This window comes from Paenibacillus sp. J22P218, assembly GCF_056269195.1.
In genome coordinates this window covers 115,343-1,038,088 of the sequence record NZ_JBWDNL010000001.1, presented here as the reverse complement: position 1 = coordinate 1,038,088, position 922,746 = coordinate 115,343, and the positions used below count along the sequence as shown (strand labels likewise).

The window sequence follows — 922,746 nt, the reverse complement described above, 5'->3', positions numbered from 1 at the left end:
TGCCGGCGCCGATCTCGAAATCAGCGGCTTGCCGATCGGATCAATCCAGGGACCGGTCGGGCTATCGCTCGTCAGTACTCCAATCCCGCTCGCGTTGTTCGCGAAGTACAGGAAGAACTTGTCCTGGCCGTCAATCACCTTATGTGCCGCAGCCGGGGCCCAAGATTGCGTTGCCCACTTCGCCTCGCCTTCGGGACCAGCAGCGACTACGAAGCCATGATCCGTCCAGTTCATCAAATCCGAGGATGAGACGATAGACAACCGGTTAATTGACCCGTAAGTGTTATCCTTCACTTCACCTGCCTCGTCGTACTCCAGCACGTCGTAAGTGCTATAGATGTAGACGCGGTCATTGTATACGATCGCGTAAGGATCGGCGCCGAATTTATGCGACACAATCGGATTGCCGTTCTGAAGAAGCTTGCCGATCGCGCTTGCGGGCGGCTGATAGCTCATCTCGGCGGACGCTCCGCTAACGTTATATGCCGTGCTTTTATTACCTGAATCCACAATATCCAGACTGTTTACTTTAAATTCCTTACTCATTTGCACAATCAACTCCCTTTTTTGTATAAATGTAATCGTGGCCAGCTCTTTGCTGCCATCCAGGTTGGCGAATGTAATAACCGAGCCGTCATCATTGCCGATTCGAAGCTCCACCCCTTCCTCCGTAGGCTGGAACGCGACGGCTGCCGTCGAAACGTTGCTCGGGTTCAGGACGATTGCATCGACTTCGAACGCGGCTGGAATGTTCAGCAGTGAGCGAATTTGCACAACTTCTTGCTCAACCGGAAAATCGTCCATCAATAATTTCACTTCATAGGTTGTGTCCTTCTCCCTGCTTAATTCTACCGTCTCTTCCTTCAGGTAAGCCGACAACACAACCTCAGACGGCTGTCGCTCCGATTCGTCCCGGTCAATATGTGATTGGTAGAAAAGAAATATTGCCGTGCCCGCAGCAAGAATCGCAACTGCGAGTCCAAGACGCTTCTTAACGGTCAGCAAGATGTCACCTCTTTCCCTATTAAAGAACATAGTAATGTCAACCAGGGATAGGAACAACCTGCCTATTACTTAGTCATTACCCGTCAATTTCTAGGTTTCGTCGCGCAATAACAGCGCGGGACACCCCATTTGGGTGCCCCGCGCTCATGATGAATATATATTCAGCCTTTTACGCCACCCACCATCATGCCTTTGACAAAGTATTTTTGCAAGAACGGATACACCATGATAATCGGTACGGAAGCGACGATCGTCATCGTTGCCCGTACGGCTAGCGGCGTGACTCTATTTTGCTGAGCTCCGCTCGCGCCGCTTATCATGCCGTCAATACCCGTTGTACCGGCAGTCGTGTTGGAGTTCTGCAAAATCTTCTGCAGCTCATATTGAAGCGTGCTTAAGTCGATATGTGAAGAGTTGTATAAGAAGACGTCGAACCAGGAATTCCATTGATAGACGCCCGAGAACAAGGCGACAGTAGCAAGTACGGGAGTCGTCAGCGGCAGCACGATGCTGAAGAATGTCCGGAATTCACCGGCACCGTCGATCTTTCCCGATTCGAGAATGCTGTCCGGCAAGTTTTCGATGAAGGAACGGATAATAATCAGATTGAAGACTCCAATTAAGCCTGGCCAAATATAAACCCAGAAGCTGCCTACCAGATGCAAATCTCTCATCAACAAGAAAGTAGGAATCAGGCCGCCGCTAAAATACATGGTCAATATAAAGGCAAGCGTAATAAACTTCCGCAGCACAAAATCCTGTCGGCTGATCGCATAGGCGACCATCGCGGAGCATATCACCGTCAAGCCCGTTCCGATGACCGTACGCAAAATCGAGATCAACGTGGCATGGAAAATCGTCGCTTCCTTGAAAATGTATTGATAGTTGTCCAGCGTCCACACCCTTGGAAGCATGTAAATACCGCCTTTAAGCGAGTCCTGTGAGCTATTAAGCGATACGGCCAATACGTTAAGGAATGGATAAAGCGTAACGACCATCAGCAAAATCATAAAAGTATAGTTGCAGATGTCGAATATACGGTCGCCCATCGGGGCTTTGATTTTGTATTTCTTGTTCCGTTTCACATCGCTTGAAGCCATCTGATTTTCCTCCTGTTCTAGAATAGTCTTGCCTCGCCCATGCGCCTCGCAATATGGTTCACTGCGAACAACAGGATGAAGCTGACCACTGTCTTAAACATGCCTGCCGCGGTGGAAAGGGCGAAGTTGCTTTGCGCGATGCCGTATTTCAAGACAAATATATCAATGTTCTCGGAATAGTCCACATTCATGCCGTTGCCCAGCAAATATTGCGGCTCAAATCCCGAATCCAGCAAATATCCGATATTCATAATTAACAATACGACGACGACTGATTTAATGCCAGGCAGCGTAATGTACGTCATCTTCTGCAGCCGGTTCGCGCCATCAATCTCTGCCGCTTCGTACTGTGCGGGGTCTATGGTTGTCATAGCGGCCAAGTAAACGATTGTGTTCCAGCCGATATCCTTCCATATCGAGCTTGCTCCGAAGATCGTCCAGAAGTATTCTGGAATGCCCAAAAATAAGATTTCATTTCCTTCGTTCACAAATCCGAGCCAAACCAACAGTTCATTGATGATACCGTCCGGCGACAACGTCGTTTGGATGATGCTGGCCGCCACGACCCAAGAAATAAAATGCGGTAAATAACTAACCGTCTGTACGACCCTCTTAAAAGCAGCCTTCCTTAACTCGTTCAGCAGCAGCGCAAGCGTAATCGCCGTCAAGAAACCAAAAACAAGGTTAATGGTGCTCATCGCAAGCGTATTGCGAAGTACCCGAAGGAACCTTTCGTCCCCGAATAAAAATTCGAAATGGTGAAAGCCGATCCACTTCTGCTCCCAAAACCCGAGTGCAGGCTTGAAATCTTGGAAAGCGATCGTCCAGCCCCAAATCGGAACGTACTTGAATAGAATTAGCCATAACAAAAATGGCACAGTCATAATGACGAGCGCACGCTGGTGAAGCAGCTTCGTAAAGAACAGCTTGATTCCCTTCGGCTTCTTGTTTATTGGCGGCCGGCTCGTTGTCTGTATCGTATTGGACTCCATTATTTTCTCTCCTTCCGGTACCGAAGCATCTTGCCCTAACAATAGGAATAGGCCGGACACGGATCGAATAAAAATCGATATGTTAAGCCCGGCCTATCTCCGTCATCCTTTATTTAAGAGCTTCAACCTTTGCCTTGGCTTTCTCCGTCGTCCACTTCTCATAGCCGGCCGTATCAAGCTTGCCGAATTCTTTCATATACTCTTCCCATATCGAGTCGAATTTGCCGGGATCAGCCAGGACAAGCTTAGGGAAGTACTTTTTCGTCAACTCGTCCTTTTTCGTTTCCCACATGATTTCCGGCGAGTTTTGCTCCTTCGCGAAGCCCCATGCCGGATACCATGGGCGGAATACAGGCTTTGCAAACATTTGCGAATACGTTTGAGCGCCGTATTTGTCCAAAATTGCTTTATCCGCATCCGTCAAGCTCGCTTGGAAATATTCAGGCTGAACGTTTACGCCCTTGGCGTTACCGTCGGAAAGCGTAGAGTTGGCGCTGTACATTGGCCAGTTCCAGCTATAATATTTAAAGCCGAATGTCTCGTTGAACGCTTCGTTGATTTTGTCGATCTGCTCCTTCGTACGGTAGAAGCGACCTTCTTCGTTAACCTCGTACGTTTCTCCTTTAATCCCCCACGACGTCAGGATTTGGTTCTCTTCTTTCAACAAGTTGTCGAAATATTCGATAATGCGGACCGGATCTTTGGCGCTGACCGTAATGCCGATACCGCGGTTAGTAACAACGCCTGCTTCCGCATCGATGTAAGCGTCAGTAATGCTCTCGTCGAACGTAATCGGCAGAGGGAAGTATCTGTACTTATCCAGGGAAGGATCCTTGCGCGCATCATCCTTCAGCACGTTAAGCGCGTTGTCCACTTGCCATTTGTAATCAAAGAAGCCAAGCACGTTATGCGACGTCAACTTCGCGATGTATTGGTCGTAGTTATCTACGAACGAAGCTTTATCGAATAAGCCCTTCGCGTTCAAATCATTGAGCGTCTGCAGCCATTTCTTCGTGCCTTCGTCTCCTGCGTACGTCTTCGCTTCCAGCGTATCCGCGTTGATCATGACGTTGCCGTCGTTCGGGTAACCCATCAAGTGCATCGGCACATTGGACGTTGCGAAGAATCTCCAGTCATGCGTAAGCGAAATGAGGCCTGTCAGCTTCTCGTCCTTATGCTTCGCTTCATAGTCCTCAATCAGCTTGATGTATTGGTCAAGCGTCTTAACGACCGGATAGCCCGCTTCCTCGAGCACGCGGCGCTGAATCCAGAATCCTGAGCCCGCTTCCGGATCGGGAATGAACTCGCCGACCTGGGCGGAGATCGGAAGAATGTAAAGCTCACCGTCAGCCGATCTCATTTGATCAAGCTTATCCCCGTATACCCGCTTGATGTTCGGACCGTGCTTCTCGATCAAATCGTCAAGCGGAATGAATGCGCCGGCATTAATTACTTCTTCCATCGCCGCGTCCGGAATAAGCACGTCCGGATATTCGTTCGCCGCGATCATCGTGCCGATCTTCGTGTTCAAATCGCCTACGAGAAACTCCAGCTTGAAGTTGACTCCGGTTTGGTCCTCGAGCTTTTTGCCGATCGTCGTCTCGTTTGTGTTGCCGTCCTTGGATCCGGCCACGCCGTTATAGATCGTGTACGTTACCTTTTCCTTCGTCGGCTCCGATCCGCTATTGTCGCCGGTTGCGGCGTTCGTTGCAGATGGCTTGTCTGTGCTTTTGTTGTTGTTGTTGCCGGAGCAGGCCGTCACGGCGGACAGTGTCAAGGCTGCTGCCAGGCTGAGAAGCAATACTTTGTTTTTCTTCACTATTCTTCTTACCCCTCTCTCATCTAAATGTACGTACAACCTAAGTATAAAAGCGATTACAGCGTTCGTTTACCCGCCTAACTGCATCGAATTCCTCACTAATTATTGATTTCACCCCGAATAATCTATTGCAGTTCTAATTTATTTCGATATTCGGACGGCGTCATTCGCTCCAGCTTATCGAATTGGGTAACGAAATAATCGGGATTGTTGAAGCCTACCCGTTCAGCCACCTCATAGATTCGCATGTCCTTTATACGAAGCAGTTTTTTGGCTTCCGCGATCCGCAGCTTTTGCAAATAATCGTTAAAGTACAAGCCGTAATTTCTTTTGAAGAGCTGACCCAAATAAGCGGGGTTCATGTAGAATTGGCTGGCTATCATTTTCAAGCTAATATTTTTGTTGTAATTCTGATCCACGTACGTTTTGATTTTGTGCATGGTGCCCTTGCCATAGGAGCGATACAGCTCGCTTACCATAACGCCGGCCTCAATGACAAATGCGGTAAGCAAGCGTTTGATTTCCTCCAACGTAACATTATGATCATGCCAATTAATGACCGGCTCGAAGGAAGCAAGCTCGGTTTCGTCCCCCTCCATGCCCCTAATCGATTTGCAAATCGCAAGCACGCATTGGACAATGCCGGTCTTGATTGCTTCAGGAGAATAGCGTTTACTGCGAAACTCCGAAAATAACGAGTCGATAACCTGTTTCATCTCGTACGAATCGTTCTCTTCAACCGCCTCTACCAGCCTTCGGCAAATGTCGTCGTCCAATTGACTGTAAATAAGTTGCGTTCCGCTCACGTCCGAAGAGGCAATGACGCGATCGGCGCTTCTGTAATATTTGCAGTTCATTGCTTCCTTGGCACTTGTATACGAATCCTTGATACCACTCAAATGTTGGACGGTTGCTCCCGCATAGGCGCGGTGTTCGAGTCCTAATTGCTCGTTCAACCGCAATAACAGAAGCTCCATAAACGCATGTACGCTGCCTCCGGCTTCGGAGAGATGCATACTCGTAACGATCAACCCATATGTTCGGCGATGCTCATAGAGAATCGGCTCGGAAGCGCTTGGAGCCAGCTGCCGCACCGCAGCCCGAATACTTGCCCGCAGCTCATCCGTCGACGGTTGCTTCTTGTCGCTCCATGGGTGAACATTGTTCAGCTCGATCAGCGTGTATGTAAACGTTCGAGAACCAATTGCCGTCTCATACTTCATCCAAGCATCCGCTGCGTCATCTGCGGATTCTCCGCGTATGAGCGCTTCGATCTGCTTCTCGCTCAGCAGCTTGCTCCGTCGCTCTTGAAGCTGTCGTTTCTTCGCCAGCTTGTCCCGCAGCTTGTCCAGCGCTTGAGTAATGTCCTCCTCGTCTACCGGCTTAAGCACGTAATCGAGCACGCCGAAACGAACGGCCTGCTGCGCATAGGTGAAATCGTTATGTCCGCTAATAATGACAAATTCCGTATCAAGCTTCTCTTCCTCTGCCGCCTGGATTAAGGCTAGACCGTCCAGAACGGGCATCCGAATGTCGGTGATGACCAGATCGGGCATTTTATCCCGGATCATCTCAAGCGCATCCTCTCCATTGTCGGCCTCGCCAATGACCTGATATCCGTTTCCTTCCCAATCAATCATCCTTATAAAGCCTTTACGGAAATATATTTCATCGTCGACAATAATTACGCTATGCATGCAGGCAACCCTCTCTCTTCGAAAAATAGGAATCGCTTTGGAAAAACAAAAGCGGCGTTCTCTCCCTTATTGAACTCGAGGGACGACCGCCGCTTTCTTCATCGGAAAACACTTTTATTTCTTAATTGCATTGCGAATAATCGTTCGGCCTCTCTCTTACATCAATTTATCGACTTCAAGACAAGTGCACAACCCGACAAACTCTGTATAATTACCTCTCTAATTCTAGTTTCTACGACTATCAGAACTTCTTGCTAGGTTAGCGCCTAAACTTATGCCTAACTACCTCGCTATGATATAATGTAGAAATGCTAACATGGAGGGGTACGGATGGCTCATATTTACTATGTTGAAAGCAATACTACACACGCAAGCAATTTTGTTATTGATGTTCCCGTAGGTTATCACTGGCTCCTTGTGATCACGAAGACCCCTGCGGAGTTTTGGGTCAATGGCGATCTTAAGGAATACCCCGCTCACAGCGCCGTCCTCTACCGCCCAAAGCAAAAAGTTTATTACCAAGCCAGTTCCGATTATTTCGTCAATGACTGGATCCGCTTCGAATCCAATGAATCTTATATTGCGAAATCCTCACTTCCGCTCGGCGTTCCTTTTTCCATCAACGATCCTGACTATTGCCATAAGCTGTTTGAACTGCTAGTCATCGAGCATAACTATAATCGCGATTACAAGGAATCTTCCATCGACTATTTGCTCCGGACGCTGTTTAACAAGCTATTGGAATCCTATTCTCATGATGTCATTACGCCTCATTACTACAATCTATTAAAGATTCGCACAGCGATTCAAAACGATCCGGGAGACTGCTGGACGGTTTCGAAAATGGCGGATTATCTCCAAATAAGTCCGGGCTATCTTCAGAGCCTCTACAAGAAAACGTTTGGAATTTCCTGCATGGATGACGTCATCCAATATCGAATCCGATTAGCGAAAGAATATTTGATTCATAGCACCCAAAGCATTGTGGAGATCGCTTCCCGATGCGGATATCAAAATGTGGAACACTTTTGCCGGCAATTCAAAAAGCTGACAGGATATACGCCAAGAAATTTTCAAAAGGCGGCCAAAACGTGATGTCCCCTGCAATTAAGGCAGCAACGGTTAATCCGTAGCAAAAGGCGATGCAGGCAAGCCTTCCCGGCTATACAGGTTGGCACCGTCCGGATTGTCAGCCCATGCATATCTCACCCTGGCGGGATCGGGAACTTGATCATGCCACACGACAACACGATCTTCTTCAATTCTGGCGTCTGCCCAGACGAACCGTTGATTGGCTCCGGCAATGGCGAAATGCCTAAGCTTGCCGCCGTCTCTAGCGACTAATCCACCGCCTGCATCGCTGAAGTGCAGAACGATTCGATCACCCTTTTTCTCCGCGAATTGAAACATGGGGCCGGAAGTCGCTGTCTCCTCATCTCCGTAAGCTACTTTCCGAGCTGCGAGGGCTAACCGATATCCGACATCCATCTTGTTGACCGGGTGAATATCGTTCCATTCGCCAATATCGATAGTCACGGCCATTCCTGTCATCGGTAAGGCAAGCGTCTTCCGCTGCGCCTCTCTAAGCACTGCCCATTGGCTTTCGGCAGGTCTATCCGAAGGCACACCAAAGTTAGGTAACTGCACATAGAGGAAGGGGAAGTCGCCCAAGCCCCATTTGCCTCTCCAATCACCAATAAGCGCCTGGAACAGGCTTTCGTATGCTTCGGGCCTATTCAAGTTGGACTCCCCTTGATACCAGATAACGCCTTTGATCGCATAAGGGACAATCGGCGCAATCATACCATTGTACAAGCCCGCTGGACGCCACTGGACAAAGGAAGGCTCGGGCATCGGACCGCTCTTGACCCCGATCATATACTGCCATTCTCCGCTTATATCTAGGCTCCGATCTCCGATATGAAGACAATAGGGCTTATCCTTGTAAAATCCGCCTTTACCGGAGAAATTAACGACTCTAACGACAAGCGTATTTTTGCCTTCCCGCAGCAGACCTTCCGGAATATTGTACTTTCTCGAAATATACTGGTTCGGCAGCGTTCCTATTTGAGTACCGTTAAGGTAAACGGTGTCCTCGTCCACCACATTGCCGAGCTCAAGCGTCGCCGGATAGCCAAGCCAGGAAGAAGGAACCTCGATTTCCTTCCGAAACCAGACGACGCCGTTGAAGGATCCCAAGCCGCTATCTTCCCAATAGGAAGGAACCGAAATGGCCGGCCAAGCGGAAGCGTCGAAACCCGGTTCATAACACTTTGTTCCGTTAGCTGGCATACCCGCGTCGTTTTGATTGATATAGGTGTACCATTGCTCTCGGTTGATTTGATCCTTTTGCGCCAATGCATCCAGATACTCCTTATCCTTTAACCTCTGCAATTCTTCCGTGTATTCCGCAAAAGGCGCAAGGGAGTGCTCGCTCATAAAGGCTTGAACGGGAGCCCCGCCCAAACTGGCATGGATCAGACCGATCGGTACGCGATCCTTTTCATACAGCTTAGCCGCAAAGAAATAGCCTGCGGCAGTGAAGTTCAGGACGCTTGCGGGATCGGCAGCCTCCCAGCCGCCGAATTCGAAGTCGGTATGCGGCTGTTCAAAATCATAGCTGACCGGAACCAGAAACTGCCGAATGGCATCGTTCTCCGCTTGAGCGATTTCCTCAGGAAACGTTTGCCGAAGGGATAACATTTTCATTTCCATATTGGATTGGCCAGAGCATAACCAAACGTCACCCAGCAAAATGTTGCGAAGCGTGACGCGTTCGCCACCGTCTCCAGTCTCGATTATCATCTCAAAAGGCCCGCCCGCTTCATCTGTCCGAAGACTGACCATCCATTGTCCATTCTTGTCCGCGGTGCCGTTGCAAACCTGATTTTTGAATCGGACGGTGACGGCTTCTTCCGCAGGCGCGTATCCCCATATTTTCACATTCGTATTTCGTTGCAACACCATTCCGTCACTGAACATGCGGGGCAAACGGAACTTCATCTGATTTTGCATAAACGATGTCTCCTCAAACCTTAAGTGTTGTGTTTACACTGTCTTGGAACAAAATAGTATAATACGAGCCCTTATCAGACAATGACGTATGCGACTATTTCATTGATGTATCCTACTATGAAATGATTTCGGTTTAGCTCCTCTAGAAATGCTATAGTTTTTTAAGAAAACGCTTTAATTCCTTAACCAGCGGCCATGTTATGATGGGATTTAATACGATAATAATGGAGGTTACGATCGTGTCAGATACAACTAAAGGGGCTTTCCATACAGCCGATTACAGGAATTTGTTCAAAGAGCTCGGATATTCCGAACAGGAAATACACGCCAGACTAGAGCAGGCTTGGAACGAATTATTTAATGGCCGTGCCGACTTGCGAATCTATTATCCTATGGGTGACGATAAAGGTTATCTCCTCGATACAGGCAATTCGGACGTTCGATCCGAAGGGATGTCGTACGGCATGATGATGGCCGTGCAAATGAACAAGAAGGAAGAATTCGACCGTCTCTGGAACTATGCAAAGACGTTCATGCAGCATACGGAAGGCCGCTACAAGCACTATTTCGCTTGGCACTGCAAGCCTGACGGTACCCGCATCTCCCAGGGACCGGCACCGGACGGGGAAGAGTTTTTCGCCATGGCTTTGATCTTCGCTTCGAATCGCTGGGGTGACGGACCGGAGCCGTTCGACTATTCCGAGCAAGCGAAGACGATACTTCGAGCGTGCATACATCAGGGAGAGAACGGCGAAGGCGATCCGATGTGGGATCCCGCTACCAAGCTGATCAAGTTCATACCGGAATCGCCGTTCAGCGACCCTTCCTATCATTTGCCCCATTTCTACGACTTGTTCGCGCTACATGCGGACGAGCAGGATAGACGCTTCTGGAGGGAAGCCGCCGAGGCAAGCCGCGCTTATCTGCGAACCGCCTGCCATCCGGTAACCGGACTGTCGCCCGAGTACGCGAACTACGACGGGACGCCTGCCGTACCGCAGCCTCACGGCGACTACCGGCATTTTTTCAGCGATGCCTACCGCGTAGCGGCGAACATCGGACTTGATTATGAATGGTTCCGCAAGGACCCGTGGCAAGTCGAACAATCGAATCGTATTCAAGCGTTCTTCCGCGAAATCGACGTATCCGACTATCGCCGTTACACGATTGACGGGAAAGCATTCGAAGAATCTTCTCTGCATCCGATCGGGCTACTGGCGACGAATGCAATGGCATCGCTTGCCGCGGACGGACCGGATGCCGCTCATTTTGTCCATTTGTTCTGGAACACGCCATTGCGTACCGGCGATCGGCGTTATTACGACAATTGCCTGTACTTCTTCAGCCTTCTGGCATTAAGCGGAAACTACCGTATCTATTAACCGACTGCTAGATATAAATACAGAAAGCGGCGATCGACTCCCTTGCTAACATAAGGGGGCGATCGCCGCTTTCTTTTTCTTTGGTCTCTATTAATTGATAGTAAGAGAATCACGATACTCCTGGGGCGTCATGCCCGTTACCTTCTTGAAGAACCGCGTGAACGAATGGGCCGCTTCATACCCGACTGACACGGCGACCTCCCTGACCTTTAGATCGTTGTCGCGCAAAAGCTCCTTCGCCTTTCTGGCCCGGCAAGTATCGATATATTCGGATAGATTAATGCCTCGTTCCTGCTTGAAGAAACGCGATAGATAGGAAGGATTGAAGTAATGAATTTCCGCCAGTCGCACCAAGGATAAATCATCGCTTAAGTGCTCGTCGATATACTGGCTGATCCGGTCGATCACTTGCGATGTTCGATCCCGATCGTCGCTCTGCTTGTAGCGGAAGATCGCATCCGCCGTTTGCTTCAAATAAACAAAACCATCCTTCATGGAGGCATGGCAATCGAGCCGCATCAGCTTCGAGTGGTCGTCGAGGCGATTTTGCAGTCCCAGACGGTTCAAGCAAGAATACAGCATCAAGGCAACGGAATAATACGCTTCAATCGATCGCTGCGCATGCTCGTTATATTGCAGCGCTGCCATCGCCAACTGATCCCAATCCGCATAAAATTCGTCCGCCCGGCCCGCTTCCAAATGCGCTGCCATAATTTCCGCCTTGCGGCCCGGCACGAATGTTTCCTTGCCTCCGAAGCCGTTCATATTCTCGTCGCGATCCCGCAATATCATGGAAATGCCGTCGCCGATCTTCAACTGCTGCAGCTGGCGCAGCCTTTCATATTGGTGGGTAACCGTTATCCAATCGCAGCTTGCGCCGCTTATAGTCAATGTAATCTCTAATCCGAGCGACGTCAGGCAAGCTTCCTGGATAAGCTCGAGCACACCTTCCATATAGCGGATAAAGTCACCGCCATGGAATCCGCTTGACTCTTTGGACGGCTGAATAAACCACATCAGGTCTCCATGCCTATCGACGATTCCGATGCTATCGGCGTGGTCCTTCAGATAGGAATCCCATACCGTTCTTGCCGATACAAGGAGCTTGCTTCTCTCCGTGTACGTCATCCCGGGAGGGTAAGACAGACGAGCAAGCACCAGCATAACCGGATTCATCGGATCCAAGCCAATATTCAGATGGCCGAATTCCTCGATGACTCGCGCTTGCTCTGCGCAAAGAGCGTCGCTTTCTTGCAGCAGTTGCCTCATGTAATCCCCTTGCGCCATGAATTCGTAAGCGTACTTCTGCTCGCGCGACTGCTCCAGCAGCGTGCTCTCGAGATTGCTGCGCTGAATGTCGAGCAATGCGCCCCGTACGGCCTCCGTCACTTTCGCATAGCCTTCCGTCTTCAGCAAATAACGGACATCAGGCATCTGGAAAGCTCTATACGCATAGTCAAATTCGCTATGACCGGTAAGAAAAACAACTTTGCACCTCGGCCAATACGTCAATATTTCTTCCGACAATTCCAGACCGTTCTTGCCCGGCATCGCGATATCGGTCATGACGATATCAATCCGCGTGCGCGCCATCCAAGCGAGCGCTTCCTTAGCCGAATAAGCTTTGCATACATCCAATTGATCCGGCATGAGATTGCTTAACACTTCGTAGAGGCCGTCTGTAATAATTTCCTCGTCATCGACGATCAGCAGTCGGTGCATCTCCATCCGCCTCCTTTGGATTGATCCGTATTTCGACTCGCAGGCCGTTCAACTTGCTTTTGGACAAAAATAAACCGCTGCCTTCTCCGTAAGTCAACGTAATGCGGCGATGAATATTAATGATGCCCGTCATTTCATGCGCTTCGCCGTTGTTCGTCATTTGGTCGTTCAACGCTTGGATCGTTGCATCGTCAATCTGACTTCCGTTGTCCTCGACGACGATCAGCCAATCCGACTCATGCCTCTCGAACGAAACGCGAAGAAATCCTTCCTCCGACATTTTCTCGAGGCTATGCTCGTATGCATTCTCGATGATCGGTTGAACAATAAGCCTTGGTACGCGAATTCGCTCCATTTCCTTCGGAAGTTCGTCGAATTGCACGCTGATACGCCTGGAGAACCGAAGCTTCTGGATCTCCGTATACATCCTGGCATGCTTGATTTCTTCGGATAAGTAGACATTGTCTTCGCCGTTGCGCGTAATGAACCTGAAATATTCGCCGAGCATATTGGTGAACAGCTCGATACGATCCGTATCGCCCGTCTTGGCTAATGAATTAAGTATGAAAAAGCTGTTATATAGGAAATGCGGGTTAATCTGAGACTGAAGCTGCTTCAGCTCGGCCTTCTGCATCATGAGCTTCTGCTTGAAATCCTGGTCAATCAGCAGTTGCAATTTGTTCAGCATCTGATTGAATCGATCGTACAAATAACCGAATTCGTCTTTGTTCTCGTGTTCGATCTGGATATCAAGCGTCCCGCCTTCCATTCTGCGGAAGCTCTGAACAAGCAGCAGCAGCGGCCGATGAACGAGACGGTAAGTCGAGAGAGAATAGACAACGATCGCAAGAATCGAGGTTGCCGTGAACAGCCAAGCCCATTTATTGAACTTGTTCAGTGGCCTCTTCACCGTCTCCTCCGGCAAATAGGTCACTACCGCAAGGCCCAATTCGGATGATTCCGCTTTGTCGATATGGTAGGATCGTCCATCTGCTTTCAATAGCAAGGAACTTTCCTCCGAAAGTCGCTGCGCTTTCAAATATTCGTTCAAAATAGGAGGGGATTTATCGCTGCCGAGCAGGGTGAAATTCGCCTCCTCAGCGATAAGAAAAGAGCCGCTTTCGGGATAAACGCTCAATTGGTTCAGCGATTCCTTCAGCTTTGCCGTATCAAGCTCGATCTGAACGATGAAGAGCGGCTCATCTCCCTTCTTCCCTCCGTACTTGGAGGCGCTAAGATGAAGCGAATCGCCCTGCCTGATCAAACGTTTGGCTCCGCTTCGTTCCGACAAAGCCCGAATTTGGTCATACCTTCCTTGTTCCAGATCGTGAACGGCATTGCCGAACGATAACGTTTTGCCAATCGAGGGGATATGAATGTATATATCCTTCATATACACGCTGCTATTCTTAATGGAAGTGAGCCGATGAACCAAATAGTCCATGCTCTCCTTCTTTTCGACGCTGTCCATCATCTCCCACGTTACCGCGACCTTCGTAAGCTCTCCCTCCTGCAGCATATCGAACTGCTGGACCTCCAGCCATTCAACCTCACGGTTCATGTCATCTAGATAAGAGGACAACTGCGCCAAGGTGTTCCTTGAAATGTCCTGGCTCGCGTTGGTATAGCTCCAATTATACAAATAAACCCCTAATATAATAATGGGCAGAATGACAACGAGATGCATGATGACAAGCCTAAGAAACAAGGCGTGGCGCATGGAATTGACAGGTATCTTGAGCAATCTTATACAACTCCTCGCAAGCAGCTTTGTCCGCGGAGCGAATAGGTGAGTAAGGCAATCGAAGCCTCGCGCTTACTGCCTCTTTCGGCCCTTCTCCGCGTACCATTCGTTAACCTCGGCCGTCATCTCCGTCCCGCCTAACCGATGCCACTCCTCGACGAAAAGGTCGAATTCTTCGATTGGCCGTCCGAGAATAATGTTCATGAACGTTTTGTTTTTCAACTCGTCCAAGATCGATTGCTTCTCAATGATCGCTTCCGTCGGAACGCCTACGAAGCTCTCGAACAACAGTTGATTGTTTTTTTCATATTGTCTGAATATCGAGAACGCTCCCTGCGGACCATAGGTACGTTCCCAGCCCCATCCGGTTACATCGTTTTTCGTCAGATAAGAATCAATATTTTTGTAAATCGCTTTGGCTTCATCGTGGAGAACGGCTTCGTCTTGTGTCGCGCGGAACTCCTCCAATTGCAGGAACGCCTCGTAATTTTTGAGCAAAGGGGCCGGAGTAACGGGCGAGAGCTGCCACGCCGGATATGGCGTGCTATAATACGTTTCGTATTCCGCGGTAACGCCCCAATTTTTCTCCAGATGCAAGTTGATCATCTTTACGATCGCTTCAGGATGCTGAACGCCCTTCTTGACGGCCAAAAATTGATTAGTCGCAAAACGAAGCGGTACCATGGCAGGCTTGCCCGTAGCCGACACAATCGGGTACGGCTGCCAATCCGCCTTTGAGTTTTTCTCATAGTTCGATTGAACGACGAAGCTGCCCCATTGCTCGCCGTACATGATGCCTATCTTCCCTTCCGCGATCAGCGCCTTTTCTTTGCGGCCGTCCTTCAAGCCGAATTCCGGATCGATCTGACCGTCTTGGTACATGCCTTGAAGTACGGTTAGCGCTTGCTTCACTTCAGGCTGTACGGCTCCGTTCACGAGCTTGCCGGTATCGTCCTCGAGCCAAATATTCGGATATGCGCCGTAACCGGCCATAAAGTCCAACGCCCCCATAACGGGATCCCATAAATATTGCGTCAGTGCCAACCCGTACGTATCATCCTTGCCGTTGCCGTCAGGATCGTTCTCTGTAAACGCTTTCGAAATCGCGAGCAAATCGTTCATCGTCTTCGGAGGCTTAAGCTTTAGCCGATCCAGCCAATCGGTTCGTATCCATAAAAATTGGACAGCCTCAATCGATGCCGCTGTTTCCGGAATAGCCATCAGCTTTCCTTCTATCGTTGCCGCTTCGAACGGTCCGGTTCCTTCCTGACTTAGCACGTCCTTGGTGAACGGCGCCGCATACTGTTCATACACGTCGGTCAAATCCTGAATTAAACCTTCGTTCGCGAGCTGCCGCAGCTGCTGCGCATTCACTCTTACGATATCGGGAATATTGCCCGATGCCAATGCCGAGCCTAACTTCTGATGATAGAGATCGTCTTTGGCCGTCCATTCGTATTTTACCCGAATGCCCAGCACATCCTCGTAAAGCCGGCTCCATCGATTATCCTCGAGAGTCTCTCCCGGAAAATTGCTGATCAAGTCGCTGAAATCTTCATTTACATTCCGAACGAGCGAAATCTCGATCGGTGGATTGTATTTGGTTAAGCCCGGATCCGAATAGATCGCTTCTTCCGAGCCTCTCTTATCCGGCTCCTCAGTCGGGCGCTGATGCTCGCATGCCGCAATCGTCTGCACAAACATTAATACGGCAAGCATGATTGCAGCCTTGTTCCCTATTCGCTTAGGCACGATTACAACCCCATTTCCCGGCAACGCAATATTTATGCATAATTATTATTCTCCCTGATTAGCAGCAAAAAAATCAAGGTACAATTATTGATAATGTTATCTAATATTGACTTCGAGTTAAGATAGGAGCTTGTCTAATATGGAATCTGATTGCCGACTGCATACAAAAAAACACGCCGTATATTGGCGTGTTTTAATATCGATCAGCCCGTGGCCCCATATCCGCCCATAGAAAAACCTCCTATGAAGCAGATACAGCGCCTTAAGAGGCATACAGGCCGCTTCTTCTTGCCCAGAAGAAATGGGTTGATCGAGCGGCAGCAATGCAATGCATTAAAAGTTACCTCCCTCTTCATGCATTCCGAAAAAAAGGCTGATTTGCATCATAGCCATCGAATCATCTCTCCATTTCTTTCGTTATTTCACCGTGAACAGCCAATGATCACGAACCATAGATTGTCTCTTGCGTTTATCTAAAAATAAGCTGGGAAAAATGGTATAAATCGTTTTTCCATACCGGCCAATCATGGTCTCCGCTCTCCTCGTACCAAATGTGCGGCACATTATTGTGCTCCAAATAAGCATGAGTCCTATCGCTGACATGCTTAAGATTGTCCAGAACCCCGCATGACAGCCAGAGTAGACTGAGCTTAGCCGACGCTTCTTCCGGATTCGGGACTAGCAGCTCGGGCTCCTTCGTGTTAGGCGCGGAAGAAAAACCGCCAATCCAAGCGAATCGATCCAGATTGCCTAAACCGATATTGAGCGATTGCCCTCCTCCCATCGATAAACCGGCCAGAGCACGACTCTCTCGCCCTACTTGAACCGAATAGTTGGACTCTATATAAGGGATGAGATCCTGCAGCAAATCAAGTTCAAAATCTTCGAACGCCTTTAATTTGTTCGGGTCGAATAGATTTCCTTCCGCCCGGTCGTTCGCCATGGCACGACCGTTGGGCAATACCACAATCATGGGCGCAAGCTTGCGTTCCGCATACAAATTATCAAGGATCACCTGCGGCCCCGCATGTTTGTACCATTCCTGCTCATCGCCGCCAATACCGTGCAATAAGTAAAGAACGTTATAGCTTAAATCTTCGGAATAACCGGGAGGTAAGTAAATCATCGCTTTGCGCTTGCAGCCTACCGTCTTCGAGAAATATTTAATCGATTCTATTTTACCTCGGGCAATGTCCTCTCTGATCTGGTCAAACCTTGGCGGAGCGGCATTTCTAATCGAATCATGGTCAATCGAACTCATCGTGTTTCATTCCCCTTCCTAATGACACTGGATTTACTGTCGAAAAGTATAAACCTTTCCACACTGAGCAAACAACCTGTCAATGGATACATCTCACTCGTACGCCAAAGATAGAGTTAGGAGGGGCATAATACCATTATTAGAAAGGTTGTGGACCTTAACTCCCGAATAGTACACTCGTTTTTGCAAGCGCATACAATTCCAAAAAAAAGGAGATGAGTATGAATGATCAAGAAGAAAGTTAGCTTAGCAGTAAAGCTTCTGTTGCTTATGGCGCTAGTGATATCGCCGATGCTGCTGAGCGGCAAGAAAGCAGAAGCGTGGGTCGGCATGCCGATGTCCAAGCTCCATGTAAGCGGCAACCAGTTGGTGAACAGCAGCGGACAGCCCGTGCTGCTGAGCGGGTGGCATCAACCCTCGGGCGCATACTGGACGTACCAGAACAGCAATTACTACCTGAATCAGAATGGCGGGAACCGGCATGCGGCCATCTTGGCGTATTTGAAGGATATTACCGACACCTTTACGAGCACCTCGGCCAAATACGGCAACAATCACGGGTGGTACATGAATCAAGTACGTCTATTCATTGACCGGGAAGACATGGGCGACGTTGCGGCGGGCACATACAATTTTGCCGGACTGCAGGCCGTTACACAGAACGTAATCATTCCATATATCAACTACGCTAAGACCAAGGGGCTTTACGTCACGCTCGGCCTCGATTTCACATTAAGCAACAACCAAGCAACAACGCCGGACAATCTCGCCAAATTCAATCAGATTTGGGGTTACCTCGCTGATCAGCCGGGCATCAAGAGCGCGGATAACGTGATGTTCGAGCTCGTTAACGAGCCGGTACTATCCGATGTCAACGGCGTTTGGGGCGGTCATCCATCCCAATCCAACTTCGTTGCGTACTGGAATTCGCTCAAAAATTTCCAAAATTCCATGATCTCCACGATTCGCGGCAAAGGTGCGGATAACGTCATATGGGCGTCCGGACTTGGTTGGGATCAATACTATCAGCTGTGCGCTGCATATCCGCTGACGGATCCGCTAGGCAATGTCGGTTATTCGGTCCATTGGTACCCGGGCTACGGAGCCAATGACAATTACACGACTTTGCAGCAGCAATGGGACACCAATATCAAGCCATGCGCCGATAATTATCCAATCAATATTACGGAGACAACCTGGTTCAAGACCCAGCCGGGAGACTCCTCCTATTGGGATCTGTTCAACGGCTCGAATGCGGGCTTCGGCAAAAATACCAAAGCGATCTTTACGGCTGCGGGCAATGTGAGCATTGCCGTCCATATGAACGGATTTTTGCTGGATCCAGGCACGCGAAGCTCATTCGCAGACCCGACAGGCGGTTTGATGTATGACGGCAATACGGCCAGGGATGGCATGGCCCGATTTATTTTCGAATGGTACTATGAACGCGCGCAGTTTAATCCTTGGAATGGCATATGGAATGGAGTCACGAACGGTGCCACTTATAAGCTCGTCAACCGTGCTTCGGGCAAAATACTCGAGGTTCCGGGCGGGCAGAACACGAGCGCGCTGCAGCTTCAACAATGGACGGACAATAATGCGAACGCGCAGCGCTGGGTCGTTACGGATCAAGGCACCTACAATAACTATTACGAATTGCGAAGCGTTAGTTCCTCCGATAACAAGGTCATGGATGTTCGTAACGGAACGAAAAACAACGGGGAAGCGATTCAACTTATGCAGGATCTCTCCAATACCGCGCAGCAGTTCCGATTGATCAAAATGAGCAACGGCTATTGGAGCATTCTGAACGTGAACAGCAACAAAGCGGTCGAGGTTGTCGGATCCTCCACGGCCGATGGAGCGAAGATTCAGCAAAATCTGTACCGCGGCGATCTCAATCAGCAATGGCAGCTGGTTCAAATTAATTAGAGATAGCGAGTGCACTGAACTGTCTCTGTATGGCCATTAAACGCGGTAAAACCGCAATTCATGATGAATTGCGGTTTTTTTTGTTGCAATTAATCGGAATCCTTTACTCGCACAACACCCTCTTGCTCGAGAAGCTCCAGGAAGATCGGCCGCTCGTCCGGCGTCCGGTTCGGGGCGTGTATCGTTAGCATTTGACGGCCATCGAAAGCGTGGAACACCATGCCGTGTCCGCCGTCGTTGCGGAACAGCGGTTCCGTCTGCTGCACCCAAGGACCAGTCACTTGGCCCGATTCCGATCGCGCCACGCCCAAGGCGTACTGGTTGTCAATAAAGCTTGCCCACAGCATATAGAGATGACCTTCCTCGCCTCTGAAGAGATAAGGGCCGTCCGTCACATAATTGGCTGTATCCGGATAGCGGGGCGATACGTAAGGCGTTGCCCACTTGGCTTCCGAAGCGCGGAATAGCAAGACTGGCTCCGAAGCCGCGCGTCTAAGATCGCTGCTCAACCGTATCGCGCAAACCTCGCCGTCGCCGACCTGCTGCCATTCATGGCAGAAGACCATCCACGGCACGCTGTCTTCATCCACGAACAAGCTGCCGTCGAGCGAGCTCCAGCCAGCGGGGGTCAGAGGCCCGTCGCTATGGGGAATGAACGGCCCGAGCGGCTGATCGGCCGCAAGCACCGCGGTGCCAAGCAGAGCGTTGTCCCTTCTGCGGAACGTGGCGAACATATAATACCGCCCTCCGTAAGCGTACACTTCCGGCGCCCAGAAGTTCGTATCCGAGAAGAAATCCTCCTCGGGACGGAATACCGTATGCGGTCCTTCCCAAGAAACCAAATCCTTGCTCACATAGGCATCGAAGCCCGTTCCTGTACCCCATATATTTTTATCCGTGCTTCCGAACATATAGTATTTGCCTTCCACCGGCATCGGCAGCACGAAAGGATCGCGTATTTGAATATCCTTGCTTTCCAGCGACAACTGAAGCACCCCTTTGCATCTTATCTGTAAGTAGGCGGAACGATGCCGATTCCAGGCTCTTCCGCCCTGAACCGGCTTCCCGCGAGAACGACTTGCTCATTGCCGGAAACGCTGAACGGGATATTCGAGCCGCTCCATTCGATCATCCCTTCGACCTTCCTCGGAGTCATGCCGACTAGACCAAGCAGCTTGCCGCTTCGATCGGTAATGACGCGTATTCCGCTCGGGAATGCGATCCAGCGCTCTCCGTTTCGGTAAATAACCGATTCTCCCTCCCCGTTAAGCAGCTCGAATACGTTCTCCGCCACCGTTCGGCTGTATGCGGTATCGCCTGTCGGCTCTTCGCCATGATCCATCGCATAAGGACGAAGACCCGTGAACCACAGTTCGCCGGATGGGCGCGGCATGATGCCGCATAGCCGCTCCACATAATCAAGCACGCATAGAATCGATGGCGAATACGCTTCGGTGAAGCCCTCTTCCCCCGTCCACGGACTAACGGCTTGCGCGAAACGGGTAAAACCGGTTGCGGCTGAGAGGATCGACTGCAGCACCCAGGTCAGCTCGACGTGGCGGCCATGATGTTCGAATGCATGCGGCGCGCGAATCAGGCTTAAGAAATTGGATGGCCCCGCCCAGCTGTTATAGCTGGAGAAAGGATCGAACCGTGGATCGTCCATCGCCAGCGACGTAAACGGATATTTAGCGAAAAACTTGCGCGTATTGAGCAAATAACGACGCAGCATCGAATCAAAAAACGGCCGGTCGCCGACCTCGCAGGCCATAACTCGCAGAAGCACGTCCGACTGCACGCGCACGAACTGTCCATTCTGGTCTCTATCGTAGAAGAAATGATCCGTTTCATCGAAGCAATACCGGTACAAGCTATCTAGCGATTGCTCCGCCTTCGCTCTCCATTCATCGCCCGATTCTCCCAGCTCCTCGGCCATCCGCGCCAAATACAGCCTTTGGCAGTAAACGTTGGCGGTAAGATCGGGAGCTAGAAACGGCAAGATCGGCGAGTCCGGATTGACCCGCGTCGCATCGCCGAGATGCGGCGTGTCCGGCACATGCCAGAACCTGGGCGATAGATCATGTCCGGTATCGAAAGCGCTGAAAGCCTCCACGCAGCCAGTACCGAACGTATCGCGATATTTCGCAAGCCATTCGTCATATCGGGTCATTGCCCCGTACATCGTCTTCAGAAATGATTGATCCCGGCCGTGCAGGGAATAGTGGTTCCAGACGGACCTGGCGAGCGGCGTGACGAGCTGGATTTGCCTATAGGACGGGCCATGCTCCGTTATTTTATAAGGAAGCATCCCGTCCTCCCTTTGATGCTTGGCGAACGACAAATACGTCTCTTCGGATACCGAAGGCACGAAGCGCGAGAGCAGCTCGGCGTTAATCGTGCCGGTGCTCTCCAGCCAACAGCCGAGGTAAATGCCACCTTCGTGCAAGATCGGCTTCTCTCCGCCCGTCGGCACGATGCAAGCAAGCAGCGAGCGCAAAGCGGCATAATAAACCTGCTCAAGCCGGCCTTGCGAGGACGCGAATTTCACCCCTGCCCGCTTCCATTCCGCCATAACGCTGCCGTCGGATTCCTTGTTCGGCTCGCCGATCCGTTCATCGACGGACAAGCTCCTTAATTTGTCCAGCAACATCGATTCACTCATCTTAGATCGTCTCCTTCACGTATGCATAGCGAAACGAGCTGCCGCATGGGCAGCCCGTCTTACCGGTTACTCCTGATTGTTGTTGAAAATTTTCACCGTACCGTTATAGAACGACTTGACCGCTTCCTCCACGCTCTTGCGGCCGAAACCGATTTCGTACATGGTCGATTCCGCGAGCTTCGAATACTCCGTATTCCCCGGAGGATTGTAGCTGACCGCGAACGGCTCGCTTTCCGTTGCTTTGGATACGCGGCTTGTATAATCGTAGACGATTTTGTCGGCATCGCTAGCTTCGCCTTCGAGCAAAGCGCGGTTGGCTGCGGTTACGGGCACGCCGCGGTCGCTGCGGAGGATCTTCGCTACTTCCGGATCGTTAATGAAGAAGCTCATCAGCTGCGCAACCTCTTTCGGATGCTTAGTCTTCGCGTACCCCGACAAGCCTTGGCTGGACTCGAAGACGACGCCGGTACCTTTGTCGCCGCGAGGCAGCTGCACCATAATGAGCTCATCCTGGGTCAAGCTTTGATGCGCGGCGAATTGGTTGGAAGGAATGAGACTCATCGCGACTTTGCCTGTAATGATCAATGATTTGCTCGTATCTCCTGGCGGATTGGACACTTGCAGCTCAGCCGGTACAACGCCGCCGGCTTTCGAAGTAACATCCCAATACTGGAACCATTTAAGCGCATCCGCCTCTTCGAAGCCCAATGTGCTATTGGCCATGTCGTATAACTGCTTACCAGATTGCTTCAATCCGATGTCCATGCCATCGACGGTCAAGTTGTATGTTCCATAGAAGCCGCTGCCGAGTTTATCGGAAATTTGTTTGCTGATCGCCGCATATTCTTCCCAGTTCCAGCCGTCCTGCGGAACGGGAATGCCGGCACGCTCGAACATCGATTTGTTCACGATAACGCCGCGCGCGTTCGCCCCTGCAGAGATATGGACGAGCTTATCGCTCAGCGTGCCGTATTGGACCATCGTCTGATCCATATCCGACAAATCCAGCTCTTGCCCAACGTACGGCGTCAAATCCAGCAGCACGTCCTTAATCGCATAGTCCACGACGTTGCCGCCGAGGAAGAAAACGTCCGGCGCCGTACCCGAGGCCAGCTGCGTGTTCAGCTTGTCGAAGTAGCCGGTAGAAGGAGAAAACTCGCCGATGATCTTAATACTCGGATGCTTGTCTTCGAACAGCTTAAGCGCTTGGTTCGTAATGTCCGCCCGCTTCTGGTCCCCCCACCACATGACGCGAAGCTCGACTTGCTCGTCGCTTCCAGATGAATTTCCTGTCCCGTTATCCTTCGTATTGCCGGAGTTCGAAGCGCCCGGGCTACCGGTTCCGCCCGAGCAAGCGGTTAGCGCCACCATCATTAAAGCCAATATGCCGATCCATACGCTCTTTCTCTTCATTCTGACCAACCTCCCGATTTTTGTTGAATCCGTTTACATGACTAAGGTTAATCGCAAAGCGACCATCTTGGAATTTGATTTCTTTAGGTCATCGCTTGTCTTTTTTTCGGGTTGCGTACGATCGATAGCCGATTTATTTCAAACCGGTCGTCGCGATCCCCTCCATGAAGTACCGCTGGAAGATCAAGAAGATCAGCGTAATCGGCACCAGGGACAAAGTTGACATCGCAAGCAGCGCGCCCCAGTCGGATTGGCCGGAAGGATCGAACAATGAACGAATGCCCAGCTGTACCGTAAACAATTTAATGTCGCTCAGATAGATCATTTGGCTGAAGAAATCGTCCCACGACCAAATAAAAGTGAAGATGGCCGCGGAGATTAGCGCCGGCGTAAGCAGCGGCATGATGATCTTGAAGTAGATTTGGCGCTGGCTGCAGCCGTCGATCGTCGCGCTCTCGTCAAGCTCTCTCGGAATGCCGCGTATGAATTGCACCATCATGAGAATGAAGAACGAATCATGCGCCAGCCACTTCGGCAGAACGAGCGGAAAGTACGTATTGATCCAATGCAGCTCGTTATAAATAATGTATTGCGGGATGAGCGTGACATGGTAAGGCAGCATGATCGTAACGAGCATCAGCGCAAACCATACCTTCTGAAATTTAAAGCTCAACCGCCCGAATGCAAACGCCGCGAAAGAACATGTGACGACATTGCCAAGGACGCTAAGCACCGAAATCATCCAAGAGTTCGCGAAAAAGGTTCCGAATGAAACGTCCTGCAGACCTTGCCAGCCATTACGGTAATTGTCGAGCGTAAACTCCTTCGGCCACAGACCGGTTTGCGTGAATATCATGTCGTTCGGCTTAAAGGAGCTGCTGATCAGCCAAAGCACGGGGTAGAGCATGGCAATACCAAAGAGGATGATCAGCATGTGTTTCGAGAGTCCTATTGCTTTCATCTGCATCTGCTTCATCTCCCATCCTTGCTATCGCCATAGAATACCCAAAATTTGGACGTCATAAATACGATCGCCGTAAAGCCCCCTACGATAAGCACCATGATCCATGCAAGCGCGGAAGCATAGCCCATCTCGAAGAACGAGAAGCCTTTCATGTACAGGTACAGCGTATAGAACATCGTTGCGTCGAGCGGTCCGCCTCGTCCGTCGCCGATTACGAAGGCTGGCGTGAACGCCTGGAATGAATTGATGATGCTCATGACCAGGTTGAAGAAAATGACCGGCGTCAGCATCGGCAGCGTAATGCGGAAGAAGCTTCGCGCTTTGCCGGCGCCGTCTACCTGGGCAGCCTCGTACAGATCGGCAGGAATTTGCTTCAAGCCGGCTAGAAAGATGACCATCGCCGATCCGAACTGCCATATCGATAATGTAATGATCGTATAGACGATGTAGTCCGGATGCGAAATCCATGATGGTCCTTCGATGCCGAACCAGCCTAGGAAACGGTTAACCAATCCGCTGCCATCGAAGATCTGCCGCCAGACGATCGCAATCGCGACGCTTCCGCCAAGCAATGAAGGCACATAATACACGGTGCGGTAAATGCCCAGCGCCTTAATGCCTTTGTTCAGCGCCATCGCCACGAGCAGCGCGAACGCGAGCCGGAGCGGCACGGATAGAAACACGTATTTGAAGGTAAGCCACAAGGAGTTCGTGAACGTTTGGTCATCGGTAAAAATCGTCACATAGTTGGACAACCCGACCCACTTCGGTGCGGTCAGCAAGTTGTATTTCGTTAGGGACAAATAAAGCGAGCCTAACATGGGACCGAGCGTAAGGCAGAAAAAACCGATCAGCCACGGCAGTAAAAATCCGTAAGCGGTCAGGTTATGCTGCTGTGGTTTTATTTTTCGCGTAGCTCGCATGGAAGCGGCCTCCTTTCCTGTTGTACGCCCATTATAGGCGACGGAAGAAGGCCGATGAATGCTATTTATTCGGGATGTCGCTATCGATTTTTACAGATGCCGGTTTTCGCTGCCGGTACTCGGAAGGACTTGTCCCGAACATCCGCTTGAACCTGGAACTGAAGTAGCTGGCATTGGAGAAACCCGTCAGCTCAGCAATGTCCCACAACCCAAGAGCGGTATCCTCCAGCAGGCGAACGGCGTGCGCCATGCGCGTTTCGTTCAAATACTGGATGAACGTCTTCCCTACTTTGTTTTTGAACATTTCCGAGAAATAAGACGGGTTGTAGTTGAATTTCTCCGCAATCATCGTCAAATTCAGGTCGTACATATAGTTTTCTTCGATAAAATGGCACGCAGCCTCGATGAATCTGGTTTCCTCGCCTCCCGATTCATCGGCCGATAGCCGAATGACTTTGTCGGCAATCCGGCTAAGGAAACGAAGCGCCTTGTCCGGCGTGTCCAAGCTTAGCACCATGTCGGGTCTTAGCCATAGCTGCTCGTCCGCTTCGAGAGAGAGCCCCGCTTCGCCGGCGATCGGCTCGAGCATGAGATACAGCTGGAATACCGTCTTCACAAAGGCCGGCTGCGAGGATCGGAAAGCTTCCTCAAGCTCCCGTTCGACCTCACGCTTGAACGTCTCCATTTCTCCTCGAACCACATACCTCTCTATGAGCTTTACGGTATTTTCCGATAGCAGGCTTTGGCCGGATGCTGACTTGGCATCCAGCTGCTTGATCGTATCGGGCATATTCCAAGCTGCGAGAGCAGACAAGAATCCGCTCTTCCAGTTCTCGAAGCCCGTCACGGGCTGGCCTTCGCCAAGCTTGATTTCAAAATCCATAAACGCCGCAACGTTATCCCGAAGCGCCTGCGAGATGGAAGCAAGCACCCCATCCTCGGCCGCAACGGCAAAAAACATGAAGCCGGGGTATATGGCATCCCGAAAGGCGTGAACACGGCCTTCGAACTGGTCGGCGATCTCGCGGCACAGAATATCAAAGGGCAAACGAAACTTGTCGGGCGTACGCGCCTGTTCTCCATCCGATGCCAGCTTAGGCCGCAAGCCTGCCGCCATGAACCGCACCTCGCGCGTATGCCACGAATCGAGCTCGAATAATCGCGAGCGATGCCGCATGAAGCTGTCCAGCTCCGGCTGTTCTTTGACGAGCTGTACGATGTAATGCTCCTTCATTTCTTTGTAATATTGCGACAGGCGCCAACGAGTCACCGATTCCTGATCCTGGCTGCGCCGCTCGTTATCCAGCTCCTGCTTTACTTTCGTCACGGCATTCGCCAGCTCATCCCTTGCCACCGGCTTCAACAAATAATCGCGTGCATGGTTGCGTACTGCCGACTTTGCATAGTGGAAGTCTTCATAGCCGGTAATAACAATCGTACGTAGCGTTGGATATTGCTCACGGCACGCATCGAGAAAGGCCATGCCGTCCATGGCGGGCATATTCATATCGGTCAGAACGACATCAATCGCTTCATGAGCCAAACAATCCAGCGCCTCTTTCCCGTTCGACGCCTCTCCGGCTATTTGGAAACCAAGGCTTTGCCAATCAATCTTAAGACGCAGACCTTGGCGAATTTCCTGTTCATCGTCTACGATCAATACTTTATACATGGCGTTGCTCCTCCTGTTCGGGCAAGATCAGTTCAATCGTCGTACCGCGTCCGTCTTGGCCGGCTTCGATCTGTACATCGAATAGCGAGCCGTAATAGAGACGGCACCGCGCGAGCACATTGCCAAGTCCAACCTGTCCCCCGCTGGAATTCAAAATATAATCAAGCTGGGCGCTGGCCGATTGTTCGACCAGCTTGCGCCGCAGTGCTTCCGGGATACCCGGGCCCCTGTCGGATACGGTTAGATGAACGCGGCCTAATCTGCGTCTCACCCCGATATGCACATAAGCTTCGGTGTCGCCTGAATAGCTGTACTTCACGGCATTTTCGATCAGCGGCTGCAGGATGAACTTAATGATAACGAGTTGGCCGACATCCTCCTCGTCGATCTCGATGTGCAGTTTATCTCCGAACCGAATTCGCAAAATGGATACATAATAGCGAACATACTTGAGCTCTTCGTCAAGCCGTATCAAATCCTCGTTGATCCGAAGCGAGAAACGCATCATTTTGCCAAGCGATTCGATGACCTCCACCGTATCGTCCGTTCGTTTCTGAATGGCAAGGCTGCTCATGAGCTCCAGCGTATTGAACAGAAAATGCGGATTGATCTGCATGAGCAATGTTTTGTATTCCGCTTGCTGGCGCAGCAGCTTGAGCTCGAATTCGTCTTTGATATGGCGCCTCAGCCTGACGACCATCTGCCTGAACGTCGAGCTGGCATAATCGATCTCGTTGCGAATGAACTTCGCCGGAGGCACGCGGCTTTCGGCGACTTCGAAGTCGCCGCGCTCCACGTAGCGCATGGCGGTAATGAGCCTGGAAAGCGGTTTCGTAATCCCGTGCGACAGCCACGTGGCAAGCAAGATCGAGAGAACGATCAACACTAGCGCAAGAATGAAGATCGTATTGCGAAGCTTCATTAGCGGCGCATAGAGATCCTTCTCGGATACGAACCCGATGAGCATCCAGTTCGTCTTGGCGAGCTTTTTGTACACGAGAATCTCCTTGGCTCCTTGTTCGCTCTTCACGTACACGACGCCTTGCTTGCCGGTTCCCGTCCGGATGGCATCCACGGCTTTCTTCATATTCGCATGCGCCACATACTCCGACTGGCTCAGCATCGGCTGACCGTCTTGATCGAGCAAATAAATGCTGCCGCCCGTACCCAGATGGATTCTCTCCAGCGGATCGAGAAAGTAATCGGCCGTTACGTTCACTTTCATGATGCTCTTCGCGTTGCCGGGCTCGAACGCGCCGATCGGCATCAGCATGCCGATAACCGGATTCGGGTTATTGTTGCGCAGCTCGGCGGCATCCTGCCCGGCAGGCACCCAATATTCGTAGTCATGAATGAAATCTTGATACCAAGGCTTGTCCACGAGCGTTTGATCGAAGACGACCTGATTGCCGCTGCTCACCCACATCCCTTCGCGGCGGTATACCGTAACCGAAGAAACGCTGCTATAACTGTTGGTTGTTTGCGTCAGAAATTGGCTCATGCGGTAATGGGCGGAATTTTTCTCCCCGGAGCTGGCGTCCGGATCGGAAATCAAGGCATCCCAGTTCTTGGTCGTGTCGCTATTAAAGACGATGGATGCAAGGTCGTATACCTGCGTCTGTACCATGCTGATATAAGAGCCGTATTCATCCATCTTCTCAAGTGCGGACGATTCGATATGGTCGCGGATCATCGACCGCGATTGGTTGAAGATAAGGATGGACATCGTGCAGAAAGCGAGCACAAACAGCAGCACGAAGATTGCGATCAAGCGGTTGCGAAGCGAATAAAACACCGTTTTCCCCCTCTCCATCCCGCATGCATCGGCAGCAGGACCGGACATATCGCTTTGTGAACCCCATTATATAGACAACCGGCCATTGTTCCAAGTGGCAGTATTCATTTAGAAGGGGATTCATGTGCAGCCGACAATGAAAAAAACGCAAGCCTCGAGGCCTGCGTTACGATACATGATTTGCAAAACTATGAGTTGAAATGGTGACATCGTGCCCTATCCTTTCACCGCGCCAGCCGTCATACCTTCAATGAGGAAGCGCTGCAAAAATACGAATATAATGACGACCGGAAGCACGCTTAATACCGATGCCGCCATCATGCTGCCCCAATCCGTCTGATACAATCCTTTGAATAAACTGACGCCGGGCGTCAGCGTACGATGTGCCTCGTCATTAATGAACACAAAGCCGAACATAAACTCGTTCCATGAATTCAAGAAGGCGAATAACGAAGTCGCGACCAAGCTTGGCAACGATACGGGAAGCAGTATTCTGAAAATAATGCCGATCCGCGAGCATCCGTCGATCTCCGCGGATTCCTCCATTTCATAAGGAATCGTATCGAAGAATCCTTTCATCATGAAGGTGCACAGCGGAACCGTAAACGTCGTATACGCTAATATAAGCGACCAATAGGAATCAATAAGATGCAAATTTTTCATCACGAGATAAAGCGGAATGAGCAGCAGCACGCCGGGTATCATCTGCGACAGCAGCATGGCGACGCTGAATACTTTAACCCCTTTAAATCGGATAAAGCGGCTTAACGCGTAACCGGCGAATATGGAGATCATTAAGGATGCGGCTGTCGTTACGACTGCGATAAACACGCTATTTTTAAAGAAGGTTATGAAGGCCGATCCGTTCAATACATTATCAAAATGCTTGAGCGTAGGCTTGGAAATAAAGAAGCTCGGATTCAACGTTCTTATTTCAGTATCCGGCTTCAAGGATGTTACAAACATCCATAGGAAAGGAAACAAACAATAAAATGCAAAACCTAATAGAACGACATAGGTTATCACGGTCATTAATCGTTGTTTTCGACGGCTCATTAACATCGTTGCTATCACTCCCATCCGGACCTGACTATGTCCGATTTCTCCTTTGGCTGAACATATAATATAGAATGAACCCGCTGATCATGAATCCGAGCATCATAGACGCCAACGCGGAAGCATTTCCGAAATTGTAGGATTCCATCGCATAACGGTAAATCATGATAGGCAGCGTTTCTGAAGCATACAGCGGACCGCCCTCCGTCATCACCCAAATGAAATCGAAATTGACTGCCGTCCAAATGACATGAATGAAAATAATGGTAATCGATACAGTCTTCAGCTGTGGCATGACGATTCGGAAAAACCGGGTACGCACGCCTGCACCGTCGATCGCAGCAGCCTCAAGCATATCGCGCGACACCGATTGAAGACCTGCCAGCAGGCTGATGGTGAAGAACGGGAAGCTTCTCCATACGTTAACGAAAACAACGGTCAGTAACGCGGTATCGAGTTCGCCGAGCCAATAATACGGCTGGTCAATAATGCCGAGCTTCGTCAACCACAAATTAATAATGCCGTAATCCGGCGTCAGCATCCAAGTCCAAGTCATCCCCGCGATAACAATGGGAACCACCCAAGGAATAATAATAATCGCTCTGAATAGCGCTCGCCCCTTCACCTGCTGGTTCAGCGCCACAGCCGATAGAAGCCCCATCGCATATTCGCCCGCGACCGAGAGTACGGTCCACACAACGGTATTCCACAGCGCCTTCAAGAAATATTCGTTATGAACGACTTCCTTGAAATTGCTTAAGCCCGAAAATCCGCTTAACGTTTTATTCAGCAAGTTTTTAAAATGAATGCTATCCCACAACACCGTTAATAACGGATAGGCATTCAGCAGAACAAAAAACAAAGCGGCAGGCAGGATAAACCAATAAGCTGCCTTCCTCAACTTTCTCTCTCGAAGTGTCATTCTCGTCTGGCGTGCCGCTCCTTGCCGAGCTTGGGCAGCCTTGGGCATTTCAGTCTGGTTACTCATGTCTCTCACCGCATTCTGTTGGAATGGAAAGGGCAGGCGAAGCCTGCCCGGTCATACGCTTATGAGGTTCTGTCCGTATCCTATTTGCCGCTTAGCTCATTCGTCGATTCAAGACTTTTGTTGATCGCTTCGGCCAGCCACTGGGCTACCGTCTCTGGCGAATCGTTTTTCAGCATCGCTCTGGCAAGCGCATCCTCCATCGCTTTCGTAATGCCTCCAAGCGATACGGTCGGGAATACGATCCCTTGATCGGCAAGCGCCATAAAGTCTTTGCCCCAGCCGGTTTCACTGACAACGTCGCTGCGCGGAGCCTTCGACGGGTTAACCGTTGCTTGGTAATCTGCGCTCATCAGGAATTGAGCAAATTCCCACGTTGCATCGAGGTGGTCGGAATTGTATACGTAGAGCGGCGCGATTTCCATGAATGTCGCCGGCGTGTTTTTGTATGGCGGCGCAGCTACCTTCACGTCTTTCATGCCTTCAGGATTTTCAGTGCTGCGGCCTTCGATCCAAGGACCGTTTACGACCATCGCGTATTGACCGAGAACGAAGTTTTGATCCTCTTCTTCCCAACCCCATGTTTTGGCATCGGCCGTAATCGTCTTACTTGCTTGCAGATCTTGATAGAACTTGAACACTTCGGCGGCTTTAGCCAGCTCATCCGCATTGTCCAACCACGTATTCTTGAATTTGCCGTCATCCATTTTCTTCGCTAGCTGAACGTCGTTTTGCGCAAGATACATAATCAGCTCTTGCGGCGAGCGCACGCCTGCACCGGCAATGCCGTAAGCTTCTTTGCCAGTCTTTTCTTTCACGACCGGGCCCATAGCCAGCAGTTCATCCCATGTCTTCGGCGGCGCGTCGTAGCCTGCGTCTTTGAGCAGCTGCTCATGATACAGAAGCGCGCGAATGCCCAAGTAGTTAGGTAACGCCATCACTTTGCCGTTTACTTTAAGCGCATCCCACACATTATCGTACACTTTGCCTTTGTCCGCCCATTGATCAACGTAAGGCGTCAGGTCCGCCAATGCGCCGAAGTTGTTGAATTCGCCGAACCATTCGGCAAGTCCCCAGCTAATATCCGGCGCATCGCCGGCATTGATGGAGGCAACCAGCTTATCATGCAGGATGTCATACGTAATGACTTGAAGGTCGACGGTGATGTTTTCATGCGAATCGTCGAATTCCTTCACTTTCGACTGAATCGCTTTTCCCTCATCCGTGCTTGGGTCCAGCGCCGCCCAAAACTTCAGATTCACTTTCTCCGCCGCAGGCTTCTCGGTCGCCGCGCTTTCATTGCCGCCTGTATTGGCTGCATCCGCACCGTTGTTGCCGTTGCTGCCGTTATTGCCCTCATTGCCTCCGCAAGCCGAAACCAATAAAGCGAATACCATCGTAACCATCATAATAGCGATACTCTTGTTAGCTTTCATGCATGGATCCCCTCTCGTTTGTTATTCCTTACATGTATCATTCTAGCCTGTGGGCATCACGGATCCTATGCGACAATCTTCGCAGCAATGTTGAATATATTAGGATGGCTGGGACTGCCTATATTGGGAAGGCTGCTGCCCAACGATCTTTTTGAACACTTGGCTGAAATAGCGTTGATCCAAGTAACCGACCTGCTCGGCGATCTCGTAGGTTTTCAGACCCGTCTCCCTCAGAAGACGCTTAGCATGCGTAATGCGTATGTCGGTTACGAACTCCATGAAGCTTTTATTCGTCGATTGTTTAAAGAGCGTGCAGAAATAGTTTTTGTTCAGGAAAAACCGCTGCGAAATATCGTCTAACGTGACGGTTTTATAATTTTCCTCGATATAACGGCATATGACCTCAATCAGCGGCTTGCCGTTTTTCATGCGCGCATCTTTGGCGGATAACGCCAACAGACGCTCGAATATTTTCGCCAGTAGCTCCTTCACCTGCATCACGTTCATTTCCTGCAGCTTGCTTCTGCCTTCGCTTACCCACACCAAAACTTGCTCATCCCTGCTCTTCGTCTCGATTTTCTCCAGCAGGTCGGATGCCGATTTTTTCAACTCGATCCCTCTAATGCCGGCCAGCGCTTTGTCCTCGAATGCTTCGTTCAATCTTGCCATCAAGCTCTTCTCGTCACGCAAAATGCCGGTTTCCAGCTGTGTTTCGACGAGCAGAGACATACGTCTCCATAGATCCAAAAAGGCTTTGGCATACGCCGCACCTAGTTCTCCCGCTTGAGCAGCACCGTAACAAACGATCGGCTCATGATCATCCAAAGCCATCGAGTCAAGCGCATGGGAAGCTTCCCGATACGCGGATGACAGCTTGGACAGCCGCGTTTTGTGCATGCTGACTCCAATCTTGGCTTCCACTTGAACATACGTCCGCAGCGACTGGATCAGCTTTTGGAGCTGAACGGCCAGCCTGTTATCCTGCTTCTCATGGGACGAATAGATCAGAACGATTTCGTTCGATTTGGTCAACTGTCTATAAATAATGAGCTTCGCGGATAACCCGAACGATTCGCTCAATATATTGCGGATCGCAAAATGAAAAACGTCTCGATCGCCCTTGTATCTGGCCTGTACTTTCTCATCTTGATTCAGCAGCCTCAATACGGTTAAGTAATAACCGTCCTCGGGCAGCTCAATTTGCAGCTTCTCGGATCGAACGAACAGTTCATTCTCGTCGATCTCGCCCGAGCTGACCGCATGCGTGAACAACTCGTCCGTCAGCACGGTCAACCCTGAGCGAAGGACCGCCTTTTGCCGGATTTGCTCGGTTTTGGCAGCCGAATTGATATGAATTTTCTCAACCACCTTGTCGAGCACTTGCAGCAGTTCCGCCTCTTGCACCGGCTTTAATACGTAATCGAAGGCGCCATGAAGGAACGCCGATCGCGAATATTCGAAATCACCGTAACCGCTTAACACAATTACTTCCGCCGTATTGCCGGTTCTCCTCAGCCATTCCATGAATTGGAGACCGTCCATAATCGGCATTCGAATGTCCGTCATTATCATTTGGGGGTTATGCGCATTGACAAGCTGTATCGCCTCTTTGCCGTTCAAGGCATGACCGACAATCGTCCATCCCAGCTGCTCCCAAGGAATGATCGCCTTGAGGTGATCATATACGGCAGATTCATCGTCCACTATCAATACTCTCATGTTCGTTAATGCCTCCTTTGTGCAGCGGAAGTTCACATACGATAAGCGTTCCTTTGGCAGCCCGGCTAACGACAGAAACGCCATATGCTTCACCGCATATTAACCGGATACGCTGATTTACATTGTAGAGCCCGATCGAGGTTCTTCTCGTCAGGTCCTGCGCCGTATGGCCGGCGAGTCGGTCGCGAACGCCATCAAGCTCTTCCTCTGTCATTCCAACCCCGTTATCCGCCACGTACAAATACAAGCTGCCGCGCTCCTTGTCCACGCGTCCGCCAATCCGAATGAAGCCTTTATGTCTTACGCTCGGGTTAATCCCATGCTCCACCGCGTTCTCCACCAGCGGCTGCAAGATTAGCTTGGGAACGGCGTATTGGCGAATTTCCGGAGTTATCGCCAAGTTGAAAGAGATACGGCCCGCAAACCGTTTGCCGATGATAACCAAATAATTGCGAACATGCATCGTTTCTTCCTTGACGGTAACCCATTCGCTAGCCAGCCCCATATTGTACCTGTACATGTTGCTCAGGCTTTGGCAGATCAGCTTCAAATCCGGAACACGGTTCATATCCGCAATGCCCGACATCATCTGCAGCGTATTAAATAAGAAATGGGGCGATATTTGCGCTTGAAGAGCCATAATTTGCGATTCTTGATTCATAAGCCTCAGCTTCAAATCATGTTCGATCATTTGCTGAATCGTTTCGGCCATTCGATTGAATTGATTGCCTAGAAATCCGATTTCATCTTGGGAATGAACCTCGACTCTCGCATCGTAATCGCCGATCTGGATCCGGGTCATTTTCCGATGCATATTGACGATAGGTTTCGTGATCCCGAAGCTAAGAAAGAATGAAATCACTAGCGCCAGCACTACAGAGATGCCAACCGCGATAATAGCGAGCGTTCTGTACCATAGCAGCTTCGGATTAATTTCGTACGTGTAATTCAAGGCGAGACCGCTGCTCTCCAGCGGCACAGACATATGAATGACATTGCGATTGCCCGCATTGTCGCGGAATTCCGTTCCTGTCAGCGATTGCAGCGTATGATAGGAAACCCGATTGTTATTTTCGATAATCGAGATTTGTCCCTTGTAAAAGCTGTTGTACCGTTCAACCAACTTGCGGAAGTTCTGCTCCTTCATATCAATGACGAGCAAGCCCACCGGCTTCCCGAGCGAACGAACGGGAAACAAATATTGAATAATCGGTTCATTATAAACGCTTTCATATCTTAGAATCGTCGTAGGCCGATCGTCCTTGGAGCGAGAAATCGCAAGCAGCGACTGAATATAAGGCTGCTCGAGATGCGGATACAGCGTAGGATAGAAGCTTCCCAACTCCACGCCGTCATTCCGTTGCAGACTCATGCCGATGATGTCCGTTAACCGGGACTGATTATAAACGCTTAGAAAAAACTCTCTGATGTCTTTGACCGTATCATAGGTTCTACTGTCGGTCAGAAACTCCTCGTCTCGCGCAATACTGCGAATCAGATCTGGATTGGAGTAGATTTGGTAAGCGGTTTCATTTAAATTGCGGGCGTACTCATCGATTGCTTCTTTCAAATCCTCTTCTACCCGCACGCGAGCGAAATCACGGTCGTCTTTTATCGTCTGCGACACCTGATACAAGATAATGCCCGACGTAATGGATAAAGGCAAGGCGGTTGAAATCAGCATCGCCAAAAATATTTTCAATTGAATCCGTTTGGATTTCATAGCTTCACTGTCCTTCGCTAGAGCATCTAGTTATCCTACTACATTATCTTACTGCGAAAAAGAATACCGTTCATTTTTTTCATCCTTTTGTTTAATATATTCAGGTTATACGATCATTCAAATTTGCCGCAACAGCTGATTAAGCGCGATAGTATTTTTCGAAAAGCTACTTGATAAGGAAGAATAAGCCTTACATAATAGAGTTGTGATTATCGGCAGGACAATCTAACAACCTTTTAGGAGGACTATAATGAACTTTTCGAAGCTGGAAGCTTATCTGGATCGTTTTTATACGGAAAAAAACATTCCAGGCTTAGGATTTGCCATGTACTACAAGCACGAGCCTGTGTTTGAGCATTACGCAGGATTTTCGGATGTCGAAAATCAAGTCCGTTTCGGACCCAATACGCTTTTCCGGCTTTACTCCGCAACGAAGGTTATCACCTGTACGGCCCTTCTCCAGCTATTCGAGGCTGGACAGTTTAAATTGAGCGATCCGCTCCACGCTTATATTCCTGAATACAAGAACATGAACGTTCGGCATATTCGGAAGGATGGATCGGAGGAAGTTCGCCCTGCGAATAACGATATCACGATTGAGCATTTGTTCAGCATGACGGCGGGCCTCGACCAGCGAGATACCGAAGAAACGAAGAAAGTGATCGAGGCGTCAGGCGGCGAAGGCAAAACGCTGGATGTCATCCGGGCGCTCGCGAAGGAGCCGTTGATCTTCGAGCCGGGCACGCATTTTAAATACGGTGCAAGTCATGAGGTGCTGGGCGCGCTTATCGAGGTGCTGTCGGGCAAAACGCTGGGGCGCTATTTCAAGGAGAATATTTTTGATAGGATCGGTATGAGCGAAACGTCATTCGACCTGAAGGATGAGAAGCGTTTCTGCAAGCTATACAACAACTTCAACGGGAAGACGCATTCGGCCGAGAGCATTGGCGAGACCTTCGTGATCCATCCCGGCAGCGCTTATGAAAGCGGCGGCGGCGGACTCTACTCAACCGTATCCGATTACATATTGTTCGCTGAGGCATTGTGCAATTATGGCGTAGCGTTGAACGGCGAGCGCATCCTTAGTAAAGAAACGGTTAATACGATGAGGACCAGGCGTTTGTTCCAAGAGGCGCAGCAGGATTTCGCCAATTTCGGAGGAGTGAGCAAGAGCGGCTACAGCTATGGTCTTGGTGTACGAACGCTGGTGGACCGCGAGGAAAACAACGCGTTGAGCCAAAACGGCGAGTTCGGCTGGGACGGTGCCCGCGGTTGTTATGTGGTCATTGATCCCGAGGCGGAAATCACGCTGTTCTATGCGCAGCAAGAAGGCGGATCGCCATGGTACCGCTGGCACGGCACCATCCGCAACTATGCGTATGCCAGCGTCTGGGGGGACTAATAACGAAAGAGCCTATCAAAAGCCGCGACCGGCATTTGATAGGCTCTTTACTTACGATTACAAACAGCTATACACGACATTTCTTAACCGAGGATGCACGTACGGCTCCTGATTGTTCAGCAGATGCTGGGCGTACATGACGGTCAGCTGCGATTCCGGATCGATGATGGCCATGCAGCCGGCGGCGCCGCTCCAGCCGAATTCGCCGATCGGACTCAGCGAACCGCTGTCCGCTTTGGCGATATGCGTACGAACGCCTAGACCGTAGCCGTATCCCTTCAGCTGATCCCAAGCGTAATCGCCTCGCATGCCCTCGGTCAAATGATCCGTTCGCATCAGATCCACCATCGCCGGCGATAGGATGCGTACGCCGTCCGGGCTGGTTCCTTGATTGGTCAATGCATTCAGGAACAGCGCGTAGTCGCTCACGGTGGACAACAGCCCCGCCCCTCCGCTCTCGAACTCCGTTCCGATGCGGAACCCGTTGCCGTCCTTGCGCACGGGCTTGCCCAGCTCGTCGTTATACTCATATTGCGGAGCGAGACGACTCCGTTGCTCATCCGACAGATCGAAGCCCGTATCTCGCATGCCGAGCGGACCTGTAATCTCGTCTCGGATATACGCGCCGAAGCTTCGCCCGTCTACAACCTCGATGAGTGCTCCGAGCACATCATGGCATACGCTGTAACTCCAGCGGGTGCCCGGCTCGAACAGCAGCGGCTCCTTCGCGATCGCCTCCGCGAGGGCTCGCGTCGGCAATTTGCCTTCTGTTCGTTCAACAGCCTGCTGGATAGAAGGAGCGCCGAGATCATAAGAGAAGCCAGCCGTCATCGTGAACAGATCACGAACCCGAATCGGCTTCTCCGCTCTCTCGAGCACGACTTCGCCTCCAGGAAGCCTCTTCTTTACGTTCATCTCGGCGTATTCCGGCAGGTAGACCGACAGGGGGTCATTCAGGTGGATGGCACCCTTCTCAACGAGACGAAGCGCCGCCACGCAGGTCATGATTTTCGTCATCGAATAAATATTGAAGATCCTTCCGTCCAGGATTGGCGTTTCCTCTTCCAGGTTGGCGAAGCCGCTCCGGTAACGGAATACCGTTTCGTTGCGGTGCATAACCAGCACCTCCGCCCAAGGGATACGCCAAGCGGTCATGCGGTCAATAAATGAAGCTAACGGTTTGAAGTCCATATCGTTCATCCTTTTTGTATAATGTAGTCGTCTAGAAAATGTCGCTCATTCGTTCAAATATAATCGATCACGACCATTTGATGGCACTCCAGCACGGGAACCGTGTACGTAACGGTCCCGTCCTCGTAGCTGAACGGCAACGGCGTCATCTGAGGCGCCAAGTACACCCGGCTGACGGGACTGGCCGTCCGAACGGAAGCCCTTACATCGTAAAGCGGAACGATATCCTCAATGACTTCGATACCTTCGCCGCGGCGAACCGGAGACGCATACAGCAGGTGATTGACCAGCCGCTTCTCTTCCTTCTGCTCTTGGAGCGTGACAATGCCTTGCGCAGGAAGACTTGTTTGCAGCGTCTTGCCGGGCAGCAGACGATTCAATGCATGCAGCACCGCTTCCTTCAAGATCAGACTGCCTTTGGTCGCATAATCCTCGAATACGTTCCACGCGATATAGATTCCGCTGCCGCTCTCTACCATGCCCGGCCCGCCGTACTCGTAACTGCTAGGCGTATGCTGATGCGAACAGAACGTGAACGCGTCGCGGTTGAAATACGGATCCTCGCGCCGTCCAAGCTCTACCCCGCCGTCCAGCTCGATCTTCTGTCCCTGCGCGTAGAAGATGTAGGACGCCTCCCCCAAGCTCCCCGGCTGGAAGAGAGGGCGGAAATAATTGGGACGATACGGGTTCGTGCCTAGATACCGCACACCAAGGTCGATCGCGAATGCATGGCCCTCCGGATTCAGTCCGGACCAGCCCGTTGCGAGAACTTTGCCGCCCTGCTGCAAGTAAGACTGCAATTTCCCCCGCAGCTCATCGCCAACTTCTACGTAATCCGGTAATATCAACACTTTATAAGCCGAAAATTCATGTTCCGTATCGATAACGTCGAACAGCATTTTCCCTTCAAGCAGCATGCGTACAGCGCCAGCATCCGAATTCGACTTGCGCTCCTCCGACTTCGAATGCATGCCGGTCGCTTCAAGCGATAGCAGGGCTACATCGGCGACGTTCGTCGCCTTCACGCACCAAGCTTCCTTGCTCTCGACCTCGCGATAAGCCGCTCCGATCAAGGCATAGGTCGCTTCGTCCATATGGCCGTCCGGATGCAGCTGATCTCCGATCGAGCATCTTGCGCCATTGGCTATGCTAAGCGCCGCTTCGTAACGGAGCGCGTTCGGGTGCTTATAGCCGCCGAATTCCCCCCAAGACGTATGGAATTTCCCCGTCATGCCGAGAAAATCGACGCCAAGCGTCTGCGCATACCGGGCCGACAGCGGGAAGTGATCGTAGCCCCAGCCGCCCGTCGGCAGCGATTCCAGCTCCAAGTGGCTGTTCATGGCTGCCAAGTCGCGGCGGCCGCGCGCGATATGCCCGCCGTTATGGAAGATCGGCAGACCCGGCTTGACCGATTCGACCGTTTCCTTCACCTTTGCCGTATAGCCCGCATACGTGTTCTCCCATAGTTGCCGCATCGCCTTCGCATCGCGCGGATCGATCCCTTGCTGCTGCGCGCTCTGAACGCAATTATGGCAGTAGCATTTGCGCACCCCGACGATATCGAGGAACAAGCCGTCGGCCTCATAGCGCGACAACGTCTCGCGGATCTGATCCAGCAGGATGTCCAGGTAAGGCGAATTCATGCAAAACTGGTGATAACCCGGCTCCATAAAGCCTTTGACCCAATTTGTATGGTCATTCTCGTCGCGAATGAGCCATTCCGGATGGCGTCTCGCTAGCTTCTCGTCAAGGCCGGCCGATAAGTATACGGGCGTCTTGACGTCAATCTCATGTGCCGCCTCAATCGTTGCCGCAAGCAGATCGAAGCCAAGTCCCGGATGAATCTCGTTCGCTTCCGTTGGATGATAAGCCCAGCCATGATGGCATTTGGAGAACAAGGTAATCGAATCGACGCGGCCCAGCCGCAGCATGTCCTGAAACTGCTTTTTGTCAAAACGTGCTCCGATCGGCGCAATCGCCTCGGAGGTGTGAAAATCGAGATGGACTTGACGGAATCGCATAAGCTATATCTCCCTTTCCGGTTCGTATAGCTTAACTATATAAGCTCAGCGGCTCAGCGCACAGGTTCATAAGCGACTTTTTATAGCACGATTTCTACCTTCCGGATCGTAAGGCATGCTAGAATAAGATAAAGATTCCTGATGTAAAGGAGATGGCTGGCCATGCAATGCCTGGAACTGACGATTCCTCCGCTGCCGCAGCTATTACTGATTGGCCATGCCTTCTGGCCGCCGGGTCAACAGCACTTTGTCCGGTCATTCGATGTATACGACATGCTGTTCGTATTGAAAGGTACTTTGTATATAACGGAAGATGACGTACCCTATGAAATCAAAGAAGGCTCCATGCTTGTGCTCGAACCGAACCGGACGCATGTCGGGCATCGCCCGTGCGAAGAGACAACCGAAATCATTTGGATTCATTTTGTTCATCCAGAGCCAGTTCGAACGATCGACAGCAGTCACATCCCGTGGTCGCTTCCTTCTGCCAAAGGTACGAATCACGATGTTGAACCGCACCGGCAGGTCATGTATATTCCGAAGTTCACAAGCGTGCACGTTCCTGACATCCTCCCGTTCCTCCAGCGGATGCTGGAGCTGCATCATACGTTATCGCCCGCAAGCTCCTTGCCGCTGCAGACGCAGCTGGCCGGCTTGTTCGTAGCGCTGCAAACGGCCGTGCATAACAGGTATGTTCCACGCTCCAGACTGCTCTGCGATCAAACGATTGCCTACCTGCAGCAGCATCTGACCAGACCCTTCGACGCGAAGCATATGGAGCAGAGTCTGCATTTTCATTTCGATTATCTCGCCAGATGTCTCAAGAAATATACGGGCATGAGCCCGCTTCAATACTTGCATGACCTGCAAATCAAGCAAGCCAAATCGCTGCTGGAGGGCACGGAGCTTTCCGTATCCGAGATCGGCCAACGCATCGGCATCGAGAACGCCAACTATTTCATTCGCTTGTTTCGCAAACAAACGGGAATGACGCCCGGACAATACCGTTCTGCACGAATAGGCAGAGCATAGGCAAGTAACTATTTGGCGGGATGATGCAGCGCCGAACGGTAGTCCAGCGGCGTCATGTTTTTATGTTTTTTGAACAGCTTGCAAAAGTATGGGGCGCTTAGTCTCCCTACCTCGCGGGCGATCTGTCCCACCGATTTGTCCGAGTTCCCCAATAAAACGCACGCTTCGCGAATTCTTCTAGCCGTGACGTAATCCGTAATGGATACGCCGGTGTATTGCTTGAACAGATGGGATACATAGTAGGAGGACAGGTGCAGCTCTCCGGCTAGTTGTTCCAAACTGAAGGGCTCCCTGAAATGTTCCTCGATCCAGTCCATAATGGCTTCGATATGACCGGTTTTCTTCACGGACCAGCCTTCCGGCGGCAGCTCCGCATGGGTGATGACCGACAACTGGAGATGGCGCAACAAAGCAATCATGAACAAGATGCGCGCCTCTTCCTGATCCTCCCCCGCTTCCCGAATAGCCCCTGCATGTCCCTCCATCAGTCCACACATACGGCTTTCCGCAAAAGCGAACTTCGGCGTGGGCAAAGCACCTTTGGCCAGCAAATGAAGAAAGGATTGCAGCTTCGGATAAGGAGCGAGGTAAGGCTCCAAGTACCGCGGATCAAAGGTAAGATTGCTTCGTACATACTTGGCAGCTTTACGGCTCGGAATTTCAACCCGGTGCAGCTGGTAAGGCTGGAAGCAGAATAACACGCCGCCCTCCAATTCATAGCTGGCGCCCTCTACCTCCACGAGACCTTGGCCCTCGTGAATAAATAACAATTCCAAACCTTGATGCGCATGGAATTTGAGAAAATGATCATCATTCCACTCATCCCGGAACGCAAAGTGAAAGCTGCTGTGACCTAGGTCCACGTGCTCGATGCGAGAAGCCAATTCTATCGCCCCCTACGTTACGAGAATCGCAATTCAGCTATATTTTAGCACAACCTAGAATCATTCGTCCGGTTATATAATGAAGGCAGCTTTTCACAATAGAAATGGAGGTTGCCGCCATGTGGGCACAAGCGATCGAAGACGCGCTTACTGTCGTTTCCCAAAATATCGAACGGTTCGAAGACCAGTTTCCCCTTACGAGCTCCCAAGGAGACCGAATTTACCGATTGACTCCGAACAATGATTGGACCGAAGGCTTCTGGAGCGGACTTCTCTGGCTGTCTTATGAATACACTAACGATTCCCGTTATAGAAATGCCGCTATGAACACGGTAGCCAGCTTCCGCGAACGTCTCGAGAATCGGGTCAATCTGGATCATCATGACATCGGATTTCTATATTCCCTCTCTACCAAAGCCCATTGGATTGTGGAAAAGGACGAACAATCCCGCGCGATTACCTTGCGAGCTGCCGATGTACTGCTGGAGAGATGGCGCGTGGTGCCGGGCATTCTGCAAGCATGGGGACCTAAGGACGATCCGCAAAACGGCGGCCGAATCATCGTGGACTGCCTGATGAATTTGCCCCTGCTGCATTGGGCCTACGAGCAAACCGGCGACGAGCGCTACCGGCAAGCCGCCGCCAAGCAAACGGCTATAAGCCGTCGCTTCCTCGTTCGCGGCGATGACTCCACCTACCATACGTTCTACTTCAATCTGTCGACCGGAGATTCGATCCGCGGCGGCACTCATCAGGGCAGCCAGGACGGATCGACTTGGACAAGGGGGCAAGCCTGGGGCATCTACGGTTTTGCGCTTGCCTATCGCTATATGCGGCAACCGGATTTGCTGGATACGGCCAAGCGATTGGCTCGTTATTTTATCGATCGGCTTCCCGAGGACGGCGTCGTGTATTGGGATTTTGACGTACCTCAGGTGCCTGACACCAAGCGGGACAGCTCCGCTGCCGCCATCGCCGCAGCCGGCATGCTCGAAATAGCCGAGTTGCTACCGGAGGGAGACGCCGATCGGGATTGGCTGACAAGCGCGGCCGAACGAATGGTCGCGGCGCTTGCCGAGAGCTATTCCACGAAGGGAGAACAAGATGCCCAAGGACTTCTGAATCGAGGCTCTTACGCCGTCCGGCTTGATATTTCTCCGGATGATTATGTCATCTGGGGCGACTATTTTTACCTGGAAGCTTTAATGAGGCTGGAGCGCGGAGTACCCGGCTATTGGTATGAGCGGCAACGAGGACAGAGTGGCGAATAATAATCGGAGGCGACTTATGCAGCGTTATCACTACCGGGCGCAATGCCGTAATGCCATCGATCCTGAATCGTATTTCCGCAATACACTGCCCGAGCTTAAGAGCCGAATGGAAGACCTAAGCGTTCGACAGCTTAGTTTGTTCCGCTGGGGTTCCCACCTGTTTCTATATTTCGAAAGCACGGCGGAACATGTCGATCCCCTTCGTCTCTTCCTCGATTGCGAAGCGGAGCTGGTGGACTGGCCGGGAACGGACATCGCCAGAAAATGGGTGCCGATGATGGACATCTTTCACTATCAGCAGCCTGTGAGCGAGGAGCTATGGCGTCGGAACGAGACTGCGTCCAAGCCTTTTGCCCGCATCGCCCGGCTGAAGCCGGAGCAGGTAGCCAGTTATATTTTCTACCATTACCAATACCAAGAGGAACGCCCCGGCGACGGGGACAAATATGGAATGATCGCCCTTCATGAGAATCTGATTTTTTTTTATTCCGAATTTCCGGCCACCATCGAACCTCCTCCTTACGAAGGCAAGCTCTCCACCTCGGGCACGCCCTCGGACTGGGCAGCGGCGATGGAGCCGCATTTCATCATGTGGGACGAAGAGACGGATGGCTCTCACATTTGGCTGGAAATTCCCTTGGTGATTCAAGCTTAACGACGACGGAGTGACGGACTGCGAAGGAAGAGGAGCGTACAGTGATGAGAACATCGATATGCTTGAACGGCGAATGGGATTTCATGCCCTTGTATGAGAACAGCTCGGGCTTTGGCCTCCCAACGGAGCTTGATTATGACGATCGAAAAATACAGGTGCCCTCCAGCTGGAGGGCTTCCTACGTTCGGGCTTCGGGAAAAAGCTTCGGGGAAATACCCGAGCACCGGTATGCCCCTTATGATTTGCACGGTTATCCGAAGGAATGGACGCGGGCCGATGCAGGCGTTCTTCATCGGGAGTTCCAGCTGCCGGATACGATGACGGGCGGCACAAAACGTATCTTCTTGCGGTTTGACGGCATTATGCAAAAAGCAGCCGTTTACTTGGACCGCAAATTGATCGCGATAGGGGAAGACGGCTATCTGCCGCTTCTGGCGGATGTGACGGAAAACGTGCAGGCGGGAACCACGCACCAGCTGCATGTCGTCTGCGGGAATTTCGACAAAGTGACGCTGCCTTCCGGACAAACCAAGCTTACCGGCCTCGTCGGTTCTTGGTTCGGCGCCATGGCTAGAGGAATTTGGCAAGATGTATACGTGGAGAGCAGACCTGCCGTTACGTTGTCGGATATCGCCATTCGCACGTCAGTCCGGGAGAAGCGGTTGGAAGTGGATGCTAGAGTTTCGGTTTGTGGTCAGCTTGCGTTATCACACGAACCGCCGCTCAAAGTACGGCTCAATGTCAGGGAAGCCGCTAAGCCAACTTCTGCTCCCGTTCTCTGCGCCGAAACTAGCATCCCGAATGGCATCGATCTCGCCCAGCACGGCCTGGTCACCTTCCGGCTCGACTGGACGAACCCCAAGCTATGGAATCCGGATCAACCGTTCCTCTGTCGGCTGGAGCTCGAGCTTCTGGACGGCGATAGGGTCGTAGATGCAGTGTCGGAGCGGTTCGGCTTCCGCGAAATGTGGACGGAAGGCCCCCGTTTCATTCTTAATGGTACGCCCATCAATCTGCGCGGCGATTCATGGCATTTTCAAGGTGCCCTGCAGCAAACGGAGGCTTATGTGCGTAATTGGTATCGCATGTGCAGAGAAGCCGGAGTCAATAGCGTTAGGCTCCACGCCGAGCCCCACCCTTCCTACTATCTGGATATTGCCGACGAAGAAGGGATGCTGATCGTCGACGAAACCGCTATATACGGCTCCAGCAAGTCGATGCAGGCCGATCATCCCGATTTTATCGCCAACTGCAAGGACCATATCCGAAGATTGGTGGAACGGGATCGGAATCATCCCTCCGTTATCCTGTGGAGCCTGCAGAACGAGATGCGCTGGGTAGACGGACGCGACGGCTTCAAGCAGCAAATCCCATCCATGATGGACATCATTCGCGAGCTCGATGGTACACGGCCTATCATTCTTGAAGGCGACAACCGACTCCTTCCCAAGGAGCTTACCGAGGTCGAGAGCTTGCACTACAACATTGACGGCACGATCGCGCAATGGGAGCGGAAGTCGCCTCTCGTATTCGGAGAGCATGGCGGCTGGTGGTATGTATGTCCTCAGAACAGCAGTATGTACGTAGGACATGCAGCGTATAGGAACACCGATGAATGCGTAAAAGGACTGGCCGAGAAAGAACGGCTGTTCATCGAATATGCGAGACGGCAAGGCATATCCGGGATATCCACCTTCAACTTTGCCCATTACTTCATGCGCGCCATGCCCGAGATGGATATTCCGCTTCCTGTAGGCAGCCTGGATACTCCGGGACCGAAGCCGACTGTCATCCCGCGGTATTCCTTATCGCTGAACAATGGCATGCTTCCGAAATCCTATCCGTTATATGTGAAAAACCCGTCGTTTGACATGCTGGCTGCTTCCTTCAAGCCCGCCACTATGATTGCTATTGAGTATAACCGCTCCTTCTTCGACGACAAGCCGATTGTCAGAAGCTTCGACGTATACAATGATACGCTTCAACCGCGCCGGACGCGCATTGCTTTCGAAGTACGGCAAGGCGGCAAGCTCATTCATGAGGAACTGCTCGAATTCGCGCAAGCGCCAACTGATCGCTCGATCGCAACCGTCTTATGGAAGCCGGAGCCTGTTGGCGCGGTATCGGTAATGCAGCTACACGCCGTGATGAAGCACGATGACGTACCCGTTCATGAGCTTGATATAAGCTACAAGCTCTATCCTTCACGTCTTAAGTCCGATCCGGTACAGGTAGGGAGACCGGTCATATACTTGGGAGGCGAACAGGATTACGGCATAATCAGCAAGCTTCTTCCGGAGAGCAAGCGTCTTGAACCTTCGAGCATCGTGGAGCTTTCGCCGGATCATCTGCTGATTGCGGGAAGCAAGCTTGAGGATGCAGACGGCCAGCTTGAGCAGGCGCTCAATCGTTTTGTCTACGGAGGCGGTCGGGTTATATTGCTGGAGCAGCTCCATCTGTCCCTCGGCAATCTGGCGATGTCCAGGCAAGACTTTATAAGAGCCCACTCCGGCAGCTATGTTCATCCCGTCCTTCAGGGGCTGGACAACGATGACCTGATGTTCTGGCACGAAGCGCTCCGCGAGGATGGCCCTCTTCCGATTGTTCATGCTGCGTTCGAGAAGCCCGTCCAAGGCAACTTCACGATGATTCTGGAATGCAGCGCGGGCGATTTCGGCGACGGCGGCGATCTGTGGTCGCCTCTTATCGAATACCGGAGCGGCATGGGGCTTTTCATCGCCAATCAGCTGGAGCTTACGGCGGGCTTCCATGAAGTGCCTCAAGCCTGCCTCCTGCTGCGCAATCTGCTTGAGTATGCGGGGAACGCTGCCACGAACGAGGTACGTACGGGAGCTATCGTAGAACCGGGCGGACAAGCGGATGATTTCCTTCGCAAGCTTAACCTGACATTCGACGTGCTGCCGGATCCGACGCTTGCTTATCTTGAGGTATACAGCCTCCTTCTGGCCGAGCCTCATTTGCTCGAGAAGCCGGAATCGGCTAGCGCATTACGGGAATATGCCGCAAAGGGCGGCAACGTTATGATCCTTCCTGCGGAGGCCGGTCAGGAAACCGCTTTGACTGCTCTGCTGGAGCGTCCTGTCACGCTTCGCAAGCAGGAAACGTATCACTTGGAGGCCGATTACAACTTGCCGGAATCGCTAGGATTAAGCCCGGTCGACTTGTTCGGCTTCGACAAAGTATTTCTGTCCCCCCGGGAAGTCGTGAACCGTCCGCTCGCTTCGCACAGCTTGGCGGCAGCCGGTACGACCGCGCTTTGCGTGAGCGTGGAAGGAACGGCGTGGAAGGATTATTTTGCGGGACAGCATACGGATGAATATAGCAGATTGGCTCTCGTGGAGCTGAATCGCGACAAGGCGCAGCCTTCGGGACATTATGTGCTGCTGACGGAATCGGGCGCAGGTCGCATTCTGTTATCCCAGCTCCTTCTGGAGCCGGAGAGCGATAAGTCCATCCGCCTGTATACGAGGCTGCTCGCCAATCTTGGCGCGGCGTTCGAAGACGAGCTTCTAACGCGTTCGAAAGGGGATGCGGCGTGGGCCGTTGAGAAGGTGATGGCGCTCCCCTGCCGGCCGTATATGGATTTCGAAGCAATGAAAGCTTATTATACCGATCCCGAATTTTCGCTTAACAATTTGGGAGAAGGATTATACGGCTGGATGCAGAAGAAGGAGCGCGGCCGCGATGACGGAGTCTTCCGCATCTATAATCCGGGAGGCGAGAAATGGTTTCTGAGCTGCTTCGTGCATGTGCTGGAATCGGAAAACCATCCTGCTGACGAAACGCGTATCGGCAAACTGCAAGTGAATGCGAACTGCCATTACGAGATTTATATAAACGGCAGCCTCGTCTCCGATCCCGAGAATCGATTGGAGCTGCAAGCCGGCATTAACCGCCTTATCGCCATCGTGTCGGGTTCAGAAGAAGATATTCGCTTCGGCCTCGTATTTCGAAATACGGACGGTACCTATATGAGAAATCTACAGTACCGCCTGACGATTGATGAAGTGGAACCCAAATAAGGGTGTCGGAACTCCATAATCATGTTTAGGGAAAGGAACACACGCGCTTATGAATAACTCGACTGCTTCGGACGCGCTGCTCCGGCTTGCCGACGAAAGTCTGTCGGCTCGCTGCCATGCCGTTCCCGTATGGACCATTCCCGGCTTTTATTTCGATGCGGCTGGACATCAGGCTGCCAAGCGGCTTATGGAAGCGGACGCTCAGGGAGCCTTTATGACAGCGATGGCGTACAGGCTGACGGGCGTCAATGCCTACGCCGACAAAGCGATAGAGCTAATCTGCGGCTGGGCGGCTGTCAATCAGCAACTGGCGGGCGATGACGGCCCGCTTGTGTCCGCCTATTTGGGAACAGGACTTATACAAGCGGCGCTGCTTATCAGCGAATATGAGGGCTGGCGCAAGGAGCAACGCGACCTCTTCGTCCGTTGGATGACCGAGGTTTGCTTGCCGGAGTGGGATCGCATCCCGCTCCGGAACAATTGGTGGAGCTGGAGCTTATATGCCCAGCTCTCTCTGTTCCGCTTCCTCGGCGACAAAGATCGCTTCGCCGAGCAAGTCGACCATTTCAAGGAGCACATCGATGCTTCGATTGCGCTTTCGGGATTTATCCCGGAAGAAACAACAAGAGGAACGAAGGCCATCTGGTACCATTATTTCGCCCTCGCTCCCCTCACGGCTGCGTGTAAGCAGATTCTGGACTATACCGGCGAAGATTTGTTTCGCTGGACGTCGCCAAGCGGCAAAACCATCAAGAAAGCGCTCGACACCCTGCTCTATTACGCGGACGGCCGCGCCGAGGAATGGCCGTACGACAAGGAGCAGAGCGTTCCCGCACCGCTCGCCTCCGATACATGGCCGCTCGATTTGTTCGAGGCGATGTCCGCGGTGTACGAGGATTCCGAATACGATCGATTCGTCTCTCCCTATCGTCCGATCATCGGCAATCGGAATAGGAACAGCGGCTATTTTCAATCCTACGCGTGGGTGTTCCCGGAGCTGCATTTGGTTTTGAGCGGAAAGCATCCAACCTAACAGCCTTCAGTAGAGTAAACAAGACCCTTGATTTAGAGAACAGAGGCTGTCGGTTAACGATGTCTAACCAATAGTTGTACGATAAATCGTACAAACCGACCTTACAGATAGGTTCAATCATGGTACTTGATCGAAAAATCGTACAAAATCATCGGCTGCGTCGATGAATTAATCACTTTTGTACGATAAATCGTATAAGTTTTGACAATTCACATCTCGATTAACTGGTCTTCTGTGAAAAATCATATAAATTATCACCTCACTTGAACGAGATAAAGGAGGCGCCCCAAGCCATCGGCTATCAGGGCGCCTCCTTTACTTTATTCTTCCGGCTCCATACCGGCCAAGATATGATTAGCATCCCGCAACAGATAAGCAGCCGCTTCTGCCTCGATATGCTTGCCGCTCTGGGCTTCGACATGATGGATGAACGCTTCCAATTGGCCATGATCCAACTTCTGGATCAGACTGTTCGCGATACCGTGATTGTCTATCCACGACATCTCCTTGAACTGGCCGACAAGCGCCTTCAATGTGTTTACGTCGGTATAGGTGGAGAAGGTTACCGTGCTTTCCCCCGTATTTCCCGCCTCGTCGCTAACGGATACCGTAAACGTGTGCGAGCCTAAAGCCAGCGTATACAGCGAAATCGCCGCTCCATACACGACAGGCTGACCATCCAGCAAAGCGGCAGCACTGCCGGAATCCACTCCGGACAACGCATCGACGGCATCCCAGGACAGAGTCATCGTTTCCGTTCCCGCATAAGCTCTCTCCTCTGATCCCAAGACGGTCAGCTCGGGACCGCTGGCATCCAGCTTAAAGCTCAACGTTTTGGCGACTTCCCTATTCCCTTCGTTGTCGACCGAGCGATAGCTCAAAGTATGATTGCCGTCCTGGCTGAAAATCAGCGGTTCCCCGTAAGGCTGCCACGTCACTCCGCCATCGGCGGTGTATTCCGTGACCGACACGCCGGAGCTTTCATCCGCCGCATGCAGCTCGATCGTCACGGGTCCCGCATGCCAGCCATCCGTCTCTTCGGGCAGTTCCGGGGTAACAACGGCTGTCGTTACGGGTGCAATCCGATCGATCAACGTAAACGTGATATCGTCGAACCGCATCTCGTTGAACCCGCCTACATAGAATCCTACCGTTCCCGACGCATGGTGCTTGGGATCGGAACCGTTCAGCTTCAGCTCCCCGTTCACATACACGCGGATGCTCGCGCCATCGGCAACGACTCGAACGTTGTATTCCGTATTCGGCAGCAAGTCCTCCGCGGCAACGTTGTTCGTTTGAAGCACGGCCCACGTCGGATCGTACAGGATCCACTGCGAGGTGCCGTCGGCCAGCTTGCGGTAACCGATCTTGCCAGAGGTGCCGGAGGCGTTGCGGTCATACACGTAGAACGTCCCCTGAGCCGGCGTTTCAGCAGGCATAGTCAGCTTGAAGGCCAAATCGTAATTCGTGAACAACTTCGGATGAAGCGCCGAAGCGCCCTTCACGATCTTATACAGCTTGTTGCCGCCGACTGTCGCGATGCTTCGGTTCGGATCGACCGGCCAGCCGTTCGCGCCCGAATCGAAATCCGTGAAATGAAGGATGTCCGATACCGTAATCCGGGCCGAGGCCGAAGCTGCCGGGTTGGCGACGGACGTAACGGTAACCGTCGTCTCCCCTTTCGCTAAAGCCGTAACCGTACCGTTCTCATCGACAGAGGCGATGTCCGGATCTGCGGATTGCCATACGACGGAACGGTCGGCGGCATCCGACGGATCGAATTGAACCTGCAGCTGCTGCTGTTCGTCCACCACCATATTGACGCTGCTCTTATCCAGCAGCAAGCCGGCTACATCCGTCGTCGGTACGCTGAATCTGATATCGTCGAACAGAAGATAGTCGAAGCCGCCCGCATAGAACCCGACCTTGCCCGAAGAGTTAAATGTCGGATCGACGGCTTTCAGTTTAAGCGCACCATCGGCATAGACGCTGATCTCGGCTCCCTTGACGATGATTTTCATATCGTATTCGGTATCCGGCAGCAGATCCTGAGAAGCAAGCGTATTCTGCTTGACGGTTGCCCAAGCCGAGTTGTAGAGCAGCCAAGAGGAAGTGCCGTCCGCATACTTCCGGTAACCGATTCGGCCCCCGCTGCCGGCCGGGTTCAGCCTGTCGAACACGTAGAACGTAGCCAGTTCCGGGATGACCGGCGGCGTCTTCAGCTTGAAGGTCAGCTCGTAATGGCTGAAGTCGTTCTCGTTCAGCGCGGTCGCGCCTTTAAGCAGCTTATACGCGTGGTTGCCGCCTACCCCTTCGACGATGCTTCGGTTCGGGTCGCTCGGCCAGCTATTACGGCCGTTCTCGAAATTCGTAAAGTCCATAATGCCGTCTCCGACTTCGACGGTGACCTGAACCTCGTCCCGGAGGAGCGGATTGTCGGCGGAAACCGCCGTTACGGTAGCTTCCCCTAGACTAACCCCCTTCAGCTTGCCGTCCGCATCGACCTTCACGACCATTGGGTCGCTGGAGGTATACAGCAGCGTATCGTTGGTAGCGTTCCAAGGAAGCACCTCCGAATACAGGGAATAGCTTTTCCCGATGCCGATCGTAATCGTATCGTCATACAGCTCGATATCCGTGACGGGAATGACGTCCGGAGCCAGATAAGGCCCGGCCTTGCCTACAATCCCCATGTCGCTGAACGGGACATCTTGAAAGCCCGGTATTTGCTGGAACACCGCCGCATCAGCCTTCAGATTCAAGTCGCCGCCCGCCAAGTCGACGAAGCCCGGATCCTGATTCGTGATCCAGTTGTTCGCGTATTGCACGAGGTTGAAATTATCGTAGGCTCCGTTCGCGTTCGTCGTGCTGCTTCTCGGCTTCGTCGGATTGTAGATGACGTTGCTCTGGAACGTATTCGTGTCCGGATAATAGCGGTTTTCCGTGAAGAAATTCGCCAGCTCTGGATATTTCGTCAAGTGAGGCGTTCCGATGAAATCGTTGAATCGATCGAACAGCGCGTGCCACGGACCCATATAGTTTTTGGAAATTTGCTGTTCCGGTCCGTCCCCCAAGTACAGATCCGCATAATCATATGGAACTTTGGCGTCGATAAAGAGGTTGTTGCGCGTGCGGATATGAGCGCCGCCGTTGTTCAGAATGGCGGAATTGCCCATCCGGTAAAATATATTTTCTTCTATGGAAATGCCCATCGTGAAGTTATCCGGATACACACCCTGTACGCCGGCTTTGCCCTCCCCGATGTGATGGAAATAATTGCGTCGGATGACCGTTCCCCGTTCCTGCGGTGCTGCGCCCAAATTCATATAGATGGCGCCAAGGTCCGAGAACGTTTTGCACACGTCATAAATATTGTTGTATTCCACGAGATGGTCGTTGCCAAAGATGAGGATACCCGGGTGAGGCGCGTCGTGGATTTCATTGTGGGAGATGCGGTTTCCCGCCCCGGTCAGGATGACGGCAGGGTTATACGCTTTATGATAGTATGCAAAATCATGAATATGGCTGTTCTCCACCACGTTATTGCCCGGCTCCAGCGTCAGCCTGTCGCCGCCGTTCAGAATGACCCCCGTACCGCCGACATGGTGGATATGGGTGCTGATGATCGCATGGTTCACGCCTGATGCTTTGGCAAAATCGTCATACAGCCATCGGCTCTGCGTATTGATCCGTACGCCGCCTTCGGTGAAGTTGCGGATCTCGCAATGCACCAGCCGGACATGGCTGCCGCCCATGATGACCGCCGCCGAATCGCGGCCGTTCTCCAGGATCAGATCCTCGAAGGTCACGTAAGACGTATTCACGGCATTGATCATGGGAGTCTTCAGCATGCTTACGGTAATTTCGGGGGCTTCCGATTGAAAGGCGGCCGTCGGCAAGAAATACAGAATGCCTTGGCTTCGGTCGATATAATACTCCCCCGGCATGTCGATCTCTTCCAATAAGTTCTGGGCAAAATGGAAGTCGGGATACCAGTTTTTGAACAGGCCGCTCATCTCGCCGTAAGCCAACGTAATGGATTTATTCGCCGTGTCGATGGACGCGATCCGGTTGTACGACCATTCCCAGCTGTAGCCGAAAATCCCGTCCAGCCATATATCGTCCGCTTCGGTCCACAGCTCCGGCCGATCATACGTGTACGTGAAGGTCCCTCCCCGTGTCTGAAGATCAGGATCCTTGCGGGTAGGACCCGGATCGAGGATGTTGCCCATCTGGACCGTTCCGTTGTTGGGCCATCTTGCGAGTGTCATGCCTTGACCCTCGACGTACAGCTCCATCGGCGGGGTTTGGCTGACGTCGTTGGCTTTGTAATAGCCGTGACGGCTCATAACGCCGAAGTCGATAATGCCGTGCGCCGTCAGGTCAACCTGCACGACCTTCGACCTGGCATCGGTGCTGATGATTCGCTTAAGAACCGAGGCGTCCGTTACCGGGACGAACCAGCTTTTGTCCAACAATTGACCGCCGTTCAGCGAAACGGACTCGCCGGGATAAGCGCGGTAGGTAATCGGTTTGTCCGCCGTCCCCGAGTCCTGCTCTTCCAGCAGAAAGCTCTCGATCCGGTTATATACACCGCCCCTTAGAAAAACCGTTACGCCGCCGTCGGGCAGCCCCGCCGGGCTTTGCTTCAGTCCGCGGATCGCATCTCTGGCTTTCTCCAGCGTAAGGAAAGGAGAGGCCTCCGACCCGGAATTGGAATCGCTTCCATTTTGGGATACGTAAAATACGGCTCCGGAACTTGGGGACTCTTCGGCTTGCACGCCCGCAGCGGGGAAACTGCCCAGCATCAAGACCATAATCCATATAACGCTCATCCATTTCCATTTTCTTTTCATCCTTCATTCATGCCTCCTTAGAGATGGAATATCCGAAGAGGGAACCTTTCGGTTCCCGCATCTTAACCTTTCACCGATCCGATCATCGTCCCTTTCTCGAAGTATTTCAGCAAGAACGGGTATATCACGAGCACGGGCAGGGAGCACACGATGACGGATGCCATCTTCAGACTCTCCGGCGCAGGCGGCACCAGGTTCGTTGCCGTCGTGAACGGGTCCAGCTTGTTCTCGATAAGAATTTGCCGTATGACTTGCTGCAGCACGTACTTCGATTGGTCGGTCACGTACAGCAGATTGTCCATGAAGGCGTTGATATGATGAACGAGCGACCAAAGTCCGATCGTCACCAGCGACGGGATCGATAGCGGCAGCACGATGCGGAACAAAATCTTCATATCCCTTGCCCCGTCGATGCGGGCCGCTTCGATCAAGGCGTCCGGAATCGAACGGAAGAACGAAAGCATCACCAGCACTTGGAAGGCGTTAGCCGCCGTTGGCAATACATAGACCCACAGCGAATTCAACAGATGAAGCTCTTTGATTAACAAGTAATTCGGTACGATGCCCCCGTCGAAGATCATGGTGAACAGCAGGAGCAGCACCAAAGCTCGCTTCATCGGAAAATCGGGCCGCGACAGCGGATACGCCGCGCAGACGGTGACGAGCAGTGTCAGTAAGGTGCCCACGCCCATGCGGAACAGCGTATTCGCGTAGCCCGACCAGATGAACGGATAGTCCAGCAGCTCCCGGTAAGCCGTCCACTCGAAGTCTCGGGGGAAGAAATGGAATCCGCTCCGAAGCGCCTCTCCGCGGCCGCTGAAAGAAACCGCGATCACATGGATGAACGGATATACGACGACAAGCGCAAGCATCGTTAATACGACGTAGATCATAGCAGGCGCTATGCGATCCTGCCATTTTTTTGCCTTCATGACTGACTTTCCTCCTGCTTCTACCATAACCCGTTCTCCCCTCGGCTCAGTTTCCTTACGGTCAGATTGGCGCCTAGTATGAGCAGAAGACCGACCAGCGACTTGAACAAGCCAATCGCCGCCGTGTAGCTGTACTGGAACTGCTGCAGACCGACCCGATATACGTAAGTGTCGATAACATCGCCGGTTTCATAAGTAACCGGGTTAAGCATATTGATGATTTGTTCGAAGTTCGCGCTTAAGAAGCCGCCCAAGCTCAAGATGAACATGATCGCCACGGTTGGCATGATCGACGGTATATTAATCTTAATGATCCGCTGCCAGCGGTTCGCGCCGTCAATGATGGCCGATTCCTGCAGCTCCGGGTTGATTCCCGACAATGCCGCGAAATAGATGATCGAGCCCCAGCCGAGATCCTTCAGGATGGCGGAGACGACGACGATAGACCGGAAGTACTCCTTCTTTCCCATGTAAAAGACCGGCTCTCCGCCGAACCATCCTACGATATCGCCTACGACGCCGGTCGTCGGCGATAGAAAATAGATGATCAGACCCGACATAATGACCCAAGAAACGAAGTGGGGCAAATACATCGTCGTCTGAATGAATCGTTGGAAATACCGGGATCGAACCTCGTTAAGCAGCAGCGCCAATACGATCGGAGCCGGGAAAGCGAAGAGCAGCAGGTACAAATTGAGGAGCAGCGTGTTTTTGAGCAGCCGGTAGAAGTCGCTGTTTTGAAACAGCTCTTGAAAATGCTGAAGCCCCACCCACGCGCTTCCCAATACCCCGTCTACGACCCGAAAATCCTTGAATGCTATGATGACGCCGTACAACGGACCGTATTTGAAAATGAAGAAAAACAGAAAGGAAAACAGAAACAGCGTAAAAAGCTCTCCATGCTTGCGTATGGTTTTCATGCTACACTTCCTTGAACCTTCGCCGCCTTATCCGCAAGAGCCGTAAGCCTTAACCAGCCCTTGCGGGTCGGCGGAATCGGTTATTTTTTGAATTGCGCCTGGTACATCTCGTTCGCTTCCTTCGTCAGCTCGTCGCCGCCTCTTGCCTTCCATTCCGTGACGAACTTATCGAATTCTTCGAGCGCAATTTCGCCGCTAATAATTTGGGCAAAATATTTCTGCATCAGCGAGGTCAGATCGCTCTTGTATTTCCCGTCGGACGGCAATGCCGAGAACAACAGCGCATCGGTATGCCCCGGCGCGGACGAATACGTCCCGATCGCTTCATTCAGCTTCGGATTGGAATACTTCTGGCGGTACGCTTGCGTCGTAATGTTGCCGAGGGAGAACAGACGGATGCCTTCTTGGTCGCGCTGCTCCTGCTTCTCGAAGCTGGACAAGAACTTGGTAGCGCCGGAAGTCGCTCCGCTCTCCGCGAAATCCCAATGCGTCCCCTTCAATCCAAGGGTCGTCATATTGATCGTTTCTTCGTCGCTGCTTTGCGCGCGCAAGATTTCGAACAGCTTCGCGAGCTTCTCCGGCTGGTCCTTCACCTTATTGCCGATGACGACAAAGTTGCTCTTCACTCCCCAATCCCATGAGCCGTCGCCGCCGGGGCCTACCGGATTTTTCGCGAATACGAGCTCCGATTCCGGATTCAAGGACTTCATCTCCGTCACGGTACCGGATTCCGGAAGCGCGCCTTTGGCAATCTGCTCCTCGATGACGCCGATCCGGTTATTGTACAGCTTCTTGCGGTACGAATCCTGCGTATCCGTAATGAATTCAGGGTCGATGACGCCGTCCGCATACCATTGACGCAGCTTAGCCAATGCTTCCTTCGTCTCCGGCATGACGGAGCCGTTGACGATCTCTCCGTTCTTCTCATGCCACATCGTGGGCTCCACGCCGAACGCCCCGAAGATCGAATAGAAGCCGGAAGACCAGGTGGACGTTGCCGTACCGGTCAAACCGTACGTATCTTTTTGGCCATTGTTGTCAGGGTCTTTCTGCGCGAATGCGTACACCGCCTGCTCGAACTCGTCGAGCGTCTCCGGTACTTTCGTGATGCCGACTTGATCCAGCCAATCCTTGCGCCAGAGCATCGCCAGGTCATAAGGCTTCAGATCGATGAACATCGGAATCGCCCATAGCTCGTTATTGAACGTAACGGTTTGGAACAGCTTGCTGTTTTTCTCGATATCGGTGTAATACTCGGGCATTTTCTCCTTTAACATGTTCGGATCGATGCTCATGAGCACGCCTTGATTCTGGTACGCCGCCACGTTGGCCGGGTCGCCCAGCATGAAGATGTCGGGTATGTCGCCGGAAGCGATGCTCGCATCCGTCACCTTCACGGGCTTGATCTTCACGTTGAACTTCTCTTCCAGCCACTTCTGAACCTGGGAGTTCTCTACGACTCCGACAGCTTGAAAGTGGATGCCCCATGTAATTTCCACCGGCTCCGCCGCTGCTTCGTCTGTGCTGCTTGGGTTCGGGCTCACATTTGGATTGTTCGTATTATTAGTAGTGTCGTTTGCGTTGGAGCTGCAGCCTGCCAATAAGCCGACCGCCACGATAGCTGCCATTAAGGCACTGCTTAATTTGTTCCGTCTAAATTGCAAAAGAATCTCCCCCTATGCATTCGGTATGATGACCGCATCCTCGCTCTTGCTCCCGGCCGGGTAATGGGAGCGGTTACAATATTTACGATAGCCTTCTCCGGCGGCGTTCACAATCCTTTCTTTCGCTCCTTTTTTATGTTTTTGGCGTTATCGGCTGATTTAACCGAATTATGTTTTTCCGTTTTTCGTATGTTTTTCGGGCATCCGCTTCCCGCTCCGCGCATCTGTGCTATAATTCCCCTATTGGCGCCACTAAATGACTTTCGAAAATGTAAGCGCAACCAACCGAGATCACAGGAGAGTGAATGCGATGCCGGGAAACCGTTCGATCAAGCATAACACGATGTTCGTCAAGCTGCTTCTTACCTTGACCGCCATTGCCGTCATCACCGTCGCGCTCATTGCCACGGTCACCTATTCGATCTCGGCGGACAACAGCATCCAGAACGCCATCGCGTACAATGAATCCATCCTGACGCAGCAGCAGGAGCTCATTCACAAGGAGCTGACCGCTATTAAATATAATGCGACCGGCATGATCGCGACCCAGTCGTACCTGTACCAGACGAAAGGGAGCAAATTAAGCGTCAGCTCCCTAATTGATTTGACTGGGTTCGTGGAAGAGCAGAAAAAAATAAGTCCTTACATCGACTCCATCTATTTATATTACGCTCCGCTGGAGCTTGTCCTGACGTCCCGTCCCGAAATCAAGACGTCTCCCATATCCACCTTCGCGGACCGCTCTTGGCTGGATATATGGAGCAAGCAATCGGAAAGCCGAACGACGTGGATCACGGGTCGGCCGAACGGCTTCGCGCCGGATCATCCCGCCGCCACCTTGCTTCAGAAAATGCCTCTGATCGGTCAAGTGAACGGCGCCATCGTCATCAATTTGAAGCTGGATTTGCTGTTCGACGACTACTTAAGCCACTACCATAACAAAAAAGGTACGACCCTCGTCTTGGGGCCGGACTCCGAGCTGCTCTATTCCGATGCGGAGCCCGCTGCCGGCGAGTCTCTGCATCAACGGATTGACCTCGGCAAGCTAAGCGCCGAAAGCGGCTCCTACATCGACGATTCCGACCGAATCGTCTCCTATACGACCTCGGAGCTGACCGGCTGGCGGTTCGTCGACATTACGGAGCGTTCCGTTCTGCTGCAAGGGATGGACCGGATCAAAACCATCGTCGCCACCGTTGCGGCGGTTTACTTGATTGCCGCTATCGCGATTTCCTTCTATTTATCCAGAAGATTGTACCGGCCGCTTCAAAGCGTCATCTCTTATATCGGCGCTTCCGAAGACAGCCGGCGCGACGAGACCGGCTCGTCTGTTCCGGCGGGCGACGAAGCAGGCTTCATCCGTCATCGCTTCGACCAGATGATCCGCAATTGGGAGACGCTGATGAAGGAGAAGCGGCAGGTCGATTCCCTGCTTACCGATAACCGCACGGCCATTAAAGAGAAATACCTGAACGATCTCATTCAAAGCGGAAACGACGGTGAACGCAGTCCCGAAGGCGCAGCAAATCAGGCGGCGGAATTGCTGGGACTGCGACTTGATTGGGACCGGTATGCCATGCTGACGCTCGAGCTTGAGGAGCCTTATCCGGTGAAGGGCAGCGAAGGCATCTTCCATTTTCATCTTTTGCGATACGGGCTTATGGATGAGCTTGGCGCGGATATCGATGGAGAGGTGTTCGCCAAGGACGACAAGCGGACGGTCATACTTCTCACCGTTCCCATGGAGGCAGACGAATATCCGCTGGAGCAGGCCAAGAAGCTGAAGCAGCATGTGCTTTCCCGGTATGGCATATCCGTTACGATCGCCGTCAGCCGGATCTACACGGGGGAACAGTCGGTCCGCTCGGCTTATGGGGATACGATTGAAGCGCTGAATTTGAAAATGTACATCGGCAAAGGCGAAATACTTCCGTACGCTATCATTGAAGATTGGAAGGCGGAGGAAGAGGCTTATTATTATCCGTATGAGCTGGAGACGAAGCTGCAGCAAGCGCTGCTGCAGACGGATAAGGAGGAATGCTTCAAGACGATCCGCCAAATCACGCAGACCGCGATCGACAAGAAGCTGGGCAAGGCGAACATCCAGCAGTTGTTCTTCCAGCTGAGCGGAGAAATCGTGAAAACGCTCGTTCAGACAAGGGGCGATATGTCCGCCGTATTCGGCGACCGGGCGGCTTATACGGAAGTGCTGGCACGCGCCGAGACGCTGTACGATATGGAGCATTGCCTCGTGGAAATGTGCGACCGGATTATCGACTATCATCGGGAGAAACGCTCCAAGATGACCGACGTGACCTTGCAGTTGGCGACCGATTATATGGATGCGAACTTCAACAAAAACATTTCCGTGGATACGGTAGCCGAACATGTGCAGCGCAGTTCCTCCTATCTGAGCCGCATTTTCAAGGAATCCACGGGAATGACCGTCGGCGATTATTTGATCCAGCTCCGCATCAAACGGGCCATGGAGCTGCTCCAGCAGTTAGGACTTTCCATCGAGGAGATATGCAAGGAAATCGGCTATGCGAACGTAAGCTACTTCAATAAAATATTCAAAACCCGCACAGGTCTCACCCCGGGGCAGTACCGGCAGCAGCAAGCCGCCGACAAGCTCCACAGCCAAGTAGGCGAGCACTCTTGAACAACGAGGAAAGCCCCAAGCTCCTGTTTCTAGCAGGATCTCGGGGCTTTCCTCATCTGTATCGCTAATGTCATCGTTTCCCAGAATTACAGTTACTCCTGTACAATAGGATTTGACAGCATTTCACCAATCAGTCTTCCAAGCTCAGCAGGCTCGTTCGCATGATTATACATGCCGAGGAAAACGCTTGTTGCCTTGGGATGAGCGGCGATGATACGATTGACTGCATTTTGCTCATGCGTATATGGAACATTGCGAGTCATTTCGCAAGCTAATCCGAACATTGGTTGAAACTTGCTCGTCAGCTCGCTTTCATAATGCGACGCCATCTTTTCCCATTCGAAGTTCTCCAGCCCGTGCCGGACAAGAACCTCCTTCAGCATTCGGGCGCTATACATGGCATCATGCATGCCCTGCCCGACCGCAGGATCCTTGAACGTAAGGGCATCGCCTATCAAAGCCCACCCTTTGCCCATTGCTTCATGCCAATCGTTGTCATAACCGAGCAACCCCCGAATCGGCCCCGCAGCCTCGGCTTCCCCCAGTCTCTGGGCAAAGGATGTTTCTCCGAAACCGGTCTGAATGGCTTCTTGGAAGCCCGTCTCCGCATTTTCCTTCATACGGCTGAGCAAGTCCGTGTTCGTAAACGGAAACATCAATCCGACAACATGAAGCTGATCACTCGTCGGGAACATGATCGCGATATATTCCCCTAGCTTATAAAATTCCGAACAAGGACCATCATCTTGACGAAATCCTTTGAAGTAACCGACATAAGAAGCAAAGTCGGTAGGCGTTGACGTCAAGCATTTGCTCCCAGCCAATGCGCGTATCGTTGACCGTCTGCCGTCCGCGCCTACGACAAGCTTGGCCCTGTATTGCACGGCATCTCCACTGGGATGCACGCCCTCGATACCATTCACAATCTCACCATCGCGCAGCAGCCCGGTCACCCGAAACTGTTGCAGAGCATGGACGCGATCCAGCGAACAAGCATGCTCGAATAATATATGGTCCAAATGGGTCCGACGAATGCATAGGCATTCTAATTCTCCATTCACCTCGGGAAAAGTCCCTTCAATGACGGCATCCTCTAGCTGTACATAGGCCCGCTTATAAGTCGGAGTCCCCGTGGCGAGCAGCTTATCCAATACCCCCATCTCTCTTAATATCGCGAGTGAATTATTGAATACATTATGGGTGGACAACACGTCACTTGGAAAATGTCCTTTATCGACGAGCAGCACATCATAACCGGCACGCCCCAGCTCATACGCTAGCGTCGCTCCCGCAATTCGAGCGCCGACAATAATGATATCGTAATCCGTTCTCAACGTCATTTCTCCTCCTCGCTTTCGCTATGCCCCCATCATACCTCCGTATATGTATGGTCAGCGTCTATCGAAAGATATAGAAGAAGGTTATAACTTGCCGAGCAGCCCGCTATTCTCCGCAATACGGATAGCTTGTACCCGGCCCTGCGCCTGAAGCTTGCTATACACCCGGTGAAGATGAAGCTTCACGGTACCTTCCGTCAGAACAAGTTCCGCTGCAATGGCTTTATTCGATAACCCCTGCGCCATGAGGAGCAATACCTCCCTCTCTCTCGCAGTTAGGGCATCTATGGACACTTTGGTGACGGCCTGCATATCCCCCTGTCCGGCAGTTCCCGAATGACGACCGAGCATTTGGATAAAAGCCCGTTCTTTGTCGGACCACACGGAGGTAAGTGAAGAAACCGTCTCATATTTGCCCAGACGCTGCATAATAGCAGGTCCCGCGTCCAGAAACGGCCGGATGCAATCATGCCGGCAACCAACCCGAACCGCTGAAAACAGCAGACGTCCGCTCTCAACCGAATGGTTCCGGTTCGCGTGCAGCTCGCTAAGCTGGAGAAGCGCCTGGAGCTCGCTTAATGGATTGTCTCGTTTGGCTGCGAAAGTCCTTGCATCAAGCGCTCGTTCATAGGCTTCTTCCCAATCTCCTAATCCTATTAAGATCTGAATATAAATGAAATCTTCATCGTTAGGGAACAAGTCACTGCTAGAAACAGTCCCTCTTGCCGATTTCCGTTTGCGCTCATCGGCCCAATTACGCGCAAATTGCGTGTTCCCTAATTGAAGCTCAAGCAGAGCCGTCTTTGCTGCAAGCATGTTATACCAGGTCGAAGTTTGCTGATGTTGAGTGCGCAAATGCTCCATCGCATCGATTATGAGATCAAGCGATGCTTGAATACGCCGTTCCGCGATCAGAATATTCGATAATAGGAGTACAGATGGAACGTAAGAACCGACTACACCGAATTTTTTGCCCAACCGTAGTCCTTCTTCTGCATAACTTCGCGCGAGCGGCAGCTCGTTGTTCAAATAACAAATCTCGGCCATTGCCGTCTGCTGGTAGGATGTAAAGGTACTTTCATGCATACCGTTCTTCTCGATAAATTCACCGTAGGCGCGATGATAGCTCTCCGCATAATCAATCCGGCCGTTAAATCCGAATTTACCTCGAATAAAGGGTACCGTTCCTTCGTTAAGTTCAAGTCCTAGACTAAGCAGCAGCGGGGTCTCGGGATCAGGCAAGTCTTCTCTCTCCCCGTACTCTTGAATAAGGGCAAGCGCCCGATCGAAGTTGCCGCTCATGACCGAATGAAAGTTCTCGATAATACGGACCTCTTCCCGCATGCGGACGAATCCCGAGGTGAGCGGATCTGCTTTCATACTCTCTAATGCCGTATTAAGCTGGCGGAGCAGGACCTCGGCCAATGCCGTCCTTCCATCCATCAGATCAATCCAGAGCGAAAGCAGCAGATTGCCCGGCTCATTCACGGTATCCGCAGACAACCGCTCCAGCCAGCGGCGAAGCATGGCCGTCTCTCTTCCCTTCAACCAGACATGGGCATGCTGCTGGATCCATGTGGACGCCCTGCTCTCCTCATTAGCAGATAGCGCATGCTCAATGGCTTCCTCCAGGAAGCCGTGTCGTTCATACCATGCAGCCGCTCGGCCGTGCAACAACGCGATCGCTGCTTGGTCTTCGTCCTGAAGTTTGACGCGCAGGAAATCCGCGAACAGATGATGATACCGATACCACTCTCGTTCATCATCAAGGGGAATCAGAAACAAACCCCGGCGCACGAGCTGCTGCATTTTGTCTCTCGTATCGGGTTCATTCATAACAGCACTGCACAAAGAAGGGCATAATCGATCAAGTATCGAAGTCTGGAACAAGAATCGCTTCGTCTCTTCAGTCATATGACTGAATACTTCTTCCATTAAATAATCGGCCACATGCCGATTGCGTCCGGTCAGCGGCTTGATCACGCCGCCTAATGATCCACTAGAATAGGACAGTGCCGAAAGCTGCAGCATCGCTGCCCACCCTTCCGTATTACGAACGAGATGGCCATGGGTCATGCGATCCGGAGGGGCACCAGTCTGTTTGTTCCAATAAGAATCTATCTCTGCATCAGTGAAACGCAGATCCGATAGACTAAGCTCATTCAGTCTTCCATTGACCCGCAAAGCGCCTAGCGGAATTGGGATTTCATGCCGGCTGATTAACATCAGGTGCACCGATGAGGGCAAGTTGATCAGCCAATCGTACATCGACTCGTGTATGTATTCGGTTGTAATCACATGATAATCATCGAGGACTAACATCAAAGGCTCGTCTTGTTGCGATAATTCTATTAACGTATTCAGCAGTTGTGCCGATAGCCTCTCAGGAGATTCGATCCCTCCGAGGTCCCCAGATAGATTAATATGGAGCGTCTGCTCCACTGCGGCACGCAAATAACGCCAAAATCGCAGCGGATCATTGTCCCTGGCATCCAGGGACACCCAACCGTTCCTCAGCCCGGTTTGCCGAATCCAGCTGCTTACAAGCGTCGACTTGCCGAACCCGGGCGGTGCGACAACCGTTGTAAGACGAGCACCCCGTGAACGTTCAAGCTGTTGATTCAATCTGTCGCGCGCTATATGTGAAGGGGAACTATCGGGCAAATAGAGCTTCGTTCTCAGCAGTCCTTCCGCCTGATGCGTCTCGGACGCCGCTTTATCAAATTCCATCATATCCATTCACCTTTTCGCATTTTCCATATTACGAAGTATTCACGAATAAGCGGTCATATTCCTCCCTATTCACCTGGTGCTTTGAACATAAATGATTTCTTGCGGTTTAAATGTCAGCCTTTCGGTTTATCCTGATCGCATATTCAATAACGCTCTGTACCGACTATGTATAGGAGATGCGCTCATGGATGCAAACAAGGACCGGTTGATCAAAAAAGCTCTCGCGAGCCCTAGTCTGCGGCAACATATCGTGAATAAAGGAACGATGTTCCTTTACTGCGATTATGCAGGTTTCGCTGCGCGAAACGATTACGGAGCAGCTTGCTGCGCGGTATATAGCCGAACCGTAATGATATCGTCTAAAAAGCTGCCATTCGTGCGGGATCAAGGTTCGAACTACGGCGAAATGCAGGCCATCGTGCTAAGCCTTGAAACCCTATCCGAGGCCTTATTGGAGCTTCGGCCGAAAACGGCTGTCGTTTTTACCGATTGCAGCCGTATTTTGCGTATCCTTGCACAGGACCGCTTCGCGCATCCGCATGACGAGCAAGGCAGAAACGAATTGCTTGCCTATCTAGCCCATCTCAATCGCCTGTTCCCCGAGGTCGACATTCGAATCAAGTATATGGGCAAACACAAGAAAAACAACTACTTGCATAGACTTGCCCACAATGCCGCAAGGGAAGCCGCCTTGTCTGCCAATATGAAAGGCGAAATAAGATAGGAATTGAACGCAGAAGAGCACCTTACAATGAGGCAGTAAGGTGCGCTTCTTTCGGTAATCCCGCTCCGCCAACAGGCAGCAAGCTCCTTAAGCCTCTTCGCGATACTGCCCCGGTGTCATGCCTACCATCTTCCGGAAGGAGCGAATAAAGTTTGCGGAGTTGTTATACTGCAGCCGCTCGGCGATCTCTACAATCTTTAGGTCGGACTCCTTTAGCCATTTCTTAGCCATGTCGATCCTGTGCTTCGATAAATAGTCACCGAAATTTATACCGGTCTCCTGCCGAAACACTCTGCTCACATAATGCGGGTGGTAACTGATGCGCGCAGCGCATTCCTCCAGCGTCAGTCCGGAATCGAATTCCCGCGTAATCATATCGATGACCGCCTCGGAAATAAGCTTAAACTGGGAATCGCGGCGGGTATCCAATTCTTGAATGTAAGGAAGTACGAATATCGACAAGAACCACTGCTCCATCTCCCGCAAGTTCCGTAGCCTGAACAACGATTGAATCAACGAGGCTTCATCTTCCGGAATACGGTCCATCGGGATGGACAATTCCTGCCCGAACTTAAGAAGATCGATCAGGAGCCGCAGGAGGGACAGCTGGTAATCCCGATGCTGCGCATGCGGCTGGAACAGCTCTCCGATCAACTGCCTCAAAGCAGTCTCCGCTTGCTCCGCGTTCCCGGCGCGGATCGCATCGAGCAGTGCTTGCTCTCCCGCTATCGGGAATCGGCTCGGACTGCTCTTCTGCGGCTGCACGTCCTCGATGAACAAAATCGATTCCTGACCGAGTCCTACTCTGACTTTAAGCGATGTCATCGCTTCATGGAGCGCCTGCTGGGTTTCCGCGAACGATTCGAACCGACGGCTGATTCCGATGCTTACTTTAATATCCAAGTACTGATGAATCGCCTTCTGAATTTCATCCGATAGGTTGAAAATCTGCTCTTTGAAGGGCTCTCCCGTCTTCGAGGAGCCGATAAGCGTCACTTGGCAATCCGATTTGACGATCGGCACCAGCCTCTGCTCGGATACGACGAGCTCGCCGACGATATTGCTGATGGCAAACATGAGCAAATCCCGATTGCCTTCCTCGTATCTCGTATCCTTCAGCGTATCGATTTGTATGGCTACGACGCACATGGAAGGCCATGGCTTCTCCAGGCCGTACAGACTCAGCTTCTCCACGAAATCCGCCGGCTGAATCGTGCCGCCGAACAATTTTTGCATAAAAAATTCCTTAAGCTGGATTTGCTGCCCCTTGAGCTTGTTCATGATAAGAGACTGACTGCGGATCAAGTAGTCGACGCGTTCGCCGATCACCTGAAGCTCGCCGCTCGGCTTCTCCCTATCATTCAGGAAAGGAATACCGGTAAGCCTGGAATTCAGCGATTGAATCGGACTGTACATTTTCTTGGTGCCGAACCAGGCAACGGCCAGCGTCACCAGCAGAATGACCAGACATACAAGCAAAGTAATCCATCCGATTATTTGATTCTGTTCGTTCACTTGATCGTTGGATATGACCGAAACGTAGCTCCAGCCGTTATACGCCGACTTCCGGTAGGTGACCGTCACGTCCTCTCCGTCGCGCTTCGCTGCATATTGCCCTAACGTCTCCTTCGAATCAGCGAAGGACTTCAGGTAAGCCTCATCCCGCGTGCTGCTTCCAAGCTGGTTGCGGTCGCGGTGAACGATAATATTGGCGTTCTGGTCCACGATGAACGCGCTGCCGAATTTGCTGTTCAGAAACGCGTCAAGCTCCTTCATTACATCGGAAGACAATACGACGCAGATGATCCCGGAAGGATGAAGCGAGTTGAACGGATACTTCTTGACGAAATAGACGGACTGGAACGAATTCGGGGCCTGTGACGAACCGCTGCTCCAGAAGGAGCCTGCCGCGTTCAGGGAAAAGGCTTCGAGCGCCGGTCTGAACGCCGGATCGCTGTACTCGTTAACGCCGTTGCTCGATACGATCCAATCGTTGTTCAGGCTGAATAGAAACACGTCCTTGATCCCAAGCTCATAGGTTTGAATCTGCGAGATGCCCTTGTAGAGCTCATGAACCATTTGGAAATCATGATTGGACAAATCCCGGTTGAAAGCGCTTGTAACAATCGGCGACTGCAGCAGCTGCGTAGCCGAATTATCGATCGTTCTGAGCGTTTGCTCGGCACGCATTTGCATTTGCTGCAGCAGCAGCTTATTGCTCTCGTCTACTTTCTCCTGTACCGTTCGGGATGCGTTGTAATAGGCGAACGTGCCCAGTACGATGACCGGAAGCGTGCCGATCAAGATAGACATCAACATCAGCTTCAATAAATAAGACGAGGACCGGAATCTCATAATGCCTCCAATGGGTAGTTTCCTTACAAGTAAATCAAGTGTACTTGAAAACTCCGTATTTAGCCATGACGCGGATTCTGGCGCCTCATCTCAAGGCGGCGTTGTTTATTTCCCTGCCAGCTTGGCGTATTCGGCGTTCATTTCCTCGATTACTTTGCTGCCGCCGCTTTGCAGCCATTGATCGACGATGCTGCTCCAATCGTCCTCATTGACCGAGCCCATGATGAATTTCACGGTAGCGTCGGCTATGATCTTGGAGAGCTCCTTGCCCTTCTCGATATCCGTATTGGAAATAAACGGCGCGGCCGGGTTAGGCACGGCGAACGTCGCATTGTCTTGGAACAGCTTCGTGCTTAGCTGCTCCAGCTCGGTCCCGTAGTTGACGACCCCGTCCTGCAAAATCATGAACTGGTTGCCGTCCGTGATTTCGGCTCTGACCTTCGGATCGGCATTCGGCGTATACGCGCCGTTCTCCAGCGTATATTGCGTCCCTTCAATGCCGTATTTCATCAGATTCTGATTGTCCTTCTCGGACACTTTATCGAAGTAAGCCAATATTTGCTGAAGTTCGGCTTCCGTCTTCACGCTTGTTTTCGGGATCATGTACATGCCCAGATAACCGGAACCTGCGCGCGTTCTGTCGCCGGAAGGGCCCGCGATGCGATTAAGCAAGTTGATCTTGGCGTTCGGATCTACTTTCTTGATGTTATCCTCGATGTTTTTGCCGTCGAGCATATTATCGATCCAGAGTCCGGCTTGGCCTTTGTTCATGACCGAGCGGCCGTCCTGAACGATCGCGAAGTCCTGGTTAATGATCTTCTCGTCATACAGCTTCTTATAGAACTTCATCGTATCGAGGTAAGCTTGCGTCATATGGGACGGAACGAGCTTCCCGTCCCGAAGCTCCCATTCGTTCGGACCGCCGTAATAAACGAGAATGTCTTTGAAGCCGGCAATGTTGTTTCCTTGCATGCCGACAGCGAGGCCGATCGTGTCGTGTTTGCCGTTTTTGTCCGGATCTCCCGTTGCAAAGGCTTTCAGCGTATCGTATAGCTCGTCTACGGTTTTTGGCGCCTCGATCCCCAGATTGCCCAGCCAGTCTTGGCGGATCATCAGCCCGAAGCGCGCGAGATCACGCTCGCGGTACAAGCCGTACACTTTCCCGTCGATTGAAACGTTGTTCAAGACGAGCTCCGACATTTTACTGAGATTCGGGTAGTTTTCCAGATACGGCCCTACCTCCCAAAACATGCCGGAACGGGCGGCGTTGACGATATAGGAGGCTTTCGGTTCCAGCGCCACGAACGTTTTCGGCAGCTCGCCGGAGGCCACGGTAGCGCTTAGCTTATCCGTGTAGGTCGAGGAAGGCACCCAGGAGACGCTAAGCTTCGCGCCCGTCTTTTCCTCCAGCATTTTCAGCACGGAGCTGTCTGCCGGCATTTGCTCCGGACTGTAGGTCGGAAGCATCATCGTCAATTGAAGCGGCCCTTGCGTGCCCCCTGAGTTTCCGCCGGTTTGCGAATTGCCCTCTTCGTTCCCTCCGCAAGCGGTTACGGTCAAGGCAATTGCGGCAAGCAAAGCCCCGGCTTTCGCCAATCTTCTTTTCTGATGTTTTCTGTTCATACGTACATCCTCCCTTTGTCCATTTCTCTATTATATCTTCATCCCTTAACCGAGCCCAGCAATACCCCTTTGGCGAAGTGTTTCTGCAAGAACGGGTATACAAGCAAGATCGGAAGAGTAGATACCACGATTACCGCCATTTTCACCGCTTGGTCCGGCGGAGCGACATAATCCGATTCCATCGCGGCGGAATCTCCGATGCCTCCCGAAGCCAAGATGACAATCTGCCGCAGCAGCACTTGAATCGGCCATTTGGTATTGTCGTTGATGTAGAGCACCGCATTAAAGAACGTATTCCAATGGCCGACCGCGTAAAAGAGCGAGAACGTCGCGATGGCGGGCATGGAGAGCGGAAGCACGATTCTAATAAAAATGCCGAGATCGTTGCAACCGTCGATTTTGGCCGATTCCTCCAAACTTTCGGGCAACTGTTGGAAGAAGTTTCGGATAATAATCAGGTTAAAAGCGCTGATCGCGCCCGGGATGAGCAACGACCAATAGGAATCGATCATGCCCAGCTCCTTCACGACGAGGAACGTCGGGATCATGCCGCCGCTGAACAGCATCGTGAACACGATCAGCATCAAGATAGGCTTGCGGAAGTCCATGTCCTTGCGCGCTAACGGATAGGCCATTAAGCAAGTGAAAAACAGGTTGATCAGCGTACCCGCTACTGTAATGTAGACGGTTACCAGCAAGCTTCTGACAAGCGTTCTGGTGGAGAAAATATACTTGTACGCATCAAAGGAAAACTCGGTAGGGAATAAAATAAACCCGCGCATCAACAATTCTTTCTGCGTGGCGAAAGAACCGGCAATGACATAAATGAACGGGATGACGGTAATCAAAGCGAATGCAAGCAGCAATGTAATGTTCACGCTATCGAATATCCGGCTTCCCCAGCTTTGCTTGATCGGCATGGCTGTTCAACGCTCCTTCTTCTAATAGATGCCTTCTTCGCCGAATCGCTTGGCGAGTCGGTTCGCAACGACGACGAGGATCAAACCGACTAGCGACTTGAACACGCCGACCGCCGTACTGAAGCTGTATTGCCCCTGGCTGATCCCGACGGAGTAGACATAGGTGTCGAACACTTCTCCGACCTCTCGGTTCATCGCGTTAAGCATGAGGAAAATTTGTTCGAAGCCCGTATCGAGAAAGTGGCCCAGACGCAGGATGAGCAAAATAACGATGGTGCTGCGAATCGCAGGCAGCGTAATATGCCACAATTGACGGATCCGATTCGCGCCGTCCATACGCGCCGCTTCGTACAGCTGGGGATCTACGCCTGACAAAGCCGCAAGGAATATGATCGTTCCCCAGCCCGTCTCTTTCCACATGACCTCGGCCGTTATGATCGTCCTGAACCATTCGTTGCTTACGAGAAAGTTGATCTTCTCCCCGCCGAAGCGGACCAACAGCTCGTTCATGATGCCGCCCTCCGTCGTCAGGAACATGTAGGCAATGCCCACGACGACGACCCAAGACATAAAGTGCGGGATGTACACCAGCGTTTGTACGATCCGCTTCGTGAATTCCTGCCTCAGCTCATTGAGCATAAGCGCGATGATAATCGGCAGCGGGAAAAAAAACAGGATGTTGTACGTTGCCAATAGAAGCGTATTCCGGAACAGGAGCATGAAGTTGGAATCGCTGAAAAGCCGTTCGAAATGTTTAACGCCTACAAACGGGCTGTCCCAGAAGCCGAGAAACGGCTGAAAGTCTTGAAAAGCGATAAAGATGCCGTACATCGGCCAATATTTGAAAATAAGAAAGTACAATAAACCCGGAAGAACCATCAAATAGAGCCAACGGTTCTTCAATAGCCTGCGGGCCAATGTCGACGACATGGAGGCTCGCGGCGCATTGACGCGCATTGTCGTTATATTTCTTTTTAGCATGCTGTTTCCATCCTTTCGTTTCCTCGTCCGCAGCTTCATCATACGAGTGCGCCTTGATTGCCGTCGATAGTCCCTGCTTGATCAGAATCGCGTCGGAATGCCATTCCAGCGAGGATTTGCAAGACATTGTCATTAGTTGCGCTCGTTGTCATTGGTTGCTTTTGCAGCTTCATCCATAAAGAAAAGGCCTGCCGAATGGCAGACCCTTCAAAATTATGACTACGTTTTTTTACGCCTCGGTACCTCGCTTCTCTTCGATCTCCTTCGAATTTGATCGCTTGAGCACCTTCATCATACCCATGCCGGCCAATAACGCCCAGACCGGTGTTGAGATACCTAGCAAATGAATATGGAGCACAGCTATCGTGAAGGTCACAATTACGGGAATACGCAGCATTTTATCCGAAAAAGCGTTTTTTAACCCCGCAAGAAACAAGCCTAATAAGGAGAAGCCTGTCATTATCGTTACGAATGCAGACGGCAAGACATTGATCATATCAATCACTTTCCATGACAATGCTCCAAAGCCTATCACAATCAGGCTCGACACGAGTGCCGCTTTGTATCTATGCTCCTTAACTCCCGCTTCCGCGCTGCTGCAGAGAGCGCTCATCAAACCTCCGACGTTAGCAGCGTTCCCCCCGAACAAACCCGCTACAATGCTTGCCGATCCGGATGCCGTTAACACTTTATTCACGGGGGGATCATACTGATTGCTTCTGAGCGATGCAAGCGCTACGGCAAGATCGTTGCTCAAGATTAACACGGACATCGGAACCGCTATCGACAGTAACCCTTCCATGGTGAAGTGCGGAATCACGAATAATGGAGGGATATACTCGGCATACGGTAAGGCGGGATAATGATATTCGAAGCTGAGTCCGACGAGACCGAGCAGAAGTGACCATAATACCGGTGGCAGTCTTTTGGACAATCTAGGCATTAAGAAATAGCCGACTCCGGCCAACAGTCCGGCATAAGGAAAGCTGGCGGCAGCCGGAACGATTCCAATAACATAAGTGAGCAGAATGCCTGCCAGCAAAGCGTCGATTAATGGTTTAGGAATAAGGTTCAGCACTTTCGAAAATAATCCGGATACTCCCGCCGCTAAAATAAGCATTCCCGACATTACAAATGCGGCTGCCAGCTCAGAATAGGAGAAGCCCGCAGCAGCCGTACCTAAGAACGCCGTGGCCGTAATCGAATGCGCTCCGGCAAACGGGATTCTATATTTCAAGGTCAACAGCAGATTCAATAGTCCTCCGATGACATACGCGGAGGTGAACCACGAGACGAGCTCGGGCTTAGATAACCCAGCCGTATGTGCAGCTTGAACGATCATGATAGCTCCGCCCGTGCAGGCGAGCAAAGCAGACATAAAGCCGGTCATTATCGTTTTCGCTCCCATGCCGCCCACCTCCAAGTATTCATACATAAGTGTTATGATAGAAATCATACAAACGGGTTATATGATCTGATTATTCAAGGGGATTATAAGATGTGGAAGCTTGATCGGAGCAGTACAAAAGCACTTTACGAGCAAATTGCCGACCATTTGGAGCAACGGATAGCTTATGGCGAATTCCCTCCCGGCAGCTTGCTTCCCTCGGAACGGAAGCTGGCCGAGCAGCTTCAAGTGAACCGCAGCACGATCATATCGGCTTTCGCCGAGCTTCGGGCTTTGGGCATTATCGAAAGCCAGATCGGCAGCGGAACACGGGTTAGTACGTCCAAATGGGGAGCGACCCCCAAACATACGCCTAACTGGAGCCGATTCGCCGAAGGAGGAAGCTTCCTTCCTAATTTGCCGTTTATGCGAAGAATCCGCGAAGCTCTGGCTCAACAGCCTTCGCTAATCGATTTTGCGAGCGGTGAACTGTCGGCTGATTTAGCGCCTACAGCTGAAATCGCCGCGTTAATGAGCAAACATGATTATACCGCTTATTTGGGTTACGACAATCCTCAAGGCTCGATGTTATTAAGACAGTCTTTAGTTGATTATCTTCACCGATATCGCGGGATCAAGGCAACGGAATCGTCCATCCTGATCACATCTGGTTCTCAACAATCGTTATATTTAATTACGCAATGCCTGCTGTCTCCCGGCGATGCCGTTGCGATAGAAGATCCATCCTACTGCTATTCGCTGCCTTTGTTCCAGTCGGCTGGACTTCGTTTATTCCGCCTCCCCGTCGACAATGAAGGCGTACAGCCGGAAGATATTCGCGATTTGCACAAAAAACACCGCATCAAGATGGTGTTTCTGAATCCGAATTACCAGAATCCGACAGGAACGGTACTAAGTACGGAGAGGCGCAAGCAAGTTCTGGATCTGGCAAGCGAGCTTGGCCTGCCTATTGTAGAAGACGATCCATTCAGCCTAACCTCGTATGGAGGCGAGCCACCTCAGCCTTTGAAAGCAATCGACACGATGGGCTCCGTAATTTATATCGGCTCGTTCTCCAAAATCGCCGCTTCCGGCTTGCGGATCGGGTGGATGGTAGCGCCTAGCTCCATCGTGGATCGTCTTGCGGATGCTAGGCAGCAGATGGATTTTGGATTAAGCATCATCCCTCAGCTGGTGGCGGGACAATTTCTTCAATCGTCCTATTTCGCTCCGCAACTGGATCGTCTTCGTGCTCAACTGCAGTTTAAACGGGATTTGCTTATCGAATCGTTGCAGAAGGAATTGCCTGACCTTATCGACTTTCATATGCCGGACGGCGGGTTGCATCTATGGTGCAAATTAAAACCGGATATCCCAGAAGGCAAGCTGCTGGAGGAATCGATTAAAGCAGGAACCGTTTTTGTGCCGGGCAGCGTCTACGGCTCCAGTAAAGGCTACGTGCGTTTCACATTCGCAAGACCGAGGCCAGAGGACATCGGTCCGGGGATAGCCCGATTTGCTTCAGCGCTTCGGGCGTTAATGAAATGATGTTAGGTTTCGTCTTTGTTTTCATGGCCGTGGTCTTCCCATCTTCTGGAGTAGGCTTTGTTCGTAACCCAGAAAGTCATCCAGGAAAGCACGATAATAATGAGGGCAGCGGCAATCCATACGCCTACCGGAACATTCATAGTTGTACCTCCTATTCTTATTACGATTCTATGATGGAACGATGGTTTCGCTCATCTTCGCGGATGGCATGAGCTCCCCCTATGACGATAAGCAAAGGACCTGCGACAAACGTTAAACAAAGCACGATAAAACATATCCAAGATGACATTGGTCCATCCTCCTTCCTTGTTAGATAAGGCGAAATACTTACGACTATCTTAAAAGTGATTGGGAAGGATGTAACCAACCAATCCATCAGATTTTTAGGCCATCCATTATAAAAGGAGATACCCCCAAAGCTTTCGCTTTTTTAGGGGTATCTCCTTTTGTATGGGCACATTGTTTCGCTTGCGAGTTACTCTATGCCTCCCGCCTGATTAAGCATGCCAAATGCGAGGCATCGGCATCGCTTCCTTGCCGAGCTCCGCCCATGCGTATTTGAGCAGAAGCTCCGTCTTCAGTCCGGCGGAACCCGGATCGTCCCATAAATTGTTAAGCTCGCCGGGATCCTCCCGCAAATCGAATAATTCGCCATAGGTTTGACGGTAGTATACCGTCAGCTTATAGCGGGCGTCGACATACGTTTTCTGATGAATCGTCGTCGGTTCGTGACGGAATTCGCACAGCGCATGGTCGCGAGCCTCGGGGCGCAGCCCGAGCCACACCTCGCTTTGATCAACGCCGGTCATTGCCGGCGGAATCGGAATGCCGCATAAAGACAAAAACGTAGGCGCAAGATCAACCAGCGATTGAATGGCCGGATTCTGCGCCCCTGCAGCCACTTTGCCCGGATACCGTACGAGGAAGGGAAGCTTGATCAAATCTTCGTAATGAAAACCGCCTTTATATTGAAGCCCGTGCTGTCCGAAGAAATGGCCGTGATCGGTCGTAAAGACGACGATCGTATTGTCGGACAGCCCAAGCTCATCTAGCCTATTCAGAATTTGGCCGATATACTTGTCCATGAGACTGATCATGCCGTAATAAGTAGCGACGAGCCGTTTGCGCTCTCCTTCGGGAACGAGATGCGAACGGTAGCCATGAATTTCATGGCCGGTTTCCCATAGATGCGAGAAATCGGGGTCGCTCTCCTGCGTCTTCCGAAAATGCGGCGGATTGCGGTCATGCTCACCGGAAGCCGCGCCGGGAATCGTCAGCGACTCCGGGTCATAGGCCGTATCCCAAGGCTCGGGGGCCAAATAATCGGGATGCGGGTCGAAGAAGCTCGACCATAAGAAGAAGGGCTGCTCCTGCTCCCGGTAATGCTCAAGCCTTGCGTTCGTGCGTTCCGCGATCCAATTGTTGTAATGATATTGTTCCGGAATCGCCCATTTATGCGTAACGGAGGGATCCATCGTGCCGGTCGGCGGCAGGAAATACTCCCGCCAGTTCGCGCAGCCCTTCGCCTCCAACCAATTCACGTAATGCTGTCCGACATGCGCTTCGTTCGTATGGTTGCGCGCCAGCTCCACATGATCGAAGCCGTAGAAAGGACCGTTGAACGATGCCCAGAAGTCCAGATCCTGCAAGATTGGATACGCTTCGAGTGAAGGATATTCGTCGGTTCCCTTCAATGGCTGAAAATGCGCTTTTCCTATAAGCGCCGTCCCGTACCCGTTTGCCTGGAAATCCTCCCCTACCGTATGGCGGTCCTCCAGCAGTTTTGTTCCAAGCGTCCAAGCGCCATGCTGGCTAGGATATTTTCCCGTAATAACCGACGATCTGCTCGGCGTGCAGACCGGACTCGGACAATAAGCTCTGCCGAAAGTCGTCCCCTCCCGGACCAAGCGGTCGAGATTAGGCGTCCGAATCTCGGGATTGAATGCCCCGATCGTATTCCAATGCTGCTGATCGCTCGTAATTAACAAAATATTCGGTTTGTCCATGCTGCGCCTCCCTCGTGCATCGATGCCTAAGTTCAGGCCAAATTAATGTCTTTGATTTTGGCAAGCGGAATTTTCGGAATGCGGTTTTCGGTGAGCAGGCCGTTTACTTCCTGCTGCACGTCGGTTACTTGCGTGTAGCAGTACCCGCATATATAATCAAGGCTTTTGATCGCCCCGGTCAAGCCGCCGAACCGTTCCAGAAACTGCTCTTCGGTCGTTACCGAATCCCCGTAGCCCCAGCCTTTGTCCGTCCGGAACGCGATTCCGCCGTATTCGCTTATGATGATCGGCTGTCCCCGGTAGTCGTAACCTTCCGCCAATGCATACTTCCATTGGTTGCACGTCGTCTCCTTGTTCACGATCGCCTCTTTGTTCGCGTATCGCTTCAAGAATCCATCGCCTGTCTCCACGTAATTATGCAAGGTCAATATATCGGAGACCGTATGCTCCCAGCCGTCGTTCGCGACGACCGGACGGTAAGGATCGATCGATTTGGTCAAATGATAGATGCCTTCCGTAAACTTCTGCTGCCTCTGATCTCGAAGAATGGATGGCACTCCCCACGACTCATTGAACGGGACCCAGGTTATAATGCTGGGATGATTATACTGCTGACGGACGATTTCCAGCCATTCCTTCGTAAACGCTTCTACCGCACGGTCATGATATTCGAACGTAGCTGCCATCTCGGACCAAACCAGCAGTCCTTTCACGTCGCACCAATAGAGAAAACGGGCATCTTCGATTTTCATATGCTTGCGCACGCCGTTGTAGCCCATTTCCAATATGCTGTCGATATCGGCTATGATCGCTTCTTCGCTCGGCGGCGTCAAATGGCTTTCCGGCCAATACCCTTGGTCCAATATAAGCCGTTGATACAACGGCGAATTGTTCAGCAGTACCTTTCCTTTCTCGATGGAAACCTTCCTCATGCCATAATAAGAAAACACCCTGTCCGCGATTTCGCCGCCCGAATAAAGAATAAATTCGACATCATACAAATTCGGATGCATAGGCGACCAGTGACATCTCTTCCACGGTCCGTTCGCTTCATGTACGAGATCGACCTCAACGGTCAAGTAGGGACGGTCCGCCGCGAGGCTTACCCGTTTGACGGTCCGGCCCTTCAACGTAATGACAGCCTCCAATCGCAGCTCGGAAGCCGATTCCGTTCCTAACACCTCATATTCGAAACGAACGACGGAACGGTCGATATCCGGCGATATTTTGACCGCTTCAAGCCGTTTTTCCTCCACATATTCCAACCATACCGTCTGCCATATTCCCGTCGTCTGCACATAGAAGCATTCGAAGCTATCTTTGGTCCAGCGCTGCTTGCCCCGCGGCTGCGTCGTATCGTTGCCGTCCTCCGCCTTCACGGTAATCCGGTTGTCGGCGCCAAAGACTAGATATGGGGTAATATCGAAGGAAAAAGCCGCATACCCTCCCCGGTGACTGCCCGCCAGCATGCCGTTCACCCACACCTTGGCATCATAGTCTACAGCCTGAAAATGCAGGATGACCGCTTTGCCTTCGGCATCCTTCGGAATCTGGACCGTTCTGTCATACCAAACCTTGGCATGAAACGATTCGATGCCGATCCCGCTCGCTTTCGTTTCATAAGTAAAGGGGACGGTAATGCGGTCGGTTGCCTCGAACTTCTCCTGCCATCTCTCCCGCTCTCCGGCATTCGAATCATCAAAGCGGAAGCTCCACTCGCCGTTCAAGTTAACCCACTGATCCCGTACGAATTGAGGTCTCGGATAATCCTTGACGTATGCTCTCGTTGTCATTTCAGGTCTCCTCTTCGATGCTTCGCCTTCATTTCGAGACAGTACACGGATGCCGGGCGTAGCGGATAACCTCGTTCCCATTCGGCGGCCGGCACGATTCGGCTCTCGCTAATAATGCGGTCCGGCTCGAAGACGGAATTGATATCTTCAGGGGATTCGCCCGTAATTTCATGCACAACCGTTTCTTCGCCGGGTTCGAAACCGTCTAAGCGCAGCTCGGCTTTAACCTCCTGCAGGCTGCGGTTCACGATAAACACGGTGACCGAGCTTCCGTCTTCGTTGACGCAAGCCGTGACATCCAAATCCGGAAGCGCGTCGAGACTGACGGGAGCCGGCTTAGCCGAGCGGACCCCGAAGGTGCCGCACGCGACATCGGCTTGAACGATATGCCGGATGTCCCGGCTTGCATACAGCTTCAACACTTCATAGGTCGGCGTTCCGTATACCGTGAGAGGATGGCCGCTCCACCCCGGCGATTTGCCACAGTATTGATCGGCATAATAGTCGCCGACCCGGATGCAACCCCCCAGCCAACCGTTCACGAGGTCCGAGAAGCTGCCGATGTGCACCATGTCGCTGCAGCGCAGCATCTCATTTAGGTTGGCAGCGTTGGCTACGGCAGCTCCCAGCGTATGCTCGTTCGGGAGCCCTTTTCTAATCGTGTTCGGATAATACATCGTATTGTATTCGGTGATTGCCAGCTTCACATGGCGATGCTTGGCGTTCGCTCCGATCAACTCCGCTGTCCGGCGGATGCTGTCGCGCGTCCATTCAGGGAAGGAGGCTATTGCCTTATAACGTTCCTCCGCCGGCGTGTCGCGGTTCATCCCGAACCGCCCATAGCCATGATACAGATGCAGGGTCAAATAATCGAGATGTTCGCCGGCGATATCGAGCACCGTTTGGTTCCATTCCTGATCCGTATGCCCGCATGCCAATAAGACGAGGGAAGGATCGATCGCCTTCATGGCCTCGGCATAGGCGATATAGCGCTGCGCGAACTGTTCCGCGGAACAGTAACCGACCTGCCACTCTCCCCATACTTCGTTGCCGACCTCCCAATACCGGACATCGTACGGGTCGGGATATCCGTTCGCCGCGCGCATCGCTCCCATTGGCGTATCGATATCCCCGTTGCAATATTCCACCCATCTCGCGGCTTCCTCCGGCGTGCCGGAGCCGTCGTTCACGCAGATGAGCGGCTCGACGCCAAGCTCTCGGCAGAACCTTATATATTCATCCGTGCCGAAATATTTGCTTGCCCAGCCTCCCCATGCTTCGTTGTACATGACGGGCCGCTTCAGCACGGGACCAACGCCATGCTCCCAGTGGTAAGCGCTGATATAGTTGCCCGCCAGCCTCATCATCCCCGCGTTAAGCGATCTGGTCATTTCCACGACCTCGCGCTTCACCTCTCCGACGCTGTCAACCGGTAGCAATGAGACATGATCGAGCCACAGCATGCCGGTGGACACATGATCGAGCCATCTCGGATGGCTGTCCGGCACGTACAGTCGAATCTCCGCGTCTTGGCAAGCGCGGGTTATGTTCAGCTCGGCTTCATATTGCCGCCAGTTATGGCTTTCCAGCTCAATGCGCACGACGCCTATCCTTTCCCCGGATCGACGGTCTACCGCTTCGACGAACAAATAACGAAGCTCGACGGACGCCCGCGCCACCAGCTTGACCGAATAGGTCATCGGCCCTTTCAATGCGGCCTTCTGCGCAATGCCGGCATAAGACTCGTCGTCGCTCCCTATGCGAATGCGCTGGGCACGGCCCGAATGCCCCGGCGCCGGCGACTCCAGCGCGTACTTCGTATTGCGTCCGTTCGTATAGGCGAACCAGCTTCCCGACACCGCCGTCCTCGTCTCGGCCTCGCTTTCGAAATCCATATCCTTGAGCGGATAGGCAAGCATCGCATCCATATGATCCCGGATATCCTCTACGAAATGACCGAATAAATAAGGGGAGATCGTATGCTCGCTCCTGCCGATGCAGTTGACTGTTATCGTTGCGTTCGGTTTCAACATTAAACCTCCGTTCGGATTTACCTGTAATCCTTAACCTTTGATCGACCCGACCATTACGCCCTTGACGAAATGCCGCTGCACGAGAGGATACATGATCCACACGGGCAAACTGGAGACGATAATAACCGCATACTTGATGCTCTCGGCCAGCAAAATCTTATCCTCCAGACCGACGTTGCCGTCGATGGCATCGGATTGGCTAATCATCAAAATTTCGCGCAAAATCAGTTGAAGCGGATAAAGCTCCTCGTTGCGAATATAGATAAGAGCGTTAAAAAACGAATTCCAATGGCCAACCGCATAGAACAGCACCATCACCGCCAATATCGGCTTCGACAACGGCAGGATGATGCTTTGCAGCAACCGCCAGTTCGAACACCCGTCTATATGGGCCGCTTCCTGCAGCTCCCATGGAATGCTGGATTGGAAGTACGTTCTCATCACGATTAAGTTGTACGTAGAGATCGCCCCTGGAACGATCAACGACCACATGGTGTTGACCATCCCTAATTCTTTGACGAGCAAATACGTCGGTATAAGTCCTCCCCCAAAGAACAGCGTGAGCGTGATGATCAGCATCAGCATTTTGCGCCCCGGAAGATCCGGCCTTGATAGCGGATATGCCGCCAACACTGTCATGACAATGTTGATTGCCGTGCCGGCCGCGGCGTACATAATCGAATTGCGGTATCCGATCCAAATTCGTTCGTTATGCAAAATATTCGCGTAAGCTTCCAGCGTCAAGCCTTTCGGCAGCAGCCACATTTCCCCGTTCAGCACCCGCGCCGGATCGCTGACCGAAGCGCTCACCACGAATAAGAGAGGATACATCACGAGGGCGATAATCACTGCCGCAATCGCGTATATGGTCACGTTAAACAACCGTTCCTCGGCAACGCCCTTTATGAACATATGCATTTCCCCCTCACCATAAGCTCGTCTCCGCTGTTTTGCGCGCAAATCGATTTACGAGCAGCAGCAGCGCCAGATTAATGACCGAATTAAACAGTCCGATCGCGGCCGTGTAGCCATACTCTCCCTTGAGGATGCCCGTCGTGTACACGAACGTGGAGATGACGTCGCTAGACTCGAGATTCAAATTGTTCTGCATCAGCAGCACTTTCTCGAAGCCGATGTTCATGAAATGGCCGATATCCAAGATAAGCAGGATAACGATAACGGGAACGATGCCGGGCAAGGAAACATGCCAAATGCGTCTCATACGGGATGCGCCGTCCATCTTGGCCGCTTCGTACAAGTGCGGATTAACTCCGCTTAGCGCCGCAATGTAGATAATCGACTGCCACCCCATGTTTTGCCAAATGTTCGATCCGATAAAAATCGTCTTGAACCATCCCGCTTCCTCCATGAAACGGATCGGCTCGCCGCCGAACGCCTCGATCAGATGATTGATCGGACCGCTTCTCGGATCAAGGAGCAACGTGATCAAGCCGACCATGACGACGACAGATATAAAGTGCGGAATGTAGGTAATGTTTTGCAGCCATTTGCCGAAAGCTTTACTCGGGATTTCATTAACAATGAGCGCCAGCAAAATAGGGATCGGGAACGCAATCAGCAGCGAGAACAGATTGATGGACACCGTGTTCCAGAGAAGTCTTTGGAAGTAATAGGAATCGAAAAACCGTTCGAAATGCTCAAAGCCCACCCATTCGCTGCCGAGTATTCCTTTTGCCGGATTGAAGTTTTTGAACGCGATTTGCAGTCCGTACAGCGGGCCGTAATGAAAGATCGCATACCAAATAATCGGCAGAAGAAGCATTAAGTATAGATCGTACCGTCTGGCTATCTGCTTGAGCAACCGAGAGCCGCGGCCTGCGCGGCTCTCGGGAGAATCATATTGCGAATTGGCCTGCGCCGTTTTCATGCGCTCCCTCCTTTCTTCAACCAATTGGAATTTTCATGTTACGGTCGCCTTATTTATTTATCGCATCGTAAGCGTCTTGGTAGAGCTTCTCCAATTCGTCGATGTTCATTTTCTGGAGCGTAGCCTGGAATTCGTCCCATTTGTCGAAGCTGAGCGAGCCTGCGATAAATTTCGTGCTCTGCTCCTCGTAGTATTTGTCGATGTCATTGCGCAGCACGTCGACTTTGCGCGCGGTTTCCTCGTCGAACATCGGAGCCGCGTAACGAATCTCGGGCATGAACGGATCCAGCTTGCTCTGCGCTTCCTGAACCTGAGGCGGATTGATATAGGAGGCCACCTTATCGCTGATCAGATGCGGCGCTCCGCCGCCGGCGTAAGGGGTAATCTTCGCCTGATTGCCTGATTTCAAGAACTCCTCCTTGTAATACGGGATGCCGTCCTTCAGCTCATAATGCTCCCCTTCTCTTCCGAATCGGAGCAGCGTCGAGCCCTCATCGCCATAGAAATAATCGACCCAACGCAGCGTCGCTTCGGGATTTTTATTGACCGAAGTAATGGCAAAAGCACCAAAATCCCGCGGAACCGGCGCGCCTTGACTTTGCAGACGATCCCCGTGCGGACCTTCCAGCGGCGCTATTCCCGTATACTGGTCCGCGATTTCCAGAAACGGATTGTTCGTCTGATCGAAGAAGAAACCTGCCGTGCCCGACGCTTGCTTGGCGAGATATTGCGCTTCCTTGTGCGAGAATACCTCGGGATCCAGCAGCTTCTCGTTGTACAGCTTGTTCAGGTAGATCAACAGCTCTTTATTGCGCTCGCTGCCCATCCAAATATCCACTTTGTTATTTTCCAAGTTGATATTGTAACCAAGCTGCAGATCGAGCCCGAATGACCCGCTCATCATCGATACGACCGGCAAGCCCAGACCCGGTCCGCTGCTTGCGCGGGCGGTCATCGGAATTTCATCCTGTTTGCCGTTGCCGTTCGGATCTTTGTCCCGGAAAGCAACAAGGACGTTGTATAGATCCTCGGTCGTCTCCGGTTCATTTAGATTCAGCTTTTTCAGCCATGCTTGATTGATCCATTTTTTGTCCGTCCGCGCCGCGCCGAGCGTAACGACGGCGGGAAGCGCGTAAATATGGCCTTCCGGTGTCGTTATCGCCGACCGAATCTCCGGATATTGGTCCATCAGCCCTTTGAAATTCGGAGCGTAGTCATCAATCAGGTTTTCCAGCGGAATCAGCTGGCCGGCCGTTCCGTAACGAATCGTCTCGAGCGGCGTAAGACCTGAGCGGAACAAAGCGTCCGGGAGCTCATTCGACGCGAACAGTAAATTTTTCTTCTCTTGGAAGCCGTCCGTGGGCACCTCGGTGAATTCCACCTGCACATTGCTCGTTTTCTCGTAATCCTGAAACACCGGCATATCCTTGAAAGGTCCGTTCACCGGAGCGATCCGGGAGAACATCTTGAGCTTGATCGGCTGTTGCACGATCGGGTACCCGTCCTTGCTCACGACCGTTTCTGGACTCCCCTCAGGTGCGGACTCCTTATTCGTGCCGGACCCGGATTGGCATCCCGCCGCTACCAGACTGAAAGCGATCATCGTGCTTATCGTTGCTTTTCCCAAATGTTTGCGTTTCATTACATCTTCCTCCTCCAAATCACACTATTCTAATTAATTTAGTAGGTTTTATACCTTGCATTTAGCATAAAGTAACAAACATCAAATAGAAATGACATTTCGTTGTCATTCATTTGGCATTTTGTTGTGTGTAAGCAATTGATTTCGGTAAGCCGTAGGCGACTTTCCGTAGTACGTGCAGAAAGCTCTGGAGAATGTATATAAATCCGTATAGCCAAGAGACATAGAGATGTCCGTAACGGATAACGTCCGATTGCGCAGCATTTCCCCCGCCCGCTCCATCTTCAACTTGATTAAATATTCGCGTGGGCTCATCCCGAAATGATTCTTGAATCTACTGGACAAATGGGAACGGTGCATGCCGGTGAATCGCGCAAGATCCGCGACGGTGATGCCCTCGGCATAGTGCGTCTCCATATATTGCAGGCAGGCATTCAACCAGTCTTTGTCTTCCGGCACATCGGGGAGCGGACGCGCAAGCAATTCGAACAGACGGTATAACATAATTTGCAACTGCAAATCTCCATCCTTCTGCCAATCTCCCATCTGCTTCATGCTAGCCTTCAGTAGCCCGGATAGGTCTGCCGTGAGCTTGTTGCGCAAATACGGCCTTTGCTCCGATAGCCCGAGTCTTCTGACAAGCGATTCTGCCTGCGATCCGTTAAACGCCAGCCAGTGCAATCGGAGCGGACAATCCGGATCGTACTGCTCTACCCAGTAGCTGTGCTTCACGTCGGGAAAGAGGCAAAACAGGCTATCTTTCGTTAACGTCACCGTCTCTCCCATGCCGGACAACGTCACTGCGCCTTCAAGCACGAAATGGAAGGAAAAACATTCAATGACCCTCGGCCCTACGCTGTAATTTGCATTCGCCACGTTATGCCCGGTTCGCAGCGGCCAAAGCCCGCCAAGCTTCTCGAATTCGTTTGGTGTGTAATAGTAAATGTCCGCATATTCATGGCCGTAATCTTTCATTTCTTTTTCACCTCACGCGTGATACTTACCATTTATCGCTATAAAGGAATAAAAAAAGAGACATAGCAGAAAAAATCTGCTATGTCTCTAGCTGTCTAGTCAACATCAGAACGCGAGTAGGTATATTTCATTGTTTACTATTCTATATTGGCGAGACTTTCTACGTCAATATAAGATGTCGGCCACGACGCCGCAATAACTTGTCTACAGCTCGATTGCCTCACCCGGCGCGAGCACTTTGCCATTAATGCCGCGGGCCTCTAACTGGCTTACGAACTGGTCAGCATCCTGCTTAATGACGGGGAACGAGTTGTAATGGACGGGAATGACCAGCTTCGCCCGGTACCACTCCGCAGCCTTAAGCGCATCCTCGGGACCCATCGTAAAATGATCGCCGATCGGCAACAACACGACATCGATATTTTCGCGGTCGCCTAATAGCTTCATATCGCTGAATAAAGCCGTGTCGCCAGTATGTAGAATCGTCTTTCCTTCGACACGCACAATATAGCCCGCAGCCACGCCGCCATAGATGACCGTCTTGGTCTCTTCATCGACGATACCGGACGTGTGGATGGCCTGTACCATCTTCGCTTTTGCGAATCCGAGGTCTAAAGTACCCCCAATATTCATGCCGATCGTCTCGACGCCTTTCCATGACATGTAAGCGGCCAATTCAACATTGGCGACAACCGGTGCTTGATTAGCCTTCGCGATCGGAGCGGCATCCAGAATGTGATCCCCATGCGCATGCGTCAATAGGACGGCATCCGCTTTAATATCCTCCGGCTTCGTGACGGCTAGCGGATTACCGCTAAGGAATGGGTCGATAATCAACGACTTGTCCCCTGTAATAATCTGCACGGCAGAATGTCCATGATAAATGATCTTCATATTTGGTCAACTCCTTCATTGAATAGCTAACGCATATGCTATCATCCCCCAAATAAGAAATCAATGAACCCTGCGATGTTTATACTAACAAAGATAAGTGTAATCATGTATACAGAAAGCAGGAGGTGATTACTTTGAAGATCATGATTTCCGCCTCGGAAGCAATGGAGAAAGGGGTTTGGAAGGAGCTGCTTCGCCTGTTCGGCAGAGACGAGGAAGAAGAATTTTGGCCCCAGGAGGAATTTATATTAACGGAGCAGCAAGCGCTTCTCTTGAATCTGATTAGGAAATAAGCGTGAACAGCCTTTTAACTATTTAAACTACGAAGACGCCGGCCCTAAGCCGACGTCTCTTTAAACAAAGCTCGCTTATCCGCTACTCGCCGCGACTCACCCGGAAACCTTGATCAGGACCTATGCCATTCGCTTCGAAATTGCTCAGATAGGATAGTTCACCGACATCGCCCATCCATCCGCCGCCCTTCACAACCCGAGTAGAGTTGCTAGTGCTGTCCGAATCTCCATACCCGTTCCAGCACCATTCCCTCACATTGCCGGACATATCGTAAATTCCTAACTCGTTGGATTTCTTGGCTCCGATCGGTTGTGTCTTATTATGGTTGTTTTCTACGATTGGCCAGTTCCATTCCCCTGTTAACATTTTGTCTCCGGCATTTTTCCAATACCATGCTACTTCGTCTGCTTGATCGCTCCCGCTATAGATGTAGCTCTTGCTCATCTGACCTCCGCCCGCGGCATATTGCCACTCCGCTTCTGTCGGCAATCGGTATCCATTTGCACCATCATTGATCGTTACTGTCCATCTTAAATGATCGGTTTCGCTTTTATTTTTTGGATCTTTATTATTTTTATCTATATGGTAATACGGTGTTAACCCTTCCCTTATACTCCTCTTATTGCAGTACTCCACCACGTCGTACCAGCTTACCGTTTCAACCGGCAAATCATTGCCTTTGAAGGCCGAAGGATTGCTTCCCATAACATCCGACCACTCTTTTTGAGTGACCTCGTATTTTCCGATGTAAAAGCTAGATAAGGTTACGTTTTGCCCATAATAGTTGGACTTCTTGTTCACGAAAGCTCCGCCTTTGACGAATACAAAATTATCAGGCATAGGTTCTGGCTTACGGTCGGGCTCTTGTTGCGAACAAGCGCCGACTACAAATGTTGTGACTATGAAAAGGAAAAGAATCATCTTTCTCATGGATATATCTCCTTTAAACGGACTGACGGATCAAATGAAAGGGGAACGACCTTCGGCCATTCTGCCGTGAAGGCTGCCTCGGCCGCGCCCCTTCATTCTTCTATAAGAATGGGCTCGTCAGTTGCCCATCTTCAGATGACCATTACCACACCGTTACGTTAGAGCTGCCGCTGCTTTGATATCCCTCTGTCGCCAACACCTGATAAGACCAGCTGCTGCCCAGATTCATTCCTTTACTCTTCCAAGCGTTAACGTGGTTGCTGAATGTGATCGCAACGTTGCTGCCGGTCGGTCGCTTGGACTGACGGACGCTCCAGAACTGGGTGAATGTTTTGGTGCCGTCAATGGAAGGGGCGTTCACTCGCTGAGTCGTGTAAATATCATAGGTGCCGCCATCGCTGTTCACTGTGCCTTTATGTGTTCCGGTAGGTCTATAAGTACCCCAGCTGTCTACAACGTAGTATTCAATGAGCGAGTTTCTCGTCCATCCATAAAGAGTCAAATACCCATTGCCGGACGGCGCCCATACACCGGCATTGTAATTAACGGTCCGAGTTGGCGATCCGGTATTCCAGCCTTTGCCGACAACAAAATTGCCGGTATTCGACCAGCTGACGCTGTAGTTGCCGCCAGCTCCATTGGTCGCATTTACGGTCCCGCCGCCGTCGGTCCAATTCTGCCAGTAGTCTGTCGCTGCATTTGTAGTTGCTGCAAACAAGCTGAAACTCATTGTTGCTGCCATCAATACCGTAAATACTTTCTTCTTGAATTTGAACATATTCCGCCTCCTAGAATTTTTATTTACGACCGTTTTACGCGAACCTCTAACTGCCACCTCCTGGCTAAGAACAAATTTATTAACTTTAGCAACAAGACCATTTTTTGTCATGTGCAACTAAATTGTAGAAGGTAAGCGTATACATAACAACTTATCAAATTATAGAAGTACCCCTACATTTTTAACTAATGTTTCGTAACCGTCAAAAAAGCCGTCCCATTACGGGGCGGCTTTAAAGGCAAGAAACAAAGTCGAATTAATGACCAGATTTTGATCAGGACGAGTTCGCCCTAGAATGTTCCACCCCTCCTGACTCAACTGCGATTCATCAATCGCCTCGTACATCATTTGCCTCATTCCCTCCGCTGTGCGAACAGCTACTAGAGAATCCGGGGACGAATGACGGATTTGTTCAAGCACCTCCCGCTTATTCCTCACTAGACTAGCAACAAAGATCCGGCTGTAAGAACGATAATCGAAATCTGATCCATTACCCAACACGACAGTCACCTTATCCCCCAAGCCCATGTGCTCTAGCAAAGCGCTGGATGCCTCATAGGCCACCGCATCCATTTCCACGCAGATAACCTCCACATCACCGAATAAGTGCAAAATAATAGGACTTAGCGGCAACGGCCCGCTGCCAACAAAAACAATCGGAGACTTCTCTGTCAGACTATCCTGCGGGGTGAACTGACGAAGCGTGGACAGCTCCTGACTAACCAAGGCCATGTAAACATTCCAATTAGGCAGCCTAGTCACGATATCCAAGACCGTGCCCTCCAAATTGGAAATGTCGCGAGAATCGCTCAGCTCTACTAAAAACTCGGCTTCGGACAACTTATCCTGCAGTTTTCGTTGGTTCATTCGAACGTATTCGTTGCTTAGAACGGCTTGTACCTCTTCCGGAAAATAAGGGTATCGCAACTGAAGCGAGAGCTGGCTAATCAGATTCGTAACCAATTGATTAGCAGGCGACAGATCGGTTTCCTCCTGTAGAAGTTCATTCGCTTCACGTATAAAGGCAATAAAGCTGTTAATCATTTGCACCCTTGGCTCCGTGCTTGTATGTAGAATAGAACCGTTAGAATAAACGTCCATTTTGCCCGCTTCCTCCTTCAATCTGCATCCGAATTCCTACAACAAAATATATTCATTGGGTTCAGGATATAGAAGGATCGTAAAAAGCGCCGCCCCAGACTGGGACAGCGCTCTTTGTAAAGTTAGTTACTTGTATAAATCAAGCTACCATTTTTCCCCGACCGTTTAACCTTATACATGGCTTCATCCGCGTATTTTATTAACTTCGTAACGTCCGTCGTATCTCTAGGATATACGCTGACCCCTATTGAAAACGATATCGGAATTGCCGTCGACTCATGAGTGAACGCGTTTTTGGATAATAGCCCTAGCCGGCTGTTGATCAGCTCGTCAACATCGCTTTCTTGGGAACATGGAACGATCAGAACGAACTCATCTCCTCCGATCCGGCCAATTAGATCGCTAGGCTTTGCACCCAATTTAATTGTATCGGCGATATGCCTGAGATACAGATCGCCAACATAATGGCCGTACGTATCGTTAACCTGCTTGAAGTTATCCAAATCAATTAATGCAAGAGCAAACCATTCGTTACCTGCTATCTTTAGCTCCAATTGCTCCCGAATAGCAGTCCGATTATATAGATCGGTCAACGAATCGTGATGCGCGAGATGCTTATAACCTCTTTCGGATTCCAATAATCTCCGTTCCGTATCCTTTAAGGAGGTTACGTCAGTAAGATGCATCACGAATAGTTGCTCGTTGCCGCCGTCGATTAACTCAAGGCCCATCATTAAATCCATATGTCCCTGATTAGGATTAGGATTGTTCATCCGAATCTCCATGTTGGCTGCCTTTTCTTTTCCTTGAGCATTTAGAGATAACAATTCGTTAAAATCCAGCCCGCCATTACATTCAAAATGGCTCGTAATTTGCTGAACGGGAACTCCTTCGAACCATTGATTGGCCCGTGGGTTCATTTCTATAATGGATCCCTTCCGGTCCAATAAAAAAATGGCCGTCGGGGCGGACTTGAAGAGGATATGAAACAGCTTGCGGTAATCCGGCATGATGTTATGCTTTCCGATCAAATGACGAAGAACGACAGACCAGAGCAAATAACCGATGAAATAAAAAATCATTGCGTTGCGCGACGTGAAGATCTCCGATTGCAGGAGAAGCGTGACGATGACAAACCAAGCAAACAGCGAAAATAAACTAAGCAGCAGAGACTGCGAAATTATTTTTAGTTTCGCTTCCCGCGCACGATATCGGCATACGGCCAAAATAATGACTGAAATCAGAATATACCCCGCGACAAAAATAAGGGTAAGCAGCATAAACAACGGATCAAGCGGACTCCGTCCATCTGTAACGGCCGCATTATACAACTCCCGATGATCCTTCATTATTAAGAAAACAGCCCATAATAGAAATGGTGCCGAATAGATCAACGGCAGCCATCGTTTCAAAGAAGCTGTTATAGAGCTTCCAATGAGTATGCTAAGATGGACTAAGAAACAAATGACAAACAAAAGCATCGGGGCGTTCCCATAAAGAACGATCTGCATTTGATATTCGGTCAGCAAAGACGTTTTCACATATTCGCCAAGGAAATAAAATAAAAAAGCAAGCATAAGAAAAGCTGCAATTCGGTTCAACATACTCCTTCTGTTACGATGAATCAGTGTAATGGCCATATAAAAGAAAAAATAGGTAGGCAGCAAAATGGTTAAGAAGTCCATGAATTGTGCGCTCATCGTTAAGTGTCCTATCGTTGTCTATAGTCTCACCACAATTATAACTGGTTTTCACCTGACAAAAAACTATTAAAATGTTGGCATAGGTTGCTTTCAGTCACATCTTGACCATCTATGGGATACCTTATAGGATGAAAATCAATACATTCACACCTACCCGGGAGGGATCGATGATGAAGCTGGATTTGGGCTGCGGCACGAACAAGCACCCTGATTTTTACGGAATTGACCGCTATCCGCTGGATGGCGTGGATTTAGTAGGGGATATGAACAACGGCATTCCTCTGCCCGATGATTCGGTAGAATGGGTTATGGCTTGCCGCAGTCTGCCTTATGTACAAGATTTATTTGCAGTGTTGTCCGAAATCTATCGCATTTCCATTCATAAATCGATCGTATGCATACTGGCTCCCTACGCCCACAGCTTCAAGAACGTGACCAACCCCATGCTCCGGCATCGTTTCGACGAGCACACCCCGCGTTATTTCACAAAACATTTTTATCAGCCGCCGCACGGACCCGAATCTCCGGCCGTCCCGCATTATCTCGACCTAGGCGATCTCCCATTCGATTTCCGCTTGATTCGGATGGAATGCTTTTACAACGATATCTTCCACTCGCCTATTTATGAATCCGAAGAACTGGACGAACTTGGGCGGCTTCAGAACAATATCGTGGACGAAATCATGTATCATTTTGTCGTTGTAAAGGAGGACATCTCCCCATTCGAGCTTGACCAATTGTCACGCCAATCCCATATGGAACCCTCCTGCGTACAATCGCTGCGCAAAATCGAAGATCCACCGGAATTAATGGAAGAAGCCGAGCCGCATCTTCCAAAAGAGAGCGAAATCTTACCGCAAATACCCCCGAAACGTTCCTTGGCACAAAGACGCTATCACAAAAAGGCTCCGCGAATTTCAAGCAGCCCCAAGAAACGATTCCGCTATTCTCGATAATTTAATTGCCTTCCCCCCATTTGGACAGACAAAATCAAAAGTTTAGGCTCATAGTTATGAGTTGGTAGAAACTTTTATGGAGTTGTCTTTCGGAAATGGAGGTGAATCAACATTCCACTCATCGTGCGGGCAACTGTTAATGCAACAGGCGCCATTACCTTTACGGGAAACACTTTGGGTCTCAGTCGTTCCGAGGTGTCCGGCGTTCCCGGAACTTCCGATAGCATCGGCGCATTCGTTACAACCAATACCGCCTTGCGATACGGCACCTATCCTTTTGGCACCACGGATAACTACTTGCTTAACAGCTCATCGGCCGTCCTGAATCTTCCCGTGGGCAGCTCTGTGCTTTACGCAGAGCTGATCTGGGGCGGTACTTACGTTAATGGCACCACCAATCTGACGGCAGCCATTAATAATCCGGTATCCTTCACGACACCCGCCGGGACGTCCGATGTATCGCCAGACTCGGCTACGAGCAATATTTTCGACCTGGGCGGAGGGGCCCTTGGTTATGTGCGAACGGCAAATGTGACCTCGCTGGTGCAGCAGGGCGGTGGCGGAACCTATACGACGGGACGGGTTGTAGGCACACTGATCATCAGCAATGATCCAACCGCCAACAATGCCGGATGGACGCTCGGCGTCATCTATCAGAATGCCTCGCTTCCTTTCCGCAATATGTCTCTGCGGGCAGGAGCGGTTCTTGTTCAGAGCACCTCGTCGGCTGTTACGACTACGCTTACCGGATTTTCTACACCGGTATCGGGGGTACTAGGAGGGCGCGCCTTATTCAGCGCCCAAGAGGGGGATGCCAACCGTACCGGCGATCAGGCGCTGTTCGGTCCTACCACATCAACCTTGGTCGCTTTGTCGGGTACGAACAATTTTGCCAACAACTTCTTTGCCTCCCAGATTAACAACGATACCGGAGCGTTGGATACTTCAGGCACCTTCGGGAGCCGCAACCAGACCAACGGCGCTCCTGGCAGCAATATTGTGGGAGGAAGACAAGGCTGGGATATTACCAATGTGGATGTCTCGGCGCGTTTGGTCAATAATCAGACCTCCGCCGTACTTAGGTTAACAACATCGGGCGATGCCTACGTGCTGAACGCCAATGCCCTGCAAATCGATATTAACGCGCCTAGGGTCGGCGTGACCAAATCCGCTAATGTCTCCGGCTCCTTGACCGGCGATACGATCCGATATACGGTTACCGTCACCAATACCGGAACGGCCAATGCGACCGACATGATCGTAACCGACAGCCTCCCAGCCGGGTTAACCTTTGTTGCGGGAAGCGTCACGGTTGCTGGTGTTGCCAGACCGACGGGCGATATTACGGCTGGCGTTCCGGTCGGTACGCTGGTACCGGGTGCTTCCATCGCGGTAGCTTACAGCACGCGGGTAACGTCCATGCCCGGATCGCAGTTGCTCGTCAATACAGCTAATGCCTCCTTCAACTTCCAAAGCGTTGCCGGCGGCCCGATCACCCCTGCCGTGATTCCATCCAACGGGGTAACCGTCCCGGTCTATTCGCCGATTCTGGCCATGAACAAAACGGCAAGTACGGCTAATGCAACTGTAGGCAGCACGGTAACTTACACCATTGTTGTCGCCAACTCCGGCAATATTGCAGGCACGACGACCGTAACGGACCCGATTCCCGCCGGCACTTCATTCGTGCCGAACAGCGTGACCGTGAACGGCGTGACGGTGCCGGGAGCCAATATTGCTACCGGCGTTTCGGCAGGGTCCATTCCGGCGGGCGGCTCTGCCACCGTTACCTTTCAAGTATTGGTTCAAAGTCTGCCTTCTCCGCCGCAGTTGGTGAACCAAGCTAAGGCCGCGTATACGTTCACCGTTCCCGACGGCCGAACCTCATCCGGCTCGGCAGCATCGAACACCGTGACCTTGCCTGTTGCCCTTCCGAATGTAACTGTCGTCAAAAGCGCCAGCGTACCGGACGCTTCTGTCGGGGAGGCTTACACCTACACCGCGGTGATAGCCAACAACGGCACCGTTGCCGTCACGAATGTGACTCTGACCGATGCCATGCCAAGCGGTTCTGTTCTTGTTGCGGGCAGCGTGACCCTGAACGGAACGCCCCAGCCGTCAGCCAATCCTGCAAGCGGCATAACTATCGGCACATTAACTGCGGGCAGTTCTGCAACCGTCGCTTTCCAAGTAACGTCTTCATCGCTCCCCACGCCCGCGCAATTTGTCAACCGAGCTTCCGTGGCGTATAGCTCCGGAACGTTCAGCGGCGTATCGTTGTCCAATACCGTCACCGTCCCGGTCTATCAGCCGATTATCGCTACAGCGAAATCGGTGAACCAGAGCGTCGCCACCGTCGGAGATACGCTGACCTATACGGTATTCGTCTCGAATACCGGTAATTTGGCCGCGCAAGCAACCTTAACCGATACGCTTCCGGCAGGCACCTCCTTTGTACCTGGAAGCGTGACGGTCAACACGGTCTCCATCCCAGGCGCTTCGCCGATTGCCGGCATATCTCTCGGCTCCATTGCGCCAGGAAGCTCTGTTCCTGTCACGTTTCAATTCGTCCTGAACACGCTGCCCTCACCGCCGCGGCTCGTGAATCAAGCAACGGCTGCGTATTCGTATCAATTGCCGAGCGGGCGCCCATTTACAGGTTTTACGTCGCCATCCAATGTGGTCAACATTCCGGCTACCTCGCCAAATCTGACCGTCACCAAAGCGGTTAACAGCACGATTGCCACGATAAACGACATTTTGACATATTCGATCGCCGTCACCAACAACGGCGTTGCAGCCGTTACCAATGCCGTATTCTCGGATACCCTTCCAGCCGATACGGTTTTTGTAACCGGCAGTACCGTCGTGAACGGCATACCCTTGCCAAACGCCGACCCTAGCGGGGGCATCTCGCTTGGAACCATTACCGCAGGGGCAACCGTGCCGATTACCTTCAACGTCCGTGTAGCGGCCGTTGCGCCGACCATTCCGGCACAATTAAGTAATCGGGCCAATGTGGGCTTTACTTCGGGAAGTTTTACCGGCTCCTCCTCTTCAGCGGTGATCACAACGGCCGCCTACTTACCTGTCATTGACATAATCAAGAGCAGCAGCGTCAGCACATTGACCGTAGGCGATACCTTTACGTATTCACTGACTGTCAGTAATGCCGGCAATTACCCGGCTGAAGTTCGCTTGGAGGATATCTTGCCGCCTGAGGTTGCTTTCGTGCCGAATAGCGTAATTATTAACGGCTTCCCGAATCCAGGCGTCGATCCGACTACAGGCATCCCGCTGGACACGGTATCCGCAGGCGAAATTAATGTCGTAAGCTTCTCGGTTACGGTCCTGTCCCTGCCCAATCCGCAGCAGCTCTCTAACCAATCCAATGCGATATACAGCTATACCTTGCCAGACGGAAGAATGTTTGAGAGCAGTTCCGCTTCCAACACGGTCGTCGTCTCCGTATCCGCACCCAATGTCTCCACAATCAAAAGCAGCAACAGCAGCTTATCCGTGGCCAGCGGAGATACGGTCAAGTATACCGTATTGGTCACAAACAACGGGGCGGCTCCGATCAACAACGCGGTCGTAAGCGACATGATGCCGCAGGGCACCAGCTTTATTACCGGAAGCGTGTTTGTAAACGGTGATTCCGTGCCGCTTGCAAATCCAGCTATCGGCATTCCAATCGGTACATTAGCCCCCAGCGCTTCTGCTACCGTAACTTTCGAGGTGATGGTCAACATGCCCACTCCATCCGTAATTTCGAACCAATCTACGGTCAGCTTTACTTCGGGCGCTTTCTCGTCGGCGTCCCAGTCCAACAACGTCAATACCCCCGTTACGCAGCCTGTCATTACGCTGGTGAAGTCTTCGGATACGACCAACGCTTCGGTTGGAAGCTCGGTTACATATTCCGTAGCTGTATCCAACACAGGCAATCTGGCAGCACAGGTTATATTGACCGATGCCATTCCCGCCGGCACAACGTTTATTCCGAACAGCGTGGTCGTTGGAGGCTTGCCTGTAGCTGGTGCCGATCCGGCTACGGGTATTCCGGTCGGGTCCGTGGCTGCAGGGGCAACCGTGCTCGTAACCTTCAGCGTGCTGGTCGCTTCTCTGCCGAGTCCTCAGCAGCTTGCCAACCAAGCTACGGCAGACTATACCTTTGTACCGCCGGATGGACGTACGCTGTCAGGCATTGCTCAGTCCAATATACTGACTATTTCCGTGTCCGCCCCCAATATTTCAATCGTTAAGAGCTCCACGAGGAGCAATACGACAATCGGAGATATCGTTCCCTATTCCGTTAGCGTCACCAATACAGGCATTGCGGCAATAACTAACACGATATTTACCGACCCTATTGCTCCCGGCTCGTCCTTCGTGGCCGGATCGGTTACGATCAACGGCGTGCCTAACACGGCCGCAATACCGGCCGCGGGCATTTCGCTAGGTCCGATCGCGCCGGGAGCAGTGATCACAGTCGCCTTCAACGTCCTGGTGGAATCCCTTCCTCCTTCCGGCTCTCTCATCAACCAATCGTCTGCAACCTTTACTTCCGGTGCCTTCTCGGGGACAGCCTTCTCCAACACGAACGTCACACCGGTTAACCAACCGATTGTGACAGCTTTGAAATCAGCGGGGGTCACGGCCGCAACGGTTGGGGATACGCTGAATTACACCATTGCCGTTACGAATTCCGGTAACTACGCCGCTACGGCAACCGTAACAGACACCATTCCGACGGGAACCTCTTTTATTCCGAACAGCGTTATCGTGAATGGCGTGCCTCATGCCGCAGAATCGCCCGTAACGGGAATCGCTGTCGGCTCCGTTGCACCGGGAGCAACCATTCAGGTTACCTTCTCCGTCTTGATCGATTTCCTGCCTACGCCGCAGCAGCTTCTCAATCAAGCCTCGGTCAGCTTCGCGTACACGCTGCCTGACGGACGTCCGTTCAACGGCTCGATTACGTCCAATACAGTTACGGTCGGCGTAACCGCACCGAACGTTTCTGTAGTCAAGACAACGCTCACTACCGCCTCCACCGTTGGCGACACTATCGCGTACAACATTAATGTAACGAATAACGGAATTGCGGCAATTAGCAATACACTGTTAACCGATCCGCTTCCTGCAGGCACTGCTCTAGTTCCGGGCAGCGTGACCGTCAACGGCGTAACTCAGCCATCTGCAAATCCGGCAGCAGGCATACAGCTCGGCGATATAGCGGCGGGAGCCTCCGTCCCGGTCACCTTCAGCGTCACGGTTACTTCGATTCCGAATCCGGCTGTCGTCAATAACCAGTCGTTCGTCAGCTTTACTTCCGGCGCCCTCTCGGCAACGGCATTCTCGGAAATTATAGCTACGCCGGTGTTCCAGCCATCTCTGACCGTCAACAAAACAGTCAGCAGCACGAACGCCACTGTCGGAGATACTATTGTGTACTCGTCAACGATTACGAACGGCGGAAATATCGGAGCACCGACTACGCTGACCGATCCGATTCCGGCCGGAACCACTTTGGTACCGAACAGCGTACTGTTGAACGGCGCCAGCTTGCCCGGTGCAGACCCTGCCGCAGGCATACCGCTTGGCGTGGTTGCGCCTGGAAGCCCCGTTACGTTAATGTTCTCTGTCATCATCACATCTTTGCCGCCAACCCAGCAGCTGGTGAATCAGTCTACGGCGGGCTTCAGCTACACGTTGCCGGATGGACGCGTCTTTACGGGATCGGCCCAGTCGAACACAGTCACCTCGACCGTTTCTTCGCCAAATGTGACTACGGTCAAGAGCACAACCTTTACAGCAACAACGATAGGCGACATTGTTCCTTTCTCCGTTACCGTAACCAACGCCGGAATTCAAAACGTTACAGACGCTACTCTGTTTGACCCAATCCCTGCCAATACGGCGTTTGTTCCAGGCAGTGTCAGCGTAGACGGCGTCCCTCGTTCCGGCAGCAATCCGGCATCCGGTATCCAGCTTGGAACGATTGCGCCTGGCGGCAGCGTTGTGGTCACCTTCAACATCACCGTCACGTCCTTGCCGACTTCCGGCTCCTTCAGCAACCAAGCTACCGTCAGCTTCACGTCCGGCGCGTTCTCGGGAACATCTCTGTCCAACACGGTTACGCTGCCTGTAGCGCAGGCGATTATCGGCGTTGTCAAGAGCTCCAGTGTACCTGTCGCGACAGTAGGCGATACCGTCGTCTACTACTTGAACGTCACCAATACCGGAAATACGACAGCTACGGTTACGCTCACGGATCCGGTTCCAGCCGGAGCGGAGTTTGTTCCCAACAGCGTCATTATCAACGGCGTGCCTCAGCCAGGCGTGGATCCCGACATGGGCATCGTAGTCGGTACCGTTGCGCCTGGAGGAACGATTACGGTTACGGTTTCCCTTCAAGTAACCATCGAGACGCTGCCGTCTCCGCAGCAGCTGGTCAACTCGGCCGTGGCTAACTTCTCCTTCTTGCTTCCCGACGGAAGAACGGGCATCGGCTCGGCGCCGTCCAATACCGTTGTCATTCCGGTATCTTCTCCGGATGTCAGCGTGGTCAAGAGTACGCTCGCTGTTGACGCTGTTTCCGGAGATGAGATTACTTACTCGATTCTTGTTACGAATAACGGCATTTCCACCGTCAACAATGTCGTGGTCATTGACCCGATTCCGGTCGGCAGCACCTTTGTCGCGGGCAGCGTCACCGTGGATACCGTATCGGTTCCGACGGCGAATCCTTCGGTCGGCATCGCCATAGGCTCCATATTAGCAGGAGCCACATCAACCGTAACCTTCAAGGTGCTTGTGTCATGACACCCGATATGGCCAAGGAAGAAATTCTGCTGAACCAATCGCGGATTCTTTATAACGCAGGCGGTACTGCATTCGTTACGTATTCCAACACGGTGAGCACGCCTATCGTTGGCCCTGTCATCACCTTGGTCAAAAGCTCGGAATCGACTCAAGCCTTTCCCGGCTTGCCGGTCATATTCGCCGTCAACATCACGAATACGGGCAACCGGGAAGCGGATATCACCATCTATGACCTGCTGCAGGAAGGAACGGAATTCGTCCCCAACAGCGTACACCTGGATGGCGCGCCTCTTCCGGGCGCCAATCCCGTGACCGGACTGTATCTAGGCAGACTCGGACTGAATCAAGCCGTGAGAATTACTTTCCAACTTATGACCTCCATGCAGATAACGAGCGAGCAGCTTGGTAATCAAGTCCGGGCAGATTATACGTTCCTCGCGGCTGGAGGGCGGTTAGTGGAGGACAGTGTTTTTTCCAATACCGTCACGCTTCCGGTCATCCGAATGAATAAACCGGATGTAACGATTACCCTTACGGTGAACAAAACCCTCGCAAGTCCGGGGGAAACCCTTCGGTATACCGCACGTGTATCGAACAATGGGGATGTCGCCGCTGATGTGATTCTGTTCGCCGTCATACCGGGCGGCACGCTATTCGTTCGTAACAGCATTACCTTGAACGGCGTTATGCAAAGCGGGGAATTGGTGACGACAGGTATCGCGCTAGGAACGGTTGCCCCTAGAAAGCAGTCTGTCGTCACCTTCGAGGTGATGATTACAGGCAGCAATATTGTGTCGCCGGCTCAAGTTTTAGTTAACCAAGCCAGCACGGAAGGCACTTACAGAAGTACGGGCGGAACCGTTGCACGACTGGATCCTTCGTTTTCCGGAACTGTTTCAACAGAGGTCTGTTATCCGCACTTTCAGCTTGAAGTAACGACGAATCCTCTCGTCGTAGAACCAGAGGCGGTTGTCGATTATAACGTCGTGCTGACGAATACCGGGAATTGGGCAGCGGATGTTACTCTGAATCGCCTTACGATCAGGCAAACCTCCCTGATACGCGGATCGATCCGCATAAATGGGGTGCCTGCCGCAGATCCGGATGCCTCCGGCTCCATTTCTTTGGGGTATGTGTCGCCGGGAAGCGCCGTTCAAATCAGCTATCAGATTTTTGTGAGCCCGCTTGTAACGAGTCATGTCCTACGAGGGATTGTCACAGCTCACTATTCGTATGAGCTGAACGAAATCTATCATCATGGAGAAGTCAACTCCAACGGTTACGTCATTTACATTGAAAATTCGGATGAATAAGAAAGGTGCCCCTCGGGGCACCTTTCTTTGTTGTTTCCGGCCATGTCTTATACGATTACTCGTACAATCTTCTGACTCGAGCGCTTTTTGTCTATGAAAATAGAAAGCCGAAAATCGCACGGCCGCATCAATGGTTGTTTGTATCTCTGCTTGGTCACTACTTAATCCCTACTTGGCATCCCGGAATTCGCTTGGCGACAATCCTACCTTCTTTTTGAAAATTTGACTGAAGTAACGGGAGTCGTGATAGCCGACCCTTTCCGCTACCTCATAGTTTTTTAGATGCGTTTGCTTGAGCAGTTTTTTGGCGTTGGATATGCGAATGCGGGTCAGATACTCTATAAAAGTGACACCCATTTTTGATTTGAATAAGGCGCTTAAATAGGCGGGAGTAATGAACACTTTATCGGCTACGTAATGCAGCGATGCCCGGCTATATTCCTCCTCCATTAGGGTAACTGCTTTTTTAATGATCGTGCGATCGATGCTGTCGGCGGCGCAGGATATCCCCCTCATTCCTTTGATCGCCTCGAGAACCGCATCTTTCATCTCCTCCAACGTCTGCAGCTGCATGAGCGCCGTAATATTCGGCGTGCTGCATAGATTCGGTTGACCGAGTGCGGATTTGACCCGAAGCTGCAAGCTAATTAGAAGTTGAAGCGTCGCGTCTACGACTTTATTGACCTGAAGCGGACCGTTTCGAGTCAACGTATAGTAGAAGTCATCCACGGCTCGTCTCGTTGCTGACTCTGATAGGGAGTCTCTAGTCAGTAGCTGTAGAAGCTCATCCTCCTTCACTAAGGGATATTCCGCGTCGCTTGCATATTTAACAATGCTGTTATAGTAGATAGGCTGTGAATGGGTTTGATAGAATCGGTGTTTCATTGCGAAGAGTGCTTGCTCGTAACAATCATGTAAATCCGATAGATTCGGATTAGGATTACTAATGCCAAGCGAAATCGATGGAAGATTGATATTATGCTCTTGGTTGCAAATGCGGTCGTACAGCTCTGCTATGGATTCGCGATCGTCCCAAGAGAATACGACTCCGATATGCCCCTTGTCATCAGGAACGACAGCAGTGTTCCCGGGTCCTAGCCGCTTGATGACGGCATACAGTTCATCCGAGTCGCATCTACGAGACCATAAATCCGTTTCCGCGGTGCTCACGCTGAACAAAGCCAGAGCAGGGTATGCGTAATAAGCGTGGAGCCCGCTCTCTTCCAGTCTCCTCTTCACATCTCCGGCAGCAAAGCCTTTACCGGGAAGCAGGTCATTCAGAGTTCGGGCGAATACGGAAACGATTGCCCCTTGCTTCATAATCGGCACTCCTCTCTCTGAGAAAGGATAATGAATCGATTGCGCATGCTTGCTAGTCTCCGGTGTAATTTTTGTAGAAACCTAATCCCCTGATCAGCTTCTTTTCCGTAAGCTCGACGTCGCCCGACTTGATGAGGTGCAAAATTTCGCTATGCGAGTCAGGAATCGAGTAGCCTTGGTGATCCTTGTTCGTTACCGTAATAAAACGCATAATCTTTGATTTGATGCTGTTCCAAATGTCGTATAGCAACGCGTTTCCGCTCCGCAAATAAAAATAGCCGTGAAAGCCCATATCCAATTCGACCAGCCGATACGGATCCCCTTTATCGATCGCTTCCCGCATACCCGCTATAACGTCCTCCAGATAAGCGATATCCTTCGGCTCCAACACCTTCATCGTGGCGCGAAGCGCGTGTCCCTCGACCAGCATCCGAAGCTCGTAAATGTCGCGGATTTCCTGGGCTGTAATCTCGGATACGGACGACCCTTTGTTCGCTTTGCCGACAATGAGCCCTTCCTGCTTCAGCCGCTCCAGCGCTTCTCTGACGGGCGCTTGGCTGACGCTGAATTGCTTGGCGATATCCATTACGATCATTCGGTGTCCGGGCAGCAGCTCACCCTTCATAATCTGCCTCTTTAACGTGCTATAGACATGCTCGCTAAGAGAGATTGGACTTTGCAACGAACTGGCTGTTTCGATGGACACAGGCTTCCACCACCTTAAAAGTTGGTATTTTTCGTAAATTATCGATAATCGATAATATGATGCTAAGCGCTTACAACAAGAAAGTCAAGATCATAATTATAAGCCTGTATTCCCCCTCATTAACCGTAAAAAAACAAACAAAATGATAATTTTACAGCATCGCTTTTCGCTTATGCACATCGGTAAGATGGTCATGTAACGAGAATCAAAGCGCAAACGGAGTCCATGATTTTTAAGGAGGTATACACGGGTGCCAAGGAAAGTGGTCTTCATAGCGGATGCCGACAGCCTGTCCGGCAAGGCGCTAATCGAGCGGTTCGGCCAAGGCGGAGCGGATCTGATTCTGAACAGTCTTCAAGACGATAAGGAATGGGACAATGTACTCGTTTCCTGCGAAGCCGCCGGCTCCAGAGTACTCGTTACCCACGCCGACCTATGCAGCAGCCGCGGGCTAACGGACATGTTGGACGAAGCTGATAAGCTGCTTGGTCCGGTAGACGTCATGATTCACAATTGCAGCGTCATAAAACCGGTTCATGTCGAAAGCGGCGAAGAATCGATATTTGTCGAAATGATGGAGGCAAATGCAAAATCGGCCTTCTTCTGTACGCAGGCGATCGGCAAGCGGATGGCAGCCAGAGGGAGCGGCAGCATCATCTTCGTCAGCTCTATTCATAGCGAGAAGCCGACCGGTGCCTCCTTCGCTTACAGCGCCTCGCAAGGCGCGGTGAAAATGCTTGCCCATGAGGCGGCGTTGTTTCTTGGGAGGCACGGCATTCGCGTCAACGTCATCGAGATGGGTCCAATCGAAGGGGCTGACGTTACGTTTCAAAGCGATCTATCCGGGCTTTACGACGATTACCGGTACAAGGTTCCCGGGACCAAGCTCGTCACGGAGGCCGACTTGGCCGAGCTGGTTTTCTTCCTTGCGGGGGATGGATCGGCTTATTTGAACGGAGCCGATATTAGGCTGGACGGAGGTTTCCTCTTGCATTACATGGACATTCGAATGAATAAGCCTGCCGAAGGGGGGACGAAATCGCAATGAGCCAAAGCTTGATTGGAAAATCGGCACTCGTCACCGGCGCGGGAACGGGCATCGGCAAAGGCATAGCTTGCGAGCTTGCGCGGCGCGGCGCGAAGGTTGCCATCCACTACAACTCCAGCGATACCGGAGCCAAGGATACGCAGCAACGCATCGAGGAGCTCGGCGGCCAGTGCATGCTCGTGCAAGCCGACATCGCCGATCGGGAGCAGATCGTTCGAATGGTCGATACGGCTGCGACAGCGCTTGGCGGCATCGACATATTGGTCAACAATGCCGCGCTGCAGCTTAATATCAACTGGTTCGAATATACGGAAGAGCTGTACGACCGAGTGATGAACGTTAATCTGAAAGGATACTGGCAATGCATGCAGGCGGTTATTCCTTATATGAAACAAAGAAATTTTGGCCGTATCATTAACATCTCCTCTGTTCATGGCAAACGACCGACCGATTTCGACGCCGTTTACTGTATGTCGAAAGGCGGCATCAAGATGCTCGGCAGGGAAAGCGCCATAGAGCTAGCGCGTTATGGCATTACAGTCAATACGATTGCTCCCGGCGCGATCGACGTCGGCAAGTTCAAATCGCACAAGGAGCCGAGCCGCAGAAAATTCCCGCTCGGACGTGTCGGACTGCCGAAGGATGTCGCTTCGCTCGCCTGTTATATCGCTTCGGACGAAACCTCGTTTATGACAGGCGCCACCGTTCGCGTGGACGGTGCCGGCATGTTGATGTAATCGCATGATTATGCCAAATACCTATAATCCGCAAAGGAGCTATTTCCATGACTCAACCGGAAACCTATGAAAGCACATTGTCCTACGTCAACACCTACTCGGGGCCGTCGGAGCTTCGCATTACCGACATTCGTTTTGCCGATATTGCCGGCGCACCTATGCACTGCAGCCTGATCAAAGTGTTCACGAACCAAGGCATCGTCGGTTTCGGCGAAGTGCGGGACGGAGCCGACAAACAGTTTGCCCTGCAGCTCAAGAGCAGACTTCTCGGCGAAAATCCGTGCAATATCGACAAGCTATTCCGCAGAATCAAGCAATTCGGCGGGCATTCAAGGCAAGGCGGCGGCGTAAGCGGCATCGAGATCGCCCTTTGGGACATCGCCGGCAAAGCCTATGGCATGCCAATCTATCAAATGCTTGGCGGCAAATTCCGGGATCGGATCCGCATGTACTGCGATACCGACGTAGACGGCAAAGCTACCGGCACGGCAATGGGCTTGGCCTTGCAAAAAAGGATGGAAAAAGGCTACACGTTCCTCAAAATGGATCTCGGCATCAATCAAATTATTCATGAGCCAGGAACGCTGAGCGCGCCGCTTGGATTTCTGGATGAAATGAAGGCGTTGTCCAAGGCTTGGTATTCCCGCAAAGGTTCGAATCTACCGGAGCATGAGCTGCGGGAAGCGCGCAACCGCCACTACGATATATACAACATCGCGCATCCCTTCACAGGCATTCATGTTACCGAGAAAGGCCTCGACATGCTGGAGCAATACGTTGCCGAAGTACGCGCGGTCATCGGCTATGAGGTTCCGCTTGCCATCGACCATTTCGGACATATCGGCTTGCAGGACTGCATCAAGCTGGGTCGCCGCATCGACAAATACAATCTGGCTTGGATGGAGGACATGATTCCTTGGCAGTACACGAATCAATACGCGCAGCTCGCAAGCGCGGTGACGACTCCCATCTGTACCGGCGAGGACATTTACTTGAAGGAAAACTTTAGGCCTCTACTGGAAGCCGGCGGCGTATCCGTCATTCACCCTGACGTGCTGACGACCGGCGGCATATTGGAAACGAAAAAGATCGGCGACATGGCTCAGGAATACGGCGTCGCAATGGCCATCCATATGGCGGAAAGCCCGATCGCCTGCCTAGCGGCTGTTCACGTCGCAGCCGCCACCGAAAATTTCCTGGCGCTGGAATACCATTCCGTCGATGTCGAATGGTGGGATGATCTCATTGTCAGCAAGCTGCCGAAGCCGCTTGTCCAGAACGGATTCATCCACGTGCCAGATGCGCCTGGTCTAGGCATCGAGGAGCTTAACGACGAGGTCATCGCTGCGCATCTGCATCCGGAAATTCCCGGACAATGGCAACCTACCGACGAATGGAACGGCTATTGGTCCAATGACCGGCTTTGGAGTTAAATTGGTGCTAATCAAAGCACAATACAATAGATCGAGGTGTCCACTATGAAATTCAATAATGCAGAAGATACAATACAGCTGTCACCGCTATGGCAAGGCGAACGCTTCCCGGACGGCCGTCCCAAAGTGCCGTCCAACGTGCTGGAACGTTTAAGCCGCATTACGCTCGAGGAAGCTTGGGGACCGCTCTGGTCTCGAGGGTATCACTATCAATTCGAGGGTGATTTCAAGATCATTCATCCGAACAAAGTAATGGTCGGCCGCGCGGTGACAGCCGTCATGGTGCCTAAGCGGCCGGACTTGCATGATACGCTGATGAATTACGGCCACGAGCAAGAGGGACGCAGAGGCTTTTTCAACCAATGGGTCATCGATTCGCTGGAAGAAGAGGACGTCGTCGTCATCGATATGTTCGACAAAATCTATCAAGGTACTTATGTAGGAGGCAACCTGTCCACTGCTATATCTACCCGTACAAAAACGGGCGGCGCGGTTATTTGGGGCGGCATTCGAGATAATCAGCAAATTACGCAAATCGAAAACATCAATGTCTACTATCGAGGCAGCGACCCGACCGCGATCGCCGACGTAACGATGGTCGGCATGAATGTTCCGGCCCGCATCGGGCGCGCAATCTGTCTCCCGGGCGACGTCGTGCTCGGCACGCCGGCGGGCGTTATCTTCATCCCTGCCCACTTGGCGGAGCTCACCGCAGCTAATGCGGAGAAATCGCAGGTGCGCGACGTATTCGGCTTTGCGCGTCTTAACGCCAATATCTACACGACGGCGCAAATCGATGCAGCCTGGACGACTGCCATGTGGCAAGATTTCATGCAATGGTTTGATACGGACACTGCCGCTGCTCCTTATCAGCATTTGACGTGGGCGCATGAGCTGGACGAAGCGCGGCGAAACGAAAGCAATGGTCCTTCCAGCGATGTCCGACTTTGAATTAACGACAACAAGAGGGTGCCCTTTGGGGACACCCTCTTGTTGTTAGATTGTACTAAATCTTGCTGACTACTTCCCTATTCTGAAGCAAGGCTACCAGGTAAGCCAATGTCAATCCTTGCCCCCAGCCTTGCACTCTCTTCTTGGAGATGACTTTATAATCCTCTGAACTATACATGACCGCCGTACCTGCAGATACATTGCGAACCGAACCGTCTTCATCAATGTTGGCCAATATCCCTTTATAAGCTTTGGCCATATAGTCTTGATGAAGGGGATGCGCATAGGATACCAGCGCGGCAGCAATACCTGCGGAGGCAGACGTTTCCTCATAGGAAGTGTCATCATTCAATACCGTGCGCCACAGACCGTCCGGTGATTGCAGCCTCGCTAGAGAGCTTAATTGATCGCCAAGCGCACCGCCGATTTGCATCCACATCGGCATGAAGGGATTCAGCATTTTGTAAGATTGTGCCATCGTATAAGCGGCCCACGCATTAGCTCTGCCCCAGTAAATGCCGGACAGATGATCTTGCCTCACATTATCCCAGGCGTGATAGAATAAGTTCGTCTTGGTATCCTGCAAATATTCTTCATGCCAGTAAAATTGATTAAGCGCATCGTCGATGTATTCCTTTTTGTCTAGTTTGAATCCAAGGCGAAGCAGGAAATAAGCTGCCATGAACAACGTGTCCGCCCACGCCTGCTCCGGAAAATCATTTTTGGACGATACCGTATGCTGAAACACGCCATTCCCGAATCGGATCGCTTCCTTGCTTAAATATTCAGCTTTCATCAAAGCCAAATCCAGATACTTCTTGTCTCCCGTGGCTTCATGCAGGGTCAGCATCGTATGGCCCATGGCACAAGCATTAACCATCATTGGCGGCAGACCGAGCTCCAAATATTCATCCACCCATTTGACTAGAAAATCGATGTATTCTTGATTACCCGTTACTTCCCATGCTTTGCAAATCCCGTAATAAGCTACCCCGCATGACCAATTCCAAGTGAAATCCATGTTCATGGTTCGGCGAACTACTCGGTCAATAAGTTCTTTTACTTCCGCTTCGTTGCATTCGAATTTGCGCATATCATCTATTCCTCCATATCCTTTCTCTTGTCCAAAGAAACGATTCTCATGCTTCAAGATTAACATGAAGATAGGAGTGATTTCTCCGCATTTATACACATCTATTCTCCAAACCCCGCAAATATTGATATAATAAAAACAGTCTAACGTCAGTGAAAGGAGCTTTCCATATGACTGTTCAATCACTTCCCGACACACTGCTTCTCGGCTCAATAAACGAACCCTTGTGGATTGAATTCGACCGGAGATTCGGCCATCATTCCATGACGAACACCCACTACCATAAGTCGTACGAAATTTATTATTTATACAGCGGAGAGAGGAACTTCTTTATCGGAGACTCCGTCCACCATGTTCACCCTGGCGATATGGTGCTCATCGACTCCGACGTCGTCCACAAAACGTCAGGGCTCAGCGAGCCCAATCACGTACGGGTCGTTCTTCATTTCGGTGAAGCCTTCTTTAAGGGCATTTCGCAGGAGGATATAGATCTGCTTTTGGCCCCCTTCCATGTTGGTCATCCGCTAATCAGACTGAACCTGCAAGAACGGATGCACGTGGAAGAGCTGCTTGGTTCTCTGTTGACCGAACTAAACGAGGAGCCTCCAGGTTATCAACTGCATATCCGGAACATGGCTATTGAATTAATGCTGTTCACCGCTCGCCACATTCGGAAGCGCAAGACATTGCCTAATATGGAGCTTACACCCGTCCAGCAGAAAGTAACGGATATTATACGCCACATTAATCTGCACTACCGTGAACCGCTCCATTTGGACGATATCGCCAACCATTTTTATATTAGCAAAGGCCACTTGTGCCGTGTCTTCAAGGAAGTTACAGGCTTTGGCTTTACCCAATACATCAACATTACCAGGGTCAAAGAAGCCGAAAACTTGCTGCGCGAAACAAACTGGAGCATTACTCAAGTGTCGGAACACTGCGGATTCGAGAACTTCTCCCACTTCGGCAGAGTGTTCAAAAAGCTGTCTGGCCTATCTCCCCGTACGTATCGAAAAGAACGATCCCGACCGGTCTAAATATAATATGAGCATTTCAAAAGTAATTATTTGACATCGGCGCCGCTTCAATGTTATATTGTGCATACACAACATACACAATTATGGAGCGGAGGTACGATATGCTGGCCTTAGAGATTAGAGCTTTAAACAAAAAGTATGAGCATTTTCAATTGAAAGACGTGTCTTTTCAACTGGAAAAAGGTTATATTATGGGCTTTATTGGAGCCAATGGCGCAGGAAAAACTACCACTATCAAATCCATCCTTAACTTGACTCGAATGGATAGCGGCGAGATTCGTATTTTTGGAAAAGATTTGATCAAACACGAAGTCGAACTAAAACAAAATATCGGCTCGGCGTTTGGGGATATCGATTTCTACACGCGCAGCAAAATCAAGACCTTAACGAACGTAATCAAAAAGTTCTATCGCAATTGGGATGATCAAGCCTATCATAATTATCTAAAAAAATTTAACTTGAATGAGAATAAAAAAATTGCCGAGCTATCCACCGGAATGAAAGTAAAATACAACTTGGCCTTAGCTTTATCGCATGGCGCAAAAATCCTTATCCTGGATGAGCCTACGAGCGGACTTGATCCGGTTGCGAGAGATAATCTGCTGGATATTTTTCAAGAGCTGGTCGAAGATGGCGAAATCACTATCCTGTTCTCCACCCATATTACTTCCGACTTGGAAAAGTGCGCGGACTATATTACTTACATCCATAACGGACAAATTATAAACAGCTCCGAAAAAGAACAATTCATCGACACCTATCGTCTGGTGAACGGGAGCAAAGAGCAATTGGATTCGATCAAGGACAAGTTGATTTCCTATAAGAAAAATTCATTCGGCTTTACTGGCTTGATCCATACGAGCGATTTCGATTTCTCTTCGGATATCAAATCAACCGCGCCTAATCTCGAAGAGATCATGATCTACTTCTCGAAAAAGGAGGATAATGATGTATAACTTACTGATGAAAGAAATGAAGTTAGGCATAAGTCCCTTCTTTTATGTGATGCCTTTCTTGACGGGCGCCTTAATGTTTATTCCCTCATGGTTGTATTTCCTAGTCATCCTTTACTTTTGCTTCATTACGATACCGAATATGTTCGCAGGCTATAAAACGCAAAACGATCTCATATTTACGAGCATACTGCCTGTAACCAAAAATGACATGGTCAAAGCAAGGGTATCCGTTATTGTCATTATGGAATTGCTGCACCTTGTAGTCGCCATGATCTTTGGCTTCATCAGTATCCGCTTATATCCGAATTTGATCTACTATTTCTTCCAGCCCTCGTTAGGATTCTGGGGACTATGCTTCGTCATGGTTGCGATCTTCAACATCATCTTTATATCCATGTATTATAAAACAGCCTACAAATACGGCGCTGCGTCGATTGTTTCCATAACGGCTGCCATTTTGTTCGCCATTGGGGCGGAATGGCTCGGCATACAGAATTCGTTCGTGCATGATCTTTTCAAAGGAACCGGTGCCGATAATCTCGCTCTTCAGTTTGGAATCCTGATCACGGGCATCGTCATATTCGCGATTTGTACGTATATCGCTTATCGTATTGCCATTAAACGGTTTGAGAAAGTGGAAATCTAATGAACATAGCTATATCGAACACCTCTGAGAAGCCTATATATCAGCAGCTTTTTGAACAAATCAGCGCACAAATCCTGAAGGGCGAACTAGAAAACGGATATAGCTTGCCTCCCATACGCCAAGCGGCCACGGAGCTTCGCGTCAGTATCATTACCGTCAAAAAAGCATGGGAGGAGCTCGAGCGGCTTGGTTTGATCTACACCGTAACCGGCAAAGGTTGTTTTGTTACCGAGCTCTCCCCCGATGAAATGCTTCAAAGACGCAATGATATAATCCTGAAGCAAATGGTCATCGACACCTCTTATTACAAATCCTTCGGGCTTTCTGTAGAGGAAGTGTTTGAGCTTTTGAAGGAAATTTATTGATTATAATTTAATTAGAAAAAATCAGCAAACAAAAAAACGCATCCCTCAGGGTGCGTTTTTTCAACTAATATTACACCGTAAACTTCTCGTTATTTTGAGTAGTTGAGGAGCTCTCCTCTGCGACACTCAAGATCGCATCCATAGATTGAATCGTCATCCTCCTCTGCCAGATATTTTTCCACAGCCTCATTATTTCTAAAATATAGTCGTTTTACAGATCGAGACCTAGATCAAGTACGATGTTCAGCATCCGCATGATGATCACCACCGACTGATTACGGGAAGCGGTATCCTCCGGTGTGAACTTGCCGTCGCCGACACCGTTCACGATGCCCGCTCGGCTAAGCTGATCGATATGGTCTGCAGCCCAATGGCCGCTAATATCGGAGAACTTTGATACTCCGTTAGCCTCGCTCATGTTCAGCACACGAGCTAGCATTGCAGCCATCTCGGCGCGAGTGATCCCTTGGTTAGGATTGAACGCGCCATTGCCTGCACCATATACGATACCTGCGCGATGCAATGCTCTAATGGAGGCATCCGCCCAGTGACCATCCGTGTCGGAGAAGGAACCGTCCTCTCCTGTCGTATCCATACCTAACGCGCGAACGATCATCGCAGCGAATTCAGCTCGAGTTACATGATCCGAACCTTTGAACTCACCGTTAGGATCGCCTTCGACAATGCCAAGCTGCGAAGCATATTCGATTGCTTTTGCAGCCCAATGCGTCCCCGGTACGTCAGAGAAGTTGATCGGCGGATTCGCTTGCAGCGCTTGCTGTATTTTAGCCTTTATCTGCTCTGCGTTCGCGATGGCTTTGTTCAGTACCGGCTTCTCCGGAGTGGGCTTCTGTTCCGCGGTACCGGAATCCGTTGACGAGTCAGGATCCGTCGGAGTTTCCGGATTCGGTGTCGGATTTGGCGTCTGCTTCGTCGTCACCTTAATCTTCAGTTCCGCTGGCTCGCCTGCGCTGAATACGAAGGTCAGGACATCATCATTCGATAGCGTTGCCAAGTAGCTCTTCTTGATCGTAACCGCTTGCTTGCCGTCCGAAGTTGCAGCGGCGAGGCTGTAGTCGGTGTCAGCAAGTACAGTATCACCCTTCTTGATTCCCGTGAGCGTGTTTCCTTTTAATATAACCGTCACCGTGATGTCAGCTCTAGCATTCTTATAGAACGTTGCCGTCGTCGCCGAAAGCGTAGAATTCACTGCTGGCGCATCCGTATAATAGAGGTTGGGCGCCGGAAGCTGCATCGCCTGAACTTCGTCTCGTATGTCTTCACCCAGGTAGAAGCTCAAATGCTCCGGCTGGTTGTACATAGCGTTCTGCGAGTTCGCCGCCAAACGATACTGCGGATCATGCATCAGCGTGAAAATCACATTGTCCGTCGGAATATCCGTCGTGTAGATTCTTAAAGAATTGTTGTCGCTAGTGCGAACAAGAACCTCATCGCGCCAGTCTCCGAGGATATCGGCGATCAGGCTTGGATTCGCCTTTGTTCCGTTGTTGGAATAGGTTCCGGTCAAAGTCTGAAGCGTTGTAAGCTCGCTGTTCCCGGTTTCAATCTCATAATTAAACTTCGTGATGGATGGCGCGCCTGTTGTGGTCGAATTATCCGGCCCGTCAAAGAACTCGCTAAGCAGGTCTCCGTCCCAATACAGGATGAAGTTAACGGGAGCCTTGTTAGCTACGCCAATGCCTCCGACATCGGTTGTAATAACCTCGCCGCTCACAACATTGTACATAGGCGTCGATATTCCCCAAACCTCGAATCCCGGCAAAGGAGTTACATTCGCCGCAACGCCGCGCCCAACATCGCCTAGGTTTGCCGCATACGTCCACACAGGCTCCCCTGTGGAACCGCGAACCAAGGTTACATTGTTCGGAGGTCCGGCTTCATGCGGCTGGAACACATAGATCTCGTTGCTGCCCGGAACCATTGCGGCTACGTGCAGGGCGTCACCGTGACCCGCAGCTGCTGTACCCCTAGTTCCATTGGTGCTCCACAGGAGCGTTCCGTCTTGGTCGATCGTGACGCCGCCCAGCACCACCTCGGTATAACCGTCAAAATCCACATCGGCAATCTGTAAGTTATGATTGCCTTGATTACTGCCGGCGTTCCAATTCGCTAGCGTAAACGTCCAGAGTTCCACAATGTTGCCGTCTATGAACTGATAAGCAGCCGCAAAATGCGGACCGTAGTGACCTCGCACCTCGATAACCGTAGGATAAGGCTCCGCGCCATGCTCGCCATTCTTAGGCATATAGGCCACCGCTCCGTTGAAGCGATCGCTGCGGTTATTGTTGGTGTCGCCCCAGTTGGAGGTTATGTTGTACGGCGCAAAATAATCGACCGTATCAGCCGGCGTGCCTGTTTCGCCGTTGAATACCGTTAAGGTTTCCGGGCCGGACGCCACTCTGCCAAGCGCCGTATTGTTAACCTGGTTATCATTTGCCGGGTTTTGAAGTCCGCCTACCCATACCGCTTCGGGGTCGCCCAGTACCCAAGCCGGAGTGTCTGACAGGTCATCGATCGTACCATCCGCTTTAGGAAGATAACCCCTAGTTCCGTCTGCTGTTTTAACCGAGAACTCGGCTTTTCCGTCCTGATTCAGATCATAGAAGTTAAACGCGCTGTGATGCGCGCTGGACACGATATTGATACCCAGATTGATTCTCCAAAGCAGTTTACCCTCAAGGGTATACAAGTCGAATATCGTCTCGCCGGTGTGCCTGTTTGCGAGGCCCGGGTCTTGAGCCTGAGACGGATACCATTTTACAAGAATCTCATACTGCCCATCGCCATTAACATCCGCTACGGAAGTGTCGTTGGCTGTGTAGGTAATAGGATCCGCACTGGATGTCGCGCCGTAAGCAAGCGCCGGGTTGGGACGATCCGCCGGCCTCTGCATGGGAATGTCGATATAATTGTTCGCCCATGCGGTTGCAGGATTGCTTGTTGCCCCGGTAGTTACCGTCTCTATCACGTAGACGTCACCGGCTGTACCGCCTGCGTCAACATAATCCAGCACAGCAACCGGTGACGTGTTGACCTTATCGCCGTTTCTGTACACGTTAAATGTTAAGCCCTTGTTATACTCCGAAGCGAGCAATCGCCATGTGACAAGTATGCCTTCTCCGCTGTTTACCGGAATGGCTACTACTCCTCTGTCCAACCACTCCATAGAGTATGGCTCGGATGAAATTTTGTCTTCATGGCGGTTCTCAATGTAAAGCTTCGCTGAAACTCCCATTCTGTTGACCGCTACGCCAGGAACATCCGCAAGCGTTCCTACATAGGAGAATACGCCCTGCTTATTCGGGTCATAAACCAACTCCGCGGCTGTTGCAGACCATGGGGCTTCCGTTAATTCCCAGGTTACGCCTACCGATTCGGTAGTGCCGCCCGCCACCTTAACATTAACGGTTGCCGGCAGGTTAAGCCCTGCCTCATCAGCCAAATCCCCGATGTAAACCGTCTTAAACCAGCTCTGCCATGTATTATTGTCCGCCGCCCCGGGACGCTCCGGCAAGAAGTCATAGGGCAGCACTTCTGTAATCGTGTCCGATGAAAGAGGTTTTGTAAAGAAGTACAAGTTATCGACGCCATTATCTACAACGCCGAGGTTGTTTCCTCCAGCGCGCTCGCCAGTAAGAACGAACGAGCTTATCTGGCTTCCCTCAAAAGGAACCGTCAGCACCGACGGCTCCGCCGCGGCATTATCCCTCGGAACAAGGGAAACCGTAGCGATCATCGTATCAAAATCAAACTCTATGCCTACCGTATACCATATATTAACCTCGTTATAAGTAAACGCTTGGTAACGGTTGCTGCTCCAAAAATTAGCCGGGTTAGAGCCGGTCGGTCCCGGTAAAGCCCCTGCAAACGCGCCTATTGTCCTTGCGCCGTTATAGGTGCCTGTTCTTAAACTGAGCAGAACATTGGCTCCATCCTGGAAACTTAAATTAAACGTATTCTGCGCGGTGGTAACCGCTGGAACCTTCCAGTCCAAATTAGCATATACCTTGCTGCCGGAAACGGCGTACGGCAAATCTCCCTTACCGCCGCGATTTCCGGAACCAGACGCGGCAAATCCGAAATAATTATTGACTTGCGGAGCGTCTTCTCTGGCAAGGGTATGGTATGTACCACCAGCGAATATCCATAGCGGGGTTGCAGCGTCACCGGCAAAATTGCTCCCGAATTGCTGCGTGTACCCTTCCGCTAATAAGGCGGAAAAGTCCGGAGTAGACTCCGTAATCGACGGGACATAAGTTACATTGATTTGCACGCTGTTCGTAATGGAACCGTCCATATTGGACACAGCCGTTAGAGTGGCCGCGCCTTCGCCGATCGCAGTAACGGTTACGCTGTCATCATCGTTTACAACGATAGCGGCAATGGTATCGTCGCTGATCGACCATGTAAACGTTCTGTCGGTTGCATTGATAGGCATGACAACCGCGCTGAATGTGGCTGAATGTTTGTCGGCAAGCGAACCTTCTCCATATTCCAAATTAGCGGTGGAGGTTGGGGATATGGTTATTTCGCTCGGGTTGATGATCGGTTTTACTCCACCGGACGAAGCGGCCTTGAATTGGATATTATCAACGCGCATTCCATAGGTGCTTTCATCCCAGTCAACGCCCGTAACCGCGTTAAACCTTGCCCAGGTTTGTCCGCTTGCCCGGCTCGCTCCTATGCTCATGCTGGTCAGCTCGTCGGAGCCTATCGCGATTGGCTGAGGCGTGGTGTATGCCAGTGAACCGCCGTCGGTAACGCTGATTGATGCCACTTGTGCCAGAAGATCAACGTATATAGTTGCCGAAAGTTTGGTCAAGCGCGGCACGCCTGTTAGCGCGTTAGTGGCACTTCCTATTGCCGGAGCGTTATTGGCTGCCATATTTCCTGTGTAGTAGGATACGGTTGCAGGTGAGTTCGCATTAGTTCCGCCTCCGGCAGTTCGAAGCGTTACGACTTGATCCGCACCGTCGTTAAGGCGGACATCGAGCGAGTTCGCGCTAGGACGGGTAATGTCAACCCACCAGTCAAAAGCGACTTCAACCTGATCTTTGCCGGTAAGGTCATATTCGCCGCTATCAAGAGGAAGCGTCCACCAATAGCTTGCTTGTTTGGCCGTGCTCGAATCGGTATCGGATGGAGGTTGAACGCGAAGTACTTTGGAATCAAAATCCGCTACCGTAATTGACCCGGAGCCACTGGCTGCCGGAGCGCCGGTTACGGTCCCTGCCAGCTCGCCATCCTCAAAATCCAATACATTGCCCACTTCTATCAAAGCGGTAGATGTGGAGCCCCCGTCTTCTTCCGCGCCCAAAACCACCGCGGGCATAAGCATAAATGCCATGGAAACGACGAGCAGAACAGACATGTACTTCTTAAGCCTTCTCTTCATTCACTTCACTCCTCCTAGCCATGCATAGAGTTGCCAGTCCTGCCGCATAAAGTCATTCTCCGGTCCCCTTTTAAATAAAGCGCTTTCAAACTTCGTGTTCTCACCTCGCTTCTGTAGGGATATACTCAACCGAATATAGATGTTTTTACAGTGGCAAGAATGTGTCTGCAGTATAATCCATCGCCGACTTCTTCGTATATGATGACTATTGATTGTCCTTGTCATTTTTGATTTTGTATCAACATTCATAGTTAGAATCAAAAATGTTCTATAATGCCAAGACAATTCAAGTACCATCGAATCCATCATTCTCCTCACATCAAAAATCCACAACCTCATACGGTTGTGGATTTACATCGTCTCGTTACGTCTCCCGCTCCAGCAAATATCGGGCCGTAAATTGGTCCGTAATTAGTACGTTCGTGTACCCGCCGATCAGCGCGCCGAATATACCGTCTACCTTCTTTGCCCCGCCGGCAACTAGAATGGACTGTTCCTTCCGCTTTAGTTCGGCCAGGCTGATGCCGATCGTTCGTTGATCAAGCTCCTCCGAGCAAATATCGCCTGCCGTGTCGATATAACGGGAGCAGATGTCGCCCGCCCCTTTCGCCCGAATTATAGCCAGTTCTTCCTCGGTAAAATAGTTCGCCCGAATCAGCACCGAATCCTCGGACGGCGCTCCTACTGTCACCACGGCGATATTAGACTGCTTGCCCAGCTCCAAAATATTGTGGATATGCCGGTCTTTCTCGATCGTCTGCTTCACGATCTTATGATCGACCAGCGCCGGCAACGGGATGAAATACGGCATGGTGTGGAATGCTTTGCCGAACAAATGTACAACTTCATACGCATATGTATTCGTCTCCGAGTGGCTGACGCCGCCGTTCAACTGTACAACCTTGACGTCGCGGACAGGCTTGTCCTTCAGATGAAGCGCCACTTGATACAGCGTCGTCCCCCAAGTGGCGGCGATTATGTCGCCGTTCTTGACCGTATCATATAGATAGTGGGCCGCTGCCTCGCCGATATACTTTTTGACAACGCCGTCCTCGTAATGCGGCACCGATGCGACTACCGCTTTCTTCAGCCCGAACTTCGTCTCCAATCTTACCGCAAGAGCACCGTTGTTCTCTCCTGGATGGATTATCTTGATTTGCACGTACCCTTCGTCCTTCGCCTGCTGCAAGAATCTCGAGATCGTGGGACGCGAGACGCCAAGCTTCTGGGCGATTTCCTCTTGATTGTGATTGAGTTCATAATACAGTCTTGCCGCATCTATCATTTTGCTAAGCTTATCTTCCGCTCGCTCATCCGCCATTAGCACCCAACTCTTCTCAACATGAATCATTATTTTCTTCAAGACTATACCAAATGGCCGTCCTGTTGACAATGACTGCCGCGTATGCAAAAGAGCCCCGGCCCACTCGCGAATGCAGTGAACCGGGACTCTTGCACAATCTGGTTGGCTTATGGTCTCCTTATTGCTTGTTCTTCAAATACTCCAGAACGGAAAGCAGCAAGGTAACGACCTCAGCCCTCGTAGCGTTTAATTCCGGCTCGAACCGGTTGCCTCCCATGCCTTCAATTAAGCCCTCTGCATAAGCAGCCGCAATATACGGACGAGCCCACAGCTTGATGTCATCGGCATCGGTGAACGTTGGCACTGCATCGGGATCGACCTCAATGCCCAGCGCCCGCACTAGAATGACGGTCATCTCCGTCCGTGTCAACGGATTGGACGGACGCAGCGTATTGTCCTCATAACCAGCGATGACTTGATCCTTGACCAACTGGGCGAAAAAGGACTGCGCCCATGCCGGCACTTGATCGGCATCCGCAAAGTTCAGTTCGCCGCTCGATGATACCTCAAGCTTAAGCGCTCTGCCTATCATCGTAACAAACTCCGCTCTTGTCGTTTGGCCATCAGGACGGAACGTACCGTCCCCGTAACCGCTAATAAAGCCCGCTTCGATAGCAGATTCAATCGACTCCGCGGCCCAGTGGTTGCCCACATCCGTAAACGAAACTTCCGGCGCCTCCGGAGTAGGCGTTGGTGTCGGTGCTGGCGTTGTTGGTTCCGTCGTTGGTGTTGGTGTCGGTGTTGGTTCCGGTGTTGTTACCGGCGGCTTTGATGTCGGCTTTGGTGTCGGTGTCGGTGTCGGCGTCGGTGTCGGTGTCGGCAGCGGACTGCCGTTCAGATCGACGATCCTTCCTTCGACAGCGGACGTAGACGCCGTAATCGTTCCAACCTTCTGAATATAATTCGTGAATACTTCGTAATCCGGCAAATACAGCAGATTGACGCGTCCTTCTTTATAGGCCTTCTCCAGCGAAGCGTAGAAGTCTCCGCCTTTGGCCGTGAACGCATTCGTTGCCACTTCATAGGTTGCGTTCAGATCAAGAGGAACATAGCTGCTACCGTTCTTCACCTCTATGCGCACGACTCGCTCGTTCACCGGCTTGGTCGAATCATAGTCGAATCGCATGCCCGCAATATGCGGGAAGCGGCCGTCCTTCGTCGTCGTAATGGTGGAGACGCCGTTTTCCATGGCATCCTTGATTTCTTGACCCGTTAACGAAATGGTAACCAGATCATTATTGAACGGAAGAACCGTAAGCACTTCGCCTTGAGTAATCGTTCCTGCATTGATCGAGTCGCGGATGCCGCCGCCGTTCTGCAGCGCGATGACCGCATTCGTGCCGGCCGCTTTGGCTGCGGCCAGCATGCCGTCGGCAATCAGATTGCCGAGATTCGTCTCCTTCGAACGCACGTCCGCTCTTACGCCGTTCAGTATGACTTCCGTATTGCCGACCTCCGTGCCCGAAAGCTCGACAATACCCGGTTTATACTTCGAATCGAGAATTTCTTTCGCTTCCGCGTCCTCGGCCACGACATACGCCGTGCCGTTCTTCGCGTCAATGGAGATCAGCTCTTCGTCCCATTCCGTCAGAACGCCTTCATCGTTAAACATAACTTCGAGTCTGCCAAGGAATTGGCCCTTCTCGCCGGTTTGCACGATAAGCTTCGGCGCGTTCGGGTCGGTATTGTCGACAACCGCTTCGTCCAGCTTGGTGTGGCTGTGACCGCCGACGATAATGTCGATACCGTCAACCGCTTTGGCAAGCTCAACGTCGGCATCGTAGCCCAGGTGGGAAAGCACGATGATTTTATTAATGCCTTGCCCCTCCAACAAGGAAACGGCAGCCGCTGCCTTAGCCTCCGCGTCCTCGAACTTGACGTCGCCTGGCGAAGCAATATTCGCCGTATCCTCCGTCGTCAAGCCGATGATTCCGACCTTCTCGCCGTCAACGTCCATAATAATCGCCGGATAAATCGTTTTGTCGCTGCCTGGATTTCCGATTTCACTCTTGAACATCTCTTTCAGAATCGCATCATCCGAGAAGTTCACGTTAGAGGAAACGAATGGAAACTCGGCATTGCCGATAAAGTCGGCAAGCACTCGCGAGTTTTTGTCAAACTCATGGTTGCCGAACGTCATCGCATCGTAACCGACCAGGTTCATGAATTCTAGATCCGCTTGGCCCAGGTACTTATTGAAATACAGCGTACCGGAGAATACATCGCCCGCATCGACGAGAATCGGATTCGTCGCGCCCGCTTTTGCATCCTTAATCGCCGTCACGCGGCGAAGGACGCTGTTCGGCGAGCTGGTTGTATCCAAATTCGCATGCGTGTCGTTCGTATGCAGTACCGTAAGCGGGAAGCCAGACGACTTCTTCAGGTCGAGCTGCGCCATAACGGCGTCGTGATCGGATACCCGGCCGTCCGACGGCGAGAAGTCCGCGTTCAAGTGGACAACGTCCACCTCGGCGCTTGCAGTCAGGTTCTTGCTGACCAAAATATGGTCAAGCACCTGCGAATTGCCGTCGAACGTATACGTGTACCGTTCGTTCAACGGAAGCTCGTCGATCAGATTGTCGAGCTCGCTTCCTTTCAATAGCTGCGCCGTTGGAGTGAATTGGAAGTCGTTCAAGTCGCCTAGAGCGACAATATTGGCTTCCGGATTTTTCGTAAGCACATCCTTCACGAAGCCGTTCACGATTGCCGCGATTTGATGACGCTGCGCTTCGCTCGACAGCACCGGAGGTTGAACGACGCCGAAGGGCCCGTTGTCGCCCCCTTTTGAATTAAAGTGGTTGGCGATCATGATTACTTTCTCGCCGTTAAATTCAAACTGAGCCGCCAGCGGCTTGCGTGAGCTATTGAATGCAGCGTTGGTAGGGTCGATTCGACCCGGATTGTAGGTCAATTCATCGCTATCGGCTGTATATCCGACAGCTTCTGTAGCAGAACCTTTCCGGTTGTTCGCGCTGCTAGAGAGGCTTACGCGATCCGGATTGTAGAGGAAGCCTACGCGAATATTTCCTCCTGGCGCGCCGCCATCCTGGTTGTTCTGAGGAACGATATCCGTGTATGCATAGTCGGGACCGCCGGCAGCAACAATGGCTTGAATCAAAGCAGAAGCATCCGCTTCGACCGTGCCGTTGTTCGTTTCACCGTTGCCGTCCTGCATCTCGACGACGCCGATAATATCCGGCTTCTTCATGTTGGATACGATGGATTCCGCCAGCTTCTCCGTTTTGGTCGCCCCTACTCCCGGATAATAATTTTCAATGTTATAGGAAGCAATCAATAATTTATCTTCGTTAACTTCAAGCGTAGTCGTTTCCCTCTGGAACGTGACTTGGGTAATAGCCGGCAAGCCGTTCAAAGCCGGAATCACTTTGAAGTTACCGTTGTTGTAGCCGATAACGCCTGTTACATCGCTCTTGAATTTGTCGCCTGTGCTGACTTCCTGACCCGGATTGCCATACGCGATCAAGAGACGCTGCGGATTCAGGTTGTTCAACTCTTTCAGAACAAGGCCTCCTGCTGCTGTAACGACGTCGTTTGCATCATTTTCAATTCTAGTCGGAATATTGTATAGCTCGGAATTGCCGCTTCCGCTTGTCCAATACGGACTAAGGATCGTAGGCGTCGGAAGCTTAACAAGCATGCCTTCCAACGATTCGTAGAAGTCGATGGCATCCTCCGCTGGCTGGAACTGCGTCATCGGAACGGCGTCATTGTCGATGATGGATGACGGAATCACTCTGCCGTTCTTGCCAAGCGTGACGGGTACAGGCATCGCGCCGGTCGGAGATAGGATTGCTCTTGCCGTCATCGTAATTTGCGTGGACGTTAAATTGCTTGTGCTTCCTTCATTGTACTCGGATACCGCGCCCGTCACCGCAACCAGGCTCCCGATTGCAGGCTTCAGCGATTCGTTCGTACTGTATACAAAGATACCTTCGGAAGTGTTGATGTTGGCATCCGGATTCGGATCCTGCATGAAGAACCCTTTGTAACCGCCAGTAGCAAAAGTGTAACCATACTGCGTTACGACGCCTTCAACGTCCGTGACCGTCTGGTTCACATATTCCGACGAATGGGATTCGCCCTGAATATCGTGGATGCGCGGGGCCACCGAAGCCTCGTATTCGAACGTATAGACATCGCTAGTCTGTCCGCCGGCAACGGCAATCGCTTTAATGACAACGTCTTCGCTTACCGTAATCGGTTCGTCATAAAGCTCGCTTGCCGCCGTAGGGCTAGTGCCATCCAGCGTATAATAAATCGCAGCTCCGCTAGTCGGGCTCGAGAGAGTTACCAAGCTTCCGATAATAATTCGGCCTGCTCCCGGATTTGCATTGACCGAAAGCATATTCTCTACCAGCGCGGCATCATTCAGCGGAATAAACTGATAATCCGCGTTAAACTGTTTAATAACACCGGTAATTTTCTCAAAAGTAACGTTTGCTTTTAATTTCGAAAGGTTGGAGTAGATCGTAAAGTTGCTTCCGCCTTGGCTTGCCGTCACTTTGCTTCCTTCTACGCTGAGGATAGTCACATCCTCAAGCGTAACGAGCTCCGCCTCGTGAGCCTCGCCGTTAGCCGCCGACAAATCCGCGCCCGTTAACAGCTTTGGTTCCGGTACGCCGGCATCCTGCTGGGCGACCTCATAAGTTAGCCCGGATTGAGGCTTAATTTCCTCTAAATTACTGTAAATATCCATAACGCCGCCGACCTCGACAAGGTCTCCGACCTGCGCAAACGACGAGAATCCGTACAACACGATACCGCCCGTTTCGTCCTGAATGTACATTTCGGCTCCGTCAATGTGCGTCACGACGCCTTCGGTCCACACATTTTGCGCCTTGGCGGTCGTGCGCGCCGCTGCAACGTCCGACTTCTCCAATATCGTATAGTCGAAAGTCGATTCCGGGCTGTCCGCCATGCCTTGCGCCTGCGCGTAAGCTTTGATCGTTGTCGCTTCGCTTATTGCGATCGGTCCTGTATACGGCTCGAAATCTTCCGTTCCGCCCGAACCGTACACGGAAGCATATACAGAGGCACCTACCGTTGTAGAGACCAAAGTGATCTCCGTACCTGCAGGCCAAGCATTGGGCTTAGGCGAGGCTGTAACGGGACTTACGGCAAGCTCATTATAGCTGCTGTTGCGAGGATCCGGCGTTTTAACTTCAAAATCGGCCGAGTTATTATCCGTATCCTCTCCGCGACTGCTTTCCGCTGCGCCTGCAGCAGCCTTCCGAATAGCAGCGGTCGTGTTCGATAAAACAGGGGTCGGACTCGTCTCCGATAAGTTTGCCGACCCGAAGCCTACCAAATCGATTGTAGTATTAGAACCGTCAACCAAATCTACTTTCCCGTTCGTGCCGCTCAAGGTTAACGTTCCAGATGCATCGGGAGCAGGCAAATCCTTCGTCCCGCCCGTGCCTGCCGATTGCTTAATTAGAAAGTAGCCTTTCGCATTAATTGTGCCATTTATAGCCGTAACATTAGCAGCATCAAACGGATTAGAAGCACTTGCATAACGCACCTTCCAATTCGTCATCGTGATCGGAGAATCGGTCGGATTGTAAAGCTCGATAAAGTCATTTTTGTACTCTGCTCCGCTGTTGCCTCCGCCCCCGTACACCTGCGAAATGACAACATGATTAGCCGACGCTGCCATTACTGGCGCGCCAATGCTTCCTAGCATACTGCCGACTACCATAACCGCCGCTAGCATCATACCTGTCTGTCTCTTGATACGAGAAATCCAATGCAACATGTTTCTTTCTCTCCTCTCTCCTACCAAAAATTTCACAATAACTAGCATTACATCCTTAATAGAGTAGTTCTCATTTGTAATCAAAGCATCAAAATGAAATTAAGTTCTAGTAAATATGAACATTTGTTCAGATGCGACAACAAAAATCCCCTTCTGCAGACATGCACACGATCTGGTTACAGAGTGTTTGCACGATGAAGTAAGGGGATCTAATCGTTTGGGCCCAACCGGAACGAGCCGCATCATTCTATGTCATATATACTAACATCACTTATGCTGGCTAGTATACAGTGGAGCCATACATCTGTCAATCGGCTGAAATAACTTGATATTTTTCGCGAAAATTCAACAAAACCTACTTTTAAACGTTCATCTGGACGAACAGGCCGGCAATTGATATACTTGCCGGAGTAGACAGGCCTATATCGTCCAGAAACAGGGGGCAAGGGATGAGAAGATACAATTTTATAAGACCGCTAATATTGATAGTAACCGCGCTGCTGACGAAAAGTCTGATTACTAACCTTTGCATGTTGTTTGGTTTAGAGCAGGAAATAGCGTCCAACTTAGGATTCATCGCAATGATTGCTGTCGCACTTATCATCTATACCCGTATGATGAAAAAACGCCGCAAATAGAAAATCAGTTTCCAGATAAAACAAAAAGACCGCCCGTTATGGCGGTCTTTTTGTTTTACTCCTTCACGGCGCCTAGCATAATACCCGATACGAAATACTTTTGCAGGAACGGATATACGATCAGCATTGGCACCATGGCGATGAATACTTTAGCCGAATTCAGCGTCCGGTTAGACAGCTCCGACAGCTTCTTGTATTGTTCGGGGGTTAGATTGGTGCCAACCGGAATGTTGACGACAAGCTGCTGAATATAGGTTTGGAGCGGATATTTAGCGGAAGTGTTCATGAGTACCAATCCGTTAAAAAACTCGTTCCAGTGATATACGCTAAGGAACAACGCCACTGCGGCAAGTACCGGAATAGAGCATGGAATATACACCCGGAACAGGACTGACCAAGGACCGGCGCCGTCGACTACGGCCGCCTCATGCAGCTCCTTCGGCAAATTGCGGAAGAAGTTCATGATCAGAATGACGTCGAATACCGGTACCCCTCCGCCAAGCACCAACGCCCAGATCGTATCGATCAAATGATAGTTTTGAATGGTAAGATACCAAGGGATCAATCCCCCGTTAAAGAGCATGCAGAAGACGAGCACCCACATGAACGTATTGCGCATTTTGAAATCCTTCTTGGGCCTTGCCAGCGGATAAGCCATTAATACCGTCATCAGCAAGGCGAATCCCGTACCGAGCACGGTGCGTTGGATGGAAATCCAGAACGCGTTAAAGAACAGGCTGTCGCTAATAATCTCCTTATACGACGACAAGGAGAAACCGATAGGAAATATCGTAACCAAGCCCGCATTGGCGGCCGCTTTCTCGGAGATCGATACACAGAAGGTGTACCAAAGCGGGTATACGCAGCTGACGAGCAGAAGACCGAGGACGACGATATTGGCAATTTCAAACGTCCGCGAGCCTACCGTTATATTTCTGACCAATGCAGCTCCCTCCTTCAGAATACCGTGTAATCGGCATAGCGATACGCCAGACGATAGGATATGAATATGAGCACAAAGCTAATGACCGACTTGAACAACCCGGCAGCCGTCGCGAGCGAGTATTGCAGATTTTGCAAGCCCAGCCTGTACACCCACGTGTCCAAAATATCTCCGGTTGAATACACTAGCGGGTTATACAGGTTATACACTTGGTCGAATCCGGCATTCAGCACGTTGCCCAGACTTAAGACGCCCAGCAACACAACCGTGGTCGACAACGCAGGCAGCGTAACGTGCCGGATCATCTTCCAACGATTGGCCCCGTCAATGGCGGCCGCTTCATACAGATTGAGATTAATGCCCGTTAACGCCGCAAGATAAATAATGGCGTTAAATCCGAATTCCTTCCACACGTCGGTGCCGATGACGAGCTGCCGGAATATACCCGCATCCGCCATGAATAGCTTAGGATCGAAACCGAACATCCCGATAACCGTATTGACGACGCCGTAATAGCCGAAGATCCCGATGACAATCGTTGACATAATAACCCACGACAGAAAGTGCGGCAGGTAAACGACGGTCTGCACCAGCTTTTTGTAGCGCAAGCTGCGAAGTTCGTTCAGCAAAATGGCAAAGACGAGCGGAACAAGCAAGTTAAGCGCGATTTTGCCGACAGCGATAATAAACGTATTGATGATGACCGTCTTGCTGTCGTTCAGCTGAAACATATACCTGAAGTTTTCGAGTCCCACCCACTCGGATTTGAACATCCCCGCTCCCGGGTTAAAATTCTGAAAAGCCATCACGATTCCGGTCATAGGCACGATACTGAACATCACTAGCCAGACCATGCCCGGCAGCAGCATCAAATAATAATGTTTCTGATGGCCTAATTTCCTCAATGCGTCTAACCTCCCTTCTTCCTATCCGTATAACAAAGCTTGCGGAGTGCACTTAGGAACCGCAGTGCCTTCCGCAAGCTTCCGCACGTTTATTTCTTCAAGAGCTCCGCCACTTCCGCCGTGATCTCGTCTCCGCCTTGAGACTTCCAGTCCTTCACGAACTTGTCGAAGGAGTCGATGGACGCTTGGCCAAGGATGATCTTCATCACGGTTTCGTCCTCCATCTTCTTCAGGTTGGCCCATTTCGTTTCCATCGTCGGCGTCTGGTTGTAGGTGACGCTAAATACCTTCTTGTCGATAGGAATCGTCGTGAACGGACGATCGCCGATCATGATGGAGTACAAACGCTGGAAATCGCCGAAGTTAGCCGTGCTGAAGTTGCTCACATTCAGATCGTCGTACGGAGGCTTAATGACGTCCCTCACCTTTTTCGCATCCGCATACATCAATTTGTACAAGCTGTTCGGCTTATTGTAATCCTCTGGATCGGTCTCGCCTTTCAGCACTTTCAGAAGCTCGACATACTCGTATTCCGTCTCGTTGGCTGCAGCCATAACGTTGCGAAGCGGATACCAGCCCACGGCAACCGATAAATCAAAGGTCGCTTCATCGCGCACAAGAGCATTATTCATGATCATGATCGCTTTGACGACATCCGGCTTGGCGTTTTTGCTTATAATGGTGTAGGTGCTGCCCGTCGTCTTCATATGCGCATTCCACTTGTTATCGTCGGAATAGACCGGATAGGCCTGCCAGTTCGCCGTCGGATCGTTCTTGAAGGAGTCTCCGTTGCCGTAGCCGCCATTCCACCATGGACCGAAGAATATTCCCGTCTGATTGGCATTGATCGGATCCCCTACGTTGTCGCGTGTGCCTACCTCGGGATCGATAAGCCCTTTTTTGTACCAATCAGCCAGCAAAGCCAATGATTTTCTTGTATTGTCCGATATCGTTCCGTACGATACCGATCCGTCGCCATTGTCAAGCCAGTAGCCCGGATACGCATCCATCGCGCCAAAAATCGGATCGAATCCGCCCATATTGTTAGAGGAAACAAGGAACGTGGAATACGGGAACGTATTTTTGGAAGGACCGGCAATACCGATCGTTTTGTCCCCGCCAAGCTTATTATCGATAAAAGCTTTCGCCGCCTTTTCAACATCCGACACCGTCTTCGGCACGGGCAGCTGCAGCTTATCGAGCCAATCCTTGCGAATCCATAAGACGTGAACGCCGTCGGTATCCACCGTAATGTTCGGAAGCGCAACCATCTTGCCCTTGTAGCTGGCATTTTCCAATGCGCGGCCTTCGGTGCTCGCCATAATGTCCTTCACCTGCGAGGACTGATATTGCTGGAATATATCGGTGATGTCATAGAGCAATCCCGAGCTGGCCGCTTTGGTCATAAACGAGCGGTCGTCGACGACCATGCCGTCCGGCAGCTTGCCCGATGCGATCGTCAAGCTGACCTTCTGCTTGAAATCGTTGCCGGTAGCCGCGGTCCAATCCACGATGACGTTGATGTTGTACTTCTCCTTGAGGTAGCGCGTGTATTGGTTATTGCTTACGCTGTCCCCTTCCGGCAGCGTTTTGTCCGTCGGATCGACCACCATGCCGATGTGAACGTCAACAGGCTTGTCAAATTTGGAGAAGGCCAAATCGTCTCCCGAAAGCTGGGAGCTCGAGTCCGGTTGTGAAGACGCTTTCAAATTATTCGATGAATCGTTGGAAGACGTACATGCTGTCAAGGTTAGGCCAAGCAATACGACGGAAAGCAGCATTGCCATATTCTTTTTCATCTAATCCCTCCCTAAGAGAATGGCGAAGCAATTCTTGTTTTGTAAGCGGTTGCTTCGTTTCTTGCCTTCTCATTGTACATGGGAAGCGGAGAAAAAAAGTCGGACGGTTGTGCCGTGTTTTGCGACGAATAAGGGGCCGAGGTAGATGTTTGTTCGATAAGATGAAATCATTCTTCCCCCCTGTGGAATTGAGCCCGAAATTCGGAGGGCAAGAGGCGAGTCTGTTCATAGAAGAGATGGGAAAAATACTTGGAGTCGTTGTAGCCTACGGCATGAGCAACCCACGCGATCGACTGATTCGTTTCGCACAGCAGACGCTCGGCCGCTCTTATCCGCTCTTGTCTTAAGTAATCATTGAACGTCGTGCCCGTCAGCTTCTTAAAGCATTGGCTAAAATAGCTTCGGCTCATGTGCACATGATCGGCGACGTCCTCGGCATGCAGCGTATTCGAAGCCTGCTCGCGAATGAACAACACAGCCTTTAAAATGCTAGTCGTCGTATTGGTGAAATCGGAAGATGCCGCAACGTGCGCATACACGCGTTTCCTGTAATCGCGCAGCCATTCAACCGCCGACCGGACGTCATTGGCATCTGACCGGAGCTCGGCATCCATTATGATAACGGTCTCCATTTGTGACAACACGCGCATGAACAGACCTTCCAGACGGCGAAAAGAAACCTTGGCTTCTACGGTCCTTTTGCATAAGCGCTGGAAGACCGATTCATTATAAAGCCAATAGTGCGACCGCCACTCCTGCTCCAGTCCGCTCCATTCTTCTTCCTCCTGTAGGCAGACGTCTTGCTCGGAAGCAGCCGCAGGCGCGGATACCGCGGGAGGTTTGGCTGAGTGATGAGGCCTTTCTCCTGTCATTTGCTGCTGGATTCGTTTCAATATTTGCTCGTCGTCCTCCGATTCCAGACGCACCTTCGATATATAATCGAGCACCCCCATGCGATAAGCCGTTTGCACGTTCTCGAACTCTTCGTGAAAAGATAAAATAACGGAGCGCAGCCCGGGAAATCTTTGCCGCGCGACTTGAAGCAGCTCCATTCCCGACATGACGGGCATCGAAAGATCGACGAACATGAGATCCACCTCATGCCTTTCCATAAATTCGAGCGCCTTCGCGCCGTTCGCCGCTTCGCCGACTACAATCATATCGTGATTGGTCCAAGGCATAATCGAAATGAAGCCTTTGCGGGCAAGCTTGTCATCGTCAACGATTAATACACGAATCAAATCGCTCTCTCCTTTCTATACTGCTGAATAGGAAGGGTTAACGTAACGGTTGTGCCATGATTCGGAGTGCTTTCTATACCCATACGAGCTTTATAGCCATAAAAGGATTCAAGCATCGATCGGACATAACGAAGTCCAATCCCCCAGCCTGTCTGCTGCTGATCGGGCGTATCGCGCTGCAATAAGGCAAGCGTCTCATGACTTAGCCCTTTGCCGTCATCGCGAATCATAATGCGCACCATCTGCGAGGTTTCGTCAGGCGAAATGCAGATTTCCAGCTTGCCGTGATCGTCAAGGCCATGACAAACGGCATTTTCCACGATGGGCTGCAGGATGAACCTTGCGACAGGACTATCGAGATAGGTTCCTTCGGCAATATCCAGCTTCACCTCGAAATCATGCCGCATCTGCTGCAGCTCCAGATACGTTCGCATGACGTCTATTTCCGATCTGAAAGTAGCCGTTCCCTCTGATTTGCCCAAGTTATAGCTCAACAAAAAAATCAATGAGGAAACAAACTTCTCAATCTCCGCCTGCTTATGCATAACCGCCAGCCAACGCACCGAATTGAGCGTATTCATTAGAAAATGCGGGTTGATTTGGTAGGCTAGCTTCTCGATCTCCAGCTGATGGCGGCGCTTTTCCTTCTGCTCCACATCCATAATCAGCTGCTGAATTTGCCGCTTCATAATATTAAACTGATGGAATATCCGGTCAAATTCATCGATCCCCGTATGGTATATGCTAGTGCCCATATACCCCTTGCCAAACGTCCTCATTTCCTTCTCTATCAATCGAAATGGCCTGTTAATAAGCCTCCGCAATAATAGAGTGAGCATGAACATCATTAGAAGGGCAACGGCGAGAATCCAATACATATGGTTTTTCCACGTATAGAGCTCGTGATTGTAGTAGGAGACGGGAAGCAGCAGCGTGATGCCGTAACCGTAATCGCCTGTCATCCGATTCCATACATAATCGCCCGTCACACCCGATTGCCCGCTTAGCTCGAGAGACCCGCCGGCCGCAAAAGCAGCCCGATTGCTGCTATAGGTGACCATACCAGCCGTATCGGTGAAAACAAGCGTATAGGGCATGTACAAGTTTTCCGCAAGCGAATTCATATCTGTGGTAATATCCGACTTGGCTTCCACATAAACGACTAGCTGCGTTCCGTCTGAAAAGGTAACCTCCCGTGTCACCGACACAACCAGATCATCGCTGAATCGGCATAAAGACTTATGCGGAGACTGGTATTTCAGCTCCCCGATACCGGCGACACTAGGCAAGGATTCCAGCGTAAAGTCACCGCGCAGCGGCAAATTGGATTGATAAGCTTTCCCGCTTGCGGGGTTAAAATACATCACCAGCTGCATAGCCGGATTCGAAAACGTAATTAATCCAATATTATAGGAAATATCGCGTGAGAGAAGACGTTGACTATAGGGGTCCGCGGTAGAGATATACGTCTCCATCAAGTGACCCACCGTGCCTTCCGGCGTCATCTGCTGCGTAACCTGAAGCAGGTTATTGTACATCTGATTCAACTTTGATGTTTGCTGGTACAGATCAAAAGCCATAGAGGTCTTGATTTTATCGCGCTGCATCGTGTAGATCGCATTGTAGGAAACAGACGCCATTAAGACGGCGCATCCCACAAAGCCAACAGTCAGAAACACCATAATTCGTTTGCGAAGAGAGGAGAATTGAAACCGGTTGCGAAGCATATTCAAGAAGCTTGTCTTCCTACGTTCCGTTCGATTAGACTTTACCTGGCGATTGCTGAGCACCTCCACCACCTCACAACGAGTATGGAGCAATATTCGCCGCTTGGCGTGGTTATCCTTCTTGGTGAGAAGAATGGTTAATCATTTAATCCCTTACCGTCCAAAATATGAGGCAAATACTTTTCAACCCTTGAATCACGCGTTTTGGATTGTTTGGGCTCCGAGAAATAGAAAATGTACGCTCTTTGCCGTCCCGGCGTCAATGCTTCGAAAGCCGTTTTCAAATCAGGGATTTCAACGAATTTATTTTCCAACTCTTCGGGAATGATGTATTCCGTATTCTTTTTATATTCCACTTGCAAGCCGGCTTTTTCAACTTCAATGGCTTCATCAATATAAGCTTTCAGGATGAGCTGCATCTCGTCTATTTGTTTGGCGCTGGTGAACCGAATTTGGCGCGCCGCCTGTACATTCTCCGTTTGTTGGACCAGAATTCCGTGAGGATCCTTTAACAAGGCGCCTTTGTGAAACAGAAGCGCGCAATACTCTTTAAACCCATGGATCAAAACGATGTTTTTACCCTCGAACAGGTAACAAGGATGCATCCACTTCATATCTTCAGTAAGCTCGCAGTCAAGAACGATACTTCTCAAGGCCTCGAATTCTTCCTTCCAATTTTTCGCCTTTCTCATAAATCCGTCAACCTTAGGATTCATTTTACTGGTTGTCATACAGGAACGCTCCTCATCAATGTTATATTCATTCGTCTTTCTCTTCTAAGGATACCGCTGTACGGCCAATTGGAAATTGTAACAGTTAAAAAAGACACCATTTGGTGTCGTTTTGATTATAGAACCCCTTTCAGTGTCGTGTCAACAAGGATTTAATTGTCCTCCCCTCAAGGAACTGCCCCTTGAGCCGGACATGCTCATAGGGCAGCATCGGATTCGCGATTCTCCTAAGCATAAGCTCCGCCGCTCTCTCGCCTGCTTCTCGAACGATAAGCTCCGGTCGCGACAAATCCGGAAGATACGGATGCTCCTCGTGCTCCATTCCAACCAAGGACAGATCGACGGGGATATTCAATCCTAGTGAAGCCGCAGCGGCGTATACCCATTCGGCCTCTCCCGGAATCGCGCTGAGTACGGCGGTGAACCGGCCGGAGCTTAACTTTGAACGCAGCTTCTCCATCCAATGAACGCGGTCAGCCGCTTGACCGGTCATGTGCTCTTCTGGATCCGCTGCCGACATGCCTTCCCGTATGCCCGCCGCGACGAAAGCACTCCACCTCAGCCTAAACCCCCGGAGCGGCTCGATGTCGCCGACGTATAGCACATGGCGATGACCATACGCATGCAGCGCCTCCATGGACTGGTGAATTCCGTATTCCACATCCCACACCACGCTGTCAACTTCAGCCAAATCGGACGGATAATTGATTAACACTTTAGGCATGGCTAGCTTGAGAAAAGCCGCTTCAACCGGTTCGGGGATTCCCGCGGTCAGGAAAAGACCATCCGTATGGCGCATTCCTATTTGGTCAAGCCACGCTTCCAGCTCCCCCGGACGAGAAAGCGCGCTTGGGATCAGCATCGGGGACAGCGTATGGCCCAGCTCGTTCAGTCGGCGCTGCACCCCTTCGAGCTGTTGTCTATGAAAGGGGAAGTCGCCGCCGAGCAGCATGGTGAACCGCCTAGGCTTGCCGCTCGTCCAGGGGATCCGTTCCGCGAAAATGCCCGCTTCCTGCTCCTTCGTCAAGTAACCGAGCTTGCGCGCCCGCTCCGTTACCGTCCTTCTCGTCGTCTCCGACATACCCGGCAGCCCCCGCAGCGCTTTCGATACGGTATGCACCGTTAAACCCAGTTCGCTTGCGATCGTTCGCAAAGTCACCGTCTTTTTTCGCGGCATGGCGATCTCTCCCCTCTTGTATGAATGAAGTAAAAATGAAACTATTTTACAGCCATTTAAATTCTTATAATGAGGTTGAAGAGGCGACTGCGAAGGGAGAATTTCATTTATGTCAACGCGGGAAATTACGTTACAACGAACCGTGGCGGTCTACGAAACGGCGGAAGTCGTCGTCATTGGCGGCGGACCGGCCGGGACGGCGGCGGCCATAAGTGCTGCCCGATGCGGAAGAAAAACGATTCTATTGGAGCATTCCGGGCAATTGGGAGGCATGGGGACGTTAGGTAACGTTAGCGTGTTCATGGGAGTAGGCAACGTGACGGGGATCTATAGAGAGTTCATCTCGGAGTTTCTTCCTAAGTCGCTGCCGAGCTCGCACCATCAATCCACCACTAGGGCACAATATTCGCCTTTCGAACTTCGTCATTACTTGAACCAGAAGCTCGAGCAGGAAGGAGTCGTCGTCTATTATCATACGAGCGTCGTCGCCGCGATCAAGCAGGATGAGCGTGTGACGACACTCGTGGCGAATACGCGGGAAGGATTAACGGCATTCGAAGGGACCGTATTTATCGATTGCACGGGAGACGCGCGCGTCGCATCCGAAGCAGGCGTTCCGCTGCGTTCCGGACGGGACGAGGATGGATTGACCCAGCCGATGACGCTGATGTTCATGATGCAGGATACGGGAAAGCCCGTAACGCCTTATTTGCCTGACGATGGTTACCGGTATGAATCCATGTCCGACTTGCCGCAAGGGCGCCACTTATTTTGGGAGACCGATGACGGCATGCTCCTCGTCAACATGACGCGCGTCAGGGGGAACGGAGCCAAGATCAAGGACATCAATGACGCGGAGAAAGAAGCGATGCGTCAAGTCATGTCCGTCGTCCATTACTTGCAGCGCAACGGCTTCGAGAATTACATCCTGTCGCATGTTCCGGGTCAGGTCGGCGTCCGGGAGACCAACCAAATCGTCGGGTTGTATACGTTGACGGAAGATGATCTGACGCAAGGGCGCCGCTTCGACGACGTCGTCGCGCAAACGAATTACGAGATCGATATCCACAATCCTACCGGCGGTGCGACGACGGACGAACGCAAGTTAAGCGGCTATGATATCCCTTACCGCTGCATGCTGCCGGTAGTCGTCGAAGGATTAATCGTCGCCGGGCGCTGTATATCCGCCACACACGTGGCCATGTCGTCAATGCGCGTGCAAGCGACTTGTTACGCGCTCGGCCAAGCAGCGGGCATCGCCGCTTCCCTAGCGATTGAAACCGAGTCTACATTATCGTCAATCCCGCTTCAGGCCTTACACGAGAGACTCGCGTCACAAGGCGTGCAATTCATGAAGTAAAGACACGAAATTGACCTATGCCGCGCGCATAGGTCAATTCGAAATTGCTGCCGGAACGGCTCTATCAACGTGCCAAATGAGTGTCCCGCATACTTCGCTGTGGTCGAGGATGATCGGCACGCTGCTCGAACAATCGAATTACTCCGATCGCTCCCCTTTCTTGCGCAGCCGGAGTCCGACGTTGCTCCGTTCCCCGGTTAAGCTCAGCCGCAGCATGACGACCTGATCCCGGATCGGCTCCGGCATCGCCGTCGCGCCTTCCGAGCACCATTCGACCTCAAAGCCTGCGAGGTCGTCCCAATAAGCCAGGCCGAAGGGCTTCGGCGGCCAATGCCCGATCGCAAACTCGACCTCGATGGTATCCGCGGTGCGCACATGACGGGTAACGAACACGCGCGGAACCGGCTCCTCAAAGTCGTCGCTCATCTCGCCTTTGCCGATGTAGCTGCGCAGCATTCGGGGCGTACACTCGCCTTCGACGAACGCCATCTGGCACTCATGGTCGTAATAGAGCAGCGTCGTTGGCCAAGGCCCTGCTCCGACGCCGCCGAGCGTCATCGTATAATCGTTGACGGCAGGCCGGACCTGTGTGTCACGGGTTAGCATGTACACGGGCGCTGTCACCTCATTAGCAAGGTGATAAAGCTCGACCGCCTTGGGCAGCGTCGTCAGCGTGATCGGATATTTCGTGATATAGTCGAAGAACTGGTCCAGCATGCCTTCGCATGCTTTGACATGAGAGGCGGGGAACACTTGGAACCGGTCGGTGAATTCCATCTCATGCGCTTCCTGTTGCTGCAAAAAATACACTTGATCATTGTGAGCCGTATTGTCGAGATAATCGTGAAACACATTTTTCCAATATTCAATGTTGTCCTCTTCGCATAGCCCTGCCCGCAACACGTCGTTCGGATCGGTTGAGTAGATGCACGGACTGCCCGAGTGGTAAGTAAGGTTCAAATCCCGAGCCGTCCACTCGCAAGCGACGATTTTTCCTTTGCCCGGACTTGGCGCCTTGCAGCGGCTGCTGTCCACATACCACGAACCCCACGGTATGCCCCGATGCGTAATTCCGTCCCACCAGACCTGCTCCCAACAATAACCCCACATGCCTTGGAAGCCAAGCTCCTCCAGCACTTCGATCGTTTCATTATAGATTTTGCCTCGACCCGCTACCTTTGTCGTCACCCAGGGGAATGCCTGCTCCACAATCCGCCAATCCTGCTCCAGCTTCTCCTTGAGCCGCTCCTTATTCGCTCCGGCTTCCTCGAAGAACAGCGGACATTGCACAATGACATCGTCTCCGTATCGGTCATGCCACTCCCTTATTCGGTCCGCCAGTACGGGGACCGAACCCCCGTTCACGATCCATGTAACCGGGATGCCGTGCTTGTGGGCGATGCGTGCCGTCAGGTCAACGCCGTCCGTCGCCGTCCCATGTCCCCAGTCCGTATCGTAATGCGATGCATAACTGACGAAAGTATAAATCAAATTTTCCGGTCTCATGTGACGCCTCCCCCCTCCTCATACAAGACAAAAAGCCTCCTTGCGGAGACTCTTTGCCCCAATAACCGCTTCAGGTTACTTCTTGTTTGCCGCTAACCAGGCGTCGATCTGCGCTTGCAGCTCTGCCTGCACCTTCTCGATACCCGCTTCCTTCAGCTTCGCGTTCCGCTCGTCGAGCTGCTTCGACGGATCCTTGACCGCCCCGGTGAAAATCACTTTGTACTCGTTGACGACTGCCGTCATTAGCGTGATCTCGTTCTTTACGTTCGTGTCGTCGAACACAAAACCCATGAGCGGGAACCGTGTCGCTTCCTCGTTGAACTTCTTCCAGTTCGTATACAGGTCGTCCGGCTGACCCGGCTTCAGATAGTTGAGCAGTTGATTGCCGACAACCCAGAAGATGCCCGGCGAGTAGCCGGAATCGGCGATCGGCTCGATGCGGTTGTCGCCGACTTTCTTGTAGTGCTTATCTTCGATACCGTTGACGAATAGGTTGATCACGTATGGGTCGGTGTGCAAGTAGTTGAGTACCATCATGGCGCGATCTGGATCTTTGGACGTGCGAGAGATCGAGAACATCGAGCCTGCAGCAAGATCTGTCGTTACGATCGGCTCTTCCACGACATGCGACACGTACTCGAATTGGTTGTTGTCGGCGTTCTGCAGTTCGATGTCCGAGCCTGGCTTCCACGTCGACGTTTGCGTCCAAATTTTCCCTTGCTTGCGGTAATCGTCGATCGCCGTCGTGCTCGTGCCGGAATCGGAATTGATATAGCCTTTTTCATAATATTTGCGATACAGCTCGAGCTCTTTTTTGTTCAGGTCCGCAATCTCCGGATCGAGCACAGACTTAACCTTCATGTCAGTCGCCTTGTAGTCCAGCAGGAACATCGGCGTCTTCGCGGGAACCGGACCGATCGGACGCCAGTTCGACTTGCCCTCGTACATAAGGAACCCGCTCGTGAAATTGCCGCTGCCGCCGGCCAGATAGAAGTTGGTCACCTCGGGATTGTCCGCCTTGATCTTCTCGAACCATGGTTCCAGGTCTGCCATCGAGTTGATCGCATCAATCGGAATATTGTATTTCTCTACGAAATCTTTGCGGTACGTGATCGCCTTGCCTTGGGTAATCTCCTTGTTCGTCGGAATGGCGTACAGCTTGCCGTTCATGCGAGGAGCTTCCAAATAGAGCGGATTGAGCTCCTCCTTGATTCCTTGCCCGTGCTTCTCTAGCAGATCGTCAAGCTCGAGGAACGCCCCCTTCGTCACATTGCCGAAGAAGTTCAGCCACGATGCCGTGAACACGAGGTCCATTTTCTCCCCGGCGTTCATCATCAGCTCCGTGCGATTTTTGTAATCGCTTGAAGCAATCGGCTGGAGCGACACCGTCGCATTGATTTTGTCCTTGAAATATTCGTTCAGCTTCTCTTCGACTAAGGCATCGTCCTGCTGCGGTTTACCAAAGTAGACGATGGACACCTCGTACGGCTCAAGCTCCGGCTCCGTCGATGCGCTTGGCGCATCGGTAGCAGACTCCGTCGCAGACGGCGCCGTTGTTACGGAAGCCTCCGGATTCCCTTTATTTCCGCCGGATGAGCATGCTTGAGCGAACAACGCCAGTATCAGCACCATGACAACTCCAAGCAGCTTGTTACGTTTCCCCACATGACCTCGAATCATTGCGAAAAACCCTCCCTTGAATAATATATATATATAGTACAGCTTAGGGGTATAGCCCTCAGGCTGGTCCTATCTATGCCTTCGGATCAGCCCTTGATGGCGCCCACCGTCAATCCTTTGACGAAATATTTCTGGAAGAACGGATACACGAGCAGGATCGGTCCTATGCCGACAACCGCCATAGCCATCTGCAGCGATTCGTTGGGCAGCTCGCTCATCAGCTGCGGATCTTGCGCCGCCAGCTGAACGTTGTTGCGAAGATACTGGATGTCGTTCAGCACGCGCATCATGAGAAATTGCAGCGGATACTTCTCCTCGCTCCGGATGAACAGCAGCGAATTGAACCAGTCATTCCAGTAGTGTATCGTACTGAACAACCCCATCGTCGCCATGACAGGAAGCGACAGCGGAAGCACGATACGGAAGAAGATGAGCCACTCCCCCGCGCCGTCGATCCGGCTCGACTCGATTAGCGCGGGATGGATCGTAGTCTGGAAGAACGTGCGCATGATGATCACGTTGAACGGTACGATCAGCAGCGGAAGAATAAGTGCCATATACGAATCGAGCAGCCCGATCGCCTGCGTGAACACGATGTACTTGCTGACAACCCCTCCGCTGAACAGCATCGTGAAGAAGATGAAGAAGGTGAAGAACGTCCGGAACGGATAATCGCTGCGAGAAATCGGATACGCGTACAACGCCATCAGCATGACGCTAAGCAACGTGCCTATCACCGTAATGCCGATGCTGACTCCGTATGCATCCACTATCGTTCCGTAATCCTTGAACAAGCTCTCGTATGCGACCCCGCTCAGCTTCTCCGGGAAGAAGCTGTAGCCCCGGTTCAGCAGCGAATCGTTATGCGTCACGGACACGATGGCGACCAGCACGACCGGCAGCACGCAAGCGAGCGACAACAATATAAAACCTATATTCAACAAGGCATTCGCCGTCTTGGATATCGTATTATCCCGTCTGTTTCTTTTCATAATCATCGTCATTCTCCCCAGACCTCGCGCTAGAACAGCGCTTGCTCGCGATTGATTTTGCGGACCGCCGAATTCGTCGCCAGCACCAGGACGAACCCAAGCACGGACTGCACGAGCGCCGCGGCGGACGACATGCCAATGTCGTTGAGCTCCATCAGCACCCTGTACACATAAGTGTCTACCGTATCGGTGACGGGATACAGCGCCCCCGCGTCCATAGGCACCTGATAGAAAAGGCCGAAATCGGAGTTGAACACGTGGCCCATCGACAGGATGGTCATGATGATAATGATCGGCTGGATCGAAGGCAGCGTAATGTGGAAGATTTGCCGCCACTTCGATGCGCCGTCGATGACCGCTGCTTCGTAATATTCCGGATCGATTCCGGCAATGGCAGCGATGTAGATGACCGCGCCGATGCCGACGCCTTTCCATGCGTTAACCAGCGACAGGATGTACGGCCAGTATGCCGTCTCTGAGTACCAGAAGATTTTGTCCACACCGAAGCCTTCCAGCAGACTGTTCACGAATCCGCGGTCGGGACTTAGGAAGGCGTACACCAGATAACTGACGACGACCATCGACAGGAAGTACGGCATGATCAGCAGCGTCTGGTAACCCTTTGCCAACAGCCTTCCGCGCAGCTCGCTGATCGCCACGGCAATCGCAACCGACAGGATCAGGTTGACGCCCATGAAAGCCAGACTGTACAGCACCGTGTTGCGCGTAATACGCCAGATAGATTGCGAGGTGAACAAAAATTCAAAATTGTCGAAGCCGATCCAAGGACTGCCCCATATACCGTCGGTGTAGTTGATATTCTTGAAGGCGATGAACACGCCGAACATCGGCAAGTAGTTGTTTAGAACGACAACAAGCAACGTGGGGATCATCATGAACGTAAGCACCCGATATTTCCACAAAGCACGGAGGAACGCCGTCAAGTAAGTCCACATCCTTTCTATGTACTCAGTATATCGGGGGCAACCCCTGGAAGACGAGGATATATTCCGGCATGAGTGTGATGTAAAATGAACTGTAATTAGCGAGGTAGACGCAAAAATACCGTCAGGCATACTAGGCCTGACGGTATTTGAAAAGCATGGCTCTGATGCTGATGAAACAAGCCCCGGATGAAGCCTCTTATGGCGCGGACGACCTCAGCGGCATGTTGATAACCGCCCTCAGCCCGCCTCCTTCGCGGCATTCGTACCTTAGACCGTACGCCTCGCCGAAGTGCAGCCGGATGCGCTGATGAACGTTGCGGATGCCGTAACCTTTGTCGCTCGTCTCGCCTGCAAGGATGCTGTCCAGCCGCTTCATGTCGATCGGCAGGAAGCCGTTATCCTCGACGGTTACAAGGATTTCCCCTTCGTCCCGGACGACCCGCACCCAGATCTCCCCCTCGCCGTCCATACCGCTGACTCCGTGGAAAACCGCATTTTCGACAAGCGGCTGGATGATCACCTTCGGCGACATGAACGCCAGCAGCGTCTCATCGACGTCCCAATGCATCTGGAACGTATTCGGGTATCGCTTCATCTGCAGCCGGCTGTACGCTTGCACATGTTCGAGCTCCTCGCCGATCGTAATAACGGTCTTGCCCTTGCTAAGTCCGATGCGCAGCAGCTTGGACAAATCCTTGACCATATCGCCAACATTGGTATTGCCGCTGGAGAGCGCATACCAATAGATTGAATCGAGCGTATTGTACAGCAGATGCGGCGTAATTTGGGAATGAAGCGTAGCGAGCTCGATTTCCTTCTGCTTGATCTTCATGCCGTAATTTTCCTCGATGGAATGGTCCAACCGGGTCGTCATCTTTTTGAACGCGCCGTACAAAATGCCGAATTCGTCCTTGCGCAATTGGTCTTGGTCCCAATCGAGCTTTTTGCCGGGCTCGTAGATTTTCGTCAGGGAGACGAGCTTCACGAGCGGCTTCACGATCATCCGCAGCAAATACAGGACGAATAAGAGTACGAATACCAAATAGATGGCGGATGCTATCATGAGAATCCATTGGAACTCCGACTGACTTGCCGTTATCGACTTGAAAGGAATCTTGTAGATCAGCCTCGTGTCGAAGGAGGATCGGCTGGAATAGGCGTATAGCCACTTCTGGCCGCCTTCGCTTGCGTAATAAAAGCCGTCCGTCTTGCGATTCACCACATCGGACAACTTCGCTTGGTCAAGCTCTTCCGTGCCGGTCCTCATCAGCAGCTCGTTGCGTCCGTTATACAGGAAGATGCTGGCATGTTCCGGCAATTGTACCGTTACGAGGTCGCGGTTCAATACCACCTCCAGCTTCGATACAATCAAGAACCCGATTAATTCGTCATAAGATTTCGGATTCAGAATGCTCCGCATGAGACTGACCGTCGTTCTCTCGCCGCCCGCTGCCGTCAACCCCAACGTCGCGGCGCCGCCCTCGCGCATCGTCTGCTCAACCCATTCGAGCGTGCCGTCGCGATTCTCGTCGAAGTACTTGAACCCTTTGGTCTTATTGGACAAGTCGAAAGGCGTGCGATTGCCCGCCTCGTTCGCCATGAACAACGTAAACTCGGTGCCGTCCGATGCCCAGCGCTCCAAGATGGCGTCCGCCTCCGTCATTTCGCCGAGCGTCTCGATGCGGGTCCAAAATTCAAATTGCTCCGTGTCGCTGAAAAAATAATTGTCCAACAGCGTGATCATCCGGGCGTTAACCGACGACAGCGTTTTTTCGAGCGTAACGTGATGTTGCTTCACGAGCTGCAATGTCGTGCGGCCCACTTCGTTGCTCATCGATTCCGAACCTTTGTAGGCCGAAATCCAACCGACAACAAGGAAAGGCCCCACGATGAACAATGCGAACGCAAGGGAGACCTTGACTCTGAGTTTCAGCCCGCTCCCCCCCCGTTATCCTTGCGATATTCCGCCGGGCTGACGCCCGCATACCTCTTGAACATGCGGCCGAAATGCTCCGGAGACTCATAACCGATCTCGTAGGAAATTTCGTATCGCTTCTTGTCTGTCGTGGTGAGCAACTGTTTGGCGGCATCAATCCGCAGCTCCGTGACGTAGTCCCAGATGTTTTTCTTCATTTCCCGTTTGAATAGATAGCTTAAGTACGCCGTGCTGAAATGCACTTCGCCGGCGATATCCTGGATCTTCAGCGCCGGATTGCGGTAATGCTCCCGAATGTAGCCGACGATGCGCGCGATAATCGTCTGATCACGATCCCGCGCCATCGCCCGCATCGCCTCGACGACCTCCTGGATGTAACCGTGAAGGCGGTTCGGCTTCTCCAAGGTCGGCACGCCGCGGAAGAACTGGTCTGGATCGAAGCGGTGCAGCGGAACGCCGCCCGAATGTCCGAACTCCAGCATCAGCGCGAAGACGCGATACACCAGCATGCCGAAATGGCTGTTGAACAACTCTTCAGTCGCCGTCAGCTCCGACAACGGAACCACGATAGCACGCGTATCGACGGTGCTGCCGTCTTCGAGCTTTGATTTCAACAGCTGCACGTATCGGTCCACGACACCGATCCATTCGACGACGCCTATACCTTCATGCCGGATCACATCTTCGTAATACAACACTTTGTGATTCGGATGCAGATTCTTCCACTCCGCTGCCGTATTCGCTTCTTCCATCAACTTCGGCAGCATGAACACGTCCGGATGCAGCGTGCTCATGCCGACCGTCGCGTCAACGTTCAAATATTGCTTCAGGTTCATATGAACGATTTGCCCGATCAATTGCAACTGCGATTTCAGCGGATACGGCTGACCGTCGACCTCCCGATCCTGCAGTTGAATAATGACGATCAATTCGTTGCCGTACCCATTGAACGTCAGCCCGCTCCATTCGGATAAGCTTTCTTCCATAATGTTGACCGATGCGTACTTCAGCAGCTTCCGGTCCGTCAGCGTAATCTCCTTGTTGCTAAATCCGCCATGCCGCAAATCAAGGCCTAAAGCTAAAACTCCGAAGCAGCGGCCTTGAAAACGGTCGCCCAGCTCGGATGCCAACAGCTCGTAATCTTGCCGGGTCAAATTCCGGTCCGTCACCAGCTCCAGCAGCATTTCGTTCACGCCCATCTTATCCGTCCGCTCGATCTGGGCGAGCGATTGCTTGCCGTGTTCTTCCTTCTCCCGCAACACCCGGCGGACGACACGAAGCAGTTCGTCCCGCTCAACCGGCTTCACCAAATAATCCTGGGCGCCAAGCCGCAGCGATTTCGCGGCGAAATCGAACTTCTCGTGCGCGGAGATCACGACGAACGGCAGCTCCGGCTGCTCCATAGAAATCGTCTCCATCAGCTCGATGCCGCTCATCCGGCTCATCTGGATATCGGTCAGCACGAGGTCGAAATGGTCCATGCGCAAATAATCGATCGCCTCGAATCCATTCAGCGCCGTTTCAACAAAAGTAACGTTAAGATCGGAATCGAGCAAAAACTGTTTGATCCCTGCGCTTACGCGCGGCTCATCGTCCACAACCAATATTTTCACCGATCGCTCCCCCGCTTCCCACTGAAAGCTAGACACCTGACCTATTACTATCATACTAGAGTAGTTGCTTGGCGAACGGAAGGATGTAATGCCTCGAAATTGTGATGTATACTCGCCAAAGTAAACGCTTAATTGCTCTTATTATACGAGTATCGAACAGGTCGTAACAATACAAAAACCAGCACCGCTATATTCGGAACTCTATCATTCTTATAACGGCGAAAAAGTCTCCTGATTCAATCAGGAGACTTGTAGACGTCCTACTATATTTCATTTACTTGAAACGAAACTTTCCAATCCCGCTTTGCAATTCGAGCGTCATATTCTGCAGCTCGTTGGAGGCTGCGGCCACCTCTTGGACCATCGCGTTTTGCTCTTGTACGGAAGACGCTATCGTACTGAGCTTGTCCGCGTTTTCCTCCGCCACATCGGCAACCTGCTGCGCGCCCTCCAGCATCGCCGCCATTTTCACAGACTGAATTTGCATTAAAGCGGCAATTTTATGGATGGCTTCAACCGTACGGTTCACCGATTGCGCAATCAAATGCAAATGGCTGATCGTTTCGGTTGTTTTGGACGATTCATTATGGATGAGCTGCGCTTGCGTCTCCATTCGGCCGACGGCTACCGTCAGGTCGGTCTGTATCGCTTCAATTAATCCGCCGATATGCTTGACCTCCATCGAGCTATGGTTGGCCAGCTTCCTAATTTCCACCGCTACCACCTGAAACCCTTGACCATGTTCGCCGGCATGGGCCGCTTCTATTGAAGCGTTCAGCGCCAGCAGATGAGTCCGGTCCGAAATGTCCTCCACGACGCGGATAATACCTTGAATTTGCTCCGCATGCTTTTCGAGCTTATTGACGATGCCGAACGTTTCATTGCCTTCTTCGGCAAGTCGCTGCATCGCAGCCGATAACGAATCGATCGCATCGTTGCTGCTGGCCATCGAGTTCTCCATCCGCGCAGCATCCTGCTGAGCCTCCACCGTATATGCCGCCGCATCGGCGGAAATGCCGGCTATCTCTTCAATGGAAGCGTACATCGTTCGAGAAAGATGCGCCTGCGTATCGGTATTGCCCGATATTTCGTCCACCTGTTCCGATATGGCTGTCAGCAGCGTAGCCGCTTGCTCGGCCGCCATTCGCAGCTGCTCCACTTCCGTGCCTGTCGCTTTCGAATGCGCGTCGATATCGACAACGATACCGCGCAGGCTGGCAATCATCTGGTTGAACGAAGTCGCAAGCTGCTTCAGTTCATCCTTGGATTTCGGAATGGCAACGCCCGCCTTCAAGTCCCCTCCTGCCGCTAGTCCCGCTGCCCGGTGCAGGTCGTTAAGCGGCTTCACCAGCCACCTTGCCGTCAGCCATCCGAGCAGCCCTGTCCAAAACACGCCTAATGCGAAGGTTAGCAGCATAAAAATCCACGACTCCATGTTCGGAGCCAAATAATCCTTTAACACGAAAATAAAAAAGGCGCTCGTTCCATACGTCGTTGTAGCTACTATTGAAATGCCTACCACAATTTTCGTAATCAGGCTTGATTTCATTGGTTCGCCTCCCCGTTGCTGCATAAGCTTCCGTTGATTGCATTATAGCAATCTAACGGTACGGGCAACTGTGATAAACATCACAGGAAGCTTTAAATAAAACGTAAAAGCCGGCATCGCCGGCTTTACTTCGATTCTATCGGCCGTTATTGGGCCGAGGCGTTCATGATCGTTACGATTTCGTCCAGAAGCCGGTCAAGCGTAATCGGATCATCATAGTTGAATTTGCTATTCAACCAATAGACGCGGTTCTCCTTAACGGCAGGTATGTTTTTCCACAAACCGCTTTCCGTCAGCGACGTCTGGCGCTCTACCGTTTCCCCCGTAGTATCGGTTAATACAAAAATATGAGTCCCCATGTATTCTGGCAGCACTTCTTCCGATATGTCGATAAACCGTTCATTCGCATCGATCAATTGTTGAGCTTTAGCTGAAGGATGGAAGCCGAGTTGGCCATACAAGGTCGTGTTAAGACCTTTATTGCCCATAATATACATGTCCTTGCCCAAAAGCAGCAGCGAAGCGGTCGTCTCGTCGCCTTTCAAATTCAGTTTGGTTTTGGTGCTCTCGACTTTGGCCTGATATTGATCGAACCATTCCGTCGCTTGATCGGTACGGCCGAGCAGTTCGGCAATTCGAGTTACACGCTCCTTCGTCGGAAAAGTACCGTCAAGTCCGATTACGACAGTCGGCGCGATGAGGCTGAGTTGCTCGATGCCCGCTTCATCCCAGTCGTCGAACAGAATAAGATCGGGTTGAAGGGCAAGCACCTTCTCGGGCGAGAACGGATAGCCGACGTCTTCGATGCCGTCCAGCAAATCCGGATAAGCGACTTGACTTGCGATTACGCTGAGAGAAGCACCTGCCGGCTTGACACCGATCGCTAGCAAGTCGCCAGGATTGCTTCCGATGTAGACGATTTTTTGCGGATCGACGGGCACTTCAACTTGGCGGTCTTTATAATCGGTATACATTCGCGTCGTGCCGTTCTCCTCATTCGAAGCCGTCACGTTTGCCGACTGAGTCGGCTCCATTGTCGCGGAAGGCTCAGCGGAATTCGAAGCTCCGCACGCCGAAATAAGCATGGTAAAAAGCAGCGTTCCCATTACAAGCAGTATTGATTTTTTCATTTTTCTACTCCTGTCTGCTGATGTATTACATCAATAATGATAATCATTATCATAATAGCGGTTATAACCGTTTCTTGCAAGATGTTAATGCAAAAAAAGCTGACTACGGTCATTTTCCGTTGTCAGCTCTGCCTGTTTTTTGTGCAACTATGAGATTCGTAGACTATTTTCAAAATGCCGTGTTTTTACTCCATCCTGTCTCCTACGCTTTTATGCGAGAAGTAGACGGAATACATCTCGTCCTTTACTTCATATAACGGGATGAATCGGAATCCGCGATCAATCCCCTTCGTCCGGAAATATCCCGGGTTCCACCAAGAGTGATTTCGTTCACGATCCGGCTGGAGCAGCTCTTCTGGCCGCGATGGATCTCCAACCAAGATTCGCTCCTCATGCGTTAACCCCGCAAGCACGATCGGGCCATCCATGAAGGCGAACATCCCCGAATCGCCTGGCAGCGGCTCGGTTCTCAACGTCTTCGGAAGCTCAACCTTTACAACGTCACCATCCTTCCATTCTCTTCTCACTTGAACGAAGGAGGAGGGTTCCACAGAGACATCCATTGGGCCTTCACCGTTAACACGGATAACCGGCGTACCGCTTATCCACCACGGAAGACGAAGGTTCAGATCAAAGGTTGATGGGCTGTCGAGACTGATCGTTATGTTATAGACGAAATGGTCCGGACGATGGACCGGAATCGGAGGCATATCGACTTTCGTAATGGCTGTCATCCCGCTTACGGACCAGTTGTTTAAAGGGTAAACTCCGTATTGGCCATCCTGCTCGATCCGAATGGTCAGATTGGAATCTGCTCGTCGATGATGAAGCTCGGAAGGAATCCACTGGCAGATGGAAATGCCATCCTTGTTCTCCATGAATATTTGCGGTTCGTATGACGCGTTCGCCTGCAGCAAGGTACCGTGACAGCACCAGAAATGCTGTGTCTCGGATCCCCATGTTTTTTGGCTGCCAGGACCTACGCCAAGAAAATAGGAGATCATCCCGGTACTCCCGTGCTGATGAGACAGGACGCCATTGTAAAATCGGCGTTCCCAGTAATCCCCGTAAGAAGCGTCGCCTGTCCAGCGCAGCAGTACATGGGCAAGTCTCATCATATTATAATTGCAGCAATGTTCCTGACCGACTCCAAGGCGTGCGGCCATATCCATTTTGGGCATCCACAACTCCCCGTTATCGCCCGCCCCCGTAGCAACGTAACCCCTTTCGGTTACGGCGCAGCGCCAGAACGCCTCCACAATATTACGGTAACGCTCCTCACCTGTTACTTCCCATACTCTTGCGGCACCCAATATCTCAGGGATTTGCGTATTGGCATGTTTGTTCGTCAGACAATCCTCTCCTGCAAGAAGAGCATCAAAAAAACGTCTCCGATCGTATCGCCGAATAAGCGCCAGATGTTTCTCATCGCGTGTCTCACCGTACAGATCCGCCCATATCTCGAGCATGCCGCCTGTTTCCAGATCAAGCAGCTCATCCATCTGTTCTACAGAGAATTGGCCTGACCATCGGTAGAACCAGTCCGCTATTCCGGACATGATCCTTAAAGACTGCGCATTGCCGGCTGCCGTGTACATATCGTAAAGGCCCATGAGCAATTTATGGATCGTATAGTGCGGCGCCCAGACGAATTTGCCCGCGGCAATCCGATGCATATACGTTTGCGGAAAAGCAGCCAGCCATTCGCCTCCGTTCCCCTCCTGGCATCTCGCAAGCTCATTTACGATATAGTCGGCTTTCCCCTTAATAAGCGGGTCTTGCGTTTGTGCGTAGATTTTAGCCGCGGCCGATAGCCAGTGCCCCATAATATGACCGCGCAGCTCGCAGGTCGGCGACTCCCAGCCCCAGTGCCAATGATCAGGACCATCCATATTGTTTGTCGTCGCGCTTGTAGTACCGCCGTTTCCGCTGTAGCTCCAAAGCCCAGCCTCCAAATAGAAATTACGGAGTAAATTATCGTTAGTCAGACTCATTAGATAGCTTTTATTTAATTCAAATCTAGATTTGATAGGACCATCGCTTAGCTTGATCTTACCTAATGGGAGCTCCTTCAATCGGCTTTCCATACTCAATACCACCTTCATTTTATTTGTGTTATTATTTATTCTAATCATGTATGAATTCTAATAACATGCAGAATAATTTGTTATCCCTATACTTTTTTTGTGTTTTCACATTAACCATTCAGGAGGCATCATTCATGAAGTCTTCGCTCCATATCACCGCGGACCGGTTTCCGCTCGTACGGGACATGGGTTGGAACGTCACCAGCCACACCTATACCCACCCGGACAGGATATTGGATTACCATGTCTTTCTCTATGTGTCGAAAGGCAGCATGCAATTGATTGAGGATGGCGAGCCCTATATCGTAGGCGAACGCGAATTTATGTTTTTGGAAAAGGGGTTGCATCATTGGGGGCGACCGGAGACGACTGCCGGGACGACCTGGTATTGGATTCACTTCTATCCTGCTGATGATCTGCATCTCGATTACAAAGATCAGGCGCCGCTACCCGAACCGGATTATTACGCTCCCGAACATTACGAACACCGGATTTATCTGCCCAAGCACGGGCTGGCACCGCCTGGAACTGAGGAGCGCTTATCCGCGATTGTTATAGAATCCGAGCAGCGCGACAGCTATCGGCTAACCCGAATCAGCCTTAGCGCCTACCGGTTTCTTCTAGATCTTGCTTCAATGAAAGCTATATCCTCCAGTAAACGCGGGACCGCAGCCGAACTGGCAGATCGCGTATTGAACTATTTGTCAGCTCACTTGGAAGAGCCCTTCAACGCCAACGATATTGGGAAGCACTTGAACATGAACTACAGCCACATCTCGGCAACGTTCCGCAAGACGACAGGCCAAAGCATTGTAGAGACGCATACGCGGCTCAAAATGAACAAAGCCGTCGAGCTGCTGCGCACAAGTTCGCGAACGATTACGGAAATTAGTGAACAGCTTGGGTATCAGAACCCGTTCTACTTCACAAGAGTGTTCAAGAAAACATTTGGCGAGCCGCCTTCCTCCTTCATCCAACAGTTTTATCAGCCATGACTTATGCAAAAAAAAGCTGAACAGAATCATCTGTTCAGCTCCAAAACCCTATATCTCATCCATACTCCGTTTCAATCCTATCCAGTTAAATTTAATAGCTGCTGCATGTTACGGCAAGCACCTTACTTAGGTTTGGGTCATAATCTTATTAATGATCGTTTAATCGGACCCAAAACTCTGAATACAGGAAGTGAACATGTTGCCAAACGGTACTAAGCAACAGAACCCTTTAGCGGGCTATCGGAATGCTCCGCTGGCTTTCGCGAAAAATGTCGGGCAGACTCGCGAAGATATTCGTTATTACTCCAGTAAGCCTGGATGCACAATTGGTTTCTCTCCAAATGCGGTTCAGTTTATATTTACCGGGAATAGGTCGGACCGGCAGGAGGGCATGGCGCTCTCTCTGCGCTTCTGCGGAGCGAACGCCGCTGTTCGAATGGATGGGAATCGCCAAGACTCGGAAAGAGTCCATTATTTCGTCGGTAACGATCCGGCGAAATGGCATACCGACATTTCGACCTACCGCGAGATTGTTTATCGAGACCTATGGCAAGGAGTCGACTTGGTCTTCTATGGCAACAACGGGAAATTCAAATACGATGTCGTTGTTAAGCCCGGCGCAAGACTCGAAGATATCCGGTTCGTCTATGACGGCGCAGATGGATTGTCGCTGAGCCAGGAAGGAAATCTTCACATCCACACTACGCTTGGCGTCTTGATGGAGGAAAGACCCGTCAGCTATCAAATAATTGATGGTCTCAGGGTCCCGGTGGACAGCCGATTTATACTGCCTGACAACCAAGAGTCCGGCGTTTATGGCTTTGAAGTTGGCGACAGCTATGACCCGCACCATGAGTTAGTTATCGACCCGACGCTTACCTATTCCACTTATCTCGGCGGGACCGATACTGATTCCGGACTTAGCATCGCAGTAGACAATTTCGACAATGCCTATGTAACGGGGCAAACCTTATCCTTGAATTTTCCGATCACCCCCGGAGTATTCCAACCCGGAATCGATGGTTCTTCCAGTGTGTTCGTCACGAAAGTGAATCCCGGAGGCACAGGCCTAGAATATTCTACTTTTCTTGGCGGCAGCAGCGTTGATATGGGACGCGGGATTGCCGTTGATGAATTTGGCAATGCCTACGTGACGGGTCAGACCCTCTCCCCCGATTTTCCAACCACGCCGGGAGCTTTCCAGAACTTTACGGGTGGAAATCAAGATGCGTTCGTAACCAAATTAAGCCCGGACGGCAGCTTTCTGGTCTACTCTACTTTTCTTGGCGGAGACGGTGTGGACACTGGATATGCAATCGCTGTTGATGGTGTAGGCAGTGCTTATGTTACGGGAGGTACATCTTCCCTTAATTTCCCCCTCTTCAACACCATTCAAGAGTTCATCGCGAATGAACATGTTTTCGTTACGAAATTGAACTCCGACGGCAGTGCTCTTGAGTATTCCACTTTACTTGGAGGCCATGGTCTTGATGAAGCGCATGGCATCACGGTTGATCGTTCCGGCAATGCTTACGTAACTGGTTTTACCACCTCCGAGGACTTTCCAACTACGCCAGGAGCATTCCAAATTTTCCTGTTTGGAGTCATAACCGCTTTTGTATCAAAACTAGATGGCTCTGGGACTTCGCTCATGTACTCCACCTACCTTGGCGGAAGTGGCGACGATGAGGCTCAAGGCATTGCCATCGATGAGTTCGGTCAAGCTTATGTGACGGGGAAAACGACTTCCGGGGATTTTCCGGTAACGGGAGGATCATTCCAGCCCTTCTATGGAGGCGGGGCATCTGACGCCTTTGTAACGAAACTTAGTTCGGGCGGCGACTATTTGGTGTATTCCACCTATCTTGGCGGGAGCGAGACGGATGCTGGCAGCGGCATTGCGGTGCGCACAGGCTTCGCCTATGTGACAGGAAGCACCGGATCGTTTAATTTCCCCACCTCTCCCGATGCGTTTCAGCCATTTCCTGAGGGAGGCGGGGACGGCTTCATTTCGCAATTAAACATAATGGGCAACGAGCTTGTCTTTTCCACGTTCATCGGCGGCAGCTCGAGCGACAACGGCAATGCTATCGCGGTTGACCGTTCAGGCTGTATTTTCGTGACCGGTCAGACATTCTCCCCCAACTTCCCGGTTACGCCCGGCGCGTTTCAGCCGTTTTTGCAAGGAGTCAGCGATGCCTACGTCTTGAGGATCTGTTTGAGCTTGGGGACAATAGTCAATAAGTTTCCGGACCGATTCGAGGTCAATCGCGGCGAACAAGTGACCTACTATATCGAGATCCAAAACCCAAGCGGAGCTACGCTTACGAATGTAATCATTGATGATCCGTTGCTCGGTCTTTTCGAGTTCATTCCCGAGATCCCTCCCTTTTCAAGCCATATTTCCCAATTCATATTCACCGTTCCATTCGAAGCGCCGCTTGGAATACTCAGAAATACAGTGTTTGTAAGGGCCGATCAATTCACCGAGCCGCTTGTCGCGGAGTCGGAAATTCTGGTGACGGGAACGCCTCTATTGGTGGCATCTAAGACCGTAAATCCGCCTGCAGCTGCTCCTGATGATACGGTCATCTTTACAATTGTACTTGAGAATCACGGCGATGCCGACTTGATCAATGTCCGCATCTTCGATCCGCTAATTGGTCTGGATGAGTTTATCGGCGACATTCCCGTCGGAGCGATCTTCATCATCGATTGGCCGTTCGTCATTCCTCCAGATGCGCAGGCAGGGCTGACGATTGCCAATATCGTGACGATTACCGCCGACAATCTGCCTCAACCGGAGGAATTGGGTACGGTAGTCGAGGTGCTGCCGGTTCCTAGATTGGAAATCATTAAGACGACCGATCGTAATTTCGTTATTCCGGGCGAATTGGTGAATTTTACGATCGAGGTTATCAATACCGGAAATTCGGACCTTTTCAACGTCAACGTAACGGATGATCTCACCGGATTCCAAACCTTTATCCCTGTTCTCTTTGTTGGACAAAGTGAAAGTTTCGTCGTGTCGTTCTTCGTCCAGCTGGAAACTCCGCCGCTAACTTTTATCAATACGGCCGTTGCCTTTAGCGATCAGACGGAACCCGTGTTCGCCAGCACGGAGGTGACGGTGGCCGCCGAGCCGCGTCTTGGGATCAGCAAGATTCCGGAGACGACCAGCGTCGTGCCTGGACAGACGATCCGTTACACGGTCCTGCTGGAGAATATCGGCAATGTGCCGCTGACCAACATTCGAGTTCTCGATCCGGTGCTCGGAATCGATCAGTTCGAAGCCGATTTGCAGGTAGGTGAGGTTCGCGAGTTTGTATTCACGTTCACCGTCCCGCCAGAACCGATCGGATCGAATATCGTCAATATTCTTGGCGTTCAAAAGAATGAGATCGGGCTGCAGGAGGTCGAATCGGTCGTTACGGTAACGGGCCTCGGGCTGTTGCTGCTGAAGGAGTCGAACCTAGCGGTAGCTGTCCCAGGCGAGACGATTGTCTACACGCTGACCGTGACCAATTTACTGGACGTTCCTCAGACGAATGTTGTGCTGACCGATGCGATGCTGGGGCTGAGCGAAACAATCGCCGTTCTCCCCTCCAATACTACGATTACCCGAACAGTGCCGTTCACAATTCCAGCGGACGCTGAGCCTAACAGCGTCATTCTAAATACGTTTGTAGTCAGCTCGGATCAAACGCCTTCTCAGGAGACGAATGCCGAAGTTGTAGTGTTGGAGCCCCCAGGTCCTGGACTAGTGATCACCAAGCTTCCTGATCGCAATTCGGCCGCACCGGGGGAGACGATCACTTACACGCTCACCGTAACGAATCTGCTGGATGTTCTTCAGACGAATGTCATGCTGACCGACGCGTTGTTGGGGCTAAGCGAGACGGTGGCCACCCTGCTCCCGAATGAAACGATTACCCGAACGGAGACGTTTACCGTTCCTGCGGACGCAGAGATTGGCAGCATTATCCGAAATACCTTTACAGCCGTCTCGGATCAATCGCCGCCGTTGGAGACGATTGCCGAGGTTGTCGTGCAATTGCCCCCGGGCCCGTCGTTGCTGATCCAGAAGACTCCAGACCGCAATACGGCTGGGCCTGGCGAGACTGTCTTCTACTTACTGACGGTGACGAATTTACTTGGTGTTGATCAGACGAATGTCGTACTGATCGATGAATTGCTGGGGATGAGCGAGACGATACCCATCCTGGCGGCGAATGAAACAATTACCCGAACGGTGACGTTCACCGTTCCCGCGGACGCAGTGCCCGGAAGCATCATCCGAAATACGTTCACAGCCGTATCCGATCAATCGCCGCTGGTCGAGACGATTGCCGAGGTTATCGTGAATGCTGCGCCTGCCATCGAAACGACGCTCACGGTTCAGAAGCGCCCAGATCGAAGTGCTGCAGCGCCGGGCGACATTATCCGATATACCGTCGAAGTCACGAACACGGGTGCAAATGCAGCAACAGACGTCGTCGTACTCGACTCGTTGACCGGTGAGCAATTCACGATTCCGGTAATTGCGCCGGGCGAATTGGCAAGGGTGACTATCATGTTCACGGTGCCGGCAGGAACAGCGCAAGGAGAAGTTATCGCTAACCGCGTCACGGTCACTTGGCCGGCGCAACCCCTTGGTTCTCTGCCCGTACAAGATGAGGCGAGAATAATCGTTGCCGTGCCCGCCGAACTGCCGGAAGTAGAGGTCGAAGCGCAGCCGGAATCGCCGAAACCGGGTGAGATAGTGCGCAAGACCATCACGGTGACGAACGTAACGGGCAACACGCTTACCAATGTGCGAGTATTCGATCAACTGCTCAACTTCCGCACAACTATTCCCTCGCTCGCGCCCGGAGAGAGCCGCATATTCACGCCGCAGTTGGCGATTCCACCCGGAACGGAAGGCGGCACGGAGTTCCGGAACGTCGTTACGGTCTTCTCCGACGAGACGCCGTTGCAGCAGCAGGATGTCATCGTCCAGACGCAGATATTCCCGGATGCGTCGCTCGTCGAAACGGTAGACCGCGCGGTCGGGAGATCGGGAGAAACGGTGATATTCACCATTCAAGCCCGTAACACGGGAAATGTTCCGCTGTTGAACGCGCGACTGAGCGCCCCGCTGCTCCACATACAGCTGCTTATTGTACGGTTCGACGTTGGAGCGATCGAAACGTTGCGTATACCATTCATTCTTCCGGACGTTGAGGAAGATACTCTAATCGTAAGCCCAGTGATACTCGTATCGGACAACGGACCGACTCGAGAAGCAAGTGCGTCGGTAACTGTCATCGCCGAGGATGAAGAATAATACTTTTACTTTTCCTCGCCAAGAAGAGAGGCCATCCTGCGAAGGGATGGCCTCTTATATTCTTTTACTTACATTTCCTGTAATACTCTAAACTCGTTCATGAACAATATAACGAATACTATATAAACCTTCTAATCTGATCGATGGCTTATAAGATTCTAAGTGAGTAACTGTACGTCCTTCGGGAAGAATCACATTTTGATATATTTTAGTCTCAATAACATCATCTGTTGTCGACAATACTTCAACAGTCACATCTACAGTCTTGTTATCCCCTAAGTTAAATACGATGACAGGTATCTCATCATCGGGTCCATACACAATATCTACATTTCCGCTGCCGGCTAAAATATTTTGAAACACCATGCGATGCGCATAGTATACCAACTTAGGCTGCCCGTAGTAATCAATCAAAGGTTTTTGATAGGTTCCCGTGTTTGGGCCGCCGCGCAGGCAACACCAGGAAAAGCCGTCATAATCCAGCCAACGACTTTTACGGATTACTTCATAGGCTTCGAATGCTTGCCATGCTTGACTTGTCTTCCATTCACTAAAATCCAGAGTGCGTCCTATGGAACCTTCTTCATATCGCCACTCATAACTTTTAACCTCATAGGTAGGCTTGCCCTTGTGGAGATCCCAATTGGGTTGGCCCGCTGTTTCGTCGTGTTCAAAATTAAAATAGGCTCTATATTTACTGTCAATAAAACTTTGAATATACGATGTTGTATCCATATAGGCAGGCAAGTTTTGTTTCTCGACATTTGGCCATTGACGAAGCGCTGGCCATTCATTTCCATACCCCAGAATATAATCCATATTGCCTCTGCAGATTAATGGAGCCGTCCAGATTGGATCGCAATGATCGACTGGATTTCCTTCATAGTCGATGGTGCCGCTATCATTATATGGATTTAATCGGCGGCTATCTGCTGAAGGAGATATCAACCTGCTCGTATCCAAAGGAATGATGGTATCGTAAATCTTGCGATACATCTTCATTACCGTATTCCAATTTTTCCATGATGGATGATTGGAGGGTTGCCATATGACAATTGAACAATGATTGCGTACTTGCTTGATGCAGGTTGCCATGCCATCAAGGTCCAAGTTTGTTGCTGAAGTAAGTCTCAGCCAGGCAGATGTTTGCCAAACTAACATGATTCCTAATTGATCTGCATAATCACAAACTCGCGGATCATTGATACCTCCCATTCTCTCGTCATGTACGCTCATTCTAAAACCATTTCCGTTCATTTTACGTACCATAAGCATTTCTTCAATATAATACTCCGCTGGCGGACACTTTTCCCATGCCGCAATGGTAGCCAAAGGGGGTCTTGCTCCGAACAATAGAGGAGCGCGCAAAAGCTCGGGCTTTCCGTTAATCCTGAAAATCCCGCCTTCCTGGCTTACAGTCCGTATTCCTGTCGTAACGACATAATCGTCGCACTTCCTATTTTCGCTATCATATAATTCAACGACTACCTTATATAAATTCGGATGATCGCTTGTCCATAAGTTCGGAGTGACAATTTCCAATTCCCCTTCCGTTATTTCTGTCAAATTAGCATGGGTAATGGTGGTCCAATTGGCTTGTGCGCATACAGGTCCATCCTCAGGAAACCATGGCATCATTTTCACACATACGTTATGATCAGTGACTTTTGAAGAGCTTAGCCCTTTTTGCGTTTTTACAGAAACCTTCACTTTTTGGATTGCAGAATTAGGATTGATAGAATCTGTCCATGTGAATACATCTTCAATATAAATACTAGGAAGAAGATCCAAATGCATACGGCCTGCAAACCAACCCGTATGCAAATCAGTATGAGAATGCGTCATCTTTTCTGAATCTATAATTTTATCGCTGTATACTTTTACGGCAATGAGATTTTCGCCTTCCTTTAGGAATGACGTGATATCCAGCCTACGCATATATTCATCTTTGATTAATGCTGCAAGTTCACCGTTTATATAAAGTTCGCCGCCAGGCGTCAGACTTTCAATATATAACTCTGCATAAGGAGGTACTTTATCCATGTATACGTTCTTGCGCATGAGAATATCTTGACCCGCATATCGCTCACCGCCATGAACGATCGGTAATGTTCCGTTTGACCATCCGGAATTGTCATAATCCGCTTGATTCCACCCGTCTATTGGGATAGGTGTTGTAAAGTCCTCATCAATAAAGGTCTCAATACTAAACGGTTCAAATTCATTCTCTGTAAGCCGTTTATAGCTTACACCCCATACACGTTCTATTTTCAATCCTTTTTTGCCGGATACTGTCCATTCTGTAAAGTTATCTTTGGTTACGTCGGAAAAGGCAACAAAATCAGCTGCTAAGTTATCATTTAAATAGAGATTATATTTTCGATTTACAAAATCGAGTTCAATTTTACATGTAATCTCATCATGGATCGAAGGTAATACTATTTTCTGGTCATCCGTTATATAGTACGGCTTTTTGTCAGAATCAAAACCGATGGTCACAGCTTCACCAAGCGAGAAAACAGAATCATCAATAGAACAATCGGCTTTAAGCGTCCACTCGAAAAAGCATCTCCAATCCTGTATGGGTAAATTAATGTTAATATTTTTATTTTCTTTCCATTCTTGAATTAGCTCAGTATGTCTTTTCTCTTTCCCAAATCCATATCCAACCCAGGTCCATTCATCCAAAACGATTCTTTTTCTATGTTCAGGCAAGGGCTGGGATTTTATTTTTCCTAAGACGGCATTCACTTCATTTGCAGTAACTATCGGGTTATATAAATCTACATCCTTAAGATTCTTCTCCAATTGATTGGCATATTCATTTAGAAATGATATTCGCTGCTTTGTATCAAGTACCGATGTTTCTCCTTTAAAATCAGTTTCTCCGTTTGCTTTAGCGTCCTGACTGAAATATCGCAGTTCAAAACTGTTAGATATCGTCTTCATACTTTGAAACTCCCTTCGTCACCTTGATCTGCCTTTTATCCATTGTAAGGTTTCTCGTCTCTTCAGAGGATGGATAAAAACATTTATTTCATCGATAAATCGCTCCACTTTCAAAGCATAAGTATTCGATGATTGTGTTTTTTAAAAGGGATTGCTATGATTGCATCATCATCAATTACCACGAGAAAACGCTCAAGGGGAAGATCGATCTATGACTATTAACTTGAACAATATTGCATTGAAAATACTATGGGTATATGACAAACCCACCTATCAGGGTTGGAACGGACCTCGTATCAATACATCCATCCACAGCTTCTATTGGATTCACAAGGGAAAAGGTCAATTTATTACGGAGGCAGGCTCATTCGAGGTCGAATCGGGCATGCTTGCTTATCTCCCTCCTGGCCAAAAAGTGCGCATGATTGCAAATAATGAATTTCCATTTCATATAATTATGGTACTGTTTGATTGCATTGCAGTACCTTATAAAGACAATCATTGGGAGGAACCCTATCATCTCCCTACATTAGGGCTTTCATTCCTAGAAAGGTTTGAAAAACCAGCAGCAAGTCAAATCGACAATCTCTTCGTTCAATTAAATAATCGATTCATTCCAGATATACCTAGCATTGAAATCGAGTGCAAGTACTATCTCCTCTCCCTGCTCTCCAAACTTATTCAATCGGATGAAGCGATAATCGAGGATAACAATGGAATGTACATTTATGGAAAAGTTAAAAATCAGCTCGAAATGTTCTTCCATATGGACATTAAAATCGGCGAGTTATCTAAAAGTCATGCTGTTTCTCCTTCCTATCTTAGAAAACTATTTGTTAGGTATGCAGGCGTTTCCCCAAAAGCTTATTTAAACCAACTTCGGAATGAACATGCACTCCGTTTATTGCTGCATTCTAAAGAAACGATTAAAGAAGTTGCTGCCGAGTGCGGATACGCCGACGAACTGTATTTTAGTACGATGTTTAAACAAATGAACGGCGTTTCTCCAAGTGAATTCCGCAAAAAAAACGTTGTTCTAAAATCAGAAATCGCAAAATAGAGATGCTGCTCTTGGCAACATCTCTACATCCATTGTGATTATTATAGGATATCCGTCTGATTGTCTCTTCTATTGAGCTAACTCCCAAGCTTCCTTTAGCAGATCTCTTAATTGCAGGGATTCCTTCCATCTGTCAGAAATTTCCCGATGGCTGTTATTGTCAAAGTAAGTTATAGCATAATCGGGTGGGCCTAATTCACATACAACAGGCAAAGATGAGTGATCCGTTGATGCGTTCGCAATCCAATTCCGCATGCCTGTTGCCCACCATCGAACGTATACGTCTACGGCGAGATGGAATGGACTTCCATTGTCACCGCCAATTTTTGTTTGGATTTGTTCTCCTCCCGAGATCCGCGCATGAATGCTGCCGGTTCTTCTGAGTAATTGCTCAAAGTAAGGCTCAGCTTGATCCCAATCTGCCTGCGAAACCATTTCACCAGCTGTCACGTAATGCGATAAATCAATCGTTAGCTTTAAGTTTGGCATCACATTTAAATAATCAAGGGTACGAAGCAAGTCTTGGGTGACGGTACCTCTATGCGTTTCAATGAAACAAGGAAAATGAGCAGCAGCGGCTACTTCAGTCAATTGATTCAAGAGTGTAATAGCTTGGTTATCCGACATATAGTAGTCTCTAACTTGGGCATTCACATAGGTTGCCCCTAGTGCTTTTGCATTCTGAATAATACTAACCATTTCATCTGGGCTAGTCGGGAATGATTGTACCCCATAGCTCAAGGAATACTGCTCAAGAAGTTTTATCCACTCATTGGCGTATCCTTGTTGCGGTAAGCGAGCGAACACTCCGTTATAACCCGCTTGAGCGATGCGTTCGAATTTTCCCTCCGCACTCTCGTTAGGTGACAAGCCCGACATCGCCCACCACGACATTTGGACATCAAGACTTCGTGCATTACCTTTTTTGCTGCTGCCTTTCCCGGACTTCAATGCTTCTAACATTCTGCCCCCGACATCTCATTTGTGAACATGCGTTTGTACTCTTTAGGTCCCATCTTCTCTGCTGATTGTGGAACGTAATGGAATTGCAAAGCTCTCCGGCGCAGATGAGAAAAGTTCGAAGGCGTCCCGTGATAGAGCATGCCATGAAAGAACAACACGCCTCCGGGCTGTATTGGCACCGCAACATCTCGCTCTACAGGCACTTGGGAATCGCATAACTGCCAATCCCTTATGGCATAATGAGGGGTGGCCCCTTCTTGCTGCGAGCCTGGAATGACATGCATGCAGCCATTGTCTACCGATGCTTCATCTAGGGCAATCCATACGCCTACAGCAGCTTTAGTGTACGAAATGTTGCCATAAGCCATATCCTGGTGCCAAGGTTTCTCACCTCCACCATGCGGGGGCTTGAGCAGAGCCATATCTTGAATCAGCCTAGGCTCTTCTCCAAAAATTTTTGTAACGGTATCAATAATAGCCGGATGGTAGGCAATCTCGCTTAATCGTTCCTCTACGTTCACAAACTCGTAAATCTTGCGCAAGGCAAGCTCTCTTTCCTCACTTGTTATCAGTTCGCTTTCCGTCTTCACAAACTGTAGTTTTGCTCCCTTGGAATCGACCATTCCCAGTTCCATGATGGCATCAATGCTTTGCGCCACTTCTTTATCATTTAAAATGTTGTTTGCGGAGATGAAACCCAGTTGCTTGTACTCGCGAATAACATCATCCGTAATTTCATCTAAACCATTTAGACTCACATGCACACTTTCATAGCGATACAAAGCCTTATTAATTTCTTCTGCACTTAATTCCAGTCTCGGCATAATCATTACCCCCTATGATTTTATGTCATTATCATACCGAAATAAGCAGGAGACTTGGATAGACACAACGAATTAATATTTGGACATAAATACTTGTGACCTGATCTAACGGAGGCATTTACATGGCAAAGGAATCACCCTTGTACAACTGTTTTTTTGCATTAAGCGGCATCAGCGGCAAGGTGAGATGCGAACCTAACTGGTCATGGCAGCCCGCGCCTTTTAATGACTACGATCTTTGGTATTGCATCTCGGGCAGAGGAGATATGTGGATCAACGAAACGCATTATTCTGTGCAACAAGGTGTTTTCTTCATTTTGCGGCCAGGTGATAACCTGCGGGCAGTGCATGATCCCCAAAATCCGATTACAGTAATCTATTGCCATTTTCAGTCTTATCACATAGAGGATGAATTAATTACTGAGCTCCCTTTGGGAGAGGATCGTTGCGTTTCCGTTAAGGATACGTATCGTTTGGAGCCGTTGCTGCATCTTTTGGTTGACCTTGCTGCCTGGAAGAGTCAGCGGGAAGAAGAAGAATTCGATCTATTGCTCAAATTGATTCTCACTTGGTGGGAGAGAGAACGGAATCGGCAGCATGAGACTACGCTGAGTTATCATTATGAGCATATCGTTCAGCAAGTTCTTAATGAGATTCGGATTAGGATGTCGGAGCCAATCGATTATCATGTACTGGCTGCAACCGTAGAATTGACCCCGCGTTATCTAAGTTCGATTTTGAAGCGGTTTTCGGGGCTATCTTTGAAGGAAACAATCACTAAGCTGAGGATGGAAAGGGCTATGCATCTATTGGCTGAGACAACCATGACGGTTACAGAGGTGTCTGAAGCACTCGCGTATTCCGACATCTACACGTTCAGTAAATTATTTAAACGCTTCTATCGTTTTTCACCAACAAGTGTACGTTCTAAGAGAAAGGTATGACGGAATCGAGCTCAGAGGGGTTTAAGTTAGCGTATTGGGAGAAAGAAAGAGTGCGGGTGATATCGCGGAAAGATAGCGGATTTCGAAATAGATCGCAATTCGCTATCTTTTAATTGTTATCGCGAATATCTTCACTTATGTTTGATATTTACTTATCACATTCCGTAAAGGTGAAGCAATCGATCATGTTCAGCTTTCGTTATCGGAATGACGGAACCGTGTCGCGGCACTTCCGGCAGCTTGAACGTCTCCGGCATCGTCCATTTGCCCGTATCAAGATCATTTGTCTCTAACGGCAAGTATCCTCTTAAACCAAATTCGTCGATAAATAAGTACCACTTATCCTCCAAGTTTGACTTGAAAATAATCGGCCCTTCACCTTTAACCATAAATTTTTCTTCCACATTAGGATTGATCATTGTAAAATCGCGGTCATGGAAATGACCTCCCGACTCCTGAAAGACATGATCTCCTTTGCTGAATCGGTAGATCCGCCCATTATGCCGGATCATGGTTGTATCGATTACGGACTGGCCGTAATCCATGAATAGAGTCGGTTCGCTAAAAGTAGAGAAGTCCTTCGTTGTCGCAACCAGCACTTTATGGTACGGCTCTTTGTCACGCGAGCCTGCCTGCTCCTTCAAGAAGGATGACCAATATACTTGAAATTCACCCTTCTCTCCGCAAAGCACTTCAGGCGCCCATGCGTTACCGGCATCCGGCGGTGCAATTTCAATCATTGTTTGCTCTGACCAATGAACTAAATCTGCTGACTTCCAGACCATAATAGAGCGGCTTCCTGCATGCTTAGCACGCATCCAATCCCCGTTGCCGTATATTTTCAGGTCGGTTGCAACCAAATAAAATCCATCTCCCGATGGCGTTCGGACGATGAACGGATCCCGAACACCTCGCTCTCCCAGCGTGGAGTAAAGAATCGGTCGTCCGCCATTCAGCTCCTGCCAGTGAAGAGGGTCATTACCCACGCTAAGCGCGAAATGGATCTGTTCGCCATCGGGATGAAATTCGCCTTTGAAATAAGCGAATAAATAACCCTCGTATTGTACTGTCATATCAAGTGTCCAATCCTTGGCGATAAATACGGCGCACTTCCCGATATGCAAGCTTAGGCTTGCGATATTCGTTCACCAGTCCTTTATTATTAAAACTGCGGGCACGGTCGCGGAACATGCGCGCATCGCTTCGTATGTCGGCAAATTGCCAGATATACGTTCCGACGATATGACGATCTTCCCTGAAAATCGTCAGCGACTTCTTCAAAATATCTGCCTGATAATCTTCACTGAACAATCTGCGTTCTTCCCATCCCGTGTCTCCGAACACGCCGGCACCGCCGAATTCAGCAAGAATGACAGGGATGTGGCCCGCGCCTACGCTTTCTGCATACGCATGGTAGTCACTCATGAATTGGGCAAATTCCTCGACTTCGCCATCGTACCAGCCATAATACTTGTTGATTCCGATGACATCGAACAAAGCCAGCGTACGATCATCCAAAGCCTGATGCGTAGCATAGGTGACGAGCCTGCTGTCATCCATCTCGCGGACGCGATCGGTGAGCAGCTTGGTGAACGCAAGACCTTCTGCCGTATTCGTATCGCATTCATTATGAACGGACCAGAATAACACACTTGGATGATGGAAGTTCTGCGAGATCATTTCTTCCAGCATGTGCATAGCTCGCTCACAGACTAGCGGATCTGTCATATGCGGGACATGATACTGCCAGAGCGGAATCTCGCTCCAGAAAACTATTCCTCTCTCGTCAAGCAGATCAAGCCAATAGGCGCTCTGAGGATAATGGGAACCTCTTATGCTGTTGCAGCCCAATTGTTCGATAATATCCAAATCTTTATCCATCAATTTTGGCGGGAAAGCAAAGCCCCATTCGGGGTGCTCTTCATGTCGGTTAACCCCTTGAATATACAAGGGCTTCCCGTTCAGCAAAATTTGCTTATCCTTTACCGCTACAGTCCGAAACCCGATGCGGTCGGCATAATCGTCGTTCCCCGCAATCACGCGAACGGTATACAGCTCAGGTTTCTCAAGCTCCCACAGACGCATATTTCTCCACTGTTGCCCAACATGAACCTCTAAATAGTCCTGTCCTTCTGGCCAAGCTTCTTCAGCCGTATGTACATTTTCACTATTCAGAGAAATCGTAACCGGTATATTTTCACTTGTGCCTGCGAGTCTATGAAGTCGCACGGAAATATCAACATTCGCATCATTTCCGTTGAGTACATATTTGATGCTCACCTTATCGATGTACAAGTCCGGCAACATTTGCAATTCTACCGGGCGCAGGATACCTCCGTAATGATACCAATCCACGCGCGTAAGCGGAATCGTCTGCTCGTTATGCGTATTGTCCGTGCGGACAACGAGCGAATGCTCACCTGCCGCCAGCTCGGGCAAAATCACATCAAAGGCTGTAAAACCGCCATAATGCTCACCAACATGCAAGCCATCAACGTAAATATCCGCCTGACCGCTAACCGCATGAAATATAAGCTTCGCATGTCCGGAAGACCTGATCGTAAATGAAGTCCGGTACCAGGCTGCCCCTTCATAATCGTACAATCCCATTTCATTATTCCAGCATCCCGGAACATACATTTTGCGAGATTGCTCGGGAAACTGGATAAACCATTGTTCTTGAATTCCGGTGTTGTGCGCGTCCACAGCAAAATCCCAGTGCCCGTCGAGCAGCATACACTCTCGTTTAACATGTTGCGAAAAATTGCGAATCATGAATGTTCCTCCATAAACGTATTATCGGACAGAGCTACGGCTACTCTTTCAATTATAGGGACTGCATTTGGCTTCAACTAGGATACTAAAATCAAGGTTTCCGAATCTTTTGAAACCTATTCTTCGTTCTTGCTCCATGTCTTGTTGCCAACTCAACTCTCTCTAAACTCATTAGGGCTCATATTAAAATACTTTTTGAACATCTTCCTAAACGATTGCGAGTTTTGATAACCAAGCTCTTCCGTAATTTCATATATTTTTTTCGTCGTATTTTTGAGCATGTACAGCGCTCTTTCCATTTTCATGCGAATGATATAGTCGCTTAAGCCTTCACCTGTTTCCAGCTTATAAATTTTCGACAAGTATACGGGATGCAAATTCACGGAATCTGCGATGGATTTAACGGAAACGTCAGCTCCTAAACTTTTTGATAATAAAGCTTGTACCTTCGAGACGATAAAACCTTTCGTGTATTGATCGTTTTCCGCCATTGTATCTTCTAACGCGTTCAACGTTGAGAACGTCCATTCCTTTAATTTAGCAACGGAGTTCAGCATCCCGCGATCCATTAACAAATCATCGTTTAATTGATCGATTTGGGATATTCCTTGTCCTTGCTTATGCGCAACATATAGAAAGGTATTCGTCACGGAGAAGTAAACCTCGTACAAGGTTTCAATACTGCATGCCGTTCGCAACTCCTGGAAAATATCCTCTAATTTGCTGCGTGCCGTCAGCCACTGCTTGGACTCCAACAAATTGATTAATGTAGGCGGCTTATACAGACTTTCCAAGGAATAAATGGTCTTCTCGCTCATGGATTGAGAAGAATCCTTATAGGTTACAGCCGGCTGATGTTGGCTATTCAACAAATAATAGTTGCTTAATATAGAACGATACTCTTGAGATAAATCATCAGGAAAAACAAACCATCCTGACACGACAATCGAAATATTCATATTCAAATAGCTGCTCACGCTTTTCTGAAAGCTATTAATCCGCTCTTTAAACAACTCTGATCTTTGCTGAGGGGACATATAGCTGCGATTGACTCCGTCTTGCTTAACTTGTATTAATAGCATAGAGCAATGATGCGGCGTTTTACTGTGCAGCACATGAAAGGCGTCCTGAAACGTTTCCAGAGCAATATTGCCAACCGCATATTCGATTAATTTCAATGATTGCGCATCATACGAGACATTGTTTAATTGGAACAGCAACAGAATCGTTTCCTCATCCGTATTTAGCGCCACCTCATATTGCTTGAATTTCTCTTCCACGCTTGCAATGGTCATCGTTCTGCCCAGCAATAAATCATGGAACAGATTCGTAATGAGCACATTATAATTGGATTTGAAATTATAGCTGATTTTATGATTTTTTTCTTCTTCGTTCCATTCATCCTTCAATACGTCAATGGCATTAGATATGCTTCTAATCATATCTTCATCTTTGACAGGCTTTAGTAAATAATCAAAGGCTTGCAGCTTTAACGCTTTTTGTGCATATTCAAAATCCGCATAGCCCGTTACAAAGATATAACGAATTTGGGGCCAACGGCTGCGCAGTAATTCCACCAACTGAAGGCCATTCATTCCAGGCATTTGAATATCGGTAATAACAATATCTATTGATTGATTTTCCAGCAGCTCAATCGCTTGTTCAGCACTATGCGCTTCATATACGTGTTGCACTTCAATTTCATGCCACGGAATCGTTTTTTTAATGCTTGCCGTAATGTGTGACTCATCGTCAATGAGCAGAATTTCAAACATAGCTTTTCCCCGCTTTCTACGTTGTTGTATGCTTCCAAATCAGCTCTACTCGCAAGCCACCCAGCGCTGAGGCTTTCAATTGCACCCCCGTCTGTTCGCCATATCGCAGAACAAGCCGCTGATGAACGTTCCACAAACCGCAGCCCATCGTTTCCTCCATCGGGTAATTCAGCTTGGCTTGAAGCTTAGCCCGCTCGTCCAGACTCATTCCGATGCCATTATCTTCAACGATAAGCCGAATCTCATCATCATTGATTTCGCCCGTAATTTTGATGATGCCTTCATCCGTCCTCGGCTCCAAGCCATGCAGCACTGCATTTTCTACAATTGGCTGTATAAGCAATAGCGGAATTTCCATTTTTTGAATATAGAGAGGAATATCGATGTGATAGGACAAGCGCTTTAATCTTAAATTTTGAATTTCCATATACACCTTAACAAATTCAAGCTCTTCCCTGAGGAGGACATATTCTTTTTCTTGTCTCGTTGTATAGCGATAATAGCTTGCCAGGTTTTCGGTCATGGCCACTACAGCCCGCACATCATTAAACTTGGCCATACTTGTTATGAACGTAAAGCAGTTATAAAAAAAGTGCGGATTAATCTGTGACTGAAGCTGCTTTAGCCTCGCTTCTTTTACATGCAATTGCTCCAAGTAAACCCTGCCGAATAAATCTTGAATTTGCTCTGCCATTCCGTTAAATCTATGAAATAAATAAGTAAATTCATTATTCCCTTTCGGTTTAATACGCACTTCGTAGTGGGCATTTTTTATTTTTTGGAAGCTTTTAACGAGCTCTCTTATTGGCACCTGCACCTGCGAATATAAAACATAGGCGACTACAAAGCTCATAAATAATAACCCGCCGACCGTGAATAAAAACAGACGATTATTATGATCAATCGGCCGCATAATTTCTGACAGAGGCACGTAGTCAATTAAATACCATCCATTCAATGAAGACGGAACGGAGCCAATCCAGTACGTCTCGCCATTTAGCTCGATCTGATTGTTAGTCATCTTATTCTCTTGCCCATCCAGTGCTTGAATGAGCTGATCAATTAATTCAGCATTGGCTGTACTGTTCCGAATGACATGATCTCCGGGTTTATAAAAAAACGGATCGCTTCTGCCGTCACTTTTGAATTTATCCAATATATTGATAATATTGGAGCTATCGAAGGCAACTTCCAGTATGATATTAGGTATCGTCGTATCATAATCAATTGGATAAGGGGATGAAACTTTTATAGAGAATTGCAATCTCTCGTCGACCGTTTCTTGAACTTGCCAAACATAGTTTTCTTGCTCGATATCCTTATTAAATTGATAGTTATCAACTCGTGCCGTCGAAATTACTCTTCCCAGAACCGGACTATATACATATATATTGCTGCTCCAATTGGAGGAGTTTTCATGGATTCCTAATTTCACTTGTATATCCTTAATTAAATTAATGACGTCCAATTCTAATTTAGGATTTGCGCTAATCATATTTTTAAGCTCTGATATTGCAGGATCGAACATTAGCAATTGCGGCCATAAAGAGAGTGAATTAATTTGCGTATTCATTTGATTTTGAAAAAATACGAGCTGGTTATTATTTACTGAATTCAATTCGGATTCCAATATTTTCATGCTCGTTTTATTGTTGTAATAGTACAAGCTCAATATTGGAATTAAAATAATGGTAAGCAATAATACAATTTTTCTAAACAAATTAAATTTGGGCATATAGATTCACCTGTTCTTATAGAATTGGATAAATCGCTGCGATACTATAAGAGTAACCCTTGGCGAAATGTTGAGCAATGCATGATATTCTCATGACATGTATTATATTCTGACAAGGTGAAACGACTAACGCCGTCCTTTGCGGGGAAGTGCGTTTCATTCCGGAGAAATATAGGCATAAGGATAAGAGTGAAACTTATACTTTCCTATATTTTAAAAAGAAGCGCCATATGGCGCTCCTGACAGTAGAAATTCGATTGTTATACTTCAACCGAGTATATATCGCTTCTTGCACCAGTAAATATAATCCCCGGCGCGCTATTGTACACGATCCACCTGCCGGTAGGATCACAAATAGCATGAGGATGCGAATACTGACCAGTCATTGTTGTAAAGTCTGTGCCATGTTGTGCGATGATCTCGATTTTAGGGTTTTCCTGATCGAAATAAACCCACATCAACAGGCCATCCAGAATATTCCCGTCAATAATAGCCGCATTTCTACCTTGCATCGCGGAAACATGACCGTAATACTTCGCGTCTTTAAAACTGTATTCTCTAATCGGATTACCATCCAACCCAGCCAGGCCGATGTACCATCCGCCCTCAGTCGTATTATTTTTCCATCCCACGTCGTTTATGATTCCGTGATACACGATTCCTTTCCCATCCCAGGTCCATGCGTTATGAGTCTGGAAATTCTGTTTCTCGATTGTTTTTACTTCTGTCAAGCTTCCTTCCGATATCTTATAAATCCAGACTCTTCCATTCTCTCCTACCCTATGGCTAGGACTCGGACCCGTATCGCGGCAAAACATCAATAGATCAGGGTCAATGGGATTGTACATGAGATGTCCTGCCTTCAATCCATCTTCAGCAAACAATACTTCAGATTGGCCACCTATCGGTTTTATAAATAATCGATAACTTTGACCTCCATGTTTTTCCGGATGCAGCACATTGACTAAGTACACCATATTTTCCTCGTCCGGCGACACGGCTATAGATTCTATATAATATTTTTCATCTAAACCGTCAACAATGATCTCTTCTTCCAATGTATCAATATGAACAGCTCTTATTTGTCTTTCCACAAGATAATAAGCCCACCTGCTCTTGGGTGCTATAACCGGCCCAATGGGTATACCCTTTCCATTGCCGAACTTCCCCATCTCCTCAAGACTTCCCATACCGTTTATTGGCTCTATAAGGCATGTGATATCTCCTGTCGGCAAATGAGCCTTGTATAATGCACTCTTTCCTTCTCTGACCGAAATGAATATGACATATTCACCATCATCAGTAAAGGATTGCCCGGTATGATAGGAAGGAATTGTATTGATCATTCCTTTTGTAGTAATTTGCCTTACTTTTCTTAAGGTAACAGGGTCATTGTATAATTGCGATTCGTTCCATACTGTTCCTTTCATGCTCGCCTATCCTCCCTTATCATGTTTTCTTTTTAAAAAATACGATTTTTCCAGCCAAGCAGCTTGGCGATCGCCTCGACATAATAGTAATCGCCATAGATAAGAGATCCGTCCACATACATATCCGCCGGCTTATGTCCCGTGGCTCCATTCAAGATCGAGTCACGCGACAAATCGTATACGGATGAATACTTTTCCGTCAACGACGTTAAGATGCCAATTGCGCCATCCCGGTACAAACCGCGTTCGACTTCAGGCACTGCCTCTGCCAATTCCAACAACCCGGATGCTGCGATCGCCGCCGCAGAGCTATCTCGCGGCTGTCCCTCCCTGGAAGGCAATCTGAAATCCCAATACGGGACCCGATCTTCCGGCAGATTCGACAAGAAAAAGTGAGCAACCCTCTTGGAAGCCTGTAAATAACGGGCATCTCCCGTATTCTTATAGGCGTTGACAAATCCGTATAATGCCCAGCCTGTCCCTCGGCTCCATGCAGACTCCGGTCCTGCTCCTTGACCGCCAAGACCTTCTATAAATTCGCCCGTTTCCGGATCGAAGCTGACGATATGGCGGGACGATCCGTCTTCTCTAATAAAATGTTTCAACGCCGTATCCGCATGACGGACCGCAATATGCTTATAACGAGGGTCACCCGTCTCCCGGCTCGCCCAGAACAACAAAGAAATATTCATCATGCAATCAATAATGGTCCATCCGTTCAAATTTCCGTTCCATGCTCGAATAAACTGTCCCGCTGCATTATATCGGCCGGCCAAAAAATTCGCCGCCTCAATTCCTCGACGGTAAGCGTCCTTGTCATTCGTGATCGTATGCTTAATAACCGCTGTCGGTAAAAACTGAAAGCCTACATCGTGATGGATATCATCCGTAAGATTGATAAACCATGGCTCCAGAACTTCATCCCAATGCCAAGCCGCCTTCTTGTAATGCTCTTTCCCTGTAAGATCATAAAGAATCCAAAGAATGCCCGGCCAAAACCCGGATGTCCACCAATCCGTCGGCATTTCATCGTATTTCCCGTCTCCACCTGCGAAATGCGGCGATTTGTCGCCTATGCTTTCGATCATTGCATCCACTTTTTGCTCAAGTTGCCTTCTAAACGCCATATCGAATTTCAAGTCGGCTCTCTCCTTATCTTTTATCCTCGTAAGGCTTTCACTCACTCTTTAACCGAACCTACCACTAGCCCTTTCACAAAATACTTCTGCAGGAAGGGGTATACCACAATAACAGGCAGCGCACCGATGAAAATTTGAGCTGCTTTGATCGTCCTCTGAGAGATCAAATCGAGTTCTTTGGGATCGATGCTCATCGTGCTCATATCGCGTTGAATAATGACGGTTTGCAGGAAGGTTGCTAACGGATAATCCGTAGCATTCGACAAATACAACAGACCGTCAAACCAGGAATTCCAATGATAGACGATGCTGAACAAAGCTAATGTTGCGATCGCCGGCAATGAAACGGGCAAGTATATACTGTACATGGTTCGGAACTGACTTGCTCCGTCAATCAGCGCCGCTTCCTCTAATTCCTTGGGTACTCCCCTGAAAAAGTTTAAAAGCAGGATCGTTAGCCACACATTCACTGCATGAGGCAGCACCATAACCCAGAACGAATCCATTAATCCCATTTTTTGAATAACAATATAGAACGGGACAAGACCGCCGCTGAAAACCATCGTAAATACAAAAATCCACGAATAGACGTTCCTTCCTTTAAATGCGGTTTCTTCCTTGGAGAGAGGATAAGCGGCCAGGAATGCCAAGAAAAGCGTCAATCCCGTTCCAATTACGGTTCTTTGAATAGAAACCAGAATAGAGTTAAGAAACACAGGATTGTTTATCGTTTTCTTATAAGCTTCAAGCCCAAAATCAACTGGCCATAAAACAACCATGTTACCGTCTGCCGCGGCCTTCGAGCTTAAAGAAACAGCAAGTACATGGAGTAATGGGATAATACACATGATTGCAATTGCAAGCAACGCTGAATTATTAATAATCGTAAAGATTCTGTAAGATGCACTTTTGTAGTACATTTCCCGCTTCCTCCATTCTAGAATATTCTATAATTTGCCAATTTATCTGCCAAACGGTATGAGATAACGATTAGAATCATGCCAACAACCGACTTAAACAATCCGATGGCCGTTCCAAACCCCATCTGGCCGCTTAATATTCCCATTCTATACACGAAGGTATCGATAATATCGCCTTTTTGATATACGAGAGGATTATACAAGTTGAATATTTGATCAAAACCTGCGTTTAAAACGCTGCCAAGCGACAGTACCCCTACAACAACCGTAATAGGAATCATAGCTGGAATCGTAATATAAATCGTTTGTTTGAAGCGATTGGCTCCATCACAAACAGCGGCTTCGTACAAAGAAGGATTCACATTAGAAAGCGCTGCGAGAAAGACTACTGTCGCAAATCCGAACTCCTTCCAAACATCTGTAGCAATGACCGTGAATCGGAACCAATCGCCATCGCCAAGGAAGAAAACGGGTTTGATGCCGAATAAATTGGTGAGCAGTTGATTCACAATGCCGCCATCGGTAGATAATATATCTGTGAGAATGCCCCCAAGAATGACCCATGACAAAAAATGGGGAAGGTAGACGAGTGTCTGGATCGATCTTTTAAGCCCTTGCTTGCGAACCTCATTCAAAAATATAGCGAAAGTAAACGGTGCCAGCAGATTAAAGAACATCTTCATGACCGCAATAATAAGCGTATTCCAAATGACCTGAACACTGTCTTCACGTTCAAATAAGTAAGCAAAGTTCTTAAAACCAATCCATTCCGATCCCAAAATGCCATTCCATGGTTTAAAGTCCTGAAAGGCTATAACCAAGCCAGCCATAGGTAAGTAAGCAAAAATGATCAAAAAGATAAGGGACGGTAATATCATGAGATGAAAATACCAGTATTTCTTGATGTTATGCATCACTTCGCTTCATCCTCCAGTCTTTTTCATTTATTTGGTAAGGGAGAGGGGGAGTCCCACCCTTGTTGGACTCCCCCTCCGACCTAACCTCTATTTCGTGCTTTGATACCATTCGTTAACTTCTCGTGTAATATCATCCCCGCCCGAGGATTTCCAAGTTGCTACAAATTCATCAAAAGCTTCGGGACCCTTCTTGCCATATATGATTTCGTTGAAGACGGTTTCCTCAAGTTTATTTAAATAATCAAGCCTTGACTTCATTGTCTCCGTTGTAGGCCCTACAAACATGTCCTTCTTCGAAATGTCTGCCTGCTCCATTAACTTCTCAACAATATTAACAACTTCTTTGGTATAAAATTGAACGGCCTCTCTGCCGGCTTTATTGGTAGGCTCTTTGCCGCCAGACATACCCAACACCGAATTTACAAATAGATCGGGAATTCTCGCTCCGTCACGTACCAGGAAATACCTCACTGCATTTACCCCACCACCGGGAACATCATCTCCAGTAAGCACCTTTCCATCAGCGTCTAATACATAGTCATAACCTTCAAAAGCACCAAATTCAAACTCTCCACCCGCCTGCGGATCAGCAAAATGTTCAAACAAATAGTTTTGATACGTAAAGAATGCTTCAGGATTTTTCATGTTCTTATTGATAAGCGTAACATCAGTAACAAAATGCGTACCATGACGCATGGCCGTTCCGTCTGGACCTGTAGGAATAGATAGAGGCTTCCATACAGCATGCGGTACATTCTCAACTGTTGGTCTAAGAGTCGAGCCAATCATCCAAAAAGGTCCCGGGATGATCCCCGCTGTTCCTGCCACTGCCGGTTCGGGGACCTTATTCTCGTCCCACAATGCCGCTTCATTAGGAATGTAGCCTTTCTCATGCCATTCTTTTAACTTCACTAAACCATCCTTCATTCCCGAATGAATGGATCCGTATTCTAAAGAACCATCTTCAGCTTCGTTCCATTGTTTCGGAATCGTACCGTACGCCCCGAAAATCCAGGACGGATCACCCCGCCACGTCTTCATGGAAGTCTTCCAACCAACGCTTAATGGTGTCACTTCTTCAGGAGCCAATCCATCAGGATTGTTGTTCTTAAAAGCTTCCATCACGACTTCAAGTTCATCAATCGTTTTGGGCAATTGCAAACCAAGCTTATCCAGCCAATCCTGCCTGATCCACAACAGATAATCCGAGTTATAAGCAGCGTCTAGAAGAGGAATACCCATTCTTTCGCCATTACGCGAATATGCAGTCCATACACCCGGATCTAAATTCATAGCTGCTTTCCATTTGTCGTTGGCATATTCATCGAATAGGCTTCCCACTTCTCTGAACATCCCGGATTCTATCAGTTCGGATGCTAGCAGCTTATCTCTTACGGTTACAATATCAGGCATTTCTTGGCCAGAGGTCATCGCCAGCCTTAATTTCGTATTAAATGCGCCATTCGTATCGGTGACAGACCAAAGGGTTTTCACTTCAATACCTAATCTTTCCTTTGCCCATTTTGTAGCCACATTATTCTCGATCGTCTCTCCATTTTTAAATGCTAGAGTCGGATCTACCCCCCATACAGTCGATATCGTAACAGGCGGATCATATTTATCCTTGTACTTCGACTCACTTACTCCTTCTTCGCCAGCAGGATCCGTATTTTTCACTGTGTTATTCGGTGAATTATTTTCTTTTGAAGCACAACCGATCATGCTCGCCATAACAAACAGCGCAAGCATTGTAAGAAATAACTTCTTTTTAATACCGCCTTTCATTCTAACTACCCCCAAATTTAGTATTGGTTACTCTTTAAAGTATAGGGACTGCAGTTGGCTTTAACTAGGATATTAAAGCAAAGCTTTCCGAACCTTATTCAATCTATTTTTTACTTTCTCCGAACTCACTAATCAATTGAACAAAAAAAGTAACCATTTAGGTTAGGATCATATGCCTAACACAAGCTCGTTCGCATGCTTTTCCAAATGTTGAATACATATGTAAGTATTCGATGAACAGGAGGAAACAAGCTATGACGCAACACGGGCAATCGTTCATGAGAGGTACGTTAGTGTTATCTGTCGCTGCTTTCATTAACCGTATTCTCGGATTTATCAGCGGCATGTATGTTGCTCGCGTACTGGGCGCGGAGGGAATCGGCCTCTTGATGATGGCGGCTCCTCTTCTCCCGCTCGTCATTACGATTACGGAGCTTGGATTGCCAGTGGCCATTTCAAAGTTGGTCGCAGAGGCCCACGCTCGTGGAGAACGAGGGAAAGTGAGACGTATCCTGCACGTCTCGCTAGCTGTCACCAGCGTTTTAAGCATAGCGCTTACGACCGTTTCACTATTAGGATCCGAATGGATCGCATCCATCTTGCTGAGCGATCAACGAGCCTATTATGCGATGCTCGCGATTACGCCAATCGCGCCAATTATCGCCATCTCCGCGGTGTTGAAAGGATACTTCCGCGGCATGCAGCAGATGAAGACTATCGCCGCCTCTGACGTACTTGAACATACGGTGCAGATCGCTTGCGTCCTTGCATTGGTACACCTATTGCTGCCTTTCGGCATCGCGTATGCGGCTGCGGGCGCAATGGCTGCATCCGTCGTCAGCGAAGCGATCAGCCTCTTATTTCTAGTGGCAAGCTACAAGCTGTACGGAGAATCGAAGGTGCAGGGCGAGACATGGGCGAGTAACGTGAAGCAAGGAAGAAGCACGCTTGGCGAGCTGCTGCAGATTGGACTGCCAACGACCGGTCACGGCGTTATTCACTCGTTATACAGCACCTTCCAACCGCTTCTCATTACATCCAGCCTGGCACTGGCCGGCATTGGCACGGCGTTAGCCACGAAGCAATTCGGCTTGTTGGCCGGCTATGTCTTTCCGCTGCTGTTCATGCCAAGCTTTATCACGCAATCCTTGTCCACCGCTCTCATTCCTGCGATCGGCGAAGCAGCGGCGAACAAGAACAGTCTGCTTATGCATGAGAGGATGAATCAGGCGCTGAGCTTGGGACTTCTGATCGGCGCCCCGGCGACCGTCATTCTGTTCGAGTGGGCAACTCCGCTTACGACGCTTGTCTATAACGCACCGGAAGCTGGATTGCTGCTGAAAATATTGGCGCCGATGTTTTTCTTGCATTATTTCGACGCACCGCTGCATGCCATTCTTCTCGGACTTGGCCGCGCAAAAGCTACACTGTGGAACTACGTGGCCGCGACGATCGTCAAGGCTGTCGCGATCTTCGTGTTCGGCAGCCAATTCGGCATTAATGGCATCGCGTACGGCATCGGCATCGGAATTGTCATGCAAACCCTGTTAAACTTCTTTTCGATTTCAGGCTCGATCGGATTGTATTTGAGCATTCGTCCTTATATCAAAGTTGGGATCTGTATGATGCTAATGGCGATATGCGGTCACTGGACCTTTGACTATCTTATCGATCAAGGCTTATCGCTGATATGGAGCGTCATAGCTTCCATCGTTTGTTCCTTGCTTCTCTATTTCGTTACACTCGTATTGACGGGTACGTTGAATTGGAAAAACAAGCTCCAGAGGTTTTCGATTCCGTGGTAAACTTACGAGCCTTAATTGAAGGGGAGTACCATTTAATATTGCAATTCTTCATATGAAAAGACGCCGCCTCTGCAGGGTGGCGTCTCACTATAACCTCTTCGCTAATAAAACTCCTGAAATAGTTTCATAAACGCCCTCTTCTCGATCAAGCTATCGCACATTCATTTGCAGAAGTTATAAAAATAATTAATTATTGACAGCATCTATTGATCAATGATAGTCTTATTTTGCCAAAATAATGATATTGATTCTCATTATTGGTCAGATCAAAAAACAAGTATCGGGGGAAATACAATGAAACGACTATTACAACTTAGCAGCCTACTATTATCTATCCTATTTATCGCTTCGGCCTGTGGCTCGAACAATTCGGATGACGCTAACAACGTTGCCTCGAATAATTCCAACGCGGATGGTCCTATCATTATTAAACATGCCAAAGGCGAAACTACGCTAGACAAGCCTGCAGTTCGCGTCGTCGCCTTGGAGTGGATCTATACAGAGGAATTAATCGCACTTGGTATTCAGCCAGTAGGTAACGCGGACAATGCCGAATATTCGCTTTGGGTAACGGATGAAGCGGCACTCGCAGATAGCGTTACGGATGTCGGATTGCGTTGGGAGCCCAACCTGGAAACGATTGCTTCCTTAAAGCCTGATCTGATCATCTCAAATACAGACAATAACGATGCGATTTACAAGCAGCTAAATGCTATAGCTCCCACGATTGAATACGACCCCTATCCGAACGAAGGTGACGCCTACACAGGAATGGTTAACGATTTTAAAACCATTGCTACGGCGGTAGGAAAATCAGAAGAAGCAGATAAAGTTCTCGCAGATCTTGATGAGCATTATGCAGCAGCCAAAGAAAAACTTGCAGCTGCCGGCAAGGACAAATTCAATTATGTCATTACCCAAGCATTCACTAGCCAGAATGCTGCAACGTTGAGGATGTTTACGGATACCTCGACAGTCGTTCAAACGCTCAACCGAATCGGTTTAACCAGCGATTGGAAATCAGAGAAGTTTGAGAAGTATGGATTTACGGACGCCACCTTCGAATCCCTGCCGGCAGTGAGCGACTCCAATTTCATATACATTGTCCAAGAAGAGGATAACGTTTTCGGTGACTCTGTGAAGGATAATACGGTTTGGAACGGATTGAATTTCGTAAAAGAAAATCGGACTTATGGTATAGGCGGAGACACATGGACTTTCGGCGGCCCCCTCTCCTCCAAAGTATTAGTTGATCGTGTAGTAGAAGCTATAACAAAATGAGAACGGTTAGTTTATACGTGGGCGGCTTAGCCGCCCTCTTCTTACTGTTGATAGCTAGTTTGTGCTTTGGAGAAGCACAGATCTCTTTCAAAGTCGTCTTTGAAGCCCTATTTCATCGCGAGGATCTACTCTCGCATAATGTAATATGGGATATGCGTATGCCGCGTGCGATATTAGGAGTTTTCTCCGGTGCAGGACTTGCAGTAGCCGGTGTCCTGCTGCAGACGGTTACGAAAAATCCGCTGGCTTCCACTGATACACTCGGTATTAATGCCGGTGCATATTTTATGGTTGTTGTTGGAACGATTTATTTTCCCACCCTGCTTCACCAGTCACCGTTTCTGTTTGCAGCCGCTGGCGGAGGCATTGCTGCGATGTGCGCTTACGTCCTCGGTGGCGGTCGATCAACAAGCCCCATCCGATTAGCGCTTTCCGGCATGATAATAGCTATGGTGATAGGTTCATTTACAAGCGCGCTACATATATTCCACGCTACGGAAACACAATCGTTATTTTTATGGGGCTCAGGCTCGCTCTCCCAGCTCGACTGGAAAGGTGTTACGTATGCATGGCCTGGAGTCAGCATTGTGATTATCGTCGCTTTTTTTATGGGCAAGCAATTCGATGTATTGAACTTGGATGAGTCCACTGCTCAATCATTAGGTCAGAAGGTTAATCTCACTCGGTTCGCTGGACTCGCGCTTGCAGTGCTTGTTGCTTCTGTTGTCGTCAGCGTAGTCGGACCTATTGGATTCGTTGGTCTTGTCGCGCCGCATTTAGTACGTCTAAGCGGATTGCGCAAGCATAATTGGCTTATTCCCGCCACTGCCCTTTGGGGAGCCGTATTGCTAACTGCGGCTGATGTTCTTACGCGAATGGTTCGTAGCAGCATAGGTGAAATGCCCGTAGGTGCGATGATGGCGATAATCGGAGCGCCGTGGCTAATCTGGCTCATACTTAGGAAAATGAAAGGTATTTCAGGTACTTATTCAACCTCATCCATGTCTATTGGGAGAAATCGGGTTCGGATTCGATTCCCGATTGTCGCGTTCATCATGCTTTTCTTAGTTGTTTCATTCATTCTTATAAGCATGACAATGGGCGGCACGCGTATTCCGCTAAGTCAGTTATTCGCGAGCTTAATTGGGGCCGACGAAGCAGAGTCCTATTCCATTCTCTTGAATTTACGTTTACCGCGAACTCTTGTAGCCGCATGCGCAGGAATAGCACTGAGCGTAAGCGGTGTTCTTATTCAAGCTTCCGTTCGCAATCCATTGGCCGATGCTTCAATTCTGGGGGTAACCTCGGGAGCTGGATTCGGAGCATTGCTTGTGCTCATTGCCATGCCGCAAGTATCGATTATATTTCTTCCGATTGCTGCTGTTGTCGGAGCTATAACTGCTGCAGCCATCATTTTTCTATTCGCATGGCGAAAGTCGCTGAATCCCTCGGTACTTATTCTTCTGGGGATCGCGGTATCTGCAGTCGGCTCCGCAGGTATTCAAGCCTTAATCGTACTGGGGCCATTATGGGGAAGCGAAAGCTATATATGGTTGACTGGCTCGACTTACGGTCGTACGTGGGATCAATTCCTTATCATCTGTATATTCCTTGTTGCTCTTCTTCCCCTGGCATGGTGGCTAGGTCGCAGGTTTGATTTGCTCGCATTCACTGATGATAGCGCTATAGGATTCGGTTTATCGGTGCGTAGAACACGATTCATTGCAATGACTGTAGGTGTTCTTCTCTCTGCCGGTGCTGTCGCAACCGTAGGAACGGTAGGCTTTCTCGGTTTAATCGTCCCTCATATGATAAGAAGCTTAATTGGGCATAACACGCGTCAATCCATCGTATTATCGAGCTTGCTCGGTGCTTTGCTGCTTGTTTTGGCTGACGCCATCGGTCGAACGATACTTGCTCCGATCGAAATTCCATCAGGACTATTAATCACATTGATAGGAGCACCTTATTTTCTATTCTTAATGTTTCGGTCACATGCTAGGAAGCTATAGGGCAACAGCTAGCGAAGGTCATTCCTTTGCTAGCTGTTTTTATGAATATTACCGTGCCATCGCACCTACAGCAGCTCGAACCGCAGTTGAGGCTCGGGAGCCTCGGATCTCTCTTCCAGGTGAGCCTCGCAGTATCCTAATTCCAGTACCCCAGCGATACGCTCGTTGCCCAGTACCCCAAAAGTTTCGGCGCGGCTCCGGTCATACATCCAGTCATGCAGGGTGAAGCGCACACCTAAGCCCTGCTCATAGGCCAGCAGGCGGAAATTTTGAATCAGGCAGGAGACGGCTGCAAAGTCCTCCTCCTGCTTAAAGCGGTCTGCTTCTTCTCTCATCACGACTAGCAGATATGCTGGAGCCCGTTCCTGTAAGCCCTGCAGGAGCCCCCCATTCGGGTTATCGGCAAAAATAAATCTCCATGGCTCGCGAAGCCCATCGTTCGGCGCCCAAACCGCATAATTAAGCAGCTCCAGCATGAGCTGCCTAGGCACTGGACGATCTAAAAAATTTACGGGACTGTTCATTTCTCCGCATAAATCGGCTAGTTTCATTTTCACGACTCCCCCCATCAATTCGCATATCCTTGATATACGGTCCACTTCTGCTCGGCTGGCGTTCTTTTGCGGCTCCTAGGTGCTTTATCAAAGTAACCCAGATGGAGAATGCCAACGAATCTTTCATCCTCATGCAGGCCGATTCCTTTGAAGAAACCTTCATGCTGAATCATAGACTCCGTATCCCACAGCATGCCTAATCCCCGTTCCCAGCCCAGCAGTTGAAAGCTCTGCATAATCCCGCATACGGCCGAATAGTTACGGTCGTTAGTCAGACGGTCCGGCCCTACAGAGGACATGACAATGACATGGGCGGGGATATCGGTAAATCTCTTTTTGAATACATCCAATAGTTTGCCCGGAATCAGCTTACCCAGCTTGCTCTGGGTCATCTGCGCAAGCATATAATCGGCCAGCCTTTTGTTTGCTTCGGGAGTTCCGGCATAGACCACGCGCCAGGATCCAGTGTCTATGGCCGGTTGCAGCCGGGCTGCGCTGCTCAGCAATTCAACTACCAGCTCTTGCCCCACCGGCCTGGAATTACATTTACGGATACTTCTGCGTTCCATGATCAATTCAGCCAAATTCATACCTATCATCCTCCTTCGGATCATCTGGATTCGATGTCTATACTCGTATCCTGAAGAAATTTATGGATCACCTTCAGTTCCATTTCTGAATATCTGTCCAAGAATCGGTAAAAACGTTCTGCTTCAAGCTCATGAAGACGTTCGTGCAGTTCGAAGATTTTTTTGCCTTGCTGCGACAAACGGAAATAACTTTCCTTCTTGTTGTCATTCATTTGCGTGCGTTTGACGAATCCTTCTTCCAGCAGTTTGCTGCCGATCTTCGTAATACTCGCCTTAGACAAATTCATCGCCTCGGCAATCCCCGTATTGTTAATCGGTTCATGCCTCCCGATGCAATCAATCACATGAACCGCGGTCAAATTTTGGGGGAATTTCTCGATGGCTTCCCTTTGGGCGATACTTTGAAAATGTTCGATTTCCGTAACCTTATAACTCTCATAGACATGTATAAACCGGATATACTGCTCATATAGCAGCTGTTTGGTTCGCTCTTCTGCATCCATCCCTCAATCGCCCCTTGTTAATAAGTAAACATTCAAAATTGCTTAAAGGATAACATAGAAACAAGATATAATTCCAATATTGTTTACCAGTTAACAATATACCATGGATGATACTGGTTATCAACTGTCACTATGTCGCTAGGCATATTTCTTTATCATGACATTTAGAAACTCTCGAAAATCGTCAACATATGCTTTAGGTTCTATGATTTCTAAATCCGATCCAAAACTAGCTAAAAAACGGAATCCAATATCGTTTTGCGGCACATCAATCTTGGCGGTACAGAATTCGGAATTATAGGCTTCAATCCTTTTTTGACCGTATCTTTCAATAAAGTGATCTTTAATTTGATGGGAGATCAATGCTTTAATTGTTATTAATTTCGGCTGATAAGGTTGTTCGGCCTTTTGTTCAGTCATAAAATCTCTAGCAACGAATGTTTGGATATCGATATCAAGATTATCCATTCTGGACAATTTGAAAGTTCGATATTCCATTCGATTTAAACAAAAACCCTTCAAATACCAACTCGTTTCGCTAAAATGAAGCTGGTACGGCTCGATCCGTCTATCCGTCTTGACTCCGCTTCGATCTACATAATCGAAGGTTAGTATCCTTCCTTGCACGATTGATTCTTGACAAGTCTTTAAGATTTGGACCATTTCAGACCGACCGTCCCAATCATAAAATGATAGGTGAATTGAACCTTTCGAAGATGCTGAGCCGATCATCGATTCCATTTTTTTAATCGTTACTTCTACTTCGTCACTGAATAGAATTTGTCCTAGTCCGCCCAGTGCGGTTAATATGTTTTCCAAGTCTTTACTGCTTAATAGTCGTTTGTCTAACTTATATTCATCTATAATCCCGTATCCGCCGTTAACGCCATTGATAGAATAAATAGGTATATTAGACAAACTGAGTGTTTCCATATCACGTAGAATCGTTCTTTTGGACATGTTGAATAATTGGGCGAACTCGGTTGCTGAAACGACATTCTTTTGCAGCAAGATCATTACTATAGATATTAATCTTTCAATTTTATTCATATTGAGCCTCCCGTCTGAACTTAAAAAAAAATAAAAAAAGCTATAAAAAGGTGACAACAAAGCTGTCACCTATTATAGCTTATACTTCATGTATGACAAGAAGGAGGTTTTAACATGTCCGTTATTACGTATTTGAACTTTGATGGGAACACAGAGCAGGTCATAGCGTTCTATTCAGAAGCTCTACATGCAAGCAAAGTAAAAAAAGTGAAATTCAAAGATTTCCCGCAAGATCCGAGCTACCCTTTGCCTGATAACGAGTTGAATATGATTATGGAGTCATCGTTAGAGTTCGCGGGCGGCAAAATAATGATGTCGGATATTCTGCCTTCGATGAAGAACGTAACGGGTGAGTTGGTTAAAGGCAACAATATACTGATTAGTATCGTAATGGATGATAAACAGCTACTAGAAAATTACTTTTCTAACTTGTCCGTAGGTGGCTATGTTATCATGCCGTTATCAGAAATGCCTTGGTCTTCCTGCTTCGGAATGTTGGTTGATCAATTTGGAGTTGTTTGGAAGTTTAATTGTGACGCTGAAAAGTTCCTTGATCGTTTAGTTTCAAACTCTTAAGGGAAAGTGGCAACGGACATTATTCGTTGCCACTTTTTCTCGTTTGCTGCCTACTCGCTAATTCGCACCTCGATACCAAGCGCTTCCATCGTATCTATCCACTCTTTGGGGCAGCCCGCGTCCGTGATCAGCATAGAAATCTCCTCCAGCCTCGATACTCTGGCGAATGTGGACATTCCAAACTTGGAGTGATCCGCGACTAAAATAGACTCCTCCGCCCGCTGCATCATTTTCCGGGAAATGTTCGCTTCAGCTAAATGGTAGTCGGTAATGCCGTCCACAAGTGAAATGCCGCCCACGGAAATAAACGCCTTGTTCACTTTAAATTGATCGAGCATCTGATCGGTGAGGGAGCCCGTTGTCGCTTGATACTCTGGATTTACTTCCCCGCCCGCAAAAATAATGGTTCCGCGAAACGTTTCCATCGCTAAATTAAGTACCGGAATCGAGTGGGTGATCAAGGTAATGTCCGTTCGATCCCTTAAGTAAGGCAAAATTTCAATGGTCGTCGTTCCGTTATCCACCATGATCGTTTCACCGTCTTCGATTAATGAAGCCGCCAGCTTGCCAATGGACGCTTTCTCTGCCTTCATCATTTGGGTCCGCTTCAGAAAAGGCGGCTCTACAAGCTCAATGCGCATTTTGACCGCGCCTCCGTACACCTTGCGAAGCTTACCTTCCTTCTCCAGGCGATCCAAATCACGCCGCACCGTTTCCGTTGAAACGTTAAGCTGCTCAGACAAGTGATGCACCTGAACTTTTCCTTCCATTTCCAAATGATTCAGAATTGTCATCCTGCGATCTTCATAGGTTAATGACATCAGAGACCTCCTACTTGACTGATTTCATATAATTGATGTTGTTTTATGTTGTTTTTTATCATTGTAGGGTTAAGGGTACATGATGTCAATTATTCAGCGTGAGTCATAAGAATTGCTGGTTGACACCCTGATCTAGCGGCGCTACAATTGTCAATAAACAACATGATAACAACATGAAACCACATGATTACAACATTCAATGCAAAAATGGAGGGCTTATCATGCCACATTCGCTCGTCTTTCGTGAGGATCACACCTTTACGATTGCGCAATTCACTGATTTACATTGGAAAGATAACGGTGTTCTGGATCAGATGACACGCCGTCTCATGGAAGATATCCTCGACGCTGAACAGCCGGATCTTGTTGTTTTTACAGGTGATGTCATCTATACCGGCGAGGTAGCTCCAGGTGATCCCCCTTGTGAAGATCCAATAGGAGCATTGCGAGAAGCTGTCCAATCCGTGGAAGTTCGCGGGATTCCATGGGCGATCGTGTTCGGCAATCATGACACGGAATCGATCATTTCAAGAGAAGACCTCATCCATTCGGTGCTGGAGTTTCCATATACGGTTGCCCAGCGGGGACCGAAAGAGATTAACGGAGAAGGGAATTACCGTTTGTCTATTCAAGATGCTGCCGGGCAAAGCAGATTCAACCTTTACTTCTTTGATTCAGGCGCTTATTCACCCGTTCCCCATATTGATGGGTATGATTGGATTCGCAGCGATCAAATCGAATGGTACAAGAAAGAATCCTTGCAGATTCGAGAACCTTTTGCTGAACGGCCTTTGCCTGCTCTCGCTTTCTTCCATATCCCTTTACCCGAATATCAAGAGGTGTGGGACAGCAAGACCTGTTACGGAAATTTTTATGAGGCTAGCGTCTGCAGCAGCCGCGTGAACTCCGGCCTATTTGCGGCCATGCTAGAGATGGGCGATATCGTAGGAACCTTCGTAGGTCATGATCATATCAACGATTATTGGGGGGAGCTGTACGGAATTCGTCTATGTTACGGCAGAGCCAGCGGCTATAACACGTATGGCAAAGAGGGCTTCGGGCGCGGCGCAAGAATGATTAGACTCCGAGAAGGCGAGCGCAGCTTCGAGACATGGCTGCGACTTGCTGACGGCACCGTCATTACCCGGCAACCTGAACACCAACCCGGTACTTAATCCAGGAAGCTTGGAGGTCATTGTTTGATTATCGTCGCAACGCTGCTAGTCATCGCCTCTGGCATGGCGCATGCCGTTTGGAGTTTATTCACGAAACGCAGTCATAACAAGAGTGTCTTCTTATGGACCATCCTTATGGTAACCACCATCGTCCTTCTTCCTTACTTAATAAGAGAATTATGGCTTCATCCCTTATCCTTATCGTCCTACGGCCTCCTATTGTTATCCGCCTGTTTGCAGGCCATTTATGCGCTTTTATTAGCACGTACCTACAATATGGGGGATCTATCGCAAATCTATCCGATTATGAGAGGCACCAGTACCTTATTCATTCCTATTATTGGTGTCCTGTTCCTTCGTGAATCCTTATCGATATACGGATGGATGGGATTGCTTTGCATGGTCATTGGTTTCGTATCGCTCAGCGGCTTTTTCACCAGAGCAAGATCAAGATCAGCTTCCAACGGGTCTGTTAAACCTTTCCTAATGGCGCTTAGTGTTGGCTTATGCACGACATGTTACGTCTTCGTCGATAAGCTTAATCTTGAACATATCTCAGCGATTTCTTTGCTTGAAGTGACCAATATCGGGTTCGTCGCGGCCTTGACGCCTACCGTTATCGCCTCTAAACAACTGCGCATGGAATGGAAATTGAACAGCAGAATCATTTTACTCGGAGCGATTCTCAATCCCGGCTCTTATTTATTGTTCCTATTCGCCATGACGTATGCACCTGTTGCCCATATCTCCCCCGTGCGTGAAATTGGCACCGTATTTGCCACGATTTTAGGCATTGTCGTCCTCAAGGAGAAGCAAGGCACTTTACGCATATTGTGTTCGGTTCTTATTTTAATAGGCATTCTCACAATTAGTTTTTGGGGCTAAAACAACTTTAAAAGGCAGGTACATCAATGACTACTTGTAACCGTGTCATTATCATTGGGTGGGATGGCGCCGGCGATTTTGTTCGCGGGGCACATACGCCGAATTTAGACCGTTTGTTTGCCACAGGAGCTTCCACGCTCGAAGCGCAAACCGCATCGCCTACCATCAGCGCCGAATGCTGGGGATCACTGCTTCATGGGGTTTCACCTGCGAAACATGGTCTCACCAATACGAAGGCCGATAAGGAACCATTTCCTGTCAACTCGCCCTATCCATCCATTTTTCGTGTTGCTAGACAAGCCTTCCCCCATGCCAAACTAGCTGCTTATAGTGCTTGGCAGCCCATTAATTCCGGCATCATTGAACCATCGATCGGAGTACATAAAGTAACGATGCCTGATGGCGAGCTTGTTCCAGCTATTGCTGCTTACATCAAAGAAAACCCTGATTTCAAGCTATTATATGTACAATTGGATTTGCCCGACGCTGCAGGTCATAAGCATGGGTACAACACGCCTGCGCAGCATCGTGTTATCGAAGAGACGGACCATCACACGGGCGTCATTCTAGAAGCACTTGAGGAGGCTGATCTGCTAAAGGATAGCCTCATTATCGCTGTCACCGATCACGGCGGCGGAGGCGAGAATGCTTTTGATCACGGAAGTGATCATCCTATGGATAAAACCATCTTCTGGGGCTGCACGGGACCTGGCATCGCACCTGGCAACAAGCTTGGGCATGTCGAGATCTCCGACACGGCCGCAGTTGTTGCTCATGCGCTCGGACTGGAAGCCCCTGCTACTTGGGAGGGCAAGCTGCCGGTTGGATTGTTCCAAAGCTTGTAACCATGCCAAACAAAAATAAACCCTGGCTTCGTCTACAAGACAAAGTCGGGGTTCCCCCTGTTAAATCGCATACGCTTTCTTCAATGATTGCACCCCTTTCTCCGCAACCTCTTTTGCGTGCATGCCGCCATAGTCCTCCATAAATAACGCAAGCGACAAGTAGCCCCTATAGCCGGCATTGTATAGAATGGCTGCGAGCTCTCTGCTCGGTGCGATTCCTTCTCCCGGGAATAGCCGCTGCCCATTGCGGTAATATCGCTGCCGCCCGTGGTTGAGCTGTTCCATAATGTATGTATTTTTCAAAAAGCGGGGTAATGGCTTCATTCTTTGAACTTAGTGATTTCCATCGAACTGCGATAACTTCTTGGGGTTTGTCCATAATACTCCTTGAATTTCCGATAAAAAAAGCCAGGTGATTCATACCCAATATCATAAGCAATCTCGTCAATGCTTTTCCGGGAATGCTTTAACAAATGGACGGCCTGCAGCATGCGCTGGGTTTGAACCAAAGAAAGAAAGGTATTCCCCGTCCGTTCTTTCAACATATTCCCTAAGTAATTCGCATTAAATCCAAAGGCATCGGCTAAGCCTGTTAGTGTGCAATCACGATAGTTCTGTTCGATATAGCGCAGGATATCTATAATGCTGGCCTTGCCGTTCGTCAGGTGAAGTTCAAAATTTTTATCCGTTCGGTATACTCTCATTAGTTCGGTAAAAATCAAAGGGATGTAGTATCCTACCATGTCCATCGACAGTTCATCGGTCTCGAAATATTCGCACATCATATTCTGAACAAGATTATGCAATTGGCGTTGGTTTTCGGAGTGGAACAAAACAAAACGATCATGGCTCTGATCCTCTGACAGGGCATTGGCTAAAAAATTGGAAACAATTCCGGTACGATTCAACCGGCTTAGCATGCCGGACAAAAGCGAATCCCTTTTCATAATAATATTGATAAGGATATCGTTTTCGCCAAGGGGATAGATGCGATGAAGGACATCCTTGTCAAGCATACAAACTTGACCCTGTTTGATATGCACCAATTTCCCGTTAATCTCCTGCGTGCATTCTCCGGAGTACATGTAATTGAGTTCGATAAACGTATGATTATGCAACGGCATTGGGGCAAATCGGTGATGCTTGCTAATAAAAATCGAACCTTGGTCAAAAAAATAATCCTCTTGCATGCGGAAGACGGAACCTCCGTTTTCCGGCTTTAACTCATTTCCATCGAACTCATTGACGTTGGCACGGGTATTCGACTGAATTTTCTCAATGGGATCGAGCTCCCTCAAATATTGATCTAGCTGCAAATGATCCATGCTCTCTCCCCCTCTATCCCCATATATTCCCTCAGCTTCTACTTTATCATAGCCCTCTACCTTGCGAAAATCCAATTCCTCGGTAAAGATCAATCATAGTTAGGAAAAGCGAGTAATCTGTAAAACGAATAGTAATTCCTGTACTGCCATCATTGTTGCAGGCAACGGAAAATATTTAAATAAGTATAGTGATACTCATTTCTGAAAGGGGAAATATACGTGGCTAACATCCAAGTCGTTAAGGATCATACGATTATTAGAAATGAACAATTTATCGCAAAAGCCGAGCAGCTAAAGCCGGAGCTAAACTGTACGGAGGTCTCTCCGGTTCATCTTATTGAGGTCGTATCCGACGAATCCGTTGTTCACGGCTGGAGAGTGAACGTTCTGGAATCGGCCGAAGCGCTCGCAGACAAAAGCTTTGGCAAAGGCGATCACTTCATTCTCGATTTCGGAACGCATCTTGTCGGCTATCTGGGCCATATTCATATTAAACCAGTGGGAAGCCCTCCCGATGCGCCCCTTCATCTTAAGATTACGTTCGGCGAGATGCCAATCGAGATGGCAGAGCCGTTCAGCTCTTATGAGGGCTGGATCAGCAGCTCCTGGCTTCAAGAAGAAGTCATTCACATGGATGTCCTGCCAGGGGTTCTATCTCTTCCGCGTCGGTATAGCTTCCGTTATGTGAAGTTCGAAGTGCTCGCCGCTTCCCAAAAATACCGTGTCTCTTTCGACGAGATCGTTTGCCGAACCGTTACTTCAGCGGATGTCAGCAAGGTCACGCCTTTGGAGCACACGGACGAGCTCATCAAGAAAATCGATGAGGTTAGTATTAAGACCCTGCAGGACTGCATGCAGCTCGTCTTCGAGGACGGTCCTAAGCGTGACCGCCGTCTATGGCTGGGAGATCTGCGGCTTCAAGCATTGGCGAACTATGAAACCTTCAAAAATTACGATCTGGTCAAACGAAATCTGTATTTGTTTGCCGGCGTCCCTAATGACAAAGGTCAGATTACAGCCAATGTGTTCACGTTTGCGGATCTGATCGCCGATGATACGTATCTTCTCGACTATTCGATTTTCTTCGTCACGACCCTATACGACTATTATCTGGAGTCGCAAGATTTGGATACGTTGACGGAGCTATGGCCGTTAGCTCTCAAGCAGATTGAGATTGCCTTGGGGTACTTGGACGAAAGACATCTCATCCGCGATTCGAATTCATGGTATTCCTTCATCGATTGGAATCAGGATTTGAATAAGCAAGCGCCGACACAAGGCGTGCTGATCTACGCGATCAGAAGAGCCATAAAAATAGCTGAGATTGTAGACGGCGCTACCGTTAATATGCTGAAGCAACAGCTTGATCTCACTGTGGAGTCGGCCAAAGAGCATCTATGGGATGAAGCAGCAGGCTTCTTCGTAAGCGGCGCGGAGCGCCAAGTGTCATGGGCAAGCCAAATCTGGATGGTTCTCGCGGAAGTGTGGGAGCCTCAGCAAAATAAAGAGCTGCTAAATCGCTTATTGGAAGCGAAACCCGTAGTCGGAGTAACGACGCCTTACCTGTACCACCATTTGGTTGAAGCACTGATCCTTGTAGGCGAACCCTCAGTTGCCATTGCCCAAATGAAAGCTTATTGGGGAGAAATGATCAAGGACGGAGCCGATACGTTCTGGGAACTGTACGATCCGAGCAATAAATCGTTCTCGCCATATGGCAATCCATTGATCAACAGCTATTGCCACGCCTGGAGCTGTACACCGACTTATCTAATTCGAAAATATAATTTGTAATTTTAAAATGGGGTCGATTTCTCTAGTCCGCGTTACGGACAGAGGAACCGGCCCCTTCTTTTACAGCTAAAAAAAACCGCACCCCCGAAGTCGGGAGATGCGGCAAGCGTAGGGCAAGTTACCCTTTAACCGAACCCATTGTTAAGCCGCCGACAAAATATTTTTGCAAGGCCAGGAAGGCGAGCAGCAACGGCAATGCGCATAGAATGCATGCGGCGAATAGAACGTTCCATTGGGCCGGATTCTGCTGGTCGCCTAGGAAACCGAGCATGGCAACGGGGAGCGGCGCATCAAGCGATTTTGTAATAAAGACCATGTTGAAGAAGTAATCGTTCCAAATCCAGACGCCCTGCGTAATGATGACGGATACCGTAACCGGCATAATAAGCGGAAATACAATCTGCCAAAAACGTCGGAACAATCCCGCTCCATCGATGTGGGCAGCCTCCTCGATTTCCTCCGGCACACCGCTGCGGATGAAGCCGGTATACAGGAAGGTAGAGAATGGAAGACTGCATGTAATGAACAACAATATAGGCGTATATTGATTCATTGGAATTCCAAGGCCTTTGATCATCTGGAGGATCGGAATCAATACCATCTGTCCGGGGATGACGAGACCGGATAAGAAGAAGACATATAGAAACTTGCTGAATCGGCTTCTAATTCTAGCAATCGGGTAGGCCGCCATCGCTGCAAGCACGACGACAAAAAATACGGATACCGAAGTAAGGACGACGCTGTTCCAGAGCGCTGTCGGGAAATGCATGCGGGTGAACGCCGATTGAAAGCTGTCCAAAGTAAACTCGTTGAACCAATTCAACGGATTCGTCATGTTGCGCGGCGAGCGCAACGAGCTCGAGAGAACGATCAGGAGCGGAATCAGGTTAATAAATACGAGCACCAGAATCGCTAGATGCGTTAGCAGCTTTCCAATAGGAGAACCGTTTCTCATGCCGATACCTCCCGTCTGTTCAGCGTAAACACGCATACCATTGTAATGAGAATAATGATGGCGAAAGAAATAATACCAAGCGCGGAGGCTTTGCCGAACAATTGATCCGTAAACGCCATCTTATACATGGCGTAAATGAGTGTATTGGTCGATGTGCCAGGCCCCCCGTTCGTCATAACAAACGGATAATCGAACGCCTTCAAGCCGTTAATGACGCTTAGCGTAATATTAATCGTAACGGAAGTTGCCAGCAAAGGAAGAGTAATGAAACGGAACAACTTCCATCTGCCTGCCCCGTCGATTCTTCCCGCCTCCAGCAGATCATGCGGCAAAGACTGAAGACCAGCCAAAAATATGATCGTGCTTACGCCAAGATTTTTCCAAATGTCGACAGTAATGATGGCGTACAAGGCTTTCGTATAGCTGCCGAGAAAATTGGTATCTAAGCCCGAAATGCCAATTCGATCAAGAAAGGCGGCGATCAGCCCCTCTTCCGGCATATAGACGTAGCTCCATATAAATCCTACTACGATCGCGCTGAACAATGTAGGAATGTAAAAAGCCGAACGGTAAAACCCTTTGGCTCTTATGTTCGCATTTAGTAAAAGAGCGATTAATAAAGCAATTAAATTGCCCAAAACGACAGTGAGGACTGTGTATAGAAGCGTGTTCTTAATCGATTCGGCAAGGATCTCTTCCTTGAAGAGCGTCTTGAAATTGGAGAAGCCGACGTAATCGAACTGCTGAACGTAACCGTTGTAATCCGTCAGGCTGTACTGGAACAGCCGAGTAATCGGAAATATCCAAAAAACACAGTAAAAGAGGAGAGCCGGCAAAACAAAGAAATACATCGTTTTTTTCATTACGGCACTATTCATGTTGATTCTTTCCTTTCCCGGTCAAAATCGCGGCGAGGGGCGGGAAGCCCCTCGCCGCTGACTGTCTGCATTAGCCTTTGAAAAGCTCTTTGTACTTGTCCTGCATCGCTTTCGTAACATCTTCCGCGGTCGTTTTCTTACCGCCGATAATTTCGGAGAACTTGGACTGCATTACATCGCTCACGCCTGCGGGCCACATTTGGTTAGAGAAATAGAAAGCGTTTCCAGTCGTCTGAATATCCGTCAGTGCGTCCTTGAAAATATCGTTCGTCAGCTCGACTCCGTTGAATACGCTGATCGAAGGATTAGAAGCAACCCACGCTTCGAACAATGGCGACTGTCCGTCGAACAGGTATTCGAAGATTTGCTTGCCAACCTCCAGATTCGGGGAAGCCGCGTTCAAAGCATAACCAGCCGCTGTCGAAGCCGATGCGTAGACAGGTTGACCAGCTTCGTTGCCAGGGAGCGAGAAGAAACCGCGTTCGAACTGAGCTGCTCCGCTTGCCGTAACGCCCGGCAAATCCCATGTGCCCGTGAAGATCATCGCCGCTTTGCCGTCGACGAACTGTTGAACGGCTTGCGAGCTAGCCATGCCAAGCGAACCTGTCGCCACATATCCTTTGTCGTACAGCTCCTTGTATTGGTTCACCGTGTTGACCCATTTCTCGTCGGTCAGTGCCGTTTCACCCGTTTGGAGTTTCGTATCGAACTCCGCATCTGAAGGGTAGACCGTGTTAGCCGCGAGCTGATACATGCCGAACTGAATGACCCATGGATCCTTGTCTCCCATTACGATCGGAGTGATGCCAGCCGCTTTCAGCTTATCCGCCGCTGCGAGGAAGCTTGGCCAATCCTTCGGCAATTCTGTAATCCCAGCCTGTTCGAACAAATCCTTGTTGTAATACGTTCCAAGAATGTCCATTCCTTTGGCTACGGCATATGGTTTTTCTTCATAGCTCATATCGTTCTTAGCTGCCTGACTGACATTATCCCAGAAGGATAGGCCGGACAGATCGGCGGCATAACCTGCTTTCGCCACCTCTATGGCGCCCATGTTGGCTAGCTTCGGAAACACGAGGAAAATGTCGGGACCTTCGCCTGCTGACAGCTTCGTTTTCACTGTCGTGTAATACTGTTCATCCGGAAGCTTCTGCACTTCAAGCGTTACGTTTGGAAATTTCTCTTTGACAAGCTTCGGAAGCGTCTCCAGCTCAAAATCCGCGCCTTCCGCCGCTTTGGCGCCCGATACGAGCATCGTCAGCGTAACCTGTTTCTCGCTTGTACTTTCCCCCGGCGTGTTGGTCGATTGCGCATTGCCTCCGTTATTGGCCGAATTGCTGTTTCCGCAGGCGCTCAGAGCCACAACCATCATCGACGCCAGTGCAATGCCCAGCGTTTTTTTCTTCCAAAACTTCATCCGATATTCCCCCCGTACAGTAATGTTTTCTTGTTACATTTGTCATTTTAATATGTTTTTCTGTTGTTTATAAGCGCGCCATTTTTTGTTATCACTCCGTATTTTTCGGAATGGATGGATAAAAAAAAGGACCCTTTAGGGCCCTTTCATCCATTTATGAAACTAATTGGATATTTCTTCTTGTAATGCCGTCATGTAATCGAGCGGAGAGTAATCATCGTTAGTGACTAGCAGCTGTGCGTTATTCCATGCCATTAATTGCGCGTTCGTGTCGAATCTAGCTTCGAACCAAAGCGCTCCTTTCGTGACCTCGCCTATTTTTTGCTGTATTTGTTTCGTTAACGGGGGCAGATCCTCCGGCATGTCGCTTACATTAAAGCCAGTTACCATACCAAGCTCGTTCATTGCTCGGTCCCCGTAACGCTCGAACACGTATTTGATCCATTCCCCGACTTCCGGCGTATAGGCCGACTTGGAGAACGACGTCGTAAGCCCGGCATTAACCGGATATTCGTCCAACGTTCCGCTGCCGCCCTCTACGAGAGGTATGCTGAAGAAACCGATATTATCCGCCCCGATCTGATTCCGCAGCTCGTCGTTAAAGGCGCGCAGCTGCCAGCTTCCCATATAGAACATGGCCGCCTTTCCATGCAGGAACATATCGACGGAGGTGCTCATATCAATGGTGTTGACTCGCGGCCCAAAGTAACCGCCGAGTCCCATGCTTTGAACGACTTGCGCCGCCTCCACGAAGCCCGGACTCGTCAACGCTATTTCGCCTCTATCGACCCGCTCCATGACGTCTGCTCCGTACATACGAATGGCGTAGGCATTAATAAGCCTTGTTATCGGCCATTTATCCTTGCCAGCGACAGAGAAGGGCTGTATGTCATGCTCCTTCAAATCCGCGGCAATGTCCAGCATTTCCTTCCAGGTTTGCGGCTCGCTCAGCCCGTATTCGGAGAAGATTTTTTTGTTATACCAGAAGCCTTCGATATTAAGCTCCAGCGGGATTGCGAACAGTCCGCCATCCGCATACGATTTCAGTAATTCTGCTGCGGCGGGATTCATAGTAGACATAAGGCCAAGCTCGGTGAACGCTTCCTCTACGTTAAGAGCAGCATCGCTGTTGATGAGATCCTGCAAGGGCTTGCCCGATTGATAGCTGAACATCGTTGGAAGATCGTTGCTCGCAGCAAGCAGCTGCACGCGCTGGTTCAGATCGCTCTCTGCCACGTTCTCGAATTTATAGCGTACCTCGGGATGCTCCGCTGCATATTCCTGCGCTAATTCGCCGATAATGCGCGCGCTTCCTTCGTTTTCTTTGTTGGAGCTTAAATAAAAGATCGTCGTCGGACTCGCGCCGGGTTCGGCTTCGGGGTCCTTATCGCCACTGCAGGCATGAAGCACGCTGAGCGATAAGATCGCAAGAGCTAGCCGCGAAGCGATGAACAGCCTACTGCTTCTCATATTCCTTTCCCCTTCGTACGGAATTGACCGGGAGTCATGCCCGTATGTTTCTTGAACACCTCGGAGAAATGCCGAGCATGATAATAGCCTACCCGCTCGCTAATATCCTGAATCGACAAATCCTCGTTGAGTAACCTTTTCGCTTTCTCCATGCGGACTTTCGTCAGATGCTTAATGTAGGACACACCCATCTCCTCTTTGAACAGAAGACTGAAGTAAGTTACGTTCATCCCGACATGATCGGCAACTTCCTGCTGGGTTAGATCCCGTCCAAGATGATCGTTCATATATCGCACGGCTTTCTCGACGGAAACATGTTTTGACCTCGTACGAATGTCGATGATCCAATCCATAATTCGTTCCATTTCCTCGCGCAGCCAAGAGGTCATTTGCTCCAAAGTCTGCATGCCTAGCAACTTGCGCTCGGGCATATGACCCGGAGGTTTCAGGTCGGTCAAGCTTTCGCCTGTCTCCTTCGCTACCTCGAGACCGTGGAACAACATACGCATCAGCTCGATCTCGGCAACCTCGGGGTCCGGCTTCATTTTGCGAAATTCGCCGAGATAGTTGTCTAGCTTTGCCATCAAAGCGTCTTTGTCCCCGATCCGCATATCGAATAGCACTTCTTCCTCGATCTCGGACAGATGCGGATCGACAGACTCGGAAACGCCAAGCTCGCTGAAGCGAATCCAGCCCTTCCCCTCTAAGTACTTGCCGTATCGCAGCGCCCTTAGCGCTTCCTTATAGCTGTTCGGGGCTTGGCCAAGCGTCTCGTACGTATTGCCTGATCCTACCGTTGCATCTGCGATGCTCTCCATGATGTCCGTCCATCCGGCAAACGCTTGATCAAAGTGAAAGACAGCAGCGAGATATTCGCCTCCGTTGCGAATGCGTACGATCCTATAGCCGGATCCGCTTGCCAATTGTACATGCTCTTCCGAAAGCGCCAGCACCGTTATCCCTTTCACCTCGGAAGCTTCCGGACCGAAATGCTCTGCCCAGTCCTTGATCGCCTCATCGCCTCTTTGTATCAACCCGAGTGTGCTCTGCATTAGCAACTGTTGTTTGCTTTCATGCTTAAGCGCCGACATCTCCGAATGCTCATGGATTCGCGCGACCGCCTTGCGAATGCCATCCTTGATTTTCTCCAAGGTGATCGGCTTCTCCAGGTAGTCGATGACACCCAGATGAATCGCCTTCTTCACATATTCGAATTCATTGTATCCGCTGAATACGATACACATCGTCTCGGGGGCTTCGGATCGGATCGTTTCGATCAGCTCCAGCCCATCCATGCCCGGCATCCGTATGTCCGTAATAACGATATCCGGACGATGCCGTCTGAATGTCTCCAGAGCCGACAGGCCGTCCTTAGCGGTTCCGATCAGCTCAACTCCGCATTCCGCCCAATCGATCAGTTTAATCAAGCCCTTCAGAACGATAAATTCGTCATCGAACAAAACAGCCTTCAGCATCGTTTATGCCTCCCCCGTCATTTGCCTATATGGAAAGCGCAGCTGCACTTTGGTACCCTCTCCGACTTTGCTGTCTATCGTAAAGGCGCTTGTAGGGCCATAAAATAGACTCAGTCTCTCCCTTACATTCAGCATGCCGTATCCTTGCTCTGTCTTCGTCAGGTCTTCCATCCCGACGCCGTCATCCTCGACCGTGAAGACAAGAAATTCGCCGTCCTTCCGACCGGTCAGCCGAATTCTGCCCTCGCCTACTTTGGGCTCCAAGCCATGATAAATCGCGTTTTCGACGAGCGGCTGAAGCAGGAGCTTCATAATTTCGAAGCTCTTGATCTCCTCCTCGATCGTTTCTTCATAGTGAAACCGATTGTCGTAGCGCATGTTTTGAATAATCATATAATGACGGATATGCAAAATTTCCTTGAACACCGGTATGAGCTCCCGCCCCTTATTCAGGCTAAGCTTAAAGCTCTCGGACAGCGAAAGCGCCATTTGCGCAATGTCAGCCTTCTCCTCTAGCAGTGCCATGAAATAAATGGAATCCAGCGTATTGTATAGAAAATGCGGTTTGATCTGCGCTTGAAGCGAGCGAAGCTCTGCTTCTCTCTCTTTAAGCTGGGATTGCAATAAGCTTTCGCTCAATTGCTGGTTAACAATGGCTAACCGCCTAAAGGTTTGGTTGATGACGCCGACTTCGTCGGCCGCGAACGTCTCGTTTCCATCGATCGGCTGACTGCCCTTCGCCCAATCCACGATCATTTTTTTGAGCTGCAGCAAAGGTTTCGTAATGGTTCCCGAAACAAAATAAGACACTAGCAGCGCAATGCCGGCCATGAAAGCGGCAAGTAGCATCGTAATGTCGCCGATCCGATCGGACTGCCTAAGCAGCGACTTCGTCTCGACGAAATGGACGAACATCCAGCCGCTCGTCGCGTTTTTGTAGACGCTGAAAATATATCCGGCTTGCCTAAGCTTGTCCATCATGGCATCGTAATTGCCTGACAGCCCGATGCTTTCCGTCTCCTCCGGCCGGTAATCGTAGACGATCGTTGGCTGACTAGTCGCCGTATCAAGCACAAGGAAGCCGCTTTTGCCGCTCTCGTTCAGCGTTTGCTCGAAGATCGTCTTCTTAATATTGATGACTAATAGTCCGATCTGACCGCCCGTCAATTCATTCGGGTCGCGCAGTACTTTTACGCTCGAGAAGGAGCTTCCTGCTGCGTCCTCCAACACGTTATACCCGAAGAAAATTTCTTTTCCTCTGGCCTCCTGCGCCGTCACATACCAATCCGTCAAAGGAATCTGCCTGCGCGTATCGTCCGTGCCGTAACGCCCGGCCTGCTCCGACCTGCCATAGCAGACCGAACGATAATTGCGGTCGAAGATGCAGATCGACTCGATATACTGCGTATCGAACAGATTGGAAACGACGATATTTTGCAGCTTATTTGCCGTGCGAACGTCGATGACGGCTTGATCGTTGCCGTTGCTGGCCCCGCTTAACAGCAGTTCCTTCCTAAGCTCGTCGTTAGAGAGAATGATCCGATTCATATTAATGATGTTTCGAAGCAGCAAATCCGCCACTTCGCTCGACGTCTTCAAATAACCCCGGTTTGTTTCCATATGGTTCTCGATCAAGGTTTCCTTCGCAATATTGAAGGAGACGTAACCTAGCACAAACAACGGAGGGAGCGAAACCAGAATCATAGCCGCAAAAAAACGTCTTCTAATCCTCGGCTGGCGGAACAGCTGCAATGCAAAGCGAATCCGTGATTTCACGACGATCTTCCTTTAAACAAATTTGGTTATGCCTGCGTAAACAAAACATTCCCCGCCTGCGAGAGAGAAGTTCTTCCGGCAGTACAGGGAATGAACCGGCCTATTGTCTAGAGCCGTATTTAACATCAGTATAGCAGAGGAGCCCGCGCCGCGGTTCGGCGCATTTATCAGGTCAACTCCGCATTTATCGGATTGTCCCCGAATTATTCGCTTTGCTCATCGATAGTCGTTTGCAAATCGCTCATATATTGCACGGCGGAATATTCGGGCCCCGCAATGAGCAATTGCGCGTTATCCCACGCGGTCCGTTGTTCGTTCGTCGTGAACAACGCTTCGAACCAAAGCGCCCCTTTCGTAACCGAATCCAGCTTTTGCTGAATCATCCGGTTAAGCGGCGTAGCATCGCCTGCCTCCGTTACGCGGAAACCCGTAATCATGCCCTTGCCGCTTGCATAGTCGCCATAGTTCTCGAATACGAATTTGATCCATTGTCCGACTTGCTCGTTATACGCTTCCTTAGAGAAAGAAGCCGTCAGTCCCGCATTGACCGGATATTCGCTCTTCTTTCCTTGGCCGCCCTGAACCAAAGGGATGCTGAAAAATCCGATTTGGTCCGCTCCGATATTATTCCGTTCCTCATTATCGAAGTCCCGAAGCGACCAGCTGCCGGAATAAAACATAGCGGCTTTTCCATTCAGAAACAAGTCCGTTGCTTGCTTGAAATCAACCTTGCTCGCTTCTTGCCCAAAGTAGCCTTTGAACGACATGCGCTTAATCTCCTCGGCCGCCTCGACAAATTCGGGAGAAGTAAGCTTAACTTGTCCCTGATCGACCCTCTGCATGGCATCCGGCCCTATCTTCCGAATAAGATAAGCATTAATCATCCGCGTGATCGGCCATTTCTCTTTCCCGGCAAGCGCGAACGGCTGGATGCCCGCTTCCAGAAAGCGGTCAGCCGCTTTCGTCATATCGGACCACGTTGTCGGCTCGGGAATATTCAGCTCGGCAAATAGCTTTTTATTATACCAAAATCCTTCTATATTCATTTCCAAAGGCAACGCATATAAGCCTTTCCCATCCACCAGCGCGGTCAACAAATCGACAGCCGATGGCAGCAGCATATTCCGAATGCCCAGCTCGTCAAACAGCTCGGACAGATCAAGCACCGCTCCGCTTTCAATGAATTGAAGCAGCGGCTTGCCCGAGGGATAGCTGAACATGACCGGAAGATCGTTGCTAGCGGCCAGCAATTGCAATTTAGAAGGGAGCTCGGTGCTGCCAAGCTCTTCGTATTCAAATGCAACATTACGTTGATCAGTCGCATACTTGGCCGTCAATTCCTCTATAATAGAGGTGGTTTGGGCATTCCCGCCTGAGGTTATGTAGGAAATAGGTATTTCATCCGGCTCAGGCTCTTGTGTACGGGTACTCTGAACCCCGCCGCATGAGGCAAGCAATGCGGGAAGTAACAGCATCACGACCCATTTGCCATAGCCAGAACACCCTTTTGTAGCTTTCATAGCTGCACGTCCGTTTCATTCAAAAAGTGAGAAAAACTCCTATCGGAGTAAATCGAGGATGAGCGACCGCGTTTAAGAGGAAGTTTTTATCGCCAATCTGAATGATCTTCTTTACGCTTTATCGCTGTAAAGCACTTAAACATTCTAATGTGGTAAAGAGACCCGCTGGCGGCTCCTTGTGCAAAGGTACCACCAAGCGGGTAGAAATTCAACTATTCTATTGAAAGGATGCTGTCGATGGCCGTGCGCGCACGAAGCGCCACTGCAGCCAGCTCTGCTCTAGTAAGTCCGTCGGACGGTAGCAGCTTGCCTGAAGCCGTTCCTTTCAGGATGCCGTATTTGACCATGACAGCCAAGGACATACGGTATTCTGACGTGATGGTCGAAGCATCTGCAAATGGTTTAAGCAGCTCGTTTGCTTCTTCAGCGGTCATCGTGACATCAAGGCCGGCGGTGCTTAATGCTTTAGTCAGAATGGCTGCCGTTTGTTCACGATTAATCGAAGAATCAGCCGAAGGCACTGCTGTCTCCGACAGTTGGAGAAGAGCCGCTTCTCTCAAGACGGCATCGTACCACTTCGTATCCTGCGCTTCTTTGGATGGAGTTACTCCGAGTACGTTAAGAGCAACCATCAACGTTTGATAGTAAGTTGTCAATGTTGTAGGCTGCATCCGATCAGCAGACACGCCGTTCAGCAGAAGTAAGCTGCTTGCTTGCTGGATCTCTTCGGCATACCACGCATCGGCCGGTACGTCGATGAACTGGCGTTCGACGTTAATCGGGACGTAAATGCCGTCCGAAAGCACGAGTGCCTGAATGGTTCTTGTACCGTCCGCGTTCGTTACGACGCGAGTTGGCACAGGTGTTAAGGTGCCGTCATCATTCAATCGAGCCAATACCGTGAATGCGGCAGGGCTGCCAGCAAGTTTCCCATGAGCGTACAGTCCTTTCTTGGAAATGACGCTTAATCTCACAGGTGTTCCAGCCACCGAGATTCCCGGTATTTTCAACTCATTCACAAGAGCAAGATCAGCCTCCGTCAATGCACTTACCTTAACGGATTCAGCTTCTGGCTCTTCCGGTTGTTCCGTTCCCGGCTCCGGCTCAGGATCAGGAGATGGCGTAACGGTGCCGGAACCGCTATTGCTTCCGACGGTCACCGTAACGATGTTGCTGCCCGTGGTGCTTCCTGCGAAAGCTTCTGAAAGAGCCGAAATTTGCAAGGTTGATTTGGCCTTTGCCGTGCCCGCAAGTTGAAGCTTCGCTACCGTTTGATCTTCGTTCAACGTGACAGTGGATAGAGTCAAGCCGCTGTCTCCGCCGTCGAAGCTCCAATTATCCGTATTGACCGCATCGAGACCGAATGGAGTCTGGTCCGCTTGTACGTTCAGGGATGGGTTTCGCTCAGAACCTTTAATTTTACCGGATACGCTAATGACGGCATCGGTCTGGAAGGATAAGCTGTCGATACGCAGATCCGGTGAACGGAATACAACGTATAGATCATGCGTCCCCGTAATCGCCGTATTGCTCAAATCAACCGTTACATCGGTATAACCCAGCTCGCTCACGGCTACACCCGCAGTTTCGATCGTGTAAGAAGTCGGACCCGTGTAACCTACCTCCAGGAAAGCGATCGGCGCGCTATACGGAGAATCCGCATGAAGCGTAATGAATCCGCCTTCCGAATCGCTTGCCACGCTAGCTGTTACCCGCTTCGCTCCCGTTAGATCCACTTTCGGGATTGCTGTCCAAGAGCCGTTTTGCTTGGATCTGACCGAATAATATTCGCCAACGACTTTCTTTTCCTTCAAACTGCTAGCCGTACGAGCCTTCGATACCTCATGATAAATGACTTCGTCCGAAGCGAAGGAATGGTCGAAGACGTTGAACTGCTCGTAAATATCGAGCTGCGCAAGCGGGGTTCCGACTATTTCAACCGAAGCTTCCAGACGGATATCGTCCGATGCAGATCCTGCCATGAATGAATAGGAGCCGCTCTCGACCTGGAAGTCGCCTTTATTGACGTCCCACACGGCAAAGTCTTTCGGATTCACGGTCAACTCGACCGTCTTCGATTCGCCGGCTTCCAGCTCGATTTTCTCATAAGATACGAGCTGCTTAACAGGCGCATACTCGCCATACGCAGCATCATTGTTGTTCGCGTAGAGCTGGACGACCTCGGAGGTGTCCACAGCACCCGCATTTTCTACGGTGACGGATACGGTGAACGGTTCGCTGCCGCTGACTGAAGAAGGAACGGCCAAGTTGCTATAGGTGAAATCACTGTAAGATAAACCGTAACCGAAGCTGTATGTGACCGGAGCGTCGGTATACATATACGTCAATTTGGATTCGATAGGATCGGCATTCGTCATATCAACCGTAAATCTAGGATCGGTATTGGCTTCGATCGTCTGGGTCGTATTGCCCTCCGGTATCGCGTAATGGTTAATCGACGGGAAAGCCGACATATCCGAGTACCATGTGGATGTCAGGCGGCCTGTTGGCGAATAATCGCCATAAAGCACTTGTGCAAGCGCCTGGGAATCGTATTGTCCTCCATACGGCTGGTACACGATTGCGGATACGTTCGGATTGTTCTGAATGTCTTCCATAACAACCGGGAAGCTGGATTTCACTACAACAACCGTTTTCTTGCCTTCTGCCGCGAACGCTGCCGAAACCTTCTCGACAAGCTCGTAATCGTCATTCCCCATATAGAGGGAGGAACGGTCGTTGCCCTCGCCGGCGCTGTGGCGAGGAATCGCGCCTACGAATACGATTGCATAATCGTCCGTTGCCGCTCTGGCAGCTGCTTCTTCGCCAACATCCTTGACGACCGTCTGCTCGAACTTCACATCATCGCCTCGGCTTGCTGCAACCGTCGCGTTCGTAAGCGTCGTCGCTGCCGTCTTCAGCGTGTTGTCCTCCGCGGTGCGGATGAATCGGCCGTTCGTATAATACCAGTTCGAGAAATCGCCGCTGAATCCGGTACGATAGCCGTTGGACACGATCGAGACGGTGTCATCTCCGTTCGTTTCCATTCGAAGCCTTGCAGGTATGGTGCTCGTGCTTCCAAGCATCTCGGCCAAATTCCAGTCATTGTTCGTAAGGTTCAGCTGCGTTGCGTCGGTATTTCCGACGACCGCATTGGCGGCGGACGGCGAGGTAACCCATTTGCCGTTAAGCAGAGACTGCAAGCTTACGCCTTCCTGACCCCAATCGTACACTCTGAACAAATGTGCGTTGTTCTCAACATCCAACGGATCTTCTGTCGTGATTAGCCCTGCGCCAGCTTCTCCGCCGTAGGTGCTCGCCGTAACGGTCTGACCGTTAAGGATCGATTGAAGCGCTATTAATTTGCCGCCTTCATCATAGCTAACGTTGTCGCTTCCATTCTGCTTAATAATGGCAAGCAGCGGCGAATCGCCGGAGTTTGGAATGCTAGGTGTCGTCCCTACGGAATAAACAGTCTTGAACCTTGCATCCGCATAAGGTCCGGATACTGCAGCTTTCTGTTCCTTTGCCAGAGGCAGAACTCCATCGTTCTTAAGCAATACGATGCTTTCCTGTGCTGCACGAAGCGCAACGTCTTGATGCTCTTGCAGCGCATAAGTAGCCGGCGCTTCCGTACGCACGTCCTTGGCATCTTGTGCGAACGGGTAATATTTCGGGATACCGTTCTCGTCCGTTTCGTTGAAAATGCCGATGCGGACCATCTGATTAACGTGCGGGCGAGCCGCTTCGATCAAATCCTCGGCAGTGACGTCATATTTCCCTTGCTCGACAGCGCTTACGACTGCGAGCACGTCGGCTAGCGCGTCATTTGCGTTCGGGGATGGGCGTCCCGCATTCGCTTCGGCCAAAATCATAAGCAAATTCGCAAGCGTGCGATCTTGCGCATACTTCGTGTCATAGCCGTTACCCATCGTGTTAGCCCCGAACACGAGCGAGTCTCCGTTGAAATCGGGAGAGCTGTACACACCGTACTTGGAGAAATTGTTCGCGTGAAGCTGGATAGGCGAGAATATGTTCGGTATGCCGTTCGTGCGGCCGAACGATGTCATAACTCCCGCTACCGATCCGCTTTCAAAGGCTTGCAGCGGAGCGCGAGTCTGATACTCGTAAATGGCTCTTGCTCCCGCGCTGTTACTTGCCGACTGTCGGAACCATTGCGCGTTATATACGGAGTAATGCTTCGTGCCTACGGCAGCCCGCATCCAAAATCCGTCTTCGCTTACATCCTGATCCGTACCGCTGAGGCCCGCCGCCATTTCGTCAATCATCGTGCCTGCGAGATATGCGTCCTCCGCGAACCCTTCGTCAAACCGGCCGCTGAGCGGGTTAATTCTTAGATCGCTTACGACCGTGAAAGCGACGGAAGCCGAAGACTCGCTTCCGCCATGGATATTCGAAACGCCTTGCTTAACCTTCAGCTGGCTGATTTTCTCGGCGCCGATGACTTGTCCGATATCGGCAAGCAGCTCTTTATTCCAGGTTTGCCCCATCCCTACCAATGCCGGAAAATCAGTCGATATGCCTTGTACGTTATCAGCGGCTGATAGTGCCCCCGGAATCTTATGACCCGCGTTCTCTCCCTGCTGCAATGTATAATGATTACGGGATCCAGTCGCATAGACGGCTGGACCTTCTAACCCCGTGTACTGAAAGTAAGCGTCTACAAATGCATCCAAATGCTCGGGCACTCCGTCAAAGAGCGGCATACCATCAAAAACGCCGCCCACTTGCGTCTTGAAGGCAACTAGGTCCTCCTCAGCCGCGTTGACGACTCCTGTTGGCATGGTTCCTGTTAGCAGTCCAATCGAGAGCGAACATGCAAGAACAACCGGCATTGCTTTCTTGCTCCAAGTCCGATAACCGAATACCTTCATAACCGATCAACCTTCCCCTCTTGTACTTAAGTGACTACTTGACCACACGCCTCGGTTTACTGCTCAAAACGCACCTCCTCTTTTTCCGATAGCGCTTTCATACCATATTTTACTTGTCACTTTGAAATAGAAATAGCGAGCTATTTCTCGGGTTGTTACCGCATTTTTTTGATAGCCTATTAGAGACGTCGATTAAAGATTGGTCACTTCAAACACTTGCTACAGTTACTTTTGCCTGTATTTCATGCAGGCTAATTGGTCCAAAGCGCCTAAGAAGGGACGAAATTTTCTCATTCTTGGCTTTTGATTGTATGAAATCCATTCAAAAAAGCCCACACCCCTGAACAAGAGGCATGGACTTCACAACATAAACGCTGTTAGAAAATCAGTTTAAGAACAATAGGGCTAAGCGTTTCCGCTATATGGAAATAACCTAAATCAGAAGGATGGATGCCATCCGTGGTGCATTCCTGATAGTCCGCGCCTAACAAATCTGCACCATCGAAGAAGTGGAGATTCGCATCCCCTTCCTGCTGCAATCGTTCAACGATTTCCAATTTGAAGCTGCTTGCGTTCTTCGCGAACGCGAAGCCTGTTATCGTCAAACCCCCTTCTTGTTGGAGTGCCTGTAACGATTGCGTTTGCGATAACCTAACTGTAGATAAATAAGCCCTAGATGTATATTATGAAAATTGCAATTTACTTGGAAAAATGACTATCTTGCATAGCAATGGACTCCGATTCATGCCGTTCTATTCGATAATCGTTCTTAACAAATATATCCCCGTTAAAACAAACAACCCGACTGCGTTTGCAGCCGGGTTGCTTCTATATAAGGAGAGGCTCTAAATAAATTCAACTGATACGTCTTTTCCTTTACTTAACGTTAGCCTAACATATTTGCTCGTTTCCCCTTCATGCACCCGAGTTTCCTCTCCCTCAACGATGACTCTCGTCCAAGGAACGCCTGCGCTTAAGTGGATGGTATTATCGTCAACTCTTGAATGCAATGTAGCTTTGGCAGTTCCGGTCGATAGATCCCAAGATAGCTGTTTCACCTCTACTTGAGTTCTTGCCATAAGTCCATCCATAGATCCCGATTGCCAATCAGAAGGCAAAGCCGGAAGCAGCTCGATTTCACCCGTGTTCGAAAATAGCAACGTCTCGTTTATTGAAGCAACGACGCCAAATGACGTATCGGTGCAATAGCAATGATTTCTGCGATTCGTATCATGGTCTGTCATTAAAGACGGGTAATAACCGGCATCCGTCATCATGGGCAGCAGCGAAGAAAGTACGCCTTCGCCTTGTTTGAGCCGTGCGCTAACTAGCGCCTTGTGCATCCATCCGTGCCCCGCCGTCGCGTCCTTCGTATTGTACTTGTCTCTGTTCTCAAGTGCGATCTTCGCTGCTGTAGAGAGAGCTTTATTGTTTTGCGTTTCATAAGCAGGCCAAGCAACGTACAGATGGCTCAGATGGCGGTGGTTATTATTTTCCGTGTATTCACTCATAGCCCATTCACGCAAAGCGCCGTCCACATCATATTTATATTCAGGCAACAGATTTAAGAGCGCTTCCCATTTGGCAACAGCGGCTTCATAGCCTTCGCGCTTGACGGCTTTTTCCATCGTTATAACCATTAACAGACCATCTCGCGCAGCCGAAATGTCCATGGTAGCATTAGCCGTAATCGTGCTGTTATAGCCAATCGGATTATTTTCCGGCGAATAGGTCGGGATAATCATATACTTCTCTCCTGGATTTAACGTTTCTTTGCCGCTTTGATGGCAAGCATTGCCGTTCATATCCGTGTAATATTCCGGCGTACAAATCTGTTCCCAGAAGTTAGCCTGCTTCGTCAGGAGAGGAAGCAAAATATCTTTCTCCAATTCCAGATATCCCTCTCGCAATAGCTCAGCGAACTCCTCATCGGAAAGTCCCCCGTCATGGACGCTGAGCAGCGGCTGCAACTCATGGATTCTCATCGCGTCAACAATCGCGATTTGCTTATTGCCGTAGCATTGCCAGTATTCGTAGATCGGCAGCAGACACCAGCTTGCCCCGGCATTCCAATACTCAAACGGATAATCGTTGTCGTATTCCACATGCATGCCTCGGTCGCCGTCAGAGTTGACGGATACCTGTAGCGTATCATGCATCCCGTAAGCCATGCGGGCATTGTATGCAAAGTCCGGCACGTTTCGCAGGAAAAATGCGATATATCCTAACTGCGCCTGCGTCAGATGCCCCGTATTCATGGCCGCAACTTGTAAATTCACATTTGCGTCCAGGGTGTAGATGCCGCGCCAACCCGGATTCCATTCGCCGGTCCACATGCCGTACAAGCGAGGCGCGCTTGAGCCGCCGCAGCATATCATCGCATACCTCCCCTGGTTGTAAACCTGCTCCATAAAGGCATGGTTGATTCTCGATACCGTTGCTTGTTGGTTATGAATCAACGTTAGATTATCCGCCTGCTTGTCCATCCCATCGCCAGCTAACGAGAAACGGACGGCATTGAATTCAGCAGCATGCTGCTCAGTATGGGGAGCAAGGGCACCGTAATAATCAAAACAGCCTTGAACATCACTATACTTCTGCGCGACGGTATTCGTATGCCGGAACAACTGCTCTACGAGAGCGTATTCCGTCTGTCCGGCAAAATCTTCGATACTGCCCATCTCATAAGTTCGATTTGATTGCGTAATGAGATACACGGTATCGGCATCTATAATTTGAATCGCCGGATTCTGATCGCTGCCAACGTTCATTGCTTCATTCGTTTCTTCGAGCAGTATTCTTTTCTTCGTACCGTTTACCACAAGTACTTGCGTTAATCCCGCATATCCTGCATGCCGAAGCTCGCTGCCCTCATAGGACGGGTAATGCGCGACCTGTGCAATATATTCAGCCTTCGGATCTACCAGCTTCTTATACTGAAGTGCCGTTACCTCAGAGGTGCCGTTTCGGGCACGGCTCATATTCGAAATATCATCAATGGAGATCGTCATATTGATTTTGGTACCGTTGGCAGATTGTTCGATCTTGGTAATGGAAACATTGTCTGCTCTGGAAGTGAAAGAGGTTCTCGTCCACCTGCCGAACTCATCGGTGTAACGCACGCCCGTCTCCGCCGTCTCATAATTCGTCCACCGCTCATAGCCGGATACGCTTCCTCTATTGGTTGCATTCAACCTAAGCTGATGCCCGGGATGATAGCTGTAGAAGAACGTTCTGATTCGCGTCGAACCGTTCTCGTCCTTAATCTTCCATTGATCGTTTAGGTTAAACACATTCCGTCTCGCATCACCAAGCTGCTCCGTTAATTCATCAGGAATGAATCTCGGATCTCTCGACGGATAGTTGAACCACATATACTGAAAGATGAAGCTGTCCGAATATGGCGAACCTGACGTAATATAACCGTTCTCGCCGTTGCCGCTGACCATGCCGTCCCGCCAAGCGTATCCGGGGTTGGACACCGGCACCTCGGTATATGTGCAAGTATAATTTCCTTTTTTGAACAAACGCGCAGTCGAAGTTGTCATCGTCTTATTTCCCCGCTTCCCTAAGCTCCTAGCATTTCGTTATAATTATATCGATACAAGCATGAAAACGTTATTGATAGAGATGACCAAAGGCATCCTCGTGGTGTCGCATTTTGGCAGAGGAGAACAAGGATATGAACCTCCCCCCCATTAACATCGGCAATATGGATATTAAGCTTGCTCTCGGCGGATTTGCACTCAATGTCTTGTATGTGAAGTTCGGCTATTTCCATAGCTCGATGCGCGAACACAGTCATAGCCACGGCAGCTATGAGCTTCATTACATCCCTAGCGGTCAAGGTATACTGGTGGCAGATGGGGAGCGTTATCCCCTAATGCCTGGAACGTTGTTTATGACCGGACCTGATGTCGCGCATGAGCAGATTCCGGATCAGAGCGATCCTATGGCTGAATACTGTGTCTTCTTCGAGGTTCTCTCTGGTGATTCCCAGCTAACTGCAAATAAAAACAGCACCCATAAGGATAATCTCCTGTCGGAATTGCTGGTCAACACGCCGTTCTGGATCGGTCCGGACAACGAAAATATGATGCCACTGTTCCAGATGCTTGCAGACGAGCTGTCTTCGAAGCGCCTCGGCTTTCATCACATGGCAACGAATATATTAGAAATGATCGTTACCCGAATGGTTAGGCAGTATACGGAGCGCCGCTCCTCTCTCATGGACGTTCCGGTGAAAACGTTGGATGACAGCAGACTGCTTACCATCGAGAACTGCTTCTTATATGAGTACTCTTCCATTACGCTAAAGCAGCTTGCGGACAAGCTGGGTCTGAGCACCCGCCAGACAGAGAGGACCGTACAAAAGCAATACGGCGTTTCCTTTATGGATAAAAAACAGCAATCCCGAATGAGCGCTGCAGTCCAGCTTCTTGCAGAAACCGACTTGTCTATTAGTACCATTGCTGCAAGGATCGGATTTGCAACCTTGGAACAATTCAGTCATTCTTTCAAACAATATTATGGAATGACGGCTACCCAATACAGGTCACTAAAAAAATAACATGGTTTCATGCAAGTCGCATTCGATGTTATAACTGTCCAAGGATGTCCAGTCTGACCGGACCCAGCAGCCCCGAGGTCAGATCGCCCCGATAACGAGTCGGAATCGTCACATAATGATTGGCGAGCGTGTTGTACACCAGCACTTCCAGCGTGTTGACGCCTGGATGAAGCCACGGGGCAATATTCGCGGTCCATGGCGCCTGTACAATTGTTCGGACATGCTGACCGTTCACGCGGATTTCGGCGGTTGATGACACGGCCCCTAGATCGAGCATGGCCATGTTGTCCTGAAGTTCATCGCCAGTCGGCCATTCGATATCACGGCGATATGCCGCTCCGCCGGAGTAACAGGTTAGGCCGTCGATTGCCGACCAATCGCCAAGCTCCATGAATCCCGCTCCGCACTGTAATCGTATGGGCTCAGGCAGCGCCGCCCCTCCATAAAGTGGTTTATCGTACGTGATGCGAACGGCCACGAGACTAACCCTGTTTTCTTTCACTGTGGATGACGCTCGGAACGAGTAGCAGCCGCCCACTTGGGCGGGATCACGGTCAACCGCCCATTCCTTCCCGTTCACCCACACGCGAATATACCCATGCGCGGAGACAATCTGCATCGCTTCAAGCCCGGGAGGAGCCGTGAAGCGATGCCAGCCTGCAGCCGGCTTGCTTGCGCCGGGATAAGCGTCATAAGCCAAGACAGCCGGGTTGTTATGCCAGGACATAGCAAGCGGCAGCGACTGGCTCCAATCTCCGGGAGTATCCGTACGCTCGAATACGACATGCCCGCGACCGGCGCGACCATAACGAAGCAGCACCGTATTTACGCCTTCCTTAACCTTGAGCTGCTCCCGCTCTCCTTCAATCAACTCGCCGTTCAGCCATATCTTCTCCGGAGTAACGCCACCGGTTCGCATTCTCACGCCCGTTCTGCCGTCACCATCAAACGATGTCCACAAGTAAGTAAGGCTCCCTTCTTCTATTTCATACCTTGTGCCCGTTAAGTCAAATTCTGAATGGCCAATTGCGATAAAATGATCCGTTATCTCGCCTTTCAGTCCATGGTAGCCCTGATGACCCGGGTCTCCTTCTATGCCGTACCTCGTCGAATACGCATATGAATCCCATTCGTAAACCTTGCCGCTCGCCTCAACCAAATGTCCTCGGGGTGGTGTCGTCATTTGAACGAATCTGCATTCTAATTCATCACAACAAGCAGCAACAGGAAGCGGTCCCAATTGCCGCATAAAAGGTCCGTACCCGCAGGTCGCCTTCTCCCAGGAGGAATCGTCGAATTCAGGATGATGTCTCTCATTCTCATGTGGCGATCCACTATCCAGCTCATACGCGAACCGGAACTGGCGTGCTTCCGCTCCGATAACCCCTTCCTCGGGCGGCTGTCGGAAATCTCCGAACCGATTGTCCATCGTCGGCCTTAGTTCGAACGCCCATTTTCCGTCCAAGCTCAGCGATTGCAGCACTGCGCGGGACCGTATTCCCCCCTGCTCCGAATGCATTCTCTCAGAAGCTTGAACCCGCTTCTCGTCAGCGAACACAATCAATTGGATTTCCGTCCTGCCCAGCGGCAGCTTGATATACGTGCCCTCAGCCGTAACCCGTTCCGCTTGAAGGCTAGAAGCCGATCCATCCCACGGATTCCACAGCTCGATTGCGCCATGACAACGGAAGAAGCATTCGGTCCCACTCGATCCTCCATATACGGCATATATATCCCGAAAGCCGATTCTGCGATGCATCACATAAGGCATAGGCGACTCATCCTCTTCAATGAGACAAGCAAAATCACGCGGGAAAGCCTGGCTAATGGCCTCCTCTGCTTCCTCGTATGAATGCAACGTATAGGCGGCCCCTCCTGACCGGCTCATCTGAGTTCGGCTTCCCCCTTGGTCAGCAGCCTCTGCTGCCGACCAGCCGAACAAGGCTCGTACAATACCGTCTAACGTCGGGTCAATTGCACCGATTCGATCACTTGCCTCCGGCAGCCGGTCGAGCGCGATAACAACGCCGCCTGCTTCGTGAAACAACTGAGCCTTCTTAAGCGTCGAATAACGCAAAGCGCGCATGGAAGGCAAAATTAAGACGCGATAGGCTTCACCTGCCACATGGAACTTGCGCTCCTCCATTGTTGCCCTCTCTAGCGACTGAAAATCGATAAAATCAAAATCAATGCCTCTTTTATACAAATACTCGCCCATTTCGAAGGCTGACTTCACCGACGCTTCCCCGTCAAGTCCCGCTTCCATAGCCGCAACGGGATAAACAATGGCAACGTCGCAGGCATGAACCCCTTGGCTGAGCAAATAGCTGAGCCGCTCCGTGCATGCCATGAACGTCTTCATATGCTCCCAATATGGCATGCGGAAATGATTGCAAGGAGGCGCCCATTCCCACCATCCGCCGAATGTCGTGTAATACAAACCGTGCAGAGTCAGCAAATTGTGTCCGGTAACGAAATTGCGAAACACCGCATCCGCTACATCCGCCGTCGTCGTGCCCCAGCCGGTGCCGTAAAATCCTTCCAGCCAAGTCCGAGGACGCTCATACAGATGGGCAATCGAGCTAGCTACTTTATTTTTAATCAGGTCGCTTTGGAAGTCGGGCTGGTCGCAGCCCGGTCCTTGATTCCAGCGCTGCGTGCGGAAATAATCGCCGAATTCGGTGATGTCCTTCCCTCTGCCGCCGTGATCGCAGCCGTAAATCATGCCGCGTTCCTGATGCCACTCGAATACCGGAATGAAATAATGCTCCTCGGATAATGCAACCATGACATCCCCGTAATCCAGTCGGATCTTAGACGTTCGCGGGCCAATATCGATGAACAAGGCCGATAGCTCCTGCACGATGTCGTAGCCTTTGCGATTAATAAAGGCTTCCCTGAAGCACTTGTTCCAAAGCAGCCCCCGGATGCCGAAATCCAGCTCGTCCGAGAAAAAGAATCCCAGCTTGGCGCCGCTTATCCCGGACAGCCGCTCCTCGAACCGTCCAAAAAAATGCTGAATGACCATAACCCCGCTGTCCGGGTGCATCGGATCGATGGATCGCGGCTTGGGCTCTTCATAAACGATGGATAGATGCCATTTACCCTCCGGCTTCTCCCACAGCAGCTTTCCACCCTTGATAAAGGACATGAGATTCATCAATCTCTTCGGCGACCCGCCGTTATCATCCTCCAACAATGCAGAGGCTGAGATCAAGCCAGCGGGAAGCTCCCTCTCGATCCATTCGCTCTGCCCCTCTGCTATCCAATCCAGGTGCGCAAGGTTCGATCCGGCAATATCCGGTCTTTGCGCCCGAATCTCATCCGTATACCACCCCTGTCCAGGAGCGCATAACGTATAGTCGCTCAGGCTGACCGCGATGCCGTATGTACCGGCCTTCGCCGCAAACCAGGCAAACAGTTCCCACCATGCTTCAGAAAATAACGGAGGGTCGCTCGCATACGTCAATCCCCAGGCGTCTCCGCCTTCGTCGCTATGCGCATAGTTGATCTGCAATCCCGTTATATGATGTTCCTTTAACCGCTCCAGCTGCCAGGTCAACCTTTCCTTGGTAAGCGGTTCGCCGACCCACCAATAGAACGCAACCTCACCGTAACCTGCCGGCGGGGCAACGAAACCCGGATACACATCAAGCTCTTGATTTCGGCTAGGAAACCCTGCTAACGCAACGTCCTCTTCGTTATGCATGCGATACACCCCTTCATAAATCGAACTAAGTGATGATAAGCTCCATCGATTCGATCATATCGGAAAGTAGCGCTTTCGAAGAGAGGAAGACGTAACCTTTATGTGTATAAAACTAACCTGCTTTTGTACTCATAATATGATAATATCTATAGAAAGAGGAGGCGTACGGCGTGAATCAATTGCGGCTTAAGAAGTATTTCGAGGATCTTCAGGTGAACGTGACAATGGCCGGACATGTCCGTGTGCCTTCCCATTGGAAGCATCACAATCACATCACGGCGAATAACTGCCTTTATTATTTTTTGGAAGGGGAGGGGACGCTTCAAATTCGCAATTCGTCCTTCAGTCCCCGGGCTGGCGACTTGTTCGTGCTGCCTGCAGGCGCTCTTATTTCTTATTCCACGTCTCCAGACAATCCGTATCGCCAAATGTTTTGTCACTTCGACGCGACCGTTGGGCAAATCCCGCTCTTTCAACTCATAGATACGCCACTACATATCTCTCTAAGCGATCAATTACAAGCAGAAACACTGTTCGGAAGGCTTATCGAGCGTTTTCATAGCGGTAACCCCTTCGCTGGACTTGCAGTGAAAGCGGCCATATTCGAGCTGCTGCAATTTATTTGGGAGCAGGAGCCGCAAAAACCGTCAGCAGCCGTCTCACCGGCCGCTGAGCGTTGGAATGAAATCTTGAGCTATATTGACAAACACGCCGACGGCCCACTGACGATCGACCAAATTGCGGACAACTTCAATTACAGTCCAAACTATTTTTTTCGTTATTTCAAATCAGCGTTTGGCATCAGCCCGCACCAGTATATTATCCAAAAACGCATGGAGAAGGCTAAGCAGCTCCTGCTGACTACCGATTGGACAACAGCCCGCATTGCGGGCGAGCTTGGCATGGAACGTTCCCATTTCTCTCGCTTGTTCCTAGCCTCTACGGATATGACGCCGCGTCAGTTCAGGAGCCTCCATCAATAACAAACGGATTTCCTATACTCTCCAGGAGTAACGCCTACTGTATTCCGAAAAACCTTATAGAACGTGCGGCTGTTGTCGTAACCGACGCATTTGGCGATTTTGTCCAGCGGCATATCTTTGGTGCCCTCGAGCAGTTGCTTCGCTTTCTTAATTCGTACTTGATTCAAATATTTGACAAAGGTGTCGCCCGTTTCTCTTTTGAACATTTGTCCGACATAGCTTGGATGAAGGTTTAGGTTTGCGGCTATATCAGGCAAGGAAATATCCTTCATATAATTGGTTTCAATAAAGGCCTTCATGAGCGAAATATTCTCGTTTTGCGTAGAAGCCACTAATGTATTCAACGATAATGGCTCCGTTATGTGCTGTTTTTCCTCCAGCAGCGCCAAGGCGATTCGCTTCAGCAGCTCTGCGAGCTCCTGCTGATTGACGGGCTTGAGCATATAATCCAAGACCTGCAGTTGAACCGCTTTGCGGGCATATTCGAAGACATCGTGTCCGGTTAGAATGATGAACCGTTTCACCTTCTTCTGCTGAGCCTGTTTAATGAACTCGAGACCATTAATCCCCGGCATATGGATATCCGTAATGATAAGGTCGGGGTGAAAATAGTCGATTTTCTCCAATGCTTCTATCCCATCGTTAGCCAATATGATTTTGCCGAACGGCGTGTTTTCTTCCTCGATCATATCGCGAATGCCCTCTAGTATTATGGGTTCGTCATCCACGATCATCAGCCTCAACATGCTTGATCTCCCCCGTTTGCAAAATAAGAGTAAACGTAGTCCCCTGTCCATCCCCGCTTGTAACAAGCATCTTCGATTCCTTACCGAAATACGCCTTCACGCGTTCTGTTACATTGCCGAGGCCAATGCCCGTTCCTGACGATAAAGCGAGATCTGCTATACCGCCATGAAGTCTTACTCGCAGATTCGAAAGCTTCGGTTCTGGAATACCCGCTCCGTTATCCGTAACATGGATTTCAATAGCATCTTGTGCTCTCTTGAAATGGATAGCAATCCTCTTCGTCCCCCGTATGTTCGACAGTCCGTGAATCATGCTATTCTCTACCAGCGGCTGCAATATAAATCTCGGACAACGAACCTTGAGCAGCTCATCATCCGTTTCAAGCTCGAACAGAAGATCCCTCATCCGAATCTGATGAATGGCGATATAGGCCTTGACATGCTCCAGCTCCTCCTGAAGCGTCGTATCATCCGATTGCGATAAACTATAGCGAAGGAGATTGCCTAAGGAATATGCCATCTCAGCTACCGTATAATCCTTGTTCGACCTTGCAAGCATTCGCATTGTCTCCAGCGTGTTGTACAAAAAATGAGGTTGGATTTGAGCTTGCAGCATTTTGAAATCCGCATCCTTCTTCAGCAGCTCAACCTTTTGCACGTGATTGACGAGTTCATCGATGCGCCCGATCATGGCGTTGTAATTGGATAGGAGGAAGCCGATCTCATCCTTGCCCAGCTTTCCCGCATACGGGGTTCCAATATCATCCAAGCCGACTTTACGCATATGGCGGGACAGAAGCAAAATACGCTTTGTAAGCGATGACAATAAAACGTAATAAAATACCGAAAGCAAACCAAGCAGGACAATTCCAGCTCCTGCGAGCCAAAGCTTCGTCCATAAAAATTGGAACAAGGCGTCTTGTTTGTTTACTTCAACAACGGTTAAACCGAGGCGCGGCACTTGTACGGAATTAACCATCAGTCTCTCTCCGTCAACAAGGAACGTATTGTCCTCTCTGCTCAGCACGGATGATTTGATCCTCGCAAGCAGCCCGGTACGGATGACCGTTTCCCTACTCGAGCTGAAGACAGTGCCCTCCGAATCCATCAGCAGAATCGTATTTTGCGGATGAATGGTGCTAAGCGCTTTCATAAACTCCTCTAGTAAAGCCGATTTCACCTTGATTTCAACAATGCCAAGCTCGCTGGTATATGTTTCACTATAAAGCTTGTGATAGTACACCAAGGAAGGTTCCGACCCGGCGTCGATTGATTTCTTCCACAACCCTTTCGCCGGAAGCAACTTCCTCTTCTCCTCGCTGCTCAGCTTGCTCCCTATCTCCGAATAGTCCGCGAATTCCGGGAATGACAACAGCCTTTTCTGCGTTTTCGGGTACACGACAAGCTGCTCGACCATCGGCTCGCCAAGAGACGCGAATGCAAATGCGGGACTGATCTCCTTTAAATACGAGTAAATCAGATCTCTGTCATACACGTAATCCCCCCGCAAGAAGTCAAGCAAGGCGGTATTGTTTTGGTAGATGGAATACAAAGATTCGATCTTAGACAGACTGGCCTCCAAATTAGCGCCCTGCTGTTCGATATTTTGCTGATTGGTCAGTTGATACTGCGTAATCAATCGCCCATAGAGCTGGTTATAGACAAACGCCGAAAAAATAAGGAACGGGAGAACAATAAGAAAAATATAGCCAACGACCATTTTTGTGCTAATACGCATAGTATCAGATCTCCTCGATTAACGGAAAGCAAGCGAGCTCATACGGAAAGCCGCCCTTACGGGCTAACCTTCCATATGAGCTTATAAGCAGCCTCTTATTTCGTCAAGCTATCATACTTTTCCTTTAAAGGTCCGTATTGCTCGCTTGCCCAAGCCTCCAGCTTCGACATTCCGATCTTCTCGGCTTTCTCTATCATATCTTCGTACGCTTGCAAAGCTTCGGCTTCCGTTGGCGCCAAATACACCTTCGTAACCTCCGTTTTCACCATATTATCAATATTGGTTCGAATAATCTGTTCAGGAGAATCCGTATCCGGATTAATCATGCCGATTGCTGGATTAAAGGTTGTTATTTTGGAATAGGCTTCCCCTTGACGAGTTGTTTCCGAACCTTTCTTATAAGAGCTTAATGCCATGCCAACTCCCGTCTCAGTTGGTACTCCCCACCAGTATACGCCTTTTTGTTTTAGTGTCTCTAGATCTTGGACATTGTAGTTAAACTCAGGATATCCTTCTTCATTCCATGTCCAATCTTTCCCTTCAATTCCCCATTCCGCCGTACGCCAGCCCTCTTCCGAATACAAATATTCAAGGAACTTCACTGTCGCTTCTACATTTTTGTTATCCTTCGACACATACATGCCAAGTCCTCCGGTTCCGGTATTAACAACCGAGGCATCAGCTCCGAGAGGCTCGGCGAGCTGGATGAATTCTAAGCCTGAGTCTTTACTGGAAGCATTGAGGCGATCCGCGCCAGAGTAGGTCCACGTGTAAGCAAAGCCTTTGCCGGAAACCATCATTTGCTCAGTCTCCGATTCATTCTTATAGGCAAAATTTTCCGATGTAACATAACCGTTGCGGTATAAGCTGTTCATATACAGAATCGATTTACGAGTGGCATCTTGTCTGAGATAATATTCAATCTTTCCGTCTTTATCTGCAAATCCGCCTACTGCTCCATATTGCGTATCAAAGTAAGGACGTTGCCAGTTCGGATTAAGAATAAGCGGCGTCATGTCCGGATATTTCTCCTTTACGGCTGCAAATGCCTTATCCAAATCTTCAATCGTGTTAATTGTCGGATTGCCGATTCCCTCCAAAATATCTTTGCGAAGCGTTAGCCCCGGTACCATCATATGGGCATATGGACTCGCTTTCCACTCTGATTCAGAAGAGAAATCATTTCTAATGGCATAATAATTTCCATCGCTCACCGTATTGACGAGCTCCTTGACCGGGTCAAACTTCACGCTTGGGGCATATTTCGGAAAAATTTCATTGTAAGGAAGGCTGATGTTGCCATCCGACATGAGCTTGAAGTTGAAGGAAACAACGATATCGGGCAAATCTCCCGATGCGACCATCAGGGCAAGCTGTTTGTCATCCGTAGCTACCGTAATTTTCGGCTTAACGCCTGTCGCTTTCGTAATCGCCTCTGGTATTTCACCCTTCCAATCCTGGAACGGATACCATGTTGCATCGACGAACATCGTCAGCTCGACCGGTTCCTCTGTCCCGTTATTGGCGGAAGCTTCTCCTTCCGTTTTACCATTGTTCGTGTTCGCCGATCCGTTATTGCCGCTGTTGTTGCTGCAAGCCGATAGTGCTCCTCCTACCAATAATAATGCTGCGAACATGACAATAATCAGTTTATAGCTCTTATTCATTCCCATACCCCCGTCTATAATAGTCTTATTTTAAGGCCGCAAGTCCGATTATGAAAGAGGCGGCCGAAAAACCGCATTAACCTTTGACTGAACCTAACATCATGCCGGATACAAAATACTTCTGTAAAAACGGATAGACACCGAGAATAGGAACGATTGATACGACCATTGCTGTCGCTTGGACAGAGAAAGGCGTAACGCTGGAACGCGACATCGCTGCCGCTTGCGCATCTCCCGACGGGACCATGGATTGGTTAATAACTTGCATCATCCGGTAGGTCAGCGTACGAAGGCCCTCGTCCTGTACGAAGTAAGCCGAATCCAGCCATGCATTCCATTGACCGGAGCCGATGAACAAACTCATCGTGGCAAGTAGCGGCATCGAGACCGGAAGAATAATTTTGGCAAAAATACGCACCTCGGAGGCTCCGTCGATTCTTGCCGACTCCCCCAGCTCCTCGGGAATGTCAGTAAAGAAAGAGATCGCGATCAATAGGAAAAATAAATTCAGCATACCCGGGATAACATAAACGCCGAATGTATTGATGAGCCCAAGGCTCTTCAGCACGATGTAGAAAGCAATAATGCCGCCGGAGAAATTCATTGCTACTACAACAATCGTAAAGTAGCTCTTGCGGAAAATGAGATCCCTCTTCGCAAGGCCATATGCAACAAGCCCGGTGAACAAGACGCCTAGAACGGTGCCCACGATGGTCCTTAGCAGCGATATGCCGAAGGCGCTTATCCACTTCGGATCCTCGAGAAAATAGAGATAGTTGCCAAATGTGAACTGCCTAGGCCACAAGTACATACCTCCGGCCGCGGTGTCGGTGCCGGCATTAAAGGTAATCAACAAAATATAGTAAAACGGATATAGCGTTCCGAAGACAACAACGACGAGGATAATCGTAATGATCGTGTCTAGTATCCGATCCTCTAGCGTTTTTCTTCTGCGCATGATGAATTCACCACTCTCTTGTTACTTATTGAATCAGAACAATCCGTTGCCCGACACGCGTTTGGCTATAGCGTTGCTGCTGAATATCAGGATCACGGAAATAACCGATTGCATAAGATCGATTGCCGTAGCGAACGAGAATCTTCCTTGGGCCAGACCGATCGTGAAGGCATAGGTTTGAATGATTTGCGACTTCTCGCTGTTAATCGTATTCCCAAGCAGCATCGATTGCTCGAAGTTTGATCCGACTAATCCTCCGCCAAGCATGCTGCCGATCGTTAGGATTAAGACAACGATGCTTGCCCCCTTCAAACCAGGCAGCGTAATGTGAATAATTCGCTTAAGACGACCCGCGCCATCCATCTCGGCTGCCTCGTATAGCGATGGATCAATGCCGGCAAGCGCTGCAAGGAATATAATCGTCCACCAGCCCGCTTCCTTCCATATGGCTGTCGAAACTGCTAGTCCCCAGAAAGCATCTGGATCGGTTAGGATGGCGAGCGGCTCCTTGATCAGATGAAGCGACAGCAGAAAATCGTTGACGATGCCGAAGCTTGACGAGAAGAAAGCAAACGATATGCCGGTAACGACAACCCATGAGATGAAATGAGGCAAATAGCTGACCGTTTGTACGAACCGTTTCACGAATACATGCCTGACTTCGCTTAAGATGATGGCGAACAGGATTGGAATCGGATACGAAAAAATAATCTTCAACAGGCTGAGCACCAAGGTATTGCGAACCAGCATCGGAAAGTTATAGTCGTTGATGAGCTCCTTAAAGTGTGACAAGCCTGCCCAGGAACTGCTGAATATCCCGTCGATGCCGGTTGATATTTTATAATTTTTGAAGGCGATGATAATTCCGAACATCGGAATATAACTGAACACGAGCAGGAACAACAATCCAATCCATACGAATATTTGGAAGGGCAACTGTCTTTTGAACTGCTTTAGAAATAAAGTTTTCTGAATGGGATTCGCCTCTCCTTTCGGTCTGTTTCGTGCTAGCTAGCTGCGCTGCGACCTCTTGTTTCTCATTATAAAAGCGCATACATTTCATGAAAACGGTTCATTTCGCATAAAATGATGTCCTTTTTCAAGGTGGAGCATACGGCAAAAGAAAAAAGAACCAATCATTGAGGTAATCAATGATTGGTTCTTTTTCGAGCAAATAACGAAGGTGCCATTCCTTCAAAAGGACGGCACCCTCGTTATATATGACGAGTATTCGTATGGAATCAATATAAGGTTTGGAGCGATTGAGGCGTGAAGGGAATGAGTTCCTCCAGCTTGCCTTCTCTAATCTTACTTACCCAAGCCGGATCCGAAAGCAGCGCCCGGCCGATGGCGACTAGATCGAACTCCTGATTCTCCAGCTTCGGTATTAAACTATCCAAGCTTGCGATCCCCGAGCCGCTTCCTTTAGTGAAGAAGGTCGACACGTCCCCTTCCAAGCCGACGGAGCCCACCGTGATGGTCGGTTTGCCTGTCAACTGCTTCACCCAGCCCGCGAAGTTCAGCTCGGAACCTTCGAATTCCGGTTCCCAGAAGCGTCGCGTCGAACAATGGAATATATCCACGCCTGCGTCCACCAATGGTTCGAGAAATTGCTTTAACTCCTCCACTGTATTTACGAGCTTAGCCGAGTAATCAGAACCCTTCCATTGAGAGATACGCAGGATGATTGGGAAATCGGGGCCAACGGCTTCGCGGCAAGCTTTTACGACTTCCGCGGCAAAGGTCGTACGCGCGATGAAACTGTTTCCGTAGCGGTCCGTCCTCTGGTTCGTTTTCTCCCAGAAAAATTGATCGATTAAATAACCGTGCGCGCCGTGCAGCTCGATGCCGTCAAACCCTAGACGTTTGGCTTCAGCAGCTGCTTTTGCGAATTCCTGCACGATACGGCCGATTTCTTCTTCAGTGTACTCATTCACGTTGCCGCGAGCGCCCATATGCCAAATTTGAGGAACGATCTTGCCTCCCGCATCGTGTACTTCGGACACGACATTCGACCAGCCTTTCAAAGCTTCTTCCCCGTAGAAGAACGGGACATCCTTCTGGTTGCTCGAATCGGCATGGTTAATGACCGTGCCCTCCGTTATGATTAGCCCGACACCGTTCTCTGCCCTGCGACGATAATAAGCCGCGACATCCTGCCCGGGAACGCCGTTAGGCGATTTTTGGCGCGTCATTGGCGCCATTACCGTTCGGTTGGACAAGGATAGCTGCCCTATAGAAAAAGGACGGAATAGGGATTGCACCGTTTGCGTGTTAGTCATGGTTACCCTCCATTAAATCTTATTTTTAAAAGCATGCGCATGCATATAAATTACCGAAATAAAAGAATTCTGTCAAGTTGCTCTTATTTCAACAGTTTTTGAATAAGAATTTCCAGCTCGGTCAAGATGCCATCGCGTTTAAGCTCTGCATTCAAAACCTGATTAACCGTTTCAAGCGCTTGTTGGTACTTATGTTCGCCCGACTCCGTAATACGGGTATAGATGCCGCGTCGATCATCGGCGCATGAGTGCCGTTCCAGTGCCCCGACATTGGACGCTCCCATGCGATCTACAAGGCGAGACGTTGCGCTTTGGCTTAACCCCACCAGTTCTTGGAGCTGTTGCAATCGCAGTTCTTTGCACGGCGAGCTGGATACGAATTTAAGTACGCAAAATTCCTTTAAGGAAATATCATATTGCTTGAGCAGCGCTTGTTCCAACTTATCGTTGACGCTGGAATGGATCTGGGATACAGCCAGCCATAGATCCAGACGTTCGTTGTTGTTTTGCAAGATTCAACCACCCCGAGAATAAATGTTGTTAACGTCGTCTTATTGTATCAAGCTTATCGGGAATGGTCAAAATCTCGAGTCATGCATGATCTTCAGAATTTTCTTTTGAGCAGAAATTAAAGGGCTTCTAAGATTATATCTACTTTCATCAGGCAATATAGCCCCTCCAGACCGCTACCTCTAAACCAGCATTCACAGCGCAACCTTCAAACAGGGTCTGTGGTTCACTCTTTATTATCTTCTATTATATACCTCGCCAAGAACCCATCGAGGGTCTCTGCTATTGTACTGTTTTTATCGGACCATTTAGCTCGTTCCTAACCAATAGCAATGCAGCTGCAGGAGAATGTTAGACCACTCATGGTTGCTCTTGTTCACATTATAAAGTAGGACGAGGGCACAAAGACGGTGCAATTGTTTAACAGAAAACATCTGAAAAATAGCAAAACCCTTAATCATACTTATATATTTGGTAAAATTAAAGACTGTTTTCCTGTTAATAGTTTAGATATACTGTTTTTATGTTTGTAATAGTATGTAATTAAATTTGAGGATGACAGAAGAGGAGATGTTTTTTTGAAAAGAAAGAGTTATTTATTATCCTTACTATTGGTACTTGCAATTATCGTTTCGTTTTTCACTTTTAATACCAATACCGAAGCGGCTGCAGTTGGCTCAATACTGTTAGAACCAGAAGCCGGTTGGCAAAGGATCGACGATACTGATTCAAATATTAGTTACATTGGTGGAGGTTGGACTCAATTAAAGAGAACGGCATATTGGGGAGACTCTCGTCATAATTCCTCCAAAAACTCAAAAACGGATACGATAAGAATTAATTTCGTTGGCACGAAAATTCGTATTATCAGTTCCGCGTTTCCAAATTATTCAAATAATATTGAAATAACAATTGATGGTGTAACAGAGACGCTTTCGCAGACGGCTACTAAAGATCAGAATATTACATTGGTCTATGAAAAAACGGGTCTTGCTCAAGGGACTCATTATGTTGAGATGAAAAAGAAAACTAGTGGAACGTATACTTACGACATGATTCTTGACGCAATCGACATTGATGCTACTGGTACACTTGTTGATCCAACATTAGAACCAACACCGACACCATCACCAGTGCCAACACCAGAACCAACAGAAACAACTGGGCCAGAAACACCAGTCCCAACTTCAACTCCAGAACCATCTGAAACACCAGTTCCAAATGATTCCGGTAGGGCAATATTAGTTATTACAATGATTAATGAGGTTGTAAAAGAATATGATTTATCAATAACAGAGGTTAATGAGTTCATTGATTGGTATGATTTGAAGGATGCAGGAACAGGTTCAGCAAAGTATGCTTTTAATAAAACATGGAATCAAGGTCCATTTGAAAAGCGTACTGAGTATGTGATCTTTGATAAGATCCTGACATTTGAAGTTAATGAATATGAAGTCGTAGATCAATAGTAATATGATAAACGCTCGTCGACCTTAAGGTCGGTGGGCGTTTTTTGTTTTGGTTAAAACCCGAAAATTAGTTTGTCATGAAATTATAAAGCCCGCCGACCGTAAGGTTAGCGAGCACAATTCAATCGTTTGCGTTATTCAGCTTTTTCAGTTAGTTCAAGACCTACTGCATTTTTTGCCTGGAAAAGTTTATTTACACCACTAAGGATAAATGTTTCCGACAACTCAATAGTATCCTTGTACTTTTGCATAGTGCTCGGTTTCTGTTCATCAAGATATTCCAATACATATTTCAGTGCTTTTTCTTTTTCGTAGTATGCCGTCGATAATTGAGTTCTAGATTCTTGTAACAGTTCTTTCACATCTTTCGGCAGTTCTTTATCGATTGGCAACTTGTTTAGGGCAAGACTAGCGTAATTGGCTGCTTCCTTTGCGGAGTTTGCAGCGGAATATACATCATTTATGCTTGCTTGACCATTTCCTAATGCCTCCATCCACTGAGTGTAAGAATCGAAATGTGGTTTAATTTCCTCTTCATAAGCATACATTTGTTTCTCGAATTCTAATACAGCATCTTTGTGTTTCTCCATCTCTTCAACATTCGGCTTTTCTGCATTTGCTGCAGTGACTTTCACATCATCGTCCTTTTTTTCATCTGCTGCGACTTCCGTCTCAGATACTGGAGCAGTTGTCGGTTGTTCCGCACCGCCATTTATTATATTGGAGATAAGACCTAATCCGATGATAGCTGCCCATATTACTCCAAAAGCTTTCCCGGCACCTTTTAATTTCTTCCATGATACAAATATCATGATGAAGGGTACAAAAATCCAACCTAACACTTTTAAAAATCCCACTTTTCAACTCTCCCATTCATTATATATTAGTCCAATATTACTATATACTTCCTCTGTTGCCTATAGGTTTCAAAAAAGAATAGTCTTAAATACTTAGTATCACCAAGGCTGTTGGAACTAATGTCGTTTATTCTAACAGATCGGAACTCTGGCAGTTACAGTGTGGAGACCGAGGTAATAGCGGAACAAAATTGTCTATACATCCGTAAAGGCGAGCCAAATAATAACACCTTTAATCGAGAAAAATAAAGAAAATATAAGCAGCAAGACACCGTCCAAGTAACTTTGCTAGCTGAAGCTGCAAAAAGGAAGCTCAACACATTCGCAATGTGCTGGCTTCCTTAGAACCTTCCCATTTATCGAATTTCTTGACATTGTGAACACAACCCGATGTAAATTGAGACTTTGTCTAAAACCATAAAGTAAAGCAGCAGAAATATAAAACAGGCCTTGAGGATCGTAATCCTCAAGGCCTGTTCATTGTTCTACATTTTCGCAAGCCTGGACTCTAAGTCAGTGACAACCATTAGCCATTTCTCATAATCGTCCGACTCCTCCCAAAGTTGCTGGAGTTCTGAGTTCGTTTTAATTTTCGTTACGGCTTTCCTTGCAATAGGAATCAGCTTTTTCCCTTTACCATAGTACTTAGTGTTCACTTCTGCAGTTCTTCCTCTTCTCCAGTTACCTTCTGGATCTCTTTTCCAATGCGACCTTGAATCGCGACAAGTAGCTCTGCTGCGCCGAGAGCATTCGATGCACTTTCCGCTTCCAGCTCATCATCCTCCAGCGTCGCCTCCAGTGTCTCCTTTAGAAAGCTGATACCTCCTTCTTCAAGCAGCTCCGACTTCCAATCAAGCACATCATCATTTTCAAATATTCCTACTCCCCAAGCTCCCATTTGATCATCCCTGATCTAATTATTTCCCTATGTCAGACCAAGTAGGTCTTTGATACGTAGTGGAAAATCATAATTATTTGTCAGTCCGTATGGAAAATAAATTATAACTTTCTTCCGCTGTGATTCTCTTTATCTCGCCACCAGTGTATAGCCCGTTGTTCAACAATCGGTATAAGGATAACATCATACAATTTAAATTCAATTCTTTTACCCATATCGTTAGACAGCCCCTAATAAAATATTCTAGAGAATTTGTTTAATTATTTTAGATAATCTAGCCTAATTGTTTACTCAATATATTCCTAATTCATTAATCATCAAATATGTGATCAACATCGATAAAACAATTACAACGAAATTCATAAGCACAGATTCTTTAACCATTCTTTTAATAAATAAAAGATAAGAAATAGATAGTAACAGCAGAGAACCTAAATATAAACCCGCTTCTAAATAGTTGGGCTTTGGTCTAAATCCGCCAGTTATCGCCAAACCAAAACCAACTAGCAACAAAAAACAAACTACACCGATTATAAATGACAATATAATAATTATCGCTTTCTTCATAACTTCGCTCCATTTATCGCTCACCTGTGGTATTCAGAGAAGCAATCACTGATTAATTTATTGTTTAATTATCAACTTCAAGAGATATTAAAACCCATTCTAGTGAAAGTCTAGTAGATTAATTGTGGCTGCCCTATCATTTCATCCCTCAATATGTATTTTCATTCAGTTTTTTTTCATAATTATATCTTATTCGCAAAATTGTTTATAGCATCTACCTTCCCCGTAACGTAAAAAAAGCCGGCATCGCCGGCTCTTCTACACTACTGAATACTACTTCTTCGCCTTATAAAACTCATGATACAGCTTCATGAGTGACCGCTTCTCAATCCGCGACACATAGCTGCGGCTGATGCCCAGCTCCTTCGCGATCCCCGCTGCGTCCGCTCGTCGCCGCCGTGGATGAGGCCAAAGCGGTCAATCACGACTTCCTTCTCCCGGTCATCTAAATTCTGAGTTGCACTTTATCCGCCACATCGTCGGCTTCTCTACCAAGGATATCTATCAAAATAATTTCATTGCCTTCCTTGTCAGTACCGATCGAATCATGCAACGACACATCCATGCGCGTTTTCTTCGGACTACGAAAGTCCATAAGTATTTCATTCTCGATACAGCGTGCCGCGAACGTCGCCAGCTTCGTGACTTTGCCGGTCTGGAAGCTCTCGATCGCTGTTAAATGCATCAGGGTTCATCATTTTGTCATCGCATCAGCTATGAGTCACGTCTTTTGGAAAGTGTCGACTTGAGCCGGCTTGTAAATCCGCATAAAGCTCGATTTTCAGCCATTTGCACCATACAATCATGCTGCAAGCCGTAATGAACGCGCCAAACAACACATCGGTAGCAAAATGATCGCCCATCACGATTCTGCTATACGAAGTACAGAGCCCCCATGCAATCGCAATGATAAGCATGGTGTTGCGCCATATTTTCACGAAAGGCATGAATAACATCCAGACTAGCATTGTCCATCCGTTAGCTGAATGACCCGATGGAAACGATTTGAACACCTCTGCGGTAACGCCGTTCTTCTGAATGCCATTAGGGAGAAACCAATTGGTAAATTGCGAATAATCACCATTCATATTACGGAACCGCATTCGCCCCCAGAAAATCTTGAGAACGTTGACCACGATCATCTCCGTGAAAACAATGCCGATACCAGCCCAAGCAGCCATATTATAAACCTTAATCTTCTCATCTGAAACCCGATTAATCAGCAGCTGTACGATGACCGATACAATAATGTCTGCAACAACACTTGTCAGCAAAACGCTTCCGCCATCCCAACCGAATTGACGCGAGACTCCGATAAAGATCATCCCGATGCCGCCAAGTCCCATAAAAAAAACACTTGCAATTCGAATGGCGAGCTTCCTGCCGAATGGTTTATCCCTTGCGTTTCTGAATAAGATATTTCCGGCTATGAAGAAGATCATAAAAGCGGGATGCTCTCCAAAGTTTTCGAAAAAAGCTCCAAATTGGGAATGCGTCTCGTTGTACACGGCTTTAGACAAGCTCATATCAGCAAAACTAAAGACAAGCATTAACGCTGCCCATCCGAGAAATAAACCAAGCATAAATCGTTTTGAACCTTTTGTTTGCATAACGACCCCTCCATAGTAAGCGTTTACACGCCATTCGAAAGTACAAGTCCACGATGCGAATGGCGGACTTGTACATTGATTTGACGAGAATAGAAATCCTTATCATTACCTCAGTTGCGAGTTGCGGGAGCGTTCAATTGGGAGAGCAGATGCTCCAACATTTCATCTGAAAACGCACCTTGGCTGAAGGAAACGAGACTCCGGAGCGGCATTGCACCCAAAGCCGCTTGCATGATCTTTGACATTTTTTCATCCCCCTCGGCAATCCCCATAGACGTTTGGAAATTTTGTGTCAAAGCCTGGATCATAGGTGCTGCAGCAGGGTTGCTCATTAGCTCGCCCAGCAAAGAGTTCCGCGAGTACGTTTGGCGGAGTGGCACCGTCGATTCTACTTCAAGCAAAGCTTGTTGGAAGATATCTCTCGATGAACAGCCAACCATGACTGCAAATTCACCGCTCTCTACATGCCAATCCTTCAGTTCTACATTGTAATAGGCAAAGGCTCTTTTATCTAGATTAAAGGTAACTGTCGTTTGTTCGCCCGGCTCCAGATCAACCTTGGCAAACTCTCTTAACTCTTTATCCGGCCGTATCACCGTGCTCTCCATATCTTTCACATATACCTGCACAGTCTCTTTCCCGGAACGAGTCCCTGTATTCGTAACGGTCACCTGAACTTCAACCGTTTCCGTATCGTTCATATGCGAACGGCTGAGCGTAAGATTCGAGTATTCGAAGGTTGTATAGCTGAGCCCATGCCCGAATGGGAAGAGGGGAGTCATTTTCTTCGTATCATAATAACGATAACCAACGAAGATGCCTTCCTTGTATTCCACTCGATCGCCTTCCCCTGGGAAGCTTAGGAAAGAAGGATTGTCTTCCAGCTTCTCCGGGAATGTTTCCGCAAGCTTGCCGCTCGGGTTTACCTCGCCGTAAAGGATATCCGCCAGGGCTCCTCCTATTGCTTGCCCGCCTAAATAGGCTTCAACGATCGCGCTTACCGACGATACCCATGGCATTTCCAATGCGGAGCCGTTCATAAGCACGACGACAACCTTGTTATGAACGGACGCTACGGCTTCAATAAGCTGTTCTTGATTGTAAGGAAGACGCAGATGCCTGCGGTCAGATAGCTCGGATTCAAACCCATCAGGTATCCCCGCAAAAATAACCGCAATATCCGCTTCCTCCGCTGCTCGCTTAGCCTCTTCCATTAGCCTATTGTCTACCTCTTCAGTATCAAGAATATAGCCTGGTGCATAGGAGAGGTTAGCCGTGTTTGAAGCAAGCTGCTTCATCTCATGAAGCGGAATGTCAACTTGGGTCGGAACAACAATCGCACTTCCGCTGCCTTGGAATTTAGGATTTTGAGCCATAGCGCCGATGATTGCGACTTTGCTTCTTTTCTCCAGAGGGAGTACGCCGTTCGAATTTTTCAAAAGCACGATGCTTTCACCCGCTGCTTTACGTGCAAACCGATGGGAATCGTCTTGATTGAATGAAACATGCTCCTTCTTGTTGTCTACATGCCTGAAGATGAGCTGAACGACCCGTTCAACAGCAAGGTCCAGTACCTCAACCGGCAAGGTTTCATTCTGAACGGCCTGAATGATTTTTTTCTCGCTAAGGCCGTTGTTTCCAGGCATTTCAAGCTCAAGGCCGGCAGCTATTGCATCTGCAATCTGATCCACGGCGCCCCAGTCGGATACGACTACTCCATCGAACCCCCATTCCTTTCGTAAAACGTCGCCTATCAGATATTCATTTTGCGAGGCATATTGGCCATTAATCTTGTTGTAAGCCGTCATTACGGTCCAAGGCTGCCCCTTCTTCACGGCACCCTCGAAGCTGGTCAAATAGATTTCATGCAAAGTACGCTGATCAATGCTGGCGTCATAGCTCATCCGGCGATGCTCTTGATTGTTCACGGCAAAGTGTTTCAATGAGGTGCCAACTCCTTGACTTTGCACGCCTTGGATTTGACTTGCTGCTAATTCAGACGATAAATAGGGGTCTTCGGAGAAATATTCAAAATTTCTGCCGCCAAGGGGAGACCGTTTAATATTGGTACCAGGCCCAAGAAGTACGGCAACGTCTTCCGCTTGACAAACCTCGCCGAGTGCGACTCCTACCTCATGGAGCAATTCACGATTCCACGAGCTGGCTAGTGCTGATGCAGACGGAAAGCAAGTGGAGGGAATGCCGTTGCCCATATTTAATCCTTCTGACGAACCGGCTTGTTTATGAAGGCCATTCGGACCGTTCGCAACCATTATCGAGGGGATATCAAGCCGTTCGACACCTTTCAGATGCCACACATCCAAGCCGGAGCACATCCCTGCTTTTTCCTCCAACGTCATTTGAGCTACTAGTTTTCTTGCGTCTCGGTTCAAATTAATTCCCCCTGCTGTTAGATTTGATCAAATTGATACATACAAATTCCAATTATTAATGTTGATAATAGCTCAGCTGTCCTTTTTATTCATTCCAAACCACTCGTTCGCCTGTTCCGTTTTCTATTTCGTTAGCGCTTACTTTTTCATCCGAGATCAAAACGGACATAAAGAAAAGGAACACCCGCTTCCCGCGAACGTCCCTTGAACTGCCTTGCACTCTATTAATATTTGCGATTTATAGTCAAAAGCCGTATCTCATGAGGCTCCAGAGTCGCTTTCAGCTCGAGAATATTTTGAGCCAATTCTATTCGTGTCCGGTAGCCCGGTTCCGCCCTCCGATGTAAGTGCTGGTACCCAGCTGCGGACAACATGTCCGGTCCCCCCATCTCGACCCAGGCGTCGTAAGACGAGCCTTGATTACGATTGACCCATTGCTCTTCTATGACAAATTTGCCATTCATACCATGCAAACGTAAACCCGCTTCTTTCACGTCGGTATTCAGAAAAACGCCATAACGCGAGGTCTCCGAAAGCTGAGAATAATCGAATTGGTCATACAGCTCGTTATAATGACAATAATGATAGAAGAGAACCTGATACTCATCCCCTCTCCGCGTTACAATAACGCCTTCCTTCTGCAGGACGATTTCATCGCCGAGCTTAGCAAGGAAAGTAAAGGCATGAAACCCTGCTTTCTTAATTCCGTTGTACGTCATAAGACCAAAGCCGCCGTGAAACAACGGCTGAGGCAGACGAAACTCTTCGTGAAGATCCGTCGCCGTCCAGAAGCCCAGCCCTTCGACATTCTGACCAATCCGCAGCGCCGTACGGACAATGAATGCTGCCATATAACAGGTATCGTGAACAAGGTCACGACAATCGGTATTCGCATTCCATTCGGTAATCCACCTCTCTGACGTCGTCATCGGCAGGATGCTTGACCCTGCAAGCTCTTGTTCGACAGCTAATGGGATCGTATTGGCGTCACCGAGACGAACATCGGTAAGCCTATTCAGTAATTCAGAGTGAAAATGATCGTCAAAATTCGAATCTGCCAGCAACTCCGTAGCGGTTAGCGACGTTTCTCCCACATTCGTAAAGCGAGATAGATGATAGACGTGAAACGAGTAAAAATCCAGCTTCAAATCATGCTTACGCGCGTATTTGGCAAAATCACGAAGCCACTCTCCGTCACCAACCATGCTTAGGTTGCCGAAGCCGCCGATCCTCAATCTGGAATCAATTGCTTTCAAGCGCTCGAAGCTTGCACGGAAAAACTCAAAAAACTGCTCGCGTGTCCCTTTCCAAAAGACGCCTTCAATATCGGGTTCATTCCAAAACTCAAAGTACCAAGAAGTTACCTCTGCACTACCAAAACGGTTAAGGAGATGCCGAATAAACGCTTCAATCAAATCAAGCCAACGAGCCATATCTTTCGGTGGCGTTACGTTTGCCTTCCACCAGAAGATTTCACCTTCCGAAGATGCAAGCTGCGTCGGCATAAAGCCCAGCTCTAGGAAGGGCCTCACACCTTCGCTGATCAAGTTATCGAGCAGTGTGTCGATATGGTTAAAGTTATAATACACGCTTCCGTCTGACCGCTCATTATAAATGAGCAGCTCATCTGCGAAAATACCATGAAATCTCACGTATTCAAAACCAATATCCCTTTGCAGAATACGAAGCTGATCTCGGAAATCCGAGCGCAGGCCGTGCAATGCATATCCGAAAGTCATAAGGCGCGTCCACGAATGGCGCAGCTTGTCCGCTCCCGGGATGTCTGTGCGAGCTTCATAAACGACTGAACGGGCCGGCATAACCTCATGGAACTGTCGTTGATCGACTTCGTTAAGATCTGCATACTTGAACAGCTCGGCCAATGTCTCCTTGCTGTTAATGCTGAAATAGTCTTTTGGTCTTTCAGAGCTCACATCTACGCTTTGCAACTCGCGAAATACAGTCGGTGTCGTACCGAGCACTTCTCGGAAGACACGATAGTAAGATTTTGCATCGGGAAACCCGTACTCAAGCGCGATTTCCACGATCGTCCGATCCGTCAGCTTGAGCGGTCTTAGAGACTTGTTCAGCCTAATATTCTCAATAAACTTCTTCACCGAAATTCCCATATTGGTCTTAAAATAAGTCGACAAATACGGAGGCGTCAAAAAGAACCGTTCAGCAATCTGATTCAAGCTTAAAGACGAATCGGCAGAATGGGCATTAATGTATTTCAATATCTCAAGCAGCCTCTGATCATCTTCACGCACATGCATGTCATCGTTCTGCTCCGGCATGGAGAACCGAGAGGTTAGAATAATAAGAAGATCAAGCAAATGACGCTCGACAAGCAGCCTCTGAGGCTCTTCACGGTTAATGACAACTTTCATAAGAGAAGCTAGCAGCGTACGGATTCTGTCGTATTCCTTCTCTCGAGCCAGGTCGTGATCTCCCGAATTAAGCCGGAATCTCATGACGCCCGTCTCGACGCCAAATCTTCGAAACTGCTGAAGATTGAACTGAAGAATCAATAGATGAGTCCCTTCCTGCTGATCAAGCGAGCGGATAAAATGGATCTCGTTGCGGTTCACAAGGAAGATGTCTCCGACGTTCAGAATCGTTCCTTGCTTATCTATCATGATTTCAATAGAGCCCTTCAGAATGAACAGAATTTCCGTTTCTTCGTGCCAGTGGTATGGAAAAAACTCAACTAATTGGGTAAAGATTTTAATCGGAATATGGCCTTCCTGCTTGATCGTTTCGTAATGAAACTGCATATCCACTGCCCCTTCGACGAATTCACAATGTTACCTTTATCATAGGACATTGTCTAATAATGCGCAAAAAGAACCTCGCTAATGGAGGCCCTATTTGGATAACTATGCGTTTAAGACTTTTTCTGGGCTCTTTCCTGCAAGTCCCGGATGATTCCCGGATATTCCTTATCCAGCTTGTAATACAGAAGCAATACAAACTGAAGCGCAAACAACAAGAGCGGGATATAGATGTACAGCGCTTTAATCGATGATAATGCTGCTGCAGACTGGGCGGTCTGACCACCGACGTATCCACCGAGCGCAAGTGCCCATCCGAGGACACCAGCTCCAAGTCCTGATCCCACCTTAGTGCCAAAGCTGCCAGCACTATAGACAAGCCCCTCGGTGCGTACACCGGACTTCCATTCCCCATATTCGATCGTATCTGCAAGCATGGCGAACCCGGATGCTGCGATCGGTGCCATACCGAAGCCTTTAATAACGGAGCCTGCAATGACGATTGTTAGACTCTCCGGATTGATCATCATAATGAACGATCCAACTATACCAATAACAATTCCGATAAGCATGGCGTTGCGTTTCCCTAGCTTCTTAACCACCGGCGCTAGTACAATCATACCAAGCAGCAAGGGTAAAAACGAAGTCATAGTCAATGTGCCAACCAGATCCTTATTTCCGAGCACATATTCGGCGTAGTAGATGTTCGCCCCGCTCGTGCCTTGAATGATGAACATCAGTGTCATGACAACAACCATGATCGCCCAATACTTATTGCGGAACAGCGCCTTTACTCCGACCTTCACCGGAACGTCAATCGGCGTCGAATGTTGAGCGACTGGCTTTACCCTCTCTTTAGTAGAGCGGAATGTGACATAGAACAGAATCGCGGCAATCGCGCCGTAGATACCGAATGTCATCTGCCAGCCACGCGGTCCATCTCCCAATGCCTCTACAATCGGCGTCGTAATGACCGATACGAGCACGGCACCTACCATCGCCATCATCATGCGGAAAATATTCAGCAACGATCGTTGGTACTGGTCTTGCGTAATTAATGAATTCAACGCTCCGTAAGGAACGTTAATTGCCGTATAGAGAATGTTTACAAGATTGTAAGTGACGATAATCCAAATGATTTTGCCGGTCATTCCAAAGTCCGGCATCGTAAACAGCAGTACACCCGATATGGAGAACGGGACGGACATCCATAAAATCCATGGTCTCGTCTTGCCATGCTTGGATTTCGTCTTATCAATAATAATGCCCATACCGATGTCAGCGAAGCCATCAAGCACCCGTGAGATCAAAATAATGGTACCGACCGTAGCTGCCGCTATGCCTGCGACGTCCGTATAGAAGTAGGTTAAAAACGTTGTCATCGCCGCAAAAACGAGATTACTCGCCAGATCTCCAACGCCATACCCCAGCTTTTCTCCAAATCCGATACGCCCTTCGATCGTCTTGCCAGAGGCTGTACGAGCCGAATCAGTCGTTTCGATTACTGTATTCATATCCCTTCCCCCTACTGAATTGTTGCCGTTCCTTTTGTTCATTCCAGTTATTAATATTGATCTTAGCTCGAAAGCGCTTTTCATTCATTCCAAAGAACTAGTTCGCCTGTTCCGTTTTCTATTTTGTTATCGCTTTCAATTTGTTCAGGACAAAAGATAAATATTAATAAATGGAACACCTAGCTGGACCGAGACTTTTCAGCCAAGATGCAAAAAAGAACCATCTCCCTTTATAATTGAGAGATGGTTCTTTTGATTTTCTCGACAGCCAGACGCCGCCTTTACAGGCGCCATATACTCGGCCAGCCTTATGAGTATAAAAAAACGGGCAGGTTCGCGGTCGCGCGCCTGCCCGGCAAAGGATTCAATTCATTAATTAACCTCAATAAAGTTGATATAAACTATAAATCAGTACTGCGGCTTCCGCTCTTGTTGACATCCCTTTCGGATTCAACGATTGACCATCGCCCTTGATAATTCCTTGATTAATCAATGCTGCCGCTGAATCTACGGCATAAGGAGAGAGCTTCTCCCAATCCATAAACCGATCTGCCATTCCGGCAGACGAACTAACCTCAAGCTTGCCTACCGATTTCAACGCGCGGGCAGTCATAACCATCATCTCTTGACGAGTGATGGATTTCTTCGGATTGAACAGATTATCGCCTTCTCCGAAAACAATCCCTAACGCTCTGGCGGTCATTACTTCGTTGTAGTAGTAATCGCTTTTTTTCACATCGGCAAAATCTTGGATATCCACTGAACTTAGCTCTAAAGTGTTAATTAAGAGCTTCAAGAAGTCTGCTCGAGTCACTTGAGCAGCAGGTTGGTAAGTAGTATCAGAAGTTCCGTTCACTATGCCTTTGGAAGCAAGCACCTCCACGGAATGGCGTGCCCAAATATGTTTGCCCATATCCTTAAATGTTTTTGGCACGAATACGACGGCATAGGCGCTGAAGTGATCGGTTCTGAAGGTTACCGCCCCCGCTTTCTCATCGTATTTGCCATTCGGAACGGGGATCGAAGCTCCGTTGCCGTTCAAATTCCAAACCGTCAGCTTCTCGCTGTCGCCCCGTTCTTGCTCGGTTGGTGCGTAAGGAACGGATACGGTGACCGGGGAGCTAGGATTGCTCCAATCTACCCGCTGATTGTTCACGAGCACATACAGCTCAACGATCGGTCTATTGCCGATTTGTTCTCTGATGTTTGTATCTACCGCGCTTGCATCCACACGGCCGACTACGAGCTCGACCGTAGAATCGTCGGTCAAGGACATCGTATTCAGCATCGTATCGGTGAAGCTGATGGTGCCAGCCGGCGTGTTGAGCAAGAACGTTATCCCTTGCTTTGACTTATTGAATAACGATTTTGGTATCTGTAAGCCGATAGATGTAGTTGAAATTGCTGATTGAACTGCTAGTTTGATCGTTTTCATCCCGCTTGTTCCATCTGCAGCCATATCCAACGCTTCAATTAACAGCTTTTCTGTCAGAACGAATTTCGCTCTCTCCCCTTGCTGCGCGTCGATCTGTGACAATTTGACTGTCACCGAACCGTCTTCATTCCGAACGATGCGTCCCATATCAGGCTCAACCGGAACAGACGGATTCGCAGGATTAGTCGGGTCTACTGTACCATCGCCTGGTAATGCGATCGTTAAAAAAGACTCCGACTCACCGCTAGCAGCGACCACGCTGAAGGTAGCGCCCTTCGCTGACGAAGCAATCGTCAGGATGCCCCTTTGGTCAATGGATACGCCCGCTGGAGCGTTCCTAACCGACCACGCTATCGTTTCGTCTATCATTAAGTCGTTATACTGATCGATAACGTCAGCCGTAAACCTGTATTCTCGACTGCCCGAATCAGGAATCGTATAGGTGCTGCCTTCGCCCTTCAGCTCAATTATCGCCGGCTTGCCATCCTCCAGCGATGCTTGCTTGAATAGGTTCAAGCTGTTCGCTTTGACGATGACGTTGACTGTTCCGCCTGCCGATTCATAGCTAACGCCTTCCTGGATGTCGATTAGAGCTTCATCGGAAGCTAACGTAACGGTCTGATCTTGATCCCCGTTATTCGCAAGCACGATCAACGATTGTTGATCCGCCGTCGTCAGACTGTAACCGTCTACGCCCGGGCTCGTTACGGTCAGTTGCTCTGTGCTAAGTCCTTCTTGGCCTGATTGCTTCGGATACAACACCGTTAAATAGTTTTGGCCTGCCGATGCCGTTACTCGCAAGTAGTTCAGTCCGGCCGAATCAGGCAAAATATCCGGATGCGCCCGAGCAACTTCCTGCTCGATTGCCGCTGCTGCCGGTTGAAGCACCGTTGTCTCTAGATCGGTGCCATAATAACCGGTGGATATTGCCTTATTGCCTTCTATCGTCGTTTCGGTTGCGGCAATCGGAAAATTCAAGCGCGAGCCCGCCGCAGTGCCTTTCATTTGATCCCAAACGATAAAGGCGTTAATGCCATTCTTCACGTAAGCAATCGTTCTCGTCTGCGTGCCTGAAGGTGCGCCTGACGGATGATTCACTTTCACCTTTGCAACGTCCAGTGCGTGTGATGCGTGGAATGCCAGCTGCTCGGCCGTTAGCGGCGTGTTCACATAGCTCGATCCGGATGCAAATTGGACCGTACTGTGCGCTGACGAGCCGACATACCAGTTTTTGCTCGTATCGAAGTAGCTTTCGATACCCGGATCCATGATCAATGGAGACCCGTTCGCATACAAGATGAATGAGCCTTCATCGTAATGCCCGTGTCCGATGGCCGTTTTGTTGGCGATCAGCGACATGAACGTCTCGTTGCTTCGTCCGAAATTGTTACGGAATAAGTATAGTCCTGCCGGATTCAATTCGTCCGTGGATCGCAATTGCAATCTTGTGTTCGTCGCATTCGTGAATTCGACAGGGTTGAAGAAGTTTTCGAGCGCAATCGCTTCGCCCCAATAATTCGCGACAGGCTCGCCTGCTCGCAGCCATGTTTGGTACAGCTTGATGCCGAGCTCCGGATTCGTTGCGGCAATCTCATTGAAATAGTTGCCAAGCACCGCAAAGTCCGTCCCCGGTGTTAGCATATGATCGCCGTAGTTCGGCGTGCTGATTCGGTTGTTCATCTCCTCGTACGGAGTCGTCTGCACCTGCATCAGAAACCCGAACATCTTTTTCAGATCGCTGTCTCTGAACCAATCCTCACCGGTTACGTTGCGCAATGCTTTCGCGTAAGTGGAGAATCGTTGAATCGCGGCAACGTGATAACGAATCGATTCCGGCCAGGAGCCATCCGATTTGAGCGTGTTGGCAAGCTGTCCTTCGAGTACGATTCTGCCGTTATGCAGCCATTGCCTAGCGTTAGGCAGATCAGGAAAGGCCATCGCGAGGAAAGAAGCGCCGGCCGACATATCCGTCTCCCAGTTGCCTGTATTCACTTGCGCTTCATACGCCGTTAACTCCGAGCGGTCGCGAAGATCGCTCATATTGCGGAGCAAGTAGTCGACGAGGTCAAGGAGTTGTTCCTTCTCCTCCTCGCTGAATACGCCTGCGTCCTTGATTAAGGAGTATGCCGTTGCAAGCGAAGCCGCGTTGCGTCCCGTCTGTACGGCGCCATAAGCATCATAACCATCCGGTCTAACGTTATTGACCAACCAAGACTCGATTCCCTGCGCATGATCCTGCAGGAAATACAGCATGTTGATTTTCGATTTCTGTGCGTATGTGACGTCTCCGGTAACCGCATAGACGATGGCATCGGCTTGGAAAGTCAAGTTCGTGCCGTTTCCGCCCACTGCAGCTTTCATATTGTTCGTGCTCGTATATGAGCCTACCTGAACATCATTCGCGTCGAAGAAGGTTAATTTAATTTGAACCCCATTCTTGAGCTTTCCATCGATCTTGGAAGAATAATTGAGCGTATGGGGTACGCTCCCCTCCATCGGAATGCTTTGCGTATACGCCCATGCGCCTTCGTCTCCCGAAGTCGGGTTTTCCAAGTAGAGAGAACGCAAGCCCGAACGAACGTAGTTGGCGCGGTCTTCCCATTGGAATACCGGCGATCCTTTGATCACTTTGTGCTCCCAATACTTAGGCGTATTTCCGTCCGCTTGTTCGAATCCGCTATTCAGAATCGTTAAGTCCTCCGTTGCATTGGAAGGATAAATACGGAGCGCGTCCAGCCATACATGACCAAGTCCATCCGCATTGTTCTCAAGCGAAGGCAACGTTAGTTCCAACTTCGCCTTGACCGTCGCAGCCGGCGGCGTAAAATTCTGGCTCGTTACGTCGCTCCACATTTTGAACCTTGCATTCTGCTCGTCAACCGTGACGGATGGATCAAGGATCAAACCATAATCCTGGACATCCTCAAGACTATATTGGTCGGAAATTTGTTTGATTTTCTCGAACTCTCCCGCAAGCAGCGGATACTTCTCGATGCGATTCCGGAGCTCGGCGATACCGCCTGCAGGGAAGAAGACGTCCGAGCTCCCTTCAACGTCGCTGCGCAGCACTTGGGAATCTCTCATATGCTTCATGGCATTGTGCAATTCGACGATCGCAGCCCCAATTTCATATTGAAGATTGCTTGCAATGGACTGCCGTGCCGAAGTGATTGCGTCATTCAATCTGGTGATCGCCGATTGCGGATATTGACCTACCCCGATGCCCGCATTTGCGCCCGATGCCATCTCTTCCGCTAAACCGTTAACCTTGGCATAGGTTTCAATCAGCTTTTGTTGATCGACCGTGTTTACTTTCGTCACTAACCGCGGCCTTCTATCAGTCACTGACGCTTCTTTGGAGTAAAATTCGCCCGGGAAGCTCGAACCTTCCATTTGGGTAATGGCTATGCTTAACTGCTTATCGCCCAGTTGTTCGCCAATGGCAGCTTCCGTCAAATCGATCAAGCTGAACGCGTTTTGCGTACCGAGCATGCCTTTCCCGATCAACGTATCAAGAACGAGATTATTGTTTGCATCGCGGTCCAACGTGTTGTACGTAATTTGGTTTTCTGCCCAACTGTCATTATCCAGCAAATAGACATTAATCGGATTATTGTCCGCTTTCTTGTTCGTGAAACGGAAAGTCGCATTCGTAATCGAATCCGCCAAAGCGGACAAATTGAACCTCAAAACGGGCGATCGTTCCGTTACGCCGGGCGGATTGTTCACGACCAGTCCGTCGCTTGAGCCGTAGTTCGTGCCTGCACTCCCTTTATTGACGAAAGCATCCGCCTCAGGCAAAATTTCGACCGTCAGATAAGTGCTAGAGAACACATGCTGCGATTTATACCATTTGAGCGCGGGCGCTAGACCATAGGTCGATGTTCCATAGCTTGGCGCTCTCGAAAAGTACTCGGTTGCGAATTGAATATCTTCGTCCGGCCTCGGCTTCAAAAACTCGCGATTGCGATCGAATGGCGCCGTATATTCGCCGCTCAGCGCAGCCTCCGCACGGTCGATCTGATCCTGCAAGGCAACCTTCGCCCCGTCTGTATACATTTCCGGTTCCGTTAGCAGAGCGGCCTTCGCCTCCCATACGAGCGACACGAGAGCTGCCCGATAAGCGGAGTAGACGCGCGAATTCGTTGTTTCATCAATGACGGCATCCGAGAGGACCGCCGTGCTCAAGAACGCTTTGGCGGCGTTCGTCAGTCCGAAGATCGCGCTCTTGTTAGCAGCCGGCGTGTTAAGCGCATAGGCTGCTTGCGCAAGCTCGATCTCGCTCGTGAACGCATCCTTTGCGGCTTGCGGACGCTCGCCGGGACTACTGCCGATAACGGCGCTTGCCACCGTATCCTCGGCAAGCTCGATTAGCCGGCCCAGCGACGCGTGAAAATAGGGCGAAGCCGAAGGCATCTTCGGCACTCTGACCGTAATGACGCGTTGATCGGTAACCGTTCCGAAAGTGACGGAAGCCGTCAGTTTAACGACCGCGTCCAGCTCGTTTTCCAGCGGCCTCGTTACGGTTCCGTCATTGGCAATGACTTCAGGCGTATCGCTGACCCACGCAATATCGGAAAAGCTGCTTCCGACGAGAGGCAATTGCATGTTGTCCGTAACCGCAATGTTATCAAGTTCGTCAAGAGCCTGTATGTCCTGCGCTACTCTCTCCGCGTCGGTCAAATTCACAATGCTGAGAACGAGAGTAGGAGCAAAATGGCCCGTTGCCGTATCTTCCTTCGAGGAGATGTTTATGCCCGGTGCAGCTCCGTTTGGCGTCGTTAGCTTCAATGATAGCGTACCGTCGCCATTCACTTCCGTACGGACCGCATCGGCGATGTCGATGGCGCCTTGAATGGCCGTATCCGAGATACTTACCGCGCCATACGTTTTGATTAGATCCGGATCGCTGACAGGCTTATTGTTATACGTAATGGCGTTTTCCTGCCAAGCGTCGTCTTCGACGCGATAAATCTCCATCGTATTTCCCGAGCCGGCATTTCGTTGAAAATAATCGAAAGTGGCCGCTTGAATATTGCGATAATCCGAGATGCCGGATAAGTCGTACCGCAGGAACGTTTCCCTGCCCGCACCAACGATTAACGTTGCAGCCGACCCGTAATTCGTGCCGGTGCTTCCGCTATGGACATGCGCGTCTGCCACCGGCGCAAGCTTCACTGTCGTTAGATGCTCCTTCTTCAATACCGTAACCGTATACGTGCGAGTCGCCGATATCTCTCCTGAAGCGATCGTAGCCGTTAAATTAACGGCTGCATCCTCCTGGGTCGCCAACGGTCTCGTTACTTGGCCGCTATCGGAAATAAACTCGGGTTTGTCGCTGCTCCATTCTATATCGGAACCTTGGCTGCCGACTGCAGGCAGATGGAGGTCGCTCGTAATCATTTTGCCGCTAAGACCCAAAGCGTCCACCTCTTGCGCATCACGCGTCACTTTGTCCGTATCCGCTAGCCCCTCGACGGTCACAACCAATGTCGGAGGAAAGGCGTTCGGATGATTAACGGTGTCCGACATTTCCTTCGATGCGATATTGATGCCTGAACGGGCAGCATCGCCCGTTAAGATAATGGACAGCAAATCGTCATTCTCTGAACGGACGGCGTCCGCCACTTCAATCTGTCCTTCAACTTTTTCCTTGCTGATGTTGACGGCTTCATAGGAAGCGATAGACGCTGCATCGGCTGCAGGCTTGTTGCTCCACATGACCGTGCTCTCCGACCAGGTATCGTCGTCTGATGTGTACACATTCAGCGTGTTGCCCGATCCGCCGCTGATTTGGTAGAAATCGAGCGTTGAAGTTATGATTTTGCTAGGTTCGGGCAAGCCCGATAGATCATATCGAAGCAGTGTCTCTCCATTCGCTCCAGCGATCAATGTATGAGCCGACCCAAAATTCGTTTCCACACCGCTCTGCACATGAGCGTCTGCGATCGGACGCAATCTGACCTGCGAAATTTGACCCTTGGCGGGCACGTTCAACGCAAAGGTCCTTGTTTCCATCGCATCGGCTTGCGTAACCGAAGCGGTTAAAGTTACGACCGCGTCCCCGTCCTCGTACGTCGGCCGGGTCACTACGCCGGTGTCGGAAATCACGGCTGGGTTGCTGCTGCTCCATACGATATCGGAGTCCCAAGCAGAGCCAGTGGAAGGCAATACGATATCGTTCGTTACCGTCGATTGGTCCTTGACGAACGCGGAGAGCGCTGCCGCATCCGCTGCGGCTCTTTCCGCGTTATCCAACTGTTCAATCGTTACGGAAAGCGTTGGAGGGATTCGGCTGGAAACGTTTTCTTTCGAAAACATATCGAGACCCGGACTTGTTCTTCCCGTCGTCGTAAGCATAAGCGAAAGCTTGCCGTCGCCAGCCTCCGCTTCTTCGCGAACCGCTGCCGTTATATCGATTACGCCTTCATAGGCCACATTGCTGACCGCACCGAACACATAGGATTGAAAAGGCGCTGCGGCGGCTTGGCTATTCGCGGCTGTTGGTCTCGTATTCCACGTAATAGCGGACTCCGACCATGAATCGTCATATACTTTATATACCTCCATCGTATTGGTAGAGCCGCCGCCGCTGCGGAAGAAATCCAACGTCACGGATTTGATTTCCCGGGCGTCTGCAATCCCAGATACATCGAAGCGCAAATAAGTCTCCCTCCCGGCGCCTACAATCATGGTGGCGTTTGCCCCGAAGTTATCGCCTGCCCTCGATTCCTGCACATGAGCGTCCGCTTCCGCCGTGATTTTCAGTACGCTCGACGTTGCCGCGCTCGCTTTGTTCGGAGCGATTCCCGCGGATAGGCCAGACAACAACATTGTAAAGGCAAGAAATCCCGTCCAAACTCTCTTCCCTGTTTTCTTCATTCATGACTCTCCTTTTGCCCTGAATTTATGTATGCGCTTTCTTGACAATCAACACTTTAGCAAAAAAAAGGATTCCAAGGTATGCGGTTATTTAAGAACAAACTGCATATTTTTGCATATTTTCAATTTGTTCAAGCAAAATCGGGCAACCTTCAGTGCTAGCCGCTGAAAGTTGTCCGACATTCGCTCTACTCTACTAACCCGAATTTAAAAATCCTTCACATCCAAATAACCGTTCGACAAGGAGCGGATATTCACGATGCTAGAGCGCAGCACAGGCGTAATCGCTATGTTGTAAGCACCCGTACCGTTACGTCTCTCATTGTTTAAAACTTTTACCTTGCCGTTGAGGTAATAATATTTATCCTGCCATTCCATGCTCCGTTTGTTTCCTGACGAATCCTTGTAGTGCAGACCATCCACATAGTTATATTGGACAACCGGATTCGTTTCCAAGTAATTGAACCACGAGTTGTCGATGCCGATTCGTCCGCCTTGCGCAGCGTACACATGAGTTCCCGATAGAACCGTGAATGTCGGAAGCATTAGCTCTTGGTTCGGCGCCACCCAGAATTCCGGCTCCCATCTGATCTTGTAGTAGCCCTTCCCTTCGAGCACAAGATAAGAATCCCTCGTAAACGATAACCACTTGCCAGACAAATATCCGGGCTGATAAGCCGTTAAGCCGCTTGACTCGGCTAACGCAATATTCGTGTCTGCATTGGATGATGAGGTTTCCGCCCGCACCTTAAGCCCGTAGCCATTGTAAGTCACGTAGGTAGGAACGCCACCGACATTGACGTATGCACTGTCCGCATAAGCGATAGGGACTAAGAGCATGACGGTCATTAGCACTGATAAGACGATCTTAACGGTTGGTTTCTTGAACATCCATATTGCCTCCTTCAAATATATTTTTTATCTCACCCACTTTCTGACAGCGCTTTCAGAAGTGGTTACTCGTGATTCTACTTAGCGCTTACCGCGGAGTAAATGATGTTTTTGAAGGAATAAATGCGTTTTTTTAGGGATACAAGCGTATTTTGCAAAAAAAGAAGTGTCCATACATTCCCTTATGGACACCACCTCAACACTTATTGATCAACTATTCAACTGTCCAGCCAGCCAATCATACGCGATTCGGCCGCTAACCTCATGGACGCCAGGGAAAACATCCGACGCGAAGCCGCTCTCGGCTTCGGCATCGCGGTACGTCTTCTTCAGGCGGCGAATCGCCTCCTCGGCCGATGCGACCGGAAAGATCGGATCGCCGCTTCCCGACTCCACGAACAGCGGACGCGGCGCGATCAGCCCGATCCATTCCGGCAGCTCCGCCTCGGCCAGCAGACCCGGCGTATAATTGTCCACGCAATGAAAAACTTCCATGATCGTGCCTTTGAACGTACCGGGAAATCCCGTCAGAAAGACCGAGCGCAACCGCTCGTCCAGCGTTGCGCATGCCCATGCCAGCAACGCGCCTCCGGAGAACCCCATCGTCCCGATACGATCCGCATCGACATAGCTGCGCGAAGCCAAATAATCCAGCGTCCCCAGAAGCTCCGCCGTTCGGAATCCGGTCAATGTCTTGCCATACATCAGTAAGCTCGTCGCTAGCTTGTAGCAGGAGCTGCTGGCACGCGGATCCTTATCCATGTCCTCGCTCAGCCGTCGCTCCCCGAATCCGGACACGTCCGGGGCGATCACGATCAGCCCGCGTTCTACAAGCGGAAGGGCAAAGTGATTGTGGCAAGTAGGCTCGCCTTCATCCGGCGTACCGTCCGGAAGCAAGCCGACGATTTCGCGGCTGCCGTAGCCATGACCATGAATCGCAAGCACGGCGGGCATAGGTGCTGTCTTTCCCTTCGGGATGAGGACATATGCAGCAAAGCTTATCCCTTCTACGACGGACAGCATCACCCGCTCGCGCATGTAGCTGCCGCAGTCAACACTTTCAATCCGTTCTGCCACCACCGCACCTTCCTTCCGGTCGAACGAGCCGATTGATTTCTGCAGCACGCCCCGCAGCCTCTCTCTGCGCTCTTCCAAACTCTCGCCGGCTGCTTGCGTACGGTGGCGTTCCACCGTCTCTTCGTACAATCGTTCAAGCAACGCATCGGGCTGCCACATTTATAACGCCTCCGTATTCAATGATTTAAACGGACCAAGCCGCCGGAACGAACGTTCCTGCGGCCTGGCACGTATGACTTAAATGATTAGTTGCTGCTGTCGAGGTACGCTTGAACTTGCTTAATAAGCTCCTCGCGAACCTTCTCAAGTCCGTACGACTGCAACTGCTTGTTCATTTTCACTACTGATTGTTTCCAGTTTTTGTCCAGACCGCTTTTCAATACCGGATCCAGCTGTTGAACGACAGGCGTCATTTTCGCGATTTCCGATTTGACCGGCTCCGCATTAAACGTGAAGCCCGAAAGCGGCTGCAAATAATAGGTTTCGTTCTTAGACTGGTAATCCATCAGCTTCAGCGTTTCCTCGTCATTGCTGCCATTGATGCGCGACATCGTTGGATTCCAAGTGAATTCATAAGTCGGGAACAGGTAGTTGGTCGTTTTGTCCGTCATTTTATAATAACGGTCTCCCTCTTTCGTCCAGTGCTCGCCCTCGATGCCCAGCTCGATCAGGTCATGGTTCTCTTGGCTGCTGAACAGCCAGTCGAAGAACTTCATCGTGCGGTCGGCGTTTTTGGACGTAACCGGAAGGACGATATCGTTCCATGCTTTGTAGTCCGTACCGATTGCGCCTTCCTCGAAGTTGCGGACACGCGAGTTGTACACGAACATTTCGATATCCGCGCCTGGAATAGCTGATTGCAGACGCTCGCGAATTTGGGCGGCGCCGTTGATCGTTCCTTCGTTCGCCGCGGATTTGCCGCCTACGAACAGTACCTGCGGATCTTTCTCGGACAATACGTCCTTCTGAATATATTTGTTCCATTCAAGCGCTTTGTCGTATTGCTGGAAGAAGTAGTACGGATCGTTATATGGTGCAGGCAAGGTTTCGAATTTGGAAGCATCGTCGCCGAGCGTCGTCGCGCCAATGACCTTCTTGCCGTCTTCGGATAAGTACACATAGAAGCCAGGGGAAGGGCCGGCAATTAGCTTCGCGTCCATTACTTTGTCTTCGTTATTGAACATTTTGTAGAAACCGCGATCGCCTTTAAGCGCGAACGGAATCATGCTTCTATCGTTCTCTTGCACCGTTTGGAGATACTTCTCCAAGTCCTCGTAACTTTGAACCGGCTCCAAGCCGTATTTCTCGCGAAGGTCCTTGCGGATGTATACCACGTCGATATCATAGAACGCGTTCGTAAGCGGAATGGAATAAATATGACCGTTAATTTTGTTCGCGTTCAAGAAGTTTTCCGAGAATGCCTTCTTCAAGCCTGGATATTCATCGTTGTTGAAATATTTGTCGAGCTCTTGATAATAGCCCAGCGATACGTTTGTGTTAAGCGACATCCAAGGCGCATCGAAAGCGATGTCTACCGCTTCGCCTGCCGTCATCTTAAGCGTCAGCTTCTGCTTGTGATCGGCATTCGGGTTGAATTCGATATCCAGCTTCGTATTGAGCGTATCCTTCGTCTTACTCTCGTACTCCGCCAAGACTTTGTCCAGTTCGATCGGCTTATCGCCGAACAACATGACCTTTAACGTTACCGGATCAAGCGCTTTCCCCGACTCGTCCGTTGATTTCGGAGCGTTCGTACCCTCCGAGCTGCCGTTATTGCCTTTATTGGTTTCCGTGTTTTCTTTGTTGCCGCTGCATGCCGCAACCGTTGAGACAAGCAATGCCGCCATTAGCAGCAGAGCCATACCTTTGAACGTTTTTTTCATTTCTGTTGCTCCTCCCTTTTCGTTCACTATGCTTTTTTTATACTAAACCGCCGCAAGCGGCGTGCTCAGCCCGGTGTGGGGTCATCCTTTGACAGCGCCTACCATTAAGCCCTTGACGAAATACTTTTGCAGGAACGGGTACAAGAAAATGATCGGCCCGATCGTAACGACCGTCGTAGCAAGCCGCGTCGTAAGCGTCGGCACTACGTAGTTCGGCAGCGAAACTTGCGAGGAAAGCTGATTCGCGAACTCGGCGTTGTTCATGATCCGCATGACCAAATATTGCAGCGGGAACAAATTTTCGTTCGAAATGTACAGCATCGCTTCGAACCATTTGTTCCAGAAGCCCATCGAGTAAAATAGTCCAACGGTAGCGAGTGCGGGCAGCGAGATCGGCAGCACGATTTTGAAGAAGATATAAATATCGTTCGCGCCGTCCATCTTTGCCGATTCGGCCAACGATTCGTCGACCGACTTGAAGAAGTTGCGCAGCAGGAACATATTCCAAGGACTGACGAGCGCTGGAATAATAAGCACCCATATCGAATCCTTCATACCCAAGTATTTGGAGATGAGCAGGTAGCTTGCGACAAGACCGCCATGGAACAGCATCGTGAAGTAGACATAGAAGTTGATATGGTTTTTGTATTTGAGCGTGCGGATCGAGAGCGGATAAGCAAGCGCACAAGTGACGAGCATTGCGAGAAACGTACCTATCACCGTAACGAATATCGTCACGCCGTACGACCGGTAAATCGTATCATCCTTGAAAATAAGCTTATAAGCATCGAACGACAACGTCTTCGGCAGCAGCGAATACCCGTCCTTCAGTATCGCCGACTCCGTCATGAGCGAGCTGCTTATGACGGCAATGAATGGGATGAGGCAGTAGATCGAGAAAATAATCAGGATGACGTACATGGCAGCTTTTAACAGCCGATCCCCGTAGCTTTCCTTTATCATGGCTGCACCTGCTTTCGTTATTTTTTAGAAGAGCGCCGAGTCCGGGCTGAATTTGCGTGCGAGCTGGTTAACAGAGACGACGAGTATGAATCCGACAACCGATTGGAATACGCCGACTGCAGCCGCCATGCCCATATCGCCAAGATCCATCAGTGCGCGGTATACGTAGGTGTCGATGACATCCGTTGTCGAATACAACATGACATTTCGTCCTACTAGGGCATAGATCATGCCGAAATCACCGTAGAATATGCCGCCCATCGCCAAGAGCATCATGAGAATAACGGTCGGTTTAAGCAGCGGAAGCGTAATAAAGCGGATTTTCTCCCATCTGCTAGCACCGTCGATCGACGCCGATTCGTAGATGTCGGGATTGATGCCGGTAATCGTGGCGAGATAGACGATGGAGCCGAATCCCGCTCCTTGCCAAATCTTGATAAGCAACAGCACGATCGGCCATATTTGAGGCTCGTTGAAGAAGGCGATCGGCCCGATGCCGAGTGCGTCCAGCCATTTGTTCATCATCCCGGTATCGCTGGACAACAGCGCCGTAACGAACATGGCGATAACGGTCCATGACAGGAAGTTAGGCAGCGTGACGAGCGTCTGAACGATCCGCTTGAACCATTTGCCGCCGAGCTCCGAGAACATGACGGCGATTCCGACCGAAGCGGCCGTGCCGAACAAAATGAATAAGGCGTTCAAGAACAAGGTGTTAAAAATAACATGCAGCACTTCGTTCGACTGGACGAAAAACTCGAAGTTTTTGAATCCGACGAATTCGCTTCCGGTAATCCCTTTGATCGCATTGAAGTTCTGGAATGCAATAACAATTCCCCCCATCGGGAGATAAGCGAATACAAAGATGAGCAGAATGCCCGGCAGCGTCAAAAGATACAGCAGACCGTTCCTGCGAATCTCCGCGAGGAATGAGGCCGATTTGTTGGTTGAGCTCGTATTCGGGGCCTTGGCCTTTAGGGCGACCGATGATTTCATTTTGATATTCCTCCTTCTTTCCTTCTGAAATGTCTCTTGTTTGTCCGTGAATTAACTGTATCACGGCAATGAAACCCCTTAAATGTTGCTTTTTAAGACAAAAATGCGGTTTTTTAAGATGAATTTATATGATTGAACAACAAAAAAACGCATGCTTCAGCATGCGTCATTATAAATATATATAATTTTATACCATTATCTGTTTTTCGAATCCAAATAATGCTGGACTTGTCTAATTAGTTCCTCACGGATTTTGTCCAAGCCGAGAGCCTTCAGCTTGCCGTTCGTTTTACTTGCCGTTTGCCTCCAATTCGGATCGAGTCCGCTATTGAATACTTGGGTCATTTGGCTGGCGAGCGGCTGGATTTTGGCAATTTCGTTTTTGACGGGAGTCGGATCGAAGGCGAAGCCCGCTATCGGCAATCGATAGTAGGACTCCGGATTGGCCGAATATTGCAGCAGCTTCATCGCCTCGGGGTCATTGTCCACATTGATTCGCGACATCGACGGATTCCATGTCAGCTCGAAAGGCGGAAAGGAGTAATTGGGTGAATCGGACGTATTCGTATACGTCATGCCTTCCCCCTTCGTCCAATGCTCCCCTTCGATGCCCAGCTCGAACAGATCGTGATTGTCTTGGCTCTGGAAGATCCAATCCAGAAACTTCATCGTTTCGTCCGCATGCCCCGACGTAACCGGAATCGCCAGGTTGTTCCATGCCCGATAATCCGTGCCTATGCACCCCTTCTCCATGGCGCGCTGGCAAGCTTTGTACACAAAACCTTCCATTTCTGCTCCCTTAACAGAAGTTTGGAGCTTCTGCGATATCTCGGCCCAATTCGTAATCGTCCCTTCCACCGCTGCCGTTTTGCCTGCTTGGAACAGCAGCAACGCGTTGCGCTCGTTCAGGACGTCCTTCTGAATGTACCGATTCCATTCGACAAAGCGGTCAAAAGAGCCGTTGAAGTAAGCGGGATCGTTGTACGGCCGTGGAAAACCAGCGTACAAATCCTCCGGGTCTCCGAGCGTAACCGCTCCAAGCACCTTCTTCCCGTCCTCGGATAGGATCACATCAAAGTTGACGCCCGTGCCCGCAATAGCGCTCGGAGCAGTCCGAATATGACTTTGCACATCCTCGTTCGCGAACAAACGGAAGAAACCGCGGTCGCCTTTCAAAGCGAACGGAATCATGTTAACCTCAGACTCCTCGACATGCTGCAAATACCGTTCCAGATCGTCATAGCTTTGCAAGGGCCGCATGCCGAATTTCTCCCGCAAATCTTTACGGATAAAGACGACCTCGATATCGTGGAAAAATTGCGTGAACGGCACCGCATAGATATGGCCGCCGATCTTATTCGCCTCCAGGTATTCGGCCGGGAACGCCTTCTTAAGACCAGGATAATCGTCATTATTAAAATAATGGTCTAATACTTGATAATAACCCTGGGCCACATTATTTTCGATATTCATCCAAGAAGCATCGAATACGGCATCGATTTCATTGCCAGCCGCAAGACGCAGCCGTACCTTCTGCTTATACTCCTCGGGCGAATCCCATTCCGTATGAATGGAAAGGTTCAGCGTATGACGCGTCCTGTCCTCGAACTCCTTCAAGATCTTATCCATATCCGTCGGCTTATCTCCAAAAAACATAAAGGTCAGAGAAGAAGAAGCAGGCTGGTCTCCGCTTTCGGACCCGCTGTCCGCGAGACCCGGCAACAAAATGCCGCATGCAATCGCGGTTAAAAGGATGACAACAAGCAGCAGACTTTTTTTGAGCGCGGTCATTATGCCACCCCTTCCTCTCGGCAACCCACTTGTTAACCGCTTACAACATAACCATATCACGTAAGACAGAGACTAGCCATCGCGTTTTTTTAACAACAAATTGCGCTTTTTTAAGAACATTCCCTAGTCCGTCTAGCGTTCGAATAGGTTATCGCACAGCCATCGCTTGAAGCTCCCTGTCCCATTCCTTGTCTGCTTCGGCCAGCGCTTCCTCCACCGTAAGCTTTCCGCTGATCAAGTCTTGCACCAAACGATAAAACCAGTCCCGGAATTGCGGCGGAATCGTATTCCTGCCCGTAAAATGGTTCAAATAATACGATTGGCCCGTAGCCGGATCATTCATGATCCGGATGACCTCCTTCATCTGCTCCGACACCGGGTATTGCACGTCGCTGCGGCTAACCGATATGCCGTTTACCGCCTGCAGATAATGGGAATATTCAGTATCGCTATAGAAGAAATGCAGAAACTGCTTGATAGCTTTCCTTTTGTCCGGATCGCTCTCCGCCCTCGCCGAGATGGACCAGCCGTTCGCATTCGGCGCGCCTCCGACGTTAACCCGACCTTCGGAATCGGGCAACGCGAAGAAGCCGAACGAAAACGAAGGATCGGCCGAGCGGATTTGATTGAACATCCACGGTCCCGAATAAAGCATGGCCGCTTGGCCGGATATGAGCGCCGATGCGGTCTGTCCGTCAGCCGTCGCAAGAAAGCCTTGCGCAACATAGCCATCATCCCATAGCGCCTTTAATTTCGTTATCGCCTGCAACGGCGCGGGATCCGTCCAGCTGACTTTTCCCGCATTGCGATCCGCATTCCAGTTCAGCTGCTGCATATAGATCTCGTCGATCAAAAACTTATTCACCCAAAAGCCCATATGCCATAAATCTTTGCCGCCGACGACGATCGGTTCTACGCCAAGCTCGCGAATTTTATCGCAATAAGCCAGAAATTCACCGTACGTCTTGGGCGGCACCGTCAATCCCGCCTGCCGAAACATCTCCTTGTTGTATATAATACCGACCGGCGCCGGAAGCTCAAGCGGCGCCGTATAGACACGCCCGTTTACTTCCGGCGTCTGCCGAAGCAAGCCTGTAATGTCTTCAGGAAGCTCCGCAAGCAAGCCGGCGTCTGCAAACAGCTGCGTATCGCGCATTTCCACCAGATCGGGGAATTCTCCGACTGCATCTTTCATTTTCAGAAACTCCGCATAGGTTCCCGACCATGATTCGCTGACTTCATGAATGACGATATTCGGATGCGATTTCTCGAAGTCGGCGATGACGGCCGCTATGCCCTGCTTATGCGCCAAGTCGCCGCCGGGATATACGACCGTAAACGATAGCAGATCCTGCTCGGACGCCGCCTTCTCCAGTGCCTGCCCTTCATTATTTGGACCTATGCCGCAACCGGACGCGACAAGCGTGAGCGCGATAACGAGCATGCAACAGATTCCGCGCATCTTTCACACCTCCTTGTCTTGCTTCGTTTCGGGTTAATTGCCTTTCAAGCTTTGCTTATACTCGAGTGGCAGCTTGCCATATTTCTTTTTGAACATATCGCTGAATTGACGCGCATTGTTGTAACCGACGAGCTCCGCTATTTCATAAACCATGAGGTCGCTTTGAACCAGCATTTTATGCGCATGCTTCATCCTCACTGAAGTCAAATATGGCTTGAAATTTTCCCCCGTATGCTTCTTGAAGAAGCTGCTGAAATAATACGGATTCATGTAAACGAGAGAAGCCATGGACTCCAGCGTAATGTTATCCGCGTATTTCTCGTCGATATAGGCCTTTACCTGAACAAGCTGCATCAGTTCTTTGTTGCCAAGCTTGTCTGCCGCCCGGCTATGCAGCTCTAGCGCATAAGACATGAAGTATTCGGATAATTCGTCAAACGTATGAAAACCGTTGAGCCGCTCCAGCAGCGTATGGTCATCGGCATCGGCTCGTTCAGACGTCGCGCCTAACTCCTTGAGCTGCCGCTCCAGCAATCTAAGGCTAGCGAATACGGCTGTAATTGCGGCGCTCCGATTGTTCTGCGCGAAGAGTCGCACCGTTTGAACCAATTCCCCCGCCGTATCCTTCGCTTCCTCTCCCGAAGGGTTGGCTAACGTAGCGGCCAGCTTCTGCTGCAGCTTCTCAATGTTCGTCTTTGCTTCAGCGTCTGCTTCGTGCCTACGGGCGCAGACGACCCGATTCATCCCTTCGAAGTACCTGGCCCGCAAAGCCGCCTCCGCCGATTCTGCGGAAAACACGGCTTCGGATAGCGATTCGGCAGTCATGCCGAGTCCGAAAGTAAAGCTGATTTTCAAATAGCCGTTGATTTGGCCGCGAAGCCCCTCGACTGCTTCAAGCGCTTCCTCCGGCAAATCATGCTGGAGGAAAATGCCATGCAGTTCGCCTTTGCGGAAATAGATGCTTGTTCCTGATTGCGTCACAGCCTCCGACAATACGTTGGCAATCGCAAAATCGATCAGCTTCCGCTCCTGCTCCTGCCAGCGGATCGAATTGTCTTGCACGTTTTTGTCCATATCGCCAAAACAGAAAGTCATATAACGGCTTCCCCGGATAATATTCAGACGATTCAGCTCCAATATTGCTCCCTTGTCGCCATCGGCCAGCCTCTCCAACAGCTCCTCGATCATGCGCTTCTGCTTCTGCGTCTCGAAACGGTTGGCCATTTCCTTCTCTCGCGTCCTTACGGACTGCTCGCTGATCAAGCGGACCACCTTCCGCATCACGTCTTCCAGCCGCTCCTTGTCGACGGGCTTGAGCAGATAGTCGACCGCTCCGTATTTGACCGCATCCTGAGCATAGGAAAACTCTTGATATGCGCTTATAAATACCATTTTGATATTGCGCCCGGAATCGTTGATCTCGCGGATAATATCGATGCCCGTCAGGCCCGGCATATTAATGTCGCTAATCACGACATCCGGATTGCTTGTCTCAAGCAATTCTCTCAGCTCTTCGCCATCATAGGCTTCGCCTACGATCTCGAAACCAAGGTCGCTCCAAGGCAACAATCTTCGCAAGCCTCTTAAGATAACCGGCTCATCGTCGGCAAATAGGACGCGAATTGGTTTCATAGTTTTGCTCCTTCCCTATGCAGAGGTATAAGCAAACGGACAGAGGTTCCGATATCCGGCTTGCTCTCGACGGATATCCCGTACGGCTCGCCGCACGCGTTCCTAAGCCTATCGTGCACGTTTTTCACGCCGATGCTCTTGCTGGGAGCCGTCTCGCTCTGTTCCAAGCGAAGCATTAACTGCGCAACCGCGCTCTCGCCCATACCGACTCCGTTGTCGAGTATCGTGACTGCCATGGCAACGTCATTCTCCCGTTCGACCGTAACCTGAATAGAACCTTTGTTGCCGCGCGGCCTTAGACCGTGCAGTACCGCATTTTCGACGATCGGTTGTATGGACAGCTTCAGAATGGAAGCTCTAAGCAGCTTCTCGTCCTTAACGTCCACCTGCAGCTCGATCCTTCCGTCGAAGCGAACCTCGATCAGATGGAAGTAATGCTTCAAATGCTTGAGTTCCCGCTCCAAGGAAACCCATTCTTCGCCATAGTCGATCACGTATTGCAGCTGATTGGACAGCGAATGGATCATATCGGCAACCTCGTCGTCGTCATTGGATACGGCGCTCATGCGGATCACTTCAAGCGTATTGTACAAATAATGCGGCCGGATCTGGCTTTTCAAGGCGTTAAGCTCCGTTTGCTTCCGCTTGATCTCGCTGACATAGGCGTCGTTAATAAACCATTGAAGCCGCTCGACCATCCGATTAAAGCCGTGCGTCAGCCTTCCGAGCTCATCTTTGCGTTTCACCTCTGGCCCCGGCTCCAAATGCCCCGATTCGACCTTCGCCATCAGCCGCATAATATCCAAAATCGGCCCCGTGAAGCGACGCGAGAACATGAATCCAAGGGTAAGCAGCGCGGCAAGGCAAACGGCAGAAACAGTAATCACTGTTGTGCGAATGGGAATAAGCGAAGCATATAGATCGGATTTGGAAACGAGACCGATCACCTGCCCCCCAATGAACGGTATAGGCTCGGCGAAAACCATCGTATTGCCGTCCCTTCGCGCGGCCGACTCGTCGAAGCGCTTGCCCAGCTTATCGCGCTGATTCGAGTACAGCGTATAGCCGTTCCCGTCAATGACGACCATCTGGTCGCGTTCGGCAAGATGAACTTGGCGAAACAAGCGGCTGAAGATATCCATATCGACGTCGAAGAAAAGCGTGCCGAGCAGCTTCACCTCCGGTCCGATATTGCCGGATGTATCGATCAGATTGCGGGCGAACGTCATGACCTGCTCCGTCCTGCCATAATAACTTTCCAAATGCGGCGGAAAGACAACAAGCTGCTTCGGATTCGCCGTTAACGTGTAGGTCCAGTTGACCGAAGGAAATGGAACATTCGTGTCCAGAACCTTGCTCTCGCGCGATTGATGAAATACGAAACCGTCGGAAGCCCTTACAAAAAAGGCGTTTTGAATATGCGTGTCGCTGTAAACGACCGATTTCAGGAAATCCTCGATCGGCGTCATGTTTATTTTTCCTTGCAGCTCAATCTCGTCACGCAGTGTCGTGCTTAACCGATCTCCCGCCCCTTCCGCGTTATAGTACATCGACTTGGATATTTCGTTATAGTTCGTTAAAATATCGTCCACATTATTGCTTAAATTAATGACCAATTGGCTGAAATTGTTTTCGGTATTGCGCTGCACCTGGCCCGTAAATTGATTGAGCGAAAGACCGCCCAGCACGAGCAGCGGAATCATTCCGACAACGAGAAAGGAAAGCGATACTTTGAAGAAAAGGCTGTGCCATATCTTTTTCCACTTTGACATGGGATTCCCTCCCGGTTGCGGCATACATAGTCTGTCCATTCTATCATAGCTCATTTGCACGAACGGGAATATGAGGTTTTTATAGAGCGGCATGAACATTTTTAAGCGATAGAGAGAAGGACGGATAGAAGAGCCTATCCGTCTCGGACAGGCTCTTCTACTATCTCTTCTATTATTATCGGTTACAGAAATCACTCATTCTACTTCCCGGCTGCCTCTTCTTCTCGCAAAATGCGTCCGTCTTTGTATTCCGTCAAATAAACGGTGGACTCGCCTTCGTTCATGCTTCGAACCGAGATGAGCTGCGTACGCCCGTCTTTCAGCTCAATGACGACCGTATGTTCATTGATTCCTCTCACGGAGGCAATCATACTTTCCGCTTCGTACGGCTCGATGACCGTGACATAGTTCGCTTGCTTGCCTTGCGTTCGTACGGCATATGTCATCCGTCTCTGCGCTTCGTCGCCCGGGAACGCGTCAACGCCGATTAGCCCGACGAAGCGCACGGCCCCTAAGCCGTCTAGATCGAGACTGATGACACCCTCCGCATCGTGATCGACAGGACTTGCCGGAATGGCATCCGGATACTCGTTGCCGACAATTGTTACCCGACCGCCTTCATAGTCCTTGCCGATTCCGAAGCCCGTGTCCACATTGTTATAGTTCAACGGAAGCTCGCTCAGGTTAATCTTCGAGCCATCAACCGTTTCAATATAAGCCTCACCCCAGAATATCCCCTGCTTGCTTCGGTAGGCATACTTTTGTTCCGTATACAACGTACCGTTCCTGACGCGGAGAACCAGCTTCCGCGCCCCTTCGATTGAAATATCGCATTTCCCTTCGCCCAGCAGCCAAGCTCCCATATCGCCCGAGGCTTTCGATTCTCCGTCAACCTCAACCCGGTACTTTAGCGGAATACAATAACCATGGTCTTCGGCGGCCCGTCCGACGATTTGGACGGACTTAGGCGGCCATGCCGTATGGACATCCATCTTGAGCATGCCAGGGGTATTGTGGAATGAGCGCGTTCCCCGCATATCCTCGCCTTCTCCGAATATCGTTTCAAAACGGGCCGTGCTTGGACCGGACACGTCGTACCAATGGCAGTCCGTCACAAATTGTCCGTCGGAAAGCGGATCCTCCGTCAACTGGCTCGTATGCTTTGCGTATTGCTCGTTCTCCGCCGTAAGTCCTTTAAAGCCCTTAATTTGCAGCAGGCTGTCAAACTGATGCTCCCGCTCGCCTTCCAGGTAGTCGAACAGCACGATGTAATCGTCGGTAACTCCCATGACTCTTCGCTGCGTAATCGGCTCCGTGAATCCGGACAACTCGCCATGCGGAGGGGCGTCCGGCACGTGAGGCAGCGAGGACGCATTCAGCTCGCAACGCTGCGCCAGCGACTCCTCCGGATCGTACATCATGCCCCCATAAGGCGGATAAGACCACCGGGATGCCGTTTCGATGCCCACCGCTTGAATCGCTTCGCCGCTGTATAACAAGAAGCGGTTGGAATCGCTCGGCACTTGCATCTTCCCGTCCACGATGACCATGTTTTTCGTAATCGAGTTTTGCACATAGAATTTATACATGAAATGCGCATAGCCCCACCACACATGCTCCGGATTGTAGAAGCTTCGTCCATATCTCATAACGGATAATAAGCCCGTCCGATCGAAGTGACCGTGCGCATAGCCATGCGAACCGTAGCGGACGACCGCTTGGATCTGCTCGCTCTGCTCCCTGCCTTCGGCTTGGCTTCTGAGCATCGCAATGCCGATGTTATCGGCGTATGCGTTGCTCTTCGTGTATGTTGCCTCGTGCTCGGGCAGCACCCCGTGACCGAATATCGGATCGGGACGATCGTTCTGATTGATAACCGGAATGTAATCCGGGTCCTTGTAGTATGTATACGCCAGATCGAAGGTCGAACCGAAATGAACGCCCTCCAGCTTTTTCTCATCCGAATCGCTGATGCCGAACAGCACGCCTCGATAATCGAGGAACGGAATCGTCGCATCGAACAAGTCTTTGATGCGGACGTAGTTTTTAAGGCTGCCGCCCCATTTTTTATTGTACATGCCGAACTTGACTTTGATTTCCTCGCCGTTATAGGTACTGTTCACTTCGTCGTTGAATGGGATCGGGAAGTGCTCATGAACGATATTAATGCCGAAAGGCAGCAGTGCGTGAGCCGTATGGATATACATGGACGATACCCAGGTATTATAGCCGACGGAGCATTCATGCCACCAGCCGTCATTGAACAAGCCATAGCGCAGATGCTCGATCATGCCGGCCGAGCCGTATACGAACCGGAGCGCACGTTCAATATCTTCAATGGCCAAAGCGCAGTAGAACGCCCCGGCTATCTCGGACAGCAGCCAATTCGAAATATGGCCCTGCTGCAGATGATAATCGAGAATATCCATATAAATGCGGAACGTCTTCTCCACGGCAAGATGATCTTCGGGTGTAAGTACGCCGGAGCTGTGGATGATATCGTACGGGATGGCAAGGTGCTGGAAAAAATGTCCCTCCTGGACATAGCTTTGGCTGCAACCTTTCTTTTTCCTTGGATAGCCGGTCTCGTCGTCCGTGAAGAAACGCAGAAACGATGCGACCTTCTCCGCGTATTTGATTTCCCTCGTAAGCGCATAAGCATAGGCTGCCGACATGATGTTATGTTCTTCCTTTGTGTCATAGCAATAGTCTCTTTCGTCTATCGGTAAGGGGGGCTTTACCTCCCACGCGTCCGCGCACGCAATGATCTCGTCGAATCCGGGCTTGAATTTCGGATAGCTGTCAATTTTAGCCTTGGTCTCTTTCCATTGCTGCTCGTTGTGGTAGATGTACGGATGAGCCAATCGTTTTAATGTCTTTAATTTCACCTGCACGGCGCTTCCGCCGTCGCCGTTTGCAATAAACCGCAAAACTGTCTCTTCATGCCCTCCTGCTACCATAGCCGAATGAACCTTAACAGCTGCGGTTACCGCTTGGCAAGCATCTCTCTCGAGGACGAAACTGGACGGGGTAACCTCTGCGATTAACGATTCCCAGCCTTTGAACAGCTGCTTCACCGATATATGCTGCTTCCTTTCCGTGCAGTTATAGATGCTCATAGCATACGTAACGGTCTCACCGGCTTCGCCCGACTTGCCTGCTATGTCAATAGCAGCGTAAATACTCTCGCCGCGTACCAGTGTTGCGGATATCAATTCCGCCTTCCCCTGCAATTCGAAAGCTTGCAGGAAACGCCAAATATTACTTTTCGCTTCCTCGATTTCAAACTCCGACAGCTTAACGGTAATTTCATGTTTTCCTAAGCCAGCAACATAAACGGAAGCCGAGACGCTACGTCCATCGGCGAAGCTAGCGTTAACCATCAGCTTCGTTTCCTCATCATAAGCACGAATGGCAAGCTTCAGCCCAAACCATCCCATGGCATCGAGTGCCTTATCATTCCCTCGTTCAAACCCAATTGGATACCAACCGACAGCGTTGGCAGGAGCTGGATACGAAAGCTTTAGCGGCAGTTGTAGATCATAACCGTACTCGACGCACTCCCCCGTTATTCCCCATTCTTCCAAAAGATTTACCCGTACTAACATTGTCTCACCTCGAATATTGTGTTTTGCACAATAAGTGTTGCTTTCACATTCACCATAACACTGCTGGTTTTCGACTAGAATGGGGTTTTTATAGAAAGAAATGAAGTTATTTAAGAGAGTAAAGCTATTATACTCATCAAAAAAAGAGACGCCGCACCTGTGCGACGTCATCTCATCATTTAAATCGATTATTTGGATATTCGAATATCACCGTTTATGTGCCACTTTACGAAATGCCACTCCTTGCCAAGCGTTATTTCAGGCGCATCCTTGCGGTCAGCAAAATTTTTGATCCCGTTGTATTGATTCGGGCTAGTCAGATGGCGATCACCCTCATAATGGCGATGCGGACCATAGCTGTTGTAGGTGCTTGGTACGACCTTCGCTGTCACGCGATGAACGCCGGCCTTAAGCCCTTCTGAAAGCTCTGCGCTGTAATCCGGCCCCCAAACCCAGCCTATTTCCGTATCGTCGACGAACAATTGGACAGCGTCGCCTGCAACGCCAGTCAGCTTCACCGTCGCGTAAGGCAGATCATGTTCCAACTCGATTATTTTGGTCGCGCTCACGGGTAAGAAGCAGAACGGCAAGCCTTCCTCGATAAGATCGACTCCTTGCAGCGGTTTCGCGGCAGCTATTATGAATGGCCCTTGCGTAGCCGTCTGTCTGTTATCCTTGGAAGTGTAGTCCGACTTGCTGAGTACATGGAACCGACCTTGCAGAAAGATGACGTAATTCTGCTCCAAATCAGCTAATGGCTCGATCTCGATCAGTTGGTTGCCGTTATACCCAGCGCTCCATGCCGCTTCTGGAATGCGGTATTCGTATCGCCCGCCGATCTCGGCACTAGCGAGCATGCTGCCGTTCAAGCGAACCGATCGAACCTCATCCAGCATGACGAGTTGTAGCCCGTGCCGCACCTGCCCGTTCTCCAGAACGAAAGTCCCGGTCAGCGTGCCCGTATCCGTTGCCTTGAACACCTCAATTAATAGTTGATTCATCTCAGGCTGTTCCACTTCCCACGCTGACTGGACAAGAGCTAGCTCCGTGACTGAGTCGTCTATCAAGCTCTCCAATGTGCTGCCGTCCAGGTCCAGTAGCTGAGCAAGATCCTGCTCGCCGAATACCTCGACCCCTGCCTCGCGCATACGCACATCGAAGCTTGGTGCATCTTCTCCGCCCGTATGCCATAAACAGCCGTTAGGCAACAGCACCTTTGCGTATTCACGTTGGCCGATCCGCACTTTACCTTGCTCCATAACGGCTGTTTCCTCCAGAACGCGTTCTTCCGTCAGCTCGTAATGGATGCCTGCGGCATAGAACCGCTCGATTAATTCAATGAATCGATTGCTGATCGATCCGCTAACCGAATCAGGCACGCCTGAGCCGTCATGCTCGTTAATGACCATCGCATCGAACGGTATGAATGAGCCCATAACGCCGCGTGTCGGTGTCACAATGAGCAGTTCAGGCTTGCCTTCTCTTAGATCCGGCAGCATCGCGGCCGAATCCTTTATTTTGCCGATAATCGAAGGAAACGCGTCCTTCCATGTCAGATGGCAAGGAATCGAAGGCGGCCAATCATGCATCGCCTGCATCTTCAGCTTGTATTGGTTAAGATGCATGACGAACTGATCAACGCCATGGCTTGCCAGCCACAGTACATAATTCGTAAACGATTCAGGCGATGCCCCCCATCCTGCCCCACCCATCGCTTCAACAAGAGTGCTCTCTCTTCCTTGTTGGACGGAGACGGAATGGACCATTCGCGGGTAATAGTTGTTGCCTGGATAACGTTCCAGCGCATCCAGCGCAGGTACCGATACGTCCTGCAGCACTTGGAAGCCCGATCCGCTATAACTCAGCTGGAAGAAAGGATTCTCTTCCGCCTTGAGATGTGCGGTAAATAGCTTGCCATTCGCGGCGCACCAGTCGGCGATCGGCTTATAAAAGCCCTCTCTGATCGCATCGGTCAGCATCTCCCAATATCTCGTCCGAATCAACGAGGCCTCTGCTCCCTCTTCGAACAGGAGCGGAAGCTGGGGATACAGAGGTTCCCCATAACGCTCTTCGTATTGCTTCGGGAATCGATCGCTCCACGGTAATCCACCGTTTTGAAACGTAATCCCATGTCCATCCAAAAAAGCGACCTCGTCGCTGAAAAAGCCCGTTACATAATCAAACGCCTTAGGCTCAAGTCCCTTCCGATATGCGTCATGCGTGAGCTCGATGAAGATCGCGGTCGCCTCAGGGTCCAACGATGAGACGGCTGGCTTTGATTGTAAGCTTACGCTGCCTTGCGTTCCCGCGCCTTCGGAAGCTTCATCCTTCCGCCACTCCAACCACTGGCAGACAAGATGGGGGTTACGGGTAATGACTTGCCCGCTGGCTGTCCCTGACGGCCAGCCGTTCTCATCGTATATCCAGAACGACATCCCGATCTGCTTCGCGTAGAGAATAACCTCGGATACGATGTCTAAATATTCCTTGCTCATATATACCGGAATTCCCGGATAAAACCGAGGGTGGAAGATGACGCCCTCCAACCCTGCTGCCTGCAGTTCATCCAGCTGCGCCTTAAGCGACACCGTCTCAAGCTTATCGTTGATTGCCCATAGGCTTAAAAAATTCAATTGTTTTTTGCCCATTTTCCGTATCCACCATCCGTTTCAAACCTATCGTTCACCTGCGGTAAATTTGTTGTTATCTGGTTAAATCAAGCTCTAATACTTTGCTTTGAATGACTACCTGTAAGCGTCCATTTTGTTGCATCGATACTTCAAGGCGACTCTCATCTGTCCGCTTCGGGTATAGTAGAACCGTAAATCCATCCTTCGCATCAGCCGTTGCTCTTACATAATCCATCATGCAAGTATCCCCTCTGTCGAAGAACGGTGTTGAGCGGCCTTTGTCAACCTGCATGGATTTCACCGGGCTAAGAAATATCGTCTCCAGATCAACATCGTAAATACCGCTCGTGTACACACGGTTTCGCTCTATTACGGATTGCTTGGCTGCGACTGGAAGATTAAACAACAATTCCCCTTCAAATCCCTCTACCTTATCCTCGATCAGATAAAGATCATAACGCTTGTAATACCGGACATGGCGGATATGCATGCCTTCTCCTTCCGGATTAGCGATCTCAATCGTGATGTGCTCGACATCCTGACCAATGCTTGAATCGAGAACACGGCTCGTCCGGGGAACATCGACCCAGCCCCGTTCCAAACTGTACGTCCCCGCTGAAAGATTAATCGCACCATCGCCGCTCTTTTCCACATGCGTACGCTTCGTTGCGAATTGCATGCAAGCATGGGAATAGGAGCTTATATGCCAGCTAGTACTGCTGTCGAAGTACCCTTCGATCCCCGAATCCATTACAAGCGGTAGTGAATCCTTGTACAGAATGAAGGAGCCTTGATCCATATGGCCATGACCAATGGGCTCCGGACTCGACATCATGGCAAAATAGCTCTGCCGCTCTGGGTCCACATGGTTTCGGAATATATAAATACCAGCATGAACAAGGTCATTAATAGACCCCAGCTGAAGCGGATACTCCGGTACATAGGAATCGCCTTTACCAAGCAAATTGTCAAGGGCAATACCTTCACCCCATAATTTCTTGAACGGTTTGCCTGCCAACCGCCATGTATGGTACATCCGATCGGCCAGTTCTTTATCCACCTGTTCAATATCACCTATATAGGTACCGAAGCTTCCGAACTCCGAGCCGCCGTTCAGCGCATGATCACCAAATGGCGGCGTGCCGATTCGGTCATCGAAATACCGGTAGGCCGGTGTTTGCGTCCGCAGGCTGAAGCCGAACATGCTGGCAAGCGGCGTCTCTTCAAACCAATTTTCCCCCAACATATGCGCCGTCACCTTCGCATAACCGGCGAAACGTTCAAGCGCGGCATGATGATAACGGATGGACTCCGGCCATGACGAATCCGGATTTACGGTTTGTACCAACTGAGCATGAAGTACGGCATGCGCGTTATAGAGCCATGTTTTCCGATTCGGAAAATCATCCAGCACCAGCATCATATACGCCGTACCCGCGCACATATCAGTCTGCCAGTTGCCGCTTCCATATTGCGCCGTATAAGGAGACAGCTCCGTGCGATCCCGCAAATCAATCATGTACCGCAGCAGATATTCCACCATCGCGTACATACGATTTTTTTCATCACTATTGAACACGCCCGCTTCCTTAATCATGGAGTAAGCAACGGCGGCGCTGCAGAGCAACCGTCCCCCCTGAACCGCACCATATGAATCGCTCCCCTGCGGTCTTTCATTGGTAACCAGCCAATGCTCGGCGCCTTGGCAGAAATCGTTCAACGTATAGAGAAGAGCATGCTTTGCCTTCAATGCGTATTCCCTATCTTCGGTAAACGCGTATTGAATCGCATCGCATTGCATGGTCAGCTGAAAGCATCCATTCGCGAGAGTTGATTTACGATTGAACAAGTATTCAAATCGCTCCAGCTCTATGCCCTGCTCATCCTTGAAGATAATAACCGTCTTCAGACCCTGCTTCAGCTTGCCGTCAATCTTTGCGGCGAATGTGAGGGTATATCCAGTTCCCCCTTGAATGGAGAACTCGCCATCATATACCCATGCCGCTTCATCCTCCCTCGTTGGATTGCAAAGATAGAGGGAATGGAAGGCTGTATTTTCTTTATAAGTAAAATCCGCTTGCGAAGATGGATTAGCCGTATCCTGGCCCGCCCGACTTCCTCCTCCGCAGTAGGGATAACGAACCTCCCATTGCATGATAGGGCTGCCTTTCCGGGCTTGCGGCTTCCAATATTCCGGCACATCTTCTCCCTCGTCAAACCCATTGTTGCGAAGGTCCAGGCTTCCGCCGCTAGCGGACAAAATATTTACATTATCGATCCACACATGGCCAAGTCCGTCCTGCTCGTTTTCTACCGATGAGAGAATAAAGGCAAGTTCCGCTGTAACGGCTTTCTCAGGCGCAATGAAATTGACAATCTTATCGGTCGAGCTCCAAACGTAAAAATGCTTATTGATCTCTTTATAGTCGTTTTCTTCTTGCATAATAAGCTCGGATGCCTTCTCGATATATGCCAGGCTGTAACTGTCTGCGATACGTTTAATCTGTTCGGCCTGTGCCTTAATGAGAGGATCAAGTTCGGCATTTTCCTTCACCTTGAGCAGCTGCTCCTTTGTGAGATAAAGAGAGGATTCCATATCGACATCCGATCGCAGTACCTTAGAGTAGCGCAGCTCTCTTATTCGGTTAAAGCAATGTACGATTGCTTTTGCCAACAGATCTTTATCGTACTGCTGGCCAGCGGATGCCTGTTTCACCTGCTGAATAGCCCGAATCAAAGCTTCACCGGCGGCAGCATCGTATTGTCCGATCCCGGTTCCAATATTCGCATCAGCAAGCAACGATTTTGCTTTTTCGACTGCAAAACCGACTTTTTCAGCGAGCGTATACTCCTCCTCTCTGCGCATATCCTGCTGTTCAAACCACGCCAAGGCCGGCTCGAGACCGTACGATTGGTAGATATGTGCTCCCGGATTATAAGAAGGGACCATAGTGAATCTTTTTTTGGCAAAACGAATAGCCCCCTCAGCTGATGGAGCCATAAATTCTCGGTTTCGGACAAACGGAACCTGTTCGTGTCCTTGCAATGTCAGTTCCGCCGCGTTCACCAGATCCGCGAGGGCAAGCTTTGCCCCATCCGTATAATAATCGCCTTCCGATTGAAGCAGATGAAGGGCTTTATCGACCAATTTTTCCAGCTGCTTTCTCGGATTTTCTTGCGTCATCTTGTTCGCCTCCACTTTTGTATCTCTACACCACAAGGGTATCACGGTGCTGCAGACAAGCAAATGCAGTTAATTGATGAATATGTACGGTTTTTTAAGATGTTTTTAGGCGTGTTTTTCTTTATAGCCAAATAAATATGGCATGCTTAAAAAAGCCCCCTCTACTGAACTTCCAGTGAGGGAGCTTTTAATCATTTACTTAAGGTGCGACTAAAGTGGTCACCTGAGCGTATTCGAGGCGATCCGGCGCCATTCTAAGTTCAATTATTATAATCCTTTGTTTCTGCATAAATTGCCATGACAAGCTCCGTTGCCGTTGAAGCTGACTCTCCCGTAATGAACGGCTGTCGATCTTCTTCGATGGCATGCAGGAAGTCCGTTAGCAGAAGCTCCATTAATATCGATTGTCCGCCTGACTCAGGGTTCGTTACGTTCGCTATAGCCGCTTCAAGTTCGGGGACGCTGCAAGAAATGATGCCATTGTAGTCAACGACCACCGTTCCTTTCGTCCCGGTCACTTCAATGCTCTCTTTGCTTAAGCCTACGCAAGCGGTCGAAGCGGTTATCATGCCGACCGCACCATTACGATATTTCAGGACAGCATAACCATGGTCCTCGGTCTCGATATTATCATGCAATATGCGGAAACAAGCAGCATTCAGCACCTTATCGTATCCGCCGCATAACCATAACGCTAGATCGATAATGTGACTCCCTTGCTGGATGAACGGACCGCCGCCGTCCATTGCCTTCGTTCCATGCCAGGAATCGTAATAGGCAGCGGAACGGAAGTGCTTAATCGTCACGTCTACAACGGTGATTCGACCGAGCTGCCCTTCATCCATCGCCCCTCTCAGCCACTGCATATGCGGAGTGAAGCGGCGCATATACGACACGGACAACTTAACGCCATGGTCGTGGCAAGCTTTAATCATTTCCGCTTGATGCTTAGGATCGATAGCCAGCGGTTTCTCGCATAGAATGTGCAAACCTGCTGCCGCAGCTGCCATAACGCCTTCGTAATGGGCACCGTTCGGACTACAGACGAGCGCCGCCGTCGCTTGTGCCCGTGACGCTACCTCACCGATGTCCGTTCCACATACAGCAATCCCATGTTCGTCCGCGAACGCCTGCACTTTCGCATGATTGCGCCCGACGACACCACACACCTCTGCACTCTGCATGCCAGCAATGATTCTGGCATAGGATCTGGCTATGCCGCCATGTCCAATCAGTACGAAACGATGCTGCGCCAAACTGCTCGCCTCCGTTATCTGTTTGACTTGTAGTATTTCTTCACGACCTCATAGGCTAGCTTCGGACGACGATATACGTCCACTACTCCTTTGATATTTTGCGTCGTAACACGCCATAACGGACCTTTCTGCTCCTCGGTAACGCGGCAATCGCAGAACTGCCATACATACATCCCGGATACAAAGTCGCGTTCCGTGTATGCTTTTAGATTTTCTTCGATGATATCGGCTTGTCTCTCTTCTGTCCCCTTCACGCGGGTTGGCATACGATAACCATAGACGGCATCGCCGCCGAATTCGCTCATAATCATCGGCTTGCCAAGTCCGCCAGCGGCGTCCGCCCAGCCTCTGGCCGTATCGCACAACTCGCCTGCATCCTCCGGTCCGTACCAGCCCGGATAGAGATTGAAAGAGACGATGTCCGCCAGATCGAAGCAAATCTCCTTCTCGCGATGATGAGAGGCAAAGGTTAGCGTACGGCTTCCGTCGAGTCCACGAATCTGTTCGAGCTGCCGCTTATAGTGGATGCGCCCTTCCTCAGACCAGCTTGCGCATTCATTCAAGATCGCCCAAATAATGATTGAAGGATGATTGATATGCTGCTCGACCATCTCGCGATTAACATCCTCGCACTGCTGAATGAAGTTCGGATTGCGCATCTGTTCCAGACTTAGTCCGCGTGCATGATTCTCCTCCCATACATAGAAGCCCCATTCGTCGCACAGATCAAGAAACAGCTCGTCATTGGGATAATGGCTCGTACGTACGCTGTTGCAGCCCATATCCTTCATAAGGTCAAGATCGATTGCCATCAGCGATAACGGGAACGAAGCACCAACAACCCCATGATCCTCGTGGCGGTTAAAGCCTTTCAGAACGATATCTTGGCCGTTAACTTGGATCTTGCCCCCAAACGTCGTTACCTCACGGAATCCTACACGCTCGATCAGGTCATCAATGACTTGGCCATTGATTACGTCGATTGCCTGTATCTCTACCTCATATAATTGAGGGTTCTCATTGCTCCATGGCTTTGCTTCAGGAAAATCAAAGTTTCCCTCGACGATTCGTCGCTCCCCCGCCGTCAGACGAACCGAGCCAAGGTCGAAGCTGCAACCTACCGCGCTGCCGCGAAGCGAAACTTCTTGCTCTTCCTGGGATACATTTCGGACGATGACCCGTACAGCCGCACCCCAGACTCCATCCGATAGCTTCGGAATAAATTCCAGACGTTCAATAAATAACGCATTCAGCTCCTCATATCCTGCAGGCCGGATCAAGCCGCCATAGGTATAATAATCATTATGCAAATGCAGAGAAGATCCCTCGTGGAACCCGTTGTCGACCTGAACCTCCAGTACATGCTCGCCCTGCTCGACATCCTGGACAATCGCGTCGAACGCGGTGTAGGCATTATAGTGATGCGCGATGTGCTTTCCGTTGAAATACACATCCGCTGTATGGCTTACGCCTTTGAAGACGAAACGGAGCGATTTTTTCTCGTGCGTACGGATCGTTTTGCGATAGACGCCCCTCCCTCGGTACGTTGCCAGCTCGGGATTCGTCTCCCAACAGCCGGGTACAGGAAGACGAAACTTAACATCGACTTCTTCGATCCCCGCTTCATTTATACGCGCAAACTCCCAAGTTCCTGCTAAAGACTTGGTCTTCCGTATTCTGTTTGTCTCGAACAATCTCATCATTTATGATGACCTCCAACCGTGGAATGGTAGTTCAATAGGGTTCAACTAAAAGCAAGCTACTCTTTGATGGCTCCAATCATAACGCCTTGCACGAAGTACTTCTGCAGGAACGGGTACAAGAATAGAATCGGCACCGTCGCAATAACAATGGTAGCGTACTTAATCGTCTCGCCAATCGCCATCTGGTCACCCGTACCTACGCCAACAGACATCGCATTCGTATCATTGCTAATTAGAATTTCCCTTAAAATAACTTGGAGAGGAAACAACTCTCTAGACTGCAGGAAGATCGTTGCATAGAACCACGAGTTCCAGTGCGATACGCCATAGAATAGCAACATAACAGCTACGACTGGCATCGATAGCGGCAGCACCACTTTGAACAATATCGTCCAGTCGCCGGCGCCGTCGATCCTCGCCGATTCCTCCAAACTTTCGGGCACGGCCTGAAAAGCCGTACGCATAATGATGAGATTAAAGGCGCTAATGGCAGACGGCAAAATAATAGCCATCCTCGTATCTAGTAAATGCAGATTTTGCATCAAAAGATAGAGTGGAACCAAACCGCCTTCGAAGAACATCGTAAAAACAATCATGAACATGACTGGATTTTTCAACATCAAGTTCTTACGAGATAAAGCATATGCTCCCAGCGACGTCAGCAAAATGTTCATCAGCGTACCTGCCGAAACGTACAATAACGTGTTGCCGAACGACCTCACGATATTCGGATTTTTGAACACCATCTGATAGGCGTCCCAATTAAAGCCATGCGGATAAAGAACGAGACCTCGATTCTGTACCACGTATTGGGGGTCGCTGAGCGACGAGAATAGGACATAAATGAGCGGATATAATGTCACGAGGGACATGACGATCATGAAGATCGTGTTCACACCGTCAAACCCTCTCTCGCCTAATGAACGTTTAATGAGCATATCTGTCCCTCCTTACCATAGTTTTGTCTCTCCAAGCTTCTTCGCTACCATATTGGCCACGATCAGCAAAACGAAGCTGATAGCCGCATTGAATAGGCCGACGGCAGCGCTATAGCTGAAGTTCGCCTCAAGAATGCCCTTGCGATACACGTAAGTCTGAATGACGTCCGCGGTTTCGTAGATGACTGGATTGTACATCAGAATGATTTTCTCGAAACCTACCGTCATGAATTTCCCGATGAACAGAATCAGCATAATCGTGACGGTTGGCATAATGCCTGGAAGCGTAACATGCCACATCTGACGAAAGCGGTTCGCACCGTCCATTCGGGCCGCCTCGTACAAGGTCGGATTGACGCCGCTTATCGCGGCTAGGTAAACAATGGAGCTCCAGCCGATATTTTGCCAGATCTCCGAACCGATATAGACCGTCCGAAACCAAGCTGCCGTGCGCATGAACGGAATCGATTCCATGCCGAACCAAGCCAGTATATTATTAATTAGTCCATCACGGGCCAGAAAATCGAACAGCATGCCTACGATAACCACTAGCGAAATGAAATGCGGCATATAGGAAATCGTCTGCACGGCTCTGCGAAGCTTGCTGCTTCTTAGCTCGTTAAGCAGCAGGGCGAATATAATGCCCATCGGGAAAAAAAAGATAAGACTATATAGACTGAGCAGCAAGGTGTTGCCCAGAATTCTTCCGAAGTATACGCTGCCGAAGAAGTCCTCAAAATGCTTAAAGCCTGCCCATGGGCTTCCGAGAAATCCCTTTACGGGGTTAAAATCTTTGAATGCGATCTGCAATCCGTACATCGGCCCATAATGGAAAATGATATAATAGGCGACGACGGGCAACAGCATCACATAAACCATTCGGTTTCTTCGCAAATCCGTAATTAGCCTACCAAAATATGATGCCATGCCATACAATCCTCCTCTCCGTAACTCAACCAAGGCATGAAGGCCGGAATCGATCGGCTCGAGTTCCGGCCTCCAACCTGCGGATTATCGGCTCTTATAACGGTCAAGCGCCGCTTGCTGAATGGTGATGGCTTCTTCGACGCCGAAGCTCTTCAAGTTGCTGGCGTATTGATCGAAGTTATCGAGCGGTTCTACGCCCATGATAAACTTGATGATCATTTCATCGGAATACGTATTAATGTCGTTCATGATAGACGCAAGCTTGCTGCTCTCATCCGTCGACAGCGTCATGAGCGGCAGTTGCAGTTCGTTCTTCGCCTTCGACCACGTATCAAGCGAATCCAATTGCTCCTGGTACTTCATCTGTTGCAGGAAGGATTCCACATCCTGCACGAACGGACCGCCGTACTGCGTCCGCATGAATTGGGCTTGCGCCTGCTTGAACGTCAGCTTATCCGGATTATTCTTGATCACGTCCGTGTAAACCGGTTTGCCGTCCACCAGTTCATAGCTTTCGCCTTCAATACCGAAGTTGAATAGATTATGTCCTTGCTCTCCGTAAGCAAGATCGAGCCATTTGATGATTTGCTCCGGATTTTTGGCAGCCGTTGTAATCGCAGCGGAATGCTCCCCCGGATAGGTCGGACTGATCATGCCGGCAGCCGGTACATCTCCCTTAATCAGCGTCGGATGCGGCAGCGCCATCATTTTAAAGCCAGGTACGCTATCCTTCATCAGATCGGTGAACTTGCCGATCGTACCGCTAGAATATCCGTAGAGCACACCAAGCTCGTTATTCGATGTCTTCGCATCTTTCAGCTTGCCGTCAACAGCGGCAAAATCTTTATCGATCAGTCCTTCTTTATACCACCGGTTCATGACCGTCAGAAACTCCTTGTACTCCGGCTGCAACTCGCCGTACTGTACTTTACCGTCCTTTTGATAGAACTTCGATAGAATGCCCCATGCTCCGATCATCGAATTCAGCAGCTCGTTTCGCACCGCTCCGACTTCGAGCAGGAAAGGAATTTCATCTTTCTTGCCGTTGCCATTCGGATCCTTATCACGGAAAGCAGTTAACACGTTCTCCCACTCTTCGATGGTTGTCGGCGGCTCCATTCCAACCTTGTCCAACCAGTCCTTGCGAACGACTGGTCCATAGTACACTTTAATTCGCTCATCGCTACGAATGAATGGAAACGCGTAGATATCGCCTTTATCGGTCTTGATCATATTCGCGATATCGGGATTCTCGTCCAAAAACTTCTTAAAGTTCGGCGCATGCGTCTCGATGAGATCATTGAGACGAATAATCGTACCATCATCGATTGCGTTCTGAGGTCCTCTAGGAACCGCCAACCAGCTCGTCTGAATGACGTCCGGCAAATTACGGGAAGCGATCATCAAGTTGAATTGCTCTTGCATCTGCGTTCCGCCGCCGCTTGGATGCTTGAAGTCCACCTTCGTACCGGTGATTTTCTCCAATTCTTTGTAAGCTGCATTCTCGTTGAAGTTGGTCATCGTCACAGCCGCATCTCCGTCTAATTCAACCCAATACGAGAAAGATGCCGGGAATTCACTGCTGTTTGCCGCATTCTCTTTGCCCGAGTCCGTGCTCTTAGGTGCATTGTTCGTATTGCCTGCATTGTTGTTCCCTGAACAGCCCGCGATCAAGGTTGCCGTCATGATGACGACAAGCAGCCAAACCGTCCCCTTCTTACGATTCATCGTGTTCAATAGATAAACCTCCCTATGATTTGATGGTCGAAATCGATTGTTTTTGGCTGATGTCGATTCCTTGTTGCCAATGTATCGCGTTCTGTTCCGAGGTGAAATCATAAGGATTCAAGATTCGTTACCTCTGTTTAAGCATGGCCATTGCCTATGTTAAAGATGGATTAATCCTGCTTAAGATTCCGTTGCTGATCCCTGTATTTCCCCGGCGTAATGCCTTCAATTTTTTTAAATACCCTCGTCAGAACAATGTTGCTTGCATACCCGACTTGCAGTGCAATCTCTTGGACAGTGAGGTCCTCGGCGAGTAGCCTCTTCGTATGATGGATTCGCGTACGTGTGATGTAATCGGTCATATTCTCACCGCTATGCTTTTTGAAGAAAGCCGATATATAGATCGGGCTTAAATTCATTTGCTCCGCAAGCATGGTCAGCCCCAGACTGTTGTCATGATAGTGCTCGTCAATGAATGTCACAAGCTTCTGATACAGCAGCTCGCTATGATCCGTTCGATCCTCTTGCATGGCAAAACAAATCTTCTTATACATCTCTTTAATTCGTGCAAACATCTGCTCGGCTGTTGCGGACTCCGACATCCACTTCGCCGGATCGTTCTCTCCCGGGAACATCGTCTCGCCATCTTGCCGTCCTGCCTCAATCAGCTTCAGCAAAGTGCTATGCAGGTCCAAGAAGAACCAACGCCCCATAGCAGGCGATATACGCCCTTGGCCAAAATTTTTATAATAAAGGCTATCCAGCAACCTCTCCGTATTGCCCCAATCCCCGTTTTTTGCATAGTTGGTAAGCTGCACCTCCAGATCGGTCGGAAAACGGTACGTCCCGCTGTCTACGATTCTTTCCTTCTCATATCGAATAATCGCTTCTGATCCTTCCAGTAGTTTGTAACTAAGCGCGATCATAGCCTCGTCGTAGCATTCAACGATCCTCTCAAGCCCTTGATGGCAGGTGCTAACGCCCGCCGTAATCCGGGTCTTAAAGCGTTCCCTCATCATAGTCATCAGACTCGTCAGGAAGCCGTTCATTTGAGCTGCCGCTTCTTCGGAGTCATTCTCCGTATTCATGAGCACCACGATTCGATTCTTCGCAACCTCGAACGCATAACCGCTTCCATCTAAAATCTCATGGCTGACATTAAGAAGAATGAACGTAAGCAGCATCCATTCACGCTCCGTATCCTCCTTCATGAAGGCTGAACCTTTCTCGATATCGAGCACAATGACCGCGAACCACGAATAAGCCAATCGAACATCGAGCATCTCCATATCTTCACTCGTCATCGACTGGAAATCGACTTGTCCGTGAATCAAACGAGTCAGGAAGCTTGTTCGCATAATCGGCATTTGTGAAGTCAACTTCTTCTGGAGCTCATGTTCCTTGCCGAATAAAGACTTCATCGTATCGCTTATGAGAATCAGTTCATTTCGATGTCTGCCATCCGTATCCGCTCTTCCCCGGACGATCATACTTACCAAATCCTTGATCGGCGAATAATGCTTGCGGGTAAGATAGATGCAGAGTAATACGCCAAATACTAAACAGGCCAGCACAGTTAATAAACTCCACCTTTTCACGGTATTAACCTGCTCAAGCACCACTTTCTTAGGAAAAACAGACAGGAACGTCCAGCCGTTCTCGGAGGACGTCACGTACGAAACATAATGCTCTTCGCCACCCGCCGCGTAAAGGAACTGACCCCGATCTCCGTTCAGCGAACCTCGATAAGCATCTAGCTGCCCGCCTTCCTCCGGTCCGATCAAAATCTCCTTGTCGCGATTTAGAATATATAATGTCCCATTATGAAGTCCTTCGACTTCCTTTAATAAGTCCCGTATTTCATTCTCGTTAATTAACACGACTAGACTACCGCTAGCCTTGTTCATCTCTCCGAAGGGGAGCGACTGCACGTAAGTAATAAACGACTGCCCCTTCGAACTCCCGCCATCCAGCACGGATCGCTTGTACGATTTGTAATGATTCCCGAGCAGCCATTCATTCTTATATTCGTCCAAGCTCATATCGCGATCATTGTATATATAGTTGAAGAAAGTGGTCGAATCCGTTTTCATCGTAGGCGTAAGAATCGTATCGGTGTTGCCAAAGTACACATATAAATCTTCAACAAAAGTGTTGTAGGCGGAAAATCTCGTCAGTTCGTCCATGAATTCAATAAACTCGTATTGGTCGCGAGGAGAGTCCGACGTATCCCCCTTCTCGAGCAATAGCCGCAGCTTAGGATGAAAGGCAATCTGCCGCATAATATAATCGACTTCCTGCGTTCGCCCGTTCGCCACATGCTTCACTTGTTCTAGCATCGCGGAATTCGAACGGTATGCATTGTCTACCATGATCTGCTCGATCCTCACATAGACGATGCTGCCGATCAAAACCGGAATCATGAACACGAATAGAAAAGACAACAGCAGCTTAAAGAAGACGCTTCGCCCTCGATGACTGCTTTCGCCCGTTGACCCTTTCGGTAACTTACTCATGAGTAATTCATCTCCTGTGCAATAATGAATACAGCTAATTATAACCTACTCGATCAGGTCGGATTTATCGATTATCCTTTGTTAATATGGATTTGCTGTATTCAAGATTCGACCAAGACAATGCAAAGAACCCAACTGCATAAATACAGCTAGGCCCCATTGTTTACTGATAATAGTTCAATATAAAGCTCCTATCATTACTGCTAACGAATCTTTAAGGCAATATCTTTAACGGTCTCATCATTTCATTATCCTCATGTTCAAGCATATGGCAATGCCATACGTAACCAGGTCCAAGACTAGGATCGAATGGAAAGGGACGGCCATTCTGGGACGTAAACCGAACTCTTATCGTCGTTACTTCTCCAGGATGCATTTGTATCGTATCCTTCCAGCCTTTCTCACTCGGTGGAGGCGCAATAGGCTGACCTTGCAAATATGGATCTATCGGCGGTGTCTTGGGCTGAACAAAATAAGGCGGGGTGCCCGGCGCTGTCGTTTGATTTAATGTCTGCCAGTCACTTAGATAATCGTCAGATCGGAATTTCTGTCGGCTAACGAGCAGAAACTGAATGAGATGAAGATGAATCGGATGCGCGTCAGGGGTAAGGTTCGCTACTTGCCAATCTTCTGTTGTTCCTGCACGCGGCATCTCCGAAACAGGGTTTCTCCACAGTTGGCCATCTAACGTAACTTTCAGAGGACCATTTGGCCCTTCCTGTTCGAATAAGGTCAATGTTCTTGTTATTGTTGGCTTTAATTGCGGAATGTTGTTCAGAACAGGAGGCAATTGGGGGGACGGCAAGACGGTATCATTTATGACGGTAAATTGCATAATTTGACCAACGGTGTCCGGGTCTGCCGTCGTACCATCTGGGAAAGGGGCATTTGCGTCATTCCTTAGTATAACGGTCGTACCAGGGACTAGAGATGAGAAATCGATAAGGATATCCGCTCTTTCTGCCGGTGCAATCATCAGTGATGAAAGCTCTGCTGGCTGAGGCAAATAACCTCCGTCGCTGCCGATTTGAATAAATGTCTGTTGATTGGAAAGCTGTAAATGATAAAACCGAGCGTTCGATCCATTCAGAACTCGAAAACGATATCGTTGAGGCTTGACATCAAGGTTCGGCCACACCTTTCCATTTACCATTATCGTATTTCCGAAAAACTCTGGCGGCACATAAGGATGAATGCTGGGATTAGCACCAGTAGAATCATAGTAAAGAGAACCATCCGCATGAAAGGACCGGTCCTGAATGATGAGTGACATCTCATTTTCTCTGTTGGGGAGAAATGGAGCAATGGGGTCATCGAGTTCGCGGATCACATATAACCCTGAAAGTCCCGCGTAATTATTCAAACGTGTTATTCCCATCGTATGATCATGATACCAAAGGGTTGTAGTCTGTTGTATATTGGGGAAGATGTAGTTATTCGTTGTGAATGCTGGACCTGTCTTTCCATCTGCCGTCCACCAAGCATCAGGATAGCCGTCGTAATAAGATAGATTCTCTCCGCCGTGCAAATGAGGGACAATCGGTACCGTTTTTTGTGCTTGGGGAAATCCTGGTGGAAAAGATGGAAAAGGTGGTAGTGGAACTGGCACAGCATTTGGATTTGCCCAATCGAGTGTAGGATCTACCGGTAGAAAATGGGGGCCTACTATGTTATTTATCCAATGAACATGCGTAGGAGTTCCACGAATGGCTTCAAATGTCGGGCCAGGAGCACTTCTATAGTAAACAGCTCTTCCTGTATGTGGCTCCTGTACCATACCACCATAACCAAATACTTTCGTTGTACCGAAACCAGACGGTAAGATTTGCTGTTTGAACTCACTAGCAACAATATTATAGGAATGTCCGATCACTTGACCAGTCGCAGGTTGTCTAAGAACAGAAGGCATATATACCGGGGTATGTCCGAGTTGATTTATGTATTTAGGAATCTTTTTTGGATCTAAAGATTGAACCATATTCATCCTCTCCTCATACGTCATGTATATGAAGGAAAACAGCCTTTCACGCCTTAGAAATACCACCTACATTAGTTGGTCTCTATTGGGCAAACCCATCAACCAAGGTGCTCCCTTTTGACAAAGCCCATCGATTTGTCATATTCCCTTCAATGATATTAACAATCCATGGCAGGGGCCAGATCTTCTGCAGCCCAGATTAAGTTCTTCGGCAAGTGCCTTGATATATTTGCCGACAGGTATACTAGAAGATCTCCACTCTAGGGACGCTTCTTGGGGAGAGCTAGGAGCATAAGTCCCGTTCGCTACGAGCCAGTTCACATGAGAAAGTAGAAGGATGTAGACCTAGCTCATGTTGGTCTCTCCTGAACAAAATGGTAAGTTGCATTTTACACGTAGCCTGCATGGGAATTTTTGTTTTCTTGGTGTCGCACTTCATAAATTGCCATAAGAAAAGACGCCACCTCCGCTGGGTGGCGTCTCACTATCACTTCTTCGCCTTATAAAACTCATGATAAAGCTTCATCAAAGCCCTCATCTCGATACGCGACACATAACTCCGCGAGATGCCAAGCTCCTTCGCAATCTCCCGCTGTGTCCGCTCGTCGCCGCCGTGGATAAGGCCGAAGCGGCCGATGACAACTTCTTTTTCCCGATCATCCAATATATCGAGGTTTTTGTATATTTTCGATTTCTCGATCTTGAGCTGCACTTTATCGGCCACATCGTCGGCTTCCGTGCCGAGGATGTCGATGAGCGTAATTTCGTTGCCTTCCTTGTCCGTACCGATTGGATCGTGGAGCGACACGTCCTTGCGCGTCTTCTTTAGACTGCGAAGGTGCATAAGTATTTCGTTCTCGATACAACGTGCCGCGAACGTCGACAGCTTCGTGCCTTTGCCGGTCTGGAAGCTCTCGATCGCCTTGATGAGACCAATCGTGCCGATCGAGATCAGGTCCTCGAGATCCTCGCCCGTGTTATCGAATTTTTTGACATTGTGAACACAACCCGATGTAGTTTTTAATAAAAAATAACCGATTACCATCAGAGACAGCAATCGGTTAATCTTGAGCAATTCTTTTTTTCAAATGGCGATCGATGTTTTGCACCCACTCGTTAAGCAACTTCTCATAATAATTTATAGTTGTCCGATCAGATTCAAGCAAAATTTCGCCTTCGGTACTGCTATTATCTATAACAATCAAATGATCAATAAGCTCCAAGTGTTCAATTAAATTTTCCAATGAAGTCTGATGACGTCTTAAAATATCTGCTGTTTCAATATGATGACCACCATTTCGAACCCGGGCTGCAACACGTTCAATGTTAAGACGAACATCACAAAGTCTTACATAAAACATAATAATCTCAAATCCATTTTTGTTTTTGCTTCATGCATTTGACGAATAACATTGCCACCAGCGAGTGTAGTTTCAACTGTAAAGTCCCTCTGATGTGCTTTGCACTCCCTAACTAACTTGATTGCTTCTTTCCCAGCTGATATTTGATGTCGCTCGGGATTTTCACTATCAATTCTGCGCGCCAAGGCATCAGGGTCAATATTTACACTTACAACAAGTCGATCGACAATAAGATTCCGAATTGTACTTTTCCCGCTTCCACTATTACTATATTCCTTAACAAACTCACCTTCACGTGTCTCATAAACAATGTAGGTACCGTTTGCTTTGGCGTCCAATTTGGCTCTGTCTCTAGTTAATCTTATGAACTTACTTAAATCATGGATTAATGCTCCGTTATATTTCAACAACCGGGAAATTTAAAGGCATCATTGTGGATTTGACTGCTTCACCCAGACCAACTTTGTAACAACCCATGAATTTTGCACTCGTTCCTGGCTCACTTATAAACGTAAGGATGTAATCGCATCCTTGAAAGAAATTCTCGTTCTGAATTTTTTGATATTCATTCATAAAGCCATTATAAAAACATTTCAAAAAGGTTTTGTCTCGTAATGAATGTCTTATTAACTTTACTCTTTTGGGATCTAAATCATTTCTTCTCAATATGTCGGACAAATATAGTGAAGCCATGGATTCTCGAAGTGAACACAAAGCCGCAGTTTTATCCGCTGAAGAAGCTGGGAGATAAGACGATGTACAATCGCATCATCTCCTACGCCAAGCAATACGGACGGACCAAATAATAGCCAGCATCAAAAAGACGTTAACCCGGAGCTGCTTCGCGCTGCTCCTGTATAACGTCTTTCTGCCATTCTTGCATAATTAAACTGACAGGCCCGGCAACTGCTTGGATAGCTTCTGCAGCCTACTCTCGATAATGGCTTGCTGTTCAAGCACATCGGACAACATCTCGTACAGCATTTCATTCGTTACCGTGAAGCCGGACTCCGCCTTCAAGCTGCTAAGCTCCTGCCGCTGAGACTGACGCTCGAGCTGGCGTTCTTGAATTTGCTTTGCTTTAAGCCGCTGCGGATCGGCGGGGATGTGGAAGTGGGCTTGCTGCGGTTGCGGGTCACGCTTTTTCGCCATCGGTTATCACCACCTTCATTTGACTGTTACGTTCAAATCCCACCGTTCGCAGCACAAACTCTCCTGGCTCTTCGCTGCTGACCGTGATTGTTCCAACGCCCTCCGTCAGCTTAACCGCTTGCGTCATTCCGTTCATTTCAAGCTGCACTTCCTCGTTAAAAGCAGATTGTATCTGACCTTGCTCATCGGATAAGGTTACGGTTATTGTCATCGTATCCGCTCCGTCATTCGTAATGGTTTGCTTATCAGATGACAGCATAGCGGCAAAGCCAGCCCCATATCTATTCTCCAGCATTTGCCAGCCGCTGCCTTGTTTGAATTCCAAATATTGATTGTAGTACGAACGGAATTCGATCCCATTGACAGAGTCTGCGTATATTCTCGTTCCAGCAACTCTTGCTGGCAATGCACAATTAAAATAGGCATAACCGTTCTCGCCCCTCTGGGCAATAATAAGCCGATTAGGGTTATCATATTGTTTCACAGATAGAGGATACTCTCCCACGGCTAGATTTACAGTTACGTTATTCCAAGCGGATGGGATAGCAGTTGGAATATCTACATACAAATACCCCCATGACGGGAGGTGATAGCCTCCGCCATATATGGTAAACTTCATACCTGCAGCTGCGTTTACAACTGCGATCGTATTATTAATATAGATATAACCGTTTCCGTCATCCGTAATATCTCCTTGCGGTATAACCATCATCCCTTGAAGCCGGGCATTAAGCCCCCAAGGCCGGGTATCGTTTAATGCTTCTTGTTCGATCGCACCGTAATAGCTGCTATATACGGCTATAGCGGATACGGAGGTTATATCGCCCTCGCTCCGTTCGGTGATCACTAGACGAATATAAGCAGCGCTTGCGGCTCCAATAAAAGGTAAGTAGGTAAACGGCGTATACCCGCCGCCCGGGTGGGTGTACACCCGTGTCCATGTCCCGTTATTCAAACTGGCTTCAATATAAAAACCGCGAGGAGCTTGAGCTGCATCCGCTCCGTTAGCCGTTCCAAATGACATTCCTTCGATTCCATGATAGGTTTTACCAAGATTAATAGTTAAAAATTGCGGAAGCTGAACCACGCGGTTTATGCTCCACTGGTTCTCTCCGTCGGCAGCATAATGCACCGTAGGACTGCCGGTAAGATTGCCTCCGGTTACGCTAACCGGTTTGAATTTCGCAATATTGGAGCCTAGTCCGCCTCCCCGCAGATGTCTGCGTTCAACACTGTTGCTCGCCAGCTTGTTAGCTGTAACGGCATTGTCCGCAACTTTCACGCTCGTAATCGCATTTTCGGCTACTTTATCCGCCGTAATCGCGCCATTGGTCAGCTTGCTGCTTGTGATTGAAGCCGGAGCAAGCTTATTCTCCGTTACTGCGCCATCGACAATATGCCCGGCATGAACTGAAGCCGGGGCGATTCTGCTGCCTGTAACTGAAGCTTCAGCAAGCTTATCCGCGGATACAGCACCGAGTCCCAAATTGCTATTCATAACCGCGAATGCAGCAAGCTTGTCGCTCGTTACAGATGCCGCAGCAAGCTTTTCCGATGTAACTGCTCCGCTTGCTATTTTGGCAGCTATTACAGCTCCAGTTGCTAAGCCCCCACTCCCTATTGGCGGCGCATCACCCGGTTCTCCGCTATGCCGATGTCCGCTTGACGGGTGAAACAGCGCATCAATCACTTTGATATTTTCATTCTGCGCAGCGCGACTGACTGTATCGTTAGCCTCAAAGGTGTGCAGATTTGTCGGCAATTTGTTAGGCATCATACTCTTCCCTTTCAATTGGTTTCCAAACCTCAAGCTGCTCCCATGTCATATTCAAACCCTCCAGCTCTGCCCAGGATAGACCTGCCAAGTCCAGCTCCTCCCAGACCAAATAAGTGAACCGGAAGCTGATCTGCAAATGCGCCGGTACAACTTCGCGCAACGCATGCTCGACATCATCCAAATTCGGCGGCAGACCTCGCGTGCCGATAAACGTAATAATAACCTCATATCTAGAGAAGTTTTCCTCCAGTTGAATAACGCCGTTCTCGAAGGAGTCAACCACCTCTTTAATCGTGGCCAGCGTAATCGTACCCGCACCGCGAAGCTTCGTCAGTATAACCGAACGCCGCTGTTCGAATGGCTTGTCATTGTCCGTCGGAATGCCGCAAAGCTCTTCCCATTTCGATAATCCCCATGTTGCAGTTCCGACAAAGAACTGCCTCAACACGTCTTCCATGCGGGTATGAAGAATTTGCAATTCCTCTGCTTCACGGCTGGTCAAATTATCAACAAGCGCTGACTCGGAATAGTAAATAGGCAAATAATCCAACATGTCAGCCAAAATATTACGAGACAACGAAATTCACCGCCCCAGCTATAGCAACCTCATCTGCCTCCAGCGATAAATTGCCGTTAACCCCATTAATACGCAAATCGCTAAAGTCCGCAATCTCATTGATATCAAGCAACAAGCCGAATATCCGGTTATAAGGAACAATATCATGACGGAAAGCAAGCTCCGCTAAATACTCCGTGAGTTGAAGCTGAAACAAGTCGGAAATTTTATCCATTTCAGCTCCCGGGGCTAGCTTAAGCGCAGCCGAAACCCGAAGAGGAACTTCCTTAGCCGGCCAGACCGTTACAGAAGCACCAACCGGACGCCGCGCACCAACAGCATCGGAGACACGTTTAATAATGTCGCCATCAGGAGCTTTCTTATCTTTCGAAAGTATCGTTAGCTTCACTGTTCCATTGCCGGCCCAAACGGGAAATACTTTCACATCGCCAACGCCAGCTACCTCTAGCGCCCACTGGCGGTAATGCCACTCGTTGCCGCTTGTGGCTGGACGCCGTACCCGGTCGTAATACCGGTTAAGCAGCGATTCGTCGCTTTCGGTATCCGTCCCGTTATCGAACGGTTCCGGGTTCGTAACCGCCACAACTCCCGACAACGAGCCAAGCATCAGCTTAATCCGCCCGGCTGCAATATTCCCGGCTGCTCCCCCATTGGCCGCATAAGCTTTCACAGCCGCTTTGCCTTGCTGAATAATTCCCGGCTCAGCCGTTATGAACGTAATCGGGGTTTCCTCATCGGTTGAAACCGCTGTGCCTACGGGGATCGACACATTCTCATTGCCGTTGAATACGACAATCCCTGCCGCCTTTACGCTTTCCAGCCGGAATACGCCAACCTCAGCAGCTCTCATATCCAAAAAAACGGAAGGCTGCTGAGAACCGGCAAAACCAAACCGCAGCACATTATCCAGCTGAATATAGGCTTGCGCCAGTTCAATAGCTACTGGCGACAACAGGTCAAAGGTAACCGACCCCTGTCGTCTGTCCAGACTGTCCGGCGAGGCTGCCAGCATCCGATCCAGAATGGATCTCTTCGTTTCTTGCTCGAACATGTTACATGCTCACCTCCTGCTCCATAACGCCCTCGGATGTTGTTACTGCAAACGATGCGAACAGCTTATCGCCGACTCGTTCAATCTGGAATTGCCCGACGGATTGAATTCGGTCATCAGCCAGCAACGCCTCCGATATAACACGTTTGATTTCGCTCTTCAGCAGCTGCTGGGATATGTCCTGCCCAAGCAGGTCATTCAGCTCACAGCCGTATTGGCCGTTGTAAATCATATAGCGATAACGAGCCGTTTCGATTGCCTTGCGGATCGACTGACGCAGTGCATCCACCCCGTCGATCAACCGTTCCTCCACTTCGCCTGTATCGAAATTAAGAAGATAAGTGCGGGACGGACTAGCTTTCGGAGCAACGGCATCATACCGTTCCTCCCGACTCTGCAGCGGAGATAATGCCATTAATACATCACCGCCCGATCCAAAATAATGTAGGTTTGCCCCTGATTGATACCTGTAACGATAACTCGTTCACCCTTCTTCAGTTCGTCGAGAAATTCCAGTTCCGCTGTCTCGACCTTGAACTCGGCGGTATCAAGACCGAAGGAATTAAAATCAAACGTTGTTACAGATGCATTAGCAAGAACCATATTGTAGTTCATACTTACACTAGTCGATGAAATCTTACCCTTATCCTTGCTCGTCAGCGTCACACTGCGTATATGCTTCGTCAGCGATTTCGCAACAATCAAATCATCCTTCTCCAGCTCGATATTCATATGATCCACTTTAATCTTCAGCTCCGGAGCGTCGGCAGTCACCGTCGCCAGCTCGAACGTAATATCGGTATTATGACCGATAGCGCGGATCAACTGAACGAGCTGGCTTGCTCCCGAGCCTTCAATGCGCTCCATGCTATTGCGCCCCCTTCTGTTCCTTGTATTCCATCTTCGGCAGATCGTCGGTTGCCGATAGCGTCAGCGACATCGTGTGGCTGCTCTTCTCATAGCGGTGCTCGTCGGCAGATACATAATAGCCGCCGACAATTCCCGTCAGCTCTTCCTTCACATAAATGCAGGAGCCGGCGATTACATCCGGGATGCCTAAGCACTCGATTCTCGCTTCGTCCTTGATCATCGCCAAATCCTTCAACAGCTGCTTGGCACGCTGCTCCATTTGCGATTTCGTCATATTCTGTCCCGGCTTCTCCAAATGCTGCATCACACCATACAGCTTAATAACCTCGCCGTCCTTGGCAACAGCCGAAAGCTCCTTTTTCTTCTCGTCGCCGCCTGCTATCTTCACTTGCGTGCGCGTCTCTTCAATCGACTGACTGTAGCTCGCCGTCAACAAATTGACGCCATTCTCCAGCACCCACTTCTTTTTCTGCTGCTTGCGGGCCAATAATTGCAGCTTTCCTTCCTTTGAAGAAAGAAAAAACCGCTCGCCATTCTGTTTCTCTGATTCCGTCAGCGCTGTCACCATCATTTCAAATAGCGTTTTGTCGCGAAAAACCAGCTTCGGAATAACGAACTTCGTGTCGTGCACCTCACCAAGCGGTATAGAAAATTCATTACACAGCTTCTTGATAATCGCAGCGGCCGTTTGCCCGCGAAAAATTTTTGTATCCTTGTTTTTGGTCAAATAAATGTTCTCGTCGTACGCCGTCAACGTCATTTGACCGCCGGAGTCCATGGAATCGGCGAATAGCACACCGCGAAATAGCTCCTTCTTCCCATCCTCAACCAGCCGCAGCTCGGCGCCTTTCTGGAATGCAATCAACGGCTTGCGCAGATCGCTAGTATTGGAGACCTGCACCGTCAGCTTACGGGCTGCCTGCATAACATCGCCGCTCCAGCTCACGGACTTCACGATATGATCCAGATGCGCCTCTTGCTTGGCGTCCTTATAGATCACGCTCCAGCTCATGCCGGGATCACCAGCTTTTGACCGGGAATGAGCCGGTTCGGATCTTTGCCGATTGCGGCTTGATTCGCTGTGTAAACCTCGCGCCATCTGTCGCCGTTGCCTAAAGTGCGCTGAGCGATTTTCCATAATGTATCGCCCGGAACGACAATATACGAGGCTGGCGGCGTTCGCAGCTCAGGACGCTTCTCCTCCGCGATCACCATCGCTTTGCCGGAGCCTGATGTCTCCACCTCGCGAAATTCCACGGACTTATACGCCTTCAGCTCCAGCTCATAATACACATCGCCGGGATTGCCGGCGCGCTCGCTGTACTGGAAGGAGCGGATGGTTGTCAGCCCTTTAATCGCGGTTCCGGTAATATCGAGACGAATTGGCTTGCGAGTCGCCATCCATAGCTCGATTCGCTCCACGGCTTCCCACGGGGGAGGCAGATTCTCATATTCACAATAGCCGGGGTGATAGTCTCGCGGGAAAAAAGAGCCAAAAGCATATTCCTTTAAGGAAGGCTCGCCAATAATCGTATACTCGCCAAGCTGCGTGACCTGAACATCCTCGTAGCCATAGGAGCTTTTTACCGATACCTGCTCCGGATTAACCGGCAGCTGCAGCCACGCCTTCTCATCCGCCGTTTTCAGCCAAAATTGCAGCTCCGCCATTACGCCATCAGCCCTCCCGCCGACTTAATTTCGCGGGCTAACGCTCTTGCAATCGCGTCGATATCCGATTCATGGCGGACATTAAATGTATTGCCCGTAATCGATATCGATCCGCCTCCGCTGCCCCCTTGTGAAAACTGTCTATTCTCGCTGGCGGTCATTATCCGCTCGCCTTTGTGCAGCCGGGCCATCATCCCGTCATACGGCACGTAATCCATGCCATGATATTTGCTTGTGGGAGGGCCGCCAGCGCTTGAAATCGTTGGCCCGCTATATGTCCCTTGCGTTGTCACCGTTTGACTTACATTGGCATCAAGCTGCGCCTTCTTGTCGTCGTCAAACAGACTGAACAATCCTGACAGCTTCTCCGTTACCGTGTTGATAACGCCCATAATCGTATCAATGTGCTTCTTGACTAGATACGTCACGCCAGCGATTGCTGCGCCGATGATAGCGGCTATCAGAATAATGGGCCAGAAGGCAGCTAAGGTTGCGATCGCTGTAGCGACCATAGCCGGCCCGTATGCAATCATGAGAAAAGCTACAACTGCACCTAGAGCACCTATTGCAATTTCCGAATTTGCTGTCAGCATCTCGGCTAACCAGGCAATCGCATTGCCAATCGGAAGCAACAACTCACCAATAGGCGCTAGAGCCGTTGTTATTCGATTCTGCAGCATCGTCCACTTATCGCCAAACGTCTGCACGCTGGCAGCTTGCTGGCTAATTGCGCCGTTCGACTGAGCCATCGCTCCCATCACACCGCTGAAATCAATGGAGTTACCCCCAAGCGCCTTTACCATATCGGCGCTTACTCGTTCGCCAAAGTACATCGAAGCAATGGATAGGGCATCCGTTTCGGTTTTAGCCGATCTAATCTTGGCGGCAATCGCAGCAAAGCCCTCGCCGTAAAAGTCCTTCTTCATCGCTTCCTGCAGCGGGTTCAAGCCTTCATTCTGCCATTTCGACATCAGCTCCATCGACTGTTCGAAGCTGAGTCCCATTTGCTTCATTGGCGTTCCTAGCAGCCCCATGCTTTTCATCAAATCGCCCATGTTCGAGCCGCTCGCCCGGCTCGCGGCAAAAAACTTATCCATCCATTCCGTACTGGCCTCCGGCTTAATATCCCAAGCGGCCATCACCTTCGCAACGGAATCCGCCGCTTGAGCGCTGTTCGAGCCGCTTAACCGGGAAGCATCAAGTACCGTTTTGGTCATCACGCGCAATTTATCGCCAGTAAGTTGCGCATTGCCTCGCAAATTCCCCATCACGGCTGCGATCTCATTCAAGGATTGCGGTGTTGTTCCCCCGAGCTCGCGCAGCTGCTTGATCATCGCTCCCATTTCCGCTGGCGGAGCCATCGAAGCGGCGCGCAGTGTTTCCACCGCTGTGCTGAACGTTTTGGCCGCTTCCAGTGATTGATCTTTCAGCGAGCCAAACACGTTTCCGGCTGCGCCAATCATCGATATCGTCCGATCCTTCTCTTCATCGGACAACTGATGATACGGCATAATGCCCGCCTTATCCCGAGATGTTTGCAGCTTTGTAAGCCTGTTGGAAGCGTAAGAGGCAACGGCTGCCGTTTTCAGCTTTGCTCCCATCCATTTCTGGCTTAGTCTGGCGCTAATATCGCCTGATGCCATCTGCTGGGCAGCGCTTGCGATTCCTCCAACCGGATCGCGCTTCACGCGAACATGCTTGCGTTCATCAATCAAATGCTTTTGTGCTGCTTTCTCTAGCGGATTGTAATTTTTGCTTAGCAGCTCACTTCCCGTCGATTTACTGGCGGAAAGCGCCCCCAACTGCTTCGTTATGCTAGTGAAACCACCGGATATTTGGCTTTTCTTCATGACCTTATGCAAATCTTTAAGCCCGCTAGTTAAACTAGCCAAATACTTAAGCTCTGATTTGCTCATATTTTTCTGATTCCCGCCTATCGAGAGAGAACTCATACCTGCTCACCTCCGTTCCAAGCCGCAGCTTCACGGCTTCATCCTGCGGGCAGCCCGCTGCTCCTCTTTGCGCGCCTTCTCTTCCTCCTCCAGCTGCAGCATCATCGAAGCGTACATGAAACGCTTCACATTCTCATCCTTGTTGAACATCGCGTCTGGAGGAATATGATGGCGCTGAAAAATAAGATGCAGCAGAAAGGCCTCGCCGCCCGCTTTGATCAGTTTTTTATTTCATCCTCATCGTTGTTGAAGCCGCTGATCTCAAGTATTTCCGCAGACAGCTTGGCGATTTCGCCGGCCAGCAGAACGCCAAGAATCGCTTCTGTTGGTGTGCCGTATTTATCAGTCAGCTCTCTTGCCGACCAATCTGGAATCAAGCATGCTTTCTGAATGACTAACGCACCGAACTGCTCCTCGTCGAGCACCTTCTCCCGCTTCTGGCCTTTCCCGATATAATGCGTGCATTGCTCCTGAATGCGGTTAATCGTTTTCCCGTCAAGCGCCTGAATTTGAAATTCCACATCAAGACGCTTCATCGGCACATCCTTCTTCGGCTTGCTGTCCGCTCCAAGCAACGCCTGCAATACTACACCTTGTCTATTGTCTGTAGTAATCATTAATAGTCAGCTCCTTCTACTTAATTGATTTATATACTGCGCCGGAATGGCAGCTCCACTCCGGCGCCAGCAATAGGCATAACGTCTATTCCGCCGTCAATTTATCCATCAGCTCGTAGCCAGTGAAATTAAATGGCAGCTCCTCTTCCACAATCGATCCGACCTCAAAATGCATCAGCGGCACCTTGTCGAAGGTTACTCCCTTCAGTCGAACGCGGTATGCGCCATACGATTCCGGATCTTCCAGCTTCAGAATCAACTCTGTCGTAAACGTGCCTTTGCTGTCATCGGCAATTTGCCCGATGAGCTCGACGAATTCGGACGTCACCTTATAGCCGGTAATCGTTCCCGAGCCGCTGAGTCCGGTCACCTTATGCGCCGTCCAGCGCGTTCCGGCACGCTTGATTTCTTCCTTCGTAATTTCCACATTCGCTTCCGCCGATTTCACATTTGTCAGCCATCTGCCGTCGTAATAGACGTAGCCGTAAGTACCGTTAATGACGCGAGTTGAATCCAGCACAACAAATCCCTCCTAAATTTAGTTAAAATCGAATCTCCGTTAAACTTTAATCGTTAACAGAATCCGCTCCATGCTGTCGATCTCGGTGAAGCCAATCAGCAAGTACACGGTATCGCCTTCGGACTTCCGTTCCGGATCAAGCGTAACCGCAATGTCAGTCAGCACATTGTTCAGCTCAAGCCGCTCAAGATAAGCCTTCACTGCAGCGATCAGCGCCGCTTGACCGTCTGCATTATTGTCCAGCTTGCCGATATAGGACTCGGCAGCCGCTTTCGGAATATCGGTCGCAATCGCTTGACGGGCGCGGATTGCGCGGATTTTGCGGCCGCTGGTAACCAGCCCTTGCTCTACCTTTACCTTCTCGCCGTCATGCACAAGCACAAGCGAGCCTTGCTGAAGCGAGCGGTTGATCTCGCTGTTCTTCAATCGTTTATTCACGTCATTCGCCCGAACCGGGCTGTAGGTAATCGACTTATTGATCGCTGTCCCCGCGATCAAGCCGGCAATATACGGCGCATAACTTGCGGAGCTGTACGTTCCTCCATTAATGACAGCACCCGTAACCAAATTCACGACATAATCGTCGGCCAGATCAACGCTGCGCTGATTGCCGGTGTCAATCGACGAATCATCCGTTAGGCTTCCGCCAAATACAGTGATGAAATGCTTGCCCTCGTCCTCACGGCTGTCCTTGCACCAAAGCTGCGCAGCCGAACGTTCATCCGCCGACAGCAGCTCCGGATAAACAAATACGTTAAATTGTCTCGTGCTGAAAGCGTCGCGAATGCCAGCATATTCCGCAGCAGATACGGTATCGCCGGCAATCGCCGGTACGGTATACACCAGTACCTCCTTCGCTCCGCCTTGCAGCACCAGCGAGATTGGCTCGACTGCATCTGCGCCAAACAGCTGTATGGCCTCAATCTCCTTTTCAACCGTATAAAACTGTCCTGCAATCGCCGTACCCTCATACTCGAATAACGGCAATGCCACTACCCCTCTTGCGCCGCCTTTTATTTGTGCCGCCGCAGCTTCTACGAAATTGATGTACAGCCCCGGACGCACCGGCAGGCTGATTGGATCCCATGTACCGCCCATTAATTCATGCCACCCTTCAATCGAATTGTTGTACGCATTTCAACCTTCTCCATCTTCTCCTGCTGCTCGAACACAATCGGCTCGCGCGAGCGCACCGTTAGTACGGCGCTGCATGCCCGCAACCCGCTTTCGAGTTTAATCGGAGCATTCAAGCTGATCGACTCTACACGTTCATTCCATACAGGCTCGCCGCTAACGGCTCTTGGGCGCTCGTTCATCACATACCTGCTGACTGCTTCCATCCATAACACTACGGTTTCCGCAGTCTCCGCATACGTGATAATCTCGAACTGCCGTTCTATTGCCGTGTAGCTTCTCGTTTCATTGCGCCGCGTTTCTTGCTTGAAGCTTACAGTAAACTGTCCGCTCGCCGGCGCTTCCGGCTCCTGATAGCGATGAACCGTTGCGGCTGGAAAAATTTCAAGTAACAGCTCCGCTAGCCTTACGATTTCCCCAGATACAAACATCCTTGCACTCACCTGCCATCCGTGTGAACCATTGTTCATTTGCTTGTTGGGCACCCATTGAACATTTGATCCCTCGCTTCTAACATTTGATCAGTTGACATTTCGGATTATAGGCTTAGCGGCAAACAGCGAAAAGGATGAACTTTCTTCACCCGGGGGGTGAAAACAGTTCATCCTTCTCACGCGGCATATCTATTTGTTATAATAAAACCAGTCTTATTGATGATAGATTCGGAGGAATTGTATGGAGTCAATCCGTGTCATGCTGGTGGATGATGATCCGTTCTGGCGGAGCCATATAGGGATGGACCTCGCCGTCGAGCCAGACATTCAAATGGTCGGAGTTGCAGCAACTAAAGAAGAGGCTGTAGCGCTTGCCATTCAAGAATTGCCGGATGTCATCCTGATGGATATCAATCTCACCGGCAACAATCTTGACGGTCTGGATGCGGCAGAGCAAATTTTGCGTGATGAACGCACAAGGTCTGCCATCGTCATAATGCTAACCTCAATCACCGAGTCTGAAGTCATCTTGCGTTCCTTCAGGCTTGGCGCAATGAATTATATTAACAAATCCAGCTATCAGGATATATTGCTGGCCATTCGCGAGGCTACCTGCGGCCGGGCTTCCATTCATCCTGACGCTGCCCGCGCCATGCGCAATGAGGTTCAGCTTATGGAGCTGTCGTCAACGGAGCGTGAAGTTTTCGATCTCCGTCAGAATGGGCTCAGCAAGCGTGAAATTTCGGAACGGCTGCACAAGTCAACCAACACGATTAAATCGCAATTGCGCAGCATTAAGAATAAGCTAACCAATTTCAAAATGGATTAGTTCGGCAACTTGTATCAAGCTGTCTGCTCATGATTCGATTCTTTGAGTTCATTAAGCTCAGCAACTTGAATACGTTCTGACGGTTTAAATTTATGGCGTGGAAAATGCAGCCGGAATGTCGTTCCCTTCCCCAGCTCGCTGGCAGCGACCGTAAGCTTGCCTCCATGCTTAGCCATCACGCCGCGGCAATAGGTTAACCCTAAACCGTAATTCAAGGCGTTTTTTTTCGTCGTGTAGAAGGGCTCGAAAATACGGGACAAATCCTCAAGCGTAATTCCTGCGCCATTGTCGATCACGTCAATCCGCAGCTCCCGCCTCGCATACGAGGTGTGCAGTCTGATTTCTCCGCCCTCGCCCGATATGGAGTCCAGCGCATTGCGAATCAGATTCGACAGCGTTTCCTTTAGATGCACCTCATCGCCAATAAGCTTTCCATACGTTTCATACGAAGTCGTTAGTCGAACCGCTCTGCTCTCTGTTAGCGGACGAGAAGAAGCTGTTACTGCTTCAATCAGCTCTCTTATTTCCAGCGTGCTTACATCCAGTTCAATATCTTCCGCTTTTTCTTTAATACGATTCACCATATGGAGCAAATGCGAGGTTAAGCCATGAATCTGGCTAATCGTTTGCACAGCATGCTCCTGTTTGCCTGAAGCCAGAAGCTGTACGCTTTTCTCCGCCAAATAATCGACTTTCTGGATCTCATTCTTAATCGAATGGTTCAGTATCGTAACTCCCATCGTCAGCGTTCGGATAGAGTAATCAAGCCGTTCCCGTTCAATTCGCAGCTTGAGGCCGAATATGCCGTAACGGATGGAGAAAAACAGCATTGCGGCAAACAAAGCAAATATGATGACTACATTCGCCTGCCACACCCCATTGCTGCGCAGCTCGAATGTCCACCAGCCCAATTGCAAATAATCCATTCCCAAGTAATCGGATACATAAGCCCAGAGCATCACGACAGGAAGAACTAATGTCCTTCTCTGGCTATTGCCGCGCGCACTCTTGCGCTCACGCACATAAGCAAGCATATAGAACACACAGCCGAAAGCGACAAACAAACCGTCCCATAACCGGAATAAATGAAGCTCGAATGTGTTCCACGGCTCGTTAATCAAATGATTGCCAAACAACACAGCCATCCCAACGAACAATAGAATGGTCCATCCCCGTTTCCATGCAAGCGATATTTTCTCATTCAGCAATAGTCCGCTCATGCAGAATACATAAGGCAATACATAGAAGTACAAGTTCATAGCGACCACAGTAGATAAATAGAGCAATCGGCTTAACAGCTCAGGCAGCCAAGCAGCATCTACGAAATAAGGCATTATGGTCAAATGCATGCTGAACGTGTAGCTGGCCATCCCTCCTACAAGAAAGGTTTGCGCGATCCAAAAGTTCGAGGTCGTGCGACGGAATAAGAAAAATATCCCCAGCGACCACATGGAGAGAAACATCAAGATATACAGAAACTTCACTATTCTGACCCCTTTAAGCTTGGATTACCTGCTCCCTCTTATCTATTCCCTGAGCCCAACCGTTATTCCTTTACTTTAGAACGTCTTATTCCTCAGAAAGAAGGTGACAATGGCATGCGTTCGCCCAACGGCAATCCGCTCATAACATGCACCGATGCCCCGTACTCTCTCAATTATTTGATCTATACATGGAAACTCATCGATGTTGCAAACTTCAAGACCGTATGGCTGGAGCTATGGAACGATTGGGTACGTCGGCTAGCAGATGGTCGAATGGACCATGGGTAGGGTGTATTGATCACGTTAATACAAGGAACAAACAGAGCAGCTCTGTTTGTTCCTTAACGCATGCCTAATTTTACATCTCCTATTCACCGGCTTCTTCTTAATGGATCTACTTAGCAGTACTCATAGAAAAGACGCCACCTCTACAGGTAGCGTCCGCAATCACTTCTTTGCCTTATAAAACTCATGATACAGCTTCATCAACGCCCGTTTCTCAATCCGGCTGACATAGCTCCGCGAGATGCCCAGCTCCTTCGCGATCTCCCGCTGCGTCCGCTCGTCTCCGCCGTGGATGAGACCGAAACGGCCGATGACGACCTCTTTCTCCCGGTCACCCAATATATCGAGATTCTTGTATATTTTCGATTTCTCGATCTTGAGCTGCACTTTATCCGCCACATCGTCGGCTTCCGTGCCGAGGATGTCGATGAGCGTAACTTCGTTGCCTTCCTTGTCCGTACCGATAGGATCGTGGAGCGACACGTCCTTGCGCGTCTTCTTTAGACTGCGAAGGTGCATAAGTATTACGTTCTCGATACAGCGTGCCGCGAACGTCGCGAGCTTTGTACCTTTGCCGGTCTGGAAGCTTTCGATCGCCTTGATGAGGCCGATCGTTCCGATGGAGATCAGATCCTCGAGATCCTAAGTCATTTATTAAAGCCTCGCTTCGACTTGTTGTGCAGTCTCATCCAACGTACGCAAGCCTTATATGAAGTTCGTGTTCCTCAGACCCAGGGAAGTGTCCCTGTCCCTGACGCTCGTTCGATTTATATGGCATGAATCTGCGTTGATTGTGAAGCGCAGTCTTCCGCCGTTACCGTAACTTTGATGAGGCCTGCGCCCGTTGGACGTATGACCGCTAGCACTCTGCCGTCGAACGTTGTGCGCTCGGTATCGAAGAAGTTTTCCTCGGACTTCGGATTAGCGCTGCCGAAGCCTTGCAGGACAGCTGGTCCTTCCACCTTGATCGCCACTTTGCGGTCAGCGGTGTTGTATACATGTCCATGCTCGTCCACCAAACTGATCGTCACGAACGACAAGTCGCTATCAGAAGCAGAAATTTCAGTGCGATCCGCCTCAACTTTCAAAGTGACGGCGCCACTCGCCGAACGAAGCGTCATCCGTCCGATTTCTTCTCCCTTCGCGTAGGCTACCGCTACGATTTTGCCAGACTCGTATACCGTATCGAACTCCGCTTTAAAGCGTTGCTCTTCGCCAACGGCCGCTCTTCCTTCCGATTGGCCGTTCACCAGAAGCTCGACTTCCTCAGCGTCGGCATAAACTTCTACCTTGACTGGCTTCCCTTCGTAACCGTTCCACGACCAGCTCGATACGGAATCGCTCCAGCTCCACATCGACAAAATCGCCTCTTTGTCATAATACTCCGGCCGTTGTACCGCAATGTATGGATCCTTGCGAAGTCCGAACACGATTTCGCGATAATACGAAACCGGCCGACGGTGCCCGGTAATATCAATATCTCCTACCCAAGCTGCTAGCCAAGGATATGCGCCAAAGACGCCCCCAGCCATTTCACTCGGATCATAGGTGACTTTTCCTATCCCAGCTTCCCCAAGATAGTCCCAGCCTGTCCAAGTAAAGTCACCGATAACGTGACTGTTCTCCTTCACCAGCTTCCAATTCTTATCGATACTCGATGCATAAGTTTCTCCGCCAACGATCACACGGTTCGGGAAAAGCTCTATATCATTCAAATAACGTCCGTCCGCATAGTTATATGCAGCGATGTCCACATACGCGAACGATTCTGTCGTTTTTGCCGTAGCTAAGTCACTTGAGGCGATCGCGTCCAAGATGTCTTTCATATTGTTCATCATAGTATTAATACCTTCATTACTGTCCTGAGCGCCGACACCATTTTGCTTCATCTTCTTGAACTCTTCCATAATGGCAACCATGAAATTAATGGAATTCGTTACAAAGCGGGTATTGTCTAGCGACCGAACCTTCTCCGCCAGCTTCCGTCCCCACACGGAATCGATCGCACGTCCTGTCTCCGGAATTTCATTGCCGATTGAATACATAATGACAGATGGGTGATTGTAATTTTTGTTGACCATCGCTTCGATATCTTTCTCCCACCATACCGGAAAATGAAGCGCATAATCGTAATCGGTCTTCGTTGAAGTCCACATATCATAACTCTCGTCCATAACCAGCATTCCGTGGCGGTCGCAGGCATCCAGCATCGCTTTGCTTATCGGATTATGCGAGCTTCTCAGGGCATTGAAACCCGCTTCCTTGAGAATTTCGACACGGCGCTCTTCAGCCCGATCAATCGTTGCTGCCCCGATTACGCCATTGTCATGATGAATGCAAGCGCCGCGCAGCTTCACGACCTCACCGTTAATGCTAAGTCCTCTGTCGGGATCAATAGATAACGAGCGAATGCCGAAAGTATTCGTCTCCTCGTCGATCTGTTCCTTATCGGCCACAAGACGAGTCCTGCAGCTATATAAATTCGGCTGCTCCACGCTCCATAGCTTGGGCGATCTGACATAGACACGTTGGCGAAGCGTAGCGCTTTCCCCTGCGAATAGCGTAATAGGCGCAACGTCACTGGCCACAACTTTCCCGCCTGCATCCACAATTTCCGTCTGAACATTCACTGTACGGGTGTGAATCCCTTCGTTCTCGATGACAGTTGCCACGGCAACTGCTGCACGGTCACCCGTAATATCCGGGGTGGATACCTTCACACCATCAAGGGCGATATGAATCAAATCTCCGACGATAAGCTTCGTATTTCGATAAATACCGGCACCTGTATACCAGCGGGAGTCTTTATAATTCATCGTAACAACTTTGATTTCGTTGTCTACTCCGTATTTGAGAAAACGGTCTGCTTTAATGTAAAAATTCGTATAGCCATTCGGACACTGCCCGGCAAAATCGCCGTTGATATATACCATCGCATTAGCATATACACCTTCAAATTCGATCGTTACTCTTTTTTCCATATATTCGGCAGGTACAAAAAACGTCTTTTTGTAGTCGTATTCACCTTCAGGAAAATAGCCAACGGCATTCAGATGTTTGCCGGGATCGCTTCCAGCCTCAGGCTTCTGACGTTTTCTTTCGATCATCTCGTCATGCGGCAAAGTAACAGGCTTTGGCTGCACCGGCGCACTCGTCATTTCTGAAAAAAAGCCGCTTTTTTTGCCTACTGTCCAGTTATCGTTAAAAGAAACTCGAATCATCTTTAGCATCCTCTTTCTCATCATAGTATTAGACACCCCATTTGGGGTCTCGTTCTCAAATCTGAACTGCTATTGCTTCTTCACGATTTTGCGTCCCGTACGTTTCTCTACGACCCGCAGCATCGAGCTTACGTTATGTCGCAGTCGCCTCTGGTCGATTTTCCCTTCGCGAACTCCGTTTATGATCGGTGTAACGAATGTGTTATCCGTAGTACCAGGAGTCATCCAGCCGTTTCCTGCTTGAATGGCCGCAACTACATCTGCCGTATCATATGAATTCCAATCGGTCATAACGAATCCTTCGAAGCCGAACTCCCGGCGGAAAATTCCCTGAATCATTTCCTCATCCTCGGCCGTGAATACTCCGTTCACTGCATTATATCCAGTCATGATAGAATCCGGTTTATGAACGCGGATCGCTACTTCGAACGCCTTCAGGTAAATCTCGCGAAGCGCGCGTTCGGTTACGATGCTGTTATTCCGTTTTCTTGCAGACTCACAATTATTGGCTACGGTGTGCTTCAGGCAACTGGAAACGCCATTTTCCTCAAGACCCTTGCTTTGATTTCCCGCCATAATGCCTGTCAAGTAAGGATCTTCACTGAAATATTCAGGATGTCTGCCGTTGAGCGGATTCCGGTGGATGTTCATGCCGGGAGCCAGAATCATATGAATATTGTTCTCTTTGGCCTCTTCCGCGATGACCCGGCCAATGTCGTAAGCCAATTGCGGATTGAAGGTTGCGCACACCGTATTGCTGCAAGGCATTCCGATATTCGGCTTCACAATATTGACGCCGTTATTTCCGTCGGCAACGGTATATTCAGGCATATCGTATTGATCGATCGAGTAAATCCTTCCTGCTTCGCCTTTCTCATGCATCCCCCAGCCGTGGGAGGCGCACACACTTAAACGCGCGAGTTCTTCCACGCTCATTCCGTGGACGATCTCTTCGACTTCATCCGGTACCGGGTAGCTCTTTCTTTGTGCTTTCGTCGATAGTTTTGTGACGCCTTCCTTAACTCCTGAATATTTCCCGCTCGGGAATGCCGGATTTTGCTTGGATAACACTTGAATAGCTACAGGAGGCTGCATCGCATTTTCTACTTGTGCCAACATTTCATCCTCAAATGCCAACTCGTCAACCAAAGTCGCTAGTTGAATCGATTGACCTGCATAAAATTTGTAGCTGCCCTTCTCAATAATCCATTGAGCATTCTCCGCATCATAAGACGAGAGGGATTCTTTGCTGATCTCGATAATTAGGTTATCGGCTTCGCCAGGCTGCAGCAAAGCCGTTTTCGCAAAGCCAATTAACCGTTTGTCGGGTTGCTCCAATTTACCTTCGGGAATACATGCATAAAGTTGGACAACCTCTTTTCCAGCAAATCGACCTGTATTTTGCACGTTAACATGAAGCTTCATTCCATCTAATTGATAGGACAATGCAAAGCTCGTGTAAGAGAGTCCGTATCCAAAACAATAGGCAACCGGCTTGTTAAACGTTTCGAAATAGCGATACCCCACGTAAATGTCTTCTTCATAAACGGTATCAATAAAATAAGGGAAGTCCGTAGATAAAACGGGTCTTCCGTCCGTAGCTGTATAAAAATTCGCGCTAGCCGGAATGTCGAAATAGTCGAGGCTCCATGTGTCGGGCAACTTGCCAGAAGGATTGACTCGTCCATCCAATAGTTCAACCAATGCTCTTCCGCCCAACATGCCTGGGAACCCGCACCACAATACCGATTGAACCCCGTACTTGTCCGCCCAGCGCATATCGATGGGATAACCCGAATTGATAATGGCAATAACGTGACGATAACGGCTGGTCATGCTTTGGATACTAGACTCTTCTTTCTCCGTCAGGTAATACCCTCCGGGGATCGGATTATTGTCCAGGTTTTCGCTTGAACCTCGGCTGATGACGATTACCGCGATCTCTGCAAATTCGGTTAACTCAAACTGGCTGTACTCATCAATGGCGCGAAGCAGCCGAATGCTATACCGGGGATTAATTCTTCCCGCTCCTGCCGCCCCGACGCGAAACTCAGATGCACCTACAACTTGTATTTGGCTGGACGGAGAAATCGGAAGCAACTGATTTTCGTTTTTCAACAAGACGATGCCTTCTCTCGCCGCTTGCAAAGCCACCTCCTCATGTTCGGCATACGCGGGATCTGGATCGGTTTTCGGCATTGTCTTTACCGTAAAGTCTTGCGATTCCATCATTTTCCCGTCTATATCCACAAAGCCTTCCGCGTGCAAGATATACTCCTGACCATACTCTACGAAATAGTCCCGCACAGGAATACCTAGCATCTGCAGGCCACCAGCGATTTCTATAGACTTCAATACGCCTTGGGGCAACTCTTGCCCATTGCACGTAATCGTTCCGTACACGGTCTCATCCATCCGTTTCGAAAAAGTGACAACGAAACAGCCCGAGAATTGCGGCTCCAGCATATAGAATTGGCCGTCGACATCGTCAATATGATATTCGAGTTCGCCCCGTACGAGGATACGTGCCGGTTCAAGCTTCCCGGCATTCGGATCATAATGAACTTCTTCCCCATTGGCTGCCGCAATTAGTGCGTTAAAAAGCGACACTTTATCAGCGGTGCTCTGACTAATGAGGATTTGTAAGCTTACGCTTTTAATTAAATTCAAAGTCGAATCCGTTAACAGTTCTGGCACCGTGTCTGTTATAAATTTAAGTGCCTCAGCGTTCTCCAATAATTCGCCTAACGTAGAATCCAATGAATATCGTTTTTCGGTCATATGAATCTCCCTCCGTCAAATCGCTTTATATACTTCCCCTTCGGTTACTCCAATTTCCTCCTAGATCTATCCTATCGTTTTATTATTCTTTAACAGCTCCTGCTGTCGCCCCTTTGACAAACCACTTCTGGAAAACAGGGAACATTAGAAGCATCGGCAGGATGCCGACAAAAGCAACGGCCATTCGCACGGTAGCTGACGGCAGATCCGCGGTTGTTAAGGCAGTACCCACATTGTTTTGCTGGAGGAACCTAATATTCTCATTAATGTTATTCAGTATCGTCTGAATACTTTGTATATTGCTGTTGGTAGATAGATAATACATCCCATTCGTCCAATCATTCCAATAGGTGAGAGCAGCCGTCATTCCGACTGTGACGAGCATCGGTACAGACAGAGGAATCGATATTTTGTAGAAAAGCTGGAATTCCGTTGCTCCGTCGATTCGAGCGGATTCAAGAAGCGCACCTGGCACCGTGTACTCAAAGTAATTTTTTAACATGACGACGAAATAGGCGTTCATCAGCAAATTCGGGAGAAGCAAACCAAAAATAGTATCTTTGATATCGAAGATTTGCGTATAGACAATGTAGGTCGAAGTCAATCCTCCGTTAAAGAGCAACGTAAAGGTCAACACGAACATGAGAATACGCCGCCCCGGCAGATCATACTTGCTGAGGGTGTACGCAAGCATCGCCGAAATCATCACGCCGACTAACGTACCGACGGCGGTGACGGAGATGGATACCAGATACCCATTGCCGATTAATTCCCACTGCTCGGCAATATATCGGTAAGCTTCGAGAGAGAACTTTTCCGGGAAGAAACTGTACCCGTTCTTAAGCGCCGATGCTTCGTCCGTAAATGACGATACGAGAAGAAGTACAAATGGTGCTAAAGACAGAATGGCTAAAATGATCATGCAGATGTGTCCGGCAATGGACCATTTTTTATCTTTATTTTCAATCATTATTAATCGCTCCGTCCTCAGAATAATGAATCTTCTTTGCTGTATTTGCGCATGATTGTATTTGTAATGACGATCAATACAAATCCGACCACCGATTGATAAACCCCTGTTGCTGTAGACATCGTGACATCGCCAAGCTTCATTAATGCCCGGAATGAATACGTATCGATCGTTGTCGTTACGTCATATAGCGCACCTGAATTCATCGGAACTTGATAAAATAATCCGAAATCGGAGTAGAAGATTCTGCCGATAGCCAGTATCGTCGTTAGAATAACGACCGGCTTGAGGAGCGGCAGCGTAATATGAATAATTTGCTGCAGCTTCGATGCACCATCGATTTTGGCAGCCTCGTAATAATCAGTGTTTATCGTGATGATTCTCGCCATGTAAAACAGCAAGTTGTACCCCATACCCTTCCAGATATGAATAAACAATAGAATGAATGGCCAATATTCTGTTTCCGAGTACCAGGAGACAGGTTCGATACCCAGCGGTTTCAAGATGGAATTATTGATAAATCCGTTCTCGCTGCTTAGAAACGCGAATCCTAGATACCCCACAACCACCATCGAGATAAAGTAAGGAATCAATACCGCAGACTGATAAACCTTGGCAAGCTTTTGGCTGATAATCTCATTGAAAAGAATCGCGACAATGATTGAGAAAACGGTCCCCACCACGATAAACAAGAGATTATACATAATCGTATTTCGTGTCATCATCCATGCATTGTCGGTCGTGAACAAAAATTTAAAGTTGTCGAACCATACGAACTTGCCATCGAAGATACTCCCCGAGAAATCAAGCTCTCTGAAAGCGATCTGCATGCCATACAGGGGCATATAGTTGTTAATAAACAGATAAATCAACGCCGGCAAAGCCATGAGATACAAAGGAATATAGGAATTCCAATTTATCTTTTTTTTGCGCGTTTTTTTGCTTTCGCTTTGCAACTTCAAATCTACAGTTGCTTTCACTCATTTCCGCCTCCTATTTCGGTCTTTCTTGATGTAATTGACTCTTAACGTAATCTTACACGGGGAATGGTATTTGCCGTTATACTTAGGACGACGCAAAAGATCTCCTTTTCCGACTTGCTGGTCTCTTCTTTAACGCAACAAAAAAGAAGCTGTCCCCGTCTAGGACAGCTTCTTCTTCATCACGATGAACAATCACACTTCAAACAAACGGATTTTATTATTTCTGTTCGGCTAGCCAAGCATCAAGTTGACGCTGTTTCTCATCAATTACCTTTTGCAATCCGGCAGCATAGAGTGCATCGTTAAATTTCTTTAAAATTTCATCCGGGTCTACGCCGCCATTGCCGACGACCTTCGCATATTGTTCGTTCACCGCATCCAGCGCTGCGATTTCTGTTTTTACAGGTGTCGGGTCAAACAAAAATCCATACGCTGGCGACACCGCTGCATTTTCATTCCATTTTTTCACTCCCGCTTTAAACTCTTCCGGACTAAGTCCGGTTGTCCCAACTAAAACTTGGCTAAGCGGATTCTTGTTATAATCGCCAAACATTTGCCAATTGTTATTGAAGTAATTCGCACTTTTGGTCGTATCGATAGTACCATCAGAATTAACCTCATAATGCTCCCCTTCAATGCCATAAGTGAGCAATGTGCTTAACTCCACGCTGGAATTGACGAGATTAAGGAACTGTATCGCTTTATCAGGACGTTCACTGGATGATGCAACCGTCCACAAGAACAACTGGGAATCGGTAGTCTTGCGAACCGCCGAGTGCATAGCTACCGTTCTCGTCTCGATCGGTTGGGATTGACCTCCCTCGAATCCCACGGAAGTAACAGTAGTTGCAAATACCTTCCCATTGTCTAATAACGTTTTGCCATCGTCTTGCGAGGTGCTTACGTCTTTGGAAATATAACCTTTTTGGTACCATTCCCGGACTTTTTTGACCGCATTGATCATTTGATCAGATTCGTACTGGTTGACAAGTTTTGTTCCTGTGCCATCCATTAGTACGCCGTAATTGCCACCGAGCATATCGGAATAAACCAAGTTAGACGCAATATTGCCCGCACTCGTTTCCGGCGCCAGCATGGTCATATTGGGTTCACCCTCATGTACTTTGGCGAAGATGGCATCCATATCAGAGATCGATTTAATCGATGCGATGTCGATATTGTACTTATCCAATATACTTTTGTTCATATTAAAACCTATCGTAAGTAGTTGATCCATTCTTTGTGGAATAGCGTATTGTTTTCCCGTGAATTGGCCTGCAGGTAGCAGGTCGCCGACCGTTTCTTGTATGGCCGGTCCCCACTTGGCTAATTCTTCGTCAATCGGGTGAATCATTTTATTGTTAGCAAAAGTAGGGAGATAGGAGCTTCCCGGCATAAGAAGCATAATATCCGTTTTCTCTCGGCTGGAAGCTTTGAGCGCGTACACATTCGCCATATTGAATAAGCTGACTCCCTCAAGATCCACCTTTGCATTAATCTCCTTTAGGGTAATCTCATTCAGCTTCTCCTCGATCTTAGGCAGATCGGCTTGCTCTTGTCCTAGTACGGCGTAATTGACTTTGATCGTATAAGGCTCCTCGTTGAAGTCGATTTTCCCGCTTTCCGCGGAAACGTTTGCATTGTTTGGTGCAGCTGAGTTTTCCGTGCTGTTGCCGTTGTTGTTGCTGCATCCGATGATTCCGACCGCCACTAACGATGAAGCTAATAACACAGGTAAAAATTTCTTTTTCATTTAGATCCCCCTCAAGTTAATTTGCGTTTCTTCTTTCTAATGAAAATTATAGGAGGAAGGGGGCCTTCCACGTTATACATGATCCGACTAAAAGGATTCCGAATTCCGACTACTTCACCAATCTTATTGCTTCTGTTGCTTTTTGAACTCCTGCGGCGACATCCCTGTTTCTTTGGTGAAAATCCGATTAAAGCTCGAGTAATTGTAGTAACCTACCAGCAGGGCAACTTCCCCTATACTTTTGTCTGTTAGTATCATAAGGTCTTTCGCCTCTTCCATTTTTTTGTTGATCATATATTTGCTAATCGATACGCCGACCTGCTTTTTGAATATTCGAGTCAGGTAATCCGGATTTAGATGCACGTTGTTTGCAATTTGTTCCATCGAAAGCTCCTCGGACAGATGCATGCGAATGTATTGCTTCGTCCTCTCCACCGGATTATCGCGGTTCGCATTCGCCTGATCGAAATTTTGCATCATATCCATCGCATGACTAACCCATTGCAACAACCCATCCAATGAATCCGCAGCTTGCTCCAACAAACCATTAGAGTGCTCATCGGCAAATAGTTCATTGACGAAAATGTTGCGATCGGCAGCAAATCCAAAAATAAGATAATAAAAATCACTCGTAAATCTTCGCAAAAAATCGCGGTTGATGTTGAACTTCTGTCCCTGCGGGCTCAACCGATCTTCTATTTCTTTCAGTACTTGAGCATATCTGCCTTGCTTCAGCCATTCTCTCCATTGACCGATGGGATTGTCGGAATACGCATAACCTTCCTTATTGTTTTGGTCTCGAAGAAGATACAATTTGGGCTCGTAAATGACATTATTAAAGTCCCTCTCTTGCAACGATTCAATAACCGAAGGCATTTCGTAGATGGTGTTTTTGACGCCAATATAGCAGCAGACAATTTCTTTGATATACACGTTTGCCGCATCGATTACCTGTCGGCAACATTTTTCAATCTGACGATGAAGATCATGTTCTTCCGTACGCCCATCGATCTGCAGCATAACCAAAATCGATGTATCCGAGAAAGAGATGATCTCCCTTTCGGCTTGCGGAATCACGAGCAGCTCTTCCGTTATATTTCGGAGTCCGTATTGCAGCAGTTTCTGGTCTTCCTTGCTGATAACCTCTGTCCATTTCTTTGTTACGATTAAGATGGGCAGATATGAACTCTCGAGATTCACATTTAATCTTTTCTGGCGAAAATAGTTCGTCAGACTATCCTTATTCGGCGATATTTCGCCAAGGAAAAAATCTTTCCAAAACTGCTTCACAACGGTGTTTTTGTTTTGGAGCCATGAGTTGCTGTTTTCTTTTAAGATTCTCTCCGTTCGAATTTTCTCCATCGTTTCTTGCAGCACATGCTCCACTTTCGAAAAATCCAGTGGCTTCAGAATGTAATCAACACTGCCTAATCGCATGGCCTCCTGCAACAAGTGAAACTCTGCATGACAAGTCATGAACACACATTTCACATTCGGATGGTGGTTGTTCGTCCATTGTAACAATTCGAGGCCAGAACCCATCGGCATTTCGATATCGCTAAGCAAAATATCAATTTGACTCCCGTCGAATCTACGAATTGCTTCCTCTACATTCGTAGCCGTATATATGTGTTCAATCCCTAACCGATTCCATCCAATCCCGTTCGACACCGCTTGAATCGCGCTTAATTCGTCGTCGACGATAAGTACATTCATGTTGTTTTCCCTCCTGTTACGTCTTTGACAACATACAATTTCCAAGTATAATGGGGCTAACCCTGGCCCGGTAGAATACAAAGGATACGGAGCTAACCCTTATGATACGATTTCCTGATAAAGGCTTTACCAATTCCATTCTATTTAAAATTCTTGCGCTATTCATGATTCTAATTCCTGTCATCGGGATGTTTATCTACAGCAACTACCAAACCCGAATCACGCTGGAGAATCAAGTCCAGAGCACCCACAAGAACATGTTGGAGTCCTATTGGATTCAAATCGATAACCAGCTCAACAATGCGGTCACATTCGCAGTCAATACCGCCTGGTTCGAATCCGACCCCGTACTGGCCTCTAGCAGTAACGAATCCGTGTCTGCATTGGCCAAACAAAGAATTGCGCTCGATCTTGCGGAACAAATCACGAACGGCGTCAACGTCATCGATTCCTTGTTTGTGTATACCGATCATGACTATATCTCAGCCGGGCAGATCAGCCAGAAGCCCGATGAGAGAAACGCCATTAAGACCTACGTCTTGGAAGCTGCTTCGACTATGGATGATACAAGCGGCATGCAATCGAACTGGAATCTCGTCAATTTGAATAACCAATTAGGTATGATTCACTTTAGCAAAGGAGACAATGGCGTATTAACCGGCGTGTATGTCAATCTGGACAGGCTTGTAAGCCATTATACACCTACCGATGGAACTATTTCCTTGTCTATATTATCTAATGAGGATGCGGCAGCCGTTCGATTCCATCCTACGAAAGATAGCATTGTGATTGCGGTCCCCTCTGCGGTCGTGCCAATCTCTTTCATGGAAACCATCCCGTCAAGCATCATCCTCAAATCTTTACCTTTCATGCAAAAATATATGGTCGTCATCTCCATCCTTGTAGCCTTACTGCTGCCTCTTGCGTTTTTTGTTCTAAGACAAGTCGTGGTGACGCCCTTGCAGAGATTGAATAAAGGGATGAAGCTTATTCAACGCGGAGACCTGCAATACCGCATTCCTTCCTACCCCGTATCGAATGAATTTTCGATTGTTAATCAGACTTTTAACCAGATGATGGATGATGTCCGTCAATTGAAAATTAACGTCTACGAGGAGGAGATTAAAGCTCAGAAATCTCAGCTTCGCAATCTTCAATTGCAAATCCAGCCTCATTTTATAATCAATTCCTTGAATATGGTCTATAATCTTCTTGAGAATGGGGATGCCTTGACAGCCAAAAAGCTGATCGTTCATTCCGTTGACTTCTATCGTTATATGGTCAAAGTAGAAAACGATTTGGTCCCGCTTTATGAGGAGATTGAACACGTCAATACGTATTTGCAAATCCAATCCATCCGTTACAACAACAAGTTTACGTATTCAATCGAGTCCAATCAATTGATTGCGGACATGCTTGTCCCTCCTATGCTCATTCAAAATTTTGTGGAGAATTCAATTAAATATGCGATCCGTATGGATCGCAGCATCCATATTTCGATAGCGGTCGAATCCTTCGAAATCGACTTCTACCCCTTCGCCAAGATCGTTATTGCCGACACCGGCGGCGGTTATCCGGAGTACCAACTGGAACGGTTGAATCAAGGCAAGATCATAGTCGGTAACAATGGCGAGCACATTGGCATCCGAAATAGTGTGCAGCGTCTTGCTTTATTGTTCGATGGACAAGCGAAATGGCGTTTTTATAATCGGAACGGCGCTGTAAGCGAGCTCACGATTCCTGCTTTATTTGCAGAGCATACGGAACCTGTACATGAAGACAAAGAATAAGCCATTCCTAGGAATGGCTTTTTTAGTTTTGAATACCTATTCGATTGTTCGGTTCCTTGCGATGCTTCCGTAATGATAGGCGCTTTTCTTGGGATAACGCTGTTGAGTAGTGCGATCGACGGCGATTAACCCAAATGTCTTTGAGAATCCAAGCTGCCATTCAAAGTTATCCAACAGGGACCAATGCATATATCCTAACACGGGAATGCCATCGGAAACACAAGCATGTACCCCCTCAAGGGCACGGTCGATGAAAGCGACCCGCCGCTCGTCATCGTCCGTTCCGACACCGTTCTCCGTTATAATAATTGGCTTCTTCAAATGCTCGTGGGCGTTACGAATGACAGCCTCCAACCCTTGAGGGTAAAATTCATAGCCCATTTGGGTCGTTTCCGCCCCTTCAGGAACAGAAAGAAGACCGTCGGGACCATATACCGAACGTGAATAATTTTGCAACCCGAAGAAGTCGTCGTCTTCAAGATAAGGGAGGAACTGAAGGAATTCCTCATGCAATTCTTCCGCCGCGAGCTCCTCTCCACCTGGAACGGATTGGACGTCGAACAGCGACATCGTAATTCCGATCTGCGTGTTCGGGCTAACCTTGCGAATGGCCGTCCGTGCCTCCGTATGCGCGCGGTAAATGATATCCATTCCCTGATCGGTAGCCGGAGCCAAGAAGGTGTGTACCTCGAGAGGCGGTACTTCGAAGGCTTTTCCCAGTTCGGCATAATAGGCTTGTATATTAGTCATGTCCGTATTGATCCCGATCTGCGCCTTCCCTGTTTCTTTATACTTTTCCATGATTTTTTTGATTCCGATGGGCATGTTCGCTTCATTAATCGTACAGACATACGGGATCTCATCTCCAAGTTTGGACATGACATACTCGCAATAACGGGCGAATCGAGCCGGTGTCTCTTTCGATTGCCATCCGCCCTCTCTAATAAGCCACTGCGGAGACGTAAAATGATAAAGCGTTACGATTGGGGTCACCCCGTATTCTTTGCAAGCTTTCAGTACGTCTTGGTAATGTTGAATGGCCAATTCATCGAATTGCCCTTCCTCCGGTTCAATCCGAGCCCATTCGATAGAGAATCGGTAAGCATTTAACCCGAGCCCTGCCAGAAGACCAATATCGCCCCTGTATAGATTGTAATGGTCAACCGCGCTGCCAGATGGCTCGGCAAACATGTTTCCTGTCAAATTCTCCATTAACCAGTAATCGGAGTTTAGGTTATTCCCTTCTACTTGATGAGCGGCAGTTGATGCCCCCCATAGGAATTGTTTTGGAAATTCACGAGTCATAATAATCGTTAACCCCTCTCTTGTCGTCTGTTAAAACTCTTAATAACTATTATTTTAACGTGGAGGATTGCTTTCCAGTTATACGCAAGGCGACGGATCCGATCACCTTTTCCGACAAAATGCAATGAATCGCCCCTTACGATCGGATGGAACAAGCTCAATCCATATCAATCCTAGACGTTAAGCGAATTGTACATTCAACAAATTGAATCCAACTTTAGTTTTCATTAATTGGCTGGCTAGTTAATCGAAGTTAGTGTTGATTATGTAAGGTGTGTGACGGAATTGGGTGAAAGCGATTATTCGAGGCCCGTTATGTGTTTTTTCTGATGTCATTCAGGGAGATCATTAAGTCCATAATAATTTCATGTACTTACTTATTCTGTGACACACAAAAAACAGCATCCGCTTTTTCGCTGATAGCTGTTTTTTTCTCTGTATGCTGATAGAAAGCCCCTATATCCATTTTAATTAGCTATTACTATGCTATAAAAATGCTTGTCTCCGCCGTTTGGCAAATCGAGACCATTTCTTGATTCGGGCTTTCGTCCGTAATAATTCCCGTAACGACTTTCAAATCCGCGAAAGAAACAAGCATGCTCGTACCGAACTTAGAGTGATCCATTACAATATACGATTCTTTCGCTTTTTGAATGGCAACACGCTTGATTTCTGCTTCATGCATATTGGAGTTGCTGAATCCGTGCTGGGGATGAAGACCGGTTGCTCCTAAGAATACCTTATCAAATGCCATGCGAGAAATCGTCTCCAGCGTGACAGGCCCTACCATTGACTTGGTCGTATCCATTAATATTCCGCCAAGAACGATCGTCGGAATCCTTTTTTCTGACAGCTCGGCTGCTACGTTAATAGCATTCGTAACAATCGTAATATTGGCTTCTTCCGGGAGATGCCTCGCAATCTGAAGCGTGGTAGAACCTCCATCAATAAAGATCGACTCGCCAGGTTGTACGAAGCTGGCTGCAAGTCGCCCGATTCGCTCTTTCTCTGCTCCTCGTACAATAGAACGCTCTCTCAGCGCAACGTCTTTCGATGCAAGAATGGCGCCACCGAACGTTCTTTTAAGCAGGCCGCTGCGTTCCATTTTCTCCAGATCTCTTCGCACGGTCATATCGGTTACGTCGAACAATTCCTTCAAGTCCGCTATTTTGACCTCGCCTTTGGTCTGTAACTGTTGAATAATTTGTTTTTGTCTGTCATTCAAATCGTCCTTCATGGCACTCCCTCATATCTCCAGCAGATGGTTTTTAAACAAAAGCAATAAACGATTCCATTTCCGATAGGTTGTACTCTGATTGTATGGTATGAATTTTCGGAAATCAACGTTTCAGTCGATCATATAGAAAATCCACGATATGGACAGCTTTCATTCGTTCAGGAGCGCCATGTTTTTCGATCCCATGCTTCATTTGCAGCAAGCAGCCGGGATTGCTGGTCACTACATATTCCGCTTGCGTATTGTTCGCGTGCACCATCTTATGCTCGAGTATTTGTCCTGCCATTTCCGGTTGCGTTACATTATAAATACCTGCAGATCCGCAGCAGCGATCTGATTCTTTCATTTCAATGTAGGTTACGCCATCAATCTCTCTCATAAGCTTTCTTGGTGCATCCGATGCACGCATGACATTACGGAGATGGCAAGAATCCTGATAGGTTATACGGAGTGAGTCCTCCACTTTACTTTCGCCTCGTTCCGAGAATTGCAGCTTGCGGCCTCTCCGAACCAGAAGATCGGATATGTCAATGACCCGCTCGGCAAACCACTTGGCATCCGCTTTCCAATTGGCATCATCTTGAAGCAAATGATCATACTCGACCAATATTGCTCCACAGCCTCCCGCGTTTGTTACGATATAATCGACGTTCGCATCCTTAAACGCTCTAATATTCCCCCGCGCCAGGGATTTGGCTTCTTCGGACTCCCCGCTATGGGCGTGCAAAGCGCCGCAGCAATTTTGAGTCACTGGTATGATCACGTCAAATCCCGACTCCGTTAACAATGTAACGGTATGGATGTTGGTTTGCGTAAACATCATATCCATGAGGCAGCCTCGGAATAGTGCGACGGTAGCGATTCTTTCTCCTTTTGCCATGTGTCTGGCCCCGATTTTCTCGGCCACTCCTTTGTATGATGTGTCTGGCAGTATGCTCTCCATCTCCCGCAAATGCGTTGGGAACAGCTTCATCATCCCGCTGGCGTGAGCGGCTTTGCGAAGTCCTGTTTTCTGGTAGGCCTTGAGAGCCCCGCCCAGCAGCCGCATCCGTTTTTGATGAGGGAACATTTCCTTTAGTACAGCTTGCCGAATCCCTTTTACCCACCAACGATGCCGATCGGTATGCTCTTCAATCGCATCCCGCGTTTGTTCGATAAGCTGCCCGTATTTCACATCGGCGGGACAAGCAGGTTCGCACGCTCGGCAGCCAAGACAATGATCCATTTGCTCTTCGAATTGATGGTCGGGCTCCATTATGCCGTCAACAACCGCTTTCATTAATGCGATTCGCCCTCTTGGCGACTCAGCTTCAATACCGGTTTCTCTGAATGTCGGGCAAGCAGGGAGGCAGAATCCGCAGCGCATGCAATTCGTTAGCTGCTCATAGTCCAGTTTGGCTGCCAGTTTCGTAGCCATCGGACTTCTCGTTTTGTCGATACTTTGCTCACCCATGTCCGATTACCACCCTTTTTCTCGTTTCCTTCGCGAACATTTTTCCGGGATTCAGGATGTTCAGCGGATCGAAAGCCAGTTTGATCGCTTTCATCACTTCAATACCCGACCTGCCTACTTTCCATTCCAGGAAAGGAGCCTTCACGATGCCAACTCCATGCTCCCCCGTTATCGTACCTCCCAAACGGATGGCTGCTTCGAATATTTCCTCGAACGCGGCCTCCACGCGTTGCACCTCTTCATGATCACGAGCGTCCGTAGTCGCCGTGGGATGCAGATTACCATCGCCCGCATGCCCGAAGGTGCAAATCTGAACATTATGCTTCTTGGCAATACGGTTAATTTCCAGAACCATATCGGCAATCTTTGAACGCGGAACAGTCGCATCCTCAAGTATCGTCGTAGGCCTCAGCCTCGCTAGCGCAGTGAATGCACTGCGGCGCGCTGTCATTAATTTCAGTGCATCCTCTGCGGTTTCTGCAACATCAATGCGATCAGCCTGCTCACTTCGGCATATTTTTTCAATCATGGCTATGTCTCGTTCTACCGTCTCCGCTTCGCCATCCTGCTCGATAAGCAAAATTGCTTCCATGTCCCTCGGCAATCCGAGCTTCGCATAATCATCAACTACCCGAATAGTCGGATTGTCCATAAACTCCAGCGTTGCGGGAATAATCCGGTTTTCAATGATTTTGGATACCGTTCTAGCAGCTCCATTCATATCCTTGTACATCGCCAGCATCGTTTTTTTTGTTTTTGGAGGTGGAATAAGCTTAAGCGTTGCCTCCGTAATCACGGCAAGCGTCCCCTCTGAGCCGACAAGCAGCTTCGTAAGATCGTAACCAGCCACATCCTTCATCAACTTTCCGCCCGAACGCAAAATATCGCCATTGGCTAAAACGGCTTCGAGTCCGATAACATAATCTTTGGTCGTTCCGTATTTGAGGCCGCGGAGACCACCGGAGCATTCCGCAATATTGCCGCCGATTGTGGAAATGGACATACTGCTCGGATCAGGCGGGTAAAAAAGTCCAAGATTTTCGACCTCAGTAATAAACTGCTTCGTGTTCACGCCAGGCTGCACAACAGCCGTCAAATTTTCAAGATCAATCTCCAGTATCCGATTCATTCTGTGCATTACCATAACAACGCCGCCAGTAACAGGAACAGTTCCTCCGCATAAGTTCGTTCCCGAGCCTCGGGTGATCAAGGGAATACGATGACGATGGAGAACCTTCATGATTGCAGAGATTTGCTCGGTTGTTTCCGGATAAATGACACCGTCAGGCAGAGCTTGCTGCATCGGCGTGCCGTCATAGGAGTGGGTAATCAGCGACTGGGGATCGTCTTTAAAATAGGAGTTGCCTACTATCGTTTTTAATTCGTCCTTAACTTCGATGCTCAACATTGCAAGTCCCCCCGGAATGAAAATGGACGAGAAACACAAACGGCTCTTTATAGCGTACAGAAGAAAGGAGCGTCGGTTTCTCGTCATAAAACATCTATTATTTATGATTCAAACGGTAATATAGATCATTCCAGCGAATCTCGTTCTCCAGGCTCGTCATCGTAGACGTCTGATTAATAATGATGCATTCGATACCGGCCATCTTAGCCCAGTCCGCCAGCTGCTCGCTTGTTACATGGAAAGAGAATCCGAAGTGGTGCGCGCCGCCAGCCAAAATCCACGATTCCGCGGCATCCGACAACGACGGCTCAGGCTTCCACAGAACCCGCGCTACCGGCAGGTTCGGCATTTCCTTCTCGTTCTTCACAGCCGTTACTTCGTTCACGATCAGACGAAATCTGTCACCAAGATCAACTACGGTAGCATTGACAGCTCTACCACTATCACCATTAAAAGTGAGACGGGCAGGATCGGCTTTACCGCCGACGAACAACGGATGAACCTCAATCTTTGGCTTGCTGACGGCAACTGTCGGACATATCTCTAACATATGGGCGCCGAGCACAAGCTGATTGCCCTCCTGCATGTGATACGTATAATCTTCCATAAAGGACGTGCCTTTGTTTTCGGCCATTATTTTCATAATGCGAACAAGAGCGGCCGTTTTCCAATCCCCCTCGGCTCCGAAGCCGTATCCGGCAGCCATAAGACGCTGCGCTGCTAGTCCAGGCAGCTGTTTCAAGCCGTGTAAATCCTGAAAGCTTGTTACAAATGCACTGTAACCGCCATCTTGAAGAAACGCTTTCAATGCAATCTCCATACGTGCTTGTTCTCGAATCGCATCACGTTCGGTACCTTCGCGTTGTCCGTTCTCTGTAAAGTCATAAAGCTCTGCGTATTCATCCATTAATTCCTTGACTTGTCCATCCGTGACATCCTGCACGCGTTCCGCCAGATCACCTGCAGGATAACCGTTTACCGACCACCCGAATCGGATTTGTCCTTCTACTTTATCGCCTTCCGTGACGGCGACATAACGCATGTTATCTCCGAAACGAGCGATCTTCATCGTTTGGCTTTCCGTAAAGCCGGCAGCCGTTCTCATCCAAGAACCGATTCGGCCGCGTACTTGCACGTCTTTCCAGTGACCTGCAATGATTTTACGGGCTATGCCAAGACGGGCTCCAATAAATCCGAATTCCCGGTCGCCATGTGCCGCTTGATTCAAATTCATGAAATCCATGTCAATGCTGTCCCATGGAATATCTACATTAAATTGCGTATGAAAGTGAAGCAGCGGCTTACGCAGTTGGGTGAGGCCTGAGATCCACATTTTTGCTGGCGAGAAAGTATGCATCCAAGTGATGATTCCCGCGCAACGATCGTCTGAATTCGCTTCCAAACAGACACGACGTATAGCCTCCGGCGTCGTTACGACTGCTTTAAAGACGATTTGATAAGGAAGAGCATCGTCATGATCCAGCCCGGCGACCATTTCCTTCGCATTTTCCTCCACTTTTGACAAAACATCTTCTCCATATAGTCCCTGACTTCCGGTTACGAACCAAAATACATAAGGCTTAGTCTGCAGCATTCCTGTATCCTCCTTAAAATATGTTCAAATAAATCGCAATTCCAATCGATAATCTACTGTTTCACTCGGCTCTAATATGCGGAGCGATCCTAGCTCCCTCTCGCCCGCCCTTCCTCTCGTCCAGCAATTAGAAGGCTCTAGTCCAAGTACATGCTCGCCTGAACCTGGCATGCGCCACTGAACGAATTTCGGAAGCGTGACAGCATCCCATTCCAGTTCTACCGATAGGCCATGCGAATTGGTGTTTGCAGGACGAGCCGGAAATGAAGGACTATGAATACGTGCAAGGACCGTATCCTTGCCTTCATCCGGCCTATGATAATACACTTGTTCCTTAAAGGAAGGATCAGGCGCTTGCCATTCCCCTATCCTTCTCATATCCATATCGTTGTCGCGCGTTGAAATTTCTCCTTTGGGAAGCTCCACTGTCGTGTCCTCGGCAAGCAGCGGAAACCCGAAGTTGAAATGATATAGCATCATATGAGGCGCAGGACGGAATCCAACATTCTGAACGGAATCCTGGATCGCTATGCGATTTTCACCTAAATTGCTAGTTATTGTTCTAGTAAGGCGTAGATGCTCACCAAAAATCGAGGTCTCCTCTATGACTCCGCGGACTCGCAGCATATACTCATCGCCTTCCCATTCTGACCAAGAAGAAATTTGACGTGCCGGCGTATGATGAATTCGACCATGAAGACCGTATGCACCGCCGCTGTCTTTCCCCGGCGATCCAACCTGTGATAATCCGCATGTCATAAGCAAGCCGCCGGATGCCGTTCGCAGCCATTCCGCATCTCGCTGATCGTAATAAGAAGGGTGAGGCTCTCCGTTGCACGCAGACCAACTAACGGGTACGCCATGCATTTCGGCAAGTGAGATGTCCATCCCCTTGCTTGGCGTGACCCAGTAAGATAACCCGCCTCCGGTTCGCACTCGGAACGTGTCTATTCCCGCTTCAGGCCCTTCGCTTCTGGTAAAACGCTCAACACCGCCAATTTGCTCGATGCGGCCGACTCTCGCTTCCAACTCGCGACGTTTCCAGTCTCTTCCGTAAAGCTTCACGTTTTCCTCCCCCCTTCAGCAGTGCTATTCCCAGTTCAGCGAAACCGTTTGATCTGTTTTCTCTGACTCCAAAGCCGCTGTGAATAGTTGATGGCTCATTGCCGCTTCTTCCGGTTTCGCGCATTGAAAGGAAGATTGATTGTCTTTGCCGTTTGCGATTTCATCACAGAATGCCGCCCACATCTGTAAAATCGAGTCCGAGAAGCCGAATTCGAAGATACCTCCAGTAATCGTTCCATAGGCTGATTTATAAGGAACATCTGAAATATGCCATGCCTGCTCGCCGTCTGGCTCGTATGGAAGGAATGCCACCTGCTTCGGGTTCTTGGTCGTGAACTCTGCAGACCCTTTTGTGCCGTTAATGCGGATAAACCAAGTATTGGCATGACCTGGAGCAATCCGTTTCATGGAAAGCACCATCGGGAAATCATGCTTATCTGTTTTGACCTCGCATGCCAGAATCGCATTATCCCATGTTTCACAAGCGGCCATGCCGCCTTTTCCATCCGGACGCTCCTCTACGATTTTACTAAGCAGCGACCTTACGTTCGCCGGCTTCCAACCGAAACGGAACGGCAGATGAGCGACGTGCATCCCCAAATCACCCATGCAGCCATATTCGCCATTGGTTCCGATACGACGCTTCCAATTGATGGTTTTGTTCGGATCGAGGTCACTGCTATGCCAGAACCCGGCCTCAACCTCGATAATTTTTCCGAGCTTTTCTTGATTAACCCATTCGACAATCCGCTGGGCTCCCGGGAAGAATGGAAATTCAGAGGAGCAGCGAACGATCACGTCCGGATTCTCAGCGATTGCCTTCATGATTGACTGATTGGCTTCTGCATCGATGCCAAATGGCTTCTCGCCAAGCAAATGTTTCCCGGCTTTAATGATATCTATATATAATTGCTCATGCAGGTTATGCGGCACTGCGCAGTAGACGGCATCCACTTCCGGATCGGCGATGAGCTCTCGGTAATCGGCAGTGGATTTCTTCACGCTAGGCAGGTTGTTTTTGAACCATTCTGTCGCAGGCAGGTGCGCATCGCATACATGTGTAATTTCAGGAATAAAATCCACATTGGTCAAGTGGCACCAACGCGCCGCGGCGCTTGCAAATTCTTTTCCCATTAATCCGCAGCCGATGACACCGAAGCGAATGACTTTTTTCGGCATGCCGATTACGCCCCTTTCAAAATAGCAATCGCTTGCTCAGGCGTCGCGCCTTGGTGAACGACAGCCATAAATGCGCGAGTCATTGCCTCTGGATTATCATGCTGGACGACATTGCGTCCGTATACAATACCTGAAGCTCCCTGCTCCATAAGAGCATAAGTTCTTGACAAAATTTCTTCGTCCGAAGCCCGTCCGCCGCCGCGTGGCAATACCGGCTTGCCTGATGCCGCTTCTACGACCTTATGGTAATCCTCTACGTTATCGCATGGATCGGCTTTGATTATATCCGCGCCAAGCTCCGTACCTTGACGAACAAGCGGAACGATCTTCGTAATGTCGCCATCGACCATATAGCCGCCTTTTTGCTCATTCGGAAGCATAACAAGCGGTTCTACCATAAGCGGCATGCCATAACGTTCGCACTCCGTTTTCAGCTTCGATATATTTTGTACGCATTGACGATGAAGCTCTGGTTGTCCCGGCAGCAGCAGCAGATTTACAACGACGCAAACTGCGTCCAAGCGAACTGCTTGTTCAACCGGATTATGAATGAGTTCACTGAATAAGTGTGAGGGAAGCTTCGTCCCGTATACGTTAGCAACATCCGTGCGCAGCACGAGTGAGGGCTTTCCTTTACCAGGAATAGCTTGAAGATGCTCTGCTTGACCAACGCTAAGCTGTATCGCATCGGGATTGGCGCGTACAATCGTCTCGATTGCTGCTTTCATATTCTCAATGCCTGCCAAGAATGAATATTCATTGAAAAAGCCATGATCGATCGCGACATCAAAGCACTTGCCTTGTTCACTAAATAAACGATTTAAACGAGCGGTAACGGACATATTTGACACACCTCATATATTGTTTTATTGGTAATTACGCTTTGTTGCTGCTGCGGAACGTACGCATGATTTGTTGCGCGTCTTCTTTAAAGTCCTGAATGACATTCATCATAAATTCGTGATAAAACGTCTTTTCCTCCGACTGGATAAAACGTTCTTTGGCCCGGTCGACAACCTTAAGCGCCATCCCCGTGTAATAATTGATCTTAGACGCACCGTGATCGATGGACATATGGAAGTCTTCCTCCGACAACCCAGACCCACCGTGCATCACAATCGGAACGCCAGCCGTATTCCGAATTTGCTCCAAGCGCTTTAAATCCAGAACCGGTTTTTTCAAATAAACGCCGTGAACCGTACCGAATGCAGCGGCAAGCGCATCAATACCGGTTCGCTCAACAAACTCCCTTGCTTGCTCGGGATCGGTATAGAGCGAAGTATCGTCGATGATGGAATCATCGTCCTCGCCTTCCGCCCCTCCGCTCTTGGGCCGAGTAACATAACCAAGCTCACCTTCAACCGAAACGCCAAGCGTTTTAGCAATCTTCACGACCTCTGCGGTTCTGCGAACATTTTCTTCGTACTCATACTCGGAGCCATCGAACATGATCGCGTTAAAGCCTAAATGCATCGCATTCGTAACCGCGGAGAAGCTCTTTCCGTGATCCAGAAGGATGCTGACCGGCACCTTGGCACGGTTCATCGCTTCTACCATGATGGGTGCAATCTGCTCGAGCGGCGTATACTTAAAATGAATTTCAGCATGGCACAGAATGACTGGCGACTGTTCTACCTCAGCGGCCTCAATGATTCCGCGAACCATATCTAAATTTATTGCGTTAAAGCAAGGAACGGCATAGCCTCTGCGAGAGGCATCCCGCAGCATTTCACCCATCGAGACTTTAGACAAATTACCTTCCGCCTTTCTGTTCAGTCTTTAATTTAAAATGTTTGTTTCAAACATATTATAGTTAATGGATGTGTAATAAGCAACTACGAAATTAAAATATTAGTCGCTGTTTCTCTTTTTCGAAATAACAACCGATTGGAAACTTCCAATCAAAACCCCATTAAAACTAAAGATTTCAGCCGTTTTATTTTAAATATTATTCTTAAATTTATATTATGCAAATGAACAAAAATTGTTTATAATGAACATATACTTATATTGGAGGGATAATAAATTGTCACTAATGGGACTCGACATCGGAACGACTGGATGTAAGGCTTCGCTTTTTGATGAGGGAGGAACTCTTCTTTCAGCCGCCTATATGGAATATCCTTTGGAACAGCCGAAACCAGGAGCTTTCGAGTTAAATCCAGAACGAGTCTGGGAATCCGTCAGACGGGTTATAGCAGATGTGCTCTTAGCCGTTCCCGGCATCAATGTTCGCGCACTTAGCATTTCTTCCTTGGGCGAGACGGTTGTTCCCGTTGACCATGATGGACATGTATTAAGCAATGCCATCTTGTATACGGATCCAAGAGGTATTGAGCAAGCTGCAATCATTGAACAAAAAATCGGCAAGGAACGGACGATGGAGCTTACGGGAGTCCCCTTGCATCCGATGTTCTCCCTTCCAAAGGTCATGTGGATCAAACAATACCAGCCTGAGATTTACCAAAAAGTATGGAAATTCATGCCGTTTGGCGATTTCATCGCTTTTGTACTCACGGGTATTTCCGTTACGGACTACACCTTAGCCTCCCGCACTATGGCCTTTAATGTGTCCAAAAAAGAATGGGACTCCGATATGTTTGATGCCGCCGGTATTGAAGTAGACAAATTTCCTGATCTCATTCAGTCCGGCCAAATCATTGGCCCCGTTCGCAATGAAATAAGACATTCGCTAGGTTTTCGTTCAGAAACGTTAGTCGTAGCAGGCGGCCATGATCAAGCCTGTGCAGCTCTCGGTGCAGGTATTCTACATAACAATCATGCGGTGGACGGCATTGGAACCGTGGAATGCATTACGCCTGCCTATACTTCACCGATTCTGGATACCAAGATGCTCCAGTATCAATTCAATTGCGCACCGCATGTCATTGAAGGACTATATTTGACGTATGCCTTCAATTTTACTGGCGGTTCCCTTATTCGGTGGTACCGAGACAAGTTCGGTCAAACAGCCGAAGCAGAAGCCCGCAAATTAGGCATTAACGTTTACGACTATTTGAATTCAACATCTGCAGCCTCGCCTACCGATTTGCTCGTAATTCCTCATTTTGCCGGATCGGGTACGCCTTACATGAATCCCGAAGCCAAGGGTACGATTTATGGATTAACGTTTGATACAGATTCCACCCATCTGTACCGGGCATTAATGGAAGGGGTTACGTACGAAATGCGCTACAACCTCGAATGCCTTGCGGAAGCAGGCATTCCTATCGAGACGCTGCGTGCGGTAGGCGGCGGAGCTAAATCCGACGTGTGGCTGCAGATCAAGGCAGACATCATGAATTGTCCAGTAGAGAGATTAAACGTTAGCGAAGCTGGAACGATGGGCAACATCATTCTTGCAGGAAAAGCTTCCGGCGTTTACCAGTCTTATGAGGAAGCCGTAAACGTACTGGTCAAACCGCTTCGCGTGTTTTACCCAAGTGAGCCTAATACGTCCCTTTATCAGGAGCGCTATGAGAAATACAAAGCTCTTTCACGAGCAATTTCCACCTTATAGGTTTGAAAAAGAAACATTCCAGGATGCTGCAGCCAAGCTGCAATGTAGGGAATGTTTCTTTTTTTGAGTGCTACCCCGTAACGAAATAAGCAGTGATGTCAGAGCAAGTCTGATATCACTGCTTGTAACGCCTTGCCTTTGTAGAGAATGCAAACTGCGATTAATTCAGACTAAGCGTTGGTTCTCCCCAGAAAGCCCAATCATATCCGTAATCCCCAAGGGAGTCCGTAATCAGGGTAATGACAACGGACTTTCCGGCATAATCGTCCAATGCAAGGCTAAACGGCGTCCATGCCCCTCCAGGCATAAGGTCCTCCGACCATTGCACATGCCCGTTTACCGCAATACGGAAGCCGACTCCCTGCGAATCATCCGCGCCGTCCTTGATTCCGATATATCCGCTAATCTTTGTATCAACGCCTGCCGGAAGCGTTAAAGCGTAGTCGATATGCGTCTGCCCCCGCTGAGGCGGATGGGCGTCCAGTCCCTGCTTTTCGATACCAAGCACCGAGCCTTCACCGGCACTTCCTCCGAAAGGACCTTGCGGCGCTCCTTCCGTACCATTCTCGAACAGGAGACTCGAATCGAAAGGTTCATCGGACAATGCAAGCGGAAGCTGTACCGGTGTTGCAGTTCCGTAAATGAGATACAGCATATCGGTAGCAGGAGCCGTAACCTGATAACGATGATTGCCAAGATCCGTATACTGAGCCAAGCCGGATAACGATTCCACGGATGTAATCGTCTGCGGGCTCACCAGCTTCAGAATTACTGTACGTGCAGTACCTGCCACAGGACCAATTACGACGCGCGGCGCCACCCATACGGCCGAGTCGTTGTCAACGGTGGTGCCTGGATGCGTCTCCAGCCGGATCGTCACTTCCTTGCCTGCGAGTGAAGCCAAATCCAGCTCCACGGATATGGGAGACGCGCTTCTGCTGAATTGTTCCTCGCTTAGAACGGGACGCGTCGCAGCCGGAGCTGCTTTCTCCCAAGCGAACGCTTTGAAGGTTACGCCGTCGCTGCTTAGCACATTCTGCTCGGAGCCTAGCTGAACGCCCGTCTTAAATACGGACGTACGATCTTCTGGAAGCAGCACGTCGAATTCCAACCACGTATGTCCTCCTTGCCATTGCCCCGAATAAGGAGGATGTGCGAGCATTCGATCTCCCCAGTGCTGCACGGTTCCGCCTTGTGCAAACGTATGGGAAAACCCGTTTTCAGACGAGAAAGGCGCACTTGTTTCATGAACAGTACCGTCGCCAAGCTTTTCGCCTGCCCGGATCGAGCCCGGATAATTCAGAAAATCGATGGTGGCTGGCTGCTGTTTGTCCTCCAGCGATAATACGGCATGGCTCGTTTTGAGAGATAGCCGCTTCATCGCTACGTCGGACGGCCATTCATAGACATGGAACGCATCGGGGTCTCGAGCTTCTTTGCTATAAAGATATGTTTTTTCCGGATTCAGGCCGAACAGCTTCGTCGTGTCATATAGATACCAATCCGGAATCCGGCCAGGAAGCTCAACTGTTTCGTTCCCGTATAAATAGCGAAGCACGTCCTCTCCTGCAGTGGGAGCTCCCAAGCTGTAATCGGTAAGCTTCTCACCGTACGCATCTCTCACATATTTGGCGGCTTCCCCATCGGCTGTTCGGAACGCAAATAATGTGGTATCCGACCAACTCGTAAAATCCGCTGCCGGTTTCTCGGCTTGGTACCAGCGAACCTCATCCAGGAACTGCTCCATGAGTGGCGATGCATGGGCTACTTGGTCGTAGTTAGGCCTTGTAAGCATGGGAATGGCACCCAGACGGTTCTGGACAACCTTGTGCCAAGCGATAAAATAGTCCTCGGTCAACGGGTTTGCATGATCGGGATGACCATAGATCGTTGTGTAAGGAGCGAAAATTGCCGAGCTCGCCGGGACGACTTGGTCGATCTTATTCGTATCCCACGTACCCGTTGGAGCAAAAATGCCATAAGCATGGCGCTGCGCGAAGGCCTCGTACCGCGTAGTAATTTCGTTCAGGCTCTCCCCACCCAGCGCAATACTCGTCGGCAGCTCTTCTCTTAATTCCTTATGAAGGGCGATATTCCCTTCCATCATGTTCATGCCGTCCATCAAGCCGTTGGCGTCATTATACATTAGAAGCGATTGATCCAGATGGATCGCATCGGGACCTACCTCTTGGACGAGATCGACCATTTTTCCGACAAACAGATCGCGCCAGGCTTGCGAAGCCGGATTGATCTGGGCGAATTTGATCTGATCCGAGCCCGCCGTATACTCCGAATAAACCGGATCAAGCGTAAACGGGTCCTTAACCTGATAAGACTGCATGGCTGCATACGCAGGATTGCTAGGGGAAACGCCAAAAATATTGACATAGAGCATAACCTTGAAGCCAAGCGCTTGTGCGGCATCGATTTTACCCGCAATATCCGGTTTTGGCGAATAATCCGGAAAATTGACATCGTATGGATTGGAACGCCAGCCTGGTACGACAAGCAGCGTTTGCTCGGCATTTACCTGCTGCGCCAAAGACTCTAGCAGCGGTCCGTCCTCTAAGTCCGTCAGAACGGTGAACGCGATGTCTTTCGCCCATTCCGGCTGAAGCCTTGCCAGCTTGGACAGATCAAACTTCTTGTCCGCCCACTCCCGGTACTTCGTTGCGCCATTCACCCAATCTCCTTCATAAGCCCGAAGCCGCCAATCGGTAGACACCGCTCGGGTCGTTTCCTGGAATGGCGCGGGACTGTGCGTTTCCATGCCCACGTAGAAATTCCCGTTTTCATGCTTGACGTGCAGTGTCTTGAAAAATCGGGCATCGTCGTTGGCATGCACGAGCAGGCCGCCGCCCTCGCCCTGAATGATAAACATCTGCGCTTCCCAAATGTTGGGATAGTCAAACTGTTGGAAGCCATAGGCCGCATCGGGTGAATCAGCCGTAAGGCGAATGCCCCCTAATACCGGGATAATCAAGTCATACGAATCGGGCACAATTAGTCCCCATTGAATACCCGAGATCCCCTGCGCGGCCGAATCCGCATGTTGGCTGACGGTAAGCGTGCCGTCATACTTCGTAGCAACTGTCGTTTCTAATTCTGCTCTGTTGGAGCCGGCTCCCCAGGTTTGCCCGAATGTCGTATGCCCTTTCTTGATAGCCGAGCTGGAAGCAGAGGAGTTATTCCACAGATTCGTTAAAGACAGGTGACGAATGCCCGTTAACGGGCTGCTATTGCCTAGTGCCAGGCTGACGCTGCCATAGGTAAAGTTTATGACCCCTGTGCTTGAATTCAAAGTGACCAGCGCACTGCTGGCGGAAGCCAATCCATTAAGCATGCCGAATACAAGGATCAATGCCATGCATGCCACCAATTGCCTTTTGACATGAAATTTCATTATGAATCCCCTCTCCTGATACCTGCTTCTCCGTGGTTAAGCCTCAAGCAACCTCGTCTGGAAACTTGCGCTTCCCTCGCTGACGAATACTCCCCACCCCCCTTTCTGACAATCATATAGCCGCGTACTCAAAGCAATCGCATCGTTCACGTAAACCACGCACACCGTTCCATCAAGAAACACGCGGAGTTCGTATTCGGTTCCCGGCAAGAGCTCCACAGGCCTTTCCATGCCTATGACGTAAGGGACATCTCCCTTTCTTGGCCACTGGTCCAGTACAATCCGGTTCCTTCCCGGCTCCAGCCGAATCATATATCCCTGCTCCAGCTGTTCGTCCGCTCGCAAAACAATTCCGCAGCCGCGTGTGTTCGCGCCAAATGCAACATTTACCGTGAGTTTGCATTGCGTCGGCAGAATCCCTGCATAGGCACAGGCAAAGGACTCCTCAGCCTCAGCAGCGGCTCTTGCCCCATTCAACTCCCAGCGGCCAAGCGCTTCCGTGAAAGAGAATGGCCTCTCACTGGTCCATGCCGCATTTACGGTTTCAGGCACCTTTACCAGCAAGCTTCCATCGCCTTGCTGAACGAGTTCATGAACGACAAGACTGCCTCCCCACTGCCAAGTCCCGTTATCATGCTCCCCCTCTCTCGTCGGATTCCATCCGAATGCGTATCGCCGCTCTCTGTCGGACCACGTCTTAGCCGCATAGAAGGCCCGAGTGTCAAAGACATCGTTCTCTGGCGCAATCCATGGGCCCTGCAGCGACTCGCTCATACGGTAATGGGTCACCGTCCGGTCGGAGAATGTAGAATAGACCAGATACCACCATTTCCCAATCTTGAACAGATCCGGGCATTCGTGGGTCGTGTACAGGTAAGGAGCCCAGAACGGCTCCCTGACCTCCCAGCTCTTCAAATCCTTCGAGGCGCATAAAGCAACGCATCCGCGGCGTTTGGAAGGCCCCTCCTTTAACCGGGCGGCCAGCAGCATCCAATATTCGCCTGCTTCTTCATTCCAGAACACGAACGGATCTCGCCAATCATGCTCCTCATACCGGTCGGCAGGCGCATAAAAGGCATCTTCGGGTATTTTCTCCCAATGAATCAAATCGCTGCTGACCGCATGCATAACCGCTTGCTGCTGCTTGCCTTGAGCCGGATAATGAAAATTGTTGCCTGTATAGAAAATATGGTACACCTCGCCGACTTTTAGCAGACATCCCGTATAGATATAAAGGTCCTGCTCCGTTTCCCCTCCTCTTGGAAGCACCTCGCCATACTCCGTATAGGTTACAAAATCCTTCGTGCCAATCAGAAACCACGGCGTGCCTTCGCCAAAGGTTTCCTTTTCCCGCCAATCCTTCAAATAAAGCAGCTTGAACTCCCCGTCTTCATGAAACGGTATGACATCAGCCAGCCAGCCATCCTCCGGTTTATAAAAGAAATTGCCCATGCTATTCCTTCACGCTCCCTAACACGATTCCTTTGACAAAATACTTTTGCAAAAAAGGGTAAACCAGCAAAATCGGCAGCGCTCCCACAATAATTTGCGCTGCCTTGGATGTGCGCGTGGATATTTGCGACAGCATATGGATATCCTCCTGCTTTACCTGCGAGAAATCGAAATTGATAATGATCGTCTGCAAATAGGACGATAAGGGGTAATGCTCCGGTTTATTCATGAGAATCAGACCGTCGAACCAACCATTCCAATGCCCGACGATCGTAAACAACCCAACAGTAGCAAGCCCGGGCAGGGACAGGGGCACATAGATGCTCCATAAGGTTCTTACATGACCCGCTCCGTCTATAAAGCAGGACTCCTCAAGCTCTTTGGGAAGCCCACGGAAGAAGTTGAGCAGCAGAATGACGTTGAACACGGGAACGGCACTAGGAATGACGAGCGCCCAGATCGAATCCAGCAGCCCTGTATTTTTGATCGTCATATACCAAGGGACCAAGCCGCCACTGAATAGAATTGTAAATACGAAAATCCAGACGTAGCCCGTGCGGAAGCGAAACGACCTCGCTTCCTTGGACAAGGGATAGGCGATCATGATCGTCAGCATCATATTAATAAAGGTGCCAAGCACCACTCTCTCGACTGTGATTCCAAGCGAACGGATAAATTCCGGCCGGCTTATTATGAAATCATAAGACTTAAGCGAGAAGTCGACCGGCCAGAAGGTTACCTGTCCGGCAGCTACTCCAGCGCTGTCGCTAAAGGAAACCGCCATCACGTGAATCAACGGAAGAAAACATAGGAAAGCCAAAAAAATCAGAAATGATGAATTTACGGCCAAGAACAGGCGTCTGCTCCAGGAAATATGCTGCACGTTAGTCTCTCCTCTCTAGAAAATTCGGTAATTCGCGAACCGGTAAGCCAGCCAGTAGGACACCGAAATCAGCAGAAAGGAAACGACGGACTTAAACAAGCCTACAGCCGTTGCTACTCCGTACTGTGCATCGTTAAACGCGATCCGGTAGATCATCGTATCCAAAATATCACCGCTCTCGTATACAAGCGGATTGGAAAGATTGAATACTTGGTCAAACCCCGCATTCAGCACATTTCCAAGGCTCAAGGTCACCATTAGTACGATAATCGGCATCATGCCGGGAAGCGTAATATGCAGGGTCTGCTTCCACCTGTTCGCTCCATCCATGACGGCTGCTTCGTAGAGCGTTGGATTGACGCTCGTAATCGCCGCTAAATAAACAATGGTGCTGAAGCCAAACTCCTTCCAAACGTCCGAGAAAATGAGCACCGCCGGAAACCAACGGTTATCTGCCAGAAAGAATATAGGTTCTACTCCGAGCTTGCCCAGAAGCGCGTTCACGATCCCTTCTGACGGAGACAGCAGATCGATCAGAATGCCTCCGAGAATGACCCATGATAAGAAATGGGGCAGATAGATTAGCGTTTGTACCCCCCGTTTAATGGATGAGCGGGTAACTTCATTTAACAATATCGCAATGAGGATCGGTACGAATAATCCTGCAATGATCTTCATACAGGCGATGAAAATCGTATTCCAAACCACTTGCCCTGTATTCGGCATATCCAGCACAAATTTAAAATTGTCAAATCCGATCCAAGGAGAACCAAACCAACCGCTGAATATCGTAAACTTTTGGAAAGCGATAACTACCCCCAGCATGGGGACATAACAATAAATAAGAACCAGGACAAGCCCCGGCAACAGCAGCAGATGCAACGGCAGCTCCCGCATCCATTTCGCAGCTTTCATTTCTCTCTGTGCACCACCCTTCCAAACGTTTGAAGGGGAGGATGACAATCCTTCATCTTCCCCTTCGCCAAACTTCAATCTATTTCTCATGCTTATTGCTTCTGAGAGGATAACCAGTCATTAATTTCTTGCAGAATCTGCTCTCCGCCAAGCTTGTTCCAGTCCTCGACGAAGGTATCAAACTCATCAACCGATGCAGCTCCCATAATGATTTTGGTAAACGTCTCTTTCTCTAGCTTGTCGAGCGTAGCCCACTTATCCGTCATGGTCTGCGTCTGCCCTCCGAAAGCCGTCATCAGCAGTCTATCGCCGGTATAGTTATCCATAGTGGCCTCAAAGCCGAAGTATTGGTGCGCAACGGCCCAATTTTCCATATTGCCGGTCTTCAGATAATCAACGGTAGGACCGTATTTATCCGTTTCCGTCAGCGCATCTTTCAGCAGGCTCTCATCCTCGTTTTTGATGGCTTCCCGCAGCAGCGCCAATGAATCCAGCACGCCTTGATTGGACACACCCGATTGAACGATCGAGAGCCTTGAGGTGTTGATTCGTTCCCCGCCCTCTTCAACCGTAATAAATTGGCCTTCATTCCTTCTCGAGCCATGAACGACTTCTTCGTGCAGGTTCAGCATTTTGACGACCGCTTCCGGGTGCTTGAACCCTTTGCGTACGACGACATATCCGCTTGCCGAGAATCCTGCGCTTGCCTTAGTCGGCGTATCATCTATCGATGGCACGGGAAACGGTTTCCATTCCATGCCCGGGTTTTTCTTAACGGCATCGTAGAACACATACGGATTCCAATTGGCTCCAAATGCCATGCCGAACTTGTTGGCGGCAATGTCTTCTGCCACTTTGTTGCCGTCCTTAACGCCGAATTCCCTATCCAGCTGCCCGCCTTTATACATTTCCTGCAGCTTGGCAAGCGCTTGCTTCATCTCCGGCTGAACGGAGCCATAGATTACCTTGCCGCTGTCGTCCTTCACCCAGGTTTGGGGGTAAGCATGATAGGCGTTCGAGAACCCGGTAATGGACGTAATCGGGCCGTACAAATAATTGTTAATCGCTACGCCAAACGTGTCGTCCTTGCTATCGCCATCGGGGTCCTGATTTGTAAACGCTTCCGATATTGCGAATACGTCTTCAATCGTTTTGGGCTCGGGCAAGTTCAGTTTTTCCAACCAATCCGTTCGCACCCACAGCAGGTTCGGCTCATAGATCGGGGCATTTACGACCGGAATGGCAAGCAGCTTGCCTCCGAACGTAGCAGAAGCGAGCGCAGCGCCCCCATCTCCCATCTGAAGCTCTTTCGTATGGTCAGAGGCATACTTCTCATAAGCTCCCGTCAAATCTTCCAATTGCCCAGCGTCCGCCAGCTGCTTCAGTTGGCTCGCTGATACGGAGAATACTTCCGGCAAGTTTCCCGAAGCGATCGACACGTTCAGCTTTCGGTTATATTCACTGGCAAGAGCCGTCCAATCATGCACAATCTTAATGCCAAGCAGATTCTCATACTCCCGGTACCAAACGTTATTGTCGATACTGTCTCCTTGCGGATAAGTCCACGTCTGATCCACTGAACGTACGATATGAAGCTCTACGGGCGGATCGTATTTCTCGAAAGGATCTCCCTTCTCCAATGATTCTCCCTGGGATTCACCCGGCTGAGACGTTTCGCCCGCATTCGCCGGGTTTTCATTCGCTCCGTTGCTGCAGGCCGTAAGAACAAGCGTAAAAACCAGCGCGCTGGTCAACAGCATACTTAAGCTCTTTTGTTTCATATACTTACCCCCTATGATCATTTACAGATGCTTCTTCCCGCTCTGCTAGCTTTATTATAGGCTCATCAAATCCGCGCTCTCTACTCGCCGATTTTCACTTTCGATTATCCTTTTTGGATATCTCATGACGATCCCTATACTCCTGAGGAGTCAAATTCGTTTCTTTCTTAAAAAAACGGTAGAAGGATTGCTCCGTCATGAAGCCGATAGCTTTGGAAATATCCTGAACGATCATATGCCCTTGCGAAAGCAACTTCTGGGCCTTGGCCAACCGGGCGTCCGTAATGAAATCGGTCAGCGATTCGTTCGTGATTCGTTTATATAACCTCGTTAAATAATAAGGATTGTAGCCCACTACCTCGCCAATGCGGGTTAAAGACAAATCGCCTGCCAGATTATGCTCCACGTATAATTGGACATGCTTGATTAAATCGTCTTCCTGGTAAATCTGGTCGTTATGCTTCTGCTCGAACAACCTCTCCGACAGCAGCGACAGATAGTCATCCGCATCGTCCCAGGAGCGATGCGCATCGTACCTTGCCAGCTTGCTCATATCCATCGTCGTGCTTATTTCGGCATGCAAGCCCCAGCGGTTCATATAGGACAGGAAGAGAGAAACGAGAGAGTAATAAATCTCCAGCTTTAGAGAGTCATCCGTTTTCATGGTGCCTCGAACCACTCCCATGAGTTTGCTGTACTCTGTGTGGAAATGTTGTCTTTGCCCGTTTTCCAAATAGACCGCTAATGTACCGAGCTTCTCCAGCTGGCTGCGGACTTCATGAGTTTGGACCTCCATTTCCGGTGCTCCCCCTTTGGAGCCTTGCCCATCCAACAAAATCAGCTCTTTGCCCATGCCTAGTCCCCGGCCGAGCAATCGTTTCAATGCACTAAACTGCTCCGGGGCTTGTTCCCACGCCCTCATCTCTCCAGCCGCTGCAAATGAAACGCACAGCTTAAGAAGCTGCTTGCAAGCCATTTGAATCGTCTCGATTGTGCCTTGGACGAATCGGACCGTCCAGTTCTCTGCTTCGCCGCGATCCAGCGGTTGAAGAATCAATAGCAGCTTATTTCTCTCGTAATTCACTGTTAAGCAATTTGTCGATTTCCCGAAATATTCTTCGGCTATGTTCTGGATCGCATACAGCATAAGATCCCTATCCCCGTTGCTGAACTCATCACGCCAGTCGTCTACGCGCCCGATAACTAGCAGCACCTTGCCCTTCGAGCTAAGCGGGACTTGAAGTTCTACGAATCTTTGCTCCAGCTTCCTAAGCGAATCCGGATCTCCTTGAATGACGTCCAGCATGTAGCCATTCAGAAGCAAAGGCCTCGCAAGTTTAATTTGGCGCTCCGCATTGCGAATCAACTGCTTGGATTCCACTGCCTCAAATAATTGAGCAGCAGCCTGCTCTACCGACCGCAAAATGGCATCATGGCCTTCCGTTTTCAGAAGGTAGTCCACGCCGCCGTTGCGCAACACCTGTTGAATATAATCAAAGTCGTCATAACCGCTCAAAAATATGATTTTGCACCAAGGCCATTGCCTGACAATCTCCTTTTGCAGCTCGAGGCCATCCATTCCCGGCATCCGAATATCAGAAAGAACGATATCCACTTTCATTCGGCCGAGCACAGCCAAAGCCTCCGCGCCGGAATAGGCACCGAATACCTCCATTTCCAGCTTGCCTGATTGGCTGAACAAATCCAGCAGGCTCTCCACGATCAATCGCTCGTTATCGACAATTAACAGCCTAATCATATCTAATCCTCCTTCATCCTACGAATGGTGATCTGCGTCTTTAGTCCGCCCAACTCGCTTCGCGAAACGCTTAAACCGCAATTCTGCCCAAATTTCAATTGCAGCCTGCGATGCACGTTAAGTATTCCGGTCGTCTCCATGGCACGGTCAGATGAAGCCAGCGATTTCTGCAAACGAAACAATTGTTCCTCATCCAGTGAATCGCCGTTATCCTCCACTTCGATATGCAGCTCGATCTCTGTGGCTTCGCGAAACCGAATTCGCAGCTTTCCGCCGCTGATCTTGTTCTCGAGCCCATACATATAGGCATTTTCAATTAATGGCTGCACGATTAGGCGCGGAACCATGACTCTCTCCCAAGCTTCCGGCACCTCGCCAAGCTCAACCTCAACCGTACCGGAGAAGCGGATCTTCTGAATTTCAACATAGGAAACGGCATGCTTCATCTCCATTAGGAGCGGAACGCTTTCCGCCCCACTGCGGGTAATGAACTGGAAGTAGCTGCCTAGATGATGGAACATCCGATCCGCTAGTTCATGTTCTCTCATCCTCACGAGCCCCTGCAGAATAAAGAAACTATTATAAAAAAAATGAGGGTTAATCTGCGATTGCAGCTGCTTGAGCTCGGATTGTTGGGACCGAATTTGCTGCTCATATACCTCATGAACCAGCACTTGTATGCGCTCAAGCATATTATTGTATTGATTGTATAAATAATGAAACTCGTCTTGGTTCCGATGATAGACCCTCACGCTTAGGTCACCTTTCTCCACCTTGCGAAAGGATCCGATCAACCGCTTGATGGGCTTATGAATAAGCCGGTGTATCCAATACGAGAAAATAACGGTTAACAGCAAGGAAACGAAAGAGACAATCCATATCCAGTCACGATGCTTGTTAAGCGGCTGAAGCACCGTCTTCGCCGGAACGAATACAGCAAGCGTCGTATCCAGCACGGATGAATACTCATGCGCGACGAAATATGAAATGCCATTCAAATTCAACATGAATTGCCCTGGCTCTAGCAGAGCTTCTTCATGTTGTGAACGAAGCGTATCGGTAAACTCCTCCAGCAGCTTCCCCTCAATGCCAGAGGAAACCTGCCACCGTAGATCAGCGTTCACCCACGCTGCGCCTCCACCTTGCTCGCCACTAGCCATACTAGAGAGCGTGCGTTCAATCTCCGGCAAGGAAAGCTCGATCTCCATGGCCAAAACAGGCTGACGGTTCACGTATACCGCATCCGGATATACTCCGCTTAGAAGCAGTTTGTTCTGTAGGCTAAAGATCGGAGAGTTCATATTGACCGGATCGAGGAAGGCACGCAGTTCCTCCTCAGGAATCGTGTCATCGAAATTGTTCGCATTTATGCTTCTCCCCAGCGCCGGTATATAGAGCTGCACGTTCTTCACGAACGGACTGGAACTTTTGAGCAAATAAAGTTTGTTTTTCACCGCTAGTATCGTGCGGGAACGCTCAAAATCATTCAGTCTTTCCGATACCGTCCCCAGCGTCAACAGATCATCATCGTTCACATATTCCAGCTTCAGCCTCGTCAACCGAGCTAGTTCGGTTTCAAGGGACGTCATGTAAAAGTGGACGCGAGAGGCCATTGACTCGGATATTTGTTTCTGAACGACGTCTTGGCCGGATTGATTCATCATGAGGCTGGAAACGTAGATGGGAATGATCATAAGCAAAAAGGACAAGACGAGCTTCGGATAAATTGTAAGCGATTTCATTATTTTCATCATCAGGATTCCCCCCCTCGTAGTTCGCTATCTAAATCATACCTCGTCCGTCTTCCGGGAGACAACAAAAAGAGAGGCAATAAGCCCCTCTTACATCTCAAGCATAAAACGGATAACTTGATCCTCGAAGCCGGGTAACCGCTCATGCACGAAATCCGGATAAATCACCAATTGCTTGTTTGAAATAATCTTATTGTAAGCAGCGAACTGTGTAGAAGGAGGGCATACCGTATCCAGCAGACCGACGCCCATCATAACCTCGCCACGGATTCGCTCCGCCAAATGCTGGACATCGATGTAGCCAAGTCTCGTAAATATTTCTTCTTCCCTGAGATGCTGAGGGTCGTGATGACGGAAAAAGGTTCTTAACTCCTCATAAGCATCCCTTGCCAGATCCATTTCCCACACCCTCTTGTAATCGCACAAAAACGGCACACTAGCTGCAATCCTATTCAGTCTGGGCTCCAATGCCCCGCATGCCAATGCAAGTCCGCCGCCTTGCGATCCTCCAGTTGCGCCAACACGGCTCGCATCTACTTCCGGCAGCGCCATGACGATACCGGCCAATTGGGCCGTATCAAGGTAGATATCACGGAACAACAACCGGTCGGGATGATCATCCAATCCGCGAATGAGATGTCCCTTATAGGTCGTTCCCTTCACGCCCCCTTTATCCTCAGACAGCCCGCCTTGTCCCCTGCAATCCAAAGCTACGATGGAAAAGCCTAAGGACGCGTAAATTAGTTTATCCGCCCAATCGCCGGAATGGTGCGCATAGCCGTGAAATTGCAAAATCGCAGGATGAGGCTTAACCGCATGCTTTGGCCTTACATATTTGGCATGAATCCGAGCCCCTCCCGCACCCGTGAAATAAAGGTGAAAGCAATCGGCGTACGGTACCTGAAAATCGCTCTCGACGATTTCGAGCTGCGGATCCAGCGCTCTCATCTCCTTAAGCGCCTTATCCCAATATTCGTTAAAATCCGAAGGGCGTGGATTACTCCCTCCATAAGTCTTCAATTGATCGAGCGGCATATCAATAAGCGGCATGTCTATCATCACCTCTGGAATTTTTTAAACGCATTCATATGTTTCGTGTAGTACAATATTAACAATCAACTTTCATCTTCATTCCGAATTTACGGCATATCATAACTGAATTCAATAGAAAAATATTGAGTAGGAGGTAGTATTATTTTGCTTAGAACAAATTACGGATTTCGATATTCGGATCAATCCAATCCCTTAATGGCTATTCGAACGATCGGCTGGGAAAGCACCGTGAACGAAAGCTATAGTTGGAACGGATTGGCGCGTGACGATAAGTTTGTGGTTTTTCAATATACACTCTCGGGTGAAGGACACTTGGTACACGACGGCAAACATTACACCGTACCTAAGAACCACGGTTTTTTTGTTCGAATCCCAGGTAATCATCAGTATTACTACAGTTCGGAATCCAAAACGCCTTGGGAATTCATTTTTTTAACCGCGACAGGCTCGCATGTTTTTGCCCATTGGAACGAAATCATCGAGACCAACGGGCCTATCATTTCCTTAAAACCGAATGCACAGCCGATCACCATGCTTTGGGAGATGATGCAGAGCGCCAACGAGAAGACATTGCAGGATAAATACGACATCTCCGTTCGCCTCTATGAATGGATTGTCGCCTGCCACCGAATCATCGATGGCAAACCTGAAGCTGGTCAACCCGTTCCTGCTTCGGTATCCGCAGCAATAAAATTTATGGAAGGCCAATATCATAGATTCCTTACGCTGGAAGAAATCGCAGAGGCGGCAGGCGCCTCCAAATATCATTTTTGCAGGCTTTTTGTCAAAAGCACCGGCGTGACTCCTATTCACCAACTGACCAAAATTCGCATTGAGGAAGCCTCAAAGCTGCTTCGTCAAACCAATCAGTCCGTAGCTGCGATTGCCGCCGCCACCGGGTTCGATAACAGCAGCTACTTCGGAAAAGTATTTCGCAGGATGATGGGGGATTCTCCGCAGCAATTTCGGGAAAACACGGACGACGACATTCCGGCTAACCATCTCTTCATTGATTAATTGAAATGGCGAACAACCGATGACTGACGAGCAATATTGTCATACTATAGCGAAAAGATATTGCTATTTACTCCCTCCCTATATGGATCTATGATTATTCCCGAGAGGAATTATAGAGCAATTATTTTATACGGAGGTGTTTGCAGATGTTAAAAATTGCAATGATTGGCGCAGGCAGTATCGGCTTTACCCGCAGACTCATTATGGATCTCATGGCCGTTCCGGAGTTTCGTGATACGGAATTCCGGTTAATGGACATCGATAAGGAAAATCTAGACATGGTGACCACGCTCAGTCGGCATATGCTTGATATTAATGGACTGAAGTCGGTTACCCTTGTGCCTACGATAGACCAAAGAGAAGCGATTAAAGACGCTGATTATGTCATTTGCCTAGCACGCGTTGGGGGGCTTGAAGCTTACCGGCACGATATTGAAATTCCTTTAAAATACGGCGTCGAACAATGCGTTGGGGATACCTTAGGGCCGGGAGGCATCTTCTTTGCTCTCCGTACGATTCCGGTGCTGCTTGACATTGCCCGCGACATGCGAGAGCTAGCTCCCGATGCACTGCTGCTCAATTATTCGAATCCTATGGCCATGAACACCTGGGCCGTTCGCCGCGCGGGCGGTGTACGAGTCGTAGGATTATGTCATGGCGTACAGCACGGCCATGAGCAAATCGCCGAAGCCCTGGGGCTGCCGCAGGAGGAATTGGATCAGGTTTGCGCAGGTATCAACCATCAGACATGGTTCGTCAAACTTACCCATAAGGGGCAAGATATGCTGCCAAGACTACTCGAAGCGTTCGAGAACCATCCGACACTTCCGCAAACTGAACCCTGCCGTATAGACGTCCTGCGACGGTTCGGCTATTATTCCACCGAATCAAACGGGCATTTAAGCGAATACTTGCCGTGGTACCGCAAGAAATCGGCGGACATGGATAAGTGGATAAACGATAAAGAGTGGATCGGCGGAGTGACCGCAGGTTATTTGGAGCATTGCCGAACCCGTCTGGAGGATTATAAAGCGATGTATCCGAAGTGGTTAAGCGGGGAATTAGAGTCTATTCCGCTCGGCCAGCGCTCGGAGGAACACGGTTCATACATTATTGAGGCACTGGAGACCGGCCGGGTATACCGTGGCAACTTTAACATTGAGAATAAGGGACTGATCACTAACCTACCGGATCATAGTACGATTGAAATTCCGTGTTACGTAGACCGGAACGGTATTGCGCCTACCTGGATTGGAGATCTTCCGCTTGCTTGCGCGGCTACTTGCCGTGCCAGCATCAGCGTTCAGGAGATGGCCGTAGAAGCTGCTCTAACCGGCAATCGCGAACTGGTAAAGCAGGCGGTTCTGCACGATCCGTTAACGGCAGCCATTTGCAGCACCGAGCAGGTATGGAGCATGGTTGACGAAATGCTGGATGCACTAGCACCTTGGCTGCCCCAGTTCAATGGCGAAAACCGCACCTGGGTTGACCTTCCTCAGCCGCAAACCCTTAATAAATCATTCATTTAGTTGCTAACTATTTACTTTACTTCATATTTAATTTCAGCCTAAAAGGAGACCGATGCTTCATTTATGATGAATGAGGCACCGGTCTCAGCATATATCCACGCCCGCGTCCACCAAAGGATCGAGAAATTGCTTTAACTCCTCCGCTGTTCTTACGAGCTTGACCTCCGGATCAGCTTTCACAATGCAATCTAGAGCCATCGCTATATTTAGCCTCGAGTTTACTAAGATCAGTATTCGGATATGTTCTAATTGGATGGTCACAATTTCCTCCCCTTAATAAATCTCTTACTATTGAAAATAACAAGATGAAATTAATTAATAAAAAGAAATGGAAGCTCGGCACATACGCAATGTGCTAGCTCCCTTAGAACCTTCCCCATATTAAATGCTACTTCTTCGCCTTATAAAACTCATGATACAGCTTCATCAACGCCCGTTTCTCAATGCGCGAAACATAGCTGCGGCTAATGCCCAACTCCTTCGCGATCTCCCGCTGAGTTCGCTCGTCGCCGCCGTGGATAAGACCAAAGCGGCCAATGACGACTTCCTTCTCCCGGTCATCGAGAATATCAAGGTTTTTGTATATTTTCGATTTCTCGATCTTGAGCTGCACTTTATCCGCTACATCATCGGCCTCCGTGCCGAGGATGTCGATGAGCGTAATTTCGTTGCCTTCCTTGTCCGTACCGATCGGGTCGTGAAGCGACACATCCTTGCGCGTCTTCTTCAGACTACGAAGATGCATAAGTATTTCGTTCTCGATACAACGTGCCGCGAACGTCGCCAACTTTGTTCCTTTGCCGGTCTGGAAGCTCTCGATCGCTTTAATGAGGCCAATTGTCCCAATACTAATTAAGTCCTCTAGATCCTCGCCCGTATTATCGAATTTTTTGACATTGTGAACACGATCAGATGTAATATGACTCACTAACGTAAATCTGAAACTCCCCGCCTGATACCCGTTTTTTGTCTTGTTGTAAGTGAACATTGTACATGTCTTTCGCGTTGCTGTCATTTCGAAAATTGAATTCACGTCCAGTTAGGCCAATTTCCTCACCAAATCCATATAGCAGTAATATTGAATGCTACTCTCGGTTCCAGCAGATATAACGAATGGCTTCACATAACATTCCCAATTACACGAACCCTTATTGTCCACGAACGTTCTCCAACGAATACCGTGATCTCTGTTCTCCCTTCCTTAATAGCGTATACCCTCCCACTATTCACGGATATGATCTCAGAATGACACTCATACCGCGCTATAGAAGAGATGTCCTCTTTGTGACCGAAGCCATCTGAGCGATATACCCCGAAGAAATCATATTCGCCTTTTCGCACTGTCAAATCATTTGTTTCCACGCAGATTTCCCCTGCACTTGCTGGGCCTGAATGCGAATAATGGAACCAATCAACATCAATAAAGCCTTCATCCTTTTTGTCATTAAAGGTATATATCCCAATGTTATCTCCTCGATAACCGCCCCACCTTAGCGAATATTCATCTCCTAATGAAGTGAATCGACAACCATCAAAGCTGTAATAGAATTGACTCACGCAAGATGCGTTTACACTCGTCCGAAGCCATATGGTATTCTGCTCGTTCGGCAGCCAAGGTCCTTCGACGATGTTACCGTTTGATTCATACTTTAACTTTCTTCTTAGTTCGCAATGAACAACCCCAATATTGCAATAGTCAGTCCCTCCGTTGAAGTGTGAGAGGCCGGCTTCTTGTCCTTCAAACATCCCCTTCAGATCAAACTTGATATCCGCCTGTACAACAGAAGCAAGAAAATATCGCTGTGCAATCGTATTGCCTGCATGGAAGAAGCTCCCTCGTTTAAGGCGCCCGAATGCTCTTAATCGCAAATACCCTTGTCTCTCGTTTAACGACCAATACTCATCACGGGGCGAGTGATTCCAAAACCATATGGGAGATAAGGTCGAGGCGTTAAAGTCGTCACTGTGCTGTGGCATTACCACAGGATATCCTTGATTCGGCTTTTGATGCCGCCATACCATCGAACCATTAGGAATCCCTTTCTCGGAGCTACCCATAAATGGCCAATCTTCCATCCAAACGACCGGCACAAGATGAACCCTTCTACCTGCCGCACCGCCATCGTCATATTGTCCAATGAAGTACCAGTCCCCCTGGGGAGTATCAATAAAACCACCTTGGGAAGGAAACTGATGTCCGAGAAAACGCACCTCGTAAACACCAGGGTCACCCGGACCGCCAGCAGAGCCATCCTGCTTGATACCATAGAGATGTCTGGCCCTTTTAACATACCCCCCACGTCCTGCAGGACTTCTGCCTTGAAAGTCGACATTAAACAAATAGTAGTAGCCGTTACGCTTAAAAATTTTGTTCCCTTCCGTTCCTTCGATTTGGTAGAAAATTGTACCGCTTTGGGGTAAATTATCTACATCTGCATCTAGAAGCCTGGTGCCATCTGGGCTCATTCGAAACAAATAAAGAGAATGTGTTCCTAAATAAGCCGCTGCCATATAAGCTTCTCCATTATCATCCCAGAAAACGTCCGGATCTGTCCACGGCTCCGCACGCATCGGCTTGCCATTTTTGTCTTCCAGCTGCCTTACTTCCCAGGGCCCAACAGCTTCTTCAGCAGTAGCTGAAAAGAACCCCTCTCCTTTGTAGCAATTGACATAAACCCGGAACTTCCCATTAACATAGTGAATCGACGGGGCAAATACACCTGCTCCATAATTATTGATATGATCCCAGCGAAATCGAGGCCCTAATATTCCTACATCAGGAATGGCATGGCTAACTGTTCGCCAATTCACCAAATCCTTGGAGTGTAGTATATCAACCCCTCCGGATTGTTGAAAAGTTGAGACTGCCATGAAATAATCCTCTCCAACCCGAACGACATCAGGATCACTATAATCGGCCGGCAGAATCGGATTGCAATACGTGCCATCTCCCTGGTCTCCCCACTTCGATGGGAATCCTGCGTTTATGAAACGGTGCTTGTCTCTCATAGTCCTCCAACTCCTAATAGAATACTCAGGTTAATAATCGTGTTTAGAACAATTCATCTTCTTTAAATACGGGCAAGATCGTCAAGGAGAATTGAATGTTCTTTTCCTCAAGCCGATACGCTTCAAGCAGCTCAGGCCCACAAGATGCCGAACCGACACCGCTCATTTTATAGTCGACATGAACAAATGTCTGCTCCCGCTCCTGAAGCTCATAATCATGAGCCGCTTGCTCCAAGTCGCTTACACTGTATTTGGAAGCATTAAACGAGAACGAATCCTGTGAGCTGAATAAAAGCCCCATGCCTAGCCAGTTGGATACGATAGCCCACTCCGTCCCATAACGGGACCCATTTTCCTGCGGCATAATATAGGTTTCATGGAGCTCTTGCACCGTTTTAACATAACGTCCCATTCGGACGCTGTGCTTCTTATCGATATAGCTCTCATGCGGTCCAAAGCCAAAATATTCTACTTCGTTATTCCCTTGAGGCATGACGATCTCCAAACCAAAACGGGGTAAATAGACAAAGCTTTCTTTGTTCCTGACCTTCGTATCCGTTGACAGCGTAATCACTCCCCCCGCTTCTACACGCCATACGGTTGATCCTCGCATAATCGTATACCGATTTGAAGCTGCCAAGGCGAAGTGTACCTGTATCTCAACAACGGATGGACTGACGTGCTTCCAATGGCATTCATAAACTTTGGTCTGCGCACGGTCATATCCTTCTGCTCGCCATTTCCGAACAGCATGCATATCGTTATCCAGCGGAGCTCGCCAAATGGAATAAGAAATGGGACGATCCAGCATTTCAAGCTCATTTCGCTGAATGCTTATGGGCATTCCTTGAACTAAACAGAAGACATAGCGGAAATCATGTCCGGTAACCGTTAATTCACCATTCTCTTCAACAACGGTTAGAGATGGATTGGCCACCCTATTGCCGATAAGATTTGAAATGACGCTATCTTTTGCCTTTTGTTGAAGCACGAATTGCGCAAAGGAGATCTCATGTCCGATTGCCCCCCAAGCCGTATCCTGATTAAGCCGGAATGACAAAGAGAGATAGCTGCTCCCATGGGAATTAGGTAAGCTGTAAGGCAGCACGATTGCCTGTTGTTGACCTGCTTGTACTTCAAGCTGCCACACTTGTCCTTGTTCCTGCAAGTTGCCGTCAATCTCTACTTTCCAAAAGAGAGAAACATGGGACAAATCAACAAAATCATAAAGATTTTCGATTAACAGGCTTCCCTTCGATAAATCCTTAGTCCTCACCCGAATCGGTGCAATAACCTGCTTGAGCTCAAGCAAGCCTGTATGCGGTCTGCGGTCGGGAAAAACAAGTCCATCGATGCAGAAATTGCCGTCATGAGGGCGGTCATGATCTCCAAGGTCTCCGCCGTAAGCATAATAAGATCTTCCATCCGTCGTCTTAGCCAACATCCCGTGGTCGCTCCATTCCCACACACAGCCGCCCATCAGCTTGGGATATTTATAAATGACATCCCAATAGTCCTTCAGATCCCCTGAGCTATTCCCCATCGCATGACTGTATTCGCATAGAAACATCGGCAACTCGTTGTTCACATTTTGGGCATAGGTTTCTAGATCCTTTACGGACGCATACATCTTGCTTTCCATGTCCAGACAAGAGATATCCGAATGACCCTTCATTTCAGGTGCCGTGCATTCATAATGAACCAGGCGCGACGTGTCTCTTTCCCTTGTCCATTTGGCCATTGCGATATGGTTCAAGCTATAACCCGATTCATTTCCCATCGACCAAATGACGACGGAAGGCTGGTTCTTATCCCTTTCAACCATACGAACCGCCCGTTCCTTAAACGCTTCGAGCCAATCAGGATCAGCTGATAAAAAATGAAAGGAGCCGTTCTTGAATTCTCCGGATTGCCCGGTACCATGACACTCAAGATCTGCTTCATCCATAATATAAAACCCATACTCGTTGCACAGCTCCAGAAAGCGAGGGTCATTCGGGTAATGGGAGGTACGAATCGTATTGATATTGTGCTGCTTCATAACAAGCAGGTCCTCGATCATAGCTTTCATAGGAACCGTGTGCCCCAATTCCGGATGCGAATCATGGCGATTGACTCCTTTAAGCTTTACCGCTTTTCCATTTAGATGGAATACACTGTCTTTAACCTCTACCTGGCGAAATCCGACTTGGAATACTAATGTTTCATTGCCTGCCGATACGAACAACTTATACAGGTTGGGCATTTCAGCGCTCCAAAGGTCAGGCCGCTCCACCTCAAGCTCTATCGTTCCAGAGCCTTCAATAATAGACTTGCCCTTAGCGATGGAGATGCCTTTCGAATCCTTCAATTCCGCGCTTACCTCAAGTACCCCGGTCGTTTCAATCTCCGACTGTAAGATAGCTTTGGAGAAATCTGCATGATGGACCTGCTTGTTAAACACATCGCGAATATACTGCTTGTCCCGCGCAATTATATACACATCACGGAAAATGCCGTTAAAACGCCACATATCCTGATCCTCAAGGTAAGTTCCATCACACCACTTAAGAACCATTACCGCCATCCGGTTAACCCCTGGACGCAAGAAGGACTGAATATTAAATTCAGCGGGCATCCGGCTGCCTTGACTATAGCCGGCAAAATGACCATTCACCCATAAGTAGAAACAAGAACTAACGCCTTCAAATACGACGAAGCTTTCCTTGCCATCGCCGCTTGCAGTCACTGCAAAGTCACGGACATATAATCCGGCTGGATTAGCATCCGGTACATAGGGAGGGTCATTGGGGATCGGATAATGATAGTTCAAATAATGCATTTGGTCATACCCGTTCGTCTGCCAACAGGATGGAACAAGCAAATCATCCCAACTGCTCGTATCCCAATTAGCCAGATAGAAGGGCTCCCTAACTTCCTTAACACTAGAGTGATACTGAAATTTCCAGTTACCGTTAAGAGTGTGATAGAAAGGTGATCGTCCGCGGCGACCGCTTGCTGCCTCATCCATGCTTGAATAGGGAATATAATAAGCTCTTGCCGGCTCACGATTAATATGAAGGGTAGTTGGATCTTCCCAATATTTCTTGATTGACAGCATATGTAGTCTCCTCTGCTCATGGTTTAATCTGATTATATCGGTACAGAACCCTCGCAGATAGAATCCAATAAAGACAATGAATAGTACAAAACAGACATTTCTATCTCCACTTGAATATGACTATTATATGAATTATTATTTTTAATAAGACTTATTACACTCTCAAGAGATTAATTCATATATAATACAAAAAAGACATAACGAGGTGTGCTCAATGAAGGGTTTGCCATTGAGGAGTAATGTTTCCCTAACCTTTGCGGGCGGCTTGCCCATTCGGGTCTACACGGTTGGAATGGATCGGCAAATCTCCATTACACGTCTTGAGGGCTTCTCAGCTCCACAAATTCTAATCACATTCAGCGGAACAGGCAAGTTCCGCCAGCTCGGCCAACCTTGGAAGATTCTCGAGCCCGGCTCATTGCTCTTTATTCCGGCCCACCTGCCTAATGAATATATGCCGCTTGGTGATGAGGTCTGGCATGTCGGCTATGCCACTTACTTGGAGAATGAGGGAGGGGTCCTGTCAAGCTGGGGATTTAAGGATCAATCATTTGTCGGCAAGCTGACCGACCTCACTCCTTTTTATTCATTAATAGAGAGAATCTGGTTCCACTCCGGTCCAGCGTACGATCCCTGGGCAGCAACAGAGGGGTTAATCTCGTTATGTATCGAAATTTTTAAGCAAATGCACAGTAATCATTCAAACCCTTTGCCTGTTCCGATCTCATCCGGCACTCTGCAGGACAGCATCGTGGACAACGCCATTCGTTTTATCCATGACCATTTGAATCGTAACATTACCGTCACCGAACTGGCTTCCCGGGCAGGTTATTCCCCTAAACAGTTGACCCGTTTGTTCAAACAGCAAACCAGTCAAACTCCGTTGCAATATTTGCAGGCGCTTCGCCTGCAAACCGCGCATCTCATGCTTATTGACAATCCGGGCATGACAGTCCGTCATGCATCTGCTGCGGTAGGCATGGAGCCTGTCTATTTCAACCGGTTATATAGGCGTACGTTTGGATGTACGCCTACGGAGTCCAGACGTTTGTAATTAATTTTGGAATCTCTTTCTAAATTCCGTAGGGGTAAGACCTGTCTTTTTCTTAAACACATCGCTAAAGTACGATCGTTCCTCATAACCGACAGCAGAAGCCACTTCTTGCAGCGGCGTCCCTTGCAAAATAAGCAGCTTGGCTTTTTCCATACGTTCATTCACGACATATTGCAGGACCGATTGGCCGGTTACTTTCTTAAACAGGTTGGAATAATAGCTGGTGCTCAAATGGACCTGACGCGCATATTCATCAACCGTCTCATTTTTATGCAAATTGTTATGGATATAAGCAATCGACTGATTAACAACGATATTCGCTGAAGCCTTTTGCTTGCTTCTGGTATGCTCGCAATACAACTGACAAATGTCCGTGACAATTGATTTCAACGCAGTGATAGTGGATGTATGAAAGGTAATTTCTTGCATTTTTCTATCCAATAACAAACTATCTTCATTTTCCAAATCTTCAAGCATCGCATTACGAACGGTTACCATAAGTTCAATGCAAAATACCCTAATCTTCTCTGGAGTAGGCAGAGGCTGAATCTGATTCCATTCCCCGAAAATCTCATTAAGTACGAATTCGATCTTGTCAGAACTTCCGGAACGCAGGATGTAGATAAGTTCGTTTTCCTTTTCTGATGAAAGCGCAATAGGCGTGGACGGCTCACCTGCATATTGCGGATAGGCAAATACACTGTTTCCTCCCGAATAGAAGTTATAGGAAAGCGCATATACAGCCTGCTGATAAGTAATTGGCAATTCATAAATATTTTCAACAATAGTACCTACACCAATAGAGACCGTTACGCGGGTATATCTTGCGATATTTCCCCGGCATTCCTCGGCTATATGCAGCAAATCGATCTCATCTCGAGCGTTGACGATACAAATAAAACGATTCATGCCGTCTCGAAATACGACTGCCCTGGTATAAAGTGTAAGGGTCTCTTCAAGAATGTTCTGAAGTGCAAATCGGAGCAATTCAATCTCATTAATCGCAGTTTTACCTTCAGAAGCGAAATAATCATCGATTTCTACCGCAAAAACGGTAAACATACGCTCTTCCATATCCACATTCAAAAAAGCCCATCTTTCATTCACTTTTTGAGGATGGGATTTATACTGCACAAGCAAATTCAAATATTCTTGTCTAAGCAGAGGCATACTCTCTCGAAGCTTCCGTTCCATATCCTGCAAGTTGCGCTTTGTTTGGTTAGCCTCTTCCAGCACTTGTTTGGCTTTAAGGACAACATCGATTAATTGTTCAGGTGTAAATGGTTTTAGGATGTAGTCAAATCCACCGAGCTGCACCACCTGCTGGGCATAGTTAAAATCGGAGTAACCGCTTATAAAAATCAACTTTGCACCTGTTTGATTTGCCTGCTCAATCATTTCGATGCCATTCAGCTTAGGCATTCTGATATCGGTAATGATAATATCGGGATTGACCTCATCAATCAGCTTTAATCCATCCATCCCGTTAAAGGCCGTACCGGCTACCGCAATGCCATAATCGCTCCACGGAATATTACGAGTTATCCCATTAACAACGGACGGGATGTCATCTACGACAACCATTGAAAAAACATTATTCATTCCAAATCTTCTCCTTCCGGCCGAATCGGTAGCGAAATTCGAATGACCGTTTTCTCGTGAGGTATGCTGCTCATTTCAAATGAAGCTTTATGCCCAATATATAACTGGATTCTTTGATAGATATTGTGCAAGGCGAAGCCTTTATTGGAGGAATGATTCGCAGCCAAGAACTGATTCATTTTCTCGTCCACATCCAAGCCATGACCGTTATCCTCTACCTGCATAATGAGACTATCTGCCTCTTTATACACCTTAATTCGAATAATTCCTCCTTCATGAACATCCTTAAATCCATGCAGAATCGCATTCTCCACTAAAGGCTGCAGCAGCAGTTTTAACGTTCGTATGTTCCTAACCTCATCGCTGCACGTTATTTCATAGTCAAAAAGCTGGTCATAGCAAAGTTTTTGAATAAGCAAATATTGCGTGACATGTTCAACCTCTTGTCCGACAGTAGTAAGCTCTTCTCCTTTATTTAAGCCCATACGAAATAGCATCGATAAGGACATGATCATTTGCCTAACTTCATGGTGTTCATTCGAGTGGGACTTCCAAAGAATCGTGTTTAACGTATTATATAGAAAGTGAGGATTGATCTGAGCTTGAAGCGCTTTCAGTTCGGCTAAACGTTCAGCTTTCTCCGCTCCCGTGCGCTCTTGAATCAACAGCTCAATTCTGTCAAGCATATGATTAAACCGCATGCCCACATGCGCAAATTCATCCTCATATTCACTGACAAAGCGAACCGAAAGATCATCCTGTTCTACCTTTTTCATTACGACTTGCAATTGATTTAATGGCCGGAGGAGCCTGCTCGTTAATTTGCCAGAGATTAATAACGTCAATAAGACGAACAGTATAATTGTGCTTATTGTCATCCATTGAATTAACCTAACATCCTTTAATAGGGTATCCCGAGACATCAGGTGAACAATTAACCAATTATCCGGATAAGCAACCGTCGAATAATTAACCAGATATTGGGTTCCCTTAAACGTATATTCAAAATGACCTGTCTTACCGCCCAATTTGCTTCTGAAATGCTCATCCCTTGACAGCTGACTAGAGAGCGTATTTGTCTCGAAAGCAAGCTTTCCCGTTTCCGTAAACACCATTAGCTGTGCATCATCACCATTCATCATGACGTAATCGCGTATGGACGTCTCGCTTACATTAACGATCATTTTCATATCGACATGAGAATTCGGTGAATAAGGTTCAAACAATAAACTTAGTACCTGCTTATCCCCTTTGAACAAATCATCCTTATGCGACTCTACCCAAGCGGGCAGTCTGCGGTCTAACAAGGGAGCTAACAAGCTTCTGTCAAAAGGAACGTCATCCTTGCGTTCGTTCCGGTTTGAATAGAATTCTCCGACAGGCGTATTAATCAGAATAGACGTTATCCCAGGCTCAACAAGCTGCATTTGAAAAATGGGAGTTTGCAGCGACTTGTTTATCGCAAAATGCTCATAATAACTAGGTTTTTCCCCGGAATTAGATCTGGAAATTAATTCATTAAACTGATCACTGGATACAAAGGTAAGCACGGCCAATCTGATTTTTCGCAACTTCTCCTCTAGCCCTTGAGCGGATTTATCAATCATTTCCTGATTTGAGGTGTATGACTTCTTCTCTAATATATTTGAGGCAATCGCATAGGATATAAACCCTGAAACAATGAGTGCGGCAGCGGTAAATAAACTAATGGACAACCAAATTCGTTTTCTGAATGTACTGGTATATAACCATTTCCTCATGTCAAGACACTCCCATACGGATGATGAAATGGACAATAGAGAAGCTGCAAGCAGCTTCTCTATCCTATCCACTATTTCATATTCAGATAACGCGTGTAAGCATCATTGTAGATTTGAATATATTGTTCTACGCCGAGTTTTTTCATTTGATTCTTATACGCCGCGAAGTTAGAGGCTACATCTTCTCCGCCCATTACCCACTTCTGTGCTTTCTCTGCAAAGTACGTATCGATTTGTCCTTTAATGCTGTCGATTTGTTTTTGCTCATCCTCCGTAAAGCTCAGAGGAGGTAATGTATAATCTGTCGAAATAATATTATTGTCCTGATACTCTTTGATGCCTTTCAAAGCAATTTCATTCGTCCATTGCTCCTCATAAGAGAAGTCCTGCCAAGCGCCAAACTTAGGAAGCTGGGAGCCATACTCATCCGCCAGATAACCGTTAACGGCCGGTTGGCTTAAGACCTCTTCTGTGAAAATAGGTTTCCCGTCTACCATCGTGTAGGACTTGCCTTCAATGCCAAAGTTAAACATGCGGCGGCCTTCTTCTGTCCACCAGAAATCGAAATATTTCACTGCTTCTTCAATATGCTTGCTGCTCGACGAGATTCCCCAGCCGAAACCCGACAATTTCGCTCGTTTACCTACTTCAAATACTTTACCGGAAGCGCTTGCGGGCGGGGCAAAAGGAATTAACTCCAATCCAGCGACTTGATCCTTCAGAGAGGTATTGAAGTTAGAAGTGCTGGCGAACCAGTCATGCGTAGAACCTGCTGTATTATTGCCCAGCAATGTTTCGCGCGCCTTTTCTCGCGTGTAAATTTCCTTATCGACTAGACCTTCTGCATACCATTTGGCAATATTCGAAATGCCAGTCTCGAATTGATCCTCATAAGGGCCGAACACGAGCTTACCGTCTTTCAAATAGAAGGTATGATAAGCATCCCATAATGGCAGCAACGAATATACACCGATAACATTATCGCGTTGCATGAATGGAACCTCATCCTTCTTCTGGTTGCCGTTTGGATCTTGTTCACGGAACGCTTTCAATACTTCATAATATTGATCAACTGTCGTTGGTACTTGAAGATTCAACTTGTCCAGCCAGTCTTGACGAATGAACCAGCCTGTTGTAGCTGATCCGTCCGCTACAGCAGGGAATGTGTAAATCTTCCCGTCAGCTGCCGTAATCGCTTTTTTCACATCTTCATTAGCGTCCAGGAATTTCTTGAAATTAGGCGCAAATTGATCGATATAATCGTTTAGAGGCGTTAATGCGCCCTCAGATCCAATCGTGTTCAGATCACTGACATAATAAGAAATAATGTCTGGCAGCGTTCCGGAAGCCAGCATCAGGTTATACGCCTGCTTCTCTTCTCCGCCTGCCGGTGCGACATTGTTCAAGCTAATGTTCGTCAGCTCTGCCGCTTGTTTAAGAACAGGCGAATCCATCTCAATCGTTCCTCCACCATCGAAATAGAAAATATTTAAATCCAATGGTTGACTGCTCGCCTTCGCAGGCGATTCCGCCGAAGAACTTTCAGGTGCTGCCGTTGCTGTACCTTTGTTATTCTTATTATTCTCTGTGTTGTTGCTATTGTTGCCGCAAGCCCCCAATAATGTTGAACCAATCAATGCCGTGGCCATGATCGCAGCCATTCTCTTGTTCATGTTGATCCTCCCAAATAAATTTATTATATCAAAACGAGACGCCTAGTTGACACCTCATTCTAGATATCATCCCTTTAACGAACCAATCATAACCCCTTTGACAAAGTGTCTTTGAATGAAAGGGTACACCAGGATGATTGGAACAATAGCTACGATGATCGTTGCATAAATAATGGTCTCACCTGTCGTATAGGAGAAGTCGCTCAGCATGCTCTCCGATGGTTTCATTTGAACTACCAGCTGATTCAACAATACTTGAAGGGGATATTTGTCCTTATCCCGAAGAAGAACCATCGCCCAGAAATACCCATTCCATCTTGATACAGCGTAAAACAAGGAGATTGTAGCCAATGAAGCCTTCGAGAGTGGCAGGACAATTCGAAATAACACCCTCACATCTCCCGCCCCGTCTATACGTGCCGCCTCTTCAATTTCTTCCGGAATCGCCTGGAAGAACGTCCGCAATATAATAAAGTTAAACGTGCTGACAGCAAACCCAATAATAATGCCCATTCGATTATCCAATAGATGCAAGTCTCTAAAGTTCAAATACATGGGGATCATGCCTGGGCCAAAAATAAGGGTAAAAGAAACTAATAAGTTGAAAAACGTACGGCCCTTTAACCTCTTTTTCGAAAGCGCATAGGCTCCGCAGATCGTTAAAATCATACTAACCAGCGTTCCCGCAACCGTATAATAGAGCGTGTTGGCATAACCCATCCATAGCCCGCTTTCAGCAAATACAGCATGATACGCTGCTAAGGTGACTTCTTTGGGATAGATGAACACCTCCCCCGACACAACGGCTTTCGGCGAACTCATTGATGCGGATAAAACATAAAGAAAAGGATATAAGGTCAAAAATGCGAACAATCCAAGAAAAATATAGTTGAATGCATAAAAGATTTTCTCTCCGCGGCTCTCTATCATCTTCTGTCACCTACCACAATCCAGATTCGGTATACTTTTTGCTTATCTTATTGGCGAATACGATTAATATTAAGCTTACAATCGAATTAAACAGCCCTACAGCGGTCGCCATGTCGTATCGTCCATTGATAAGGCCTTCTCGATAAACATAGGTCGAGATTACGTCGGCCGTAGAATAAGTCACCGGCTGGTATAAGAGAATGATAGCTTCGTAGCCTACATCCAGCAGACTTCCAATCTGCAAGATCAGCATAATCATTATCGTCGGCAAAATACCGGGTATCGTAACATGAACAACTTGTTTCCATTTCGAAGCTCCGTCTATGACAGCTGCCTCGTAAAGCTCCGTATTCACTCCTGCCAATGCCGCAATATAGATGATGGCAGCAAAACCCGTACCTTGCCAAATCGTCATTGAGTTTAGAATGGTCCTGAAGTATTCCGGTATGGCTAAGAAGTAAATTTTCTCCATCCCCAACTTTTCAATGAGCAAATTGACCAGACCTGAGCTTGGAGATAAAAAGTTGGTCACTATTCCGGCAATTATAACGACCGAAATAAAGTGAGGCATGTAGGTCAGCGTTTGAACGGTTTTTTTGAAGAATGCATGTTTCACTTCATTCAGAAGCAGCGCGAAGACGATCGGCGCAGGAAACACAAAGATTAACGAATAGAAACTAATAATTAGCGTGTTTTTTAATACCCGCCAAAAATACTCGCTCTGCAAGAACTGTTGAAAATGATCCAATCCCACCCAAGGACTTTGTTCGATTCCTTTAAAAACGCTGTAATCCTTAAATGCAATCTGGATGCCGTACATAGGTTTAAAGATGAAGATGGCATACCAAAGGATGAAAGGAGTCAGCAGGAGATAAAGAAACCAGTCCCTCTTCAATAAGGACCAAGCACCCGTTAATATTCCGCTGCGTGCTTGTTTTGTAATCTCTACACTCGTATTTGCTGTCACGTCTGCATAAGTCCTCCTCTTGTTTGTGTTTTTCTTTCGCTATGTCCTTATTCTAGCAACGACTCAGCAACTTGAAGAGGCAAATTCCTACTCCAATAGACCAAGAAACAACTGTATTCCTCGGACCCATAAAGCATGAAATAAAAGAAGACCGGCAGCCCATATCCGATCTTCTCTATGTATTCATCTGCTTAGTCTTGCGCTTCGAGCAACCATAGGGTGGCCGTCACGCCACGCGGGTAATACTTGCTGCCGTGGATAACCCCGGAAATAATCTGATCGCTCCAGCTCCAATACGAATGCTCAGGATGAGTCAGCCATTCCGCATGCGCACGGTCAGAAGCCCGCTCCCTTTCATCCCATTCCAAGCCCAATATTTGACGTGCAACGAATTGGCACAAATACACTTTACTTAACCATGAATTGTTACTGGTAGAGGATAGCTTCCAGCCGCCGTCAGGGAACAAACAAACCTCCGGTTGAAGTACAGCCTCCAGATGCTGCTTAAGTGCGCGAATATAGGAACCAAAACGGCCTTCTGGATCCAGCGCTTCTTGGCAGCCCGAAACATAAGGGAAAACAAGTCCTTCGATTGCCGGAATGATTTTGGAATGATTGTTTTCTTGCATGACTGCCGGAATATACCCTTCGGCGGTTTGATTCGAAACGATGGTGGAAGCTGCTCTTTCCGCTTGAATTCCCGCTTCCATGGCCTGTTCGGGTTGTTCCAGTTTCTTGAAGATGTTCTCCAGAACCACATAAGCCGCCCAGCATTTTCCCGCCAGATAGAGATTATTTCTCGCTTGTCCAAGTGATTCATCCAAGCTGTCATAGGTCGTGATTTCAGCGCCCCCTTCCGTCCTTGAGCTGTCTAACCCCATTATACCGTTACGCTTAAGCGGCTCCGGATGATCCCTATTCAACATACTGGCCATGCATTGCACGAATATTTCTTTATTTTCCAGCATCCATGCCAAGTCCTTTGTGCTCTCGACATAAGCAGCCGCGCAGAGAACCCAGTTCACAAGCTGCTCGTGGGTCATATGAGAGAAACAGCCATGTAGTCCCGCTTGCTCATAGGATGAATACTTTGGTCGAGAGAATACATTGGCCACTCCCATATCATGCGTAAAACTGATGCCCCCCGGATAGAGGGTTTCACTGTCTGGATCAAATACATGATCCGTATAGCTATAGCGCTTAGTAAACCAATCAAGTTCATTGCGAACCGTCCATGCGTTCATCCTCAGCTCGTAAAACAACTGGTCCACCGTCAGATCGAACGTATTCATCATCCGGTATTCACCCTCATTCACAACCCAGAGAGGCTCTCCGTCATGCTCCAAAAACTCCGTGCTTCCATAATAACTGCGGATCGCATGCGTTAACATGAATTTCTGATCTTTTGACAGCCGAGATTGATCAACGATGCTGTTGGATTGGACACACAATGAGGCCATGTCATCAAAGTGATGCAAGGAGTATGCCGCTACATCCTCAATCGATCGAAAGTAACGGGTATAATAATAAGCTGCGTCAAGCCCGGCTGTAACCACTCCGCCGCGATAGAAACAAACGGAGAATTGAAAGGTCTGCTTTTGCCCTGCGGGAACTTGCATCAACAGCGCTCCTACGCGTCCTAATCCAAAATGACGATTAAAATCATTGCCATTTAACAGAATCTTCTCCATCGTGAATCCCAAAGCAGATACAACATTCGGATCTCGGGAGACAATAGCCGTACTTCTGCCTTGTCCAATACCTGTAATCCCTGGTTCACAAGTATCCTCCATCATTCTCATAGAATAATAAGGATCATTGCCCTCCATACCAAAGAAAGCTCTTCTTGTCCGTTGTCCATTCGTATTATCAACCGTTAGCTCAACCCATACGGAAGGGGTAATCACCCGCTTTAGTTCTTCTTCAAGGCATTTTCTAGGATCAGGCACCTCCGCTACAAGCGAATACATACGAAATGTCAAATCTCCGGCTGCAAATTCATCCGTGCCCAATCGGAAATCCCGCGAGATCTCATCCTTGCCAAAAGGAAGGATAAGCTTGTTTTCTTCCTCCGTATTTTGCTTCTCTACATCGTATCGGCTGCTTTCATCCTCGCCTTTGTCAAAGAACGGCAAAGCTTGATAATAGCTCCCGTCTTCAGACTGCAATCCAATATACATATTCTGATCAGCAGGCTTGCCAAGCTCCAGACCTAATCCCCCTTTGGCTCCTGGAAACCCTAAGGTAAAGCTTGCAAATGCGCCTATAGGGGAATGATGGGCATTAAATAACAGATTGTTCATTACGTTCCTGATTCTCCTTTGAATTTCCTTTATTGTGTTAAGCAGATTTCAATTTGTTCATTTTCGAGGCTAACGATAGCCGTATCCTTATTTTTCATGGAGACCCGCAGTTGCTGCTGGTTTCTTGTTTTTGGATACAGCAGGGTTAAGAATCCGTCTTGCCCGTCTGAGGTTGCCCGAATATAATCCATCATACATACATTCGATTGTCCGCTTTCAAAGAACGGCGTTGACCGCCCCTTATCCAGCCAAATATGGTTCACTTTATTTAGAAAAACAACTTCCAAGTCCACATCATATACCCCTGTTGAATAAACCCTTTGCCCTTCAATAACAGTGTGATCTGCCGCCACCGGAAGGCTAAATAAGACTTCCCCTTCAAATTCCTTAATGGAATCTCGAATCAAATAGAAGTCAGCAGTCTTGAAGTAGGTTACTTGTCGAATGTGCTTTCCCTTTCCTTCCGGATTCATGATCTCGATGGCGATCGATTCTTTATCTTCTTCATGCCTGAATGACAATACACTGCTGGTTTTCGGAACATCCACCCAGCCCCGTTCGAGGCTGTACGTACCAGCAGATAGATTAATCATTTCATAAGTATTGTTCACACTAGTAGTCTGTGTCGTCTGAAACTGCAGACAAGCATGGGAATAGGAACTTATATGCCAATTCGTACTGCTGTCAAAATAACCTTCAATCCCAGAATCCATAACAAGCGGAACCGAGTTTTTGTACAAAATAAATGATCCTTGGTCAAGATGTCCGTGCCCAATAGGATCTGGGCTCGACATAATCGCAAAATAATTTTGCCCCTCTTGCCTTTCGTTTCTAAAAATATAAATGCCCGCATGTTTGAATGCTGCGCTGGATTCTAATTGAAGCAGCCCATCTGGCTTGTACTCGATTCCGACAGCAAGCAGATTTTCAAAAACGACAGCCTCGCCCCACAGGCCCTTCATGGGTTGGCCAGCCAGCCTCCACGTATGATACATCCGATCAGCCAGCCCTTTATCGATTACTTCGATTTCATTCATATGATTCGCAAAGCAAGCAAACTCCGAGCCGTCTCGCAGGGCATGATCCCCAAATGGAGGTGTCCCAATTCGATGATTGAAATACCGGTACGGCGGGGTTTGCGTCTGCAGCATAAACTCAAACATTCCCTTTAATGGCGTAGTCTCAAATAGATTTTCACCCATAACATGTTTAACCACCTTGGCGTAGCCGGAGAAACGCTCAAGAGCAGCTGTATGATAACGAATGGATTCGGGCCAAGAATGATCCGGATTAATATTGAGCCTCAACTGTGAAATCAACACCATATGAGCGTTGTAGAGCCATGCTTTGCGATTCGGAAAATCCTCTAATACGAGCATCATATAAGCGGTTCCTGCACACATATCCGTCTGCCAATTGGTGCAGCCATTCTGAGCGTCATAAGGGGATAATTCGGTCCGGTCTCTAAGATCGAGCATGTACCTTAACAAATACGAAATGAGGGCATAAAACTGCTGCTTTTCTTTGTTAGAAAATACGCCAGCATCCTTAATGAGGGAGTAGGTAACCGCTATACTGCACAACATTCGTCCGCCCTGCACAGCCCCGTAAGAATCGCTGCCTTCCGGACGCAAATTGGTCACCATCCAGTGCTCCGCGCCTTGACAAAAATCATTCAGCGTATATAAGATTTCATACTTCGCTTTCTTGGCATAGGTCAAATCATCTGTAAAAGCATACTGAATCGCATCGCATTGCATCGTCAATAGAAAGCAAAAATTCGGAAGAGAAGATTTCCTGTTGAACGTATACTCGAAGCGATCAATGAACATCCCGTCAGTATCTTTATAAGTAACGACAGCTTGTAACCCTTTTTTGAGTTTTCCGTCCAGCTTCGCCGCAAACGTAAGGGTATACGATGAACCGCCTTCAATGGCAAAATCCCGGTTATAGTTCCAAGCGCCTTCATCGTTGCCCGTCGGATTACAGAGATACACCGATTTGTTAACGGTATTGTCCTGTTGTTTGAACAATTGCCTGTCTCCGCCGCCGCAGTATGGGTACGTTTCTTCCCACTTAAATTGCGGATTGCCTTTTCTCGCTTGAGGCTCCCAATAAGAGGGGCCAGCTTTGCCTTCCTCGAACCCGCTGTTTACGATTTCGAGACCTTTCCCGCTTGCCGATAAAATATGAACATTATCTATCCAAACATGCCCGAGTCCCTCCGATTCATTATCTTCTGATGGGAGCACGAAAGAGATCGTCGCTTTTACCGCATTATTCGGTGCTTTGAAATTTGCTATTTTATCTGTAAAGCTCCATGCATAAAATTTCGAATTAATAGCGTCGTAATTCACGGGTTCGATTACAAAGGACTGATAGGCTTGGGTTATGTAATCCAAACTGTACCTATCGGCGATTTCTTGAATTCGCATCGCTTCCTGTTTGATTAGAACGTCCTGCCCGGCTCTCTCCTTAATGCGCTGCAGATCGCTTTTTTTGACATATATGCTGGAAGAGGAATCGACATCTGTCCGCAAAATGCGTGAATGCCGATAGTCTCTCAATGTGTTATAGACGTCTACGATGGCCAAGGCTAAGCTTGTATTCGAGCTGGTTATATCCGCGATCAGCTTGCCATCCTGCAGCTTCTTTAACGATTGCGTAAGTCTTTCCTTACAATCTGCGTCATGCTGGCCTACTTCATGACCGGTATTAGAACAAACTAGTAATTCCACAGCTTTAGCCGTCACGAATTCGGCTTTTTCTTGAAGCGTGTATGTCGCTTCGTTCCGTACATCCTGCTGCTCAAACCAGGCTAATGCTTCTTCCAGACCATAATCGCGATGGACATGATTAGATTGGTTATAGGGCGGTGCCATCGTATATCGTTTTGTTGCAAATAATATAGATTCATCTTCTCTTGCGAGAAGAAACTCGCGATTTCTTATAAACGGCAACCGGTCCACTCCATTCAGAGCTTGAGTAGCTGCATCCACCATATCTGTTAAAGCCAGTTTCGCTCCGTCCGTATAATAACGGCCTTGTGTCTCAAGCAGGAATAGGGAACGATCGACTAACGATCTCAACTTGATTGCGTTAACTGCCGGCATGCTGCTCCTCCTTGTCTAATAAAAAGCAGGTCAAGAACCTGTTTGGTTCCTGACCCGATTTGATCTAGCCACATTATGACATGAACGCCTTACGCTGTGGAGGCAAAAAACAACTGTATACCATGGAAATTCTATGAATCATTCTTTTTGCTCTAACAGTTTCATAATGGCTGTTATCGCCTCGGCGCGAGTCACGATCGTATTCGGTGAAAATCGATTATGACCAACCCCTCGCATAATGCCGGCACTCACAACCTCGTTAACGGAAGACTTCGCCCAAGCTGGGATGGCAGATGCATCATCAAATGGAGAGGATGGAAGAGTTGTGCTTTTTTTTCCGAACGCCCGATTAACACTGACCGCCATTTCCGCCCTCGTCATAACCAGATTCGGACGGAAGGTTTGGTCTGAATAGCCGGTAATTAAATTGGCATCTGCCGCTGCTTGGACACTGGGCATCGCCCACGGAGCTATTTTCTCCTTATCGGCAAAATAGAGGTCCCCGCTTTTAGGAGCAAGCTGCAGAGCACGTACGATCATCGCTGTAAACTCTGCTCTTGTAACCTCTTTTTTCGGACGGAAGGTGCCATCGCTGTATCCTTCAACCAATCCCCGTTCTAACGCCGTTAGAATGGCAGCTTCTGCCCAGTGTCCGTTAACATCAGTAAATCCCCCCGTTGTTTGGACATTAAGAACCAACTCCGGCGTTACGACGGACATAGTAAGCTTGGAATCCACAAGGTTAATCTCATGCAATGTAATCGTGCTTGCCCCGCTGCCAATCTGGGAAAAGGTCATCGTTGTTAATACCCGCTCACCGTTCTCTCCGGCTATTTGCCCTACTTTAGTATGAGCAATTCGAAGATCATTTCCGACTTTTATCGGACTTACCGAATACCCCGCTATCTCGCTTTTTTCTTCTACTAGCCTTAACCATTTCGCATTGTATTCTAAGTTTAATTCAAATGCATATAAGTCCTGAAGATCATGACCAATGACAGCCACAGTTATCTGGTTATCGATGGTTGGAAGAAGGACAAGCTCAAAAACGGGTTCCGACTGCTTAGCTGAAACCGCCATAGGAACGAGTAACAATAAAATGAGCAAAAAAAAGAAAACCTTTGTTTTCAATCCACGTCATCCCTTCTGGTCTTATTGGGAAGGAAGACGCCGTAACGTCTTCCTTCACCAGTTGCTTATTCCGCTAACCAATCTCCAACAATCATTTGAGCAACGGCTGCCAGCTCTCGAATGGAAATTTCACCTTGCCCGAACAAGTCCGCTTTTTCAATGACGCTCCAGTTCGCATCTGTTGATTTCAAACCGTAATACTTGGCGATAAGCGATAGATCGTTAATTGTTACTTTGGTTTGACCTTGTACAAGTGTAATAAGCTGTGCGGCAAAAATCCCATCTGCCGTTAGAAGCGAAGCTGCTGATGCATCCACTTCAGCTTGAGATGCTCCTACTTTGACGTTCACAATCATCGCCAATTCCAGAGATGATTGAAGGGCCTCAATCGCCTGCGCTGGATACTGGCCAATCTTTGTCCCGGCGACAGCTTTATTTAATTTGGCCTGCACAAGTTGAATCCGTCCGTTTAAGACCGATTTATCAGCCGGATTTGGCTGTACAGCATGCACACTGCTTTGGAATGCTGTAACTGCCCTATTCAGATCTATCAATGCGGCTTCTACATCGTCTTGCGTCGCCAAGCTGTTGCCACTAACATTTACAGCGTTTTGAATCGCTAATTGGAATGCGCTCTTGGCCGCAGCCGGATATTGGCCTGGCGATGAGCCTACCACAGCATCCTCCAATAATTGCTGTGCATGCTGTATTGCGGCCTGCAGTACTTCTTTATCCGCCGTAATTAGAATAATCAACGATGCTTCGGAAGTATCCAATAAAGTGGAGGCGCCATCTTTCGATACTTCAGCACTTAATACGTTTACACTCACTGATTCAGGCGGAGCCGCTTTTACAAGTCCGTGTAAGATAATGAGATTATCCGAACCGGCGATCATAATCTCAGAGTTCGTATTCGCTACAAGAAGCAATATTTCTCCCTCTTCCGGCTTCACTCCGGTACCTATGACTTGTATGCCTTCTTCTGAGGTTGTCACTGCACCATCCTCAAGAACCAGCTGCCCTTGCTCGTTCTCCATCGTTGCGATTTCCAGAGTAGCTGGGTCGTAATGGAGAACGATCTGAGCGGTTGTAAAGCCCTCCTCGACCCCATGAACCCCGATGTTCAGTTGAACGGAAGAGCTTGCGCGAGCCTCCGCCGGGCCGCTTAATGTTGCCTTAGGGTTACCTTCAGGCTGAGTATACTCGGTTACGGTAATCAACCATGAAGCAATGGTCTCTGCGCCATGAGCATCGGTTGCTTTGAACTCAAGCGTATAGGTTCCTTGCGTTTCCGGAGTCCAACTGAATACGCCGGTCGCTGCGTCCCATTCTGCCCCCTCCGGAAGATTAACCCCCTCCAAGGAAACGAAATCTCCATCCTCATCTATAGCTGTTATGGTTTGTGTTACTGTTTCCCCGAGATGAATCGATACAGGAGAAAGCTCTGCTATAAGGGGAGCGTTATTCGGCAATTCATTCGCCTTATTATAAAATTGCAGCTCAGCTACATTGGCATTTCCTTTCGGCGTATAGTATCGCAGATAACGATAGGCTTCATTGTTGTTAATGGGAACGAAATGCCACTTGGCTGCGGTAATGCCGTTAATCGTATACAAATCGACAAATGTCACTCCATCATCCGAGCCTTGAACAACCGCTCCATTCATTCGGTTAACGTTAGCGCTTCTAGGATAAAACATGACTCCGCCGACGATTTGCTCATTGCCTGCACCCAAATCAATGAGAATCCAAGCGGGGTTGGTAATCGCATCAGGGGAGGTAGCTGTCTTGCCGTCAAATGCCAGCCAGCCATTCTCCTCCGGCGTCCCCGTTCCCGGCCAAAGATTGGTATTGGCTTTGACCATGGTGGCATCGATGGTTAGAAGCGCAAGTGTTTCTACGGCAGCGGCTTCGCTCTGAAATGACTCGCCGGCATAACCTCCAGCTGACACCCTGTAGAAATAAGTTTCGGGTTGCAAATTCGAATCCGTCCACTTGGTTGCCGTTGTTTCGCTTACTTTAGTGAAGGCGCCAGTTGTACCCGCTTTGCGATAAATCGCATAATAGCTTGCACCCTGGACTGCCGTCCACTGAAGGTCGACACTGTTTGGTGCTGACAATGACGCAGTAAGATTGTCGGGAGCAGGAAGCGTTCCCTCGATCACAGTAATCAACCAGGATTTTGTAGATTCTGCACCTCTAGCATCGGTTGCTTTGAAGTGCAGTGTATATGTCCCTGCCGTTTCTGGCGTCCAGCTGAATTCACCTGTAGAAGCATGCCATTGCGCACCGTCTGGAAGATCGGCTGCCTCCAATGAAATCGCGTCGCCATCCTCATCATGAGCTGAAATGGTTTGTGCAACGGTCTCTCCGGAATGAATAGTTAGAGGAGAAAGGTCTGCTATAATGGGTGCACTATTTTCCATTGCATCTTTGTAAAATTGCAACTCCGCTACATTGGCGTTTCCATTCGGTGTGTAGTATCGCATATACCGATAGGCATGATTGTTTTCAAAGCTGACAAACTGCCACTTGGTTTCAGTGATACCGTTAATCGTATATAAATCGACGAATGTCGCGCCGTCATCCGAGCCTTGTATAACCGCTCCGTTCATGCGGCTGACATTCGTGCTTCTAGGATAAAATTTCAATCCGCGGATCGTCTTTGCATGTCCCGCACCGAAATCAATGAGTATCCAGGCCGGATTGGTAATCGCATCCGGTGATGTTGCCGTATTTCCGTCAAATGCCAACCATCCATTTCCCTCAGGCGTCCCCGTTCCCGGCCAAAGATTGGTATTGGCTTTGACCATGGAAGCTTTTACCGAAACAGAAGCTAGCGTCGTTACGGAAGCCTCTCCACTCAGAGGTGATTCGCCAGCATTACTTCCAGCTGACACCTTATAATAATAGGTTCCTATAGGCAGGTTCGAATCCGTCAACCTCGTTGACGTTGTTTCATTTACTTTTGTATATGTGCCGTTAACACCCTCTTTGCGATAAATGGCATAGTAACTTGCCCCATTGACGATTGTCCACTGAATATCAATACTGTCCGGGCCCGACAATGAAGCCGCAAGATTATCCGGAGCATGGAACTCTTCTTCCGGATAGATCCGAAGCTTGTATGGTTTGTCTACATAGTTGTCCGTATCATCTAAAGCGAAGATATGAAAATCATATTCGCCGGCAGCCAATCCTTCAGTCTTCATCGTAAGCGTCCCGCTGTTCTCCGCAGTAAAGTCAGACTCCATAAAACTTGGATTGTCGCTTGTTAAAGTTACGCTGATGGAATCCGGATCTTCAACGGAAGCTAGGAGCGTAAAATCCTCTCCATTCTCATAGGCGTCTACGGTTTGAAGCTCCAGTCCTTGTTCGGATATCAGCTTGATCACAGGCGGGGCTTCGGCAGGATCAAGAGCATAGTTGTCTAATCGCAGCTTCGTTTCTTGATCATCTGCGCTTATGGAAAGAAATACGCTTTTTAAATTTGTTGGATAATGATCCGGATTCACGTATTTATTTGAGATGTTCGTGCTTACTTTTATCCACTCACCCTTCGTATCTGGAATCGAAATTGAAGCGAACGGGGTCGTTGATCGATCTCTTTGCAGATGAAGGTCGGCTTTGCCGTTAGACTTCACCGTAAACGACACGATGCTGTCCTTCGTCCGATCAACCTGCAATGCGCCTTTACTCAAATATATGATGCTGCCGTCAGCGGCTTCTACATACGCTCTTTGCGCTTCAGTACCAACATTAAATTCACCCTCGATAGAGATAGTCTGATCTTCGATTTGCATCGCTTTGCTTGTCGTCGCCGTTTCTTCCGTAACCAAGCGGTTTCGTTCCAGGTTGCGGTACGTTTTCAATATCATTGGCGAAGAACCTTCATATTTCAACTTGATATCATGAATGCCTGCGATCTTAGCGATGTCCGCAATGGGTATTTCCGATGTGAATTTTACAAGAGAACCGTTGGTATTGATTAAATTATAGGTGGTAACCAGCTGTTCATCGCTATAAAGCAATATTTTTCCATTTGAATCCGAGGTAATTGCCGTAAATTCTGCATGATTGTTACCGCTGTCAAAATTCATCTTGTTAAAGGATACGGAACCTCCGTCCTCTAATTCAACACCGATCTCATTTGCCGTTGCCGGTTCGGTGAGTACGCCGTTCAAAGCCATATTTTCATCACCGGCGTAATAATCCGAAAATGCAAACCAGTCGAACGCGATCTGATAGGAAAGCCAGTTCGTACTCCCATAGTATTTGAAGGCAATCATATGATTGCCCGATAGCGGCCTGTTCAGCTTCCCGGAAACAGTCGCATACGTCGTCCACCATCCCGTGTTCGGCACTTGCAGGGTGGTTAAAACTTCTCCCTTCGCCAGATCGTCAGCCGTCACGTTGGTACGGTCAATGCCAGCTACATTGTCCAGAAGAATAACATCGACTTTCGTGCCAGCGCTGGAGTTGCTTGCAGCGCGAATCGTTATGTTGTTGTAACTGTCGGTCAAATTAAGATCATACCAAGTGTATTGATTCTCGTAACGAACGTCATATAAGACCGATCGCATACCATCCTGATCTTGAAAAATGTTGGTACTTGTCGTTGGGCTTCTTCCGATGAAATCAAACGCTTGCATTCGATTATAGGATGCTTTGACCTCGGAATAAGTAGGCTGGCTAAGCGGCATTGGAGGTCCAATCACGGTACCGGTAGACAAATCCTCTGTGCCTTGCAGCAGGATATAGGAAGGAAAAGCTCCCAGCCCGCCTAATTTCTCCATGGCTTGATGAAGATATTTGATTCGTTCATCGCTTGGATCTAAGGGATGATCGACGTGGTGAGTATAGTAGCCATAAGTCAGCTCTGACGCGTAACCCAAGCCTCTTCCATTATCACTTACTGTAACCGCGTAGTTGCCAGCAGGGTCACCGATTACGGCATTGCTGATATTAACCGGCGTGTAGAGAATGTCGTAGCCCAGATTATATTGGGCCAATACGTTTGCCCCTGCAAGAATACGGTCATCCAGAAATTCAAATATACCTACTCCGTTAGAGGCGTCGGTTATTTCACCGAATGTCGGCGATGCCGGATCAGGATTAACCTTTGTGCCCTGTAATTCTGCCATATAAGCAATCATGGACAGCGTAGAAGTGTTGCCTGACGCATGTCCCATATCGCGGAACATTTCTACCAACTGAACGTGAGGCTCAACTGGCTCACCTGTTCTTTCATTTTGCGTTACATATCTGATTTGATGATAAATATCTCCCGATTGTCCTTTATATGTTGCAGTTTTATTCGTCGTAGCCCATTCAACCGATTCTTGATACCAGGCATTATTATCCGAAAATATCGCTGCCATCGTATATGCAAGAGTGATGATGCCATGCTGATTCATCCATCTGCCGTTGTTATGATAGAAATTACCGTCATAAAAAGCCATTAAGAAGTTATGATTGAAGTTGGCGGTGTCCTGCTCCGTCCATCCCCATTCACCCTCACAGACAGTATACCGCAGCAGTTCTGCTGCTCTTATCATATTTGACAAGGCATCTCCGATACTAATATGCGAATCAGTAAAGCCCTTAGGATTAGTCGGATCAATTTGGGACCATAATCGAATGATTTGCATCGCTTTTTCGCGGTAGCGTATATCCCCTGTCGCTGTCCAAATGACTGCATCGGTGAAGGCAGCCTCAGCATCGACTTTCGCCTCTTTGGCTTTCGCATCGTTATCAATCTTCGTATAAGCCGGTTTAGATGGATCGATTTTACTTTGATTCCGGATATCGTAGTCAAGCGAGCCGCTCGAGCTGTTGCGGAACGACTCAAAAGCACTGGCCCAAGGCTCAGCGCCTATCGCTATCTTTTGCTGCATTAATTGCAAAGTATCTGTGCTGAAACCTATTGAAGGATGTACAAAGCCCGCTTCACTAACTGTTTCCTGAATGACTGGCTGCGAGACAATTGCCGAACTGCTGGTTTGCTCTATGGATGCGGAGTCGGCTGACGCCCTAACAGGCATTTGAAATAAGGAAGCCATCAAGCTTGTAACTAGTGTCACAGCAATCAGGCTAGACCACTTGATCTTGCGTTTTAACATCTCATAACCTCCTAATAAATCGTAATTTTCTAGAAACCGCCCTACGATGTAAGCGCTTTAATAAAACAATGTTATTGCTTCTTCTCCTCGTTGTCTGCCTCCCTTCTCACTTGAATCGTCTTTCTTATGCATTGTATAGCAGCGTCTTTGTCATAAAAACCGAAATTCCTATTGAATGAATAGGCAATTACGACTTTATTATTGCATAAGGTTGTTCTGTGCTCACATATGCTGTTAATCGGAAAATCCGCACCAAAAAAGGCATCAGGAATTTTGATGCCTTTCCATGTCAATGGCCTCCACTGAATCAATCCGCTTATCTAGACTACCTCTGTTCTGCCTACGACTTGTAACACTTAAAACACATGTAAGACTCCTGACTGAGCGGGTTGGTAGATAGCTTGAATGCAGCGAAGATTGAACAGCGCCTGTTCATTGACGATAGCAGGCCCATTACCTTGATTCAGATGAGTTACAGACCAGCGAACTGGATTGTCTAATGGACTGAAATTGTCTTGTTCATCTATGAAATAAATGGATCCAAACATACATATCGCATTCTAATGTTGAGGGAAACTGACAGTATCGTAGCACCGCAAGCTATCAAGGCAGTCACTTGAGGAAACCACCAGCATAGTGCTGCCCTGTAGAATTTTCAGGCCGCAGCCGAAAGGGAAATGCGGTGTTTGGACAACGTTATCAATATAGCGATAGCCGACATATACGTTCTTGTGGTAGCTATTATCGTCAATGTTACCGAAATCTCCGATCAGGGAATAATCTTCCCAGGCGAACCAGTGGAGATCAAATTAACGACCGACCTATTATCCTTCCAAATTCCGATTATGCTGGTGGAGAGCGTCTCACGAAGAAGCCTCATTGAAGAGGAGTAACAGTTAATATTACAATTGCCATAAGAAAATACGCCACCTCAGCAGGGTGGCGTCACACGATCACTTCTTCGCCTTATAAAACTCATGATACAGCTTCATCAGAGCCCTCTTCTCAATACGCGACACATAGCTGCGCGAGATGCCAAGCTCCTTCGCGATCTCCCGCTGTGTCCGCTCGTCGCCGCCGTGGATAAGGCCGAAGCGGCCGATGACGACTTCTTTCTCTCGATCATCCAATATATCGAGATTTTTGTATATTTTCGACTTCTCGATCTTCAGTTGCACTTTATCCGCCACATCGTCGGCTTCCGTGCCGAGGATGTCGATGAGCGTAATTTCATTGCCTTCCTTGTCCGTACCGATCGGATCGTGGAGAGATACGTCCTTGCGTGTCTTCTTAAGTGACCTTAAGTGCATAAGTATTTCGTTCTCGATACAACGAGCCGCGAACGTCGCCAGCTTCGTGCCTTTGCCGGTCTGGAAGCTCTCAATCGCTTTAATGAGGCCAATTGTCCCAATACTAATTAAGTCCTCTAGATCCTCCCCGGTGTTATCGAATTTTTTTACTATGTGGGCTACGAGTCGCAGGTTGTGCTCGATAAGCAAGTTACGCGACCTTGCATTTCCTTCAGCCATCAGTTGCAAATGCTTTGTTTCTTCTTCCTCCTGAAGCGGTTGAGGAAAAGCGTTATTTTTCACATAAGACACAAGCAGCGACAACTGCTTAATGAACAACGCAATAGCAGCGAACAAACCCATAATACGTACACCCCCATGCTGTATTGGCAAGGTCGAGGCTGCTGCCTCCCCTAGCAAGAACGTCAGTTGTACATTGTATGTGGGCTGGGGCCTATGCGTGCATGTACTTCATTCGATTTTTTATTTCATGATTCGAGCTGTCGCAAGCAGCAATGCAGAGTTTGACTTTCAAGTCTTGCCCGAACAAGCGGAGAATATGGAATTAGTCATGTTATCCCTTTTGAGTGGAAATCGTCCAATCAAAAGGCCACCTGCAGACCGTACAAGTACTTTTAATTGGAAAACATACAGCCTAATTTGCCCAATATGCTCATTTCCAACAATATCCTATCATTTGCCTGTATGAAATCCATTCAAACTTCTTTTTCGATCTCATCTGGCTCATTAGCCTGTATGAAATCCACTCACCAGTCTGATTTCCGCAGCAGCAGTAGCTCTAAACTAATCTTCGGCAGTGAAAGACAAGAATGATAAAAACAAATCTCCAACCGGTGCACCTCGGGGATGTACAACCACGTGTAAAAAAGACCGCATGGCGCTCAAGCCCCATGCGGTCTTCTCGTATACCTATCTATTCTACAATTGGCTTCATCGTACGCAACATGCCGTAAATACCGTTAACCTGCTCATCCGGCACGAACTTGAACTCCGCTTGGCTCTTGCCGCCGATCAGCTCGGCCGGAATCGGATAATGCTTCGTTTCGAATACGCGACGCCACCATTCCGGTCCGGATCTCTCGCTGACGAACAATTGATCGTCCACGTAGATGTTCATGACGCGATCGCGGTTCATCGCGAAGTACATCACTTGCAGTACATTGTCGCCGGCCGGATCAACGTTCAGCTTATAGCTGAACCAACCGCCGCCATGCGCCAGCCTGCCGTTCTGACCATCCCATGCGCCGCTGAACGTCTCTTCGCCTTTGATCCCATGCTGCAGTTCATATTGATCGTTGCCGACTTGAACGCTATCAATTGTAGCATCCTTCACGAGCTGCTCCCATCTGCCCTTCTCCAAATGCTCATTCAGCTCATCCGAGCCTTCCTCGACGATGTTCCAGTAGATGCCGTAACGTTCATGATGCTGCTTGTAATGAGGGGTGAACAACAACCGCTCGTCCTCATCGGTATTCCGAAGCCTGAAGCTCAAGGAATCGCCCTCTTGGACGACATGCTGCTCGGCTCCTTCAATCCACTCCTCGGCTGTCATGCCGGTCGGGATAATAAAGTCTTTGACAAGCATTCGGCGAGTAGGAACGCGAACCATAATGCCTGTCGAAGCTTGCGTCATATCCTCCGTTCCAAGCGCTGCGCTTAGGACGACCGGACCATACCCAAAACCGACGACATTCCGGTTATCCGGCAAGCGCGAGACGATTATCTTCATCGGAAGCGTCAGCGCAAGCTCATCGCCGTCACTCCACGCCCGGTCTACAGCGATAAAGCCATCCACGGCTTCAGCCGCAATCGCAACTCCATTCAGCTTAACGGCGACTTCGCCTCTCACCCAATAAGGAACGCGGAAGCTCAGCTTGAGCGGCTTCACTTGTCCGTCTTCGATTGCCACCGCAAACGTCGTTTGATCGCTCTCCGGAATGCTCGAATTTTGCGTAATTTGTACGCCTTGCTCGCTCCACTGCAGCGTCGAACTTACATATTGATTGACGAACAGCTCGTTGCCTTTATGGAAGTAGAGGCTGTCGTTCAGCTTCGTGAAGCTCTCCATCCCCGTGCCGGTACAGCACCAGAAATGGTTGAACGGCGAGCTGTATATTTTAAAATAACCCGTCGCCATCGGCTGGAAATACATCGTCATGCCGGTTTCCGGATTTTGCGAGGAGAGGATCGCATTCACATAGTTCGTTTCGTAGAAGTCCGCATACTTCCGGTCTTTGGTCAGCTTGAACAGCTCGCGGGTCAGCTTCAGCATATTGTAGCTGTTGCATGTCTCGCAAGTAATATCGGAACGTCTGCTGTTCAGCGTGTTCGGTTCTCCGAAGTGCTCGGACTCGCTGTTTCCGCCGGTCATATAGCTATGGTTGTATACGACGATATCCCAGAACTTTTTCGCCGCCTCGAGATAGAAGCTCTCGCTCTCGCCAACCGCCAAGTAACGGTTCAGCGCGCCTAGAAACTTCGGAATCGTCGTGTTGGCGTGCTTGCCTCTAAGAATATCGTTACCCTGCGCGGTCGCTTCGAACAACGGCAGTTCGTCGAACTTATGCGCCGCGTCCAGATGCTTCGCGTCGCCCGTAATTTTGTACAGCTCATATAGACAATCGTTCATTCCGCCGTATTCTACCGCAAGTACGATCGCTTGCAATTCATCCGACCAACGCGACGTACGCGAAGCCACCCAATCGCCTAAGCGTACGACGGTATCCAAAGCAACCTTCGATCCGGCAGCATGATAGACGGAGATCAAGCCTGCGATGATCTTATGCATCGTATACCAAGGCACCCACGCCGGCTGCTTATTCTCTACATTGTCGATCAGCGTCTCGGGAAACGCCGACAAGTACCCGCTCTCGAATTGGCACTGCGCCAACTCGGACGCCAAGTAATCAAGCTTCTCCAGCAACACCGGATCTTTCGTATTTGTGTAAGCCTGCGATAACGCCGTTAAGTAATGGCCAAGCGTATGCCCTCGAATCTCTGTATTTTCCCAGCCCGGATAAATCTCGGCTTTTGGCTCAAGTCCCCGATTGGTCCGAAAACCGGCAAGCAGACGGTCGATGTTGTAGCTCTGCAAATATTCAAGCTCTTTCGCAAAAGCATTGACGTGATAGGGTCCCGTCAGCACCACCTTATCCATTCCGAAATCGAGCAAATCGCCTCGTTTCAGCGTCGCTTCTTGTATCGTCATCTTGCTTCCACCTTTCTTCTACCGTTAATAGAGCGCTATCAAATCTATTTACAGATTAGCGTTATACGGAGGTTAGCATAAGTGGCGAAACGTTCGAATTCGTGTAAAAAAGTCAGATTTTTATTCTCGTTGCAGCTCTACTAAAAAACGATACTTTATCGGGTTGTTATTGCGTTAACCGCCTGCTATCCTATTAACAATATGCCTTTCGACGTGTGAAAAGGTTAGATGAGGAAGGTGTAGTCAGAATGCTCGGATATAGGCTTAACGTCGAAAAACCGCTTGCCCTGAAGATGACGGGCAAGTTCGTCTCGCCTTCTCCCGACTGGACGCATATGAGCAGGCTGCTGTTGGATTACGAATTGTTCGTTCAGACGAAGGGGCAATTATTTATAGCCGATGAAGAGGAGCAGCATGCGCTGCAGGAAGGCGACTTTCTTCTTATGCCGCCCCGCGCCAAGCAATTTGGCTATCAGAAGTCGGATTGCAGTTTTTATTGGCTGCATTTTACCGTAGACGACCACTTAACGGACAGCTGCGAGATCGAGTCCTATGTTCCACAAGAGGGGAGCATTGTCATCCCTCGCAAAGGTACGTTGAGTAATGACAAAATCGTCGTACTGATGAAGCAGCTGCAAGATTCCGTGCGAAGCTATCAGGATCCGACGCTGAATAACTATTTGACGACGAGCATCTTATGCGAACTGTATAACCAAGCCTACTTGTCCAAAAACGCGCCGAACAAAAAGCTGAAGCAGCTTCAGCTCTATAATGACATCGTTGATTATATGGCGTGGAATCGTTTCGAGCAGTTGAAGGTGTCGCAGATCGCCGATCATTTTGGCTATAACGCCAAATATTTGTCGCATCTGTTCTCGACGATTGCCGGCGTATCGCTCAAGCAGTTCATCATGCAGCAGAAGATCGAAGCCGCTTCGTTCCTTCTCACGGACACGAACCAAACGGTCAACGAAATCGCGCTGCAGCTCGGCTACCATGACAGCCAGCATTTCATGAAGTCGTTCAAGCAAATGACGAATCTGACGCCGACGGAGTTCCGCAACGCCTCGGCGAATCGGTTGCTTTACTATAGATAGTTGTAATCCCGCTCGTATGAATGGAATGATCTAACATGGCTAATTCACTCGCAAACGAGTATGATCGTAATTGCGTTTCCAAAAACAGCAAGAGTCAGTTACAGCAGCGATAAGGTGGTATCCGCAGTGGGATTTTTAGCATTATCATATTGGCGTAAATTAATAGGAGGTTATCCTAAGGACGCGATCTCGTTCATAGCGGCAAGCTTGGCGAACGCGATCGGCAGCTCTATTCTATGGCCGTTGACGACGCTGTACGTGCATCAAGTATTGGGCAGATCTTATGCCGATGCGGGATTGGTGCTGTTATTCCAAGCGCTCGCAGGCGTCATCGGGCAGCTCGTTGGCGGAGCCCTGTATCATAAATTCGGACCGAAAAATTTAATCGTAACGTCGATGGTCATTTCCGGTTTATTAATCGAACTGGTCGTTTTTACGAGAGATTACTGGATATACGTGGCGATGACCAGCATCTACGGATTAATGAACGGGGTAGCTGCGCCTGCGATCAACGCCTATATCGGCTTTCGCTGGCCGGACCATCGGCGGAAGCTGTATAACGCCATCTACGTAGGCAACAATATCGGACTGGCCGTCGGCGCTTCGGTCGGCGGACTCATCGCGGCGATCTCCTTTTCGATGACCTATGTCGTTACGGCATTGTCGACGGTCGCCTTCGGCGTCTTCCTTCTCTTATTCATGCAAACCGAACGCCGCTCCACGGCTAACGACTTGACGATGAAGACGTCAAGATCGGCTGCAAGCTCCTCTATCGCGGGAATGGAGGAAGATCTGCCGCTGCTCAAGAAGCTGATGAATGTCCGTATCTATTTATTTCTGGGCATCGGTCAAATGCTGTTTTTCGTCTCGATTATGATATGGAATAGCGGCATCGCGCCTTATCTGAGCGACGGCGGTTACCCGCTATCGATGTACAGCCTGCTATGGACGACTAACGGAATCATCATATTCGCCGGGCAGCCGATTACCAATTGGATCAAGAGGAGACTTGCCGGTTCGCTTCGCATGGAGATCGTGGCAAGCTCCGTTATTTGCACGGCAGGTTACTTATTCATCGCCCTATTCCATGACTACTATATATGTTTGGTGATCGGCATGATCGTATGTACGCTGGGAGAGATGCTGCTCCTTCCGGTCATCCCGACCTTCTTCTCCGAAAATGCCGGCAAAAGCGCGCCTTTCTACATGGGCATTGTCGGCGGCTTCGGCAGCGCCGGCCGTATGATCGCGCCAACGATCTACGGTACGATATACGATCAGACCGGCATTTCGCTCGTCTTGTATTTGGGCATGGCAGCTTCCCTCCTATCTTTCGTTGTGTTCGTCGTCCATGCGTACTTGCATAAATCCTCATAATTTTGCCCCAAATAAAGCCGCATGAAGCTTTCACTTCCATGCGGCTTCTCAATTAAGCAAATTAATATAACGGGAACTTCTGGCGAAGGTCTTCCCGGTGAAGGACGTTCGAGTCCTCGCGGATATAGTGGCAGACGTACGAGCGGCGCCAGCGGTCCTTGCTCCGGTTCTTGTTCGAGGAGTGGATCAGCAATTCGCTGAAGAACAAGATATCGCCTTTCTCCATCTCGACCGGAATTTGTCTCGACGTGTCCACGCCTTCCGTTTCCTCCGTCCAATGCTCATGCTCCTCGATATTTTTCACCGCGCCGTGCGGCAGCAGCCCAAGCTTGTGCGTTCCAGGCATCACCCATAGGCAGCCGTTCTCGATATTAACGACTTCCTCCATCGCTGTCCATGCCGCAATCATGGTCATTGGATCATTCTTGATGTAATAATAGTCCTGATGCGCGGCTTGCCCCGGCGAGCCCGGCTCTTTGTAGAAGTACATACTTTGGACGCATACGGCCTCCTTGCCCATTAGCTGTGCGAGCGCTCCGCGCACGATGGCGTTCTTCATCAGTTGTCTGGAGAAGCTGTCATGCTTATGCGGATTAAACAATCGCAGCGAATATTTCTTCGCTTCGTCGCAGGCCGCCCACTCCGGCATCGGACTCTGATTTCGAATATCGTAGATGTGTCCGTTAAAGGCATCGATTAAATCATCCGACATTCCCTTCTTATACAGAAAGTACCCCTGCTCTCTGAAAAACTCAACCTGCTCCTCCGTGAGTGGCTTAAGCGGTGGTGTGAAAGTAATATTCATCCTTGCTTATCCCCTTTGCTATTTATTGGATTGCCATTTACTATACTCAAAGCATACGCTTACAGACCTGTTCCAACAATGGCTGTAATTTGCTAAAATGTATCTGTAGTTGATAATCCAGCAATTTCATCAAGGCGGTGACGTATTGGCTAACGCTGTATCCTTTGACGATATAACCTCCGTTACTTCCGGTTCGATCGTCTATCCGCGGGGAGGCCGATTCGGTCCGCGTATTCAACAGGACATTCAGCTCGTCATGTTATATACAGGCGAGATGACGGTCACGATCGACGGCCGCGAGCTTCATGTACAGCCCGGACACACGGTGCTGTTGAAGCCCGGTCACGTAGAGTCGTTCACTTTCTCGCGCACGGAGGAAACCTGGCACCGCTGGGTTGCCGTACATGTGCCCGAATTGGCGGCAGCCGCGCGGGAGGAGCTGTGCGCACTGCCCGAATATTTGCCTCTGACGGAGGAGATGAACCGGCTCACTGACCTGATCTTGAACGTTCAACGCCAATCGGCGCATACAGCCCCGCTCCTGCGAAGCTTAGGTCACGCCGCTCTTCATCTGTACCCGAATGAATCCACGAGAGCGCTGCTTCAGAAGGAAAAGCATCCTGCCGTATACGCCGCGCTGGAATGGATACACGAGCATCATAACGACGACGTATCGCTCAAAGCCATCGCGGATCATGCCGGCGTATCGGCGGAGCATCTCGTTCGCTTGTTCAAGCAGTTCGAACAGACGACGCCTATTCATTATTTATGGCAATACCGCATTGAACGCGCGGTAGAACTGTTGACGAATACCGGTCTTAACGTAACCGAAATCGCCCATCGCTGCGGCTTCAAAACCTCGCATCATCTCGCGCGGCTCATGAAGCAATCGACGGGGAAAACAGCCTCCGAGATTCGCCGGCTCTCGTGGGGCAGCCTTCGCAAAGCATAGCAACACAAAGAGGGCAACCGCTATTCACAGCGGCTGCCCTCTTTGATCGTTGAACTTATACTGCCGCCATACCATGGCAATAGCGCTTAAAGTCGCAGCGCCCGCACGCAGCCAAATGAGATTTCGCCACGTCGAATTGCTTCGACTCGATACGTTGAATCGTCTCCGCCATCTCGGCCATTGCCGATTGCAGCTCGCTCTCCTCGCGCGCGAACGATACGACTTGCTCGCCATCCGCCTCCCCCGTATAGAACAACCGCATCGCCTCTGCCCGCAAGCCGGTCCGGTTCTCCCACAGGGCAGCGTACAGCAGCAATTGCTTCTTGTACCGCGACTGCTCTTCATCGTTTCTCGGTTTGCGTCCCGTCTTGAAGTCGATGATTTCGTAGCGGCCGTCACGCTCTAGAACCGCGTCCAGCTTACCGTTCATCAAATAATCACCGACAAAGGACGATACGGCAAGCTCCGAGGACACGACGCCAAGCTCATTCAGCCTCACATATTGCAAGTAGCTGGACGTATGCTCATAGGCTATACGTTTCATTTCCACAGGAGCTTCCAGTCCAGTCTGCGTCAGCGCGGCGTAATGCTTTTCGATCCATGCCTCAAGCTGCTGCTCCGTTACGCGCGTGCCTGTTTGCATCGTCTGGTGCATGTCCTCAATGGCAAAGTGAACGAGCGTGCCTAGCAATGCCGGAGCGCCCGCCGCCGATTCGAAGCCGAATACGCGTCGCAGCAAGTAGTAGCGCGGACAATTATTATACAGCGCAACATCCGTTGTATACGCATAACTTTGCTGCAATACAATGGGCTTAACCGGCGTCGCCTTAAGCTCATCCAAATAAACGTTCGGATCGCGCCAGCTTCGCAGCCGCCTGTACAAAGGTTCGATATACTCCGATGGCAACTGGCCTCTGCCGCGATAATCGGGTCCTTGCTCGTTGCCGGTAAGCACAAGCAGCTCCTGGGCGCGGGAGAAAGCCGTATAGAACAGACGATAGAAGTCATATTCGCTCGTCTGGGCGAGTGGCTCGAACGGCTGTCTCGCGTAGTAAGGACGCAGCGTTTCCTCGATCCAATCCGACTGCGAATAATGCGTACTGTCTAACGAGCCTGTCACAATAATCGGAAACTCCAGCCCCTTCGATTGGTGGAAGGTGAAGAATGATACCGATCCGCTAGGCGCATAGTCCGACTCATCCTCGTATTCATCCTGCCCAATCTCCTGTACGTAAGCGATGAAGTCGAAGAAGCTTAACAGCTTGTCCGCCAGCCCAAGTTCCTTCGTATTCGTTTCGTGAAGCTGCTCGAAGCGCAGCAACCATTTGGTCAACGCCGCCATATTGCGCACTTCCCGGCTTTCACTTGCGCTGCCAAGATCCTTGGTCGCAACAAGCTTGTGGAACATCGGAAACTGCAGCAGCTCATAGAACAGATCGAGCAAGCTTTCGGAAGCCGCTGCCCCTTGTTCCACGTCCGCGAATGACTTTTTCATTGCCTTGACCCATACAACGAATTCGATATGCTCTGGCGACAGAGACTCATTCCGAAGCAGCCTCGTGCATGTTCGGATATAAGAAGGCAACTGCCTCTCATCGATGATGGAAGAGAACAATACGGCGAAGGTGCCGATCGCTAGTTGAACTTCCGGACGGTCGAAGTATGCGTTCCGCCTAGGGGCGAAAACGGGAATGCCGCGCTGCTCCAAGTAATCCGTCAGCCGTTTCACTTCCGGGCTGCGCACCGACCGGAACAGGAAGGCGACTTGATTCCAGTCCGTAATAACGCCCCGCTCCATGACATGGTTCAGGAATTGAAGCACTTCCTCATGCCAATGCCGCTCATTGCGAGAGCCCGCCAGCTTAATAACCCGCGACGTCTTGCCGTTATCCGGCTTATCGGGCTTAATCGTCTTCTCCAGCCGATACGAAGTACCGTAACCATCCTTCCAATTGCACAGCTTCATCCATGACGCGAAAAAATTAATAATGCGCGGATGCGAACGGTAATTGACGTCCAGTTCAATGACCTTGCACGCTCCCGGCTCGAAATGTTCCTCGAACCGCACCAAGTTTTGCACCGTTGCGCCCCGGAAACGATAGATCGACTGGTCGTCATCCCCTACGACGCACAGATTGCCATGCTCGCCAGCAAGAAGCAAGATAAGCTTCTCCTGAATTGTATTCGTATCCTGATACTCATCGATCATCATGTATTGAATAGAACCGCTTATTTCCTGAAGCACGGCCGGATGCTCCTGAAGCAGCTTCAGCATCGTCATCTGAATCATGCCGAAGTCAAGCGCGTTCAGCTCGCGCAGAAGCTGCTCATAGAGATGATAGGCTTCTCCGAGCGCTCTAATCGGAACATCGTTCGATGCGATCAACTGCTGCGGATCGAGCATCTCTTCATTCACCTTGTTCAGCCAATAGACGAGACGCTGCGATCGGCTAATCGGCGTCGGGTCCTTGTATGATCCGTCCTTGAGCGTCAAGTAAACCGCATTCTCGATCGCAAGAAAACGGTCCAGATTGCGGTATACCAAATAGTGCAGCTCGAAGTCATCCAACAACCGGAACCCTTTGCGCAAATGCGTAAGCGGCCGATACTTGTCCAGCAGCGTCAGGAAGATCGAGTGAAGCGTGCCGATCAGCAAGTTCTGAACGTTCACAGTCGCCCCCAGCTCCTGTAGACGATGGAGCAGCCGCGACTGAAGCTCGAACGCCGCCTTGCGTGTGAATGTCGAGATCATAATCCGCTCAGGCGGTACTTGCTTATCGATTAACAGATGAGCTACCCGATTGACCAGCGTTCGCGTCTTGCCCGAACCTGGCCCTGCAATCAGCAATAGCGGCCCTTCTGTTGTTAGAACGGCTTCTTGCTGGGATGGATTCATCATAAGCTGCTCCCTTCTAGCGCACGCTTTGCCCGATCTTGACGGCTTGCAGCTTCTGCCTAACGAGCAACAATACTTGCTCCGAGAGGGTTTGAATTCCTTTTTCGACGATCAGCTTCGTAAAGGCGTTGTTTTTGTTAAAATATGCATTAAGCACGAGCTCTTCGCCTAGTGCCAATCCTCTTATTTTCACAACATGCGGATGCTCGGTTACAGCGATCAGCTCATAATCCGCAACGGCATCAACAAGGAGCGGCACGACGGCGTCCTTAACCGCTTGAACCAATGAAGAAGGAGAGTTATCACCGCCGGAGCTGGAATCGGAGCTTTCGCTTGAAACGAAAGTATCCATGATGAGCATCATGATCCGATCGTCAAGATTGCGGACACCGTCCAGCAATTGATAGGAACTGATCGCCAGCTTCGCATTATAATGGACGGAAATACGCTGCTCCGCGTTCTCGGTCCGCACATGCCAGATGAACTGATACGGTTTATATTCGATATTCGAAGGTAGCAGATTATAGTGCCGAAGCTTATCCGCCACCCCCTCGGCAAGCTGCCCTACGGCATCCGAATCGAAACGAATATCCTCCAAGGGCTCGATTGCCGGCGGATAGATGGTGTACAGACTGCTCTTGGCCCGCGTTGTAGCTGTATATGCCCAGCGGAAATATTGCTCGCTTCGCGTCGAGCTGCTGAATCTGTAGTCGACGATGACCGACTTCCATTCGCCGCCTTGGCTCTTGTGGCCTGTAATCGCGTATCCGTATTTCACCTGCAAGGCATTAAAGTACGGATCGGAGCGAAGCATCTCCGAGAACAGCTCTTGCTTCTGCTTCAAATGAGGATTGCGCATACGAAAATCCGCCATTAATGCCCGCTGCTCCAGCTGCGGAATTTCCCGCTCTCCCGAATAAAGCAAATTCTCGTACACCTTTGTCTTCACTTGCAAAGGCTCGCCGTTTAACCCGATCATCGAGACGATTACGGTCCGGAACGACAGCTTAACCTCTTCCTCTTCGCCCTTTAAGCGAATCCTTCGGATCTCAGGGTTCGGGCTGACACGCACGACCTTGATGAAATCGCCATTGAATAGCGGTACGCCATCGACCATCGTATTTTTGACGACCAGCAACTGATCGCCTTGCACAATATCGCTAGGGTTCATGCCCAGTCTGCGGCGAATCGCCCGATTGTACTTGTAGACCGCATCATTCGTCTGAGCGATCAATATAACGCTCTCTTCATCGGCAGGCGACCACCGCGAGCTGAAGACATCAACCGATCGTTCAATCGGAATTTCATGGATATCCTTTTCGTTGCTCTGTATCGTTAACGCGCTGTAGCTTGCGTTCTCAAGCTCGCCCCGAATGCGCATCGAAGCCTGAAGGATGCCGCTGTCCTGTGCTTGCCGATAGACATCGGACAGCTCGAAATGCTCGCAAGCCAGCGCATGCTTATCTGCCAAATAATCGATGGACAATGCCGGCGACATTCGGCTGTTGACGGGAGGGAGCTGCGCATAATCGCCAATAAATATGACCTTCCGCCGCGATCGATCGAGAGCTGCATAAGCCAAGAAGTCCGACAACAGCTTGCCGGAGCCGAACTTCAAATGTTCATTATCGCTGTAGGTATCCGAGACCATCGAAGACTCGTCCACGATATAAACGGTATTCATCGAATCCTCATTGTTTCGGAGGCGGAACAGGAGCTTATATTGTTCCTCTTCCAGCTCGAGAACAGAATGTTTCGGGTCCAATTGATAGACAAGACTATGTATCGTAGATGCCGGTTGATTCGTTTTTTTGCGCAGCACCTTGGCCGCTCTGCCTGTAGGCGCAATATAGCGAAACGGTTGATCTACCGCCTTAAAATATTCGCATAGACGGCTAAGCATGAACGTTTTTCCCGTTCCCGCGTAACCCTTTAATACGAAAGCCTGATTACCGCCGTTAATGAAGCTCTCCAGCTTAACAATCCCTTCCGCCTGACTGCCGGTAAGGGCAGCCCGATCAAAAAAATCGGCTATCCGCATGCTCATAAGCACTCCTCCTCTCTCTATTCTATGAGTCTAATTTCGATAGCCTGCTTCGTTATTCGCTGCTTCTTCCGATCATACGAATCCGTTACATAAAAGCTAACGCGCTGACCGACCAGCAAGGAACGCGTTTTGCCAATCACATCGCTAGCTCTGAAGAAGACCGCTCCGGACTCGCCCCCGGCAATGAAGCCCGACTTCCCTTCACCGATAAGCTTCTGAACGATGCCGCTGCTCTTCTCCAGCTTGCTCAGCCTCAGGCTGTTCCAATAACGCTCCAATTCTCTTGAATTGCCGGCTATCGTTAAGCCCGTCTCGTTCTCAAGCGACGTTATTCGTGAAACAAGACGTTCTATTAACGGCCAGCCGTTGTGCGCGCGAAGATCCCGTACGAGACTGTAGTGCTGCAGCGCTTCCCGCTTAAGGTTAAGCTCCTCGAGCATCGCTCCGAGCTCGAGCAGCAGCCTCATCTTATGCTTCGATTCCCCGCTTCTTGACAACAAAGCGACTGCCGCAGACCGCAGCGCCTTTTCCTTGTCGCCAAGCTGCGAATACAACTTGAACAATTCATGATACGCGAGCCAATGATTCGATTCAATGCCAATTTGCTCCAGCTGCCGCGTCGCTTCTTCAGGATCGCCCAGCATAGAGACGGATACCGCCTTTTTGATTCGAATCCATATATGATGATTATAATGAAAGCCAGCAATTGCTTGAAGCGCTTCGTCCACTGCTGCAATGCAGGTTTCCCATTGTTCCAGCCCGAACAACCCGATTACCCGATTATAATGCCATTCCTCGAAAGGCGACGCCAGCTCTCTGACCACACCGCTTGTATCGGTAATACTAATCGAATCTTTGTTCAACAGGCTGGGATCCAGCTTGCCAAGCCACTGCATGAACAAATGCCAAGGCGGACTTCCTTTGCTCTTCAAATGCTTAAGCATCGCGAATACGGTTCGTTCGTAGGGCGAATATTTATCCTGTTTCGTTATTTCAATAACGAATGCGGCGATTTTGAACATTTTAGACTCATCGACTCTACGATCGTCTGCTTGCTTGACGTACAGATCATACAGGTTCCATGCGTACGCATTCCGATTAGGCTCATTCTCGGGCATGCTTATATAGACAAGACGGTTAAGCTTTACCGCTCTCGAGAAATGCTGTGCTTTTCTTAAACATTTGCTGTAATAAAATAGTTCCCATACGCCGAATTGCTGCTCGTCGGCCGCATACAAGGAGTCAAATATACGAAGCGCATCTCCGTATTGTTGGAGCTTGGCCAAACGTACAGCTTCTTGCAAAGTCATTTGTAGCAGCTCCTTCTGCTAGAATGGCAGATCGTCATCGGACACGTCGTTCGACCAGCTGTCGTTGTCGTCTTCCGTGATGCCAAGCTTACCGCGCAGTAGCTCCACCTCAAGCTCCAGCATCGCAATGCGCCGTTCGTAATCCTCTTGCCGCTTAAGCTTAGCGTTAATGGCCGCAATCTGTCTCTTTAACTGAGCCAGCTCGTCTGAAGACGAGGAAGCCGCGGCTGCCGGCGTTCGATCCAACTTTTGATTCATGTGACGCAGAAGCTCCATTATTTCTTTGTCTCGCTTAGATTCGCCCGCTCCTTGGTCTTTCCGCTTCATGAACTCTTCTTCTATATGATCTTGCAGCTTTTCAACGGCAATCGTTACTTCCTCGTGCACAATCGTTTGCAAGTTACCAAGTACCTGTTGTTCATTCATGCTCTTTAATTGTTCAAGCTTAGCGATTGCATCCTTGGAATGTTTGGCCAGCTCCTGAAAAGCATGCGACTGGTCCAGCCCCTCCATGGCCGCTTGGAAGCTTGCCGCGACCTCCGAGAAACTCGCAATCGTGTCGTCAAGCTGCTTCGTGTTCGACGTAAGCTCTTGAAATCGTTTGATAAGCTGTTCAATCGATTGATTTTCCGTTTTTGCCGCCATATGCCTACCGTCTCCTTTAATGAACCGGATTCATAATCTGTATCAAATCTCTTGAAATTTTCGCAATATGCTCCATATGATCCGTATAAGGCTTCGTCATTCTATCCAGATAACGGCTCATCAGCCCTTCGTTATTCAGCTTCAGCAGCTCCTTAACCGGCAATGCCCCTTTGCGACGCATTTCCCCCTCAATATCGTAGGTGTCCGTCTTCTGCGACGATAGCATCGCTTGAAGCAGCAGCCCCGCGTTTTTGCCGCCGCGCAACAAGACTACCGCTTCGTCATATTCACGCAGCTGGATCAACGCCTCGCCCGCACTGTCCGGATCTTGATCCTGCTCATACGCCAGCATAATCTTGCATCGTTGGATGCCGCGCTCAGCAAGCGCATACGAAGCGCCTTGTCCCTTTCCCTTGCGGAGGATGGACTCGTAGACCGATATCGCATGCGCATACATCGCTTCTTGTTCAGAATCCTGCGCCTCGCTTAAGTTCTGGTCAAGCGTGGAAACCTCCTCCATGCCTAAACGGTCGGCATCGAATCGCTCGACGGTTTCGGCCTTGTCGCTTAACCATCGCTTCGCCTCCGGTCCCAGCTTATCCTCGATGATGCATAACGTATCGCGCGCACGAGTAACCGCCACATACAACAGATTGAAATAATAACGGTAAACCTCATGGCTAAGCTTCGTCTGCGGATTAAAGATCGTGTCCCACTCTTCACGGAACGTCGACATCATCCTATAGCTGATGATCGTCTTGCGCTCAATCCCTTTAATCTCCGACACCGTTAACACGCGTGACTCCAGCTCCGGGTACACTCCAATCAATTCCAGCTTCACCGCATCGCTGGGAACGACAATCATGACGTAGCTTTTGTCGGCTGCATGCCTGAACAGCTCTTCCGGATCACCAAGGTATAGAATAGGACGATTCGTATATCCGCGCGCAGCTGTTTCCATCCATTCCAATCGCTGTTTGGTCCGTATTCTGGCGTTGCGGAGTCTCGCAACTTCATTAGCGAATTCCACAATGCTGCGACTGGATCGATAGTTCTGGGTAAGCGTTGCTTGTTGTCCGATACGATCGTCCCCGCTTATGAACTGACAAATGCTCGCTACCCTTCCCGCGTCAAAAAACGTAGGGTTAATCGTTTGGTGAAAATCGCCGCATACATACAGATTCGTTGGACGCTTCAGCAATTGACTCATAAAATAAATTTGAAGTTCCGTTAGATCCTGCACCTCATCAATGACCATATAATCATAGACGGGACGGCTATGAGACAATGCTTTGCGCAGCAAGTCTCCTTCCTCGTAAAACCCTCTATTGTTTTCTCGATGAACATACTGCTGATAAGCCTTGAAAATATGGAGAACCTTCTCCTGTCGTTCTCTATCGAACATGGAGTATTGACTGCCTAACGAGAGGTATTGCTCGTCGGTAATTCCCTTGGATTTCACTATCGCTTCATTTAACGTACGAATGACGCTTATGCGGAAATACTCGGAGCTTTCCGATCCCCTCTGCCGGTTAATGAATCGGCAAATATCCGCCATCGGCTCCCGAAGCTTAAAGCTATGTCCAGACTCGTCATAGGCAATCATCTCGTTATCATGCAGCAGCATTAATAACTCGCTGTCAAACTTTAAGGAAGAGACAGCTGCCGTATACTGCCAATCGCTTCCGATAATGCCTTGCAGGATGCCTCTGCGCTCCTTCCATAATGCCAACGGGTCAGGCCATTGCCGCTCATGGCCCTTCTGATCCCGGTACCAAGCTTTGAATTTTTCGTATGTAATGACGTTGCCATGCGCGATGTCGCTTTCGAATTCCGCAAGCAGCTCGCGAAACATCAGAAATTCCACTTTTCCGTCAAACTCGCTTCGATCCAGTCCATATAGGCGAATCGCTATGTCTTCGAACAAAGCCTGCACCTTATCTTTCAGCCGCTTGGAAAACGTAATGTAGACGAGCTTAAACTCTTCGCCTCGGTGATGTCTGGCGTAATTCGCCAGCTTGTAAGCGCCGATCGTCGTTTTGCCGCTGCCTGCCGAGCCCAGCACCAGCTGTCCCTCATGCGCCGCCGATGCGCATTCATATTGGATCGGGTCCAAATAATAAAGCGGCGCGTCCTCTCCGAACAATCGCTCGAGCTCATCCGTATCCGTGTTTATCATATAAGGCGCCGAATAATAGAGGGAAAAGTCGACGGTTTCCGCCTCTTGTCCTTTACTTTCGTATACCGGTGCCGCGGAGCCGCTCTCCTCGAAGGGCAGCAGCTCCTGTATGCCGAAATTCCGCTTCTTGGCCGCTACGATTTGTTTATCGTGACTGCAATATTCCATCAGCACCAGGCTGTTGCGATCCTCTTCCCTTACATCGTCATAATAAAGGCCCGCAAACGTGCACAAGATGCGATCGCCTTCGTTGTACTTGAATTTAAAGATCGATTCGCCCGCCGATTCTATCTTCCTCATGCTGTTGCCTTTGGAAAGCGAATGAAAGTTATATTTGTTTTCTTTCAGCTCGGTTACTAGAGACAAGACGCGTTGCTTCACCTTGACCTGCTTGTCCTTCGGAACGGACTTGTAAAATTTATCTAGAACTAAAATCTTCAATCCAAGCACCTCACTCCGCCACAAATCTGATTCTTTAGTCCCATATTATTCAAGTCTAAGGTAGAAAAAACAATCTGTCGATGAAATATTTGGAAGATGATTGCATTCGTATTCCTGCGCATCATCGTTGCGGTTTCCTTCCGTATGACTCATTTATGAAACGATCCGGAAGCCAGTAGCCTTCTACAATGTGAGCGCGGTTTTTCAGCCAAAAAAGAACCTTGAAATTCATTTCAAGGTTCTTTTTTATTGGAATTCATGATAAGTCGTTTATCTAAGAATTCTCTTGTTCTTCGCTTCCTTTAGCCATAACGGAAATTCATTCAACAGCTTGTCGTAAAGTTCCTCATCCGATACCCTCTCGATCGCGTCGAGATGGAAGAAGTTAGCGTTGTCCACTACCCGCCCTTCCATCGTATCCAGCTTCTTCAGCACTTCGAAATCCGACTGCCCGATGCCGACGAACTGCCAGAAGATCGGCAATGCGGATGATGATGTGATGACCTTCTTGATCGGTTTCACAACACCGCCGTCGTTAATGAAAACAATGAAGACCGGGGTGTCCGAATCGGATTCTTCCTCCGTATACTTGCGGATCACGTCCTCCATGACTGGGGGCTCGTTATTGCGGCCGAACTTATGAATGTGGCTGTTGTTCATAATATGCGTTTCCACATATCGGCCAAGCTCCCGCTCCGTCACCGAAGGAAGACGGCTGAACTCCGTATCATACACCCACACATCGAGAGTTTTATTGTCGTCGAATTGGGTCGCAACCGCCAATATCCGTTCCACGACCTCTTGGACAGTACCGTTTCGGTATAACGGCTGCATCGATCCGGTAATATCAAGCACGATTCCTACTCTGGCAACGACGTTCGTCAGCTGTTTCTTCTGCAGCGTGAATTGCACCGTTTTTTTGCGCAAATCGATCGTCGATGGAATCGCGGTTTCCACCGCAGCTGCTACTTCTAGCGTATCAGCAGACGCAGGTGCTTCCACTTCGAGTCCGAAGCTTGTGCACAGAGCTGCGAGCCCGCCATAGAAGCCGCTTCCGATCGCGCTGAACTTCCACTCACCGTTATGTCTATACAGCTCGCCGATCACGACGGCCGTCTCCTTCGTCAGATCCTCGCCGTATTCGTAGCGGTATAACTCTTCGCCGGTAGCCGTATCTATCAGTCGGACATATAACCCCGACACGTCCTGCATGTAATGACCGGACTGTTCGCCTTCGTGAATCGTTAGGGTAAAAGCGACTTTCGATACTTGGCCGGATACTCGGTTTAATGAAATCTTAATGGCTTCCCTGTCGCCCTTGTCTGATTCGGCATGCATCAAGGCTCCATCTCGGGCAAGCGGGTTGCCGTAAAAAATAAAGTCTTCGTCGCGCTCGCAGCGCCCCCGCTCCGATAGCAGAAATGCGGCTGCATCAGTGCTCATAGCGGCATTCGCCGTTGTCCAGCCAAAGTGCAGAGCCAGTTCGACGACGTTTCTTCCCTTTGTAACGTCAACCTTTTGTCCTTTTGATAATCGCATCGCTATTCCTCCCTGTCGTGTTACAAATTATATTATTGAAACCAATCAGCAATCTGTTTGGTCAGCTTGTCCTTGTTCGCTTCGAACTGTGCCCATCGATGCCCGTTCGCCCCTGACGGATGCGGAAAATCAATCAAACATCGCTCGCGAGCCACCATGCCCTGCGCCGCAAAAGTCTCAATGACCTCAGCGACCGCTTTGCCCAGCGGGATAAGAAGCGCATCCTTTACCGCTAGAAGCTCCGCAAGACAGATTCGCTCGGCGTATGGATACAGCGTCTCCGATTTCAAGATAGACGGACTATGTCCGGTGTAGTTATTGCCGTTCACGAAGACCGGGTAACGAATGACCGAGGTCGTATGCAGCAGGTCGCGGCGCTCCTCGAACAGCTCGCCGCTGCTTCGTATGGAGAGAGCTTTGTGCAGCTCAAGCTTGTCCAGCATGTCGATTAGATTGCGGCGCATCGTGCCAGCGAAGCTCGCTTGCTTCTTCGCTTCACGATCGATTTCGCCTAGCGGAACACCGGCGTTCAGACAGTCCCGAGCGGTTTGAAAGGCGATTTGCATTTGCGTAAACCCTGGGGTAATGCCGATAATGAACACTTTGGCGCTCTCATTCACATATTCGAAAGGAATATAATAGAGCTTCATAGCTTGAGACGGAGTAGCGTCCAGCAACAGCTCTTCCACAAGCAGCTGCTCCTTCCCAAGCGGCCCGCTCGGCAGCGCACGAATGAAATCCGAATAATGATCCAGCAGCATATTCTCCTCCTTCGTTTGCAACTATTTTACCATAAGCTAGGCAGCCCGGCTCTGCGAGAAAACATTTCCTCCATTGCCGCGATAGCTGCGTACACGCTGTAACGGCATTTCGTCAAACTCATTTCGTCCTCTACCCTAACAGGCTTCATTTAGTGGCATTTCGTCGAACTAAATGACCATTTCTGCCCATTGCGTCAAATAAGCCCCGTTAGTTGCCCAGAATCAAACTAATGAGCACTTATTCTCCTAAAGCCCAATTTAGCTGCCCAAAAAAGCAAACAGCGGCAGCCATGGACGTTAAATAAAGTCCAAGACTGCCGCTGTTTATTGGTTTATCGTTCGATTTCAACTCTAACAATCGTTTTCCAAGTTTCAGGCGGATGACAGTCCGCCATCGCAGGAGTAAGATAGATTTCTCTGTGCTTGCCCTTGATCATGTACACCTGTGGATATATTTTCCGATTGTCATGAGTAATCTCTTTAATCAATGTATGATTCAATCCAAATCCTCCCTCGAAAAGATGGCTCTGCTAAGTCTAACATTCGTCTTTAAACATAAAAACCCTTCTTCTCCCATACCGAGCGACTCGCCCAAACGATCGCCGCGCTATAGACATAAAGTAGGGTAATGAACAAGACGAAGCAGAAGGAAGGAATTATTGTGAAACTGTTTCTCGATGATAGAAGGCGCTGCCCAGCAGGCTACTGCTTAGCGCGTACGGCGAATAAGTGCATCGCGATTATCAAAGCCAATCGGATCTCCGTGCTGTCACTCGACTACAATCTAGGCCGTGGGCAACTGAAAGGATACGCCGTAGCCAAATATATCGCCGCGAATGCCGCCTATCCGGCCAGAATCATCATCCATAGCAATGATCGGATAGGCAGAATACGCATGTATCAGCTTCTCGTCAAGCATAAGCCTCGGTATGCCGAATCTACGATTTGCATTCGGCCAATCAGATACAATCCGATCAGGACTGCCTCATTTAACAAAAAACGATAGCAAACGTATCTAATACTAGCCCCGTGCCAGCTCCGCCACCATCTGCAAATAACCCGGTACCGGCTTGTAGCCAAGCTTGCGATTAATAGCCAGCATCGGACCATTCAACGAATCGTTGTTCGTTCGAATATAGCGGAAGCCGCGTTTGCGTGCGATATGGATGGAAAGCTTCTTGAGCGCCATCGCAATTCCGCGACCGCGGTAGGCCGGATCGACGCAAGTGAACTCGTTATAGACGCTCTGAGTCGATTCGAACGTCCGGAGTTCGACTGCTCCCACGATATGCTCCCCCTCACAAGCCAAGAGAACCAGGGAGCGATCGAAGTCTTCCCGGTCTACGGTCCTTTTACGCCATTCGCTGTACCACATGTATTCGCCCTCGAAGCCTGGAATATCCGGATGAGTCGCGAAATAAAGGTTATACACCTCGCGCTCGGTCTGCTCGCCGCCGGGCAGATCGGCTAACGTCAACAAGCGAAAGTCGCCCAACCGTGCGTCAGCCAAGCCACCATGCTCCGAAGCTTCATTCAACTCGATTACCGACTCGAACAAATGACGATTCTCCGCGAACCCTCTGGCGCAGGCGAAACGCACCGATTCCGGATCGTCATCCCGTACATCGGCTACGATTTTGCTCGCACCTACCTCCACCGAGTAGTTCATCAACGCCTCGTAGATCGCACGTCCCGCCCCGCCTTGACGCTCTTTTCGACCCACGATAATTTGTTCATACAACACACCCGGCGTCGACCAAGGCGCTCGCCAAGCGTGTCCGTAACCGACTATAAGTCCCGCTTCGTCTAACGCCACCAGTCGCAGACGATCGTGGCCGGTAAGCTGTCCTTGCTCGTCACGATCAAGCTGCCCTGTTAACGGTATAATCGCATCCTCGTCCCTCATCTTCTCCACGGTTACTTCCTCAGAGTAATGCTCCGTCATGATGGCGGCCACCGCTGCGTAATCATCCGGTACAATCATTTTCCTCACAACAATCGTCATGCAACAATCCCCTTCCTTCCTATTACTTACAACTGTAATATCGAAGGCATGAACGGCTCAAGGGATTAGTTGGTTTAAATCATTTGCGATGTGCTTTATCGTCACTCGCGGAGATGCGGATAGCCCAAATCGAACGAACGCATAACGATCCTGGTATACCTGCGTATCCGGCGGCAAGTCACGATCCGTCCATCCGACCTTATTCGTGAAGCTGTCGGGCCCGATCTTAAGCGGCTCACCTTTCACATGATGATGGGGACCGAGCAGATTGCGGCAGCTGCCTGCCAATTCCAGCTCGATCACATTGTCTCCCGTCGCCAAGAACGGTCCGATATCCGCCTCATACGGCTCCCACTGAAAGGTCTTTACCTCGCGGCCATTGATGCGAAGTTTCGCGACGATCGCATCCGGAGGCGAAATGAACGACCACAAAATCTCCGAATCGGCAAACACGTTCTCGACGCTAACCTTCTGTTCAACCGTCAATCGCCCTGCATAGAAAGGAAAACCTTGCCGTACGAAGTCGCCTCCAGCCAGTAGAACGGGTATTTCCGTCAATACAAACGGACCTTCGGCTAGAACGGTTCCGTTCCCCCCGTCAACGAATGGCGTTAGCGACTCCACGCCGAAGTCGCCCAACAAATAGACACTTTCAAGCTCCGTGTCGAACGTAAGCTTATTGCCCTCGGATTCGAAGGTCTTCGCTCGTTCCATCGCTTCATACGTCTCTGGCGCATTATAGAACTCGGATTCGATAATGAGCCTATTCTCTCCTGTGTGCACCATTCCTCTAAGATCAAGCTTCCTGAAGGCAGTGTCCAGCCACCAGCCGCAATCCTCATTCGAGATCGGAACACCGTTAAGTGTTAAGACTGCCGTGTCAGGCCGCTCCATGATCAAATACATCTCCCGTGCACGTCCCGTATCGAACGCTGCATGGAATACGAATTCGCAAGCGATTCGCGCCGAGCGTCCCAATTCCAACAGCTTTTCCTGCAAAAAGATAACCGGCTGCGGTTCGCTCCAGTCACCGCCTTCAATACTCACCCGACATTTGTCGAGTGTCAGGCTATTAAGCTCGGCCTTCTTCACCCGCCAAGCACCATCCAGCATAAGCGTCTGACCATTAGCCGTCCATTCCTTGATCGATGCGCTCTGCTGGTTGTTCCCTGCCACAGCCTCTATTCTTTGCCGCAGCATATACGACTGGGCTGCTGCCAACGGAAGCTTCACGCGTACGAATCCGCCCTTTTGCACCTGCGGCAGCATTTCTTCCGCTCCTGTTTCGAGATTAAGAATCGTCACATTACCTTCGCTGCGCAGCTCGATTTCTACATCGCCGCAGCCCGACTCGCCCGAATTGACGAAATAATAGAGCCATGAGTCGCCGAGCTTCAATGTCTGAATGTTGATGATATCGGATTCGATCCTATCCCCCGATGTATTTCTCAAGCTCGCAAACGGAGCAACCACTTGTGAAATGATATCAGTAATCGACGCATCATCATTTGTAGAAGTTGCTAAAGCCATCAAACGCTCAAGCAGCACATCTTGCTTACCTTCCAACAAAGTTGGGAACGGCGCAACGATCGTCACACTGCCGCCTTGCTCTAACAAAGCAATCAACAACTCCACCGTCGATCTGCTCCACGTCACGCTTGGCGGCATAATAACAGCCGAATAAACAGCCTGCCCAACAATCAGCCGACCGCCCTCCACTCTGCCGTGGCGCTCCAAAATCGATTCGCTGCCGTAGTCATGCTCCAGGAAAGAGCGGCAGAGCTGCCGGGATAAGTCGGCGAATGCTTCGTGATAGGGACGAATAGCTGAGCTGTCCAATCCTCTCTGCTCCACCCACGCCGAACGAATCGGATGAAGAAGCAGAACTTCAGCCTGCCTTTCCCCTTCCGCAAGGAGCATAGACAGCCTCGCGAAATAGTCGTTATAATGCCGGTACTCCATCCACCACGGCTGCTGATAGAACAAGGACGGCGGATAATCCCTTTTGCGCAATCCTCTTAAACTATAACTCTGCAAATGCTGGCACATCATATTAATTCCGTGCACGAACTGCCATTCGCCAATTCGCTTCAAGTCCTGCATACTGGCGTTCCATCCGGAACAGCCATAACTTTCGGTTATCGTCCGCTTCTTGCCAATCTGACGCGCAACCGAGCCGACCTGCTTCGGTACGAGCGGCTCCTCGCCCACGAACCGACCCAGCCAGTCGCAGCCGGGAATTTGCATATATTCATAGAAGGACATCAAGTCGCCCACCGATGTCGCTTGCCCCATAAGCGTCTGCTCATCGACGACATGCCCAGCTAATGACCATCCTTTGTCCTCACACCAGTCACCGATCTGCTTGGCATAGCTGCTTACGAATAATTCCGTTATACTGGACCAGAACCGGTAACGATGCTCCTTCGCATTTGCGGTATCTATGAACAAGCCGGGAAGAATATCAAGCACACTGCTGCCGTATCGCTCCACATACCTTTTGTCTAATTCAAAGGACCATGGAATCTCACCTCTGCCGAACTGGGGCTCATCCGTGAATACCCCCTTCAGCACATGCCGGAACTCATCGCCGAACTTCTCCCAATAGGCTTCGTACGTACTGTCGATGAAGGCGCGAACCGCCTTTTGGCTTAACGTGTCGATATAGTAGGGATTCACTTCCCAATAGATTCGAACCTCTGCCTCCGCGCTGCTCTCCTCCGGCAGCCTCAGCCATCCCGTCTCACTCGAGACGTAATACCCTAGATTACGCGATCGGTCTCCTTCCGTGAAGGGAGCTCGTTCCATAACTAACTTTTTCTGCTGGTAAACGAGGCCAAGGGCGGGCACGCGCCCGCCCCCGAAGCCGCTCGGCCAGCCGTTCTCGTCATAGAACCAAGGCTCCATCCCCAGCGATTCCGCCTTCACAATGCAAGCACGGATGGCCTCCATCCACTCCTCGCCCATATACGGCGTTTGAAGTCCGCCCCTTGCATGCATGAAGAATCCTCCGATGCCGGCGCGATTCATTTCCTCGATCTGGCGTTCCAGCTCCGCAATCTCCAGCTTGTCGTTCCATGACCATAACGGAACGGATCTGTAGCTGCTATCCGGCTCGCGCAGCTTGTCCCAATTCCACTCTTCATCAGCCGATTTCATAGCCGATATCCTCCCCATGCTCTGAATTACCCTTTCAAAGACCCTGCAGTCATCTGCATAAACGATCGATTAGCGAACACATATACAATGAGGATCGGCACGATGGACAGACAGGCGCCGGCCATCATGTAATGCGTCTGCGCTGCCGCCGATATGCCGTATTTCAAGTTCGCAAGCCCAACCGTAAGCGTCTGCAGCTCGGGCTTGCTGAGCGTGAAGACAAAAGGCAGCAAATATTCATTCCATGCGCCGCGGAAAGCGAACAGTCCGGCAACGCCAAGACCTGGAGCCAGCAGGGGGAGCACGATTCGCGCATACACGGAAGCCGGCGAGCAGCCGTCGATTCGCGCAGCCTCGTCAAGCTCCCGCGGGATGCCGCTCATGAAGCTCAATAAAATAAAGAACGCCGATGCGTGAGCGCTGATCAGAATGAGAATAACACCCCATAATGAATTGTGGAGCTTAAGGTCGATCATCAGCTCGAATTGCGGCCGCAGTACGACCGCGCCAATCGCTACGAACATCGTGAACGCTTGAATGCCGACATATATCTTTTTACCGACAAAGCTCATCCGGTTCACAACATAAGCAGCCATCGATGCAACGATCAAAGTTCCCGCTGTTACCATGACTGCGACGAACAAACTATTGAACGAATACGTCTCAAAACCCGCCGTACTCCAAGCTTCCGCGTAATTGCCAAATTGCCAGCTCGAGGGCAGCAGCGTCGCGCCGGCTGTCAGCTCGGCATTCGTCTTGAACGACCCGAGCAGCGTAATGACGATCGGGAACAGCGTAAGGAAAAGCACCGCCAGCAGAAAAATCCACGTCATGAATTTCCATCCGTATCTCATGATGCCTTCCTCCTTAGTCGTTCCGGCTCATACGCCGCGAACCGTAGAAATAAATAATCGTAATCGCGCCAACGATAAGCGCCGTCACGAATGCTACCGCGCTGCCATAGCCCATCTCCTGCACCTCGGTTGCCGCCGCGCCGCCAGCCGTAGGGAAGAACAACTTATATACATATAAGAACATCACATTCGTTCGGCCTATCGGACCGCCGTCGGTCATAACCATGATGCTTTCATAGCCTTTGAGCGCGTTAATGATCGCCAGCATGACAATCATCTGCATAACAGGGCCGAGCATCGGTATCGTAATATACCGGAACTGCTGCCATCTGCCCGCTCCGTCCAGCGAAGAACTCTCATATACGTCCTGCGGAATGTTCTGAAGCCCTGCCAGAAACAGCAGCATATAGTTGCCGAGCGCTCCCCATACGGAGACTAATATGACGCTTAGCATCGCGTAATCGACGCCCAGCCAATCGATAGGCGCACCGATGACGTTATACTTCATAAGAAACTGATTCAGAATGCCGTTATACGAATTGAAAATGGTGAAAAATACGACTGCCATCACGGCCGTGCTTATAATCGTCGGCATGAACAGCAGCGCTCTCAACACGCCGCGCCCTTTGAGACCCCGATTCAAAATAATAGCCAGCAGCAGTGCCAGAGGCAGCGACAGAGCCAGCTTGCCTCCGGCATAAATGAACGTGTTCAGGACAGAGTCCCAATACTCGTGATCCTTCCATATTCGAGCGAAGTTATCCAATCCGATGAATCGCTCCGCACCGTAGCCCTTGTAGTCGTAGAACATATATCTCATCGCCCAGACAATCGGGTAGATGCCAAGAACGACGGTTAGAATAAAGCTCGGCAACAGGAAGCTGTATGAGAAAGCGAGATGTTTGGCTTTATTCATATCCGGTTTCACTCCTTATCAGGTACACAACAACGTTCTTTATTTGGCGAACTTGCCAGCCAGCGCTTTAGGGTCAAAGCTTGGATCCGGCTCGGCTTTCACTTCGCCATTCTTAACCGCCTGAGCCAGCGCCTCGTTATAGCGCCCATTCAAATCTTTGATGATTGCGTCAAGATCGCCGCCGCTAACCATGTATTTGAAGAACGCGTCGTCTGACTTCGTCCCTTGAACCGCTACGACCGGATAGACTGGCCATACGCCGTCATATTGGTTTGGCAGGAATCCTTCGATGCCGTTCACCTTAGGTGTCGCGGCAACCTCGCTGACCGAAGGCACCATGGATATGCCGAAGCCCTTCTCCTGATACTGCTGCAGCAGCGATTCCGAGTACATATAGGACATGAACTTCCATGCGGCTTCCTTCTTCTTCGTCTTGGAGCTTAGAGCGAGCCATTGTCCGCCCAAGAAACCCGATGCGCCGTTAAAGCTGCCGTCAATCGAAGGAACTGGCGCCGCGGCCCAGTCAATCTTCGCCGGGAATTGCGACGTGTAGACGCCCGCTTCGGCGGAAAAGCTCAAATACATGCCGATCTTGCCTTCTGCGAACTGCGCGCGGAGCGGATCGATATCGAGCGACTCAACGCCCGGCAGCATGCTGCCGTCATCCTTGATTTGCTTGAACGCTTCGATAATCGGCTTAAAGTGGCTGAAGTCGTATTGAGCCGTCTTGAAATCGTAGCCGAAACCACCGTAGCCGCTTACTTCGGCGATGACGCGTGACGAGCGGCCGAGCGCGCTGCCCGGATTTTTGAAGTTTTGCGCGAAGCCGTATGCGCCGCTCTCCTTGCCAGCCGCCGTCAGTTTCTTAGCGACATCGACCAGTTCGGCTAATGTAGTCGGCGGTGCAGCAACTCCCGCTTTCGCGAACAGCTCCTTGTTGTAGATAAGGCGCATCGTCGTTCCGTAGTTAGGAAGGCTGTAGCGCTTGCCCTCGAAGCTGTTCAGATTCGGCATCTCAGGGAATTTCCCCTTAAGCTCATCCGATAAGAACTCATCAATCGGCGCCAAGTAACCTTTTTTATAAAACGTTTGAATCGTATTTTCCTTCACACGGATGACATCCGGCGGCTCTGACGTTTGGAACGACATATCGAGCGCCTGGTCGAAATCATCGCCCTTGATGACTAGATCGACCTCGATATTATCGGTGTTCGTGGCATTGAATTCGTCGACCATTTCTTTAATAAATTCCGAATCATGGCGGTCGCCTGTCCAGTAGCTGATGACCGTTTTTTCGCCCGACCCGCTTCCTCCGCTTTCGGTTCCGCTGTTCTCTTCCGCCTTGTTGCTGCCGCAAGCTGCCAGGCTGCTCGCCATGACGAGAGCGGCTAGTGTCATTAGCAATCTCTTTTTCATATTTGTATTGCCTCCCTTTTTTTCGTGCTAGAAGCTCCTGATAGGTGTTGACACTTTTTATTATAGAGGCGCACGTCCTGCGGCAAAATGAGGTAAACCGCACATGAAGGGCAGATTTCTTCATCTCTTTGCATGATCGCACACGAAAACTCGCGCGAGTTCAAACTTTGCAAAAACAGCTCCTTACCGGCCATAACCGGAAGAAGCTGCATAACGAACGATCGTCCTGAGCGCCTAGCTACCCTTTGCCCTGCTCAAGGTCAAGCGGCTCGTCGACGATACCTGTGCTGTATATTTTGAATTCGGATGGCGTCATGTTCGTATGCTTCTTGAACGCGTCGCTGAAGTAGCGTCTATGCTCGTAGCCGATAAGCTGGGCAATTTCCTGTACTTGATAGCCGCCAATCAATAGATCTTTTGCCCGTTCCATACGCTGATGGATAACGAATTGCTGGAAGGAGATGCCGAGCACCTTTTTGAACACATTCGAGAAATAACCCGAGCTGATGTTGAACCGTTTAGCGCAATGCTCCAACGATAAGTCCACATGCAGGTTGTCGCAAATGTAATCCTTTGCCTTATAGATCAGCTTGCTCGTTTCGTCGGATCGCTCCTGCCGTGTCCAGCCGCAAGCCTCCTCGCACAGCCCTTGGACCATTTCCCGCATCTCCACAAAGGTCGAGCTTGTCCCTGCTCTCCCGGACAGCCATCGCTTCTCAAGCTCATGCACCTTGGCGCCAGGGAAAAGCTCCTGCATCGTCCGGCAAATTTTTGCCGACAACTCGAAGCAGAGACTTTCGACATGCTGGGGAGCCGGCAGCGGCTCGCTCCCCAGCATATCGTTGAAGATTCGCTCTAATAACAGCCGGCATTTGCCGCTGTTGCCGGACTTCAGCGCGAACAGCAGCTCCTGCTCCGCTGCAAGCGAATAGTTCGGAAGCAGGCTGAGTCCTTCGCCCCCGCCCGACACGACCTTATAGCTTGTCACCCCGTTGCCATCGGTATAGAAATGATAGGATAGCGCGCTGACTGCCTGTTGATAAGCGCTCGGCAGCTCTTGAATGGTCTCGACGCATAGCCCAACCCCGATCGAAATCGTGGAATGCGTGTACTGCTGCGTATTCTGCCGGCAAGCTTCCGAGATGCTTTCCGCTTCTTTATTGTCTCTGCAGTTCATGATGCAGACGAACCGGTTCGACGCTTCCCGGAAGACAACGCCCTTCGTCCGCTGAGAGACGGTCTCCTCCAGCACGTTCTTCAGACTGAAGCGCATCAGCTCAATCTCGCGCACCGGCCTTTCCATATATTTCTCCATAAAATGATCGAATTCCACAACGAAGACGTTGAAGTGAGCTTGCTCAAGCTCGATGCCGAGCTGCTTCCATTGCTGCACCGCCTTCTCAGTACTGAAAGGATGGTGAATCAGCAGCGACAGATGCTCCTGCTGCAGAACCGGTAGACCCAGCCTGCGCTCCATCTCCATCTCACGTCGGCGTTCTCTTTCCTCCCGCTCTTCAAGCAAAACCTGCTTCGCATTCAATACCGTCTTCACGATCTCATCAACCGAGAACGGCTTCTTCAGAAAATCGAACGCGCCCAGCCGAATCGCCTGCTGCGCATAGGTGAAGTCGGTGTATGCGCTCAAGATAATGACTTTGGTGGCAGGGGCGGCAGCCAGTATCGCTTGCGTCATAGCAAGCCCGTCCATCCTTGGCATGCGGATATCGGTCAACACAATGTCGGGTTTCGTCTCCTCGACCAATCGAATGCCTTCTTCTCCGTCGAGCGCCGTTCCCGCGACCTCAATGTCGTGTTCCGCCCAAGGAGGCTTCCGCGACACCATCTCGACTACGCTGCGAATATCGTCGATGACGACGAGTTTAATCTCGGTTCCGGTTTCATTAGCCATGCCACTGAATCTCCCCTCTCCGCATTGGAATCCACAAGTCCGTTCTCGTCCCGCCCTCGACTGGACTGCTAAGCGCCATCCTTGCTTCGTCCCCGTAATAAAGGCTCAGCCGATTCGCTATGTTGTACAGCGCGAAACCTTTGCCGGATGGCGATTCACCTAGCGTCTTCAATCTTTCGTTTACAAGCATAGGATCGATGCCCGATCCGTTATCCTGAATAACGATATGCAGCTTGCCGCCGTCTTGCCCTACATCTACTGTAATCTCGCCTCCAGTACGTCTGTCGCGGAAGCCATGCTGGATGCTGTTCTCCACGATCGGCTGCAGCACGATCTTCGGGACGTAATAGGTGAGCAGCTGAGGGTCCGCGATATGAACCACATATCGGAAAAGCTCTTCATAGCACATGCTTTGGATCGCGCAATATTGCTCGACGTGAGTCAACTCGTCCTCCAGCGTATTCCAATCCTTCCCGCCGCTGAGACCAAGCTGGAACATCGTCGACAAAGCCAGAATCATCTTGTTCACTTCCTCGTTCTCGCCCATCTCGGATTTGCAATAAATCGTATTCAGTGTGTTATATAGAAAATGAGGCTCCATCTGCGCGGTCAACGCCCGCATCTCCGCTTCCCGCTTGCCCGCCTCGCTCGTTCTCACGTCTTGAATCAGACGATTAATCTCATCCAGCATGCGGTTGAATTGAAAGCCTACCTGCGCGACTTCATCCCTTGACTTGCTCTCGAAGCGGACGGTCAGCCTGTTGTCCTCGACCTCGCGCATGAGACGCTGCAGCTTGTGGAGCGGCCGGACGAGCAGCCCCGTCAGCTTGCTTGATACAAGCCATGCCGCCGCCAGGAACAGCAGCATGAGATAAATCGTCGTTTGCTGCACGTCCTTCATCTGCTCGAGCAGATTGTCCTTCGACCTGATGCCGAATAGCAGCCAATAATTCACCGTTGAGGAGCGGGAATAATTGACGAGATACTCCGTCTTGTCGAAGTTGTGGAAGAAGGCACCCTGAGTATCGTCCGTCACGTTGCGAAGGAATGTCTCGTCCTTGCGCATATTATGCTGAGCGGACCACGAAGTTCGCATCACCTCGTTGCCCGTGGAATCCACAATGAAATAGCTCCCTTCCTTCTGGGAGGAGCCTTGATTCATCATACTGATCAGTCCGCTTTCGCTGACGTTGACGATGAAATAAACGTTCGTATTAGAGAGATTATCCTGCGTGCCTTTCGTTACGAAGCTGAGGACGCGGCTCTCTCCCGTGAAGAAGACGTCGGTATGCCCTCGCAGCCACAGACCGCCGGTATTGTCCTTGGCCAAATAATACAAATTGGATTCGTAGAAAGATCGATTTGGAGAGCGTCTCTGAGATAAATGGTAGAAATCGCCGATCGGCGTCGCAATCAGAATGCTCTCGATAAGAGGCTCGTTGAACACCGCCTGCGAGAACTGATATTGCATTTCGGAGAGGTGAACATAATAGTTGGCAATATTATTGCTTTGTACGTCCTGCATTAATAGATTGTAAGAGTCGCTGAGCATAATGGAGCGAACGGACTTCGATACGCTATACAGCTTGTCATCCAGCAGCTGGGTCGTCTTGCTAACCGATTCGCGGCTGGAGGCGAAGGCGTTGCGCTGAAGCTCCTTGGACGCAATGAGGTAGGAAGTCGTTCCAACGATTCCGATGGCAAGCGCGACGAGCAGCAGAAACGCGATGCTGATTCGTTGCCTGAACGAAAAGCCGTCATACATATCAGCTACCGATGACTTAACATGCTTAACCCACGATATCGTCAAGTTCTTCACACCTCCCGCTTGCGAACCATTGTACATGATGAAATGCTGTTTCGTAAATTTATTCCTGAATAGATAACGGATAACGGACAAAATAGCTGCTTAAACTTCCTATCGACTGCTTTCGGTGCGCTAATGGACAAAAGCGACGCTAAGATGGCCAATGAATACTGGTTTAATTAAGTAAGTGCCTGTAACGATCCGTGATGTCCATTAGAAAATGAATGCAGTGCTAATTGATCGCTAAGCGTTCGTAGTGTCCATTAGAAAAAGACGCCCAGCCCGAAGCCCTTGGCGGCATCAGCTAACGTCAAAGACGGGAAGGCGTCCGCCTCCCCGTCTTTCCGCTTAATCGATTTTCGTAAGCATGAATGCATCGTGAGCAAGCGTATAAGAATTGCTTCCCGGATCTTTGCCGGTGATTTGGAAGCGGAACGTCTTGTTGCCTGCCGAACTGAAGATCGCCGTTCCGAACCCGACGGTCTCGTAACCTTGCGGGTTGCCGTAATGGTCTACAGGGAAGCCTATGGCTGCTCCGTCAATATACAACTGCGCCGTCCCGCGATCGGGATGCTTCTTGATTCTCGCGCTTATCGCGTACGTTCCCGCTCCCGGCACGGGCACCGTGTACTCGATCCACTGGCCGACGCCGCCAAAGCCGCTATAGCTTAACGAGCCGCCGCTTGCCGCCGAATCGGAACCGGTCGTCACCGTTGCCCCTGTCGATAGGTTCGCAGCCAAGCTTTCGCTCTCGAAGGTTAGCGGCTTCTTCGTTAAGGCGATGTAATCCGTCGCTAACGTGTAGGAGCTGCTGCTTGCGTTCTTGCCCGTAGACTGGAAGCGGAACGCCTTCGTGCCCGCGGAGCTGAACGTTACGTCTCCGAGGTCAACCGATACATAACCTTGTGCGCTTTGATACTGGTCAACCGCCGCTCCTTGAGCTACCCCGTCAATGTAAAGCTGCGCGATTCCGCGATCCGGATGCTTCTTCACTTGCACCTTCACGTTGTACGTACCGGCCGCCGGAACATTAAGCGCGTATTGCACCCAGCCGCCGACGCTGACCGGATTGGCATAGTTTAAAGCCCCGCCGCTCGCGGACGTATCGGAACCGTCCGTATTCGTTCCTCCCGAAGACACCGTCGTCGTTGCGCTCTCCGCCTCGTACTTCACCGGTTCGTAAATTTGCGGCGGCAGTTGCATATCCGGCGAACGGTAGGTCAGCCTGATCGTATCCGTGGCAAGCGTATATTGCGCGCTGGCCGGATTTTTGCCCGTAAGCTGGAAGCGGAACGTTTTGTTCCCCGCCGATGTAAAAGCATAATTGCCTAGATTCACTTCCACGTAGCCCGGAGTGCTTGCATATTGATCGATCGGAGAGCCGACTGCCACTCCGTCGATATACAGCTGCGCGATCCCCCGGTCCGGATGCTTCTTCACTCTTACCTTCACGTTATACGTACCGGAGCTAGGCACATTAACCGTATAGTCGGCATATCCGCCAACCGCGTTGCCGTTCGCATAGCTGAGCGATCCTCCGCTTGCCGCCGCGTCGCTGCCGTTCGAGGAAGTGCCGCCGCTGGACATCGTCAGCGTCAGACTCTCCGCCTCGTGCTTGAAGCCGGATTCCACCGTTGCGCTGCCGCTCCCGCCGGCGCCGATGACGACATCGGCGATGATCGTTTTGTTCGCCGTACGGTCATAGACAACCGCTTTGCCGGTCTTGTCTGCCGGACCTGCGGCATTAATCGTAAAACTGGAAGTGCCTGCAGACGCGGTAAACGAAGTAATATTCTCATCGGCGTACAGCACCTGCATGTCGGCGCCGTTGTCCTCTTGAATCCAGAACGCCTTGCCTCTGGACGTATTTTCTTTGAAGTTGACGGTCAATCCGGGCGACTTCAGCTCGGCTCCCGTATATCTGCCCTTGTACTTATAGCCGATAGCGCCGCTATCGTTCATCGTGACATCTTCGACCAAATACGTTTTGTTATCATCCAACCACCGCAGATCAAGCGTGAACTCGTCCGGCGCGGCAGCCTCGTTGCCCGCCGTCGCGATAATCAGCGCTTTGCTCTTGTCGTCCGGCGCATACATCCAGGCGTAAGGACCTGCCGTATCATAGTTCGGGCCGGCGTACAGAGGTCGGATGATACCGTCGGTTAGCTCCTTGATACGCGGATTTTTCCGCCAATCGTTGAACTTCTTCAGCGTGCTGATTCCAGCCGCGCTCCACGAGCTCGGATCCTTCGCGAACTTAATGACGCGGGCGGGCATGTACGAATAATAATCCTCCACTTTGCCCGTCGTAAGGCCGCCGTAGTAAACCGAGTTAAGCGGCAAATAGCCGAAGCTGTTCGTTTGAATCAACATACTCTTATCGACGTTGCCCTTCGAAGAGACGAAGCCGTTGTCGCCGATATGAAGCAGACCGATGTTGCGGTCTCCCTGCGTCGGATAAATATCGACCTCGCTCGTCAGCTTCGTCAGGAAGTCGGGATGGCGCGAGACGATATCGTTGTTGTAATCGCGGACGAGTACGTTTTTGCGGTAAACGCTGTCGCTCGGATGCGACGTCGAGGTAGCCGCCGTATTCGGCCAGAACTCGGTCAGGTCGATCATTTGATGAGACAGATGGTAGTTCGGAATCATGTCATCTTCCACTTGGCTGCGCTTGAATTCGATATTGGCCGGGTCGGCCAAATCACGACCGGCATTATGATTGTCTCCGGTCATGCTGAACCAGATGCCGAAGCGCATGCCTGCCGCAACGATCGTGTCCGTGAGCGCCGCGAGATTCGTCGTGAAGGAGCTCGCCGCCGTCGTGGTGTCTCTCGTCGTATTCCAGAAATCGTCGACCATGACCATGTCCATGCCGGCTTGGGTCGCCTTCGGAATAACGGTGTTGCGATAATAAGCTTCGTTGCGGTTGCCTAGCCATTCCCAGTCGTTCGTCGTGAAGACGGACGTCGTATGATGGTATTTGAATCTTTTGCGGAAATGCTCCTCAACCGCCATCTTGCCGTCCATAATATCGCCCTTGAACGCGGTCATATTGACGGAAATGTATTCGAACTTCTCGTTCGGGAACAACACAAGCTGCAAAGAACCGGGGTTCGTCGACACCTTGACGCCGGATATGCCGCTCCAGGCATTAATGCCGGCGAAGGGGAGGTTGTCCGTCGCGCCTTGCGTCTTCCAGTTCATCTCCGGCTGGAGCGTCCAGCCATCGCCGGTATTGTATCGCGTAATCGCGTTTTTGGCTGCGTTCATCGGCAGCGCGCCCGTCGTGCTGCTCCACGTCATGTTCGGAACGTAATGCAGCGTATGGGCATCGTTCGGGAAGTTAAGCGCGATAACATCCGAAGCGGTGATCGTCTTATTGGACGTGCTGTTGTTCTTGATGAAATTGGAATATTTAAGTCCCGCCCTATCGTTATACATTTCAAATCGGAGCGTTATCGTTACATTTTGAGGTGAAGTTCTCGTAATCGGAATTTCCAGCCTCTTGCCCCATGTCGTGCTGAACAAGGAGATGTTGCTGATCGAATCCGCACCTAAATTCCAGCCGCCGTCATTGGCGTATAAGTCGCTTCCGCCGTAATTGTAGTAAAACAAATAGTTGCTGCCGCTTCCCGTTAAATATTCCTTGCCGACTTCTTTGTTGTAGAAGCTGGTCATCTGAATGCTGCCGCCGGCAAAGGAAAGCACGACTCGCAGAACGTCGCTCTCCAGCGTCCAAGTATTGCCGCTTTTCGTGATCGTCGAGCCGGCTGCTTCTGCCGTCTGTACCGATCCATTCGGGACAAACGGAATGCTCGACATGCTTAACACGACTGCGAGAATCAAACAGAATAAACTGCGGATACCGATCTTTAGCACAATTGCAACCCCTTTCGTTAGTTGAAAAAATAAACCCGCAAAACGCAGCGCAATAACGTTCCCTTTAATAAGAGTCCTATGCTTTGCTGCGACTTGCGGGTTTGAAGCCATTACTTGCCTAATGAATTCATGAAGGCTACATATTCAGCTTCTGCGTCCGCTGTAGCCGGATACCATTCCTTCTCCAGGAACTCCTTGAACTTCTCTTCATTGATTGCGCCGGTAATATATTTGATTTCGTTATCGTCCTTCTTCTTCACGAGATCCGGAATCGTGCTGTTCAAGCTGGCGATCTTCGGCGCTCTCACGGCAGGTACGTTAACGACGGTCATTTGGCCGAGTGCCGCATCGAGCTGCGTTTTGTACAGATTAATGCGTTCTGGCGTCGTTGCGTTGACGATCGATGCGCCTTCGCCGTTAATCGCATTCGCCGGCGTCATGTAGCTGCTCGTAAGCGTCGACAACAATGTCGTCTGCTCGTCGGTACGCGAGATCGCTTTCGTAGCTGGATCGTAGCTGTCGTAAGTTACGCCCTTAACGCCAAGCTGGAACAATGCGTTCGCTTCGGCCGTATTGCCCCAGTCCAGGAAGGCAAGAACGTCATCTACGTTTTTGGAGCCTTTCGGAATCATCCAGCCGCCCCACATTGCAGGCGTTACCCAGTCTGCGGCAACACCGTTAGCATCCTTCAATACGCCATGGTACGTATACTTTTTGTCGGACTCGGGATCTTTGCTAATGTTGCCGAGAACTGTGCTTTGATGAGCATAAATGATACCTACGCGGTTCTGGTTGAGCTTCTCTTGGTCGACGTAAATTTTGTTGATCAGGAATTCAGGATCGATCAGCTTCTCGTCGTTAAGCTTCTTCAAGTACGTCAGGTATGGGATGTACCCGGACATCTTTTCTCTGATTTTGTACGTGCCGTCTACGTCCTTCACCCCATCCACAACCGGAAGGGAGAACGCTGCAGCCAGGAAGTTCGAAGCATTCCAGATCGTATTGCGGCCAAGGTCTGGTCCGGAGAAGCTTAGGCAATAGCTGTCCTTCTGGCCGTTGCCGTCCGGATCTTGCTCTGTGAATGCTTTACATACATTCGTCAGCTCGTCGAGCGTCGTCGGAGCCTGCAAGCTTACTTTATCCAGCCATTGCTGATTGATCATATAGCCCCAGTGATTGACGGCATTCGTTCTCGGAATAATGTACGTCTTGCCGTCCGTAACCGACTTGACCGCGTTCCACATGTCTGGCGTAATGTTTTTCATCAGATTCGGATAGTTCGCAATCTTGTCGTCGAGCGGCTCCAGCAAGCCGTTCTGCGCCCACTTCTCCATGTTCGCGTCGGCGCCGTTGCCTGCCGTTCCCCAGTTGTAGATGACGTCGGGAAGATCGCCGGACGCCATGAGCACTTGCAGCTTGTCGACGTAGTTGTTAATCGGAGGCGCCTCAATCTCAAGCTTCACATTCGCGATCTTCTCTACCTCGGCAATGACCGGATTGTCCTTGAGGACGATCTCCGCGTTGACCCTGTTGAACATTTTGATCGTTACCGGCTCCTCGCTTGCCTTATTCGTCGATTTCGGCGCGTTCGTGCTGCCGCTGCCTTCATTGGAATTGCCGCCGTTGTTGCTCGAGCTGCAGGCTGCTAGCGCCATTGCCAGAATCAACAAGGAAATGAATGTTTTGGCGATACGGTGTTTTTTGATAACCATGTCCTTCTCCCCTTTGATCATCGAATTATATTAAACCGCGGCTAACCGCAGATTTAACCGATAGAAACGGCAAATCTTTTTCCTTAACCTTTGATAGAGCCTACTAGAATACCCTTCATGAAGTACTTCTGCATGAACGGATAGACCATGATAATCGGCAGCGTGGAGAAAATAATGATCGCCATCTTGATCGTAAACTCGGTTACGCCGGACGTTCCCGTATCCATCAAATCCTTGGCTACCCCGCCGCTGTCGACGACCATATCCCTGACGATGAGCATGAGCGGCCACAGGTCTCTTTTGGACGTGTAGATGATCGCATTGAAGAACGTATTCCATTGCGTTACCGCGTGGAAAATAACGAATGTAGCAATCGCCGGCTTCGACAACGGCACGATAATCCGGAATAGGATCTTCAGCTCGTTCGCCCCGTCGATGGATGCCGACTCTTCGAGGCTCGGCGGAATGCTGCCGATAAAGTTTTTCATCAACAGCAGGTTGTAAGCCCCCAGTGCATTCGGCAATACTAGGCTCCATAACGTGTTGTACAGATCAAGCGACTTAATCAAATAGAAGTTAGGAATAAGCCCGCCGTTGAAAAACATCGTGAATGTAATAAGAACGAGCGCGAAACTTCTCCCCTTCAAATCCCGCTTCGAAAGCGGGTACGCCGTGATGATCATGAGGAAAATGTTAATGCATACCCCGAGCACCGTAATAATGATGGTGTTCCGGTACCCGGTCCATAGCTGATCCATCTTGAAAATTTGCGTATACGCGCTGAACTCCAGCTTATTGGGAATCAACTTAAGCGGATTCGCCAAATATTCGTTGTAAGGCGTAACCGAGAAAGCAGCTACGTAAAAGAAAGGAAAGAGGCAAGCAAGCGCGAACAACGTTAGGCACGCATAGTTAATGATGTCGAACAGCTTATCCCCTCTGGATCTGATACTCATAAGAAACGACCTCCTGTCGATATGCCGCTGGCAAGACGTGTCCGCATCACCATATCCCGTCTTCCTTCATCAGCTTCGCGATCCGATTGCTTGCCAGCAGGAAGATGAGGCCGATCACGGAGGTGAACAACCCTACCGTAGCGCCGAAGGAGAATCGTCCGCCGAGTATGCCTACCCGGTAGGCGTACGTTTCGAACACTTCGGAGACACCGAGATTCATCGGATTCTGAAGCACGAATATTTGCTCGAAGCCGTTGTTCATGATGTGGCCAAGTCGCAAGATTAGCAAAATAACAATCGTCGACTTGATGCTCGGAATGGTCACGTACCATAGTCTTTGCAGGCGGCTTGCGCCGTCGATGCTTGCAGCCTCGTACAATTCCGAATTGATGGAGGCGATTGCCGCCAAGTAAATGATGCTCTCCCAGCCGGAATCCTTCCATATGCTGCTTAGCACGACGAGTGGCCGGAAATAATCGTTGTCGGCGAGGAAGAAGATCGGCTCAATGCCAAGCTGCTTCAGGAATAGATTCAGCACACCCCAGGAAGGGGACAGGAAGTTGATCAGGATACCGCCGATAATGACCCATGAGATGAAATGCGGAAGATAAATAATCGTCTGCGTTATTTTCTGATAGGTGCGGTTACGCATTTCATTCAAGAAGAGCGCGAGGATAATCGGAAACGGGAAGCCGATGACGAGTTTCAAGAAGCTTAAATACAGCGAGTTCCAGAATACGGTGTAAAAGTCGCTCAGACCGAACATGTAGCGGAAGTTCTCGAAGCCGATCCACGGACTGTTCCAGATGCCCTTGGCGAAGTTGAAATCTTTGAAGGCGATGATGACTCCGTACATCGGCACGTAATTGAATACGAGAAAATAGACAATTCCGGGGAGCAACAGAAGGTACAAATATTTTTTCTTGTTCAAATAACGAAATGATTTTTTCATGCTTGTCGCAAACATGGTGCACACCTCCATCCTTTAAGCGAAATGACTATTTCAGGACCAGGCTGAGCAGATCGTCCACATGCGCGCTAGCCAAGCATTCGTAGGTGTCGCCTGCTCCGTAGTAGATCTTCACCTCGCCTGAATCTTCGAGGATCATGCCCCCCGGGAATACAACATGGTTGCGGAATCCGCCGTCCTTCTCATAGGAAGCGTCGGGGGCCAGCAGCGGTTCCTCATATAAGCCGATGATCCGCTTCGGATTCTCAAGATCGAGCAGCATAAGCCCCGCCGAATACCGTTTCTTCCATGTATCTTCCCAGCCGTTCTTGCCGCGGGACGGATCGATATCGACCGCATGGAACGTCGTTAGCCAGCCCTTCTTCGTCTTAATCGGCGGAGCAGCCGGCCCCAGCTTCGCATTGGCGAACGGTACGCGTTCGACGGGCAGCAGCAGCTCCGAATTGCCCCAGTCTTTCAAATCCGCCGAATCGGATATCCAAATGTCGAACCGTTCCTTGCCCTCACGGCTATAGATCGTGAACGGTCTCTCCAACCGCACATATCGACCGCCTATTTGCTCAGGGAACAGCACCATATTCCGATTATCAGGAGCGCTCATGCTCAGTACCTCGAAATGCTCGAAATCATCGGTTACCGCGATTCCGCCGCGAATGCCATGCAGCGTATCGACGGCAAAGCACATGTAACAGCGTCCGTCGATGACCGTTAACCTCGGATCGTAAGTACGAATGATCTCTTCGTCCCTCAGATCGAAGATCGGATCAGGTCTTACTTCCCATTCGATTCCGTCGCGGCTGAACGCGAGGCCGAGGTTCGTCGTTCCAAAGTGGGAAAGCGTCTGCCTGTCCGGTTGACCGTAATCATTGCGGAACACCATCACGTATTGGCCCTGGAACTTAGTTACGCCAGCGTTGAATACGAGCGCGGGATTGTAAGGAACATCCTCTCTCGTAAGAATAGGATTGTTCGGGTGACGCAGCATGACCGGGCTTGATGCCAGGTTGCCGATCAAGCCGATTGGCGGTAGTGACATGAATAAATCCTCCTTGCAATTCTGTAAAATGTGTAGCGCTTACAAACACAGTTTATGGTATAATCCGACCATGAATGGTGCAAAAATTATTGTCAACACACTAGTTTTTTATGTATTTTTTGGGAGGGTTCGCGATGACGATTTTTCCGATGAACAAAGACTTATCCGATTACGAAATGATTGCGGCGGACTTTCCCTTCTATGTATCTATCAATGAGGTGCGCCACTCCTTCCCTGCCCATCGGCATGACTTCCTGGAGTGCTCGCTCGTCATCGAGGGCGAAGGACATGAGACAATCAACGGAATTAGACATCCGATGAGGCGGGGAACATTCACCTTCTTGCTTCCTTATCAAGTTCATGACATCGTGACCTATTCCCAGACGCCGATCCGGCTGTTCAACTGCATGTTCGCGATGGAGCTGCTCGTATCCAGTGCCAAATCGGGCTCATCTTACCTGCAATCGCTGCTAACCGAAAATCAACAGCCTTTCATCCATTTAGAAAATGAAGAGTTAATCCAGTTCGAAAAGCTGCTTCTGAATTTGTATAACGAATACAACCAAAGCCATTCTTTCCGTAACGAACTGCTCTCCTTGAGGCTCCACGAAATATTAATGCTGTTCCAGCGGATTCGGGTATCGAAGCAAACTACGGAATCGCAAGAGCGGGCTTATCTCACCGGCAACGGTTCGATCTGGCCGGTTATCGAATATATTCACTATCACTACCGCGATGATTTGTCGCTCTCCGGCTTAGCAGAGCATTTCCGCATCCCTCCTACTAGGCTCAGCGTGGAAATCAAGAAGCATGCCGGAATCAACTTCCTTCATCTGCTTCACAAAATAAGAATCCGCCACGCCTGCGGCCTGCTCAGCGCAACCGACATGAGCATTCTCGACATTGCGCTTGAGGTCGGCTTCAGCTCGTACAACGTATTCGGCCGACTCTTCCGCGAATATAAAGGGATTACGCCGACCGAGTATCGCCAATCCCGGCTTAATGCGTAACAAAAGGAAAAGCTCGTCTGCTAATAAGCCAGACGAGCTTTTGTTGATTATGGAATATGCTGCTAGTTGGATAGCTGATGAACCGACCATACGACGCCGGCGGAGTCATTGCCGCCGATGTTAATCGGTAGCGCAAGACCATCAGCGTTGTAGGACAATGCTATCTGATCGCCCGCGATCAAGCTGACGTCCCCCTCCAACGTGACGGTGCTTTGACCTAGAACGGTTCTTAACGTAAGTACCAAAGCCACGTTTACATTGAGAATGGGCAAGTATCCTGTAATGAGCGTCGAACCCGAAGATAAATTATTGACAGAGAAGGATGGGTTTACGCCTGCTCCTAAACTTATAGACGCAGCAGCAGGCAACGCATAATTGATCGTCGCTTTGATCGAATACTTGCCTGTAGAAGGAACGGTATATACGCCTGTTGTCGCGTCAAAGTTATTACCTTCGTAATAAGGGTCGCCAGTAGACCAACCTGATCCTACTATTTGTGTTGTGGAACTAGTAGACTGAATATCTAGGAAAGCCGAAAATCCTTCTTCTGCAAAATTGACTCCGTCCGCGCCTGCTGGACCTTCTGGACCTATTGGACCTGCTGAACCTGCTGAACCTGCTGAACCCGCTGGACCTGCTGGACCCGCTGGACCCGCTGGACCCGCTGGACCTGCTGGACCTGCTGGACCTGCTGGGCCTGCTGAACCCGCTGGGCCTGCTGGGCCACTAGAGCCAGCTGGACCTTCCGAGCCTTGCGGACCTTGCGGCCCTGCCGCTCCAGTCTCCCCTGCTTCACCGGACGCCACGCCTAACGAAAGTTGAATTTCTTGCGACGTATTATCCCATTTTACCGTTGCTCCGAATATTTCCGCTACGAAGCGAAGCGGAACCATCAGCTGCTTGTTGATCGTTTGCAGCGGCTGGCTAAGCGTGGCTTCTGTCGTAATCGAACCGAATACGACAGTTGCTTTAACCGCATTCTCTACGAACTTGACGGTTGTATTGCCTTTTTTGACAACCAAGGATTTTGCTGCTGCATCCCACACATAGGTGGCACCCAATGCAGACGCGATGTCTTGGATCGGCACGATCATCGTTCCTTGTTTATTAATCGATTGCACATTGCTCTTCACGACTTGTCCATCCAAATTCAACTTAATGCCTTCTGCTTGAGCAACCGGTGTAACGAATAGCAGTGCCGCCAGAAAAGCAAGACACAACACTTTCAATCCTTTGAAACGAAATTTCCTCACTACTTTCCCTCCCAAATAATAAAATAAATTAATATGTATAATTATAGTAACTTTTGTCGATTTGTACAAAGTCAATTCAATGAATTCGAAAAAAATGGCTGCCCCCGGTCCGTATTTGACCTTAAGGACAGCCCTTGCATTACTTTCTTCGAATTTTCTTCATCGTCAGCTCCTGCTGAGTGAACCTATGCGCCGCAACGAGTCGGCCGGCTCTGTTCTTGCCCCAGACGGTTACCAGCACGTCAGCGCTGCTCACTGAAACTTCAATTTCGTATTGAACATACGTGTTTGTGATAAACCTCTCAAAGTCCGATTGCCATGGCGTTAACGTGAACGATTTGGAGTCCACCAGCTTTTTATGACCGGTATTCAAGCTGTACACTTTGATGCGTACTTTTGCGTTATTCGTTTTGCAGTTGTTAAGCGCCTTGACGTAAACCTGATTGGAGATGCCTATCGGACCTCCTTCTATCACGTTTTCAACAGGACCGGTAGAAAATTTGTAAAAGACGGTCATTGCCAACCACAACCTTTCGCTAGAATATAGTATTCTATGAAAAGCGTGGCTGGCGGCTTGGACAATTGATTCAGAATGATTTGCTCCCCATGCCTTTTCGGAAAAAAGGGCATAGGTTTGGACAGCTCCAACATTACAATCTACTGCGACGAGCAAGCTATGTTGGATGTCTGCAGTAACTTTTCGCGATAGGAGCATGATTGGGTTGGTCCCAAACCTCGAATAGTTGCTGCGAAAATCCAACATAGCTTCTTAAGCCAACCAATCTAGAATCGGACGGTATATGCCGTGCAGGAAAATGAATAGTCCCGCGCCAACTAAAGAGCCGATGAGCGCGCCGTTCAGCCGAATACGTTGGAGGTCGGTATCGACCTTGCTCTCGATGAAAACAACGAGCTTCTCCTCGGTGTAATCCTCCAGCGTTCTTCTTACAATAATGCCGACTAAGGCATGTTGAGTCTCGATCAGCTTACCTATGAACTGTTGAACATATCCTTCCAACCAGTCCTTCGACGATTGGCTGCTCTTGAACCAGTCCCAATAGCTTTGGATGAACTCGCCTACCCATTGCTTAATATCTTCCTGATTAACAGATCGTTTCTCCGTCACAATGTATTTCAATTCTCCTTCATCGGTCAGCATTTGCTTGAACGAACCAAGCAATGACTGAATGGATGGGAGCAGCGATATTTTATCCAGCACATCGTTCTTCCAATTGTTCACCGTCCCGGACAGCTCATGGCTGTGCTGAAGGTCATCAGCAAGCTTGTGCACCATATCCGATACGAGAACGCGCAGCTCATGCTCGGGATTACGAAGCTGCTCGATGAAAGCGAGCATGTCACGGTACATCGCTTCGGCAGCATCGTCAATATTCAGCGAGTCGGTCGATTCGGCGACGATCACGGCCATTCGCTTGAACCATTTGGACACGGTGCCGCCCGTATTTTCGAATTTATCCTTCTCCTTCATCATCATATCTCGGATGACTTGCTTCGTCTCCTCTACGGCGATCCGCTGAGCCGCGAAATCAATGATTCCGCCAATCCAGCTTTGGAAGTCGCCTCTCGCAAGCACCCACTTCAGCGCCGTACCGGCATAAGGAGATACGTTCGCCTGACGCAGTCCTTTGCGCGCCTGCTCATCGAGCATAACCGATACGCCTTCCAGATCAATCTTGGACAATAGCGTAGCAATAATAGCCCAGCCTTGTTTCGATACGAAACCGTCAGGCCTTCTGTCCACCCAGCCGACCAATGCCTCGACGATATGGAACTGCTTCACCTTTGCCTTAAGCGATTCTTTGCTCAGCAACTGCTCTTCCACCATGGTGACGACGCTGTCAACCAGCTTATCACGGTTCCTTGGTATGATCGCCGTATGCGGAAATTTCTTAATGCCGAATGGATGCCGGAACAGAACGGTTACCGCGAACAGATCAGCCAGCGCCCCAACGAGACCTGCTTCGAACGTATATAACAGCATGCGAGCCCACCAAGCATCAGGATAAGCAACGACGCAGCATAACGCTCCAATGAACAGCACGGACAGCACAACGAGACTGCCATTTGCCCACTTCCTCATAGTCATTGTATCCTACCCCCCAAGCGATGATGTGAGCCATTCAACGATATAAGTCAATAAATAGAGAACCGCTCCTATAAAAGCGCCAACTAACGTACCGTTAATTCGGATATATTGCAAATCCCGTCCTGCATGCTGCTTGACCTGCTTAATGAGCTCTTCTTCCGAATAGGTGCTGAGCTTATCCTGAACGAGCTTGCCGATATAATCATGTTTCTGTTTGATGAAGGCGTAGAGCCACGTTTTAATCGTGCCATCGATCCGATCAAGCAGCTCCGGCTTATTCTCCATTTGATCGACAGCTAGCCGCACTTTGCTCGTAATCCATGGGAAAGCTCCGCTCTCTCCAGAAGCGCCTGAAGCTGCTGCCTGCCTGAACGACTCGAGATTTTCCGAGATATAGGCATCCACATGGATATAGCCCTTCAAGTTATTCACCAGCTTCATCTTGCTCGCTTCTATACGTGCTCGTAACTGATCATCTGTACGCAGACGAACAACATATTGCTCAATCATCTCTTTCAGTTGGATCCGATGGGGATTATGAGCATCCGACATTTCCTGCATATAGCCCGTCAACCAGCTTTGCAGCTTAGCACTTATGGCTGGCGCACTCAGACCTGCAGCCGAATTCACCCACTTGCGGCGGGACAAGCCGTTTTCATACGATTGTAAGGCGGAATCAATCAATCGCTCGGCAATCATACGGAACGAATGTGATTTAACCAGCTTGATCAGCTCCGCCGATAGAAATTCCACGATTCGGTCGTCATAACGATTACGAAGCGTCCACTCTCCCACATCTGCTATAATCTCCGATACTTGAATGGCATCGGCATGATCGAGTAGATAGTTCTGAACGACGCTCGCTAAATCCTTCAGATCAGCTTTGGACATGACGTCGCCTGCCAGCCTTTGGAGGATGTCGTTAACAGCCTTCTCGCCGTTATGCTCCGTCAAGTAATTCAGCAATACGGCGCCGATATTATGCTCATCGAGTCTCGCTCGAATGTTCGGAATGGACAGCAGCTCGGTCTGCACCATACCGACGAGCTCGTTAATGAGCCGCTCTCGATTCCTTGAAATAATGTTCGTTCCCATCCACGTCGGCCACTTCACGCGAAGAGGCTGCCCGAATAGCGCGGTAACCGCGAACCAGTCCGCCAAGCCGCCAATGGCCGCTGCGCTGCATATTGCGAAGATCACACCGCCAACGAACGTATGTTGAAAAGGAAAAGCGGCCAGCATGCCGACAAAAGCGCCAATAAGCAACGTTCCCGCCCATTTGCTAACGCTCAACTTTCTCGCCTGAGCTTCCGATTTCATGCAAGCTTCACTCCAGAAGTTAGTTTGAAATAATTTCATTGTAATACTTTACGGAAGTCATTGCCATTGGTCGCGGATGTGAGCCAACATTCGGACATAAATAAAGGCTGTCCCGCGCGAACTTTCATTCGGCGGAACAGCCACTGTTCGAATAACGATTATCTCGCGCCTGGAGCAGGAGCGTTCTCTTGCACTCGGTTCGGCGCAATGTTGTTGCCATTGCCGCCTTGGCCGCTTTGACCAGCACCGGATCCAGCGCCATTGCCAGTTCCGCCATGTGGACGGTTGTTCTCAGGACGCCCGTTTGGCATTGGTCTGTTCTCGCCGCCAGGGGCAGGACGGTTGTTCTCGATGCCTTGACCGCCACCGCCGCCTGCACCGCCTTTGCCGCCTCCAGCTCCGCCGCCTGCGCCGCCACCAGCTCCGCCGCCTGCGCCACCACCAGCTCCGCCGCCTGCACCGCCTCCAGCTCCGCCGCCTGCGCCACCACCAGCTCCGCCGCCTGCGCCGCCTCCAGCTCCGCCGCCTGCGCCACCACCAGCTCCGCCGCCTGCGCCGCCTCCAGCTCCGCCGCCTGCGCCGCCTCCAGCTCCGCCGCCTGCGCCGCCTCCAGCTCCGCCGCCTGCGCCGCCTCCAGCTCCGCCGCCTGCGCCGCCACCAGCTCCGCCGCCTGCGCCGCCGCCTGCGCCGCCACCAGCACCGTTACCTGCGCCGCTGCCGTTGCCGATCGACTTCGCTTTGCTTTGCGATTTGCTCTTCGCTTTGCTAGGCGACTTCAATGTCGTATAAGAGTAAGTAATGGAGTTGAGCGTCTTCGCGTCAACCGCACCAGTTACAGGCAGTCCGTGCTTCTTCTGAAAATACTTAACGCCGCGAACCGTGTCTGCGTTATAGTAACCATTAATTTTGCCGCTGTAGCTCCCCAATGACTTCAGCATCCCTTGGATGACGTATACTTCCGGCCCTTTGGCGTTTTTGCCAACCGCGAGACCCGTATGCGGCATACTGAACGTCAAGGTAACCCCAAGAAGCGCTGCCCCCAAAAACTTGCCTATGTTCCGGCCAAATGTACCTTTTTTGCGCGGACGGGCCGCTTCCTCATGATGTTGCATCCAACTAGACACCTTCCTTTTTGTGAAATTATTTCTCGTGATCCCTCAATTACTATCCCCAATAATTCAAAATGCTTGCATGGATCGATAACTATTTTCAAAATAAAAAATGACGATTCGCCGATAGGCAATCGTCAACGGTTTGACCGCTAATCCAGTATCTCAATACGATTCAAGTAACGAACCTCAGACAACTTAATGTCCATTTTCCACTCCCAATCACGTCGATAAGGAACCCAGACATTCTTATTTCCTTCAAATTCATGAATTCCACCGACATCGCGATGACATAACAATACTACGATTCGTTACATGACAAATTACCTCTGAAATTCACGAATAAGCGTGTCTAGATTCGTTAAGCAAGAGATAATGCCTATGAGCTGCCAAATAAAAAAACGAGAAGGCATCTGCCCTCCCGTTTCCCCAGAACCTTATATAATTAGTCCGCTTGTACGATCTTGATCAAGTTAGTAGCACCGGTCTTGCCGATCGGTACGCCTGCTGCAATGACCGCAAAATCTCCCGATTCAAGCAATCCGCCTTGGCGTCCCTTCTCAAGCGAAGATTGGAACAACTCATCCGTAGATGCTGGGCGATTGCCCTTCACAGGAATAACGCCCCATACGAGCGAAAGCTTATGCAGCGTCTTCTCATCCGTCGCAATCGCCATAATCGGCGCTTCAGGACGGTACTTCGATACCATGCGCGCCGTGAAGCCGCTCTCTGTAGGAGCGATGATTGCTTTCGCGCCCAGCTCGCGTGAGGAGCTGACGGCCGCTTGCGAGATCACTTCGGTAATCGAAGTCGCTTGGCGTTCCGCTTGTTTTTGGAAATGGCTGGAGTAATCGAAAATGCTCTCGGCGCGTTCGGCAATGGATGCCATCTTCAACACCGATTCAATCGGATATTTGCCGGCAGCCGTCTCGCCCGATAACATAATCGCATCCGTGCCTTGCAATACAGCGCTTGCTACGTCACTTACTTCCGCGCGCGTAGGGCGCGGGTTCACTTGCATCGAATCAAGCATTTGCGTCGCTACGATAACCGGCTTGCCTGCACGATTGCTCTTCTCGATCATTTCGCGCTGGATAAGCGGAACGTCTTCGACCGGTATTTCTACGCCGAGGTCGCCGCGGGCAACCATGATGCCGTCCGAAGCTTCAATAATTGCGTCAAGGTTGATGACGCCTTCTTCATTCTCGATTTTCGAAAGCACTTGAATGTGGCTCGCTCCCGATTCTTCAAGAATTTGCTTGATTTCATATATATCTTCGGCTTTGCGTACGAACGAAGCGGCAATCATATCGACGCCTTGCTCGATCCCGAAGTTAATGTGTATGATGTCGCGTTCAGTAACGCCTGGAAGCGTAGTGCGCACGCCTGGAAGGTTAACGCCTTTTCTCGGCTTAATGATGCCGCCGTTGATGATCGTGCAGACGATTTCCGTTCCTTCAACCGATTCGATCTCGAGCTCGATCAAACCGTCATCGAGAAGGATTTTGCCGCCAATGCTTACAACCAAAGGCAGTTCCGAGTAATTAACCGAGATGCGTTCGGCTGTGCCCAGAATCTCTTCTGTTGTTAGCGTCAGCTTATTGCCTTTGACAAGCTCGTACGAGTCGCCTTGCAGCTTGCCGATGCGAACCTCAGGTCCTTTAATATCCATCATGATGGATACGACGCTGCCCGTAGCTTCCGCTGCTGCGCGAATCGTTCTAATTCGTTCGCTGTGATCCTCAAGCTCGCCGTGTGCCATATTGAGCCTTGCAACGTTCATACCCGCTTTGATCATTTGTTGCATGACTTCGCCGGATTGGCAGGCTGGTCCCATTGTGCATACAATTTTTGTTTTTCTCATCTGTCTATCCTTTCAAGTTCACGTAGTTTTTTATTTAATTATAAAAGGATAGGTATCCCAATGAAATAAACTATAGTACACTACATGTAATATAGTATTGTAATCGAAAGAAGGTTAGCGTGCCCATGCTTGAGCTACAGACCGTACGTCGCGACCAAGGCATGGACTGGTATGAGGATTATAACGGCGTGGAGTCCTCGTTCTCCATCGTGCTCGTTACTTATGGCAAAGTTGTGTACTGGATCGAAGATGAGAAGGTCATTGTCGAGAAAGGCGAAATGCTGCTGCTGCCCGCGGGCACCCGTTATTACGGCAAAACGATCCCAACCGTCTTCCATGAAAAATATGTCGTTCGATTCAACACGCTTGCTGATGAAGAAGCAAAGCTTCCGATACTAGCTGGCAGACAGCGGCTGAAATCCAAAGTAGGGTATTACGAGCTCATTCTGGATCTGCTTAAAGTAACTTATACCGAGTGGATAGAGGAGCTGCCCTATGCCGCGATTAGAGGTCAAGCGAAAGTAACAGAACTGCTTGCCCTGTGGAGCAGAGAGCTGGAACAAAGCGCCTCCTCCTTGGGCGCCAAGGCTAATGTCGAGCGAATGAAGACTTACATCGCCGAACACTATCGCGAGAAAATAACGAAGGAGCAGCTGGGCGCCTGCATCCGTGTAACGCCTAACTATGCCGCCACCCTGTTCAGCAAAATGACGGGCCAAACCATCAGTGAATACGTTCATTCGGTCCGCATTCGCACGGCGATCTACATGCTGAACGAGTCATTGCTTACCGTGAGCGAGGTCGCGGCTTATTTGGGCTATAACGACGTATCCTATTTTCATAAATTGTTCAAAAAAACGACCGGAAGCACACCTGCGCAATTCGCGCATAACCGTCCAAACTGACCGCGCTTATAGCCAGCCGTACGCACACACCTTAAAGTTTGCTGAAAGAACAATGAAAAAGATGCAACAATCGTCCACATATTCGATAATGATCTTAGGTCCTTGGAAAGGGGTAATGATCGATGCCTGCTGCGAATAAGAAAGGAATCAGGATGTTGCTTGTCGATGACGAACCGCCTATTTTGGAGTTTCTAGAGCTTGGACTCATGAACGAGGGGTTCGAGATCTATACGGCGCCGGATGGTGAAAGCGCGTTGGAGCGCTATCGGGAGCATCAGCCCCATATCGTTGTCTTGGACGTCATGATGCCGGGCATGAACGGCTTCGAAGTATGCGACGCGATCAAACGTTCAGGCAGTCAAGTAGCCGTTATTATGCTTACGGCCAAGGATGAAGTAGAGGATCGCGTGAAGGGGCTAACGCTCGGCGCCGACGATTATTTGGTGAAGCCGTTCAGCTTCAGCGAGCTGCTGGCCCGAATCGGGGCAAGACTGCGTAATCAATTCCCGAATTTGCTAAGCGAAGTATCATATGGCCCGTTCCGCATCGATGACCGCCGCAAGGAACTTATTTATAATGATCATGTGCTCGAGCTATCTCCTACGGAATACGAGCTGCTTAAGTTTATTGTCATGAACAATGGAGTCGTTCTAAGCAAATCGCTTATTTTGGACAAAGTATGGGGCTATGACTTCGGCGGAGAAGAGAACATTGTCGAGGTGTATATCCGTTCGCTTAGAGACAAGCTTGGCGACAAGGAGCACCGGCTAATCCGCACGCTGCGCGGTTCCGGATACCGGCTCGACTTGCCATGAAGCAGCCGTTGATGAGCCGAATCATGCGTTTCGCTGCCCCCAGCTCCCTTCGTTACCAGCTATTAAGCAGAACGCTTCTCCTGCTGGCAGCGCTGCTCCTATTAATCGGCGTCTTGCAATATGTGTTGATGAAGGATTTCGTCTATGAAAATAAAGCCAACACGCTGAGTGCCCAGCTCCTATCGATGCCAATGGACTGGTTTGGCGTGAGCGTAAGCAAGCCTGACGATAGGGAGGGCAAAGGTGCTGCGCCTCGCATGGAACCGCCTAAGCAGCGACCTCAAGCGCCCGTCTTCTATCAGCCGGGCATGTCGTTCGCTTTCGTCGGCAACGACGGGGTCGTGGACGACTTAACCGATAATCCAGAGCTTGCTTCGCCTCAGTTGACCGCGCAGCAATATGCGGATATAAAGGCAGAGCTCTTGAGTCGCAAGTCGATCAGCTATCGCATCGCGACTGACATCAACGGTCATGAGCAGCTTGTCGTACTCAGGCTCGCCGATCCTCGCAACCGGGCGGCCGGCATGGTTCAAGCCGGAGCAGAGACGGCCTCGCTGCAGAAGCTGCTATTTACGCAGCTTGCGATCTTCATCTCGCTCGCCGTCCTAGCACTGGCGGCTGGACTATCGCTTTATTTGCCGCTTCTTCGCAAGACGTTGACGCCGCTGTCGCGAGTGGTGCAGGCAGCGTCGGACACCGATGCCGGCAATCTGGACATCCGATTGCCTGCGCAACAAGGACAGCTGGAGATCGATCGGCTGTCCGAAGCGTTCAACGGCATGCTCGCGCGGCTGGAGCTTTCGTTCGAAGCCGAACGGCGAACGACGGACCGGATGCGGCGCTTTATTGCCGATGCGTCCCACGAGCTGCGCACCCCGCTCACCTCGATTCACGGCTTCATCGAGGTGCTTCAGCGAGGCGCGGCAGTGAATCCCGAGCAGTTGAACCGCGCGCTTGCGAGCATGGGGCTCGAATCGCGGCGAATCAACAAGCTCGTAGAGGATTTGCTCACGCTCGTGAAGCTAGATCAGGCGCCGGAGCTTGTTCTTGCTCCGGTGCGGCTCGATCTGCTCCTTACGGAGATGGAGCCGCAGCTTCGATTGCTCGCCGGCAGCCGTTCGGTACAGATCGAGACTGGCGGCAATCCGGTTACAGGACGTTATCATGCCGACAAGCTGAAGCAAATCGTGCTGAATCTGTTCCTGAACGCCGTCCAGCATACAGACTCCGATACGGGCAGCATCTCGCTTTCCATCGGCGTAAGCGGCAGCCATGCGCAGCTTACCGTTTCAGATAACGGCACAGGCATTGCCGCCGAGCATATTCCGCATCTGTTCGAGCGGTTCTACCGCAGCGAATCGTCGCGCACACGCAAGAGCGGCGGCGCCGGTCTCGGGCTATCGATTACGAAATCGCTCGTCGATGCGCATAACGGCTCGATCGACGTCGCAAGCGAGCCCGGCGTCGGCACGCAATTCCGCGTGCTGCTTCCGCTCGGAGGTTAGCTTCGTTTTTGCTGACAACGTATGACGTCATGCACGATTAGCATTATCTCTCACGAACTCCTAACCAGTAACAGCTATGTTGGATTCCTGCATTATATTAAGCCACTTTGAGGCTCTATTCGCCGTTATGTTGGATATTTGCATCAATTTCTCTGATTATCCGTCTATCTAGGCCTTTGCCGGAGAAAGTTAGTGCAGATATCCAACATAGACTAAAATTCACCGACTACAAGGAGAAAGTTACTGCCAATATCCAACATAGCCACAAACTGTGAGATCGCTCAGGGCAAGGAGTGAGCTGGTTGAGGCTTAAGTTGCTGGAGGCTGAGTTGAGGGAATACTTGAGGGCTGAGGTACTCGGTTACTTGGATACTGTATGGCTATAAGGCTGAGTTGCTAGGGTGCTGGGGTGCTCCATTGCTGAGTTACTGTGTTGCTGTGTTTCTGAGGTGCTCGGTTCCTCGTTTGTAGAGTTGCTAAGGTGCTGGGGTGCTCCATTGCTGAGTTACTGTGGTGTGTGGTTTGAGGTTTATATATTCACTTCTCGTTGCATAAACTGCAACTGATGGCGGGAAATCCCCCCTATTAGAATCCCTCGTTGCAGAAACTGCAACTGATGCGCCATAAATGACGTCTATGCCAAACTCAGAGACAGATTGTGTTGCAATAAGTGCAACGACAATGCTCGTTCACCGACGAAATGGATGGTTCTGTTGCACATTCTGCAACGGAACCATCATCCGCCACTCGCCTATTCCGATCCTCAACGAACAATCACGAACGAGTCCAACTTCGCACCGTCCACGTCATACGCCTCATACGTCAGCTTATTCCCGTCGACCGTAATACCGGCGAACATCTGCTTCTCATTCTGAAAGTGAACCTTGTGGTAGAACTGGTCCTCCTTTTTCTCGTTAAACTTCTGTCCTGACGTATTCGTAACGACGTAGACTGTGCCTTCGCGATTCCCGTCCTCGCCGTCACCTGTTCCGACAATCTCCCCGCCCTTTAGCGGATACGACCTGGAGTATTCGTGATTATGGCCTTGCAGAACGAGATCAACGCCGTACTCGTCGAACAATTCCGCCCAATCGAGGGTCTTCTTATAAGAATTGCCTCCATACGGCCCTTGATGAATCGAGGCGACAATCCATTTTTTGTCCGTTGCCGCAAGATCTTCACGCAGCCAATCGGTCTGCGCCTTGCGATTCGACTCCGAGTTCAGCATCACGAAGTGGACAGGTCCATAATCGAAGGAGTAGGTTGTTCCTTCAATGGAACCTTCCGCGCCGTTGCCCGGCAAGTTAAAGTGCGAGATGAACATATCCGCATTGCCGTCGACCTCGTCATGATTGCCGGTTACGGGCATGAACGGCACGCTTCTCACCCACTTGGCCGCCTTCTCGATCAAATGCGTCCACCCGCTCTCCTCGTCGGGATTTTCGGTCAAGTCGCCATTATGAACGATCAGCTTCGCTTCCTCGAACGTAGCGAAAGCCCGATCAAGCGTGTTGCCCCAAAGATCAAAATCCTGCTCCGTCACGCCTTGCGAATCCGTTACGTTAATGAACGTGAACGGCTCTTGGTCCTCTTCCTCTGCACCTGCAGACTCCGTCACGAAGCTTGCCGCCTCGCTCCAGTCGCCCTTTTCTCCGCTCCCAACCCGGTACGTGTAAGTAACGCCCGGTTCGAGTCCGGTTGCCTCCGCTTTGTGCACGCCCCTCTTCTCACTGCTCCCAAGCTCCATAACCGTCGTAACGCCCGCTACTGTCATAACATCTTTGCCATCGAAATCAGCATCGGTTCCCTTAACAAGCTGCAGAACAGCTTTATCCCCGGCTTGTTTCGTATGCCAAGTGAACGCGCGGCTCGTCTGCGGGTCACTCTTGAATGTAGTCACAATTGCATAAGGCTTATCTCCATCCACAGCTCTCCACTTCTCGAAGCCGTACACGGCGGCAACCAAAAGCAAGCAGAACAGCAGCAACAGCCAAGTATCTCTACTTCTCATCGATCGTACCGCCTCCTTTCTCTCCCCTCATCTTAACAAAAAATTGACATAAAGCGCATTCAGCAATCTTTCAGCCGGCATTAAGTTAAGAATCAGTAAAGGCGGGTACAATTGCTCCAGTAAGCAACTCAGGCCACGCAAACCGGAAATGAAACGAGGTGTGAACATGACAACCACATTAAAATACCGCAATGAATTGAAGTTTTTCATCAACCAGCATCAATACTTTGTTATTCGACAGCGCTTGAAAAACCTGATGAAACAAGACGATCATGTCGGCCCGACTGGCGAGTACCATATCCGAAGCCTATATTTCGATGACGTTAACAATAAAGCGCTGCATGAGAAGCTCGGCGGCATTCGCGATCGTTCCAAATACCGCATTCGCATATACAACGTAAGCGACAACGTCATTCATTTTGAGAAAAAAATCAAATTCAAGGACTATATCGCCAAGGTCAAGGTGCCCCTTACGAGAGCGATGTACGATGAAATCATGGCCGGCAATTACGAGGTGCTCAACAATCCTTTGAAGCCGCTCATGCTGGAGCTGTACAACGAGATGAGACAGAAGCTGCTGAGGCCCAAAGTCATCGTCGATTACGTCCGCGAGCCCTACGTATGCGAGAACGGGAACGTTCGGATCACTTTCGATAAGGAGCTGCGAACCGGGCTTCATTCACTTGATATTTTCGATAAGAATCTGGAACCGGTAAGAGCGATCGACGAGAATCTCATTATTCTTGAGGTCAAATACGACGAGTATATTCCGGCTTATATCCGAACCGCGCTGCAGCTTGAAGGCTTGAACAGGCAGTCGGCGTCCAAATACGTCATTTGCCGCAAGTTTCTGAAATACAACACTTGGGAGGATTATTAAAAATGGAAACAAACACAACAACATCCGATACTACAACTAATTTTACCGATATTCTCAAAAAATCAGTACTCGAAAACGTCAGCTCGGACATTAGCATTGCGAAAATATTAATTACGCTCGCAGTCGCTTTTCTAATCGGCTTCTTCATCTTTGTCCTGTATAAACGGATTTTCAGCGGCGTGCTCTACTCGAAGAGCTTCAACGTCTCCCTCATCGGCATGACGATGATTACAGCCGTGGTCATTATCGCGATCAACTCGAATCTCGTCCTGTCGCTCGGCATGGTCGGCGCGTTGTCGATCGTCCGCTTCAGAACGCCGATCAAAGACCCGACCGACCTGATCTTCCTGTTCTGGGCGGCAGTCGCGGGTATCGTAACGGGTGCAGGCTTCTTCACGTTAGCCGTCATCGGTTCCGTAGTTGTCGGTCTTATTCTGTTCTTCTTCATTAAAGGAGGCACTGTAGAAACGCCATACTTGCTTGTTGTTAACTGCGATGGAGACGATACCGAGAAAGAAATTCATAGCCGCATGGGCAAGCTGGTCAAACGTTACAACGTGAAGCAAAAAACAGTTACGGCAGGCAATATCGAAATGACGCTCGAAGTGCGTCTGCGTGACCAAGAAGGCAAATTCGTGGGCGAACTATCGGGTCTTGGAGGCGTCAAAAATGCCGTGCTTATTAGCTACAGCGGCGATTATGTTTCCTAAGGAGAGGAATAGGAGGTAACACGTATGAATGCGAAGTTCCACAGCTTCCTTCTCGTGCTGTTCTCTCTGCTCCTCATAATCGGATTGACGGGATGCGCGGCCGGGTCTAACACCGACTTCGCCTCCCTCATCGGTTTAACGGGCTCAGATTCCGAGGCAACAGCAACGAAGGAAGAGCAACAGCTCGATGAAGAAGTGTTTCCGAAGGACGAAATAATCGACGTGAAAATTACGATTGACGAGGATGAGTTCCAGAACATGCTGGACAATGCCAGCGCCGAGGAGATGCATGAAGCGTCGATTGATTATAACGGACAGCACTTCGACAATGTCGGTATACGGACGAAAGGCAATCTGAGCTTGAACAGTGTCGTCAATATGGCCGATTCGGATCGATACAGCTTCAAGCTGTCGTTCGACGAATATGTGAACCAGACATTGGCCGGCGTTAGCAAAATCAACTTGAATAACAATTACAGCGATGCTTCTTATATGAGGGAGTTTCTGTCGTATGAGCTTGCCGAGAGTATGGGCTTGCCCACGCCAAAATACAGCTACGTTAACGTCTATGTGAACGGCGAGTTATGGGGCTTCTATCTGGCAGTCGAGCAAATCGGCGACGCGTACCTGGAGCGCAACTTCGGCAACTCTTACGGCGCGTTGTACAAAGCAAACGGCGGCAACGGCAGCGAATTGAACTGGCTGGAGACGATCGATGCTTACACGGGCCTTGATCTGAAGTCGGACAAGTCAAACGACGATATTTTGCTGACTATGCTGGATGAACTGAATAACGGTACCGATTACGAGAGTGTTCTGGACATCGAGAAGACGCTGAAATTTATTGCCCTTAACGCCGTGGCGGGCAATATGGACAGCTACTTATCGGAGAAGAAACATAACTACTACTTGTATGAGGATGAAGGCATTTTCAATATTCTGCCATGGGATTATAATATGTCATTCGGCGGCTTCGGGGGATCGGGAATTTTGATCGACGAGCCGACCTCCGGCTCACTCGCGGATCGGCCGCTAGTCGCTAAGCTGCTGGAGGATGAAGCATATTTGGAACAATATCACTCGATAATCGCAGAGATGCTGGACGGCTATTTATCCGAAGCCGCGTTTGCTAAGCGAACAACAGAGCTCTCTGCGTTAATCTCTGAATCAGTGAAGGCCGATCCGTCAGCCTTCTATACCTATGAGCAGTATGAGCAAGGCGTAGCACAGGTCGTTTCGTTCAACTTAACGCAAACGGCATCCATCGCTCAGCAGCTTGACGGAACGATTCCCTCTTCGGGCGACGGCTCGGGCAGCGGAAGCAGCGGCATGGGTGGTGGTGGACGCGGCGGCGGTTTCGGCGGCCAAGGCGGCATGGGCGGTATGATGCAAGAGGGTCAAGGCGGCGCAAATGGTGAGATGCCGCAAATGCCGAACACGCAAGAAGGTGCAGGCAGCAATGGAGCTTCGCAGAACGAATCGACTGCTGTAGGCACCGTTGAAGATGACGCCTCTGTCGACGGGAACATTGGGCAACCTGCTCAAGGAGATGCTCGTGCTGCCGGCAACGGGCAACAGCCCGCTCAAGGCAATGCTAACGCGAACGGCCAACAAGGCGGAATGGGTGGTCAAGGCGGTTTCGGCGGCGGAGGTTTTGGCGGCGGAGGCATGCAGCCGCCTGACGGTCAGGGCGGTGGCATGGGTGGCCCTGGCGGCATGGGAGGCATGGGAGGTTTCGGCGGCCAGCCCGGCCAACAAGCCGCTGCGCAGCAAGGAACTGCCGAAGAAGCTTACACAGCAGGCATAGCCATCGTTATCTTATTGCTCTCATGTGTATTCGTCGTATTCTACAAACGCAGACGCCTCTAATAAACGAATCAAGGAGAGGATGCCATACGGCATCCTCTCCTCTATTGCTTTTCACATACCTATACCCTGCCAACTTTCCACTCCGCCCTTACTACCGCATCCCGTTCAGCGCACCATCGGCGCGGTACTCGCTCGGCAGTCTGCCGACGAGCTCGCGGAACAGCTTGCTGAAGTACTTGTCGTCCTCGAAGCCGATGGCGAACGCGATCTCGTACACCGGCGTATCGGTCTCCAGCAGCAGCGTCTTCGCACGCTCGATGCGCATCCGCCGCAGCATAACGCCGAACGGCTCGCCCGCAAGCTTCGCGAAGCATTGACTGAAGTAGCTGCGGCTCATCTTCACATAATCGGCGACATCGGCCTGGCTCAGCTTGCCGCTGGAATGCTGACGCATATATACAATGGCACGGATTAAGCAGAGCATAACCTCCTTCGAGAAGCCCAGCTCCATCATACGCCGCTGGACGTGGTCGGAGAATCGACGCAGCCACAAGCGCCATTCCGCCCACGTATGATTGCGCCGGATATCGCTTCGTATCGCCAAGCTTTCGCTCTCCTTCATCAGCAAACCGCGCCAATCCGCGCATAATCCTTCTCCGAAAGCCACGATACATTCGAAGGATGGGCGCTGCTGCTCAATCTTCCCTATGAAATGCTCCCAGTCGAGCGCGCTAAGCATCCATTTCATGCTCATCCCATCACTCGAGGAAAGCTCATTCCCTCCAAGTCCTTTGCGCCGCTCAGCTGCCGTATCCTTCAGCTCATCGTAGCGAATCTCCAGTGGTTCATCATTCGGACGCTGCTTATAAAACAATTCATCCGCCATCGACTCGGCCAGCTCTCGCTTCACTTCATCAAGAGGTTGTCCATACAAGCCTGTAATCCATACCGGCTGCCAGCGGCTGCTCAAGCTATGAGCCAGCTCCCTATTCATCTCTGCTCTAGACAAGGTATGCATGATCGGTACGAGCCACATCTCCTTAACCGCAAGCAGCGGATTACGCTTCACAACGGCAAGGCGCAGTAATTCATTGCTGTTCTCTTCACGATTTGAAGGATAGAACAACAACGCTTCCGACGCTTGCGGCTTCTCCTCCTCCGATCCCAGCAGACGCTCGCCTAGATTCCCGATCTCCCATTCCAGCCGAGCAACGATCCGGCTCATCACCTCGTCCGCGCTTTCCGGCTCAAGCAGTGTCTTTACTATATAATCAATAGCGCCCAATCGAAGCGCTTCTTGGACATAATCGAATTCATGATGGCAGGTAAGCACGACCGAGCGCACTCGCGGATAACGCTGTCTTACCTGGCTAATAAGCTCGAAGCCCGACAGCCTCGGCATCGTTATATCGGTGAATAGCAAATCTACCTCCGTCTGCTCCAGCAGCTCAAGCGCTGCTTTCCCGTCGGCCGCTTCGCCTACGATGGTAATCCCGAAAGAGGTCCAGTCGAATAACGCAATAAAACCTTTGCGAACCAGTCTTTCATCGTCGACGACGATCGCTCTAATCATCCAAGCCCTCCTTCGTAATGCGCTTACATCTCCATTTTGGTCCAATAACAAGTTATGGTCAATATGCGATTCCCACTATGTCAGCTGTAGTAAAACAAGAGGAAGGAAAGCCTGCTCGCAAGCAGGCTCTCCTCTCCCTTTCCTTTGCCAACTCCAGCCGTGCGAAACGAACTATTGCTTGCGGTATTCAAACACTTTTTTATTCTGCTCTACGCCCCAAGCGAGTACTTCTTCATAGCCAAGGCCTTTTGCTTTGTCGATCATTTCCGTGCGAAGCTTCGTGAATTCACCGTCGTTTTTCGCGAATACCATTTTCCACGAATATTGTTTGATCACGTCTGCCACTTGGCCGCGTTTTTGCTCCAGCTCATCGCTTCTGACAGCCGGCGCGGTGCCTGTAAAGATTGGCTTCAGGACAGCGAGCTTGTTGTTCTTGATCAAATAATCCTTAGCCGTCAAAGCGCCGCCGTTCGCTGCACGCCAGTTCTGATCCAGCTTCGTCGGCGACTTCTCGAGCACCGATGTCCACAAGTTGTAGTCGTACGGCTCGTTCGTGTTCGGGTTAATATTCGTGAACTTGAACGATGTGTTATTGATTTGGCTTTTGCCGTCCTTGAACGAGCCGCCGCCGAATTCTTCAGGTACGGCCGTATCGTTAGACGGAAGCGCTTCAACGCCGAAGTCCGTCAATACCGCTTTGCCGTCCTTCATCTCCCAAGTAAGTCCTTCCGGACCGTTGTTGCTGACCATCATGCCCTCTGGGCTGTACAGCCAGTCGAGGAATTCAAGGACGCGCTCCGGATGCTTCGCTTTCGAACCGATCGCCCATACGCGGCTTCCGCCGTAAGGGTCAAATCCGTATGAGAATGTACGCTCTTCATCGAACGGTACAAGCGCGAAGCCTTTGCCTTCGTTCAAGTGCTCTTGCGTGTTGTACGTATCGTCAAGCCATGGGAACCAAGTGAAGAGCAGCTGTCCGTCTTTCATTTTGTTCACGACGTCTTCGAACTTTTGCGTTACCGAATCGGGGTCGAGCAGACCCATTTGGTTCGCGTCATAATACAGCTTCAGCGCACGGAGGTAGTAGCCGTCCTCGTCCAGTACGCCTTGGTACTCGTCGGAATCTGCGGATACGAGCGAGAAGCCGCCCGGGTTGAAGCCGTCGCCTTCGTCGAAGCCGTGCAGACCTGCCCAAGCCTTCGCGTTCATCATCATGTTGCCGTCCCAATCCGCCCATAAGGAGAAAGCGTACGTCGGACGACCGGAATCGCTTTTCGGCTGCAGCTCCTGCATCTGCTTAAGCACCGGCAAGTAATCTTCCATTGTCTTAATCTGCGGACGACCGATCTGATCGTACAGATCAAAGCGTAGGTTCGGGTGATACGTCAAGTCTTGGCCTTCGGATGGGCCGTCCTTGTTGTCGCCGACGTCGAAGCCGATGCCGTATACGCTTGAGCCGCCGCCGAAGTTGGCTTTGTTTTTCTCGATCGCTTTAGGCGCATATTGCAAAATATTTTTGCCGTACGTATCGAGCAATCCATCCTTCGTCCAGTCTACTAGCATGCCAGCCTTAATGGCATCGAGATACTTCTGGCCGTCATCGCCGAATACGACCAGATCGCCGAGATCGCCCGAAGCCATCATCGTCGCGAACTTCGTATCGCCGCCGCCCTCTAGGTTCGATGCGATAATGTTCAGCTTAATGTTGAACTTATCTTTGATCAGCTTCGCATACCAGCCGGATTGCTCGCCCGCGAAGTTCGAGAGCATCGAGAAGACGTCGATCGTAATTTCCTCGCGCTCTTCCTTCGGAGGAGCCGTTTCCTCTGCCGCTTTGTCCGTGCTGGCCGGCTTATTGGTCGCAGTATTATTGCCGCTTTTGTTGTTGTTCGAGGAGCAAGCTGCCGCCGTGCTTACGATTAAAATAATCGCTAGTATGAATGTCAATGATTTACGAATGGGTTTCAATGAGATGAGCCTCCCTTTTTTTGTCCTCATGAATGGGTTTACCTCGCGTTTGCCTCCCCAAGCTGCATCGCCAGTTGCCGCGCTCACCTCCCTTCAGCTTTTCCTCCTCTAACCTGCTACCCTTTAACGGCGCCAATCATAATGCCCTTCACGAAGAATCGCTGGAAGAACGGGTACACGAACAGAATAGGCAGGACGACGATCATCGATACGGTCGTTCGTACGGAAGTAGCCGTCTGCATATTCGTCAAATCGATGTTGCCGCCCGAACCCTGCGAGTTGCGGATGATGGCCGCAAGCGATGTCGATTCGTTCAAATATTTGTACAAGACGAATTGCAGCGTGTAATACTTGCTGTCGGTCATAAGGAACAGCGTATCGACGAATGAATTCCACTGGCTGACGGCCGAGAAAATCGCGATCGTAGCGGCTATCGGCGTGATAAGCGGCATAATGATCCGGCTGAAAATCGTCAGATAGCCTGCTCCGTCCATTTCCGCCGACTCCTGCAGCACCTCGGGAATCGATTCAACGAACGTTTTCACGAGAATGACGTAGAACGGCGAGACGATGGCCGGAAGAATATAGGCCAAGTAATTGTTCGTCAAGTTCAAGTTCATCATGATGATGTACCATGGAATGATGCCTGCGTTGAAATACATCGTGATAATGACGAATCGGTACCAGAACCGCCTGCCCCACATCTTCTGCTTCGTGAACAGAAAGCCGAGGAACGCCGACGCCACCACCGTCAGAAGCGTACCGACGACCGTTCTGCCAACGGATACGAGAGCCGCCTGCGACAGCCCTTTCACCTGCAGCACCTCGACGTAGTTGGTCAGATGAATCATTTTCGGATAGAAGGTAACGAGTCCCCGCGAGCTTAAATCATTGCTGCTGATCGTATTGATGAACAAGTAGTAGAACGGAAATATACAAATGATCGTGAACACTGCAAAAAACGTATAGTTCAAGACGTTGAACAACACATCGCCGTACTTGCGCCGTGTTAGCATAGACTGCCTCCTCTCCGGTTAGATGATCGACTCTCCGCGTACCATTTTGGACAGGCGATTGGCTACGAATAATAAAATGATGCTAATAATCGACTTCAGCATGCTAACCGCAGTCGCGAACGAGAAGTTAAAGCCGAGCAGCCCCGTATTGTACACGTACAAGTCGAGCACCTCGATGGTGTCCCGATTAAGCGCGTTCTGGAACACGAAGTATTGCTCCATCCCGTTATTAATAAGATTCGCGATCGAGAGCAGCAGCAAGACGAAGTAGGTCGGCATAATGCCAGGCACCGTAATATGCCAGATCATGCGGAAGCGTCCCGCACCATCGACCTTCGCCGCGTCGTACAGCTCCTGATCGATCGAAGCGATCGCCGCTATGTACATGATTGCGCCCCAGCCTAGCCCTTTCCAAAGCGCCCAAAACGTCATTTTCAGCCAAATCCATTCCGAGGAGGCCAAATAATTAACCGGCGCTTCCTGCAAGCCGATGGCCATCATGAACTTGTTGATGATGCCGTTATCGACGGAGAACATCATGAACGCGATCGCATACACGAGCACCCAGCTAATGAAGTTCGGCAAGGTTGTAAAGATTTGCACCGTCTTCTTGTACCAGGTCGTCTTGATCTCCGTTAGGAAAATCGCGAACAGCACCGGACATACCGACGTAATGATGCCGAGTCCGCTCATCGCCAGCGTATTACGCATGACACGAAGAACTTCCTGCGTTTGCGTCGGATTGGAGATGATCGATCTGAACCATTGCAGACCGACGAACTGGGTATCGAATATCGAAAAGCCCGGTCGGTAGTTATAGAAAGCGTAGAGCCAGCCGTACAATGGAAAATAGCTGAATACGAGTATGAGCAACAGAAACGGCAGCGCGAACAGAAATAACCGGAACCGGTCGGAGATGAAGCTGCCGCTGCTTCGCGCGAGCGAGCTCTGCCTTCGGATAGCCGTCTTCATGCAATCCCTCCTACTTAAGTGTGACAATCCGCTGCCCTGTCCATTTGGAGTAAGCGCTTACTACCCGCTGAACTTGAGAGCTTCTTCTTGTGTTTCCCTGCTAATAGTGTATAGGCTAGGCGCTTTAGTACGGGAGTGGTAGCGGTTTCAAGATTGACGTTTCCTGTTGCCTTCTAGCGAACAGGATTCGTACCTGTGTGAACGTGTTTCGTACTATGGCTGCATGGCGGACATTGCGAATGCCAAAAAAAAGCGGTTGAGCGCCCGATGGACGTTCAACCGCTTCCTTCCTACTTATTCCCATATTGATGCAAGCTTCCAAGCGTCTAGCGTCTCGATAACGGCTGTTCCTCCACGGGCGAAGAAACGGATGCCTGCGTCTGCCGGATTCGGATACAAGCGATTCGTCATCGCCATGCGGCCGTCATTCGCGAACAATTCGACCGAGGAGCGGTCGATGAACAAGCGAAGCCGCACGCGACCGTCTTCCATTAGGGCAAGCGGTGCGGCGCTTACGCCGCCGTCTCCGGCCCCACCTAACTCGCGGTCCATGAACAGCTTTTGCTCCCGAGGCACATAACGGATTTCCGTATAAGACAAGCTGTCTTCCGAGCATCGGATACGCAGCCCGAATTCGGCTGCATCTGATTGCGCAGTATCCCATACGACAGCAAGCTCAATCGAATCGCCGCTCACACCATTAACCTCGACAAATGCGCCATCCTCCAGAACAACGGCTGACTCGGCTGCATGATTGCTACGGAGCGACTCCAGCTCCGGAACGGGCTGGCTACGTACTTTACCGTCCTCCGCTAGCGTCAGTTCGCGAGGCAGCGTCATCGAGCCGTACCAGCCATGTTCCTGTTCAGGCATTGTCGCTCCCCATATGTTCATCCATGCGATCATGATTCTGCGTCCTTGCCCGTCAATCAGCGTTTGCGGTGCATAGAAATCGAAACCATAATCGATCTGCTCAGCGTAATCTTTCTCGAACCGGCAATTCTCGTAATCGAACCGTCCCGACAAATACAAGTTTTTGACCAGAGCGATATTCATCGGCGAAATAAGCAGCACGTGGTTGTCTTCCCCGCCTAACGGGAACAGATCCGGACATTCCCACATATCGCCCATCTTTCCGTCGCTCTCTACCGCAGCGCCTTCGTATTGCCAGCTCAGTAAATCAGCAGATGTGTACATAAGAGCTTTGCCGAGGCCGTCCTTTCCATAGCCGACGACCATATACCATTTATCGCCACGCTTCCATACCTTAGGATCGCGGAACCCGAAGCGCTGAACATCCGGCGAATCGCCGATAATCGGATTAGAAGGATGCTTATGGAACGATATGCCATCTTCGCTCCCGGCTAGACATTGCACCTCTTCCGGCGTTTTGCCATCCACATGCCCGGTGTAGATAAGCTTCAGTATGCCGTTATCGTCAATGGAGCTGCCCGACCAACAGCCTTGGCCATTGTCTCCGCCCTTGTCATATTGTTCAGACGGAGCAAGCGCTACCGGAAGATGCTCCCAGTGAACAAGATCCTTGCTGCGCGCATGTCCCCAATGCATCGGTCCTTGCTTAGCCTGATAAGGGTCATGCTGATAGAACAAATGGTACTCGCCTTTAAAATAAATCAAACCGTTCGGGTCGTTCATCCAACCTGCGGGAGGCATCATATGGTAATGAAGACGATACGCCGTGTCCATCGCTTTGACGTTCTCCTTCAGTACCTCTCCAGCCTTATTAATAAAAAACTGATGCTCGTTATGCCTGCTAACGGGATGCTCCAAAAATGGTCACCTATCCTTCTCCATCGATTGTTCGGACACCAGCATTTTATAAATAAACAGCGGCAGTCTAGGACAAAATAATGATGTCCGAACTGCCGCTGCAATGTTATGAAATGATCTTTTAATTATAAGCTAGTTCTTTCTCGCTTAGTCCAAGCGCTTTTGCGGTAGAAGTATGAACCTCTTTCAGAAGCTCCGGATTTTTCAACAGCGACTGGCCGTAAGAAGGAATCATTTCCTTGATCTTAGGTTCCCATTCTTTTTTATGCTGCGGGAAACATTTGTTAATGACCTCGAGCATGACATGTACGGCAGTCGAAGCACCCGGCGAAGCGCCAAGCAACGCAGCAACCGAACCATCACCGGCAGTAATAACCTCGGTACCGAATTGAAGCGTGCCTTTGCCGCCAGCTTCCGTATCCTTAATCACTTGTACACGCTGACCGGCTACGACCAAATCCCAATCCTCGATTCTCGCGTTAGGGATAAACTCGCGCAGCTCTTCCATGCGCTTTTCTTTCGACAACATCACTTGTTCGATCAAGTATTTGGTCAAAGACATGTTTTTGGCGCCTGCTGCGAGCATGGTGACCAGATTATCCGGTTTGACGGAAGTCACTAGGTCGAACATGGAACCCGTCTTCAGGAACTTAGGCGAGAAGCCGGCAAACGGTCCGAACAGCAACGATTTTTTGTTGTCGATAAACCGGGTGTCCAGATGCGGGACGGACATTGGAGGAGCTCCCACCTTCGCTTTGCCATAAACCTTCGCATGATGTTGTGCAACAACCTCTGGATTTTTGCACACCATAAATATACCGCTGACTGGGAAACCGCCAATATGTTTTCCTTCAGGGATGCCGGATTTTTGCAGCAAATGCAGGCTTCCTCCACCGCCACCGATAAAGACGAACTTAGCAGCATGGTTCTCAACGTTGCCATTGCTGTTGCGAACTTTCAGTTTCCACGAGCCGTCAGCGGCACGCTTCATATTAGAAACGCTATGATTGTATTTAATCTCAACGTTTTTGCTTTTCAAGTGATTGAACAACATGCGCGTCAAAGCGCCAAAATTGACATCCGTACCCGTGTCGATTTTGGTCGCCGCTATAGGTTCATTCGATGAACGATCTTTTATAATAAGCGGGATCCATTCCATCAATTTCTTAGGGTCATCGGAAAACTCCATACCCTTAAACAGAGGATTTTTGGTCATCGCTTCATAACGTTTTTTTAGAAAAGCAACATTCTTCTCACCCAGCACCATACTCATATGAGGCAAAGGCATAATGAAGTCCTGCGGATTGCTGATCAGCTTCCTATTGACGAGATAAGACCAGAACTGCATGGAAAGCTGAAACTGCTCATTAATGTTGATAGCCTTGCTAATATCTACAGAACCGTCCGGCTTCTCGGACGTGTAGTTAAGCTCGCACAGCGCCGCGTGCCCCGTACCTGCATTATTCCATTCGTTGGAACTTTCCTCACCCGCGCTCTCGAGCTTCTCGAACACTTTAATATTCCATTCCGGCACTAGTTCTTTCAGAAGTGTCCCTAAAGTCGCACTCATGATTCCGGCGCCAATTAAGATGACGTCTGTTTTCGTTTCTCCGTTGCTCATTTTTACCATCCTTATATCCTAAAATTTACAGAAAGGATGTAGCGAACCTGCTTAAGCGCAGCACAATAAGCGAGCAAGCCAGGACGCGACCTAGTCACACATCTTTTCTGAATCTACAATTATTAATCTATTATAGTGTATCACTAATAGTTATAGATTTAAATAATCGTACATTTCCATGAACCTTTTTTTCGGCTATTTTGGCTAGCCAATTTAAGGATGCCATCCTTTATTATCCTATGCGGCTCGTGAGCTCAGTGTTTCCTTGCGAACGAATCCATAAGCCAACCCGCGATATGGTCTATCTTGTTCTTATTTCCATCCGTATTGTTCAACACAAGGTCGCAATGGGACAATGCGCTGATTTCCTTCTCGAATGAACCGAGACGCTCGTTAACCTCCGTGGCGCTATGGCCGCGAGCTTCAAGTCGGCGGGCACATTCATGACGTTCCGCTTTCACGCCTATTAGAAGCACCTTGTCGCTGTACAGCTGTTTGATTCTTTTCGCGCCCGCTTCATCCAAAATAACCGATCTGCGTTCCGAATTCCGGATGATTTCTTCAATTAACTGCGTCGGTGTACCGTATAGGTTTTCATGGTACTTGGTCATTTCGATCATTTGACCTTGCTCGTAAAGCTTTTGCATTTCTGCTTCTGTTTTGAAAAAGTAATCGACTCCGTCCACCTCGCCGGCGCGTGGCGATCGAGATGTCCAGGTTACAATGCGCGGAAGTCCCAGCATGGACTGAATGGTGCTTTTGCCAGAAGCGCTTGGCCCCTGAAGAACTACTAATGATAGATTCATAATGTTTGAACAACCTTTTCATATGAGATTCCAAAATATCGATACTTAATAATAACCTGTTGTATCTCTTCGTCATGATTAATTGTAATGCCATAAATCGTATCCCGATCTGAAGCTGTTCCATTATTACTTTGTTTAATTGCGATTGTGGATCCGAATTTTCACAACTATAGGCTTATTATTGCTGTTAACAAGTACTTCTTCAATATTAATCTTTGCAAGACGACTCTTATTCCCGACTCCAACTATTAAAATGTGCTTTTCCATGGATGATCCAATAGTTCCAGCTACTAACTAGATATGATATCAATTTATATGCTGTTTCACACAAGACCAGTTAAACAAGATGTACATTGTCACAACTTATACGATTTATCATACAAAAGTAATTAATCCATCCGCGCAGCCGATGATTTTGTACGATGTTTCGATCAAAAACCTTAATTTGATCTATCCGTAAGGTTGGTTTATACGATATATCGTACAACCTTTGTTTAGTCACAGTTATTCGACAGCCCGAGTATCCCGATTTAACACGAAGGACCTCAACAACTGAGGTCCTTTTTCTCTATTGTAAATGTTCTACTGATGCAAAATTATCTAATTTATATATTTCACTATTATAAATCAGCTTTGTTATCGAGCACTCAGGAATCAGATTGCTTTGTACTTCCACAAAATTAGGATGCCAAACATTTAGTTCGTTCTCGGAAAATGTATGAACCAAAAAATCAGTAATTAATCCTCCGTGAGTAACCATTACGATGTTGCTTCCCGACGGGTATTTTTTGGCCAATTCTAATAATAAGGAAGAGAGACGTTCACCTGACTGCTTCGCAGAATCACCTACGGGTGGTACATAGTCGGGATCACGTGTGCATCGCTCCCACATCTCGACAAATTCATCAAATGTTTGTTTTGGTAAATCTCCCCAGTTAGCACGCTCCCGCAGTCGGATGTCCTCTGAAATAGATGAATTCGTTTGTGCTGCAATATAAGCTGCTGTTTCTTTTGCCCTGCGGAGTGGACTCGTAATTATAGTTGTTATCGGTAAGTTGCAAAAAAGACGAGCAGTCGATTGCGCTTGCAATATGCCTTTGGGAGTAATTGAGACATCTCCAATCGCTTTTTCTTTTATTGCATACCTTACAAGAAAGAAAGTCACGCTCATTTACAAGCCATCCCACTTCGCCCACATTTCTTGCGGGTTTAGCTCATAAACTTGGTTCTCCCTATACATGAATTGATGCATAATAAATTCTCTTCTTATCGTTGCAAAATCACTATGGAATGTTTCTATAAATTCGTTGATTTCTTTCTCGCTATACGGTCGTCCCATTTCCAATTTAGAAACCATTAGTTCCAATACAATAAGCTTCTTCTTAAGTTGAACGGGAATATTTTTCAATTTCCCTTCGTTTGTAAAAAAGTTTTTTATAACGGATTCTTTTATTCGTTTATGTTCGTCTTCCATACTTGTCAAACCTCCTTTGTCACTTCGGTAAATCAGGTTTTCCGTAGCACTGGCGCTATTCTTGATGAAATAATGATTTAATGAAAAATAAATTGTATTTTTATCCCGTCGTTCATTAATTAAGCTAGCTTCGCGCAATTTCGCAGCATGATGTGTAATCGTTGCTGGCGTTACGCTTAACTTTTCCGCCAAAATTTGTCCATTAAGCTCTCCATCAGCCAGCAGTATTAAAATTTTTATTCTTGTAGGATCTGCAAGAGCTTTATGATAATTAACTACCTTGTCTAACTGCATTAAATTGACCACCTGTCCTAAATACAAATTTAACGATCATCTAATTAGTTAAATGTTAAATTAGATGATAATGAAATAAGAAGGATTTGTCAACCACATCAGTTAACAAATCTATCAAAATTAGAGGTCAACGCGTCATTAGTACAAGCACACTCTCTCACTGGTTCATAAGATGTCCTATATTATTTTAAGGAGTGATCCTATGGCCAGATCAGTTAAATGTGCATTAATTCAAATTGCCAAATTATCCGCGAAATTGGCAAGCGACGAGCAATTCAGAAAGAAGTTTGTAACGATCATCGGCGACACACAAACGGGCACAAACAAAAGAGTTCTGCAAATGAGAGCGTTGTTAAGATCAGCTGGTTTCAAATCCCCCACTCGGGTGCGAATACTTAATGATCTAGGAGAAACGCCAAAAACAATCATCTCTTATGATGCAGTAGACCCCGTATCCCAATCAGGCGTAACCACTTCCTTCACTTACCAATTGAATCCAGGGCCGTAATGTAATGAATGGGAATGTTATGCTGAACACAAACATGAAAGGACACCGATAAGGTGTCCTTTCGTTTGAAAGCATTATGAACTGGCATCCAATAACCTATTTAACTTCTTCTGAAATATGCCAGCAAACGCCAGCGGGATCTATAAGGTTGATCTCTCGTTTCCCCCAAGGATACATTGTGGGTTCCTTTGCTTTTACCGGATACTTCTTCGTTAAAATAACCGTTTGGATGTGTGACCACCAACCATCTAAATCCTCAACGACCAGTTCTAACATGTAATTCTCTTGGAACTCTTGATTATGGAAGTTTTGCAGAAAAAATTCCTGTTCCCCTATTCGAAAGATACATAATCCGTCGTCGGAGTAGATTTTCTCAAAACCAAGATCTTCAAAAAAATGCTGTGCAAGGATATAATCTTTGCCTGATGGAATAAACGGTCGAAGCTTATTTGCTCTCATGATTTCCCTCCGTTCTAGGAATTAACAATTTATGATAAGACCCTTTTAACTATTTTTTTCGCAGCATCCGCGGCAGACTTTAATGAACCTTGTTCTTTAGCTTCCCTAAAAAATGCCGATAGGGGAAATCCCTCTTCGTTCCTTGCCTCTGCCTGCATATCGGTGTCTACCATACCTGGATCCACGGTGTAGGTCGTTAATGAACGATGGCCTTCCAGTTGTATACAAGATGTGAACATATTTAATGCAGCTTTCGAGGCACAGTACGCGCTCATGCCAGCTGCCTCTTGCTTTGCTGAACCCGATCCTTTATGCCGGATTACAGAAACTCAATACATCATTGCTTGCAGGCTCAGGGGCAGGCCTGCGATAGAATGCTTGCGTGAAGCGGAAGCAATCTACAACAACTGCAAGGGCAACTGCTGATTCTATCCGTTACAAACGTTTAACCATTTTGATCAACTTAACCGCTTTTTTCGCGTACGCAGCATAGGGTTCGATCAGGTCCGGACTTCGATCAATGGCCCATCTGAGCTTATCGAAAGCTCTTAATAGCAGTATTTGTCTAGAGTCATCAAGGTCCCTTTCACTTATACCGTAACCGTCTATAAATGCTTTGAATTCCTCATTATTTGGGCCTTCACTTTGTATATAGCGCTGCATCAGATAGGTAATTTCTCCATGCGGTACCGTGCTTACTTCTGCGGAGCCCCAATCTATTAATATCACTTGTCCTGCCTGAGTGACGATCGTATTCTTCAATGAGATATCTCCATGGATTAAACCGAAGCGATACGTCCTTTCCTTCATATTCTCGAAAAGTTTACGCACTCTCTGCGATTCCATAGGGGAGATTACACCCAATTCGATTAATGGATCATCTTCCGTCAAACTATTGATATTATACTGCACATACCCTAGCCAACTGCCGTCCGACCCCGCATGAGGAGGTGATTGAAACACACCACGGACGGGATCAATCATATTTTCTCCGTATCCCTTGACCTGAATGGAATGAATACGTTTGGCATATTCGCCAAGCTGTCTCCAAATACTAGATTTGGGAACCGAACTGTCGAGCCCGTTGTCTCCATCTACGAAGGTTTGAATCATATACGCAGTGTCGTCTGTTATACCAATAGACAGCACCTCAGGTCCTGGAATGCCAACCGCAGCAGACTGTTCGATACACCATAGCTCTTTCACATAGCTTGAATATGTTCCTATATCGTTCATGCGGACAACGACTTTACAGCTCACTGTCTCAACTACGCAAACCTGATTTACAATGCCTTTATCCATGATCTGATATGATGTTTTCGCTCGTTCTTTAAGAAAATCGCATGCAATTCGTTCCGCTCGTTGAACGATAGAATCAATAATCATATCTTTCTTCCTCCTTCAAACGAGGTGCAGATTATGAAAAAGCAGACCATCGTTGTGATCTGCTCTATCTCAATAGCAAACGAATAACATCTCATTATTTCTCCCAAAGCTCGACCAGTCGACCGTCAAGATCTTCAATCCAAATAAACTTTCCAAATTCACTAATCTCTTGTTTCTTTGCGAGAGGTACGCCAATTTGTTCAAGATGCTTAATAACCTCGTCCAGATTATGTACTTGGAAATTTAACATCACTTGTTGTTCTGTCGGAAAATAACTGTCTTTCTCTGTAAAGAAAGAAAAGATAGTCTCATTTCCTATTTCGGGTTTTATCACAGTCCCATTCCAATTATCTATTTCAATTTTCAACACTTCGCTGTACCATTTTTTTGTGCCTTCAAGATTGCTAGTTCTCCAAAATATTCCTCCGAAACCTTTTATCATTATCTCCAACTCCTGTCTGTCATCAAATTAGTTATTCGAATACACTAGATATTCGAGATTTAAATTTAAGTTCCTTTTTCAACTATACCGCTGACGGTCAGCTCATCGGCAGTTGGATTCCATTACAGCCGCTTATATCGCATTGGCCAAATTTATTATCACCTACAGCCATCACCGTTCCGTCCGATTTAAGACCAACGGAATGACGACGACCCGCCGCTATTGTATCTTTAGGCCTGCGTTTCACCTTAAACGCCTCTTCAATCGGTGAAATGATTTTACTAAATTATCCAATAGGAGTTCCATTAGGCAAGGCACTATCTGGTTTCAATAAAACCACATCCCCCTTTTCCGGTATTCCGCCAATTACTAATACTTCTGATTTGAAACCCGCTATGCGTCGAACTGGAAAGTTAACTACACCTATTATTTGATTCCCTATAAGATCCTCCGACTTATATCGTTTTGTTATTTGTGCACTTGACGATTTAATTCCGATATCGGGCCCAAAATCAATTTGAAGTTTAATTGCGGGTATTCTTGCTTCCTCAAAAAACTCCGCATGAGTAATAGTTCCAACACGAATGTCGAGTTTCATAAAATCATCAATTGTTGCCATCCTTCATTCCCCTTCTCATCGTATCCTGTTAGCGTAACGTTTTATGTCTGTTGTGCATGTATCGATAGCCATTGTGGTCTATCTATTAATCGTACAAAGAGCTATTACAAAGTAAAAGGGAATGGACGGTTTAAACCGAACGATACGATATCAACCTTTTTTCAATGCTTAAAAATCCCGCTTCAGCCAAACGGCCAAAGCGGGATTTAATCTTATCTATATGACTGGAGCCGGCGCTCCAAACTCGGCCCACTGCTCTTTCGTCGGGCCATAGAGATCCGGCACTCGAAGACCTGCCTGACGCATCAAGACCGTCATTTGACCGCGATGATGAATCTCATGCTTGATGAGGATATCCAGCACCAAGCCGTTCGGCCATTGATCGCCGTACATCTCGCTCATAACAAGCAGATTCTCATCCTTCCAGCTGGTCTGTACAGCATCAAGAAGCGCTTGTGAGGTCCACTTATAGGCCGCCGCAATATAGGCTGCCGACGCTGGCACCGACTCTTCTTCACCTGGGCCTTCGAAAGACAATCCAGCCCGCGTTGGCATTTCGTGCAATGTTTGTACGATGTGCCAAGCAAGACGTCCAAGCGTTCGATGGTCGCTAGTGATCTGTTGACCAAGAGACTCATCCGTTAACGTCTCCAGCGTCCGCAATGTTGCTGCCGTTTCATTCTGCCAAGTTGCGGCAAAATCCTCTATGTGTTTGTACATATTAACATCTCCCTTTTGTAATTTTCCTAATTGGCATGAACGGGCGACATACTTGGAATTAATTCATCCTGGTACATAAAAAGTCCGTATTCCGTCATAACAGAGGACGAGCCCAGTTGACGAAGCATAGCCGACAGATTGCCTCGGTGGTACGTACCATGATTCACTACTTGGATTATGAATTCTGAATATCTGGTATTCAAAATCCCAGCGTATGGATTATCCAAGACAACCTCCTTCTCAAGATCCGGATGCTCGTCAATACACTTTCTGAATCTTACGGACAAATCGTCATACATGGCTTCCAGTTCCTCAAGGCTTCTAGCTTCTGCATCCGCTTCGATTGGATAAGAATCTTTCATCGCGTCATTCATACTTTTACCCATCAAGATGTCAAGCCAACCGCAATCCACCTTGTAGATATGTGCCATGACCTTCGACACCGATGAAAACACGCTTTGAATTTCCTGATTGTACAGGTGCTGCGGAAGCTCCTTTAATCGATTAAAGATTATTTTATTGGCCCAAACGTGATAGTCGTAAAATCTCAAACAATGATCCTTCATTTCAATCACCTCCGGTATTCGCTGTTTACTTATGTATTCATCATACAACGGTAAACCTGACAACTGTATGTCAGTGTTCTTTCATAAAAACAGCCTAGCTTAACTTCTTAGTAAGCAGTATTTCCATAGGTTGCGTATCTAGTACTAAGCATCCTGCATCTTTGTAGCCTAATTTTCTATAAAAGTGTTGGGCTCCTTCATCCGATTGAGTCGATGTCATTAGCAATTTGAAGCCCTTTTGATTCATTTGCTCTTCCCAGAAACGGACAACTTGCTTACCTGCACCCTTGCCTCGATAGGCTTCGTCGACCCAGATCATGTTCATAAAAGGGGTGTTGTCCCAAAAATAACCATACCTCATCCATCCGATATTGTTATCGTCTTCATTCCGCAGGATGTATATTTCATTTCCCTTTATTTTCGATTGTATTAAGCTTTCTGAAATGTGAAGGTCACGTTCTCGTATATATGCATAGTCTGAGCCAGTTGCTGTGTCTATCTTCATCTTTACTCCTCCTATATGTCGCATTTGATGCCATTTCCATTCCAAGCATGATTCTATTATAGTATAAAGGATATCCTGTACCTGTCGAATTTGTAAGAGAAAGGTGTGTAAGCTCTGTTTAACCTTAATCATGTAAGTAGTCCTATTCGTAATACATTATTCGTTACCATTATTCTCGTTTTCTTGATTAGCACCGCATCTGTTCTGTTTTATGGCGATCATTTTCTAATAGGGTCTTATGAGAAAATGAATAATGACGACGTCAAATATATAAATAGCGCTAAGATTTTATTGGATACGCATACGATTACTTATAACAGCGGCGAGAAGCCGTCAACATACATCATGCCGGGAATGCCGGTCGTGCTGGCCGTTCTCATGCTTATCTTCGGACAAGGAGAGGAAGCGATAATCGCATTCCGAGTCCTACAAGCAGCCTTGCAGGCTTTATCAATCTATTTCGTTTTTATAGCAGCAAATCAGCTGTTTAATAGTAGAGCAGCTATTATTTCCAGTATCGCAACCGCACTTTATTTACCCGATTATTTTTCTTCCGGCGTCATTTTATCGGAGTCCATATTCCGTACCCTTATCCTATTGCTTATTTGCTTCAGCCTTCTCGCCTTAAGAAGCCAGCAAACGAAGCATTACGTTATCGCGGCCTTTATAGTTGGACTAGCTTGTTATTTCAAACCGCATACGGTGCTTTTCCCAGCTGTTTGGTTCGTTTTATGGCTTGTGCAGAGGGGATCCTGGAAAAAGATAGTGAAGCATACGGCAGCAGTTTCACTAACGATGATCCTACTTCTATCTCCATGGTGGGTTAGGAACTACATCACGTTTGATAAATTCATTCCATTCACTCAGTCGGCAGGCAATCCGATTCTATTAGGTGCACTTATTGACTACGGGGCGCCTTCAAAAGCCTTCATCGACGCTCATCCGGAGTATGAGGGCAACAGTGATCATATCTTTGTTGGCTCAGATGCCGTTTTGGCCGAAACGGCCCAAAAAATGGTCATTTTCGGCTTCAAGAATCAGCCTTTGAAATATTTGAAATGGTATACGATTGATAAAGTTATTGGATTGTATGCTTCCCCCTATTATTGGAAAACGATATTTGGTATAAATATATGGATCGCTGCTGTTTATCATGTCGTATTCATGCTGCTTGGAGCAACCGGTATGCTGATTATGTTTTTGCGAGCCTTCCAACAAAAGAGTATTCCCTATTTATTTATACTGTTTTCATTTGCTTATTTTACCGTGATCTATGTCCCTTTCGTCGCCTTCAACCGATATGGTTATCCGAATGTGTTTCTTGTCTTTCTAACCGCAGGCTTCTTTATTGATTGGGCTGTTGCAAAATATCAGAATAGGGGAGCGTCAAACAGCCCCCAACTTGTTACCAAGGAGAGGGCAGTTTGACGCTCTGATCAAGTATTTATTACCAAGGAGGCTTGGACATGCTGCATATCGTTAACGGAGATGTTGTTGGTGATAAGCTGAAGCAAGGAGTTGTTCAGGGAGATGTGCTTGTATGGAGAGAGGTATATCCTGCAGGCCCGATATTTACGAATCCAGCAGGGGCAAATGAACGGGCAATACGTGCCCGTGTCCTTCAAGAAACGATGGACATTCCGGCCAGCGATTATATAAAGAGCAGTGAGGAACAAGAGCTGAAACTTCGTGAATATACCAAGTATGATGAAGTCGTATTATGGTTTGAACACGATCTGTTTGACCAGAGTATGCTCGCCTATCTACTTCACTGGTTCAAAGGACAGAACCTCGACCGCACAAAGCTGAGTCTGCTCTGTATTGGAGAATATCCGGGAATCGAAAGGTTTTATGGTCTGGGACAGCTAACCCCGGCACAGCTTCAGACATTATCCGGGAAATGGCGAGCTATTGGCAGACATGAATTGGAGCTCGGCAGCGAGCTTTGGCAAGCATATGCATCACCTGACCCTCTTCAACTGTCCACATTGTTGACGAATAAGAAAGCAGAGCTGGAAGCATCGGGCCTGCCATATGCTTATGATGCCTTCACAGCGCATCTCAAGCGATTGCCTTCTAAGCGGAATGGGCTTGGTATTGTGGAACAGACCACGATTCAAGCCGTTCATAACGGAGTTAGTACTCCGCTAGAATTGTTCCGGCTTGTAACGGATTCCCTTCATGTGCTCGGCATGGGCGATCTCGAATACTGGAAAGTCATTCGCGCTTTGATGCAAGGCGAACATCCTTTGCTCGTTCTTGAAGGGGCCGAGAGCGGCATTGATGTAAAGAGAATACCCGACTTTCTGAACCGCCAAGTCACTCTGACTGCGATGGGCAATGACGTACTGAGCGGATCAAAGGACCGTATTGCCGTTCAGGGGATCGACGAATGGTTTGGGGGAATGCATCTCCACGGACATGAGATTTCTTGGCGCTTTGATGATTTGGCTGGAGGATTGGTCCAACATTGAGGTAACATGTGGAAGCAGCGTGACCCATACTTGATAAAGCGGCAGTCATGGAACAGAAAATAAAGTGACAGACTGCCGCTTAACGTAGTCATACTTATAAACTAAACTCTTCTTTAATCCTATTGGCTACCTCTACTGGGGCTAACTTGGTATTGTTGATCTTCATATAGTTCTTTCTAGCAATTTCTCCATCAAATGAATTTAACCTATGGTTTGCTGTTGCCATTCTCATTCTTTGTTCGGATTGCTCGACATTCCTTTTGGAAGGTTTATGTTCCAGTCTATGTGGGGTTTTGTTTCGTTCAATTCTTTCATCCAAATCTGCCTCGAGCTCTACCAAATATACTTCTCCGCCATTCCCTTCAAAAATCTCACAAACCTTATCTACATATTCCCAATCTTCTTTCGAATCAAATGACCATACATAAGTAAATATCATTCCGTATGAATCTGTTTTCGAGAATGCTTCAAAAATCTTCTGGCGAAACAAATTCGTTAATTCCCACATTTCAGAACTAAATCCTAAAAACGGACAAAGCAATTCAATGGTCATGTGATTATGAAAAAGCTTCAACTCGGTTATTTCTTCCAGCTCGTGCCCAACGGTCATTTTCCCGACTGCCTGAGGACCAAATAATAATACCAACTTCATAAGCTACACTCCCGTTATAAATCAAATCGTGTAAAAAACCGTTTTGCCGTTTAGGAAAGGATTGCAAAAATGTTCAATCAAACCCGGCATTTTATCGCGTATCCACGAATGCTGATCCTTATTACTTACCAGAAAAGCGTAATATGCAGCTATCGCCAAAAACATAAAGCCCTCTAGTTGCTCGATATCTATTTTTCCGGGAATGAGGTTTGTGTAGCTGGCAAGTAGAGTATCTCGCATCACTTTCTTGGTCAATAGTGCGCCCATAGCGACGTCCATTGCGTAATAGCCAAGCCCCGATAAACCAAAGTCAATGAATGAAATGCCCTTTGCAGAAAGGATTAAGTTACTATAGTTAATGTCGGCGTGGATGATTCCCCAAGTCTCATTCTTGTTGCTCATCACTTTCAATCTTTCGTTAATCAACGCAAACGTATTTTCAACAATATGAAAATGTCTAGTAGAGATAATACCGATTTCCTCGCCTGATCGCAATTTGCTTAGCATCGTTTCTGTCCACTTTAACCCATATTCGGGTCTTGTAAAACTTGAAGCGAGTTGATAACTTTGCGAAAATCGATGCAATAATGCAATTTCTTTCCCAAGGGTATTAACTCTCTCTTCACTTTCCAAATCGTTCTTGGACATGGTTTCCCCATCAATCCATTCTAAGATTGAACAGTGCACTTCCTCATTTTCAATCCAAACGGTTGTAACCAGCTTGCCATGCACATTTGGAACAGGAATTTGAACGGGTAATCGGGAATGAGACGACCACGCCAATAGAATCTCTAATTCCGATTGAATAGCCTCGTTTGTGTTCTGCACCCCCTGCATGTTTGTGGTAATCGGTTTATGAATACGCAACAAATACGTATTCGCTGAACCGCTATCGCTTACCTTGTAAGTGATGTTTTCATTATGCCGAATCCATTCTACAATCGGGTCAACAAAATAATAATGCTTTAAAACTTCCTTGTACCATTTCGTATAATCCATGGTCGATCCCCTAATCAGATTTAATAGTCAATCAAAGTGACAATACGGTTATTAACTCGTCATTTATGATTTCCCCGCTATCTCGAAAGCCGAAACTTTCATAAAGCTTGTTGGCTGGTAGGTTATCCGCCTTATACGATATCCAGCAATACCGTGCCGGCCCTGCCGGAAAGGTACGGATAAATTCCAATATTTTGTGCATCGCTTCCCGACCGTAGCCCCTGTTCTGGTGCTGTTTGTCAATCATCAGTCGCAGGATGCAATAGCTGTCGTCTGCGATTCTCGGAAGCTCATATCCGGTAATTCTATACGTTATCATAACAAAACCGACCGGCTGATCATCCTTATAAATGGCAAACGGAAATGGATGACCCCCATTGGTTGCTAGGACGTAACACGAAGCCACGCTCGACAGATTGGACGCAACGAAGCGCCGTTGATCATCCGTTACTTCTAGGTTAAAAATGGCACGTCGGTTATCCAACGTGATTTTTCTGAGCGATATCATGCAGGGCTCTCCCTTCAATTTCTTAGTAAAATGCTAGTTAATCGCGGCCGCTTTAACACCATACAATTTAAGCTAAAAAAGGTATAGACTTATGTTGAAATTTTTTATAGACTATTATGTATCCATGGCTTTTTTAGGGAGTCAATTGAATAAGATGCGTATAGCCCGTCAACTCCATTCCTGTGAGCTGACGGGCTTTTTTTCCAACCCCAAAATCCACGACTTTTGTCGGGTTCCGCCACCGGCTGCAGGCCGTTCCGATTCGCGGCGTTCTCCGGTACAATATAGCCAAATTAGTTTGAAGGAGCGATCGGCATTGAATTACGAACAGAAAGTGTACGACGAAATCGCAGCATGGGAGCAGAAGTTATTCAAAGCGCCGGGATGGTTGGAGAGAACATCGAAGACGATCGGTAAACGAATTAACGACTTGATTCCGCCTAAGGTGCACGATGTCATTACGGCAACCATCAAGTCGATCGTCCGTACAGCGCTGTTCGGAGCGGAATATACGCCTCAAAGGCCGGTGCAGCAGACTCTCCATCTTGAACTCGCCGATCAAGAGGCGAAGCGTTTGCTTTCCCTATACCAAAAAATCGCGACTGCCGAAGGCGCCGGTACGGGGGCAGGCGGCATTATGCTTAATATCGTGGACTTCCCTGCGTTAATCGCAATCAAGATGAAATTTCTGTTTGAGCTGGCTCATGTTTACGGGTACGACACGAAACATTTTCCCGAGCGTGTGTTCATTCTTAAAGTGTTCCAGCTGGCATTCTCCGGACCCGATCAACGCGCCATGCTATTAGATTCGATTAAGCATTGGGATAAGGAGAAGGAGCTGTGGTTCTCGGATAACGAATACTCCAAGCATATGGACTGGGAGACGTTCCAAAAGGAATACCGCGACGCAATCGATTTTCGAAAAATGCTGCAGATGGTTCCGGGGATCGGAGCGGTGGCAGGCGCATGGGCGAATTACACCATTCTCGAGGAGCTTGGCGAATCGGCAATGAACGCTTACCGCTTGCGAAGATTAAAAGAAGACTAATGAAACGCACTACATGATGCAGACGACGGTTATTCCGGAAGCTTCACTATACTTTCTCTATAAAATTCATTCGTTCACTTATAGCAAAATGACTTTGTTTCTTCAATCAAGTCATACAGCTCGTTGAACGACTTCTCCAATTGTGCGTGATCCTCTGCAACCAAACTGACTATATCATTTACTCTTTTAGCGTACTGCCTTGGAGCGACTCGGAAGGAATCCGCAATGGCAACCGCTCCTTTTTCGTTCATCAAGTAACATTCGTTCACTGCGAACAAAACTTGATTCAAACAGGATACTGACCGAAATACACATCCAGCGATGTAGGCTAAATCTGTTTTATTGATGCCTTTTCTTCCTGTATCATGCGCAAATGATGCTTCCCACAAAAACTTCTGAATCGTCGCGTTTTTCAATTCAGCTGGATAGGGAATCGTCTTGGTCTTCATTTCTCCAATAATGCCAGATGGATCCCATAACACTTTGCATAACGCGACCTCTGCGAAATAAATCGAATTCATAAATCCGTGCGGATGCCCCGGCTGATAGTCGGCGGTAATGTCGCCTGAGAGACATTGCTCCATGACGGCACGAACTTTATTCAGATCGCGATATATAATATCGACTGGATATTGATTAACAACCAGCCAACCGCCACCATTAATCCATGGCCCCCATCCGCCGATTTCGGTAACTAAATGCGGCCTGCCGGCGTCATCCAGATGAGCGGCAACCTGTTGCAGCTTTTGAATATCCAGTTCACTGCTGGAATCGTAATATAAGCCAATATCGATATCCGATTGGGCATGATGGCTGCCCCTCGCTCTTGAACCGCCGAGTACGATAGCTTTCACGCCGTTTACCTGTTTTAAATCGTTAACAAGCATAGAAATCGTATTTTCGTGTTCCAATGGCTACACCACCTTAGCTCCATGCGATATAGAAAACAACACAGCTTGCTCCTTATCCATCCTCATCCCGGTGATGGAAAAGGTTTTAAAATCTACACCTTCCATATTCGCTCCTCTTAAGTCAGCCCCTTGTACGTTTGCTTTCGCCAGCAAAGCCATTGTCAGATCGCTGTCTCTCAGATCCGCTTTTTCCAGGTTAGCTCCAGATAAGTCCGCTTCAAAAAATTTAATTCCTCGCAGATCCTGCTTGACTAGTCTTGAGTATCTTAAGTTTGTATAAGACCAATCGCCTTGAAATATAGTTATCCCATCCATGGATGAGCCAGAAAAATCCGAACCCGTCATCTTGCATTTATCAAATTTCGAGACAAATAGATTCGCTCCATTAAAGCTGCAGTTCTCGAACGCCGATTCTTTATGTATCGAGCCATTAAGCATAGCCCCGCGAAAATCGCATTCAATAAACCGACAGTTGCTCGAAGTAATCTCCTCAAGCGAACCGTTTGCAAACGAGCACCGATTAAAGGTACAACTGATCAGCTCCCCATACCTTAAATCCTGTGAGCTAAAGTCTACCCCTTCGTATCTTTGACTGCTGTGTTGAAACATGATAAACCTCCTGTGCCTGTCTATTGAGCTAAAGCATGAAATAACTTTTTTCAATATAACACAGGGGTGTCAAGAGCCGTCTAATTCCTATCAAAAGTCAAGCGTTTTATTTTTTAGATAAAGGCAGGACGCTGCCATCTAACCTTTTGCGCGCAGCAGCTTGAACAACTGTCGGACTGCCTGTTCCAGCAGCTTCTCCGCCTGCTCCATGCAAGCTTCCAAGGAGGCTGGCGCGTTCACGATAGAGAAACAGCCATCGAATCTTTCTTCCAGCTCTTCAATCTGATCGCCGAGACTCCCGGACAGAAGCATGCACTTCGTTCCTGTCTCTGACGCCGCAGTCGCCACTTGAATCGGCAGCTTGCCGTATACTGTCTGATTGTCGCTGCGTCCTTCGCCTGTTATAACCCAATCGGCGTCTCTCATTCGTTCTCTGAGCGATACGGCATCGATCAACCAGCTTGCGCCGGAGACAACTTCCCCGCCGAGCGCGAGTAACGCAAATCCGAGACCGCCTGCCGCTCCTGCCCCGGGAATTAGTCGCCATGAGGATCCTGCTACCCCCTCAATGTAATCGGCATACGTCTCCATCGCCCGTTCAAGACTAACCTGCTGCTCAGGCGTTGCGCCTTTTTGCTTGCTGTACACCATCGTTGCGCCAGTAGAACCGCATAACGGATTGCTCACATCGGTCGCTATTTTGATCTCGCTCTGCTTAATACGAGAATCTATTCCTGTCCATTCAATCGATGCGATAGACATCAGTTCGCCCCCGCTCCCGCGAAGCCGATTGCCTAAGCTGTCTTTAAACTCTGCTCCGAGCGCAGCCAACATGCCCATTCCGCCGTCATTCGTCGCGCTCCCTCCAAGTCCTACAACAAAACTTCGAATCCCTCGATCTAGCAATTGAATAATGGCATCGCCTACTCCTTGAGAGCTTGTACGATAAGGATCTCTATCTCCTTCCGGCACCATCGTTAGGCCGCATATCGAAGCTACCTCCAGCACGGCCGTCGGTCCTTCGACAATATCATCATGAATGAGTCCGATTACAGCTGTCGCCGCTTCTCCTAAAGGACCGGTTACTTGCAGCGATGCATAGGAACCGCCGGCAGCCTCGACCACTGCGGCGACTGTCCCTTCTCCTCCATCGGCTAGGGAAATAACGTCGCACTCGGCATCCGGAAATACCGAACGGATCGCTTGAGCGGCCGTCCTTCCTGCCGCCTCCGAGCTTAAGCTGCCCTTGAACGAATCAAATGCCAGCACAACTTTCATTTCTCAGTTCTCCTTTGCATGTACCTTTGGGTCCATTATATAGACTTTTCGCAGAAATCGTAAATGCGCAATGAGCAGAATGTTCCATTCAATCGATATCCGATGTTATAATCGATCTATTACAAGAAAAAGGATGATGTGCCATGCATATGCATTTCAACGAAGTACCCCATAAGGAAGAAGACTTTAATACCAACTCAAGATTTACCATTTAATATCACGGAGCACGATACTGAACGCTTGTTCACTCGTTTCATCCGTGATTACGACAAAGGATGGAACATGATTTGATCATAAAAAATAGCAATAACATAGCAGTGAAGTTTTTCATTAGCGACAGCATGAAAATTGAGAAAAACGCAATTGAAGAGCTAGATCAATTACTTAAGGTTAATGATACGGTCGAATCTCTTAAATCGTTTTCTCCTGACTACTTTAGAGACGATAATGCCGCCATGCACGAAGTATCGATTACACCCGACTTCCATAAAGGCAGTGGTATTCCGATCGGTACGACGATGTTTACGAAAGGGTTTGTCATTCCGCAGGCAGTCGGCAACGATATCAACTGCGGCATGAGGCTCTACACCACTTCATTGAACGAAGAGGACATAAGACGGCGGAGGAAGCAGATTGAAGCGGAAATCCGCAATGTTTTTTTTGAAGGCGGACGTCACATCCCAATGAATCGGATCCATCGGGAATCTATCTTGAAAGAAGGACTCATCGGCATTCTCGATACCCATAAATCACTGGGAGGCATCGGTCTATGGGCCTACTTCGATGCGAAGCAGCAGGAAGAGGACCTGAATAAGGTAAACCGGTTAGGCTCATTCATTACTGAGGATGTCATCGGTTTGGACAGCTATCTAGGCAATGATCATGTTTCATATGACAGTCAAATCGGTTCTATCGGCGGAGGAAATCATTTCGTAGAAGTTCAAAAGGTTGTCAATATCCGCAATCACCCGATCGCAAGCGCTTGGGGGATCAAGAAAGATCAGATTGTCGTCATGATTCATACCGGCTCCGTCTCCATTGGACACCATGCCGGCATGAACATACGAGAAATGCTCAAGGGCATCTTTCCCAGCTCGCTGAAACATCCCGATAACGGCATTTACGTGCTCCCTCATTCCGATCGTTACAAAACGGAATGGACTCGCTACTGGTCGCTATTGCACAATGCAGCCAACTTCGCTTTTGCCAATCGTCTTTTTTTAGGTCTTATGCTGAACAAATCGCTTCGCGGTGTCGTTGGCGACTTTGACTTTAAGCTGGTATACGACGCGCCGCATAACTTTATATGGCAGGAAACGATTGACGGCATCGAAGGCTTCATTCATCGCAAAGGCTCTTGTACGGCAAAGTCCGCCGAACAGATGGCTAACACGCCTTTTCAGTACACCGGTGAGCCCGTATTTATACCTGGCTCCATGGGTGCAAAGAGCTACATTCTTTCAGGATTAGGTAACCGAGACAGCCTCTTTAGCGCCAGCCACGGCGCTGGCCGTAAACTGTCGCGCGGCGATTCGCTTAAGGTAGACGATAGGGCATTCCGGGACTTTATGGACAAATTTCATGTTATAACGCCGATCGATCCTAACCGTAATGATATCAAATCGCGTCAGGACATACTCAAGAAATGGGAAGAAGAGCTCAAGAAAGAAGCACCTTATGCTTACAAGGACATCAATCCCATTATTGAGACACACGAAGACCATGGCATGGCGAACGTCGTTGCCGAGGTTGAGCCGATCCTAACAATCAAAGGTTAATTAGTAAAGGGCTGTTTCTAAGGTGATCAACCTAAGAAACAGCCCCCCTTTTTGTTAAGCTTCCTGCTTCTCTTTGATCAGCAGCACAAGCACATATTGCAGCACTGCCATGGTGAACAGCACAATAGGCATCCATGCCGACTCTAGATCAGCGGCTAGCCAGATGAGCAGCGTGATGGACACAACACGGCCAACATTTAAGAACAACTCGCGCATGACGACCGACTCGACGCGAAGCTGACCTTTGAGCGGCAGCGTACCGATCAATCGATAATAATACGAGGTAAGCGTGTTGACAGCCAGCGGATTACAGATCGAGAAAAGGATCATGAATACAGCTACCGACCAAAACTCCATTCGCACCAGTAGCAGCGCCGAACCGATCACGACTCCCGTTGTAGACAGCATCACATATTTGCGAACATGTTCCTTCTGCGCCATCCTCGAAATGACATATCCGGTCGCAACCGTCAGCGACGAGAAGAATACACCCAGATAACCGACCCAATCCTCACGGCCTACGGTTTGGAACAACATAATATTGGGAAGAAACAGCATGATGCCTTGGAACAAACCGAGCACGAGGAAGCTGTATAACGCCTTCAGCCACTGTCTGTTTTTGCTCATCACAAGCCCCATGAACTTCAAATAATACGCCTTGTGATGATTTCTGACCATCGGGATGCGGAAGCTGACAATAGCGGCAATGACGAACATGATAAACGCGAGCATGAAGATGAAGATGTAGCCTTGCAAACCTTCGCTCCTCTGAATAATGAATCCCGCAAGCGCTGGTCCGGCAAGCCCTGCAGAATTGAACACGACCATGTTGATAGCAAGAAACCGGATACGATTCGCATCTGTCGACACATCATATTGAATGACGAGGTAGCCGGTCCAATACAGACCAGCAGCTATACCGTTAAAGATAGCGAACATTATGTAGTACTGAGCAACTTGCTCTTGAGCTATAACGACCATCAAGTAGAATAATGCGATGAGGACAATACCGAGACGATAAGTAACCATCCGGTCGCGACGTTTCGACAGCCACCCGCCAAGCGCGAATGTAGGGGGTGTCAGCAAGAAGACGACGATGTTATAGATGCCGTTGACCGTCAAATCCTGCGTTAGCCGCCATAAATACAGATTAAGAAACAGCCCCGACATCGAAGCGCCAAATTGAAAGCAGCTATGAATGATTAACGCGGTGACTGCATCCTTGCTCAGTCTTCGTTCCGGCGGCAGCTGCTCTTTCTTCGCAAACCCCCATATTGACCTTAACCTGGTACTCAAACTCGTGCTCGTCCCTGCCATTTGCTGCATCCCCCGATTAACCGTCATCATTTTTTTGTATTTTTATGTCTTTGCGTCCATTCTAACATAGGATTGTGGGTCGGCATCGCCCTACGAAAGCGCTCTCTTCGTGAAAAAGCAGGTTATCGTCGGATAATCGCAACGCAGCAACCTGTTTCCTCCTTCTTATTCGGTAGTTCTTCTAATTAAACGCCCATTCCCTGCTTGAAAACCGCAAACTTCGATGAAACGGCCCAGCTTTGAAGTATAACCTGCTATAATCGCATCGCATACTAACCTGATCCCATCGATAGGAGGTGAACAGACATGTCCAAACAGCAAGGCCATGGGGCCAAAAACACGACAACGAAATCGTCCGACAAAAAAGGAAACGCATCCGGAAACAACCACTAAGCATCCATACGAGAAATAAAGAACGCCTCATTCTTCAGCTCTTTCTGAGCGGAATGAGGCGTTTTTTTGTTTGTTTTGAAAGGGATCTACCGAACGTTGTCGAATATTTTATCGTAGCAATTGAATCTTCCGAACTTATTATATGATGAAAATGTGGTGATTCCAGTAATGAATAATGCTCTTAACTATACGGTTATCGACTTTGAAACTAGCGGACTTGATCCGGCTAAGGATCGCGTCATCGAGATCGCTGCCATCCGTTGCGTGGGCGGCGAGATCGCCAGCGAATTCAGCACGCTTGTTACGTTCGACGGCAAGTTGTCGCCGAAGATTACTGAGCTGACGGGCATCACGGACAAGATGACCGCCGGGGGCATGGACGAGGATACGGCGTTCCGCATCCTGAACCGAATGATCGGCGACAATGTGCTTATTGCCCATAATGCGCTGTTCGACCTCGGCTTCCTTCACCATTCGCTAATGCGTATTGCCGGCCGCTCGTTCCGCAATTCGTTTATCGATACGCTGACAATGAGCCGTATGCGCGATCACTATCCGCATACGCTCAAGGATATGTGCGACAAATACGGCATTCCGCTCATCGGCGGTCATCGCGCCCTGAACGACGTACTCGCCTGCTGGGAGCTGTTCCGTGAGATGGACAGAGAGCAATCCGCAGCAAGCGATCTGAATAAGCTTGGTTATATTAAGAAATACGGTCCGCCCAAATGGAGTCCGGACAATGCCGTACTGTTCCCCATTGAACTGCAATACGCGCCTCGTTTGGGCTAGTAAGGGACTGAAGCGTGCTAGACGCTGGCGCGCTCTTTGCCTTTATCGGACTCGCCGGCGTTTTTGTTCGCCGCATCACGATCCTGCTGCATTTCCTCGACCGTCTTCACCTTCAAGCGAGCCGCACCTGCATAATCCTTCGTCGGCAGCAACGGACCTTCCGCAAGACGCTTCTTTGCGGCAGCGATAGAATCCGTATATTGCGGCAGCCATTGCTCCTGCGCCACCAGCATTTCATCGACCATTTGCCAAATTTCCTTCGGATTGCACACAGCTCCGACAAGCGGATCCATCATGAACGCTTGGCGCAGCAGCTTATCGTCGCCATGAACAGCTGCTTCAACAGCCAAACGCTGTACCGATATGCTCACATTGCATACGGCTGCCGGACCTAGCGGCAGGTCGCCGACTGTCGGCATCGAGATGCCGTTGCGGTCAACGTAACCAGGAGCTTCAATAATCGCATCATTAGGCAAGTTCGCAATGACACCCTTATTCTCGACATTGAAGTGTCCGCGATAGACTCGACCTGTCTCGAGCCCCTCAATAATGTATGAGCCATGCTCATGACTGCGAAGCTCGCTCTTGAATTCATTTGCCGGATCCTTCATCCAGTTCGGGAAGTCGGTCTCGAACCAATTGCGCCCTTCCGTGCATACGCGCAGGTAACCGCCCGTCTCGCCGTTAATCCATGAACCGAGATCAATCCAATCCATAATTTCCTCTGGACGCTTCCGATACCAAGGCACATATTCGCTCAAATGTCCGTTCGATTCGGTACTGTAATAACCGAAGCGGCGCAGCATATCAATGCGAACCTTCTCCGTGCGGCTGAAATCCGGATGCGCTTCGAACGCCTCAAGCAGCTTGCCAGTCAGATCCTCGCCATTATGTTTGATTTGGATATACCACGTTTGGTGATTGATGCCCGCGCAAATAATGTCGACTTCTTCTTGCTTCAGTCCGAATGCTTCAGCTATCTGCCAGTGGCCGCCCTGTACGCCGTGGCACAGGCCAATCGTACGTACGCCCCCATACTTATTGCAAGCCCACGTCATCATTGCCATCGGGTTCGCATAGTTCAGCAGCAGCGCATCAGAAGCGGCAACCTCGCGGATATCCCGGCATATATTGAGCATTTCGGCGATGCCGCGTTGACCGTACATAATGCCGCCAGCGCTCAGCGTATCCCCCACGCATTGATCGACGCCATACTTCAGCGGGATGTCCACATCCGTCGCGAAAGCTTCAAGTCCCCCGACGCGAATCGTACAAATAATATATTTTGCATCCTTAAGCGCTTCCCGGCGATCCGTCGTCGATTGAATTTGAATCGATAAACCGTTCTCGTTAATGTCGCGCTGGCACAGCTCCGTTACCATGCCCAGATTATGTGCGTTAATATCGGTAAAAGCGACGTCAATGCTTTGAAACTCCGGCACAGCAAGCAGGTCGCGCAGCAAACCTCTCGTGAAGCCGATGCTGCCGGCTCCGATAAAAGCGATTTTGAATGATGACATAAGTTCACCCTCCGATTCATAATTAACTATCGTTGTTCAAGCTCAACTTCATTGTAGCAACGATAAATCGGAAGCGTTATCAATATTGTGACTACCTAAGCGGCAACCTGTCAGAAATCGTCACTTTCCTAATCCTTCAGGTTTTCTCCAACCGTCCATGTTATGTGTATTGAACGAGTTGCGGTAAGCAATCGGCGTCTGATTCGTATACTTCTTGAACATCGCATGAAAGTATTGTCGGCTCTGCGCTCCCACGTAATCGCATATATCGGCTATAGCAATGTCGGTCTGACGCAGCAGCATCTTCGCCTTCTCCATCCGCAGCTCCGTCAAGTACACCGTAATCGTCTTGCCCGTATTCGCCGTGAATAGACGATGCAGGTAGCCGGGGTGCAGATTGACGGCGGCTGCAATGTCCTTTACCTGTATATCCTGATCATAATGATGATGCATGTACTCCGTAGCCTGCTTCACATAGAGATCCGCCGCATTCGCACCCTGCTTCAGATCGTCGCTATAGATACGTGCAATCGTCATAATCAATTGGGCAAAAAGCAGCTGCGTCCGCACGCGGCTGGACTTCTCCCGATTATCGAGCTCGAGAACGAGATTTTTCAGCACGGGATATAGATCATTCGTATCGCGCAGCACCAAATAAGACGATGGCTGTGCAACCAAGAGGTTCACATCCTCATCCTCGGAGGCAAGCTGTCGGATCGAAGGAAACGCCGTTTCCTTCTCGCGCATATCGAATTCCACGTTCAGCATTCGGCATGGGCCGCGTTCGTCCACGATGAGCCGATGCGGCTCGTTCGCGTCTAGAATGATGAACTCGTTTTTCTTCAGCGAGAAGGAGCGCTCCGGACGGCGTGTTGTAGCCGCGAGCTCAATTCGGCACTGACCCGATATCACATACATGATCTCGATCGAATCATGCCGATGATCGCTCATCGTATAGTTCGACCACTCCTTAAAGTAGTAGGCATATACATGCGGATGAACATTTTGATCCAGCCAGTCCGTCTTGAATAGCGCGCCGCTCACAACCGTTTCCCCCTGTCTTTCCTAGTCCCCCTAGCATATCAAACCTGTCTCAAGAATGACATAGCCGCAAAAATCCGTGTGCATGGTAACCGTAACCTGAACAATGTCCGCTCAAGAAGAGCCTCCAAAGCAAAAATAACTGGAGAAATTCCAGCTATTCCTCAGAATACGAATGATTCTTCTGAAATAGAGGGAGTTACTCCAGTTATTCTACCAAGTGTAATAAGTGCATATTATGCTCTCGCGTCGATCGCCTTCTGCTAAGCAGAAGCCAGCTTCACGATCGCCTTAAGCGCCGTATCAATCTCGCGCTCGACCGCTTTCGCGACAACATCGGTATGCGGATCGTATTCGCCCGCCAGATCGGAGTCGGCGTAGCCATCCAAGGCAAGAATCGCGCCCGCTCTTGCGCCGCGCAAAGATGCAACCACATACAATGCCGCAATCTCCATCTCTACGGCAAGCACGCCTGCGGCTTTGTATTGCTTGTGCGGAACATCGACGACGCCTGAGAAGAACACATCCAATGTTACCGTAATGCCTTTCTTCACGATGCCTTCGCTCTCCAAAGCGGATTCGTATAGCGCCGCAACGATGTCGCTGTCGGCAACGGCTGGGAAGCCAGCCGGAACGAGCTGATGCGTAAGACCTTCCGCACGCACGGCAGCCGTGCTGACAATCAAGCTTCCCGCCGGATGGTCAGCCGAATACGAGCCCGCCGTACCCACGCGGATCAACGTCTTCACGCCGCCGCGGATCAACTCCTCGAAGCATACGGCTGCCCCGGGAGAACCGACGCCATGGCTGACTACGGCCAAAGCAACACCTTCGTATTCACCAACGAACGTACGATATTCGCGCGCGAACGCCAGCTCCTTCGCATTCGTCAGCTTGCGCGATATAAGCTCCGCACGGCGAGGATCGCCGCATACGATCGCGTATTCGGGCAAGTCTTCCGGATTTACTTGCAATATAGGCAACATAGTAGACATGTATTAATCAAACTCCTTCTTCATCCACTCATCCTCGGGCATTTCGTTCTCTTCACTAGTGAAGCGCTGCTCGAGGAATGGATCAGCATAATTGTGGAAGCCGTTGCGTTCCCAGAAGCCAGGACGATCTTCCTTCATGAACTCGATACCGCGAATCCACTTGGCGCTTTTCCAGAAATACAAGTGAGGCACGAGAAGCCTCATCGGCCAGCCATGCTTGTCCGTTAACGGCTCTCCGTCAAAGCGATGAGCAAGCAACACGTCCTCACGCATCATGTCTTCAAGCGGCAAGTTCGTATCGTAGTCTTCGTCTGCATGAATCATCACGTACTTCGCCTCCGGCTTCACGCCGAGCAGCGGCAGCAAATCGATGAATCGCACGCCTTCCCACTCCGTATCGAGCTTGGACCAACGCGTCACGCAATGAATATCGTTCACCTGCGACGTTTGCGGCAACGCGAGCAGATCGTCAAAGCTGAAGCTGCGCTCCTCTTCGACCTCGCCGAATACACGAAGCGACCATGTGCTTAGATCGTATTCAGGCACGTCGCCTTCATGCAGAATCGGGAATCGTTCCGTAACGGTCTGGCCCGGCGGCACGCGATGCGCAATCTCTGGCGCGACGGCAGCCTGCTTGACCGTTTTCACCTTCTTCAGTCGTTCTGCTTTATTATGCATATACCGTACCTCCTCTGTCTTGCAGGTAAACCCGCCTTATCGCGAGCTTTCGTTCGCCTTGCGCGCTTCCTGCATATAGCTTTTGTCTTTGAATATGAGCATAGCCACAATCGTTACCACATAAGGCAGCATCATTGTAAAATGGGTCGGCAGCGAGAAGCCCTGCAATCTCAGGCTGAGCGCATCCATAAGACCGAACAGCAAGCTGGACGCCGCTACGCCTAGCGGATTGGACTGACCAAGCATCGTCGCGACGAGCGCGATGAATCCCCTGCCCGCCGTCATTCCTTCCGTGAACATCGTCACGTTGCCGAGCGACAGCTGGGCTCCGGCAAGACCGCAGAGCACGCCGCACAGCAGCACCGCTCCATACTGAATGCGCGTAACCTTAATGCCGAGACTTCTCGCTGCAGTCGGATTTTCGCCGGATGCCAGCAAGCGGAAGCCTGTAACCGTCTTGAAGAAGAACAGCTGAAGCGCAATAACGAGTATAATCGATAAGTATACGAGCGGCGTATGGCCAGACAACACATCGCCGAGCCATGGAATATCGCGCAATAACGGAATATCCCATTTTGGCAAGCCCACCATATCCTTGTTATAATAAGCGCCCTTCACATCAAATATAACACGCAACAGGAATGTCGTTAATCCGGCTGCCAAGAAGTTAAGAGAGATACCGACAACGATTGCATTCGCCTTCAGATGAATGCTCATATACGCGAACAACATCGAGAAGATCACCGTGCACAATACCGCGAAGAGGACGGCTAGCCACACATTGCCTGTATAGTAGTTGCCGACGATAGCCGAGAATGCTCCTGTAAGCATCAAACCTTCGAGACCGACGTTGAACAGGCCGACACGGGCACAGATGGCGCCGCCAAGCGCCGCGAGCAGAATCGGCGTTACCAGCCGAAGCATGGAAGCAAAGAGCGAGACATCAAACAGTTCCATTGTCACCCCTCGCTTTCTTACGTTTAATGAAGGAATACGTAAATTTCGCCGATACGAACAAGATGAGCACCGCTTGAATAATACTCGATACTTCCAGCGGCACTTCGGTATTCCGCTCCATGCCCATGCCGCCTGTCTGAAGCGCGGCCAATAGGATAGCAGCGACTGCCGTGCCTATCGGATTAGAGCCTGCGAGCAGCGTCGCCATAATGCCCGACCATGCGTAGCTTGGCGTCGTTAAAGCGCCGTCGATATACCGGTATTGCGTACCCAGCACTTCGACAGAACCGGCCAGTCCCGCGAAGCCGCCGCTCACGAACATGCTGAACATCATTAGTTTGCCGCGATTAACGCCGCCGTAGCCTGCAAACAACGGATTGCCGCCAAGCATTCGAATCTCGTAGCCCTTCACCGTATACTTCATGAAGAAGTACAGGAGTAGCGCTCCGGCGAAAGCAAATAGGAATCCGGCATGCAAGCTCATGCCGCTGAACAGCTTCGGCAGCCACGCGCTGTTCTCGATCATGACCGTCTGTGCCATAGCTGCCGAACCCGTCTTGTCTTTCAGAGGATAAGATACAATATAACCGGCGAACAAGGTCGCTATATAATTAAGAAGCAATGTCGTAATAAGCAAATTCATTCTGAATCTAGCATCCAGCCAGCCCGCGAACGCAGACCATATTCCCCCGGAAATAATTCCAGCGATGAGCGCGGCTATCAGCTTCAACCAGCCCGGACCAGGCAAATAAATGGCGGTTAGCGCAGCACTTAACGCGCCGAGCACCATCTGTCCTTCAGAGCCCATATTGAAAAATCCGGCTCGGAATGCGAGCGCTACGCCAAGACCGATGAGTATGATCGGTGTTGCTCTCGCCAGCGTATTCGTAACGAAGAAGAAGCTTCCGAAAGCCCCTTTCCACATCTCGCCGTAAGTCTCAAGCACGTTGCCGCCTACAACGGCAATCGCAATTGCACCGGCTGCCAATCCGACGATGATCGCCAGAAGCGGCTGGAGCATCCCGTTGCTAAGTTGTTTCAGCTTTTCCATGCCGCTTCCCTCCCGCCATTAATAAACTAATCTGCTCTTCCGTAGCCGAATGCGTTTCAAGCTCCCCGACAATACGTCCCTCGAACATAACAAGGATCCGATCCGAGAGCTTCAATATTTCGGTAAGCTCCGAGGAAACGAGTAATATGGCGCCGCCCTCGTCGCGTTTCTTCAATAGTTCGCCATGAATGATTTCCATTGCACCGACATCGACGCCCCTTGTCGGTTCGGCAGCGATCAAGAACGGCGTATTCTGCGCCAGCTCTCTCGCAACGATCAGCTTCTGTAGATTGCCGCCCGATAGATATTGCGCTTTCGTCGACAACGATCCCGTCTTTATCCCGAATCGCTTGACCCACTCCGCGACCATATCGCGGATCGATGCTCCGCGCAGCAAGCCGTACTTCTGCTGCTTATTCGCATGTCCCATCAACCCGTTCTCGGTTACGGTTGCATCCTTCGCAACGCCCCATTGGTAACGGTCCTCCGGAATATGGGCAAGACCCCGCTCGCGAATGGTGCGAACCGGTGCCCCTGCCGATTCTTGCCCGAGCAGCTTAATCGAGCCGCTATCAATCTTCACGAGACCGGCGATCGCTCCAATAAGCTCTGACTGTCCGTTACCGGATATTCCGGCAATGCCGACAATCTCGCCTTCCTTCACTTGAAAGCTGATCCCATCAAGCGTCGGCTTCGTCCTTGAACCGCGGATCGAGATGTTCTGAGCCTCCAATACCGGCTTGCCGGGAGTTGCCTCGTTGCGCGTTAACTGTACTAATTCACGTCCAACCATGAGCCGCGATAGCTCGTCCTCATTCGTATCCGCCGCTCTCATCGAACCGGTTACTTTACCGTCGCGGAGAACCGTAATGCGGTCGGCAACTTCAATAATTTCTTGCAGCTTGTGGCTAATAATTATGAAGCTCTTACCTGTACGGGCAAGCTCCTTAATCGCAATTAATAGCTCCTTAACCTCAAGCGGAGTCAGCACGCCGGTCGGCTCGTCCAAAATAATGATTTCCGCGCCTTGATGCAGCACCTTCAATATTTCGACGCGCTGCTGAACGCCCAGCGAGCACTCCTCCACCTTTTGCGTAGGATCGACGGGCATCCCGTAACGCTTGCTCAGCGCATCGACATCGGCAATCGCCGTTTTGCGATCGAAGCCTACGACCTTGGACGGCTCTCGTCCGATTACAATGTTCTCAGCAATGGTGAACGAGGGGAAAAGCATGAAATGCTGATGAACCATGCCGATCTTATTCGCGATTGCAGCCGCAGGGCTGTCAAATGAAACGGCTTGCCCGTTCAACCTAATTTCACCGCTTGTCGGGCTCTCCATACCGTACAAAATACGCATCAGCGTCGTTTTGCCGGCGCCGTTCTCGCCAATTAAGGCATGGATCTCGCCTTTCTGCAGGTTGAAGCTTACGCCGCTATTGGCCGTGACGCTTCCGTACGATTTTGTAATATTGTCCATTTGCAGCAGCATTAAGGCGTTCAGCTCCTTTCTTCTCTAATCACAACAAAAGAACCGCCTCTATTTGCAGCAGAGGTAGGTTCTATTGAAGGAGATAACTAGCCGGCTGCTGTTCAGCAGCCGACAATGGCTATTATTTCGTAAGCGGGTTCTCAACTACGATTTTACCAGAAATAATGTCTTCGGCAATTGCTTTTACTTTGTCGACATTTTCTTGGCTGATGAAGCTGTTAAGCGGAGTTGCTGTTTCTTTCGTTACGTAAGTGAGACCTACGCCGCCTTCTTTCAAACCGTAGTCGGCTGCGCCGTAAGCGAAGGTTCCTTCTACGAAAGCTTTTACTGTTTCGTAAGCAACCGCGTCCGTACCTTTCAACTGGGAAAGAACGACATGCGCAGGATCTTCGTCCGTACGGTCTGTATCTTGACCGGAAGTGAAGAAGCCTTTTTCCTTAGCTGCTTCGAATACGCCGTTGTCGCCAACTGCCGCCATACCTGCGATGTAATCAGCGCCTTTGTCGAATTGCAGCAAAGCAAGTTCTTTCGCTTTCGCTGGATCAGCGAAGCTGCCTACGTAGTTCACGAGGAACTGCGCATCCGGGTTCACGCTTTTAAGACCTTGGTCGAAGCCGGAAGTGTATTTGCCAAGCAACGGTGCATCCATTGCTACAATAGCGCCTACTGTGTTTGATTTTGTGGACAGGCCAGCCAGGGCGCCCATCAAGTAAGCAGCCTCGTGCTCACGGAAGTTAACGCTGCGCACGTTAGGAAGGTCTACGACTGTATCGATAATCGCGAACGGCTTGTCCGGATTTTCAGTTGCAACCTTTTTCAGAGCGTCTTCTGCTTGGAACGTAGCCGTGATGATCAGATCATAATCTTCGGCAACCGTTGCGCGAAGGTTTTGCTCGAATCCGGCAGGGTCAGTGGACTCGATCGTTTTCACTTCCGCGCCGAATTCCTCGCCCGCTTTTTTGAAGCCTTCATCCATCAATACGAAAAACTTGTTAACGCCGATTTTCTCTGGCAATACGAGCGCAATTTTCTTTGCGTCTTTCTTATCGCCACCGTTGTTGCCCTCAGCAGCGCCGTTATTTGTTGTGTTGCCTGCATTATTGTTTTTGTTACCGCCGCAAGCAGCGACTAAGCCTACCATCAGAATCAATGCTAGAGCCAGTACGATTGTTTTCTTCATCCTAATCTCCCCTAAATAATTGATGTCTAATTCCTCTTAATCCTAGTTGTATTATCGGAATTTGTCAATCCTAATAATTCGACAAATTTCTTCTCTATTCTACATCATTTCGGGGCCGAACGGTGATAAATGTCGAATAATACATCGATTTGTAACAAAATCATACGCTTTCATGCGATAAGAGCCTCTTCTATAGGTCAACCGTATCGCATCCTAGGCCTTAGACTTCGTTTTCTCCATATTCTTCTCCATAATTTGAAAGATACGCAAGCTCTGTTGCATATCCTCTAACGTCATGCCGTCGAACAGCCTAACCATCATTTTATCGCGAACTTGGTCGATTAATTCAACCATCTTTTTGCCTTCATCCGTAATCTTAAGCATGACGACGCGCCGATCCTGCTCGCCCCGCTCGCGCTCGATGTAGCCAAGCTCAATCAGCCGATCCGCAATACCGGTTACGCCGCCGCTCGTAATCCCGAGCTGTTCAGCCAGCGATGAAGCTTTAAGAGCACCGCATTGCCCAAGAATAACGAGCATTCTGCCGTGCGTGATGCCTAACCCATGTACGTTGTAGCTATTCCATTCCATATTAATTTGTCTTCGAACGAGACGAAACGACTCGTCGAGTTGCCGCATTAAACTTAATTTGTCATGATTATTTTCGTTCAAACCTGCCATCTCCCCTAATCGTCGTAAATGGCTTACTTTTAGAGAAGTATAAGTTTTTAAAGCTTGCGGCGTCAATCCTGACTAAAAAAAGAAAGCCGTCCCTAAAGGCGAAGAACCACCTAAAGGGACAGCATCTAAGCTGCTTCAGTCACCATCGCTACCCTTGCATGAAACGAAGCGGTGGCTTGCCGAGCAACCCTTCTCTGCATGTCTGCCATAATTCGCGCATGAGCCCCTGCAACGGCCACGCTGCCGTAGATGCCGCTGTAACGGCAATTCCATGCCGATGCGTTCGCGACACTCCTGCTATTATGCTGTGACGGGTGGAAGACTCATTGCCGCTATATTCATCCAACTTATTTTGCAGCAGCTCCAGATGGGCGGATGTAATTCGATCGGAGAACAAATAAAACGTCGCCAAATGCGTCATCTCGGCCATGCAGCCTGCATCTTCAAGCCGCTGCTGCTTCGGTTCGATCCGTTGACGCTGCGCGAATATAAGTTCATCTTCATAGTACACCGTTAACGAATTACTGTAGCTGACGTAGTCAAAGCTTTCGCCCCGCAGCGTCCGCCCTGGACAAAGGACGTCGGCTTGCATCCATACGGCGCCGGGACGAAGGTGCACGATCGACTCATTCGCGAACGAGGCATTTTTGAAGAGCATAACCGGCTCAGGCATATTCTCGACAATTGCGTTGTCGGCAAGCTCAAAGGTTTGAAGCATCGACGAACCGTAGCCGGGCATGCTCGGATGGACCTTCATATAGGATTGATTAGTTATCATCACATGCGCGCCAGCCTCGCAAATCCATTCCATCACATAACGGTCGCCATTCAGCAGCCCGGGCGATACATCCATTACGATGACTGCGAGCTGTCCGTCGACCGGAAATGCTTTGGCGATTTTAATCGGTGCCGTATGATATTTGCTTGCCACATACGTCTGACCAACGCCTGCAGCGAAGACCGCGCGAAGCTCCGATATTCTAAGGGCCATGCCGATGCCAGATGCAATGCGGAGCTGCTCTTGCTCTATGCTGACATCGTCTGCCGCATCATGTTCTTGCTTCATTAGGAAGCAGAATGGCGATGGCTTGGCGGAGTGCTGTCCAGTTGGATCGTATGAGAGTGGGCATGACCACGCGCATGGGCAATCTCATGCTCGAGCCAGCTTACAATCTCATCAACGCCGTCGCCGCCGTGCATATTGGAAAATACGAATGGGCGCGTGCCTCTCATCCGCAGCGAATCAGCCTCCATCACCTCAAGGCTAGCGCCGACATAAGGCGCCAGGTCGATCTTATTAATAACTAGCAGGTCGGAGCGCATAATGCCTGGGCCGCCTTTACGCGGAATTTTCTCCCCTTGCGCAACGTCGATAATATAAATGAACCGATCAACCAGCTCCGGACTGAAGGCAGCCGCCAGATTGTCGCCGCCGCTCTCAATGAAGATCAGCTCAAGCGGCTGGAAGCGGCGCTCCAGCTCCTCAATTGCCTCGAAGTTCATCGAAGCATCCTCTCGAATCGCCGTATGCGGGCAGCCGCCCGTCTCCACGCCAATGATCCGTTCTTCCGGCAGGACTCCGGTATTGAACAGAATACGCGCGTCTTCTTTCGTATAAATATCGTTCGTAATGACAGCCAAGCTGTACTTTTCATGCAGCTCTCTAGTCAATCGTTCAACAAGCGCCGTCTTGCCTGAGCCTACCGGACCGCCAATACCGATTCGTATCGGTCTTGATGCGTCTATGATCGGGCTTTCCCATTCTTGATGTGTATGTCCTTGTCCTTGGCACATATTCATTCCTCCGTTTTTGTTTATGGTTTATAGTTTTTTATGACATGAATAACCGCGAGTACAAACGCTCATGCCGGATCATGGCAAGCTCCGCCATCGGCATATTCGAGTAAGCTTCCTCGGGCTGCAACCGAGCCGCAACTGCAAGTGCGTCATCCGTTAACAGAGTCAACCTCGCGATAAGCGATTGGCCTTCTGTCTGACCAATCGACATTAGCCGAAGCGCGCTGTTGATGCATGTGACAATGCAAGTATAGAAATAGCCTTGAATCGCGCGCTCCTCGGACAATCCTAGCTGCCAGCATGCATAGCCGTGAACTAACGGATGGGTCGCGAAGCATCGGCCTTCTTTCAACGCTGATTGAAGCGGACGCCAATCGAGCTGCGGATGAATCGCAGAAGCGAGCTGCAACAACCGCCGACCCATCTTCTCTACACCGCCGCGTGTCTCTGACGACACTCGCTGCACATGCGCAAGCCGTTCGACCGCCCATAGCGACTCCCAGCTTTCAGCCCGCGCATCTCGGTATACCGCTTTGATAACCATCGCATCTGATGTGGCCCAGCTTTGGAGCAGCATCGTACTTGCATAGTTGTACAATGCGGTTGATGTCGTCAATCTTCCGTCCTGCACGAGCGTCTCCAGACCGAAGGAATGGGAGAATCCGCCGATCGGCAGCGCGGAATCAAGCAATTGCTGCATGGCGAGCCATCGTACATTGTCGTTCAACCGGCTACCCCCTTCCTCTCAAAATAAGAAGTAACGCTGAGCCATCGGCAGCACTTCGGCGGGCTCGCAGGTGACATGCTCCCCATCGACCGTCACATGGTACGTCTCCGGATCAACCTTCAGCGTCGGTGTCGCATCATTATGAATCATGTCCTTCTTCGTCACCGAACGGCAGCCCTTCACCGGCTCGATCCGCTTCTGAAGCCCAAGCTTCTCTGCTATCCCGCGATCATAAGCCGCTTGCGACACGAACGTAATCGAGCTGCTCTGAACCGCCTTGCCGAAGCTGCCGAACATCGGCCGGCCGAATACCGGCTGAGGCGTCGGTATCGAAGCATTGGGATCGCCCATTTGCGCGTAGGCAATCATACCGCCCTTCAGTACTAGGTCAGGCTTAACCCCGAAGAACATCGGCTGCCAGATGGCGAGATCGGCGAACTTGCCCGGCTCGATCGAGCCGACAATATGCGAGATCCCATGCGTAATCGCCGGATTGATCGTATATTTGGCAATGTACCGCTTAATGCGGAAGTTATCGCCGTCCTCCGTGTCTGGAGCGAGCGGACCGCGCTGCTGCTTCATTTTGTCAGCAGTCTGCCAGGTTCGGATGACGACTTCGCCGACTCTGCCCATCGCCTGGGAATCGGAGCTGATCATGCTGAACACGCCCATGTCATGCAAAATATCTTCCGCCGCTATCGTCTCCGGCCGAATCCGCGAGTCGGCAAAAGCGACATCCTCAGGTATGCTGCTGTCCAGATGATGGCAGACCATGAGCATATCGAGATGCTCCTCGATCGTATTGATCGTGAACGGGCGGGTCGGATTCGTCGATGACGGCAATACGTTAAGCTCGCCTGCAGCGACGATAATATCCGGCGCATGGCCGCCGCCCGCTCCTTCCGTATGGTACGTATGTATGGTTCTGCCGCCGATGGCCGCCAGCGTATCTTCAACGAACCCCGCTTCGTTAAGCGTGTCGGTATGAATCGCGACCTGCACATCGTATTGATCGGCCGCCTGCAGGCAAGCATCGATCGCGGCCGGCGTCGTCCCCCAATCCTCATGCAGCTTAAGCCCGATCGCCCCCGCTTCAATCTGCTCGATGAGCGGTGCGGTGAAAGAAGCGTTGCCTTTGCCCGTGAAGCCGATATTCATCGCGAAATGCTCTGCCGCCTCCAGCATTCGGCTCATATGCCATTTGCCCGGTGTGACAGTTGTCGCGTTCGTTCCCGTGGCAGGACCCGTTCCGCCGCCGATCATTGTCGTCACGCCGGACGATAATGCCGTCTCGATCTGCTGTGGACATATGAAGTGAATATGAGAGTCGATGCCGCCTGCCGTAACGATTTTGCCTTCACCGGCAATAACTTCGGTGCTTGCACCAACAATCATGTTCGGACTTACGCCGTCCATAATATCCGGATTGCCTGCTTTTCCGACGCCGACGATTAAGCCGTCCTTAATGCCGATATCCGCCTTCACAATGCCCCAATGGTCGATGATGACAGCATTCGTTATAAGCGTATCGAGCACACCTTCATCCCTCAACGCGCCGCTGGACTGACCCATCCCGTCACGAATGACTTTGCCGCCGCCGAACTTGCATTCATCCCCGTAAACGGTGTAATCCTTCTCAATCTGCGCCCACAGCTCCGTGTCGGCCAGTCTGACCGCATCGCCTGTCGTTGGGCCGAACATGGCTGCATAGCTCTGACGATCCATTCTGCTCATGCTCGTCCCCCTTCCCAAGCGGCGAGCCGCTCCCGAACGTCATCCGGCATTTGGCCCATCTCCGCCTTGCCGCGGCTTAAGCCGTTTAGTCCGTATGCGAGCTTCGAACCGCCAAGCTCCACGAGCGTAATCGGCTTCTCCTCGCCAGGCTCGAAACGTACCGCTGTGCCTGCGGCAATGTCCAAGCGCATGCCGAAAGCTTGTTCCCGATCAAAGGACAATGCGCGATTCACTTCAAAAAAATGATAATGAGAGCCAACCTGCACAGGGCGATCGCCCGTATTCACAACGATAAGCTGCGCTCTTCTGCGGCCTGCGTTAAGCTCGATCTCTCCAGCAGCCGTCCGATATTGTCCTGGTATCAAAGCCATGCCCCCTTCACAATAATGTTCTGTCAGCCGCTTATCGGATGATGAATGGTTACCAGCTTCGTACCGTCCGGAAACGTCGCCTCGACCTGCACTTCATGGATCATCTCCGGGATACCAGTCATGACCTGATCGCGCTTCAGTATAGTCGTCCCGTATTCCATAAGCTGCGCTACCGTCAAACCATCTCTAGCGCCCTCCATGATTTCAGAGGTAATAAGAGCGACGCTTTCCGGATAATTCAGCTTCACGCCGCGATTCATTCTGCGTCTAGCTAGATCGGCCGCGACGGTGATGAGCAGCTTTTCTTTCTCGCGTTCGGTTAACTGCATCGTTCCACCTCATCTTTTTCTCCTAATGTTTCCATTATAGACACCCCCTTGAGGGAAGTAAATAATGGATGTTAGATTTCATAACATAGACATACATGTATTTCCATAGAGAACGGTTTTTCACTAGAAATGCGAGAAGCGACGTTATTTAATAGAAAGCTTATGCTTGTCAATCTCCAGCATGCAAAAAAAATCCAGCCGCCGCATAAATGCCAGCAACTGGACTACACATCCTACTATATATAGATAACCAAACATTCATCTAACGGCCAAAGCCAATGATCGTCTCTCCCATTAGTCCGAGACTATTCTGAACGGCAGTTAGCAGTCCAACGTTCTGCCCGTGGAACCCAAGCTTGAACAACTGCTGTGTCTCTTCGAACCGCGATTCCGATGTTGCCGCCCCCATGACGACGGTGATTAGCCTACGTCCGTCCTGCTTTGCCGTACCCGTGAAGCAATAACCGGCCTCAGGCGTATAACCCGTCTTTAGACCGTCGTTGCCCGGATAGGCGAACGGCATATCTGCCAGCATCTGATTCGTAGAGGCAAGTCGTTGTCCAGAGGTCGCAAGCTTAATGCTGCTTCGGCTCGTCACTTCAAGCACCTCCGGATATTTGTTCAACAGATGTCCGGCAAGCAGCGCAATATCGGAAGCAGTAAGCATGGTATCACCATCCGAAGCAGCTTCAACGAAAGGCGTCAGGTCGTTGCGATTTAGTCCTGTCGCATTCGCGAACACAGCCTGCTCGGACATTCCGATTCGCTCTGCTCGGCTATTCATTAAGGCAACGAACTTCGGCTCGCTCCCCGCCACATACTCGGCAATGGCGACTGCGGCATCGTTCGCCGAATGAACGGTCAGCGCCTCGAACAATTCCCGTACCGTGAAGCTCTCACCGGCGTTAAAGCCAACCTGGGAGCCCGGTACGCCTGCCGCATACCGGCTCGTCGTTACGACTTCGTTCCAGTTCAGCGCGCCTTCATTAACGAGATCGAGCACGATCAGCTCCGTCATCATTTTCGACATGCTGGCCGGCGGTAGCGCTACGTCCGCGTTTTTCTCGAACAACACCTCACCAGTGCCCGCATCCATCATGATCGCAGACTTCGCCTCAACATGTAGCGCAGCCGCGCCAGTCTTTCCTTGCCAAACGTTAATCAAATAAAAACACGCTATAGCAACAACCGCGACTCCAATGACCCTTACCTTAAATCCGCCGCCGTTAGGATTCCGATTCGTTTGTCTTGCTTGTTGTCTCATTATGATTCATACCCCTCTCCTTCACGCTTGGCTTCATTATAGAAGCTGCAGTTTAAGGAGAACGTAAATAAATCATAAGAAAACCTTAAAATGACCTCACTATTCCTTAACAACCGGCAAGGTTACCCGGAATGCCGTCCGGCTCGCATCGCTTACCGCATCAATATTCCCTCCATGCTTCTCGACGATACTCTTCGAAATCGCAAGCCCAAGCCCCGAGCCTCCGGCCCACTCGGTACGCGACTTATCCGCACGGTAGAATCGTTCGAATATATGCGGCAGGTCAAGTGCGGAGATCGGCTCGCCGTAGTTGATGACTTCTACAGTGGCCTTCGACCCCGAAACATCGCGCTGAACGCGCAGCTCCACCAGCTTGCCTTCCTTGCCGTATGCCATCGCATTAGCGATTAAATTTTCGAATACGCGCACGAGCATGATCGGGTCTCCGCTAACGATCATCGATTTTTCAACCGTTTGCAGGCGCCCTTCCATTCCCGCTTCCTGCAGCGGCATATGATATTGGACAAGCAACTGGCCAAGCACTTCGATCAGATTGAAGCTTATACGCTGGATCGCCACGGAATCATGCCTCATACGCGTATAATCGAATAAATCGTTGATGAGCACATTAAGCCGCTGCGACTTGTCATAGGCAATCTGCACATAATGCCGAAGCTCCACCTCATCCCGGTATCGATCCTGCTCGATCAATCCCAAATACCCGAGAATGGAAGTGAGCGGCGTCCGAAGATCATGCGATACATTCGTGATCAATTCGTTCTTGGCCTGCTCAGCCCTTCGTTCCTCCAAAAGCGCTTGATCGAGTCTGCCAGCCATACGGTTCAGATTGCCAGCCATTGGTCCAAAGGGCGAGCGCGCATTCACTTCCATTTGGTAATCAAAGTCGAGTTGGCCGTTTGCGATCCGGCCCACCGTATCATTAATTGTTATCAGGTAACGATACTGCAGCCATTGCAAGATGAAAAAATAAACAAAAAATAAAATAAAGCCAGCTGAAAACGTCAGTATGCTCTTTCCGAAAATATCGACAATATCACGCAGGTAGTAACGAAATACCGTGCCGGAAACTAACGTTTCAACGACCATTAATGCAGCGGCAACCGTAATAACGGCCAGAATTATACTGAGCGCCAAATGCCAAATCAAGCGCCACATAAGACGCCAAGCGATGTTACCCTTCAATTTTGTAGCCAACCCCCCACACCGTAATAATGAGCTTTTCTCCAAGCTCCTTATCAAGCTTATCCCTCAGCTTGCTTATATGCACCATAACGGTATTGTTTGAATCAAAGTACTTCTCTTTCCATACATGATGGAAAATGTCCTCCGCGCTGTATACGCGCCCCGGGTTGCCCGCAAGCAAATATAGGATGCCGAATTCCGTAGACGTGAGATGCAGCGCCTTGCCGTTCACCTCCGCCGTATGGCTAAGCCTGTCGATGCGGAGAGGGCCGAGACGCAGCTCGCGATCTTCGCGCGCAGAGACGGGCGCTTCTGCCGGAGGCGTATTGTACTGGTATGAACGGCGCAGCAAGGAACGTACCCGCGCAAGCAGCTCAAGCGGATTAAACGGTTTGATCATATAATCGTCCGCACCCGTCATCAGCCCCATTATTTTGTCCATATCCTGCGTCTTCGCGCTCAGCATGAGAATCGGCACGGCTTGATCCTGCCGCAGTCGTCTGCATACTTCAAGTCCGTCCATCTTGGGCATCATAATATCGAGAATGACGAGATCGAACGAGTGCTTCGCGAATGTATCCAGTGCCTGTTCGCCGTCATAAGCTTTCACCGTCTCGAACCCTTCGTTTTTCAAATAAATTTCGATCAGATCGGCAATTTCCCGCTCATCGTCTACAATTAATATGCGTCGATCCACTTTTAACCACCCTTTCGTCATTGAGTCCGCAAGCTTTGATGAGCTCACTATACAGGATTCGATTCGACATGTCCTGTCGTACGGCGCAATTTCACAATGTTTAAGCGTTTCTTAATGATTTCTTTAGCTTTCTTCCCCTTTGCCATACGTTGCCTAACGCTTCATTAATGAGCAGGCAACTCTGTAGCCAACGGTTGTCCGATATGATAAACTGGTGAGTATCGATGTTTTTTATAACGTCATGCATGCATGACGAATTTTATTATTCCACAATGATCCAATTATGTTAAGGGGGCTTTATAATGGCGGCTAAGAGAATGCGTTCAGACATGATCAAAAAAGGATTCGACCGCGCACCGCATCGCAGCTTATTGCGTGCCGCAGGCGTTAAAGAGGAAGATTTCGACAAGCCTTTTATCGCAGTTTGCAACTCCTATATCGATATTATTCCCGGTCATGTGCATCTTCAAGAATTCGGCAAGCTCGTTAAGGAAGCGATTCGCGAAGCTGGCGGCGTACCTTTCGAATTCAACACAATCGGCGTCGACGACGGTATCGCAATGGGCCACATCGGCATGCGCTACTCGCTTGCAAGCCGCGAAATCATTGCAGACTCGATCGAGACGGTCGTTAACGCGCACTGGTTCGACGGCATGGTCTGTATCCCGAACTGCGACAAAATTACGCCAGGGATGATCATGGGCGCGCTTCGCGTCAATATCCCTACGATGCTTGTCAGCGGCGGACCGATGAAAGCCGGCAAAACATCCGACGGCCGTTCGATCTCGCTATCCAGCGTATTCGAAGGCGTTGGCGCTCACCAAGCAGGCAAAATCAACGACGAGCAATTGTTCGAGCTTGAGGCATTCGGTTGTCCGACTTGCGGATCCTGCTCCGGTATGTTCACGGCGAACTCGATGAACTGTTTGGCTGAAGGCCTTGGCCTTGCATTGCCAGGCAACGGCACGATTCTTGCCGTATCCCCGGAACGTAAAGAATTCGTTAAAGAAGCTGCTCGCCAGCTTATGAAAATTATCGATCTCGGCATTAAGCCGCGCGATATCGTTACGAAAGACGCAATCGACAATGCTTTTGCGCTTGATATGGCAATGGGCGGTTCGACGAATACTGTACTTCACACGCTTGCTATCGCTCACGAAGCAGGCATTGAATACCCAATCGAGCGCATTAACGAAGTAGCAGAGCGCGTTCCGCATCTTGCTAAAATCGCTCCTGCATCCGATTGGCACATCGAGGACGTGCACGAAGCAGGCGGCGTTAGCGCCGTTCTGAACGAGCTGTTCAAGAAGGAAGGCGCATTGGTCGGCACTACATTGACGGTTACGGGCAAGACGCTTCGCGAGAACGTCGAAGGCTGCGAGATCCAGAATACGGAAGTCATCCACACGATCGACAATCCGCATACCGCTCGCGGCGGCCTGGCTGTATTGTTCGGCAACCTTGCACCTAACGGCGCAATCATTAAAACAGGCGCTGTCGACAAGTCGGTTGGCGGCTACCACAAAGGTCCTGCTATCTGCTTCGATTCCCAAGACGATGCGCTTCACGGTATCGCCAACGGCAAGATCAAAGAAGGCCACGTCGTTGTCATCCGTTACGAAGGACCGCGCGGCGGCCCTGGCATGCCTGAGATGCTCGCTCCTACGTCGCAAATCGTCGGCATGGGACTAGGCGCGAAGGTTGCCCTTATCACTGACGGACGTTTCTCCGGCGCGTCCCGCGGCATCAGTATCGGCCACGTATCGCCGGAAGCCGCTGAAGGCGGACCAATCGCTTTCGTACAAGACGGCGACATCATCGAGATCGACATGAACAACCGTACGATGGATTTGCTCATCAGCGACGAAGAATTCGAGAAACGCCGCGCCGCATGGCCTGGCTTCGAGCTTAAGATCAAACGCGGCTACCTTGCGCGTTACGCTCACCTCGTTACATCCGCCAGCACGGGCGGCGTAATGAAAATGTAGTTTGCTTGACCGATAATACGAAGGCGGAACATGGGATCCCATGTTCCGCCTTTTTTGTGTATTTGCAGTCAGCAAAGAAAAAAAAGCCGGCATATGAAGGCGTTAACCTCGATATACCGGCAATATTAGCAATAATACCATTCCGATCCGTTCCTATATGGCTGTTGTCTTCGTACCTAATTGAGCAGCCTCGTCGGCAGCTGCGCCAATCGATCTTTCCACGGCGTCCGTGAGACGCTCGGTTTCCTCTTGCAGCTTATTAAGCTTATTCGTCGCATAACGTCTAATCGTCGAAGCCGGCATAAGCAGCATTCGAGGGGAGAACGCCTCTTTGTTCTGGCTTTGTTTCTTCTTCAGTGTTCGCGGCTTGTTCGTCAACACGCTCATCAGTACTTTCAAATAAACTCTTGTAGCGCGAGCGAACCAGCCCTCAGGCAGATGGAATATTTCGAAGCCAAGGCGATCTGCGCCCCGGTGTATCATCGTAACGCCGTACACGGCCTTAATGTCCTGCGCTTCCGCATCCACTGCCAACTGATCTGCGAGCTGCGGCAAAGCTTCATCGATCTCGCGCAGCATCTTAATGCCCGCCGCAAGCGGCGACTTGGCCTGCATCGCAATGCTGGACAGCATTTTATTGTCAAAATGCAGCTCGGCTATATGATCGCCCTTCACAATGCGGCTGCCTTCTTCCAACTGCACAGGCTCTCCGTTATACTTCGTAACGCGATAATAAAAGGTTGGATCGCCTTTTCCAACCTGCTTCAACCGGAACAGCACATGATAGGCCTTTTCGTATACGAGCCAAACCGAGATGAGGCTTCTTTTCCAAATCGACGCATGTCCTACGCGAGCCGCTTCTGTCAGCTTGATCATCTCGTCGATGCCGATGAAGCGAAAGCCTTGTTTCGTGCCTTCCTTTAAATACGATTCAAGCGCAATCAACATGTTCTTCGGCGCCTCGGGATCCGCTCCGAACGTTCTTCCGCAATCATGCAGCAGCAGCACTTCGCCCGGATTCAATCGCTTCATCATCCGTTTCTTCAGCTTCTCAGCCCCTATGCTCAGCTTCCAATCACTGAACATCGCAGACCACAAAATAATGTGCAAGTACCCTGCTTTCGCAAAGTCGAATACGTTTACGATCCCCCAAGGCGGACGATAATAAATCGAACGCTTGCCGGTCGCTTTCTCGATAATGTCGTTCGTCATCTCAATCTGACGTTGAACCGTGCGCGGCCTCATCAGCCAGTTGGACTTGTGAACATAATTATGAATGCCGATAACATGCCCTTCCGCTTTCATTCGAGACAACAGCTCTTCCTGTCCCTCCGCATGCGAGCCAACGACAAAAAAAGTCGCCTTCGCATTGTAGCGAGCGAGCAGATCAAGCAGCTCCGGCGTGAACACGGAATCCGGACCGTCATCGAACGTCAATGCGATCTCTTTATCCACGCGTCCGCGCTTGAATACGCGATAGCCGAACGTCCGGCTAATAAGTCCAGGCAGGAACGCATATAAAGTCGCAAAATATAAAATCCACAACAACAAATTTACCATTTGTTTTCCCCACCGTTATATGATTTAGTCGACGAATGGATAGCGGTACAAAACAACAACGATAACTTTAATTGTAGCATATTGCATTAAAAAATAGGCATCTTTTTAAAAACTATAGTACAATCTTATTGGAAATATGAATTTGGAAGAAGGAGCTACGACATGCTGCCATTTTATAAAAAATATTGGAGAACGGCGTTCGACATTGCGTTGATCGCACTCACGGTCTATCTCATTATGTACTCATTCAGCTATTTGTATCGGATTGCGACGCCGATTTTTTTCTCCTTCCTTATCTTCATGTGCATCGAGCCGCTTGCTCGGCGATTGAACAAGCTCGGCATTAAGAAGTCGATTGCAACCGGCATCTCGATATTATTGTTCATCATTCTAATCCTTGGCGCTTTCTCAGGCGCTGCTTACCTAATAACCAAACAAGGCTCGGAGCTGATCGACAACTTTCCGAAGTATCAGGAGATGCTGGAGAAGCAAGTCGCCAAGAGCACCGCTCAAATTCAGGAGCAGCTTGAGACGCTTCCGCCGAACTTAAATCTTGTCGAGCGTTCGACCGAGCTTATTAGCGGCATTACGGACTATTTGGGCAGATTCGGCAAAACCGTCTTGCTTAACTTGGTCAATTACGTTTCTTCCTTCTCTGCGTTTGTCGTGAACGTCGTTATTGGTACAATCCTCGCCTACTTCTTAAGTATCGAGATTAAATCTTGGAAGAAAACGGCCGAAGACAAAACGCCAAAAACGTTCAAAAAGGTGTTTTTCTTCCTGCGCGACAACGTGTTTAAAGGAATCGCCCTTTACATTAAAGCGCAAGCCAAAATGATCAGCATCACGTTCATTGTCATCTTAGTCGCGCTCGTGCTGCTTGGTGTCGAGAACGCGTTCGTCATTTCGGTCGTAGCAGCGATCTTCGATATATTGCCGTTGCTGGGCGTCGGAACGGTGTTCATACCATGGATCATTTATTTGATTATCGTCGGCAAAATATCGCTTGCAATCTGGTTGTCGGCTTTATTCCTTGTGGTCGTCATTACACGCCAAATATTAGAACCAAAAATAACGGGTGATTCCCTTGGCGTATCCGCCTTCACGATGCTTGCGTTCATGATCGTTTCCTTGAAACTATTCGGCATCTCAGGCGTTATCCTGTCGCCAATTCTGATGATCCTCATTAAGTCGCTATACGATCAGGGGTACTTCCACCGTTGGATTCGAGCGCCTCTTGGCGAATTCGACACGGCTACCCCCGAAGGCGATGCGGGCGGCGAGGCTGCCGGTCAGAGCAGTACAACGTTAACCGCCGAGTCGGCAACGGGGCTTGCGGGCACGGACAAGAAGGACTAATAATAAGCGGTGGCGCAGGTTGATCCTGTGCCACCGCTTTTTTTGTCCTAACCGCACGATGTTTAACGCAAGTTAGCGCTTCATCTCTTTTTCGTTGCGGGCGGCGATATCCATGACGCCGCGGAACAGCTTGGTCGCCTGATGCGGACTGCCAGGCGTACGGTTCGCCGCGAGCACGGCAACGGCGTAGCGCGGCTGCTTGACCGGGCCGTAGCCCGTGAACCACTGGTGGTTCAGGGCTATGCCCGCACGCTCGGTCTGGGCGGTGCCGGATTTGCCGGCTACCGTCCAGACCCCTTGGCGGATCGATCGACCGGTTCCATGGTCGACGACCGCCCGCATGCCGCGCAGCAGCGCATGGGCCGTGCCCGCATGGATGCGGCCACGCCCGCCCTGCGCCCGCTGCGCGGGCAGCTTCACCATCCGCTGGCCGTTGGCATAGCGGATTTCACTAACGAGGCGCGGCTCCATAACGCGCCCCTCGTGCAGCAGCGTCACGATCAAGTTCGCCGCCTGAAGCGGCGACATTCTCACGTCCCGCTGCCCGATGCCGCTCTGCGCCATAACGCCGCCATCTACGGCGGCAAGAGCCTGGTGCGACATTCCCCCCGTCGCACCTCTATCAACACCCGCGAAGAGCTGTCCCTGCTCTTCCTCCTCAAGCAGCCTAAGCGGCCTGCGGAACGGCCCGAACGGCTTGTCCCGATGCCAGCCTGCCTTGCGCCCGATACCAAGCGCGTAGGCTACACGCTGCAGCTCATTAGCTCTCATTCGCTCAGCGATCGTAGCAAACACGATATTGCAGGACTGGGCAAGGCCTTCCTGGAGCGTAATCGTTCCATGGCCGCCCTCCTTCCAGCAGCTAAGTCCATATTTGCCGTACTCGCCATTGCAATGGAACTTCTCCTTCTTGCTGACGACGCCTGCTTCCATGGCTGCTGCCGCCGTCACAAGCTTAAAGATCGAGCCCGGCGCAACGGCCGTCAGCGCATGATTGCTCCACTCGCTGCCGTCCGATAATTCGAATTGCCCGGGCTTCAGCTTCGGACGGGACACCATAGCGATAACATCGGCATTGTCAGCGTCGAGCACGACAATCGCGCCTTCCTTAAGCCCCTGTTCGTCCGCATAGGCCTCCAGCTTATTTTGCAGCTTCAAGTCAATGGTCGTCTGCACCTTCAGCGGGTAATAGCTATTTCCAGGCTGCGTAATCCGATAGTCTAGACCATGGACAGGCGCATTCCGGCCGTCGATGAAATACGACACCGAAGTTACGCCGATACCGTGCAACAGCTTGTCTAACGACTTCTCGAGGCCAGCCCCGCCCACCTGCTCATTCAGCTTCCGCTTCCCGCTAGCAAGCTCCTTCGAGTGGTTGGCCGCCAGCCACTCCGGATGCTGGCTTGTGAAGCCGATCATATGCTTCGCCTCGAAGCCGCTCACATACCGATTCCGATAAGGCAGCACGCTTACGCCGTTTAGACCGAGACGCTCAATCGCTTCAGCTTGCTCCGCTTTAAGCCGCAATGGCAATTTTCCGGCACCAGCCGTCCAGAACACCGGCTCGCGGACCGCATCCCAATAGCTTTGCAGTTGCTCAGCAGATACGCCGAGCAATGCCGCAAGTTGGCGAACCGTCCCCGCTTCGCCCCTTGCGTCCGGCCGTACAGGAAAAAAAGCCGCAGCCGAATACGTTTCACCGGTAATGGCCTGTCCGTAGCGGTCGACAAAATCGCCTCTCCCGCTGTCGAGCACCAGATTCCGCTGCCGCTGAATAACCGAGAGCCGCTGCCATCCGCCGCGATTCATGGCGGCATGAACCGCCGCATGCGTGCTCCACGGCAATAGCTGCAGCCATGCAAGACGTACAATGAATAAAATCATAATACAAAATAGAACGAGCGCCGCCGCCCATACTCGTCTCGATATCCCTTTTGCCATAAAGCTTAATCTCCCTTGCTTGCCCGTTACTTACAGTATCTCCCTTGTCCCCTAATCAGCAAACCTCCTAGATAGCGATTTTCATGAATATGGCTAATCGTATACAAAGAAAAAAAACGCCGATCAACCGATCGACGTTTCCCATTATGTCGGTTTCTGTCCGCTTGCTTTACGAAGCTCGTTCGCTAGTCGATTGAACTCTTTGCGAGCTTCCTTGTTGGTCGTTGCCATATAAGAAGCAGACAAGAAAGCAATGATTTTGTTAGCGTCCTCTACCGAGAGCAATGCAATCCCCTCCTCCGGTTCACTTGGCTCCGTTACGGGCGGCTTGGGTTCAGGCTTCGGCTCCGCAGCCACAACTGGGATATAAGCGACACCGAACAGCAGGCAAATACCTTTCGCCAGCTCGACCGCACACTCCGCGCGATAAGCCTCCGACAGCAGCAGCAAGGCATCCTCCATATTTGTCATAAAGCCATGCTCGACAAGGACCGCAGGCATAGTCGTCTCGCGCAGCACATGGAAGTTCGCTTCCTTGACGCCTCGATTCGGCAGCGCTGTCCCTTGAATCAACTGATTATGAATCATTTTGGCCGCTTGCTGGCCTGAGATTTTGCCGGGATAATGATACGTTTCAATACCTCTTACGTTATTCCAACCGTCGCCATACGCATTCGCATGAATGGAAATGTAGAAGTCGGCTTTCGCTTTATTCGCCGTATTCGTACGATTGCTAAGCGGGATGTCCGTGTCTCCCGGTGCAACGAGCAGCGTCTGGAAGCCGCAGCGCTTTAAATGCACGTCCAGCTGCGCAGCCACCGCTCTATTGAATTCGTTTTCCCTCATGACCGTACCATCGGGAAGAGACGGCGTTCGCTTGCCAGGGGTCTCCAGTCCATGACCGTCATCTATTGCTATTAATTTAACCATCTTCATCCTCCTCTCGTCCTCTATTCTATGGGTTTGCATGAACTCCTGTGATAGCTAGTTATCAAAGATAGACGTTTTTCGAGGATCAAGCATTCTGCAACAAACAAAAAACCCGTCTAACCGTGAAGTTTCACGGTAGTAGACGGGCTCCAAATCCATACTTTATGATTCAATTTTGAAAGCGGACAACGATTCCTTCAGCTCACGCGATACGGCGTCAAGCTTCTCGGACAGATGCACCAAGCTTTGGCTAACGCTAAGCTGCTCGCTGCTGAGGGATGCAACCTCTTCCGAGGTTGCCGAGGACTCCTCGGCTACGGCGCTTACGTTCGTCATCGCTTCCGCCATAACCGCCTGTGCTTCATCCAGCTTGCTGATCGATTCGGTAGCCAGATCCAGCTTCTCAACGAATTGACCCATCTGACCTTGTACCGTCAAGAAGATTTGGTTCGCTTCCTTAACTGAGCCAATCTGCTCTTGGAACAACGGATAGGCATCCGACAGCACGCTTACCGTCTCATCAATTTCCTTCCGAATCTTCTCTGTAATCTTAGCGACTACGTCGATCGATTGACGGGACTGATCAGCCAGCTTGCGGATTTCGTCGGCTACGACCATGAACCCTTTACCCGCAGCCCCTGCTCTTGCAGCTTCAATCGTTGCGTTTAGCGACAAAATGTTAGTTTGCTTTGTTAAGTTGTTAAGCACGTCGAGAATCTTAACGATAGAGCCTGTGCTTTCTTTAAGCGCATCGACCTTCTCGACCATGGAGCGCGTCATTTCCTCGGTCATGCCCGTCTTCTGAATGAGAACGCCCATGTAGGTTGTACCTTGCTTACTTGCATGGTCGACCTCGCCCGCCGATCTTGCCATTTGCTCATTGGCTTCGATAACCTGCTTCATCTGCTCGTTAATATTGTTCGTAAGATCCGTGCCTCTCTCAGCTTCCATTGCAAGGCTAGTTGCTCCGCCTGCAATCTCCTCTGTCGCGACCGCGATCTCCTTCGCCGATACGGATGTCTTGCGGGAAGCTTCGCTTAGCTCGGTTGCCGTGCTAAGCACATCCTCCGCCGAACGTGTCGTCTGCTGAGCCAGTGCCGTAATCTGCGTCATCATCAGGTTAAAGCTGCTGCCAAGCTCACCGATCTCGTCTTGGCGCTTCTTCATCCGTGATCGAACCGTCAGGTTGCCGCGCGCTCCTTCGTTCATCAGATTGCGCATATTCACGAGCGGTTGAGCAATTGTCGTAAGGACAAGGGCACCGATTGCGATTGCAATCAATACAGCTACCGCTGCAGTAATCCATGTCATATTGCGAATAACTTTCGCGTCTTTCACAAGCTCGTTAACCGGTATCGTTCCGACCAGCTTCCAATCCATCGTCTCAAAAGTTTTGAAAGCTGCCAGCACGTCCTCGCCGTTCTGATCCGAGGTCTTAATCGAGCCTTCCCACGCTTCTTCACCTTCCGTTGGCAACCCAATGCTTGCAGGTTGGCCAATCAGCGAATCATCCAGGTTCGCAACATAATTGCCGGCCTCATCGATAATCGACATTTGGCTGCCTTTGCCAAGCTGCACATCTTTATAACGCTCACTTAGGCTGTTCAATCCAATGTCAATAAGAAGCACGTAAGACGCTTCGTTCGACGTACTGTCCTTAATCAAGCGGCTTACGCCAAAGGAAGCTTGCCCTGCTGTCGTAGACAATCCATCTGCCTGCGGAGCGATCCATACCGTCTTGCCGGAGCCGTCAATCGCCTTTTGGAAAAATTCGCTCTTCATAAGCTCTTCGGCCTTTGTCGTCGTCGAGCTGCCCACCGTTACGATGTCCAGTTCAGGAACGATCGGCAGCAGCACCATGCCAAGGATTGAATTATTGCCCATGACATAACTTTGCATCTTATCGCCTAACTTGCGGCTCGCTTCGAACTTCGAGTAATCGTCTTCTCCTTCGAGAATCGATCGCACGATCGTATGGAAATCCTTGTCGATCAAAATTTGAAGCGATAAATCTTCATATGTTTTATAAATAACGTCTAGATTGCTTGCTACCTGATTAACGGTTTGGAAGCTTGCATCCGATACTTTGCGTTCTACGATTGATTTGGCTTGCGAGTATGCCATTAGCCCTACCGTCAATACACAGGCGATGATGGAGCAAAAAATGATTAAAAACAGCTTTGTCCCGACTGACTTAATCGGGTTGGATATCTTCGTTTCTTTGAGCGCGCCTCCTACCGATTGCAACAAACCTGTTGCTTTCTTCAATCCTGATTGCGCTTTCAAAACGGCTGCTGAAGGGTTGTCGTTAACGCCCTTGGGCAGTTTTTGCTTCTTTTCTTTTTTTGGCTTCTGCTCTTTATTCTCTTTGCTCTTCATTAGGAAAGACACCGCCTTTTTAATTGTTAGCCTATAAGGATTCGTCTGATGCTAGCGAATCTTGCCGATATTTGGAATACCTATTTACAGTCTATTATTTTATATCGGAAGATACTTGTCAATTAGAAATAATAGAATTAAAAAAAGCCTTATCTTCTGTCGAAGATAAGGCTTTAGTCCTATGAATTACTTGTGTTTGCTCCAATTCGGATCGCTGTTCTCCAGTAAATAAGCAAAATCGTTTTCTTTGCGCTTCTGCTCCTGTGCCTTGCGCTCCTCTTCCTCTTGGCGAGCTTGCAGCTTCTTCGCAGCTTCCTGCTGTTTCAGCTCTTCCGCTTGCCCTTTAAGCTTCTTAATCGTATCTGCATTCAGCAAGTCGCCTAACAGCAGCCCCTTATCTTTCTCTTCCTTCGGCTGCGTACTCTTGAATGGCGCCCCTTGCTTCTTCTTGTGCTTGGCCATTAGCGATCCCTCATTGCGAATGATTATTTTTTGCCTATCTTCTTGCGCATCATATCCATCGCCTTAACCGGTTCGCTGGTGCGAATTCGGATATGCTGCAGCGGATGACGAGCAGCGTCAAGCGGCTGCCCTTCCGTATCGAACAATTCGGTAATGGTCTGCTTGAAGAATCTGCCGCCCGGTCCGACGAATTCTACCTCTTGACCCGGCTTAAAGTGGTTTCGTTGCTGTACGGTTGCCAATCCCGTCTCTGCATCGTAATCGACAACAATGCCTGCGAAGTCATAAGGCGCAGCCTTCTCTTCAGGCTCGTATATATGATCCTCCGCACCCGGCGTATCGAGGAAGAAGCCTGTATTCAGCGGACGGTTCGCCGCTTTGTTGATCTCTTCCACCCATTCTTGCTTCAGCTCAAAATGTTCGGGATCGGCAAAGTACGCATCAATCGCTTGACGATATACGTTAACAACCGTTGCCACGTAATGAATGCTCTTCATGCGGCCTTCAATCTTGAAGCTGTCAACCCCAACCTCGATCAGCTCCGGCAAATATTCGATCATGCACAAGTCCTTGGAGCCCATCGTGAATTGATCCTCGCCTTCGCCGTACAACGGCGCGTCATCCACGAACAAATCATACTTCCAGCGGCAGGATTGGCAGCAGCCCCCGCGATTCGAATCGCGGTCTGTGAAATGGTTCGACAGCACGCAGCGGCCCGAATACGAGGAGCACATCGCGCCGTGAATGAAAGCTTCGATTTCGATATCGACATGCTTCTTAATTTCTTCGATTTCCGTGAAGCTTGTCTCGCGGCCAAGCACGACGCGCGGCAGTCCTTCTTCTTTCCAGAATTGCACGGCTTGCCAATTCAGCGTCGATTGCTGCGTGCTTAAATGTACCTCAAGCAATGGCGCTACTCGCTGCGCCGTCTCGATTATAATCGGATCAGCTGCGATGATGGCGGAGATTCCAGCCTCCTGAAGCCCTCGCAAATAATCCTCTAGCCCTGCAATATCTTCATTATGGGCATATATATTCGTCGCTACGAACACTTTTGCGCCATATCGGTTCGCGAATTCAACGCCTTCCTTCATTTCAGCGAAGCTGAAGTTGTCCGCATTCGAACGTAAACCGTATTTCTGCCCTCCGATATATACCGCATCCGCGCCATAATGGATAGCAAATTTTAGCTTCTCCAAATTTCCCGCAGGAGCAAGCAGCTCCGGTCTATCCAGCCTATGGCGTTTCCCCTGATAACGCGGGGTTGTTTTTGTCGTTGCTGTCAATTGTTGTCCCACCTTTCTATCAATACACTTGCTCTTTGAAAAAGAAACCATAGGTTAACTCGCGCTTCGGATCTTGCGCCGCACGAATGTCGTCAAGCCATTGCTCTTGGAATTCATAGCTTTCCGGATCGGCAGTATAAGCATCTATCGCTTTGCGGTAAGCCCGAACGACCGTTTCATTATATTCAATCGGCTTCATTAAGCCCTCGATTTTCAAGCTGTCCACGCCGATCTCAAGCAGCTCATGCAGCGCATCCAGCATACAGATGTCGCCCGAGCTCATAATATGCGTACCGTTAGCGTCCTCATAGATCGGGAACCTCTCGTCAGGGCGCTCAGCCTCCATCACATACAGGCCGCGCTCTAAGCTCGAGTCTTCAAGCTTCTCCGGCTCTTGCTGATGCTCCATGTAGCTGTTCACAAGCGAACGCTTGGAATGATAAATGTTCGTCATGCCGTGCACTTGAACCTCAATCGGCAGTTTCGTGTTCGCTTTGATATCGACGATCTGCTCCATATTAAGCTCGCGGGCAAGCACGAAACGGGTTGCTCCTCTGCGACCCCAATAATCAGCAGTCGCATAGTTAGTCGATGTCATCTCCGCATTCCAATGAAGGGGCATGCCCGGCGCATTCACCCGAGCTGCCATTAGAACGGCCGGATCGCCGAACACGATGGCATCTATACCTGCTGCCGCAAGGCCGGATATATAAGCCGGCAATGACTCAATTGTTGCATTATCGATCAGATTGTTAATGACAACATATATTTTGACGCCTCGCGGCTTCGCAATCTTCACCGCTTCAGCTATCATTTCCAAAGTGAATTGTCCCGCGAGTCTTGCGCCGTAACGCGACTCCCCTATAACGAACGCATCAGCGCCCGCTTCCATCAACCGCTCCAGCTCTTCCATCGAGGCGGCCGTCGTTAGTAATTCCGGCTTGTAAGCCATCTTCCATTCCTCCCAGGATCTCATAAAACAGCTTCGCGCAGCAAGTCGCAGGGGCCCGTTGTATCCCCTAGACTTGCCGCGCTAACTAATCTTGCATGACACAACGTTAACCCGCTGTCTCGTTGCTCTTATCGATATTTCTCAAATGCTCTTGGTACGTCTTCGCGAACAAATGCGTCTGCGTACCGTCCTTCTTCGTTACATAATAAAAGTATTCTGAAGGCTCCGGATTCAATGCCGCTTCAATCGAAGCGATGCTTGGACTTGCAATCGGTCCCGGCGGCAATCCGTTAATCTTGTACGTATTATAAGGACTTTCGATTTGCAGGTCTTTCTCCATCAGCCGTTCTTTAGGCTTGTCCAGCAAATATTGAACGGTAGCGTCAATCTGAAGCGGCATTCCATCGGCTATGCGGTTATAGATAACGCCTGCAACAAGCGCGCGCTCCTCATCGGCGACAACCTCTCGTTCAATGAGCGAAGCAATCGTAAGCAGCTCATGCAAGGTCAGCTTCTTCGCTTCCAGCTCATCCGTCCAATCTTCAGACAGCTCGCCTAACTTCCGATCAAGCTCGCTTGTCATGCGCTTAATAATGTCTTCCTCCGTGCTGCCTACCTTCATCTCGTAGGTTTCAGGGAACAAGTAGCCTTCAAGCCGCTGATGCAGCTCGGCATTATCCGGAATTTGGCGAACAGCCTCCGCATCTCCCCATGCTGTCTGACTAGCTGCAAGGTCTAGAAACTTCGCTTTGTCGATCAAGTCCTGTTCGGCAAGCTTATCGGCAATTTGAAGCACGGTGAAGCCTTCCGGAATCGTGAAGTGAATCGTCTCTGCCTGCACCGTATCGCCAGCATTCAGCTTCGCGATAATGGCGTCATGCTCCATCCCGGGATTCAGATCGTATTGCCCGGCTTGGAACCTAGCCCCTTGATCGTTCAGCTTCAAATAATATTTGAAAATAAATGAATTGCGAATAATGCCTTGCTCTTCCAGCAAATCGGATACTTTAATTGCTGACATCCCTTTAGCAATTTCGATTCGCTTCGTTTCCCCTGCAGCTGTCGGCTGCAAGCCGTTCCAGATGTAGTAGGCAACACTGCCGGCACCGACAATGATTATGCCTAGCAAGCTCAATATAACCCACATCGTGATGCGGCTGCGCTTTGGACCGGAACGAGCCTTACCTTCGCTCTGCTCCTGCCGATGAATGGACTTGTCCAACCTGTTAACCCTCCTCGACTCTTATGACAAACGAATTGAGAAAAACTTTTATCGGAGTACATCAATGATGATCGATCGCGTATAGCGGAAGTTTTTATCGCCAATCGGAATGATTAAATTTTTTAAGCTTTATCGCTTTAAAGAACTTAATCATTCCGACGTGGTCATGAAAAAGAGCGGTTGTAGACCGCCCTTTTCCTTGCTGTATATCGCTTGCGGTCGCTTAAGGCATTTGATCGTCTGCAAAAAGCAGATCGTCATAGGCCTCGGCAGCCGCTTCCCATTCTTCATCGTCCTCGATCGTTTCAAGCTCCGGCTCTTCGCCGTCTTGAATGACTCGGAACAGCTCCACTTCATCTTCGCCGCTCATAGCTTCAGACTGCAGTGCTGCGTATACGATGTCGCCTAGTTGGAATTCAGCCTTGATTACGTACAGCTCCATGCCGCCGTCCTCTGCGACAAGCTCAATCTCCTTGCCGAATGCTTCCTTAAGCACGGACAGACGTTTTGGCGCTCCGCCTTCAGTCGTTGACATTAATCCTGCTCCTCTATTTCGCCGAGCAGCGTATTGAATGTCTCCTCGACCATATTCCACTCTTCCTCGTCCTCAATCGTGTAGAGCTTGAGATCGTCGCCTTCTTCTTCATAACGGAAAGCGTACACCTCGTCCTCTTCCTCGTTGTCGCTGGCAAGCGGAACGACCATCATATATTTTTGATCCGAGCCGTCAACTTCGAACTTCATGATGACTTCGAATTCTTCCTCGTTGCCGTCCTCATCCGGAATATAAATAATTTCCGGCTCTTCAAACTGCATGTCGTCCTTTGTCATCGTTACCCTCACCTTTTCGTTTTAGAATCGAGATAATTTTGCAAAATCAGCGTCGCCGCCATTTTGTCCACGACTAGCTTGCGCTTCTTCCGGCTGACGTCCGCTTCGATAAGCGTCCTCTCGGCCGCTACCGTCGTCAGCCGTTCATCCCAAAGGTGAACTGGTATGTTTAGTTTCTGCTGGATCTGATCTGCAAATGCGATGCAAATTTCGCCACGCGGCCCGATCGTTCCGTTCATGTTCTTCGGCAAGCCGACAACGATCTCGCTAACCTCATGTTCCTTCACCAGCTCGGCAATGCGGTCGAATTCTCCCCCATCGCGCCTGCGCTCGATGACGCCCGTTCCTTGCGCCGTCCATCTGAACGCATCGCTTATCGCGACGCCGATGTTCCGATCTCCGTAATCCAATCCCATCAATCTCATCTCTTGCGTTGGCTCCTAAGCTTAATCGTATTGTTCTTATGGTACAAGCGCGAGACCTATGATTTCTTAGAATTCAAGTAGAAGCGGACAAGCTCTTCAATTAATTCGTCCCGTTCCTTCTTGCGGATTAAACTTCTGGCGTTGTTGTGCCGCGGAATATACGCAGGATCTCCGGACAACAAATACCCAACGATTTGGTTGATCGGGTTGTATTCCTTCTCTAGAAGCGCTTCGTGTACGGCAAGCAGGATGTCTCCAGAAGAAGATTCGACTCCCTCCGCCTTCACATTAAACTTCATCGTTTGGTCCATTGAACTCATCGCCAGCACCTCGCTTTCCAAAACTGCATTTACAAGCGCCTAAGGAGGCGTAAAGCGCGTTTCCTTGCTTTTGCCCCCTTATTCGGCTAGATATACATCCTTATCATATCACATTTGCGCTGCTTACAACTAGTTCTTCCGCAAGTTTCAACGCTTCATCGAGCTTGGATGCGTCTTTGCCGCCTGCTTGGGCCATATCCGGACGGCCGCCACCGCTTCCGCCGCAATGTACAGCCGCTTCCTTCACGATCTTGCCGGCATGGAAGCCTTTCTTCACGAGATCGGCAGACACCGCTGCCGCCAAGTTCACCTTATCGTCCTGCACGGCGCCAAGCACAATCACGCTTGAAGGAAGCTTCACTTTGAGCTCGTCAACGATGCTGCGCAGCGCGTCCATCGATGGCGCGCTGACTTTAGCGCTAAGCACCGAGATGCCGTTAACCGTCTTCGCTTGCGATTCAAGTGATCCCGCTTCGATGCGGCTCAGCTTAGCTTGCAGCGATTCGTTCTCGCGTGACAACTCCTTCACTTGACCGAACAAAGCTTCAATCCGCTTAGGCACATCGGACGTGTTCGACTTGAGCAGAGCCCCCGACTGCTTCAACAGATCAAGCTGGCCTTCCAAGTAGTTATAAGCGTGCTTGCCGGTTACCGCTTCGATCCGCCTTACGCCGGAGCCGATACCGCTCTCGCCCAGCAGCTTGAACAATCCGATCTGCGACGTGTTCGTTACATGGCAGCCTCCGCACAGCTCGAGGCTGTAGCTGCCGACTTGCACGACGCGTACAACGTCGCCGTACTTCTCGCCGAATAGCGCCATAGCGCCCATCGCTTTCGCTTCGTCTAGCGATTTGTTCTCGATTGTAACGCCTGTGCTAAGCCATATTTGCTCATTCACGCGGCGCTCGATGTCGACAAGCTCTTCTGCCGTAATGCTGCCGAAGTGCGAGAAGTCGAAGCGCAGACGCTCGGCTTCTACGAGCGAGCCCGCTTGGTTAACGTGATCGCCGAGCACTTCCTTAAGCGCTTTGTGCAGCAAGTGCGTTGCGGTATGATTTTTGATAATATCCTCGCGGATTGGCTTCGCTACGACAGCTTGCACCGTCTCTCCCGAACGAACCGATCCAGACGTTACGACCGCATGATGAACGGTTTGGCCGTGCGGCGCTTTCGTCACGTTCTCGACTTGCAGCGTGAAGCCATTGCCCGAAATCGTACCGCGGTCTCCGATCTGTCCGCCGCTCTCCGCATAGAATGGCGTGCGGTCAAGAATAACGAGAACCTGGCTACCTTCGCCAGCCGCTTCAACCATTTCATCATCGGCAACAATAGCCGTAATTTGGGACTCAGTTACCAGTTCATTATAGCCAACAAATTCGCTTTTAACCGTGAAGTCGGACAACGGTCCGCCTTGCACCTTCATGCTGCCCGTCTCGCGACGGCCGCCGCGGCCGCGCTCGCGCTGCTGCTCCATAGCCTCATCGAAGCCTGCGCGATCAACGGTCATCCCGTTCTCTGCAGCGAAGTCTTCCGTCAAGTCGAACGGGAAGCCGTACGTATCGTATAAGCGGAACGCGTCGTCGCCGCTAATTTCTTTGCTTCCCGCCTTCGTTGCCGCAGCTACCAGCTCAGCGAGCATAGCAAGGCCGTCGGACAACGTTTCATGGAATCGTTCTTCCTCGGTACGGATAACGCGCTCGATAAACTCGCGTTTGTCTACCACCTCTGGGTAATACACGCCCATCACTTCGCCTACGATACCTGTCAATCCATAAAGGAATGGACGGTCGATGCCGATCGTCTTGCCGTAGCGCACTGCGCGGCGAAGCAAACGGCGGATAATGTAGCCGCGACCTTCGTTCGACGGCATAACGCCGTCTCCTACCGCGAATACAACCGTACGAATATGGTCGGCAATGACTTTAAGAGCAACGTCATGCTCAGCGTTCACGTGATACTTCACGTTAGCAATGGAGCAGGTACGGTCAATGATCGGCAAGAACAGGTCGGTATCGAAGTTCGAATCCGCATCTTGCAGTACGCAAGTGAAACGTTCCAGACCTGCGCCAGTATCAATGTTTTTATTCGGAAGCGGCGTATAGCTGCCGTCCTTGTTATGATTGAATTCAGAGAATACGATATTCCATACTTCGAGGAAGCGCTCATTCTCGCCGCCGGGCCAGCATTCAGGATCGGATAGATCGCCGTATTTGTCTCCGCGGTCGTAGAAGATTTCAGTACACGGACCGCAAGGGCCTTCGCCGATATCCCAGAAGTTCTCATCCAGCTTGTAGATGCGTTCCGCTGGAAGGCCGATCTTATTGTTCCATAGCGCGAAAGCTTCTTCATCTTCCGGGTAGACCGTTACCGACAGACGCTCCGGATCGAAGCCGATCCATTGCGGACTCGTCAAGAATTCCCAACCCCACGTAATTGCATCTTCCTTGAAATAGTCGCCAATAGAGAAGTTGCCCAGCATTTCGAAGAACGTATGGTGACGGCGAGTTTTGCCTACATTCTCGATGTCATTCGTGCGAATACATTTTTGCGAATTCGTAATGCGCGGGTTCTCCGGCACGACGCGCCCGTCGAAGTAAGGCTTAAGCGGCGCCATGCCTGCGTTGATCCATAGCAAGGACGGATCGTTATGCGGGACGAGCGATGCGCTTGGTTCGATTTTGTGGCCTTTGCTTTCGAAGAAAGCAAGCCATTTGGCACGTATTTCACTAGCTTTCATAATAAACGCCTCCTCTAATGTGGAAAAAACAACAAAAAACGCCCCTGTCAGAGACAGGGACGAAATGTATTCGCGGTACCACCCTGGTTATTGCTGCGCCGTTCATCCACGCACATGCAATCGCCTTAGAAGACGATAACGGGTCCAACCGGCGAAGTTCATTCACGCTCCGAAATCAGCTTTCGGCCGTTCTTCGTCATCAAGCCTTCTCAACCGACGCTGCCGCCCTATATCGGGACAGGCAACGAAGAGGCTTTTCTCTGGCTGACGGGCAGCGGCTTACTTCATTTCGTCAAAGCTTTCCTAGTGTATAGCACTATTCTACTAGTATCAAATTATAGCTACGCCGTCAGCCGCTGTCAAATGATCTTTCTTCGCACGTAGTAAGCGAACATGTGCTGCACAATGACCTTGCAAGCAGCGAAGATCGGCACGGCTAGAATCATGCCGACGACACCTGCAAGCTCGCCGCCGACAAGCAATGCGAAGATGATGAGCAGCGGGTGCAGATGAAGCGTTCTGCCGACCACTTGCGGCGAGATGACGTTGCCCTCAAGAATTTGACAAGCCGTATTGACGATGGCGACGAGCAGCACCATTTTCAGAGATACGGTTGAAGCAATTAAGAGCGCGGGCGCAGCCCCGAAGAACGGACCCATGTATGGAATGACGTTCGTTATCGCCACAATGCCCGCGAGCAGAAGCGCATAAGGCATTCCAATAATAAGATAGCCGAGGTAGGCAAGCACGCCAACGATCAAGCAGACGAGGAACTGACCGCGAATGTAGCTGCCAAGCGCGGAGTCGATGTCCTTAAGCAGTCTGACCGTGTTCTTGCGATGCGACTTCGGCACGTAAGTAATGACCGTTCTCTCGAATACATCGAAATCTTTCAGGATATAGAAAGCAAGGAACGGAATGATGAAGGCGATGAATACGGCGTTCAACATCGAGCCGATATTGTTTATGAAGCCGAGCAAGCTCTCCGATACCTTCTTCTCCATCGTCAGCAGCGACTTGTTGATGCCCCCGCGGAAGCTCTCCGGCAAGAAAGACGTATTGTTAATGTCCGACACAATATTTTGGGCGCGCATCGACAGTTCCGGCACATGACGGTTGAACTCCTGCACTTGTTCGATGAACATCGGAATCAGATTGACGAGCAGCACCGTAATGGCAGCGCAGAACACGGCATAGATCAAGAGCACGGCGATCGTTCGCGGCACTTTGCGTTCATGCAGCATCGAGACGATCGGGTTAAGCACATAGGATATGATCATAGCGATAATAAAGGGAGCGAGCACCGCTCTCAAAAAAACATATACATTAAGCAGCAGCGGCTTAATAAGCAGCAGCAAATAAATCGCGATTAAGCCCAGTATCAGATAAACCAGCCAAACAAACAGACGGCTGTTCGTGAAACGCTCCACCGTCCACACCTCCGTACAATCTTCATCCTGCTTTCGCTGTCTTCCGAGCGCACATGCCGGATCTGATAAAGTATATGTACAAGCGGTGCAAATCATCCTTGAGGCGGCAAAAAAAAGGCGACCCCCTCATAGGGCCGCGCTTTAACGTTCATATCGAATGGCGCAGGCCGGCTAGTTAATCTGAACCTGCGATCCCGCAATCTCTTCTTCGAAGAACAAATCGTCAAGCGAGCTTAACGTTCCGTCCTCTTCCACTTGGTAAACCGACATTTTGTCGCCGTTAACAGTCAGTTCAATAAAGCAGCCCCAGCAGTAGAACTGGTGGGAACCGATCTTGCCGATATCTTTCGAATTGCAATTCGGACATCTCATCATCTAACATTTCTCCCTATCCTTTGAAATTGGAAGCTGCGACAGGCTCCAATTCCGCTTCACTGACAGCAGGAACGATAATCGCGTCTTCCCCGAGTAATACGGTATCTGGATCACTCGGCGCCTTCAGCCATTTACGCCCTTCCATCAGATCCGAAACAAAACCGTCCGTAAGCTCGTAGCCTACTATTTGTGTACCCTGAAACGGATAAAAATAAACATCCGATATTCGGCCCAGTTGATTTCCTTGCACCGTTACGACGGGCAAATCCTTCAGCTTGACGATCCCGGTATAGAACGATCGCAGCAGTTCCTTCGGCTTCAGCCTCACAACCGCGCCCTCACTGCCAATAATGACCGCATCCTCGCCGCATGTCAGCACGTCCGGCCAGCGAACGATCTTGAGTGATAATGCGAGCCATCTCGGACTCTCTAGTACAAGCCCTTGCAATTGCCAATGCTCATCGAAGTACGCATCCTTAACCGTTCCAACCAGCTTACCCGAATGAATGACGATCACGGGCAGTCCAATAAGCCGTTGAAGTTTAATCACGCCTTGATTCGAGGCCTCCTAAAGGTTACTTTCGAATACGCCGCACAATTGTCGCTATTTTCTGCGAGGCTTCTTCTAATTCCTCCATAGTATTCCCCAAACCAAAGCTAAATCTTACCGCTGAAAGAAGCCGCTCTTGCGGAATATCCATCGCTCTAAGCACATGGGATCTCTCCAGCGCCCCTGAGGTGCAGGCCGATCCGCTTGAAGCCGCAATGCCTTCCAAATCGAGGTTCATCAGCATCGTCTCGGTATCAATACCAACGAAACTAATATTAACGATATGAGGCAGGCGATGCTCCTCGCTCCCGTTTACAACGATCTCCACATCAGGCAAAGTGTTTCTAAGCAGCTCTACCCATCTATTACGAAGCTTGTCCATAAAAGGTTGCTTCTGATTGCGTTCGTTCACACAAATGTCAACAGCCGCGGCAAAACCAACAATGCCGGGCACGTTTTCTGTGCCTGCCCGGCGCTTGCGTTCCTGCGAGCCGCCATGCTGAATTGCTTCATATGGCGTACCATTCGCTATATATAATGCGCCCACGCCTTGCGGGCCATTAATCTTGTGCGCCGAGAAGCTCATGAGATCGATCGGCAGCTCGTTCAAGCGATAAGGCACGCTTCCCAAAGTTTGGACGGCGTCCACATGGAACAGCGCGCCTGCAGCTCTTACAATGTTGCCTATCTCTTCGATCGGCAGTATCGTCCCGACTTCATTATTGCCATGCATGATGCTTACGAGCCCCGTCTCCAGGGTCATTGCAGACGCAACCGACTCCGGAGCGATACGTCCATCCTGCTGAACGGGAAGGTACGTTACCGTGAAACCTTCCTCCTTGCTCAGCCACTCGCAGGTGTGCAGGACGGCGTGATGCTCAGTTGCCGCTGTTACAATATGGCGCTTGCCGCGCCGCCGCATCGCGCGCGCCGCCCCGACAAGCGCCGCATTGTCGCTCTCCGTTCCGCCGGAGGTGAACAGCAGCTCGGCAGGTCGGCAGCCGATCGCCGCCGCGATGAGGTCGCGGGCGCGGTTCACCTGCTGCTTCGCTTCTCTGCCGAACGCATGCATGCTGGAAGGATTACCTCCCGGACCTTGCATGACCTCGAGCATCGCTCTAGCAACCTCGGGATGCATCGGCGTCGTTGCCGCATGGTCAAAGTAATATCTATTCATCATTGCAGTCGCATCCTTACTTAGATATAGAACATGTAGCTGTCTGCTTCGCCGGCGTCTTGGAAGTTGATCATATCGGCAAGCGTTGTGGAATCCAGCACCTCTGCAATGCTGTCGCGAATGCGAAGCCACAGGTCGCGCTTGGCAGGATCGTCCTCTTCCGTGAAGTCAACCGGCGAGATCGGCCCCTCAAGAATACGTATAATATCTCCCGACGTAATCTGCTCGGGATCCTTCGATAGAATATAGCCGCCGTACGCGCCGCGAATACTTTTCACGAGCCCTGCGTTGCGCAGCGGAGCGACGAGCTGCTCCAAGTAGTGCTCGGATAAATGATTGCGTTCCGCAATGCTCTTCAGCGAGATAGGCCCTTCGCCGAACTTAGCTGCCAGCTCCATCATAATAGTTAAGCCATAACGGCCCTTCGTTGAAATTTTCAATGTAGGCACCCCTTTAAATTCATCATATTTTGTTGTTGCATTCATCGTTGATCATGTTGCTCTCTAATTCACTGTATTCCCATATCACTTCTATGTTAACATATCCCCCGCTTGCCATGTGCAAAAAGGTTGTCATCTTCATGAAAAACTTTTGCGTCTATGTTACAATAGACGTGATTTTCACGAAATGACAAGCAAGGCGGTGTTTCACCTATGACAAAACCAATCAGCTCCACAAGAGTTGTCGTCGGCATGTCCGGAGGCGTCGATTCCTCCGTTACGGCGCTGCTGCTCAAGCAAGCAGGCTATGACGTAGTCGGCATATTCATGAAGAACTGGGACGATACCGACGAGTTCGGCCATTGTACGGCCGAAGAGGACTCGGAGGACGTTCGCCGTGTCTGCGATCAGATCGGCATCCCTTATTATACCGTTAATTTCGAGAAGCAATATTTCGATAAAGTGTTCACTTATTTCTTGGATGAATACAAACGGGGCCGCACGCCTAATCCGGACGTCATGTGCAATCGCGAAATTAAGTTCGGTGACTTCCTGCAACGCGCGCTTGAGCTCGGAGCGGATTACTTGGCGACTGGCCACTATGCGCGTGTTGAGCGCGATGCGGGCGGCGTAACGAAGCTGCTTCGCGGCGTCGATTCGAATAAGGATCAGACCTACTTCCTTAGCTCGCTTAATCAGCGCCAGCTGGAGAAGGCCATGTTCCCGATCGGCCATCTGCCGAAACCCGAAGTTCGCCGAATTGCCGAAGAGGCCGGGTTGTATACGGCGAAGAAGAAGGACAGCACCGGCGTTTGCTTCATCGGCGAGCGCAATTTCAAGGAATTTCTAAGCGGCTACTTGCCTGCCCGCTCCGGTGATATGATCGATATTCGCAGCGGCGAGAAGAAAGGCCGTCACGACGGCCTTATGTATTACACGCTTGGCCAGCGACAAGGTCTTGGCATCGGCGGATCCGGCACGGGCGAGCCATGGTTCGTTGCGGACAAAGATTTGGAGAGCAACGTTTTGTACGTCGTTCAAGGCGAGCAGCATGCCAGCCTATACTCGCACAGCTTGTCCGCGAGCGGTTTTAACTGGATCGCGCCAACGTTGCCTGATGCTCCGTTCCACTGCACGGCCAAGTTCCGCTACCGCCAGCAAGACCAAGGCGTAACGGTTACGATGCGTGCGGACGGCACTGCCGACATCGTGTTCGACAAGCCGCAAAAGGCAGTCACGCCTGGCCAAGCCGTCGTTCTCTATGACGGCGACGTATGCCTCGGCGGGGGCACGATCGACGTCGTCCACAAGGTCGACGCAGCAGCCTTCGAAGCTCAGCTTCAAGCCAAATAAAGCACAATAAGAAGGGATGCCCTAAAATTATTCAGGGCATCCCTTCTTAATTGTAAAGCTGCGGCTAATCCCATGCGTCTCATCCCTGTACACTCTGCCCAAACACAAATACAAATACAAATACATTACGGACTCAGAAGGAGCTAATTACTCGCATCACGTAACATTGGTCATATTGCGGACTCTAGAAACCCTTACAGCATAAAACTCGAGTTTTATTATCATTTCTGTCAAGTTAGCGACTCCCGTGTCCTTAACGAGCTCCTTTATCACTGAAAAGCTCAATTAGCGTCCCTATGGTCCGTAACAAACCACTCTCACCCTACCTTGCCGTTAGCCAAACCGGCTGGAGCTTCCGCTATCGTCGCCCTTATCCCAGTCATCCTTGCGCACGTTAATGCGGGATACGCGCAAATGATCGGTTTCCTCGATGATGAAGGTGAACCCGCCGGGATAATGCACCCGTTGATCGCGCTTAGGGGGAATATCGATCTGCGAATAGATCCATCCTCCGATCGTATCGAAATCATCCGTATCAATATCCAGTCCGAAGTAGCTGTTAACCGCTTCAATTAACATGAGTCCGTTAATGGAGTAGGAAGCATCATCCCGCTTCTCAATATCGGCCCGCTCCTCGTCGAACTCATCCTGGATTTCCCCGACAATCTCCTCCATAATATCTTCGAGCGTAACAAGCCCCGATGTGCCTCCGTACTCATCGATCAGGATCGCGATTTGCGTCTTTTTTTTCTGCATTAGCTTCAGCAGCATGCTAATTTGCATGGACTCCGGCACGGACGTAATCGGCCTCGTAATTTGAGCAATATCGGTGATGCTATGCGCCGTGTCCTTCAGCAAATCCTTAATATGAATAAAGCCGATAATATTGTCTTTATCGTTCTCGCACACCGGATACCGCGTCAGCATCTGCTCCAGCGCGATTCGTTTGTTCTCGTCTATCGTTAGCGCCGTGTTCAAACAGATCATCTCGGTGCGGGGAATCATAATCTCGCGCGCGTTCGTTTCCGTGAAATCAAATATATTATCAACAAGCGTCAGCTCTGTATTATCGATGAGTCCTCTCTTGTGGCTTTCCTTCATCAGAATACGTATTTCTTCCTCTGTATGCGCAGCATCCTTCTCCGTTGCCGGCTCGATGCCGATCGCTTTAAGCAACTGATTAGCCGTGCCGTTCAACAGCCATATTAAGGGATACATCAGCTTGTGAAAAAAAACGAGCGGTGTCGCCGTCAGCAGCGTTACCGTCTCGGATTTCCGAATGGCGACCGTCTTAGGAGCAAGTTCCCCAAGCACGATATGCAAAACCGTAATAAAACTAAATGCAATAATGAACGAGACGATGTGGATGAACGCATCGTTCTGAAAGCCGACCTGAGCGAACCAGGGGGCAAGCAGGCTGGCGACGGCAGGCTCACCAACCCATCCGAGACCAAGCGATGCAAGCGTAATACCTAGCTGGCAAGCGGACAGGTAGGCGTCTAAGTTGTTCGTCATGCGCGAGGCCAGCTTCGCGCGCGCGTGTCCCTCGGAGATCAGCGCGTCGATACGGCTTCCCCGTACCTTCACCATCGCAAATTCGGCAGCGACAAAAAAACCGTTCATAAACACCAAAACGACAATGAGCGTTAAAGACAATCCGAGCGGTAGAGGTTCACCCAATCGGTTCCTGCCACTCGCTTAGGCACAGCCTGCGGCGATGACAGGCGCACCTCCTTTGTTAGACAAAGATTCGGCAATCTTTGTGTATTGTGTAATGAAGTATATTCGCCGTAAGCCCGCCAACATGCATACCTTAAGCCCGTTCGGACATAAATTTGTCATAATGCTGAGACGAATAAGCCATTTATTTTCAAGCTAACGCAAACGTTAATCTGATATAATTCAATCAGCTTCTGTATACGACCCATCTATACCATACTATCTTTCAGGAGGATTACCGTGAAAAAAATACTGTTACTGTTGCTCGCAGCACTCTGGCTCGTACCGGGGGTTGCATCCGCCCATTCCAAACTTGAAACGGCAGTACCCGAGAAAGATTCTACTGTTGCCGTGTCGCCGCAGAGCATCGAGCTCTCCTATAATACGAAGATCGAGGACCTGAGCAATCTGAAGTTGTTCAATGCTGCCGGTGAACAGGTTGCGACCGATAAGACCGTTGTTGACGGCAAGACGATGAGCGCTGCGGTTCCAAGCGCCTTGCAGAATGGTATCTACACCGTCAAATGGACAATCATCGGAACGGACGGACACTCCGTAGAAGGCGAATATGCATTCACCGTGCAAGCCGCTGAACCTACCGTCGCACCGGTTGCAACGGAAGAGCCGGCAGCAACGAACGCACCGACAACGGCGCCTACTGACACGCCTGCCGCTACTGACAATCCTGCAGAAACCGCAGCTCCCGACGCGAGCTCAAGCGATGAGGACAGCTCTGGCATCAGCGGAACGACTACCGCAGTAATCGTCATTGGCGCAATCATCGTAATTGCAGCTGTAGTATTACTTGCTCGGAGGCGCAAATAGATGACTTACATTAGCGAAAGCTTACTGTACATTTGCTTTGCGCTATTGACAGGCGGCTTCCTGCTCCGGATTATTCCGGAGCAGAGAAGGCCTGATGTCCGAGTACCGAACTGGCTGCTCGTTGTATGCACCATCGCTATCCCTCTGCTCTCCTATGTTCCTATACATAATAACGCCATCATTTATGTTCGGGACTTCGATATGTCTTACGGCTCTATTTTGAAAAGTATTTTGCTCGACTTTAACATCGGCAAGGCGTGGATTTGGACCGTTGTCGGCTCAGCCGGTCTCCTCTGTCTGCTCGGCATCAAAGCGTTCAACACAGACAAGCATATGCCGAAGGTCGCTTTGTTCATCACCCTTCTGCTTATCGTTTGGCTCGGATATGCAGGGCATGCCTCATCGTTGTACGGGTTTAAAGGGCTCGTCGTCCATTCGGCGCACTTCCTGGCAGTCAGCATATGGATCGGCATATTGTTCGTCGTAAGCTGGTTCTCGGTCAACAATGACAACTGGAAAGCGTTCCTCGGCTGGTTCTCGCCTGTTGCGATCGGCGCCGTCCTCGTTGCGATCGGCGCAGGCATTATGTTAATGACATTTACAACGCCTGAATATGTGAACGCTTGGATGCTGCCCTACGGCCAGATTCTTCTTATTAAGCACTTGCTCATACTGCCGCTTCTCCTCTTCGCCTTCACGAACGGGTTCGTATACAAGAAGGATGCCGCACGCGACGCATCATTTAATCCGCGAAGATGGCTGAAGGCAGAAAGTATCGTAGCGCTTCTCGTGCTGATTGCAACTGCTGTTCTAGGTCAACAAGCGCCGCCGCATACGGTGAAGGAAACGCTGCAGTCCGTGTCGCCGTCGCCATTGTTCACCGGCTTGTATCAAGGCAGCTTTAGTCCGGATATTTCGATTGCGTTCAAGCCCGGCCTCGAGAGCATTCTGATGTTTGCAGCCGCTCTCTTAATGGCAGGCGGACTCATTTGGATGTATCGCGCGAACCGCCTGATGCCCGCATTTCTGATGGGGCTTCTTGTAGCGGCGTTCGGGTATTTTGGCCTCATGTTCTCGATTGTTTAAACTCCAAGGTGAAACGGCTAACGCCGTCCTCTGGCGGCGAGGTGCGTTTCATTCCGGAGAAATATAAGCATAGTATAATCACCCCATTTTATACTTTCTTATATTTTAAAAAAGGCAGTTCCCGCTGGCAGCATAATTGCCAACACGGGATCTGCCTTTTCATTTTAATAATTCATCAATGCCGAACCCTTTCTTTCTCCCGCCTAGCGAAGCGACCGTGTCTATGACAAGCTGTTCATCCTTGGCGATACTCTCCAGCAAGGGTGCTGTACCGTAAGCTTTGCGGCTGAACGCACCTAGCCAACTGATATGTTCGATGCTCATATGAGCCGTAAGCAGCTCGGCTGCATCGTGAACGTTGCTTGTCACCCATTCCTCGTAAACTCCGATTTCCGCTAATACGAGGTCGAATAACGCCTCTCTTCCCTCCATGCTCTCTTGTGTGGACACTAAAATATCGCGCTTCGCCGCCGAAGCAGAGCCATCTGCAATGACTCGCAAGCCAAGAGCTTCGATCTCGCTCCGTTCAGGCTCGCCGATCACCCAAGCGTCCGCCTTCCCTTCCACGAAGGAGGGTTCTATTTCCGTTGGACTGAGCTCTACGGACTTCACATCCTTCTGCTCCAGCTGTACGCCCGCAAGGACTTGAAGCAGCAGCAAGTGCTCATTCGAATAAGCGGTGTAGCCTATCTTCTTGCCCTTCAGATCATCCGCCGAATAGATGTCGGAGTCCAGCGGCACGGCAACGGCATAGGCGGTCGGATTCGCTGGCTCGGCAGCCAAATAAACAACCGACGAACCTTCCTTATACAAGAAAGCGGGAGTCGCATCGCCTACCGAGCCGATATCGACACGCCCCGCCTCAATCGCTTCATACAAAGCCGCATCGTTATCATACGACGTCCATTCCAGAACAATCGATTGCAAAGCAAGCTTAGCCTCAAGCTTGCCTTGCTCCTTAAGTCCGATAAAGATGCTGTTGCCGCTGTAACCGAATTTCAGCTTGCCGGCTTCGACCGGCAGCCGGATCGATTGCTCAGCAGATGGCCCGGCTGTAAGTTGCTGCCGAGCACAGCCAATCAGCAGCGACATAGCCGCCAGCAGGAGTAGCCAAGCTATGCCGCCCTGCAACCTAATCATACCGACTGCCTCCTATAGCTAGGCATTGTTCGCCAGACCTTTCCGCCAGCGTGTGAACCGCGCCTCGATCAATGCGAGCACATAATTGAGCAGCAAACCTACTACCGCAAGCAAAATAATGCCTGCGTACATATCCGGAATTTGGAATATTTCCTGCGAGTTGAGAATATAGAAGCCAAGCCCCGCCGAGGAGCCGATCATTTCAGCGGCTACCAATGCCGTGATGCAATAAGCCCCCCCTAAGCGAATGCCCGTAAAAATACTGGGAGCGGCCGCCGGCAAAATTACCCGGAAGAAAATGAACAGCTGCGAGCCGCCCATAGACTTTGCCGAATCGATAAGCAGCTTCTCGACATGCTTGACGCCGCTCACGGTATTGAGCAGAATCGGCCAGAACGATGCCCAAAAAATGATAGCCGTTTTGGATGATTCGCCGATACCGAGAAATAGAATGAATACCGGGAACAAGGCGAATGCCGATACCTGCCTTGCCAACTGCAGCAACGGATCCAGAATCGTTTCGAACCGCTTGAACCAGCCCAGCAGCAACCCGAGCAGCGTACCGGATGCAATCGCGAGGAGCAAGCCGGATAAGGATCTGCGCAAGCTTGCCGAGACATGCGTCCAAAGCTCTCCGTTCGAGATGAGCTTCCCAATAGAGATAACAACATCGGACGGCGGGCTTAAGTAGGCCGGGTTAACAATGCCGAGACGAGGCAGCAGCTCCCACACGACGAAGAACAATAGAATCGCCAAACTGCGATCGATCGTTTTTGAAAGCCATTTCGTGTTCAATTTCATATCATACTCCTTTCATTGGTTTAGTCGGATTTATATCAATATAGATACCTTTACGTAGTAGCATCGCTGCCATTCTCTTTGTCGGTGTCCGTTATAGCAGCCGTCTTCCCGGCAAATTCATTGAATTCATTCGTATATACGTCCTTGACCGTAATCTTACCCTTCGGAATTTTGTCGTACTCTTCCAAAATATCGATATAGTATTGAATCGGATCCTCCGTTACGACCAGGTCATCCACATAAGCAAAACGATCGATATATTTCACATCTACGCCGAGCCGCTTCGCAATAATTCCTTTTGCTTCATCTGGATTTTCATTGACCCAATTCGCCGTTTTGGCAATTGCCGATACAAAATCCTTAACCGCCTGCGGATGTTCCTTCGCGAATTTGCCGTTTACGCTGTACGGGGCCATTCCGCCTAACCCGCCGTCAAGATCGTAGTCGCTCCATAGTTTGACCAGCTTCTCATTGTATTCCGCTTTGCCCGAGAACGGCGCATGGATAATGGCAAGATCGATTCCGCCTTGCTCCAGCGTCTGCTCCTGCTTATCGTCAGGTACGACGAGGAACTCAATTTTACTAATGTCGACTCCCTGCTCCTTGAACCATTTCTTCGATACGAATTCCGCGCAAGCTCCGAAGCTATTGAATCCAATCGTCTTGCCTTCCAAATCTTTAGGCGTCTTAATGCTGCCGTCGTCCCTTACGAAATACTTCATATGAGGTGCTTCTTGAAGCGTTTTGCCCCCTGCGGAGACGACTTTAATGTCAGCGCCGCTAGCAATTGCCGATATGACAAGCGGCACCATACGTGAGCCAAAATCGATGTCACCCGTGCCGACCAGTGGAATAATTTGCGGCGCAGCTATTTTGCCGACATACTTTGGTTTTGTTGTCGTTCCGTCGAAATAACCAAGCTCATCTGCCAAGTAAACGAGATCAAAGCCCGGATTGTCAGGATATTTGAATTCTACGATCTCCTTATTGTCCGTCGCTGCCCCGCTATTGCCGGTTGCAGCTGAATTTTCTTCTTTATTGCCGGCATTGCCGCATGCGCTGATCGATAATGCCAGCACGATGATGGCGGCCAGCTTTGTTAAATGTCCCTTTTTTGCTAATTTGTCGATTCTCATTTTTTTCGCTCCTCTTAAAATAGTCGTTAAGCGGTTATGCAATTCCTTTTCTTCTACGCAGCGTCAAAGACAAGGCGATCACTCCAGCGGCGAGCGCCGCAAGCGCGACATAGAAGGCGGAAGAGCTTAGCCATCCTTCATAATCCGAATTGGGCGGCGAGCTGGCTAGAACATGCCCCGAGCCCGAAGCATGGTGGCCGTCGCTGCCTGTTCCGGGAAGCACCTTCGTTATCGAAGCGGGAGTATCCGCCTCTGCGCCTCCGATCCATTCCACTACCGAACCGTCCGCATACGTCTGTAACGCTTTCCAGACAAGCTCCTTCGCATCATCCGCCACCTTGCCCTGGAGCTTGAATTCGCCGAACTCACCGTCCTTCAGACCTTCTCCTTCCGTCGTCCATACAATCGCCGTATGGTTACCGTCCGCATTCGTATCGAATCGGTAGCTCCATCCTGCTTGCGGCTGTACGCGGCTTATCGATACGCTGTCCGGGAACAACACTTCCACTTTCGTCGTCGCCGACTCCTGCTCCGTCGGAACTCTTACCGTAAACACCTCATAGGACCCCTGCGTCGTTTCCGCAGGAGATACCGTTACATGCGCCGAAGCCGTTCCGGCGAATAGCGTCAACCACAGTGCGGCGATAAATGCTATCGGTAATACTCTTCTCATAACCTCTCCCTCTCCTCCTGTTTATTGTTGACCGGGTTTCCTATCTTGCTTCGCTATAGAACACTTTCTCGGTCACGAATTCATCCGCGTCCGCGTTCAGAACGCGCACCTCAAGCTTCCATTTGCCGGGAAACGCGAGATAGTTCCCTTCTACGCTGTAATTAAAGTCGTAAAGACTTAACGGGCTTCCATTCGTTCGGACCTCTTTCAATGCGACATCGACCGGCGCAATATCCGGATTATCCTCGTAATGCAGCCGCAGCGTTACCTTTCTAAGCTCTTTCTCGCTGCCTCCTGCGGCTTGGCCGCCAACGGAAACATTGAATTGGTTGACAGATCCCGGCTCGTTAGGCGTAATAATAACGGCAATATGTACGCCCTTCACGTTCTCATGCCAGAATAGCGGACCTGTCGCGGCGAGCGGATTCAGGTACGTGAATATACCGGTTATGGCGATGATGGCCACGAACAATACGAGATCCACGCCCAACCACGCAAACAATCGGCCTCGCCTTCGCTTTCTGATTTGCGAGCGGATGAGTCCGCCTGTTGCAATCACGAGCAGCACAAGCCCGGCTTTGCCAAGCATCAACCTTCCCCACCAAGTATCGAGCAGATGCTTGAAGCCGTCCGTATACAAGATCGCAGTGGTGAGACCGCTGACGACAAGCAGAGCGATTGCTATAAGAGCGGTTTGCGAGAGCACGGGATAATACGATTCGGCATTACCGCTTCTCTTTCTTGTTCCGAACGCTACGAATGCAAGCAGTACGCCTGCCCATAGACTCGCCGCAACCAAATGCGCTACATCCAGCACGAATGTCACGATCGGAATTGCAAATCCCATGGCATGGCCATTCAAGCCTTTAGCAGCGAAAAGCAACAGCACCCAACCCGCATCGACGCCTTTCCGCCTGCCTAATATGAAATATCCAGCGACAGCGATAACCAAGGAAAGCATGTAAGAAATACCGATCGATGTACGGGTCAATATAGCAGTAAGGTCAGACGCTTCGAATCCCTCCGCCAAATTGCGGTAATCGCTCCAAGCAAGGAGCCCGTACGCCAGCAACAATACCGTTAGCAGAAGCTTTTGCCACAGCTTATACTTCCGACGGTTCTCATCGACGAGCCCTTTGGCGTATAGCTGCAAGCCAGCCCAGCCAGTTGCGGCAAGAAGAGCGAGATAATAGAAAGCTCTTATGGACCAATAACCTGCATTTTTCCCGATATCATGCTCTTCATGAAGACGCGCAGCCGAGGAATAACCGATATTGGCGTCCGTCATTGCTCCTACCGTGAATACATACGATGCTTTGATCGGATGACCGTCTGCCGACAGGAGACGGTAGGTGACGGTATAACCTCCGTCTTCCAGCCGCGGGAGCGCTAAAGTCAACGTTCTTCGATTCTTATCGATGACCGCCTCGGATTCCGTAACCGGGAGTCCTTGACGGTTATATACCTTTACCTCAAAGCCTGTATTCTCAATTCTTTCGTTAAACGATAGCGTAACTTCCGGCGGCGAAGCTTCCAGTCGGCTATCCGGTGCCGGTATTGCTCTCGTCAATGAGGAATGTGCGGATACAGACCCATAAGGGAATGCGAGAAGCGCCAATAACAGCAGCGTATACCCGGCCGCAATACGGTACCAACGTTGCCGGATGACTGGGATCATACGGATATACGCAAAGCCTTATCGAGCAGCGCTTGTTTGTCGTACTCGGTATACTGCCCTGCGTATGTACGTACGGGATCGCCCGCATAGAAGCGTTCATACAGCTCATGCCTGGCGCCCAGCTGGCTGCCTACCAGCTCCCAAGCCAGCTTAAGCAGTCTGACCCGCTCTTCCGCTCCACGGTCCGCTCCCCGGTAATAGGTTTGTAACTGGGTGCCAAGCGGACCTCTCAGCTCGGCAATGGTAGACGGCACTTGCAGCATCCCGGCGCCCGATAGCTGCTGCAGGATTTCCAGCGCTCTCGGATAATAACGATTGCCTAAGTTTTTGGCCGTCAAGATCGGTTGAAACGCAGGCTCCCACACGCCATGCGGGCTATAGATCGCATGATGCTCGGCGGATAAGAGAAGTGATCTGATCGACTCCAACTGGAAAAAAAGCTCGGCCAGCTTATCCTGAACATGCGCGAATCTCGTAATGCCTATCGATTCGGCAAGCTCGTTGCCGACTGTTGCCGTAAATTCCAGCTTGCTTACCAAACGAACGATGTTCTCGTGCAGACTGAGCGAAGATACCGTTCGATCGGAGCGGATTTTCCAGATCGCTTCAGGATCTTCCTTAATGAATACCCGTTCCCAAGGGATCAACGCATCTTCGAATACGAGCACGGCATCCATCTCATCGTAATGCGCGCTGAGCGGATGATCCTCCCATTCATCTCGTTCCGAGGCAAACGATTCCCGACAAATAAGATGAACGCCCTCTTGATTGACAGGAATGGCGAACATGACGGCATATTGCTGCTCGTCGCCTGTTTTTTTGCTATGAGGGGAGACCATGATTTCATCCATATAAGGTCCGCCTGTAGCAATCATCTTCGCGCCCCTTACGATGATTCCGTCTTCCGTCTCACGCACGATGCGAACCGCAGTGTACAGATCGCCTAATTCCGACGCAAGCTTCGTCCTATCGATCTGCGGATCATGGCCAGCCGCTGTAAGAAGCAAGTCATTATCTCTTACGTAAGCGAAATAATCGGATATTTTTTGGGCAAATTGCGGTTGCTCGTCGCGGATCAGTCCTTTGGCAATATGCCAGCCGGTTAGCTGGGAGCGATAAAATCCGCCGACGCGGCTCATAACGCCGAATGTAGCATCCGACCATAGCTTGAAGGAATGGCTGCGACGAAATAAATCCTCCTTCTGCTCCGGTATGAGGAAGGCTAGATTCGCTCTAGCCCCGGTCTCGGCAATGAACGTTAATTGTTGCTCTACAGACGGGTCGTCTTGTAGATCCATAATGGCTGCCACCGATTCAATCGTCCCCCGAAAGGCGGGGGACGACCTTATATCCGGTACGATATTTCCGTTCAGCCATACCCTTCTTCCGTCATTCAATCTTTGTATATAGCGGTTTCCTGCCGTCATAGTCACTCACATCCTTCATCCGTCTTAGCCATGGTTCGCTGCCTTCTCGGGCAATAATTCAGCGGCAACCTGGTACGGCTGTCCTCCCCCATGTGCTCCTGCTATTGCTACAACGGTGTGTGCAGGCGCCGGCGCCTGCTTAACTCCAAGTTGGCCCAATGAATCGGATTTATCTACTTCATCCCTCAAGATCTCCCACGCTCTTTGGCGCAGCTTGACGAACGCCTCGGAATTGCGAATATCGGCCGGTCGCGGTCGCTCCAGCGGAATGTCGATCAACTCTTTAATTTTGCCGGGTCTTGCCGTCATGACCGCGACCCGATCGGCCAAGAAGATCGCCTCATCCAGACTGTGCGTGATGAACACGATCGTTTTTTTCTTCGAATCCCAAATACGCAGCAGCTCCGACTGAAGGATTTCCCTCGTTTGCGCGTCAAGCGCAGCGAAAGGCTCATCCATGAGCAGTACATCCGGCTCATAAGCGAGCGAACGGGCAATCGCTACACGCTGCTTCATCCCGCCGGACAGCTCATGCGGATAACGGTTCTCGAACGCTTGCAAGCCGACAAGCTGGATATATTCACGCGCGATTTCCTTCCGCTCTTTCGCTCGAACCCCTCGAATTTGCAGGCCTACCTCGACGTTCTGAAGCACCGTGCGCCATGGAAACAGCGCATACCCTTGGAACACGACGCCGTGCTTCTTGTCGACTCCGTTGATCGGCTTGCCGTCAACCTCGATATCTCCTTCCGTTTGGCGGGATAGCCCCGCCAATATATTCAAGAAAGTCGACTTGCCGCAGCCGCTCGGCCCGAGTATAGCAAGAAATTCTCCTTCTTTGACGTCTAGATCGAAGTCGTCGAGCACCGATATACTGTCTTTCTTTCCAGCCTCATTCAATGCTTTAAACTGCATGCCAACCTTTCTCGCCGCTATCTTTACCGTCATAGCCGAGCCTCCTTTGGATTTGCTTTCGACCTTGCATCAATGCCGTGCCAGAATTGCTTATATCTTTCACGCAGCACCTGTACGGGATATTGTCTGAACAACTCTGACGACTGCACAATCGGATCTCCAAACGCATGCAGCTCATGCAGCTTGCGCTTAGCAGCCTCCGCGCTTCCCGAGAGCCGCCAAGCCAGCTGGAGGATCGTTGGCTTCTCCCCCTCGTTCCTTTGCCGCAAGAGATGCTGGTCACGCAAAAATATGCCGGCTCCTATCCGTTGCAACACTTGCACGGCATGAGCATAATAGAGGCCGCCTGCTTTGCGAGCTGCTTCCAGCGGAACACTCGAAGGCAGAACGATTCCGGTTAAGCCGGCATCCACCCCGATCTCCGCAGCATGGATCAGCGCCTTTAACGTCTCCACATTTTGAATAACCTCGCCTAGGTCGCCTTGAATATGCAGTTCCTTGACCTCGCCTGTCAGCTCCGCCAGAGCGAATGCCGTGCCCGTAACAAGCTCCAGCGCATCAAGCTGTCTCGATACCCATTGGTAGTCGGCGATCGCTTTGACTTGGTGATGACCAAGCAGACTGCGAAGCTCCGGAGCATCGTTATCGTGCAATATTCTCTCCTTCGGTATCACTACATGTTCGTACGACACCTGAACACCTGCGTTCAGGCTCTCTGCCTGGACTCCATACGGTCTGAGTTCTAATCCGGCAGATTGAACGGGAATAAGAACCGCCGAAGCAGGCGCTGCTTTCCCTTGTTCACGAATGAACACCAGTAATTCGTCCGCGAACAGCGTATCGGAGTCAAAGGTCTGCTCGCCATGCAAAATTATACCTTCCTTCGTATACTGAACAATCGGCAGATCCGCGTTTTTTCTAACTATTGGCTGGAATGAAGTCGTGATGATCGCCCGCTGCTTTAAGCTTTGCTGGAACAGTGCCGCCAATCGTCCTTTAGCTGCTGGCGGATTCACCGAAGATAGCAAGGATACATGTCCGTACCACCCCGCAAGCAAGGAATGCGCGTAATCAGCCCAACCGTTTCCGAATACGGAACCGCCATCGGATAAGCTGTAATATCCGGTTCTCTTGCGCCTCAGATCATCTAGTGAACTCGGCAGCAGGTAGGCCTGCTCCCTAAGCGGATGCTCCGCATTGTCCGTTACATGCGCGACTTTCGTCCATTCACGGCCATAGGCTGCATGCTCCTCCGCAGCGCCGATGAGCTTCTCGTCCAGTCGAATGGAACGCCGGCTTGTCGTTGCGATTGTCTCCTGACTTTTGTTCATCGTCATCTTTCTCCTCCTACCTCCTCACGGAATGAAAAGAGGCCTCATCTGCCCTATTAGGGGAGACAAGACCTCCGGTTGACCGGTCGGTTTCGATTGTGCTCTCGAATGATGCTTGAACAACAGCGGGATGCGGAGGTCTTCTGAGTCCTAAATTTCCCCTTAACGTCGTTCCTTCGTATTCGGTACGGAATAGCCCTCTGCGCTGCAGCTCAGGTACAACGAGCCGGGTGAAATCCTCTAAGCCGCCTGGCAAATAAGGAGGCATAACATTAAAGCCGTCCGCTGCGCCGTTAACGAACCATTCCTCCAATTGATCGGCAATCTGGACAGGCGTGCCAAGAATTTCGCGATGTCCTCTAGCTCCTGCGATTCGTTGATACAATTGTCGAATCGTTAAGCCCTCTCGTTCCGCCAAATCCTTCAGCAGCGTGAAGCGGCTTTTCCCTCCGTTAATTTGCTCGAGCTCGGGAAGATCCGGCAACGGGCCGTCAACAGGGTACGGACTTAGATCCACGCTAATCAGATTGGAGAGCAAGCTTACCCCGGCCTCCAAAGGAATCAGCTGCTCCAATCGGGCTTTCTTCTCTTTCGCTTCTTCTTCCGTACGTCCGATGATCGGGAATACCCCCGGCATGATGAGCAGCTCATCCGGCGAACGACCGTATTTGCTTAGCCGTCCCTTCACATCCGAATAGAATGCTTGCGCCTCTTCTAGCGTCTGCCAGGCGGTAAAGATAACCTCTGCCGTTCTCGCCGCAATCTCCTTGCCGGGCTCGGAAGCACCTGCTTGCACAATGACCGGATACCCTTGTACGGGTCTGGCCACGTTGAGCGGACCGCGAACGGAGAACCACTCCCCTTTATGGTGAAGCGTATGCAGCTTGCTTCTATCGGCGAATACCGCGTTATCCTTGTCATAGACGAATGCATCGTCTTCCCAGCTGTCCCATAAGCCCTTCACCACATCAAGAAACTCTTGCGCGCGCTCGTAACGAAGCGAATGGAGCAAATGGTCATCCTTGTTGAAGTTTTTCGCTTCGGCTGGATTTCCCGATGTAACCACATTCCAGGCTGCCCGGCCATCGCTAAGATGATCGAGCGATGCGAATTTGCGGGCGACGTGAAACGGCTCATTGTATGTGGTCGATACCGTCCCGACCAGACCGACATGCTCGGTTACCGAGGATAACGCGGACAATAGCGTAATCGGTTCCGGCCGCACCGTAACGGTCTGAGTAACCGCTTCTGGATACGTTTCAGATACCGCATAACCGTCAGCGAGAAATAACAAGTCGAATTTGCCTTGCTCCGCGATTTGGGCCAGCTTTTTGTAAAACTTGAAATTCAACACTTCCGAAGCTTCCGTATCCGGGTATCTCCAAGCCGCTACATGATGGCCGGGCGTCATTAAGAAAGCGCCTAGCTTGATTTGCCTGTTTGCCTTGCTCATTGGTCTGCCTCCTCGTTCAATTGCGATAATAAAATAAAAAAACCGAAGACGCGCTATCTGATTAGATAGGGTCTCCGGTTAACCGGTATACCGTTTATTCCTAGTGGATTAGTATGCTTTGAATGGTATCATATAAAATTTCCAGCGTCAATCGGAATTTCCAAAATTTTATTGCGACGATTTTCGATGATTCTGGTTTTGCTGTATTTTGTTTTCCGTGCCTTGGTCGGTAGCTTTATAGAAAGCAGCTCCGTGCAAAGCGTCGGGCAAGTACTGCTGCTTCACGTAATGGTTCGGGTAATCATGCGGATACTTGTACCCTTCATGCCCGAGCTGCTGTGCGCCCTTATAATGCGTATCGCGCAGATGCAGCGGCACTTCGGCATTGCCCGCCCGCTCGATCGCTGCGGTTGCATTGCCGATGGCGATCGCCGTGGCGTTCGACTTCGGACTCTCGACCGCGAATAGAATCGCCTGCGAGATATTGTACTTCGCCTCCGGCCAGCCGATCTTGTGATAGGCGTCCATCGCCGTCACTGCCTGAATCATCGCCTGCGGGTTGGCAAGACCAATGTCCTCGCTGCACGCGACGATAAGCCGCCGAATGAACGTCATCGGATCCATGCCCAGCTTCTCGACCGCGTACAAGAACCAGAACAGCGCGGCATCGCTAGAACCCCGTACGCTCTTGTGAAACGCCGACAGCACGTCATACTGCGTAGACATGTCGGCGCGTATGGACGGCTTGCGCACCGACTCCTGCGCAACCTCCAGCGTAATGCGCACCGAGCCGTCGGGCTCGGAAGGCGTCGTCACCGCCGCCAGCTCAAGCGCATTGAGCGCCCGGCGAATATCGCCGCCGGCCATCGAAGCGATATGCTGCAGCGCTTCCTCGTCGGCATGCAGCGTCATGAAGCCGAGACCGCGCTCGCGATCCACGAGCGCCCGGCGCATCGCCTCGTACGCATGCTCCTCGCCCAGCGGCTCCAATTGAAACAGCGTCGAGCGCGACAGCAAAGCGCCGTTCACATGATGGAACGGATTTTCCGTCGTCGCCCCTATGAAAATAATAATGCCCTGCTCCACCGCAGGCAGCAGCGCATCCTGACGCGATGTATTGAACCGATGCACCTCGTCCAGAAACAGGATCGTCTTCTTGCCGTACATCGATTTGCTCACGCGTGCACGGTCGATAACCTCCCGCACATCCTTCACCGACGCATCGACCGCGTTCAGCTTAACGAAATCCCCTGCCGTCTTCAGCGATATAATATGAGCCAGCGTCGTCTTGCCGCATCCCGGCGGACCGTATAAGAGGATCGATGACACTTGGTCGCCCTCAATCGCCCTGCGCAGCAGCTTGCCCGCTCCCACAATATGCTCTTGTCCAATATATTCATCCAGCGTCTGCGGACGCATTCGATCAGCCAGCAGCCTTGCCCTCGGCGCTTCTTCCTCTTGGTATGAAAATAAGTCCATGCTGTCCCTCTACCTTCTCCACCTATTAATCTGTTAACTCGATCATAGCATACAAGCACATTTGTTCGCCAGCGTTGCGGCAATCAGCCTATTCCGTATTTTGAAGTTATATTTGCTGCTTCATCAATAAGCACATGTGTCCTTACAGTGCAGCAGTTTCCCTTGTGACAACCGCAAAAAAAGGACCATTACTAAAGCGGTGCTAACCGCTCAAAGTAATGGTCCTTTCCTATATTACAGCTTGTCCGACGGACGCTTCAGGCGGCTGAATAACGAGCAGTGCCATCTCGGCGCTTAAGCGCAGCTTCTAGACGAGCTCCGCATTCATACCTTGATGCCTCCGGCCTCCAACATATCCTTAACCACAACGCTGACCATAATAAGCCCGGCAACTGGCGGAACGAAAGCGTTGCTTGCCGGCGGCTGCTGCGCTTTGCGAATTTCCGGCGCGTTCTCCGGCACGATTCGCTGCGTAACGTCTTCACGAGGCTTATTCGGCAGCTCGGACGAGAATACGACCTTAACGCCCTTCTTGATGCCGTCCTTGCGCAGCTTCGTGCGAACGACGCGCGCTATCGGATCGGTATGCGTCTTGGAGATGTCGACGACTTGGAACTTCGTCGGATCCATTTTGTTCGCAGCGCCCATGCTGGAGATGATCGGAATCTTCCGTTCCAGGCATTGCTTGATCAAGTGGATTTTGTACGAAATCGTATCCGAAGCGTCAACCACGTAATCAAGAGGATAAGCAAACAGTTGCTCATATGTCTCTTCCGTATAAAACATCCGCAGCGAGATCGCCTCGCATTCCGGATTAATAAGCTTAATGCGGTCGCGCATCAGATCGGCCTTAGGCTCCCCGACCGTCGTCGTCAGTGCATGAATCTGCCGATTGATATTCGTAATATCGACAACGTCCTTGTCGATCAGAATAATGCGGCCGACGCCGGTACGAGCCAGCGCCTCCGCCGCGATCGAGCCGACGCCGCCGATGCCGAGCACGGCAACCGTGCTCCCCTTCATCAGCTCGAGTCCTTCAGGCCCTATAGCCAGCTCCGTACGTGAAAATTGATGAAGCATTCAGCTGCCGCCTCCTTTGCTAATCTTCGTCTATTATTCGCCTTGTTCCTTGGCCGCGCCGGCAGTTGCCGCAACCGGCTTAGGCTTAAGCACGGTACGGATATGAAGCTGCTCAAGCTGCGACAATTCCACCTCGGAAGGCGCATCGCAGAGCAGGTCCGTTGCGCTTGCCGTCTTAGGGAAGGCAATCGTTTCACGCAGGTTCGTGCGTCCGGCAAGCAGCATGATGAGACGGTCGAAGCCGAAGGCAATGCCGCCGTGCGGAGGCGTTCCGTACTCGAATGCGTCAAGCAAGAAGCCGAATTTCTCTTGCGCTTCTTCCATTGTGAAACCAAGCGCTTTGAACATTTGCTCTTGCACTTCGCGTTTGTAGATACGCATCGAGCCGCCGCCTACTTCGTAGCCGTTCAGAACAAGATCATACGCTTGCGCGCGGATTTGTCCCGGATCGGTATCGAAGAAATGGAGGTCATCTTCGTTCGGACGCGTGAACGGGTGATGTTCTGCAACATAACGTTTCGCTTCCTCATCATAGCCAAGCAGCGGGAAGTCAACGACCCATGCGAATTTGAACTGCGACTCGTCGATCAGACCGAGGTCACGGCCGAGCTTCAGGCGCAGGTTGCCAAGCACGTCGGCAACGACTTTTTTCTTGTCGGCGGAGAAGGTAAGCAAGTCTCCTTCTTCGACTTGAAGACGCTCTGTCAATGCCGCGATTTCTTCAGGCTTCAAGAACTTCACGATCGGACCGCGCCACTCGCCGTCCTTCACCGTGATCCAAGCAAGACCTTTGCCGCCGTAGCGTGCCGCGAACGGTTGCAGGTCGTCAAGCTCCTTGCGGCTCCAGCTCGCGCAGCCCTTCGCGTTCAAAGCTTTGACAACGCCGCCGCCAGCAGCAACGCTTGCGAACACTTTCACTTCGCTCGTCGATACGATGTCCGTAATGTCTTGAATTTCCAGGCCGAAACGAAGATCAGGCTTGTCGGAGCCGTATTTGTTCATCGCGTCCGCATAAGTGATGCGTTGGAACGGAAGCGCCAGCTCGACGCCAATCGTCTCGCGAAGCAGCTTAGCAGCAAGCTGTTCCATAAGAGCTAGCAATTGATCCTGCGACAGGAACGACGTCTCGATGTCGACTTGCGTGAATTCCGGTTGACGGTCAGCGCGAAGATCCTCATCGCGGAAGCAACGTGCGATTTGGTAGTAGCGCTCAATGCCGCCGACCATCAGCAATTGCTTGAAAATTTGCGGCGATTGCGGAAGCGCGAAAAACTCGCCTTCATGCACACGGCTTGGTACCAAGTAATCGCGAGCGCCTTCCGGCGTGCTCTTCGTCAAGATTGGCGTTTCAATGTCGATGAAGCCTTCTCCGTCAAGGAAATCGCGGAAAATCTTAGCCGATTTCGAGCGAAGCAGCAATGTTTTTTGCATTTCCGGACGACGCAGGTCCAGGTAACGGTATTTCAGACGAAGCGATTCGTCTACTTCAACGCCATCCTCGATTGGGAATGGAGGTGTTTTCGCTGCGTTCAATACTTCGATTTTCGTTACGCGGATCTCAATCTCGCCTGTTGCCAGGTTTGCGTTGTACGTTTCTGGATCGCGTTCTACGACTTGGCCTTCTACGGCAAGTACGAATTCGTTGCGGGCACGGTCGGCAATAGCGAGCGCGTCACCGGAGAAATCAGGGTTGAATACCGTTTGAACGATACCCGTACGGTCGCGAAGATCGATAAATAATACGCCGCCAAGGTCGCGACGACGTTGTACCCAGCCGTTCAAGATTACCGATTGGCCTACGTCGGCTTTCGTCAAGCTGCCGCAGTTATGCGTTTTTAACATCATAGTCATAATGTTCATGCTCCTCTTCTAATGGGTGATAAATTCATTCCATCGTTCGTCTATTTAACTGTTGCTTGAACCCAATATTTCGTCGGCAAGCTTATCCAGCGCGACTTGGCGCTGCTCGCCATTGGCCATATCCTTCAGCGCAATCTCGCCGCGTGCAAGCTCGTCGTCGCCAAGGATAGCTGTAAACTTCGCTTGCAGACGGTCAGCGGACTTCATCTGCGCCTTCATCTTGCGGCCGAGGTAATCGCGCTCCGCGCGTACGCCGCGCTGCCGCAATTGATAGACAAGCTTCGTTACCTCGCGCTCGGACGCTTCGCCCAACGCTACGAGATATACATCCACCTCATTCAGCGTAGGCAGCTCCGTTGCCTGATGCTCGAGCAGCATGATCGTCCGCTCAAGTCCAAGACCGAGGCCGACGCCCGGTTGATCGGGACCGCCGATCTCTGCGACAAGACCGTTATAACGGCCGCCGCCGCCGATCGTATCGATTGCGCCGATGCCTTCCGACTTGTATTCGAAAGCGGTATGCGTGTAATAATCGAGACCGCGGACGAGCCTGTGATTAATCTCGAACGGGATGCCCATGTCGCTAAGATACATTTTCACTTTGTCAAAATGGTTGCTGCATTCCTCGTCCAAGCTGTCCAGAATCGACGGCGCGTCCGTGAAGTGCTGCTGATCCACTTTGCAGTCAAGCACGCGCAGCGGATTGCGATCCATGCGCGACTGGCAGTCCTTGCAAAGCAGCTCCCGCTTCGGCTCCAGGAAAGCAAGAAGACGCTCACGGAATACCGCTCTAACGGCTGGCGTACCGACCGAGTTGATCTCGACGCGGACGCCTTTCAGACCGACCTCGGTGTAGAACGTGTAGCCAAGCGCAATTACCTCTGCATCAATAGCCGGATCTACCGACCCAAGCGCCTCGATGCCGAATTGATGAAACTGGCGGTAACGCCCCGCTTGCTGGCGCTCGTAGCGGAACATCGGCCCCACATAATAGAGCTTCGTTACGTCCGGCTCGCCATACAGCTTATTCTCCACATAGGAGCGGACAACGCCCGCCGTCCCTTCCGGGCGCAGCGTGACGCTTCTGTTGCCGCGATCGGTGAACGTGTACATCTCTTTCTCCACGATATCCGTCGTCTCGCCGACGCCACGCTGGAACAGCTCCGTCGATTCGAAGATCGGCGTTCTTATTTCGCGAAAATTATACCGGCGGCAAATATCGCGGGCCTTCTGCTCCGCGTACTGCCATTTCTCCACCACGCCCGGCAAAATATCCTGCGTTCCCGGAGATTTTTGAAATGCCATCGTAAAGCCCCCTGCCATTGTTAGTCATTTGACTTCTCATTTGAACACAAAAAAACTCCCGCCCTAACGGCTTGCGCCGAAAGGGACGAGAGTGTATCTCCCGTGGTACCACCCACATTCCGAGCCGCTTCCTAATGGAAGGTGACTCGCTTCAAAACGGTTAACGTCCGTTAGCCGCAGCCAGCTACTTCTACGTAAGGACAAGCTTGATAGCTTGCGCACTACGAGGTTCGCCGTCTGTTCTCCGGGAGGTCTGTTCATTCAATCGTTATAAGGACGCTTGCAGCCAAGTGGCGCCCCTCTCTGGGTATACGAGAAGAATTACTTTTTCCCATCAACAAATCCAATTTAGTTATACTGAGGACTTATTTTACCTGCCGCGACGTGTAAAGTCAAGCGGCTCTTATCTATGCTGCCCATACAAAGAAAAAAACCTACAAACGAGTTGTAGGTCCAAAAGTAAAATATATTTTAAAAAAGGGGGTCGAGGTTTATTATAGGACAGCAGTGTTAAGAAAAAGTTAGAGATTGATTACAGTAATATTACAAATTCGTAAGCGTTTTTACGACGAACCTTTGCCACTGTAATCTATGCCTTGTCTAAACCATCTAGAAGTGAGGCAAATCTCATTATTACTGCTGCCATCCTCATTCAAATCGACCGCCTGCTGCGTTTCTCGCACAAACAGTGAGGCAAACCTTACTTCCCGTGAACCTAGCTTCATGGGTAATGAGATTTACCTCTCATCGAAGTTAAGGGTTGTCGCGCCGCGGATGCTGGGGAAATCCTGCCCACTCCTCGGCCGCCTCCACATCCTCTTCCAGCTCGGCCATCGCTCTCGCTTCCCGTCGATCCGGATGAAGCAGCCTTCTCATCGCGCGCTCTATCCCTTGTTCCTTGCGTGATTGATGCATAAGCGGTATCTTCCTCCAATTCGCATTTTAAAGCCGCCCGCCTTCGGCAAGCCGCCGTATCATGCTTATTGTTGCCCGCTCCTGCGCCATTTAAGCGCCGCTCTCCAAAATAAGCGTCACCGGTCCGGAATTAACTAGCTCCACATCCATCATCGCGCCGAAACGTCCAGTCTCCACCTTAAGCCCGCGTTCACGCAACGCAGCGTTGAACGCATCATACAGCGGCTCCGCTTGCTCCGGCCTAGCTGCTGCCATGAAGTTCGGACGCCGGCCCTTCCGGCAATCCCCATACAGTGTGAACTGCGATACGGACAGCAGCTTTCCGCCGATATCGGTTACGGCAAGATTCATTTTACCCGACTCGTCCTCGAAAATACGCAGTCCTGCCACTTTATCAGCCATCCATTTCACTTCGTCAATCGTATCCTCGTGCGTAATGCCTACCAGCAGCACGAGACCAAAGTCGATTGCTCCTACGGTCTCGCCATCAATAACGACCTTCGCTTCCTTGCTTCGTTGTACGACGACTCTCACTTCACTAATCCCCCAATATGTAAAACGCCAGCACACAAGCTTGTATGCTGACGCTCCTTCGTTTATTGCATCGTCCGTTGAACGGAATAGATGTCCTGCACTCGCTTAATGCGCTCGACCACGGATGACAGATGATCGATGTTGCGGATGAGCACCGTTATATGGATGAGCGACATTTTATTTTTGACCGAACGGCCTGTCACGGCGGATATATTCGTCTTGCTCTCGGATACCGCCTGCAGCACCTCGTTCAGCAGACCTCGGCGGTCATGACCGGTGATCTCGATGTCAACGCTGTAATTCGCGTCTGTCGATTCTTCCCACTCGACCTCGATCACGCGCTCCGCTTCTTCGCCGTCCATGCCGAACGGGATGTTCTGGCAGTCCATGCGGTGAACGGATACGCCTCGCCCGCGCGTTATATAGCCGACAATCGCGTCTCCCGGCACAGGATTGCAGCAGCGCGCGTAACGAACGAGCAGGTTATCGATACCTTTGACGGTAACGCCGTGATTCGGGCGAGGTTTCTTCGCACCCGGAGACTTAAGCTCCTTCGGCTCGCTTGTCAGCTCGATCAGATTCGCTTCTTCGGCTTCCTTGCGCATCTTCTCCGTCAGCTTCGTGCAGATCTGCGCTGCCGTTATGCCGCCAAAGCCGATGGCCGACATCATATCCTCAATATCGTTGAATGCGAACTTGCCGGCAGCATCCTGCAGCTTATCTTCGCTCAGCCACGCCGACGGCTCAAGACCAAGACGCTTAAGCTCGCGCTCCAGCAGATCGCGCCCCTTCGCCACGTTCTCCTCGCGCTTCTCCTTCTTGAACCATTGCCTGATCTTGCTTCTTGCATGGGAAGACTGAGCGATCTTTACCCAATCCTGGCTCGGTCCGTACGAATGCTTCGAGGTCAGAATTTCGACAATATCGCCAGTCTTAAGCTTATGATCGAGCGGTACGATTCTTCCGTTTACTTTCGCGCCAATCGTACGGTTTCCGACTTCCGTATGAATGCGGTAGGCGAAGTCGAGCGGAACGGAGCCCGCAGGCAGCTCGATGACTTCCCCGCTCGGCGTAAAGACGAATAATAAATCGGCGAAAAAGTCCATTTTGAGCGATTCCATAAATTCGGATGCGTCACGCGCTTCGTGTTGAAGCTCCAAAATTTCGCGGAACCACGTCATCTTATCCTCGAAGCTTCCGCCTGGTACAATCGAGCCTTCCTTGTAAGCCCAATGCGCCGCGATACCGTATTCGCTCGTCCGATGCATTTCCCATGTACGAATCTGTACTTCGGTCGGCTCTCCGTTAGGACCGATGACCGTCGTATGAAGCGATTGGTACATATTGGCCTTCGGCATAGCGATATAGTCCTTGAAGCGGCCCGGCATCGGCTTCCAAAGCGTATGAATGATGCCCAGCGTCGCATAACAGTCCTTGATATTGTCGACGATGATCCGAATAGCCATCAAATCGTAAATTTCGTTGAACTGTTTATTGCGGCTGGTCATTTTTTTGTAAATGCTGTACAGATGCTTCGGTCTGCCCGAAATATCGCCTTCAATACCCATTTCATCGAGCTTCTCGGTAATTCTTGAGATGACGTCCTCAATAAATTGCTCGCGTTCAGCCCGTTTCTTCTTCATCAAATTGGCGATGCGATAATATTGCTGCGGATTCAAATAACGAAGAGCGATGTCTTCCATTTCCCATTTGATCGCCGAAATACCAAGCCGGTGCGCGATTGGGCAGAAGATCTCGAGCGTCTCGTAAGCGATCCGCCGCTGCGCCTCCTCGGACTGGAATTTAAGCGTCCGCATATTATGAAGACGATCCGCCAATTTAATCAAGATGACGCGAATGTCCTGCGCCATGGCGACGAACATTTTACGATAATTTTCGTTCTGCTGCTCTTCTTTCGACTGGAAACGGATTTTCTCCAGCTTCGTAAGGCCGTCGACAAGCATCGCACAGGTTTCGCCAAATTTCGCGCGCACGGTCTGCAAATCAACGGTTGTATCTTCTACAACGTCATGAAGCAGCGCTGCGATAATCGACAGCACGTCCATCTGCATATCCACAAGGATATCTGCAACCGTAACCGGATGAAGGATATAGGGCTCTCCCGATTTTCGAACTTGTCCGTGATGGGCTTGTTCCGCGAAATCATAGGCTTCCTGAATGCGTATGAGGTCTTGCTCTTTCATATAGGCGGATGCCTTCTCAAGTAATTGCTCAATGCCCATGAAACTTCCCTTTCCAAGCGTAAACGGCTGAAGCTGAATATCAGCGGAAGCTCGTTTCGCGATGAAATTTATGCTGTGATGGCGATGCCTAAGGTCCAATCACCAATAAATTTAAAGCGTAAACGGCTGAAGCTGAATATCAGCGGAAGCTCGTTTCGCGATGAAATTTATGCTGTGAATATAATGTCGGTAATTCTATCGAAAGCGCAGATGACGACTGCCCATGCATTTTCCGAGTTTTCTAATATTATGCCTGTAACTACAGCATTGCGTCAACTGTTCAACCGTAAACAGCTGCCACTGCTAATTTTCTCTAATATTGGCAAAAACCGCCCTTCCCGCGTCCATAAGGCAGCGAGAGTGGCGGTTGATCCGCTGCGGGCAGCGGGTTGGTCGTTAGTTATAGGTCATCAGCGAGAATACATCAATGCTTTCAAGCTTCTCGCGTCCCGTTAAGTATGCAAGCTCGATCAAGAATGCAGCTCCCACAACTTCTCCGCCAAGCTGACGAATAAGGTTGATTGAAGTCGCAATTGTTCCGCCCGTCGCAAGCAGATCGTCAGCAATCAGAACACGCTGTCCCGGCTGAATCGAATCTTTATGCATAGCAAGTTGATCATTGCCGTACTCGAGGTCGTAGCTTGCCGTAATCGTCTCGCCCGGCAGCTTGCCGCTCTTGCGAATAGGGGCGAAGCCTACGCCTAGCGCAAGCGCAAGCGGAGCTCCTACCACGAAGCCGCGCGCTTCAGGACCTGCAACGATGTCGATCTTCATATCGGCAACGGCTTTGCGCATTTCTTCAATCGCTGCGCGATAAGCGCCGCCATCCTTAAGCAAAGTCGTAATATCCTTGAAGCGAATGCCTGGCTGCGGGAAATCATGGATGACCCTTATATAATCTTTAAAGTTGTATTCTATATTCGACACGAACCGTCAACCCTTTCTATTCCTTGTATCACTGTTCTATCCTAACATAATCTACGCTTTCTGCAACATGGCAATTTCTCGCGCATCCGTATAACGTTTTGAAGTGGATAAGTCCCGCTTGCTTGGAGACAATGCCGCGTTCATCAAGCCGTCTCGCCGTTCAATGAAAGCTAGCTCCTCGAAGACGTCGAGCATGAGCTCTATCGTCTCCAGGGGCATTTTATGCTGGCTTGCAAGCTTAGCGATCAAGCCGTCAAGCGGAACGCTGCCGAGCTTCTTAAGCTGTTGGTATATGATAATAAACTGCTCCCGTTCAGGGAACTGCTGCCTTTTCTCTCCGGCTTGGTAATGAAGATCCTGGAGTTGAAGCTGAGGCTTGCGTCTGCCGTTCCATTCATTGATCGATAGTTCCCCAATGATATCGATCGAACAGCCCGGATCCAACCCTTCCGATATCGGCCCCATGCTGAAGCCAATGGCATCAAGCAGCTTTCTGCCGCTTCCAAGGAGCAGCTTTAGATGCTTCGACTCTTTGCCTATCGTTCGTTTCTCTGCAAGCTCAACCGACTGGAACAACAGCCGCGGAGAAAGGTTGCCCATCCCGAACGGTTCAAGCTGAGCAAGCTGCGTGACTGTTTCTAACGATGCGTCATCCAGCTTGCATACAATATCGACTGCCGTCTTCGGTATCCAGTCCTCTTCGGTTAGCCATGCCTGTGCAAGCTCGCACAACTTCTGTTCGAAGGCTTCCAAATGATCACGATGCAGGCTCATGCCGGCGGCGGCCTGATGTCCGCCGTAATGATCGAGCCATTGCTCGCATTCCGTCAAAGCGGCGTGCAGATCATAACCTTCTATCGATCTGGCCGACCCTTTGCACATACCTGTCTGTTCATCGATACCGAGTATGATTACCGGTTTATAATTCCGTTCAAGCAGCTTCGAAGCTACGATGCCGATTACGCCGACATTCCAGCCTTCCCCTGCAAGCACAATGACCGATGGCGAAGGCTTGCCTGAATCTTCTGCCGCTGCACACTTCGCAAGCCACTGAAGCTCGGCGTCCTTTACCATTGATTCTACAATACGCTGGCGTTCCTTGTTTAAGCTGTCGAGACCCGATGCAGCTAATATAGCCGTATCGTAATCGGTCGTCGTTAATAGCTCAACGGCCCGCTTCGCATGATCGAGGCGTCCTGCCGCATTGATACGCGGCGCGATACCGAAGGCAACAGACGTTGATGTCATGACATCAAGCTCGATGCCGCAAGCCTCAGACAACGCTCGGAAGCCGACACCCGCATCGGAGCGTATCCGCTCCAAGCCATATTTGACGAAGATGCGATTCTCGTCGACTAGCGGCATTAAGTCCGCAATCGTGCCTAGGCTGACAATATCGGTCCATTCCAGCGGCGGGCGCTCCAATAGCGCCGTAGCAAGCTTGAACGCCACGCCGACGCCTGCAAGCCCTTTGAACGGATAACCGCAGCCCTGCTGCTTCGGATTAACGACCGCATACGCGTTCGGAATACGCTCGGGCGCCTCGTGATGATCGGTTACTACTACTTCTATACCGAGCTCCTTCGCGTATTCGACCTCTTCATAAGCGCTTATGCCGGTGTCGACCGTAACGATCAGCTTAACGCCTTCCTCGGCCGCCAGTGCGATTGCGGCGCGGTTCATACCGTACCCTTCCAATGCGCGATGCGGAATATAATAATCAAAATGATAGCCTAAATGACGAAATAAATAGATAAGCAACGATGTGCTTGAGACGCCGTCGGCATCGTAATCGCCGTATATGCGAATTTTGTCCCCGGCAGCTCCGGCAGCTCGTATGCGCTCCACCGCCTTGTCCATGCCTAGAAGCAAATACGGATCGTGAAGATGTTCTTCCCCTCCGTTGATAAAGCGCGTTGCCGCCTCAGGGCTGTTATGACCTCGCTGGACAAGCAGTCTCGCAACAAGAGACGGTACGCGAAGCGCCTCAGCTATAAGGCCCGCTTGGCGTTCGTCCTGCTCGCTCCATGGCGCGAGCTCCCATCTTGTCTTCCTATGGATCATTTAAAAGCTTCCCCCTTCCGCTGTCTGCTCACAGCCATTATTGCAGCAGCGTTGGCACCTGCTCCTGATTCGGATCATGATTCGATTTGTACGGATAACCTGGATCGTATGGCTCTACATATATAGATACATCAGTCAGATGCAAAAATCGTTTCATCAGCAGTTGCTTTACACGCTTAGCTATTTCCTGTCCTTCAAGTACGGTAATACGCGGATTGACGCTAATGACTACGTCAGCAACAACGTAATGTCCATGTTCCCTAGCGCGCAACGATTCAACCGTTACAACACCTTCCACCCGTTGAATGAGCTGCATAAGCTCATCCGGATCTTCTTCATGAGCCTCTTGCTTGGCGTCCTTCCGAGCGATTGCCTGTACCAATTGGAAGCCGTTGTACACGACAATAACGGCTATGACGAGCGCCGCTGCCGGGTCAAAATAATAAAGAGCAGAAATGTCCAGCGCCTTACCGGCCATTGCCGCACCAGCGCCGATAAAGGCCGCTAGCGAGCAATATAGACCGGAATGCCTCTCCTTCTGTGCTGAGAACAACTCTTTGAAAAGCCAGCCTGCAGCAATCGCCACAAGGGCGCTCCAGTGAGGCGCATCAACAACGCCCTCTACTAATTCGCGGATGGCGGATATACCAATCTCCAAACCGATAATGAGCAGCAGAACTGACATTAAAATCCGTGCTCCCGTACTCGAGCCGGACACTTGCTTATTCGTCGTTATCGTCTTCTTATTTTCCTTACGCAGACGATTGTCGCGCAGGCCTGACAGCGCGGCAAAAGCTCCCGCAGCCTCGGCGGCCGAACGGAATGCGTCAGCAAGCAACGCTTTGCTGCCCGACAGCCAGCCGACTACGCCTTTTATAATTGTAAGCAGCATGTGTCCCCATAAGCCGGACCATCCTTCGGCCTCTGCTTGTGCATATCGCTGTGCGGTTGACATGGCTCGTGCACCCTCCTAAAAGTTTTGCGAAGCAAAACTTACTTCGTAAGCATAAACTTATTCCTTCTACAGCCTCGTAAGCGAGGCGAGCGGCTAGGCTCGCTTGCGCAAACCTAACCGCTGCTTTGGATCATTATTATGGCGTTGTTGAAACTTTGACCGCTTTTTTCGTCTTCGGATCGCCTTTGAACATCAGCCACAACGGGCTAGCGATACAGATCGAAGAATACGCGCCGCTTGTCAGACCGATAATTTTCGCCAGGGCGAACAGTTTGATCGATTCGCTGCCGAAGATGAACAAGCTGAGAGCGACGACCAATACGGCAAGTACCGTATAAATGTTCCGAGCCATCGTCTGCCAAATGCTCGCGTTAACCATGTCCGCAAGCTGCTCGCGGGTCTTGAACTGACCGAAGCGAAGGTTTTCCCTAATCCGGTCAAAAATAACGATTTTGTCGTTGATCGAGTAACCGATTGTCGTTAACACCGCCGCGATAAACGGCAGATCGACTTCCAGACGGAAGATCGAGAATAGCGCGATAACGACGAATGCGTCATACAGGATCGCGATATTCGCCGCAAGCGCGAAGCGCCACTCGAAACGAATCATCACATAAATCATAATCGCGACGCTGGCGATCAGTATCGCCCAGATCGTCTTGATGCCTAGCTCTTGTGCCATATCGGGCGATACGACGTTGACCTCCGCCGATACATGCTCGCCGTATTTCTCCGTGAACAGCTTCTTGATTTCCGTAATCTTGTCTTGCGAAAGAACCTCGTCGAACCTTGCGGATACACGCTCGTTGCCCGCTCCGCCGACTGTCGGCGTAATGCCTTTAATACCCGCCTGCTCGATTACCGCTTTCGCTTCCGCTTGCGTCGTGCTCTTGCCAACGGATATATCCATATTCGTACCCGCTTTGAAATCAACCCCGAAGTTCAGATTGAAGATAAGCAGCGATAAAATACCCAATACAGTCAGCGCGATCGAGAATATAAAAAACTTATTCCGATTCTTAATAAAATCGAACCGAATCTTCGTATTATAGTTCACGAATCTCAGCCTCCTTCACGCCATAGTAGCTTGGTTTCGTAAACATATTGCTCTTAATTAACAGCATAATTAGGAAACGCGACAAGAAAATATTCGTAAGCATACTTACAAGAATACTGAAGATCATCGTAAGCGCGAAGCCGCGAATCGCTCCGTTGCCGATGTAATACAAGACGGCGCTCGCGATAATATTCGTAATGTTCGCGTCCATAATCGTACGGAACGAGTTTTTCGAACCGGCTTTAAGCGACGACAGCAAGCTCTTGCCGCTTCGAATCTCTTCTTTGATCCGCTCGTACATGATGATATTCGCATCGACGGCCATCCCTATCCCGAGAACGAAGGCCGCTATACCAGGCAAGGTTAACGTCGCATTCATCAAGTTAAACACGGCAACTAACAGCCATGTATACGTTATTACCGTAATACCAGCAACGACGCCCGGAATCCGGAACAAAATAACGAGGAACACGAGGATAATGGCCGTACCGATAATGCCTGCTGTAACTGTATCCTGAAGCGACTCTTGTCCAAGCTTCGCCCCAACGGATTGCGTATATTTTTCATTAAGCTGGAGCGGCAATGCGCCCAGATTGATTTTGTCGCGCAGGTCTTTCGCTTCATCTGTTGTGTAATTGCCTGTAATCGTTGCAGATCCGCCAGGAATCGCACTGTTAACGCTTGGTCTCGACAGCTCTTCCTCGTCAAGCCAAATCGCCAAGTATTGTCCGATCAATTCTCTTGTAATCGTTTCGAACTTGTCCGCATCCTTCAGCTTGATCGTAACGTACGGCTGATTCATCTCATCATAGCCGATGCCTGCTCCGTCAGGAACGAAGTCGCGGCCATCCAGCTTAATGGAACCGTCTGGACCACGGAAGGTAAGGTTAATCGGTTTTGCAAGTACTTCTTTAACTTCTTCCTCCGTTGTAACTCCCGCGATCTTAACGCGGATACGGTTCGTGCCTTCAGTCGTAATCTCCGGCTCGGCGATACCGAGCGCGTCAGCACGTTCTTCCAGGCTTCTGGCCGTCTCTTTCAGCGATTCAGGTGTAACCGCTTCCCCGCCTTCAAGCGGAACCGCCTCGTACAGAACCTCGAAGCCGCCTTTCAAATCAAGGCCTAATCGAACATTTTTCACGAGCGACGGGCTTGTCCAAGCGATTACGCCAAACATAATCACCACGATCGCAAGGAAGGCAAATATTCTCTTCCCAAACATACGTCTGAATCCTCCTTATGATCTCAATATTCCTATTATACAGACGCTGCAAAAACGAGTCAAAAAGAAAAGAACTCCTTTCGTTAGAATGGAGTTCCTTTGAACGCGCTGAGCGTCATATAATTCATGAACTGCGTCACCTTAAGCGATAAGATGTCATTGACGAGTTGATGCAATTCAGGCTGCCCTTTCTTGACATACTTTGCATTTACGCACTCCCATACTTCCTTGCCCGTAACATGCTCGTAGCCGATCAGTCTGAATTCTTCTGCCTTGCTGTTGCACAACTCCTCGATCATTACGCTGAGCTCTTCGCTTTCGATAGCCATGACGCACCTCCCCTAATCTGTTCCTCTGTAAGCGGACTGACATGTATTATTCGATACCCATTGTACATATTCCTGCCCTGCATTTGCGATTTCACAAAAATGACTGACATTGAACCGGACATGCTTCGCATAAAGATGATACTACCAGCCTGTCTAATCATTGATCCGAAAATAAGCGGGCCATCCCTATACGGAAGAGAAGAGGCAATGATCTATGACGAAGCAAACGTTTATCAAAGGAGCGATGATTCTGCTGGCGGCAGGCATCATCAATCGCTTGCTCGGATTTGTGCCGCGAATCGCATTGCCTCGCATTATCGGGGCCGAAGGCGTTGGCTTATACCAGCTAAGCTACCCGTTCTTAACGGTCATGCTCACCATCATAACAGGCGGCATTCCGCTGGCCGTTGCGAAGTGGATCGCCGAAGCTGAGAGCCAAGGTGACTCCGCCCGCGTGAAGCAAATATTCAAGGCTGCAATGGGACTAGTTACAACTTTAGGTATCGTCATGACAGCCCTTCTATTGCTGTTCGCCCCTTGGATTACGACCCATGTGCTTCCTGACGAGCGTGTGTACCGCACATTCGTCGCGATGACGCCGATGCTGCTCATCATTGCCGTTTCATCGGTCTATCGCGGCTATTTTCAAGGCAAACAAAATATGCTTCCAAGCGCGATCTCGCAAATTACGGAAACCGTTATCCGTATAATCGCCTCCCTCACTTTCGCGTATCTGCTGCTGCCGCGAGGATTGGAGTGGGCTTCGGCTGGAGCTATGCTTGGCGCCGTAGTAGGGGAAATCGGCGGTTTCACCGTGCTGCTATGGAGATACATGCGTGACAAAAGGGAAAACGGTCTTGCTGAAAAATCGACTGCGAATACGAAGGCAACACCAGCGCTTCGGCGGCTGCTTAACCTTTCGATTCCCGTAACAGGCAGCCGCCTCGTCGGCTCATTGTCATACTTGCTGGAATCGATCTTCACCGCAAGGAGCTTGGCGGCAGCAGGCATTGCAACGGGTATTGCAACCGCTCAGTATGGCGCTCTGCAAGGGATGATTATCCCGCTGCTGCTTCTGCCAACCGCGCTCACCTATTCGCTCTCCGTCTCGCTTGTCCCGTCTCTGTCGGAGGCTGCAGCCAAGGGGGATCGCGCTTTAATTCATAAGCGGCTTCACCAATCGATGCGGCTGTCGCTCGTTTTCGGAGCGCCTTTCGTCGTCGTCATGTTATTATTTGCCGAACCGATCTGCCGCATTCTATATAACAATGCAGACATTGCCCCTATGCTGCAGCTTATCGCACCGATTGGGCTGTTCATTTATTTGCAAGGACCGCTTCAGGCTGCCCTGCAAGCGCTCGATAAGCCAGGTACCGCGCTAGTCAACACCTTCTTTGGGGCAGCCGTCAAGCTCGTATTGATCGTGCAGCTAGCGTCCGATCCGAAGTTCGGCATTTACGGCGCGCTTATCGCGATCAACGTCAATATCGTGCTCGTTACGCTGCTGCATGCGATTAGCGTGCTTCGATTTATCGGCTTTCGAATGAAGCTTCTTGACTTCGTCAAAGTGATTGGAGCGATGTTCATCATGGGAGCCGCCGCGCGTTTTACGATGAATCAAGAGCCGCTTTCGGCGGAATGGATCAATCTGATTATTGCTTGCGCAGCCAGCGCGATCGTCTACCTGCTGCTCATGGTCTGGATGAAATTCATCGACCGTTACGACATGATTCGAATCCCCTTATTGCGAAGATGGTTTAAGTAATGACAAAAAGACAGCGTTTAGAGTCGCCTCTACGCTGTCTTTTGCTCTTAGTTCGGACGTCGCTTATGCGTGTCGACGAATAGTTTGCCGCGATGATCGATCGTGCAGAAGAATACGTCCTTAAAGTCGGTTACGCCTTCTTCCTGCAGCACATTTTTGAGCCAAAATCTCGTTTTTTCCATTTTGCTTAAATTTTCATCCTGCACTTTGCCGTCCATAATAAGCGGTATCGGCAATATTTCGAACCGATAATGAGGAGGAATGATGTTTTTCCTCCATTCCGGCTTAACCTTCTGTTGATCCGGTTCCGCGTTACCGATAGAAGACGTACTACTCTCGGTTGATTCCTCATCTTTGTCGTCGTTCAATTCATCTCCCGCAGCCGTGTTCTCCCTAGGAATGACAGACAGCTTGCCGCTCGTCTCCAAGATCGCAAATTCAACGTCGGCTACGGAGCTGATTTTATTTTCACGCAATTGAAGCATAAGGTCATCCAAGTTATAGCGCTGCTTGCGCATAATATCCTTGTTAATCTTACCCTTGTCGATAATGACATTCGGTTTGCCGTCGAGCAGCAGCCTAAGCTTGCGATTTTTCATCGAAACGATAGCGCTCCCCACTTGAATAAGCATGAGCACGACCATCGGCAGTATACCGTCCCACATCGGCCGTCCCACATCCTCGATGACAATGACCGCAATCTCGGCAATCATAACCGAAATAACGAGATCAAGCACCGATAACTTGCCTATCTCGCGTTTTCCCATGAACCTCATGATGAGAAATACGACGAAATAAATAATAACCGTCCGGACTAACAGGCTCCAAAACTCCACTGGAATCCGCCTCCTCGACATGTTATGCCAACTGTGTTCAGTTGTTGTTGTCCGTAAAGCTATTCTAGCCTCAGCCTCCAGACATCATACGAGCGGCGACAGACGAATAATTGGCAACAGCATATGCCCCCTCCAACTTGAATAAAACATGACAAGCCGTAATATTCCATCAAGCTTGACCATAAGGATTAATAATACGTACGAAAAGGCGGGATGAAACGAATGATGAACTCGATCAAGCAAGGTCCTAAAGCGATGGTCATCTCTTCACCGATAGCGGCGGGAATCGTTTTTTCGATATTGTGGCTGGCGGCTGGCGCATTGCTCTTGTCGATTCTGCTGCACTTCACCAGCATGAAGGAAGCGAATCTGCCATCGGGAGCGCTCATTGTCCATACTGTATCAGCTTTGACGGGCGGCTTCGCAACAGGGAAACGAACGGAGAAGCGCGGTTGGTACTACGGAGCTTTATTAGGACTAATATACGGTCTAATCGTATTAATAATCAGTTTCTTGGCATCTGATGCATCGATTACGCTCCGCAGTGCGCTTATTGTTGGCGCGGCAGCGCTTGCAGGCGCTTTTGGCGGGATGATTGGCGTTAATATGAGAAAATAAGCGCATACTACTCATAGTGAACCAGCCCTTCGTGTATCCAATTAAAAAAAGGAGCTGTCCGACAGGTGCTAACGCAACCTAGCAGGACAACTCCTTTACATGTATAAGCTTATTTCTCCAAGTCAACCGCTGCTGTAGGAGCCGCGCTCACGATTGTATTAACCGCGCTGCGCTCGAACGTCATCTTCGTCGTATCGTTTACGCGAATAATAACCGTATCGTCAGTCAACTCTACTACCGTTCCGTGCAAACCGCCAATCGTAGTGATTTTGTCACCCTTCTTGATTTGGTTAAGCATGGACGTGCGTTGTTTCTGCTTCTTCTGCTGCGGACGAATTAGAAGAAAATAAAATACCGCAAACATTAGAAGAAACGGCCAAATCATTCCTAAGATATTAGTACCGCCACCTGCATCTGCTGCTAGCCACATCGTAATCCCCCCTTTCAAAACCCTTTCTCATTATCGAACAGGCCGTACCGCGTAAAGAATTCATCCCGGAAATCAAGCAGCCGGTCATCCATTATCGCTTGGCGAACGTCCCTCATGAGTTGCAATAAGAAGTGCAAATTGTGATACGTTGTCAGCCTCATGCCAAACGTCTCGTCTGCTTTAAGCAAGTGTCGTATGTAAGCCCGCGAATAGTTCGTACATGTATAGCAAGAGCAATTCGGGTCAAGCGGACCGAAGTCCTCTGCGTACTTCGCATTGCGTACGACGAGTCTTCCCGTGCTTGTCATCGTTGTCCCATTGCGGGCAATCCGGGTCGGCAGAACGCAGTCGAACATATCGATACCGCGGATGGACCCTTCAATCAAAGCATCAGGCGAACCGACGCCCATCAAGTAACGAGGTTTGTCGGCAGGCAGAATGGGAACGGTATGGTCCAGAACATCATACATAAGATGCTTAGGCTCGCCTACACTTAGTCCACCAATAGCATACCCCGGGAAATCCATGGAAGTCAAATCCTTAGCGCTCTGAATGCGCAAATCATTGAACATCCCGCCTTGAACGATTGCGAACAACGCTTGATCATGCGGCCTTGCATGAGACTTCAAGCAGCGCTCTGCCCAACGTGTCGTCCGCTCAAGAGACTGCTTTACATAGTCGTACTCAGCCGGAAACGGCGCGCACTCATCGAATGCCATCATAATATCCGGACCGAGCGCATTCTGAATTTCCATTGCCACCTCCGGCGACAAGAACAGCTTGTCTCCATTCAAGTGGGAACGGAAATGAACGCCCTCTTCTGTGATCTTTCTCATTTCGCTTAGACTGAATACTTGGAAGCCCCCGCTATCCGTCAGGATCGGACGATCCCAGTTCATGAACTTATGCAGCCCGCCCGCACGCTTAACGAGATCATGGCCGGGCCGCAGAAATAAATGATAGGTGTTGCTAAGAATGATTTGGGCATCCATTGCCTTAAGCTCTTCAGGACTCATCGTCTTCACGGTCGCTTGCGTGCCTACAGGCATGAAAGTCGGTGTCTCGATCACGCCATGCGGTGTATGAACGCGTCCTAGACGCGCTCCCGATTGCTTGCATTGTTTAATAAATTCGTATTTGACTGCCACTGCTCTCGCACCCTATTTCTATAGTTAATAAATAAACATCGCATCGCCGAAGCTGAAGAACCGATATCGTTCCTCAATCGCAGCATGGTAAGCAGCCATAATATGATCGCGTCCCGCCAAAGCGCTGACGAGCATGACGAGCGTTGATTTCGGCAAATGGAAGTTCGTTAACAACGCATTCACCAGCTTAAATTCATAGCCCGGAAAAATAAATATCGAAGTCCAGCCGCTGCATGCCTCTATCGGCTTATCCCCAAAACGCTGTGCTACCGTTTCTAGCGTTCTTGAGGAGGTTGTCCCAACTGCGATAATACGAGCACCTTCTGCCTTAGCTTCGCGGATCAGCTTCGCGTTCGTTTCATCCAGCTCATAATATTCGGCGTGCATCTCATGGTCCTCTACCTTCTCCGCCGACATCGGACGGAAGGTGCCAAGACCAACATGCAGCGTTACGTAAGCAAGCTTAACGCCTTTGCTCTGAAGCCGCTCCAGAAACGCTTTCGTAAAGTGAAGTCCTGCGGTAGGCGCAGCCGCCGAACCTTCATGCTTCGAATATACCGTTTGGTAACGTTCCTTCTCCTCCAGCCGCTCCTTAATATAAGGAGGCAGAGGCATCTCTCCTAGTCGATCCAGCAACTCGGGGAATATACCTTCATATTCGAACCGCACGACTCTCGCACCCATATCGCCTTCTTCTTCAATATACGCCCGCAGCAACGGATTGCCGTTGCCGTCGTCGCCGAAAGAAAGAGGAGTGCCGATCTTCAACCGTTTCGCGGGCTTCGCAAGCGTCTCCCAACGATCTCCTTCGAGCTGCTTCAAGAGAAGCAGCTCAACCTTGGCGCCCGTGTCGCTCTTCATGCCCATAAGTCTTGCCGGCATCACTCTCGTATCATTCAATACGAGAACATCTCCCTCCTGGACGTATTGCTCCAGGTCGGTGAAGATGCGGTGCTCGATATCACCTGTCCGTTTGTTGAGCGCAAGCAGCCTTGAAGCGGTACGCTCCAGCAGAGGCGTCTGCGCGATAAGTTCCTCTGGCAATTCAAAGTCAAACCAATCTACGTTCATAACGTTGCAATCATTCCTTAGCGATAGTTACATCTTTATAGTAGTATTTCAAAATATATTGGTAGTCATACCCTTGCTGTGCAAGACTAAGCGCTCCGAACTGGGACATTCCAACACCATGTCCGTAGCCGGTTCCGACAAATCGGAACGAAGGCTCCTTCGTCGCTGCTCTGAGATTGCCTTTGCCGTCTAGAATGAACAGATTCGCATCCGTAAGCTCTGTCGTCTTGCCGCCGGCGCCAATGCTATATACGGGACTGCTGTCATTAGGTTTCATTCTTTGCTGAGAGCTCCCGCCGATCATAGCAACCTTGGCAGTCTCATCGATTTGAAACTTCGTGCTAGGCAATGAGCCCTGTACGCCTAGCGTGGATCTGAACGCATCGGGATTCGCTACGTCCAGCTTCGTTCCATTAGCCATTATTTCCGTCGCTCGGCCGGATGGCCCGCGCCCACTAACCTCAAGCGTCCGAATCGGACCTGCTATCTTCGTCTTCACTTTCGCATTAATAACCGTGAGCAGCTCTTCCGGCTTATAAGGCCCTCTAACCCAATTCATTGAATTGGATTCGATCGTCTTCTCCAGCACCGTCACTTTCGTTCCGGAATTAACGGTCGCGATCAACGCGATCGTGTCTTGAATAACGGGATGCTGCCGCACTTTCGTACTGTCTGTGTTTACTTGCATGATCTTACTTCCGGCAGCCGTCGTCGAGCCCGTATCGTTAAGCAGATCCTCTCGGATATAACCGATCAAGCCGCTTGAAAGCACAACCCTGTACCAGCTCTTCAAGCCTGTCTCAGAAGAATTATCCGGACTCTTGATCGCTTGCAAGTATGAAATTGAATTATTCCATGCTTCTGTCGCATCCGCCGTCATGCCGCCGGCATTCGATGAATACAACGCTTCGATCAGCTTGCCGTTATACATTAACACTTCGCCCCGCGTCGCCTCGACAGCATCGATCGTTGATTGCCGCTCTGAACCAACGCCATTATAGGCTTGGCTTAGAACCGTATCGACGACATTGGCGATTTGGAAACCAAACCCTTTGGAGAGGATATAGTTACGCGACGCAACGGCCTGTGACTTAAGTGCTTCCGCCGGCCAAGTGGCATACATTTCGCTGCCAACTACCGAATACAAGTATTGCTCGAAAGGAAGCTCGTTAACGACAGCCATTGCCCCGTTAAGCGAGCTGAGCTCGAATTGTCCTCGGTAGGTACGACCGCTTCTCTCCGTCAATTTAATCGGGTCGGCTGCAAGCGATTCGATCCATACCTTCATGGCTGCTTGCGGGAAGCTGTAAAGCTCAAGGCTGCTCTCCGCCTTGCCGGTAACGGCATGATCGTTCTTCAGCAGCAAATATGGCGCTGCCGCGTCGGCTTGCTTGAGCGATGCTGCACCAGCTACACCCGCTGCAGCTGCCTTCACGATCTGCAGTTCCGCTGCGTCGGCAGCCGAGCCAACCATTACCGAATAGACAGCAGCTCCTGCAGCCGATGCGCGTACAGCAACATACGCATCCAAGCCGGCAGCCGCGTAGCTGTTCATAGTTGTTACGGCTGCTGCCTTATTCGCGAGTGCCGGTGTCTCCAACCGAAGCGTACCTTGTACCGAAGACTTATATCCAGCTATCAGCTTAGCAAGCTCTGCATCTGTCGCCCAACGCGTCATAGCTGTCTTCGCATCGGCTAGCGTCGCATAGGTACCTTCGGTGACCTGATAGACGATCGTTCCTTTCTTCGCCGCCGAAGTTAGATAGCCCGCTCCCTTCGCTGCAACAATACGCTTGTAAGCGGCTTGCGCGGATGCGAAGTTGGATGATTCGAACACCTTCACCTTGAAGCTGTCCAATGCAAGCCTTGTTTGCGAGCCTGCTGCTGTCTGGAACCATTTCTGAACGCCGCTTGGCGTTCTTAAGCCGATCGAGAGCCCGCCAGCTGCCGAGAATGTGGCGGCAGCAGTAGTGTCAGTATATTTCCCAGGCAATTGTAAGAACATAGCGACTCGGATCGTATCGAGCTTGGGTACTGCTGCCTGCGCGGGAATCGCAGCGCATAACGATATAAGCAGCAAGGCGGACAGCGCTGAAAGCGCGAGCCGCTTCATATTAACGGACATGATCTTACTCCTCTCCTTATGTGCAATGTGCTGTTGCCGGCATTGATTACCGGTTTCCGTCCGGATAAGGAATTCCTAAGTGGCGGTAGGCTTGCTCGGTAGCAATCCTTCCGCGGGGCGTTCGCTGCAGAAATCCGATTTGCATCAAATACGGCTCGTACACATCCTCTATCGTCTGACTCTCTTCGCCGATCGTTGCGGCTATTGTATCTAGTCCGACAGGACGGCCTGAGAAAGTCGTCATCATCGCATGAAGCATCTTGTGGTCGATGCTATCCAGTCCCATCGGGTCGACTTGGAGCAATTCAAGCGCTAGACCAGCAATCTCCTGCGTGATGATGCCGTCGCCGCGAACCTGCGCGAAGTCACGAACCCGCTTTAACAGGCGATTGGCTATCCTCGGCGTCCCCCTTGAACGCAGGGCGATCTCCATCGCCGCTTCGCCGACAATGCCCGCATTCAATATTTCGGAGGTGCGGGAGATAATGAAGGCGAGCTCGTCCACCGTATAGAACTCCAATCGGCTAACGACGCCGAATCGATCACGAAGCGGAGCAGACAATAAGCCCGCGCGCGTTGTGGCGCCGATTAACGTGAATGGCGGCAAGTCAAGGCGAACGGATCGTGCGCTCGGACCTTTGCCGATCATAATATCGAGCGCGAAATCTTCCATCGCCGGATACAATACTTCTTCGACCGTTCTATGAAGACGATGAATCTCATCTATGAACAGTACGTCGCCCTCCTGCAGATTCGTCAGCAGAGCAGCAAGATCGCCCGGCCTCTCGATCGCAGGGCCGGACGTCGTCCGCAGATTAACGCCAAGCTCATTGGCGATAATGTTGGACAGCGTCGTCTTGCCGAGCCCCGGCGGCCCATAGAGCAGCACATGGTCAAGCGCTTCCTTGCGCATCTTTGCTGCTTCGATATATATCGTTAAGTTCTCTTTCACTTTCGTCTGCCCGATGTATTCGCCCAAATAACGCGGACGAAGACTAAACTCGGCAGCCTGGTCTTCCATCATCAGGTTAGCGGATATGATTCGATCATCCATGTAAGCTTACTCTCCTTCCGTCAACCTTTGAACAGTTGCTGCAATGCCCGTTTCATCAATACTTCTACGCTGTCCTCAGCCGTAACGGATTGCTCGAGCCCGCTCCAAGCGCGGTCCAGCTCTGCAGCCGTATAACCAAGCGCGATCAATGCTTCGCGCGCTTCCTGCCATGCCGTGCCCGCACCTTGCTTCGAACCGGCAGCGCCCTCCATATCCGGGGACAGTCCGCCAATCGCGAACAAGCCGGTATTCATTCCGAAGTTTGCAAGCTTATCCTTCAGATCCAATATAATGCGCTGCGCCGTCTTCTTGCCTATGCCCGGCAGCTTCGTCAAGAATGCAATGTTCTCGTTATGTACGGCCGATATGATGGCTTCCGGCTTGCCGGCTGAGAGAATGCCAAGCGCAACGCGCGGACCGATGCCCGACACTTCCAGCAGCTTGCGGAATAACGTCTGCTCCTCGCGTGTCTCGAAGCCGAATAGCAGAATCGCGTCCTCGCGAACATGATGATGAATATAGACGGTAACCGCCTCTTCCTTCTTCGCGAAAGCATACGGATTAGGCGTGAACACGCGATAGCCTGTATCTCTTACGTCCATGACGATGTACTCAGTATCCATATGTACGACAAGTCCTCTTAAAAAATCGATCACGAACGGTTCACCTCATTTATTTTTTGAGTCAATACAGCCGAATGAGCATGACAAATCGCTATGGCGAGCGCATCCGCCACATCGTCCGGCTTCGGAATAGCAGACAGCTTCAAAAACATTTTGACCATTTCCTGCACCTGCCGCTTCTCCGCCTTGCCGTATCCGACGACAGCCTGCTTTACTTGCAACGGCGTATATTCCGCTACCGGCAGCTTCCGCTGCGCAGCGGCAAGGATAATAACGCCTCTAGCCTGACCGACGGCAAACGCGGTCGTTACGTTACGATTGAAGAACAGCTTCTCGACGGCAACGGAATCCGGCTTGTATTTATCCATGAGCGCGCCTGCGGCTTCATAGATTTGGAGCAGCCGCTCCTCGGGAGGCGTATGCGCCTCCGTCTGAATGCAGCCATATTGTACGGGGGTCAGCTTATGTCCCATCTTATCAATAAATCCAAAGCCCGCTATCGCAATACCGGGGTCAATTCCTAGTACTCGCAACCCGCCAACTCCTCAATGAACACTAATCATCCTTCCATTATAGCAAAAGTTGCCGAGAATGAGAACGCGCGTTTGATATTTCGAGCCTATCATCCGTCTAGCACTGACATAACAAGAAGAGCGACCTGATTGAACAGGCCGCTCTTCTTAATTGCAATCTAGTACGACGGTTTCATTACTTTCTCGTTATCTGATCGTGCAAAATCGCTGAACGTCGATAATACGCTGTTATATTCGTCGATATCGCTAATCCGTATGCCTCGAGTCAGTTGATCCAGCTTGTCCTGCGGAAGGCTGCTCTCCATGTAACGGACGTCCAGTTGGAAAAAAGTACGCACGACCTTCTCTTTTTTCGGCTCGCCGTCGAACAAGGTTAGGTTGCCGTCCTTATCCATTCCGATATAGGCATGGCTCTTGCAGTAGGCCGACAAATCGTCGACATGATGCTCAATCAATAAACTGCTGTTGCTTTGATCAAAAGCTGCCGCTTCCCATTCGGGATGAGCGGTAAGCAGCTGGACAAGCTGCTTGGAATCGATGCGTCCAAGCGGCCTCATCTCTTCTCCGCATACGTAGAGCCGGTGAACGTTAACCGTAACCGGCCCATGCTGGCTGCGGAGCGCCTGGAGGACTGTCGCGTGATTGTCTTCCACAGAAAGGGCTGCATATGCCTGCTGTGGAATGGCAACAGTCAGAATAAGGAGAGGCAACAAACCTCCCAACATCCATAACGGTCTTCGTTTGCGGCGCAAACGTCGTTTTAGCTGCTTCCAAAGGCTGAATTCCATCATAAGGAAGACCCCTTTATTGTATTTTTGCTGTTAGTGTGCACCACTGCTTCCTAATTATTCAATAAGCGCCAAATGTTTTGAACATACAAAGAACAGGCTAGGAGATCGTCTCCTCGCCTGCTCTTTGCTTTGCATTTACTTATCGATTAATCCATGGACGGCTGAACCCGCTCTTTGGTTTGCTGGAGCGAGTAGAGATCGTGCGGATAACGGCCTTCTTGGCAGACTTTTTCGTCACAGCCGGCTTGGTTCCGATTGGTGATTCGTTTATTTCAGACACGTTCGCGCCCACCTGCGGTTCGCGCTCTCCGCCGCAGCCGCAATCATTGCTTGGGCCCGTTCCGGCTCCTGCCGTTTGCGGCCATGTTGGATATGGCGTATAGTACCCATGGCCGCCGGCAATCGGAGAGACGGCCCCGCCGTACCCGTAATCCGGCTGCATGGATGCTGGCGATACAGCACCTTGGCCGTAGTAGCCATATTCAGGCTGTACGGATGCCGGGGACACCATGCCTCCATAGCCGTAGTGACCAAATTCAGGCTGTACGGATGCTGGAGACACCATGCCATGACCGTAGTGGCCATACTCTGGCTGCAAGGACGCTGGGGACACCATGCCGTGACCGTAATGGTCTTGCTCTGGCAATGTGCTGGCTCCTGCTACAAGCGGACTGTTGTTTTCACCAAGCCCTTGAGTAAATGGACTTACCATTGGCTCTCCATATCCCCAAGGCCCTTCACTTTGCGGGGAAACGAACGGATTGCCGTAGCCATAGCCTCCCGTCGTCATGACCATTCCCGGCGGACATTCTTCGGCATTTGCTGCTTGAACCACATTAGCGGCGTTGGCGGCATGAGCCGTGTTCGCTAAAGGCGACACATTAGCAGCATTCGCCAGTGGAGCTACATTGGCTGCATTGGCTGCATGAGCAGCATTCATCGCGTTCAAAGCATTTGCAGCATTTTCAGCTGCAGGGCTGACCATAGGGCTGAACGGCGTAGGCTGCTGCCAATTGCCGTAGCCTGTTCCCATCTGTGCAGGGTGCACCATCGGCTGGCCATAGCCGTTACCGTAACCGCCGTAAAAAGGTTGTTGCATAGCCGGCGATACGGCTTCAGGCGCTTTTGGCAAATCGTACAACGACATCGCTTCCGTTGCAGGAATGCCATATTGCTTGAACAGATCAACGTTCGGTTGATACTCCGAATGAATAGGCGATAATTTTTTCTCAACCGGCTTCTCGATCGGAAGTGTTTTCTCCGCCGCTGCTTTCGTCTTCTCGGCTGGCTTGATTTTCTCAGCCGGCTTTGTCTTCTCTGGCGCTGGCTTCACAGCTGCCGGAGGAGGAGCTGGCAACGGCGCTGGAGGCGTTGGAGTGACGATTGGCGCTGTTGGTGTCTTCCCGGCAGCTGGCGCAGTAGACGTCTTGCCAGGCGTCGTCGTGGCCGGACCGGTTGGTGTCTTGCCTATGATAGGCGCCGTGCTAAGTTTGCCGACCCAGCCTTGGACGTTCTGCATAAGCGACTTCTGATTGCCAGCGCTTTGCGCCACGGTCGTGCCCGGAAGACCTGTCACATCAGACGGCGTCGTGCCTACCTTCGGGATGTTAACGATCTCGCCGGTCAATAACACATTCGGATTTTTGAGCTGCGGATTGGCTTTAATCATGTCCGCAAGCGGAACTCCCCATGACTTGGACAGTTTCCAAAGCGTATCGCCCTGCTTCACGACATGCTGGTGCATAATGTCCATGCCGCCGCCGCTCCCTGGGTGACTGGATGGAATCTTCACCTTCATCCCGATCTCGATTGCGTCCGGATTCGTGATCCCCGGATTAAGCTTCAAAATTTCTTCCAGCGTTACATTATACTTTTGGCCGATTAAGTATAACGACTCGCCTTTTTTTACGATATGAATTTTCACGCGCCAATTACCTCCTGTCACGTTCTGAATAACAAGGCACGGCTAATGCCTGCTATCGATCCTTACATCCTATGCAGAATATGGGCAGGTGTCTCCACTTTCATGCAAAAAAAAAGTGAAGCTTGGCCCATATTTTGTCATAAGGGCCTAACTTCACATTATATGCGGGGCAACATCCCCGGCATCCTATCTCTATTCGGTTACAGCGAGCTGCTCATACGTAAAGCTAGGATAACATCCAAGAATACGAACCTGACAGCCAAGCGCCTCGATCTCTTCCAAAGCGGAGGGCAGAAGCACGGATTCCAGCGACATATCGATATCGATGAAAAAGTAGTAATTACCGAGCTTCTTCTTCGTCGGACGCGATTCGATGCGCGATAAGTTGATCTTCCGCCATGCGAACGCCGCCAACACCTGATGCAGCGCGCCTGGAAAGTCTTCCGGCAGCGTAATTAGAATGCTTGTCTTCACCGCATCCGATTGACGCTCCGAATACACCTCAGGTCCGACTAGCAAGAACCGCGTATAGTTGTTGTCATGATCGGTCACACCGCTTGCCAGTATGTCTAGCCCGTTATTCGCAGCGGCCGTTGTCGTACCGATCGCCACGATGCCTTGACCCGGGTTATCGCGCACGATTCGAACGGATTCGGCGGTGCTGCTTACATGCTCGGTAATGGCCTGCGGCATCTTGCTGCGAAGAAACTGCAGGCATTGAGCCATGGCCACCGGATGGCTGATAACCTTCTTGATCCGGCTGAAGTCGATCTCGCCGTCTTCGCCCAGCAGCTCGCTCTTCCTGCCGATCAGGTTCTGAATCGATGGATATACCCACTCAGCCCGTATCGGCAAGTCTACCTCATGCACGAGCCAGTCCATATGCAGACTGACCGAGCCCTCAATCGTATTCTCGATTGGAATGACGCTATAATTGCTGACGCCATTCACGGTAGATAAGAACACGTCGGAGATGAGGCGATGGTGATCCCAGGATACATTTTGCGTTCCGATAAAATGTTTCGCCGCTTCATCCGATACCGAACCAGCGGGTAAAAGTGCGATTGTCTTCATGCCTTAACTTCTCCTTTAATTCGATCCGGGAGCGGCATAGGGGCAACCGCCGATATGTCCTCTACCGTTATTTGTGGGCCGTTCGGGCACGGCGCTAGCCATAGCGTCTCCGCTTCGATGCCCTCTTGCTTCAATGTATCCAGCAGAAACTGCTCGATCGCCCCTTTGTCCGGGCAATCGGTTGATACGAACGCGATCAGCGTCGGACCCGCTCCGCTGAGCGCTGCGCCCAGCGCGCCATAGTCGGCTGCGCGCTCCAAGATGGTCGTCATGCCGGGAATGAGAGCTGCACGGTAAGGCTGGTGCAGCCGATCCTTCATCGCATGACGGATCAGACCAAGCTCGCCGCTGGCCAGCGCCGCGACGAGCAGCGAGCTGCGGCCGACGTTGAACACCGCGTCGGCCATGCTGATCTGCGAAGGCAGCGCATGCCGCGCCTTCTCCGTAGAGAGCTGGAACGCCGGAATCGCAACAAGCGTCTCCAGCCTCTCATTCGGCGCCAGCCGCACGTAATCCGCGCGCTGGCCGTCCCATGCCGACACGACGATGCCTCCGAACAGCGAGGCCCCGACGTTGTCGGGATGACCTTCTAGCGCTGTTGCCATCTGGAACAGCTTGTCGTCCGTAAGCGGACTGCCGATCAACGCGTTAGCCGCCGCCAGCGCCCCGATAATCGCCGAGGCGCTGCTGCCGAGGCCGCGAGTCAGCGGAATGTCGCTGACCATCGAGATCGACAGCTCAGGTATGGATACGCCCGCTTCAGTAAATACAAGCTGAGCTACTTTATAGAGTAAGTTACTTTTGTCGCGAGGCAAGCCCTGCATCTGATCTCCATAGAATTGGAACTCTGTCCGATCAGATACGCTCATCTCGATCCATGCATACAACGAAAGGGCCATGCCCAGCGTGTCGAAGCCTGGACCCAAGTTAGCCGTGCTAGCCGGCACCTTAACAATTACTCGACGATTAGTCATGCTGCTATTCCCCTTATCCTTCGACGCGATATACGCTCTTCACTTTGTGTACGACGTCGAGCGACTCGAAGCTTGCAAGCACCTTCTGGATAGCCGCTTTGTTCGCATCATGTGTTATGACGATAATTTCCGCTTGCGCAATGTTCGGGTTCGGCTGTTGCAGCACCGACTCCAGACTGACTTCGAAGTCAGCGAACACTTGCGTAATGCGTGCGAGCACGCCAGCACGGTCTGCTACTTGCAGCAGCAGGAAGTACTTCGACGAGATCTGCTCATCCGTCTTGAGCTTCTTCTCCTTGTATGCGCCGCCGCTTTGCTTGCCGTTAACGCCAAGCTTGATGTTCTTCACAACCGCAACAAGATCGGCAACGATCGAAGTAGCCGTCGGCAGCTCGCCTGCGCCTGCGCCATAGAACATCGTCTCGCCTACCGCTTCGCCGTGCACGTACACAGCGTTGAATACGCCGTTAACCGAAGCGATCGGATGCGATTGCTTCACCATCGTCGGTTGGACGCTAACGCTGATCAGATCGTCTTGACGCTCTGCGATGCCGAGCAGCTTTACTTCGTAGCCGAGACGTTTCGCGTAAGCGATATCGTCCTTCGTAACCGAAGAAATGCCTTGCGCCGATACGTCCTCAAGCGCTACGTTAGTATGGAAACCAAGCGTCGCGAGAATCGTCATTTTGCGAGCGGCGTCGAGCCCTTCAACGTCGGAGGTCGGATCCGCTTCCGCATACCCAAGCTCTTGCGCTTCCTTCAGCACGTCGGCATACGATGCGCCTTCCTGACTCATCTTCGTGAGGATGAAGTTCGTCGTTCCGTTCACGATGCCCATAATCTTCGTAATGCGATCCGAAGAGAAGCCTTCCACTAGCGTCCGCAGAATCGGGATGCCGCCAGCTACCGAAGCTTCATACAAGATGTCGCATTGATGGCGCTTCGCCTTCTCCAAAATTTCCGTTCCGTGCATCGCCATTAAATCTTTATTGGCCGTTACGACATGTTTGCCGCGTTCCAGCGCTTCCAAGATATATTCCTTCGTTTGCGCTACGCCGCCCATTACCTCAACGATGACGTCGATATCCGGATGGCGGATAATTTCCCATGGGTCCTCCGTCATCTTGTCCGCGTCGATTGAAATGCTGCGCGATTTGTTTTTATTTTGAACGAGCACCTTCTCGATTACAATCGGAGAGCCGACTTGGCTTTGCAGATCGTCCTGGTGTCCTTCTACGATACGGACAACGCCTGTTCCAACTGTTCCTAAACCTAATAAACCTACCTTAATCGGCTTCATCATAATACCCTCCAATATGTGTCAAGCTGCTGCCTGCTGTTAGCCTTGCCCTATAACGGATGCTTTGCGAACGCCCGCCTGATTGCGGAGCGTCTCGACAAGCGATGACAGTTCCCCGGATAGCTGCGATATATCGACCGAAATGACGACGTTCGCGAATCCTTGCAGCGGAATGCTCTGATTCATCGTGAGCACATTGCCTTCCAGGCCGGCAACAAGGCCCAGCACCGTGGACAGCACGCCGGAGCGATGCTCCAGATCCATCGAGATCGTTGCGATGCGCTCGCGTTCCAACTGATTGAGCGCGTATACGCCGTCTTTATACTTATAAAAGGCGCTGCGGCTAAGTCCGACGCGCTCCACCGCTTCATGTACGGTAAGCGACTCGCCGCGTCCGAGCATCTCTTTCACTTGTATCGTCTTAATAATCGCTTCCGGTAAAATGTCCTCTCGAACGACATAATAGCGCTCAGTCACTATACGTCCTCCTCAAAAAGACAAATGTATTCCTATAGTGGACATTATATCGGAATTTCCAGCTTGGGGCAATAGTTAAATCGCGGGTAGGTTAATTGTCTCCTAAACGAAAAAAAGACGGCATTCGCCGTCTCTCCTTTCAATTCATGCAGCCTGTGCTGCAACTATCGGCTCGGATCGTAATCATTGCCCTCGAAGAACTCGAAAGCGAAGTCGTTGATTCTGACCATATCGCCGTCTCTCGCACCTTGCTTGCGCAGCGCCGCATCGACACCCATCTTGCGCATCATACGGGCGAATCGCATAACAGCGTCGTACGAGTTCAAGTTCATACGCTTCATATAGCGTTCGATGCCTTCGCTGACGACGACGAATACTTCGTCCTCCTTGTGGATGGTGAACGTCGTCTCCTCGCGCTTCTCGTACGTATATACTTTACGCTCTTCGATATCTTTCACTTCTTCGACCGGAGCTTGCTCGACGACCGTATCCAGCACGTCTGCCGCCTTGTACAGAAGCTCCTGAATACCTTGCTTCGTTAGCGAGGATATCGGCAGGATCTCATAGGTCCGCTCACCGCGCACCTCGTCTAGCTGCTGCTTGAACAGCTCAAGATTATCTGCCGACTCCGGCATGTCCATCTTATTGGCAGCAATGATCTGCGGACGATCCGCCAGCTTCTCGTTGTATAGCGAAAGCTCGGCATTGATCTTCACCCAGTCATCGAACGGATCGCGTCCTTCGGACGCCGACATGTCGATAACGTGAATAATGACCCTCGTACGCTCGACATGGCGCAGAAACTCATGGCCGAGGCCAACGCCCTCATGTGCGCCTTCGATCAAGCCCGGCAAATCTGCCATGACGAAGCTGCGTCCATCTCCGACATCGACAACGCCTAGATTCGGCGTAATCGTCGTGAAGTGATAAGCGCCGATCTTCGGCTTCGCACCGGATACGACCGAGAGCAGCGTTGACTTGCCTACGCTTGGGAATCCGACCAGTCCGATGTCCGCCATCACTTTCAGCTCCAGCACGACCCAGCGCTCTTGGCCTTCCTCTCCGTTCTCCGAAATGTACGGAGCCGGATTGTTCGCTGTCGCGAACCGGGTATTGCCGCGTCCGCCGCGCCCGCCCTTCGCAATGACAATCTTCTGACCATGACGCGTCATATCCGCGATGACTTCCTGCGTATCATCATCGATGATGACCGTTCCGGGCGGGATACGGACGATTGTATCCTCAGCGCCTGCGCCGTGCATGGTCTTCACTTTGCCGCGCTCGCCGCGCTGCGCCTTGAAGTGCTTCTGATAGCGGAAGTCCATGAGCGTACGCAATCCTTCGTCGACTTGGAAGATCAAGTCGCCGCCGCGACCGCCGTCGCCGCCTGCCGGACCGCCGTTCTCGACATACTTCTCTCGACGGAATGAGATGATGCCGTCGCCGCCGTCGCCGCCTTTTACAAATATTTTCGCTTTATCGACAAACATGGTGTACCCCCGTTCAAGCGCGCAATTCCGCCTTCAGCAGCACCTTGGAATAAGGCTGCTCGAAGTTGATCGGTTGCATAGGCGCGCCTTCCAACTGCTGTTGTATTTTTTGCTTCCATTGCTGTTCGTTCATAAGCTCGCCCTCATAATAAAATGCCGCATAAAGCGCCCCGCTATCCTTCGACAGCTCCACGCGCAGCGTCGCTACAGCTCCATGCCCAGGCTTCGTAGCGAAGCGATAAGCATTGATTGTATGTATAAGAGTATCGGCAATCTTGTCGCAATCACCAGCGAATTCACTAAGTTGTATCTCGCCTTTAACATCGACTTCAAGCTCCAGCGCATTCGTCATCGTCCGAAACGATTGGATGAAGCTGACAAGTAGCGGGCTGCCAAGCCTGCCGATGCTGCTCTCGTTGCCCATCTTCTCTCTTATTTTCTCCATATAATCAACCGTTTTATCCAGCTTCTGAAGCCGAATATAGCCATACAAGACCTGCAAATCATTCATCCAGTCATGACGATGATGGTTCAACGTCCGAATAGCCGATGACTGCAACGAATGAATCGTTCTTTCACTGCGCTCCTCGTATTCCTTCCGTTCTAGCCGGATCCAGAAACCGGCCGCAGCGATGATCCAAATGAGAAACACAGCAGTTAACCACACTTTAGAAGGCCATATAAGCACAGCAGCGCAAGGAAGTAACACCGATGCCGCTGCATAATACTTAGGCGTTGTTAAGCGTTCCATTTGATTAAACCCACTTTCACCCGTGTTTCCTAGCTTATCCAGTATAGCATGCGCGAGGACTACTGGTCACTTACCAGCACAAAAAAAAGCCCGGCCTAGCGCGATGCAGGCCGGGGCTTGATGCAAATGTCAAAAATTAAGCTTCTACTGCTGCGGCTACCGGAGCCAGATCAACTGGGTATACGCTCACTTTTTTGCGATCGCGTCCCCAACGTTCGAACTTCACTACGCCTTCAACCTTAGCGTAAAGAGTGTCGTCTTTGCCGATGCCTACGTTAGTTCCTGGGTGGATCTTCGTTCCGCGTTGGCGGAACAAGATGCTTCCTGCCGATACGACTTGACCGTCAGCACGTTTAGCGCCAAGGCGCTTCGACTGCGAGTCACGTCCGTTCTTCGTGGAGCCTACACCTTTCTTCGAAGCGAATAGCTGAAGATTCAGTTTCAACATAGTAATTTCCCTCCTTGTTTAAGGAATTTAATGATAAAATTCGTCCTCAAGGGCGCTTATACAAGCGTCTCATGCAAGACGACGTGTTTGCCGTATGATGTAGCTATCGACTCAAGCATGACAACCATCGATTCAAGCAAAAGCTGCATTCTTCCGTCGGCTTCGGCGTCCTGGAGCACCGGAATATCCGATGACAGCCAGCCGTCCTTCATCCGAGCGGGAAGCTCTACGCCTGCTAATGTCTCAATCGAATTGACGGTACCAACCGTAACGGTCGATACGCCGGCGCACACGATATCTTTACCGTGCTTCGCATACTTAGCATGTCCTACGACAGCGAAGGATACGATACGCCTGTCAGCGGCTTGCCTGACAAAAGTAATGTCAATCATCGTGAAATTCCTCTTACGCTTGGATTTTCTCGATTGTTACTTTTGTGAACGGTTGACGATGACCTTGCTTGCGGCGGTAGTTCTTTTTGGCTTTGTATTTGTAAACGATGATTTTTTGGCCTCTGCCTTGTTTCTCGACTTTAGCGGAAACCGTCGCACCGGAAACAACCGGAGTTCCAGTCACAAGACCTTCACCTTTGGATACGGCCAAAACACGGTCAAAAGTTACATTTTCACCTGCGTTAACGTCCAGTTTCTCGATGTAGATCACATCGCCCTCTTGGACTTTGTATTGCTTGCCACCAGTTTCAATAATTGCGAACATAGTTAGTGCACCTCCTTATTTTCGAAGACTCGCCTAATCCAGGTGGCTTGCGACGTATGCCGCATGCGCTTGCTTACCCGATCGGAGCGGTATCCATATGCCTGATTCACGTATGTGTCAGACATACACCAAAACAGTTTATCATACATTATTGCCTAGATCAACCTATTCTCACGTATTCGCAAAAGAATTCTCGCGCGACTTCTTGCGCGTCAACTCTACGAGGCCAAGCTTTGTCCAGCCAACGACCGTGCATTTCGTCTGATCGGGACGAGTGCCTTCCATAAGCTGATGCAGTACCTTCTCGCGATTATGCTCCTGCTCCATATCTATAAAGTCTATAATGACGATACCGCCTACATCCCGCACTCGCAGCAGTCTGGCAATCTCGGCGGCCGCCTCCATATTCGTCTGGAAGACGGTATCCTCCAGATCGGATGTGCCGATGAATTTGCCCGTATTGACATCAACAACCGTGAGCGCCTCGGTCTTGTCCCATACGAGATAGCCGCCGCTCGGCAGCGATATTTTACGCTCGAAAGCCGAATGGATCTGGTCGTTGACTCGATAAGCGTCGAAGAGCGCCTTCGATGCAGGCAGCTTGTACAGTCGAAGCCGCTCGCTTAATGACGGAGCCATCTCCTTCAGCAGAGCAGCTGCCTCGGCATGCTTGATGGGGTCATCGATCCATATCTCATCAATATCGGGCTTCATATTATCCCGTATAACCCGGCGCAGCAGACCCGCTTCGAGATGAAGCACCGCTGGAGCCTTCAGCTCAGCGCTCCTCGTTTCAATCGAACGCCACAGCTCGCGCTGCTCGTCAACATCGGCTCCGATGGACCGCTCAATCTCGCCTTCCGCCGCAGTTCGGATAATGAAGCCTTCCTCGCCTAAGCGCAGCCGTTCTCCGATCTCGCGAAGACGCAATCGCTCCTGCTCGCTTGCAATTTTCTTCGACACGCCGATATAATCGGCAATCGGCATATAGACAAGCCAACGGCCCGGCAAGGAGAAGTGAGTGGTCACTCTTGCCCCTTTGCCGCCCAATGGCTCTTTCATCACTTGTACGATCAGCTCTTGGCCAGCACTAACTACGTCCTGTATCGACGGCTTCGTCTCGGGTTGCTTCTCCAGGTGGGGATGGAGCAAATCATCGATATACAGAAACGCATTTTTGCCGATTCCTATATCGACGAAAGCCGCCTGCATGCCCGGCAATACGTTGACGACGCGGCCTTTGTATATATTGCCTACCAAACCGCTTCCTTTGGCTCGCTCGACGAAATAATCGAAAAGTCGGCCGTCTTGCAGCACGGCAGTCTGCAGCATTTCGCTGCTTGCGTGCATGAACATTTGCTTCATTCCGGGCATCACCATCCAGTCGCTTTTCATTTATTTTACCTGAAAAGCTCCAATACTGCACGATTAGGATTATGATCCGACAAACACCCCTCAACTATCGTTTGCTCGGGCAGTACCTTCACCTGCTTGTCATAAGGCTCGACTAGATAGATGAGATGATATCGCTCCCTGCGAAATAATCGCGCGACCGACAGAATGGACTGTCTTCCGCTAACGATGAGCGGACTCGCCTGCTCGCCGCGTGTTAGAACACGGGCCGCCACTCGTCCCCGATGCATGAGAAACCGGTAGAACAAAAAAGGACGATTGCGCGAATACGTCCAGTTCGTCATTATCAAAAAGAAGCCGACAACGAGCAAGTTCAATTGAATGCCGTCCGCATAGATCAGCCAAGGCAGCAAAGAGCCGATGATCATACAGGCGCTGAGCAACAAGCTAATTCGAGCCGACCAGATAAGCATGGAATAATAATTCATCACGTAACTAAGCGCTGCCTGGAGCAGCTTGCCTCCGTCGAGCGGATAGATCGGGAGCAGATTGAACATGCCAATCATCAGATTCGCCTTCCACACATACGTTGCCCAGTCCGCATCCCAAAGTCCGAGCTGCCCGCAGCCCCAAGCAGCCAGTCCCATCCATAGATTTTGCAATGGCCCGGCAATCGCGACCATCGCATCCTCGGCCGCCGATACTCCCCCGGCCTCTTCGACCTCCGCAACGCCGCCGAACGGCAGCAGCTTTACCTCCCGTACCGTCCAGCCAAAGCTCCGAGCCATGATGACATGTCCAAGCTCATGAACGATAACTAAGAGAAACAACGTCAACAGCTCGGCAAAATAACCAGTGAATACCGAAGCCAACATAATCATGACGAACAACGGATGGACCGACCAAACGATCCCTCTCCATTTAATCAAACGGAATCACGTCCAGCGGATCGACATACTTGTCATTCTCCATTACCGCAAAATAGAGCAAGCTCGGCTCCGTATCGTTCGACTTCAACAGCTTTCCGATCGGGTCGCCCGCCTCCACCCAATCATCAACCTTAACTTCCGTCTCGCCCAGCTTGCCGTATACGCTTACGCGTTTATTCGCGTGCTGTATGACGATCGATGCGCCTTTATCGTCTCCGTCCGTAATCACAATAACTTGTCCCGTCTCAACGGCTACAACAGACTCCTCCGATGCGCCGGCCAGTTCCACGCCGTTCAGCATCTCGGCGAACGTACGAACGAGCGCACCGCTTGCAAGCGGCGCGACGACCGGCAGTTTGACCGTTCCGTCGGCGCCGATCGCCTCGCCCTTATTGTCCTCGAAGATCGGAATGAAGGATGGCGCTCCTGCAAACGTTTCTTTATACCAGGCAGCTGCCGCTGCAAAATCAATCTCTTCCGTCAACGCGTTCTTTACGATCGCCTGTCCCTTAAGCGACCATTCCGAATCATTGTCGAACATTGCCCACACGCCGCCGAATAGCACAATGGCAATTGCGAGCTTCCACATGAGCTCACGCCGGAACGGGTGTTTTTTGGGCGGTTTCGCATGCCTTGTCGGGTCATAGGCGCTCTTAATGAACGTTTTATGCTCGCCGAACCCTACATCCTCCCGCCAGCTTGCCCAAGGATTCGGATTGCTCTTCCAAGCAGTCTCCGGATCGAGCTCGATCGCTTCTTCGCGATAAGCGGGCTCGTAATAGATCGGCGCGTCAGTCGCGCCACCGTCATAGAAAGGCATCTCCGTTTCCTTGCCGGCCGGCTGCTGCTCCATCAACTGCTTTATTTTTTGCTGCCGACGCAGCTTCACGCTATCCTTCGTATTCATCTCGTTCTTCCTCCCCTGCCCTAGAGAGAGCTTGTATCACTATCACTTCCTTCATCCTATGAGCGGGAGTAGACAAGTATGCGGCTCAATAAACAAAAAAAAACCGTTCATGCTTTCCGCATGAACGGTTCGTTAAGCTGAGCTGGATATCTAATCCGCCAGTTCATATACCTCTTGATGAGACTTGATGCTTAACACAAGTCCGATCGACAACATATTAAGCAGCAGCGACGTGCCGCCATAGCTGATGAACGGAAGCGTGATGCCCGTAATGGGCATAAGGCCGATCATCATGCCGATGTTTTGGAACACCTGGAACACATACATCGATACAATGCCAATGACAATAAACGATGCCTTCATATCATAACATTTGAACGCGACAATGATCATTCGATAAATAAGCAGGAAATACAGAAGCAGCAGAATCGCCGCGCCTTGGAAGCCGAATTCCTCACCGATGACGACGAAAATGGAATCCGAATACGGATAAGGTACGAAGCCGCCGTTCTTCATATCTCCCTTTAAGTATCCGTCGCCGTTCAGTCCGCCTGAGCCGATCGCTATCTTCGCATTAAGCGACTGATGCTTCGCGTCAGAGCTTGCCTCTTCCGGGTTAATGTACGTATTGATACGCTCATACCAGTGCGATAGATCCTTATCAATCATAAATTCCTTGATCTCGTTATTGAACATCGTGAACAGGCTGACGAATAACACGATGCTCGCAATAACCGTTCCAAGGCCGATCAGTACATGCGTGTACTTGACGTTGCCGATCCACAGCATGCCGAGCACGATGACCAAATAGATAATGGCATTCCCTAGATCGGGCTGGATCATAACGAGCATGAACGGCAAAGCGGCGAATGCGCCGATCGGCACCAAATCCCGCATGAAGGTCAGCTTGTCGCCTTGTCTTCGTCCCATCAAATAAGCAATGCCTATTATAATAATAATCTTCACGATCTCCGCGGGCTGAATTGTTAACGTCTCGGTAATTTTGAACCAGCCTCGCGCACCGTTGATCTTCGCTCCGACGAAATAAACGAGTATAAGCGACGTAACCCCTATGCCATATAACACATGCCAGCTCTTCAGCACGATTCGGTAATCGAACATGGAAGCGACGATCGCTACAAAAAAACCGAGTCCATAAAAAATAATTTGTTTCGTATCCGAGCTGGCATACCTTGGATCATTGATCGTCGCGCTGTGGAGAACCACGGAACTAATGACCATGAAGAGGAGCAATATGCCTAATATCCCCCAGTCAAGCTTCTTTAATTTGTTAAGCACGGGGCAATCATCCTATTCCAAGAAACTTGCGGAAACGCTTGAACGCGCCTGCCTTCTCATCGAGCAGCATAAGCGGCACCATATCTCCCAGAATACGGCGCGCAATATTGCGATATGCGATAGCTGCGCGGGATGCCGGATTCATAACGGTCGGCTCGCCGCTGTTCGCTGCAGAGATGACTTTCTCATCGTCAGGGACGATACCTACCAGGTCGATTGCAAGCACCTGACAAATTTCATCGATATCAAGCATTTCCCCGGTTTTCATCATATTTTGGCGAATACGGTTAATGATGAGCTTAGCTGGTATTTTTTCTTGTTCCAGCAAGCCGATTACGCGATCGGCGTCGCGGACAGCCGCATTTTCCGGTGTCGTAATAACGATGGCTCGATCCGCCCCCGCTATCGCGTTGCGAAAGCCTTGCTCAATTCCCGCCGGGCAATCGATAATGACATAATCATGGTCCTTCTTTAATTCCAGCACGATGTCGCGCACTTGCTCAGGCGTTACAGAATCTTTATCCTTCGTCTGTGCGGCAGGCAGCATGTACAGCTCGTCGAAACGCTTATCTTTCACAAGCGCTTGACTAAGCCTGCAGCGGCCTTCCGCTACGTCGACCAAATCATATATAATCCGATTTTCGAGCCCCATTACAACGTCCAGGTTACGCAGGCCGATATCCGTGTCGACCATGCATACCTTTTTGCCAAGCAACGCTAGAGCTGTACCCAAATTGGCCGATGTCGTCGTCTTGCCGACGCCGCCCTTGCCCGATGTTACAACAATCGCTTCTCCCATGTTCTACACTCCTTTAAACATAATAGGATTATGCCTGATGCGGAATAAATGCGTAATTTTATCAATTTGCATACGGCCTTCGTTCAGAAAAGCAAACTCCATTGCCGCATCCCCGGTCATCCATTCCTCCGGCGGCCTGCTTATGACCTCAGCGATCCGAAGCTGCGTCGGCCTCATTAGCGAAGCTGCGATAATAACATCGGTTCGACCGCTTGTCCCGGCATGCGCTACGCCGCGCAACGCGCCGAGCACATAGATGTCGCCGGTGCATAGAAGCGTTCCACCCGGATTCACATCGCCAATCAGCAGCAAATCGCCATCATGCTCGACCGTCTGACCCGATCTTACGATCGTCGTCAGAGCGTGAAGCTGCTGCGCGTTCACCTGCTGCTCGCTTACTGCCTTCGCCTCGGATTCGATCGACTGAACCATAAGATTGCCCTGCGACCGGATGACCGTCTTAATCCGCTCTTTGTCATCATCGGACAATTGCCGTGTCCCTAGCTTCACATGCACGTGCACGAGCGGCCCTGTCAGCAATTGTTGGTGCGTCTTCTCCAGCTTATATTGCAACTCATCCAATAGTGTAGCGAATTCACACTGATCGTTGAGAAGGAACACGAGACCTTCCTTAACGCCTTTTATCATTATATGTTGCTTCTCGGTCACGTTAGCCCCTCCCCAACCTATTGGATTCTTGACGCAAGGCGCAAATTCCTGCTAACGCCCCAATATTTACCGTGAAAACTGCCTTCGGCTGCTACTCATTGTTCCTCTTCTTCGGTCTTCAGCTTATTCTGCGACTCGAACATGCGTCTTGCCGGCACATAAACCGCCAACGCGAACGCAAGCTGGATGAATAAGCTTGGCAAAATATGATCGAGCACCGCCCAAGCATACGTCTCGTTCGTAATTCGGAATGCTTTGTAAATAAAGAAGATCATCGTATCGTACAGCAAGCAGGCTATGCCGATCACGGATAACGCCATCATGATTGTGGCTCGCTTGCGTTCAAACAATACGCCGGTGAAATACCCGATAAGTCCCATTGCGAAAGCATGAGCCCCGATCAAATGTCCAAAATATACGATATCCTGCAGCATGCCAAAGCCAATCCCGAACAATAAGGCATAATGTCTTCCGCTGTACATCGCAGAGTAGATAACCATAACGAACGTAAAATGGGTAATAATGCGCTCACCGTACCCCGCAGGAATAATCCACGGCATAATAGTGCCTTCTACAATAAATAAAAGAATCATCAACCCGATAATACGGTTAATCGTCATTCCTTGACGTCCTCCAATGCGGGAACCTCTACGACGAACACCTCGGTCAAATGATCGAAGCTTGCAGCAAGATCGATGGTTGCCGTATAAGTCAGACCGAAATCGCCAACCTGCTTCGTCTCCACCCTGCCGATCACCAGACCTCGGGGATACACATTTCCGAGTCCCGAAGTGATGACGGTGTCGCCGACGGTCATCGGATCGATTTCTGCGATCTTCGTCATAAGAAGTCTTTGCGTCTCCGTATTATAGCTGCTAAGAATACCGAAGGAACGATCCTCGCGGCCCATTACGGTAACCGCGATGGAGTTGAAGGTAGGCGACGATTCATCCAGCTCCGTTATCGGCGTTACCGTTGCCGTATACGGCGTTACGGAATCAACAAGTCCGATAAGTCCGTCAATCGTCGTTACCGCCATATTCGGCTTAATGCCGTTTTTGGAACCAAGGTTAATATTCATCGAACGGTTATTGGCGTCATTGCTTACCGATACAACCTGTGCAATGAGATAATTATAGTTATACATTTGCTTCTGGCGTTCGGTGAAGGAGAGCGCTTGTTTCAACCGCTCGTTTTCCTTCTGCACGAAGTTGTAATTCACTTTTTCTCTAGCGTATGCCGCCGCCGTTATACGTAATTGCTCGTTCTCTTCATAGAGAAGACGAAGCTCGCTTACATCCTCAAAGAAGCCCGCTATAGAACCAGCGGGCTTGTAAAACCATTGCTGAACGTATGCGGACGTATCCTTGATGAATTTTTCCGGCCAAGTCAATTCCTTGCGGTCACTAAGCGAGAAGCCGATTACCGCAATGAACAGAATAAACCCGATCATAAGCATAAACATCCGCTTATTTCGCATTAGCTTAAACAGCTCAATCACCTGCCCGTTTCATATCCATTCCCCTATGGACGCTTCTTATCGCTTGGAGCGCGACGACGAACTGCCTCTGCTCTTGAACAGATGAATATTGTCCAGCGAACGGCCCGTTCCGATTGCTACGCAGTCGAGCGGATTGTCCGCTACAATAACAGGCATGCCCGTTTCGCGTTGCAGCAGCTTGTCCAAATTACGAAGCAACGCTCCGCCGCCTGTAAGAACGATGCCGCGATCCATAATATCGGCAGAAAGCTCAGGTGGGCATTTCTCAAGCGTAATCTTAACGGCATCCACGATCGAGTTCACCGTATCCGTAAGCGCCTCGGTAATCTCATCCGATGTAATCGCAAGCGTCTTCGGCAAGCCGGATACGAGGTCGCGGCCGCGGATTTCGATTTTCTCAGGCATGTCCAGCGGCAAAGCCGAGCCGATCTCCATCTTCAGTTGCTCCGATGTTCTCTCGCCGATCATGAGGTTGTACGCACGTTTAATATATTGAATAATCGCTTCATCCATTTCGTCGCCGGCCACACGAATCGAGCGGCTTGTTACGATGCCGCCTAGCGAGATAACCGCAACCTCGGTAGTACCGCCGCCGATATCAACAACCATGCTGCCTGTCGGTTCCCATACCGGAAGGTCAGCGCCGATCGCAGCCGCGAACGGTTCTTCGATCGTGTAAGCTTCACGCGCGCCGGCTTGCTTCGCCGCATCCTCAACCGCACGCTTCTCAACCGCAGTAATGCCGGACGGCACGCATACCATCACGTTCGGATGGCGCGGGAACAACGAGCGCTGCTTCTGCGCCTGACGAATGAAATATTTAATCATCGTAGCCGTCGTCTCGAAGTCGGCAATAACGCCGTCCTTCATCGGACGAACCGCGCGAATGTTCCCAGGCGTTCTGCCGATCATTTTTTTAGCGTCCTCGCCTACAGCTTCAATTGTTTTCGTATCGGTACGCAGGGCTACCACGGAAGGCTCCCTTACGACAATTCCTTTGCCTTTCACGAATACGAGCGTATTCGCAGTACCCAAGTCTATCCCCAAATCTTTCGAAAAACCACCAAACATGATGTTGCTCCCTTCTCATTGCACAATCCCTTATATTATATTACATATATCCTTGTTCCTTCAAACTTACAAATCGCGCGTCCCCAATGACCAGATGATCCAATACTTCGATCCCGACGAGCTCTCCCGCTTCCACCAGTCGTTTCGTAAGCGCAATGTCTTCCGGACTTGGCGTTGGGTCGCCGCTTGGATGATTATGGACGCATATAATCGACGCGCTGCTGCGCTGAATGGCTGCTCGGAATACTTCGCGAGGATGAACCAGCGAGGCGTTGAGCGTACCTACAGACAACGTTTCTCGGGCAATAATATGATTTTTGGTATTGAGAAACAGACAAAGGAAGTGCTCCTTCTTCAAATAACGGAGCTCCTCCATGACATAGTCAGCTGCATCCTGCGGCTTGCGAACCGTAACCGTTTCCCCTAGCTTGCTCCGCGTAATGCGTCTGCCTAGCTCGATGCCGGCGCGCAATTGCAGCGCCTTTGCCGGTCCGATGCCGCGGATAGCGGTCAATTGCTCCATGCTCATATCCATCAAATTGCGCAGGCTGCCGCACTGCTGCAAGACCGAACCCGCTAGATGAATCGCGGATTGCCGCTGCGTGCCGGTTCGTAATAAGATAGCCAGCAGCTCTGCATGGCTAAGTGCTTCTGCCCCATATCGCATCATGCGCTCTCTTGGACGTTCTTCATGGGGGACATCACGCAAAACGGAGTATTGCGGCTCCATGTCCCGATCCCGCCTTCGCTACATTAGATTTCTCTCATATCCTGCCTAATTTTTGAAAAAAAATGCTTTCAAGGCCATTCTATATTGTATGACCGCATGTTGCGGTAGCAAATCGACGACTTTGAGCTAACCGGCTTCCTTCAATCTCTGACAGGCATGCGTTATCCGCCTATCGGGTTGTTGCATGTGTTCCATTCACATTTGTTTTCATTCGCATAACGTCAAATACTCATTCATTCCTTCAAAACACAGCAATGTCATAACGCGCCAGCATATCCGAGAGCAGCGACAGCGGCAATCCGACGACGTTGAAGTAACAGCCGTCAATGCGTTCGACTATCGTTGCGCCGAGCCCCTGAATGCCATAGGAGCCCGCCTTGTCCATCGGCTCGCCCGATGCGACATAATTCGCGATCTGCTTGTCGTTAAGCGGCTTCATCCACACCCTCGTCATACGGTGCATGACAATCGTCTCGCCATTCTTGGAAGGAACACAGGCCACCCCTGTGTAGACCTCATGGGATCGCCCTTGCAGACGCTGCAGCATATGCTTCGCATCCGCTTCGTCCTTCGGCTTGCCGAGCACTTCGCCGTCTAGCACGACGATCGTGTCTGCTCCAATAACGAGCGACGGCTGGTTATCGGATTCATTTTGCAGCATGTGGACAGCAGCGGAGGCTTTCCGCAAGCTGAGCTGCTCGACGACATAATCCGGTTTCCAGCCGAGTTCAATCGATTCATCGGTATCGGTAGACAAAATATAAACCGGCAAGGAAAGGCCCAGCGATGCAACCAGTTCCTTCCGGCGCGGTGACGAAGAAGCCAATACAATCCGGCTTATCGGTTCATTGCCTAGTTGTGTGTGTCCCATTAATGGATGACTATGCTCCTTCATTGCTGCCACCGCGGCTCGGCTGTGTCCGGAAATAGGATAGTACGCTTGGGCAGCTTATATTTTGCGGTAAAGCCAGATAGCAATTATAGCACCTACGATGCTTAGCATGCTAACTTGCAGATGAATCGACAGATTGAAGCTGAGTACATATAAATCGATTGCAGGCGACCAAGCAGCCTCAAGCGGATCCGTAAGAAATGATATTCCCGGAACCGGAGTAAGCCATCTGGCAACCAACGCGCCGGCTAATAAGCCTAATACGATGAAAATAAGTAGGATCCAGCCGTTTTTCTTCATCTTTCAACGCCTCTCGCCACGAAATGACACCTGAATCTATTATACGCAGATCCCTATTCGTTTACAATGCGCTGATGGACTCAAACCACCCTTTTTGTGCAATGACCGCTGCCATTAACGAGGATTGCGCAGACCAGAGATGTGACGCGGAAGGTTTCTTGTCATATTCAAGCATCGCTTTGGCCGCATTGTCTAGAGCAGTGACGATAGAGTTCAGAAATGCTAGATTTTCCGCGGACTTCGTGCCTTTCTGCATAATCGGCACCGTCTGCTTCCACAGCTGGTAGTTGTTCTCCCATGCAACGGATGCGGCATCGCTAAGCGGCGATAAAGCCGGTTGCTCGAGCTGCGCCAGAGCCAAATCATCCAACATTTGGACGACGTCTCTCGTCCGCTCGAAGAACTTCTGGGCACCTGCGGCATCGCCATCGAAAGGAATTTCGGCAGGCGCGGTGACCGTTAGTTCCTTAACGAACAGCTCGGTATCCGTCATCGAGGCACGCAGCGCTGTCGCTTGATCTTTATTTCCGGCGATTCCGGCGAATACGCGGTAATCCTCCTTCGTCGCCAGCGCCGCGGCGGCAAGCCCCTTGTCCTTCAGTTGGGCGAGCGCCGTATCTCTGCCTTCCGTGTTGCTGAACACGCCGAATTGCAACAAATAGTAGGTTTGGTCAAGCCCAGTCAATGCGGCCATTGGTCCGTCTGTTAACGGGCCTCTCTCCCCAGGCAGCGTTTCATTCGGATCGGAATCAGGATCGCTGACTCCCACTTCGCCTGTTGCCGGCTGATCGACATTCGTATCAACGGCAGCAGGCTGTTTGCCGCCTGCCGTTTTCTCGCCGCCGGGCAGTACGGGCGACCCTGTGAACAGCGACAGCAGCAAATAACCGAACAACGCTCCCGTTGCAAGCGCGCCTGCGACAGATAAAAAAACATTGAACCAAGATGGCGGAGACGATGGTCTTTTGTAACGAACGGCTTTATATTTACCTTTGTTTCTGCTTAAATCCTCTGTTTCATCATAAAAGAGTTCGTTTGAAGCCTCGTAATTTAGTCCGTTGTCGGCTTTAGCCGCGGCTGCCAAAGGTTTCCTCTCTGCTTCATTATCATCGATAGGCAGCAGGACAGATTCGAACGGTTCACCTTCGGGCGGTGCTAGAGGAGCATCCAATTTATTTAGTAGAATCGGACCTTGGACTCCATCCTTCGCCGAAAAATTAGGCGGCAGCTTGCCTGAAGCGTTCTCTTTCGAATTCGGCTCCGTGTCGCGAATTAATTGCTCCAACGCCACAATGTCCTCCTGGAACGGGCTGTTCCAGGGCGTCAGCTCACTCATAACGGGCGATTCATGCGGCGGATATAGAGGCACGACATTCGACTTCGCCGGACTCCCCGCATTCTCCGCATGAGTATCCGTACGCTTAGCTTCCTTGATAGGTTTATCAGTCACGTTGCGACCTGCCTGGTCAAAACGATAGGTAATCCGGTTTTTTGAACTCATGCAAATCTCTCCTTGTCCCATAGCTTCTGCTAGTATTCTATGAACGATATAAGAGATTTAGACCCGTTAATTGTGCATTTCAACTGCATTTCGACTTATGAACCACCTCATCGATTCTATCGATTTATATATCGTGGATGAGCGGCAGCTGCTTACAATCGCCCCCCTCCAAAGACTGGTAATTAATAATTGGATGTGGTAAATTAGCTAATAAGTAGAAACAAAATGAAACTCGGTTTTATATAATGAAACTTATGGAAGGATCACGAGATTGGGGTTCAGAAAAATTTTATTCCTGCCGAGAAGGCTCATCCTGCCTTTCAGGTCAAACATATCGCTGCATTGCGAGAGAATCTTATTCAGCATCAAATTAACGTGATCGAAGACGATAATCGAGAGGACGAAGGGCTGACGCGTTTTTTTCTGAACGATCCATTTGGCAATCGGATTGAATTTATCGAGAGCGGAGAGTGTTGAACGATGAACAACAAGGAAAGATTTACGAATCGGGTAGAAACATATGTCAAGCACCGCCCAAGCTATCCGAAGGAAGCCATTGATTATTTGTTTGGAACCGTCGGTGTGACAGCAAGCAGCCCTATTGCTGACGTCGGCGCGGGGACAGGCATTTTCTCAGAGCTGCTGTTGGAACGCGGATGCCACGTCATTGCCGTCGAGCCAAATGCCGCTATGCGCGAAGCATCTGTTCAAAAGCTCGGCGTTTATCCAGGATTTATAGCTTGGAATGGTTCGGCGGAAGCGACTGGCTTGGAGAGCGAATCAGTTGATTATATCACTTGCGCCCAAGCCTTCCATTGGTTTGACCGTACGGCGGCCCAAGCGGAGTTTCGCCGTATTCTGAAGCCCGGCGGTAAAGTTATTTTGATATGGAATATCAGAAAGACGACAGGCTCAGCTTTCTTAGAGCTATATGAACAGCTTGTCCAAACGTTCGGCAATGATTACAAGCAAGTCAATCATCGAAATATAACCAAACAAACGTTGCAATCCTTCTTCAAGGACAGCCTATTCCATGCAGCGAAGTTTACAATTCATCAGCGCTTCGACTTCGAAAGCCTGAAAGGCCGTTTGCTATCCTCCTCCTATACCCCGACTCCAGATCAACCTAATTACTACCCAATGCTGTCCGAGCTTCGAGCGATATTTGATAACAATCAGCAAAGCGGAACTGTAAGCATCGATTATGAGACAGAAATATATGTAGGCGAGGTTTAAGACCTAAACAATAGCCAGCTTCAGCCAGCATGTTCACGTATGGAGGTAATGAGCGATAGTGAGGCAGACCCATTAAAATGTGAGGGCAATCTCACTCTTTCTGTCTGATATTACGGTTGCGTAAAGATTAGTGAGGAAAAGCTCATTGTCCATGAAGCTAACCTCACGGGCAGTGAGGTTTCCCTCATTAAAGCTAGGCATTTTGATCAAGCGAGTGGCAAAGAAAGAGTTTCACCTCACAGTCAGTGAGTTTTACCTCAGAGCAAACAAACTGTTCCTAGCCGCATATCGATATGCTCTATTCGCTACTTTCCACAGCCTGCATGCCGAAATAAAAAAACCTAACCCCGCCTTATCGGCAAGGTTAGGTTTTATTTTTAGTTGGCGGCCTTCAGCGACTTGGCGAGCTGATCAGCTACTTTCCAAATGTCGCCTGCGCCCATCGTTATGACAAGATCGCCCGGCGCTACGTGCTCCGTCAAATAAGAGAGGACGTCTTCCTTAGTCGGCAGATAGAGAGTGTTCGCATTGCTGTTGCTCTTAATAAGCTCAACGAGCTTATGCGAATGCACTCCTTCGATCTGCTGCTCGCCCGCCGGAGAGTAGATGTCGGTAATAATGACTTCATCTGCTTCAGGGAAAGCGCGGCTGAATTGATCGAACAAGAAGAATGTCCGCGTATAGCGCTGCGGCTGGAATACGGCAATGATCCGCTTGCCCGTTGCTTTGGCCGCACTGATCGTCGCTTGAATCTCTGTCGGATGATGCGCGTAATCGTCAATGACCAGAATGTCATTGACTTCCCCGAGCACCTGGAAGCGGCGCTTCGCGCCGCTGAACTCGCGAATCGCTTCGGCGATTTCCCGGAACGACAATCCCGATTCCAAGCAAGTGATCACGGTCGCCATTGCATTGTATACGTTATGGCGGCCTGGAACGGACAGCACGATCGTACCGAGAGATGCTCCGTTATGGGTCATATCGAACGATACTTTGCGGTCGCCCAAGACGATATTGCTCGCTTTATATTCCGCTTCGCCATCGATAGCGTACGTCACAAGCTGCGATTCGCCTTCCGCTCCCGTATACACAAGCGGGATCAGTTCCTTCACATTATCGTCATCCGCGCATACGATAGCTTTGCCGCCGGATTTGACTTGCTGCAGGAACTGAACATAAGCTGCCTTCAGCTTGCCGAAGTCTCCGTCATAATTTTCCAAATGGTCTGGCTCGATGTTCGTCACGATTGCAAGCGTAGGGTGATAATGCAAGAACGACCCGTCGCTTTCGTCGGCCTCCGCAACAACGTATTCGCCTTTGCCTGCCTTCGCGTTTGTACCTAAGTTAACAATCTCGCCGCCGATAATGTAAGTCGGATCAGCATTGCAGGACTCCATAACAAGGGCAATCATCGAGGAAGTCGTCGTCTTCCCGTGCGCGCCCGCAACGGCGATGCCTTTACCAATATTCATCAATCTCGCCAGCATTTGCGAGCGGTGAAGAACAGGGATGTTCAGCTGCTCCGCCGCCCTTCGCTCGACGTCGTCCTTCGAGATCGCAGTCGAATAAACGACCAAATCTGCTCCATTCACATGCTCGGGCTGATGGCCGATATAAATATCGGCCCCCTTCGCCGCGAGCTTCTCCGTAAGCTCCTGACGCGCGACATCGGAACCGGTAACCTTATAGCCCATTTCCAGCATGACGCGGGCTATGGCACTCATTCCGTAACCGCCGATTCCGATGAAATGAACGTGTTCTGCCGTATTCAAAGACGGTTCACCAACCTTTTTCAGAATCCGAGTTGTACAATATGCGGGAGCGAACGTCAGCAATCAAATATAGCGTGCCTGTCACGACCCCAAGGTCTGTTTCCCCGGTTAACTGTTGTAATTTTTGAAGCGCAGCGCGGTAATCCGGCTCTACGATGAGCTCGAACGAGCTTTCCGCAGGCTGTTGATTATTCATATCGCTAACGATAGCAGCTAACGCGGGTGCATCCATCTTCATTCGAAAATCAGGCTCGGTCAAAATAAGCGTATCCACTATTGGTAGTATATGCTTGAGTACATCCTGATGATTCTTATTCTCCAGCATCCCCATCATGAGATGAAGACGGTCGTACTTATACGTTGACCGAAGCGCGCTTACGAGCGTCTCCGCGCCTTCCGGATTATGGGCTCCGTCCAGCAAAATACGCGGCGAGCGCGACACCATCTCAAGTCTGCCCGCCCAAGCTGCTGCCCGAAGTCCTTCCTCCAGCGCTTCATCCTCTACGACAAGCGCATTGTACTGACGCAGCACCTCTAGCGTCATGACGGCAACTGCCGCATTCGTTCGTTGATGCGCTCCGTTAAGCGTAATCGTCAGCGGCTCGATCGAGCGGAATAATCCGTCGAAGCGGAAAGTCTGCTCGTCTTCCTGAACGGAAACGGCCGTCTCGCTGAATTGCTCGCCGAGCAAGTAAAGCGTGCTATGCTTATCGGCAGCAGTTTGCTTAATAACAGCTACTGCCTCCGGCTGCGACACGGCGCTGACGACCGGAATGCCAGCCTTAATAATGCCCGCTTTCTCGCTCGCGACTGCAGCAAGTGTATCGCCGAGACGATCCATATGATCATGTCCGATGTTCGTAATGACAGACACAACCGGATGAACGATATTCGTTACGTCCAGCCTGCCGCCGAGTCCGGTCTCCCACACGACATAGTCAGGATACGTCACTTTGGCATAGAACAAAATAGCAAGAGCCGTCGATACCTCGAACATGGTCGGCGAACCGAGCTCCGTCTCGGCAATTGCCTCGACATGCGGCTTCAGCTCATTCGCAAGCTTCAGCAGCGTCTCTTCCTCAATATCCACGCCATTGTATTGAAAGCGATTCGTGAACTTCGTAATATAAGGCGACGTGAACGTACCGACGTCATAACCGCTCTTAAGCAGCACGCTCGTCAAGTATGAGCATGTCGAGCCTTTGCCGTTCGTACCGGCAACATGAATGAACTTCAGTCTGCGATGAGGATTGTCCAGCAGCTCCATCAGCTTCTCGATCCGGTCAAGGCCCGGACGGATGCCGAATGGGATGAGTCCTGTAATCCATTCCACCGCTTCAGTATAGGAATGCAGCGGCCCTGCCGGCCGCTGCTCGTTGAACTGTTCCGTCATACGTATCGATCCTTCTTCCCTTAATCTCAGCCGCGCAATTCCGCAATACGTGCCGCTACCTTCTCGCGTTTCTCCGCATAATCGGCCATCTTCGCTTTTTCCTCTTCGATGACTTTAGCCGGCGCTTTCGCTACGAAGCCTTCATTGCCCAGCTTCTTCTCCACACGCTCAACTTCGGCCGTCAAATTCTGACGTTCCTTCTCAAGACGGGCGATTTCCTGCTCGATGTCAATCAAGCCTGCCAACGGCAAGTATAGCTCCGCTCCCGTAATGACTGCTGACATCGCTTTGTCCGGAGCGCTGATGTGAGTTCCGGTCTCCAGCATCGATGTGCCGCAGAACCGTTTGATGAACTCTTCATTGCGTGCGAGAATCGCCGCTTCCGCTTCGCTCGAAGGCTTGATGAGAAGCTCGACCTTCTTGCTCATTGGCACATTCACTTCTGCGCGAATATTACGCACGGAGCGGATGAGGCCCATCAGCAGCTCCATCTCTTTCACTGCTTCAGGCGCTTCAAGCGCCGCATCGTATACCGGCCATTCCGCAAGCGTGATCGTCTCGCCGACATGCGGCAAGTGCTGCCAAATTTCCTCGCTGATGAACGGCATGAACGGATGAATCAAGCGCTGCGTGCGGTCAAGCACATAAGCAAGGACGGACTGCGTCGCTTTTTTAGCCGCTTCGTCTGTTGAATATAGGCTGAGCTTGGCAAACTCGATATACCAGTCGCAAAGATCATCCCAGATGAAGTTATTGAGCAAACGTCCCGTCTCGCCGAACTCGTAGCTGTCGATCAGGCGGGTAACATCGCGCACCGTTTCGTTCAGGCGATGCAGGATCCAACGGTCCGACGTGCCGAGATTAACCGTTATATCGATATCCGCTGCGGTGAACCCTTCCAGGTTCATAAGCGCGAAGCGAGATGCGTTCCATATTTTGTTGGCAAAGTTGCGCGCCTGCTCGACACGCTCATTGCGGTAACGCAAGTCTTGACCTGGCGTACTGCTCGTTGAGAGCATGTAACGCATAGCGTCCGCGCCGTACTTCTCGATAACATCGAGCGGATCAACGCCGTTGCCGAGCGACTTGGACATCTTCTGCCCGTTCTCGTCACGGACAAGACCGTGGATCAACACGTCCTTGAACGGAATTTCGTCTGTGAATTCAAGCGCCGTGAAGATCATTCGCGCTACCCAGAAGTAAATGATGTCGTAGCCCGTAACGAGCACGTCTGTTGGGTAGTAGCGCTTGAATTCTTCCGTCTCCTCCGGCCAGCCAAGCGTCGAGAACGGCCACAAAGCAGAGCTGAACCAAGTGTCCAATACGTCGTTATCCTGGGTGAACGTTGCGCCTTCCGTATTTTGAACGTCGTCGCGCGATACGGTAATCTCGCCGGTAGCATCGTTGTACCATGCCGGAATGCGGTGTCCCCACCACAATTGGCGGGAAATACACCAGTCACGAACATTTTCGATCCAGTTCATATAGATCTTTTCGAACCGCTCAGGAATAAAGTTCGTGCCCTTACCCGATTTTTGGGCCGCAATTGCCGCTTCGGCAAGAGGTTTCATTGCAACGAACCATTGCGTCGACAAATACGGCTCAACAACGGCGCCGCTGCGCTCGCTGTGGCCAACTTGATGCACATGCTCCTCGATGCGGATACAGATGCCCTGCTCCTGCAAATCCTTCACGAGTTTCTTGCGGCAATCCGTACGATCCAGACCTTCATAAGGACCAGCTTGATCGTTCATTGTGCCCGTTTCGTCCATGACAATAATTTGCGGCAGGTTATGACGCTGGCCGACCTCGAAGTCGTTCGGGTCATGAGCAGGCGTAATCTTAACCGCGCCGGAGCCGAAGTCCTTCTCCACATATTCGTCCGCAATAATTGGAATCTCTCGACCCACGATCGGCAGAATGAGCATTTGGCCGATAAGATGCTTGTAGCGATCGTCCTCTGGATGAACCGCTACAGCCGTATCGCCAAGCATCGTCTCCGGACGAGTCGTTGCGACCGTTATGAAGCCGGAGCCGTCCTTAAGCGGATATTGGAGATGGTACAGGTTGCCGTTCACTTCTTTGTATTCTACTTCGATATCGGAGAGAGCCGTTCGTGCCGCAGGGTCCCAGTTGATAATTTTTTTGCCTCGGTAGATGAGACCTTTCTCGTACAGACGGACGAATACTTCGCGAACCGCCTTGGAGAGACCTTCATCAAGCGTGAAACGCTCTCTGGAGTAGTCAAGCGAGAGACCCATCTTGCCCCATTGATCACGAATCGTGTTCGCGTATTGATCCTTCCACTCCCATACCTTCTCCAGGAATGCTTCGCGTCCGAGATCGTAGCGGCTAATGCCCTGTTCGCGCAACTTGCTCTCAACGCGAGTCTGCGTCGCAATGCCGGCATGGTCTGTTCCCGGCAGCCAAAGCGCATCATAGCCTTGCATTCTCTTCGTGCGAATCAAGATGTCCTGCAAAGTAAAGTCGAGCGCGTGCCCGATATGCAGCATGCCGGTTACGTTCGGCGGCGGAATAACAATCGTATAAGGCTTCGCGTCAGGACGCTTGCCCGCTTCGAAAAACTTGCCCTGCTGCCAATAGTCATACCATTTCTGCTCGGCTGCCTTCGGATCGTAAGTCGTCGGCATTTCCGTAGACGTAGTCGTTGTTTGATTTTCTGACATTGATTCCATCCTCCATACATCGATATAAATACAAAAAAACCTCTCGCCCTCATAATAAAGGACGAAAGGTTTAGCTTCCGTGGTACCACCTTTGTTTCACGCAAAAAAAGATGATTCGCGCGACACTCGAACAGATAACGGCTGCAGCCGGCCTGACTTAGGCGGGCGAGAGATGCATTGTTTCGCAAAAACTCTCCGCTTGATCCAGGCAACTCCGGGGCGACCCGTAGCAGTCACTTCCTGCAGAACCTCTCAGCGTAACGGTTCCGCTCTCTGAAGGCTTCACTGCGTACTATTCCCCTTCAACGTCATTATGACACTTATATGTATACATAATACCGTTGTTATGCGCTAGAGTCAACTTTAAGGGGTGAAAAACCCATCTTATTGACATAAATCTCACCTCGTGTAAGAGCATATTTGATCTTACAGAGAGAAGCTCGGTTTGGGATCGCCCCTGTAAGTGAACATAGGCTCTTACAGCACGATTAGGAAGTTCGATTACGCTCGTGCGCCTCGTGTAAGAGCATATTTGATCTTACAGTGAGAAGCTCGGTGTGGGACCGCCTCTGAAAGTGCATATAGGCTCTTACAGCGAAGATACGAAGATCGATTACGCTCGTATAGCGCGTTTCACGAAAAAGGTCCCTCACTGTTCACGAATGAACGAGTGAAAGGACCCATTTTTATTGATTAAGGAATAGCTGTTTCACGGAATATAAAGCAGTTGCCCTTCCGACACGGCCGATTCATTAAGATTATTGCGAATTAATATTTCTCGAGGATTAATGCTGTAGCGAAGCGCAATCGCATCAAGCGTTTCATCGCGCTGAACGATGCATAACCGGATCTTGCGGAATTCATTCTCCTCTGCATTGCGGCCGAGGAATAAGTTCTTCCACTCAATCTCGTCGCCGGACGACAGCGCACGCGCATCCTCAGCTGCTTGTTGAGTGGCGATCTCTTGCTCGGCTGCCTGACGCGCAGCTTGCTCGCGGCGGCTCGTCTGGAGCAGCGTCATAATGCCGACATTAGGCGGCTGTTCAGCCTGCTCCTCCGGAGGTTTGCTTGAGAGCGCGACGCGCGGCTCTTGCTTCTCAGGCTGCTGCACGACTTGCTGTACAGCTTGCTGAGCTTCCAGCTCCGCCTCGAGCTCGCGCTGAGCTTGCTCTTCAAGCGCCAGCAGCGCATACGCTTCGGCGAAAGCAGCCTCTTCCTCGGCTTGCTCCTCTGCCTGCTCCAGCTCTTCATTCCGATCCTGCTCGGTGATCTCGCTTGGTTCGTCCACATATTGAGATGAAGAGGCGAGCCACCCGTCATCGCTACTCTGCTGAGAGGCAAGCGTAATCTCCCGCTGTTCCTCCTGAGGCTGTCTGCCGTTCACCGCGAATAGATGTGAAGACGACCAGCCTGAATCATTAGGAGATGAGGAAATCGACACGGTTGCCTCACGCTCACGCTCAATCTCAATCTCATTCTCCCGTTCCTGCGCTTGTGCTTGTGCTTCGGCGATTCGCTGCTCGAAGCCCCCCCCTGACGCATAGAAGGACTCGTCCTCTGCTATGTACGCCGGCGCCTCTTGTTGGAACGAATTGTCCGGTATAGGCTCCTGTTCCTGTTCCTGTTCCTCACCGAGCTGCTGCGAACCATAGAAACTCCGTTCATGAACGACCGTAATCGGCTCTTCTCTCCAAGCCTCCTCAGGCTCTTCCACAGGATCGACGGAGATGCCGCGCAACGACAAGACGCCAGTAACGTTCAACGTTCTGGCTGACAGCAAATCCACATCAAAGTTGTCGATATCGATGGAGATATCGTCCAGCCGTGAAATGCGGTTCATCGGCAGCGTAATTTCAACCGGAATCCAGTGCTCCAGCACAAGCGGCGCTTCTTCCGCATTTTGCCCCCGATATACGCCGCTTAGAAGCAGCTGACCCTTCAATACCGCATGATCCCCCTGATCGATCACTTGGATGCGTGGAACCAGCTCGATTTCCTCCAACTCATCGATAGCCGCAACGTCGTCCGGCAGATGAACGCGCTCATACACATCAAAGCGTAACCCACTCGTTTGTTCCGACACGCCTAAGTCCTCCCTTCTCGTACTGAATGCTCGGAAGCGTTAACGGCTGCCGCCTTCCGCAGGACGGCAAGAAGACCGTTACGCAAGCCATATAAGATGAGGATGGGAACAAAGCTTATCCTCACTTATATTTAAAGTTACATTCACTACTTATCTATATGGTTGGATAGGCTAGAGCATGACTTTTATTTACATGCCGCTGACGGATGATACGAGCTTTTCCAGCCAAGACGGCCATGGTGCAACGACCTCGATCGTCTCCCCAGTCCATGGATGAGGGAATAGCAGCCGCTCACCGTGCAGCGCTTGGTGGGTTAACAATCGCGTGTTTCCGCCATACAGCTCATCGCCAACGACCGGGTGACCTATATAGCTCATATGAACACGAATTTGATGCGTCCTTCCCGTCTCGAGCCGAACGCGGACAATCGAAGCTTTCGCATACGCCTCCACTCTCTCATAGTGAGAAACGGCATGCTCGCCCGATGGCGTTACCATGCGCCTAGCTCTATGATGACGATCCTTGCCGATAGGCTCGTCAATCGTTCCAGCCCGCTTCGCAAGCTTGCCTTGAACGACCGCAATATATTGCCTGTCAATCGCCTTGTCCCGCATCGCTTCATCGAGATTCCACTGAGCCAGGTCGCACTTCGCATAGAGGACCGGTCCGGACGTGTAATCATCAAGCCTATGAATATGGCGCAGCGGCAATGGATCCTTCGCTTTCAGCGCATGCCTTGCGGCAGCTTCATCCAGCGTTCCCCGCTCCCCCGCATACGTCTCATGAACCTTCATCCCTGCCGGCTTATGGAACACGACGCAGAAGTCGTCCTCGTATAGCACGGGTGGAATATCGATCGTCGGTCCCGATATCGCCTGGCGATAGAAAGGATGCGTCTTCGGATCAACAGCCGGGAACGTAAGCAAACGCAGCTTTTCGCCTTCCCACTTAATGCCGCCGACCGAGAACAGCCGATTCACCCATTTTTCCGAAAAGAGTCCTCGAGCCAGCAGCCATTTCCTCACTTCATGCGGATGGCTTCCGGCTGCTGGCTGCGCAAGCTCCCCTGCTCCCTTGCCGGCATCAGCAAGCGCCGACCAGTCTAGCTCGAGCCATTCTCCATTACGAACTGCTTGTTCCATTTCATTGCCGCCCCCTATGTTCATCTCGTCCCACAACAAACCCTCCTAATGCCTGCTGCTATGCAATGCAATTAAGAGGGTGTGTGGCGAGCTAGTTATATCTCATATGCTACAATCTGCTGAATGCGATATCATGCGCAGCAATCGTCGCAGCAATGTCTTCATCCGAATGGGCAGCCGATACGAACATACCTTCGAATTGCGATGGTGCAATATTGACGCCAAGGTCAAGCATAGCTGCGAAGTAAGCCTTGAAGCGAGTAATATCAGACGTCTTTGCCGTCTCGAAGTTAATGACGAAGTTGTCCGTGAAGAATGGACAAACCATCGAGCCAACACGGTTAATCGTATTCGCAATACCGTGCTTACTGGCGTTGGCTTCGAAGCCGAGCTGCAGCTTCACGGCTTGGCGTTCCAATTGCTCATACACTTCTGGCGTTAGCAGCTTAAGCGTCGTATAGCCAGCAGCCATAGCCAGGGGATTGCCCGATAGCGTACCTGCTTGGTAGATCGGGCCGCTTGGCGCGATCTGCTCCATGAGCTCGCGCTTGCCGCCATATGCGCCGACCGGCAAGCCGCCGCCGATCACTTTGCCGAAGCAAGTCAGATCCGGCGTTACGCCGTACAGTCCTTGCGCACAGTTGTAGCCGACACGGAAGCCGGTCATTACTTCGTCGAAAATAAGAATAGTGCCGTATTTCTCCGTCACATCGCGCAGTCCTTGCAGGAAGCCCGGCAGCGGCGGTACAACGCCCATATTGCCGGCGATCGGCTCCACGATAACGCAAGCGATCTCCTCGCCGAACTTCTCGAACGCCAGCTTCACAGATTCCAGATCGTTGTACGGGACGGTAATGGTATGCGAAGCGACATGCTCCGGGACACCCGGACTGTCCGGCAGACCAAGCGTTGCTACCCCAGAACCCGCTTTGATCAGCAAGCTGTCGGCGTGGCCGTGGTAAGAGCCTTCGAACTTCAGTATTTTGCTGCGTTTCGTATAACCGCGCGCGAGACGCAGGGCGCTCATCGTCGCTTCCGTTCCCGAGTTGACCATACGGACGATATCCACCGATGGCACACGCTCTACGACAAGCTCGGCCATGAGCGTCTCCAGCTCGGTCGGAGCTCCGAAGCTCGTGCCTTTCTCAGCCGTACGCTTGATCGCTTCAATCACTTCCGGATGCGCGTGACCCATAATAAGCGGACCCCATGAACCGACGTAATCAATATAGCTGTTGCCGTCAATATCGTAGACGCGGCTGCCTTCGCCGCGATCCATGTAGACGGGATTAAGATCTACCGACTTGAAGGCGCGCACCGGACTGTTCACGCCGCCGGGGATTACCTTCTTCGCCCTTGCGAATGCTTCTACGGAACGCGAGTTGTTAGCGATACGAGATTGGTTGCTCATCTTGTTAAGCCTCCCCTTTCAGCCAGCGCGCAGCGTCTTTTGCATGGTACGTAATGATAATATCGGCGCCTGCGCGCTTCATACCCGTGAGCGTCTCCAGCACAATCGCCTTTTCGTTAATCCAGCCGTTCGCTGCCGCTGCCTTCACCATCGAGTATTCAGCACTTACGTTATAAGCGACAACCGGCAAATCATAGTTTTCTTTCAGCAAGCGCACGACATCCAAGTAAGCCAGTGCCGGCTTCACCATGAGCATATCCGCGCCTTCCGCTACATCCGATTCCGCTTCGCGCAGCGCTTCGCGTACGTTAGCCGGGTCCATCTGATACGTCTTGCGATCTCCGAATTGCGGCGCGGAATGTGCCGCGTCACGGAATGGACCATAGAACGCAGATGCATACTTCACGGAGTAAGACAGAATCGGGATATCGCTGTAGCCCGCTTCATCAAGCCCGCCGCGAATCGCATGGACGAAGCCGTCCATCATATTCGAAGGCGCGATAATATCGGCTCCCGCTTCGGCTTGGGATATTGCCGTACGCACAAGCAGCTCGAGTGACGCATCGTTATCTACGGTAGCCTCGCAGGAATGCTCGTCGACATGAACGACGCCGCAATGGCCGTGATCGGTAAAGCCGCATAAGCATGTATCGGCAATAACGACAAGCTCAGGCGCCCATCCCTTAATCGCACGGATCGCTTGCTGCATAATGCCGTTAGCGTCGTAAGCCGATGTGCCGACAGCATCCTTATGCTCAGGAACACCGAACATAAGCACCGACTGAACGCCGCTTGCGACAACGTCGCGAATTTCTTCCTCAAGGCGATCCATCGAGAAATGGTATACGCCCGGCATCGAAGGAATCTCTTCCTTTACGTTCACGCCATACGTTACAAAAAGCGGATATATAAAGTCATTAGCGCTTAGCACCGTCTCGCGCACCAGGCTGCGAAGGCCGGCTGTGCGGCGCAATCTGCGATTTCTCACTATAGGAAAGCTCATCTGAATAATTCCTCCTCTACACGTTCGCTTTGGCCGCGCGGTAGGCGGCTATAGCGTCTATTAAACTGTCTATGGTCGAATGTTCAGGCTCAACCGTTACGGAAAGTCCAGCATCTATTACCGTCTTCGATGTGATCGGACCGATACTCGCGATCGGTATGCCTGCGAGATGTTCAGCCGGATCCTCAATGCCTCTGCGTCTAAGCAATTCAAGCAGATTCGTCACCGTAGACGAGCTGGTGAACGTAATCATATGAATCCGTTTCTCGCGAAGCCACGTAAGTGCCAGCTCGTCCTGCGTATCCGCCAGCACGGTCTCGTAGACATCCAGCTCCACTGCTTCTAGCCCCTTAGCCTGAAGCTCTCTTGGCAGCACTTCGCGCGCCAGATCGCCGCGCGGCAGCAATACTCTTTCTCCGGCTTTCAAGTGCGGATCGAGCTGCTCCAACAGTCCCTCAGCATGGAATTGAACAGGGAGTTCTTCGAACGTCAAACCGCGCATACGCAGCGCCTCGGCCGTCTTTGGACCGACAGCTGCAAGACGAGCGCCGTGGAACCGCCGAATATCGATGCCGAACCGCTGCAGCCAGCGGAAGAAATAATCGACGCCGTTCACGCTCGTGAACATGACCCAGCTATAGCTCTCCGCTTGCTCTAGATGCGTTTTTAGCAAATCTATCGCTTCTGCATTCGAAGGCTCTTGCGTCTCGATAACCGGAAACTCGCAAGGCTCGCCGCCTAAGCTCTCGATCTGGTCGGCGAGCTCGCTTGCTTGCGCCCGTGCTCGGGTAACCAGTATTCGCATGCCGAATAACGGCTTGTTCTCATACCATCTCAGCTTCTCCCGCTGCAGCACAACCTCGCCCACAACGATGACCGCCGGCGGCTGGAAGTTCGCCTCGCGGACGATGGCTTCGATCGTCTCGAGCGTACCGACGATCGTCTGCTGCTCCACTCTCGTACCCCAGCGGACAAGCGCAACCGGCGTTTGCGGCGGCTTGCCATGCTTGATCAGCTGATCGGCGATATATCCGATCTTCGCAACGCCCATCAGGAAGATAAGCGTTCCTGTCGCATTCGTCACTTTGTCCCAATGAATCGACCGGTCGAGCTTATCCGGACTCTCATGGCCCGTTATGATCGACAGCGACGAAGCAAGATCGCGATGCGTTACCGGTATGCCCGCATACGCTGGTACGGCAATCGCCGACGTAATGCCTGGCACGATCTCGAACTCGACGCCGTTATCGTACAGCAATTCGGCCTCTTCTCCCACGCGGCCGAATATCGTCGGGTCGCCGCCCTTAAGGCGCGTAACGGTCTTGCCTTGAAGCGCCAAATCGACGAGCAATTGATTGATTTCCTCTTGCTTCATCGTGTGACGGTCAGGCAGCTTGCCTACATAAATTTTCTCCGTGCCCGGCTTCACATGACGCAGCAGCCGAGGGCTGGCAAGCCGATCATACACGACGACATCGCACAGCTCAAGACATTCGCGCCCGCGAACGGTAATGAGCTTCGGATCGCCGGGACCGGCTCCGACCAAATAAACTTTCCCCTTATTCACCGGTCATCCCCCAATTTCCGCTAAAATACGATCAGCGCCGCGCGCGATAAGCGCTGCCGCCACATCCCGTCCAAGCTGTTCGGGATTCGTCCCCCTTAACTGCTCCTTAAGCAAGGTCTCTCCGTCTGGCGAACCAACCATGCCGGTCAGCTCCAATAGCGGCTCGCTTCCAGCGTCATCCACCAATACGGCATAAGCGCCGATCGGCACTTGGCAGCCGCCGTTCAGCGCGCCAAGGAAACTGCGCTCTGCGCGGACGGCGAGCTCGCTTTCTCTATCGTTCAACAGTGCAAGCAACTCTCTGATCTGTGCATCATCGCTCCGGCATTCGATGCCGAGCGCTCCTTGGCCTACCGCAGGGATGCAGACATCAACCGGTACGGCTGCCGAAATGCGGTCCTGCCAGCCCATTCTTGTCAACCCAGCCGTCGCCAACACAACCGCATCGAAACCTTCCGTCGCAAGCTTACGGATACGGGAATCGATATTGCCTCTGATCGACTCGAGCTTGAGGTCCGGTCTAGCGTTCTTGAGCTGGCAAGAGCGGCGCAAGCTGCTCGTTCCGACACGCGCTCCAATCGGCAAGTCAGACAGGCTTTTCAGTCCATCCTTCATGACCAAGCAGTCCCGCGGATCAACGCGCAGCGGAATCGCTCCGTTCATTAAACCTTCCGGCAATTCATAGGGCATGTCCTTCATGCTATGTACCGCCAAGTCGATATCGCCATCGATGAGCGCTTGCTCGATTTCTTTAACGAACAACCCTTTGCCGCCTACCTTGGACAACGTAACATCGAGAATCCGGTCGCCCTTCGTCACGATCTTCTTTACCTCGAACGTATAAGAGAAGCCTTGCTCGTCGCTGAGCTGCTGCAATTGATCGATCACTTGTCCTGTCTGCGTAAGCGCAAGCGCGCTCTGTCTCGTTCCTACAACGATCACTCGATGTGCATTAGCTGTTTCCATCATTATGTATGCCTCCCGTTATTCCGATGCGACGCAGCAGGCTGTTCAGCCATTCATTGCCGCTGCCTTCAACTTCTTCCCCGCTATCCGCGACTGAAGCACCGCTCTTCGCCGCCTCAGCCGCCTCTTCCGCCGCTAGCTTAAGTATAGCCTGTTTAGCTACTCGATCTATCTCACTGTTCATGACAATTGTTCGCAAACGCCGCAGACGATCCACTGCTTCTACGTAACTTTCCCCGTATTGCGTTTCCAGCTCCTTCTTTATCGCTGCCGCTAGCGACGGGCTTGCGCCCGCTGTCGTCACAGACAGCAACAGCTCGCCCCGGCGTATGACAGAAGGAGCGAGAAAGTCGCCTTCGTCGTAAGAATCCGCTGCATTCACTAGCGCGCCATAACGCTTGCCGTCAGCTGCAACAGCAGCATTAACTTCCTTATTTCCTGACGCCGCGAATAATAGCCACGCTCCGCTTGCATCGCTCTCTTTGTACCCTCTAAGCTCAATTCGCAGCTTGCCTTCCTCGGCAAGACCGGCCAGCCGCTCCGTAACCGTCGGACTGACGATCCTTACATCGTCTGCCCCGGCCTCCAATAAGCCGATAACCTTTCGCTCCGCAACGCCGCCGCCGCCGATAACGACGATTTTTTTGCCGCGCAATTGGAGCACGACCGGGTAATAGCCATTCATGCTTGATCCCCCATAGGATTGACCGAAATGATCATTAATGAAACCTTGAAACGTAATTGGAGAGCAAATTAATTAACAACATCAGGAAAGAAGCAATATAAAGCCATGCCATCTGCGGTCCCGGCCGCTTCTGCGCAGCACGTTGATAGACGAAAATGATAAACAAAACTAGCGTCGCAACAGATGTCAGCACCTTAAAGTCCAGCAGCAGCGCGGATCTTCCTTCTACGATTAACGACACTGCCGCTATCGCAAGCGACATTGCAAGCAGCGGTACGCCAACGATAACAGCGCGATCCATATATCGCTCCATCATTTCCAGGCTGGGCAGCCTGCGAACTGCTTTGGTCCACTGCTTGCTCTTCAGACGTTTATGAAGAAACAAATACATGCCGGCAAACAGACCCCCGAAAGTAAATACCGCATAAGCGCATAATACGAGACTAATATGAACATAGAGCAGCTCTCTTGTTGTCTGCCACAGCTCGGACGACTGACCGCTGTTCGTACTGCTGTACAGATTAAGAGCAAGTACGGCGAATCCGATCACATTTACGAAAAATACGATAAAGTCGATTTTGAAAAAGCGGCTTATAACGAGCGACACCGTAACGAGCAGCCACGAGAACCAAAGCCAATATTCGAAAGTAGATACGGGCGTCAGCTGAAAATGCGATACGGTTCTTACCGTAACGTAAGCAGTCTGCAAAACCCAAACAAAAATAAGCAGCCCTGTACCTATCCGCTTCGCTTTCCGGCTCGCATTCATGAAGTCGGAGAAGTAAAACAGAAGGCTCAGGGCGTAAACATAAAGTATCGCGTCGTACAGTACATTTTGTGTAACCATAGCGCCTCCACATTGCGGCCCTCAACTAAATTTCGCGGGCATCCTTTACTGAATAGCAGGTGCCAGCGCCGCGGCAGGTGCATGGTCTTGTACGTTTTTGGTTTGTGTTGCAGTCACAGGCCCCGATGCCGCTTGAAGCTCTGTTTGCCGCGTTTTTGTCATTTGTTCCTCAAGCGCGAACAGCTTGACGAACATATCCATCGCTTCGTCTGCTTTCTTCTCGCCTGCCATTTCCTTAATGCGCAGGATCGGGTCCTGCATCATCTGATTGACGATGCTTTTCGTCAGCTTGCGGATCACCTTCAACTGATGCTCATCGAGATCCGGCAGCTTGTTCGTCAAGCTGTTCATCGTTTCTTCGTGAATATCGGCGGCCTTCGTCTGAAGAGCACGAATGAGCGGCACGACGCCCAGCGTCTTGTACCATTGCTCGAACAGTCCGATTTCTTCGACGATCATCGTTTCGATCTTGGCTGCTTCAAGGCGGCGCTGCTCCAGATTACTCTCCACAATGCCCTCCAAATCGTCAATATCATATAGAAAGACGTTGTCTACCGCCGCAATCGACGGTTCAAGATCCCTCGGAACAGCAATATCGATCATGAAAAGCGGCTTCGACTTTCTGCGCTTCATCGCTTCAGCAACCTGCCCGCGGGTGAGGACGTAGTTCTCAGCACCGGTGGAGCTAATGACGATATCCGCTTCATGCAGCCGCTGCGCCGCTTCCTCCATCGAGTAGGCCACGCCGTTGAACTTGTCCGCCAACTGCACAGCACGTTCGTAAGTCCGATTCACTACAATAACTCTCTCAGCGCCGTTCGCGTACAGATGCTTCGCTGTCAACTCGCCTGTCTCGCCCGCACCTAGCACCATAACCGTCTTTTTGTTGAATTGTCCAAATATCCGCTTGCCAAGCTCTACTGCTGCGTAGCTGACGGATACAGCCGATTCGCCGATCGTCGTCTCGGTATGCGCCCGCTTCGCCATCGTTAGCGCTTGTTTGAACAGATGATTGAACAGCGTTCCCGTCGTCTTGAGCTGCTGCGCTTGCAGAAACGCGTCTCTCACCTGACCCAAGATTTGCGTTTCGCCAATAATCATCGAATCAAGCCCGCTCGTTACTCGTAATAAATGCTCAATCGCTTTGTCATCTTCATACATATATAAATGGTTCGTGAACTGCTGTCTCGGCAGATTGAACCACTTCTCCATAAAGCTGCGAATATAATGACCGCATAGATGATGCCTGTCAACGACTGCATACATTTCCGTACGATTGCAGGTTGCTACAATGACACACTCCATGATGCTCTTCGTTTGAATGAGCTGCTTAAGCGCACCCGGCAATTCCCGTTCCGCGAATGCGAATCTTTCTCTCACTTCAACTGGAGCCGTCCGATAATTGAGTCCTACTGCGATAATGTGCATGCGCGATCACCTGCCTCCTTCTCTTGTCCGTCATAACCTTGATGTTATCGCTAATTATATCATAGTTCGACTTTCAGAAAATGTTCATTTATGAATAATGTTTGAAAAACTCCTATCCATTATTCCCTTTTCATACAAAGAAATAACCATGGATTAGATCCATGGTTATTTCGATATGACAATCGGCCCAAAGCTCTTAGACAAGCTCGATTTGTTTCATTTTTTGTTCAACGACTTGCAATTCGCCCATTCCGCGTACAAGCTTCTTCGCATAAGTCGACTTCGGCTTAAGCACAGCGAGCATGTAATCAATCGCAAGTTGTGGATCTACAGTATCACCGCAGGTATAGCAGTCGAGCGCGGCAAATCCTCTCTCAGGATACGTATGAATCGAGAGATGACTCTCCGACAGCATGACAAGAACGGTTGCGCCTTGAGGATCGAATTGTTTCGCTTGCACCGATAATACAGTAGCACCACAAGCTTCGGCAGCCTCCACCATGTGGTTTTGCAAAAATTCAGCGCTGTTCAGCAGTTCAAAATCTACACCCCAAGTATCAACAGCAACGTGTCTTCCGAAAGTTGAATATTCCATCCTTCGGTTCCCCCTTCCTAGGAATAAAATGTTTGAAAAATTTCATCCGCTAGGACCTACGTCATTCACTTCTCGAGGGATTAATCTCTCGCAACATAACCATGTCCTGAGTGAATCCTGGTTCCTATTATTCAATTGCAACAATGTTTTCAACGAATCTAAAAATAACATCTATCCGGGAGAAATGCAACAGGTTTTTTTCGACCAAAATATCGTCGCCGGCCCCGTTTTCAATGTATGACTGTCAGGCTTGTCGCGAAACAGAAATGCTTGTCAGCCAGCCATATTATTTTTGGTGTCCTGCGGGCTGAATACCGAGATATGATCAACCTTTCCGGTCTTTTCAGATACAACGAATTTCAGCTGGTACTGCTCGTTTACTTCATAGGTGTAAATATCGTCCGAACCGTTTTTTGTTTGTTCATCCGCTTTGCCAAGCGCCTTCTCGATATCTTTCAAAGCGATAGTGCGCAGCTCGCTTGCATAGGAACGGACATCGAACACCACCATGCCTTTGTTGTAACCGAAGGTAATGCCTTTATCCTTATACTCCGCATAAAGACCCTTTCCCGCTGCATTGTTGCTGTCCGGTTTGCCCCACTTTTTCTCGATATCGTCGAAGAGGTCCGTATGTGCCGCGTATTGGCAATTCGGCACTTTGCCCTTCTTGGCCAGTTGGACGAGAGATCCGATTGATACCGCTGCTTCCTCATCGTCGGTTGGAGTATGGCTGCCGCCGTTCTGTTCGTCCGTACCATTCGGCGTTTCTGAAGGCTCTGCGCTCGGAGCGATGTCTGGGCTAGGGCTTGTCTGCTCAGTGGGAGACGGAGCTTCGCTTACGATTGGGTCCGGCTGCTCGCCGTTTTCCCCATTATTAGCATTGCTGCAAGCGGATAGCGCCAATGCGACGGAAAAGGTTATGCCAACCGCAAACTTTTTGAAATTTTTCGTAGGATTCATCTCTGTTCCAGCTCCTTTTGTGTAATCTCTGTGATGCTGATCAAAATCGTTTGAAAAACTTGCGACAAATCTTAGACGATCAAACCGGTCATGAGGTTACAGTTGCATGGAATGTTAAAAAAAAAGAAGCCGCGCAAGCGGCCTCCTGCTTATCCCTTATTAAACATTACGCTTCTAAAATAAACAACTTCTTGGTCATATCCGCCAAGCGCTCGTCAATTCTGCCGATCTCCTCGGCTGCCGTCGCTTGATTGCGAAGGTCAAGAAGTTCGTTGACTGCGCCGTTAATCAATCCAATCTCTCGCTCGATTAAGCGGCTGCGGTATACGTTCTCAAGCTGCAAAGCCGTATCCTTACATTCAAATACGACCCGCTCGCCTGCAGCGGTTTGTTCCACAATGCTCATGACGGAACCATTCCTATAATGATAGATCATCGTATAATGACTATAAATCCGGTTGACGATCGCGCTGCCTCGAAAAGCGGAGACCGCTTTGCGCATTGCATTTGTCAGCCTAGGTCCTACAAGTCGGCAAGAAAGAACACATACGTAATAGTCTTGTCGACGCTCAAACGTCAACCTGACCTCTTCCCTCCCTGCTACGTCTTCGAGAACGAGCTCCTGATTGCCGCCACCCAGCACAAGCACCTGAAGGTGTATTTGCTGCTCTTCGAACAATCGAATGAATCCCGCCATCTCCGTGGCCGTTAACTGCAGTTTGGCATTTACATACTCTGTGGCTAGCCGCTTAGCCATAAAAATCTCCTCAATTCTTTGACTTGCCCGAATCGATCGACGCGTCTCTCCGCGCGATTCATCGTTCACGTCGGTTCGTTAGATTAAGTATATTATACGTGATCCCGTCAATATATTCCTGCCGTCCGCACGCGATATTCTTGCATATAACTGAAAATAACGCAGGAATTCACGAGGAATGCCGCATTTCTCCCTAAATCCTCTGCTTTAGAGTAGAAGTTGCTGCACTTGCTACCTTAAGTAGCAATCGTCTCCATAATAACGTCCCAGAGCTGCTCGCGGCCAAGCCCTGTTTCCGACGAGAATAAGATGATAGAATCTCGCGGGTCGACGCCAAGCGTTGTTTTGACCATCTTCACATGCTTGTCCCACTTCGACCTTGGGATCTTGTCCGCTTTCGTGCAGACGATGCATGTAGGAATTTCATAATGCTTAAGCCAATCGTACATGAGTTGATCGTCCTTGGACGGCTCATGGCGAATATCGATGACGAGCAGCTGCAGCTTTAGCTGCTTGCGGTCTCTAATATAGGTCTCGATCATCGTGCCGAACTTCTCGCGCTGTGTTTTGGACACCTTCGCATAGCCGTAGCCTGGATAGTCGACGAAGTAGACCATATCATTCACGCGATAATAATTGAGCTGCTGCGTCTTGCCCGGCTGCGAGCTCGTTCTAGCTAAGTTTTTGCGCATAATCAGCTTATTGATGAGTGACGATTTCCCGACATTGGAACGCCCTGCCAGAGCAATCTCTGGCAAGGCGTCCTCTGGGTACTGGTGAGGCTGAACCGCGCTAATAATAAATTGTGCATCCATAATCTTCATGAAATAGTTGTACCTGCTTTCTGTTCCGTTAGAACTGGAAGCAGCGCATGCTGCAGCACCTCATCCATATGAGCGACAGGAATAAATTGCAGATCATTGCGCACGCTATCGGGAATATCCCGCAAGTCCCGTTCATTGTCTTTTGGCAGCAGCACGGTCTTAATGCCCGCGCGATGCGCCGCCAACGATTTTTCTTTCAATCCGCCAATCGGAAGCACGCGGCCGCGGAGCGTAATCTCGCCCGTCATCGCCACTTCCTTGTTCACATACCGATTCGTTAACGCCGAGATCAGCGCTGTCGCGATCGTGATGCCTGCGGAAGGTCCATCCTTAGGAATAGCGCCCTCCGGAATATGAATATGAATGTCGTTTTTCTCGTGGAAGCTTGGATCGATGCCAAGCTCGATCGCCTTCGACCTCGTGAAGCTGAATGCCGCCTGGGCGGATTCCTTCATTACGTCCCCGAGCTTGCCCGTCAGCGTCAGCTTGCCGCTGCCCGGCATAACGGTCACCTCGATGACGAGCGTATCCCCGCCAACCTCCGTCCAAGCGAGGCCTGTAACGGCGCCGATCTGATTCTCGCTTTCCGCTAAGCCGTAACGGAACTTGGAAGGTCCAAGCCATTCCTTAAGCTGATCGTTTGTCACCTCCAGCATCTCCGCTTCCTCGTTCGAGACGAAGAACTTCGCTGCTTTGCGGCATATCGACGCAATCTGCTGCTCCAGGTTCCGCACGCCGGATTCGCGGGTATATCCACGAATAAGTTGCAGCAGCGTATCTTCAGATACGAGAAGCTGCTCTTCCGTAAGACCGTGTTCCTTCTTCTGCTTCGGCAGCAAATACCGCGTACCGATCTGCAGCTTCTCTAGCTCCGTATAGCCCGGAATGTAGAGTACCTCCATCCGATCAAGCAATGGACGCGGAATGTTGTGCATCGCATTCGCGGTCGTAACGAACATGACGTTAGACAGATCGAACGGAACTTCGATGAAATGGTCGCTGAAGTTGCTGTTCTGCTCAGGATCAAGCACCTCTAGCAAGGCAGAAGCAGGATCGCCGCGGAAGTCCATCGCCATCTTGTCGATTTCATCAAGCAGGAATACCGGATTAAGCGAACCGGCCGTCTTCATCCCTTGGATAATACGACCCGGCATCGCGCCGACGTATGTCCGTCTGTGACCGCGAATCTCAGCCTCGTCGCGTACGCCGCCGAGTGAGATACGTACGAACTTGCGTCCGAGCGACTTCGCAATCGACCTGGCAAGCGATGTCTTGCCGACACCCGGAGGTCCTACCAGACAGAGGATTGGCCCTTTGAGCTTCTTCACGAGCTGCTGTACGGCTAAGTACTCCAGCACACGCTCCTTCGGCTTCTCGAGACCGTAATGATCGTCGTTCAGCACTTCCTCTGCTTTGCTAATGCTGAGATCGTCATCCGTCTGCTTATCCCAAGGCAACGACAACAGCCAATCGATATAATTGCGGATAACGCCGCCTTCGGCGGACGAAGCAGGCATCTTCTCGAGCCGATCGATCTCCTTCTCGATCTTCTCCTTCACAGACTCGGGCACGCCGGATTCGGCAAGCTGACTGCGCAAATCCTCGATCTCGCCGGCGCGGCCTTCCTTCTCGCCAAGCTCCTTCTGGATCGCCTTCATCTGCTCGCGCAAATAATATTCCTTCTGCGTCTTCTCCATCTGCTTCTTGACGCGCTGGTTAATCTTGCGCTCCAGCTCCAGCACCTCGCGCTCGTTGTTCAAGATGTCGAGCAGCTTCTCCAGCCGCTCCCGGGCGCCGATCGTCTCTAGGATGTCTTGCTTATCCTTAATCTTCAGCGAGAGGTGGCTCGTGATGACGTCAGCGAGCCTGCCTGGTTCGTCAATGTCGGACACGGCCGCATGCGTCTCCGGCGTTACCTTCTTCGACAACGAGATATAATGCTCGAACTGGCTAAGCACCGTGCGCATCAGCGCGTCGACCTCAGGATCGTCCGTTTCCTGCTCCGGCAGCTCTTTCACCGCCACTTCGTAAAATTCATCGTTCGGCAGATACTCCTGTATCTCCGCGCGAACAACGCCTTCAACCAGCACACGGATCGTCCCGTTCGGCAGCTTCATCATTTGCCTTACTTTCGCGATCGTACCGACCTTATATATATCTTCCTCCGTCGGCTCCTCAATGTTTACTTCGGATTGTGAGCAAAGCAAGATCATATTTTCCTCGACCATTGCCCTCTCTAGTGCCCGAACCGATTTGTCCCTGCCCACATCAAGGTGGAGAACCATGCTGGGATAAACGAGTAGCCCCCGTAACGGAAGCAGGGGCAGCCGACGACGACCTTTCGATTTATTAGGTCCCATTCCAGCACCTCCAATTGTATACGTCTACCCTATATTACCACATCGCAAAGTACAAAATCTAAATGCCGGCGAATTCCTTATTATTCGGCTGATTCAGCTTGCAAATAAGGAACCCCCGTCGCGATGAACAGCTCTGTGCCGATCGGCGCATCCACGGTTTTCTCCACAATAGTCGACTCGGGGAAAACAATGCCAAATACTTCTTCGACGCGCTCAACAGGTATCACCTTGAGCCCGTTCAAATCAGCGAAGATCGCCTGCCAGTTCTCGCGCGGTATAATAACCTTCTCAGCGCCTGCTTGAAAAGCAGCCTCGACCTTCGCCAGCACGCCGCCTACCGGCTTCACATTGCCGTGTATGCCGACCTCTCCGGTCATCGCCAGCTTATTGTCGATTGGCAAGCCTTTGATAGCAGACGTGATCGCCGTTGCCATTGCAATACCTGCTGACGGGCCGTCAATCGGCGTTCCGCCAGGGAAGTTGATATGCAGGTCGAAGTCTTGCGGATTAAGCCCGATACGGCGCAATACAGTCAACACATTCTCGACAGAGCCCTTCGCCATGCTCTTACGGCGAAGCGTTCTGGAGCCGCCTCCTAGCTCTTCTTCCTCCACGACACCTGTAATCGTGAATTGGCCGCGTCCTGCTGCAGCCGGAATGGCGCTAACTTCGATCTCAAGCAGCGTGCCCATATTCGGTCCGTATACGGCAAGCCCGTTCACGAAGCCGATCTGCGGCGCCGCAGGGACCTTGCGATCCGGTCGCGGCGGAATTTGGCTGCTGTTCACAACCCATTCGATATCACCTGCCGAAATACTATCCCGTTTCTCAGATAAGGCTACTCCTGCTGCTAGCTGTATAACATTGACCGCTTCGCGGCCGTTTGTCGCATAACGCTTCACGACCTCGATCGCTTCCGGGCATGGTGCGAAGCCGATCTTCTTCACTGCATTCTCGGCGACTTGCGCAATTTCATCGGCCAGCAGCGGTCGGAAAAACACCTCCATGCAGCGCGAGCGAATAGCCGGCGGAATTTCTTGAGGCGAACGCGTTGTTGCGCCTACGAGACGGAAGTCTGCCGGCAGCCCATTCTGGAATATATCATGAATATAGACAGGAATGTTCGCATCCTCGGAATTGTAATAGGCGCTCTCGAGAAATACTTTGCGGTCTTCCAGCACCTTTAACAGTTTATTCATTTGAATCGGATGCAATTCTCCGATTTCGTCAATGAACAGAATGCCGCCATGGGCTTTCGTAACCGCGCCGGGTTTCGGCTGCGGAATACCCGCTACCCCCATCGCTCCCGCGCCTTGGTAGATCGGATCATGAACAGATCCGATCAGCGGATCGGCAATACCCCGCTCGTCGAAGCGCGCTGTCGTCGCATCGATCTCGGTGAACTTCGCCTCCGGAAGGAATGGCGAGCTTGGATTTTTCTTCGCTTCTTCCAATACGACACGCGCGGCAGCCGTCTTACCGACTCCAGGCGGTCCATAGATAATAACATGCTGCGGGTTCGCGCTGCATAGCGCAGCCTTAAGCGCCCTTAGCCCATCGCGCTGACCGACAATGTCCTGCATGGCCTGCGGGCGCGTCTTCTCCGCGAGCGGCTTCGTAAGGGAAACTGACCGCAGCTTGCGCAGCTTATCCATTTCCTTGCGCGATTCCCGATCGACCGCAGAGCGGTTCGTCTTCTGATTACGCAGCAAATTCCAAAAATACAAGCCGATAACGACGGCAAAAAACACTTGAATCAACATTAACACGACACTTAAACTCATTTATTTCCGCTCCTCTCATACCGCCTGTTTCACGAAGGCATCCGTATTATGTCAGTATTGCCTCTTGGCAATAGGAATAATCGCATTTGGTAAAACTTCGGCTCAAGTATTTCTCCCCTGCCGCATCAAGTAAGTATGCCGGTATATTTGAGCCATAAACCGACTGGCTTAATAGCTGTGCTAATGATCGTAACCGGCGATACAACGATCCAATTATAGCTTTGCGAGGCAAGGAGATAGCCCGTCCATAGCACGGCCGAAGCATACACGATATATTCGCGCACCAATCCTTTCTTTAACAGCTTCGCGACGCCTAACCCTAACACAACGATTAGCAGCGCCGCCCCGATTGCCTCTTTTAATTCCATAGTCGATCTGCTCCTCTTCCTCGTTATCGCCTTATTTCTTGCCCTCGTTCAGCTTCTCTACATTCATAGGCTGATTGCTTAGACCTACATTGGATAAGGTTACTCGTACAACAGGCTTAATCTGGATACGCGCGAATACCGCGTCCCAATCCTTCTGCCAGCTCCGCCATTCCTTGCGGTAGGTTCGATGCGCGAGGTCGGCGAAGCCTACCGCATCTGCATTCAGCTTTTGCAGAGATTGCCAGCCCGACATGATGTATCCCGTAATTTCTTTCTCGGCAGCCTTCTCCATCTGCTTGATGACATCCGGCTTATAGAGGTCCTGTGAATGACAATCGGTCTGGACCAGCTCTCCTCTTGCTTTGACATTTACCTTCACGCTCAGATTGCCTTCGATGATCGACGGCTTTTGCTCCGATGAAGAGCTTTGGATACTGATTGTCGAATGGTTTCCGCTTCCGTCGGGACAAGCAATCGTGACAATTGAGCTCTTAACGGTATCTTTCATATAAGCGACGCCTAATGCCTCTTTGCGGGAAAGCCACCCCAGCATCTTGTCCTTCTTGATGACCGCTGCCCTACCGAGTCTCAGCTTCGACGGAAGCGTCGTGTTCTCGAAATCCGAGAGCTTGGAGGTATCTTTACTTCCCGACAACGTTATTTCCGGAAGCAGGGCGCTGGCCGAATCGCTTGCAAGATCCATCGCGAGCTCGTATACCCTCACTTCTGGCAGCGCCGAAGAATACCGGGCTTCGAGGGCATTGATCTCTCGCACGCCATCGCCTGGAATTTTCTGAATCTGCATCATCTGTTCAAGGATTTTCCGAGATTTACCAGACGTAATGAGCACATCGACAGTCTCCCTGGCATCAGGGTTGCGTAAATACACTTCAAGGACCGGGTTCAACCCTCGGCGCGCCGTTTCTTCGCTAATGATAATGACTTGATTATGGGCAAAATAAAGCTTGCGCGGGCTTTCGTATACGCTATGCAGCACCGCCTCACGAATCGTTTTTCCCTTGGTCGAATAAACGATGACCGGAGAAGTATTCGCTCCGCCCATAATTCCGATACCTGTGGAGATCGAGGAAGGGATAAGCACTTGATACGTGAGCACCCAGTCTTCACCGTCGCGATCGATTGACGTTGCGGAAGTAATGGCAAGCTCGTTCAACTCTACTCGGCTCCAGCAGCTTGTCAATAACAACGCACATGGTAGAATCAGCATAGCTACTGCCGTTATCCGCCAAGATCTCATAATGCCCCCCCTCCCTCTACGGCTTCCGTCTTCCTTCGAGTCAAGCTGAGCCCTCCCCATATAAGAAGAAATAAACCGTAGTTGCTTATTAGCAGATAAGCAGACAGCGAAGTAAAGATATATTCAATGAAATTACTGTTTCGTGACCAGGAATAAATCGACGAGGCGCTAATGAACACGGATATCGCCAAGGCGTTTAACGGGCTTGAGCGACTCTGAATTCGGAAGATATAGTCCAGCACTTGGAATAAGCAGAATAAATAAATAGAAACCTTCGTGAACATTGATGCGATCCAAGCCGTCAACAGAAAAACATCGATTCGCTCCAAAAACTTGCCGACCTCCACCATGCCGAGCGCGGCGAAGCTCGGGTAGGAAAGCACATTTACGATTCTTACACCGAATACCGCAATAATCATGACGACCATCGTCAGAATCATCACGCCTGAGACAACCGTTCCCCACATCGCGGACTTCGCCGCTTGCGACGACTTCTCAAAGTATGGCAGCAAGAACAATACGATCGATATTTCAGATAGCCATCCCGCGGGCAGGAGCACAGCCGACATGTGCTTAGGTGCGGATATCTCAAAGAACGGCAAAAAGTTGGCCCAATTATAGTGACTCCATAACAAGGTGAAATTAAAGAGCATAATTATGAAACCAAGCGCAAAAACAATAAAATGAATTCTTCCAATCGCCTCTATCCCTTGCCATACGGCATAGACGGATACGAGGGCAATGACGAGGGCGATAGCAAGTATAGGCGTCGTCCTAAGCAACTGCTCTTGAACGAAATTCGTGAACTGCCTAATTACGCTTGTAGCCCCCATAAAAAAATAACCGCATAATATAACCCCGATCAACAGGGCGACTGCCTTGCCAAATCGGGATTCGAGCCATTCCAATAACGGCTTGCCATTACTGTGCAAACAGATTCTGCCGATAATCAAGGCGTATACCAAACCTAGCAGCATAGAGAGGAGAATCGTCAACCATCCGTCCTGTCTCGTAATCGAGACGACATGAGCCGGCAGCTGCAGCAATGCGCTTGGCGCAATAGCATTGATAACAATGGCAATCCCTTGGCCAGTCGATATTCGCTGCGTCGATGACGTCATTGTCACTCTTCCTCCTTCTCCGATGTTCCTGAAGTTTCTGGTGGCTCTGATTCATGCTGTTTCTGAGGTTGGCCTTGTCTTCTGCTCGGTTCTTTGCCGAACATTGCAGGCCGCGTATTCATCGCCCACCACGGCGCCCTTATGAACACATCCTTTAAGTTGCTCTTCACGAGCGGCGAGAGCGGCGTCAGATATGGAACGCCGAATGACCGTAATCCCGACAAATGCGTTAACAGGACCATCAGTCCGGCCATAATTCCAAATACGCCGAAGGAGCCCGCCAAGATCATCATTGCGAACCGTATAAGCCTGGCCGAGGTACCCATATTGACCGCGGGAATAACGAAACTGGCAATGGCTGTAAAAGATACAACGATAACCATGGCCGCTGAGATCAAGCCCGCCTGTACGGCTGCTTGTCCGATAACGAGCGCGCCGACAATCGATATCGCGGGTCCAATAATGCGCGGCATTCGAACCCCCGCTTCGCGCAATATTTCGAACGTCAGCTCCATGAGCAGCGCTTCGATGATCGCCGGGAACGGAACGCCCTCCCGCTGCGCGGCGACGCTGATCAGCAGAGGTGTCGGAAGCATTTCTTGATGAAACGTCGTAATGGCGATATACAGCGACGGCAGCAGCATGGAAACAATGAACGAGACGAACCGAATGATCCTAAGGAAGGTCGCTATATCATAGCTTTGGTAATAATCCTCGCTTGATTGAAAGAACTTAACAAACGTTACGGGAGCAAGCAAGGCGAAGGGCGTTCCGTCGACAATGATGGCTACCTGTCCTTCCAACAAACCGGCAGCGATCGCATCGGGCCGCTCGGAGTTTTGGACAATGGGAAACGGCGAATACTTTTTCTCTTGAATGAACTCTTCGATATAGCCGCTCTCCAGAATGCTGTCGGTATCGATTGCGTCCAATCGGCGATAAATCTCTTCTACCACCTTTTCCTCAGAAATTCCTTTCATATGAGCAATTGCAATCGTTGTCCGTGTCTCACGACCGATAATTTTGTACTCGATTCGCAAGTTAGTCGATTTGATTCTCGTACGCAGAAGAGAGATGTTCGTCGAGATGCTCTCGGAGAAGCCCTCCTTCGGCCCTCTGACAACGGTTTGTGTACTAGGCTCCTCTACGCCACGCCGCTCGCCGCCGCTCGTATCTACCGCAATGGCTCGATCATAACCGTCAAGCAAAACGACTGTATACCCTTCCAGCATGGCGACGTCAATATCGTCCAGGAGCTCGAGTTTGCGAATGCTTCCTACGGCCAACGTGCGGTATATGAGCGCTTGAAAGGGATCACCCTCTCTCGCCAATGCGCCTTGCTCTCTAGGCTCTGACAACATACTGTCTATTACCAGGTTGACGCTTGTCTTATCCGATATGCCTGCAATTGACATAACAGCAGCGTCGCTCGCCTCGAATAGATGAACACGTCTTATTAAAATATCCGGCCCGGTACCGAGCGTCTCTTGCGCGTAACGAATAGTAGCCTCGATATCGCTAGATAGCCGCTTCACTTGCTCTGTATCTTGAGAGCTTGTCTCGTTACTCCGTTTCTTCATGATCATGCACCTTTTCATTCCATCTTTTTTTGACGAGCACAACAATCAATAGCAACATTGGAAAAGCAATTTGGAAGATGGGAAAATGGTATTTCACGTTAAGGTTGAAGCCAAACGACACCTGTTCCATGTAGCTCTTGAATATGAAGCACGACCCCAAATAAATCGCTGCGCCTACGATCAGCACCGCATACGCCTTTGAAAGCTTAGTCATATAACGCACGGCAAGCACCGCGCCCATATAATAAGCAGTCAGCTTGAAATAAACACCCGTAAACAATAGCAACGCTACGAAAGGATCGATGCGCTCCAATATTTTGGCGATTTGTATGAACGTCGTCATTTGCATGAACGGTATCGTGATAACCGGAGCCAGCTTGCCAAGCCCAGCCCATATGAGCAGATTCGTTGTCATAATGAATAAACCTGAGAACAGATAACATTTGATCGTAATGCTTACCATGTGACGGCCTTCCTGTTCGGCATATTTCCAGAACATCAGAAACAAAACCAACTCTCCGAAGGGAAATGAAATAAGCCCAGGGAACGCAGCTTTGAGAATCGGCTTCAAACCTTTGTCCAGAACCGGAAGCAAGTTGTTGAACTGAAACAGATCGGCATAGGCGATAACGAGAAACAAGATGACGTAGATCGCAATAACGAGCGGCAATATAAATTCAGCCATGCGAAAAAAAACGCCAACCCCGCTCATGACGGTATAAGCGGCCATCGCACAAATAATAAGCATGAGGACACTTATCGGGGTGTTCGGCAAAAGCAGCATCGACGTCAAATCTCCGAACTCTCTTACGTTTCTTATGGATTTGTAGCAGAAATAGAAGACATACCCCAATGACAGCAGGAAACCGATATATTTGCCAAAATGATCGTTAATGATTTCGATAAGGTTGCTATTCGGCGCATGACGGAAAATCGTAAGGTTAACGCCCCAGAGCAGGGCAAGTCCGCCCAGCATGCCGACGAAGACGGCCAGCCATGCATCATTGCCCGCATCGCTTGCAAGCAGGAACAACGATGAGCTGCCGATTAGAAACAAAACGATCATCGATCCTAACTGATTCAGACTAATTCGCTCCAACCCGCTCCCACCTTTTGCGTTTGTCGTAGCTGCAATCCTTAATTTGCCACCGATCATGGAAATTATTCGCTTCTAAGAGCATATGTGTGCTTACAGTGTGCAATCGAAGTAGGCGCCAAATAAAAAGAGGCCAACCAGAGCATTCCGGCTGACCTCATAAATAAAGGGCCTACCCGACGAATAGAGTCGGCATAGGCCCAATAACATTTAAGCGTGCGTATGATGTTTGCGTCCCGGAATCTCGCCGGTCGCTTCGAATACACGTACGATTTCGTCGATTTCCTTCTTGAGCTCGTTCAGCAGTTCTGCCTCCGGTACTTTACGAATCATTTCCCCGTAACGGAACAGCATCCCTTCGCCGCGAGCGCCGGCAATGCCTATGTCCGCTTCGCGAGCTTCGCCCGGGCCGTTAACTGCGCAGCCGAGCACCGAAACTTTGATCGGCACCTTGATCTTCGAGATATAGTCCTCGACCTCATTCGCGATCGAGAATAAGTCGATATCAAGACGGCCGCAGGTTGGACAAGAGACCAGCGTCGCTGCGTTCGTAATCAAGCCGAAAGTCTTGAGCAGCTCGCGAGCGACCTTAACCTCTTCAACCGGATCCGCGCTAAGGCTGATCCGCACTGTATTGCCGATGCCAAGCGCCAGCAATGCGCCGATGCCTGCCGAGCTCTTGATCGTGCCCGTGTGCAAGGTGCCCGCCTCGGTAATGCCGAGGTGCAGCGGATATTTGATCTTCTCTGCTGCCATCGAGTAAGCCGCTATCGCCATCGGTACGTCGGACGCCTTAAGCGACACGATAATATCATGGAAATCGAGCTCTTCGAGAATGCCGATATGGAACAAAGCGCTCTCGACCATCGCTTCCGGCGTTGGATAACCATACTTCTCTAGCAGATGGTTCTCCAGCGAGCCTGCGTTGACGCCGATTCGGATCGGAATGCCTTTCTCCTTGCACGCTTTAACAACCGCCTCAACCTTCTCGCGGCGGCCGATATTGCCTGGGTTAATACGCACCTTGTCGACGCCGTTCTCGATCGCCGCAAGCGCCAAGCGGTAATCGAAGTGAATGTCGGCAACTAGCGGAATGTGGATGCGTTTCTTAATTTCCTTAATCGCATCCGCCGCTTCCTTGTTATTGACGGTTACCCGGACAACCTGGCAGCCAGCCTCCTCGAGACGCAGTATTTCAGCTACAGTCGCTTCCACATCGGCGGTCTTCGTCGTACACATGCTTTGAATGATGACTTCATTGCTGCCGCCGATCGTCAGATCGCCGACCTTCACCGCTACCGTATCTTGACGTTTGTACATATTACCAATCTCTCCCATGAACGTCAAAGTCCACCCCGCAAGCTTATGGCGAAAAAAGCCGCAGCTAGCAAGGTGGAAACAATGACGGTAATCTCGCTCTATATCATACGTTTGTTATTTGAAAAGGTAGCTTACGCACTCTCTTCCTTTTTCTTGCCCTTCTTCGCCGTCAACTCAGGCATCATCTTTTCCTGCACGGATTGCTCCGTAATCAGGCAGTTCTGCACATCGTCACGGGAAGGAACCTCATACATCACTTCCAGCATGATGCCTTCGATGATCGCACGCAAGCCGCGCGCGCCGGTATTACGCTTAATCGCTTCCTTCGCGATCGCATCAAGCGCAGCCGGTTCGAAGTCGAGCTTCACATTGTCCATCTCAAGCAGCTTCTGGTACTGCTTCACGAGCGCGTTCTTCGGTTCGGACAAAATCCGAACGAGTGCCGGCTCATCAAGCGGCTCCAAAGTAGAGATAACCGGCAGACGTCCTACAAACTCAGGGATGAGCCCGAATTTGAGCAAGTCTTCAGGCAATACCATCGATAGGTATTCGCCCGGTTTCAAGTCCTTTGTCAATTCGCCAGTGGAGTTGAAGCCGATAACCTTCTTGCCGATACGGCGTTTGATCAATTGCTCCAGGCCGTCGAACGCGCCGCCGCAAATGAACAAAATGTTCGTCGTATCGATTTGAATGAACTCTTGATGCGGATGCTTGCGTCCGCCTTGCGGCGGAACGGATGCAACCGTACCTTCTAGAATCTTCAGCAATGCTTGCTGTACGCCTTCACCGGATACGTCGCGCGTAATGGACGGATTCTCCGATTTGCGGGCTACTTTATCAATTTCGTCGATATAAATAATACCGCGTTCCGCTTTCTCAACATCGTAGTCGGCGGCTTGAATAAGCTTGAGCAAAATGTTCTCTACGTCCTCGCCTACATAACCAGCTTCCGTAAGCGAAGTCGCGTCCGCAATCGCGAACGGAACATTCAGAATTTTCGCCATTGTTTGAGCCAATAGCGTCTTACCCGAGCCTGTAGGGCCTAGAAGCAAAATATTACTCTTCTGAAGCTCGACATCCTCGATCTTGCTGCCGGAGTTGATCCGTTTGTAGTGGTTGTAAACCGCAACGGACAACGATTTCTTAGCGAACTCTTGACCGATAACATACGAATCAAGAATAGCGCGAATGTCCTTCGGCTTCGGAATATCCTTCAGATCAAGCTCTTCTTCGTTACCGAGCTCTTCTTCTACGATTTCCGTGCATAGCTCGATGCACTCATCACATATATATACGCCGGGACCGGCTACCAGCTTGCGCACTTGATCCTGCGACTTGCCGCAGAAAGAACATTTCAACTGGCCTTTTTCGTCGTTGAATTTGAACATGGAATCACCCCTTCAATTAAATCGTTACACTACAGGCGAAGTAATGACTTTGTCGATCAGACCGTAAGCGAGTGCGTCTTCCGCGCTCATAAAGTTGTCGCGGTCGGTATCGCGGTCGATCTTGTCATAAGGTTGACCCGTACGTTCAACGTAAATATTGTTAAGCTTCTGCTTTGTCTTCAAGATCCAGTCCGCGTGAATCTTAATATCGGACGCTTGACCACGAACGCCGCCAAGCGGCTGGTGAATCATGACTTCCGCATTGGGAAGCGCGAAGCGCTTGCCCTTCGCTCCCGCAGTCAGGAGCAGCGAGCCCATACTTGCTGCCATGCCCATGCAGATCGTAGACACTTCAGGCTTAATATATTGCATCGTATCGAAAATACCCATACCGGCGGTTACAGATCCGCCAGGAGAGTTAATGTACAGATGGATGTCTTTCTCCGGATCGTCGGCCGCCAGGAACAGCAGTTGTGCAATAACGGAGTTTGCAACGTCATCATCAATTGCGCTCCCAAGGAAAATGATGCGGTCCTTCAGCAAGCGGGAGTAAATATCGTAAGAACGCTCCCCGCGGTTTGTTTGTTCGACTACGACAGGTACCAGATTCATGCGACCAACCTCTTTTCGTTTATGGCTTTAAGTACTTCCTTATTGTAACACGTCATCGTAGTGATGTCATTTTCCAATAATACAGTATACGATGGCGGCCGTTCGATATGTACGGAGATTAGCCTCCGGGTCAAGCACATTTTCATATGTAGGGTCAAAATAAGGCACGTATATTACGCGCCTTATTCTGAGGTGTTGCTTATGTTGTTGTAGATTGATTATGCGTATTAAACCGTTTTGCTGTTATCAAGCAAGAATTTGATCGTTTTGCGAAGCAATACGTCCTCTTGCAGGTTCGCAATGTTGCCGTTGCGAGTGAAGATGTCGCGCAGCTCTTCTGCAGGGCGGTTGTACGATTTGGACAACGTCTCAAGCTCAGCTGTCAGATCTTCTTCGCTTACGGAGAAGCCTTCAGCTTTCGCGATTGCGTCAAGCACCAGGTTGTTGCGAACGCGTTTCTCAGCGTCGGAACGCATTTGCTCGCGAAGCACGGATTCGTTCTGGCCAGAGAACTGGAAGTACAGCTCCATGTTCATGCCTTGCATTTGAAGACGGTTCTCGAAGTCTTTGATCATGTAGTCCGTCTCGGTTACGATCATCGCTTCAGGGATTTCCACTTCGGCAGCCGCAGTAGCTTTGTCTACGACAGCAACTTCGCGGGCTTGCTCAGCTTCTTTCTCTTTGCGCTCTTTCAGCTTGCTGGACAAGTCTGCTTTGTACTCGTCAAGCGTGTCGAACTCGCTAACGTCCTTCGCAAACTCATCATCCAAAGCCGGAAGCGACTTGCGTTTGATTTCGTGCAGTTTAACAGCGAATACCGCTGCTTTGCCTGCAAGGTTCTCAGCATGGTAGTCTTCAGGGAACGTTACGGTAACGTCCTTGAAATCGCCAAGCTGCATGCCGACTACTTGATCCTCGAAGCCTGGGATGAACGAATTCGATCCAAGCTCAAGGGAATAGCGCTCTGCTTTGCCGCCTTCGAATGGAACGCCGTCAACGGAACCGTCAAAGTCGATAACCGTGATGTCGCCGTTCTGAGTAGCGCCTTCTTCTACAACCGACAATTCAGCGTGACGTTGTTGCAGACGCTCAAGCTCAGCCGCAACCTCTTCTTCTGTTACTTCAGCCGCTGCCGCTTCAACTTCAAGGCCTTTGTATTCGCCAAGCGTTACTTCTGGCTTAACGATTACTTTCGCTTTGAATTTGAACGATTGGCCTTTGGCGAATTGCTCAACATCGATCTCCGGACGGTCAACCGGCTGAAGATTGTTCTCGTTCACTGCAGCTGTGTAAGCGTCAGGAAGAAGGATGTCGATTGCATCCTGGTACAGGCTCTCCACGCCAAAGCGGGATTCGAAGATACCGCGAGGTACTTTGCCTTTACGGAATCCAGGTACATTCACTTTACTTACGACTTTCTTAAACGCTTGATCCAGCGCTGTTGCGACTTGCTCCGCTTCAACCTCAACATCGATAGACACGATGTTCTTGTCTATTTTTTCCCAAGTTGCTTTCATTTTATGCCTTCCCCTCCAAAATTGCACGTACTTCGCTTATTTTCACGTTCCATAAACCATTCCATTATAAACAAGATGGACGAGCTTTTCAAGGCTGAGGTTCATCTGGCTCTGACGGCTGCAATACCGCAACCTGCCTAAGCGCTCTGCAAGCTTGCTCATATTGAAATCTTAACGATTCGGTAATGCCGTATGTATCGCGTATATCATCGTCGTTCGCCGATCCGTATACGGTCAGCAATAGCGTAAGATGAAGCGCAGCAGCAAAGCAATCGACGGTTCCTTCATCTTCTCTAAGCATCCATTTGTAAGCCGCCGTCCCATACAAGAACTGCAGACTTTCCTTCCAAAGCTCTTTGGCAAAATGAGGCAGCGTCGGATCATCGACTTCGGCCACCTGTTCAGCCCGCTCCAAAATTTGGTTGATTTGACTCGGAAAGTCGTCCAAAGAGAGCGGCGTTTCGTCGAGCTCCAGCTGAACTTGCTCATCGAGCCTTTCAATTGTTAAAGAGCCTTGAGCACCGCGCTTTCGCAAGCATTGCAGCGCTTTGAATTGCACGACTGGATGAACCGGCTTCGTTACGAGCCAATTCACAATCGTCGCGTCCACCTGTTCGCTTTGTATGTATGCCGCTCTTTCAAGCGCAAGCATCTGCTGATCAATCATAGGATGATTCTGCATAATGTACATCACTTGATTAATGTATGTCTCATCCTGCTCAGGCGGGTTCAGCAGCTCCGCGCGAATCGTATCCTCGCTCGGCTCCTTCTCGGGCATCGCGAGCACATAGCCTGTACCGTCGTCTCCGCCTCCTCCTTCAGGAAAAGCCATATCGAGCCATGTGAGAAGACTGTTCCACTCCTCATAGTGGCGTTCGTCCTCCCCTTGGCATTGCAGCAGGAAACGCAATAGCTCCTTAGCCTCCCCGTACTGCTCCGATTCCAGCATTCGGGTAAGATGAATTTGATAATGATCCAGCATGCTAGGGAACAAATATACGTTATCCTTGTTGTCGCCTTGTGGGTCAATGGGAGTTGTAATGCTAACACCGCCTTCGTATACGCCATCTCATGCTTCTCGCAAGCTTGCGTAAGATTATACCACGGTCTGAGGAAAGAAAAAAACAAAAGCTGCTAGAAGACCGCTCGGCAGGTGCAACCAACTATTTTTTTGACAAAATCCAAAAAATGACTTGCAATACTAAAAACGTTCATGTTATATTATTACTCGTGTCCCAGTAGCTCAGCTGGATAGAGCAACGCCCTTCTAAGGCGTCGGTCGGGAGTTCGAATCTCTTCTGGGACGCCATTATATGCACGCATTCGAAGCCTGACCGCTGTAAGCGGTGGGGCTTTTTTTATATGCTGCTAAATCTGCCATGTCCCTGCGCTGTTGCTGTAGTAGTTAAGCGCCTCATCCAGCTCTTGGCTTGCCTTAACCACTTGCGACGATGTCAACGATCCTGACTGCATATAGAGTTCGACCATCCGTTTGCGAAGGCTTTCGATTCGGGCTTTGGCATCCGTTCTTTGCATGTACATATGAACACTACCTCCTACCTCATTATGAATTGGTTATGAATAGGTTATACGTTTGCCGTCTCAAGCTTCGATACCAATTGCTGCATGCGAAGACTTATTGGGCACTCTCTGCACGGCGCCGGCACCTGGTCTCCCTTTAAAGAATTGAATCGATGCTCGCATCGGTCACAGGATTCAAGCTCTTTGCCGATTAGTATTCGAATATGTCGTTTCTCTTGTCGGTCCGCAGCTGTCGTTTGCCTGGATGTGATTACCTCTACAATCATCGATCTTTTCTTAGGAATGACCCTGACCTCCCTTATCGGCTAAGCCGACTGAAATGGCGAACTTCTATATTCACCATACTAAATGAGAGTTGTTAGAAAAATTCCATGGAAGTTATTTGAAAAGTGATAATTTAGACGGCATATCGGATAAAGTTTTTGAAAAGTGTTAGATCGGGACATTTGCATCATATTCTTAGTCACAAAGAAAGACCATTATCCTAGTTAAGGATATGGTCTCTCTGAATTTGCTGCTATGCTATACCGAAAGCGAAGCCTGACTTTCTGTCACGAACTGGAAGAGCAGCTCCGACTTCTCCTCGGTCAGCTCGCCGCTATTGTCGAAGACGAGGATGGATGAGGCCGGAATATTCCAATTAATCTGCGGCACGAAGTCGACCCTTTTCTCGAAGTCGCCCCAATTGTCGAGCTTCCACTGGTCGCGTACGGTCTGTCTGCCGATAATCCGATTTTTTTGCATCGCGATGTCGGACAAAGTAACGACAACGACTTTCACGTCAACGGATAGTTTGGTGCGGCCGGCCGCTTGAAGGACTTCCTCGATCCATTGTTCATTTCTGAGCTCAGCCGTAAAAGGTGAAATCATGAACACATTTTGGCCTGCGGCAAGGTTCTCGATGCATACATCCTTAGCCGTGTCGTACTCAAGGTCACGCAAATTGCGTTTATAGTAATCGGAATCACGATCATTCTTATCCAAACCGTTCATTTCGAGGATTGCCTCCACGAATCTTCCGCCAATCGTGTCGCGATCCAGGAATGCTGCCGGAATTCGAGATGATAGCTTCCTTGCTACCGTTGTTTTGCCTGTGCCTGCTACGCCTACAAAGAAGATTAATTTTTGCAAAAAAATGTGCCTCCACTACTTTTTTGATGCATTATATCATCTTTTCATAGGTTTTCATAGAATAGTCCTTGCCTGTTGCGTGCATGAGGATGGTATGATTAACCTATTACTAACAACCGAGGTGATTCAACACCATGAACCAAAAAAATAAACTGATATTGCAAATGAGCCTTACCGCCGCCTCTCTCGCCGCTTTCATCCATCTGCTTACTCGCTCCTTCCAAGTCGCGATTGCCGGTCACCATATGAACGGCCATGAACCTTCTCTGCCGGAAACGAACGATTGGGTTATGAATCTTCTAGCGTTTCTCCCCTTTGCGGCGTGGATCATCGCTATCACGCTTTACCGCCGCGATCGGAATCACGTTCATATCCCGCTCCTTAACGCATTATCGTTAACGTTGTCCAGCTTCTCCGTCATTGCAGGGGCAGGCGGAGCGGTAGAGTTCCATTTTTCTATATTCATGGTCATTGCCATAGTCGCTTATTATGAGCGAATAAGCCTTATTGTTGTGATGACTGTATTATTCGCCGTACAGCACGTCGCCGGGCTTTATTTATTTCCAACCTACGTATTCGGAACGAATGATTATTCAATCGGCATGGTTGCGATTCACGCTGTTTTCCTGTTGCTTACCTCCTTGGCCACGATTCTTCAAATTGCGAATAAGTTGATGGTTATGAAGGGCGTTGACGAACAGAACCAAGAAAGCAAGCAGCTCTTCGAGACGATTGTCGGGCAGTTGACGGAGACCTCCGAACAGCTGAGGGAAGTGACAGCAGGACTTGTCGACAAAAGCGGCCATACGGCGGAATCGATCAGCGGCATCGCCGCGGCTGTCAATCAGTTGACAAGCGGGCTGGCCTCACAGACAGCAGACTCCCGTCGCAGCATGAACGATATGAATCAAATGTCAGACGAGATGAACGGCATGAACGGCGCGTTCCAAAGCGTTGCGAATAACGCTAAGCTGTCCCGCCATACCGCGGATGAGGGCAGCCGGCATATCGAGCATACGATTGAGCAAATGGACGATGTAACCCGCGCTCTTGATTCCATGAACAGCAGCGTGATTGCGCTTAGCGGGAAATCGGATCAAATTGGAGCGTTCGTCGACATCATATCCGCGATGGCCGAGCAGACGAAGCTGCTCGCGCTGAACGCTTCTATTGAAGCAGCAAGAGCGGGGGAGCAAGGTAAAGGATTCGCCGTCGTTGCAGGGGAAATTCGAAAACTGTCTAATTTGTCTGGGGAGTCTGCTTATGCGATCAAAGAAGTTCTTGAGGGCGTTCAGCATTCCGTTCGTGAATGTGCAGAATGGACAGAAGCCTGCGTCGCACGAACGCGGACTATGATAGACAGCATCGGTCAGACCAACTCCTCATTCAAGCATATTGTGAATCAGATACATATCGTCGAAGAGCAAGTCCTTCAAGCCGCAGCTTCCTCGGCTCAAGTTGCCGCCGGCACGCGTCTTGTCTCCCTTACGATGGACGAGATGGCGCAATTCTCCGTCGACTCCCTGGAGGAGACCAAGGTCATCGGCCGCTTGACGGAGAAGCAGGTCGAGTTGACGGATCATCTTGCGGACACTTGCGCTAGATTGCTGCTCTTATCCGAACGAATTGATCAGCTTATAAACAAGATTGGGCAATAGCATCAGACTTCATTAGGCGAAACAAAGGGCCTACCTCATCCTTTCTGTCACTGACCGTGACAGAAAGCGAGGTAAGCCCTTCTTCTCATTACCATAAATGCATCGATTCAATATGATTCTTCGTTGTATCCGTTCCGCAATCATACAATTGCTTATAAACCTGTTTCAGCCAATAATCATAATCCGAATTGCGCTGCTCGTCGCTTGCCGCTTGATAAGGATTGGCAGCCATAGTCCTTACTCCTCCGTTGTCCGCTGCGGCGAGCTCCTTGAACAGCTCATGCAGCTTTCCAATCTCCTCATCGTTCGCTTGTATGACAAGCTCGTAGGCCGCCGCTTCCGGATCGGCTAATATTTGGCCCGCTTGAACGGACACATAATACGTCGTTCGCTCTTCTTCATTGCTTTCCTCATTCCACATCCTACCCAGCCTCGCTTCCTTCATACTTACTTTGCACAAGCTGTTACAGCCTCCTCTAGCTTCCCCCTATGGACAGACATTTTATGCCTATTTTCAGCATATAACTGTTATTATCGCTACTGGAGTCCAGCAATAGAGAGGAATGAGACGGATGTGTGGAATTACCGGCTGGATCGATTGGACCCGTGACCTGACCAAGGAAAGCATTAGCCTGGAGAAGATGACCGACACGCTAGCGCCCCGCGGACCTGACGCATCGGGCACATGGATCTCGGCGCATTGCGCTTTGGGACATCGGCGTCTGTCCGTCATCGATCCCGAGAACGGCGCTCAGCCCATGATTCGCCATACCGGCGATGACAAATACGTCGTCGTCTATAACGGCGAGTTATATAACGCGCTGGAGCTGCGCAAGGAATTGGAGAGCAGAGGCCGGACATTTACGACGAATTGCGATACTGAGGTGCTGCTCGTCGCTTATATGGAATGGGGCAAGGCATGCTTGGAAAGGTTTAACGGCATTTTCGCTTTTGCCATTTGGGATACAGCCGAGCAAGAACTGTTTCTGGCAAGAGATAGACTTGGCGTAAAGCCGCTGTTTTATAGTACGCAGGACGGCTTGTTTATTTTCGGATCGGAGCAGAAGGCTATCCTAGCCCATCCGGCAGTGAAGCCGGAGGTCGGCGCGGAGGGATTGGCCGAAATCTTCATTTTAGGCCCGGCGCGGACACCAGGTCATGGCGTATATAAACAAATTAGCGAGCTGAAGCCAGGACATTGTATGTCTGTTACCCACGCCGGCGTTAAGACCATTACGTACTGGAAGCTGGAAAGCAGCCCTCATTTGCAAAATATCGCCGAAACAGCAGAGCATGTAAGCGAGCTGCTGAAGGATACAGTTGAACGACAGCTCGTTTCGGACGTGCCCGTCTGTACGTTATTGTCGGGCGGACTCGATTCCAGCGCCTTGACAACACTCGCTGTCCGCTATTACGATGCGAACGGGCAAGGGAATGTGCATACGTATTCGGTCGACTATACCGATAACGACAAGCACTTCCAGGCGCATGCGTTCCAGCCGAATAGCGATGCGCCGTGGATTGAACGGATGACATCCCATCTCGGCACCATTCACCACCCGATTCAATTCGATACGCCGGAGCTTGTAGACGCGCTGCAAGCCGCCACCTTCGCTCGCGACCTACCCGGTATGGCCGACGTTGACGCTTCGTTGCTCCTCTTCTGCCATGAGATCAAGAAAGGCGCTACCGTCGCGATCTCAGGCGAAGCCGCAGACGAAATATTCGGCGGCTATCCGTGGTTCCACCGCGAGGATGCGCTTAGCGCGAACACGTTCCCTTGGTCGCTCGCTTCGAATATGCGAGCGGATCTGCTCGCGCCCGATGTAGCGGCGTGGATTAAGCCGCTGGATTACATCGGCGATCGTTATGCGCAAGCCATTGCGGAGGTTCCGCATTTGGACGGCGAAGATGAGCAGAAGCAGAAGATGCGGAGAATGTCCTACTTGAACATTACCCGCTTCATGCCGACGCTGCTCGACCGCAAGGACCGGATGAGCATGGCGGCAGGACTCGAAGTTCGCGTGCCTTTCTGCGATCACCGGCTTGTTGAATATGTGTGGAACATTCCGTGGGAAATCAAGACTTCGGGCGACCGGGAGAAAGGAATTCTGCGCAAAGCGCTGAAGGGCGTACTGCCGGATGACGTCATTACGCGCAAGAAGAGCCCATATCCAAAGACGCATAACCCGAACTATCTGGCCGCGGTCAAAGGCCTCCTGCTTGATGTGTTGAATGATCCTTCCTCTCCGTTGCTCCCGCTTATCAACGTGAAGAAGGTAAGAGAACTAGCGGAATCCGATGCTGCGAAATCCAATATCCCTTGGTTCGGCCAGCTCATGTCCGGCCCTCAATTGTTCGCCTATCTGTATCAAGTTAATCTGTGGCTGAAGCATTATAAAGTCGTTATCGGCTAAGCCACGCCCTCTAGGTTCCTCTCGAATATGGACACAAGCGACGCTAAAAGGCTGTATTACAATCATTACGCGCGGTTGCGGACCGAGGTGACTCTATTGGATCCTTCCCCATACTTATTAGCGCTGTTTGACATAGCTAGCGTCCGCTGAGTCCGTATTGGTGAGAGGAAAGAGAATAAACCAGCATTAAAGGTCAGTACAGTCCGCACTACAATTTAAAAACCCCGCTCGCGCGACACTTCATTTACGAAGCATTGCGCAAGCGGGGTTTTGTTCATTCATATGTTGCGTTCGCTATTGTTCTAGCAAGGTAATGAGCTTCCTCAGTGCATCGCCGCGATGGCTGATTTGCTGCTTCTCCTCCGTCGACAGCTCGGCTATTCCGCGGCCAAGGCTTGTCAGCCAGAACAGCGGATCGTAGCCGAAGCCGCCGTTGCCATGCGCCTTGTCCGTAATCCAGCCGTCAACCGTCCCTTCCGTCTCCAGAAACTGCCCCGTTGCCGGATCATACAGCGCGAGGGCGCAGACGAACTGAGCACCGCTCAGCAGCTTGGAGCCATCGGCAAGCGTTTCGTTGACCTGGATGACGCCTTCGTTCTCGAGCCGTGACAGCTCGCGAAGCAGCTTCGCATTATTGTCCGCATCCTTGGCTCCTTCGCCGGCATATCGCGCCGAATAAACACCCGGTTCGCCGCCAAGCGCATGGACGCGCAGCCCCGAATCGTCGGCTAGCACTGGCACGCCGAGCGCATCTCCTGCCGTCTTCGCCTTAATTCGCGCATTGGCCGCGAACGTGTCGCCGTCCTCGACGATATCAGGAAAATCCGCATAATCGAGCAAGCTTATCGTTTCCTTATCCAGCTTGCTCAGCGCGTGAGCAAATTCCTTCACTTTGCCCGCGTTCTTCGTTGCAACCACGACAATGTTGCTTGCCGCCAAAAAAGAATTAGCCATATGTAATCAGCCTCCGATACGCGCTGCGATCGGTCCCAGCACTTCCTTCTGCTTCACGATCAGCTCGCTAATGCCTTCTTCGCCCAGCGCCAGCAGCTGGTTAAGCTCTTCGCGCGTGAACGGCGCTTCTTCGCCAGTGCCCTGCACCTCTACGAACTTGCCGCTGCCGGTCATAACGACGTTCATGTCGACCTTCGCTTTGGAATCCTCTTCGTAGTTCAGATCAAGCAGCGCTCGCTCCTGGATAACGCCAACGCTGACGGATGCAAGAAAATCAGTAATCGGATATTTATCGAACTTGGCGTTATTCTCAGCCAGCTTATTAACTGCAATCGCAAGCGCAACGAACGCGCCGGTAATCGAGGTTGTTCTTGTCCCGCCATCCGCTTGAATGACGTCGCAGTCGAGTGTTATCGTGCGCTCGCCGAGCGCCTTCAAATCAACGACCGAACGCAGCGCACGCCCGATCAGACGCTGTATCTCCATCGTTCTGCCGGTCAACTTGCCCTTTGCCGCTTCGCGAATGTTGCGGGAATGGGTTGCGCGCGGAAGCATCGCGTATTCGGCCGTAATCCAGCCTTTTCCTTGCCCTTTCATGAATGGAGGAACGCGTTCCTCTACGCTCGCCGTACAAATCACTTTCGTATCGCCGACCTCGATGAGCACCGAGCCTTCTGCATGTTTGTTAATACCTGTCGTTATCGTTACCGGCCGAAGCTGGTTAGTCTGACGTCCGTCCAATCTCATTCGTGTCTTCCTCCTGAACCGCTCTCGTATTTCAACTCATGGAATGCCTCTTCGTGCAATCCTTCCTATTTTACCAAAGTGAATGGCGAAAAGCACCTCTTACATTTTATCACGCTAGGCCTTGCTGCATAGCAAGTCACACAACAGCACGCTGCTGACCTTTGAATGGATTTCATACAATTAAAAGCTTAGTAACGAGAAGTTGTAAGATTTTGATTGGATTTTGTGCAGTCAAATGGACCAAAAAAGGTTGCTGAGGGCTAAAATGCCCGTTTTGCCTGTATGTTTTCCACTCAAAAGTCACTTAACAGCGATTGGGACCGATTAGACTGTATGAAATACAGGCAAAACGTAATCTCAGTAAGAGGTCGGAACTTCGGATTCGGGCCTGAAAAGATCAATTATGAATTAACAGTCTCGTAAATCCATTAAAAAACCCCAGCTATCCGCTTATATAGCGAATAGCTGGGGTTCAATTAAGAGTAAACATCCCAGGGGGCCATCGTCGATTGTCGAACCGATAATTCAGGACGGAGCACGATTCGCTCGGGACGCTCACCACGCTGCCCGATATTTCGGACCAGAAGCTGTACGGCAATCTGCCCCATCTGTTCGATCGGCTGGGCAATCGTCGTAAGCGGCGGATCCGTAACGGAAGCGAGCACCGTATCGTCGAACCCGATAATCGAGCAATCCTGCGGAATGCGAAGACCTATTTCTTTGGCAGCCCGGAGAGTGCCGATCGCAAGCAGGTCGTTGCAGCAGAAGATGGCGGTAGGACGATCATGTCGTTGCAACAGCTCCAGCGCCTTTGTCTTGCCTTCATTGACGCTGCTGCTCAGCACAAGCGCCGGATCGAGAGACAGGCCTATAGCTTCGGCAGCTTGTCTGAATCCTCGCACTCTTTCCCTGCTGCTGCTGATCGAATCCTGCTCGGCTAATACGGCGAGACGGCGGTGGCCAAGCGCAATAAAATGCTCCGCCGCTGCAAATCCGCCCTCATAATCGTTTACAACGACGGACGGCACCTCAACGGAAGGAAATTCACGGGCAAGAAACGTAATCGGTACGCCGCCGTTCAACAGCGGTTCCAGCACCGACAGCTCCTTGATGCCTGTGCCGATAATTACCCCGTCCACGTTTTTTTGCTGCAGCAGATCGGCATAGTGCCCTACCTTCTCGTCCTTGTTATCCGTGCTGCATATAAAGACGCTGTAGCCATGGCGCTGTCCCTCGTCCTCGACCGCCCTCGCGATTTCGGCAAAGAAGGGATTGGAGATATCAGGCACGAGCAAGCCAAGCGCATATGTCTTCTTGCCCGTAAGCGCAGAAGCGATCATGCTAGGTTTATAACCCATGCGCATCATAATGCTCCTAATTTCCTCACGGCGTTGTTTGCTGATCTTGCCTTTGCCGTTGATGACAAGAGATACGGTAGCAATGGATACACCTGCTTCTTTGGCAACATCATATATGGTCGCTTTCATGACAACGTTCTCCATTCGCTTGTTATCGCTTTCATTTCCATTATGCGCGCTAAGGAGACCGTATTCAACGATTATCTCGCAGGCGAGAGCCGAATATCGAACGTTTTGTCATACGGTGTCAGCACGTTAACGACTAGCGTCTGACAGTCTGACGGGAAAGAAGCCCCGCGAATCGAACGGGCTCTATGCTCATGCGCTCCGCCATCCACCTCAATCCACTCGTTGCCTGCCGAATACCGTACTGTGCCTTCCTTCCAAAATTGCGTACCCGTCTCGGCAGGAGCCAATTCGCCGCCTGCAAACGCCCCTTCCTTCCCGAACACGAACGAAATCTGGGTCAAGAGCACGTCCGGCATGTCGCATCTAACGCGCAGTTGCCAGCCGGCTTGCGATTCCGTCAGCTCGATTTGCACATGATGCTCCTGCAAATGGGTTACTTCGCGCAGCTGATGCGGCAGCAAATACCAAGGGCTGACCGGACCGCTGGCCGTAACGGGCAAGCGATCGCCTGCAATCGGACCGTAATAACCTTTCGTTTCGGTCCCTGTCAACAAGTAGCCGGATTCAAGCTGCGCAAGCTCGTTCATCTTAACGAAACCTGGCTCGAACGAGCTGCTGACCTGCACGCCAAGCAGACGCGCGTCACCATGCCGAAGCGCAAAGAACGAATTGGTTTCCGTCATGACTGTAACGCTCGTCTTGCTTTCCCGCTGCCGGGCAACGGGAGCGCCGAACTCGGGATGAAGGCGGCTATGATAAATTTTGCCGCCGTGACCCGCGGCATCCATCCCGCTTAAATAGCGAGCCCGAGGAAATTGTCCGTTAATAATGACCCGATAATGGTCTGGCAGACTGCCCCGTTCGACAGAGGACTTTTGCAGCTCCGGATATAGCAAATATCCGATAAAACCGTTGTTCGAACTCGCGTCCGGGCGGTCCAATGCTTCTCCTCCGAGCGCTGCGATGGCGGCAAACAACGGATCCTGATCGCGATGCGCCATAATGCTGGATACTTGAAAGTAACTCGACATATCGAATTTATGCCCGAAGTCCTGCCGACCGGAGTAATCGGTGACGACTTCCCCGTCGGGATGAATCAGATAAGCCATCATCCTCAAGTTGCGACGAACCGGCTCAAGCAGCTCAGGTCTTCCAAGCAGCTCCGCCGTATGGAACAGCATGATATCGCTTACGCCGTTATAGATGCCGTTGCTGCGCTCCGTCCATTCTCCGTCCTCCGTGCAGTCGATTCCTTCCGTTAGCCATTGATCGGCACGAACGATTAGCTTCTCATTGCCGGTCAGCCTGTGCACGAAGCCAAGCGCCGCCGTCAGCACCCACCGATGATTCGGCGTATGGCAGCCGCCTGTCAGCAGCGCCTGTGCCGAGCGTTCCAGGAATGTTCGAAGGTTGACGCGAATGCCCTCCAGCGCCGACCAATCATGCCTCTCCAACAATTCAAGCTGCTGCGCAAGACCGACGACCGCAAATGCGGTATCCGGCGGAGAATGCATATTCGTCCAGCCGGGCGATATGCTTCCGTCCTCGTGCTGCGCGCGAACGATAAACGCCGCAGCAAGCTCCAGACGCTCCCGCAGCAGCTCGTCATGATAATAACGCGAATCTTCGCATACAAGCGCACACGCCCATATCGACATAACCGCCGTCGTTCCCGTATGGGTCGCCCAAGCAATGCCGTTGTCATGATCGGCTACCCCGCCATAAAAACGGCTGCCGCTGTCCATTATTTGATTGTCCATTCCTTGCGTGACCCAGCCATCGTTGACGGCAACCAGCTTCTTATACATAGTCAGATTCCTCCCTGTTTCCATGAAAACGAATAATGGCTCACGCCTCGCAAGCTCGCAGGAAACGAGCCGGAACGATGGCGTGAACCGGTGAATATGCATGCTGATCTGTACGTTAACCTTTCACCGCTCCAAGCATCACCCCGCTGACGAAATACCGCTGCAGCCACGGATAGACGAGCAAGATCGGTACGGTTGCGAAGATGACGCTCGCTGCTTTCAAGCTTTCCGGCTGAAGCATGGACTGTCCGCTTGCCCCTTCCATTTGCATGAGCTCGCTAACCATGTTGTTCTGCACAAGCTGATAGAGCTTCAACTGGAGCGGGTACATTTCAGGACTTGTAATGTACATAAGCGTATCGGTAAATCCGTTCCAACGGCCGACGCCGTAGAACAGGCTTAACGTTGCGATAACAGGCAGCGACAGCGGTACGATAATGCTGACCAGGGTGCGGAAGTACGAGCTGCCATCGATCTCTGCGGATTCTTCCAGCGAATCGGGAATATTTTGCATGAACGTAATAAGAATGATCAAGTAGAACGGGCTGATCAGCCCGGGCAGCACAAGCGCCCAGATCGAGTCAAGCAAGTTCAAGTTTCTCACAAGCATATATTCAGGAATGATCCCGCCGCTGAAAAACATCGTAATGACGATAATGAACATGACGATCTTGCGTCCCTTGAGCTTCGTCTTGGCAAGCGGATAAGCCGCCGCGATCGTCATCAGCATGCATAACACGGTGAACAGCAGCGTCATCATGATCGTAAAGCCGAGCGAACGAATCATCGACACGTCGGAGAACACCTGCTTGTAGGAACTCCAATTAAGTTCGACTGGAATAAGGCTGACCTCGCCCGACATAATGGCACGCGACGAGCTTAAGGAGATAGCCAGTATATGAAGAAATGGAGCCAGACACAGCAGCACGAAAAATATTATAGCGATCACATTGATAACATCGAATGATCGGCTTGCTTGTCGATCCCTCATGTCTATCGCTCCTTTCCAATTTTCGAGAACAGAAGGTTGTTTTGTTGTTATAGAATGCTTTGGTCCGCCAATTTTTTTGAGAAATAGTTAGCGCCTAGTACGAAGACAAGTCCGACAACCGCTTGGAACAAGCCGACAACCGTAGCAAGCGTATATTGGCCGGATTCGATGCCGATGCGGTATACAAAGGTGCTGAGCACATCCGAATAATCCCGAACGGCCGTATTGCCGATGATATAAGGTCGTTCAAACCCGATCGCAATCATGTGGCCCACATTGATAATGAGCAGCGTAACGATCGTTGGCTTCAGGGATGGCAGCGTAATGCTCCAAATCTTTCTCAGTCGGCCCGCGCCGTCAACGTCGGCCGCTTCGAACAATTCCCGGTTGATGCCGGTTAAAGCCGCCAAATAAATGATCGTTCCCCAGCCTGCGCTCTGCCACACGCCAACGACCAAATACGTAATGAGCCAATCGCTCTTATTCGTCAGAAACGGAATGGCATCGAAGCCTAATGAGGTGATAATGTTGTTGATCATGCCGGACTGCGTACCGAACACTTGGTAGACGATTCCGCCGATGATGACCCACGAAATGAAATGCGGGATGTACAATATCGTTTGCGATAGCTTCTTGAACCAGATGATATTCAGCTCATAGAGCATAATAGCCAAGAGTAGAGGGGCCGGGAACGATACGAGCAAATCCAAGCCATTAAGCATCAATGTATTGCGCAGCGTCTTGTAAAAGTCCGACATCGCGAATACTTCCTTGAAAGCGTCGAACCCGATCCATTCGCTGCCGTTAATGCCCTGGAAAAAGTTAAAATCTTTAAACGCGATAATAATGCCGTACATCGGTCCATATTTGAAAATAATGAAGTAACTGACCGGTAAAATGAGCAACGCATACAATTGCCAATATCTACGTAAATACGCGATCGTGTTCAATGCAATCCACTCCTATCTCTTTACGGTGTTGCCCGGAGACGGGAGCCACGCGTGGCTTTTCGTCTCCGAGCTGCTTGATGTCGTCGCTTACGCTTATTTCATAGCCTCATAAGCTTTTGTGCGTTCATCCAAGATCGCTTGACCGCCGTTAGCCATGTAGTCTTTCAACATCGCTTCGAACGTGCTCTCGAATTGGTCCGGCTTCACCATCGTTGTTTTGACGATCATTTCGTGGAACTTATCGCGCAGCGCCGTACCGTATTTACTCTGCGACTCAATCGGACGATCGAACTGGACAGGCTTGATCGTATCGCTTCTAGAGATCGTTAACGCCTTACGCGTCTCATCGCGGAATTGTTCCGGCATGCCGAATACGTAAGCCTCAACGTTTTTCTCTGTCTCGCCAAGCTGCTTGCCGTTCGAGATGATGGCCATGTCGCCAAAGTTGTAGATGCGGTTTTTCGCTTCTTCAGTAGCATCGGCTTTTGAAACCGGAACGCCGTCTTGAAGCGTGTAGTTCTCGCCTTCTACGCCGTTTTGCATGTTCAGCAGGTTGTCGCCGGAAGCCATCCAATCCAAGTATTTGATGGCTTCTACGGCGTTCTTGCTGCTTTTTGGAATCATCAGATAGAGACCAACCGGCGCATATTCCGGTTTCGGATGCTTGCCCTCTGAGTTCGTGTACACATCAACCGAGGAGAGCTTCGCATCCGGAATGTTCTTCTGAAGCGTAGCGTATAGGCCGTCCGCATAGAACGGGTTCATATCGTCTTCGCTGAAGAATCCGACCAAGCCTTTAGCCGCATCTTCACCCAGCTTTTTCTTATCCTCATCGAGGCTGAAGTCGGTGCTCATCAGACCTTCGTTATAAAGCTTGTTCATGAATTGCAATGCATCCTTGAACCCCGGAAGCAGCGTAGGATAATCATTCGAGCCAAGCTGCTGCGTCAACGTGTAGCGCTGCTCTTCTGTCGTTGGCTGAATGAACGACCATATGAGCGGTTCGTATTGCGCCGAAGCAAGCGCCATGCCGAGCGGTATGACTTTGCCGCCCGTTTGACCCGGGTCTTTTTCCTTGAACGCTTTTAACGTGCTGTATAGTTCATCTGTCGTTTGCGGCACCGGAAGGTTCAGCTTGTCGAGCCAGTCCTGACGAATGAACGACGAGTATTTGCCTAGATGCGCACGCTTTGCCGGGAGCGCATACTGTTTGCCGTCGTATTGGCCGTAAGCAATCGTGTCTTCACCCAGAAATTTCTTCAGGTTAGGACCGTACTGATCGAGAAGCTCGCCGAGCTCAGTCAGACCGCCTTGCTGCGCGTAACGATAAAAGGTTGGCGAATCATACGTAAATACAATATCCGGTACGTCGCTTCCGCTCGCCATCAGTACGTTAAGCTTCTGAATCTCTTCCGACCGCGGAACTGGTACGTATTCTAGGTTGATGTTGTTCGGCTTGCCGAAGTTGTCTTGTGCATAGGTTGTTAGATAGTTCTTCGTAATGGTCGATCCGGAAGGCGAATTGCCCCGGTCGAACACTTCTACCTTAAGCGTTACCGGTTTGCTGGAGGCGCCTTCGCCCCCTGTTGATTCGCTGCCTTTGTTGTCATTGTTGTTGCCGCATGCGCTTAGAATCATTGTAGATGCGAGTGTGAGTGCTAGGAGCGTACTGGCTTTCTTTTTTACGTTTGCAACCTTTACCATTTGATACCAACCCCTCTTTCTTCCCCATCAATTTGCTTCCTGTCCCCCGGAATTGTTCGCGCTTTCAATCGTGGCTTGCGGCCCGTGTTTGGGAAGTGGCCTCAGTATGGCACGACTTGCAAAGCAATGACAATAAACCAGTTTCGGCGTGGCAAACCGTTGCTCCAAACCCTTGTTGTATAAGGCTTTATCCAACTAGAATAGATTATTTTCCCTACATAAACCGTTTTCCATACGCGTTCGAAAAGGCCGTAATAAAGCGGATTCCGACGATAAGCTATAATCATTGGAAACAAATACAGCGGCATTCCGAATGTAGCTCCTTATTCGGACTGCCGCTGCCGTAACCAACTCATCGTAATTACAAACTAACCACTTCACTCCCGAGACAACTATGTCAGGGCAGAAGGCCGCATCTTAAGCTTCCTGAATTCACCCGGCGTAACGCCGATGATACGTTTGAATACCCGCCCGAACGTGATCGAGTTCGCGTAACCAACCTGAAGCGCAATGCTTTGTACCGTCTCATCCGTCTCGGCCAGCAAGCGCTCCGCCTGCTGCATCCGCAGCTGCACAAGAAAATCAACAAACTTCATATCATACTCCAGCTTGAACAGATAGCTCGCATACTTGCCCGAGATTTGGAAGCGGTCGCTCAAATGCTTGAGAGACAAGTCCGGATCCGCAAAGTTTTCCTGAATGTATGCTCTCATCTCGGTTATCATCGTTTTGTAGCTTTTCGTTTCGCTCATCGCCACGTACGTCTCATAGACATACAACAAATAATCGAGCAGCTGCTCTTTCATCTCTGTCAAGGACGACGAAGCCTTTAGCTTTTCAAGCAGCGCGGACGTCTTATCGTCTTCCAAACATTCGTTCAACGCAGCCGATAAATCCTTCAGCTCGCGGGTCAGCAGTTGCACGAATAATTGCATCAGCGAATGAATATCTTCATCCCTCAGCGTATCCGTCTCCAGCTGCTTGAATAATTGCTCGAGCGTAGGCTGCCAGTTCTCGTTCGTCTGTCTGATTTCCTGAACGCAGTCCGTGCACATCTGCATATAATTAAACATCCCTGGCTGATTGTTCTTCGGAATATCGCCGCTGAACGTGATCGCGCTTTTGCCGATTGACAATTGATATTCCATACCGGACAAGGCGTCGCGGTACGATTGTCCAATTCGGCTCCAGTCGTCTGCAATCGAACCGATTCCGAACGACAATATGAAGCGCAAGTGCTCTCTTACCCATTGCCTTGCAACGGAAGCTGTCGTGTGAAGCTGCTCCAGCATCGGAGCATCGGTATCGGGAACGGCGAACACAAAGGCGATCCGATCCGGTGCCGTCCATTCCCCCCATCCCATCAACCCTTCGCCCGAGGCAAGTTCCTGCATGACATTGCTAAGCGCGAATTTCAGTACATTTTGCTCGTTAAGACTGTTCTCGGTTTGGAAATCATCGTACCTGTTCAGCCTGACGATCATAACCGCATACCGCCCGGCATTCGGAAGAAGGTTCAGCTTACGCATCCGCTCGATCGTTTGCTGGCTTCGTTCTCCGCTAATGAGCTCGTTAAACAGCTGCCTGCGCTGAAGCATAACGCTCTCTCGCTGCCCCTTCTCATAGTCTTGCGACTGATCGATTAAATTCTCGAGCGCGCGGTCAATAACCGTCAAGTCATCCATCCTTACCGCTTTCCCGTCGCTGCTTCGCAGCTGGAGCGCCTGGATCCGATTCATCATAAGACGGATCGGCTTATAGTTGCGGCGTGTTACCCAAATAATATAAATGATCGCGACCGCAAATGTTAAAACCGCAATGATCACCCATGCATAAGAAACGACGGATACCCAGCCAAGCAATTGCCCAGCCTGGATGCCGCTCTTGAAGGTCCAGCCAAGTGAACTCGAGGTGATCGTCGTCAGTACATTGCCGCCTGCCTCTTCTTCATCGCCATTGTATGCGGGATAAATCCGCTGGTCGGCACCGTCGGTTATCCGCATGAACGAAAATTGGTGATTCGTCATGCTTCCAATCAATTGATCGACTACATACAAATCGATATTAATGACAAGGATACCGTCCTTCCCGAATGGAAGCGGCGTCTGTTTATACATGGTGATGACCCTGACCGGCTTAAGCTGATCATATTCCCGGTACTCCCGGGATGCCGACCATCCCGTATAATTGCGGTTTTCCTTCGCGCGGGAAATGAACTCCCGGTCTCCGAAATCCGCCAGCTCGGTCTGCCCGCTTGACGTCAATACTTTGTCATCGGACTGCCTGTACAAATAGATGGAATCGAGCAAATCGCTATCCTCGACAAGCGATCGCAAACTATGGACAACATTGTATCGGTCGTTCGTCTCGGACGAGCCATTCAAATACGCGGCGTAGCTTTTATTTTTCACGGCTTCATTCAGCGCATTAAACTCAACTTCACGGATGGCGCGTTCGATGCTGTCCACTACATAACCAGTCGTTATGCTGTCTGCCTTCGCCGTCTCGGAGCGCGATATTTCGTTGACCGCAATGAACGACAAAAAGATGATCATCGATACGGTAAGCACCAAAATCGGAAAATAAGATACAAGCAACCGGAAATACCAGTTGTTAAGCTTAAGCATATACAACCTCCTGCCAGTAACCGTCTATTCTGTAAGCGCTATCAAATAGATGTGGAATTTTTAGGTTAAGCGGTTTACTTCATGCATCCATTGTAGCATGGCTCACCATTAATCGAAATAGAAAAAAGACGGTACAGGAGCAACCTCCCGTACCGTCTTGCGATTATTTTACACGACTCTTACGCGTGTTAAGATTTGAGGGCATTCACGAAGTTTGGACGGCCTACCGGCGTAACATAGGATTTCTCCTGATCGTCGACGACATTCGCTTCGCCGTTGATTAGAATTTGAACCTGGGCTGCCCCCGTGTTCTCCGTGATGGACAGCACGACGGCCTGCAGCATTTCGGAAGGCATCTGTTGGCCCGCCTCGTACGTTGCATCTTCCAGATCGACCGTAACGACGTCGTCCTTCGTCTCGACGCTCGTCACCTTAACCTCTGGCAAGATGATGCTCGTAAGTTCCTTCTTATTAAGAGGGCCTGCGATTAATTGCTCCATGGCTGCTTCCGCAGTCGGCATATCGTTGTCGTTATTGATCAGCCTTGTAACCGGTACATAGTATTGATCGTCGCTGAGCGTCTTAGCCGAGAAGTACAGCGTAACCGGCGTTGACTGCATATAGTTCACGCCATCAGCCGTTTCGATGTTGATGCCGATATCGCGATTAAGCGCCAGATCAAGCGGGAATGCATCCATAGGCATCTCGGACAGCTTCTCGCCTTCAAGCGAGAGCTCGACGTTCTCAATTCCCGGAATTGCCGTCAGCGTCCAAGTTATCGCTTCGACGATCGCCCGCTCATCCTGCGGATTGTAGTTAGCGAACGGTTCGGTGAAATCGACCCGCGCAAGCTTGTTTTCCTTGTCCACCGAGAAAGACTTAATTTGAGTGCCTTGCGGGATCATGGCGCGGAATTCTTCAGGCAGCAGAGTAGCATAGGTACCGTCCTCTACCATCATCTCCAGCGCTTTCTGTCCGGCCGCCTCGTTCGCGGCAAGCGAGGTATCGATCGATACCGGTGCCAAGTAACCGTTGCGGTCCTGCAAATAAACAGTCATATGCGTGCCTTGTCCCTGCGGATCAGCCTGTCCCGTCTGACCGTTGTCCGTGCCGTTCGCATTCTCTTCCACTTGCGGGGGATCAATCGATTTCCCTGTCTCCTGCGAGAACAGCCCGCATCCCGCCGTCAGTATGGGCAGCACCAACACACCCGTGAGCGCAGTGCGACGAATCCAACTTTTTTGAACCATATTAACCTTTCCTCCCCAATCATTTTTTGCCTGTCGGCTTTGTACAACTCCTTATTTGTAGTACTATGTATACGAGCCCTTCCCTGTTTTAGACCAGTTTTGTCCACAAATTCTGAGGGGGTATATACGAATGAGCAATACGGAGAAATACAGCCTGAACAGCCGCAAAGTGGCAGAGGCGACGAATGAATGGCTATTGAAGCGCGGGGTGAAGAAGGAAGCGATCGCCGAACTCGTTCATTTTCTGCAAAAGGATTACTTCCCGGACTTAACGCCCGAGGATTGCATGGTTCACGTTGACGCCGTCCTATCGAAGCGCGAGGTGCAAAATGCCGTACTAACGGGAATCCAGTTGGACATTCTTGCCGAAGAAGGCAAGCTGATGGCTCCGCTGCAGGATATGATCAAGCATGACGAAGGACTGTACGGCTGCGACGAAATATTGGCGCTGTCGATCGTCAACGTATACGGCAGCATCGGCTTCACGAACTTTGGATATATCGACAAGCTGAAGCCGGGCATTCTCGTTAAGCTGAACGACAAGTCGGACGGGGATTGCCATACGTTCCTCGACGATATCGTCGGAGCGATTGCCGCATCGGCTGCCAGCCGCATCGCTCACCGCAAACAAGCGGAACGCGAAGGCGTAACGACGCCCCCGCTCGATTAACAACGATAGAAGGGACTGTTTATAAAGGTCATATTCGACCTTGTAAACAGTCCCTTTTTTTTCGCAACCAAGCAACTGAAAACCACATTAATCAAGGAAATATATAGTTAAACGGATTTTGTCCATCCTACTAATTAGGAAAATAAAGGTTGACAAGAGAATTATGGGAAGTTTAAAATTAACTACATTTACTATTTATGAGGTGTAATTAATGGAACAAATCCCAGTGAACAAATTTCCGACCGCATCTGCGAATGATGCCTACGCAAATCCATATGCCTTTGATAATAAGGGCAATATGGAGCAACTCAGCTCGACCTACAGCTCGTCTATGTTTTTTAGAAGATGGGCAGCTACGATCATCGATTTCCTGCTCATCACGTTAACAACCGGCGCTGCTGCCTATTTATTCAAGGAAATTCCGCAGCTGCTTGTATTTGCTCCGCTATTGATTGCCATCTGTTATTATTTGCTGCTAGAAGGCTTAACCGGATACACGGCAGGAAAATTCGCATTGCGAATTCAAGCGGTAAACGCAAATGGACAACCTCCTGGCTTCGTCAAAGGACTGATCAGAACGCTTTTACGCCTCGTCGATACTAATCCGGTACTGTTTGGCGGACTGCCTGCCGGCATTAGCGTTCTTGCAACAAGAAAGAAACAACGGATTGGCGATATGGTAGCCAATACCTATGTAGTCAAAGTGAAAGATTTGCCGCCTACTAGCAGAAAAAAAATGATAGTAATGACGATTGCTTTCCCTGTCTACGCGGTTTTGGTGCTTGTGTTGACTATTATGGCCTTAGCCAACATCGATACTACGCCTAAAGAACCAGAACGATTTCTTAGCGTGGACGGGCAGTTTCAAATAACCGCTCCCGCGGATTGGCGCAAAGACACAAGCTTGAATGACGAGGCCGACATTTCAATCTCTAACCTGTTTTCAGAGAAATACCTATTTGTATTGTCGGAGAGCAAAAGCGATTTTGAGGAAGGCTATACCTTGTCCGACTACCATCAAGATATGGAGGCTGCGCTAGAGCTTACAGCATCCGACAAGATCTATTATCCGACCGCCGAGACATTTATCGGCAACTATCCTGCCTATCAGCTCAGCTTCGAGTCGGAGTACGACGGTATGAATATTGCGTACATTGTTACTACGATCGAAACCGATACACATTACCACCAAGTATTTGCATGGACGCTTGCTTCTAAGTACGATAGCGTTCAAGCCGAGCTCCATGATGTCGTGTCGAGTCTAGAGGAAACCATCCCTGAGGCTTAATCGCAGTGCTTTCAGCGACAAATGGACAATCTGAGAAGACACCACGCCGGTGTCTTCTTTCCTTAGGTTCAGCTACTCCCCAACGCTTATCGGCATGGACTGCTCATTGCCCGCATTCACCAAAGCGGCATCGAGCAGCGGCTTGTTCGGCAAGTAATGGAGCGATTTGACGAAACGAATCGTTTTCGTCTTGGCGCGCATGACGATGGAGTGGGTCTCGGCACGCTGGTCCGACAAGTAGCGAACGCCGCCTAAGAACTCGCCCGGCGTAACGCCTGTTGCAGCGAATATGACATCCCCTGTACCGATCATATCGTCCATTGTCAGGACGCGGTAAGGGTCGGAGATGCCCATCTGGATACAACGGTTATACTCTTGATCATCAGCTGGCATAAGTCTAGCTTGGAGCTCACCGTCCAAGCATTTGAGCGCAGCTGCGGCAAGCACGCCTTCTGGTGCTCCGCCAGAGCCTACATACAGATCGATGCCCGCCTCGGGAAATGCTGGTGCCATAGCACCTGCTACGTCCCCGTCCGATAGGAACTTAATGCGCACCCCAACCTTGCGAAGCACCTTAACGAGCTCCTCGTGCCGTTCGCGGTCTAGAATCATAACCGTAAGATCGGAAACTTTCTTATTCAGGGCGCCCGCCGCCTTCTCCAGCGTTACTTCCATCGGATCCGTAATGCTAAGCTTGCCAACTAATGCAGGACCGAATGCAAGCTTCTCCATGTACATATCCGGAGCATGGAGCAACTGCCCCTTGGGGGCTACAGCGATGACGGACATTGCATTATTAAGCCCTTTAGCCACGATTTCCGTACCTTCGAGCGGATCTACCGCCACATCGACCTCCGGTCCGTTCAAGCTGCCGACCTCTTCCCCGATATAGAGCATCGGCGCTTCGTCCATTTCCCCTTCGCCGATAACGACCGTTCCGCGAATAGATACCGAGTCGAACATCGCTCGCATCGCGGAAGTCGCTGCGCCATCCGCACTATTCTTATCTCCTCTGCCCATCCAAGGCGCAGACGCCAGAGCCGCCAATTCCGTTACACGTACGATTTCAAGCGCTAACTCTCTCTCCATAATCGACTCTTCTCCCCTGCTCTAATGTGACGGAATCATGCGTATGGCTCTCCATTTTCGTTTCCGTTATTTAATATGTATCATAAATTTATATATGACGCAATATATAATTTATTATGTTGATTAAATAATCATTAACCGTCATAAATAGATTATCATTCCACAATATCAACAAATAGAACGTTTACTTACTCCATCACGCTTCTATTGAGACGACAAAAAGAGCCGGAGCTCCAGCCGCTCCGGCTCTTTTGTCACCCGTTCATTCTAATAAATCTCCAGCTCGATTAACGATGGGCCATAGATTTGGAAACCTCTCTCCGTCATATACAACCGTACATAACGACCTTGCACGCTTTCATCCAGTTCAATCGTTTCCGTCAGCTCATCTGCGGCAAGCGTTCGATTATCGGCATGAACGACTACCCAGTCCTCGCTGTCAGCAGATAAATCGTCACCTTCTTGCGCCACCGCTATCTCAAAGGCTTTGCCGTATGCAGTCTCCCAAGCAAGCACAAACTTTTCAATAGTCCGCAACTGACCGAGATCGACATACACCCATTCCGGACGCATCGTCCCATCTTGATTGGCGGCCCAGTCGGCCGACCAACGCGTTCCCAGGTCGCCGTCGGTCAACAGGTCGGCTGTGAAGCCTTCGCCGATACTCGAGGCGGTAACCGATTTATCCAGGGCGAAGTTCGCGCCCGCTGGATCGGTACCCGGACCCGGGTCCGTGCCCGGCCAACTTCCGTCTTCAACATCCCGTATCCAATCGCCGTACACTTCAAATTCATACAGCGAGTATCCCCATGGGGTCGCTCTGTCTACGCCAAGCATACGAATATGGCGAGCTTCCTCCACGGCCAGCGGAATGCTCTCCGTGCCGCCTGTACCGTTCGGATTGACATGGACGTCGGTCCAGTCTGCTTCCCCTGGAACCGATGCACTCGATACTTGAAGTTTGTAGGATGAGGCATATGCCCCTTCCCAGGCTAAGACAACGTTATCCAATGAATAGATCGCACCAAGATCGACCGCTACCCAGCTATTATCGTCGAAGGCCGATTCCCATCTGGTTCCGAGCGTCCCGTCGAACGCGTTTCTAGCCGGCATCGTCGCGTTAGATAGTGACGATGACGCTAACTTGTTAAGCGCAATATTGTTCGCAGCTGTCAATACGCGCTGCTCAGCCATGACTGCGCCGTAACCATGCGCTTCTATAGCAATCGTGTACGTCTTGATCGACGGGAACAAGCCCGCGTTCAGCGTAAGCTGACCCGCAGTCAGCGAATAATGTTCCGCCGCGACAGCGATACCGTCAACGTTAACGCCCGTTACTGCTGCTCGCCACGCCGTATTATCGGCGAAGGTGACGACAATCGGCTGCCCGACTTTGTTGTCCGTCGTATCCGGCGTTAATGCAGGACCCGGCGTCACTTCCGTGATCGATACATTATCGATGTAGATCGTATGAGACGGCACCGGTGTCGTTCCACCTGCGTTCGTTACATTACCGAGCAAATATTTCAGTGTTAGGTTTACATTTGCGCCGGGCAATAAGCTTCTCTTGTATACAGCATTAGAATCGCTTGTAATATTGTAGCTAATCTTCTGATTGTTGTTGTAGCCGGTAAGCTCGAGCTCAATGGGACGGCCCGCCGTCGACCAAGCGTTGAAGCTCAGCTCATAGGCTTTGCCTGCTTGCAGCATGATGCCGCTTTGCATAAGCTGGATCGCCCAACTGGCATTGCCCGGATAGTGGACGTCGATCTTGGCGGTTTCGTTGTGGGCCGTCAGGTCGGCCACGCCTCCCTCGCCGACCCAATTTTCCCAAGAAGCAAAGCCGCTCGACAAATCGCCGTTCAATACCAGATTGCCGTCGCCTGGCATTAGCTGCTGACTGACCGCGGCATCGCCATAACCAGCCGCTTTGATGACGATCGCATAAAGCTTATCGTCAGCGAACACATCCGAATCTATCATGATGCTGCTTGATTGTACCTCATATTGTTCCGGATCAAGCGTCTCACTGTCTACTTCGATGGATGTTATCGCGTCCTTCCATGTCTCGTTAGCCGCGAATCGAATGTCCACCGGCTGGCCTACGCGATTATTCGTTGCGTCCGCAGCCAGCGTGGGCGGTCTCATGACCGGCGCGCCTTGTACTTCAAGCATGACGTTGTCGATGAAGATGTCATGCGCTCCGTCTGGGCTTTGTACCGTTTTGCCGAGCAGGAATTTCAGCGCTAGCGAATCGTCCGTCGTCATTCGGAACGTGAACGAGAAGCGCTGCACACTCGGACCTATCATTAACGGACCGGAGTAGAAGCGTCTCGTATAACCCGCATTCTCCAATGCGACTTCGATATCACGGACGGCGGTCGAGCTAGCGTCAAAAGACAGCGTGTACGTCACTCCTTTGGATAATTGCAGTCCCGATTGGTTAAGCATGACATTCCAAGCCTCGTTGCCGCGGCTTGCCACCGCAACTTTCGCCGCGCCGTCCGTTCCGCTGAATTGCGCGTTGCCGCCTTGCACGAACGGCTCCCAGCCGTCAATTCCGAAAGCAAAATCTCCGTTTTTCAGCGGGAATAGATCAATGCCTGTAAAATCGACATTCAAGTTCGTAAGCCTTAGCAGTTTCACGTTATCAAGCCTTACATCCGCATCCTCGCCGCCGAGCAGGAAGACGAGCTGAGCCTCTTCGTCGGTGATTCCGGCAGGCATGGTGAAGCTTACCGAATGCGAGTCACTTACCGTATCCAGCGCAATCGTATGCGGACCGGAATACGTCACGCTGCCGTTCTTGCTGACGAAAGCAATCCCGATCGTACGCGGCGCTTCTGCCGAACCGTCGAAGGTCAGCTTATATTCATCCTGTTGCAGCAAATTGATTCCTTGCTGGATCAACTTGATCTGCGCAGCATCTGAACCACCGTCTTCGATGACGGCCGACAATTGACGCTCGGCAGGATCAACGGATAATAACGCATCCGCCGTCTCGCCAATTACTGAATTCCAATAGACCATCCGATCCATCGTGCCAAGGTCAAAGCCCCCGTTGTACACATGGTTGCCGCTTCCCAGCGGAGATTTAGGACCGTTCGGATCGTTCAGCACCTCGATCTCTTCCAGCTTCACGCCGCCAATCCATACATCGTTTGGATTCGAGCCCATATTAATCTCAAGCCGGGCTGTCTTATCCGTATCCGCCGTCATCAGGAAGCGGTATTCATAGTGTCCAGCCTCTGTCGTAAGCGCTGCCTCAAAGCTGTCCGAGTATGCGGACCAACCGTTGTCCTCGTCTCCCCCCAGCTTGACCGCAATACTGCGAGCCGCGGCAGACTTCGCGTCGAAGCTAAGCTTATACGCATGGCCTTTGACGAGCGTCACATACTGAATGAACTGCAAGGCGTGCGGCGCGTTGCCGCCATTGGTCACGTCGAGCTTCGCGTACGGAACACCGCCGATCGACTCCACCGATGCTGTTCCGGCTCCGCCGAAGTCGGCACCGTGCACGAAGTTCCAATATTGCGGATCCATCGCCGGAGATGCCGCGTTAACATCCTTGATGCCGTGCGCATAATCGGCGTCATATACGAGATTGCCGCCAACCGCCGGCTTGCCGCCTTGCGGGAACGGCTCCTTCACCAGCAGCGGCTCGGCCGGCTGCTGATATGGGCGACCCGTCAGCTCGTAAGCTCTGACGTAATCGACCTCCATCTTCGCAGGAAGCTTCGAATCGTCGGGAGCTCGTTGGCCGTCGTAATTGCCTCCGAGAGCTAGGTTCAGAATGATATAGAACTCTTTGTCGAATGGAGCCGGGAACGCGTATTTCTCCGGCTGATCTACTCCCCAGCTATGCCAATCATTAATTTCTTGGAACAGATTGCCGTCTACGTACCAGCGGATTACGCCAGGCTCCCACTCCACGGAGTACGTATGGAATTCGGCAATGCTCTCTCCTTCGGGAAATTCGTATTTCGCGCCTGTCGCTTTATTGTTCGGAGCGCCTTTGCCGTAGTGGATCGTACCGTCCACCTCGCCCGGCAGCCTGCCTCTCGCTTCCATAATGTCAATCTCGCCGGAGGATGCCCAGCCTCCGTATTCCTGATCCTTCGGCATTAACCAGAAGGCCGGCCATATCCCTTGACCTACTGGCATTTTGATGCGCGCCTCGAACTTGCCGTACGCCTGGCTGAACGTCGGCGATGTCCATAATCTGCCTGACGTATAGTTTTTGCCGCCGAAGCTCTCTTTCTTGGCCTCGATCGACAGCAGCCCGTCGGCTACACTAATATTTTGCTTGCGGTAGTACTGCTCCTCGTTATTGCCCCAAGATGGAACGCCGTATTCCGTGCCATTGCCTTCCTGGTACGCCCATTTGCTCAGGTCGACGCCGTTCGTATCGAGATTTCCGCCGTCCGATCCGTTGAATTCATCCGACCAGGTTAAGCTCCACATGAGCTCAGCCTGCATTTCCTGCCGTAATTCGGCCGGCTCGAAGCCGGTTGCCCGAATCGCTATCACATACGTCTTCGCAGCAGTGAACTTGCCGGCATCGATTGTCAGCTTGCCCGGCTCCAGCGAATAATCGCCGGCTGCCAAAGCCACGCCGTCGATTGACACCGAGCGAACGGCCGCTTCCCAAGCCGCATTGCTGGCGAACGTCAGCTCAACCTCTTCGCCTATCGCGTTGTCAGCGGCATCTGGCGTCAAGATCGGAGCAGCCGGCAATCTGATATCGTTGCCCGATCTGACCTTCTCGCCGGTCGCTTCCTTCGCACCTTTAAGCTCAAGCCGCACATTATCGATCAGAATATGATGGTCGGCATCCGGAGACGGTGCCCCGTCTTGATTCCCAAGCAGGAACTTCAGGCCGGCAATGTCCTCCCCGGCCATCGTGAATTCGTAGCTGAACGACTTCGTTATTTCGTCAAGCTCCACATCCGTCTCGAAATGACGGAAATAAGTACCGTTCTCGACGATCGCTTCTATTGTACGCGGCACGGTCGAGCGTGCATCGAATGACAAGATATAAGTCTTGTCTTTGGCAAATGCCATGGAAAGCTGCTGAACGAGAACATCCCACGCATTGATGCCCGAATGCGCAATGCTTACTTTCAGCGCATCTTCGTCCGCCGTAACCTCTGCGCTTGACGGTCCGTCATATACGCCTTGGATATGAGCGCTCCATCCAGTCAACTCCTCATCGAAGTAACCGTTCTGCAAGAGGAACGCCTTGCTCCGCGCTTCCTTCAGCTCGACCCGCACATTGTCGAAATAAATGTCGTGCGCGCCGATCGCGGCTGCACCCTGCAGCTTGCCGAGAAGCAGCTTGAGGGATGCCGTCGTGTTCTGCCCGATTGCCATTTCGAACGTTAATGTCTGCATTTCGCCCGTCAATTGCACCTTCTCCGACAACAGACGGTTGCTGTTGCTCTCGTCAACCACGATCTCGATCTCACGGTTCACCGACGCTCTCGCATCAACCGATACGGTATACGTCTGATCCTTGAACAACTCGAAGTCGGTCTGCATCAGCATGACATGCCAAGGCTCCGTACCTTCATTCGTGACTGCCATCTTCAATTCGCCAGCCGCGGCCGAGAAAGCTGCATTCGAGCCGTATCCGTCGTAACGCCCCTGCACATGCTCCGCCCAGCTAGCCGTGCCGTTCGAGAAATCGCCGTTCTTCACCGGGAACTGGTCGTTAAGGGACAGGTCGCCCGCATTGTTGTTCGTCAGTCTTATCATGGATACGTCATCGATGTACACATCGGCTTGCTCGCCTCCAAGCTGGAACACGAGCACCCCTGCCACATCCGTATCATTCGCCATCGTGAACAACACTTCATGCGTATCCATCGATGCCGTAAGCGAAACGGATTGCGGAGCTGCATAATTCGTCCCGTCCGCACTCCGAACAGCTACGCTTATATGCCTTGCGGCAGTCCCGCGTGCTTTGAAACTGATTTTATAATCATTATCCTTAATCAAGTTCATGCCTGGCTGCGATAGCTCGACTGCTCCAGCCGCATTCCCTTTGGTCTTCACATCAACGAGAAGTTCTCTTGCGCTCGGATTAACCGATGCGGAAGCATTCGCGCCTGATGCCGATTTCAAGTTCCAATACGTCATCCGATCCAACCGGCCGAGATCAAAGCTGCCGTTATATACATGGTTGCCGCCCAATGGTTCTTTCGGCGAAGTTTCGTTGTAAGGATCCGGCGCTGTCGTTTCTTCGACCTTCACGTTGCCAAGCCAGATTGGATTCGTGCTTAGACCCATGTTGAACTCGAGTCGCGCGAGCGGGTCGGTATCCGCTCCCATTTGGAACGTCATCTCATAGGCCTGCAGGCTGCCGGACAATCTCGCTTCCAGCGTATCGGAATACGTCGTCCACCCTCTGCTTTCCCCGCCGCCGAACTTGACGGTCATCGTCCGGTTCGCGTCCGACTTCGCGTCGAACGACAGCTTATACCATCTGCCTTTGCCCAAGGTAACATTCTGGATCAGCTGTACGGCATGAGCCGCGTTGCCTCCAGAAGTTATGGCTGCCTTCGCGTACCTGACACCGTCAATCGGATCGACAGAGATCGAGCCGTTACCGAGGAATGTGCTGATATGGGCAAAATTCCAATACTGCTCGTTCAGCGCCACATTCGGCTCGGCAATTGTCGTGAACGGCTGGTTAAATGCCGCATCGTATACGAAGTTGCCGTTCACCGGCTCCTTGTATGTATCCGGATACGGCTCTGCTTCGAACGTCGGCTCGACCGGCTGCTTGTAAGGCCTGCCCGTCAATTCGTATACGCGTACGTAATCGACTTCCATCTTGGCCGGAAGCAGAGACGGGTCAGGCGTGCGTCCTCCGTCGTAATTCCCGCCTACCGCCAAGTTCAAGATCATATAAAACGGCTTGTCGAACGGCGCAGGGTACGCATACTTGGCCGGCTGATCCGCGCCGATGCTGTCCCAGTTGTTCAGCTTCTGATACAGATTGCCGTCAACGTACCAACGAATCTCACCCGGTTCCCACTCGACGCCATACGTATGGTAACCCGTAATGTCTTCGCCTTCCGGGAAATGATATTCATCGCCGGTGGACTTGTTGTTCGGCCAATTGCGGCCGTAGTGAATCGTACCTCCCACTTCCTCCGGCAGTCTGCCCCTTGCTTCCATAATGTCAAGCTCGCCCGATGACGCCCATACGCCGTACTCGCTGTCCTGCGGCATCATCCAGAACGCAGGCCATATGCCTTCGCCTACTGGCATCTTGATGCTCGCTTCGAATTTGCCGTATGTCTTCGTGAACGTCGGAGACGTGAACAGCCTGCCCGACGTATATGGCTTGCCGCCGTAACCATCGTCGTCCGCAGTAATCGTCAGCTTGCCGTCCTCCACTTCAATGTTCTCCGGACGGTAGTACTGCTGCTCGTTATTGCCCCAACCGTCTAGACCATAATCCGAACCCGTACCGTTCTGATAAGCCCATTTGTCGAGATTGACCCCATTCGTATCGACATTGTCACCTGTGCCGTCGAATTCGTCATTCCAAACGAGCTTCCACTCATCCGGCTGCTCGCCGCCTGTTCCTCCCCCGCCGCCAGTGCCGCTTCCTTGATCGCTGCCTTTCGTTACAACACCATCCTTAACGGAAGCCTCTTCACCTTTATTTAACGGGGCGCCATTAAGCTCCGTATTGTCGCCGCTATTGTCTATATGTTCAACAGACCCATCAATCGTTAGCTCCGTATCAGATGCTTCTTCTCCAATCGCCAGCTCCGAGATCGTCGAGCCTTCTCCAACCTCCACATTTGCTCCTGTTTGTACTGTAACGCGATTAACCGAGGATTGCCCGTCGATTACGACACGAACCGGACCATCCGGCTTATGAATAATGATCGAACCTATCAACGAATTCGTAAAATGAATACTGTTGATTCCGCCGCCATTTACATATACCGTGCCTTTCACCGTCATATTCTTCACATAGGCGCTTCCTTCGCCAATACCCGCGGACAAGAAGAGATCTCCCGCAATCGTCCCGCCGGACAACGTAACGTCTTCCGTATTTACAACCGCATTGCCAGTAGAATCAAAACGGTCCACTGTGCCTGCCTCATTAATAATAACCGTGGCAAGCCGATCCAGTACGGCTACAACCTCTGCTCTCGTAATCGGACGCAGCGGCCGCAAATAGCCGTCCGGATATCCTTTCATATACCCTCCGGCTATCATCTTCTCAAGCGAAGCCTTTGCGTAAGCGCTTACTTTATCAGTGTCTTTAAATCCGGCTAAACCTCCTGCTGCAACTTCAGGCAGCTTGAACAACGGTGCAGCTACCATCGCCGCATCCTGTCGCGTCAACGGAGCATCCGGCTTAAATAATCCGCTCGGGTAACCATTGATCGCCCCTGCCTTCCACACGGATGCAATGCTGTTATAGTACCACGCTTTTTCTGGCACATCGACAAACGGCAGTTTCCCGCTTCCCTTCAACCCGAATACAACTTGAATCAGCTTGGCGAACTCCGCCCGCGTTACGCTCCGATCCGGCTGCAGGCTGCCGTCGGGATACCCGGTTAGCAGCCCTTTGTCTACCCACTTGGTTAGAAGAGCCTCACCCCAATGCGCCGATTCCCCGTTGCTTGCGGACTGTGCGGATACTGCCGGAATATATGACGCAAGCATAAGGAAAACGAGTGCCAGCGAAATCAGTTTTTTCGTCATTACTTTCCGTCCTTTCTCGTTCAAATCCATCGATTAAGCCGTTATTAGGCATAAAAAATCAGCCTGCTCTTACAGTTCGATAATGACACTGCAGGTAACAGGCTGATGTGCGACGTTCATGCTCTAGGTGTAAGTTCTAGGAGGCAATATTACTTAACGCTGTTGTACCAGTCGTTAACTTCCTTCGTAATTTGCTCCCCGCCGGATTTCTTCCAGTTTTCAACCATTTCGTCGAACGAGTCGATTGGTTGTTGACCGTAAATGATTTTGCTGTACGTTTCGTTAAGCAGCTTGTTCAGAAGCTCATTTTTGCTTTGCATCGTTTCTGTCAATGGACCCATGTAGTAGTTTTTCTTGCGAATCGATACTTGGTCCATAACTACTTTCATTGCGTCTGTATTTTCTTTCAGACGAGTATTGAATTCTTGTTTCTCGTAAGGCGTTACTGGCTCTGCGCCGCCCGCAAGCTTGACATGCGTGTCAGCATACAACGTTGGGATACGTGCGCCTTCATAAGTCAGCGTGTAGTAAAGCGGCGGTGCCGTTTGGTCTTTCAAACCAGGGAACAGGTCAGGGTATTTGGCAATATCCGCTGTGATCGATCCGTCTGGAAGAGTCGCATAGTCATAACCTTCCGCGAAACCTTTCTCGAATTCGCTGCCCGGTTGCGGGTTAGCAAGGTTATCGAAGAACCAGTTGTAATAGTGAAGAATCGCTTCCGGATTTTTCGAATCTTTGTTGATGAAGATGTAACCGTTAGCCGGCGGGTTGCCGCCTTGCGAACCGATCGTGCCGTCTGGACCAGCAGGTACGCCGTATGCTTTGTACGAAGCGCCTGGAACATTGTTTTTCAGATCCGGGAAAGGCCATGCCGGCAGCCAGTTAGGTCCAAAGATAATGCCCGCTTCGCCCTTCGTGAACAGCTCGGAGCCTTTCGTTTCGTCGAACAATGCCGAGTCTTTCGAGATGTAGCCTTTGTTCATCCATTCATTCAGCTTGGAAAGCGCGTTTTTCGTTGCAGGGTTAACCGAACCGTGCTCCAGAGTGCCATCAGCGGTCAGATTCCATTGTCCTGGCACGGAACCGTAAGCGCCGAACACGAAGCCGATGTCCGTCATCCAGTTCGCGAAGCCGTTCTTGAAGCCTGTTGCCAGACCGATCGTATTTTTCTGTCCGTCGCCGTCTGGATCTTGGTTCGTGAATGCATCCATAACCGTTTCCAATTCAGCAATCGTCGTAGGCGCTTTCAGACCTAGCTTATCGAGCCAGTCTTGGCGAACCCACATCACATGGTCACCGTTGTATGCATAGTCGAGAATCGGCAATGCCATTTTCTCGCCGTCACGGCTGATTGGCAGCCAGATCGTCGGATCGAGCTCAAGACCAGCTTTGTAGGTTTCGTTCGCGTATTTGTCAACAAGATCGCCAACCGGCATGAATTGGTTGGAGTCGATCAGCATGTTGACCGTCTCAAGGTCGCCGCGGTATACAACGACATCCGGCATTTTCTCACCGGAGGAGAGCATCAGGCGAAGCTTTGTTTTGTAAGCGTCATTCGTGTTCGTTACAACCCAATCATACTTAATGTCAATGCCAAGACGTTCTTTGATAAGGCGTGTATGAACGTTATCTTCGATCGATTCGCCTTCTTTGAAGACCGAACCGTTTTGGTTAAGTCCCCAAACCGTCGACAGCGTAATAGGAGTCGTGTATTTACCGTCCTTAAAGTTCTCCTCCGCTGCCGCTTCGGTTTCTTTCGGCGTGTTGCTTGCTTTACCGCCGTTCGTTCCCGTATTCGTGTTGTTGCCGTTGTTGTTACCCGAGCATGCCGCAATCGCCAGCATAAAAGTAAGAATTAATAGTACAGACAACCACTTTTTCATTGCTCTACCCCCATAAGTAATATTATGTTATTTATAACGATATTCCATATCGCTATAATTTAACTATAATGCCATATTAATCACTACGAAAGACCATTATTTTGTTATCGATGCCATTTTGTCGCCTATTCTTTAACCGCTCCCAAAATGATCCCTTTCACGAAATAACGCTGTAAAAACGGGTACACAAGTAGGATCGGGAGCGTCCCTATGAAAATTTGGGCCGACTTAACCGTACGCTGAGAAATGTTTTTGAGCTCATTGATATCCGGATTAATTTTATTGAAATCTTGTTGTACAATTATCGTTTGCAAAAATGTTGATAACGGATATTTTCTATAATCTGTAATATACAACAAACCATCAAACCAAGAGTTCCAGTGCGTCACCATCGTGAACAACGAGATCGTCGCCAAGGCTGGCATGGAAATCGGAAGGAAGACGCTCCATAGCGTCCGGAACTGGCCTGCGCCGTCGATCGTTGCCGCCTCTTCCAGCTCCTTCGGAACTGCGCGGAAGAAGTTCATTAACAATACCATATTGAATACATTGATCGCGCCTGGCAAGACGAGCGCCCAGATTGAATTCATCAGATCCAAGTTGCGGATTAGCATGTAGCCCGGTACGATACCGCCGCTGAACAGCATCGTGAACAAGAAGAACCACGTATAGATCGACCGGCTGCGGAAAACACGATTGTCTTTGGACAAGGAGTAGCCGGCAAGAATCATAAGGCTCATACCGACCACCGTACCCAGCACAGTACGCCATAAGCCGACCTTGAGCGCATTGAAGAAGTTCGCATTATTCAACGTCTTCGAGTAAGCGTCGAGATTGAATCCGATCGGCCAAAGCTTGACTAGATTCGCGTTCGCCGGCGAGCTTGCGCTGAAGCTGACAGCGAGAATATGAATGAGCGGTATGACGCAAGTAATGCAGATAATCGCGAGCAGTACGTAATTGAATACAGAAAACGTTTTGTAGCCTGTTGTTTTATGATACATGAAATCTCATCCTTTATTAGAAAATTCGATAACCAGCGAATTTGTACGCCATCCGGTAAGAGAATACGATCATGATTAAGCCGATAATCGATTTGAACAAGCCGACCGCTGTACCAAAGCTGTATTGACCGTTGAGGATAGCTGTACGGTATACGAACGTATCGATGATGTCGCCTTTGTCGTAGACAAGCGCATTATAAAGGTTGAAGATCTGATCGAATCCGCCGTTCAGGATGTTGCCCAGCGACAGCGTGCCGACAACGACCGCAATCGGAATCATCGACGGGATCGTGATATGAATCGTTTGCTTCCAGCGCGTTGCGCCGTCGACTTCCGCTGCTTCGTACAATGACGGGTTAACGCCGGACAGCGCAGCCAGGAAGACGATCGTGTTGAAGCCGAAGTTTTGCCAAATATCGCTGACAACGACCGTGAATCGGAACCAGTCCCCGTCGCCAAGCCAGAATACGTTAGACAAGCCGATCGCATTCAGCGTCTGGTTGACGATACCTTTGTTGCCGAGCATATCGGTCAGTATCGCACCGAGAATAACCCATGAAATAAAGTGAGGCAGATAGACAAGCGTTTGTACAACGCGCTTGAACAGCATTTTGCGAACCTCGTTAAGCAATATTGCGAATGTGAACGGTACAATGAGACCGAATACGATTTTTAATCCTGAAATAATAAGCGTGTTCCATATAACCTGCTTACTGTCCGGATATTCGAACATAAACCTGAAGTGCTCCAGGCCAACGAACTTCGATCCGGAAATGCCGTCATACGGCTTAAAATCCTGAAATGCCATGATGAGACCGCTCATCGGTACGTAAGCGAAGATGAACGTTACGATAACTGCCGGCAGCAGCATCAGATGCAAGGGCCAAGTGAGTCTTATTTTCTCTCTACCTTTGTTCTCCCGCTTCTGCGGTTGTTTCTCTGCTTGCGGCAGCGGTTTGTTTAATGCGCTATCCACTCCTGTTGCCCCTTTCCAAACAAAAATTGATTTGTGTTTTATCAGCTCTCCTGTATGATTAATTTTATCAGCAGTATCTCCTGTGCTATAGACCACGTTCTTTGGAAGCATGCCACTTTGTTGACTTATCTATCGCTATTTAAACAAAAAAGTGAGGTTGACCATGCGTTTACGAGAAAATACGTTCACCAAAATCATGACGTTAATCGTTTTGCTCCTCATTCCGATCATCGTCTTGTATACGCTTTCGATTCGGACAAGCATCGAAGTTATTAAGGAAGAGATGAAGTCCTTGAAGCAGAAGGACGTCGCCTTCTTAGCCAGCGAGATTGATCGGAGTGTAACGACGCTTTCGTCGCTCGGTTTTTTGCTTAGCGAGGATATTCATATTCAACAGCTGCAAACTTTGCATTTGATCGAAAGCGCCTACGTGCGGAATGACGAGAAGCTTCGCATCATCGAGCGCCTTCGGCTGCTGAACGTATCCCAGCGCTGGGATACGCAATATTCGGTGCTAGCGCCCGCAAGCAAAGAGTTCGTATCAACCAACATATACCTTGGTTACGATCTGGATTACGTCAAGCAAATTTATGCGCCAAAATGGAAATATGAAGAAATGATTATTCAGAACATTAAGCAGAAGCGGTTCGTGCGCCATATTGTTAAACCGAACAACAAAGTAAACGACCTTGAGAACGCCGGCATCATCGTCGAAATCTCTTTTCCCGAGGAGCATCTCATTAAAGACCTCGATACGTTCAAGCTTGCAGGCAAAGGAGACCCCTTCCTCGTCCATAAGGACGGCGCGGTCATTCAGAATCGCAACGCGGACAAAGAGATGACCGATTCGATTCAAAGCTTTCTCCCTAGCATCACATCGGATGCTGCCGCCAACAGCATCATTAAAGTACACGGGAACGACTTCCTAGTGACGACCGCGCACATAGAAACGCTAGACTGGTATCTTGTCGATTATGTGCCGCTAGCCGACATACTCAAGCCGATCGTCAAAAGCCAGAACCTGTTCTATGGATCTGTGGGTCTGCTCCTTGTCATGAGCCTGTTGGCCGGATACTTGCTCTATCGGAACGTTCAGCGGCCGATCGGCCTGCTCATCCGCAGCGTGAAGCGGCTGCAGGACGGCAACTATTCAACGAGGATTACAGCAAATCCGAAAAATGAATTTACGTACCTATTCCATCGGTTCAACGACATGGCAGCTAATACGGAGCAATTGATTCAGAAGCTGTACGCGGAAGAAATTCGAACCCGCGAAGCCAATGTGAAGCAGTTGCAGTCGCAAATCAACCCGCATTTCCTGTATAATTGCTTCGCGCTTATACGCAGCTTGGCAAGACTGGACAAGAAAGAGTCGGTTATGAAGCTAGCGATGCATCTGTCCAAATATTATCGTTATACGACGAGGGTAGAGAAGCAAACCGCTACGATTAAGGAAGAGCTCGATCTGATCGAGAGCTACTTGGAAATTCAGCAATTCCATATTCAGCATTTGTCCTATGAGATTCACGTACCGGAAACGATGCATCACCTAGAAATTCCTAGACTGCTGCTTCAACCGCTTGCCGAGAACGCGGTCCTTCACGGCATTGAACGTTTCGAAGGCGATGGCATAATTACGATTACCGGAGAGAGCAATGATCGTTACTATACGATCACCATTGCGGATAACGGCATAGGCGTTACGGAGGATGGGATGAGGAAGCTGGAGATGAGCGTAATGAATCCGCCGAACGACGGTACAGGATGCGCGCTATGGAATATCCGTCAGCGAATGATATACCAATTCGGCGCCGAGGCGTCGCTGACTTTCCGCGTCAAGCCTGAAGGCGGACTTGCCGTATCGATCACTTGGCCGCATAACAGTTAGACGATCAGACACATACTTCACCATTGGAGGTGCATCACAGCCTTGTATCAATTGTTAATTGTTGACGACCAGCCCGATCTGGTTGAAGATCTGGCCCATAACTTGCCGTGGAGCTCGGTAGGCATCGATAACGTGCATCAAGCCTATTCGGGGCAAGACGCCATTGCCATCATGAACGAAACGCCGATTGACATCGTCATTACCGACATTCATATGCCCGGTCTATCGGGGCTTGAACTCATCGAGCAGATTCGCGGCACTTGGACCAATGTAAGATGTATTCTGCTTACGGGCTACAACGACTTCGAATACGCCAAGCGGGCGCTGCAGCAGCAAGCGACCGATTATTTGCTTAAGCCAGCTGAGGATGAGGAGCTGCTTGAAGCGGTGAAGAAAGCGGTCACCGAGCTGGAGCAGCATTGGAGCGCGGTAACCTCGCAGCATAAGTCGCTGACCTCAATGAAAGAAAATTTGCCCGTATTGCGGAAGCATCTGCTCGCCTCGCTGCTGCATGGCAAAACCTTTGCTGCATCCGAAGAGCTGCAGCAGAAGCTCGATATGTTCCAACTGCCTCATACGGCAGGCTCGCCGTTTTGCATTATGCTGCTGCGCATGGAGGACTACTTCGATGAGCAGTCAGAGCGGGATAATTCCTTGCTCGAGTTCGCCGTATGCAACATCGCCGAAGAAATATTCGCCGACGAGTATACGTTGTGGCACTTGAAGGATGATCACGGTTATCTCGTCTTCCTGATTGTGCGCAAAACGAGCAGCAAGACGATCGACACCGCGGGCGAGCAGCTTAACCTGCAGCAGGTCGAATCTAAAGTCGCTCAGCTTCAGCATTATGTGAGCCTTTATTTGAAAGGGACAATCTCGCTCGTGCTGAGCAAGCAAGCCTTGTTCCCCAATGAAGTCAGAGATACGTACGAGCGTTGTCTCTACAGCTTCAGACAGCGGATCGGTAGCGACCGCGGCTTTATGTTCTCGCTTGCGGATGAAAGCGACCAAGGCGAAGCCAATTCTCTGACGCAAATTTACAATCCGCCGCTTCTCCATCATTTGCTCGAGGCGGGACAATGGGACGCGATTACCGACAAGCTGAACGGCGCCTTTGAGGAATTGGAGCATAAATGGGGCGATTCGCATGAGCACATCTTGGAGACGTATTTCAATATCGCAAGTTCGCTCAGCTTTTCGATTCATAAAAACAAGCTGTGGATGGCCGACATTATGAAGGACAACTTCAACCAACTGCTCGGCGGCCCGCATTTCCATACGATTAAGCAGCTTCGGGCATGGACCGAGGATGTGTTAGGCGCTTACCGGAGCCAGATGAGTTCGAAAAATCGGGATTCGCGTTCCGGCATCGTCCAGAAGGTGCAGGAATACGTCTCGAATCACCTCGAGGACGCTTCTCTCCAGACGATTGCGTCGAATGTCTATCTGAATCCCTCTTATCTGTCAAAGGTGTACAAGCTTGAGACCGGGGAAGGGATTAGCGATTACTTGTCGAGGCTGAAGATGGAAAAGGCGGCTCATCTGCTTCGCTCCTCCAACGAGAAGATCTACGAGATCGCCGCCAAAATCGGTTATTTGAAAACAAGCTATTTCATCAAAGTATTCAAGGATCGTTACGGCATTACGCCGCAAGAATTCCGCGACAGATAATCATTTATTATTGCGAGGGAGTTACGGCATAGTATACGCCGCTGGTACAGCTGTTGGCGGGACTATAAGTAGCCAGCCCCCGCCGAACAAGTTCATACAAATGGGCAAGCGTCTCAGCCATCGCAAATCGCAGATTATGCGGATTGTCTCGCAGTCTGCTGCCAAATAGAGCCTCGCACATGTCAAAAGCTGTGCGGGGCTCTTCAGCGAGCATCTCGGCCATCCGCTCGAGTCGGCGTCCATGATGGGAGATGAGCTCCTCTATTCGTCCGGTGAAATCGCCAAATGGATCGCGATGTCCGGGATATGCCATCTCCACCTCATAGCCGGCAAGCTCCTTCAGGCTTGTGAGGAATAAATCAAGAGGTCTCTCATCCTCGCCAGGCACGACGCTCACATTAGGGGTAATATGCGGCAATACTTGATCGCCGCATATCATCCATTTGCGCTCCGGTTGATAGAAGCATATCTGACCGGATGCATGTCCAGGAGCGTCGATGAGCAGCCAGTCTAAGCCGCCTAATGCAATCGTGCTGCCCGCTTCTATATAAGCGACTTGCGGCTGCGGCGATACCATCTTCACGAAGCTGGACAGATTATGCCCAATCGCTTCCAGCAACTCCGCCGGCATGCCGTGCTCGGCGAACAGCGACTGGAGCTCCTCTGCGAACCGGCCATCCTCTCCCCATAACCGCTGCGCATAGGCATGCGACTTCCTCGACATATAGACCGGCGCGCCGCTTTTCTCCTGCACGTAACCGGCGAGGCCGTAGTGATCAGGATGCTGATGCGTTAATAAAATGCGCGTAACATCCGTCCATTTGAGCTCATGCTCCGTCAGCGCTGCTTCCCAAGCTGCAATCGCTTCATCTGTCCGCAATCCTGGATCGATCAACGTATAACCGTCTTCCTCCGGTATGATATAGCTATTGACCCACCTCAATGAAAATGGCAGCGGTACCTTCACCTGCAGCCACCCATTCTCAAGTTGCAATGTATGTAATTCCCCCATTATATCGCCCTTCCTATCATGACTAATCGATTAGAATCGGCCTCCCGATAGGGAGTACCGTCATAATTGCCATATACACCTATCAGATCTAAACCCGAGCTTGCGAAGTGTTCCCTGAACCAATCCAGCTCATAAAGCCGAACACGCTCCACATACTGCCGCTTCGCGTCCTTGCCGTCCTTGAAATCTAACTCCGTTATCGTGATTTCCTTCTTCACCCATTCGCCGTCAATCCTCCGCACCTCCTCGATCCGAACGCCCTCTTCCTCATCCTCCCTTACGGAATGGGGAACGAGATGCTCCGCGACGTAGGTTGGATTCAAGAAATCGATGAGGCAAAGCCCTCCTGAACGGAGTACGCGCCTAATATTGCGCAGCACGCCAATATTATCCGACTCTCGCGCAAAATAACCAAAAGAAGTAAACAAATTGACGGTCGCATCGAAGCTTCCATCCTCGAAAGGCAGCTCGCGCATATCCCCGTGTATCCACTCGACTTCTCCATTCGCATCATGCTGCCTTGCTTCCTCCAACAGATCGTCCGATAAGTCAACGCCCGTAACCGCGAAGCCAAGATCGGACAACGCAACGGAATGCCTCCCCATCCCGCAGCCGATATCGAGCACTTTGGCCCCTTGGGGCAAACCAAGCAAGCGAATCATTCGCTCGATTTCCTTCCTAGCGGCCTCCATGTCTCGATGCTTATAGACGAGCATATAATCGTTGCCGAAGCTTGTCTCATACCAAGGTTTCATTCACTCTTACTCCTTCATTATCGCCTGGTGCTTTACGCGGATCGTCATGATTACTCATTGTACTTGAATTCTTTACTCCTCGCAAAACGATGCATCGGGCTGCCATATGGCATAATATACGTCCCCTTGCACAAACTATGGTAGCTTATCCAAATTGCGCAAAGGGAGGTAATCTGAAATGAATGAACGCATAAGGCTGATGTTCGCGGAAGCGGTCGACATGAAGCTCGAGGAGCTGAGCAATGGCGATATGACCATTCAGGTCGCCTACCTCGCTCCGATGTGCGAAGAGAAAATGATCAGCGATTACATATTCATACCGTTCGCTAAGCAGGAAAAGCCTTTTCGCGAACTGCTTCATACGATTGCCGAATATAAGGTTGTTGACGACGTAGCCAAATGGCGCAGTCTGCTGCTGCGCGGCAATGTGCTTATCGAGGCGGACGGTACCGTCTATTCGTTATACACCGCTCGCATCATCTGCAACGAAAGCCCGCAGACGCAGGTAGAGAGCGCCATACAAGGCCCGCAGCTTGCCTTAAGCGAAGACTTAAGCAAGTCGTTGAACCTCATTCGGAGCATGTATCAATCGGCTGATTTATCCGTAGAGGAGCATACGATCGGCTATGTATCCCAAACGCCCATCATGGTCGTATTCGACCAACGGCGCGTTGACCCTTCCGTTCTGGACAGCGTTCGCGACAAAATAACGACCCTCCACGTGGAGATGGTTAATGCGGCGGGCGAACTGGAAAAGCTGCTTATCGGCAAGCGCAAGCATTTGTTTCCGACGGTGCTCATAACGGAACGTCCCGATCGGATTACGAAAGCAATCGCCAAGGGCAAAGTCATCCTACTAATGAAAAGCAGCATGTTCGCGCTTATATTGCCTGCTACTTTTTTCGACTTCATGCATGCGGTCGAGGATAATTACGAGGCATTCTGGATGACGAGATTTCTTATTTTCCTGCGGTACACGTCTATTTTGCTTACAATCATGCTGCCAGCCCTTTATATTTCCGTCGTCTCCTACAATCCGGAGCTGTTCCGCGTCCAGCTTGCATTCTCGATCGCCGGCAGCCGCTCGGCCGTTCCGTATCCTTCCTTCATCGAAGTATTCATCATGTTGTTCATGATTGAGACGCTTATTGAAGCGAGCATACGGTTGCCAAGGTATATCGGCTCGACGGCGACGACCGTCGGCGGCCTCATCCTAGGACAAGCCGCGCAGCAAGCCGGCCTTGTCAGCAGCATTATGATTATCGTTACTTCGGTCGTAGCGATAGCGAACTTCGTCGTTCCGGTCAGCTCCTTATCGTTCGCGATTCGATTCTTGAAATATCCGTTAATCGTGATCGCGATTTTCTTCGGCATATCAGGCGTTGCGGTCGGTATGTTCGTCTACATGACGTACTTATGCAATCTGCGCAGCTTCGGCAAGCCGTACTTCCGCGTATTCGGCAAACTTCAGCCGACAGAAGGCGATATCGGGCAGGTGAAGCATAAGTGAACCGTTACTTTTTCTACAACTTTATACTCGTAAGCTTCATTAATCTCATGCTGTATGTCCCGCATATTCTTGTTGCTGATCGTTATAAAGGCGCCGTCATGTCGCTTATTATTGGCGCGGTGATCGGGACGATCCTTCTGTATATGTATACGAGCGCCCTGGCAAGGTATCCTGGCAAAGGATTGCCCGAAATATTGAAGCTGCATTTGCCGAAATGGATCGTTAACACGCTGATGATCTTTTTTGCGTTGCTTTGGCTTTATGCAACGTCGATCGCGATCATCGCCTTCGCTATTATGATCAACCGTTTTTTCAATCCCGACGTGCATGTCGCTCTTATATTGGGCATGCTCGTTCTCGCTTGCGGGTACGCGGCCACCCGTTCTACGATGACCGTTATGCTTGTTATCGAGATTGGCTTGATTGTGAATGCGCCGATCATTTTTTTTGTTTTGTTCAAAGCCGGCAGCAATCCTCATTTGAACTGGGATGCGATACGTATTATAGCCAACTACGTAACGAAAACGCCGACTCTGCAGTCCGTCGCGGCTGCGTCTTTTATTTTCGCCGGATACATTAACATGTCGCTGTTCAACCGCTTAATGCCGTCCAACTTCCGATTTCGGCACCGCTGGATTGTTCCGCTAGTCGGTTTTTTGATCATGCTTACTACTTTTTTCGTCCCGATCGGCATTCACGGCACGGAGACGGTTGGTCATTACATTTACATTTGGAGTATTACAGCCGACGCGCTCCTCATGCAATACGGCTTCATCGAGCGTGTATTGTTTCTGTTCCTCATCGTATATTTGAACCTTACGCTCATCTTTACGATGTCCGGCTGGCATCAGGCAATGGAATTTGTAAAGAGTACGATGTCGAGACATAAGCCCGAGGTGGATAGCATGCAAGCTCCGACCGCCAATTATGTTATCGTCGGCATATTCATCGTCCTCACATTCGTCTATATGCTCATGACGAACGAGAAGTCTAATATGGTCATATCCACGTATTGGCTTATTGTCCGATTTTTCGTTGAAATCCCTCTTGTCATTGGGCTGTTTATGTTAAGTCGAAGGAGGCCTAGATCCGCATGAAAAACAAAATTCATTGCGTCATTCTGATCATGCTTCTCTGTTTCGCGGGAGGTTGCGGCTTCAAAGACATCGACAAACGATTCTTCGTAGTCGCGACAGGCATTGATAGGTCCGATAATGAGCAGAAGCCCTATCGCATTACGGTTCAGCTCGCCGTTCCGTCTCCCAAGATCGAGCCGGGCGCATCCAAAGTGCAGTTGGAAACGATAGAGGCCAGCAGCATAGCTGAAGGGGTTCGAATGCTGAAGTCCTATGTAGACAAGGAGCTCGATTTTGGCCATTGCAAAATTTTTCTGATTGGAGAGGATCAAGCACGCAGCGACTATACCGGTCTCATGCAGTGGATGCGGCGAAGAAGGGACATTCAGAGTGTCGCCGACATTGCCGTGGCAAAACCCGATGCGAAATCGCTGCTTGGCATTACGCCCGTATCGGAACGTTATCCGGGCAATACGCTCTTCCTAAGCTTCGGTGCTGACGGGACCGATTCGCCATTCTCGTACGTCCAGCCGCTGTCCGAATTTTCGAAGCGAGCTTTCGAGAAGGGATTAGACCCGCTGCTTCCGATTATCGTTTCCGATTCCAAAAAAAGTTACATTATCAACCGAACAGCTCTACTCGATAAAAACAAAATAAGCGCGTTGCTATCGCCCGAAGAAACGCAGCTGTTCAATCAGCTTGACCAAAGCTTTGCCAAATCATCGATTCACGGAACTTACGAGGGCGTTCAGATCGTTGGAGCAGTAAACGACATTCGTTCGAAGTACCATATGAAAAGCGAAGATGATAAGGTCGTCATTACGTTCAACGTCAAATTAAGTATTGTGCTCGAGGACGCTCCGGAAAACTTGTATCAGCATGAATGGCAAACAATTGAGAATAAGCTGAGCAAAGACTTCTCGCAGCAATCGGAAGCGCTCCTTCTGAAAATTCAGCGCGCCGGCGTCGATCCGTTCGGCTTCGGCCTTCGGTATCGCGCGAACCATCATACCAACAATCCAAATGAGTCATACGAGAAATGGCTGTCCCTTTATCCCGGCGTCGAATTCAAAGTCGATACGAAAATAAATATCGAAGGAACGGGGTTAATTCAATAAAGCACGGCTAGATAGTAGCGACTGAGGTCGTTACTGTCTAGCCGTGCTTTATTCTTGATTACGCTTATTTGTACATTAAATAGCAATAAGTCGATTCGTATTACGAAGCTCCTCAATCGTACCTGCTCCAATGCCGAACATGGCGGTGCGGAGCTCGAATTCAATCCGTTCGAACTGCTCCAGCAGCTCCCGTACCGATACTTCGCTGTTTCCGCCGGCTGCCTTCGGAAGCAGCACCCTGCCGAAGCCTGCCATATCCGCTCCGAGCGCAAGCGACTTAGCCGCATCAACGCCATGCTGCAAGCCGCCGCTTGCAACAAGCTTCATCGAAGGCAAAGCGCTGCGGATCTCAGCAATACTGAGCGCGGTAGGAATTCCCCAATCCGCGAAAGCTTCAGCCGCCTCGCGCCTCATCATGTCCTTCGAGCGGAACTTCTCCACCTGACTCCATGACGTGCCCCCTGCGCCTGCGGCATCAATGAATGCAACGCCGACGCCTGCAAGCGCGGACGCTGTCTCTCCGTCGATGCCCCAACCAACCTCTTTAATTCCAACAGGTACGGAGACCGACCGGCACACTTGCTCGATCCGGGCGTAAAGGTGGCTAAAGTCCGTATCACCCTCCGGTTGGAACACCTCCTGCATGCTGTTCAGATGCAGGACGAGCGCATCAGCCTCCGATAGATCAACCGCCCGTTGGCAAGCTTCCGGTCCGAATCCGTAATTAAGCTGCACCGCGCCAATATTGGCGATAACCGGTACAGTAGGCGCCTCCTTACGGATCTTGAATGAAGCGGCAAGCTCCTCTTGCTCGATCGCCGCTCTCATCGACCCGAGACCAATGGCCCAGCCTCGCTCTTCCGCCGCAATCGCAAGACGGCGATTAATCGCTCCCGCTTCATCCGTCCCGCCGGTCATGGAGCTGACGAGCAAAGGTGCTCCGAGCTTCTTGCCGAACCACTCTGTCTCGAGGTTAATGCTTCGAAATGACAGCTCCGGCATCGCGTTATGCTTGAAGCGCAGACGCTCGAAGCCTGTCTCGATGCCGACGCCGTTCACCTTCTCCTGCAAGCATATTCGTATATGCTCACCTTTCCGCCTTGCTGTTGCCTCCTGCTGCTCCACCGCCATACGACTTTCCTCCCACGCCATAACTTCATCTATGCAAGCTATTGCCCCCCGCTGTGAGCGAGCAGCCCTCTTCGCCGATTAGACATATAGAACTAGCATAGCATACATTTTCGTTTCGCGCTTCCGCATCGGGATATTTGGCGGACATGCGTTGGTTTATTATCAATATGATCTTAACAATCATTATTTTGACTTTTTCAATCATAATTTTGTTGTTTATCCGTCGAAAATGTTTTACACTTAAAATAGCAAATACGCTCAACCCCTATTTTAAAGGAGGCTACGTGATGGAAATCATTCAATTCGATACGCAGCAGGAGCTGGACGCTTATGCAGCGCGATATATTACGAACCTGGTTAAAGAAAAGCCGCAAGCTGTGCTGGGCCTGGCCACAGGATCGACACCGATCGGAATTTATGACAAAATAGTACAAATACACAATGATGAGCGCGTTAGCTTTAAGCAGGTGACGACGTATAACCTCGACGAATATGTCGGTCTGCAGCCGCAAAACGATCAAAGCTACGCCTACTATATGAACAGTCATCTGTTCTCCCGCATCGATATTGTTGCTGAGCAGACGCATCTGCCGAACGGCATGGCCGACGACGTTGAAGCCGAGTGCATCCAATATGACGAGATGCTGGCTGAACAACCCGTCGATGTACAACTGCTCGGCCTTGGACATAATGGACATATCGGCTTCAACGAGCCCGATCAAAACCTCTCCGGCGGCACGCATGTCGTGAAGCTGAAGCAGGAGACTCGCGAGGCGAATGCCCGGTTCTTCGATTCCATGAACGATGTGCCTGAATATGCGGTGACGATGGGCGTAGGCTCGATTCTGAAAGCCAATACGATTATTTTGGCTGTTCGCGGTGCCGACAAAGCGCAGATCGTCAAGGATGCGTTGACCGGACCTATTACGACTAGCGTACCCGCCTCCCTGCTCCAGACACATCCGCGCGTCATTGTTCTCCTCGACCGAGAGGCAGGAAGGATGTTGAACTAAATGAAAGAATACGATGATACAAAACGCTTCACTATACGCAATGTCCGTATCGTCTTAAAGGATAGCGTTGAGGCAGGCAGCATCGTTATCGCTGACGGCCTTATTGAAAGTATTGCAATTGGAAGCAATGCTGAAGCGGGCAATGGCAGTGCTGTCATTGACGGCGAAGGCGGTTACGTGCTGCCGGGCTTCATCGACATGCATGTTCACGGCGGCTTCGGCGCCGACTTCATGGACGCCAGCCGTGACAGCTATGACAAAATAACCGGTTTCCACGCCGCGAACGGCACAACGACAATGCTGGCCACGACGATGACGGCTCCTAAGTCATCCATCGACGCCGTTCTTGAAGCTGTAGCCGCATACCGATCGGCTGAAATGCCATATGCAGCCTTGCACGGCGTTCATCTGGAAGGGCCGTTCATTAGCGAGAAATGGCCCGGCGCGCAGAATCCTGCCCATATTCGCACGCCTCAGCTTAGTTGGCTGCAAGAGTGGGCGGAGCGTTGGCCTGCCCTCATTAGCCAACTAACGCTAGCGCCGGAGAAAGAAGGCTCCGTAGAGACGATTGCATGGACGTCGCAGAACGGCATCGTAACCGCTTGCGGCCATACGGATGCGCTGTATACGGAGATCGAAGCTGCGGCCAATGCCGGCTTGTCCCAAGCGGTGCATACGTATAACGCGATGCGGGGACTTCACCACCGCGAGCCGGGCACGCTGGGCGCCGTATTAACCGACGACCGCATCCATGCCGAGCTTATTGCCGACGGTCATCACGTGCATCCCATTGCCATTCGCTTGCTTGTCGCAGCTAAACCCAACGATAAAGTCATTCTAATCACCGATGCCATGTCGGCAGCCGGTATGCCTGACGGCCAGTACGAGCTCGGCGAGCTGCCTGTCGTCGTAAAGGACGGCGTCGCCCGCCTTGCAGAAGGCGGCGCGCTCGCAGGCAGCAGCCTGACGATGATCGGCGCGGTCCGCTTCATGCTCGCGAATACGAGTCTGACGCTTCCGCAGATCAGCGTCATGGCGAGCGGCAACGCCGCGAGACAGCTTCGCATCGACGATCATACAGGCTCGATTACTACCGGCAAGCAAGCCGATCTCGTGCTGACTGACGCCGATCTGAACGTGCGCCAGACGTGGGTGCAGGGAAGAACGGTCTTCGCAAGTAACGAGTAACATAATAAACAGCCCGATAAGATCCTTAGATCTTATCGGGCTGTTTTTACTAGATTAACCGGTCACATATACCGCTATACGCTGTTCTTCCAGCAGCTTTGCCAATTCGCCCTCGAGCGGGACATCGGTGATGACGCCGCCAAGATCAGCAATGGGCGCAATGGAGAACAAGGATGTTCGATCCGTCTTCGTATGGTCGAATACCGCATAAGTAGAATGGGATCGTTTGATGAGTGCTTTGGCAATTTGGGCTTCCTGTTCGGAATACGTCGTAATGCCGCCAGCTGCTGAGATGCCATCGATGCCGATGAACATTTTGCCAATATGCAAATGTCCGACCATGCCTTCGCCAAGCGGTCCGCACAGCTCGAAGCTATTATGACGCATAATCCCTCCGGTCACAACGACTTGAATCGGGCTGCCAGCCAGTTCCATCGCGATATTGACCGCATTCGTAACGACCGTTATGCCCTTCCGTGACTTGAGCAGCTTAGCCATAAGGAAGTTCGTCGTACCGCCGGAGAGGCCGATCACGTCTCCTTCGACGATAAGCGAGGTAGCCAGCTCGGCGATCCGTTCCTTCTCTAGAATCGATAAGCCCTCTTTCTCGGCAAAAGGAAGCTCCCGAACGGTGTGCATGCCGTCATACATAGCACCGCCAATCGTGCGAATCACCGGATAGTCGCCTTCCATCTGCTCCAGATCGCGCCTAGCAGTCGCTTCCGAGACACCAAACCGCTCTACGAGCTCTTGAATCGTGATTCTTCCCTGCTGCTTAAGAAGCTGCAGGATCGCATCGCGCCGGCGCTGTCCTTTGGAGCCGCTCGTATCCGCCATTATTAACGTTCCACCCAGGCTTTCGCCGATAATCGCTGTTCCACAATGTCCCACTCTGGCAGCGCTTCCCAGTCACCGCGCATTTGCACGACGAGCGAACCGTTAATGCTGGCAAGCCGTACCGCTTCAACCGGCGTCATGCCTTTCATAATGCCTGCAAGGAAACCGGCACAGAACCCATCGCCCGCACCAACCGTATCGACGACTTGCTCGGCCGGATAGAATGGAAGGCTGTCTTCTTGATCGCCGTTCAATACAACAGTCGTATCGCCCATGCCTTTAATAAGGCTGATCGCTTTCAATTGCTTAAGCTTGCCTTTAACAAATTCATAATCGTTCGTATCGTACAGTAGCTTCAGCTCATCCCAGCCTGGCAGGAAATAATCCGCGTCTTCGGCAATCGGCAGCAGCGTCTCGCGCGCTTCATCGATCGACCATAGCTTTAGCCGCAAATTCGGATCGAAGCTGATTTTTACGCCTGCTTCCTTCGCAACGGCTACCGCGCGCTTAAGCGTATTTCTGCTCTCTTCGCTTATAGCGGCAGTAATGCCTGTCACATGGAGCAACTTCGCTCCGCGTATGTATTGCTCGTCAAGCTTGTCCGGCGTCATTTTGCTCGCTGCAGAATGCTTGCGGAAGTAATGTACCGCAAGCTTGCCCGCCACATGCTCGCGGAACATCATGCCGGTCGGAGCACTGCCATCGAGCTTCGCACGCGATATATCTACACCCTCTCCGCGGAGCGTCTTCAAGATGAGCTTACCGAACGGATCATCGCCTAGCGCGCCGAACCAGCCTACGGAAGAGCCGAGTCTAGCAAGTCCAATTGCAACATTGCTCTCAGCCCCTCCGAAGCTTTGCTCCAGCGAAGAAGCTCTTTCGATTGATTTATGTTCTCCTGGCATGAACAAGGCCATGGATTCGCCAAACGTAACAATTTGCGGTGATGATTCATGCATATTGCAATCCCCCTACAGCTTATTCACGTTTATGTTCGCGGTATACTTATGGAGTAATCGGAAATCTCATGAAGTAAATAATTACAATGTACAGAACGAGTACGATCAAGCTAAGCACGCGCGCTTTTTGGATATGAGCCGTTGCGCTCTTGCCCTCTTGGATCGAGGAAACAATTAGCTTAAGCGGCTTCGTTACGATACCGCCGATAGCAGCGATTCCTAGGAACAACAGCGTGATGATGATCATCCAGACAACCGCATAATCGCCTTGGGACATCATGTAACCGCCTGTCAGCAGTTGAATCACGAGAAAATATTGCGCGATTCGGTTCGCAGACAGCAGCCCGTCAGCAAGACCCTCTTGCCCTGCTCCTGCCAGTTTTGTTGCTCTGCCCAGCATGATCGGAAGCACGATATAGAAGCCCATTCCGATTGCGCCAAGCAAATGGATAAACCACATTACATTAGACATTATTTTTCCTCCTCTTATGGTTCGCGAAGCGAGTAATATTTCAGTCTTTGTCCGCTTCTTTCAAACTTATACCTAACATGTAGTTTATCAGATACGAGATTGTTTTCAAAGAAATACGCTGTATAAACGTCAGAATTACAGCTTTTCTGACTTCATTTGTGAAACATTAACGAACTTTCGATGCATAGCGGCATTTCGTCGAACTATAGGGACGCTTCGACCCGCTTATGATTTGAAGCCATACTTACTCATGACGCCATGAATCGCGAAGTAGGTCACTTCCTCGGGCAATGCGTCTTTAATAGGACGTAGCTTCTCCGTTCCAATCTCACCGATCACATCCACGATCTGCTGCTCGTAGGTTTCAGGAATAATACGGCTCCAGTCTACTTCCAGCCCTTCATCGGCGCAGCGGATAATATGACCCTCCACCGTTACCTTACTGAGCCCACGTTCCTTCGCAATCGCGTCCGGCTCCAAGCCCTCTTGGAAGAGCGCAAGTGTCGCGATATGGCTTGGCTGCTCGTCATCTCCTTGCGGCGAACGCTTAGCAGCAGGTGCAGCTGATATCGTCGCACTTCGGGCTGCCGTCCGGCCCTCTGAGTCCTCTTCGAAGCTTTGAAGAATGGCTAGCAGCTCCGCACCGTACTTGTCCGCTTTAGCGGCGCCGATTCCTTTGACGTTCAGCAATTCATCCACGCTAAGCGGGTGCGCGACCGCAATCTCCTTCAGCGTAGCGTCGAAGAACAGCATGAACGGCGGCACGCCTTCGGCTGACGCCCGCTCCTTGCGCCATTGCTTGAGCGCATCGAATAGGGGCGATGCCGCGAAGCCGTCCGCAGAAGCGGTCTGACGAACCGTCGTCCGCATCCGCTGCATGATCATCTCGCGCCCTTCAAGGACAGGGAGCGCGTTTGCTGTAAGCGAGACGGTCGGATATTGTCCGTCGCTAAGCCGCAAATAGCCTTCGGCTACGAGCCAATACAGCCAATCGGCAATTTCTTTCTCGGCCATATTCCGCATAAGGCCGTAGGTAGAAAGTCGATCCAATCCGAATTCGAGCAGTCTTTTGTCACGCGAGCCCTTAAGCACTTTGGCAGCCATCATTACGCCGAAGCGCCCTTTCATCCGGCCAACGCAGGAGAGAGCCATCTTCGCTTCCTCCGTACGATTGACCGGTTCACTCTTATCGAGACAGCTGCTGCACTTACCGCACGCTTCAACGCCCGTCTCGCCGAAGTAATCGACGATGAACTGCTGCAAGCAGCGCTGCGTCCGGCTGTAATTCATCATCGTGTTCAGCTTCGACAGCTGAATCGACTTGCGATCCGTATCGCCTGTTCCCTGTTCAATCAGGAAGCGCTGAACTTGCATATCGGCAGGCTCGAACAGCAGAATGCATTCGCTCTCCTCGCCATCGCGGCCCGCTCTGCCTGCTTCCTGGTAATACGACTCCAGATCGCCGGGCATTTGCCAATGCAGCACATATCTAACGTTAGGCTTGTCAATACCCATGCCGAAAGCGTTCGTTGCAACCATGACGCGCAGCTCGTCGAACCGGAACTTCTCCTGCGTATCTGCCCTCTCCGCATCGGATAGTCCTCCGTGATATTTGCCGGCCGCGATACCGCTGCGAATCAAGGAAGCACATACGTCCTCCGCTTCCTTGCGGGTAGCCGTATAGATGATACCCGATTGATCCTTGCGACCCGAAAGGAACTTCTCTAGGAACTTCTTCTTATCGACGCCCGTCACGACGGACAACGATAGATTCGGTCTCGCGAAGCCGGTCACGAAGACGCTCGGATCGCGCAGCTTCAGCATCGCCGAAATATCCTCCGCCACTTCCGTCGTAGCGGTAGCGGTGAAGGCCGCTACGAGCGGCCTGTTCGCCATCCTGGCGATCCAGCCCGCTAGCTGCCGATAGCTCGGGCGGAAGTCATGGCCCCATTGCGATACGCAATGCGCCTCGTCAATCGCGATGAGCGGAATGGCCAGCTGCTCCGATAACGATTGGAACATCGGCGCATCGAGCCGCTCAGGCGCTACATAGAGCAGCTTGTATTCGCCTTGCATGGCGCTGCGCATAACATCCCTATATTCTGACGCGCTAAGCGAGCTGTTCAAGAAAGCCGCAGAAACCCCTACGCGGCGAAGCGCGTCAACCTGGTCCTTCATTAGCGAGATGAGCGGCGATATGACAAGCGACGTTCCCGGCAGCAGCATAGACGGAATTTGGTAGCAGATCGACTTGCCTCCGCCGGTCGGCAATATAGCAAGCGTATCTCTCCCATTCAATATGCCTGCAATAATATCTTCCTGCCCCTTGCGGAACGTATCATATCCATATACCCGCTTAAGCGCCTGCTTAGCTTCTTCGATCATTTCCAATCCGAATCCCTCCCCCACATGTGCAAAGAAAGACCCTGGCAGTTGTCTGTCAGGGTCCTCCCGAACGAAATGTTATAGGCTAGCCTAAGCCTTATTAACCTGCTGTAACGATTTGAATCACGTTGCGCACGGATTCAGCAGACTTATCAAGCGCCGCTTTCTCTTCAGACGTCAGTTCGAGCTCAAGCACTTTCTCGATGCCGTCTCCTCCGATAATGGTCGGTACGCCCATGAACAGATTGTTATAGCCGTATTCGCCTTCCAGCAAAGCGATGACAGGAAGGATACGTTTCTTGTCCTTCAGAATCGCCTCTGTCATTTGGACAAGCGAAGCTGCAGGCGCATAATAGGCGCTGCCGTTGCCAAGCAGGTTAACGATCTCGCCGCCGCCAACACGGGCGCGCTGCACGATCGCTTCAATGCGTTCAGCGGAGATCAGCTTCTCGATTGGAATACCGCCGACGTTCGAATATCGAACGAGCGGCACCATATCGTCGCCATGGCCGCCAAGCACGAAGCCGCGTACGTCTTCAACGGAAACGTTAAGCTCCTGGGCGATGAACGTGCAGTAGCGAGCTGTATCGAGCACGCCGGATTGGCCGATTACGCGGTTTTTAGGAAAACCAAGCGTTTGGAATGCAGCGTAAGTCATAGCGTCAACCGGATTGCTTAGGATGATCACGTATGCGTTAGGGCTGGTCGCCTTTACGTTCTCGCATACGGACTTCACGATGCCGGCGTTCGTATTAACGAGATCGTCGCGGCTCATGCCTGGCTTGCGGGCGATACCAGCCGTAATAATAACGACGTCGGAATCCTTCGTATCCTCATAGTTGGAAGTACCGATGATTTTAGCGTCAACGCCGAGTACAGGAGTCGCCTCGAGCATATCGAGCGCTTTGCCTTTCGTCGGATTCTCAAGCGGCGCGATGTCAACGAGAACAATGTCGCCAAGCTCTTTCTGAGCAAGCATAAGCGCTGTAGTAGCACCTGTGAAGCCCGCGCCTACAACCGTAATCTTATTCCGTTTGATAGCCATTAGATCAATCCTCCCGATTGGTATGCAAACCGAAAGGGGACCCCAAAGTCCCCTTTCAATCAAGCTATGCATTTATTTTGTGTATTCCAAAACACTTTAGGACCCCGCAGGCTCAAGCCAGCGGATCGGACTACATGTTTTTGATGATTTCGTCAGCGAATGCCGAGCATTTTACTTCTGTAGCGCCTTCCATCAGACGAGCGAAGTCATACGTTACAGTTTTGTTATTAATCGACGTTTCCATACCTTTATAGATAAGGTCAGCCGCTTCTTGCCAGCCAAGGTGCTCAAGCATCATTACGCCGGACAAGATAACCGAACCAGGGTTTACAACGTCTTTGTCCGCGTATTTCGGAGCTGTACCGTGCGTAGCTTCGAAGATCGCGTGACCAGTCAAGTAGTTGATGTTCGCGCCCGGAGCGATACCGATACCGCCAACTTGTGCAGCCAGAGCGTCGGACAAGTAATCGCCGTTCAGGTTAAGCGTAGCGATAACGTCAAAGTCAGTCGGACGAGTCAATACTTGTTGAAGAGCGATGTCGGCGATTGCGTCTTTTACGACGATTTTGCCAGCAGCTTCTGCTTCTGCTTGTGCTTTGTTAGCAGCGTCTGTGCCTTCAGCTTCTTTGATGCGGTCGTATTGACCCCAAGTGAAGGTTTGCTCAGCGAATTCTTGCTCAGCCACTTCGTAGCCCCAGTTTTTGAACGCGCCTTCTGTATATTTCATGATATTGCCTTTGTGTACAAGAGTAACTGTTTTCTTGCCATGTTTGATTGCATATTCAATCGCAGCGCGGGCAAGACGTTGGGAACCTTCTTTGGATACTGGCTTGATGCCGATACCGGAAGTTTCAGGGAAACGGATTTTGTTAACGCCCATTTCTTTTTGCAAGAACTCGATTACTTTCTTCACTTCAGCGGAACCTTCTTGGTACTCGATACCCGCGTAGATGTCCTCTGTGTTTTCACGGAAGATAACCATGTCAACCAGCTCAGGACGTTTAACCGGGGAAGGTACGCCAGCGAAGTAACGAACTGGACGAAGGCATGTGTATAGGTCAAGCTCTTGGCGAAGCGCAACGTTCAGGGAACGGATACCGCCGCCGATTGGCGTAGTCAAAGGTCCTTTGATCGCCACGATGTATTCGCGAATTGCAGTCAGCGTGTCGGCAGGAAGCCACTCGCCGTATGTGTTGAATGCTTTTTCGCCGGCAAATACTTCGTACCAAGCGATTTGTTTGCTGCCGCTGTATGCTTTCTCTACAGCTGCATCAAGTACGCGTTTCGAAGCGCGCCAAATGTCGCGGCCCGTGCCGTCGCCTTCGATGAAAGGAATAATAGGGTTGTTAGGCACTTGAAGCACGCCGTTGTCAATCGTAATTTGGTCGCCTTCTGTTGGAAGCGCGTATTTTTCAAACTGAGCCATGAATAAAATCCTCCTTCAAAATGTTGCCTGCTTAGCAAGCCTAGTGTGAAGCCTATAAATGATTATACTCTGAACGTGGAGAACGGACATATTGACGCATTAGCCCGTCCTCGCACACTCCATTATACCCTGCCGACGATTCTAGCGCTCGTCAATTGGAATATATTTTGCATTAACCGGTCCAACATAGTCCGCACGCGGACGAATCAGGCGGTTGTCTTGGTATTGCTCAAGGATGTGCGCACACCAGCCGGATACACGGCTGATCGCGAAGATTGGCGTGAACAGATCGCGCGGAATTTGAAGCGTCGTGTACACCGAAGCGGAGTAGAAGTCGACGTTAGGCTTAAGACCTTTTTGACCCGTAACCAATTCTTCGATCTTAACGGACATTTCGTACAATTCCATGTTGCCAGTCAGCTTGCCAAGCTCGCGGGACATTTTTTGCAAATGTTTCGCGCGCGGGTCGCCGTTTTTGTATACACGGTGTCCGAAGCCCATAATTTTTTGCTTGTTCGCAAGCGCGTTGTTGATGTAGCTCTCTACATTGCCGAAAGAACCAATCTCCTCAAGCATAACCATAACCGCTTCGTTTGCACCGCCGTGCAATGGGCCTTTCAAAGCGCCGATCGCCGAAGTAACGCCGGAGTAAATGTCGGAAAGCGTTGCAACCGTAACGCGCGCAGCGAATGTGGAAGCGTTAAGCTCATGATCGGCGTGAAGCACGAGCGCTTGATCCAAAGCTTTAATTGCTACTTCAGCAGGCTCGTTGCCTGTCAGCATGTACAAGAAGTTATAGGCGATAGAAACGCCTTTCTTTGGAGCAACCGGCTCTTTGCCTTCGCGGATGCGGGCAAAAGCAGCAATAAGTGTAGGAAGCTGAGCTTGAAGCTTAATCGCTTTCAACTGATTAGCTTCCGGTGTCATTTCGTTAGCAGCGCTGTCATACAGAGCAAGGCTGGATACAGCTGTGCGGAGAGCGGCCATCGAATTCGTATCCTTCGGATACAGCTTAATTTGATCAAGAACGGCTGCAGGCACGGCTGCATACTCGTCCAATTGCTTCTGCAGTCCTGCAAGCTCGGAACGATTAGGAAGCTTACCATACCAAAGCAGATATGCGACCTCTTCAAAAGTTGCGTTTGCTGCAAGATCATCGATATCGATACCGCGGTACGTCAATACTCCATCAATAATCGAGCTAATGGACGACGCCGCGGCGACAATTCCTTCTAGACCTTTAGTTGCTGTCATCGTTCTCTCTCCTTTAACCAAATATTTGCTATTGGTTCATAAAAAAACGTTCGTTTCTTTACCGTCGCTTTTAATCATAAATGATTTTGCGGGTGAAGTGAACAAAATTGGACATAAAAATGCTTTATCGGCATTATCAAATATTTTATCGCAGTCCTTATTCTCATTAGCTCCTGCTGCATTTTTCCCCATTTGCTCCCATTTTAGCCGTCGCAGAAAACTATTTTTATTCGGTCGGATATAATGGTAAAATGTCCAAAAGAGAATCGGCAGGCGAAAATTGCCGGAACGGAGGCGCATCATGACAGGACAACGCATCGGAATTATCGACATCGGCTCGAACTCCGTCCGGCTCGTCGTCTATGAAAGAACCGCGAACGGCGCGCATCGCGTCTCGGACGGAAGCAAGCGGGCTGCTAGGCTTAGCGAACGAATCGACGAGAACGGCAGATTGAACGACGCAGCGCTTGACGAGCTTATCGTCACGCTGCGTCATTTTACGATGATCTGCGCGCATCATCATACCGGCCAAATCCGCGCCGTCGCTACGGCTGCCGTACGCAACGCTAGCAACTGCGCCGAAATATTGGCACGGATCAAGAACGAGACGGGACTCGACATCGAGCTGCTTTCCGGTGAAGAAGAAGCGTCTTACGGCTTCCTAGGAATGATTAACTCTCTGAGCATTCGAGACGGCTTCCTCATCGACATTGGCGGCGGGAGCACCGAGCTAAGTTTATTCCGCAACCGCACGCTAGTGAAATCAGTTTCGTTCCCGTTCGGCTGCGTCAGCTTGAACAAGCAGTTCGGACCGAAGGGCATGCTCACAGACGATGCCTTGAAGTCGCTTGAAGCTTTCGTAAGCGATGCGGTTAAGCAGGAACCATGGATAGGCAAGTCGCCTGGCATGCCGCTCGTCGGAGTCGGCGGTACCGTGCGTGCGCTCGGCAAAATGCATCAAGCGGCCTACAAATATCCGTTTCCGCAAACCCATAATTACACGATCAACAGCGAGGAGACCGATCTGCTCTTCGATCAGATGCGCAAGCTGCCGCTTGACAAGCGCCGCAAGCTGCCGGGCTTGTCCAAGGACCGAGCGGACGTTGTCGTGCCTGGAATAGCCATCTTACGCGTTCTGTACCGTGTTGTTAAAGCAACTCATTATCAGATATGCGGAGCAGGCCTCAGGGACGGCTTATTCCATGCGACACGGTTTCCTAACCATTCCAGGCAAGACGACGTGCTTGCATTCAGCTTAAACAACCTTAGCGCGCTCCATCCCGAAGCGCCAAGGCAGCATGTGATGCAGGTGGGGCGGCTTGCTGTAGAGCTGTATGACTCGCTGCAATATTTGCATCAATTGCCTGACGATGCCCGTGTTCTGCTCGACTCGGCCGCAAAGCTGTTCCGAATAGGCGCTTCGATCGACTATTACGAATATGCCCGGCACTCCTTCTATTTAATCGTGAACTCGCATCTGAACGGCTTGTCCCATCGGGAGATTATCATGACTGCCGCCATTGCCTCCTACAAGAGCAAGAGCCGCGCAAGGCAGCAAATGTCCGAATATCGCGAGCTACTGCAGGATACCGACCTTGAGCTTATCTATAAACTCGGAACGCTGCTGCAGCTTTCCATTGCGCTTGACCGCAGCGAGACACAAGCGATCGGACAGCTGTTCATTCATGCGTCGGGTTCATCGCTTCAGCTTCGGCCGATTCAGCCTCGAGGCGTACTGGCAGTGGAACAGCGCGAGATCGAAGAGCTCTCTTCTGAATTCAAGAAGCTTTGGGGCTTATCGCCTGGGCTTTCCTTAACAGGCGTTAATGACTGACAACGCCGTCAAAACGGAGGCCGCGCTATGCGCGGCCTTTCCACGAATTTATATACCTCGCTTCGAACTGGCTTCGGAACGGCTCTCTTCCCTCTTCCTCGATCGACTCGTATAAACCAGTCGGCTTGAGCTCTCTAGCTTTCACATTGTCATCCAAATTCAGCTTGAGCATATTGATTAATATTTGCCGCAACGATTCATCGAATACCGGACACATCAGCTCGATTCTCCGCGTCAGGTTGCGCGTCATCCAATCGGCACTGGACAAATAGATTTCTTCTTCGCCGCCGTTGTTGAAATACATAATCCGCGCGTGCTCAAGGAAGCGGTCAACGATGCTGATTACGCGAATATTCTCGCTTCGCCCCGCAACGCCAGGCCGCAAGCAGCATACGCCGCGCACGATCAACTCGATCTTCACCCCGGCCTGGGACGCCTCATACAGCTTGTCGATCATTTCTTGATTCGACAGTGAATTCATCTTCGCGATAATACGGGCCGGCTTGCCTGCCAGCGCATTGTCGCGCTCTCGGTCGATAAGGCGATACAACTTCTCCTTCAGGTCAGACGGAGCAACGCCGAACGCTTTCCAATCGTAAGGGGACGAATACCCTGTCACCTCGTTGAACAATGCAGAAGCGTCACCGCCAATAACCGGATGCGAAGTGAATAGACCAATATCGGTGTACAACATTGCCGTGCTGTCATTATAGTTGCCCGTTCCGACATGGACATAGCGGCGCAGTGTCTTCTGCTCGCGTCTGACGACGAGCAATATTTTCGCATGCGTCTTTAATCCGACGAGGCCGTAGACGACATGGCAGCCGGCCTTCTCTAGCTGACGCGCCCAAGCAATATTCCGCTCCTCGTCGAATCGCGCCTTAAGCTCGACAACGACTGTGACTTGCTTGCCTGACTCTGCTGCCTTCGCTAACGCTTGCACGAGCGCAGACTGGCCGCTGACGCGGTACAACGTCATCTTGATCGCCATTACATCTGGATCATAAGCTGCCTGCATGACGAAGTCGTTAACTGCTTCGAATGACTCATACGGGTGGTACATCAGAACATCCCGCTGCCGGATGACCTCGAACATATCGTCGGTATCATCGAATTCGCGCGGATAGACCGGCTCCATCTTCTCATATCTAAGATTGTCGTATCCCGGCAGCGAGTTCGCGAATTTCATAAGGAAGCTGAGATCGAGCGGTCCATCGATTTCGAACAAGTTATCTTCGATTTCAAGTTCCTCTCGCAGCGTCTCAAGCGCATAAGGATGCATCCCTTTGCCGATCTCTAGACGGACCGGAATCCCCCAGCGGCGACGTCGAAGTTCCTTCTCGATCTCTTCGAGCAAGTCCTCTGCGCCTTCTTCATCCAGCGTTAAGTCGGCGTTTCGGGTAAGACGGAACGGATGGACCGAGAATGGCTCGTAGCCGTTGAATAACGTATTGATGAATTGCTCAATCAGATCCTCCAGCAAGACGAACTCCGACTTCTTGCTGTTCGTTCTGCCTGGAACAGGCACAAGGCGCGATAAGATAGACGGAACCTGCACGATGGCAAATAACGGCTCCTCATCGGCCGATCCGCCCTCTCTTTGCAGCAGCACAGCCAAATACAGCTCCTTCGTATGAACGAGCGGGAACGGCCGGCTCTGGTCAACCGCCATCGGCGTCAACACCGGAAATACGATTTCATGAAAATATTCCGTGATTACTTTCGCTTGGGTCGCGTTCAATTCGTCGAACGAGCGAATAAAAATACCTTCCTTGCTTAGTCCGCGAAACACTTCGCGATATGTACGATATTGCTCATGGACCATTTGCGTCGCCCGTTTAATAAGACGCTTCCACAAGCCGCCTGGCGTGTAGCCGGTGAAGTCGGTCTTCGTCAGTCCTGCCCGCATCTGATCCTGAATACCGGCTACGCGAACGCTCATGAATTCATCCAAATTACTCGTTACGATGGCTAGAAACTTCGCTCGCTCCAGCAGCGGGTTTCTTGCATCCTGCGCTTCCTGCAGCACGCGCCGATTGAACTCAATCCAGCTTAAATCCCGGTTGACATATTGCGATAAATGTTTGGTCAAGGTGATCCTCCTAAAGAGTTTGCGTAGCAAACTCACATCGTAAGCGTAAGCTTGCTATTCGTAGAATAGCGTGACTTCGTAAGCGTAAACTTATCATGGTGCTCTAGCGTCTCTACAGCTCGTCTATATTGGATAATTGCAGTAACTTTTGCCCTATTAGAGGCCTTCCAGCACCTATGTTGGATATTTGCACTAACTTACCTCCGAAACGCCCCATTAAGACCATTCAAGACCGAAGTTGATGCAAAAATCCAATATAGCAGCTAGCCCAGCCGAATAACGGCACTCTATCCTGCAAAAATCCAACATAGCCGTAATTCATTAGCGTGCTCCTAGCACTTCTTCTATTGTAATCGACGACTATTATTTCCATGTTAATCAATTGTAAAGCTAACGTAAATCATACGAAAGTCAGAAACGGCCAATCTTGAAGTTGCCGTTCCGCATTCTTTTCTCAATCCAACCGAGCATATACGCTCTGTAGAAGGGACGAGTTAGCGGGAAGAGCAGCGTGATCCCCACGATGTCGGAGAAAAAACCAGGCATGAGCAGCAGCAAGCCGCCGATTAAAACGCATAGTCCGTCCAGCATCGTCTGTCCCGGGATTTGTCCTTCTTGCATCTGCCGCTGCGCTTCCGCCCATACTTTGCGCCCTTCTGCCCGGGCCATATACGAACCGACGAGCCCCATCAGAATGAGCACAAAAAACGTCGTCCAACCGCCAATAAGATCGCCTACCTGCAAAATTCCCCATAACTCGATGATCGGTATGACAATGAATGCCGCCAGCAGCCATTTATTCATCATTCATTCCTCCCTATTCGTTCGCATTTTGCGCCTATACGCCGGAGCTAGTGCCCGCACGGATAAGCTCGTATAGCTCAGGCATCACTTTATTAAGCCGCGCAGGCTGCCATTCCGGATTGACCCATACATGCTTCGTACCGCCATGGACGAGCAGCTCGCCAGGCATATCATCGCCTTCAGGCAGCAAGCCTGAAGCGAAATGCTCCTTGTCTACTCTTCGAACCTGCGATTCGAAGGAAACACGCAGCGGCGTACATTCCGCAATTCTCGTACACACAACTACCATGTCGTCATAACGGGCCGGCAGCACATAATGGCATTGCAGATCGATTACGGGCAGCAGCAAGCCTCGCGACTCGATCGACTTATAATCGTAACCGGCATTCCTTATCCATTCCGTACGTCCAATTTCGAACCAGGTTACATAATTGCCGTGAAAAACAACTCCCATCTGATCCGTTTCTTGGTAACGAACCCTCAGCGGATGCGTATACCATCCAGTTGCTGCACTCATAGCTACTGCTCCATTCCGTCTAAATTGAGAAAAAGCGACGGTAGATTCACCGTCGCTTCCGTATCGTTATATGCTGCTTCGCGAGAAGCAGCTTTTATCATTAAAGAACTTTCGATTGACCGGAGTAGATAACGCCAGTCTCAGCGTATACCGTTACTTCCATGCCGTCTTTGAGCAACTCCGTCGCTTCAGCAACGCCTAGAATAACCGGGATCCCTACATTAAGACCAACAACTGCCGTATGGCTCGTAATGCCGCCTTGTTCCGTAATAACAGCGGCTGCAAGCTCGATTGCAGGCATATATTCTTTGTCTGTCGCTACAGCAACAAGAATGGAGCCTTTTGTCGTCTTCTCAATCGCTTCTTGAGCAGTGCGCGCGATTACGATTTTGCCGGTAGCCGTTTGGCTTCCGATGCCTTGTCCTTGAGCAAGCAGCTCACCAATGTGGTGAATCTTGATCAGGTTCGTCGTGCCTGCGCGGCCAACTGGAACGCCTGCTGTAATAATAACGGTGTCGCCTAGGCTAAGAAGGCCTGTGCTCATGCCGCCTTTTACGGCATTTTCGAACATTGCGTCCGTCGTATCCGCGTCTTCGCCTTTAACCGGCAATACACCCCAGATAAGCGCAAGACGACGCATAACGCGCTCGTCCGTCGTTACCGCAACGATTGGCGATTTTGGACGGTATTTCGATACCATGCGAGCCGTAAAGCCGCTTTGTGTCGAAGTGATGATCGCTTTCGCGCTAAGGTCAAGAGCGGAGTTCGCTACAGCTTGGCTAACAGCTTCCGTAACGGTAGTTTGTTGAGCGTTCGCTTGTTTCGTGAAGATCTCACGGTATTCAAGAGCCGCTTCAGCGCGCTCTGCAATACGAGCCATCGTTTGAACCGATTCAACCGGGTATTTGCCGGCAGCCGTCTCGCCGGACAACATGATCGCGTCCGTGCCGTCGAAGATCGCGTTCGCTACGTCGCTCGCTTCGGCGCGAGTTGGACGCGGATTGCGTTGCATCGAATCAAGCATTTGCGTAGCCGTGATAACAGGCTTGCCTACGCGATTACATTTTTTGATCATATTTTTTTGAACGAGCGGTACTTCTTCGGCTGGAATCTCAACGCCGAGGTCGCCGCGAGCAACCATAAGACCGTCGGATACTTCAAGAATTTCGTCGAGGTTGTCTACGCCCTCTTGGTTCTCGATTTTCGAGATGATTTGGATGTGGCCCGCGTTATGACGCTCAAGCAGCTCGCGAATTTCAAGAACGTCGCTTGCTTTGCGCACGAAGGAAGCCGCTACGAAGTCGATGCCTTGTTCGATACCGAAAATAATATCGTTCGCATCCTTCTCCGTAATACCTGGCAACGAAATTTTCACGCCTGGAACGTTAACGCCCTTCTTGCTCTTGATTGGGCCATTGTTCACGATACGGCAATGAATTTCAGTGCCTTCAACCGATTCAACCGTTAGACCAATCAGACCGTCGTCGATCAGAACCGTGGAACCAACCGTTACATCGTTCGGCAGATTGCTGTACGTAATCGGAATACGAGTACGGTCGCCGAGGATTTCTTCTGTCGTCAGCGTAATTGCGTCGCCTTGAATGAGCTCGATCGGCTCTTCCTTCAGCTTGCCCAGACGAATTTCCGGACCTTTCGTGTCGAGCAGAACGGCTACGGATGTTCCAAGCTCAGCGTTGGCAAGACGAATGTTTTTAATACGGTTGCCATGCTCTTCGAAGTCGCCGTGCGAGAAGTTAAGACGAGCGACATTCATGCCGGCTTTAATCAATTTCTTTGTGTTTTCCAACGATTCGCTGGACGGTCCGATAGTACAAACGATTTTAGTTTTACGCATGTTCATTTTCCTCCGATTAACGCCTAGTATTCGATATCATGCAAACGCGGCCGCTCCAGCAACTTATTTGGCGAAGCAAGCCGTTTGTTTCTTAATGGTTTCTAAGTATCTTAAGAGCAATCCTCATAAATGCTTAGAAATGGGCAAAAATGAACAACGTATAAGCTTGGCTTATACATTGTTATTTCCTCATTTATAATGACATGATTCACTACTGCTTGTACAGTGAAAAATCATGTCTTTACAGCCTCTTATTGTACGGTTGGCGCTTCCTGCATCGCGAGCTGCTCGGAATCATCCGATTCACTCGCCGCCGCTTCCGCAGAAGGCTCTTGTCCACCGCCAAAACTCGGTTCGTCGCCGGCTGGTTGCTCGCTTACGCGGAACTGGCCGACTTTTCTAAATTTATTGTAACGGTCAAGGACAAGCTCGTCTGGAGTAAGCGCAAGAAGCTGTTCAAGATGCTTCCATAGCTTATCCTTAATTTGCTCTGCCTGGAAGGCCAAGTCGCGATGAGCGCCGCCCTGCGGTTCGGCAATAATATCTTCGATGATGCCGAGCTCCAGCAAATCATTGGCTGTAATTCTCATAGCGGCAGCCGCTTCATCCGCTCTTGAGGCATCCTTCCAAAGGATCGATGCCGCTCCGTTCGGAGAAATGGCCGAATATATCGCATTTTCCAGCATGAGCACCCGGTTGCCGACGCCAAGCGCGAGCGCGCCGCCGCTTCCGCCTTCGCCAATAACGATACAAATGATCGGAACGCCGAAGCTTGCCATCTCGCGGAGATTGCGCGCAATCGCTTCGGATTGTCCGCGCTCCTCTGCCGTATTGCCCGGATATGCGCCCTTTGTATCGATGAACGTAATGATCGGACGCTTGAACTTGTTAGCCTGCTCCATGAAGCGCAATGCTTTGCGGAAGCCCTCAGGATGCGGACTGCCGAAGAATCGAGCGATGTTATCGCGCGTATCCTTGCCCCGTTGATGACCAATAACCGTAACCGGAATACCGTTCAGCTTCGCAAGTCCGCCGACAATCGCAAGATCGTCCGCGAACAGACGGTCACCGTGCAGCTCCATGAAATCGGTGAACACTGCGTTAATGAAATCCAGCGAGGTCGGACGCTGATGATGACGCGCCATATGCATACGTTGAGCTGGAGTCAGTTCACTGTACAGCTCTTGCTCCATCCGTTTGCACTTTTCCTCCAAAATAAGGATTTCATCGGTGAAGTCAATTCCCTTTTCCTCGCTAAGCGCCTTCAGTTCAGTTACTTTTTGGCGTAAATCATAGATCGGTTTCTCAAAAGGCAACTCACCCGCCATGGGATGCTCCCTCCCTTACACAATGCATATCGAGCAGCTTCGTTAACGTTGATTTCATATCCTTGCGATGCACAACCTTGTCGAGCTGTCCGTGCTGCAGATTGAATTCTGCCGTTTGGAAGTTGTCAGGAAGCTTCTGGCGAATCGTTTGTTCGATGACGACACGTCCGGCAAAGCCAACGCGCGCGCCGGGCTCGGCCAATATATAATCGCCCAAGCTTGCGAAGCTCGCGGATACGCCGCCCATTGTCGGATCCGTGAATACCGAAATGTACAAGCCGCCTGCACCTTGGAACCGGGACAAAGCCGCGCTTGTTTTCGCCATTTGCATGAGGCTAAGAATACTCTCTTGCATCCGCGCGCCGCTTGAGGTCGAGAATATAAGAAGCGGCAACTGCTTCGCATGAGCCGCTTCGATCGCGCGCGTAATTTTTTCCCCGACGACTGAGCCCATGCTGCCTGTGAAGAAATCAAAGCTCATGACGCAGATTACGACTGGAAAACCACCGATTGTACCTTCACCGGTAATGACGCCGTCGCGCAGATTCGTCTTGCTCTTCTGCTGCTCCAGCTTGCTTGCATATCCCGGGAAGCCAAGCGGGTCAACCGATTCCATATTGGCGTCATACTCGGTCAATTGCCCGTCATCAAGCGTCATAGCGACTCGTTCCCACGCGCTGAGCATATTGTGATGCCCGCAGGAGGAACAAACCTTTAAGTTCTTCTCAAGTTCCTTGCTATACTGAATATTGCCGCATTTCGAACACTTATTCATTAATCCTTCAGGTATATCGCGTTTTGAAGGCCGCTCCGATGGAACGGTTGCATACTTCTTCTTCGTAAATAGATCTTTAATTTGCACGTGTGACACCTCTCAAGGCGCAATAGTATAGAGCAATCCGTTACAGACGCATAATGGAATTTAGTACTTCCTGCACTTCTTCCAATTCGCCGGACGGAACCAATATCTCGTATTGCTGTTTGGACAGATTTACAGAGCGAATTTTCACAAGGAAACCTTCCTCCGTCAGCCGCTTCTTGATGTTATCTGCGATTTTTGCTGTTTGTGCGATATAGATGACCGTCCACATCATGGTACCTCCTGAAAACTTTGCAGCCCGCAAAGTTCACTTCGTAAGCTTAGCTAATTCCCGGTAACAGGCCATATGATGTCACAATGATACCATAGTCATGGCGAATCCGGCAAATCATATCGAAGCGCCTTCGGGTCCTGATGGGCGATTCTGGCAGATGCGGCGGCGGCTAATCCCGCAACCAGATCGTCCAAAAACACATGAATTTTCTCGCCTTTTACGTTCAACTGACGAATAATGCCGGGTTTTACTTTATCTAAATATCCGAAGCTCGTCAACCCAATCATGCCGTATACATTCGTAATGCCCAGCGCCAGCGTCTCATCTACGCCAAATAATGACTCATCCGTTTCCATAATGGCCTGGAGCGGCTCTGGCAGAAGTTTCTTCTCCGCCAGTTCGTCAAGCGCAATGCCCGTGAACAGCACATATTGCACTTCTCGTTTTGCAAGAACCGCTCTGACGCTCTCTTCACAATCTTCCATCGTCAAATCGGAATTGTACGGAAGCTGCAGCATATAGACAATTTCTGTTATATCGGCAACCGCCACGCCACGCTTCAGAAGCCATTTCTCTATTCCGGTCATACGGCTATCCCTCCCGCTGATGCTTGTATGCTTGTACGTAACCACGCTGATCCGAGCAGCCCGGCCGCTCCTAATCGGTTCTAGATAGCAGGCCATATCCGCTTGTATCTCTAAACATATGCGGGTACAAGCCGTTACGTGCATATAGTGACGGGAAAGTTTAGCAATAAAATGACAAGTGCTGCTTCGTTGCCATGAAAATAAAAAAATAGCGCAATAAGCTTGCGCTATTTCCGACATACGACCGCTATCCAACGGAATAACGAAAATTTCTGTCGCAATTTTTTTCGGCCAAAACTTACATTCTGCCCCTGTTACCTTACTACGATCGCCCCTTCGCCGAGCAGCGCTTCGATTTCGCTGAAAAGCTTCGGCGATGGCTTAACGCTGTACGCCTCGCTGAGCGCGCGCGACTTCTGGTCGCGTTCATAGAACAGCACCGTATCGAGCGTGCCATGGTGCGCAGTCAGCACCGCCTTTAGTTTATCCAGCGTGCCGGTCTGATCATTAGCCTCAGTTACTTTAATATAGACCCGCTGCTTCTTGCGCTCTTGAGCAGGCTTAACAGGAATGCTAGCGCTCACTGCGGCAGTTCCAGCAGGCTGAGCCTTATGCTGTTCGACAGCAGTACCCTGAGCGGAGTTCTCGTTGGTCGCATTATTGTTCACGCTAGGCGCGGCGCTCGATCTCGTTGTCGTCTGAGCGGTCCCATACGGCCGAGCCGCGCGCCTTGCCGCCTGTCCCTGCAGCTTCCGAACCTCGTAAGCAAGATTAAGCTCGGGGCGGCCCAGAGGAACGACATCTTCCACGATCAGCTTGAAGTCATCATCCTGCTGCTGCACGGTCGCTTGCATAATGACGAGTCCGCCCTTCTCAAGCTTGCTCTCGCACCGCTTCCATACGGCAGGGAAGACGACGGCTTCAACCCGCATGATGCGATCCTCCACCTCAAGGAAGCCCATCGCATTGCCTTTCTTATTCGTGAACGGCTTCAACGAAACGATCATTGCGCTAATTATGGCGGCCGCTCCGTCCTTCGCCTCGCTCAGATCGACAAGCCGATCCAATCCGAGCGGCTCCAGCTGCGAATCCATCGCGTCAAGCGGATGGCCCGACAAGTACAGGCCGAGCAGATCACGTTCGAGATCGAGCTGCTGACTCGTCGTATATGGCGGGACGTCCGGCATCTCCACGTCCCAGTTCTGCACCTCGTCGAAGCCGAAGCTGAACATGTCGATTTGGAGCTCTTCCCGCTCCTTGCGCCATTTCTGCGCGGCTTCCACCGTCTCCTCGAGCGCGCTAAGCTGCTGCGACCGATGACCGGGCAGCGAGTCGCATGCGCCTGATTGAATAAGCGACTCCAGTACGCGTTTATTCACAACGCGCAGGTCGACGCGACGACATAAATCGAGCAAGCTGTCGAATGGCCTTTCCTCGCGCACCTTCGATAACGCTTCAATCGCTTGCGTGCCTACGTTCTTAATCGAAGCCAAGCCGAAACGAACGGACTTCAAGGCCGGCGTGAAGGAAACGCCGCTCTCGTTCACGTCCGGCGGCAGCACCTCAATGCCCATACGCCGGCATTCGTCGACATATTCCGCTGTTTTCCACTGATTGCCGGTAACCGAAGCAAGCATGGACGCCATGAACGGAACCGGATAATGCGCCTTCAGCCATGCCGTTTGGAAGGCCAATACGCCATAAGCGGCAGCATGCGCGCGCGGGAAGCCGTAATCTGCGAAACGAACGATCATATCGTATACGAGGTTCGCCTCCGCTTCCGAATAGCCCTGCGACAAGCTGCCCTTCACGAAATGCGCCCGCTCCTCGTCCAGCACCTCGCGTTTCTTCTTCGATACCGCTCGGCGAAGCAGATCGGCTTCGCCGAGCGAGAAACCCGCCATTAGCGAGGCAATCTGCATAATCTGCTCTTGATACACAATGATGCCGTACGTATCAGCTAAGATCGGCTCCAAAGACGGATGCGGATATTGAACCTGGACAAGTCCGTGCTTGCCTTGAATATATTTCGGAATAAACTCCATCGGACCGGGACGGTAAAGTGCCAGCACCGATACGATGTCCTCGAATTCCGAAGGCTTCATCTCGCGCAGCACGCGTCTCACGCCCGTCGACTCGAGTTGGAATATCCCCGTTGTATCACCTCTACCGAGCATTGCATACGTCAGTTCATCATTGTCGTTCACATTGCGAAAGTCAATTTCCTTCCCGTGCTGCTGCTTGATCCAGGACAACGTACGCTCCAGAATCGACAGCGTCCGAAGTCCTAGGAAGTCCATCTTCAGCAACCCGATCGCTTCCAGATGCTCCATGGAATATTGCGTCAGCGGAATCTGCTCGCTGCCTTCCTGAAGCGGCGCATAATGCGTCAACGGCTCGCGTGAGATGACTACGCCAGCAGCATGGGTCGAGGCGTGACGCGGCATGCCCTCCACCTTCATCGCCATCTTAAGCATGGCATCCGTCTTCGGCTGCCGCGCGCAAGCTTCTTGCAGCTCCGTGCTCGTCCGAAGCGCTTCCTCCAGCGTGATGCCCAGCTGATGCGGAATGAGCTTGGCAGCCCGGTCTACCTCATGAAGCGGAACGCTCATCGCTCTGCCGACGTCGCGCACCGCAGCCTTCGCCGCCATCGTACCGAATGTTATGATCTGTGCAACATGCTCTTCCCCATATTTGGCGGCTACGTACGCAATAACCTCGTCACGCCGCTCATCATTGAAGTCGATATCAATATCCGGCATGGTGATCCGTTCGGGATTAAGAAAACGTTCGAACAACAGCTTGTATTTGATAGGATCGACATCCGTAATACGAAGCGTATAGGCGACAAGGCTGCCTGCCGAAGATCCGCGGCCAGGTCCTGTCCGGATGCCTCGTTCATGCGAGAATCGGATGAAATCCCACACGATTAGAAAGTAATCGCTGAAGCCCATATTCTCGATGACGGACAGCTCATAAGCAAGGCGATTCTCTACCTTGGAGCGGTATTCCGCATCACTGGCCCATTCGGGCAATCCCGCATAGCGGGCTTGCAGCCCGTCGCTGCATAACGCAGCCAAGTAAGCAGACGAGCTCATCCCTGCCGGCACCGGCCGAAATACAGGCAGCGGCGCCCGGCCCAGCGTCAGCTCAAGCGAGCATTTGTCTGCGATCTCGAGCGTGTGGGCAACCGCTTCCGGAACATGGCGGTACATCGTCGCCATCTCCGCGGGGCTCTTCATGTAGAGCTGATTCGTCAGCATCCGCATCCGGTCCGTATCTTGGGTCGTCTTGCCTGTGCCAATACAGAGTAAGACATCCTGCACTTCAGCGTCCTCCGGACGCAAATAATGTACATCATTCGTCGCTACAAGCTTGATGCCCGTCTCCTTCGACAAAGCGATTATAGCGGCCGCTACTTTCTTCTGTTCAAGCATGCCGTGGTCCTGGAGCTCCAGATAGAAGTCATCGCCGAATATATCGCGATAGCGCAGCGCTGCTGCCTTCGCTTCCTCGGGACGGTCATACAGCAGATGCTGCGAGACTTCGCCATGCAAGCATGAGCTTAGGCATACAAGCCCCTCCGCATGTGCGCGCAGCGACTCCATATCGACTCTCGGCTTATAGTGAAAACCTTCCAGGTGGGCAATCGAGCTTAATTTCATTAGATTGCGATAGCCGGTCTCGTTCTTCGCCAGCACAATCAAATGGTAGTTCGGATTTTCCTTACGCGTTCCCTTATCCTGCCGATGCCCTGCCGTATAATAAAGCTCGCAGCCGATAATCGGCTTAATGCCTTGCGCACGGCATGCGCGATAGAACGGTATCGCTCCGTACATGACGCCGTGATCCGTTAACGCAAGTGCCTTCATTCCGAGCTCTGACGCCCGTGAGACTAGATCGCGAATGCGCGCTGCTCCGTCTAGCAAACTGTATTCGCTGTGCACATGCAAGTGCACGAAAGATGCGGAACTCACCTCGTTCATCGCGCACACCCCCTCTCGTCCAAATCGAAATCATTAGCTCTATTTTATCATAATAGACACCTAGACGCCCATAGAATGGTAGCAAGAGCCGGACAGGCCGCATGTAAGGGTTGAATAGACTGCTTAGATCGCAGATTTGCAACAGAACATTTCAGGAGGGTGTGCGTGCTTATGAGTTACTTTTTGTCCAAAGCCGGACTAGACTTCTTCATAGCATTCGGTGTTGTAATCGGAGGCTCGATGCTGGCGGGAATCGGTTCCGTGTTCATGTTGCTGCCTCCCGCGGTAACGATGCTGGATACGGCAGCAAGGCTGAAAATATGGGCAATCGTCGCCGCAATCGGCGGCTCTATCGATCCGGTTCGCGTCATCGAGAGCAACATCGCACAAGGTCAGCTGTCGCCTGCCGCCCAACAAATTTGCTTCATCATCATTGCATTTCTCGGGGCTCATCTAGCTACGGAGCTCGTTCGTTTAATATGCAGGGGGACAGCTTAGCCGATGCGATTGCCTCCATTCGACCGTTTCGTAAGGGGACTTCAATTGGCTGGGGTGCTTATGCTGGGCATGCTTATCGGGGCGATCGTCTATAATTCGTTCTATATCGCGCAATTCGAGAGGATTGTCAGTCTGAAGAGTGAGCTTGAGGTGCAGTTGGAGCAATACGAGCAGGATATTAAGCATTTGAAAGAGTTCAAAAATCAGCATACCGTCATCAAGGGCATTATTCCGAGAATCGAAACCGAGGCAGGGCAAAATTCAGCAAAGCCGAACTTGGACAAAGTGGCCGAGGCCGAGCTCATTAAGCGCATTAAGGAGGATCTGACCCCTTATATCGGCAAAAGCATTTATGACATCGACTCTGACGCCCAATTCGCGCGCAGATTGCTCGGACGAATTGACTATAACGATGTGTATGGGAAGGAGTATACGGTTGAGGTCAAGACGATGCTCGTCGTCGACAACGTCCTGCATTTATGGGTTAACGTGCGCTACTCGGCGAAATCACCGTCATAGGCATAGATTGGCCATTCGTGGTACAATCGAAGGTAGCTTAAGAACTTGTTTGAAGGAGTGGCTTGCAAAATGGATCAACTGCTGCAATGGCTGTTATTGCCTTGCATTCTCATTACTCTCGTGTTATCCGTCGTATTCAGCCTCAAGTCGCGGCGCGGAACGGACGCCAAGCTGCGCGGCATGAACGCAGCCAAGATGAATATCAGCATGGGCGTCATGCTAATGTTTATTGCGCTGGTCCAATTGTTCCTGTCGAATGAATCGACCGTGCGCATCGTAATCGGCTCGTTATTTCTTGTGCTTGGCGTATTCAATCTATTCGCAGGCTTGCGTAATCTAAGCGTATATCGCACGATGAAGGGCTGATGCCCTTCTCTCGCACCGTACCGCGATCATCTATACTCATGGATGGACCGTCAATACGGATCAATCATCTGGGCCGTCATCATCGCCTTGGCGGCCAGTCCTTGATTGTCGTTCACTTCAATCTCCAGCTTCGTAAACTTGCGGCTCATCTCGAGCGCTCTTGGAATGATCGTAATTTCACGATCGATCTGAACAGGCCTTACGTAATAGGTCGTCATACTCTCCATGGAATAGTCCCGCTTGATCGTCTCCCTAATCATCTTCCTGGCCGCTTGCGTCATTAGCGTCGCCAGCACCCCTTCCGATACCATGCCAAGCGCTCCCGACATCTGAGGCGTAATCGCCCCCTTATACATGATGCCAAGCTCATGCTGCCCTTGAACGGCCGAGGCCATGAAGCCTGTCCACATTAAATCTTCGAACGTCTCGCCCGACTGCGGCTGCTTGCCAGCGAAACGCATAGCGTCAAGCACCTCTTGTCTCGTTACAACGCCCAACAGCTTGCGATGCCGGTCAACGATCGGCAGCAGATCAATGCCTTCGGCAGCCATCGTATGCGCGGCAGACGGTACCGTAATGTTCGGCGCTGCCGTGATCGGATGTTTCGTCATGAGACGTTCCACTTCACCCTCATCAGGAGCTCCGACGGCATCCTTGGCCGTCATCATACCGACTACCTTGCCCCGCTCGTCTACAACCGGAAATCTTGAATAGCCGCACTCGCGTGACAGCTTATGATAATCGAACACGGTAGCGCCTACCCGAAGTACATCCGCCGGACGGCTGAACGTAACGATATCTTCGATCAGCATAATCTTGCGCTTGATTAATCGATCGTACATCGCGCGGTTAATCATCGAAGCGACAGTGAAAGTATCATGCCGCGATGAAATGATCGGCAAAGCGCGATCATCCGCTAGCGCAATGACTTCCTCGCTGGGCTCGAAACCGCCCGTAATGAGTACGCCTGCCCCTTCTTCCAGCGCGCACCTGTGAGCACCGACGCGGTTGCCGACAATAAGCAGGCTACCTTCATCGATATAACGTAGCATCGCGTCAAGCTCCATAGCGCCGATTACGAATTTATGGAGCGTCTTCTCCAGGCCCGCTGCCCCACCGTATAGACGTCCCTCAACAATCTCCGCCACTTCACCGAAAGTCAACTGATCGAGCGCTTCGCGCCGTTTGCGGTCAATGCGCACCGTTCCTATTCTTTCCTTCGTACTGACGAGACCGGCAGCCTCTGCTTCCTTAAACGCTTTGTATGCCGTGCCCTCGCTTACGCCAAGCGCCTTCGCAATCGGTCGCACCGACAATTTCGTTCCGATCTTCAAATTCTGAATATATTGCAGCACTTGCTCGTGTTTCGTGCTGTTGTCATGGCTAGATCCGCTTGAAGTCATTGTTATTCCTCCGTCCAACCTTTCATCGTCTTCCTCCATTATAAGAGATAGGACCGTGAAAAGTCATGTAAAGCGGAGTCGGCTTAATGATACCACTCGATCTCGACCCGCTCGACCTTAATATCCGCGTTCACCTGCTGTCCGTGTACACCGAGCAGCTTCCATTTCTTGAACAGCTGATTCATCGATTGGACGCTGATTGCCTCCTCGGCACCGTTCATAACGAATTTCTGCCAATCATATTCAATAGGAATCGGGTACCTAGCCGAATGTATAAGGTGATTATCGACTCGAACAGCCTGCGGCGGAATTTCCTCGCACACGCTCGAGAACAGGAATGAGCTTTGCTCGCTATGCGGCCTTGCAATCATATCTGAATTCAATTGCATGATGTATTCGACAATTTGTGTATGTGGATTGACACGGCAACTGAACGACCCTGACGCTGTTGCGGCCTTCTCGACCTTGTGCGACATTTTATACTTAAAGCTGACAACGAAGGGAACCATGCAATAATAGGCCCGTACTTTTCTGAAAAACTCGAATTCATCAACCATTGTTAGCCTCCCTCCGCCAAACGGCCCTATTTCATTATCTTACCACTATTAACTCAATTGGTAAATTACTCCTTAACAGACAATGATAATAATAGAGTGATACTTTTTTACACAATTATAGTAAAGAGTACCTCCCTCCGTCAATGACTATAGTCACTTTTTTAAGTACATCCTATAGACAGTTGTTGTACTTGCATGAAAGAACTATCGTTAGGCTGGGGTGACTTAAATGAGTGGAATTTCGAAGCTTATCGGAGAAAATATACGGTCGCATCGCAGAAGAAAAGGGCTGAGCCAAGAGCAGCTTGCGCTTCGCGCCGAAATAAACGCCTCTTACATGGGACAAGTCGAACGCGGCGAGAAAAATCCGACCATTGATGTGCTTGCCAAGATTGCAGCCGCGCTCCAGACGCCGCTTGAGCATATCGTTAATATCGACGACTCCTTGCCGCGCGCAGCAGATGGCGGCGGCGATTATGCGGACAAGATCGCCCTTCAATTGAACGGTCTGACTGCGCGAGAGCAGGAAGCGGTATACAAATTCGTAAAGCAGCTCGTTCAATTCAAAGATACCAAATAGTAACTGTAGCCAAAATGCAACAAAAAGAAGACCTAGAGCGCTTATTAGCGAGCTGCTAGGTCTTCTTCTTGTCCACATGCGAGACATTGCTCTGCGCAAGATGTCTTATCCGTTAACGCGACTGTTTCGCGACTGATTTCCGTTGCATCATCTTCCGCTCCATAAGCACGTACTTCGCTCTCTTGATTCTCGCCAGCTCCTTGCGCTTCTCCTCGTCCATCAGCAGCAATTCGTTCACGTTCGCCGTTACGACCAGCAGCGCGAGCGCTACCCAGATGTATCCGAAGACGCTTGATACGCTAAGCGGGTCGCCGAGCTCAAGACGCGGCAGCGCGTAGACGAGCATCGCTAGCGCAAGCAGCAAATAGAGCACATGACGGGCTCTCCCCGAAAACATAGCCTTCAACTCCTTCATCCTCATATGCGTCCGACCTGTCACCCTCGTCCGCATTATTAGGGTATGAACAAGCTTGGCCGGATATGACTCTATCCCGCGATTGCCTTCAGAACGTCGTTCAGCAATCGATTAATATCCTCGAATACGACCGCAAGCTGCCGCTCTGCCTCTAGGACGCTGGCAATTAACGGATTTCCCGCGATCTCTTCATACAGCTTCGTAATCGACGCCATCTCCGCTTCGGTCGGTTCTTCGCCGCTCATCATTTTCTGCTGAAGCTCCATCTGGCGCTCCCGGAAGCCTTCCATGATCCGTGAAGCCTCAGGATCGGCCTCCATTGCCCGTTTAGCTGTCTTCAACTGCTCCGCCTCGCTGCTATCCTTAAGTGCTTTCGCTAGATCATAAGCTTTGTCATATACATTCATTGGATCGACTCCTCGTTCGTTTTTTTCGATTCACAAAGGCTAGATGTCCTCATATGATAAATTAATTCGTGTTAAATACCTATTTTCGTTCCCAACCACCCGTTATCTCCTGCTTGGAAGGAGCTCTAAGATGCTCAAATCGAAAGTATCCGTACAGGTCATAAGCTCCGGCATGCTGCCGGAGGATACGCTCATGCTCGGCGAAGCGCAGATGAAGCGTCTCCGAATTCCGCAGGGCCAGCATATTACGCTAAGGTTCGGTTCGTTCCGTCATAATGTCAAAGTAATCGCGATTCCTAAGTTCGAAGGGATGCGCGTGAGCCAGAGCCTCGCCAAGAAGATGGGCCTCTCCCACAACGCTTCCGTGGGACTGCGTTACACGGAAGCTACGTCATCCCTTGTTCTTGGTCCGCTGATCGGCGTATTGGTCAGCCGTGATTATCCGAATATGCCGGATAAGCCGTTCGGCTCGATTACGATGTTCTGCCGGGAACTCGTGGATGCTTGTACGGAGCATGGGGCTTTCGTCTACTTCTTCACGCCGAACCAGCTTGGCAGCATGAATGCCGTCAGCGGCTGGGTATTCAATAACGTCTGGATGAAAACATCCATGCCGATGCCCGATGTCGTCAATAACCGCATCACATCGAGGAAAATGGAGAGCAGACCCAGCGTACAACATTTCCTGAATGAAGTAAAACTTCATCATGCTACTGTCGTATTCAACGAGAAGTTTCTCGATAAAGCAGAAGTATTCGATGCGTTAAAAAAAGACGAGACCGTCGCCCGCTACTTGCCCGAATCGCATCTGCTGCGCAATTACACGATGCTGAACGCCATGTGCTCCCGCTACAGCAGCGTTTTTCTTAAGCCGATTCGAGGCAGCCTCGGCAAAGGCATTATCCGCATTACGCGCGGGGAATCGAATAACGGCTATTTAGCTATGTTCGCCACTGCGAGCGGCAGCCGCAAGCAATTGTTTACTAATCTTGAGAAGCTCTTCTCGACGATCTCTACCAAGATGAAGACGATTCGTTACCAGGTTCAACAAGGTCTGCAACTGATTGAAATCCAGAAGCGGCCCGTCGACTTCCGCGCGCTGGTACAGAAAAATGCCAAGGGCACGTGGGCGATTACCTCGATCGTCGCTCGTACGGCCGGCGACCAGCACTTCGTATCCAATCTGGCCCGAGGCGGAACGCTCAGCACGGCGGCCGAAGCGATCGGCAAATCGAATTTGCAGAACGGAATCAACAGGCAGGAAGCCTCCTCAAGGCTGCGGCAGGCGGCGCTTCATATTGCCAAAGGCGTCGATACGCAAATTCCCGCGCATTTCGGCGAGCTTGGCATCGATCTGGCCATGGATACGAATGGCCGCGTTTGGCTGCTGGAGGTCAACTCCAAGCCGTCCAAAAACGACAACACTCCGCTTAACGACAACAAAATACGCCCTTCCGTGCTTGCTCTAATCCAATATTCCCGTTTCTTATCGGGCTTCTGACGGGGGCTGCCATGAAACTACCTAATGTTATTATCGGTATCTATGTCGCTTCCATCATCCCAACTGCCAATGCTGACCTCGAGCCTGAGCTGCCTGAACCATCCTTCTATCGTCAGCTTGCCATTGCTGCGGAGCGTCTCTGCATGCTGTTATATGTATTCACAGCAGAGGGGTGGCAGCCTGGTGCTCGCGAGCTGATCGGCTATCGCTGGCAAGAAGGACGTTGGCAGCAGCAGACTTGCCCGCTGCCCGACGTTGTCTACGACCGCCGCTTTTGCACCGATGCGGTAAGCCGGCGAAGCAGCCGTCATATCTTATCCCAAATAAAGCTAGCTAAGCCGCATATACTTCTTAACAGCAGCCTTCCATCCAAGCTCGATGTCTATGACGCGCTTAAGCAAAACAATAGGCTGGCGCCTTTTCTCCCATCCACGCTGCCCTACAGTTCCCCTTCTCAGATCGAACCGCTGCTTGCGTCCTATCCGGATGGGCTCGTCCTTAAACCGGGCGCAGGCATGCATGGGATCGGCGTCATTCATATAAAGCTGAATACAGAAGAACAATCGGTACACATGAATGGCCGTACGCGAAGCAATCGCATTTTCACCAAGACGTTCACCCTAGCAACAACCAACTGGAGGCACTGGTTGGATCGGGTTACTGCCCGTACTCCCTATATTCTTCAGCCCTACTTGGCGCTTAACGATAAAGAAGGATATCCCTTCGACATCAGGGTCTTGCTTCAGAAGAACGAGCAAGGCTTTTGGCGCTTGAGCGGCATAGCTGCCCGCCGAGGGGCTCGAGGCGCGTTAACCTCTAACCTGCACGGCGGAGGCGGCGCCACGCTGCCGCAAAGCTTGCTTGAAATCAACTATGGCAAGCCGCAATCCGAACGTTTGCTAGACCAAATCCATATGATAAGTGAGCAGGCAGCTGAGCATCTCGAGGGCCGCTACGGAAGATTCGCTGAGCTTGGCTTCGATTACGGCATTGAGCCGGGCGGCCGCCTATGGCTGCTTGAAGCCAATTCGAAGCCCGGCCGCGCTTCGTTCCGCCTCATCGGTGACGATAGCGCCGAGCGACATTCCATTGAACGCCCACTCTTATACGCTAGATTTATCGCGAGACGATTATATGCTACGGCTGCAGTCCATGAATCCGCTAACGGCCGACAAGCGCAGGATCCGAAACGACTACGGCCTTTCAACGTTCAGGAGGTTCATTGATGAGTTTGACAACGTGTAATGTGCACTTCTCTCCACAGTCCGATAAAGTCATTTATTTGTCGAGCCCGTTGCTCAAGCAGCTTAAACTGGCCGGTAAAAAATCGATTCATCTCAAATTAGGCAATGAGGTCATCACGACCGAGCTCAAGGCGTTGAAGCGCCCGGGCAACCATCTCTACCTGTCCGCGGGCGTGCGGCAATTGATTAAAGTGCCGAAGTCAGGCAACGTGTACGTGCTCGCCAGCGGCGAGAACGAAGTCCAGATCGGGCCGCTCGTAGGCATTCTTAGCGACTCGAACGTGCACTCCGAGAGCTATCCGTTCGGCGGGCGCACGAACTTTATTAAACAAATTATTCGCATGGGCGAGGATAAAGCCTATTTATTCGGCTTCACGCCAAGCGACATTAATTGGCAGCTTGAGACCGTCAACGGCTACTTCCTTAGCCCCCAAGGCGGCTGGTATCGCAAAGTCGTTCCGCTGCCCGATGTCGTCTACAACCGCCTGCCGAACCGCAAGGCCGAATTCTCGACGTCCATCAGCTCGCTGCGCGAGAAGTTCGTACGGCGGAAAATCCCTTTTTTCAACTGGAGCTTCTTCAATAAATCCGACGTGTATAAGCTGCTCGACAACGATCCGGAGGCGCTGAACCACTTGCCTGAATCGGTATCGAATCCGACACCGGAGAAGATGAAGGAGATGCTTGAGAAGCATCAATTTCTATATTTCAAGCCGACAGCTGGAAGTCTTGGGGTTGGCATCTATCGGCTGACCTATCACTCGAAGCGCGGTTATTTCGTACGTTACCGCAAGGGCAGCCAGAACGTTCTGCTTCGCTTCCCGAACTTCAACAGTCTCATGCGCATGCTGCAAGCGCGTCACGGCAATACCTTTAATCAATACGTCGTTCAGCAGGGCATTCGACTCGTTGAGATCGACAGCTGCCCGCTCGACTTCCGCTTCCATATGCATAAGAACGGCAAAAATGAATGGGTTCCCGCAGGCATCGGAGCGAAGAAGGCCGGCCGCGGCAGCGTGACGACCCATGTGAAGAACGGCGGACAGCTGATGACGCCGGAACAGGCGCTTAGCCGGACGTTCGGCGCGCAGGCGGATACTGTGCTGGACAAAGCGAAGAGTGTCGCGATTAAGTTGTCTGAAGCGATTGAACGCAATTACCCTCATCGTCTTGGCGAACTCGGACTCGACCTTGGCATCGACAAGGACGGTGAAGTATGGATGTTCGAGGCGAACGCGAAGCCGGGCCGTTCCATTTACAAGCATCCTGCACTTCGTTCGGAGGGTCGTGCTTCCGTTTCGTACATTTTGGAGCACTGTATGTATCTTAGCCACTTCCAAGGAGGTAATGGCTAATGGAGAGCTTGCTTCCGGATGAGACGGACATCAGAGAGCTTCGCGCCGGCAGAACAGTACTCGCTATACTGACCATCGATGACGATACTCAACTTTTCCGGGGCAACCGCAATAACTTCATCGATATTATTCGAGTAGGTCAAGGTATGGGGTTTATCGTCTACGTCGTGACAGTGAAAAACTTGCTGTTAACCCGGAGCAACCTGAATGGCTACGTATACAACGAGGAATCCGAAAGCTGGTTGCCGCGGCTGCTGCCGTTTCCTGATATTATCTACAATCGGATTCCTCAGCGCGAGGATGAGATGCTTCCAGCCGTTAAGCAGAAGATCGCCGCCTGCCAGAAGCACCCTCGCGTCAGGCTGTTCAATCCTTCCTTCTTCAACAAATGGGAGATGTTCGAGTGGCTGCGCGACTCCAAGTCCACCAAACCTTTCATTCCTACGACCCGCAAGCTGATGTCGCTGTCGAGCCTGGGCCAAATGATGGATAAATATTCCTTTATCTACTTGAAACCGGAGAGCGGCAAAGCGGGCAAAGGCATTATGACGATCAAGTTCCAAGCGGCCAGAGAGCTTCCTTATCGGTTGAAAATACAAGAGCGCAAGAAGAGCTCCACCTACAGCTGCAGCTCGATTACGAAGCTATGGACTCGTATCCAGAAGGAAAGCGCCGGAGAAGCTTACATCGCGCAGCAAGGCATTAAGCTCGCTTCCTTCAACGATCGCCATTACGACCTGCGCGTGCTCGTGCAGAAGAATAGCCGCGGGCAATGGGATATTACCGGCATCGGCGCCCGTATCGCAGGCAGCTCGAGCATCACGACACATGTGCCTAGAGGCGGCATGATTGAAGATCCCGAGAAACTGCTTGTGTATACATTTAACGAGGATAACGCGCGTAAGCTGTTATTAAAAGCGAAAGCGACGGCGATCCTCATCGCCAAGCAGATCGAACGGGCATCGAAGCAGCTGCTCGGCGAGATGTCGATGGATCTGGGTATCGACAGCGAAGGCAGCATCTGGTTTTTCGAAGCGAACTCAAAGCCAATGAAATTCGACGAGCCGCATATTAGACAGAAATCGCTGGAGCGGATTTTTCATTACAGCTCCTATCTAGCCAGGAAAAAAACGAGCACGGCGGGAGGCATGTAACGATGGAAGTGGAGCTGCTTGCGCCGGATAGATGGCGTACCGAGAAGAAGAGACTGATCGGCTTCGCCCTTCGCTTCGGCGATAAGCGGCTAGCTATCGCGACGATGCATGCGCTGCGCAAGCTGGATGATTCAATGCTTGAATCAGATGCTAGCGGTGTGTATACAGCAGTCATTGCCGTCGCTGTCCACGGCAGCCGCATCGTCGGCTTCGGCTTCGCTGCCGATGGCGGCGAAGGGGGCAGTCTCGTCGTCGTGCATCCGGATGCCCGAGGACTGGGCATTGGCGGCAAAATCGTAGAAGCGATGATTGGACGTCTCGGTTCTATGACTTGCAATGTGGCTGTCGACAATACCGCAAGCATGGCGATCTGCTTCAAGCTCGGCATGAAGGCTGTCTCCATGCATCGCGGCCCCACGGGCAAGCCTACGGTGCGCTTCGAGAAAACAGCAGAGTTGGGAGCTCCGATCAAGGTGTGAATATTGAACAAAACGGCCGTCCAGTCTGCGTCGATGCGCAGCCTAGGCGGCCGTTAACGATATCTTTAATACCGTTCAATCCATTCTCGCAATTCACGAAAATCCGAAATAAGAATATCCGCGCCTTCGAGCTCGTTGCGCTTGCCATAGCTCGCATAGGCGCAGCCGATTGTTGACAAGCCGTTGCCCTTCCCCGCTTCCACATCGGAGGAACGATCTCCCACCATCCATGCCGACTGAACGCCATGATCGCTCAGCAGTCTGGCAACTAGGTCCACTTTGCTGGCTGTCCCGTATTCGCCTGCGCTGTACAAGCCTTCGAATAAAGGGGCAATTCCCTTATGCTCCGCTACACCCTTCACATAAGCCTCCAGCCCGTTGCTTGCGACGAACAGCTTGACATCCCGCTCCTTCAACCAAGCAAGCGTCTGCTCCACATTGGGATATAGCTCGCCCTCGCCCGCTTCGAGCCCTTCCAGCTCGTACTGGAGCATCAGTTCATCTGCGCGCCTTCTGGCCGCTTCAGAGCTATCGGGCATGATTTGACGCCATATATCTTCCAGCAGCATGCCGAGACAGCTAAGCAGCTTGTCTACGGGCGGCGTCTCCTTCATATACAGCTTCTCTTCGCGAAGCGTCTCGAACAGCCGTTTATGCACTTGCACGAGCAGCGTTTCCGTTTCGAATAACGTTCCATCCATATCAAATATAACCGCTTCCGGCTTTGTAAGCTGTTTCTCGTTCATTATATAGGTTCGCCTCCAGTAGTCCAGTTCCATTGCTGCCCTTATCATACTGGAGCGGCCAATACCATCGCAACCCGCTTACGGAGTTTTCGGCGTTTTCAACGCTAAGACGCTTGCAAGCTTCCATAGCGTATACGGTCCAATATAAGCTCCGCTTGCTAGAAAAACAGGGTTAATAAGCACCCGATGAACCTCCGTCATAAAGACGGTGTCCCTCGTTATCGTAGCCGCCACTGCCGTTGAGGCTATGACGAAAAAAAGGAAGAATGCAATAACCGCCAGTCCATCGCACAGCCGCCGCAAGCCGGCGTTTCTTCCGCTGATCCAGCCTAGCAGAAGCGCCCCGGCCGCGAGTCCGATTCCGCTCAATACCATCATCTATGATCACCTCTTCCTGACCAGCATCGTCGATATTTTTCAGAAATAAACGCTTACGCAAATAATGAACCTGCGTATTGTAAATTGGATTCGGATATGTCACACTGTTTGGGGGCAAGCGCTTAAGAAACGGACCTAAAGCCCTGCATGTAAGGAAAGGAAAGGACGTGACGGTAAGAGCATGATGATATGGCTGCTTCGTTCCATGACTGAGTTAAGCTCGCGCAAATGGATTTCCCGGATGACCGGAGGATTCGCCCAGTCAGCCGCCAGCCGCCATCTAATTGCAAGGTTTGCAGCTATGTATGGCATAAAGGTGGAGGAGGCCGAAAAGCCCCTCTCTGAATATAGAACGTTGAATGAATTTTTCACCCGCCGGCTTAAGCACGGCATGAGACAGATCGATGGCGGCGAAGACCAGGTGGCCAGTCCCGTAGATGCGCTGATCACCGGAGCCGGCCGCATTCAGGACGGGACGATCATGAATGTCAAGGGACAGGACTACACCGTAGAAGAATTGCTTAATCGTTCTCCGCGCGCCTCTTCCTATCTGGGCGGCTATTACATGGTCTTATATTTAAGCCCTACCGATTATCATCGCATCCATGTACCGGTAAGCGGAACGGTCGTAGAGCGGGAGCACATAGCCGGCAAGGTGTATCCGGTCAACGACTTCGGATTGCGCCATATGCGAAGAGTGTTAAGCCGCAACGAAAGGCTTATTACCTACATACGGAACGAGTTCTGGGAAACGGCGGTCGTCAAGGTCGGCGCTATGAACGTCAGCAGCATTAAGTACGTTGAGCCGCTGCAAGACGAGGTTAATAAAGGTGACGAGCTCGCCTACTTTTCCTTCGGCTCTACCGTCGTCCTGCTGATGGAGGATGACAGCTTCGCTCCGCGCGAGGATATCGAGGTCGGATTGAAAGTGAAGATGGGCGAACGTCTTGGACGTCTATTGCCGAAGCAACCGCTATAACTGAGAGTAGAAACAATAAAAAGACTTCTTATGATGACAGCCTAGGCGGCATCGTAAGAAGTCTTCGTTATTGTATGATTCAATATGGAATATAGGCTCAACGTATTTCCGATGGACTTCTGCCCGTATATTGCTTGAATTGGCGGCTGAAGAAAAATATATCTCGATAGCCAAGCGCATCGGCTACTTCGGTGACGTTCATGCCCGCGTGCATAAGCAGATGCTGCGCGCGTTCGATCCGGGTCCGAATCATATACGTCTGAACAGACATCCCGATCATTTCCTTGAATTTCATCGAAAAATATCGCGGCGAAAGCTGCGCCCGCATCGCCAGATCTTCTACGCGATGCGCGATGCTCGGATTTTGGCGAACGTAATTGGCGATCTCGTGGATAGCTTCCGTCAGTTGATTGCTCGCTTTCTTCTCCACCGGCGCCGCATTGTCCTCGCGCAGCAGATGAATGATCAGCTGCTTAAGCACAAGCTTCGCTTCTTCTTCCGCCGCATACGTTTGCACTAAAAATAATCGAACGTAACGCGATAACATATATTCGAAGTCCACTGTATCCGTAAGCACACGATGACGCTCTGGCACTGAATCGACAGCTTCATCCACTTTAAAATGAATATAAGTCAATACAAGAGGTTTCTGGGGATTATGTGTCGCGCTCGTGTGATCACCGGGCCGGAACAAGAAGCAGCTTCCCTTGCTTACTTCATAGATCGAACCGTTAATTTCTACTTCCCCTTCGCCGCTCCATACATAGAATAGATCGTAATTAGGTATCGGCTTCTCGCGTCTTGCCCAGCGCCATCCAGGCTCGCAGACGATCTTGGCAAAGGCAGGCTGCAAAACTAAAGAATCAGGCGATACGTGCAGCATATAAAAATCCTCCCCCGCCAGCGAAACAAACCGCTTTCCATCCCATCTCGAAGCAGCATTTGTCGCGCGGGCCCATAATAGGCAGCTAACGCTTACAGAGCAGCAACCGTTGTTGCTCGTCCAAACATATGTCGTCATCATACAACAGCGATAAAGTTTTGTGCAAGCCGTACAACAATGTGACTAGATTTCGCAAAAAATTTGCTATGAGAATGGTTTGCACCTTAGAAAAAATGTTATAATAGCACCCGACAAGAAGATTAGAGCTGTAACGCGTCACAGACCGGCAGTTCTAGCCAATAATAACTTATACGAATCATCTCGGAAGGATGGAATGAAGTCTAATGAACCCACTTGCACAGCAGTTAAATGAGACGTTGCAAACGGAAAATCCGAACGTCTACGCCATGTTATCGGCTTTAGGCAAAGCGATTTATTTTCCGAAGGAGGGCATCCTCAGCCAATCCGCTGAAGCAAAGACGAAGGCGAAGAAGTTCAACGCTACGATCGGAATTGCAACAGAGGGCGGTGTGCCTATGCATCTCAAAGTGATTCAAGAGACGCTGACCGCTTATAATCCGAAGGATCTTTACGAATATGCACCTCCTGGCGGCAAGCCGGAGCTTCGCTCTGCTTGGCGCACGAAGATGATTAAAGATAATCCGTCTCTTGAAGCCAAGGGCTTCGGGACGCCTGTAGTAACGAATGCATTGACGCACGGCCTTAGCATTGTTGCCGACCTGTTCGCCGATGCTGGAGATGCCGTAGTCATTCCAAATAAAAACTGGGAAAACTATGAGCTCACCTTCGGCGTACGCCGTGGCGCTGAGATCGTCGAATATCCTTTGTACAACAATGAAATGAAATTCAACAGCCAAGGTCTTCGCGAAGCGTTGCTCGCACAGAAGGACAAAGGCAAAGCGATCGTCGTGCTTAACTTCCCGAACAACCCAACAGGCTACACGCCAGGTCCTCAGGAAGGCGACGAAATCGTAGCTGCGATTCGCGATGCGGCGGAAGCGGGCATCAATGTTGTGGCTGTTACCGATGACGCTTATTTCGGACTGTTCTTCGAGGATTCCTTGCACGAGTCGCTTTTCTCCAAGCTTGCGGAACTGCACCCGCGCGTGCTTGCGATCAAGGTTGACGGGGCTACGAAAGAAGAGTATGTGTGGGGCTTCCGCGTAGGGTTCATCACCTACGCATCTTCATCGGCTGCTGCGCTCGCAGCGCTTGAGCAGAAGACGGTCGGCATTATTCGCGCTACGATTTCGAGCGGACCGCATCCGTCGCAGACGTTCGTGCTTCGCGCTCTGCAATCGCCGGAGTTCGAGCAGCAGCGGGCCGAGAAATACGATATTATGAAAGGCCGCGCCAATACCGTGAAGACCCTGCTCGACAGCGGCCGTTACGGCGATGTGCTGAGCTACTATCCGTTCAACTCCGGTTACTTCATGTGCCTCAAGCTGAGCGGTGTTACAGCTGAAGCTGTTCGCAACCGCCTGCTGAACGAATACGGCATCGGAACAATCGCGCTTGGCGAGACCGATCTGCGAGTCGCGTTCTCCTGTATCGAGGAAGAAAACTTGGAAGAGCTGTATGACACGATCTTCAAAGCGGTTCAAGAGTTGCTAGCGTAAGAAACAGCGAAGACACAAAAATGATTTCAATAAAAAGGACCTCCGCGTTCACTTTACAGTGAAATGCTGAGGTCCTTTTTGTATAATCGGCCCCAATCGCCTGTTAAGCGACTTTTGAGTGGAAAACATACAGTCAAAAATTAATCGTCATCTTCCTCTTTGCGCAGCTTCTTCTTAATACGGCTTGGCCTAATGGCAATATAAGCTAACATAGCTGCTGCTGTAGCAGCTACAGGCGCGTAATAGCCTTGAATGAGCAATGGCAATGCAAGAGGGAATGCCAGCAATACAGCGATGACGCTTAGAGCCATGCGATCTATCTTCGTATATTGGCCAATGCGCTGACTATCCGGCAGCGGGTACACATGCTTCCATACGGAATGACGATGAACCTGTCTAAGCCCTCCCAGTTGAACGGACAACACAAGCATGAACAAGGCATAAACAAGCGGCGCTCCCCATCCGGACAACGAAGCATCGTCGGCAATCCAATACGTTACGAGACCTCCGAGCAGCAGCAGTCGGATCAGAATGCCTCCCATCTCGGTTCGAAGCAGCGCGGCCAAATACAAATAAACAAATGTATGTCGTTTGGAATACGGAACTAGCCGAAGCGCCCAGGCGATGTATGAACGCCTAGCGATTGGTGACGGGAGCGTCGGAACGTCGATGAACATGCCAAAAAACGTATAATAACGCTTATGAGTTGTCCTCTCTTCCTCGATCATACGCTCCCAAGGAAAGCGGTGACTGCCCGGCAGCCGGTATGCGAAAGTGAAAAGCGCAACTACGAGCAGCGTGAAGACGACTGACTGCCAAGGAACGTATGTCAGCCACACATACAGAACGATTGCCGTGGCAAGCCAGCGTGCTATGCGAAGCAAACGCCGCATGCCCGGCCATGCAAGCTTACGCTCCTTCCAGCCTCCCCACAGATTAGCCGCGCGCAGTAACGCCGCCCCGCCTACAATGACTAGCCAGTGAGCCGGCGCAGCCCCTTGCCTATAGATCGGCACATACAATAGAAGCAAGGCGGCGCTGAATAATACCGTCATGATCGTCGAACGACGGTATGACGCCTTCAGGTAACTTCCCATTTCCCCTTCGCGAGGCATAAGAAAAACCGTATCTGCAGGCGCAAGCCATGTACGAAGCGGTGTCCAGCTAACCGCCAGCGTAAGCACGATCACTCCAACAGCCGTAATCGGAAAGTCCTGCGGCAAGTCCCTAATAAGCTTAAAATAACCTAATATGCCGGATATAACGAAGAGCGACAGGAAGGCGGGAAATCCACTCATCGACATATAGCGCAAATATGGCATTGTTTCCTTGCGGAAAGCTTGTGAGCGCTTCTTCCATAACGACTCTAGCGAGCTGCCTCTGCCTTCTGCACTCATGAATGGCCTCCGGTAACGAGCTTGTAGAACGCTTCTTCAAGCGTTCCGTTCCGCATATCAATGCCCGCTGTACGCCTTACATCCTCCATTGTCCCTTGTGCAGCGATATGTCCCTGATGCATTACGATGAACCGGTCGCAATACGTCTCCACCGTGGACAAAATATGCGAGCTCATCAGAATAGCCGCTCCGTTCCGCTTCACTTCCACCAATCGTTCCAACAGTGAGCGAATCGCGAGCGGATCAAGACCCAGGAAAGGCTCGTCTATAATGTATAGCGGCGGCTGAGCCAATAGAGCGTTCATAATCATGACCTTCTGGCGCATCCCTTTGGATAGATGGCTTGCGAACGCTTTTCGCTTAGGAAGCATTTGGAACTGATCGAGCAGCGCTTCTTGCCTCGCAGCAAAGTCCTTCTCCTTTACATCGTAGGCCATGCCCGTCATATGAAGATGCTCCTCAACCGTCAGCTCGGGAAACAATTCAGGCGCTTCCGGCACATAGGCGAAGGCCGATCGATATACTTCCGGCTGCTCCGCCAGCGTCGTGCCCGCAACCTTCACTTCTCCCTGGTGCGGCTTCATAAGCCCAAGAATATGCTTGATCGTCGTGCTCTTGCCTGCTCCGTTAAGCCCGATCAGCCCGACCATTTCACCTGCTTTTACTTCAAAATCAAGACCGTGCAGCACCGGCCTGCGCGGACTATATCCGCCAATCAGCTGCTTCACCTGCAATATCGTGTCCACTCTCTTCACCTTCACTATTACATATTGGCATCATGACTATCTTCTATATCAGCATACCGAATTATGGGCGCAATATCAAAAAAAGCCGTCCCTTGCTCGCGTAAGCGGGCAAGGGACGGCTTTAATCCCTAATTGGTTCTATTTAATTTCGATCGTTTCTACGATAGCGTTCTTGCCCGTAACTTTTACCGATTGTCCTTGTTTAAGAAGCGAAGCATTGCCTACAATTTTAACGTTAGGGGAAACCGCGTAGATCAGAACGTTAGTCTCTGAATCTTCCTCTTGCGTTACCGTAATCGCGGACAGCTTGGCCGACGAATCGAACGTTAGCGATTGTACTTTGCCAGTCTCCGAGAAGCTAACCACTTCCGGCTCTTCTTCCGTTACTTCGATGAACACTACTTTGCTTTGGTACGTGCGAACGAGTACTTCGTCGCCTGCGCGAAGCGCGCTTACGGCAGCTTTCTTGTCATCGCGGAAAATAAAGACGTTAGGATCAAGCGTAAGTACAACTTCGGTTTTATCAGCCTTCACGACTGTAATTTTGCCGCCGCTTGCAGCAGCCTTCAATGTGCCTGTAATCGACGTAGCGTCTTGATCCGGCATTTCCTCGTCCGTGCGGTCAAGGAGCACTGCAATCTCGGCGCGGGTAATCGGTTGGTTCGGACGGAATGTCTTGTTGCCATTACGGTCTTCATAACCTGTAATAATTTTTTTCTCAAGAGCCAACGCTACGTAACCGACAGAACCGGCTGGAATTTGATTTGCGTCCTTGAAATCAAGCTTCGTATTGTTAAGAGCTTTCGCTTCATCTTCCAGTTTAAGAGCTTTAATAAGCAAGATCGTCGACCATAATCTTGTCGCTTGCTGCTCCGGTTTCACCTCTGTCTCGTTTTCAAAGAACAGATCGTTTTCTAGAGCAACCGAAACGTATCCTACCGCCCATGGATATTTTTTCTTGATTTTATCCGCGTCTTTGAATTGAAGCTCCGTGCTCATCTCTTCCGCCGACTCGGCTTGATCTCTTAATCCCATCAAGCGAACCGCAGCGCTGATCGCTTCGATGCGAGTAATTTTGTTCGAGGGCTTGAATGTACCATCATCGTAACCTGTGAAAATACCTTTGGACGCCAGACGCATAATATATTCGGTTGCCCATTTCAAGTCGTCTTCGTCTTTGAATTTCCAAACTACTTTATATTTATCGTCGTCCTTATCGTCATTCTTATCGTTATGCCGGCTGTCTTCGTTCTGATTATTTCGGTCATCATCACGACCTCCGCCGTTTCCTCTGCCATTGTCGGCAAAAGCTGCTGTCGCACCGCCTGTAAGCATCATTAGTGCCAGTGAGGTAATTGCTGTCTTCTTCCACATACTTTGTTTAGTCAAGAAAGCCACTCTCCCTATGATCGATTACGGATTTTTCCGCTTTTTACCTTCGCCCATAACGTTCGGGGGAGGGTGTCCGATTTAGGAGGGTGGCTTGCAAATAAAAAAATTATTTGTCGTTTTTGTCGGCTTCACGCTTCGCTTTTAACCATTTCGGAGCGCCTTTGTTTTTCCCATCACGCTTGCGTTCTTCCTTCGCTTTCGCCTTCACAATCGGCTTAGGGGCCGCTTTGGCTGCGGGCTTCAATGTGCTGGATTCCTGCCCGCTGCCGATAGCCGGCGGCTTCGGAAATTGCGGCTTTCGCGGCTTCTCGACTGCCTCTGCTGTGCGAACCGGCTTATCTTCAGACACCGCTTTCCGGTTAGCGGAGGCGAACGGCTTCGTCGCTTCGCGAAGCTGCTCATTCGTGAGCAGCTTGCCTCTGAACATGACACGCTCTTCTAGTGTAATGCCTAGCTGCTTACGGAATTTCTCCATAATGAACAGCTCCTGCGGCGTCACTATCGTTACGACGGTACCGGGGCGGCCCATACGTCCCGTCCTTCCAGCACGGTGAACGTAATGATCGGCGTCAATCGCCGGATCGAGCTGAATAACGAGCGGCAGTCCCTCGATATCCAGACCGCGCGCCGCGACATCAGTAGCAAGCAGAATCTGGCAGCGTCCCTCACGGAAACGCGCCAGCGTTGCCGCGCGGCGCTGCTTATCGGCGTCGCCGTAGATGGCCTCAACAGTGAAGCCCTCGTAAGCAAGCTTCGCTTCCCAATTCGAAATATTGTCCGTATCGTTCAAGAACAACAGCGCGGAGGACGGATTCAACAAACGAACGAGGCGGCGTGCCGTATCCGTCTTGTCCCTTTTGTCGCTAAGCATGTAGTAGTTCTCGATCGTCTCCGACACCCTATGCTCCGGCGTAATCTGAATGCGGGCGGGATCCTTCATCCAACGGCCTTCGAATCTAGCCATCACATCGGGATACGTCGCAGAGAAGAACGTAATCTGACGCTCCTTGCCTGTCGCATGCAGAATCGCCTCTACCTCCGAGGTCGATCCGAGATGGAACACTTGGTCTGCTTCGTCAACAACGACGTACCTGACGTCATGCAGCTTCAGCTTGCGCAGCTTCAGCAGCTCATGAATACGTCCCGGCGTACCGATAACAAGCTGCGGATGCAGCTTCAACTTCTCGACCTGCCGCTTCAACGCCGCGCCTCCGATCAATTGCTGCACACGAAGGCCTAGCGGCTCCGCGTACGACTCGGCTACTCTTACGATTTGCATGGCGAGCTCCTGCGTCGGCGATAGAATGATCGCTTGAATCGCATTAGAGCCTGCGTTCAACCCTTGCAGCAGCGGAAGCAAATAAGCAAGCGTCTTGCCCGTTCCCGTCTGCGATCTTGCCGAGACGTCGCGTCCTGCAAGCAGGAGCGGAATCGTCTCCGCTTGAATGCCCGTCGGCTCCGTAATGCTATTCTCCTCCAGCTTAAGACTCAGCGTCTCGTTAATGCCTAGTTCAATCCAATTTTGCTTGCTCATACGCTTCGTTATTCCTCTCTCGTGCTAACCTTATTTTCGATTGAAAAGTCCGCCTACAAGCCTGTCCGCAAGCCGCGGAAACAGACCGTAGAACCATATGCCGACCGATGCTGCCCTAGGAAGATCCAGCTCCTCCTTGCCGCGCTCCATGACGCGAACGATCATTTTCGCTACATAAGCCGGCTTCATCATGAACCAACCGACATTTTTCACATAGCTGCCCGTCGGATCGGCCACTGCGAAGAACTCCGTATCGATCGGCCCTGGATTGACCGAGGATACTTTAATGCCCTGCGGCTTAAGCTCCATCCGAAGCGAATTGGTGAATCCGAGCACTGCATGCTTCGTAGCCGAATAACCGGTCGACTTCGACGAACCGATCTTGCCCGCCATCGAGGCGACATTCACGATATGACCGCTGCCCTGCTTAAGCATGTGCGGAAGCACCGCTTTCGTACATCTCACGATGCCCATATAGTTTGTATCCATCATTTCCGCGAAGCTTTCCACCGATGCATCGGCAAATAATTCGAACTTCCCGAAGCCCGCATTGTTAAGCAAAATGTCGATCTTGCCATATTTGCGTATGGCTTCATCTACTGCTTGCTGCACAGACGCCTCGTCGGTCACATCCATGCGAAGGATCGAATGCGTCCCATGGATCGTCTTCGATAATTGTTCCAACTTGGCATAATTACGTCCCGTCAGCACCGGTATCGCGCCGCGCTCTGCAAGCAGAGCCGCGGTCAATGCGCCGATGCCGCTCGACGCTCCCGTTATGAATACGATCTTTCCGCGTATCATCCAATATCACCCATTCTTACACGCTAACGGCCTGACTGCTTTAGCGGCATTAACTAACTGATCTATTCTTCTAGTCCAAGTTTACTTGATCGGTATCCAAGACGCAAAAAAAGCTCCCGAAGGAGCCATTTCTGTGCTAAGATGCGATTAAAACTTGAATGTCCAGTTCTCCGATCCCTTCCATAATGAGAGGAATCGTCAGCGCTTGTTTTGCGGAAAATCCGGCCGAATTGGCCGATTGAATAACTTTCGGCGGTGTAATGTCCACTCTCACACCTTGGTTAAACAGCATCGTACTGGCATTTCCGCTAATCATGTTGCCCAGCTCAGAAATAGCACTCCGAACGATCTCATCAATCTCGGAGATTACGAATCCGCCCATCATGGCGGAGACGATCTTAAGCGCGACCTGTTCACTAAGTCCGAATACAATGTCACCGTTCATTTGTCCGTTGAGACCAATCTGAATCCAAATGTGATTCTCAACAAACTTAATATCCTTGAGGCCAAGCTGACCGGTAGCAGGACGAATCTGGATAACCTGCTCGATCACGATTTTTGCAGATTCAAGAAACGGGTTTATATATTCTGCCTTCATAGAAAGGTTACGCTCCTTCTCGACAAAATTCGCGGTTTGTCTTATTTAATTACCATTATACTTAAAAAACTAGGACAAGTATACTATAAACAAAGCAGTTGCGTCTTTAGTCCTATAAATTACATAATAATGTCGGATTACATAAATTTTCTTAGGAGGCTCCTTATGCCGAACGTATGGGCACATCTTATTTTTGGACAGCTCGTGCTTGAAAAAATGAAGGAATCCAAGCTAATTGCTGCGGATGACGATAAGGCTATTTTTAATATGGGCTGCCAAGGCCCAGACTTCCTATTCTATCATCGGTTCCTGCCCTGGCAGAAAAGCATCGCGATGAATCGTATGGCAACCGCCATGCACAATGAGCATTGCGGACCTGTATTAATAGAGCTGCTAGATTCGGTTAACGGACGCAAAGCCTGTCCAGGCAAAGCAGATCGAGCAGTTTTGTACGCGCTTGGCTTCGTTCTGCACCATGTGCTGGACCGCAATATGCATCCTTTCGTATTCAGCAAATCGGGATTTCGCAAGTGGGATCATCAGCGCTACGAGATTATGATGGATACTGTCATTGCGCGAAAGCTATGGGGAATTGAGACGTGGAACACGCCGGTTTGGCGCTATATCGATACGAATGGCCGCTTCCCCGAGCCGATTGTCGATGCGTTCGAAACGATTGCGGGAAGGTTCTATCCGGAATTTGCTCACTCCATTAGCCGAAAAGATTGGCATGATGCGAATCTCGATTTCACGAACGCACAGCGATTATTCCATGACCCGAGCGGCGTTCGCAGAGCGCTTACCTTCGGAGCAATCGAACCGTTCGTATTCCGCAAAGGACCTACGCCCTATGACGTTATGAATGAACAGGATCTGCCATGGATCGATCCGACCGATAAAGAGGTCTACCATCGCGATAATGGTTGGACATTATGGGAGCGCGCAATTGACGACGCTATGGACGTTATGAGCGCCGTCCTCATATGGCTCAGAGCCCATGAAGCGCCTCAGCCAACGAAGGAAGACCGGATAGAAGTTCGTCAGCTTCGTGAGATAGCTATTGAGAAAATCGGAAATTTCTCTTATGAGACGGGGCTTCCATGTGATATTGGCGTACGAATTCGCTATGCGGAGACGGTGTGGCCGGATCAGCCTGGTATTACCGAAGCCGCTATCTAGCAACAGAGCCGAGATCACGCAACGTCGCTTTGCGCCCTCTCGGCTCCTTATTTATTACCACATCAGGGTGTTTAATCACTTTATAGCGGATAAGCGAAAAGAGATTATTCTGATTGGCGATAAAAACCATCCGCTTAAACGCGGTCGCACATCTCGAAGTACTCCGATAGGAGTTTTTCTCACTACACAGCCTTGTCCGCACTATTCCTGCGGAAGCGAACCCGGATGAGCCGCAGCTTCTCGTACAACGTATCCACAGGCTTGCCTAATTCCGAAGCATCGCTTGACCCGTATACCTGCTGAAGCACCGGCTTTAAATAACGATCGCCTACGCTTGAGAGCGCATGCCAGACAAGCTGCTGCTCCTCCTCCGGCATCTCTGACAGCTCGCGTGTAATGAGCGGCTCAAGGTCATAGCCCTCCTGCTCCAATTGTTCGATCCGGTCCATCAACTCACGCCTTGTCAGCTCCAGCTTCTCCTCGAGCTGCTCCAGTGTTCCACCTTGCTGATTAGCTAGCAATATTTGCTTCTTCGCGATATGTCGATCCATCTGCGTCTTGTACTTCGTCTCCTTCTGCTTGAATAGCCAGCCCGTATAAGCTGAAGTATCCAGCTTCTCGGCTACCCATTGCAGCGGGAATGCCGTCTCGCGCGCGAAGCGGCTTGTCACTTCCACTATCTCTTCTCCGTAAGCGGCAAGCTTAGCATTCCCCCAGCCTGGAATTTGCGCCAGTTCTTCAGCGGTATGAGGGACGAAGGCGCTAATCATCCATAACATTCGATTCGTCGATACGAGATAGGCCGATTTTTTCTCCGAAGCAGCCTTTGTTCTGCGCCATTCGCGCAACGACTGGAACAACTCTTGATTGGCATGCAGCTCGCCGTAGCATTGCAGCATCGTAACGAAACTTCCGGCCGTTGTGCGGCGCTCTTCCAGCATGCCGTCAATAATCGGCGTGTAGCCCTCGCCCAGCTTCCTCGCGATGCCAAGGCGGAAAGCGATCATCATCTCTTCCCATGACGTTCCTTCGAACCAGGTGTCCGGATTTCCCTCGGCCTGCTCGCCTTCCATCCACAATACAGCCCAGACGCCTTGCCGCTCACAGATTGAAAGTTGCGAGCTGATGACGCCTTGATCGGCGTCCGTTTTCTCGAGCGTGTTCAAAAATACGATTTGCATACCTGCTACACTCCCTATTCGAATATAATGATAGATAACGAATCGCAGATCGGCGGAGAAACCCCCGGACAAAACAAAAAGCACCTCCCCTGCCTAAGCAGAAGAGGTGCTCCCTCACGATCAAATGATTCGATTGCTTACAGACTACCATATGGAATGGTTTATGACAAGCGTTTTGTTAGTGTATACTTATCCGTAATGCCGCTGCAATTTCTAAGAAGGTTTTGCAGCTTACTAATGCGAGTGGAGGCTATACCCCATGTTACTGCCTGATTATGATTTTATGTCCGATACGACCGAGGATACCTCGACTAGGTTCGTCACATTCATTACGCCGAGCTTGAAGCGCTTCGATCTTGCGATAACGGCAACTCACCGCTTCTACGGCAAGAAGCTGATTACCGAGCTGCAATCCGGCAAGACCGCGATCATTGGCCCGGATGATCTTGAAGAGGATGGCTATTTGGAATTTACGTTCAAGCTGACCGAGGAAGAAGCTTCCGAGCTTGCGCAATTTTTGTATTTTGTAGTCGGAACGGTGAATTTTACCGATTGATCAGGGAACACTGAAATGGTAGCAAATAACCATTTCGGAGGCGACTCTATATGACTCGTTACAAGGACGAAGATCGTCAAGCGTACACGGACGTATCAACTGTGGAATCGCAGCGCAACGACCTGATTCCGGAGGAATTTCCGGAAGGGCCGTACGGAACGGAGCTGCTGGTGGAATCTCCTGGCAAAAGCAAGCCGTGGCGAATCGACCAAAGCGCCTCCAAGCGCTTCGACTACGAGAATCGGTCGCTGCATGAAGATCTTGACCGAGACTATCCCGGCGACGAAGGATATACCTCATCCGTGCCTGAAGTGCTCGACGAACCCTAAACAACAAAGCCCTTGCTTTCTCCTTACCGCCCAATCGGGCGGCAGTGGAAGCAAGGGCTTTTTTTACCACATAGGAAAGGTTAAATTCGCTAAAGCGTTAAAGCGAGTCGAACTTTCCTATTGGCGAATAAACCAACCTTTAAACGCGTTCGCTCATCTTCAAAAGACCTCGATTGAGGCTTATCTCATCAGCAAGCTGGCGCGAATTAGTATACTTTCTTCAGGAAGGCAAGCGTCGCTTGCAATGCATCTGATAGATAACTTGTCGCGCCGCTATAAGGATGCAGAACGCCGAATGTATGGTCAGCGCCTTCTATGGAAACGAAGGTCTGATCCGGCGCCGCTTCGCGCAGCTTTTGATTAACCGCCAGCAGCCGCTCGCCGTCGCTGCTGCCCTGAACGACTAATACCGGTTGCTCAAGCAATCTGAATTTTTCAATGACATCGAACCGTTCTTGATTCGCTAGCGCGTCCTCGGCTACAAGGCGCTGCACGAGCGTAATATTAGGATCGTCCAAGGAGGCAACCGGCGAAGCGCCGCCATTCCACACGACTACTGCTTGTATGCTGTCCGGCTGCTCACCCGCAAGCAGAAGACTGCTGCCTCCTGCCCGGCTATGCCCGATAACGGCGATTCGACGCGAATCGTATTGCTCTCTTAACGGAAGCAGCCCTTGACGGACGTACTGCACGATCGTATCCAGATCGCCAAGCTCCTGCGTAATGGTGCTCGCTTGCGCGACGCTTTGGTCATCCAGCCCTGATTCCTTAGCTGCGATTCTTGCAAAATCAAAGCTAACCGCATAGAATCCTCTCTCTGCCAAGCTATCCGTCACCTCAGGCCAGAACGCCCAATCTTGGAAACCTCGAAAGCCGTGCGCGATAATGACGACCGGCTTCGCCGTTCCCTCTTCTGTCGCTTTCACTCTGCCTTTTAGTACAAGCTTCTCCGATACCGGAATTTCAAATGCATGCGAAATAATCGTTCTCTCCGACATGTTCAACACTCCTTTTCATTATTGGATTGAAAAAAAAAAGGAGGCAATCCTTCTCAAGAAGGACACCTCCGTTTTAACGGTCGTTGGCTAAAAGTTATTATTCATATATAACGCATTGAAATACTTGGATATAAACCTATAATAGCAATCGTCTCCATTTAAGTCAACCATCAATTTATATAAAATGCCCCATCTGCAGAACGCTATTTTCAAGCATTCTTCTGATGGGGCATCTTTCACTTTGTTTCGATCAATTAGCTTATCAAAGCGATCAAGCTTTTAAATTCCAGCTCATCGAATTTGCGAAGCACGATTTCGCGCTCGTAAGCCCAGCTGCAAGCTTCAAGCTCAGCCGAGACTGGCGCGTCGCAGCGAATCGTTGCAAGATCGCGGGACAGATGCAGCATGTCCAGATCCGCTTCGATCTTGGCCCGAATCGTCTTCGTTACCGCCTCGAGGTTGGCAAGCAGTCCGTCGATAGAGCCATGCTCCTGGATAAGCTTATGCGCCGTCTTCTCTCCGATGCCTTTGACGCCCGGATAGTTGTCGCTCGTATCGCCCATTAACCCTTTAATGTCAATGATTTGGGCTGGCGTAAGCTGCCGCTCCTCCATGAGGCTCGCAGGCGTATACACCATGTAGTTCCCAATGCCCTTCTTCATAATTGCAATCGATACCGTTTCGTCGACAAGCTGCAGCATATCATGGTCGCCTGTTACGACTACAACCTCTGCTTGATCCTTAAACGCACGTGCTAACGTACCGATGCAATCGTCGGCTTCGAAACCTTCGATACCGATGTTCGGCACGTTGAAGCTGGCGACGACCTCTTTCACCAAATCGAACTGCGGAACCAAATCCTCTGGCGCGCTTGGCCGATTAGACTTATAGCCGTCGTATTGCTCCGTACGAAACGTCGTACTTCCCATATCCCAACAGCAAATCACATGCGTGGGCTCGAACGTTTTCACCGCGTCCATGAAATAACGGACAAAACCATGAACAGCATTAACCGGCACACCTGAACTCGTCCGGCGAATACTGCTGCTGCTTCCGAACGATGTTGCGAAATAAGCTCTGAACAAAATAGCCATTCCATCCACGAGCAACAATTTTTGATTAGCCATTGCTATAATCACTCTCCTTCTAAATAAACGATGCCTTATAAACTATTTATTCCCCGCGAATGAACCTTCCAATCCGCTTAGCGGCTTCTATTAATCTATCATTTTCTTCGACAAGCGCGATACGCACATACCCTTCCCCTTCTGATCCAAAAGCTTCGCCCGGTACAACTACGACACCGGTCCGCTTCAGCATTTCCTGGGAAATCGTCCGCGACGTCCACGGCTCGTTCAGCGACCACTTCATTGGCGGCAATTGCGCCCATACGAACATCGTCGCCTTCGGTGCTGGCACCTGCCAGCCCTCTTCATTCAATGCGTCGATAAACAGATTTCTTCTCTGCTCGTATCGTTTGCCCGCCTTAGGAGCTTCATCAGCAGCGTCCATCGCTTCCCGCAGCGCCGCAATGCCCGCTTCTTGAATCGGATCAAACACGCCGTAATCGATATTCGCTTTCAACTCACGAAGCGCACCAACTGCTTCGCGATTGCCGGCCAAATAACCGATCCGGCAGCCCGCCATATTAAAGCTCTTCGACAAGGAATGGAATTCGACCGCTTGTTCAAGCGCTCCTGGCACTTGCAGGATGCTTGGCGGCTCACAGCCGTCAAAGCCCATCTCCGAGTAGGCCAAATCATGTACGACCAATACGTCATGTTTGCGCGCCTTCTCGATTAACCGCTCGAAGAAACCAAGGTCCGCGACAGCCGAGATCGGATTATTCGGATAGTTAAGCAAAATAAATGTTGCATTGTCCCACTGCTCATCGGCAATCCCATCAAGGTCTGGCATATACCCGTTCTCTTCTCGCAGCGGCATGAGCACCGCTTCAACACCGGCAAGCGCAAGTGAAGCCGTATAGATCGGATACCCGGGATTTGGCAGCAGCGCTGTATCACCAGGATCGCATAAGGCCATCGCCAAATGCGCCAAACCATCCTGCGAACCAAGCAGCGTTACAATTTCATGTGCCGGATCAAGCTCGACACCGAATCGGTGCTTCATCCACTCCGCCGCATGCGTCTTGAAGGGCAACCCGCTTCGCGTTGCCGGATATGCGTACATATCGGAGCGCAGCGCAGCTTCGCTCAGCACTTGCCTGACAGCTGGCGTTGGCGGTTTGTCGGGGCTGCCGATGCCTAGATCGATGATGTCCTGCCCACTTGCGGCGGCTGCCATCTTCCACGCCGCCACCTCTGCGAAGATCGACGATCCAAGCAGCGACAGCCGCTCCGACCTCCACTTCCGTTTGTCGTTGCTCATGGCCTAGATCACCCGTTCCTCTTCCATACTTGCTCGTACTGCTCTTCCTTATAACCAACCGTAACGGTTGTTCCATCCGTTACGATCGGCCGTTTAATAAGCATACCGTGCTGAGCAAGAAGCTCATATTTCTCGTCTTCGGACATGGCAGCCAGCTTGTCCTTCAAACCGAGTTCCTTGTATACTTCTCCGGATGTATTAAAAAATTTCTTCAATTCCAGTCCGCTAAGACGGACAAGCTCTTTCAATTGTTGAGCGCTCGGCGTTTCCTCGACGATATGCTGCGACTTCACTTCATTGCCCTTCGCTTGCAGCGACTTAAATGCCGCCTTGCACGTGCTGCACTTCGGATATTGAATAATAGTTAGTTCGTTCTGCTTCGTCATCGCTGACTCCTCCTATTCGCTGACGCCATTCTCATGCGGCGCAGCTTCTCTATATCAATCAAGCAGCAACTAGCCGCCAAGCCCCTTCAACGTCTGTTCTAGTCGTACAAGCTCCGGCGGCAGCTCTGCATGCCACTCCATCCGTTGTCCCGTCAGCGGATGGGTTAAGCCCAGCGTTTCCGCATGAAGCGCCTGACGGCCTGCCGCTTCTTCCCAAGCGGCAACGGCGTTATCCTTAGGACCATACATCTTGTCTCCTATAAGCGGACAGCCGATATGCTTCATATGGACGCGAATCTGATGCGTTCTGCCCGTCTCCAGCTTCAGCTTCACCGCAGCGGCGTCATCCCGAAAGCTCTCCGCCGTCTCATAGTGCGTTACGGATGCATAACCGTTCGGCGTCACGATACGCAGATGCGGTTCAAGCGGATCGCGGTCGATCGGCGCGTCAACCGTACCCGTAAGCGGCTGTGGACAACCGTAGACATAAGCGCGATACAGCTTCATCACTGTGCCTGCTTGCAACTGCTCCGATAACTGCTGATGGACATACGAAGTCTTCGCAATGGCTACAAGACCAGAGGTGTCCTCATCCAACCGGTGAACAGGTCTGAACCTGACGCGTTCGCCCTTCTCGAGCCAATGGTAGACCACGCCGTTCGCCAGTGTTCCCGTATAGTGGCCATGCGTCGGATGAACGACCACGCCAGCAGGTTTGTTGACGATCAACAAGTCCTCGTCCTCGAACACAATCTGGAGCTGCATCGGCTCTGGTAAAATATCATCCGATTGCTCGCGCAGCATACGGACGCGAATAACGTCGCCTTCAGACACGGTCGCCGTCGTATAGACCCGCTGCTCATTCACGGTAAGCCCATGCTCGGTCAGCTTCACCTGTGACAGCAGCTTGCGGGATACGCCAAGCTTGCGCTCCAGCACGGTGCGTACCTGCTTCCCGTCATCGCTCCGCTCGACTTTTACGATGAGCGGCTTATAATAGAGCTCCTCGGATTGCATTTGCATCATTGCTTATCCGAATCCTTGCTCTTGCTCGTACGGAACACTTCCGCACTCCGTTCATATTCCATATCGGGAAGACCAAGTCTCGCATTCGCAACCCGCGCAGCAGCGAAGAAGAAGTCCGACAACCGGTTCAAATAAGTCTGTACATCCTCGCTGACTGGATGCGAAGCTGCCAGCGCAAGCGTCACCACGCGCCGTTCTGCTCTGCGGCATACCGTTCTGCACACATGCAGGCTAGCTGAAAGCGCGCTTCCCCCAGGCAAAATAAACTTAAGCAGCTCAGGCGCTTCCTCCGTATATTCATCGATCCATTCCTCCAGCCGCAAAGCTGGACCCGCATCCAGCTTTAGCGGCGCGCCTTCCCTCGCATAGGCAAGATCGGCCCCGCAATCGAACAGCTCATGCTGAATAACCGTCAATCGCTGGGCCAGTTCTGCCAGCGCCTCATGCTTTGCCGCTTCCGCAGCGGCAACGCCTACGAAGCTGTTCAGCTCGTCAATCGTACCGTATGCTTCAACCCGCGCGTCGTCCTTGCGGACTCGTCCCCCGATTAAGGATGTCTGGCCTTTATCGCCAGTTCTCGTGTACAGCTTCATATTATCGCACCCTCTCAAGCCTCTCAATCTTCTGTTCCCACTATACCATAAATGAGCACCCTCGAGGCGCCTAGGCAGTATGTTCCTGTTGCCCCAAACGAACTCTATAATCGCTAGTTCCTTCCGCACTCAAATGAACATTTAGAACAAACGAAAGCAGCAGGCCGGATGTTACCCCTTCCTACTGCTTCTGCTTCTCGTACAATCAACATCCTAATCTTAACGTTGTTGGTTCAATTTAAAGACGAACTGCCCGATCCGATCAAGCGCCTCGGTCAAGTTTGTTACCGAGGTTGCATAGGAGCAGCGAAGATGACCTTCGCCGCCAAGACCGAATACATCGCCAGGCACGGCCGCAACGCCCGCTTCCTCCAGCAGGCGCTGAGCGAATTCTTCGCTCGTTAAGCCTGTCGATACAATCGACGGAAACGCGTAGAACGCGCCTTGTGGCTCATGGCAGTCGAGGCCGATATCGCGGAAGCCTTTGACGACAAGTCTGCGGCGCTGGTTATACGCCTCGACCATCCGGTCCTTCTCCTCCAGCCCGTGCTGCAGCGCTTCAAGCGCAGCGTACTGCGCCATAATCGGAGCGCACATAACCGTGTATTGATGAATTTTCAGCATCGCGGACAAAATATCGGAGTGTCCGCAAGCGTAACCCATCCGCCAACCGGTCATCGCGAACGCTTTGGAGAAGCCGCTGACAAGAATCGTCCGATCCTTCATGCCCGGCATCGCGGCGAAGCTTACGTGCTTCTCTCCGTAAGTCAGCTCGGCATAGATTTCATCGGAAATAACGATCAGATCTTTTTCCTCGACGAGCTTCGCAATCGGCAGCCAATCCTCATAGGTCATAATGCCGCCGGTCGGGTTGCTTGGATAACAGAGTATAAGTACTTTGGAGCGCGGCGTCAGTGCCGCACGAAGTGTCTCCGCCTTCAGCTTGAATTGATCCTCCGCGAACGTCTCAACGCCTACGGCCACACCGCCGCTAAGCGTCGTAATCGGAGAGTATGATATATAACAAGGCTCTGGAATCAATATTTCGTCGCCTGGCGAGATCAAAGCGCGCAACGCAAGATCTATCGCCTCGCTGCCGCCAACGGTAACGAGTATTTCATTCGCTGGATTGTATTCCACTGCGAATTGATCATTCAAGTATTGACCGATCGCTTCGCGAAGCTCCGGCATACCGGCATTGGACGTATATTGCGTCTTGCCGATCTCCAGGGCATATACAGCTGCCTCGCGGACATGCCAAGGCGTTACAAAATCGGGCTCGCCAACCCCGAGCGTGATGACATCCTTGCGCGTGCTGACTAAATCAAAAAACCGACGGATACCCGACGGTTTAATGTCTCTCACGTGAGGAGACAAATAATCAGCCATCGTATGACGCTGCACGGGGGTGGATGTTAACTTTTCTTCTCCTTTTATCATTACCATCACCCTTTGTTATGTTACGGCGAAACCATCAACCGATGGTCACCTTCGTGCTCCTCGAAGATAATGCCGTCCTGTTTATATTTTTTCAAAATAAAAAATGTTTTGGTCGATAGCACCGCATCAATCGGCGATAATTTATTGGATACAAAAGAGGCGACCTCTTTCAAATTTTTGCCCTCTACCTCAACGCACAGATCATAAGCACCGCTCATGAGGTATACGGATTTCACTTCCGGGTACAGGTATATCCGCTCCGCTATGCCTTCGAATCCACGACCGCGTTCTGGCGTAATCTGAACCTCGATGAGCGCCGTCACTTTCTCGTCATCCACTTTGCTCCAGTTCACGACTGTCGCATACTTCACGATCACATGCTCTTTCTCGAGAAACGCGATCGCTTCCTTCACGTCCTCTACCGGCGCGGCCAGCATGGTGGCGATCAATTCCGCATCTCTGCGCGCATCTTCCTTAAGCAACTCAAGCACTTTCAACTGTAGTTCGTTCATTCGTTAACTCCTTCCAGCACGCGTGCGATTATAAAGAACATTTTACAACGAATTTATTGTTCCTGCAAAAGAAAAAACGAAAGACCCCGAAGGGTCTTTGCAAAATGCGACATATAACCGCCGTATTATTGATAATGCGATGGCTGAAATTGGGTTTGCTGATGGCTTTGATGAATCGACGGCGTGTACATCGATTGCGACGTTTGACCGCTCAATTTCTGTTGCAGGAACTGCTGCGTCTTCTGCTTCGTCTGTTGATATTCCTTCATTTGCTTATCCAGCTCTTGGCGCAGCGCCGGCGATGCCGTATTGTACATATTCGCCTGCTGCATCGCTTGGAACACCTGACCCTGCATCGTAAGCGTGCTGTTCAGCAGCTTCGTGAACAGCTCCCGAATGTCTGGGCAAGACGCTTCTGTTGCAGCCGTCGCATATTCGCGCACGACCCGCTTCAAATCGGACAATACCGTATATGCCATGTCTTCGTCTGACAGAAACGGTTGATTTTGCTGCTGATACATAGATGAGCCCTCCTAAGAAATTTCTTTATCGTCTCGATTAAACAATTATTGTTGAGGCTGGGTCGGCGCCAATTGCTGATGATGCGAGATCGCATGCAGAAGCGATTCGTAATGATTTTGATGGGTCTGAACCAGCTGTGAGCATAGGCTGCGCAGCGCTGGAGTCGTTGCCATCGTAGCGACTTGGGCATTTTGCTTAATAAGCAAATCCTCGTTGGACATCGAATCGGCAATGTATTCAAGTTCTTTGGCCGTCATTGGTTGTAGCATGTTCCCACTCCTTCATGTTGGCATAACCTTAGTTCCTATCGTATTATGAGCAACAGCTGCTTTCTTTATGTACCCTCTCCAAGGTCAAATTTGCCGGAATGATTCAATTCAAATTTCACATCGATCTTTAGCTGACTTTGCCGCGGAATCCAGTCACCGGCAGCCATCGTCTGCTTCCATTCGGCATTATGATAACGGTACATATGGTGCTCGAGCTGATAAATATCCATCCCTTTTTCCAATCCGAAAACATACGTATGCTCTAAATCTTCCTTGATGGACGTCTCGATTGAGCTTACGATTTCCTCTTTGCTGATCGGCTGATCCTGCTCGACGACGCTGCCATGCAAGCGAACCGACAGCTTAAAATCAGGCCCGCTGCCACCTTTCGCAGCCGTCAGTTTATAATCCGTGCCTCGAATAGCAATAGTTGCCTTGCCCACTGCACCCTTGGCTTCCACCATAAACACATTGAATTTCGGATCAAGCCAGCGAAGACCGGCTGCTTCTTTCTCGGGAAGAAAACCGATATACTTGCTTCTTTTCAAAACGAAAACGCCTTTAATTTCTTGCACCTGCAGCGCTTGCTTCCCCTTCAGCCAATCCGAGCCGTTAATGCCGATTACCGGGAATGCCGTCGTCATGCCAGGCTCCTTCAACATCTGTACGGCGAGCTGCATCGCGAATGGTCTGATGAAGCTGCGCTGATCCTCTTGAACGCTGGGCAAATATAGAATGGTATTCAAGGGAGATTGTTCGAACAACGCTTCCGTCGTAAACAATTCAACGATGTCCGATTTCGTGCCGAATACGAGCGATGTATATCTAGATGCCCGCTGCCTGTTTAATCCGTCCATAATGTTTTCAAGCTCGCTCATCGCGTTCTCGTGGACGACGATCGACTTTAAGTGCTCCAGATTGATTTCGGACTGAGCCCCTTTTTTCAAATTGTTAAGCGCCAGCAGCACCGAACTGCCCTTCCCCATGCCAAGCCATACTTGATTCTTCACATCAGAGCTGCCCTCTACCTTGGCAACACCGGCAAACTTAATCATTTGAGCGTACAGATGAAACTCGTTGTCAATAAACTCAACCCCCAGCGCTGACACATAACTCTCGTCCTGGAGATTCACCTCATCCCAGCAGCCTTGCAGCAGCATAGCAGATAACAGCAAGCAAACGGTCATAGCGTGCCTCGCGGCTCTGCTTACGGAAGCGTTCTTCATCGCCTGCCCCTCCGCTCGCTGCTCCTTACTTTCCACGGCAGCTGGAAGAGCGCCGTAAACCACTGCTTGAAGTTCGGCGGAGCAATTGGTGTCATGTACGGCATGCCAAAAGACTCAAGGGAGCAAATGTAGATGATAACCGCCAGGGTGCCTACCATGAATCCAAACATGCCTAGTGCCGATGCAAGGATCAACACCAAATAACGAATAATGCTCACTGTGCCCGCCAATGATTGATTGACTAGCGTGAACGTCGATACCGCAGTAACTGCAGCTACGACAAGCATCGTTGGCGACGTCAGACCGGCTCTTATCGCGGCATCGCCGACGATTAATCCACCCACGACGGATACCGTCTGGCCGACCGGCCTCGGCAACCGGACGCCTGCCTCGCGAAACAGCTCGAACATCGTCAGCATAAGGAACATTTCCATCGTTGAAGAAAGCGGAAGCCCCATACGCGAGATCGTAATCGTCGCTAGAAGCTGAAACGGGATTTGATCCGTGTTGAATGAGCAGAGGGCAATCCAGAATGCCGGCAAGCAAATGGACAACACAAGACCGATCAGACGCAGCAGCCGCTCCAGCGTTACGAAATAAAAGGGAAGATGCATGTCCTCTGGCGACTTGATGAGCAGCAGGAAATTACCCGGCGCGATAAGCGCCGCAGGCGATCCGTCTACGAGGATGGCTACTCGCCCATTCATCATCGATTGGACCACATAATCAGGCCGCCCGACATAATCGACTAGCGGGAAAAACGAGAATGGACGATCGGAGACCAGCTCCTCCAGATGGCCTGCTCCGTTCAGCGATGGAATATGGATATTATCAATCCGTTCAATCGTCTCTTTGATGAGCTTAGGCTTTGCTTTGTCAGCTAGATGGAGGATGGCTACCTCTGTTTGCGAATCCGTACCAATCCGTAAATATTGTACATGCATTTGCGGGGTTCGGAGGCGCTTGCGCACTAATGCCACATTCGTCGATAGCTGCTCGACGAAGCCGTCGCGCGGTCCTTTGAGAGACAGCTCCATCGTGGACTCCTCGGGCGACCTGCCGGGCTGGCTTCCGATGTTGTATTCGTAAAATTCTCGCAAACCTTCGAACAGTAATATCACGCAGCCCGAGAACAGGTAAGCGAACAGATCATCCGCTCCTTCGTCCGTATCCACTTTGCTGAACAAGGCGCTTTTCTTATCGATTGAATGTTCATGCACTTCCGCCTGCGAGAATATATATTTCGCCCAGTCGTCAAGCTGCGGAAGAAGTCCGAGCTGCATCTGCTGATGATCGATCATGCCGTCGCAATAGAACAACGTAACATGGCGTGAATCGCTTCCGTTGATCATAACGGTATGCTCTATGATATCGTTGCATTTCTTAATGCTTTCTCGAAACTGCTCGTGGGTAATGGACGGCTCGCCTTCCTGTTCGTGGTCTCCCGTTTCTCTTGCTTCCTTCTTGTTCGGATTCAACCTAACCGCTCCTCCTTCGCAGCCGACTCCCCTTTATCGCGTTCCCGCATCAAGAACGACATGAACCATAGCAGCAGTACGACAACGGCAATAACGACACCAGCAAACAAGAAATAATTTTGCACCAAGACATTGAAATTTATCATATCTTTTAACGCAAAATGCGACGCCGCTAATAAAACAATGCCGATGACGACAGGAGCAACCCACTTCCTCTTTAAACGTTTGAATGGGCCAAATTCCGTTAGAATATATAGCGTTAACGACAATCGGATTAGCGCGCCAGACAACCATTGGAAGATGGCGAAGAAATCGACATGCTCGAAGTATCTGCCGATGGATACGAGTCTCCATTGAGAGAAAGCGGGAAAACGCATTTTAGCTGCTTCCTCTGGACCAAATTCGGCAATAGCCGCCGTCAACGGCCCAAACGTAAGCAGCGCAAGGAGAAGCGCCAGAATGACGAGATGCCAGCGCTTCAACTCACCTTTTATATGGTGCTGAATGAACAATAGAGCGAATAACTCGCATGTAGCTGTCAACGAATAGAACGCTCCCTTCAGCACAGGTGACAGCCCGTTCTCCAGTAACGGAAGCATGTAATGGTAGTCCTTGTGCGGTATATTGGCGGACATGACAAAATCGCCAAATAGAACAACGAGTGGCAGTAGTATACAGCTTACATAAGCGATCGTGCGCAGATTCGATAATGCGGCATAAATGCCTAAGCCTAAGAACACGGCGCACACAACCATCGGCGGCGTCTTCGGCAAATACGTTGTTGCCGTCCACGAAGACGTAATGACAAGCGTGTCGTAACTGGTTATCAAGAGAAGAACTAAGAACACGCTCACGATGACATGCGAAATAAAAGCAGGTACCCGCTGCTTCAACCATTCGTCAATCGGCTCTTTATTCATTTTTTTGAGCAAGCCATATAGTGGGAACATCATCCATGGCAACGATACGATAAGGGCGATCAGGACGCACATCCACGCATCGCGCATTGCTGCGTTTAACAGGAACGGAACGATAAGCACATGGTTTGCGAGTCCAACCGATAAACAAAATATGAATATAGCCGGCACTATGCCGAATGTTTTGGCTGTCATTTGCCATTCACTTCCTTACAAGCAAATGATTCCCCAAAACCGTATTTCCATGCATCTCAGAGCACAATCGTCCCGTTGAAAACAAAAAAACAGACTGCCGTCAGGCTGCTTCCGCAGCTGTTCACGCAGTCTATTTCATTAGGGTACATGAATCGATTTGACATGGTCAAAATGGAGAAATATCGCGTCGCCGCTTGCCGTAACCAGCTCGATCATATTCTGGTCTATATTGCGAAGCACACCCGTCTTATTCGGATTATCCCCTAAGTCGAGGACGACAAACTCACCGATCAGCTTGCGAAGCTGTTGATCGAATGTACGCGCGAGCGTGATCGGTGATGGCTTGAGCGGGAATTGCGCAGCTGTTAACGAGTATGGTGTTGCATGCGGCTCATAGGGAATCAAATACTTAAGATGCTGCAGCGAGACGATAACGGTATGATAGACCGGCGTATAGAACACGAAAAAATCGTTCATGACCGTCGTTACGTATCCGTGAATGGACTTGCTTCCCGTTATATAGATTTCCGAGAACATTCCCTTCGAATTCATCAATATTTTACGATAGGATATCGGATCAGAATAAGAGTCGAACGGCAAATCAGGAACGACGATACTATCATTGCCTTGCTCCGAGACTCGCATTTGCTTCATATGAATGAGAGGAATATACATAAACTGCTTGCCGGTATACAGCACTAAAATATCTTGTCCAAAGTCCACTGCTCTTCCGCGAATGAGCTCTTGGTTTCCTGAAACGATCAGCTCAACGTTATGACCTAGCAGCGGTTTACAGTTTTTCAAGGCGAACAACCTCCTCTTTTGCCCGAATATACAGGTTACTATATTTATATGAAAATGGATTGCGAGTGGTGCTAGATTGCTATCTATATATTTCATATTTTAATAGATTCCAAATCTAGCTTAAATGCGCAGTGACCGGACAGCACGCCTATGAATAAGGTAATACGTACAGATGTCTAGTCGCCATGGCGGGGCATCATCCTGTGTGCCTTGGGGGCTGATTGCGTGATCACAGAAACAATGACTGTCCGCTCTATTACGATGAACGAATCCGATCTTCATGAGCTGCGACGGGACGGATGGAACAGGTCATTCAAGCAAGCAAAGCTGCAGATTGGCGATAAGGTCCATACGGCGCAAATTGGACTTAGAGGCGGCCATACGCGCAATTATCCGAAGAAATCATTCGAAATTCGGGTCGATGACGGGATGACCTACCATTGGAACGCGGAGTATGACGATCCATCGATGATTCGAAATGCGTTGTCATTCGCTTTTTTCAATCAAATTCATGTACCGGCTCCGAAAACAAAGCCAATTTGGGTAACGATTAACGGAGTGCAAGAGGGCGTCTATCTGGAGATTGAAGCGGTGAACAGCCATTTTTTCGAGAAACGGGATATTGGTTTTCGCTCGCTCATATATGCCGTACATGATCATGCGGATTTCGGCCTTATTGAGCCGGACAGCAAGGAAAGGAAACCTTCGTTGTTCAACGGCTATGAGCTTGTTATTGACGCGGGAGATACGAGGAAGCGGCTCGTCTCGTTCATAAGAAATACGAATCAGCTGTCTGGTCATGAGTTATTTGAGTATCTTGCTCGCCGTCTCGACATCAAGCAATATTTACGCTGGCTTGCTGGAGCTGTATTAACGGGAAATTATGATGGCTTCGATCAGAACTACGCGCTTTATGAAACGCGTACCAGCAAGAGGTATCGGATTATTCCATGGGATTATGAAGGTACTTGGGGAAGAAACTGTTACGGCAAGGTGTGCGGCAACAATCTTGTCCGGCTGCAGGGCTATAATAACCTGACCGATACCTTGTTCACCTTCGAGGGGTGCCGCAGAAGCTACGGAGCCATCATGAAGAGACTGCTCGATGAACAATTTACGCATGAGAAATTGGATCCGCTTATTGAGAGGATGCATCAGCGCCTGACACACGCTATTCGCAGCGATTATACGCGCAAAGCAAGCTACGACAGCTTCCTGTCGGAGCCTGAATTCATACGCGATTATATCGATGATCGGCGAGAAATGCTTCGCGAAGCGCTGAAGCAGTGGAACTGACGGATTAATATAGCTAAATCAGAAAATACCCATGCTCAAATATCTTTCGCCCGTATCCGGGGCAATGCATAATACGCGCTTCCCGGCTCCGAGCTTCTTAGCGACTTGCATAGCTGCCCATACGGAAGCGCCTGCGGACGGACCGACAAGCAGACCTTCGCTTGATGCGAGCTTACGCATCGTTGATAAGGCGTCGTCATCGGATACTTGGATAATTTCATCATAAACAGATGTATTGAGAATACTCGGCACGAAGCCTGGACTTGTGCCTACCAGCTTATGAGGTCCCGGCACGCCACCCGATAATACGGGAGAGCCCTGCGGCTCCACAACCGCGATATGCAGATGAGGCAGAAGCCCCTTCAACGTCTCGCCTGTACCCGTTATCGTACCGCCTGTACCTGCGGTTGCTACGAAGGCATCGAGACGTCCTTCGGTCTGCTCCATAATTTCAAGCGCCGTTGTGCGTCTGTGCGCATCGGGATTTGCTTCGTTCTCGAATTGATTCGGTATGTAGCTGCCGGGCAATCCGGCATGCAGCTCTTCCGCCTTGCGTATCGCGCCCGGCATCCGCTCCGCTGCAGGAGTTAACACAACCTGAGCGCCGTAGGCCTGGAGCATCTTTATCCTCTCCACGCTCATATTGTCCGGCATAATCAGAATAAGCTTATATCCCCTCGCTGCCGCGGTCATAGCGAGCCCAATCCCGGTATTGCCGCTTGTGGGCTCGATAATCGTATCGCCCGGCTGAATCAGATTTCGTTGCTCCGCATCCTCAATCAGTGAGTATGCAGCCCGATCCTTCACGCTGCCGCTCGGATTGAATCGCTCCAGCTTCACGCACACCTCTGCGCTGCCTTCCTCCACTATTCTCTGCAGCGCGACAACAGGCGTATTGCCGATCAATTGTGTAATATTAGAAACGATTCTTGGCATTCGTTCATTCCTCCTTACTTATATTGTCTTTTTGCAGAAAAGGCCGCATAAACCACCAGCCTGCGATCGGTACGATACCAACCCCGAACATCAGCCACGTAATGGCTCTTGGCGAATCGTTAAGCGGCAGCACAATTAAGTACATCGACAATCCGATTAAGCGGCCAATCACGAGTCCCGCTTCCCTTAGAACAATAAACTCCTCGCGCTCACGCGCGCTCTCTTCCGTTTGCCCGATCAAGTCGAATACACGTGTTGTCATCGGAATGATGTACAACGGTATAAACAAGGACGTGCCGATCCCGAACATTAGCAGCGTCATATATGATACTTTCCAGAACAAAGGCAAGATAACTGCGGCAATCATAACGGCACCGATCAGCATCGCTAGCTTGTGATTTTTTTTGCTCAGCTTTTTACCGATAAGCCAGAAGCTCACTAAAGCAACCAAAGACGTAATCAGCGAATATGAACCGAGCTTGCTCTCATTCTTCGTGGCAATGAAGACGGTAAGTCCTACAAGAAACATAAATACACCCTCGCGAACGCCTTGCGCTGCAATTGCAGGGAACATGCGCCGCCATGGGTTTCCTTTGGTCATCAATTGCTGAATGCCATGCTTCCAATTGTATGTGCCTTGACCATGCTTCTTCTTTAACCAGAAGCTAAGTACGACGCTAACTGCGAAGATGACGAGTGAAATCGTAAAAATAAGGCGATATCCTTGCTCATCCTTCAATCTCGTAATCAAGAAGCCAGATACCCATGGCGCTACTATACCCGCCGCTGAGCCTAGCAGTCCTGCCCAGCCGTTGAAACGGTCACGAGTATCCGGATCGGTGACTTCGAAGTAGACGACGTTGAATGCCAGCCAGAACATGCCAAGCGACATGCCGCTTAACATGCCAAGCGGTACGACATAGGACTTGGCAGCCGTGCCTAACAATAGGACAACGCTGTAAAAGACACCCGACATTAAGATGCCAAGCCTCAGACTGTGCATCTTGTTATGCTCTTTAACCCATTTCCCTGCGACCCAGAACGTTAAGCCGCTAATGACGTATTGTCCTAAGGTGAACCAACCGATCACCATATAAGAACCGCCGCTTGCTTTCCATAAGTAGACGGGCACGAACGTCCCCGACAGCGCGTTAGCGATGCCAAACAGCGCCTGCACGATGAGCAGAAGCGCGGCTTGACGATCCAATGACTTGGCCAAAACGATTCCTCCCGCATATCGGCGTCAGAATTACGTTTTGTAACATTCCCTTAAAGCGCTGGACGCATGCCCGTCCATATTTGCCATTGATTATTCCGGCTTAGCGAGCCGTTTAAGAAGCTGTTGTCGATTCGATTGGCTTAGCATTGACGATGTGTGGAAGCATGACGGGCATACATACCATACAAGCTCAAGCGGAGCCGGCAATACGGGCTGCCCGAGTACAGGAGAAACCGTCGGCTTGAATGGATCGCCGCCGATCGACTGCGTGCCCGCCTCAAGCATAAACTCTCTGCAGCTTGGACATTCCGGCACTTCATCCTGCTCATCCGTAATTCGTTGCAGCGTGCTCTCTAGAGCAAGCGAAGATCGATCTGTATTTCTGTAGCCCTCGCCTTCGGCAAGCCAACGCTTATGGCCGTGATCATGGCCATCGGAATCGTCTTCCTCATCCTCCTGCCATTGATCGCTGCTGTCTTGATCCTCTTCCTCTGCCTCTTCCTCTGTATCTCCACCAAGCTCTATCGTACGATAGCTGCTCAGCTCATTGCCGCAATGCGGACAATGCTTCTCCGGGCCAAATTCCGGATCCCATGTAATTTCCGTCAAACACCATGGGCAAATAACTTCCTCGCTCATTGTTCGCGCTCCTTAATTGTTAATTAAATAAATGACGCCGAATACGAAAAATAAAATAGCTACAACGAGCAAAATACTCCACAAATATTTCATGAACTATGCCTCCAGCCGCTATATAACCGTAGCCCCGATCACATAAGAAAGGGAGATCGAGATGACCATGGCAATCAGACCGACAGCTCGGTTATCCTTTTGAATTTCATCGTCGATGCGAAACACTGGCGTTAGAAACTCGAACAAGAAGTACGCCGCCAGCAAAATAATAAACCCAAACGCGCCCCAAATAAGGCTCTGATACACCGAATCGTTCGCCTCGATGGAGAAGCGGAAAATATTGCAAATACCGAATATTTTGCCGCTGGTCGCCATTGCCACTGACACATTGCCCTTCTTGATCTCGCTCCAGCACCTGTACTTCGTCACCAGCTCGAATACAGACAAAAATACAATGAGCGAAAGAACGGTAACCGATACATAAACGAGAGATGCGGCAAATTCATTGGTTAGCAGCTTGTCGACTTCATGTTCCATCCCTAATCCCTCCACCTGATGACTAATTGGCTGGCTGTAGGGAGGCGAACGAAACGGTTTATTTCAATTCTGCCACCGTAACGCCTGTGCCGCCCTCGCCATAGTTGCCCAACCGGTAAGTCTTCACATGACTATGCTTGCGCAAATATTGCTGAATGCCCGTACGAAGCACGCCAGTACCTTTTCCGTGAATAATATAGACCTGACCCAGACCCGATAAGAACGAATCGTCCAGGAAGCGGTCAACTTCCATAATGGCTTCCTCTAGACTCTCTCCGCGCAGGTCCAGCTCCATTCTTACGTTTTCGTCGCGAGAACGTTTCAAACTTGCAGCTTGTTTCGGCTGCTGCTGCTTGACTGCAGCGGTCGTAGACTTCAGAAGCTCCATATCGTCAAGCGCAACCTTCATCTTCAATATGCCAAGTTGAACCGTCGCCTCTGAGCCATGAATCTCCGCTACGATACCTTTCTGGTTCAAGCTGTACACCATAACCTCGTCGCCGGCCTCAATTTTAACTGGCTTGCTGCCAGCGCCTCCGGCTGCTCCGCCGCGTTTGGGCCTAAGCTGCTCAGGCGTGGCATCGTCGAGCTTGCGTCTTGCCTCGATCAGCTTATGCTCCTTAACCGATGCGCCTTCTTCAAGCGCCAGCTTACGCAGATCGGAAATAATTTGCTCTGCTTCTCGCTTCGCTTTCGCGACCGCTTCGCGCGCCTCTTCATGCGCCTTCTGCAGCAGCTTCTCCTTCTGCTCCTCGAACTTCAACCGCTCGGCCTCATGCTTCGCTTGCAGCGCCTCCACTTGTCTGCGCAGCGACTCTGCGGTCTGACGCTCCGTTTCGGCGCTAAGACGATTCTCCTCCAGCGAGGCAATCATGCTCTCCACGCGCTGATCGTCTTCGCTTACCTCGCCCCGCGCACGATCGATGATATCCGTCTGCAAACCAAGCCGCTCTGCTATGGCGAAAGCGTTGCTTCGGCCCGGAACGCCAACGAGCAAGCGATAGGTCGGGCTGAGCGTAGCGACATCAAATTCCATGCTCGCGTTGATGATGCCTTTTCGGTTGAATGCATATGCTTTCAACTCGCTATAGTGAGTGGTTGCCACAATACGGCTTTCCTTCGCATGGATGTGTTCCAGTATCGCAATAGCAAGCGCCGAGCCTTCTGCAGGATCGGTACCCGCGCCAAGCTCATCAAGCAGCACTAAGCTCTTCGAGGTCATCGACTTCAGAATACGTATGATGTTGGTCAGATGGCTTGAGAACGTACTAAGGCTTTGTTCGATGCTCTGCTCGTCGCCGATATCGGCATAAATCGCATCAAATACGCATAGCTGGCTGCCTTCCTCCGCAGGTACGAACAAGCCTGACATCGCCATAAGGCTAAGCAGGCCGATCGTCTTCAGCGAGACTGTTTTCCCGCCCGTATTCGGACCCGTTACGATAATCGCCGAATATTGATTGCCGAGCTCGACATCGATTGGAACGACCTTGTCACTCGCCAGCAGCGGATGGCGTCCGCGCTTCAGCTTCAAGAAACCCCGATCATTCATGCGCGGCTGCGTCGCTTTCATCTCATGAGCCAGTCTTGCCTTAGCAAAGGCGAAGTCAAGCTGTGCGAGCAGCTCCTGATTAATAAGCAGGTCTTCCACATGATCGGCGGTGAGTGCCGTCAGCTTTTGCAATATTTTCTCAATCTCCCGCAGCTCGCCCGCTTTGAGCTCGCGCAGCTTGTTGTTCATCGCAACAATCGCTTCCGGCTCGATAAACAGCGTTGCTCCAGACCCCGATTGGTCATGTACAATTCCGCCGAAGTTAGACCTATATTCCTGCTTAACCGGAATAACGTAACGATCGTTGCGAAGCGTCACGATTGCGTCCTGCAGCATTTTTTGTACGGAAGACGAGCGAATCATTTGCTCCATCTTCTCGCGTATGCGCGATTCCCCGGAACGGAGCTCGCGGCGAATCGACGCAAGCTCCGAGCTTGCGCTGTCCATCACTTCCGCTTGGTCGTCAATACAGTCGAAGATCGTATCCTCAAGCGGCTTATTCTCCGTTAGTTGCTCCGCTTGGAAGTGCAGCATCGGGATCGGATGATCTTCGTGAATAACGCCGATATGCTTCTTCACGCGGCGCCCGCCGCGCGACGTCGAAGCAATGTTCAGCAGCTCTTCGGGATTAAGCGTGCCGCCGATTCTTGCTCGGTGCAGCGGCGCTGTAATATCGGTTATGCCGCCGAAAGGGGCGCTCCCCTTCAAGCGGTCAGCCGTATATGCTTCATCCGTCGCTTGCAGCATCGGTTTGACGGCCTCCAGATCGGATACCGGCTGTAGCTTCTCCGCCGCGGCTTTGCCCAGCGAAGTAGCCGCATGATGCGTCAATTTATGTATGATTTTAGGAAATTCTAATGTCGTTAAAATTTTGGTGTCCAACCGTTAACACTCCTCTCGCCCTACTATTATAGCCGAACCGCGCGTTCGTTGCACGATATGATGCCCTTCCCGTACATAAAAAACAAGCAAAGGGTCACAATAGAAACGAACATACTTAACCAACCCGGCTTTTGCTCCACGGAAGCTTCACAAAAAAACTAAGCGAATGCTTACGAAGCGTTTTTTTGCTTCACAAAAAAACTTTAGGAGGATTCAAATATGAGTTTCATCGGTCATGTCGTGCGTTTCATCGTGTCGGCTCTAGTGTTGATGGTTGTTGGCTTCATCGTTCCGCAATTCAGCGTCGGCGGCTTTTGGAGCGCATTGTTGCTCGCGCTTGTCATTGCGGCGCTCGGCTGGATTGTTGAAGGCATCTTCGGCAAGCGGGTTACGCCGTTCGGACGCGGCATCGTCGGCTTCATCGCCAGCGCAGCCGTCATCTGGCTAGCCCAGTTCATCGTAGGCGGGGTGACGGTTACTTGGCTTGGAGCGATCCTCGCCGCGCTTGTAATCGGCATTATCGACCTGTTCATACCGGTCAGCACGCCATATGAAGCAGGCCGCAGCAGAGATCGCGATTAACAACAGCTGTTTAACATTACAGATAACGCGAAGCCCTTGAGAGCGGATTGCGGCGATCAAGGGCTATTTTTATGCGTTCATTTTGCTGCTGCTTCTACAAAAAAAATCACATGAAATTCATAAGTTTGTCAAACACATGTCACAGCAACTGCTGCGATTATACGCTAAAATAAGGTGTACAAACATTTTCCAATTTGGAAGGGGAACTATGAAATGAAAAAATGGCTGCTATTTGCTGCCGCATTGTGCCTAGTCGCCGTACTCGCTGCATGTGGAGCAAAATCGGATAATCAAGAGAATGCCGGCAACGGCGATGCAGTTGCTGCCGATTCCGGCGCTGCCAGTGCAGAGGTTGTCATCACAGCTGCGAACTGGGAGTTCGATCAAAAGGAATATAAAATAAAAGCGGGCGAAGCAACGAACATTACGCTCAAATCGACGGACGGCGTACATGGCGTCAAGATCGACAAAGTCGATAACATCGCAACAGGCCAAACCAAAACGGTTACGGTCGCAGAGCCTGGTACTTACGAAATGATCTGCAGCGTCCCTTGCGGCAACGGCCACAGACAGATGAAAGCAACGCTCGTTGTAGAATAACGCTATTCGCAGGCAGACTGGCACTCTTATAGTTTGCAGCATAGCCTAATCAAGACCTGCCGGCAGGCAGGTCTTGATTGCTTTTACGGGCATAAACTAAAGTTATCGGCAAGCTCGCAGCCAAACGAATTAAACTTCGCTGTGGGGCTGTGCGAACGGGGCAGAGCGCTATATCATTTTTACTTTAGTTATGTGTAAAAATTTCTAATGGCTTATCCTCTTCCCCTGCTGCGCCGCCTCTGATAAGATGGTCACAACATAAATGATGATTGGAGGAATGGTGATGGGAGTATTGACTAATCGAGTCGCCATTGTAAGCGGTGCAGGAACAGGACTTGGCCGCGCAGCATCTATATCGTTCGCGGCGGAAGGCGCCGACGTCGTCCTTCTTGGACGCCGAGCGTCGAAGCTTGAGGAAACGGCGCAGCTCGTCAAGGAGCGTACCGGTAAGGACGCTTTGCTGCTGCAGACAGATGTCTCCGTCGATCACCAAGTCCAGCATTCTATCGAATTGGCCTACGAGCAGTTCGGCCGCGTCGATATTTTACTAAATAATGCAGCCGTATTGGAGCCAGGAACGGTGCTTGAGCTCACATCGGAAGAGTGGCAGAATCAAATCTCTGTGAATCTTACAGGTCCCTTCCTATTATCTAAAGCGACGCTGCCTTTCATGCGCAAAGCCAGATACGGCAGAATTATTAATATTACATCCGGCCTATCGTGGAATGGCGCAGGCGGTTATGCTGCATATAGCGCGGCGAAGGCAGGACTCGAGTCGCTTACGCGCACGCTCGCAGATGAAGAGCATGAGCACGGCATTCTCGTCAATTTGTATAACCCGGGTACCCTGCGCACCGAAATGCACGCCACCGGCAAAGATCCGGCGATCGTCACTCCCGACCTGATCCGATTGGCTAGCCTGCCGCCGGGCGGACCGACCGGCACCATTCTATCGTACGGATGAAGACTAAGTTCTGACGACTACTAAAACCGCCGCATGAGGTCCTTATTGGGATACGAATGCGTCGGTTTTTGCATACCGTACAGCGCGAACGATGCTAGTTCAGTTCGACAAAATACCGTTACAACCGCTTGTCTGACGAAATCCCGCGAATACGTTCGACATTTTACTTGTATAACGACTAGCCGCTAACCGACAGACGTTTGAGTGGATTTTGTCCAATGAAACAGACCATTTCAGCAGAAAAGTAGCATTTGAGTGGAAAACATCCAACCAAATCTCCTCATTCTGCTCCATTTCATTAATCCAGCTCTTTTTGCCTGTACTAAATCCATTCAAGAGCCTATGATTCATAGGACTCACCTCATTTGATTGGATAAAATCCAATTAAATACTCCGTCAGATAGCAAAATACAATAATCCCCGAACTCGAATGCGACGGCTTCAACCGTTACTATCGAATCGGGGATTATTTTTATTCATAGACTAGCTGCGTTCGATCAATTCGATCCATTCGTTGTATTCCGTCTGCAGCTTCGAATACTCCTGCTTCAACTTCTGATGCTCTTCAACCAGACGGTCATGCTCCTGCATCAGCTGCTCGGCAGCATGAGATGCTTCATCAAGCTCCATCACGAGTTGACCCGATTCGCCGTTCAGTTCATCCTTCCGAGTGGATGCAGAGGCTACCTCCGACATCGCGCGGGCGAGCTCGTCGCGGAGCGATTCCTCCTCGGCTTCCTGCGCCTGCTTCTCGCGTACAAGCCGGTCAGCCTCAGCGGCGTTGCGCTGTGCTTGCTGGCGCTGCTCCTCTAATTGCTCGTTCAGCTCGCTCAGGCGGGCATCCGCCGCCTCCAATTGCTGCGATACAATACGCTCGCGCGCCGCAGTCACTTCCAGCTGCTCCACGAGCTCAAGCTCGCGGTTGCCGATTTCCTCCAGCTCCTTGCGGATTGCCGCCTCGCTTGCAGCTGCATTCTGTGCCCGCTCCTGCAGCGATTCCAGTTCGCTCTCGAGCCGTTCAAGCCTTGCTTCCAGCTCTCGCGTCTGCTTCTCGTAATCATGCCGCTGCTGATACAGCTGCTCCTCCGACATCGCTTGAAGCTGTTCTAGCTTTTCACTGCTTTCCACTTGAAGCTGCAAGATGCGCTCGCCAGCTTCCAAGCTCGCTTGCTCCATACGCTGCTCGAACTCTACCTTCAACTGGCTGTCACGAGCGTCACGAGCCGAAAGCTCCTCGCGCAGGGCTTGCAGCTCAGCCGTATGCTGCGCTGCCAGTCGTTCGGCGCTCTCCTCGAATTCAATCTGGGAAGCCAACTGCTGCTCCTCCAATTGCTCCTTGCTTCTTGCTTGCAGCTCCTCAAGCGCCTTATCCTTGTTTCTCCGTTCGTTTTCAAGCTCTGATTGCCATGCAAGGCGCTGTTCGTCCAATTCAGCCTTTGTCTGCTCGCGCAGTTCATTTAACTGCGCGAGTGCGGCCTCAGCAGCTTGTTCCAGCTCAATCTGCAGATTCACCTGCGTCTCTTCATGCTCGCGAACCGCAGCATCCAATTTCTCTTTGTACTCCGCTTCAACAGCTGCCAATCGAGTGTTTAGCAGTTCTACCGCTTCCCGCTGTTGCTGCTCGAGAGCTCCAGCATGCCGCTGAACAAGCTCCTCATTCTCAAGCTGCTGCTCCAGCAGCTCTTCTTCTAGCTGAACGCGCTGCTCTTCAAGCTGGCTCGCCTTGCCCGCAGCCTGCTCATACTGCTCGCTAAGCGCTGCCAACTGCTCCTCCGCAGCCTTGCTCTGCTTCTCAGCTTCGGCAAGCGCTAAGCGCTGCTCTTCAAGCTGGCTCTCCGTCTGACGCAGCTGCGCAATTACATTGTCGCTTTTGGCTTGAAGCTCCGCAAGCTCAGCTCGCGTTTCCTCCAACTGACCATCACGCTCGCTGCTTACCAGCTCCAGCTTCGCATACGATGCACGGAACGCCTCTTCCTGCTCCAGCGCTTGACCGATCTGCTCGTCGGCTAACGCAATTCGCCGCTCCATCGCTTCCTTGTCCGCATTCCAGCCTTGCTGCAGCTCGGCTGCTTGCGCTTGGAGCCTTGCCCGCTCCTCCAGCCAGCCGTTCCGGCGACGCTCAAGATCGGAGCGGAAAGCCTGCTCCGCCTGAGCGGCCTCATCCTTCAACGCTTGCTCCCTCTCAGCCGCTTGCTGCTCGCGTTCAGATGCGGTAACAGCCGCCTCAGCCAGCCAGCTTTGCTCCCGCTCGTCCCACTTGCTTTGCCATTGCTCTGCAAGCGCGGCTAACTCCGCCGACTTCTCATTGACGATAGCGCCAAGCTGCTCCTCCTTGGCCAGCTCCAGCTCGAGCAACGCTTCCTCTTTCGCGCTAACCAGCTTGCTAAGTTCCTCGTCCTTCAGGCGATTGAACTCCGCTAATTCCTCGTCCTTAATCCGCTGAAGCTCGGCAAGCTCCAATTCCTTAGCGTGCTTAAGCTCCGCAAGCTCCTCATCCTTCGAACGAGCAAGCTCCGACAACTGCTCTTCCTTCTCGAAGCCGAGCGCGGCAAGCTTCGCTTCGACCTCGGACTGCAGCGCCGCAAGACTCGCTTCCTTCTCGCTTAACAGCTCCGACCAATGTCCGTCCTTAGCAGCGGCAAGAGCAGCAAGCTGCTCCTCCTTCTCTTGCAGTAGAGAAGCAAGCCGTTCAGCTTGTTCTTCCCTCAATCTTGCAAGCTCCGTTCGCTGCGCCTCGCCGGCTTCCTTCATCGATTGCTCATGCGCTTTCGCTTGCTCAGAGGCAAGCTCCATCATGCTTGCCATCTCGGCTTCAGCCGCAGCCTTCGCCTCCGCAAGCTGCTCCTGAGCTTGCTGCTTCAGCTCCGTAAGCTCTGCTTGTATCGTTGCTGCTTGAACCACAGACTGCTCCAATTGCTGCGTGGCAACAGCCAGCTTCGCTTCCTCCTCCAGCAGTCTTGCATTGTCGCGGCGCAGACGGAACACTTCCTCCGTAATTTGCACCGCGGACAGAACCGCCAGCTTCGGCATATCGAGGCGCGGGTAGCCCTTCGCCAGCTTCTTCATGCTCTCATCGATCGCGCTTGCGACTCGCTTCATGTATTCAACGTTTGTATGGCCTTTAAGTTTGTATTGGACTCCATATATATCAACTGTCACTACTGCTTGTTCAACATCCATTTAGGCGAATCCTCCCATTATCCAAGTCGCTTCACATGAGGTTATTTATATCCGCGGAACACCGCTCCTAAGAGCATCTTTCATTACGGATACCGGGTGCACATTTTGCTCCATAAAAAGCTGGAAAATCCTTCTTCCTACAAGCAAATATGTCCATAATAAAGCCGCATCGAAGCTCACTAGGAACTATTTCGATGCGGCTTTAAAGGTTTCCTGCCTACTTGCGCAATTCCGCTGCAAAAGATTGTTCTAATTTCACAACAACCTGTTCATGCAGCGCCGATACCTCTTCATCGGTCAAAGTACGCTCGCCATGACGGTATACAAGCGACAGTGCAATGCTCTTCTTGCCCGCTCCGAGCTTCTCCCCAGTAAACACGTCGAACACCTTCACCGACTCCAGCAGTTCGCCAGCCGTCGTCCATGCCGTCTCCGTTAAATCACCCGCTGCAACGTCCTGCGATACGACAACTGCGATATCGCGTGAGATTGCCGGATAACGAGGAAGCGACTTGTACACGATATCTGAGCTGGCCAGCTCGTAGAGCGTATCCAAGCCGATCTCCAGCACGTACGTATCAGCCAAATCAGCCTCCAGCTGAAGCGCCGGATGCAATTGGCCTACATAACCGATAATTTCCGAGCCTTTCGCAGTTGCGATGCGCACAGCTGCTGTGCGGCCAGGGTGGAAGTTCTCCGGCTGAGCCGCTTCATAGGTTACGCTGCCCGATACGCCAAGCACCGAGAACACCGTTTCAAGAATACCCTTCGCATCATAAAAATCAACCGCGACCGCCTTCTGATTCCATTGCGATTCCGTACGGTTTCCCGTCAATAACGCAGCGAAGCGATGCTTCTCTTGCGGCAGGTGCGTCAGCTGTTCTTCGTCGGTATGGAATACGCTGCCGATCTCGAACAGCGATGCCGATTCGTTCTTGCGATTGCGGTTATACGCCGCTGTCTCCAGCAATTGCGCGATCAGCGTCGTCCGCAGCACGCTGCGATCCTCGCTCATCGGCATCGACAAGCGAACGGCCTTCGCTCCGCCTGCTAAGCTTGGGAACAGCTTCGTCCGTTCAGGGCCTGTGAACGAGTAGCTTACGACCTCGTGCAAGCCTGCGTCCGTCAGCCGCTTGCGCAGCTCGCGGCGAATCGCTTGCGGCTTCGTCAGCGCGCCAGGCGTAATGTCGCCGTGAATCGGCGTCGTTGGAATGTTATCGTAGCCGTATAGACGCGCTACTTCTTCGATCAGATCGACAGCGCGGGTAATATCTCCGCGGCGGGTAGGCACTTGTACCGTGAATACGCCTGCATCCGAATATTCGTACGCGAAGTGAAGGCGGCCGAATATCGTTTTCACTTCCAAGTCGGACAGCTCGGTACCGAGGTAGCCGTTAATTTTGTCCAAGGACACTGCAACGGAAGAAGGCGCAGTTGCTTTCGCTTGAACCTGAACGATTCCCTCCAGCACGAGGCCGCTTCCAAGCTCCGCCATTAGAGCCGCAGCGCGGTCGAGCGCCGGGATTACGCGGGCTGGATCAACTTCCTTCTCGAAGCGGATGCTCGATTCGGAGCGAAGACCAAGCTGGCGCGATGTCTTGCGAATCGTTCCGCCGTCGAACTTCGCCGACTCCAGCAAAATATTAACCGTTTGCTCCGTAACTTCCGTACTCGCACCGCCCATAACGCCTGCAAGCGCAATCGGCTGTTTGCCGTCGGTGATAACGAGCATATGAGGCTCCAAGCGACGCTCCTGGTCATCAAGCGTGACGAGCGTCTCTCCTTCACGGGCTAGACGCACATCGATGCGTCCGCCTGGAACGAGATCCGCGTCGAAAGCATGCAGCGGCTGGCCGTATTCGAGCATCACGAAGTTCGTTACGTCAACGATGTTGTTGATTGGTCGCACGCCAGCGGCGATCAGACGATTTTGCAGCCATAATGGGGAAGGACCGATCTTAACGCCCTTAATATATCTGGCCGAATAATGCGAGCATAGATCGGCTTCGCTAATGCTAACCGCAACATGATTCTCGGTTTTGTCAGACGTATGGTTAACCGTCGTATCAGGCAAGCGAACCTCGCGTCCTGTAAGCGCGCCAATCTCATACGCAACACCTAACATGCTCAGGCAATCCGAGCGATTCGGTGTCAGATCGAGCTCCAGCACTTCGTCGTTAATGCCGAGCACATCAGCGATTGGAGCGCCGATATGCGTCGATTCCGGCAGCACGAGAATGCCTTCCTGTTGATCCTTCGGCAGCAGCTTGTCGTTCAGGCCGAGCTCCTTCGCCGAGCAGATCATGCCTTGCGACTCAACGCCGCGCAGCTTCGCCCGCTTGATTTTGAAATCGCCAGGGAGCACCGCTCCGATAACGGCCACAGGCACGCGTTGACCGGCATCGACGTTTTTGGCGCCGCATACGATCTGAAGCTCCTCGCCTGTACCGACATCGACCTTGCACACATTCAGCTTATCCGCGTCAGGATGCTTCTCCTTCGACTTCACGTAGCCGACAACCACACCGGTAACGCCTTTATTGCGGGATTCCACGCCGTCAATCTCGATACCGCCGCGAGTCATTTTCTCCGCCAGCTCTTCGGCCGTGAGGCCTGCAAGCTCGATATATTCATTCAACCATTTATAGGATACTTTCATAATGGGCTAGCTCCTCTCTCTTCGTCACATTCTCGCAAATTGGCTTAGGAAACGCAGATCGTTCGTATAGAAATGACGGATGTCGTCAATGCCGTACTTCAGCAGCGCGATACGTTCTACGCCCATACCGAATGCGAAGCCGCTAACCTCTTCCGGATCATAGCCGCCCATTTCAAGCACGCGCGGATGTACCATGCCGCAGCCGAGAATTTCGAGCCAGCCCGTTTGCTTGCACATCCGGCAGCCGTTGCCGCCGCATTGCACGCAAGTAACGTCAACCTCGGCGCTTGGTTCAGTGAACGGGAAGAAGCTTGGGCGAAGACGGATTTGCGCTTGCTCGCCGAACATTTGCTGTACGAATTGAAGCAAAGTGCCCTTCAAGTCGCTCATGCGAATGTTGCGGCCGATGACCAGCCCTTCGATCTGATTGAATTGGAACGAGTGAGTCGCATCGTCGTCATCGCGGCGATATACTTTACCCGGGCAAATAACCTTGATTGGCGCGCCATTGCTCGCCTTCATCGTACGAACTTGAACCGGCGACGTGTGTGTACGCATTAAGATATCGTCCGTAATGTAGAACGAATCCTGCATGTCGCGCGCTGGGTGATTTTTCGGCAGGTTAAGCGCCTCGAAGTTGAAATAATCGGTCTCAACCTCTGGTCCTTCAGCAATCGAGTAGCCGAGGCCGATGAACACGTCCTCGATCTCTTGCGCGACCTTGTTAAGCGGATGCACCGAGCCTGTCGGCAGCGCTTTGCCTGGCAAAGTGACGTCGATCGTCTCCGCGCGAAGACGGTTATTCGTCTCCTCCTGCTGGAACGCTTCTTGCTTCTGCTCGATTACAGATTCAATAGCAGCGCGGACATCATTGCCGACTTGACCGATAATCGGACGCTCCTCGGCGCTTAGTCCGCCCATGCCGCGCAAAATTTCCGTCAACGCGCCTTTCTTGCCCAAGTACTTGACGCGCAAGTCGTTCAACTGCTGCGGATTTTGCACTTGCTCAAGCTCCGCAAGCGCCTCTACGCGCAGTCCTTCCAATCTTTCCTTCATCGTTATCGCCTCCGTTTGTGTACTTCCATCCAGCCCTATAGGCACAAAAAAAGGCCCTCTCTCCCCGAAGGGACGAAAGAACCGTGGTACCACCCTAATTCGGATCGCTGCCAAAACTAAATGTCTGGCAAACAATCCCTTAATCCCATAACGGCGGGAACCGGACACTCCCTACACGCGCGCTCTGCGTCATAACTCTTGACGTAAAGGCGTTTCAGGCGTCTGCTCAAGAGTGAACTTCGGCAGCCTAGTTTCACATAAACGCTCTCAATCTACGGCGTCTACTCCCTGTGCGAAAGCACTGCTTACTTATCTCTATCATCGCTTTCAAGCCATATTAAATATTAATCTTTATTATATGCAATAAGGCGAGCGGTTGCAACCTCATTCGCAATCACGAATCCTCTGAAGCAAGCCGCTGCTTTAGGCTAGCTGTCAATACGCATCATCATCTCTTCAAGCAGCCGAATTCGGGCGAAGGATGCTCGCAATAATCCGATGCCGATCTCCGGATACAGCCTAATGAGCCGCTCCACTTGATCGCCGGCAAGCTTAAGCACGCGCACCTCGCCAAGCAGCGATTGCGCCGTTACCGACGAAGCCGTGCCATCGAGCGCTGAGGTTTCGCCGCATACATCGCCCGTTCCGAGCACGCCGATCGTCCCCTCCCAACCTGCCGCCGAGACGCTCGTCAGCTCGACATTGCCTTCCACGATCACATACATTGCAGGGTTCGGTACGCCGCGCTGCAAGAGCGGCGCATCATCCGGGTACAACTGCTCGACGGAAATATTAGCGATAAGTCCAAGCTCCTCCAGCGACAAGTCTGCAAAATAAGGGACCTGCCTCAAAAACACGACTTTATTCAAACGGGTCATCATCTGCTGGTCGCCCATATCCCCTTGTCCCCCCTCGGCTGCTGTAATCGAAATCGCTGCTTGATCGGGCTCGCCGCCCAATGCACCGGAAGCGATTTCCCGCCACCAGTCGTCTCGTGAAGTCAGAGCCGGTTCAAGCATCGCAATGGCGGCTTCGTCATCATTCACTTCGCCATCTTCATCGCTCTCCTCGTGCGTACTCACCATCTGCTGGGAAAGTCTTCTATCCCCTATGCCTTCTGCAAGAACCTCCCAAGCATTGCTTCGGATTTCTTCGTCGGGATTGTCTACCGCTCGTTTAATCGTATCAACGACCTGCTCATCGGCAAGCGCCGCGAGCACACTCCACGCACCGTCGAAAATGAAAGCACATACCTCTTTATAACGAAGCTCCGCGAGCGCCGCCAATTCCTCCCTACCCAGCTGCTTCAGGGCAATCGAGAATTTCGCGGCCACATTCAATTGGCTGATCCGATCGAGCACATCCTCAATCAATGTCGTTCGAACCTGCTCCTCAGGCAGCAGGACAGCCAAAGCCGATACGGTTGCTTTCCATCGTTTCGCTGACGCTTCCGGCAAGCTCGCCATCAGCGGTTCTATCGCTTCACTCCCCATATGAATAAAGCTCTGCGTCGTTGTCCTCAGCATCTCTTGGTCCATCAACGGCAGCTTCTCTAGAAGCTTAGGGATAATCGCGATATAACCAAGCTTCCCTAAACACTCGATGGCCGCGACACGTGATGCGGGATGCCCTTCCCAGACAAGCCTTTCCACCTTCGGAATGAACGTATGCAGCCCCAGCTCTGAAATGACCGGGCATAGGTATACGGACGTTTCATCTCCTTGATCCAATATCCGGTCAATGACCTCAGAGCAAGCCTCGATGCTCGGCTCATTATTGAAGCTGTACATTGCCTTTACCGCCTCGGCGACAACGCTCGGATGACGATCCAACAGCTTTTGCCTTAAAAAATAAAAAGCATGATGCTCCAGATGCTTCATTCTCGCAATCTGACGGACTCCCTCCGCACGCATCTCATCATCCGGATCTTCGAGGAAAGCGGCGACCTTCGCCATCGCGACGAGATCCGCTTTCTCAAGATTCATCGCTCTGACCGCAGCAACGCGAATCCGCGGACTCGGATCGTCCATCATCGCAAGCAGTTCCTCCGCATCTCGCGGATCCTGCATCCTGCCAATGAGCTGAAGCGCAATTTCTCTAGCTGTATCGTCCTTATGTTGCAGCAGGCGTCGCACTTCCGCCATAGCGGTAGAGTTCCCGACAAATTCTTCGAAGGATTCAGCAAAATCCTGTTCGCCGATCGACTGCACGCTATTCACAAGCTCGTTCATATAGTGTCGTCTTCCGAGCCACGCCAGGACGAACAGCAGCAGCGCTACGCCAAATCCGACAATGGACAAAGCCGTCCATGACAAGCGCAAACCCGAATGCAGGAACAATAGCCCCGCTCCGATCAGAATGCCAGCCGATGCCGCAATGCCTTGCGCCGCATACCTGTAGCTGTCCCTTTGCGTGAGAGGCAGCGTTTTGAAAAACAACTGATAGGCGGGCTCGGCCCAGTAATAATAGAGCAGATAGATTAGGATATAACCTCCGGATATGAAAGGAAGCGCTGCCGCACCGCCGATAAAGATGGAGGCCGCCGCGAATGAAATAATGTTGACGGCGGCTATCGCCGTCAGCATTTTGCTTGCGCCGAACCTCGCCATCAGTTTCCCCGAAACGATCTGCAATAGGAATGCGAGTATGTACAGCACCATCGTAATCATGCCGAAGTAACGGCTGAACGATTGCTCATCCGGATAGGAGTGCTTTGTGACAATGAGAAGCTCGTATTCAATCAAGAAATACAGAGCTGGCATTAGCGACATGATTAATATAACAATTAGTAGGAAAGGTGAACGCAACGCATGCTTGAACACCGTTCCGGTAGAAACCATCTCTTCCTCTTCCCGATCGGACTCAATCTTAAGCGACAACGGAACGAGATATTGAGTGATGACTTTATTGTAATTGCCCCAGGAGACCAGAAGAAACACGGCGCCAACGGCGTAAATTACGGCAGGTCCGAACACAAGGCTTATTAATTGTGCAAGCAAACCGGCAGTAATACCGCCAAGTGTGGTCGCTCCGATGAATACCGGCATCAGCCGCTTCGCCTGCTGGGTTGAACATAGATCGACAGCCAGCCCCCATAACAGAATCGTTTGCTGTCTGACGACAAAGTTGGACAAGATGAACATCACGGGATAAAACCATTTGAATTCAATGCCAAAGCTCTCAAAGCTCATTAAAATGATAGAGTTGACTACGACGATGCCGATCATAGTCCCGAACATGACCCGCATGAGCTGCGGCTTCGAAAGCTTCCCCGCAAGCCACGACAGCAGCCATGCCTCGAGCGGCAATAGAATCGCTTCTATGACATAAACATAGGAAAGATAGTCGCTGCCGAACCTCTGATTGAACAGCGCCATAAACCCGTTATAATTCAGCGTTTCCGCTATTCCGCAAATGAAGAATACAGGAGCCATCATAAGCAGCTTACGATAATCTTCCGGCCTGGAATTAATAGCGCGCAACAATTGTACTGCTTTCATAGCGATTAAACCGTATTCCGGACGTTAATCTCCCGGATTTCCTCTTCTTCATAATACGCCAAGTATTCGTCTATTCTCGTAAATGGCACTCCTATTTTCGCGGTATGTTCATCATGTGCTAGTCTATCGGATCGTAATTGTTCTACCGCCATTATAGTTGTTCCTCTCCTCTATGGTCTGATTATACCGCTAGTGTGCCATTCCAACCTTCGACAGCGCCTCTTTGGTAATATTCATCGCACAAATAGAAGTAGAGCTTCGCCGCTTTGTCGAAGCGGTTCACCTTAATGACTTCAATAAAGGTTTCCCTCGCATCAAAGAACCGCCCTTCTTGGCAGAGCGTAACGCCTCTCTCAAACATCGCTTTCGTTCGTTCCTTAAGCGCGCGTACCGAGTCCGAATCGCCTTCATATACGTCCACAAGCTCAAGAGGCTCATCCTTGCCATCAATTCTGACTCGGCCAAGCAACCGGTGACGGAACCTTTCCGGCGATCTCAGTTGATCAAAAAAAGTACGGGTAACGAGTATCGATGCGCCCATCGTATCGGACATGCGTTCCAGCGTCGCCGTAACGTTGACGTCATCGGAGATCACGTTTCCTTCCATCCTCTGTTCCTCGCCTACAATGCCGAGCATGAGCGGGCCTTTGTGAATCGCCATGCCCATATCAACCGGCGAATGGCCGGATGCCAGCAAGCTGTCGTTAAACGAAGACAATTCTCTGCGTATCGCTACGGCTGCTCGAAGCGCGTCATCCGAACGGGCAGGGAATAGCGCCATAAAGCCTGCGCCTAAATATTTACTGATAAGACCTTCTTCCTTGCGGACGAAGGGACTGAATCTTTTTAAAAACGAGTTCATAAAATCAAAGTTTTGCTTAGGCGTCAGTTGCTTGGACAATTGATTGAAGGAGCGAATATTCGCCACCATAACCGCCATATTTTGCTGAACCTGATCCCCTAGATGGATGTCTGTAATGCCTTTCTTTCCTAGGTACTTGAAAAACTGCTGCGGAACGAAACGATGCGATGCTTCGCTGAATGATGTGATGTCCTTAATATAGGTGCGGATATGGAGCGCCATTCGATTGAACTGCTCGCCCAAATCGCCCACCTCATCCTGCGCGCGGATATGAACCTTAACGTCCCAGTTACCGTTCGCCATTTCCATAACGCTCCTGCGGAGCTTGCGCAGCGAAGAGAGCAAATAATAGGTAACGGCCAATACAAGCACGATAACGCCGATGCTGATATAGCCGATATTGCGCATGACGCTCATGTAGATCGTTTGATTAGCTTGGTACAACACATTCATGTCTCGTCCTGTCTCATAGATGCCTACAAGCTTGCCCGTGGAATCATAGATCGGACCAATTGCATACAACCACTTGCCCGTGGTGTCTTCCCATCTGCCGGATACGATCTCACCCGTCTTGACGACCTGCTGGTCTGCCTCCTCGAGCTGGAAAGGCTTGTACATATTGACGCCGTCATCGTCGTCCATCATGATGAACATTTCGCCATTCTCATATTTGTAGAGCGTACTGTACAGTCCTTTGCGGTTCGCCGCATCCTCGCTTTCGAACAAGAAGTTCATCTTCTTGCTGATCGCCTGATAATCCTCGTTCATATAATCCCTCGGCGAAGTTAGACGGTTAAGCTGATCGCCGTTAATAATGTTCTGTCCGTTGCGCGCCAAGAGCGAAAGCTGCCGCTGCATCTCGTCTTCCATCCGTGAAGAGAAGCTGTCATAGATGAAGTTCGATAGCAGTACCATGGCGATTACGAGAATCGGAACGATAGCGAAAACTTGCTTGAAGAACAAGGAAATTCGGCGGTTAAGCAGGTGTATGTAGATCATCCGTACTAGAAGGACGACCACGATTAAGAACAGAGCCCCGGCGGCCCAAGTCAGCCAGCCCTGCCAAATCGACGAGCGGTTATAAGTGAGGTGAGTGATCGCCTCAGCAGCCGTTTTGTCAGCGCTAATCGTAATAATTCGATCATCGAGTGCCATGCTCAGACCGCCGGCAGCATCGATCGTAACATCCATAATTTCAAGATTTTCGGCATCAGGAGCTAGGCTAGTGAGGTCTGCCTCGGCAATGTCCGTGCGCAGATCGCTGGAGTCCGCAGCTTTCATGCTCGTAACGGCGTTCAAGAGCCTATCGATAAAATAAAGTCTGCCGTTCTCGTGCAGCTGCAGCCGCTCGGGGAAATTTTTGCGGGTACGATCCATCGTATCAAGCGGGTACACAAGCTTCGTGCTGCCATCCTTCAGCACATTAAAGATCGCGCCGCGTTTGGATGAATAGAAGATTTGTCCAGGCTCGTATCCGACGATCTCGGACATATAACGATTCTTTTCCATTTCAAAACTAAATAGTTCTTCGGGAGCGCTATCCTTTGCGGATATTCGGTTAAGCGTAATTCGGCTCTGCTCATCAAGATAGAAATAAACAGAATCTCCACTGACCTGCACGCCTTTTATTTGGCCTACGCGCTTATTCGTCCCGTCGCCTTTAAACGTATACAGCGTAGTCCCGACGGAGTCTCCCGGCAAGTATTGGATAATTTGCTCCTCTTGCACGTACAGGCCATACCCGTCCAACACCGTTTCAAGGACGTACATCGTGCCGTCAGGCGCTGTTGCTACATCCGTATAATCATGACGAGCGCTGCTGTCCAGACTTTGTTGTAATTGCTCCTTCATCTCGCCGTTGCCGTTAATGCGAGTCAATTCCTGCCTGGAATCGCCAATAACGTCCAAGCTTCCATCAGGCCCCGCTGACGCGCGCGACAAATAAGAGAGTGACGCTTCCTTCGTATATGGCAAAGCTTTGAACTGATCTATATTCGGATAGATCCAGAATCCAAGCCCTACAGCTATCAAGAGCAACAACACAATCCCCAAACCGGACTTTCGCATGCGCACCATCGCTTTCACTTGCATATTTTTTCTATTTCTATAGTACTACATGATACGTTATTTTACATCCCTTTCCTTGCGCGGAGAACATCGAATATTCCCGAATTTCGCAGGTTTATGTTGATGGGCTTAGCCGGCATATAGTACTATTAATAATAGTATAAAATGGGAGAAGCGATTCGGAAAATAATAGATTCGCTCTCGCGGAAAGGAACGTTATGGGACAACTCGTATGCGGTGGAGCAACGCTAAAATGCTCCTTCGGAGCCGCTCCTGGCATGCTGACCGTCTTGCCGCAGAACATGGTGATGACGTCAATGCCCATTGCCAACATTATGGACAACAAGCCTATGGTTAATATTCTCCCTTTCGGCATGTGCTCGTCGCTAGCCAATCCAACCGTTGCTTCGGCAACTGCCGCAGCATTTGGCGCATTGACTCCTATGCCCTGTATTCCGGTAACTGCCGCTCCATGGGCACCCGGATCACCAACCGTGCTGATTGCCAATATGCCGGCGCTTAACAACTCATCGAAGTGCATGTGCAATTGGGGCGGTGTTATCGAAGTTGTTAATCCCGGCCAAATAACGATACAGGTGCCTTAGCTATGATTGAGTCCATTCTTAAGCCGATATTCAAACCGATCAAGAAATACGTAATGAAGCCGATTAAGCAAGCTCGCAAGCTGCCTAAGCTGCTGTTGAAATGGCTTCGCAAGTTTCTCGTCACGGCCATATTCGGCCCTCTCCGTTCGCTTAACAACTATGTCAAGCTGGGAAGCTATTATATTGCGAAGAAGCTGATTGCGCTTGTTATCGTTTTAACGCTCATTATTGTTTATTTCGGTTTCATCAGTCCGCCGCCTCTGTTCAATAAGTGGTTCGGCAAGACGCCGGAGCTGTCGGCAACGGCCGCTGCGGACAAAGGGTTCACCGGTACGGCTTCTATCACTGATCCAGAGGGCAATCTTCTGTTCGAGGGCCAATTGGCGGACGGCTTGTACACGGGCGCGGGCAAGCTCTACTACCCGAACGGAAACTTGAAGTACAGCGGCGACTTCGACAAGGGCATGATGATGGGCCAAGGCGAGCTGTACAACGAAGATGGCGTTTTGCTCTATAAGGGGCTGTTCGCTGCCGATCAGTACGCTGGCGCGGGCACGGCATTTTATCCCAGCGGAAAGCCAGCTTATGTTGGTTTGTTCGCTGCAAGCCTGTACGAAGGCGCGGGAACGACCTATAAGGAAGACGGCACGGTCGTATATGCGGGCAACTTCATGAAAGACGTCTATCAAGGGGATGGCAAGCTATATAGCGGACCTGAGAAGCTGCTGTACGAAGGGCTGTTCAATAACGGCGTTTACGAGGGTGCAGGCAAGCTCTATGACAATAACGGAGTACTCGCCTATGAGGGGAACTTCGCAGCTGGCAAATTGACGGGACCAGGCAAGCAATATTTTGCAACCGGCTTCGTCAAATACGAAGGCGATTTCGTGAAGGGCGCTTATCACGGAACAGGAAGCTCCTTCAACGAAGCCGGCTCGCTCGTCTACGCAGGAGGTTTCGCTTCCGGCTTGCCGAACGGGATCGGCCAAGCGTACAACGCAAGCGGAGGCATAGTGTACGACGGCAAGTTCGTCAATGGCAAATATGAGGGCGTCGGTTCGTTGTTCGACGCCGACGGCGCACCGATCTATAAAGGGTTCTTCCGTTCCGGAGGCGTGTACGCGGAAGGGTTCATGAACCTATCGCTTGTGAAGCTGCAAGAGACGTTAGGGGTGGCCGACCCGCCGCCTCCTGCCGAGACAATCCCGCCAGTCGAGGAAACACCACCCGTTACGGACACGCCAGTAGAAGGCTCCATAGATGGCGAGCAAGTTGGAGACAATGGCGGCACGGGAACGCCTAGTACGGGAACTCCGACAGCAACGGATGCGCCATCAGACAGTTCAGGCACTCCTGCTGAGGAGACTGCTCCGGAGAATGAAGTCCAAGCGCTTAGCGCCGGATCGAACAATGCGGTGACAGATGCAGCATCTACCGAATCAGATGTCGCTACCGGATTGATTGACGGGCTTGAGGAAGAGATCCTTCCTATGTCGCTTACCTTCAGCTCCGCTCAGCTTTCATTCGTGCTTGAAGTCGATGCCGACAATCCGGAAGCCTATTATGTTCGCAAGCTGACGACATGGAACCGTATCGTAATGGAGCAAACCTATCAGCGGCTGCTGGATGCCAAAGCCGTCTCTTCGAAGGAAAAGCTGCCAAACGGCCGGACAAGCATCATGTTCAAATCCGGCAACGCCTTCCTGACCTTCCTCCTGAACAAGGACAAGCCGGTCAGACTTGAGATCAGCTACTATAACCCCGAGGAAGCGGAGTAACTGCTGTCCGAACTTAAAAGGCCCTCGCCGTATCGATATGGCGAGGGCTTCTTTTCTATTTGCACCTGCTGCATAAGTGCGCATACGCTCTTACGGACGCCATCAGTTACTCCGACTATAGCTATTAGTGCATATACGCTCTTACAAGACACTCCGGACGTGCTCCAAGAGCCTATAATCTATCAAAAAAAGCCGCGAGATAACGCTTCATTCGAAGCGTAAACTCGCGGCCTGATGACCGTTTATTCCTCCGAAGCAGCCGCCTCGGCCATTGCATCCGTTAATGAATCATTGTCTAGCTCGCTCTGCTGAGGAGCTGCGCCGAGGCTCTTGAACGCCCACCAGCGTACGGCAATAACCGATGCGGTAGACTCCATATCACCCTGCAGCTTCATGCCGATGCGGAACGTTCCTTTCTCGGGATAAACGATCGTTCCGAGCGATACGTTCGGAATGTCCGGTTCGAATTCCGTTCCCTTGAACACGTCGCTTTGACCGTAGTAGATCCGTTTCTGCGTAGCGTTCACATCGCCCGCCACAGAACGCTCAACTTCTTCCAGTCCTACGACGACCGATACTTGGCCTTCGCCAAGTCCATGGTTGATCTCGTCGGAGACGTAGTTCTTCTTGCCCCGAGAGAAGAAGAAACCTCCCGACTTGCCAATCGACTCCAGCAATACTTCCATTGTGCCGGTTGCAATCTCGTCATACAAGTGCTGCGGACGCGGAATGCCGAGCTTAAAGTCGAACTCGTTGCGATCCGGATGATATTGCACATCCAAGGAAGGTTTGGCCCCATACTCCAAATCTTCCGTTTCCGCGCTTGCATAGAACTTATGCAGCGACGAAGCGCGCGAAGTCTGGGAAAGCCTTTGCAGCAGAGAGGTGCTCTCGATGTATTCGCCGTAAGGAACACGGTCGACCTTCTCGATCATATAGGTCGGTCCCATCTGAAGCAGGCTGATCTTCGCTAGACAAATGCTTTGATCCGCCGAGCCCTCGACAGCCTCTTCCAGGCTGCGCTCATGCCAGTCCTTCAGAATGCGCTCCGCTACCGGCTCCTCCAGCACTTCAATCACATGTTTCGCATTGGAATCGAGCGGAATGACCGAATCTCCGATCGTCAGCTTTGCAGCCGAATTTGGCACAGTAAGCGAAGCAGAACCTCCCGCTTCAAGCGGCGCCTTCACATGGAAGCTGACCGTATATTCCGTTTCCTGCGCGTCGCCCGGCTCTGCGAACGATACGTTTTGCCCGTCATGGCCTACCGTAGTGAAGCCAACCGCATCATAGTCGTATTGGAAAGCAATGCGCGGCGTTTGGAGCGTCTTCTCAACGACGAGCTTAACCTCGACAACCTCGCCCGGGTTAACATATTTCGGCATGCGCTGCGTAATACGAACGCCTACATCCTCATAAATCGTCGTCACGTTCTCCAGCAAACGAACGAATTCGAAGGAGGATGGCGCCGGCGCCTCTTCTACGATAAACAAGCGGTATGACTCCAGCACGCGATTGTATTCGCTCACTTCATCGGAACGAATCGCCGAGTTGCCGACGGAATGAACCGGCTCTTTGCCCTTCTCATCGTATGAGACGCATAGATATACGTTTTTCTTATACTCATTGTTGGTGAAGCCTTCAATCATCGACAGCTTTAACGTTACCGGGGAAGGAATGACGAGCTCGCGGCCGATATAGTCGATCGCTACGCCCATCTCGACCGAAATCGTCTTGTCATCAACGGCGACAACCTGCATGCCCGACAATACGCCGCTTCCGTACAGCAGGCGATTCAACAATCTTCTTTTGTCGTTAAAATACTTTTGCTCCGATTCAAAGTCGCGCACCGTCAGCAGCTTGCCGTAAAAATACCGATTTCTCTCAAATGGATACAATCTCGATTTTTTCATCAATTCCCACTCCTTCACGAACTTCATCTATTATTCAAGCTCTGAATCCATCTCAAGGCGAGTATGTATGTCTATTCGCTTCTCCATGCCGACATCGACGATCAACGTATCGTTAGGCATCGTGCGGTTAGGGTTCAGCGTCATGAGCGACGGCTCCGTCAGCACGGTGTTGATGCCAAGGTAAGTATGAAGGTCCAAGTACATCCACGGCTGAAGCATCACAAGCTTCGCTTCCGTATAGGCCGGCTTCTGCTCCTCAATTAACTGCTCGATGACAACGCGCTGTTTCTCGTTAGGAGCTTGTTCTGGCCGAAGCAGAACGGTGAAAGTGTATGGATCGCCATCGTACAGCTTATCCGTAAGCTCCCTAAGCTCTGCATTGTCGCGCATGCCCTTCGTCTGGAAATATTCAATAATAAGCGGCGACTGTCCCGTGTAAATTTCGATCGTCTTCATTAGCCCCTGCCTTGTACCTCGGTATCGGTACAGCTCCGGCGCGGCTTTGATGAATGCTTCCACCTGTCCATCGGTCCAATAGTCGTCGGTTTCCAGGCCAAGCCAGGACGACAGCCACCTGAGATGCTCGCCTGTCGCCAGCTCCGGATCGAGATAGTCAGACAAACCGTTAATTTCGCTCTCTACCTCGGAGAACAGTGTGCCGAATAAAGATAAGTAACGCTCTAGAAAGTCGCGGCTAGCAGGGTCCTCCTGATATACCGCCGGCAAATACGATAAATACGTCTCACGCGGAAAATAAAGCCGCATTGTCTGGAGCAAAGGCGAATGCCTCTCCGTCCCGATCCATTCGATCTTAATCCATAAATATCGTCCCTTGGCACCAAAAAACAGCGAATCCTTCGGATTAATGACTGGCGGCGACCAGTAAGGCGCAAGCGCGTTCAGCTTGTCTCGATACGATAACGACGTATCAGCCAGCCAATCGTCGACCTTGCGATACGCTCCGTTAATGAGACAGCTCTCCTCGTTCAACGTGAAGTAGGACACCCTTAACTGCGTACCGTCGGGAATGAACGCATCAAGCGTCATTTTATGCCATGTCGTATCGGCTTCCGCACTGTCGTAAGCGCGCGATAACCACACACCCTCAGGTACTCCCGTCTCTTCCATCGCCAGCGTCTGGGGCTGCAGATTAAGCATCGTCACAACGCCCTCGTCGCCGTTCAGAATGAACATGCGGTCTCTGCCGTCGATAAGCAGTTGATCGGCTTTGCCTCGGAAGCTCGTAATTTTCCCTATTGGTTGACCGGCTGCATCGAGCCTGACGATAAATCGGTCATCCTCGCTTTCCTGATCCATCTGTCTCGAGTCGCCGATATAGAGCATACCAGAGCTATCGATACATAATCCCGCATAAGGGAGCGAGGGAAGATCTCTCTTCTCTGCTAGATTACCGATGTTAGTAAAGGCATACAGCTTAGCGAACAGCGTGTCGAAAATGTACAGCTTCCCGCTCGGGGACAGCGACATAAAGAAAGTCCGGTTCAAATGCTTCAGCTTAGCCCGCACCCGCTGCGTGAAGCTTGGATCGCTCCATACACCGGTCAAAGCGCCGCTATGCGTGAACAGCATTACCCCCAGCTTGCCCCCCTCGGGCACCGCTGGCTCATCGCCGCTCACATCGATCTCAAGCGGTGTCAGCACATAGATGTAGCGCTTATCCGAAGCGATCGCGATTGGATAAAGCGGCATACCGTCCGCTTGCTGGCCGGCACGGGACCACAACGTCTGGCCCGTATCCGTATGATAAGCCGCAAGCGTTAAATCGCCAGAGCGGTCGGCTGCGAACAGCAGGTCGCCGGAGGCCGCGAGCCTCGCATCGGCGCTGAATAAGCCATGTCCTTGCGTAAACAGCCGCTTATGGTCCATGTTTCTGCGATCATAGATCCATAGATCGGCCCGTTCATCAAGCAAGTACAACCGATCATGCTCGCCGATCGCAATCTCGCGAATCGTTCCCGTTCCATCTAGCTCGCTTAGCTGAAGAACACCGGCAATCCCGTACTTATTATCTCTTCGCACTCCGAAGCCTGCCGTGCGCGACTCCAAATTGTATGTGGTTCCGCGCCGCCAATCTTCCTCGCGATTAATCGAGAAATAACGATCAAGTCCGTTCAGACTCATCCCCTCCTTTGCTGCCGTCCGCGGTACGACATCATAGATGCGTGCTGCTTATCAGCTCAATTTCATGACTGCCCGAGAATACAAGGCCATGAGGCGGCAGGATCAGATCGCCTCCCGCGCTCTTCTTCACATGGGCGCCTTCCGCATCCAGCCACAAATCTTGTATGAACAAAACGCCGTTGCTTCCGCTAAGCGCATTATAAATATCACCCTTATACACCGCTCTGCCGAATGTCCAGCCCGGTGAGCCATCGTCTCCGTCAAGCGGCCGCAGCAGCCGCCTTAGCTGCTCTACGAGCCGCTCGCCTTCATCGATGAATTGCGGTTCAACAACAACGACCGCATGAACGGTCACTTTGATATAGACGGGAGGAATAACATGTACCTCGGTCGTGATCAGCCTCCGCGAATCGATATGCTTCCGTACCGTTTGCAAGAAACCGGCGCTTGGCGTCGGCGTCTCGCTTAAGCTGTAAGGCACAACGACAACCGATACTTGCCCGGCAGCCCGCTCTCTCGGATAATCGGCAAGTCCAGGTCTGTACAGCGGAATCGCCTGTACTCTGGCAACTGCCGCACCCGGCGTCTCGCGGGCGATCGTCTCGTAATCCTCATCGGTTACAGCGCGGAACGTACGCTTCAGCTCCGTCTGGGCGCGCTGCAGCGTCTCAGCAAGCGTCTCCGCCTCCGAGCCGCCCGCAGCATAGAATGGATTGTCAACCTTAATTCCGTTTTCGGCTTGCACGTTGCATACCCATTCCGTTATAAGACCGGACTTCACATTGCCTCGTTCGCCGCCGCCAAGCTCGCAGCCGATCAAGCAAATATTTTCTTCCAAGCAAGACGCTGGAATAGCGCCGCGCTCACCGTTACCGAAGTAGATTCGTCTTCCGGCCGGATCATATACATAATGGCGATCGCCGGGTCCTGAGTGATCGAAATCGTCAACCCGCGTCCAGTCAAACCATTTCAATTCTCCAGTTGCTTCGCTCTCTCCAACTTGCAGCTTAATGGCGTCCTTTTTTTTGCATGGGACGTCATATAAGTCGAATGATTGGCCGGGAAGTCCATTGCTTCGACCGACTAATCGCAGCAGATCGAACTTCGGCATACTTGCGATAATCCGAATCATTTGGCCTGCCTCCGGCATCACGCCGTCTACGCTGCCGCCAAAATGAACTTCCAAATAATCTTTGCCGGGGCTTCGCTTCACCGAATACAGCTTCGAACGTTGTTTCGTCAGATGGTCATTCTTCATGTCCGACGTCTCTTCTTCCTGCCAATACGTCCATGAAAAATCAATATTTTGCACTTGCACGCGGATTTTCCCGAACACGGATAAGTAGGTATCGCTCACGATCGACGTTTGCTCCCCGCCGTGGAAAGGCAAGTCGATCACCTCGCACAGCGTATCCCGTTGAACCGCGATCGTAGTATGAAGCATCAGCTGGCGTATGCGCGGAGGCATCTCGTAACCCGACTCCTCAAGCGTGCAGCATATCCAATAACGCGCACGATCGCTTGCCGGATGAACCGTTACCGCACGCATTGGCGCTCCGACGCGGAACGTCATTTTACCGCTTAGCGTCAAATGCAGCGTCTCGTCGCGCACGATGTCCAGCGGAAGCCAAGCCGCCGTCTCCGTTGCTTCGTCATAACCGTATATTTTCCAGGACAGCCTGGAGGAAGGTGTAATCACGGAAGCTGCAAGCAGCGGATCAAGGAGCTCTGACGCATGCCTCTCCTGTCCTTCATTCCCAGGTTGCATGAGCTCTATATTGAGCGTGATTTGCTCGCCGGAAATGAGTTCTCGGTCGAACGATATGTATAATTTGGATGATTGCTTCGCATCGGCGCCGAAAGCGTAGTAGACGACATCCGAATGTATATTGGATGCTGTCACATCATTCGCTTCCCGTTCCGTTCTTGTAACGATCCGGTCAAGCGACAGCGGAACGAGCTTAACCGTCGTATCCGTCTCGAACATTTGGTCTTCCGCCATGAGCTTCGTTCCACGCGGCAACGTCGTTTGCTCAGTTACGTTCGTGAACTGAATTAGCGCTTCTGCCGATTGCGTATCTGCCGGCGCAACGCCCAGCAAGTCTAGAAACTTACGACGGTTTTTGTCCGGAACGCGGCTTATGAAATAACGCTGCATCTCGGTCAACCATGCGAATAATTCAAGGAAGGTCATGCCTGGATCATGCGCGTTCTCATCGGTCCATTCAGGAACGCGTTTCGGTATCAGTCGTCTGGAATGCTGGACGATCTCGGCGAAGCTCCGATCGTCCAGCGGCAATCTAGGCAGCATAGGATGCCTCCTTTCCTTGCAGTTTTAAGCGGTTGTTCAAACAGTCCAATTTTGATCTTAATGAGGGGCAGGGATTGCCGTAATCTGATGATGCCCGTTAACGACAATGCCATGGATGACCTCGCCCATTCGCGCGGGATCCCACTCTGTGCGCACGCCGTTCTCAATCTTGATGACATGTAAATACAATCGTTCTATGTAGAGCAGCGACCTTACCGAATGAAGCAATGAATGAAGCACCGAAATATGAAGCGCTTCGCCGATATTCCAGCCTTGGCCGTCCGCATTGCCCGTAATGGAATCAAGGAACGCATCCAGCTTAGCAGCAGAAGCCAGCTCCAGCGGCAGCAGCTCATCCACTGATTCCGCCGCAACGGTGGCATGCACCGATATCTCCAGGTAAGCCGGCTCGATGACACGAATTGCACCGCCCAGCGATACAAGATTGGAAGCTTTGCGAATAAGCTCACGCTCCACCGTCTTCTTGAGCTCCGGAAATTGTGCCGTACCGGCAAGCCCGCCCGCAGGGAAAGCAACAACCGTAATAGCGCCGGGAGTTCGCTTAAGCAAAGCGTCCCGATTGCTTAAGCACTTCACCTTCGCAATCTGCGGATACGCCTCGCGGGCAATCCATTCGACGTCCTTCGTCGTAACTGCGCGTCCCCGATGCTTAAGCTGCTGCGGTCCGCGGGCAACCACCTGCTCGATACGCTCCGCATCGCCGCCGCCAATCGATGGCGCGGGATTCGTTACGCTTCGGATGAAGGCGATCGGAAGCTGCATACCTGTAATTTGGTCTGCCGCTACATGACCGCCAGCTCCGGCAGTCGTCTTGAAGCGAATTCTGACCGTCTCCGACTCCTGCGAGGAAGGCAAGCGTCCGTGTACCCCATCGCCGAATTGCAGCGTGCCTCCTGCATGATTCGTCACATAATGTCTATCGTCCGGCCCCGATTCGGCCAGCGAGGCAGCGGCCTGCCAGCGTACCCAGAAGCGCTGGATCTCGCCTTCGCCGTCGCGCTGAGCAGCGTACGCCGAGCTTTCGGTTTCCAGCAATCTTTCCTGTTCGAGCGCCGTATATCTCTCAACCTCATCCACCCATACTTCTTCGTCGATGAAAGCGGTCTGTGTCAGCTGTACGAATCCGTCAAGCGGAATGGCAAGCTCTCTCTCCTGACTGACCTGCTGCCTGGCTGTCACCGCATTCATATCAATGCGGCTAGCAACCGGCAGTTGCGGATAAGTTCCGTCCATGCAGCCGTCGCGATTAATCGCCCGCAGCCAGAACCGCTCGCGTCCGAACAAGCTTGCTTGCACCATCGTCTGCGGTCCTACCCATTGCAGCTCTCCGCTCGATGTAAAACCATCCGTGCCGTCCGTTGTCTTCACAGGCAGCCAGACGAGCCTGCCGTTCTGCGCGCATAACGCTTCCCATTCGACCCAAGGTGGCTGATTGCGGCCTGCGAATGGACGATCAAGCTCGAAGCGTGTCCGCAGCGGCCCTTTCGTCGGTGCTGTATCGAATGAAGCATACACGGTAGGCTGCTTTGTTGCAGGCGGTTCGAACAGTTTATACGCTGCTCCTCCCGCTCTCGCCTCCTGCGTGCGGTCTCTCACTTCGATATTGCTTCTCGTATACAGACTGTCAGGCATGAATAACGCCTGCGAAGGCTGTGCATATGTAAATGCAGGTGAAGACAGCCACGGCGACATATACTCTACGACCGGCGCAATAATCGGATCGGTCTGCAGTACGCGCGCGCGCAGCCAATAATCGTATGAGCCGTTGACGAACGTCTGCGCTATATCTTCAGGGCATTCGAATTCAACGGCAAACCTTCTCTCCTCTTGCTCCGGCAGCTCCTCGAATAAGGTTCCGAACTGCTCGCTGCCGGGAAGCCGGGCCCAATTCACGCCGTCCCAATATTCCCACTGCACTTTGCGAATATGAATTCTCGGCGGGTCTTTCTCCTCGAAATCATAGGTTCTCATGACCATTTTCCACTTGACCTCGGGGTCTTGGGCCATGCGAAGACGATTAGCCGACAGCTTGGCCGTAAAGCTTAGCTTTACATGGCTCTTGCGCTTCGTGAACGCCTCCTCGCATGACAAGTAAAACACAGAATAAGGTACGAAATGCTCGCCGAACGGATAGAAGCCGTCTGCCGGCACCTCGGTATCATTGAAATACAATGCGCTCGGCTTAATGCCTTCCGTATCGCGATGTGCATCATGCGCCGCGCGAATACGCAGCTTGTCCATCTCCAAATGCTTCTCGAGCAGCGGCGAAGCCGCATCCGGCAGTTGCTTCACCGTACAACGTATCCAGCGCCCCTTAATGCCTTGATACTCCGTTACTTCAAGCTTGCCTGCCTGCTTTTTATACAAAATAATCGTTTGACCGGCAGCAGTGGCCTCATCGAACTTCACCCACTCGCCATTGCTCGGATACGTCCACTCAACAAGATCGGAAGCGAGGGAAGCGGCCAGCTCCGGCTCCGAATAACGTTTCTCCGAATGATGCACGTTCAGATAGAAGCGATTAGGACGATCGACAAGAAACAAATCGTCATGACGGATATACATCGAATGCTCCTGTTCGTTCACCTTATAATCGGTATCGAACAAACGCACCTCCGGTACGATTCCCGCTTCTATGCTTTGGCTGTACTTCTCGGCGGAAGTCACAATCCGATCCTTCGCCGGAAGGACGTTAATCCATTCCTGCAGCTTGGCAGGCGTTGCCAGCAGCGTCTTCTCCGTCTCGAACACCAGCGGCTCGCCGCCTTCTGGATTCGGCGCGGTAAGCGCCAGTCCTGCCGGCAGATAGACGGGATTCACGGCGCCCTCGCTGAGCCCGAATACAACGGTCGCAAGTGACGGACGCGGCGGCTGCAGCTTCACTTGAATCAGATCAAGGAAAGCCAGAAAATGGTTCAGAGGCGCTTGATTAAGCCGCTCCACCGTATCCTGCAGCATCTCCGACGTTAAATAAGCCAAGCCTGTACCCGCATCCGGATCTTCCGGCGAGAACCGCCATTCCGGCGTATAGTGAGGAGCCATCTCTTTCAATCTAGCCATGAAAGAGGCAACATTGTTCGCATTAATGCTTGGCGGACGAAGGCCGCCGCCCGTTCTTCCTCCATGCTTCATCGCATCGCTTCGCTCCCGTTATTTCGTGCCTTCCTCGAGATAAAAAGGATAGACCTGATTAAACAAATTGTTCGTTGACCGCACCGCATACGATACCGTCAGCAGCACACGCCCGGTATGCTGAGGATCAAGCTGCGCTTTCACCTCGATATCCTTCACCCTGGGCTCCCATATCCGAATTGCATCCGTAACTTCGCTTGATATGAGCCGCAATGACGTTTCGTCTGTCGTGCCGAAAACGAACTCTCGCAGTCCGCAGCCGAAATCCGGCCGCATTAGCCGCTCCCCCTTCGAGGTGCGAATAATAATTCGAATCGCTTCCGCTATATCCTCCTCGGCATCGGCCATCAAAATGCGGCCTGTCGTGGCATCCACCTGCACAGGAAACTTCCATCCTTTTCCCAAAAAAGAAGCCGACATTCCAGCACTCCCCCTCTTCCGTTTGAACTAAGCGGCTAGTTGATCTTGACCATAGAGCCCTTGAGCGTCAGAATGCCATTCGTCTTCACTTCCATCATCCCGTTCGACTGCAGAGTCAGCGAGGCATCGGCCTCTACCTTCACTTGCGCTCCCTTAAGCGTCAGCGACTTCGCGCCCGTCATCGTCACATCGCCTTGCGAAGTCATCTCGAGCTTCGCCGTATCGCCGCTCTTCACCGTGACTTTGTTCGCGGTGCTGTCCAGCACGATCGATTGTTGCGTGTTCTGCATCGTAATCGATACCTTCTTGCCCTTGTCGTCCATTTCAATGCTATGGCCCTTGCTCGTCTTGATCGTAATGCTTCCGTCTGTACTGTTATCGTCAAAAGTAATTTCGTGCCCGCTTCGCGTCTTGATCTTGCGAACATCGTTTTTCTCTTTGCCAGCCGGAGGGGGAGCTTTCTTGCTCCACAGCGTTCCGATGACTACCGGCTGATCGAGTCTGCCCATTAGAAAGGCGACCAGCACCTCGTCGTTGACTTCCGGGACGAACAACGTACCCATATCGTTACCGCCCATCAACGACGCAATCCGAATCCAATCGGTCTGCAGTTGCCCCTCCCGAAGCGGAAATCTAACCTTTACGCGGCCTAATTTCTCAGGGTCTTTGTTATCGCTGACGATCGCGTTCAAGACGCCGGATAATTGCTCAGAAGGCATAGAGCGCTGGTGCGAATCGAAAAAACCTGTAAAGTTCGAGCTCATATGGCATTCCCCTCCGTTTCGAAATGAACAATGTAGCCGTTGTCCGAATCCATCTTATGTGACACCTTCGTCAATCTCGCCGTATGATTGAGCTTCGCTCCGCCTAACCCGTCGAACTTGATAAGCTCGCCCGGCTTAAGCTCCGGGAAGCCTATGCAGCTCCCATGTCCGCTGACAAGCTCGCGCGACAGTCTCTCCAGCATCGCCTTGGCAAGAGCCGTAGCCTCATCCTGTGAAGTCGCTTGCGTGTATACGATCTCGATTTTTTTCGCAGAGAGTTGCGCCGCGACGCTCGGCCCCGCCTTCTCCATCGTGCCGATCTTCGTTATCGTCTTCGCAGAAGCTTCGATCGGCTCCATTTTGTCCACATCGTAACCTCTGACCTTCACCTCTGCTACTTGGCTGGATGCATCAACCTGAAGCGTGAACTCCAGCAAGCTTTTGCCATATTGCAGTGTAATGATTGGATCTCCCGACGTTTTTGGTTTTTTAAAATAAAGCTTGGACGCCGTCACATAAAAATGCCGGTCGTTATCCATCGCGAGCGAGCGAATAAAGTGGTAATCGCTCACGCCGATCTGTTCAATGGTATTCTTCTTAACGGTCGTCGCATCAATATCGGTCGATAGTCCGTATTCGCCGGCAATTTGCTGAACGATATCGCTGTCCTTCGATTGCGACCACACTTTGGAATGCGACGACTTCATCATCATGAAAGAGCGGTCCATCGCGACTACGATGATCTTAGGGTTCATGTTCGAGCCATACTCGACGTTATAGCCCGTAATCACACCGTCAAATACGAGCCCTTTTTTGTCCGCATAACCAAGCTTTACCTGAAGCAGTTTCCCTACGGCAATCGTCGTCCCGACCCATTGCATGACGTTGTCCTGCCATTTGAAGGCGTTCGCGATGCAGAATCTGGCAACGTCCGCCTGCGCATCGGTCGTCTGCTCCACGTCGACCCATTCCAATGCCATATCCAAAAGTCTAATTAATTGCCCATCAATGAGGATGTCGGCTTCAGGCGCAGTAAAACCACCGTATTTGGTCTCTAGCGAATCAAAGGTGTTGGCCGGCATACGCTCACTCCAATCTTGGAATAGTTAAACTTTTACCAGCTGCAAGCAAGCGTGGATTATCGATGCCGTTAGCCTCGGCGATATGCCGCCATGCGCCTGGATCCTCATATTCGTCTGCTGCAATCGACCATAGCTGATCGCCCAGCTTAATCGTCTTCAGCTTCGTCCGGTCAGCTGATTGCCGCGGAATTTCCTGGTACTGCTCCTTCATCGTTTGGCTGCTCTTCATGGACAAGCCGAGCGTTGCTCTTACCGGCACGCCCGATTCCAGAAACATCGTGTATCTTTGCGATATGGAAGTGACGACACCTTTGAAGTCAAGCGAGCCCCATACGAATCGGCAAGTCGGGGGCGCATGAAGATCGGAATCAACGTCCATCATGCCTACAATGGCGGAAGTAATCTCCCTAACGTCCGTGCCGAGCTCGTAAGTATCGAAGAACAGACTAAGCGTCAAGGTAGAAGCATCGCCGCCGACAAATTGCGAGATAGGCCTTTGAAGACCGGGCACATCATTCTCCGAATATTGATTACCTACCTCTAGCTCGTATTCCGTCGGGTTGAACATCACGTCTATCGTTTGCGTCCGTTCATGCCAATAGATCCAAAACTGCGCTTTGCTTAAGGCCATAATCCGCTGCCCCCTCTTCTACTCTTCTAAAAGCCGCGCCTGCGCTGCTCCAGCTTCATCTTGCGCTCCAGCGCTTTGTATACTTGATCCGCTATCGCCTCGGGACGAAGCTGCGGAATCTTCATGATCATCTTCTGCAGCTTCTCGGGATCAAGCTCCTTCGGCGCTTCCACCTGAACATGACGCTCCGGCTCCTTCTGCGCCGCTTGCTTGCGTTGATGATGCGCAAGCTGCGGCATTGCGGCAGCCGAGGCGTATGTGCCCGGCGAGGCTGTTCCGCTCACTGCTCCGGCCGATGCCGCTGAGCGAGCAGCAAAGCGCAACCGCAAAGGGCTTGAGCCCGGTGCAGCCGTTGTTGCTGACCTTTGAGCTGCTTGCTGCGTTTGGCTGCCCGATTGTGTAAAAGCCTGCTGTTCCGCAGCCTGCTTGAGCACCGATTGCAGCGATAACGGCACGAAACTGCTTCCGGCACGCTGCACAGTCATAGCAGCACTCTTCACAGATGATAAGCTGTGGCTTGTCTGCGGAGCTGTTCTTTGCTGTATGTTGCGAATAAGACGATGTGTCGTACTTGTTTTAAGAGCGGCCATCACCCCAGCGGACGTTGGCTGCGAAGACAAAGCTGCAGACCTAGCTTGTCCGTTTCGGACTTGCTCTGATTGCCCTTGTACGTCTTCGTCCGATCTCACAACTGCGCTGCGTCTTCCGACCAAGTCGACTATTGGCGTCTTCAGCGCGGACGAAATGAAGCTGCCCGAACCTGCGCTCGTTTGCTTGGCCACCGTTGCGGCGACATTATTAGTCTTTTGGCCTTGCGGTTTCTTCTTCGCGCCAGCGCTCGTTCTCCGCTGGGCAGTAATGGAATGATCCGGTTGAACGGGCGGTGCCCCCGCAAGCCGTCTATGAATCGTCGCCGCCAGTGACGGTGACGCATTGGGCGATTGATGAATCAGCTTAACGGTAGAAGAATGACTCGACTGCTTGCTTCCACGCGACAACTGCAGCGGTGTACTCCGTTGTGATGCTTCGCTTGTTGTTACTGGCACGGAAGCTGGTGAAGATGTCACGTTATCCTGAAGTCGCTGGCTAAGTTCCTTGGGCTGTTCTGAAGACTTAGTTGTACTTGCCTGTATAACTTGTTTCCCCAGCGATTGTCGCAGCACCAATCGCACGTTCCCTTGCACGGGTGCTCCGTTCTTTATAACCGTCCCCCTCGATCTGCTTGAAGGCGGTTGTTGCGGCGCATCGGCTGAATGCCGCCTACTCATACGAGAGTTAATAAGATGGGCTAACGAATTCGTGCGCACAACTGATTGCGGTTGCTGTCTCGCGCCCGCAAGTAAAACATTCCATCCAGCCCCGCCTTGGACAGCGGCGCCTGTCTTAATCGAAGCTATCGGCTGTCCCTGCGATCGAGCAGCTTGCGGCTTGGCAGCTTCAGAAGCAGGGAGTGAGCGTTGCAGGTCCGTTACGGAACCCCTTGTCGCGCCTGCTTGTTCATTGGCTTCGCCCTTCGGTTCTTTCTCGCGATGCACGAGCCGCTTCGCAGCAATGGCAGGCAGCACCCGTTTATTTGGTTCTATCTGCGTTGCTGTTGATTGCGGCTTAGCCTCGAACCAAGTCGTATGCTGCTTAAGCAGACGCAGCTGCCCCGGAAGCTGATTATACGTCACCGACATTTCACCTCGGCTCGTCATCAGCTTAAGCTGGCCGACAGCTCGTTCGCTCCTAGGTTGCGGCAATTTTGACGTGCTTGCCGCAGCACCGGTCGTTCTCCCAGCATCGCTGACTGCAACAGGCTTAGCACCCGTTGATTGCGTCTCAACTTTACTGACCTGCTCCGCTTCTTCCGGGCTGTTCTTCTTTGCCAAATGCTCCAGCTTCGCCGCCGGACCGGGTTTTCCTTTTCCGGACAACCTGCCTTGAACAGCATTTGTTGCCGACTTAGCATCATCCAGCTCTGCCTGCTCCGCTTGCTTCACTCGCTCGGAAGCCTTCGCCTCACTCTGCTCCGCTTGCTTCACTCGCTCCGACGTCTTCGCCTCGCTCTGCTCCGCTTGCTTCGCACGCTCTGACGCCTTCGCCTCGCTCTGCTCCGCTTGCTTCACTCGCACCGACGCCTTCGCCTCACTCTGCTCCGCTTGCTTCGCCCGCTTAGACGTCTTCGCCTCACTCTGCTCCGCTTGCTTCGCCCGCTTAGACGTCTTCGCCTCACTCTGCTCCGCTTGCTTCGCACGCTCTGACGCCTTCGCCTCACTCTGCTCCGCTTGCTTCGCACGCTCTGACGTCTTCGCCTCACTCTGCTGCGCTTGCTTCGCACGCTTAGACTTCTTCATCTCACTCTGCTCCGCTTGCTTCATTCGCTCGGACGCCTTCGCCTCGCTCTGCTTCGTCTGAACGTCACGGGCTACGCGACTGACATCGGCAGCATGCATCTTACCGTCTGAGCTGCGCAGCCGACTGCTCCTTGCATTCGTCAGTTGAAGTGGAGCAGCCTCACGGCCGCTTCTATAATTCAATACGGAGCTCTTCAACTTAACCCGCTCTTTCACAATCGGCTTCTGTAAGCTTTCCAACCGGCGAGCCGATTGAATCGTAATAGGTTCTTTGCTTCTAGCTTGAATCCATTTATGAAAATCCGTTCCCGCCTGCAGCTTACGTTCACTCGCTGGAATGCCCGGCGATTCGGCTTTCTTTCCGATTTGGGTAACTTGTATACTTTCCGTCTTTGTATGGACTGTGCTGCTCAATCCGCCAGCACCGCTCGTACTACTAGTACTACTCATACTGCCTGTACTACTCTTACTGCCCATAAGGCCAGCAGCCTTTTCAGCTTTGTTAAGATCAGCTTGATCTCGCCCTTGCAAGGTGACGGCAGGCTGAGTCACTGCAATTTCCCTCACGGTCCGATGTTCCTTAATGATGCGCTGTACGTCTCTATAAATGACGGTTTGCTTCTCTACCGTTACTTTCTCACGTTCAATAACGCGTTCTATCCGAGGCGCAGCGCTTGCCGCCGCATCCTTTTTCGGTTTCGGCTGCTTCGTCGTATCCTTCGGCGCAATGACCTGCACATGCACCCTCTGCTGTACGACCGAAGGTTCGCCCAAGCTGTTTTTTTTATGCGATAATGATAATCCGCCAAATTGGCTTTTTCCTTGCTTTTGTTTGTACTTATTTAAGATGCCTCCGGCAAAAGACTGAACCGATGTCGGTTGCTGCTTCGTATCGCTGGCCCGGTTCGTCGTCCTTTTCACTTCTGGCATCCTCCTTCTTTCATTCTGCTTGATCGATTCACGTGGTCCTAGTTAAATCCGCCATATAAGCCGGTATGAGCAATTTCGATAGACTCGAATGCAACGTCGCTCGTACTCGCATTAAGCTGTGGCCCCGACCATCTGACCGGATATCCGTCAAAAAAGCTCCACCGGCCAAACTCTTTCCCGTCGGCGTTTTGGAGTACAATCGCTCCCGTCTTGCGTGTAATCGGACCATCGATCGAGCTCTCATACCAGTTCCACAGCACCGGAGACTTCGTAACGCCGCGGCGCAATACGAGATTCGGATACCGTACGCCTTTTGGCAGCTTATGAACGTACCCGTTCACGCCGCCTTCGCGGTACTCCTCGATTTCTGTCTCGGCTTCCAGTCCCGACACCTCGGTGAACCCGGCTACGAATACGCCGTCCAGCTCCACCCAGAAGTTAAAGCTGCTTGCCACCGTGAACAGCCGATCGTTTTCCTTGCCTTCCATCGCTGCCATAAAGTAAGCGTCACCTCTTTCCGAAAACGTCGAACACGTTCGGCTTGTCCGTATCCTCGTTCATTTTCCGGTTAATTCTCGAAATTTCATCGCACCAGCGGCGACGCTCTGCATGCTCCATATTCATAATCTCGTCATGCGACCAATGGAAATAATAAGCGACGAAGCCTACCTCCTCATATAACCGGTCAACCGGATAATTTAGGAGAGGGCCTCTGTTAAGGACAAAAAATCGACAGCCACCTCGAACTCGTGATCGCATTTCGGACATGCTGCCGCCACTTTTGGCGCTTCCAGATCGTTAATTTGGCGATACAGGTTCTGCAAATAAGCGAGATCGGCCGTGAACAGCTTCTCAACGAGCCTCGTATCGATATGTCTAAGGTCGCCCAGCTTCGTTACTACCCTTGCCATCAAAATAACGGTCAAGTAGCTTGGATTGGATTGCACGCGCGGATCCTTCATCGGCAATATTTCGTCGGCTGCGGTTGCCAGCCTCATGACGCCGCGGCGGTGAAGGTTGCCATGCTCGTCGACATAGCCGCGCGGAAGCTCAAATTCGTATTCGGTTTGAAACGCCATCCTTCTATCACTCCAATACCATCTATTGATGTATGCCTAAGGACTTGCTTTATAAATCCTGTTGCATAATCTGCAACGGATTCGTCATCCTGCTCACCTTAAGACGAATGCCATTGCACATTTTGCAACTGATTGACCACTCTCTGTTCCTTATGTGCCACTTTCTCATCCATCCGTTGCATAATCTGCAACCATGACATTCGAAAGCAAGCTCTATTCCCAATTCAATTGCAGCTTCTGCAACGAGAGCCTCATTTGCAATCTCCCTGCTCCCTACAAAGTTTGACAGTTGCAAAAATAAAGCGGAAAACAAGAGAGGAGTAAGCCGATAACCGCCTACTGCCGCCTCTTGTTCCGTTGCATCACGCGTGTATTAAGCCGTGCGCGTCAAACCTTCATGCGCGAATTCCAGCAGCTCGATTGCTACTTCGTTGCCAAGACCGTTGAAGGTAGGCGCCGTGTACTTAACCGGCCATGCCTCGATAACGTTCCAGCTAGCCGTTTCCTCGCCTTCCTCGTCAACCGCGGTAATCGTAATCGTCTTACGCTCAACCGTACCCTCGATGCACTCTTGAATCCATTCATACAGCTCCATCGATTCCGTAGCGCCCCATTTGAGCGTAATGTTGCCGTACTTCACCAAGCCTGGAAGCTTGCGCGGGGTAATAACCTCGTTGCCCTCGCGGTATTCAATAACGTCGAAAGTCGCTTCAAATCCGGAAACCTCGCTGAATCCGGCCTCTTCCAGACCTTCGATTTCAACAATAAATCTATAATTGCGATATGGATCAATACGATCTCCTGCCATGGTTATCCCCTTCCGTTATTCGATATGGAAGCTAAATGCAAATGCTATTCCTATTCCGAGCCCGTGCGTTGAGTAATGCGGAATACGACGAACTCTGCCGGTTTGACAGGCGCAACGCCGATTACGCAAACCAATCTGCCGTTGTCAATGTCGTCTTGCGTCATTGTCGAGCGGCCGATATTGATATAGAAAGCTTCGGACGGGCTTGTACCCGACAGCGCTCCGTCACGCCATACGCGCATCAAGAAAGCTTCAATCGTCCGCTGTACGCGTGCCCATAGCTGCTCGGTATTCGGTTCAAATACGACCCAGTTGGAGCCGTTCTTAATCGAACTTTCGAGGAAGATGAACAAGCGACGAACGTTGATGTATTTCCAAAGCGTGTTCGACGAGCAAGTTCTCGCACCCCATACGCGGATGCCTTGTCCCGTGAACGAACGGATCAGGTTAACGCCCGCAGGGTTAAGAATATCCTGTTCGCCGTTGTTGTATTGCACGTCAATGCCGACTACGCCGCGAAGCGTTTCGTTGGCCGGAGCCTTCTGTACGCCGCGAGTAGAGTCGGAACGGGAGTATACCCCTGCAATCGTACCGGAAGGAGGGATGAAAATATTGCGTTTGTCGAGCGGATCAAACACTTGAAGCCATGGATTGTACAATGCGCAGTAGCTCGAATCGAATAGATCGCGGTGAGCCAAAACGTCCTGTACCTTCGTCACTTCGCGCGGAAGATCGAGGATCGCGAACCGGCTGCCGAGCAACTCGCAATGCGCCACGAGCGACAATTGCACGTTCGGATCAGTTACGCCTGGAATCGCCATAATGCTGACAACGTCGTTATCGATGAAAGCTTGGATACCCGTTCTCTTGCCCGGGCCAAAATCTTCGCCGATAAAGTCGCCTGCGGACAAGCTTGCAGCCGTGCCGTCGCTGCCGCCGGAAAGCGTAATTTCATAAGAATCGGCATCTGCGCCAGCCAGTTGCTCGAACGGGGATACGCTGCCCTCGGAAACCGATTGAACGGCGATATGAACCAGCACGGAGCGGCCTGCCGCTTTCTCCACATAGTTAGGAGCTTCAGGGTTAAGCGATACCTTCTCATACGTCTCAACTTCAGAGCCATAGCTTACCGAAAGCGTGAATTCAGCTGTGCTCAGCCATTTGGACGGAACAAGCGCCGTATCCACCACTTCGCCCTTCAGCGAATCAGCGAGCTCAATCACTTGATCATGCACGGATACGATGCGGCTGTATTGCTTCTCCGAACCGTTCGTGTACACGACCACATCGCCTGCATAGAAGCCGGCTGCGTTTTTCACGCGGTAACGATTGCCTTCAGCAGCCTCGAAGATTGGCGTCTTAGCTTTGCTTGCCGGAACGGCTACAAGACGGAGCTGATTGCCCCAAGCCCCCGGGTTTTTGGCGGAAACGGACAGTACACCTGCTTGCTCGCTATTGGAAGCTGCAGCCGCATCCGAAGGTGCAACGCGTGCGATAAAGCAGCGGGAACCTCCGTTTGTGAAAAACTGATTAACCGCATAAGCCAGGTAACGATAAGAACCAAATGCATTCTCGGACAAATAAGAGCCGTAGACGCGCTGGAAATCTGCAGGGCTTGTAATAAGCTGCGGCAAGCCCTCGACGGGTCCGCGTGACGCAAGACCGATAAAGCCCGCCGTGCTTGTGCTCACTCCCTCGAGCGGCTTGGAGCCACTTTCAAATTCCTCCACGTAAACGCCTGGCGATAAGTACTCAGCCATGAATGATCTCCTCTCTGAATCTATTTATGTATTAGGTGACGTTCGGCTTCTATGGCCATAGTCAGCCCCAAGACCAAATTCATTCGGGAAAGGTGCAACTACAGCACAATGGTGCTCAGCTTCGCAACTTCCCCGGCCGTTGCTTGCAGCTCGGCAATAACGGCCTTCCCTCCGGCTTTCACCGTTGCCTTGACGGCAAACTGTCCCGGCAACGAGCCTCGAAACGGCAGCAGCACCGTCCCGTCCAGCCCGCTTCGCGTAACGATAGCAGGCATTAGCTGCGCGCCTCTTCGGAAGCTATGAGCTAACGGACGTTCGAATCTAAGCACATCGCCCGGAAGCATCTCTGCGACACGAAGGAGTTGTTCGTTCTCCATATCGCGCAGAAGCAAGCATTCCCCTGCGAACGTCTTGCCCTTGAACGAACCCGCAGCTACCCGGCTGTCGCCAGCCTTCAGCCCGTCCTGGGCAACTCTTGCCCTGGCTGCAGCATCCTCTGTCGCATACGCTTCGATGTCAGCGTGCGGAATCGGCTTTCCAGCCTCATTCACAATTCTGACCCTTACAGCCGTTGCCGCCGCAGGATAGGCATAGCCAGACCCAGGCAGTAACGGTACGGTTACGACAGGAGCAAGCGGAGGCAGCGCCGACAGATCAATCTGTTCACTGTACGGCATGAACATCGGCGACTTGACAGTGAGCGCATAGACACCCATTGGGACGTCTAGAAACAAATAGGTGCCGTCCGATTTGCGAACGGGCTTGCGGGCGATGCCCTCAAGCGATACGGTAATGCCGCCGGGCACTCTCCTCGTCCATACATCGACCGGAGAGACAACGAGCGAGCATCGCGTAACGAGCGTATCTCTGAGCTGCGACATTCCGCTAGCCACCGCCCTTCTCTTCGAGCACAATATGGCGCTCGACGACACGCGAAACCGACTTCACGCGAGTGGAATCCAGCATGACCGGACCGACGCGATACACAACCGACAGCTTATAAGGCAAATCTCCGAATTGCCACAGTTTAAGCAGTTCTTCGCTCTCCATGCTCACAAGCGACAGCCGAATCGTCTCTGCGCTCTCGGCAAGCGATCCTTCGAGATAGGGACTGCGGAGCACGGAATTGTCGTAAAGCACCTGCATAGCTCGTCCTAATATGCGATGCTCGTCAAGCGATTTGGTCAAACGATCCGCATTCGAATGCGCTGTCATCAGAAAATAGAAATCTAGCGATTGCGGCGGATATTGTAGCGTGCTTCCACGATCCTGCATGCCCGTGCGACGTGCTTCGCCATTTTCCTTCACGTTGAACAGAAATAACGACAAATTAAGATCGCCCGCATCACGCGGAGATGCAATGCCAATCAGATCGGTGCGCGGCACGGGGTCCGGCGTTAGATTGTCGCGCAGCAAACGAAGCATGCTTGCGCCCAAATCCGCGATAACTGTATAACCGGCCACTGCCATTCCCCTCTCTTTCCTTACACAGTGCTGACATAGGCTTTTGACCTATTTCGACTCCAAATCTATTATAGCTTTTCTGCCATTAATTGACTACGAAAAACTACTCATTTTATGTCAAAAAAACAAGCAATCTGATCTATTAGTCGCGGTTCATATCCTAATTTCGCTAGATTTGGCGAAATTTCATGCATACGGGTCGAATAAGCCCTTCACCACGATCTTGCCCATCTTGTGAAATTCCTGTCTGGAAGCTCGAATCATATGGCGCATTGCGATCGCGCTTTGCTCAGTTGCTGCCATGTAGGCGGCGGCAAGCACAATGTTCTTGATATGACCGCCCGCAACATCCACTGCAGACGCAAGAAACGGAAAGTCGAGATCGGAATCAAGCGGCGCCTCCGCGGGCAGCATGGAGCGGAACAGCCGCTCACGCTCGGCGCTGTCCGGGAACGGGAACTTCACGATGACGCCCATTCGGCGCAGGAAAGCTTCATCCATATTTTGCAGCAGATTCGTCGCCAGAATGGTAACGCCATCAAAAGATTCGATCCGCTGAAGCAGGAAAGCGGCCTCCATATTCGCATATCGGTCATTAGAATCCTTGACCTCCGTACGTTTGCCGAACAATGAATCTCCCTCGTCAAAAAAAAGAATAGACCCGCTGTTCTCTGCTTCTTCGAATAACTCGCGTAAGTTCTTCTCTGTCTCGCCGATATATTTGCTCACAACGCGAGATAGATCGATTCGGTAGAGCTCAAGTCCCAGCTCGCGCGCGACAACCTCTGCAGCCATCGTTTTCCCCGTGCCTGGAGGCCCGGCGAACAACAAGGCGAGTCCTCGTCCGTAAGGAAGCTTGCTCCCGAAGCCCCACCGATTAAGCACCGTTTCATTGAACTTATAGCGGTTGCACGCCTCTGTCAGCAGCGCCAGCGGCTCTTCCGGGAGCACGAGATCGCTCCAGGAACGGCTAGGCGCACGCTTCTCCGCAAGCTCGCTCAAGCGATGCTGGACCTGCGATCTCGAAGCTGCTGCATAATCGTTCAGATCGGCACTGCTTCGTCCTTGCAAGGAGGCAAGCAAGGCAGCCTGCCGCCTGGTTCCTTCTATTTGCCCAGCCGTGAACGCATATTTGTCGGCCAGCTGCTCATAGAGGGAAGGATCGTCCCAATCGGAGCTCCCAAGCTCCCATAATTTCAATCGTTGTTCGGCGTCTGGTACAGAAATAGTGAATGATAATAACGAGGCTTCCGCAGGCAGAGGAAGCTGTGCGCCGCGACGTTCGCGCCGCGCCAGCCAGATGACGACAGGGAACGGCGATGCTCCCGCATATTCGACAATGGCCGCATCCAGGCTGCTTTTATACGACTCTAGCAGCGTGTCGCCGGCCATCCCTTCAGTAAGCCCGAGCATAGCGCCGGATATCAGCGCTTCGCGCACAATATGGCGAAGCTGCTCGCTTCGCTTATCTGCCTCACTGTCCAGCTTATCCAATGCAACAACGAGCAGCGGCTGACCGGAAGCTTCGGCTGCATGTCGTGCATGCAGCTTTTTGCCTGCTCCTGAAGGTCCGACTATCTGCATGAAAGGAAGTCTTGCTCCGCCATTGGCACGCTCTTGATTCACGGCAAGCTGCAAGCTGACCTGCAGCCGCTCATCATACAGAAGTCCCGGCGCGGCCTGCCGCTCGTCATACTTTACGGCGACTGCCGCAATCCGGCTGTCCAATGCCTCCGTATGAAGCAGGAAACTTACGACGCGGGGATCAAGACGCAGCGGAAGCTTTAAGGAGCTGCGCTCGCCGACAGTCTCGTTTTTTAGCAGAAACCGTCTTAGCGGCGAGGAGCCTGCCAAATAAGCGCGCGCCGTGTCGCGCTCCTCCTCCGAATCGCATAGCAAGCGCAGCGCAAGCATGGCTGTCGGAACACGAAGCGTCACGTCATCGTTCAAATAGCCGAACCAGCTCTCGTATCTGATGTCGAGCTCCGGAGCTAAGCACAATAGGACACAGCGCCGCTCCCACGCAGACAAGCCAAGCTGATGCGACATGCGCGCGAGCGGGGAGTCGTCCGTTTCTCCAGCGGCATCGCGCTCCGCCTCCCATTGCAATCGGTATGCCCTGAACGCAGCAAGAGCATCGTCCTCCAGACGATGCTCCGTCTCCTCTAGCGTACGCTCGATATCGGATGGCGTTATCATTAACCCGCGCATCGAATAAGGAGCTTGACCGTCAATCTCCTTGCTCTCGAAATCAGCCAGCAATAACCGCATTCCTTGTTCGAGCAAGCCAAGCTCTTCATATATATCCTTCGAAACGGCTGCAAAATTTGTCATATCCATCTCCGAATTCCAAAATGATCGCGCTATCTGCGCATTAGGCACAGTACGGCAATATCGTCAGACTGCGGAGCGCCGTCCGCGAACATGAATACGTCCATCAGCAGCGCGTCGATAATCTCCGCGCTTGAATAACCGGAGGTTTGCGACAAAAACTGCTGCAGGCGATGAACCGTATATTGCTCTTGCAGCGCATTTTCCGCTTCCGTAATGCCGTCCGTATATACAATAAGGCGATCCCCTTTGTCTAGACGAATCGTCTGATCGTGATAGACGAATTCCGGGAACGACCCTAGCGGAATGCCTTTGCGCAGCTTGATCGGTTGAACGGTACCATCCGCCTTCACGACATAAGGCGTACAATGCCCTCCATCGCTAAGCACAACATCACCAGTCGATATTTGCAGCACGCCGCATACGATCGTTGCGAATAGCTGCGCATTATCCGTACATAACTCGTCGTTCACCTTCTCCAGCAGCTCGCCGGGCGACAGCTTCGGATTCATCTTTCCTTTCAGCAAGGAAAGCGTCATCGCCATGAACAACGCGGCCGGAATTCCCTTATCGGATACATCCCCCAGCGTGAAGAAAAGATGATCATCATCGATCTTGAAGAAGTTATAGAAGTCGCCTCCTACCTCCTTCGCCGACTTAAGCAGCGCGCACACGTCGAACGGCTCGTTGGCCGAAGGCATCGTCGTAGGCAGGAAGCTAAGCTGAATGCTGCCGGCGATTTGCAGCTCGCTCTCGAGCCTCTCCGTAAGCGCGGTCGCCTGCTGCAGCTCGCTTACCGACTCCTCCAGCGCCTCGTACAGCCTTGCGTTATCCAGCGCGAGCGCGAGCGGACCTGCCAGCTTCGCAAGCGCCTCGCGATCGTCGTGGCTGAACGCTGCGCCGCCGCTCTTTCCGGCAGCCTGCAGAACGCCAAGCTTGCGTCCCCGCGCCGTCATCGGAATGGTGACGACATCCGCGCCTTGCAAAGCACCGCCGTTCTCCTCGAAGAAGGCGGCCGCTTCTTCGGCCAATACGAGACGTCTAGCCGCCTCGTTCACCGCGCTTAGCAGCTCTGGCTTGTTCAGCGACGCATGCAGCTCGGCACTAAGATCGAACAGGGTTTCCGCCCGCTTCAGCTTCGCGGCGAGACGGCGGTTGCGAACCAGCGTATAAGCCGCTGCGCCAATACCCGCTGCGCCGATTATCCATTCGAGTTGAGACAATTTTGTTACCGCCTTTCAAGCTCGCGCCAGCTTTCCATTACGCGCCTGCCCCGATTTTTTCTAGCGCTTCCTCGCGCGTAGCCGCTATTTCCAAGATTGTCGTAAATCCCGACATTTCGAACACATCGTATACCTGCTCGCCCAAGCACGCGCATACCATCTTCCCTTTTGATGCCCGAAGTTTCTTCGCCGCTACGAGAACGACGCGCAAGCCTGCGCTGCTTATGTATTGAAGATTGCTGAAATCGAATATAAAGCTTTGCTTTCCTTCAGACAACAATTGCAAAAAAGCTTGTTCCGCCGCCGTTGCATTGTTCCCGTCCAATCTTCCTTCAAAAGGAAGAATCGTAACGCCATTCCATTCCGTCGCTGCTAGATTCATCATTCGTTACCCCCGATTGCTCTTATTCGTTATGACTTTCCATAGGCTGAAATTGCTTGCGCATCCGAAATCGGTTTATCCCCCCGGTATATTCATAGTGAATATCGTCCATTAACCGTTTTACGAAAAAAATGCCAAGGCCGCCGATCGGCCGGTCGTCGAGTTCCAGATCAAGCAAAGCGCTCGCATCGGAATTTTCAAGCGGATTGAACGGTATGCCCCCGTCCTCAATCTTCACTTCGACGCTGCTGGGCGAGGCTTGGATGATGACAGCAATACTATGCTCCCCGCCTGACGGGAAGCCGTAGTTGACAATATTGACTACTAGTTCCTCGCATGCCAGAGACAAGTCAAGCACTGCGCGAGCCGTCCACCCTACATCGGCGCCGATCTCTTCCAAGCGCTCATTCAAACGCTCAAGCTCGTCCATTCGGTTCAAGAGCTTGATCTCGCGATCGATAGGATATTGCCGATCGTTCAACATCCATTCCCCCCACACTTCTATGAAGTCATATGCCAAAAGCACTATGCCGGAATTCGCCGATATTTTTGTCTGTTATATCATTCTACGAAACTATCGCGAATCCTGCCGAAAGGGTCGAATATTGGCACAGAGGACTGTCGACCCATCTTGTCATTTTTCGACTATGCCTTGCTGGAGTGCATAAATTGTCAATTGAACCCGATTGGCGAGATGAAGCTTTTGCAAAATATTTTTGAGGTGGTTTTTGACCGTATGTTCGGAGAGGGAAAGCGCCCCGGCGATCTCGCGGTTGGAAGCGCCCGTTGCGACATGCTCAAGCACGACCTTCTCCCGATCGGTGAGCGGCGTTGTCATATCAGGCAGCGGCTTAGCCGCTCCAGCAGCCGGCTTGCGCGATGAAATGGCCTGGTCAACTGAGGGAGAAGGCTTGTCCATTCCCGTAAACTCCTGCAGAAGCCGGAAAGCAAGCGCCTTGGACATCGGCGCTTCATCGACGGTAACGGCATGCAAATATTCGAGCCAAGAGGAAGGAGCGATGTTCTTGAGGAGATAGCCTTGCGCGCCGCGCTTAATCGCTTCGAAGAGGTTAGTGATATCGTCGGAAACCGTAACCATTATAATTTTAAGAGAGGGTTGAAGCTGCTTAAGACGGAAAGTGGCCTCAAGTCCGCCGATACCTGGCATATTGATGTCCATAAGCACAAGTTCAGGACGGATGGCGGCTGCAAGCGCGAGCGCCTCCTCGCCGCTTGACGCCTCCCCGACAACCGTAAATGCGGGATCGCTTGCCACAATCTCCCGCATTCCTTCGAGACCATGAGGATGGTCGTCAACAAGCATCACCCGAACCGGTGCTGCGATATCCGTCATTTCGTTGCCCCCTTACCCCGTATCGTTACTATCATTCCATGCGAATAAGCAGGCGACACATCGAGCGACCACCGCATCGCATCCGCTCTCGCCCGCATCATCTTCAAGCCGTACGTCCCCTGCTTGTCCAGCCCGTCGCTTGACGCTCCGATTCCATCATCCTCGATTTGACAATAAAATGCGGCTTCATCGCCCGCCGAGCCGGCACTTAGCGGATGTTGGCCGCCTCGGACGACTACATGCTCTGCTCTCGCGTGCTTCTGCACATTCATTAGCGCTTCGCGCATAATGGCAAGCAGTTCGACCTTTTGTTTCGGAGATAATACATCCTCATTCAACTTCCAGTCGACAGTCGACTGGATACCGCTCGCCTGTTCCATCTCGGCAGTCAGATGATGAATGCTTTGCAGCCATGGCTGCATGGCAGGCAGTGGCGTATGATGCAGGCTCTCGACCTGCTGCCTGACATCGTCATACAAGCGCCGGACTGTCGTTTTTATTTCCTCGGCCGTGGCGAGCGCCTTCGGATCGGCAGTCTCGCGCTCCAGCCGGTCGAGCTTAACGGAAAGCATGAACAGCGATTGCGAGATGCCGTCATGCAGCTCGCGCGCAAGCTGCTCCCGCTCCTCGAAGGCGGCCTTCGAGACTCGCTCCCGATGAAGAGAATCTTGTGTTTGCTCCAGCTTTGCGAACAGACCGCGCAGCAATGTCAGCGTCACAACGAATACGAGCGCCGGAGCAAGAATATTACCCAGCTCCATCGAAACGTAGGGCAGCAAAACCGCATGGCGTACATACTCCCACAAGCCGATCGTAACCGTCGGTATCCACAGTATCAGCCACTTCAGCCATTTATAAGACAACCTGATCCCCCCTGTCTTAATCGTTACGGAATGGAATCGTCTCCACCGTTGTATGGCCGTCTATATCGGTAATGTGCAGTTCTGCTTCCCATGCACCCGGATATGGCAGCTCAACCTTGCCTGCCTTATATTCCGTCAGCTTGAAGCCAGGGAAGGAACTATCGTTATTCGTTTCCTTCGGCAGCAGCTCCACGGTAATCGGCGCAAGATTCGGACGCTTCTGAGACGTGATCGACAAGCTGACAGCTTCCGGCTCTCCCAGCTCCTCTGGCAGCCACACCTTGAGCGACACCTCATTGGGACCAGGTCCGTTCGGCGTAACGTCCAATGTGTAATGAAGCTCTTCGCCCATTTTGTGATAATTAAGCGGCTCCGTATCAGGTGCCGGGCTGATATAAGTAAGTACGCCGACAATCAATAGAACGGCGATCATCAGTATGCCGTCCAGCTTAAGCAGCATGCCGCGCGGCATTTCCTTGCGCTTTGCGCGCACTCGCAGGAATGCTCCGACGACGACAACCGCAAGGACGAGAAGCGCTTTGGCCATAAGCAGCCATCCCCAGTTGCTGTATAGCAAATAGCGCCACGAAGGCAATAGGAACACCGTCATGATGATGCCTGTGACGGCTAGAAGCAAGATCGTTATCCAAGCAACGGTCGTGAACCTGGCGGCGAACCGCCCAGCCTCCTTACGGTCCGAGAACCAATAGAGCAGGAGCAGCATAACGCCCCCTGCCCATATGGCCGAGCAGCTCAGATGAAGGAAGTTCATAATGAGAGCGAGCGCCGAATTGTCGAGCGCCAGCGTGTGCCCGCCGAAGCTCTCTACGCCGAGCAGCAGCAGCGCCCATATCGCTTTAACCATTTCATTTTGCTTCAATATAACGAAACCGAGAACAGCCAGCACTAGAAGCGCGATCCACGAGCGGCCGGCATTCGTCTCTGTAAAGACGCCGATGGCATCCACACTTGTGCCGAGACTATTCATAAGTGCATTGAAGTGAATAAAGATGTACACAATGGCGGTAAGAAGCAGTGTTCTAACGGCAAGCAAACTCCACTTGGCATGCATGCGCTGCGGATCGCTGCCAGATGCAAAAGGAAGCGCAACGGACCATAACATCGTTCCCGTTGCCGCCATCAAAGCGATATAATAGACCGCTCTAATGATATACAGCAGTGATTGTCCTCCTGTCGCACCGCCGGAATAACCTGACTCGGAATGCTGATGCGATGCATCAACGGACGCCGCGGCAACTTGACCAGCCGGAAGCCAAAGTAATAATGTGAATATTAAAAGGGCAACAATTGCGAACAGGTAAAAAGCAGCCCTCGAGCTTCTCCCTGGGTTCCTATCATGTATGTTGTCGTGAGTGTGAATCATAATGTCGCTCTTGAACCTTCCTTCCGTTACGCTTGTTATCACGTACAGTGTACTAAACGCAAATGAAAAGAACAATGAAACCGCCGCAGTGACACACAATGCTCACCTTTTGCAGCCCAATTGCAAGAGGGCGTATAAATTTCACTGAAATCGCCGATGCTCATAAATGATACCAATAGCGGTTGCCGTCCATTTAACGGCGTAAGCTGACGCGGCTATGCTGCTAAACTTCGAATAAGGATGTGTGATTGGATGTCAGAAAAGCCTTATCAGCTCGCCCGCTTTGGCGAGCAGGCGGATGCGCTTGACTCGATTCGCAAGCTGGAACAAAAGCTTAGTGAGGATTATGGCTCAACGGTTGCGTTGGTTGCTTACGCCGAAGCCGACCATTCAGACGGCAAGCGGCAAGCAAGGGAATAAGGGAATAACCGGCTAATATGAGAGCTGCTCTCGTGTACGCCGGTTTTTTTGTTGTTTTCGGAGTGACAGTTTGTCTTTCTGAGTCTTAATCTAAGTTGGATAATTGCAGCAACTTTACGTGATTTAGACTGTTTTCGAAGGCTATGTTGCATATTTGCACTAACTTTCCTTCAATAAGTTTCATTTCGGCCATTTCAGCAAAAAGTTGCTGCAAAAATCCAGTATAGCCGGTAATTGCTCCTTTTAAGGGGGATCTATACTGGAGAAATCCAACATAGCAACTGCCAGCAAACCAACGCCCCTTCCAATGCCAATAATGGAGCCATGTTCTATCCCATGTTAAACACTTGAACGATAATCCGGCCAATACGGCTCCTCTATCCTTGGACAGCCTCTGTCGTCGCTCCAAACGTAGACCCATCCCGCCAGCTCTGGGCGATAAGCATCCCGCACCCATACCCGCTCGTAATCATTACGTTCCTCTATGCCGTAAAATTCCTCGAGCTCATCCATCGACGCAAGTCCCGCTCTATCGACGACGATCCACTGACCGCGTATAATACTATTGCGCCGCTTGGCATCGGCATCCCGAACGGCTGCCGGATACGAGCCGCAATCGACCAATCGGCCGAACACTTGTCCCGTTCTTGAAGCTTGTATGAAGCTTGCAACGACGTGATGATTGCTTTCGCCGGGAAGAAGCGTTCCATAAATAAATACTTGAATGCTCATAAATGCTGTTCACACCTGTCCATACGAGTGTATTGCGTATTTGATGCTATCATCATAAGGGGCAGTTGACGATACGACAAGCTGCAAAAATAAGCTACCCCATGCAGGCAAGGAGGTTCATCAATAGTGGCTCATTCGCAACCTTACGGCGTATACGGCTACCGATTCCAAGATTCGCCGCAGCTCCCGATCTACCAGTTGTTCGCAGTTGGACATCAGCAAGTTAGCGATCCCGAGTACTCTTGGGACGGGATGAAGCGGATCGATGGACCGCTCTATTTACTCCAATATACGGTGTCGGGCTTCGGCCGATACCGTCTTGGCGATACAACCTACGAGGTGGGCCCGGGAACGGCTTTCCTGGCCGAAATTCCGGGGGATCATCATTATTACTTGCCTCCCGAAAGCGACAGCTGGACATTCTATTTCGTACTCATTCGCCAAGCTAATCTGCAGCCGTTATGGCGAGAGCTTATCGATTCGATTGGCGTAACGCCTCAGCTTGAGACCGGCAGTTCTGCGGTTCGTGCGCTGCAGAGGCTGTATTCAGAAGCTCGTATGAACGGTATAAAGAACAGTTATCAGGCATCGTCGTTCGTATATACGCTTATGATGGAGCTGCTGCAAACCAAATCTAAGTTTCAGAACGAGAGAGAGTCTTGGCCGAGCAGCATTCGTGATGCCGCCTTCCACATGGAATCTTCATTCGCACAGCCTGAGAGTTTGGACGAAATCGCCTCCGTTGTCGGCTTATCCAAATATTACTTTGCTCGGTTGTTTCTTCGGACGACCGGCATGTCGCCGATGGATTACGTCACGAAGCTGCGTATTGAGAAAGCAGTCGAACTGCTGCGCAGCTCGAAGCTGACGGTCGATGAAATCGCCCGAGAGGTCGGCTATGCGAACGGCAGCTACTTCAGCAAAGTGTTCCGCAGCAGAGTCGGTTTTCCGCCAGGAGACTTCAGACTGGCGAAGGAGCTGCCATCCATCGATAGACTGCGATTTGATTGAGCAATATTTTACATACGAACGCAATAAAATAGGCTAGCCACAGGGTAATGATTCGTTCTACGATATTCGCATAGAGCAATATTACGATAGAGAGGGCGATCATTGTGGGAACAAGCGCGAAGAAACATCATCAGTATGCGGCAACGCCGCCGCTCGGCTGGAATAGCTGGGACTGCTACGGGGCTGCCGTTAGAGAAGAAGAAATTAGAGGCAATGCGGAATATATGGCCGAGCATCTGAAGCCATTCGGCTGGGAGTATGTCGTCGTCGACATTCAATGGTACGAGCCCGGTGCGGTGTCTTCGCATTACCGCCAGTTCGTTCCGCTGGAAATGGACGAATATTCGCGGCTTATGCCTTCGGTTGAACGGTTCCCGTCTGCCGCCGGCGGACTAGGCTTCAAGCCGTTGGCTGATTACGTGCATAGCTTAGGCCTGAAGTTCGGCATCCATATCATGCGGGGCATTCCGCGCCAAGCGGCACATGCCGATACACCGGTGCTGGGTACGACGGCAACGGCTCGCCAGATCGCGCATCCGAACTCGATCTGCCCGTGGAATACCGATATGTACGGCGTTGATGCATCGAGAGACGGCGCTGCGGCGTACTACAATTCATTGTTCGACCTGTACGCTTCTTGGGGCGTTGATTTCGTCAAAGTCGATGACATCGCCGCATCGCGGCTATACGGCATTCATTTGCCAGAGATCGAGCTGATCCGCTCGGCGATCGAGCAGTGCGGACGGCCGATGGTGCTTAGCCTCTCGCCAGGACCCGCGCCGCTAGAGCATGCGGAGGAGCTTGCCGCAAATGCTAATATGTGGCGGATGACCGACGATTACTGGGACATCTGGCATTTACTCTACAATATGTTCGAGCGCTGCGAGAAGTGGGCTCCGCATGTAGCGGAAGGACGCTGGCCGGACTGCGACATGCTTCCGCTCGGGCATCTCGGCATCCGCTCGGTTGACGGCGGCGGAAGCGACCGCTGGACGAGATTCACGCGCGACGAGCAGGTCACGATGATGTCGCTTTGGTCGATTTTCCGTTCGCCGCTTATGTTCGGCGGCGAGCTTCGCGATAATGACGACTGGACACTGTCGCTCATTACGAACGAAGAAGTGCTGGAGCTGCATCGCAACAGCCGCGGAGCGAGGCAAGTATTGCGCGACGGTGATCGTATCGTATGGGCCTCGCAAGGCGAGAACGATACAACCTATGTCGCTTTGTTCAACGCAGGCGAAGCGTCGGACAATGTATCGGTCAGCTTGGAGCAGCTTGGTCTTTCTGCCCCCGTGCAGGGACGTGATCTGTGGAAGCGCGAGGACCTTGGAACGCTGGATCAGCTATCCTTCCAGTTGCCGCCTCACAGTTCGCTGCTGCTTAAGCTGAATTAATCGTAACATGTGCCTGGCGTTACGGACTCCAGCGACGCTTAGCCGTCGACAAGCGACCCTATAGCGGAGTTGCGGACTGAGGAGTCAGTAAATAGTCGTTTTTCTGCGAAACTTGACGAACACATTGAGTATAGAAACAGAAAGCAGCCCGCCTTGAACTGCACCCCATTTGTTAAACACGACTAACAATGGAGGGGCAGATCATTGGAGGGCTGCTTTTTTGCTTTGTCTCCTATCGCGGTGCGCGAAGAGCGATGCCGGCTGCAAGCAAAGCGCTGCTAATGCTTTGCGCGAACGCGGCTGCATGCGGGCCGTCGCCGTGCAGGCAGATCGTGCCGGCCTCGATGGCGATTTCATCGCTGCTCGCCGTATAGGCCTTGCCTTCCGCGGCCATCGAAACGGCCTGTCTGACGGCCGCTTCCGTGCTGGCCAGCAGTGCGCCCGGCTGGCTGCGCGGCGTTAATGTACCGTCCGCCAAGTACGTGCGGTCGGCGAATACTTCGGAGACAGCGCCAAGTCCTTGGCGCCTAGCCTCGTCAAGAAGCAGGCTGCCGGAGCCTCCGAAGATGAGCAGCCGCTTGTCGATATCGGCTGCGGCTTTCACGACGGCTGCAGCAATCTCTTGATCGCGTCCGGCCATGTGGTAGAGCGCGCCGTGCGGCTTCACATGGCTTAGCCTTCCTCCAGCCGCTTGCACAAAGGATGACAATGCTCCAACCTGATAAACAACGTAATCGTAAGCTTCGCTAGCGGTTATGCTCATCTCGCGACGTCCGAAGCCAATCCGATCCGGCAAGCCCGGATGCGCGCCAAGCGCAACACCTGCCGCCAGCGACTTCTCGGTAGCAAGGCGCATCGTATGCGGATCGCCTGCATGGAAGCCGCAGGCGATGTTGACGCTTGTGACATACCGGAGCAGCTCGTCGTCCTGCCCGAACGAATACGCGCCGAACCCTTCTCCGAAATCGCAGTTGAGATCGACGGCTTTGACGGCTGCCGACCCAATCGTACTATCTAATCGATCGTTCATCGATGCATTCCTCTCCTGTTCCTATGGCAAGCGGCAGCGTATCGCAATTGCGAGCTGACGCAGCTCCAGCTCGCGGGCTATTGCCAGCCGCTGCGCCTCTTCAAGCGATACATGCCGGAAGCGAATCGCATCGCCGGGTTTGGCTTGCGCGAGCAGCGGCAGATCGACGCTGGCGACATGCGCAATCTTGGGGTAGCCGCCGGTCGTCTGGCAATCGGCGGCCAGCACGATCGGGGCGCCGCCGGAAGGCACCTGGACGGCGCCGGGCGTTACCCCATGCGAGCGGAGCTCCGCATGGGTAGAGCGTTCGAGAGGGCTGCCGTCCAAGCGGCAGCCCATACGGTCCGAGTCGGGAGCGACGCGGTAGCGCTCCCGATAAAGAGCTGTTCGGGCAGCTTCGCTGAACTGCCCGAATTCGCTGCCCGGCATCGCGCGAAGCTCGATGCCGTCCTCGTCGCTGCCGCCGTAGGCAAGCGGCTGCGCGAACCACGGCGCGGCCGCCCAGCAGCCTGGGCGGGCGGCCAGCGCCGCGACCCATGCGGCTGCCCACCGCGAAGCGGCAGCCGCCCCAGCTGCGCCGCACGGCACGACGTCGCCGGCGGCAAGCCGACGCCCGCCGAGGCCGCCGAGCGCGGCGCGCGCATACGTGCTGCGGCTGCCCAGCACCTCGGGCACGCCGATGCCTCCGGCAATCGCGATATACGCGCGGCAGCCGCTCAACGCACTGCCGAAGCGGAGCACGGCGCCGCTTCGCACGAACACCGGCCGCCACATCGGCAGCTCTTCGCCGTCGATTGTCGGCGCCATATACGCGCCGCATACGGCGATCAGCATATCGTCCTGCGCCACCAGCTCCGGCCCGATAAGCGTCAGCTCAAGCGCCGCCGCATTCGCCTCATTGCCAACGAGCATATTGGCAAGCCGCAGCGAATAGCTGTCTATCGCGCCGCCTGCCGGCAAGCCGATTGATCGATATCCTGCCCTGCCTAAATCTTGTATCGTCGTATGTAAGCCTGCTTTACTGATACGAAAACCTGCACCGTCATCGGATGCACTAGTCTCAATATTGTGCATTCGTCCATCTCTGGCATCATCGCTCCACGCTGCGTCCGTTACCGGCACGAATCGAACCGTATCTCCCGCCCGCAGCAAGGAAGGCTCGCTGCGCTGCTCATCGAATAGCTTCACGGGCGTGCGTCCGATCAACTGCCAGCCTCCCGGCGACGCAAGCGGATAAACGCCCGTCTGCCCGCCTCCTATGCCAACCGAACCCGCCTCTACACGTAACCGCGGGACAGCTTTGCGCGGCTGAGCGAGCGACTTTGGCAATCCGATCAAGTACGGAAAACCCGGCATGAAGCCAATCATCGCCACTTTATATTCGGCCTCGGCATGCCTCCTGGACATCTCATCCTTCGTCATTCCCGCATGTGCAGCCGCCTCGGCCAGATCCGGACCAAATTCGCCGCCGTAGCAGACCGGGATCTCAACTATCCTTGTGTTCATTGTTGAAACGCGCCATTCCCGGCTTATAATCTCCCGTAACCTCTGCTCGGCAAGCTGATACGGCAAAAGGTCCGTCAACCTGTCGTTCCATCCGGCAGCATCCGTCGCCTTTTCTTCCCGCCAGAGCAAATCCGGATCGTATATCACCGTTACGCTCGTATAAGCAGGAACGATATCCAGCATCCATCGTTCTCGGCTCGCACCCAACTGATCGGCAAGCGCCGCGAACTCTGTCCAATCCGCTTCGACTCCAAGCTCACTAGCTTCCAGGACAATCGCGCTGTCCCCTAGCGGATAGAAACGCAACCGTTCATCGTCCGGCTTGACTTGCAGTCCAGCGAACTCCTTTTCAACCATGCCGCTCATCCTCCCGCCTGCCGCTCTTATACGGATACATCGATTTTGACATACCTTTTCGCCGTATAGCAACTGTTATTCCTCGTATTCGCAAGCGGCTCTGCTTAGCCGTTTTGGTTAAACGCTTCCAAGTATGGTACACTCGAATGGAGTATTTTTCCTCATACTATAACGTTAAGTGTTAGCTGCACTAACACTGAAGGAGGTCGTCTGCCCATGGCAAGCCAAACGGGAGCCATCGTACAGCAATCTTTGAATGTTTTAACGGGAGATCATTCATTTCTGCCAAATTTGCAGGAGAAGGAACGTGAGCAAGCTTTCAAGTCGCTGGCTGCAATCCTATCCACTCCGAATAAAGTTCATAAGGCTTTTTTGAGAATTACGGTCGAAGACGGCAGCGTCGTCCGCATTCCGGCTTACCGCATCCAGCATAACGACACACTCGGCCCTTACAAAGGCGGCATCCGCTTCCATGAATCGGTGAACGAGGACGAGGTAACGAATCTCGCTGCACTGATGACGCTTAAGAACGCGCTTCACGAAGTTCCGTTCGGAGGCGGCAAAGGCGGCGTGGTCATTAACCCGCGCAAGTATTCCGTCAAAGAGCTGTATCTTATTTGCAAAAAATATGTCCAATACTTCAGCGATGTACTCGGACCGGACAAAGACATTCCGGCACCCGATATGGGAACGGGCGAGCGCGAAATGGACTGGATGATGGCCGAATACAAGAGCATCCATCCCGGTCAGCCCTATCTCGGTAGCTTTACAGGCAAAAGCATCGTAAGCGGAGGTTCGCTTGGTCGCAGGGAAGCGACAGGCAAAGGGGTTTACTTCACATTCCGCTACTTGCTGCACGACTTCCTGAATGAGCAGAGCGATTGGCTCGCGGGAAGCTCGAACCCTTACGCTCAGACGGCGCTTGCCCATACGAACAGACCGTTGTCGATTGCGGTGCAGGGCTTCGGCAATGTCGGCTCGGTCGCCGCGCTTGAAGCTTACAAATGTCCGTACCTCCACAACAAGGTCGTGGCCGTCAGCGACCGCAACGTCACCTTGTTCAATGCGGAAGGCTTATCCATTCCGGTACTAATCGAATACGCTGCGAATAACCAAGGCGATCTTCCTTCTACGCCAGAGAGCTTGAAGGAGCTTGGCATTCGTGCCGACATTCTCGAGCGAGAGGCTGTCCTCTACCTGGACGTTGACGTCCTAATGCTCGCTGCGTTGGAAGAACAGATCCGCGCCGACAATGTGTCCAAAGTGAAAGCCCGTATCGTCGTGGAAGGCGCCAATGCTCCTGTTACCGGCGAGGCCGACGACGTATTGAATGCGAACGGGACGATCGTCATTCCCGACATACTTGCCAACGCAGGCGGCGTTATCGTGTCTTATTTCGAATGGCTCCAAGGCCGCGAGACGCAATTCTACACAGAAGAAGAAGTCTACAAGCTTCTCTATGCCAAAATGCAAAAAACATTAACCGGCATACTGCCCGCTTATTTCGGAGAGCCCACGCCGCTTCGTCAAAGCTGTTACAATCATGCCGTAACGAAGCTGTCCACCTCTCTGTATCGCCAAGGCAAGCTATACTAATTGAAGATAATAAGAAGGGCTATTCCACGGCAGCCAAGTCGCCGCTTTGGAATAGCCCTTTTCTATATCAGATTTTACTCCTGCACGTAGCGATTAATGACCTCTACAAGCAGATCGTTCAGCAGCTTCACCTCATATTCGCCGACTGCAGGCTCCAAGTGATCGCCGCCAATGCCGCTATCATCCGTCAGGAACAAGTAAGTCCCTCCTGACGCGACAGCCATGAATCGCAGCAAATATTCCGTATCGACGTCTATTCCGCTTGAGGCGACGGGAATAACGCGGATGCCCTGCTTAGCCGCGTCTTGTATCAACTGCTGCACTTCATCTATGATTTGCGGATCGCTGTGCGGGGGAGCATCCAAGACGAGGAACAACAGCTTCGCCCTTGCTTCCTTGCTCCATTCATGATCATGAATCGCATCCCGCAGCGCCTGATCGACCGCCTCCGGGAAGTCACCGCCTCCGCGTGCATTTTCCTTCGTGATCCATCCGGTCACCGTATCCACATTCGTGACGAACGGATGCGGCTTCACGATATAATCATCATGCTTATCCCGGTAAAAGTTGGCGCTCAGACGGATATCCAGCTGGTTCGCATGCTCCTCGGACACTCTTCGAATGACGTCCTTCAGCTCAGCGCCCAAGTAGTTAAGCTCATCCTCCATCGAACCCGTCGTATCGACGACGAACATCACATCGACCTGATCGGACAAAGAAGCACCGCTTTCGCTGCCTAGATCAACCTTGACGACGCCTTGCTTCGTAATATCTATATGTTCTAAACGCTTGTTCTGTTGCCCGGCTCTCGCCTCGATGACGTATTCGCTCTGACGTCTGTTCTCTTGCCCTTCGAACAAGCCGGCGAATACATAAGCTCTTCCTTCTGTGTTCGTCCGGGCTTCCCAAAGCGATTGCCCGCCTTGCATCACCTTTACCTCCGCGTCGGCAACTGCCTTGCCGTTCGCAGTCACCACAACCTCAACACGGTGGAACGCAACGAAGGACCACGCGCGCAAGCTGCTGTCGCCCTCTTGGCTATTTAGCAGATTGCCGAACCGCTCCCATGCGGCGAGATCATCCCATTCTCCCGCGGTCAACTGTCCAGCCTGAACTTCCTTGTCTTGCGAGCCATAACCGCGCTTGTCTTTGTTGTCTTTGCGATTACTAGTATCAGGCTTCGAGGACATATCCTCTTCAGAACTCGGCGCTGACGCATCATGATCTCCTCCGTTCGCGGACTCCCTTGCTTCAGTCGTACTTTCGCTGCTGCTTCGATTACCTGTGCCTTCGTCATTTGAGCTGCTCGATGAGCAGCCGCCGAGCAGCCAGACGAGCATCGCTATGCCAACCAGCATCGCAGCCGTTTTACCAATAGACCTTCTGAACGAATGAGCATTATTCATTCCTTCAACCCCTTTTTATCTATTTGGTTATCAAACGGCCTTCAGCTTACAAATGTTGCATATTTCCGCTGATCGATTTACAATCGGTAACAGACATGAGGCGAGTCCGCGATCGACTGCATCAGCTTCATATTCAAGGAGGACTTCCCTAATGGAAACATTCGAGCTCATCGCAATAGAAATCGCCTATCAGCAGCAAATCAGACATTTATCATTCACTTCAGCAGGTCTCGTTCTCGTCAGCGATTACGGCGACCGGCTATGGTATATCGATGTCGTAGGCATCGGCGAAACAGATTTGCTTGCCTGGTTCGGACAATCGGAGGACATCGGCGTTGAAGTAACGGCTGTCGCTGTTAACGGGACGACCTTCCGCGGCAAAGGTTATTTGCATCCGAACGAGCCGCATCAAGCAGCGGCAATCCGCGGTGACGGCGAACTATTCTCGCAATAATCAATCGCAGACAGACTACGGCCTCTGGCACCTGGTAGCTTTAACGATTAGCAATTTCGCTCGTTGCAGTATGTGCAACAGAATACATTGAAATGAACATTCATAAAGCGACTCGTTGTAGAAAATGCAACAGAAAATGTTCGGGAATGGGCGCTTACATGACGACCACTAACCAATCCATTGTAAAAAGTGCAACGAGGACTGGGAATAGCCGTCTCCATTCCTCCATCTGTTGCAGAAAGTGCAATCACAAGGTGAGTAGGCTAACCACGCCCAGCACTTAACAAATCAAAGAAAAAAACCGTCCAACCAGCGTCAATTCACTGGTCGAACGGTTTTTTCTTATTCTAGAGCTTATTTGCCGTGAGCGATTTCCGGAGTCGTCAGACGGTCGTAGAAATCGACGCCTTTGTCTCTGTCATCCGAGTCACGAAGCGCCATTGCCGAGCGTGGGTGCTCGTCAAGAATGCCTGTGATCATGTAAGGGATAATGTAGCCCCACTCTTCCTTCTCGCGGAGAGAAATCATGTATTTCTCGATCATATCGAGAACTGGGCGAATGTTGTATTTCGTGTTTTGCAATTCAGCAACAAGCAATTCCGTATTGCAGTTGCCCGCTGCGCGGCCCATGCCGTATACGGAGGAGTCAAGCAGCTCAACGCCCTTCTCGGCAGCAAGCAATGTGTTCGCGTAAGCAAGCTGAAGGTTGTTGTGCGCATGAACGCCCAGACGTTTGTTCGGCAAGTGCTGTTGGAACTTCTGTACGAGGTAAGTCATATCGTTAGGCTTCAGGCTGCCGTACGAGTCCACGATGTACACAACATCTACAACGCTCTCGTCGATCAGCTTGAACGCTTCAATAAGCTGGTTCTCCATTACGTTGGAGAGTGCCATAATGTTAAGCGTCGTTTCGTATCCGCGGTCGTGGAATACTTTCACAAGCTCAAGCGCTTTGTCTACGTCTTGGATGTAGCAAGCGACGCGGATAAGATCAAGCAGACTCTCGCTGCGCGGAAGGATATCATTCTCGTCTACACGACCGATATCAACCAATGCGGACAACTTCGTATTTCCTTTGTTCGGAATGACTTTTTTCAAGAAATCGTCGTCCAGGAAACGCCAAGGTCCAGCGCTTTCAGCGCCTTTAAGCAGCTTTGGCGAGTTTTTGTAGCCGATTTCCATATAATCGACGCCAGCTTCATTCAAGCTTTGGTACAAATATTGAACGAATTCTACGCTGAAATCCCAGTTATTCACGAGTCCGCCGTCGCGGATCGTGCAATCGACAATTTTGCAGTGGCTTGTTTTCGAATGCATGCGTTGTTGCTCCTTTGATTGTGAACATGAGTTCTTTTTTTCTTATCATCATACTTGAAATAAAGAGCGAACGCAAAATAAATTTGTCGATTTATGGTTGATTTAATCGGCTTTCCGCCTCTACCTTCAAGCCTTCATGAAATTGCATAACAGCCGGCGTTTTCGTTTTCTCCCTGCAATCTTTCTGTACACGCGATTATCCTCAGAGGCAAGGATGTATTTCGAGGCCAACTTTTTGTCACACCCATGCACAGACAGTTGAGGACAGGAATAACAGCACTTTCAATCCTAGAACCCCACAAAGTTCGCCAGAAGGAGCAACCTATTGTCGAATATTGTCGTCTTTAGGTGGAATACATCATTAAGGAGAGAATACCATGTCACAGCACAGCAAGAAATTCACCCGGATAGCAGCATTTTTGATCGCCTTTTCAATCGTAGCAACGGGCTGCGGCAACACGAGCAACAACGAAGCAGCTGACAATGCATCCTCGGGCAACTCGCAGACGGAGACCCCTAGCGCTACTAACGATCCAGCAGCAACGACTACTCCCGAATTAGAAGCATCCGTCACCGAGGCTCCTGCACCCGACAAGCCTGCTGCGGAGAAAGAGACGGAAACAGCTGCAACCGCCAAACCGACAGCGAAACCCACGGCAAAACCCACGGCAAAACCAACCGCCAAACCGACAGCGAAACCGACGGCAAAGCCGACGAATAAACCGGCCGCAACAGTGAAGCCCGCTGCAACGCCGAAGCCGTCAGAAAAGCCTGCAGCCGTTAAGGTCGCTGACATTGTCGCTAAAATTAAAGAAGATGTTGAGCTTCCTATGCTATTTGCAATGGAAGGCGATTATCTCAAAGATATATACGGATTCGATCCGAGTAACCTGTTATCGGATGGCATCTTCATGGGGGGCATGAGAAATAGTTCGGCGGAGCTTGCCGTTGTTCAACTTAAGTCCGATAAAGATTACGATGAAGTCGAGAAAGTGTTGACAAAGCGCGCGGAAAACATAAAAAAAACGTTCGAATCCTACTTACAGGATCAATATGAGCTGGCCGAAAACTATCAAATTATTCGAAACGGCAACTACGTTCTTTTATCGATTTCCGACGATCAGAATGGTGTAGCCAAAGCTTTCAACAGTTTCTTCAAATAGATAAGGAGTGGTACAAAATGAAAAAACGATCTAAAGCAGCCGCAATCATGATTGCGATATCATTATTAGTCGTTGGATGCAGCACGAACGGGAACAATGCCGACGCTCCCTCAACGAATGAAGGCACCTCAACCGAAGCTCCGGCTAGCCATGCTCCTTCGGCTACGATCGAGCCGACTGTAACTCCGGAGCCGAGCGACGACACAGGCATGCCCGAGCCGAGCTTAGCTCCAAGCAATGAGCCGCCAGATGTGCCAAGCGAAAAACCTACGGCAAAACCGACCACCAAACCGACAGCTAAGCCTACGGCGAAACCAACGACGAAGCCTACGGCAAAACCGACCGCCAAACCGGCAGCTAAGCCTACGGCAAAGCCAACAACAAAGCCAACAGCTAAACCGACGGAAAAGCCTGCCGCGCAGGTGAAGGTATCCGATATTTCAGATAAAATCATTAACGAAATCGATTTGGGCTCGCTAGCCGAAGCGGAAGGTGATCTCATTAAGGATGTTTACGGCATCGACGCCGATACAATGATTAGCGAGGGTTCGTTCAGATATGCCATGATCAACATTAACGTCAGCGAGGTCGCTGTCGTCAAGTTGAAGTCGGACAAGCAATACGATGCGGTTAAGAAAGGGTTCGAGCAGCGCGCGGAAACAGTCAAAAAATCGTTTGAAAACTATCTTCCGAACCAATACGAGCTGGCCAACAACTATCAAATCGTTCGAAATGGCGATTATGTCCTATTCTCCATAACGTCGGATCAGAAAAAGGCCGCTGAACTATTCAACGACTTTTTCAAATAAAGTCCATAAGCGATCATATGTTTCTACACAAAATCAATTAAGGCGGAGCAATGTAGCTCCGCCTTTTCTTCATTTTCCGCAATGTTGGACATAAGAGACTGTCGATTCTTTAATGGCTGAGGTTACGTTAGCCTGTATTTCATACAGTCTAATCGACCCAAAACACCACAAAATTACTTTTGAGTGGAAATTATACAGCCAAAACCTGCGATTTTAACCTCAGTAACCTTTTTCCGCCCATTTGACTGTACAAAATCCAAACAAACTCTGAAATTTTCTCATTCCCAACCTTTTGATTGGATAATATCCACCCAAAAGGCTAGTGCACCTCTAAGAGGGCCCAATGAATCGAAAGTCACCATATTCCAATTAAGGGTTTGCAGTTGCTATCGCGCAATCGTCTCCGACTCAGACCCCGACACCGACTCTTTGCTGAAATGGCCCGAACGATTGACCTTCGTCTGTAGGTATTTCTCGTTATAAACGGATGGATTGCCCCATAGCGGTACTCGGCGTGCAATGTTCATGCCAGCTTTGCGTAGCGCCTCTACCTTGCGCGGGTTGTTCGTAATGATCGCCACGCTCGTTGGGCGAAGCAGCTTCAGAACGGCAATCGCCTCGCTGTAATCGCGCGAATCGTCGGCGAAACCAAGCTCCGTATTCGCATCGACGGTATCTAGGCCGTCCTCCTGGAGCAAATAGGCGATCGCTTTGCTGAACAATCCGATTCCGCGGCCTTCGTGGTTAGCCAAATAAAATAATGCGCCTGTGCCATGCTCCGTAATCATCCGCATCGATTGCTTCAATTGGAAGCCGCAGTCGCAGCGCTCGCTGCCGAATATATCGCCCGTGTGGCAAATGCTGTGCATACGTATAATTGCGTCACTCTCATGCTCGAAGTCGCCGTACACAAGAACGCTGGATTGCTGCATCTCTGCATAAGAGAATCTATTCAAATCCTCGACAAGCTGCGATGCAGTCTTTGGTTCGCCTGCTTCCTTGCGAAGCCACGAGTACCATTGGAACATCTTCGTCTCCCCGTCCAAATTGACAGGCAGATTTATCGGGCCGACGACGTAAATATCGTTGGCGCCATTCTCGATCCTTCTTATTTTGTCCTTAATACGGTCTGCAATATGGGATTGAATCATTAGGCGTTTCACCTTCTCTGTAAGATTATAGGATTAGTATGAATTAAAATTGCATCGAAAGATAGCTCAAAGTTCCAAATTCATAATTTCGATATACAATTGTTGGCGCAGCTTCGGGATCGCCGCCTCCAATCGCAATATATAGCGGTACGAAATGCTCGGCGCGCGGGACGGCCATTCGTGCGTGCGGAGCAAGACTGTCGTACTTAAACAACGAATCCGTATCATGCTCGTTCATTTTCTCGATCAGCCAATCGTCAAACTCGACTGCCCAGCTCTCAGGCTCCTTCTGTCCCCATTTGACCGCTCTTAGATTATGAACGGTTACCCCGCTTCCAATCAACAAAATATTTTGTGAACTCAAGCTCCGGAGTGCTTCGCCGATCCGGTATTGCTCCTCTGCTGAGCGATATGGATTGACCGATACCTGTACGACAGGTATATCGGCTAGCGGGAACATATGCTTTAGCATCGTCCATGAGCCATGGTCAAGTCCGCGTGTTTCATCGTATGCGACCGGGATGCCTTTATCGCTAAGCAACTTGCCCACTAATGCCGCAACTTTGGTTGATCCCTTGGCCGGGTACTTCACTTGGTACAGCTCATCGGGAAAACCGTAGAAGTCATAGATCGTTTCGTATGCGTCATCCTTGGAAGAGATCGTTACAGCTTCGGCCTCCCAATGTGCGGTAAAAATGACGATGGCGTCAGGCTTCATACTGGCGCCTATATGTTGTAGAAAACGGCTATATTCATTTTGCTCGACGGCCAGCATAGGTGAGCCGTGCGCTAAAAATAATGGCTTCATAACGAAGCGCCTCCTTAAATTTCATTCCGCTAATTTACTTACTATTCGTAACTAATTATAGTTTCACAACTAATGATAGTCAAGTAATTAACGGTCAATAAGTGTGCTTGTATAAAAATGATATAAGGGTTATACTGTGGAAGAAGACAAAAGAGGTGATACGAATGGAACAACAGACTCTTTGTCCCCGCTTCGAGAAGGGGATGGATATGTTCAGCAGGCGTTGGACCGGCCTGATCATTTATCAACTATTAGAGGGAACACAACGTTTCTGTACGATACAGAGCGCCTTGCCGATCAGCGGCAGACTATTGTCTGAACGCTTGAAGGAGCTAGAGGCAGAAGGCATTGTCGTTCGTCACGTTTATCCAGACATCCCTGTTCGCATAGAATATTCATTAACCGATAAAGGCAAGGCACTCGAGCCGGTCATTCGCGAAATTCAGAAATGGTCGTCGGATTGGCTGCAGCCATAACATTATGGAATAAAAAGACATCCCCCGGTGAGCCATAGCCCGCCAGAAGGATGTCTATTTTGTTTGCCTTGCTACGATCAGCACATCCATATGACGACCAAGCCGCAGCAGTTTGCGAACCGTATTTCCCTTCAGCCAGTTTCCTACCATCGAACGAGCCGGCTGACCGATAACGAGCTGTGTTGCTTTCGCTTGGCTAGCCGCGGTAAGCAGCGTCTCGGCTATATGCTTCTTGCTGGCCGTCAACGACGTCTCAAACTTACCTCCGAGTCGCTCGACCAGCTTCATCACCGAATCTCGTTTGGCGGCGTCGCCGGACGACCATTCGCTTCCGTCATGCACGTAATGAACGCGCCATTCCGCCTTAAGCCGATACGCCGTACGGAATCCTCGTCTGACCAGTTGCTCCGCTCCCGACCGAATATCGACGGCGACGAAAATAATCTCCCGCCTGCGGAGCTCGCCGCGCAGCGTCTGGCGCCGGTCCCACGATTCCAGTCTCTCGTCGACATCGTCGGCGACTTCACGCAGCGCTAGCTCCCTAAGGGCGATCAGATTGCCAGTCGAGAAAAAAGCCCCTAACGCTTGCTCTACCTTTGCCATAGCGTAAATTTTCCCTTCCCGCATACGGCTCTGCAGCATTTGCGGCGTCACGTCGATCAGTTCTATCTGATCCGCGAGCCTGAGGATGGCATCAGGCACTGTCTCCCTGACCCTTACGCCGGTAAGCTGCTCCACAGCGTCGTTTAAGCTTTCAATATGCTGGATGTTCATCGTCGAGATGACGGAGATGCCATGCTCGAGCAGCTGTACGACGTCCTCATAACGCTTCTTGAGCGCGCTTCCCGGCACATTCGTATGCGCCAGCTCATCGACAAGCACGACCTCCGGATTTCTACGTATGATGGCGTCAACATCCATCTCCTCTAAACTCGTGCCTTTATAAGGGATAACCTGTCGTTCGATAATCGGCAGCAAACCGATCTTACCCAGCGTATCGGCGCGGCCGTGCGTCTCCACGAGACCGATTACGACGTCGACTCCCTTAGCGCGCAGCAAGTTTGCTTCGGCTAGCATCGTATACGTCTTGCCTACGCCTGGCGCCGCTCCGATATATACTTTCAGTTCCCCCCTGCGATACGATGCGATCTGCCGCTCCTTCTCTTCCATGCTGAATCTGCGAAACAGCTCCCGCTTCGAATCCCCCCGTTGCCGAACGGGCATAATTCTCTCCCCTTCATGCTCGGCAAGATCCGCCATGAGCAGCAGGTCGACCTTCTCCAATCGGCGCAGAACGCCGTCGGCAAGCGAGCCCTGCAGCAGCTGCTGCCAGCGGCTTTTCTTGGAGTGACCCATCACGATACGCGTCGCTTGACGATCTGCCGCATACTGCGCTAACGCGGCAGGCAGCTTGCGCCTGCGAGGCTGCGGCAGCTCCTCGAAGCTTCCGTCCGCCTTCTCTGTCATCTTGATGATTGAACGTTTAATGGCCTGCTCCTCTTTGGACAACGTCTTTCCGGGAGGAACGTAGGCAGCAACAATAAGCTCGCCGTTCAATCTTCTCGCAATTTGCCGCCCCCGCCGCACATACAACGAGCCGTTCACGACGTATTGGGCCGTAACGAGGATCGTCTCCGAGGCCCCGGAGGGACCGCTGAGTCCCTTTTCACCGCGATGTTTCTCCAGCATATCGTTAACACCTTCAGCCACGAGGCGCAGTGACAGCTCCCGCAGTATCGCCAGATTGCCTCGCTGCGCCATAGCCGGATGAGCGGCATCACCGAGCAGCCCCGCTTCGAGCCGTCCGAGCATCGTTTCAGGCGAAACGTCGATGAGTCTAACCTCGTCTGCCAGTTCGAGCGTATCTGCGGGTACGGTATGCGTTGCTTGGATATCCATCCATTTCAGCACCGTTTCGTCGATTCCGTCGAGCTCGTACACATTGATGGTCGTAATGACGCTTATGCCTCTATCCAATAAAAACTTAACCTCTCCGAGCCGATCGTAGAATCGCGAGCCTGGCCGGTTTATATGGGCAAGCCCGTCTACGAGGACAACCTCGGGATTGCGCTCTACCAGCGCATCAAGATCAACGCCCCCCTGCAACAGGCTAGCCACGCACTCGAGTCCATCCGCAAGCTCTGCCGTTTCCGGTCGGAGCGGTGTCGATAACAAGCCAATGACGACGTCAATACCGTCCTTTTTCAACTGCAAGCCTTCCTGCAACAAATGATACGTCTTTCCCGATCCGCTTACGGCGCCGATCAATATTTTAAGCCGGCCGCGATGCAGCTTGGAGATGGTCAGCAACAGCTCCTCGGGCGTTTTTCTTTGATACGGCATAGTTGCCACTCACCTCCAGGGTGATCCTACTTGCCCACAAGTTCAGAGAGCGCCAAATTAAGCTTAAGCACGTTGACACGTTCTTCGCCAAATACGCCCAAATCCCTGCCTTCCGTATGATCGGCTATAAGCTTCTCTAGCTCGGACACCGACACTCCTGACAGCTTGCTGATTCTCGGAATTTGAACCGTCGCCGATTGCGGCGTAATATGCGGGTCGAGCCCCGAGCCCGAATTCGTGATCAGCGCGATTGGAAGCTGCTCGATCGGTACATCTGGATTATTCGCTATCCAGGCGTCAATCGAAGCTTGCGTCCGTTCAATCAATGCAGGATTGGAAGGCGCATAGTTGTTCGAGCCTGAGCCGGCTGCGTTATAATCGATACTCGACACTCGCCCTTGGAAGTAGCTCGGATCAGCGAAGCTCTGTCCGATCAGCTCCGATCCCACCACTTGGCCGCTGCTATTCTTAATTAAACTCCCATCCGCTTGTGCGGGGAAGAGCAGCTGCGCTGCTCCCGTGCTTGCGAGCGGATATAAAATACCGCATAGGATCATGAACACGACGCTGCTGCGCAATGCTACTGTTATGATTGTCAAACCGCTTTTCGAGTTTTGTTTCTCCTCTGTCGCCATTAGGCAAGCCTTCTTTCATCTATATTCGATATAAGGTTAAACCCACAAATGCACGATCAGGTCGATCAGCTTAATCCCTACGAACGGAACGATAACGCCTCCGAGTCCATAGACCAACACGTTGCGGCTCAGCAATCTCGAGGCGCTCATTGCTTTATAGGCAACGCCTTTCATGGCGAGCGGTATCAGCAGCGGTATAATAATCGCATTGAAAATCAACGCCGACAGTATAGCAGACATCGGGGAGCCGAGATTCATAATATTAAGCACGCTCATCTGAGGGATAGCGAGCATGAACATAGCGGGAATGATTGCGAAATACTTAGCAATGTCATTCGCGATGCTGAATGTCGTAAGCGCCCCTCTCGTCATTAGAAGCTGCTTGCCAATTGCGACTACTTCAATGATTTTGGATGGATCGGAATCCAGATCGACCATATTGGCCGCTTCCTTGGCCGCAGTCGTACCGCTGTTCATCGCTAGGCCGACGTCGGCTTGCGCCAGAGCTGGCGCGTCATTCGTTCCGTCGCCCGTCATCGCGACCATCTTGCCCTCCGCCTGCTCACGGCGTATGACCGCAATCTTGTCTTCCGGCTTGCTCTCGGCAATGAAGTCGTCAACGCCGGCTTCTCTAGCGATCGTTGCTGCCGTAAGCGGATTGTCGCCCGTACACATAATGGTTTTGATCCCCATCTCGCGCAGCTGATCGAACCGTTCCTTCATCCCCGGCTTGACGGTATCCTTCAAATAGATGACGCCGAACAATTGCTTGTCAACGGCTACCGCAAGCGGTGTACCGCCAAGCGTCGCAATCGTATTCGCGATTTGGTCCGTGTCGGACGGTATCTGTCCGCCCTGCTCGATTACCCATTTCTTGACCGAATCGACGGCCCCTTTGCGAACTCGCCTACCGTCCGGCAAGTCCATCCCGCTCATGCGCGTTTCCGCTTTGAAAGGCACGAATTCTCCGCCCTCAGCAATGGAAGCATCGTAGCTAAGTCCTTGCTTCTTCATCCATTCCAGCACGGATCTGCCTTCCGGCGTCTCGTCCTTGATGGAGCTGATCGCAGCCCACTCCGCTAAAGCCTGCTGATTGACGCCGCCTGCCGCAATAAGCTCGCTTGCCATCCGATTGCCGAACGTAATCGTTCCCGTCTTATCCAAAATCATTGTATTGATGTCTCCTGCGGCCTCGACCGCTTTACCCGACATGGCAAGCACGTTGTATTGCGTAACGCGGTCCATGCCGGCAATGCCGATCGCCGACAACAAACCGCCGATCGTCGTTGGAATCAAACATACTAACAAAGCAATCAGCACCGGAATTTCCAAGTCGACGCCTACGTATTCCGCAATTGGCTTCAACGTGACAACGACGATTAAAAATATGATCGTCAAGCTCGTCAGCAGCGTATTCAGCGCGATCTCATTCGGCGTTTTTTGCCGCTTGGCACCCTCCACGAGCGCGATCATCCGATCGATGAACGATTGTCCCGGATCGCTTGTAATTCGGACCTTAATCGAGTCGCTGACGACCTTCGTGCCGCCGGTTACCGAGCTGAAGTCTCCGCCCGCCTCTTTAATAACGGGCGCCGATTCACCCGTGATAGCTGATTCGTCTACCGATGCCAGACCTTCGATGACTTCGCCGTCTCCGGGAATCATCTCGCCTTGAGAGACGACGACGATATCGCCTTTGCGCAGCTCCGGCGAAGATACAACCGTAATCGTACTGCCAACCAGCTTATTGGCGGTCATGTCCTGCTTCGACCGTTTGAGCGAATCGGCCTGCGCTTTGCCTCTGCCCTCTGCGATTGCCTCCGCAAAGTTCGCGAACAGCAGCGTAACGAACAGAATGACGAACACGGTCAGATTAAAGCCAACGTTTTGCTTGGCATCGAAATATCCGGGGAATAGGGCCATCAATAGGACGATAACCGTACCGACCTCTACAACGAACATGACCGGATTTTTCATCATAACAATGGGATTCAATTTTATGAAGCTGTCCATTACCGCACGTTTGACCGCGCCTGAGGATAGCAATTTATTGGTTTCGTTTCTACTCATCTTCGTTCACCTCATCCGTTAGCGGAGTGTCAAATGTTCGGCTATCGGTCCGAGAACGATAACCGGCAAAAATGTTAAAGCGCCAATCAGCAACACCGTACCGATCAACAGTCCAAGGAACAGCTTATTATCCGTGCGAAACGTGCCGATGGTCTCCGGAACCGGCTGCTTGCGTGCAAGCGATCCCGCTACGGCGAGCATCGCGATCATCGAGATGTAGCGTCCGAAGAGCATGACAAGTCCGGTGCTAATATTCCAGAAAGGCGTATTATCGCCAAGTCCTTCGAAGCCGGAGCCATTATTGGCAGCCGAGGACGTATACTCGTAGAGCACCTGGCTTATGCCGTGGAAGCCCGGGTTGGTAACGGCTGCGTAACCAAGATCGGTCATGAACGCGAGAGCGGTCGGTACAAGGATAATGAACGGATGCGCGAGAATCGCGATGGCGATCAGCTTCATTTCGCGAGGCTCGATCTTCCGCCCGAGAAACTCCGGCGTCCGTCCAACCATAAGCCCGCATATAAACACGGCCAAGATCGCGTACATAAGCATATTAATTAGCCCTACGCCCTTGCCCCCGAATACGACGTTAAGCATCATTTCGGCCAGCGGCACCAGTCCGCCAAGCGGCGTAAGCGTATCGTGCATATTGTTGACCGTTCCTGTCGTCGCAGCCGCCGTCACCGTCGTGAAGAGAGCGGATTGCGCGATGCCGAATCGAACCTCTTTGCCCTCCATGCTCCCCTGCGAGGCGTCGATGCCAAGCGCGGCCATTGCCGGGTTGCCCATCTTCTCGGCGCCATAAGCAACGCTAAGGAATACGAGGAACAAGGTCATCATGGCCGAAAAAATGATCCAGCCCTGCTTTTTATTTTTGGCGAATAAACCGAACGTGTAAGGCAGTGCTGCTGGAAGAACCCACATGCACAAAATTTCGATGACATTCGTTAACGGATTCGGATTCTCGAACGGATGAGCCGAGTTGACGCCGAAGAAGCCGCCGCCGTTCGTACCGAGATGCTTGATCGATTCCAGCGAAGCGACCGGTCCAATGGCAATTTGTTGCACCGCGCCCTCGAACGTCTTGATCGCGATCGTCGGATCGAGTGTCTGCGGTACTTGCAGCGCAACGAGAACGAGCGTAACGATAAAGGCCAACGGAAGAAAAATTCTCGTATGGGCTTTAACAAAATCTTCGAAAAAGTTGCCGATCGTTTTTCCTTTGCTCGTAATGCCCCTTACGAACGCGATTGCGACTGAAAACCCAGTTGCAGCGGATGTGAACATCATCATCATGATGACCGCCATTTGCGAGAAATAAGACAAAGCGCTCTCGCCGCTGTAATGCTGCAGGTTCGTATTGGTCATGAAACTGATAATCGTATTAAACGTAAGCGTAGGCTCCATGCTCGCCATGCCGTTTGGATTAAGCGGCAGCGCATGCTGCAGCCGTAGAATCAGATAGCTGAAAGCTACCAAAATGATGTTCGTGGCGATGAAACAGAGCGCATACGTTTTCCAGCTCATGCCCGCTCGATTCTTAAGTCCAATCAACCTGTAAATGAACCGTTCCGATCCTCCATATACGTTATCGAGCCGGTTGGACTCGTTCGAGAATACGTGATACACATACGTTCCGAGCGGCTTCACAAGCAGCAGAAGAACGGCAATGACAATTAATAGCTGCAAAATATCCATCGTTGTTCCTCCTGGTTAAAATTTTTCCGGGTGAATTAAAGCATATAAGAGGTAACCGAATACGAGCACCGCAAGCGCTGCTACGATAATCATTCGCCATCGCCCCCCGTTTGCTTGACAGCTCTGTCGCACCAAGCAAGAAAACCATAAAACAATCCGAAGCAAACGATTAAAGTACCAATCATGTACAGATCCATCAAGGCAGTTCCCTCCTGCTATAGACATTTACAAAAAGTTATTTTTTCAATAGAAACCCAATTTCGCCGGTTTGCGAATGTACGATGTGATCTGCGCCAAGCCCTTTATATATGACTCTTGGATTCCAATGCGTCGTAATGACGTAGATCGATCCAGACGTCCAATCCCTGCAGCATTGTATGAACCTGCAGCTAAGAGCTAAGCTGCTCTCAAAGATGAAGACATCGCCAATGACCTTTTCCGGTATCATCCAACTATTCCTGTCATTAGTATTCACGTATAAAACGTTATTAAGTCCATGCTTACGAAGTTGTCTTTCCTCTAGCTTGCTGTTCGTCAGGACGATGAACGGCAGTCCGCGAAATACCAATGTTTTTATGAATGCTTTGCCAGCTTCATTAAGCCCGGCAACGATAATATGCTCCTCGCCCAACGGCAATCTCCTCCGAATTTCTGAAAAAAGGCAACAAAAAAGAAGCCTGCGGGAAAAGAGGACCTTTCCCCGCGGGCTTCTTCGGAGGCATGGCTAAGGAAGCCATGCCGAATCGGCACTGCGATGGTTGCCTCTCTCGATTACGCTTACGAGGTTAGCTGTCGGATTCGGGCGTGAGAGTCGCCCTACGCAAGGTGGTTACGCCTTGCGATTCACCCCATGAGCACCTATGCGGCCGACTCCATCGCGGCGCATCGCTCTTTGGTTCCCCCGTTCCCGCAGACTGCTGCGGAACTCAGCGATAAAATAGCAATTAAAACGAATCGTTGTATCATTCCTCTCTCCAAACCACGCTTACGAGGTTAGCTGTCGGATTCGGGCGGTGAGAGTCGCCCTACTTCGAAGCGGCATCCATGGTGCTGCCTCTTCGAAGATTCACCCCTGCCGTGCCGCCTTTCCGACTCTCACATCGTACAGACGCACCGCTTCACATTTGGTTCCCCCGCTTTCCGCTTGCCTCGCGGAAACTCAGCGATCAGTCCATCGCAACTTCAATTGCGAATCCTGTATCGAATCTTACTCCCAGCCAAATTTTATGTAAAGCAGGCCCAGCGACCATATTGGATAATATAGGAGCTTATAGAGTGATCGTTAACGTTTTCAAAAAGTAATATCTCGATATTACTCACTTTTTCGCCAATTATCTCTCGTTTTCTGAAATTACATATATGTCTGAATTTCGTATCCAACACGCGCAAGCATGCTTTTTTTCAAATCATAAATAACAGAAGTAAAAACGAGTATTCCATCGAAAAAGCCTCTTTTCATGGATAAAATGAACGTCGCTCCTCTAATTTGCTCTTAGAGCGTCTTGTGCAACAAAATGAACCTTTTACAAATGCTTCGAATCGGTTTAGGATAGACGTCGAGCCGAAAAAGGCATATCATTATCGCTGAATTTGTCCATAGGATAAAGCGGGGGAACCAACAAGAGCAATCGTTCGATTGTTCGAATGGGGTGAATCCGAGGCATTGCCTCGGTAGGGCAGCTCTCTAGTCCGAATCCGTCAGCTAACCTCGTAAGCGAATAGAGGAGAGAATTTCATATGTTCATACAAGCACAAATCGACGAGCCATTACCTTCTTGCACCAACGACTGCCCGGCGCTAAGCATTCGAAGAATCGAGATGTTCGTCATTCCTGATTACGATGGTTATCGCACAGGTTATCGCGTCTGTCTCCATTTAGCAACGACTAACGGATTAGGCTGGGGTGAGTTGTTCGTGAATGAAGCAGATAAACCGGCAGACTGGGTCAGATGGGGCAGCATGCTGCATCGTTATATAGGTGAGATACATGCTAAGGAAATCCCCGTTGACAATCGCATTCACGGTTTGTTCAACGACGCGCTTCTTCACGTTCGGAACGACAAGAGTACGAGAAATCCCGCCATGAGTGGAGATTTACTGAAGTGCTCCGTTTCCTATATCTCACTGTTTTAAGAGTAAGTTGTCAGAATATTTAGCGAAAATCATTTACAAACGGCGCGGATAGATTTATAATATACGGCATACTAACGCTGAATTTTTCGTTTGAAAAAGCGGGGGAACCAACGCGAGCCACTACTTGGATCAATCGATCCGCTCGCAAGGGGTGAATCCAAGGATTTGTAACCTTGGTAGGGCGTCTCTCTGTCCGAATCCGACAGCTAACCTCGTAAGCGAAATAAGGAGAGGTTTATTTATGTTGACGAAATCCGATTGTCATCTTTCTTTTCTGTCCGATCAAGATCTTAGTGACAGTCTCACCATCACACGCATCGAGTTGTTCGTTATTCCTGCCCTCGCCGTCGACTCTTCCGGTTATCGCGTATGTCTTCGAATGTTAAGCAACAAAGGGGTCGGCTGGGGTGAATTTTTTGCGCCTGAGTCCGACAGCCAAATCGATCTGAAGCAATGGAGCGAGCCGCTGCGTCAATTCGTCGGAGCTTTCACGGATTCTGCCTCGTTGTATGACTCTCTACTGCCGGCACATGTGGATGGAAGACTCAATGAATTGTTCTGCACCGCGATCGACGATCTTCTCGCTCATACCGACAACCCTACCTTCATCGAAGGCAATACCGAAGAGACAGTACTTAAGAACCGTTCCGTCGCCTATGTGTCCATCCATTAGCGTATTAGAATGAAGCAAGCCCGCTCCTACAGCGCGAAGGAGCGGGCTTGCTTACGTTATTGGCGAGCTTATGATCCGGTCGAACGATAATGTCGGACACCGATATGCCATACCGCTAGACAAGGTACCAAGAACAATACACCAGCAAGCGGCAGCAGCATATAGAACAAGTCATTGCCGTTCTGCTTTCCAAGAATATAGAGCAACGGCAAATAATTGACGCATCCGAACGGGATAATATACGTAAACAGAACTTTAACCCATCTTTCGTAAATATTCAGCGGGTATTGCGCCATCTCCCGCCCTCCGTCCGTCAAAATGTTTGCGATCTCAAGTCCCTGAATCGTCCAAAAGCACATCGTTGCCATCAAGATATAGATGCCTGCGAAGATACATACGCCGCAAACGATCATCAATATAAGTGTCATTACCTTCGCCGCGTTCCATTCAACCGGCAGCTTGTACAGTGCCCAGCCAAGCACAATCGCGCTTTGCAACATCCGCCCGACTCTCGTGAACTCGAATTGCGACCCAAGCACCTGGAGTACCGTGCTGCGCGGACGAACAAGCAGACGGTCGAACTCGCCTCTTCTCACGAGACCCGAGAATGCATCGAAGCCCCGCGCGAAACATTCGCTTAGCGAGAACGCCATATGAATAATGCCGAAACACAACGCAACCTCGAAGAAGGTCCAGCCTTGCAGTTCCCCAAAGCGCTCGAACATAAAATACAAACCTGCGAACACCGTTACCGGTACAAAAAACTGTCCGAAGCTTAGCAGCCAGAAGGAAGCGCGATATTGCAGCTGCGACTTGAACAAAATCGATAAGTATTTGAAATAGAGTTGCATAGCGATTAGCCCCCCTGAATGACTATTTGCCGTAGTGCCTTCCTCATTGCGGCCCAACCAATTCCTATGAGCACCCCAAGCCAGCCTACCTGGATGATGAGCCCCCATAACGCTTCCGTCTGTGCAATATGGCCTGAGTATACACGGAAGGGGAAGTCAACCGTCCAGCGGAACGGCAATACGTAAGTAAACCGTTGCAGCCAATCCGGCATAAGCGGTACGGGAATAATCATCCCGGCTAGGAATTCGCCGGCAATCGAGATCATTAGAATCGAACCTGTCGGTGACAGTGTCCAAAATACGGAAATGTAAATCATCATTGATATCGCAACAATGACGAATAAGCCCAGCAGCAATGAAGCAACAAAGAAGAAAAACGTTGGCCAGTCCGGGGGTGTTGTCATGCGATACGGTTCCGGCAAAAAAAACACGACAAGAACAATCGGCAAGCAGCGCAGCGCTGCGTTTGCCGCGCGCTGCGCGAGCAGCTTGGCGAACCATAGCTGATATATGCCGATTGGCCTGCACAATTCATAGGCAATATTGCCGGTTGTAATGAGATCGAACATTTCATTGTCGCGAGCCCAGAGCATGATGAACGAAAGAAAAATTTGCTGCAGCCAGACGTAAGTAACAATTTCCTTCAACGATATAGGCGGCTGCGCCGTACTATGACTATAGAAAGCGATGTAGATCATAATGAATACGAATCCAAAAAACAACTGCGTTATTGTACCCGCAATTGCAGATGCGCGATATTGCAGCCCATTAATGAATCTCAGCTTCCATACCGAGACATAGGCCCTCATATTTGATGCTCCTTATAGAGCTGAACGATCATCTCATCCAAGGATTCTTTTTCCTGCACGCCGAACCGGCTGCGCAGCTGATCCAAGCTTCCGTCGTATAACAAAGTACCCTTGCCAATCATAAGAATCCGGTCGGCCAGCGCTTCTATATCGGCCATGTCATGCGTGGTCAGAATGACCGTAACGCCTTGCTCCTTGTTGATTGTCTTAACAAACTGCCTAACAGCCAGCTTGCTCACGGCATCAAGTCCGATCGTCGGTTCGTCGAGGAACAATACGCTTGGGCTATGCAGCAGCGAAGCCGCTATCTCGCAGCGCATTCTTTGGCCCAGGCTGAGCTGCCTCACAGGCGTACGAATGAATTCTGCAAGGTCCAGCGTTTCCGTCAGCATTCGTAGATTGTCTTCATACCGCTTAGGCGGTATCTTGTAAATATCCTTGAGCAGCTCATAAGAATCAATCACCGGCACATCCCACCATAGCTGGGAGCGCTGGCCGAAGACGACACCGATATTTTTCACATAAGCAGTACGATCCGTCCATGGTGTATAGCCCATAATGGAGCAGCTTCCTTCATCCGGCACGAGTATGCCGCTCATTACTTTAATCGTCGTCGACTTCCCCGCTCCGTTCGGGCCGATGTATCCGACAATCTCCCCCTTGCCAATCGAGAAAGAAATATCTTTAAGCGCCTCGACAACCGTATGCTCCCGTACGAACAACGCTTTCGCCGCTTGCCTCAATCCAGCCGAACGTTTTGCTACCTTGAACGACTTCCCAATTCCTTTTAGTTCAATCATATTGTCCTGCATTTCAAGTAAACCTCCTCGCTAATTGTGTATGTGTATCCCTCTTCCAATCAAGTCCGATGACACTTCGCAAACGCCGCTCAAGCGTAAACGGCTAACGCCGTCCTCAGGTGGTGCAAGCAATCGTTTCGCGGTGAAATATAAGCCTGATTATTAGTGTGAAACTTATAAACTCTTATATTTAAAAAAATATATCCAAATTAGTCAAAAAAGTATAGACTTATAATTTTGCGCCAGCTATACTATTATTATAGAGATCGAGGACGGACCCCCTAGCTTAAAATTTGTCTAAAATAGGTTTACGGCATATAAATGGCCGAGCGAGTAGCTTATTACTACCGCTCGGCCTTTTCTTATTTCATTGGTGACACCTGTTAGAAGAGAGCACGCAATGACAGGTTTCCCGTCCTGCGTGGTGATAATATAGGTAACGAAAGGAAGTGCTGCGATTGGAATGGCTGCTCCGCATGAAGGACGCCTTGGATTTAATTGAGGAACGCATGGATGATCGGCTGGATATCGAGGAAATCGCGAAGGAGGCATTCGTCTCTCCCTTCCACTTTCAACGCATGTTCCATATCCTTACTGGGATGACGGTAGCCGAATATACGCGTAAGCGCCGGCTGACCTTAGCTGCTCAGGAGCTCGCGATGTCTTCTGCCAAGGTCATCGACATAGCGCTCAAGTATGGCTACGATTCTCCCGAATCGTTCGCCAAAGCGTTCCGCAAGATCCACGGTTTAACGCCGTCGGAAGCCAGGAAACCAGGCGTCAGCCTGAAAGCTTTTCCACGCATCTCTTTCCATTTATCCTTGAAGGGAGACAAAGACATGGACTATCGCATTGAAGAGAAGGAAGCATTTAATGTCATTGGCAAGTCGATCGAGGTAACGTGCGAGGACGGCCAAAATTTGCGCGACATCCCGAAGTTTTGGGCGGAATGCAACAGCAACGGCACTATTCAGCAATTTGAAGCAGCGGGGATCGAGGGAGATTTGCTTGGCATTTGCCTGGATATGAAGCCCGGACAAGGGGAATTCACCTATATGATTGCCGGTCAAACGACCGGCGGCGCTGCTGAAGGGTTGTCGCTTCGCTCCATACCGGCATCTACTTGGGCGATATTCACTTCCATCGGGCCGCTGCCCGGTGCGATACAATCCGTATTCGGGAGAATTTATCAGGAATGGTTCCCTGCTACAGGATACGAGCATGCCGAAGGACCGGAAATTGAGATGTATCCGCTCGGCGACACGACGGCCGACGACTATCGTTGCGAGGTATGGATCCCGATCGTTAAAAAGTAAGGTATAACAGCAGCCCCAAGGGTTGTGTTGGTTGTGTCATGTCTTATATGAATTTTCGTACAATGCCCCTGACTCCATACGACTCCATCCACACTTTATGTGGTTTATCGTACAAAAACTTTATCTTATGACCGTTGCCAGCTTGTGTTATACGATTATTCACACAATCACCTGCCTGAACAATCTTCTGGCTCAAACATTGTCATCTGTGAAAATAAAAAGCCGAGAATCCTTTATCCATAAGGATTCTCGGCTTTTAAATTTACGTATAATTCACAGCTTGGCGATAGCACGACCGGCCACTCTTCCCGAAAAGAGGCAGCCCCCGAGGAAAGTGCCTTCGAGCGCGCGGTAGCCGTGTACGCCGCCGCCGCCGAAGCCGGACGCTTCACCGGCTGCATATAGGCCGGGTACCGGATCGCCGTTCCCGTCAAGCACTCTGCCGGACAAGTCCGTCTGCAATCCGCCGAGCGTCTTGCGGCTGACGATTCTAAGTCTTACGGCAATGAGCGGACCGCTCTTCGGATCGAGCAGCTTATGCGGAGCCGCGACACGAATCAGTTTATCGCCAATATAGTTGCGAGCTCCCCGAATGGCTGTAATTTGCATATCCTTCGTAAAGCTGTTCTCAATCTCGCGGTCTCTCGCCTGTATCTGGCGTTCAATGTCGGCGAAATTCAGCAACGATTCACCTGTCAGCCTGTTCATGCCGGCAACGAGCTCGGCTAGATCCGCAGCAATGACGAAGTCTTCGCCCTTCTCCATGAACGCCTTGACCGGTGCAGTAGGTCCAGGGAGCACGCGGCCGAGCACCTGCTTGATGCTTTTGCCGGTCAGATCAGGATTTTGCTCCGAGCCGGACAGCGCGAATTCGCGCTCAATAATCTTCTGCGTCAGAATGAACCACGAATAGCTGTAGCCTGTCTTCTGTATCGTCTCTAGCGTGCCAAGCGTATCGAACCCTGGGAAGTTTGGCGCAGGGAAACGCTGCCCCTTCGCATCCAGCCATAACGATGACGGACCCGGAAGAATCCGAATGCCGTGCTTATGCCAGACCGGATCCCAGTTCTTAATGCCCTCGGTATAATGCCACATCCGATCGCGGTTAACGATTCGGCCTCCTGCTTCCTCCGTTATGGCGAGCATGCGCCCGTCTACGTGAGCCGGAACGCCTGACAGCATATCATCGGGCGGCGTCCCCAGCCTGCTCGGCCAGTTCTGCCGAACGAGCTCGTGATTCGCGCCGATTCCTCCGCTGCTGACAAGGACGGCCTGCGCCCGATATTCGAAGCGTCCAACTTCCTCGCGGGAGCTTGCTTCACCGCGCGCCGCCGTGCTTGGCGCAAGCACCGCCCCTTCCACGCCTATGACGGCGCCGTTGCTGCGCAGCAGATTATCGACCCTATGGCGCGGCAAATACGTAATCTTCCCGCTCGCCATATGCGCACGAACCCGCCGCTCGAACGGCTCGACGATGCCAGGCCCAGTCCCCCACACGATGTGAAAGCGGGGAACGGAATTTCCGTGACCTTCCGCCAAATAACCTCCGCGCTCAGCCCAGCCGACAATCGGGAAGAAGCGAACACCCATCGCATGAAGCCAAGCTCTCTTCTCGCCCGAAGCGAAGTCGACATAAGCTTCAGCCCACTTCCGTCCCCAATAATCTTCGTCCTCATCCCGGTCGAAGCCTGCCGCTCCCAGCCAATCCTGCCACGCCAGCGCCTTCGAATCTTTAATCCTAAGCCTTCTCTGCTCCGGCGAATCAACAAGGAACAGTCCGCCGAACGACCACCACGCTTGCCCGCCAAGGGAGCTCTCCGGTTCTTGGTCGAGAAGCAGCACCTTCTTCCCTGCGTCTGCGATTTCTGCCGCCGCGACAAGACCAGCGAGACCGGCGCCTACTACGATTGCGTCAACTTCCATTCGCACAGCTCTCCTTTTGAAGATAGATTCAGCCGATGACGGCTGGATACGACTGCTTAATCAAGCAGCTTCCGCATGTAGTCGTTCAGCAATATGCGATCTGGATCCAGCTCCTCGCGTACCGCTTGGAATGAATGCCACTTCGGATACAGCGTCTGCAACTGCGCAGCTTGAAGCTTATGCATTTTGCCCCAATGCGGCCTGCCGCCGTAATTCAAAAAGATTTGCTCCATCGCCTCGAAATACGCTTCATGCGGCATCCCTTTGTACATGTGAACGGCGATGTATGCCGAGTCCCTTCCGTGCGCCGGGCTAAGCCAAATATCGTCGCCCTTCGCATAACGGCACTCGATCGGGAAGTGAACGCGGTACTTGCCGCGCGACATGGCCTCTCGCATCTCTTCAATAGCCGGTGACATGGCTTCCGCCGGCAAATTGTATTCCATTTCGTTAAAACGAACATATCGCTGTGTAGCAAACAATCGGTGGCTGTGGTCGATCTTACGTCCTACAGGAACTTGCGAAGCGGAGATTCGGCTAATATGCTTGCTCGTGCCCGGCAGCCTGCGGGATACCTCCGACAGAAGCCCGAATAAGCGATTCTCGATCCACACTTCGCTGATGTGATCCCATGCCCTTCTTCCGGTCACTTCCTTGTCCGTCTTGTTCGTAAGCTTAATCTGGCATGGCTGCGCATAAGGAAACCAATAAAATTCAAAGTGGCGATTGTCTCCCGCCAACTTCGGCAATTGCTGCAAACATTCAGACAAAGGGATTCGTCTGCTCTCGTATTCGAGCTTGTAGGCTGGCTCAAGCTTCAGCGTCACCTGCACGATAATCCCGAGAGTGCCAAGCGATATTTGGAACGCTTTGAACCATTCAGGATGAGATTGCTCCGTACATTGCACGACTTCACCCGTGCCCGTAACGACGGTGAGCTCGGCGATCTGCGTTGCGATATTGCCGAGTGTTCGCCCCGTCCCGTGCGTACCCGTGCTAATCGCCCCGGCAATCGACTGTACATCGATATCGCCTAGATTTTCCTGAGCCAGTCCGTTCTCGAACAGCAGCTCGCCAAGCAGCTTCAGCTTCGTTCCTGCCCATACGGTTGCCGTCCTCGCTTCCGGATCGACGGATACGATGCCTTGCATGCGGTCTAGCGAGATCAGTATATCGTCGGATGCCGCTATCGGCGTGAAGGAATGACCTGAACCAACCGTTCGCAGCCTTCTTCCTTCACGGCGGCATAAGAGCACCGTATTTACAACCTCTTCGATGCTGCTCGGCATGATGACCTGTCTTGGCGTCGCTTGTACCGAGCCCGACCAATTCGACCAGCCTGACGAGTCTTGTTTCATAGGAAGCACTCTCCCATTCCGCGATAAGTCTTGTATTCGCCAACAATTTTCCCTTGCGAAACCGCATACAAAATTTCGAATCGCTCGCAGAGCTCTCCGGCCTTCGCATGGCGGAAGAACACGGGGTCGCCGAGCTCAAGCTTCAAACCGGACGGCACGCGCAGCGGCGTCTGCACCTCGCCCGCCCCCTCAAGCTTGAACAGCTCCAGCCCTTCCGGCAAATAAGGCTTCGCCTCCTTCTCCGGTCCAGGCGAACCCGATGCGGTATAACCGCCGCCCATACAAGTGACAATGTCCGCTTTCGGCCGGCGAACGACCTCGACGGCAAAACCTGCCGCCGGCTTATAACGGAACGATCTGTAGAGATCGAATAAACCCGGCGCGTAGAAGCCTGAGCCTGCCGTGATTTCGGTGACGCACGCTTCCTCGCGGGAGCTGTCCATGCTTCCCGTTCCGCCCGCATTCACGAAGCGCAAGGAAATGCCCATAGCGCTAATGCCTTGGGCCGCTTCCTTCCTGCGTCTTGCGCTTTCTGCGATCGATCTTTTTTTGAGCCATTTGATTGACGCATTTTTGAATCGCTTGCCCGGTACGTTATCGCCAACTCCCGCTACCTGGGCTTCATAGCCCATCATTCCGTCCAGCCTCAGCCACGTTGATTCGCTAATGCGCTGCACTAGCGGCTTCATCTGTTCCCATGATCGAATCGGCGAGCGCCATACCCCAAAGTGCAAACCGGGATAATCGGCAGACATATCCATGTCGATGCATAGAGGAACAACGACTTGCCTATCCTCCGCCAGCCTCTCAAGCTGAATCGCATGCTCCTCGCAGTCAACCATAAAGACGATCGAGCGACCCTCGCGAATGAACTCCAACAATTCGAGCAATGCGTCAGAATGCCACTGCGGATAACCAAGAAGCAGGTCGTCGAATCCTTGGCGTGCAAGGAATGCCGCCTCGCCCGCCGTAAAACACATGATGCCTTGGAATACGTCGCTTGTTTGCAGAAGCCGCCGCATGGCATCGACGCAACGAATCGACTTGCTCGCTATACGCACCTTTTTGCTTCCCGCTGCCGCGGCGATTGCAGCCGCATTCGCATCCAGCATGTCGAGATCGACATAAGCAAGGGGCTTCGGCAGATCTGCAAATATTTGTTTGTAATACTCATAAGCGTCCACTACCCGATCAGCCCTTTCGTGAACAAATGGACAAGCTTCTTCATCTATATGAAGTCATTCTTTAGCGGGCGCGATTATCCTGCATGCAGCGCCGGGTAAATCGCTTATTTTGTGTTTTTTTCGGTGAAAATCGGAGATGTTGTCGACCGTTTCTCGTTGAGGGCGCGTTTGTATTATAATGATGAATATGTCTATTACAATTGGAGATGACTGTTACCGATGAAATCCGAAATTATGAATCGATTCGTCACCTACGCCAAGGTGGATACGCAATCGAACGAAAGCTATACAAGCTGCCCTTCCACACCAGGACAGCTGACGCTGGCGCGTATACTTGTAGAGGAGCTTAAGGCGATCGGCATGCAGGAGATAACGCTTGACGACAATGGCTATGTTATGGCAACCCTTCCTGCCAACAGCGACAAGCCGATCCCGACGATCGGCTTCCTCGCCCATGTCGACACCGCCACCGAGCTGTCTGGCGCCAACGTGAAGCCGCAAGTCGTTGAAGCGTATGACGGAGGCGATATTACGCTGAACGAAGAGCTCCGAATTGTATTGTCGCCGCGTGACTTCCCTGAGCTGTCAGGCTATAAGGGACAAACACTCATTACGACTGACGGCACCACGCTGCTTGGAGCGGACGACAAAGCCGGAATTACCGAGATTATGACGGCGATGAATTATCTCATTCAACATCCAGAGGTGAAGCATGGCAGAATACGTGTCGCGTTCACGCCCGATGAGGAGATTGGCAGAGGCCCGCATAAATTCGACGTGGCAGCGTTCGATGCTTCATATGCCTATACGCTCGATGGAGGACCGCTTGGGGAGCTGCAATTCGAGAGCTTCAATGCAGCAGCAGCCGCGATTACAATCAAGGGCAAGAACGTTCATCCCGGCACTGCCAAAGGCAAGATGATCAATGCGGTGAAAATCGCCGTAGAGCTTCAGAGCAAGCTTCCTGCCGAAGAAGCTCCTGAGCATACCGAAGGTTACGAGGGGTTCTTCCATCTATCCTCGATTCAAGGCGACGTGGAAGAGGCTCAGCTTCGTTACTTGATTCGCGACCATGACCGCGAGCGATTCAATGGCCGCAAAGCCGAGCTGACCGACATCGTCGAGACCTTGAAGGCGAAGTACGGCGCCGATCGTATTGAGCTTGAGCTGCGCGATCAATATTTCAATATGGGCGAGAAAATCGAGCCTGTCAAAGAAATCGTCGATATTGCAAGGCAGGCGATGGAGCGTCTCGGCATTACGCCGATCATCCAGCCGATACGCGGGGGAACGGATGGATCGCAGCTGTCCTACATGGGGCTTCCGACGCCGAACATTTTTACTGGCGGAGAGAACTACCATGGCCGTTACGAGTATGTATCGGTCGACAGCATGCTTCATGCCGTGAACACCATTATTGAAATCGTTAAGCTGTACGAAGAGCGTGCATAGTTCGATAGAAAGCGAGGAGAACCTCATCTCCCATGAACTTAGGTTCATGGCGAATGAGATCCTCCTCGCTTTTATTATTACTTCAATACAAAGCTGGCCGTCACAGGGTTATGATCGCTGTTCGCAAAGCCGAGGTCATGCCCCTTCACACTCGTTATCCCAATATTCGGCGATACTAGGAAACCGTCGATCACAGCAAGAAAATTAACGCCTTTCTCATAAGGAATGTCAAGCGTTCTAACGGATGGGACAGCGGGATCATTCGCCCACTGAAGCCCTTCTAACCCGAAGCCTTCAGGAAACGGCTGCAGCCATTCCGGCCAATCCTGCTCCGCTTCGAAAGCAGCGGCATCGGTTGAAGGGAGAGAGTGATTCCAGTCGCCGCCAACGATGAGATAGTTGCCTTTGTCTGATTCCTCGCGAATAAAACCGTCCAAGAAATCCAATTGCTGCTTGCGAATGGTCCCGCCCTTGTCAAACGCGGACAGATGCAGATTGATCAGCACCAGCTCCTTGCCATTGTCGACTGGAAACCGGCTTGCGATTAATGCGCGATCCAGCTCCAATTGCTGCACGGGCCAGCTTTCCTTGCCGGGCAGATCATAACGTACATGAGATGTACTTTGGAACGTAGATAACGTCATCAGACCGCTTCTGACCGTCCCCATCGGATCAAACACAGGAACAGGCACCCACGGCACTTTATAATTAATCGCATAAGTGCTGTCGTAATCGGATAATGTGTCGCTTAGAGCAGCCGCTTCGTCAATCTTGTAGCTTCGAGATGATCGGGTATCAACCTCTTGCAGCAAATAGAAATCCGATTGCGTACCCTGCAAAAAATCAGCAATAGCAGCAAGATTAGCTTCGGTCTGCCCCTTGCTGCTCGAACGAGACATTTTGCCGCCATCCACGAAAAAATCTTGCCCTTGATCTAGGCCTGCATATCCGATGTTAAAGGTTGTTACCGTTACAGAATCGCCTTGCTTCAACGCTTGCTGGCTGTTATGGCTGGCTTCAAGCGCTAGCTCCGAAGCAGGCTTGTAATCGACCAATGTCACATAAATAAGGAACAGAGCAGCAATAGCGACCGGTATGGCAATTATCCATCCTATCCATGTTAACGTTCTCCGCAGCAACTTCCTTCCTCCTTTTACCCTTTTGTTCTATTAGTTACGATTATGAAACACAATCCATATCTAGGCAATCAAAGCTTTGCTCCAAAAAAAAATCCCCCAAGCTATGATAGCTTGGAGGCTTGCAACACAACGCTGCTTATCGAACGAGCCAGCCGCCGTCTACAGCGAGAATATGGCCGTTCATATAATCGGATGCGGCGGATGAAAGGAATACCGCAGGACCGATCATATCCTCGGACGTACCCCAACGGCCAGCCGGGATGCGGCCAAGGATTTGGGCGCTGCGAACCGGATCTTCGCGAAGCGCTTCCGTATTGTCCGTGCTCATGTAGCCCGGAGCGATGGCATTCACTTGCACGCCCTTCGAAGCCCATTCGCTCGCAAGAGCTTTGGTAAGGCCAGCTACCGCATGCTTGCTCGACGTGTAGCCCGGAACGTTGATGCCGCCTTGGAAGGAAAGCATCGAAGCAATATTGATGATTTTGCCCGAGCCTTGCTCGATCATGCGGTTGCCCGCAAGCTGGCAAAGCGCGAATACGGAATTCAAATTGACGTCCAGCACGTCCTGCCAATCGGCGTAGCTGTGATCGGCCGCAGGCGTACGCCGGATAATGCCCGCGTTATTCACCAAAATGTCGATCTTGCCTAGCTCGTCGACGGTCCGTTCAATGATGCCAGGCAGCTTGCCGCGATCGGCAACATCTACCTGAATGGTAATCGCTTTGCGTCCAAGTGCGCGAATCGCTTCCGCAGCCTTGTCCGCAGGCGTTCGGTTTGTTACGAGCGCAATATCGGCGCCTGCTTGAGCCAGCCCAAGCGCGATCGCTTCTCCAAGCCCGCGACCTGCTCCTGTCACAACAGCCGTTTTACCGCTTAAATCAAACAATCCCATCGTTCTACACCTTCCCTTTATTGCGTTTGCCGCCGCCTGCCGCCGATGCTTTCATCATTTGAAGGCCATATGCTTCATACTTCGCTTCTATTTCTGGAGTTATGCCATCATCGGTAATGATGATATCGACATCTTTCAAAGCCGCATACGTAATGAGCGCCCCTCGGTCGAATTTGCTATGGTCGGCCAGGCAATAGACGGTTTTCGCATTCTCCATATACATCTTCTTCAGCTTCGTCAGTTCCTCGGTGAAGATCGTTAAGCCGTACTCCATATGAATGCCGGTCGTCGACAGAAACAGCTTATGGACATTAAGCCGCTTAATCCATTCCTGCGATTCCGCGCCGATAAGCAGATTGTTATGGCGATATCCGCCGGGAACAACAAGCCTAACCTGATCCTTCATGATCAGTTCCCGGATAATGAGCAGATCGTTCGTCAGTACCGTTACAGGCATGTTCGGGAGCAGTCTGGCCACCTCAAGCGTCGTGCTTCCGGCATCCAGAGCAATAATGTCTTCCGGCTCGATGCAAGTTACCGCAAGCGCCGCGATCGCCGTCTTCTCGGACTGGTGTTTGCTGTTCGGGTATTGGATCGGAAGCAGGCTGTCCTCCCCGTTCTGCTCCATGACCGCCCCGCCGTGCGTGCGCTTCAGCAGCCCCTTCTCTTCCAACTTCTCCAGATCCTCGCGGACTGTCTTCTCCGTTACCTGGAATTGCTCGCTTAGCTCGGATACTTTGACCGCGCCGTTACGCTCTAATTTTTCTATAATTTTGCGATGCCTTTCCGCTGCTAGCATGACGCGTACCTCCCAAATCTTTCAGTACGACTATTTTAACTGGCTTGCAGGTACCGCGTCCATATCCGTGAACGTGTAGTTCTCGCCGGCCATCGACCAACAGAAGGTGTAGTTGCTTGTGCCCACGCCGGAATGAATCGACCATGGCGGCGAAATAATCGCTTGCTCGTTCGCCACGACAAGATGTCTTGTTTGCGAAGGCTCGCCCATCATATGGAACACGCGCGCGTCGTCGTTCATGTCAAAGTACAAGTAAGCTTCCATGCGGCGGTCATGCACGTGCGAAGGCATCGTATTCCACACGCTGCCCGTCTTCAAGCTCGTAACGCCAAGCATCAGCTGGCAGCTTTGAATACCGTCTGCATGAATATATTTATAAAGGACGCGTTCATTGGAAGTTTCTTGCGAGCCAAGGTGCGAAGGGTTCGCTTCCTCTACCGTCATTTTGCGCGTCTCGATTTCTTTGTGCGCAAGGGCGGAGCAGAAATACAGCTTAGCCGGATTGGCAGCATCAAGGCTTGTAAGCAGCACTTGACGTTTGCCTTTGCCGACATACAGCACCTCAAGCTTGCTAAGCTCATACGATTCGCCGTCAACGGAAATCGATGCCGGTCCGCCAATGTTCAGGAAGCCGATCTCGCGGCGCTCAAGGAAGTATTCCGTCTTAAGCGTAGCAGCCGCTTCCAGTTCAAGCGCTTTCGTAACCGGCACTGCTCCGCCAACGACCATACGGTCATAGTGTGTATAAGTCATTTTGATTTGATCCTGCTTGAATAAGCTTTCGATCAAAAACTCCTGGCGAAGACGTTCCGTATCATATAGCTTCACATCGGTTGGGTTCGTAGTATGGCGCACTTCCATTGTATAAAAGCCTCCTAATAGGTATGTTATTGTTCGTTTTCTATAATAACACACAATTACGAACATAAAAAGTACATTTTCGAAAGATTGCTTCTCGTTCCGCAATCTCCTTTACGGACACCAGCGACGCTAATACGCCGAATAATGTGCTTCCCGCGAGTTAACGGACCGAGGAGACCCTATTCCCTCATAACTAGAGCGTTCTAGCCTCGTTTGACAGGTATAGCGTCAGCTGTGTCCGTAACGAGGGCGATCAGAGGGTAAACGAACGAATAAGAGCTTCTGCTGTCCGTTAGATCCAGTTCAAACTAACTAGAAAAAGAGCCGTACAAGCCAACTTAGGCTTATACGACCCTACCCTCATCCTATATATTCGGTCTCGCGTTCATCCAGCACCTTAGAACCTTAATATAAAGTACTTTACACGCGTTCCTTCACCCAAACCGCCATCTCGCCTTTGCCGCGGTTCGCCCAAGCGTAATAAGGGATGAACTTCGCTTCGGCAGGCGCCAAGTAAGCCGATGAATCCGTGCGGTACAACTGCGTTCCCCACTGCTTATACTCCAGCTTGAGCGCTTGGGCCGAGATCACTTGCAGTCCTCCCGCAAGCCCTTTGTCGAACGACACGCGCAGCTCCGAGTCGACGGGCAGCATTAGCGAGCCAAGACCCGCGCCATTATCCGCTTCCTCGACGCAGTAGACGAGCGGTCCGTGCTGCAGCGCAACTTTGCCGGCGTTATACTTCACAAGCGGATTGCTTCTTACGCGCATAACCGGCATCTCAAGCACAAGCTCCACGACATCTCCAGAGGACCATGTTTTCTCTACGATTGCGTATCCGCCTTCAATCTTATCCTCATATGCATAAGGCTTGCCGTTCACGGTAATCGTCGCGGAAGCACTCCAATCCGGAAGGCGGAGCGCAAGCGCGAACTTGGTCGGCTCAGCAGGCTTCACTTCATAGCTGACGTTGCCCGACCATGGCATGCTTGATTTCTGTGCAAGCTGTACACTTGTTCCTTCAACCTGCAAGGTTGCCTCGCCGCCGATATACAAATGCGAATAGATCGTCGAGCCTTTGACCGCATACGTATACTCACCTAGGGAAGCAAGCAAGCGCGCAATATTCGGCGGGCAGCAAGCGCAGCCAAACCATTGTTGGCGTACCGGCTTAACGTGATTGTAGGTTTTATTGTTTCCTTCGCATACTTCCGGCGTTACTTCCAATGGATTAACGTAGAAGAAATGTTTGCCGTCGCGGGACATGCCTGCGATTACCGTGTTATAGAGCGCACGCTCTAGTACGTCCGCATACCGGCTGTTCGGTTCAATCTGCAGCATCCGGTGCGCAAAGAAAATAAGTCCGATTGCGGCGCACGTCTCCGAATAAGCCGTGTCATTCGGCAGATCATAATCGATCGAGAAGGCTTCCCCGTTCGCCATCGAGCCGATGCCGCCCGTTACGTACATTTGCTTGGAGACGATATTGTCCCAAAGCTTACGGCAAGCATCGACCAACGATTGATCATTCGTTTCGCGAGCTACGTCAGCCATTCCCGCAAGCATATATACGACGCGCACCGCGTGGCCTATCGCTACGTCCTGATCGCGAACCGGCACATGCGCTTGGAAATAGGCATCGTCAAGCTGCAGCCTTCCATTATGCCAATGCGATGTCCAACCCCGCGCTTCCGCCTCCGCATGGAAGAAACTCGGTTTCTGTCCGCGCTTATCGATAAAGTATCGGCTTAGTTCCAAATATTTATTTTCGCCCGTCGCTTCGTACAGCTTCACGAGCGCCAGCTCAATTTCCTGGTGACCATCGTAACCGGCAATTTGACCTGGTCCATCGCCGAAAACAACAGCAATATCGTCAGCCATCTTGCATACGACATCAAGCAGCTTGCGCTTGCCTGTTCCTTTGTAATACGCAACGCCCGCTTCGATCATATGGCCGGCGCAATACAATTCGTGGCATTCCGTCAAGTTCGTCCACTTCTTGCCCGGTTCCTTGAGCGTATAATACGTATTCAAGTAGCCATCCGCATGCTGCGCCTTCGCAATCGTATCTATAACTTCGTCGGCGATGACCTCGAGCGCCGGATCTTTTCTCGTATGCAGCAAGTAACCGACGGCTTCCAGCCATTTGGCCACATCGCTGTCCTGGAACACCATACCGTGGTAGCTGCCTTCGGCTTCGCCGGCTGCTATCTTGAAGTTGGCGATCGCATGGCTCGGATCTGCGCTTTCGATTCGATCGTTCAGCGCATCCCATTGATACGGAACGACGACGTCTCGCACCAAATCGATATAGTAGCTCCAGAAATCGTCTTTTATTTGAACGTCTTGAAGCGAAGCCGGTCTTGCCTTGCTCCTATTATTTACCGCTTGTCCCATCAGTAACTCGCACCTCTCCGAAAGAAAGTAATAATTTATGTGCTGCTGATTCCTATTGTATGCGCTACAATGAAACATAAATATAATAAGATCAAACCTATTTTTTATAAAATATCACACTCGCCCGGGAGGGAGATTCAATGACTAACCGATCGCCTGAGCATGTGTACTTCGCAGCCCCGCCGCTGCCTTATTATCTAGAAAGCGGCATGACTATTTATGAGCCGGGCGGACAGCATCCAAGCCGCCAGCAGCTTGGCTTGTTCGATCTGATTATCGTCGAATCCGGCACTTTGCATATAGGAGAAGAGGATATGAAATGGGCTCTGACAGCTGGAGAGACGCTCCTGCTGCTCCCCGATCGTTATCATTATTCGGTCAAGCCCTGCGAGGAATCAACCTGCTTTTACTGGATACACTTCCTCCCTGTTGGCGAATGGCAACAATCGGCAGAAGAATATGCAAGCCTGAATCAAGAGGAGCATTTTACAAAATTTCATACATCGACTTACTCCCTTCACCTGCAGAAGCAATGGAAGCTGCCAAGCCCCGAGACGACGTATCAGCTCCTCCGCGCGCTGAACCAATCGGGCAGCGAGCGCCAATCCAGCGCTTTTTGGACAAGTCAACAGCACTTCGATGAACTGCTGCGCTTAATGGACCTCAGGCAAGATGACATGTATACGAGCCCTTCGGTCACGCTCGCGGAGAAAACGGAAGCCTACATTAAGAATAACTATCGGACGGAAATTACGAGCAAAACAATGACCGATGCCTTGAACTTCCATTACAACTACATTACTCGCTGCATGAAACAGGTATACGGAATGACCCCGATGGACTATGTCACGAAGTACAGGCTTGAGCAGGCAAAGCTGCTGCTCATTAAGACGGAATGGCCCGTAGCGCAAATCGCACAGTACGTCGGCTTCGAGAATACGCCTTACTTCTCCAATTGCTTCGCCGACAAGATCGGCATGGCGCCGAGCAAGTTCCGCAAGCAGTTCACGACCTAGCACCAGACACGCCAAACCGAGGTCTTACTGCAGCGCGCACAGCAAAGACGGCACTAGAATAATCAGCATATAGAGACAAAGCCACTCCCGATGGAGTGGCTTCTTTGTTATTACTAATATACAGGATAACCTGTTACGAACAATGCGAGATACAGTAGACTTCCAACAATCGATAATACGGTAAGCGCAGCATCCTTAGACTTTTCTTCTGTAAGGGCTGCGGTTGCAAAAGCTAGCGGAAACGCAACGATAAAATAACGCGGAGCGGACAGCAACCAGGTAGGTCCCACTACTAAAACAAAATATACGATAAAATACGCCGTGTACGAGGGATTCAGCTTCTTGACACCAAGCAGCATAACAATCAGAGCAGTAAATATAGCGACCAGATTCGGCAGCCATAAACCTAAGAAGAAACGGCTATTCCCCTCCGTAAATGCGCGAACAGCGTATTCCATTTGATACCTTACCGTATCGAAAAATAAATAGAGCTCCTGAGACCAATGCTCTTTCTGGTAGATAGAGTACTGAAATGCGTTCCCGGTAACCTCGTAATTTATATATAAATACGCCAGCAGACCCAAAGGTATAATAAGCAGACCGGCAACAGCTGTGGCTAATTTGCCTATAAACACTCGCTTATCCGAAACCTTATAGTAAACGATTAGCTCCCGTACGAGCTCAATAGCCACCGGCACAGCCAAGAGAATCCCCGGCGAACGCGTATAAGCGGCTAGCGCTCCACACAAACATCCGATGATCCACTTTTTGTTACGTACAAAATAAATGCACATGAGAGAAAGCGCCAAAAATAAAGATTCTGTCATAGGTATGAGGAAAAAAAATGCTGCCGGGAATATAAAAATATATTTCACTGCCCGCATAGCGTTTCTGCGAGACATATCCATACGCGCAAGCTCATAAGCGAAGAGAGCCGCGACAATCGAGAAGATGATAGAAACCACGAATCCTGCAGCGAGATAGCTACCAGTCCATACCTCGATTACTCTTATCAAATGAGGCAGCAACGGAAAAAACACAATGTGGAACCTTGGATCTCCCTCCGTCACATAACCATTCTCCGCGATCCCCAAATAGGCAAAGGCATCGATCCCCGATATGTGCCAAGTCTCCATCATTTTACTGAATAGCCCGCCCGAATAACCATGCTGTATGATCAGAAAAACATAACCAATTATCAGAAGGAGACAGCGGCTTAGCAGCATCCAGCCTATTATTCTCAACCAATCCTGTTTCCTATTACCTTCATCCGTTCGATGAGCCTCTACCTCATCCGTCCGATCGCCCGTCAGAATATAGGCAGACAGAACAGGTATCGTGCGCAGGCCCAATATCACGAATAGTGCGAAACAGGAAGCAGTGGCGATCGTGCCACCCACGGTCCAGCTCTCGTTAGAATTCGCCCAATAAAATGCCAGAAAGGCCATCAACAGCATGAATATTATGTATAGGTTCTTATCTTTCCTCATTATAAGCCTCTTAGCCCCCATCGGTTTTTTGCTTAATCAGTAAATTGGATGAAAATGAAAAAAGTGCACATAAACATAATAGTATTGGACTATTTATTTGTAAATATAAAACAGATAATTATCTAGTATAGGTATACAGACGTGGGTCTTTGGGAGTTAGTTTGTCGAGTGCATCTAGTGACATCTTCCCGCTGCTTGAGTCCATGTCAGCCAGCATTTCTTCCGACAACATCCTTGAATTTCCTCTTCATATGAAAAAGCAAACTATTAAGCATATTAGCTTAACGGTTTGCTTTTGTTTTTTCTATAACGATACTGGTTTAAACTTCACTAGCCAATACCGGGAACAGCTCTCCCGCAATCGTATCTCCTTCCTTGAACCCCATGCCGCTCGTCAAATGATGGTTGCTCATGCCGTCGAAGGTTGCCTGCTCGGGCATGTATACGATGGTCAGCACTCGGCGAGGCCGATCCGTCTTGTTCGCATAGGCGTAATGGAACGTGAGGCCGTGATGAACGGTGCAGCTTCCTCTCTTCAGAGGCACTGCAACCGGCTCGCTGGCAGCAGCCTTGGAATCCCCGGCAAGCTCGAACAGATCGACAGGATTGACGAAGTCGACGTTCTCAAGCTTGCCTGCCTTATGCGAGCCAGGAACGAATGCCAGACAGCCGTTGTTCTCGTCCACGTCATCGAGCGGAATCCAAATGGTCATCACATCGGATTCCTTCATCGGAAAGTAGGTCGAGTCTTGATGCCACGGTGTCGCCTTCGAATCTCCGGGCATCTTCCAGAACGCCTGATCGTGGAACAGCCTGACGCCAGAGCCTTCCGACAGCTGCAACGCAATGGCCGCAAGGTAAGGACTAAGAGTGAACTTCGCCATGCCGGCGGAATCCTTCCACGTATTCATCCGCATATTCAATATTTTAGACAGCTCCGACTTCGGCTCGTCCGCGATACCGCCAACTTCCTTGCTGCGCATGACGTCGTCCAAATACGAGGTCAGCTCATCGATCTCCGCATGCGACAGTACATTATCCAGCTTCACATATCCTTCGTTACGGTAAAATTGCAGCTTCTCCTGCGACACCTCGTAAGCCATTAGCTGTTTCCTCCCTATATTCCGATATATCGGTCAGATTAAGTTGTGCCAAACGTTACGCCAAGCTCGATGAGCCAGCGGCGGTAAGCGACGGACAGCGTATCCGCCTTATGATTAAGCTCCAGCTGCAGATCCAGCGGCAGCAGCTCGGGCTTCTGCGTCTCGATAATCCAAGCATCTTGTTCGAATACGGTGTCTTGGAAGGCGATAAATTGCTCGTCGGGAACATCAAAGCCGTAATTGCGCGACACTGCCATGTAGACGGTGCATTCCTTCTCTGCCACAGGGAGTACGGTTAGCAAAATCCATAACGTCTGCCCCGTTGAGGCATCGCGCTTGGACAGCCTTGCCGCTAAAGGACGAAATACTTCCTTCACGTAAACATACGTCGTACCTTCTTCGGCATCCGAGCCTGAATGCGCCACGGGCTGGAAGATCGGCACATCGCTCGTGTATACGCGATCCTTCTCCTTGAACACCTTGAAGTCCGGCAGCTCTGCATAGTCGGGATGGCCAAGCAATCCGCCGTGTACGAACATAAGATGGGCGAAGTCGGTGAAATTCTCAATGACGCGCGTGCCTGCAGCCTGAACGGTATAAGGACCGCAAGCGAGCGGGCGAAATTCGTTATTTTCGAATTCATCGAGGAAAGGGAGTTCACTTGTCGGTTCACCGATGCATACCCAGACAAGTCCGTACTTCTCCATGCAATGGTATTTGGTCGCCTTCGCTCTGACAGGAATTCGATCCGTCTTCGCTTGCGCCGGGATACAGACGCATGCGCCGCTCCCGTCATATTTCCAGCCGTGGTAAGGGCATACGAGCGTCTCCCCCTCCACCCTGCCCTTGGACAACATCGCTCCGCGGTGTACGCACAGATCTCGCAGGGCATGCACGCTGCCGCTCGCTGCGCGGAATACGGCTACGCGCTCGCCCATAACCGTGACGGAAACGGGCTGTTCCTTTAAATCCTTAGCTATATAAACGGGATGCCATTCGTTTTCGAGGACGGTGTCCCTCAGCACCTCAGTCAACATATCAACCACTCTCCCCTGGAATTATGACTGCGCTAATCCGTTGTATGCTTCTCCGTTCCAGCTTCTATTCATTCGTAATGACTTTCGAGCCGGATTTAAGCGATTCGACGATTGCATTGATTTTGTCTTTGATTTCTTGCGAGATCTTGTCTTCGAAGCCATGGTAAGGAGCCAAGTAGATCGCGCCGTCCTTCACGCCAAGCAGTTGCGATTCGGCCTTCATCTCCTTGTTCTTAATCCGCTCGACGACAACCTTCATCGCTTCCGGGTAATCCTGAATCACGCTCGTAGCGACCGTATCCGGGCCGTTGCTGTTCTGATCCTGATTCGAGCCGATGGCGAGAACGCCCTTCTGCTCCGCTGCTTCGATACCGCCGAGTCCCGCTTGATTCGCATTGGTCATAACGACGTCTGCGCCTTTCTCGATGATCGTAATCGCCGTTTCCTTCGCTTTGGCGACATCGTTGTCGCTTCCCAGCATCGTTGTAAGCACGTTAATGTTAGCCACCGTTTCTTTCGCGCCTTTCTCGAAGCCAGCCACCGACTTCGTAATCGGAGGAATTTCCGAGCCTCCGATTGCTGCTACAGTACCCGTTTTGGACAATAGCGCCGCAATCGATCCCATCAAATAACCTTGCTCGCTGTTATTCAAGCTAAGCGAAGTCAAATTCGGCTCTTGCGTAATCGTAGAGCTGTTGACCAAAAACCATGTCTCCTCAAAATCCGGCGCGATCTCCTTCATCACATCGCCGTACTCGAAGCCGTGGCCGATAATAACGTCGTAGCCGTCCTCGGCGTAACCGCGAATAAATTCAGCCGCGTCGGAGTTGCCGACCTTCTCGGAGTATGCCGTTTCCGCGCCAAGCTCCTCTTTGATTTTCATAAGACCGGCATAGGCCGTTGCATTCCATCCGTTATCATTAATCGGGCCAGGGGTTAGCAGAGCTACCTTGAGCGCCTTGCCGCCCGTGCCGCCGTCGTCGCCCGTATTGCCGGAATTGCCGGTCTCCGTATTTCCGCCGCCGCATGCCGCCGCAAAAATCAATACTAAGCTTATACCTAATACCGCCAGCGCCTTACTAAACATTTTCGTTCTCATCCTAACCCCTCCAAATAATGTTTTTTTGTCTGTATGCATCACTTCTATATGGCAAAAGAAGACTTCGGCCGGATGCCGGCCATTAGCATGCCGATACGATCCAAATCCGCCGTTTCCCGATCCATCGTGTCCAGCAGCTCCCCCTTGTAAAGCACCGCTATGCGGTCGGACAACGCCATGATTTCTTCTAATTCAGTCGATATGAGCAGAATCGAGCAGCCCTTCTCCCTTGCCTCGAGAATTCGCTTATGCACGTATTCCGCTGCGCCGACATCCATGCCTCGCGTCGGCTGCATGGCGACGAGTACCTTCGGGTTCAGCATCAGCTCGCGGGCCAAGATGACCTTCTGCTGGTTGCCTCCCGACAGCTGCCCGATCGGAATGGCCGCGCCCGTCGTCTTAATCGAGAAGCTGCGTATTTGCTCCTCCGCGTTCTGGCGCATCTTTCGGCGGTTGATGATGCCGGTCTTACTGAAGCGCAGCTTGCGATATTCCTTGGAGATAAGATTCTCCTCAATGCTCATCTGCAGCATAAGTCCTTCCTTATGGCGATCCTCCGGAATATAGGCTACGCCGCGCTCCGTCATGCTGCGCGGATGCTGGCGATGAAGCTCCTCGCCTTCCAGCACAATCACGCCGCTTTGCTTGTTTCTCAGCCCAAGCAGCACTTCGCTGAGCTCTCTCTGCCCGTTGCCGTCAACGCCGGCGATGCCGAGTATTTCACCCTGTCGTATCGATAAGCTAATGTTTCGGAGCAGCTCGGAGCCGCTTTCGCCCGCACTTACCCCTCTCATCTCCAATCGAGTCTCCGCCTGCTTCCCGATCCTCGCCTTGCGCATCTGAGCATGAACATCGCGGCCTACCATCATCCGTGCCAGCTCCGCCGCTGTCGTACCGCCCAGCTCATGGGTACCGACAAGCTTGCCGAGCCTTAGGACAGAGACGCGATCGCATATTTCCTGCACTTCCTGCAGCTTATGGCTGATGAAGATGACCGTCTTGCCTTCTGACTTCAGCGTCCGCAACACACGGAACAGATCCTGCACCTCGGGCGGCGTCAGTACCGCGGTCGGCTCGTCTAGAATGATGAACTCCGCTCCGCGAAACAGCGTTTTGACGATCTCCACCCGCTGTTGCTGGCCGACCGACAGTTCGCTTACGCGTTGCTTAGGGTCTATGTCGAGCCCGAACCGATCCGACAGCTCCCGTATCTCGGAGCATGCCTTCTTGAATCGAAAGAGCGGACTGCGATCCTGCTTCATGCCGAGTACAACGTTCTCTGCCACTGTCAGAGCGGGAATGAGCATGAAATGCTGATGCACCATGCCGATCCCCACGTTTACAGCCTGCCTAGGAGAAGCGAACTTGACCGGCTGCGCTTGGAATAAGATCTCGCCCTCGTCCGGCGCCAGCATTCCCGACAGCATGTTCATCAGCGTGCTCTTGCCTGCTCCGTTCTCCCCTAGAAGCGCATGTATCTCGCCCTTCCTAATCGATAGATTCAAACGATCGTTGGCGACGAAGCTGCCGAAGCGCTTCACCAGTTCGCGGGTTTCCAAAATGATTTCCGCCTTTATCTCCATTGCCATCGTCCTCCTCAACCTTCTACTGTCTTACCCATTGCGGTTAGCCAGACTCTTGTATGGCGCTCCGGTTGCCGCAGGTTGTTTGCTCTTGCCCGAGAACCACGCTAGCGCGACCATCGTTAATAAGTAAGGGAACATCAGCATGAATTGATATGGAATTTTGATGCCGAACGTTTGGAAACGAAGCTGCAGAGCATCAGCTCCTCCGAACAGCAGAGAGGCAGCCATCGTGCCGGCCGGCGTCCACTTGCCGAAGATAACGGCCGATAGGGCGATGAACCCGCGTCCCGCAACCATATTTTCCGTGAACTGATTCAATATGCCGAGCGATAGGGAGCAGCCTGCAACACCTGCAAGCATGCCGCCGATGATGCAGCAAATATATCTTGTACGGTGAACGCGAACGCCCAGGGTGTCTGCTGCCAGCGGATTTTCGCCGACGGCGCGTACTTGCAGCCCCCAATTCGTTTTGTAGAAAATAAATGCGACAATCGGTACGAGCAAGTAAGACACATAGGCAAGTACATTCTGATGGAACAATGCTTCGCCTATATAAGGAATGTCGCTTAAGAGCGGAATCTTTACCACGGCAATGCCCTGTACCTGCACCGCTTCCTGTCCCATGCCAAGCAGGCTTCTCCCGAAGACGGTCGTAATGCCGAGACCGAGCAGGTTAAGCGCCGTTCCGATAACGACTTGATCCGCCCCCGTCGTGACGACGAGAAATCCGAACACGAGGCCGACTAAACCGCTGACGATGATAGCTGTGAGCACGCCCAGTCCGGCACTGCCGGTATAATAAGCGCCTATGACGCCTGTCAGCGCGCCGATCAGCACCATCCCTTCCATCCCGATGTTCAATATGCCGCTCCGCGACATGAACAGAATGCCGAGTGCTGCGAGCAGAAGCGGTACGGAGAGCCGAATGGCCGAAGCCAGGAAGCTTACGATGATGTCTTCGCTCATCCTAGTTCCCCTCCCCTTTCTTCAGACTGAACGCCGCTTGGGCTGTCGCTGAGCCATCTTCCCTGCGGAAGAGGCTTGCCTTGCCAAGCTTAGTCATCCATGCCTCAATGAGCTTTCTCTTCACCCCGCCGAACCAATAACGATTGCATACGACGAGGATAATAATCGTCGCTTGAATGACATAGACGAGCGAAGTGGATGTGCCCGTCAGCCGCTGCATTGCATTCGCCCCGCTGCGCAATCCGCCGAACAGAATGGCGGAGCCTATATTGCCAAGCGGATGCGCGCCTCCAACGAGCGCTACCGCAATGCCGTCGTAGCCAAAGCCGGGCGAGAAGTTCTGAAACAGCCGATTCTGCACGCCAGCGATCTCCGCGTAACCGCCGACTCCGGCAATCGCGCCGCTCACCATCATGACGAGAAGCACATTACGATTAACCGGGATGCCCATTACCTTCGTCGCTTGCTTATTGAATCCGACTGATCGAATCTCATACCCCCACACCGTGCGGTTCAATATAAAATAAAGGACAACCGCGATGACGACTGCCAATATAAAGCCGTAATGCAGCCGCGAATCGAACAGCTTGCCAAGCAGCGCCGTATCCGGCAGCCTAGCGGACTGCGGGAGAGAACCTCCTTGCTCCTTGAGCGGTCCGGTTACCATGTAGCTGACTAGATAAATCGCCATATAGTTGAGCATGATCGTATTAATAATCTCGCTCGCCCCTCTGCCGATCTTAAGCGCGCCCGCGATGCCCGACCATACGGCGCCGCCTACAGCTCCCGCGGCAATGCAAAGCGGAAGATGAGCATAAGCGGGCAGTCCTGGAATATACAAGGCGGCAATCGTCCCTGTCAGCGCGCCGATGTAGATCTGCCCTTCCGCGCCGATATTGAACAGGCCGCAGCGGTAAGCGAAGGTGTAGCATAAGCCCGCGAACAGAAGCGGCGTTGCCTTGACGAGCGTCTCCCTCAAGCTGTTCATGTCGCCGACAGCACCGTCCCATATAAGACGATAAGCCTCGAAGGGCGACACGCCGGCGATTAGCATAACGAGTCCGCCAGCAAGCAAAGCGACGATAACAGCTCCGGCATAGAAGCCGACCTCTACGATGATCTTCAACCATTTCTCCATCGCTTCTTTTTTATGCCCAGTCTCACTCACTTGGTCCAGCCTCCCGCCTTCATTATCCCTTGCTGCTGAATACGGGATATTCCGTCCCCAGCCTGCGTCTGAGCAGATCCACTCTCGCTTGCGCTCTGCGAATGATTTCATCCTCGTCCACAAACACGCACTTACCGCGGTGTACGACCAGCTCCCCGTTAACGAAAACCGAGTCCACGTCATTGCCGTTCGCATTATAAACGATCGCCGAGCTTACGCGATGAATCGGAGCGATGTGCGCCTTCTGCAAATCGATGATGACGACATCCGCTTTCTTGCCAGCCTCCAGACTGCCAAGATCATGTTCTCTGCCTACCGCCTTCGCTCCGTTTCTCGTCCCCATCTGCAGCACCTGCATAGGCGGCAGCAGCGTCGAATCGAGTTGATCGACTTTATGAAGACAAGCGGTGAACTTAAGCACTTCTAAGTTATCCTGGCAATTGTTGCTGCCTGGGCCGTCCGTTCCGAGCGCAACGTTAATGCCTCTATCCAGCATCTCGGGGACTCGGGCTACGCCGGAAGCCAAATACATATTGGATACGGGACAGTGGATGACGGTCGCTTCGTTCTGTTGAATTAAATCAAGCTCTGCATCGCTCAGCCATATGCCATGGACGACCTGTGTTTGCTTGCCTAGCAATCCGACAGCTTCAACGAGCTCGAGATTCCGAAGACCGAAGCGCTCCATCGTATTGTCGATCTGATCCTTCGTCTCCGCGACATGGATATGGGTAATCAAGCCGTTGCGTTCGCTGTACTTGGCCGATTTCTTCAAGAACTCCTCCGAACAGCCGTACAAATTAAGCGGCCCCATTGCGATACCAATCCTTCCGTTCGCGGCGCCCTGCCAACGATCGAGCAGCGCATCCGTATTCGCGAATATCTCGTCAATGGACTCTCTGAGCTTCGGCTCATAGCTAAGATCTACCCCGCCGCGCGCCATTTGTCCTCGAATGCCGGACTGTTCCATCGCCAGCAGCACGGCGTTGTCGTTACCGGGGTGAGTGTGTACGTAATGATGCTCCATAATGTAGGTAGCGCCGGATTTCAAATTCTCGATACAGCCGATCATTGCCGCCAAGTAGAAGTCTTCTTCTTCCATCGCGATGGACGCCGGCCATATAATTTGGCGGAGCCACTGCGCTAAGGGCAGGTCGTCCGATACGCCGCGCATGAACGTTTGAAACAAATGCGTATGCCCATTTACAAGACCGGGTATAATCGCTTTGCCGGATGCGTCAATGACGTTGTCCGCTTCACTAAGCAGCGCATCCATAGAACCGTCGTGAGGCCACTCCCCAACTTCCTGAATCCGGTCGTCTACGATATAGACGTAGCCGCTCTCTATCACCTCTGATGAAGCATTCATCGTCATGACTGTACCGTTACGAATTAATTGCCGCTTCATGGACTTCACACCTTTATGTTAGTTATCAGTAATCAAAGTTGAGCTATTCGTAACCAAAACGATGGGTTCACGTTTACTTATGTAACCTTTTATGACATCATTATATTTGTGGCATTCGGGGTCGTCAATCACTTTTGTAAACCACTATCGGTCAAAATAGTCAACTAATTCAGTATCTATAGACCATTTTGGTTACTAATGGTATATTAAACACAATCAATTCGTAACTTTGCAATCCTATAGCTAACACAAAAGTAACGTTAGGTTTCATAACGCTACATTTACAAAAATTCGATTCAGGAGTGGATTTATGATGTTATTACCCCACATGGATGAGACCGACCAAGAAATTATTCGATTGCTTCATGACAACGGAAGGATGTCCTACGCCAAGATCGGCGAGCACCTTAATCTTTCGAGGGTAGCCATTCAGAAGAGGGTCGATTCGCTCGTCGACAGCGGCATTATCGAAAACTTCACCATCCGGCTTAACACGACAAGACTCGGGCAGGCGATCTCCGCCTTCTTCGAGGTTGCGGTAGAGCCAAGATTCGTGGAGCAGGCCGGCGATATCTTGTCGGAGGAGCCGGAGGTCATCAGCATCTACCAAATGACCGGCCCAAGCTCTCTGCATATGCATGCGCTGTTGAAGGATGAAGAGGCGTTGGAGCATTTTTTGTTCAAAAAAATATACGCGCTCGAAGGAATTGTCAACGTCAACACGCATATGGTCATCAGACGTTTCAAGCAAGGGACCGGCCTCGAGTTATAGTTCGAACAGCAAAGGCGGCACAAGGAATGATTCCTTATGCCGCCTTTGTTGCGATACCTTATTCCAGCCATCTATCAATCTGCTCGGCCGCTTCCGTTAAACCCTCCCGGGCGGACAGATCTCCTTGAAAAATTCTTATCATTTCATTCAAAAAGATCTCTTCGATCTTGCCCCAATGCTTGACCGGCGGACGGAGAAACGTCTGATCAAGCGCCTGCGCGAACGGCGGGATGAATGAGTCGTCCTGCGCTTTGATTACCTTCGCTTTCATATTCGTTGGAATGAGTCCCGTCTTCGACATTGCGATCTGCGAATCCTCGCGTACCATCCATTTCATGAACGCCCATGCTTGGGCCGGATACTCCGCTCCCTGCATGATGACCAAATCCTCGCCTCCTAATATCGAAGAAGGGCCATAATCTGGCGAGAAAGGAACAGCGACGGTGGAATCGATGGCCCTTTTCAACTCATCCCCCTCGAAGATGCTATAAAACCACGGCCCTTCATCCGTTACCAAAATGCGCCCTGTCTTCACGCCCTCCCAGTTATCCGCGCCGCCGCTAATGATGTTACGATCGATTAGCTGCTCGTTATAGAGCGAGACAAGCTGCTCAACCGCATGAATCGTCTTATCGCTGTTCAAGTAACCCGTCGCCTTCTTATAATCGTCGCTCGTCATAATGCCGCCTAACGCATAAATGTAGGGAAGACTCTTCCACGCGTCGAGCCCGCCGATGCCGATCTTGAATCGATGCTTCTTCGCAAGCTCAATGACTTCCGCGAAACTCGCAGGCGGATCGGTAAGGCCTGCCTCCTTGAGCAGCGCGCGATTATAGATGGCGACCTTCGTATTCATATTGACCGGCAGCGAGTAATGCTGGCCTTCATAATAACCCGCCGATCCCGTGTTGCTCTGGAGAGCGGACATCACCTCGTCATAGTCGGGATTGTCGCCGAGCGGAAGCAGCAGCCCGCTCTGAGAGAACTCCGGTACCCACGCAATATCCATCCGAACAACATCCGGCGCGCGGCCGGAGGATGCCTTGGATATAAGCGTATACTTCAGCTCGTTATCATTCGCTTGACGAACGGGATGAACGCGCACATCCGGATGGACCTTCTCGAAGGCCGGAATCAATTGGTCCTCCAGTATTTGCGTCTCCGCATCGCTATACGTATGCCAAAACTCGATTTCATACACTTTATTATCGTTCAGACTCGCCACGCTGCTCTTGTTCGTTATGATCGACTGTTGCCCGCAGCCGGAAGCAAAGAGCAGCAACGTTGCGAGCACTAGCATCATTATTCTTTTTTGATTAACGGCCATTTCGCTCTCTCCCGTCGCCATTTCGCTTATTGCTGGTGCTTGTCGCGATATTCCACCGGCGTCATCCCCGTCATTTTCTTGAACAGCTTGCTAAAATATTTGACATCGTTGAAGCCCGACCGCTCGGCAACCTCATATATCTTAATCTCATTCTCCATAAGCAGCCGCTTCGCTTCATGAAGCCGAAGGTCGATCACATAATCAATAAAATTATGGCCGGACTGCTTCTTGAATAAATTCGACAAATAGCTTTTGCTTACATGAATGGAATCCGCGACGTCCTGCAGCGTCAATTCCTCGCGATAATGGAGCTTAATATATTCCATCGCCTTCGCAATTAATTGCGCGCCATGCCCTTTGTCCGTAAGCTTCAGCCGATTAGGCGACTCCATCTCCTCCGACAAGCTGTGAATAGCGGCTTCTAGCTGCCCCAGCGTTTCACATCGCCTGACAAGCTCACGGAAGTCGAAGGACACCTTGGAATCGCCGTTCTTGTAAGATAAAGCTGTCAACAGCTCATACGCTTCCCTTCTCACTTGCTCTGGCAATGGCTGCTCTGTTCTCCATCGCTCGATAAAGCTGTCAATAGCAGCCTGGGCCGTAGAGTCAGAACGAAGATTAGGCTTCGTTAACGCCTTCTCCTCGCCATCTTCCCATTCATACACACCCCCTACGCCGTCATAAAACCGTCGCATGGCAGCAGTACGGCTTCTTTCCATGCCGGTTTTCAGCCATTCCGTATCCGCAGCTGCGTTATAGCCGATCGTAACGGATATCGAAAGCTCGTTAGCCACTAGCGATTGAAAACGAGCAAGCAAATTCTTCTCTTCTCCTACTTTCGGTGACCGCTCGGGATAAACGAGCAGCAAGCCTTCCCCGCTCATAATCGGTGCGCAGCCTATCTCCGACCAATCGTAAAACAACGTCTGAATATCCTCATACATCATGCTCAAATGCAAATTCCCATACGTCTCTTGCCATTCCGTCAATCCGTCGGCAGTTACATAGGCACATGTATACGTACCGCCGTTCATGCCGAATAAATCGCCAAAGCGCAAGCCGGGATTGCCGGAAAACAGCGATCGAATGACGTCCTGCTCCAGCCGTTTGCGATCCAGCAGCGCAGTCTGTTTGACGAGTTGCTGATGCTCCACGACCTGCTTGCGCCCGCGAGCAATCAGGTCCTTGCATCTCTGCAATACAGCTATCAGCTCCTCGGCCTCCAGCGTCGGCTTAAGCAAATAATCGATCGCCCCTTGCTTCATCCCTTCGCGTACGTATTCGAATTCATTATAGCTGCTGATGAGAATGATTTTGATCGACGGATTAATGGCAAGCGCTTGCCGAGTAAGCTCCAAGCCATCCATGACCGGCATCTTGATATCGGTAACGAGAATATCGATCGGCTTCTCGCGAAGCACGGCGAGCGCTTCCTTGCCGTTCGCGCAATCGCCTTCTAGAATAAGCCCCAGCCCGCCCCAATCGATGAAGCTCTTCAGGCCATTGCGAATAATCGGCTCATCGTCCACGATTAACACATGATCAAACATCTTCTTCCCCCCTTCTTGCCGCTAATTCTGAAATCTAAGTATAATATGGATCGTTGATCCAACATTCGGTTCGCTCATGATGGAGAGGGATGAAGCCGGTCCGTAATACAGCCTCAGCGAATCATGAATATGCCGCAAGCCGATGCCGAGTTGCTCCATGCCTCCATGCCGGGAATTCATTAGCTTCAGTTGCTCGCCTTCTATCCCAGCTCCATTATCCTTCACAACGATATGCGCTTCGCGATATCGACCATAGACTTCAACCGTTATGTTTCCACCCCGATTGAGCGGAACGAAGCCGTGGAATACGGCATTTTCGATGAGCGGCTGCAGCAGCATTCGCGGGATTCGAATCCCGTTTTGCTCCGGCTCAATCTGAATATCCAGCTCGTACTTATGTTCATAACGCATCTCGAGAATGACCAAATATTTCTGAATAATCTCCAGTTCTTCCTCGATCGTAATCATTTGTCCATCCTTGCCCATATTCGCCTGCAGCAGCCGAGTAAGTGCTGCCAGTCCTTGATCGGCCCGCTCCCGCTCTCCCGAACGAATAAGCCAGCGCAACGTGCTTAATGTGTTGTATAGAAAATGAGGATGTATCCGATACGTTACCGCTCGCACCTCAGCCTCCAGCTTCTCCTTCTGCTCGGTTTCAACGCGTTCCATCAACTGTTCGATCTCATCGAGCATCTTGTTGAAATGCTTGCTCATTAGCCCGATCTCGTCGGACGTCTTGACCTCTGTCCGCACCGTCAGATCACCCTGCTGCACGCGCCGCATCTCGAGCGTCAATTGCTTAATCGGCTTTGTCACCTTCTTGGCAATCAATAGCCCGATAAGGACGGCCATAAGCGCGAAGCACGCCGATGTAATCAGAATGCGCGTATGCAGCTTATCGAGCGCGCCCGTAATCTCCACGGTGGGCACCGTACCGACAAGCATCCAACCGTTGCTCAGCATTTGCTTGACGCCATAATTCGGAACGCCATTATTGTCATATTCGAATTCGACCGCGTCATTGCCGACAATAAGCTCATGAAGGTCACGCTCAGCTACCGGCTTGCCGATTCGCGTAAGATCGGTGTCAATCATGACAACTCCCTCCGAGTCGACGACCGTATAACGTCCCGTTTCGCCGAGCTTCACTTGACCAATCGTGTTGACTGCCGATCGGCCGTTCATGTTGACGACAAGCAGCCCAATCTGCTTCAGCGTATCGAAATCCTTTAGGACACGGCTTACCGGCAGCACCAGCTCCGTGTTCTCGCCGCCCCCGCTAAAGAGATCCCTGCGAAGCGGCTGCCAGACAAGCTTGCCGTCTTCCTGCTTCGATTTCTTCACCCAGTCCAGCTCGGCCAGCTCGGCCTTCTTCAGCTTCGACGTGGAGAAAGTACCGCTTCCCCAGCCAACGCCGCTATCCTTCAATATATAAACGATTTTGACAAAGGAGCTGGAGTAGGCAATATTTCGAAGCAGCGTATTCGTCGATTTCGACAGCTCTACTTGCTCATTCAACGGGCTCGTCGCGTAATGCATAGCCGTATGCTGAACCTGCAAGTCGCTATAGATCAAATCCGATGTGTCGCTCCCCGCGTTGATCATGGTTGATAGCGCGTCCGCGGTCTGTTTCGTCAACTGCACCGTGGAAGCCCTTACGTTTTTTTTGACAAGCGCGGTAGATTCCAAGTAGAAAGAGAACCCCGACAACGTAGTAGGGATCAATATAATGAACAAAAAGGCGATAATGACCTTGGAAGCATAGCGGTTTCTGATTCGTTCAAAGCGCAGCATACGTAAGTCCACCCTTACTATTCGAGATAATTCTAGTTTACCTCATTCGCCGTTGTTTAAAAGAGAAAAAACCAAAGCGTTTCGGGCTTTCCCGCCATCGCTTTGGCAATTCTATTATTGCTTGTACCTCACCGTCACCATATCCCAATACTTCAGGCCCGGAAGCTTGAATGTTGCGATGCCGTCCTTCTGCTCGAACGACAGATCGACTGCTGATCCGTTGTAATAATCGGGCGAAGCGAACTGAATGCTTGCAACCTCTTTTCCTGAGGGAAGGGCAATCCGTACATCCTTAAGCTCTCTAGGAATAGCCTGTTTGCCTTCATTATCCCGCCATTCCAGCGTCGTCGCATCGGTGAAATTAATGAAGTGGACGATATCGCTATCACCCTTTTTCTTAGCGAAGGACCATACCTTATTAAGCTCGGGCGCAGCTGACACCTGGGCATCGCCTAGCCCTTCCGCCGCTAGCTCAGAATCTTCAACACCGTCGCGAAGAACATTTTGATAGGCGACCAGAAAATCATAGTAACGAACAAGCTGCTCCTCCAGCTCGCCCGGAATATTCAAGTTCCGATTCGGAAAATATTCCTTCGCCAGCATGTTCTCGCCGAGCTCCAGATGCGAGCCGCCCGCCGCGAAAATAACGGCGTCGGTAAGCAGAACACCCGGCGTATTGAATTGTCCCGCCGAATTAGCCAGATCATAGTTCATGTAAGCAGCCAGCACCGTATTCAGCTTTCCCTTGCCGTACTTGTTGTTCTGATCGATGATGTCCTTCAAGTTCAAAAATTTCGGATGCGCGTCCCATACCTCCGTGTACAGAAACTCTAACGGTGCCTGCGCAGCAAGGAAAGCTTGCCCGTATTGGCCGACCGCGTTCATGACGTAATCGGTATTCAGCTTCTCCTTGGCCGCCTTCAGGAAGGAAACGTACCCTTCGGCGAGCTTGGCCGATTCGCCCTTGCCATTCCATAGCGCACCGCGGTCGCCGAGCTGATCGACATGCCAACCGTCAAAACTAAGCTGCTTGAATACTTCGATTTCCTTCTCTATTAGATAGTTCTGCCATTCCGGATTAGCGGGATCATAGAGCATAATATCGCTAGCCCAGCTATCCGGCAGCGGATGTTTATCTTGATTCGTCTGCGTCGGATCGCGGAATAAACCCCATTCCCGCTTCACCCCATCGGCTTCCGCTCCTTCGTATGCGCCGAACAGCAAGTTGTAGTTCATCGCCATCATGTTCCGTTCATGGGCAAGATCGATATAACCTTTAACGGTATCGAAAGCAACGGGACGATTCGCGATATCCGGCCACTCGGCGGCCGGCTCGTTCCCGATCATTTTCAACGGCTCGTGATGCTTGTATTGCCAGTCGTAGAACTGAATGCCGTTAATATGGAATCGGTTCAAGCGCTCGATAACGGCCTTCTGTTCATCCGCAGACATCGCATGGAAGTCAGCCAAGTAGCCGTAACGCGGGAACTTGCTCCAATCTGCGGAGACGTCGACCGCGACGTTAAGATGATCCACCGCCTTGCCCTTCTCTGTCAGAAATACTTCGGCCATGTAGCCCTTGCCATCCTCCTTCGGAGGCGTCCAGCTCCAAGCGGCTTGTTTGCCGTCCAGCTTCACTTCCTGCCTGCCGACCTGTTCGCCGAGATGGCGATATTGAACGATGATGTTCGAACCGGACCGGTCTTCCTTCAGATCAAGCGTGAATTGCACCTTGTCGCCAGGACGATACGCAGCCTTATCCGTAGAAAGCTTCGTCATGAAGCTTTGGCTCTGTACGGTTTCGGCGTTCAGCTTCAGCTCGCTGCTGCAGCCCGCCGCGGACATTGCGGCAACGCAGCCGACGAGCAGCAACGATAATGATTTTAATTTCATAGGTTTCAATTTCATTTGTGATCTCCTGTTCTTATCGATAGCATTAACCTTTCACGCCGCCTTCGTTAAATCCGCCCTGCACGAACCGCTTTTGGAAAATGATATAGAGCAGCACGGTCGGAATGAGCGCAATAATCGAAGCTGCGAATACCCATGAGTAATTCGTCGCGTATTTGTCGTTGAACATGAGGAGCGCGATCGGCAGCGTGCGCATCGCCTCGTCCTTAATAATGACCAGCGCTGTGAAATATTCCTCCCATGTGCCCTGGAACGAGAGTACGGCGAGTGTCGCGATGGCCGGCATCGACTGCGGCAAATAAATATTCCAGAAAATCCGCCAGTTGCCCCCGCCGTCGATGAGCACCGATTCCTCGTATTCCTTCGGTATGCTTTGGAAAAAGCCTCGCAAGAAGAACGTGCTACCGACGACCCCCCCGCCGATGTAAATGAGCCATAGCCCCCAATACGTGTTGATCAGATGAAGCGATTTGATGATCAGGAACTGCGGGATAATATTGATGACACCCGGAATCATCATCGTCAGCAGAAACGTGCGGAACAGAAATTCTTTGCCGGGAAACGTAAATCTCGCGAAGCCATATGCGGTCAAGCAGCCGAGGAACAGACTGCCGACCATGGATACGATCGTCACAAGCGAGCTGTTCAGAAAATAACGCGCAAAATTATTTCTGCTCCACACCAGCTTGTAATTGTATAAGTCCGGAACGACCGAGAACACTTCCTTCGGCCGCGGCAGCGAATAGGCGCCCTTGATGAAGCTCGTCATAATCATATAGATGAAGGGAAACAGGAAGGCCAAAGCGCCTAAAATGATAATTGCGTAAACGAGCAGCTGAATATGCCAATTTGTCTTCATTGCTATCCCTCCCTAGCGCAAACGGTTAGCTAAGTCCTTTGGAGGAGTAAGCTAACGTTTCGCGGATGAAATATTTTATAAAAACCGCTGATTGCCGAATTTTTTCATCTGGGTATACGTCAGCAGGAAGACGGCGATCCCCATCATGACGGCTACCGCGGATGCATAACCGAAGTTGAAGTTTTTGAACGCTTGCATATACATCAAGCTCGGCAGCGTCTGGGTTTGATCCATCGGCCCGCCCCTCGTAATAAAGTACACCTGCGGGAAAAAGTTGAATGCGCCGTTGATCAAGTTGATCACGACAAACGCCGTTACCGGTCCTAGCATAGGGACGGTTATGCTCCAGAACTGCTTCGTGCCGTTTGCCCCGTCGATAGCCGCAGCCTCGTAATACTCTTTCGAAATCCCCTGCAACGCTGCCAAGTAAATAACGACGCCCCAGCCGACCGTCTTCCAAATGTGGAACAGCCAAATGACGATCATCGCCGACCAATAGTTGGAGAGAAAATTGATCGGTTCATTAAAAATGCCGAGCTGCTTATAGAAAATGTAGTTAACCAAGCCGTATTCGCCGCCTGCGAACAGGAAGCGGAACAGGAACGCAACGACGATCCATGAAGTAATAATAGGCAAGTAGTAGACCGTTCGGAAGACGATTTTTTGCTTCACAAAATGAAGGTTGATCAGTACGGCGAATACGATCGCGAGCAGCCAGTTGATCGGTACGGTCACCGCGACGTTCAGAAACGTATTGCGGATCGCCATTAACACTTTGTTGTTCGGATCAGTGAAGGCCGATACGTAGTTGTCGAACCCGACATACGGATTTTCCGCGTTCGGCATGATGCTGTAGTCTTGGAAGCTGATGAGGATATTACGGATCATCGGGTAGATGACGAACACAGCCGTACCAACGACGCCCAGGAAGATGAACGGCAGTACCACCATCCATTGCTTCAATCCTTTTTTGAACCGCAAGCTAGCAGGGGTATGCCCGGATATCGGCTGACCCGTCACTGGAATAGACATGAGGAAACTCCTTCCTTCTCGTTCAATTGGGAAGCCTTCTTCTCTCCGCCTGGGATGAAGAAGAAGGCCTCAGTGATTGAGAATGCGTAAGTTAGTTGATTGATTGCTTACTTGGTGAGGATCGCTTCGATGTTTTTCGCTGCTTCGTCCAGCGCTGTCTTGGCGTCAAGCTCGCCGCGGACTGCTTTCTCGAACGCGAGGTTAATGATCGACTCCATCTCGCCGTATTGCGGAATCGGCGTGCGCGGCAGCGCTGTCTCAAGCTGCTTCACATATTCGGCAACAAAAGGGGTCTCGAGGAAGGACGGATCGTTAGCTGCTGTTTTGTTCGTTGGAATGAGGCCAAGCTTGCTCATAATCTTCTGCGGCTCTTCGCCGAGCATCCACTTTGCGAACGTCCATGCTTCCTGTGGGTTTTTCGAGTTTGCGAAGATAACGAGATCCTCGCCTCCTACGACGGAGCGGCTGCCGCCGTCGCCGGCTGGTATCAATGCGCGAACCGTTTGCTCGATCGGCTTGAACGCCGATTCCGCTTCGTTCATAAGAATGCTGTAGAACCAAGGTCCGTCGTCGATCATCATGTAATCATTGTTTTTCATGCCGTCCCAAGCGCCCGGTTCGCCGCCGAGAATCGTCGGCGCAACGAGTCCATCCTTGTTCCATTGCACGATCGTCTCCAGCGCCTTCACGCTGGCAGGGCTGTTCAAGAAACCATCAACCTTCGTGTAATCCTCGTTCGTCAGCGTGCCGCCGAGACTCCAGAAGTAAGGCGATGCCGCCCACACGTTGGCGCCGCCGATGGTGATGCCGCCCGGCTTGCCTTTGGATACCGCAAGCTTCGCCGCGGCGACGAGCTCATCGATAGTCGCCGGTGCTTGCGCTACGCCGATTTCATCCAAGATCGCTTTGTTGTATATCGCGATTTTGGTATTCGTATTCAGAGGCACGCCATAGTAGCCGCCGTTATATGCGTTCGTTTGCATCGGTCCTTCGAACAGGTTGCCTTTCAGATCCTCGAACCCGTCCATTTGGGTAACATCCTGCAACGCGCCCATCTTCGCGAATTCCGGTACCCAGATAATGTCCATCCGCATCAGGTCGGGAGCCGCGTCGCCCGCTACGCCGGCAATAACCTGTTCCTTCAATCCTTCATACGGCATGCGCGTCAGCTTCAACTCGATGTTCGGATACTGCTTCTCGAACAGCGGCTTGATTTCTTCCGTAAGCACCTTCTCTTCCTGGTCGCTGTACGTGTGCCAATACTCGATTGTTACTTTTTTGCCGTCCGTTTGCGGTTTGTTCCCGCTTTCATTTGTCGGCTTGTTGTTGCCCCCGTTGTCGGCCGGCGTATTGTTCGCATTGTTTCCGCTGTTGCCGCTGCAAGCCGTAATCGTGAATGCCGTTACCGCTGCCAGAACCCCGAAGAAAATCTTTTTGTACCTTTTCATTGTGTAAGACCCTCCCTCTCATATGTGCGTTGCTTCCTCATTATGAGTTGAAAGGCGGTTTCAAGAAACCGTTTACATTGTGCTTATGGTGTCGGATATTACTCATGTTTCTTAAACGAGTTATGGAGCGAAATAAAGTGGTGTCTTATATTTCTGTGTTTGCAGAAATATAAGACACCATGAGTTGGAGGCTGCGTTGGTCTGTTGGTATAGGTTCGATCAATTAGCTGGAAAAACTCCAGTTAATTCTTCGGAAGTAACCGTTTCGAATGTAATAACTGGAATTTCTCCTTCTAATTACGACATTCTCCTCCTCTAGTGGGGATTAGCTCGATATTAAAGGGAGTAACTCCAGTTATTTCAATCAACGACGCCTAAATTGACAATTTAACGGGAGGTTTTCCCGTTCATTTCCGAACGGCAGAGCTCTGCAAGCAACTTAAATGAACCACTCTCCGTCTTGTATATACATAGCTACGAAAGGGGATCGACGGAGTGTTCAAACCCAGCTTACGATATGCGTTGCTGCTCTTGTTTATATTGTTACTGGCTGCTTGCTCATCCAAAGGCGCACACTCAGCCGATGATGTCAGTGAAGCTCTACACAAGCAAGGCCTGGAGGTCAGAGCCATTTCGCTAGACGAAGCCGAGCTATTAGCGTCAACCCCGCTCGACATTAACGGAGTCCTGCCCAGTGCGTATGAGCTAACGTTGCCGACGGCTGACATGGCGCACCGCGAGTTCGCATTTGTGTATGCTTTCAAATCGGAGGATGATCGCATACGAATTAATAATTCCGACGGCTCGCCTTATCCCGTTACGTTAAAAAATTTGCACGCCAATACAGTTCAAAAACATAATCTCATCGTCATCTATTGGTCGCATAGTCAAGAAGACAAGTCGCTTCTAAGGAAGCAGTTCAACACGGCTATGGATAACCTTTAGAAAAAAAACAAGGCGTTCCCGTCTGAGACGGGAACGCCTTTCCTCTGTATAAACCTTAGTCCGCCTTACCGATCGGCTCGATCGGAGCGACGCGTCCATATGCGACGCTCGCGCCTTTAACTGGCGCAGCCCATCGAACGCCATTGCCGATGACCTGCAGGATCTCCGGCTGGTGATAGATCGGGAACGTTTCGTGACCCGGACGGAAGTAGAACAGCTTGCCCTTGCCTCTGCGGTAGCAGCAGCCGCTGCGGAATACCTCTCCGCCCTCGAACCACGAAATGAATACAAGCTCGTCCGGCGCTGGAATTTCGAAGCGCTCGCCGTACATTTCTTCCTTAGGAATCTCGATATACTGATCGAGGCCTTCCGCAATCGGATGACCATGCTCGATTACCCATATCCGTTCCTTCTCGCCATCGTCGCGCCACTTAAGCGCGCCCGTCTTCGTGCCGAGCAGCGATTCGAATATTTTCGAACCATGGCCCGAATGCAGGACGATCAGCCCCATGCCGTCCAGTACTTTGTCGCGAACCTTCGCCACGATATCGTCCCTTACTTCTCCATGCGCCAGATGCCCCCACCAGATAAGCACATCCGTATTTGCCAGCACCTCGTCCGTTAAGCCATGATCGGGATCATCCAGCACGGCGGTCCGCACTTCAACACCCGCTTGCGTTTTCAAATACCCGCCAATCGCATTATGAATACCTTCAGGGTATATGCTTGCCACATGCTCGTTCACGCGCTCATGCCGATATTCGTTCCATACGGTTACTTTTATATTAGCCATGATTAGCTGCCTCCACGGGTCTGATTGCTACCCATTTTTCTTCGGTGAACGATTGAATAATGCGATCGATTGTTAATTGGTTGATGAATCCGTCTTGTATGGTCGCATCTAAGCCGTCGCCTTTACCCCGCAATAAATCAAAAAAGGATTGCATCTGGCCGACACGGCAATCGTCGGGAATAACCACGGAACGGAACTGCTGCTCATCGCCAAATTTCACTTGAAGCGTATCCTCTTCTTCGAGGTTGTACAAAAGCGCGCCTTTCGTCCCGTACACTTCTACCTGCTGATAATTGCCCCGTCCGTACGCGAATCGCGAAATGCTCATCGAAGACGATGCCCCGCTTTCGAAACGAGCCAGGACATGGCAGAAATCATCGACATCAACGGCACCCTTGCCCTCCGCTCCAATCCGATTACGCTCCTTCACGATCGTACCTGCATCGGCTATAACACGTACCGTTTCCCCGACAAGAAAACGATGGAGGTCAAGAATATGCGAGCCTAAGTCACCCAGCGCCCCTGAGCCCGACAAGTCTTTGCGGAAGCGCCATACGAGCGGAATGTCTTCATTCAGCCCCCAGCTTTGCAAGTATTGACTGTATACATGATGGACGAATCCAAGCTCGCCCTTCTCGATTAATTGCTTCGCATAGCGAACGGCCGCTTTATACCGATAAGAGAAACACACCATATGCGGCACAGGGTTTTGAATGAGAGCATCCCGCAGCGTAAGCGCTTCCTGTTCATTGAGCGCGATTGGCTTTTCCAGCGCAAAAGGTTTGCCAGCTTGAATACAATCGTATGCTGCATCAAAGTGGTTGCTGTTCGGCGTTCCGATCGTCACCGCATCCAGCTCGGCATCTCGGAGCATCAGATTATGGTCGGTATAGCGGCGCTCCTCCGGAATATTCAACTGCTCTCCCCTTGAAGCAAGCGCTTCTTCATTAACGTCGCAAATCGACCATAGCTCCGCATCCTCGCTTGCCTGTATGCCCTCGATATGAAAGTTAGCAATCCCGCCTAGTCCAATAACGCCAATCTTTAACTTCTTCACTTGTTATCCCCCGTTTCAATGTCGGCTGCGAATACAACCCCAGTATAGATTGTGATAGAATGAACGGGAATGTAAGATACAGACTCTTTTTGTACAAAACCGACTTTTGAAGTTATGACGGAGGTGTGCGCTTGCTTGCGATCAATATCGAAATCGTGCCAAGAATTCGTCTGGTAGGCTTCATATCGTATAAGAGCCCTTGGCTTCACTTCAAACGGATGACGGACGAATACGTCCTCTATTTCATCAAGAGCGGCGAGCTGCACATGAAGGAGAATGGCCATTCCTTCGTGCTGCGTAAAGGCGATATATACGTGCTTGAACCGAATATGGAGCATGAAGGCACGGAACATGATCTATGCGATTATTATTATATTCACTTCGAGCATGGGGACATTAGAACGCTGCAGGTGGAAGATATGAAGGCGCTGGCTCAATATTTTATCGCTCATCACGATCAGTCGCCGTTTCTAGAGGGAAAGCCTGTCCATCCGCTTGTGTCCGAATATGACTGCTGCTTTCCAAAAAGCCATGCGATTACGGACAAAGCAAGGTTTCGCAAGGCGCTTCTCGCTATGAACGACATGCTTCAACTGTATAGGCGCAAGCATTACAACCATAGCTTGACCGCTCTGCGGTTCACGGAGCTGCTGATCGAGCTGTCGCGGGACAACTTCATGGACGAGCTGCAAAGAAATGACCGTTACCCTGCCAAATCGATTGGCAAGGTGAACGGTCTGCTCGATTATATCCATCAGAACTACCCGCACAAAATAACGAGTCATCAAATCGAATCAGTCTTTGATGGCAACTATGACTATTTGAATCGGTGCTTCAAAGCGATGACGGGGCAAACGATTACCCAATACGTCAATCAAGTACGAATCAAGCATGCGAAGGAGCTCATCGAAACAACCGACCTTACATTTGGCGAGATCGGCTATTTAACTGGTTTGAACGATCCTTATTACTTCAGCAAAGTGTTCAAGAAACATGTCGGTATGCCCCCGAATCAATTTGCAAAGCGAATCATGGAGGAGAAGAAGACATAGGAGCTTTATTTGGAGAGTGTGTCCCTCAGCCAGTCGTATGCAAATCTTCCGCTTATTTCGTGAACGCCAGGGAAAACGTCTTGCGCCAGCTTGTCTGCCGCACCCTCCCTATCGTAGATTGCCTCGATTCGGGCGGCCGCCTTATGGAATCCGGCAACAGGGAAGATCGGGTCCTTCTCTCCCGATTCCAGAAACAACGGACGCGGCGCAATTAAGCCGATCAGTTCCGGCAGCTCCGCATGCTCAAGCAGACCCGGTGTGTAGTTGTCGATGCAGTGTTGCACAGCGAATATACTGTCTTTAATCGTATTCGTGAAGCCCGTTAGCACCGCAGCGCTGATTCTCTCTTCCAAAGCAGCACACACATAGGCGATTAGACCGCCTCCCGAGAAGCCCATGACGCCAACCCGATCTTCATCCACTTCTCGGCGCGAGGCAACATAACGAAACGCATGAAGCGCTTCTGCGACACGTAGTCCGGTAAGCGTCTTGCCGAGCATCATAAGCTGCGTCGACAGACGATAGCAAGAGTTCGGCGCTTCCGGATTCGCAGCTAAATCGGCAAGCAGCCTGCGTTCACCGAAGCCGATCACGTCAGGTGCCATAACGATCATCCCGCGCTTCACGAGCTGAACAGCGAAATGCTGATGTATGCCGGGTATGCCTTCATCCGGCGTTCCCTCCTTCAGCAGGCCGACGATTTCGCGGCTGCCGTATCCATGGCCATGCAGCGCCAGGACGCCGGGCAGAGGACCTCTCGCCTCCTTCGGAATGAGGACATACGCGGCATAGGAGACGCCCGGCGTCGCCGAAAGCTCCACTCGCTCGCGAATGTAACCATCGCATTCGACGCGCTCCAGCAGACGCGGTTCACGCTCCTCATTACGCTCGAACTCGCCGATTGTCTTGCGAAGCGTCTGCTTCAGTTTCTCTTTTCGCTGCGGCCAAGTCTCCCCAGCAGCGCGCACCTTATGTTTGTTCAACGCTTCCTCATACAACCGATCAAGCAGCGCATCCCCGTTCCACGTATTCATCTCTCGTTCATCCTCCCTGCTCATTTATGGTTATGTTGATCATAACATGATAGCGCTGTCACAAATACCTCGAATGAGATGCCATCCCTCCCTGTCCGGTCTAGTCGATTAAACTTGATTGCACATTATGCAACTGATGGAACTCAAAAGCTTACTCCAGCGTGTCTACGTTGCATTTATTGCAACAGATAGTTAGAAATAAGCTGTGCCATTGCTCTACAAAACGCCATCTGTTGCAAAATATACAATGAGAACAAGTGTGACGTCGTATTTGTTTCGATTCTGTTGCACATTATGCAACGAAACTAGAGACGGTAGCTGCGACCGCGCTCGTTAAGAATTACTTCACGGACTATTGCATATAAATACGGTGTAATGTATATTTATACAATAATCTGAATAAGCGGGTGATGAATTTATGATTCAAACAGAAACAGCTGCAACAACACAAACAACCGGCTTGCTGGCCGAAGCCGATAAATCGATACTTTTTACGACCAAACGTCCTTCTATTGTAATGGAACGCGGAGAAGGCATGTATATGTGGGATACGGAGGGCAAGCGTTACCTCGATTTCATTGCAGGGTGGGCCGTTAATGCGCTTGGCCACTCGCCTGCGGCGCTTCGGGAGGCGCTTGCCGAGCAGTCGGCAACGCTTGTGCATGCAAGCCCTGCATACTACAACAAGCCGATGATTCAATTCGCTGAGCTGCTAACGCATATTAGCGGCATGGATAAAGCGTTCTTCGCGAGCAGCGGGTCTGAAGCGAACGAAAGCGCCATTAAGCTGGCAAGAAAGCATGGCGCTATGAAGATGAACGGCGCCTATGAGATCATTACCGTTACGAACGGCTTCCATGGACGTACGCTTGCTATGATGTCGGCAACTGGCAAGCCGGAATGGGAAACGTTATTCGCTCCGAAGGTAGACGGCTTCAAGCATGTGCCAATCAACGATTTGGATGCCTGCTTCGCCGCCGTCAATAACCATACATGCGCGATTATGCTCGAGCTCATACAAGGCGAAGGCGGCGTTAACGTCGTCGATGAAGCTTACTTGTATGGACTGCGCAAGATCTGCGATATGTACGGCATGCCGCTTATCATCGACGAGATACAGACCGGACTCGGCAGAACCGGCAAGCTGTTCGCCTTTGAGCATTACGGGATTAAGCCCGATATTTTGACGCTGGGCAAAGCGATCGGCGGAGGTTTCCCATTGTCGGCGATGCTGACTACCGACAAATACGATATTTTCGAGCAAGGCAATCAAGGCGGCACCTACACCGGAGCGCCGTTGTCGATGGCTGCGGGATACGCGGTCGTAAAAGAAATTGTCGAAAGCAATCTGTCTCGCAATGCCGAGCTTCAAGGGCAGTACTTGAAGGGCAAGCTAAGCGGCCTATCGCGTGAGCTTCCGATCTCGAACATTCGCGGCAAAGGGCTATTGCTCGCCTTCGACGTCCCGGAAGGACTGGCGCCGAAGCTTGCGGCTGCTTGCCAAGATGCAGGCTTGCTCATCAATGCGCCGAAGCCCTCAGCTATCCGGCTAATGCCGGCGCTCATTGTGGCGCAGGAGCACAGCGATCTTATGATCGATATTTTGCGCCGCGAAATGAGCAACCTCCTCGCATAACCCGGCCACATAGAAGGGGCGTCGATCATCAGATCAACGCCCCTTTATTATTTGCTAAATGACATAGCGACCTATCGGACTGCCGCTCGTGCTGCAGCAGGAACGGGTTCATCCGGTTTAATAAATCGCAGCGCCAAAGCAACGAATATGAGCTCCGCCATCATGCCGAGCGACTGCGCCCAAGCTCCGATTGCCCCGTTCCATTCGGGAGCAAGCCAGGTACAAACGATAAGCGTGATGATCGTGAAAGTTAGATTCGAGATTTGGGAGCCGATAATAAGTTTCGTCTGTCTGCGTACGAATACGAGTCCATTCAGGACATCAAGCCAAGGCATCACGAGCGCGAAGAGCACGAAGCTTTGCAATACCCGAATGCTTTCTGCCTGCAATCGGCCGTGTACGCCTATAACATGCTCCAGCAAAAAAACGCCTAAATCCGTAAAGGCTATGAGCCCCATTAACAGTGCGGGAACGAAACCTAGCATTAGCGTAAATCGACGAACCGCACCGGGATCGATAGGATAGAAATTGATTACGATTTGATGAAAATAGCTGAAAAAACTGCTGAGCAGCATAACGAGACTGGCTGCGATCGCAAAGGAAGAGATGGCCAGCTCGGCATTCCACGTTTTGCCCAGCATCGCATTAATCGCCGGACCGATCCACACCGAAATAAGGGAAGAGAACAATAACGGCCGGTAAAAGGAGAAAACATGACCTTTGGTCTTAGTGGTATGATCCTCCAGCTTGTCCGGCATTTTGCGTACGAGCAAACGCCCCTCCATGAAGCTGACCGCCGCCTCGATCATCATGCCGAATAAGAAGATGTACGCTCCGACAACGCCGCTGTGCACCCCGGTATGGATAAAATACAGCGAGAGCATATACATGCCGGCGAGTCGGACTGCCATACCGATCGTCAGCCACTTCGTTCGCAAATTATAAATGATAACGCCTTGGTAAAAGCAGCGAATCCCCGAAAATATGCTTACAAACATTAGCACCTGATAGACCCGAAGAACATCGTCCACATTGTCCTCACCGACTCCGAATATGTCTTTAAATATGAATGTCCCGAGCGGTGTATAGCTGATCAACAGCCCCATTACCATAATGCTGGCAAACACCAGCTGTGCGACAGTAAGCGTCGACGTATAGGAGCGTCTATCCCGAACCAGTGTAGAGCAGGTCTGACGGAGCAGAACGGCCGGCCTTTCCGTAATTGCAAGCAGGCTCATCGCGACCGCATAACTGGCGATTATCCGCTCGGGGTCAGCAGCTCTGCTTAATGTACTATTAATAATAACGTGCGAAATGGTGACCAGACTTGCCGAAATGCCTAATGGCAGAAAAAAAGACCATAATTTCATCATGCTTATGGCTTGCTGCTTCGTCTGTAACATAGGCTCGCTCATATGCAGGCTCCTTCTTGCTGTTGGTCTGTTATCGTCTTCGCTTAACGACTAGGTGCTTGCCGCTTCCCGTTAACGAGCCGCCCACATCGCCGCGCTCGCAATGAGGCCGCGATACGGAAGGTTCGCGAACGACGGCGCATGATGGCCCGGCATCAAATAGGCAACGCGGCCAAGTCCGTGCTTATGCGCCCATGCCGCCGGATACAATTCGCCGTCCATCTCATAGGTCATGAGCAGCTCTGTCTCGATGAAAGAGTCCATCTCGAACCTATACGGCTCTTCATCCATCTCGAACGGCTCCGCTCCAGTCCATATTTCATGACTGTTGTCCGTGTAACGGAACTTCAGCCGCTGATATTCCGGATGCCCGAGAAACTTAGCGCCAATCAACTGGCGCAGCTCATGCCGGTTCTGCACCGATATGCCGTTATGAATGACGAGCAAGCCGCCTCCTTGCGCCACGAAAGCGACAAGTCCGGCAACTTGCGCATCGGTCAGCTTCTCCTCCCAGCAATCGGCATACGAGATGCACAGTTCGTATTGGCCGATTGAAGCAGCATGCAATCGGTCATAGTCATCGGTTGCTTCCAGGACGAAGCGATCGCCCAGAATCGCCTGCAGCTCCTTCTCTATCGCATGAAGCGGATGATACGGCGCGCGCTCATTGTCGCCGAACACCATTGCTCTAATCTTATCTCTCATCACTAATCCCCTTTCTATTCCTTCCAATCTCGTTCCTATTATAAACTACCAGTTCATAGCCGTGCCGTTATAATCGACATATTCGCACTCCGCCTGCGACTGAGGCTGCGCCAGCTTCTCTTCGACGACGCGTGTAATCGAAGCAGCGGATTGCTCTGGTGTCAGCTCTGCAGTCGCGTCCAGCTTGCCCTGCATATACGTCTGCACCCAGCCCGGATGCATGGTGAGTACGCGGCCCCCCAAAGGCTTGAAGCCGTTATGAACGAGCTTCGACTGCATATTAAGCGCCGCCTTGGACATGCAATACGCATACCAGCTATCGCGATGGCAGTTGCTTATGCTGCCCGCTTCCGACGATATGTTCACGATCATCTTCGTCTCGCCTTTCAGAAGAAGCGGCATGAAGGACTGGCTCATCCGCAAGCTTCCGAGCGTATTGACGTTGAACACGTCCATCATCTCCGCGTAGTTCAGCTCGTCGGTAATTTTCGCCTGAATATCGCCTAGAATCGCCGCATTATTGAACAGCAGGTCCAACTGACCTGCGCGGTCGGCCACATAGCTTACCGCCTGGGCAACACTTTCATCACGCGACACGTCAAGCTGCACAATATGCAGCTGCTCGCCGTATTGCTGCTGCAGCTCAGACAGCCCTTGCGTCCCCTCCGCGTATTGGCCGGCGAATACCGTATAACCTTTGCCGAGCCATACCGATGCCAGGGCTAGTCCGACACCGCGATCCGCTCCTGATACAAATACTGTTTTTGTTGTTTTCGTCATATCGAATACACTCCTCTAGTTGAATGACTGCGATGAAGCTTTGTTAAAAGGTCGAATGTTGGATAAGCCGCCACGCATACGCTTATATGATTGATTAGAGCCCGATAGCCGGAGGTTGTATCACGTTGAAAAAGCGAACCCCACCTACGAAAGAATTTACCGTCTACGTCGTTCCCGCCTGGAAATGGAGAGAATTTATCGCCTTCGAGCTGATCGGCGGATTCGCCTTTTATTTAGTATGCAAAAAAACGGCAAACTCCGAGCTGTTCGGAATAGCCGCTAACATTGCCGGTCCTCAAATGCTCCGGTATATGACGAGCTTGTACCGGTAATCTTTCTCTATGAGACATCACTGCCATCCCTTATAATATGACATAGATGGGAGGCATGCACAATGATGACGAAGTCGGAACAAATGGACAAGCTGCTTGAGACCTACGAATTTGGTGCTAGCGGCGCAGACATTATCGCGGTTGTAAGGCAAGTGTTTGCTATACAGCTAGAATTGATGCCCGTACTTGCTGCTGACACTGACACTGACGCTGGAGCCTATAATAGCTCGCCTAGCGCCGCTTTTGAAGCGTATATCGAAAGCCACGACCGAGAGACGGCTTCCGGCGTGGACATTCGCCGGTGGATTAATCAACTTTTCGGAATTAATCTGGATGCATTATCTGCGCTGGAGGGTAAACAAATTTCGATGTTTTCGAAAGGTCGTTGGATGCTCCAAAGTAGCGACGATCTGTTCGCCGTACATACTGGAGCTCATGATGTGGACGTTCAAATCTCTGCGACAGACCGCTACGTCGAGCTTGCCGGTTCTTCTGAGCCGCCGCCGGCTTTAATCACAGATCTATCCCGGTTGGGCTACGAGTATGATTCCCAATCGATCTGCTTCCGCTATGCCGATCCTGCGGGCAAAGCTGTTCCCGACTCGTTCAAGGGACACACGATTAAAGCGCTTTTGGACGCGATACGCGAATTCAACAGACGAGGCTTATTTGCCGAAGGATGATAGAAACTTGACGCGGTCACCCATTGGCGGCGTACCGTTATCCTTTAAAGCGACTTCCAATATAGCCGGCCCGTTTGAGTTCAGAAGCCAGTTCACGGCATCTTGGTCCAGATCGTTCATATCGTTAATGCGGTAGCTCGGAATTTGCATCGCCGCGCCCATCCGGGAGATATCGATCGGCTCCTGCTCGAAGGATGGGTGCGTTCGCTTGAACTGCAGCGAATGTCCATGATAGACCATGCCGAGACGGGCGTTGTTCATGACGATGAACAAGATCGGCAAACCAAGCTCCTTGGCCGTCAATATTTCCATGCCATGCATGAAGAAGCAGCCATCCCCCGTTATGCAAGCGACGGGCCGGTCAGGCTCGGCCAACTTGGAACCGATCGCCGCTCCGATCCCGCTTCCCATTGCGCCGAAGTGGACATTGATATCGAACGAATCCTCCTCCAGCACCTTCATATGGTGAATGACATAAGACATGAACTCCCCAATATCAACCGTATACCTCATATCAGCCGGCAGGCTGCTCTGAATATGGCGCAGCACATTTTGTGTGTTATATACTTTGTCCGTAGTTACTGGCGTCTCCTGCTTAATCGCCTTACGTTCGCCGCTGGCGTTAATCCCAGACAATCCTAGCGATTTCAACTCATCGATTAACATGAGCAAGCTTAAGCGGATATCGCCCAACACGGGAAGATCGATCGCGTATTTCCGATTGAACACCGTCTGGTCGAAGTCGAGCTGAATCGTATACCGGCCTTTCGTCAAGCTTGCGTTATAATTGTTCGTGGCGGTCTCGCCCAAGCTCGAGCCGACGATGAGCAGCGCGCCGCCTGCTCCTTCGGTAACTAGATTCGAGGCGGTCTCATGACCGGCAAAACCGAATACGCCCCAGTGGAGCGGATGCTGCTCCGTAATATAACCCTTCGCCTGCGGCGTCGTCATAATCGGCCAGTTCAGCATTTCAGCCAGCTCGATCAGCAGATCGACAGAGCCGCGGATGCCTTGTCCGACCAAAATGCAGCCGTCCTTCGTATTCAGCAGCGCTCCGGCCGCCTTCTCGATGACGTCCAGCTTCGGAACCATCGGCCTCCTCGGAGGTAGAAGGGGAATGTCGGGTTCTCCCACCTTCGCATGCTGGACGTCGATCGGTATCGCGACATGGACCGGCCCCGGCACCCCCGATATCGCGATTTGGCACGCTTTAACCACTTCCGAGAGCAATTCGCTCGCATCCTTGACGATAACGCTGTGCTTCGTCACGGTACGAAATATCGGAGCTGCGTCCAGCTCCTGCGAGGCGTTCAGGCCCATCGTGCTTACGGGAACCGCTCCGGTGATGAACAACACCGGCAAATGCTCGCGCATCGCGCTGGCGGCACCGGTAATGAGGTTCGTCCCGCCCGGACCGCTGCAGCCAATGCTCACGCTAAGACCGCCGGAATACTTCGCGTAGGAAGCCGCCATATACGATGCGGCTCCTTCATGTTTCGTGACAACCGGTTCGATTTCCGGCATTTCGTATAGCTCGTCGAAGAAAGCGTTAACCGATCCCGCCGGGATACCAAAAATGTGCTTTACGCCGTTTGCCTTCAATAACTCCAATACTGCTCTTGCCGCTCTCATACCACTACCTCCACTTATCTCTATCATATTCATTCGCGAGAAAATTGTCGGTGATTTCCTTAGCTGTCATTGGTTTGCTGAAATAATAGCCTTGCATTAAGTAACAATCACGGTCGCTTAAAAAACGAACATGCTCCTTCGTTTCGACGCCTTCGGCAATGACGCTCAAGTTCAAGTTCCGCGCCAGCGTAATAATCGTATTCGTAATGGCAGCATGATCGTCATCGCTTGTAATATCCTGCAGGAACGATTTGTCGATTTTTAACGTGTCGATCGGCAGACTGGACAAGTAGCCTAACGACGAATATCCTGTTCCAAAATCGTCAATCGCGATTTTTACTCCTATTCCCTTCAAAGCCTTCATCGTTTTCAACGTTACTTCTTTGTTTTTGATAATTGAATTTTCTGTAAGTTCTAGCTGCAAATTGTCAGGGTCTATTCCCACCTCCTGCAGCACCGACTGGACGGCAACAAACAAATTGTTTTGCTCGAACTGGCGCGCCGACAAATTAATCGACATGCTGTACAACGGATAGCCTAGCTGCTGCCACTCTTTTAATTGTCGGCACGCCGTTCGCAGCACCCATTCGCCGATGGGGACGATAAGAGCCGTTTCCTCTGCGATCGGAATGAACTGATCCGGCGATACAAGCCCGCTCATGGGGTGATTCCAACGCAGCAGCGCCTCAACGCCGACAATTCGCCCGGTCAAATAATTAATTTGCGGCTGGTAATAGAGCTCGAGTTCTTGTTGATCGAGCGCCTTGTACAGATCGTTCTCGAGCTTAATGATTTCGAACGTTCTCGTATCCATGCCGTTTCGGAAGAAATGATAGCTGTTGCCGGTGATTTCTTTTGATTTGTACATGGCGGTATCCGCGTTTTTGATCAACGTTTCGGTCGTATCGCCGTGATCGGGATACATGCTGATACCCATGCTTACCTTCATATAAATTTCGTGGCCCATCAGCTCGAACGGGTCGGCGAAGCAATCCACGACTAACCGGACAACCTCGATAACCTCATCTTCGCCTTCGATATGCGGCAGCAATATCGTGAATTCGTCCCCGCCCTGACGCGATATTGTCGCTTCCTTCGGCACGGAGCGGATCAACCGGCTGGCGACATCCCTCAGCAGAAGATCGCCGTAGCTGTGGCCGAGCGAATCGTTAATGAACTTGAAGCGGTCCATGTCCAAATAAAGGACAGCGAGCTTGCCGCCGTTCTTCTGCGCATGAACCAGCCCTTCATTGAGCTTGTCGATCAGCAGCAGACGGTTAGGCAAATCGGTTAAGCTGTCGAAGTAGGCCCGACGCCTAATCTCCTCCTCCATCTGCTTCCGTTGCGTAATGTCCTTGAAGGTGACCACTTCGCCGACGATTTCGTCCTCTTCCTTAATTGGGGATATGACGTTTTCGACTGGAAAGCTGGAACCGTCCTTACGATAAAACAGCTCATTCTCATAATAATGATCCCATTTGCTGTCGGACTCCTGCTTATGACCGGAGAGCTTTTGATCCTGTTGCTTTCCTTTGAAAATAATCCGCGACGGCTCGCCGATCATTTCGGCGGATGAGCCGTAGCCTAACATGGAGACGCCGGCCGGATTGCAGAACGTAATGTTGCGATCGAGGTCTAAGCCGAATATGCCTTCGCCGGCCGAATTAAGAATAAGCTCCTTCTCTCGGCTGAGCTGCTGCAATTCGCTTACGAGGCGTTCAAGCTCGTTATTTTTAACCGTGATTTCCGAGGTCCGCTCTTTGATGATCGTTTCTTGCTTCTCCATATAGAGCAAGTTCGACAGTGTCGACGCCGTGGCGTCCACGATCGATTGCGCAAGCTGCAACGTAGCCTCGGAATAGAGAAGCGCGCCTTCATCGAGCTTAACGACCGCGATGGAACCGAGCGCTCCGCCCATCGACACGAGCGGCAGCATCAGCATGCCTTTAATTCCGAAGTTGCGGCAAACCTCATGATTAGGACGGCTGTCCGCATACACGTCCGGAATAAGCACCGCCTTCTTCGTTCGAATGACCTCTTGCACGACCTCATCATTGCTTTCGTCGATTATTATTTTGTTGTGGGTGCGCATCCAGTCTTCTTCCGTCCAGTCGCTGTCCTTGCTTAGCTTCGCCGGCTTGATTTTGCTTTCCGTAATCGGATCGAGCAAATGTACGCCGATATTATCGTTCTCCAGCACCTTGCCTAGATAGAAGAAACAGCTGTCCAAACTTTCCTGCATCGTAGAGCACAGCGAGAGGTCGCGGGTGACGTCGAGCAGCAGTTGCTTCTCGGCGATCAAGTTTTCTTTGTGCGCCAGGTTTCTCGCGTTTTGGATCGACACGGCCGCCATATTCACATAAGCTTCGACCGTCTGTATTTCCGAATCAGTCAAGTTCATCGGAATGCCGTAATCGAACAGAAATACAAGTCCGAATAGCTCCTGCTCGAACGAGATCGGAAGCACGAGCAGCGATTTGATATGAAAGCCTTGCACGGCTCTCGGGTCCGGCCGCGAATCTTGAGACGTATCCGGAATATAGATCGTTTTCTTCGTTTCGATGACTTCTTTTGCAAGCAAATCCATCTCGGTGTCGATCACATGCATATCGAGCGTCCAACCGTTAATAACCTCCGGCTTGCCTACATAACCTCTAAAAGTACCGTCCTCTTGGGGTAAATAAATGCCTACAGAATCGCAACCTACGATTTCTTCGGATATGGCCGTCGTTACATGCTCGAGCACGTCTCGCAGTTCAAGCTTCGTATTAATTAATTTCGTGAGATTCGCAAGACGTGAATATCTCATCTGTTCCTTTAACATGACAATATCACCATTCCCTTAGTAAGTTGCCGGCCGTTCTTGCTGGTCAAATGATTTCAACCCTGCATTTACCAATATGTATAATTAATCTACAAAATTCTACACAAAACCTATAAATCCTTTATCCAAATTGTCATTTCCAATAAAAAATACCCGAATACACATTTTAGTGTATTCGGGCCTCTTTTTCACTCCTATTTCGTTAAAAACCGAAATAATTTTTCGCATTGCGGTACGAAATATTTTGCACCATATCACCGAGTAATTCCAGATCGGCAGGCGCTTCGCCGTTCTCTACCCATTCGCCGAGCAGGTTGCATAAAATTCGGCGGAAATACTCATGACGCGTATAGGACAGGAAGCTGCGCGAATCCGTCAGCATGCCTACGAAACGGCTAAGCAAGCCAAGATTAGCCAGCGCGTTCATCTGATCAAGCATGCCGTTTTTCGTATCGTTGAACCACCATGCCGAGCCGAGCTGAATCTTGCCCGGTACGCCGCCGCCTTGATAGCAGCCAATTAGAGCGCCGAGCACGTCGTTGTCGTTCGCGTTAAGCGAATAAACGATCGTATTCGGCAGCAGGTCGTCCGAATCAAGCGCGTCGAGCAGACGTGACAGCGGGTAAGCCACCGAGCTGTCGTTAATGGAATCGAATCCCGTATCCGGGCCGAGCTTGCCGAACATGCGCGCGTTATTGTTTCGCGCAGCGTTAATATGAAGCTGCATCGCCCAGCCGCGCTGCGCATACTGACGGCCAAGGAACAGCAGCGTATACGTTTTATACTTCTTCTCGTCCTCCAAGCTTACCTTCTCGCCTTGCAGCGCCCGGGCGAATATAGCCCCAGCTTCTTCCTTCGTCGTCTCTGCGAACGCCACATAATCGAGCGCGTGATCGGATACTTTGCAGCCGACCTCGTCGAAGAACTTCACGCGATCCGCGAGCGCGTCCAGCAGCGCATCGTAGCTGTCGATCGAGCTTGCGGATACTTCCGCAAGCTGCTTGATCCATGGCAGGTAAGTAGCGCGGTTAATCTCAAGCGCCTTATCCGGACGGAATGACGGCAGCACCTGCACGTCGAAGTCTTCCAAACCTTTGATTGCGATATGATATTCCAGCGAATCGACAGGATCATCGGTCGTACAAATAACCTCGACGTTCGACATCTTGATTAGATCGCGTGCTTTGAAGCTGCCCGTTGCAAGCTTCGCATTAACCTTCTCCCAGATCACGGGAGCGTTTTTCTCATTAATAAGTTCCTGCACGTCGAAGAATCGGCGCAGTTCAAGATGCGACCAATGATACAGCGGGTTTCCGATCGTCTGCGGAACAGTTTTCGCCCAAGCAGCGAACCTCTCATAATCGGTAGCGCCTTCTCCGCCGGTTACGAGTCTTTCCTCCGCGCCGTTCGCACGCATCGCGCGCCACTTATAATGATCGCCGTATAACCAAGCTTCCGTGATGTTGGCGAAGCTCGTATTTTCATAAATTTGTTGCGGGCTTAGATGACAGTGATAATCGATAATTGGCATTTGCTTCGCATAGTCGTGATAAAGCGTAACGGCCGTCTCGTTCGATAACAAGAAGTTGTCGTCCATAAAAGGCTTCATTGCAGCTTTCCCCCATAATCACTTTTTGTAAAAATGAACCAAATCGTCGATCTGTACCGCCTGCCCCGTCTGAATAGAGCGGTTAGCAGCGATGCCCGTCAAAATCGATCTTGCACCGTCAATATGATTTGCGGCGCGATTCCACTTATCCTCCACCGGCGTACCGAACAGATCGTTCAGCAGCACCGGATCGCCGCCGCCATGACCGCCAACGCCCTCTTCAACGTCAACCTCGTAAGGCGCCCCGAACATCGGGAACACCGTAATGGCTTTGTCCTTCAGCGCGCCTTCCTCCGACTTCTTGCCGCCGGAGTTCACGTAGGACTGCTCGACGATATTCATCTCGATGCGGCCTTTCGTGCCGTTGAATGCGATGCGGTAGCCTTCCCATGGCAAGTAAGCGTTTAAGGAATACGTCATTATCGCGTTGTTCTTATAGCGGACAAGCACGCCCATTGTATCTTCGATATTGATGCCGTCTCCGAACACGCTTTGATCGCGCCGGTAGCCGTCCTCGTGCTCCGCGTCCAGGTACATCGATTTCAAATGGTCATTTTTATCCAAGTGTAGCGCAAAAGGATCGTTCTCGGCAATCGAATTGCCCGTCGCGCGCTCATAAAACTTCGTTTCGCCGCGTTGCTCCGCATTCTCGCGTCCGTAGAACAACAGGTCGCCGAAAGCGAATACCGATTCCGGCTGCGAATCGATCCAGAAGTTGACGAGGTCAAAGTGATGCGTCGACTTATGGACGAGCAAGCCGCCGCTGTTCCCCTTATTGCGATGCCACCTGCGGAAGTAGTCCGCGCCATGCTGCGTGTTAAGCAGCCATTCGAAGTGAACGGACGTTACTTTGCCAATTGCTCCGCTCGCGATCAGTTCTCTTGCCTTCGTATGATGCGGCGCATATCGATAGTTGAACGTGACGCGCACATTACCGCCTGTGCGTTCTACCGCATCGAGTATTTCCTGGCATTTCTTCTCGTCTACCGTCATCGGCTTCTCGGTTACGACATCGCAGCCCAGCTCCAGAGCTCGAATGATGTACGTATGATGCGTACGGTCCATGCTTGTTACGATTACAGCATCGGGTTTCTCGATTTCGATCATGCGATCGAACTCATTCGACTTATAGGTGTTAACGGCGTTGTAGCCATACTTTTCGGTCAAAATGCGGTTCGCGTAATTCATGCGGGTCTGGTTAATATCGCAAAATGCAGTCAGCTCGGAAGTTTCTTTGAAATCGGTTGCAAGCGCACCGTAAAAAAATTCAGCCCTGCCGCCGCTGCCTACCAATACATAACGTTTCTTTGTCATTTGATTCGTCCTCCTCTATTTATCTTGGTTTTATTTTAGCGCATAAGAGTAGTATAATTCTCTTCATATTCTGCTTAATTTTAATAAAACACCGCATATCTTGCGCTAATCATACCTTATGGAGGCTGGAGATCATGCCCACTGAGCAAGAACCGTTCAGTTACAGCTTCGGCGACACGCCGGAGCTTTACGTCGAATATATGAAGCGAGCAGAAGCGTTCACGATGAGCGTCGACCACTATCACGCTTATTACGAAATCTATTACATGCTGTCGGGAAGACGGCTGTACTTTATCCGCGATCGTTCATACGCCGTCGAGCAAGGCGATCTCGTGTTCATACCGAAGCATGAGCTCCACAAAACGATGCATGCCGGCGAAGCCGCGCACGAGCGTGTCATTATCCACTTCGATGACGCTACAGTTGAGAAATGGTCATCGGAGCACTTCGGCTATTTGCTTAGCTCGTTCCGGCAAGATAGCCCCATCATTCGCCTGCCGTTGTCCGAACAAAATCGCGTCGAGCGGCTCATTCGCCGACTGCTTTCGGAAATAGAGAATAAACCTACGGGATATGAGCTCATCCCCGGCCCGGCTATAACCGAACTGCTGCTTATTGCGGCACGTTACGTGGAGCAGCATGATTTTGCGCCAATGCAGCACGAAACGCCGATGCATGCGAAAATAACCGAGGTCGTCCGTCATATTAACGCCAGCTATGCTGAGCCTCTTCGTCTTGGAGACCTATCGGAGCGTTTCTTCATTAGCTCTTATTATCTCAGCCGCATGTTTAAGGAAATTACCGGTTTTGCCTTTTCCGACTACGTCGTTCTGACCCGCATTAAGGAGGCGCAGCGCCTGCTTCGCGATTCAGACAGCTCAATCTCGGAGATCGCGGTTGCCGTCGGCTTCGAGAACTTTTCCCACTTTGGCAAAATGTTCAAGAAGATCGCCCGGCAGTCGCCTCGCGACTATCGCAAGCAGTATGGCAAGAGTTGATCAGCTTCCACGAGCTAGATTATTGAAGTGTCGTAATATTGAACACAAAAGGTCATGAAATTGCACTAATAATAAGAAAATAAATATGTTACATTTACTTTGTTGTCATAAATTTATATATCCAAGCAATACAATCAACTGCTGAACTAATGGAGAGGTGAATGTATGATTCGCATAGGTAAAATTAGCTATTGGCATGTGCATGCATGGGATTACACGAAGCAAGCTCAGGCGCACCCGGGGACAGAAATTGCGGCCGTATGGGACGAGATTCCTGAACGCGGACGGGAAGCTGCCGAGAAACAAGGCGTTCCATTCTATGAGAATTTGGATGACATGTTAGCGAGAGAAGACATTGACGCCGTTATCGTCGATGCGCCAACCTCGATGCATGCCGAAGTGATCGTGAAGGCGGCGCGCGCAGGCAAACATATTTTCACAGAAAAAGTAATTGCGCCGACTTTAAAAGAAACAAATGTTATACTTAACGAAGTAGCAAACAATAAAGTGAAACTTACCGTATCGCTGCCTCGTCTAAATGATAGTTATACGCTCGCGATTCGCGATATTCTGGAGAAGAATCTGCTCGGCAAGTTGACGCTTGTGCGGACACGTCTATCCCATAACGGAGCGATTGCGGACTGGCTGCCTAGCCACTTCTACAACTTGGAGCAATGCGCCGGCGGCGCGCTCATCGATCTTGGCTGTCATCCGATGTACCTCGCTAGATTGTTCCTGGGCGAGATGCCTTCCGAAGTATCCGCTACGTTCAGTTACTTAACTGGCAAAGATGTCGAGGACAACGCGGTATCCGTACTGTCTACCCCTTCGGGAGCAATCGGAATTGCGGAGGCTGGCTTCGTGAATAGCCACTCGCCGTTCACGATTGAAGTCCACGGCACGGAAGGAACGCTGCTGTATGGTACGCCTAACGGCGATCTATTGCTTCGCACGAATGGCGCAAACGGCGAATATGCCGACAAGTGGACGAAGATTCCGTTGCCTAGCAATCGTGAAAGCGCATTCGACCAATGGGTCGGCCATATCAACAACGACACGCAAGCGGATGAGAACATTTCCTTGGCAACCGACCTTACGAAGCTGATGGAAGCTTCTAACCGGTCTGCTCAGGAGAGAAGAGCGATCTCGATCAGCGAGCTTAGCGAGTAGACGGGCATCTTGAACTGCAGAGGAGGAGATGGTTTTGCCGAGCTTCCCATACGAAATGATGAGAGAACGCGAGGATGCGCTGGAACGATTGGAGCTTCACATCAGATGGGGACGTTATGATATCCATGTGCTGCGATTCCATCTCACCCATTTTCCATCCGGCAGAGTCATCGGCTTTCACAAGCATGCGGAGTTCGAATTCCATTTCATTCCTCAAGGCAGAGGCAAGGTCATTATCGTCGATCAGGAGTACGCGCTGAAGTCCGGATTATTGTACTTAACAGGGCCCGAGGTCATGCACTATCAGGAAGCGGATACGGCTGAGGCTATGGACGAGCTTTGTCTTCATGTCGATATTATCGATCGCAGTTTGGAGCAGAACGAGCTTCCCGATGTATACGATGACTGGGAGGATGCGGAAGCCCATGCCTGCGTCGAGAAGCTGAAGGCGCTGCCTGCTTATCCGACGTCCGATCTTCACGAGGCGATGCCGTGTTTCCTTGATGCATACCGGGCTTATAAGGACAACTATACGGGCAGTTATACGACCATTAAGCAAAATGTGATTCAAATTCTGCTGCGTGCTGTCCGCGCATACGAGACGGCTGGCGAGCAAAAGCAATTTCCGACGCGCGATATGAAGGCGTATCGGTATCGGCTCGCAATGGAATACATCCAAGCCAACTATGCCGGGCCGATTACACTGGAGGATGTTGCCGACAAGCTGAATCTCGGCGTAAGGCAAATTCAGCGGTTGTTCAAGGAGCTTCATAACGGGCAATCCTTCAGCCGCATACTCGAAGATATTCGGCTTGCGGCCGTCTGCCGGGAGCTTGTGGCAAGCGAGTTATCCGTAGAGCAAATCGCGAAGAACGCCGGCTTTGCCGCCGGCAACTATTTGCACACCGTCTTTCGCAAACGTTACGGAATGACCCCTTCCGATTATCGGAAGATGGAACGTCAGACCGTGACTACTTTATAGACTTAATCTGAGGAGGCTATTTATTATGTCACGTACTTATCGCATTGCAATTGTAGGCTGCGGCGGTATCGCCAACGGCAAACATATGCCGGCACTGAGCAAGCTGAAAAACATTGAAATGGTCGCATTCTGCGATATCGTGGAAGAGCGCGCCGTGGAGGCGTCCCAAAAGTACGGCGCTGAAGGCGCTCGCGTGTACACGAACTATAAAGAATTGCTAACCGATGCTACTATCGACATCGTTCATGTATGTACGCCGAACGATTCGCATGCTGAAATTGCGATTGACGCGCTCGAAGCAGGCAAACATGTTATGAGCGAGAAGCCGATGGCGAAGACGGCTCATGACGCTCAGCGCATGGTTGATGCAGCGAAACGCACAGGCAAAAAATTGACGGTCGGCTACAACAACCGTTTCCGCGCTGACAGCCAGCACTTGAAGAAAATTTGCGAGGAAGGCGAGCTTGGCGAAATTTACTTCGCGAAGGCGCACGCGATTCGTCGCCGTGCCGTTCCGACTTGGGGCGTATTCCTCGACGAAGAGAAACAAGGCGGCGGCCCGCTTATCGATATCGGTACGCATGCGCTTGACCTTACGCTGTGGATGATGAACAACTACAAGCCGAAAGTCGTACTTGGCACTTCGTACCACAAGCTGTCGCAACGCGAGAACGCGGCTAATGCATGGGGACCATGGGACCCTGCCAAGTTCACGGTTGAAGATTCCGCATTCGGCATGATCGTGATGGAGAACGGCGCTACGATCTCGCTCGAATCAAGCTGGGCGCTCAATACGCTTGAAGTCGACGAAGCGAAATGTACGCTGTCCGGTACGGAAGGCGGAGCCGACATGAAAGACGGCCTTCGCATCAACGGCGAGAAGCACAGCCGCCTGTACACAACGGAGATTGACTTGAAAGCCGGCGGCGTTGCGTTCTACGACGGCGCTACCGAAAGAGACATCGATCTCGAGATGAGATTGTGGATCAAAGCAATCGACGAGGACAAAGATCCTGTCGTAACGCCTGAGCAAGCATTCGTCGTATCCCAAATCCTTGAAGCTATCTACGAATCGGCGAAAACCGGCAAAGCGGTTTACCTATAATTCGAGCGCAAACTAAGGTAACCTTTTAAAACCTTATATAATTAAAGCGGCCTGCAAATCGAAACGATTAGCAGGCCGCTCTTTTATTGTTATCGAACTCGAATGATGACAATGAACAGTGAGTGAGGCATCTCACATAATAGTGAGGAGAATCTCAATGATATGCTTAATTAATTAGGCTCATATCCAGAATAGTGAGGTAAACCTCACTTCCCGTGAACCTAGCTTCCAGAGCAATGAGGTTTACCTCACTATTTGACATTTGATTTAAATATGCACCTAGATTCTATGAGTTTGGCCTCACTCTAGTTGAGTTTTACCTCACAGATCGGTTCGGCATCCCCTGCATCCGATTAGAATTAAGAGCATAGGCTGTCTCGGTAGGTCTAACTTAGACCAACCGAGACAGCCCTGTATGGTTTACCTCTGCTACTCCGCAACGATCCATTCAACGCCGCGCTCATCGAGCGTTTCCCGCCAATCCTTCGGCATTGCCGTGTTGCAGATGACGATATCGACGTCCCGCCACTCGGCGATCCGGTACATTTGGGTTAAGCCGATCTTGGAGCTGTCGGTCATAATGATCGTTTGCTTCGAGTTCTCGATCACTTTGCTCGCAAGCTGGCCTCGTTCCGCGTCGAATGACGTAATGCCTTTGTTCAGCACGATGCCGTCAATCGAGATAAACGCCTTGTCCGCATGGAACAGTCCGGCGATCTTCTCGGCAATCGAGCCTGTGACGCGGGAATGCGTCGCATTTACTTTGCCGCCAATCAAATAGATTTCGCCGGAGAATAGCTCCTTGTTCTTGTATTCGATCAACAAATGAAGCGCTGGTATGGACATCGTCAGCACAGTCAAATTGTGCTTGTTCATCAGAAAATGGATCATCTGCTGCGGTGTCGTCCCGTCGTCGATGAAGATGACGTCATTATCTTCGACGAGCGTTGCAGCCGCTTTGCCGATCAAGCGCTTCTCCTCGGCATGCAGCACTTCCCGCTTTAGATAGGAAGGCTCTTCCCCGCTCAGGTTGATTTTGACCGCGCCTCCGTATACCCGTTTCAGCCGGTTCTCGTCCTCCAGCTCCTCTAGGTATCGCCGGATCGTTTCGGAAGATACGTTAAGCTTTTTTACCAAATCGAACGTTTTGACCTGGCCTTCCGAATTCAATTTCTCGAGAATAATCGATTTGCGCTCTTCTCCTACCAACGACAATGAATGTGTCCCCTTCCGTCTGCTAGCCTATTGTTTTCATTATAACGTTCGGTACTGTTCCATGCTATCCCGCAGTTGCGATTTTCCGAACCTTTACATAACGGCTAGGAACGGGTCGCATACCATGCTTGCGTTTTTTTGCGTACGCCCTTCACGAGCAACTCGTAAAGCGAGCGGACGGCCAGATTCACGGCGACGACCAGTACGGACATGGCAGCAGCGGCGGCTACGTCTCCCGCATCGTCCATATTCACGATGGATACCGCGGCAGGCTTCAGATCCGGCGCGTAGAGAAATACGACCGCCGATATCGTAACCATCGCGTTAACGAAAAAGTACATCGCGATCTCAAGGATGGCCGGCAGCGACATCGGTACGGTCACGCGAATAAAGGTTCGGTAGAACGGCACGCTCATCGACTCCGATACGGCTTCGATTTCTTTGTCGAGCTTCTTAAGCGATGCCGTCGCCGTAATGAATGGCACCGAATAGAAATGAACAACGTTGACGAGCACAAGAATCGCAATCGTGGCGTACATGAAACCAAGCGGATTACTAGGCTCGTTGAAGAAGAAAATGTACGCTAGCCCAAGCGCCATGCCCGGCAGCGCCATCGGCAGCACGGATAGGAAGTAGCCGAATTGGCGCAGACGCGCGAAATCGCGAGACTTCTCGATCAAGTACGCGAATACGAACGTTGCGATCGTACCGACGACAGCGGTCAGCGCCGCGACTTTTAAGCTGACCATGAAAGGTCCCATGCCCCCGGCTGCAACCTTGGAGAAATTGTAATGACTTAAGCTTAAGCTAAGGTTATACGGCCATGTCTTAACGAGCGATGCGAATACGATCGTAAGCAGCGGAATGAGAATACACGCTGCTACAATCGTGCTGAACGCCAGGAAGATAAGATCGCGGCCTTTGTTTTCCTTGATCTGATACGCTGTCGACTTCGCCGTGAGCGTCATTTTCTGCTTCCGTTCGACGAACCGGTCCACCGCGAATGCGATAACGGCCGGTATCGTCAGCAGAATGCCGACCGTCGCGCCCATGGGCATGTTCTGCTGCCCGATGACCTGCTTGTATATGTCGGTCGCCAGCACCGAGAATTGCCCGCCGATTGACTGCGGCGCACCGAAGTCGATGAAGCTCGCCGTAAAGCAGACGAAGGCCGCGCTGATTAGACCGTATTTGACGGTCGGCACCGTGACGCTGCAAAAGGTCCGCCATTTGCTTGCGCCAAGCGACTCGGACGCTTCATACAGACGATAATCGGTAATCGACAGCGCCGTGAGGAAAATCATATAGGCCTGCGGGAATGTATAGATGACCTCGGAAATGATGATGCCGATCGGCCCGTAAATTTCAATATGGATGCCGAACGGCAATAAACCGAAAAATCCGTTCGTAACGATGCCTTGATTGCCGAACAAATAGGTCAGCGACAGCGCGTGCATCATCGTGGGAGCGAATAAAGGCAGCAAAGCGATCGACTTGAACAACCGCTTGCCTGACATGGACGTGCGGACGATTCCGTATGCATAAAGGAATGCCAACGCGACGGAAATGACTGTCGTCATTCCCGAGACGAATAACGTATTGGTCAATGAGCGCAGCATCGAAGCCGTCGTGAAATACGTTAGAAAATTGTCGATTCCAATGAAGGCGCCGTCGTTATTTTGAAATGCCTTGACGAACAGAAACAATAGCGGGACTAGCAAAACGAGCAGCAATACCGCAATCATGAGCACCGTCAGCGTTCTGATTACCAGATCCGCCGCCGTCAATCGTTGCTGAATGGAGCGTAAGGTCGAGCGGATAACGGCAGCCATCAAACCACCGCTTCCTTATGGAACGTAAGCAGCTTATCGGCGGCCAAATGGAGCGAAACGGCGCTGTTTTTGGCTAACTGCAGCTGATGGGACAGCTGTGCCGATACGTCCACGGTTATCATTTGGGTCTCCCCCGCCATCGTCTCCGTAAGCAGCGACAAGCGGTAGAAGGCGCCCCTGAATTCAATGTTATGGATAATAGCCGGCATGCCTTGGCCCGAAGGCGAGATGCTGACATGCTCGGGGCGAACCGCCATGCAGTTATGCGGATCCGGATCATTCAGGAAGTTAATTGCGCCGACGAAGTCGGCCACGAAAGGACTATTCGGTTGCTCGTAGATTTCATTTGGCGTCCCGACCTGTACAATTTCGGCACGGTTCATAACGACGATGCGGTCGGACATCGTCAGTGCCTCTTCTTGGTCATGCGTTACCATGATGGTCGTAATGCCTAACTTTTCCTGAAGCTCGCGCAATTCGCGGCGCAGCCTCGTTCGCACCTTGGCATCGAGCGCCGAGAGCGGCTCGTCAAGCAATAGAAAGTCCGGCTCGAGCACGATCGCTCTGGCTAACGCCACGCGCTGCTGTTGTCCTCCGGATAAGTGGGACGGATAACGATCCGCCACATGGGCAAGGTCAACCTGTACGATGGCGGCCTCTACCTTTTCTTTCATTTCGCTTCGGCTGTATCCTTTGCCCTTAAGGCCGTAAGCGATATTTTGTTTTGCTGTCATATTCGGAAATAGGGCGTAGGATTGGAACACCATGCCGAAGTTGCGCTTGGCAGGGGGCAGCTTCGTCATGTCTTTCCCGCCGACATGTACGCTCCCCGTCGTCGGCTGCTCGAGACCGGCAATAATTCGGAGCAGTGTCGTCTTCCCGCAACCGCTGGGACCGAGCAGGCAAACGAACTCATTCTTGTGGATGTCGACAGACACGTTGTGAAGTGCAGTGAATGATCCGAATGTCTTGGTAACGCCTTGGATTGACAGATAAGGTTTCACGTCGTTTCCCTCCGATAAGCATTAATCTTGCGGAATCCTCCTCGCGAATGCTTGGATTCGCGAGGCGCCTGTCCGCATGTGCGTGTTTCTGCTGATTATTATTTAGGTTCGCTTTTGCTGTCGTAACGCTTCGACCATTCGGCCAGGATGCCTTCGCGGTTTTTCGCGGAAGCGTTCAAATCGTTTTTGATCAATTGAGACATCGGATCTTTCGTATACCCTTTAGGCAGCTCCGTGTTCTCCGTTTTTATCGCGAGGATGGCATAGTTTTTGTTGTATTCCTTCATGACCTCGTCTGTAATCGCCCAGTCGAGGAAGTCTTTGGCGATTTGCTTAATCGTGCCTTTTTTCATAAGCGCGTTCGCCTCTACGTCATAGCCGGAGCCTTCGGTAGGGAATACGACGTCGACCGGCGCACCGTTCTCCGCTTCTTGAATGCCGCGGTAGCCGAACGAAATGCCGATTGGGTATTCGCCCGTTCCCGCCAGCTTAGCCGGCTTCGAACCGGAATGCACATACATAGCGATATTTTCGTTCAGCTTGTCCATGTAGGACCATGCTTCGTCTTCGCCAAGCAACTGAATCAATCCCGATACGGTCAAATAGCCTGTTCCCGACGAAGCCGGATTCGGCATCGTGATGAGACCTTTGTACTCCGGTTTAATCAAGTCTTGATACGTTTGCGGAACGGGAATTCCGGCTTTCTCCAGCTCGACCGTATTAGCGACAAATGCTGTCTCCCATGCGTCGATGCCTACCCATTTGGCCGGCTCGTTCGCATCCTTGAAGAGCGGGTCGATCCGCTCGATGCCTACCGGCGAGTAGCCTTCAAGCATGCCGTTCTGATCAAGGACAAGCAAGCTCGTTGCCGCTAAGCCCCATACGACATCCGCTTGCGGGTTATCTTTCTCGGCGAGCAGCTTCGCAGTAATGACGCCTGTCGAATCGCGTACGATATTGAGCTTCACGTCCGGGTATTTCGCTTTATACGTAACCAAGTATTCCTGAATGATATCGTCTTCCAGCGCCGTGTAGACCGTCAGTTCTTTGGATTCCGTATCTACGCCGCCTTCAGTTCCCGCCGTATTGCCCGTGTTCGCTTTATTGCCCCCGTTGTTGCTTCCCGTTCCGCCTCCGCAGCCCGTCAGCAAGATTGCCATCGCAAGCGCCAAGGTCAGAATCGTCATGCCCATTTTTTTCGATGTTGCTTTCATTTTCTCTCCTCCTGATTTCTGTACGTTTAAATTTTAAAACCATTATGTTTGTCGTTGCTGGTGAGCTCATTTCGAATATATCAGAATCAATATGCTATTAAAAGCTTATTATTTTATTGTAAATAGCTTGTTTTGGTTGTTTTTGTGTTGTTCTTTTTTCAAAAAAGGCCCGCGCACAACATGTACAGTACGCAGGCCAACTAGTCATCGAAATCGCCTTAAGCGACGGGCTGTTCCTTCAGTAATTGCTCTACGGATGCATGCGCATAACCCAATGAATCGGCGACGCCGCGGAACACAACGTGACCATTCAGCACGTTTAAGCCTTTCGCCAAATCATTGTGCGCCAAGGCGGCTGCTTTGTAGCCTTTGTCGGCAATAAGCAAACCATAAGGCACTGTAACATTTGTCAGCGCAATCGTCGCGGTTCTTGATACCGCGCCAGGCATATTCGCTACGGCGTAATGAACGACGCCATACCGCTCATAGGTTGGATCGCTATGCGTTGTGAGATGATCGATCGTCTCGATCGATCCGCCTTGGTCAATGGCTACATCGACGATTACCGAACCTGGCTGCATGGTACGGACCATTTCCTCCGTGACGAGACGCGGAGCCCGGGCGCCAGGAATAAGCACCGCTCCGATAAGAAGATCTGCCTTCGAGACGGCTTCAGCAATCGTCGTTTCGCTCGAAACGACCGTTCTCAGCCGGCCTTGGAACTGATCATCCAACTGACGCAGCCGATCCGGATTGCTATCGATGATCGTTACGGAAGCGCCGAGACCGACTGCCATTTTGGCAGCGTTCGTGCCTACGACCCCGCCCCCGATAATGACGACCTCTGCAGGCGGAACGCCCGGCACGCCGCCAAGCAATACACCTTTCCCGCCCCTCGTGCCCTCCAAATATTGCGAGCCGATCTGGATGGACATCCGCCCCGCCACCTCGCTCATTGGCGTCAGAAGCGGAAGCGAGCCGTTATCCTTCTGGATCGTTTCGTAGGCGATCGCTACAACCTTGCGGTCGATCAGCGCCTTTGTAAGCTCAGGCTCGGCGGCGAGATGCAAATAAGTGAACAAAATGAGCCCCTCGCGGAAATGACGGTATTCCTCGCGCAGCGGTTCCTTTACCTTCATGACCATTTGGGCCGACCACGCCTCCTCTGGTGCTTCTGCGATAGCAGCTCCTGCTGCGGCGTAAGCTTGGTCGGTGAAGCCGCTTCCGAGTCCCGCTCCTCTCTCCACGATGACCGCATGGCCGCGTTTAATGAAGGAAGCGACACCGGCAGGCGTCATACCAACGCGGTTTTCGTTGTTTTTGAGTTCTTTCGGTACACCGATTATCATAAGGGACGACTCCTTTGCAAGAAGATCAAGTATGGGATTTGACGCTTCGCTCGACGCGGCCGACGGCTGCGATTAGCCGCTTCATATCGGCTTCGGCAATTTCGCCGATATTGCCGATTCGGAACGTGTCGGCATTCGATATTTTGCCAGGGTAGATGACGAAGCCTTGCTCCTTAAGCTGCTTATAGAACGTCTCGAACGTGAAGGATGGATCATCGGGATAATAGAAAGACGTAATGATCGGTGACTGCATACCGTCGTTGAGCAGCGTTTCATAGCCGATCGCGCGCATGCCTTTGACGAGCGTCTGCTGGTTGGTAAGATAGCGCGTATGCCTTGCAGCTACGCCCCCCTCCTCCTCGAGCTCCAATAGTGCCTCGTAGAAGGCTCGCACCGTATGGGTCGGCGATGTAAACCGCCACTTCCCGCCGTTCTGCTCCATATGGTTCCATTGATCGTACAAATCAAGCGACAGCGATCTCGCCTGCCCTTTGCAGGATTGCAATTGATCGATGCGAGCGATGACAAAACCGAATCCAGGTACGCCTTGAATGCATTTGTTGGCGCTGCTGATCAAATAATCGATGCCAAGCTCCGCCATATCGAGCGGAACGCCGCCGAAGCTGCTCATGGCATCTACGATGAACGTTTTATTGTAGGCCTTTATGATGGCTCCCGCTTCTTGAATCGGGTTAAGCATCCCCGTCGTCGTCTCGCAATGCACCATGGCGACATGCGTAATGGCGGAATCGGCTTTCAAAGTTTCTTCAAGCTTCGCGAGATTCGGTAGCGATACCTCGCCGCTGTCCAGGACGAGCGTTTCGATTCCGAGCACGGCCGCCATCTGGGCAATGCGCTGCCCGTATGCGCCATTCGTCATCACAAGCAGCTTTCCGCCCGGGCCGATCGCGCTGCCGATGACGGATTCCACGCTGAAGCTGCCGCTTCCTTGCATCAGCACGCTGGAATAGTCCTCGGTGCGTCCCGTAGCAAGAGAGACCAGCCGTCTGCGGATATTTTGAACCAAGTCATTGTACTCGCTATCCCATGTGCACCAGTCCTTGAGCATCGCTACCTTGACGCGTTTGCTCGTTGAGAGCGGGCCCGGCGTTAACAGCAAATACGGATTGTCATCCAGCAAATCAATGTTCATGCGAATTATCTCCTTTATTCGTCGCCTGCAGCGAGGCGTTCATTTATCGTTTGAATGATGTTCGGCAAATCACTTATTTGCTCGATGACGTAATGTGCTCCAGCTGCCTTGAACCGTTCAGTGACGGCTTCCATCTTCACTGCCAGCAGCTCTGCCGGCATTCCTTCCACTTCAGCTTCGCTCAGGCCGAGCTCGCTGCCGCCTTTAATGACGCCTACGCTCCACATTCCCGCATTTACACCCTCCAACACATCGCTGGTCGTATCGCCGACCTTCACCATGGCGCTCATCGGATGAATGCCCAGCAACTCGGCATTGCGATAGCACATCCATGGATACGGCCGTCCGGCAGCCGCGTCGTCCGGCGTGACGAGCGTATCCGGCGCGTACCCTTTTTTGTTCGCTTCGCCTGCAACGATTTCCATCATTTTTGACGTGTATCCCGTCGTTGAACCGATTTTGAGACCGTCAGACCTCAATTTGTCCACGACGTCTAGCGCTCCCGGAATCGGATCGGTATAACGCGCCAGATCAGCGAACAACATCGGTTCGAAATCGGCATATAAATCATCAACATCGGCATCTGTCGGCGCGCTGCCGAAGCGTTCCTTCCATAGCGCTGCAATTCTCTCCATTTCGAGAAGCGCCTTGATATGATCCCACTTCAACATGCCCATTGGCACTCTAGCTTCCTCCGGCGTAATTTCAATCCCTCTTTGATGGAATACGTTCACGAATACAAGCAGCGGAGCGAAGCAGCCATAGTCCACCATCGTTCCCGCCCAATCGAATACAACCCCTTGAATAGGTCCGCGATATGCCGTCGTCGTCATCTTTAGCTCACTCCTGTTGATTGTTTTGGAATTGCTTTGTTTTCATAGAATCAATCGATTAAATCAATGAAAAAAATTACAATTCTCATAAATTAGATTGCTTTTAGTTGTTTTTAATTGTGTTTACGAGTAAATAGTAAGACACCAGCGGGGGAGAGTCAATACTCTTTACCGTATCTAAACAATTGGTATATACGCCATCTACGTCCCCTAATCGCCAACACCATGAGGATCGGCACCAGCTGCGACAACGGTCCGTTATCCATGCTTTCACTCGCTCCGTATCGCTCCAGACTTCAGCAGCCATTTACAAAACATTATAGAACACACAATAAAACGCAATATATACTGTTATTTGACCATATATATAGTGTATTTAAGTTGCAGAACAAGACTGTTCCCCTCAAAGTTATCTGCCAATCTCGATTTTCACCGAATTTTCATCAGGTATCACCGATAACGTGAACCCTAACACAATTAAACTTTCAGGAGGATTTATATCGTGAGCTGGTTAAGAAATCTTAAAATCGCACAGAAGCTGCTTTTGCTGAACGCCATCGCCGTCCTCTTCCTGCTCGGCTTGTCTATCGCCGGATACGTCTTCGTCAGCCGGATTCATGGAACAGCGGAATCCATGCATGCCGGCGGCTTCGTACCGAGCATGAAAATGACCGAGGTCGACAATCACATTCGAACGACGACACGGAAACTGCTGGAGCATATGTTAGCTAAGGAGTCGAGGTTCAAGGACGTGCTGGCCCGAGAAGCGGAACGGGCATCAGTCGCTGCAAATGAAAGCCTAGTTGCTTACGAGAGCGCGATTGCGGCGGATGATGTAACCCGCATGTGGTATGACAAGCTGCGCCAGTCGCTTGGCGCCTATACGAAGGAAAGAGAGGCGATCGTGAAGCTCTCCAATGAGGGCAGGGAGGACGAAGCCTATGAACGCTTCCGGACTTTCGCCCGTCCGCTTCTGGATAATATGGAAGGCTACATTGATAATTTGTTAGCATCACGGATGGATATGTCCGAACAATTGAATAAGGAGAATGACGACATTTACGATAAAATCGTTGCTCTGCTGCTTATCGTTTCGGCTTCTGCTTGCCTGTTGTTTGGAGGGTTGTCTTATTTCATGGCGCAGCTGATTGTGAAGCCTATCCGTAGAATGAACGCGCTGATGGGTAAAGCTGAGCGGGGCGATCTGTCGGCGGAGGATCGGTATAGGTCCAAAGATGAGATAGGCGCGCTTAGCCGTTCTTATCATCAAATGACCGAAGGTTTGCGCGCCTTGCTAGCAGGCGTCAAAGATACAGCCGACCGTCTTCTCGACGATGCGGGACGTTTCGCGCTACACGCGCAGCACAGCCGAGAAGCTGCTGAGCGGATCGCTATCGTTACTGACTCGCTAAGCTTGGCGAGCCACGGTCAGGTCGCCGATCTCGAAGGCGCGTTGCTCACGCTCGTTGAGATGAACGGCGCTATTGAGCGAATAGATAACAATAGCCAGGGGATGTCGAAAGCGAGCATGATGGCGGCATCCGCTTCAAGAGAGGGTTCCGCGGCGCTTGTAATTATGCGGGAGCAGATGGATGCGATCGGAATGAGCGTGGAAGCAGCAGAGATGGATGTGGCCGAGCTGGCAAACGCGAGCAGACAGATCAGCGAAACAACATCGGTAATCGCCGATATCGCGGGACAGACGAACTTGCTGGCGCTTAATGCAGCTATTGAAGCGGCAAGAGCCGGGGATGCGGGTCGAGGCTTCCGAGTCGTCGCGGACGAGGTGCGCAGGCTCGCCGAGGGAAGCGACAGCGCGGCGCAAGAGGCGAGCGGCAAGCTTCGCGCGATTCGCACCAAGAGCGACGCAACCGTTGCGTCGATGAGGCGAAGCACGGAACAATCTAAAGCCGGCATAATAGAAGCAGGAAAAACGGGGATTACATTCGATAACATTCGCGGCTCGGTTGCCGAAGCAGCAGCTCTCATCGAAGAAGTAACGACGGATATCGCCAGACTGGCAGAGGGCAGCGCCTTCGCTGTCGTTTCCATGGAGTCGGTTGCCACCGCGGCCAAAGAAAGCGCTGCAGCCACCTTAGAGACGGCGGCTGCCAACGAGGAGCAGCTGGCCACGTTGGAGATCATCGCCAAAGACGCCGAGAAGCTCGCAACTATGGCGAAGCTATTGGATAAAGGATTATCCCGTTTCACCATATAGTTAAAAGACTCGCAGCCTTTTCGCTGCGAGCCTTTTCTTTCAAAACTCAATCTTCACCTATAATCACTACAGGCGCATCGGCGCACCACGATGATCGATGAACAGCGCACCGTCTTCCGCCGCTGTCCGTCTCTCCGCCAAATCCAATATGCCGCTAGCCGAAGCGTCTGCGTCGCCTGGCGCTTGCTCGCCGCCCATGTCAGTCCGTATCCAGCCGGGATGTACGGCATGAACAAGTATGCCTTGCGGTCCAAGCTCTGCCCGAAGTTGAGCGGAGAACATGTTAAGCGCAGACTTCGACAACGCATAAGAGTAATCGCCGCCGTACGCGCCAGCCGAGCTGCCTGCCTCCGAACTTATGTTGATAACCGCTTGCTGCTCACCTTTGCGCAGCAAAGGCAGGAAATGCTTCAGCACGAGTATCGGCCCATATAGATTCGTCTGGAACGACTGCTCCAGCTGTTCCGCATCCAGCTGTTCCAGCTTCTGATCGCGCCCAAGCAGAATAGCCGCGCTGTTAATAATGACATCGAGACCATCGAAACGAGCCCCTGCCTGCTCGCTCGCATATCGGATCGAATTCTCATCCGATACGTCAATCGGCAATAACGTCAGTTGCTCTCCATATTGCTCGATCAATGGCTGCAGCTTCTCCACAGAAGAGCCTGGTCCTCGTACCCCGGCTAGCACCTCATGTCCACGCTCGCACGCTTCCTTTGCCAAGGCGAGGCCAAGCCCCCGATTTGCACCTGTAATTAATATTCGCATTTCGTCATTTACCTCCATCTATGTCCCAGTTGATGCTATCTCATTTATCGTTCTCGAGCAGCTCCAACATAACCTTTAATGATTTGAATGTATCCATATAAGCGTAACGCCCCCCGGTATACTCCCCTTTTTGCACAAGAGGCATACCGTTTTGCTCCATCAAGGCGATCTTCTCCTTCATGCCCTCGACGGCAAAAGCAATATGATGCGGCCCTTCGCCATGCGCGTTCAGATGATCCCTCCATGTGCTCGGATGCTCATCCGGCTCGATCAGTTCAAGCTGAAGCGCTCCCATATCGAAGAACGCAAGCTTCGCCCGAGCTACGGATGATTCGCCGTTATATTCCGTTTGCGCCTTGTCTACCGTATCCGTCCAAAACCAATCAGGCTTATCCACGCCAAAAAACTGTGCGTATGCCTGCGAGGTTGCTTCTATGTCATGCACCAATAGACCAATCTGAGTAATGGTACGATTGCCCAAAATATTATTGTTCATAGCTAACATTCCCCTTTTCGATTTGTGTGCATCTGTGCAAAATCCGAATCGCGGTTTCCTTACATAAGCATCCCCCCTCATTAGCTTCAAATTGCGTGAACACGCGTTTATTTCTTTGTAAGAAGAAGCGCCTCTTCCACTTATGAAGAAGAAGGCGCACGGCATGAATCACGTACGATAAGCGAATTCGACATCGCTATTTGTGTGTAAACTTGACTGCCGTTCTCTATTCCTCCAATTAAACGGCGAGTCAGCTCATCCATCATCGCCGAGAAATCAACGTGAATCGTTGTCAGCGGGGGATGGAATCCAGCGCTCTGGCTATGGTCGTCGAAACCTGCGATTGATAGATCGTCAGGGACGCGCAAGCCCGCTTCCCCTAATGCGCGCATAGCTCCGAAAGCGATGCTGTCGTTGGCTGCGAAGATCGCCGTCGGCAGCTCTCCGCCAAGCTTTAACAGTTCCTTGATCGCCAAGTAGCCGCTTGGTTCATTGAAATCAGCTGCCATCATCCATTGCTTCACAATTGGCAGCCGATTGCGCTCCATGGCCGCCTTGAAGCCCTTCTGCCTCGCAGCTCCCGAGTACCTGTTCAAATCGCCGTTAATAATCCCAATGCGCGTATGCCCAAGTCCCGCCAAATAATCGATAACGAGACCAGCACCTGTCTCATTATCGAAGTTGAATACAATCCGATTCGGCTCTTGTTCACCAGACATATGATGATCAACGATGCCGACCATGAAGCCCTCCGCGATAAGCTCCTCGATGATCGGCTCCTCATTCGCTGCTCCAATGAAGATGCCGCCATCAATTCGGCGCTGATAGAAACATTCCTTCACCGCCCTCGTTTCCTCCTGCCGCCTCGGATCGCGCACGATATGCGTCAAGACGAAGTAGCCGTACCTCGACGCGCTCTCAATTACTTTCGTCAGCAGCAGGCTGGCGATCCAGTCGCTCGATACATCGCCCGAATCGATCATGAACAAACCGATCGTTCTTGTTTTCTTCCCGGCCAGCACTTGCGCTGACAGGTTCGGAAAATAATTATATTGCTCTATGACCTGGAGCACCTTCTGCTTCGTATGCTCCGGAACGTTCGAATAGTTGTTAATGACACGGCTCACCGTGCTGCGCGATACGCCTGCAAGCCTGGCAATTTCGGTACTGTTTATTTCCTTGCCCAGCTTGCTCAAATCGATGTCCCACTTCCTGTAAACACGCGTTTATACCGCTATGTTAACAACGATCGCAACCGCTGTCAAACGTCATTTTCGCCTGCTGCTCCTTACATTTCTAATACAGTCGGAAACTCGTCCCTGAGCAGGCTCCAATCCGATGCGAGCTCTTGATCGCTGAGCAGGCAGTCATCCAGCGAGCCCGTCAGCTCGGCCCGATTCATCGCAATGCCGATGAATACAAGCTTATTGATCCGATCGCCATATTGCGCATCCCATTTGTCGGCAAGCTCCTTCTCTTCGGCGAGCAGCGCCAGCCTTTCGGCCTCCGGAAGCTCGGCAGCCCATAATCCTGCCGGCCCGAATTGAATGGATGGCCCTGCCTGACTCAAGCTTTGGGCCATCCTATTCCGAGTCGCAAGCCAGACAATCCCTTTGGCTCTGACGACCTCCTCAGGCCAGTGCTCCATCCAGGCCATTAATCGCCCTGGGTGGAACGGCTTTGCTCGCTCATAAACGAAAGAAGCGATGCCGTATTCCTCCGTCTCCGGCGTATGGTGCGGCGCTTCCATTTCCTTTATCCAACCCGCTGAACGGCTCGCTTCATCAAAGTTGAACAACGACGTGTGCAAAATATCTTTCGGATTGACCCGCCCTCTTGCAGCGCGTATCAGCTTGGCTCTCGGTTGAAGCGCACGCAATACGCCCTCCAGCTCCGCTAGATCCTCTTCCTCTACTAAATCGCATTTGTTAAGGATAAGCACATCGCAAAACTCGATTTGATCAATAAGCAGATCCACGACTGAGCGCTCATCGTCCTCGGACGCCGCTTGACTTCGCTCGAGCAGTGATTCGCCTGAAGAATAATCATGCCAGAAGCTATAAGCATCCACGACAGTGACCATGCAGTCTAATGTGCAGTACCTCGATAGATCAATCCCTTGCTCTTCATCCAAGTAGGTGAACGTCTGCGCTACTGGAACAGGCTCGCTTACACCAGTCGATTCAATCAAAATATAATCGAACCGATTCTCCATCGCAAGCTTCTCGACTTCCCGAAGCAAGTCTTCGCGCAGCGTACAGCAAATGCAGCCATTCGACATTTCCACGAGCTTCTCGTCCGTGCGGGATAACCCGCCGCCGCCTTGAATCAAGTCGGCATCGATATTGACTTCGCTAAGGTCATTGACGATAACAGCTACTTTTAATCCTTCCCGATTGTTCAGAACATGGTTCATAATCGTCGTTTTTCCAGCGCCCAAATAACCGCTCAGCACCGTGACCGGAATTTTGTTGCGGCTCTTCGTTTTGTCCAAATTGCTCAATTTGCTCATCTTAAGTGACCTCTCGTTTCTAATTAATATATCGTAATTATTACGATTAGATATTAAAAGAAAAACCGATTCACATCGGTTTAATCGTAATTGTTACGATTAAATGAGTATATCAGTCCATTAGTATCTCGTCAATGTATGTCACCACTCTAGTTTTCCGGGCTCATATCCAATCATTAAACTTTTGAGCTACATACTCTATTATATAGCTCATGCCAGATTAATAGAGGACGGTGGCGGAATGTTTAAAAAGCAAACAGTATGCTCTCCCAAGAAACAGGTATGTCATGTAAAAAATCGCGTGACGAAATGCGCAAAACGGCCGACGAAAAAAAGATGCTCCTGCAAAAAACATACTTGTGGATGCAATTCGGCGTTTAGAGCTATTGCCAATGCGGTCCAGCCCGTGCCTGGCGCAGGAGGCAACCCGTTCCCTCAAGTGTTGTACGGTTTGGAACAATTCGATCTCAATAATGAATATGATCCCGCAACATCGACGTTTATTCCGAAGAGAAGCGGCGTATATTCAATTACTGCAAGCGTCAGATTCGACAGTAACGCATCTGGAGCGGTTGATGTCGGACTAGCGATCCGGGCAAACGACGCGCCTATCCTAACCGATCGCGAAACGTTCCCGTTCGGCGACGGAAGCATTGATGCGGGCGGACTTGCCCGGCTGCGCGCCGGCGATCGGGTACAAGTTTTTTTTACGATTAGCGGTGTTGCAGGCGGCAACATTGAAGCAAATGTGGGCACACGTTTCGAAGGCGCACGAATCGGTTAATTCACAATAAAGAGGCCGCAAGCGATTGATGCGCTTGCGGCCTGACTATTATTAATTGGATTATTCGACCTTCACCGCTTGTTTCTGTGCGATCAAGCTCAGCTCCGCTGCCTTAAACGTATGCTCCTGCGTCATGGCAAGCTCCGTGCCGTTCAAGCAATCAAGAATCAGCTGCCCAAAGTACGGGAAGCCGACTTGACCGCTTACCTGCATCCGCTGCTCGCCGTCCGCGTTGACCAAATACACTTGGTCACCTGCTGAATCCCGTGCAATATCGACATACTTCCGAAGCTCGATGTAACCTTCCGTGCCCATAATAATCATACGGCCGTCCCCCCATGTGCTTAGGCCGCTCGGCGTGAACCAGTCGACGCGGAAATAGCCAGTCGCGCCGTTCTCGCCGACAATGGACATATCGCCGAAGTCCTCTAGCTCGGGGTATTGCTTATTATTGTAGTTTGCAACTTTGCTGTTTACGACCGTTGCGTTTTTGTTGCCGGTAAAGTAAAGGAATTGCTCCACCTGATGAGAGCCGATATCGCATATAATGCCGCCATACTTCTCCTTCTGGAAAAACCACTCCGGTCGCGAATGCGCGTTCAGTCGGTGAGGGCCGAGGCCGATGACCTGCAACACTCTGCCAATCGCGCCTTGTTCGATCAATTGTCCGGCGAACACGGCACTTTCCACATGCAACCGTTCGCTATAATAGACCGCATATTTCTTGCCCGTATCGGCATACGCTTGCCGCGCATCTTCAAGCTGCTCCAGCGTCGTGAACGGCGCTTTGTCGGTGAAATAATGTTTGCCTGCGAGCATAACGCGAACGCCAAGCGGTCCGCGGTCCGACGTCACCGCCGCTGCAGCAACAAGCTGCACCTGCGAGTCGTCCATTATTTGCTCTAGCGATTCTGCCGCTTTCGCTTGCGGATAAGTCTTCAAGAAAGCTTCCACCCGAGCAGGTTCAATATCATATACCCATTTAAGCTCAGCGCCCGCTTCCAATAGACCGTTGCACATGCCATAGATATGCCCATGATCCAAACTGACCGCCGCGAAAACAAACTGTCCCGGCTCAGCTACCCGATTGGGCTTGCCTTTAGGGGCGTAATTCATACCGTCAGCTTTACTCATTGTGCAGCCACTTCCTTCTTAAACGTCGAATTGGCAATCCGATCCTGCAAATACTCGTAGTATTTCTCCTCATCGATCGGCAGGTCGACCCAATTATCCGTCCAAGTGGACAGCAGCATCGCGTTGGACAGCATCAATCCTTTAATGCCTTCCTCGCCGGGAGCAATAAGCGGCTCATCGCGCAGAATCGCGTTGACCCAGTTCTGCGTAATGCCCTTGTGATCCGGGTAGCTGCCTTCAACCGGTATGTCCATCTTCCAGCATTCCGGTTGACCAAAGCTGCCTTTGTAGCTGCTGTTAAATTCCTTCTCCGATACGCGCAATCTCCAGAACGTAAGCTTATTGTCCTCGATAACAACCTTACCTCGGTCGCCGCTAATTTCCAGCCTGTTCGTGCCCGGCGCCTCGCCAGTCGTCGTTACGAATACGCCCGTTGCCCCGTTCTCATATTCGACGAAAGCCGTTACGTCGTCCTCTACTTCGATATTGCGATGTTTGCCGAAGTAACAGAAGGCGCGGACGCGCGTCGGCATCATACCGATCGTCCATTGCCATAGATCAAGCTGATGCGGGTCTTGGTTAAGCAATACGCCGCCGCCTTCGCCTGCCCATGTCGCGCGCCAAGTGCCTGAATCATAATAGGACTGCGAACGATACCAATTTGTAATAATCCAGTTTGTACGCTTAATCTCGCCAAGCTCGCCGGAATCGATCAAATCCTTCAGCTTCACATATAGCGGATTCGTCCGTTGATTGTACATCATGCTGAACTTCACATTCGACTTGCGGCTAGCATCGTTCATCTCGCGAACTTGCTTCGTGTAGACGCCGGCTGGTTTCTCGCAAAGGACATGAAGGCCGCGTTCGAAACAAGCGATCGCAAGCTCGGGATGAGAGAAATGCGGGGTTGCGATTAATACGCCGTCAACAAGACCGGAATCCATCATCTCATAGGGATCCGCGAATAAACCAACCTGATCGCCAAGCTGCTCCTTTGCCCATGCAAGGCTAGCAGGTACGCTGTCGCTAACGGCCGTCAGAACGACGCCGCTGACCTCGCCTTTCTTTAAATATCCGATATGTCCCTTGCCCATGTTGCCAAGTCCGATGATGCCCAATCGTACGGTTTGCATCCGTCATTTCCCCTTTGTGTTGGTTTACTTGAATCGTATCATTTCAGAGCGAAAGCGGCTTCATTCGCATTAGCTTGTATCCGCTTTAATTTAACTCTGGTTGGTGTATAATGAGTTTATTTACAACAGGAGGACTCGATGCGCAATGAGCACGCAGCATAAAATCGCCAAGCCTTTCACAATCGGAACAAACTCCGATTATAACGCGCAAATTCAATACCATACCCATTTTCATTATGAAATCTATTACTTCCATGACGGTAAAGCGAACTATCTTATCAATGATCGCATTTATGTGCTCGAACCGGGCGATTTGCTTCTTATGCACGGCACAACGCTGCACCGAGCCAATGTCGATCCAAACGTGCTGTACCATCGTTCGACGCTGCATTTCGATCCCTATTACTTCAAGCAGTTCATTCAACCGCCCTTTGCAGCCGATCTGCTAGCTCCATTCCAGAAGCTGCAGAACGTGAGGCTGCAGCTTCGCGGCGAGGACAAGCAGGAAATAGAGACGATATTCGCCCAGCTGGTGCAATTCCATAATGAATCATCCACTTATGCGTTTCAACGGTTTCAAGCTCTGTTTCTTGAATTCATGATCATTATTAACGAGCATTGCAAGCAGCCATTGCAGGCGATAGCGGCCTTACCATCGCCGAAGGAACATCACGTTCAATCGATTATCTCCTATGTGGAGAAGCATTATGCCGACGACGTTACGCTTGACGCTATCCAAGCCGAGCTGCATCTAAGCAAATATTATTTGGCCAAAACGTTCAAGGAAGTAACCGGCATAACGATCTTTCAATTTCTGATGCAGCGCCGTATTTATCAAGCAAAGATCGAGCTCACTCAGGGCAAGCAGCCGATTACCGATATTGGTTACGAGGTCGGCTTTAAGCACCCGTCTCATTTCAGCCGTGCCTTCAAGCTGCAATTAAACGTTACGCCTGAACAATACCGCAAGCAGCATCAGCTTCGTATTTAACTCCGTTTTGCGCCGGCAACCTTTCCTTGACCTAATTAGTTGTTAAGCGTATTATTGTTATATCAACTATTTTAGATTCGGATAACGAAAAGGTGAATGAACAGTGGAATTCAAACAATCAGTCGGCTACATGATCTCAAATACGGGACGAAAGCTCAATCAGAGCTTACAGCAGCTATTTCATCATTCAGACGTTACGCCTGAGCAGTGGTCGCTTCTCATGACATTGGACGAGAAGGATGGGATCAGCCACAAGGAACTCGCACAGCGTTCCGAGAAGGATCCTGCCAACATCACGCGCTTAGTCGATCAATTGGAGAAAAAGGGGCTCGTGCGACGGGCAGCGCATCCGAATGATCGAAGATCGCTCCTGCTTCACTTAACCGATCTTGGAAGATCGGCAGCGCACACGCTAGCTCCTATCGAAGCCGCATATGTCCGGCAGATCGTATCCGGCATCTCACCGGAAGAAATTCAATTGTTCATGCAATTCATGAACAAAGTGAACCGGAACATCGAGAACGCACAAGACATTCAACCTTAAACGGCTGACGTTGCATTCTAGCGATTACAGCTTTTTTGTGTTTAGGCAAAAAAACGACAACATCTGAGAGGGGAACCTGCAGTGATAGACAATCCTAAATTATGGACCAAAGATTTTGTTAAAGTCTGCTTAAGCAGCTTTTTCTTATTTCTGAGCTTTTATATTATGGCAACCGCCTTATCGGGTTACGTTACGGATGGTCTCGGCCGATCTGAATCACAGGCGGGATTGGCAATGACCGTCTTCATTATCGCCGCCGTACTGCTTCGCCCGTTCACCGGCCAGCTAATGGACAAATTTGGCGAGAGGAAGATCGTATTCGTATCGCTATTGCTATTCTTTTTATTTTCCGTCGCTTATTTAGGCGTATATAGCTTCGGCATGCTGCTGCTCGTCCGTTTTCTTCACGGAGGATCGTTCGCAATCGGCACTACCTCAACGAACACAACCGCAATTAGCATTATGCCTGAGAATCGCAAGGGCGAAGGCATTAGCTACTTCAGCTTGTTTATGAGCCTTGCGATGGTAATTGGACCGTTTGTCGGGCTGACGATTACGAAACACGGCGGCTACAATTCATTGTTTATGTTATGCGCCGTATTTGCGCTAATCGCTTTTGCACTAGGAGCCAGCGCTAAGAGCAACTCAAGCGCTAAAGTTGCTCAAGAGGCATCGAAGGCGCTATCGGGGCTACCTCAGCATACACATACCCAGGTTAAGACTAAGCTGCAATGGAGTAACTTGTTCGAACGTAAAGTATTGCCTATTGCCGTTAGCGGCTTCGTCGTCGCTTTCGCTTACAGCGGACTCGTAACCTTCATGTCCGTCTTCGCGGACGACCGTGCCATTGACGATTATGCCAGCTACTTCTTCGTCTGCTTCGGGATTATGATCGTCCTGCCTCGGCCAATCGTAGGCAAGCTGCTCGATCGGGTGTCCGAGCATTATATCGTCTATCCGAGCATTGCCGTCTTCGCCATCGGCCTGTTCATGCTAAGCGCTGCACATTCACCGCTTATGCTGCTCGTATCGGGCGCCGTCATCGGTCTTGGCTACGGAGCTCTGCTTCCATGTTTCCAGACGATTGCCGTGCTAGCCGCTCCGCCGCATCGAAGAGGACTTGCTACGGCAACGTTCTTTATCCTATTCGATCTGGGTTACGGCATCGGATCCTTTTGCCTGGGCTTAATCGCTACTCACTATGGTTACACGGCCATGTATCTCATTTGCGGCAGCATCGTTGCCTTATCTTCCGTTGTTTATTTCATCCTTCATCATAAGCGCCGCCAAGCAGCCGTTACTGCTGCGAATCTTGAGCAGGCAATATGATTTCAATAGTCGTGCCTTCATTTTGCTTACTGTTTAGATGCAGCGTGCCGTTATGGGCCTCAATGATTCGGGAACTGATCATCAAACCAAGACCTGTTCCCTTTTCCTTGGTCGTCACAAACGGCTCGCCAATCTTGGCAATGAGCTCCTCAGGTATACCTTGCCCCTCATCCTTAATTCGAATGCAAATGTCGTTCTCAGCAGTAAGAACAGCCGAGACATCCACAACTCCACCGCCAGGCATTGCTTCTATCGCGTTTTTGATGACATTCAGAAACACCTGCTTCAGCTGATTCTCATTGCAATACACGGATGGCAATTCGGGCCCGAGCTCCACCTTAATCTCGACGTTAAGCAAAATCGCCTGCGTCTCCAAAATCGACAGCACGCTTTGCATAATCGGCTCGATATGTCCGCTGCTGAATTGCGAGAAATGCGGCTTCGCAAGCGTCATAAACTCATTCACAATAAGGTTAATACGATCAATCTCCCCTGCCATAATATCAAAGTAGTGCGAATGATCGTCGTACTTCGTTTTCAGCAGCTGAGTAAACCCTTTAAGCGCCGTTAACGGATTGCGGATCTCATGCGCTACACCAGCCGCCAATTGGCCAATGACCGAGAGCTTCTCCGAACGAACGAGCATTTCCTCCGATCGTTTTCGGTTTGTCAGATCCCTTATAACGCTAAGCAGCACGTTTTTGCCCATATAATCATTGATTCGTATGCTTGATATTTCGACATCGACATATCTTCCGTCCGAACAGCGTACGATGCTTTCAGTGAAGGGAGCGATATCCTCGGACAAAATAATTTCGTCCATCCGCATCGTTGTTTTCGCTTGGAAAGTTGGATGTATGAAGTTGATTACGTTCTGTCCGATTACATCATTGCCATCCTTAGCCCCTATCAATTCAAGCGCAAGCTTATTTGCATATATAACCTGGCCATCATCCGTTAATACGATAGCCTCAGGAATGAATTTAATAATTTTCTGATAGATAAGTGCTGTCTTGCGAAGCTGCTGCTCCTGCTCATGCTTGAACGTAACGTCTTGCACAATGCCCAGCATAACCTCCTCGCCTTCTATCGTTGTGATCGAGGAGCTGCCCTCAATATACATAACGCTGCCGTCCTTGCGCCGTCCTTTCAATCTCAGATGAATCTTAGTCGTTCCCTTGCCTATACTGTCCATCACTTCTTGTCTAAGCTTTCTCAGTTCGCCATCATCCAGCAAATCTCGTGCTCTAATATGTATGAACTCCTCCGGTGTATAACCGTACATCTCCGCGAAGTGCGGATTTGTATATGTAATTTCATCTCCTTGCGCGACGAAAACCCCTGCAACCGTGTTTTCAATGACCGTCTTGTACAACTTCTCTTTCTCGTTGAGAGTAGCCTCCATGCGGATCCGATCGGATAAATCGCGGATAAGGAGCTGAATACCGCGTTTGCCATCATAAGTAACGGCTACTGCCTTGATTTCGACGTCAAAAGCAGTTCCATCCATTCGCAGCAGCTTCTTCACTTGTAGGTTTGATGGACCAACCTCGCTAAGCAGATATTCCACATGTGCCGGGAGGCAGTACAAGTAATCCGGATGCACGAATTGGACGATCGGCACGCCGATCACGTCTTCCAGCTTCCCTGCCTTGAAAAGCCGAAGTGCAGAGTCATTCGCGAAAACGAGGTGGTAATCGACAAATACAACGAGAGCGTCAGGCAGCATCTGAACCAAATGCCTATAACGCTCCTCGCTCTCCAACATGAATAGATCACTCTTGTTTATCGACATATGCTATCCCACCTATATGTGCATTTGCATGTAAATTTGTCATCATCATTGAATAATGTTCAACGTGCAAAACCATTGTCCTGCTTAATACCTATTAAATTTGTTTGACCATCGTTTTTCTTGTCGATGCGGAAGGTCGTTATAGAAACCGCAGCTCATTGCCAACATTAAAAAAAGCCCGTGGAAGCAACAAAGTTGCTGCCCACGGGCTTAAGATTGAATAGGTAATGAACTTAGCCTTCAAGAAGAAGAGCTTCCGGATCTTCAAGCAGGTTCTTAACGGTAACTAGGAAACGAACCGCTTCGCTGCCGTCTACGATACGGTGATCGTAAGAAAGAGCGATGTACATCATTGGACGGTTAGCCATCTCTGTATCGTTAATGGCGACCGGACGAATTTGGATCTTGTGCATGCCGAGAATACCTACTTGCGGCGTGTTCAAGATTGGAGTCGACAGCAAGGAGCCGAAGACGCCGCCATTCGTAATCGTGAAGCTTCCTCCGCTTAGGTCGCTAAGCGCAAGCGTGTTCGAACGAGCTTTCGATGCAAGCTCGCCGATGTTTTTCTCGATCTCGGCGAAGCTAAGACGATCTGCCTCGCGTACGACAGGAACGACAAGACCTTCCTTCGCGGATACGGCAATACCGATATCGTAGAATTTCTTAACGACGATATCTTCGCCGTCGATTTCTGCGTTAAGCAGCGGGAACGCTTTGAGCGCGCCAACGACTGCTTTCGTGAAGAAGGACATGAAGCCGAGGTTCACATCGTTTTTCTCGAAGAACGATTGCTTACGGCGTTTGCGCAGGTCAAGAATCGCTGTCATGTCAACTTCGTTGAACGTTGTCAGCATCGCAGCTGTACGTTGCGCTTCAACGAGACGGTTCGCGATAGTTGCCCGGCGGCGCGACATGCGCTTGCGTTCAACCGGCTTGCCGCTTACGGCTTGCGGCTGAGCAGCAGGTGCTGCTGCCGCTTGAGCTGCTGGTGCCACTGCTGGTGCAGAAGCTTGTCCGCCTTGCGACGACAATACATCGCCGGAAGAAATGCGTCCGGCTTGGCTTTGCGCTTGCGTTAGATCGATGCCTTGCTCGCGAGCCAGCTTGCGAACAGCCGGCGAAGCGTTAACAGATGCTGCGGAAGCAGCTACTGGCGCTTGCACAGCTGCAGGCGCAGCGGCTGCTGGAGCCGCCGGCTGTGCTGGAGCTGCGGCAGGTGCTGCCGCTGGAGCAGGTGCTGCACCGCCTGCGGAAGCGCCGATCGAACCGATCGCTTCGCCTACAAGTACAACCTCTCCGTCGCCTTTTGCAATGCGCGAGACAACACCGCTGCTGTCCGCGCTGATCTCGATATTTACTTTATCCGTTTCCAGCTCCAGAAGGACGTCGCCCTGATTGACGGAATCGCCTTCCTTCACAAACCATTTCGTAATTGTACCTTCCGAAATCGACTCTCCCAATTCCGGCACAATAATTTCTGCCATCGGTAACTACCCCCTTACCAAACTCGATTCGAACGGTTGACCGTTCAAAGCGGATGAAATAATGCTTTGTTGTTCTGCTGCATGCACTTCTTGGTGACCGCTTGCCGTACTGGCGCGATCAGGACGCCCGATATAACGGACTTCCACTTTATTAGGAGCAAGCTCGCGGAGACGCGGCTCCATATAGAACCATGAGCCCATGTTCTTCGGCTCTTCTTGTACCCATACGATCTCTTCCAGCTTAGGGAACTGGCTAATAATACGCTCAAGCTCCGCTTGCGGCAATGGATACAATTGCTCTACGCGCGCAACGCGCAGCCAAGTGTAATCCTCTGCATTGCCGGAAGCAAGCGCTTCGTCAAGGTCGATTGCAACTTTACCGGTCGCAAGGAGAAGACGTTTCACTTTATCCTTGGCAGCCTTCGGTTCAGTCAGGCTGAACTGCGGCAGCACCGGTTTGAACGAGCCTTCGCTAAGTTCAACGCCATGCGATGCGACACGCGGATTACGGATTAAGCTCTTAGGAGCCATCAGCACGAGCGGACGAACATTCTCGCTGCCCAGCATTGCCGCTTGCTTGCGAAGCAAGTGGAAGTATTGAGCCGCGGAAGTCAGGTTCGCTACCGTCCAGTTGTTGTCGGCGGAGAGCTGTAGGAAACGCTCGAGCCTTGCGCTGGAATGCTCTGGACCTTGACCTTCATAACCGTGCGGCAGCAAAATCGTAATACCCGATTTTTGCGACCATTTTGCCCGGCCTGCGGAAATAAATTGGTCGAAAATAACTTGCGCCACGTTCGCGAAGTCGCCGTACTGCGCTTCCCAAATAACGAACGTGTCAGGCGCGAATACGTTGTAGCCATACTCGAAGCCTAGAACAGCCGTTTCGGACAACGGACTGTTATGAACGGCGAATGACGCTTTCGCTTGCGGAATCATGTGCAGCGGCGAGAACTTCTCGGCGTTCGCATTGTCATTCAACATAATATGGCGATGCGCGAACGTTCCGCGCTCGGAATCTTGACCGCTAAGACGGATCGGCGTTCCGTCAGCAAGAATCGTAGCGAAAGCCAGCGTCTCCGCATGTGCCCATTCTACTTTCTCGCCGTCGTTCAATGCCGATGCCCGGCGTTGCAAAATACGTTGCAGCTTCGTATATTCAGTAAAGCCTTCTGGACGGTTCAATAGCTCCAGATTGATCTCACGCAGCTCTTCTAGAGGAACAGCTGTGCGAACATCCTCGGCCACGACATTGCCCGTTTGTTCAGGCGGGGCAATCTTCGCTTTGCCTTCGTTCGCTTTCATCGCATCATAAGCAGCTTGAAGCGAAGCGGTCGTGCGTTGACGCAATTGCTCCACTTGCTCTTCCGTAATCGCTTGTGCGCCTTTCAACTGCTCGCTGTACAGCGTAGCAACTGTCGGATGATTGCGGACCTTCGTGTACATCAGCGGTTGCGTTACTTCCGGATCGTCCATTTCGTTATGTCCGTAGCGGCGGTAGCCGATCAGGTCGATAACAAAACCTTTGTTGAAACGCAGACGATATTCGCAAGCAAGGCGAACGGCTGCAAGACAAGCTTCCGGCTCATCCGCGTTCACGTGAACGATCGGAATGTCGAAGCCTTTGGCCAGGTCGCTCGCATAATGCGTCGAGCGGGAATCGATGCTGTTCGTCGTGAAGCCCAAGCGGTTGTTCGCAATAATGTGAATCGTTCCGCCGTTGCGGTAGCCTTGCAATTTATTGAAGTTAAGCGTCTCGGCCACAATGCCTTCGCCGATGAATGCCGCATCGCCATGGATGGCGATCGTTACTGCGCTATGCAGATCCTGCTGCGGGAAGCCGGGCTTGCTGCGATCTTCTTGCGCCGCGCGCGTGAAGCCTTCAACGACCGGATTAACGAATTCAAGATGGCTCGGGTTGTTCGCGAGAACAACATTCGCGCGTACCGTCTCGCCTTCTTTAATTGCGCGATCCGCGCCAAGGTGATATTTAACGTCGCCTGTCCAGCCGTAGTTAATGCCCATCGAGCCCTCGGAAGGAATGACTTCCTTGTTAGGCGCATGATGGAACTCAGAGAAAATTTTCTCATACGGCTTGCCTAGCACGTGAGTAAGTACATTAAGACGGCCGCGATGCGCCATACCCATTAGAATATTAGTAGCTCCATCATGAGCGACTGCGCGGACAATCTCATCCAGCACTGGCACGAGCATATCGACGCCTTCGATCGAGAAGCGCTTCTGACCTACGAATGTACGGTGCAGGAAGCTTTCGAATTGCTCAACTTGAAGCAAACGCTCGAGTAGCGATTCGCGTTCCCTTGCCGATAGCGGCGCAGGGAATGAACCCGATTCCGCTTTCTCGTGCAGCCAGAAACGTTCGCTTTCGTCATGGATATGCGTAAACTCGTAAGCAGCCGAACGCGAGTAAATTTCTTTTAGACGAAGGATAGCATCCCAGCCGTTCGAAATTTCCGCTGGCGCGTTATCCCAGATCAACGATCCCGGGATAGCCGACAAGTCCGCTTGCGTAAGACCGAACGTCGCGGGATCAAGCAGCTTCGTATCAGCCTCCGGACTTAAGCCCAACGGATCGATATCCGCAGCTAAATGGCCGTATCTGCGTATGTTCAGCATAAGCTGATGCGCAGCAACGACCTTCTTCAACATATTCGAGTCGATCGGACCGACTCCAGCGCCTGCCGGCAGTGCCCCGTTGCTCACTACTGCACTTGCAGCTTGCGTTCCGCCCGCAATTGGCGTGGAAGGAGGTGCCCCCCATTGGACAAACAGTTCGCGAACCGAAGCGTCAACCGAATTCGGATCGGTCAAATATTGCTCGTATTGCTCTTGCACATAACCAAGATTGGGACCATAGTAGCTTTTCCAAGGCGAATGATTGCGCTCATCATGGATGCTCATTGCAGAAAATTCCACCCTCTCTATTCATAACCATCCTATTATTTTCTAAGGCGAACGCCAACATACATGGGCGCCGTCTTCCTTGATACAAATTGCTTCATAAATGATTGATGCTTGCCCTCTGATACATAACCTCTTCATATTTTAGTACATTACTTGCCCGTCAACCATAATCAACTTGGCATCGGTTTCATCCATTTCAAGCATCAATTATGGGCATCAACTTGCCGATAATCGATTAATCCAATTTATTCTTAATACGCAGGCTAACATATACATGTTTTTTTCTTTACGCCCGCCTTACCCATGGTTACCGTCTTCTGTATGTAATTCGCCGCCAACGGCACTTTGCAGGCCGTATTACCCACATCCACATGCACCTTGCCGATATGTTCAGCTGCTGTCATGGCCTCTTCCATCAATTCCGTGACGTACACGCCCGCTGTAATTACGAAGCTGTTCATCGTGTAGCGCACGCGATTCTGCTCTTGATGAATGGTCTGCTCAACGCGCCGAAGCAAACCGCGAATTTCTTCTTTATCAAGCTTCTCATCCTGCGTCACCGATACATAATTGGCATAGGTGCTCCATCCGCACGAAGCAATCATTTCCTTCGGCGATTCCATCCATGCAAGCGCCAGCTCGCGGGCATAGCGACTCTCGGCCGCCACACCCGCTACTGTCGACTCCGCAAGCAAATACCAGTACGCCTGATCCACCCAATGCTGCAAATGCTCTTTCGTAATCAGCTTTGGATTAACGCCAAGACCTGCCAGATACATCGCATCAGAGTTCCCCGAATCATATAGCTTTAGAGCTAGCTCCTGATTCTTCTTCACGTGCTTCACGAGCTTCTTCATATCGCCAATCTTAACGCCAAAGAAAGGCTCCATTGCTCCATGAGAGATACATGTACGCTTCGTTTGCTCCGATCCCAATCGCTCCAGCTCACTCATAACCTCTTCATAAGTCACGACAACTGTCCCCCAGATCGTTAAGTTAGTAGTTAGTATGCCCACTTATGGGAGGGTGAATAGCCTAACCATGACACCGATGCCTACAATAACGCTATTCTCGCTGATCGATCAACTCGACCAATGTTCTCACCATTACGCCTGTTGCTCCCTTAGGCTCCCAGCCTCTTGGCGCTTCCAGCCACGCCGTTCCGGCGATATCCAGATGGACCCATGGCAGTTCCTCGGCAAAATGGCCAATAAACAAGCCGCCCGTGATCGTTCCGGCATAACGTCCGCCGCTGTTCTTCAGATCGGCAGCATCACTCCGCAACTGCTTTTTGTACTCTGGATAGGAAGGCAACTGCCACACGCGTTCGCCTGCCCGTTCAGCAGCCGCAAGCAATTGCAGCAGCAACGACGTATCGTTCGTAACAGCTCCCGTCGCTTCCGTACCAAGCGCCACTCCTACTGCTCCGGTCAGTGTTGCCACATCGACTAGTCGTGTAGCGCCGCGGCGAATGGCGGTCGTTAAACCATCGGCCAGCACAAGCCTTCCTTCCGCGTCGGTATTCACGACTTCGACCGTGTAACCGCTCATCGTACGAATGACATCGCCTGGCTTGAGCGCTCGATCTGAAGGCATATTCTCCGCTGTTGGAATGACGGCGATCACGTTAACCGCAGGTTTCGTCTCCGCAATAACCTTCATGGCGCCGAGCACTGCCGCTGCACCGCCCATATCCGATATCATTTCCTCCATGCCGGGTGCTCTCTTTAGTGAGATACCGCCAGTATCGAATGTAATCCCTTTGCCAATCAGTCCCCATGTTTCCTTCGAATTCGAATCGCCCTTATATTCAAGTACAATCATGCGGGGCGGATTAATACTTCCTTGACCAACGCCAAGCAGGCCGCCCATCCCTTGCTCAGAGGCGCTCCATTCGTCAATAACCTCTATGTCCAAATCATGCTCACGAGCCAGTTCTTCCGCGTGGAAAGCCAGTCTCTCCGGTGTGAGGTCATTGCCCGGCAAATTCGTCAAGTCGCGCGCATAGCTTACGCCGCCTGCGACAAGCTTGGCGCGCTTAATACCGGCTTCCCATCCCAAGACGTCCCCAGGAGTTGCAGCATCTAGAGTAACGGTAACATCCTTAAGCTGAAATCTGTTGCCTTGCTCTTTCTTCAACGGCATACGATCATGCAGCGCAAGCAGCAATCCTTCCGTCATTGCTTGAGCAGCAGCGCTTGCGCTCAAACCTTCCGCTCCGTTGCTGCTGAGCGTTGGAGGAATAATTTGCAAGGATTGCGCTCTTAGCCGTTTCAACGCTTTGGCTGCCGCCGCTGCTGACTTCCGCAAGCCATCTGCTCCGCCTGCTTCCGAGTAACCAATAAATAACACATGCGATGCAGGGTATAGCCCTAATGTAGGAACAACTTCCACTTGCTCGGACTCCGCCTTGAAGATGCCTTTGGCGCTTAATCCGCGAATCGCCTCGTCAAGCTGAGGCTGAATAATTACCTTCGAACCAGCCTCCTGCTTCAGCTCAGCAGCGTCGATCCATCTAATAACGGCATCAGGCGCGGCTTGATTGGCAGCGCGTCCACCGACTGTAAATTGTACGTTCATGTTTATTGCTCCTCACTTTCCTGCGATCAAATGAAATGAAAAAAGAATCGAGTTATTACCCCCGATTCTAATGGTTTACTCTGCTAATGGCAAATAAATGATAAATTCGGTACCGCTGCCGGGCTGGCTGTCTACCCGAATCGCTCCGCCATGATTGCGTATGATTCGATAACTTACCGACAAGCCGAGTCCCGTGCCAAGCTGCTTCGTTGTGAAGAACGGATCGAACAGCCGGCTCATCGTAGCTTTGTCTATTCCTTTGCCGTTATCTCGAATGACGATCTCGGCGTACTGGCCGTCACTTCGTCCGATGACATCAATTCGGCCTCTGCGCTCCAGCTGTACATCTTCAATAGCATCGAGAGCATTTTTGATAATGTTCAGCACGACCTGCTTCACTTGCTTCACGTCGATCGAGACGAACAAATCTTCGGCCTGACACACAGCTACAATTTCGCAATTGCGGAGCAATGACTCACTTTCGGTTAGCAAGACCACTTCCTTGATTAAGGAGTGGATGGATACATATTGCTTCATCGGGGCTGACGGCTTAGAGGAATTAAGAAATTCATAAATAATATCGTTCGCCCTGTCAATCTCCGTCAAAATAATGCGGGCATATTCCTCTTTGCCTACTTGCAGCAAATAAGGGCGCAGCAGTTGGATAAAGCCTCTTATGCTCGTAAGCGGATTGCGTATTTCATGCGCGATGGCTGCCGCAATCTTCCCAAGCATCGCAAGCTTGTCATTCTGCATCGCGCTCTGTTCGATCTGTTTATACTCGGAAACGTCCTTCACGCTGAACAGAAAATCCCCGTCCAGTTGATCGCCGTATGTAACGGTCACCAGCAGATGCTTGCCGTCCTTATATTCGAATTCATAATATTTGCTGCGAAGAAGGAACATTTCCCGATAGAGCCGAAGGATTGTCCGTTTCGTGCTTATGCCCAGTTGGCGATGTCTTAATATTTCTTTCATATTGCAGCCGATAAGCGTCTGCCGCGGAATCTCGAGCAGCTTGGCCATCTGTACATTAATAAACGACAAAATTCCATCGCTGTCGAAGATGGCAATCCCGCTGTCCATATGCTGCAGTACGTTCTCATATTTATTTTTGACCATTTCAAAGGATCGATTCGATCGGAACAGCATCTCTCTCATTTCCGTAAACCGTTGTTCGACGGATTGATCCGCAGTCACCTCGAAGCGTACGGCAACCATAAGCTCGATAAGGAACAGAAACGAACGATTGTAAAGCTGCAACGCTTCCTCAGATTCTACATTAGCGACAAGCTTCTGCAAGCTTTCTTCATGCATAGCGATGAGTTCCTCGGGTATAAATCCATCCAGCTCTCTGCCGAGTTCGCCTGCCCGAAACAATGACTCTTCACTGCGACTCCGTAAGTACTCGGCAAGCGCCGGGAAATAGCGCTTTCGAATAGCCTGCATTATGTACTCCTCCCCGGCTACGACTACAGACCATGGTTATGACATACACTAATCATAGGATTACTTTACAATCGCTGTCAATCAGAAATACTGTCGAAAATTGTTATTTAAATGAGTCTAGAGACACGCTTCTTCTAAAAATGCAGCCAAAATAGTGATAACCGTCGCCTAATGTCGCCGGTCCCCGTTGTTATCTCTACCGCTTTGCGATCCGCCGCCACGACTATTGTCACGTTCGTCGTTTCTGTCTTGTCCGCCTCGGTTGCGATCATTATTATCCCGATCATTGGAACGATCATCATTGCGGTCATCGTCCCAATCGTTGTCCCAATCCACATTGTCGTTATTACCGCGACCGCTGGACTGTCCCCTGTCATAATCATCATCATCATTATTATCGTCTCTGCTGCCGCGATTATCGCCCTTGTTATCGTCTTTGTCTCCCCAACCCTTATCGCCGCGATGTTTACCATCGTTTTTGCCGGAAGAAAATTTATCGGTTGAAGTCGGCTTCTTGCCGTTATTAGGTGTAGCCGTTGGTTTCCTGCCCCCATTGCCTTGACTACCCTGATTCTTATCATCCTTATTCGTTACAGCTGGCTTGCTTGTGCCATTCGGCTTAGCGGTCTTTGCAGGCTTAGGGGTTGAGGCAGGCTTCTGACTGTTTTTCTCGTCGTCATTCTTCTTGCTTTTCTCCGCCTTCTCGCGATCAACAAGTTCCTTCAGCTTGCTTTTACTCGTATCCGGGGCGTTTTCGACGATTGTTTTCACGCCGCCAATCGATGCAGTCACGCTATCAATCGATTGTTCCTTCAACTGCTCCAGTTCGATTTGGTAACCTTCGTCCTTCGCCATCAAGTAGACGGCCATTTTGCCGGAAGATACGCCGTTGGCTGCTGCCTCATCGCGAAGCTCCGACGGTATGGCAAGCGTCGTAATGTTAGCCGTAATCGATTCAGCCGCAAGCTCGGTCAATCGCTCTATTAACGTATCGCTAATTTTGCCTGACAGCAGTTGATCATAATCGTTGCCGCCATCTTGCCCGCCCTTCATCACCATGCTTGTGATGACAATGTCCTTATCTGCCACATCTAGATAGTGCGATTCTTTTGCTTTCTCGAACAAGCTTGCCGCAACAAGTTCAACTGCAACACCTTTATACGTAAGACCGCTTATGATTTTCTTTCCGTCCTCATTCAGCGCGTGCAACGACCGAACGCGATCATGGCTGTCGACGCCGATCTCAATGCTTGGGTTAATGTCCATACTGACGTAAGCGACAATTGGATTAGCGTCCTTCACCATCATGAAGAACAGCGGCAAAAATAAAATGAGTGCAATGGCTGCTGCACCCGAATAGCCATACACGGATCTCAGTCTGGGTCTGCGTCTGGCTTCCGAATATTCTTGTTCGAAAATAATTTCCTCGCCTATTTGCGGCGTTCCTTGAATAGGGGCTCGCAAAAATCCGCCATCCGCCGTCATAACAACAGCATATTTATCAGTCATGCTCATGACGATTCCGCGCTTCATTGGCTAGCCTCCTGATTCATAGAATGGGGTTCAATCGGTATGTTTAAGTAATCATGCATGAAAGGATATGTACCCGAGATCACAAGCGCGATTGCGATAATATACTTCCGATTGCGCTCAACCGTTTTACGCGATACACCGCATAGCTCGGTGAGTTCTTTAACCGGCAGTCTGCCCGCCTGCTTGAACGTCTGCAGCAATTCAGGGTCGAACGCCAGTGTCTGCGCAATGCCGATCAGCAGCTTGCGCGAATCGGAATGCTTAGGCGATTGCTCAACCAGCTCCATGAACGTTATGCCGTAGCTCTCAAGCTCGGTATTCAGATCACCGATCTCCAATCGCCGCTCGTTCTCCGTCTGTCTTAAGTCATATTGATGAAGCGCCTGCTTCGTCTCCACCGAGTTGTATACCGGTTGATCCTCTTCCTCCGTGTCGAACATGCTGTACGGAACAACCTGCGAATGGCGCTGTTCTTTTCGGACATAGTCAATAAGCCGACGCCTAATGACGGTTTCAGCGAATCCGATGAATGATTTTCCCGCATTGCTGTCGAACTGGTTAATGGATTCATTAAAGGCCAGCAGCGCTATGCTATATTCATCATCGCGGTTCGGATCGATGTACCGTTTGCTAAATCGACTTGTTACTTTCAAAATATAAGGTTTGTAGTCTGAAATGAACTGCTCTCGGAGCATTTCATCGCCCAGACGGATTCTGGCAACCCATTGTTCGGGAGCGAGCTTCTGCTCGGTCTCCTGCGTTTTTGCGGAAGCGGACTTTCGCAAAAACCGTTTGAACAATACAAGTAACAACCGCTCCACCTCACTACTAGTATGATTCGAATGTGTTCCTTCTTTTTCGGGGGGTGACGATTTTAATTTTTTTAATCTTTTAAAAAAAATAAGCCTCCCGCAGGAGGCAGTCGCTTTATACTCGTCGCAGCTACACCGAGGTGCGCCTCTGACGCAATTTGTTGCGGCGGCTATTAAGCATCATAAGCCGCTTCTTAAGCTGTAGCTCCCACTCTGTATCCTCAATCTGCTTAGCGAAGCTGAGCAGATCAAGCGCCATATCGATCTGACTATGCACAACATCCATTGGATCCTCGTTCTCGTTATTAACGCAGTTCTCGAACAGCAGCTTGCCGTCTTGCTCCACATATTCTTGAAAGTCCACCTCGGCGGCATCGTCGCCATGAGCATACTCAGCCAAAATGTCATACTCGTCTTGTGCCAAATAGTGAATATCGACGCGATGGCATACTGGACAAAACGTAATTGGCACATTGTGAATTTGTGTTCGATAATGCTTCAGCGTACCCTTCGTTCCAATCATACTCGCTCCACAGCAAAAACTCATAGCGATACCCCTCCTTAGACGTTGCATCATTACAATTCACGCTGGCTGCTCATTATACCCTACATTATTCGCTAATAATCTCTGAAATTCCTGCTTGAAATAAATGACATCTCGTTTATGGTACTTAAACATCCCGCTCTAACAATAACAAAACCCGTACCAGAAGGTACGGGTTCCATATGAACGAAATCGATTATTATTTCGCTACCAGGTGAGATTGGCCTGGTTTCCAGTTGATTGGGCAAAGTCCGCCGGATTGCAAAGCTTGCAATACGCGAAGCGTTTCTTCAACGCTGCGGCCTACGTCGTTGTGGTTAACAACTTGGTATTTTACTTCGCCTTCCGGATCGATGATGAACAAACCGCGAAGCGCGATTCCTTCTTCTTCGATCAATACGCCGTAGTCGCGTGCAACGTTCTTCGTAATGTCAGCAGCGAGCGGGAAGCTCAGTTGACCTAGACCGTTATCGTTAACTGGCGTGTTGATCCACGCGCGGTGGCTGTGCTTGCTATCTACGCTGACACCAAGAATTTCAGTGTTCAAGTTATTGAATTGTTCTGCAGCCAAGCTCAAAGCGGTAATTTCAGTCGGGCATACGAAAGTGAAATCGAGCGGGTAGAAGAACAATACCAACCATTTACCTTTGTAATCCGAAAGCGACGCCGTACCAAAATCTTGTCCGTTACCAGTTGCCGTTTCCATTGTGAAATCTGGAGCCGGGCGACCTACCAAACGTTCTGCCATAATCGAAAAACCTCCTTGGACCTATCCATAGATTATTATTTGTGCCGATTTATTTGCGCAACTTACTTGTTACATACTATCACTAGAATGTAATGAAGTCAATATTATAATTAATTCTTTTTGATAATTATTTTAAACTGAAAATTATTTTTTCATCGCAGCTACGATCAGATCGCCCATAGCTGTTGTGCCGATTGCTGTGCTCTTATCAACTGCGATATCACCAGTACGGTGGCCAGCATCCAATACTTCCTTCACCGCGTTCTCGATCGATGCCGCAGCCTCGTGATAGCCGAACGTGAGTCTGAACATAAGCGCAACAGACAGAATCGTAGCGATTGGATTGGAGATGCCTTGTCCCGCAATGTCAGGCGCAGAGCCGTGTACCGGCTCGTACAATCCGAAGCTGCCTTCGCCAAGGGAAGCAGACGACAACATGCCGATCGAACCCGTCAGCATTGCCGCTTCGTCGCTAAGAATATCGCCGAACATATTTTCCGTTACGATAACGTCGAAGCTCGATGGACGGCGAAGCAATTGCATAGCGCAGTTGTCAACGAGTACATGCTCAAGCTCAACTTCTGGATATTCAGGAGCGATCCGGTTAACGACTTCGCGCCACAGGCGGGATGTCTCAAGAACGTTCGCTTTGTCAACGGAAGCAAGACGTTTGCTGCGAGTCATAGCGATGTCGAACGCCTGGCGTACGATGCGCTCAACTTCTTGTACATTATATACGCAAGTATCGACAGCTTCTTCGCCGTTCGCGCCTTCGCGGCGGAACTTCTCGCCGAAGTAGATGCCGCCTGTCAGTTCACGCACAACGATCAGGTCCGTGCCTTCAAGAACTTCCGGCTTCAGCGTGGAAGCTTCTTTCAAGCAGTCGAATACGGTTGCTGGACGAATGTTGGAGAATAGGCCAAGCGCTTTGCGAATGCCGAGCAGACCTGTCTCAGGACGAAGCTCCTTCGAGTTGTTGTCCCATTTCGGACCGCCAACAGCGCCGAGCAATACAGCGTCCGCGCCTTTGCACAGGTCAAGCGTTTCCTGCGGAAGCGGCGTACCTTTCTCGTCGATTGCGATACCGCCGAACAAGCCGTTCTCCGTCTCGAATTGGTAACCGAACAGTTCTTCTGATTTCTTAAGTACTTTAAGCGCCTCGCCTACAACTTCAGGTCCAATACCGTCGCCGGCAATGACCGCGATCTTTTTCACTTCTGCCATGATTGATTGTACACTCCTCTATTATCTCATTCTCAGTCTATTATCATTTGTACCATAAAACTGCCTTGATTACAAAGATATAAAATCTATTTAGTTTATAGTTTGCGGCTATAAGCCCAATTATCAAGGTGAAACGGCTTACGCCGTCCTTTGGCTGCGTGGCACGTTTCATTCCGGAGAAATATAAGCCAGGTTATAAGCAGAAAACTTATAAATTCTAATATATCGAGAAAGAGGACAGCCGCCAAAGGTAATCCTTTGACTGCTGTCCTCTTGTTCAGCGGTCATCCCGCCTGCTTGCTCAGTTGTCTTAGATCAGGCTCATCTTATCGCGGCGACTCGGCGACTTGCGCTTGTCGATCAAGCGGTTCACCGCATCGATGTAAGCGCGAGCGCTTGCTTCTAGAATGTCGGTGCTTAGGCCGCGGCCTTGAGCGGTCACTTCATCCTGCTTGAGCACGACATGAACCTCGCCAAGCGCGTCCTTGCCTTGCGATACAGACTTAATGGAGTAGTCCTCCAGCTCGACTGTCTCGCCAGTTACTTTATCAATCGCGTTATAGATCGCATCCACGGAGCCGTTGCCGACTGCCGCTTCTTCGACCGCTTCGCCTTCCGCCTTGCGGATGCGAACCGAAGCGCTAGGCGTCGATTGGTTCGTGTAGTTCACTTGGATCGTCTCAAGCGTGAACACTTCCGGCGTATCGACGAGCTTCTCTTCGAGCATCGCGCGAATGTCTTCATCCGTAACGTTCTTCTTGCGGTCAGCCAAGTCCTTGAACTTAGCGAACGCCGCGTTAACCGATTCGTCCTCGAGTTCGTATCCGAGGTCGATCAGCTTCTCGCGGAACGCATGACGTCCGGAGTGCTTGCCGAGGACAAGCTTCGATTCCTTCAAGCCGATCGTATCCGGCGAAATAATCTCGTACGTTGTTTTCTCCTTCAGCATGCCGTCCTGGTGAATGCCGGATTCGTGCGCGAACGCATTCGCACCGACAATCGCCTTATTGCCCGGAATGACCATGCCTGTAAGCTTACTGACTAATCGGCTCGTCTTCGCGATTTCCTTCAAGTTCAGCGTCGTCTGAGCGCCGAAGTAATCCGGACGCGTCGCTAGCGCCATCGCCACTTCTTCAAGCGCCGTATTGCCCGCGCGCTCGCCGATGCCGTTGATAGTGCCTTCGATTTGATCCGCGCCGTTCATGATCGCCGATAGCGCGTTAGCAGTCGCCATGCCAAGATCGTCATGGCAGTGCGCGCTAAGCTGAATCGTCTCGATATTCGGCACGTTCTCCTTAAGCGTCTTGAAGATGTTGCCATACTCAAGCGGATTTAAGTAGCCGACCGTATCGGGAATGTTCACGACCGTAGCTCCAGCCTTGATTGCCATTTCCGTCACTTGGCAGAGGAAATCAAGCTCTGTGCGTCCTGCATCCTCAGGCGAGAATTCTACCTTGCTGAAATATTGCTTCGCGTACCGAATGGCGCGCTCAGCTGTCTCCAGCACCTGCTCCTTCTCCATTCTAAGCTTATGCTTGCGATGGATCGGGCTTGTAGCAAGGAAGACGTGAATGCTTGGATCTTGTGCGCCGATAAGCGCTTCACGCACCGCATCGATATCCTGCTCACGCGAGCGGGATAATCCGATTACGCTTGCGTTCTTCACGGCGCGCGCAACGGCGTTGACGGCTGCCAGGTCGCCTGGCGACGCAGCCGGGAAGCCTGCTTCGATTCGATCGACGCCCAGCTTCTCGAGCTGCAGCGCTATCTCGACCTTCTCCTTCGTATTCAGGTTGACGCCGGGGGATTGTTCCCCGTCACGAAGCGTTGTATCGAAAATATAAATTTTCCGCATATGGCTCTAGTACCTCCGTGAACAGAATTATCCCGGTACACGCGGGGGCGCACGCGAATCGTCAGACGATTGCCGCATGCGCTCAGGCGTACCGGGATCATATCATTTTGCGTATAGACGCAGTTTATTACTTCTTGATCCAGTGCATAAGTTCACGAAGCTGTTTGCCTGTTTGCTCGATAGGGTGAGCAGCTTCGTTACGGCGTGTAGCTGTAAGCATTGCACGGTTCGATTGGTTCTCCAAGATGAAGTCGCGTGCGAAACGTCCGGATTGGATGTCTTCAAGAACGCGTTTCATTTCTTTTTTCGTTTCTTCTGTAACGATACGAGGACCAGTTACATAGTCGCCGTACTCAGCTGTGTTGGAGATGGAATCGCGCATTGTTGCAAGTCCGCCTTCATACATCAAGTCAACGATTAGCTTAAGCTCGTGCAAGCACTCGAAGTAAGCCATCTCTGGAGCGTATCCAGCTTCAACAAGCGTCTCGAAGCCAGCTTTAACAAGCGCGGAAGCGCCGCCGCAAAGTACGGCTTGCTCGCCGAACAAATCTGTTTCTGTCTCTTCTTTGAAAGAAGTTTCGATAACCCCTGCGCGAGTACAGCCGATACCTTTAGCATATGCAAGGCCGATAGCTTTAGCATTGCCGGTAGCGTCTTGTTGGATCGCGATCAGACCAGGAACGCCGAAGCCTTCTTGGTACGTACGGCGAACCATGTGGCCCGGCGACTTAGGAGCAACCAGGAATACGTCTGTATCTTGGCTAGGCACGATTTGGCCGTAGTGGATGTTGAAGCCGTGGGAGAACATAAGAGCCGCGCCTTTTTTGAGGTTTGGTTCGATTTCTTCCGCGTATACTTTCGCTTGTGTTTCGTCAGGAAGCAAGATTTGAACAACGTCAGCGATTTTAGTTGCTTCTGCAACTGTCAATACTTCGAAGCCGTCTTTCTTAGCTACGTCTGCGGATTTACCTGGACGAAGACCGATAACTACTTTCAGACCGCTGTCGCGAAGGTTTTGCGCTTGCGCGTGGCCTTGGCTGCCGTAACCGATTACTGCAATTGTTTTACCTTGAAGAACGCCTTGATCAGCGTCTTTTTCATAATACATTGTAACTGCCATGATAATAATTGCCTCCTTTAATTTAACCCTTTTGAACGGGTGTTTAAGCAGAGAATGGCGAATAGAAGCGGTTCTCCCCTTAAACTCCCGTTCAAATAGGGATGTTGAACAAGTTAGACGTTGAACAAATGCGGTTACTTTGAATTGCCGCGGTTAAGTGCCGTTACCCCAGTGCGGGACAACTCGCGAATGCCATATGGCTTAAGAAGCTCGACCATCGCGTCGATCTTCTCAGTGTCGCCGACAACTTGCACGATCAACGAGTGCGTGCCGATGTCGACAACGGCTGCGCGGAACGTATCGACAACGCCGAGAATTTCCGGTCTTACCGACGGCTCAGCGGCTACCTTGATGAGCGCAAGCTCTCGGGCAACCATTGGGTTCGAGCTAAGATCGATAACTTTGATGACATCGATCAGCTTGTACAGCTGTTTGATGATTTGCTCGAGCGTATGATCATCGCCTGTAGTGACGATGACCATGCGCGACAAGCCTACTTCCTCGCTCGTGCCAACCGTAATGCTCTCAATATTGAAGCCGCGGCGTCCGAACAAGCCGGATACGCGCTGCAGAACGCCGGGCTGATCGTTAACGATTACTGCAATCGTATGCTTCTTCATTCCGAATCCCCCATGATCATTTGGTCGATAGAGCTGCCTTGCGCGACCATCGGATACACATTCTCATCTCTGCGAACGACGAATTCCACGACAGCCGGACCAGGATGATTAAGCGCCTCTTCCCAAACCGCTCTAGCATCCTCTTTGTTCGAAGCACGGAAACCTTTTACGCCATACGCTTCGGCAAGCTTAACGAAATCAGGGCTGCCTGCGAGATCGATATGGCTGAAGCGGTTCTCGTGAATAAGCTCTTGCCATTGACGTACCATTCCGAGTACTTGGTTGTTAATAATAACTACCTTAACAGGAATGTTGTTGATTGCGCAAATCGCGAGTTCCTGAGCGCACATCTGCATGCCGCCGTCTCCGTTAATCGATACGACTGTACGATCCGGGTTCGCCATTTGAGCGCCGATCGCCGATGGGAAACCGAAGCCCATCGTGCCAAGGCCACCCGACGTTACCCAAGAACGCGGCTTGTTGAATTTATAATATTGAGCCGCCCACATCTGATGCTGACCTACGTCCGTCGTTACGATTGCATCGCCGTTCGTTGTTTCGTGGATTAACTCCACGACCCATTGCGGCTTAAGCTCGTCTTCGGAATCAATGTAGCGGAACGGATGTGCAGCCTTCGACTTCTGAATGTCCGCGCGCCATACGTCTGCTTTGTCCGCACGCTTCACAATCTTGTTCGCAAGGCCTAGAACGGTTTTCACGTCGCCGACGATTGGAATATCTGTCGGTACGTTCTTGCCGATCTCAGCCGGATCGATATCGATATGAACGATCTTTGCTTTCGGAGCGAAGCCGGAAAGCTTGCCCGTTACGCGGTCATCGAACCGTGCGCCGATATTAATGAGCAAGTCTGCGTTCTGAATCGACATATTAGCGGTATACGTGCCGTGCATGCCCGGCATGCCAAGCCATAGATCGTTGCCGCTTGGATATCCGCCAAGACCTAGAAGCGTCGTAGTGATCGGAATATCCGTCTTCGTCACGAACTCGAGAAGCTCCTCGTGAGCGCCGGAGTAAACAACGCCGCCGCCGGCAAGGATGAGCGGACGAGTCGATTCTTCAATCGCCTTCACCAGCTTATCAAGCTGCAGCTTGTTCGGGTTTACCGTCGGATTGTAGCCGCGGATGCTTACTTCCGTTACCGGCTTGAACAGCGTCTTCGCTGCGGATACGTCCTTCGGAATATCGATAAGCACAGGGCCTTTGCGGCCGGTGTTCGCAATATGGAACGCCTCGTGAATCGTACGCGGCAAGTCCTCTACATTGCGTACCAGATAGCTATGCTTCGTAATCGGCATCGTAATGCCCGTAATATCAGCCTCTTGGAACGCGTCCGATCCGATTAGGGAAGAGATAACATTACCCGTAATTACAACGAGCGGCACGGAGTCCATGTAAGCCGTCGCGATACCTGTTACTAGGTTAGTAGCGCCTGGTCCCGACGTTGCGATACATACGCCGACCTTGCCGCTTGCGCGTGCATAGCCGTCAGCTGCATGAATCGCGCCTTGCTCATGGCGAGTCAATAAGTGGTTGAAGTCTGGGTTGCCATGCATGGCGTCATAGATATACAATACAGCGCCGCCTGGATAACCGAACACGCAATCTACACCTTCAAGCAACAGACTGCGGAGCAATATTTCCGATCCCGATATGACCTCGGGCTTCGAGAGTTTTTCCATCAATTCTTCTTTAGACTTCTGTAAAGCGTCTTGCGTTACCATCAGTCATCCTCCTCTCAAGCGTAAACGGCTGGCGCCGTCCTCTGGCGGCAAAAGCTTACGTTTCGCGGTGAAATATAGATGTCCGCATAGGCATGAAGCTTATGCTTAGCTATACTTCAAATAAACAAAAAAACCTTCCGTTCCTCACGCTTCATAATCGAAGCAACGAGGGACGAAAGGTTGATCTTCCGTGGTACCACCCAAATTCGTTATACATATTCCAATGTATAACCTCCATAGGTAAGAACGATGTGCACATTGTCGTTCATACCTTTGGCACTTTAACGCTTGCCTTGCGATTTCCCCTAATGCGCATCGATTGATGCTTTTCAGGGAAACAGCTCCGAGGTGAGCTCGTAGAAAAGGGATTTTGGCGACGGTTGCAGCTGATCCGTCTGCTCTCTGTTCAAAAGAGCCCTTAGCACTTCGTCCTCATCATTGCCGATAATATATTTACCACTGAAGCCGTAAGCCAATGTGGTAGATAAGACTTTCTTTATTATATGCCGAGATATTCGGTTCGTCAAGCGTAAACGGCAAGCGCCCATAAACGGTTCTTTACTCATTTGTATTCGGCGCATTTCTCCGACCCGGTACATATAGTATTGTAGCCTCGCGACGGCAAAACCATGCAGCGGCCGTACATATGCAACACAGAGGCCGTGCAGATAGGAATGAATGTCATGATCAGATTGCGTAATTCGAGAACCGACGATGCCGAGCTCATTCGTCTTATTCGCACCGAGCTGCTTCCGCTCTCTCATACTGCACGCCCATTGGACGCACAAATCGTGCGAGAACTGCCCAAACGGTTCCGCAGCGGAATGACATATGTCGCCTCATTATCCAAGAACAGCCCGCCGGTTGGTTTCGTCCATTGCGAGATTATGGGCGAGTTTCTCTATGTAGATATGCTCGTGACCCATCCCGATCATCAGAATCGCAGGTGGGGAAAGCGTTTAATGGCGCAAGGCGAGGCCTACGGCCAAGCGCACCATTGCAAAGCTGCCCGGTTATTCGTGGATTCGGTTAATGAGAAAGCTGGACATTTCTATGTCAAGCTCGGTTATTCCGTCGTCCAATATCACCAGGCCCTTCGCTGCTATGAGCTTATCAAACCGCTAACCTCGCCTTGATCGCCTAATTTCCTTTAGAAGCCGCTATAGTAGCCATCGCCTTGGTAGCCATTGCCGTTGCTGTATCCGTTATATCCGTCGCCGTAGCCGCCTCCGTAACCGCCACCGCCATAGCCTCCACCGTAACCGCCGCCGCCGTAACCGCCGCCGTAGCCGCCTCCGCATTTGTTGTAACAGTTACCGGCTTTAGCGCCGCAGCCGCAACTGCAAAGGGCGCCGACCGCAAGCACGCCTAGCAAAAGCAGCGGGAGGAAAAAAAAGCTAGTCTGCACTTTTTTACCCTTATCCATGCCAAGAGGCTCAAGAATAAGCTTATTGCGATGAATGCGTACAAGCTTCCCTGTAACGACCGAGCCATCCGGACGTACTGCATAGATCGGTTTGCCGATTAGTTTCCGCACTTCCTTCTTGGAAACATTCTGCATGCCAAATCCCTCCTTTCCCGTTGTTCTTCAGTTTATTCAGGGAGGAGGTTCAACGTCTGTTTGTTTGTCCACTGAGTCAACAAATGTGCTAATCATACGCAAAGAGGCTGTCCCCTAAGATCATTCTCATGATCTAAGGAACAGCCTCTTTTATCAAAAATAACGACTAAGCGTTAATTTTTTCTTTAGCGATGCCTGCAAGCGAGTTGAACGAGTTCAAGTCGTTAACAGCCATGTCAGCAAGCATTTTGCGGTTTACTTCTACGCCCGCAAGTTTCAAGCCATGCATGAATTTGTTGTACGAAAGGCCGTTAATGCGTGCAGCAGCGTTAATACGAACGATCCACAGTCTGCGGATGTCACGTTTTTTGTTGCGGCGGTCGCGGTAAGCGTACATTAACGATTTGCCTACTTGCTCCTTCGCTGTTTTAAACAGACGATGTTTCGAACCGAAATAACCTTTTGCGAGCTTTAGAATTCTTTTGCGACGACGAGTGCGGACAAATCCGCCTTTGACTCTTGCCATTTGTGGAAACCTCCTGTAGGTTGAATGAATTTATATAGCAATACGACTATTTCAATTGGGAAAGGCCTTGTTGCAAACGGCGAACGTCGCCTGCAGCCATAAGCGGCTGACCAGCAAGAACGCGTTTTTGACGACCGGATTTGTGGGAAAGCAAGTGGTTACGGTAAGCTTTGTAACGTTTTACTTTACCTGTACCGGTAATTTTGAAGCGGTCCTTCAGACTGCTGTGCGTTTTCATCTTTGGCATGTCAGTTATCCTCCTAAAAAGTTTTCGTTGCTACGGATGATGATCCGAGTGCTAGCTAGTTGTTTTTGGTGCCAAAATCATAATCATGCTCCGGCCTTCAAGCTTAGGAGCACGTTCTACGCTGCATATTTCGGCAACCTCTTTGGAGAGGCGGTCCAATATCCGTTGTCCAATCGCCGCATGCGTGATTTCACGGCCGCGGAATCGAACAGAAGCTTTCACCTTATCGCCTTCGTTCAAGAATTTGACTACGTTACGGAATTTCGTTTGGTAGTCGTTCTCCTCGATGTTGGCGCGGAACCATACTTCTTTGATATCAACGATCTTCTGATTCTTACGGGCTTCCTTCTCTTTCTTCTGCTGCTCGTAACGGAATTTGCCGTAGTCCATGATGCGGCATACTGGCGGCTTTGCCGTCGGAGCGACGTTCACAAGATCAAGACTAAGGTCGATAGCCATTTGAAGCGCTTCGCGAATCGGTTTGATGCCGATTTGTTCGCCTTCCGCGCCGACTAAGCGCACTTCTCTTGCCCGAATCTCATCATTGATTTGATGTTCTCTGCTAATAACGTGCCACCTCCAAAATGGTATATTGCTTGGTGAAGACAATAAAAAAATGCGGGTTCGCTCGAACCCGCATCTCATAACCGTTCATAGTAGCCGCCGTTCGTATGTACGAGGGTCGACCATTCGATTTCGATTATCGCGAACCAGTTAGCTTGAGCCAAAAGGTGAGAAGCGGGTGCTTCTGCTTGTGCGTCATTAAGTTGTTCTGAAATACTACCGTGTTAATATATCATAGTGCGCTAACCGATGTCAACTGTCGTTTCTACAGCTGCTTGCTCTGTACTTCTTCAAGCCGAATTACGCGCGTATGCTCCGTATGACTCCACGTCTTGTTGTTTTGCGTGAAGAAGGCGTGCACGGTAATCGGCCACCACGACAACGTGAAGAGCAGGAACGTCGGAATGCGCAGGTAAAGCTTCCAATCCACCTTCGCCATATACATCGACAGCGGGATTTGCACGAATACGTAAGCCATATACGGAATGCTCAGCCAAATCGGCAGCATGTTGTACACGGAAGTCACGTTGTCTCCGCCGGATAAGAAAATATCGCCCCAGACGATCGCCGCGATGAAAAAGCCGGCCAAATAGTTGTAAGCGTTGAAAACATACAGCGCAGCGTCGATCTTCGTCATGCTGCGTTCCTTGATGCCCTGCCATAGAAGCGGCAGCATATATTTGCGTGTCACGTCAAAGTGTCCTTGCATCCAGCGAAGACGCTGACGGGCGGACGCTTGGAACGTAATCGGCTTCTCGTCATATACCTTCGCTTCGAAGTTGAACTTCGGATAAATACCGCGCTGAATGCAGCGCACCGTAAACTCCAAATCCTCCACGAGGCTTGTCGCTCCCCAGCCCATTTCCTTCAGCAGCTTAGCGTCGAAGCACATGCCCGTGCCGCCGAGAAAATTCGCCAGCTTCAGGTTCGTGCGCGGCAATTGCCACAACCGGTTGCAGAACCAGTAGTTGATCGCATTGGCCGAGCTGATCCAAGAATCGTTCGGGTTTTTTGTATCCAGATAACCTTGGATAACACGCGAACCGTTGCACAAGTCGTTGTTCATATATTGCAGGAAGTCTGTCGCCACCAGGTTATCAGCGTCGAAGATCGCAACGCCGTCATAGCTCTTCGGCATCTTCCACAGTTCTTTCAGCATCCATTCCACAGCAAATCCTTTGCCGCGTTGATTCGGATTCGTACGCTCGCAAGCATATACGCCGTCGTAACTCTTAACTACGTTAACCGTGCCGTCTGTACAATTGTCGCAAATAACGAAAATATCGAACAGCTCGCGCGGGTATTTCATTTTCAGCAAGTTCTCGATCAGAGCCCCAACGACTTGCTCCTCATTGTGCGCCGCAACGAGAAGCGCGAAAGACTTCTGCGGCGGGTGGGATAAATCCTCTTTCTTGCGGTGCCAGCCAAAAAACGTTAGAAACAGCTGATACAATCCTAGTAAAGCAAAAACAATTTGAACCACAAGCATGATTGTGTTGAACATGCGGTACTGCCCCCTTGAGACCCCATTTTTTCTTGCTTCGACCTTCGCTTACGAAGACGGCAAGTTTTTATTATATATTTTCTCTTTGTGTATGGGCGCTTCTCTGCAAGCGCTCCGCCAACCCTTTTTGATTTTCCACACAATTAACAGCTTTGTCAAAAGTAGAATAGGACGCGATTACGCTTAATCTCGTCAGAAAAACGCTTGCATCCCTACGGAATGTGCCCAATCCCCCCTTTTGCGATGGCTACGCCTTATTTTCAACCATTTGCTGACTTTTTAGCACTAACGACCTTACTTACGATAAAAGGTTTGAAAATGTTCCCTATTTCGCGTCCCAGACGTGTGACGAATAGGTGAACGGATGCATGGCTAACGATTTTCTTTTGAAGAAATTGTCGAATAATGCGGATAGTCTGTATCAGCATTTCCATACGATTCGAATTGTAAAACGAATTTTGGTACAAAAAAGGTTTTTATGAAAAATGAAAATTCATTAATAAAGGATTATTAATTCGTTAACGTTCATCGTACAAAAACGTGGTAAGATCGGAATACACTTATGAAGGTTATTTGCTGAGGGCAAATACGGCAGGAGGGAACCACTTATGGAGAGAATGCTCGATTGGTTGCGATCGAATGAGCAGAGAATGCTTTTTTGGGCGAACCGGAGGCCTGCTGATGGAAGAGTGCATTCGTGGCTTGGCAGATGGCTGAACACCGTGACGCATATGGGCGGCGCTACGTTCACCCTAGCAACCGCCTTGCTATATGCGCTAATCGCACCGACACCTTGGAGCACGACCGGCTGGCAATGCCTTGCGGCCGTCATCCTTAGCCACTTGCCGGTAGCTATTGTGAAACGAAAATTCAAGCGGCTAAGACCCTATCAAGCGCTGCAGGATGTCAACACTTGCCATAAGCCGCTGCAGGATTCTTCGTTCCCGTCCGGCCATACGACAGCCATCTTCGCTTGGCTCGTTCCCATATTGCTGACGGCCAGCGCAGGATTGACCATTATCGTGCCTTCCGCCATTATAATCGGCATTTCCGTTGGATGGTCGAGGATGTACCTAGGACTGCATTACCCGTCGGACGTTGCAGCCGGAGCACTGATTGGAACGGCTACCGCGTATGCCGTCAATTACTTTTGGATCGCATCCACCGTTCCAAGCGTGTAGCTCTCAATTAATCCGATTACTCGGTTGCCGATTCGTCGTCGCTATCATTATCTGCAGCAGCATCATTCGCTTCTGCAGCTTCCTTTATCGCGGTCGCTTGTTTCGCTTCGCGATGCTTGCGGAGCGCTTCGGAACCGATAACCGCTTCGACGCGATATATATTTTGGCCTTTTTCCATAAACTTCATTTCATATTCGGTAAATACGAGGTCCTCTCGCGGACCGTCCTTATGCAGGTGGAGCGAGATATTGCGCATAATAAGCTCCATATCAGCGAAGCTATTCAAGGAGAACTCGAACAACGACAGCGAATCGGTCTTAAAATGAATTTCACCGCGCTCGTTCAACAGCTCGATATATTTCTCGACAAAGCGGGAATGTGTCAGCCTGCGGCGGGCGTGTTTGCTTTTTGGCCAAGGATCGCTGAAGTTCAGATGAATTCGCTCAAGCTCGCCTGGCGCGAACATATCCTCAATGCCTTCAATATTGGCACGCAGAAGTGCTAAATTCGGCGGGGATTCGACACCTTTCTCTTCCCAAATGACACGCGCCTTCTCGCTGGCACGGCGTATTAGCTCATCGTACATATCGACGCCGATGAAATTAATATGCGGGTAACGAGCGCTCATATTGCTAATGAAACGACCCTTCCCCATGCCAAGCTCTACATAAATCGGATTGTCGTTGCCGAAGAACTCGCGCCACTTTCCTTTGTGCGGGGCAGCATCCAGTACAACGAGCTCCGGCTGGCTCTCCAAGCTCTCACGAATTCCTTTTCTTCCTCTTAAACGCATCGCATATATGCCTCCAATTGCTTTAAAATCAAAAGTCCATTGTGTACTACTTTATAATGAAACTAGTCCTTATTGTGCCCAACAATAGCCTCCTTGTAAAGCAATTTCGTTACGGGAACCGCAAATAAAAAAAGCCGGCGCTTTGTCGGCGCAGCGGCTTTAATCACTTGCTTCATATGAATAAGGTTGATTCACGATTAGCTCAGCAGCTGATACGGAATCGGTGCGTCTCCGCGCTGTCCGATCTCATAAGTACCTTCCAGCACTTCGTTCAGCTTCTTGCGTGCCGAAATCTCTACGCTGTGATTATCGTGGAAACGAACGCCTGTCAGCGCCATTAACTCTTTCACTGTAAGCTCTACCGTTACTTTGTCATTGCCATGCGGAATTTTTGTTGTACTCATCTCACATCACCTCATCGATTTATTATATAGCGTTACCAGTTAATCGACGTTTCATGAATTCAGGTGCAAATGGGCTATGTTAGGTTTATTTGTTGTTTTGTCGCACTTTTAATATAACACTTCATGTAAGGTATTGCAAGCCCATAATCGCCAATTTCAAAAATAATTTCCAATTAAAGCGGTTTCCGAACATTGTCCGCGGCTAAGTGGATAAGTCGTGGCTTTTCGGTTCGTTTTTCGCTAAAATAGAGGATGTACGTCTTGAAAGAAGGGAAAAAAAATGATTGATCTAAAATCGACGCCGCAGCAGCCGATGCTCTGGGGCGACAAAAGATTTCATACATGGAACTACGAGATGCGCGAGCAGTTCGGCGGCAAGGTATTCAAGGTCATGCTCGACGCAGGCTTCACGTGCCCGAATCGGGACGGCTCGATTGCCAAGGGCGGCTGCACGTTCTGCAGCGCGCGCGGATCAGGCGACTTCGCGGGCAGCAGACGCGACGATCTCGTCACCCAATTCAACAATATTCGCGACCGCCAGCATCAGAAGTGGCCGGAGGCGAATTACATCGGCTACTTCCAGGCCTATACGAACACGTATGCACCGGTCGAGGAGCTAAGGGAGTATTATGAAGTCATTCTTCAGCAGCCTGGCGTCGTCGGCTTGTCGATCGCTACACGGCCGGACTGCTTGCCGGATGATGTCGTCGATTATTTGGCGGAGCTGAACGAACGCACCTACCTGTGGGTCGAGATGGGCTTGCAGACGGTGCATGAATCGACATCCGAGCTAATCAATCGCGCGCATGATACCGCCTGCTATCTCGATGCGGTTCGCAGACTCAGAGAACGAGGCATTCGCGTGTGCGCTCACATCATTTACGGCTTGCCGCAGGAGACGCACGAGATGATGCTGGATACTGGCCGTGCGGTTGCCAAAATGGATGTGCAAGGCATTAAGATCCATCTGCTCCACCTCATGCGCAAGACGCCGATGGTCCGTCAATACGAAGCAGGACTGCTGCGCTTCCTCGAACAAGACGAATATGTGAAGCTGATTGTCGACAGCTTGGAATTCCTCCCTCCAGAGATGATCGTCCATCGATTGACGGGCGATGCGCCTCGCGACCTGTTGATCGGGCCGATGTGGAGTCTGAAGAAGTGGGAAGTGCTGAATGCCATCGATGCCGAGCTGCGCAACCGCGATACGTGGCAAGGCAAGCTGTGGCAGCCGGAGAGTTAGTATGGGCTTCTTATCCGTGCTGAGCATGGCGCACAGATGGATCGCAGAGCGTGCCTCTGCCGGCGATATTGTTATTGACGCAACCGCAGGGGGCGGTGTCGATACACTTGCCCTAGCGGAGATTGTCGGCCGGAGCGGCACCGTATACGCTTTCGACATCCAGCAGGAAGCGCTGGATCGAACTAGCGAGCGGCTCTCTCCGCTCGATGACAATGGAAGGAAGTCCGATGTCAGGCTTTTGCTGGAGAACCATGCGCGCATGGCGGAAGTTGTTGCTCCTGAAGCAGTTGGCAAAGTAGCCGCCGTTATGTTCAATCTCGGCTACTTGCCCGGAGGCGGGGATCACGCCGTCATCACGGAGCCTGCTTCGACGATTGTGGCACTAGATGCCGCCTTGTCGCTGCTCCGGCCCGGCGGCATCGTAACCTGCGTGCTCTATCCCGGTCACCCGGGAGGGGCAGAGGAAGCGGCTGCCGTCGAAAGATGGGCAGCTCAGCTTCCGCAAACTTTGGCGCAGACGGTTATATACCGTCAGTTGCAACGCGGAACTGCGCCTTATCTTATTGCTGCGGAGAGGCGCCGCAGCAATTAAATCTCAGTCTTAACGTTTTTACATATAAATCACGTACATGGGAGAGATACAACAATGACAGTAAAACCTTATCCATTGCAATTCCAACCGGAGATGAAAGAACGTATTTGGGGCGGACGAGCACTTGAAGGCTTCGGCCTTACGCTGCCTGATGGATCGATCGGCGAAGGCTGGATGATCGGCGACCACCCGAACGGAACGACTAAAGTGATGAACGGCGAGCTGGCAGGCACTGGCCTCGATGTCATCCGCGAAACCTACGGTCGCGAGTGGTTCGGCTCGCAAGGCTTCTCAGAGAAAAACGGACGTTTCCCGCTCCTGATCAAGCTACTCGATTGCAATGACGACCTGTCCATCCAAGTTCATCCAACCGATGTTTATGAAGGACTGCCGCAAGGCGAGCTTGGAAAGACGGAGATGTGGTACATTCTCGACGCTAAGCCAGGCGCCAAAATCATATACGGCCTCAAAGACGGCATCGACCGTGCCGCTATGGAATCGGCTATCGCCGAAGGCCGCATTATGGATACGCTTCAGGAGGTTTCCGTGGAGGCGGGCGATGCTTTCTACATCCCTGCTGGCACGGTTCACGCTCTATGTTCCGGTGTCGTTGTTGCTGAAATTCAGCAAAACTCGGACACGACTTACCGCCTGTACGACTATGACCGCCCAGGCCTCGACGGTCAACTGCGCGAGCTCCATATCGAGGACTCGCTGAATGTTATCGCATACGAGGGTGCTGGCGCTCAGCGCATGAAGACGGACGGAGCAGCCCCTGGCGAATGGCTGACAATCGCTTCTTCCCCGTATTTCATCGTAGAAAAAGGCATTGTTGCAGCGCCATGGCAGCTTGATACAACGACGAAAAGCTTCGTCATCCTTGTTATCGCCGAAGGCCAAGGCAGCCTGAAGTGGGCGGACGGCGAGCTGTCGGTCAAAGCGGGCGAGTGCTTCCTTCTGCCGGCGACACTCGGCAGCTACGAGCTATCCGGCAGCATGACGGTATTGCGCAGCGTCGTTCCTGCAAGCAAATAAACGCAAACCATTCCTACCTGCCGTATCTTGGCCTTCAAGCCATGGTACGGCATTTTTTTATGCTGTTCCTCTCTTCGTTCATGGTTGCTGCTTGCTTACGAATCGTAGAATCTCTATTTAACCTCAACCCGCCTTTGGTTGCTTCTTACGAACCGTGGAAACGCTAAATAGTTATTTCGTGTAGAAAAGCTGGGCTTTGGCAGGTATTAGCGTTACTAGGGTTCGTAAGCTAACGAAAATACGCACATCCTTCCTAATAACGTTCCTAAGATTCCTTAGCACGCAACCAATAAAAAAACGGCCCAGCGTCACAATTGGACGCCAGACCGCCTACATCAATCTTATGTTACTTCGTAACTGCCTCGCTTGCCTTATCCGCTTCCATCGTCAGCATATATGGGCGCGGCGTCGGCTTCGTGCTTCCGGCATCGAGCGCATACAGCATGACGAGAAGCGTATGCCTCGACTTATCCATCTCGCCGCTGGCAAGAAAGGCTGTAAGATCGTACGGCAGCTTCTCGATGACCGCATGCTTGTGCAGCTCCTTCTCGCTTAAGCCGAGCGCAGCGAATTCCGGCGACACGTCGCCAGGACGCTCAACAAGACGTCGCATCCAACCGCTCCACTCCGACTTGTCCATCGTGAATTCCCACCATGTCTTGCGCGGCTTGTAATTATGATTCAAGAAGAAATCGTATTTCATGAGCCCTAGCACGACTTCGGAATCGAGACGGTTACGAGCGTCAGCGAGCATCGAAGCCTGCAGCTCGGTCGACGCAGAAGACGAAGCATCCTCCAACGAGCCAAGAAACGCCCATAGCCGCGAGAACAGATCCTCCAGCTGATGGCCGATCTTCTGCCAGCCGCGACGCTCCCAATAATCGCCGAACAACTGGAAGAAATCGAACGGCGAGTCGAATACGCGCTCGACCAGATAAAGCAGCGTATGGTCCATCCGATGCGCGTTCCAATATTTCTCCAGCACATCCTCCACCCGCTTAATGCGAACGATATCTCCGAACGGCATCAGATCGTTGCCGAGCATTTCGTAAGGCGCCCGATCCATATAAATATAGCCCCACTTCGCCGCATCCAGCCGCAAGCCTGTACCGCGCAGCATCTTCAGGAATCCAAGCTGCAGCTCTTCCGGACGAAGCTCGAACACATCATTGAACGTCCCGCGGAACGTATCATAATTCTCAAGCGGCAATCCGGCGATCAAGTCCAGATGCTGATCGATCTTCTGCGAATCCTTCACCTTCGTGACGGTGCGCACGAGCTTCGACCAGTTCTGTCTCCGCTGCACCGCTTCATTGGTCGGATCATTCGTCGATTGAACGCCGATCTCGAAGCGGAATACGCCAGGCGGCGCATGCTCGGCCAAATAATCGAGCACCTCCGGCCGCATAATATCGGCGGTAATCTCGAATTGGAAGACGCAGCCCTGATGATTCTCGATCAGGAATTGAAACATCTCCAGCGCATAGTCGCGCTTAATATTGAACGTTCGGTCTACGAACTTAATGAGCTTGGCGCCGGAATCGATCAAATATAAAATATCGGACTTCGTCCGCTCGATATCGAAGTAACGCACGCCAACCTCGATGCTGGATAGGCAGAACTGACAGCTGAACGGACAGCCACGGCTCGTCTCGAAATAAACGACACGGCTGCCGAGGTTCGGAATGTCTTCCTTGAATCGGTGAGGCGAAGGCAGCTCCGCAAGATTCAGCTTCGGACGCGGCGGCATAATGACCACCTCGGATTCCTCCCCGCGCTGCTTGCGGTAAGCGATGCCGAATACCATATGGTATTTGCCGTCTCCTTGAATCTCGGTCAATAACTGGTCGAACGTCTCTTCCCCTTCGCCGATGACGATGAAATCAACCTCGGACACGCGGTCCATCCAGTAATTCATATCGTAGCTGACCTCGGGTCCGCCTAAAATGATTTTGACCTTGGGCATGATTTTGCGCAACATGTTGATGACGGTGATCGTCTCTTCAATATTCCAAATGTAGCAGGAGAAACCGACCACATCCGGTTTGCGCGAGAAAATATCCGATACGATATTCATCGCCGGATCCTTAATCGTATACTCTGCTATATCCATATCGAATCGCTCGCCGCTGTATGCCTTCAAGCATCGCAGCGCAAGCGAGGTGTGAATGAACTTCGCGTTCAACGTCGTTAAGACGACTTTCATAGTAAATACCTCTCTAACTTTAGCGCTTATTATAAGACTGCTTCTTATTGTACAAAAATTCGCATCAAAAAAGAAGAGGCGCCCCTCCGCATGATGCGGACGAAGCGCCAACGTATGAGTTAGATTATTGCTTAACGTCAATGACAAGCTGGTCCTTCACCTGCATATCGATAACCGGGAAGCGCAAGCGCCACTTGCCCTCGCCTGCCGGCGTAACCTCATTGTCCTCGTAGCCGCGAGGCACGAACGTAAGAACACGGTCATAGGACACTACAAATTGGATTTTCTCGTCAGGCAGCATTCGATGAAGCTCGTAGCCTAAGTTAGCAGCCCAAATGCGAAGCTCGTCTGCCGATGCCGGACCGTAATACATGTAGAACAACGGATCGATATCCGATGTTATCACGTACCAGCCTTCCTCGTCTCGCTTCACTTCCCAATTCGTGAACGTCGCGGTCGCCGCCTTCAACTGCACGCTTCCGAACTGCTCTTCCATGAGCTTCTTCACATCTGCAAAAGGAGCCCCGACCAGCGTATCCGGCAAGGTAGGAGGAAGGAACTTAGCTTGTTTAATCATCTGCTCCGTTACCACTCCCTCGAGGAGCGAAGCATGCATAACCGATACGGCAATATTCAAGTGGGCCGTCGTATTCTCCATGCCGCCCGATGTAATGCCGATCAATTCGCCCGTATCGCTAAAGAGCGCTCCTCCTGAGCTGCCATGGTCGATCGGTGCGCTCGTTTGCAAATAACGAACGCCATCCTCATAGATGATGTTGCTGATGACGCCTTCCGACACCGTGTTTTGGAAGCCCAGCGGACTTCCGATTGCCACAACTTTATCGCCCTTCTCCGCGCTCAGGCCATATCCGAGCTCGACTGCTGCTGCCCCGATGGATTCCTCCGTCTTAATGATAGCCAGGTCATCCGTCTTATCATAATGGACGACTCCAACCACGCTCAGAGTTTCTCCATCCACCGTCATTGCAGTTGCCGAGGTCGCATCGACGATCACATGATAGTTGGTCAAAATAAGATTGTCTCCGATTACAATTCCGCTGCCTTGGCCAAGATTCGTAGAAATAAGGACGACGCTTTGGTCGTATTTCTCTACAATTTGCTTCGTCGTAAGCTTCGGAATGTTAGCTTGCTGCTCCAACCATTTTTCATAAGCGAGCCGTTCAGCTTCTTCCGTGGATGTAATTCGGATCGTATTAGCCGCACTGTCCCATTTCACTGTCGCTCCAAGCGATTGCGAGGTGAAGCGGACGGGAACGAATGTCACTCCGCCCTTAACGATCGGCGCAGCGTCCAGCTTGACTGACTTGCCGTTAATAAGCGCTGTTTTCTGCCCAACCGTTAATGTAATCGTTATATTGCCTTTCCGGCCGATAATCGTCTTCGTGTTCGGCTCCCACGTTACGGATGCTTGCAAGGCGCTGAAAATATTGCGCATAGGTACGAAGGTGACTCCGTTCTGAGCGAACGCCGATGCCGACAAATTTAATTTCTTGCCGTCCACATATACGAGCGGCGACTTAGCTGCTGCGGCAGCCGGTGCAGGTGCTACTGCTGCTTCGACTGAAGCAGAGCTGCTAAGACCAGGCAGCGGAGCAAGCAGCAGACCTGCTGCAAGCATCGGGGTTACTATCATTGTTGCAAGCTTATTGTTCACTAGTTTCACTTCGTACATTCTCCTAACCTTCACCTTTTATATAACCGACAATCTATAAAATTATGGTAACACCCCTATCCCTGCTTGTCTATGAAAACAGCTTTCATAGATTGGTATACGCAGTCTTCTTCTTTTCAAGTGAATCATTAGAACTGCAACGGCCAATCATGGTATAGTAGGAGCAATGAAGCTAGGAGGTCGTAAGTATGAATAAGGGGAGAAGTCGCCCTGAGCAACAAAAGCAGTCGCACGGTCCAATAAAGAAAAAAAATGACGGCAGCGGCGGAAGCAATGCCAATAACGGCAATAGAAATAGATCTGCGGGCCATATTAAACCGCACAATGAGCGGACCCCGCATAAGGATAACGCCAAGGAAAAGCAGAAGGCCTACATCGTGGATGAGGCTATAGAGCTGCTGCCTTTCCTCATTAAGCATGTTGCGGGGGCCGGTCGGAATAAAATCAAATCGATGCTGGCGCATGGTCAGATATCGGTCGACGGTAAACCGAACACCGCCTATAATTTCCCGCTTCGTCCGGGCAGTACGGTAACGCTGAACAAAGGGCGGGCCATTGAGGCGCCGCCGCTCGAGGGCATGAAAATTGTGCATGAGGATGATGATGTGATTGTCATTGTTAAACAGGCAGGACTGCTGTCGGTTTCCTCTACAACAGGGGCGGAGAACGAGGTAACGGCCTATCGTCAATTGATGGCTTATGTCCGTGTCTACAATCCGAACAATCGGATCTTCATCGTCCATCGGCTCGACCGGGATACATCAGGTCTTATGCTGTTCGCAAGGAGCGAAGCCATTCAGCAGCAGCTCCAGAACAATTGGCAGGAAACCGTTCAGGAGCGTATGTACGTGGCATTGGTCGAAGGGACCGTTAAGCAGCCGCAAGGCACAATCTCGTCTTGGCTCAAGGAGAGCAAGACGCTTAAGATGTATTCCAGCAGCTATCCGAATGACGGCCAGCATGCCGTCACCCATTATAAAGTGCTTCGCTCGGACAGAAACTTCTCCTTGCTCGAGGTTCACCTGGAGACGGGACGCAAAAATCAAATTCGCGTTCATATGGAGGAAATCGGGCATCCTGTGGTCGGCGACAAAAAGTATGGCGCTCGTACGAAAGCGATTGGCCGACTTGGCCTGCATGCCCGCGTTCTCGCTTTCAACCACCCGGCTACCGGCAAGTTGCTTCGATTCGAAACGGAAATTCCGAAGCTGTTCTTAAAGCCTTTCCAATAAAAGAAACGGCGGCAGGCCATGGACAAAACAGAAGCCGCGCTCAAAGGTTGTTATCGAACTTCCTTTGAGCGCGGCTTTTGGCCATCTGCCTACGTTACATCTCTATGGGTTACTGCATTCCAACACGAACGGATTGCATCACTGACGCTCTCACTGCTTAACTCAAAGATTCCGTGTATATGGGCCTTCAACATATAAACAAATGTGCCGTAATGCATCTGCACCATCATTTTCGGATTCATCGGGATAAACAGCTTCTCCTGAACGGCTCCTTGATATAACTCGTTCATTGGCCCACACCATCCGCCGGTATAGACTTCTTGCTTTACCTCTTCGTAAATGTACGGCGAGAACGAATACTGCTCAATAAATTGAAAGCCCTGAGGATACTGTTTTCCTAATTCGATAACCTGATTCCAACCTAATTCAAACTTCTCACGAATCGTTGTGCCCTTCAGCAAGCCTCCCCGCACATACTCTCCGTTAAACGTAACAATGGCTTTGTACAATTCGTTAACGATATCTTCTTTACTTTTGAAATAATGATAAATATTCCCGGTCGATACACCAGACTCCTTGGCGATAAGCGCCATTGAAGTAGCCTGTAATTCCTTTCGGATGATGATGTTAAGTGTTGTTTCAAGGACAGCCTGCTGCACCTTGTTATAGTTCTCAAACATTAAGTTATCCCGCTCCCACCATAAGATCGAATGATCATTCTATTTTTAACATACACCTCACACAATCCGTAGTCAAGATTGTCCGATCGACCTGGCGTTATGACGAAGCGTTAATAATGGGATTACCTATAATTGTTAGCGATCGTCTCCAAATATTGTTCAATCGACACAGAATTTCTAAGCGCCATCAGATCATTGCCTGCTGTTCCAATGACAGTGCGAAACTTATTGCTCTCACCAGTCGCCAAAGCGGCTATGGCATCCACGATAATCTGAGGATCATCCAAAGAAGAACTAGATTCCGCATGATTCATTAAATTCTGCACTTTCGTCATCAGATTATCGTAATCATGTATGTTATCATCTCGGTTCCAAGTGACACTGTTCTTGAAGTTATTTCCTGTAGAACCGCCCTGCTCGATCAATCTAAGCTCGATATTCAACGGCTTCAATTCGTAATAAAGACCTTCCGTCAATCCTTCCAAAGCAAATTTCGACATATTATAGAGAGATCCGAGCGGCACTGCTGTCGTTATTCCCATGAAAGAGCTAATATTGATGAACATGCCTCCGCCATTGGCTCTGAAATGCGGTAAAAATTTACGAATGACATTGATCGGTCCGCGCGTATTAACGGCGAATTGCCAGTCGATTGCTTCCTCTTGGGCTAATTCCAACGGACCGTAAGTCCCCATACCTGCATTATTGATGACGACGTCGATCTTACCGAACGCGGCAATCGCTTGATCTACCGATGTTTGAACTTCATGCACATTAGTGACGTCCAGTTTGAAAATTTTGATATTATCGTAACCGGTTAGCTCCGTTTCTTTGCCGGGTGTACGCATGGTTGCAGCTACGTTCCAGCCCATTTCAGCAAACCGGATCGCCGTAAGTTTTCCCAAGCCTGAACTGGTTCCCGTAATAAAAACTGTTTTACTCATTTTAATACCTCCAAATAATAGATTGAACGTTCATTCTACACTAAGTATTTTAGATCGAACGTTCATTCTATTATGGTTCAGGATTCGTTTTCTGTCAAATACTATTCTTCGCTTTAGCTTAATGAAAAGAGGAGCAGATGCCGTGGCGCCTACTCCTTGGACTGATTTCTAGCGCGACCGTGTGACTATATGCTGAAGGCTGTATTGAAGGGCTAGCCGACGCCTATCCCCCGTCATTCATAGCGATACTCATACAACCAGCTAATAAAATGGCAACCAGCAGTATAACTAACGCTGAAGTTTGTACCTTTTTTTCCACGAACAATGGCTAAGCTCTCCTTCCCGTACCCTTTGAAGGTGATGCGAATGGCTTAACTATTCGATATGTTATACTGGTTGTGCTTCATACCTACAACTTACCGCATAAGGAGGTCATTTATTTGCCACATTTAGTATTCCGCGGCGTAACCGCCGATCAATTGCGCACCGTCACCGAGCCGCTTGCCGAGACATTAGCCGAGTTATGTCAATGCGGCACGGACAACTTTACGATGTCCTGCTTGAATGCAACGAGCGTATTCGGCGATCCGGCTGACGGTTCGCTGTTCGTCTTCGTCGAGGTAGGCTGGTTCGATCGGGGGCAGCAGACAAGGAACGAGTTCGCGCTGGCCGTTACCGAATCGATTCAGAAGCTCGGCGCATCTGAGGTCGAGGTCGTCTTCATCGCTTATCGCGAGGACAGCTATTACGTTAACGGGACGCCATGCTAATCACTTTATAGTGCTTAAACTCTCTCACCTCGTAGCCGCTCAGATCGCTAGGAGGCTGATCTCCTTCGGACAAAATATAGACGGCATTATCGCTCGGCTCGAACGCAGCCGGCAAGCCGAATTGATAACGTCCGAAGGAGCTTACGAATTGGAACGGGGCACCCGGATTGCTGTATACGACCGTGTCGAGAAACAAATGTGGATCGATCCGCTCGTAAAAGAGTACATAAATATAAGGCATATTAACGTTATTCGTCACGTAGATCGTTCCATCCGTCTGATCGGACGCATATTGAACCGCTTCACCAAACGATTCATAGAACATCGGACCGGCTTTCTTCGGATACTCTACGAAATAATTGCTGCAGAACATAGCGAAAAACACTGCAAACGCCGCCAGCGCGACCGGAAAAACGTACTTGAGCTGTCCCTTCAGCCATATTAGCCCTGCTAACGTTAGCAGAACCAACGGGAAGAAAATGATATTGATCCGATTAATATTAATATCCGTAATGAGCGACATCAGCACGGCTGTTATTCCCCAGATGGCGATAATGCCTTGCTCGGTGCGCAAGCCGCTGCCAATCCTCACGCAGACAGCGTAAAGTCCAACAAGCATGAGCGGCAGCGCTAAAGGGTACATATACCCGTAAGTAGGAATAGCGTTCCACAACAGGCCGTCTTCCTGACTAAGCAGCACTTGCAGCAGCAGATCGAAATGCTGAACAGCATTTTGCAGCACATCGCCTTGGAAGACGCTCGATACCTGCTCCACCCTCGGAACGGTCAGCTTCGGAATCGAGAACAGCCATGTTTCAATTGTCCCCTTGCCAAGCCGGTTGATAACAATAAAGAGCAGGATCGGCAGCCCCAGCACAACCATGATGCCTATATTCCATAGTAACGTACGGAGTTTGATTTTTTTCTGCGCGATGAGCAGGATGAGTACGCCGAGTACGAACACGGGAACGAAGAAATATGCGGTCCCATAAGCATACAACGACAACGTAATCGTAATTGCGAACAGCGTAAACCATTTCGGTTGTTCGAGCGACTTGAACAAGAACCATACCGCCAGCAGTACCAGCGTTGGAAAAAGGTTCGACTCCAGCGCCCATCTGGACATCATAATATGCCACGGACAAATCGCAATAAGAAACATGGCCGTACCAGCCGCTGCCTTATGCTTGAACAGCTGCTTGGCAATAAAGTAGAAAGCGATCATGCCAACAAGACCAAATACGATATTGACGGCTCGAACCGATAGCTCATTCAAGCCTAGCAGCCATATAAAAGGCATCGATAAATAGGCGTATAAGGCGTTCTGACCGCTGCCCCAAGCAATGAGATGAATCGGCAGCTGTATGCCGTTACGGTCGATGCCGTAATGAAGGATAGCATAGGCGTCATAACCGATCGACGCTTCATCCTGGTTAAAGCCTGCCGGTATAGCGCCGGCATAGAGCAAGCGCACAATTGCGCCGATTGCGAACAGAGCTACGATCAACCCATTCTTTTTGACCCATTCTAATGATGGCGACATTCGATCAACAACCACGCTTCCTATACATCCAAAGATGATTTCTGTTCAGTTCCTGTACTACGGATTGGATACAGATAGAAGAACACAAACGCCAGCAGCAGCGCGCCGAGGGGAATAAAGCTCAGCATCGAGCGGATGCCCCAGACAGCGCTGTCCGTCTGCACCGCATCCTTCACATAACCTGTCGTCTCCAGCACAATGCCAAGCACGACTGCCTGAAGCGATACGCCCCATCTGACGATGAAGCCGTTCATCCCAAAGTACATGCCCTCTCTGCGCACCTTCGTCCGCCTCTCGTCCTCATCGATAACTTCCGACAACAGCATATCAAGCAGTACGAGCAGTCCGGCTAGTCCTATTCCAATGGCGGCAGCAGCTATTGCGGCAGCGAGCACGCTGGAAACGAAGGCGAAGGGCAGCATGGAGGCCGAATAACAGGCGACGGCGACCAGCGACGTCTTGCGCAGTCCCCAGCGGGTGACGAGCTTGCTCCAAAGGAATACGCAAGGAATAGCCGCTACGAATATCGCGCCGAGCAATATCGTATTGCTGTCATCGGACGCTTGAAGCACATATTTCGTGAAAAACGGAATAATTGCCGGAATCATCGCGAATGTGAACTGCACGAAGAAACTTCCGATAACGAACATAACGAACGCTTTGTTGGTGAACGTATATTTCAGCGATTGCTTCAGGCCAAGCTTCTCCCGCTCCACGGTCGTTTTTTCTTTGCTTGACGTCACCATAATAAGAAGGAACAAGAGCGCAACGCCGGCGAAGATTACGCCCATCGGGCCCCAGCCAATTCCGCTGTACAGCAGCGGTGGCAGCGCAACGCCGATAATCATGCCTACGATGCCGAGCATTTGGCGTGAAGCGGACACACTCGCGCGCTCCTTCATCGTTGTGAACATTTCCGGGAACAGCGCCGAGTAGTTGAGCACAACCATAACGAACAATATATCGTACACGAGTACAATAAATACGAAGTACCAGAATAACGTCATTCCTTCGCCTACCGGAAACCAGATCGCGGTGAAGGCAGCGGCCAAAGGCACCATGCCGAACAGCATATACGGGATGCGTCTCCCCCAGCGCGAGGTCGTTCGATCGGACAGATGACCGAACAATGGGTTCAGAACAGCGTTTACAATGCCGTGCACAACCATGGCCGCGCTTATGAGTCCAGGCTTCACGCCCAGCACGTCCACATAATAAAAAACGATGTAGGTCGCGAAAGCCTGCGCAATCAAATTTACCGACAAATTACCCGAACTGTAAGCTAGCTTCGTGCTTCTTAACCGACCACCCAACATGAACAACACGCTCCCGGATACGATTGAAAAATGACTGGAAATGACTTTATCTGTCACTTTTATATTAACGTACCGATCCTATTTATTCCAAGAAATAGTTTTAGAGCGTAAGCTATTGTTCGATATTTTTCACCATTCTTCTGTATTGGCCTCCGCTGACGGAAATTATGCCGTCCTCAATGTAGTTAAGCTTTTTATAAAGCGCATAGGCACCTTCATTATAGGGCTCTACAATAAGCGACATTCTTCTGTAACCGGCATCCTTTCCCTTCTCCTCGAACGCAGCGAACAGCTCCTTAGCAATCCCCTGCCCTTGATACTCTTCATCGACGGCGATTGAATCCAAGTAATATTCTCCCTCCTTGGCCTCAACGACGATGGGGTCCGCTCCGGCATCGCCATGGATAAGAGCAATGCGCTCGGCAAAGGGCCGATCGAGCAGCTCCGCTCCATCACCCGGATAGCTGATTGCCATTCCCACAACATGTCCGTCCCTCGTATAGACGAGCACATGCTCATAGCTGATCCGATTGCCCTCTCTTCCGTAAAATTCCGCCAATATGCGCTGCGTCTCCGCATCGTCCTCCGTGCCCGCCAACGTATAGGCGATGTTGCCGATTGCCGCCAGCAGCAGCGGCATCACTTCATGCACATCCTCTTGAACAGCTTGTCTAATCATGTTGCGTCAGCTTCCTCTCTCTTTCGTTAGCTAGTCGAAATCTCATGCCATCTGCTATGATGGTCTATATATTTGTTGACGAAGGTGATTGATACATGAGTCTTACCTATTATTCTTACCCTATTGGGATTCAAAATAGTTCCATTCCCATTGCCGACCGCGCGGAAGCCGATACGAGCGCTCAGCTCGTCGGCAGCAACGAGGCGGACGCCGCCTTCTTCCGCGCGCTTGAGCGGTACGGCATCTCGCTGAACCGTCCGCAAATCGCCGCCGTGCGCCATGATACTGGCCCGGCGCTTACACTTGCAGGCGCCGGCACAGGCAAGACGTCGGTGCTCGTCTGCCGCACCGCCTATCTAGTCGCGGTTCGCCATGTACAGCCCCAGCAGGTGCTGCTCATGACCTTCTCCAAGAAGGCCGCCGACGAAATGAAAGGCCGTATTCGTTCCTTGCCCGCCATTCCGGCGCAAACCTCAGGCGCAATTGAAGCGCGCACCTTCCATTCCTTCTGCCTCCAGCTGCTGCGCGGAAGGGGCTATCGGCAATCGATTCTAAGCGAGACAAGCCAGAAGCTTGTCTTCTTCAAGCGGCTAATGCGTGAGCTTGCGCATACGCTCACGCGCGAATACGAGCCGGAGACGCTGCTTGCTCAGTTATCCTCCGTGAAGCTGCAGATGATCGATGTAAGCGAGCTGCCCGAATCAACCTCCGAGGAACGCGAGTTGAAGGTGCTCTTCACGAGATACGAGCTATGGAAGCAGGAAAGTGACCGTTTCGACTTCGACGACCTGCTGCTTGAAGCGTATCGCCTGTTATTAAAAGATAGTGAGCTGCTTGCTTCCTTACAGCACCGCTTCCGCTATATCATGATCGACGAATTCCAAGATACGAACGAGGTTCAGTACGCCATTGTGAAGCTTCTTGCCGATGGCCATCGCAATCTGATGGTCGTCGGCGATGATGATCAGACGATCTACTCGTTCAACGGCGCTCGCAACGACTATATCTTGAACTTCGAGCAGCAGTATCCGGGCGCGGCGACGATCGTGCTTGATATTAACTATCGCTCGACCGCCGCTATCGTCGGTCTTGGCAATGCGATTATTCGCCGCAACAAGCTGCGCAAGCCGAAGACGCTGCATGTCGTGAAGCCAAAGGGAGAGCCGCCGTCTTACGCCCGCGTTAAGACGACTCAGGAAGAAGCGAGTCTCATCGCGGATACCATAGCACAGCAGCAGGAGCAATGCACTCGTTCCTTCAGCGACTTCGCCGTGCTCTACCGTACTGCCAGCAGCAGCCGGGCGCTCGTCGAGCAGCTGCTGCTTCGGCAACTGCCGTTCGTCGACTTCGGCGACGGCCAGCTATTCTACGACCATTCCGTAGTGAAGCCGCTCCTTGCCCATCTGCGGCTCGTGCTGGACCGCCGCAACTTCGACGCGATCGAGTCGATGCTCCAGACGCTGTATGTGAATCGCGAGCAAGCGATGGCGTTCATCTGGCATCAAGACAAAGAGCGGGCCAAGAAATGGCCGCTTATTCATCTGCTCGACTATCCCGCGTTAAAGGAATTTCAGAAGGAAAAGATCAAGGAACGCATCAAGCTGCTGAAGTCGTTAACCGAGCTTAAGCCTCAAGCGGCTATCGCGTTGCTGCGCCAATCCTTCTACGACCAATACCTCGAGACAGGTAAGCAAAGTGTCCTTACCGAACATAAGGAAGCGATTAAAGAAGTCGTCGACGAGCTCGAATCAGCCGCACAGGCGCATGAAACGATCGAAGCCTTTTTAACTTATATCGATGACATCACGGATAAGCACATCTCCGCTTCGCAACAAAAGAAGGAGCAGCAGCACGCTGCAACCAGAAGAAGCGCGATTTCACTTATGTCCATACATAAGTCGAAGGGGCTCGAGTTTCCAGCCGTCTTCCTCATCGGAGCATCGGAAGGTATCTTGCCTCATGCGTCCGCTCTAGCCGCCGATAAACGAAGCGATCGAAGCGCAGCTCAGACAGGCGACGATACGCGCGCCGAGGCGCTGGAGGAGGAACGGCGGCTCGCTTATGTCGCAGTCACGAGAGCTCAGGAGCAGCTCTATATCAGCTCTCCCGCCGTATACCACGGCAAGCCTGCCGAGCTGTCCCGATTCGTCTTGTCCGCCTTCCAGCCCTTGCCTGCGGACCACGCAATAAACGACGATCAGGAGCGCGGCGAATTGGCGCTCGCCTGGATGTGTACTAGCGACGGCTGCAAAGTATGGCAGCGAATCATTACGTACGAGGAAGCGCAGCCCGAGCAGCGCGAATGCCCGTTATGCAAGAGCCCGATGCGCAAAGGTCCGAAACGGCTTCCAACCTCCATTAATGTGTAATGAGCACTTCATATGATCCGCAACGCAAAGCAATGCTTACAGCCAACTCGACATAAGGAGAATCCAATACAGCGATATGAATCTCATCCATGACAAACTCGCATCTTTCCTGCTGCTCGCCGATGCCGTTATTATCACCGACGGGCAGCACCGAATACTAGCGGTCAATTCCGCCTATGAACGCATTACCGGTTATGCTTCACATGAGATAACAGGCAAGAAAGCGAGCATTCTGCGCACCTCCTATACACCGAAGGAAACACATAACACGATGAAGAACGCCATCCATGCTGGAAAACCATGGTCAGGCGTATTCACGAACCGCAAGCGCGATGGCGATCTGTGGCATTCCTCCATTACGATCACACCGATCGTTGTCGAAATGGACGATTATTTCGTTGGCGTCTTCCGGGAGCTTGAGCAATTGGAAAGCGGCCACTACATAGCCGAGGAACGAATCTCATCGTTGCAAAGCTCTATGCTCAAAGTACTGGCGATCTCCTGTGAAATCCGCGATCCAGGCATTGAACTACATCTCGTTCGTGTACGCGAACTAACGGCCTCGCTTGCCGCCCATCACAATGAACGGCTGCAACTGCACTGGAGTAGCGAGATGATCGACCGAATTTCTCATGCCAGCATATTGCACGATATCGGCAAGTCCGGCATTCCGGAAGGCATTTTATACAAGCCAGGTGCGCTCGCCTATTACGAACGGCAGATCGTGGAGATGCATACGCTGATCGGCCGAGATATCATTGATAAAATATATAACGAATTTCAAGACGAGCTGCTCGCCAATGAACTTGAAACAGGCAAAAACATTATTTTGTACCATCATGAGAAATGGGACGGCAGCGGCTATCCGCATCAACTCGCCGGCGAGGACATACCGATTGAAGCGCGTATCGTTAGCATCGTCGACGTGTTCGATGCCTTGACCAGCACACGTCCATATAAAGAAAAGTGGTCCGTCGAACGCGCCTTGCAGCTCATTCGCGAGGAGCGAGGCCGACACTTCGACCCGTCTCTCGTCGATTCATTCCTTGTGCTAATCGAACAGAAAGAGCAACTTTCAACTTAAGTAAAGGTAAAGGGCTGTTCCGGAAGGTCATTGAAGACCTTCTGGAACAGCCCTTATTGTTGCGCAGTGGATGATTACTCGCCAGCCGGAGGCGTGAACGAACGCTGTGCGAACTCAGCATCAAGCATATAGAACGCGTTGCTGTCTTTCTCAATGCGCTTCAGCTTGTGGATGATGTTGTCGAACAACGCTTCCTCTTCGACTTGCTCGTCGATGAACCACTTCAAGAAGTTGATCGTCGCATGCTCGCGGTCGTTCATCGCAAGGTCAGACAGATCATAGAAGCGCTTCGTATTTTGCTGCTCGTGACCGTAACCTGCTTCGAACGTGTCGAGAACGGATTTGTAATCGTTATGCGGCTCACCAAGTGCCGAAATCGTCGCGCGTCGTCCGCGGTCATTCAGAAACTTGTATATTTTCATTGCGTGAAAACGTTCTTCCTCAGCTTGTACAAGGAAAAAATTCGCAAAGCCTTCCAAGTTCTCTGCAGAGCAATACGCCGCCATTGCTAGGTATACATGGGCGGAGTAAAACTCAAAGTTCATCTGTTCATTTAATGCTTCTGCTAAATTGTCCTTCATTGGCGTAACGCACCTCTCTTCTCTAGATTGTACTTATTCTAACACATGCGGAGAAAGCTGTCGCCATCCTTTGGCAACAAATGCTAAAGAATGGCGACGGTCATTATATTTAGCCGATCATTTTTTTGAGTCTCTTGTACAGTTGATCTGCCGATGGCGCGGTGATTGTTTTGGACTTAACGACAACGAAGCATTCAAGCTTGCATGTCTTGCAGTTGCCTAGACAATCGCTCTTCTTCTGCTTAATTTCAGGATACTTATCCTTCATCGCCTTATAGATCGGCTTCAGTCCGTGCCTGAAATTACGCTTGCAGTACTTGATCTTCTTCATTTCATTAAGTCACCTCTCGCCGCCGCGGTGTAATTATCTCATCCTTATTAGATGATAATGATTATCACTACCGTTGTCAACAGCGAATATGAATTGCTTGGTTGGTTAGGCCGCTGCCAGCACAGACGCAGAGGCGAGAGGCGACTCAGAACGTGATCTAAGCGCCTTGGTCCAGCAACAGCTCTAATCCTTTGTGGAGTTGTGGATCTTCAAGGTCCAGCTTCTCACGCAGCCGCTGCAGCAGCAGATAGCCGCTCTTATCGTTGAACTGTCCGCTCGACTCCAGCTCCTCCGCCTCTTGGAATTTCTTCATCGCAGCAGCCGTTTGCTTGTCATAGTAGCCCTCGGCGCCTGCCGGGCCGTATCCAAGCTCCTGCAAGACCTGTTGAAGCGTATGAACATCTTCTCCGTAGCTGCCAATCTTCATCTCCGTTCCGATGGCCAGCGGCCGCAGACTCGCATACGCAGGCAGAGCAACAACATGATCGGGCGTTACCCCCTTCTTATTGATCCAAGCCCCGCTAGGCGTCTTCCACTGGGCTTCGGTCAAGCTGAGGACTGAGCCGTCGGGAAACTGCTTGAACGTCTGAACGACGCCTTTGCCATACGTCTGCTGCCCAATAACGACTGCCCCCGCCGACTCCTTCAATGCGGCAGTCAGCACCTCGCTTGCGCTGGCCGACATTCCGTTCACGAGCACGGCGATTGGAATCGTCCACTCCTTCTCCTGGCTGGACTTGTACGTCATAATCTGGCGCTCGTCCTTGTAGACCACATTTAATATCACTTTGTCATCCGGAATAAGGATGTTCGCGATCTCAATCGTTGGCTTAAGCAGACCGCCGGGATTCGATCGAAGATCGAGCAACAGCCCCTTCAGCGGCTTGTCCTTCTGCAGCGCATCCAGCTCGGTCTTGAATTCCTCTGCCGTCATCTCCGCGAAACGGCTAATCGTTACATGCCCAATCCCGCCATCCAGCAGTTCTGACGTGACCGTATGCACCGGTATAGCTTCACGCTTCAATGATACTTCAATTGGCTTGGAATCGCTGCCGCGAACGACCTTCACCACTACGGTCGTCCCCTCTTCCCCTCTAACGAGAGCCAGCAGCTCCTGGAACTCCATTCCCTTAACTGATTTCCCGTCAATCATAGCAATGATATCTCCGGGAAGCAGGCCGCCTCGTTCTGCGGGAGCGCCTTTCGTCAAACTGCTAATCACAAATTGTCTTTCTTCGACGCGAATATCTGCCCCGATACCGTAGAATTGCCCCTCGTAGGATTGCGTATACGCCGTTCCCTTCTCTCCGGTCATATAACTTGAATACGGATCGTCCAGCGATGCAATCATGCCTTCGGCTGCTCCGTCCAGCAGTTGCTTCGGTTCCGCGCCGTTCAAGTAGTCGCTCATGACTCTGTCATACGATGCAGCAAATTGCTGGAAGCTCCTCTCTCTCAGCATCGGGTATCGGTTGCCCATCGATAGGAGTCCGATTGCAAACCCAATAGCAACGCATAATACCGCTCCCAATGCGCATAGCGCTATAAATCGTTGTTTCGCTGCAGTAGATGTAAAAATGTTCATGTGATGTCTTCCCTTCATGTTTATGTGAATGATCTGGTTTCTTTGGCGTTGAATGATAGGTCTATTTTCGATACAATCAAGGTTACCACGCGAACTATCCATATAGGAGTACAGAAAGAGAATAGAGAGGAGCTTTACCGCTATTATGTATAAGCTTATTGCAATTGATGTAGACGATACACTGTTGACCGACGAACTCGTCGTAACCGAAGGAACGAAGAGCGCCATGGCTGCTGCTATCGCACAAGGTGTGACGGTTACGCTCGCTACGGGCCGCATGTATTCTTCCGCCGTGAAGATCGCCAAGCAAGTTGAGCTCAATGTTCCTATTATTACGTATCAGGGAGCTCTCGTCAAAACGCTGCTCGACGGCACCGTTCTGTATGAGCGCAACGTACCTACCGATGCAGCGAAGGAGCTATACCAATTCGTGCAGGAAAATGGTCTTCATCTGCAGTTGTACGTTAATGATGAGCTGTACGGCACGGAGGACAACGACAAAATCAAAGCTTATTCCAAGCTGTCCAACATTCCTTATAAAATCGAGCCCGACTTCGATAAACTAATCGGTCAGCCGCTTAACAAAATGCTCATCATCGACGATCCCGCGAAACTCGACGTCATTGCCGAGCAGCTTCGCCCGCTAATCGGCGACCGCGTTCACATTACGAAATCGAAGGCGCATTATTTGGAGTTTATGCATAAGGAGGGCACGAAAGGTCATGCCCTTCGGTTCATGGCCGAGCATCTTGGCTGCTCAATGGATCAAACGATCGCTATGGGCGACGCATGGAACGATAATGAGATGGTTTCCGCTGCCGGACTCGGCGTCGCTATGGGCAATGCCATTGGCTCATTGAAAGAAATCGCCGACTACGTCACCCTGTCGAATAACGAAGAGGGCGTACGACATGTCATCGAGAAATTCGTTCTGAATGCCGAATAACGTTTAAAGTACCAAGGTGAAACGGCTATCGCCGTCCTTGGTGGCGAGGTGCGTTTCATTCCTGACAAATATAGGCATAAGGATAAGTGAGAAACTTAGACTTTCCTATATTTGCACAAAAAAAGTGGCTGACGGGTGTCATGCATCCCGTCAGCCACTTCAATTATAAGCTTAATAATAGCTATTCATTCTACCGAACGGAGGCTTTACCACATATGAACTGTCCAATCTGCGGTCAAACCAATCATTGCGGCATCGAATCAGAACCCTCCTGCCAAAACGGCAGCGCCTGCTGGTGCTTCCAAGCGTCCATCCCTGCTGAACTGATTGCGCTTGTTCCTCCCGAACAGCGAGGAAAGTCATGCATCTGCCAGAACTGCGTCTACGCTTATCACGAATCCAATAAGGAAAACTCGGCATAAGAGCGCTGCGGCTTGAAGAACGACTCTTCAACGTCATTAGCCGATAACGGCTTGCTGAAGTAGTAGCCTTGAATTTTCTGGCAATCTTTGTCCCTCAATATGTCCAGCTGATCCTTCGTCTCAATGCCTTCCGCGATAACTTCCATATTCATGTTCTGAGCCATAGCGATAATAGTCGCGACGATCGCTTGATCGTTGCCGCTGTGGGTAATGTCGCGAATGAAGGAACGATCAATCTTAAGCTTGTGGATCGGGAACATTTTCAGATAGCTCAAGGAGCTGTAGCCTGTCCCGAAGTCGTCTAGACTGATTCGAACGCCGTACTCATTCAGTCGCTTCAAAATATCCGCCGACAACGCTGCGTCCATCATCATGCTCTCCGTAATCTCCAGCTCCAGAAATTTGGGCTCTAGACCGACATCATCCAATATTGATTTGATATATCCTGCCAAGTCAGGCTGATGGAATTGCTGCGATGACAGATTGACCGCTACCGGAATGAGCGGGCCGCCTGCCAAGTGCCATTCGCGCATCTGCCTGCACGCTTCGCGCAGCACCCAAGTGCCGATCTCGTATATGATGCCGGTCTCTTCCGCAATCGGAATGAACGTTCCCGGCGATAACAGCCCTCTGTCTTTATGATTCCAGCGAACAAGCGCTTCAACACCGATCATTTCGTTGTCGGACGTTCTAATTTGCGGCTGATAGTGAAGCAGCAGCTCGCCATTATCCACCGCTTTGCGCAGGTCGCCCTCCAGCTCGATCTTCTGTTGCAGCTTGTCATCCAGCTCTCGGGAGAAAAACATAAAGCCGTTTTTCCCTTTTCTCTTCACTTCGTACATGGCCGTATCCGCGTTCTTAAGCAGCTCGGTAGCATCATGTCCATGCTGAGGGAACATAGATATGCCGATACTTGCCGACACGTAGAAGTCGTTGTCCTTAAGCCTATAAGGAATCTGAATCGAGTTAATGATCTTCTCTGCGAGCTCAACGATCTCCGACTCATCCGGGCAGTTGCGGCATAGAATCGTGAATTCATCGCCCCCCATGCGGGCTAACATCACGTTCTGACCCTCCAAGCTTGTCTGAATGCGGGTCGTCAATTCTTGCAAGAAGAGATCGCCATACGTATGCCCCAGCGAATCATTTATCATTTTGAATCGATCAATATCCAGCACCATTACAGCGAACGGCAGACGGCTTGTATTTCTAGCTTCAATCCATTCGTTGATCGCTTGATTGAACTTCCTTCGGTTCGGCAAGCCCGTCAGCTCATCGTGATACGCAAGATGATGAATTCGCTGCTCCGCCAGCTTCTCGTCCGTAATATCTTTGAAAATAATGTAGCTGCCCGCCACGTTGCCCTCGATAATGACCGGAACATTCGTTACCGATAATAAAATGACCTGATCGTTTCGAATAAGCGTCGTTTCATGCGTCGTACGCATCCCCTTGAACGCATTAACGAACATATCGGTCGTCTTGGCGCGATCCGGCTCGGCGATAACTTTGGCAAGCTCGGAAATCGGTTTTCCCAGCACCTGAATAGCTGTCAGCCCCGTAATGTGGAGCGCCGCGTCATTATAACTAATGACGCGGTGGTTCAGGTCGACCGACACAATGCCGTCGAGATTATTATCGTAGAGCGACTTATACCATTTCTCGCTTTCCTCCAGAGCCGTATCCTTAATGTTCAACCGCTTGGACATAACGATCCCGAATAACGACAACCCCAGCGTGAACAGCGTCCCGCCTACGATTAGATAGGCAAGCAGCTTCTGATCAAGGATGAGCCCAATCGAGAACGGAGTTCTGTTATTCGGATGGAAGTTTGTAGCGAACATGCCCGTATAATGCATGCCCACAATGGCAGCACCCATAATGACACCGCTGCCCAGCTTCTTCCACCCTGCATTGCTCTCCTTGCCCCCGCGAAAATAAAACGATAGCCACAGCGCCGCAATCGATGCCACTATCGCAATGACGATCGATAATGTAAACATGAGCGGATCGTAAGATAGATCAACTAATATGGCCGACATTCCGACATAATGCATTGTCGATATGCCTGTTGCAAGCAATAATCCGCCCGTTAGCAGTTGGCGTATCGTTAACTGATTGCGGCCAACCACGTAGAGCGCGATGAACGCCGCCGCAATCGCCGCTATGACAGAGGCGAACACAATAACAATATCATATCTAATTGTAATAGGCAGCGAATAAGCAAGCATGCCGACAAAGTGCATCGACCATATGCCGCTGCCCATAATGGCTGCGCCGAATGACAGCCAACCGAGTCTGCTGCTGCCCTTCGCATTGCTGACTCGACCTGCCAGATCAAGTGCTGTATAAGAAGCAGCAACCGCTATTATGTAAGAGAAAATAACGAGTAAGCTGTCGTAAGATCCATGTACATGTTCCATCGTTTGCCCTCATTTCGGTTAAGTCGAAAACTATCAAACTGCTGTCGAAATCTAGCGAATGATCAGGACTTAAGACCTCTATACAGTATACATGATTAGAAACATTCCAGTATAGGTATTCTTTTCATCTTTGGACAAATCTGTCCTTGCCGCAAACGGAAATGCGCCGAGCTCCTACAGCCCGGCCCGGCGCATACTCCTACAATATGATTCTAAGTTACAATACGGCTGCGATTCCGCCATCAATGTTAACCGACGTTCCGGTTACGAAGGATGCGGCATCTGATACGAGGAAGGCGATGACGTTCGCGGCCTCGCTCGCTTCGCCGATACGGCCAAGCGGAATGCGATGTTTCGGATCTGCGGCGAATTGCTCCCACGACTGCTCAGGCGCCGTGCTTCGCCACATCCGCTCGATCTGCTCACTGCGAATCAGTCCGATACATACAGCATTAACGCGAATGTTATCCGAGGCAAGGTCTTTGCTCATCGCTTTCGTCAGGGCCAGTCCCGCCGCGCGGCTTACAGACGTCGGCAGCGACGAGGCTCCTGGCGTCTTGCCTCCGACCGCCGTTACGTTCACGATAGCTCCGCGTCCGGATGCACGCAAGTGAGGCAGCGCTTCACGAGCAAAGTGAATCGCTCCGAACAGCTTCAGATCGAGATCGGACGTCCATGCTTCCGTGCCGACATCGGCGAACGGACGCGCTGCTGACGTGCCCGCATTATTGACGAGAATATCCACTCTCCCGAATGTGTCGACCGTTCTTGCTACCGCACTCGCCGCAGTTTCCGGCTGCGAGACGTCTGCGCTGATCGTTAGCACCTTCTTGCCCGTCTTGGCAAATATTTCTTCTGCTGCGGCGTCTAAACCGATAGGGTCTCTTGCAACAATGGCAACCTCTGCTCCCTCTGAAGAAAGCAGCATCGCAGTTGCAAATCCAATTCCTTTGCTGCCGCCGGTGACGATAGCGGTCTTCCCTTTAAAGCCAAGCTCCATAGCTTCTCCTCCTTAACTTTCCTTCTTCTAGTGTAACAACCAGGCATGAATATGCAACGCCGCATGACGAAACGACTGAAAGGCTGAGACTCTGCGAAGAGTACTCAGCCTTTCCAGCCCCTACTATGTGCATGAATATTGTTTACGAAACGGCTTTGCCTGTTTTTTTGCAAGCGCCGTTGCTGTTTTTGCATTTCTTGTAGGTGCCCGTAAAATCTAAACGGTGGTCGGACACTTTGAAGCCGAATTCGCGTTCGATTCGCTCCTCGATTTCCGTCAGCCAGTCTTCCTTGATTTCCTGCAGCGAGCCGCATACTTCACAGATCAAATGATGATGCATATGCTCGCTGTCCGCATCGCGCAAGTCGTAGCGGGCTACGCCGTCGCCGAAGTTCATTTTTTCAACAATATGAAGCTCTGCAAGCAGTTCTAGCGTCCGGTATACGGTAGCAAGGCCTATGTCTGGATAGGTTGCCTTCACGAGCATGAATACGCCCTCTGCGCTCAGATGGTCTTCTTCATGCTCCAGCAATACCCGCAATATTATTTCGCGTTGAGTCGTTAACTTATATCCTTTCGCCATCAAATGACGATTGATTTTATCGATTTCCGCTGTGACGTTCAACATAAACAGGATACCTCCTCTTATTACATCTAGCCAAGCAGATATAGATGCTGCCTAATGCTGTCCTGACTCCAAGCTTGGTTTTTTAGAATTATTATAATCTAATCGTAATACAAATTACCGAAATTCGCAAACATTATTGCGTTATCGCGCTTACGGATATGGCCTGCGTCCCATGAACCCTTCGTTCCAGCCGTGGTAGTGCGATATTTGCTCCTCTCCTTGCTTCCAGCATAGCAGAACTTCCTTCCCTTCCAGTATGGCCGGAAAATCCAATAAGCCTGGAGAAATCGACTTTATTAGTACGCCCTTGCGAGTGAAATTGCTTATCTGAAGCTCGGCTTCCATTCGCATGAAATCAAGCTGGCTCTCCTGTTCAAAATAAGGGTCGGTCATCGTTCCGCGCGTACCGGGAGACAGCTTGTGCTTCGCTTTAACCGTCTGCAATTCCAAGTAACGGTCATCAATATCGTCAATGAGCACCTGAAGCTTATAAAGCTCTTGCTTTAATTCAGGCAGCAGCACATTCGCTTCATCGATCGTAAATAATTTCATTTCCACTTGCGTACTCTCCTTCTTAGATAAGCTTTACGAATGCGATAATCACATACGCAGCAGGTATTATGAGCAGTTGAGCGAGCAACGTGCCGAAGAAGCGGGATACCATAAGCAGCGTATAGATTTTGCCTAATTGATTTCTTGCATCCTCATCCTTCGTTGCCTTGTCCATAATGAGCCCCAATTGCGGATCGATAAATATAGTTAGCAGCACCGTCGCGATCCCGTTAATAATGCCCGACGTTTGTGAAGCAGTCGTGCTGATTGCAGGCGCGAGATGGGCTGCGTACAACGCAGATATAACACCAACCGTATAGAAGGCCGTGACGGCAATGTTGAGAAAAATAAACCGCTTCGGAATGCCCAAGTAGCGGAAAGAGCTTAGCCGAATGCGCGGTCTTCTAATATAACGCTTCGCATTCTTCAACTGTCCGAGCGTAACGCTGGACATCAGCTTTGGTATCGAGCCGGTCAGTTCCAGCCGAGCAATAATTCTTCCGCATAGCGGAACGAACGTCGGAAACAACGCAATTGCAATTAACGTTCCAATAGAGGCCGCAAACAATACGATCCGGAAGTAGCCTAGTAAGTCAAAGCTAGCATCTACCCTCGCATGATCGACGAATTTTCCAGTCATCGGGGATTGCAGCATATTGGCTGTTCTCGATATAAGTACGATAATGCCCGTCAAGGATAGCGCTACCGCGATCTTATTCATTTTAACACCCGCATAGCGAACCGAATATGACAAAGTTTCGGCAGCATGAATGATAATCGTTAAAATAACGACAAAAATGAGACTGTTAACCATCCACTCAACTCCGTTATCACGCACTGATGCGCAATTTTGAATAACAGCAATGTATTATTATTCGCCTAGATGGATTAAATTCCCTTTCCGTTCATTATAAAAAAGGTGACCAGCAGAAAAAAGGAGAATGCCTCAAGAGTCGATCGGCTCTTAAAACTCTCCTCTAGCTAGTTCTATAGGTTTTCGCTCAGTTCCGCCAATCATTTGATCTCTATCGCAAACGCAGCCGAGGTGTCCCCTTTGGTCAGTATGCTGTTCCCCCACCGGGCGAACACGGCGTAATAGTAGACCCCTTTTTCCGTCGGGGCGGTTATCTTGCCTTTCGCGAAAGGTACATCGGTCGGCATCCCGTCCTTGAATTGGGTTACGCTAACCGTTGATGGCTTGGAGCTAATCTTGAAATCAATGGAAATGTCCGCCCCGCTGTTCACCTCTGTCGCTGGATCGTCGCTAAGCATCGATTCCGGATCTGGATAGTCGGCACATACATTGCCCCAGCAGTAACTACTCTGATAGGCCTTGATATTCGTTTTGCCTTCTTTGACAACAGGGAGAGGAGGCTCGCTTCCTCCTGAACAGCCGGCAAATACAAATATGAACATAACCCAGACAATTGCTGATAGCATCATTCGATAAGATCGTTTCGGCATACTTCCGTATCACCTCTTTGCTCTAGTAGACGGCCTTATGAATCGGAAGGTTGCAGCAAGGAACTGCAAAGAAAAGAAACCTCCGCTCGAAGCGCCGTCATTCTGGACGAAGCGTTTCGAGCGGAGGTTCCCTGTTCATTTCAACTTAATGATATGACTTATAAATCTGCCAGCACCTGATACCAGACGCCTTTCTTCGAATATAGCGTCTTTCTCACTTCGTCCCAGCCGCCGAGATACGAAACGTCGAACAGTCCTTCTGGAACGATGAATCGGTCAGCCGTGTCAGCAGCGACCGCCTCGTTCACCGGACGGAAGCCGTAATCCGCAAAAACCCGCTGAGCATCTTCGCTATGCAAGTAAGCAATGAAAGCTTCAGCTAGCTCGCGCGTACCGTGCTTATCGGCGTTCTTATCGACGACCGCAGCCGGGTTCTCAATGAGTATCGTGCTGGACGGAATGACGATATCGTAATTGACGCCTTGCTTAATCCGCGATAACAGCTCATTCTCATAGGTCACGATGACATCGCCGACTCCATATTCGAAGGCCGCCATAGAGGCCCGGCCGCTCTTATCAAGCGACTCCACATTCTCATGCACCGACTTCAAGAAGCTCTTCGCATATTCCGGGTCCTTCGAGCCTGTTTCCTGCTCAGACTTCTTGAGCCCGGCTCCATAGATCGCATTAATATCCCATTGCGCGCCGCCTGACGTCTTCGGATTCGGGTACAGCACCTTAACGTCGCTCTTGATGATGTCGTCCCAATCCTGAATGCCTAACGGGTTTCCTTCGCGCGTACCCATAACCACAATGGAATTCGTAATTACGCCGCCATTGCTCTGCTTCTTCCAATCCTCCGTAATAAACCCGGCATTTGCGATCTTGTCGAGATCGCCTTCCATAGCCATAATCGCAACATCCGCCTCGAAGCCGCCTGCGATCGCACGCGCCTGAGTACCTGATGCTTCATAGGATTCCTGGAAGGATACCTTTTGGCCGGTCTTCTCCAGCCAGTACGCTTGAAACTCCGGAAGAATATCTCCGAAGGCGTCCTTAACAACCGAATATGCACCGATTACAAGCGTTACATCGCCGTCTTGTACGGAAGATTCAGCGGCGGGATCGTTAGTTCCGCTGCTGCAGCCTGCTATCACTAGCAGCGCTGCAGCCAGCAGTATAGCGATCAAGCGCTGGCTTGTTGTCAGGTATAATTTCATGTTCGCATACAACTCTTTCTGCTAAGATGAAAGGCCAGTTCGTCTAGACCCCAAGTTAAATATGGATTGGCATCGGATCAACCTTCAGCTTGTTCTCTTCAATCCAGCTTTGATTGTCATTGAACAAATACGCACGATGGACGAGGATGCTAACTTCGTCGCCCGGATGCAGAACTTCCTTCTCCAACGAGCGGTACGTAATCAGCTTCGTATCCCCTACCTCCAGCTCAACCATCCATTCACTGCCACGGAAGTGAATGTGCTTCACTTTGCCGTCCATTGCGGCGGAAGCGAGTCTAATCTCGCCCGGCTTGCCGATCTCGATATATTCAGGTCGGATAAGCGCCTTCGTGCCGGCGACCTTGCTCGCGTCCTCGAAGCCTTTGAGCTTCGCAACATTTTCAACGATGGTCGACTCGCCGATGAAGCTGGCAACAAAAGGTGTCTGCGGATTTTTGTAAATTTCCCATGGCGTACCCTTCTGCTCAAGCTTGCCCTTGCTAATAATCATAATTTCATCCGCAACTTCAATGGCTTCTTCTTGGTCATGCGTTACGAAGATCGAAGTAATGCCGACACGCTCGATCATTTCCTTCAGCCATGTACGAAGCTCCGTACGGATCTTGGCATCGATTGCCGCGAAAGGCTCATCGAGCAGCAGCAACTGAGGCTCAGGCGCCAGCGCGCGAGCGAACGCAACACGCTGCCGTTGACCGCCAGATAGCTGATGCGCATAACGATGCTCGAAGCCTTTGAGACCGGTCAGCTCGACCAGCGTCATTACGCGCTCGCGAATTTGCTCCTTCGACTGCTTCTTTACTTTAAGGCCGAACGCGATATTATCATATACCGTCATGTGTTTAAACAAAGCATAGTTTTGGAATACGAAGCCAATGCCGCGCTCCTGTGGAGGCAGATCATTAACGCGCTTGCCATGGAACAGGATGTCGCCGGAGGAAGGCGTCTCAAGTCCTGCCAGCATGCGCAGGATCGACGTTTTGCCGCCGCCGCTCGGTCCTAGCAAACCGATGAGATGTCCTTTTTCAATCTCGAAGCTAACATTTTGCACGGCGTGAAAATCGCCAAAGCTCTTATCAAGATTACGCACTTCAATATGCATGGGTCAGTGCACTTCCTTTCGTTTTTTCGCCCATTCCATCAATAGCAGCAGTCCTACAGAGAAGGCCGCAAGCACAAGCGCGATGCCATTGGCGGCAACAACGTTGAAATTTTCAACATCCTGATAGACGAGCGTAGTAGCGGTTTGCGTTTTGTTCATAATGTTTCCCGAGACGACCAATACAGCGCCGAATTCGCCAAGCGACCGCGCTACAGTAAGCACGACGCCATAGATGACACCCCAGCGAATAGCGGGCCAAGTTACCTTCCAAAATGTATACCATGAGTATGCCCCTAGAGTCGAGGCCGCCTCTTCCTGCTGGGAGCCGATTTCCTGCAGCACTGGCATGACCTCACGCACCATTAACGGGAACGTAACGAATAGCGTGGCAAGCACCATACCCGGCAGCGCATATACAATCTTGACTCCTGCGTCCTCGAACAAGGTACCTAGGACAGTGTTAGGGCCAAGAATGAGAACGATCATTAAGCCGCCGATAACCGGCGAAACCGCGAACGGTAAATCAACGATACTGTTAAGCAGACGCTTCATCCGTTTGCCGATCCATTCCGCACGTACGAGGTACAACGCCAGCATAATGCCGAATACCGTGTTAAGCGCCGTAACGATAACTACAATAATTCCCGTCATCATTAAGGCATGCAGCGATTGCTTCCGGCTAATGCCTTCGATGAAGCCGCTCCACCCATCTGCCCACGATCCAGTAAAAATTTTCACCAGCGGGGCGATAAGCAGCAGTGCAAATACCATATAAGTTAGCGTAATCCATAGCCTTCTCATCGTCATTGTCCCGTCCTCCTTGCTTGAATGAGGTTAACGGTCCAAAGAATGAGGAAGGACAGCGTCAGCAGCATGACGGATATAGCCGCCGCGCCTTGCGGATTGTCGCTCTCGATTTCTCCAAAAATATATACCGATGCAATAAGCGTCTTCCCTGGAATATTGCCAGCTACGAGTACGACTGCGCCGAATTCGGCCAGTGCGCGGGAGAAAGCCAGCATGGCTCCGCTTAATATACCCGGCAGCATCGAAGGAAAGATAACGCTGAAGAACGTCTTGGCGCGAGATGCGCCCAGCATATAAGCCGCTTCCTCTTCCGACTTATCCAGCTCCTCAAGCAGCGGCTGGATCGCCCGGATAACGAATGGGAAGGTCACGAACAGCATCGCAACAACGATCGCCGGTTCATGAAAAACAATTTCGATGCCCAGCTTGCCAGCCAAGCCTCCAACAAGACTTCCCGGACCAAGCAGCAGCAAAATCATCAGTCCGCCTACTGCTGTAGGCAATGCAAACGGCAAATCGACGAGGCTGTTAAGCAGTCTGCGCCCCGGAAACCGGTAGCGGATCAGCACCCAGCCGATCATTGTTCCTAGAAACACATTCATAATAGTAGCAATTACCGAAAGCTTGATCGTCAGAAGAACGGCTTTCAAAGCTAACGGGTCGGAGACGCTTTCCCAAAAAGGAAGCCAGCCCAGTGAGAACGACTGCGTATAAATTCCGACAATAGGCAACACGATAAGGATAACAAAATAAAGCATAATGGCGCTCCGAAAACCAAAGCTCCATCCTTTTCCGCGAAACATGGCATTCACTGTGACTTAACCTCCAGACCATCGGTTCGTACCGTAGGTGTAGCAAAGCAAAAAACATAATTCCTATTAAGTTACTAGGTATTAATAATGTAGCATCCTATGAAGGTCGCAGTCAATGGTTTATTAACATTTTCTGATCAAATTCATTTCAAAAATTTATAGCTATAGATGTAATAAAAGGAGCAGAGGCGACAAGCTGCCGCCAATGCTCCTTCCATATGTTATTCGCCTTCAATGAAGTACAAGCTTTCACCTTCGTTGATTGCGGCCTGACCTTGCGTCAGATCGGTCATCCACGCAATGAACGCTTCAGCTTCATGCTCCTCCGGCAGGCAGCGGACGATGACGCGATCGGTAAAGTCCGTCCCTCCGACTCGGGTCCCTCGGCCGTGCAGCTCGTTCTCGAGCTTGCCGTACCAGGTGTAGTCTACATCCACGAATACTTCCCGGTGCAGCACATATACGATTTCTTCGGCTGCCTCGATTCCCGCTACCGCGCCATCCGTATAAGCGCGGACCAGCCCGCCTGCTCCGAGCATAATACCTCCAAAGTAACGTGTGACGACCACAGCTACATTTTTGAGACCTTTGTTTTTAATGACTTCGAGGATTGGCTTGCCTGCCGTTCCGCTAGGCTCGCCGTCGTCGGACGCCTTCTGATGCTGATCGCGCTCGCCGACCATATAGGCTGAGCAGTTATGAGTGGCTTGCCGATGCAGCCGCTTGATCTCATCAATGAAGGCGATCGCTTCCTCCTCCGTCTCCACCGGCTTCGCATGACCGATGAAACGGGATTTTTTAATAACGATCTCCTCGCTTGCTTCCCGTCTGACCGTCCGATAGTTGTTCAGCATAGGCTAAACTCCTCGCTGCAGCCGATTATAGGCGCGCTTCAAGCTCCGCTTTTTCTTTCTCGAAGCCCGGCTTGCCGAGCAGAGCGAACATATTTTTTTTGTACGCTTCAACGCCCGGTTGGTCGAACGGATTCACGCCGAGCAAGTAGCCGCTGATGCCGCAAGCTTTCTCGAAGAAGTATACGAGGTATCCGAACGAATAAGGCGTCATGTCCGCAATGTTCACGATCAGGTTAGGCACCTGGCCGTCCGTATGAGCAAGAAGCGTTCCTTCGAATGCCTTCTTGTTAACGAAGTCCATCGTCTTGCCTGTCAAGAAGTTAAGGCCGTCAAGATCTTCGGAATCATGCTCGATCGTAATTTGTTCGGCAACTTCATTCACCTGGATCACCGTCTCGAAAATATTGCGGTTGCCTTCTTGAATGAATTGTCCCATCGAATGCAGATCCGTCGAGAAATCAACGGCAGCAGGGAAGATCCCTTTGTAGTCTTTGCCTTCGCTCTCGCCGAACAGCTGCTTCCACCACTCCGATACGAAGTGAAGCGCCGGCTCGTAGTTAACGAGAATTTCCGTCGCTTTGCCTTTGCGGTAGAGCGCGTTGCGAGCTGCGGCATATTGGTAAGCCTCGTTCTCTGCGAGGTTCGGATTGGCATATTCTTTGGATGCGTCGGCAGCGCCTTGCATCATGGCGTCGATGTCGATGCCGGCTGCGGCGATCGGCAGCAAACCAACTGCTGTCAGAACGGAGTAGCGGCCGCCTACGTCGTCAGGAATGACGAACGATTCATAGCCCTCTTCATTGGACAGCTTCTTCAGAGCGCCCTTGGATGTGTCAGTCGTCGCGTAAATACGTTTGCGAGCTGCTTCCTTGCCGTACTTCTTCTCAAGCGCAGCGCGGAATACGCGGAATGCGATAGCAGGCTCCGTCGTCGTTCCGGACTTGGAGATGACGTTGATCGACCAGTCGCGGCCTTCAACAAGCTGCAGCAGGTGCGTCACGTAGTTGGAGCTGATGTTGTTGCCCGCGAACAGGATTTGAGGCGTCTTGCGCTCTTCCTTCGGCAAAATATTATAGAACGAATGCGACAACATCTCGATCGCCGCGCGCGCGCCAAGGTAAGAACCGCCGATGCCGATAACGATCAGCACTTCGGAGTCGGATTTGATTTTGTCTGCCGCTTCCTTAATGCGAGCGAACTCTTCTTTATTATAATTGGTCGGAAGATCGATCCAGCCCAAATAATCCGAGCCTGCTCCCGTGCCGTTATGTAATTGGTCATGTGCGAGGCGTACCGCGCCCGCCAGGTTATCAAGCTCGTTCTGACCGACGAAAGTCAGCGCCTTGCTGTAGTCAAACTTTACTGTTTTGCTCATGGAAATTGAGACCTCCTAGGTTTTGGTCAAGCATGTACACAAACCGTGTTTATGATAACATTAATTCAACTTAGCCTCTAGAATATCGGATTTACCATATAAAAACAAGCTTGCAAACCATGAAAACTTTTCGAAGTAGATGTATAATTGATCAGAAAAGTCTATTTTGGAGCGGAGGAAATCATCATGAAAAAAATCGGATTTATTGGGTTAGGCGTAATGGGTATCGGTATGGCAGCTAATTTGCTGCGCAAAGGCCATCAAGTGAGCGTATATAACCGTACGCCAGGCAAAGCAGGAGAACTCACCCTGCTCGGCGCAACCGAGCTTAGCTCTCCTTACGAAGTAACAGCTGCTTCGGATATCGTTATTACGATGATCAGCAACGACGATGCGATTCGGCAAGTATACTGGGGCGAGAGCGGCGTATTCGCAGCCGTACGCAGCGGCATGACGCTGATTGACAGCAGCACCATTTCGCCAACGCTGGCATTGGAGCTTGCAGCAACTGCCGAAAGCCTTGGAGCGAGCTTCCTGGATGCTCCGGTAACGGGCAGCAAACCGGCAGCCGAAGGCGGCACGCTTGTCTTTATGGTTGGCGGAGCGGACGAGACTTTAGCGGGCGTAGAAGACATCCTGCTCGCTATGGGACGCAAAGTCATTCCGATGGGGGCAAGCGGCAGCGGCGCAACCGCTAAGCTGGCTCATAATACAATCGTCGGCATCAATGCAGTCGCGCTTGTCGAAGGTATGGCTATTGCTTCCAAAGGCGGCATTGACGGAGCAGCGTTCATCGAGCTCGTGCAGTCGGGCGGCGCGGCGAGCCGTACAGCGGAGTTGAAAGGTCCAAAAATTCTTGAGGACAACTACGATGTACAATTTTCGCTGGAGCTTATGCTTAAGGATCTGCGGTTGTCCTCGGTATTGTCGGACAGCCTTAAAGTGCCAACACCGATGCTGGAAGCAGCGAAGAGCTTATTCCAAGTGGGCGACTCCATGGGTCTTGGCGCACTCGACATGGCTAGCGTGGGCAAAGCCTACGAGCAGTGGATCGGACGCAAGCTGAACGGCCGCGACTAAACGGAATAGATAGAAGGGGCTGCCATCGGTCGAATTATCGACAAATGGCAGCCCCTTTTTGGTGCGTTAAGCGTAATATGGCGAGATCATCAGGTATACGACAACCCCCGTGAAGCTTACGTACAGCCAGATCGGCATCGTCCATCTTGCGATTTTGCGATGTTTCTCTACCTGCATCGACAGTCCTCTTACGACTGACATGAGAGCAAGCGGCACGACTACGATTGCGAGCACGATATGCGTAAGCAGGACGAAGAAGTAGATCGAGCGAAGAATGCCTTCGCCGCCGTATTTGGTCGATTCGGTCAAGTAATGGTACGTCACGTAAGAGACCAAGAACAGCGTCGTCGAGCCGAACGCGGCGAAGATGAACGCTTTGTGCATCCGAACGTTTTTCTTAAGAATGGCTGTCAAGGCAACGACAAGCGCTATGAAGGTGAAGCAATTGAAGATCGCATTCAGCAGCGGCAATATCGTCACGTCGAAATGCACTTCGCCGTCGTAAGCCGGCAAGAAGAACAGCACGGCGATGATAGCGACAAGCACAACCGATAAGATCGCGATAAGCGGTGTATAGTTTTTTTGTTTCATGAAAGGCAAGCCTCCTAGCCAGTATGCTGTTTCCATTAACTTTATCCGATTCGAAGGGCGGAAACAATTCGATTGCGGCGTTCTTTGTAACGAAAAATCGAATTTTGCGGCAATACAGGTTAGTAAACGAGAAAGAAGGCCGTACGCTTAAGCGTACGGCCCTCTTTCTTGTATGACTTCGGCTTACTCGTAGATGTACGAGCAGCAGTAGTCGGATACCGTTGCAACTTGAAGCTTGAACTTCGTGTTCGCAGGTACGGTGAATTCGCCTTCGCCTTGAATGTGAAGCCATTCCGTTTCGCCCGGAAGCAGCACTTTCAGATCGCCGGCAAGGATTTCCATAATCTCAACGCAATCCGTTCCGAACTCGTAATCGCCTGGCAGCATAATGCCAAGCGTTTTTTTCGTTCCGTCAGGGAACACGACTACGCGGCTTGTTACTTTGCCGTCAAAATAAACGTTCGCTTTTTTAACGACTGTTACATTTTCGAATTGGGACATCGTATTTGTAAGCTCCTTTATCTATCGATTGCTAAAGCGCGGAAGTCGCTATTACAGCAAAGCTTTTACTTTGCTAACGACGTTCTCAACTGTGAAGCCGTACTCTTTGATTACGCGGTCGCCAGGAGCCGATGCGCCGAAACGATCGATCGCAAGGATGTCGCCTTGATCGCCTGTGTAACGCTCCCAACCGAACGGATGAGCCATTTCGATCGCAAGACGAGCTTTAACGTCAGGAAGCAATACCGAGTTTTTGTACTCTTTGGATTGCTTCTCGAACAGATTCCAGCTCGGCATGCTGATAACACGAACTTGAATGCCTTCCTCGGCAAGCGCCTTCTGAGCAGCTACAGCCAATTGAACCTCGGAACCTGTCGCAAGGATTTGAGCTTGCGGCTTGCCGTTAGCAGCGTCGGATACGACATAGGCGCCGCGGCTTACGTTCTCGCGAACGTTGTTAACCGTTCCTTCAAGGATAGGCAAGTTTTGACGAGTCAGTACGAGCGCCACAGGGCCATCCGTGTTTTCCGTTGCATAAGCCCAAGCTGCGGAAGTTTCGTTCGCGTCAGCCGGACGGATAACTGTCAGGTCAGGAATGATACGGATCGAAGCGAGCTGCTCGATCGGCTCATGCGTAGGTCCGTCTTCGCCGACAGCGATACTGTCATGCGTAAGCACGTATACGACAGGAAGCTTCATTAGAGCAGCAAGGCGGATAGCCGGACGCAGGTAGTCGGTGAATACGAAGAACGTACCGCCGAATACTTTCAGACCGCTATGCAGCGCAATACCGTTCATTGCTGCAGCCATACCGAATTCACGAACGCCGAAGTAGATGTTGCGGCCGTCGTAGCTGCCTGGCTTGAATTGCGTCAAGCCTTTCAAGTGAGTCATCGTCGAGCTCTCAAGGTCTGCCGAACCGCCAACCAAGTTAGGCACGTTAGCTGCAAGTCCGTTCAGCGCGTTGCCGGAAGCGACGCGAGTCGATACTGGCTTGTCTTCTGTCGTGTATACAGGAAGCGCAGCGTCCCAGCCCTCAGGCAGTTCGCCTGCGATCGCTGTCTCGAATTGAGCAGCAAGCTCAGGGAAAGCTTGTTTGTATGCAGCGAAAGCAGCGTCCCAAGCAGCGTTAGCTTTCTCGCCGTTTGCTTTCACTTCTGCGAAGTGTGCGCGAACTTCATCAGGCACGTGGAATTGGTGTTCGTCGTTCCAGCCGTAAGCTTGCTTCGTCAGCTTCGTCTCGTCAGCGCCAAGCGGGGAACCGTGAGGACCTGCATGGCCGCCTTTGCCGCCTTTGTTCGGGCTGCCGTAGCCGATAACCGTTTTAACTTCGATCAAAGTCGGCTTGGAAAGATCGGCTTGCGCCTCTGCAACCGCTTTGGACAATGCGCCCAGATCGTTGCCGTCTTCAACGCGAAGAACTTGCCAGCCGTAGCCTTCGAAGCGCTTCTGAACGCTCTCCGAATAGGACAGGTTCAATTCACCGTCAAGGGAAATATCGTTCGAATCATAGAGAACAACCAATTTGCCAAGACCAAGGTGGCCAGCGAACGATGCTGCTTCATGGGAGATGCCTTCCATCAAGTCGCCGTCGCCGCAAATGGAGTATGTGAAGTGGTTAATTACGTTATGACCTTCTTTATTGTAGGTAGCTGCAAGCTGAGCTTCAGCCATTGCCATACCAACAGCCATTGCGATACCTTGTCCAAGCGGTCCTGTCGTAGCGTCTACGCCAGCTGTGTGGCCATACTCTGGGTGACCTGGAGTCAGCGAGCCCCATTGACGGAAGTTTTGCAGTTCCTCAAGCGGAAGATCGTAGCCGGATAGGTGCAGCAGGCTGTATAGCAGCATCGAGCCGTGTCCAGCGGACAATACGAAACGATCGCGGTTAACCCAAGTCGGATTGGACGGGTTGTGGTTCATATTTTTGACAAACAATTGATACCCCATTGGCGCAGCGCCCATCGGCATGCCTGGGTGACCGGATTTCGCTTTCTCAATCGAGTCGATCGCAAGCGTACGGATCGTATCAATCGACAGTTGGTCAATTGATTTTTGTGTAACAGTCATTCCTGTTTCCTCCTAATAGTTGAATCTAATTTGTTATCGTTTCACAACTTACGATGAACGATACGTTCTTAAGCCTATAAACAACTTTGAACATTGTATCACTCTGAATGGCTGTTTTCCATCCTAAATTGATCGGACTAGTTGAATACAACCGTTTTGTTCTGATGGACAATGACACGGTCTTCGATATGCCACTTCACGGCGCGGGCAAGTACGACACGCTCAATCGTGCGGCCGATACGCTTAAGCTCATTCACGTTATCGCGATGACTTACGCGTTCGACGTCCTGCTCGATGATCGGTCCGCCGTCCAGCTCTTCCGTTACATAATGAGCGGTTGCGCCGATCAGCTTAACGCCGCGCGTATAAGCCTGTGCGTACGGCTTGCCGCCGACGAATGCAGGCAGGAACGAGTGGTGAATATTAATAATACGGTTCGGGAATTGTTCGATGAACTTCGGCGAAATAATTTGCATATAGCGGGCAAGCACGATGATGTCCGCCTTATCGGCAACGACTTCCAGCTGCTTCTTCTCCGCTTCCGCCTTCGTATCTGCCGTTACCGGAATATGATGGTACGGGATACCGAAAGATTGGACCAATTCTTGCATGTCCAAGTGATTGCTGATGACCATCGATATCTCGGCATCCAGATCTCCTGCCTTCCACTGCCATAGCAGCTCCAGCAGGCAATGATCCTCCTTCGACACGAAGATAGCTAGCCGTTTCTTACGGCTGGCGCGGAACGTATGCCATTTCATATCGAAACGATCGGCTACTCTGGCGAAATCCTCGACCAGTATCGGAAGCTCGCGATCCAGATCATTCAGAACGAATTCGAAGCGGATAAAGAACATGCCGCCTTCTGGATCCATCGTGTATTGATCGGATTGAACAATATTAGCTCCGTGTTCATATAGAAAATGCGAAACGGCAGCCACAATGCCCGGACGGTCCGGACACGAGATCAGCATACGTGCTCGTCCGCTCTTGTCGGCTGCTGATGCCGCACTTTGAGATTGATTGACTTGTGATGACATCTTGGTTTACTTCCTTTGCTCTTTATATTTAGTATCGCTTATACCGTAGCAAGCAGATGCTTGCCGCCGAACCAAGCTGTAATCCGTTGATTGATTTGTTCCTCCGACAACGACGACGAAAGCGGGTTGTCCGCAAGCACGAGATCGTACAGACGCTCCATCGGTTCGCGCGGATCGGCTTTCTTCGCCTTCGCATCGTTCTTCAGCAGTTCCCAAGTCGAAAGCACGAACAGTCTTGGATCAATCTCCTGTTTGCCGAAGAAATGATGCAGGCGCTCTACGTCTTCAAAGAACGATTCGCCGAAGCGCGTGCGGGCATCGCCGCGAAGCAGCGCGATCTCGGCCTCATACATCGGACGTTCTGTCTTGTCTTGTTTGCCAATCCATGGCGTCTCAAGAATGAAAGGACGGCCTTGCAACGCTTCATGATGCACGATGCTCTTGATCGCATCATGTCCGAGCCAGCCCGCGCCAATCGGTGCATGACGGTCTTTGCCTGCGCCAACCGGATTTTTGCTGTCATTCACATGGACGACAGTTACGCGATTCAAACCTACAGTGCGATCGAACTTCTCCAGCACGCCGTCGAGATCGTTGATAAGGTCGTAGCCTGCATCGTGCATATGGCATGTATCCATGCACACCGTTAGACGATCGTTGTTTTGCACTTTATCGATAATCGCTGCTAGTTCCTCGAAGCTTCTGCCGATTTCCGTACCTTTGCCGGCCATCGTCTCCAGCGCGATATTAACGTTCGTTTCTTTCGTGCCTTCAAGCACTTGATTAAGTCCGTCCGCGATGCGGGCAATGCCGAACTCGGCATCCTTGTCGGTATAAGCACCTGGATGAAGAACAATATTGCGTACGCCGATCATATCGGTACGGCGGATTTCTTCCTGCAGGAAGTTGACTGCCAGCTCGAACGTATCTTCCTTGTACGAGCCCAAATTAATGATGTACGGAGCATGGACGACGATTTCATTAATACCCGCCGCTTCCATCTCCGCTTTGCCTTCTTCAATATATAACGCATCAATCGGCTTGCGCCTCGTATTCTGCGGCGCTCCGGTGTAGATCATGAATGTGCTTGAACCGTATGATACTGCTTCTTGAGCCGCATTAAGCAGACCCTTGTCCGAAAACGATACATGGGAACCTATTTTTAGCATCCTTTAAACGCCCCTTTTTCGTTGATCCTCCCTATTTTACAAGGAATGTCGAAATAAATCTAGGAATACGGTATAATTCGTTTGTGAGGTGAAGGATGACGATGAAGGGTACTCCCGATTGGTTTATGTATTTTATTGTCTTTTGGGCTGTTGTCATGGTGGGAGCTATGTCGATTGGCGGATTTTTCATGTTTCGAAAATTTCTGAAGGTGCTTCCTATGCGGGACGGCAAGTCCAAGCTCGATTGGCAAAACTATTGGGTCGATCGCAGCCGCAGCATGTGGAACGACGACTCCAAGTCGCTGCTGGACGAGCTCGTATCCCCTGTTCCCAGCGCCTTTCGCGATATAGCTAAACATTCCATCGCAGCCAAGATCGGCCAAGTGGCGATCGAGCACGGCGCTAATTCCGTTACGCGCGACCACTGCATCGAAGGATACATACGCGCAACGCCAAAACGTGATTACCGCAGCCTGGTTACGTTTCTTGACCGCAAGGGCATCGACTATGCCCCTTATAAACATTTGCTCAATAAATGAGGAAAAGCCGCTTTCGCGGCTTTCTTTACCACACCAGAATACTTAATCGCTTTACAGCGATAAAGCGTAAAGCAGATCATTCAGATTGGCGATAAAAACTTCCGCTTAAACGCGGTCGCTCATCCTCGAGATACTCCGATAGGAGTTTTTTTCATTTGTTCCCGAATGACCCTCTCACAAAATTAATGTAACCAATGCCGTTCAACATTCGTTTAAATGGGTACATACCTTTATAAAAAAATTCAGGAGGTGGTTCACTTGATGAACTCATCGAAACGCAACAAACGTACGAAATCAGTGGCCGCAAGCGCTCTATTGTTAGCCGTCATGCTTGCCGCAACCGCATGTGGAGGAGGCAACTCGGCCAAAACAGGAAGCGAAATCCCGGATGCTACCAACACTCCGCCTCAACAGGTTGAAGATTTGCCGGATGGAAACGGCATGATCGATCCTGATGTAGAAGGCTCGGATAATTCCAATAACAATGCAGCGAATAACGGTAATGAGAGCACTTCGGAGGGCGAAACGAATGTGTCCGAGACGAAGTCAGATACAGGCACGTTCACAGGAATCGTAGATACCCATTCCATAGAAATTATTACGGCGTCGGGCGCAGCTGTATTCCAAATAACCGAAGAGCAAAAAGCTGTGATTGACGCCTTGCCGGAAGAAGCGAAAGTGAAGTTTGAGTATACGGAGAAAGAAATCGACAGCAACAACAAGCAACTGTGGCTGTCCAGCATTGCATTAGATAACTAAAGGAGCGGTAACGATGCGGGTTGCGATCGCCGGAGGAACTGGATTTATTGGCAAAGCGCTAACGAAGGCGCTGCTGGCTCGATCGGATGAAGTCGTCATTATTACACGTACTGTCAGTGGTAATGAATCCTTTAACGGTTCGCCTCAAGCTTCTCGTTATGTAACTTGGGACCAAATAGCGCAGCAGCCCTCCTTACTGGAGGGCATCGATGCGATCGTTAACTTGTCCGGCGAATCGATCAATCAACGTTGGACGGCAGCAGCCAAGCAGCGTATCCTGCAATCCCGTCTCACTGCAGCGGTCCGCATCGCCGCTCTTTATGATTCGCTTGCGCAAAAACCTAAGGTCGTCATCAATGCCTCCGGCATTAGCGCCTATGGGATGTCGCTTGACGGCGAGTTCGACGAGAGTAGCCCTATTCATGTTACCGACTTCTTGTCGGGTGTCGTTAAGGAATGGGAACTCGCAGCGGATTCCATTGCTGCTGAACGGCTCGTCAAGCTGCGTGTCGGCCTTGTCATAGACCGCAAGGAAGGGGCTTTCCCGTTTATGGCGCTTCCGTATAAGCTGTTCGGAGGAGGCCGAATTGGCAGCGGCAAGCAATGGCTGTCATGGATTCATATCGACGACATCGTACGGCTGATGTTGTTCTGCTTGGACAATGACAGCATCAGCGGTGCTGTTAATGCCTCTGCTCCAGAACCGCTTCGCAACGATGAATTCGGACGCGCCATCGGCAAAGCGATGGGAAGACCGCACTGGTTTCCCGTGCCTTCCTTCCTATTGAAGACGGTGCTCGGTGAAATGTCATTGCTTGTGCTCGAAGGTCAGTATGCTATTCCCCGCAAATCAATGAAGCTCGGATTCACCTTTCAATATCCGACTGCTGAGAGCTGTTTGAATGCTATTTTCGCCCGTAAATAGGCTGCTAAACACCGCTATTCTAGTCGAAATTCATACATAGGCCCGTTCGCACCTGCAAGCTGTATCCTATCGCCGTCGGTTATTTTATATGCTTTGTACGGAATCATAGGCTCACCGTTTAATGTGCTGCCGTTACTTGAGCCAAGATCCTTAGCCATCCTCTCGCCTTCCGAATACATGAATTCCAAGTGCATACGAGATATACCGCTAGCCGGCTCCTCATACCCTCCTTGATCCCCTGCTCTTCCTATCCTTAGCACAGGCTCCGACCATTCAATTACATTATCCTCCCCTTGCCAACGACGATACAGCTTTGCTGCAAGTTCAACTTTCGTCTCCTTCAGAGACTTTCCAAGGAGCACCGTCGGTTCCATGAGGGGTACCGCGATTTTCTCTAGAAGCCCCGTTTTGTTGGCAACCGGCTTTATAGAAAGGTGATTATTTACTTCAGCTGTATCACTGCGATTCACCGGGCTATCGCCCGTGCTTGCAGAGAGTAAATGATTGTATCGGTTATGATGTGTTTGCGGTTGGGATAAGGCTTCGAATTCGGAAGCCGCGCCGGCTTGATCGTATGAGGACTCTTGATCCGAATTAAAATCCAAATCCTCACTCTCAATCGGATTCGATATGCGGACATTCCTTCTCCATACAACGATAACGACTGATACTAATAGAAGCGTCATAGCAACACTTATAAGCATGCTTTGATTGGAAGGCGATGCTAGATAAACAAAACGCCATATACAGGCTGTTGCGAGCAGTATAAAAGCAGCGGCTATCCACTTGAACCTATTCACGTTCGCTATCTGTTGCTCTGAAAAAAGTTCCTCATCTTCTGTATCCATCCTGATATGGGGTCGATCCGACAATTGCGGCGGCATTAGCCGAACCTTCTCTTGGTCTACAACCTCCTGCGGTGAATGGGTTTCACCTGAAGCATATTCCTGTGCCGCATACTGGGGAGGCCTCACAATTGCTTGAGCAAGACGTGGTTGAAGGCCAACTGCCGATGATCCGCCAATTAGCTCAAGCACCGTAGTCCGCAGCTCTGCCAGCGGCCACCTAGTGGTGCTCAATTGGCGTAGTAACCGCTTTAAGCCTTCGCCGTCCAGCACATCCACGTAGGATGTCCATCGTACGATAAGCGACATTAAATCGCTGCTTGTTGATGCTTCATTATCGGATACTTGAATTGGAACGTAAGCTAGGCGCACATCATGCAGCTGCTCGCCAATAAAGATGAATGATTCGTCCAGCAGACAGCCCTCCGGTCTGAGCATGTAATGGCGGCATTCGCTCAGCGCATCGATTAAACCTAGGACCAGAGAATAATATTGCTGCATCGTAAGCGGTCCTAATTGAAGCCGATGAAGCAGCATTTTATGACCATCCAGCACGTATCGGAAGGTTACCTTCCCGTCCAGCTCGAACCAGTCGACAGGCAATAGATACGGAATTTTCTCACCGCGCAGCATATGAAGCTCAATGTCATCGAGACTGCTCCGCATAATTCCGTCTTCGGTGTCAATCAGCATTTCATGACAGCGATTCATAGAGAAATCAATTCTAAACTTTTGCATATCCCGCTTCCTCCTTCCACTCATCGATCCATTCCGTTTCAGCCTACCATCATCCATACGGTTATCGCCGCAGGAGCGACAGCGAGCATGAAAGGAAACTTTTGACCCGAATCTGCAAATCTCAGCCATTGCCGCCTTTTCTGCTCCTCGCCCGGTACGAGCAAAGCCGTCATTCCGACCGTTAGCTTGCTGCTGAACGGACGATATATGGCCGCAACCGCGATGCCGATCACTCCCGCATACAGAATCGAATACATAAGCACCTCCAATACATGGCCTACACCTATCCATGCGCCCAGTGCCCCGAACAGCTTAACATCGCCCGCTCCGATGCCTCTGGCCAAATGCAGAAGAAGAAGAGGGACAAAACCGGCTGCCGCGCCGGCAATAGACGTTCCCCCGCCCTGAATGCCGCCTATAATCAGATGAAACAGAATGCCGCAGCCAAAGAATAGGATCGTTAACCAATTCGGTATGATCTGCTTGCTAATATCCGTAATGAATGCCACAGCAAGAAGGATCGCTGCCGCTATAATTGTCACTGCGTCCACGTCACAACCTCTCCTTCCTAATCCCCATTTGCCTTCTCCACAACAAAATATTGCGACACGCTATGCTCCTCCTGAGCTGCTGCCGTAGCTGTCAGCATCCAGCTGCCCGGCGTCGTATTACCCGATACATGCCATGTCCACGTCGCATAGCCGCTTTCATCGGCTGTCGTTGCGCCCAAGTGCTTCGCTTTGCTATGCCCGCTCTTGTATATAACGTCCAGCGAAACGGAAGTGCCTGGGTTAGTCTTGACGACAACCGTTGCCTTCCTCCCTGGGCGCAGAGGCGAGGGCTCGATAGACACAATTTGCAGCGGTATAATGTCCTCTCCTTCTGCTTCATGACCATAAGCAGCAGCGGCGGCATCGCTTACCCATACTCGTTCGGACGCTTGATCCCGGAGTAGAATCGGCTTGCCGTAGAACGGCAGCTTCAGCGGAAACTCATATTCAACCGACATCGTTAATAGGGGCTCGGTTTCCTTCGATAGATCAGGTAAGGCTAGATGGCTTAGACGTATTCGATTTGGCTCAAGGATCGCCTGGTCGGCAGCCTCGTGCAATATTGGCTCTACAACGGATCGTCCGAGCTCCGTCGCCGCCATATCCTGCAGCGGCTTCCAATCGCCTCGAAGCGCAGATGAAATCAACTCGCCAGCCGGATTCGGAAGCCATTCGGCGGCCTCTGCCGCAATATCGCCCCAACTGCTCTTTGGCAGCGGGGATGCAGCTTCAAGCGGATTCACGGCAGCTGCCTGCTGAAGAGCCAGATCAATTGGATGAATATGTGCAGCAATCTGACGAACAGCTTGCGAAGCAGTCGCATGCAAAGCCATTTGAACAGCGCATAGCCGAATGAGGACGATAAAAACAAGCAATAAGATGAGTATAAGCGGCATGACGAAGGAGGCTTCTACAACAATCGAACCCTGCTCGCTATTAAATCTCGTATTTCCCTTGTCAATACGACGAGCCGATTGTTTGTATAGTCTCATAACGATTGCCAACAACCTTTCCTTCCAATAATCCGAACTTCCCCACCATGTGCATGGCACCAGGCAAAAACCACAGCTTCATCGACAATTTCGCTTCACCGGTAACCGCAGAAGGCGAGGCTGACAGCACAGTGCCTGTATTTTGCTCGATAACGGCGATCATACGGGACAGCATTCCTGCTTGATCCGCACTATGAACAAGCAGGAACAGCCGCAAATAATCCATGTACGATACTTCTGTCTTCACATACTTGGATAGCGGAGCCGAGCCGCGTTCCGTGAACGCAATCATATCCTCGATCGTTTTCTCAAGACCATAGATAAGCGCAGCTGATAAAATAAGAAGCGGATGTCCTAGCGACCGGCTTTGGATGAGTCCCTCCATCGTTCGAATCGCCATACGCACAGCGAACAGTTCCCCATACGCGGCAGCTAAGTTTCCTATTGGGTTATGAAAACCGTAGATAACATATTCAGCCTCCTGATTATGGAACGAAATAGCTTGCGAGAGTTCAGCCGTATCGCCGTTCAGAAACATCGCGCGTAAATTCTGCGGAGCAAACACCGTGTAGCGATCTACGATATATTCGCCGTAATAGATGGTATCCCGTGATCGCTCAAGCATGCCTGACATGCCTGTGAACAATCCGCCCATGAATTGCTGGGAATGCTCTGCAGCCTCATGCGCTTCGCCAGGTTGATTGTCTACCGTCGATTGCGCCGCCTCTGACTGCTTCTGATTAAACTTCAAATTATCGTCCCGCTTCTCTTGGATCTCCTCGTATAACTTGATATGCTCCTCCAACTGCGGAACGGATCCGAAGCCGTCAAGCATATTTCGAGCTTGCTGCCATAGCGACTGCGCCTTTGCTTCCTGCTCCTTCAATCGGTTATTCAGATCGGCGTCTTGGAGCAACGCTCTTCGTTTTCCGATAATTGTCGCCGGCTGTACGTAGCTCTCCTCATACTCGCCGTAAGACAGCCTCATTGCAGCAACAGCCGACATTAAAGTTTGGCTAGAGCTGCTGGCAACAGGCCTTGATATTGCCGCGGATACATTCGATTGGAACCTGCCAGCATCCATGTCGAATGCGGCTGCTGCCGCATTTTGCCCCTCCAGCTCCAGCTTATATTGCTGGAACCAGTTGTCCGGCAATATCATTTGCTTCGCTGACTGCTTAATCTCCTCTATATCGGAGGCGGCACTGTCAGGAAGCCGTTCTCCGCCGGTTCTCTCGGCATGGCTGCCTACCGCGTCATAATCTGATCGATTAGCCGCTGCATCCACTTGCAGTTCCAGCAGCATCATCTCGTCGTTCAGTTTCCTAGCCGCCTCAAGCTCCTGGAACGCTTTTCCCTTTAATTTCGCGTGCTGTTGCTGCACGCTTGTGCTCTGCCTTCGAAGACTGCCTGCGAGTGAACTCGCATGCTGCTCGTAAGCGGCTATAGCCTCGGCATACAGCGGTTCCTCATCTTCTTGGAGCGATTCATCATGTTGCACATTCGCTGCATAAGCTGCGAACCCACCTGCGATGGCAGCCGCTGTATCTCCATCTCCATTCCCGCCTGATCCGCTTGCTTTCACGGGAATCATTCCGCCCGTTCCGCTGCCGCCCATCGCTGCAGCCGCTTGCT

Annotated in this window: 723 protein-coding genes, 1 tRNA gene, 5 pseudogenes, 4 riboswitches and 2 other annotated features (2 of these 735 only partly in view); of the genes and pseudogenes, 151 read left to right on the top strand and 578 right to left on the bottom strand. The window is 50.5% G+C overall.

Annotation, left to right across the window (positions count from 1 at the left end; translation table 11 throughout):
- The 5 genes from AC0YN0_RS04230 to AC0YN0_RS04210 form a co-directional block, all read right to left on the bottom strand.
- Positions 1 to 1,005, bottom strand: partial view of a glycoside hydrolase family 43 protein gene (locus AC0YN0_RS04230; RefSeq protein ID WP_475820146.1) — the 5' portion only. It extends 990 nt beyond the left edge of the window; the window shows 1,005 of its 1,995 coding nt (coding positions 1–1,005); it begins with the start codon at positions 1,003 to 1,005; its stop codon lies off the left edge, out of view.
- A gap of 161 nt (positions 1,006 to 1,166) precedes the next feature.
- On the bottom strand, positions 1,167 to 2,105 hold the full coding sequence (locus AC0YN0_RS04225; RefSeq protein WP_475820145.1) for a carbohydrate ABC transporter permease: 939 nt from the start codon (positions 2,103 to 2,105) through the stop codon (positions 1,167 to 1,169).
- A gap of 17 nt (positions 2,106 to 2,122) precedes the next feature.
- Positions 2,123 to 3,097: an ABC transporter permease gene (locus AC0YN0_RS04220; RefSeq protein WP_475820144.1), complete on the bottom strand. Its 975-nt coding sequence runs from the start codon at positions 3,095 to 3,097 to the stop codon at positions 2,123 to 2,125.
- A gap of 109 nt (positions 3,098 to 3,206) precedes the next feature.
- Positions 3,207 to 4,916, bottom strand: coding sequence for a type 2 periplasmic-binding domain-containing protein (locus AC0YN0_RS04215; RefSeq protein ID WP_475820143.1), 1,710 nt, complete (start codon positions 4,914 to 4,916; stop codon positions 3,207 to 3,209).
- A gap of 125 nt (positions 4,917 to 5,041) precedes the next feature.
- Positions 5,042 to 6,613 (bottom strand): response regulator transcription factor, encoded by a 1,572-nt coding sequence (locus tag AC0YN0_RS04210; protein ID WP_475820142.1) that lies wholly within the window; start codon positions 6,611 to 6,613, stop codon positions 5,042 to 5,044.
- A 330-nt stretch (positions 6,614 to 6,943) separates the two neighbouring features.
- Here AC0YN0_RS04210 and AC0YN0_RS04205 point away from each other — a divergent pair, with 330 nt between their 5' ends.
- Entirely contained in the window at positions 6,944 to 7,708 is a 765-nt protein-coding gene (locus AC0YN0_RS04205; protein ID WP_475820141.1) for an AraC family transcriptional regulator, read from the top strand.
- Positions 7,709 to 7,735: 27 nt separating this feature from the next.
- On the opposite strand, the gene AC0YN0_RS04200 is transcribed toward AC0YN0_RS04205, so the two are convergent.
- Positions 7,736 to 9,628 carry a sialate O-acetylesterase gene (locus AC0YN0_RS04200; RefSeq protein ID WP_475820140.1) on the bottom strand — a complete coding sequence of 631 codons (1,893 nt, stop codon included), beginning with the start codon at positions 9,626 to 9,628 and terminating at the stop codon, positions 7,736 to 7,738.
- A gap of 224 nt (positions 9,629 to 9,852) precedes the next feature.
- Here AC0YN0_RS04200 and AC0YN0_RS04195 point away from each other — a divergent pair, with 224 nt between their 5' ends.
- Positions 9,853 to 11,010: a family 8 glycosyl hydrolase gene (locus AC0YN0_RS04195; RefSeq protein WP_475820895.1), complete on the top strand. Its 1,158-nt coding sequence runs from the start codon at positions 9,853 to 9,855 to the stop codon at positions 11,008 to 11,010.
- 90 nt (positions 11,011 to 11,100) lie between these two features.
- Here AC0YN0_RS04195 and AC0YN0_RS04190 read toward each other — a convergent pair whose 3' ends face one another.
- The 4 genes from AC0YN0_RS04190 to AC0YN0_RS04175 all read right to left on the bottom strand — a co-directional run bounded on the left by AC0YN0_RS04190 (position 11,101) and on the right by AC0YN0_RS04175 (position 17,489).
- Positions 11,101 to 12,732: a response regulator transcription factor gene (locus tag AC0YN0_RS04190; RefSeq protein WP_475820139.1), complete on the bottom strand. Its 1,632-nt coding sequence runs from the start codon at positions 12,730 to 12,732 to the stop codon at positions 11,101 to 11,103.
- The gene (locus AC0YN0_RS04185; protein WP_475820138.1) at positions 12,707 to 14,476 is read right to left on the bottom strand and encodes a sensor histidine kinase; all 1,770 of its coding nucleotides are present in this window, start codon (positions 14,474 to 14,476) and stop codon (positions 12,707 to 12,709) included. Before AC0YN0_RS04185 ends, AC0YN0_RS04190 begins: the two co-directional genes overlap by 26 nt.
- Positions 14,477 to 14,548: 72 nt before the next feature.
- Complete coding sequence (locus AC0YN0_RS04180; protein ID WP_475820894.1) at positions 14,549 to 16,195, bottom strand: extracellular solute-binding protein; 1,647 nt, start codon at positions 16,193 to 16,195, stop codon at positions 14,549 to 14,551.
- Positions 16,196 to 16,697: 502 nt separating this feature from the next.
- Positions 16,698 to 17,489: an alpha/beta hydrolase gene (locus AC0YN0_RS04175; RefSeq protein ID WP_475820137.1), complete on the bottom strand. Its 792-nt coding sequence runs from the start codon at positions 17,487 to 17,489 to the stop codon at positions 16,698 to 16,700.
- A 225-nt stretch (positions 17,490 to 17,714) separates the two neighbouring features.
- Here AC0YN0_RS04175 and AC0YN0_RS04170 point away from each other — a divergent pair, with 225 nt between their 5' ends.
- Positions 17,715 to 19,421: an RICIN domain-containing protein gene (locus tag AC0YN0_RS04170; protein WP_475820136.1), complete on the top strand. Its 1,707-nt coding sequence runs from the start codon at positions 17,715 to 17,717 to the stop codon at positions 19,419 to 19,421.
- Between the two features lie 89 nt (positions 19,422 to 19,510).
- Here the strand turns inward: AC0YN0_RS04170 and AC0YN0_RS04165 are convergent, their stop codons facing one another.
- The 12 genes from AC0YN0_RS04165 to AC0YN0_RS04110 form a co-directional block, all read right to left on the bottom strand.
- The gene (locus AC0YN0_RS04165) at positions 19,511 to 20,401 is read right to left on the bottom strand and encodes a glycoside hydrolase family 43 protein (protein ID WP_475820893.1); all 891 of its coding nucleotides are present in this window, start codon (positions 20,399 to 20,401) and stop codon (positions 19,511 to 19,513) included.
- Positions 20,402 to 20,427: 26 nt separating this feature from the next.
- Complete coding sequence (locus AC0YN0_RS04160; protein ID WP_475820135.1) at positions 20,428 to 22,083, bottom strand: MGH1-like glycoside hydrolase domain-containing protein; 1,656 nt, start codon at positions 22,081 to 22,083, stop codon at positions 20,428 to 20,430.
- Positions 22,084 to 22,149: 66 nt separating this feature from the next.
- The gene (locus AC0YN0_RS04155) at positions 22,150 to 23,496 is read right to left on the bottom strand and encodes an ABC transporter substrate-binding protein (protein ID WP_475820134.1); all 1,347 of its coding nucleotides are present in this window, start codon (positions 23,494 to 23,496) and stop codon (positions 22,150 to 22,152) included.
- 133 nt (positions 23,497 to 23,629) lie between these two features.
- Positions 23,630 to 24,463 (bottom strand): carbohydrate ABC transporter permease, encoded by an 834-nt coding sequence (locus AC0YN0_RS04150; RefSeq protein ID WP_475820133.1) that lies wholly within the window; start codon positions 24,461 to 24,463, stop codon positions 23,630 to 23,632.
- Positions 24,464 to 24,468: 5 nt separating this feature from the next.
- Positions 24,469 to 25,383 carry a carbohydrate ABC transporter permease gene (locus AC0YN0_RS04145; RefSeq protein ID WP_337102647.1) on the bottom strand — a complete coding sequence of 305 codons (915 nt, stop codon included), beginning with the start codon at positions 25,381 to 25,383 and terminating at the stop codon, positions 24,469 to 24,471.
- Between the two features lie 61 nt (positions 25,384 to 25,444).
- Positions 25,445 to 27,055, bottom strand: a complete 1,611-nt coding sequence (locus tag AC0YN0_RS04140; protein ID WP_475820132.1) for a response regulator transcription factor — start codon at positions 27,053 to 27,055, stop codon at positions 25,445 to 25,447.
- Positions 27,048 to 28,898, bottom strand: a complete 1,851-nt coding sequence (locus AC0YN0_RS04135; protein WP_475820131.1) for a cache domain-containing sensor histidine kinase — start codon at positions 28,896 to 28,898, stop codon at positions 27,048 to 27,050. Before AC0YN0_RS04135 ends, AC0YN0_RS04140 begins: the two co-directional genes overlap by 8 nt.
- Positions 28,899 to 29,066: 168 nt before the next feature.
- On the bottom strand, positions 29,067 to 29,801 hold the full coding sequence (locus tag AC0YN0_RS04130) for a carbohydrate ABC transporter permease (protein ID WP_475820130.1): 735 nt from the start codon (positions 29,799 to 29,801) through the stop codon (positions 29,067 to 29,069).
- A gap of 139 nt (positions 29,802 to 29,940) precedes the next feature.
- Positions 29,941 to 30,894, bottom strand: a complete 954-nt coding sequence (locus tag AC0YN0_RS04125; RefSeq protein ID WP_475820129.1) for a carbohydrate ABC transporter permease — start codon at positions 30,892 to 30,894, stop codon at positions 29,941 to 29,943.
- 80 nt (positions 30,895 to 30,974) lie between these two features.
- The gene (locus AC0YN0_RS04120; RefSeq protein WP_475820128.1) at positions 30,975 to 32,327 is read right to left on the bottom strand and encodes an ABC transporter substrate-binding protein; all 1,353 of its coding nucleotides are present in this window, start codon (positions 32,325 to 32,327) and stop codon (positions 30,975 to 30,977) included.
- A gap of 99 nt (positions 32,328 to 32,426) precedes the next feature.
- On the bottom strand, positions 32,427 to 34,046 hold the full coding sequence (locus tag AC0YN0_RS04115; RefSeq protein ID WP_475820127.1) for a response regulator transcription factor: 1,620 nt from the start codon (positions 34,044 to 34,046) through the stop codon (positions 32,427 to 32,429).
- Complete coding sequence (locus AC0YN0_RS04110; protein WP_475820126.1) at positions 34,021 to 35,769, bottom strand: sensor histidine kinase; 1,749 nt, start codon at positions 35,767 to 35,769, stop codon at positions 34,021 to 34,023. The genes AC0YN0_RS04115 and AC0YN0_RS04110 overlap by 26 nt, the downstream gene beginning before the upstream one ends.
- A gap of 250 nt (positions 35,770 to 36,019) precedes the next feature.
- Between AC0YN0_RS04110 and AC0YN0_RS04105 the strand changes: the two genes are divergently transcribed.
- Positions 36,020 to 37,171: a serine hydrolase domain-containing protein gene (locus AC0YN0_RS04105; RefSeq protein WP_475820125.1), complete on the top strand. Its 1,152-nt coding sequence runs from the start codon at positions 36,020 to 36,022 to the stop codon at positions 37,169 to 37,171.
- A gap of 57 nt (positions 37,172 to 37,228) precedes the next feature.
- Here AC0YN0_RS04105 and AC0YN0_RS04100 read toward each other — a convergent pair whose 3' ends face one another.
- Positions 37,229 to 38,362, bottom strand: coding sequence for a serine hydrolase domain-containing protein (locus AC0YN0_RS04100; RefSeq protein ID WP_475820124.1), 1,134 nt, complete (start codon positions 38,360 to 38,362; stop codon positions 37,229 to 37,231).
- 53 nt (positions 38,363 to 38,415) lie between these two features.
- Positions 38,416 to 40,383, bottom strand: coding sequence for a beta-galactosidase trimerization domain-containing protein (locus tag AC0YN0_RS04095; RefSeq protein ID WP_475820123.1), 1,968 nt, complete (start codon positions 40,381 to 40,383; stop codon positions 38,416 to 38,418).
- A gap of 162 nt (positions 40,384 to 40,545) precedes the next feature.
- Between AC0YN0_RS04095 and AC0YN0_RS04090 the strand changes: the two genes are divergently transcribed.
- On the top strand, positions 40,546 to 41,415 hold the full coding sequence (locus AC0YN0_RS04090) for a helix-turn-helix domain-containing protein (protein ID WP_475820122.1): 870 nt from the start codon (positions 40,546 to 40,548) through the stop codon (positions 41,413 to 41,415).
- Positions 41,416 to 41,423: 8 nt separating this feature from the next.
- Here the strand turns inward: AC0YN0_RS04090 and AC0YN0_RS04085 are convergent, their stop codons facing one another.
- Positions 41,424 to 42,299, bottom strand: a complete 876-nt coding sequence (locus AC0YN0_RS04085; RefSeq protein ID WP_475820121.1) for a helix-turn-helix transcriptional regulator — start codon at positions 42,297 to 42,299, stop codon at positions 41,424 to 41,426.
- Positions 42,300 to 42,418: 119 nt separating this feature from the next.
- Here AC0YN0_RS04085 and AC0YN0_RS04080 point away from each other — a divergent pair, with 119 nt between their 5' ends.
- The 4 genes from AC0YN0_RS04080 to AC0YN0_RS04065 are packed head-to-tail and all read left to right on the top strand — an operon-like array spanning position 42,419 to position 49,301.
- Entirely contained in the window at positions 42,419 to 43,570 is a 1,152-nt protein-coding gene (locus AC0YN0_RS04080; RefSeq protein WP_475820120.1) for a glycoside hydrolase family 88 protein, read from the top strand.
- A 16-nt stretch (positions 43,571 to 43,586) separates the two neighbouring features.
- On the top strand, positions 43,587 to 44,225 hold the full coding sequence (locus AC0YN0_RS04075; RefSeq protein WP_475820119.1) for a hypothetical protein: 639 nt from the start codon (positions 43,587 to 43,589) through the stop codon (positions 44,223 to 44,225).
- A 44-nt stretch (positions 44,226 to 44,269) separates the two neighbouring features.
- Positions 44,270 to 48,268 (top strand): glycoside hydrolase family 2 protein, encoded by a 3,999-nt coding sequence (locus AC0YN0_RS04070; RefSeq protein ID WP_475820118.1) that lies wholly within the window; start codon positions 44,270 to 44,272, stop codon positions 48,266 to 48,268.
- Between the two features lie 49 nt (positions 48,269 to 48,317).
- The gene (locus AC0YN0_RS04065; RefSeq protein WP_475820117.1) at positions 48,318 to 49,301 is read left to right on the top strand and encodes an alginate lyase family protein; all 984 of its coding nucleotides are present in this window, start codon (positions 48,318 to 48,320) and stop codon (positions 49,299 to 49,301) included.
- Between the two features lie 320 nt (positions 49,302 to 49,621).
- On the opposite strand, the gene AC0YN0_RS04060 is transcribed toward AC0YN0_RS04065, so the two are convergent.
- The 4 genes from AC0YN0_RS04060 to AC0YN0_RS04045 all read right to left on the bottom strand — a co-directional run bounded on the left by AC0YN0_RS04060 (position 49,622) and on the right by AC0YN0_RS04045 (position 57,673).
- Positions 49,622 to 54,157, bottom strand: coding sequence for an Ig-like domain-containing protein (locus AC0YN0_RS04060; protein ID WP_475820116.1), 4,536 nt, complete (start codon positions 54,155 to 54,157; stop codon positions 49,622 to 49,624).
- A gap of 62 nt (positions 54,158 to 54,219) precedes the next feature.
- Positions 54,220 to 55,089: a carbohydrate ABC transporter permease gene (locus tag AC0YN0_RS04055; protein WP_475820115.1), complete on the bottom strand. Its 870-nt coding sequence runs from the start codon at positions 55,087 to 55,089 to the stop codon at positions 54,220 to 54,222.
- A gap of 20 nt (positions 55,090 to 55,109) precedes the next feature.
- Positions 55,110 to 56,009 carry an ABC transporter permease gene (locus AC0YN0_RS04050; RefSeq protein ID WP_475820114.1) on the bottom strand — a complete coding sequence of 300 codons (900 nt, stop codon included), beginning with the start codon at positions 56,007 to 56,009 and terminating at the stop codon, positions 55,110 to 55,112.
- A gap of 80 nt (positions 56,010 to 56,089) precedes the next feature.
- Positions 56,090 to 57,673: an extracellular solute-binding protein gene (locus AC0YN0_RS04045; RefSeq protein WP_475820113.1), complete on the bottom strand. Its 1,584-nt coding sequence runs from the start codon at positions 57,671 to 57,673 to the stop codon at positions 56,090 to 56,092.
- A 310-nt stretch (positions 57,674 to 57,983) separates the two neighbouring features.
- Between AC0YN0_RS04045 and AC0YN0_RS04040 the strand changes: the two genes are divergently transcribed.
- Positions 57,984 to 60,335, top strand: coding sequence for a helix-turn-helix domain-containing protein (locus tag AC0YN0_RS04040; RefSeq protein ID WP_475820112.1), 2,352 nt, complete (start codon positions 57,984 to 57,986; stop codon positions 60,333 to 60,335).
- Positions 60,336 to 60,427: 92 nt separating this feature from the next.
- On the opposite strand, the gene AC0YN0_RS04035 is transcribed toward AC0YN0_RS04040, so the two are convergent.
- Together AC0YN0_RS04035 and AC0YN0_RS04030 are read right to left on the bottom strand one after the other, a co-directional pair.
- The gene (locus AC0YN0_RS04035) at positions 60,428 to 61,675 is read right to left on the bottom strand and encodes an NAD(P)/FAD-dependent oxidoreductase (RefSeq protein ID WP_475820111.1); all 1,248 of its coding nucleotides are present in this window, start codon (positions 61,673 to 61,675) and stop codon (positions 60,428 to 60,430) included.
- Between the two features lie 81 nt (positions 61,676 to 61,756).
- Positions 61,757 to 64,405 carry a winged helix-turn-helix domain-containing protein gene (locus AC0YN0_RS04030; RefSeq protein WP_475820110.1) on the bottom strand — a complete coding sequence of 883 codons (2,649 nt, stop codon included), beginning with the start codon at positions 64,403 to 64,405 and terminating at the stop codon, positions 61,757 to 61,759.
- A gap of 184 nt (positions 64,406 to 64,589) precedes the next feature.
- On the opposite strand from AC0YN0_RS04030, the gene AC0YN0_RS04025 reads away from it, so the two are divergent.
- Positions 64,590 to 65,129: a hypothetical protein gene (locus tag AC0YN0_RS04025; protein ID WP_475820109.1), complete on the top strand. Its 540-nt coding sequence runs from the start codon at positions 64,590 to 64,592 to the stop codon at positions 65,127 to 65,129.
- A gap of 87 nt (positions 65,130 to 65,216) precedes the next feature.
- On the opposite strand, the gene AC0YN0_RS04020 is transcribed toward AC0YN0_RS04025, so the two are convergent.
- The 5 genes from AC0YN0_RS04020 to AC0YN0_RS04000 all read right to left on the bottom strand — a co-directional run bounded on the left by AC0YN0_RS04020 (position 65,217) and on the right by AC0YN0_RS04000 (position 72,416).
- Complete coding sequence (locus AC0YN0_RS04020) at positions 65,217 to 67,484, bottom strand: helix-turn-helix domain-containing protein (RefSeq protein WP_475820108.1); 2,268 nt, start codon at positions 67,482 to 67,484, stop codon at positions 65,217 to 65,219.
- 105 nt (positions 67,485 to 67,589) lie between these two features.
- Positions 67,590 to 69,107 (bottom strand): extracellular solute-binding protein, encoded by a 1,518-nt coding sequence (locus AC0YN0_RS04015; protein ID WP_475820107.1) that lies wholly within the window; start codon positions 69,105 to 69,107, stop codon positions 67,590 to 67,592.
- Positions 69,108 to 69,145: 38 nt separating this feature from the next.
- Positions 69,146 to 70,027: a carbohydrate ABC transporter permease gene (locus AC0YN0_RS04010; protein WP_475820106.1), complete on the bottom strand. Its 882-nt coding sequence runs from the start codon at positions 70,025 to 70,027 to the stop codon at positions 69,146 to 69,148.
- 21 nt (positions 70,028 to 70,048) lie between these two features.
- Positions 70,049 to 70,957: an ABC transporter permease gene (locus tag AC0YN0_RS04005; protein WP_475820892.1), complete on the bottom strand. Its 909-nt coding sequence runs from the start codon at positions 70,955 to 70,957 to the stop codon at positions 70,049 to 70,051.
- A gap of 280 nt (positions 70,958 to 71,237) precedes the next feature.
- On the bottom strand, positions 71,238 to 72,416 hold the full coding sequence (locus AC0YN0_RS04000; protein ID WP_475820105.1) for a benzoate/H(+) symporter BenE family transporter: 1,179 nt from the start codon (positions 72,414 to 72,416) through the stop codon (positions 71,238 to 71,240).
- Between the two features lie 90 nt (positions 72,417 to 72,506).
- Between AC0YN0_RS04000 and pdxR the strand changes: the two genes are divergently transcribed.
- Positions 72,507 to 73,943, top strand: coding sequence for a MocR-like pyridoxine biosynthesis transcription factor PdxR (gene pdxR / locus AC0YN0_RS03995; RefSeq protein WP_475820104.1), 1,437 nt, complete (start codon positions 72,507 to 72,509; stop codon positions 73,941 to 73,943).
- Between the two features lie 2 nt (positions 73,944 to 73,945).
- Here the strand turns inward: pdxR and AC0YN0_RS03990 are convergent, their stop codons facing one another.
- The 10 genes from AC0YN0_RS03990 to AC0YN0_RS03945 all read right to left on the bottom strand — a co-directional run bounded on the left by AC0YN0_RS03990 (position 73,946) and on the right by AC0YN0_RS03945 (position 85,174).
- The gene (locus AC0YN0_RS03990; RefSeq protein WP_442050001.1) at positions 73,946 to 74,083 is read right to left on the bottom strand and encodes a hypothetical protein; all 138 of its coding nucleotides are present in this window, start codon (positions 74,081 to 74,083) and stop codon (positions 73,946 to 73,948) included.
- Positions 74,084 to 74,103: 20 nt separating this feature from the next.
- Positions 74,104 to 74,232 carry a hypothetical protein gene (locus AC0YN0_RS03985; protein WP_442050002.1) on the bottom strand — a complete coding sequence of 43 codons (129 nt, stop codon included), beginning with the start codon at positions 74,230 to 74,232 and terminating at the stop codon, positions 74,104 to 74,106.
- A gap of 208 nt (positions 74,233 to 74,440) precedes the next feature.
- Positions 74,441 to 75,949 (bottom strand): sulfatase family protein, encoded by a 1,509-nt coding sequence (locus AC0YN0_RS03980; RefSeq protein ID WP_475820103.1) that lies wholly within the window; start codon positions 75,947 to 75,949, stop codon positions 74,441 to 74,443.
- 32 nt (positions 75,950 to 75,981) lie between these two features.
- Positions 75,982 to 77,742: a glycoside hydrolase family 2 protein gene (locus AC0YN0_RS03975; RefSeq protein ID WP_475820102.1), complete on the bottom strand. Its 1,761-nt coding sequence runs from the start codon at positions 77,740 to 77,742 to the stop codon at positions 75,982 to 75,984.
- A complete protein-coding gene (locus AC0YN0_RS03970; RefSeq protein ID WP_475820891.1) occupies positions 77,739 to 79,772 on the bottom strand; it encodes an alpha-L-arabinofuranosidase C-terminal domain-containing protein in 2,034 nt (677 codons plus the stop codon). Before AC0YN0_RS03970 ends, AC0YN0_RS03975 begins: the two co-directional genes overlap by 4 nt.
- Before the next feature lie 33 nt (positions 79,773 to 79,805).
- Complete coding sequence (locus AC0YN0_RS03965; protein ID WP_475820101.1) at positions 79,806 to 80,687, bottom strand: carbohydrate ABC transporter permease; 882 nt, start codon at positions 80,685 to 80,687, stop codon at positions 79,806 to 79,808.
- Between the two features lie 13 nt (positions 80,688 to 80,700).
- Positions 80,701 to 81,663, bottom strand: coding sequence for an ABC transporter permease (locus AC0YN0_RS03960; protein ID WP_475820100.1), 963 nt, complete (start codon positions 81,661 to 81,663; stop codon positions 80,701 to 80,703).
- Positions 81,664 to 81,712: 49 nt separating this feature from the next.
- A complete protein-coding gene (locus AC0YN0_RS03955; RefSeq protein WP_475820099.1) occupies positions 81,713 to 83,305 on the bottom strand; it encodes an extracellular solute-binding protein in 1,593 nt (530 codons plus the stop codon).
- Positions 83,306 to 83,410: 105 nt separating this feature from the next.
- Positions 83,411 to 84,280 (bottom strand): AraC family transcriptional regulator, encoded by an 870-nt coding sequence (locus AC0YN0_RS03950; RefSeq protein WP_475820098.1) that lies wholly within the window; start codon positions 84,278 to 84,280, stop codon positions 83,411 to 83,413.
- A 204-nt stretch (positions 84,281 to 84,484) separates the two neighbouring features.
- Positions 84,485 to 85,174, bottom strand: a complete 690-nt coding sequence (locus tag AC0YN0_RS03945) for a metal-dependent hydrolase (RefSeq protein WP_475820097.1) — start codon at positions 85,172 to 85,174, stop codon at positions 84,485 to 84,487.
- Positions 85,175 to 85,308: 134 nt separating this feature from the next.
- Between AC0YN0_RS03945 and AC0YN0_RS03940 the strand changes: the two genes are divergently transcribed.
- Positions 85,309 to 85,467 carry a hypothetical protein gene (locus AC0YN0_RS03940; RefSeq protein ID WP_475820933.1) on the top strand — a complete coding sequence of 53 codons (159 nt, stop codon included), beginning with the start codon at positions 85,309 to 85,311 and terminating at the stop codon, positions 85,465 to 85,467.
- Positions 85,468 to 85,549: 82 nt separating this feature from the next.
- Here AC0YN0_RS03940 and AC0YN0_RS03935 read toward each other — a convergent pair whose 3' ends face one another.
- From AC0YN0_RS03935 to AC0YN0_RS03920, 4 genes are all read right to left on the bottom strand, one after another.
- Positions 85,550 to 86,398: a formylglycine-generating enzyme family protein gene (locus AC0YN0_RS03935; protein ID WP_475820096.1), complete on the bottom strand. Its 849-nt coding sequence runs from the start codon at positions 86,396 to 86,398 to the stop codon at positions 85,550 to 85,552.
- A 142-nt stretch (positions 86,399 to 86,540) separates the two neighbouring features.
- Positions 86,541 to 87,176, bottom strand: coding sequence for a glycoside hydrolase family 11 protein (locus AC0YN0_RS03930; protein WP_475820095.1), 636 nt, complete (start codon positions 87,174 to 87,176; stop codon positions 86,541 to 86,543).
- A 219-nt stretch (positions 87,177 to 87,395) separates the two neighbouring features.
- Entirely contained in the window at positions 87,396 to 88,277 is an 882-nt protein-coding gene (locus tag AC0YN0_RS03925) for a nicotianamine synthase family protein (RefSeq protein ID WP_475820094.1), read from the bottom strand.
- Between the two features lie 122 nt (positions 88,278 to 88,399).
- Positions 88,400 to 89,626 (bottom strand): GGDEF domain-containing protein, encoded by a 1,227-nt coding sequence (locus tag AC0YN0_RS03920; RefSeq protein ID WP_475820093.1) that lies wholly within the window; start codon positions 89,624 to 89,626, stop codon positions 88,400 to 88,402.
- 521 nt (positions 89,627 to 90,147) lie between these two features.
- On the opposite strand from AC0YN0_RS03920, the gene AC0YN0_RS03915 reads away from it, so the two are divergent.
- The 3 genes from AC0YN0_RS03915 (at position 90,148) to AC0YN0_RS03905 (ending at position 99,077) form a co-directional block, all read left to right on the top strand.
- On the top strand, positions 90,148 to 90,936 hold the full coding sequence (locus AC0YN0_RS03915) for a class I SAM-dependent methyltransferase (RefSeq protein ID WP_475820092.1): 789 nt from the start codon (positions 90,148 to 90,150) through the stop codon (positions 90,934 to 90,936).
- A 174-nt stretch (positions 90,937 to 91,110) separates the two neighbouring features.
- Complete coding sequence (locus AC0YN0_RS03910; RefSeq protein WP_475820091.1) at positions 91,111 to 97,764, top strand: DUF7507 domain-containing protein; 6,654 nt, start codon at positions 91,111 to 91,113, stop codon at positions 97,762 to 97,764.
- Positions 97,761 to 99,077, top strand: a complete 1,317-nt coding sequence (locus tag AC0YN0_RS03905; RefSeq protein ID WP_475820090.1) for a COG1361 family protein — start codon at positions 97,761 to 97,763, stop codon at positions 99,075 to 99,077. Before AC0YN0_RS03910 ends, AC0YN0_RS03905 begins: the two co-directional genes overlap by 4 nt.
- A 168-nt stretch (positions 99,078 to 99,245) precedes the next feature.
- Here the strand turns inward: AC0YN0_RS03905 and AC0YN0_RS03900 are convergent, their stop codons facing one another.
- A complete protein-coding gene (locus AC0YN0_RS03900) occupies positions 99,246 to 100,397 on the bottom strand; it encodes a helix-turn-helix domain-containing protein (RefSeq protein WP_475820089.1) in 1,152 nt (383 codons plus the stop codon).
- A gap of 52 nt (positions 100,398 to 100,449) precedes the next feature.
- Positions 100,450 to 101,103, bottom strand: coding sequence for a GntR family transcriptional regulator (locus tag AC0YN0_RS03895; protein WP_475820088.1), 654 nt, complete (start codon positions 101,101 to 101,103; stop codon positions 100,450 to 100,452).
- A 250-nt stretch (positions 101,104 to 101,353) separates the two neighbouring features.
- Between AC0YN0_RS03895 and AC0YN0_RS03890 the strand changes: the two genes are divergently transcribed.
- Genes AC0YN0_RS03890 through AC0YN0_RS03875 form a run of 4 tightly spaced genes read left to right on the top strand, consistent with a single transcriptional unit; the run spans position 101,354 to position 105,272 of the window.
- A complete protein-coding gene (locus tag AC0YN0_RS03890; protein ID WP_475820087.1) occupies positions 101,354 to 102,151 on the top strand; it encodes an SDR family NAD(P)-dependent oxidoreductase in 798 nt (265 codons plus the stop codon).
- Entirely contained in the window at positions 102,148 to 102,888 is a 741-nt protein-coding gene (locus tag AC0YN0_RS03885; RefSeq protein ID WP_475820086.1) for an SDR family NAD(P)-dependent oxidoreductase, read from the top strand. The genes AC0YN0_RS03890 and AC0YN0_RS03885 overlap by 4 nt, the downstream gene beginning before the upstream one ends.
- Positions 102,889 to 102,935: 47 nt before the next feature.
- Positions 102,936 to 104,321, top strand: coding sequence for a mandelate racemase/muconate lactonizing enzyme family protein (locus AC0YN0_RS03880; protein WP_475820085.1), 1,386 nt, complete (start codon positions 102,936 to 102,938; stop codon positions 104,319 to 104,321).
- A gap of 45 nt (positions 104,322 to 104,366) precedes the next feature.
- A complete protein-coding gene (locus AC0YN0_RS03875; protein ID WP_475820084.1) occupies positions 104,367 to 105,272 on the top strand; it encodes an RraA family protein in 906 nt (301 codons plus the stop codon).
- 55 nt (positions 105,273 to 105,327) lie between these two features.
- On the opposite strand, the gene AC0YN0_RS03870 is transcribed toward AC0YN0_RS03875, so the two are convergent.
- A complete protein-coding gene (locus AC0YN0_RS03870; protein ID WP_475820083.1) occupies positions 105,328 to 106,365 on the bottom strand; it encodes a glycoside hydrolase family 88/105 protein in 1,038 nt (345 codons plus the stop codon).
- 170 nt (positions 106,366 to 106,535) lie between these two features.
- Here AC0YN0_RS03870 and AC0YN0_RS03865 point away from each other — a divergent pair, with 170 nt between their 5' ends.
- The 4 genes from AC0YN0_RS03865 to AC0YN0_RS03850 all read left to right on the top strand — a co-directional run bounded on the left by AC0YN0_RS03865 (position 106,536) and on the right by AC0YN0_RS03850 (position 109,372).
- Positions 106,536 to 107,405, top strand: coding sequence for a helix-turn-helix transcriptional regulator (locus AC0YN0_RS03865; protein WP_475820082.1), 870 nt, complete (start codon positions 106,536 to 106,538; stop codon positions 107,403 to 107,405).
- 101 nt (positions 107,406 to 107,506) lie between these two features.
- Positions 107,507 to 108,361, top strand: a complete 855-nt coding sequence (locus tag AC0YN0_RS03860) for an ABC transporter ATP-binding protein (protein WP_475820890.1) — start codon at positions 107,507 to 107,509, stop codon at positions 108,359 to 108,361.
- Positions 108,354 to 109,007, top strand: a complete 654-nt coding sequence (locus AC0YN0_RS03855) for an ABC-2 transporter permease (protein WP_475820081.1) — start codon at positions 108,354 to 108,356, stop codon at positions 109,005 to 109,007. Before AC0YN0_RS03860 ends, AC0YN0_RS03855 begins: the two co-directional genes overlap by 8 nt.
- Positions 109,007 to 109,372, top strand: coding sequence for a GntR family transcriptional regulator (locus AC0YN0_RS03850; RefSeq protein WP_475820080.1), 366 nt, complete (start codon positions 109,007 to 109,009; stop codon positions 109,370 to 109,372). Before AC0YN0_RS03855 ends, AC0YN0_RS03850 begins: the two co-directional genes overlap by 1 nt.
- Positions 109,373 to 109,583: 211 nt before the next feature.
- On the opposite strand, the gene AC0YN0_RS03845 is transcribed toward AC0YN0_RS03850, so the two are convergent.
- From AC0YN0_RS03845 to AC0YN0_RS03800, 10 genes are all read right to left on the bottom strand, one after another.
- Positions 109,584 to 114,788, bottom strand: a complete 5,205-nt coding sequence (locus tag AC0YN0_RS03845; protein ID WP_475820079.1) for a rhamnogalacturonan lyase family protein — start codon at positions 114,786 to 114,788, stop codon at positions 109,584 to 109,586.
- 364 nt (positions 114,789 to 115,152) lie between these two features.
- A complete protein-coding gene (locus tag AC0YN0_RS03840) occupies positions 115,153 to 116,109 on the bottom strand; it encodes a sugar-binding transcriptional regulator (RefSeq protein ID WP_475820078.1) in 957 nt (318 codons plus the stop codon).
- A 160-nt stretch (positions 116,110 to 116,269) separates the two neighbouring features.
- The gene (locus AC0YN0_RS03835) at positions 116,270 to 121,927 is read right to left on the bottom strand and encodes a 5'-nucleotidase C-terminal domain-containing protein (RefSeq protein WP_475820077.1); all 5,658 of its coding nucleotides are present in this window, start codon (positions 121,925 to 121,927) and stop codon (positions 116,270 to 116,272) included.
- A gap of 693 nt (positions 121,928 to 122,620) precedes the next feature.
- Complete coding sequence (locus AC0YN0_RS03830) at positions 122,621 to 123,508, bottom strand: carbohydrate ABC transporter permease (protein WP_475820076.1); 888 nt, start codon at positions 123,506 to 123,508, stop codon at positions 122,621 to 122,623.
- 14 nt (positions 123,509 to 123,522) lie between these two features.
- Positions 123,523 to 124,413 (bottom strand): ABC transporter permease, encoded by an 891-nt coding sequence (locus AC0YN0_RS03825; RefSeq protein WP_475820075.1) that lies wholly within the window; start codon positions 124,411 to 124,413, stop codon positions 123,523 to 123,525.
- An 89-nt stretch (positions 124,414 to 124,502) separates the two neighbouring features.
- Positions 124,503 to 126,212, bottom strand: a complete 1,710-nt coding sequence (locus AC0YN0_RS03820) for an extracellular solute-binding protein (protein WP_442051665.1) — start codon at positions 126,210 to 126,212, stop codon at positions 124,503 to 124,505.
- A gap of 167 nt (positions 126,213 to 126,379) precedes the next feature.
- Entirely contained in the window at positions 126,380 to 127,453 is a 1,074-nt protein-coding gene (locus AC0YN0_RS03815) for a response regulator transcription factor (RefSeq protein ID WP_475820074.1), read from the bottom strand.
- A complete protein-coding gene (locus tag AC0YN0_RS03810; protein ID WP_475820889.1) occupies positions 127,450 to 129,180 on the bottom strand; it encodes a sensor histidine kinase in 1,731 nt (576 codons plus the stop codon). Before AC0YN0_RS03810 ends, AC0YN0_RS03815 begins: the two co-directional genes overlap by 4 nt.
- Before the next feature lie 137 nt (positions 129,181 to 129,317).
- Entirely contained in the window at positions 129,318 to 129,911 is a 594-nt protein-coding gene (locus tag AC0YN0_RS03805; RefSeq protein ID WP_475820073.1) for a YdeI/OmpD-associated family protein, read from the bottom strand.
- 130 nt (positions 129,912 to 130,041) lie between these two features.
- Positions 130,042 to 131,088, bottom strand: a complete 1,047-nt coding sequence (locus tag AC0YN0_RS03800; protein WP_475820072.1) for a LacI family DNA-binding transcriptional regulator — start codon at positions 131,086 to 131,088, stop codon at positions 130,042 to 130,044.
- A 109-nt stretch (positions 131,089 to 131,197) separates the two neighbouring features.
- Between AC0YN0_RS03800 and AC0YN0_RS03795 the strand changes: the two genes are divergently transcribed.
- On the top strand, positions 131,198 to 132,448 hold the full coding sequence (locus AC0YN0_RS03795; RefSeq protein WP_475820071.1) for an FAD-dependent oxidoreductase: 1,251 nt from the start codon (positions 131,198 to 131,200) through the stop codon (positions 132,446 to 132,448).
- Positions 132,449 to 132,586: 138 nt separating this feature from the next.
- On the opposite strand, the gene AC0YN0_RS03790 is transcribed toward AC0YN0_RS03795, so the two are convergent.
- The 9 genes from AC0YN0_RS03790 to AC0YN0_RS03750 all read right to left on the bottom strand — a co-directional run bounded on the left by AC0YN0_RS03790 (position 132,587) and on the right by AC0YN0_RS03750 (position 145,888).
- On the bottom strand, positions 132,587 to 133,954 hold the full coding sequence (locus AC0YN0_RS03790; protein ID WP_475820070.1) for a hypothetical protein: 1,368 nt from the start codon (positions 133,952 to 133,954) through the stop codon (positions 132,587 to 132,589).
- Positions 133,955 to 134,029: 75 nt separating this feature from the next.
- Positions 134,030 to 135,634, bottom strand: a complete 1,605-nt coding sequence (locus tag AC0YN0_RS03785) for an ABC transporter substrate-binding protein (protein ID WP_475820069.1) — start codon at positions 135,632 to 135,634, stop codon at positions 134,030 to 134,032.
- A gap of 86 nt (positions 135,635 to 135,720) precedes the next feature.
- On the bottom strand, positions 135,721 to 136,626 hold the full coding sequence (locus AC0YN0_RS03780) for a carbohydrate ABC transporter permease (RefSeq protein WP_475820068.1): 906 nt from the start codon (positions 136,624 to 136,626) through the stop codon (positions 135,721 to 135,723).
- 29 nt (positions 136,627 to 136,655) lie between these two features.
- Positions 136,656 to 137,570, bottom strand: coding sequence for an ABC transporter permease (locus AC0YN0_RS03775; RefSeq protein ID WP_475820067.1), 915 nt, complete (start codon positions 137,568 to 137,570; stop codon positions 136,656 to 136,658).
- A gap of 199 nt (positions 137,571 to 137,769) precedes the next feature.
- A complete protein-coding gene (locus AC0YN0_RS03770) occupies positions 137,770 to 139,407 on the bottom strand; it encodes a sensor histidine kinase (RefSeq protein ID WP_475820066.1) in 1,638 nt (545 codons plus the stop codon).
- A gap of 95 nt (positions 139,408 to 139,502) precedes the next feature.
- The gene (locus AC0YN0_RS03765; RefSeq protein WP_475820065.1) at positions 139,503 to 141,122 is read right to left on the bottom strand and encodes a response regulator transcription factor; all 1,620 of its coding nucleotides are present in this window, start codon (positions 141,120 to 141,122) and stop codon (positions 139,503 to 139,505) included.
- Positions 141,123 to 141,396: 274 nt separating this feature from the next.
- Entirely contained in the window at positions 141,397 to 142,671 is a 1,275-nt protein-coding gene (locus AC0YN0_RS03760) for a methyl-accepting chemotaxis protein (RefSeq protein ID WP_475820064.1), read from the bottom strand.
- Positions 142,672 to 142,817: 146 nt separating this feature from the next.
- Entirely contained in the window at positions 142,818 to 143,801 is a 984-nt protein-coding gene (locus AC0YN0_RS03755; protein WP_475820063.1) for an ABC transporter substrate-binding protein, read from the bottom strand.
- 185 nt (positions 143,802 to 143,986) lie between these two features.
- Entirely contained in the window at positions 143,987 to 145,888 is a 1,902-nt protein-coding gene (locus AC0YN0_RS03750) for a beta-L-arabinofuranosidase domain-containing protein (RefSeq protein WP_475820062.1), read from the bottom strand.
- 134 nt (positions 145,889 to 146,022) lie between these two features.
- On the opposite strand from AC0YN0_RS03750, the gene AC0YN0_RS03745 reads away from it, so the two are divergent.
- Both AC0YN0_RS03745 and AC0YN0_RS03740 read left to right on the top strand, forming a co-directional pair.
- Entirely contained in the window at positions 146,023 to 146,883 is an 861-nt protein-coding gene (locus AC0YN0_RS03745) for an AraC family transcriptional regulator (RefSeq protein ID WP_475820061.1), read from the top strand.
- A gap of 196 nt (positions 146,884 to 147,079) precedes the next feature.
- The gene (locus AC0YN0_RS03740; RefSeq protein ID WP_475820060.1) at positions 147,080 to 152,209 is read left to right on the top strand and encodes a DUF7948 domain-containing protein; all 5,130 of its coding nucleotides are present in this window, start codon (positions 147,080 to 147,082) and stop codon (positions 152,207 to 152,209) included.
- Between the two features lie 87 nt (positions 152,210 to 152,296).
- Here the strand turns inward: AC0YN0_RS03740 and AC0YN0_RS03735 are convergent, their stop codons facing one another.
- Complete coding sequence (locus tag AC0YN0_RS03735) at positions 152,297 to 155,158, bottom strand: hypothetical protein (protein ID WP_475820059.1); 2,862 nt, start codon at positions 155,156 to 155,158, stop codon at positions 152,297 to 152,299.
- A 211-nt stretch (positions 155,159 to 155,369) separates the two neighbouring features.
- On the opposite strand from AC0YN0_RS03735, the gene AC0YN0_RS03730 reads away from it, so the two are divergent.
- Positions 155,370 to 156,218 carry a helix-turn-helix domain-containing protein gene (locus AC0YN0_RS03730; RefSeq protein ID WP_475820058.1) on the top strand — a complete coding sequence of 283 codons (849 nt, stop codon included), beginning with the start codon at positions 155,370 to 155,372 and terminating at the stop codon, positions 156,216 to 156,218.
- Between the two features lie 69 nt (positions 156,219 to 156,287).
- Here the strand turns inward: AC0YN0_RS03730 and AC0YN0_RS03725 are convergent, their stop codons facing one another.
- Together AC0YN0_RS03725 and AC0YN0_RS03720 are read right to left on the bottom strand one after the other, a co-directional pair.
- On the bottom strand, positions 156,288 to 157,181 hold the full coding sequence (locus AC0YN0_RS03725) for a sugar phosphate isomerase/epimerase family protein (RefSeq protein WP_475820057.1): 894 nt from the start codon (positions 157,179 to 157,181) through the stop codon (positions 156,288 to 156,290).
- A complete protein-coding gene (locus tag AC0YN0_RS03720) occupies positions 157,175 to 158,005 on the bottom strand; it encodes a phytanoyl-CoA dioxygenase family protein (protein WP_475820056.1) in 831 nt (276 codons plus the stop codon). The genes AC0YN0_RS03725 and AC0YN0_RS03720 overlap by 7 nt, the downstream gene beginning before the upstream one ends.
- Before the next feature lie 122 nt (positions 158,006 to 158,127).
- Between AC0YN0_RS03720 and AC0YN0_RS03715 the strand changes: the two genes are divergently transcribed.
- A complete protein-coding gene (locus AC0YN0_RS03715; protein ID WP_475820055.1) occupies positions 158,128 to 158,949 on the top strand; it encodes a helix-turn-helix transcriptional regulator in 822 nt (273 codons plus the stop codon).
- 155 nt (positions 158,950 to 159,104) lie between these two features.
- On the opposite strand, the gene AC0YN0_RS03710 is transcribed toward AC0YN0_RS03715, so the two are convergent.
- From AC0YN0_RS03710 to AC0YN0_RS03670, 9 genes are all read right to left on the bottom strand, one after another.
- On the bottom strand, positions 159,105 to 160,022 hold the full coding sequence (locus tag AC0YN0_RS03710; RefSeq protein ID WP_475820054.1) for a glycoside hydrolase family 43 protein: 918 nt from the start codon (positions 160,020 to 160,022) through the stop codon (positions 159,105 to 159,107).
- Between the two features lies 1 nt (position 160,023).
- Positions 160,024 to 161,724 carry a glycoside hydrolase family 2 protein gene (locus AC0YN0_RS03705; RefSeq protein ID WP_475820053.1) on the bottom strand — a complete coding sequence of 567 codons (1,701 nt, stop codon included), beginning with the start codon at positions 161,722 to 161,724 and terminating at the stop codon, positions 160,024 to 160,026.
- A gap of 152 nt (positions 161,725 to 161,876) precedes the next feature.
- On the bottom strand, positions 161,877 to 163,499 hold the full coding sequence (locus tag AC0YN0_RS03700; protein ID WP_475820052.1) for a response regulator transcription factor: 1,623 nt from the start codon (positions 163,497 to 163,499) through the stop codon (positions 161,877 to 161,879).
- A 16-nt stretch (positions 163,500 to 163,515) separates the two neighbouring features.
- Positions 163,516 to 165,234 carry a sensor histidine kinase gene (locus tag AC0YN0_RS03695; protein ID WP_475820051.1) on the bottom strand — a complete coding sequence of 573 codons (1,719 nt, stop codon included), beginning with the start codon at positions 165,232 to 165,234 and terminating at the stop codon, positions 163,516 to 163,518.
- Positions 165,235 to 165,494: 260 nt separating this feature from the next.
- Entirely contained in the window at positions 165,495 to 166,664 is a 1,170-nt protein-coding gene (locus AC0YN0_RS03690) for a hypothetical protein (protein ID WP_475820050.1), read from the bottom strand.
- A 32-nt stretch (positions 166,665 to 166,696) separates the two neighbouring features.
- Positions 166,697 to 167,791: a glycoside hydrolase family 88 protein gene (locus AC0YN0_RS03685; RefSeq protein WP_475820888.1), complete on the bottom strand. Its 1,095-nt coding sequence runs from the start codon at positions 167,789 to 167,791 to the stop codon at positions 166,697 to 166,699.
- Between the two features lie 53 nt (positions 167,792 to 167,844).
- On the bottom strand, positions 167,845 to 168,723 hold the full coding sequence (locus AC0YN0_RS03680; RefSeq protein WP_475820049.1) for a carbohydrate ABC transporter permease: 879 nt from the start codon (positions 168,721 to 168,723) through the stop codon (positions 167,845 to 167,847).
- Between the two features lie 17 nt (positions 168,724 to 168,740).
- A complete protein-coding gene (locus AC0YN0_RS03675) occupies positions 168,741 to 169,637 on the bottom strand; it encodes an ABC transporter permease (protein WP_475820887.1) in 897 nt (298 codons plus the stop codon).
- 90 nt (positions 169,638 to 169,727) lie between these two features.
- Positions 169,728 to 171,425: a type 2 periplasmic-binding domain-containing protein gene (locus tag AC0YN0_RS03670; RefSeq protein WP_475820048.1), complete on the bottom strand. Its 1,698-nt coding sequence runs from the start codon at positions 171,423 to 171,425 to the stop codon at positions 169,728 to 169,730.
- 254 nt (positions 171,426 to 171,679) lie between these two features.
- Here AC0YN0_RS03670 and spoVB (AC0YN0_RS03665) point away from each other — a divergent pair, with 254 nt between their 5' ends.
- The 3 genes from spoVB (AC0YN0_RS03665) to AC0YN0_RS03655 all read left to right on the top strand — a co-directional run bounded on the left by spoVB (AC0YN0_RS03665) (position 171,680) and on the right by AC0YN0_RS03655 (position 176,523).
- Positions 171,680 to 173,230: a stage V sporulation protein B gene (gene spoVB / locus AC0YN0_RS03665; RefSeq protein WP_475820047.1), complete on the top strand. Its 1,551-nt coding sequence runs from the start codon at positions 171,680 to 171,682 to the stop codon at positions 173,228 to 173,230.
- Positions 173,231 to 173,524: 294 nt separating this feature from the next.
- Complete coding sequence (locus tag AC0YN0_RS03660) at positions 173,525 to 174,511, top strand: ABC transporter substrate-binding protein (RefSeq protein WP_475820046.1); 987 nt, start codon at positions 173,525 to 173,527, stop codon at positions 174,509 to 174,511.
- Positions 174,508 to 176,523 (top strand): iron ABC transporter permease, encoded by a 2,016-nt coding sequence (locus AC0YN0_RS03655; RefSeq protein ID WP_475820045.1) that lies wholly within the window; start codon positions 174,508 to 174,510, stop codon positions 176,521 to 176,523. Before AC0YN0_RS03660 ends, AC0YN0_RS03655 begins: the two co-directional genes overlap by 4 nt.
- Positions 176,524 to 176,588: 65 nt before the next feature.
- Here the strand turns inward: AC0YN0_RS03655 and AC0YN0_RS03650 are convergent, their stop codons facing one another.
- The 4 genes from AC0YN0_RS03650 to AC0YN0_RS03635 form a co-directional block, all read right to left on the bottom strand.
- Positions 176,589 to 177,074, bottom strand: coding sequence for a nitroreductase family protein (locus tag AC0YN0_RS03650; protein WP_475820044.1), 486 nt, complete (start codon positions 177,072 to 177,074; stop codon positions 176,589 to 176,591).
- 17 nt (positions 177,075 to 177,091) lie between these two features.
- A complete protein-coding gene (locus tag AC0YN0_RS03645; protein WP_475820043.1) occupies positions 177,092 to 177,667 on the bottom strand; it encodes a nitroreductase family protein in 576 nt (191 codons plus the stop codon).
- Between the two features lie 20 nt (positions 177,668 to 177,687).
- Positions 177,688 to 178,170, bottom strand: a complete 483-nt coding sequence (locus tag AC0YN0_RS03640; RefSeq protein ID WP_475820042.1) for a MarR family transcriptional regulator — start codon at positions 178,168 to 178,170, stop codon at positions 177,688 to 177,690.
- Positions 178,171 to 178,308: 138 nt separating this feature from the next.
- Positions 178,309 to 179,220: a helix-turn-helix transcriptional regulator gene (locus AC0YN0_RS03635; RefSeq protein WP_475820041.1), complete on the bottom strand. Its 912-nt coding sequence runs from the start codon at positions 179,218 to 179,220 to the stop codon at positions 178,309 to 178,311.
- 114 nt (positions 179,221 to 179,334) lie between these two features.
- On the opposite strand from AC0YN0_RS03635, the gene AC0YN0_RS03630 reads away from it, so the two are divergent.
- Positions 179,335 to 179,796 carry a VOC family protein gene (locus tag AC0YN0_RS03630; protein ID WP_475820040.1) on the top strand — a complete coding sequence of 154 codons (462 nt, stop codon included), beginning with the start codon at positions 179,335 to 179,337 and terminating at the stop codon, positions 179,794 to 179,796.
- Between the two features lie 50 nt (positions 179,797 to 179,846).
- Here AC0YN0_RS03630 and AC0YN0_RS03625 read toward each other — a convergent pair whose 3' ends face one another.
- Positions 179,847 to 180,617: a DeoR/GlpR family DNA-binding transcription regulator gene (locus AC0YN0_RS03625; RefSeq protein WP_475820039.1), complete on the bottom strand. Its 771-nt coding sequence runs from the start codon at positions 180,615 to 180,617 to the stop codon at positions 179,847 to 179,849.
- A gap of 221 nt (positions 180,618 to 180,838) precedes the next feature.
- On the opposite strand from AC0YN0_RS03625, the gene AC0YN0_RS03620 reads away from it, so the two are divergent.
- The 3 genes from AC0YN0_RS03620 to AC0YN0_RS03610 are packed head-to-tail and all read left to right on the top strand — an operon-like array spanning position 180,839 to position 183,522.
- Positions 180,839 to 181,792: a metallophosphoesterase family protein gene (locus AC0YN0_RS03620; RefSeq protein ID WP_475820038.1), complete on the top strand. Its 954-nt coding sequence runs from the start codon at positions 180,839 to 180,841 to the stop codon at positions 181,790 to 181,792.
- A 24-nt stretch (positions 181,793 to 181,816) separates the two neighbouring features.
- A complete protein-coding gene (locus AC0YN0_RS03615; RefSeq protein ID WP_475820037.1) occupies positions 181,817 to 182,677 on the top strand; it encodes an EamA family transporter in 861 nt (286 codons plus the stop codon).
- Between the two features lie 26 nt (positions 182,678 to 182,703).
- The gene (locus AC0YN0_RS03610) at positions 182,704 to 183,522 is read left to right on the top strand and encodes an alkaline phosphatase family protein (RefSeq protein ID WP_475820036.1); all 819 of its coding nucleotides are present in this window, start codon (positions 182,704 to 182,706) and stop codon (positions 183,520 to 183,522) included.
- A 60-nt stretch (positions 183,523 to 183,582) separates the two neighbouring features.
- Here AC0YN0_RS03610 and AC0YN0_RS03605 read toward each other — a convergent pair whose 3' ends face one another.
- Positions 183,583 to 183,807, bottom strand: a complete 225-nt coding sequence (locus AC0YN0_RS03605; RefSeq protein WP_475820035.1) for a hypothetical protein — start codon at positions 183,805 to 183,807, stop codon at positions 183,583 to 183,585.
- Positions 183,808 to 183,842: 35 nt separating this feature from the next.
- The gene (locus AC0YN0_RS03600) at positions 183,843 to 184,847 is read right to left on the bottom strand and encodes an AraC family transcriptional regulator (RefSeq protein ID WP_475820034.1); all 1,005 of its coding nucleotides are present in this window, start codon (positions 184,845 to 184,847) and stop codon (positions 183,843 to 183,845) included.
- A 219-nt stretch (positions 184,848 to 185,066) separates the two neighbouring features.
- Between AC0YN0_RS03600 and AC0YN0_RS03595 the strand changes: the two genes are divergently transcribed.
- Positions 185,067 to 186,641 (top strand): alpha-L-rhamnosidase-related protein, encoded by a 1,575-nt coding sequence (locus AC0YN0_RS03595; protein WP_475820033.1) that lies wholly within the window; start codon positions 185,067 to 185,069, stop codon positions 186,639 to 186,641.
- Between the two features lie 118 nt (positions 186,642 to 186,759).
- Here AC0YN0_RS03595 and AC0YN0_RS03590 read toward each other — a convergent pair whose 3' ends face one another.
- The 10 genes from AC0YN0_RS03590 to AC0YN0_RS03545 form a co-directional block, all read right to left on the bottom strand.
- Positions 186,760 to 187,596 (bottom strand): carbohydrate ABC transporter permease, encoded by an 837-nt coding sequence (locus AC0YN0_RS03590; RefSeq protein ID WP_475820032.1) that lies wholly within the window; start codon positions 187,594 to 187,596, stop codon positions 186,760 to 186,762.
- Positions 187,593 to 188,474: a carbohydrate ABC transporter permease gene (locus AC0YN0_RS03585; RefSeq protein ID WP_475820031.1), complete on the bottom strand. Its 882-nt coding sequence runs from the start codon at positions 188,472 to 188,474 to the stop codon at positions 187,593 to 187,595. Before AC0YN0_RS03585 ends, AC0YN0_RS03590 begins: the two co-directional genes overlap by 4 nt.
- Before the next feature lie 70 nt (positions 188,475 to 188,544).
- Positions 188,545 to 189,891, bottom strand: coding sequence for an ABC transporter substrate-binding protein (locus tag AC0YN0_RS03580; RefSeq protein WP_475820030.1), 1,347 nt, complete (start codon positions 189,889 to 189,891; stop codon positions 188,545 to 188,547).
- Between the two features lie 162 nt (positions 189,892 to 190,053).
- A complete protein-coding gene (locus AC0YN0_RS03575) occupies positions 190,054 to 191,361 on the bottom strand; it encodes an ABC transporter substrate-binding protein (RefSeq protein ID WP_475820029.1) in 1,308 nt (435 codons plus the stop codon).
- Positions 191,358 to 192,836 carry a response regulator gene (locus AC0YN0_RS03570; RefSeq protein ID WP_475820028.1) on the bottom strand — a complete coding sequence of 493 codons (1,479 nt, stop codon included), beginning with the start codon at positions 192,834 to 192,836 and terminating at the stop codon, positions 191,358 to 191,360. Before AC0YN0_RS03570 ends, AC0YN0_RS03575 begins: the two co-directional genes overlap by 4 nt.
- A gap of 3 nt (positions 192,837 to 192,839) precedes the next feature.
- Positions 192,840 to 194,612, bottom strand: a complete 1,773-nt coding sequence (locus tag AC0YN0_RS03565) for a sensor histidine kinase (RefSeq protein WP_475820027.1) — start codon at positions 194,610 to 194,612, stop codon at positions 192,840 to 192,842.
- 203 nt (positions 194,613 to 194,815) lie between these two features.
- Positions 194,816 to 196,132 carry an ABC transporter substrate-binding protein gene (locus AC0YN0_RS03560; RefSeq protein WP_475820026.1) on the bottom strand — a complete coding sequence of 439 codons (1,317 nt, stop codon included), beginning with the start codon at positions 196,130 to 196,132 and terminating at the stop codon, positions 194,816 to 194,818.
- Positions 196,133 to 196,344: 212 nt separating this feature from the next.
- The gene (locus AC0YN0_RS03555; RefSeq protein ID WP_475820025.1) at positions 196,345 to 201,027 is read right to left on the bottom strand and encodes a glycoside hydrolase family 3 C-terminal domain-containing protein; all 4,683 of its coding nucleotides are present in this window, start codon (positions 201,025 to 201,027) and stop codon (positions 196,345 to 196,347) included.
- A gap of 377 nt (positions 201,028 to 201,404) precedes the next feature.
- The gene (locus AC0YN0_RS03550) at positions 201,405 to 201,632 is read right to left on the bottom strand and encodes an SGNH/GDSL hydrolase family protein (protein ID WP_475820024.1); all 228 of its coding nucleotides are present in this window, start codon (positions 201,630 to 201,632) and stop codon (positions 201,405 to 201,407) included.
- A gap of 240 nt (positions 201,633 to 201,872) precedes the next feature.
- On the bottom strand, positions 201,873 to 204,575 hold the full coding sequence (locus AC0YN0_RS03545) for a glycosyl hydrolase family 95 catalytic domain-containing protein (protein WP_475820023.1): 2,703 nt from the start codon (positions 204,573 to 204,575) through the stop codon (positions 201,873 to 201,875).
- A gap of 134 nt (positions 204,576 to 204,709) precedes the next feature.
- On the opposite strand from AC0YN0_RS03545, the gene AC0YN0_RS03540 reads away from it, so the two are divergent.
- Positions 204,710 to 205,597 (top strand): AraC family transcriptional regulator, encoded by an 888-nt coding sequence (locus AC0YN0_RS03540; protein ID WP_475820022.1) that lies wholly within the window; start codon positions 204,710 to 204,712, stop codon positions 205,595 to 205,597.
- 28 nt (positions 205,598 to 205,625) lie between these two features.
- Here AC0YN0_RS03540 and AC0YN0_RS03535 read toward each other — a convergent pair whose 3' ends face one another.
- Positions 205,626 to 209,306: a glycosyl hydrolase gene (locus tag AC0YN0_RS03535; protein WP_475820021.1), complete on the bottom strand. Its 3,681-nt coding sequence runs from the start codon at positions 209,304 to 209,306 to the stop codon at positions 205,626 to 205,628.
- Between the two features lie 170 nt (positions 209,307 to 209,476).
- Here AC0YN0_RS03535 and AC0YN0_RS03530 point away from each other — a divergent pair, with 170 nt between their 5' ends.
- Entirely contained in the window at positions 209,477 to 210,289 is an 813-nt protein-coding gene (locus AC0YN0_RS03530; protein ID WP_475820020.1) for an AraC family transcriptional regulator, read from the top strand.
- Here AC0YN0_RS03530 and AC0YN0_RS03525 read toward each other — a convergent pair.
- From AC0YN0_RS03525 to AC0YN0_RS03495, 7 genes are all read right to left on the bottom strand, one after another.
- Positions 210,283 to 211,035 (bottom strand): response regulator transcription factor, encoded by a 753-nt coding sequence (locus AC0YN0_RS03525; protein WP_475820019.1) that lies wholly within the window; start codon positions 211,033 to 211,035, stop codon positions 210,283 to 210,285. The two genes, AC0YN0_RS03530 and AC0YN0_RS03525, sit on opposite strands and share 7 nt — an antisense overlap.
- Entirely contained in the window at positions 211,010 to 212,773 is a 1,764-nt protein-coding gene (locus tag AC0YN0_RS03520; RefSeq protein ID WP_475820018.1) for a sensor histidine kinase, read from the bottom strand. Before AC0YN0_RS03520 ends, AC0YN0_RS03525 begins: the two co-directional genes overlap by 26 nt.
- A gap of 95 nt (positions 212,774 to 212,868) precedes the next feature.
- Positions 212,869 to 214,440 carry an extracellular solute-binding protein gene (locus AC0YN0_RS03515; RefSeq protein WP_475820017.1) on the bottom strand — a complete coding sequence of 524 codons (1,572 nt, stop codon included), beginning with the start codon at positions 214,438 to 214,440 and terminating at the stop codon, positions 212,869 to 212,871.
- Positions 214,441 to 214,516: 76 nt separating this feature from the next.
- Positions 214,517 to 215,398 carry a carbohydrate ABC transporter permease gene (locus AC0YN0_RS03510; protein WP_475820016.1) on the bottom strand — a complete coding sequence of 294 codons (882 nt, stop codon included), beginning with the start codon at positions 215,396 to 215,398 and terminating at the stop codon, positions 214,517 to 214,519.
- Between the two features lie 33 nt (positions 215,399 to 215,431).
- Entirely contained in the window at positions 215,432 to 216,334 is a 903-nt protein-coding gene (locus AC0YN0_RS03505; RefSeq protein ID WP_475820015.1) for an ABC transporter permease, read from the bottom strand.
- A 305-nt stretch (positions 216,335 to 216,639) separates the two neighbouring features.
- Positions 216,640 to 217,680: an NADH:flavin oxidoreductase gene (locus tag AC0YN0_RS03500; protein WP_475820014.1), complete on the bottom strand. Its 1,041-nt coding sequence runs from the start codon at positions 217,678 to 217,680 to the stop codon at positions 216,640 to 216,642.
- Between the two features lie 83 nt (positions 217,681 to 217,763).
- Positions 217,764 to 218,192, bottom strand: a complete 429-nt coding sequence (locus tag AC0YN0_RS03495) for a MarR family winged helix-turn-helix transcriptional regulator (protein WP_475820013.1) — start codon at positions 218,190 to 218,192, stop codon at positions 217,764 to 217,766.
- Between the two features lie 576 nt (positions 218,193 to 218,768).
- Here AC0YN0_RS03495 and AC0YN0_RS03490 point away from each other — a divergent pair.
- Complete coding sequence (locus tag AC0YN0_RS03490; protein ID WP_475820012.1) at positions 218,769 to 219,659, top strand: hypothetical protein; 891 nt, start codon at positions 218,769 to 218,771, stop codon at positions 219,657 to 219,659.
- A 134-nt stretch (positions 219,660 to 219,793) separates the two neighbouring features.
- Here AC0YN0_RS03490 and AC0YN0_RS03485 read toward each other — a convergent pair whose 3' ends face one another.
- From AC0YN0_RS03485 to AC0YN0_RS03335, 31 genes and pseudogenes are all read right to left on the bottom strand, one after another.
- Positions 219,794 to 220,516: a hypothetical protein gene (locus AC0YN0_RS03485; RefSeq protein ID WP_475820011.1), complete on the bottom strand. Its 723-nt coding sequence runs from the start codon at positions 220,514 to 220,516 to the stop codon at positions 219,794 to 219,796.
- Positions 220,517 to 221,001: 485 nt separating this feature from the next.
- Positions 221,002 to 221,172 (bottom strand): DUF4259 domain-containing protein, encoded by a 171-nt coding sequence (locus AC0YN0_RS03480; protein WP_475820010.1) that lies wholly within the window; start codon positions 221,170 to 221,172, stop codon positions 221,002 to 221,004.
- A complete protein-coding gene (locus AC0YN0_RS03475; RefSeq protein WP_475820009.1) occupies positions 221,169 to 221,414 on the bottom strand; it encodes a DUF4259 domain-containing protein in 246 nt (81 codons plus the stop codon). Before AC0YN0_RS03475 ends, AC0YN0_RS03480 begins: the two co-directional genes overlap by 4 nt.
- Before the next feature lie 291 nt (positions 221,415 to 221,705).
- Positions 221,706 to 221,981, bottom strand: a complete 276-nt coding sequence (locus AC0YN0_RS03470) for a hypothetical protein (RefSeq protein WP_475820008.1) — start codon at positions 221,979 to 221,981, stop codon at positions 221,706 to 221,708.
- Between the two features lie 273 nt (positions 221,982 to 222,254).
- Positions 222,255 to 222,657: pseudogene (locus AC0YN0_RS03465) on the bottom strand (sigma-70 family RNA polymerase sigma factor); the annotation flags it as partial.
- Positions 222,658 to 222,691: 34 nt separating this feature from the next.
- The gene (locus AC0YN0_RS03460) at positions 222,692 to 223,591 is read right to left on the bottom strand and encodes a phosphatase PAP2 family protein (protein ID WP_475820007.1); all 900 of its coding nucleotides are present in this window, start codon (positions 223,589 to 223,591) and stop codon (positions 222,692 to 222,694) included.
- Between the two features lie 110 nt (positions 223,592 to 223,701).
- Positions 223,702 to 225,984 carry a glycoside hydrolase family 3 C-terminal domain-containing protein gene (locus AC0YN0_RS03455; protein WP_475820006.1) on the bottom strand — a complete coding sequence of 761 codons (2,283 nt, stop codon included), beginning with the start codon at positions 225,982 to 225,984 and terminating at the stop codon, positions 223,702 to 223,704.
- A 224-nt stretch (positions 225,985 to 226,208) separates the two neighbouring features.
- Entirely contained in the window at positions 226,209 to 228,761 is a 2,553-nt protein-coding gene (locus AC0YN0_RS03450; protein WP_475820005.1) for a GH39 family glycosyl hydrolase, read from the bottom strand.
- Between the two features lie 110 nt (positions 228,762 to 228,871).
- Positions 228,872 to 230,272, bottom strand: coding sequence for an MFS transporter (locus AC0YN0_RS03445; RefSeq protein WP_475820004.1), 1,401 nt, complete (start codon positions 230,270 to 230,272; stop codon positions 228,872 to 228,874).
- 382 nt (positions 230,273 to 230,654) lie between these two features.
- Positions 230,655 to 238,589, bottom strand: a complete 7,935-nt coding sequence (locus AC0YN0_RS03440; protein WP_475820003.1) for a CBM96 family carbohydrate-binding protein — start codon at positions 238,587 to 238,589, stop codon at positions 230,655 to 230,657.
- Between the two features lie 207 nt (positions 238,590 to 238,796).
- Positions 238,797 to 239,480 (bottom strand): hypothetical protein, encoded by a 684-nt coding sequence (locus AC0YN0_RS03435; RefSeq protein WP_475820002.1) that lies wholly within the window; start codon positions 239,478 to 239,480, stop codon positions 238,797 to 238,799.
- Positions 239,481 to 239,690: 210 nt separating this feature from the next.
- On the bottom strand, positions 239,691 to 240,716 hold the full coding sequence (locus AC0YN0_RS03430; RefSeq protein WP_475820001.1) for a dienelactone hydrolase family protein: 1,026 nt from the start codon (positions 240,714 to 240,716) through the stop codon (positions 239,691 to 239,693).
- Positions 240,717 to 240,802: 86 nt separating this feature from the next.
- Positions 240,803 to 242,440 (bottom strand): ABC transporter substrate-binding protein, encoded by a 1,638-nt coding sequence (locus AC0YN0_RS03425; RefSeq protein ID WP_475820000.1) that lies wholly within the window; start codon positions 242,438 to 242,440, stop codon positions 240,803 to 240,805.
- A gap of 81 nt (positions 242,441 to 242,521) precedes the next feature.
- Entirely contained in the window at positions 242,522 to 243,403 is an 882-nt protein-coding gene (locus tag AC0YN0_RS03420; RefSeq protein WP_475819999.1) for a carbohydrate ABC transporter permease, read from the bottom strand.
- A 24-nt stretch (positions 243,404 to 243,427) separates the two neighbouring features.
- Positions 243,428 to 244,405, bottom strand: a complete 978-nt coding sequence (locus tag AC0YN0_RS03415; protein WP_475820886.1) for an ABC transporter permease — start codon at positions 244,403 to 244,405, stop codon at positions 243,428 to 243,430.
- 189 nt (positions 244,406 to 244,594) lie between these two features.
- Entirely contained in the window at positions 244,595 to 246,190 is a 1,596-nt protein-coding gene (locus tag AC0YN0_RS03410) for an ABC transporter substrate-binding protein (RefSeq protein ID WP_475819998.1), read from the bottom strand.
- A gap of 148 nt (positions 246,191 to 246,338) precedes the next feature.
- Complete coding sequence (locus AC0YN0_RS03405) at positions 246,339 to 247,652, bottom strand: ABC transporter substrate-binding protein (RefSeq protein WP_475819997.1); 1,314 nt, start codon at positions 247,650 to 247,652, stop codon at positions 246,339 to 246,341.
- A 33-nt stretch (positions 247,653 to 247,685) separates the two neighbouring features.
- Complete coding sequence (locus AC0YN0_RS03400) at positions 247,686 to 249,284, bottom strand: response regulator transcription factor (protein ID WP_475819996.1); 1,599 nt, start codon at positions 249,282 to 249,284, stop codon at positions 247,686 to 247,688.
- The gene (locus AC0YN0_RS03395; RefSeq protein ID WP_475819995.1) at positions 249,281 to 251,056 is read right to left on the bottom strand and encodes a cache domain-containing sensor histidine kinase; all 1,776 of its coding nucleotides are present in this window, start codon (positions 251,054 to 251,056) and stop codon (positions 249,281 to 249,283) included. Before AC0YN0_RS03395 ends, AC0YN0_RS03400 begins: the two co-directional genes overlap by 4 nt.
- Before the next feature lie 200 nt (positions 251,057 to 251,256).
- Complete coding sequence (locus AC0YN0_RS03390) at positions 251,257 to 254,664, bottom strand: hypothetical protein (protein ID WP_475819994.1); 3,408 nt, start codon at positions 254,662 to 254,664, stop codon at positions 251,257 to 251,259.
- Positions 254,665 to 254,852: 188 nt separating this feature from the next.
- Complete coding sequence (locus tag AC0YN0_RS03385) at positions 254,853 to 257,312, bottom strand: hypothetical protein (RefSeq protein ID WP_475819993.1); 2,460 nt, start codon at positions 257,310 to 257,312, stop codon at positions 254,853 to 254,855.
- Between the two features lie 55 nt (positions 257,313 to 257,367).
- On the bottom strand, positions 257,368 to 260,478 hold the full coding sequence (locus AC0YN0_RS03380) for a heparinase II/III domain-containing protein (RefSeq protein WP_475819992.1): 3,111 nt from the start codon (positions 260,476 to 260,478) through the stop codon (positions 257,368 to 257,370).
- A 260-nt stretch (positions 260,479 to 260,738) separates the two neighbouring features.
- The gene (locus AC0YN0_RS03375; RefSeq protein WP_475819991.1) at positions 260,739 to 261,734 is read right to left on the bottom strand and encodes a Gfo/Idh/MocA family protein; all 996 of its coding nucleotides are present in this window, start codon (positions 261,732 to 261,734) and stop codon (positions 260,739 to 260,741) included.
- Between the two features lie 14 nt (positions 261,735 to 261,748).
- Positions 261,749 to 263,437 carry a glycoside hydrolase family 2 protein gene (locus AC0YN0_RS03370; RefSeq protein ID WP_475819990.1) on the bottom strand — a complete coding sequence of 563 codons (1,689 nt, stop codon included), beginning with the start codon at positions 263,435 to 263,437 and terminating at the stop codon, positions 261,749 to 261,751.
- Between the two features lie 56 nt (positions 263,438 to 263,493).
- Positions 263,494 to 264,375 carry a carbohydrate ABC transporter permease gene (locus AC0YN0_RS03365; RefSeq protein ID WP_475819989.1) on the bottom strand — a complete coding sequence of 294 codons (882 nt, stop codon included), beginning with the start codon at positions 264,373 to 264,375 and terminating at the stop codon, positions 263,494 to 263,496.
- A gap of 12 nt (positions 264,376 to 264,387) precedes the next feature.
- On the bottom strand, positions 264,388 to 265,302 hold the full coding sequence (locus AC0YN0_RS03360) for an ABC transporter permease (RefSeq protein ID WP_475819988.1): 915 nt from the start codon (positions 265,300 to 265,302) through the stop codon (positions 264,388 to 264,390).
- Between the two features lie 84 nt (positions 265,303 to 265,386).
- Positions 265,387 to 267,030: a type 2 periplasmic-binding domain-containing protein gene (locus tag AC0YN0_RS03355; RefSeq protein ID WP_475820885.1), complete on the bottom strand. Its 1,644-nt coding sequence runs from the start codon at positions 267,028 to 267,030 to the stop codon at positions 265,387 to 265,389.
- Positions 267,031 to 267,200: 170 nt separating this feature from the next.
- Complete coding sequence (locus tag AC0YN0_RS03350; RefSeq protein WP_475819987.1) at positions 267,201 to 269,546, bottom strand: helix-turn-helix domain-containing protein; 2,346 nt, start codon at positions 269,544 to 269,546, stop codon at positions 267,201 to 267,203.
- A 214-nt stretch (positions 269,547 to 269,760) separates the two neighbouring features.
- Positions 269,761 to 271,524, bottom strand: a complete 1,764-nt coding sequence (locus AC0YN0_RS03345) for a multicopper oxidase family protein (protein WP_475819986.1) — start codon at positions 271,522 to 271,524, stop codon at positions 269,761 to 269,763.
- Between the two features lie 487 nt (positions 271,525 to 272,011).
- Positions 272,012 to 272,569 carry an RNA polymerase sporulation sigma factor SigK gene (sigK, locus tag AC0YN0_RS03340; protein WP_475820884.1) on the bottom strand — a complete coding sequence of 186 codons (558 nt, stop codon included), beginning with the start codon at positions 272,567 to 272,569 and terminating at the stop codon, positions 272,012 to 272,014.
- Between the two features lie 16 nt (positions 272,570 to 272,585).
- A pseudogene (locus AC0YN0_RS03335) lies at positions 272,586 to 273,127 on the bottom strand (ATPase).
- A gap of 441 nt (positions 273,128 to 273,568) precedes the next feature.
- Between AC0YN0_RS03335 and AC0YN0_RS03330 the strand changes: the two are divergent.
- On the top strand, positions 273,569 to 273,691 hold the full coding sequence (locus AC0YN0_RS03330) for a hypothetical protein (RefSeq protein WP_475819985.1): 123 nt from the start codon (positions 273,569 to 273,571) through the stop codon (positions 273,689 to 273,691).
- Positions 273,692 to 273,770: 79 nt separating this feature from the next.
- On the opposite strand, the gene AC0YN0_RS03325 is transcribed toward AC0YN0_RS03330, so the two are convergent.
- The 13 genes from AC0YN0_RS03325 to AC0YN0_RS03265 all read right to left on the bottom strand — a co-directional run bounded on the left by AC0YN0_RS03325 (position 273,771) and on the right by AC0YN0_RS03265 (position 284,634).
- Complete coding sequence (locus tag AC0YN0_RS03325; RefSeq protein WP_442053293.1) at positions 273,771 to 274,037, bottom strand: hypothetical protein; 267 nt, start codon at positions 274,035 to 274,037, stop codon at positions 273,771 to 273,773.
- Positions 274,021 to 275,814: a discoidin domain-containing protein gene (locus tag AC0YN0_RS03320; RefSeq protein ID WP_475819984.1), complete on the bottom strand. Its 1,794-nt coding sequence runs from the start codon at positions 275,812 to 275,814 to the stop codon at positions 274,021 to 274,023. Before AC0YN0_RS03320 ends, AC0YN0_RS03325 begins: the two co-directional genes overlap by 17 nt.
- On the bottom strand, positions 275,804 to 276,391 hold the full coding sequence (locus AC0YN0_RS03315) for a putative phage tail protein (protein WP_475819983.1): 588 nt from the start codon (positions 276,389 to 276,391) through the stop codon (positions 275,804 to 275,806). Before AC0YN0_RS03315 ends, AC0YN0_RS03320 begins: the two co-directional genes overlap by 11 nt.
- On the bottom strand, positions 276,381 to 277,442 hold the full coding sequence (locus AC0YN0_RS03310; protein ID WP_475819982.1) for a baseplate J/gp47 family protein: 1,062 nt from the start codon (positions 277,440 to 277,442) through the stop codon (positions 276,381 to 276,383). Before AC0YN0_RS03310 ends, AC0YN0_RS03315 begins: the two co-directional genes overlap by 11 nt.
- Before the next feature lies 1 nt (position 277,443).
- Positions 277,444 to 277,857: a DUF2634 domain-containing protein gene (locus AC0YN0_RS03305; RefSeq protein WP_475819981.1), complete on the bottom strand. Its 414-nt coding sequence runs from the start codon at positions 277,855 to 277,857 to the stop codon at positions 277,444 to 277,446.
- Entirely contained in the window at positions 277,857 to 278,309 is a 453-nt protein-coding gene (locus tag AC0YN0_RS03300) for a DUF2577 family protein (protein ID WP_442053169.1), read from the bottom strand. The genes AC0YN0_RS03305 and AC0YN0_RS03300 overlap by 1 nt, the downstream gene beginning before the upstream one ends.
- Before the next feature lies 1 nt (position 278,310).
- A complete protein-coding gene (locus AC0YN0_RS03295; protein WP_475819980.1) occupies positions 278,311 to 279,324 on the bottom strand; it encodes an XkdQ/YqbQ family protein in 1,014 nt (337 codons plus the stop codon).
- The gene (locus AC0YN0_RS03290; protein WP_475819979.1) at positions 279,321 to 279,980 is read right to left on the bottom strand and encodes a LysM peptidoglycan-binding domain-containing protein; all 660 of its coding nucleotides are present in this window, start codon (positions 279,978 to 279,980) and stop codon (positions 279,321 to 279,323) included. Before AC0YN0_RS03290 ends, AC0YN0_RS03295 begins: the two co-directional genes overlap by 4 nt.
- The gene (locus AC0YN0_RS03285; RefSeq protein ID WP_475819978.1) at positions 279,980 to 281,896 is read right to left on the bottom strand and encodes a phage tail tape measure protein; all 1,917 of its coding nucleotides are present in this window, start codon (positions 281,894 to 281,896) and stop codon (positions 279,980 to 279,982) included. Before AC0YN0_RS03285 ends, AC0YN0_RS03290 begins: the two co-directional genes overlap by 1 nt.
- Before the next feature lie 254 nt (positions 281,897 to 282,150).
- Positions 282,151 to 282,549, bottom strand: a complete 399-nt coding sequence (locus AC0YN0_RS03280) for a phage tail assembly chaperone (protein WP_475819977.1) — start codon at positions 282,547 to 282,549, stop codon at positions 282,151 to 282,153.
- Positions 282,550 to 282,634: 85 nt separating this feature from the next.
- Positions 282,635 to 283,069, bottom strand: coding sequence for a phage tail tube protein (locus AC0YN0_RS03275; protein WP_337102570.1), 435 nt, complete (start codon positions 283,067 to 283,069; stop codon positions 282,635 to 282,637).
- A 39-nt stretch (positions 283,070 to 283,108) separates the two neighbouring features.
- Positions 283,109 to 284,167: a phage tail sheath subtilisin-like domain-containing protein gene (locus AC0YN0_RS03270; protein WP_475819976.1), complete on the bottom strand. Its 1,059-nt coding sequence runs from the start codon at positions 284,165 to 284,167 to the stop codon at positions 283,109 to 283,111.
- Positions 284,167 to 284,634 carry a hypothetical protein gene (locus AC0YN0_RS03265; protein WP_475819975.1) on the bottom strand — a complete coding sequence of 156 codons (468 nt, stop codon included), beginning with the start codon at positions 284,632 to 284,634 and terminating at the stop codon, positions 284,167 to 284,169. Before AC0YN0_RS03265 ends, AC0YN0_RS03270 begins: the two co-directional genes overlap by 1 nt.
- Before the next feature lie 244 nt (positions 284,635 to 284,878).
- On the opposite strand from AC0YN0_RS03265, the gene AC0YN0_RS03260 reads away from it, so the two are divergent.
- On the top strand, positions 284,879 to 285,466 hold the full coding sequence (locus AC0YN0_RS03260) for a response regulator transcription factor (RefSeq protein ID WP_475819974.1): 588 nt from the start codon (positions 284,879 to 284,881) through the stop codon (positions 285,464 to 285,466).
- A gap of 14 nt (positions 285,467 to 285,480) precedes the next feature.
- Here AC0YN0_RS03260 and AC0YN0_RS03255 read toward each other — a convergent pair whose 3' ends face one another.
- Positions 285,481 to 286,950 (bottom strand): sensor histidine kinase, encoded by a 1,470-nt coding sequence (locus AC0YN0_RS03255; protein WP_475819973.1) that lies wholly within the window; start codon positions 286,948 to 286,950, stop codon positions 285,481 to 285,483.
- A gap of 114 nt (positions 286,951 to 287,064) precedes the next feature.
- Here AC0YN0_RS03255 and AC0YN0_RS03250 point away from each other — a divergent pair, with 114 nt between their 5' ends.
- Positions 287,065 to 287,238 (top strand): hypothetical protein, encoded by a 174-nt coding sequence (locus AC0YN0_RS03250; RefSeq protein ID WP_475819972.1) that lies wholly within the window; start codon positions 287,065 to 287,067, stop codon positions 287,236 to 287,238.
- A gap of 159 nt (positions 287,239 to 287,397) precedes the next feature.
- Here the strand turns inward: AC0YN0_RS03250 and sigK (AC0YN0_RS03245) are convergent.
- From sigK (AC0YN0_RS03245) to AC0YN0_RS03215, 7 genes and pseudogenes are all read right to left on the bottom strand, one after another.
- Positions 287,398 to 287,877 (bottom strand): annotated as a pseudogene (sigK, locus tag AC0YN0_RS03245) (RNA polymerase sporulation sigma factor SigK); the annotation flags it as partial.
- 125 nt (positions 287,878 to 288,002) lie between these two features.
- A complete protein-coding gene (locus tag AC0YN0_RS03240; RefSeq protein WP_475819971.1) occupies positions 288,003 to 290,456 on the bottom strand; it encodes a glycoside hydrolase family 2 TIM barrel-domain containing protein in 2,454 nt (817 codons plus the stop codon).
- A 69-nt stretch (positions 290,457 to 290,525) separates the two neighbouring features.
- The gene (locus AC0YN0_RS03235) at positions 290,526 to 293,237 is read right to left on the bottom strand and encodes a glycoside hydrolase family 3 protein (RefSeq protein ID WP_475819970.1); all 2,712 of its coding nucleotides are present in this window, start codon (positions 293,235 to 293,237) and stop codon (positions 290,526 to 290,528) included.
- 82 nt (positions 293,238 to 293,319) lie between these two features.
- Positions 293,320 to 294,207: a carbohydrate ABC transporter permease gene (locus tag AC0YN0_RS03230; protein ID WP_475819969.1), complete on the bottom strand. Its 888-nt coding sequence runs from the start codon at positions 294,205 to 294,207 to the stop codon at positions 293,320 to 293,322.
- A gap of 17 nt (positions 294,208 to 294,224) precedes the next feature.
- A complete protein-coding gene (locus AC0YN0_RS03225; protein ID WP_475819968.1) occupies positions 294,225 to 295,187 on the bottom strand; it encodes an ABC transporter permease in 963 nt (320 codons plus the stop codon).
- Between the two features lie 220 nt (positions 295,188 to 295,407).
- Complete coding sequence (locus AC0YN0_RS03220; RefSeq protein ID WP_475819967.1) at positions 295,408 to 296,943, bottom strand: ABC transporter substrate-binding protein; 1,536 nt, start codon at positions 296,941 to 296,943, stop codon at positions 295,408 to 295,410.
- 123 nt (positions 296,944 to 297,066) lie between these two features.
- Positions 297,067 to 298,659, bottom strand: a complete 1,593-nt coding sequence (locus AC0YN0_RS03215; RefSeq protein WP_475819966.1) for a response regulator transcription factor — start codon at positions 298,657 to 298,659, stop codon at positions 297,067 to 297,069.
- Positions 298,660 to 298,760: 101 nt separating this feature from the next.
- Between AC0YN0_RS03215 and AC0YN0_RS03210 the strand changes: the two genes are divergently transcribed.
- Positions 298,761 to 300,449, top strand: coding sequence for a sensor histidine kinase (locus AC0YN0_RS03210; protein ID WP_475819965.1), 1,689 nt, complete (start codon positions 298,761 to 298,763; stop codon positions 300,447 to 300,449).
- 36 nt (positions 300,450 to 300,485) lie between these two features.
- On the opposite strand, the gene AC0YN0_RS03205 is transcribed toward AC0YN0_RS03210, so the two are convergent.
- The 9 genes from AC0YN0_RS03205 to AC0YN0_RS03165 all read right to left on the bottom strand — a co-directional run bounded on the left by AC0YN0_RS03205 (position 300,486) and on the right by AC0YN0_RS03165 (position 311,442).
- Positions 300,486 to 301,754 carry a glycoside hydrolase family 1 protein gene (locus tag AC0YN0_RS03205; protein ID WP_475819964.1) on the bottom strand — a complete coding sequence of 423 codons (1,269 nt, stop codon included), beginning with the start codon at positions 301,752 to 301,754 and terminating at the stop codon, positions 300,486 to 300,488.
- A gap of 481 nt (positions 301,755 to 302,235) precedes the next feature.
- Positions 302,236 to 302,991, bottom strand: a complete 756-nt coding sequence (locus AC0YN0_RS03200; protein ID WP_475819963.1) for a DeoR/GlpR family DNA-binding transcription regulator — start codon at positions 302,989 to 302,991, stop codon at positions 302,236 to 302,238.
- Between the two features lie 103 nt (positions 302,992 to 303,094).
- On the bottom strand, positions 303,095 to 304,444 hold the full coding sequence (locus tag AC0YN0_RS03195) for a (Fe-S)-binding protein (RefSeq protein ID WP_475819962.1): 1,350 nt from the start codon (positions 304,442 to 304,444) through the stop codon (positions 303,095 to 303,097).
- The gene (gene glcD / locus AC0YN0_RS03190; protein ID WP_475819961.1) at positions 304,437 to 305,852 is read right to left on the bottom strand and encodes a glycolate oxidase subunit GlcD; all 1,416 of its coding nucleotides are present in this window, start codon (positions 305,850 to 305,852) and stop codon (positions 304,437 to 304,439) included. Before glcD ends, AC0YN0_RS03195 begins: the two co-directional genes overlap by 8 nt.
- Before the next feature lie 97 nt (positions 305,853 to 305,949).
- On the bottom strand, positions 305,950 to 307,446 hold the full coding sequence (araA, locus tag AC0YN0_RS03185; protein WP_475819960.1) for an L-arabinose isomerase: 1,497 nt from the start codon (positions 307,444 to 307,446) through the stop codon (positions 305,950 to 305,952).
- Positions 307,447 to 307,470: 24 nt separating this feature from the next.
- Entirely contained in the window at positions 307,471 to 308,511 is a 1,041-nt protein-coding gene (locus AC0YN0_RS03180; protein WP_475819959.1) for an aldose 1-epimerase family protein, read from the bottom strand.
- 24 nt (positions 308,512 to 308,535) lie between these two features.
- Complete coding sequence (locus AC0YN0_RS03175; protein ID WP_475819958.1) at positions 308,536 to 309,690, bottom strand: Gfo/Idh/MocA family protein; 1,155 nt, start codon at positions 309,688 to 309,690, stop codon at positions 308,536 to 308,538.
- A gap of 5 nt (positions 309,691 to 309,695) precedes the next feature.
- Positions 309,696 to 310,532 (bottom strand): class I fructose-bisphosphate aldolase, encoded by an 837-nt coding sequence (locus AC0YN0_RS03170; RefSeq protein WP_475819957.1) that lies wholly within the window; start codon positions 310,530 to 310,532, stop codon positions 309,696 to 309,698.
- Between the two features lie 34 nt (positions 310,533 to 310,566).
- Positions 310,567 to 311,442 carry a class II fructose-bisphosphate aldolase gene (locus AC0YN0_RS03165; RefSeq protein ID WP_475819956.1) on the bottom strand — a complete coding sequence of 292 codons (876 nt, stop codon included), beginning with the start codon at positions 311,440 to 311,442 and terminating at the stop codon, positions 310,567 to 310,569.
- Between the two features lie 283 nt (positions 311,443 to 311,725).
- Between AC0YN0_RS03165 and AC0YN0_RS03160 the strand changes: the two genes are divergently transcribed.
- The gene (locus AC0YN0_RS03160; RefSeq protein WP_475820883.1) at positions 311,726 to 313,210 is read left to right on the top strand and encodes an FGGY-family carbohydrate kinase; all 1,485 of its coding nucleotides are present in this window, start codon (positions 311,726 to 311,728) and stop codon (positions 313,208 to 313,210) included.
- Between the two features lie 160 nt (positions 313,211 to 313,370).
- Here the strand turns inward: AC0YN0_RS03160 and AC0YN0_RS03155 are convergent, their stop codons facing one another.
- From AC0YN0_RS03155 to AC0YN0_RS03120, 8 genes are all read right to left on the bottom strand, one after another.
- The gene (locus AC0YN0_RS03155) at positions 313,371 to 316,613 is read right to left on the bottom strand and encodes a DUF6259 domain-containing protein (RefSeq protein WP_475819955.1); all 3,243 of its coding nucleotides are present in this window, start codon (positions 316,611 to 316,613) and stop codon (positions 313,371 to 313,373) included.
- A 36-nt stretch (positions 316,614 to 316,649) separates the two neighbouring features.
- On the bottom strand, positions 316,650 to 318,065 hold the full coding sequence (locus AC0YN0_RS03150; RefSeq protein ID WP_475819954.1) for a GH32 C-terminal domain-containing protein: 1,416 nt from the start codon (positions 318,063 to 318,065) through the stop codon (positions 316,650 to 316,652).
- A 1-nt stretch (position 318,066) separates the two neighbouring features.
- A complete protein-coding gene (locus tag AC0YN0_RS03145; RefSeq protein WP_475819953.1) occupies positions 318,067 to 318,948 on the bottom strand; it encodes a carbohydrate ABC transporter permease in 882 nt (293 codons plus the stop codon).
- Between the two features lie 15 nt (positions 318,949 to 318,963).
- Positions 318,964 to 319,863 carry an ABC transporter permease gene (locus tag AC0YN0_RS03140; RefSeq protein ID WP_441943305.1) on the bottom strand — a complete coding sequence of 300 codons (900 nt, stop codon included), beginning with the start codon at positions 319,861 to 319,863 and terminating at the stop codon, positions 318,964 to 318,966.
- 92 nt (positions 319,864 to 319,955) lie between these two features.
- Positions 319,956 to 321,644, bottom strand: coding sequence for an extracellular solute-binding protein (locus AC0YN0_RS03135; RefSeq protein ID WP_475819952.1), 1,689 nt, complete (start codon positions 321,642 to 321,644; stop codon positions 319,956 to 319,958).
- 94 nt (positions 321,645 to 321,738) lie between these two features.
- On the bottom strand, positions 321,739 to 323,403 hold the full coding sequence (locus AC0YN0_RS03130; RefSeq protein ID WP_475819951.1) for a response regulator: 1,665 nt from the start codon (positions 323,401 to 323,403) through the stop codon (positions 321,739 to 321,741).
- 2 nt (positions 323,404 to 323,405) lie between these two features.
- Positions 323,406 to 325,157, bottom strand: a complete 1,752-nt coding sequence (locus AC0YN0_RS03125; protein WP_475819950.1) for a sensor histidine kinase — start codon at positions 325,155 to 325,157, stop codon at positions 323,406 to 323,408.
- Positions 325,158 to 325,244: 87 nt separating this feature from the next.
- Positions 325,245 to 326,204 (bottom strand): acetylxylan esterase, encoded by a 960-nt coding sequence (locus AC0YN0_RS03120; protein ID WP_475819949.1) that lies wholly within the window; start codon positions 326,202 to 326,204, stop codon positions 325,245 to 325,247.
- Positions 326,205 to 326,402: 198 nt separating this feature from the next.
- On the opposite strand from AC0YN0_RS03120, the gene AC0YN0_RS03115 reads away from it, so the two are divergent.
- Together AC0YN0_RS03115 and melA (AC0YN0_RS03110) are read left to right on the top strand one after the other, a co-directional pair.
- Complete coding sequence (locus AC0YN0_RS03115; protein ID WP_475819948.1) at positions 326,403 to 327,224, top strand: helix-turn-helix domain-containing protein; 822 nt, start codon at positions 326,403 to 326,405, stop codon at positions 327,222 to 327,224.
- Positions 327,225 to 327,370: 146 nt separating this feature from the next.
- Positions 327,371 to 328,753 (top strand): alpha-galactosidase, encoded by a 1,383-nt coding sequence (gene melA / locus AC0YN0_RS03110; protein ID WP_475819947.1) that lies wholly within the window; start codon positions 327,371 to 327,373, stop codon positions 328,751 to 328,753.
- A gap of 388 nt (positions 328,754 to 329,141) precedes the next feature.
- Here the strand turns inward: melA (AC0YN0_RS03110) and sigK (AC0YN0_RS03105) are convergent, their stop codons facing one another.
- The 3 genes from sigK (AC0YN0_RS03105) to AC0YN0_RS03095 all read right to left on the bottom strand — a co-directional run bounded on the left by sigK (AC0YN0_RS03105) (position 329,142) and on the right by AC0YN0_RS03095 (position 334,862).
- Positions 329,142 to 329,741: an RNA polymerase sporulation sigma factor SigK gene (gene sigK, locus AC0YN0_RS03105; RefSeq protein ID WP_475819946.1), complete on the bottom strand. Its 600-nt coding sequence runs from the start codon at positions 329,739 to 329,741 to the stop codon at positions 329,142 to 329,144.
- A gap of 131 nt (positions 329,742 to 329,872) precedes the next feature.
- Positions 329,873 to 331,762: a glycoside hydrolase family 43 protein gene (locus AC0YN0_RS03100; RefSeq protein WP_475819945.1), complete on the bottom strand. Its 1,890-nt coding sequence runs from the start codon at positions 331,760 to 331,762 to the stop codon at positions 329,873 to 329,875.
- 43 nt (positions 331,763 to 331,805) lie between these two features.
- Entirely contained in the window at positions 331,806 to 334,862 is a 3,057-nt protein-coding gene (locus AC0YN0_RS03095; protein WP_475819944.1) for a glycoside hydrolase family 2 TIM barrel-domain containing protein, read from the bottom strand.
- A 229-nt stretch (positions 334,863 to 335,091) separates the two neighbouring features.
- Between AC0YN0_RS03095 and AC0YN0_RS03090 the strand changes: the two genes are divergently transcribed.
- Positions 335,092 to 335,916, top strand: coding sequence for a helix-turn-helix domain-containing protein (locus tag AC0YN0_RS03090; RefSeq protein ID WP_475819943.1), 825 nt, complete (start codon positions 335,092 to 335,094; stop codon positions 335,914 to 335,916).
- On the opposite strand, the gene AC0YN0_RS03085 is transcribed toward AC0YN0_RS03090, so the two are convergent.
- From AC0YN0_RS03085 to AC0YN0_RS03045, 9 genes are all read right to left on the bottom strand, one after another.
- Positions 335,917 to 337,518 carry a helix-turn-helix domain-containing protein gene (locus tag AC0YN0_RS03085; protein WP_475819942.1) on the bottom strand — a complete coding sequence of 534 codons (1,602 nt, stop codon included), beginning with the start codon at positions 337,516 to 337,518 and terminating at the stop codon, positions 335,917 to 335,919. It abuts the gene before it with no gap.
- On the bottom strand, positions 337,515 to 339,278 hold the full coding sequence (locus AC0YN0_RS03080; protein WP_475819941.1) for a sensor histidine kinase: 1,764 nt from the start codon (positions 339,276 to 339,278) through the stop codon (positions 337,515 to 337,517). The genes AC0YN0_RS03085 and AC0YN0_RS03080 overlap by 4 nt, the downstream gene beginning before the upstream one ends.
- 71 nt (positions 339,279 to 339,349) lie before the next feature.
- Positions 339,350 to 340,951: an extracellular solute-binding protein gene (locus AC0YN0_RS03075; protein ID WP_475819940.1), complete on the bottom strand. Its 1,602-nt coding sequence runs from the start codon at positions 340,949 to 340,951 to the stop codon at positions 339,350 to 339,352.
- A gap of 66 nt (positions 340,952 to 341,017) precedes the next feature.
- On the bottom strand, positions 341,018 to 341,881 hold the full coding sequence (locus AC0YN0_RS03070) for a carbohydrate ABC transporter permease (protein ID WP_475819939.1): 864 nt from the start codon (positions 341,879 to 341,881) through the stop codon (positions 341,018 to 341,020).
- Positions 341,882 to 341,891: 10 nt separating this feature from the next.
- Positions 341,892 to 342,848 (bottom strand): ABC transporter permease, encoded by a 957-nt coding sequence (locus AC0YN0_RS03065; protein WP_475819938.1) that lies wholly within the window; start codon positions 342,846 to 342,848, stop codon positions 341,892 to 341,894.
- A 191-nt stretch (positions 342,849 to 343,039) separates the two neighbouring features.
- Positions 343,040 to 345,151: a glycoside hydrolase family 52 protein gene (locus AC0YN0_RS03060; protein WP_475819937.1), complete on the bottom strand. Its 2,112-nt coding sequence runs from the start codon at positions 345,149 to 345,151 to the stop codon at positions 343,040 to 343,042.
- A 29-nt stretch (positions 345,152 to 345,180) separates the two neighbouring features.
- A complete protein-coding gene (locus tag AC0YN0_RS03055) occupies positions 345,181 to 348,264 on the bottom strand; it encodes a heparinase II/III domain-containing protein (protein ID WP_475819936.1) in 3,084 nt (1,027 codons plus the stop codon).
- 138 nt (positions 348,265 to 348,402) lie between these two features.
- Positions 348,403 to 349,395 carry an S-layer homology domain-containing protein gene (locus tag AC0YN0_RS03050; RefSeq protein ID WP_475819935.1) on the bottom strand — a complete coding sequence of 331 codons (993 nt, stop codon included), beginning with the start codon at positions 349,393 to 349,395 and terminating at the stop codon, positions 348,403 to 348,405.
- Positions 349,396 to 349,460: 65 nt separating this feature from the next.
- The gene (locus tag AC0YN0_RS03045) at positions 349,461 to 355,517 is read right to left on the bottom strand and encodes a discoidin domain-containing protein (protein WP_475819934.1); all 6,057 of its coding nucleotides are present in this window, start codon (positions 355,515 to 355,517) and stop codon (positions 349,461 to 349,463) included.
- Positions 355,518 to 356,203: 686 nt separating this feature from the next.
- Here AC0YN0_RS03045 and AC0YN0_RS03040 point away from each other — a divergent pair.
- Positions 356,204 to 356,410, top strand: coding sequence for a hypothetical protein (locus AC0YN0_RS03040; RefSeq protein WP_475819933.1), 207 nt, complete (start codon positions 356,204 to 356,206; stop codon positions 356,408 to 356,410).
- 60 nt (positions 356,411 to 356,470) lie between these two features.
- Here the strand turns inward: AC0YN0_RS03040 and sigK (AC0YN0_RS03035) are convergent, their stop codons facing one another.
- The gene (gene sigK / locus AC0YN0_RS03035) at positions 356,471 to 357,172 is read right to left on the bottom strand and encodes an RNA polymerase sporulation sigma factor SigK (RefSeq protein WP_337102614.1); all 702 of its coding nucleotides are present in this window, start codon (positions 357,170 to 357,172) and stop codon (positions 356,471 to 356,473) included.
- A gap of 568 nt (positions 357,173 to 357,740) precedes the next feature.
- A complete protein-coding gene (locus AC0YN0_RS03030) occupies positions 357,741 to 360,035 on the bottom strand; it encodes a beta-L-arabinofuranosidase domain-containing protein (protein ID WP_475819932.1) in 2,295 nt (764 codons plus the stop codon).
- A 248-nt stretch (positions 360,036 to 360,283) separates the two neighbouring features.
- On the opposite strand from AC0YN0_RS03030, the gene AC0YN0_RS03025 reads away from it, so the two are divergent.
- Together AC0YN0_RS03025 and AC0YN0_RS03020 are read left to right on the top strand one after the other, a co-directional pair.
- Positions 360,284 to 361,132 (top strand): AraC family transcriptional regulator, encoded by an 849-nt coding sequence (locus tag AC0YN0_RS03025; protein WP_475819931.1) that lies wholly within the window; start codon positions 360,284 to 360,286, stop codon positions 361,130 to 361,132.
- A 126-nt stretch (positions 361,133 to 361,258) separates the two neighbouring features.
- Positions 361,259 to 362,509 carry an MFS transporter gene (locus tag AC0YN0_RS03020; RefSeq protein WP_475819930.1) on the top strand — a complete coding sequence of 417 codons (1,251 nt, stop codon included), beginning with the start codon at positions 361,259 to 361,261 and terminating at the stop codon, positions 362,507 to 362,509.
- 61 nt (positions 362,510 to 362,570) lie between these two features.
- Here the strand turns inward: AC0YN0_RS03020 and AC0YN0_RS03015 are convergent, their stop codons facing one another.
- A complete protein-coding gene (locus AC0YN0_RS03015; RefSeq protein WP_475819929.1) occupies positions 362,571 to 363,314 on the bottom strand; it encodes a phytanoyl-CoA dioxygenase family protein in 744 nt (247 codons plus the stop codon).
- Positions 363,315 to 363,459: 145 nt separating this feature from the next.
- Between AC0YN0_RS03015 and AC0YN0_RS03010 the strand changes: the two genes are divergently transcribed.
- On the top strand, positions 363,460 to 364,266 hold the full coding sequence (locus AC0YN0_RS03010) for an AraC family transcriptional regulator (protein ID WP_475819928.1): 807 nt from the start codon (positions 363,460 to 363,462) through the stop codon (positions 364,264 to 364,266).
- Between the two features lie 55 nt (positions 364,267 to 364,321).
- Here the strand turns inward: AC0YN0_RS03010 and AC0YN0_RS03005 are convergent, their stop codons facing one another.
- The 9 genes and pseudogenes from AC0YN0_RS03005 to AC0YN0_RS02965 all read right to left on the bottom strand — a co-directional run bounded on the left by AC0YN0_RS03005 (position 364,322) and on the right by AC0YN0_RS02965 (position 376,584).
- Positions 364,322 to 367,165: an ATP-dependent helicase gene (locus AC0YN0_RS03005; protein ID WP_475819927.1), complete on the bottom strand. Its 2,844-nt coding sequence runs from the start codon at positions 367,163 to 367,165 to the stop codon at positions 364,322 to 364,324.
- 13 nt (positions 367,166 to 367,178) lie between these two features.
- Entirely contained in the window at positions 367,179 to 369,209 is a 2,031-nt protein-coding gene (locus AC0YN0_RS03000) for an ATP-dependent DNA helicase (RefSeq protein ID WP_475819926.1), read from the bottom strand.
- A gap of 17 nt (positions 369,210 to 369,226) precedes the next feature.
- Positions 369,227 to 370,519: a hypothetical protein gene (locus AC0YN0_RS02995; protein WP_475819925.1), complete on the bottom strand. Its 1,293-nt coding sequence runs from the start codon at positions 370,517 to 370,519 to the stop codon at positions 369,227 to 369,229.
- An 18-nt stretch (positions 370,520 to 370,537) separates the two neighbouring features.
- Positions 370,538 to 371,164, bottom strand: coding sequence for a hypothetical protein (locus tag AC0YN0_RS02990; RefSeq protein WP_475819924.1), 627 nt, complete (start codon positions 371,162 to 371,164; stop codon positions 370,538 to 370,540).
- Positions 371,165 to 371,180: 16 nt separating this feature from the next.
- Positions 371,181 to 373,784: a UvrD-helicase domain-containing protein gene (locus tag AC0YN0_RS02985; protein ID WP_475819923.1), complete on the bottom strand. Its 2,604-nt coding sequence runs from the start codon at positions 373,782 to 373,784 to the stop codon at positions 371,181 to 371,183.
- Positions 373,785 to 374,054: 270 nt separating this feature from the next.
- Positions 374,055 to 374,729: a vWA domain-containing protein gene (locus tag AC0YN0_RS02980; protein ID WP_475820882.1), complete on the bottom strand. Its 675-nt coding sequence runs from the start codon at positions 374,727 to 374,729 to the stop codon at positions 374,055 to 374,057.
- Positions 374,730 to 374,807: 78 nt separating this feature from the next.
- Positions 374,808 to 375,323 (bottom strand): annotated as a pseudogene (locus AC0YN0_RS02975) (TerD family protein); the annotation flags it as partial.
- A 32-nt stretch (positions 375,324 to 375,355) separates the two neighbouring features.
- Positions 375,356 to 376,084, bottom strand: coding sequence for a uracil-DNA glycosylase family protein (locus tag AC0YN0_RS02970; protein WP_475819922.1), 729 nt, complete (start codon positions 376,082 to 376,084; stop codon positions 375,356 to 375,358).
- Between the two features lie 332 nt (positions 376,085 to 376,416).
- Positions 376,417 to 376,584 carry a hypothetical protein gene (locus AC0YN0_RS02965; RefSeq protein ID WP_475819921.1) on the bottom strand — a complete coding sequence of 56 codons (168 nt, stop codon included), beginning with the start codon at positions 376,582 to 376,584 and terminating at the stop codon, positions 376,417 to 376,419.
- A gap of 128 nt (positions 376,585 to 376,712) precedes the next feature.
- On the opposite strand from AC0YN0_RS02965, the gene AC0YN0_RS02960 reads away from it, so the two are divergent.
- The gene (locus tag AC0YN0_RS02960) at positions 376,713 to 377,090 is read left to right on the top strand and encodes a cyclic-phosphate processing receiver domain-containing protein (protein ID WP_475819920.1); all 378 of its coding nucleotides are present in this window, start codon (positions 376,713 to 376,715) and stop codon (positions 377,088 to 377,090) included.
- A gap of 15 nt (positions 377,091 to 377,105) precedes the next feature.
- Here the strand turns inward: AC0YN0_RS02960 and AC0YN0_RS02955 are convergent, their stop codons facing one another.
- The 12 genes from AC0YN0_RS02955 to AC0YN0_RS02900 form a co-directional block, all read right to left on the bottom strand.
- Positions 377,106 to 378,089 (bottom strand): N-acetyltransferase family protein, encoded by a 984-nt coding sequence (locus AC0YN0_RS02955; RefSeq protein WP_475819919.1) that lies wholly within the window; start codon positions 378,087 to 378,089, stop codon positions 377,106 to 377,108.
- A 57-nt stretch (positions 378,090 to 378,146) separates the two neighbouring features.
- A complete protein-coding gene (locus AC0YN0_RS02950) occupies positions 378,147 to 381,248 on the bottom strand; it encodes a glycosyl hydrolase (RefSeq protein WP_475819918.1) in 3,102 nt (1,033 codons plus the stop codon).
- 26 nt (positions 381,249 to 381,274) lie between these two features.
- Positions 381,275 to 382,102, bottom strand: a complete 828-nt coding sequence (locus tag AC0YN0_RS02945; protein ID WP_475819917.1) for a carbohydrate ABC transporter permease — start codon at positions 382,100 to 382,102, stop codon at positions 381,275 to 381,277.
- 13 nt (positions 382,103 to 382,115) lie between these two features.
- Positions 382,116 to 383,018 carry a carbohydrate ABC transporter permease gene (locus tag AC0YN0_RS02940; RefSeq protein ID WP_475819916.1) on the bottom strand — a complete coding sequence of 301 codons (903 nt, stop codon included), beginning with the start codon at positions 383,016 to 383,018 and terminating at the stop codon, positions 382,116 to 382,118.
- Positions 383,019 to 383,057: 39 nt separating this feature from the next.
- Entirely contained in the window at positions 383,058 to 384,434 is a 1,377-nt protein-coding gene (locus tag AC0YN0_RS02935; RefSeq protein ID WP_475819915.1) for an ABC transporter substrate-binding protein, read from the bottom strand.
- 238 nt (positions 384,435 to 384,672) lie between these two features.
- Positions 384,673 to 386,343 carry a response regulator gene (locus AC0YN0_RS02930; RefSeq protein ID WP_475819914.1) on the bottom strand — a complete coding sequence of 557 codons (1,671 nt, stop codon included), beginning with the start codon at positions 386,341 to 386,343 and terminating at the stop codon, positions 384,673 to 384,675.
- Positions 386,336 to 388,153 carry a cache domain-containing sensor histidine kinase gene (locus AC0YN0_RS02925; RefSeq protein WP_475819913.1) on the bottom strand — a complete coding sequence of 606 codons (1,818 nt, stop codon included), beginning with the start codon at positions 388,151 to 388,153 and terminating at the stop codon, positions 386,336 to 386,338. Before AC0YN0_RS02925 ends, AC0YN0_RS02930 begins: the two co-directional genes overlap by 8 nt.
- A 345-nt stretch (positions 388,154 to 388,498) precedes the next feature.
- Complete coding sequence (locus AC0YN0_RS02920) at positions 388,499 to 392,032, bottom strand: GH36 C-terminal domain-containing protein (RefSeq protein ID WP_475819912.1); 3,534 nt, start codon at positions 392,030 to 392,032, stop codon at positions 388,499 to 388,501.
- A 110-nt stretch (positions 392,033 to 392,142) separates the two neighbouring features.
- A complete protein-coding gene (locus AC0YN0_RS02915; RefSeq protein ID WP_475819911.1) occupies positions 392,143 to 393,744 on the bottom strand; it encodes an extracellular solute-binding protein in 1,602 nt (533 codons plus the stop codon).
- 83 nt (positions 393,745 to 393,827) lie between these two features.
- Positions 393,828 to 394,700, bottom strand: coding sequence for a carbohydrate ABC transporter permease (locus AC0YN0_RS02910; RefSeq protein ID WP_442053077.1), 873 nt, complete (start codon positions 394,698 to 394,700; stop codon positions 393,828 to 393,830).
- A 46-nt stretch (positions 394,701 to 394,746) separates the two neighbouring features.
- Positions 394,747 to 395,667 (bottom strand): ABC transporter permease, encoded by a 921-nt coding sequence (locus AC0YN0_RS02905; RefSeq protein WP_442053076.1) that lies wholly within the window; start codon positions 395,665 to 395,667, stop codon positions 394,747 to 394,749.
- Positions 395,668 to 395,698: 31 nt separating this feature from the next.
- On the bottom strand, positions 395,699 to 396,706 hold the full coding sequence (locus tag AC0YN0_RS02900; RefSeq protein ID WP_475819910.1) for a glycoside hydrolase family 130 protein: 1,008 nt from the start codon (positions 396,704 to 396,706) through the stop codon (positions 395,699 to 395,701).
- Between the two features lie 134 nt (positions 396,707 to 396,840).
- Between AC0YN0_RS02900 and AC0YN0_RS02895 the strand changes: the two genes are divergently transcribed.
- On the top strand, positions 396,841 to 397,716 hold the full coding sequence (locus AC0YN0_RS02895) for a helix-turn-helix domain-containing protein (RefSeq protein ID WP_475819909.1): 876 nt from the start codon (positions 396,841 to 396,843) through the stop codon (positions 397,714 to 397,716).
- 62 nt (positions 397,717 to 397,778) lie between these two features.
- Here AC0YN0_RS02895 and AC0YN0_RS02890 read toward each other — a convergent pair whose 3' ends face one another.
- From AC0YN0_RS02890 to pyk (AC0YN0_RS02865), 6 genes are all read right to left on the bottom strand, one after another.
- On the bottom strand, positions 397,779 to 398,969 hold the full coding sequence (locus AC0YN0_RS02890) for a copper amine oxidase N-terminal domain-containing protein (RefSeq protein ID WP_475819908.1): 1,191 nt from the start codon (positions 398,967 to 398,969) through the stop codon (positions 397,779 to 397,781).
- Positions 398,970 to 399,108: 139 nt separating this feature from the next.
- The gene (locus AC0YN0_RS02885; protein ID WP_475819907.1) at positions 399,109 to 399,486 is read right to left on the bottom strand and encodes a hypothetical protein; all 378 of its coding nucleotides are present in this window, start codon (positions 399,484 to 399,486) and stop codon (positions 399,109 to 399,111) included.
- Between the two features lie 252 nt (positions 399,487 to 399,738).
- Positions 399,739 to 401,076 carry a DUF445 domain-containing protein gene (locus tag AC0YN0_RS02880; RefSeq protein ID WP_475819906.1) on the bottom strand — a complete coding sequence of 446 codons (1,338 nt, stop codon included), beginning with the start codon at positions 401,074 to 401,076 and terminating at the stop codon, positions 399,739 to 399,741.
- A 6-nt stretch (positions 401,077 to 401,082) separates the two neighbouring features.
- Complete coding sequence (locus AC0YN0_RS02875; protein ID WP_475819905.1) at positions 401,083 to 402,396, bottom strand: DUF445 domain-containing protein; 1,314 nt, start codon at positions 402,394 to 402,396, stop codon at positions 401,083 to 401,085.
- Between the two features lie 158 nt (positions 402,397 to 402,554).
- Complete coding sequence (locus AC0YN0_RS02870; protein ID WP_475819904.1) at positions 402,555 to 403,508, bottom strand: peptidoglycan-binding domain-containing protein; 954 nt, start codon at positions 403,506 to 403,508, stop codon at positions 402,555 to 402,557.
- Between the two features lie 442 nt (positions 403,509 to 403,950).
- Complete coding sequence (gene pyk / locus AC0YN0_RS02865; protein WP_337099390.1) at positions 403,951 to 405,369, bottom strand: pyruvate kinase; 1,419 nt, start codon at positions 405,367 to 405,369, stop codon at positions 403,951 to 403,953.
- 125 nt (positions 405,370 to 405,494) lie between these two features.
- Here pyk (AC0YN0_RS02865) and AC0YN0_RS02860 point away from each other — a divergent pair, with 125 nt between their 5' ends.
- The 3 genes from AC0YN0_RS02860 to AC0YN0_RS02850 all read left to right on the top strand — a co-directional run bounded on the left by AC0YN0_RS02860 (position 405,495) and on the right by AC0YN0_RS02850 (position 408,594).
- Entirely contained in the window at positions 405,495 to 406,274 is a 780-nt protein-coding gene (locus tag AC0YN0_RS02860; protein ID WP_475819903.1) for a helix-turn-helix domain-containing protein, read from the top strand.
- 122 nt (positions 406,275 to 406,396) lie between these two features.
- Positions 406,397 to 407,089 (top strand): response regulator transcription factor, encoded by a 693-nt coding sequence (locus AC0YN0_RS02855; protein WP_475819902.1) that lies wholly within the window; start codon positions 406,397 to 406,399, stop codon positions 407,087 to 407,089.
- Between the two features lie 11 nt (positions 407,090 to 407,100).
- Positions 407,101 to 408,594, top strand: coding sequence for a sensor histidine kinase (locus AC0YN0_RS02850; protein ID WP_475819901.1), 1,494 nt, complete (start codon positions 407,101 to 407,103; stop codon positions 408,592 to 408,594).
- 763 nt (positions 408,595 to 409,357) lie between these two features.
- Here the strand turns inward: AC0YN0_RS02850 and AC0YN0_RS02845 are convergent.
- On the bottom strand, positions 409,358 to 410,605 hold the full coding sequence (locus AC0YN0_RS02845) for a purple acid phosphatase family protein (RefSeq protein WP_475819900.1): 1,248 nt from the start codon (positions 410,603 to 410,605) through the stop codon (positions 409,358 to 409,360).
- 166 nt (positions 410,606 to 410,771) lie between these two features.
- Between AC0YN0_RS02845 and AC0YN0_RS02840 the strand changes: the two genes are divergently transcribed.
- The 3 genes from AC0YN0_RS02840 to AC0YN0_RS02830 are packed head-to-tail and all read left to right on the top strand — an operon-like array spanning position 410,772 to position 414,064.
- Entirely contained in the window at positions 410,772 to 411,485 is a 714-nt protein-coding gene (locus tag AC0YN0_RS02840; RefSeq protein WP_475819899.1) for a polyphosphate polymerase domain-containing protein, read from the top strand.
- A 2-nt stretch (positions 411,486 to 411,487) separates the two neighbouring features.
- Positions 411,488 to 412,195 (top strand): DUF4956 domain-containing protein, encoded by a 708-nt coding sequence (locus tag AC0YN0_RS02835; protein WP_475819898.1) that lies wholly within the window; start codon positions 411,488 to 411,490, stop codon positions 412,193 to 412,195.
- A gap of 24 nt (positions 412,196 to 412,219) precedes the next feature.
- Positions 412,220 to 414,064, top strand: a complete 1,845-nt coding sequence (locus AC0YN0_RS02830) for a CotH kinase family protein (RefSeq protein ID WP_475819897.1) — start codon at positions 412,220 to 412,222, stop codon at positions 414,062 to 414,064.
- Between the two features lie 91 nt (positions 414,065 to 414,155).
- On the opposite strand, the gene AC0YN0_RS02825 is transcribed toward AC0YN0_RS02830, so the two are convergent.
- From AC0YN0_RS02825 to AC0YN0_RS02785, 9 genes are all read right to left on the bottom strand, one after another.
- Positions 414,156 to 415,577, bottom strand: coding sequence for a response regulator (locus AC0YN0_RS02825; protein ID WP_475819896.1), 1,422 nt, complete (start codon positions 415,575 to 415,577; stop codon positions 414,156 to 414,158).
- A gap of 171 nt (positions 415,578 to 415,748) precedes the next feature.
- A complete protein-coding gene (locus AC0YN0_RS02820; protein ID WP_475819895.1) occupies positions 415,749 to 417,545 on the bottom strand; it encodes an extracellular solute-binding protein in 1,797 nt (598 codons plus the stop codon).
- 116 nt (positions 417,546 to 417,661) lie between these two features.
- Positions 417,662 to 418,561 carry a carbohydrate ABC transporter permease gene (locus AC0YN0_RS02815; protein ID WP_475819894.1) on the bottom strand — a complete coding sequence of 300 codons (900 nt, stop codon included), beginning with the start codon at positions 418,559 to 418,561 and terminating at the stop codon, positions 417,662 to 417,664.
- Positions 418,562 to 418,579: 18 nt separating this feature from the next.
- Positions 418,580 to 419,533: an ABC transporter permease gene (locus tag AC0YN0_RS02810; protein WP_475819893.1), complete on the bottom strand. Its 954-nt coding sequence runs from the start codon at positions 419,531 to 419,533 to the stop codon at positions 418,580 to 418,582.
- Between the two features lie 294 nt (positions 419,534 to 419,827).
- The gene (locus AC0YN0_RS02805; RefSeq protein ID WP_475819892.1) at positions 419,828 to 421,324 is read right to left on the bottom strand and encodes a glycoside hydrolase family 32 protein; all 1,497 of its coding nucleotides are present in this window, start codon (positions 421,322 to 421,324) and stop codon (positions 419,828 to 419,830) included.
- A 121-nt stretch (positions 421,325 to 421,445) separates the two neighbouring features.
- On the bottom strand, positions 421,446 to 422,945 hold the full coding sequence (locus AC0YN0_RS02800; RefSeq protein WP_475819891.1) for a malate:quinone oxidoreductase: 1,500 nt from the start codon (positions 422,943 to 422,945) through the stop codon (positions 421,446 to 421,448).
- Between the two features lie 254 nt (positions 422,946 to 423,199).
- The gene (locus tag AC0YN0_RS02795; RefSeq protein ID WP_475819890.1) at positions 423,200 to 423,751 is read right to left on the bottom strand and encodes a guanylate kinase; all 552 of its coding nucleotides are present in this window, start codon (positions 423,749 to 423,751) and stop codon (positions 423,200 to 423,202) included.
- A gap of 568 nt (positions 423,752 to 424,319) precedes the next feature.
- Positions 424,320 to 424,922: a histidine phosphatase family protein gene (locus AC0YN0_RS02790; protein ID WP_475819889.1), complete on the bottom strand. Its 603-nt coding sequence runs from the start codon at positions 424,920 to 424,922 to the stop codon at positions 424,320 to 424,322.
- Positions 424,923 to 425,519 carry a DUF2087 domain-containing protein gene (locus tag AC0YN0_RS02785; RefSeq protein WP_475819888.1) on the bottom strand — a complete coding sequence of 199 codons (597 nt, stop codon included), beginning with the start codon at positions 425,517 to 425,519 and terminating at the stop codon, positions 424,923 to 424,925.
- 202 nt (positions 425,520 to 425,721) lie between these two features.
- Between AC0YN0_RS02785 and AC0YN0_RS02780 the strand changes: the two genes are divergently transcribed.
- Positions 425,722 to 426,027 (top strand): hypothetical protein, encoded by a 306-nt coding sequence (locus AC0YN0_RS02780; RefSeq protein WP_475819887.1) that lies wholly within the window; start codon positions 425,722 to 425,724, stop codon positions 426,025 to 426,027.
- Between the two features lie 96 nt (positions 426,028 to 426,123).
- Here the strand turns inward: AC0YN0_RS02780 and AC0YN0_RS02775 are convergent, their stop codons facing one another.
- The 9 genes and pseudogenes from AC0YN0_RS02775 to AC0YN0_RS02735 form a co-directional block, all read right to left on the bottom strand.
- A complete protein-coding gene (locus AC0YN0_RS02775) occupies positions 426,124 to 426,486 on the bottom strand; it encodes a VOC family protein (protein ID WP_475819886.1) in 363 nt (120 codons plus the stop codon).
- A 29-nt stretch (positions 426,487 to 426,515) separates the two neighbouring features.
- Entirely contained in the window at positions 426,516 to 426,806 is a 291-nt protein-coding gene (locus AC0YN0_RS02770) for an SDR family NAD(P)-dependent oxidoreductase (RefSeq protein WP_475820881.1), read from the bottom strand.
- Between the two features lie 115 nt (positions 426,807 to 426,921).
- Positions 426,922 to 427,872, bottom strand: coding sequence for a phosphotransferase family protein (locus AC0YN0_RS02765; RefSeq protein ID WP_475819885.1), 951 nt, complete (start codon positions 427,870 to 427,872; stop codon positions 426,922 to 426,924).
- Positions 427,873 to 427,966: 94 nt separating this feature from the next.
- Positions 427,967 to 428,314 carry a VOC family protein gene (locus AC0YN0_RS02760; protein ID WP_475819884.1) on the bottom strand — a complete coding sequence of 116 codons (348 nt, stop codon included), beginning with the start codon at positions 428,312 to 428,314 and terminating at the stop codon, positions 427,967 to 427,969.
- 115 nt (positions 428,315 to 428,429) lie between these two features.
- Positions 428,430 to 428,591 (bottom strand): annotated as a pseudogene (locus tag AC0YN0_RS02755) (RCC1-like domain-containing protein); the annotation flags it as partial.
- 9 nt (positions 428,592 to 428,600) lie between these two features.
- A complete protein-coding gene (gene csaA, locus AC0YN0_RS02750) occupies positions 428,601 to 428,933 on the bottom strand; it encodes a chaperone CsaA (protein ID WP_475819883.1) in 333 nt (110 codons plus the stop codon).
- 216 nt (positions 428,934 to 429,149) lie between these two features.
- A complete protein-coding gene (locus AC0YN0_RS02745; RefSeq protein ID WP_475819882.1) occupies positions 429,150 to 429,653 on the bottom strand; it encodes a DinB family protein in 504 nt (167 codons plus the stop codon).
- Between the two features lie 26 nt (positions 429,654 to 429,679).
- Positions 429,680 to 430,219, bottom strand: coding sequence for a DinB family protein (locus AC0YN0_RS02740; protein ID WP_475819881.1), 540 nt, complete (start codon positions 430,217 to 430,219; stop codon positions 429,680 to 429,682).
- A 94-nt stretch (positions 430,220 to 430,313) separates the two neighbouring features.
- Positions 430,314 to 430,724: a GNAT family N-acetyltransferase gene (locus AC0YN0_RS02735; RefSeq protein WP_475819880.1), complete on the bottom strand. Its 411-nt coding sequence runs from the start codon at positions 430,722 to 430,724 to the stop codon at positions 430,314 to 430,316.
- A gap of 246 nt (positions 430,725 to 430,970) precedes the next feature.
- Here AC0YN0_RS02735 and AC0YN0_RS02730 point away from each other — a divergent pair, with 246 nt between their 5' ends.
- Together AC0YN0_RS02730 and AC0YN0_RS02725 are read left to right on the top strand one after the other, a co-directional pair.
- Positions 430,971 to 432,152, top strand: a complete 1,182-nt coding sequence (locus tag AC0YN0_RS02730) for a glycosyltransferase family 39 protein (protein ID WP_475819879.1) — start codon at positions 430,971 to 430,973, stop codon at positions 432,150 to 432,152.
- Between the two features lie 38 nt (positions 432,153 to 432,190).
- Entirely contained in the window at positions 432,191 to 433,198 is a 1,008-nt protein-coding gene (locus AC0YN0_RS02725) for a DUF1835 domain-containing protein (RefSeq protein ID WP_475819878.1), read from the top strand.
- A gap of 94 nt (positions 433,199 to 433,292) precedes the next feature.
- Here the strand turns inward: AC0YN0_RS02725 and AC0YN0_RS02720 are convergent, their stop codons facing one another.
- From AC0YN0_RS02720 to AC0YN0_RS02710, 3 genes are read right to left on the bottom strand one after another with little or no spacing between them, the layout of a single operon-like run.
- Positions 433,293 to 433,850: a DEAD/DEAH box helicase family protein gene (locus AC0YN0_RS02720; protein ID WP_475819877.1), complete on the bottom strand. Its 558-nt coding sequence runs from the start codon at positions 433,848 to 433,850 to the stop codon at positions 433,293 to 433,295.
- Positions 433,851 to 433,871: 21 nt separating this feature from the next.
- On the bottom strand, positions 433,872 to 434,849 hold the full coding sequence (locus tag AC0YN0_RS02715) for a phosphotransferase enzyme family protein (protein WP_475819876.1): 978 nt from the start codon (positions 434,847 to 434,849) through the stop codon (positions 433,872 to 433,874).
- Between the two features lie 31 nt (positions 434,850 to 434,880).
- Positions 434,881 to 435,357: a GNAT family N-acetyltransferase gene (locus tag AC0YN0_RS02710; protein ID WP_475819875.1), complete on the bottom strand. Its 477-nt coding sequence runs from the start codon at positions 435,355 to 435,357 to the stop codon at positions 434,881 to 434,883.
- A gap of 316 nt (positions 435,358 to 435,673) precedes the next feature.
- On the opposite strand from AC0YN0_RS02710, the gene AC0YN0_RS02705 reads away from it, so the two are divergent.
- Positions 435,674 to 436,405 (top strand): EcsC family protein, encoded by a 732-nt coding sequence (locus AC0YN0_RS02705; RefSeq protein WP_475819874.1) that lies wholly within the window; start codon positions 435,674 to 435,676, stop codon positions 436,403 to 436,405.
- Between the two features lie 74 nt (positions 436,406 to 436,479).
- On the opposite strand, the gene AC0YN0_RS02700 is transcribed toward AC0YN0_RS02705, so the two are convergent.
- From AC0YN0_RS02700 to AC0YN0_RS02690, 3 genes are all read right to left on the bottom strand, one after another.
- Positions 436,480 to 437,316, bottom strand: coding sequence for a nucleotidyltransferase domain-containing protein (locus tag AC0YN0_RS02700; RefSeq protein WP_475819873.1), 837 nt, complete (start codon positions 437,314 to 437,316; stop codon positions 436,480 to 436,482).
- Positions 437,317 to 437,319: 3 nt separating this feature from the next.
- A complete protein-coding gene (locus tag AC0YN0_RS02695) occupies positions 437,320 to 437,925 on the bottom strand; it encodes a pentapeptide repeat-containing protein (protein ID WP_475819872.1) in 606 nt (201 codons plus the stop codon).
- 138 nt (positions 437,926 to 438,063) lie between these two features.
- Positions 438,064 to 439,203 carry a glycerate kinase gene (locus tag AC0YN0_RS02690; protein ID WP_475819871.1) on the bottom strand — a complete coding sequence of 380 codons (1,140 nt, stop codon included), beginning with the start codon at positions 439,201 to 439,203 and terminating at the stop codon, positions 438,064 to 438,066.
- Between the two features lie 287 nt (positions 439,204 to 439,490).
- On the opposite strand from AC0YN0_RS02690, the gene AC0YN0_RS02685 reads away from it, so the two are divergent.
- A complete protein-coding gene (locus tag AC0YN0_RS02685; protein WP_475819870.1) occupies positions 439,491 to 440,981 on the top strand; it encodes an RtcB family protein in 1,491 nt (496 codons plus the stop codon).
- A 54-nt stretch (positions 440,982 to 441,035) separates the two neighbouring features.
- On the opposite strand, the gene AC0YN0_RS02680 is transcribed toward AC0YN0_RS02685, so the two are convergent.
- Positions 441,036 to 442,277: an MFS transporter gene (locus AC0YN0_RS02680; protein WP_475819869.1), complete on the bottom strand. Its 1,242-nt coding sequence runs from the start codon at positions 442,275 to 442,277 to the stop codon at positions 441,036 to 441,038.
- A gap of 582 nt (positions 442,278 to 442,859) precedes the next feature.
- On the opposite strand from AC0YN0_RS02680, the gene AC0YN0_RS02675 reads away from it, so the two are divergent.
- Positions 442,860 to 443,483: a 3'-5' exonuclease gene (locus tag AC0YN0_RS02675; RefSeq protein WP_475819868.1), complete on the top strand. Its 624-nt coding sequence runs from the start codon at positions 442,860 to 442,862 to the stop codon at positions 443,481 to 443,483.
- 17 nt (positions 443,484 to 443,500) lie between these two features.
- Here AC0YN0_RS02675 and melA (AC0YN0_RS02670) read toward each other — a convergent pair whose 3' ends face one another.
- From melA (AC0YN0_RS02670) to AC0YN0_RS02585, 18 genes are all read right to left on the bottom strand, one after another.
- A complete protein-coding gene (melA, locus tag AC0YN0_RS02670; protein WP_475819867.1) occupies positions 443,501 to 445,003 on the bottom strand; it encodes an alpha-galactosidase in 1,503 nt (500 codons plus the stop codon).
- 120 nt (positions 445,004 to 445,123) lie between these two features.
- On the bottom strand, positions 445,124 to 446,047 hold the full coding sequence (locus tag AC0YN0_RS02665; RefSeq protein WP_475819866.1) for an AraC family transcriptional regulator: 924 nt from the start codon (positions 446,045 to 446,047) through the stop codon (positions 445,124 to 445,126).
- Positions 446,048 to 446,307: 260 nt separating this feature from the next.
- The gene (locus AC0YN0_RS02660) at positions 446,308 to 447,039 is read right to left on the bottom strand and encodes a nucleoside phosphorylase (protein ID WP_475819865.1); all 732 of its coding nucleotides are present in this window, start codon (positions 447,037 to 447,039) and stop codon (positions 446,308 to 446,310) included.
- 3 nt (positions 447,040 to 447,042) lie between these two features.
- Positions 447,043 to 447,717, bottom strand: a complete 675-nt coding sequence (locus AC0YN0_RS02655; RefSeq protein WP_442048984.1) for a sulfite oxidase-like oxidoreductase — start codon at positions 447,715 to 447,717, stop codon at positions 447,043 to 447,045.
- Positions 447,718 to 447,753: 36 nt separating this feature from the next.
- Entirely contained in the window at positions 447,754 to 448,674 is a 921-nt protein-coding gene (locus AC0YN0_RS02650; RefSeq protein WP_442048983.1) for an ABC transporter permease, read from the bottom strand.
- A complete protein-coding gene (locus AC0YN0_RS02645; RefSeq protein WP_475819864.1) occupies positions 448,661 to 449,725 on the bottom strand; it encodes an ABC transporter permease in 1,065 nt (354 codons plus the stop codon). The genes AC0YN0_RS02650 and AC0YN0_RS02645 overlap by 14 nt, the downstream gene beginning before the upstream one ends.
- Complete coding sequence (locus tag AC0YN0_RS02640) at positions 449,703 to 451,217, bottom strand: ABC transporter ATP-binding protein (protein WP_475819863.1); 1,515 nt, start codon at positions 451,215 to 451,217, stop codon at positions 449,703 to 449,705. The genes AC0YN0_RS02645 and AC0YN0_RS02640 overlap by 23 nt, the downstream gene beginning before the upstream one ends.
- 121 nt (positions 451,218 to 451,338) lie before the next feature.
- Positions 451,339 to 452,397, bottom strand: a complete 1,059-nt coding sequence (locus AC0YN0_RS02635) for a BMP family lipoprotein (RefSeq protein WP_475819862.1) — start codon at positions 452,395 to 452,397, stop codon at positions 451,339 to 451,341.
- A gap of 213 nt (positions 452,398 to 452,610) precedes the next feature.
- Positions 452,611 to 453,069 (bottom strand): MarR family winged helix-turn-helix transcriptional regulator, encoded by a 459-nt coding sequence (locus AC0YN0_RS02630; protein WP_475819861.1) that lies wholly within the window; start codon positions 453,067 to 453,069, stop codon positions 452,611 to 452,613.
- Positions 453,070 to 453,226: 157 nt separating this feature from the next.
- On the bottom strand, positions 453,227 to 454,144 hold the full coding sequence (locus tag AC0YN0_RS02625) for an urease accessory protein UreD (protein WP_475819860.1): 918 nt from the start codon (positions 454,142 to 454,144) through the stop codon (positions 453,227 to 453,229).
- Positions 454,144 to 454,872: an urease accessory protein UreG gene (gene ureG / locus AC0YN0_RS02620; RefSeq protein ID WP_337099447.1), complete on the bottom strand. Its 729-nt coding sequence runs from the start codon at positions 454,870 to 454,872 to the stop codon at positions 454,144 to 454,146. Before ureG ends, AC0YN0_RS02625 begins: the two co-directional genes overlap by 1 nt.
- Positions 454,873 to 454,909: 37 nt before the next feature.
- Positions 454,910 to 455,602, bottom strand: coding sequence for an urease accessory protein UreF (locus AC0YN0_RS02615; protein ID WP_475819859.1), 693 nt, complete (start codon positions 455,600 to 455,602; stop codon positions 454,910 to 454,912).
- Positions 455,603 to 455,620: 18 nt separating this feature from the next.
- Positions 455,621 to 457,336, bottom strand: coding sequence for an urease subunit alpha (gene ureC / locus AC0YN0_RS02610; RefSeq protein ID WP_475819858.1), 1,716 nt, complete (start codon positions 457,334 to 457,336; stop codon positions 455,621 to 455,623).
- On the bottom strand, positions 457,333 to 457,701 hold the full coding sequence (locus tag AC0YN0_RS02605) for an urease subunit beta (RefSeq protein WP_475819857.1): 369 nt from the start codon (positions 457,699 to 457,701) through the stop codon (positions 457,333 to 457,335). The genes ureC and AC0YN0_RS02605 overlap by 4 nt, the downstream gene beginning before the upstream one ends.
- A 29-nt stretch (positions 457,702 to 457,730) precedes the next feature.
- Positions 457,731 to 458,036 (bottom strand): urease subunit gamma, encoded by a 306-nt coding sequence (locus AC0YN0_RS02600; RefSeq protein ID WP_337099452.1) that lies wholly within the window; start codon positions 458,034 to 458,036, stop codon positions 457,731 to 457,733.
- A gap of 262 nt (positions 458,037 to 458,298) precedes the next feature.
- The gene (locus AC0YN0_RS02595) at positions 458,299 to 459,300 is read right to left on the bottom strand and encodes a D-alanyl-D-alanine carboxypeptidase family protein (protein ID WP_475819856.1); all 1,002 of its coding nucleotides are present in this window, start codon (positions 459,298 to 459,300) and stop codon (positions 458,299 to 458,301) included.
- A 99-nt stretch (positions 459,301 to 459,399) separates the two neighbouring features.
- A complete protein-coding gene (locus AC0YN0_RS02590) occupies positions 459,400 to 460,503 on the bottom strand; it encodes a sensor histidine kinase (protein WP_475819855.1) in 1,104 nt (367 codons plus the stop codon).
- Positions 460,493 to 461,221 (bottom strand): response regulator transcription factor, encoded by a 729-nt coding sequence (locus tag AC0YN0_RS02585; protein ID WP_475819854.1) that lies wholly within the window; start codon positions 461,219 to 461,221, stop codon positions 460,493 to 460,495. The genes AC0YN0_RS02590 and AC0YN0_RS02585 overlap by 11 nt, the downstream gene beginning before the upstream one ends.
- 281 nt (positions 461,222 to 461,502) lie before the next feature.
- Here AC0YN0_RS02585 and ilvD point away from each other — a divergent pair, with 281 nt between their 5' ends.
- Positions 461,503 to 463,188, top strand: coding sequence for a dihydroxy-acid dehydratase (gene ilvD / locus AC0YN0_RS02580; protein ID WP_307200160.1), 1,686 nt, complete (start codon positions 461,503 to 461,505; stop codon positions 463,186 to 463,188).
- Positions 463,189 to 463,341: 153 nt separating this feature from the next.
- Here the strand turns inward: ilvD and AC0YN0_RS02575 are convergent, their stop codons facing one another.
- Positions 463,342 to 464,748 carry a polysaccharide deacetylase family protein gene (locus tag AC0YN0_RS02575; RefSeq protein WP_475819853.1) on the bottom strand — a complete coding sequence of 469 codons (1,407 nt, stop codon included), beginning with the start codon at positions 464,746 to 464,748 and terminating at the stop codon, positions 463,342 to 463,344.
- A 162-nt stretch (positions 464,749 to 464,910) separates the two neighbouring features.
- Here AC0YN0_RS02575 and ytvI point away from each other — a divergent pair, with 162 nt between their 5' ends.
- Complete coding sequence (gene ytvI / locus AC0YN0_RS02570; RefSeq protein ID WP_475819852.1) at positions 464,911 to 466,107, top strand: sporulation integral membrane protein YtvI; 1,197 nt, start codon at positions 464,911 to 464,913, stop codon at positions 466,105 to 466,107.
- A 72-nt stretch (positions 466,108 to 466,179) separates the two neighbouring features.
- On the opposite strand, the gene AC0YN0_RS02565 is transcribed toward ytvI, so the two are convergent.
- The 17 genes from AC0YN0_RS02565 to cymR form a co-directional block, all read right to left on the bottom strand.
- Positions 466,180 to 468,048 carry a peptidoglycan D,D-transpeptidase FtsI family protein gene (locus AC0YN0_RS02565; protein ID WP_475819851.1) on the bottom strand — a complete coding sequence of 623 codons (1,869 nt, stop codon included), beginning with the start codon at positions 468,046 to 468,048 and terminating at the stop codon, positions 466,180 to 466,182.
- Between the two features lie 144 nt (positions 468,049 to 468,192).
- Positions 468,193 to 468,978 (bottom strand): N-acetylmuramoyl-L-alanine amidase family protein, encoded by a 786-nt coding sequence (locus AC0YN0_RS02560; protein WP_475819850.1) that lies wholly within the window; start codon positions 468,976 to 468,978, stop codon positions 468,193 to 468,195.
- Positions 468,979 to 469,140: 162 nt separating this feature from the next.
- On the bottom strand, positions 469,141 to 471,357 hold the full coding sequence (locus tag AC0YN0_RS02555; protein ID WP_475819849.1) for a methyl-accepting chemotaxis protein: 2,217 nt from the start codon (positions 471,355 to 471,357) through the stop codon (positions 469,141 to 469,143).
- Between the two features lie 186 nt (positions 471,358 to 471,543).
- Positions 471,544 to 471,819, bottom strand: coding sequence for a YqkE family protein (locus AC0YN0_RS02550; protein WP_475819848.1), 276 nt, complete (start codon positions 471,817 to 471,819; stop codon positions 471,544 to 471,546).
- Positions 471,820 to 471,842: 23 nt separating this feature from the next.
- Entirely contained in the window at positions 471,843 to 473,105 is a 1,263-nt protein-coding gene (locus AC0YN0_RS02545) for a peptidase U32 family protein (RefSeq protein WP_475819847.1), read from the bottom strand.
- Between the two features lie 19 nt (positions 473,106 to 473,124).
- On the bottom strand, positions 473,125 to 474,057 hold the full coding sequence (locus AC0YN0_RS02540) for a peptidase U32 family protein (protein WP_475819846.1): 933 nt from the start codon (positions 474,055 to 474,057) through the stop codon (positions 473,125 to 473,127).
- 106 nt (positions 474,058 to 474,163) lie between these two features.
- The gene (mltG, locus tag AC0YN0_RS02535; RefSeq protein WP_475820880.1) at positions 474,164 to 475,204 is read right to left on the bottom strand and encodes an endolytic transglycosylase MltG; all 1,041 of its coding nucleotides are present in this window, start codon (positions 475,202 to 475,204) and stop codon (positions 474,164 to 474,166) included.
- 298 nt (positions 475,205 to 475,502) lie between these two features.
- A complete protein-coding gene (locus AC0YN0_RS02530; protein WP_337099473.1) occupies positions 475,503 to 475,814 on the bottom strand; it encodes a DUF1292 domain-containing protein in 312 nt (103 codons plus the stop codon).
- Entirely contained in the window at positions 475,814 to 476,110 is a 297-nt protein-coding gene (locus AC0YN0_RS02525) for a DUF1292 domain-containing protein (protein WP_307200178.1), read from the bottom strand. The genes AC0YN0_RS02530 and AC0YN0_RS02525 overlap by 1 nt, the downstream gene beginning before the upstream one ends.
- Before the next feature lie 8 nt (positions 476,111 to 476,118).
- The gene (gene ruvX, locus AC0YN0_RS02520; RefSeq protein WP_337099476.1) at positions 476,119 to 476,535 is read right to left on the bottom strand and encodes a Holliday junction resolvase RuvX; all 417 of its coding nucleotides are present in this window, start codon (positions 476,533 to 476,535) and stop codon (positions 476,119 to 476,121) included.
- A 56-nt stretch (positions 476,536 to 476,591) separates the two neighbouring features.
- A complete protein-coding gene (locus tag AC0YN0_RS02515) occupies positions 476,592 to 476,855 on the bottom strand; it encodes an IreB family regulatory phosphoprotein (RefSeq protein WP_307200181.1) in 264 nt (87 codons plus the stop codon).
- A 103-nt stretch (positions 476,856 to 476,958) separates the two neighbouring features.
- A complete protein-coding gene (alaS, locus tag AC0YN0_RS02510) occupies positions 476,959 to 479,592 on the bottom strand; it encodes an alanine--tRNA ligase (protein ID WP_475819845.1) in 2,634 nt (877 codons plus the stop codon).
- Between the two features lie 359 nt (positions 479,593 to 479,951).
- A complete protein-coding gene (locus tag AC0YN0_RS02505) occupies positions 479,952 to 481,022 on the bottom strand; it encodes an AI-2E family transporter (protein WP_442048961.1) in 1,071 nt (356 codons plus the stop codon).
- Positions 481,023 to 481,193: 171 nt separating this feature from the next.
- Positions 481,194 to 481,397, bottom strand: coding sequence for a hypothetical protein (locus AC0YN0_RS02500; RefSeq protein ID WP_337099480.1), 204 nt, complete (start codon positions 481,395 to 481,397; stop codon positions 481,194 to 481,196).
- Positions 481,398 to 481,410: 13 nt separating this feature from the next.
- The gene (locus AC0YN0_RS02495; protein WP_475819844.1) at positions 481,411 to 481,947 is read right to left on the bottom strand and encodes a PRC-barrel domain-containing protein; all 537 of its coding nucleotides are present in this window, start codon (positions 481,945 to 481,947) and stop codon (positions 481,411 to 481,413) included.
- Between the two features lie 25 nt (positions 481,948 to 481,972).
- Positions 481,973 to 483,124 carry a cysteine desulfurase family protein gene (locus AC0YN0_RS02490; protein WP_475820879.1) on the bottom strand — a complete coding sequence of 384 codons (1,152 nt, stop codon included), beginning with the start codon at positions 483,122 to 483,124 and terminating at the stop codon, positions 481,973 to 481,975.
- Positions 483,125 to 483,144: 20 nt separating this feature from the next.
- The gene (gene cymR, locus AC0YN0_RS02485; protein ID WP_475819843.1) at positions 483,145 to 483,564 is read right to left on the bottom strand and encodes a cysteine metabolism transcriptional regulator CymR; all 420 of its coding nucleotides are present in this window, start codon (positions 483,562 to 483,564) and stop codon (positions 483,145 to 483,147) included.
- Positions 483,565 to 483,777: 213 nt separating this feature from the next.
- Between cymR and mnmA the strand changes: the two genes are divergently transcribed.
- Positions 483,778 to 484,917 carry a tRNA 2-thiouridine(34) synthase MnmA gene (gene mnmA, locus AC0YN0_RS02480; RefSeq protein ID WP_475819842.1) on the top strand — a complete coding sequence of 380 codons (1,140 nt, stop codon included), beginning with the start codon at positions 483,778 to 483,780 and terminating at the stop codon, positions 484,915 to 484,917.
- 333 nt (positions 484,918 to 485,250) lie between these two features.
- On the opposite strand, the gene AC0YN0_RS02475 is transcribed toward mnmA, so the two are convergent.
- Positions 485,251 to 486,597 (bottom strand): hemolysin family protein, encoded by a 1,347-nt coding sequence (locus tag AC0YN0_RS02475; RefSeq protein WP_475819841.1) that lies wholly within the window; start codon positions 486,595 to 486,597, stop codon positions 485,251 to 485,253.
- Between the two features lie 279 nt (positions 486,598 to 486,876).
- Between AC0YN0_RS02475 and AC0YN0_RS02470 the strand changes: the two genes are divergently transcribed.
- Positions 486,877 to 487,461: a copper resistance CopC family protein gene (locus AC0YN0_RS02470; RefSeq protein WP_475819840.1), complete on the top strand. Its 585-nt coding sequence runs from the start codon at positions 486,877 to 486,879 to the stop codon at positions 487,459 to 487,461.
- Entirely contained in the window at positions 487,462 to 488,547 is a 1,086-nt protein-coding gene (locus AC0YN0_RS02465; RefSeq protein WP_475819839.1) for a copper resistance D family protein, read from the top strand.
- A gap of 159 nt (positions 488,548 to 488,706) precedes the next feature.
- On the opposite strand, the gene AC0YN0_RS02460 is transcribed toward AC0YN0_RS02465, so the two are convergent.
- The 22 genes from AC0YN0_RS02460 to AC0YN0_RS02355 form a co-directional block, all read right to left on the bottom strand.
- Entirely contained in the window at positions 488,707 to 489,687 is a 981-nt protein-coding gene (locus AC0YN0_RS02460) for an ABC transporter substrate-binding protein (protein WP_475819838.1), read from the bottom strand.
- Positions 489,688 to 489,705: 18 nt separating this feature from the next.
- A complete protein-coding gene (locus AC0YN0_RS02455) occupies positions 489,706 to 490,488 on the bottom strand; it encodes an ABC transporter permease (RefSeq protein WP_337099489.1) in 783 nt (260 codons plus the stop codon).
- 50 nt (positions 490,489 to 490,538) lie between these two features.
- Complete coding sequence (locus AC0YN0_RS02450; RefSeq protein ID WP_475819837.1) at positions 490,539 to 491,624, bottom strand: ABC transporter substrate-binding protein; 1,086 nt, start codon at positions 491,622 to 491,624, stop codon at positions 490,539 to 490,541.
- Positions 491,625 to 491,658: 34 nt separating this feature from the next.
- Positions 491,659 to 492,297 (bottom strand): YcnI family copper-binding membrane protein, encoded by a 639-nt coding sequence (locus tag AC0YN0_RS02445; protein ID WP_475819836.1) that lies wholly within the window; start codon positions 492,295 to 492,297, stop codon positions 491,659 to 491,661.
- A gap of 40 nt (positions 492,298 to 492,337) precedes the next feature.
- The gene (locus AC0YN0_RS02440; protein WP_475819835.1) at positions 492,338 to 493,975 is read right to left on the bottom strand and encodes a copper resistance CopC/CopD family protein; all 1,638 of its coding nucleotides are present in this window, start codon (positions 493,973 to 493,975) and stop codon (positions 492,338 to 492,340) included.
- Complete coding sequence (locus tag AC0YN0_RS02435) at positions 493,972 to 495,402, bottom strand: 4-hydroxyphenylacetate 3-hydroxylase family protein (RefSeq protein WP_475819834.1); 1,431 nt, start codon at positions 495,400 to 495,402, stop codon at positions 493,972 to 493,974. Before AC0YN0_RS02435 ends, AC0YN0_RS02440 begins: the two co-directional genes overlap by 4 nt.
- Positions 495,403 to 495,426: 24 nt before the next feature.
- Positions 495,427 to 496,350: an ABC transporter ATP-binding protein gene (locus AC0YN0_RS02430; protein WP_475819833.1), complete on the bottom strand. Its 924-nt coding sequence runs from the start codon at positions 496,348 to 496,350 to the stop codon at positions 495,427 to 495,429.
- On the bottom strand, positions 496,347 to 497,654 hold the full coding sequence (locus AC0YN0_RS02425; RefSeq protein WP_475819832.1) for a 4-hydroxyphenylacetate 3-hydroxylase C-terminal domain-containing protein: 1,308 nt from the start codon (positions 497,652 to 497,654) through the stop codon (positions 496,347 to 496,349). The genes AC0YN0_RS02430 and AC0YN0_RS02425 overlap by 4 nt, the downstream gene beginning before the upstream one ends.
- A 10-nt stretch (positions 497,655 to 497,664) precedes the next feature.
- Entirely contained in the window at positions 497,665 to 499,101 is a 1,437-nt protein-coding gene (locus AC0YN0_RS02420; protein WP_475819831.1) for an LLM class flavin-dependent oxidoreductase, read from the bottom strand.
- Between the two features lie 168 nt (positions 499,102 to 499,269).
- Positions 499,270 to 500,580 carry a replication-associated recombination protein A gene (locus tag AC0YN0_RS02415; protein WP_475819830.1) on the bottom strand — a complete coding sequence of 437 codons (1,311 nt, stop codon included), beginning with the start codon at positions 500,578 to 500,580 and terminating at the stop codon, positions 499,270 to 499,272.
- Positions 500,581 to 500,904: 324 nt separating this feature from the next.
- Positions 500,905 to 501,660 carry a tRNA threonylcarbamoyladenosine dehydratase gene (locus tag AC0YN0_RS02410; RefSeq protein WP_442048945.1) on the bottom strand — a complete coding sequence of 252 codons (756 nt, stop codon included), beginning with the start codon at positions 501,658 to 501,660 and terminating at the stop codon, positions 500,905 to 500,907.
- Between the two features lie 33 nt (positions 501,661 to 501,693).
- Positions 501,694 to 503,505: an aspartate--tRNA ligase gene (gene aspS / locus AC0YN0_RS02405; RefSeq protein ID WP_475820878.1), complete on the bottom strand. Its 1,812-nt coding sequence runs from the start codon at positions 503,503 to 503,505 to the stop codon at positions 501,694 to 501,696.
- A gap of 60 nt (positions 503,506 to 503,565) precedes the next feature.
- Complete coding sequence (gene hisS, locus AC0YN0_RS02400) at positions 503,566 to 504,825, bottom strand: histidine--tRNA ligase (RefSeq protein WP_475819829.1); 1,260 nt, start codon at positions 504,823 to 504,825, stop codon at positions 503,566 to 503,568.
- A gap of 753 nt (positions 504,826 to 505,578) precedes the next feature.
- Positions 505,579 to 505,740, bottom strand: a complete 162-nt coding sequence (locus tag AC0YN0_RS02395) for a hypothetical protein (protein WP_337099501.1) — start codon at positions 505,738 to 505,740, stop codon at positions 505,579 to 505,581.
- Between the two features lie 90 nt (positions 505,741 to 505,830).
- Positions 505,831 to 506,274: a D-aminoacyl-tRNA deacylase gene (gene dtd, locus AC0YN0_RS02390; protein ID WP_475819828.1), complete on the bottom strand. Its 444-nt coding sequence runs from the start codon at positions 506,272 to 506,274 to the stop codon at positions 505,831 to 505,833.
- A 62-nt stretch (positions 506,275 to 506,336) separates the two neighbouring features.
- Complete coding sequence (locus tag AC0YN0_RS02385; RefSeq protein WP_337099503.1) at positions 506,337 to 508,517, bottom strand: RelA/SpoT family protein; 2,181 nt, start codon at positions 508,515 to 508,517, stop codon at positions 506,337 to 506,339.
- A gap of 396 nt (positions 508,518 to 508,913) precedes the next feature.
- Complete coding sequence (locus AC0YN0_RS02380) at positions 508,914 to 509,444, bottom strand: adenine phosphoribosyltransferase (RefSeq protein ID WP_475819827.1); 531 nt, start codon at positions 509,442 to 509,444, stop codon at positions 508,914 to 508,916.
- Positions 509,445 to 509,495: 51 nt separating this feature from the next.
- Positions 509,496 to 511,508, bottom strand: a complete 2,013-nt coding sequence (gene recJ, locus AC0YN0_RS02375) for a single-stranded-DNA-specific exonuclease RecJ (protein ID WP_475819826.1) — start codon at positions 511,506 to 511,508, stop codon at positions 509,496 to 509,498.
- Between the two features lie 37 nt (positions 511,509 to 511,545).
- Positions 511,546 to 512,463 carry a cation diffusion facilitator family transporter gene (locus AC0YN0_RS02370; RefSeq protein WP_442048940.1) on the bottom strand — a complete coding sequence of 306 codons (918 nt, stop codon included), beginning with the start codon at positions 512,461 to 512,463 and terminating at the stop codon, positions 511,546 to 511,548.
- Positions 512,464 to 512,599: 136 nt separating this feature from the next.
- A complete protein-coding gene (secF, locus tag AC0YN0_RS02365) occupies positions 512,600 to 513,520 on the bottom strand; it encodes a protein translocase subunit SecF (RefSeq protein WP_475819825.1) in 921 nt (306 codons plus the stop codon).
- Positions 513,510 to 514,742 carry a protein translocase subunit SecD gene (gene secD, locus AC0YN0_RS02360; protein WP_475819824.1) on the bottom strand — a complete coding sequence of 411 codons (1,233 nt, stop codon included), beginning with the start codon at positions 514,740 to 514,742 and terminating at the stop codon, positions 513,510 to 513,512. The genes secF and secD overlap by 11 nt, the downstream gene beginning before the upstream one ends.
- Before the next feature lie 83 nt (positions 514,743 to 514,825).
- Complete coding sequence (locus AC0YN0_RS02355; protein ID WP_442048937.1) at positions 514,826 to 515,071, bottom strand: post-transcriptional regulator; 246 nt, start codon at positions 515,069 to 515,071, stop codon at positions 514,826 to 514,828.
- 214 nt (positions 515,072 to 515,285) lie between these two features.
- Between AC0YN0_RS02355 and spoVB (AC0YN0_RS02350) the strand changes: the two genes are divergently transcribed.
- Positions 515,286 to 516,836 carry a stage V sporulation protein B gene (gene spoVB, locus AC0YN0_RS02350; RefSeq protein ID WP_475819823.1) on the top strand — a complete coding sequence of 517 codons (1,551 nt, stop codon included), beginning with the start codon at positions 515,286 to 515,288 and terminating at the stop codon, positions 516,834 to 516,836.
- Between the two features lie 47 nt (positions 516,837 to 516,883).
- Here the strand turns inward: spoVB (AC0YN0_RS02350) and AC0YN0_RS02345 are convergent, their stop codons facing one another.
- Complete coding sequence (locus tag AC0YN0_RS02345; protein ID WP_475819822.1) at positions 516,884 to 517,672, bottom strand: YetF domain-containing protein; 789 nt, start codon at positions 517,670 to 517,672, stop codon at positions 516,884 to 516,886.
- A 222-nt stretch (positions 517,673 to 517,894) separates the two neighbouring features.
- Here AC0YN0_RS02345 and AC0YN0_RS02340 point away from each other — a divergent pair, with 222 nt between their 5' ends.
- A complete protein-coding gene (locus AC0YN0_RS02340) occupies positions 517,895 to 518,290 on the top strand; it encodes a TIGR04086 family membrane protein (protein ID WP_475819821.1) in 396 nt (131 codons plus the stop codon).
- A 109-nt stretch (positions 518,291 to 518,399) separates the two neighbouring features.
- Here the strand turns inward: AC0YN0_RS02340 and yajC are convergent, their stop codons facing one another.
- From yajC to AC0YN0_RS02185, 31 genes are all read right to left on the bottom strand, one after another.
- Positions 518,400 to 518,720: a preprotein translocase subunit YajC gene (gene yajC / locus AC0YN0_RS02335; protein ID WP_475819820.1), complete on the bottom strand. Its 321-nt coding sequence runs from the start codon at positions 518,718 to 518,720 to the stop codon at positions 518,400 to 518,402.
- A 14-nt stretch (positions 518,721 to 518,734) separates the two neighbouring features.
- Complete coding sequence (tgt, locus tag AC0YN0_RS02330; protein WP_475819819.1) at positions 518,735 to 519,868, bottom strand: tRNA guanosine(34) transglycosylase Tgt; 1,134 nt, start codon at positions 519,866 to 519,868, stop codon at positions 518,735 to 518,737.
- 24 nt (positions 519,869 to 519,892) lie between these two features.
- A complete protein-coding gene (gene queA / locus AC0YN0_RS02325; protein WP_475819818.1) occupies positions 519,893 to 520,939 on the bottom strand; it encodes a tRNA preQ1(34) S-adenosylmethionine ribosyltransferase-isomerase QueA in 1,047 nt (348 codons plus the stop codon).
- 10 nt (positions 520,940 to 520,949) lie between these two features.
- Positions 520,950 to 523,064: a SpoIID/LytB domain-containing protein gene (locus AC0YN0_RS02320; protein ID WP_475819817.1), complete on the bottom strand. Its 2,115-nt coding sequence runs from the start codon at positions 523,062 to 523,064 to the stop codon at positions 520,950 to 520,952.
- A gap of 46 nt (positions 523,065 to 523,110) precedes the next feature.
- Positions 523,111 to 524,118, bottom strand: a complete 1,008-nt coding sequence (gene ruvB / locus AC0YN0_RS02315) for a Holliday junction branch migration DNA helicase RuvB (protein WP_337099517.1) — start codon at positions 524,116 to 524,118, stop codon at positions 523,111 to 523,113.
- Between the two features lie 20 nt (positions 524,119 to 524,138).
- Positions 524,139 to 524,774, bottom strand: coding sequence for a Holliday junction branch migration protein RuvA (ruvA, locus tag AC0YN0_RS02310; RefSeq protein WP_442048930.1), 636 nt, complete (start codon positions 524,772 to 524,774; stop codon positions 524,139 to 524,141).
- Complete coding sequence (gene ruvC, locus AC0YN0_RS02305; protein WP_337099519.1) at positions 524,771 to 525,274, bottom strand: crossover junction endodeoxyribonuclease RuvC; 504 nt, start codon at positions 525,272 to 525,274, stop codon at positions 524,771 to 524,773. Before ruvC ends, ruvA begins: the two co-directional genes overlap by 4 nt.
- Before the next feature lie 158 nt (positions 525,275 to 525,432).
- Entirely contained in the window at positions 525,433 to 526,065 is a 633-nt protein-coding gene (locus tag AC0YN0_RS02300) for a BofC C-terminal domain-containing protein (RefSeq protein ID WP_475819816.1), read from the bottom strand.
- Positions 526,066 to 526,204: 139 nt separating this feature from the next.
- Positions 526,205 to 527,989, bottom strand: coding sequence for a LysM peptidoglycan-binding domain-containing protein (locus tag AC0YN0_RS02295; protein WP_475819815.1), 1,785 nt, complete (start codon positions 527,987 to 527,989; stop codon positions 526,205 to 526,207).
- Between the two features lie 192 nt (positions 527,990 to 528,181).
- On the bottom strand, positions 528,182 to 529,063 hold the full coding sequence (gene pheA, locus AC0YN0_RS02290; protein WP_475819814.1) for a prephenate dehydratase: 882 nt from the start codon (positions 529,061 to 529,063) through the stop codon (positions 528,182 to 528,184).
- Positions 529,060 to 530,037: a homoserine kinase gene (gene thrB, locus AC0YN0_RS02285; RefSeq protein ID WP_475819813.1), complete on the bottom strand. Its 978-nt coding sequence runs from the start codon at positions 530,035 to 530,037 to the stop codon at positions 529,060 to 529,062. Before thrB ends, pheA begins: the two co-directional genes overlap by 4 nt.
- A gap of 13 nt (positions 530,038 to 530,050) precedes the next feature.
- Positions 530,051 to 531,337: a homoserine dehydrogenase gene (locus tag AC0YN0_RS02280; RefSeq protein WP_337099524.1), complete on the bottom strand. Its 1,287-nt coding sequence runs from the start codon at positions 531,335 to 531,337 to the stop codon at positions 530,051 to 530,053.
- Between the two features lie 39 nt (positions 531,338 to 531,376).
- A complete protein-coding gene (locus tag AC0YN0_RS02275; RefSeq protein ID WP_337099525.1) occupies positions 531,377 to 531,814 on the bottom strand; it encodes an ACT domain-containing protein in 438 nt (145 codons plus the stop codon).
- 164 nt (positions 531,815 to 531,978) lie between these two features.
- Complete coding sequence (obgE, locus tag AC0YN0_RS02270) at positions 531,979 to 533,304, bottom strand: GTPase ObgE (RefSeq protein WP_442048925.1); 1,326 nt, start codon at positions 533,302 to 533,304, stop codon at positions 531,979 to 531,981.
- A gap of 13 nt (positions 533,305 to 533,317) precedes the next feature.
- Positions 533,318 to 534,055 (bottom strand): Spo0B domain-containing protein, encoded by a 738-nt coding sequence (locus tag AC0YN0_RS02265; RefSeq protein ID WP_475819812.1) that lies wholly within the window; start codon positions 534,053 to 534,055, stop codon positions 533,318 to 533,320.
- Between the two features lie 136 nt (positions 534,056 to 534,191).
- The gene (gene rpmA, locus AC0YN0_RS02260; protein WP_337099528.1) at positions 534,192 to 534,503 is read right to left on the bottom strand and encodes a 50S ribosomal protein L27; all 312 of its coding nucleotides are present in this window, start codon (positions 534,501 to 534,503) and stop codon (positions 534,192 to 534,194) included.
- Between the two features lie 56 nt (positions 534,504 to 534,559).
- The gene (locus tag AC0YN0_RS02255) at positions 534,560 to 534,895 is read right to left on the bottom strand and encodes a ribosomal-processing cysteine protease Prp (RefSeq protein WP_337099529.1); all 336 of its coding nucleotides are present in this window, start codon (positions 534,893 to 534,895) and stop codon (positions 534,560 to 534,562) included.
- 13 nt (positions 534,896 to 534,908) lie between these two features.
- Positions 534,909 to 535,220: a 50S ribosomal protein L21 gene (gene rplU / locus AC0YN0_RS02250; protein WP_337099530.1), complete on the bottom strand. Its 312-nt coding sequence runs from the start codon at positions 535,218 to 535,220 to the stop codon at positions 534,909 to 534,911.
- Between the two features lie 171 nt (positions 535,221 to 535,391).
- The gene (locus AC0YN0_RS02245) at positions 535,392 to 536,585 is read right to left on the bottom strand and encodes an Rne/Rng family ribonuclease (protein ID WP_475819811.1); all 1,194 of its coding nucleotides are present in this window, start codon (positions 536,583 to 536,585) and stop codon (positions 535,392 to 535,394) included.
- Positions 536,586 to 536,620: 35 nt separating this feature from the next.
- A complete protein-coding gene (locus tag AC0YN0_RS02240; protein ID WP_475819810.1) occupies positions 536,621 to 537,502 on the bottom strand; it encodes a M50 family metallopeptidase in 882 nt (293 codons plus the stop codon).
- A complete protein-coding gene (locus AC0YN0_RS02235; RefSeq protein WP_475819809.1) occupies positions 537,495 to 538,409 on the bottom strand; it encodes a peptidoglycan DD-metalloendopeptidase family protein in 915 nt (304 codons plus the stop codon). Before AC0YN0_RS02235 ends, AC0YN0_RS02240 begins: the two co-directional genes overlap by 8 nt.
- Positions 538,410 to 538,559: 150 nt before the next feature.
- Positions 538,560 to 539,708, bottom strand: coding sequence for an FtsW/RodA/SpoVE family cell cycle protein (locus AC0YN0_RS02230; RefSeq protein ID WP_475819808.1), 1,149 nt, complete (start codon positions 539,706 to 539,708; stop codon positions 538,560 to 538,562).
- Between the two features lie 7 nt (positions 539,709 to 539,715).
- Entirely contained in the window at positions 539,716 to 540,507 is a 792-nt protein-coding gene (gene minD / locus AC0YN0_RS02225) for a septum site-determining protein MinD (protein ID WP_442048919.1), read from the bottom strand.
- Positions 540,508 to 540,510: 3 nt separating this feature from the next.
- Positions 540,511 to 541,176, bottom strand: coding sequence for a septum site-determining protein MinC (gene minC / locus AC0YN0_RS02220; protein WP_475819807.1), 666 nt, complete (start codon positions 541,174 to 541,176; stop codon positions 540,511 to 540,513).
- Between the two features lie 95 nt (positions 541,177 to 541,271).
- Positions 541,272 to 541,796 (bottom strand): rod shape-determining protein MreD, encoded by a 525-nt coding sequence (mreD, locus tag AC0YN0_RS02215; RefSeq protein ID WP_442048917.1) that lies wholly within the window; start codon positions 541,794 to 541,796, stop codon positions 541,272 to 541,274.
- Positions 541,793 to 542,641 (bottom strand): rod shape-determining protein MreC, encoded by an 849-nt coding sequence (gene mreC, locus AC0YN0_RS02210; protein WP_475820877.1) that lies wholly within the window; start codon positions 542,639 to 542,641, stop codon positions 541,793 to 541,795. Before mreC ends, mreD begins: the two co-directional genes overlap by 4 nt.
- Positions 542,642 to 542,713: 72 nt before the next feature.
- Complete coding sequence (locus AC0YN0_RS02205; protein ID WP_442048915.1) at positions 542,714 to 543,748, bottom strand: rod shape-determining protein; 1,035 nt, start codon at positions 543,746 to 543,748, stop codon at positions 542,714 to 542,716.
- A gap of 40 nt (positions 543,749 to 543,788) precedes the next feature.
- Positions 543,789 to 544,478, bottom strand: a complete 690-nt coding sequence (gene radC, locus AC0YN0_RS02200; protein ID WP_475819806.1) for a RadC family protein — start codon at positions 544,476 to 544,478, stop codon at positions 543,789 to 543,791.
- A gap of 241 nt (positions 544,479 to 544,719) precedes the next feature.
- A complete protein-coding gene (locus AC0YN0_RS02195; protein WP_475819805.1) occupies positions 544,720 to 545,349 on the bottom strand; it encodes a Maf family protein in 630 nt (209 codons plus the stop codon).
- Between the two features lie 78 nt (positions 545,350 to 545,427).
- Positions 545,428 to 545,670 carry a DUF4321 domain-containing protein gene (locus tag AC0YN0_RS02190; RefSeq protein ID WP_475819804.1) on the bottom strand — a complete coding sequence of 81 codons (243 nt, stop codon included), beginning with the start codon at positions 545,668 to 545,670 and terminating at the stop codon, positions 545,428 to 545,430.
- A 61-nt stretch (positions 545,671 to 545,731) separates the two neighbouring features.
- Positions 545,732 to 547,171 carry an SPOR domain-containing protein gene (locus tag AC0YN0_RS02185; RefSeq protein WP_475819803.1) on the bottom strand — a complete coding sequence of 480 codons (1,440 nt, stop codon included), beginning with the start codon at positions 547,169 to 547,171 and terminating at the stop codon, positions 545,732 to 545,734.
- Positions 547,172 to 547,441: 270 nt separating this feature from the next.
- On the opposite strand from AC0YN0_RS02185, the gene AC0YN0_RS02180 reads away from it, so the two are divergent.
- Together AC0YN0_RS02180 and AC0YN0_RS02175 are read left to right on the top strand one after the other, a co-directional pair.
- Complete coding sequence (locus tag AC0YN0_RS02180; RefSeq protein WP_475820876.1) at positions 547,442 to 547,648, top strand: VOC family protein; 207 nt, start codon at positions 547,442 to 547,444, stop codon at positions 547,646 to 547,648.
- 3 nt (positions 547,649 to 547,651) lie between these two features.
- Positions 547,652 to 548,407: a class I SAM-dependent methyltransferase gene (locus tag AC0YN0_RS02175; RefSeq protein WP_475819802.1), complete on the top strand. Its 756-nt coding sequence runs from the start codon at positions 547,652 to 547,654 to the stop codon at positions 548,405 to 548,407.
- Positions 548,408 to 548,784: 377 nt separating this feature from the next.
- Here the strand turns inward: AC0YN0_RS02175 and murC are convergent, their stop codons facing one another.
- The 28 genes from murC to AC0YN0_RS02035 form a co-directional block, all read right to left on the bottom strand.
- The gene (gene murC / locus AC0YN0_RS02170; protein WP_442048911.1) at positions 548,785 to 550,179 is read right to left on the bottom strand and encodes a UDP-N-acetylmuramate--L-alanine ligase; all 1,395 of its coding nucleotides are present in this window, start codon (positions 550,177 to 550,179) and stop codon (positions 548,785 to 548,787) included.
- A 7-nt stretch (positions 550,180 to 550,186) separates the two neighbouring features.
- A complete protein-coding gene (locus AC0YN0_RS02165; RefSeq protein ID WP_475819801.1) occupies positions 550,187 to 551,572 on the bottom strand; it encodes a bifunctional folylpolyglutamate synthase/dihydrofolate synthase in 1,386 nt (461 codons plus the stop codon).
- A gap of 26 nt (positions 551,573 to 551,598) precedes the next feature.
- Complete coding sequence (locus AC0YN0_RS02160; protein WP_475819800.1) at positions 551,599 to 554,259, bottom strand: valine--tRNA ligase; 2,661 nt, start codon at positions 554,257 to 554,259, stop codon at positions 551,599 to 551,601.
- Positions 554,260 to 554,313: 54 nt separating this feature from the next.
- Positions 554,314 to 554,574: a binding site (T-box leader), on the bottom strand.
- Between the two features lie 394 nt (positions 554,575 to 554,968).
- On the bottom strand, positions 554,969 to 556,342 hold the full coding sequence (locus tag AC0YN0_RS02155; RefSeq protein WP_475819799.1) for a LysM peptidoglycan-binding domain-containing protein: 1,374 nt from the start codon (positions 556,340 to 556,342) through the stop codon (positions 554,969 to 554,971).
- A 189-nt stretch (positions 556,343 to 556,531) separates the two neighbouring features.
- Positions 556,532 to 557,485: an RluA family pseudouridine synthase gene (locus AC0YN0_RS02150; RefSeq protein ID WP_475819798.1), complete on the bottom strand. Its 954-nt coding sequence runs from the start codon at positions 557,483 to 557,485 to the stop codon at positions 556,532 to 556,534.
- 109 nt (positions 557,486 to 557,594) lie between these two features.
- Positions 557,595 to 558,896 (bottom strand): glutamate-1-semialdehyde 2,1-aminomutase, encoded by a 1,302-nt coding sequence (hemL, locus tag AC0YN0_RS02145; protein ID WP_475819797.1) that lies wholly within the window; start codon positions 558,894 to 558,896, stop codon positions 557,595 to 557,597.
- Between the two features lie 4 nt (positions 558,897 to 558,900).
- A complete protein-coding gene (hemB, locus tag AC0YN0_RS02140; protein ID WP_475819796.1) occupies positions 558,901 to 559,899 on the bottom strand; it encodes a porphobilinogen synthase in 999 nt (332 codons plus the stop codon).
- Positions 559,900 to 559,915: 16 nt separating this feature from the next.
- Complete coding sequence (gene cobA, locus AC0YN0_RS02135) at positions 559,916 to 561,466, bottom strand: uroporphyrinogen-III C-methyltransferase (RefSeq protein ID WP_475819795.1); 1,551 nt, start codon at positions 561,464 to 561,466, stop codon at positions 559,916 to 559,918.
- A 3-nt stretch (positions 561,467 to 561,469) separates the two neighbouring features.
- The gene (gene hemC, locus AC0YN0_RS02130; RefSeq protein WP_475819794.1) at positions 561,470 to 562,435 is read right to left on the bottom strand and encodes a hydroxymethylbilane synthase; all 966 of its coding nucleotides are present in this window, start codon (positions 562,433 to 562,435) and stop codon (positions 561,470 to 561,472) included.
- Positions 562,419 to 563,117, bottom strand: coding sequence for a precorrin-2 dehydrogenase/sirohydrochlorin ferrochelatase family protein (locus AC0YN0_RS02125; protein WP_475819793.1), 699 nt, complete (start codon positions 563,115 to 563,117; stop codon positions 562,419 to 562,421). Before AC0YN0_RS02125 ends, hemC begins: the two co-directional genes overlap by 17 nt.
- A 34-nt stretch (positions 563,118 to 563,151) precedes the next feature.
- Positions 563,152 to 563,964 (bottom strand): cytochrome C assembly family protein, encoded by an 813-nt coding sequence (locus tag AC0YN0_RS02120; protein WP_475819792.1) that lies wholly within the window; start codon positions 563,962 to 563,964, stop codon positions 563,152 to 563,154.
- 45 nt (positions 563,965 to 564,009) lie between these two features.
- A complete protein-coding gene (gene hemA, locus AC0YN0_RS02115; RefSeq protein ID WP_442048900.1) occupies positions 564,010 to 565,392 on the bottom strand; it encodes a glutamyl-tRNA reductase in 1,383 nt (460 codons plus the stop codon).
- Between the two features lie 196 nt (positions 565,393 to 565,588).
- Positions 565,589 to 565,987, bottom strand: a complete 399-nt coding sequence (gene speD / locus AC0YN0_RS02110; protein WP_337099557.1) for an adenosylmethionine decarboxylase — start codon at positions 565,985 to 565,987, stop codon at positions 565,589 to 565,591.
- Between the two features lie 273 nt (positions 565,988 to 566,260).
- Positions 566,261 to 566,947, bottom strand: a complete 687-nt coding sequence (locus tag AC0YN0_RS02105) for a YjgB family protein (RefSeq protein WP_475819791.1) — start codon at positions 566,945 to 566,947, stop codon at positions 566,261 to 566,263.
- Between the two features lie 166 nt (positions 566,948 to 567,113).
- The gene (locus AC0YN0_RS02100; protein ID WP_475819790.1) at positions 567,114 to 567,704 is read right to left on the bottom strand and encodes a non-ribosomal peptide synthetase module; all 591 of its coding nucleotides are present in this window, start codon (positions 567,702 to 567,704) and stop codon (positions 567,114 to 567,116) included.
- 236 nt (positions 567,705 to 567,940) lie between these two features.
- On the bottom strand, positions 567,941 to 568,528 hold the full coding sequence (yihA, locus tag AC0YN0_RS02095; protein WP_442051023.1) for a ribosome biogenesis GTP-binding protein YihA/YsxC: 588 nt from the start codon (positions 568,526 to 568,528) through the stop codon (positions 567,941 to 567,943).
- Positions 568,525 to 570,888 (bottom strand): endopeptidase La, encoded by a 2,364-nt coding sequence (gene lon, locus AC0YN0_RS02090; protein ID WP_475819789.1) that lies wholly within the window; start codon positions 570,886 to 570,888, stop codon positions 568,525 to 568,527. Before lon ends, yihA begins: the two co-directional genes overlap by 4 nt.
- 80 nt (positions 570,889 to 570,968) lie before the next feature.
- The gene (lonB, locus tag AC0YN0_RS02085) at positions 570,969 to 572,672 is read right to left on the bottom strand and encodes an ATP-dependent protease LonB (RefSeq protein ID WP_475819788.1); all 1,704 of its coding nucleotides are present in this window, start codon (positions 572,670 to 572,672) and stop codon (positions 570,969 to 570,971) included.
- Positions 572,673 to 572,797: 125 nt separating this feature from the next.
- A complete protein-coding gene (locus tag AC0YN0_RS02080) occupies positions 572,798 to 573,040 on the bottom strand; it encodes a hypothetical protein (protein ID WP_475819787.1) in 243 nt (80 codons plus the stop codon).
- Between the two features lie 31 nt (positions 573,041 to 573,071).
- Positions 573,072 to 574,298: a Ger(x)C family spore germination protein gene (locus AC0YN0_RS02075; RefSeq protein ID WP_475819786.1), complete on the bottom strand. Its 1,227-nt coding sequence runs from the start codon at positions 574,296 to 574,298 to the stop codon at positions 573,072 to 573,074.
- The gene (locus AC0YN0_RS02070) at positions 574,295 to 575,419 is read right to left on the bottom strand and encodes a GerAB/ArcD/ProY family transporter (protein WP_475819785.1); all 1,125 of its coding nucleotides are present in this window, start codon (positions 575,417 to 575,419) and stop codon (positions 574,295 to 574,297) included. The genes AC0YN0_RS02075 and AC0YN0_RS02070 overlap by 4 nt, the downstream gene beginning before the upstream one ends.
- 2 nt (positions 575,420 to 575,421) lie before the next feature.
- A complete protein-coding gene (locus tag AC0YN0_RS02065) occupies positions 575,422 to 576,999 on the bottom strand; it encodes a spore germination protein (RefSeq protein ID WP_475819784.1) in 1,578 nt (525 codons plus the stop codon).
- Positions 576,983 to 578,098 (bottom strand): GerAB/ArcD/ProY family transporter, encoded by a 1,116-nt coding sequence (locus AC0YN0_RS02060; protein ID WP_475819783.1) that lies wholly within the window; start codon positions 578,096 to 578,098, stop codon positions 576,983 to 576,985. The genes AC0YN0_RS02065 and AC0YN0_RS02060 overlap by 17 nt, the downstream gene beginning before the upstream one ends.
- A gap of 207 nt (positions 578,099 to 578,305) precedes the next feature.
- Entirely contained in the window at positions 578,306 to 579,415 is a 1,110-nt protein-coding gene (ispG, locus tag AC0YN0_RS02055) for a flavodoxin-dependent (E)-4-hydroxy-3-methylbut-2-enyl-diphosphate synthase (RefSeq protein WP_442051015.1), read from the bottom strand.
- 131 nt (positions 579,416 to 579,546) lie between these two features.
- Complete coding sequence (gene clpX / locus AC0YN0_RS02050; RefSeq protein ID WP_337099564.1) at positions 579,547 to 580,803, bottom strand: ATP-dependent protease ATP-binding subunit ClpX; 1,257 nt, start codon at positions 580,801 to 580,803, stop codon at positions 579,547 to 579,549.
- A gap of 24 nt (positions 580,804 to 580,827) precedes the next feature.
- A complete protein-coding gene (gene clpP / locus AC0YN0_RS02045) occupies positions 580,828 to 581,415 on the bottom strand; it encodes an ATP-dependent Clp endopeptidase proteolytic subunit ClpP (protein WP_337099565.1) in 588 nt (195 codons plus the stop codon).
- A 227-nt stretch (positions 581,416 to 581,642) separates the two neighbouring features.
- Positions 581,643 to 582,932, bottom strand: a complete 1,290-nt coding sequence (tig, locus tag AC0YN0_RS02040) for a trigger factor (protein ID WP_475819782.1) — start codon at positions 582,930 to 582,932, stop codon at positions 581,643 to 581,645.
- Positions 582,933 to 583,020: 88 nt separating this feature from the next.
- Entirely contained in the window at positions 583,021 to 583,926 is a 906-nt protein-coding gene (locus AC0YN0_RS02035) for a hypothetical protein (RefSeq protein ID WP_475819781.1), read from the bottom strand.
- Between the two features lie 238 nt (positions 583,927 to 584,164).
- Here AC0YN0_RS02035 and AC0YN0_RS02030 point away from each other — a divergent pair.
- A tRNA-Arg gene (locus AC0YN0_RS02030) sits at positions 584,165 to 584,241 on the top strand.
- Positions 584,242 to 584,300: 59 nt separating this feature from the next.
- Here AC0YN0_RS02030 and AC0YN0_RS02025 read toward each other — a convergent pair.
- Positions 584,301 to 584,474, bottom strand: a complete 174-nt coding sequence (locus AC0YN0_RS02025) for an aspartyl-phosphate phosphatase Spo0E family protein (RefSeq protein ID WP_337099568.1) — start codon at positions 584,472 to 584,474, stop codon at positions 584,301 to 584,303.
- Positions 584,475 to 584,996: 522 nt separating this feature from the next.
- Positions 584,997 to 585,605 carry a P-loop nucleotide/nucleoside kinase family protein gene (locus AC0YN0_RS02020; protein ID WP_475819780.1) on the bottom strand — a complete coding sequence of 203 codons (609 nt, stop codon included), beginning with the start codon at positions 585,603 to 585,605 and terminating at the stop codon, positions 584,997 to 584,999.
- A gap of 134 nt (positions 585,606 to 585,739) precedes the next feature.
- On the opposite strand from AC0YN0_RS02020, the gene AC0YN0_RS02015 reads away from it, so the two are divergent.
- Positions 585,740 to 587,263 carry a methyl-accepting chemotaxis protein gene (locus AC0YN0_RS02015; RefSeq protein WP_475819779.1) on the top strand — a complete coding sequence of 508 codons (1,524 nt, stop codon included), beginning with the start codon at positions 585,740 to 585,742 and terminating at the stop codon, positions 587,261 to 587,263.
- A gap of 88 nt (positions 587,264 to 587,351) precedes the next feature.
- Here the strand turns inward: AC0YN0_RS02015 and AC0YN0_RS02010 are convergent, their stop codons facing one another.
- Positions 587,352 to 587,723: a hypothetical protein gene (locus tag AC0YN0_RS02010; RefSeq protein ID WP_475819778.1), complete on the bottom strand. Its 372-nt coding sequence runs from the start codon at positions 587,721 to 587,723 to the stop codon at positions 587,352 to 587,354.
- A 112-nt stretch (positions 587,724 to 587,835) separates the two neighbouring features.
- Here AC0YN0_RS02010 and asnB point away from each other — a divergent pair, with 112 nt between their 5' ends.
- A complete protein-coding gene (asnB, locus tag AC0YN0_RS02005) occupies positions 587,836 to 589,680 on the top strand; it encodes an asparagine synthase (glutamine-hydrolyzing) (RefSeq protein WP_475819777.1) in 1,845 nt (614 codons plus the stop codon).
- 294 nt (positions 589,681 to 589,974) lie between these two features.
- Here asnB and rdgB read toward each other — a convergent pair whose 3' ends face one another.
- The 9 genes from rdgB to AC0YN0_RS01960 form a co-directional block, all read right to left on the bottom strand.
- On the bottom strand, positions 589,975 to 590,634 hold the full coding sequence (gene rdgB, locus AC0YN0_RS02000) for an RdgB/HAM1 family non-canonical purine NTP pyrophosphatase (protein WP_475819776.1): 660 nt from the start codon (positions 590,632 to 590,634) through the stop codon (positions 589,975 to 589,977).
- A gap of 6 nt (positions 590,635 to 590,640) precedes the next feature.
- A complete protein-coding gene (gene rph, locus AC0YN0_RS01995; RefSeq protein WP_442050950.1) occupies positions 590,641 to 591,381 on the bottom strand; it encodes a ribonuclease PH in 741 nt (246 codons plus the stop codon).
- Positions 591,382 to 591,857: 476 nt separating this feature from the next.
- On the bottom strand, positions 591,858 to 592,868 hold the full coding sequence (locus AC0YN0_RS01990) for a LacI family DNA-binding transcriptional regulator (RefSeq protein ID WP_475819775.1): 1,011 nt from the start codon (positions 592,866 to 592,868) through the stop codon (positions 591,858 to 591,860).
- Positions 592,869 to 592,939: 71 nt separating this feature from the next.
- Positions 592,940 to 594,676, bottom strand: a complete 1,737-nt coding sequence (locus AC0YN0_RS01985) for a hypothetical protein (protein ID WP_475819774.1) — start codon at positions 594,674 to 594,676, stop codon at positions 592,940 to 592,942.
- Between the two features lie 115 nt (positions 594,677 to 594,791).
- On the bottom strand, positions 594,792 to 595,667 hold the full coding sequence (locus AC0YN0_RS01980) for a carbohydrate ABC transporter permease (protein ID WP_475819773.1): 876 nt from the start codon (positions 595,665 to 595,667) through the stop codon (positions 594,792 to 594,794).
- Positions 595,668 to 595,714: 47 nt separating this feature from the next.
- Positions 595,715 to 596,608: an ABC transporter permease gene (locus AC0YN0_RS01975; RefSeq protein ID WP_475820875.1), complete on the bottom strand. Its 894-nt coding sequence runs from the start codon at positions 596,606 to 596,608 to the stop codon at positions 595,715 to 595,717.
- 102 nt (positions 596,609 to 596,710) lie between these two features.
- Entirely contained in the window at positions 596,711 to 598,321 is a 1,611-nt protein-coding gene (locus AC0YN0_RS01970; RefSeq protein ID WP_475819772.1) for an extracellular solute-binding protein, read from the bottom strand.
- 392 nt (positions 598,322 to 598,713) lie between these two features.
- Positions 598,714 to 600,948, bottom strand: a complete 2,235-nt coding sequence (locus tag AC0YN0_RS01965) for a helix-turn-helix domain-containing protein (protein WP_475819771.1) — start codon at positions 600,946 to 600,948, stop codon at positions 598,714 to 598,716.
- Positions 600,949 to 601,136: 188 nt separating this feature from the next.
- Positions 601,137 to 602,198: a GerMN domain-containing protein gene (locus tag AC0YN0_RS01960; RefSeq protein ID WP_475819770.1), complete on the bottom strand. Its 1,062-nt coding sequence runs from the start codon at positions 602,196 to 602,198 to the stop codon at positions 601,137 to 601,139.
- 130 nt (positions 602,199 to 602,328) lie between these two features.
- Here AC0YN0_RS01960 and AC0YN0_RS01955 point away from each other — a divergent pair, with 130 nt between their 5' ends.
- Both AC0YN0_RS01955 and AC0YN0_RS01950 read left to right on the top strand, forming a co-directional pair.
- Positions 602,329 to 602,868 carry a phosphatidylglycerophosphatase A family protein gene (locus AC0YN0_RS01955; RefSeq protein ID WP_442050517.1) on the top strand — a complete coding sequence of 180 codons (540 nt, stop codon included), beginning with the start codon at positions 602,329 to 602,331 and terminating at the stop codon, positions 602,866 to 602,868.
- Between the two features lie 211 nt (positions 602,869 to 603,079).
- Positions 603,080 to 604,156: an RDD family protein gene (locus AC0YN0_RS01950; protein WP_475819769.1), complete on the top strand. Its 1,077-nt coding sequence runs from the start codon at positions 603,080 to 603,082 to the stop codon at positions 604,154 to 604,156.
- Between the two features lie 72 nt (positions 604,157 to 604,228).
- Here AC0YN0_RS01950 and glpX read toward each other — a convergent pair whose 3' ends face one another.
- The 5 genes from glpX to AC0YN0_RS01925 form a co-directional block, all read right to left on the bottom strand.
- Positions 604,229 to 605,245, bottom strand: coding sequence for a class II fructose-bisphosphatase (gene glpX, locus AC0YN0_RS01945; RefSeq protein WP_475819768.1), 1,017 nt, complete (start codon positions 605,243 to 605,245; stop codon positions 604,229 to 604,231).
- Positions 605,246 to 605,512: 267 nt separating this feature from the next.
- Positions 605,513 to 613,981 (bottom strand): carbohydrate binding domain-containing protein, encoded by an 8,469-nt coding sequence (locus AC0YN0_RS01940; RefSeq protein WP_475819767.1) that lies wholly within the window; start codon positions 613,979 to 613,981, stop codon positions 605,513 to 605,515.
- Positions 613,982 to 614,130: 149 nt separating this feature from the next.
- Entirely contained in the window at positions 614,131 to 615,864 is a 1,734-nt protein-coding gene (locus tag AC0YN0_RS01935) for an extracellular solute-binding protein (RefSeq protein WP_442050513.1), read from the bottom strand.
- A gap of 125 nt (positions 615,865 to 615,989) precedes the next feature.
- Positions 615,990 to 616,868: a carbohydrate ABC transporter permease gene (locus AC0YN0_RS01930; RefSeq protein WP_475819766.1), complete on the bottom strand. Its 879-nt coding sequence runs from the start codon at positions 616,866 to 616,868 to the stop codon at positions 615,990 to 615,992.
- 16 nt (positions 616,869 to 616,884) lie between these two features.
- Complete coding sequence (locus AC0YN0_RS01925) at positions 616,885 to 617,739, bottom strand: ABC transporter permease (RefSeq protein ID WP_337099833.1); 855 nt, start codon at positions 617,737 to 617,739, stop codon at positions 616,885 to 616,887.
- A 268-nt stretch (positions 617,740 to 618,007) separates the two neighbouring features.
- Here AC0YN0_RS01925 and AC0YN0_RS01920 point away from each other — a divergent pair, with 268 nt between their 5' ends.
- Both AC0YN0_RS01920 and AC0YN0_RS01915 read left to right on the top strand, forming a co-directional pair.
- Positions 618,008 to 619,732, top strand: coding sequence for a sensor histidine kinase (locus tag AC0YN0_RS01920; RefSeq protein WP_475819765.1), 1,725 nt, complete (start codon positions 618,008 to 618,010; stop codon positions 619,730 to 619,732).
- A gap of 42 nt (positions 619,733 to 619,774) precedes the next feature.
- Positions 619,775 to 621,403: a response regulator gene (locus tag AC0YN0_RS01915; RefSeq protein WP_475819764.1), complete on the top strand. Its 1,629-nt coding sequence runs from the start codon at positions 619,775 to 619,777 to the stop codon at positions 621,401 to 621,403.
- 7 nt (positions 621,404 to 621,410) lie between these two features.
- Here AC0YN0_RS01915 and AC0YN0_RS01910 read toward each other — a convergent pair whose 3' ends face one another.
- Together AC0YN0_RS01910 and AC0YN0_RS01905 are read right to left on the bottom strand one after the other, a co-directional pair.
- Positions 621,411 to 622,415, bottom strand: a complete 1,005-nt coding sequence (locus tag AC0YN0_RS01910; protein ID WP_475819763.1) for an MBL fold metallo-hydrolase — start codon at positions 622,413 to 622,415, stop codon at positions 621,411 to 621,413.
- Positions 622,415 to 623,170 (bottom strand): class I SAM-dependent methyltransferase, encoded by a 756-nt coding sequence (locus AC0YN0_RS01905; protein ID WP_475819762.1) that lies wholly within the window; start codon positions 623,168 to 623,170, stop codon positions 622,415 to 622,417. The genes AC0YN0_RS01910 and AC0YN0_RS01905 overlap by 1 nt, the downstream gene beginning before the upstream one ends.
- A 178-nt stretch (positions 623,171 to 623,348) precedes the next feature.
- Between AC0YN0_RS01905 and AC0YN0_RS01900 the strand changes: the two genes are divergently transcribed.
- From AC0YN0_RS01900 to AC0YN0_RS01890, 3 genes are read left to right on the top strand one after another with little or no spacing between them, the layout of a single operon-like run.
- On the top strand, positions 623,349 to 624,680 hold the full coding sequence (locus AC0YN0_RS01900; RefSeq protein WP_475819761.1) for a spore germination protein: 1,332 nt from the start codon (positions 623,349 to 623,351) through the stop codon (positions 624,678 to 624,680).
- Positions 624,677 to 625,777 carry a GerAB/ArcD/ProY family transporter gene (locus AC0YN0_RS01895; protein WP_475819760.1) on the top strand — a complete coding sequence of 367 codons (1,101 nt, stop codon included), beginning with the start codon at positions 624,677 to 624,679 and terminating at the stop codon, positions 625,775 to 625,777. Before AC0YN0_RS01900 ends, AC0YN0_RS01895 begins: the two co-directional genes overlap by 4 nt.
- Positions 625,774 to 626,874: a Ger(x)C family spore germination protein gene (locus tag AC0YN0_RS01890; RefSeq protein WP_475819759.1), complete on the top strand. Its 1,101-nt coding sequence runs from the start codon at positions 625,774 to 625,776 to the stop codon at positions 626,872 to 626,874. The genes AC0YN0_RS01895 and AC0YN0_RS01890 overlap by 4 nt, the downstream gene beginning before the upstream one ends.
- Positions 626,875 to 626,949: 75 nt before the next feature.
- Here AC0YN0_RS01890 and fni read toward each other — a convergent pair whose 3' ends face one another.
- Positions 626,950 to 628,005 (bottom strand): type 2 isopentenyl-diphosphate Delta-isomerase, encoded by a 1,056-nt coding sequence (gene fni, locus AC0YN0_RS01885; protein ID WP_475819758.1) that lies wholly within the window; start codon positions 628,003 to 628,005, stop codon positions 626,950 to 626,952.
- Between the two features lie 287 nt (positions 628,006 to 628,292).
- On the opposite strand from fni, the gene nagB reads away from it, so the two are divergent.
- Positions 628,293 to 629,018, top strand: a complete 726-nt coding sequence (gene nagB / locus AC0YN0_RS01880; protein ID WP_475819757.1) for a glucosamine-6-phosphate deaminase — start codon at positions 628,293 to 628,295, stop codon at positions 629,016 to 629,018.
- Entirely contained in the window at positions 629,019 to 630,206 is a 1,188-nt protein-coding gene (gene nagA, locus AC0YN0_RS01875) for an N-acetylglucosamine-6-phosphate deacetylase (RefSeq protein WP_475819756.1), read from the top strand.
- 54 nt (positions 630,207 to 630,260) lie between these two features.
- Here nagA and AC0YN0_RS01870 read toward each other — a convergent pair whose 3' ends face one another.
- The 8 genes from AC0YN0_RS01870 to AC0YN0_RS01835 all read right to left on the bottom strand — a co-directional run bounded on the left by AC0YN0_RS01870 (position 630,261) and on the right by AC0YN0_RS01835 (position 638,917).
- The gene (locus AC0YN0_RS01870) at positions 630,261 to 631,043 is read right to left on the bottom strand and encodes a DeoR/GlpR family DNA-binding transcription regulator (RefSeq protein ID WP_475819755.1); all 783 of its coding nucleotides are present in this window, start codon (positions 631,041 to 631,043) and stop codon (positions 630,261 to 630,263) included.
- 2 nt (positions 631,044 to 631,045) lie between these two features.
- Positions 631,046 to 632,002 carry a sugar kinase gene (locus tag AC0YN0_RS01865; RefSeq protein ID WP_475819754.1) on the bottom strand — a complete coding sequence of 319 codons (957 nt, stop codon included), beginning with the start codon at positions 632,000 to 632,002 and terminating at the stop codon, positions 631,046 to 631,048.
- Positions 632,003 to 632,048: 46 nt separating this feature from the next.
- Positions 632,049 to 632,474, bottom strand: coding sequence for a hypothetical protein (locus AC0YN0_RS01860; protein WP_442050500.1), 426 nt, complete (start codon positions 632,472 to 632,474; stop codon positions 632,049 to 632,051).
- Between the two features lie 225 nt (positions 632,475 to 632,699).
- Positions 632,700 to 634,859, bottom strand: a complete 2,160-nt coding sequence (gene recQ, locus AC0YN0_RS01855) for a DNA helicase RecQ (RefSeq protein ID WP_475820874.1) — start codon at positions 634,857 to 634,859, stop codon at positions 632,700 to 632,702.
- Positions 634,860 to 634,959: 100 nt separating this feature from the next.
- Complete coding sequence (gene mdh, locus AC0YN0_RS01850) at positions 634,960 to 635,904, bottom strand: malate dehydrogenase (RefSeq protein WP_475819753.1); 945 nt, start codon at positions 635,902 to 635,904, stop codon at positions 634,960 to 634,962.
- 130 nt (positions 635,905 to 636,034) lie between these two features.
- Positions 636,035 to 637,330 (bottom strand): NADP-dependent isocitrate dehydrogenase, encoded by a 1,296-nt coding sequence (gene icd, locus AC0YN0_RS01845; protein ID WP_475819752.1) that lies wholly within the window; start codon positions 637,328 to 637,330, stop codon positions 636,035 to 636,037.
- A gap of 141 nt (positions 637,331 to 637,471) precedes the next feature.
- Positions 637,472 to 638,584, bottom strand: coding sequence for a citrate synthase (gene citZ, locus AC0YN0_RS01840; RefSeq protein ID WP_475819751.1), 1,113 nt, complete (start codon positions 638,582 to 638,584; stop codon positions 637,472 to 637,474).
- A gap of 36 nt (positions 638,585 to 638,620) precedes the next feature.
- Complete coding sequence (locus AC0YN0_RS01835; protein ID WP_475819750.1) at positions 638,621 to 638,917, bottom strand: hypothetical protein; 297 nt, start codon at positions 638,915 to 638,917, stop codon at positions 638,621 to 638,623.
- On the opposite strand from AC0YN0_RS01835, the gene AC0YN0_RS01830 reads away from it, so the two are divergent.
- A complete protein-coding gene (locus AC0YN0_RS01830; RefSeq protein WP_475819749.1) occupies positions 638,886 to 640,418 on the top strand; it encodes a Ppx/GppA phosphatase family protein in 1,533 nt (510 codons plus the stop codon). The two genes, AC0YN0_RS01835 and AC0YN0_RS01830, sit on opposite strands and share 32 nt — an antisense overlap.
- Positions 640,419 to 640,443: 25 nt before the next feature.
- Here the strand turns inward: AC0YN0_RS01830 and AC0YN0_RS01825 are convergent, their stop codons facing one another.
- The 9 genes from AC0YN0_RS01825 to AC0YN0_RS01785 form a co-directional block, all read right to left on the bottom strand.
- Positions 640,444 to 642,510, bottom strand: coding sequence for an RNA degradosome polyphosphate kinase (locus AC0YN0_RS01825; RefSeq protein ID WP_475819748.1), 2,067 nt, complete (start codon positions 642,508 to 642,510; stop codon positions 640,444 to 640,446).
- 411 nt (positions 642,511 to 642,921) lie between these two features.
- Positions 642,922 to 643,317 (bottom strand): FxsA family protein, encoded by a 396-nt coding sequence (locus AC0YN0_RS01820; protein ID WP_475819747.1) that lies wholly within the window; start codon positions 643,315 to 643,317, stop codon positions 642,922 to 642,924.
- Positions 643,318 to 643,348: 31 nt separating this feature from the next.
- On the bottom strand, positions 643,349 to 643,831 hold the full coding sequence (locus tag AC0YN0_RS01815; RefSeq protein WP_475819746.1) for an acyl-CoA thioesterase: 483 nt from the start codon (positions 643,829 to 643,831) through the stop codon (positions 643,349 to 643,351).
- Between the two features lie 100 nt (positions 643,832 to 643,931).
- Positions 643,932 to 645,686 (bottom strand): pyruvate kinase, encoded by a 1,755-nt coding sequence (pyk, locus tag AC0YN0_RS01810; protein WP_442050491.1) that lies wholly within the window; start codon positions 645,684 to 645,686, stop codon positions 643,932 to 643,934.
- 251 nt (positions 645,687 to 645,937) lie between these two features.
- Complete coding sequence (locus AC0YN0_RS01805) at positions 645,938 to 647,014, bottom strand: acetyl-CoA carboxylase carboxyltransferase subunit alpha (protein ID WP_475819745.1); 1,077 nt, start codon at positions 647,012 to 647,014, stop codon at positions 645,938 to 645,940.
- Positions 647,004 to 647,876 (bottom strand): acetyl-CoA carboxylase, carboxyltransferase subunit beta, encoded by an 873-nt coding sequence (accD, locus tag AC0YN0_RS01800; protein WP_337099609.1) that lies wholly within the window; start codon positions 647,874 to 647,876, stop codon positions 647,004 to 647,006. The genes AC0YN0_RS01805 and accD overlap by 11 nt, the downstream gene beginning before the upstream one ends.
- A gap of 40 nt (positions 647,877 to 647,916) precedes the next feature.
- Positions 647,917 to 648,105, bottom strand: coding sequence for a glutamate decarboxylase (locus AC0YN0_RS01795; RefSeq protein WP_307200428.1), 189 nt, complete (start codon positions 648,103 to 648,105; stop codon positions 647,917 to 647,919).
- A gap of 98 nt (positions 648,106 to 648,203) precedes the next feature.
- The gene (locus tag AC0YN0_RS01790) at positions 648,204 to 648,695 is read right to left on the bottom strand and encodes a phosphatidylglycerophosphatase A family protein (RefSeq protein WP_337099610.1); all 492 of its coding nucleotides are present in this window, start codon (positions 648,693 to 648,695) and stop codon (positions 648,204 to 648,206) included.
- Positions 648,696 to 649,009: 314 nt separating this feature from the next.
- Positions 649,010 to 652,681, bottom strand: a complete 3,672-nt coding sequence (locus AC0YN0_RS01785) for a DNA polymerase III subunit alpha (protein ID WP_475819744.1) — start codon at positions 652,679 to 652,681, stop codon at positions 649,010 to 649,012.
- Between the two features lie 171 nt (positions 652,682 to 652,852).
- On the opposite strand from AC0YN0_RS01785, the gene AC0YN0_RS01780 reads away from it, so the two are divergent.
- The 3 genes from AC0YN0_RS01780 to AC0YN0_RS01770 all read left to right on the top strand — a co-directional run bounded on the left by AC0YN0_RS01780 (position 652,853) and on the right by AC0YN0_RS01770 (position 654,064).
- On the top strand, positions 652,853 to 653,179 hold the full coding sequence (locus AC0YN0_RS01780; RefSeq protein ID WP_337099612.1) for a YtrH family sporulation protein: 327 nt from the start codon (positions 652,853 to 652,855) through the stop codon (positions 653,177 to 653,179).
- A 3-nt stretch (positions 653,180 to 653,182) separates the two neighbouring features.
- On the top strand, positions 653,183 to 653,698 hold the full coding sequence (locus AC0YN0_RS01775) for a sporulation membrane protein YtrI (protein ID WP_475819743.1): 516 nt from the start codon (positions 653,183 to 653,185) through the stop codon (positions 653,696 to 653,698).
- Positions 653,699 to 653,767: 69 nt separating this feature from the next.
- A complete protein-coding gene (locus tag AC0YN0_RS01770) occupies positions 653,768 to 654,064 on the top strand; it encodes a YtpI family protein (protein WP_442050485.1) in 297 nt (98 codons plus the stop codon).
- Between the two features lie 50 nt (positions 654,065 to 654,114).
- Here AC0YN0_RS01770 and AC0YN0_RS01765 read toward each other — a convergent pair whose 3' ends face one another.
- Together AC0YN0_RS01765 and AC0YN0_RS01760 are read right to left on the bottom strand one after the other, a co-directional pair.
- Positions 654,115 to 655,467, bottom strand: coding sequence for a DRTGG domain-containing protein (locus AC0YN0_RS01765; protein ID WP_475819742.1), 1,353 nt, complete (start codon positions 655,465 to 655,467; stop codon positions 654,115 to 654,117).
- An 83-nt stretch (positions 655,468 to 655,550) separates the two neighbouring features.
- Entirely contained in the window at positions 655,551 to 656,024 is a 474-nt protein-coding gene (locus AC0YN0_RS01760) for a hypothetical protein (RefSeq protein ID WP_475819741.1), read from the bottom strand.
- 229 nt (positions 656,025 to 656,253) lie between these two features.
- Between AC0YN0_RS01760 and AC0YN0_RS01755 the strand changes: the two genes are divergently transcribed.
- Positions 656,254 to 656,604 carry a helix-turn-helix domain-containing protein gene (locus AC0YN0_RS01755; protein ID WP_475819740.1) on the top strand — a complete coding sequence of 117 codons (351 nt, stop codon included), beginning with the start codon at positions 656,254 to 656,256 and terminating at the stop codon, positions 656,602 to 656,604.
- A 112-nt stretch (positions 656,605 to 656,716) separates the two neighbouring features.
- Here the strand turns inward: AC0YN0_RS01755 and AC0YN0_RS01750 are convergent, their stop codons facing one another.
- Both AC0YN0_RS01750 and AC0YN0_RS01745 read right to left on the bottom strand, forming a co-directional pair.
- A complete protein-coding gene (locus tag AC0YN0_RS01750; RefSeq protein WP_442050481.1) occupies positions 656,717 to 657,001 on the bottom strand; it encodes a hypothetical protein in 285 nt (94 codons plus the stop codon).
- Positions 657,002 to 657,090: 89 nt separating this feature from the next.
- Positions 657,091 to 657,426, bottom strand: a complete 336-nt coding sequence (locus AC0YN0_RS01745) for a YlbF family regulator (RefSeq protein WP_337099619.1) — start codon at positions 657,424 to 657,426, stop codon at positions 657,091 to 657,093.
- A gap of 130 nt (positions 657,427 to 657,556) precedes the next feature.
- Between AC0YN0_RS01745 and AC0YN0_RS01740 the strand changes: the two genes are divergently transcribed.
- From AC0YN0_RS01740 to AC0YN0_RS01720, 5 genes are read left to right on the top strand one after another with little or no spacing between them, the layout of a single operon-like run.
- Complete coding sequence (locus AC0YN0_RS01740; protein WP_475819739.1) at positions 657,557 to 658,927, top strand: YheC/YheD family endospore coat-associated protein; 1,371 nt, start codon at positions 657,557 to 657,559, stop codon at positions 658,925 to 658,927.
- 11 nt (positions 658,928 to 658,938) lie between these two features.
- Positions 658,939 to 660,153 carry a YheC/YheD family endospore coat-associated protein gene (locus AC0YN0_RS01735; protein ID WP_475819738.1) on the top strand — a complete coding sequence of 405 codons (1,215 nt, stop codon included), beginning with the start codon at positions 658,939 to 658,941 and terminating at the stop codon, positions 660,151 to 660,153.
- A complete protein-coding gene (locus AC0YN0_RS01730) occupies positions 660,153 to 661,526 on the top strand; it encodes a YheC/YheD family endospore coat-associated protein (RefSeq protein ID WP_475819737.1) in 1,374 nt (457 codons plus the stop codon). The genes AC0YN0_RS01735 and AC0YN0_RS01730 overlap by 1 nt, the downstream gene beginning before the upstream one ends.
- On the top strand, positions 661,526 to 662,680 hold the full coding sequence (locus AC0YN0_RS01725) for a YheC/YheD family endospore coat-associated protein (protein WP_442050476.1): 1,155 nt from the start codon (positions 661,526 to 661,528) through the stop codon (positions 662,678 to 662,680). Before AC0YN0_RS01730 ends, AC0YN0_RS01725 begins: the two co-directional genes overlap by 1 nt.
- Before the next feature lie 2 nt (positions 662,681 to 662,682).
- Positions 662,683 to 663,159 carry a GNAT family N-acetyltransferase gene (locus AC0YN0_RS01720; protein ID WP_475819736.1) on the top strand — a complete coding sequence of 159 codons (477 nt, stop codon included), beginning with the start codon at positions 662,683 to 662,685 and terminating at the stop codon, positions 663,157 to 663,159.
- A gap of 65 nt (positions 663,160 to 663,224) precedes the next feature.
- On the opposite strand, the gene AC0YN0_RS01715 is transcribed toward AC0YN0_RS01720, so the two are convergent.
- Complete coding sequence (locus tag AC0YN0_RS01715; RefSeq protein WP_475819735.1) at positions 663,225 to 663,905, bottom strand: HAD family hydrolase; 681 nt, start codon at positions 663,903 to 663,905, stop codon at positions 663,225 to 663,227.
- 78 nt (positions 663,906 to 663,983) lie between these two features.
- Positions 663,984 to 664,283, bottom strand: a complete 300-nt coding sequence (locus AC0YN0_RS01710) for a transposase (protein ID WP_475819734.1) — start codon at positions 664,281 to 664,283, stop codon at positions 663,984 to 663,986.
- A 181-nt stretch (positions 664,284 to 664,464) separates the two neighbouring features.
- Here AC0YN0_RS01710 and asd point away from each other — a divergent pair, with 181 nt between their 5' ends.
- Positions 664,465 to 665,262: an archaetidylserine decarboxylase gene (gene asd, locus AC0YN0_RS01705; protein ID WP_475819733.1), complete on the top strand. Its 798-nt coding sequence runs from the start codon at positions 664,465 to 664,467 to the stop codon at positions 665,260 to 665,262.
- Positions 665,263 to 665,359: 97 nt separating this feature from the next.
- Here the strand turns inward: asd and AC0YN0_RS01700 are convergent, their stop codons facing one another.
- Positions 665,360 to 666,145 carry an AraC family transcriptional regulator gene (locus tag AC0YN0_RS01700; RefSeq protein ID WP_337099628.1) on the bottom strand — a complete coding sequence of 262 codons (786 nt, stop codon included), beginning with the start codon at positions 666,143 to 666,145 and terminating at the stop codon, positions 665,360 to 665,362.
- A gap of 344 nt (positions 666,146 to 666,489) precedes the next feature.
- Between AC0YN0_RS01700 and AC0YN0_RS01695 the strand changes: the two genes are divergently transcribed.
- Positions 666,490 to 667,785 carry an aminotransferase class I/II-fold pyridoxal phosphate-dependent enzyme gene (locus AC0YN0_RS01695; protein ID WP_475819732.1) on the top strand — a complete coding sequence of 432 codons (1,296 nt, stop codon included), beginning with the start codon at positions 666,490 to 666,492 and terminating at the stop codon, positions 667,783 to 667,785.
- A gap of 140 nt (positions 667,786 to 667,925) precedes the next feature.
- Here the strand turns inward: AC0YN0_RS01695 and AC0YN0_RS01690 are convergent, their stop codons facing one another.
- From AC0YN0_RS01690 to AC0YN0_RS01665, 6 genes are all read right to left on the bottom strand, one after another.
- Positions 667,926 to 669,182 (bottom strand): ABC transporter permease, encoded by a 1,257-nt coding sequence (locus AC0YN0_RS01690; protein WP_475819731.1) that lies wholly within the window; start codon positions 669,180 to 669,182, stop codon positions 667,926 to 667,928.
- On the bottom strand, positions 669,179 to 669,928 hold the full coding sequence (locus tag AC0YN0_RS01685) for an ABC transporter ATP-binding protein (protein WP_442050524.1): 750 nt from the start codon (positions 669,926 to 669,928) through the stop codon (positions 669,179 to 669,181). Before AC0YN0_RS01685 ends, AC0YN0_RS01690 begins: the two co-directional genes overlap by 4 nt.
- A gap of 138 nt (positions 669,929 to 670,066) precedes the next feature.
- Positions 670,067 to 671,326: an S-layer homology domain-containing protein gene (locus tag AC0YN0_RS01680; RefSeq protein WP_475819730.1), complete on the bottom strand. Its 1,260-nt coding sequence runs from the start codon at positions 671,324 to 671,326 to the stop codon at positions 670,067 to 670,069.
- Positions 671,327 to 671,426: 100 nt separating this feature from the next.
- Positions 671,427 to 672,854 carry a DEAD/DEAH box helicase gene (locus tag AC0YN0_RS01675; protein WP_475819729.1) on the bottom strand — a complete coding sequence of 476 codons (1,428 nt, stop codon included), beginning with the start codon at positions 672,852 to 672,854 and terminating at the stop codon, positions 671,427 to 671,429.
- Between the two features lie 30 nt (positions 672,855 to 672,884).
- On the bottom strand, positions 672,885 to 673,658 hold the full coding sequence (locus tag AC0YN0_RS01670; protein WP_475819728.1) for an SDR family NAD(P)-dependent oxidoreductase: 774 nt from the start codon (positions 673,656 to 673,658) through the stop codon (positions 672,885 to 672,887).
- A 136-nt stretch (positions 673,659 to 673,794) separates the two neighbouring features.
- The gene (locus AC0YN0_RS01665; protein ID WP_442050466.1) at positions 673,795 to 674,256 is read right to left on the bottom strand and encodes a chemotaxis protein CheX; all 462 of its coding nucleotides are present in this window, start codon (positions 674,254 to 674,256) and stop codon (positions 673,795 to 673,797) included.
- 165 nt (positions 674,257 to 674,421) lie between these two features.
- Between AC0YN0_RS01665 and AC0YN0_RS01660 the strand changes: the two genes are divergently transcribed.
- Positions 674,422 to 675,435: a zinc dependent phospholipase C family protein gene (locus AC0YN0_RS01660; RefSeq protein WP_475819727.1), complete on the top strand. Its 1,014-nt coding sequence runs from the start codon at positions 674,422 to 674,424 to the stop codon at positions 675,433 to 675,435.
- 182 nt (positions 675,436 to 675,617) lie between these two features.
- On the opposite strand, the gene AC0YN0_RS01655 is transcribed toward AC0YN0_RS01660, so the two are convergent.
- Complete coding sequence (locus AC0YN0_RS01655) at positions 675,618 to 676,616, bottom strand: HRDC domain-containing protein (protein WP_475819726.1); 999 nt, start codon at positions 676,614 to 676,616, stop codon at positions 675,618 to 675,620.
- Positions 676,617 to 676,875: 259 nt separating this feature from the next.
- Between AC0YN0_RS01655 and AC0YN0_RS01650 the strand changes: the two genes are divergently transcribed.
- Both AC0YN0_RS01650 and AC0YN0_RS01645 read left to right on the top strand, forming a co-directional pair.
- A complete protein-coding gene (locus AC0YN0_RS01650; protein WP_475819725.1) occupies positions 676,876 to 677,172 on the top strand; it encodes a DUF3055 domain-containing protein in 297 nt (98 codons plus the stop codon).
- A gap of 50 nt (positions 677,173 to 677,222) precedes the next feature.
- Positions 677,223 to 677,501, top strand: coding sequence for a hypothetical protein (locus AC0YN0_RS01645; protein ID WP_475819724.1), 279 nt, complete (start codon positions 677,223 to 677,225; stop codon positions 677,499 to 677,501).
- A 206-nt stretch (positions 677,502 to 677,707) separates the two neighbouring features.
- Here the strand turns inward: AC0YN0_RS01645 and AC0YN0_RS01640 are convergent, their stop codons facing one another.
- From AC0YN0_RS01640 to AC0YN0_RS01575, 14 genes are all read right to left on the bottom strand, one after another.
- Complete coding sequence (locus AC0YN0_RS01640; RefSeq protein ID WP_475819723.1) at positions 677,708 to 678,499, bottom strand: alpha/beta hydrolase family protein; 792 nt, start codon at positions 678,497 to 678,499, stop codon at positions 677,708 to 677,710.
- A gap of 254 nt (positions 678,500 to 678,753) precedes the next feature.
- Positions 678,754 to 679,626 (bottom strand): 5'-3' exonuclease, encoded by an 873-nt coding sequence (locus AC0YN0_RS01635; RefSeq protein WP_475819722.1) that lies wholly within the window; start codon positions 679,624 to 679,626, stop codon positions 678,754 to 678,756.
- A 46-nt stretch (positions 679,627 to 679,672) separates the two neighbouring features.
- Positions 679,673 to 680,887 carry an aminotransferase class I/II-fold pyridoxal phosphate-dependent enzyme gene (locus AC0YN0_RS01630; RefSeq protein WP_475819721.1) on the bottom strand — a complete coding sequence of 405 codons (1,215 nt, stop codon included), beginning with the start codon at positions 680,885 to 680,887 and terminating at the stop codon, positions 679,673 to 679,675.
- Between the two features lie 8 nt (positions 680,888 to 680,895).
- Positions 680,896 to 681,273, bottom strand: coding sequence for an arsenate reductase family protein (locus AC0YN0_RS01625; protein WP_337099642.1), 378 nt, complete (start codon positions 681,271 to 681,273; stop codon positions 680,896 to 680,898).
- Between the two features lie 69 nt (positions 681,274 to 681,342).
- Positions 681,343 to 682,290, bottom strand: coding sequence for an RluA family pseudouridine synthase (locus AC0YN0_RS01620; RefSeq protein ID WP_475820873.1), 948 nt, complete (start codon positions 682,288 to 682,290; stop codon positions 681,343 to 681,345).
- A gap of 5 nt (positions 682,291 to 682,295) precedes the next feature.
- Entirely contained in the window at positions 682,296 to 682,892 is a 597-nt protein-coding gene (locus AC0YN0_RS01615; RefSeq protein ID WP_475819720.1) for a cob(I)yrinic acid a,c-diamide adenosyltransferase, read from the bottom strand.
- A 219-nt stretch (positions 682,893 to 683,111) separates the two neighbouring features.
- Complete coding sequence (locus AC0YN0_RS01610) at positions 683,112 to 684,332, bottom strand: aminotransferase class I/II-fold pyridoxal phosphate-dependent enzyme (protein WP_475819719.1); 1,221 nt, start codon at positions 684,330 to 684,332, stop codon at positions 683,112 to 683,114.
- A 20-nt stretch (positions 684,333 to 684,352) separates the two neighbouring features.
- Complete coding sequence (locus AC0YN0_RS01605; RefSeq protein WP_337099645.1) at positions 684,353 to 684,844, bottom strand: Lrp/AsnC family transcriptional regulator; 492 nt, start codon at positions 684,842 to 684,844, stop codon at positions 684,353 to 684,355.
- Positions 684,845 to 684,969: 125 nt separating this feature from the next.
- A complete protein-coding gene (locus AC0YN0_RS01600; RefSeq protein WP_475819718.1) occupies positions 684,970 to 685,365 on the bottom strand; it encodes a spore coat protein in 396 nt (131 codons plus the stop codon).
- A gap of 45 nt (positions 685,366 to 685,410) precedes the next feature.
- Positions 685,411 to 685,635 carry a hypothetical protein gene (locus AC0YN0_RS01595; protein ID WP_475819717.1) on the bottom strand — a complete coding sequence of 75 codons (225 nt, stop codon included), beginning with the start codon at positions 685,633 to 685,635 and terminating at the stop codon, positions 685,411 to 685,413.
- Positions 685,636 to 685,700: 65 nt separating this feature from the next.
- Positions 685,701 to 686,861, bottom strand: a complete 1,161-nt coding sequence (locus AC0YN0_RS01590) for a Ger(x)C family spore germination protein (RefSeq protein WP_475819716.1) — start codon at positions 686,859 to 686,861, stop codon at positions 685,701 to 685,703.
- Entirely contained in the window at positions 686,858 to 688,339 is a 1,482-nt protein-coding gene (locus AC0YN0_RS01585) for a spore germination protein (RefSeq protein WP_475819715.1), read from the bottom strand. The genes AC0YN0_RS01590 and AC0YN0_RS01585 overlap by 4 nt, the downstream gene beginning before the upstream one ends.
- A complete protein-coding gene (locus tag AC0YN0_RS01580; RefSeq protein WP_475819714.1) occupies positions 688,336 to 689,451 on the bottom strand; it encodes a GerAB/ArcD/ProY family transporter in 1,116 nt (371 codons plus the stop codon). Before AC0YN0_RS01580 ends, AC0YN0_RS01585 begins: the two co-directional genes overlap by 4 nt.
- Before the next feature lie 138 nt (positions 689,452 to 689,589).
- Positions 689,590 to 690,255, bottom strand: coding sequence for a DUF2642 domain-containing protein (locus tag AC0YN0_RS01575; protein ID WP_475819713.1), 666 nt, complete (start codon positions 690,253 to 690,255; stop codon positions 689,590 to 689,592).
- A gap of 225 nt (positions 690,256 to 690,480) precedes the next feature.
- Between AC0YN0_RS01575 and AC0YN0_RS01570 the strand changes: the two genes are divergently transcribed.
- Positions 690,481 to 691,551 (top strand): CotH kinase family protein, encoded by a 1,071-nt coding sequence (locus tag AC0YN0_RS01570; protein WP_475819712.1) that lies wholly within the window; start codon positions 690,481 to 690,483, stop codon positions 691,549 to 691,551.
- A gap of 18 nt (positions 691,552 to 691,569) precedes the next feature.
- Here AC0YN0_RS01570 and cysK read toward each other — a convergent pair whose 3' ends face one another.
- The 5 genes from cysK to AC0YN0_RS01545 all read right to left on the bottom strand — a co-directional run bounded on the left by cysK (position 691,570) and on the right by AC0YN0_RS01545 (position 697,310).
- Positions 691,570 to 692,487, bottom strand: a complete 918-nt coding sequence (cysK, locus tag AC0YN0_RS01565; protein WP_475819711.1) for a cysteine synthase A — start codon at positions 692,485 to 692,487, stop codon at positions 691,570 to 691,572.
- A 4-nt stretch (positions 692,488 to 692,491) separates the two neighbouring features.
- The gene (locus AC0YN0_RS01560; RefSeq protein WP_475819710.1) at positions 692,492 to 693,706 is read right to left on the bottom strand and encodes an MFS transporter; all 1,215 of its coding nucleotides are present in this window, start codon (positions 693,704 to 693,706) and stop codon (positions 692,492 to 692,494) included.
- Positions 693,707 to 693,796: 90 nt separating this feature from the next.
- Positions 693,797 to 694,345: a hypothetical protein gene (locus AC0YN0_RS01555; protein ID WP_475819709.1), complete on the bottom strand. Its 549-nt coding sequence runs from the start codon at positions 694,343 to 694,345 to the stop codon at positions 693,797 to 693,799.
- Positions 694,346 to 694,456: 111 nt separating this feature from the next.
- On the bottom strand, positions 694,457 to 694,876 hold the full coding sequence (locus AC0YN0_RS01550; protein WP_475819708.1) for a DUF350 domain-containing protein: 420 nt from the start codon (positions 694,874 to 694,876) through the stop codon (positions 694,457 to 694,459).
- Positions 694,877 to 694,934: 58 nt separating this feature from the next.
- A complete protein-coding gene (locus AC0YN0_RS01545; protein ID WP_475819707.1) occupies positions 694,935 to 697,310 on the bottom strand; it encodes an endonuclease MutS2 in 2,376 nt (791 codons plus the stop codon).
- A 219-nt stretch (positions 697,311 to 697,529) separates the two neighbouring features.
- Between AC0YN0_RS01545 and AC0YN0_RS01540 the strand changes: the two genes are divergently transcribed.
- From AC0YN0_RS01540 to AC0YN0_RS01530, 3 genes are all read left to right on the top strand, one after another.
- On the top strand, positions 697,530 to 697,892 hold the full coding sequence (locus AC0YN0_RS01540) for a phage holin family protein (protein ID WP_475819706.1): 363 nt from the start codon (positions 697,530 to 697,532) through the stop codon (positions 697,890 to 697,892).
- A gap of 213 nt (positions 697,893 to 698,105) precedes the next feature.
- Positions 698,106 to 698,492 (top strand): cupredoxin domain-containing protein, encoded by a 387-nt coding sequence (locus AC0YN0_RS01535; protein ID WP_337099659.1) that lies wholly within the window; start codon positions 698,106 to 698,108, stop codon positions 698,490 to 698,492.
- Between the two features lie 283 nt (positions 698,493 to 698,775).
- Positions 698,776 to 699,456, top strand: coding sequence for an SDR family NAD(P)-dependent oxidoreductase (locus AC0YN0_RS01530; protein WP_442052134.1), 681 nt, complete (start codon positions 698,776 to 698,778; stop codon positions 699,454 to 699,456).
- A gap of 483 nt (positions 699,457 to 699,939) precedes the next feature.
- Here the strand turns inward: AC0YN0_RS01530 and zapA are convergent, their stop codons facing one another.
- The 5 genes from zapA to AC0YN0_RS01505 all read right to left on the bottom strand — a co-directional run bounded on the left by zapA (position 699,940) and on the right by AC0YN0_RS01505 (position 712,780).
- On the bottom strand, positions 699,940 to 702,636 hold the full coding sequence (gene zapA / locus AC0YN0_RS01525) for a cell division protein ZapA (protein WP_475819705.1): 2,697 nt from the start codon (positions 702,634 to 702,636) through the stop codon (positions 699,940 to 699,942).
- Between the two features lie 217 nt (positions 702,637 to 702,853).
- Entirely contained in the window at positions 702,854 to 705,295 is a 2,442-nt protein-coding gene (pheT, locus tag AC0YN0_RS01520) for a phenylalanine--tRNA ligase subunit beta (RefSeq protein ID WP_475819704.1), read from the bottom strand.
- Between the two features lie 24 nt (positions 705,296 to 705,319).
- On the bottom strand, positions 705,320 to 706,351 hold the full coding sequence (gene pheS, locus AC0YN0_RS01515) for a phenylalanine--tRNA ligase subunit alpha (RefSeq protein ID WP_442052137.1): 1,032 nt from the start codon (positions 706,349 to 706,351) through the stop codon (positions 705,320 to 705,322).
- 428 nt (positions 706,352 to 706,779) lie between these two features.
- Entirely contained in the window at positions 706,780 to 709,851 is a 3,072-nt protein-coding gene (locus tag AC0YN0_RS01510) for an Npt1/Npt2 family nucleotide transporter (RefSeq protein WP_475819703.1), read from the bottom strand.
- Between the two features lie 181 nt (positions 709,852 to 710,032).
- Complete coding sequence (locus AC0YN0_RS01505; protein WP_475819702.1) at positions 710,033 to 712,780, bottom strand: adenylate/guanylate cyclase domain-containing protein; 2,748 nt, start codon at positions 712,778 to 712,780, stop codon at positions 710,033 to 710,035.
- Positions 712,781 to 712,998: 218 nt separating this feature from the next.
- Here AC0YN0_RS01505 and AC0YN0_RS01500 point away from each other — a divergent pair, with 218 nt between their 5' ends.
- On the top strand, positions 712,999 to 713,385 hold the full coding sequence (locus AC0YN0_RS01500) for a DUF4280 domain-containing protein (protein WP_475819701.1): 387 nt from the start codon (positions 712,999 to 713,001) through the stop codon (positions 713,383 to 713,385).
- A gap of 2 nt (positions 713,386 to 713,387) precedes the next feature.
- A complete protein-coding gene (locus tag AC0YN0_RS01495) occupies positions 713,388 to 715,163 on the top strand; it encodes an MORN repeat-containing protein (protein WP_475819700.1) in 1,776 nt (591 codons plus the stop codon).
- 242 nt (positions 715,164 to 715,405) lie between these two features.
- Here the strand turns inward: AC0YN0_RS01495 and AC0YN0_RS01490 are convergent, their stop codons facing one another.
- The 23 genes from AC0YN0_RS01490 to AC0YN0_RS01380 all read right to left on the bottom strand — a co-directional run bounded on the left by AC0YN0_RS01490 (position 715,406) and on the right by AC0YN0_RS01380 (position 743,493).
- Complete coding sequence (locus AC0YN0_RS01490; protein WP_475819699.1) at positions 715,406 to 717,076, bottom strand: hypothetical protein; 1,671 nt, start codon at positions 717,074 to 717,076, stop codon at positions 715,406 to 715,408.
- A gap of 30 nt (positions 717,077 to 717,106) precedes the next feature.
- Positions 717,107 to 719,218, bottom strand: a complete 2,112-nt coding sequence (locus tag AC0YN0_RS01485) for a phage tail protein (protein ID WP_475819698.1) — start codon at positions 719,216 to 719,218, stop codon at positions 717,107 to 717,109.
- Between the two features lie 31 nt (positions 719,219 to 719,249).
- The gene (locus tag AC0YN0_RS01480; RefSeq protein WP_475819697.1) at positions 719,250 to 721,529 is read right to left on the bottom strand and encodes a putative baseplate assembly protein; all 2,280 of its coding nucleotides are present in this window, start codon (positions 721,527 to 721,529) and stop codon (positions 719,250 to 719,252) included.
- Between the two features lie 57 nt (positions 721,530 to 721,586).
- Positions 721,587 to 724,682: a baseplate J/gp47 family protein gene (locus tag AC0YN0_RS01475; RefSeq protein WP_475819696.1), complete on the bottom strand. Its 3,096-nt coding sequence runs from the start codon at positions 724,680 to 724,682 to the stop codon at positions 721,587 to 721,589.
- Between the two features lie 18 nt (positions 724,683 to 724,700).
- Positions 724,701 to 725,102: a GPW/gp25 family protein gene (locus tag AC0YN0_RS01470; protein ID WP_307200548.1), complete on the bottom strand. Its 402-nt coding sequence runs from the start codon at positions 725,100 to 725,102 to the stop codon at positions 724,701 to 724,703.
- Between the two features lie 35 nt (positions 725,103 to 725,137).
- Entirely contained in the window at positions 725,138 to 725,866 is a 729-nt protein-coding gene (locus AC0YN0_RS01465; RefSeq protein WP_442052146.1) for a phage baseplate assembly protein V, read from the bottom strand.
- Positions 725,863 to 726,948: a phage late control D family protein gene (locus AC0YN0_RS01460; RefSeq protein WP_475819695.1), complete on the bottom strand. Its 1,086-nt coding sequence runs from the start codon at positions 726,946 to 726,948 to the stop codon at positions 725,863 to 725,865. The genes AC0YN0_RS01465 and AC0YN0_RS01460 overlap by 4 nt, the downstream gene beginning before the upstream one ends.
- Before the next feature lie 4 nt (positions 726,949 to 726,952).
- Entirely contained in the window at positions 726,953 to 727,579 is a 627-nt protein-coding gene (locus tag AC0YN0_RS01455) for a CIS tube protein (RefSeq protein WP_475819694.1), read from the bottom strand.
- 26 nt (positions 727,580 to 727,605) lie between these two features.
- On the bottom strand, positions 727,606 to 730,836 hold the full coding sequence (locus AC0YN0_RS01450) for a cell envelope integrity protein TolA (protein ID WP_475819693.1): 3,231 nt from the start codon (positions 730,834 to 730,836) through the stop codon (positions 727,606 to 727,608).
- A gap of 47 nt (positions 730,837 to 730,883) precedes the next feature.
- A complete protein-coding gene (locus tag AC0YN0_RS01445) occupies positions 730,884 to 731,342 on the bottom strand; it encodes a phage tail protein (RefSeq protein WP_337099678.1) in 459 nt (152 codons plus the stop codon).
- Positions 731,343 to 731,352: 10 nt separating this feature from the next.
- Complete coding sequence (locus tag AC0YN0_RS01440) at positions 731,353 to 731,604, bottom strand: DUF6760 family protein (protein ID WP_475819692.1); 252 nt, start codon at positions 731,602 to 731,604, stop codon at positions 731,353 to 731,355.
- Complete coding sequence (locus AC0YN0_RS01435) at positions 731,544 to 731,924, bottom strand: phage tail assembly protein (protein WP_442047911.1); 381 nt, start codon at positions 731,922 to 731,924, stop codon at positions 731,544 to 731,546. The genes AC0YN0_RS01440 and AC0YN0_RS01435 overlap by 61 nt, the downstream gene beginning before the upstream one ends.
- A 373-nt stretch (positions 731,925 to 732,297) precedes the next feature.
- Positions 732,298 to 732,732 carry a phage tail protein gene (locus AC0YN0_RS01430; protein WP_337099680.1) on the bottom strand — a complete coding sequence of 145 codons (435 nt, stop codon included), beginning with the start codon at positions 732,730 to 732,732 and terminating at the stop codon, positions 732,298 to 732,300.
- 50 nt (positions 732,733 to 732,782) lie between these two features.
- Positions 732,783 to 734,492 carry a phage tail sheath family protein gene (locus tag AC0YN0_RS01425; protein WP_475819691.1) on the bottom strand — a complete coding sequence of 570 codons (1,710 nt, stop codon included), beginning with the start codon at positions 734,490 to 734,492 and terminating at the stop codon, positions 732,783 to 732,785.
- A 98-nt stretch (positions 734,493 to 734,590) separates the two neighbouring features.
- Positions 734,591 to 735,373 (bottom strand): hypothetical protein, encoded by a 783-nt coding sequence (locus AC0YN0_RS01420; protein WP_475819690.1) that lies wholly within the window; start codon positions 735,371 to 735,373, stop codon positions 734,591 to 734,593.
- A 4-nt stretch (positions 735,374 to 735,377) separates the two neighbouring features.
- Positions 735,378 to 735,956: a Pvc16 family protein gene (locus AC0YN0_RS01415; protein WP_442047914.1), complete on the bottom strand. Its 579-nt coding sequence runs from the start codon at positions 735,954 to 735,956 to the stop codon at positions 735,378 to 735,380.
- A 186-nt stretch (positions 735,957 to 736,142) separates the two neighbouring features.
- Complete coding sequence (locus tag AC0YN0_RS01410) at positions 736,143 to 738,290, bottom strand: ATP-binding protein (RefSeq protein WP_475819689.1); 2,148 nt, start codon at positions 738,288 to 738,290, stop codon at positions 736,143 to 736,145.
- A 29-nt stretch (positions 738,291 to 738,319) separates the two neighbouring features.
- Positions 738,320 to 739,510 (bottom strand): PP2C family protein-serine/threonine phosphatase, encoded by a 1,191-nt coding sequence (locus tag AC0YN0_RS01405; RefSeq protein WP_475819688.1) that lies wholly within the window; start codon positions 739,508 to 739,510, stop codon positions 738,320 to 738,322.
- A 37-nt stretch (positions 739,511 to 739,547) separates the two neighbouring features.
- The gene (locus AC0YN0_RS01400) at positions 739,548 to 739,895 is read right to left on the bottom strand and encodes an STAS domain-containing protein (protein ID WP_475819687.1); all 348 of its coding nucleotides are present in this window, start codon (positions 739,893 to 739,895) and stop codon (positions 739,548 to 739,550) included.
- A 19-nt stretch (positions 739,896 to 739,914) separates the two neighbouring features.
- A complete protein-coding gene (locus AC0YN0_RS01395) occupies positions 739,915 to 740,376 on the bottom strand; it encodes an ATP-binding protein (protein WP_475819686.1) in 462 nt (153 codons plus the stop codon).
- 150 nt (positions 740,377 to 740,526) lie between these two features.
- Positions 740,527 to 741,246, bottom strand: a complete 720-nt coding sequence (locus AC0YN0_RS01390; protein WP_475819685.1) for a response regulator — start codon at positions 741,244 to 741,246, stop codon at positions 740,527 to 740,529.
- Positions 741,243 to 742,109, bottom strand: a complete 867-nt coding sequence (locus tag AC0YN0_RS01385) for a sensor histidine kinase (protein WP_475819684.1) — start codon at positions 742,107 to 742,109, stop codon at positions 741,243 to 741,245. Before AC0YN0_RS01385 ends, AC0YN0_RS01390 begins: the two co-directional genes overlap by 4 nt.
- A 16-nt stretch (positions 742,110 to 742,125) precedes the next feature.
- Positions 742,126 to 743,493, bottom strand: a complete 1,368-nt coding sequence (locus AC0YN0_RS01380) for a copper resistance D family protein (RefSeq protein WP_475819683.1) — start codon at positions 743,491 to 743,493, stop codon at positions 742,126 to 742,128.
- A gap of 252 nt (positions 743,494 to 743,745) precedes the next feature.
- Here AC0YN0_RS01380 and AC0YN0_RS01375 point away from each other — a divergent pair, with 252 nt between their 5' ends.
- Positions 743,746 to 743,913 (top strand): hypothetical protein, encoded by a 168-nt coding sequence (locus tag AC0YN0_RS01375; RefSeq protein WP_475819682.1) that lies wholly within the window; start codon positions 743,746 to 743,748, stop codon positions 743,911 to 743,913.
- A 339-nt stretch (positions 743,914 to 744,252) separates the two neighbouring features.
- On the opposite strand, the gene AC0YN0_RS01370 is transcribed toward AC0YN0_RS01375, so the two are convergent.
- Positions 744,253 to 744,645 (bottom strand): gamma-glutamylcyclotransferase family protein, encoded by a 393-nt coding sequence (locus AC0YN0_RS01370; protein WP_475819681.1) that lies wholly within the window; start codon positions 744,643 to 744,645, stop codon positions 744,253 to 744,255.
- A 126-nt stretch (positions 744,646 to 744,771) separates the two neighbouring features.
- Here AC0YN0_RS01370 and AC0YN0_RS01365 point away from each other — a divergent pair, with 126 nt between their 5' ends.
- Both AC0YN0_RS01365 and AC0YN0_RS01360 read left to right on the top strand, forming a co-directional pair.
- A complete protein-coding gene (locus AC0YN0_RS01365) occupies positions 744,772 to 745,656 on the top strand; it encodes a helix-turn-helix domain-containing protein (protein ID WP_475819680.1) in 885 nt (294 codons plus the stop codon).
- Between the two features lie 104 nt (positions 745,657 to 745,760).
- Positions 745,761 to 747,053, top strand: coding sequence for a glycoside hydrolase family 27 protein (locus AC0YN0_RS01360; RefSeq protein WP_475819679.1), 1,293 nt, complete (start codon positions 745,761 to 745,763; stop codon positions 747,051 to 747,053).
- A 232-nt stretch (positions 747,054 to 747,285) separates the two neighbouring features.
- Here AC0YN0_RS01360 and AC0YN0_RS01355 read toward each other — a convergent pair whose 3' ends face one another.
- Positions 747,286 to 748,083, bottom strand: a complete 798-nt coding sequence (locus AC0YN0_RS01355) for a LamB/YcsF family protein (RefSeq protein ID WP_475819678.1) — start codon at positions 748,081 to 748,083, stop codon at positions 747,286 to 747,288.
- A gap of 21 nt (positions 748,084 to 748,104) precedes the next feature.
- On the bottom strand, positions 748,105 to 749,946 hold the full coding sequence (gene pxpB, locus AC0YN0_RS01350; RefSeq protein ID WP_475819677.1) for a 5-oxoprolinase subunit PxpB: 1,842 nt from the start codon (positions 749,944 to 749,946) through the stop codon (positions 748,105 to 748,107).
- A 216-nt stretch (positions 749,947 to 750,162) separates the two neighbouring features.
- Between pxpB and AC0YN0_RS01345 the strand changes: the two genes are divergently transcribed.
- The gene (locus AC0YN0_RS01345) at positions 750,163 to 751,542 is read left to right on the top strand and encodes a Glu/Leu/Phe/Val family dehydrogenase (protein WP_475819676.1); all 1,380 of its coding nucleotides are present in this window, start codon (positions 750,163 to 750,165) and stop codon (positions 751,540 to 751,542) included.
- Positions 751,543 to 751,616: 74 nt separating this feature from the next.
- Here AC0YN0_RS01345 and AC0YN0_RS01340 read toward each other — a convergent pair whose 3' ends face one another.
- On the bottom strand, positions 751,617 to 752,948 hold the full coding sequence (locus AC0YN0_RS01340; RefSeq protein ID WP_475819675.1) for a VWA domain-containing protein: 1,332 nt from the start codon (positions 752,946 to 752,948) through the stop codon (positions 751,617 to 751,619).
- 151 nt (positions 752,949 to 753,099) lie between these two features.
- On the opposite strand from AC0YN0_RS01340, the gene AC0YN0_RS01335 reads away from it, so the two are divergent.
- A complete protein-coding gene (locus AC0YN0_RS01335; RefSeq protein WP_475819674.1) occupies positions 753,100 to 753,402 on the top strand; it encodes a hypothetical protein in 303 nt (100 codons plus the stop codon).
- Between the two features lie 354 nt (positions 753,403 to 753,756).
- On the opposite strand, the gene AC0YN0_RS01330 is transcribed toward AC0YN0_RS01335, so the two are convergent.
- A complete protein-coding gene (locus AC0YN0_RS01330) occupies positions 753,757 to 754,719 on the bottom strand; it encodes an aldolase catalytic domain-containing protein (protein ID WP_442047931.1) in 963 nt (320 codons plus the stop codon).
- 377 nt (positions 754,720 to 755,096) lie between these two features.
- Between AC0YN0_RS01330 and AC0YN0_RS01325 the strand changes: the two genes are divergently transcribed.
- Together AC0YN0_RS01325 and AC0YN0_RS01320 are read left to right on the top strand one after the other, a co-directional pair.
- The gene (locus tag AC0YN0_RS01325) at positions 755,097 to 755,882 is read left to right on the top strand and encodes a DUF4358 domain-containing protein (RefSeq protein WP_475819673.1); all 786 of its coding nucleotides are present in this window, start codon (positions 755,097 to 755,099) and stop codon (positions 755,880 to 755,882) included.
- Between the two features lie 17 nt (positions 755,883 to 755,899).
- The gene (locus tag AC0YN0_RS01320; RefSeq protein WP_475819672.1) at positions 755,900 to 756,691 is read left to right on the top strand and encodes a DUF4358 domain-containing protein; all 792 of its coding nucleotides are present in this window, start codon (positions 755,900 to 755,902) and stop codon (positions 756,689 to 756,691) included.
- A 386-nt stretch (positions 756,692 to 757,077) separates the two neighbouring features.
- Here the strand turns inward: AC0YN0_RS01320 and AC0YN0_RS01315 are convergent, their stop codons facing one another.
- On the bottom strand, positions 757,078 to 757,842 hold the full coding sequence (locus AC0YN0_RS01315) for a GTP cyclohydrolase II (RefSeq protein WP_475819671.1): 765 nt from the start codon (positions 757,840 to 757,842) through the stop codon (positions 757,078 to 757,080).
- A gap of 43 nt (positions 757,843 to 757,885) precedes the next feature.
- On the bottom strand, positions 757,886 to 758,650 hold the full coding sequence (locus AC0YN0_RS01310; RefSeq protein WP_475819670.1) for a dioxygenase family protein: 765 nt from the start codon (positions 758,648 to 758,650) through the stop codon (positions 757,886 to 757,888).
- Between the two features lie 164 nt (positions 758,651 to 758,814).
- On the opposite strand from AC0YN0_RS01310, the gene AC0YN0_RS01305 reads away from it, so the two are divergent.
- A complete protein-coding gene (locus tag AC0YN0_RS01305) occupies positions 758,815 to 759,126 on the top strand; it encodes a winged helix-turn-helix transcriptional regulator (RefSeq protein ID WP_337099703.1) in 312 nt (103 codons plus the stop codon).
- Between the two features lie 54 nt (positions 759,127 to 759,180).
- On the opposite strand, the gene AC0YN0_RS01300 is transcribed toward AC0YN0_RS01305, so the two are convergent.
- From AC0YN0_RS01300 to AC0YN0_RS01275, 6 genes are all read right to left on the bottom strand, one after another.
- On the bottom strand, positions 759,181 to 761,469 hold the full coding sequence (locus AC0YN0_RS01300; RefSeq protein ID WP_475819669.1) for a universal stress protein: 2,289 nt from the start codon (positions 761,467 to 761,469) through the stop codon (positions 759,181 to 759,183).
- 26 nt (positions 761,470 to 761,495) lie between these two features.
- The gene (gene kdpC / locus AC0YN0_RS01295; protein WP_475819668.1) at positions 761,496 to 762,104 is read right to left on the bottom strand and encodes a potassium-transporting ATPase subunit KdpC; all 609 of its coding nucleotides are present in this window, start codon (positions 762,102 to 762,104) and stop codon (positions 761,496 to 761,498) included.
- A gap of 36 nt (positions 762,105 to 762,140) precedes the next feature.
- A complete protein-coding gene (kdpB, locus tag AC0YN0_RS01290; RefSeq protein ID WP_475819667.1) occupies positions 762,141 to 764,174 on the bottom strand; it encodes a potassium-transporting ATPase subunit KdpB in 2,034 nt (677 codons plus the stop codon).
- Between the two features lie 18 nt (positions 764,175 to 764,192).
- The gene (gene kdpA / locus AC0YN0_RS01285) at positions 764,193 to 765,872 is read right to left on the bottom strand and encodes a potassium-transporting ATPase subunit KdpA (RefSeq protein WP_475819666.1); all 1,680 of its coding nucleotides are present in this window, start codon (positions 765,870 to 765,872) and stop codon (positions 764,193 to 764,195) included.
- A gap of 15 nt (positions 765,873 to 765,887) precedes the next feature.
- Positions 765,888 to 765,965 carry a K(+)-transporting ATPase subunit F gene (kdpF, locus tag AC0YN0_RS01280; RefSeq protein ID WP_442048104.1) on the bottom strand — a complete coding sequence of 26 codons (78 nt, stop codon included), beginning with the start codon at positions 765,963 to 765,965 and terminating at the stop codon, positions 765,888 to 765,890.
- Positions 765,966 to 766,107: 142 nt separating this feature from the next.
- A complete protein-coding gene (locus AC0YN0_RS01275; protein WP_475819665.1) occupies positions 766,108 to 766,503 on the bottom strand; it encodes a hypothetical protein in 396 nt (131 codons plus the stop codon).
- Positions 766,504 to 766,631: 128 nt separating this feature from the next.
- Positions 766,632 to 766,814: riboswitch (cyclic di-AMP (ydaO/yuaA leader) on the bottom strand.
- A 25-nt stretch (positions 766,815 to 766,839) separates the two neighbouring features.
- Positions 766,840 to 767,047: riboswitch (cyclic di-AMP (ydaO/yuaA leader) on the bottom strand.
- Positions 767,048 to 767,444: 397 nt separating this feature from the next.
- Positions 767,445 to 767,604, top strand: a riboswitch (cyclic di-AMP (ydaO/yuaA leader).
- Between the two features lie 5 nt (positions 767,605 to 767,609).
- Here AC0YN0_RS01275 and AC0YN0_RS01270 point away from each other — a divergent pair.
- Together AC0YN0_RS01270 and AC0YN0_RS01265 are read left to right on the top strand one after the other, a co-directional pair.
- On the top strand, positions 767,610 to 768,005 hold the full coding sequence (locus tag AC0YN0_RS01270; RefSeq protein ID WP_475819664.1) for a hypothetical protein: 396 nt from the start codon (positions 767,610 to 767,612) through the stop codon (positions 768,003 to 768,005).
- Positions 768,006 to 768,070: 65 nt separating this feature from the next.
- Positions 768,071 to 768,241: riboswitch (cyclic di-AMP (ydaO/yuaA leader) on the top strand.
- Between the two features lie 5 nt (positions 768,242 to 768,246).
- Complete coding sequence (locus AC0YN0_RS01265; RefSeq protein ID WP_475819663.1) at positions 768,247 to 768,678, top strand: hypothetical protein; 432 nt, start codon at positions 768,247 to 768,249, stop codon at positions 768,676 to 768,678.
- Between the two features lie 68 nt (positions 768,679 to 768,746).
- Here the strand turns inward: AC0YN0_RS01265 and AC0YN0_RS01260 are convergent, their stop codons facing one another.
- The 3 genes from AC0YN0_RS01260 to AC0YN0_RS01250 are packed head-to-tail and all read right to left on the bottom strand — an operon-like array spanning position 768,747 to position 771,150.
- Positions 768,747 to 769,529, bottom strand: a complete 783-nt coding sequence (locus AC0YN0_RS01260) for an ABC transporter permease (protein ID WP_475819662.1) — start codon at positions 769,527 to 769,529, stop codon at positions 768,747 to 768,749.
- Positions 769,530 to 769,534: 5 nt separating this feature from the next.
- Complete coding sequence (locus AC0YN0_RS01255) at positions 769,535 to 770,338, bottom strand: ABC transporter permease (protein ID WP_475819661.1); 804 nt, start codon at positions 770,336 to 770,338, stop codon at positions 769,535 to 769,537.
- Positions 770,335 to 771,150 carry an ABC transporter ATP-binding protein gene (locus AC0YN0_RS01250; RefSeq protein ID WP_475819660.1) on the bottom strand — a complete coding sequence of 272 codons (816 nt, stop codon included), beginning with the start codon at positions 771,148 to 771,150 and terminating at the stop codon, positions 770,335 to 770,337. The genes AC0YN0_RS01255 and AC0YN0_RS01250 overlap by 4 nt, the downstream gene beginning before the upstream one ends.
- 446 nt (positions 771,151 to 771,596) lie before the next feature.
- Between AC0YN0_RS01250 and AC0YN0_RS01245 the strand changes: the two genes are divergently transcribed.
- Positions 771,597 to 772,454, top strand: a complete 858-nt coding sequence (locus AC0YN0_RS01245) for an AraC family transcriptional regulator (protein ID WP_475819659.1) — start codon at positions 771,597 to 771,599, stop codon at positions 772,452 to 772,454.
- 273 nt (positions 772,455 to 772,727) lie between these two features.
- Here AC0YN0_RS01245 and AC0YN0_RS01240 read toward each other — a convergent pair whose 3' ends face one another.
- Genes AC0YN0_RS01240 through AC0YN0_RS01230 form a run of 3 tightly spaced genes read right to left on the bottom strand, consistent with a single transcriptional unit; the run spans position 772,728 to position 776,919 of the window.
- On the bottom strand, positions 772,728 to 774,377 hold the full coding sequence (locus AC0YN0_RS01240; RefSeq protein ID WP_475819658.1) for an FAD-binding dehydrogenase: 1,650 nt from the start codon (positions 774,375 to 774,377) through the stop codon (positions 772,728 to 772,730).
- 56 nt (positions 774,378 to 774,433) lie between these two features.
- Positions 774,434 to 775,735 (bottom strand): D-arabinono-1,4-lactone oxidase, encoded by a 1,302-nt coding sequence (locus AC0YN0_RS01235; protein ID WP_475819657.1) that lies wholly within the window; start codon positions 775,733 to 775,735, stop codon positions 774,434 to 774,436.
- Positions 775,732 to 776,919, bottom strand: a complete 1,188-nt coding sequence (locus tag AC0YN0_RS01230; protein ID WP_475819656.1) for an amino acid deaminase/aldolase — start codon at positions 776,917 to 776,919, stop codon at positions 775,732 to 775,734. The genes AC0YN0_RS01235 and AC0YN0_RS01230 overlap by 4 nt, the downstream gene beginning before the upstream one ends.
- 219 nt (positions 776,920 to 777,138) lie before the next feature.
- Between AC0YN0_RS01230 and pepT the strand changes: the two genes are divergently transcribed.
- A complete protein-coding gene (gene pepT, locus AC0YN0_RS01225) occupies positions 777,139 to 778,371 on the top strand; it encodes a peptidase T (protein WP_475819655.1) in 1,233 nt (410 codons plus the stop codon).
- Positions 778,372 to 778,448: 77 nt separating this feature from the next.
- Here the strand turns inward: pepT and AC0YN0_RS01220 are convergent, their stop codons facing one another.
- The 5 genes from AC0YN0_RS01220 to AC0YN0_RS01200 all read right to left on the bottom strand — a co-directional run bounded on the left by AC0YN0_RS01220 (position 778,449) and on the right by AC0YN0_RS01200 (position 784,459).
- The gene (locus AC0YN0_RS01220) at positions 778,449 to 779,510 is read right to left on the bottom strand and encodes an endonuclease/exonuclease/phosphatase family protein (RefSeq protein ID WP_475819654.1); all 1,062 of its coding nucleotides are present in this window, start codon (positions 779,508 to 779,510) and stop codon (positions 778,449 to 778,451) included.
- A gap of 136 nt (positions 779,511 to 779,646) precedes the next feature.
- Complete coding sequence (gene kduD / locus AC0YN0_RS01215) at positions 779,647 to 780,402, bottom strand: 2-dehydro-3-deoxy-D-gluconate 5-dehydrogenase KduD (protein WP_475819653.1); 756 nt, start codon at positions 780,400 to 780,402, stop codon at positions 779,647 to 779,649.
- A gap of 4 nt (positions 780,403 to 780,406) precedes the next feature.
- On the bottom strand, positions 780,407 to 781,201 hold the full coding sequence (locus AC0YN0_RS01210; protein ID WP_475819652.1) for a DeoR/GlpR family DNA-binding transcription regulator: 795 nt from the start codon (positions 781,199 to 781,201) through the stop codon (positions 780,407 to 780,409).
- Between the two features lie 30 nt (positions 781,202 to 781,231).
- On the bottom strand, positions 781,232 to 782,062 hold the full coding sequence (gene kduI, locus AC0YN0_RS01205; protein ID WP_475819651.1) for a 5-dehydro-4-deoxy-D-glucuronate isomerase: 831 nt from the start codon (positions 782,060 to 782,062) through the stop codon (positions 781,232 to 781,234).
- A 420-nt stretch (positions 782,063 to 782,482) separates the two neighbouring features.
- Entirely contained in the window at positions 782,483 to 784,459 is a 1,977-nt protein-coding gene (locus tag AC0YN0_RS01200) for a glycoside hydrolase family 127 protein (RefSeq protein WP_475819650.1), read from the bottom strand.
- A 140-nt stretch (positions 784,460 to 784,599) separates the two neighbouring features.
- Between AC0YN0_RS01200 and AC0YN0_RS01195 the strand changes: the two genes are divergently transcribed.
- Positions 784,600 to 785,475: a helix-turn-helix transcriptional regulator gene (locus AC0YN0_RS01195; protein ID WP_475819648.1), complete on the top strand. Its 876-nt coding sequence runs from the start codon at positions 784,600 to 784,602 to the stop codon at positions 785,473 to 785,475.
- Between the two features lie 113 nt (positions 785,476 to 785,588).
- Here AC0YN0_RS01195 and AC0YN0_RS01190 read toward each other — a convergent pair whose 3' ends face one another.
- From AC0YN0_RS01190 to AC0YN0_RS01155, 8 genes are all read right to left on the bottom strand, one after another.
- Positions 785,589 to 786,965 carry a hypothetical protein gene (locus AC0YN0_RS01190; RefSeq protein WP_475819647.1) on the bottom strand — a complete coding sequence of 459 codons (1,377 nt, stop codon included), beginning with the start codon at positions 786,963 to 786,965 and terminating at the stop codon, positions 785,589 to 785,591.
- A 320-nt stretch (positions 786,966 to 787,285) separates the two neighbouring features.
- The gene (locus AC0YN0_RS01185) at positions 787,286 to 788,068 is read right to left on the bottom strand and encodes a phytanoyl-CoA dioxygenase family protein (protein WP_475819646.1); all 783 of its coding nucleotides are present in this window, start codon (positions 788,066 to 788,068) and stop codon (positions 787,286 to 787,288) included.
- Between the two features lie 38 nt (positions 788,069 to 788,106).
- Positions 788,107 to 789,105: a Rieske 2Fe-2S domain-containing protein gene (locus AC0YN0_RS01180; RefSeq protein WP_475819645.1), complete on the bottom strand. Its 999-nt coding sequence runs from the start codon at positions 789,103 to 789,105 to the stop codon at positions 788,107 to 788,109.
- A gap of 64 nt (positions 789,106 to 789,169) precedes the next feature.
- The gene (locus tag AC0YN0_RS01175) at positions 789,170 to 790,204 is read right to left on the bottom strand and encodes a BMP family protein (RefSeq protein WP_475819644.1); all 1,035 of its coding nucleotides are present in this window, start codon (positions 790,202 to 790,204) and stop codon (positions 789,170 to 789,172) included.
- Between the two features lie 44 nt (positions 790,205 to 790,248).
- Positions 790,249 to 791,787 (bottom strand): ABC transporter ATP-binding protein, encoded by a 1,539-nt coding sequence (locus AC0YN0_RS01170; protein ID WP_475819643.1) that lies wholly within the window; start codon positions 791,785 to 791,787, stop codon positions 790,249 to 790,251.
- A gap of 30 nt (positions 791,788 to 791,817) precedes the next feature.
- Positions 791,818 to 792,756, bottom strand: coding sequence for an ABC transporter permease (locus AC0YN0_RS01165; protein ID WP_475819642.1), 939 nt, complete (start codon positions 792,754 to 792,756; stop codon positions 791,818 to 791,820).
- A 1-nt stretch (position 792,757) separates the two neighbouring features.
- Positions 792,758 to 793,924 (bottom strand): ABC transporter permease, encoded by a 1,167-nt coding sequence (locus AC0YN0_RS01160; protein ID WP_475819641.1) that lies wholly within the window; start codon positions 793,922 to 793,924, stop codon positions 792,758 to 792,760.
- Between the two features lie 22 nt (positions 793,925 to 793,946).
- Positions 793,947 to 795,332, bottom strand: coding sequence for an amidohydrolase family protein (locus AC0YN0_RS01155; RefSeq protein WP_475819640.1), 1,386 nt, complete (start codon positions 795,330 to 795,332; stop codon positions 793,947 to 793,949).
- A gap of 310 nt (positions 795,333 to 795,642) precedes the next feature.
- Here AC0YN0_RS01155 and AC0YN0_RS01150 point away from each other — a divergent pair, with 310 nt between their 5' ends.
- Entirely contained in the window at positions 795,643 to 796,104 is a 462-nt protein-coding gene (locus AC0YN0_RS01150) for an Lrp/AsnC family transcriptional regulator (RefSeq protein ID WP_475819639.1), read from the top strand.
- 58 nt (positions 796,105 to 796,162) lie between these two features.
- Here AC0YN0_RS01150 and AC0YN0_RS01145 read toward each other — a convergent pair whose 3' ends face one another.
- The 7 genes from AC0YN0_RS01145 to AC0YN0_RS01115 form a co-directional block, all read right to left on the bottom strand.
- The gene (locus AC0YN0_RS01145) at positions 796,163 to 797,431 is read right to left on the bottom strand and encodes an extracellular solute-binding protein (RefSeq protein WP_475819638.1); all 1,269 of its coding nucleotides are present in this window, start codon (positions 797,429 to 797,431) and stop codon (positions 796,163 to 796,165) included.
- Between the two features lie 26 nt (positions 797,432 to 797,457).
- Complete coding sequence (locus AC0YN0_RS01140; protein ID WP_475819637.1) at positions 797,458 to 798,981, bottom strand: response regulator transcription factor; 1,524 nt, start codon at positions 798,979 to 798,981, stop codon at positions 797,458 to 797,460.
- A 21-nt stretch (positions 798,982 to 799,002) separates the two neighbouring features.
- Complete coding sequence (locus AC0YN0_RS01135; RefSeq protein ID WP_475819636.1) at positions 799,003 to 800,775, bottom strand: cache domain-containing sensor histidine kinase; 1,773 nt, start codon at positions 800,773 to 800,775, stop codon at positions 799,003 to 799,005.
- A gap of 114 nt (positions 800,776 to 800,889) precedes the next feature.
- The gene (locus tag AC0YN0_RS01130) at positions 800,890 to 802,683 is read right to left on the bottom strand and encodes a glycoside hydrolase family 66 protein (protein ID WP_475819635.1); all 1,794 of its coding nucleotides are present in this window, start codon (positions 802,681 to 802,683) and stop codon (positions 800,890 to 800,892) included.
- Between the two features lie 28 nt (positions 802,684 to 802,711).
- Complete coding sequence (locus AC0YN0_RS01125) at positions 802,712 to 803,545, bottom strand: carbohydrate ABC transporter permease (protein WP_442047969.1); 834 nt, start codon at positions 803,543 to 803,545, stop codon at positions 802,712 to 802,714.
- 75 nt (positions 803,546 to 803,620) lie between these two features.
- The gene (locus AC0YN0_RS01120; RefSeq protein ID WP_442047970.1) at positions 803,621 to 804,577 is read right to left on the bottom strand and encodes a carbohydrate ABC transporter permease; all 957 of its coding nucleotides are present in this window, start codon (positions 804,575 to 804,577) and stop codon (positions 803,621 to 803,623) included.
- A 107-nt stretch (positions 804,578 to 804,684) separates the two neighbouring features.
- The gene (locus AC0YN0_RS01115; RefSeq protein WP_475819634.1) at positions 804,685 to 806,025 is read right to left on the bottom strand and encodes an extracellular solute-binding protein; all 1,341 of its coding nucleotides are present in this window, start codon (positions 806,023 to 806,025) and stop codon (positions 804,685 to 804,687) included.
- A gap of 495 nt (positions 806,026 to 806,520) precedes the next feature.
- Between AC0YN0_RS01115 and AC0YN0_RS01110 the strand changes: the two genes are divergently transcribed.
- Entirely contained in the window at positions 806,521 to 806,970 is a 450-nt protein-coding gene (locus tag AC0YN0_RS01110; protein ID WP_475819633.1) for a hypothetical protein, read from the top strand.
- 55 nt (positions 806,971 to 807,025) lie between these two features.
- On the opposite strand, the gene AC0YN0_RS01105 is transcribed toward AC0YN0_RS01110, so the two are convergent.
- Entirely contained in the window at positions 807,026 to 807,763 is a 738-nt protein-coding gene (locus AC0YN0_RS01105) for a ThuA domain-containing protein (RefSeq protein ID WP_475819632.1), read from the bottom strand.
- A complete protein-coding gene (locus tag AC0YN0_RS01100) occupies positions 807,756 to 808,820 on the bottom strand; it encodes a Gfo/Idh/MocA family protein (protein ID WP_475819631.1) in 1,065 nt (354 codons plus the stop codon). Before AC0YN0_RS01100 ends, AC0YN0_RS01105 begins: the two co-directional genes overlap by 8 nt.
- Before the next feature lie 131 nt (positions 808,821 to 808,951).
- Between AC0YN0_RS01100 and AC0YN0_RS01095 the strand changes: the two genes are divergently transcribed.
- Positions 808,952 to 809,872: an AraC family transcriptional regulator gene (locus tag AC0YN0_RS01095; RefSeq protein ID WP_475819630.1), complete on the top strand. Its 921-nt coding sequence runs from the start codon at positions 808,952 to 808,954 to the stop codon at positions 809,870 to 809,872.
- A gap of 5 nt (positions 809,873 to 809,877) precedes the next feature.
- Here the strand turns inward: AC0YN0_RS01095 and AC0YN0_RS01090 are convergent, their stop codons facing one another.
- A complete protein-coding gene (locus AC0YN0_RS01090; RefSeq protein ID WP_475819629.1) occupies positions 809,878 to 810,906 on the bottom strand; it encodes a dienelactone hydrolase family protein in 1,029 nt (342 codons plus the stop codon).
- Positions 810,907 to 811,324: 418 nt separating this feature from the next.
- Here AC0YN0_RS01090 and AC0YN0_RS01085 point away from each other — a divergent pair, with 418 nt between their 5' ends.
- A complete protein-coding gene (locus tag AC0YN0_RS01085; RefSeq protein ID WP_475819628.1) occupies positions 811,325 to 812,542 on the top strand; it encodes an aspartate aminotransferase family protein in 1,218 nt (405 codons plus the stop codon).
- A 71-nt stretch (positions 812,543 to 812,613) separates the two neighbouring features.
- Here the strand turns inward: AC0YN0_RS01085 and AC0YN0_RS01080 are convergent, their stop codons facing one another.
- The 3 genes from AC0YN0_RS01080 to AC0YN0_RS01070 all read right to left on the bottom strand — a co-directional run bounded on the left by AC0YN0_RS01080 (position 812,614) and on the right by AC0YN0_RS01070 (position 815,439).
- Complete coding sequence (locus AC0YN0_RS01080; RefSeq protein ID WP_475819627.1) at positions 812,614 to 813,957, bottom strand: multi antimicrobial extrusion protein MatE; 1,344 nt, start codon at positions 813,955 to 813,957, stop codon at positions 812,614 to 812,616.
- A gap of 69 nt (positions 813,958 to 814,026) precedes the next feature.
- Complete coding sequence (locus tag AC0YN0_RS01075; RefSeq protein WP_475819626.1) at positions 814,027 to 814,659, bottom strand: ThuA domain-containing protein; 633 nt, start codon at positions 814,657 to 814,659, stop codon at positions 814,027 to 814,029.
- A gap of 45 nt (positions 814,660 to 814,704) precedes the next feature.
- Positions 814,705 to 815,439: an SDR family oxidoreductase gene (locus AC0YN0_RS01070; RefSeq protein ID WP_475819625.1), complete on the bottom strand. Its 735-nt coding sequence runs from the start codon at positions 815,437 to 815,439 to the stop codon at positions 814,705 to 814,707.
- 125 nt (positions 815,440 to 815,564) lie between these two features.
- On the opposite strand from AC0YN0_RS01070, the gene AC0YN0_RS01065 reads away from it, so the two are divergent.
- Both AC0YN0_RS01065 and AC0YN0_RS01060 read left to right on the top strand, forming a co-directional pair.
- Entirely contained in the window at positions 815,565 to 815,771 is a 207-nt protein-coding gene (locus tag AC0YN0_RS01065) for a hypothetical protein (RefSeq protein ID WP_442047980.1), read from the top strand.
- A gap of 62 nt (positions 815,772 to 815,833) precedes the next feature.
- The gene (locus AC0YN0_RS01060) at positions 815,834 to 816,454 is read left to right on the top strand and encodes a hypothetical protein (RefSeq protein WP_475819624.1); all 621 of its coding nucleotides are present in this window, start codon (positions 815,834 to 815,836) and stop codon (positions 816,452 to 816,454) included.
- On the opposite strand, the gene AC0YN0_RS01055 is transcribed toward AC0YN0_RS01060, so the two are convergent.
- The 4 genes from AC0YN0_RS01055 to AC0YN0_RS01040 form a co-directional block, all read right to left on the bottom strand.
- The gene (locus AC0YN0_RS01055; protein WP_475819623.1) at positions 816,437 to 818,086 is read right to left on the bottom strand and encodes a thiamine pyrophosphate-binding protein; all 1,650 of its coding nucleotides are present in this window, start codon (positions 818,084 to 818,086) and stop codon (positions 816,437 to 816,439) included. The two genes, AC0YN0_RS01060 and AC0YN0_RS01055, sit on opposite strands and share 18 nt — an antisense overlap.
- A 4-nt stretch (positions 818,087 to 818,090) precedes the next feature.
- Positions 818,091 to 820,910, bottom strand: coding sequence for a sensor domain-containing phosphodiesterase (locus tag AC0YN0_RS01050; RefSeq protein WP_475819622.1), 2,820 nt, complete (start codon positions 820,908 to 820,910; stop codon positions 818,091 to 818,093).
- A 202-nt stretch (positions 820,911 to 821,112) separates the two neighbouring features.
- On the bottom strand, positions 821,113 to 822,519 hold the full coding sequence (uxaC, locus tag AC0YN0_RS01045; protein ID WP_475819621.1) for a glucuronate isomerase: 1,407 nt from the start codon (positions 822,517 to 822,519) through the stop codon (positions 821,113 to 821,115).
- 18 nt (positions 822,520 to 822,537) lie between these two features.
- Complete coding sequence (locus AC0YN0_RS01040) at positions 822,538 to 823,833, bottom strand: Gfo/Idh/MocA family protein (RefSeq protein ID WP_475819620.1); 1,296 nt, start codon at positions 823,831 to 823,833, stop codon at positions 822,538 to 822,540.
- 134 nt (positions 823,834 to 823,967) lie between these two features.
- Between AC0YN0_RS01040 and AC0YN0_RS01035 the strand changes: the two genes are divergently transcribed.
- The 4 genes from AC0YN0_RS01035 to AC0YN0_RS01020 all read left to right on the top strand — a co-directional run bounded on the left by AC0YN0_RS01035 (position 823,968) and on the right by AC0YN0_RS01020 (position 828,088).
- The gene (locus AC0YN0_RS01035; RefSeq protein WP_475819619.1) at positions 823,968 to 824,831 is read left to right on the top strand and encodes an AraC family transcriptional regulator; all 864 of its coding nucleotides are present in this window, start codon (positions 823,968 to 823,970) and stop codon (positions 824,829 to 824,831) included.
- Positions 824,832 to 824,996: 165 nt separating this feature from the next.
- Positions 824,997 to 826,001 carry a Gfo/Idh/MocA family protein gene (locus AC0YN0_RS01030; protein ID WP_475819618.1) on the top strand — a complete coding sequence of 335 codons (1,005 nt, stop codon included), beginning with the start codon at positions 824,997 to 824,999 and terminating at the stop codon, positions 825,999 to 826,001.
- Between the two features lie 55 nt (positions 826,002 to 826,056).
- Positions 826,057 to 826,983: an AraC family transcriptional regulator gene (locus tag AC0YN0_RS01025; RefSeq protein ID WP_442047988.1), complete on the top strand. Its 927-nt coding sequence runs from the start codon at positions 826,057 to 826,059 to the stop codon at positions 826,981 to 826,983.
- A gap of 25 nt (positions 826,984 to 827,008) precedes the next feature.
- Positions 827,009 to 828,088: a Gfo/Idh/MocA family protein gene (locus AC0YN0_RS01020; protein WP_475819617.1), complete on the top strand. Its 1,080-nt coding sequence runs from the start codon at positions 827,009 to 827,011 to the stop codon at positions 828,086 to 828,088.
- Positions 828,089 to 828,517: 429 nt separating this feature from the next.
- Here AC0YN0_RS01020 and AC0YN0_RS01015 read toward each other — a convergent pair whose 3' ends face one another.
- The 7 genes from AC0YN0_RS01015 to phnX all read right to left on the bottom strand — a co-directional run bounded on the left by AC0YN0_RS01015 (position 828,518) and on the right by phnX (position 836,688).
- Entirely contained in the window at positions 828,518 to 829,303 is a 786-nt protein-coding gene (locus AC0YN0_RS01015; protein ID WP_475819616.1) for a DeoR/GlpR family DNA-binding transcription regulator, read from the bottom strand.
- A gap of 104 nt (positions 829,304 to 829,407) precedes the next feature.
- A complete protein-coding gene (locus AC0YN0_RS01010; RefSeq protein ID WP_475819615.1) occupies positions 829,408 to 831,135 on the bottom strand; it encodes a putative 2-aminoethylphosphonate ABC transporter permease subunit in 1,728 nt (575 codons plus the stop codon).
- Positions 831,135 to 832,139 carry an ABC transporter ATP-binding protein gene (locus AC0YN0_RS01005; protein ID WP_475819614.1) on the bottom strand — a complete coding sequence of 335 codons (1,005 nt, stop codon included), beginning with the start codon at positions 832,137 to 832,139 and terminating at the stop codon, positions 831,135 to 831,137. Before AC0YN0_RS01005 ends, AC0YN0_RS01010 begins: the two co-directional genes overlap by 1 nt.
- A 98-nt stretch (positions 832,140 to 832,237) precedes the next feature.
- On the bottom strand, positions 832,238 to 833,353 hold the full coding sequence (locus AC0YN0_RS01000; protein ID WP_475819613.1) for a putative 2-aminoethylphosphonate ABC transporter substrate-binding protein: 1,116 nt from the start codon (positions 833,351 to 833,353) through the stop codon (positions 832,238 to 832,240).
- 218 nt (positions 833,354 to 833,571) lie between these two features.
- Positions 833,572 to 834,702 carry an alanine dehydrogenase gene (ald, locus tag AC0YN0_RS00995; RefSeq protein ID WP_475819612.1) on the bottom strand — a complete coding sequence of 377 codons (1,131 nt, stop codon included), beginning with the start codon at positions 834,700 to 834,702 and terminating at the stop codon, positions 833,572 to 833,574.
- 25 nt (positions 834,703 to 834,727) lie between these two features.
- Entirely contained in the window at positions 834,728 to 835,855 is a 1,128-nt protein-coding gene (phnW, locus tag AC0YN0_RS00990; protein ID WP_475819611.1) for a 2-aminoethylphosphonate--pyruvate transaminase, read from the bottom strand.
- Positions 835,856 to 835,869: 14 nt separating this feature from the next.
- Positions 835,870 to 836,688 carry a phosphonoacetaldehyde hydrolase gene (phnX, locus tag AC0YN0_RS00985; RefSeq protein WP_475819610.1) on the bottom strand — a complete coding sequence of 273 codons (819 nt, stop codon included), beginning with the start codon at positions 836,686 to 836,688 and terminating at the stop codon, positions 835,870 to 835,872.
- Positions 836,689 to 837,190: 502 nt separating this feature from the next.
- On the opposite strand from phnX, the gene AC0YN0_RS00980 reads away from it, so the two are divergent.
- Positions 837,191 to 838,906 (top strand): methyl-accepting chemotaxis protein, encoded by a 1,716-nt coding sequence (locus tag AC0YN0_RS00980; protein ID WP_475819609.1) that lies wholly within the window; start codon positions 837,191 to 837,193, stop codon positions 838,904 to 838,906.
- 66 nt (positions 838,907 to 838,972) lie between these two features.
- On the opposite strand, the gene AC0YN0_RS00975 is transcribed toward AC0YN0_RS00980, so the two are convergent.
- The 4 genes from AC0YN0_RS00975 to AC0YN0_RS00960 form a co-directional block, all read right to left on the bottom strand.
- Positions 838,973 to 839,674 (bottom strand): SDR family oxidoreductase, encoded by a 702-nt coding sequence (locus tag AC0YN0_RS00975; protein ID WP_475819608.1) that lies wholly within the window; start codon positions 839,672 to 839,674, stop codon positions 838,973 to 838,975.
- 40 nt (positions 839,675 to 839,714) lie between these two features.
- Entirely contained in the window at positions 839,715 to 840,170 is a 456-nt protein-coding gene (locus AC0YN0_RS00970; RefSeq protein ID WP_475819607.1) for a VOC family protein, read from the bottom strand.
- A gap of 140 nt (positions 840,171 to 840,310) precedes the next feature.
- On the bottom strand, positions 840,311 to 841,366 hold the full coding sequence (locus AC0YN0_RS00965; protein WP_475819606.1) for a LacI family DNA-binding transcriptional regulator: 1,056 nt from the start codon (positions 841,364 to 841,366) through the stop codon (positions 840,311 to 840,313).
- 92 nt (positions 841,367 to 841,458) lie between these two features.
- Positions 841,459 to 842,682 (bottom strand): GTP-binding protein, encoded by a 1,224-nt coding sequence (locus AC0YN0_RS00960; protein WP_475819605.1) that lies wholly within the window; start codon positions 842,680 to 842,682, stop codon positions 841,459 to 841,461.
- Positions 842,683 to 843,088: 406 nt separating this feature from the next.
- Here AC0YN0_RS00960 and AC0YN0_RS00955 point away from each other — a divergent pair, with 406 nt between their 5' ends.
- A complete protein-coding gene (locus AC0YN0_RS00955) occupies positions 843,089 to 843,466 on the top strand; it encodes an ABC transporter permease (protein ID WP_475819604.1) in 378 nt (125 codons plus the stop codon).
- Between the two features lie 60 nt (positions 843,467 to 843,526).
- Here the strand turns inward: AC0YN0_RS00955 and AC0YN0_RS00950 are convergent, their stop codons facing one another.
- Positions 843,527 to 844,600 carry a Gfo/Idh/MocA family protein gene (locus tag AC0YN0_RS00950; protein ID WP_475819603.1) on the bottom strand — a complete coding sequence of 358 codons (1,074 nt, stop codon included), beginning with the start codon at positions 844,598 to 844,600 and terminating at the stop codon, positions 843,527 to 843,529.
- Positions 844,597 to 845,733: a Gfo/Idh/MocA family protein gene (locus tag AC0YN0_RS00945; protein ID WP_475819602.1), complete on the bottom strand. Its 1,137-nt coding sequence runs from the start codon at positions 845,731 to 845,733 to the stop codon at positions 844,597 to 844,599. The genes AC0YN0_RS00950 and AC0YN0_RS00945 overlap by 4 nt, the downstream gene beginning before the upstream one ends.
- 145 nt (positions 845,734 to 845,878) lie before the next feature.
- On the opposite strand from AC0YN0_RS00945, the gene AC0YN0_RS00940 reads away from it, so the two are divergent.
- The 3 genes from AC0YN0_RS00940 to AC0YN0_RS00930 all read left to right on the top strand — a co-directional run bounded on the left by AC0YN0_RS00940 (position 845,879) and on the right by AC0YN0_RS00930 (position 848,597).
- On the top strand, positions 845,879 to 846,724 hold the full coding sequence (locus AC0YN0_RS00940) for an AraC family transcriptional regulator (RefSeq protein WP_475819601.1): 846 nt from the start codon (positions 845,879 to 845,881) through the stop codon (positions 846,722 to 846,724).
- A 103-nt stretch (positions 846,725 to 846,827) separates the two neighbouring features.
- The gene (locus AC0YN0_RS00935) at positions 846,828 to 847,268 is read left to right on the top strand and encodes a MarR family winged helix-turn-helix transcriptional regulator (RefSeq protein ID WP_475819600.1); all 441 of its coding nucleotides are present in this window, start codon (positions 846,828 to 846,830) and stop codon (positions 847,266 to 847,268) included.
- Between the two features lie 81 nt (positions 847,269 to 847,349).
- Entirely contained in the window at positions 847,350 to 848,597 is a 1,248-nt protein-coding gene (locus AC0YN0_RS00930) for an MFS transporter (RefSeq protein WP_475819599.1), read from the top strand.
- On the opposite strand, the gene AC0YN0_RS00925 is transcribed toward AC0YN0_RS00930, so the two are convergent.
- The 15 genes from AC0YN0_RS00925 to ilvB form a co-directional block, all read right to left on the bottom strand.
- A complete protein-coding gene (locus tag AC0YN0_RS00925) occupies positions 848,566 to 850,392 on the bottom strand; it encodes a PAS domain-containing sensor histidine kinase (RefSeq protein WP_475819598.1) in 1,827 nt (608 codons plus the stop codon). The two genes, AC0YN0_RS00930 and AC0YN0_RS00925, sit on opposite strands and share 32 nt — an antisense overlap.
- Positions 850,393 to 850,625: 233 nt before the next feature.
- Positions 850,626 to 851,876, bottom strand: coding sequence for a 2-oxoglutarate dehydrogenase complex dihydrolipoyllysine-residue succinyltransferase (gene odhB / locus AC0YN0_RS00920; protein ID WP_475819597.1), 1,251 nt, complete (start codon positions 851,874 to 851,876; stop codon positions 850,626 to 850,628).
- A 6-nt stretch (positions 851,877 to 851,882) separates the two neighbouring features.
- On the bottom strand, positions 851,883 to 854,795 hold the full coding sequence (locus AC0YN0_RS00915; RefSeq protein WP_475819596.1) for a 2-oxoglutarate dehydrogenase E1 component: 2,913 nt from the start codon (positions 854,793 to 854,795) through the stop codon (positions 851,883 to 851,885).
- Positions 854,796 to 855,061: 266 nt separating this feature from the next.
- Entirely contained in the window at positions 855,062 to 855,769 is a 708-nt protein-coding gene (locus tag AC0YN0_RS00910; RefSeq protein WP_475819595.1) for a DNA alkylation repair protein, read from the bottom strand.
- Between the two features lie 94 nt (positions 855,770 to 855,863).
- Entirely contained in the window at positions 855,864 to 857,378 is a 1,515-nt protein-coding gene (locus tag AC0YN0_RS00905; RefSeq protein WP_475819594.1) for a leucyl aminopeptidase, read from the bottom strand.
- 75 nt (positions 857,379 to 857,453) lie between these two features.
- Positions 857,454 to 858,827: an ATP-binding protein gene (locus tag AC0YN0_RS00900; RefSeq protein WP_475819593.1), complete on the bottom strand. Its 1,374-nt coding sequence runs from the start codon at positions 858,825 to 858,827 to the stop codon at positions 857,454 to 857,456.
- 168 nt (positions 858,828 to 858,995) lie between these two features.
- A complete protein-coding gene (locus AC0YN0_RS00895; RefSeq protein WP_475819592.1) occupies positions 858,996 to 860,360 on the bottom strand; it encodes an anti-sigma factor domain-containing protein in 1,365 nt (454 codons plus the stop codon).
- Positions 860,357 to 861,181, bottom strand: coding sequence for an RNA polymerase sigma factor SigI (gene sigI / locus AC0YN0_RS00890; protein ID WP_475819591.1), 825 nt, complete (start codon positions 861,179 to 861,181; stop codon positions 860,357 to 860,359). Before sigI ends, AC0YN0_RS00895 begins: the two co-directional genes overlap by 4 nt.
- Positions 861,182 to 861,302: 121 nt before the next feature.
- Positions 861,303 to 861,719 (bottom strand): hypothetical protein, encoded by a 417-nt coding sequence (locus tag AC0YN0_RS00885; RefSeq protein ID WP_442048007.1) that lies wholly within the window; start codon positions 861,717 to 861,719, stop codon positions 861,303 to 861,305.
- A 196-nt stretch (positions 861,720 to 861,915) separates the two neighbouring features.
- The gene (locus AC0YN0_RS00880) at positions 861,916 to 862,464 is read right to left on the bottom strand and encodes a peroxiredoxin (RefSeq protein WP_337099793.1); all 549 of its coding nucleotides are present in this window, start codon (positions 862,462 to 862,464) and stop codon (positions 861,916 to 861,918) included.
- A 144-nt stretch (positions 862,465 to 862,608) separates the two neighbouring features.
- Entirely contained in the window at positions 862,609 to 863,688 is a 1,080-nt protein-coding gene (gene leuB, locus AC0YN0_RS00875; protein WP_442048008.1) for a 3-isopropylmalate dehydrogenase, read from the bottom strand.
- A 310-nt stretch (positions 863,689 to 863,998) separates the two neighbouring features.
- Positions 863,999 to 865,543 carry a 2-isopropylmalate synthase gene (locus tag AC0YN0_RS00870; RefSeq protein WP_475819590.1) on the bottom strand — a complete coding sequence of 515 codons (1,545 nt, stop codon included), beginning with the start codon at positions 865,541 to 865,543 and terminating at the stop codon, positions 863,999 to 864,001.
- Between the two features lie 127 nt (positions 865,544 to 865,670).
- Complete coding sequence (gene ilvC, locus AC0YN0_RS00865) at positions 865,671 to 866,663, bottom strand: ketol-acid reductoisomerase (RefSeq protein ID WP_337099799.1); 993 nt, start codon at positions 866,661 to 866,663, stop codon at positions 865,671 to 865,673.
- Between the two features lie 134 nt (positions 866,664 to 866,797).
- On the bottom strand, positions 866,798 to 867,283 hold the full coding sequence (gene ilvN, locus AC0YN0_RS00860; protein ID WP_337099800.1) for an acetolactate synthase small subunit: 486 nt from the start codon (positions 867,281 to 867,283) through the stop codon (positions 866,798 to 866,800).
- On the bottom strand, positions 867,280 to 869,025 hold the full coding sequence (gene ilvB, locus AC0YN0_RS00855) for a biosynthetic-type acetolactate synthase large subunit (RefSeq protein ID WP_475819589.1): 1,746 nt from the start codon (positions 869,023 to 869,025) through the stop codon (positions 867,280 to 867,282). Before ilvB ends, ilvN begins: the two co-directional genes overlap by 4 nt.
- A gap of 683 nt (positions 869,026 to 869,708) precedes the next feature.
- On the opposite strand from ilvB, the gene AC0YN0_RS00850 reads away from it, so the two are divergent.
- Positions 869,709 to 870,161, top strand: coding sequence for a GNAT family N-acetyltransferase (locus AC0YN0_RS00850; protein WP_475819588.1), 453 nt, complete (start codon positions 869,709 to 869,711; stop codon positions 870,159 to 870,161).
- A 14-nt stretch (positions 870,162 to 870,175) separates the two neighbouring features.
- Here AC0YN0_RS00850 and AC0YN0_RS00845 read toward each other — a convergent pair whose 3' ends face one another.
- The 5 genes from AC0YN0_RS00845 to AC0YN0_RS00825 form a co-directional block, all read right to left on the bottom strand.
- Positions 870,176 to 870,586: a hypothetical protein gene (locus AC0YN0_RS00845; RefSeq protein WP_475819587.1), complete on the bottom strand. Its 411-nt coding sequence runs from the start codon at positions 870,584 to 870,586 to the stop codon at positions 870,176 to 870,178.
- 166 nt (positions 870,587 to 870,752) lie between these two features.
- Positions 870,753 to 871,112 (bottom strand): 50S ribosomal protein L20, encoded by a 360-nt coding sequence (gene rplT / locus AC0YN0_RS00840; RefSeq protein WP_337099804.1) that lies wholly within the window; start codon positions 871,110 to 871,112, stop codon positions 870,753 to 870,755.
- A gap of 46 nt (positions 871,113 to 871,158) precedes the next feature.
- The gene (gene rpmI, locus AC0YN0_RS00835) at positions 871,159 to 871,359 is read right to left on the bottom strand and encodes a 50S ribosomal protein L35 (protein ID WP_087570780.1); all 201 of its coding nucleotides are present in this window, start codon (positions 871,357 to 871,359) and stop codon (positions 871,159 to 871,161) included.
- A gap of 51 nt (positions 871,360 to 871,410) precedes the next feature.
- The gene (gene infC / locus AC0YN0_RS00830) at positions 871,411 to 872,004 is read right to left on the bottom strand and encodes a translation initiation factor IF-3 (RefSeq protein ID WP_442048014.1); all 594 of its coding nucleotides are present in this window, start codon (positions 872,002 to 872,004) and stop codon (positions 871,411 to 871,413) included.
- Positions 871,964 to 872,119 (bottom strand) — a sequence feature (ribosomal protein L20 leader region). (Overlaps the previous gene by 41 nt.)
- Positions 872,120 to 872,188: 69 nt before the next feature.
- Positions 872,189 to 873,427, bottom strand: a complete 1,239-nt coding sequence (locus AC0YN0_RS00825) for a glycosyltransferase family 2 protein (RefSeq protein ID WP_475819586.1) — start codon at positions 873,425 to 873,427, stop codon at positions 872,189 to 872,191.
- 608 nt (positions 873,428 to 874,035) lie between these two features.
- On the opposite strand from AC0YN0_RS00825, the gene AC0YN0_RS00820 reads away from it, so the two are divergent.
- Positions 874,036 to 874,608, top strand: coding sequence for a phosphatase PAP2 family protein (locus tag AC0YN0_RS00820; protein ID WP_475819585.1), 573 nt, complete (start codon positions 874,036 to 874,038; stop codon positions 874,606 to 874,608).
- Positions 874,609 to 874,624: 16 nt separating this feature from the next.
- Here the strand turns inward: AC0YN0_RS00820 and trmB are convergent, their stop codons facing one another.
- Together trmB and AC0YN0_RS00810 are read right to left on the bottom strand one after the other, a co-directional pair.
- Positions 874,625 to 875,401: a tRNA (guanosine(46)-N7)-methyltransferase TrmB gene (trmB, locus tag AC0YN0_RS00815; protein ID WP_475819584.1), complete on the bottom strand. Its 777-nt coding sequence runs from the start codon at positions 875,399 to 875,401 to the stop codon at positions 874,625 to 874,627.
- 197 nt (positions 875,402 to 875,598) lie between these two features.
- Positions 875,599 to 875,805: a hypothetical protein gene (locus AC0YN0_RS00810; protein WP_442048018.1), complete on the bottom strand. Its 207-nt coding sequence runs from the start codon at positions 875,803 to 875,805 to the stop codon at positions 875,599 to 875,601.
- Between the two features lie 280 nt (positions 875,806 to 876,085).
- Between AC0YN0_RS00810 and mnmL the strand changes: the two genes are divergently transcribed.
- The 3 genes from mnmL to AC0YN0_RS00795 are packed head-to-tail and all read left to right on the top strand — an operon-like array spanning position 876,086 to position 878,675.
- The gene (mnmL, locus tag AC0YN0_RS00805) at positions 876,086 to 877,048 is read left to right on the top strand and encodes a tRNA modification radical SAM protein MnmL/YtqA (RefSeq protein ID WP_475819583.1); all 963 of its coding nucleotides are present in this window, start codon (positions 876,086 to 876,088) and stop codon (positions 877,046 to 877,048) included.
- 1 nt (position 877,049) lies between these two features.
- Complete coding sequence (gene mnmM / locus AC0YN0_RS00800; protein WP_475819582.1) at positions 877,050 to 877,640, top strand: tRNA 5-(aminomethyl)-2-thiouridylate-methyltransferase MnmM; 591 nt, start codon at positions 877,050 to 877,052, stop codon at positions 877,638 to 877,640.
- A 54-nt stretch (positions 877,641 to 877,694) separates the two neighbouring features.
- Positions 877,695 to 878,675 carry a type I phosphomannose isomerase catalytic subunit gene (locus tag AC0YN0_RS00795; protein WP_475819581.1) on the top strand — a complete coding sequence of 327 codons (981 nt, stop codon included), beginning with the start codon at positions 877,695 to 877,697 and terminating at the stop codon, positions 878,673 to 878,675.
- A gap of 346 nt (positions 878,676 to 879,021) precedes the next feature.
- Here the strand turns inward: AC0YN0_RS00795 and AC0YN0_RS00790 are convergent, their stop codons facing one another.
- Both AC0YN0_RS00790 and AC0YN0_RS00785 read right to left on the bottom strand, forming a co-directional pair.
- Positions 879,022 to 880,881, bottom strand: a complete 1,860-nt coding sequence (locus AC0YN0_RS00790; protein WP_475819580.1) for a B12-binding domain-containing radical SAM protein — start codon at positions 880,879 to 880,881, stop codon at positions 879,022 to 879,024.
- A gap of 124 nt (positions 880,882 to 881,005) precedes the next feature.
- Positions 881,006 to 882,565 carry a stalk domain-containing protein gene (locus AC0YN0_RS00785; protein ID WP_475819579.1) on the bottom strand — a complete coding sequence of 520 codons (1,560 nt, stop codon included), beginning with the start codon at positions 882,563 to 882,565 and terminating at the stop codon, positions 881,006 to 881,008.
- A 197-nt stretch (positions 882,566 to 882,762) separates the two neighbouring features.
- Between AC0YN0_RS00785 and AC0YN0_RS00780 the strand changes: the two genes are divergently transcribed.
- Positions 882,763 to 883,806 (top strand): RluA family pseudouridine synthase, encoded by a 1,044-nt coding sequence (locus tag AC0YN0_RS00780; RefSeq protein ID WP_475819578.1) that lies wholly within the window; start codon positions 882,763 to 882,765, stop codon positions 883,804 to 883,806.
- An 89-nt stretch (positions 883,807 to 883,895) separates the two neighbouring features.
- On the opposite strand, the gene AC0YN0_RS00775 is transcribed toward AC0YN0_RS00780, so the two are convergent.
- Together AC0YN0_RS00775 and AC0YN0_RS00770 are read right to left on the bottom strand one after the other, a co-directional pair.
- Positions 883,896 to 884,486 (bottom strand): TetR/AcrR family transcriptional regulator, encoded by a 591-nt coding sequence (locus AC0YN0_RS00775; RefSeq protein ID WP_475819577.1) that lies wholly within the window; start codon positions 884,484 to 884,486, stop codon positions 883,896 to 883,898.
- Between the two features lie 122 nt (positions 884,487 to 884,608).
- Positions 884,609 to 885,430: an SDR family oxidoreductase gene (locus AC0YN0_RS00770; protein WP_475819576.1), complete on the bottom strand. Its 822-nt coding sequence runs from the start codon at positions 885,428 to 885,430 to the stop codon at positions 884,609 to 884,611.
- 440 nt (positions 885,431 to 885,870) lie between these two features.
- Between AC0YN0_RS00770 and AC0YN0_RS00765 the strand changes: the two genes are divergently transcribed.
- The gene (locus AC0YN0_RS00765) at positions 885,871 to 886,200 is read left to right on the top strand and encodes a DUF1904 family protein (RefSeq protein ID WP_475819575.1); all 330 of its coding nucleotides are present in this window, start codon (positions 885,871 to 885,873) and stop codon (positions 886,198 to 886,200) included.
- Here AC0YN0_RS00765 and AC0YN0_RS00760 read toward each other — a convergent pair.
- From AC0YN0_RS00760 to AC0YN0_RS00750, 3 genes are all read right to left on the bottom strand, one after another.
- The gene (locus AC0YN0_RS00760; RefSeq protein WP_475819574.1) at positions 886,181 to 887,758 is read right to left on the bottom strand and encodes an ArnT family glycosyltransferase; all 1,578 of its coding nucleotides are present in this window, start codon (positions 887,756 to 887,758) and stop codon (positions 886,181 to 886,183) included. The two genes, AC0YN0_RS00765 and AC0YN0_RS00760, sit on opposite strands and share 20 nt — an antisense overlap.
- A 5-nt stretch (positions 887,759 to 887,763) precedes the next feature.
- A complete protein-coding gene (locus tag AC0YN0_RS00755) occupies positions 887,764 to 889,059 on the bottom strand; it encodes an MFS transporter (protein ID WP_475819573.1) in 1,296 nt (431 codons plus the stop codon).
- Positions 889,060 to 889,171: 112 nt separating this feature from the next.
- Positions 889,172 to 889,738, bottom strand: coding sequence for an N-acetyltransferase family protein (locus AC0YN0_RS00750; RefSeq protein WP_475819572.1), 567 nt, complete (start codon positions 889,736 to 889,738; stop codon positions 889,172 to 889,174).
- Between the two features lie 95 nt (positions 889,739 to 889,833).
- Here AC0YN0_RS00750 and AC0YN0_RS00745 point away from each other — a divergent pair, with 95 nt between their 5' ends.
- Together AC0YN0_RS00745 and AC0YN0_RS00740 are read left to right on the top strand one after the other, a co-directional pair.
- Entirely contained in the window at positions 889,834 to 892,107 is a 2,274-nt protein-coding gene (locus AC0YN0_RS00745) for a UvrD-helicase domain-containing protein (protein WP_475819571.1), read from the top strand.
- A 76-nt stretch (positions 892,108 to 892,183) separates the two neighbouring features.
- On the top strand, positions 892,184 to 893,191 hold the full coding sequence (locus tag AC0YN0_RS00740; protein ID WP_475819570.1) for an HD-GYP domain-containing protein: 1,008 nt from the start codon (positions 892,184 to 892,186) through the stop codon (positions 893,189 to 893,191).
- A 74-nt stretch (positions 893,192 to 893,265) separates the two neighbouring features.
- On the opposite strand, the gene AC0YN0_RS00735 is transcribed toward AC0YN0_RS00740, so the two are convergent.
- The 3 genes from AC0YN0_RS00735 to AC0YN0_RS00725 form a co-directional block, all read right to left on the bottom strand.
- Positions 893,266 to 893,772, bottom strand: a complete 507-nt coding sequence (locus tag AC0YN0_RS00735; RefSeq protein WP_337099823.1) for a ferritin — start codon at positions 893,770 to 893,772, stop codon at positions 893,266 to 893,268.
- Between the two features lie 109 nt (positions 893,773 to 893,881).
- Positions 893,882 to 894,103 carry a DUF1450 domain-containing protein gene (locus tag AC0YN0_RS00730; protein WP_442048031.1) on the bottom strand — a complete coding sequence of 74 codons (222 nt, stop codon included), beginning with the start codon at positions 894,101 to 894,103 and terminating at the stop codon, positions 893,882 to 893,884.
- A 157-nt stretch (positions 894,104 to 894,260) separates the two neighbouring features.
- The gene (locus tag AC0YN0_RS00725) at positions 894,261 to 895,688 is read right to left on the bottom strand and encodes a S41 family peptidase (RefSeq protein ID WP_475819569.1); all 1,428 of its coding nucleotides are present in this window, start codon (positions 895,686 to 895,688) and stop codon (positions 894,261 to 894,263) included.
- Positions 895,689 to 895,833: 145 nt separating this feature from the next.
- On the opposite strand from AC0YN0_RS00725, the gene AC0YN0_RS00720 reads away from it, so the two are divergent.
- The gene (locus AC0YN0_RS00720; RefSeq protein WP_442048033.1) at positions 895,834 to 896,634 is read left to right on the top strand and encodes a Cof-type HAD-IIB family hydrolase; all 801 of its coding nucleotides are present in this window, start codon (positions 895,834 to 895,836) and stop codon (positions 896,632 to 896,634) included.
- Between the two features lie 140 nt (positions 896,635 to 896,774).
- On the top strand, positions 896,775 to 897,056 hold the full coding sequence (locus AC0YN0_RS00715) for a cysteine-rich CWC family protein (protein WP_475820872.1): 282 nt from the start codon (positions 896,775 to 896,777) through the stop codon (positions 897,054 to 897,056).
- Here AC0YN0_RS00715 and AC0YN0_RS00710 read toward each other — a convergent pair.
- The 12 genes from AC0YN0_RS00710 to AC0YN0_RS00655 all read right to left on the bottom strand — a co-directional run bounded on the left by AC0YN0_RS00710 (position 897,026) and on the right by AC0YN0_RS00655 (position 909,311).
- Complete coding sequence (locus tag AC0YN0_RS00710) at positions 897,026 to 899,479, bottom strand: EAL domain-containing protein (protein WP_475819568.1); 2,454 nt, start codon at positions 899,477 to 899,479, stop codon at positions 897,026 to 897,028. The genes AC0YN0_RS00715 and AC0YN0_RS00710 overlap by 31 nt on opposite strands.
- Positions 899,480 to 899,696: 217 nt before the next feature.
- The gene (locus AC0YN0_RS00705; protein ID WP_475819567.1) at positions 899,697 to 900,479 is read right to left on the bottom strand and encodes an SDR family NAD(P)-dependent oxidoreductase; all 783 of its coding nucleotides are present in this window, start codon (positions 900,477 to 900,479) and stop codon (positions 899,697 to 899,699) included.
- A 142-nt stretch (positions 900,480 to 900,621) separates the two neighbouring features.
- A complete protein-coding gene (gene fur / locus AC0YN0_RS00700) occupies positions 900,622 to 901,107 on the bottom strand; it encodes a ferric iron uptake transcriptional regulator (RefSeq protein ID WP_475819566.1) in 486 nt (161 codons plus the stop codon).
- A gap of 150 nt (positions 901,108 to 901,257) precedes the next feature.
- Positions 901,258 to 901,659, bottom strand: a complete 402-nt coding sequence (locus tag AC0YN0_RS00695) for a DUF2203 family protein (protein WP_475820871.1) — start codon at positions 901,657 to 901,659, stop codon at positions 901,258 to 901,260.
- Positions 901,660 to 901,681: 22 nt separating this feature from the next.
- A complete protein-coding gene (locus tag AC0YN0_RS00690) occupies positions 901,682 to 902,473 on the bottom strand; it encodes a lipid II flippase Amj family protein (protein WP_475819565.1) in 792 nt (263 codons plus the stop codon).
- 200 nt (positions 902,474 to 902,673) lie between these two features.
- A complete protein-coding gene (locus tag AC0YN0_RS00685) occupies positions 902,674 to 903,123 on the bottom strand; it encodes a hypothetical protein (protein WP_475819564.1) in 450 nt (149 codons plus the stop codon).
- 158 nt (positions 903,124 to 903,281) lie between these two features.
- Positions 903,282 to 904,343 carry a sulfate ABC transporter substrate-binding protein gene (locus AC0YN0_RS00680; protein WP_475819563.1) on the bottom strand — a complete coding sequence of 354 codons (1,062 nt, stop codon included), beginning with the start codon at positions 904,341 to 904,343 and terminating at the stop codon, positions 903,282 to 903,284.
- Positions 904,344 to 904,398: 55 nt separating this feature from the next.
- The gene (locus AC0YN0_RS00675) at positions 904,399 to 905,463 is read right to left on the bottom strand and encodes a sulfate/molybdate ABC transporter ATP-binding protein (RefSeq protein WP_337102829.1); all 1,065 of its coding nucleotides are present in this window, start codon (positions 905,461 to 905,463) and stop codon (positions 904,399 to 904,401) included.
- A gap of 3 nt (positions 905,464 to 905,466) precedes the next feature.
- Positions 905,467 to 906,264 carry a sulfate ABC transporter permease gene (locus tag AC0YN0_RS00670; protein WP_475820870.1) on the bottom strand — a complete coding sequence of 266 codons (798 nt, stop codon included), beginning with the start codon at positions 906,262 to 906,264 and terminating at the stop codon, positions 905,467 to 905,469.
- Between the two features lie 2 nt (positions 906,265 to 906,266).
- Positions 906,267 to 907,073: a sulfate ABC transporter permease subunit CysT gene (gene cysT, locus AC0YN0_RS00665; protein WP_442048108.1), complete on the bottom strand. Its 807-nt coding sequence runs from the start codon at positions 907,071 to 907,073 to the stop codon at positions 906,267 to 906,269.
- 230 nt (positions 907,074 to 907,303) lie between these two features.
- The gene (locus AC0YN0_RS00660) at positions 907,304 to 907,936 is read right to left on the bottom strand and encodes a YigZ family protein (protein WP_475819562.1); all 633 of its coding nucleotides are present in this window, start codon (positions 907,934 to 907,936) and stop codon (positions 907,304 to 907,306) included.
- A gap of 25 nt (positions 907,937 to 907,961) precedes the next feature.
- Positions 907,962 to 909,311, bottom strand: a complete 1,350-nt coding sequence (locus AC0YN0_RS00655; RefSeq protein WP_475819561.1) for a glucose-6-phosphate isomerase — start codon at positions 909,309 to 909,311, stop codon at positions 907,962 to 907,964.
- A 186-nt stretch (positions 909,312 to 909,497) separates the two neighbouring features.
- Between AC0YN0_RS00655 and AC0YN0_RS00650 the strand changes: the two genes are divergently transcribed.
- Entirely contained in the window at positions 909,498 to 910,391 is an 894-nt protein-coding gene (locus tag AC0YN0_RS00650; RefSeq protein WP_475819560.1) for an NAD(P)-dependent oxidoreductase, read from the top strand.
- Positions 910,392 to 910,457: 66 nt separating this feature from the next.
- Here the strand turns inward: AC0YN0_RS00650 and AC0YN0_RS00645 are convergent, their stop codons facing one another.
- The 5 genes from AC0YN0_RS00645 to AC0YN0_RS00625 form a co-directional block, all read right to left on the bottom strand.
- Positions 910,458 to 910,982, bottom strand: coding sequence for a DUF420 domain-containing protein (locus AC0YN0_RS00645; RefSeq protein ID WP_337102824.1), 525 nt, complete (start codon positions 910,980 to 910,982; stop codon positions 910,458 to 910,460).
- 183 nt (positions 910,983 to 911,165) lie between these two features.
- A complete protein-coding gene (ppnP, locus tag AC0YN0_RS00640) occupies positions 911,166 to 911,483 on the bottom strand; it encodes a pyrimidine/purine nucleoside phosphorylase (RefSeq protein WP_337102823.1) in 318 nt (105 codons plus the stop codon).
- Positions 911,484 to 911,534: 51 nt separating this feature from the next.
- Entirely contained in the window at positions 911,535 to 913,553 is a 2,019-nt protein-coding gene (gene tkt / locus AC0YN0_RS00635) for a transketolase (protein WP_475819559.1), read from the bottom strand.
- A 137-nt stretch (positions 913,554 to 913,690) separates the two neighbouring features.
- Positions 913,691 to 914,593 carry a formyltetrahydrofolate deformylase gene (purU, locus tag AC0YN0_RS00630; RefSeq protein WP_442048044.1) on the bottom strand — a complete coding sequence of 301 codons (903 nt, stop codon included), beginning with the start codon at positions 914,591 to 914,593 and terminating at the stop codon, positions 913,691 to 913,693.
- Between the two features lie 38 nt (positions 914,594 to 914,631).
- A complete protein-coding gene (locus AC0YN0_RS00625) occupies positions 914,632 to 915,762 on the bottom strand; it encodes a deoxyribonuclease IV (RefSeq protein WP_475819558.1) in 1,131 nt (376 codons plus the stop codon).
- A 101-nt stretch (positions 915,763 to 915,863) separates the two neighbouring features.
- Between AC0YN0_RS00625 and AC0YN0_RS00620 the strand changes: the two genes are divergently transcribed.
- From AC0YN0_RS00620 to AC0YN0_RS00610, 3 genes are all read left to right on the top strand, one after another.
- On the top strand, positions 915,864 to 916,301 hold the full coding sequence (locus AC0YN0_RS00620) for a DUF2621 domain-containing protein (protein ID WP_475819557.1): 438 nt from the start codon (positions 915,864 to 915,866) through the stop codon (positions 916,299 to 916,301).
- A gap of 261 nt (positions 916,302 to 916,562) precedes the next feature.
- A complete protein-coding gene (locus AC0YN0_RS00615) occupies positions 916,563 to 917,060 on the top strand; it encodes a hypothetical protein (protein ID WP_475819556.1) in 498 nt (165 codons plus the stop codon).
- Between the two features lie 13 nt (positions 917,061 to 917,073).
- Complete coding sequence (locus tag AC0YN0_RS00610; RefSeq protein ID WP_475819555.1) at positions 917,074 to 917,985, top strand: TIGR01777 family oxidoreductase; 912 nt, start codon at positions 917,074 to 917,076, stop codon at positions 917,983 to 917,985.
- 14 nt (positions 917,986 to 917,999) lie between these two features.
- On the opposite strand, the gene AC0YN0_RS00605 is transcribed toward AC0YN0_RS00610, so the two are convergent.
- The 4 genes in view from AC0YN0_RS00605 to AC0YN0_RS00590 are tightly spaced (at most 38 nt apart) and all read right to left on the bottom strand, a layout consistent with a single transcriptional unit that may run on beyond the window.
- The gene (locus AC0YN0_RS00605; RefSeq protein ID WP_475819554.1) at positions 918,000 to 919,568 is read right to left on the bottom strand and encodes a DUF6382 domain-containing protein; all 1,569 of its coding nucleotides are present in this window, start codon (positions 919,566 to 919,568) and stop codon (positions 918,000 to 918,002) included.
- Between the two features lie 38 nt (positions 919,569 to 919,606).
- Positions 919,607 to 920,119: an A24 family peptidase gene (locus AC0YN0_RS00600; RefSeq protein WP_475819553.1), complete on the bottom strand. Its 513-nt coding sequence runs from the start codon at positions 920,117 to 920,119 to the stop codon at positions 919,607 to 919,609.
- A gap of 17 nt (positions 920,120 to 920,136) precedes the next feature.
- Complete coding sequence (locus tag AC0YN0_RS00595) at positions 920,137 to 921,111, bottom strand: hypothetical protein (RefSeq protein WP_475819552.1); 975 nt, start codon at positions 921,109 to 921,111, stop codon at positions 920,137 to 920,139.
- A protein-coding gene (locus AC0YN0_RS00590; RefSeq protein ID WP_475819551.1) for a TadE/TadG family type IV pilus assembly protein crosses the window boundary here: on the bottom strand, positions 921,077 to 922,746 show its 3' portion. The gene runs 568 nt beyond the window's last position; the window shows 1,670 of its 2,238 coding nt (coding positions 569–2,238); its start codon lies beyond the right edge, outside the window; its stop codon occupies positions 921,077 to 921,079. The genes AC0YN0_RS00595 and AC0YN0_RS00590 overlap by 35 nt, the downstream gene beginning before the upstream one ends.

Bases quoted from the DNA above. Each gene is read 5' to 3' on its own strand.
- AC0YN0_RS04225 (WP_475820145.1), bottom strand. From the start codon at position 2,105: ATGGCTTCAAGCGATGTGAAACGGAACAAGAAATACAAAATCAAAGCC.
- AC0YN0_RS04220 (WP_475820144.1), bottom strand. From the start codon at position 3,097: ATGGAGTCCAATACGATACAGACAACGAGCCGGCCGCCAATAAACAAG.
- AC0YN0_RS04210 (WP_475820142.1), bottom strand. From the start codon at position 6,613: ATGCATAGCGTAATTATTGTCGACGATGAAATATATTTCCGTAAAGGC.
- AC0YN0_RS04205 (WP_475820141.1), top strand. From the start codon at position 6,944: ATGGCTCATATTTACTATGTTGAAAGCAATACTACACACGCAAGCAAT.
- AC0YN0_RS04200 (WP_475820140.1), bottom strand. From the start codon at position 9,628: ATGCAAAATCAGATGAAGTTCCGTTTGCCCCGCATGTTCAGTGACGGA.
- AC0YN0_RS04195 (WP_475820895.1), top strand. From the start codon at position 9,853: ATGGAGGTTACGATCGTGTCAGATACAACTAAAGGGGCTTTCCATACA.
- AC0YN0_RS04190 (WP_475820139.1), bottom strand. From the start codon at position 12,732: ATGCACCGACTGCTGATCGTCGATGACGAGGAAATTATTACAGACGGC.
- AC0YN0_RS04180 (WP_475820894.1), bottom strand. From the start codon at position 16,195: ATGCTTGCCGTATTAATGTTTGTGCAGACGATTGCGGCATGCGAGCAT.
- AC0YN0_RS04175 (WP_475820137.1), bottom strand. From the start codon at position 17,489: ATGAGTTCGATTGACCATGATTCGATTAGAAATGCCGCTCCGCCAAGG.
- AC0YN0_RS04170 (WP_475820136.1), top strand. From the start codon at position 17,715: ATGATCAAGAAGAAAGTTAGCTTAGCAGTAAAGCTTCTGTTGCTTATG.
- AC0YN0_RS04160 (WP_475820135.1), bottom strand. From the start codon at position 22,083: ATGAGTGAATCGATGTTGCTGGACAAATTAAGGAGCTTGTCCGTCGAT.
- AC0YN0_RS04155 (WP_475820134.1), bottom strand. From the start codon at position 23,496: ATGAAGAGAAAGAGCGTATGGATCGGCATATTGGCTTTAATGATGGTG.
- AC0YN0_RS04150 (WP_475820133.1), bottom strand. From the start codon at position 24,463: ATGCAGATGAAAGCAATAGGACTCTCGAAACACATGCTGATCATCCTC.
- AC0YN0_RS04145 (WP_337102647.1), bottom strand. From the start codon at position 25,383: ATGCGAGCTACGCGAAAAATAAAACCACAGCAGCATAACCTGACCGCT.
- AC0YN0_RS04140 (WP_475820132.1), bottom strand. From the start codon at position 27,055: ATGTATAAAGTATTGATCGTAGACGATGAACAGGAAATTCGCCAAGGT.
- AC0YN0_RS04135 (WP_475820131.1), bottom strand. From the start codon at position 28,898: ATGTCCGGTCCTGCTGCCGATGCATGCGGGATGGAGAGGGGGAAAACG.
- AC0YN0_RS04125 (WP_475820129.1), bottom strand. From the start codon at position 30,894: ATGAGTAACCAGACTGAAATGCCCAAGGCTGCCCAAGCTCGGCAAGGA.
- AC0YN0_RS04120 (WP_475820128.1), bottom strand. From the start codon at position 32,327: ATGAAAGCTAACAAGAGTATCGCTATTATGATGGTTACGATGGTATTC.
- AC0YN0_RS04115 (WP_475820127.1), bottom strand. From the start codon at position 34,046: ATGAGAGTATTGATAGTGGACGATGAATCTGCCGTATATGATCACCTC.
- AC0YN0_RS04110 (WP_475820126.1), bottom strand. From the start codon at position 35,769: ATGAAATCCAAACGGATTCAATTGAAAATATTTTTGGCGATGCTGATT.
- AC0YN0_RS04105 (WP_475820125.1), top strand. From the start codon at position 36,020: ATGAACTTTTCGAAGCTGGAAGCTTATCTGGATCGTTTTTATACGGAA.
- AC0YN0_RS04100 (WP_475820124.1), bottom strand. From the start codon at position 38,362: ATGGACTTCAAACCGTTAGCTTCATTTATTGACCGCATGACCGCTTGG.
- AC0YN0_RS04095 (WP_475820123.1), bottom strand. From the start codon at position 40,383: ATGCGATTCCGTCAAGTCCATCTCGATTTTCACACCTCCGAGGCGATT.
- AC0YN0_RS04090 (WP_475820122.1), top strand. From the start codon at position 40,546: ATGCAATGCCTGGAACTGACGATTCCTCCGCTGCCGCAGCTATTACTG.
- AC0YN0_RS04080 (WP_475820120.1), top strand. From the start codon at position 42,419: ATGTGGGCACAAGCGATCGAAGACGCGCTTACTGTCGTTTCCCAAAAT.
- AC0YN0_RS04075 (WP_475820119.1), top strand. From the start codon at position 43,587: ATGCAGCGTTATCACTACCGGGCGCAATGCCGTAATGCCATCGATCCT.
- AC0YN0_RS04070 (WP_475820118.1), top strand. From the start codon at position 44,270: ATGAGAACATCGATATGCTTGAACGGCGAATGGGATTTCATGCCCTTG.
- AC0YN0_RS04065 (WP_475820117.1), top strand. From the start codon at position 48,318: ATGAATAACTCGACTGCTTCGGACGCGCTGCTCCGGCTTGCCGACGAA.
- AC0YN0_RS04060 (WP_475820116.1), bottom strand. From the start codon at position 54,157: ATGAAAAGAAAATGGAAATGGATGAGCGTTATATGGATTATGGTCTTG.
- AC0YN0_RS04055 (WP_475820115.1), bottom strand. From the start codon at position 55,089: ATGAAGGCAAAAAAATGGCAGGATCGCATAGCGCCTGCTATGATCTAC.
- AC0YN0_RS04050 (WP_475820114.1), bottom strand. From the start codon at position 56,009: ATGAAAACCATACGCAAGCATGGAGAGCTTTTTACGCTGTTTCTGTTT.
- AC0YN0_RS04040 (WP_475820112.1), top strand. From the start codon at position 57,984: ATGCCGGGAAACCGTTCGATCAAGCATAACACGATGTTCGTCAAGCTG.
- AC0YN0_RS04035 (WP_475820111.1), bottom strand. From the start codon at position 61,675: ATGACGTTGAGAACGGATTACGATATCATTATTGTCGGCGCTCGAATT.
- AC0YN0_RS04030 (WP_475820110.1), bottom strand. From the start codon at position 64,405: ATGATGGAATTTGATAAAGCGGCGTCCGAGACGCATCAGGCGGAAGGA.
- AC0YN0_RS04025 (WP_475820109.1), top strand. From the start codon at position 64,590: ATGGATGCAAACAAGGACCGGTTGATCAAAAAAGCTCTCGCGAGCCCT.
- AC0YN0_RS04020 (WP_475820108.1), bottom strand. From the start codon at position 67,484: ATGAGATTCCGGTCCTCGTCTTATTTATTGAAGCTGATGTTGATGTCT.
- AC0YN0_RS04015 (WP_475820107.1), bottom strand. From the start codon at position 69,107: ATGAACAGAAAACATCAGAAAAGAAGATTGGCGAAAGCCGGGGCTTTG.
- AC0YN0_RS04010 (WP_475820106.1), bottom strand. From the start codon at position 70,027: ATGCCGATCAAGCAAAGCTGGGGAAGCCGGATATTCGATAGCGTGAAC.
- AC0YN0_RS04005 (WP_475820892.1), bottom strand. From the start codon at position 70,957: ATGTCGTCGACATTGGCCCGCAGGCTATTGAAGAACCGTTGGCTCTAT.
- AC0YN0_RS04000 (WP_475820105.1), bottom strand. From the start codon at position 72,416: ATGGGAGCGAAAACGATAATGACCGGCTTTATGTCTGCTTTGCTCGCC.
- pdxR (WP_475820104.1), top strand. From the start codon at position 72,507: ATGTGGAAGCTTGATCGGAGCAGTACAAAAGCACTTTACGAGCAAATT.
- AC0YN0_RS03990 (WP_442050001.1), bottom strand. From the start codon at position 74,083: ATGAATGTTCCGGTAGGCGTATGGATTGCCGCTGCCCTCATTATTATC.
- AC0YN0_RS03985 (WP_442050002.1), bottom strand. From the start codon at position 74,232: ATGTCATCTTGGATATGTTTTATCGTGCTTTGTTTAACGTTTGTCGCA.
- AC0YN0_RS03980 (WP_475820103.1), bottom strand. From the start codon at position 75,949: ATGGACAAACCGAATATTTTGTTAATTACGAGCGATCAGCAGCATTGG.
- AC0YN0_RS03975 (WP_475820102.1), bottom strand. From the start codon at position 77,742: ATGACAACGAGAGCATACGTCAAGGATTATCCGAGACCTCAATTCGTA.
- AC0YN0_RS03965 (WP_475820101.1), bottom strand. From the start codon at position 80,687: ATGTTCATAAAGGGCGTTGCCGAGGAACGGTTGTTTAACGTGACCATA.
- AC0YN0_RS03960 (WP_475820100.1), bottom strand. From the start codon at position 81,663: ATGAAAACGGCGCAGGCCAATTCGCAATATGATTCTCCCGAGAGCCGC.
- AC0YN0_RS03955 (WP_475820099.1), bottom strand. From the start codon at position 83,305: ATGAAACGCAAACATTTGGGAAAAGCAACGATAAGCACGATGATCGCT.
- AC0YN0_RS03950 (WP_475820098.1), bottom strand. From the start codon at position 84,280: ATGAAAGATTACGGCCATGAATATGCGGACATTTACTATTACACACCA.
- AC0YN0_RS03945 (WP_475820097.1), bottom strand. From the start codon at position 85,174: ATGAAGATCATTTATCATGGACATTCTGCCGTGCAGATTATTACAGGG.
- AC0YN0_RS03935 (WP_475820096.1), bottom strand. From the start codon at position 86,398: ATGAGAAAGATGATTCTTTTCCTTTTCATAGTCACAACATTTGTAGTC.
- AC0YN0_RS03930 (WP_475820095.1), bottom strand. From the start codon at position 87,176: ATGTTCAAATTCAAGAAGAAAGTATTTACGGTATTGATGGCAGCAACA.
- AC0YN0_RS03925 (WP_475820094.1), bottom strand. From the start codon at position 88,277: ATGGACGTTTATTCTAACGGTTCTATTCTACATACAAGCACGGAGCCA.
- AC0YN0_RS03920 (WP_475820093.1), bottom strand. From the start codon at position 89,626: ATGAAGGATCATCGGGAGTTGTATAATGCGGCCGTTACAGATGGACGG.
- AC0YN0_RS03915 (WP_475820092.1), top strand. From the start codon at position 90,148: ATGATGAAGCTGGATTTGGGCTGCGGCACGAACAAGCACCCTGATTTT.
- AC0YN0_RS03905 (WP_475820090.1), top strand. From the start codon at position 97,761: ATGACACCCGATATGGCCAAGGAAGAAATTCTGCTGAACCAATCGCGG.
- AC0YN0_RS03900 (WP_475820089.1), bottom strand. From the start codon at position 100,397: ATGAAGCAAGGGGCAATCGTTTCCGTATTCGCCCGAACTCTGAATGAC.
- AC0YN0_RS03885 (WP_475820086.1), top strand. From the start codon at position 102,148: ATGAGCCAAAGCTTGATTGGAAAATCGGCACTCGTCACCGGCGCGGGA.
- AC0YN0_RS03880 (WP_475820085.1), top strand. From the start codon at position 102,936: ATGACTCAACCGGAAACCTATGAAAGCACATTGTCCTACGTCAACACC.
- AC0YN0_RS03875 (WP_475820084.1), top strand. From the start codon at position 104,367: ATGAAATTCAATAATGCAGAAGATACAATACAGCTGTCACCGCTATGG.
- AC0YN0_RS03870 (WP_475820083.1), bottom strand. From the start codon at position 106,365: ATGCGCAAATTCGAATGCAACGAAGCGGAAGTAAAAGAACTTATTGAC.
- AC0YN0_RS03865 (WP_475820082.1), top strand. From the start codon at position 106,536: ATGACTGTTCAATCACTTCCCGACACACTGCTTCTCGGCTCAATAAAC.
- AC0YN0_RS03860 (WP_475820890.1), top strand. From the start codon at position 107,507: ATGCTGGCCTTAGAGATTAGAGCTTTAAACAAAAAGTATGAGCATTTT.
- AC0YN0_RS03855 (WP_475820081.1), top strand. From the start codon at position 108,354: ATGTATAACTTACTGATGAAAGAAATGAAGTTAGGCATAAGTCCCTTC.
- AC0YN0_RS03850 (WP_475820080.1), top strand. From the start codon at position 109,007: ATGAACATAGCTATATCGAACACCTCTGAGAAGCCTATATATCAGCAG.
- AC0YN0_RS03845 (WP_475820079.1), bottom strand. From the start codon at position 114,788: ATGAAGAGAAGGCTTAAGAAGTACATGTCTGTTCTGCTCGTCGTTTCC.
- AC0YN0_RS03840 (WP_475820078.1), bottom strand. From the start codon at position 116,109: ATGGCGGATGAGCGAGCGGAAGATAAGCTTAGCAAAATGATAGATGCG.
- AC0YN0_RS03835 (WP_475820077.1), bottom strand. From the start codon at position 121,927: ATGTTGCATTGGATTTCTCGTATCAAGAGACAGACAGGTATGATGCTA.
- AC0YN0_RS03820 (WP_442051665.1), bottom strand. From the start codon at position 126,212: ATGAAAAAGAATATGGCAATGCTGCTTTCCGTCGTATTGCTTGGCCTA.
- AC0YN0_RS03810 (WP_475820889.1), bottom strand. From the start codon at position 129,180: ATGCTTCGCAACCGGTTTCAATTCTCCTCTCTTCGCAAACGAATTATG.
- AC0YN0_RS03805 (WP_475820073.1), bottom strand. From the start codon at position 129,911: ATGACAACCAGTAAAATGAATCCTAAGGTTGACGGATTTATGAGAAAG.
- AC0YN0_RS03800 (WP_475820072.1), bottom strand. From the start codon at position 131,088: ATGCCGCGAAAAAAGACGGTGACTTTGCGAACGATCGCAAGCGAACTG.
- AC0YN0_RS03795 (WP_475820071.1), top strand. From the start codon at position 131,198: ATGTCAACGCGGGAAATTACGTTACAACGAACCGTGGCGGTCTACGAA.
- AC0YN0_RS03790 (WP_475820070.1), bottom strand. From the start codon at position 133,954: ATGAGACCGGAAAATTTGATTTATACTTTCGTCAGTTATGCATCGCAT.
- AC0YN0_RS03785 (WP_475820069.1), bottom strand. From the start codon at position 135,634: ATGATTCGAGGTCATGTGGGGAAACGTAACAAGCTGCTTGGAGTTGTC.
- AC0YN0_RS03780 (WP_475820068.1), bottom strand. From the start codon at position 136,626: ATGAAAAGAAACAGACGGGATAATACGATATCCAAGACGGCGAATGCC.
- AC0YN0_RS03770 (WP_475820066.1), bottom strand. From the start codon at position 139,407: ATGAGCAACGAAGTGGGCCGCACGACATTGCAGCTCGTGAAGCAACAT.
- AC0YN0_RS03760 (WP_475820064.1), bottom strand. From the start codon at position 142,671: ATGAAATCAAGCCTGATTACGAAAATTGTGGTAGGCATTTCAATAGTA.
- AC0YN0_RS03755 (WP_475820063.1), bottom strand. From the start codon at position 143,801: ATGAAAAAATCAATACTGCTTGTAATGGGAACGCTGCTTTTTACCATG.
- AC0YN0_RS03750 (WP_475820062.1), bottom strand. From the start codon at position 145,888: ATGGAAAGCCGATTGAAGGAGCTCCCATTAGGTAAGATCAAGCTAAGC.
- AC0YN0_RS03745 (WP_475820061.1), top strand. From the start codon at position 146,023: ATGAAGTCTTCGCTCCATATCACCGCGGACCGGTTTCCGCTCGTACGG.
- AC0YN0_RS03740 (WP_475820060.1), top strand. From the start codon at position 147,080: ATGTTGCCAAACGGTACTAAGCAACAGAACCCTTTAGCGGGCTATCGG.
- AC0YN0_RS03735 (WP_475820059.1), bottom strand. From the start codon at position 155,158: ATGAAGACGATATCTAACAGTTTTGAACTGCGATATTTCAGTCAGGAC.
- AC0YN0_RS03730 (WP_475820058.1), top strand. From the start codon at position 155,370: ATGACTATTAACTTGAACAATATTGCATTGAAAATACTATGGGTATAT.
- AC0YN0_RS03725 (WP_475820057.1), bottom strand. From the start codon at position 157,181: ATGTTAGAAGCATTGAAGTCCGGGAAAGGCAGCAGCAAAAAAGGTAAT.
- AC0YN0_RS03720 (WP_475820056.1), bottom strand. From the start codon at position 158,005: ATGCCGAGACTGGAATTAAGTGCAGAAGAAATTAATAAGGCTTTGTAT.
- AC0YN0_RS03715 (WP_475820055.1), top strand. From the start codon at position 158,128: ATGGCAAAGGAATCACCCTTGTACAACTGTTTTTTTGCATTAAGCGGC.
- AC0YN0_RS03710 (WP_475820054.1), bottom strand. From the start codon at position 160,022: ATGACAGTACAATACGAGGGTTATTTATTCGCTTATTTCAAAGGCGAA.
- AC0YN0_RS03705 (WP_475820053.1), bottom strand. From the start codon at position 161,724: ATGATTCGCAATTTTTCGCAACATGTTAAACGAGAGTGTATGCTGCTC.
- AC0YN0_RS03700 (WP_475820052.1), bottom strand. From the start codon at position 163,499: ATGTTTGAAATTCTGCTCATTGACGATGAGTCACACATTACGGCAAGC.
- AC0YN0_RS03695 (WP_475820051.1), bottom strand. From the start codon at position 165,234: ATGCCCAAATTTAATTTGTTTAGAAAAATTGTATTATTGCTTACCATT.
- AC0YN0_RS03690 (WP_475820050.1), bottom strand. From the start codon at position 166,664: ATGAAAGGAACAGTATGGAACGAATCGCAATTATACAATGACCCTGTT.
- AC0YN0_RS03685 (WP_475820888.1), bottom strand. From the start codon at position 167,791: ATGGCGTTTAGAAGGCAACTTGAGCAAAAAGTGGATGCAATGATCGAA.
- AC0YN0_RS03680 (WP_475820049.1), bottom strand. From the start codon at position 168,723: ATGTACTACAAAAGTGCATCTTACAGAATCTTTACGATTATTAATAAT.
- AC0YN0_RS03675 (WP_475820887.1), bottom strand. From the start codon at position 169,637: ATGCATAACATCAAGAAATACTGGTATTTTCATCTCATGATATTACCG.
- AC0YN0_RS03670 (WP_475820048.1), bottom strand. From the start codon at position 171,425: ATGAAAGGCGGTATTAAAAAGAAGTTATTTCTTACAATGCTTGCGCTG.
- spoVB (WP_475820047.1), top strand. From the start codon at position 171,680: ATGACGCAACACGGGCAATCGTTCATGAGAGGTACGTTAGTGTTATCT.
- AC0YN0_RS03660 (WP_475820046.1), top strand. From the start codon at position 173,525: ATGAAACGACTATTACAACTTAGCAGCCTACTATTATCTATCCTATTT.
- AC0YN0_RS03655 (WP_475820045.1), top strand. From the start codon at position 174,508: ATGAGAACGGTTAGTTTATACGTGGGCGGCTTAGCCGCCCTCTTCTTA.
- AC0YN0_RS03650 (WP_475820044.1), bottom strand. From the start codon at position 177,074: ATGAAACTAGCCGATTTATGCGGAGAAATGAACAGTCCCGTAAATTTT.
- AC0YN0_RS03645 (WP_475820043.1), bottom strand. From the start codon at position 177,667: ATGAATTTGGCTGAATTGATCATGGAACGCAGAAGTATCCGTAAATGT.
- AC0YN0_RS03640 (WP_475820042.1), bottom strand. From the start codon at position 178,170: ATGGATGCAGAAGAGCGAACCAAACAGCTGCTATATGAGCAGTATATC.
- AC0YN0_RS03635 (WP_475820041.1), bottom strand. From the start codon at position 179,220: ATGAATAAAATTGAAAGATTAATATCTATAGTAATGATCTTGCTGCAA.
- AC0YN0_RS03630 (WP_475820040.1), top strand. From the start codon at position 179,335: ATGTCCGTTATTACGTATTTGAACTTTGATGGGAACACAGAGCAGGTC.
- AC0YN0_RS03625 (WP_475820039.1), bottom strand. From the start codon at position 180,617: ATGTCATTAACCTATGAAGATCGCAGGATGACAATTCTGAATCATTTG.
- AC0YN0_RS03620 (WP_475820038.1), top strand. From the start codon at position 180,839: ATGCCACATTCGCTCGTCTTTCGTGAGGATCACACCTTTACGATTGCG.
- AC0YN0_RS03610 (WP_475820036.1), top strand. From the start codon at position 182,704: ATGACTACTTGTAACCGTGTCATTATCATTGGGTGGGATGGCGCCGGC.
- AC0YN0_RS03605 (WP_475820035.1), bottom strand. From the start codon at position 183,807: ATGGAACAGCTCAACCACGGGCGGCAGCGATATTACCGCAATGGGCAG.
- AC0YN0_RS03600 (WP_475820034.1), bottom strand. From the start codon at position 184,847: ATGGATCATTTGCAGCTAGATCAATATTTGAGGGAGCTCGATCCCATT.
- AC0YN0_RS03590 (WP_475820032.1), bottom strand. From the start codon at position 187,596: ATGAGAAACGGTTCTCCTATTGGAAAGCTGCTAACGCATCTAGCGATT.
- AC0YN0_RS03585 (WP_475820031.1), bottom strand. From the start codon at position 188,474: ATGAATAGTGCCGTAATGAAAAAAACGATGTATTTCTTTGTTTTGCCG.
- AC0YN0_RS03580 (WP_475820030.1), bottom strand. From the start codon at position 189,891: ATGAAGTTTTGGAAGAAAAAAACGCTGGGCATTGCACTGGCGTCGATG.
- AC0YN0_RS03575 (WP_475820029.1), bottom strand. From the start codon at position 191,361: ATGAGAAGCAGTAGGCTGTTCATCGCTTCGCGGCTAGCTCTTGCGATC.
- AC0YN0_RS03570 (WP_475820028.1), bottom strand. From the start codon at position 192,836: ATGCTGAAGGCTGTTTTGTTCGATGACGAATTTATCGTTCTGAAGGGC.
- AC0YN0_RS03560 (WP_475820026.1), bottom strand. From the start codon at position 196,132: ATGAAAGCTACAAAAGGGTGTTCTGGCTATGGCAAATGGGTCGTGATG.
- AC0YN0_RS03555 (WP_475820025.1), bottom strand. From the start codon at position 201,027: ATGAAGGTATTCGGTTATCGGACTTGGAGCAAGAAAGCAATGCCGGTT.
- AC0YN0_RS03545 (WP_475820023.1), bottom strand. From the start codon at position 204,575: ATGACAACTTCGACTGCGCGTTTGTTCAAAAAAGGAAATTATACTTGC.
- AC0YN0_RS03540 (WP_475820022.1), top strand. From the start codon at position 204,710: ATGAACCTCCCCCCCATTAACATCGGCAATATGGATATTAAGCTTGCT.
- AC0YN0_RS03535 (WP_475820021.1), bottom strand. From the start codon at position 209,306: ATGCATAACGAAGAGGACGTTGCGTTAGCAGGGTTTCCTAGCCGAAAT.
- AC0YN0_RS03525 (WP_475820019.1), bottom strand. From the start codon at position 211,035: ATGTTGAGGCTGATGATCGTGGATGACGAACCCATAATACTAGAGGGC.
- AC0YN0_RS03520 (WP_475820018.1), bottom strand. From the start codon at position 212,773: ATGCGTATTAGCACAAAAATGGTCGTTGGCTATATTTTTCTTATTGTT.
- AC0YN0_RS03515 (WP_475820017.1), bottom strand. From the start codon at position 214,440: ATGAATAAGAGCTATAAACTGATTATTGTCATGTTCGCAGCATTATTA.
- AC0YN0_RS03510 (WP_475820016.1), bottom strand. From the start codon at position 215,398: ATGCGCAGAAGAAAAACGCTAGAGGATCGGATACTAGACACGATCATT.
- AC0YN0_RS03500 (WP_475820014.1), bottom strand. From the start codon at position 217,680: ATGACTAACACGCAAACGGTGCAATCCCTATTCCGTCCTTTTTCTATA.
- AC0YN0_RS03475 (WP_475820009.1), bottom strand. From the start codon at position 221,414: ATGGGAGCTTGGGGAGTAGGAATATTTGAAAATGATGATGTGCTTGAT.
- AC0YN0_RS03470 (WP_475820008.1), bottom strand. From the start codon at position 221,981: ATGAAGAAAGCGATAATTATTATATTGTCATTTATAATCGGTGTAGTT.
- AC0YN0_RS03460 (WP_475820007.1), bottom strand. From the start codon at position 223,591: ATGCAAACAAAAGGTTCAAAACGATTTATGCTTGGTTTATTTCTCGGA.
- AC0YN0_RS03450 (WP_475820005.1), bottom strand. From the start codon at position 228,761: ATGCAGTTTCATTACGAAACGATCAAGCAGGAAGGCCATATTCCGATT.
- AC0YN0_RS03445 (WP_475820004.1), bottom strand. From the start codon at position 230,272: ATGAATACAGTAATCGAAACGACTGATTCGGCTCGTACAGCCTCTGGC.
- AC0YN0_RS03440 (WP_475820003.1), bottom strand. From the start codon at position 238,589: ATGAAGAAAACAGGGAAGAGAGTTTGGACGGGATTTCTTGCCTTTACA.
- AC0YN0_RS03435 (WP_475820002.1), bottom strand. From the start codon at position 239,480: ATGTTCAAGAAACCAACCGTTAAGATCGTCTTATCAGTGCTAATGACC.
- AC0YN0_RS03430 (WP_475820001.1), bottom strand. From the start codon at position 240,716: ATGTGGCAGCCCGATGCGTTGCTTGAACGATTGTACGAAGAGACGGTG.
- AC0YN0_RS03425 (WP_475820000.1), bottom strand. From the start codon at position 242,440: ATGAAAAAAACGTTCAAAGGTATGGCTCTGCTGCTAATGGCGGCATTG.
- AC0YN0_RS03420 (WP_475819999.1), bottom strand. From the start codon at position 243,403: ATGATAAAGGAAAGCTACGGGGATCGGCTGTTAAAAGCTGCCATGTAC.
- AC0YN0_RS03410 (WP_475819998.1), bottom strand. From the start codon at position 246,190: ATGACCGCGCTCAAAAAAAGTCTGCTGCTTGTTGTCATCCTTTTAACC.
- AC0YN0_RS03405 (WP_475819997.1), bottom strand. From the start codon at position 247,652: ATGCGCGGAATCTGTTGCATGCTCGTTATCGCGCTCACGCTTGTCGCG.
- AC0YN0_RS03400 (WP_475819996.1), bottom strand. From the start codon at position 249,284: ATGAAACCAATTCGCGTCCTATTTGCCGACGATGAGCCGGTTATCTTA.
- AC0YN0_RS03395 (WP_475819995.1), bottom strand. From the start codon at position 251,056: ATGTCAAAGTGGAAAAAGATATGGCACAGCCTTTTCTTCAAAGTATCG.
- AC0YN0_RS03390 (WP_475819994.1), bottom strand. From the start codon at position 254,664: ATGTTAGTACGGGTAAATCTTTTGGAAGAATGGGGAATAACGGGGGAG.
- AC0YN0_RS03385 (WP_475819993.1), bottom strand. From the start codon at position 257,312: ATGGGCAAAAAACAATTGAATTTTTTAAGCCTATGGGCAATCAACGAT.
- AC0YN0_RS03380 (WP_475819992.1), bottom strand. From the start codon at position 260,478: ATGACGCAAGAAAATCCGAGAAAGCAGCTGGAAAAATTGGTCGATAAA.
- AC0YN0_RS03370 (WP_475819990.1), bottom strand. From the start codon at position 263,437: ATGATGAGATTGTTCGAGACAAACAGAATACGGAAGACCAAGTCTTTA.
- AC0YN0_RS03365 (WP_475819989.1), bottom strand. From the start codon at position 264,375: ATGCTCATTAAACGTTCATTAGGCGAGAGAGGGTTTGACGGTGTGAAC.
- AC0YN0_RS03360 (WP_475819988.1), bottom strand. From the start codon at position 265,302: ATGGCATCATATTTTGGTAGGCTAATTACGGATTTGCGAAGAAACCGA.
- AC0YN0_RS03355 (WP_475820885.1), bottom strand. From the start codon at position 267,030: ATGAATCGTAAGAAGGGGACGGTTTGGCTGCTTGTCGTCATCATGACG.
- AC0YN0_RS03350 (WP_475819987.1), bottom strand. From the start codon at position 269,546: ATGAGTAAGTTACCGAAAGGGTCAACGGGCGAAAGCAGTCATCGAGGG.
- AC0YN0_RS03345 (WP_475819986.1), bottom strand. From the start codon at position 271,524: ATGGTTCAATCTTTAGATCCAAAAAAGATTCCTAAATACATAAATCAA.
- sigK (WP_475820884.1), bottom strand. From the start codon at position 272,569: ATGGTAATCGGTTATTTTTTATTAAAAACTACATCGGGTTGTGTTCAC.
- AC0YN0_RS03325 (WP_442053293.1), bottom strand. From the start codon at position 274,037: ATGGCGAAAAAGCGTGACCCGCAACCGCAGCAAGCCCACTTCCACATC.
- AC0YN0_RS03320 (WP_475819984.1), bottom strand. From the start codon at position 275,814: ATGATGCCTAACAAATTGCCGACAAATCTGCACACCTTTGAGGCTAAC.
- AC0YN0_RS03310 (WP_475819982.1), bottom strand. From the start codon at position 277,442: ATGTTCGAGCAAGAAACGAAGAGATCCATTCTGGATCGGATGCTGGCA.
- AC0YN0_RS03305 (WP_475819981.1), bottom strand. From the start codon at position 277,857: ATGGCATTATCTCCGCTGCAGAGTCGGGAGGAACGGTATGATGCCGTT.
- AC0YN0_RS03300 (WP_442053169.1), bottom strand. From the start codon at position 278,309: ATGGAGCGCATTGAAGGCTCGGGAGCAAGCCAGCTCGTTCAGTTGATC.
- AC0YN0_RS03295 (WP_475819980.1), bottom strand. From the start codon at position 279,324: ATGAGCTGGAGCGTGATCTATAAGGACGCCAAGCAAGAGGCGCATCTG.
- AC0YN0_RS03290 (WP_475819979.1), bottom strand. From the start codon at position 279,980: ATGGCGGAGCTGCAATTTTGGCTGAAAACGGCGGATGAGAAGGCGTGG.
- AC0YN0_RS03285 (WP_475819978.1), bottom strand. From the start codon at position 281,896: ATGAGCAAATCAGAGCTTAAGTATTTGGCTAGTTTAACTAGCGGGCTT.
- AC0YN0_RS03280 (WP_475819977.1), bottom strand. From the start codon at position 282,549: ATGATTACTACAGACAATAGACAAGGTGTAGTATTGCAGGCGTTGCTT.
- AC0YN0_RS03270 (WP_475819976.1), bottom strand. From the start codon at position 284,167: ATGGGCGGTACATGGGATCCAATCAGCCTGCCGGTGCGTCCGGGGCTG.
- AC0YN0_RS03265 (WP_475819975.1), bottom strand. From the start codon at position 284,634: ATGTTTGTATCTGGGGAAATCGTAAGGCTAGCGGAGCTGTTACTTGAA.
- AC0YN0_RS03260 (WP_475819974.1), top strand. From the start codon at position 284,879: ATGGAGTCAATCCGTGTCATGCTGGTGGATGATGATCCGTTCTGGCGG.
- AC0YN0_RS03250 (WP_475819972.1), top strand. From the start codon at position 287,065: ATGCGTTCGCCCAACGGCAATCCGCTCATAACATGCACCGATGCCCCG.
- AC0YN0_RS03240 (WP_475819971.1), bottom strand. From the start codon at position 290,456: ATGATTCGAGTTTCTTTTAACGATAACTGGACAGTAGGCAAAAAAAGC.
- AC0YN0_RS03235 (WP_475819970.1), bottom strand. From the start codon at position 293,237: ATGACCGAAAAACGATATTCATTGGATTCTACGTTAGGCGAATTATTG.
- AC0YN0_RS03230 (WP_475819969.1), bottom strand. From the start codon at position 294,207: ATGATTGAAAATAAAGATAAAAAATGGTCCATTGCCGGACACATCTGC.
- AC0YN0_RS03220 (WP_475819967.1), bottom strand. From the start codon at position 296,943: ATGAAAAAGAAATTTTTACCTGTGTTATTAGCTTCATCGTTAGTGGCG.
- AC0YN0_RS03215 (WP_475819966.1), bottom strand. From the start codon at position 298,659: ATGAATGTACTTATCGTCGACGACGAATTAAGCGCGATTCAAGCGGTG.
- AC0YN0_RS03210 (WP_475819965.1), top strand. From the start codon at position 298,761: ATGATACGATTTCCTGATAAAGGCTTTACCAATTCCATTCTATTTAAA.
- AC0YN0_RS03205 (WP_475819964.1), bottom strand. From the start codon at position 301,754: ATGACTCGTGAATTTCCAAAACAATTCCTATGGGGGGCATCAACTGCC.
- AC0YN0_RS03200 (WP_475819963.1), bottom strand. From the start codon at position 302,991: ATGAAGGACGATTTGAATGACAGACAAAAACAAATTATTCAACAGTTA.
- AC0YN0_RS03195 (WP_475819962.1), bottom strand. From the start codon at position 304,444: ATGGGTGAGCAAAGTATCGACAAAACGAGAAGTCCGATGGCTACGAAA.
- glcD (WP_475819961.1), bottom strand. From the start codon at position 305,852: ATGTTGAGCATCGAAGTTAAGGACGAATTAAAAACGATAGTAGGCAAC.
- araA (WP_475819960.1), bottom strand. From the start codon at position 307,446: ATGCTGCAGACTAAGCCTTATGTATTTTGGTTCGTAACCGGAAGTCAG.
- AC0YN0_RS03175 (WP_475819958.1), bottom strand. From the start codon at position 309,690: ATGCCGAAAAAAGTCATTCGCTTCGGTGTCATCGGCTGCGGATTAATG.
- AC0YN0_RS03170 (WP_475819957.1), bottom strand. From the start codon at position 310,532: ATGTCCGTTACCGCTCGTTTAAATCGTTTATTTAGTGAACAAGGCAAG.
- AC0YN0_RS03160 (WP_475820883.1), top strand. From the start codon at position 311,726: ATGGGACTCGACATCGGAACGACTGGATGTAAGGCTTCGCTTTTTGAT.
- AC0YN0_RS03155 (WP_475819955.1), bottom strand. From the start codon at position 316,613: ATGAAATTTCATGTCAAAAGGCAATTGGTGGCATGCATGGCATTGATC.
- AC0YN0_RS03150 (WP_475819954.1), bottom strand. From the start codon at position 318,065: ATGGGCAATTTCTTTTATAAACCGGAGGATGGCTGGCTGGCTGATGTC.
- AC0YN0_RS03140 (WP_441943305.1), bottom strand. From the start codon at position 319,863: ATGAAAGCTGCGAAATGGATGCGGGAGCTGCCGTTGCATCTGCTGCTG.
- AC0YN0_RS03135 (WP_475819952.1), bottom strand. From the start codon at position 321,644: ATGAAACAAAAGAGCTTAAGTATGCTGTTGACCAGCGCGCTGGTTTTT.
- AC0YN0_RS03130 (WP_475819951.1), bottom strand. From the start codon at position 323,403: ATGATTAGGCTGTTAATTGTCGATAACGAGCGATTGATCGTGGAGAGC.
- AC0YN0_RS03125 (WP_475819950.1), bottom strand. From the start codon at position 325,157: ATGATGAAAATAATGAAATCGCTTACAATTTATCCGAAGCTCGTCTTG.
- AC0YN0_RS03120 (WP_475819949.1), bottom strand. From the start codon at position 326,204: ATGCCGCTTATTGATATGCCGCTCGATCAATTGAAGACTTATGGAGGG.
- AC0YN0_RS03115 (WP_475819948.1), top strand. From the start codon at position 326,403: ATGGCTATTCGAACGATCGGCTGGGAAAGCACCGTGAACGAAAGCTAT.
- melA (WP_475819947.1), top strand. From the start codon at position 327,371: ATGTTAAAAATTGCAATGATTGGCGCAGGCAGTATCGGCTTTACCCGC.
- sigK (WP_475819946.1), bottom strand. From the start codon at position 329,741: ATGTTCACTTACAACAAGACAAAAAACGGGTATCAGGCGGGGAGTTTC.
- AC0YN0_RS03100 (WP_475819945.1), bottom strand. From the start codon at position 331,762: ATGAGAGACAAGCACCGTTTCATAAACGCAGGATTCCCATCGAAGTGG.
- AC0YN0_RS03095 (WP_475819944.1), bottom strand. From the start codon at position 334,862: ATGCTGTCAATCAAGAAATATTGGGAAGATCCAACTACCCTTCATATT.
- AC0YN0_RS03085 (WP_475819942.1), bottom strand. From the start codon at position 337,518: ATGAATAATGTTTTTTCAATGGTTGTCGTAGATGACATCCCGTCCGTT.
- AC0YN0_RS03080 (WP_475819941.1), bottom strand. From the start codon at position 339,278: ATGAGGAAATGGTTATATACCAGTACATTCAGAAAACGAATTTGGTTG.
- AC0YN0_RS03075 (WP_475819940.1), bottom strand. From the start codon at position 340,951: ATGAACAAGAGAATGGCTGCGATCATGGCCACGGCATTGATTGGTTCA.
- AC0YN0_RS03070 (WP_475819939.1), bottom strand. From the start codon at position 341,881: ATGATAGAGAGCCGCGGAGAGAAAATCTTTTATGCATTCAACTATATT.
- AC0YN0_RS03060 (WP_475819937.1), bottom strand. From the start codon at position 345,151: ATGAACAATCTGTTATTTAATGCCCATCATTCCCCTATAGGCGCATTT.
- AC0YN0_RS03055 (WP_475819936.1), bottom strand. From the start codon at position 348,264: ATGCCGGCAGTTAACGCAATCAAGTTGAGATCGTTAGTCGATCGTTCC.
- AC0YN0_RS03045 (WP_475819934.1), bottom strand. From the start codon at position 355,517: ATGTTAAAACGCAAGATCAAGTGGTCTAGCCTGATTGCTGTGACACTA.
- AC0YN0_RS03030 (WP_475819932.1), bottom strand. From the start codon at position 360,035: ATGACGATACAAGAAGCGACGCTGAAACGAGGCGATTTGCTCGATTTC.
- AC0YN0_RS03025 (WP_475819931.1), top strand. From the start codon at position 360,284: ATGCTCGGATATAGGCTTAACGTCGAAAAACCGCTTGCCCTGAAGATG.
- AC0YN0_RS03015 (WP_475819929.1), bottom strand. From the start codon at position 363,314: ATGAATATTACTTTCACACCACCGCTTAAGCCACTCACGGAGGAGCAG.
- AC0YN0_RS03005 (WP_475819927.1), bottom strand. From the start codon at position 367,165: ATGATGAATCCATCCCAGCAAGAAGCCGTTCTAACAACAGAAGGGCCG.
- AC0YN0_RS03000 (WP_475819926.1), bottom strand. From the start codon at position 369,209: ATGAGCATGCGGATAGCCGATTTTTTTGATCGGGCTGCCCTTACCGGC.
- AC0YN0_RS02995 (WP_475819925.1), bottom strand. From the start codon at position 370,519: ATGACTTTGCAAGAAGCTGTACGTTTGGCCAAGCTCCAACAATACGGA.
- AC0YN0_RS02990 (WP_475819924.1), bottom strand. From the start codon at position 371,164: ATGGCGGCAAAAACGGAAAATCAATCGATTGAACAGCTTATCAAACGA.
- AC0YN0_RS02970 (WP_475819922.1), bottom strand. From the start codon at position 376,084: ATGCTGCTGGATCATTATTCGGATTTCATTCGTGCGCTGCCGAGCGGG.
- AC0YN0_RS02960 (WP_475819920.1), top strand. From the start codon at position 376,713: ATGAACAAGACGAAGCAGAAGGAAGGAATTATTGTGAAACTGTTTCTC.
- AC0YN0_RS02955 (WP_475819919.1), bottom strand. From the start codon at position 378,089: ATGACGATTGTTGTGAGGAAAATGATTGTACCGGATGATTACGCAGCG.
- AC0YN0_RS02950 (WP_475819918.1), bottom strand. From the start codon at position 381,248: ATGAAATCGGCTGATGAAGAGTGGAATTGGGACAAGCTGCGCGAGCCG.
- AC0YN0_RS02945 (WP_475819917.1), bottom strand. From the start codon at position 382,102: ATGAGATACGGATGGAAATTCATGACGTGGATTTTTCTGCTGGCGGTG.
- AC0YN0_RS02940 (WP_475819916.1), bottom strand. From the start codon at position 383,018: ATGAATAAAGCCAAACATCTCGCTTTCTCATACAGCTTCCTGTTGCCG.
- AC0YN0_RS02935 (WP_475819915.1), bottom strand. From the start codon at position 384,434: ATGAAAAAGAGATTGCTAATGACACTAGCCGCTCTCGTCATGGCGAGC.
- AC0YN0_RS02930 (WP_475819914.1), bottom strand. From the start codon at position 386,343: ATGGCTAATGAAACCGGAACCGAGATTAAACTCGTCGTCATCGACGAT.
- AC0YN0_RS02915 (WP_475819911.1), bottom strand. From the start codon at position 393,744: ATGGTTATCAAAAAACACCGTATCGCCAAAACATTCATTTCCTTGTTG.
- AC0YN0_RS02910 (WP_442053077.1), bottom strand. From the start codon at position 394,700: ATGAGTATCAGATCCAGAGGGGATAAGCTGTTCGACATCATTAACTAT.
- AC0YN0_RS02905 (WP_442053076.1), bottom strand. From the start codon at position 395,667: ATGTTTGCGACAAGCATGAAAAAATCATTTCGTTATTTGAACAAGAAA.
- AC0YN0_RS02900 (WP_475819910.1), bottom strand. From the start codon at position 396,706: ATGTCACTACCGCCAATCGGCTTGATCGGCAACCTGGCATCAAGCCCG.
- AC0YN0_RS02895 (WP_475819909.1), top strand. From the start codon at position 396,841: ATGACGATTTTTCCGATGAACAAAGACTTATCCGATTACGAAATGATT.
- AC0YN0_RS02885 (WP_475819907.1), bottom strand. From the start codon at position 399,486: ATGACCGTCTTTTACAAATTTTCTACCGGTCCTGTTGAAAACGTGATA.
- AC0YN0_RS02880 (WP_475819906.1), bottom strand. From the start codon at position 401,076: ATGACTATGAGGAAGTGGGCAAATGGCAGTCTCGTTGTGCTGTCCGTG.
- AC0YN0_RS02875 (WP_475819905.1), bottom strand. From the start codon at position 402,396: ATGAAATCGGAAGCTCAGGCGAGAAAGTTGAGCGTTAGCAAATGGGCG.
- AC0YN0_RS02870 (WP_475819904.1), bottom strand. From the start codon at position 403,508: ATGCAACATCATGAGGAAGCGGCCCGTCCGCGCAAAAAAGGTACATTT.
- pyk (WP_337099390.1), bottom strand. From the start codon at position 405,369: ATGAGAAAAACAAAAATTGTATGCACAATGGGACCAGCCTGCCAATCC.
- AC0YN0_RS02860 (WP_475819903.1), top strand. From the start codon at position 405,495: ATGCTTGAGCTACAGACCGTACGTCGCGACCAAGGCATGGACTGGTAT.
- AC0YN0_RS02855 (WP_475819902.1), top strand. From the start codon at position 406,397: ATGCCTGCTGCGAATAAGAAAGGAATCAGGATGTTGCTTGTCGATGAC.
- AC0YN0_RS02850 (WP_475819901.1), top strand. From the start codon at position 407,101: ATGAGCCGAATCATGCGTTTCGCTGCCCCCAGCTCCCTTCGTTACCAG.
- AC0YN0_RS02845 (WP_475819900.1), bottom strand. From the start codon at position 410,605: ATGAGAAGTAGAGATACTTGGCTGTTGCTGCTGTTCTGCTTGCTTTTG.
- AC0YN0_RS02840 (WP_475819899.1), top strand. From the start codon at position 410,772: ATGACAACCACATTAAAATACCGCAATGAATTGAAGTTTTTCATCAAC.
- AC0YN0_RS02835 (WP_475819898.1), top strand. From the start codon at position 411,488: ATGGAAACAAACACAACAACATCCGATACTACAACTAATTTTACCGAT.
- AC0YN0_RS02830 (WP_475819897.1), top strand. From the start codon at position 412,220: ATGAATGCGAAGTTCCACAGCTTCCTTCTCGTGCTGTTCTCTCTGCTC.
- AC0YN0_RS02825 (WP_475819896.1), bottom strand. From the start codon at position 415,577: ATGATTAGAGCGATCGTCGTCGACGATGAAAGACTGGTTCGCAAAGGT.
- AC0YN0_RS02815 (WP_475819894.1), bottom strand. From the start codon at position 418,561: ATGCTAACACGGCGCAAGTACGGCGATGTGTTGTTCAACGTCTTGAAC.
- AC0YN0_RS02810 (WP_475819893.1), bottom strand. From the start codon at position 419,533: ATGAAGACGGCTATCCGAAGGCAGAGCTCGCTCGCGCGAAGCAGCGGC.
- AC0YN0_RS02800 (WP_475819891.1), bottom strand. From the start codon at position 422,945: ATGAGCAACGGAGAAACGAAAACAGACGTCATCTTAATTGGCGCCGGA.
- AC0YN0_RS02795 (WP_475819890.1), bottom strand. From the start codon at position 423,751: ATGAATCTATCATTAGTAGTTCTTCAGGGGCCAAGCGCTTCTGGCAAA.
- AC0YN0_RS02790 (WP_475819889.1), bottom strand. From the start codon at position 424,922: ATGAGCGTGACTTTCTTTCTTGTAAGGTATGCAATAAAAGAAAAAGCG.
- AC0YN0_RS02785 (WP_475819888.1), bottom strand. From the start codon at position 425,519: ATGCAGTTAGACAAGGTAGTTAATTATCATAAAGCTCTTGCAGATCCT.
- AC0YN0_RS02780 (WP_475819887.1), top strand. From the start codon at position 425,722: ATGGCCAGATCAGTTAAATGTGCATTAATTCAAATTGCCAAATTATCC.
- AC0YN0_RS02775 (WP_475819886.1), bottom strand. From the start codon at position 426,486: ATGAGAGCAAATAAGCTTCGACCGTTTATTCCATCAGGCAAAGATTAT.
- AC0YN0_RS02765 (WP_475819885.1), bottom strand. From the start codon at position 427,872: ATGATTATTGATTCTATCGTTCAACGAGCGGAACGAATTGCATGCGAT.
- AC0YN0_RS02760 (WP_475819884.1), bottom strand. From the start codon at position 428,314: ATGATAAAAGGTTTCGGAGGAATATTTTGGAGAACTAGCAATCTTGAA.
- csaA (WP_475819883.1), bottom strand. From the start codon at position 428,933: ATGGCAACAATTGATGATTTTATGAAACTCGACATTCGTGTTGGAACT.
- AC0YN0_RS02745 (WP_475819882.1), bottom strand. From the start codon at position 429,653: ATGTACAAACACATAGAGGATTTTGCCGCAACTTGGCAGAATGAAACG.
- AC0YN0_RS02740 (WP_475819881.1), bottom strand. From the start codon at position 430,219: ATGAAGGATCATTGTTTGAGATTTTACGACTATCACGTTTGGGCCAAT.
- AC0YN0_RS02735 (WP_475819880.1), bottom strand. From the start codon at position 430,724: ATGAAGATAGACACAGCAACTGGCTCAGACTATGCATATATACGAGAA.
- AC0YN0_RS02730 (WP_475819879.1), top strand. From the start codon at position 430,971: ATGAATAATGACGACGTCAAATATATAAATAGCGCTAAGATTTTATTG.
- AC0YN0_RS02725 (WP_475819878.1), top strand. From the start codon at position 432,191: ATGCTGCATATCGTTAACGGAGATGTTGTTGGTGATAAGCTGAAGCAA.
- AC0YN0_RS02720 (WP_475819877.1), bottom strand. From the start codon at position 433,850: ATGAAGTTGGTATTATTATTTGGTCCTCAGGCAGTCGGGAAAATGACC.
- AC0YN0_RS02715 (WP_475819876.1), bottom strand. From the start codon at position 434,849: ATGGATTATACGAAATGGTACAAGGAAGTTTTAAAGCATTATTATTTT.
- AC0YN0_RS02710 (WP_475819875.1), bottom strand. From the start codon at position 435,357: ATGATATCGCTCAGAAAAATCACGTTGGATAACCGACGTGCCATTTTT.
- AC0YN0_RS02695 (WP_475819872.1), bottom strand. From the start codon at position 437,925: ATGTTTCAACACAGCAGTCAAAGATACGAAGGGGTAGACTTTAGCTCA.
- AC0YN0_RS02690 (WP_475819871.1), bottom strand. From the start codon at position 439,203: ATGAAAGTTGTGCTGGCATTTGATTCGTTCAAGGGCAGCTTAAGCTCG.
- AC0YN0_RS02675 (WP_475819868.1), top strand. From the start codon at position 442,860: ATGAATAATGCTCTTAACTATACGGTTATCGACTTTGAAACTAGCGGA.
- melA (WP_475819867.1), bottom strand. From the start codon at position 445,003: ATGTCATCATTCAAAATCGCTTTTATCGGAGCCGGCAGCATCGGCTTC.
- AC0YN0_RS02660 (WP_475819865.1), bottom strand. From the start codon at position 447,039: ATGTCTACTATGTTGCCTATATTGCAAGTAAATCCGGAAGACTTGCCC.
- AC0YN0_RS02655 (WP_442048984.1), bottom strand. From the start codon at position 447,717: ATGCATAATAAAGCAGAACGACTGAAGAAGGTGAAAACGGTCAAGCAG.
- AC0YN0_RS02650 (WP_442048983.1), bottom strand. From the start codon at position 448,674: ATGGAACTGTTTGATGTCTCGCTCTTTGCTTCCATGCTTCGGCTGGTA.
- AC0YN0_RS02645 (WP_475819864.1), bottom strand. From the start codon at position 449,725: ATGGAAAAGCTGAAACAACTTAGCAACGGGATGCTCCAGCCGCTTCTG.
- AC0YN0_RS02640 (WP_475819863.1), bottom strand. From the start codon at position 451,217: ATGCTGCTGCAAATGGACAATATTACAAAATCGTACGGAAGCGTCACG.
- AC0YN0_RS02635 (WP_475819862.1), bottom strand. From the start codon at position 452,397: ATGAAGAAAACAATCGTACTGGCTCTAGCATTGATTCTGATGGTAGGC.
- AC0YN0_RS02625 (WP_475819860.1), bottom strand. From the start codon at position 454,144: ATGAAGCAAGAACATGATGCGGCAGACGATGTCAGCATAGAGCAAGAG.
- ureG (WP_337099447.1), bottom strand. From the start codon at position 454,872: ATGTGCCAAGGACAAGGACATACACATCAAGAATGGGAAAGCCCGATC.
- ureC (WP_475819858.1), bottom strand. From the start codon at position 457,336: ATGAGCAGAATGGATCGTCAGAGCTATGCAGCCATGTTCGGCCCAACG.
- AC0YN0_RS02600 (WP_337099452.1), bottom strand. From the start codon at position 458,036: ATGCAGTTAACCGAACGCGAGAAAGAAAAGCTGCTCATCACCGTCGCG.
- AC0YN0_RS02595 (WP_475819856.1), bottom strand. From the start codon at position 459,300: ATGAGACAACAAGCAAGACAAACGAATCGGAATCCTAACGGCGGCGGA.
- AC0YN0_RS02585 (WP_475819854.1), bottom strand. From the start codon at position 461,221: ATGACGAAAGGGTGGTTAAAAGTGGATCGACGCATATTAATTGTAGAC.
- ilvD (WP_307200160.1), top strand. From the start codon at position 461,503: ATGGCGGCTAAGAGAATGCGTTCAGACATGATCAAAAAAGGATTCGAC.
- AC0YN0_RS02575 (WP_475819853.1), bottom strand. From the start codon at position 464,748: ATGGTAAATTTGTTGTTGTGGATTTTATATTTTGCGACTTTATATGCG.
- ytvI (WP_475819852.1), top strand. From the start codon at position 464,911: ATGCTGCCATTTTATAAAAAATATTGGAGAACGGCGTTCGACATTGCG.
- AC0YN0_RS02565 (WP_475819851.1), bottom strand. From the start codon at position 468,048: ATGGCAAAAGGGATATCGAGACGAGTATGGGCGGCGGCGCTCGTTCTA.
- AC0YN0_RS02560 (WP_475819850.1), bottom strand. From the start codon at position 468,978: ATGGTTAAATTAATAGCAATAGATGACGGTCATGGACTGGAGACCCCT.
- AC0YN0_RS02555 (WP_475819849.1), bottom strand. From the start codon at position 471,357: ATGAAGAGCAAAGAGAATAAAGAGCAGAAGCCAAAAAAAGAAAAGAAG.
- AC0YN0_RS02550 (WP_475819848.1), bottom strand. From the start codon at position 471,819: ATGGCCAAGCACAAGAAGAAGCAAGGGGCGCCATTCAAGAGTACGCAG.
- AC0YN0_RS02540 (WP_475819846.1), bottom strand. From the start codon at position 474,057: ATGGCTTACAAGCCGGAATTACTAACGACGGCCGCCTCGATGGAAGAG.
- mltG (WP_475820880.1), bottom strand. From the start codon at position 475,204: ATGTGGGTTATATTGAGCTTGCTAGGCATAATCATTGTCGGTGCCGGC.
- AC0YN0_RS02530 (WP_337099473.1), bottom strand. From the start codon at position 475,814: ATGTCAACGACTGAAGGCGGAGCGCCAAAACGTCTGTCCGTGCTTAAG.
- AC0YN0_RS02525 (WP_307200178.1), bottom strand. From the start codon at position 476,110: ATGACAAAGGACGACATGCAGTTTGAAGAGCCGGAAATTATTTATATT.
- ruvX (WP_337099476.1), bottom strand. From the start codon at position 476,535: ATGAGATTGATGGGATTGGATTACGGAGATCGGAACATCGGCGTCGCG.
- AC0YN0_RS02515 (WP_307200181.1), bottom strand. From the start codon at position 476,855: ATGAGTTCAATGGACCAAACGATGAAGTTTAATGTGAAGGCGGAGGGA.
- alaS (WP_475819845.1), bottom strand. From the start codon at position 479,592: ATGAAAGCTAGTGAAATACGTGCCAAATGGCTTGCTTTCTTCGAAAGC.
- AC0YN0_RS02500 (WP_337099480.1), bottom strand. From the start codon at position 481,397: ATGATGAGATGTCCGAATTGCAATTCGAAAGATATCGGCAAGATCGGT.
- AC0YN0_RS02490 (WP_475820879.1), bottom strand. From the start codon at position 483,124: ATGAATAGATATTACTTTGACCATGCGGCAACGACGCCGATGCATCCC.
- mnmA (WP_475819842.1), top strand. From the start codon at position 483,778: ATGACAAAACCAATCAGCTCCACAAGAGTTGTCGTCGGCATGTCCGGA.
- AC0YN0_RS02465 (WP_475819839.1), top strand. From the start codon at position 487,462: ATGACTTACATTAGCGAAAGCTTACTGTACATTTGCTTTGCGCTATTG.
- AC0YN0_RS02460 (WP_475819838.1), bottom strand. From the start codon at position 489,687: ATGATTAGGTTGCAGGGCGGCATAGCTTGGCTACTCCTGCTGGCGGCT.
- AC0YN0_RS02455 (WP_337099489.1), bottom strand. From the start codon at position 490,488: ATGAAATTGAACACGAAATGGCTTTCAAAAACGATCGATCGCAGTTTG.
- AC0YN0_RS02450 (WP_475819837.1), bottom strand. From the start codon at position 491,624: ATGAGAATCGACAAATTAGCAAAAAAGGGACATTTAACAAAGCTGGCC.
- AC0YN0_RS02445 (WP_475819836.1), bottom strand. From the start codon at position 492,297: ATGAGAAGAGTATTACCGATAGCATTTATCGCCGCACTGTGGTTGACG.
- AC0YN0_RS02440 (WP_475819835.1), bottom strand. From the start codon at position 493,975: ATGATCCCAGTCATCCGGCAACGTTGGTACCGTATTGCGGCCGGGTAT.
- AC0YN0_RS02435 (WP_475819834.1), bottom strand. From the start codon at position 495,402: ATGACGGCAGGAAACCGCTATATACAAAGATTGAATGACGGAAGAAGG.
- AC0YN0_RS02430 (WP_475819833.1), bottom strand. From the start codon at position 496,350: ATGACGGTAAAGATAGCGGCGAGAAAGGTTGGCATGCAGTTTAAAGCA.
- AC0YN0_RS02425 (WP_475819832.1), bottom strand. From the start codon at position 497,654: ATGACGATGAACAAAAGTCAGGAGACAATCGCAACGACAAGCCGGCGT.
- AC0YN0_RS02420 (WP_475819831.1), bottom strand. From the start codon at position 499,101: ATGAGCAAGGCAAACAGGCAAATCAAGCTAGGCGCTTTCTTAATGACG.
- AC0YN0_RS02415 (WP_475819830.1), bottom strand. From the start codon at position 500,580: ATGGACTTATTTTCATACCAAGAGGAAGAAGCGCCGAGGGCAAGGCTG.
- AC0YN0_RS02410 (WP_442048945.1), bottom strand. From the start codon at position 501,660: ATGCTTCATCAATTTTCACGTACGGAGCTGGCTATAGGGCCTGAAGGA.
- aspS (WP_475820878.1), bottom strand. From the start codon at position 503,505: ATGATGTTAAAAACGCATAACTGCGGCAGCTTGACGAAAGCCGACGTA.
- hisS (WP_475819829.1), bottom strand. From the start codon at position 504,825: ATGGCATTTCAAAAATCTCCGGGAACGCAGGATATTTTGCCGGGCGTG.
- AC0YN0_RS02395 (WP_337099501.1), bottom strand. From the start codon at position 505,740: ATGCATCAATCACGCAAGGAACAAGGGATAGAGCGCGCGATGAGAAGG.
- AC0YN0_RS02385 (WP_337099503.1), bottom strand. From the start codon at position 508,517: ATGGGCATTGAGCAATTACTTGAGAAGGCATCCGCCTATATGAAAGAG.
- recJ (WP_475819826.1), bottom strand. From the start codon at position 511,508: ATGATCCATAGGAAGACAAGATGGGAGCTCGCGCCATGGAGCGAGCAG.
- AC0YN0_RS02370 (WP_442048940.1), bottom strand. From the start codon at position 512,463: ATGTCAACCGCACAGCGATATGCACAAGCAGAGGCCGAAGGATGGTCC.
- secD (WP_475819824.1), bottom strand. From the start codon at position 514,742: ATGTTTGGGAAGAGAATATTTGCCTTCCTTGCGATCGTGGTGATTATG.
- AC0YN0_RS02355 (WP_442048937.1), bottom strand. From the start codon at position 515,071: ATGGCTATCGAAAGCGAAGAGCTCAGCGTAATGATCGAGGAGTTGTGC.
- spoVB (WP_475819823.1), top strand. From the start codon at position 515,286: ATGACGAAGCAAACGTTTATCAAAGGAGCGATGATTCTGCTGGCGGCA.
- AC0YN0_RS02340 (WP_475819821.1), top strand. From the start codon at position 517,895: ATGATGAACTCGATCAAGCAAGGTCCTAAAGCGATGGTCATCTCTTCA.
- yajC (WP_475819820.1), bottom strand. From the start codon at position 518,720: ATGTGGCTAGCAGCAGATGCAGGTGGCGGTACTAATATCTTAGGAATG.
- queA (WP_475819818.1), bottom strand. From the start codon at position 520,939: ATGAACGTAGATTGGTTTGACTTTGAATTGCCAGAGGAACTTATCGCG.
- AC0YN0_RS02320 (WP_475819817.1), bottom strand. From the start codon at position 523,064: ATGTCCGTTAATATGAAGCGGCTCGCGCTTTCAGCGCTGTCCGCCTTG.
- ruvB (WP_337099517.1), bottom strand. From the start codon at position 524,118: ATGGATGATCGAATCATATCCGCTAACCTGATGATGGAAGACCAGGCT.
- AC0YN0_RS02300 (WP_475819816.1), bottom strand. From the start codon at position 526,065: ATGATGGAATTCAGCCTTTGGAAGCAGCTAAAACGACGTTTGCGCCGC.
- pheA (WP_475819814.1), bottom strand. From the start codon at position 529,063: ATGAAGACAATCGCACTTTTACCCGCTGGTTCGGTATCGGATGAAGCG.
- thrB (WP_475819813.1), bottom strand. From the start codon at position 530,037: ATGACTAATCGTCGAGTAATTGTTAAGGTGCCGGCTAGCACGGCTAAC.
- AC0YN0_RS02280 (WP_337099524.1), bottom strand. From the start codon at position 531,337: ATGAAGCCGATTAAGGTAGGTTTATTAGGTTTAGGAACAGTTGGAACA.
- obgE (WP_442048925.1), bottom strand. From the start codon at position 533,304: ATGTTTGTCGATAAAGCGAAAATATTTGTAAAAGGCGGCGACGGCGGC.
- AC0YN0_RS02265 (WP_475819812.1), bottom strand. From the start codon at position 534,055: ATGGAACGCTTAACAACGCCTAAGTATTATGCAGCGGCATCGGTGTTA.
- rpmA (WP_337099528.1), bottom strand. From the start codon at position 534,503: ATGTTGAAACTGAATCTTCAGCTATTCGCTTCGAAGAAAGGTGTAGGC.
- AC0YN0_RS02255 (WP_337099529.1), bottom strand. From the start codon at position 534,895: ATGATTGACATTACTTTTGTCAGGCAAGCCGCTGACAGGCGTATCGTA.
- rplU (WP_337099530.1), bottom strand. From the start codon at position 535,220: ATGTTCGCAATTATTGAAACTGGTGGCAAGCAATACAAAGTCCAAGAG.
- AC0YN0_RS02245 (WP_475819811.1), bottom strand. From the start codon at position 536,585: ATGAAGCAAATGTTCATGCACGCAAGCAGCGAAATGCTGCAGACTGCC.
- AC0YN0_RS02235 (WP_475819809.1), bottom strand. From the start codon at position 538,409: ATGAATACGAAGGATAGCGTGAAGCTGCGTCGGCAGCAAAAAATAAAG.
- minD (WP_442048919.1), bottom strand. From the start codon at position 540,507: ATGGGAGAAGCGATTGTTGTAACATCGGGCAAGGGCGGCGTCGGCAAG.
- mreD (WP_442048917.1), bottom strand. From the start codon at position 541,796: ATGACGATTAACCGTATTATCGGGTTGATGATTCTTTTATTTATTGTA.
- mreC (WP_475820877.1), bottom strand. From the start codon at position 542,641: ATGTTTATGCTTATGATCGGGTTTATTCTGTTCATTGCGGTAATCGGC.
- AC0YN0_RS02205 (WP_442048915.1), bottom strand. From the start codon at position 543,748: ATGTTTGGTGGTTTTTCGAAAGATTTGGGGATAGACTTGGGTACTGCG.
- radC (WP_475819806.1), bottom strand. From the start codon at position 544,478: ATGGAGCCGCAATACTCCGTTTTGCGTGATGTCCCCCATGAAGAACGT.
- AC0YN0_RS02195 (WP_475819805.1), bottom strand. From the start codon at position 545,349: ATGGGACACACACAACTAGGCAATGAACCGATAAGCCGGATTGTATTG.
- AC0YN0_RS02190 (WP_475819804.1), bottom strand. From the start codon at position 545,670: ATGAAGAAAAACGGCTGGATCCTACTTATTTTCATCGTATTAGGCTTA.
- AC0YN0_RS02185 (WP_475819803.1), bottom strand. From the start codon at position 547,171: ATGAGTTCAAAAAACCGGATTACCTATCGTTTTGACCAGGCAGGTCGC.
- AC0YN0_RS02175 (WP_475819802.1), top strand. From the start codon at position 547,652: ATGAACAACAAGGAAAGATTTACGAATCGGGTAGAAACATATGTCAAG.
- AC0YN0_RS02165 (WP_475819801.1), bottom strand. From the start codon at position 551,572: ATGACGGAACAGTTCAACGAGCAGCGGCCGGCAGGGCCGCTGCATTCC.
- AC0YN0_RS02160 (WP_475819800.1), bottom strand. From the start codon at position 554,259: ATGTCAGAAAATCAAACAACGACTACGTCTACGGAAATGCCGACGACT.
- AC0YN0_RS02150 (WP_475819798.1), bottom strand. From the start codon at position 557,485: ATGGAACAAGCAGTTCGTAATGGAGAATGGCTCGAGCTAGACTGGTCG.
- hemL (WP_475819797.1), bottom strand. From the start codon at position 558,896: ATGAGCAACCAATCTCGTATCGCTAACAACTCGCGTTCCGTAGAAGCA.
- hemB (WP_475819796.1), bottom strand. From the start codon at position 559,899: ATGAGCTTTCCTATAGTGAGAAATCGCAGATTGCGCCGCACAGCCGGC.
- hemC (WP_475819794.1), bottom strand. From the start codon at position 562,435: ATGATGGAAACAGCTAATGCACATCGAGTGATCGTTGTAGGAACGAGA.
- AC0YN0_RS02125 (WP_475819793.1), bottom strand. From the start codon at position 563,117: ATGAATGGCTATTACCCGGTCGTGCTCCAATTGCGCGGCAAAAAAATC.
- AC0YN0_RS02120 (WP_475819792.1), bottom strand. From the start codon at position 563,964: ATGGTTACACAAAATGTACTGTACGACGCGATACTTTATGTTTACGCC.
- hemA (WP_442048900.1), bottom strand. From the start codon at position 565,392: ATGCACATTATCGCAGTAGGACTCAATTATCGGACGGCTCCAGTTGAA.
- speD (WP_337099557.1), bottom strand. From the start codon at position 565,987: ATGGAATATTCAACTTTCGGAAGACACGTTGCTGTTGATACTTGGGGT.
- AC0YN0_RS02105 (WP_475819791.1), bottom strand. From the start codon at position 566,947: ATGAATCCTACGAAAAATTTCAAAAAGTTTGCGGTTGGCATAACCTTT.
- AC0YN0_RS02100 (WP_475819790.1), bottom strand. From the start codon at position 567,704: ATGGCTAAGCGGCTAGCCACAGAGTATGTAAATGCCAAACTGCAGTTA.
- yihA (WP_442051023.1), bottom strand. From the start codon at position 568,528: ATGAAGATTATGGATGCACAATTTATTATTAGCGCGGTTCAGCCTCAC.
- lon (WP_475819789.1), bottom strand. From the start codon at position 570,888: ATGGGACCTAATAAATCGAAAGGTCGTCGTCGGCTGCCCCTGCTTCCG.
- lonB (WP_475819788.1), bottom strand. From the start codon at position 572,672: ATGAGTTTAAGTGTCGTGTTAATGTTGATTCAAGTGTTTTTTGCCGTC.
- AC0YN0_RS02080 (WP_475819787.1), bottom strand. From the start codon at position 573,040: ATGGAATTAAAAGAGGCAATCGGGGCGGCGCTGCTAATCGTTGTGTTA.
- AC0YN0_RS02075 (WP_475819786.1), bottom strand. From the start codon at position 574,298: ATGAGATCTTGGCGGATAACGGCAGTAGCTATGCTGATTCTACCATGT.
- AC0YN0_RS02070 (WP_475819785.1), bottom strand. From the start codon at position 575,419: ATGACGTCATCGACGCAGCGAATATCGACTGGCCAAGGGATTGCCATT.
- AC0YN0_RS02065 (WP_475819784.1), bottom strand. From the start codon at position 576,999: ATGAAGAAACGGAGTAACGAGACAAGCTCTCAAGATACAGAGCAAGTG.
- ispG (WP_442051015.1), bottom strand. From the start codon at position 579,415: ATGTACAAACGTCAAGATACGGTAGCGGTGAAGGTCGGCGATCTGACG.
- clpX (WP_337099564.1), bottom strand. From the start codon at position 580,803: ATGTTCAAATTCAACGACGAAAAAGGCCAGTTGAAATGTTCTTTCTGC.
- clpP (WP_337099565.1), bottom strand. From the start codon at position 581,415: ATGAATCTGGTACCTGTCGTAGTCGAACAAACAAACCGCGGGGAGCGT.
- tig (WP_475819782.1), bottom strand. From the start codon at position 582,932: ATGAAAGCAACTTGGGAAAAAATAGACAAGAACATCGTGTCTATCGAT.
- AC0YN0_RS02025 (WP_337099568.1), bottom strand. From the start codon at position 584,474: ATGTACATGCAAAGAACGGATGCCAAAGCCCGAATCGAAAGCCTTCGC.
- AC0YN0_RS02015 (WP_475819779.1), top strand. From the start codon at position 585,740: ATGAACCAAAAAAATAAACTGATATTGCAAATGAGCCTTACCGCCGCC.
- asnB (WP_475819777.1), top strand. From the start codon at position 587,836: ATGTGTGGAATTACCGGCTGGATCGATTGGACCCGTGACCTGACCAAG.
- rdgB (WP_475819776.1), bottom strand. From the start codon at position 590,634: ATGGCTAATTCTTTTTTGGCGGCAAGCAACATTGTCGTGGTTGCAACG.
- rph (WP_442050950.1), bottom strand. From the start codon at position 591,381: ATGAGATTGGACGGACGTCAGACTAACCAGCTTCGGCCGGTAACGATA.
- AC0YN0_RS01990 (WP_475819775.1), bottom strand. From the start codon at position 592,868: ATGAAAGCGACCATATATGATGTTGCCAAAGAAGCAGGTGTATCCATT.
- AC0YN0_RS01985 (WP_475819774.1), bottom strand. From the start codon at position 594,676: ATGTATAAGAAGCTGGTTGCCGTCAACGATGGCTGGGTCACGCAAGGA.
- AC0YN0_RS01980 (WP_475819773.1), bottom strand. From the start codon at position 595,667: ATGAGGGATCGACAAGCAAGCCGATCATTCGATGTTATCAATGTGATC.
- AC0YN0_RS01970 (WP_475819772.1), bottom strand. From the start codon at position 598,321: ATGGTAAAGGTTGCAAACGTAAAAAAGAAAGCCAGTACGCTCCTAGCA.
- AC0YN0_RS01965 (WP_475819771.1), bottom strand. From the start codon at position 600,948: ATGCTTAAGCTTAACAACTGGTATTTCCGGTTGCTTGTATCTTATTTT.
- AC0YN0_RS01960 (WP_475819770.1), bottom strand. From the start codon at position 602,198: ATGGTTCAAAAAAGTTGGATTCGTCGCACTGCGCTCACGGGTGTGTTG.
- AC0YN0_RS01955 (WP_442050517.1), top strand. From the start codon at position 602,329: ATGAGCAATACGGAGAAATACAGCCTGAACAGCCGCAAAGTGGCAGAG.
- AC0YN0_RS01950 (WP_475819769.1), top strand. From the start codon at position 603,080: ATGGAACAAATCCCAGTGAACAAATTTCCGACCGCATCTGCGAATGAT.
- glpX (WP_475819768.1), bottom strand. From the start codon at position 605,245: ATGGAGAGAGAGTTAGCGCTTGAAATCGTACGTGTAACGGAATTGGCG.
- AC0YN0_RS01940 (WP_475819767.1), bottom strand. From the start codon at position 613,981: ATGACGAAAAAACTGATTTCGCTGGCACTCGTTTTCCTTATGCTTGCG.
- AC0YN0_RS01935 (WP_442050513.1), bottom strand. From the start codon at position 615,864: ATGAAAAAGTGGTTGTCTGTACTATTAATTCTTACTTTTATGCTGGCG.
- AC0YN0_RS01930 (WP_475819766.1), bottom strand. From the start codon at position 616,868: ATGTATCATAAAACAACAGGCTACAAAACGTTTTCTGTATTCAATTAC.
- AC0YN0_RS01925 (WP_337099833.1), bottom strand. From the start codon at position 617,739: ATGCTGCTGCCGGCAGTTATCGTAACGTTCATCTTCGCTTACGTACCG.
- AC0YN0_RS01920 (WP_475819765.1), top strand. From the start codon at position 618,008: ATGCGTTTACGAGAAAATACGTTCACCAAAATCATGACGTTAATCGTT.
- AC0YN0_RS01910 (WP_475819763.1), bottom strand. From the start codon at position 622,415: ATGGGGGAATTACATACATTGCAACTTGAGAATGGGTGGCTGCAGGTG.
- AC0YN0_RS01905 (WP_475819762.1), bottom strand. From the start codon at position 623,170: ATGAAACCTTGGTATGAGACAAGCTTCGGCAACGATTATATGCTCGTC.
- AC0YN0_RS01900 (WP_475819761.1), top strand. From the start codon at position 623,349: ATGAATGAACGCATAAGGCTGATGTTCGCGGAAGCGGTCGACATGAAG.
- AC0YN0_RS01890 (WP_475819759.1), top strand. From the start codon at position 625,774: ATGAAAAACAAAATTCATTGCGTCATTCTGATCATGCTTCTCTGTTTC.
- fni (WP_475819758.1), bottom strand. From the start codon at position 628,005: ATGGCGGTGGAGCAGCAGGAGGCAACAGCAAGGCGGAAAGGTGAGCAT.
- nagB (WP_475819757.1), top strand. From the start codon at position 628,293: ATGGAAATCATTCAATTCGATACGCAGCAGGAGCTGGACGCTTATGCA.
- nagA (WP_475819756.1), top strand. From the start codon at position 629,019: ATGAAAGAATACGATGATACAAAACGCTTCACTATACGCAATGTCCGT.
- AC0YN0_RS01870 (WP_475819755.1), bottom strand. From the start codon at position 631,043: ATGGCGGATACGAGCGGCTCCAAAGGACAGCGCCGGCGCGATGCGATC.
- AC0YN0_RS01865 (WP_475819754.1), bottom strand. From the start codon at position 632,002: ATGCATGAATCATCACCGCAAATTGTTACGTTTGGCGAATCCATGGCC.
- AC0YN0_RS01860 (WP_442050500.1), bottom strand. From the start codon at position 632,474: ATGTCTAATGTAATGTGGTTTATCCATTTGCTTGGCGCAATCGGAATG.
- recQ (WP_475820874.1), bottom strand. From the start codon at position 634,859: ATGATCGAAGAAGCTAAGCAGGCGCTTAAGCGGGTATATGGATATGAT.
- mdh (WP_475819753.1), bottom strand. From the start codon at position 635,904: ATGGCTATCAAACGGAATAAGATTACGGTTGTAGGCGCGGGCTTCACA.
- icd (WP_475819752.1), bottom strand. From the start codon at position 637,330: ATGGCTCAGTTTGAAAAATACGCGCTTCCAACAGAAGGCGACCAAATT.
- citZ (WP_475819751.1), bottom strand. From the start codon at position 638,584: ATGACAGCAACTAAAGGTCTAGAAGGAATTGTCGCCGCGGCGTCGTCC.
- AC0YN0_RS01830 (WP_475819749.1), top strand. From the start codon at position 638,886: ATGACAGGACAACGCATCGGAATTATCGACATCGGCTCGAACTCCGTC.
- AC0YN0_RS01835 (WP_475819750.1), bottom strand. From the start codon at position 638,917: ATGTCGATAATTCCGATGCGTTGTCCTGTCATGATGCGCCTCCGTTCC.
- AC0YN0_RS01820 (WP_475819747.1), bottom strand. From the start codon at position 643,317: ATGATGAATAAATGGCTGCTGGCGGCATTCATTGTCATACCGATCATC.
- AC0YN0_RS01815 (WP_475819746.1), bottom strand. From the start codon at position 643,831: ATGAGTGCAGCAACTGGATGGTATACGCATCCGCTGAGGGTTCGTTAC.
- pyk (WP_442050491.1), bottom strand. From the start codon at position 645,686: ATGCGTAAAACTAAAATCGTTTGTACTATCGGACCGTCCAGCGAATCG.
- AC0YN0_RS01805 (WP_475819745.1), bottom strand. From the start codon at position 647,014: ATGGCGGGTGAGTTGCCTTTTGAGAAACCGATCTATGATTTACGCCAA.
- AC0YN0_RS01795 (WP_307200428.1), bottom strand. From the start codon at position 648,105: ATGTGGACGGTCATCTATATCGCACAAACAGCAAAAATCGCAGATAAC.
- AC0YN0_RS01790 (WP_337099610.1), bottom strand. From the start codon at position 648,695: ATGACCGGAATAGAGAAATGGCTTCTGAAGCGTGGCGTGGCGGTTGCC.
- AC0YN0_RS01785 (WP_475819744.1), bottom strand. From the start codon at position 652,681: ATGAACGAGGTGAGTTCCGCATCTTTCGTGCACTTGCATGTGCACAGC.
- AC0YN0_RS01780 (WP_337099612.1), top strand. From the start codon at position 652,853: ATGAGTTACTTTTTGTCCAAAGCCGGACTAGACTTCTTCATAGCATTC.
- AC0YN0_RS01775 (WP_475819743.1), top strand. From the start codon at position 653,183: ATGCGATTGCCTCCATTCGACCGTTTCGTAAGGGGACTTCAATTGGCT.
- AC0YN0_RS01770 (WP_442050485.1), top strand. From the start codon at position 653,768: ATGGATCAACTGCTGCAATGGCTGTTATTGCCTTGCATTCTCATTACT.
- AC0YN0_RS01765 (WP_475819742.1), bottom strand. From the start codon at position 655,467: ATGACTTCAAGCGGATCTAGCCATGACAACAGCACGAAACACGAGCAA.
- AC0YN0_RS01760 (WP_475819741.1), bottom strand. From the start codon at position 656,024: ATGGTTGATGAATTCGAGTTTTTCAGAAAAGTACGGGCCTATTATTGC.
- AC0YN0_RS01755 (WP_475819740.1), top strand. From the start codon at position 656,254: ATGAGTGGAATTTCGAAGCTTATCGGAGAAAATATACGGTCGCATCGC.
- AC0YN0_RS01750 (WP_442050481.1), bottom strand. From the start codon at position 657,001: ATGTTTTCGGGGAGAGCCCGTCATGTGCTCTATTTGCTGCTTGCGCTA.
- AC0YN0_RS01745 (WP_337099619.1), bottom strand. From the start codon at position 657,426: ATGAATGTATATGACAAAGCTTATGATCTAGCGAAAGCACTTAAGGAT.
- AC0YN0_RS01740 (WP_475819739.1), top strand. From the start codon at position 657,557: ATGCTCAAATCGAAAGTATCCGTACAGGTCATAAGCTCCGGCATGCTG.
- AC0YN0_RS01735 (WP_475819738.1), top strand. From the start codon at position 658,939: ATGAAACTACCTAATGTTATTATCGGTATCTATGTCGCTTCCATCATC.
- AC0YN0_RS01730 (WP_475819737.1), top strand. From the start codon at position 660,153: ATGAGTTTGACAACGTGTAATGTGCACTTCTCTCCACAGTCCGATAAA.
- AC0YN0_RS01725 (WP_442050476.1), top strand. From the start codon at position 661,526: ATGGAGAGCTTGCTTCCGGATGAGACGGACATCAGAGAGCTTCGCGCC.
- AC0YN0_RS01720 (WP_475819736.1), top strand. From the start codon at position 662,683: ATGGAAGTGGAGCTGCTTGCGCCGGATAGATGGCGTACCGAGAAGAAG.
- AC0YN0_RS01715 (WP_475819735.1), bottom strand. From the start codon at position 663,905: ATGAACGAGAAACAGCTTACAAAGCCGGAAGCGGTTATATTTGATATG.
- AC0YN0_RS01710 (WP_475819734.1), bottom strand. From the start codon at position 664,283: ATGATGGTATTGAGCGGAATCGGACTCGCGGCCGGGGCGCTTCTGCTA.
- asd (WP_475819733.1), top strand. From the start codon at position 664,465: ATGATGATATGGCTGCTTCGTTCCATGACTGAGTTAAGCTCGCGCAAA.
- AC0YN0_RS01700 (WP_337099628.1), bottom strand. From the start codon at position 666,145: ATGCTGCACGTATCGCCTGATTCTTTAGTTTTGCAGCCTGCCTTTGCC.
- AC0YN0_RS01695 (WP_475819732.1), top strand. From the start codon at position 666,490: ATGAACCCACTTGCACAGCAGTTAAATGAGACGTTGCAAACGGAAAAT.
- AC0YN0_RS01690 (WP_475819731.1), bottom strand. From the start codon at position 669,182: ATGAGTGCAGAAGGCAGAGGCAGCTCGCTAGAGTCGTTATGGAAGAAG.
- AC0YN0_RS01675 (WP_475819729.1), bottom strand. From the start codon at position 672,854: ATGAGCAAGCAAAATTGGATTGAACTAGGCATTAACGAGACGCTGAGT.
- AC0YN0_RS01670 (WP_475819728.1), bottom strand. From the start codon at position 673,658: ATGATACGCGGAAAGATCGTATTCATAACGGGAGCGTCGAGCGGCATC.
- AC0YN0_RS01665 (WP_442050466.1), bottom strand. From the start codon at position 674,256: ATGAAGGCAGAATATATAAACCCGTTTCTTGAATCTGCAAAAATCGTG.
- AC0YN0_RS01660 (WP_475819727.1), top strand. From the start codon at position 674,422: ATGCCGAACGTATGGGCACATCTTATTTTTGGACAGCTCGTGCTTGAA.
- AC0YN0_RS01655 (WP_475819726.1), bottom strand. From the start codon at position 676,616: ATGCAAATCGTATTTTTGAACACGCTCGAGAAAACGGACGCCGATCAA.
- AC0YN0_RS01650 (WP_475819725.1), top strand. From the start codon at position 676,876: ATGTTACTGCCTGATTATGATTTTATGTCCGATACGACCGAGGATACC.
- AC0YN0_RS01645 (WP_475819724.1), top strand. From the start codon at position 677,223: ATGACTCGTTACAAGGACGAAGATCGTCAAGCGTACACGGACGTATCA.
- AC0YN0_RS01640 (WP_475819723.1), bottom strand. From the start codon at position 678,499: ATGTCGGAGAGAACGATTATTTCGCATGCATTTGAAATTCCGGTATCG.
- AC0YN0_RS01635 (WP_475819722.1), bottom strand. From the start codon at position 679,626: ATGGCTAATCAAAAATTGTTGCTCGTGGATGGAATGGCTATTTTGTTC.
- AC0YN0_RS01630 (WP_475819721.1), bottom strand. From the start codon at position 680,887: ATGAGCAACGACAAACGGAAGTGGAGGTCGGAGCGGCTGTCGCTGCTT.
- AC0YN0_RS01625 (WP_337099642.1), bottom strand. From the start codon at position 681,273: ATGACGAAGCAGAACGAACTAACTATTATTCAATATCCGAAGTGCAGC.
- AC0YN0_RS01620 (WP_475820873.1), bottom strand. From the start codon at position 682,290: ATGCAATCCGAGGAGCTCTATTATAAGCCGCTCATCGTAAAAGTCGAG.
- AC0YN0_RS01615 (WP_475819720.1), bottom strand. From the start codon at position 682,892: ATGAAGCTGTACACGAGAACTGGCGATAAAGGCCAGACATCCTTAATC.
- AC0YN0_RS01610 (WP_475819719.1), bottom strand. From the start codon at position 684,332: ATGATAAAAGGAGAAGAAAAGTTAACATCCACCCCCGTGCAGCGTCAT.
- AC0YN0_RS01605 (WP_337099645.1), bottom strand. From the start codon at position 684,844: ATGAACGAACTACAGTTGAAAGTGCTTGAGTTGCTTAAGGAAGATGCG.
- AC0YN0_RS01600 (WP_475819718.1), bottom strand. From the start codon at position 685,365: ATGTATCAGCAGCAAAATCAACCGTTTCTGTCAGACGAAGACATGGCA.
- AC0YN0_RS01595 (WP_475819717.1), bottom strand. From the start codon at position 685,635: ATGCTACAACCAATGACGGCCAAAGAACTTGAATACATTGCCGATTCG.
- AC0YN0_RS01590 (WP_475819716.1), bottom strand. From the start codon at position 686,861: ATGAAGAACGCTTCCGTAAGCAGAGCCGCGAGGCACGCTATGACCGTT.
- AC0YN0_RS01580 (WP_475819714.1), bottom strand. From the start codon at position 689,451: ATGACAGCCAAAACATTCGGCATAGTGCCGGCTATATTCATATTTTGT.
- cysK (WP_475819711.1), bottom strand. From the start codon at position 692,487: ATGCCAAGAATCGTTTCTAATATTACACAATTGATCGGCAATACGCCT.
- AC0YN0_RS01555 (WP_475819709.1), bottom strand. From the start codon at position 694,345: ATGAGCGAGGAAGTTATTTGCCCATGGTGTTTGACGGAAATTACATGG.
- AC0YN0_RS01550 (WP_475819708.1), bottom strand. From the start codon at position 694,876: ATGGAACATGAAGTCGACAAGCTGCTAACCAATGAATTTGCCGCATCT.
- AC0YN0_RS01540 (WP_475819706.1), top strand. From the start codon at position 697,530: ATGAGTTTCATCGGTCATGTCGTGCGTTTCATCGTGTCGGCTCTAGTG.
- AC0YN0_RS01535 (WP_337099659.1), top strand. From the start codon at position 698,106: ATGAAAAAATGGCTGCTATTTGCTGCCGCATTGTGCCTAGTCGCCGTA.
- AC0YN0_RS01530 (WP_442052134.1), top strand. From the start codon at position 698,776: ATGGGAGTATTGACTAATCGAGTCGCCATTGTAAGCGGTGCAGGAACA.
- zapA (WP_475819705.1), bottom strand. From the start codon at position 702,636: ATGGATGTTGAACAAGCAGTAGTGACAGTTGATATATATGGAGTCCAA.
- pheT (WP_475819704.1), bottom strand. From the start codon at position 705,295: ATGAAAGTATCCTATAAATGGTTGAATGAATATATCGAGCTTGCAGGC.
- pheS (WP_442052137.1), bottom strand. From the start codon at position 706,351: ATGAAGGAAAGATTGGAAGGACTGCGCGTAGAGGCGCTTGCGGAGCTT.
- AC0YN0_RS01510 (WP_475819703.1), bottom strand. From the start codon at position 709,851: ATGAAAGCAGTACAATTGTTGCGCGCTATTAATTCCAGGCCGGAAGAT.
- AC0YN0_RS01505 (WP_475819702.1), bottom strand. From the start codon at position 712,780: ATGCGAAAGTCCGGTTTGGGGATTGTGTTGTTGCTCTTGATAGCTGTA.
- AC0YN0_RS01500 (WP_475819701.1), top strand. From the start codon at position 712,999: ATGGGACAACTCGTATGCGGTGGAGCAACGCTAAAATGCTCCTTCGGA.
- AC0YN0_RS01495 (WP_475819700.1), top strand. From the start codon at position 713,388: ATGATTGAGTCCATTCTTAAGCCGATATTCAAACCGATCAAGAAATAC.
- AC0YN0_RS01490 (WP_475819699.1), bottom strand. From the start codon at position 717,076: ATGAAAAAATCGAGATTGTATCCATTTGAGAGAAATCGGTATTTTTAC.
- AC0YN0_RS01485 (WP_475819698.1), bottom strand. From the start codon at position 719,218: ATGAGTCTGAACGGACTTGATCGTTATTTCTCGATTAATCGCGAGGAA.
- AC0YN0_RS01480 (WP_475819697.1), bottom strand. From the start codon at position 721,529: ATGCTGCCTAGATTGCCGCTGGACGATCGGAGCTTCGCCGAGATCGTC.
- AC0YN0_RS01475 (WP_475819696.1), bottom strand. From the start codon at position 724,682: ATGAAGCATGGAGGAAGAACGGGCGGCGGCCTTCGTCCGCCAAGCATT.
- AC0YN0_RS01470 (WP_307200548.1), bottom strand. From the start codon at position 725,102: ATGTCGGCTTCTTTTTTGGGAAAAGGATGGAAGTTTCCTGTGCAGGTG.
- AC0YN0_RS01465 (WP_442052146.1), bottom strand. From the start codon at position 725,866: ATGAGCTCGAACTTTACAGGTTTTTTCGATTCGCACCAGCGCTCTATG.
- AC0YN0_RS01460 (WP_475819695.1), bottom strand. From the start codon at position 726,948: ATGCCGGCCAACACCTTTGATTCGCTAGAGACCAAATACGGTGGTTTT.
- AC0YN0_RS01455 (WP_475819694.1), bottom strand. From the start codon at position 727,579: ATGGCCTTAAGCAAAGCGCAGTTTTGGATCTATTGGCATGAACGGACG.
- AC0YN0_RS01445 (WP_337099678.1), bottom strand. From the start codon at position 731,342: ATGGCAGCGATGGAAGGCAAGGAAAACGATCGGCTGTTCACGGTGGCA.
- AC0YN0_RS01440 (WP_475819692.1), bottom strand. From the start codon at position 731,604: ATGCGATCACGAGTTCGAGGTGGCTGTCGATTTTTTGTCCTTAACAGA.
- AC0YN0_RS01435 (WP_442047911.1), bottom strand. From the start codon at position 731,924: ATGGCGTTTCAAACCGAATACGAATTTGAGCTTCCGCGCGGCTATGTC.
- AC0YN0_RS01430 (WP_337099680.1), bottom strand. From the start codon at position 732,732: ATGGCAGGAGATCGTATTGATCCATATCGCAATTATAGATTTATTGTT.
- AC0YN0_RS01425 (WP_475819691.1), bottom strand. From the start codon at position 734,492: ATGGCTGAGTACTTATCGCCAGGCGTTTACGTGGAGGAATTTGAAAGT.
- AC0YN0_RS01420 (WP_475819690.1), bottom strand. From the start codon at position 735,373: ATGTCGCAGCTCAGAGATACGCTCGTTACGCGATGCTCGCTCGTTGTC.
- AC0YN0_RS01410 (WP_475819689.1), bottom strand. From the start codon at position 738,290: ATGACAAATTTTGCAGCCGTTTCGAAGGATATATATGAAGAGCTTGGC.
- AC0YN0_RS01400 (WP_475819687.1), bottom strand. From the start codon at position 739,895: ATGATGAATCTAGCAGCGACGGAATGGAATGGCGTTACGATTCTTCCT.
- AC0YN0_RS01395 (WP_475819686.1), bottom strand. From the start codon at position 740,376: ATGTTGAACGATCGGCAATATCCTATCGATCGCGAGATCAAGCTCTTG.
- AC0YN0_RS01390 (WP_475819685.1), bottom strand. From the start codon at position 741,246: ATGACGGATATCGCAGCACCGGTTCGGGTGATGCTTGTTGACGACCAT.
- AC0YN0_RS01380 (WP_475819683.1), bottom strand. From the start codon at position 743,493: ATGATTCACACTCACGACAACATACATGATAGGAACCCAGGGAGAAGC.
- AC0YN0_RS01375 (WP_475819682.1), top strand. From the start codon at position 743,746: ATGTCAGAAAAGCCTTATCAGCTCGCCCGCTTTGGCGAGCAGGCGGAT.
- AC0YN0_RS01370 (WP_475819681.1), bottom strand. From the start codon at position 744,645: ATGAGCATTCAAGTATTTATTTATGGAACGCTTCTTCCCGGCGAAAGC.
- AC0YN0_RS01355 (WP_475819678.1), bottom strand. From the start codon at position 748,083: ATGAACGATCGATTAGATAGTACGATTGGGTCGGCAGCCGTCAAAGCC.
- pxpB (WP_475819677.1), bottom strand. From the start codon at position 749,946: ATGGTTGAAAAGGAGTTCGCTGGACTGCAAGTCAAGCCGGACGATGAA.
- AC0YN0_RS01345 (WP_475819676.1), top strand. From the start codon at position 750,163: ATGGCAAGCCAAACGGGAGCCATCGTACAGCAATCTTTGAATGTTTTA.
- AC0YN0_RS01340 (WP_475819675.1), bottom strand. From the start codon at position 752,948: ATGAATAATGCTCATTCGTTCAGAAGGTCTATTGGTAAAACGGCTGCG.
- AC0YN0_RS01335 (WP_475819674.1), top strand. From the start codon at position 753,100: ATGGAAACATTCGAGCTCATCGCAATAGAAATCGCCTATCAGCAGCAA.
- AC0YN0_RS01330 (WP_442047931.1), bottom strand. From the start codon at position 754,719: ATGCATTCGAAAACAAGCCACTGCAAAATTGTCGATTGCACGATCCGC.
- AC0YN0_RS01325 (WP_475819673.1), top strand. From the start codon at position 755,097: ATGTCACAGCACAGCAAGAAATTCACCCGGATAGCAGCATTTTTGATC.
- AC0YN0_RS01320 (WP_475819672.1), top strand. From the start codon at position 755,900: ATGAAAAAACGATCTAAAGCAGCCGCAATCATGATTGCGATATCATTA.
- AC0YN0_RS01315 (WP_475819671.1), bottom strand. From the start codon at position 757,842: ATGATTCAATCCCATATTGCAGACCGTATTAAGGACAAAATAAGAAGG.
- AC0YN0_RS01310 (WP_475819670.1), bottom strand. From the start codon at position 758,650: ATGAAGCCATTATTTTTAGCGCACGGCTCACCTATGCTGGCCGTCGAG.
- AC0YN0_RS01305 (WP_337099703.1), top strand. From the start codon at position 758,815: ATGGAACAACAGACTCTTTGTCCCCGCTTCGAGAAGGGGATGGATATG.
- AC0YN0_RS01300 (WP_475819669.1), bottom strand. From the start codon at position 761,469: ATGCCGTATCAAAGAAAAACGCCCGAGGAGCTGTTGCTGACCATCTCC.
- kdpC (WP_475819668.1), bottom strand. From the start codon at position 762,104: ATGGCGACAGAGGAGAAACAAAACTCGAAAAGCGGTTTGACAATCATA.
- kdpB (WP_475819667.1), bottom strand. From the start codon at position 764,174: ATGAGTAGAAACGAAACCAATAAATTGCTATCCTCAGGCGCGGTCAAA.
- kdpA (WP_475819666.1), bottom strand. From the start codon at position 765,872: ATGGATATTTTGCAGCTATTAATTGTCATTGCCGTTCTTCTGCTGCTT.
- kdpF (WP_442048104.1), bottom strand. From the start codon at position 765,965: ATGATTATCGTAGCAGCGCTTGCGGTGCTCGTATTCGGTTACCTCTTA.
- AC0YN0_RS01270 (WP_475819664.1), top strand. From the start codon at position 767,610: ATGTTCATACAAGCACAAATCGACGAGCCATTACCTTCTTGCACCAAC.
- AC0YN0_RS01265 (WP_475819663.1), top strand. From the start codon at position 768,247: ATGTTGACGAAATCCGATTGTCATCTTTCTTTTCTGTCCGATCAAGAT.
- AC0YN0_RS01260 (WP_475819662.1), bottom strand. From the start codon at position 769,529: ATGCAACTCTATTTCAAATACTTATCGATTTTGTTCAAGTCGCAGCTG.
- AC0YN0_RS01255 (WP_475819661.1), bottom strand. From the start codon at position 770,338: ATGAGGGCCTATGTCTCGGTATGGAAGCTGAGATTCATTAATGGGCTG.
- AC0YN0_RS01250 (WP_475819660.1), bottom strand. From the start codon at position 771,150: ATGCAGGACAATATGATTGAACTAAAAGGAATTGGGAAGTCGTTCAAG.
- AC0YN0_RS01240 (WP_475819658.1), bottom strand. From the start codon at position 774,377: ATGGAAGTTGACGCAATCGTAGTAGGCGCCGGTCTCGCTGGTCTTGTC.
- AC0YN0_RS01235 (WP_475819657.1), bottom strand. From the start codon at position 775,735: ATGAAACAAGACTCGTCAGGCTGGTCGAATTGGTCGGGCTCGGTACAA.
- pepT (WP_475819655.1), top strand. From the start codon at position 777,139: ATGAAATCCGAAATTATGAATCGATTCGTCACCTACGCCAAGGTGGAT.
- kduD (WP_475819653.1), bottom strand. From the start codon at position 780,402: ATGGGATTGTTTGATTTAAGCGGTAAAACGGCTGTTGTGACAGGAGCA.
- AC0YN0_RS01210 (WP_475819652.1), bottom strand. From the start codon at position 781,201: ATGCTAGCAGCGGAAAGGCATCGCAAAATTATAGAAAAATTAGAGCGT.
- kduI (WP_475819651.1), bottom strand. From the start codon at position 782,062: ATGGAAGTGCGCCATACTACGAACCCAACCGATGTGAAGCTATATGAT.
- AC0YN0_RS01200 (WP_475819650.1), bottom strand. From the start codon at position 784,459: ATGGGACAAGCGGTAAATAATAGGAGCAAGGCAAGACCGGCTTCGCTT.
- AC0YN0_RS01195 (WP_475819648.1), top strand. From the start codon at position 784,600: ATGACTAACCGATCGCCTGAGCATGTGTACTTCGCAGCCCCGCCGCTG.
- AC0YN0_RS01190 (WP_475819647.1), bottom strand. From the start codon at position 786,965: ATGAGGAAAGATAAGAACCTATACATAATATTCATGCTGTTGATGGCC.
- AC0YN0_RS01185 (WP_475819646.1), bottom strand. From the start codon at position 788,068: ATGGCTTACGAGGTGTCGCAGGAGAAGCTGCAATTTTACCGTAACGAA.
- AC0YN0_RS01180 (WP_475819645.1), bottom strand. From the start codon at position 789,105: ATGTTGACTGAGGTGCTGAGGGACACCGTCCTCGAAAACGAATGGCAT.
- AC0YN0_RS01175 (WP_475819644.1), bottom strand. From the start codon at position 790,204: ATGAGAACGAAAATGTTTAGTAAGGCGCTGGCGGTATTAGGTATAAGC.
- AC0YN0_RS01170 (WP_475819643.1), bottom strand. From the start codon at position 791,787: ATGGAGATAAAGGCGGAAATCATTTTGGAAACCCGCGAACTGGTGAAG.
- AC0YN0_RS01165 (WP_475819642.1), bottom strand. From the start codon at position 792,756: ATGAGCGAAGACATCATCGTAAGCTTCCTGGCTTCGGCCATTCGGCTC.
- AC0YN0_RS01155 (WP_475819640.1), bottom strand. From the start codon at position 795,332: ATGAAGCGGCAATTAATTCGTAACGGTACAGTCATGACGATGAATGCT.
- AC0YN0_RS01150 (WP_475819639.1), top strand. From the start codon at position 795,643: ATGATGTTATTACCCCACATGGATGAGACCGACCAAGAAATTATTCGA.
- AC0YN0_RS01145 (WP_475819638.1), bottom strand. From the start codon at position 797,431: ATGGCCGTTAATCAAAAAAGAATAATGATGCTAGTGCTCGCAACGTTG.
- AC0YN0_RS01140 (WP_475819637.1), bottom strand. From the start codon at position 798,981: ATGTTTGATCATGTGTTAATCGTGGACGATGAGCCGATTATTCGCAAT.
- AC0YN0_RS01135 (WP_475819636.1), bottom strand. From the start codon at position 800,775: ATGCTGCGCTTTGAACGAATCAGAAACCGCTATGCTTCCAAGGTCATT.
- AC0YN0_RS01130 (WP_475819635.1), bottom strand. From the start codon at position 802,683: ATGAAATTGAAACCTATGAAATTAAAATCATTATCGTTGCTGCTCGTC.
- AC0YN0_RS01125 (WP_442047969.1), bottom strand. From the start codon at position 803,545: ATGAAGACAAATTGGCATATTCAGCTGCTCGTTTACGCAATTATCATT.
- AC0YN0_RS01120 (WP_442047970.1), bottom strand. From the start codon at position 804,577: ATGTCTATTCCAGTGACGGGTCAGCCGATATCCGGGCATACCCCTGCT.
- AC0YN0_RS01115 (WP_475819634.1), bottom strand. From the start codon at position 806,025: ATGAAAAGGTACAAAAAGATTTTCTTCGGGGTTCTGGCAGCGGTAACG.
- AC0YN0_RS01105 (WP_475819632.1), bottom strand. From the start codon at position 807,763: ATGGCTAATATAAAAGTAACCGTATGGAACGAATATCGGCATGAGCGC.
- AC0YN0_RS01090 (WP_475819629.1), bottom strand. From the start codon at position 810,906: ATGAATACGTGGAACGGGGATGCGCTGCTTGATCGGTTGTATGAGGAA.
- AC0YN0_RS01085 (WP_475819628.1), top strand. From the start codon at position 811,325: ATGATTCAAACAGAAACAGCTGCAACAACACAAACAACCGGCTTGCTG.
- AC0YN0_RS01080 (WP_475819627.1), bottom strand. From the start codon at position 813,957: ATGAGCGAGCCTATGTTACAGACGAAGCAGCAAGCCATAAGCATGATG.
- AC0YN0_RS01075 (WP_475819626.1), bottom strand. From the start codon at position 814,659: ATGAGAGATAAGATTAGAGCAATGGTGTTCGGCGACAATGAGCGCGCG.
- AC0YN0_RS01070 (WP_475819625.1), bottom strand. From the start codon at position 815,439: ATGACGAAAACAACAAAAACAGTATTTGTATCAGGAGCGGATCGCGGT.
- AC0YN0_RS01060 (WP_475819624.1), top strand. From the start codon at position 815,834: ATGATGACGAAGTCGGAACAAATGGACAAGCTGCTTGAGACCTACGAA.
- AC0YN0_RS01055 (WP_475819623.1), bottom strand. From the start codon at position 818,086: ATGAGAGCGGCAAGAGCAGTATTGGAGTTATTGAAGGCAAACGGCGTA.
- AC0YN0_RS01050 (WP_475819622.1), bottom strand. From the start codon at position 820,910: ATGTTAAAGGAACAGATGAGATATTCACGTCTTGCGAATCTCACGAAA.
- uxaC (WP_475819621.1), bottom strand. From the start codon at position 822,519: ATGAAGCCTTTTATGGACGACAACTTCTTGTTATCGAACGAGACGGCC.
- AC0YN0_RS01040 (WP_475819620.1), bottom strand. From the start codon at position 823,833: ATGACAAAGAAACGTTATGTATTGGTAGGCAGCGGCGGCAGGGCTGAA.
- AC0YN0_RS01035 (WP_475819619.1), top strand. From the start codon at position 823,968: ATGCCCACTGAGCAAGAACCGTTCAGTTACAGCTTCGGCGACACGCCG.
- AC0YN0_RS01030 (WP_475819618.1), top strand. From the start codon at position 824,997: ATGATTCGCATAGGTAAAATTAGCTATTGGCATGTGCATGCATGGGAT.
- AC0YN0_RS01025 (WP_442047988.1), top strand. From the start codon at position 826,057: ATGATGAGAGAACGCGAGGATGCGCTGGAACGATTGGAGCTTCACATC.
- AC0YN0_RS01020 (WP_475819617.1), top strand. From the start codon at position 827,009: ATGTCACGTACTTATCGCATTGCAATTGTAGGCTGCGGCGGTATCGCC.
- AC0YN0_RS01010 (WP_475819615.1), bottom strand. From the start codon at position 831,135: ATGGCTGCCGTTATCCGCTCGACCTTACGCTCCATTCAGCAACGATTG.
- AC0YN0_RS01000 (WP_475819613.1), bottom strand. From the start codon at position 833,353: ATGAAAGCAACATCGAAAAAAATGGGCATGACGATTCTGACCTTGGCG.
- ald (WP_475819612.1), bottom strand. From the start codon at position 834,702: ATGATAATCGGTGTACCGAAAGAACTCAAAAACAACGAAAACCGCGTT.
- phnW (WP_475819611.1), bottom strand. From the start codon at position 835,855: ATGAACATTGATTTGCTGGATGACAATCCGTATTTGCTGTTAACGCCG.
- phnX (WP_475819610.1), bottom strand. From the start codon at position 836,688: ATGACGACGACGGCATATCGCGGACCTATTCAAGGGGTTGTATTCGAT.
- AC0YN0_RS00975 (WP_475819608.1), bottom strand. From the start codon at position 839,674: ATGCGAATATTAATTACAGGTGCAAATCGGGGGCTTGGCCTCGCCTTG.
- AC0YN0_RS00970 (WP_475819607.1), bottom strand. From the start codon at position 840,170: ATGAACAATAATATTTTGGGCAATCGTACCATTACTCAGATTGGTCTA.
- AC0YN0_RS00960 (WP_475819605.1), bottom strand. From the start codon at position 842,682: ATGAGCAAATTGAGCAATTTGGACAAAACGAAGAGCCGCAACAAAATT.
- AC0YN0_RS00950 (WP_475819603.1), bottom strand. From the start codon at position 844,600: ATGAGTAAAGCTGACGGTATGAATTACGCCCCTAAAGGCAAGCCCAAT.
- AC0YN0_RS00945 (WP_475819602.1), bottom strand. From the start codon at position 845,733: ATGCAAACCGTACGATTGGGCATCATCGGACTTGGCAACATGGGCAAG.
- AC0YN0_RS00940 (WP_475819601.1), top strand. From the start codon at position 845,879: ATGAGCACGCAGCATAAAATCGCCAAGCCTTTCACAATCGGAACAAAC.
- AC0YN0_RS00925 (WP_475819598.1), bottom strand. From the start codon at position 850,392: ATGTCGATAAACAAGAGTGATCTATTCATGTTGGAGAGCGAGGAGCGT.
- odhB (WP_475819597.1), bottom strand. From the start codon at position 851,876: ATGGCAGAAATTATTGTGCCGGAATTGGGAGAGTCGATTTCGGAAGGT.
- AC0YN0_RS00915 (WP_475819596.1), bottom strand. From the start codon at position 854,795: ATGAGCATCCATGATGAGCGCAATCATTCGCCTTGGAAAAGCTACTAT.
- AC0YN0_RS00905 (WP_475819594.1), bottom strand. From the start codon at position 857,378: ATGAACGTACAATTTACAGTCGGTGGACGCGCTGCCAATCAAGCCGCG.
- AC0YN0_RS00900 (WP_475819593.1), bottom strand. From the start codon at position 858,827: ATGCAGGCTATTCGAAAGCGCTATTTCCCGGCGCTTGCCGAGTACTTA.
- AC0YN0_RS00895 (WP_475819592.1), bottom strand. From the start codon at position 860,360: ATGAAGCGCGGAATCGTCATGAGCATGACTGATAAATATGCTGTTGTT.
- AC0YN0_RS00885 (WP_442048007.1), bottom strand. From the start codon at position 861,719: ATGAGTTTTTGCTGTGGAGCGAGTATGATTGGAACGAAGGGTACGCTG.
- AC0YN0_RS00880 (WP_337099793.1), bottom strand. From the start codon at position 862,464: ATGGCAGAACGTTTGGTAGGTCGCCCGGCTCCAGATTTCACAATGGAA.
- leuB (WP_442048008.1), bottom strand. From the start codon at position 863,688: ATGGCAGAAGTGAAAAAGATCGCGGTCATTGCCGGCGACGGTATTGGA.
- AC0YN0_RS00870 (WP_475819590.1), bottom strand. From the start codon at position 865,543: ATGCGGAAAATTTATATTTTCGATACAACGCTTCGTGACGGGGAACAA.
- ilvC (WP_337099799.1), bottom strand. From the start codon at position 866,663: ATGGCAGTTACAATGTATTATGAAAAAGACGCTGATCAAGGCGTTCTT.
- ilvN (WP_337099800.1), bottom strand. From the start codon at position 867,283: ATGAAGAAGCATACGATTGCAGTAATCGTTAACGATCAGCCCGGCGTT.
- ilvB (WP_475819589.1), bottom strand. From the start codon at position 869,025: ATGGTAACGCAAGACGCTTTACAGAAGTCTAAAGAAGAATTGATGGAA.
- AC0YN0_RS00850 (WP_475819588.1), top strand. From the start codon at position 869,709: ATGATCAGATTGCGTAATTCGAGAACCGACGATGCCGAGCTCATTCGT.
- AC0YN0_RS00845 (WP_475819587.1), bottom strand. From the start codon at position 870,586: ATGCAGAATGTTTCCAAGAAGGAAGTGCGGAAACTAATCGGCAAACCG.
- rplT (WP_337099804.1), bottom strand. From the start codon at position 871,112: ATGGCAAGAGTCAAAGGCGGATTTGTCCGCACTCGTCGTCGCAAAAGA.
- rpmI (WP_087570780.1), bottom strand. From the start codon at position 871,359: ATGCCAAAGATGAAAACGCACAGCAGTCTGAAGGACCGCTTCAAAATT.
- infC (WP_442048014.1), bottom strand. From the start codon at position 872,004: ATGAGATGCGGGTTCGAGCGAACCCGCATTTTTTTATTGTCTTCACCA.
- AC0YN0_RS00825 (WP_475819586.1), bottom strand. From the start codon at position 873,427: ATGTTCAACACAATCATGCTTGTGGTTCAAATTGTTTTTGCTTTACTA.
- AC0YN0_RS00820 (WP_475819585.1), top strand. From the start codon at position 874,036: ATGGAGAGAATGCTCGATTGGTTGCGATCGAATGAGCAGAGAATGCTT.
- trmB (WP_475819584.1), bottom strand. From the start codon at position 875,401: ATGCGTTTAAGAGGAAGAAAAGGAATTCGTGAGAGCTTGGAGAGCCAG.
- AC0YN0_RS00810 (WP_442048018.1), bottom strand. From the start codon at position 875,805: ATGAGTACAACAAAAATTCCGCATGGCAATGACAAAGTAACGGTAGAG.
- mnmL (WP_475819583.1), top strand. From the start codon at position 876,086: ATGATTGATCTAAAATCGACGCCGCAGCAGCCGATGCTCTGGGGCGAC.
- mnmM (WP_475819582.1), top strand. From the start codon at position 877,050: ATGGGCTTCTTATCCGTGCTGAGCATGGCGCACAGATGGATCGCAGAG.
- AC0YN0_RS00795 (WP_475819581.1), top strand. From the start codon at position 877,695: ATGACAGTAAAACCTTATCCATTGCAATTCCAACCGGAGATGAAAGAA.
- AC0YN0_RS00790 (WP_475819580.1), bottom strand. From the start codon at position 880,881: ATGAAAGTCGTCTTAACGACGTTGAACGCGAAGTTCATTCACACCTCG.
- AC0YN0_RS00780 (WP_475819578.1), top strand. From the start codon at position 882,763: ATGAATAAGGGGAGAAGTCGCCCTGAGCAACAAAAGCAGTCGCACGGT.
- AC0YN0_RS00775 (WP_475819577.1), bottom strand. From the start codon at position 884,486: ATGTTTGAGAACTATAACAAGGTGCAGCAGGCTGTCCTTGAAACAACA.
- AC0YN0_RS00770 (WP_475819576.1), bottom strand. From the start codon at position 885,430: ATGAGTAAAACAGTTTTTATTACGGGAACCAGTTCAGGCTTGGGAAAA.
- AC0YN0_RS00755 (WP_475819573.1), bottom strand. From the start codon at position 889,059: ATGTTGGGTGGTCGGTTAAGAAGCACGAAGCTAGCTTACAGTTCGGGT.
- AC0YN0_RS00750 (WP_475819572.1), bottom strand. From the start codon at position 889,738: ATGATTAGACAAGCTGTTCAAGAGGATGTGCATGAAGTGATGCCGCTG.
- AC0YN0_RS00745 (WP_475819571.1), top strand. From the start codon at position 889,834: ATGAGTCTTACCTATTATTCTTACCCTATTGGGATTCAAAATAGTTCC.
- AC0YN0_RS00740 (WP_475819570.1), top strand. From the start codon at position 892,184: ATGAATCTCATCCATGACAAACTCGCATCTTTCCTGCTGCTCGCCGAT.
- AC0YN0_RS00735 (WP_337099823.1), bottom strand. From the start codon at position 893,772: ATGAAGGACAATTTAGCAGAAGCATTAAATGAACAGATGAACTTTGAG.
- AC0YN0_RS00730 (WP_442048031.1), bottom strand. From the start codon at position 894,103: ATGAAGAAGATCAAGTACTGCAAGCGTAATTTCAGGCACGGACTGAAG.
- AC0YN0_RS00725 (WP_475819569.1), bottom strand. From the start codon at position 895,688: ATGAACATTTTTACATCTACTGCAGCGAAACAACGATTTATAGCGCTA.
- AC0YN0_RS00720 (WP_442048033.1), top strand. From the start codon at position 895,834: ATGTATAAGCTTATTGCAATTGATGTAGACGATACACTGTTGACCGAC.
- AC0YN0_RS00715 (WP_475820872.1), top strand. From the start codon at position 896,775: ATGCATCCCGTCAGCCACTTCAATTATAAGCTTAATAATAGCTATTCA.
- AC0YN0_RS00710 (WP_475819568.1), bottom strand. From the start codon at position 899,479: ATGGAACATGTACATGGATCTTACGACAGCTTACTCGTTATTTTCTCT.
- AC0YN0_RS00705 (WP_475819567.1), bottom strand. From the start codon at position 900,479: ATGGAGCTTGGCTTTAAAGGGAAGACCGCTATCGTCACCGGCGGCAGC.
- fur (WP_475819566.1), bottom strand. From the start codon at position 901,107: ATGTTGAACGTCACAGCGGAAATCGATAAAATCAATCGTCATTTGATG.
- AC0YN0_RS00695 (WP_475820871.1), bottom strand. From the start codon at position 901,659: ATGAAATTATTTACGATCGATGAAGCGAATGTGCTGCTGCCTGAATTA.
- AC0YN0_RS00690 (WP_475819565.1), bottom strand. From the start codon at position 902,473: ATGGTTAACAGTCTCATTTTTGTCGTTATTTTAACGATTATCATTCAT.
- AC0YN0_RS00685 (WP_475819564.1), bottom strand. From the start codon at position 903,123: ATGCCGAAACGATCTTATCGAATGATGCTATCAGCAATTGTCTGGGTT.
- AC0YN0_RS00680 (WP_475819563.1), bottom strand. From the start codon at position 904,343: ATGAAATTATACCTGACAACAAGCCAGCGCTTGATCGCTATACTGCTG.
- AC0YN0_RS00675 (WP_337102829.1), bottom strand. From the start codon at position 905,463: ATGCATATTGAAGTGCGTAATCTTGATAAGAGCTTTGGCGATTTTCAC.
- AC0YN0_RS00670 (WP_475820870.1), bottom strand. From the start codon at position 906,264: ATGAGAAGGCTATGGATTACGCTAACTTATATGGTATTTGCACTGCTG.
- cysT (WP_442048108.1), bottom strand. From the start codon at position 907,073: ATGTTTCGCGGAAAAGGATGGAGCTTTGGTTTTCGGAGCGCCATTATG.
- AC0YN0_RS00660 (WP_475819562.1), bottom strand. From the start codon at position 907,936: ATGCTGAACAACTATCGGACGGTCAGACGGGAAGCAAGCGAGGAGATC.
- AC0YN0_RS00655 (WP_475819561.1), bottom strand. From the start codon at position 909,311: ATGAGCAAAACAGTAAAGTTTGACTACAGCAAGGCGCTGACTTTCGTC.
- AC0YN0_RS00650 (WP_475819560.1), top strand. From the start codon at position 909,498: ATGAAAAAAATCGGATTTATTGGGTTAGGCGTAATGGGTATCGGTATG.
- AC0YN0_RS00645 (WP_337102824.1), bottom strand. From the start codon at position 910,982: ATGAAACAAAAAAACTATACACCGCTTATCGCGATCTTATCGGTTGTG.
- ppnP (WP_337102823.1), bottom strand. From the start codon at position 911,483: ATGTCCCAATTCGAAAATGTAACAGTCGTTAAAAAAGCGAACGTTTAT.
- tkt (WP_475819559.1), bottom strand. From the start codon at position 913,553: ATGACTGTTACACAAAAATCAATTGACCAACTGTCGATTGATACGATC.
- purU (WP_442048044.1), bottom strand. From the start codon at position 914,593: ATGTCATCACAAGTCAATCAATCTCAAAGTGCGGCATCAGCAGCCGAC.
- AC0YN0_RS00625 (WP_475819558.1), bottom strand. From the start codon at position 915,762: ATGCTAAAAATAGGTTCCCATGTATCGTTTTCGGACAAGGGTCTGCTT.
- AC0YN0_RS00620 (WP_475819557.1), top strand. From the start codon at position 915,864: ATGAAGGGTACTCCCGATTGGTTTATGTATTTTATTGTCTTTTGGGCT.
- AC0YN0_RS00615 (WP_475819556.1), top strand. From the start codon at position 916,563: ATGAACTCATCGAAACGCAACAAACGTACGAAATCAGTGGCCGCAAGC.
- AC0YN0_RS00610 (WP_475819555.1), top strand. From the start codon at position 917,074: ATGCGGGTTGCGATCGCCGGAGGAACTGGATTTATTGGCAAAGCGCTA.
- AC0YN0_RS00605 (WP_475819554.1), bottom strand. From the start codon at position 919,568: ATGCAAAAGTTTAGAATTGATTTCTCTATGAATCGCTGTCATGAAATG.
- AC0YN0_RS00595 (WP_475819552.1), bottom strand. From the start codon at position 921,111: ATGAGACTATACAAACAATCGGCTCGTCGTATTGACAAGGGAAATACG.